This window comes from Amycolatopsis benzoatilytica AK 16/65, assembly GCF_000383915.1.
Taxonomy (GTDB): domain Bacteria; phylum Actinomycetota; class Actinomycetes; order Mycobacteriales; family Pseudonocardiaceae; genus Amycolatopsis; species Amycolatopsis benzoatilytica.
The window spans coordinates 6,432,098-7,338,797 of the sequence record NZ_KB912942.1; the positions used below are offsets into that span (position 1 = coordinate 6,432,098).

The 906,700-nt window shown below is 69.1% G+C and carries 831 protein-coding genes, 9 tRNA genes and 22 pseudogenes (2 of these 862 cut by a window edge); 382 read left to right on the forward strand and 480 right to left on the reverse strand.

Annotated elements, in window-relative coordinates; genetic code table 11:
* Together AMYBE_RS42535 and AMYBE_RS0129850 are read left to right on the forward strand one after the other, a co-directional pair.
* Nucleotides 1–547, forward strand: partial view of an MFS transporter gene (locus tag AMYBE_RS42535; protein ID WP_051124791.1) — the 3' portion only. 803 nt of this gene lie to the left of the window's left edge; only the last 547 of its 1,350 coding nucleotides appear in the window; the start codon falls outside the window, past its left edge; the stop codon is at nt 545–547.
* Nucleotides 547–1,743, forward strand: coding sequence for an alkyl sulfatase dimerization domain-containing protein (locus AMYBE_RS0129850; RefSeq protein ID WP_020663064.1), 1,197 nt, complete (start codon nt 547–549; stop codon nt 1,741–1,743). The genes AMYBE_RS42535 and AMYBE_RS0129850 overlap by 1 nt, the downstream gene beginning before the upstream one ends.
* Here AMYBE_RS0129850 and AMYBE_RS0129855 read toward each other — a convergent pair.
* The gene (locus AMYBE_RS0129855) at nt 1,732–2,685 is read right to left on the reverse strand and encodes a helix-turn-helix transcriptional regulator (RefSeq protein ID WP_020663065.1); all 954 of its coding nucleotides are present in this window, start codon (nt 2,683–2,685) and stop codon (nt 1,732–1,734) included. The genes AMYBE_RS0129850 and AMYBE_RS0129855 overlap by 12 nt on opposite strands.
* 45 nt (nt 2,686–2,730) lie before the next feature.
* On the opposite strand from AMYBE_RS0129855, the gene AMYBE_RS0129860 reads away from it, so the two are divergent.
* The gene (locus AMYBE_RS0129860; RefSeq protein ID WP_020663066.1) at nt 2,731–3,828 is read left to right on the forward strand and encodes an epoxide hydrolase family protein; all 1,098 of its coding nucleotides are present in this window, start codon (nt 2,731–2,733) and stop codon (nt 3,826–3,828) included.
* A gap of 284 nt (nt 3,829–4,112) precedes the next feature.
* Here AMYBE_RS0129860 and AMYBE_RS0129865 read toward each other — a convergent pair whose 3' ends face one another.
* The gene (locus AMYBE_RS0129865; RefSeq protein WP_020663067.1) at nt 4,113–4,628 is read right to left on the reverse strand and encodes a hypothetical protein; all 516 of its coding nucleotides are present in this window, start codon (nt 4,626–4,628) and stop codon (nt 4,113–4,115) included.
* 199 nt (nt 4,629–4,827) lie between these two features.
* Between AMYBE_RS0129865 and AMYBE_RS0129870 the strand changes: the two genes are divergently transcribed.
* A complete protein-coding gene (locus tag AMYBE_RS0129870; RefSeq protein WP_020663068.1) occupies nt 4,828–5,475 on the forward strand; it encodes a response regulator transcription factor in 648 nt (215 codons plus the stop codon).
* Here AMYBE_RS0129870 and AMYBE_RS42540 read toward each other — a convergent pair.
* Together AMYBE_RS42540 and AMYBE_RS45120 are read right to left on the reverse strand one after the other, a co-directional pair.
* A complete protein-coding gene (locus AMYBE_RS42540; protein WP_051124793.1) occupies nt 5,466–6,668 on the reverse strand; it encodes a sensor histidine kinase in 1,203 nt (400 codons plus the stop codon). The genes AMYBE_RS0129870 and AMYBE_RS42540 overlap by 10 nt on opposite strands.
* Nucleotides 6,669–7,292: 624 nt before the next feature.
* Nucleotides 7,293–7,715 (reverse strand): hypothetical protein, encoded by a 423-nt coding sequence (locus AMYBE_RS45120; RefSeq protein ID WP_154676326.1) that lies wholly within the window; start codon nt 7,713–7,715, stop codon nt 7,293–7,295.
* Here AMYBE_RS45120 and istA (AMYBE_RS0129885) point away from each other — a divergent pair.
* From istA (AMYBE_RS0129885) to AMYBE_RS0129895, 3 genes are all read left to right on the forward strand, one after another.
* Nucleotides 7,708–9,063 (forward strand): IS21 family transposase, encoded by a 1,356-nt coding sequence (istA, locus tag AMYBE_RS0129885; RefSeq protein ID WP_020661065.1) that lies wholly within the window; start codon nt 7,708–7,710, stop codon nt 9,061–9,063. The genes AMYBE_RS45120 and istA (AMYBE_RS0129885) overlap by 8 nt on opposite strands.
* Before the next feature lie 31 nt (nt 9,064–9,094).
* Nucleotides 9,095–9,883, forward strand: coding sequence for an IS21-like element helper ATPase IstB (gene istB / locus AMYBE_RS0129890; protein ID WP_020661064.1), 789 nt, complete (start codon nt 9,095–9,097; stop codon nt 9,881–9,883).
* On the forward strand, nt 9,873–10,250 hold the full coding sequence (locus tag AMYBE_RS0129895; protein WP_020661063.1) for a hypothetical protein: 378 nt from the start codon (nt 9,873–9,875) through the stop codon (nt 10,248–10,250). Before istB (AMYBE_RS0129890) ends, AMYBE_RS0129895 begins: the two co-directional genes overlap by 11 nt.
* A gap of 6 nt (nt 10,251–10,256) precedes the next feature.
* On the opposite strand, the gene AMYBE_RS0129900 is transcribed toward AMYBE_RS0129895, so the two are convergent.
* Nucleotides 10,257–11,138 carry an exonuclease domain-containing protein gene (locus AMYBE_RS0129900; protein ID WP_020663070.1) on the reverse strand — a complete coding sequence of 294 codons (882 nt, stop codon included), beginning with the start codon at nt 11,136–11,138 and terminating at the stop codon, nt 10,257–10,259.
* Nucleotides 11,139–11,301: 163 nt separating this feature from the next.
* Here AMYBE_RS0129900 and AMYBE_RS0129905 point away from each other — a divergent pair, with 163 nt between their 5' ends.
* From AMYBE_RS0129905 to AMYBE_RS0129915, 3 genes are all read left to right on the forward strand, one after another.
* Nucleotides 11,302–14,139 carry an NACHT domain-containing protein gene (locus tag AMYBE_RS0129905; RefSeq protein WP_020663071.1) on the forward strand — a complete coding sequence of 946 codons (2,838 nt, stop codon included), beginning with the start codon at nt 11,302–11,304 and terminating at the stop codon, nt 14,137–14,139.
* 99 nt (nt 14,140–14,238) lie between these two features.
* Nucleotides 14,239–14,361, forward strand: a complete 123-nt coding sequence (locus AMYBE_RS46730; protein WP_281172115.1) for a hypothetical protein — start codon at nt 14,239–14,241, stop codon at nt 14,359–14,361.
* 32 nt (nt 14,362–14,393) lie between these two features.
* A complete protein-coding gene (locus AMYBE_RS0129915) occupies nt 14,394–14,624 on the forward strand; it encodes a hypothetical protein (protein ID WP_154676327.1) in 231 nt (76 codons plus the stop codon).
* Nucleotides 14,625–14,712: 88 nt separating this feature from the next.
* Here AMYBE_RS0129915 and AMYBE_RS0129920 read toward each other — a convergent pair whose 3' ends face one another.
* The 7 genes and pseudogenes from AMYBE_RS0129920 to AMYBE_RS45510 all read right to left on the reverse strand — a co-directional run bounded on the left by AMYBE_RS0129920 (nt 14,713) and on the right by AMYBE_RS45510 (nt 23,503).
* Nucleotides 14,713–15,951 carry a Wadjet anti-phage system protein JetD domain-containing protein gene (locus AMYBE_RS0129920; protein ID WP_020663074.1) on the reverse strand — a complete coding sequence of 413 codons (1,239 nt, stop codon included), beginning with the start codon at nt 15,949–15,951 and terminating at the stop codon, nt 14,713–14,715.
* Nucleotides 15,948–16,403, reverse strand: coding sequence for an SbcC/MukB-like Walker B domain-containing protein (locus tag AMYBE_RS46915; protein ID WP_425386960.1), 456 nt, complete (start codon nt 16,401–16,403; stop codon nt 15,948–15,950). Before AMYBE_RS46915 ends, AMYBE_RS0129920 begins: the two co-directional genes overlap by 4 nt.
* A 2,664-nt stretch (nt 16,404–19,067) precedes the next feature.
* A pseudogene (locus AMYBE_RS46920) lies at nt 19,068–19,325 on the reverse strand (ATP-binding protein); the annotation flags it as partial.
* Nucleotides 19,292–19,957, reverse strand: a complete 666-nt coding sequence (locus AMYBE_RS0129930; RefSeq protein WP_020663076.1) for a DUF4194 domain-containing protein — start codon at nt 19,955–19,957, stop codon at nt 19,292–19,294. The gene AMYBE_RS0129930 and the pseudogene AMYBE_RS46920, both read right to left, overlap by 34 nt.
* Nucleotides 19,950–21,452 carry a DUF3375 domain-containing protein gene (locus AMYBE_RS0129935; protein ID WP_211226872.1) on the reverse strand — a complete coding sequence of 501 codons (1,503 nt, stop codon included), beginning with the start codon at nt 21,450–21,452 and terminating at the stop codon, nt 19,950–19,952. Before AMYBE_RS0129935 ends, AMYBE_RS0129930 begins: the two co-directional genes overlap by 8 nt.
* Nucleotides 21,453–21,664: 212 nt before the next feature.
* Nucleotides 21,665–23,143, reverse strand: coding sequence for a tyrosine-type recombinase/integrase (locus tag AMYBE_RS0129940; RefSeq protein ID WP_020663078.1), 1,479 nt, complete (start codon nt 23,141–23,143; stop codon nt 21,665–21,667).
* An 84-nt stretch (nt 23,144–23,227) separates the two neighbouring features.
* Entirely contained in the window at nt 23,228–23,503 is a 276-nt protein-coding gene (locus AMYBE_RS45510; protein ID WP_020663079.1) for a helix-turn-helix domain-containing protein, read from the reverse strand.
* A gap of 595 nt (nt 23,504–24,098) precedes the next feature.
* Here AMYBE_RS45510 and AMYBE_RS0129950 point away from each other — a divergent pair.
* Entirely contained in the window at nt 24,099–24,677 is a 579-nt protein-coding gene (locus tag AMYBE_RS0129950; protein ID WP_020663080.1) for a hypothetical protein, read from the forward strand.
* Between the two features lie 182 nt (nt 24,678–24,859).
* Here the strand turns inward: AMYBE_RS0129950 and AMYBE_RS43495 are convergent, their stop codons facing one another.
* The 3 genes and pseudogenes from AMYBE_RS43495 to AMYBE_RS46385 all read right to left on the reverse strand — a co-directional run.
* Complete coding sequence (locus tag AMYBE_RS43495; RefSeq protein ID WP_154676328.1) at nt 24,860–25,345, reverse strand: hypothetical protein; 486 nt, start codon at nt 25,343–25,345, stop codon at nt 24,860–24,862.
* Entirely contained in the window at nt 25,293–25,499 is a 207-nt protein-coding gene (locus AMYBE_RS46380) for a hypothetical protein (RefSeq protein WP_245573266.1), read from the reverse strand. The genes AMYBE_RS43495 and AMYBE_RS46380 overlap by 53 nt, the downstream gene beginning before the upstream one ends.
* Before the next feature lie 601 nt (nt 25,500–26,100).
* Nucleotides 26,101–26,235 (reverse strand): annotated as a pseudogene (locus AMYBE_RS46385) (hypothetical protein); the annotation flags it as partial.
* Between the two features lie 48 nt (nt 26,236–26,283).
* On the opposite strand from AMYBE_RS46385, the gene AMYBE_RS46390 reads away from it, so the two are divergent.
* The 3 genes from AMYBE_RS46390 (at nt 26,284) to AMYBE_RS0129975 (ending at nt 30,441) form a co-directional block, all read left to right on the forward strand.
* Nucleotides 26,284–27,525: a tyrosine-type recombinase/integrase gene (locus AMYBE_RS46390; RefSeq protein ID WP_020663084.1), complete on the forward strand. Its 1,242-nt coding sequence runs from the start codon at nt 26,284–26,286 to the stop codon at nt 27,523–27,525.
* A 3-nt stretch (nt 27,526–27,528) separates the two neighbouring features.
* Nucleotides 27,529–29,865 carry a tyrosine-type recombinase/integrase gene (locus AMYBE_RS42555; protein WP_020663666.1) on the forward strand — a complete coding sequence of 779 codons (2,337 nt, stop codon included), beginning with the start codon at nt 27,529–27,531 and terminating at the stop codon, nt 29,863–29,865.
* Nucleotides 29,866–29,964: 99 nt separating this feature from the next.
* On the forward strand, nt 29,965–30,441 hold the full coding sequence (locus AMYBE_RS0129975) for a hypothetical protein (RefSeq protein ID WP_020663086.1): 477 nt from the start codon (nt 29,965–29,967) through the stop codon (nt 30,439–30,441).
* A 45-nt stretch (nt 30,442–30,486) separates the two neighbouring features.
* Here AMYBE_RS0129975 and AMYBE_RS44280 read toward each other — a convergent pair.
* From AMYBE_RS44280 to AMYBE_RS0129990, 4 genes and pseudogenes are all read right to left on the reverse strand, one after another.
* A pseudogene (locus tag AMYBE_RS44280) lies at nt 30,487–30,861 on the reverse strand (DNA cytosine methyltransferase); the annotation flags it as partial.
* On the reverse strand, nt 30,854–31,006 hold the full coding sequence (locus tag AMYBE_RS45130) for a hypothetical protein (protein WP_154676329.1): 153 nt from the start codon (nt 31,004–31,006) through the stop codon (nt 30,854–30,856). The pseudogene AMYBE_RS44280 and the gene AMYBE_RS45130, both read right to left, overlap by 8 nt.
* Nucleotides 31,003–32,148, reverse strand: a complete 1,146-nt coding sequence (locus AMYBE_RS42565; RefSeq protein WP_020663087.1) for a TRM11 family SAM-dependent methyltransferase — start codon at nt 32,146–32,148, stop codon at nt 31,003–31,005. The genes AMYBE_RS45130 and AMYBE_RS42565 overlap by 4 nt, the downstream gene beginning before the upstream one ends.
* Nucleotides 32,149–32,207: 59 nt before the next feature.
* Nucleotides 32,208–33,263, reverse strand: a complete 1,056-nt coding sequence (locus AMYBE_RS0129990; RefSeq protein WP_245573267.1) for a hypothetical protein — start codon at nt 33,261–33,263, stop codon at nt 32,208–32,210.
* A gap of 521 nt (nt 33,264–33,784) precedes the next feature.
* Between AMYBE_RS0129990 and AMYBE_RS0130000 the strand changes: the two genes are divergently transcribed.
* The 8 genes from AMYBE_RS0130000 (at nt 33,785) to AMYBE_RS0130035 (ending at nt 45,772) form a co-directional block, all read left to right on the forward strand.
* Nucleotides 33,785–34,792 (forward strand): hypothetical protein, encoded by a 1,008-nt coding sequence (locus tag AMYBE_RS0130000; RefSeq protein ID WP_020663090.1) that lies wholly within the window; start codon nt 33,785–33,787, stop codon nt 34,790–34,792.
* Nucleotides 34,789–35,187, forward strand: a complete 399-nt coding sequence (locus AMYBE_RS0130005) for a hypothetical protein (RefSeq protein ID WP_020663091.1) — start codon at nt 34,789–34,791, stop codon at nt 35,185–35,187. Before AMYBE_RS0130000 ends, AMYBE_RS0130005 begins: the two co-directional genes overlap by 4 nt.
* Before the next feature lie 219 nt (nt 35,188–35,406).
* The gene (locus tag AMYBE_RS0130010) at nt 35,407–37,605 is read left to right on the forward strand and encodes a TrbL/VirB6 family protein (RefSeq protein WP_245573268.1); all 2,199 of its coding nucleotides are present in this window, start codon (nt 35,407–35,409) and stop codon (nt 37,603–37,605) included.
* A gap of 12 nt (nt 37,606–37,617) precedes the next feature.
* Nucleotides 37,618–38,850, forward strand: coding sequence for a PrgI family protein (locus tag AMYBE_RS0130015; protein ID WP_020663092.1), 1,233 nt, complete (start codon nt 37,618–37,620; stop codon nt 38,848–38,850).
* A 6-nt stretch (nt 38,851–38,856) separates the two neighbouring features.
* Complete coding sequence (locus AMYBE_RS0130020) at nt 38,857–40,848, forward strand: VirB4 family type IV secretion system protein (protein ID WP_020663093.1); 1,992 nt, start codon at nt 38,857–38,859, stop codon at nt 40,846–40,848.
* 65 nt (nt 40,849–40,913) lie between these two features.
* Nucleotides 40,914–43,484, forward strand: a complete 2,571-nt coding sequence (locus AMYBE_RS0130025) for a DUF8128 domain-containing protein (protein WP_020663094.1) — start codon at nt 40,914–40,916, stop codon at nt 43,482–43,484.
* Between the two features lie 132 nt (nt 43,485–43,616).
* Entirely contained in the window at nt 43,617–44,702 is a 1,086-nt protein-coding gene (locus AMYBE_RS0130030) for a replication-relaxation family protein (protein WP_020663095.1), read from the forward strand.
* 89 nt (nt 44,703–44,791) lie between these two features.
* Nucleotides 44,792–45,772, forward strand: coding sequence for a C40 family peptidase (locus AMYBE_RS0130035; protein ID WP_020663096.1), 981 nt, complete (start codon nt 44,792–44,794; stop codon nt 45,770–45,772).
* A gap of 296 nt (nt 45,773–46,068) precedes the next feature.
* On the opposite strand, the gene AMYBE_RS0130040 is transcribed toward AMYBE_RS0130035, so the two are convergent.
* Nucleotides 46,069–46,827, reverse strand: a complete 759-nt coding sequence (locus AMYBE_RS0130040; protein ID WP_245573269.1) for a tetratricopeptide repeat protein — start codon at nt 46,825–46,827, stop codon at nt 46,069–46,071.
* A gap of 111 nt (nt 46,828–46,938) precedes the next feature.
* On the reverse strand, nt 46,939–53,262 hold the full coding sequence (locus AMYBE_RS0130045) for a PA14 domain-containing protein (RefSeq protein WP_020663098.1): 6,324 nt from the start codon (nt 53,260–53,262) through the stop codon (nt 46,939–46,941).
* A gap of 320 nt (nt 53,263–53,582) precedes the next feature.
* Between AMYBE_RS0130045 and AMYBE_RS45890 the strand changes: the two genes are divergently transcribed.
* Nucleotides 53,583–54,512: a L,D-transpeptidase family protein gene (locus AMYBE_RS45890; protein WP_211226873.1), complete on the forward strand. Its 930-nt coding sequence runs from the start codon at nt 53,583–53,585 to the stop codon at nt 54,510–54,512.
* Nucleotides 54,513–55,415: 903 nt separating this feature from the next.
* Complete coding sequence (locus AMYBE_RS0130055) at nt 55,416–56,279, forward strand: hypothetical protein (RefSeq protein ID WP_245573270.1); 864 nt, start codon at nt 55,416–55,418, stop codon at nt 56,277–56,279.
* A gap of 697 nt (nt 56,280–56,976) precedes the next feature.
* Here the strand turns inward: AMYBE_RS0130055 and AMYBE_RS0130060 are convergent.
* The 15 genes from AMYBE_RS0130060 to AMYBE_RS0130135 all read right to left on the reverse strand — a co-directional run bounded on the left by AMYBE_RS0130060 (nt 56,977) and on the right by AMYBE_RS0130135 (nt 70,857).
* Nucleotides 56,977–57,669 carry a hypothetical protein gene (locus AMYBE_RS0130060; protein WP_020663102.1) on the reverse strand — a complete coding sequence of 231 codons (693 nt, stop codon included), beginning with the start codon at nt 57,667–57,669 and terminating at the stop codon, nt 56,977–56,979.
* Nucleotides 57,666–57,971: a hypothetical protein gene (locus AMYBE_RS0130065; RefSeq protein WP_020663103.1), complete on the reverse strand. Its 306-nt coding sequence runs from the start codon at nt 57,969–57,971 to the stop codon at nt 57,666–57,668. The genes AMYBE_RS0130060 and AMYBE_RS0130065 overlap by 4 nt, the downstream gene beginning before the upstream one ends.
* Nucleotides 57,972–58,506: 535 nt before the next feature.
* Nucleotides 58,507–58,848 carry a hypothetical protein gene (locus tag AMYBE_RS42570; RefSeq protein WP_020663104.1) on the reverse strand — a complete coding sequence of 114 codons (342 nt, stop codon included), beginning with the start codon at nt 58,846–58,848 and terminating at the stop codon, nt 58,507–58,509.
* Complete coding sequence (locus tag AMYBE_RS0130075) at nt 58,845–59,210, reverse strand: hypothetical protein (RefSeq protein WP_020663105.1); 366 nt, start codon at nt 59,208–59,210, stop codon at nt 58,845–58,847. Before AMYBE_RS0130075 ends, AMYBE_RS42570 begins: the two co-directional genes overlap by 4 nt.
* 37 nt (nt 59,211–59,247) lie before the next feature.
* Nucleotides 59,248–60,063: a hypothetical protein gene (locus AMYBE_RS0130080; RefSeq protein ID WP_020663106.1), complete on the reverse strand. Its 816-nt coding sequence runs from the start codon at nt 60,061–60,063 to the stop codon at nt 59,248–59,250.
* A complete protein-coding gene (locus AMYBE_RS0130085) occupies nt 60,060–60,548 on the reverse strand; it encodes a hypothetical protein (protein WP_020663107.1) in 489 nt (162 codons plus the stop codon). The genes AMYBE_RS0130080 and AMYBE_RS0130085 overlap by 4 nt, the downstream gene beginning before the upstream one ends.
* A gap of 47 nt (nt 60,549–60,595) precedes the next feature.
* Nucleotides 60,596–60,781, reverse strand: a complete 186-nt coding sequence (locus AMYBE_RS45135) for a hypothetical protein (protein WP_154676330.1) — start codon at nt 60,779–60,781, stop codon at nt 60,596–60,598.
* Between the two features lie 273 nt (nt 60,782–61,054).
* Entirely contained in the window at nt 61,055–62,806 is a 1,752-nt protein-coding gene (locus tag AMYBE_RS0130095) for a VWA domain-containing protein (RefSeq protein WP_020663109.1), read from the reverse strand.
* Between the two features lie 47 nt (nt 62,807–62,853).
* The gene (locus AMYBE_RS0130100; RefSeq protein WP_020663110.1) at nt 62,854–64,017 is read right to left on the reverse strand and encodes an AAA family ATPase; all 1,164 of its coding nucleotides are present in this window, start codon (nt 64,015–64,017) and stop codon (nt 62,854–62,856) included.
* 981 nt (nt 64,018–64,998) lie between these two features.
* On the reverse strand, nt 64,999–67,920 hold the full coding sequence (locus AMYBE_RS0130105) for a helix-turn-helix domain-containing protein (protein WP_020663111.1): 2,922 nt from the start codon (nt 67,918–67,920) through the stop codon (nt 64,999–65,001).
* Nucleotides 67,920–68,351, reverse strand: a complete 432-nt coding sequence (locus AMYBE_RS0130110; protein WP_020663112.1) for a hypothetical protein — start codon at nt 68,349–68,351, stop codon at nt 67,920–67,922. Before AMYBE_RS0130110 ends, AMYBE_RS0130105 begins: the two co-directional genes overlap by 1 nt.
* A 35-nt stretch (nt 68,352–68,386) precedes the next feature.
* A complete protein-coding gene (locus AMYBE_RS0130115) occupies nt 68,387–68,824 on the reverse strand; it encodes a pilus assembly protein TadG-related protein (protein ID WP_020663113.1) in 438 nt (145 codons plus the stop codon).
* Nucleotides 68,821–70,194 carry a TadE/TadG family type IV pilus assembly protein gene (locus AMYBE_RS46395; RefSeq protein WP_020663114.1) on the reverse strand — a complete coding sequence of 458 codons (1,374 nt, stop codon included), beginning with the start codon at nt 70,192–70,194 and terminating at the stop codon, nt 68,821–68,823. Before AMYBE_RS46395 ends, AMYBE_RS0130115 begins: the two co-directional genes overlap by 4 nt.
* Nucleotides 70,191–70,658 (reverse strand): TadE/TadG family type IV pilus assembly protein, encoded by a 468-nt coding sequence (locus AMYBE_RS0130130; RefSeq protein ID WP_020663115.1) that lies wholly within the window; start codon nt 70,656–70,658, stop codon nt 70,191–70,193. The genes AMYBE_RS46395 and AMYBE_RS0130130 overlap by 4 nt, the downstream gene beginning before the upstream one ends.
* Before the next feature lies 1 nt (nt 70,659).
* Nucleotides 70,660–70,857, reverse strand: coding sequence for a hypothetical protein (locus AMYBE_RS0130135; protein WP_020663116.1), 198 nt, complete (start codon nt 70,855–70,857; stop codon nt 70,660–70,662).
* A gap of 220 nt (nt 70,858–71,077) precedes the next feature.
* On the opposite strand from AMYBE_RS0130135, the gene AMYBE_RS0130140 reads away from it, so the two are divergent.
* The 3 genes from AMYBE_RS0130140 to AMYBE_RS42585 all read left to right on the forward strand — a co-directional run bounded on the left by AMYBE_RS0130140 (nt 71,078) and on the right by AMYBE_RS42585 (nt 74,191).
* Nucleotides 71,078–72,163, forward strand: coding sequence for a tyrosine-type recombinase/integrase (locus AMYBE_RS0130140; protein WP_020663117.1), 1,086 nt, complete (start codon nt 71,078–71,080; stop codon nt 72,161–72,163).
* A gap of 4 nt (nt 72,164–72,167) precedes the next feature.
* On the forward strand, nt 72,168–72,488 hold the full coding sequence (locus AMYBE_RS0130145; RefSeq protein ID WP_020663118.1) for a helix-turn-helix domain-containing protein: 321 nt from the start codon (nt 72,168–72,170) through the stop codon (nt 72,486–72,488).
* Between the two features lie 383 nt (nt 72,489–72,871).
* On the forward strand, nt 72,872–74,191 hold the full coding sequence (locus AMYBE_RS42585) for a site-specific integrase (protein ID WP_154676332.1): 1,320 nt from the start codon (nt 72,872–72,874) through the stop codon (nt 74,189–74,191).
* 71 nt (nt 74,192–74,262) lie between these two features.
* Here the strand turns inward: AMYBE_RS42585 and AMYBE_RS0130155 are convergent, their stop codons facing one another.
* From AMYBE_RS0130155 to AMYBE_RS0130165, 3 genes are read right to left on the reverse strand one after another with little or no spacing between them, the layout of a single operon-like run.
* Complete coding sequence (locus tag AMYBE_RS0130155; protein ID WP_020663120.1) at nt 74,263–75,156, reverse strand: type II secretion system F family protein; 894 nt, start codon at nt 75,154–75,156, stop codon at nt 74,263–74,265.
* Nucleotides 75,153–76,073, reverse strand: coding sequence for a type II secretion system F family protein (locus tag AMYBE_RS0130160; RefSeq protein ID WP_245573271.1), 921 nt, complete (start codon nt 76,071–76,073; stop codon nt 75,153–75,155). The genes AMYBE_RS0130155 and AMYBE_RS0130160 overlap by 4 nt, the downstream gene beginning before the upstream one ends.
* On the reverse strand, nt 76,070–77,452 hold the full coding sequence (locus AMYBE_RS0130165; protein WP_020663122.1) for a TadA family conjugal transfer-associated ATPase: 1,383 nt from the start codon (nt 77,450–77,452) through the stop codon (nt 76,070–76,072). Before AMYBE_RS0130165 ends, AMYBE_RS0130160 begins: the two co-directional genes overlap by 4 nt.
* Before the next feature lie 932 nt (nt 77,453–78,384).
* Between AMYBE_RS0130165 and AMYBE_RS0130170 the strand changes: the two genes are divergently transcribed.
* Nucleotides 78,385–79,122, forward strand: a complete 738-nt coding sequence (locus tag AMYBE_RS0130170) for an ANTAR domain-containing protein (protein WP_154676333.1) — start codon at nt 78,385–78,387, stop codon at nt 79,120–79,122.
* A 451-nt stretch (nt 79,123–79,573) separates the two neighbouring features.
* Here AMYBE_RS0130170 and AMYBE_RS0130175 read toward each other — a convergent pair whose 3' ends face one another.
* The 8 genes from AMYBE_RS0130175 to AMYBE_RS42605 all read right to left on the reverse strand — a co-directional run bounded on the left by AMYBE_RS0130175 (nt 79,574) and on the right by AMYBE_RS42605 (nt 84,835).
* Complete coding sequence (locus AMYBE_RS0130175) at nt 79,574–79,756, reverse strand: hypothetical protein (RefSeq protein ID WP_020663124.1); 183 nt, start codon at nt 79,754–79,756, stop codon at nt 79,574–79,576.
* Nucleotides 79,753–80,625, reverse strand: a complete 873-nt coding sequence (locus AMYBE_RS42590; protein ID WP_020663125.1) for a MinD/ParA family ATP-binding protein — start codon at nt 80,623–80,625, stop codon at nt 79,753–79,755. The genes AMYBE_RS0130175 and AMYBE_RS42590 overlap by 4 nt, the downstream gene beginning before the upstream one ends.
* Complete coding sequence (locus AMYBE_RS0130185; protein ID WP_020663126.1) at nt 80,625–81,314, reverse strand: SAF domain-containing protein; 690 nt, start codon at nt 81,312–81,314, stop codon at nt 80,625–80,627. Before AMYBE_RS0130185 ends, AMYBE_RS42590 begins: the two co-directional genes overlap by 1 nt.
* Nucleotides 81,315–81,372: 58 nt before the next feature.
* Complete coding sequence (locus AMYBE_RS45895; RefSeq protein WP_020663127.1) at nt 81,373–82,365, reverse strand: hypothetical protein; 993 nt, start codon at nt 82,363–82,365, stop codon at nt 81,373–81,375.
* The gene (locus tag AMYBE_RS0130195; RefSeq protein ID WP_020663128.1) at nt 82,359–82,916 is read right to left on the reverse strand and encodes a hypothetical protein; all 558 of its coding nucleotides are present in this window, start codon (nt 82,914–82,916) and stop codon (nt 82,359–82,361) included. The genes AMYBE_RS45895 and AMYBE_RS0130195 overlap by 7 nt, the downstream gene beginning before the upstream one ends.
* Nucleotides 82,913–83,770 (reverse strand): prepilin peptidase, encoded by an 858-nt coding sequence (locus AMYBE_RS43510; protein ID WP_020663129.1) that lies wholly within the window; start codon nt 83,768–83,770, stop codon nt 82,913–82,915. Before AMYBE_RS43510 ends, AMYBE_RS0130195 begins: the two co-directional genes overlap by 4 nt.
* Nucleotides 83,771–83,903: 133 nt before the next feature.
* Nucleotides 83,904–84,293, reverse strand: a complete 390-nt coding sequence (locus tag AMYBE_RS0130205) for a hypothetical protein (protein ID WP_020663130.1) — start codon at nt 84,291–84,293, stop codon at nt 83,904–83,906.
* 101 nt (nt 84,294–84,394) lie between these two features.
* On the reverse strand, nt 84,395–84,835 hold the full coding sequence (locus AMYBE_RS42605; protein WP_020663131.1) for a peptidase inhibitor family I36 protein: 441 nt from the start codon (nt 84,833–84,835) through the stop codon (nt 84,395–84,397).
* 475 nt (nt 84,836–85,310) lie between these two features.
* On the opposite strand from AMYBE_RS42605, the gene AMYBE_RS0130215 reads away from it, so the two are divergent.
* Nucleotides 85,311–85,709: a histone-like nucleoid-structuring protein Lsr2 gene (locus tag AMYBE_RS0130215; protein WP_020663132.1), complete on the forward strand. Its 399-nt coding sequence runs from the start codon at nt 85,311–85,313 to the stop codon at nt 85,707–85,709.
* A gap of 143 nt (nt 85,710–85,852) precedes the next feature.
* Here AMYBE_RS0130215 and AMYBE_RS0130220 read toward each other — a convergent pair whose 3' ends face one another.
* From AMYBE_RS0130220 to AMYBE_RS0130240, 5 genes are all read right to left on the reverse strand, one after another.
* Nucleotides 85,853–88,129, reverse strand: coding sequence for a helix-turn-helix domain-containing protein (locus tag AMYBE_RS0130220; protein WP_020663133.1), 2,277 nt, complete (start codon nt 88,127–88,129; stop codon nt 85,853–85,855).
* Nucleotides 88,130–88,296: 167 nt separating this feature from the next.
* Nucleotides 88,297–88,593, reverse strand: a complete 297-nt coding sequence (locus AMYBE_RS0130225; protein WP_020663134.1) for a hypothetical protein — start codon at nt 88,591–88,593, stop codon at nt 88,297–88,299.
* A gap of 107 nt (nt 88,594–88,700) precedes the next feature.
* Complete coding sequence (locus AMYBE_RS0130230) at nt 88,701–89,681, reverse strand: cupin domain-containing protein (RefSeq protein ID WP_020663135.1); 981 nt, start codon at nt 89,679–89,681, stop codon at nt 88,701–88,703.
* Nucleotides 89,682–90,139: 458 nt separating this feature from the next.
* Nucleotides 90,140–90,283: a helix-turn-helix transcriptional regulator gene (locus AMYBE_RS45515; protein ID WP_169515277.1), complete on the reverse strand. Its 144-nt coding sequence runs from the start codon at nt 90,281–90,283 to the stop codon at nt 90,140–90,142.
* A 255-nt stretch (nt 90,284–90,538) separates the two neighbouring features.
* A complete protein-coding gene (locus tag AMYBE_RS0130240; protein ID WP_020663137.1) occupies nt 90,539–91,981 on the reverse strand; it encodes an FAD-binding protein in 1,443 nt (480 codons plus the stop codon).
* Nucleotides 91,982–92,361: 380 nt separating this feature from the next.
* On the opposite strand from AMYBE_RS0130240, the gene AMYBE_RS0130245 reads away from it, so the two are divergent.
* Nucleotides 92,362–94,812: an AAA family ATPase gene (locus AMYBE_RS0130245; protein ID WP_020663138.1), complete on the forward strand. Its 2,451-nt coding sequence runs from the start codon at nt 92,362–92,364 to the stop codon at nt 94,810–94,812.
* 881 nt (nt 94,813–95,693) lie between these two features.
* Nucleotides 95,694–95,766: transfer RNA gene (locus AMYBE_RS0130250), tRNA-Lys, on the forward strand.
* Between the two features lie 402 nt (nt 95,767–96,168).
* On the opposite strand, the pseudogene AMYBE_RS46400 reads toward AMYBE_RS0130250, so the two are convergent.
* Both AMYBE_RS46400 and AMYBE_RS46405 read right to left on the reverse strand, forming a co-directional pair.
* Nucleotides 96,169–96,267, reverse strand: a pseudogene (locus AMYBE_RS46400) (hypothetical protein); the annotation flags it as partial.
* Nucleotides 96,268–96,511: 244 nt separating this feature from the next.
* On the reverse strand, nt 96,512–96,715 hold the full coding sequence (locus AMYBE_RS46405) for a hypothetical protein (protein WP_020663140.1): 204 nt from the start codon (nt 96,713–96,715) through the stop codon (nt 96,512–96,514).
* Between the two features lie 456 nt (nt 96,716–97,171).
* On the opposite strand from AMYBE_RS46405, the gene AMYBE_RS0130265 reads away from it, so the two are divergent.
* The 8 genes from AMYBE_RS0130265 (at nt 97,172) to AMYBE_RS45150 (ending at nt 102,240) form a co-directional block, all read left to right on the forward strand.
* The gene (locus AMYBE_RS0130265) at nt 97,172–97,654 is read left to right on the forward strand and encodes a hypothetical protein (protein WP_211226874.1); all 483 of its coding nucleotides are present in this window, start codon (nt 97,172–97,174) and stop codon (nt 97,652–97,654) included.
* A 62-nt stretch (nt 97,655–97,716) separates the two neighbouring features.
* On the forward strand, nt 97,717–98,283 hold the full coding sequence (locus AMYBE_RS0130270) for a DUF3558 domain-containing protein (RefSeq protein ID WP_084470465.1): 567 nt from the start codon (nt 97,717–97,719) through the stop codon (nt 98,281–98,283).
* Between the two features lies 1 nt (nt 98,284).
* Complete coding sequence (locus AMYBE_RS45145) at nt 98,285–99,568, forward strand: hypothetical protein (RefSeq protein ID WP_154676336.1); 1,284 nt, start codon at nt 98,285–98,287, stop codon at nt 99,566–99,568.
* Nucleotides 99,569–99,573: 5 nt separating this feature from the next.
* Nucleotides 99,574–100,314 (forward strand): ESX secretion-associated protein EspG, encoded by a 741-nt coding sequence (locus AMYBE_RS0130285; RefSeq protein WP_020663145.1) that lies wholly within the window; start codon nt 99,574–99,576, stop codon nt 100,312–100,314.
* Nucleotides 100,311–100,766 (forward strand): YbaB/EbfC family nucleoid-associated protein, encoded by a 456-nt coding sequence (locus AMYBE_RS0130290; RefSeq protein ID WP_027928173.1) that lies wholly within the window; start codon nt 100,311–100,313, stop codon nt 100,764–100,766. The genes AMYBE_RS0130285 and AMYBE_RS0130290 overlap by 4 nt, the downstream gene beginning before the upstream one ends.
* Nucleotides 100,767–100,772: 6 nt before the next feature.
* Complete coding sequence (locus AMYBE_RS0130295; RefSeq protein WP_020663147.1) at nt 100,773–101,099, forward strand: YbaB/EbfC family nucleoid-associated protein; 327 nt, start codon at nt 100,773–100,775, stop codon at nt 101,097–101,099.
* Complete coding sequence (locus tag AMYBE_RS0130300) at nt 101,096–101,464, forward strand: hypothetical protein (protein WP_020663148.1); 369 nt, start codon at nt 101,096–101,098, stop codon at nt 101,462–101,464. Before AMYBE_RS0130295 ends, AMYBE_RS0130300 begins: the two co-directional genes overlap by 4 nt.
* Before the next feature lie 158 nt (nt 101,465–101,622).
* Entirely contained in the window at nt 101,623–102,240 is a 618-nt protein-coding gene (locus tag AMYBE_RS45150; RefSeq protein WP_020663149.1) for a hypothetical protein, read from the forward strand.
* A 686-nt stretch (nt 102,241–102,926) separates the two neighbouring features.
* Here the strand turns inward: AMYBE_RS45150 and AMYBE_RS46410 are convergent.
* The 3 genes and pseudogenes from AMYBE_RS46410 to AMYBE_RS0130325 all read right to left on the reverse strand — a co-directional run bounded on the left by AMYBE_RS46410 (nt 102,927) and on the right by AMYBE_RS0130325 (nt 105,580).
* A pseudogene (locus AMYBE_RS46410) lies at nt 102,927–103,753 on the reverse strand (helix-turn-helix domain-containing protein).
* Nucleotides 103,754–104,217: 464 nt separating this feature from the next.
* Complete coding sequence (locus AMYBE_RS0130320) at nt 104,218–104,484, reverse strand: hypothetical protein (protein WP_020663152.1); 267 nt, start codon at nt 104,482–104,484, stop codon at nt 104,218–104,220.
* A 238-nt stretch (nt 104,485–104,722) separates the two neighbouring features.
* Complete coding sequence (locus tag AMYBE_RS0130325) at nt 104,723–105,580, reverse strand: SAM-dependent methyltransferase (RefSeq protein ID WP_245573272.1); 858 nt, start codon at nt 105,578–105,580, stop codon at nt 104,723–104,725.
* Between the two features lie 148 nt (nt 105,581–105,728).
* Between AMYBE_RS0130325 and AMYBE_RS42625 the strand changes: the two genes are divergently transcribed.
* Entirely contained in the window at nt 105,729–107,213 is a 1,485-nt protein-coding gene (locus AMYBE_RS42625; RefSeq protein WP_084470192.1) for a helix-turn-helix domain-containing protein, read from the forward strand.
* A 10-nt stretch (nt 107,214–107,223) separates the two neighbouring features.
* Here the strand turns inward: AMYBE_RS42625 and AMYBE_RS0130335 are convergent, their stop codons facing one another.
* The 9 genes and pseudogenes from AMYBE_RS0130335 to AMYBE_RS0130370 form a co-directional block, all read right to left on the reverse strand.
* Nucleotides 107,224–107,871 carry an HAD family hydrolase gene (locus AMYBE_RS0130335; protein WP_020663155.1) on the reverse strand — a complete coding sequence of 216 codons (648 nt, stop codon included), beginning with the start codon at nt 107,869–107,871 and terminating at the stop codon, nt 107,224–107,226.
* A 330-nt stretch (nt 107,872–108,201) separates the two neighbouring features.
* On the reverse strand, nt 108,202–109,002 hold the full coding sequence (gene istB / locus AMYBE_RS0130340; protein ID WP_020663156.1) for an IS21-like element helper ATPase IstB: 801 nt from the start codon (nt 109,000–109,002) through the stop codon (nt 108,202–108,204).
* Nucleotides 109,002–110,261, reverse strand: coding sequence for an IS21 family transposase (istA, locus tag AMYBE_RS0130345; RefSeq protein WP_027928176.1), 1,260 nt, complete (start codon nt 110,259–110,261; stop codon nt 109,002–109,004). Before istA (AMYBE_RS0130345) ends, istB (AMYBE_RS0130340) begins: the two co-directional genes overlap by 1 nt.
* Before the next feature lie 36 nt (nt 110,262–110,297).
* Nucleotides 110,298–110,480, reverse strand: a pseudogene (locus tag AMYBE_RS46925) (hypothetical protein); the annotation flags it as partial.
* A gap of 195 nt (nt 110,481–110,675) precedes the next feature.
* Complete coding sequence (locus AMYBE_RS0130350) at nt 110,676–111,143, reverse strand: hypothetical protein (protein WP_154676337.1); 468 nt, start codon at nt 111,141–111,143, stop codon at nt 110,676–110,678.
* Between the two features lie 341 nt (nt 111,144–111,484).
* Nucleotides 111,485–112,663 (reverse strand): chymotrypsin family serine protease, encoded by a 1,179-nt coding sequence (locus AMYBE_RS0130355; RefSeq protein WP_154676338.1) that lies wholly within the window; start codon nt 112,661–112,663, stop codon nt 111,485–111,487.
* Between the two features lie 615 nt (nt 112,664–113,278).
* On the reverse strand, nt 113,279–113,686 hold the full coding sequence (locus tag AMYBE_RS0130360) for an ankyrin repeat domain-containing protein (protein ID WP_020663160.1): 408 nt from the start codon (nt 113,684–113,686) through the stop codon (nt 113,279–113,281).
* A gap of 103 nt (nt 113,687–113,789) precedes the next feature.
* Nucleotides 113,790–114,059: a hypothetical protein gene (locus AMYBE_RS0130365; RefSeq protein ID WP_020663161.1), complete on the reverse strand. Its 270-nt coding sequence runs from the start codon at nt 114,057–114,059 to the stop codon at nt 113,790–113,792.
* A gap of 110 nt (nt 114,060–114,169) precedes the next feature.
* A complete protein-coding gene (locus AMYBE_RS0130370) occupies nt 114,170–114,541 on the reverse strand; it encodes a hypothetical protein (protein ID WP_020663162.1) in 372 nt (123 codons plus the stop codon).
* Nucleotides 114,542–114,884: 343 nt separating this feature from the next.
* On the opposite strand from AMYBE_RS0130370, the gene AMYBE_RS0130375 reads away from it, so the two are divergent.
* Nucleotides 114,885–115,769 (forward strand): CBS domain-containing anti-phage protein, encoded by an 885-nt coding sequence (locus AMYBE_RS0130375; RefSeq protein WP_154676339.1) that lies wholly within the window; start codon nt 114,885–114,887, stop codon nt 115,767–115,769.
* 395 nt (nt 115,770–116,164) lie between these two features.
* Here AMYBE_RS0130375 and AMYBE_RS0130380 read toward each other — a convergent pair whose 3' ends face one another.
* From AMYBE_RS0130380 to AMYBE_RS0130405, 6 genes are all read right to left on the reverse strand, one after another.
* On the reverse strand, nt 116,165–117,496 hold the full coding sequence (locus AMYBE_RS0130380) for a 5-methylcytosine restriction system specificity protein McrC (protein WP_020663163.1): 1,332 nt from the start codon (nt 117,494–117,496) through the stop codon (nt 116,165–116,167).
* On the reverse strand, nt 117,493–119,277 hold the full coding sequence (locus tag AMYBE_RS0130385; protein ID WP_020663164.1) for an AAA family ATPase: 1,785 nt from the start codon (nt 119,275–119,277) through the stop codon (nt 117,493–117,495). Before AMYBE_RS0130385 ends, AMYBE_RS0130380 begins: the two co-directional genes overlap by 4 nt.
* A gap of 244 nt (nt 119,278–119,521) precedes the next feature.
* Nucleotides 119,522–120,868 carry an AAA domain-containing protein gene (locus tag AMYBE_RS0130390; protein ID WP_020663165.1) on the reverse strand — a complete coding sequence of 449 codons (1,347 nt, stop codon included), beginning with the start codon at nt 120,866–120,868 and terminating at the stop codon, nt 119,522–119,524.
* Complete coding sequence (locus AMYBE_RS0130395) at nt 120,858–122,390, reverse strand: hypothetical protein (RefSeq protein WP_020663166.1); 1,533 nt, start codon at nt 122,388–122,390, stop codon at nt 120,858–120,860. The genes AMYBE_RS0130390 and AMYBE_RS0130395 overlap by 11 nt, the downstream gene beginning before the upstream one ends.
* A complete protein-coding gene (locus tag AMYBE_RS0130400; protein ID WP_020663167.1) occupies nt 122,387–123,538 on the reverse strand; it encodes a hypothetical protein in 1,152 nt (383 codons plus the stop codon). The genes AMYBE_RS0130395 and AMYBE_RS0130400 overlap by 4 nt, the downstream gene beginning before the upstream one ends.
* A gap of 49 nt (nt 123,539–123,587) precedes the next feature.
* Nucleotides 123,588–124,442 carry a hypothetical protein gene (locus AMYBE_RS0130405; RefSeq protein WP_027928178.1) on the reverse strand — a complete coding sequence of 285 codons (855 nt, stop codon included), beginning with the start codon at nt 124,440–124,442 and terminating at the stop codon, nt 123,588–123,590.
* Nucleotides 124,443–124,571: 129 nt separating this feature from the next.
* Between AMYBE_RS0130405 and AMYBE_RS0130410 the strand changes: the two genes are divergently transcribed.
* The 9 genes from AMYBE_RS0130410 (at nt 124,572) to brxL (ending at nt 142,564) form a co-directional block, all read left to right on the forward strand.
* Nucleotides 124,572–125,888, forward strand: coding sequence for a metallophosphoesterase family protein (locus tag AMYBE_RS0130410; protein WP_020663169.1), 1,317 nt, complete (start codon nt 124,572–124,574; stop codon nt 125,886–125,888).
* Complete coding sequence (locus AMYBE_RS0130415; protein ID WP_020663170.1) at nt 125,885–129,067, forward strand: AAA family ATPase; 3,183 nt, start codon at nt 125,885–125,887, stop codon at nt 129,065–129,067. Before AMYBE_RS0130410 ends, AMYBE_RS0130415 begins: the two co-directional genes overlap by 4 nt.
* Nucleotides 129,068–129,297: 230 nt before the next feature.
* Nucleotides 129,298–129,444, forward strand: coding sequence for a hypothetical protein (locus AMYBE_RS45155; protein ID WP_020663171.1), 147 nt, complete (start codon nt 129,298–129,300; stop codon nt 129,442–129,444).
* 259 nt (nt 129,445–129,703) lie between these two features.
* Entirely contained in the window at nt 129,704–130,333 is a 630-nt protein-coding gene (locus AMYBE_RS0130425; protein WP_020663172.1) for a DUF1819 family protein, read from the forward strand.
* Nucleotides 130,330–130,929 (forward strand): DUF1788 domain-containing protein, encoded by a 600-nt coding sequence (locus AMYBE_RS0130430; protein WP_020663173.1) that lies wholly within the window; start codon nt 130,330–130,332, stop codon nt 130,927–130,929. Before AMYBE_RS0130425 ends, AMYBE_RS0130430 begins: the two co-directional genes overlap by 4 nt.
* A gap of 5 nt (nt 130,930–130,934) precedes the next feature.
* On the forward strand, nt 130,935–134,429 hold the full coding sequence (gene brxC, locus AMYBE_RS0130435; protein WP_027928180.1) for a BREX system P-loop protein BrxC: 3,495 nt from the start codon (nt 130,935–130,937) through the stop codon (nt 134,427–134,429).
* Nucleotides 134,429–137,941 carry a BREX-1 system adenine-specific DNA-methyltransferase PglX gene (gene pglX, locus AMYBE_RS0130440; RefSeq protein ID WP_020663175.1) on the forward strand — a complete coding sequence of 1,171 codons (3,513 nt, stop codon included), beginning with the start codon at nt 134,429–134,431 and terminating at the stop codon, nt 137,939–137,941. The genes brxC and pglX overlap by 1 nt, the downstream gene beginning before the upstream one ends.
* Nucleotides 137,934–140,441 (forward strand): BREX-1 system phosphatase PglZ type A, encoded by a 2,508-nt coding sequence (pglZ, locus tag AMYBE_RS0130445; RefSeq protein ID WP_020663176.1) that lies wholly within the window; start codon nt 137,934–137,936, stop codon nt 140,439–140,441. Before pglX ends, pglZ begins: the two co-directional genes overlap by 8 nt.
* A 14-nt stretch (nt 140,442–140,455) precedes the next feature.
* On the forward strand, nt 140,456–142,564 hold the full coding sequence (gene brxL / locus AMYBE_RS0130450; RefSeq protein ID WP_020663177.1) for a BREX system Lon protease-like protein BrxL: 2,109 nt from the start codon (nt 140,456–140,458) through the stop codon (nt 142,562–142,564).
* A 250-nt stretch (nt 142,565–142,814) separates the two neighbouring features.
* Here the strand turns inward: brxL and AMYBE_RS0130455 are convergent, their stop codons facing one another.
* The 5 genes from AMYBE_RS0130455 to AMYBE_RS0130475 form a co-directional block, all read right to left on the reverse strand.
* Nucleotides 142,815–143,387 carry a hypothetical protein gene (locus AMYBE_RS0130455; protein ID WP_020663178.1) on the reverse strand — a complete coding sequence of 191 codons (573 nt, stop codon included), beginning with the start codon at nt 143,385–143,387 and terminating at the stop codon, nt 142,815–142,817.
* A 415-nt stretch (nt 143,388–143,802) separates the two neighbouring features.
* The gene (locus tag AMYBE_RS0130460) at nt 143,803–145,557 is read right to left on the reverse strand and encodes a recombinase family protein (RefSeq protein ID WP_020663179.1); all 1,755 of its coding nucleotides are present in this window, start codon (nt 145,555–145,557) and stop codon (nt 143,803–143,805) included.
* A gap of 185 nt (nt 145,558–145,742) precedes the next feature.
* Nucleotides 145,743–145,991 carry a hypothetical protein gene (locus AMYBE_RS0130465; protein WP_020663180.1) on the reverse strand — a complete coding sequence of 83 codons (249 nt, stop codon included), beginning with the start codon at nt 145,989–145,991 and terminating at the stop codon, nt 145,743–145,745.
* A 607-nt stretch (nt 145,992–146,598) separates the two neighbouring features.
* A complete protein-coding gene (locus AMYBE_RS0130470) occupies nt 146,599–147,726 on the reverse strand; it encodes a replication-relaxation family protein (protein ID WP_020663181.1) in 1,128 nt (375 codons plus the stop codon).
* A 578-nt stretch (nt 147,727–148,304) separates the two neighbouring features.
* Entirely contained in the window at nt 148,305–148,952 is a 648-nt protein-coding gene (locus AMYBE_RS0130475; RefSeq protein WP_154676341.1) for a hypothetical protein, read from the reverse strand.
* On the opposite strand from AMYBE_RS0130475, the gene istA (AMYBE_RS0130480) reads away from it, so the two are divergent.
* From istA (AMYBE_RS0130480) to AMYBE_RS0130490, 3 genes are all read left to right on the forward strand, one after another.
* Nucleotides 148,945–150,300, forward strand: a complete 1,356-nt coding sequence (istA, locus tag AMYBE_RS0130480) for an IS21 family transposase (RefSeq protein WP_020661065.1) — start codon at nt 148,945–148,947, stop codon at nt 150,298–150,300. The genes AMYBE_RS0130475 and istA (AMYBE_RS0130480) overlap by 8 nt on opposite strands.
* Nucleotides 150,301–150,331: 31 nt before the next feature.
* On the forward strand, nt 150,332–151,120 hold the full coding sequence (gene istB / locus AMYBE_RS0130485; protein WP_020661064.1) for an IS21-like element helper ATPase IstB: 789 nt from the start codon (nt 150,332–150,334) through the stop codon (nt 151,118–151,120).
* Nucleotides 151,110–151,487: a hypothetical protein gene (locus AMYBE_RS0130490; protein ID WP_020661063.1), complete on the forward strand. Its 378-nt coding sequence runs from the start codon at nt 151,110–151,112 to the stop codon at nt 151,485–151,487. The genes istB (AMYBE_RS0130485) and AMYBE_RS0130490 overlap by 11 nt, the downstream gene beginning before the upstream one ends.
* A gap of 288 nt (nt 151,488–151,775) precedes the next feature.
* Here AMYBE_RS0130490 and AMYBE_RS43520 read toward each other — a convergent pair.
* Nucleotides 151,776–151,967, reverse strand: a pseudogene (locus tag AMYBE_RS43520) (glutamate--tRNA ligase); the annotation flags it as partial.
* On the opposite strand from AMYBE_RS43520, the gene AMYBE_RS42630 reads away from it, so the two are divergent.
* From AMYBE_RS42630 to AMYBE_RS0130525, 5 genes are all read left to right on the forward strand, one after another.
* Entirely contained in the window at nt 151,945–152,571 is a 627-nt protein-coding gene (locus AMYBE_RS42630) for an ABC transporter permease (RefSeq protein ID WP_084470195.1), read from the forward strand. The pseudogene AMYBE_RS43520 and the gene AMYBE_RS42630 overlap by 23 nt on opposite strands.
* 35 nt (nt 152,572–152,606) lie before the next feature.
* Nucleotides 152,607–153,446 carry an ABC transporter permease gene (locus AMYBE_RS0130510; protein ID WP_211226875.1) on the forward strand — a complete coding sequence of 280 codons (840 nt, stop codon included), beginning with the start codon at nt 152,607–152,609 and terminating at the stop codon, nt 153,444–153,446.
* A complete protein-coding gene (locus AMYBE_RS0130515) occupies nt 153,443–154,924 on the forward strand; it encodes an ABC transporter ATP-binding protein (protein ID WP_020663187.1) in 1,482 nt (493 codons plus the stop codon). Before AMYBE_RS0130510 ends, AMYBE_RS0130515 begins: the two co-directional genes overlap by 4 nt.
* A complete protein-coding gene (locus AMYBE_RS42635; RefSeq protein ID WP_020663188.1) occupies nt 154,902–155,600 on the forward strand; it encodes a (2Fe-2S) ferredoxin domain-containing protein in 699 nt (232 codons plus the stop codon). The genes AMYBE_RS0130515 and AMYBE_RS42635 overlap by 23 nt, the downstream gene beginning before the upstream one ends.
* A gap of 113 nt (nt 155,601–155,713) precedes the next feature.
* A complete protein-coding gene (locus tag AMYBE_RS0130525; RefSeq protein WP_020663189.1) occupies nt 155,714–156,457 on the forward strand; it encodes a recombinase family protein in 744 nt (247 codons plus the stop codon).
* Here AMYBE_RS0130525 and AMYBE_RS0130530 read toward each other — a convergent pair.
* Nucleotides 156,433–157,023: a hypothetical protein gene (locus AMYBE_RS0130530; RefSeq protein WP_020663190.1), complete on the reverse strand. Its 591-nt coding sequence runs from the start codon at nt 157,021–157,023 to the stop codon at nt 156,433–156,435. The genes AMYBE_RS0130525 and AMYBE_RS0130530 overlap by 25 nt on opposite strands.
* 82 nt (nt 157,024–157,105) lie before the next feature.
* On the opposite strand from AMYBE_RS0130530, the gene AMYBE_RS46930 reads away from it, so the two are divergent.
* Nucleotides 157,106–157,438: a transposase family protein gene (locus tag AMYBE_RS46930; RefSeq protein WP_425386961.1), complete on the forward strand. Its 333-nt coding sequence runs from the start codon at nt 157,106–157,108 to the stop codon at nt 157,436–157,438.
* A gap of 347 nt (nt 157,439–157,785) precedes the next feature.
* Nucleotides 157,786–158,703 (forward strand): glycosyl hydrolase family 17 protein, encoded by a 918-nt coding sequence (locus AMYBE_RS0130540; protein WP_020663192.1) that lies wholly within the window; start codon nt 157,786–157,788, stop codon nt 158,701–158,703.
* A 243-nt stretch (nt 158,704–158,946) separates the two neighbouring features.
* Here AMYBE_RS0130540 and AMYBE_RS0130545 read toward each other — a convergent pair whose 3' ends face one another.
* The 11 genes and pseudogenes from AMYBE_RS0130545 to AMYBE_RS0130610 form a co-directional block, all read right to left on the reverse strand.
* Complete coding sequence (locus AMYBE_RS0130545) at nt 158,947–159,843, reverse strand: IS3 family transposase (protein ID WP_020663193.1); 897 nt, start codon at nt 159,841–159,843, stop codon at nt 158,947–158,949.
* Nucleotides 159,840–160,151: a transposase gene (locus tag AMYBE_RS0130550; RefSeq protein WP_020663194.1), complete on the reverse strand. Its 312-nt coding sequence runs from the start codon at nt 160,149–160,151 to the stop codon at nt 159,840–159,842. Before AMYBE_RS0130550 ends, AMYBE_RS0130545 begins: the two co-directional genes overlap by 4 nt.
* Entirely contained in the window at nt 160,046–160,894 is an 849-nt protein-coding gene (locus tag AMYBE_RS47010; RefSeq protein ID WP_084470201.1) for a transposase, read from the reverse strand. Before AMYBE_RS47010 ends, AMYBE_RS0130550 begins: the two co-directional genes overlap by 106 nt.
* A gap of 203 nt (nt 160,895–161,097) precedes the next feature.
* Nucleotides 161,098–162,057 (reverse strand): UbiA family prenyltransferase, encoded by a 960-nt coding sequence (locus AMYBE_RS0130555; RefSeq protein ID WP_154676343.1) that lies wholly within the window; start codon nt 162,055–162,057, stop codon nt 161,098–161,100.
* Between the two features lie 14 nt (nt 162,058–162,071).
* Entirely contained in the window at nt 162,072–162,863 is a 792-nt protein-coding gene (locus tag AMYBE_RS42640; RefSeq protein ID WP_020663196.1) for a polyprenyl synthetase family protein, read from the reverse strand.
* 107 nt (nt 162,864–162,970) lie between these two features.
* Nucleotides 162,971–163,999, reverse strand: coding sequence for a terpene synthase family protein (locus AMYBE_RS0130565; protein WP_020663197.1), 1,029 nt, complete (start codon nt 163,997–163,999; stop codon nt 162,971–162,973).
* Nucleotides 164,000–164,130: 131 nt separating this feature from the next.
* Nucleotides 164,131–164,715, reverse strand: coding sequence for a cytochrome P450 (locus AMYBE_RS42645; RefSeq protein ID WP_020663198.1), 585 nt, complete (start codon nt 164,713–164,715; stop codon nt 164,131–164,133).
* Between the two features lie 381 nt (nt 164,716–165,096).
* Nucleotides 165,097–166,214, reverse strand: a pseudogene (gene ispG / locus AMYBE_RS43705) (flavodoxin-dependent (E)-4-hydroxy-3-methylbut-2-enyl-diphosphate synthase).
* Nucleotides 166,214–168,013 (reverse strand): 1-deoxy-D-xylulose-5-phosphate synthase, encoded by a 1,800-nt coding sequence (locus tag AMYBE_RS0130600; protein ID WP_020663204.1) that lies wholly within the window; start codon nt 168,011–168,013, stop codon nt 166,214–166,216. The pseudogene ispG and the gene AMYBE_RS0130600 overlap by 1 nt, the downstream one beginning before the upstream one ends.
* Nucleotides 168,010–169,281 carry a 4-hydroxy-3-methylbut-2-enyl diphosphate reductase gene (ispH, locus tag AMYBE_RS0130605; protein WP_034287388.1) on the reverse strand — a complete coding sequence of 424 codons (1,272 nt, stop codon included), beginning with the start codon at nt 169,279–169,281 and terminating at the stop codon, nt 168,010–168,012. The genes AMYBE_RS0130600 and ispH overlap by 4 nt, the downstream gene beginning before the upstream one ends.
* A gap of 16 nt (nt 169,282–169,297) precedes the next feature.
* Nucleotides 169,298–170,320, reverse strand: coding sequence for a polyprenyl synthetase family protein (locus AMYBE_RS0130610; protein ID WP_027928181.1), 1,023 nt, complete (start codon nt 170,318–170,320; stop codon nt 169,298–169,300).
* A 724-nt stretch (nt 170,321–171,044) separates the two neighbouring features.
* Here AMYBE_RS0130610 and AMYBE_RS0130615 point away from each other — a divergent pair.
* The 3 genes and pseudogenes from AMYBE_RS0130615 to AMYBE_RS44310 all read left to right on the forward strand — a co-directional run.
* A complete protein-coding gene (locus tag AMYBE_RS0130615; protein WP_245573274.1) occupies nt 171,045–171,698 on the forward strand; it encodes a hypothetical protein in 654 nt (217 codons plus the stop codon).
* Nucleotide 171,699: 1 nt separating this feature from the next.
* Nucleotides 171,700–172,458 carry a nucleotidyl transferase AbiEii/AbiGii toxin family protein gene (locus AMYBE_RS0130620; protein WP_027928182.1) on the forward strand — a complete coding sequence of 253 codons (759 nt, stop codon included), beginning with the start codon at nt 171,700–171,702 and terminating at the stop codon, nt 172,456–172,458.
* 376 nt (nt 172,459–172,834) lie between these two features.
* A pseudogene (locus AMYBE_RS44310) lies at nt 172,835–173,033 on the forward strand (integrase core domain-containing protein); the annotation flags it as partial.
* A gap of 41 nt (nt 173,034–173,074) precedes the next feature.
* Here AMYBE_RS44310 and AMYBE_RS42650 read toward each other — a convergent pair.
* The 5 genes and pseudogenes from AMYBE_RS42650 to AMYBE_RS0130640 form a co-directional block, all read right to left on the reverse strand.
* Nucleotides 173,075–173,521, reverse strand: a pseudogene (locus AMYBE_RS42650) (IS3 family transposase); the annotation flags it as partial.
* Between the two features lie 136 nt (nt 173,522–173,657).
* Entirely contained in the window at nt 173,658–174,731 is a 1,074-nt protein-coding gene (locus AMYBE_RS42655) for a reverse transcriptase domain-containing protein (protein ID WP_245573275.1), read from the reverse strand.
* Nucleotides 174,716–175,102 carry a hypothetical protein gene (locus AMYBE_RS46425; RefSeq protein WP_245573276.1) on the reverse strand — a complete coding sequence of 129 codons (387 nt, stop codon included), beginning with the start codon at nt 175,100–175,102 and terminating at the stop codon, nt 174,716–174,718. The genes AMYBE_RS42655 and AMYBE_RS46425 overlap by 16 nt, the downstream gene beginning before the upstream one ends.
* 543 nt (nt 175,103–175,645) lie before the next feature.
* Nucleotides 175,646–176,062: an IS3 family transposase gene (locus AMYBE_RS44315; RefSeq protein ID WP_020663210.1), complete on the reverse strand. Its 417-nt coding sequence runs from the start codon at nt 176,060–176,062 to the stop codon at nt 175,646–175,648.
* A gap of 62 nt (nt 176,063–176,124) precedes the next feature.
* A complete protein-coding gene (locus AMYBE_RS0130640; protein WP_020663211.1) occupies nt 176,125–176,415 on the reverse strand; it encodes a transposase in 291 nt (96 codons plus the stop codon).
* A gap of 108 nt (nt 176,416–176,523) precedes the next feature.
* On the opposite strand from AMYBE_RS0130640, the pseudogene AMYBE_RS46430 reads away from it, so the two are divergent.
* Nucleotides 176,524–176,844: pseudogene (locus AMYBE_RS46430) on the forward strand (transposase); the annotation flags it as partial.
* On the opposite strand, the pseudogene AMYBE_RS46435 reads toward AMYBE_RS46430, so the two are convergent.
* Together AMYBE_RS46435 and AMYBE_RS0130650 are read right to left on the reverse strand one after the other, a co-directional pair.
* Nucleotides 176,838–177,023 (reverse strand): annotated as a pseudogene (locus tag AMYBE_RS46435) (transposase); the annotation flags it as partial. The pseudogenes AMYBE_RS46430 and AMYBE_RS46435 sit on opposite strands and share 7 nt — an antisense overlap.
* Nucleotides 177,024–177,275: 252 nt before the next feature.
* The gene (locus tag AMYBE_RS0130650; protein WP_154676345.1) at nt 177,276–178,424 is read right to left on the reverse strand and encodes a terpene synthase family protein; all 1,149 of its coding nucleotides are present in this window, start codon (nt 178,422–178,424) and stop codon (nt 177,276–177,278) included.
* Nucleotides 178,425–179,232: 808 nt separating this feature from the next.
* On the opposite strand from AMYBE_RS0130650, the gene AMYBE_RS46735 reads away from it, so the two are divergent.
* The 3 genes and pseudogenes from AMYBE_RS46735 to AMYBE_RS46945 form a co-directional block, all read left to right on the forward strand.
* A complete protein-coding gene (locus tag AMYBE_RS46735) occupies nt 179,233–179,676 on the forward strand; it encodes a ParA family protein (protein ID WP_281172117.1) in 444 nt (147 codons plus the stop codon).
* Nucleotides 179,604–180,125, forward strand: a complete 522-nt coding sequence (locus AMYBE_RS46740) for a ParA family protein (protein ID WP_281172118.1) — start codon at nt 179,604–179,606, stop codon at nt 180,123–180,125. The genes AMYBE_RS46735 and AMYBE_RS46740 overlap by 73 nt, the downstream gene beginning before the upstream one ends.
* A gap of 84 nt (nt 180,126–180,209) precedes the next feature.
* Nucleotides 180,210–180,296 (forward strand): annotated as a pseudogene (locus AMYBE_RS46945) (hypothetical protein); the annotation flags it as partial.
* A 234-nt stretch (nt 180,297–180,530) separates the two neighbouring features.
* Here AMYBE_RS46945 and AMYBE_RS46950 read toward each other — a convergent pair.
* Nucleotides 180,531–180,749, reverse strand: a pseudogene (locus AMYBE_RS46950) (transposase family protein); the annotation flags it as partial.
* Nucleotides 180,750–180,850: 101 nt separating this feature from the next.
* Between AMYBE_RS46950 and AMYBE_RS42675 the strand changes: the two are divergent.
* On the forward strand, nt 180,851–181,279 hold the full coding sequence (locus tag AMYBE_RS42675) for a site-specific integrase (RefSeq protein WP_020663214.1): 429 nt from the start codon (nt 180,851–180,853) through the stop codon (nt 181,277–181,279).
* Here the strand turns inward: AMYBE_RS42675 and AMYBE_RS42680 are convergent.
* Nucleotides 181,222–181,710, reverse strand: a complete 489-nt coding sequence (locus AMYBE_RS42680; protein WP_211226879.1) for a hypothetical protein — start codon at nt 181,708–181,710, stop codon at nt 181,222–181,224. The genes AMYBE_RS42675 and AMYBE_RS42680 overlap by 58 nt on opposite strands.
* Before the next feature lie 712 nt (nt 181,711–182,422).
* Here AMYBE_RS42680 and AMYBE_RS45180 point away from each other — a divergent pair.
* Complete coding sequence (locus AMYBE_RS45180) at nt 182,423–182,596, forward strand: hypothetical protein (RefSeq protein ID WP_154676348.1); 174 nt, start codon at nt 182,423–182,425, stop codon at nt 182,594–182,596.
* 532 nt (nt 182,597–183,128) lie between these two features.
* Here the strand turns inward: AMYBE_RS45180 and AMYBE_RS45185 are convergent.
* A protein-coding gene (locus tag AMYBE_RS45185) for an IS5 family transposase (protein WP_211227005.1) occupies nt 183,129–183,946 on the reverse strand; the annotation gives its coding sequence in 2 pieces (ribosomal slippage) (nt 183,129–183,604 and nt 183,604–183,946; 819 coding nt in all).
* 73 nt (nt 183,947–184,019) lie between these two features.
* On the opposite strand from AMYBE_RS45185, the gene AMYBE_RS0130700 reads away from it, so the two are divergent.
* Together AMYBE_RS0130700 and AMYBE_RS46955 are read left to right on the forward strand one after the other, a co-directional pair.
* On the forward strand, nt 184,020–189,227 hold the full coding sequence (locus tag AMYBE_RS0130700) for a type I polyketide synthase (protein ID WP_020663221.1): 5,208 nt from the start codon (nt 184,020–184,022) through the stop codon (nt 189,225–189,227).
* A gap of 147 nt (nt 189,228–189,374) precedes the next feature.
* A pseudogene (locus AMYBE_RS46955) lies at nt 189,375–189,557 on the forward strand (transposase family protein); the annotation flags it as partial.
* A 333-nt stretch (nt 189,558–189,890) separates the two neighbouring features.
* Here AMYBE_RS46955 and AMYBE_RS0130710 read toward each other — a convergent pair.
* From AMYBE_RS0130710 to AMYBE_RS0130765, 12 genes are all read right to left on the reverse strand, one after another.
* On the reverse strand, nt 189,891–190,541 hold the full coding sequence (locus AMYBE_RS0130710; protein ID WP_020663223.1) for an NUDIX hydrolase: 651 nt from the start codon (nt 190,539–190,541) through the stop codon (nt 189,891–189,893).
* Nucleotides 190,542–190,549: 8 nt separating this feature from the next.
* Nucleotides 190,550–191,326 carry a sugar phosphate nucleotidyltransferase gene (locus AMYBE_RS0130715; protein WP_020663224.1) on the reverse strand — a complete coding sequence of 259 codons (777 nt, stop codon included), beginning with the start codon at nt 191,324–191,326 and terminating at the stop codon, nt 190,550–190,552.
* Nucleotides 191,323–192,453 (reverse strand): phosphoenolpyruvate carboxykinase (ATP), encoded by a 1,131-nt coding sequence (locus tag AMYBE_RS0130720; protein WP_020663225.1) that lies wholly within the window; start codon nt 192,451–192,453, stop codon nt 191,323–191,325. Before AMYBE_RS0130720 ends, AMYBE_RS0130715 begins: the two co-directional genes overlap by 4 nt.
* Entirely contained in the window at nt 192,450–193,253 is an 804-nt protein-coding gene (locus AMYBE_RS0130725; RefSeq protein WP_020663226.1) for a hypothetical protein, read from the reverse strand. Before AMYBE_RS0130725 ends, AMYBE_RS0130720 begins: the two co-directional genes overlap by 4 nt.
* Entirely contained in the window at nt 193,250–193,780 is a 531-nt protein-coding gene (locus AMYBE_RS0130730; protein WP_245573277.1) for a hypothetical protein, read from the reverse strand. The genes AMYBE_RS0130725 and AMYBE_RS0130730 overlap by 4 nt, the downstream gene beginning before the upstream one ends.
* A 20-nt stretch (nt 193,781–193,800) precedes the next feature.
* Nucleotides 193,801–194,976, reverse strand: coding sequence for a radical SAM family protein (locus tag AMYBE_RS0130735; protein WP_020663228.1), 1,176 nt, complete (start codon nt 194,974–194,976; stop codon nt 193,801–193,803).
* A 68-nt stretch (nt 194,977–195,044) separates the two neighbouring features.
* Nucleotides 195,045–195,308, reverse strand: coding sequence for a helix-turn-helix transcriptional regulator (locus AMYBE_RS42690; RefSeq protein ID WP_020663229.1), 264 nt, complete (start codon nt 195,306–195,308; stop codon nt 195,045–195,047).
* 7 nt (nt 195,309–195,315) lie between these two features.
* Nucleotides 195,316–195,555, reverse strand: coding sequence for a hypothetical protein (locus tag AMYBE_RS0130745; RefSeq protein ID WP_020663230.1), 240 nt, complete (start codon nt 195,553–195,555; stop codon nt 195,316–195,318).
* A gap of 12 nt (nt 195,556–195,567) precedes the next feature.
* A complete protein-coding gene (locus tag AMYBE_RS0130750; RefSeq protein ID WP_245573278.1) occupies nt 195,568–195,984 on the reverse strand; it encodes a hypothetical protein in 417 nt (138 codons plus the stop codon).
* Between the two features lie 47 nt (nt 195,985–196,031).
* Complete coding sequence (locus AMYBE_RS0130755) at nt 196,032–196,388, reverse strand: hypothetical protein (RefSeq protein WP_020663232.1); 357 nt, start codon at nt 196,386–196,388, stop codon at nt 196,032–196,034.
* Nucleotides 196,385–196,522 carry a hypothetical protein gene (locus AMYBE_RS45190; protein WP_020663233.1) on the reverse strand — a complete coding sequence of 46 codons (138 nt, stop codon included), beginning with the start codon at nt 196,520–196,522 and terminating at the stop codon, nt 196,385–196,387. Before AMYBE_RS45190 ends, AMYBE_RS0130755 begins: the two co-directional genes overlap by 4 nt.
* On the reverse strand, nt 196,519–196,779 hold the full coding sequence (locus tag AMYBE_RS0130765) for a hypothetical protein (RefSeq protein WP_020663234.1): 261 nt from the start codon (nt 196,777–196,779) through the stop codon (nt 196,519–196,521). The genes AMYBE_RS45190 and AMYBE_RS0130765 overlap by 4 nt, the downstream gene beginning before the upstream one ends.
* A 298-nt stretch (nt 196,780–197,077) precedes the next feature.
* Here AMYBE_RS0130765 and AMYBE_RS0130770 point away from each other — a divergent pair, with 298 nt between their 5' ends.
* Nucleotides 197,078–197,944 (forward strand): helix-turn-helix domain-containing protein, encoded by an 867-nt coding sequence (locus tag AMYBE_RS0130770; RefSeq protein ID WP_020663235.1) that lies wholly within the window; start codon nt 197,078–197,080, stop codon nt 197,942–197,944.
* A gap of 1 nt (nt 197,945) precedes the next feature.
* Nucleotides 197,946–198,302, forward strand: a complete 357-nt coding sequence (locus AMYBE_RS42695; protein WP_020663236.1) for a DUF397 domain-containing protein — start codon at nt 197,946–197,948, stop codon at nt 198,300–198,302.
* A 32-nt stretch (nt 198,303–198,334) separates the two neighbouring features.
* On the opposite strand, the gene AMYBE_RS0130780 is transcribed toward AMYBE_RS42695, so the two are convergent.
* Entirely contained in the window at nt 198,335–199,540 is a 1,206-nt protein-coding gene (locus AMYBE_RS0130780) for an IS110 family RNA-guided transposase (RefSeq protein WP_020663237.1), read from the reverse strand.
* Nucleotides 199,541–200,049: 509 nt separating this feature from the next.
* On the opposite strand from AMYBE_RS0130780, the gene AMYBE_RS42700 reads away from it, so the two are divergent.
* Nucleotides 200,050–201,135 carry an IS110 family RNA-guided transposase gene (locus AMYBE_RS42700; RefSeq protein ID WP_020663238.1) on the forward strand — a complete coding sequence of 362 codons (1,086 nt, stop codon included), beginning with the start codon at nt 200,050–200,052 and terminating at the stop codon, nt 201,133–201,135.
* A gap of 30 nt (nt 201,136–201,165) precedes the next feature.
* Entirely contained in the window at nt 201,166–201,543 is a 378-nt protein-coding gene (locus AMYBE_RS0130790) for a hypothetical protein (protein ID WP_020663239.1), read from the forward strand.
* On the opposite strand, the gene AMYBE_RS0130795 is transcribed toward AMYBE_RS0130790, so the two are convergent.
* On the reverse strand, nt 201,519–202,271 hold the full coding sequence (locus tag AMYBE_RS0130795; RefSeq protein ID WP_020663240.1) for a DUF2637 domain-containing protein: 753 nt from the start codon (nt 202,269–202,271) through the stop codon (nt 201,519–201,521). The two genes, AMYBE_RS0130790 and AMYBE_RS0130795, sit on opposite strands and share 25 nt — an antisense overlap.
* A gap of 452 nt (nt 202,272–202,723) precedes the next feature.
* Complete coding sequence (locus tag AMYBE_RS0130805; protein ID WP_020663242.1) at nt 202,724–203,614, reverse strand: LysR substrate-binding domain-containing protein; 891 nt, start codon at nt 203,612–203,614, stop codon at nt 202,724–202,726.
* 117 nt (nt 203,615–203,731) lie between these two features.
* On the opposite strand from AMYBE_RS0130805, the gene AMYBE_RS0130810 reads away from it, so the two are divergent.
* Nucleotides 203,732–204,727 carry an amidohydrolase family protein gene (locus AMYBE_RS0130810; RefSeq protein ID WP_020663243.1) on the forward strand — a complete coding sequence of 332 codons (996 nt, stop codon included), beginning with the start codon at nt 203,732–203,734 and terminating at the stop codon, nt 204,725–204,727.
* A gap of 44 nt (nt 204,728–204,771) precedes the next feature.
* On the opposite strand, the gene AMYBE_RS0130815 is transcribed toward AMYBE_RS0130810, so the two are convergent.
* Nucleotides 204,772–205,356, reverse strand: a complete 585-nt coding sequence (locus AMYBE_RS0130815; protein WP_020663244.1) for a TetR/AcrR family transcriptional regulator — start codon at nt 205,354–205,356, stop codon at nt 204,772–204,774.
* A 100-nt stretch (nt 205,357–205,456) separates the two neighbouring features.
* Between AMYBE_RS0130815 and AMYBE_RS0130820 the strand changes: the two genes are divergently transcribed.
* The 3 genes from AMYBE_RS0130820 to AMYBE_RS0130830 all read left to right on the forward strand — a co-directional run bounded on the left by AMYBE_RS0130820 (nt 205,457) and on the right by AMYBE_RS0130830 (nt 209,917).
* A complete protein-coding gene (locus AMYBE_RS0130820) occupies nt 205,457–206,506 on the forward strand; it encodes an aldo/keto reductase (RefSeq protein WP_020663245.1) in 1,050 nt (349 codons plus the stop codon).
* Nucleotides 206,507–206,752: 246 nt separating this feature from the next.
* Complete coding sequence (gene ggt / locus AMYBE_RS0130825) at nt 206,753–208,552, forward strand: gamma-glutamyltransferase (RefSeq protein ID WP_020663246.1); 1,800 nt, start codon at nt 206,753–206,755, stop codon at nt 208,550–208,552.
* Nucleotides 208,553–208,777: 225 nt separating this feature from the next.
* Nucleotides 208,778–209,917, forward strand: coding sequence for an alkaline phosphatase family protein (locus tag AMYBE_RS0130830; protein WP_020663247.1), 1,140 nt, complete (start codon nt 208,778–208,780; stop codon nt 209,915–209,917).
* 60 nt (nt 209,918–209,977) lie between these two features.
* On the opposite strand, the gene AMYBE_RS0130835 is transcribed toward AMYBE_RS0130830, so the two are convergent.
* Together AMYBE_RS0130835 and AMYBE_RS0130840 are read right to left on the reverse strand one after the other, a co-directional pair.
* Complete coding sequence (locus AMYBE_RS0130835; RefSeq protein WP_020663248.1) at nt 209,978–210,844, reverse strand: class I SAM-dependent methyltransferase; 867 nt, start codon at nt 210,842–210,844, stop codon at nt 209,978–209,980.
* A 98-nt stretch (nt 210,845–210,942) separates the two neighbouring features.
* On the reverse strand, nt 210,943–211,527 hold the full coding sequence (locus AMYBE_RS0130840) for a helix-turn-helix transcriptional regulator (protein ID WP_020663249.1): 585 nt from the start codon (nt 211,525–211,527) through the stop codon (nt 210,943–210,945).
* Between the two features lie 215 nt (nt 211,528–211,742).
* Here AMYBE_RS0130840 and AMYBE_RS0130845 point away from each other — a divergent pair, with 215 nt between their 5' ends.
* Nucleotides 211,743–213,353 (forward strand): MFS transporter, encoded by a 1,611-nt coding sequence (locus tag AMYBE_RS0130845; protein WP_020663250.1) that lies wholly within the window; start codon nt 211,743–211,745, stop codon nt 213,351–213,353.
* Between the two features lie 93 nt (nt 213,354–213,446).
* Here the strand turns inward: AMYBE_RS0130845 and AMYBE_RS0130850 are convergent, their stop codons facing one another.
* The 6 genes from AMYBE_RS0130850 to AMYBE_RS0130875 form a co-directional block, all read right to left on the reverse strand.
* Complete coding sequence (locus AMYBE_RS0130850; protein ID WP_020663251.1) at nt 213,447–213,851, reverse strand: hypothetical protein; 405 nt, start codon at nt 213,849–213,851, stop codon at nt 213,447–213,449.
* A gap of 8 nt (nt 213,852–213,859) precedes the next feature.
* Nucleotides 213,860–216,994, reverse strand: a complete 3,135-nt coding sequence (locus AMYBE_RS46745) for a WXG100 family type VII secretion target (protein ID WP_027928188.1) — start codon at nt 216,992–216,994, stop codon at nt 213,860–213,862.
* Nucleotides 216,994–217,311 carry a hypothetical protein gene (locus AMYBE_RS0130860; protein WP_020663252.1) on the reverse strand — a complete coding sequence of 106 codons (318 nt, stop codon included), beginning with the start codon at nt 217,309–217,311 and terminating at the stop codon, nt 216,994–216,996. The genes AMYBE_RS46745 and AMYBE_RS0130860 overlap by 1 nt, the downstream gene beginning before the upstream one ends.
* 1 nt (nt 217,312) lies before the next feature.
* Nucleotides 217,313–217,570 carry an acyl carrier protein gene (locus tag AMYBE_RS0130865; protein WP_020663253.1) on the reverse strand — a complete coding sequence of 86 codons (258 nt, stop codon included), beginning with the start codon at nt 217,568–217,570 and terminating at the stop codon, nt 217,313–217,315.
* Nucleotides 217,563–219,164 (reverse strand): fatty acyl-AMP ligase, encoded by a 1,602-nt coding sequence (locus tag AMYBE_RS0130870; RefSeq protein ID WP_020663254.1) that lies wholly within the window; start codon nt 219,162–219,164, stop codon nt 217,563–217,565. Before AMYBE_RS0130870 ends, AMYBE_RS0130865 begins: the two co-directional genes overlap by 8 nt.
* Before the next feature lie 139 nt (nt 219,165–219,303).
* On the reverse strand, nt 219,304–219,672 hold the full coding sequence (locus AMYBE_RS0130875) for a YciI family protein (protein ID WP_020663255.1): 369 nt from the start codon (nt 219,670–219,672) through the stop codon (nt 219,304–219,306).
* Between the two features lie 231 nt (nt 219,673–219,903).
* Between AMYBE_RS0130875 and AMYBE_RS0130880 the strand changes: the two genes are divergently transcribed.
* The 3 genes from AMYBE_RS0130880 to AMYBE_RS0130890 all read left to right on the forward strand — a co-directional run bounded on the left by AMYBE_RS0130880 (nt 219,904) and on the right by AMYBE_RS0130890 (nt 222,693).
* Nucleotides 219,904–220,515: a M15 family metallopeptidase gene (locus AMYBE_RS0130880; RefSeq protein WP_020663256.1), complete on the forward strand. Its 612-nt coding sequence runs from the start codon at nt 219,904–219,906 to the stop codon at nt 220,513–220,515.
* Nucleotides 220,512–221,627 carry an alanine racemase gene (gene alr, locus AMYBE_RS0130885; RefSeq protein WP_020663257.1) on the forward strand — a complete coding sequence of 372 codons (1,116 nt, stop codon included), beginning with the start codon at nt 220,512–220,514 and terminating at the stop codon, nt 221,625–221,627. The genes AMYBE_RS0130880 and alr overlap by 4 nt, the downstream gene beginning before the upstream one ends.
* Before the next feature lie 115 nt (nt 221,628–221,742).
* Nucleotides 221,743–222,693 (forward strand): D-alanine--D-alanine ligase family protein, encoded by a 951-nt coding sequence (locus tag AMYBE_RS0130890; RefSeq protein ID WP_020663258.1) that lies wholly within the window; start codon nt 221,743–221,745, stop codon nt 222,691–222,693.
* Nucleotides 222,694–222,824: 131 nt separating this feature from the next.
* Here AMYBE_RS0130890 and AMYBE_RS0130895 read toward each other — a convergent pair whose 3' ends face one another.
* Together AMYBE_RS0130895 and AMYBE_RS0130900 are read right to left on the reverse strand one after the other, a co-directional pair.
* On the reverse strand, nt 222,825–223,568 hold the full coding sequence (locus tag AMYBE_RS0130895; protein ID WP_020663259.1) for an alpha/beta fold hydrolase: 744 nt from the start codon (nt 223,566–223,568) through the stop codon (nt 222,825–222,827).
* A gap of 381 nt (nt 223,569–223,949) precedes the next feature.
* Nucleotides 223,950–224,471 (reverse strand): hypothetical protein, encoded by a 522-nt coding sequence (locus AMYBE_RS0130900; RefSeq protein ID WP_020663260.1) that lies wholly within the window; start codon nt 224,469–224,471, stop codon nt 223,950–223,952.
* A 176-nt stretch (nt 224,472–224,647) separates the two neighbouring features.
* On the opposite strand from AMYBE_RS0130900, the gene AMYBE_RS0130905 reads away from it, so the two are divergent.
* A complete protein-coding gene (locus AMYBE_RS0130905; RefSeq protein ID WP_020663261.1) occupies nt 224,648–225,739 on the forward strand; it encodes a LysR family transcriptional regulator in 1,092 nt (363 codons plus the stop codon).
* A 224-nt stretch (nt 225,740–225,963) separates the two neighbouring features.
* Here AMYBE_RS0130905 and AMYBE_RS0130910 read toward each other — a convergent pair whose 3' ends face one another.
* The 3 genes from AMYBE_RS0130910 to AMYBE_RS0130920 form a co-directional block, all read right to left on the reverse strand.
* The gene (locus AMYBE_RS0130910) at nt 225,964–226,332 is read right to left on the reverse strand and encodes a DUF427 domain-containing protein (RefSeq protein WP_020663262.1); all 369 of its coding nucleotides are present in this window, start codon (nt 226,330–226,332) and stop codon (nt 225,964–225,966) included.
* Between the two features lie 164 nt (nt 226,333–226,496).
* Entirely contained in the window at nt 226,497–226,892 is a 396-nt protein-coding gene (locus tag AMYBE_RS0130915; RefSeq protein WP_020663263.1) for a hypothetical protein, read from the reverse strand.
* Nucleotides 226,876–227,241, reverse strand: coding sequence for a hypothetical protein (locus AMYBE_RS0130920; protein WP_020663264.1), 366 nt, complete (start codon nt 227,239–227,241; stop codon nt 226,876–226,878). The genes AMYBE_RS0130915 and AMYBE_RS0130920 overlap by 17 nt, the downstream gene beginning before the upstream one ends.
* A gap of 317 nt (nt 227,242–227,558) precedes the next feature.
* Here AMYBE_RS0130920 and AMYBE_RS42705 point away from each other — a divergent pair, with 317 nt between their 5' ends.
* The 5 genes from AMYBE_RS42705 to AMYBE_RS0130945 all read left to right on the forward strand — a co-directional run bounded on the left by AMYBE_RS42705 (nt 227,559) and on the right by AMYBE_RS0130945 (nt 234,188).
* Nucleotides 227,559–229,982, forward strand: coding sequence for a class III lanthionine synthetase LanKC N-terminal domain-containing protein (locus AMYBE_RS42705; RefSeq protein ID WP_020663265.1), 2,424 nt, complete (start codon nt 227,559–227,561; stop codon nt 229,980–229,982).
* Nucleotides 229,983–230,360: 378 nt separating this feature from the next.
* Entirely contained in the window at nt 230,361–232,787 is a 2,427-nt protein-coding gene (locus AMYBE_RS0130930; protein WP_020663266.1) for a sensor histidine kinase, read from the forward strand.
* A 42-nt stretch (nt 232,788–232,829) separates the two neighbouring features.
* Complete coding sequence (locus tag AMYBE_RS0130935) at nt 232,830–233,255, forward strand: roadblock/LC7 domain-containing protein (RefSeq protein ID WP_009071597.1); 426 nt, start codon at nt 232,830–232,832, stop codon at nt 233,253–233,255.
* On the forward strand, nt 233,252–233,617 hold the full coding sequence (locus AMYBE_RS0130940) for a DUF742 domain-containing protein (protein ID WP_020663267.1): 366 nt from the start codon (nt 233,252–233,254) through the stop codon (nt 233,615–233,617). The genes AMYBE_RS0130935 and AMYBE_RS0130940 overlap by 4 nt, the downstream gene beginning before the upstream one ends.
* Nucleotides 233,598–234,188, forward strand: a complete 591-nt coding sequence (locus AMYBE_RS0130945; protein ID WP_020663268.1) for a GTP-binding protein — start codon at nt 233,598–233,600, stop codon at nt 234,186–234,188. The genes AMYBE_RS0130940 and AMYBE_RS0130945 overlap by 20 nt, the downstream gene beginning before the upstream one ends.
* 102 nt (nt 234,189–234,290) lie before the next feature.
* Here AMYBE_RS0130945 and AMYBE_RS0130950 read toward each other — a convergent pair whose 3' ends face one another.
* Both AMYBE_RS0130950 and AMYBE_RS0130955 read right to left on the reverse strand, forming a co-directional pair.
* Nucleotides 234,291–235,664: a tryptophanase gene (locus AMYBE_RS0130950; RefSeq protein ID WP_020663269.1), complete on the reverse strand. Its 1,374-nt coding sequence runs from the start codon at nt 235,662–235,664 to the stop codon at nt 234,291–234,293.
* Between the two features lie 47 nt (nt 235,665–235,711).
* Nucleotides 235,712–236,809 carry a tryptophan dimethylallyltransferase family protein gene (locus AMYBE_RS0130955; RefSeq protein WP_245573279.1) on the reverse strand — a complete coding sequence of 366 codons (1,098 nt, stop codon included), beginning with the start codon at nt 236,807–236,809 and terminating at the stop codon, nt 235,712–235,714.
* A gap of 331 nt (nt 236,810–237,140) precedes the next feature.
* Here AMYBE_RS0130955 and AMYBE_RS0130960 point away from each other — a divergent pair, with 331 nt between their 5' ends.
* Both AMYBE_RS0130960 and AMYBE_RS0130965 read left to right on the forward strand, forming a co-directional pair.
* Nucleotides 237,141–237,680 (forward strand): DinB family protein, encoded by a 540-nt coding sequence (locus AMYBE_RS0130960; protein WP_020663271.1) that lies wholly within the window; start codon nt 237,141–237,143, stop codon nt 237,678–237,680.
* A 64-nt stretch (nt 237,681–237,744) separates the two neighbouring features.
* Nucleotides 237,745–239,097, forward strand: coding sequence for a lyase family protein (locus tag AMYBE_RS0130965; RefSeq protein ID WP_051125017.1), 1,353 nt, complete (start codon nt 237,745–237,747; stop codon nt 239,095–239,097).
* Between the two features lie 6 nt (nt 239,098–239,103).
* Here the strand turns inward: AMYBE_RS0130965 and AMYBE_RS0130970 are convergent, their stop codons facing one another.
* The 3 genes from AMYBE_RS0130970 to AMYBE_RS0130980 form a co-directional block, all read right to left on the reverse strand.
* Nucleotides 239,104–239,622 (reverse strand): DUF4383 domain-containing protein, encoded by a 519-nt coding sequence (locus AMYBE_RS0130970; RefSeq protein ID WP_020663273.1) that lies wholly within the window; start codon nt 239,620–239,622, stop codon nt 239,104–239,106.
* 187 nt (nt 239,623–239,809) lie between these two features.
* Nucleotides 239,810–241,027: an alpha/beta hydrolase gene (locus AMYBE_RS0130975; protein ID WP_020663274.1), complete on the reverse strand. Its 1,218-nt coding sequence runs from the start codon at nt 241,025–241,027 to the stop codon at nt 239,810–239,812.
* Between the two features lie 155 nt (nt 241,028–241,182).
* Nucleotides 241,183–242,133 (reverse strand): alpha/beta hydrolase, encoded by a 951-nt coding sequence (locus tag AMYBE_RS0130980; RefSeq protein WP_020663275.1) that lies wholly within the window; start codon nt 242,131–242,133, stop codon nt 241,183–241,185.
* A gap of 164 nt (nt 242,134–242,297) precedes the next feature.
* Between AMYBE_RS0130980 and AMYBE_RS0130985 the strand changes: the two genes are divergently transcribed.
* The 3 genes from AMYBE_RS0130985 to AMYBE_RS0130995 all read left to right on the forward strand — a co-directional run bounded on the left by AMYBE_RS0130985 (nt 242,298) and on the right by AMYBE_RS0130995 (nt 243,978).
* Nucleotides 242,298–242,771: a MarR family winged helix-turn-helix transcriptional regulator gene (locus tag AMYBE_RS0130985; protein WP_020663276.1), complete on the forward strand. Its 474-nt coding sequence runs from the start codon at nt 242,298–242,300 to the stop codon at nt 242,769–242,771.
* Between the two features lie 47 nt (nt 242,772–242,818).
* Nucleotides 242,819–243,661 carry an SAM-dependent methyltransferase gene (locus AMYBE_RS0130990; protein WP_020663277.1) on the forward strand — a complete coding sequence of 281 codons (843 nt, stop codon included), beginning with the start codon at nt 242,819–242,821 and terminating at the stop codon, nt 243,659–243,661.
* Between the two features lie 89 nt (nt 243,662–243,750).
* Nucleotides 243,751–243,978 (forward strand): hypothetical protein, encoded by a 228-nt coding sequence (locus tag AMYBE_RS0130995; RefSeq protein WP_020663278.1) that lies wholly within the window; start codon nt 243,751–243,753, stop codon nt 243,976–243,978.
* On the opposite strand, the gene AMYBE_RS0131000 is transcribed toward AMYBE_RS0130995, so the two are convergent.
* Entirely contained in the window at nt 243,942–244,871 is a 930-nt protein-coding gene (locus AMYBE_RS0131000; protein ID WP_020663279.1) for a patatin-like phospholipase family protein, read from the reverse strand. The genes AMYBE_RS0130995 and AMYBE_RS0131000 overlap by 37 nt on opposite strands.
* A 111-nt stretch (nt 244,872–244,982) precedes the next feature.
* On the opposite strand from AMYBE_RS0131000, the gene AMYBE_RS0131005 reads away from it, so the two are divergent.
* The 4 genes from AMYBE_RS0131005 to AMYBE_RS0131020 all read left to right on the forward strand — a co-directional run bounded on the left by AMYBE_RS0131005 (nt 244,983) and on the right by AMYBE_RS0131020 (nt 248,811).
* Complete coding sequence (locus AMYBE_RS0131005; RefSeq protein WP_020663280.1) at nt 244,983–245,531, forward strand: PadR family transcriptional regulator; 549 nt, start codon at nt 244,983–244,985, stop codon at nt 245,529–245,531.
* Nucleotides 245,528–247,534 (forward strand): NADPH-dependent 2,4-dienoyl-CoA reductase, encoded by a 2,007-nt coding sequence (locus tag AMYBE_RS0131010; protein ID WP_020663281.1) that lies wholly within the window; start codon nt 245,528–245,530, stop codon nt 247,532–247,534. Before AMYBE_RS0131005 ends, AMYBE_RS0131010 begins: the two co-directional genes overlap by 4 nt.
* 29 nt (nt 247,535–247,563) lie before the next feature.
* Nucleotides 247,564–248,532: a prephenate dehydrogenase gene (locus tag AMYBE_RS0131015; protein ID WP_084470211.1), complete on the forward strand. Its 969-nt coding sequence runs from the start codon at nt 247,564–247,566 to the stop codon at nt 248,530–248,532.
* Between the two features lie 66 nt (nt 248,533–248,598).
* Nucleotides 248,599–248,811: an antitoxin gene (locus AMYBE_RS0131020; protein ID WP_020663283.1), complete on the forward strand. Its 213-nt coding sequence runs from the start codon at nt 248,599–248,601 to the stop codon at nt 248,809–248,811.
* A 163-nt stretch (nt 248,812–248,974) separates the two neighbouring features.
* On the opposite strand, the gene AMYBE_RS0131025 is transcribed toward AMYBE_RS0131020, so the two are convergent.
* Nucleotides 248,975–250,939 (reverse strand): FUSC family protein, encoded by a 1,965-nt coding sequence (locus tag AMYBE_RS0131025; protein ID WP_020663284.1) that lies wholly within the window; start codon nt 250,937–250,939, stop codon nt 248,975–248,977.
* A gap of 74 nt (nt 250,940–251,013) precedes the next feature.
* On the opposite strand from AMYBE_RS0131025, the gene AMYBE_RS0131030 reads away from it, so the two are divergent.
* Both AMYBE_RS0131030 and AMYBE_RS0131035 read left to right on the forward strand, forming a co-directional pair.
* A complete protein-coding gene (locus tag AMYBE_RS0131030) occupies nt 251,014–251,460 on the forward strand; it encodes an SRPBCC family protein (RefSeq protein WP_020663285.1) in 447 nt (148 codons plus the stop codon).
* Between the two features lie 86 nt (nt 251,461–251,546).
* The gene (locus tag AMYBE_RS0131035) at nt 251,547–252,305 is read left to right on the forward strand and encodes a polysaccharide deacetylase family protein (protein WP_020663286.1); all 759 of its coding nucleotides are present in this window, start codon (nt 251,547–251,549) and stop codon (nt 252,303–252,305) included.
* Nucleotides 252,306–252,539: 234 nt separating this feature from the next.
* On the opposite strand, the gene AMYBE_RS0131040 is transcribed toward AMYBE_RS0131035, so the two are convergent.
* The 6 genes from AMYBE_RS0131040 to AMYBE_RS0131065 form a co-directional block, all read right to left on the reverse strand.
* Nucleotides 252,540–255,026, reverse strand: a complete 2,487-nt coding sequence (locus AMYBE_RS0131040; protein WP_245573430.1) for a CHAT domain-containing protein — start codon at nt 255,024–255,026, stop codon at nt 252,540–252,542.
* Nucleotides 255,027–255,181: 155 nt separating this feature from the next.
* Nucleotides 255,182–255,667, reverse strand: coding sequence for a hypothetical protein (locus AMYBE_RS0131045; protein ID WP_020663288.1), 486 nt, complete (start codon nt 255,665–255,667; stop codon nt 255,182–255,184).
* On the reverse strand, nt 255,664–256,269 hold the full coding sequence (locus tag AMYBE_RS0131050) for an RNA polymerase sigma factor (protein WP_020663289.1): 606 nt from the start codon (nt 256,267–256,269) through the stop codon (nt 255,664–255,666). Before AMYBE_RS0131050 ends, AMYBE_RS0131045 begins: the two co-directional genes overlap by 4 nt.
* Nucleotides 256,270–257,272: 1,003 nt before the next feature.
* The gene (locus AMYBE_RS45195; protein WP_020663290.1) at nt 257,273–257,416 is read right to left on the reverse strand and encodes a hypothetical protein; all 144 of its coding nucleotides are present in this window, start codon (nt 257,414–257,416) and stop codon (nt 257,273–257,275) included.
* A 101-nt stretch (nt 257,417–257,517) separates the two neighbouring features.
* Complete coding sequence (locus AMYBE_RS0131060) at nt 257,518–258,261, reverse strand: SGNH/GDSL hydrolase family protein (RefSeq protein ID WP_020663291.1); 744 nt, start codon at nt 258,259–258,261, stop codon at nt 257,518–257,520.
* 235 nt (nt 258,262–258,496) lie between these two features.
* Nucleotides 258,497–259,132, reverse strand: a complete 636-nt coding sequence (locus tag AMYBE_RS0131065) for an NAD(P)-dependent oxidoreductase (protein ID WP_020663292.1) — start codon at nt 259,130–259,132, stop codon at nt 258,497–258,499.
* Nucleotides 259,133–259,227: 95 nt separating this feature from the next.
* On the opposite strand from AMYBE_RS0131065, the gene AMYBE_RS0131070 reads away from it, so the two are divergent.
* Nucleotides 259,228–259,785 carry a TetR/AcrR family transcriptional regulator gene (locus AMYBE_RS0131070; RefSeq protein ID WP_020663293.1) on the forward strand — a complete coding sequence of 186 codons (558 nt, stop codon included), beginning with the start codon at nt 259,228–259,230 and terminating at the stop codon, nt 259,783–259,785.
* Here the strand turns inward: AMYBE_RS0131070 and AMYBE_RS0131075 are convergent.
* The gene (locus AMYBE_RS0131075; RefSeq protein WP_020663294.1) at nt 259,782–260,267 is read right to left on the reverse strand and encodes a GbsR/MarR family transcriptional regulator; all 486 of its coding nucleotides are present in this window, start codon (nt 260,265–260,267) and stop codon (nt 259,782–259,784) included. The genes AMYBE_RS0131070 and AMYBE_RS0131075 overlap by 4 nt on opposite strands.
* Nucleotides 260,268–260,361: 94 nt before the next feature.
* On the opposite strand from AMYBE_RS0131075, the gene AMYBE_RS0131080 reads away from it, so the two are divergent.
* Both AMYBE_RS0131080 and AMYBE_RS0131085 read left to right on the forward strand, forming a co-directional pair.
* Nucleotides 260,362–261,270 (forward strand): ABC transporter ATP-binding protein, encoded by a 909-nt coding sequence (locus tag AMYBE_RS0131080; RefSeq protein ID WP_020663295.1) that lies wholly within the window; start codon nt 260,362–260,364, stop codon nt 261,268–261,270.
* Nucleotides 261,267–262,862 carry an ABC transporter permease gene (locus AMYBE_RS0131085; RefSeq protein ID WP_020663296.1) on the forward strand — a complete coding sequence of 532 codons (1,596 nt, stop codon included), beginning with the start codon at nt 261,267–261,269 and terminating at the stop codon, nt 262,860–262,862. Before AMYBE_RS0131080 ends, AMYBE_RS0131085 begins: the two co-directional genes overlap by 4 nt.
* 2 nt (nt 262,863–262,864) lie before the next feature.
* On the opposite strand, the gene AMYBE_RS0131090 is transcribed toward AMYBE_RS0131085, so the two are convergent.
* The gene (locus AMYBE_RS0131090; protein WP_020663297.1) at nt 262,865–263,209 is read right to left on the reverse strand and encodes a hypothetical protein; all 345 of its coding nucleotides are present in this window, start codon (nt 263,207–263,209) and stop codon (nt 262,865–262,867) included.
* A gap of 119 nt (nt 263,210–263,328) precedes the next feature.
* Here AMYBE_RS0131090 and AMYBE_RS0131095 point away from each other — a divergent pair, with 119 nt between their 5' ends.
* Entirely contained in the window at nt 263,329–264,546 is a 1,218-nt protein-coding gene (locus AMYBE_RS0131095; protein WP_020663298.1) for an MFS transporter, read from the forward strand.
* Here AMYBE_RS0131095 and AMYBE_RS0131100 read toward each other — a convergent pair.
* Nucleotides 264,543–265,088, reverse strand: a complete 546-nt coding sequence (locus tag AMYBE_RS0131100; RefSeq protein ID WP_020663299.1) for a TetR/AcrR family transcriptional regulator — start codon at nt 265,086–265,088, stop codon at nt 264,543–264,545. The two genes, AMYBE_RS0131095 and AMYBE_RS0131100, sit on opposite strands and share 4 nt — an antisense overlap.
* A gap of 180 nt (nt 265,089–265,268) precedes the next feature.
* Here AMYBE_RS0131100 and AMYBE_RS0131105 point away from each other — a divergent pair, with 180 nt between their 5' ends.
* Nucleotides 265,269–266,036: a nuclear transport factor 2 family protein gene (locus AMYBE_RS0131105; RefSeq protein WP_020663300.1), complete on the forward strand. Its 768-nt coding sequence runs from the start codon at nt 265,269–265,271 to the stop codon at nt 266,034–266,036.
* An 88-nt stretch (nt 266,037–266,124) separates the two neighbouring features.
* On the opposite strand, the gene AMYBE_RS0131110 is transcribed toward AMYBE_RS0131105, so the two are convergent.
* The 3 genes from AMYBE_RS0131110 to AMYBE_RS0131120 all read right to left on the reverse strand — a co-directional run bounded on the left by AMYBE_RS0131110 (nt 266,125) and on the right by AMYBE_RS0131120 (nt 267,849).
* Nucleotides 266,125–266,910, reverse strand: a complete 786-nt coding sequence (locus AMYBE_RS0131110) for a metal-dependent hydrolase (RefSeq protein WP_020663301.1) — start codon at nt 266,908–266,910, stop codon at nt 266,125–266,127.
* Between the two features lie 62 nt (nt 266,911–266,972).
* Nucleotides 266,973–267,326, reverse strand: a complete 354-nt coding sequence (locus AMYBE_RS0131115) for an STAS domain-containing protein (protein ID WP_020663302.1) — start codon at nt 267,324–267,326, stop codon at nt 266,973–266,975.
* A 217-nt stretch (nt 267,327–267,543) separates the two neighbouring features.
* On the reverse strand, nt 267,544–267,849 hold the full coding sequence (locus AMYBE_RS0131120; protein ID WP_020663303.1) for a WhiB family transcriptional regulator: 306 nt from the start codon (nt 267,847–267,849) through the stop codon (nt 267,544–267,546).
* 149 nt (nt 267,850–267,998) lie between these two features.
* On the opposite strand from AMYBE_RS0131120, the gene AMYBE_RS0131125 reads away from it, so the two are divergent.
* The 5 genes from AMYBE_RS0131125 to AMYBE_RS0131145 all read left to right on the forward strand — a co-directional run bounded on the left by AMYBE_RS0131125 (nt 267,999) and on the right by AMYBE_RS0131145 (nt 271,458).
* Complete coding sequence (locus AMYBE_RS0131125) at nt 267,999–268,415, forward strand: ATP-binding protein (RefSeq protein WP_020663304.1); 417 nt, start codon at nt 267,999–268,001, stop codon at nt 268,413–268,415.
* The gene (locus AMYBE_RS0131130) at nt 268,412–269,188 is read left to right on the forward strand and encodes a SigB/SigF/SigG family RNA polymerase sigma factor (protein ID WP_020663305.1); all 777 of its coding nucleotides are present in this window, start codon (nt 268,412–268,414) and stop codon (nt 269,186–269,188) included. Before AMYBE_RS0131125 ends, AMYBE_RS0131130 begins: the two co-directional genes overlap by 4 nt.
* Before the next feature lie 64 nt (nt 269,189–269,252).
* On the forward strand, nt 269,253–269,669 hold the full coding sequence (locus tag AMYBE_RS0131135) for an ATP-binding protein (RefSeq protein WP_027928191.1): 417 nt from the start codon (nt 269,253–269,255) through the stop codon (nt 269,667–269,669).
* Between the two features lie 70 nt (nt 269,670–269,739).
* Entirely contained in the window at nt 269,740–270,390 is a 651-nt protein-coding gene (locus AMYBE_RS0131140; RefSeq protein WP_020663307.1) for a nitroreductase family protein, read from the forward strand.
* A 54-nt stretch (nt 270,391–270,444) separates the two neighbouring features.
* Nucleotides 270,445–271,458, forward strand: coding sequence for a helix-turn-helix transcriptional regulator (locus AMYBE_RS0131145; protein WP_020663308.1), 1,014 nt, complete (start codon nt 270,445–270,447; stop codon nt 271,456–271,458).
* Between the two features lie 21 nt (nt 271,459–271,479).
* Here the strand turns inward: AMYBE_RS0131145 and AMYBE_RS0131150 are convergent, their stop codons facing one another.
* From AMYBE_RS0131150 to AMYBE_RS0131160, 3 genes are all read right to left on the reverse strand, one after another.
* Nucleotides 271,480–275,196, reverse strand: coding sequence for a S8 family peptidase (locus AMYBE_RS0131150; RefSeq protein ID WP_027928193.1), 3,717 nt, complete (start codon nt 275,194–275,196; stop codon nt 271,480–271,482).
* An 83-nt stretch (nt 275,197–275,279) separates the two neighbouring features.
* Entirely contained in the window at nt 275,280–275,936 is a 657-nt protein-coding gene (locus AMYBE_RS0131155; RefSeq protein WP_020663310.1) for an alpha/beta fold hydrolase, read from the reverse strand.
* Between the two features lie 10 nt (nt 275,937–275,946).
* Nucleotides 275,947–276,603, reverse strand: a complete 657-nt coding sequence (locus AMYBE_RS0131160; protein ID WP_020663311.1) for an HNH endonuclease family protein — start codon at nt 276,601–276,603, stop codon at nt 275,947–275,949.
* Between the two features lie 234 nt (nt 276,604–276,837).
* Between AMYBE_RS0131160 and AMYBE_RS0131165 the strand changes: the two genes are divergently transcribed.
* The 3 genes from AMYBE_RS0131165 to AMYBE_RS0131175 all read left to right on the forward strand — a co-directional run bounded on the left by AMYBE_RS0131165 (nt 276,838) and on the right by AMYBE_RS0131175 (nt 279,295).
* On the forward strand, nt 276,838–277,875 hold the full coding sequence (locus AMYBE_RS0131165) for a tetratricopeptide repeat protein (RefSeq protein ID WP_020663312.1): 1,038 nt from the start codon (nt 276,838–276,840) through the stop codon (nt 277,873–277,875).
* Between the two features lie 133 nt (nt 277,876–278,008).
* A complete protein-coding gene (locus AMYBE_RS0131170) occupies nt 278,009–278,899 on the forward strand; it encodes a hypothetical protein (RefSeq protein WP_245573281.1) in 891 nt (296 codons plus the stop codon).
* Between the two features lie 30 nt (nt 278,900–278,929).
* The gene (locus AMYBE_RS0131175; protein ID WP_020663314.1) at nt 278,930–279,295 is read left to right on the forward strand and encodes a VOC family protein; all 366 of its coding nucleotides are present in this window, start codon (nt 278,930–278,932) and stop codon (nt 279,293–279,295) included.
* Nucleotides 279,296–279,346: 51 nt separating this feature from the next.
* On the opposite strand, the gene ppk2 is transcribed toward AMYBE_RS0131175, so the two are convergent.
* The 6 genes from ppk2 to AMYBE_RS0131205 form a co-directional block, all read right to left on the reverse strand.
* Nucleotides 279,347–280,237, reverse strand: coding sequence for a polyphosphate kinase 2 (gene ppk2, locus AMYBE_RS0131180; protein ID WP_020663315.1), 891 nt, complete (start codon nt 280,235–280,237; stop codon nt 279,347–279,349).
* A 253-nt stretch (nt 280,238–280,490) separates the two neighbouring features.
* Nucleotides 280,491–280,564 (reverse strand) — tRNA-Arg (locus AMYBE_RS0131185).
* A gap of 42 nt (nt 280,565–280,606) precedes the next feature.
* Nucleotides 280,607–280,696 (reverse strand) — tRNA-Ser (locus AMYBE_RS0131190).
* Nucleotides 280,697–280,762: 66 nt separating this feature from the next.
* Nucleotides 280,763–282,436, reverse strand: coding sequence for a phosphatidylglycerol lysyltransferase domain-containing protein (locus AMYBE_RS0131195; protein WP_211227014.1), 1,674 nt, complete (start codon nt 282,434–282,436; stop codon nt 280,763–280,765).
* Between the two features lie 73 nt (nt 282,437–282,509).
* On the reverse strand, nt 282,510–284,501 hold the full coding sequence (locus AMYBE_RS0131200) for an acetoacetate--CoA ligase (RefSeq protein WP_020663317.1): 1,992 nt from the start codon (nt 284,499–284,501) through the stop codon (nt 282,510–282,512).
* A 38-nt stretch (nt 284,502–284,539) separates the two neighbouring features.
* Nucleotides 284,540–285,172 (reverse strand): dienelactone hydrolase family protein, encoded by a 633-nt coding sequence (locus tag AMYBE_RS0131205; RefSeq protein WP_020663318.1) that lies wholly within the window; start codon nt 285,170–285,172, stop codon nt 284,540–284,542.
* 104 nt (nt 285,173–285,276) lie between these two features.
* Here AMYBE_RS0131205 and hisC point away from each other — a divergent pair, with 104 nt between their 5' ends.
* Nucleotides 285,277–286,335 carry a histidinol-phosphate transaminase gene (hisC, locus tag AMYBE_RS0131210; RefSeq protein ID WP_020663319.1) on the forward strand — a complete coding sequence of 353 codons (1,059 nt, stop codon included), beginning with the start codon at nt 285,277–285,279 and terminating at the stop codon, nt 286,333–286,335.
* 38 nt (nt 286,336–286,373) lie between these two features.
* Here hisC and AMYBE_RS0131215 read toward each other — a convergent pair whose 3' ends face one another.
* The gene (locus AMYBE_RS0131215; RefSeq protein ID WP_020663320.1) at nt 286,374–287,135 is read right to left on the reverse strand and encodes a sulfite exporter TauE/SafE family protein; all 762 of its coding nucleotides are present in this window, start codon (nt 287,133–287,135) and stop codon (nt 286,374–286,376) included.
* Nucleotides 287,136–287,441: 306 nt separating this feature from the next.
* Between AMYBE_RS0131215 and AMYBE_RS0131220 the strand changes: the two genes are divergently transcribed.
* The 4 genes from AMYBE_RS0131220 (at nt 287,442) to AMYBE_RS0131235 (ending at nt 290,525) form a co-directional block, all read left to right on the forward strand.
* The gene (locus AMYBE_RS0131220) at nt 287,442–287,843 is read left to right on the forward strand and encodes a hypothetical protein (protein WP_020663321.1); all 402 of its coding nucleotides are present in this window, start codon (nt 287,442–287,444) and stop codon (nt 287,841–287,843) included.
* Nucleotides 287,840–288,469, forward strand: a complete 630-nt coding sequence (locus tag AMYBE_RS0131225) for a DUF3558 domain-containing protein (protein WP_211226880.1) — start codon at nt 287,840–287,842, stop codon at nt 288,467–288,469. The genes AMYBE_RS0131220 and AMYBE_RS0131225 overlap by 4 nt, the downstream gene beginning before the upstream one ends.
* 319 nt (nt 288,470–288,788) lie before the next feature.
* A complete protein-coding gene (locus AMYBE_RS0131230) occupies nt 288,789–289,751 on the forward strand; it encodes a hypothetical protein (RefSeq protein ID WP_154676352.1) in 963 nt (320 codons plus the stop codon).
* A gap of 27 nt (nt 289,752–289,778) precedes the next feature.
* Nucleotides 289,779–290,525 (forward strand): ESX secretion-associated protein EspG, encoded by a 747-nt coding sequence (locus tag AMYBE_RS0131235; RefSeq protein WP_020663324.1) that lies wholly within the window; start codon nt 289,779–289,781, stop codon nt 290,523–290,525.
* 145 nt (nt 290,526–290,670) lie between these two features.
* Here the strand turns inward: AMYBE_RS0131235 and AMYBE_RS0131240 are convergent, their stop codons facing one another.
* Nucleotides 290,671–290,892, reverse strand: coding sequence for a hypothetical protein (locus tag AMYBE_RS0131240; protein ID WP_020663325.1), 222 nt, complete (start codon nt 290,890–290,892; stop codon nt 290,671–290,673).
* 103 nt (nt 290,893–290,995) lie between these two features.
* Between AMYBE_RS0131240 and AMYBE_RS0131245 the strand changes: the two genes are divergently transcribed.
* The 3 genes from AMYBE_RS0131245 (at nt 290,996) to AMYBE_RS0131255 (ending at nt 293,555) form a co-directional block, all read left to right on the forward strand.
* Nucleotides 290,996–291,757 carry a GntR family transcriptional regulator gene (locus AMYBE_RS0131245; RefSeq protein WP_020663326.1) on the forward strand — a complete coding sequence of 254 codons (762 nt, stop codon included), beginning with the start codon at nt 290,996–290,998 and terminating at the stop codon, nt 291,755–291,757.
* Between the two features lie 187 nt (nt 291,758–291,944).
* The gene (locus tag AMYBE_RS0131250; RefSeq protein WP_034287414.1) at nt 291,945–292,673 is read left to right on the forward strand and encodes a FadR/GntR family transcriptional regulator; all 729 of its coding nucleotides are present in this window, start codon (nt 291,945–291,947) and stop codon (nt 292,671–292,673) included.
* A gap of 69 nt (nt 292,674–292,742) precedes the next feature.
* Nucleotides 292,743–293,555 carry a class I SAM-dependent methyltransferase gene (locus AMYBE_RS0131255; protein WP_020663328.1) on the forward strand — a complete coding sequence of 271 codons (813 nt, stop codon included), beginning with the start codon at nt 292,743–292,745 and terminating at the stop codon, nt 293,553–293,555.
* Here AMYBE_RS0131255 and AMYBE_RS45900 read toward each other — a convergent pair.
* Together AMYBE_RS45900 and AMYBE_RS0131265 are read right to left on the reverse strand one after the other, a co-directional pair.
* Nucleotides 293,518–293,802 carry a hypothetical protein gene (locus AMYBE_RS45900; RefSeq protein ID WP_211226881.1) on the reverse strand — a complete coding sequence of 95 codons (285 nt, stop codon included), beginning with the start codon at nt 293,800–293,802 and terminating at the stop codon, nt 293,518–293,520. The two genes, AMYBE_RS0131255 and AMYBE_RS45900, sit on opposite strands and share 38 nt — an antisense overlap.
* Before the next feature lie 201 nt (nt 293,803–294,003).
* Nucleotides 294,004–294,492, reverse strand: a complete 489-nt coding sequence (locus AMYBE_RS0131265; RefSeq protein WP_020663330.1) for an FBP domain-containing protein — start codon at nt 294,490–294,492, stop codon at nt 294,004–294,006.
* 88 nt (nt 294,493–294,580) lie between these two features.
* Between AMYBE_RS0131265 and AMYBE_RS0131270 the strand changes: the two genes are divergently transcribed.
* Complete coding sequence (locus AMYBE_RS0131270) at nt 294,581–296,053, forward strand: adenylate/guanylate cyclase domain-containing protein (RefSeq protein ID WP_211227016.1); 1,473 nt, start codon at nt 294,581–294,583, stop codon at nt 296,051–296,053.
* A gap of 39 nt (nt 296,054–296,092) precedes the next feature.
* On the opposite strand, the gene AMYBE_RS0131275 is transcribed toward AMYBE_RS0131270, so the two are convergent.
* Entirely contained in the window at nt 296,093–297,109 is a 1,017-nt protein-coding gene (locus tag AMYBE_RS0131275) for a beta-ketoacyl-ACP synthase III (RefSeq protein ID WP_020663332.1), read from the reverse strand.
* Between the two features lie 244 nt (nt 297,110–297,353).
* On the opposite strand from AMYBE_RS0131275, the gene AMYBE_RS0131280 reads away from it, so the two are divergent.
* The 6 genes from AMYBE_RS0131280 to AMYBE_RS0131305 all read left to right on the forward strand — a co-directional run bounded on the left by AMYBE_RS0131280 (nt 297,354) and on the right by AMYBE_RS0131305 (nt 301,037).
* Nucleotides 297,354–297,824 carry an Lrp/AsnC family transcriptional regulator gene (locus AMYBE_RS0131280; protein ID WP_020663333.1) on the forward strand — a complete coding sequence of 157 codons (471 nt, stop codon included), beginning with the start codon at nt 297,354–297,356 and terminating at the stop codon, nt 297,822–297,824.
* A 175-nt stretch (nt 297,825–297,999) separates the two neighbouring features.
* A complete protein-coding gene (locus AMYBE_RS0131285) occupies nt 298,000–298,407 on the forward strand; it encodes an SsgA family sporulation/cell division regulator (protein WP_020663334.1) in 408 nt (135 codons plus the stop codon).
* Nucleotides 298,408–298,604: 197 nt separating this feature from the next.
* Nucleotides 298,605–299,240 (forward strand): DUF4232 domain-containing protein, encoded by a 636-nt coding sequence (locus AMYBE_RS0131290; protein WP_020663335.1) that lies wholly within the window; start codon nt 298,605–298,607, stop codon nt 299,238–299,240.
* Between the two features lie 215 nt (nt 299,241–299,455).
* Complete coding sequence (locus AMYBE_RS0131295) at nt 299,456–299,980, forward strand: O-acetyl-ADP-ribose deacetylase (RefSeq protein WP_020663336.1); 525 nt, start codon at nt 299,456–299,458, stop codon at nt 299,978–299,980.
* Between the two features lie 21 nt (nt 299,981–300,001).
* Entirely contained in the window at nt 300,002–300,676 is a 675-nt protein-coding gene (locus tag AMYBE_RS0131300) for a DUF1345 domain-containing protein (RefSeq protein WP_154676353.1), read from the forward strand.
* A 43-nt stretch (nt 300,677–300,719) separates the two neighbouring features.
* Nucleotides 300,720–301,037 (forward strand): antibiotic biosynthesis monooxygenase family protein, encoded by a 318-nt coding sequence (locus tag AMYBE_RS0131305; RefSeq protein WP_020663338.1) that lies wholly within the window; start codon nt 300,720–300,722, stop codon nt 301,035–301,037.
* Nucleotides 301,038–301,139: 102 nt separating this feature from the next.
* On the opposite strand, the gene AMYBE_RS0131310 is transcribed toward AMYBE_RS0131305, so the two are convergent.
* The 4 genes from AMYBE_RS0131310 to AMYBE_RS0131325 form a co-directional block, all read right to left on the reverse strand.
* A complete protein-coding gene (locus AMYBE_RS0131310; protein WP_020663339.1) occupies nt 301,140–301,853 on the reverse strand; it encodes a G1 family glutamic endopeptidase in 714 nt (237 codons plus the stop codon).
* Between the two features lie 207 nt (nt 301,854–302,060).
* Nucleotides 302,061–303,116 (reverse strand): ABC transporter substrate-binding protein, encoded by a 1,056-nt coding sequence (locus AMYBE_RS0131315; RefSeq protein WP_020663340.1) that lies wholly within the window; start codon nt 303,114–303,116, stop codon nt 302,061–302,063.
* A gap of 1 nt (nt 303,117) precedes the next feature.
* Nucleotides 303,118–303,993, reverse strand: coding sequence for an ABC transporter permease (locus tag AMYBE_RS0131320; RefSeq protein WP_020663341.1), 876 nt, complete (start codon nt 303,991–303,993; stop codon nt 303,118–303,120).
* Nucleotides 303,983–304,786, reverse strand: a complete 804-nt coding sequence (locus AMYBE_RS0131325; RefSeq protein WP_020663342.1) for an ABC transporter ATP-binding protein — start codon at nt 304,784–304,786, stop codon at nt 303,983–303,985. The genes AMYBE_RS0131320 and AMYBE_RS0131325 overlap by 11 nt, the downstream gene beginning before the upstream one ends.
* Before the next feature lie 157 nt (nt 304,787–304,943).
* Between AMYBE_RS0131325 and AMYBE_RS0131330 the strand changes: the two genes are divergently transcribed.
* Nucleotides 304,944–306,563 carry a sensor histidine kinase gene (locus tag AMYBE_RS0131330; protein WP_245573282.1) on the forward strand — a complete coding sequence of 540 codons (1,620 nt, stop codon included), beginning with the start codon at nt 304,944–304,946 and terminating at the stop codon, nt 306,561–306,563.
* The gene (locus tag AMYBE_RS0131335) at nt 306,560–307,216 is read left to right on the forward strand and encodes a response regulator (protein ID WP_020663344.1); all 657 of its coding nucleotides are present in this window, start codon (nt 306,560–306,562) and stop codon (nt 307,214–307,216) included. The genes AMYBE_RS0131330 and AMYBE_RS0131335 overlap by 4 nt, the downstream gene beginning before the upstream one ends.
* A 9-nt stretch (nt 307,217–307,225) precedes the next feature.
* Here AMYBE_RS0131335 and AMYBE_RS0131340 read toward each other — a convergent pair whose 3' ends face one another.
* Complete coding sequence (locus AMYBE_RS0131340) at nt 307,226–307,861, reverse strand: hypothetical protein (protein ID WP_020663345.1); 636 nt, start codon at nt 307,859–307,861, stop codon at nt 307,226–307,228.
* A 115-nt stretch (nt 307,862–307,976) separates the two neighbouring features.
* Complete coding sequence (locus AMYBE_RS0131345) at nt 307,977–308,807, reverse strand: SDR family NAD(P)-dependent oxidoreductase (RefSeq protein ID WP_020663346.1); 831 nt, start codon at nt 308,805–308,807, stop codon at nt 307,977–307,979.
* A 63-nt stretch (nt 308,808–308,870) separates the two neighbouring features.
* Here AMYBE_RS0131345 and AMYBE_RS0131350 point away from each other — a divergent pair, with 63 nt between their 5' ends.
* Nucleotides 308,871–309,623, forward strand: coding sequence for a trypsin-like serine peptidase (locus AMYBE_RS0131350; RefSeq protein ID WP_020663347.1), 753 nt, complete (start codon nt 308,871–308,873; stop codon nt 309,621–309,623).
* Nucleotides 309,624–309,635: 12 nt separating this feature from the next.
* Nucleotides 309,636–309,857 (forward strand): RNA-binding S4 domain-containing protein, encoded by a 222-nt coding sequence (locus tag AMYBE_RS0131355; RefSeq protein ID WP_020663348.1) that lies wholly within the window; start codon nt 309,636–309,638, stop codon nt 309,855–309,857.
* 158 nt (nt 309,858–310,015) lie between these two features.
* On the opposite strand, the gene AMYBE_RS0131360 is transcribed toward AMYBE_RS0131355, so the two are convergent.
* Nucleotides 310,016–310,960 carry an Ldh family oxidoreductase gene (locus AMYBE_RS0131360; RefSeq protein WP_245573283.1) on the reverse strand — a complete coding sequence of 315 codons (945 nt, stop codon included), beginning with the start codon at nt 310,958–310,960 and terminating at the stop codon, nt 310,016–310,018.
* A gap of 92 nt (nt 310,961–311,052) precedes the next feature.
* Between AMYBE_RS0131360 and AMYBE_RS0131365 the strand changes: the two genes are divergently transcribed.
* On the forward strand, nt 311,053–311,334 hold the full coding sequence (locus AMYBE_RS0131365; protein WP_020663350.1) for a DUF2277 domain-containing protein: 282 nt from the start codon (nt 311,053–311,055) through the stop codon (nt 311,332–311,334).
* 18 nt (nt 311,335–311,352) lie between these two features.
* On the opposite strand, the gene AMYBE_RS0131370 is transcribed toward AMYBE_RS0131365, so the two are convergent.
* The gene (locus AMYBE_RS0131370; RefSeq protein WP_020663351.1) at nt 311,353–311,574 is read right to left on the reverse strand and encodes a KTSC domain-containing protein; all 222 of its coding nucleotides are present in this window, start codon (nt 311,572–311,574) and stop codon (nt 311,353–311,355) included.
* Nucleotides 311,575–311,661: 87 nt separating this feature from the next.
* Nucleotides 311,662–313,428 (reverse strand): RICIN domain-containing protein, encoded by a 1,767-nt coding sequence (locus AMYBE_RS0131375; RefSeq protein WP_027928201.1) that lies wholly within the window; start codon nt 313,426–313,428, stop codon nt 311,662–311,664.
* A 324-nt stretch (nt 313,429–313,752) separates the two neighbouring features.
* Between AMYBE_RS0131375 and AMYBE_RS45200 the strand changes: the two genes are divergently transcribed.
* Nucleotides 313,753–313,839, forward strand: a tRNA-Ser gene (locus AMYBE_RS45200).
* Nucleotides 313,840–313,929: 90 nt separating this feature from the next.
* Here AMYBE_RS45200 and AMYBE_RS0131380 read toward each other — a convergent pair.
* Entirely contained in the window at nt 313,930–314,424 is a 495-nt protein-coding gene (locus AMYBE_RS0131380) for a MarR family winged helix-turn-helix transcriptional regulator (RefSeq protein WP_020663352.1), read from the reverse strand.
* Nucleotides 314,425–314,925: 501 nt separating this feature from the next.
* Here AMYBE_RS0131380 and ypfJ point away from each other — a divergent pair.
* Complete coding sequence (ypfJ, locus tag AMYBE_RS0131385) at nt 314,926–315,861, forward strand: KPN_02809 family neutral zinc metallopeptidase (RefSeq protein WP_020663353.1); 936 nt, start codon at nt 314,926–314,928, stop codon at nt 315,859–315,861.
* Nucleotides 315,862–315,880: 19 nt separating this feature from the next.
* On the forward strand, nt 315,881–316,858 hold the full coding sequence (locus AMYBE_RS0131390) for an NAD(P)H-quinone oxidoreductase (RefSeq protein WP_020663354.1): 978 nt from the start codon (nt 315,881–315,883) through the stop codon (nt 316,856–316,858).
* Nucleotides 316,859–316,919: 61 nt separating this feature from the next.
* Here the strand turns inward: AMYBE_RS0131390 and AMYBE_RS0131395 are convergent, their stop codons facing one another.
* Nucleotides 316,920–318,119 carry a cysteine desulfurase-like protein gene (locus tag AMYBE_RS0131395; RefSeq protein ID WP_020663355.1) on the reverse strand — a complete coding sequence of 400 codons (1,200 nt, stop codon included), beginning with the start codon at nt 318,117–318,119 and terminating at the stop codon, nt 316,920–316,922.
* A 105-nt stretch (nt 318,120–318,224) separates the two neighbouring features.
* On the opposite strand from AMYBE_RS0131395, the gene AMYBE_RS0131400 reads away from it, so the two are divergent.
* On the forward strand, nt 318,225–318,800 hold the full coding sequence (locus AMYBE_RS0131400) for a bacterial proteasome activator family protein (RefSeq protein ID WP_020663356.1): 576 nt from the start codon (nt 318,225–318,227) through the stop codon (nt 318,798–318,800).
* Here the strand turns inward: AMYBE_RS0131400 and AMYBE_RS0131405 are convergent.
* From AMYBE_RS0131405 to AMYBE_RS0131415, 3 genes are all read right to left on the reverse strand, one after another.
* Nucleotides 318,797–319,939, reverse strand: a complete 1,143-nt coding sequence (locus AMYBE_RS0131405) for an epoxide hydrolase family protein (RefSeq protein WP_020663357.1) — start codon at nt 319,937–319,939, stop codon at nt 318,797–318,799. The genes AMYBE_RS0131400 and AMYBE_RS0131405 overlap by 4 nt on opposite strands.
* Nucleotides 319,940–320,031: 92 nt before the next feature.
* A complete protein-coding gene (locus tag AMYBE_RS0131410) occupies nt 320,032–320,997 on the reverse strand; it encodes a hypothetical protein (RefSeq protein WP_020663358.1) in 966 nt (321 codons plus the stop codon).
* Nucleotides 320,994–321,731 carry a cytidylyltransferase domain-containing protein gene (locus tag AMYBE_RS0131415; RefSeq protein ID WP_020663359.1) on the reverse strand — a complete coding sequence of 246 codons (738 nt, stop codon included), beginning with the start codon at nt 321,729–321,731 and terminating at the stop codon, nt 320,994–320,996. The genes AMYBE_RS0131410 and AMYBE_RS0131415 overlap by 4 nt, the downstream gene beginning before the upstream one ends.
* 63 nt (nt 321,732–321,794) lie before the next feature.
* On the opposite strand from AMYBE_RS0131415, the gene pseB reads away from it, so the two are divergent.
* Nucleotides 321,795–322,778 (forward strand): UDP-N-acetylglucosamine 4,6-dehydratase (inverting), encoded by a 984-nt coding sequence (gene pseB / locus AMYBE_RS0131420; RefSeq protein ID WP_020663360.1) that lies wholly within the window; start codon nt 321,795–321,797, stop codon nt 322,776–322,778.
* Nucleotides 322,771–323,946, forward strand: coding sequence for a DegT/DnrJ/EryC1/StrS family aminotransferase (locus AMYBE_RS0131425; protein ID WP_020663361.1), 1,176 nt, complete (start codon nt 322,771–322,773; stop codon nt 323,944–323,946). The genes pseB and AMYBE_RS0131425 overlap by 8 nt, the downstream gene beginning before the upstream one ends.
* Nucleotides 323,947–324,132: 186 nt before the next feature.
* Here AMYBE_RS0131425 and pseI read toward each other — a convergent pair whose 3' ends face one another.
* The 4 genes from pseI to AMYBE_RS0131445 are packed head-to-tail and all read right to left on the reverse strand — an operon-like array spanning nt 324,133 to nt 326,783.
* Nucleotides 324,133–325,182 (reverse strand): pseudaminic acid synthase, encoded by a 1,050-nt coding sequence (pseI, locus tag AMYBE_RS0131430; protein ID WP_020663362.1) that lies wholly within the window; start codon nt 325,180–325,182, stop codon nt 324,133–324,135.
* Nucleotides 325,183–325,205: 23 nt separating this feature from the next.
* Nucleotides 325,206–325,673 (reverse strand): GNAT family N-acetyltransferase, encoded by a 468-nt coding sequence (locus AMYBE_RS0131435; protein WP_020663363.1) that lies wholly within the window; start codon nt 325,671–325,673, stop codon nt 325,206–325,208.
* The gene (locus AMYBE_RS0131440) at nt 325,670–326,113 is read right to left on the reverse strand and encodes a hypothetical protein (RefSeq protein WP_020663364.1); all 444 of its coding nucleotides are present in this window, start codon (nt 326,111–326,113) and stop codon (nt 325,670–325,672) included. Before AMYBE_RS0131440 ends, AMYBE_RS0131435 begins: the two co-directional genes overlap by 4 nt.
* Before the next feature lie 40 nt (nt 326,114–326,153).
* On the reverse strand, nt 326,154–326,783 hold the full coding sequence (locus tag AMYBE_RS0131445; RefSeq protein ID WP_020663365.1) for a hypothetical protein: 630 nt from the start codon (nt 326,781–326,783) through the stop codon (nt 326,154–326,156).
* Between the two features lie 178 nt (nt 326,784–326,961).
* Here AMYBE_RS0131445 and wzm point away from each other — a divergent pair, with 178 nt between their 5' ends.
* From wzm to glfT1, 3 genes are read left to right on the forward strand one after another with little or no spacing between them, the layout of a single operon-like run.
* Nucleotides 326,962–327,915: a galactan export ABC transporter permease subunit Wzm/RfbD gene (gene wzm, locus AMYBE_RS0131450; protein WP_027928205.1), complete on the forward strand. Its 954-nt coding sequence runs from the start codon at nt 326,962–326,964 to the stop codon at nt 327,913–327,915.
* Nucleotides 327,916–327,918: 3 nt separating this feature from the next.
* A complete protein-coding gene (gene wzt / locus AMYBE_RS0131455) occupies nt 327,919–328,734 on the forward strand; it encodes a galactan export ABC transporter ATP-binding subunit Wzt/RfbE (protein ID WP_020663367.1) in 816 nt (271 codons plus the stop codon).
* A complete protein-coding gene (gene glfT1, locus AMYBE_RS0131460; protein ID WP_020663368.1) occupies nt 328,734–329,642 on the forward strand; it encodes a galactofuranosyltransferase GlfT1 in 909 nt (302 codons plus the stop codon). The genes wzt and glfT1 overlap by 1 nt, the downstream gene beginning before the upstream one ends.
* 84 nt (nt 329,643–329,726) lie before the next feature.
* On the opposite strand, the gene AMYBE_RS0131465 is transcribed toward glfT1, so the two are convergent.
* From AMYBE_RS0131465 to AMYBE_RS0131475, 3 genes are read right to left on the reverse strand one after another with little or no spacing between them, the layout of a single operon-like run.
* A complete protein-coding gene (locus AMYBE_RS0131465) occupies nt 329,727–330,899 on the reverse strand; it encodes a hypothetical protein (protein ID WP_020663369.1) in 1,173 nt (390 codons plus the stop codon).
* Entirely contained in the window at nt 330,896–331,315 is a 420-nt protein-coding gene (locus AMYBE_RS0131470; RefSeq protein WP_020663370.1) for a hypothetical protein, read from the reverse strand. The genes AMYBE_RS0131465 and AMYBE_RS0131470 overlap by 4 nt, the downstream gene beginning before the upstream one ends.
* Nucleotides 331,316–331,347: 32 nt before the next feature.
* A complete protein-coding gene (locus AMYBE_RS0131475) occupies nt 331,348–332,118 on the reverse strand; it encodes an ESX secretion-associated protein EspG (protein WP_020663371.1) in 771 nt (256 codons plus the stop codon).
* 145 nt (nt 332,119–332,263) lie between these two features.
* Here AMYBE_RS0131475 and AMYBE_RS0131480 point away from each other — a divergent pair, with 145 nt between their 5' ends.
* Nucleotides 332,264–332,506 carry a hypothetical protein gene (locus AMYBE_RS0131480; RefSeq protein ID WP_027928206.1) on the forward strand — a complete coding sequence of 81 codons (243 nt, stop codon included), beginning with the start codon at nt 332,264–332,266 and terminating at the stop codon, nt 332,504–332,506.
* A gap of 194 nt (nt 332,507–332,700) precedes the next feature.
* Here the strand turns inward: AMYBE_RS0131480 and AMYBE_RS0131485 are convergent, their stop codons facing one another.
* Together AMYBE_RS0131485 and AMYBE_RS0131490 are read right to left on the reverse strand one after the other, a co-directional pair.
* Nucleotides 332,701–334,611 (reverse strand): glycosyltransferase, encoded by a 1,911-nt coding sequence (locus AMYBE_RS0131485; RefSeq protein ID WP_020663373.1) that lies wholly within the window; start codon nt 334,609–334,611, stop codon nt 332,701–332,703.
* 5 nt (nt 334,612–334,616) lie between these two features.
* Nucleotides 334,617–335,084 carry a GtrA family protein gene (locus tag AMYBE_RS0131490; protein ID WP_020663374.1) on the reverse strand — a complete coding sequence of 156 codons (468 nt, stop codon included), beginning with the start codon at nt 335,082–335,084 and terminating at the stop codon, nt 334,617–334,619.
* 144 nt (nt 335,085–335,228) lie between these two features.
* Here AMYBE_RS0131490 and dprE1 point away from each other — a divergent pair, with 144 nt between their 5' ends.
* From dprE1 to AMYBE_RS0131505, 3 genes are all read left to right on the forward strand, one after another.
* Complete coding sequence (gene dprE1, locus AMYBE_RS0131495) at nt 335,229–336,602, forward strand: decaprenylphosphoryl-beta-D-ribose oxidase (protein WP_020663375.1); 1,374 nt, start codon at nt 335,229–335,231, stop codon at nt 336,600–336,602.
* A complete protein-coding gene (gene dprE2, locus AMYBE_RS0131500; protein ID WP_020663376.1) occupies nt 336,599–337,354 on the forward strand; it encodes a decaprenylphospho-beta-D-erythro-pentofuranosid-2-ulose 2-reductase in 756 nt (251 codons plus the stop codon). The genes dprE1 and dprE2 overlap by 4 nt, the downstream gene beginning before the upstream one ends.
* Before the next feature lie 85 nt (nt 337,355–337,439).
* Nucleotides 337,440–338,084, forward strand: a complete 645-nt coding sequence (locus AMYBE_RS0131505; RefSeq protein ID WP_020663377.1) for a VC0807 family protein — start codon at nt 337,440–337,442, stop codon at nt 338,082–338,084.
* A 48-nt stretch (nt 338,085–338,132) separates the two neighbouring features.
* On the opposite strand, the gene AMYBE_RS46750 is transcribed toward AMYBE_RS0131505, so the two are convergent.
* Nucleotides 338,133–338,261: a helix-turn-helix domain-containing protein gene (locus AMYBE_RS46750; protein ID WP_020663378.1), complete on the reverse strand. Its 129-nt coding sequence runs from the start codon at nt 338,259–338,261 to the stop codon at nt 338,133–338,135.
* 211 nt (nt 338,262–338,472) lie between these two features.
* Here AMYBE_RS46750 and AMYBE_RS0131515 point away from each other — a divergent pair, with 211 nt between their 5' ends.
* The 4 genes from AMYBE_RS0131515 to AMYBE_RS0131530 are packed head-to-tail and all read left to right on the forward strand — an operon-like array spanning nt 338,473 to nt 341,495.
* Nucleotides 338,473–338,871, forward strand: coding sequence for a hypothetical protein (locus AMYBE_RS0131515; RefSeq protein WP_020663379.1), 399 nt, complete (start codon nt 338,473–338,475; stop codon nt 338,869–338,871).
* Nucleotides 338,868–339,482 (forward strand): DUF3558 domain-containing protein, encoded by a 615-nt coding sequence (locus AMYBE_RS0131520; protein ID WP_154676355.1) that lies wholly within the window; start codon nt 338,868–338,870, stop codon nt 339,480–339,482. The genes AMYBE_RS0131515 and AMYBE_RS0131520 overlap by 4 nt, the downstream gene beginning before the upstream one ends.
* Before the next feature lies 1 nt (nt 339,483).
* Entirely contained in the window at nt 339,484–340,779 is a 1,296-nt protein-coding gene (locus tag AMYBE_RS43530; RefSeq protein WP_020663381.1) for a WXG100 family type VII secretion target, read from the forward strand.
* Nucleotides 340,776–341,495: an ESX secretion-associated protein EspG gene (locus AMYBE_RS0131530; protein WP_020663382.1), complete on the forward strand. Its 720-nt coding sequence runs from the start codon at nt 340,776–340,778 to the stop codon at nt 341,493–341,495. The genes AMYBE_RS43530 and AMYBE_RS0131530 overlap by 4 nt, the downstream gene beginning before the upstream one ends.
* A gap of 89 nt (nt 341,496–341,584) precedes the next feature.
* Here AMYBE_RS0131530 and AMYBE_RS0131535 read toward each other — a convergent pair whose 3' ends face one another.
* The 5 genes from AMYBE_RS0131535 to glf all read right to left on the reverse strand — a co-directional run bounded on the left by AMYBE_RS0131535 (nt 341,585) and on the right by glf (nt 345,831).
* Nucleotides 341,585–341,842, reverse strand: coding sequence for a helix-turn-helix domain-containing protein (locus AMYBE_RS0131535; RefSeq protein WP_020663383.1), 258 nt, complete (start codon nt 341,840–341,842; stop codon nt 341,585–341,587).
* Between the two features lie 428 nt (nt 341,843–342,270).
* Complete coding sequence (locus AMYBE_RS42720; protein WP_020663384.1) at nt 342,271–342,909, reverse strand: hypothetical protein; 639 nt, start codon at nt 342,907–342,909, stop codon at nt 342,271–342,273.
* A 129-nt stretch (nt 342,910–343,038) separates the two neighbouring features.
* Nucleotides 343,039–344,100 (reverse strand): decaprenyl-phosphate phosphoribosyltransferase, encoded by a 1,062-nt coding sequence (locus tag AMYBE_RS0131545; protein ID WP_020663385.1) that lies wholly within the window; start codon nt 344,098–344,100, stop codon nt 343,039–343,041.
* Entirely contained in the window at nt 344,097–344,615 is a 519-nt protein-coding gene (locus AMYBE_RS0131550; RefSeq protein ID WP_020663386.1) for a phosphatase PAP2 family protein, read from the reverse strand. The genes AMYBE_RS0131545 and AMYBE_RS0131550 overlap by 4 nt, the downstream gene beginning before the upstream one ends.
* On the reverse strand, nt 344,608–345,831 hold the full coding sequence (glf, locus tag AMYBE_RS0131555) for a UDP-galactopyranose mutase (RefSeq protein WP_020663387.1): 1,224 nt from the start codon (nt 345,829–345,831) through the stop codon (nt 344,608–344,610). The genes AMYBE_RS0131550 and glf overlap by 8 nt, the downstream gene beginning before the upstream one ends.
* 88 nt (nt 345,832–345,919) lie before the next feature.
* Here glf and AMYBE_RS0131560 point away from each other — a divergent pair, with 88 nt between their 5' ends.
* Nucleotides 345,920–347,932 (forward strand): DUF6541 family protein, encoded by a 2,013-nt coding sequence (locus tag AMYBE_RS0131560; protein WP_020663388.1) that lies wholly within the window; start codon nt 345,920–345,922, stop codon nt 347,930–347,932.
* A 195-nt stretch (nt 347,933–348,127) separates the two neighbouring features.
* On the opposite strand, the gene AMYBE_RS0131565 is transcribed toward AMYBE_RS0131560, so the two are convergent.
* Nucleotides 348,128–349,015, reverse strand: coding sequence for an LLM class flavin-dependent oxidoreductase (locus AMYBE_RS0131565; RefSeq protein ID WP_027928207.1), 888 nt, complete (start codon nt 349,013–349,015; stop codon nt 348,128–348,130).
* A gap of 57 nt (nt 349,016–349,072) precedes the next feature.
* Between AMYBE_RS0131565 and AMYBE_RS0131570 the strand changes: the two genes are divergently transcribed.
* Nucleotides 349,073–349,897 (forward strand): HAD family hydrolase, encoded by an 825-nt coding sequence (locus AMYBE_RS0131570; RefSeq protein ID WP_245573285.1) that lies wholly within the window; start codon nt 349,073–349,075, stop codon nt 349,895–349,897.
* A 115-nt stretch (nt 349,898–350,012) separates the two neighbouring features.
* On the opposite strand, the gene AMYBE_RS0131575 is transcribed toward AMYBE_RS0131570, so the two are convergent.
* Both AMYBE_RS0131575 and AMYBE_RS0131580 read right to left on the reverse strand, forming a co-directional pair.
* Nucleotides 350,013–350,741: a lysophospholipid acyltransferase family protein gene (locus AMYBE_RS0131575; RefSeq protein WP_020663391.1), complete on the reverse strand. Its 729-nt coding sequence runs from the start codon at nt 350,739–350,741 to the stop codon at nt 350,013–350,015.
* 64 nt (nt 350,742–350,805) lie between these two features.
* Complete coding sequence (locus AMYBE_RS0131580) at nt 350,806–352,326, reverse strand: hypothetical protein (protein WP_020663392.1); 1,521 nt, start codon at nt 352,324–352,326, stop codon at nt 350,806–350,808.
* 197 nt (nt 352,327–352,523) lie between these two features.
* Between AMYBE_RS0131580 and AMYBE_RS0131585 the strand changes: the two genes are divergently transcribed.
* Nucleotides 352,524–354,443, forward strand: coding sequence for a DUF6541 family protein (locus AMYBE_RS0131585; protein WP_051124804.1), 1,920 nt, complete (start codon nt 352,524–352,526; stop codon nt 354,441–354,443).
* A 227-nt stretch (nt 354,444–354,670) separates the two neighbouring features.
* Here AMYBE_RS0131585 and AMYBE_RS0131590 read toward each other — a convergent pair whose 3' ends face one another.
* From AMYBE_RS0131590 to AMYBE_RS0131620, 7 genes are read right to left on the reverse strand one after another with little or no spacing between them, the layout of a single operon-like run.
* Complete coding sequence (locus AMYBE_RS0131590; RefSeq protein WP_020663394.1) at nt 354,671–355,678, reverse strand: lysylphosphatidylglycerol synthase transmembrane domain-containing protein; 1,008 nt, start codon at nt 355,676–355,678, stop codon at nt 354,671–354,673.
* A 15-nt stretch (nt 355,679–355,693) separates the two neighbouring features.
* Nucleotides 355,694–356,938, reverse strand: coding sequence for an acyl-CoA reductase (locus tag AMYBE_RS0131595; protein WP_020663395.1), 1,245 nt, complete (start codon nt 356,936–356,938; stop codon nt 355,694–355,696).
* A complete protein-coding gene (locus AMYBE_RS0131600; RefSeq protein WP_020663396.1) occupies nt 356,935–357,987 on the reverse strand; it encodes a LuxE/PaaK family acyltransferase in 1,053 nt (350 codons plus the stop codon). Before AMYBE_RS0131600 ends, AMYBE_RS0131595 begins: the two co-directional genes overlap by 4 nt.
* Complete coding sequence (locus AMYBE_RS0131605; RefSeq protein WP_020663397.1) at nt 357,984–359,393, reverse strand: AMP-binding protein; 1,410 nt, start codon at nt 359,391–359,393, stop codon at nt 357,984–357,986. Before AMYBE_RS0131605 ends, AMYBE_RS0131600 begins: the two co-directional genes overlap by 4 nt.
* 55 nt (nt 359,394–359,448) lie before the next feature.
* Entirely contained in the window at nt 359,449–360,180 is a 732-nt protein-coding gene (locus AMYBE_RS0131610; protein ID WP_020663398.1) for an SDR family NAD(P)-dependent oxidoreductase, read from the reverse strand.
* Nucleotides 360,173–360,445: an acyl carrier protein gene (locus AMYBE_RS0131615; RefSeq protein ID WP_020663399.1), complete on the reverse strand. Its 273-nt coding sequence runs from the start codon at nt 360,443–360,445 to the stop codon at nt 360,173–360,175. Before AMYBE_RS0131615 ends, AMYBE_RS0131610 begins: the two co-directional genes overlap by 8 nt.
* A gap of 13 nt (nt 360,446–360,458) precedes the next feature.
* Nucleotides 360,459–361,190: an acyl-ACP--UDP-N-acetylglucosamine O-acyltransferase family protein gene (locus AMYBE_RS0131620; protein WP_027928209.1), complete on the reverse strand. Its 732-nt coding sequence runs from the start codon at nt 361,188–361,190 to the stop codon at nt 360,459–360,461.
* A gap of 163 nt (nt 361,191–361,353) precedes the next feature.
* On the opposite strand from AMYBE_RS0131620, the gene AMYBE_RS0131625 reads away from it, so the two are divergent.
* Nucleotides 361,354–362,460, forward strand: coding sequence for a DegT/DnrJ/EryC1/StrS family aminotransferase (locus tag AMYBE_RS0131625; RefSeq protein WP_020663401.1), 1,107 nt, complete (start codon nt 361,354–361,356; stop codon nt 362,458–362,460).
* Entirely contained in the window at nt 362,457–363,410 is a 954-nt protein-coding gene (locus tag AMYBE_RS0131630; RefSeq protein ID WP_020663402.1) for a Gfo/Idh/MocA family protein, read from the forward strand. Before AMYBE_RS0131625 ends, AMYBE_RS0131630 begins: the two co-directional genes overlap by 4 nt.
* On the opposite strand, the gene AMYBE_RS0131635 is transcribed toward AMYBE_RS0131630, so the two are convergent.
* From AMYBE_RS0131635 to AMYBE_RS0131660, 6 genes are all read right to left on the reverse strand, one after another.
* Entirely contained in the window at nt 363,411–364,160 is a 750-nt protein-coding gene (locus AMYBE_RS0131635) for a hypothetical protein (RefSeq protein ID WP_020663403.1), read from the reverse strand.
* Between the two features lie 3 nt (nt 364,161–364,163).
* On the reverse strand, nt 364,164–364,652 hold the full coding sequence (locus AMYBE_RS0131640; protein WP_020663404.1) for a SigE family RNA polymerase sigma factor: 489 nt from the start codon (nt 364,650–364,652) through the stop codon (nt 364,164–364,166).
* A 398-nt stretch (nt 364,653–365,050) separates the two neighbouring features.
* Nucleotides 365,051–365,668, reverse strand: a complete 618-nt coding sequence (locus AMYBE_RS0131645) for an acyltransferase (RefSeq protein ID WP_020663405.1) — start codon at nt 365,666–365,668, stop codon at nt 365,051–365,053.
* Nucleotides 365,668–366,852: a glycosyltransferase family 4 protein gene (locus AMYBE_RS0131650; RefSeq protein WP_020663406.1), complete on the reverse strand. Its 1,185-nt coding sequence runs from the start codon at nt 366,850–366,852 to the stop codon at nt 365,668–365,670. The genes AMYBE_RS0131645 and AMYBE_RS0131650 overlap by 1 nt, the downstream gene beginning before the upstream one ends.
* A gap of 70 nt (nt 366,853–366,922) precedes the next feature.
* Nucleotides 366,923–367,852, reverse strand: a complete 930-nt coding sequence (locus AMYBE_RS0131655; RefSeq protein WP_020663407.1) for an NAD-dependent epimerase/dehydratase family protein — start codon at nt 367,850–367,852, stop codon at nt 366,923–366,925.
* Between the two features lie 24 nt (nt 367,853–367,876).
* Nucleotides 367,877–369,025 carry a DegT/DnrJ/EryC1/StrS family aminotransferase gene (locus AMYBE_RS0131660; protein WP_154676356.1) on the reverse strand — a complete coding sequence of 383 codons (1,149 nt, stop codon included), beginning with the start codon at nt 369,023–369,025 and terminating at the stop codon, nt 367,877–367,879.
* A gap of 115 nt (nt 369,026–369,140) precedes the next feature.
* Between AMYBE_RS0131660 and AMYBE_RS0131665 the strand changes: the two genes are divergently transcribed.
* Both AMYBE_RS0131665 and lhgO read left to right on the forward strand, forming a co-directional pair.
* Nucleotides 369,141–372,239 carry an AfsR/SARP family transcriptional regulator gene (locus AMYBE_RS0131665; RefSeq protein WP_020663409.1) on the forward strand — a complete coding sequence of 1,033 codons (3,099 nt, stop codon included), beginning with the start codon at nt 369,141–369,143 and terminating at the stop codon, nt 372,237–372,239.
* Between the two features lie 61 nt (nt 372,240–372,300).
* Nucleotides 372,301–373,485 carry an L-2-hydroxyglutarate oxidase gene (gene lhgO / locus AMYBE_RS0131670; RefSeq protein ID WP_027928210.1) on the forward strand — a complete coding sequence of 395 codons (1,185 nt, stop codon included), beginning with the start codon at nt 372,301–372,303 and terminating at the stop codon, nt 373,483–373,485.
* A gap of 203 nt (nt 373,486–373,688) precedes the next feature.
* Here the strand turns inward: lhgO and AMYBE_RS0131675 are convergent, their stop codons facing one another.
* Both AMYBE_RS0131675 and serS (AMYBE_RS0131680) read right to left on the reverse strand, forming a co-directional pair.
* Nucleotides 373,689–374,687, reverse strand: coding sequence for a DUF3558 family protein (locus AMYBE_RS0131675; protein WP_020663411.1), 999 nt, complete (start codon nt 374,685–374,687; stop codon nt 373,689–373,691).
* A gap of 175 nt (nt 374,688–374,862) precedes the next feature.
* Nucleotides 374,863–376,131 carry a serine--tRNA ligase gene (gene serS / locus AMYBE_RS0131680; protein ID WP_084470215.1) on the reverse strand — a complete coding sequence of 423 codons (1,269 nt, stop codon included), beginning with the start codon at nt 376,129–376,131 and terminating at the stop codon, nt 374,863–374,865.
* Between the two features lie 152 nt (nt 376,132–376,283).
* Between serS (AMYBE_RS0131680) and AMYBE_RS0131685 the strand changes: the two genes are divergently transcribed.
* Complete coding sequence (locus AMYBE_RS0131685) at nt 376,284–377,564, forward strand: aspartate aminotransferase family protein (protein ID WP_020663413.1); 1,281 nt, start codon at nt 376,284–376,286, stop codon at nt 377,562–377,564.
* Between the two features lie 137 nt (nt 377,565–377,701).
* Here AMYBE_RS0131685 and AMYBE_RS0131690 read toward each other — a convergent pair whose 3' ends face one another.
* Genes AMYBE_RS0131690 through AMYBE_RS0131705 form a run of 4 tightly spaced genes read right to left on the reverse strand, consistent with a single transcriptional unit; the run spans nt 377,702 to nt 380,949 of the window.
* The gene (locus tag AMYBE_RS0131690; protein ID WP_020663414.1) at nt 377,702–378,607 is read right to left on the reverse strand and encodes a haloalkane dehalogenase; all 906 of its coding nucleotides are present in this window, start codon (nt 378,605–378,607) and stop codon (nt 377,702–377,704) included.
* 45 nt (nt 378,608–378,652) lie between these two features.
* Nucleotides 378,653–379,105 (reverse strand): DUF350 domain-containing protein, encoded by a 453-nt coding sequence (locus tag AMYBE_RS0131695; RefSeq protein WP_020663415.1) that lies wholly within the window; start codon nt 379,103–379,105, stop codon nt 378,653–378,655.
* A 54-nt stretch (nt 379,106–379,159) separates the two neighbouring features.
* Nucleotides 379,160–380,326: a glutathionylspermidine synthase family protein gene (locus AMYBE_RS0131700; protein WP_020663416.1), complete on the reverse strand. Its 1,167-nt coding sequence runs from the start codon at nt 380,324–380,326 to the stop codon at nt 379,160–379,162.
* A gap of 2 nt (nt 380,327–380,328) precedes the next feature.
* On the reverse strand, nt 380,329–380,949 hold the full coding sequence (locus tag AMYBE_RS0131705) for a hypothetical protein (RefSeq protein ID WP_020663417.1): 621 nt from the start codon (nt 380,947–380,949) through the stop codon (nt 380,329–380,331).
* Nucleotides 380,950–381,047: 98 nt separating this feature from the next.
* On the opposite strand from AMYBE_RS0131705, the gene AMYBE_RS0131710 reads away from it, so the two are divergent.
* The 4 genes from AMYBE_RS0131710 to AMYBE_RS0131725 all read left to right on the forward strand — a co-directional run bounded on the left by AMYBE_RS0131710 (nt 381,048) and on the right by AMYBE_RS0131725 (nt 384,314).
* Complete coding sequence (locus AMYBE_RS0131710; RefSeq protein WP_027928212.1) at nt 381,048–382,034, forward strand: septum formation family protein; 987 nt, start codon at nt 381,048–381,050, stop codon at nt 382,032–382,034.
* A gap of 4 nt (nt 382,035–382,038) precedes the next feature.
* Nucleotides 382,039–382,389 carry a metallopeptidase family protein gene (locus tag AMYBE_RS0131715; RefSeq protein WP_020663419.1) on the forward strand — a complete coding sequence of 117 codons (351 nt, stop codon included), beginning with the start codon at nt 382,039–382,041 and terminating at the stop codon, nt 382,387–382,389.
* A gap of 161 nt (nt 382,390–382,550) precedes the next feature.
* Nucleotides 382,551–383,792 carry an MFS transporter gene (locus AMYBE_RS0131720; protein ID WP_020663420.1) on the forward strand — a complete coding sequence of 414 codons (1,242 nt, stop codon included), beginning with the start codon at nt 382,551–382,553 and terminating at the stop codon, nt 383,790–383,792.
* A 57-nt stretch (nt 383,793–383,849) separates the two neighbouring features.
* Nucleotides 383,850–384,314, forward strand: a complete 465-nt coding sequence (locus tag AMYBE_RS0131725) for a hypothetical protein (RefSeq protein ID WP_020663421.1) — start codon at nt 383,850–383,852, stop codon at nt 384,312–384,314.
* Nucleotides 384,315–384,336: 22 nt separating this feature from the next.
* Here the strand turns inward: AMYBE_RS0131725 and AMYBE_RS0131730 are convergent, their stop codons facing one another.
* From AMYBE_RS0131730 to pheA, 3 genes are all read right to left on the reverse strand, one after another.
* Entirely contained in the window at nt 384,337–385,002 is a 666-nt protein-coding gene (locus tag AMYBE_RS0131730; RefSeq protein WP_020663422.1) for a DUF4232 domain-containing protein, read from the reverse strand.
* A gap of 313 nt (nt 385,003–385,315) precedes the next feature.
* A complete protein-coding gene (locus tag AMYBE_RS0131735; protein WP_020663423.1) occupies nt 385,316–385,933 on the reverse strand; it encodes a histidine phosphatase family protein in 618 nt (205 codons plus the stop codon).
* A gap of 82 nt (nt 385,934–386,015) precedes the next feature.
* Nucleotides 386,016–386,921 (reverse strand): prephenate dehydratase, encoded by a 906-nt coding sequence (gene pheA, locus AMYBE_RS0131740; RefSeq protein ID WP_027928213.1) that lies wholly within the window; start codon nt 386,919–386,921, stop codon nt 386,016–386,018.
* 97 nt (nt 386,922–387,018) lie between these two features.
* On the opposite strand from pheA, the gene AMYBE_RS0131745 reads away from it, so the two are divergent.
* The 4 genes from AMYBE_RS0131745 to AMYBE_RS0131760 all read left to right on the forward strand — a co-directional run bounded on the left by AMYBE_RS0131745 (nt 387,019) and on the right by AMYBE_RS0131760 (nt 390,611).
* Nucleotides 387,019–387,642 (forward strand): macro domain-containing protein, encoded by a 624-nt coding sequence (locus AMYBE_RS0131745; protein ID WP_020663425.1) that lies wholly within the window; start codon nt 387,019–387,021, stop codon nt 387,640–387,642.
* Nucleotides 387,643–387,766: 124 nt separating this feature from the next.
* On the forward strand, nt 387,767–388,702 hold the full coding sequence (gene coaA, locus AMYBE_RS0131750; RefSeq protein WP_020663426.1) for a type I pantothenate kinase: 936 nt from the start codon (nt 387,767–387,769) through the stop codon (nt 388,700–388,702).
* Between the two features lie 161 nt (nt 388,703–388,863).
* Complete coding sequence (locus AMYBE_RS45525) at nt 388,864–389,013, forward strand: hypothetical protein (protein ID WP_020663427.1); 150 nt, start codon at nt 388,864–388,866, stop codon at nt 389,011–389,013.
* Nucleotides 389,014–389,057: 44 nt separating this feature from the next.
* The gene (locus AMYBE_RS0131760; RefSeq protein ID WP_027928214.1) at nt 389,058–390,611 is read left to right on the forward strand and encodes a hypothetical protein; all 1,554 of its coding nucleotides are present in this window, start codon (nt 389,058–389,060) and stop codon (nt 390,609–390,611) included.
* 153 nt (nt 390,612–390,764) lie between these two features.
* Here AMYBE_RS0131760 and AMYBE_RS0131765 read toward each other — a convergent pair whose 3' ends face one another.
* Complete coding sequence (locus AMYBE_RS0131765) at nt 390,765–391,694, reverse strand: hypothetical protein (RefSeq protein ID WP_020663429.1); 930 nt, start codon at nt 391,692–391,694, stop codon at nt 390,765–390,767.
* A gap of 84 nt (nt 391,695–391,778) precedes the next feature.
* On the opposite strand from AMYBE_RS0131765, the gene AMYBE_RS0131770 reads away from it, so the two are divergent.
* Together AMYBE_RS0131770 and AMYBE_RS0131775 are read left to right on the forward strand one after the other, a co-directional pair.
* Nucleotides 391,779–392,099, forward strand: a complete 321-nt coding sequence (locus AMYBE_RS0131770) for a nucleotide pyrophosphohydrolase (protein WP_020663430.1) — start codon at nt 391,779–391,781, stop codon at nt 392,097–392,099.
* Nucleotides 392,100–392,181: 82 nt separating this feature from the next.
* Nucleotides 392,182–392,808, forward strand: coding sequence for a response regulator (locus AMYBE_RS0131775; protein ID WP_020663431.1), 627 nt, complete (start codon nt 392,182–392,184; stop codon nt 392,806–392,808).
* Nucleotide 392,809: 1 nt separating this feature from the next.
* Here the strand turns inward: AMYBE_RS0131775 and AMYBE_RS0131780 are convergent, their stop codons facing one another.
* A complete protein-coding gene (locus tag AMYBE_RS0131780) occupies nt 392,810–393,766 on the reverse strand; it encodes a helix-turn-helix transcriptional regulator (RefSeq protein ID WP_020663432.1) in 957 nt (318 codons plus the stop codon).
* 60 nt (nt 393,767–393,826) lie between these two features.
* On the opposite strand from AMYBE_RS0131780, the gene AMYBE_RS0131785 reads away from it, so the two are divergent.
* On the forward strand, nt 393,827–394,966 hold the full coding sequence (locus AMYBE_RS0131785) for an epoxide hydrolase family protein (RefSeq protein WP_020663433.1): 1,140 nt from the start codon (nt 393,827–393,829) through the stop codon (nt 394,964–394,966).
* Between the two features lie 570 nt (nt 394,967–395,536).
* Here the strand turns inward: AMYBE_RS0131785 and AMYBE_RS42725 are convergent.
* The 5 genes from AMYBE_RS42725 to cutA form a co-directional block, all read right to left on the reverse strand.
* A complete protein-coding gene (locus AMYBE_RS42725; RefSeq protein ID WP_020663434.1) occupies nt 395,537–396,766 on the reverse strand; it encodes a GAF domain-containing sensor histidine kinase in 1,230 nt (409 codons plus the stop codon).
* A 70-nt stretch (nt 396,767–396,836) separates the two neighbouring features.
* Nucleotides 396,837–400,169 carry a thiol reductant ABC exporter subunit CydD gene (gene cydD, locus AMYBE_RS0131795; RefSeq protein WP_020663435.1) on the reverse strand — a complete coding sequence of 1,111 codons (3,333 nt, stop codon included), beginning with the start codon at nt 400,167–400,169 and terminating at the stop codon, nt 396,837–396,839.
* A 44-nt stretch (nt 400,170–400,213) separates the two neighbouring features.
* Nucleotides 400,214–401,221 (reverse strand): cytochrome d ubiquinol oxidase subunit II, encoded by a 1,008-nt coding sequence (gene cydB / locus AMYBE_RS0131800; RefSeq protein WP_020663436.1) that lies wholly within the window; start codon nt 401,219–401,221, stop codon nt 400,214–400,216.
* A gap of 327 nt (nt 401,222–401,548) precedes the next feature.
* Entirely contained in the window at nt 401,549–403,057 is a 1,509-nt protein-coding gene (locus AMYBE_RS0131805) for a cytochrome ubiquinol oxidase subunit I (protein WP_020663437.1), read from the reverse strand.
* 132 nt (nt 403,058–403,189) lie between these two features.
* The gene (cutA, locus tag AMYBE_RS0131810; RefSeq protein WP_027928215.1) at nt 403,190–403,510 is read right to left on the reverse strand and encodes a divalent-cation tolerance protein CutA; all 321 of its coding nucleotides are present in this window, start codon (nt 403,508–403,510) and stop codon (nt 403,190–403,192) included.
* A 172-nt stretch (nt 403,511–403,682) separates the two neighbouring features.
* On the opposite strand from cutA, the gene AMYBE_RS0131815 reads away from it, so the two are divergent.
* Both AMYBE_RS0131815 and AMYBE_RS0131820 read left to right on the forward strand, forming a co-directional pair.
* Complete coding sequence (locus AMYBE_RS0131815; RefSeq protein ID WP_020663439.1) at nt 403,683–404,282, forward strand: TMEM165/GDT1 family protein; 600 nt, start codon at nt 403,683–403,685, stop codon at nt 404,280–404,282.
* A 107-nt stretch (nt 404,283–404,389) separates the two neighbouring features.
* Nucleotides 404,390–405,049, forward strand: coding sequence for a DUF998 domain-containing protein (locus AMYBE_RS0131820; RefSeq protein ID WP_020663440.1), 660 nt, complete (start codon nt 404,390–404,392; stop codon nt 405,047–405,049).
* 71 nt (nt 405,050–405,120) lie between these two features.
* On the opposite strand, the gene AMYBE_RS0131825 is transcribed toward AMYBE_RS0131820, so the two are convergent.
* Both AMYBE_RS0131825 and AMYBE_RS0131830 read right to left on the reverse strand, forming a co-directional pair.
* Nucleotides 405,121–405,801 (reverse strand): IclR family transcriptional regulator, encoded by a 681-nt coding sequence (locus AMYBE_RS0131825; RefSeq protein WP_020663441.1) that lies wholly within the window; start codon nt 405,799–405,801, stop codon nt 405,121–405,123.
* On the reverse strand, nt 405,798–406,652 hold the full coding sequence (locus tag AMYBE_RS0131830; protein WP_281172144.1) for a hypothetical protein: 855 nt from the start codon (nt 406,650–406,652) through the stop codon (nt 405,798–405,800). Before AMYBE_RS0131830 ends, AMYBE_RS0131825 begins: the two co-directional genes overlap by 4 nt.
* 152 nt (nt 406,653–406,804) lie before the next feature.
* Here AMYBE_RS0131830 and AMYBE_RS0131835 point away from each other — a divergent pair, with 152 nt between their 5' ends.
* Nucleotides 406,805–407,602 carry a DUF2470 domain-containing protein gene (locus AMYBE_RS0131835; RefSeq protein WP_020663443.1) on the forward strand — a complete coding sequence of 266 codons (798 nt, stop codon included), beginning with the start codon at nt 406,805–406,807 and terminating at the stop codon, nt 407,600–407,602.
* Between the two features lie 37 nt (nt 407,603–407,639).
* Here the strand turns inward: AMYBE_RS0131835 and AMYBE_RS0131840 are convergent, their stop codons facing one another.
* Nucleotides 407,640–408,107, reverse strand: a complete 468-nt coding sequence (locus AMYBE_RS0131840; protein ID WP_020663444.1) for a PPOX class F420-dependent oxidoreductase — start codon at nt 408,105–408,107, stop codon at nt 407,640–407,642.
* Between the two features lie 23 nt (nt 408,108–408,130).
* Here AMYBE_RS0131840 and AMYBE_RS0131845 point away from each other — a divergent pair, with 23 nt between their 5' ends.
* From AMYBE_RS0131845 to AMYBE_RS0131855, 3 genes are all read left to right on the forward strand, one after another.
* On the forward strand, nt 408,131–408,940 hold the full coding sequence (locus AMYBE_RS0131845; RefSeq protein WP_020663445.1) for a CPBP family intramembrane glutamic endopeptidase: 810 nt from the start codon (nt 408,131–408,133) through the stop codon (nt 408,938–408,940).
* A 51-nt stretch (nt 408,941–408,991) separates the two neighbouring features.
* Entirely contained in the window at nt 408,992–410,176 is a 1,185-nt protein-coding gene (locus AMYBE_RS0131850) for an arginine deiminase (protein ID WP_020663446.1), read from the forward strand.
* Between the two features lie 152 nt (nt 410,177–410,328).
* On the forward strand, nt 410,329–410,880 hold the full coding sequence (locus tag AMYBE_RS0131855) for a ferritin (protein WP_020663447.1): 552 nt from the start codon (nt 410,329–410,331) through the stop codon (nt 410,878–410,880).
* 65 nt (nt 410,881–410,945) lie between these two features.
* Here the strand turns inward: AMYBE_RS0131855 and AMYBE_RS0131860 are convergent, their stop codons facing one another.
* From AMYBE_RS0131860 to AMYBE_RS0131880, 5 genes are all read right to left on the reverse strand, one after another.
* Complete coding sequence (locus AMYBE_RS0131860; protein ID WP_020663448.1) at nt 410,946–411,530, reverse strand: dihydrofolate reductase family protein; 585 nt, start codon at nt 411,528–411,530, stop codon at nt 410,946–410,948.
* Between the two features lie 120 nt (nt 411,531–411,650).
* Nucleotides 411,651–412,481, reverse strand: coding sequence for a hypothetical protein (locus AMYBE_RS0131865; RefSeq protein WP_020663449.1), 831 nt, complete (start codon nt 412,479–412,481; stop codon nt 411,651–411,653).
* Nucleotides 412,478–413,029, reverse strand: a complete 552-nt coding sequence (locus AMYBE_RS0131870; RefSeq protein ID WP_425386963.1) for a SigE family RNA polymerase sigma factor — start codon at nt 413,027–413,029, stop codon at nt 412,478–412,480. The genes AMYBE_RS0131865 and AMYBE_RS0131870 overlap by 4 nt, the downstream gene beginning before the upstream one ends.
* Nucleotides 413,030–413,154: 125 nt before the next feature.
* Nucleotides 413,155–413,508: a DUF952 domain-containing protein gene (locus AMYBE_RS0131875; RefSeq protein ID WP_020663451.1), complete on the reverse strand. Its 354-nt coding sequence runs from the start codon at nt 413,506–413,508 to the stop codon at nt 413,155–413,157.
* A 102-nt stretch (nt 413,509–413,610) separates the two neighbouring features.
* The gene (locus AMYBE_RS0131880; protein WP_020663452.1) at nt 413,611–414,486 is read right to left on the reverse strand and encodes a DUF5926 family protein; all 876 of its coding nucleotides are present in this window, start codon (nt 414,484–414,486) and stop codon (nt 413,611–413,613) included.
* Nucleotides 414,487–414,563: 77 nt separating this feature from the next.
* On the opposite strand from AMYBE_RS0131880, the gene AMYBE_RS0131885 reads away from it, so the two are divergent.
* On the forward strand, nt 414,564–415,718 hold the full coding sequence (locus AMYBE_RS0131885; protein WP_020663453.1) for a cytochrome P450: 1,155 nt from the start codon (nt 414,564–414,566) through the stop codon (nt 415,716–415,718).
* Between the two features lie 177 nt (nt 415,719–415,895).
* Here AMYBE_RS0131885 and mca read toward each other — a convergent pair whose 3' ends face one another.
* On the reverse strand, nt 415,896–416,711 hold the full coding sequence (gene mca, locus AMYBE_RS0131890; protein ID WP_020663454.1) for a mycothiol conjugate amidase Mca: 816 nt from the start codon (nt 416,709–416,711) through the stop codon (nt 415,896–415,898).
* A 195-nt stretch (nt 416,712–416,906) separates the two neighbouring features.
* Between mca and AMYBE_RS0131895 the strand changes: the two genes are divergently transcribed.
* Nucleotides 416,907–417,509 (forward strand): TetR/AcrR family transcriptional regulator, encoded by a 603-nt coding sequence (locus AMYBE_RS0131895; RefSeq protein WP_020663455.1) that lies wholly within the window; start codon nt 416,907–416,909, stop codon nt 417,507–417,509.
* 85 nt (nt 417,510–417,594) lie between these two features.
* Here the strand turns inward: AMYBE_RS0131895 and AMYBE_RS0131900 are convergent, their stop codons facing one another.
* The 10 genes from AMYBE_RS0131900 to AMYBE_RS0131945 form a co-directional block, all read right to left on the reverse strand.
* A complete protein-coding gene (locus tag AMYBE_RS0131900) occupies nt 417,595–418,476 on the reverse strand; it encodes a DUF4328 domain-containing protein (protein ID WP_034289498.1) in 882 nt (293 codons plus the stop codon).
* 576 nt (nt 418,477–419,052) lie between these two features.
* Nucleotides 419,053–419,397 (reverse strand): rhodanese-like domain-containing protein, encoded by a 345-nt coding sequence (locus tag AMYBE_RS0131905; protein WP_034287431.1) that lies wholly within the window; start codon nt 419,395–419,397, stop codon nt 419,053–419,055.
* A 52-nt stretch (nt 419,398–419,449) separates the two neighbouring features.
* The gene (locus tag AMYBE_RS0131910) at nt 419,450–421,240 is read right to left on the reverse strand and encodes a sodium/solute symporter (RefSeq protein ID WP_020663458.1); all 1,791 of its coding nucleotides are present in this window, start codon (nt 421,238–421,240) and stop codon (nt 419,450–419,452) included.
* A gap of 70 nt (nt 421,241–421,310) precedes the next feature.
* Nucleotides 421,311–421,823 (reverse strand): hypothetical protein, encoded by a 513-nt coding sequence (locus AMYBE_RS0131915; RefSeq protein WP_020663459.1) that lies wholly within the window; start codon nt 421,821–421,823, stop codon nt 421,311–421,313.
* 6 nt (nt 421,824–421,829) lie between these two features.
* The gene (locus AMYBE_RS0131920; RefSeq protein WP_034287434.1) at nt 421,830–422,663 is read right to left on the reverse strand and encodes a LytR/AlgR family response regulator transcription factor; all 834 of its coding nucleotides are present in this window, start codon (nt 422,661–422,663) and stop codon (nt 421,830–421,832) included.
* Nucleotides 422,664–422,780: 117 nt separating this feature from the next.
* A complete protein-coding gene (locus AMYBE_RS0131925) occupies nt 422,781–423,629 on the reverse strand; it encodes a S49 family peptidase (protein ID WP_020663461.1) in 849 nt (282 codons plus the stop codon).
* 18 nt (nt 423,630–423,647) lie between these two features.
* On the reverse strand, nt 423,648–424,958 hold the full coding sequence (locus tag AMYBE_RS0131930) for a sensor histidine kinase (protein ID WP_020663462.1): 1,311 nt from the start codon (nt 424,956–424,958) through the stop codon (nt 423,648–423,650).
* 322 nt (nt 424,959–425,280) lie between these two features.
* Nucleotides 425,281–426,141, reverse strand: coding sequence for an Fpg/Nei family DNA glycosylase (locus AMYBE_RS0131935; protein ID WP_020663463.1), 861 nt, complete (start codon nt 426,139–426,141; stop codon nt 425,281–425,283).
* Nucleotides 426,142–426,179: 38 nt separating this feature from the next.
* Nucleotides 426,180–426,620, reverse strand: a complete 441-nt coding sequence (locus tag AMYBE_RS0131940) for a hypothetical protein (RefSeq protein ID WP_020663464.1) — start codon at nt 426,618–426,620, stop codon at nt 426,180–426,182.
* A gap of 69 nt (nt 426,621–426,689) precedes the next feature.
* Complete coding sequence (locus AMYBE_RS0131945; protein ID WP_020663465.1) at nt 426,690–428,303, reverse strand: zf-HC2 domain-containing protein; 1,614 nt, start codon at nt 428,301–428,303, stop codon at nt 426,690–426,692.
* A 211-nt stretch (nt 428,304–428,514) separates the two neighbouring features.
* Between AMYBE_RS0131945 and AMYBE_RS0131950 the strand changes: the two genes are divergently transcribed.
* Nucleotides 428,515–428,587: transfer RNA gene (locus tag AMYBE_RS0131950), tRNA-Gly, on the forward strand.
* 222 nt (nt 428,588–428,809) lie between these two features.
* Here AMYBE_RS0131950 and AMYBE_RS0131955 read toward each other — a convergent pair.
* The 5 genes from AMYBE_RS0131955 to AMYBE_RS45530 all read right to left on the reverse strand — a co-directional run bounded on the left by AMYBE_RS0131955 (nt 428,810) and on the right by AMYBE_RS45530 (nt 432,238).
* A complete protein-coding gene (locus AMYBE_RS0131955) occupies nt 428,810–429,211 on the reverse strand; it encodes an Imm7 family immunity protein (protein WP_020663466.1) in 402 nt (133 codons plus the stop codon).
* 27 nt (nt 429,212–429,238) lie between these two features.
* Nucleotides 429,239–429,748 (reverse strand): DUF2716 domain-containing protein, encoded by a 510-nt coding sequence (locus AMYBE_RS0131960; RefSeq protein WP_020663467.1) that lies wholly within the window; start codon nt 429,746–429,748, stop codon nt 429,239–429,241.
* Between the two features lie 217 nt (nt 429,749–429,965).
* On the reverse strand, nt 429,966–430,586 hold the full coding sequence (locus AMYBE_RS0131965; protein ID WP_020663468.1) for a hypothetical protein: 621 nt from the start codon (nt 430,584–430,586) through the stop codon (nt 429,966–429,968).
* Between the two features lie 238 nt (nt 430,587–430,824).
* Complete coding sequence (locus AMYBE_RS0131970; protein ID WP_020663469.1) at nt 430,825–431,316, reverse strand: hypothetical protein; 492 nt, start codon at nt 431,314–431,316, stop codon at nt 430,825–430,827.
* Between the two features lie 469 nt (nt 431,317–431,785).
* The gene (locus AMYBE_RS45530) at nt 431,786–432,238 is read right to left on the reverse strand and encodes a hypothetical protein (protein WP_169515279.1); all 453 of its coding nucleotides are present in this window, start codon (nt 432,236–432,238) and stop codon (nt 431,786–431,788) included.
* Nucleotides 432,239–432,353: 115 nt separating this feature from the next.
* Between AMYBE_RS45530 and AMYBE_RS0131980 the strand changes: the two genes are divergently transcribed.
* The 4 genes from AMYBE_RS0131980 to AMYBE_RS0131995 all read left to right on the forward strand — a co-directional run bounded on the left by AMYBE_RS0131980 (nt 432,354) and on the right by AMYBE_RS0131995 (nt 439,988).
* Nucleotides 432,354–433,238, forward strand: a complete 885-nt coding sequence (locus tag AMYBE_RS0131980; RefSeq protein ID WP_020663471.1) for a hypothetical protein — start codon at nt 432,354–432,356, stop codon at nt 433,236–433,238.
* Nucleotides 433,239–433,369: 131 nt separating this feature from the next.
* Nucleotides 433,370–434,539, forward strand: a complete 1,170-nt coding sequence (locus AMYBE_RS0131985; protein WP_020663472.1) for a hypothetical protein — start codon at nt 433,370–433,372, stop codon at nt 434,537–434,539.
* A complete protein-coding gene (locus AMYBE_RS0131990) occupies nt 434,532–438,206 on the forward strand; it encodes an FkbM family methyltransferase (protein WP_020663473.1) in 3,675 nt (1,224 codons plus the stop codon). Before AMYBE_RS0131985 ends, AMYBE_RS0131990 begins: the two co-directional genes overlap by 8 nt.
* 129 nt (nt 438,207–438,335) lie before the next feature.
* Nucleotides 438,336–439,988 carry an acyltransferase family protein gene (locus tag AMYBE_RS0131995; protein ID WP_020663474.1) on the forward strand — a complete coding sequence of 551 codons (1,653 nt, stop codon included), beginning with the start codon at nt 438,336–438,338 and terminating at the stop codon, nt 439,986–439,988.
* An 80-nt stretch (nt 439,989–440,068) separates the two neighbouring features.
* Here the strand turns inward: AMYBE_RS0131995 and AMYBE_RS0132000 are convergent, their stop codons facing one another.
* From AMYBE_RS0132000 to AMYBE_RS0132010, 3 genes are read right to left on the reverse strand one after another with little or no spacing between them, the layout of a single operon-like run.
* Nucleotides 440,069–440,746, reverse strand: a complete 678-nt coding sequence (locus tag AMYBE_RS0132000; RefSeq protein ID WP_020663475.1) for a response regulator — start codon at nt 440,744–440,746, stop codon at nt 440,069–440,071.
* Entirely contained in the window at nt 440,743–441,864 is a 1,122-nt protein-coding gene (locus tag AMYBE_RS0132005; protein WP_020663476.1) for a sensor histidine kinase, read from the reverse strand. The genes AMYBE_RS0132000 and AMYBE_RS0132005 overlap by 4 nt, the downstream gene beginning before the upstream one ends.
* A gap of 59 nt (nt 441,865–441,923) precedes the next feature.
* A complete protein-coding gene (locus AMYBE_RS0132010; RefSeq protein ID WP_020663477.1) occupies nt 441,924–442,769 on the reverse strand; it encodes a helix-turn-helix transcriptional regulator in 846 nt (281 codons plus the stop codon).
* Nucleotides 442,770–442,872: 103 nt separating this feature from the next.
* On the opposite strand from AMYBE_RS0132010, the gene AMYBE_RS0132015 reads away from it, so the two are divergent.
* Genes AMYBE_RS0132015 through AMYBE_RS0132030 form a run of 4 tightly spaced genes read left to right on the forward strand, consistent with a single transcriptional unit; the run spans nt 442,873 to nt 446,184 of the window.
* Entirely contained in the window at nt 442,873–444,309 is a 1,437-nt protein-coding gene (locus AMYBE_RS0132015; RefSeq protein WP_020663478.1) for an MFS transporter, read from the forward strand.
* Between the two features lie 46 nt (nt 444,310–444,355).
* Entirely contained in the window at nt 444,356–444,880 is a 525-nt protein-coding gene (locus AMYBE_RS0132020) for an RNA polymerase sigma factor (protein WP_027928219.1), read from the forward strand.
* A complete protein-coding gene (locus tag AMYBE_RS0132025) occupies nt 444,873–445,766 on the forward strand; it encodes a VOC family protein (protein ID WP_020663480.1) in 894 nt (297 codons plus the stop codon). Before AMYBE_RS0132020 ends, AMYBE_RS0132025 begins: the two co-directional genes overlap by 8 nt.
* A gap of 34 nt (nt 445,767–445,800) precedes the next feature.
* A complete protein-coding gene (locus AMYBE_RS0132030) occupies nt 445,801–446,184 on the forward strand; it encodes a hypothetical protein (protein ID WP_020663481.1) in 384 nt (127 codons plus the stop codon).
* A gap of 116 nt (nt 446,185–446,300) precedes the next feature.
* Here the strand turns inward: AMYBE_RS0132030 and AMYBE_RS0132035 are convergent, their stop codons facing one another.
* Both AMYBE_RS0132035 and AMYBE_RS0132040 read right to left on the reverse strand, forming a co-directional pair.
* Nucleotides 446,301–446,711 (reverse strand): VOC family protein, encoded by a 411-nt coding sequence (locus tag AMYBE_RS0132035; RefSeq protein WP_020663482.1) that lies wholly within the window; start codon nt 446,709–446,711, stop codon nt 446,301–446,303.
* 248 nt (nt 446,712–446,959) lie between these two features.
* A complete protein-coding gene (locus AMYBE_RS0132040) occupies nt 446,960–448,267 on the reverse strand; it encodes a UDP-glucose dehydrogenase family protein (RefSeq protein ID WP_084470221.1) in 1,308 nt (435 codons plus the stop codon).
* A gap of 183 nt (nt 448,268–448,450) precedes the next feature.
* On the opposite strand from AMYBE_RS0132040, the gene AMYBE_RS0132045 reads away from it, so the two are divergent.
* The gene (locus AMYBE_RS0132045; RefSeq protein WP_020663484.1) at nt 448,451–449,209 is read left to right on the forward strand and encodes an SDR family NAD(P)-dependent oxidoreductase; all 759 of its coding nucleotides are present in this window, start codon (nt 448,451–448,453) and stop codon (nt 449,207–449,209) included.
* 48 nt (nt 449,210–449,257) lie between these two features.
* On the opposite strand, the gene AMYBE_RS0132050 is transcribed toward AMYBE_RS0132045, so the two are convergent.
* From AMYBE_RS0132050 to AMYBE_RS0132060, 3 genes are all read right to left on the reverse strand, one after another.
* The gene (locus AMYBE_RS0132050; protein WP_020663485.1) at nt 449,258–449,932 is read right to left on the reverse strand and encodes a class I SAM-dependent methyltransferase; all 675 of its coding nucleotides are present in this window, start codon (nt 449,930–449,932) and stop codon (nt 449,258–449,260) included.
* A 155-nt stretch (nt 449,933–450,087) separates the two neighbouring features.
* The gene (locus tag AMYBE_RS0132055) at nt 450,088–450,723 is read right to left on the reverse strand and encodes a PadR family transcriptional regulator (protein WP_020663486.1); all 636 of its coding nucleotides are present in this window, start codon (nt 450,721–450,723) and stop codon (nt 450,088–450,090) included.
* Between the two features lie 419 nt (nt 450,724–451,142).
* Nucleotides 451,143–452,789, reverse strand: a complete 1,647-nt coding sequence (locus AMYBE_RS0132060; protein ID WP_027928222.1) for a TM0106 family RecB-like putative nuclease — start codon at nt 452,787–452,789, stop codon at nt 451,143–451,145.
* Between the two features lie 106 nt (nt 452,790–452,895).
* Between AMYBE_RS0132060 and AMYBE_RS0132065 the strand changes: the two genes are divergently transcribed.
* Complete coding sequence (locus AMYBE_RS0132065) at nt 452,896–453,375, forward strand: DUF6474 family protein (protein ID WP_020663488.1); 480 nt, start codon at nt 452,896–452,898, stop codon at nt 453,373–453,375.
* A gap of 108 nt (nt 453,376–453,483) precedes the next feature.
* Here the strand turns inward: AMYBE_RS0132065 and AMYBE_RS0132070 are convergent, their stop codons facing one another.
* From AMYBE_RS0132070 to AMYBE_RS0132085, 4 genes are read right to left on the reverse strand one after another with little or no spacing between them, the layout of a single operon-like run.
* The gene (locus AMYBE_RS0132070) at nt 453,484–454,455 is read right to left on the reverse strand and encodes a glycine betaine ABC transporter substrate-binding protein (protein ID WP_020663489.1); all 972 of its coding nucleotides are present in this window, start codon (nt 454,453–454,455) and stop codon (nt 453,484–453,486) included.
* Nucleotides 454,455–455,234: an ABC transporter permease gene (locus AMYBE_RS0132075; protein ID WP_020663490.1), complete on the reverse strand. Its 780-nt coding sequence runs from the start codon at nt 455,232–455,234 to the stop codon at nt 454,455–454,457. The genes AMYBE_RS0132070 and AMYBE_RS0132075 overlap by 1 nt, the downstream gene beginning before the upstream one ends.
* Nucleotides 455,231–456,430 (reverse strand): ABC transporter ATP-binding protein, encoded by a 1,200-nt coding sequence (locus tag AMYBE_RS0132080; protein WP_020663491.1) that lies wholly within the window; start codon nt 456,428–456,430, stop codon nt 455,231–455,233. The genes AMYBE_RS0132075 and AMYBE_RS0132080 overlap by 4 nt, the downstream gene beginning before the upstream one ends.
* The gene (locus AMYBE_RS0132085; protein WP_020663492.1) at nt 456,417–457,064 is read right to left on the reverse strand and encodes an ABC transporter permease; all 648 of its coding nucleotides are present in this window, start codon (nt 457,062–457,064) and stop codon (nt 456,417–456,419) included. Before AMYBE_RS0132085 ends, AMYBE_RS0132080 begins: the two co-directional genes overlap by 14 nt.
* 279 nt (nt 457,065–457,343) lie before the next feature.
* Between AMYBE_RS0132085 and AMYBE_RS0132090 the strand changes: the two genes are divergently transcribed.
* The 4 genes from AMYBE_RS0132090 (at nt 457,344) to AMYBE_RS0132105 (ending at nt 460,298) form a co-directional block, all read left to right on the forward strand.
* Nucleotides 457,344–457,889, forward strand: coding sequence for a hypothetical protein (locus tag AMYBE_RS0132090; protein WP_154676365.1), 546 nt, complete (start codon nt 457,344–457,346; stop codon nt 457,887–457,889).
* 73 nt (nt 457,890–457,962) lie between these two features.
* Entirely contained in the window at nt 457,963–458,709 is a 747-nt protein-coding gene (locus tag AMYBE_RS0132095) for a YcnI family copper-binding membrane protein (protein WP_020663494.1), read from the forward strand.
* The gene (locus AMYBE_RS0132100) at nt 458,710–459,273 is read left to right on the forward strand and encodes a copper resistance CopC family protein (protein WP_020663495.1); all 564 of its coding nucleotides are present in this window, start codon (nt 458,710–458,712) and stop codon (nt 459,271–459,273) included. It begins immediately after the preceding gene.
* Entirely contained in the window at nt 459,270–460,298 is a 1,029-nt protein-coding gene (locus AMYBE_RS0132105; RefSeq protein ID WP_020663496.1) for a copper resistance D family protein, read from the forward strand. Before AMYBE_RS0132100 ends, AMYBE_RS0132105 begins: the two co-directional genes overlap by 4 nt.
* A gap of 268 nt (nt 460,299–460,566) precedes the next feature.
* Here AMYBE_RS0132105 and AMYBE_RS0132110 read toward each other — a convergent pair whose 3' ends face one another.
* Together AMYBE_RS0132110 and AMYBE_RS0132115 are read right to left on the reverse strand one after the other, a co-directional pair.
* On the reverse strand, nt 460,567–461,457 hold the full coding sequence (locus tag AMYBE_RS0132110; RefSeq protein ID WP_020663497.1) for a phosphotransferase enzyme family protein: 891 nt from the start codon (nt 461,455–461,457) through the stop codon (nt 460,567–460,569).
* Nucleotides 461,458–461,464: 7 nt separating this feature from the next.
* Nucleotides 461,465–462,865: a helix-turn-helix transcriptional regulator gene (locus AMYBE_RS0132115; protein ID WP_027928224.1), complete on the reverse strand. Its 1,401-nt coding sequence runs from the start codon at nt 462,863–462,865 to the stop codon at nt 461,465–461,467.
* Between the two features lie 322 nt (nt 462,866–463,187).
* On the opposite strand from AMYBE_RS0132115, the gene AMYBE_RS0132120 reads away from it, so the two are divergent.
* The 3 genes from AMYBE_RS0132120 (at nt 463,188) to AMYBE_RS0132130 (ending at nt 469,727) form a co-directional block, all read left to right on the forward strand.
* Nucleotides 463,188–463,544, forward strand: coding sequence for a hypothetical protein (locus AMYBE_RS0132120; protein WP_020663499.1), 357 nt, complete (start codon nt 463,188–463,190; stop codon nt 463,542–463,544).
* 14 nt (nt 463,545–463,558) lie between these two features.
* Complete coding sequence (locus AMYBE_RS0132125; RefSeq protein WP_027928225.1) at nt 463,559–463,978, forward strand: hypothetical protein; 420 nt, start codon at nt 463,559–463,561, stop codon at nt 463,976–463,978.
* Between the two features lie 550 nt (nt 463,979–464,528).
* Nucleotides 464,529–469,727: an RHS repeat-associated core domain-containing protein gene (locus AMYBE_RS0132130; RefSeq protein ID WP_020663501.1), complete on the forward strand. Its 5,199-nt coding sequence runs from the start codon at nt 464,529–464,531 to the stop codon at nt 469,725–469,727.
* A 16-nt stretch (nt 469,728–469,743) separates the two neighbouring features.
* On the opposite strand, the gene AMYBE_RS0132135 is transcribed toward AMYBE_RS0132130, so the two are convergent.
* Genes AMYBE_RS0132135 through AMYBE_RS0132150 form a run of 4 tightly spaced genes read right to left on the reverse strand, consistent with a single transcriptional unit; the run spans nt 469,744 to nt 473,237 of the window.
* The gene (locus AMYBE_RS0132135; RefSeq protein ID WP_020663502.1) at nt 469,744–470,160 is read right to left on the reverse strand and encodes a carboxymuconolactone decarboxylase family protein; all 417 of its coding nucleotides are present in this window, start codon (nt 470,158–470,160) and stop codon (nt 469,744–469,746) included.
* A complete protein-coding gene (locus AMYBE_RS0132140; protein WP_020663503.1) occupies nt 470,157–470,621 on the reverse strand; it encodes a MerR family transcriptional regulator in 465 nt (154 codons plus the stop codon). Before AMYBE_RS0132140 ends, AMYBE_RS0132135 begins: the two co-directional genes overlap by 4 nt.
* A 41-nt stretch (nt 470,622–470,662) precedes the next feature.
* On the reverse strand, nt 470,663–471,922 hold the full coding sequence (locus AMYBE_RS0132145) for an MFS transporter (protein ID WP_020663504.1): 1,260 nt from the start codon (nt 471,920–471,922) through the stop codon (nt 470,663–470,665).
* Nucleotides 471,912–473,237: a GH1 family beta-glucosidase gene (locus AMYBE_RS0132150; protein WP_027928226.1), complete on the reverse strand. Its 1,326-nt coding sequence runs from the start codon at nt 473,235–473,237 to the stop codon at nt 471,912–471,914. Before AMYBE_RS0132150 ends, AMYBE_RS0132145 begins: the two co-directional genes overlap by 11 nt.
* A 115-nt stretch (nt 473,238–473,352) precedes the next feature.
* Between AMYBE_RS0132150 and AMYBE_RS0132155 the strand changes: the two genes are divergently transcribed.
* A complete protein-coding gene (locus tag AMYBE_RS0132155) occupies nt 473,353–474,012 on the forward strand; it encodes a TetR family transcriptional regulator (protein WP_027928227.1) in 660 nt (219 codons plus the stop codon).
* A gap of 100 nt (nt 474,013–474,112) precedes the next feature.
* Here the strand turns inward: AMYBE_RS0132155 and AMYBE_RS0132160 are convergent, their stop codons facing one another.
* The gene (locus AMYBE_RS0132160) at nt 474,113–475,300 is read right to left on the reverse strand and encodes an amino acid deaminase/aldolase (protein WP_020663507.1); all 1,188 of its coding nucleotides are present in this window, start codon (nt 475,298–475,300) and stop codon (nt 474,113–474,115) included.
* Nucleotides 475,301–475,399: 99 nt separating this feature from the next.
* On the opposite strand from AMYBE_RS0132160, the gene AMYBE_RS0132165 reads away from it, so the two are divergent.
* Entirely contained in the window at nt 475,400–476,701 is a 1,302-nt protein-coding gene (locus AMYBE_RS0132165; protein WP_020663508.1) for a D-arabinono-1,4-lactone oxidase, read from the forward strand.
* Between the two features lie 4 nt (nt 476,702–476,705).
* Here AMYBE_RS0132165 and AMYBE_RS0132170 read toward each other — a convergent pair whose 3' ends face one another.
* The 3 genes from AMYBE_RS0132170 to AMYBE_RS0132180 are packed head-to-tail and all read right to left on the reverse strand — an operon-like array spanning nt 476,706 to nt 478,996.
* Nucleotides 476,706–477,650, reverse strand: coding sequence for a ribose-phosphate diphosphokinase (locus AMYBE_RS0132170; protein WP_020663509.1), 945 nt, complete (start codon nt 477,648–477,650; stop codon nt 476,706–476,708).
* Entirely contained in the window at nt 477,650–478,300 is a 651-nt protein-coding gene (locus AMYBE_RS0132175) for an NAD(P)H-binding protein (protein ID WP_020663510.1), read from the reverse strand. The genes AMYBE_RS0132170 and AMYBE_RS0132175 overlap by 1 nt, the downstream gene beginning before the upstream one ends.
* Before the next feature lie 42 nt (nt 478,301–478,342).
* Nucleotides 478,343–478,996 carry a hypothetical protein gene (locus AMYBE_RS0132180; protein ID WP_027928228.1) on the reverse strand — a complete coding sequence of 218 codons (654 nt, stop codon included), beginning with the start codon at nt 478,994–478,996 and terminating at the stop codon, nt 478,343–478,345.
* 422 nt (nt 478,997–479,418) lie between these two features.
* On the opposite strand from AMYBE_RS0132180, the gene AMYBE_RS0132185 reads away from it, so the two are divergent.
* Nucleotides 479,419–480,489, forward strand: coding sequence for an HpcH/HpaI aldolase/citrate lyase family protein (locus AMYBE_RS0132185; RefSeq protein ID WP_020663512.1), 1,071 nt, complete (start codon nt 479,419–479,421; stop codon nt 480,487–480,489).
* Complete coding sequence (locus AMYBE_RS0132190) at nt 480,486–481,346, forward strand: HpcH/HpaI aldolase/citrate lyase family protein (RefSeq protein ID WP_020663513.1); 861 nt, start codon at nt 480,486–480,488, stop codon at nt 481,344–481,346. Before AMYBE_RS0132185 ends, AMYBE_RS0132190 begins: the two co-directional genes overlap by 4 nt.
* A gap of 162 nt (nt 481,347–481,508) precedes the next feature.
* Here the strand turns inward: AMYBE_RS0132190 and AMYBE_RS0132195 are convergent, their stop codons facing one another.
* The 8 genes from AMYBE_RS0132195 to AMYBE_RS0132230 are packed head-to-tail and all read right to left on the reverse strand — an operon-like array spanning nt 481,509 to nt 489,841.
* On the reverse strand, nt 481,509–482,894 hold the full coding sequence (locus AMYBE_RS0132195; RefSeq protein WP_020663514.1) for an amidase: 1,386 nt from the start codon (nt 482,892–482,894) through the stop codon (nt 481,509–481,511).
* A 15-nt stretch (nt 482,895–482,909) separates the two neighbouring features.
* Nucleotides 482,910–483,668 (reverse strand): SDR family NAD(P)-dependent oxidoreductase, encoded by a 759-nt coding sequence (locus AMYBE_RS0132200; RefSeq protein WP_020663515.1) that lies wholly within the window; start codon nt 483,666–483,668, stop codon nt 482,910–482,912.
* Nucleotides 483,665–485,089 (reverse strand): aldehyde dehydrogenase family protein, encoded by a 1,425-nt coding sequence (locus AMYBE_RS0132205; RefSeq protein WP_020663516.1) that lies wholly within the window; start codon nt 485,087–485,089, stop codon nt 483,665–483,667. Before AMYBE_RS0132205 ends, AMYBE_RS0132200 begins: the two co-directional genes overlap by 4 nt.
* Entirely contained in the window at nt 485,082–485,849 is a 768-nt protein-coding gene (locus tag AMYBE_RS0132210; RefSeq protein ID WP_020663517.1) for an ABC transporter ATP-binding protein, read from the reverse strand. Before AMYBE_RS0132210 ends, AMYBE_RS0132205 begins: the two co-directional genes overlap by 8 nt.
* Nucleotides 485,846–486,598 (reverse strand): ABC transporter ATP-binding protein, encoded by a 753-nt coding sequence (locus AMYBE_RS0132215; RefSeq protein ID WP_020663518.1) that lies wholly within the window; start codon nt 486,596–486,598, stop codon nt 485,846–485,848. The genes AMYBE_RS0132210 and AMYBE_RS0132215 overlap by 4 nt, the downstream gene beginning before the upstream one ends.
* Nucleotides 486,595–487,410 (reverse strand): ABC transporter permease, encoded by an 816-nt coding sequence (locus tag AMYBE_RS0132220; RefSeq protein ID WP_020663519.1) that lies wholly within the window; start codon nt 487,408–487,410, stop codon nt 486,595–486,597. The genes AMYBE_RS0132215 and AMYBE_RS0132220 overlap by 4 nt, the downstream gene beginning before the upstream one ends.
* Entirely contained in the window at nt 487,410–488,354 is a 945-nt protein-coding gene (locus tag AMYBE_RS0132225) for an ABC transporter permease (protein WP_020663520.1), read from the reverse strand. Before AMYBE_RS0132225 ends, AMYBE_RS0132220 begins: the two co-directional genes overlap by 1 nt.
* Nucleotides 488,351–489,841 (reverse strand): ABC transporter substrate-binding protein, encoded by a 1,491-nt coding sequence (locus AMYBE_RS0132230; protein WP_020663521.1) that lies wholly within the window; start codon nt 489,839–489,841, stop codon nt 488,351–488,353. The genes AMYBE_RS0132225 and AMYBE_RS0132230 overlap by 4 nt, the downstream gene beginning before the upstream one ends.
* Nucleotides 489,842–489,916: 75 nt before the next feature.
* Between AMYBE_RS0132230 and AMYBE_RS0132235 the strand changes: the two genes are divergently transcribed.
* The gene (locus AMYBE_RS0132235) at nt 489,917–490,654 is read left to right on the forward strand and encodes a FadR/GntR family transcriptional regulator (RefSeq protein ID WP_020663522.1); all 738 of its coding nucleotides are present in this window, start codon (nt 489,917–489,919) and stop codon (nt 490,652–490,654) included.
* A gap of 76 nt (nt 490,655–490,730) precedes the next feature.
* Here the strand turns inward: AMYBE_RS0132235 and AMYBE_RS0132240 are convergent, their stop codons facing one another.
* Both AMYBE_RS0132240 and AMYBE_RS0132245 read right to left on the reverse strand, forming a co-directional pair.
* Nucleotides 490,731–491,330 (reverse strand): class F sortase, encoded by a 600-nt coding sequence (locus AMYBE_RS0132240; RefSeq protein ID WP_020663523.1) that lies wholly within the window; start codon nt 491,328–491,330, stop codon nt 490,731–490,733.
* Nucleotides 491,330–492,034, reverse strand: a complete 705-nt coding sequence (locus AMYBE_RS0132245) for a hypothetical protein (protein WP_027928230.1) — start codon at nt 492,032–492,034, stop codon at nt 491,330–491,332. The genes AMYBE_RS0132240 and AMYBE_RS0132245 overlap by 1 nt, the downstream gene beginning before the upstream one ends.
* A 90-nt stretch (nt 492,035–492,124) precedes the next feature.
* Here AMYBE_RS0132245 and AMYBE_RS45205 point away from each other — a divergent pair, with 90 nt between their 5' ends.
* Nucleotides 492,125–492,277, forward strand: coding sequence for a hypothetical protein (locus tag AMYBE_RS45205; protein WP_154676366.1), 153 nt, complete (start codon nt 492,125–492,127; stop codon nt 492,275–492,277).
* Here AMYBE_RS45205 and AMYBE_RS0132250 read toward each other — a convergent pair.
* The gene (locus AMYBE_RS0132250) at nt 492,270–493,301 is read right to left on the reverse strand and encodes a trans-sulfuration enzyme family protein (protein ID WP_027928231.1); all 1,032 of its coding nucleotides are present in this window, start codon (nt 493,299–493,301) and stop codon (nt 492,270–492,272) included. The genes AMYBE_RS45205 and AMYBE_RS0132250 overlap by 8 nt on opposite strands.
* Nucleotides 493,302–493,426: 125 nt before the next feature.
* The gene (locus AMYBE_RS0132255; protein ID WP_020663525.1) at nt 493,427–496,645 is read right to left on the reverse strand and encodes a penicillin acylase family protein; all 3,219 of its coding nucleotides are present in this window, start codon (nt 496,643–496,645) and stop codon (nt 493,427–493,429) included.
* 147 nt (nt 496,646–496,792) lie between these two features.
* Here AMYBE_RS0132255 and AMYBE_RS0132260 point away from each other — a divergent pair, with 147 nt between their 5' ends.
* The 4 genes from AMYBE_RS0132260 to AMYBE_RS42730 all read left to right on the forward strand — a co-directional run bounded on the left by AMYBE_RS0132260 (nt 496,793) and on the right by AMYBE_RS42730 (nt 499,156).
* Nucleotides 496,793–497,167 carry an FKBP-type peptidyl-prolyl cis-trans isomerase gene (locus AMYBE_RS0132260; protein WP_020663526.1) on the forward strand — a complete coding sequence of 125 codons (375 nt, stop codon included), beginning with the start codon at nt 496,793–496,795 and terminating at the stop codon, nt 497,165–497,167.
* Between the two features lie 118 nt (nt 497,168–497,285).
* Complete coding sequence (locus AMYBE_RS0132265; protein WP_020663527.1) at nt 497,286–498,041, forward strand: S1 family peptidase; 756 nt, start codon at nt 497,286–497,288, stop codon at nt 498,039–498,041.
* Nucleotides 498,042–498,165: 124 nt separating this feature from the next.
* Nucleotides 498,166–498,900 (forward strand): S1 family peptidase, encoded by a 735-nt coding sequence (locus tag AMYBE_RS0132270; RefSeq protein ID WP_020663528.1) that lies wholly within the window; start codon nt 498,166–498,168, stop codon nt 498,898–498,900.
* 37 nt (nt 498,901–498,937) lie between these two features.
* Nucleotides 498,938–499,156 carry a hypothetical protein gene (locus AMYBE_RS42730; RefSeq protein WP_020663529.1) on the forward strand — a complete coding sequence of 73 codons (219 nt, stop codon included), beginning with the start codon at nt 498,938–498,940 and terminating at the stop codon, nt 499,154–499,156.
* A 366-nt stretch (nt 499,157–499,522) separates the two neighbouring features.
* On the opposite strand, the gene AMYBE_RS0132280 is transcribed toward AMYBE_RS42730, so the two are convergent.
* A complete protein-coding gene (locus AMYBE_RS0132280; RefSeq protein ID WP_020663530.1) occupies nt 499,523–499,792 on the reverse strand; it encodes a hypothetical protein in 270 nt (89 codons plus the stop codon).
* Between the two features lie 335 nt (nt 499,793–500,127).
* Nucleotides 500,128–500,213, reverse strand: a tRNA-Leu gene (locus AMYBE_RS0132285).
* 130 nt (nt 500,214–500,343) lie between these two features.
* Between AMYBE_RS0132285 and AMYBE_RS0132290 the strand changes: the two genes are divergently transcribed.
* The 7 genes from AMYBE_RS0132290 (at nt 500,344) to pknB (ending at nt 509,601) form a co-directional block, all read left to right on the forward strand.
* The gene (locus AMYBE_RS0132290; protein WP_020663531.1) at nt 500,344–501,513 is read left to right on the forward strand and encodes an FHA domain-containing protein; all 1,170 of its coding nucleotides are present in this window, start codon (nt 500,344–500,346) and stop codon (nt 501,511–501,513) included.
* A 100-nt stretch (nt 501,514–501,613) separates the two neighbouring features.
* Nucleotides 501,614–502,075 carry an FHA domain-containing protein FhaB/FipA gene (locus AMYBE_RS0132295; protein ID WP_020663532.1) on the forward strand — a complete coding sequence of 154 codons (462 nt, stop codon included), beginning with the start codon at nt 501,614–501,616 and terminating at the stop codon, nt 502,073–502,075.
* On the forward strand, nt 502,072–503,442 hold the full coding sequence (locus tag AMYBE_RS0132300) for a PP2C family protein-serine/threonine phosphatase (RefSeq protein WP_020663533.1): 1,371 nt from the start codon (nt 502,072–502,074) through the stop codon (nt 503,440–503,442). Before AMYBE_RS0132295 ends, AMYBE_RS0132300 begins: the two co-directional genes overlap by 4 nt.
* Nucleotides 503,442–504,932 carry an FtsW/RodA/SpoVE family cell cycle protein gene (locus tag AMYBE_RS0132305; RefSeq protein ID WP_020663534.1) on the forward strand — a complete coding sequence of 497 codons (1,491 nt, stop codon included), beginning with the start codon at nt 503,442–503,444 and terminating at the stop codon, nt 504,930–504,932. The genes AMYBE_RS0132300 and AMYBE_RS0132305 overlap by 1 nt, the downstream gene beginning before the upstream one ends.
* A complete protein-coding gene (locus AMYBE_RS0132310; protein ID WP_020663535.1) occupies nt 504,929–506,392 on the forward strand; it encodes a peptidoglycan D,D-transpeptidase FtsI family protein in 1,464 nt (487 codons plus the stop codon). The genes AMYBE_RS0132305 and AMYBE_RS0132310 overlap by 4 nt, the downstream gene beginning before the upstream one ends.
* A gap of 3 nt (nt 506,393–506,395) precedes the next feature.
* Entirely contained in the window at nt 506,396–507,625 is a 1,230-nt protein-coding gene (locus AMYBE_RS0132315) for a serine/threonine-protein kinase (protein ID WP_020663536.1), read from the forward strand.
* Entirely contained in the window at nt 507,622–509,601 is a 1,980-nt protein-coding gene (gene pknB, locus AMYBE_RS0132320) for a Stk1 family PASTA domain-containing Ser/Thr kinase (protein WP_020663537.1), read from the forward strand. The genes AMYBE_RS0132315 and pknB overlap by 4 nt, the downstream gene beginning before the upstream one ends.
* Before the next feature lie 60 nt (nt 509,602–509,661).
* Here the strand turns inward: pknB and AMYBE_RS0132325 are convergent, their stop codons facing one another.
* The 4 genes from AMYBE_RS0132325 to AMYBE_RS0132340 form a co-directional block, all read right to left on the reverse strand.
* Nucleotides 509,662–509,988 (reverse strand): effector-associated constant component EACC1, encoded by a 327-nt coding sequence (locus AMYBE_RS0132325; protein WP_020663538.1) that lies wholly within the window; start codon nt 509,986–509,988, stop codon nt 509,662–509,664.
* A gap of 106 nt (nt 509,989–510,094) precedes the next feature.
* On the reverse strand, nt 510,095–510,739 hold the full coding sequence (locus AMYBE_RS0132330; RefSeq protein ID WP_020663539.1) for a hypothetical protein: 645 nt from the start codon (nt 510,737–510,739) through the stop codon (nt 510,095–510,097).
* Complete coding sequence (locus AMYBE_RS0132335; protein ID WP_027928233.1) at nt 510,733–511,530, reverse strand: ATP-binding cassette domain-containing protein; 798 nt, start codon at nt 511,528–511,530, stop codon at nt 510,733–510,735. The genes AMYBE_RS0132330 and AMYBE_RS0132335 overlap by 7 nt, the downstream gene beginning before the upstream one ends.
* 14 nt (nt 511,531–511,544) lie before the next feature.
* Nucleotides 511,545–512,189: an aminodeoxychorismate/anthranilate synthase component II gene (locus tag AMYBE_RS0132340; protein WP_020663541.1), complete on the reverse strand. Its 645-nt coding sequence runs from the start codon at nt 512,187–512,189 to the stop codon at nt 511,545–511,547.
* Nucleotides 512,190–512,299: 110 nt separating this feature from the next.
* Here AMYBE_RS0132340 and AMYBE_RS0132345 point away from each other — a divergent pair, with 110 nt between their 5' ends.
* Nucleotides 512,300–513,616 (forward strand): FAD-dependent oxidoreductase, encoded by a 1,317-nt coding sequence (locus AMYBE_RS0132345; protein WP_027928234.1) that lies wholly within the window; start codon nt 512,300–512,302, stop codon nt 513,614–513,616.
* Nucleotides 513,617–513,680: 64 nt separating this feature from the next.
* Here AMYBE_RS0132345 and AMYBE_RS0132350 read toward each other — a convergent pair whose 3' ends face one another.
* The gene (locus tag AMYBE_RS0132350; RefSeq protein ID WP_020663543.1) at nt 513,681–514,259 is read right to left on the reverse strand and encodes a TetR/AcrR family transcriptional regulator; all 579 of its coding nucleotides are present in this window, start codon (nt 514,257–514,259) and stop codon (nt 513,681–513,683) included.
* Between the two features lie 104 nt (nt 514,260–514,363).
* On the opposite strand from AMYBE_RS0132350, the gene AMYBE_RS0132355 reads away from it, so the two are divergent.
* The 3 genes from AMYBE_RS0132355 to AMYBE_RS0132370 all read left to right on the forward strand — a co-directional run bounded on the left by AMYBE_RS0132355 (nt 514,364) and on the right by AMYBE_RS0132370 (nt 515,865).
* On the forward strand, nt 514,364–515,065 hold the full coding sequence (locus AMYBE_RS0132355) for an SDR family NAD(P)-dependent oxidoreductase (protein WP_020663544.1): 702 nt from the start codon (nt 514,364–514,366) through the stop codon (nt 515,063–515,065).
* Nucleotides 515,066–515,083: 18 nt separating this feature from the next.
* On the forward strand, nt 515,084–515,284 hold the full coding sequence (locus AMYBE_RS45905; RefSeq protein ID WP_211226882.1) for a hypothetical protein: 201 nt from the start codon (nt 515,084–515,086) through the stop codon (nt 515,282–515,284).
* Between the two features lie 188 nt (nt 515,285–515,472).
* The gene (locus AMYBE_RS0132370) at nt 515,473–515,865 is read left to right on the forward strand and encodes an SCO5389 family protein (RefSeq protein WP_027928235.1); all 393 of its coding nucleotides are present in this window, start codon (nt 515,473–515,475) and stop codon (nt 515,863–515,865) included.
* A gap of 51 nt (nt 515,866–515,916) precedes the next feature.
* On the opposite strand, the gene AMYBE_RS45535 is transcribed toward AMYBE_RS0132370, so the two are convergent.
* Together AMYBE_RS45535 and AMYBE_RS0132380 are read right to left on the reverse strand one after the other, a co-directional pair.
* A complete protein-coding gene (locus AMYBE_RS45535) occupies nt 515,917–516,072 on the reverse strand; it encodes a hypothetical protein (protein ID WP_020663547.1) in 156 nt (51 codons plus the stop codon).
* Entirely contained in the window at nt 516,072–517,052 is a 981-nt protein-coding gene (locus AMYBE_RS0132380; protein WP_020663548.1) for a class E sortase, read from the reverse strand. Before AMYBE_RS0132380 ends, AMYBE_RS45535 begins: the two co-directional genes overlap by 1 nt.
* Before the next feature lie 729 nt (nt 517,053–517,781).
* Between AMYBE_RS0132380 and crgA the strand changes: the two genes are divergently transcribed.
* Both crgA and AMYBE_RS0132390 read left to right on the forward strand, forming a co-directional pair.
* Nucleotides 517,782–518,048, forward strand: a complete 267-nt coding sequence (gene crgA / locus AMYBE_RS0132385; protein ID WP_020663549.1) for a cell division protein CrgA — start codon at nt 517,782–517,784, stop codon at nt 518,046–518,048.
* Between the two features lie 148 nt (nt 518,049–518,196).
* The gene (locus AMYBE_RS0132390) at nt 518,197–518,577 is read left to right on the forward strand and encodes a PH domain-containing protein (protein ID WP_020663550.1); all 381 of its coding nucleotides are present in this window, start codon (nt 518,197–518,199) and stop codon (nt 518,575–518,577) included.
* On the opposite strand, the gene AMYBE_RS0132395 is transcribed toward AMYBE_RS0132390, so the two are convergent.
* Complete coding sequence (locus tag AMYBE_RS0132395) at nt 518,563–519,375, reverse strand: rhomboid family intramembrane serine protease (RefSeq protein ID WP_020663551.1); 813 nt, start codon at nt 519,373–519,375, stop codon at nt 518,563–518,565. The genes AMYBE_RS0132390 and AMYBE_RS0132395 overlap by 15 nt on opposite strands.
* Nucleotides 519,376–519,569: 194 nt before the next feature.
* Nucleotides 519,570–520,115, reverse strand: coding sequence for a peptidylprolyl isomerase (locus AMYBE_RS0132400; protein ID WP_020663552.1), 546 nt, complete (start codon nt 520,113–520,115; stop codon nt 519,570–519,572).
* A 185-nt stretch (nt 520,116–520,300) separates the two neighbouring features.
* On the opposite strand from AMYBE_RS0132400, the gene AMYBE_RS0132405 reads away from it, so the two are divergent.
* Nucleotides 520,301–520,906 (forward strand): hypothetical protein, encoded by a 606-nt coding sequence (locus AMYBE_RS0132405; protein ID WP_034289510.1) that lies wholly within the window; start codon nt 520,301–520,303, stop codon nt 520,904–520,906.
* Nucleotides 520,907–521,026: 120 nt separating this feature from the next.
* On the opposite strand, the gene AMYBE_RS0132410 is transcribed toward AMYBE_RS0132405, so the two are convergent.
* Both AMYBE_RS0132410 and AMYBE_RS0132415 read right to left on the reverse strand, forming a co-directional pair.
* Complete coding sequence (locus AMYBE_RS0132410; RefSeq protein ID WP_020663554.1) at nt 521,027–521,479, reverse strand: DUF6918 family protein; 453 nt, start codon at nt 521,477–521,479, stop codon at nt 521,027–521,029.
* 143 nt (nt 521,480–521,622) lie between these two features.
* Entirely contained in the window at nt 521,623–522,156 is a 534-nt protein-coding gene (locus AMYBE_RS0132415; protein WP_020663555.1) for a DUF2020 domain-containing protein, read from the reverse strand.
* Between the two features lie 94 nt (nt 522,157–522,250).
* Here AMYBE_RS0132415 and AMYBE_RS0132420 point away from each other — a divergent pair, with 94 nt between their 5' ends.
* Both AMYBE_RS0132420 and AMYBE_RS0132425 read left to right on the forward strand, forming a co-directional pair.
* Nucleotides 522,251–523,060, forward strand: a complete 810-nt coding sequence (locus AMYBE_RS0132420; protein ID WP_020663556.1) for a hypothetical protein — start codon at nt 522,251–522,253, stop codon at nt 523,058–523,060.
* Between the two features lies 1 nt (nt 523,061).
* Nucleotides 523,062–523,700: a pyridoxine/pyridoxamine 5'-phosphate oxidase gene (locus tag AMYBE_RS0132425; RefSeq protein ID WP_020663557.1), complete on the forward strand. Its 639-nt coding sequence runs from the start codon at nt 523,062–523,064 to the stop codon at nt 523,698–523,700.
* 92 nt (nt 523,701–523,792) lie between these two features.
* On the opposite strand, the gene AMYBE_RS0132430 is transcribed toward AMYBE_RS0132425, so the two are convergent.
* A complete protein-coding gene (locus tag AMYBE_RS0132430; protein WP_027928237.1) occupies nt 523,793–524,680 on the reverse strand; it encodes a hypothetical protein in 888 nt (295 codons plus the stop codon).
* 109 nt (nt 524,681–524,789) lie between these two features.
* On the opposite strand from AMYBE_RS0132430, the gene AMYBE_RS0132435 reads away from it, so the two are divergent.
* The 3 genes from AMYBE_RS0132435 to AMYBE_RS0132445 are packed head-to-tail and all read left to right on the forward strand — an operon-like array spanning nt 524,790 to nt 528,079.
* Complete coding sequence (locus AMYBE_RS0132435; protein WP_020663559.1) at nt 524,790–525,233, forward strand: helix-turn-helix transcriptional regulator; 444 nt, start codon at nt 524,790–524,792, stop codon at nt 525,231–525,233.
* Nucleotides 525,234–525,243: 10 nt separating this feature from the next.
* Complete coding sequence (locus tag AMYBE_RS0132440; RefSeq protein WP_027928238.1) at nt 525,244–525,654, forward strand: VOC family protein; 411 nt, start codon at nt 525,244–525,246, stop codon at nt 525,652–525,654.
* A gap of 37 nt (nt 525,655–525,691) precedes the next feature.
* Entirely contained in the window at nt 525,692–528,079 is a 2,388-nt protein-coding gene (locus AMYBE_RS0132445; RefSeq protein WP_020663561.1) for an ATP-binding cassette domain-containing protein, read from the forward strand.
* Here AMYBE_RS0132445 and AMYBE_RS0132450 read toward each other — a convergent pair.
* Nucleotides 528,076–529,485 (reverse strand): amidase, encoded by a 1,410-nt coding sequence (locus AMYBE_RS0132450; protein ID WP_020663562.1) that lies wholly within the window; start codon nt 529,483–529,485, stop codon nt 528,076–528,078. The two genes, AMYBE_RS0132445 and AMYBE_RS0132450, sit on opposite strands and share 4 nt — an antisense overlap.
* Nucleotides 529,486–530,074: 589 nt before the next feature.
* On the opposite strand from AMYBE_RS0132450, the pseudogene AMYBE_RS46455 reads away from it, so the two are divergent.
* Nucleotides 530,075–530,269 (forward strand): annotated as a pseudogene (locus AMYBE_RS46455) (AraC family transcriptional regulator); the annotation flags it as partial.
* A 293-nt stretch (nt 530,270–530,562) separates the two neighbouring features.
* Here the strand turns inward: AMYBE_RS46455 and AMYBE_RS0132460 are convergent.
* From AMYBE_RS0132460 to AMYBE_RS43535, 3 genes are all read right to left on the reverse strand, one after another.
* Entirely contained in the window at nt 530,563–531,678 is a 1,116-nt protein-coding gene (locus AMYBE_RS0132460) for a serine hydrolase domain-containing protein (RefSeq protein ID WP_020663565.1), read from the reverse strand.
* 94 nt (nt 531,679–531,772) lie between these two features.
* Nucleotides 531,773–535,036, reverse strand: a complete 3,264-nt coding sequence (locus AMYBE_RS0132465) for a S8 family serine peptidase (RefSeq protein WP_027928240.1) — start codon at nt 535,034–535,036, stop codon at nt 531,773–531,775.
* A gap of 89 nt (nt 535,037–535,125) precedes the next feature.
* Entirely contained in the window at nt 535,126–535,737 is a 612-nt protein-coding gene (locus tag AMYBE_RS43535) for a hypothetical protein (protein WP_020663567.1), read from the reverse strand.
* Nucleotides 535,738–535,958: 221 nt separating this feature from the next.
* Between AMYBE_RS43535 and AMYBE_RS42740 the strand changes: the two genes are divergently transcribed.
* Nucleotides 535,959–536,555, forward strand: coding sequence for an RNA polymerase sigma factor (locus AMYBE_RS42740; RefSeq protein WP_020663568.1), 597 nt, complete (start codon nt 535,959–535,961; stop codon nt 536,553–536,555).
* A gap of 149 nt (nt 536,556–536,704) precedes the next feature.
* Nucleotides 536,705–537,145: a helix-turn-helix domain-containing protein gene (locus tag AMYBE_RS0132480; RefSeq protein ID WP_020663569.1), complete on the forward strand. Its 441-nt coding sequence runs from the start codon at nt 536,705–536,707 to the stop codon at nt 537,143–537,145.
* A 24-nt stretch (nt 537,146–537,169) separates the two neighbouring features.
* On the opposite strand, the gene AMYBE_RS44360 is transcribed toward AMYBE_RS0132480, so the two are convergent.
* The 14 genes from AMYBE_RS44360 to AMYBE_RS0132550 all read right to left on the reverse strand — a co-directional run bounded on the left by AMYBE_RS44360 (nt 537,170) and on the right by AMYBE_RS0132550 (nt 556,012).
* Entirely contained in the window at nt 537,170–537,433 is a 264-nt protein-coding gene (locus tag AMYBE_RS44360) for a DUF1883 domain-containing protein (protein WP_084470229.1), read from the reverse strand.
* Nucleotides 537,434–537,805: 372 nt separating this feature from the next.
* Nucleotides 537,806–538,879 carry a hypothetical protein gene (locus AMYBE_RS0132490; RefSeq protein ID WP_020663571.1) on the reverse strand — a complete coding sequence of 358 codons (1,074 nt, stop codon included), beginning with the start codon at nt 538,877–538,879 and terminating at the stop codon, nt 537,806–537,808.
* Nucleotides 538,880–539,054: 175 nt separating this feature from the next.
* Nucleotides 539,055–539,435, reverse strand: coding sequence for a DUF6247 family protein (locus tag AMYBE_RS0132495; protein WP_020663572.1), 381 nt, complete (start codon nt 539,433–539,435; stop codon nt 539,055–539,057).
* A gap of 311 nt (nt 539,436–539,746) precedes the next feature.
* On the reverse strand, nt 539,747–541,009 hold the full coding sequence (locus AMYBE_RS42745) for a toprim domain-containing protein (RefSeq protein WP_154676368.1): 1,263 nt from the start codon (nt 541,007–541,009) through the stop codon (nt 539,747–539,749).
* The gene (locus AMYBE_RS0132505; RefSeq protein WP_211226883.1) at nt 541,006–543,816 is read right to left on the reverse strand and encodes a coiled-coil domain-containing protein; all 2,811 of its coding nucleotides are present in this window, start codon (nt 543,814–543,816) and stop codon (nt 541,006–541,008) included. Before AMYBE_RS0132505 ends, AMYBE_RS42745 begins: the two co-directional genes overlap by 4 nt.
* A 332-nt stretch (nt 543,817–544,148) precedes the next feature.
* Nucleotides 544,149–544,820: a hypothetical protein gene (locus tag AMYBE_RS0132510; RefSeq protein ID WP_020663575.1), complete on the reverse strand. Its 672-nt coding sequence runs from the start codon at nt 544,818–544,820 to the stop codon at nt 544,149–544,151.
* Nucleotides 544,817–545,362, reverse strand: coding sequence for a hypothetical protein (locus AMYBE_RS0132515; protein ID WP_020663576.1), 546 nt, complete (start codon nt 545,360–545,362; stop codon nt 544,817–544,819). The genes AMYBE_RS0132510 and AMYBE_RS0132515 overlap by 4 nt, the downstream gene beginning before the upstream one ends.
* Entirely contained in the window at nt 545,359–546,585 is a 1,227-nt protein-coding gene (locus AMYBE_RS0132520; protein ID WP_020663577.1) for a hypothetical protein, read from the reverse strand. Before AMYBE_RS0132520 ends, AMYBE_RS0132515 begins: the two co-directional genes overlap by 4 nt.
* A gap of 339 nt (nt 546,586–546,924) precedes the next feature.
* Nucleotides 546,925–549,927, reverse strand: coding sequence for an AAA family ATPase (locus AMYBE_RS0132525; protein ID WP_020663578.1), 3,003 nt, complete (start codon nt 549,925–549,927; stop codon nt 546,925–546,927).
* Nucleotides 549,924–551,186: an exonuclease SbcCD subunit D gene (locus AMYBE_RS0132530; protein WP_020663579.1), complete on the reverse strand. Its 1,263-nt coding sequence runs from the start codon at nt 551,184–551,186 to the stop codon at nt 549,924–549,926. The genes AMYBE_RS0132525 and AMYBE_RS0132530 overlap by 4 nt, the downstream gene beginning before the upstream one ends.
* 32 nt (nt 551,187–551,218) lie before the next feature.
* Complete coding sequence (locus AMYBE_RS0132535; RefSeq protein WP_020663580.1) at nt 551,219–552,559, reverse strand: AAA family ATPase; 1,341 nt, start codon at nt 552,557–552,559, stop codon at nt 551,219–551,221.
* A complete protein-coding gene (locus AMYBE_RS0132540; protein WP_211226884.1) occupies nt 552,550–553,941 on the reverse strand; it encodes a hypothetical protein in 1,392 nt (463 codons plus the stop codon). Before AMYBE_RS0132540 ends, AMYBE_RS0132535 begins: the two co-directional genes overlap by 10 nt.
* A gap of 104 nt (nt 553,942–554,045) precedes the next feature.
* Nucleotides 554,046–555,173 carry a PD-(D/E)XK nuclease family protein gene (locus tag AMYBE_RS0132545; protein WP_020663582.1) on the reverse strand — a complete coding sequence of 376 codons (1,128 nt, stop codon included), beginning with the start codon at nt 555,171–555,173 and terminating at the stop codon, nt 554,046–554,048.
* A 41-nt stretch (nt 555,174–555,214) separates the two neighbouring features.
* Entirely contained in the window at nt 555,215–556,012 is a 798-nt protein-coding gene (locus AMYBE_RS0132550; protein WP_020663583.1) for a hypothetical protein, read from the reverse strand.
* A gap of 155 nt (nt 556,013–556,167) precedes the next feature.
* Here AMYBE_RS0132550 and AMYBE_RS0132555 point away from each other — a divergent pair, with 155 nt between their 5' ends.
* Nucleotides 556,168–556,827 carry a hypothetical protein gene (locus AMYBE_RS0132555; protein WP_154676369.1) on the forward strand — a complete coding sequence of 220 codons (660 nt, stop codon included), beginning with the start codon at nt 556,168–556,170 and terminating at the stop codon, nt 556,825–556,827.
* Nucleotides 556,828–556,892: 65 nt separating this feature from the next.
* Here AMYBE_RS0132555 and AMYBE_RS0132560 read toward each other — a convergent pair whose 3' ends face one another.
* From AMYBE_RS0132560 to AMYBE_RS0132580, 5 genes are all read right to left on the reverse strand, one after another.
* Nucleotides 556,893–557,840, reverse strand: a complete 948-nt coding sequence (locus tag AMYBE_RS0132560) for a phosphotransferase (protein ID WP_034289529.1) — start codon at nt 557,838–557,840, stop codon at nt 556,893–556,895.
* A 76-nt stretch (nt 557,841–557,916) separates the two neighbouring features.
* On the reverse strand, nt 557,917–558,576 hold the full coding sequence (locus AMYBE_RS0132565; RefSeq protein ID WP_245573287.1) for a class I SAM-dependent methyltransferase: 660 nt from the start codon (nt 558,574–558,576) through the stop codon (nt 557,917–557,919).
* Nucleotides 558,577–558,714: 138 nt separating this feature from the next.
* Nucleotides 558,715–559,200 carry an NUDIX domain-containing protein gene (locus tag AMYBE_RS0132570; RefSeq protein ID WP_034287448.1) on the reverse strand — a complete coding sequence of 162 codons (486 nt, stop codon included), beginning with the start codon at nt 559,198–559,200 and terminating at the stop codon, nt 558,715–558,717.
* Nucleotides 559,201–559,284: 84 nt separating this feature from the next.
* Nucleotides 559,285–560,388: a PDDEXK family nuclease gene (locus tag AMYBE_RS0132575; protein WP_020663588.1), complete on the reverse strand. Its 1,104-nt coding sequence runs from the start codon at nt 560,386–560,388 to the stop codon at nt 559,285–559,287.
* A gap of 102 nt (nt 560,389–560,490) precedes the next feature.
* A complete protein-coding gene (locus AMYBE_RS0132580; RefSeq protein WP_020663589.1) occupies nt 560,491–565,308 on the reverse strand; it encodes a DEAD/DEAH box helicase in 4,818 nt (1,605 codons plus the stop codon).
* Between the two features lie 263 nt (nt 565,309–565,571).
* Between AMYBE_RS0132580 and AMYBE_RS43540 the strand changes: the two genes are divergently transcribed.
* Both AMYBE_RS43540 and AMYBE_RS45910 read left to right on the forward strand, forming a co-directional pair.
* Complete coding sequence (locus AMYBE_RS43540; RefSeq protein ID WP_020663590.1) at nt 565,572–567,782, forward strand: hypothetical protein; 2,211 nt, start codon at nt 565,572–565,574, stop codon at nt 567,780–567,782.
* 78 nt (nt 567,783–567,860) lie between these two features.
* Nucleotides 567,861–568,328: a GNAT family N-acetyltransferase gene (locus AMYBE_RS45910; protein ID WP_281172119.1), complete on the forward strand. Its 468-nt coding sequence runs from the start codon at nt 567,861–567,863 to the stop codon at nt 568,326–568,328.
* Nucleotides 568,329–568,336: 8 nt separating this feature from the next.
* Here AMYBE_RS45910 and AMYBE_RS0132595 read toward each other — a convergent pair whose 3' ends face one another.
* The 3 genes from AMYBE_RS0132595 to AMYBE_RS43545 all read right to left on the reverse strand — a co-directional run bounded on the left by AMYBE_RS0132595 (nt 568,337) and on the right by AMYBE_RS43545 (nt 571,359).
* Nucleotides 568,337–569,176 (reverse strand): DUF6042 family protein, encoded by an 840-nt coding sequence (locus tag AMYBE_RS0132595; protein WP_020663592.1) that lies wholly within the window; start codon nt 569,174–569,176, stop codon nt 568,337–568,339.
* Nucleotides 569,177–569,374: 198 nt separating this feature from the next.
* A complete protein-coding gene (locus AMYBE_RS0132600; RefSeq protein WP_020663593.1) occupies nt 569,375–570,295 on the reverse strand; it encodes a hypothetical protein in 921 nt (306 codons plus the stop codon).
* Nucleotides 570,292–571,359 carry a nuclease-related domain-containing protein gene (locus AMYBE_RS43545; RefSeq protein WP_020663594.1) on the reverse strand — a complete coding sequence of 356 codons (1,068 nt, stop codon included), beginning with the start codon at nt 571,357–571,359 and terminating at the stop codon, nt 570,292–570,294. Before AMYBE_RS43545 ends, AMYBE_RS0132600 begins: the two co-directional genes overlap by 4 nt.
* A 259-nt stretch (nt 571,360–571,618) precedes the next feature.
* Between AMYBE_RS43545 and AMYBE_RS42765 the strand changes: the two genes are divergently transcribed.
* The 16 genes from AMYBE_RS42765 to AMYBE_RS44385 all read left to right on the forward strand — a co-directional run bounded on the left by AMYBE_RS42765 (nt 571,619) and on the right by AMYBE_RS44385 (nt 592,268).
* On the forward strand, nt 571,619–572,869 hold the full coding sequence (locus AMYBE_RS42765; RefSeq protein WP_245573289.1) for a pPIWI_RE_Y domain-containing protein: 1,251 nt from the start codon (nt 571,619–571,621) through the stop codon (nt 572,867–572,869).
* 59 nt (nt 572,870–572,928) lie between these two features.
* Nucleotides 572,929–576,144, forward strand: coding sequence for a hypothetical protein (locus AMYBE_RS0132615; protein WP_020663596.1), 3,216 nt, complete (start codon nt 572,929–572,931; stop codon nt 576,142–576,144).
* Nucleotides 576,141–578,699 carry an RNaseH domain-containing protein gene (locus AMYBE_RS0132620; RefSeq protein WP_020663597.1) on the forward strand — a complete coding sequence of 853 codons (2,559 nt, stop codon included), beginning with the start codon at nt 576,141–576,143 and terminating at the stop codon, nt 578,697–578,699. The genes AMYBE_RS0132615 and AMYBE_RS0132620 overlap by 4 nt, the downstream gene beginning before the upstream one ends.
* Before the next feature lie 251 nt (nt 578,700–578,950).
* Nucleotides 578,951–579,835 (forward strand): hypothetical protein, encoded by an 885-nt coding sequence (locus AMYBE_RS0132625; protein WP_154676370.1) that lies wholly within the window; start codon nt 578,951–578,953, stop codon nt 579,833–579,835.
* Nucleotides 579,832–580,629 (forward strand): class I SAM-dependent methyltransferase, encoded by a 798-nt coding sequence (locus tag AMYBE_RS0132630; RefSeq protein WP_020663599.1) that lies wholly within the window; start codon nt 579,832–579,834, stop codon nt 580,627–580,629. Before AMYBE_RS0132625 ends, AMYBE_RS0132630 begins: the two co-directional genes overlap by 4 nt.
* On the forward strand, nt 580,626–582,329 hold the full coding sequence (locus tag AMYBE_RS44365) for a carbamoyltransferase family protein (protein WP_169515281.1): 1,704 nt from the start codon (nt 580,626–580,628) through the stop codon (nt 582,327–582,329). The genes AMYBE_RS0132630 and AMYBE_RS44365 overlap by 4 nt, the downstream gene beginning before the upstream one ends.
* Nucleotides 582,330–582,417: 88 nt before the next feature.
* Nucleotides 582,418–583,437, forward strand: coding sequence for an aldo/keto reductase (locus AMYBE_RS44370; protein ID WP_154676371.1), 1,020 nt, complete (start codon nt 582,418–582,420; stop codon nt 583,435–583,437).
* Nucleotides 583,427–584,530: a Gfo/Idh/MocA family protein gene (locus AMYBE_RS0132635; protein ID WP_084470239.1), complete on the forward strand. Its 1,104-nt coding sequence runs from the start codon at nt 583,427–583,429 to the stop codon at nt 584,528–584,530. The genes AMYBE_RS44370 and AMYBE_RS0132635 overlap by 11 nt, the downstream gene beginning before the upstream one ends.
* A gap of 43 nt (nt 584,531–584,573) precedes the next feature.
* On the forward strand, nt 584,574–586,823 hold the full coding sequence (locus tag AMYBE_RS43550) for an FAD-linked oxidase C-terminal domain-containing protein (RefSeq protein ID WP_020663601.1): 2,250 nt from the start codon (nt 584,574–584,576) through the stop codon (nt 586,821–586,823).
* Nucleotides 586,772–587,038 (forward strand): 4Fe-4S dicluster domain-containing protein, encoded by a 267-nt coding sequence (locus AMYBE_RS46960; RefSeq protein ID WP_154676372.1) that lies wholly within the window; start codon nt 586,772–586,774, stop codon nt 587,036–587,038. The genes AMYBE_RS43550 and AMYBE_RS46960 overlap by 52 nt, the downstream gene beginning before the upstream one ends.
* 39 nt (nt 587,039–587,077) lie before the next feature.
* Nucleotides 587,078–587,389: a transposase gene (locus AMYBE_RS0132645; RefSeq protein ID WP_020661426.1), complete on the forward strand. Its 312-nt coding sequence runs from the start codon at nt 587,078–587,080 to the stop codon at nt 587,387–587,389.
* Nucleotides 587,386–588,267: an IS3 family transposase gene (locus tag AMYBE_RS0132650; protein ID WP_020661425.1), complete on the forward strand. Its 882-nt coding sequence runs from the start codon at nt 587,386–587,388 to the stop codon at nt 588,265–588,267. Before AMYBE_RS0132645 ends, AMYBE_RS0132650 begins: the two co-directional genes overlap by 4 nt.
* Nucleotides 588,268–588,360: 93 nt before the next feature.
* Nucleotides 588,361–589,176 carry a hypothetical protein gene (locus tag AMYBE_RS0132655; RefSeq protein ID WP_020663602.1) on the forward strand — a complete coding sequence of 272 codons (816 nt, stop codon included), beginning with the start codon at nt 588,361–588,363 and terminating at the stop codon, nt 589,174–589,176.
* Nucleotides 589,173–590,366 carry a M20 family metallopeptidase gene (locus AMYBE_RS44375; RefSeq protein WP_084470245.1) on the forward strand — a complete coding sequence of 398 codons (1,194 nt, stop codon included), beginning with the start codon at nt 589,173–589,175 and terminating at the stop codon, nt 590,364–590,366. The genes AMYBE_RS0132655 and AMYBE_RS44375 overlap by 4 nt, the downstream gene beginning before the upstream one ends.
* Nucleotides 590,363–591,334 carry a glycosyltransferase family 2 protein gene (locus AMYBE_RS46965; RefSeq protein ID WP_084470247.1) on the forward strand — a complete coding sequence of 324 codons (972 nt, stop codon included), beginning with the start codon at nt 590,363–590,365 and terminating at the stop codon, nt 591,332–591,334. The genes AMYBE_RS44375 and AMYBE_RS46965 overlap by 4 nt, the downstream gene beginning before the upstream one ends.
* A gap of 13 nt (nt 591,335–591,347) precedes the next feature.
* Nucleotides 591,348–592,268, forward strand: a complete 921-nt coding sequence (locus AMYBE_RS44385) for a phytanoyl-CoA dioxygenase family protein (protein WP_169515285.1) — start codon at nt 591,348–591,350, stop codon at nt 592,266–592,268.
* 54 nt (nt 592,269–592,322) lie between these two features.
* On the opposite strand, the gene serS (AMYBE_RS0132680) is transcribed toward AMYBE_RS44385, so the two are convergent.
* The 10 genes from serS (AMYBE_RS0132680) to AMYBE_RS43555 form a co-directional block, all read right to left on the reverse strand.
* Nucleotides 592,323–593,585 carry a serine--tRNA ligase gene (gene serS, locus AMYBE_RS0132680; RefSeq protein ID WP_020663606.1) on the reverse strand — a complete coding sequence of 421 codons (1,263 nt, stop codon included), beginning with the start codon at nt 593,583–593,585 and terminating at the stop codon, nt 592,323–592,325.
* 207 nt (nt 593,586–593,792) lie between these two features.
* On the reverse strand, nt 593,793–594,830 hold the full coding sequence (locus AMYBE_RS42775) for a methyltransferase domain-containing protein (protein ID WP_020663607.1): 1,038 nt from the start codon (nt 594,828–594,830) through the stop codon (nt 593,793–593,795).
* A gap of 28 nt (nt 594,831–594,858) precedes the next feature.
* Nucleotides 594,859–595,281 (reverse strand): lasso peptide biosynthesis B2 protein, encoded by a 423-nt coding sequence (locus AMYBE_RS0132690; protein WP_027928245.1) that lies wholly within the window; start codon nt 595,279–595,281, stop codon nt 594,859–594,861.
* A gap of 5 nt (nt 595,282–595,286) precedes the next feature.
* Complete coding sequence (locus tag AMYBE_RS0132695; RefSeq protein ID WP_020663609.1) at nt 595,287–595,553, reverse strand: lasso peptide biosynthesis PqqD family chaperone; 267 nt, start codon at nt 595,551–595,553, stop codon at nt 595,287–595,289.
* Entirely contained in the window at nt 595,550–597,505 is a 1,956-nt protein-coding gene (locus AMYBE_RS42780) for an albusnodin/ikarugamycin family macrolactam cyclase (protein WP_084470251.1), read from the reverse strand. Before AMYBE_RS42780 ends, AMYBE_RS0132695 begins: the two co-directional genes overlap by 4 nt.
* An 8-nt stretch (nt 597,506–597,513) precedes the next feature.
* Complete coding sequence (locus AMYBE_RS45215) at nt 597,514–597,636, reverse strand: lasso RiPP family leader peptide-containing protein (protein WP_020663611.1); 123 nt, start codon at nt 597,634–597,636, stop codon at nt 597,514–597,516.
* Nucleotides 597,636–598,100 carry a hypothetical protein gene (locus AMYBE_RS0132710; protein ID WP_020663612.1) on the reverse strand — a complete coding sequence of 155 codons (465 nt, stop codon included), beginning with the start codon at nt 598,098–598,100 and terminating at the stop codon, nt 597,636–597,638. The genes AMYBE_RS45215 and AMYBE_RS0132710 overlap by 1 nt, the downstream gene beginning before the upstream one ends.
* Nucleotides 598,097–598,765 (reverse strand): bifunctional DNA primase/polymerase, encoded by a 669-nt coding sequence (locus AMYBE_RS42785; protein ID WP_020663613.1) that lies wholly within the window; start codon nt 598,763–598,765, stop codon nt 598,097–598,099. Before AMYBE_RS42785 ends, AMYBE_RS0132710 begins: the two co-directional genes overlap by 4 nt.
* Nucleotides 598,762–599,016 (reverse strand): hypothetical protein, encoded by a 255-nt coding sequence (locus AMYBE_RS0132720; RefSeq protein ID WP_020663614.1) that lies wholly within the window; start codon nt 599,014–599,016, stop codon nt 598,762–598,764. Before AMYBE_RS0132720 ends, AMYBE_RS42785 begins: the two co-directional genes overlap by 4 nt.
* A 164-nt stretch (nt 599,017–599,180) precedes the next feature.
* The gene (locus AMYBE_RS43555) at nt 599,181–599,690 is read right to left on the reverse strand and encodes a hypothetical protein (RefSeq protein WP_020663616.1); all 510 of its coding nucleotides are present in this window, start codon (nt 599,688–599,690) and stop codon (nt 599,181–599,183) included.
* 997 nt (nt 599,691–600,687) lie between these two features.
* On the opposite strand from AMYBE_RS43555, the gene AMYBE_RS0132740 reads away from it, so the two are divergent.
* From AMYBE_RS0132740 to AMYBE_RS45220, 3 genes are all read left to right on the forward strand, one after another.
* Nucleotides 600,688–601,602 (forward strand): Scr1 family TA system antitoxin-like transcriptional regulator, encoded by a 915-nt coding sequence (locus tag AMYBE_RS0132740; RefSeq protein ID WP_245573292.1) that lies wholly within the window; start codon nt 600,688–600,690, stop codon nt 601,600–601,602.
* The gene (locus AMYBE_RS0132745) at nt 601,599–602,012 is read left to right on the forward strand and encodes a DUF397 domain-containing protein (RefSeq protein ID WP_020663619.1); all 414 of its coding nucleotides are present in this window, start codon (nt 601,599–601,601) and stop codon (nt 602,010–602,012) included. Before AMYBE_RS0132740 ends, AMYBE_RS0132745 begins: the two co-directional genes overlap by 4 nt.
* Before the next feature lie 184 nt (nt 602,013–602,196).
* Entirely contained in the window at nt 602,197–602,772 is a 576-nt protein-coding gene (locus tag AMYBE_RS45220) for a hypothetical protein (protein WP_020663620.1), read from the forward strand.
* 26 nt (nt 602,773–602,798) lie between these two features.
* Here the strand turns inward: AMYBE_RS45220 and AMYBE_RS0132755 are convergent, their stop codons facing one another.
* Together AMYBE_RS0132755 and AMYBE_RS0132760 are read right to left on the reverse strand one after the other, a co-directional pair.
* The gene (locus tag AMYBE_RS0132755; RefSeq protein ID WP_154676373.1) at nt 602,799–603,212 is read right to left on the reverse strand and encodes a hypothetical protein; all 414 of its coding nucleotides are present in this window, start codon (nt 603,210–603,212) and stop codon (nt 602,799–602,801) included.
* A gap of 75 nt (nt 603,213–603,287) precedes the next feature.
* Entirely contained in the window at nt 603,288–603,926 is a 639-nt protein-coding gene (locus AMYBE_RS0132760; protein WP_020663622.1) for a prepilin peptidase, read from the reverse strand.
* A gap of 444 nt (nt 603,927–604,370) precedes the next feature.
* On the opposite strand from AMYBE_RS0132760, the gene AMYBE_RS0132765 reads away from it, so the two are divergent.
* The 13 genes from AMYBE_RS0132765 to AMYBE_RS0132825 all read left to right on the forward strand — a co-directional run bounded on the left by AMYBE_RS0132765 (nt 604,371) and on the right by AMYBE_RS0132825 (nt 616,560).
* On the forward strand, nt 604,371–604,787 hold the full coding sequence (locus AMYBE_RS0132765) for a hypothetical protein (protein WP_245573293.1): 417 nt from the start codon (nt 604,371–604,373) through the stop codon (nt 604,785–604,787).
* Nucleotides 604,781–605,839, forward strand: coding sequence for a hypothetical protein (locus AMYBE_RS0132770; RefSeq protein WP_020663624.1), 1,059 nt, complete (start codon nt 604,781–604,783; stop codon nt 605,837–605,839). The genes AMYBE_RS0132765 and AMYBE_RS0132770 overlap by 7 nt, the downstream gene beginning before the upstream one ends.
* 116 nt (nt 605,840–605,955) lie before the next feature.
* A complete protein-coding gene (locus AMYBE_RS0132775) occupies nt 605,956–606,666 on the forward strand; it encodes an SAF domain-containing protein (protein WP_020663625.1) in 711 nt (236 codons plus the stop codon).
* 38 nt (nt 606,667–606,704) lie between these two features.
* Nucleotides 606,705–607,568: a MinD/ParA family ATP-binding protein gene (locus tag AMYBE_RS0132780; RefSeq protein ID WP_245573295.1), complete on the forward strand. Its 864-nt coding sequence runs from the start codon at nt 606,705–606,707 to the stop codon at nt 607,566–607,568.
* Nucleotides 607,565–609,100 carry a TadA family conjugal transfer-associated ATPase gene (locus AMYBE_RS0132785; RefSeq protein WP_020663626.1) on the forward strand — a complete coding sequence of 512 codons (1,536 nt, stop codon included), beginning with the start codon at nt 607,565–607,567 and terminating at the stop codon, nt 609,098–609,100. The genes AMYBE_RS0132780 and AMYBE_RS0132785 overlap by 4 nt, the downstream gene beginning before the upstream one ends.
* On the forward strand, nt 609,097–610,035 hold the full coding sequence (locus AMYBE_RS0132790; RefSeq protein WP_245573434.1) for a type II secretion system F family protein: 939 nt from the start codon (nt 609,097–609,099) through the stop codon (nt 610,033–610,035). The genes AMYBE_RS0132785 and AMYBE_RS0132790 overlap by 4 nt, the downstream gene beginning before the upstream one ends.
* Nucleotides 610,036–610,040: 5 nt before the next feature.
* On the forward strand, nt 610,041–610,934 hold the full coding sequence (locus tag AMYBE_RS0132795) for a type II secretion system F family protein (RefSeq protein WP_020663628.1): 894 nt from the start codon (nt 610,041–610,043) through the stop codon (nt 610,932–610,934).
* Nucleotides 610,935–610,966: 32 nt separating this feature from the next.
* A complete protein-coding gene (locus tag AMYBE_RS0132800; RefSeq protein WP_027928249.1) occupies nt 610,967–611,161 on the forward strand; it encodes a hypothetical protein in 195 nt (64 codons plus the stop codon).
* 86 nt (nt 611,162–611,247) lie between these two features.
* On the forward strand, nt 611,248–611,664 hold the full coding sequence (locus tag AMYBE_RS0132805) for a TadE/TadG family type IV pilus assembly protein (protein ID WP_034289570.1): 417 nt from the start codon (nt 611,248–611,250) through the stop codon (nt 611,662–611,664).
* 120 nt (nt 611,665–611,784) lie between these two features.
* Entirely contained in the window at nt 611,785–612,228 is a 444-nt protein-coding gene (locus tag AMYBE_RS42800) for a TadE/TadG family type IV pilus assembly protein (RefSeq protein ID WP_020663631.1), read from the forward strand.
* Between the two features lie 86 nt (nt 612,229–612,314).
* Nucleotides 612,315–612,704: a pilus assembly protein TadG-related protein gene (locus AMYBE_RS0132815; protein WP_020663632.1), complete on the forward strand. Its 390-nt coding sequence runs from the start codon at nt 612,315–612,317 to the stop codon at nt 612,702–612,704.
* A gap of 53 nt (nt 612,705–612,757) precedes the next feature.
* Complete coding sequence (locus AMYBE_RS42805; protein WP_020663633.1) at nt 612,758–613,213, forward strand: hypothetical protein; 456 nt, start codon at nt 612,758–612,760, stop codon at nt 613,211–613,213.
* A gap of 182 nt (nt 613,214–613,395) precedes the next feature.
* Nucleotides 613,396–616,560, forward strand: coding sequence for a BTAD domain-containing putative transcriptional regulator (locus AMYBE_RS0132825; protein WP_020663634.1), 3,165 nt, complete (start codon nt 613,396–613,398; stop codon nt 616,558–616,560).
* A 70-nt stretch (nt 616,561–616,630) separates the two neighbouring features.
* Here AMYBE_RS0132825 and AMYBE_RS0132830 read toward each other — a convergent pair whose 3' ends face one another.
* From AMYBE_RS0132830 to AMYBE_RS0132845, 4 genes are all read right to left on the reverse strand, one after another.
* Entirely contained in the window at nt 616,631–617,107 is a 477-nt protein-coding gene (locus AMYBE_RS0132830; RefSeq protein WP_027928252.1) for a winged helix-turn-helix transcriptional regulator, read from the reverse strand.
* 288 nt (nt 617,108–617,395) lie between these two features.
* Nucleotides 617,396–618,844 carry a hypothetical protein gene (locus tag AMYBE_RS0132835; protein ID WP_027928253.1) on the reverse strand — a complete coding sequence of 483 codons (1,449 nt, stop codon included), beginning with the start codon at nt 618,842–618,844 and terminating at the stop codon, nt 617,396–617,398.
* A 53-nt stretch (nt 618,845–618,897) separates the two neighbouring features.
* Nucleotides 618,898–619,239, reverse strand: coding sequence for a helix-turn-helix domain-containing protein (locus AMYBE_RS0132840; protein WP_020663637.1), 342 nt, complete (start codon nt 619,237–619,239; stop codon nt 618,898–618,900).
* Nucleotides 619,236–620,369, reverse strand: a complete 1,134-nt coding sequence (locus tag AMYBE_RS0132845) for a tyrosine-type recombinase/integrase (RefSeq protein ID WP_020663638.1) — start codon at nt 620,367–620,369, stop codon at nt 619,236–619,238. Before AMYBE_RS0132845 ends, AMYBE_RS0132840 begins: the two co-directional genes overlap by 4 nt.
* An 816-nt stretch (nt 620,370–621,185) precedes the next feature.
* Between AMYBE_RS0132845 and AMYBE_RS0132850 the strand changes: the two genes are divergently transcribed.
* The 11 genes from AMYBE_RS0132850 to AMYBE_RS0132900 all read left to right on the forward strand — a co-directional run bounded on the left by AMYBE_RS0132850 (nt 621,186) and on the right by AMYBE_RS0132900 (nt 628,586).
* Nucleotides 621,186–621,422, forward strand: coding sequence for a hypothetical protein (locus AMYBE_RS0132850; RefSeq protein ID WP_020663639.1), 237 nt, complete (start codon nt 621,186–621,188; stop codon nt 621,420–621,422).
* Between the two features lie 54 nt (nt 621,423–621,476).
* Nucleotides 621,477–622,697, forward strand: a complete 1,221-nt coding sequence (locus tag AMYBE_RS0132855; RefSeq protein ID WP_020663640.1) for an AAA family ATPase — start codon at nt 621,477–621,479, stop codon at nt 622,695–622,697.
* Nucleotides 622,698–622,757: 60 nt separating this feature from the next.
* Nucleotides 622,758–624,590 carry a hypothetical protein gene (locus AMYBE_RS0132860; protein ID WP_020663641.1) on the forward strand — a complete coding sequence of 611 codons (1,833 nt, stop codon included), beginning with the start codon at nt 622,758–622,760 and terminating at the stop codon, nt 624,588–624,590.
* Nucleotides 624,591–624,666: 76 nt separating this feature from the next.
* Nucleotides 624,667–624,921, forward strand: a complete 255-nt coding sequence (locus AMYBE_RS0132865; protein ID WP_027928255.1) for a hypothetical protein — start codon at nt 624,667–624,669, stop codon at nt 624,919–624,921.
* Nucleotides 624,921–625,430: a hypothetical protein gene (locus AMYBE_RS0132870; protein WP_154676374.1), complete on the forward strand. Its 510-nt coding sequence runs from the start codon at nt 624,921–624,923 to the stop codon at nt 625,428–625,430. Before AMYBE_RS0132865 ends, AMYBE_RS0132870 begins: the two co-directional genes overlap by 1 nt.
* Nucleotides 625,431–625,468: 38 nt before the next feature.
* Nucleotides 625,469–626,326: a restriction system modified-DNA reader domain-containing protein gene (locus AMYBE_RS0132875; RefSeq protein ID WP_020663644.1), complete on the forward strand. Its 858-nt coding sequence runs from the start codon at nt 625,469–625,471 to the stop codon at nt 626,324–626,326.
* A gap of 18 nt (nt 626,327–626,344) precedes the next feature.
* The gene (locus tag AMYBE_RS42810) at nt 626,345–626,569 is read left to right on the forward strand and encodes a DUF4314 domain-containing protein (protein WP_020663645.1); all 225 of its coding nucleotides are present in this window, start codon (nt 626,345–626,347) and stop codon (nt 626,567–626,569) included.
* Nucleotides 626,566–626,904 (forward strand): hypothetical protein, encoded by a 339-nt coding sequence (locus AMYBE_RS0132885; RefSeq protein WP_020663646.1) that lies wholly within the window; start codon nt 626,566–626,568, stop codon nt 626,902–626,904. Before AMYBE_RS42810 ends, AMYBE_RS0132885 begins: the two co-directional genes overlap by 4 nt.
* Before the next feature lie 36 nt (nt 626,905–626,940).
* Entirely contained in the window at nt 626,941–627,252 is a 312-nt protein-coding gene (locus tag AMYBE_RS0132890; protein WP_020663647.1) for a hypothetical protein, read from the forward strand.
* Nucleotides 627,249–627,587 (forward strand): hypothetical protein, encoded by a 339-nt coding sequence (locus AMYBE_RS0132895; RefSeq protein ID WP_020663648.1) that lies wholly within the window; start codon nt 627,249–627,251, stop codon nt 627,585–627,587. Before AMYBE_RS0132890 ends, AMYBE_RS0132895 begins: the two co-directional genes overlap by 4 nt.
* Nucleotides 627,588–627,956: 369 nt before the next feature.
* Complete coding sequence (locus AMYBE_RS0132900) at nt 627,957–628,586, forward strand: hypothetical protein (protein ID WP_020663649.1); 630 nt, start codon at nt 627,957–627,959, stop codon at nt 628,584–628,586.
* 175 nt (nt 628,587–628,761) lie between these two features.
* Here AMYBE_RS0132900 and AMYBE_RS0132905 read toward each other — a convergent pair whose 3' ends face one another.
* Nucleotides 628,762–629,613 carry a MarR family transcriptional regulator gene (locus AMYBE_RS0132905; RefSeq protein WP_020663650.1) on the reverse strand — a complete coding sequence of 284 codons (852 nt, stop codon included), beginning with the start codon at nt 629,611–629,613 and terminating at the stop codon, nt 628,762–628,764.
* A 465-nt stretch (nt 629,614–630,078) separates the two neighbouring features.
* Here AMYBE_RS0132905 and AMYBE_RS43565 point away from each other — a divergent pair, with 465 nt between their 5' ends.
* The 3 genes from AMYBE_RS43565 (at nt 630,079) to AMYBE_RS0132920 (ending at nt 632,762) form a co-directional block, all read left to right on the forward strand.
* Entirely contained in the window at nt 630,079–631,203 is a 1,125-nt protein-coding gene (locus AMYBE_RS43565) for a hypothetical protein (RefSeq protein ID WP_154676375.1), read from the forward strand.
* A 131-nt stretch (nt 631,204–631,334) separates the two neighbouring features.
* Nucleotides 631,335–632,231, forward strand: coding sequence for a restriction system modified-DNA reader domain-containing protein (locus AMYBE_RS0132915; protein ID WP_245573296.1), 897 nt, complete (start codon nt 631,335–631,337; stop codon nt 632,229–632,231).
* Nucleotides 632,232–632,333: 102 nt separating this feature from the next.
* Nucleotides 632,334–632,762, forward strand: a complete 429-nt coding sequence (locus tag AMYBE_RS0132920) for a hypothetical protein (RefSeq protein WP_020663653.1) — start codon at nt 632,334–632,336, stop codon at nt 632,760–632,762.
* Here AMYBE_RS0132920 and AMYBE_RS0132925 read toward each other — a convergent pair.
* The 14 genes and pseudogenes from AMYBE_RS0132925 to AMYBE_RS0132985 form a co-directional block, all read right to left on the reverse strand.
* Nucleotides 632,731–633,696 carry a C40 family peptidase gene (locus AMYBE_RS0132925; RefSeq protein WP_027928257.1) on the reverse strand — a complete coding sequence of 322 codons (966 nt, stop codon included), beginning with the start codon at nt 633,694–633,696 and terminating at the stop codon, nt 632,731–632,733. The two genes, AMYBE_RS0132920 and AMYBE_RS0132925, sit on opposite strands and share 32 nt — an antisense overlap.
* Nucleotides 633,693–634,013 (reverse strand): hypothetical protein, encoded by a 321-nt coding sequence (locus tag AMYBE_RS0132930; RefSeq protein ID WP_020663655.1) that lies wholly within the window; start codon nt 634,011–634,013, stop codon nt 633,693–633,695. Before AMYBE_RS0132930 ends, AMYBE_RS0132925 begins: the two co-directional genes overlap by 4 nt.
* Before the next feature lie 7 nt (nt 634,014–634,020).
* Nucleotides 634,021–635,127 (reverse strand): replication-relaxation family protein, encoded by a 1,107-nt coding sequence (locus tag AMYBE_RS0132935; RefSeq protein WP_020663656.1) that lies wholly within the window; start codon nt 635,125–635,127, stop codon nt 634,021–634,023.
* A gap of 52 nt (nt 635,128–635,179) precedes the next feature.
* Nucleotides 635,180–637,804 carry a DUF8128 domain-containing protein gene (locus AMYBE_RS0132940; RefSeq protein ID WP_020663657.1) on the reverse strand — a complete coding sequence of 875 codons (2,625 nt, stop codon included), beginning with the start codon at nt 637,802–637,804 and terminating at the stop codon, nt 635,180–635,182.
* A gap of 59 nt (nt 637,805–637,863) precedes the next feature.
* A pseudogene (locus AMYBE_RS42820) lies at nt 637,864–639,042 on the reverse strand (VirB4 family type IV secretion system protein); the annotation flags it as partial.
* 75 nt (nt 639,043–639,117) lie between these two features.
* Nucleotides 639,118–639,495, reverse strand: a complete 378-nt coding sequence (locus AMYBE_RS0132950) for a hypothetical protein (RefSeq protein ID WP_020661063.1) — start codon at nt 639,493–639,495, stop codon at nt 639,118–639,120.
* Complete coding sequence (gene istB / locus AMYBE_RS0132955) at nt 639,485–640,273, reverse strand: IS21-like element helper ATPase IstB (RefSeq protein ID WP_020661064.1); 789 nt, start codon at nt 640,271–640,273, stop codon at nt 639,485–639,487. The genes AMYBE_RS0132950 and istB (AMYBE_RS0132955) overlap by 11 nt, the downstream gene beginning before the upstream one ends.
* Nucleotides 640,274–640,304: 31 nt before the next feature.
* The gene (istA, locus tag AMYBE_RS0132960; RefSeq protein ID WP_020661065.1) at nt 640,305–641,660 is read right to left on the reverse strand and encodes an IS21 family transposase; all 1,356 of its coding nucleotides are present in this window, start codon (nt 641,658–641,660) and stop codon (nt 640,305–640,307) included.
* 142 nt (nt 641,661–641,802) lie between these two features.
* Nucleotides 641,803–642,597 (reverse strand): annotated as a pseudogene (locus AMYBE_RS42825) (TraC family protein); the annotation flags it as partial.
* Nucleotides 642,597–643,841: a PrgI family protein gene (locus AMYBE_RS0132970; protein ID WP_020663660.1), complete on the reverse strand. Its 1,245-nt coding sequence runs from the start codon at nt 643,839–643,841 to the stop codon at nt 642,597–642,599. The pseudogene AMYBE_RS42825 and the gene AMYBE_RS0132970, both read right to left, overlap by 1 nt.
* A gap of 53 nt (nt 643,842–643,894) precedes the next feature.
* Nucleotides 643,895–644,119, reverse strand: coding sequence for a hypothetical protein (locus AMYBE_RS45225; protein ID WP_154676376.1), 225 nt, complete (start codon nt 644,117–644,119; stop codon nt 643,895–643,897).
* Nucleotides 644,116–646,368 carry a TrbL/VirB6 family protein gene (locus AMYBE_RS0132975; protein ID WP_020663661.1) on the reverse strand — a complete coding sequence of 751 codons (2,253 nt, stop codon included), beginning with the start codon at nt 646,366–646,368 and terminating at the stop codon, nt 644,116–644,118. Before AMYBE_RS0132975 ends, AMYBE_RS45225 begins: the two co-directional genes overlap by 4 nt.
* Before the next feature lie 63 nt (nt 646,369–646,431).
* Nucleotides 646,432–646,761, reverse strand: a complete 330-nt coding sequence (locus AMYBE_RS0132980; RefSeq protein WP_027928259.1) for a pilin — start codon at nt 646,759–646,761, stop codon at nt 646,432–646,434.
* A 203-nt stretch (nt 646,762–646,964) separates the two neighbouring features.
* A complete protein-coding gene (locus AMYBE_RS0132985; RefSeq protein ID WP_020663663.1) occupies nt 646,965–648,035 on the reverse strand; it encodes a hypothetical protein in 1,071 nt (356 codons plus the stop codon).
* A 551-nt stretch (nt 648,036–648,586) separates the two neighbouring features.
* Here AMYBE_RS0132985 and AMYBE_RS42830 point away from each other — a divergent pair.
* The 3 genes and pseudogenes from AMYBE_RS42830 to AMYBE_RS44395 all read left to right on the forward strand — a co-directional run.
* A complete protein-coding gene (locus AMYBE_RS42830; RefSeq protein ID WP_027928260.1) occupies nt 648,587–649,687 on the forward strand; it encodes a hypothetical protein in 1,101 nt (366 codons plus the stop codon).
* Nucleotides 649,684–650,880 carry a TRM11 family SAM-dependent methyltransferase gene (locus AMYBE_RS42835; RefSeq protein WP_020663665.1) on the forward strand — a complete coding sequence of 399 codons (1,197 nt, stop codon included), beginning with the start codon at nt 649,684–649,686 and terminating at the stop codon, nt 650,878–650,880. Before AMYBE_RS42830 ends, AMYBE_RS42835 begins: the two co-directional genes overlap by 4 nt.
* A pseudogene (locus AMYBE_RS44395) lies at nt 650,877–651,335 on the forward strand (DNA cytosine methyltransferase); the annotation flags it as partial. The gene AMYBE_RS42835 and the pseudogene AMYBE_RS44395, both read left to right, overlap by 4 nt.
* 45 nt (nt 651,336–651,380) lie before the next feature.
* On the opposite strand, the gene AMYBE_RS0133000 reads toward AMYBE_RS44395, so the two are convergent.
* The 3 genes from AMYBE_RS0133000 to AMYBE_RS46460 all read right to left on the reverse strand — a co-directional run bounded on the left by AMYBE_RS0133000 (nt 651,381) and on the right by AMYBE_RS46460 (nt 655,538).
* Nucleotides 651,381–651,857 (reverse strand): hypothetical protein, encoded by a 477-nt coding sequence (locus tag AMYBE_RS0133000; RefSeq protein WP_020663086.1) that lies wholly within the window; start codon nt 651,855–651,857, stop codon nt 651,381–651,383.
* Between the two features lie 99 nt (nt 651,858–651,956).
* Nucleotides 651,957–654,293 carry a tyrosine-type recombinase/integrase gene (locus tag AMYBE_RS42840; protein ID WP_020663666.1) on the reverse strand — a complete coding sequence of 779 codons (2,337 nt, stop codon included), beginning with the start codon at nt 654,291–654,293 and terminating at the stop codon, nt 651,957–651,959.
* Between the two features lie 3 nt (nt 654,294–654,296).
* Entirely contained in the window at nt 654,297–655,538 is a 1,242-nt protein-coding gene (locus tag AMYBE_RS46460) for a tyrosine-type recombinase/integrase (RefSeq protein ID WP_020663084.1), read from the reverse strand.
* Between the two features lie 87 nt (nt 655,539–655,625).
* Between AMYBE_RS46460 and AMYBE_RS46465 the strand changes: the two are divergent.
* The 3 genes and pseudogenes from AMYBE_RS46465 to AMYBE_RS46475 all read left to right on the forward strand — a co-directional run.
* Nucleotides 655,626–655,718: pseudogene (locus tag AMYBE_RS46465) on the forward strand (hypothetical protein); the annotation flags it as partial.
* A gap of 85 nt (nt 655,719–655,803) precedes the next feature.
* Nucleotides 655,804–656,250 (forward strand): hypothetical protein, encoded by a 447-nt coding sequence (locus tag AMYBE_RS46470; protein WP_020663668.1) that lies wholly within the window; start codon nt 655,804–655,806, stop codon nt 656,248–656,250.
* 146 nt (nt 656,251–656,396) lie between these two features.
* Nucleotides 656,397–656,630, forward strand: a complete 234-nt coding sequence (locus AMYBE_RS46475; RefSeq protein WP_245573446.1) for a hypothetical protein — start codon at nt 656,397–656,399, stop codon at nt 656,628–656,630.
* A 371-nt stretch (nt 656,631–657,001) separates the two neighbouring features.
* On the opposite strand, the gene AMYBE_RS42850 is transcribed toward AMYBE_RS46475, so the two are convergent.
* From AMYBE_RS42850 to AMYBE_RS46485, 4 genes are all read right to left on the reverse strand, one after another.
* Complete coding sequence (locus tag AMYBE_RS42850) at nt 657,002–658,618, reverse strand: site-specific integrase (protein WP_154676377.1); 1,617 nt, start codon at nt 658,616–658,618, stop codon at nt 657,002–657,004.
* Between the two features lie 173 nt (nt 658,619–658,791).
* On the reverse strand, nt 658,792–659,115 hold the full coding sequence (locus tag AMYBE_RS0133025) for a helix-turn-helix domain-containing protein (RefSeq protein WP_020663670.1): 324 nt from the start codon (nt 659,113–659,115) through the stop codon (nt 658,792–658,794).
* Nucleotides 659,112–659,303, reverse strand: coding sequence for a tyrosine-type recombinase/integrase (locus AMYBE_RS46480; protein ID WP_245573297.1), 192 nt, complete (start codon nt 659,301–659,303; stop codon nt 659,112–659,114). The genes AMYBE_RS0133025 and AMYBE_RS46480 overlap by 4 nt, the downstream gene beginning before the upstream one ends.
* A gap of 8 nt (nt 659,304–659,311) precedes the next feature.
* Complete coding sequence (locus AMYBE_RS46485) at nt 659,312–659,500, reverse strand: hypothetical protein (RefSeq protein WP_245573298.1); 189 nt, start codon at nt 659,498–659,500, stop codon at nt 659,312–659,314.
* A 101-nt stretch (nt 659,501–659,601) separates the two neighbouring features.
* On the opposite strand from AMYBE_RS46485, the gene AMYBE_RS0133035 reads away from it, so the two are divergent.
* The 5 genes and pseudogenes from AMYBE_RS0133035 to AMYBE_RS46490 all read left to right on the forward strand — a co-directional run.
* Nucleotides 659,602–660,150, forward strand: a complete 549-nt coding sequence (locus AMYBE_RS0133035; protein WP_027928262.1) for a VUT family protein — start codon at nt 659,602–659,604, stop codon at nt 660,148–660,150.
* Nucleotides 660,147–661,043, forward strand: coding sequence for a deazapurine DNA modification protein DpdA family protein (locus AMYBE_RS0133040; RefSeq protein ID WP_027928263.1), 897 nt, complete (start codon nt 660,147–660,149; stop codon nt 661,041–661,043). The genes AMYBE_RS0133035 and AMYBE_RS0133040 overlap by 4 nt, the downstream gene beginning before the upstream one ends.
* A gap of 25 nt (nt 661,044–661,068) precedes the next feature.
* Nucleotides 661,069–661,809 carry a recombinase family protein gene (locus AMYBE_RS0133045; protein ID WP_020663674.1) on the forward strand — a complete coding sequence of 247 codons (741 nt, stop codon included), beginning with the start codon at nt 661,069–661,071 and terminating at the stop codon, nt 661,807–661,809.
* A 593-nt stretch (nt 661,810–662,402) separates the two neighbouring features.
* On the forward strand, nt 662,403–662,663 hold the full coding sequence (locus AMYBE_RS45235; RefSeq protein ID WP_154676379.1) for a hypothetical protein: 261 nt from the start codon (nt 662,403–662,405) through the stop codon (nt 662,661–662,663).
* A pseudogene (locus tag AMYBE_RS46490) lies at nt 662,660–663,772 on the forward strand (recombinase family protein); the annotation flags it as partial. The gene AMYBE_RS45235 and the pseudogene AMYBE_RS46490, both read left to right, overlap by 4 nt.
* Here the strand turns inward: AMYBE_RS46490 and AMYBE_RS46495 are convergent.
* The 14 genes from AMYBE_RS46495 to dnaA all read right to left on the reverse strand — a co-directional run bounded on the left by AMYBE_RS46495 (nt 663,722) and on the right by dnaA (nt 682,927).
* A complete protein-coding gene (locus tag AMYBE_RS46495) occupies nt 663,722–664,246 on the reverse strand; it encodes a hypothetical protein (RefSeq protein WP_245573299.1) in 525 nt (174 codons plus the stop codon). The pseudogene AMYBE_RS46490 and the gene AMYBE_RS46495 overlap by 51 nt on opposite strands.
* 211 nt (nt 664,247–664,457) lie before the next feature.
* Nucleotides 664,458–664,530, reverse strand: a tRNA-Ala gene (locus AMYBE_RS0133065).
* A 29-nt stretch (nt 664,531–664,559) separates the two neighbouring features.
* Nucleotides 664,560–664,730: a DLW-39 family protein gene (locus AMYBE_RS45240; RefSeq protein WP_020663676.1), complete on the reverse strand. Its 171-nt coding sequence runs from the start codon at nt 664,728–664,730 to the stop codon at nt 664,560–664,562.
* Nucleotides 664,731–664,965: 235 nt separating this feature from the next.
* Nucleotides 664,966–665,523: a type VII secretion system-associated protein gene (locus tag AMYBE_RS0133075; RefSeq protein WP_169515289.1), complete on the reverse strand. Its 558-nt coding sequence runs from the start codon at nt 665,521–665,523 to the stop codon at nt 664,966–664,968.
* 35 nt (nt 665,524–665,558) lie between these two features.
* A complete protein-coding gene (locus AMYBE_RS42855; protein ID WP_020663678.1) occupies nt 665,559–670,364 on the reverse strand; it encodes an RHS repeat-associated core domain-containing protein in 4,806 nt (1,601 codons plus the stop codon).
* A gap of 297 nt (nt 670,365–670,661) precedes the next feature.
* Nucleotides 670,662–670,735, reverse strand: a tRNA-Ile gene (locus AMYBE_RS0133085).
* Between the two features lie 51 nt (nt 670,736–670,786).
* On the reverse strand, nt 670,787–671,437 hold the full coding sequence (locus tag AMYBE_RS0133090; protein ID WP_020663679.1) for a DUF3566 domain-containing protein: 651 nt from the start codon (nt 671,435–671,437) through the stop codon (nt 670,787–670,789).
* A gap of 35 nt (nt 671,438–671,472) precedes the next feature.
* A complete protein-coding gene (gyrA, locus tag AMYBE_RS0133095) occupies nt 671,473–674,100 on the reverse strand; it encodes a DNA gyrase subunit A (protein ID WP_020663680.1) in 2,628 nt (875 codons plus the stop codon).
* Nucleotides 674,101–674,148: 48 nt separating this feature from the next.
* A complete protein-coding gene (gyrB, locus tag AMYBE_RS0133100) occupies nt 674,149–676,116 on the reverse strand; it encodes a DNA topoisomerase (ATP-hydrolyzing) subunit B (protein WP_020663681.1) in 1,968 nt (655 codons plus the stop codon).
* A gap of 197 nt (nt 676,117–676,313) precedes the next feature.
* Nucleotides 676,314–676,949, reverse strand: a complete 636-nt coding sequence (locus AMYBE_RS0133105; RefSeq protein ID WP_027928267.1) for a DciA family protein — start codon at nt 676,947–676,949, stop codon at nt 676,314–676,316.
* A gap of 109 nt (nt 676,950–677,058) precedes the next feature.
* Nucleotides 677,059–678,213 carry a DNA replication/repair protein RecF gene (gene recF / locus AMYBE_RS0133110; protein ID WP_020663683.1) on the reverse strand — a complete coding sequence of 385 codons (1,155 nt, stop codon included), beginning with the start codon at nt 678,211–678,213 and terminating at the stop codon, nt 677,059–677,061.
* Nucleotides 678,214–678,232: 19 nt separating this feature from the next.
* Nucleotides 678,233–679,123 (reverse strand): phosphogluconate dehydrogenase (NAD(+)-dependent, decarboxylating), encoded by an 891-nt coding sequence (gene gnd / locus AMYBE_RS0133115; RefSeq protein ID WP_020663684.1) that lies wholly within the window; start codon nt 679,121–679,123, stop codon nt 678,233–678,235.
* Between the two features lie 45 nt (nt 679,124–679,168).
* Complete coding sequence (gene dnaN / locus AMYBE_RS0133120) at nt 679,169–680,302, reverse strand: DNA polymerase III subunit beta (protein ID WP_020663685.1); 1,134 nt, start codon at nt 680,300–680,302, stop codon at nt 679,169–679,171.
* A gap of 933 nt (nt 680,303–681,235) precedes the next feature.
* The gene (dnaA, locus tag AMYBE_RS0133125; RefSeq protein WP_020663686.1) at nt 681,236–682,927 is read right to left on the reverse strand and encodes a chromosomal replication initiator protein DnaA; all 1,692 of its coding nucleotides are present in this window, start codon (nt 682,925–682,927) and stop codon (nt 681,236–681,238) included.
* Between the two features lie 612 nt (nt 682,928–683,539).
* Between dnaA and rpmH the strand changes: the two genes are divergently transcribed.
* From rpmH to AMYBE_RS0133165, 8 genes are all read left to right on the forward strand, one after another.
* On the forward strand, nt 683,540–683,683 hold the full coding sequence (gene rpmH, locus AMYBE_RS0133130) for a 50S ribosomal protein L34 (RefSeq protein WP_020663687.1): 144 nt from the start codon (nt 683,540–683,542) through the stop codon (nt 683,681–683,683).
* 22 nt (nt 683,684–683,705) lie between these two features.
* The gene (gene rnpA, locus AMYBE_RS0133135; RefSeq protein ID WP_027928268.1) at nt 683,706–684,137 is read left to right on the forward strand and encodes a ribonuclease P protein component; all 432 of its coding nucleotides are present in this window, start codon (nt 683,706–683,708) and stop codon (nt 684,135–684,137) included.
* 5 nt (nt 684,138–684,142) lie between these two features.
* Nucleotides 684,143–684,469: a membrane protein insertion efficiency factor YidD gene (yidD, locus tag AMYBE_RS0133140; protein WP_020663689.1), complete on the forward strand. Its 327-nt coding sequence runs from the start codon at nt 684,143–684,145 to the stop codon at nt 684,467–684,469.
* A gap of 4 nt (nt 684,470–684,473) precedes the next feature.
* Nucleotides 684,474–685,628 (forward strand): membrane protein insertase YidC, encoded by a 1,155-nt coding sequence (gene yidC / locus AMYBE_RS0133145; protein ID WP_020663690.1) that lies wholly within the window; start codon nt 684,474–684,476, stop codon nt 685,626–685,628.
* A gap of 29 nt (nt 685,629–685,657) precedes the next feature.
* Complete coding sequence (locus tag AMYBE_RS0133150) at nt 685,658–686,197, forward strand: Jag family protein (protein WP_020663691.1); 540 nt, start codon at nt 685,658–685,660, stop codon at nt 686,195–686,197.
* A gap of 1,613 nt (nt 686,198–687,810) precedes the next feature.
* Nucleotides 687,811–688,491, forward strand: a complete 681-nt coding sequence (gene rsmG / locus AMYBE_RS0133155; protein ID WP_020663692.1) for a 16S rRNA (guanine(527)-N(7))-methyltransferase RsmG — start codon at nt 687,811–687,813, stop codon at nt 688,489–688,491.
* Nucleotides 688,492–688,577: 86 nt separating this feature from the next.
* On the forward strand, nt 688,578–689,504 hold the full coding sequence (locus AMYBE_RS0133160; RefSeq protein WP_020663693.1) for a ParA family protein: 927 nt from the start codon (nt 688,578–688,580) through the stop codon (nt 689,502–689,504).
* Nucleotides 689,501–690,508: a ParB/RepB/Spo0J family partition protein gene (locus tag AMYBE_RS0133165; RefSeq protein ID WP_020663694.1), complete on the forward strand. Its 1,008-nt coding sequence runs from the start codon at nt 689,501–689,503 to the stop codon at nt 690,506–690,508. The genes AMYBE_RS0133160 and AMYBE_RS0133165 overlap by 4 nt, the downstream gene beginning before the upstream one ends.
* Nucleotides 690,509–690,631: 123 nt before the next feature.
* Here AMYBE_RS0133165 and AMYBE_RS0133170 read toward each other — a convergent pair whose 3' ends face one another.
* Entirely contained in the window at nt 690,632–691,582 is a 951-nt protein-coding gene (locus AMYBE_RS0133170; RefSeq protein WP_020663695.1) for a D-alanine--D-alanine ligase family protein, read from the reverse strand.
* Nucleotides 691,583–691,612: 30 nt separating this feature from the next.
* The gene (locus AMYBE_RS0133175; RefSeq protein WP_020663696.1) at nt 691,613–692,932 is read right to left on the reverse strand and encodes an aminotransferase-like domain-containing protein; all 1,320 of its coding nucleotides are present in this window, start codon (nt 692,930–692,932) and stop codon (nt 691,613–691,615) included.
* A 184-nt stretch (nt 692,933–693,116) separates the two neighbouring features.
* Here AMYBE_RS0133175 and AMYBE_RS0133180 point away from each other — a divergent pair, with 184 nt between their 5' ends.
* Nucleotides 693,117–693,761 (forward strand): GNAT family N-acetyltransferase, encoded by a 645-nt coding sequence (locus tag AMYBE_RS0133180; protein WP_027928269.1) that lies wholly within the window; start codon nt 693,117–693,119, stop codon nt 693,759–693,761.
* A 1,134-nt stretch (nt 693,762–694,895) separates the two neighbouring features.
* Here the strand turns inward: AMYBE_RS0133180 and AMYBE_RS0133185 are convergent.
* The 9 genes from AMYBE_RS0133185 to AMYBE_RS0133225 all read right to left on the reverse strand — a co-directional run bounded on the left by AMYBE_RS0133185 (nt 694,896) and on the right by AMYBE_RS0133225 (nt 706,137).
* On the reverse strand, nt 694,896–696,044 hold the full coding sequence (locus AMYBE_RS0133185; protein WP_020663698.1) for an N-acetylmuramoyl-L-alanine amidase: 1,149 nt from the start codon (nt 696,042–696,044) through the stop codon (nt 694,896–694,898).
* Nucleotides 696,045–696,308: 264 nt separating this feature from the next.
* Entirely contained in the window at nt 696,309–696,632 is a 324-nt protein-coding gene (trxA, locus tag AMYBE_RS0133190) for a thioredoxin (RefSeq protein WP_020663699.1), read from the reverse strand.
* Nucleotides 696,633–696,660: 28 nt separating this feature from the next.
* Nucleotides 696,661–697,653 carry a thioredoxin-disulfide reductase gene (trxB, locus tag AMYBE_RS0133195; RefSeq protein ID WP_020663700.1) on the reverse strand — a complete coding sequence of 331 codons (993 nt, stop codon included), beginning with the start codon at nt 697,651–697,653 and terminating at the stop codon, nt 696,661–696,663.
* Between the two features lie 81 nt (nt 697,654–697,734).
* Nucleotides 697,735–698,550: a hypothetical protein gene (locus tag AMYBE_RS0133200; RefSeq protein WP_020663701.1), complete on the reverse strand. Its 816-nt coding sequence runs from the start codon at nt 698,548–698,550 to the stop codon at nt 697,735–697,737.
* Nucleotides 698,547–699,212: an RNA polymerase sigma factor SigM gene (gene sigM / locus AMYBE_RS0133205; RefSeq protein WP_020663702.1), complete on the reverse strand. Its 666-nt coding sequence runs from the start codon at nt 699,210–699,212 to the stop codon at nt 698,547–698,549. The genes AMYBE_RS0133200 and sigM overlap by 4 nt, the downstream gene beginning before the upstream one ends.
* A gap of 31 nt (nt 699,213–699,243) precedes the next feature.
* Nucleotides 699,244–700,839, reverse strand: a complete 1,596-nt coding sequence (locus AMYBE_RS0133210; RefSeq protein ID WP_027928270.1) for a protein kinase family protein — start codon at nt 700,837–700,839, stop codon at nt 699,244–699,246.
* Nucleotides 700,840–700,918: 79 nt separating this feature from the next.
* Nucleotides 700,919–702,700, reverse strand: coding sequence for a murein biosynthesis integral membrane protein MurJ (murJ, locus tag AMYBE_RS0133215; protein ID WP_020663704.1), 1,782 nt, complete (start codon nt 702,698–702,700; stop codon nt 700,919–700,921).
* Between the two features lie 759 nt (nt 702,701–703,459).
* On the reverse strand, nt 703,460–705,616 hold the full coding sequence (locus AMYBE_RS0133220) for a DUF6049 family protein (protein WP_020663705.1): 2,157 nt from the start codon (nt 705,614–705,616) through the stop codon (nt 703,460–703,462).
* A gap of 14 nt (nt 705,617–705,630) precedes the next feature.
* A complete protein-coding gene (locus tag AMYBE_RS0133225; protein ID WP_027928271.1) occupies nt 705,631–706,137 on the reverse strand; it encodes an NUDIX hydrolase in 507 nt (168 codons plus the stop codon).
* 101 nt (nt 706,138–706,238) lie between these two features.
* Between AMYBE_RS0133225 and AMYBE_RS0133230 the strand changes: the two genes are divergently transcribed.
* The 3 genes from AMYBE_RS0133230 (at nt 706,239) to AMYBE_RS0133240 (ending at nt 709,929) form a co-directional block, all read left to right on the forward strand.
* Nucleotides 706,239–707,684, forward strand: a complete 1,446-nt coding sequence (locus AMYBE_RS0133230; protein WP_020663707.1) for a CCA tRNA nucleotidyltransferase — start codon at nt 706,239–706,241, stop codon at nt 707,682–707,684.
* Nucleotides 707,685–707,794: 110 nt separating this feature from the next.
* A complete protein-coding gene (locus AMYBE_RS0133235; RefSeq protein WP_020663708.1) occupies nt 707,795–709,120 on the forward strand; it encodes a sensor histidine kinase in 1,326 nt (441 codons plus the stop codon).
* The gene (locus tag AMYBE_RS0133240; protein ID WP_020663709.1) at nt 709,105–709,929 is read left to right on the forward strand and encodes a small ribosomal subunit Rsm22 family protein; all 825 of its coding nucleotides are present in this window, start codon (nt 709,105–709,107) and stop codon (nt 709,927–709,929) included. The genes AMYBE_RS0133235 and AMYBE_RS0133240 overlap by 16 nt, the downstream gene beginning before the upstream one ends.
* Here the strand turns inward: AMYBE_RS0133240 and AMYBE_RS0133245 are convergent.
* The 5 genes from AMYBE_RS0133245 to AMYBE_RS0133265 all read right to left on the reverse strand — a co-directional run bounded on the left by AMYBE_RS0133245 (nt 709,926) and on the right by AMYBE_RS0133265 (nt 717,301).
* Nucleotides 709,926–711,848, reverse strand: a complete 1,923-nt coding sequence (locus AMYBE_RS0133245; protein WP_020663710.1) for a TNT domain-containing protein — start codon at nt 711,846–711,848, stop codon at nt 709,926–709,928. The genes AMYBE_RS0133240 and AMYBE_RS0133245 overlap by 4 nt on opposite strands.
* 124 nt (nt 711,849–711,972) lie before the next feature.
* The gene (locus AMYBE_RS0133250; RefSeq protein ID WP_020663711.1) at nt 711,973–714,201 is read right to left on the reverse strand and encodes an ADP-ribosylglycohydrolase family protein; all 2,229 of its coding nucleotides are present in this window, start codon (nt 714,199–714,201) and stop codon (nt 711,973–711,975) included.
* Nucleotides 714,202–715,590: a TNT domain-containing protein gene (locus AMYBE_RS0133255; protein ID WP_034289599.1), complete on the reverse strand. Its 1,389-nt coding sequence runs from the start codon at nt 715,588–715,590 to the stop codon at nt 714,202–714,204.
* 20 nt (nt 715,591–715,610) lie between these two features.
* Complete coding sequence (locus AMYBE_RS42860; RefSeq protein WP_020663713.1) at nt 715,611–715,895, reverse strand: hypothetical protein; 285 nt, start codon at nt 715,893–715,895, stop codon at nt 715,611–715,613.
* Between the two features lie 80 nt (nt 715,896–715,975).
* Nucleotides 715,976–717,301, reverse strand: a complete 1,326-nt coding sequence (locus tag AMYBE_RS0133265) for an MFS transporter (protein WP_020663714.1) — start codon at nt 717,299–717,301, stop codon at nt 715,976–715,978.
* Nucleotides 717,302–717,809: 508 nt separating this feature from the next.
* Here AMYBE_RS0133265 and AMYBE_RS0133270 point away from each other — a divergent pair.
* Entirely contained in the window at nt 717,810–718,391 is a 582-nt protein-coding gene (locus tag AMYBE_RS0133270) for a YqgE/AlgH family protein (RefSeq protein ID WP_020663715.1), read from the forward strand.
* 2 nt (nt 718,392–718,393) lie between these two features.
* Here AMYBE_RS0133270 and AMYBE_RS0133275 read toward each other — a convergent pair whose 3' ends face one another.
* Nucleotides 718,394–718,816 (reverse strand): SdpI family protein, encoded by a 423-nt coding sequence (locus AMYBE_RS0133275; RefSeq protein ID WP_020663716.1) that lies wholly within the window; start codon nt 718,814–718,816, stop codon nt 718,394–718,396.
* Nucleotides 718,817–718,881: 65 nt separating this feature from the next.
* Between AMYBE_RS0133275 and AMYBE_RS0133280 the strand changes: the two genes are divergently transcribed.
* The 3 genes from AMYBE_RS0133280 to AMYBE_RS0133290 all read left to right on the forward strand — a co-directional run bounded on the left by AMYBE_RS0133280 (nt 718,882) and on the right by AMYBE_RS0133290 (nt 723,780).
* Entirely contained in the window at nt 718,882–720,042 is a 1,161-nt protein-coding gene (locus AMYBE_RS0133280; RefSeq protein ID WP_020663717.1) for an esterase-like activity of phytase family protein, read from the forward strand.
* Between the two features lie 159 nt (nt 720,043–720,201).
* Nucleotides 720,202–723,096: a leucine--tRNA ligase gene (gene leuS / locus AMYBE_RS0133285; RefSeq protein ID WP_020663718.1), complete on the forward strand. Its 2,895-nt coding sequence runs from the start codon at nt 720,202–720,204 to the stop codon at nt 723,094–723,096.
* A 51-nt stretch (nt 723,097–723,147) separates the two neighbouring features.
* Entirely contained in the window at nt 723,148–723,780 is a 633-nt protein-coding gene (locus tag AMYBE_RS0133290) for a hypothetical protein (RefSeq protein ID WP_211226886.1), read from the forward strand.
* Here AMYBE_RS0133290 and AMYBE_RS0133295 read toward each other — a convergent pair.
* Both AMYBE_RS0133295 and AMYBE_RS0133300 read right to left on the reverse strand, forming a co-directional pair.
* Complete coding sequence (locus AMYBE_RS0133295; RefSeq protein WP_020663720.1) at nt 723,777–724,541, reverse strand: hypothetical protein; 765 nt, start codon at nt 724,539–724,541, stop codon at nt 723,777–723,779. The two genes, AMYBE_RS0133290 and AMYBE_RS0133295, sit on opposite strands and share 4 nt — an antisense overlap.
* Entirely contained in the window at nt 724,538–725,413 is an 876-nt protein-coding gene (locus tag AMYBE_RS0133300) for an ABC transporter ATP-binding protein (protein WP_020663721.1), read from the reverse strand. Before AMYBE_RS0133300 ends, AMYBE_RS0133295 begins: the two co-directional genes overlap by 4 nt.
* A 166-nt stretch (nt 725,414–725,579) precedes the next feature.
* On the opposite strand from AMYBE_RS0133300, the gene AMYBE_RS45925 reads away from it, so the two are divergent.
* Entirely contained in the window at nt 725,580–725,831 is a 252-nt protein-coding gene (locus tag AMYBE_RS45925) for a hypothetical protein (RefSeq protein WP_020663722.1), read from the forward strand.
* 14 nt (nt 725,832–725,845) lie between these two features.
* On the opposite strand, the gene AMYBE_RS0133310 is transcribed toward AMYBE_RS45925, so the two are convergent.
* A complete protein-coding gene (locus AMYBE_RS0133310; protein ID WP_020663723.1) occupies nt 725,846–726,583 on the reverse strand; it encodes a TetR/AcrR family transcriptional regulator in 738 nt (245 codons plus the stop codon).
* Between the two features lie 406 nt (nt 726,584–726,989).
* Between AMYBE_RS0133310 and AMYBE_RS0133315 the strand changes: the two genes are divergently transcribed.
* Together AMYBE_RS0133315 and ptsP are read left to right on the forward strand one after the other, a co-directional pair.
* Complete coding sequence (locus AMYBE_RS0133315) at nt 726,990–727,859, forward strand: ribokinase (protein ID WP_020663724.1); 870 nt, start codon at nt 726,990–726,992, stop codon at nt 727,857–727,859.
* Nucleotides 727,860–728,083: 224 nt separating this feature from the next.
* Nucleotides 728,084–729,754 (forward strand): phosphoenolpyruvate--protein phosphotransferase, encoded by a 1,671-nt coding sequence (gene ptsP, locus AMYBE_RS0133320; RefSeq protein WP_034287473.1) that lies wholly within the window; start codon nt 728,084–728,086, stop codon nt 729,752–729,754.
* A 78-nt stretch (nt 729,755–729,832) separates the two neighbouring features.
* Here the strand turns inward: ptsP and AMYBE_RS0133325 are convergent, their stop codons facing one another.
* Nucleotides 729,833–730,495, reverse strand: a complete 663-nt coding sequence (locus tag AMYBE_RS0133325) for a DUF1707 SHOCT-like domain-containing protein (protein WP_020663726.1) — start codon at nt 730,493–730,495, stop codon at nt 729,833–729,835.
* An 87-nt stretch (nt 730,496–730,582) separates the two neighbouring features.
* Here AMYBE_RS0133325 and AMYBE_RS0133330 point away from each other — a divergent pair, with 87 nt between their 5' ends.
* Nucleotides 730,583–731,617 carry a hypothetical protein gene (locus tag AMYBE_RS0133330; RefSeq protein ID WP_020663727.1) on the forward strand — a complete coding sequence of 345 codons (1,035 nt, stop codon included), beginning with the start codon at nt 730,583–730,585 and terminating at the stop codon, nt 731,615–731,617.
* Here the strand turns inward: AMYBE_RS0133330 and AMYBE_RS0133335 are convergent.
* The 3 genes from AMYBE_RS0133335 to AMYBE_RS0133345 are packed head-to-tail and all read right to left on the reverse strand — an operon-like array spanning nt 731,614 to nt 734,617.
* On the reverse strand, nt 731,614–732,270 hold the full coding sequence (locus AMYBE_RS0133335; protein ID WP_020663728.1) for a response regulator: 657 nt from the start codon (nt 732,268–732,270) through the stop codon (nt 731,614–731,616). The genes AMYBE_RS0133330 and AMYBE_RS0133335 overlap by 4 nt on opposite strands.
* A complete protein-coding gene (macS, locus tag AMYBE_RS0133340) occupies nt 732,267–733,400 on the reverse strand; it encodes a MacS family sensor histidine kinase (RefSeq protein ID WP_020663729.1) in 1,134 nt (377 codons plus the stop codon). The genes AMYBE_RS0133335 and macS overlap by 4 nt, the downstream gene beginning before the upstream one ends.
* Complete coding sequence (locus AMYBE_RS0133345) at nt 733,397–734,617, reverse strand: AI-2E family transporter (protein WP_051124814.1); 1,221 nt, start codon at nt 734,615–734,617, stop codon at nt 733,397–733,399. The genes macS and AMYBE_RS0133345 overlap by 4 nt, the downstream gene beginning before the upstream one ends.
* 306 nt (nt 734,618–734,923) lie before the next feature.
* Here AMYBE_RS0133345 and AMYBE_RS0133350 point away from each other — a divergent pair, with 306 nt between their 5' ends.
* Both AMYBE_RS0133350 and AMYBE_RS0133355 read left to right on the forward strand, forming a co-directional pair.
* Nucleotides 734,924–735,943 carry a hypothetical protein gene (locus AMYBE_RS0133350; RefSeq protein ID WP_027928273.1) on the forward strand — a complete coding sequence of 340 codons (1,020 nt, stop codon included), beginning with the start codon at nt 734,924–734,926 and terminating at the stop codon, nt 735,941–735,943.
* 195 nt (nt 735,944–736,138) lie between these two features.
* The gene (locus tag AMYBE_RS0133355) at nt 736,139–739,267 is read left to right on the forward strand and encodes a beta strand repeat-containing protein (protein ID WP_245573301.1); all 3,129 of its coding nucleotides are present in this window, start codon (nt 736,139–736,141) and stop codon (nt 739,265–739,267) included.
* Between the two features lie 87 nt (nt 739,268–739,354).
* Here AMYBE_RS0133355 and AMYBE_RS0133360 read toward each other — a convergent pair whose 3' ends face one another.
* The gene (locus tag AMYBE_RS0133360) at nt 739,355–740,134 is read right to left on the reverse strand and encodes a dioxygenase family protein (protein ID WP_020663731.1); all 780 of its coding nucleotides are present in this window, start codon (nt 740,132–740,134) and stop codon (nt 739,355–739,357) included.
* A gap of 102 nt (nt 740,135–740,236) precedes the next feature.
* Between AMYBE_RS0133360 and AMYBE_RS0133365 the strand changes: the two genes are divergently transcribed.
* Nucleotides 740,237–740,761, forward strand: coding sequence for a YciI family protein (locus AMYBE_RS0133365; RefSeq protein WP_027928275.1), 525 nt, complete (start codon nt 740,237–740,239; stop codon nt 740,759–740,761).
* Nucleotides 740,762–740,810: 49 nt separating this feature from the next.
* Here AMYBE_RS0133365 and AMYBE_RS0133370 read toward each other — a convergent pair whose 3' ends face one another.
* Entirely contained in the window at nt 740,811–741,443 is a 633-nt protein-coding gene (locus AMYBE_RS0133370; protein ID WP_020663733.1) for a TMEM175 family protein, read from the reverse strand.
* 13 nt (nt 741,444–741,456) lie between these two features.
* Complete coding sequence (locus AMYBE_RS0133375) at nt 741,457–741,969, reverse strand: DUF6790 family protein (RefSeq protein ID WP_020663734.1); 513 nt, start codon at nt 741,967–741,969, stop codon at nt 741,457–741,459.
* A gap of 111 nt (nt 741,970–742,080) precedes the next feature.
* Here AMYBE_RS0133375 and AMYBE_RS0133380 point away from each other — a divergent pair, with 111 nt between their 5' ends.
* A complete protein-coding gene (locus AMYBE_RS0133380) occupies nt 742,081–742,710 on the forward strand; it encodes a TetR/AcrR family transcriptional regulator (protein WP_245573303.1) in 630 nt (209 codons plus the stop codon).
* 26 nt (nt 742,711–742,736) lie between these two features.
* Complete coding sequence (locus AMYBE_RS0133385) at nt 742,737–744,110, forward strand: coenzyme F390 synthetase (RefSeq protein WP_020663736.1); 1,374 nt, start codon at nt 742,737–742,739, stop codon at nt 744,108–744,110.
* Between the two features lie 54 nt (nt 744,111–744,164).
* Here the strand turns inward: AMYBE_RS0133385 and dnaB are convergent, their stop codons facing one another.
* From dnaB to AMYBE_RS0133450, 13 genes are all read right to left on the reverse strand, one after another.
* Nucleotides 744,165–745,568: a replicative DNA helicase gene (gene dnaB, locus AMYBE_RS0133390; protein WP_020663737.1), complete on the reverse strand. Its 1,404-nt coding sequence runs from the start codon at nt 745,566–745,568 to the stop codon at nt 744,165–744,167.
* Between the two features lie 701 nt (nt 745,569–746,269).
* Complete coding sequence (locus AMYBE_RS0133395; RefSeq protein ID WP_020663738.1) at nt 746,270–747,070, reverse strand: ESX secretion-associated protein EspG; 801 nt, start codon at nt 747,068–747,070, stop codon at nt 746,270–746,272.
* Between the two features lie 11 nt (nt 747,071–747,081).
* Nucleotides 747,082–748,410: a hypothetical protein gene (locus tag AMYBE_RS0133400; RefSeq protein WP_020663739.1), complete on the reverse strand. Its 1,329-nt coding sequence runs from the start codon at nt 748,408–748,410 to the stop codon at nt 747,082–747,084.
* Nucleotides 748,411–748,454: 44 nt separating this feature from the next.
* Nucleotides 748,455–749,078, reverse strand: coding sequence for a DUF3558 domain-containing protein (locus AMYBE_RS43720; protein WP_027928277.1), 624 nt, complete (start codon nt 749,076–749,078; stop codon nt 748,455–748,457).
* A 7-nt stretch (nt 749,079–749,085) separates the two neighbouring features.
* Entirely contained in the window at nt 749,086–749,553 is a 468-nt protein-coding gene (locus tag AMYBE_RS0133410; RefSeq protein ID WP_245573305.1) for a hypothetical protein, read from the reverse strand.
* A 219-nt stretch (nt 749,554–749,772) separates the two neighbouring features.
* Nucleotides 749,773–750,393 (reverse strand): DUF3558 domain-containing protein, encoded by a 621-nt coding sequence (locus tag AMYBE_RS0133415; RefSeq protein WP_084470254.1) that lies wholly within the window; start codon nt 750,391–750,393, stop codon nt 749,773–749,775.
* Nucleotides 750,394–750,554: 161 nt separating this feature from the next.
* On the reverse strand, nt 750,555–751,019 hold the full coding sequence (gene rplI / locus AMYBE_RS0133420; RefSeq protein ID WP_020663744.1) for a 50S ribosomal protein L9: 465 nt from the start codon (nt 751,017–751,019) through the stop codon (nt 750,555–750,557).
* Nucleotides 751,020–751,033: 14 nt separating this feature from the next.
* Nucleotides 751,034–751,282 carry a 30S ribosomal protein S18 gene (rpsR, locus tag AMYBE_RS0133425; protein ID WP_009085242.1) on the reverse strand — a complete coding sequence of 83 codons (249 nt, stop codon included), beginning with the start codon at nt 751,280–751,282 and terminating at the stop codon, nt 751,034–751,036.
* Between the two features lie 34 nt (nt 751,283–751,316).
* Entirely contained in the window at nt 751,317–751,847 is a 531-nt protein-coding gene (locus tag AMYBE_RS0133430; RefSeq protein WP_020663745.1) for a single-stranded DNA-binding protein, read from the reverse strand.
* 29 nt (nt 751,848–751,876) lie between these two features.
* Nucleotides 751,877–752,200, reverse strand: a complete 324-nt coding sequence (gene rpsF, locus AMYBE_RS0133435; protein ID WP_154676380.1) for a 30S ribosomal protein S6 — start codon at nt 752,198–752,200, stop codon at nt 751,877–751,879.
* Between the two features lie 115 nt (nt 752,201–752,315).
* Complete coding sequence (locus AMYBE_RS0133440) at nt 752,316–753,224, reverse strand: hypothetical protein (protein WP_020663747.1); 909 nt, start codon at nt 753,222–753,224, stop codon at nt 752,316–752,318.
* A 79-nt stretch (nt 753,225–753,303) separates the two neighbouring features.
* Nucleotides 753,304–754,206 (reverse strand): hypothetical protein, encoded by a 903-nt coding sequence (locus AMYBE_RS0133445; RefSeq protein ID WP_020663748.1) that lies wholly within the window; start codon nt 754,204–754,206, stop codon nt 753,304–753,306.
* A 167-nt stretch (nt 754,207–754,373) separates the two neighbouring features.
* Nucleotides 754,374–755,204, reverse strand: a complete 831-nt coding sequence (locus AMYBE_RS0133450) for a hypothetical protein (RefSeq protein ID WP_020663749.1) — start codon at nt 755,202–755,204, stop codon at nt 754,374–754,376.
* A gap of 102 nt (nt 755,205–755,306) precedes the next feature.
* Here AMYBE_RS0133450 and AMYBE_RS0133455 point away from each other — a divergent pair, with 102 nt between their 5' ends.
* A complete protein-coding gene (locus AMYBE_RS0133455) occupies nt 755,307–756,080 on the forward strand; it encodes a deoxyribonuclease IV (RefSeq protein ID WP_020663750.1) in 774 nt (257 codons plus the stop codon).
* A gap of 63 nt (nt 756,081–756,143) precedes the next feature.
* Here the strand turns inward: AMYBE_RS0133455 and AMYBE_RS0133460 are convergent, their stop codons facing one another.
* Both AMYBE_RS0133460 and AMYBE_RS0133465 read right to left on the reverse strand, forming a co-directional pair.
* A complete protein-coding gene (locus AMYBE_RS0133460) occupies nt 756,144–757,709 on the reverse strand; it encodes a glycosyltransferase family 87 protein (RefSeq protein ID WP_020663751.1) in 1,566 nt (521 codons plus the stop codon).
* Nucleotides 757,710–757,746: 37 nt separating this feature from the next.
* Nucleotides 757,747–758,814 carry an ROK family transcriptional regulator gene (locus AMYBE_RS0133465; RefSeq protein WP_020663752.1) on the reverse strand — a complete coding sequence of 356 codons (1,068 nt, stop codon included), beginning with the start codon at nt 758,812–758,814 and terminating at the stop codon, nt 757,747–757,749.
* Between the two features lie 57 nt (nt 758,815–758,871).
* Here AMYBE_RS0133465 and AMYBE_RS0133470 point away from each other — a divergent pair, with 57 nt between their 5' ends.
* Nucleotides 758,872–759,939 carry a Gfo/Idh/MocA family oxidoreductase gene (locus AMYBE_RS0133470; protein WP_020663753.1) on the forward strand — a complete coding sequence of 356 codons (1,068 nt, stop codon included), beginning with the start codon at nt 758,872–758,874 and terminating at the stop codon, nt 759,937–759,939.
* Between the two features lie 132 nt (nt 759,940–760,071).
* Here AMYBE_RS0133470 and AMYBE_RS0133475 read toward each other — a convergent pair whose 3' ends face one another.
* The 3 genes from AMYBE_RS0133475 to AMYBE_RS0133485 all read right to left on the reverse strand — a co-directional run bounded on the left by AMYBE_RS0133475 (nt 760,072) and on the right by AMYBE_RS0133485 (nt 766,261).
* Entirely contained in the window at nt 760,072–762,399 is a 2,328-nt protein-coding gene (locus AMYBE_RS0133475) for a transglycosylase domain-containing protein (RefSeq protein ID WP_020663754.1), read from the reverse strand.
* Between the two features lie 405 nt (nt 762,400–762,804).
* Nucleotides 762,805–765,336, reverse strand: coding sequence for a transglycosylase domain-containing protein (locus AMYBE_RS42865; protein ID WP_020663755.1), 2,532 nt, complete (start codon nt 765,334–765,336; stop codon nt 762,805–762,807).
* Nucleotides 765,337–765,859: 523 nt separating this feature from the next.
* The gene (locus tag AMYBE_RS0133485; protein ID WP_027928279.1) at nt 765,860–766,261 is read right to left on the reverse strand and encodes a DUF5318 domain-containing protein; all 402 of its coding nucleotides are present in this window, start codon (nt 766,259–766,261) and stop codon (nt 765,860–765,862) included.
* A 246-nt stretch (nt 766,262–766,507) separates the two neighbouring features.
* Here AMYBE_RS0133485 and AMYBE_RS0133490 point away from each other — a divergent pair, with 246 nt between their 5' ends.
* Nucleotides 766,508–767,065: a PadR family transcriptional regulator gene (locus AMYBE_RS0133490; protein WP_020663757.1), complete on the forward strand. Its 558-nt coding sequence runs from the start codon at nt 766,508–766,510 to the stop codon at nt 767,063–767,065.
* 64 nt (nt 767,066–767,129) lie between these two features.
* Nucleotides 767,130–768,218: an inositol-3-phosphate synthase gene (locus AMYBE_RS0133495; RefSeq protein ID WP_020663758.1), complete on the forward strand. Its 1,089-nt coding sequence runs from the start codon at nt 767,130–767,132 to the stop codon at nt 768,216–768,218.
* Between the two features lie 59 nt (nt 768,219–768,277).
* On the opposite strand, the gene AMYBE_RS0133500 is transcribed toward AMYBE_RS0133495, so the two are convergent.
* Nucleotides 768,278–768,925 (reverse strand): HAD family hydrolase, encoded by a 648-nt coding sequence (locus AMYBE_RS0133500; RefSeq protein WP_020663759.1) that lies wholly within the window; start codon nt 768,923–768,925, stop codon nt 768,278–768,280.
* 84 nt (nt 768,926–769,009) lie between these two features.
* Between AMYBE_RS0133500 and AMYBE_RS0133505 the strand changes: the two genes are divergently transcribed.
* From AMYBE_RS0133505 to AMYBE_RS0133530, 6 genes are all read left to right on the forward strand, one after another.
* Nucleotides 769,010–769,483 carry a MarR family winged helix-turn-helix transcriptional regulator gene (locus AMYBE_RS0133505; RefSeq protein WP_020663760.1) on the forward strand — a complete coding sequence of 158 codons (474 nt, stop codon included), beginning with the start codon at nt 769,010–769,012 and terminating at the stop codon, nt 769,481–769,483.
* The gene (locus AMYBE_RS0133510; RefSeq protein WP_020663761.1) at nt 769,473–770,693 is read left to right on the forward strand and encodes an MFS transporter; all 1,221 of its coding nucleotides are present in this window, start codon (nt 769,473–769,475) and stop codon (nt 770,691–770,693) included. The genes AMYBE_RS0133505 and AMYBE_RS0133510 overlap by 11 nt, the downstream gene beginning before the upstream one ends.
* Before the next feature lie 161 nt (nt 770,694–770,854).
* Entirely contained in the window at nt 770,855–772,954 is a 2,100-nt protein-coding gene (locus AMYBE_RS0133515; protein ID WP_020663762.1) for a PhoX family protein, read from the forward strand.
* Between the two features lie 54 nt (nt 772,955–773,008).
* Nucleotides 773,009–774,379 (forward strand): DUF7850 domain-containing protein, encoded by a 1,371-nt coding sequence (locus AMYBE_RS0133520; RefSeq protein WP_020663763.1) that lies wholly within the window; start codon nt 773,009–773,011, stop codon nt 774,377–774,379.
* Between the two features lie 75 nt (nt 774,380–774,454).
* Complete coding sequence (locus tag AMYBE_RS42870; RefSeq protein WP_020663764.1) at nt 774,455–776,152, forward strand: arabinofuranosyltransferase AftB family protein; 1,698 nt, start codon at nt 774,455–774,457, stop codon at nt 776,150–776,152.
* 89 nt (nt 776,153–776,241) lie between these two features.
* On the forward strand, nt 776,242–776,919 hold the full coding sequence (locus AMYBE_RS0133530; protein ID WP_020663765.1) for an SDR family oxidoreductase: 678 nt from the start codon (nt 776,242–776,244) through the stop codon (nt 776,917–776,919).
* Between the two features lie 99 nt (nt 776,920–777,018).
* Here the strand turns inward: AMYBE_RS0133530 and AMYBE_RS0133535 are convergent, their stop codons facing one another.
* From AMYBE_RS0133535 to AMYBE_RS0133545, 3 genes are all read right to left on the reverse strand, one after another.
* On the reverse strand, nt 777,019–778,326 hold the full coding sequence (locus tag AMYBE_RS0133535) for an amidohydrolase family protein (RefSeq protein WP_020663766.1): 1,308 nt from the start codon (nt 778,324–778,326) through the stop codon (nt 777,019–777,021).
* Nucleotides 778,327–778,405: 79 nt separating this feature from the next.
* A complete protein-coding gene (locus tag AMYBE_RS0133540) occupies nt 778,406–779,059 on the reverse strand; it encodes a response regulator transcription factor (RefSeq protein ID WP_020663767.1) in 654 nt (217 codons plus the stop codon).
* Nucleotides 779,056–780,858 (reverse strand): sensor histidine kinase, encoded by a 1,803-nt coding sequence (locus AMYBE_RS0133545; protein ID WP_020663768.1) that lies wholly within the window; start codon nt 780,856–780,858, stop codon nt 779,056–779,058. The genes AMYBE_RS0133540 and AMYBE_RS0133545 overlap by 4 nt, the downstream gene beginning before the upstream one ends.
* Before the next feature lie 180 nt (nt 780,859–781,038).
* Here AMYBE_RS0133545 and AMYBE_RS0133550 point away from each other — a divergent pair, with 180 nt between their 5' ends.
* Together AMYBE_RS0133550 and AMYBE_RS0133555 are read left to right on the forward strand one after the other, a co-directional pair.
* Nucleotides 781,039–781,734 (forward strand): ABC transporter ATP-binding protein, encoded by a 696-nt coding sequence (locus tag AMYBE_RS0133550; RefSeq protein WP_020663769.1) that lies wholly within the window; start codon nt 781,039–781,041, stop codon nt 781,732–781,734.
* Nucleotides 781,731–783,992: an FtsX-like permease family protein gene (locus AMYBE_RS0133555; protein WP_020663770.1), complete on the forward strand. Its 2,262-nt coding sequence runs from the start codon at nt 781,731–781,733 to the stop codon at nt 783,990–783,992. The genes AMYBE_RS0133550 and AMYBE_RS0133555 overlap by 4 nt, the downstream gene beginning before the upstream one ends.
* Nucleotides 783,993–784,172: 180 nt before the next feature.
* On the opposite strand, the gene trmB is transcribed toward AMYBE_RS0133555, so the two are convergent.
* The 8 genes from trmB to AMYBE_RS0133595 all read right to left on the reverse strand — a co-directional run bounded on the left by trmB (nt 784,173) and on the right by AMYBE_RS0133595 (nt 791,229).
* A complete protein-coding gene (gene trmB, locus AMYBE_RS0133560; protein WP_020663771.1) occupies nt 784,173–784,880 on the reverse strand; it encodes a tRNA (guanosine(46)-N7)-methyltransferase TrmB in 708 nt (235 codons plus the stop codon).
* Between the two features lie 20 nt (nt 784,881–784,900).
* Nucleotides 784,901–785,395: a hypothetical protein gene (locus AMYBE_RS0133565; RefSeq protein WP_084470474.1), complete on the reverse strand. Its 495-nt coding sequence runs from the start codon at nt 785,393–785,395 to the stop codon at nt 784,901–784,903.
* Nucleotides 785,396–785,614: 219 nt separating this feature from the next.
* Nucleotides 785,615–786,358, reverse strand: a complete 744-nt coding sequence (locus AMYBE_RS0133570; RefSeq protein ID WP_020663773.1) for an ABC transporter permease — start codon at nt 786,356–786,358, stop codon at nt 785,615–785,617.
* Nucleotides 786,355–787,272: an ABC transporter ATP-binding protein gene (locus AMYBE_RS0133575; RefSeq protein WP_020663774.1), complete on the reverse strand. Its 918-nt coding sequence runs from the start codon at nt 787,270–787,272 to the stop codon at nt 786,355–786,357. Before AMYBE_RS0133575 ends, AMYBE_RS0133570 begins: the two co-directional genes overlap by 4 nt.
* A 162-nt stretch (nt 787,273–787,434) precedes the next feature.
* Nucleotides 787,435–788,184 (reverse strand): ABC transporter permease, encoded by a 750-nt coding sequence (locus tag AMYBE_RS0133580; RefSeq protein ID WP_020663775.1) that lies wholly within the window; start codon nt 788,182–788,184, stop codon nt 787,435–787,437.
* A 26-nt stretch (nt 788,185–788,210) separates the two neighbouring features.
* Entirely contained in the window at nt 788,211–789,146 is a 936-nt protein-coding gene (locus AMYBE_RS0133585) for an ABC transporter ATP-binding protein (RefSeq protein WP_020663776.1), read from the reverse strand.
* Nucleotides 789,147–789,358: 212 nt separating this feature from the next.
* Entirely contained in the window at nt 789,359–790,015 is a 657-nt protein-coding gene (locus AMYBE_RS0133590) for a response regulator (protein ID WP_020663777.1), read from the reverse strand.
* Complete coding sequence (locus AMYBE_RS0133595; protein WP_425386964.1) at nt 790,012–791,229, reverse strand: sensor histidine kinase; 1,218 nt, start codon at nt 791,227–791,229, stop codon at nt 790,012–790,014. Before AMYBE_RS0133595 ends, AMYBE_RS0133590 begins: the two co-directional genes overlap by 4 nt.
* Before the next feature lie 99 nt (nt 791,230–791,328).
* On the opposite strand from AMYBE_RS0133595, the gene AMYBE_RS0133600 reads away from it, so the two are divergent.
* The 12 genes from AMYBE_RS0133600 to AMYBE_RS0133655 all read left to right on the forward strand — a co-directional run bounded on the left by AMYBE_RS0133600 (nt 791,329) and on the right by AMYBE_RS0133655 (nt 803,895).
* A complete protein-coding gene (locus AMYBE_RS0133600) occupies nt 791,329–792,921 on the forward strand; it encodes a dynamin family protein (protein WP_020663779.1) in 1,593 nt (530 codons plus the stop codon).
* 31 nt (nt 792,922–792,952) lie between these two features.
* Nucleotides 792,953–793,546, forward strand: coding sequence for a hypothetical protein (locus AMYBE_RS0133605; protein WP_027928282.1), 594 nt, complete (start codon nt 792,953–792,955; stop codon nt 793,544–793,546).
* Between the two features lie 153 nt (nt 793,547–793,699).
* The gene (locus AMYBE_RS0133610) at nt 793,700–794,179 is read left to right on the forward strand and encodes a YqeB family protein (RefSeq protein ID WP_020663781.1); all 480 of its coding nucleotides are present in this window, start codon (nt 793,700–793,702) and stop codon (nt 794,177–794,179) included.
* 7 nt (nt 794,180–794,186) lie between these two features.
* Nucleotides 794,187–794,789, forward strand: coding sequence for a TetR/AcrR family transcriptional regulator (locus tag AMYBE_RS0133615; protein ID WP_020663782.1), 603 nt, complete (start codon nt 794,187–794,189; stop codon nt 794,787–794,789).
* A gap of 74 nt (nt 794,790–794,863) precedes the next feature.
* Nucleotides 794,864–795,334, forward strand: a complete 471-nt coding sequence (gene grpE, locus AMYBE_RS0133620) for a nucleotide exchange factor GrpE (protein WP_020663783.1) — start codon at nt 794,864–794,866, stop codon at nt 795,332–795,334.
* On the forward strand, nt 795,331–797,157 hold the full coding sequence (locus AMYBE_RS0133625; protein ID WP_020663784.1) for a dynamin family protein: 1,827 nt from the start codon (nt 795,331–795,333) through the stop codon (nt 797,155–797,157). The genes grpE (AMYBE_RS0133620) and AMYBE_RS0133625 overlap by 4 nt, the downstream gene beginning before the upstream one ends.
* Before the next feature lie 100 nt (nt 797,158–797,257).
* On the forward strand, nt 797,258–797,971 hold the full coding sequence (locus AMYBE_RS0133630) for a hypothetical protein (RefSeq protein WP_020663785.1): 714 nt from the start codon (nt 797,258–797,260) through the stop codon (nt 797,969–797,971).
* Between the two features lie 632 nt (nt 797,972–798,603).
* On the forward strand, nt 798,604–800,424 hold the full coding sequence (locus AMYBE_RS0133635; RefSeq protein ID WP_020663786.1) for a phosphoenolpyruvate carboxykinase (GTP): 1,821 nt from the start codon (nt 798,604–798,606) through the stop codon (nt 800,422–800,424).
* Nucleotides 800,425–800,515: 91 nt separating this feature from the next.
* Nucleotides 800,516–801,409: an LLM class F420-dependent oxidoreductase gene (locus tag AMYBE_RS0133640; protein WP_020663787.1), complete on the forward strand. Its 894-nt coding sequence runs from the start codon at nt 800,516–800,518 to the stop codon at nt 801,407–801,409.
* Nucleotides 801,406–802,011, forward strand: a complete 606-nt coding sequence (locus AMYBE_RS0133645) for an ATP-binding cassette domain-containing protein (protein WP_027928283.1) — start codon at nt 801,406–801,408, stop codon at nt 802,009–802,011. Before AMYBE_RS0133640 ends, AMYBE_RS0133645 begins: the two co-directional genes overlap by 4 nt.
* A complete protein-coding gene (locus tag AMYBE_RS0133650; protein ID WP_020663789.1) occupies nt 802,005–803,273 on the forward strand; it encodes a DUF6297 family protein in 1,269 nt (422 codons plus the stop codon). Before AMYBE_RS0133645 ends, AMYBE_RS0133650 begins: the two co-directional genes overlap by 7 nt.
* Nucleotides 803,274–803,319: 46 nt before the next feature.
* Entirely contained in the window at nt 803,320–803,895 is a 576-nt protein-coding gene (locus AMYBE_RS0133655; RefSeq protein ID WP_020663790.1) for an EndoU domain-containing protein, read from the forward strand.
* A gap of 56 nt (nt 803,896–803,951) precedes the next feature.
* Here AMYBE_RS0133655 and AMYBE_RS0133660 read toward each other — a convergent pair whose 3' ends face one another.
* Nucleotides 803,952–804,221, reverse strand: a complete 270-nt coding sequence (locus AMYBE_RS0133660; protein ID WP_020663791.1) for a helix-turn-helix domain-containing protein — start codon at nt 804,219–804,221, stop codon at nt 803,952–803,954.
* A 325-nt stretch (nt 804,222–804,546) separates the two neighbouring features.
* Here AMYBE_RS0133660 and AMYBE_RS0133665 point away from each other — a divergent pair, with 325 nt between their 5' ends.
* Both AMYBE_RS0133665 and mctP read left to right on the forward strand, forming a co-directional pair.
* Nucleotides 804,547–804,825, forward strand: a complete 279-nt coding sequence (locus AMYBE_RS0133665) for a DUF3311 domain-containing protein (RefSeq protein WP_020663792.1) — start codon at nt 804,547–804,549, stop codon at nt 804,823–804,825.
* Nucleotides 804,822–806,486 carry a monocarboxylate uptake permease MctP gene (gene mctP / locus AMYBE_RS0133670; protein WP_020663793.1) on the forward strand — a complete coding sequence of 555 codons (1,665 nt, stop codon included), beginning with the start codon at nt 804,822–804,824 and terminating at the stop codon, nt 806,484–806,486. Before AMYBE_RS0133665 ends, mctP begins: the two co-directional genes overlap by 4 nt.
* A 7-nt stretch (nt 806,487–806,493) precedes the next feature.
* Here the strand turns inward: mctP and AMYBE_RS0133675 are convergent, their stop codons facing one another.
* Nucleotides 806,494–807,144 carry a hypothetical protein gene (locus AMYBE_RS0133675; protein WP_020663794.1) on the reverse strand — a complete coding sequence of 217 codons (651 nt, stop codon included), beginning with the start codon at nt 807,142–807,144 and terminating at the stop codon, nt 806,494–806,496.
* Nucleotides 807,145–807,246: 102 nt separating this feature from the next.
* Between AMYBE_RS0133675 and AMYBE_RS0133680 the strand changes: the two genes are divergently transcribed.
* The gene (locus AMYBE_RS0133680; RefSeq protein ID WP_020663795.1) at nt 807,247–807,822 is read left to right on the forward strand and encodes a peroxidase-related enzyme; all 576 of its coding nucleotides are present in this window, start codon (nt 807,247–807,249) and stop codon (nt 807,820–807,822) included.
* Here the strand turns inward: AMYBE_RS0133680 and AMYBE_RS0133685 are convergent.
* The 9 genes from AMYBE_RS0133685 to AMYBE_RS0133725 all read right to left on the reverse strand — a co-directional run bounded on the left by AMYBE_RS0133685 (nt 807,810) and on the right by AMYBE_RS0133725 (nt 814,526).
* A complete protein-coding gene (locus AMYBE_RS0133685; protein WP_020663796.1) occupies nt 807,810–808,097 on the reverse strand; it encodes a hypothetical protein in 288 nt (95 codons plus the stop codon). The genes AMYBE_RS0133680 and AMYBE_RS0133685 overlap by 13 nt on opposite strands.
* On the reverse strand, nt 808,098–809,042 hold the full coding sequence (locus tag AMYBE_RS0133690; protein WP_020663797.1) for a bifunctional helix-turn-helix transcriptional regulator/GNAT family N-acetyltransferase: 945 nt from the start codon (nt 809,040–809,042) through the stop codon (nt 808,098–808,100).
* A gap of 456 nt (nt 809,043–809,498) precedes the next feature.
* Complete coding sequence (locus tag AMYBE_RS45540; RefSeq protein ID WP_020663798.1) at nt 809,499–809,648, reverse strand: hypothetical protein; 150 nt, start codon at nt 809,646–809,648, stop codon at nt 809,499–809,501.
* Between the two features lie 301 nt (nt 809,649–809,949).
* Nucleotides 809,950–811,017: a 2Fe-2S iron-sulfur cluster-binding protein gene (locus tag AMYBE_RS0133700; RefSeq protein WP_020663799.1), complete on the reverse strand. Its 1,068-nt coding sequence runs from the start codon at nt 811,015–811,017 to the stop codon at nt 809,950–809,952.
* Nucleotides 811,018–811,025: 8 nt separating this feature from the next.
* Nucleotides 811,026–811,349: a phenol hydroxylase subunit P4 gene (locus tag AMYBE_RS0133705; RefSeq protein ID WP_020663800.1), complete on the reverse strand. Its 324-nt coding sequence runs from the start codon at nt 811,347–811,349 to the stop codon at nt 811,026–811,028.
* A gap of 4 nt (nt 811,350–811,353) precedes the next feature.
* On the reverse strand, nt 811,354–812,904 hold the full coding sequence (locus AMYBE_RS0133710) for a ferritin family protein (RefSeq protein ID WP_020663801.1): 1,551 nt from the start codon (nt 812,902–812,904) through the stop codon (nt 811,354–811,356).
* Nucleotide 812,905: 1 nt separating this feature from the next.
* Complete coding sequence (locus AMYBE_RS0133715; RefSeq protein WP_020663802.1) at nt 812,906–813,184, reverse strand: MmoB/DmpM family protein; 279 nt, start codon at nt 813,182–813,184, stop codon at nt 812,906–812,908.
* Nucleotides 813,181–814,125, reverse strand: a complete 945-nt coding sequence (locus AMYBE_RS0133720) for a ferritin family protein (protein ID WP_020663803.1) — start codon at nt 814,123–814,125, stop codon at nt 813,181–813,183. Before AMYBE_RS0133720 ends, AMYBE_RS0133715 begins: the two co-directional genes overlap by 4 nt.
* An 11-nt stretch (nt 814,126–814,136) precedes the next feature.
* Nucleotides 814,137–814,526: a hypothetical protein gene (locus AMYBE_RS0133725; protein ID WP_020663804.1), complete on the reverse strand. Its 390-nt coding sequence runs from the start codon at nt 814,524–814,526 to the stop codon at nt 814,137–814,139.
* Between the two features lie 179 nt (nt 814,527–814,705).
* On the opposite strand from AMYBE_RS0133725, the gene AMYBE_RS0133730 reads away from it, so the two are divergent.
* Nucleotides 814,706–815,614, forward strand: coding sequence for an AraC family transcriptional regulator (locus tag AMYBE_RS0133730; RefSeq protein WP_020663805.1), 909 nt, complete (start codon nt 814,706–814,708; stop codon nt 815,612–815,614).
* 4 nt (nt 815,615–815,618) lie between these two features.
* On the opposite strand, the gene AMYBE_RS0133735 is transcribed toward AMYBE_RS0133730, so the two are convergent.
* Nucleotides 815,619–816,809, reverse strand: coding sequence for an ATP-binding protein (locus AMYBE_RS0133735; RefSeq protein WP_020663806.1), 1,191 nt, complete (start codon nt 816,807–816,809; stop codon nt 815,619–815,621).
* 139 nt (nt 816,810–816,948) lie between these two features.
* Nucleotides 816,949–817,707 carry a MerR family transcriptional regulator gene (locus tag AMYBE_RS0133740; RefSeq protein ID WP_020663807.1) on the reverse strand — a complete coding sequence of 253 codons (759 nt, stop codon included), beginning with the start codon at nt 817,705–817,707 and terminating at the stop codon, nt 816,949–816,951.
* Nucleotides 817,708–817,893: 186 nt separating this feature from the next.
* Between AMYBE_RS0133740 and AMYBE_RS0133745 the strand changes: the two genes are divergently transcribed.
* Nucleotides 817,894–818,400: a DoxX family protein gene (locus AMYBE_RS0133745; protein WP_020663808.1), complete on the forward strand. Its 507-nt coding sequence runs from the start codon at nt 817,894–817,896 to the stop codon at nt 818,398–818,400.
* Nucleotides 818,401–818,472: 72 nt separating this feature from the next.
* Here AMYBE_RS0133745 and AMYBE_RS0133750 read toward each other — a convergent pair whose 3' ends face one another.
* Nucleotides 818,473–819,762: an acetyl-CoA C-acetyltransferase gene (locus AMYBE_RS0133750; protein WP_027928284.1), complete on the reverse strand. Its 1,290-nt coding sequence runs from the start codon at nt 819,760–819,762 to the stop codon at nt 818,473–818,475.
* Nucleotides 819,763–819,856: 94 nt separating this feature from the next.
* Between AMYBE_RS0133750 and AMYBE_RS0133755 the strand changes: the two genes are divergently transcribed.
* Nucleotides 819,857–821,191 carry a 3-oxoacyl-ACP reductase gene (locus AMYBE_RS0133755; protein ID WP_020663810.1) on the forward strand — a complete coding sequence of 445 codons (1,335 nt, stop codon included), beginning with the start codon at nt 819,857–819,859 and terminating at the stop codon, nt 821,189–821,191.
* A gap of 1 nt (nt 821,192) precedes the next feature.
* Nucleotides 821,193–822,029 carry a MaoC/PaaZ C-terminal domain-containing protein gene (locus AMYBE_RS0133760; protein WP_020663811.1) on the forward strand — a complete coding sequence of 279 codons (837 nt, stop codon included), beginning with the start codon at nt 821,193–821,195 and terminating at the stop codon, nt 822,027–822,029.
* On the opposite strand, the gene AMYBE_RS0133765 is transcribed toward AMYBE_RS0133760, so the two are convergent.
* Nucleotides 822,018–822,677 (reverse strand): TetR/AcrR family transcriptional regulator, encoded by a 660-nt coding sequence (locus AMYBE_RS0133765; RefSeq protein ID WP_027928285.1) that lies wholly within the window; start codon nt 822,675–822,677, stop codon nt 822,018–822,020. The genes AMYBE_RS0133760 and AMYBE_RS0133765 overlap by 12 nt on opposite strands.
* A gap of 119 nt (nt 822,678–822,796) precedes the next feature.
* Between AMYBE_RS0133765 and AMYBE_RS0133770 the strand changes: the two genes are divergently transcribed.
* Nucleotides 822,797–823,441, forward strand: a complete 645-nt coding sequence (locus tag AMYBE_RS0133770) for an SCP2 sterol-binding domain-containing protein (RefSeq protein WP_020663813.1) — start codon at nt 822,797–822,799, stop codon at nt 823,439–823,441.
* Between the two features lie 3 nt (nt 823,442–823,444).
* Nucleotides 823,445–824,044 carry an SCP2 sterol-binding domain-containing protein gene (locus tag AMYBE_RS0133775; protein ID WP_020663814.1) on the forward strand — a complete coding sequence of 200 codons (600 nt, stop codon included), beginning with the start codon at nt 823,445–823,447 and terminating at the stop codon, nt 824,042–824,044.
* Here AMYBE_RS0133775 and AMYBE_RS45250 read toward each other — a convergent pair.
* Genes AMYBE_RS45250 through AMYBE_RS0133805 form a run of 5 tightly spaced genes read right to left on the reverse strand, consistent with a single transcriptional unit; the run spans nt 824,041 to nt 831,242 of the window.
* The gene (locus tag AMYBE_RS45250) at nt 824,041–824,835 is read right to left on the reverse strand and encodes a DUF6339 family protein (RefSeq protein WP_154676382.1); all 795 of its coding nucleotides are present in this window, start codon (nt 824,833–824,835) and stop codon (nt 824,041–824,043) included. The two genes, AMYBE_RS0133775 and AMYBE_RS45250, sit on opposite strands and share 4 nt — an antisense overlap.
* Nucleotides 824,835–825,731: a hypothetical protein gene (locus AMYBE_RS45930; RefSeq protein WP_211226887.1), complete on the reverse strand. Its 897-nt coding sequence runs from the start codon at nt 825,729–825,731 to the stop codon at nt 824,835–824,837. The genes AMYBE_RS45250 and AMYBE_RS45930 overlap by 1 nt, the downstream gene beginning before the upstream one ends.
* Nucleotides 825,728–827,674: a hypothetical protein gene (locus AMYBE_RS45255; protein ID WP_154676383.1), complete on the reverse strand. Its 1,947-nt coding sequence runs from the start codon at nt 827,672–827,674 to the stop codon at nt 825,728–825,730. The genes AMYBE_RS45930 and AMYBE_RS45255 overlap by 4 nt, the downstream gene beginning before the upstream one ends.
* Complete coding sequence (locus tag AMYBE_RS0133800; protein ID WP_027928286.1) at nt 827,671–828,672, reverse strand: PD-(D/E)XK motif protein; 1,002 nt, start codon at nt 828,670–828,672, stop codon at nt 827,671–827,673. Before AMYBE_RS0133800 ends, AMYBE_RS45255 begins: the two co-directional genes overlap by 4 nt.
* Entirely contained in the window at nt 828,672–831,242 is a 2,571-nt protein-coding gene (locus AMYBE_RS0133805) for a Z1 domain-containing protein (RefSeq protein ID WP_020663820.1), read from the reverse strand. The genes AMYBE_RS0133800 and AMYBE_RS0133805 overlap by 1 nt, the downstream gene beginning before the upstream one ends.
* A gap of 276 nt (nt 831,243–831,518) precedes the next feature.
* Between AMYBE_RS0133805 and AMYBE_RS0133810 the strand changes: the two genes are divergently transcribed.
* Nucleotides 831,519–832,604: a DNA cytosine methyltransferase gene (locus AMYBE_RS0133810; RefSeq protein WP_020663821.1), complete on the forward strand. Its 1,086-nt coding sequence runs from the start codon at nt 831,519–831,521 to the stop codon at nt 832,602–832,604.
* A gap of 21 nt (nt 832,605–832,625) precedes the next feature.
* Here the strand turns inward: AMYBE_RS0133810 and AMYBE_RS0133815 are convergent, their stop codons facing one another.
* The 11 genes from AMYBE_RS0133815 to pdhA all read right to left on the reverse strand — a co-directional run bounded on the left by AMYBE_RS0133815 (nt 832,626) and on the right by pdhA (nt 843,276).
* Entirely contained in the window at nt 832,626–833,753 is a 1,128-nt protein-coding gene (locus AMYBE_RS0133815) for a DNA cytosine methyltransferase (RefSeq protein WP_020663822.1), read from the reverse strand.
* A 9-nt stretch (nt 833,754–833,762) separates the two neighbouring features.
* Nucleotides 833,763–834,191, reverse strand: a complete 429-nt coding sequence (locus AMYBE_RS0133820) for a very short patch repair endonuclease (protein ID WP_027928287.1) — start codon at nt 834,189–834,191, stop codon at nt 833,763–833,765.
* A gap of 28 nt (nt 834,192–834,219) precedes the next feature.
* Nucleotides 834,220–834,684, reverse strand: a complete 465-nt coding sequence (locus tag AMYBE_RS0133825) for an FxsA family protein (RefSeq protein WP_020663824.1) — start codon at nt 834,682–834,684, stop codon at nt 834,220–834,222.
* A 54-nt stretch (nt 834,685–834,738) separates the two neighbouring features.
* Complete coding sequence (locus AMYBE_RS0133830; RefSeq protein WP_020663825.1) at nt 834,739–835,239, reverse strand: P-loop NTPase family protein; 501 nt, start codon at nt 835,237–835,239, stop codon at nt 834,739–834,741.
* A 16-nt stretch (nt 835,240–835,255) separates the two neighbouring features.
* Nucleotides 835,256–836,440, reverse strand: a complete 1,185-nt coding sequence (locus AMYBE_RS0133835) for a hypothetical protein (protein ID WP_020663826.1) — start codon at nt 836,438–836,440, stop codon at nt 835,256–835,258.
* Complete coding sequence (locus AMYBE_RS0133840; protein WP_034289646.1) at nt 836,437–837,021, reverse strand: ABC transporter ATP-binding protein; 585 nt, start codon at nt 837,019–837,021, stop codon at nt 836,437–836,439. The genes AMYBE_RS0133835 and AMYBE_RS0133840 overlap by 4 nt, the downstream gene beginning before the upstream one ends.
* Nucleotides 837,022–837,052: 31 nt before the next feature.
* Complete coding sequence (locus tag AMYBE_RS0133845) at nt 837,053–838,987, reverse strand: ABC transporter ATP-binding protein (protein WP_027928288.1); 1,935 nt, start codon at nt 838,985–838,987, stop codon at nt 837,053–837,055.
* A gap of 20 nt (nt 838,988–839,007) precedes the next feature.
* Nucleotides 839,008–839,580, reverse strand: coding sequence for a TetR/AcrR family transcriptional regulator (locus tag AMYBE_RS0133850; RefSeq protein WP_020663829.1), 573 nt, complete (start codon nt 839,578–839,580; stop codon nt 839,008–839,010).
* A 111-nt stretch (nt 839,581–839,691) separates the two neighbouring features.
* Nucleotides 839,692–841,062, reverse strand: a complete 1,371-nt coding sequence (locus tag AMYBE_RS0133855; RefSeq protein ID WP_020663830.1) for a dihydrolipoamide acetyltransferase family protein — start codon at nt 841,060–841,062, stop codon at nt 839,692–839,694.
* Between the two features lie 16 nt (nt 841,063–841,078).
* The gene (locus AMYBE_RS0133860; protein WP_020663831.1) at nt 841,079–842,071 is read right to left on the reverse strand and encodes an alpha-ketoacid dehydrogenase subunit beta; all 993 of its coding nucleotides are present in this window, start codon (nt 842,069–842,071) and stop codon (nt 841,079–841,081) included.
* The gene (pdhA, locus tag AMYBE_RS0133865) at nt 842,071–843,276 is read right to left on the reverse strand and encodes a pyruvate dehydrogenase (acetyl-transferring) E1 component subunit alpha (RefSeq protein ID WP_020663832.1); all 1,206 of its coding nucleotides are present in this window, start codon (nt 843,274–843,276) and stop codon (nt 842,071–842,073) included. Before pdhA ends, AMYBE_RS0133860 begins: the two co-directional genes overlap by 1 nt.
* 359 nt (nt 843,277–843,635) lie before the next feature.
* On the opposite strand from pdhA, the gene AMYBE_RS0133870 reads away from it, so the two are divergent.
* Entirely contained in the window at nt 843,636–845,057 is a 1,422-nt protein-coding gene (locus AMYBE_RS0133870) for a M20/M25/M40 family metallo-hydrolase (RefSeq protein WP_020663833.1), read from the forward strand.
* A 52-nt stretch (nt 845,058–845,109) separates the two neighbouring features.
* Here the strand turns inward: AMYBE_RS0133870 and AMYBE_RS0133875 are convergent, their stop codons facing one another.
* From AMYBE_RS0133875 to AMYBE_RS0133885, 3 genes are read right to left on the reverse strand one after another with little or no spacing between them, the layout of a single operon-like run.
* Nucleotides 845,110–845,952, reverse strand: coding sequence for a transglutaminase family protein (locus tag AMYBE_RS0133875; RefSeq protein ID WP_020663834.1), 843 nt, complete (start codon nt 845,950–845,952; stop codon nt 845,110–845,112).
* The gene (locus tag AMYBE_RS0133880; RefSeq protein ID WP_027928289.1) at nt 845,949–846,896 is read right to left on the reverse strand and encodes an alpha-E domain-containing protein; all 948 of its coding nucleotides are present in this window, start codon (nt 846,894–846,896) and stop codon (nt 845,949–845,951) included. Before AMYBE_RS0133880 ends, AMYBE_RS0133875 begins: the two co-directional genes overlap by 4 nt.
* A 16-nt stretch (nt 846,897–846,912) precedes the next feature.
* A complete protein-coding gene (locus AMYBE_RS0133885) occupies nt 846,913–848,574 on the reverse strand; it encodes a circularly permuted type 2 ATP-grasp protein (RefSeq protein WP_027928290.1) in 1,662 nt (553 codons plus the stop codon).
* Nucleotides 848,575–848,740: 166 nt separating this feature from the next.
* On the opposite strand from AMYBE_RS0133885, the gene AMYBE_RS0133890 reads away from it, so the two are divergent.
* The 3 genes from AMYBE_RS0133890 to AMYBE_RS0133900 are packed head-to-tail and all read left to right on the forward strand — an operon-like array spanning nt 848,741 to nt 851,399.
* Nucleotides 848,741–849,658 (forward strand): ABC transporter substrate-binding protein, encoded by a 918-nt coding sequence (locus tag AMYBE_RS0133890; protein ID WP_020663837.1) that lies wholly within the window; start codon nt 848,741–848,743, stop codon nt 849,656–849,658.
* A gap of 23 nt (nt 849,659–849,681) precedes the next feature.
* On the forward strand, nt 849,682–850,629 hold the full coding sequence (locus AMYBE_RS0133895) for an amino acid ABC transporter permease (RefSeq protein WP_020663838.1): 948 nt from the start codon (nt 849,682–849,684) through the stop codon (nt 850,627–850,629).
* On the forward strand, nt 850,626–851,399 hold the full coding sequence (locus AMYBE_RS0133900) for an amino acid ABC transporter ATP-binding protein (protein ID WP_020663839.1): 774 nt from the start codon (nt 850,626–850,628) through the stop codon (nt 851,397–851,399). The genes AMYBE_RS0133895 and AMYBE_RS0133900 overlap by 4 nt, the downstream gene beginning before the upstream one ends.
* A gap of 81 nt (nt 851,400–851,480) precedes the next feature.
* Here AMYBE_RS0133900 and AMYBE_RS0133905 read toward each other — a convergent pair whose 3' ends face one another.
* Genes AMYBE_RS0133905 through AMYBE_RS0133920 form a run of 4 tightly spaced genes read right to left on the reverse strand, consistent with a single transcriptional unit; the run spans nt 851,481 to nt 854,625 of the window.
* Nucleotides 851,481–852,227, reverse strand: coding sequence for an ESX secretion-associated protein EspG (locus AMYBE_RS0133905; RefSeq protein WP_020663840.1), 747 nt, complete (start codon nt 852,225–852,227; stop codon nt 851,481–851,483).
* A gap of 27 nt (nt 852,228–852,254) precedes the next feature.
* Nucleotides 852,255–853,490: a hypothetical protein gene (locus AMYBE_RS0133910; RefSeq protein WP_020663841.1), complete on the reverse strand. Its 1,236-nt coding sequence runs from the start codon at nt 853,488–853,490 to the stop codon at nt 852,255–852,257.
* A gap of 1 nt (nt 853,491) precedes the next feature.
* A complete protein-coding gene (locus tag AMYBE_RS0133915; RefSeq protein ID WP_027928293.1) occupies nt 853,492–854,112 on the reverse strand; it encodes a DUF3558 domain-containing protein in 621 nt (206 codons plus the stop codon).
* A complete protein-coding gene (locus AMYBE_RS0133920) occupies nt 854,113–854,625 on the reverse strand; it encodes a hypothetical protein (protein ID WP_020663843.1) in 513 nt (170 codons plus the stop codon). It lies immediately after the preceding gene.
* A 308-nt stretch (nt 854,626–854,933) separates the two neighbouring features.
* Between AMYBE_RS0133920 and AMYBE_RS0133925 the strand changes: the two genes are divergently transcribed.
* The gene (locus tag AMYBE_RS0133925) at nt 854,934–857,237 is read left to right on the forward strand and encodes a hypothetical protein (RefSeq protein ID WP_020663844.1); all 2,304 of its coding nucleotides are present in this window, start codon (nt 854,934–854,936) and stop codon (nt 857,235–857,237) included.
* A gap of 17 nt (nt 857,238–857,254) precedes the next feature.
* Nucleotides 857,255–857,710: an SRPBCC family protein gene (locus AMYBE_RS0133930; protein ID WP_020663845.1), complete on the forward strand. Its 456-nt coding sequence runs from the start codon at nt 857,255–857,257 to the stop codon at nt 857,708–857,710.
* A 3-nt stretch (nt 857,711–857,713) separates the two neighbouring features.
* Here the strand turns inward: AMYBE_RS0133930 and AMYBE_RS0133935 are convergent, their stop codons facing one another.
* Entirely contained in the window at nt 857,714–858,286 is a 573-nt protein-coding gene (locus tag AMYBE_RS0133935; protein ID WP_020663846.1) for a hypothetical protein, read from the reverse strand.
* 172 nt (nt 858,287–858,458) lie between these two features.
* Here AMYBE_RS0133935 and AMYBE_RS0133940 point away from each other — a divergent pair, with 172 nt between their 5' ends.
* From AMYBE_RS0133940 to AMYBE_RS0133950, 3 genes are read left to right on the forward strand one after another with little or no spacing between them, the layout of a single operon-like run.
* A complete protein-coding gene (locus tag AMYBE_RS0133940; RefSeq protein ID WP_027928294.1) occupies nt 858,459–860,285 on the forward strand; it encodes an NHL domain-containing thioredoxin family protein in 1,827 nt (608 codons plus the stop codon).
* Between the two features lies 1 nt (nt 860,286).
* A complete protein-coding gene (locus AMYBE_RS0133945) occupies nt 860,287–860,619 on the forward strand; it encodes a GroES family chaperonin (RefSeq protein ID WP_020663848.1) in 333 nt (110 codons plus the stop codon).
* A gap of 24 nt (nt 860,620–860,643) precedes the next feature.
* Entirely contained in the window at nt 860,644–862,485 is a 1,842-nt protein-coding gene (locus AMYBE_RS0133950) for a VanW family protein (RefSeq protein WP_020663849.1), read from the forward strand.
* Between the two features lie 93 nt (nt 862,486–862,578).
* Here the strand turns inward: AMYBE_RS0133950 and AMYBE_RS0133955 are convergent, their stop codons facing one another.
* Nucleotides 862,579–864,267 (reverse strand): bifunctional metallophosphatase/5'-nucleotidase, encoded by a 1,689-nt coding sequence (locus AMYBE_RS0133955; protein ID WP_020663850.1) that lies wholly within the window; start codon nt 864,265–864,267, stop codon nt 862,579–862,581.
* A 278-nt stretch (nt 864,268–864,545) separates the two neighbouring features.
* Between AMYBE_RS0133955 and AMYBE_RS0133960 the strand changes: the two genes are divergently transcribed.
* From AMYBE_RS0133960 to AMYBE_RS0133980, 5 genes are all read left to right on the forward strand, one after another.
* Nucleotides 864,546–865,187, forward strand: coding sequence for a VanZ family protein (locus AMYBE_RS0133960; RefSeq protein WP_020663851.1), 642 nt, complete (start codon nt 864,546–864,548; stop codon nt 865,185–865,187).
* A gap of 272 nt (nt 865,188–865,459) precedes the next feature.
* The gene (gene mug, locus AMYBE_RS0133965; RefSeq protein WP_020663852.1) at nt 865,460–866,038 is read left to right on the forward strand and encodes a G/U mismatch-specific DNA glycosylase; all 579 of its coding nucleotides are present in this window, start codon (nt 865,460–865,462) and stop codon (nt 866,036–866,038) included.
* 245 nt (nt 866,039–866,283) lie between these two features.
* Nucleotides 866,284–867,072, forward strand: a complete 789-nt coding sequence (locus AMYBE_RS0133970; protein ID WP_027928295.1) for a response regulator transcription factor — start codon at nt 866,284–866,286, stop codon at nt 867,070–867,072.
* A 159-nt stretch (nt 867,073–867,231) separates the two neighbouring features.
* On the forward strand, nt 867,232–869,076 hold the full coding sequence (locus AMYBE_RS0133975) for an acyl-CoA dehydrogenase (protein WP_020663854.1): 1,845 nt from the start codon (nt 867,232–867,234) through the stop codon (nt 869,074–869,076).
* A 163-nt stretch (nt 869,077–869,239) separates the two neighbouring features.
* Nucleotides 869,240–869,515: a GlsB/YeaQ/YmgE family stress response membrane protein gene (locus tag AMYBE_RS0133980; protein ID WP_020663855.1), complete on the forward strand. Its 276-nt coding sequence runs from the start codon at nt 869,240–869,242 to the stop codon at nt 869,513–869,515.
* Between the two features lies 1 nt (nt 869,516).
* On the opposite strand, the gene AMYBE_RS0133985 is transcribed toward AMYBE_RS0133980, so the two are convergent.
* Both AMYBE_RS0133985 and AMYBE_RS0133990 read right to left on the reverse strand, forming a co-directional pair.
* On the reverse strand, nt 869,517–870,047 hold the full coding sequence (locus tag AMYBE_RS0133985) for a GNAT family N-acetyltransferase (RefSeq protein ID WP_020663856.1): 531 nt from the start codon (nt 870,045–870,047) through the stop codon (nt 869,517–869,519).
* Nucleotides 870,048–870,057: 10 nt separating this feature from the next.
* Nucleotides 870,058–870,435: a nitroreductase family deazaflavin-dependent oxidoreductase gene (locus tag AMYBE_RS0133990; RefSeq protein ID WP_027928296.1), complete on the reverse strand. Its 378-nt coding sequence runs from the start codon at nt 870,433–870,435 to the stop codon at nt 870,058–870,060.
* A 117-nt stretch (nt 870,436–870,552) separates the two neighbouring features.
* Between AMYBE_RS0133990 and AMYBE_RS0133995 the strand changes: the two genes are divergently transcribed.
* From AMYBE_RS0133995 to AMYBE_RS0134005, 3 genes are all read left to right on the forward strand, one after another.
* Complete coding sequence (locus AMYBE_RS0133995) at nt 870,553–871,209, forward strand: hypothetical protein (protein ID WP_027928297.1); 657 nt, start codon at nt 870,553–870,555, stop codon at nt 871,207–871,209.
* A gap of 2 nt (nt 871,210–871,211) precedes the next feature.
* Nucleotides 871,212–871,859: a hypothetical protein gene (locus AMYBE_RS0134000; protein ID WP_027928298.1), complete on the forward strand. Its 648-nt coding sequence runs from the start codon at nt 871,212–871,214 to the stop codon at nt 871,857–871,859.
* Nucleotides 871,860–872,005: 146 nt separating this feature from the next.
* Complete coding sequence (locus AMYBE_RS0134005) at nt 872,006–873,409, forward strand: amino acid permease (protein WP_020663860.1); 1,404 nt, start codon at nt 872,006–872,008, stop codon at nt 873,407–873,409.
* 255 nt (nt 873,410–873,664) lie between these two features.
* Here the strand turns inward: AMYBE_RS0134005 and AMYBE_RS0134010 are convergent.
* Nucleotides 873,665–873,735: transfer RNA gene (locus AMYBE_RS0134010), tRNA-Gly, on the reverse strand.
* Between the two features lie 112 nt (nt 873,736–873,847).
* Here AMYBE_RS0134010 and AMYBE_RS0134015 point away from each other — a divergent pair.
* From AMYBE_RS0134015 to AMYBE_RS0134030, 4 genes are all read left to right on the forward strand, one after another.
* Entirely contained in the window at nt 873,848–875,122 is a 1,275-nt protein-coding gene (locus AMYBE_RS0134015) for an oxygenase MpaB family protein (RefSeq protein ID WP_020663861.1), read from the forward strand.
* On the forward strand, nt 875,109–875,690 hold the full coding sequence (gene dcd, locus AMYBE_RS0134020) for a dCTP deaminase (RefSeq protein WP_020663862.1): 582 nt from the start codon (nt 875,109–875,111) through the stop codon (nt 875,688–875,690). The genes AMYBE_RS0134015 and dcd overlap by 14 nt, the downstream gene beginning before the upstream one ends.
* Before the next feature lie 263 nt (nt 875,691–875,953).
* On the forward strand, nt 875,954–881,323 hold the full coding sequence (locus AMYBE_RS42875; protein WP_211226888.1) for a DUF7507 domain-containing protein: 5,370 nt from the start codon (nt 875,954–875,956) through the stop codon (nt 881,321–881,323).
* A 103-nt stretch (nt 881,324–881,426) separates the two neighbouring features.
* A complete protein-coding gene (locus AMYBE_RS0134030) occupies nt 881,427–882,128 on the forward strand; it encodes a CAP domain-containing protein (RefSeq protein ID WP_020663864.1) in 702 nt (233 codons plus the stop codon).
* Here AMYBE_RS0134030 and AMYBE_RS0134035 read toward each other — a convergent pair.
* Together AMYBE_RS0134035 and AMYBE_RS0134040 are read right to left on the reverse strand one after the other, a co-directional pair.
* Nucleotides 882,122–883,120: a cation diffusion facilitator family transporter gene (locus tag AMYBE_RS0134035; RefSeq protein WP_020663865.1), complete on the reverse strand. Its 999-nt coding sequence runs from the start codon at nt 883,118–883,120 to the stop codon at nt 882,122–882,124. The two genes, AMYBE_RS0134030 and AMYBE_RS0134035, sit on opposite strands and share 7 nt — an antisense overlap.
* Nucleotides 883,121–883,199: 79 nt before the next feature.
* Nucleotides 883,200–885,491 (reverse strand): (Fe-S)-binding protein, encoded by a 2,292-nt coding sequence (locus tag AMYBE_RS0134040; protein WP_020663866.1) that lies wholly within the window; start codon nt 885,489–885,491, stop codon nt 883,200–883,202.
* Between the two features lie 169 nt (nt 885,492–885,660).
* Here AMYBE_RS0134040 and AMYBE_RS0134045 point away from each other — a divergent pair, with 169 nt between their 5' ends.
* From AMYBE_RS0134045 to AMYBE_RS0134055, 3 genes are read left to right on the forward strand one after another with little or no spacing between them, the layout of a single operon-like run.
* Complete coding sequence (locus tag AMYBE_RS0134045) at nt 885,661–885,987, forward strand: DMT family transporter (RefSeq protein ID WP_020663867.1); 327 nt, start codon at nt 885,661–885,663, stop codon at nt 885,985–885,987.
* Nucleotides 885,984–886,544 (forward strand): TetR/AcrR family transcriptional regulator, encoded by a 561-nt coding sequence (locus AMYBE_RS0134050; RefSeq protein WP_020663868.1) that lies wholly within the window; start codon nt 885,984–885,986, stop codon nt 886,542–886,544. Before AMYBE_RS0134045 ends, AMYBE_RS0134050 begins: the two co-directional genes overlap by 4 nt.
* Before the next feature lie 45 nt (nt 886,545–886,589).
* Nucleotides 886,590–887,030 (forward strand): GNAT family N-acetyltransferase, encoded by a 441-nt coding sequence (locus AMYBE_RS0134055; protein WP_027928299.1) that lies wholly within the window; start codon nt 886,590–886,592, stop codon nt 887,028–887,030.
* A 99-nt stretch (nt 887,031–887,129) separates the two neighbouring features.
* Here AMYBE_RS0134055 and AMYBE_RS0134060 read toward each other — a convergent pair whose 3' ends face one another.
* Nucleotides 887,130–887,669 (reverse strand): YbhB/YbcL family Raf kinase inhibitor-like protein, encoded by a 540-nt coding sequence (locus tag AMYBE_RS0134060; RefSeq protein ID WP_020663870.1) that lies wholly within the window; start codon nt 887,667–887,669, stop codon nt 887,130–887,132.
* A gap of 163 nt (nt 887,670–887,832) precedes the next feature.
* Between AMYBE_RS0134060 and AMYBE_RS0134065 the strand changes: the two genes are divergently transcribed.
* The 7 genes from AMYBE_RS0134065 (at nt 887,833) to AMYBE_RS0134095 (ending at nt 893,601) form a co-directional block, all read left to right on the forward strand.
* Nucleotides 887,833–888,609 carry a DUF4097 family beta strand repeat-containing protein gene (locus AMYBE_RS0134065; protein WP_020663871.1) on the forward strand — a complete coding sequence of 259 codons (777 nt, stop codon included), beginning with the start codon at nt 887,833–887,835 and terminating at the stop codon, nt 888,607–888,609.
* Between the two features lie 35 nt (nt 888,610–888,644).
* Nucleotides 888,645–888,881 (forward strand): hypothetical protein, encoded by a 237-nt coding sequence (locus AMYBE_RS0134070; protein WP_020663872.1) that lies wholly within the window; start codon nt 888,645–888,647, stop codon nt 888,879–888,881.
* Nucleotides 888,882–888,888: 7 nt separating this feature from the next.
* Entirely contained in the window at nt 888,889–889,167 is a 279-nt protein-coding gene (locus AMYBE_RS0134075; RefSeq protein ID WP_020663873.1) for a hypothetical protein, read from the forward strand.
* A gap of 224 nt (nt 889,168–889,391) precedes the next feature.
* Nucleotides 889,392–891,251 carry a molecular chaperone DnaK gene (gene dnaK / locus AMYBE_RS0134080; protein WP_020663874.1) on the forward strand — a complete coding sequence of 620 codons (1,860 nt, stop codon included), beginning with the start codon at nt 889,392–889,394 and terminating at the stop codon, nt 891,249–891,251.
* Nucleotides 891,248–891,946, forward strand: a complete 699-nt coding sequence (gene grpE / locus AMYBE_RS0134085; protein ID WP_020663875.1) for a nucleotide exchange factor GrpE — start codon at nt 891,248–891,250, stop codon at nt 891,944–891,946. The genes dnaK and grpE (AMYBE_RS0134085) overlap by 4 nt, the downstream gene beginning before the upstream one ends.
* A 33-nt stretch (nt 891,947–891,979) precedes the next feature.
* Nucleotides 891,980–893,161: a molecular chaperone DnaJ gene (dnaJ, locus tag AMYBE_RS0134090; RefSeq protein WP_020663876.1), complete on the forward strand. Its 1,182-nt coding sequence runs from the start codon at nt 891,980–891,982 to the stop codon at nt 893,159–893,161.
* A 5-nt stretch (nt 893,162–893,166) separates the two neighbouring features.
* Nucleotides 893,167–893,601: a heat shock protein transcriptional repressor HspR gene (locus AMYBE_RS0134095; RefSeq protein ID WP_020663877.1), complete on the forward strand. Its 435-nt coding sequence runs from the start codon at nt 893,167–893,169 to the stop codon at nt 893,599–893,601.
* A 291-nt stretch (nt 893,602–893,892) separates the two neighbouring features.
* Here the strand turns inward: AMYBE_RS0134095 and AMYBE_RS0134100 are convergent, their stop codons facing one another.
* Both AMYBE_RS0134100 and AMYBE_RS0134105 read right to left on the reverse strand, forming a co-directional pair.
* Nucleotides 893,893–894,585 carry a dienelactone hydrolase family protein gene (locus tag AMYBE_RS0134100; protein WP_020663878.1) on the reverse strand — a complete coding sequence of 231 codons (693 nt, stop codon included), beginning with the start codon at nt 894,583–894,585 and terminating at the stop codon, nt 893,893–893,895.
* A 25-nt stretch (nt 894,586–894,610) separates the two neighbouring features.
* Entirely contained in the window at nt 894,611–895,789 is a 1,179-nt protein-coding gene (locus AMYBE_RS0134105) for a globin domain-containing protein (RefSeq protein WP_020663879.1), read from the reverse strand.
* Nucleotides 895,790–896,122: 333 nt separating this feature from the next.
* Between AMYBE_RS0134105 and AMYBE_RS0134110 the strand changes: the two genes are divergently transcribed.
* The 4 genes from AMYBE_RS0134110 to clpB all read left to right on the forward strand — a co-directional run bounded on the left by AMYBE_RS0134110 (nt 896,123) and on the right by clpB (nt 902,798).
* Nucleotides 896,123–896,611: a MarR family winged helix-turn-helix transcriptional regulator gene (locus AMYBE_RS0134110; protein WP_020663880.1), complete on the forward strand. Its 489-nt coding sequence runs from the start codon at nt 896,123–896,125 to the stop codon at nt 896,609–896,611.
* A gap of 38 nt (nt 896,612–896,649) precedes the next feature.
* A complete protein-coding gene (locus AMYBE_RS42880) occupies nt 896,650–898,776 on the forward strand; it encodes an MFS transporter (protein ID WP_020663881.1) in 2,127 nt (708 codons plus the stop codon).
* A 139-nt stretch (nt 898,777–898,915) separates the two neighbouring features.
* The gene (locus tag AMYBE_RS0134120) at nt 898,916–900,109 is read left to right on the forward strand and encodes an MFS transporter (RefSeq protein ID WP_020663882.1); all 1,194 of its coding nucleotides are present in this window, start codon (nt 898,916–898,918) and stop codon (nt 900,107–900,109) included.
* A gap of 94 nt (nt 900,110–900,203) precedes the next feature.
* Nucleotides 900,204–902,798, forward strand: a complete 2,595-nt coding sequence (gene clpB, locus AMYBE_RS0134125; RefSeq protein WP_020663883.1) for an ATP-dependent chaperone ClpB — start codon at nt 900,204–900,206, stop codon at nt 902,796–902,798.
* A 76-nt stretch (nt 902,799–902,874) separates the two neighbouring features.
* Here the strand turns inward: clpB and AMYBE_RS0134130 are convergent, their stop codons facing one another.
* Complete coding sequence (locus AMYBE_RS0134130; protein ID WP_020663884.1) at nt 902,875–904,044, reverse strand: glycoside hydrolase family 88/105 protein; 1,170 nt, start codon at nt 904,042–904,044, stop codon at nt 902,875–902,877.
* 256 nt (nt 904,045–904,300) lie between these two features.
* On the opposite strand from AMYBE_RS0134130, the pseudogene AMYBE_RS0134135 reads away from it, so the two are divergent.
* Nucleotides 904,301–904,948 (forward strand): annotated as a pseudogene (locus AMYBE_RS0134135) (hypothetical protein); the annotation flags it as partial.
* A gap of 503 nt (nt 904,949–905,451) precedes the next feature.
* Here AMYBE_RS0134135 and AMYBE_RS0134140 read toward each other — a convergent pair.
* Nucleotides 905,452–906,700, reverse strand: partial view of an arabinosyltransferase domain-containing protein gene (locus AMYBE_RS0134140; RefSeq protein ID WP_020663886.1) — the end only. It continues 1,949 nt past the right edge of the window; only the last 1,249 of its 3,198 coding nucleotides appear in the window; its start codon lies off the right edge, out of view; it ends in the stop codon at nt 905,452–905,454.

The following is a 906,700-nucleotide window of genomic DNA, read 5'->3' on the forward strand; positions in this document are numbered from 1 at the left end:
CGTCACTACCGGCACCCTGGTGGCGCTGCCGTGGATCGCTTCAGTGGTGTTCAACGTCTGCCAGGGCACGTTGACCGACCGGCTGATGCGGCGCGGGGTGTCGAGCCGGATGGCGCGCGGTGTGCTCGGCGGGATCGCTGTCGTGCTCTCCGGCATCGCGATGCTGGCGTTCCCGCACGTCGGCGCGGGGTGGCTGCAGATCGCGTTGCTCACCATCGCGTTCAGCCTCGGCGGCGTCGTGTTCGCCATCGGCATGACGGTGAACGCGGAGATCTCCCCGACCCGGCAGCGCGGCGCCGTGCTGTCCATCTCGGTCGGCCTGGTCACGACCGCCGGGCTGATCGCGCCGTACCTGACCGGGTTGCTCATCCAGTCCGCCAGCAGCCCCGCCGTCGGCTACACCCTCGCGTTCTCCATCGGCGGCGTGCTGTCCCTGGTCGGCGGCGTGGTGTCGATCGTCTTCGTCCGGCCGGAGCGGACCGCGCGACGGCTCGGGCTCCGGCCGGTCAACCCCACCGGCTCCACCGACGGAAAGGTCACGCACTGATGCCGGTACCCAGCAGCGACAACCCGCTCTACGGCGCCGGCGAGGTCACCCAGGTCGCCGCGGGCGTGTTCACGATCGGTTTGCAGGGCAACACTCTCGCCGTGGAGACCGGAGACGGGCTCGTCGTGGTCGACACCGGTCCGGCTCCGCATCTCGTCGCGCCGGCACTGGACCGGCTGCGGGAGCACACGTCCGAGCCGGTCCAGTGGATCGTCTACAGCCACGGACATCTCGGCTACAACTACGGCGTACCAGCGTTTTTCGACTACGCGGCGGCGCGCGGCGAACCACGCCCGACCGTGGTGGCGCACGAGAACGTGGTGCGCCGGTATCGCCGGTACCTCGAAACCGCCGGGCTGCAGAACCGCATCAACGCCCGGCAATTTCGACGTCCCGTGACGGAGTTTCCCGAATTTCCGCCGCTGACGTTCCCCCATCAGACCTACCGCGAAGCAATGACGCTCAACCGCACCGTGCGGCTGCTGTGGGCACCGTCGGAAACCGATGACGTGACCGCGGTCTGGCTGCCCGAGCAGCGCGTCCTCTACGGCAGCGCGGCGGTGATCAACGGAATCCCCAACATCGGCACCCCGATGCGGACCATGCGGGACACCGTGCGCTGGGCAGACACCCTCGACCGGCTCGCCGAGCTGCGGCCGTCGCTGCTCGTCCCGGAATTCGGGCCGGTCGTGCGCGACGATCCGGTCGGGCAGCTCACCGCGACCGCCGCCGCGCTCCGCTGGCTGCGGGCCGCCGTGGTGGATCGGCTCAACGACGGACGTTGCGCCGACGACATCGTGCACGACCTGGATTACCCGGCGGAGCTGTTCGACGTGCCGTGGATGCGCGAGAACTACGGGCATCGGGAGTACCTTGTCCGAGACATTGTCCGGTCGGAAACCGGTTGGTGGGACGGAAATCCGACCACGCTGCACCCGTGCAGGCCGGACGTGGCCGCGGCCGCGCGGGCGGGCGCGATCACCGACAAGCAAGGCGTGCTCGACCAGGTCGCCCGGCTGCGCGACGAAGGCCGGACGCAGGAAGCGCTGCACGCGGTGGATGTGCTCGCGCTCGCCCCTGGCGACGATCCGCTCGTCAAACAGGCCCGGGCGCTGAAGGCGGAGCTGTGTTCAGCGCGAGCGAAGGACGCCAGCAGCTACGTGTCCCGCAGTTTCTACCGAACGTCAGCGGACTGACCGCAGCGCCCGCGCACCGAGTTCCCGCAGGTGCGCGGCCAGCTGTGGCGGTTCGTGCACCTCGAACTCGCGGCCGAGGCCGGTCAGCCGGAAAGCCAGCCATTCCAGGGTGTCCGCCGGACTGGTGACGCGGCAGGTCTGTTCGTCCACGGGCGTGACCTCGCCGGCCGCACCCCACAGCCGGGACACCTCGGCGGCCGGAGCGTGCACGGTGACCACGGCGCGGTGAGTGGGGCGCGAGGTGTGCAGCTTGCTGGTCACGTACGCCGCCGGGTCTTCCGCGGGCAGTTCGCGCCGCTCGAACCGGGTGCCGATGAGCTGCAGGCGCTCGATCCGGTCCACGCGGAAGATCCGCCAGTCGGCCCGATCGGCGTCGAAGGCCAGCAGGTACCAGCGGCGGCCGGACGAGACGAGGTGGTGCGGTTCGGCCAAGCGGCGGGTCTCCTCGCCGCTGTTGGCCAGGTAGTGAAAGCGGAGCCGTTCGGTGTTGGCGATGGCGGTGGCCAGCGCGGTCAGTCGCGACGGGTCCACGCGCGGGCCGTCGCCGGACGGCAGCGGCACAGTCGCGGCGGCCAGCGCGCGTACCCGGCGGCGCAGGCGGCTCGGCAGGACGCGTTCGAGCTTGGTCAGCGCGCGGACGGACGCCTCGTCGATGCCGGTCACCGCGTGCCCGGACGCCAGGCGCAGGCCGACCGCGATGGCGACCGCCTCCTCGTCGTCCAGCAGCAACGGTGGCAGGGCGGTGCCGGCGACCAGCCGGTATCCCCCCTCCGCGCCCATCGCGGCTTCGACCGGATAGCCCAGTTCCCGCAGTCGCTCGATGTCCCGGCGAACCGTCCGGGGACCGACGCCGAGCCGTTCGGCCAGCTCGCTGCCCGGCCACTGGCGGGGCGTCTGGAGCAGCGAAAGCAGCTGCAACAACCGGGCGGACGGATCGCTCACGATCTAGGACCATATCTGACCTACATGGGTTCTACCGTCGTGCCTATGCCGATCAAGCCGTTCCGCATCGAGATCTCCGGTGCCGCGCTCGCCGACCTGCACGCTCGGCTGACACAGACCCGCTGGCCGCCGCGGCTGCCCGGCGAAGGATGGGAGCGCGGGGTTCCGGTGGACTGGCTGCGCGAGGTCGCCTCGTACTGGGCGACCGGCTACGACTGGCGCGCACAGGAGGCCCGGCTGAACGAGTTCCCGCAATTCCGCACCGACATCGACGGCGTTGACCTGCATTTCCTGCACTTGCCGTCAGCCGCGCCGGACGCGACACCGCTGTTGCTGACACATGGCTGGCCGAATTCGTTCGTGGAGTTCACCGGACTGATCGAGCACCTCGCGGACTTCCACGTGGTCGTGCCCTCGCTGCCAGGTTTCGGGTTCTCGTCCGCACCTGGCCTCGGCTGGAACGTCGCGCGGGTCGGCCGCGCGTGGGCGGAGCTGATGCGCAGGCTCGGCTACTCGAAGTACGTCGTGCAGGGCGGCGATCTCGGCGCTTACGTGGCCCCGGAAACGGCGCTGGCCGGCGACGCGCTGGGCGTCTACGTGACCGCCGGTCTGGGCATTCCGACCGAAGCCGACCTGCCCGACCTGGACGAAACCGAGCGGGCCGCGTTCGCCGCGATGATGTCGCAGGACTGGATGAACGGCGTCGACCACCACCAGCTGCTGCGCACCGCGCCGCAGACGTTCGCCTACGGCTGGAACAATTCGCCGGTCGGCGCGCTCGCGTGGATGGCGCAGAAATTCCACGAATTCAACGCCAGCGGCAAGCCGTGGGACAAAATGCTGGACGCGTTCCTGACCAACCTGAGCATCTACTGGTTCACCGGAACCTTCGGCACGTCGTCGTGGTCCTTTTACTCGAAGGACGGATTCGCTTGGCCGCGAGGGCAGAAGAAAGCGCCGACCGGCGTGTACAGCGGGACTCCCGGGATCCGCCGGCTGGCCGCGCGCGAATCCGAGATCGTGCACTGGCCGACCGACAATCCCGCCGGGCACCACTTCATCGCGATGGACCAACCAGAGGCGTACGCGGCAGACCTGAAGAGATTCACGGCAACGGTGCGGTCACTCGCCGACCATGGCTGAACCCGGGGATGGACGAGACCTCCACGCGGGCTTCCAGCCCTAGCCGATTCCGCCGTCCGCCGGACGGGAGATAGCTTTCGGAAAACGACATTCCGAGCGATTGAGCCCGGGGCGGGCATGACAACGAATACTCTGGCCGACGCAAGGCAACTGCGGAACCTGCACCAGGGAATCAAGCCAGCCGACCTCGCCCTTGCCTCGGCCGCATTCGCGTTCTCCCAGAGATCTGTTTGAGCACTGGCTCAGGTGCGTCCGGATCGATCGAGCCGGACGCACCTTTTCTCCTACGCCGTAGCCGATTCCCGCGGCAACAGCCGCGACCGGAACACCCAGACTCCCGCAGTGCGCACGACGACCATCGTCAACGCCATCGCCACGAAGAACGCCGCGACCCCGCCGTCGTCGATCCCAGTCCGATACAGGAACGTCCCGAAAGACTCCCGGACCGTCTGACTCTCCTGAACCGCGTACAGAAACGCCAATCGCCCAACGAGCACCGCCAGCCACAACCCGAGGTAGCCGACGCCAGCGGTGGTGTAGACCGCTTTCTTCCGCGCATCCCACTCGACCTTGGTCAGCTTCACCAGTCCCAGCCCCACCACGATGCCGACCACGATTCCCGCCGCTCCAGTGAGAACGTTGGGGCCGGTCAGCCTGAGGTCGGCGAGCGCGCCCCAGCCGATCAGCGCGGAAGTGAAGAACGGCATGATCAGGAGAACCCGATTCTCCTTCCGCCGCCCGATATGCGCCAGCAGCACCACCGCGAGCAGCACTCCGCTGAGAATCAACGCGTCCTTCATAACTGCCTCCCCGTGTTCGCGCAATGCCGCCCACAGCGCGTTCCCATCGTCGGAAAACCGAAGCTAGCCCCGGCGGGCAGGGCGAAACATCGCCGTGCGGGTGGAATCACGACCGGCGACGGGTGCACATTTCTCCACCCGCGGGTGGCCACCCGGCCGGTAGCTGGCAAGCCGCCCGTGAGTCCGGGATCATGCGGCCATGACAGAGAACCAACCGCTGCGACTCGTGATCGCGGACGATCAGTCCGCAGTGCGGGAAGGGCTCGCGCTGCTCGTGGATACCGTGCCCGGCATCGACGTGGTCGGGCAGGCCGGCGACGGCGACGCGGCGGTCGAACTCGCTGAGACGCTTTTGCCCGACGTGGTGCTGATGGACTTGAACATGCCCCGCTGCGACGGCGTCGAGGCGACCCGTCGGATCCGCGAAAGCCATCCGGAAATCCAGGTCGTCGTCCTCACCACGTACGCCGACGACGACTGGATCATGCGAGCGCTCCAGGCCGGTGCGCTCGGTTATCTCACCAAGTCGGCGAACAAGCACGAAATCGGCCGGGCGGTGCAAGCCGCGGCGGCAGGACAGGCCGTACTCGACACCGAAGTCCAGCGCCGGCTGCTCGCCGCCGCCAGTGCGCGCCCGGCGGGACGTCCGCGGACCGGCGTGCTGACCACCCGGGAGGCGAACGTGCTGCAGCTGATGGCCGCCGGGTTGAACAACCGGGAGATCGCCGAGCAGCTGTTCGTCAGCGAAGCGACCGTGAAGAGCCACATCAACCGGATCTTCGCCAAAACCGGCAGCCGGGACCGGGTGCAAGCGATCCAGTATGCGAACGATGCTGGCTACGCCTGACCAGCTGGGCCCGCCGAAACGGCCGCTCGCACCTCCCAGCACGGTCCGGACTCGTGGTCCGGGATCGCCCGGCTCTCCAGCGAGCCGTCCACCAGCTCGATCCGCTCCCGCATCCCGGTCAGCCCGTAGCCGCTAGCCGGCTTCCAGACCGGTTCGCCGGTCACGCCGGCGTCCGGGTCGAGCCGGTTGCGAACCACGACCGTCGCCCCCGCGGCACCGTAAGCCAGGTCGACCGTCACTGGCTGGCCGGGCGCGTGCTTGGCGGCGTTAGTCATCGCCTCTTTCGCGATCCGCACCAGCGCGACCGTTTCCGGTGGAGACAACACCCGGTACTCGCCGTGCTGCCGGAACTCGACCGGCGTCCGATGAGCGCGACCGAACGCTTCGGTGAGATCCGCCAGCGCTTCCGGCAGCGACCGAACCTCTTCCCGAAGCGCGGAAATCGCGTCCCGCGCGTCCGACAGCCCCTGCTCGGCCAACCGCTGCGCGCTGACCAGGTACTCAATCGCCCGGTCCGTTTCACCCTGCTCGGCCAGCAGCGTGTGCGTCACCTCGAGCTGCACGCGAAGCGCGCCGAGAGAATGCGCGAGAACGTCGTGCATTTCGCGCGCGATTCTAGTCCGCTCCTCGGCCGCCGCGACGTGCAACTGTTCCTGGTGAGTGGCCTCCGCCTGGCGCGTCCGCGCCAGGTACAGCCTTCGGTTGAGCCCGATGAGAACGGCGATCGCGACGCCGCCGAGGTTGCCGATCCACCGATCCGCCGGACGCGACCAGAACAGGTCCGACAGCCCGACCACCGCTACGACCAGGCAAACCACCGCAGCCAGCGACCGCGTCGCCGGCTGCGGCAGCGAAACATAGGTGCCAACCACGACCGCGGTAAGGACGATCGCTGATCCGTCGCTAGGCAGACCGGTGACGAACGCAGGTACCAGCGCAGCCGCGATCAACACCGGTGCCGCGGCACCCGGCCGCCGGTTCGCCGCGGCGAACCAGAACAGCCAGCAAACCGCCGTCGCGCCGTAGACGAACCACAACCAGTCATGCCCGCCCGACGGCCGCGCGGTGACGAGCGTGGCCGCGAGCACGATCGTGCTGATCCACGGCATCGCCATGTCGTCCGGCAACAACCGCCGGAAAAGATCCCGCCTCCCCGGCCGAGGCACCTCGCTCACAAGCGCGTCGTTCGGCACGCGGCCATCATGCCAAGTCGCCACCTGCCCCGAATGCGCCAGCGAAACGTCCCCATCATTTCAGCGACGACCGCTCCGCGGGCGGGGCAACGCTGGCTCCGGCTGGCCGAACGACCGCCGCTCCGGTCGTGACCGCCCCTACCGGGTCGCGCCGGACGGCCTTCGCTAAACTCGCCTCGGTGGGTCAACCTCAGGGTCGGCCCACGGGCCGCTAGCTCAGTTGGCAGAGCAGAGGACTTTTAATCCCTGGAATTGCCATGTCAATGAGTATCAACTAGTGCCGCCCAGGATTAACCCGTGCAGGTCAGGCGGCTTTTTTCGTCGGCGTCTATGCCGGGCAGTATCGCGGTGTATCGGGTGCTCCGCGAGCAACGGAGCCCAATCGGAGACCGGTGTCGGCCTGCGGCGGCCTACCATAGGTCACCTGGCCGATCGCCAGGGACTCCTCCATGCGGGCGCAGAGCAAGCTCGGTGTTGCGGGTCAGTAGCCAGGCGGGTTGGCGGATGCCGAGCGCCGCGACCTGAAATCGCGAGCAGAAGACGTCCGCGGAGGAGGCACAGTGGCCCGCTCTGCCTCCTCCGCGGAAACCGCATTGCTCACCGAATGCAGAGCCAAGGGGCCGGTCAGGCACGAGCAGCCGCGTACTCCGCCTCGATCCTGGCTTTGAGTTCAGCCGCGCGTTCCGGCGTGCAGCTCTGGCCGGGTGCGTCGATGTCGCACTGCAGCTTGATCAAGCGGGAGCGAATGGCACCGGCACTGCGACCGTGCTGCTCAGCAAGCAGGTCATGCACGACGCCCGGCACCGTGTTGGAGTCGGCGGCGAGCCATTGTTCGCGCAGTTTGGCTTCCTGGTCAGAAGTCCAGGAGGCGTGCGACCGAGCTGGTCCGCCGGGCCTGATGGTGCTCTCTGAATAGGGCCAGTCCTGCTCTCTGAAATTCCCCAGCTGGGGTGTCCTGTCGGCGCGTCGTTTGCGCTGGTCAGCGGCCTCGGGGTGACGGTTTCGGTGTTGATCACCGTGATCGTGACCGGAGGCGTGGATGCTCACTCTGGAGGAAGACGTGGAGGCGCAGGCGCTGCGTGCTCAAGGCTGGTCGGTCTCGGCGATCGCGCGACATCTCGGACGCGACCGCAAGACGATCCGCCGCTACCTGGCCGGCGAGGTGGTGCCGGGCAAGCGACGGCCAGCGGGGCCGGACCCGTTCGAGCCGTTCCTCGGCTACTGCCGCGCCCGGCTGGCCGACGACCCGCACTTGTGGGCGGCGACGCTGCTGGACGAGGTCACCGAGCTCGGCTACCAAGGCGGCTACTCGACGTTCACCCGGGCGCTGCGCCGCTATCAGCTGCGCCCGCACTGCGAGCCTTGCCAGGTGTCCCGCGGCCGGGACGTCGCGATCATCACCCACCCGCCGGGCGAGGAAACCCAGTGGGACTGGCTCGAGCTGCCGGACCCACCGGCGAGCTGGGGCGCCGGGAAGCAGGCACATCTGCTGGTCGGCGCGCTGGCGCACTCGAGCAAGTGGCGCGGCGTCCTGGCCGATGCCGAGGACTTCCCGCACCTGGTCGAGGCCCTCGACGCGGTGGTCCGGCGCCTGGGCGGGGTGACCCAGGTCTGGCGCTTCGACCGGATGGCCACGGTCTGCCACCCCGCCTCAGGCCGGATCACGCCCGCATTTTCCCAGGTCGCGAAGCATTACGGGGTCCGGTCGGTGACGTGTCCGCCGCGGCGCGGGAACCGCAAGGGTGTGGTCGAGAAGGCCAACCACTCGGCCGCGCAACGCTGGTGGCGCACCCTCGGCGATGACGTCACGATCGCCGAGGCGCAGGCCGGGCTGGATCGTCTCGCGGCCAAGCTCGATAGCCGCCGCCGGGTCCTCGACGGTGAGCGCACCACGGTCGCCGGCCTGGCCGCGGCCGAGCGGCTGCACGCCCTGCCGCTGGTCGCGTTCCCGGCCGAGTTCGACCTCGGCCGGATCGTCACGCCGCAGGCGCTGGTTTCCTTTCGCGGCAACTCCTATTCCGTCCCGCCCGGGCTGGGCGGCGCGCAGGTTCAGGTCCGTCACCGGCTCGGCGCGGACGTGCTGCGGATCGTCACCGAGGGCGGCGCGACGGTCGCGGTCCACCACCGCGCCCCGGACGGGGCCGGCCGGGTCGTCCGCGACGACGGGCACGTGATCGCGCTCGAACACGCCGCGATGGGCGCGTTCAGCACCGATCGGCCCTGCACCCACAAGACGCGCCGGCCGCCGTCGGCGGCGGCGTTGGCCGAAGCAGCACGACTGCGCGGCCTGCCCGCGACGGGGCCCGCGGCCCACGTCGTGATCGACCTGGCCACCTACGCCGCCACCGCGGCGAAGCTGGGCAGCGCACCCACCTATGAGTCCAAGGAGGACTGATCACTTGTCCGGAANCCGTTCAGGGCCACAGATGAGCGAGGCCCGCCGCTATCAGCAACTCCGCTCGCACTTCTCCTACCTCAAGCTCGACAACGCCGCCGAAGCCCTGCCCCGCATCCTCGACCAGGCCCGCGCGGAGAACCTGTCGATGACCGCGGCGCTGGAGAGGCTGCTGGAAATCGAGGTCAACGCCACCGAAGAACGCCGCCTCGCCGGCCGGTTGCGGTTCGCCTGCCTCCCGGATCCCTGGACTCTGGCGGACTTCGACTTCGCCGCCCAACCCGGCGTCGACGAGAAACTCATCCGCGACCTGGCGACGCTGCGGTTCCTCGACGACGCCTCCAACGTGTTGTTCGTCGGGCCGCCCGGAGTCGGAAAGACCATGCTCGCCACAGCACTCGCGCGCGGCACGGCCGAAGCCGGCAACCGGGTCTACTTCACCACCGCAGCCGACCTCGCCGCCCGCTGCCACAAGGCCGCGGTCGAAGGACGCTGGGCCACCTGCATGCGGTTCTTCGCCGGACCGAAACTGCTCGTGATCGACGAGCTCGGCTATCTCCCACTGCCCGGCGACGGGGCCTCAGCGTTGTTCCAGGTGATCAACCAGCGTTACCTCAAGTCGAGCACGATCCTGACGACAAACGTCGGGATCGCTGACTGGGCAACGGCTTTCGGAGACGCGACCGTCGCCGCAGCGATGCTGGACCGGCTGCTGCACCGCGCGACCGTCGTCGGTATCGACGGCCCCTCCTATCGACTCCGCTCACATCAGTCCACATCGGACAAGCTGCGCAAGGCGGTGAACGCACATGTCTCCTGACCCACACGACCCGAACTACAACGCGACCCGCAAGACCTGCCCGATCTGCTGGGAAGCGTTCGTCGCCACCGGCCGGCAAGCCAAGACCCGGCTCTACTGCTCGCGCCAGTGCAAACGCACCGCAGCCGCCCGACGGGAGGTCGAACGCACCACACCCGTCTCAGTCACCGCCAGGTCCTTCGGGACACCGCCTCCGGCGGCGCCCCCGCTGGCGCCTGCAGTGCCCCTGCCGCACATCGCGGCCCAGCGGGACTGCCCGCACTGCGGCGGCCCGGTCACCATCGTCGCGCTGCTCACCACACCCGAAGCCGCACGCCCGCAGATGCCCGTCGCGGCACCCGACGGAGTGATCCCGCTCCGCCGCTGACACCGGCTACGCTGCACTCCTCAGCTGGCCCATTTCGGAGAGCAGGACTGGCCCATCTCGGCGAGCGCCATCAGGCCGGGGAGGCAGTAGTCGCCGTGTGGGTATAGCCGTGGTTTCCGGCAGTAGTGGCCAGGCCGTTGCAGCGGCTCGGGCGTCTGAGATTTGCTGTTGCAGTCGGTCGATCCGCGCGGTATCGCTACGAGGCAAGCGGCCGAGGCGATATTGGAGGTCGTCGGCCCGTGCTCTTTGCTGTTCGCGGAACCATTTGGCCTGCTGATTGTGCAGCGCGCGCGGCGCAAGGCGACCGATTCGTTCCGGCTCGGCTTTGGCCAGCCGCCATGCGAGCCGCGCCGCGGCGACGGCGTCGTCGGCGCTGGTGTGGGCCTGATCGAGCCGGACTTTGTAGTGTTGGCAGAGATTTGCGAGGGTCCGTTTTTCCGCCCGCTTCGGATGCAGGTGGCGGTCGATGCAGATGGGGTCCACGACGGGACCTGACAGGTCGAGTCCTCGGCCGTGGTGGCGGCGCAGTTCAGCGTCGAGCATGGTCAGGTCGAAGGGCGCGTTGAAGGCGATGAGCGGAACGGCCGCGGTCCAGATCCGAGCCAGATCGCCGCTGACCTCCTCGACGACCTCCGCGGCGGGCCGGCCGTGGGTGCGCGCGTAGTCCGTCGTGACTCCGTGGAGGGCGGTGGCGTCGGCAGGGATGTCGATACCGGGGTCAGCGAGCCAGTTCCTGGTTTCAATCTGCGGTTTTCCGCCTGTTCGGCTGGGTGTGATCGTGACGATCGACGCGGTGACGAGGCGGTCGCGACGCGGATCGACGTCGGTGGATTCCAGGTCGAGCGCCAGTAGTTGGCCGTCTGCCCATAACTGTTCGGGGTTGGTCATGCGCGCATCGTAAGAACAGGGTCCGACAATTCTTAGTGATCGAACCGCCCAAGCCGCCCGTTTTCGGCTGGTGCTCAGATCGTTCCTCCTCCTGATGCCACTATCGTGTGTCGACGGCGGTTAGTGACCTCAGGCGTCGGGATCAGCGTTGAAGGGGACCAGCATGGCAGCGGACCTTGAGCAGCTCGGCCCGATCGGCTTCCAAGATCTCGCAGGCGCGCTCTGCGTCGCGTCCTTCGGTCCTGGCATCCAGGTAATGGGGTCAGGCCGCGATGGCGGGCGAGACCTATATCACCGGGGACCGCTCGTCTGGAAGGGTAATGACGGCCAACCCAACGAGGAGTGGGACGGATATACCGTCTTCCAGGTCAAGCACAAAAAGAGCCTGGAGGTTCGACCCGCAGACAACGCTCGCTGGCTGCAGGGGCAGATCCGCAGCGAACTGAAGGAATGGGCCGATTCGACTTCCGGCCGCGATCCAGTTCCGGACTACTTGGTGTTCATCACCAACGTCCCGCTCACCCCGACGCCCGGCTCAGGAGGGCACGACCAGACGCTCAAGGATATCGACAACTTCATCGCCAACTTGAACGATGACAGCCGTGACGTGGGCAGCGGCGACGACCGCCAGGCCAGGTACCGGCGGCTCTCACGCATTCGCGAATTCCGGATTTGGGACGCGAACCAGATCCAGACCCTGCTCGACGTCCACGTCGATGTCAGGCTTGCCTTCCCGGGTTTCTTCACCGCCGCCGACGCGTTCGCGCACATGTCCGAACTCACCGGATACGTACCGAAAAACCAGCTGGAGCCGGCGCTGCGGGCCCACGCACGGACCACTCTCATGGGTGAAAGCTCCGTCTACTTCGACGAGGCAGGCAGCGGCGACGTCACCGGAATGCCGTTGCATGAGGTCGTGATCGACCTGCCGATCACGTTGCCGGACGAACCTGCTTCGGGCAGCGTGATCCGGTACGTCCTCGATCGCGGCGAGCGCATGCTCAAGCCCTCGCTCACTACCTTCAAAGGCCCTCGCCACCTGGTCATCGCGGGTGCCCCGGGCAATGGGAAGACCACGATCTCCAAGTTCCTCGCACAGGCCTATCGCGCCGCCTCGCTGGCCAACGGTGACAACCTAAGCGTCGACCACCGGCAGGTCATTGCCGGGGCTGAAGCCGCGTTGGGAAGGTTCCAGCGGAACCTGCCTCGACATCCTCGGTGGGCTATGCGGATCGACTTGGCCCAGTACGCAGAGGATCACGGCTTCAGCGACGGCTCCACGCTGATCGGCTACATAGCCGAGAAGGTCTCCAGCCGGTCCGATTTGGGCAGCATTCGCGGATCCTCGGTGCTGTGGTGGCTGCAACGCTGGCCGTCATTCCTGATTCTGGACGGTCTGGACGAAGTCACTGAACCCAGGGTGCGCAAGTGGGTCATCGCGCGCGTCGTCGAGTTCGTGACCGGCGCGGATGGCGACGACTGCGACGTGTTCGTCGTCATGACCACACGGCCGATGGGCTACGTGGAGAACATCGCGCCGACGCAATTCGAACGACTAGACCTGGATTATCTGTCCGCCGACGAAGCAATCCGCTACGGCGAAATGGCAACTCGTGCCCGGCTGCGGGCGGACCTCGACCGCACCGAGCGGATCGTCCGACAGTTGGAGATCGCCGCTCACGACGACTCGTTCCAGTTGCTGCTGCGCACTCCGCTCCAAGTCCTGATCATGACCATCATCATCGGAAACGCCGGCCATCTCGCCCCGGACCGTTACAGCTTGTTCTGGGGCTACTACGACACTGTGCTCAGGCGAGAACGCGAAAAAACCACGAGCGTACGAGCGATACTGCAGAACTACAGCCAGCACATTCAGCGACTGCACGAACAAGTCGGCTTCGAACTGCAGGCACGCAGCGAAGCAGCCGATCGCTCCTTCGCCGCCCTCACCCGCCACGAACTACACAGCATCACCTGGCAAATCCTGCACGACGCAGGCTTCAAGCCGTCCGACGCGGACGCCGAGCTGCTGGACAAGATCCTCACCACCGCCACCCACCGATTAGTGCTGATCGTTCCGCGAGGCGACGAAGGCTACGGCTTCGATGTGCGGTCACTCCAAGAACTCATGGCAGCCCGCTACCTCACGACCGGCACCGACGATGCCGTACTCGCACGACTGCGCATCTCGGCAGCCAGCCCGCACTGGCGCAACACAGTCATCTTCGCAGCGGGCTATTGGTTTTCCGAACCGCAGGACCACAGACATCAGGCCATCGTCGAACTCGTCGAGACCGTCGATGACGATGCCGGCCAACGTCTCGGCAACATCGTGCCCGTCGGCCCGCGCCTTGCCCTGGACCTCATCGACGACGGGATGGCACGCGCCTGGCCGCGTCCGCGAGACCGGCTTGTCCGCCATGCCCTCCAGGTCCTGCACGAACCACGACCGCAGGACCTGACCGCGATCGCGCGATCTCTGATCCGCATCGCCGACACCGGCGACGGACAGCAACGAACGGTCGAGGACGGTTTGCGCGAGGCACAGACCATCTCGCTCACCGCTCGCGACACTACCCACGCACTGCAGGACCTCGTGCCCTCGGTCGTCAAGGAGATCGGAGCGCGCGCACGCATCAACGGGCTCGCCACCGTGCGTTCCCGCACTGGCGCGGCTCCGCTTGCTCCGCCTCTTGACGGCTGGGACGATTTCGAGGCCGAGATTGAGACCGCTCCGGTAGCTGATCCCTTACTCGCAAATATCCGGCTTGCTGCTGGCGCGGTGCTGGCCTTTAAGGCTGGCGCTACTCAGGGAGGAATCTACGCACCGTGGGTCATCGCGGTTTTGGCTTACCCTGACGGGGCAGCAATCTTCGAAACTGCATTGCAGCATGTCGTGCCGCACGAACCGGCCCTGGTCGCTGAGTTGCGCGACAACGTGCTGCCTGCTGTCCACCGCGCGGCTATCGGGGACCGACTCCGGCACCGCCGCTCGGACTGAGCCGACAGTTCCTTGTGAGGACTACCTTCCGGCACAAGGTCGTCGGGCTTGACCGATCGTTCCTTCGTGTTTGCGCCGTGGCTGGCTACGGTCGTTGCCGTGACCGAAACTGAAGCTGGCGCGCGCCATGAGCCCAGCGCGCTGGAACTGATCGCGGAGTTCGTCGAGCAGCTGCGGATGACCGCTCCCGCGGAGACGCCGTTCTCGCTTCTGGCGGCGTGACACGGTTCGGCACCCGCCGGGCGACGGGTCGCATGCTGCGCGACGACAACGAGGACGCCGTGCTCGCGTGCAACGCGACGCCTGCGTTGCAGGCCGTCGCCGTGCTGACACGGCGGCCACTGTCGATGCCGTACACCGACTTCGTGGTGGAGACCATCAGCGGCCAGGTCCCTGAGAACTACCGGCCAACCGACAACGGAACCAGTTCCGACGATTCAGACTTCGTGACGGACCCGTCAGCGGCGGGGCCAAGTCCGCCATGACATTCTCGCGCTCGAACTGAACACGCTGCTGCCTGAGGCCGGCGAGAGCGCCGCCGTGCCGGACAGCCAGCTCGCGTGCGAGCAACCTCTATCGTCCCGCGCTAGCCTCCAAGATCTGCAGCAGCCGGGTTGCGGCGTGTGTGAGGGGGATGGCTTCCTGCTCGATTCGCCGGAACGGAGTTGGACCTGCGGTTGCAACGGTGTTGTACGCGGTGTTCTCGGCTTCGGTCAGATGCGGCAGGATCTCCGGTGATGGCTTGATGGGGCGGCCCGCCTTGTCGTGGTTGACGCCGTGCTGGGCGTAATGGTGCAGGTCAGTGGCGTCCATGAGAATGGAGCTGACCGGTCTCGCCGGTGCGCCATCCGGTGCGGGCGCAGCGAGCGTCGCGCGGAACTGATCGAGGATCGCGTACCCGTCCGCATCTATGTCGCCCCAGTAGACGACATGGTCAGCGGCGCGGATCCAGGGCACGTTCGCAAGCAGAGCGGATGCGGCCTTGCCGCCGCCCTCGACCACGATCGTGTCCCTCATCGGGGGAAACCAGAGGCGAGAGTCGCGGTTTTCGACTACGAGGACGAGACGTGGCTGATAGGCGATGTCGTGCACGTCACCGGTGGTCCATGCGTCGTGACGACGGCGACCCAATGCAGCGTGGTCCGGGTCGACATAGGTCAGGTGCGCGACGGTCAGCCGGGGCCGGACTTCGTCTCGTACGTCGCGTCCTGCGACCTCGCGCAGCAGTACCCCGTGGGTATCCAGCCATTTGGTGTGCATCCCGGGCACTGGAAGTTGCCGCAGGGTCCACGCGCTGGCATCGGGGTGCTGGTGTAGCCACGTCACGGCACTGAGCAGCACATCTACGTCGGCGGTCCTTAGGCGGTAGACGGCCCGGAGCGTTCCTGGGGTGAGAATCGCGCTGGCAGCTCGCAGTGCAGACGCAAGTGCACGGGCGCGATCCACGTCCACGATTGGAGGTTCGGTGCCGGCAGGCATCCGGGCTGCGAGGGAGACGACGCCGTCCAGGTCAGCGACGAGTGTGGCGGGGAAATCGCCGGCGACTCGTTGGACGGTCACGGCTTTGCGGATGAGTTCCACGCCGTCGGGAAGCTGATTGGAAAACGTGCGCCATTGCATGTGCCACTGGTGCCATGCGGCGTGCCCGAGCTGCTCAACGGCCTTACCTGTCGACACGCCGGGGCGGAGCGGGACAGTGAATGTGACCTGGTCACCGATGCCGAGTTCCGCACACACGGCTTCGGCCCACTTCCGCTCGACCTTGCGGAGAGCGACCGCGACTGCGTCCTCCGGGTTGACAAGCGCGCTCATTCCCCCGGAACACCAACCAGCGGCTTCGCCCAGGACCGGCCCTGTGAGTTCTTGAGGATCAAGTACTCCGCGTCCACGTGGGGTTCGATCGCGCTGTGTTTGTCGTTGGGGGCACCGATGATGAGCTGGAAACCGAGGCCACGCCACGCACCGATGGCCCGGCCGGTGAAATGCGCGTCGGCCTTAATCAGTGCTTCGTCAAGGAACACAGGGGCATAGCGGGGGCGCGTCGCACCGGCGTCGCCCAGCTGATACCGCAGCGCTGCACCGACGATGAACGCGACCAGCTCCTGAGACTCACCGCCGGACTTCTCGCCGATGTGGTCGTACACGGCGACGTGTCCACCCTCAAGATCGCGCTTCTCAGCACTGATCCGAACGTGGTTGCGCACGTCGACGAGGTCCGCGAAATCGGGTGCGGTGCGTCGGATTCGGTCGATCACCTTGGCCATCCGGTGGTAGGCGCGTTCCCGGTCCTCATCCGTTGCCGCTTTGTCGATGAAGGCCCGCACCTCGCGCAGGTCTTTGCGGAAACGGGCACGCACGGTGGAGTGGCTCTCCTGAGGGTCGATGCGGAGCCGGTGGTTGTCGTCGGCGAACGGCAGTTCGGCGAGGATCCGGTTGACCGGATCAATCCGGTCGCGGATCTCGCGGACAGCCGCAGCGAGTTCGCTGTCCAGACCGGTCAGGTCGTTGCCAGACAGTTTGAGCAGGCTGTCCCGCCATTCGGTCTCCAGCTCGTGCAGGCCGCTGGTCTCCAGGTCTGCGAGCAGGCGGTCGAAGTCGCGGTAGGAGTCGTCGGGGTCGGTGCCGAGGTTCGGGTTCGGCCAGCGCTCGAGGAACGTAGAGAACGTGTCGATCAGCGCCTTCCTCGATCGGCCGATCGTGTCGGCCGCCGACTGCCGATCGGCGCGGAGCCGTTCGTCGGCCCGTTTCACTGCCGCGTCGAACGCCGGAAGGGCCTCGACCGAGATGGTGCCGTCCGGGTCGTCGCTCTCGAACAATGCCTCCAGGTACTCCTGGTGGTCCGGGCTGAGATCGCTGCCGGTCTCTGCGGCCGTGTCGAGGGCCAGTTGGGCGCGGTCCACCTCATCGGCAGTCGACTCCCAGGAATCGCCCAGTTTTTGAACGGTGTCCTTCTGCCGTCCGACGCGCTCGGTCAGTTCCCTGACTCGCTTCTGGAGGTCGTCCACCTGGAGCTGAAGCTGATCGATCTTCGGGTTGTCGAGGCGGACCTCCTCGACGACGCGGTTCCAGCGATCCCGCTCTGCCTTGACCGATTCGATGTCAACCTGGTCCCAGGACAATTCGATAAGAGTCTGATAGGTCATGCGCCTGTCTTCGAAGGAGTTGAGGTTCTCTTCCGCCCGCGACACCCAGGCGACCGCGCCGTTGAGGCGTGTCTGTGCAGAGTCGATTCGGTTTTGGAGATCGGCCAGCAGCCTGCCGTTGGTGAAACCGAGCAGGTTGGGCCTGCCGTGCCCTCCGTGTGCGCCTCGGCCGCCTTCCGAGGTCTGGCCGGTGATCGTGAGCGCCTTAGAGTGCTGGGCCAGCAGTGTGGGCGTCTCGACGCAGACGAAGTCGAACCGGCGGGCGAGTTCGCTCTTGAGCCAGGCGGTGAACGGCGATGGCCGGTAGTCGAGCCGGCCGGGGAGCGTCTTGCCATTCAGCCCGACCTCGTCGCGGAGGCCGGTACGGACCCCCTCGAACTGGACCCGTCGAGCTGTGGGGACAGCGTTGATCGCCTCGCGGAACGCGCCTAGCGTGCCGATGTCGATCAGCATCCGCGTGGCGAATCCGCCGAGTGCCAGGTTGAATGCCTCGCGCCACGGCTCGAACTCTGTCCGCACCTCGATCAACTCGCCGACGAACGGCAGATCGTCCGTGGTTAGCCCAGCGGCGTTGGCCAAGGCCGCACGGGCTGTGTGCAGCTCAGTCGGGATGTTGCCCTTGCGGGCCTTGACGGCCTTGTGTTCAGCGCGCCACGTGTCCAGCTCGCGTTCGGCTTCCTTCTTTTCCGCCATAGCTTCTGCGAACTGGTTCTGGGCGGTTTTCCTGGCGTCGGTGTCGGCGAGAAACCGGTGTGCCGTCGCGACCAGTGCGGCGAAGTCCTCCCCGGTCGACACGGCGGCGTCGATGGTGACGAGCATCCGGTCCAATCGTTCCCGTGCACGCTCGACGTCGCCCATGCGCGTCTCGACGCTGCGAATCTCTCGCAGTGCGGTCTCCAGGCGGTCTCCTCCGGAGGCGGCCAATGTGGCGGCCACGCCTTCGCGTTGCGATTCGGCGGCCTGAACCAGGGCAATGGTTTCCGACAATTCTTCCTTGGCTCGGCGACTCCGCTGGGACAGGTCTCTTTCGGCCGCGCGCAGCAGGTCGAGCCGGCGTTCGTGACGCCACAATGCTGCGGGGGACGAGGCGTCGGTGAACGATCCGACCTCGTCGATCAGGCGCAACCGGTCCACCGCGTCGTCGATGGTGTGCCGGTGTTCGCGCATCGGGGTCAGCGCTTTCACCTGTTGGCGAGCGACGATCATCCTGGCCCGGGTGCCAGACAGCTCGTCGAACTGCTGAACCACTGCGTCCGCGGTGGCGAGCGTGGACGGCTCTTCGAGGACCATTGTCTTGTAGAGGGCGTCGACGGTGGTGATTTGCTGGCCGGCCTGGATGCGGCCCAGCAGTGCGACCGCCTTGTGTCCGTCGCCGGCGGCGCCGATGCCGAGCGTGGTGTGCAGGCGGGCGGTGAAATCCCGGTCGGTGTCGAAGCACGTCAAGCCGGTTGTCGTGACCTCGGCACGAGCGAACTTCGCGCCTGCCGGGCCTTCCAGCGCGGGCAGGTGGTACCCGTGGTCGCAGGTGGCACGGACCGCGACGACGTCGTCAAGGCCACGGGCGGACGACGGCACATACCAGGCCCGGAGTGCGGTGAACTCGGCACCCGTGTGGTTGGCCCAGGTCATCGCGATAGCTGACCAGGTGTCCCGGCCGTCCCCGCGCAGCACCCGCAACTTGGTCTCGCCGTCCGCCCGCGACTCGTCGAGCTTGCCACGCGCATAGGACAGGATGTTGCGCTGATCCTTGCCCCGCGGCCTTCCGACCACGCCGCCGTTGGAGGCACCGTTGAAAGGTGTCGTGTGCGGCATGAGCAACGCAATGTAGGAGTCCATCAGCGTTGACTTGCCTGACCCGGAGCCTCCGCTGAGCAGGGTGGCGCCGGGGGCGAGCCGCAGATGATGGTATCCGTCGTAGCCTCCCCAGTTGACCAGTTGCAGATCCCGCGCTACCCACTGCTCGCCCCGCGACGCCGCCGGGATCAACCCGAACAGCGTGTCGATCATGCTCACGCGGTGGCCTCGTTCCGTTCGCGCAACCATTGCTCCAATTCGGCGAGCTTCGCGGTGCTCAGCACGACCTCCACCATCGGTGTGATTCGGTACCGACCTGCGGACTCCTCTGCAAGAAGACCTTCGGTGACCAGCCGCTCCACCGCCTTGCGGACTTCCTGCTGGCCGCGCGCCTGGTTGTGGTCATTCGGATCGAAGTAGGTCAGCACGGTCTGCTCCAGCTCCTCGACATCCACCCGAGCGGACGTCTCACCCGTGCCGCGTTCCCGCTGGAAGACGGTCCGCAAGTGCACCAGCACCAAGGTCTCGGCCCGACTGTAAGGGTCATCCTTGAGCAGGATCGGCACGTCCAGCTCCACCGAGCGCACCTGCTGCTTGTAGGCAACACCGCGGTCGTGGTCGACCACGAGCCGCACGAACAGATCGTGCAGGCGCGATTCGAGGATCTGTTGATTCTCCAGCAGCGTGCGCCACTGCGCCGGATTCTTCTCGGCCAACAGGAATTTGCGCCGTAACAGCTGAACCAAGACCCGCCGCACGTCCGCGTCCAGGGTGCCGGCGTCGCCGGCGAACAACTCGACGGGATCGTCCTCCATCGAGACCGGGTCTATGAACCCGGCCTCCGTGCCTGCCGACCAGCCGTCGTCGTCCGGATCACTCATCGTCGGTGTTCCTGTCCAGGATCGCCGGATTCACTGCCACCACACCGCCGAGCGCGAACCGCCGCCGGGTTTGGTCTGGTCGGACTGTGTCGACCATCGCTACCTCGGTCGTCTCGGTGATTCCGGCGTCGTGGGCGATCTCCAGCAAGCCGAGCAGGTCGACCGGCCGCTGGATGTCCTCGACCGCTGTGCGGAACGCCGCCGCGACATCGACGCTCTCCGCATCCCCCGCGTACGCTTCCAGGTGCGCGCGCAGCTCGGCGTACCGAGGGCCACCCCAGGCCCTGGTGTCCGCGGTCGGCACGTCCTCAGTGTCGTCCCACTCGCGCAGTGGAGTGGGTGGCTGTGGTGGCCGCAGGTCATTCATCCGTTGCCGCAGGTGTGCGACGTCGGCCACCGGCAAGCGACGGAGCGGTTCGACAGCCTCTCCGCGGCGTGACCGGGGAACCCACTTGTGGAAACGTGACATCACGTCTCTTAGCAGTTCGTCCACCTGGCGGTCGCGCATCGGGTCGTGGTTGCGGACCTGTGTGGTGATCACGTGAGAAGCCTGCCGCTGCGCGGTCAGCACTTCTTTGACGCCCTGTTCGATCCGGCGTGAGATGTCGGTGAGTTCTCGCCGCTGCTGCTCCGGCAGCTGATCGGCGAACCGGTGCCGCAGCACCGTCCGCAGACGGCTCCACAAATCATCGATCTGCGCTGGGTCGCCGATCAAGCGCAACGCGCCCGCGAACGCACGGCCTTCCGACGTCGCGTCCAGAATTCGTTGGCCGCGTGCCAGATACTCGCGGAGCACCTCACCCGTCGGCCGCACGTCGTGCCGCAATTCGGCGACGACGTCGCGCTGGATCCCTTTGATCGACTCCGCCACGCGGGCGAAGTCCGCCGGCAGCTCCCGCGCCAGGTGCAGCACGTTCTCTGCCGCCTCAAGCAGTTGCTCATCATCGACAGACTCGACGGTGCCGCCCTGTTCGAGACGGCTTAGCTCGTCCTCGCGCTGCTGGATCTCCTCGTGAAGACGAGCCATCCGGGCAGTCACGTCAGGGTCGGCGTCCTGGGCGAGCCGTTCGATCGCCTCCAGCAGGGTCCTGACCCGGGACTCCGACACCCTGGTCCGCACTCCGCCGACACGGCCGGCGACCTCCAGCGCACCGACGCCGAACGCGGACAGCCGATACACCTCGACGTCATCATCGGAAACCTGCCGCACCAGCCACCCTGCCTGCACCCACTGCCTGCACAAGTCCCGTGCGTTCCCCGAAGGCAGCGGTTGATTGTCCTCATCGCCGTAGCCCGCCGCTCGCAACTGGTCAAGCGCGTCGTTGATCTCCGCGTGCGCGTCTGCCACAGCCACCATCGGCCGCTCCGCGGTGAACACCATCGCGAGCACCGTCACCACGAAGGGCGCGTGCGTCTGATGGAGCAGGGCCAGCATCGGGTTCTGAAACGCCCGCAGCGCACCCTGGTAAGCGCCTTCTACCCCTCGTGTACCCATCACCACGTAGTGTAGGACGTTGTTACAGCATAGTCAGCTTCCGCGACTACAGCCATCCTCGTGCCCGCGTCGGGTCGCGTCCTCCTAGCCGAGCGTCTTCGCCTTTCAGGGGAGTGCGGGACAGTTCCAGAGAAACCGGGACGCGGCCATCCAATAGCTGGCTGCGTCCCGGTTTCTCGTTTCGGAGCCTGACCCACCGCGCCTGTGGTGGGTCAGGCGGCCGTGGGCCGGTTGCGCCGCCCATTGCGCGGGACGATGGACGCGGCGGCTTCGGCGGTCTCACGGGCCAGTTCGGGCAGAACGTGAGCGTACGTGTCGGCGGTGACCGCAATGGTGGAGTGGCCGAGCAGTTCCTGCACGACTTTCAGATCCGCCCCAGCGGCGAGCATGAGCGTCGCAGCCCCGTGTCGGAGGTCGTGCAGGCGCACGGGCGGGAGTTCGGCGGCGTCGGCGATGGTGTGGAAGGCGTCGGTCAGCTTGGCCGGGTGCAGGGGGCTGCCGTCGCGTTCGGTGCACACCAGATCGTGCTCGACCCACTCAGTCCCGGCCGCCGCACGCAGCTCGTTCTGGTGGTTCTTCTGCCGCTGCAAGACCTCGGTGGTGGCCTCGTCGAGAGCGATGACGCGGCCGGATGCTTCGCTCTTGGGCTCGCCGAACTCAGTCTTCCACCCGAGTTGCACGATCGCGGTGGAGATGGTGATCGATCGGCTGGCCAGCTCGACGTTCCACCACGGCAGGCCGCAGGCTTCACCGCGTCGCAGGCCCCGGTAAGCGATGAGGTGGAACAGGGCGTAGTACGGGTGGCCCTCTGCCTGGTCGAGGAAGCGGCCGATCTGTTCGGGTGTCCACACCATGACCCGCGACGGTTTCTGCCCGGTGCGCTGCCACCGCTCGACCCGGTCCGGTGTCCACAACAGCGCCTTCGGACGGCGCCCGGAGGGCAGCTCGACATACGACGCCGGGTTGAAGGTGATCTTCTGGGCGCGGATGGCGGCGTTCAGCGCGGCGCGCAGCGTGCCGCGATAGCGCTGCATGGTGGCAGCGCCCATGACCCGCAGGCCGTCCACAGTCTTGCGGACCTCAGGATCGTCGCTGTTGTTGGCGGCAGTGATCATGTCGTTGCGTTCGGCCATCGCGTCGAACATGCGGGAGATGTGGTCGACAGTCAGAATGTCGAGCCGGTAGTGGCCCAGGTGCGGGATCAGCCAGTTGGCGATGTGGAACCGGTAGGCGATCCGGGTCGCTTCTCGGATCTTCTTGCGGGTGGTGATCCAGCTGGTCAGCCATTCTCCGACGGTGGGCATGACTCCGAGGCTGGCGTTTCCCGCATCGAGCTGCCTGGCGACGACGTCCGGTGCGGGGAATGGTTCGCCGGTGCGCAGACGACTGTCGATGAGGTCGCCGATGGTGGCGCGGGCGGTGTCGCCGCGTCCTTCGCCGAGCGCGACGAGCTCGGCGATCTTTCCCAGCTGTTCTTGTGCATCGGTCTGCGAGGCGAAGCCGTGCCGCCTGCGGGTGCGGCGGGCTCCGTCGTGAGCTTTGGGCAGTTCGGCTTGAAAGGACCAGGTTCCGTGGTTCGAGCTCCACATGCCGTTGGCGCGCTTGAGTTTGGGGCATTGGGAGCCGAGTTGCTTCCTGGTTCCGGGCAGCGTGCAGGTGCAGCGCTTGTAGGTGCTGCCTTTGAAAGACATCGCGGATTTTTCCTTTCCCGCAATCCGTGGGTGCCGCATTCGGACAGGGGCTATGGACGCTCTGGTGCGCGCAGAGGGGAAGCGTCAGGCACGAGGCTCTTTGTCCAGCCCGAGCAGCTCGATCAGCGGGGCGACGGCGATGCGGTAGCTGCGGCCGACCCGGACCGCCGGCACCGGGAGGGTTCCGGCGCGGGCGAGTTTGTAGGCCGTGGTGCGGCCGATGCCGAGCATGCGAGCGGCGGTCATCAGGTCGGTGGTCACGCCGAGGTCCCCGAGCCGTTCGCGCGACCACGCCGGTGATGACGAGGCCGTCGTTGTCGAGTCCGATGCAGCGGGCCGGAGGCAGCCGAGTTCGTGCACGTCAATCTCCTTGAGCTGTAACTATGCCAGGGTCGGCGGCAGAGCCGGGCCCACGTGCGCGGACGTGACCGGCCGAGGACGGGAATCTGGTGCCATTGCGTACGAGATGCCGGAAAACGGTGCCTGGGCAGCGCTGTCGCGGCCCGGCACGACGCCCCAGCGGATGCGCTGGTGTCCTCACGGCCATCCACCGTGGCCGCGGGCCGCTGCGGCACGAGAACGGGGAGCGCCCGTCGGGATCGTCTTCCTCGCAACCGCGTCGGCCTTGGCCGGCGTCGAGGTCGACCTCGTCCAACGGCAGCAGGGAGCGATGGACGAAGAACTGGCCGCGCAACGGGTCTCCCCCGGCGTTGGCACAGGGGCTGCCGTTGCGTATCGCCTTGTCGAACTCGACCAGGCCCCTCCACGCCTGCGGATCGGTGCCGCGGATGGTCCTGAGCAGGGAATTGCCTGAGTACGGACATCCCGGGCACGAACTCTTCCCCGCCCCGCGACGGGTGCGTAGGCGGCGGCAGCCCGGCTGCCAACACGTAACGACCTTGATGTTGCGCTCGACCCAAGGAACAGAGCCGGACGAAGCAGTTGAGGAGAAGGTGTGAGTTCGCTAGAGGAGCATGCAGCCGTCCATTCGATCAGCCTGACCGAGATCGTCGGCAAAGCCGACTTTGCATCTGATCTCGTGCTAGCAGAATACCGCACGCTGCGCGACGAGATTCTGAAGAAAATGGACCACAGGACGTCCATGGTTGTTTGCTCCGTAACCGTAAGTTCCGCAGTGTTAGGCTTCGGAATCGAGCGTAAAAGCGCTCCGTTGCTGCTCGTTTCACCGCTGGTTTCACTGCTTCTCGGGATCCTGATCCTCTTTCATAACGTGCAGATAGGGGCAGCGTCGGAGCACCTGCGAACACGCGTCGAACAGCTGGTTTCCAAGCAGATCAAGGGGTTTGTGGGCTGGCATCAGACCATGGGAGACCCGAAGGTCCGGCTCATCCAGCGATTGCTTCCGTATCACTTGCCTTTGATCTTGATAGCAATCGCGCCCGCTGGCGTGGCGATTCCGCTGGCGCTGTCCAAGTTCGGGGCAGCCGTACAGACTGTTCCGGTGCTAACGGTCGTTGTCCTGCTTTTGGTGCTCTATGCGGTCCAGCTGGTGAGACATCGCGATTCGATCTAGTCGTTTCCGTTCCTTGATTCTCCGGGGCTGGGCAGGTGCGAGGAGCACCGCGCCGGCTCTGCGCCGCGGCCACGGTCATCGTGGGCGAAGCGTCCCTTCAGAGTCGGACAGTGGAAGGCGGGTGGAGCGTGGGCTCCGGGGCGGGGTCAGCCGGTGTGTCCTCGCCCCGTAGCGCCACAGGTTCAGCGACGCGAGCGGGTTGCACTCCGGCGATCACGCTCGGCGGTCGAAGCTCGTGAGGTGCCGGATGGACGCGCGGATCCGGCACGCGCTGCGGCCGTGCGGGGCGTGGTGTCCCGGGTCGCGCTGGCCGACGGGAGGCAAGGCGGACGGTGCAGGCAGGTCAGGTCGTCCAGCAGGAGGCGCAGTGCGTGCGCGGCTTGCTGGGGCATGACGGCGTTGCCGAGTGCGCGCAGCTGGGCGGTGCGGGGCAGGTCGAGGGCTGCTGCGGTGACCCAGCCCGGGGGCAGGCCCATGAGCCATTCGACGAACGGAGGTGCGAGCACGGGACGGCCGTGCCGTCCGGGTCGGGTCGGGCAGGGCGCGGGCCGGCCGGTGATGAGTTCCCAGCGGTGCACGGCGGCGGCGTATTCGCCCCAGTCCACGGGCGTGGGTTCAGCGCGTGCGGCGCGGCGGGCGCGCGGGGCGCGGGCGGTTGCCACGGTCACTCACTTCCTTCCGTGCCCGGTTCTTCGGTGCGGGCGCGGTGACGGCGACGGCGACCGAGGGCAGCATCAGGTCGCCCTTCGAGCCGCGCTGGGCGGGGCAGCCTTTCGTGCCGTCGGTCGCGCGCGGGGTCGGCAGCAGTCGTAGAGTGTCCAAGAGGGACAGGCCTCCTTGTCGTGACGCAGCGGAGATTCCGTTGGAAGAACCGTCGTGCGCGGTCGGTGTCGGCAGCAGGACCCCATGCGCCCGGGGAAAGACAGCTACGAATCCCCCCCCCCCCCCCGAAGTTTGTGTTGCCGCGCAACACTTTCCGCTTGCCGGCGGTGTCGGCAGCGTCGGCGCGGCGAGTGCCCGGGCGCGGTCGGGAAGGGACGGTCCGCCGTCGTGGGTGGCGTGGGTGCAGTTCTTCGCGTCCGACGCGGTCGGGGTCGGCAGCAGCCGCACCGAGTCGGTCAGGGTCACGCACCCCGCCGGGATCGGACGGCCCGGGTCGAGCACGGTCTGGATCGCCGCCGGCCGGGAGTCCGCCGCCGTCGGCGTCGGCAACAGCCGTGTCGGCCGGACGACCGAGTCGACCGCGTCGTTGAGGTTCACCTGGTGCCCGCCCGCTCGGCGCCGCGCCGGATCCGCCGGTCCGCGCGGCTCGCCGTCGCGGGCCTGCGGGGTCGGCATCATCCGCATCCCGTCCCGGCTGGGGGACGGCACACAGGAACACGCGTTCCCGTCGGTGGGCGGCCCCGACGTCGGCGGCTCGTACGCAACGCCAGACCGCGTCATACCCCGCTTCGGCCAGCCCTGCGAGTACACGGTCGAGGCCGCCGTTTCTCCATCGGAGGGCGGCGACGTTCTCCACGATGATCCTGTTGACTGCACTAGCGAGTCGATCATCCACAGTGAGCTGATCACGAGTGATCCCCGAACGGTGTAGGAGAGGTTGTTGGTGGAGAACCTGGGTCCGGGTGCCGGCCGTGACGTGGCCGGGATTCGGCTGCCCGTTGTGGGCAGTGTCGTGTCGACCGAGGGGGTGGGCTTGCCGTTCGCCGTGGTCGACGCGACGGGTAAGGAAGTCGAGCCGATCTCGGAGTTCATGCAGGAGATGTCGGCCGGCGATATGCCCGACTCGTCGTGCCGCTCCTACGCGTTTGACCTGCTGCGCTGGTGGCGTTTCCTGGCCGCGATCGAGGTCGAGTGGGACCGAGCGCAGCGCGTGGACGTGCGGGATCTGGTGCTGTGGCTGCGGCACGCCCGCAACCCGCAGCGCGTCCGCACTCGTCAGGGTGCTCCGGCTGCCGGGTCGGTCAACGCGCGCACCGGTAAGCCGTACCTGGCCGAGGGCTACGCGCCACGTACAATCAACCATCAACTGTCGGTGCTCAAACAGTTCTACGACTTCCACCTCGGGGCCGGACGCGGCCCCGTGGTCAACCCAGTTCCGGCGGCCACGCGCGGCGGTGCACGGCCAGGCGCGCATGGCAACCCGCTCCATGAATTCGTGACCCACCGGCGGGGCGCCTACCGGCAGAAAGTCCCCGAACAGGCACCCCGGGTCGTGGACGACGCGTTGTGGAACGAGTTGTTCGCGGCGATGACCAGCCACCGGGATCGAGCCATCCTGGCGACCTACATCTCCAGCGGGGCACGGGCCAGCGAACTGCTGGGCATGCGCTGCGACGACCTGGGCTTCGGCCGGCAGACCATCAGCGTGATCGGCAAAGGCACCCGCACCCGGCAGACCATCCCGGCCTCGCCGGACGCCTTCGTGTGGATCAGGCTGTACCTGGCCGAAGGCCACGTCGCACCAGTCGACGCCCCGCTGCCGGCGGACGCCCCGTTGTGGGTGACCCTGCGCGGGCCGCGCAAGCCGCTGAGCTACTGGGCGATGCGGGCGGTGCTCAACCGCGCCAACAGCCAGCTCGGCGCGAACATCACCCTGCACGACTTGAGACACACCTGCGCGGCCCGGATGATGGCCGACCCGCACATGGCCATCACCGACGTGCAAGCCGTGCTGCGGCACAAGAGCCTGGCCACCACCGGCATGTACGGCACCGTGCAACTGGACGAGCTGATCAACCGGACGCTGGAGCACCACGCCCGCCGCGCCGCCCCACCACCGCCCCGGCCGCATCCCGCATACAACACCGCGGATCTCGCCGTGCTGTTCGGCGAACAGGCCGGGTGAACCATGCCAGCCACCGGACACACGGTCACCGCTGTGCGCAAGACCCCAGCGGTGGCGCCACCGCCGACTCAGCCGGCCGCCGACCGAGCCAGGCTCGGAGCATGCGTCACCCAGTTGCGTGACGCCGAGTTCGAGGACTTGGTGTCCGCCAGCCTGCGCGTGCTGCCAGTCACCGACCGAGATCGGATCAACCGCCGCCGCGCAGCGCTGCGCGCGGTCACGACCTGGCTGCTGGCCTTTGACGGCACGACGTGGCAGCAGCGCTGGGTTGCCGGCGGGATCGACACGAGCGGGCGCGCGTGGAGCGACGAACCCAGCCGCACCCGTCGCGGCCTGCTGATCAAAGGCGCCGAGATGCTGATCTGCTGCGGCGTGCTGCACCCGGACTACCCCTGGCTGCTGAACACTGGGTTCAACTCGCTGTTCGGCACCTACCAGCGAGCCTGCGACCCGGCCGGGTTCGCCCGCGTCCGCGACGCCTTGCACGCCCAAGGAACCGGGGACCGCGTCGCCCACGACGCGCTGTATCACCTGGCCAGGATCAGGATCGCCACCGCCAAGCGGCTGGAGGACATCACCGCAGAGGATGTACTGGACTGCCAGTACGCCCTCCGTGCTCGGCGGAAGCCCTGCACGCCGGGCGAAGCGTTGTGGCGTGCCCTGCATGGGCTGGGGATCATCGCCGGTCCTGCTCGGCTCAAGGCTGCCATGCATCGCGGGCAACTGTCGGTCGAGGAGTTGGTTGACCGACATCGCTTGGCCTGCCGGCCGGTCCGTGACCTGATCGTGAATTACTTGCGCGAATGCGCCCCGGCGATGGACTACGGGTCGCTGTCCAACCTCACCCACTGGCTGGCCGAACTGTTCTGGGGCGACCTGGAACGCCACCATCCCGGCATAGACTCGCTCCGCCTTCCCCCAGACGTCGCCGCCGCGTGGAAACAGCGCATCGCCACCCAGCCCGACGGCCGCCCCCGCAGCGAGCGCTATGGCCTGCTCACCGCCGTGCGCGCGTTCTACACCGACATCAACCAGTGGGCCTACGAAGACCCCGCCCGCTGGGCGACCTGGGCCGCGCCGTGCCCGGTTACCAAAGCCGACCTGGCCGCACGACGCAAGCACAAGGCCCAGGTCACCGCGCGGATGCACGCCCGCACCCGCACTCTGGCCGAGGCGCTGCCGCACCTGGTCGCGACCGCGCGGTCCCGACGCGAGCACGCCCGCACCCTGCTGGCCGCCGCCCGCGCCGCCGAGCCCGGAACCGTGCTCACCGTCGACGGCACCGCCTACCGGCGTATGGCGAACAACACCGCCAAGAGCCTGCGCGTCCTCGTCCAGGCCCTGCCGACCGGCACGCAGTTCGACACGGTCAAGGAGGAGGCCGAGGCGTTCTGGGCGTGGGCCGCCATCGAGGTCCTGCGCCTGTCCGGCTGCCGGATCGAGGAAGTCATGGAACTGACTCACCTGTCGATCCGCCGCTACAGCCAACCCACCGGGGAGGTCGTGCCGCTGTTGCAGATCGCCCCGTCCAAAATGGATGCCGAACGAGTCTTCCCGATCTCCCCGGAACTGGCGCACGTCCTGGCCCAGATCATCGACCGCGTCCGCGGCGCCGACGGCACGATCCCGCGCTGCTCGCGTTTCGACACCCACGAACGTGTCTATGGCCCGCCGCTGCCGCACCTGTTCCAACGTCCCATCGGCTCCGGCCATCAGGTCTTCAGCCCGGAAACTGTGCGCAAGTGGCTGGAACGCACCCTGGCTCGCGCGCCGCTGCACGACACCGACGGCACCCCGCTGCGGTTCACCCCGCACGACTTCCGGCGCCTGTTCGCCACCGGCGCCGTCAACGCGGGTCTGCCTATCCACATCGCGGCCGCCCTGCTCGGCCACCGCAACCTGAACACCACTCAGGGGTATGCGGCCGTCTATCCCGACGAGGTGATCCGCACCTACCAGGTGTTCATCTTCAGCCGCCGCGCGGAACGTCCGACCGAGGAATACCGCCAACCCACCGAGGCGGAATGGGCCGAGTTCGAACGGCACTTCACCCTGCGCAAGGTCGCCTACGGCAACTGCGACCGCCCCTACGGCACGCCCTGCGTCCACGAACACGCCTGTGTCCGCTGTCCCATGCTGCGCACCGAGCCCAGCCGGCTGCCTCTGCTGCGCGAATTGGAGGACAACCTCGCTGAGCGCATCGCTGAGGCCCAGCAACGTACGTGGCTCGGCGAGGTCGAGGGACTGCGCCAAACGTTGACCGCTCTGCGCGAGAAGAAGGAGCACGCCGAACGCCTGACCGCCGCAGGCATCACGGACATCGCTCAGAAACTCGGATAGTGCACGACCAACGAGACGAACCTGCCTGCCGGCGCCATGCCAGTGGGCCGCCGCACCCCAACGTTGTGCCGTCTCTCGTGGCCAGACGAGAATGCGGGGGTGTATTGCCTGCAAGCGGTCATCGCTACCGAACCCGTGCTCCGTGCGTTGGCCGGTTCCGTCGAGGCGGCGCGCATCGTGCCCCTCGATCAGAACCTGTTCCTGTTGCCCATGACCGACCAACTCTTCGACGCGGTGACCGTCGTCGGGGCTCCCGAACTCCCGGGCTTCTGGAAGGCTCCCGCTGGCTTCGACAGCGCGCTGACCGCATGCTCGATGAACGGTCCCGTGGCGTATGTCGAGGCCGAGTTCTTCGGTGGAACAGGGACACAGTCCGCGCAGGTTTGGGACAGCGGGAAGGTGGTCCTTGGGCCGTTGCGTCTGGCTGAGGGGGAACCATCGTCGGCCGCCGGCAGTCCGATCTCCCAAGCGCTTCGGCAGCTCGGAGTAGTCAGAGGTGGTCACCTTGACGAGTTCGATGCAGTCGGGCTCGGTCGCCATCGCGACACGAGCAACTGGCTTCCAACCACGAGCTGATCGCGACACGCAGCCTCGAGACTTGACTTGGTGCAGAGAAACGAGGCGCGGTCGAAGTACGCGAACGGCGTCCAGGACGCTGCTCCACAGTCCACTGCGAGCGCCTTTCTCGATGCCCGCGCGCCGCCCGGCCGCGGAAATGTCCTGACAGGGGAAGCCTGCTGTGAGCACCTCGACCGGCTCGACGGCGGCGAAGTCGACCGCGCGCAGATCGCCGAGATTCGCCACGCCGGGCAGCCGTGCGGCGAGGATCGCGGCGGCATGCGGATCGACCTCGGCGCACCAGGCGATGCGGCCGCCGAGCACGGCCGCGACGCCGAGGTCGAGACCGCCCAGACCGGTGCACAGCGACCCGATGACCGGGCCGTCGGTCGCGACGAACCGCAACGGCTCGACGCCCTCGGCGCGGCGCTCAGGCATCGCGCGCCTCCCGCGCCGGGGTCCGGCGGGCCGCGTCCTTGCTGGGCGGCGGGCAGCGGTGGCGGGCGACGGCGCGTCGGGCCGCGGCGGGACGCCGGAACCGGGCGTCCCAGCCGCAGTCCCGGCAGTGCACGAGCGTGCTCACGCCTGCCACCGCCCGCCGCCCTCGACCCCAAGGAGCGAAGCGACGCGTTCTTCGCTCGGCGACGCCGGGACCGAGGCGCTGGCGGGCTCGATGGGCTTGGCCAGGACCACGACGTCCTCGTGCGAAATCAGATGCAGAGGCAAGCCCCGCTCGCGCTGTTTGCGGATGAAGTCGCGCTGGAAGAAGCTGCCGCGGGCGACCAGCTCGCGATCGGCGACCCGCGCCAGCAGCGCCACGCACCGCTCGACCGGCACCAGCCCCGCGGCCTGACCGCACGCGACGACCTGCGAGGGAAGGTCGACCAGTTCCGAGAGCTCGCGCCACGGCCGGACGGTGATCGCGACATGCCCGCCGGGGCGCAGCACGGCCGCGCAGCCGGTCAGGATGCGGGTGAACCCCGCCAGCAGCCGGTGGTGGCCGACGTTGGCCAGGTTGCCCCGGTCCAGCGCAGAGCCGTAGCGGTGGTGGTACTTGTGCACCTTCCCGTCCGGCGAGCCGGTGACGACCTGCCCGTGCGTGGACGGCCCGTACGGCGGCGAGGTGACCACCAGCGCGACCTGCCCCCGGTACTTCTCCGGCAGCAGGAACGGCAGCTGACGGGCGTCGCCGTGCACGACCTCGGCCTCGTGGTCGTGACCGCGGCGGCGGGCCAGGTCGAGGTTCGCGCGGGCGACGCTGACCCAGTGCGGCTCGTACTCCACGCCGACCGCCCGGCGCCCGGCGTCGATCGCCTCCACCAGCGTCGTGCCGGAACCGGCCATCGGGTCGAGCACCAGCTCCCCGGGTCGGGTGTACCGCCGGATGGCGTGCGCGGCCACGGCCGGGAGCATCTTCGCCGGATGCGCGGTCGACTCGGGCACGTAGCGGCCCTTGCGCTGCGCGGCCGGAGAGGTCTGCGCGGTCGCCCACACGGACAACGGCGGCCCGCCCGCGTCGTCGGTCCCCGTCACGGTGGCCGGGCCGGCCGGGTCGTTCCCGACCGGGGTGCCCGGCTGAGCAGGCCGGGCACCCCGGTCGGTGTCGAGGGCAACGACGAGCGCGCGCGGGATCGGCACGGTCGGATCGCCGCCGTCGCGGGAGGAGGAGCCGGTCACGGCGGTGGCGCCCGGCGCCGAGGTGTGCTGGTGGTGGTGGTGGGACATGAGCGTGATGCCTTTCGCAGACGGGGGAACGACCGACAAGGGCGCGGGCGGGCGCGGGGTCACCGGTCGCCTCCGGTGCCGGGCGAAGCGGTCGCCGGGCCGGTGTCGGTCGCTGGTGCGGCAGGGTCGGCGGGTTGTGCGAAGGCGAGGACGTCGCCGTGCGCGCGCAGGTGCGGCGCGGGCAGCCCGCGCACCGTCGCGCGGTGCCGGGTGCGGTCGTACTCGGCGGCTGCGGTCGCGCTCGGCGCGGCACGCAGGCGTCCGTTCTCGGCGGGGGTGTGCAGGGCGACGATGTGCTGCAGGTAGAGCAGATCCGCGTGCTGGCACGCGGCCACGATCGCGCCGGTCGGGTCGACCAGCCGCCCCCGCGTCCAGTCGCTGTGCGTATACACCGCGAAGATGCCGCCGTGGCGCAGCCGCTGTGCCGCCAGCAGCGCGAGCCGGTCCAATGACACCGTCTCGGCGGCATGGGCAGGCAACGACACGAGCACCAGATCCGCCCGCGCGCCGTTGTCGGATTCGAGCGGGTCAGGGCTGTCGAGAGCACCGGTGCGGGGCGGGAGCGACGGTGCTCCGGCGAGGTCCGCGGACTGGCCTGCGGAGTCGGTGACGAGGTCGGCCCAGAACGGCCGCGACGACGGGGCGGGTCCGTGCGCGCGCGGGTCGAGAGTGTGCGTCTCCGCGGTGCGGTCGAGGGTGCGCACCGCCTCCCGCGCCGCCGCCACCGCCGACGCGTCGCGCGTCGGCGTGGCGCCCTCGGTGTCGATGTCGACGTCGACGAGGACGACGTGGGCGCCGGGGGCGGTGAACGCCGCCGTGATGGTCTCCACGATCGGAGCCGGCCACGGCGCGTGGGCGTCGACCGGTCGGTCTCCGCACGTCCACACCGTCGCCGGAATCGGCGTGGTCGGCGCGGTCGTCGCACGCCGGTTCGCGGGTGCCGTGGCGCCTTCGGGACGGGTGGTCGCGCGGGGCGGTCGAGCGCCCGCGCCGGTGGCGCGGGTGCTGGCTCCGGGGTAGGGAGCGCGGTCGCCCCCGCGCCGGGTGCGCGGCGGGCGGGTCGAGTCCGGCAGGCGACCGGAGCGACCGTCCGGGGACTGCGAGCGCTGGGTCATGTGAGGCCCTCCAGGATGAGAACGACACCGGACCGCGTGGGCCCGGGCCTTGCGTGCTGTCATCCCCTAACTCCGAAAAACGGGGCCGTTCGGGACACGACGTGTCCGGTCAATTTGCATTCCCTCCCCACGTGCCGCCGGGCGAGGGATAACGACCGAGGCGAAGACTTCGCCGACGCGGAATACACATCGCGGCCGCCCCGGAAAACCCGCATCGGCCAGAATTTTCGAGACTTGTCACCGCAGGCGCCTCACGTCTGCCGACACGACGAGCATCCGAGGCGCTGCCCGGCGACGGCCGGCGTTCGAGCCGTCCAAGCAGCTGCTCGCGGGTGCCTCGACCGACGACGGAAGACCGCTTTCAGGCATGCGGCGAGGCGGCCATCCCGCACGCACGCCGGGACCATGAGGCGCTTTTGAGGCGCTCTCGTCGCGTCTGCGAGGCGCTTTTGAGCCGCTTTTGAGGCGGCACGCACGGTTTCCTGAGTGCTCACCGATCCCGATTCATCCGGGGAGTTCTCATGGATTTGCCGTTTCCTGATCCTGAAACGAAAGAACCGGTTTTCTTCGCTCGCGCCAAGCCGGCTTTCGTCGAGGACGCGAACGTCTTCGACATCGCATGGGCCAGCTTCGGGTGGCTGGTGACCGGGCCGGCGCCCCTCTCGGTCGACGGCCGGGACATCCCCGGTCTGCCGCGTGGGCGGCTTGCTCTGGACGAGGTGGGCACGGTGCTGTTGTCGCCGTCGTGCAGCCAGGACACCCGGGACGCGGCGTGGCGGCATCTGGTCGACCGGTCCCGCGCCGAGGGCGGGAAGTGGACGGTGGCCTGCACCGGCCTGGCGCTGCCGGTTTTGCTGCCCGCTGCGCGCACGCTCACTCGCGGCCTGAACGCCGCGGACCGCGACGACGTCCACGCCGCGATCCTGACCGGGTTCCTGCAGGGATTGCGCGACGTCGATCTGGATCGGCCGGCGGTGCTGGTGCGGCTGCGGTGGACCGCGTACCGCGCGGGCGAACAGGCCCTGCGCGAGACGTTGCAGCGCCCGGTCCCGCACGAGGATCTCGCGGCCCGCTCCGCGGCTGCGGCGCAGCCCGGCGGACATCCGGATCTCGTCCTGGCCGCCGCGGTCGAGGCGGGCGTCATCACCGCCAGCGAGGCGGAACTCATCTCCGCGACACGCGTCGGCGACGTCGTGCTGGCCGACGCCGCACACGCCCGCGGCCAGTCCTACGACACCGCGAAGCGCACCCGCAACCGGGCCGAGACGCGACTGGCCGCCTACCTGGCCGACGGTCCTGCCGACACCACCCCGGAGCACAGGCGCGCGCACCGCACCCGGCTACGCAAGATGACCAGGTCGCGCGCCGGGTCGCCGAAAAAACTGCGCGCTCCGGTGTCCCCGAACGGCCCGGAATCCGGAGTTAGTGAGCGCGGGGCCCGCCTGCCCGCAGACCGCCGTTCGCGCCCCCGCCGCACCCGCGCCGGTGCGGCCGCGCCCCACCGCCAGGAGGCCCCGACATGCGAGTGACACCGCTTCGCCGCCACCGCCACCGCCGCCCGCCCACGCCGCCGCAGCGAGGTGCGCGCTGCCGCTGTGCCGTCCTGCTCCTCGGGGGGCTGGTCGCCGCCGGCGCGCTGCTGACGTCGTCGGTCGCGCGGGCGGACACGGTCCAGGTCGTCGCGCTGGCCCAGACCGTCGACCAGGTCTTCGCCAACATTCGCAACTGGATCATGGGAATCCTGGCCGGCATCGCCCTCGTGCTGTTCAGCATCGCGGGCCTGCGCTACCTACTGGCCTCCGGCGACCCCGGGGAAATCGAGAAGGCGAAAGGAGCTTTCAAAGCCGGATGCATCGGCTTCGGGCTCGCCGCGCTCGCCCCGCTCGTGGTCGACATTCTCAAAGGCATCGTGGGCGGGGTGTGAGCCGTGACCGCACACCGCCGCCGCTCCCCCTCGGCCCGCCCGCGCGACCCCGCCCGACGCCACGCGACGACACCGATCGTGCGTCCTGCCCGGGCCGCCGATTCGGGCAGTGACCGTGCGGGCGCGAGAACCGGCCCCCGCCGCGGCCAGCGGTCCCTGGTCGCTGCTCCGACCCGTCCCGCACGGCGCCGTCGCGACCACGGCGGCCGGGCCCGGTGGATGCCCGCACGTGGCTGGGCCCGCTCCCTCGCGGTGCTGATTCCCTTGCTGGCGGCCCTCGCCGTAATCGCGCTCGCCGCATCGGCCGCACCCGGGTCCGCGACCGCGGCCACACCGCCGGTACCCGCGCAACCGCCGGTGCTCCCGCTGCCCACGGCGCCGCAGCCCGGCTGCGGCGCCGGTTCGGCCGACCCCGCGTGCAGGCTGCCCACCGGCGCCCCGGCGCCGACCCCATCGGGGCTGCCGAGCACCCCGCTGGTTCCGCCGCCGTCGCAGCCGACGGCGTCGTGCTTCCCGGGCGCCCTGATGCCCGAGTGCGGAGGACTCGGCCGCACCTCGTCGACGCCCGCGCCGTGCGAAGGGCCGAACTGCATTCCCCAGCCGACTCCTCTCGATCCGAACAAGCCGGGCCAGACCCCGGCCCCGGGCGCGAGCAACGGGGACAAGGCCGACAAGTGCGGCATCACCGACCCGATCGCCTGTGTCACCGAAGGCATCGACGCGTTCTTCCGCGGCGTGGTCACCGACGCGTTGAACCCGTTGCTGGAGTTGCTGGGCAAGACGCTGCTGACCACGCCCGAACCCGGTTCCCTGCCGAGCGTCGGGCAGTTGTGGACCGAGTCGTGGCAGATCCTGCTCGCGGTCTACGCGATCATCGTCCTGGTCGCCGGGCTGGTCGTCATGGGCTACGAGTCCCTCCAGACCCGCTACACCATCAAGGAGATCGCACCCCGGGTCGTCATCGGGTTCCTCGCCGGCACGCTGTCGCTGTTCATCGCGACGAAAGCCATCCAGCTCGCCAACGCCCTCGCCCAGGCGGTGTCGGGCTCCAACCTCGACCCGCAGGTCGCGGGCAAGGCATTGACCGACATGGTCCTGGCCGCGCTCGCCGGCAGCGACCTGTGGCTGGTCTTCATCGGCTTCGCCCTCGCCGCGTTGATCATCGTCCTGCTCATCACGTTCATCGTGCGGGTCATGGTGACGATCCTGCTGATCGCCGCCGCGCCGATCGCCCTGATGTGGCACGCCCTGCCCCACACCGAAGGCATCGCCCAGGCATGGTGGAAGGCCTTCGGCGGCGTCCTGGCCATCCAGATCGGCCAGTCGCTCGCGATGGTCGCGGCGCTGCGGATCTTCTTCGTCCCCGGCGGCTTCACCGTGTTCGGCCCGAACCTCAACGGGCTGATCAACCTGCTGGTGTCCCTCGCGCTGATGTGGGTGCTGATCAAGATCCCGTTCTGGTGCCTGCGTCCGGTGACCGGCGGAGGCCGCTCCATGCTCGGCTCGCTGGTGCGCGGCGCGATCGCCTACAAGACCATGGGAATGCTCGGCGGTGCAGGCTCTCGGTCCGGCAGCACGCGCGGCGGCGCCCTCGGCCGGGGCGGGTTCAATGCTCCGGCGGACCCGCCGTCCACGCGCACGGGCCAGTTCATGCTGCCGATGCGGGTCCGCCGCACCCGGCCCTGGCCAGGCCGCTCTCCGCGCCTCGGCGACCTGCCGGGCACCGGAGCGAACGCGGACCGCCGCCCCGGCCCCGGGCAGATGTCGCTGTTCACCGCCAGCGACGCCGGGGACGAACTGACGGTGTCGGCGAACCCGCGAGCCCTGCCGCCCGCGGACCTGCCCGGCGCGCTGCCCCGCGATCAACTCGGGTTCCCGATCACCACCCGCCGCGAACCGGACCGCGCAGGACGCCGGTCGCTGGCCGACGACCTCGCCGAGCGACCCACCGGCATGCCGCCGCCGGCGCAGCCCGGACTGCTCACCGACGACGGGCGGATCAACCGCAACGCGCGACCGCTCGCCCACCTGCCCCGCGCGCTGATCGCGCCCAACGCCGGCATGCTCCCCATCCACCTCCGTCCCGCACCACCGCGCACGCCGCGGCGAACCGTGGCCGACGACCTCGCCGACCCCGCACCCGGCCCGCCGCGCCAGACCGGCCCGGGGCTGATCACCCCGTCCGGGCGGATCAACCGCGCCGCCCGCGCCCCGCGCCGCCCGGCCCGAGACGCCTACACCGGCAACCGGCCGCTCGCCTCGGGCCAGTACCCGCTGCCGCTCGGCCTGCGACGCCAGCCCACACCCGCGCCGCCGGCCACGGAAGCGACCGCTTCGCCGCCGCCGAAGCGGCGCACCGGAACGCAACTGCCCCTGCCCTTGGACCTTCCCGGTCGCCGGGGCCCGAAAAAGAAGTGAGGACTGGTCGCCATGACGTCTCCCGTGCGCGTGCCCGCCGACGTCGATCGCCCGGACCGGGTGCTCGGCCCGCTGACCGCCCGGCAACTCGCGATCCTCGGCGCCGCCGGACTCGGGCTCTGCGGCCTGTACTCGGCGACCCGCGCGTTCCTGCCGCTGCCGGTGTTCCTGATCCTCGCCGTGCCGATCGGGATCACCGTCACCGTGCTCGCGCTCGGGCAGCGCGACGGGCTGCCCTTGGACAAGCTCGCCCTCGCCGCCGTGCGCCAGCACCTGTCGCCGCGGCACCGGGTCGCCGCGCCCGAAGGCGTGCGCGCCGCCCCGGCCTGGCTCACCGCCCAGCGACCCGAAATCCGCACCCGCAGCCGCGGGCGGCGACCAGCCGCTGCCGAGCCGGTGTCCCCGGCGCCGCTGGAACTCCCCGCCCAAGGCGTGGCCGACAGCGGCGCGCAGGCCGGGGTCGTCGACCTCGGCGCCGACGGGCTCGCGGTGATCGCGGCGTGCTCGACGGTCAATTTTTCCCTGCGCACGCCCGGGGAGCAGGAGGCGCTCGTCGCCTCGTTCGCGCGCTACCTGCACAGCCTGACCGCTCCCGTGCAGATCCTGGTCCGGGCCGAACGCCTCGACCTCGCACCGCAGATCGCCGAACTGCGGGCCCGCGCCGGCGGACTGCCCCACCCCGCGCTGGAAGCCGCGGCGCGGGACCACGCGGACTACCTCGCCGAACTCACCGCGCACGCCGACCTGCTGCGCCGCCAGGTGCTGCTCGTGCTGCGCGAGCCGCTGCGGACCGGGCCGGCGCCCGCCGCCGCGTCGAGCGTGCTGTCGCGGCGACGCCGCCGCAGCGACGACGAGCGATCGGCGGACGACGGGGTGCGGCAGGCGGCCGAACAGAGGCTGGTGCGCCGCCTCGGCGAGGCCGTCGAACTGCTGGCTCCCGCCGGGATCGTGGCCACGCCGCTCGATGCCGCCGCCGCGACCGCGGCGCTGGCTGCAGCGTGCAACCCCGACACCTTCCTGCCGCCCTCGGCCCAGCTGGCCGGAGCCGACGAGGTGGTCACCGCCACCACCACCTTCACCGACCTCTACGGCCCCGACGGCACCTCCCTCCCGGCCCGGCCGACCCCTCACGGATCCGCGACCGCACAACCCGCCCCGGCACGGCCCGGACGGTCGCAGGCACCGGGCCCGTGGCTGTCCGAAGACGAGGACTGGGACTACGACGACGAGATCGAAAGCAGGTAGCCATCCATGCCACGCACCAGAAACCACGCCACGGCGACCCGGTCCGGGTCGGCCGGGGCGTTCACCCCGGACGCGCTGTCGGTGTCGGCCCGGCATCTGGAGATCGGCAACGAGTTCGTCGCCTCCTTCGGGATCACCGGCTATCCGCAGGAGGTCCACCCCGGCTGGCTCGCGCCGCTGCTGACCTACCCAGCGCGGCTGGACGTCTCGGTCCACGTCCAGCCCGTCGACCCGGCCACGGCCGCCAGCGGCCTGCGCAGGCAACGCGCCAAACTCGAATCGTCCCGCCGCCACAATGCTCGGCATCACCGGCTCGACGACCCCGACCTCGACGCCGCCGCCGACGACGCCGCCGACCTCTCGCGGCGCATCGCCCGCGGCGACGGGAAACTCTTCAAGTTCGGCCTGTACCTGACCGTGCACGCCCCGGACGAGATAGCGCTCGCCGAGGAAGTCTCGGCGCTGCGGTCGCTGTGCGCGTCGCTGCTGCTGGACGCGAAACCCGCCACCTACCGGGCGCTGCAGGGCTGGGTGTCCACCCTCCCGCTGGGCCTCGACCCGCTGGGGCTGAAGAGGACATTCGACACCGCGGCGGTGTCGGCCGCGTACCCGTTCACCTCGCCGGACCTGCCGCCCACCGACCCGACCGCCTCGGCGCCGTCCGGCGTGCTCTACGGCTACAACGTCGGCAGCTCGGGACTGGTGCACTGGGACCGGTTCGCCTGCGACAACTACAACTCCGTCGTCCTCGGCCGCAGCGGCTCCGGCAAGTCCTACTTCGTCAAGCTCGAGACCCTGCGCAGCCTCTACCGCAGGCTCGGCGACGACCGCGACGGGGACCGCGGGCGGGCCGGCGACGCGGTGCAGGCGTTCGTCGTCGACCCCGAGGACGAGTACGCCCGCCTGGCCTCCCAGGTCGGCGGCACCTACGTCCACCTCGGCGCGGGCGGGGTCCGGCTGAACCCGTTCGACCTGCCCGTGCACACCGACCCGCGCGGGCGGCGCACCGCCCCCCAGGACGCGCTCAAACGGCGCAGCCTGTTCCTGCACACCGTCCTGGCCGTGCTCTTCGGCGCCGAGGCCACCGCCGCCGAGCGGGCCGTGCTCGACACCGCGATCACCGCCGCCTACCGCCGCGCGGGCATCACCGACGACGCCCGCACCTGGACGCGCCCGGCGCCGCTGCTGCGCGACCTGCGCGACGTGCTCGCCGCCTCCGGCGACAGCGGCGACGCGGCAGCGGCCGATCTCGCCGCGCGGTTGCATCCGTTCGTCGACGGGTCGTTCGCCGACCTCTTCGACGGGCCCACCAGCGCGACCCCGGACGGGCACCTCGTGGTGTTCTCCCTGCGCGACCTGCCCGACGAGCTGCGCGCCGTCGCCACCCTGCTCGTGCTCGACGCGGTCTGGCGCCGGGTCTCGAACCCAGCCTGCCGCCGGCCCCGGCTGGTCGTGGTCGACGAGGCGTGGCTGCTGATGCAGCAGCCCGAAGGCGCCCGATTCTTGTTCCGACTGGCCAAGGCCGCTCGCAAGCACTGGTGCGGGCTCACGGTCGCGACCCAGGACACCGCCGACGTGCTCGGCAGCGACCTCGGCAAGGCGATCGTGAGCAACGCGGCCACCCAGGTGCTGCTGCGCCAGGCGCCGCAGGCCATCGACGAGATCGCCGAGACCTTCGACCTCTCCGGCGGCGAGCGGCAGTTCCTGCTCTCGGCCGACCGGGGCCAGGGCCTTCTCAGCGCGGGCACGCACCGGGTCGCGTTCCAGTCGCTGGCCTCGCCCGCGGAGAACTTCCTCGTCACCACCGACCCCGCCGAACTCGCCCGGTTCGCCGACGAGGACCCCGACGCCGCCGACAGCGGCCTCGCCGGCGCCTACGTCGACCTCGGACCCGCCGACACCGCCGGCTCCTCCGACCCTGTCGCCCCGGGAGCCGACGCGGAGCTCGACGGCGACGGGTTCGGCGACGCGGAGCAGGTCGACCTCGGCCCCGTGTGAGCGGGCCCGGCTCCGCTCCCGGCTTCTCCTTGCCTCGCACCACGTTTCCCGGAAGGGGTTCAGCCATGGCCGTACGAGCCGCAGCGCCGCAGGTGATGCAGAACTTGGTCGGCGACTGCCTGCGCGACCCGGGCGGCGCCACCGCCGCCCTGCTCGCCGCCCTGCGCGAGTGGGCGCTGGCATGGGGGCCGATCGTCGTCCCTGTCCTGGCCGTGGCGGTGGCGGGTTCGATCGCTGCGCGCCGTTGGTGGCGCGCTCGTCGCCAGGCCGCGCTGCAGGTCGACGCCCGCCGGATCACCGTGCTCGCCCCGCCCTCCGTCGATCCCGCCGGCGGGGCCGCGGTCTGGTCCAACCTCGTCGGGCTGCTGCGCCCCGCCTGGCGGCGGCTGTGGGCGGGCCAGCCGCATCTGGCGATGGAGTACGTGTTCGGCGAGCACGGTGTCACCGTCCAGTTCTGGGTCCCCGGCGTCATCCCGCCCTCGCTGGTGGAACGGGCGGTCGAGGCCGCCTGGCCCGGCTCGCACACCCGCACCGGTGCCGCCGCGTCACCGTTCCGCGCGTTGGAGGCCGGGCGGCGGCGGATCACCGTCGGCGGGCAACTGCGCCTCGCCCGCTCCGAAGCCCTGCCCATCCGCACCAGCTTCGACGCCGACCCGATCCGCGGACTGCTCGGCGCGCCGGTCGGCCTCGGCCGTGACGAGCGCGCCTGCGTGCAGATCCTCGCCCGCCCGGTCACCGGCCGCCGCGTCGCCCGCGCCCGCCGCGCCGCCCGCCGGGTGCACCAGGGCTCCTCGGGTCGCCTCGGCGGCCGGATTCTCGACGCGGTCACGCCCGGCGCGAACGCCGCCCGCGACGGCCGGAGCGCGCACGGGCGGCGGATCAGCCAGGATCCGCAGCTCTCGCTCGAGTATTCCGCCCAGAACAAGGCCATCGTCGGCAAACAGCGCGGCTCCCAGTACGAGACCGTCGTGCGCTACGCCGTCGCCGCCGACCTGCCCGCCGACGCGGACGACGAACTGGCGCGCCGGGCCCGCGACACCGCGCGGGGCCGTGCGCACGCCCTGGCCGCCGCGTTCGCCGCCTACACCGAGCACAACCACTACACCCGCACCCGCCTGCGCCGCCCCGCCCGCGCCCTGACCGAGCGGCGCCTCGACCGCGGGGACCTGCTGTCGGTGCCGGAGCTGGCGGCGATCGCGCACCTGCCCACCGACCCCGAGATCCCCGGCGTCGAACGCGCGGGCGCCAAAGCGGTCGCCCCGCCGCCCGGGATCGCCGCACCGGGGACAGAAGTCAAACCGCTGGGCCGGTCCGACACCGGACACGCCCGGCCCGTCGGCCTGCGCGTCGCCGACGCCCGCCATCACCTGCACGTGCTCGGCGCCACCGGCTCGGGCAAATCGACCCTGCTGGGCAACATGATCCTCGACGACGCCGAGAACCGTCGCGGTGTCGTCCTGATCGACCCGAAAGGAGATCTGGTCACCGACGTCCTCAGCCGATTGCCGCGCTCGGCCGCGGACCGGGTCGTGCTCTTCGACGCCGACTCCCTGCACCGCCCGCCCGTCCTCAACCCTCTCGAAGGCGGGGAAACCGACCGCGACGTCGACAACCTCGTCTCCGTGTTCCGGCGGGTCTATTCGGCGTTCTGGGGCCCGCGCACCGACGACCTCATGCGCGCCGCCTGCCTGACACTGCGGGCTCAGGAAGGCGTGCCCACCCTGGCCGACCTGCCGAAACTCCTCGCCAGCGAGGCGTTCCGGTCGCGGATCACCGCCGGCCTGGCCGACCCGGTGCTGACCGGGTTCTGGGAGTGGTACGACGACCTCACCGACAGCTCCCGCTCCCAGGTGATCTCGCCGCTGATGAACAAGCTCCGGGCGTTTCTCCTGCGGCCCTTCGTGAAAGAAGCCATCGCCGGCGGACGATCCACTGTGGACATGTCCCAGGTGCTCGACGACGGCGGCATCTGCCTGGTCCGCATACCCAAAGGCTCCCTCGGGGAAGAGACCACCCGGCTGGTCGGCTCCCTCGTAGTGGCACGCACCTGGCAGGCCACCACCGCCCGCGCCCGCGTCCCGCAGCGCCTGCGGCCCGACGCCAGCCTCGTCGTCGACGAATGCCACAACTTCCTCAATCTCCCGTACCCGCTGGAAGACATGCTCGCCGAGGCGCGCGGCTTCCGGGTCTCGATGACCCTGGCCCACCAGCACCTCGGGCAGCTCTCCCGCGAACTCAAGGAAGGCATCTCCACCAACGCCCGCTCCAAGATCTTCTTCTCCGCCAGCCCCGAAGACGCCCGCGAACTCGCCCGCCACACCGCACCGCGGCTGTCCGATCACGACCTGTCCCACCTCGGCGCCTTCCACACCGCGGCCCGGCTGGTCGTGCACGGCGAGGAAACCGAGCCGTTCACCATGACCACCACTCCCCTGCCCGACCCCATTCCCGGCCGGGCACGGGAAATCCGGGCCGTGCTGCGCGCCCGGCGCCGCGCGCACGACACCGCGACCGGCGACGCGGCGACCCGCATCAGCCCGCCCACCGACGTCAGCTCAACCCGGTCGGCGGCGACCGGGCGGCGGGTTCCGCCGGCCCGCCCGCCCAAGACCGACCCGCGCCGCACCCGTCCCTAGCCGCCGCACGCACCCGGGATTCCGCCGCGCCGCAAGGAAACAGCCGCAGCCGCTCGTCCCTTCCGGGGCCGAGTCGGGCTTGCCCACAGCACTTGTCCACACCCTGTTGACAACCCTGCGAGGAGAACGCCCGTGATCACGACCACCACCCGCCAGGACGCGCTGCGCGGCCACCTGCCGGGCCGCCGCACCGTCCGCGCCGCCGGCTCGGTCGAACACCAGTCGATGCTCGCTTCCCGGCTCACCGCCCGCGACAAATGGCTCCTCGCCGTGCTGCACGAGCATCGGGTCCTGACCACCAGCCAGATCCAGGACGCCTGCTTCCCCTCCGGCCGCTCCGCCCGCCAGCGCCTGCGCGATCTCTACCTCTGGCGCACGGTGTCGCGGTTCCAGCCCTTCCGCCAACTCGGCTCCGCCCCCATGCACTACGTCCTCGGCCCCGCCGGAGCGGCCGTGCTCGCCGCCGAACACGGCCTGGAGGTCAAAGAACTCGGCTACCGCCACGACCGCGCCATGGGCATCGCCCACAACCAGCGCCTCGCGCACACCGTCGGCGTGAACGACTTCTTCACCTCGCTCATCGCCCGCACCCGCCGCGCTCGGCACCCGGAGGCGCTCGTGGCGTGGTGGTCGGAATCGCGCTGCGCCCGGCATTTCGGCGATCTCGTCATCCCGGACGGCTACGGCCGACTTCGAACCGGCACCGGCTCCGCCGCCCGCGAGGCGGAGTGGTTCCTCGAGTTCGACACCGGCACCGAGGCCCTGACCAAGGTCGGGCGCAAACTGGCCGGCTACGCCCGGCTGGCCGAGTCCACCGGCATCGCCACCCCCGTGCTCGTGTGGCTGCCCACCACCCGCCGCGAAGCCGGAGCCCGCACCGCGCTCGCCCGCGCGCACGCCGGCCTCGACGACCCCCGCGCCGTGCCGGTGGCCACCGCTGCGGCCGACCTGCTCGACCCGGCCGCAGCACACCCCAGTCCCGGCGAAGCGGTGTGGCTGCCGCTGACCGCGGCGCGCACCGACCGCGCCGGGCCGCGGTACAGCCTCGCCGACCTCTCCGACGCCTGGCCCGGCCTGGCGCCGCCGGCCGACCCCGCCGCCGAGGACGGCGAGAGCGAGACCGGTGACACCGCCGCGGCCTCGCCCTACCGGCTGCCGCCGCCGAGCCCGGTCCCGCCGCCGGCCACGCCGAACCGGGTCGCCCGCGGAGACCGCTGACCCACGGCCCCTTCCTCCTCGAAACCCCGCCGCACGGGCCGCCTGTCGCCGAAACCAGTGCGCACCCCGGAAAGGAGAACGATCCGACCATGGGCGGAAAAATCGCGGCCGGTGTCGCGGCAGCGGTCCTCGCTCTTCCGCTGCTCCTCGGCGCCGGAATCGCCGACATCGTCAGCACTCTCTTCGCCGGCAGCGGCCCGTCGCGTTCGCTGACCTGCACCCCGCACGGCGCGCCCGTCGGCACGGCACCCGGCATGACTGTCGAGCAGACCGGCAACGCGGCCGCCATCGTGGCCGTCGGCAAGCAGCTGGGCGTACCCGAGCCAGGCTGGGTGGTCGCGATCGCCGCCGCCATGCAGGAATCACGACTGCGCAACCTCCGTTACGGCGACCGCGACTCGCTCGGCCTCTTCCAGCAACGGCCCTCCATGGGCTGGGGCACCCCGCAACAGATCACCACGCCGACCTACGCGGCGACGAAATTCTTCGAACGCCTCACCGCCACGCCGAACTGGCAGAAGATGAGCGTCAACGACGCTGCGCAAGCCGTCCAGGGATCAGGGTTCCCGAACGCCTACGCCCAGCACGAGGACAAAGCGCGCGCGGTCGTCGCCGCCGTGTCCGGGGTCCGTTGCCAACCGGCCCCCGCGACGACCGGAACCGGTGACTGCAACAACATCCAGGCCCCCACGCCCGCCGCGACAGCCGCGATCAACTACGCGTGCGGGCAGCGAGGGCTGCCGTACGTGTGGGGCGGCGACGGCCCGCAGAACGGCGACTACGGATTCGACTGCTCAGGGTTGACCAAGGCCGCCTACGCAGCGGCCGGGATCGCACTGCCCCGCACAGCCGACGCCCAATACCGAGCCGGCAACCATGTTCCCGAAGCGCAGCCGCTCCTGCCAGGCGACCTCGTCTACTACGGTCCAGTCTCGCGCATTCGACACGTCAGCCTCTACATAGGAAACGGAAAAACTCTGAACGCCCCCACCTTTGGACAATCCGTGCGAATCGATAGCTACCGCTATTCGGGAGACGAATACGCAGGCGCTACTCGACCCGCGCCCTGATGGCTCGAAGGACCACCAATCGCCGACCTGCACGGCGTAAGCCGCAGAGTGGAGACCAGGGGCAGCCGGACATACCCTTCAAGGTCGGTGAACGCGCTGTTGCGGTTGGCGATCACCGATCCTTCCTCCGCCTTCGGCCGACAACTCGCGGACGATCGACGGATCTCGCCAACCCTGCAATCCCCGCCAGGGAGCTACGCGACCCGTCTCCATTCTGGGCTGTCCAGCTACGAGAAGGTGCCGTGTCGCGGACCGGAATCACCAAAACAGCCAGTTCCAGCCGGACCGACGGGCCTTCATTGTTGTGAATCGAGGTCGTCGAGCAATTCACGCGCGTCCAGGTCGCCCCATGATGCGGCGTGCTCCAGCACGTCACGTGCGTCGTCGGTTCTGTCGTGCTCGGCGAGGAAGAAGCCGAGTTCGTAGCCCCAACCCGGTTCGTCTTCTTCTTTCGCGAGCCGCAGTTCACGCTCCGCGCCGACGTCGTCGTCGCGTTCCTCCCAGAGGAAGTTCGCATAGTTGATATGCGCTTTCGGAGCTTTCAAGGCCACGGATTTCCGATACATCTCCTCAGCTTCGTCCAGTTTTTCCCGCTGTGCGCAGACGTCGGCGAGCGCGGTGTAGGTGGTGGGCTTTGCCTCGTCCAGGTACTGCCGCCCCAGCCGTTCGGCCGTATCGACGTCCTCGAGGTCGTGCAGGTGCAAGCGGACCAGGTTCCCGGGCGCGAGAGCGTCGCCCGCGTGGATCGCCCGGGTGAAGGCAGCTATCGCCTCGTCGTAGCGTTCCTGTCCTCGGAGGAAGGTTCCGTAGTCGTTGAGCGCGTCGCTGTCGCCCGCGGCAATCGCCTGCCGATAGGACGACTCCGCCAGCTCCGCGTTGCCGAGGTCGTCGGCGACATCACCGAGCAGTCCAGCGAGATGCGTCTGACCCGCGGCGACAGCCTGCACCAGGACGTCGGCGGCCGCTTGCTTGTCGCCGCTTTCCATCAGGGTCAAGGCCAGCAACCGCGGCGCGTCCGGTTCTGCGGCTGCGACGGCGCTGCGCAAGATCGGCAACGCTTCTTCGTGACGGTCGTCGTCGCGTAGCTGTGCGCCGTGTGCGCTCAGTGGCTGTTCGCCGTCGGTGAGACCCGAGTTCATCCGGACATACTCCTTGTTCGGCTGTTGCTAGAGAACGATGGCACAGGCCGGCAAGGCTGGGCCACAGGCGGGCGATGCGATCTTGCCGAGCCACCACAGTAGGCCGCCGCCCAGGCCGGCAGCCCCGGCCCAGCCCCACCACCCACCGCCGCCACCGTCCGGTTGCGGCGGCCTATATCCCTCAGGGACGCCCATGTCGACATAGGGGTTACGGCGCTCGTTCCGTTCCCGCCAGTTCATGCCCCCGATCGGGCTTGGAGCGGGTTGTGCCAGGTGCGCGAACGAGCTCTGCGCGCCGCCCTTCCCGTGTCGCTTGTTCGGGTTCCGGGGAATCTTCCGGTGGCCACCGTGACGGTCACCCTTGGCGTGTTTGTCACCGGTCCGCTTGCTCGCGCCTTTGTGGTGCCCCTTCCGGTTTTCCTGATTGCGCCCGTGATCCGCGCCCTTCCTCGGCCGGTTGCCGCCGAGGTCGGTCGCGTTGATGGGGTCGGCGTTCGTGTAGTCGTAGTCGTTGGCGCTGCCTCCTTCGACGGGGTCGACGGAGAGGAAGCGGCCGAGGAGTGGGCTGTAGGGGCGGGCGCCCATTTGGACAAGGGAGAGGGCGCCGGCGTGTTCATAGGGGCGTTGGTGTTGGCCGAGCCAGCCGTAGTTCATCTTGCCGGGCTGGTTGGCGGGAACAGCCTGGGAGTCGACGGTGCCGGTTGTCGTGATCGGCTGCCCGAACGGGTCGTACGTGTACAGGTTGCCTGTCTGTTTGCCGGTGCCGTCGGTGGACAGGCAGATGTCGCCGCGGATGGTGACGTGGTCATACTCGGGGGTGGCCACACCACCGGGATAGGTGAAGGTCAACAGCACCCCGCCGGGCAGGGACAGGCTGCGGGTCAGTAGGCGTTTGTTGACGTCATAGGTCACCTCGGCCGAGTCGCCGCCACCGGTGTAGCCGTAGAGCACCGTGCCCTGAGGGTCGCCCGCGGTGGCGTCGCGGCGCACGATCCGGTCGGTGACGTCGCGGGTGTAGCCGATGGTAGCGACCTGGGCGGGGTCGCTGCTGGTGGTCGAGGCGGTGAGGTGCCGGTCGGCGGAGTCGAACCCTAGGTTGGTGGTCGTCCCGCCCTGGACGTACTGAGTGGTGTTCCCGTGGCTGTCGTAGGTGATGCCGGTGATCGGGTTCGCGCCGGTGGTGGCGAGCAGCCGATCGGCGGCGTCGTAGCAGTAGCCCGTGGTTGTTGTAGTGGTCCCGGCCTGATCGAGCAGCCGCACCCGGTTGGTGTTCAGGCCCGCGTTGGCTTGAACACCGGCTGGGCAGGCGGGGTCGGCGGTGGAGGTGAAGTCATAGGTGAAGTGGTGTCCGGCGGAGTATGCCTCGGTGAGGCGCCCTGCGGCGTCGTAGACGTAGCTGGGGCCGCCCGGGTTGGGGTCGACTCCGTTGAGGGTTTCCTGGTAGACGGTTCCGGTTCGTGTCCGTGAGACGGTCGACGCGATCTGGTGTGCATCGCTGGTCTGCCAGTTCAACGAGGTCACGTTGCCGGCCTGGTCTTTGGCGATGGAGGCGAGAGACGAACCGTTGGCGTAGGCGACAGACGCCAACTCGCCGGCATTGTCGTAGCTGGCGGTCGCCAAGGTGGCCGTGCCGAGCTTCGTGGTGAGGACACGACCGGCGTCGTCGTAGGTGTACGTGGCCGTTTGCGCCACATCGGCGGCGTTGGGTGGAGTGACCACCGTCTGCGTGGCACGCCCTGCCTGGTCGTAGTTGGTGGCGGTCTTCGTGCCCTGCACATCGGTATAAGACACAACCCGACCAATCAGGTCGGTGGTGGTGGTGACGGTGCCGTTGTAGTCGGCGACCGAGGTGATCAGCGGGTCGCCGCCGACGGCGTAGCTATAGGTGACGGTGCGAGGCCCGACGGTCGGGTTGGCAGGATAGGTGATTTGGGTGGGCCGGTCGCGGCCGTCGTAGGTGGTGCAGATCCAGTCGCCGCTGGTGGCTTTGGCGGTGATCCGGCCCGAAGCGTCGTAGACCTGTTCGTCGGTGCGAGCGCCGCCGGTGGACGGGGTGGGCGAGGTGGTCAGTTTCGGCAGTCCGCCTTGGTTCACTGCGGGGCTGCCGGTGACGCACGGGTTGGCGCGGGTTTCAGCATCGCCGTAGTACACGTAGGTGTATTGCGACCCAGTGGGCATGGTCTTGCTGGTCCGGCGCAGATAGCCCGAGCCAGGCGTCTCGTATCCGGCTCGGCCAGTCAATCCGAGGCCGCCCGGATTCGCGGTTGCGCTGGTGGCCAGGCCGAAGGTGGGGTCGAGGCCGTTTTCGCCGTACTTCGTGGCGCTGGTCTTGTCCGGGACTCCGTTCGATTCCGACACGGTCGAGGAGGTGGCCAGGCCGTAGCGGGGGTGCAGGTCCGCGCCGGGGACGACTGTCCATGGCTGTGCCACGGGTGGGGACCAGGTGAAGTTGACGAGTCCGGTGGTGCCGCTGCGGTTGTAGTAGTCGACGCGGATGCGGTGCCAGGTTCCGGCGGTGGCGTTGGTGTAGGAGCCGGTGACGGACGTGTTTGCTTTGTCGGTCCAGCTGTCTATAACGAGGACGTCGTCGATCCAGAGCCGGACCCCGTCCACGACGTTGAATCCGAGTCCGTAGGCACCGGTGGCGGGGAATTGGATTTCGCCGGTGAACCGGGCGGAGAAGCCGCTGGTGTTGGCGACCGGCGGGTTGGCGCCCCAGCTGGCGGACAGCGTGCCGTCTTGGGTGCCGACTCCGGTGGCGTAAACCTTGGGTGCTCCGGCGAGCGCGGTGTTGTCGTAGTAGCTGGCCGAGAGTCCGTTCAGGCCTTCGTCGTAGTTGGTGTGGGTGTGCGGGACGGTGGCGGCGCAGGCGGTGGTCGGCTGCTGGCCGGTGAAGCACGACGCCGGCGCGGGTCCGTACTCGTCGGCGGGCCGGTCGGCGTAGTCGTAGACAGTGGTCGACACGCGGCCGGCGGGGTCGGTCGAGGACAACAGCTGGTCTTTGACGTTCCACGTCTTCGCGGTGGTTTTCCCGGTCGCGTCGGTGGCGGTCAGCTCGCGATTGGCGTCGTCATAGGTCGCCTTCGACGCAAACCCGGTTGCCGGTGCGAGGCCAGCGACGTCCACAAAGGATTGTTTGTTGGCCGGGTCGTAGCGGTAGGAGTGCGCGGGACCGGGTTGGGTGGTGTTGGTGGGGTCGGGCAGCGGCAGGGACACCTTGGTGGCTTTGGGTTTTCCGGTTGAGGTGTCCTGGGCGAGGGTGGTGAGGATGTCGTTGCGGCCGGCGCGGTTGGCGGGGTCAGCGGCGATCCAGTCGTTGACCAGCGGCGTTCGCATGGCGGTCAGCGGGCCGGTGGTGCTGGTGTAGCCGTAGTCGGCGGAGTCGCTGCCGGGGTTCTCGATGCGGGCGACGGTTTGGCCGGAGTACCAGAGGCGGGTTTCGGTGCCGTCCCAGTAGGCGATGCGGCACAGCATCTGCGACGGCGGGGTCGGGTCCGTGCCCGGCGGTGCGGTGGCCCCGCCGTAGCAGGCGGTGGTGCCGTCGGTGTTGTAGTAGAGGGTGTGCGCGCGGCCGGAGACGGGGTCTTTGATCTGGGTCAGCCGTGAGGGGCTGCCGCTGTAGCTGTTCTGCAGGGCGGCGGGTTTCTTCGAGTCCGCACTGGAGGAGATGGTCGCGAGCGTGCCGTCGGGGTTGAACACGAACAGCGATGCGCCTTCGGCGAGGGTGATTTTGCCGGTGGTGTCGAGGCCGAGGATGCCGTCTTCCCCGGCTGGCGGGGTGTATCCGCCGGTCGCCGCTTTGGTCCAGGTGTGCTTGGTGCCGGTCGCGTCGGTCAGCACGATCGTCTGGTCGAGGACCTGGGCTTTGGTGTAGGAGGCACCGGAGCCGTCGAGGTCGGCCGACATCGTCCAACCCCTGGACAGGGCGGGCGAGTCGGAGGTGTAGAGCCAGGAGCCCGGGATCACCTGCGGGGGCACGGCTTTCGTGCCGGCTTCGTTGGTCTGCGCCCACAGTTTCATCCGTGCCGGGCCCGAGGAGTGGTACAGCTCGGCTTTGATCGGGACGCGTTGCCCCGCGGTCAACGCGATCTCGGTGACCGGGCCGTTGGCGCTGGTCAGCGCGAAGTTGACGTCGGAGGTGTTGGGGTTGTTGTAGACGAGCTGGTTGTTCACCCAGATCTTCGCGCCGCCCGCGTGCACGCCGGCGAAGTCGTACGTGCCGGTCGCGGGTGCCTGGAAGTAGCCTTCCCAGCGGCCGACGAACCAGTCCTGCGCCAGCGCGGGCGCGAACACCGAGGCACTGCCCCAGTCGTTGTTGACCTGCGGCTCGTTGCGCACCAGCACCGGGTTCGCATCAGGGGTGCCGGAATGGGTCGGGTCGTTGAAGTAGGAGGCTCGCAGGCCGTAGGGGTCGGTCTGCTGGGAGTTGTAGGAGAACGTCACTCCGGCGGTGCCGCCCACGGTGGTGAAGGTCGGTCCGGCGTCCTCGACGTGGGTGTTGCCGTTGGCCAGGTTCACCGTCACGCCGCCGACGGTGTCGACCGGGGCCGGGCCTGCCTCGCCGATGCGCTGGTCGATCTTGAAGTGCCCGACCCACGACGGCGTCGTGGTGGTGACGCCGCCTTGGAGCGCGGTCAGCACCCGCCAGGTGTAGGAGGTGCCGTCCTGCAGCACCCCGGCCGGGACCGTCCACGTGGGACTGGTCAGGCAGCCGGAGTCGACCACGATGCCGGTCAGCCCGTCCGAGCCGGTCGCGACCTTGAAGCAGTACAAGGTGCCGTCGCCCGACGGGTTCGTCACCGGGGTCGCCTGCAGCGTCGGCGTCAGGTTCGACAGCACGCTCCCGTCCGACGGGGCGGCGATACTGGTCGCCGGCGGAGCGGTGCCGTAGTCGACGATCAGGTTGGTCTGCATGTTCTTGTAGGACCAGTCGTTGCCCTCCTGGCCGGTGATCATGAACCAGGAGGTGTTGTCCCGCGCCGACACCCGCCCGGCGATGAAGTCGGTCAACGCCTGCGACTGCATCGAGCCGGTGTCGCCGATCGGGGCCGAGGCCAGGAACTGGCCGACCGCGTTGAATCCGAGCGGCGACGTCGCCTGGTACAGCCCCGCTGGCCAGGACAGCATCGACCCGGTCTGGGCATTGCGGTTGAAGTCCAGCCGCGCCCCGACGACCGCCTTGCCGAACAGCGGCGTGAAGTCCCACCGGTCTGCGGTCCGCCAGTAGGTGTTCGGGTTGCCGGCCGGGCCGGCCAGGGAGTTGCCGATCTGGATGCCGCAGTTCACGCACGAGGTCCCGTCGGACTTGTAGGCGTTGGACTGGGCGTCGTTGTTGAACCCGTAGGTGTAGGTCGGGTCGACGGTCACCGGGAAGACCCGCGCCTTGTCGCCGAGCCACGTCGCGTCCACCGACACCGTCAGCAGCCAGGCTTTGCCATCCCGCTTGAGCGCGTAACTGCCGCCGGTCTGCGCCGGAGCCTTGTGTTTGGCGTCGTCGCCCGAGGAATCCCACGCCTGGATCGGCGGCAACGCCGCCACCACAGCACCGCGGGCACCCTTGACCAGGACACTGTCGCCCTCGACCACGGGCGTGAGCCCGCCCAGGTCCATCCGGAACACCCAGCTGCCCGTGCCCGCCGCCGTGGCGTCCTTGAGAATCAGGGATTCCTTGACACCGCCCGGTTCCACGACGTACTGCAGGTCGGTGCCCGGCAACGCGTCCGGATAAGTCGCGGTCGAATCCTTCACCGTGCGCTCCGCCGGCTGCGCCCCGGACAAGCCGAACGCGACCGGCTGCCCGCCCTGATCCAGCCGCAGCAATGCGGGATCGTCGGCGTGCTCGGCGAACTGCGGCGACAGCCCGTGCCTGCCCGTCTTGGCCGTCTTGGCCGTCTTCGACGCCGGGTCCACCGACAGGCGAGTGTCCACCGGCAGCCACCCGCCGCGCCCGTCGGCCACGCTGAGCGGGGCCTGCGACAACATCAGCGAATGACTGCCGTCGGCATTGGCATAGTCCACCGACCGCTCCGACCGCCCGACCTCCCGCGAGGACTTCGCGTCGAACTTCGCGCCCGCGTGCGTCTTCCCCGCGCCCTTGCCCATCAACGGACCGAAATCGCCGGCCGGCCGCGCCGGAGCTGCCGCCCGCTCCGCAGCGGCCGGCGTTTTCAGCATCGGCACATCCCGCGGATCGATCCGCTCCGGACGCGACGCCGCCGCACCACGTTGCGGAGCCGCAACGGCTTCTGCCGAGCCGGCAAGCAGCGACACGATCACCACCAGCGCGACTGTCCGGAGCGCCGACCACACGAACGAGCGCAGGCGCGCGCCACCGCGACGACCAGATCCCACCGCAAACTCCTCGGAGCCCCGTGACCGTGGCCGTCCCGCCCCAGTCGGTAAACCGGAATACTGCCCCAAGGCGAACAGAAACGAACTAAGCCGAATGATGTAACTTTCAGAACATCCGACCCGAAAGGCGAATAATTAACCTTCCGCTCATCTTTCCCGGGGCGAGCAAGCGACCTCGGGACATGCGCAGCGACTGCCGAACTTGGCGCGATACAGCAGGCTCGAGAACTCCTTGGCGCCTCCTTGACGGGGGTGACACGACGCGATTCGCGCCTGGTAACTTCCCTTCGCCCGATTACTCCGGCTGTTGAAAGTTTGGCATGAATCGACGCTTTGGGAAACTTTCTGCCACGGTCAAGATCGTGTGCTGTGCCGGAACCGTGGCAGCTGCCGCTTTCCTCGCCTCCGGCCTGCAGCCCACTCCCCACGCGGCCGCGGACGACACGACCGCCGCCGTCGGGACCTCTTCGCCGACGGCCACTGCCGCAATGCCGACCTCTGCGGCGATGACGGATGCTCCCCCGAGCACCACGGCGCCATCGAGCAGCACCGAGGCCGCGCTCACGACGACGGAACCCTCGCCTGCGAAATCCTCCCGCGCGTCAGGACCGTCGTCCCCGAAAACAGCCGAGGCCGCCGCGGCCCGGGCCGAGAACGTGTCGCGCCCCGCACCGCCGTGGTTCGCCGACCGCGTCGGGAGTGCGACCCGAGTGATCTCGGTGGGCGGCTCAGGCGGGTCGAACGCGGTCCTGTCGACCTGGCAGAAGTCCGGATCCGACTGGACCACCGTCGTCGACGGCATCGCCGCCAAGGTCGGCGGGCCCGGGATCTCCAGCAACTACAGCGAATCCACTTCCGCAACCCCAGCCGGCGTCTTCTCCATCACCAGCGCCTTCGGCCGCCAGCCCAACCCCGGATCGGGACTCTCCTACCGCCAAGTCGACACCTCGGACTGGTGGGTCAGCGACGTCAACAGCCCCGACTACAACACCCACCAACGCTGCGCCCCCGGCACCTGCCCGTTCGACGAACAGGCCTCGGAAAACCTCTACAACGCAGGCACCGTCTACAACTACGCCCTCGTCATCGGAGCCAATGCCCAACGCACCGCAGGCGGCGGCAGCGCATACTTCCTCCACGTCGCCAACGGCGCCGCAACCCAAGGCTGTGTCGCAATACCAGCGGGAACCCTGATGACGATCATGCGCTGGGTCCAGCCCGGCACGGTAATCGCGCTGTCCGCACACTAACGTGGAGAGCAACGAGAATGCTGCATCGCACAGCCTCGCCGCACGGCCCGACCGGTCGACTCCTCGCTTGAGACCTCGCCTTGTTGCACCGCCTCGGCATCCGGGCGAGGCGGCGTCCGCCGCGGACGGTGAACCCATCGAGCGCAAAGGATTCTCGGATCGACCGCCAGGGGTGTCGAAACACGACAGTCCCGTTCATCCAGCTTTGTCGCCCCGAGACAGTGGCCAGCGGGAGCCTCGCTTGGGTCAGTGCCGACCCGGCCGCTGTCGACGTGTTCGTTCACGCGCCCACGACGATGTGGATCGCGATCGCGCAGGACCAGCCCGGCGGGACGTGGAAGCAGGGTTCTCGCCCGCGCAGCACGGGAGTAGCAAGGACCACTGCTCCGCCGCCCAGCCGACCGTGCTCGTGCAACTAGGCCGAAGACGGAAAGGGAACGGGCGTTTCGCGTGCGGGCCGGCGCCCGCCCTCCCCCTCGGGTCGTCGACCCGCCCTCAGCCGCACCAGGCCGAACCCTTCCCGCGCTCGCATGGCCGCCTCGTCGTGTGGCTGTGACGCCCCCGCAGTCGCGGCCACCTGGTCGGTTGGCGGTTGCATTCGCGGTGCGTCCACGACCGCGTCGGGTGCCGTTTCGGGTTGGTCGCGGATGTCGCGGTCAGTCGTCATTGTCGATGCGCTCCTTCGGTTCCGGGTGTTGTCGGCCGGGTGACCGATGTGTATGGACGCTTCGCGAACGCGGCGTTGTCAACGGTCGCATGGGACACGAGAACGAAGTGGACCCGTGTGAAGCAGCGATTCCCAGGTTCGCGGCGTGTCCACATGAGACACATGTCTTATTGACGGATCGCTTGACACGGGCGCGGTGACGAAGCGTCCATAGTCGTGTAGCCCGAACCCACCGGATGCGCACCGGCGGGCCACGCCCCGGCCGGGGCATGACCATCTCATTCCGCATCAGACACATGGAGTTAGTCATGTCCCGCAAGCACCGCACCGACACCGCCACGTCCGCGACCGACGGCGACCGCCACCCGCACGCCGTGGCCGATGGCCTTGGCCAGCAGAACACACCGTCTACAGAGGACAAGGTACGGTCGGCGCTGACCGGCAATCCTGGCTCCACGACCGCCGAACTGGCGATGGCGGGCGGAGTCGGCCGTTCGACCGCGGCGAAGATCCTGGCCCGTTGGGGCCGCGACGGCACCGCGATCCGGACCGCAGGCGACGGTCCTAGCAACCCCGACACCTGGACGCTCGCACGGCCAGCCAGCGACGCCGTCGCCGCGCAGTCAGACACGACGGTGATGACCAGCATCGACGATGCGACCTGTCGCACCGACGCCGACGACACACCAGCCCTGTCGCGCAACGGCGACGACGACGGCGCCATGACTTCGACTGACACAGCATCGGCGGATTCGGAGGGTGACGAAACCGAGCACGAGCCGCCTGCGGGCGCCGCTCCGGCGGTCTCCGAATCCGCCGACAGGATCGCCAGGGACAAGGATCGGCTGCCCAAGGGCGGGCTGCGGGCCTTGGTGGAGGAGTACCTGACCGAGCACCCGGGCGAAAGCTTTGGCCCCGCCAAGATCGGCATGGAACTCGGCCGCTCCGGCGGAGCAGTCAACAACGCCTTGGAGAAGCTCGTCACCGACGGGTACGCGATCAAGACCTGCGAGGCACCGAAACGGTTCGCCATCAATCCGGACAAGACCTGCGTCCCGGAAACGACCGCCGCCTCCGCGGACCCGGCTTCGGAAGCCTGACCCGAATAGCCGTGCGCGGGTCCGCCGCCATCCACGTCCGGTGGCGCGGGCCCGCCCGGGTGTTCGTGCCGACACCGCTCCGGCACAACCGACGGGAACAGGACGACGACAGCCCACCCCGCCATTCACCACCTGGACCGTCTGAATCCGCCCCTCTGGCGTCGCGGCTGTCGGCTGCCTGTCGACGAGGTCGTGCAGCAGAGTGCGCGTTCGCGGCATCGGGAGCCGAGGATGGCGCCGGTTCGTCATCGGCCAAACATCGCCCACCCGGGACGGCGCGTCCGCAGGCCGAAATCGGCCGATGATGCGCGCGTGAAGGCGTTGTCCCGGACGGCGGCAGTGTCGGTGTCCCGGCGATGGCCGAGTCGGACCAAGTCGGGGTCGAGAATGCCGCGCTGTGCTCGAAAGTCTTGCGCTGGCGCGCACCAGCCGGGCTGGGTTGTCCACGGCGGCAGTCCGTTGCCGTCGCGGATGCCGTTCACGCCCCACGGGCGGCGCCGGTCGCCGATCGCGATTCCCTCGACCAGCGGATTTCCTGCCGTCTTGCTCCGCGGCCAAACGACGAATCGGGTGTGCGACAGAGTATGCCTCGGCGTTGGGCACCGAGGACACCGTGCAGCGCACGAATGATCCCGAGGCGGGTCGCCCAGGGGTTTTCTCCTCGCTGCGGGGCCACCCGGGTCAGACCGCCCGGGTTTCAGGACTCGACGGTGATCGTGCCCGGCCCCTTGTCCCGGGCGACCCGCGCTGGGGCGGAGGGGTCGGTGACCACGCACAGGATCAGGCCGAAGCGGCGCTCGTGGCCGCGGTTCCAGTTGTGGTGATCGGCCAGCCGCCGGATGTCGTCGAGCAAGCGCTGGCCGTCGACGTCCGGTACCCAGCGTTCGGCGGCCTCGCCCAGGCCGTGAAGGTTCAGCCGGATCTCCCGCGGCAGCGGACGCGCGACAGCGGAACACCGCACGGCCCGCCAGACCGGGTCGTGGTGGCCCCGCAGCAGGCCGGTGACCTCGGCGCTCAGCCAAACCGCGAGCTGTGGGAGCTCGAGGGCGGCGGTGTCGCCGTAGCGCTCCCCGAACACCGTGCCCGAGGCGTGCTCGCGCAGCGCCGCCTCCAGCACCGCGTCCGCGACCCGGCCCAGCACGCGTGCGGTGGTGGCCAGGATGCAGGCGGAGGTCGCGTCATACCAGTCGCGGGCGGGCAGCTCGGCCAGCCCGCTCCACCGGTGGCTGGCGGTGAGGCACTCGGTGACCGCGCGGGAGCGGGCCGCCGAGTGCAGGTCACGGACGACCCGGACGCGCAACGTGTCGGGGCCGTGATGGTGGATGCGTTCGAGCATATGGTGCTCGCCGTTCGTGGCGACCCGCTCGTTGACCAACCGGGGCGCGGTCACGCTGGACTCCTTCCCCGCTGGGCTCGCTGCCCGGGCTGCGGCGTTGCCGCAGCCGGGTTCGCCTCGCCCTCGGATGTCTCCGATGCCGCGTGGAAAGTCCATTCGTGCCCGTCGATCCGATAGTTTCCGTCCGGGTCGGGATCGATGCGCCAGGGCCTGTAGCCGTCGAGGGACCGCAGGTGCTGGTGAACGTGGACCAGGGTGCCGCCGTCGAAGTACACCAGCGGGTGCTCGTCGGGGAACGTGTCGTGGTTCGTCGTGCACCACACCGCCGGGGCCTCGGCGACGTCCGGCCGGAACACCGGGACCCACGGCGCTGTGGGGCGGGTCTCGATCCGGGCGGGAAACCCGCTCGCGGGCAGGTTGGCGGGTCGCAGGTGACCATGGTTTCGCCGGGGCGCGCGAGGGGGCGCTCGGCGTCGCGCAGTATGTCGGGCTGGCGGCAGCGCCGGGCGGGGGTGCGGGTCGGGCCGGACAGGAACCAGCGGCCCAGTTCGCCCAACGGGTAGCGGCCGTCCTCGTCCAGGGCGATCTCGTGGCGCTGGTGTTCGGCGTCCCCGGTGAAGGCCACCAGGAGGTCGTCCTCGAAGCGGGCCAGCGGGTACCAGTCCGGGTCGACGGGGTAGACCACGTTGAGCCACTCGCACATCGCCTCGGCGACTTCGCGTCGGAGCCGGGGCCGCACCCACAGCCCGTGGTGGCGGCGGGGTTCGACGACAGCGGGGAAGCTGACCCGGTGCGGCTCGCCGCGGGCGGCGGGCACGAGTTCGATCCAATGCTCGCCGGCGGCGAGACCGGTGCCTGCTGCGGGGTCCGACGAAGCGGTGGCGAGAGTGTTCATGATGCTTCTCCTTCGGCGGTCCCGATTCCATTGCCGGGGCGGGTCCAGCGGTGCGCGACGGGATCCCAGGTGGCCGTGGTCAGGAGGCGGGTGAGGTCGGGCAGGCCGGGGCCGAACATCCAGCCGAACTCCAGGCACGCGTCCTCCCCGGGCCAGCGTCCGGTCCAGGTGTCCTGGGGGCAGCGGCACGACGCGGCGTGGCCGAGGCGCTGCCTTCCGGTGGCCAGGCAGCGGGCCACGTCGCAGCCTTCGACGTGGGCTTCGCCGATCCCGACGCGGCAGTCGGGGCAGGCCGATTCCAGCGGTGTGGCGTCGGTGTCGGCGGGGCGGGCGGTCATGCCGACCTCCCGGTCGTGTCGTGGCGGTCTCTGAGGAACTCGGTCCATTCCCGGGTCTCGCAGCTGACGTAGGTGTTGTTCAGCCGCACGTCGTCTGCGAGGAGTCGGCGGTGTGCGAGCACCAGTCCGGCTCCGGCGGCGATGGTCTCGGCGAGGCGCAGGTGCAGGTGCATGCGTGCCCAGTCGAGACAGCGCCGGTACTCGGCCTGGTCGACGCCGCGGCTGCCGAGCGTCGGGCAGATCGCGCGAGCGCGGGCGAACAGGGCCTCGGCGGCGGCGCAGTGCTCGGCGGCGCTGCGCGGTTCCGCTGTCCCCGCCTGGTCTGGGGCGGGCGGCTCGGCGGGTTCGGTGTCCGGCGGCATGGTGTCCTCTCCTGTGGTTGCGGGCTGGGGTTCGGGGTCAGCGGGCGGTGAGCACCGCGCGGACGCGGCGGTCGGCAAGAACCGGGTGCGCGGCGTGGCGGTCGTCGGCGGCGATCTGCACGCGCACGCCGAAGCGGGGCGGACCTCCGGACGGGTCGGACCATCCGTAGAGGGCGGGCAGCATCGCGAGCGCCTGCGCGGCGGCCTCGGCGGCGGGATCGCCGTCGCGGTAGCCGAACACCTCGAACTCCAGCTCCACCGCCGACTCGTCGACGGCGACCGCGTAGCGCAGGTGCGGCGACAGCCAGGCCCGGACCTGGTCGAGGGCGTCGGGGGAGCCTGGTCCGGGCGGCCCGGTGAGGTCGGCCAGGATCCGCAGTCCGAGCTGGTGCAGGTCGTGGCGGTGCGTCGCGCCGAGCAGCGGGCCGTAGCGGCGGGCGGTGGTGTCGGCGGCGTCGATCCCGGTGTAGCCGCAGGTGTCGCGCCCGTGCGGGAACGTCAGCGGGTCCTCGTCCGGCCCGGGCGGGATGTACTCCCCCGCGCGCGTCGACCAGCGGTCGCCGCGCTGCGCGGTCCACACCGCGCCTGCGTCGAAGGCGTGGACGTAGTCGGTGCCGTGGCTGGTGGGCCAGGGCCACGGCCACTCGCGGCCCGCACAGGTGACCTCGCCGGCCTGGTCGATGTCGGTGGCGTGCAGGAAGAGGTCGACGAGGGCGGCGAACCCGCCCGCTGAGCGGGCGCGCTCGATCTCGCCGAGGCCGTCGCGAGCGCAGCCGCCGAGGTGGACCGACCCGAGCCATTCGGCGCCCGGGCCGCGCCCGAGGTAGAAGTCGTGCGTCGTCGAGAAGCTCATCGGACGTCACCGCCGACAGCGGGGGTGACGGTGGGCTTCTCGCGCATCAGCGGCATCGGCACCGACGGCGGGGCGGCCGGATCGCGCAGCCACGCGCGGATGTCGGGCGGGCCGAGCGGATCGTCGCCCTCGGGGAATCGCGGGTCGGCCGGATCGATACGGTGCCAGCGGACCCCGCCGCCCACGGTGACGAACACGGCCTGGGCTTCCGGATCGAAAGCGATGATCCAGCTGCTGCTGTGGCTGCTGTACCAGGGCCACGGCCAGCCCAGTTCCGGTCGGTACCCCTGGCCGAGGCGTTCGTCCTCCCACACGACGAGGGCATCGGCGACCGCCGCGCGGACGGTGTCCTCGTCGGTCGCGGTCAACGCCAGCCGCAGGGGCGGGACGGCGAGAAAGTTGTCGGGGCAGCACTCCCCGCGCAGGGAGCCGATCCACTCGGCGTGCTCGCCGCGCCCGAGGTAGAAGTCGGTGTAGCTCGACATGAGGTGGCACTCCTTTGCCGTGGTGGAACTCAGGGATCCCGGCTGGTTCACGCCGGGACGCAGGCGTAGGGATCGGGCGGCGGGCACAGCGGGCGTTCGGTCTGGTCAGCCGTGTTCTGATCGCGCTCGGCGGTGCGGCCGAGGATGCAGGCCAGCACGATCACCGGGGTCCACGGGCCCGGCACCACGGCGGCCAGCACGGCCCACAGAAGTCGCTCCTTCCTCGCGTGCAAGGGTTTCTCCCGACGGCGGGCCCGTCGACTCCCGTCGGCGACGGCCCGTCCGAGCAGACTCGCGGCGGTGTTCGCCAGGGGCGCTCCTTCGCATCCGCGTCGGCTGAGGTGGGCGGTTCGGTGGTGTCGTCGACCGTCGCGTGCGGGCAGCGCGGGTGAGGGAGGAGGAGAGGGCGGCGTGGTCGTCATGGTTCGGCGCTTCTTTCCGTTGCGTTCGTCGGCCTGGTGTCGCCCGGGGCGCGGGGGTGCCCGCGCCCCGGGCGGCGGAACGGTTCAGCGGGTGGCGCGCAGGGCTGCGGTGGCGGCCTGACCGATTGCGCGGGCGGTGGCGGCGGGGTCGGTCAAGGTGTGCACGGTGGCGCCGTTCATCGGCGTGGTTCCCGACGTGTCGGGTGACAGCCACAACACTGCGCAACCGCTGTCGCGCAACCGGTCGAGCAACTTCTGGCCTCGCTTCCGGTTCTCGGCTTCGAAGTCGCCGTCGGAGATGATCACCAGCAGCCGCGCGGCGGTCGGGCGGGACAGGTCGAGGGCGCCGTCGAGGGCGTTGATCGCGGTGTCGATGACGTGCCCGCCGATGCGGGTGCCGAATTCGGTCACCTTCGCGGGTGTCGTGCCCGGGCGGGTGACCGGGGTGACGATGCCCGCGCCGAAGAGCACGGTCGCGGTGGTGGCGGGCACGGCGGTGTGGCGGGCGGCGTGGGCGAGGATCCAGGCCGCCGACGCGGCGGGGGCGGTGAAGGCTCTCATGGAGTCGGTGACGTCGCAGACGATGCCGAGCCGCAGCGGCGGGGCGGGCACGGCGGAGCGGGTGGTGCGGGTGAACGGTTCGGCGGTGGGGATCGCGCCCGCCGCGCGTTGCGCGTCGGCGGTCATCGCGCCGCGCATCCGCAACCGTCCCGGCGGCACCGTGGAGCGGGTTTTGGCGGCCGTGCGGTCCCGGTGTCCGGCGGTGGTCAGCGCGCGGGCGAGGTGCCGCGCGGCGGTTTGTTCGGTCGTTCTCGGTGCACGGGCGCCCCGGACGTGGCGGGCGGCGGGGTCGTATCCGTTGCCAGCGCCGAAGACCGCGTTCGCGGCGGTCTGTGCCTGCTGGCGTGCCTGGTCGTCGGCGGCTCGTGCGGCCATGGCCTGCGTGGCGGGGTCGGTGGGAGCGGGCTCGGCGGCGACCGCACTGCCGATCGCGGCGACGGTGCGGGTGATCGCGTTCGCCAACGGCGAGGGTGTCCCGCTCCCGTTGACGGCGGCGGGAGCGGCGCTGGGGGCGGGAGGCGGCTCGTTCGGGTCTGCGCCGAGGGTTTCGCACCATCGGCGCCCGAGTTCGATCATGGCGTCGGCGTTGTCGTCGGCCGTGCGGTGCGCCGCGCGCCAGATCGTGCGGAGTTCGGCGAGGGTGTCGGTGCCGAGGACGTCGCGCACGACGCGCTCGACGCTCGCGACTTCGCGGCGGTTGAGGATGCCTCCGTCGACCCGCGCCAGCAGCAGCGCAGCGCTGCGGGCGGCGTCCCGGTGGGTCATTTTCGGTGCGGCGGCGGGGTCGTTCGCTTTGGTGTCGGCGAGGATGAGGTTGGTGACGCTGGCGCGCAGCCAGTACCGGTCGTCCGGGCGGCGGCGCACCTGCGCTGCTTCGGAGCGGCTTTCCTCCAGCAGGTCCGCCGCCTCGACGGCTCCCGGGGGCGCGTCGTCGGGAGCGCGCCACGCGGAATGGCAAGCATGGCCGCATTCGTGGGTCAGCAAGCCCCATGCGGTGCGGTAGCGGTTGCGGTCCCCTACCCGGTGCGGGGCGACGGTGGCGGGGTCGACTCCTTTGTCCATATAGGACCCGTCGATCTCGATGGTGGCGAAGTCGGGGAAGAAGCAAGCGGGGGCGCCGTGGCCCGCGCCGGGGGCGACGGTGACCACCAGGTCGTCGCGGGCGGCGATCGCGGGGGCCTCCTCGCCGAAGGCGGCGGACAGGGTCAGCCACCCGGGAGCGGCGGGGAACATCGCGGTCGGGGCGGCGGCGGGTGCTGCTACGTGGGTGCTCATGGCTGGCAGGTCCTTTCCGGACAGTCTCGGGGTGCGGTGGTCGCGGGCTAGAACTGCGGCCCGAGCGACAGCGGGGCGACGTTGGCGCCGAACACGTTGCGCACCGCGTCGGCGACCACGTCGCGGTCTTCGTCGGGTGCGATGCCGACCAGGTTTCCGGCGGCGGCGGCGGTGCCCAGGACCTCGGCGATCCGGTTGAACGCGATCAGTTCCCGCAGCTGCGGAGCCCAGCCGATCTCGCCTTTGTTCTGCCGTGCGGCCAAATTCCGCGCCACGCGCACCGCTTTCTTGTCTATCTTGAGCTGGGCGGCGAGGTCGTAGTCGGTGGACACGTGGATCTGCGCGGAGAACCGCGACGAGAGCGCGTCGGTCAGCACCGCGCCGTGCACTCCGGGGTTGTGCCCGGCCACGACGTAGAACCCGGGTGCGGCGTCGACGACCTCGTTTTTGTGTGTTTTGATCAGGATCTGGCGTCGCCCGTCCATCGCGGGGTACACCACCGCGAGCACGGTCGGCGGGATGAGCGTGGCGTCGTCGATTAACAGCGCCCGCCCCTCGCGCATCGCGGTCACGAGCGGCCCGTAGGCGAACTCGTAACGGCCGTCCGGGGTTTGGGTGTAGGAGCCGACGAAGTCGTCGGTCACGGTGTCGCTGTCGCCCTGGATCGTGACCAGGTCGTCGAACGCGGCCTCCACCACCGAGGTCTTCCCGGTTCCGGGCGGGCCGTACATGAGCGCGGACACGTTCGCCTCGCGCAACCGCCGCAGCGCGGTCACGTCCGACAGCCCGGACAGCTGGCGCGGGTGGTACAGCTGCCCGTTCGGGCGGCGCACGGGACCGGTCACCAGCGCGTGCGCGACGGGCGGCGCGGCGGATTTCTGCGGACCGGGGGTGGCGGCGGTTCCGCGCGGCGTGACGACAGCGGTCTTGGCGGCGTCCGCGGTCTTGTTGGTCGCGCGGTAGGCGACCGGGTTGACGCCGACCCTTTCGGCTTCCCCGCGCGCTTCCAACGTCGCCAGCGCGTTCCCGACCGCGCCCGACGACTTCCCGCCGAGTTTGGCCGCGATGGCGCCGGGGGTCAGCACGGCGGCGGGATCGTCGGCGAGGTGTTCGGCCACCATGCGGCGAAGTTCGCCGTTGCGCAGTCGGTTGGCCGCACCCGGGGAAGCGGGCGCGCTGTCGTCGGCCGGAATCCTGGCTGGCGTGGTCACGGTGTCGGGTCCTTTCGCGTGGTTCGGTCGGCGCGACACGCAGCAGCCGCCGTTCGGCAATGGCTGGTGTTCCAACATTCCGGGGCAATGATTCGCACCCGACACGGTTGGCTTGTCGCGGTTTCCGGTTTTCCCGGTGACACGACAAACGTAACTCGATCACGAACACCGCACAATAGTTTCCCCCGGGCCAATTCCAGGTAATTTCGTCGACATTTCGGCGCGATCGGCACGCATTTCCCGGAGGCGTTTATGCAGGTCGAGCCATTTTCGGCCCGTTCGGCATGGGCACGCCGGCCGCCGGTATGACCGCAGGCGAAAGCAGTTCTGTTCAAGAAACAAGCCGGAGGAAGAAGCGGACAAGGCGAGCGGACCGCAGTGACGAGCCCAGAGGGATCGACGACGGAGACGCCTGACACGCCGGCCCGGCCTGATGTGCTCGCCTGCTTGGCGTCAAGCGAGTCTGGGACACCGGTGGATCCCGTTGCACGGGGCGTGAGCTGCGGGAACGCTTGGCACTGGGGGATCCGACTTAGGCGGATACCGGACGACCAGACCGATAGCCCGGGTCGGCGGCACCGCGATCGGCGGTCGCCCTCCGCGACGCCCCGGCCGGCAAGCGCGGCTCCGGGCGGCTGCGCGAGGACGCGGCGCGCGGCGCACGCGGCGCGGGCGCTGCGCTGGACGTCGCGGCCGCACATCTGGCACCGGTCCGCATTCTTCGCGATGCGAGACGGTCGTGTGCAACACTCGGCGCGCGACAGGGCCGACTTCGTCACGGAATACAGGATCGCGTCCACGGGATTCTTTTTCTTCGCTTTCGGCGATTGTGTCACCGCGGTCGACGCTAGCATCGGCTCGAACGGGATCACGGCAGGGAATAGAGGTATTCCGCTGTTTCGCGCAATTGCCTCGGTCGCACGCGAATAGTCGTCTCGATTGCCGTTCCGGCGGGTCATCGAGAACCTTCGGCTCGCTCGTTCAGGGCGCCGCGGGCGGGGAGACGGCGTCGACCGGCATCCCGGTGTCGCGGGCGCACAGCCGCTGGGCGAGGTCGACGGTGTCCGAGGTGGGAGCGGCGTCGATTTCGGCCAGGCGGGTCTGCAGGAGGGTCAGGGTGCGGGAGATGGCGTCGTGCCGGCCGAGTGCGTGCTGCAGGCGCATGATGTCGCGGTAGAGCAATTCGTTGTGGGGATCGAACGCGCGTGCGGTCTCCAGCAGGTCCAGGGTGCAGTCCGGGTCGTCGGCGACTCGGACGCGGGCGAGCGCGGCGACGGCGTCGAGCGCGTCGCGGCGGGTCGTTTCCCGGGCGGCGGCGAGCCATTCGGCCTCCAGGCCCTCGGCCAGGGGGCGGCCGTGGCGGGTCACGATCGCCTCGTAGGCGTCGGTCCGCTGCTGGGGCGTGGTGGCGGTGCGGCGGGCGGCGACCGCGTCGGCGAAGCCCCAGTAGTCCACCTCCACCACCCTGGGGTCGAGCCGGTACTGGCCGTGCTCGGCGACCACGAGCTCGCCGACGGCGTGGCCGGTGGCGGTGTCGAGGGCGCGCCGGATCCGGGAGAGCACGGTGCGCAGGACGCTGGCGGGGTTGCGGGGCGGCGCGTCGGGCCAGAGGGCGTCGACGATCCCGTCCCGCGACACCCCGCCGGGGTGGACAGCGAGCAACACCAGCAGTTCGACCGGGCGGCTGCTGAATTCGCCGGACAGGTCGCGCAGGTCCTCGGGTCGTGCGGCCTCGGGCCGCCAGTGCAGGGCTGGAGCGCCGAACACCGTCAGCACCAGCGGCACCGGCGCCCTCGCGCCCGCAGCGGTCGGCGGCACCGGCGGGAGCGGTTCGCCGCCGGAGTCGCCGGGAGCCGGTTCCGGCATGGGCGGACCCGAGGTGATTTCCAGACGACCCGAGCCGTCTCCGGAATGCTCCGGCGGGGAAGGAGCAGCCTCCTCCGGTGACGCCGGCGTCGGGCGAGGCGAGCGGGCGCGGCTGTGCGGTTCGGCGTCGTCGCTCGCGCCGGCGGGGGCGTTGAGGGGTTGCGCGGCGCGCAGGAACCTCAGCAGGTCGCGGGTGGCGGTCTCGGGCAGGGTGAAGGCGCGGGTGCCGCGCAGGGGTTCGCCGGGGCCGGGGTCGGTCGCGGAGACGATCCCGCCCGCGGTGACGTAGGCGGTCGCCCCGGGACGCCATTGGCCCAGCAGCAGCGCGGCGAGGCCGCGGCCGGCGCCGTTGTCGATCAGCTGCTGCAGCCGTGCCTGCTGGCCCGGCTCGCGGGGCGGCGCCGCGATCAGGACGGCGGGCCGGGGCGGCGCCGAGGCGTCGAGAGCGGTCAGCGCGGAGTCCAGGTCGGCCACGACGGAGACCGAGTCCGGCAGGCCGGCGGCGGGCCGCGGCACGCCGAGCAGCCGGGCCAGATCGACAGCGGGCACGAACACCCTAGCCGTCGATCCGCCGTCGGGCGCGGCGGTGAGGAGGGTGAGCAGCAGGGCGCGGGCCGCGGCGTAGCCGCCGGGCCCGACCAGGCCGAGGCCCTGCGTGCGCGCCAGGTCGAACGCGACCTGCGCTCCCGCGGCCGGGTCGACGGACTCGCCGCCGGACCCGGCAGCGGCCGGGTCGAGCGCGACGTCCGCTTGTGCCGCCGGTCTGGTGCCGGTGCCGCGGGCAGTGGCGGCGACGATCGCCCGGCTCTCGGTCCCGGTGTCGACGCGCCTCGATCGCGATGCCACGCCAGCGCGGGGTTCGGGCCGGTCCTCGTGCGGCGCGGGCTCGTCGACTGCGGCCTCGAGTTCGTTGTCTTCGTCGCGGTGCCGGGCGCGCTGGTGGGCCAGGTGCAGCCGGTACACCACGGGCGCGACGGGCAGGTCGTCGTCGCGCCGGCCGCTGCCGGGCCGGTAGCGCGCGTGGCGTCGCCGTCGCGCGAGCACGAGCAGAGCGCTGACCGCCGCGGCCAGGCCCAGGCTGACGAACACCTCGCCGCTGCCCCACGTCGCCGCGCCCCCAGCGTGCTCGTCCTCGGCGTCGGCAGCGGGATGCGCGGTGGCCGGGGCGGGCTCTGTGCGGCCTGGCACGGGGCGCGGCGGCGCGGTCGTGCTCGCAGCCGGGTGTGCTGGTCCGCCGACGGGAGCGTCGCTCGCGGGCGTCGGGTCCGGTGGCGCCGACGACGGTGCAGGCAGGGCGGGCAGCGGGTCGGCGGCAGGGAGGCGGAGGGCGTCGCCGGGGTGGACGAGGTTCGGGTTGGTCAGCACACGTCCGCCTGGCTGGGCGCTGCCCCGGCTGAGCGCCCAGATCTCCGGCCAGCGGTCTCCGTCCCCCAGCCGGCGTTGCGCGATCCGCCACAGCGAGTCGTGCACTCCGCCTGCCGGTGGCCGGACCCGCACGGTTCCCGGCCCGGCCGCAGGCAGGGACCGCGGCAGCGGGGTGCCGGTGCGGTCGCCGGCGACCCGCGGGTTCGGGGCAGCGGCGGTCGCGGCGTGGCCGGCGGGCGGTGCGGACGCGGGCGGGGCGGCAGGCGCGGCGGTGGCGGTGCGGCCCATGACAGCGAGCAGCAGGGCGCCGACGAGAACGGCCGCGACGCGCCGCACCGGGCCTGTCTGCCGTCGCAGTTGCGGCCACCGGGCGCCTCGGGCGACCTCTGCTGCGCAGACCGCGACGTCGATGACGAACACGAGCCAGATCAGCCACGCCAGGCAGGCGAGTGCGTCGAGCAGGAAATGCGTCGACGTCGGCGCCGTCAACACCGACCCGATCTCGTGCGGGGTCGGCAGGTGGTCGGGCAGGGGCCACCCCGCGCCGCGGATCAGCGCCGCCGGAAGACCGGCCGCCAGCGCGGCCAGCACGACGGCCGCGAGCAGCCCGCGCCCCGCCCTTCCCAGCAGCCGCGCGAAGCGCGCGATCCCGACCCGACGAGACGCCGCCATCAGCTGCTCGCCGCGCCGACCGCTGCCCCGCTGGCGGCGGGCCCATCCGGTGCAGGCCGCGCGGGTGCTGCGGGGCGTGCGGCCTGCGTCGCAGCGGCGGCCTGACTGCCGGTGCCGGCAGGGTCGTTCTTCGTCGCGCTCGGGCGCTTGCGCTTGCCGCTGCGGGCGGGCTTGGCAGCCTGGTCTCGCCAGCGCGCGAGGGCGGCGGCCGGGACGTCGGTGACCTGGGCCAGCTCCGGCAGGTCGATGACGTCGCCTGCCGCGGCCAGGACCTCGCCGATCTCACGTTCGAGGTCGGCCAGCTGCCCGGCGAGTTCGGCCTGCCTGCGGGCCAGCGCGCCCACGCCGGCGGCCGCCTGGGCGCGGCGGGCGCTGCGTTGCGAGTCTCGTTCCTGAAGCCGGCGGGCGATCTCTTCTTCCGAGGCGACCATGCCGTGTCCTCCTGATCGTGATGGTCAAGCCGTGGTCAGGGTTCGAGTCCGGTGATGCCGCGTTGCGGATGCGCTGCGCCGTGCCCGCGCGTCGGGATGTCGCGGACGCCGATCAGCGACAGCAGCTGGGTGCGGTAGGTACGGGTGACCTCGACCGTGACGGTGTCGCCGCCGACGGCGACCGTGCCCGCCGCTGCGATGCCCTCGAGGTAGCGGCGGGCGAGCATGTCGGCGCGGGCGGCGTCCAGGCGGATCCGGCCGGTGGCCCGGTAGGCGGCGATGTCGACGGCTTGGGCGCCGGCGCGGGCCGCGGACTCGGCCTCGCCGTCGGCGCGGATGCGGGTGGCGAGCGCGAGGCCGCCGTCGAGGCTCAGCCCGGCCATGGCCAGCAGCCCGAGCATCACGGTCACGACGAACGCCGTCAGCTGGCCGCGGCCCGCACGCCACCAACACCCGAGCCCGCGGACGGTCACGGCGTGCCGCCGCCGGGCGAGGACCGGTGAAGGTCGACGATCTCGCTGGCGCTCGCGTGCATCGCGAGGCTCGCCGGCACGCCCAGCGGGCGGCCCGCACCGAAGTCGACCGTGCAGGAAATGCCGACCGTGACGGGCATCCCGGCGGTGAGGCCGGCGCTGGTCGTGGTCTGCAGGTTCCGGCATGCGACGCCGGCGCGGGCCAACGCCGCCTGTGCGGTGTCCTGCGCGGCGCGTGCGGCCGCGGGGCTCGAACGTTGCAGGCTCGCGGCGCGCGCTGCCTGGTGGGCAGCGTCGTCGAGCCGCAGGCGCGCATCGACGCCGCGGTGCACCACCACGGCGACGAACACCATCACCAGCACCAGCACCGGCGCCAGCAGGACCGCCTCCGCCGTCGCCGACCCCCGATCCGACCGTCGACCGTCCCCGCGGCGCTCCGCCGCGCTGCAATCGGCATCGTCCGGCGCGGCAGTCGCGGCTCGGTTCGCCGCGAGGTCCGGCCAGGCCGACCGCGGGAGTTCCCAGGCGAACGGTCCGGTGCCGGTGAGATCGCGTGCCGCGGTGATGTAGGCGAAGACCCCGCGCGACAGGTCCTCGGCGGCCGCGGCCATCCGGGTCACGTCGTCGAGTCGGGGCAGTTCGGCGAGCACGCGTTCGGTCCGGGCCGCCTGGTCACGACGGGCGAGCTTGTCCTCCCAGGCCCGGGTCAAGCAGGTGCAGCTGCGCAGCCGGGCCGCGACCTCCGCGGCACTGCGGTCGATGCGCTCGACCGCGACCCGGGCGAGGTCGGCGAGGTCGGCCCGGGATGAGTCGTGCGCGAGTTCGGCCGCCAGCGTGCGGGCATCGCGTGTCCTGTCGAGGCAGCACAGGACGTCCCAGACCGCGATGTGGGCCTGTTCCAGGACGGTCGGGTCCAGCCAGGCCGTTGCGCGGGAACGGTGCAGCTCGTTCACGCAGGCGAGGAGATCGGACACCGTCTTGCAGACGGCCGGCGAGAGGTCCCGGAAGTCGCGGAGCCGGTAGAAGAACTCGCCTCGGCGACGCTCGATCCGGCACTGCAGTGACGGGACGGGGTGGCGGTGCTCGGTGAGCAGGCCGGCGGCGTTTCTCCACGCGCTGATTCCGGTGACGGCCAGCGCGACGACGGCCCCAGCGCACGCGCCCGCGCCTGCCCAGCCGTGTCCTGCGCCGATGACGGCGGCAGCGGTGAAGGCCGCCCCGAGCAGCCCGGCCGCGACGCCGCCCGGGCGCACCGCGGCGCGGACGCGCTCCCGGGTCCAGCGGGCCGAGGACACGGCCGGGTTGAGCACCAAGGTGTCCGGGCCGTCGGCGAACGACGCGACGCGCACCGGCGAGGTGTGTCTGGTCATGGGGTTCCTTGGTCTGCGCCGGCCGGGAGCCCGCGGCCGGGGAGGACGGCTGCGGCGGTGTCCGGGACGAACCTCTCAACGGGGCCAACGCTTTCGGCGTGCACCGGCAATCGGAAGCCGGGCAGGACGGCGGCGGCTTCGCCGGCCACGGTCGCGGAGGCCGTCGCCGGTCCGCGGTCGACGACGAGGCGCGGCGAGTGCAGAGATGTTCCGGCGAGCTGGTCGAGCAGACGTCGGCCGGCGCGCTGACCGGCGGCGGCGGTGCCGTTCTGGGTTCGTGCCGCGGCCAGCGCTTGCGACGCTGCGGCTTGCGCGACATGGGTGGCGTGCGACCAGAGCGCGAACTGGATGATGGCGAGCAGGGCGAGCATCAGCAACGGCGCCGCGAGGACGAGTTCCACGGTCGCTTCGCCGCGGTCGCGCCCCGGCGGTTCGCGGACCTGCGCATGGCGGGAGGCGGGCACGTCAGCTCCCGCCGAGGTCGATGGAGCGCGCTTTGGCGGTCAACTTCGCCACGATGATCGCGACGATGGCGATCGCTGCGATGGCCAGCAGCGCGGTGACGATCACGGTCGTGGTGATCTCTCCGCGGTCCGGTTGCGCGCGCAGCGCGGCGGCTTCCGCGCGCAGCAGAACCCATGCGAGATGCAGGTCGTCGGTCACGCCGGCTCCCCTTCTGGTCGACTTTCGTTGTCACGGCCGTTGTTTCGCCGGGTGTCGGGATACCCGCGAGTTCGTTCGCGGGCGAGATCTTTGGTTTGGCCTGCTGTGCAGGTAGTGGTGGGTTCACTCGATCGCGTGGAGATGTTGACGTCCGGTCGCGAATCCTGAAGAGATGTCGGAGATTGTGCTGGTTGGTCGTCTCCGTTGAAGTGGGGTGCCTATGGCGCTGGCGGTGGCGCGTTCGCTCGGGTCCGCCCAGCGGCTTCGGACGCCACAGGAGTTTGAGGACTTCGAGCAGGAACTGGTCGACCAGTACGCGCTGGCGATGGTCGGCGCTGGACTGACCGACAGCTACGTCTCCCGTGAACGCGCGGTCGTGTTCGACTTCATCCACTTTCTTGGGCGTCCAGTATGGACAGCCGAGCCAGCCGACGCCGACCGATACCTCGTCTACCTCCGACGCGAGCGTGGCTCGGCGAAGTCCACTGTCCGGCACAAAGCGTTGTCGTTGGCCGGGTACTACGACTTTCTGATCTCCCGGTACCAGGGCGACATTCACGCGCTTACTGGTCACGTTCTTAGCCAGCCGATCGATGAGCACAATCGACCGGCCCGCACCGAACACGGCGCCGGTCGCGTGCCCCCTTCGGAATCCGAGGTCGACACCTTGTTCAGCGCCTGGGCCGCCAGCCTCAAGGAAGCACGCAAGTTCCTGCCAGCGGCACGTGACTACTTCGCCGCATCGCTGTGGCGTCGGGCAGGCCTGCGGATTCAGGAGACCGTGATGCTCGACATCCGCGACTGGCGTCCTGATCTGGGCGACTACGGAAAGCTGCATGTGCGGTTCGGCAAGGGCAGCTGCGGACGCGGCCCCAAGACCCGCCTGGTCCCCGCAATCAACTCCGTTGACGCCTTGATGTCGTGGTGGCTCATGGACATTCGTCATCAGTTCGGAGACGACTGGGCTGACCCGGACGCCCCGATGCTGCCCAGCGAACGACGTGACCGCGACACCGGGAGGTGCCTTCGAGCTGGAGACGACGCGTTGCGCTCGGGTCTGGCCGATGCGGTGTCTCGCTGGCTCCCCAGCTGGGAGGGCACGCTGACGCCGCACGGGCTCCGGCACTTCTGTGCGTCGTCGCTCTACGCGCACGGCGTGGATCTCAAGGCGATCCAGGACTTGCTCGGCCACGAATGGCTTTCGACCACGACTCGCTACATCCATGTCCAGGCCGAGCACATCGAGCAAGCTTGGGACGCCGCGAACAATCGGGTGGCAGCGCGTCTCGCTGACGAACAGGAGTGATCCGGTGCTGTGGAATCTGCGGCTCAAGGCCGCCGAGCGCGGGATCTGGAAGTCCACTGAACTCCGGCGGCGGCTGGCCGAGGCCGGCCTGGAGATCAGCGCGGGCAAGATGTCCGGCCTGTGGACCGGCTCGCCGACCACCATCCGGCTTGATGACCTCGACATCATCTGCGCGGTCCTGGACTGCCAGCCCTCGGACCTGTTGATCTGTGAACCCGAAAAAGTCGCAGCTCGACGGCCCGCTCGACGCGAGCGCGCGACTGCGGACGGTGTGGCTGTCGTTCGTCCTCGGCTCGGGCGCAACCGGACGACACCACCGGCATGACCAAGGTCAGACAGTGCACCCGCTGCGGCGTGAAGCCGCGCCCCTACTACGGGCGCGAGTGCTGCTACGACTGTGTTCCGCGAGTGTGGAAGCGTCCGCCGCACTGCAAGAGATGCGGCTCGACCGACGACTACTACGCCGGAAATCTGTGTCGCCACTGCCATCGGCAGGCACCGGTTGTCGAGTCGTGCAGGGACTGCCTGGCCTGGGGTGTCACGCGCACCTACGGCGGCCTCTGCCAGGGATGCCACAGCTGGCACAAACGGCTTCCGCAGCCGGCTGCGCCATGTCCGTCGTGTCTGCGGCTGGTCATTGTCAACGCTCGTGGCTACTGCCGCTTGTGCTGCCGTCAGGCCCACTTGGTCCGGCCCGCACACCAAAGCATGGACGTTCGCGAGGCCAACAGACTTGGTCAGCAGTTGTTCCTTGCCGACCTGTTCCGCGAGAAACGGCCCGATCCCGTTGTCGAGTCCTGCCATCCGCGCCGCTGGCCCGCGCACTACCCGGTTGCTCACCGCCAGCTGACGCTGTTCGACCTGCCCCGGCGGCATCCACGCACGCGACGGTGTCCCCTCGATCCGCCGTTGCCGGACCTGGAAGCCGCCCTGGAGTACGTGCTTCTCGATCATGCTGCCAGCTTCGGCTGGCGCGACGCCCTCGTCGTCAACGCCCGTGGCGTAATCCGAATTCTGCTTGCCCTGCAGGACACTCCGGGGGCAGCCATTCCCGTCAGCGACGTTGCCGCGGTCACGAAGGGGCGTGGGGTCGACAACCTCAAGTCGGTCCTGGAAGTCCTCGCTTCCGCCGGAATGCTCGACGACGACCGGCAATCCGCCTTGGATGGCTTCTTCGCTCAGCACGCGGCACGGCTGCCTGAACAGCTGGCCCAGGAGTTCGGCCAGTGGTTCGACGTCCGGCGACACGGCACCACAACACCGCCTCGCTACAAACCAACCGGCGAATCCACACTCCGCCGCTACGTTGCCAGCCTCGGGGCAACTTTGAAGACCTGGGCCGACGCCGGCTACAAATCCTTGCGCGAGATCGACCGGCAGGCCATTCTCGATGTCCTTCCTGACTCCGCCTCGGACCAGCGGCGAACTCTGTCGGCCCTGCGCGACCTGTTTCGGGTCCTCAAAGGCAAGCAGGTCATCTTCACCAACCCGGCAACAAGATTGCCCCGCATCGTGGTACGGGAAAGCCAACCCATGCCTATGGAGCTCACCAAAGTTCGTGAGGCGCTCAACTGCGGCAAACCAGTCCGCGAGGCCCTGGCCGCACTCGTCGCCTTTCACGCGCTGCGGTCGAGCGAACTGCGACGCCTCCTGCTGACCGACCTTCACGACCGTCGACTCCACATCGGGCAGCGCACGGTCCCGGTGGCGCCACACGTTCAGGAGAAGATCACCGCTTGGCTGAACGAACGCGCACGACGATGGCCCAACACAGTCAACCCACACCTGTTCATCAACGGGCACACCGGCGTCAGAACATGCGCTGTCACACCAAGCTGGATCAGCAACACCATCGGCGCGTCCGCTGACGCAATCCGCCAGGACCGCATCCTGAACGAAGCAACGGCGACCGACGGAGATGCCCGCCGCCTCAGCGACTTCTTCGGTATCACGACTCAAGGCTCCGAGCGCTACACCCGAACGGTCACCAGCCACGCCGCCAGTTCGACAACTCAAGGGTTCTCGTAGCATCATTTCAGCACCTCCGTCCTTCGGTTCCGGCCGATCAAGGCTTCAGAATTCTTGAACTGACGGGCTTTTCACAGTCCATTGAGGACTTGGGTGACGGCCGGATAGGCGATGAACGCGAGGAAGCCGAGGAACAGCAGAGTCACCGGCAGCGCCATGCGTTCGGTGGCGGCGTGTGCTTCGGCTTCCGCGTCCGAGATCTGGTGTGCGCGCAGCGCATCGGCTTTCGCGGCCAGCGATGCCCGGATGCGGGCGCCTTCGGTGCCGGCCAGGGAAATCGACGCGGCGAGCTCTTTCAGCTCGCCGACGTCGAGTTCCTCGCCGAGGCGGTGCAGCATCCGCCAGGGCGTGGTGCGTGCCGTCGGTGCCTCCCGCAGCGCGTGGCGGATGCGGTCGAACGACGGTCCGTGCCCGGCCGCGGCGGCGGCCACCAGCGCGCTCTCGACGCCGGCTCCGCCGGCGAGGGTGATGGAGACCAGGTCGAGGAAGGCCGACAACGCGGCGCGGAACTCCCGTCGCACCCGCGTCGCGCGGGCGCGGACGGCGAGATCGGGACCGACGAACCCTGCCGCGGCCAGTCCTGCGGTGCCGGCCGCCGGGATCGCGAGGTCCGGCGAGGCGCCCAGCACTGCGAGTCCAGCCTGCAGCGCCCACGGCGCCAGGAGGCCCGCCGTCGCCAGCAGCGCTTTCGCCGCCAGGTGAGCGTCGGGTTCCCGGCCGATCACACGCAGATCCCGCCGCACCGACGCCCCGGGAAGCCCTGTTCGTCGCAGCACGGACGCGAGGGCCCCGAAGCGCAGCGTGGCGGTCGGAGGATCCGCGACCGCGCTCGCCGACCGGGCGAAGCGTGCCGGTTCCGTGTTCCTGGCGGGCCAGGCCCGCCGAGGCGCTGCCTGCGCGGCCCAGGCCAGCACCAGGGCCAGCCCTGCACCGGCTCCGACGCCCAGAAGCAGCGAGACGGTCATGGCCGGGCACCTCCGCCGCGTGGTGCGCTGTCCGCGGCCGGAGTCGGCTCGAGGGTCAGCACCCGTGCAGTGCCGGTTCCGGCCGTGATCTTCGACAGCCACGCGAAACCCGCCGCGAACAGGCACCCGACGGCCGCGAGGATCGCTTGCCCCGCAGGGGTGTCGTAGGGCTCGAGGTAGCCGCGGTCGAAGGCGACCACTCCGGCGGCGAAGGCCAGTGTCGTCGCGGCGATCACTCGTGCCGAGGTGCGGGTGCGGGCGCGGCCGGCGTCGACGCGCAGCCGCATCGCGACGTGCTGGCGGGCCGCGGCCGCCAGCGAGCCGAGGAGGTCGGCAAGGCGGCGGGTCGGCTGCTGGGATGCCAGGACCAGCGCGGCAAGCACAAGGTCGGCGGTGGGGTCGGCGAGCTCGCCCGCCAGCCGGCGCAACGCGGCAGGCAGCCGCTGCCCGGAGTGCAGCCGCGCGGTCAGCGCCAGGACCTCCCGCCGGACCGGCGCGGGGGCCAGGGCCGCGGTCGCCGTGACCGCCTGCTCCAGGCCGGCCGCGGACGACAGGACGTCGCGCAGCATCTCCGTCCACGACGCGATCGCCTCCGCGCGGGCGATGCGACGCCCGGATACGCGGTCCGGGCCGATCAGCGCCGGCAGAAACCATGCCGCCGCCCCTGCCAGCACGCCGCCGGCAATCCACCCGGTCACCGCCGTGACGAGCACGGCCGCACCGCCCGCTGCGCCCGCGCGCAGCGCCAGCCCTCGACGGGGTCGACTGGCCGCGTCGCCAGCGCGCGTCGCCGCGGCGCGCACACGGAGCCGCAGACCAGTCGCGCGAGCGTGGACGGAGCAGGCCAGCAGCACGAGCCCGGTTCCGAGGCCCGCGCCGAATCCGCCGGCGACGGCAGCGCTGCCGGGCCCGGTCACCGCGGCCACCAGCCCGTCGGCTGGGCGAGCAGCTGCACGTCGAATCCCGCCGACACCAGCTCGTCGAGGGTGTCGGTGCGCAACGCGCCCGCGATCGGCACGGCTCGCCCGTCCGGGCCGGGCCGGTAGATTTCGTTGGAGATCACGAGACCGTGCTCGGCGCCGACGACTTCCCTGATCGACGCGACCGCCCGGGTGCTCCGGTCCGCCGTCCGGGCCAGATGCACGACGAAATGCACCGCTGATGCCACCAGCAAGGCCGTGGTCTCCAGCGGCAGCCGCTCCGGGCTCTGCGCCGCGTAGGACGCCAGCCGGGTGAAGGCGATCCCGGAGCTCGACGCGTGGATCGTCGCCATCGAGCCGTCGTTGCCCTGGCTCATGGCGTTGCACATCGGAATGACCTCGGGCCCGCGGATCTCGCCGACGATCACGCGGTCCGGGTTCATCCGCAGGCTCCACCGCACGAGCATCGCCTGGTCGACCGCGCCCTCGCCTTCCACGTTGGCTTCCCGCGCCTGCAACGCGACCACGTCGGCGTGCAGGCGGGGATCGCGGTCGAGCCCCAGCTCGAACGCGTCCTCGACGGTCACGATCCGCTCCCCCGCGCCCATCTCCGACGCCAGCGCACGCAACAGCGTGGTCTTGCCCGCGCCGGTGCCGCCGGTGATCAGCACGTTCTTCCGCGCCCGCACGACCGCGCGCAGGAACCGCTCCAGCCCGACGTCGATCGTGCCGCGCGTGCGCAGTTTCGCCAGCGACGCAACGAGATACCGGTGCCGCCGGATCGTGCACGCCGTCACCCCGCCCGCGGTCAGGCCGAGCACCGCGAACATCCGCGCGCCGTCAGGCAGCTGCAGATTCAACGCCGGCGACCCGCGATCGAAACGCCGCTCCTCCGAGGACGCGCGCGCTGCAAGCGACCGCACCAGCTCCGTCAGCTCCTCGTTCGACCCGGCCACCGCCGCCACCTGCTCGCGGCGGCCGGAGGCGTACTGCACGAAGACCCGGTCGAACCTGTTCACCACGATCGTCTCCACCTCCGGATCAGCCAGCAGCGCTTCCAGCCCGCCCAGCCCGAACACCTCGTCGAGGACCTGCTCGACCAGCCGCTTGCCGACCTCGCTGCCCGGAAGAACCCGGCCCGCCGCGAGCTCGTCCTCGTCGTGCTGCGCGAGCACGCCGGACAGCACGCCCCGAGCCGTGTCGCGTCGCGCCGACACCGGGACGAAGGCGACGTCGGCGACGTCGACCGCCCGCAACCGCCGCGGCAGCTCGGACTCCAACGCCTTCAGCAGACGGGCTTTCAGCCGGGACTCCGCCGAGTCGGCCGGCGCTGCGTCGTTCCCGCCTGCCGGCTCGCGACGGTGCAGATCGGTCATGAGTGTTGCCCTCCGGATTCGTTTGTTCCGGCCGCTCGCCGGCGCCGTTCGGACGGGATGTCCGCGACGACTGATTGCCTGCGGCGCAATCACATCGAGTGCGCACCGCTTCGCAGTTCCACAATGGACCGATACTGCACCGCTGGACCCGAAAGACTGGCGACAGTCCTGTGCTGGTTATGTGCCGATCCTGTGCGCTGCCAGTCCAAACGAGAACGACAGTCGGGTAAGGAAGCCGCGGGGGTTTGTCCCTCGATTGCGACCGTGTTTCTCCGCCGCAATCGACCGAACCCGGCGCAACGGGGAAATTTGTGCCAGGGGCCCAACCGCACCTGACCTCGGCTTGCCAGCTGGCGGACTCCACCCGTCATCAATTCCCGCTGCCGCCCACGACTGTCACGAAGGCGCAGATGCAAGCGGTGGCCGTGGCGATCGGATGTCGAGAAACACCGAGCAGCACGCCTTTCGCAGCGAGGTGCGGCTGTGCGGAGCTGGCGGCACAGCCGACCGCGTGACCGGCGAAATGTCCGGGAAACCGCCTCCGAGAGGAGCAGGTGCATCGGTTCGGCATGACTGCGCGCGCTGAACAATTCATGTCTTGGGCATTCCACGTTTTCGTCGGACGTCCTCACATCGGAAAGAACGGTTGAAGCCGCGCCGTGTACCACCCAAGGTCTTTGAAGGGCCGCCGTAGCCTCCTCCGCCGAGCGGGGCAACCGGGAGCGGCGACGGTGGCACCAGCTCACTTTGCGGCATCGCGACCTTGCCCGGCGAAAACTGGTCGAGGCGCACCTGACAGCATGGCCGGCCTGCCTCGACCGGCCGCCCTTGCTTGGGCGGCGATCCCGGCACCGATCAACACAACCGACCCTCCCGCCGGGACCTGACAGCTAGACTGGCGACCTCAGGATGTGCCAGGGCGGGTGGTGGCGATGACCTCCGACGAGCGGCAAGCACAGCTGGCCGAGGCAATTGAGGGATTAGCGGATGCCGAAGGTGTGCCGGTGGCGGTCCGGCACATCTGTGCGGTTTGTGTGGCCGAGCTCGACGCTTCGGGCGTCGCTTTGTACCTGAGCGGGCTGCATGCGCTGATCGAGCCGGTATACGCCACCCATCTGGCCAGCGAGGGCCTCGCCGAAGCGCAAGCGATGCTCGGCGACGGCCCGGCCTGGGCCTGCCGGGCCGAGGTCAAGGAGGTGTCCGCCCCCGATCTCGCGGACCCGGCGGAGCAGCGACGCTGGCCGCTGTTCGCCGGTGCCGCCGCCCGCGCCGGCCTGCGGTTCGCGCTCGACCTGCCCGTCGTGGCCGGCGGTGTCCCGGTGGCCGTGCTCTCCATTCACCGCCGATGGCCGGGCGGATTGCCGCTCGGCCACCATCAGGACGCGCGGCGGTTCGCCGCACTCATCCGGAGCCTGCTGCTCGAGCACGCCACCCCAGACGCTTCGGACACCGACCGGAACCCATTGGATCGGATCTTCTCCGGCCGCCTGCACACCCGATGGACCAAAGTCCACCAGGCCAGCGGGATTGCCGCTGCCCAACTGGGCACCGACATGACCGAGGCGCTGCTGCGTCTGCGCGCCACCGCCCTCGCCACGGGCCGCGCTCTCCCCGATGTCGCCGACGAAGTGTTGACCGGAGCGCGCAGCTACCAATCCGATCGCGGCTGATGCCCCCGGCGCGCCACGTCGACACCACCCGCTTGGGCTGTACGGGGACTGTCGGAGACCGCCAACCGCAGGGTGGAGCGCGAAATCGTTGACGGCGTTCCGCCGGGGGCGGCGAGGCCCGGGCGGAGGAGTTGGGTCGCGGGCCTGCCCGTCCGGACGTGGCAGCGGTTGTCGGTCGGCGCCCGACGCGCACGGGTCAGGTGCACGCCCTGGTTCCACAATGGACCGATGCGGTCGGGATGAGCCGGAAACCGCAGGCGACAGTTGTGTGCCGGTCCTGTGCCGGTCTGGTGCGCGGCCGGTCCAACCGACAGTGGCTGTCGGTTGAGGCGGCTCGGGGGCGTGGTGCCGGGATCGTCGCGCGCGGTGAAATGCGAAACGTCCGCCGCGCAGGCTCGTGCCTGCGCGGCGGACGGAGTTTGTCGCTATGCCGGTCGAGGCGTTGCGGTGGTCAGAATCCTCCGATCCGGGTGCCGTCGGGATGGACGTGCCCGGTCAAGGATTCGGAGTTGTCTGTCGGCGCGGCGACGTGGTGGTGTCCGGGCGCGGCGCTGGCAGTGCTTGCCATGGCGAGGGGCCCGCCGACGGCGAGAGCTGCGAACAGCAGGGCGCTGGCGATCTTGGTGATGTTCATGGTGTTCCCTTCCCTGGTTGGGGTTTTCCGGTGGCGGGGTTGCCGCCGGAAGGCGAAGGCGCGACCGGCGAAGCCCGGTGCGCGAGCGGCGCAAGCGCAATGCCGGCGCCCCCGGTCGACGTGCCGGCAGGCTCGTCGACCGAGCGGCTTGGCGGGGACGGCGGTGTCGCGGTCGGGGCAGCCGGGGTCAGCGCGCGAGCGATCGCAGTGACGGCCGTGCGGTAGGCGCGGCTGCGCGGGACGCGGGCACGCCAGGCCGCGGCCCGGTCGTGCGGAATCCGGCCCGCGGTACGGACCCGCAGCGCAGACTCGACGTCTCGCGTGGACATGCCAGGACTGGTCAGCAGCAGCGCTGGGCGGGGCGTCCAGGTCGCGAGGTCAGGCAGTCGCGGAGCCAGACGGGCGATGTCGGCGGGGCGGGCGCGGCTGATCACCACGAGCAGGTCGGCGCGGCGGGCGATGGCCTCGGCGGGCGAGGCGGGATCCATCCGGCCGCAGTCGGCCAGCACCAGGGACCGGTAGTGGCGTTCGCGCCGCAGGAGGTCGGCGGCGAAGGGCGCGAGGACGCCCAGTGCGATGCGGGCGTGCGCGGCCGAGATCGGGGCCGTGACGACGGAGGTCTCGGCCGGGCCGGGAACGGCGTGCGCCCACAGCCCGGCTCGTTCTCCCTCGTGGCGGGAGGCGGCGGCGAGGCTGGTCAGGCCCGGTGTGCCGGCGAGTCCCAGCCGTGTGTGGAGTTCGCCTCCGGCCGGGTCGCATTCCACGACCAGCCGGCGGGTGCCGGCGGGCAGCGGCCAGTGCGCGGCCAGGGCGAGCGTGGTGGTGGTGACGCCGGGCGAGCCGTGGACCGAGCAGAGCGCGATCAGCATCAGCGGCCTCCGGCGGCGGGCACTTGCACGAGGGCGAGCTGCCCGGGCGGGGTTTGGGCGACCAGCGGCGCGTCCTGGGCGTCGAGGTCGAGTGAGACCACGGTGGTCTGGTCGGTTCCTTCCTGCTGGACGTCGATCACGACGGCGGGCCACTGGGTTCCGGCGGGCGCGGCGACGGGGGCGCCGGGCGGCGGCGGAGTGACGACGACGGTCACCGTCGTTCCGGTCTCCAGCCGTGGCGGCACCTGGCCCGGTTTGAGCGCGACCGCCGCGACGGCGTGCCCGGGAACCGGGGTCGTCGGCCCGCCCAGGCTGTGGCCCGACAGCAGCGTCCCAGGGTCGAGGCCGGTCGCCGCCGGCCGGCCGACGACCCGGTCGAGATCCCGGGCCGCGACGGTGTCGACGTCACCGGGGACTGCGACCGACGCGGTGCGCAGATCGCCGGCGGCGAGCAGGTGCCCGATCGGCACCGGTCTGGCGATGACGAGGACGTCGGTGCGGCCGGTTTCGGCGGTGTTCCACCAGAGGGAGCCGGCGACGCAACCGACGACCAGGAGCGCGCCGGTCAGCAGGAAGGGCAAGCGGCGGCGCGGGCTCGGCGCCGCCGCGGGGTTGCCGGTGCGGTCGAGCCACGCCGGAGTGCCTGCGTCGGACGCGGGTTCGCGGGCAGGCGGTGCCGATCGGGCCATGCGGGTCCTCCGGGGTTGCGTCTCCATGCGGTGCGGGTGCGAGGCGAGGCGGGCGCGATCAGCGCGGGGCAGTGCCGAGCGCTTGGACTTCGGCGACGCGGAAGCTGGCGGCGGTCTCGGTGGTCAGGTCGGGCACAGTGCCCGAGGCCCCGGTTCCCGCCCAGGCGACGGTCCAGCGGACGGTCGCGACGACGGGGTAGGCGCCGTTCGGTGCGGCGGCCGAGGACCTGCGGTAGGTGTGTCCGCAGTCCGGGGACGCCACGTGCGGGTCGGCGGCGGTGAACGCGCGGCCGGGTCCGGTGCAGGTCTCGGTGGTTCCGTCGCCCATCGACCACGTCACCTCGGCCGGGGTTGCGGTGGCGGTGACGGAGACGTCGCCTGCCGTCGCGGTGGCGCTGCGCGGGATCCAGTCTTCGTGACGGATCCACAGCCAGGTCGGCACGGCGACGAGCTGGGCACCGGCGGGGTTGGACGCCACGCGCGGTCCGGCGAGGCGCAGTTGCGACCGGGCCTGCACGGCGAGCTGCTCGGGGCTGGGAGCCGGTGCGGCGTCGGGTTGCTGTCGGTCGGGGATGAAGACCGGCGGCCGGTAGAGGGCGTCGTGCCCGGGCCCGCCGGCGCATCGGTAGACGTACCACGCGCCTGCTGCGGCGGCGTCCGCAGCGCGCGCCGTGGCCGCCACCGTGACGGCGTGCGTTCGTTCCGCGGGTTCGGGGCGGCGGATGTGTCCTGCGGTCGTGACGCCGGGCGGAGGGCGGTAGTCGCTGCGTACGTACGAGCAGTGCGCGCGCCGGTCGTCGTCGAGGGCGATGTCGTCGCCCGGCTGCCCGTCGGGTGATCCGGTGTGCGGGCGGGCCGGAGTGCCGTGCAGCGGACGCTCGCGCCCGGATGGGGGGCTGGTTCTTGCCGTGCCTTGCTGGGCGTCGAGTTGGCAGTACGGGGACGGCGAGTTGGTGCAGTCCACGCTCCCCCATCCGCTTGCGGACGCGACGTCGGCTGCGGCGAGGGCGAACGCGGCGGCGAGGCCCGCGGCCGCGACCCGGGTCAGCATGTCCCCACGTCCCGGACGGCGAAGGCGGCGACTTTCCAGGTGCGGTCGCCGGTGTTCTTCACCAGCGCGGTGATGCGGCGGCGTCCGCCCCGGCCGTCGTTGGCGGGTTGTCCGGTGTCGCCGCGGTACTTCAGCCAGTTGCTGTCGTCGCCGCAGTCGAGGACGGTCACGCTCGACGGTGCGGCAGCGGGCTGGGCGTTGGTGGCCGTCGGGCGGGTGACCGGCGCGCCTTTGGTGACGAGTCCGTTGTAGTGGTCGGCGTAGAGGCCGCGGGAGATCGTCGAGAGGGCGTCGGCGGTGGCGTGGCGGGCGAGCGCCGGGGACTGCCAGTCCGACGTGGTCGCCGCGTCGGCCATGTCCTGCCACATCGCCCGGTAGGCGTCGAGGGCCAGGGCTTTCGCTTCCTCGGCAGGAGTCCCGGCGGCCTTGTCGGAGGTCGCGGCAGCAGGCGCGGGCGGGACCGGTGCGGGCCCGCTGCAGCCCGCGACTGCGGCGACCGCTGCGGCTGCGGCTGTGGTGCGGATGCGGCGGTTCGGCCTCGTGCGGCTCATGGTGTCCCCTCGTCGGTCTCGGGTGCTGGTGCGGAAAACGGCGGCAGCCGGGTCGGCGGTCCGGGTACGGCGGCGCGAGCGATCGCGGCTTGTCCGAGGAGGCGTCCGGCATGCTCGCGGACGCGGTCGCCGGGATCGATCACCGCCGCTGCGACGGCGTGCGGTTGCGCTGCGGCTGTCGCGTCGCGGGCCGGGTGTTCGGGGCCTCCGGCGAGCAGCAGGGCAAGGAATGCGCCGGAGCACAGGTAGGGGCCGAAGGGCACGACGGCGCGGCCGCGGTGCAGACGCCGGACGGGTGTCGCGATCAACGCGATGGCAGCCGCGACCGAGGCCGCAGCCACCGCCGTCAGCACGAGCGGCCATCCGGTCCAGCCCAGCAGCAGGCCGAGCGCCCCGGCGAGGGTGACGTCGCCGGCGCCGAGGCCGCCTCGGCTGAGGAGGGCGAGCACAAGAAACCCGCACGACACGACGGCCGAGGCGGCCGCTGCCCGCAGCAACGACGGCCAGTCGTGGCGCGCGATCGCGAGCAGGAGCCAGCCCGAGCCGACGAGGCCCGCCAACACGAGCGACCACCGGTGGGGAAGGCGGTGTTCCTGCCAGTCGAGGACCGCCAGCGGCACGGCCACGGCGACCGCACAGGCGTAGATCGCCAGTTCCGCCCTCGGGCCGTGGCGCACCGCCAGCGCGATCGTGATCGCGGCGGTGCCGGCGGCATTCACCTGCCACGCCAACGGTTTCGCGCTGGCGGAACCGACGTGCGGAAGCACCAGTGCGGCAGCGGCGCCGACGGCGGCGGACAGGACCGCGCACAAGGCCAGCAACCCGGCGGTCGCGGCAGGCAGAGATTCGGTCATCGGGAGATCTCCGACCGGGGTCGTGTTCGCAGGGTGTCGAAAGGTGGCGTGGGCGACGCGCGGGGCGCAGCGTCGCCCACGCCGCGGAAGGGGCTCGTGCCGATCGCTCATCGAGCCCGCAGACCGTGAGCGGTCAGCACAGGTGGATCCCGTCGTCCGGGTTCCGCCCCGCGAACATGTCGATCCGCATCCATCCGGTCTGTCCGCCCCAGAGGGTGCCGTGGACGAACAGCCAGCCGACTTGGCCGCCGCCTTCGACGGCTTCGCAGTCTGCGGTGAAACCGTTTCCCGCGTTGGCCGAGTCGATCACGTTGTTGACTCGGGTGGTCGGCGAGCTCCGCAGTCTCGCTCCGTCGATGCCGACCCACATCACCTTCGTCGCGGCGGGGCTGGCGAGTGCGGCGTGTGCTGCCGGCGCGACCCCGCCGGCAGCACTGTCCGGCGCGGCGCCGGCGGTTGCCGGTGCGACGGCGAGGACGCTGAGGGCGGCGAGTCCTGCAAGTGTGCTGGTGAGTGCACGCACGGTATCTCCTTGACGGGTTTCGTTTGCGGTGTAAGGGACTTCGGGGATTGCGGTCGAGATGGGACCGCGGAGGGGAAGGGGCGAGCGCGGGCCGAGGCCGGCTATGCGCGGCGCACCGAGGAGTTGTTGTTGTCGCTGCCCCAGGGCGAGAGGTTGTAATAGCTGCCCGACGGGTGGAAGCCGGCGCTGCCGGTGTAGTTGTAGCCGGTGTACATCGCGAAGGTCCACGGGCTGCGGTTCCACTGGGAGCTGACCTTCTTGTCCAGGCCCTGCAGGCCCAGATTCGGTGTTCCGGTGCGGAAGTAGGCCATGGTTCCGGTGCCGTCGTATCCGTCGTAGACGCAGAAGTACCCGGACGGACATCGGTACCAGCCGCCGTCGAGGCGCGTCACGACGCCGCTGTCGCGGCCGCCGGCGACGATCTCGTGGCGCACGGCCGCGCCGTCGTCCTGGCTGCCGGGTGCAGCAGCTGCGGGTAGGGCGCCGATCGCGGTCGCGCCTGCAGCCGCGAGCAATGCTGCGCCGATGAGCTTGAAACGCATGGATGATCCCTTTCGCAGAGGGCGATATCGGTGTCCGCGCGACCGACGAAGCGGTCGCGCGCGGGGTGTCGCACGGCACGGGCCGGATGGTTGCGGCGCGACGCGGAGGGGATCGCACGCCGGGCCGCAGCCATCCGGGTCCTGCCGGGAACGACTGCGGCGCAGTCGGTTCCCGACGCGATCGGCAGACACGGCGCACCAGCCTTGAACCGAGGCGAACGCCGCGGGGAGCTGCCGGATCGCATGAACACACACTCGCAAATCCGGGCGGCGCGGCGACAGGAGAAGACAAGCACAAAGACGCCCGGAACCGGTCCCGTTATTGTGCCGATCCCGTCAAGGTGAAAACCGCTGCCAGCTGTGTTCGACAGCGGACTCGTCGGTTCTTCAGCAGTATTCCGCGAACACGATGGACGCGACAATTCTCGGGTGTAAGCTGCGAGAAAATTCCGCGGAATAACGAGAAAGGCATCCAGTGGCCCAGAAGGTGAATATCGAGCTGGTCGACGACATCGACGGGACCGAGGCAGCGGAAACAGTCTCTTTCGCGCTGGACGGCGCCGCCTACGAAATCGACCTGTCCGCCGAAAACGCCGAGGCCCTTCGCGACGAAATGGCCGTCTATGTCGAGACCGCTCGTCGGGTGTCCGCGCGCCGAGCCGGCCGCTCGACGAGGGGCGGCGCCCGAGCCGTGTCGGCCGAGAGCCGGGCGCGGACTCAGGCCGTGCGCCGGTGGGCTCGGGACAACGGGTTCGAGGTGTCCGAACGCGGCAGGATTTCCAACCAGATCGCGGAAGCGTACGAGAACCGGGAGTCCGTCCAGGAAGCTCCCGGTACTGCTGCAGGGCGTCGCGGCAGGAAACGCGCCGGTTAGGGCTGGTTCGGCTACGACCAGGCTGCACAGGATGGGGCCGGTCCCGGGATCAGCGTCCCGGGACCGGCCCCGTCCTGTGTGCTCGAAACCTGCAGTGGCACCTGGTATTTCGGCGTTCGGCCGGCCCGCGCGGATGTCGGATGTCAGGATGCCGGGTGCAGGGCGTCGTCGCTGCCGGTCGACGCGGCGTCGATCGCGGCGACCCGGTTGTGCAGGTCGAATGCCCGGGGGTCGTGCAGGTCCTCGAAAATCCGCGCGGCGTCGCGGTAGGTGTCGCGTGCCCGCCGCGTCAGCCCCAGCGCTTCCAGCGTCCGCGCCTGGGCGGCCATGGTGTCGGCTTCGGCCCAGCGTTCCCGGCTCGCGCGGCGCAGGGCGAGCGCCTTGTCGAGGTGGGTCAGCGCCGGCCGGGTGGCGCCCTGGCCGAGCAGGACGAGCCCGACTCGATGATGGGCGAGGCTCAGCACAGGCCGGTGCCCGCTCGCCTGCGCCAGGGTCAGCGCGTCATAGGCGGTCGTCGCGGCACCGGCGAGATCTCCTTGGTCGTGCAGAAACCCTGCCAGGTCTGCGAGCAGGACGGCCCGGCCGAGCCCGTACCCGACCCGGGTGAACAGAGTGCCGGCGTGGTCGTAGAACTCCTGTGCTGCACCGTGATCGCCGCGTTGACGGTGTGCGTTGGCCAAGGCGAGCGCCGTCCAGGCCCGCAGGTGCGGTGCGTCGAGGTCCTCGTGCAGGTGCCAGGCGTTGGCCAGCAGTGTGGCGGCGTCATCGACATGCCCGATCTCGGCGCGGATCAGGCCGAGGTTCAGCAGGCCCAGAGCGGTGCCGTGCCGGCTGCCGACTCTGCGGGCTGCGGCGAGGCCGTCGCTGGCGGCGGCGAGCCACTCGCAGCGCTTTCGGGTCATGTGGTGATAGGGCAGCAGCATGGCGGGCAGCTGCCAGGAAAGGTCGCCTGCCGGGTCGGTGCGGGCCAGCCGCATGATGGCGGCGGCCTCGGCGTCCAGCCAGGCGAGGGCTGCGTCGCAGTCGGCGAAGACGAGCGGGGTGATGTCGGCGGTCGTGACGTCCGTCAGCGCCGCGCCGGTCCAGTGCGGGGCGAGTGCGTCGGTGGCGTGTTCGCCGGTTGCCGCGTACCAGCGGCGGAGCCGGTCGACGGCCTTGGCGATGTGGCCCGGCGGTTCGTCGAGGCTGGCGCGGCGGTGCGCGTAGGCGCGCAGCAGGTCGTTCATCTGCAGTCGCCCGGGTCCGGCGCGCTCGATCAGGTGCGCGCCGCGCAGGGCGTGCAGGGCCGATTCCGCCTGCGGTGCGGGTATTTCGGCGACGGCCGCGGCGGTGTCGACGGTGACGGTTGACAGCGGCACCGCGCCCAGGAGCCGGAACACGCGGGCGGCCTGCGGAGACAAAGACAGGTACGACAGGTCCACGACGTCGTAGATGCTCGCGCACGGGTCGGGCGAGGCGAAGATGGCCAGCCGACTGTCGACCGGCTGCAGGCTGTCGGCGAGTCCGTGCAGGCTCTGGCCGCGGTGCGCAACGTGCTCCGCGGCGATCAGGATCGCCATGGGCAGCCCTCCGGCGCGGCGGACGACGGTTTCGGCCGAGGCGAGGTCGACGTCGACGCGGGCGCGTCCGATCCTGCGGCGCAGCAGTTCCAGCGCGTCTGCCATGCCCAGCGGCGCAAGCTCAATGCCAAGGCCGCCGTGCTGGGCCAACAGCGTGCCCTGATGCTCTCGGCTGGTGACCATGGTGACGCTGCCGGGTCCCGGCAGCAGCGGCCTGACCTGGGCGTAGTCGACGGCGTTGTCGAGCACCACGATCGCCGGCCGCTCGGCCAGAAGCGAGCGGTAGTGCACGATCCGTTCGTCGATCGTCCCGTCCAGCACCCGGTCGGCCGCGCCGAGCGCGCGCAGGAATCCGTCGAGGACGCGTTCCGGCGGCGCCGGCGTCCCGGGCGCCAGGCCGCGCAGGTCCGCGAAGAGGCACCCGCCGGGGAACCGCGGCTGCGCACGGGCCGCCCAGTGCACGGCCAGTTCGGTCTTGCCGATCCAGAAGCTGCCTTCGATCACGACGGTCAGCGCCGTGCCGGCATCCCTTGCGGCGGCGACGGCGGTGTCGATCTCGGCGAGTTCGGGCGCACGGCCGAGGAAGTCCGGGTTGGTGGGGGGCAGCTGTACCGGGCGCACGACCGGCTCGGCACAGTCCGTCTGCGCGGCGGCGATCCGGACGAGTTCCCCGTCGGCGGCGAGCTCGTCGTCGATGGCCTGCACGACTTGCGGCAGTAACGTGCGGTGGCCATGCAGGATCTTCGACAGGTAGCTGGCGCTGTAGCCGATGCGGTCTGCGACGTCGCCGAGGCGAAGCCCTTGGGCAGTGCGCAGTCGCTCGAAGGCGAAGGCGAAGCTGTTGAGCGAACGGTCGGTCATGTGTTGCCTCCCCAGCAACAAAGGCTCCGGGTGTCGTGGCGACACGGAGCTCCGGGCGGCCCGTGAAATGTCGGCCGCGGTGGCTCGTTCGAGTGCGGGTGCGGCACCGGGCCTGGTCGAGGCGGTCGCTGGGCGGCCGCCTCGACCGGCCGGCCGGTGTGCGCCGGTCAGGAGAGTTTTTCGAAGTCCTGCCAGAACAACGGCTGAGACCACGCCGCCAAGGTTCCGTGACGATGGACCAGCACGTCGCCGGCGAACAGCACCCGGCGAGGACCGTCGGGACGGGTTTGCAGGGACAGCACCGGCTCCTCCGCCGACGTGCCCAGCACGTCGAGCCGGATGTCCGGCGGCAAGTCCCCGCGCGAGATCATGCCTTCGGCCCAGGACACCAGAGCCGCCGCACGGTCCCGGTCGTGCAGGACGCTCGCCCGGATCAGCTGCGGCCGCGTCTGGAAGATCTCCATCACCGGCTCCCGCCCGCCGCGCCGGGAGCCCCCTGCGCTGCCGCTCCCGGCGAACCCGAAAGGCTGGCTCTGGCGCGTCCGCTGGCGTGGATCGGCCTGCGGGCGGTTCATGCGGACAGGTCCGTCCACAGCAGACCCGTCGGAGGCGGCGGTTCTTCGTCGGCCCGTGCCTGGAATGCCTTGTACGCACGCCGGTCGAGATCGGGCATGTAGAACATGTCCCGGTCGAATCCCGCGTCGGTCGAGAACATCACGGCCGCCGAGGCGACCGACCCGAGGTTGGCGAGCGCGTAAGGGGTTCCCTCGCGGATCCACGCCGCGTGTCCCCGGCTCAAGGTCCGGACCGTGAAGCCGGTGCCCGGACTCGTGTACGCCAATCCGACCTTGCCGCCGAGCACCATGAGAATCCGTTGACTGGCCTCGTGACGGCGCACCGGCTGCACGCCGGTGCACGTCCGCTCCGCAATCTCGGCATCGGCACACGGCCCGAACACGGGGCTCAGCCGCACACGGCCTGCCGACAGGCCCTCGACCGGAGCCACGCCGTTGTGCACGACCGGCACGACACCGCCGAGCAGGTCACGGTCCCGGTTGACGGGGACCCGCACGGGCCGGCTGCCCGCGCAGGCCGCGAACTCCCGCCGTGTCGAGGCCGGCGCACGGTCGAGTTCGTGCTGCAGGCCCGGCATCGGGACCACGTCGTCGTTGAAACGGGTTCCCTGCCGGATCAGGCGTGCTTCGACCGCAAGCAGATTCCTCTCGGACTGATTGCTCGCACCGTGGGCGACGCCGGCCGGGATGTAGACCATGGAGCGGGAGTCGTGGGCGAGCGGACGCATCCTCGGGCCGTGGTGGGTGGTGCCGCGGCCCTCGACGATGTAGATGATGGCCGGTGTCCGTGCGTGCTGGTGGGCGCGTGAGCGGTGCCCGCTGCCCATCGTGACGGTGGCGAGGCCGATCTTCGCCTCGGGTGCCGATTCGCCGTCGATGAGCGCGGCAAGAGGCTGGCCTTGAAGGCCGCGAACGACCTCGCGGTCGAACATGCTCGCCACCACGACGGGGTCGAAAGTCGTTGCGTTTCCGTGCACAGTTCCGCCCTCTCGAAATCGTGATCGCCGGCGTCCGGCGATCCGCTTCGTCCCCTCCGGCCCGCGGCGCGGTCCGCGTTTGTCCCCTCGCGATCGCCGCGCCTCGCGCGGCCCTCCGGTGCGCGGTGCGCCTCGGCCCGCCGAGCACGGCGACGATCGCGAGCCCGCGAAGCCGGTGCTACAGCACCGTGCCGACGCGGATCGTGCCGAGCCGGTCGGACCGCTGACCGGACGCTTTGCAGTCGTGCCGGTCTCAGCGATCACCCGTTCGGCATACATCGACTGTGACCGAGCATGATCATCACGACAATGGGCAACCCCCGTCGACACCCGTCAACCCCCCTCGCGACCCTGCTCAGCTGCGCACGAGCAGGGTCAGCAGAACGCTGAGGGATTGCTGTTGAACCGCCCGCGTGCAACCGAGGTGAACGGCGGGGCGGTTCTGGTGGTGCGGTCGGTTACGCGTCAGCGAGTGCGTCGCGGCCGTGCTCGGTGAGCATGTAGACGTGCGGCCGGTTCGGGTCGGTCTTGGGCCATTCGTCGTCGATCCATCCGCGCTGCCACATCTTCTCCAGCAGCGGGTACAGGCGTGCGTTGTGCATGCCGCCGGCATCGCGCAGGTCCCCAGCAGAGAAGCGCGCGCGTGGCCCCCCGCTGAGAAACACGGCCGCCAGCCTGTCCATCTCCCGGGCTGTCCGCATGACCAAGCGCCCCTACCGACGCGAAGAAGGTCTCGGTGTCGATTCGCTGGCAGATCGCGAAAACGGAGCAGGCCAGCTCGAGGTGAACGGCAACCCGCTTGCGAGGACGACCGGCTCCGGGAGAAGCGTCCGGCCGCGGGATTTGCTCGACAGCGATCAGGCCGAAGGCACTCCGCAGGCGACGCGCGGGATCCCGAATCCCGGCGTCATGATGCCCGCGGGATCGAATGTCCGGATGGCCGCGACGACCTCCGGCCAGCTGTCGCCGTAGTGGGATTCCCAGCGGTGCCCGTGGGTGCCGATGGGGTAGACGGTTCCGCCCGCCGCTTCCATGGCGTCGAGCCAGGAGGCGTTGCGGCGGAGGGTGCGGGCGACGTAGTCCTCGCCTGCGCCGATCGGCGCGGCGCGCAGGATGTCGACCAGCAGCGTCTGGTCTCCCGGCGGAAGCGCGAGACCCGGCGTCCGGTGGTGGGGCAGCCGCAGCCGCGGCCGGGCGAATGCGGCCGTGTCGTGGGGAAAGACGAGGGTGAAGGACATGCCTTCGGGATGCCAGTCGTCCGAGGTCATCTCGTCCAGGCGATCGGCGACGAGTTCCTCGGCCGACGGTCCGCGGACGAAGGCATCCGACCAGATTTTGATCGTGTCTGCCCACCTGTGGTCCGCGATCCACCGGTCGATCACCGAGGTGAAGTGGGTGAGGTGGTCCAGCCACGGGACGCTGGGGCGCCCGGCAAGCGTTTGCCGCGGCGCAGGCCCGTCGACCGTGGCGACGATGCGGTCGACGCGCGCGGAGCGGTCCGCGCCGCCGGAGTGTTCGTAGGCGGCGAGGTAGAGGTCCAGCGTCATCGGTTCCCAGCCCTGCGGCGGCATGACCATCGCGAACACCTCGTCGAACTCGCCCGAGGCGGCGGCGGAGCGCAGTACGCCCAGACCGGTTCGCAGGTCGGTGAACCGCCGGACATCGCGCCACACCCAGGGGTGCGCCGGTTCCACGGCGAGCCGGGCTTTCGTGATCACGCCCACCTGCCCCAGCCCGGCCAACGCCGACTCGAACAGCTGCGCCCGTTCCTCGCTCGAGCACCAGACCAAGTCTCCCGCCCCGGTGGCGACCTGCAGCGCGAGTACCGAGTCGACCTGCGCGCCGGCCCGCGGAGCGTTGCTGATCCCGCCGACGCTCAGCGTCCCGCCGACGGTCAACCCCAAATAGCCCGGGTGCCCTCCGCTGAACCTGAGGCCCTGGGCGTGCAGGATCGCAACGAGCTCCGACCACAGGATGCCTGCCTCGACCTCGACCCACTGTCCGCCCGGGTCGCAGCGCAGGACCCGCTTCAGCCTGGTCATGTCGACCGCGACGCCGCCCTCGGCGAACCGCTGGCCGAATACCGTGTGCGCCGCACCCTGCGCCGCGACGGTAATCCCCTGCCCGGCGCACCGGGCGATCACCCGCTGGATGTCGCCGGCGCTGCCCGGACGCAACACCGCCGACGGACGACCCGTGCGCATCCCGCCCAGGTCCGCGCCCGCCGCGCCGAGGACACCGGCGTCGGTCACCAAGGCGCCGTCCAAGCCCGGAACGAACAGCGGGCACGGAGCTGACATCACGTCTCCAGTAATCGCGGCCGGCCGAAACCTCGTGTGCACTCTGCCCCGCCGCCTCGGCAGCGTGAAGGCGCAATCCCCCGCAGGTCCGAGCGCACCCCCGACAACACCCCCCTCACCGGCCGCCGCAGCGCCGCGACCCCCATCGCCACCCCCCTCGACTGCGGACCGTGCCGGCGCGTTCCGTGGCGGCGGACCGCACCCGTGCGGTATCGACATGCCGGGGAGGTCGCAACGGGTTCACCACATCCAGGCAATTCTTGTGACTAACTGTCACCAGCCGTGATCAATTGCCCTAGCATGGCCAGGCACGTCGCCGCCCGTGCTCGCGAGAAACGGACGGCTGCAGCAATTCCAGCGGAGGGGAGGCCGCCAGGACCATGGCACAGCGGAACAAACGGCACCAGCCGATCGCAGGGCTGACCAGCCTCGTCGGCCGCGAGGCGGCACTGGACGAGCTGCGACGCCTGCTCGACCGCGACGGAGTCCGGCTGGTCACCCTCCACGGCGACGGCGGCGTCGGGAAGACACGCCTCGCGTCCGAGCTGTGCCGGACCATCGCCGGCCCGGACGGCCCCTGCCCGGGCGCGGGTTACGACGCGGCCGTCTTCGTGACGCTGCGAGGGCTGGTGGACGCCGACGACACCGCGTCCGAGGAACGCCCCGACGACGACCAGCTGCGTCTCGAGCAGAGCATCTGCCAGGAAGTCGCCGCAGCGCTCGAATTGGACCTGCACCGGGCGTCGAACCAGTCGGTCGACGAGTTCCTCCAGGTCGTCGCCGACCACCTGAACGACGCCGGCCCGGGACGGTTCCTGCTCGTCCTCGACGACTGCGAGCTCCTCCGCAACGAGGTGGCCGAGATCGTCGAGTTCCTGCTCGAACAGGTGCACACCCTGCAGGTCGTGACGACCAGCCGCAAGTCGCTGCCCGTGCACGGCGAACACCTCGTGCAGGTCAGGCCGCTTCAGATCCCCGCGCAAGGCGCGACCCGCGCCGCCGCAGCCGACACCGACGCGGTGCGCCTGTTCTGCGACCGCGCGGCGGCCGCGGGCAGCCCGGTCGGCGACTGGTCGGACTGGCCCTCGGTCGTGCGGCTGGTCCGCATGTCCGACGGCGTCCCGCTGGTTCTCGAACTGCTCGCCGCCCGGCTGCGCGGCGGAATGCGCAGCCCGACCGCCGTGCTGCACGCGTTGCAGGACGACGGCACGCTCGCGCTGAGCTACACCGACGGGCGACGCGCCCTGCCCCGCCAGATACCGCCCCATCACGCCATGCTCGCCGCCACCGTGGGCGTGTCCTGGAACGACTGCAACCCGCCCCAACAGCAGCTGTGGCGGCGCCTGAGCATCTTCTCCGGCGGCTTCACCCTCGACGCCGCCTGCTCGGTGTGCGCCGAGGACCCCGACGACCCGAGGTCCCGCAACGAGGTCGCCGAAGTCCTCGAAGAACTGGCCCTCGGCTCGATCGTCACACCGGTCGACGACGGCCGCTACACCCTGCGCCACTCCTGGATCCGCGAATACGGCGAACGACGCCTCGCCGACAGCGACGACGAACCCGTTCTGCGCGAACGCCACTGCGCCTGGATCGCCAAACTCGTCCAGAACGCCGCTGAACACTGGTTCGGCCCAGGCGAACTCGGCTGCCTGGAACAGATCCACCAGCTGATGCCCAACATCGGAGAAGCGGTCCGGTGGTGCTGCGACACCGGCCAGATCCAGCGCGGCTACCACCTGCTCAACAGCGCAGCGTCCGTGCGCGCCCACTACTTCTACGCCAGCGAAAACCGCATCGCCGGCCTGTACAACCACATCCTCGTCGCCGACACCGCAGCCCCGACCCTCGACCGGATCATCGCCCTGTCGCAACTGGGGTTCACCTCTGTCGTGACCGGCGACAAGGACTCCGCGCTCGCGCACCTGCACAACATCGACGAGCTGACACCACTCGTCGCCGGTGCCGCCGACTCCCCCGAGGTCGCCCTGTTCCGCGGCACCTACGTCGTGCTCGCCGACCTCGACCCCGCAGGCCTGGACATGCTCACCCGCGCAGCCGACGAATTCCACAGGGCCGGCAAGGAAGGCGCCCGAGCCATGGCATTCCTGCTCCGGGCGCTCGGAGCAGGACTCCTTCCCGGACTGGACGACCTCGCCCAGGCATACGTCACGGAAGCCATCGAGCACGCCCAGGCCCATAAATCGCCATGGGCGCAGATGTGGACGCAATGGCTCCTCGCCCTGCCGGGCCTGCCCTCCCCGGCCGACATCCTCGCCGGCCTCCTGGAGCAAGTCCTCGGCGTCGGCGACGCCTGGCTGTCCGCCTGGTGCGTCTACCTGCAGGGCATCGTCAAAGCACGACTGGGCGACTACGTCACCGCCGCCACGCTGATCGCTGCCGCGTTCAGCGTGCAGCAACGCCACGGCGTCACCTTCAGCGGCCTCGTGCTCCTGAAAGAGCGCCAGGACGAAGCCATCGACAACATCAAGGCGAACATCGGAGCGACTGCATTCGACCGGCTCTACAAGGAGGGCCGCCGACTCTCGACGTCGGACATCTACAAGCTGGCCATGGGCCCCGACGGGTCGACCGAAGTCCTTACACCGCAACATCTCCGAATGATCAGCCTCGTCGCCGCCAACAAGACGAACCGAGAGATCGCAACCGAACTCAACACCACCGAGACCGCAGTGTCACAAGCGCTGACCCGAGCCCGCAAAAAGATCGGCCTCCCCGGACGAGGACGCAACGACCGCCCCGGCCTCGCCAAGTGGTTCACCGCCAACTACCCCGACGGCGTACCTGGACACACCCAACCCTATCGCGGATAAACGACGCGGGTCACTGAAGACCAGGCCACCGTTTACGCATCCTGCAGGGCAAGCACATATGGCCGGACCCGGTTGCACCCGGACGATCCGACATCCCGCCACCCCGGCGAATCGATGCGGACCGCCCTTGCCCGCTCGACACGCCGCACGATCGCATACGCGCGATGCTCAGGCTCAGGATTCGCAGGCCCATGCGCGCACCGACGATCCCACCAATCCCACAGGTGATACAGCGCAACAGTCATCAGCGGAACAAGACAGAAACTGCCCGCCACGATCATGGGCATCACGTCCAGTGAACGAAACATGCTCTCACTCCCCGAAAAAACCATACCTCGATAACGGCGCCAGAATTTCAGCCTCTGACACCCCTTTCAGCAAAAGCAATAATTCAACTGACAGAAATCAGATTAAATCCGCCCACGCGCCCCAACCAAGCCATTACAACGAGGCTCTTTCTGAGCATCCTGTTTTCCACCCGGAATGAGCCGCGCGCAACGCGACCGTCGTTGCTCAACGCGTGCCGACAGCGAGACGGCGCAACAGCCACACGTCCCCCCGCACGGCAGTCCGCGCCCAAGATCAGAGACACCCCGCTAGCGACCCAACACGGTGAACACCCGGCCGTCTTCACCAGAGGTGCCCTGATCGGCCCCTGGACGCCACTCTCCCCAATGACGCCCCAGCCCTGCCGAACACCACCAGGGTGCACCGATAGAAGCAACCACACCGACTGCCCTCGCGACCGGCCTCGTGGGCGACCCGACACGGCCGCGCCTGCCCCTGCAGGCCGCACGACCGCCGGCGACCGGCCCCTACCGGGTCGCGCCGGACGGCCTTCGCTAAACTCACAATCGTGGGTCAGCTTCTGGGTGACCCACGGGCCGCTAGCTCAGTTGGCAGAGCAGAGGACTTTTAATCCTTGGGTCCAGGGTTCGAGCCCCTGGCGGCCCACTACATATGCCCAGGTCAGAGGCGATTCTTCCCGGGCTTGTCACTCGGAGACGTTCGGAGACAACGGGCGAGTTCATGAGCAACGGAGCCCAATCGGAGACACGCTGAGCGTCTCCGAGCCCTGCCTTCCACCGTTCCGCCCTGGGTTGCCGGACATCGAACGCCCGGAGGCTTCGCCGTCGTGGCCGCACCGCGGAAGTAACCCGGAGGTTGCGGATGTGAGCGAAGCAGACCGGAGCCGACGAGGCGACACGCCGGGCACGACCTCAGCAAAGGCGGCCGGGGCCGCAGGTCGCCTATTGACCGGACCGGCCCCGCACCGCGTCGCCGACCCCGGGGACAACCGGTAACGCAACCGTGCGACCCCGACACTGGCCGGGATGCCCGATCCAGCGTCGCCCATCAGTATTTCCAGCTCAACCCGATGCCGCGGTACTGCTCGACCGGGATCGGCTCGGCGCCGTCGCGCATCCGGTCGGCGTAGAGCATTCCGTGCAAGTGGTCGACCTCGTGGGCGACGAGGCGGGCGGCCGCGCTCGAACACGGTGATCTTCGCCTGCCCGTCGATGCCGGCGTGCAGGCACGGTCGGCAGCTTGGGCACCCCATCCGTTTACGCTGCGCGTCCGTTTCGGGCGGTTACGTGCTCGGCGGGCGTCGCTGCATCAGGGTTGAACCACACCGGCAGAACCCGGATGCAACTGCCGAACGTGAACATCCGCAGCGCGTTTTCCGGCGCCTGCAAGCTCATCCGCTGCGTGCGTCCGACCGAGACGATTTCGGCGCGGTCGCCGAAGGCCGTGCCCCCGCGACGATCTGGCCGTCGACGCGTTCGCCGTACTCCTGGACTCCGGCGAACAGCCGGGGCGCTTCGCCGGCGACCATCGCGTCCAAGATCGCCGCGAACTCCGGTTTGCCACACAGCGGCGGCAGCTCAGCGGGATCGGGCACGAACGCATCCAGAGGACGCGCCTGTTTTCGCCGGTGGTCGAGCTGGTGGGGTTGCGGGGTGAGTCTGAGCGCTGTTGTCGTCGGGGTTGCCTCAATCCGTCGGGTTTCCCAGTCTTGGGGTGGCTGGCGGTTCGCCGTCGACGCGTCCGATGACCTGCGTAGGCGACCGGCCTGCAACGGTTTCCAGGACAGCTACCTCGCCGGGCGGGAAGACCAGCGCCACCCGGTCATCGTCGGTGAGCGACGATGCAGCAAGACTCGCCCGGGCGGGCACGGTCGGTGTCACCCGTCGGCGATCCCGGCCTGCACATACGCCCTCGCGCACGGCACCACCGGAAAACCGCTGGCCAGAGCCGCTCTAGCCCGCTAGCGCGACTTCTGTGATCTCCGCCCATGTCGGAACTCCGTGCGATACTCTGACGTCGAAGTGATGACGGGTTGTGAGGGGAGCATCACATGGTGACATCAGACGGGGACTCGCCGCCGGGTGAGGGTTCGCCGCTGTTCGGAGCTGCCGAGCAGGCGACAGCGGGGGAGCATCCGGCGAGTGGCTCAACAGGCGACACAGCGGCCCACGCCACGATGAAAGCGGCAGGAGCCGGCGGGTATCGGTTCGACCCCGACGCTCACGCTGCATTGATCACCAAATGGGAGAATCTGCTCCACGAGCTCGCTCAGGATCAAAGGGTGCAGCAGCAGGCATTCGCTGCCGTCGTGCCGCCATCGCCCGACACTCCGGCGTTACGCGGCGTCAGCAAGGTCCAGGACTCGCTGGCGAAGATGATCGATCACAATCAGCAAATGCAGCAGTATGCGGCCGCATATATCACACAGCTTCAAAAGGCGAACGGCACCTACGTTCAACACGATTCCGAAACCGCGGGCCTCTTCGGAAAGCTTGCCAACGACCAGGCCGATAGCGGCGGATTGTTTCAATAGGAAATACCGTGAAGCGAAACGATATTCTTCTTGCAATGGCTAGCGCGGCTTGCGTCGGGGTGATGCTCATCGGCGGATGCTCCGGCGCGACCCCGGGGACGGCAAGCCCTGCGCCCTCCGCCAACGGGCAGAGTCAGCAGTCACTGCCGCCCGCGACCTCTGCGGTCCAGGTTCCTCCAGTGCCTTCCCAGCTGAAGGTGGACAAGTTTCTCGCCGATCCGTGCAGCATGCTGACGGCCCAGCAGCTGTCGACGCTGAAACTCAGCAAACCGGAACGGGACTCGAATTCGACCGGAATCAGCTGTGCGTGGCAGTTCGGCGACGGATACACCAACCTGAGCGCATCGTTCCTCACCAGCGTTCCCAACGGCCTGACGAACGCCTACAGCCAGAAGGCCGCCGGCTACTACGCGAGCGGGTACTTCGAGCCCACCTCGATCAACGGCTTTCCGGCAGTACTCGCCGACTCACGCGATCGCCGGGACCAGGGTCACATCAGCATGCTCCTCGGCCTTTCCGACAAAACTGAAATGCTGATCCTGATCCAGGCGTCGCCAGGGACCAACGTCAAAGCCGGCGCGACCAACTTCGCGAAGGCTATCGTGTCGACGATCCAGGGGGCGCAGTAGCGTGGCGGGTCAGGTGATGTCGGGTCAGGATATTTACGACAACTTTGCCAACGCCGTCGGTCCGAGCGGATTGACGCAGTCGGCGGACCACATCAACGCGATTCAAAGCCGGTACCACGACCGTGCAGCGCAGATCAAGGAGCTCGCTGCCGAGATGGAAGAGGGCTGGAGCGGCGATGCTGCCGGGGCAGCGACGCGAGGCGCAGGTCCGCTCGAGGCCGAGCACACGTACGCGGCAGAAGCGATGTCCGCGGCTCAAGCTGGCCTGACCACTCAAGCGGAGGCATGGCACTCCACCAAGTCCAGGGTTCAGCCGGTTCCGCCTGTTGCGCCGGCTCCCGCGTCGATGCCGGCGCTTCTCGGCGACACGATCAACGCCGAGATCGAAAGCCAGACGCAGAAGAGCAACAGCGTTGCGACCGCAAACGTGGAAGCGATGAAACGCTGGTCCGTCGCATCGGACGAGACTGGTCGGTTCATGCCCACCAGTTACGGCCAGATCGACGCGAACGCGATGAACATCAGTGCCCCATCGGCGTCGGGGCCTGGAGCTCCGGGTCCCGTTGGGCCCGCTGGCGGCTCCGGCGGACCTGTTCCGGCAGAGCACCGGCCCGGCCTCAGCTCCTCTTCGCCCGAACTCCGTAATGCAGGCGGCTACACGCCGCCGACTGGGGCCGGGGCCGCAGGGCCGGCGCACAGGGGCTCGGTCCCCCCGGGCGCGACCTCGAGCGGCCAAGACCAGTCAACGGTGCCGAACAGCTATGTCACGCCAAGCGCGCAGCCGGAACTCGGCCATCAGGCCACGGCGGGAACGCCGGGAATGTACCGGCCGGGTCTGCTCGATCCCGGACCGCCCGGAAACGGCAGTTCGAGCGGCGATTCATGGCACTCAGGAGGGTTGGCCGTCGGCGGCGGCCCGGTCGGAGGAGCTAGCGGCGGTGGCTCGACTGGCTCCGGTTCAGGCTCAGTAGGCGGTCGGGCTGGCAGCGAGAACAGCCTGGGCGGCGGCCGTGGAAGCGGAACCGGTGTCGCGGAGGGAGCTGCGACCCGCAGCGGCGCGTCGAGCTCGGCGGCCGGGCGTCCGGGCAGCCCGGGCGTCGGCGGGATGGGCGCGGGTGCCGGCAAGAAGAGCGGAGGCGCGGACGAGGAGCACGAGCGGAAATTCGTCCTCTCCGACGACGAGGCTTTCCTCGCCACGGAGGACGGGCAACGGCTGATCGATCCGCAAACCGGGATGGCCGCGAGTCCGCCGGTGATCGGCGAGGCCCCCAAGAAGCGGGTGTAGCGCCGATGTGGTTTCCCGAGCCCGTCGGCTTCGCCGCCGCGGATCTCTCAGCCCTGGTGAGCGATGTGACCGGTGCCGATCTGCACGTCTCGTTGGCCCCGCAAGCCGAGTGGTACGACGCACAGGCGCAGGCTGACGCGGACAAACGGCTCGCCGAGCTGCGGAGTCGCTACGGCGGAGCTGCCCGCAACGTCGACGATCCGGAGCTGGCCGACCTGGCCACCTTGCTCAGCCGGCCGGCACGCGCATGCTACGGCTGGTTCAGCGACAACGATCGACAACTCGCGGCGTTGGCAGCCGAATCGCACTGGTTTGGGCTAATCGCGGTCCGCGACGGCGGCGACATCTTCGTGCGGACGTTCCGGCGGCAACGGTTGAGCGCAGTTTTGGCGGACGTTTTGCCGCACGACCATGCGCGCGCCAATGCCCAGCCGGTAACCGTCCTGCGCAGCGAGCTGCGCCAGGCCCGCGATACCGGCGACGCAGCCAACAGTGCAGTAAGGAAAGCAGAACGGATCATCTCCCACCCTCCTCTGATCAGTGCCGAGCTGTATACAGAGAACCGCGGCCGAAACGGTCGTCGCCGCTGCGAGTTCCCGTTGCGCGTCTACGACACCGATGCGGGTCGCTGGACTCTGAAGATCAGCAAACACTACGACGATCAGCGCTGGGACATCACGCCCGCGACCACGTCAAGCGTCGCCGACCTTCTCGACGCGTCGTTCCCTGACGACAGGACTCAATGATGACCGTGGACATATTCAAGATGCTCGGCATCAGCGACGGAAGCGAGGTCGCCGCCAGCCGGCGACGTCTCGTCGAACTCGATGCCGAGCTCGCCGAGCTGCGTTTCCGCGGTGTCTCCAGGGACAACTCCGTTACTGCCATCGTGGACGGTCGAGGCGCGATCGTCGAGATCGTCGTTCGCGACGCAGCGCTCCGCTCAGCGCACCCGGAACTCGTCGGCCCTGCAGTGGTCGAGGCCGTCAACCAGGCGCGGGCAGGGGCCGGGCAACGGGCGAACGCCGCGGTCCAGGAAGTTCTCCACCCCGGCTCGACTGCACCAGCAGCGACGGCACCCGTCAATGTTTCGCAACGGCCCAGTGTCGCGACGCAGGAGCCTGGCCCGGCCCGAACGTCACGCGGCCAGAGCGACGACGATGATTTCGGCGACTACGACTTTCTGGCATTGGAGTGACGACTGGTGTCGATCTACGACAAACTCTACAACCAGGTCAAGGAAATCGAAGCACGGCTGCACCGAACGGAAGCGGCGGCGGCCCAGGCGGCCAACACTCCCGTCGACCGCCGAATTCCGGGAGGCACCGGTGCCGTCACGGTTTCGGGAACGGGAACGCTCATCTCGGTGACGATCGACCCTCACAACCTGACCTCGACCAACGGCCGCGCGCTCGGCGCCCAGATCGCGCAGACGATCCGCGACGCAGAGAGCCAGGCACGCACGCAGCGACAACACATTTTGCAGAGCGCATCCGCTACAGGCGGATCAGCCCACAGGGGGAACGCATGAGCGGCAAAGCGTACGAAGTTGTTCCGCAATCGCTTCGAGCGACGCAGGACTCTTACCGCAAGGCAGCGGAAGGGCTCGCCTACCTCGCCGCAGCGCAAATCCCCATGTACGCAATTCCGCCCATGGGCCTCGGACTGTTGGGCCGCGAGTCAGGAATCGAAGCCGACTACAACGGAGCTATCCAGCAAATCGAAATGAAAGTCGCTGACAGCTGTCGGAGCATTACGTACGCCGCCGATAATCTTGACACTGCCGCGAAGGCCTACGAAGCGCAAGACGAAGAGTACTACAAGAAGTTCGGCTGGCTAGACCGGCAAGGGCAGGACGGCGGCGTATTCGAGCCGGATTCGAGCGGGGGACACTGATGACACGACCGCGGCACGGATCAATCTCCGACCCGACGGACCCAGGACTGCCTCCGTCTCTGAATCCTTTTCCGAACGACCCGCCCGAACCTCCGAAACCGCCGTCCGCTCGACCTCCTATCCCGTACCCTACCGAGGCCGACCAAAAAATCAGGGAAGTGGCGGAGAAGGTCGGGTTCCCGGACGCACTTCAAGTACTCGACAAGGTGAAGAATTACCTGTTCGGAGACGCAGATAAAGTTGAGACACTAGCTCAGGCTTGGGCGGAAAATATCGTCATAAGCGAAGCCCGGGGCACCATTTCTCAGGCCACGCACAGCCTTCAGGGCTACTGGTCCGGGCCCGCATTCGATCAGTTCTCGGCTTATAATTCTGACGTAATATCCGCGCTTGACGCCGACCAGGCCACCGTGGCCGGGCTGGGTAATGCACTTGCCAATTGCGTTACTATCGTGTACGACACATATGGCGCGGCCCTGAGATTCATCGGAGAAACAGCAGCCTCTCTCGCCGGCCTGATCTTGGATCTCGCAGCAATACCCGTGCCAGTAGTGGGAGAAGTTACCGTCGTCAACAGCATCGATGACGCCAAGAGCATCTTGACGGATTTTATTCGAAACGTCACAAACCTGCTCGCCGATGCGCTCCACCTGATTGGGCAATACAAGTCCGCATCGATCTCGTTCATCTCCATGGGGGCAAACTTCAAAGTTGTCAGCCTTCCGCCGGAGCAGATCGGCACGACAGGAAGCTGGCACGTGAAACCCTACAGCTAGAACCGTCGAGGTATTACTTGCAGGAGAACGGGCATTGGCTGCTATCCGAGTAGGCGGCAAGGTTCAAAACGCCCGTTCCCCTGCGAGACTTCTTCAAGAACTCAGCGGCTTGTCATCTGCAACGTTTTCACAATCAGAGCATTTTTCATGCGCGGAGATCTTCCCCTCCTCGTCTCGTCCGTAGAACGGGTACACAACCGCGCCGCAGCTTGCACCGAATCCCATCCCATTCCGCCGAATGGGCATGACGGCGCGGTGAGCTCGACGGTTGAAGCCCGATGCGGAACCGCCAATTTCAAGCATCCATCCCTGCCAGGGATATTTGATCGGATGGCGTGATCCTTAAGCCGCGTCCCCATCGAGAGCAGCAGGTTCGCTAGATCGCATTCAATCCATGACGAGGCTTTCCCAGTCGATTCCTTTACGTAGCGTTCGAGTTCTCCGCTCAAGCGATGGGCCGCAGTCACGATTTCGGATATGCATTGCTCATCGCTATCCATTTATCCTCCTTCTTAAAATTGTCATCGTTGGACCCGAATTTCTGCTTCCTCGGCGGAGCGCGCCGGCGCGGAGTCGCGACCGCCTGGTCGGCACTTACGACGACGACTGTCAGAGCACTGGAGCCGTGTACCTGCTGGCCATATCTGGACGGGCGCGGTCTTGCCGTGCAGAACGGTGGCCGGGAGTCAGATGAGCGGGTCGTGCTTGTCGGCGAAGGTCCGCAGGGCTCTGGTGGATTCCTTCGGGGACAGCGCAATCCGGGCGAGTTCGGACATCGTTCGCAGGTAGTGGTCGGCTTGGTCGTGGACGAACGGGCCGGCCGTGAGGTGGTTGATGTAGACGACCGATTTGGCTGGGGCGTCGGCGAGCGATTTGTGCAGCTGGTAGAAGGTCCACGGGCTGGCCAGGCCAGGGTTGGTGCTGATGCCGAACGGCGCGACCCGCACGGTGATCTTGTTTGAGAGTTCGTTGAGCTTGGCCAGATGGCGGAGCTGGTTGCCCATGGTCTCGGCCGATGCGGCGACTTTGGTGAGGACGTTTTCGCCGATGTAGGCGGCAATCGGTATGGAGTGCGGGCCGCTGTGATCTGGTCGCGGAACCGGCGCAGCCCGACCAGTTCGGCGGCCTTCGTGCGGTCGTGGCCAAGCCCCATGAGGACTTCGTGCGCGTACTCGGGTTGCTGCAGAAGATCGGGGACCTGCAGCGGCTCCCAGGTGGTCGCGCAGATGGCCGATGCTTCGACACCGATCAGGGTCGCGAGGTGGCGGGGCGTCGCCTGATCGCCGGTGAGGACGACGGTCGGCGTGACGGCGCGCGCGAGGTCCAGGATGCGGTGCTTGTCCTCGCCGGTGACGCCGAGCGCGCCGAGGATCGCGGCGACGTCCTCCAGACCGGGCGTCCGCTCGCCGCGTTCCCAGTTCGACACCAGCGCCGAGTTGGTGTCGATCGATCCGGCGCCCCAGCTCGCGGACGCCGAACCCCTGGGCCAACCGCGCGGCACGCAGGCACGCACCGAGGACGGTGGCTCGCGGCTGTTGCTGGAGATGCTGGTACTTGAACGGTTTCTTGTCCACTTCTCGTCTCATCGTCAGGCGATGCTGGAACCCTGCCGCCGTGTCGAGGAACCTCTCAGCGGCAGGGAGATCAGGCAGTGCAGTGCGAGCCGCCGCCTCGGCGCACCTCGGCCCCGGCAGCCAGCAGCACGCGCCGTACTGCAAGACGGCCGGGGCAGCGGCCAGACAAGCCAGGCCCGCCGACTCCGGGGACGACTCTGGCTCACATCGGGGGAGCAGGAGGACGTGGACCAGGTCCCGCACGCGCGCTGCAGAGCCCTGCCGTCGGCTGCGGTGTCCTTGCCGAGGGCGCGGTGAGGGGTTTTCTTCGCGCGGTGTCCGCCATGTCTGTGTGACCCTCGCTGTCATTGCAGCTCCCTGAGCGGCCGTTCCGGCTGTCCGTCTCCCGTGCCAGGGGGCGTGTTCATGACGCGTCCAGCCCGGTGCAGGGCGGGCACCACTCCGCATCGACGAATCCGGTCAGGTCGATCTCGCCGCGTTCGTGCCGCTCGGGGTACGTCTCGTCGACCGAGCACCACGGGATCAGCCACCGCACCGACGGGTCGGCCAGCTCCCGCTTCCAATAGCGGTGTGCCGTCTGCCGGTTCGCCGCCGTCGGGTCGCTATGCACCCGCAACGCCAGCTCCGAGGTGCGCAACCAATGACGCCGCACCCACGTCCGCATCACCACGTCTGTTCCCCCTCCACGCCGATCCGGCAGCTGACAGCTGTATCCCCGAGGCCAAATGTGAGCTCTGCGCTGGCGTGACACTCCGTCCGACGGCAGAAGACCGAATGCACGCCAACCCAGCCGTCGAGAAGCCCTCCTCCGGCACCGGACATCCGACTCGCGCGAGCACAGCGCAATCGCGTGGCCGGTCCCGGCCGTTGCCCGGCTGCGTTCGGCGCGAGACACTCAATGGACGACATCACCTTTTCCGGGCGACGCCGCCGGCCAGGATCCGCCGCGCCACCGTGGGAGGCGACAGGCCTGGGCCGTCCGGCCACCAGTCGTTGATCGTGACGACCTCGCCCGGCGTCCCCGGCCGAGGCGGAAGCAGCTCCGTCTCGTGGAACAACTCCGCGATCTCCTCGCGCGTCAGGGACGCGACGTCCTTCATCGGCCCCTTGTGGATCGCGTCGAGCAGCTTCTTGACGGCGTGGTCTTCAGGCGATTCGTCCGCTGCGTCGAGCACGAACGAGACCGCGAGAAACGAACCGGGCGCGAGCCGGTCCACGAACGCTCGCGTCACCTTCGCCGGCAATCCCCGATCGCCGCTGTGGTGGTGAAGTGCTGCGAAGAACAGCACCGCGATCGGCCGGCTCCAGTCGAGATGCCCCAGCACCGTCGGGTCGTCCAGGACGCTCGCCGGGTCGAAGAAGTCGGCTTCGACGATTTCGGTGTACTCGTTGTGGTCCAGCAGGGCCCGGCCGTGGCTTGCCACCACCGGGTCGTAGTCGACGTAGATGACCTTCGCCGCCGGGTTCGCCCGCTGCGCGATCTGGTGCACGTTCTCCGTCGTCGGCAGACCCGAGCCGCAGTCGAGGAACTGGGTGACACCCTCCTCCTGCGCGAGGAAACGACAGACCCGGCTCACGAACTGCCGGTTCTCCATCGCGGCCTGCGCGATCTCCGGCACCACCGCAGCCAGCTCCCGCGCAACCTGCCGGTCGACCGCATAATGATCCTTCCCGCCCAGCAAGCAGTCGTAGAGACGCGCCACACTCGACTTCGTCGGGTCGACCCCGGGCGGCGGGTCGTTGCGTGCGTCGAACACGACGCGCACCTCCTGCACCTTGATTCCGATACGCCGCGCCGAAAAGATCGGCGGTGTGCGGCCCCCTGCAGGGGCCGGCACGGCGACTCGCGGCAGCTACGGCACCACTGACTCAGCACGGGATCGAGCCCGGTGCCGAGAGGGCGTCGCGATCTTCATGCCCCCGGAGCGCGTTGCCTGCGATGTCTGCCACCAGCTGACTACATGCGGCTACGATGACGTAAGGGGTCAAATTTCCGGCCAGCGATTTGACCCCCGAGATTTGACCTCACGGTGGGACCACACTCGTCAGGAGCCCCAGGTGCCCAACGACAGGACGGCCCAGGAGGCATCTCTGGGTGCCCAGCTCGCGCGGGAAATCCGCGCGAGCAGAAGGCGGGCCGGGTTGAGCCAGCGCCAGCTGGCCGCTCGCATCGGCTACACCAGCCAGTACGTGTCCCTCGCGGAACGCATCGGCGGCAACCTTCCCTCAGCGGTCCTGGTGGCGACGTTGGACAGTGCCCTCGACGCCGACGGCCGGCTCGTCGCACTGCACGCGCGAGCACGCGCCGGCCAGAAAGACTTGCGTCAGAAGCCGGCGAACGGAATGGCAAAGCAGGCACGCCGGACCCAGCATCCGGCGACTGCATCGGCCGCCGAGCGCAACCGGGCGCACGACGCGACAGCCGTCGCCATCGACGGTCAGATCCCGGCCTTGCGTCGCGTGCTCGACACTCATGACCTCCCAGAAGACGGGCCGGTACGCCCCATCGCAGAGCTGCGTCCGGTCGTGGCCGCGGTTGTCGTGAAGCGACTTCGCTCGGACTACCGCGAACTGTCCGTCGAGGTGCCCCTGCTCCTGCCCGAGCTTCACCGGGCGTTCCTGGCGTGCGCACCACCGGAGAAACCGGAATTCGCGCGGATGCTGGTCCAGGTCTACCGCGCGGCCGACGCTGTCGCGGACAAGTACGGCTACTACGACCTCTCCGCGCGCATCATCGACCTGCTGGTACGGCGAGCAGCCGACACGGGAGACGAACTGGTCGAAGGCACCGGCTCCTACGTTCGCGGCGAAACGTTTTTCGCCTCCGAGGATCTCGACGCCGGCCGTCGGATGCTCGAACGCGCGGCCGACCGCATCCGCATCACGGACTCCGAAACCGCAGCAGCAACATACGGAACCCTGCACATGCGCGCGGCCGTCATGGCGGGCCGCGCCGGGAACTCCCTGCGCGCACGCGACCACATCGACGAAGCCCAGCGCGCTGCGCAGCTCGTCGACGAAGGAATCCACCTGGGCACCGCGTTCGGTACAGCGTCGGTGCGCATTCACCGCGTGTCGCTCGCCGTCGAACTCGGCGACGTCGGCTCCGCGCTTCGCCTGACCGCAGGCTGGCGCCCGCCGATCAGCCTGCCCGCCGAGCGACGCTCGCACCTCTACGTCGAACTCGGACGCGCACATCACCTCGCCGGCCAGCGCGACAAGACAGTCGCAGCGATGCACACCGCTCTGCGCATCGCGCCGGAACACGTTCGCGCGAACCCTCAAGTCGGCGAGATCGTGGACCACCTGCGCATGGACACTGCAGGCACGCCGAGCGTCGCGATGCAGGTCCTCGACCGCGCGGTGTTCTCGCCAACAGCCAGGGAACGAATCTCCTGACCAGACAGGACTACTGCCCCTCGGCAACCAGTCCGACGAGGTCGGTCAGGTTGTCGACGGCCCAGGCGGCGTTCTCGGCGACAACCGGGTCCTCCGCCCACAAGTAACCCCACGGCCCGCGCCGGATCAGCACCGGCCGCAGCCCCGACGCGCGCGCAGGGACGATGTCGTTGTCGCGATGGTCGCCGACGTAGAGAATCTCGCCCGGCAAGCCGGGCGCGAATTCGATCACCTTCGAGAAGAATTCCCGGTCCGGCTTGGCGACGTTCCATTCGCCCGACGTCGCGATGGCGTCCACCGGGAGGTCCAGGTCACGCAGCAGGCGAGCCGCTTTTGCGGTCTGATTCCCGGCGATACCCACCCAGACCCCGGCGCGCCGGAGAGCATCCAACGCCGGCCGGACATCGGGATACAGGTCCGACTCGTCGATCTGTTCGCCGACGCCGGCTTCCTCTCGCCGCCGTCGCTCGGCTTCCAGGTCGAACCCGGGACGAAACACCTGGAACGTCTCCGCGTTGTTCCGACCCGCCGCGGTGACCGCACCCAGAACCGCGGAAAAGGTGTGCCGGGGGACACCGATCCAATCGGCCCAGGCACCGAACTCACGCGAGTCGTCGAGCAAGGTCTCACCGACGTCGAACACCACCGAACGAATCACGCCGCTCCCGACCTCGCTTCACCGTCCGCAGGGAGAATAGTGGACCGGTCAAGGTCCCGTGGACGCCCTGCAATTCTTTCAGCGCAGGGGAAGGACGTCAGCGCGACGGACGAGGGCCGGGCGGCGCGTTCGCCGACGCCGGAGCCGGCTCGGCCCGCGGCCGGCTCGAGGTTCATGCCCCCCGGCTCACCGCTGTGTCGCGGAAGTTCTCGTTGGGTCAGGGGCCCGATGCGGTACAGCTCCTCAGATTCGTGCGTGTCAACGCCGCTCGAAAACTGACCCCCTGGTTCCGGATGAAACCTGACCCCCGCCCTGGTTAATGGATCTTGCTTAGTCGTTGGTCTTGGCTGCGGGGACGCGGCCCAGGTCGCGGTCTTTGAGTCGGTAGCTGTCTCCCTTCATCGAGATCACCTCGGCGTGGTGGACAAGACGGTCGATCATGGCCGCGGCGACAACATCGTCGCCGAAGACTTCGCCCCACCGGCCGAACGGCTTGTTTGAGGTGACGATCAACGAGGCCCGCTCGTAACGGGAGGAGACCAGCTGGAAGAACAGGTTGGCCGCCTCGGACTCGAACGGGATATAGCCGACCTCGTCCACGATCAACAACGGGATCCGGCCCAGCTTGACCAACTCGGCCTGCAACCGACCAGCATGATGCGCGTCAGCCAGACGAGCGACCCACTCGGCCGCGGTGGCGAACGCGACCCGATGCCCAGCTTGGCAAGCGCGAATGCCCAGCCCGATGGACAGGTGCGTCTTGCCGGTCCCGGGCGGGCCGAGGAATACGACATTCTCCCTGCCGGTCACGAAATCCAGCGTCCCGAGATGTGTGATCGTGTCCCGCTTCAGCGAGCGTTGATGGTCAAAATCGAACTCCTCCAACGATTTCCGGGACGGGAACCGGGCCGCGCGGATCCGTCCCTCACCGCCATGGGACTCACGAGCGGAGACCTCGCGCTGCAAACACGCGGCCAGGAACTCTTCATGCGACCACGATTCGGTCCGGGCTCGCTCGGCCAGACGCGCCACCGCCCCGGCCAGGGTCGGTGCCTTCAATGCCCGAGCCAGATACGCGATTTCGCTGGTCACATCCCGGCTGGTCCGGGCGCTGGTGGACTTGACCGCCATCACGCCACCTCCCCGTCCTCGGCAACGTCAACGGCGCTGGTTTCAGCGTCGAGGTTGAGCAGCCGGTCGTAATCGGCCAGGTCACGATGCTCGACCAAGGTCTCCGCCGGACGAGGGCTCGTCTGCTGACGTGCCTGCCGGGCGGCAGCGGCTGCCCGAGCATGCTCGGGATCAGTGATGCTCTGGTGATCGGCCCAGCAGCGCGCATGGCAGGCCACGACCTGCCCGCCGCAGCTCACCCGCACCAGGTCCAGGTCCGCGGCGACCTCGACGCGCCGGCCGACCGCGACCGGATGGACGGAGTAGTCGTTGGAGTCCAACCGCACGTAGTGATCCCGGGGCAGCCGGGTCGCCAGCCGCCATCCCGCGATCGGGGCGACGGGCGGCAGCTCCAGCATCCCGGCCCGGTCCGCCTCCCACCGATCCACCGGCCGACAGCCCAGCCGGCGATGCTGGCGCTGGTTGGCCCGCACCAGCCACTGCTCAAGCTGGAGGTTGAACTCCGCTGGCGAACCGAACCGGCGACCGGGCAGAAACGAGGTCTCCAGATAGCCGTTGGCCCGCTCGACCAGGCCCTTGGCTTCCGGATCACCGGGCCGACACTGGATCACGCTGATGCCCAGCGTTCCCCGGAAGGCGTTCATCGACTCGGTCAGCACCGGTTTGCCACCCCGCCACTGACCGACCGCAGATTCGTTGTCCCACACCAGCTTTCGCGGCACTCGCCCCAGGCCGGAGATCAATGCCCAGTGTCCTGCCAGCAGATCCGGAGCTTGCCGGGACGGGATCATCCGCGCGGTCATGACCCGCGAATAGCCGCAGACCACGACCAGCACCGGCGGGCGTCCCACCTGCCCGAACCCGAGCGGCACGTCGACCGGCGGGAACCACAGGTCACATTGGGCCAGCTCGCCGGGCTGATACTCGGTCCGGGACGCCGGGTCCGGCGGCTGGAACAGCGGCCGGAGTTGGTGGATGCGGTCGAACAGCACGGTCTTGCCGCGCGTCCACCCGATCCGCTCCATGATCACGGTCGAGGGCATGGTCGGGAATTCCGCGAGCAACGCCCGGACCTGCGGTTCGACCGCGTCCACGATCGATCCCTTCCTCGCCCGTTCATACCGTGGTGGTTCGTGCAGGCTCAGCGCCCGCCGGACCGTGTTCTTCGAGATCGCCAACCGGCGAGCGATGGTCTTGATGCCCATGCCCTCGGCTCGATGCAGTCGGCGGATCTCCGCCCAGTCCTCCACGCTCAGCACCTCCTGATGATCAGGAGGGGGTCAGATTTCCGCCGGTCAGACGGGGTCAGTTTTCACCCGGCGGCGACAGTGCGCGCCGACTTCGGACGGGAAGTCCGATGGAACGAGCAGCTGTGTGCGTGCGAGGGGCGCGTTCCAGCGCACGGCGAACGAGGCGAACAGGCGGATAGACGCCTGGTTACTTGGGGTGATCGTCGTTTCCAGGTAGCGCACGCCGTCACCGAGGAAGGCCCGCCCGCGGCCGTGGGTGACGGCTGTGCGTCACGCATCGCGCCAAAGCACCGGCTCGTGCAAGGTCCTTCGCGATGGCCTGTGCAGCAGTGGTCCTCAGCAGAGCAGGACGCCAGCGTTGAAGTCCTGGACGACGCACAGGAAACCGGCATCAACTTCGCTGCGGCGACCTAGTCCTGACGACTAGTAGCTGAAGGACAGGATGGCATGCGGAGAGCAGATGTCGGTGGTGAGGTCGATGTCCTCGCACACCTTGATATCTGCGCGCACCTGGGTGGCGGCGGCGTCGAGGCGCGCAGACAAGGAGTCGCCCACGGGCTTGAAACGGGAGGACCGGGCGCTCTGGACTGTCTTGCCGAGCACCCATCGCCACTTGCCGTCGACATCCTCCTTCCAGAAGGAGAACGCTGCCTCCACGTAAATCGGGTTTCCGTCGTTGCGCATGTCGACCCAGTTTGCGCCGACCGTCGCGTACACCCCGCCGTTGTTGGCGAAGTCGCCATATCCAGCACCTACCTTGTCGCCGCGGTCCACGACGTAAACCGTTCCCCAGTGCTGACCTGCCGCATTTGCTTCCGGCGCCAGCAATGATGCAGCGACCAACGCCGCCGTGGTGGCAGCCACCGTGCCGGACAGACTGATTCGAGACATCAGAAATCCCCTCCCCCGGAGTTTCCCCAACGACGTGAAGGTAACGGCCGCAGTCAGCCTCGTCAACTGATGTGAACCCGACCGACTGAACTCATTCACCACAGTTGATGCCGTGACGACGATGCAGCCGCAGGCCGCTTTCCCGCCCCTTCCGCGGCGAGCCGAGGCAGAGGACGCTGTCGGAGTGGCCAGTGCCAGGCCGCGGCGCCGGCGGTGCGCGCACTGTCGGCAGCCGCTTCCACCCGACGCGAATCCGCGCCGTGACGCCTGTGCGTCACGCATCGCGCCAAGGGCCCCGGCTCGCGAAAGGTCCTTCGCGAGGCTCCGTGCAGCAGCGGTCCTCAGTAGAGCAGGACGGATGCCCCCAGTGCTGCGCTGATGTCGAATACCGACGTGCAGTAGGTGGTCTGGCCGACGTCCGCGGCCGGGCCGACGATCTCGCCACGGGCCATCGCGGTGTAGGGCTGGTCCTTGCCCGAGGAAAAGCACGGACCGCCGGAGTCGCCGGGGGCTACGCCGCCCGAGGTCACCTTGATCGCGGTGAGACCCTTGGTGCATCCGTCGGGGTAGCAGTGGGTCACGTTGACCGCGGTGACGGTCCCGCGGGTCTCGCCTCCGTTCTTGCCGCTGAGGACGATCGGGCTGCCGATGTAGGCGTCGTTCTCGTCGATCGCGCCGACCACTGGCCAACTGACGTCGGTGAAGCGCCCGCCCACCCAGATGCGCGCCCCGAAGGTCGCCGACGACGGTGGTGTGATGAGCTCGGCGTCAGTCGGGCCGTTGCTGGCGAAGGCGCGATGGGTGACGGTGCCGATCGCCGCGGTCGCGTTGTAGACCGCGGTTCCGCGAGCCCAGCAGTGCCCCGCAGTGCTCTCCACGATCTGTCCCGTGGACCAGAGTTTGAAGGCGTAACCCGAGGTGCAGCCGTATTCGGTACCGGGCTGCGACGCCGCGTTGTTGATGGCCAAGCCGCCGTAGTACGGGCTGTTGTCGTCCTGCCTGTTCGCCACCGTGCGGGGCTGCAGCTTGCTCGCCGCAACCACTTCGACCGCGTCGCCGTACCTGGCCCCCAACGCGGCGGCCACCGTGGCGGTGCTGTCGGCCAGGACTGACACGACAGCTTTGTTGGCGGTCACGTTCACATAGGCGCTCTCCAGCTTGCCCGGTCCGACAAGATGCTCGACGAGCGCCGGGGCTTCGGCGACGACGCCGTCCAGCGCTCGCCGGGCGTGGCGGACGCGCTCGAACCGGATTCCCGCTTGCGGGGCCGCCTGGTCGGCGCCCACGACCTGGACGACCAACTGCCCGTCTTCGGTCCAACGAGCGCCGCCGTAGCGGCTTGAGCCGAAGGATCCGGCCAGCTCCTGGACTCGGGCCGCCATCTCCTGCACTCGGACATCGCCGTGGCCGCGCAACCACCGCATCGTGTCGGCACCGGCGGGCTCGGGAGCCGCTGCGGCCGTGGCGGCCGTCGGCAACAGGAGCAGGACCGCCAGCGCGGCGCACAACGTTGACTTCATGGATCCCCCTGGGTGCGTTCACCAAGCGACCGGCGTTGGTGGGCTCCCAGGACTGTAGGGGTCCTTGGCCGATGCCAGGCCCGGAACCTTCGCAGCCCACCCAGACGGAGCAGTAGCCGACAAACCGGACAAGACTGGCCGCGGCGCTGCAGGTCGAAACCTGCCATTGACATCCATGGCCCGTGATCTCGTTATGCGTTCGGTCGACAGCGGTGACTGGTGGCAGACTTGGCCGGCTGGAGTTGGTTTCGTCGCATGTCCATCGCGCTGCTGACCGAGGCAGGATGGATCGGACCCGCACCAGAATCGTCACGACGGTGCACCAGCTACAAGTCGTGGACTACGACATTCCCGAAACCAAGCATGACTTCATGCGTGGACGTCATCGTCACGCCGGACGAAGTCATCTACTGCAAGCCACACCACCGACCAACAGGCATCGTGTGGGAGCGCCTCACCAGCAACAGAATCCGAAGCCATCCCCGTGCCATCCGCACTTGCCAAAGGAAAAGCGTCGCGCCTCAGCTGAACCGTACGTCCCCGGCCGACTGGCACTGCTGGCAAGCCGGCCCTTCGCCGAGGCGACGGGCAAGTGCTCGGCGAGTCCGGGCGATGTCACGGGCCGAGCAGCTCCTTCAGGTCGTCGGGGAAGCCGAACTGGCCCTTCGCCCGGTCGCCCGGCATCCACCCGTGCATGTCCGCGCTGGTCCTGTCCGCGCCGCGGCCGAGCAGCAGCTTGATCATCGCGCCGTCGGGGCTCCGCCGCCACCGGTTGACCGCGAGATGCAGCGGCGTGATCTCGCGGTCCGCTCGCGCCTCGATGTCCGCGCCCGCGTCCAGCAACACCTCGGCAGCAGCCAACGCTCCGTTGTCGACGGCGAAGAACAGCGGCGTCCACCGCGCGCGCCGCTCCGCGAGATCGACGAGCACTCCCGCGTCCAGCCGTCGGCGAACCGCGTCGGCGTCGTTGTCCTTTGCCGCGTAATGCAGTTCGTCGCGCCCTTCGCGATCCAGCTCGCCCATGGCGTGGTCCTCCCTCGCATCCGACCGTACGTCATGATCACGACGGCAAGTCGGGCTGCAACGGTGCAGCTCGCTCCCGGGCGGTTGTCGTCCCCGGTCGCTCTCAGTCGTCGGCGAGGTCTTCGGACGGCCAGCAGGCGAGGAACGCGCCGAGTGCGTTGTCGGTCAGCTTTCCCTGTTCGGTCGGTTCGTGTCCCGGGCCGAAGTGTTCGGTGAACGCGTCGCCCAAGACGTCGATCACCGCCTCCTGCTGGTCGAGGGTAGGTTTCTCCCGCGTCTGCAATGCCTTCAGCAATTCAAGGTCGCGTCCGGCCAGCAGACTGGTCACGATCGGCCGGAACTCGTCGGGGACGCTGTCGATCACCGCGCTCATCCGTGCCTCCTGCCCGCTCGCCCACGCACCACTTCGGGCACCACCGCGCTTGCGCAAACCTGCGCGGCTGATCCACGCGTAGTCATTTCCGCGGTGCCACAGGACCGCGGTCATCGGGGAGTCCCGCCTTGCGGCGGAGGACGCCCTGGGCGCGCCCGAGCGCCGCGGCGTCGTCGATTTCGCCGGCCTGGGCCGCCGCGCACTGGGAAGCTAGCCGGGGACGGACTCCACTGCGGCCGGTCGGCCCCACGGCCGTTCCACACCACGGCCGGCGGCGCACCAGGATCGGCCAGTTCGACGATCGCGAGCTGCGTCTTGCCGCGGACGACGGCGATCTCGCCGGAGTGCTGTTTCAGAGATTCGGCGACGCGGTACTCCTGGCCGCTGGCGGGCCCGCTCGGGATCGCGGCGTGCCGTTTCGGGCCGTCGCGTTTGAAGAGCCGGACCAGGCCCCAGACCATGGCGAACGGCCAGGTCGGCATAGTTGTCGCAGCGCACCTCCGCGGAGCGAGCGTCTGGCCGGGACGGGAGGTGCCACTCGTTCCAGGCGATGAGGCCGTCGCCGAACTGGCACGCGGGTGCTCACAGGCAGCGGCGGGACCGCGCCCTCACCTTGATGTCCATACAGTAACGCCCTGGCGACCACCACGATGAGGTACACCGACGGCCAGGTTTGATGAACGGAACGGCACAGCATGGGTGACGATACACAGCTGACTGAATTCCTCGAGCGGGCAGCCAAGCAAGCGCATGGTTCACCTCCTTCGCTGACAGTCAGGGAACTCCTCGCGTACTGGGGTGCCAAGCGCCGAGGGATCTGGGTGGTTGATCGCGTACGACGGGACCTCGAAGAATACAAAACTGACCACTGACCCTGACTTCACCAGCGCGTGGATCGATTCGACGATCATTCTCCTTCGTCAGACAGCACTCATGCGTTCCCCCGACTCCGCGACCGAGATCGCCGAAGAGGCGGACCTCGCCTTGCCCGACGTGGAGATGCGGGTCGGCCAAGTTCGATCGGCGAACGTCGACGTCGTCAGCGTGTCCCGCGACGACAGCCTCGAGAAGGCCCGGACGCTCATGATGCGACACGACTTCTCTCAACTTGCTGTCATGTCCGGCAAGCGTGACCTGCTCGGTGCCGTGACATGGGAATCCATCGTCGACGCATTGCTCCGCAGTCCGGAGGCGACGGTGCGAGACGCGATGCGCTCCGCCGAAGTCGTGCCTGTCGAAGACAACCTCCTCGGCCGCGTGCAGCTGATCATGGATAAGGGGTTCGTCTTTGTGCGAGCCAAAGACCGGACCATCCAAGGAATCGTCACCACGACAGATCTGAGCCAACAGTTCGCCGATCTCGCCACCCCCTACTTCATCCTCGGAGAGATTGAGCAGCGCCTGCGCCGGAAGATCGACGATAAGTTCAGCAGCGAGGAGATCGCGTCTACCAAGGACCAGAACGACGCCGACCGCGAGATAAAGTCTGCAGCCGACTTGACACTAGGAGAATGTGCGCGTCTTCTCGAAGCACCCGCCAATTGGGAACGAATCGACTGGAGAATAACTCGTTCCATCTTCATCGAACTCCTGCACAAGATACGGCAAGTGCGTAACGAGGTCATGCATTTCAGCCCCGACCCCTTGGAACCCGCGCAACTCGCCGATCTGGAGGACCTCGTCCGCTGGCTCCGGAAGCTAGAGCCGTGACAGTGAGGGCACACGGGCTCGAGTCCCCTTTATTGCCGCCCCTCCTTGTTCGAGCCGTTCTTGCCAGACGGCGTCATCGCGACGCATCTCAACTCGGCGACGAGGTATTCGAGGACGACGACGCCGGCATCCGCGCGGCGACCCGCGAGCCTGGATGGACACAACCCTTTCCTGGGTTGCTGCTCGACCATAACGATCGCCGCCTCAACGTGACCACCGCCACGAATGCGGGGCATGCTGGCTGCCCTTCGGCAGACTTCGTGCGCCCCACCAGGCCTTGGCCACGTTGTGCGCCGGACGGCCCTTGCCTGCCGAGGCTCTTGCCACCACCGCGGATAAGCAGCCTCGAAATGAACACGGTGACTGCAATCTGAACCAGCTCGCTGGTGCGCCGGTCAACTGACGCCTCCGGGCGGATAACCGTTGCGATCAAATTCGAGCGTGTCCGCGTTCCTGGCCATAAGGAGTCCGGCTAGATCGGTTATGCAAGAGCTTTCGGCGATGGAAAGCTGCGTGAAGCACATGACTCGGTTTTGTGGTGCCAGCCATGGGTTGCGCTGTTGGATAGCCGGTGGCGGCTGGCGGTCCAGGGCGGGGTAGGCGAGAGCGCCGAATTCTGCGTTGTGTGCGGCGAGGTAGGCGTTGAGCTGGTAGAGGTCTTCCCGATCAACCCCGCGACGGTCGTTGAGGGGCTTGTATTTGGCGTCAATGATTGCCGTTGGCTCCTCTGGAGCGCCGATGAGGATGTCGGGGTAGAGACGGCCGAGCACCGCTGCGGGATGCCGAGCTGATCGCAGCAGCGGTGTCGGGACGTGGTGCTGGGTGCCGTGTGTGACGGGAAGCGTGGTTGCGCGGCGGGTGCAGTGGAGGAGGAACAGCTCCCACAGTTCGGCGACGTCGATGAGCAGGCCGTGTGTGCGTTCGTCGGTGGGTGACGCGTCCGGCGCGGTGTGCTGCACGATCTGCCAGGACAGGTCGGCCACGCGTTTGTAGGGCAACGTGATCGGGGTGTAGCGGACGCTGGCCAGGTCGCGGCGGCTCGGGAGGCGGGGGCGTCCGCCGACTGCCGTTCGCAGGCGCGGCACTATTTCGTCGACTCGGTCTCCCCGCCAGCCGGGCCGGTGGCGCAAGAGGGTGTCGAGTACCTGGTCGGCGGCGACGATGACCTGGCTGACGGGGTTCCCGAGCAGCTTCGCTCGCTCGACCGAGGCCACGAAGGGGCTGCGGGCTGCGCGGAGCGCGACCGTTCCGGGCAGGTCGAGGCGTCCGCGTACCGCGGCGCCGACATGACGTTGGTGGGTCCGGAAGCTGGGCATGCCGTGGCGGGCGGCTGCGGTGAGCGCGGTGCGCCACAGCGCCGCTGTCAGCTCGGCGATGAGAGTGGAGCTGCCGCGTGCCTCGGCGGCTCGGGGGATGGTGTGCAGGTTGAGGGCGGCGCTGGCCCAGGCGGCGATGGTGTCGATGCCGAGCCGTGGCCGGATCTCCAGGATCCGGCCGTCGCGGCGGAGTTCTCCGACGTAACGGCCGGCGCGCCAGCTGCCGTCGAGTTGTCGCTCGAGGATGGGCTGCGGGTCTGCCGACGCGCAGGAGGGGGCAAGGTTCAGGGTGAACTGGTCGGGCCGGGTTTCGGCGGCCAGCAGGGTGAGCCATTGGTCTTCGTCCGGGGTGAAGGCCCGGTCGCGCTCGACGGGGCCGGCCAGGTCGGCGAAGACGATGCGCTCGTTCATTGTCCGAGGAAGGCGCGGCGGAGGTGGTCCATCTGTTCGTCGCGGTCGTCGACGCCGGCGAGGTATTGCTCCAGCAGCGGTTTGAGCGAGCGGTTCCACAGATCGAGCAGCGGCGGCTGCGGCTGGTCGCGGGGCTGGCTCCACAAGTATCCGCCGTTGGCGGGGCGGTTCTTGCGCGTGCTCAGCCAAGTGCCGAGGAAGAAGACGATGTCCGCGAAATAGGTGTGTCCGACGTGGTAGGCCCGGCCCAGCGCCGCTGATTCGGAGATCGCGGTGTTGAGCTGCTCGGCGTGGTCGGCGAAACGCGAGATCTGTTCGGCCGCATAGTCGTATGTGGTGCCGCGGACAGCGTCCGCCCAGCGATCCTGGATGATCTCCAGCAGCGTTTCGCGCTCGAACGGGCACTCGCGCCACAAGAACCTGCGGCGCAACGCGAAGTCCAGCGTCTCCACCGACTGGTCGATCTCGTTCATCGTGCCGATCAGGTAGAGGTCCTTCGGCAGCTCGAGGGTCGCGGGCGGCTCGTCCGGGTTGATGCCGGGCAGCGTGACCGCGCGACCGCGCTGCCCGGCCTCGAGCAGGCTGAACGCCTCGCCGAACATCGCGCTCAGGTCGGTTCTGTTGATCTCGTCCAGCACCAGCACGACCGGCAACGCCGCGAGCCCCTCGGGCAGTCCCTGGCCGTGGTAGCGGTCGACGACGGCGGGCAGAAGCCCCGGGTGGTAGCGGGTGCGGTCGCCGTCGAGGCGCAGTCCGCGAATGAACTCCGGATAGCCGTACCCGGGATGCAGCTGCACCCAGAAGATGTTGGCCGCCACAGTGGTCTCGACCAGAGCGGTGCGCTCGACGAAGTTCTTGAAGCCCCAGCGGTTCAGCGCCGCGCGGCGGATGATCGTCTCCGCGAGCCCCCGGGCCTGGTACGTCTTGCTGGTGCCCGGCGGCCCGTACAGCACAATCTGCTTCTTCCACTCCAGGGCCTCCAGATCCCCCGTCCCCTCCCCCGAGTCCCCGGCGCTCTCCCACGCGACGCGCAACGGCGGGTGGTAGAAGTCGATCGCCCGCCCCGGTGCATTGCCCTCCGGCATCAGCGTCGTCAGCTTGCCCCGGATCGCAAGCAACCGCTCGTCGACGTCCAGACCGGGAGTCTCGGCCAAGTCGCCGAATGCCGCCGCGATCTCGCGCTTGTGCCGGCCCGAGGAGATGCGTTCGAAGGTCTGCGGATGCAGCAGGTGGAGCACGATGTGCCGCATCTCCCGCAGCGGCTTGTCCGTCTTGTCGGCGAAGTCGCGCAGCGCCCAGGCGTCCTTCAGGAGGACGGCGCGCTCGTCCGGGTCCAGCTGTTTGAGCCGCAGACAGAAGTCGATGAGATAGCCGACCTGAAGGTCCCGCCTCGTGTTGAAACCGACACCAGGATGGCCAATGCCTTGCCGCATCGCCCGCAACGGCACCGACTCCGGATCCAACGTCACCGTCGTGCCGGCCACCGTGCCGTTGAGGACATCAAGCTTGCCGCGGTACGTCACCGAGCCGACGAACAGGAAGTGCACCAGCAGAACTTCGGCGGCCAACAGCACCAACTCCGGACTACCGTGTTCGAGCTGGATCGCCCACTTCCCGGCAAAAGTGCCGCCACCCTCACCGCTGACGAGCGGATTGCCGTTGAACCGCCGGTCGAGATCGCGAAGAAGATCGACCGTCCAAACGCCGTCACGCGACGGATCCGTCAACGACCTGTCCTCGATCAGGCTGTGCTCGACCCACAGCCGAGCTGTTTCGTCCACCAGGTCTCGAGGTTGTTCGGAGAAACGTGCCACTGGGTCGACGTCCAATCCGTGATGGGCCGTTGCCGCCGGTCACTGTACGAGACTCGTCGCCGCGACGGCAGATGCTGCGCGACGAGCCGATCTTGCTGAGATTTGGTGCTGCCACGCCACAGCTGCAGGCGGCCGTCCCGAACGGCACCACGCGTCCATCAGTACGGATCTCATTCATCAAGATCCGATCGCGGCAGCCGATTGCTGGCGATCATGCCGCTACGCGGTGGCGTGCGAGCGTGGCCATCATGACTTGGTTGGCTTCCCAGCCGTCGGGGAATTTGGCGGGCACCGACAGGTGCACGGGGTCGCTCGACGGGTGGCTGTCCAGGAGATCGGTGATTCCTTCGCGGGCGACGACGATGCACGACTGCCGGTGACGGGACGCCAGCACGCACAGCCGTCCGGTCTCCAGATGGAAGGCAGTGGCATCTCGGCGCCCGGACAGCGGATGCACGACGATCACGACCTCGAACTCCCGGCCCTGCAGTCGGTTGGCCGTGTCGACCGCGACTCCCGTGGCGTTCGGCCGGCCGCTGCGCGCCAGCGCGATCCGGACGAGGTCGGCCTGGTCGCGGTGGGCGACGCCGATCGCGATGTCGCGCGGTTCCAGAACTCGCCCATCGGCGTGGCGTTCGCAGGTGCCCACCGCTCCGCGGTCGAGGAGGCGGACGGCGAGGTCGGCAGCGGTCTGGATCGTCTCGCTGTCGGTGCGGGGCACGTGACGCCGCGGCAATTCGTGCAGTGCCCAGCCGGTGGTGAAGGCCATCGTCAAGGTCTCGTCCAAGGCGGAGTTGCCGAGACTTCTCGTGCGGAACTCCAGAGAACGTGCGCCTTCTGCGGTGCCAGCGGTGAATCCGGTGAACGGGTAGAACGCCCGGGAGACGGTGGGAGCGGCGGTCGCCGGAAGGCGCCACGACACGGGCAGCCGGTGCACGGGAGTGTCCGGGTTGTGCTCCAGCATGACGGTGACGCCGTTTTGGGTCGGGTCGTGGGGAAGGCCGACCCATCGCTCGGTGCCGACGATGGTGAACGGGTCCAGCTGCCCCGGGTCGCCCACGAACAAGCCGCGGTCGAACCGCTCGACGATCTGCAGCAGCATGTCCGATCGCATCTGGTACGACTCGTCGAGGATCGCCCATCCGAACGCGGTGTCGCGGACGGTGGCCCATTTGGCGGAGGTTCCGACGATGATCCCGCAGTGGGCGAGGTCCGTGGCGCGGTTGGCGACGGTTGTGTTCGCGAGGGCATCGACGGCCGGCGGTGCGCTGTAGGAGGAGGCGCTCAGTCGGCCGATCGTGGTGTCCGGATGTGCAGCGGCGAGTCGTACGAGCAGGTCGTCGACTTGGTTGTTGGTCTGGGCGATGATGATCGGCCGCTCGCCGCCGTCGAGGAGGTCTCCGGCGGCGCGGACGACCAAGGTGCTCTTGCCCGCGCCGGGAGGCGAGTCGACGACCACCGCCCGGTGGTCGGTCCGTGCGAGGTCGGCCAGGATCGCGTTGACGGCCGTCTCGGCCGCCGATGCCGGGTCGGGCCCGGCGGTGCTGTCAGTTGTCATCGCCCCACTCCTCGGCAGCGGCTTCAGCGGCGGATGCGGGATCCGCGGATTCTGCGTCTTCCGCGTCGCCGGCGTGTGTCCACGGGATGCTGCTCGTGTCCGGGAAGACGGGTGTCGGGCGCCAGCCGGGGTCGGGCAGGTAGGCGACGCTGTCGCCCACGGCGGGCACGGTTCCCGGCTTCGGGACGCGGGCACGGCCCATGCCGCCGGTGACCTCCACCGTGACCAGGCTCGCCTCGCCGTCGCGGACGGTGGAGACGATCACGGCTTTGTGTCCGGGCGGCATCGAGGGGCTGATCAGCGTGAGGTCGTCGGCCAGCCGGACAGGGTCCGGGGTGCGGACTGTAACGCGCGGCCGCGGGACACGCCGGTTCGCTTGGGTAGTGACGACCCTGTCGGGCTCGGCTTCCACGACGACTCCGGCGAACGCCTCGCCGAGGCTGCGCAGGTCGGCCAGGACGTAGGGATCGTCGAAGGCCGTGTCCGCTTCGAAGTCGGCGAGCGCGCGCTCCAGCCGGTTCAGCCGCCGCGCAGCCCCGATCGCGCCGTCCCGTTTCGGCTGCGGCCGGGCCTCGGCGGAATCCTGGTAGTCGGAGTAGTCGGTGAACAGGCCGCAGTCGCGGTCGAAACGCGCTGCGGCGCGCGGCGCTTCGGGCACGCCGCGCAGCAGCGCAATCGCCGTCCACATCAGACGCCAGGTCGGCTTGAGCTGGTCGCCGACCAGGTCGCGCAGGTGGGTGCGGGCGTCGGCCAAGGCCTGCTCGTCACCGGCAGTGCGCGCAGCATCGAACTTCTTGATTGCCGGCGCGAGGTAGGTGTTGTCGAACTCCGGAGACGTCGCAGGCCCGGCAGGCGGGCACAGGACGGGATTCTCCGCATTGGCCATGGCTTGGTGGACGGACTGCCCGTGCGGGGGCTCGATCCAGGCCATCAGCGAAGCAAGGTTTTGGTCCTCCAGCGCGCTTTGGCCGGTGGCCCAGTGCTCGCTGAGCAGGCCCGTGACGGGCAGCAGCATCGAGGTGCCCGCCTGCTCGGCGGTGTCGACCAGGAAAGTCAGCCATTTCCCGAGTTCGGGGACGACGGCGGGCACCGGGTACGGGCCGGTCGCACTGCGGAACCGGCACATCCGGCCCAAGTCGCGCAGCGCCTTGATCCCGCCCGGGTTGGGGACCAGGATCTGCGGGGCGGCGCTGTACCGGGAACGCCGTTCCTCGCCCCGGGAGGGGATGTCGACACGGTCCTGGCGGCAGGAGTCGATGTAGTGCATCACGATCCGGCCGAGTTCTGCGGCGAACGCGAACCGCTGGTCCCGGTTGCGCGGCTGGCCGACGACCAGCAGGGTCGGCGATCTCCTGGCGTCGCCGACCAGCGCCGCCAGCGGGGCGCCCGCCTCGCCGGCCATGGTCAGCGGCACCATCACCAGCGGCCGGTCGGACAGGCGCCGGTGCCGGAAGCGGGTCAGCTCCCTGGCCTCCATCGCTTCCATCGCCTCCAGGTGCGCCAGCGCCGACACCCGGCTCATCGGGTCTCTCCTGCCGTGGGGGCGGAGGCGGTCAGTTCGGCCCGGAGCCGGGCGGCGTGGCGCAACGCCGCGGCCATCTCGATCTGGTCGTCGTTGGGCGTCAGCGTCCCGCGGGCGAGGCCGAGGGCCATGGTGGCGGTGTCGATGCCGCCGAGGTGCTCGCGCACCGCCGGCCCGAGCACGTCCAGCGATCGGTCGTCCCGGGCGCGCGAGCGGCAGTAGAACGCCATCTCGCAGTGGTTGAGGCAGTCCGGGAAGTAGGTTGCCGGCACCTGGTCGAGCGCGTCGGCCAGCTCCTGCGCCGGGCGCGGACGTCCGGCGGCATCGTCGGCGAGGTCGAACGTCAGGTCGTCGGGCAGGAGCTCGAGCAGGTCGCCGATGCGCTCGATCCGGTCCAGCTGCCGGGTCAGAGTGGCGACCTGCTTGCGCGCGTCGACGAAGGCCCCGGTCGGCCGGTTGGTGAAGTCCTTGGGCGCCACCAGCACGATCGTCTCGGATACCGCATCGGGTCCGATGCCGTCGTCGGCGAGCATGGCTCGCAGCGCGATGATGTAGGCGCACGCCTGGGTCGTGGCGGACCGCACCTGCGCCGGATCGGCTTGCCCGTCGATGATCGGGAAGCTCTTGATCTCCACGATGTGGAAACGGTCGCCGATGCGGAAGGCCACGAGATCGGGTTCGAGGAACACCGGCAGCCCGCCGACGACCAGCCGCAGCATCGGGTGGTCGTAGAGGGTGTCGCTCCCGCGGCCTCGCGCGGCGGCGGTCAGCAGTTGTGCGGTGCGCGTGTGGCGGGTTTCCGACCGGCCGTCGCCCCCGACGTCGTTGAGGTCCTGATAGCCGACTTCGGGCAGGGTGAGCCGAAGGGTCTCCCGGAGGACGCGCAGCAGTTCGGCGCAGCCGTTGGCTTTGACCATGGCCTCGAAGGCGTTGCCGCGGGCGATCGCGAAGGAAGACTGGCCGAACGGGGCGGGGTATCCGGCGTGAGCGGCGATCGCGGATTTGTCGGCGCCGCTCGCGTCCAGCACGGCCCGCAGCGCGCAACGGGGGTTGTTCTCCAGCGCCGCCAGCGTTCGCGCGTTGTGGTTGACGCGGGGTGTGGCGGGGCCGCGCAGCGCGTCCAGGCGCCGTTCAGGGGCTGCTTTCACGGTGTTGGGTTCCTTGTGGTGGTGCGACGGGATGTCGTGCGGCGTGGGTTCAAGCTTCGGCCTGCCGGCGTCGGACGTCCTGCAGCGACGCGCCGAACAGTTGCTGGTCGTCGGTGAGCTGCTTGCGGGCGCGGCGCGCGGATTCGGCTCGGGTAGCGCGGTCGCTGTCGGCGTGCACGTCCAGCTCGGCGCGGGCCGCGAGGATGACCTGGTTCGGGTCTGGCGTGCCGCTGCCCGCGGCCCGGTCCGTGCTCGTGGCGCCGGGGATGTTCACGGCGAAGCGCCACAGCAGTCGCATCGCCGCCGGGCCGGGCTCGGCCCCGGATGCTCCGGACGCGGCGATCACGGCCTCGGCGATGCGGATGGCCCTGGCGAGGAAGTCGACCCGAGGCGACAACGGGCCGATGATCCGCTGTTCCAAGACCCAGGTGCTGATCGTGACGAGCGCCCGGGCCGGGGACAGCAAGTCGTGGGTCAGGGCAGGACACAGGTAGTAGGGCCGGGCGCCCGGTGCGCTGCGGTAGGAGCGCTCCTCGTCCCGGCGCAGGCTCGACAGCTTGGACGCAGACAGCTCTCCCGGGAAGAACGCTTCGTGGACGCCGACGATGAGTTTGGGCGCGGCGGGGGTTTGAAGAAGCATCAATGCCCGATGGACGTGCTCGCGCGCCGGCAGCATCGCCCCCGGCGCGGCCCGCGGGTGCACCAGCGCATCCGCAGGCTCGACGGTCGTCGGCGCCGCGGGCGGGGCATCGGTGTCGACCAGGGCGTCCCAGGCCCGTTCGGCACGGCGGAGCTGCGCCCGCAATTCGCCGGCTCGCTCGGCGTCGCCGCCGACGGCTGCATCGCGGATCGCGCGCCGCAGCTCGGCGATGCTCTTCTCCAGCACGTCCAGCGGATCGCTCATGAACACACCCTACCAGAGTTCCAGAAGATTCCAGACTTTTCCTGAAAGATCGTGTACGGTGGTCGGCACCACCCCTCTCCGATGCGGCCTCGTTCGCCCCGACGCCGCCACTCCGCTGGGAGGCATCCCATGACGGGACGCGTGTTCCACACCTCAGACTGGCACCTCGGCCGGCAGATCGGCCGACACCGCCGCGACGCCGAGTTCGACGCGGTCCTGACCGAAATCGTCGAGATCGCCGCGGACTTCTCCCCCGACCTGATCGTGCACAGCGGCGACCTGTTCGACGGGCGCCCGACCCTGGACGACGTGCGCCGCGCAGCCGCCGCGCTGCGCCGCCTCGGGGAGATCGCTCCGGTGGTCGTCGTCGCCGGGAATCACGACACCGCCTACGTCCTGGGGTTCTTGGACTACTTCCTCACCGACATGGGACATCGGTCCGGCGACCAGGCCCGGGTGCGCTTCGCCACCGACGCCCGCCCCGATCGGCTCCTGGTCGACGAGTATCCCGCCGACGACGGCAATCTGACCCTGCGCATCGGCGCGCTCCCGTACCTGCACCCCAACCGCTTCGCCTACGACTTCGCCGACCCCGCCGCGGCGACCGCCAGCTACGCCGAGCGGATCCGCGCCGTCCAGGCCGACGTCTACCGCCGGCTCACCGCCGACCGCGGCCGACGCGACCTCCTGGTTTTCGCCGCACACCTGTTCGTCGAAGGCGCCACCCCCTCCTACTCCGAACGACCGGTCTCCATCGCCTCCGACTACGCCGCTGCTGCCGCCGACCTCCCAGGCGTCGACTACGGCGCCCTCGGCCACATCCACAAACCCCAGCCCGTCGACCGTGCAGGCTTCCCCGCGCGCTACGCAGGCAGCCCGCTGCAGCTCGACTTCGGCGAAACGCGCGACACCAAGAGCGTTGTGCTCGCCGAGATCGCACCGGGCGAACCACCGCGAATCGAGCTCGCACCGCTGACCTCCGGCCGCCAGCTGATCAACCTGACCGGGACGCTGGACGAGATCGCGCAGCGCGCCGACCGCGTCGGCGACGCATGGGTGAAAGCAGTGGTGACCGTCGACAGTCCCACACAGATGCTGTCGGAGACGCTGGCCGCGATGCTGCCGCAGGCGACCGTCGTCAGCATCGAGGAACGCCGCCCCGGAGCGGAGAAACTGGTCCTCGACCGCGAAACCTCCGCCACCGAACTGCCCACTGTCGAACAACTCCTGCACGAGTACCTAGCCGGACGGGGCGTCGCCGGGCCGGCGCTCGACCACGTCATGTCCACCCTCGCGGACGTGCAGGCCGAGCCAGATCCCGACGATCCTGCCCCCTGTTGCGAGGAGAAACTGTTGAGCGCCGCCATCGTCGGAGAAGGATTCGACAGCGTCGACCGCGCCGGCCTGCTCATCGACGCACGGGCCCACCAGGAGGAGGCGCGATGAAACCCGTCGAACTGTCCTTGACCGGCTTCCGCAGCTATCCGAACCCGGTGACTGTCGACTTCACCGGCAAGAGCCTCGCCGCTGTCCTCGGCGACACCGGAGCCGGCAAGAGCAGCCTGCTGGAGGCCATCAGCTTCGCGCTGTTCCGGAAAAGCTCGTGGGGAGGCAACGAAACCCGCCAGCTCATCGCCGACACCGCCGACGCCATGAGCGTCACGCTCACCTTCCAGCACGACGGATCCCGCTGGCGCGTGGACCGGACCATGCACGCCACCAACCCCAACGCCGGACGCCACCACCTGGTCAACCTCGACACCGGCCAGGAATACGACGGCGCCGGCCCCGTCGACGCCCGCATCAAAGCCGTGCTGCAGATGGGTTACGACACCTTCCTGCGTGTCGGGCTCCTGCCCCAGGGCAAATTCGACCAGCTCCTCACCGCGCCGCCGAGGGAAAGGACCACGCGGCTGCGGGAACTGTTCGGAGCCGACGCCCTCAACACCGTCCAACAGAGCGCCGCACGCCGTTGCCTCAGCCTCACCGACCTGCTCAAGGGCGCGGAGATCAAGCGCGCTGCCATGCCGGGCAATCCGGCACAGGCCGCCGCAGCAGCCGATGCCGCCGCTCAGACCGCCGAAGCCGACGCCCGTCGTCTGGACGACGCCCTCACTGGGATGACCGCGCTGCAGAAGCAGGCAACCGGCGCCGCCACCGCCGCGAACACCGTCGACCGCGCCGCCCGGGCCCTGGCCGACCAGGCCGTTCCCGACGCCGAGTCCGTCCTCGACGGGCTCGAGCCCGTCATCGCAGGCATAGCCGCACGCCGTGAATCCCTGGACCTCCGCGCCTACGAAGCCGCGAAACGGAACCGCGAGCTCACCGAAAAGATCGACGACCTCGATGCCCGAGGCGAAGGCCGGGACGCGCTCATCAAGGCAGCTGCGATCATGGAAAACCTCGCCGCTCGCGCGGAGGAACACCGGGCCGAGCGCGACCGGCTCGCCGCCGTCGACGAACAACTCGCACGCGACGCCGAATCCATTGCGACCACCGAGAGGCAGCTGGCAAAGCGCGCCGAGCAGGCCGAACCCCTCGCCGAGGCCGCCCGCACCGCCACCACGCTGAGCCGGCAGATACGCATCCAAGGCGACCGCGCACGCTCCCGCGTCTCCGCGGCGACTCTCGCCGCCCAGCAGGTCGCCATCGCGGCCCGAGCCGCCACCACTGCCCGAGGCAACGTCGAAGCCGCTCTAGCAGCCCTCACGGCAAGCAAAAACGAGAACACCGGTGCGGAAGAGGCCGTCACCGCCGCCGAACACCACCTCGAGGCGGTCCAGCTGCGCAACCAGGCGGCCAGCATCGCCAGCGACGTGCACCCCGGCGACGACTGCCCCGTCTGCCGGCGGCAGCTGCCCGCCGACTTCGAGCCCGAAGCCGCAAGCGAAGCCGCCCTCGACACCGCGAAAACCCAGCTCCGCAATGCAAAGGCCAAACAGAAGACGGCTGCGCGCAAGCTCGCGGACGCCGAATCAGCCCTCGCCGCCGACGAAACCGCGGTGTCTACCAGCGGCACAGAGCACGAGAAGAGTCAGCGGGCCGCGCAGCGCGCCACCGAGGAAGCCGCACAGATTCTTGCCGACTTTGCTTCCCTGGCCGCCGAAGCCGGGAACGCCTTCGACTCCGGCGTCGCGCGCGCGACCCTGACCGGGGCGACCGCAGCGCTCACCACGCACCCGGACACCAGCGCTCCCACTCCTGAATCCCTCACCGAGCCCGTCATCACCGCCCTCGCCGCAGCCGAAGAAGCCGCAGCCGACCGCGCCGAGCAGCTGCGCGAATCCGCCATCCGTCACACCGCCGCCATCGACGCCGACCGCGTTGCACTGAACAAACAGAAAACCGTCCACCACAACGCGGTCAATGACGCTCAGGCAGCCTCGACACGACAGAAGCGCGCCGCAAGCCGCATGGCCCGCGAGATGCGCGCACTGCCCGACCGGATCCAGACACTCCTGCCAGGTGACGCAGTCGACGTCACCGCAGCCGACGCCGACGCCGCACATAAGACGATCGCCGCTCTGCAGACCGCGGTCCAGCGCCTGCTCGACGAGAGGGACGAGACGAAGACTGACGCGGCCGCGGTTCTCGCCGAGCAGCGCGCCCTGGACACGGAGGCCCGGACCGCCGCGGACGAACCCCTCAATACGCTGCGCACACGCCTGAATGCCTGTGCGAACGCCGCCAACCAGGCCGTTACGCACCTCCCTGGCACCAGTCGGGACCGAGTGCCTGTCGCTGTGGCGGAGACCGACGTCACTGAGCTCCGGGTGTTCGCGAAGACGCTGGCGACCGCTGTTGCGGCTATGGGCAGCGAGCTGGCCGAAACCCACGCTGCACACCTGGCCCAGGCACACGACGCGGAAACACGACTCCGCGAGCTGGCCGCGGAGCTGGCCGACGTCGACGGCTTTGCTCCTGCCGACGACCTGACGGACCCGCAACTGCTGCACCCGCTCGTCGCAGCCCTGGCGACAGCCACCAAGGAGGCCGAGGTCCAGCGCGCCGCGCAGAACGCGGCGCAACACCACATCAAACCGGCCGCAGACCTGGACTTCGCTATTTCCGCCGGTCAAGCACGCCTGAACGCACTCAGCGTCCTGCGGACCGAACTCGTCGACGCCAAGTTCCTGCGCCACCTCACCGCGTTGAACACGCGAACGTTGCTGGGCATCGCAAGCAACAATCTTGGGCTGCTGACCGACCAAAGATTCGGCTTCAGCGACGGCTTCGAGATCGTCAGCCGCGGCTCCGGCGTCGCCCACACCCCCAACCGGCTCTCCGGCGGCGAGAAGTTCCTGGCTTCCCTCGCTCTCGCCCTGGCCTTGGCGGAACTGCACTCGCACAGCGGTCCTCGCCTCGGCTCACTGTTCCTCGACGAGGGCTTCGCCGCCCTCGACACGACGGCGCTGCAATCCGCCCTGGAAGTGCTCCGCACCCAAGCTGGAGGCGACCGCCTCGTCGTAGTGATCAGCCATCTCCATGCCGTCGCCGAGGCAGTCGACGACGTGCTGTGGGTCGAGCGCGGCCCCGCCGGCTCCTTGGCGCGCTGGATGACGCCGCCCGAACGAGACCGACTCGTCCAGGCCGACGTGGCGAGCGGCCTGCAGACCCTGGCGTAACGACGGCGACCGTTCATCCGAATGAGGTGTCTAGACGTGCGCAGCGAGCCTGGCTGGATCTTGGCGGGTGGAGGCAACAGGATTGTTGAACAACCCAGCGCCGGAGGCTCGAAGCGGGCGCAGTGGTCAGGGCAGGGCAGTAGCACGGCCCGCGTCCGGCATACTCGGCACTGGTTGCGGTCCGCGTCACGCGTACGCCGCATGCGAGGTCAGGCCATTGCACTGCTCGGGTGCGGCGCATCGAGGGCGAGATCAACTCGCGGCAGTCGGTCGTCTGCCCAGACGAGAAGTCCGAGATGCGGTTGTTGCTGCGCACCGGCCGTGGCCAGGTCAAGCAGGATCTCCCCGGTAAGCTGACGGCCCTAACGTGCCCGTGACTGCTAATCGGCTGGAGGTTTCCGTCGTGCCTGACCGCTGGCTGCCTGCCGATAACACACAACTCACTCCGGCATTACGAAAGACCAGGTTTACGCGTGGATCGAGGAGCAGAGCTAGCGAGGTCGATGAGTGGTTCGCGAACCAGGCGGCGTGGCTTCGTCGGATGAAGGAGCCTCTCACGGTGATCAGTGAACCGCCTGCCGAGGCGATCACCGGACGCCAACTTTCCGACTCTCCCAGCACCGAGACGCTCGCTCTATGAGCGCCCCGCTGTCGGCCGTCCGGCCGTATGAATTGTCGTTCACTGCTGGCGCCCTCTTGTCCCGCGAGAGTGCGCTGCTCGCGGCCGTATACCTCAAGCAACCGGACTGGCACCGGGTCCGCGAGCATGCGATGGGACACAACCTGCTCCAGGCGCGGACCGGCAGCACCGGAGTGCGGCTGGTTCGCGAGACCGTGAAGCGGCTCTCCACGCTCTCCGACCACGAAGTCAAGCTCCTGACCGAGGCGACAGCCTCGGAGCGCGGACACCTCATGTGGGCCGCTGCTTGCCGCCGCTACGAGCTCATCGGCGAGTTTGCCGAGGAGGTCTTGCGAGAGCGCTTCCTGCTCCTGGCCTCGACGCTGGAACACCAGGACTTCGACAGCTTCGTCCGGACCAAGGCGCTGTGGCATGACGAGCTGGCCGAGATCAAGAATTCGACGATGCAGAAGCTGAGGTCAAACGTGTTCAAGATGCTCCGGGAGGCCGAGCTGCTGTCGGATGCTGGGCTAATCAGGCCGGCTGTGCTGTCCAAGCAAGTCGTTTCCGCCCTCAACGACCACAGGCCGAGCGATTTGAGGTTCTTCCCGACACGGCAGACAGCAGTGCAGGGGGGTGCGCGGTGATCCCGAAGACTCTGCCGCAGCAGGAAGACCACCTGTTCGCGGTCCTCAGCGGCAAGCGGTTCCTGCAGATGGAGGGCCTGAGCAACGAAGTCCCGTTCTTCATCTACCCATACCCGCCGGAGGACGCGCTCGCTGTCGCGGCAGCTAAGAAGCGGATCAAGAACCGTCTGTCCAACGCCGGGATCCGGGTCTTCGAGGTCAACCTCTATGACCTGTCGGTTGATCTGCTCAAGGAGCGGGGCGACTGGGACGAAGTGCTCGAAGTTGAGCCATCCCTGGACAAGTCAGAGTTCACGGAGATGCTGCAATCGATGCTCAACCCTCAACTGTGCCTGGCCCCGGCTATCCGGGAGCGCCTCGCGCAGGTCGAGTTCGAGATCTTCTTCCTCACCGGGATCGGTGAGGTCTTCCCGTACATCCGCTCGCACAACATGCTGAACAATCTGCAGTCAGTGGTCAAGGACAAGCCGATGCTCATGTTCTTCCCCGGCCGCTACGACCAGTCGGCCACCTTGGGCTCATCGCTCGTGCTGTTCGGTCGGCTCAAGGACGACCAGTATTACCGAGCCAAGGATATCCGGGAACAGGAGGCGTGAGCTCGATGCAGCTCGACCAGATCTTCGCCAAGGACATTCAGCGTCCGATCGAAGGCGTCATCAAGGCAGATGACGTCGCGCACCTGGGGACAGAGGTCGACGAGTACGTCCTGACCAACGAGGCCGCGAAGGGCATGGAGATCCTGCTCGAGGAGTACACGAGCTACACCAACGCCAACGGCGTGTGGATCTCTGGCTTCTTCGGAGCTGGTAAGTCGCACATGCTCAAGATGCTTGCCCACCTGCTGGGTGACGTCGGAGGCCAGGACTACCCGCGCCAGAACGTCTCCGACAGCTTCCGCGCCAAGACCCCGGACGCCTTCCTACCCGGACTGCTCAACAAGGCGGACCGCATCCCTGCTAAGAGCCTGTTGTTCAACATCGACCAGAAGGCCACCCTCATTACCAAGGACCAGACCGACGCCTTACTCAAGGTGTTCGTCAAGGTCTTCGACGACTCGCGTGGCTACTTTGGCGACCAGGGCCACGTCGCTCGATTTGAACGCCAGATGGATGACGAAGGACAATTGGAGGCGTTCAAGGGCGCTTTCAAAAGCATCTCGGGTCGAGACTGGACCGAACGTCGACCAAGCTTCGGGCTTCCCACGGTTCGCAAGCAGGTCAATGAGGCATATGCAAAGGTAACTGGTATTGCCCTCTCAAGTGCTTCGGACATCCTTGCGACCTACCAGGCGACGTACTCAGTGTCGATCGAGGACTTCGCCGACGAGGTCAAGGCATGGCTGGACAAGCAGGGCGACCCGGCGTTCCGGCTGAACTTCTTCGTCGACGAGGTCGGCCAGTTCATCGGCTCGGACACCAAACTGATGCTCAACCTGCAGACCATCGCCGAGTCGCTCAACACCAAATGCTCTGGCCGGGCGTGGGTGTTCGTGACCTCGCAGGAGGACATGGAAAAGGTCATCGGCGACCGCACCCGCCAGCAGGGCAACGACTTCTCCAAGATCCAGGCCCGATTCAAGACTCGCCTCAAGCTCACCAGCGCCGACGTCGAGGAGGTCATCCGCAAGCGTCTGCTCGAAAAGAACGACGCCGGCGTGGCCGCGCTGAGCACGATCCACGCCGCCCAGCACGCCAACTTCAAGACGCTGTTCGACTTCGTCGACGGGGCCAAGACCTACCGCAACTACGCTGACGAGGCCCACTTCGTCGGGACCTACCCATTCGTCAGCTACCAGTTCCCGCTGTTCCAGGCCGCGATCGAGGGTATCTCCGACCACAACGTTTTCGAGGGGCGCAACAGTTCGGTGGGCGAGCGCTCGATGCTCGGCGTCGTCCAGCAGGTCGCCAAGGACATCGGCAATGTCGAGGTCGGCCAGCTCGCCACGTTCGACAGCATGTTCGCCGGTATCCGCGCCTCGCTGAAGTCTGCCGCCCAGCGTTCGATCGACGTCGCCGAGCGCAACCTCGACAACCCGCTGGCCATCCGTCTGCTCAAGGCACTGTTCCTGGTCAAGTACGTCGAGAGCTTCCAAGCGACCCCGCGTAACCTCACGGTGCTGGTCTACGACCGTTTCGGCCTCGACCTTCCCGCGCTCTCGGAGCAGGTCAAGGAAGCGCTGACCATGCTGGAGACGCAGACCTACATTCAACGCAACGGCAACACCTACGAGTATCTGACCAACGAAGAACAGGTCATCGCGGAAGAGATCAAGAACGTCGACATCGACGCCTCCGAGATCAGCGGGAGACTGTTCAAGATCCTCTCGGGCGACGTCATCAAGACGAACAAGATCCGCTACGCCAAGAACGGCCAGGACTTCCCGTTCGGCTTCAAGCTCGACGACCAGGTCCATGGCCCGCAGCGCGAACTGGCGGTCCACTTCATCTCGCCGGAGTACCCGTACTCACCCGACGAGATCCGCATGCACAGCGCGGGCAAGGACGAGCTGCGCGTCATCCTCGAACCGGACGCCCGGCTGCTGGCGGATCTGCGGCTGTTGATCAGGACCGAGAAGTACATCAAGCGCAAACAGAGCACCTCGATCTCGGCCATTGAGGGCCAGATCCTGCAGACCAAGGGTGCGCAGAACATCGACCGCGAGAAGGAACTCATCGAGCGGGCGAAGGTCTCTGTGGGCAAGTCCACGCTGGTCATCAACGCCGCCGACGTCACCTCAAACTCCCAAGACGCGCTCGTTCGGGTGACCGACGGCTTCCAAGACCTCATCAGCCGCACCTACACCCAGCTCAAGCTGCTTGGCGGTGCGACCTACAGCGAGCAGCAGGTCGCCTCGGCTGTCAAGTCCGACAGCGGGCTGTTCGATGCCGAAACCGCCAGCAGCCTGTACGAGCCGGCGGAGGAGGTGCTGTCGTTCGTTCTCCGCAAGGAGACACTCGGCGAGCAGGTCACGATGAAGACTATCGTCGACGGCTTCACGACCAAGCCCTACGGCTGGGACCTGGCCTCGATCGAGGTCCTGGTCGCCTACCTGATCGGCACATCCAAGGTCACGCTTACGGTCGACGGCAACCTCCTCAAGCGTTCCGAGGTCGCGACGGTACTGCGCAACACTCAGAAGCACGCCCACGCCGTGGTGTCTCCCCAAAGAACTTTCAACGAGCGCAAGGTCGCCGCTTTCCGCAAGTTCTGCACCGACTTCTTTGACGAGGGCAACACCCCCAAGGACCCGCTGGAACTCGCCCGCCACGGGGCCGACAGGCTGCAGGCCAAGCGCGACGAGCTCAACGCGACCGTCACAGGTTCGAAGTACCCGTTCGTGGCTCAGCTCTCGACTCCGATCGCGCTGCTTGACGAGGTGGTCGGCAAACCCGACGACTGGTACCTGACTGACTTCAACCTTGGCGACGACTTGCTCGACGCCAAGGAAAGCACGATCGACCAGATCCAGGCATTCCTCAGCGGTGGCCAGAAGACCATCTATGACCAGGCGGCCGACCTGCTGGCCACCCACAGCAGCAACCTCGGTTATCTGCCCTCTGGGAGTGACGCGACGGTGCGCGCCGCCCTGGACGACCCGGACGCCTTCCGCGGCAACAAAATGGCCCAGCTCAAGCAGGCCACCGACCAGTTGCGTGCTCAGATCGACGGAGTCGTCACCGGCAACCGCGCGGATGTCACCGAGGCGATCGAGGGACGCAAGGCTGAGATCGAAGGAAGTGCTTTCTACGCCAAAGCAACCGCGGACGCCCAGGATAGCGTGCTGCGTCAAGTCGAACAGACTATCTCCGTCGTCCGTACCCAGAACCAGGTCGCCCTCATCCGCCAGACCGGCACGAGTTTCGAGGAGACGGTCTACCCAGGTCTGGTCGACCAGTTGGCTGCCGCTCAGCAGGCAAACGGCAAAGGTGACGGTGATGCGCCACCGCCGCCAAAGCAGACCGTGTCGGTCAAGACCATCACGGCCACCGGCGTCTCGGGTGTGTTGGAAACAGAAGAGGACGTCGACCGCTACCTCGGCGCTCTGCGCACGGCACTCGTCCTGGCCCTGAACGATGGAAAGCGAATCTCTCTCTGATGGAAACCGCGCCGCTGAAGTCGTTCGCTACCTGGGCGCGTACGACGCTGATCCGTGAGGTGACTGCAAGGGTCGCCGTTGTACTTGCCCAAGCCTCGTCCGAGCGGGTGGAGCAGCCCAGGGCCGTCGAGGCCCTGGAGAAGGCCGTCAGCGCGTCCGGTGGGGGCGACAAGGGCAAGGCAGCGGTCACCGACCGGGTCGCCTACACGTGGTTCAACCGGATCATCGCCCTGCGGTTCATGGACGCCAACGGTTACACCGGCATCGGCGTTGTCTCACCACAGCCCGGCGTTGAGACCGGTCAACCCGAGATTCTGGCCGAAGCCAAGCGCGGCAACATCGAGGCTGCGGTGGTCGGCACCAAGACCCGCGACACGGTCACGGCTCTGCTAAACGGCACCCGCCGAAGCGACGACGCCCAGGGCGAGGCATACGCCCTGTTGCTCGCGGACTACTGCCGCTACTGGAACCGCGCAATGCCGTTCATGTTCGAGCGGGAGGGCGACTTCACCGAGTTGCTCATCCCGGCCAACCTGTTGGCCGACGGCTCAGTGGCGAGCCGCGCCGCTAAGGAGCTCACGAAGGACGTGTGCCAGGACGTCGAGGTCATCGGCTGGCTGTACCAGTTCTACATCTCGGAGCGCAAAGACGAGGTCTTCGCCGGCTTCAAGAAGAACAAGAAGGCTGGCGCCGACGAGATCCCCGCAGCCACACAGCTCTTCACACCGCACTGGATCGTCCGCTACCTCGTCGAAAACTCCCTTGGCCGTCTCTGGATGCTCAACCGCCCGTCTTCCGGGCTGGTCAACCAGATGGCCTACTACATCGCTCCGGTCGATGAGGAGACCGACTTCCTCAAGATCGCCAGCCCCGAGGAGCTCACGGTCGTCGATCCGGCCTGTGGCTCCGGACACATGCTGACGTACGCTTTCGACCTCCTGTACGCCATCTATGAGGAAGAGGGCTACGCCCCGGCGGAGATCCCCAGCCTAATCCTGACCACCAACCTCTACGGGGTCGAGATCGACCCCCGAGCTGGTGCACTTGCAGCTTTCGCCCTGACTATGAAGGCCCGCGCCAAGCAGCGTACGTTCTTCAACAAACAGATCGAGCCCAACGTCTGCGTCCTCGATCCGATCCGTTTCACGCCTGACGAGGTCGACCTCCTACTTACGCCCGACGGTGACCAGCAGGCAGAAACGGCCTTCTGGAACCAATTCGCGCAAGCCGACAACGTCGGCTCGCTTATCCGACCCAACGAACCGCTAATCGGGCACCTCCGTATGCACTTGGGCGAGCACGTGGGCGGCCGCGGTGAGCTGCTGGCTCAGGACGTGATTGAGCGTGCTTACCGAGTGATCCACCAAGCGGACGTTCTGCTTACCCGTTACACCGTAGCTGTTGCGAACCCGCCCTATTTGGGAGGCCGGAGCATGGGAGTGTCGCTGGCTGCATTCGCAAAGGACTGGTTTTTTGACTCAAAGAGCGACTTGTTCGCGATGTTCATTGAACGTAACGCTTCCCTGGTTGTTCCGGGCGGGTACGTCGGCATGATCACCATGCAGTCGTGGATGTTCTTGCGGTCATACGAAGTATTGCGAAGGAATATCCTCAAAAACCAGGCGATCCTGACTATGGCGCACCTCGGGTCGGGCGCATTCGACACAATCGCCGGCGAGGTTGTTTCGACCACTGCATTCGTCTTTGTCAACGCCCCCGACCCGCAACATCGTGGTTTGTACTTTAGGTTGATCGAGGAACGGGGCGAGGCCGCAAAGGGCAAGGCGTTGCTCGAACGAAGGGCTACAAGCGAGGCGTACGCGGCTTCGGCGGCGGACTTTGAGCGCGTCCCGGGTGAGCCGATCGCTTATTGGCTCTCGCCACAGATGCTCACCGCGTTCCAACTCGGGCACGCGCTCGAGGAGATTGGTGCTCCACGCCAGGGTATGGCGACGTCAGACAATGGTCGCTTCACCCGCCGATGGTTTGAAGTCCCATTCGATCGGCTTGGCATAGGCATGACGCGCGATGAAGCGAGGTCAAGCGGACGTCGGTGGTTTCCGTATAACAAAGGCGGTGAGTACAGGAAGTGGTACGGAAACCAGGACGTGGTTGTCGACTGGGAGCACGACGGACGCGAGGTGCTTGGATATGCAGCCTCAAAGTACGGAAGTCCGACACGCACGATTAAGAACATTAAGCACTACTTCGAACCGTCGATATCGTGGTCGAAAGTCGGCGCCGGAATCCCTACGTTCAGGTACTTCCCGCAAGGCTTCGTCTTTGACGTTGCGGGCACGTCGATATTCGCCCCAGAGGCGACGTTGTTGGAGTTGGCTGCATTCTGTAATTCGTCCGTCGCTCACGCAATGCTGCAGGCAACGTCACCGACGCTAAACTTCGAAGTTGGCACTTTGGCCCGGCTTCCGGTGACCAAGCTCCCCGATAGTGTTATAGACGCAGTCCGCAATCTAATCGAAATTCATCGCCTTGATTGGAACAGGTTCGAGACGTCGTGGGATTTCCAAACCTTGGACACGATCACTTTTGGCGCACAGCGTGTCTCGGAAGCATTTATGCGATTCTTCGAGGCGGCCAACATGGATGCAGTCCATGCACGTGATCTGGAGATCGACCTGAACGTTGAGGTCGCGAAAGCTTACGGGCTCGAGTCAGAGATCGATTCTGATGTTCCACTGATGCGTATCACCCTGATCGCAAATCCGGCGTTTCGGTACGGTCAGCGATCTCTTGAGGAGCATGTTGACCGCTTCAATGCAGACTGCGCTGAAGATCTGATCTCGTATGCAGTTGGCTGCATGTTTGGACGTTACAGCCTCGATGAGCCGGGTCTCATCCTGGCCGGTCAGGGGTCGACGGTTCAGGACTACCTGGCAAAGGTGTCAAATCCGACCTTCGCGCCGGACGAGGACAACGTCATTCCTGTCGTTGATGGCGACTGGTTCGAAGACGACATCGTTGCACGTTTCCGCGCCTTCCTCCGAGTGGCCTTCGGAGAGCAGCACTTCGAAGAGAACCTGCGATTCGTGACCAAGTCGCTCGGCGTCAAGGATATCCGCGACTATTTCGTGAAGTCCTTCTATAAGGACCACGTTCAGCGATACAAGAAGCGCCCGATCTACTGGCTGTTCTCCAGCCCCAAGGGCTCGTTCAATGCCCTGATCTACATGCATCGCTACACGCCGTCCACGGTCTCGACGGTACTCAACGAGTACCTGCGCGAGTTCCGCGCCAAGCTGACCGCCAGCCTGCCGCAACAGGAGCGCCTGGCCGCTGGTAGCGGTCCACCGCGTCAGCAGGCGGCTGCCCAGAAGGAGGCTGACCGGTTGCGCAAGGTGCTGCTGGAGCTTGAGGAGTACGAGCACGATGTGCTGTACCCACTGGCGTCCCGCCAGCTGACTATCGACCTGGACGATGGCGTGAAGGCGAATTACCCGAAGTTCGGTGCAGCCCTGAAGAAGATCCCCGGGCTAGGGGGCGGCGATGAGTGAGTCCGCCACGGTCCGACCGCACCTGCTGCGTTGGTTCGATCGCCACCGGGTCGTCTTCTGGCACGACGCGGAAGGCCGGTACGCCGCGGACATCGACAGCTTCGACCTGCCTGGCATCCAGACCATCCGCGTCGCCAACGACGAGTTCGCCATCAAGAACCGGTTGCTGCGCGACGAGCCGGAGGGCAAGTTCCTGGTCTACCGCTCGGGTCGAGCACCTGATGGCATCGGGAACTGGCTGCTCGATCTTGAGCTGGCCTATGGGGTGTTCACGGCTGACCGTACCGCGCTGGTCGCCCAGGATCTCGGCCTCACAGGCAAGGACATCGTCGAAGTCGTCCAGGCGTATGAGAAGTTCTTCAACGCCACGAAGCGCGTCCAGAGCCTCAAAGCACTCCTCAACCCCGAGGACGACGCAACCGATCTGCGCGCCAAGATGACCGCCGTAGTGCTGGGCCTTAAGGACTCGCACAGTCTGCTGGAGATCACGCGCACCCTCCTGACCGAGAACGCGAAGGGCCAGCACGCCAAGTACGACGCTCTCGTCGACTTCGGCCTAGACGACTTTTACTGGCAGGGTGTGGCCCGCATCTACGGCTACGAGTCGGCGTCGCCGAGCATCGATGACCTGGTGCTGTGGATCTTCGGCAGAGCCATCGAGGGTTTTAAGTCGGAGCGCCCGGGCGGTCTGCAGAACATCCAGCTCGACTTCGCCAGTCTGCGCAACGATCGACGCAGTCAGGCGGCAATGGCGACGCTCGCCAGGCGGGCGGCAGGCGACCTTGACTACACGTCACAGATCGAGGATGCAAGCTTCCGCGATCTGGTGGACAGAGTCCCGGACGACGTGTTCGAGGAGGCGGACCAGAAGATCATCAGTGACCTAGCGCGGGCGGTAGCCGAGCAGACCGTCACTCCGCGCGAGGTGGCCGAGGTAGTCCGCCAGCGACAGAGCAGCGTCTGGGCCGACGGTTACAAGCAGCTCTACACGGCCGTCGCCAGTGCATCGGAGCTGCTGGGCGAGCTGGCTTCGCTGAATCTCGGCATACAGTCGTTCGACGACGGGCTGGAGCGGTACCGGCGTGAGTTGTTCCGCATCGACCAGCTGTACCGCAAGTTCGTCTACGCTGCGCGCACGGCGGAGTACCCGAAGCCTCTGGAGGCGCTTCGCGAGCTGGTCGAGAAGCGTTACACCAACAAGTACGTCTATGAGCTGGGCAACGCCTGGCAGCAGCGGGTGGACCAGGTTGAGACGTGGCGTTCGATTGCCCTGAATTCGCAGACGGCATTCTACGCCCGCTACGTCGAGCCGCTGGTGCGCGACGGCGACAAGAAGGCCGTAGTTATCATCTCCGACGCGCTGCGCTACGAGGTGGCCCACGAGCTTCGCTCGCTCATCCGAAAGGAGGACCGCTTCGAAGCCGACTTGGAGGCCGTGCTCGGGGTGCTGCCCAGCTATACCCAGCTCGGCATGGCGGCGCTGCTTCCGCACTCCACTCTCAAACACTCGGCGGACGCCAAGACGGTGCTTGTGGACGACCAGCCGACGAACAACACCGCCTTCCGCAGCAAGATCCTGGAGGGCGTGGGCGGGTCGGCGATCCAGGCCGAGGACTTCAAGGCCCTGAACGCTGAGGAGCGGCGCGAGCTGTATAAGTCCAACCGGGTCTTGTACGTCTACCACAACCGAATCGACGCCACGGGGGATAAGCCAGGCACTGAACGGCAGGTCTTCGAAGCGGTCGATGACACCCTGCGTGACATCGTTGACCTGGTGAAGAAGCTGGCGAGCGCCAACGCCACCAACATCTTCATCACCGCCGACCATGGCTTCCTGTTCCAGGACGAGGCACTGCCCGACACATTCTTCCTGTCGGCCCAGCCGCAGGGCGACGGCATCAAGGTCGTCAACCGGCGCTTCGTGCTGGGCAACGGGCTCAAGCGCGATAACGCCTTCGCCACCTTCGAGGCCGCCCAGCTCGGGCTGGAGAGCGACCTGGAAATCCAGATCCCCAAGTCGCTCCACCGTCTGCGGCTGCCCGGTGGCGGTTCACGATTCGTGCATGGCGGGGCGACGTTGCAGGAGATCGTCGTGCCGGTGCTGGCGGTCAATAAGAAGCGCAAGGGCGACACCAGGCTGGTCAACGTCGAGGTCTGGCCCGAGTCCGACAAGATCACAACCGGACAGGTCGTCGTCCGGCTCTTCCAGACCGAGCCGGTCAGCGAGAAGGTCCAGGCCCGCACGCTCCGTGCAGGGCTCTATGTCGGTGAGACCCTCATCTCGAACGTCGCAGACCTGACGTTCGACCAGACGTCCTCCGACAAGCGCGATCGCTACCAGAGCGCTCATATGCTGCTCAGCCAAGACGCCAACGACTACAACAACCGGGCCGTCGAGTTCCGCCTGGAGGAGCGCATACCCAACACCAACCAGTGGCGGGTCTTCGCCAAGGCGGTCTACACGTTGAAGCGTTCGTTCGCGTCGGACTTCGACTTCTGAGGAGGGAAGCTGGGATGAGCGAGACGGAGAACGAGACACCGGAGCCGACTGTGCCACAGCAGAGTGATCTCGACTTCAAGATCAACCTGCTCTTCCCCGGGGTGGTCGTCCGCAAGGACCTGGTGAAGGCCGTCCAGGGCAACGCCATCGTGCCGTCATACGTCCTGGAGTACCTGCTCGGGCAGTACGCCGCCTCCGACGACGAAGCCACCATCCAGGCCGGCATCGACACCGTCCGCAAAATCCTGGCCGAGCACTACGTGCACCGCAGCGAATCCGAGTTGGTCAAGTCGACGATCAAGGAGCGTGGCCGGCACCGGATCATCGACAAGGTCACCGTCACCCTCAACGACAAGGCCGACGTCTACGAGGCCGAGTTCGCCAACCTCGGCATCAAAGGCGTGATCGTCGACTCGCCGGTCGTCAAAGCCCACCCCAAGCTGCTGGTCGGCGGCGTGTGGTGCATCTGCGACATCGAGTACTTCCATAGCGATGAGCACTGGGACGTTCCCTGGAACCTTGGCTCGATCAAGCCCATCCAGCTGTCCAAGTTCGACGTCGACCAGTACCTCGAAGCCCGCCGCGGATTCAACACCGAAGAGTGGATCGACTTGCTGATGCAGTCCATCGGCTTCAACCCCGAGGTCTTCAGCAGACGAGGGAAGTTCTTCCAGCTCGTGCGCCTCATCCCGTTCGTCGAGCGCAACTACAATCTCGTCGAGCTAGGCCCCAAGGGCACCGGAAAGTCCCACATCTTCTCGGAGTTCTCACCCCACGGGATGCTGATCTCCGGTGGCGAAGTCACCGTCCCCAAGCTCTTCGTCAACAACTCCAACGGACGCATCGGCCTGGTCGGCTACTGGGACGTCGTCGCCTTCGACGAGTTCGCCGGCAAGAAGAAGCGCACCGACAAGTCGCTCGTCGACATCATGAAGAACTACATGGCCAACAAGTCATTCTCGCGTGGTGTCGAGACGCTTGGCGCTGAGGCCTCGATGGTCTTCGTTGGGAACACCTCGCACACCGTGCCGTACATGCTCAAGAACTCCGACCTGTTCGACGAGCTGCCCGACGCCTACCACGACCCGGCCTACCTCGACCGCTTGCACCACTACATACCCGGTTGGGAAGTGGACATCATCCGTGGCGAGATGTTCTCTGACGGCTACGGGTTCGTCGTCGACTACATCGCCGAAGTCCTCAAGTCGATGCGCTCGCAGGACTACTCCGACCGCTACCAGCAGCACTACACGCTGTCGCCCGACATCTCGACGCGCGATCGCGACGGCATCCACAAGACGTTCTCCGGCTTGATGAAGATCCTCTATCCGGGCGGCGAGGCCGCCCGCAAGGAAATCGAGGAGATCCTTCGGTTCGCCATAGAGGGACGTAAGCGCGTCAAAGACCAGATCCTGCGCATCGACTCGACCATGGCCGAGGTGAAGTTCGGTTACTTCGACAAGGAAGGCACCTGGTACGCCGTCGGCACGCTCGAGGAGGACCAGTACCCCACGTACTACCACCGGGTCCGCACGGGCACTGAGCCAGATGAGGCACCGGCAAACGCAGATCCGCTGGTAGCCGGCGCGGCGTCCGCGGAACTGTTCCAGGGACATCGGGAGTACCAAGAAGGTCAGCGTGGCGTCTCGTATGACGAGTTGGTCGTCCCGTACTTGCAGGGCGCCTCGCAGATCACGATCGTCGACCCCTACGTGCGCATGTTTCACCAGGCCAGGAACCTGATGGAGCTCACCGAGGCGATCGCACGCGGCAAGGATCCTGCCGACGAGGTTGCGCTCAAGCTCATCACAGTCGAGAACCAGGACGGTCCGGAGAAGCTGCAGAAGCAGTACGAGTACCTCGTACAGATCAAGCAGAGCGCGGCCGTGCTCGGCATCGTCTTCGACGTCGAGTTCGCTGAGCCCCAGTCGATCCACGACCGCTCGATCAGCACCGACACCGGCTGGAGGATCCTGCTCGGGCGCGGCCTCGACATCTTCCAGCGCATGAGTGACAGCCCGTTCGACCTCGCCACGAGGTACCAGAAGTACCGCGGGCTCAAGGCCTTCGGCATCACGTATCTTCGAGAACCTTGCGGAACGGAACAGGGCAACGGCAGCTGATCAGTGTCCGGTCAAGCGGCTGAAGTTCGTCCGCCACTGGATGCGTGCGTCAGCAAATGGCTCGCAACGGCCGTCTGGGCTGCACTGCGGCCAGTTCGTGTACCGGCCGCGCCGGCTTGGTAGCTGGCGATTAGTTCCTGGACCTGGTCGGCGTCGAACTGGCGTGCCCGCCGTGGTTTGCGGCGCTCGATGGGCGGTGGAGTCGGCTCGGTGGGCCGGGCAGCTTCGGCAACAGTGTCTCCAGGGGCGTCTAATCGTCCTGGTCACGCGTGCGGCAACTTTCTTGCTCGAACGGTGGCAGCCAAACACGCATGCCCAACGTCCGGAAACGCCGCGAGTCGGACCGGATCGTCAGCCAGTTGGCGCGCGTGAACTCGATCTTGCGTTCCTGATCCGGGTGGCGCTTGCCGAGAGCTGCTGCGATTGGGGCGAGGTTCATCGGGAACGCGAGCACGCCGACGACGGTGAACGCCTCGACGAGTACGAGCACGTACCAGTCCACGTCGTCGATGCGGCGAACGCGGTGCTCGTTGACCCAGACCGCGCTGCCCGGCGCGTTGGCCAGGTACTTCACCTGCGCCTTCACGCCGTCCGGTAGTTCGACATCCCAAGCCTTCTGCACGCGGTTGACGGCAAGCTTGCCACCCATCAGCGCTGCAACCAGATGCTCGGCCACTTCGGCAAGTGGGTCACGATTCGAGGAGTGGCCAAGTACGGCCAACAGACGCTCGCGGGCTTGGCGGTACTCGTCCAGGGCGTTCACCAGGGTGCGAACCCGGACGGAATCGGCGGACGAGGGTGATCCGTTCTCGTCGCTGGTCACGGACAACCGCCTCCTTGGCGTCACTCTGAACTGTCGCTGGTCAGGCGTACGATGCTGCCACCCGGAGCGATGAGGGAGGACCTTCGTTTGGACAGTACGAGTGAACCGCTGACCACTGAGCAGCAGCTCGTGCTCCAGGCCATCTACGACTGGTTCCGGCAGCCCGGCAGGTGGCCGCCTTTCGTCACGGTCGACCGACCTATACGCCACACCCACGGCCTCGATACCCGGTCGGTGATCCAGTCATTGTCAGACTCGCTGATCGTCAAGCCGCGGCCTGCAACCTGGTACGCAGCCGATGATGACGCCCACCAACGTTCGGCACCGCGGCTTCGAACCCCCGCGCGAACGAGGCAAAAACCCCAGGTCAACCCGTGTCGCAGGCCCGCTTGAGCACAGCAGGAAGACCGGAGACCTAACGGAGCCCAGACTTGCTGTCAGCAACCGCGAACATGATCTTGAAATCGGCAAAACCGCAGCTAGACGCCCTGCGATTGAAACCTGTTTCAAGATCACCGCGATCGAACCCACTGGCTTTTAATCCTTGGGTCCAGGGTTCGAGCCCCTGGCGGCCCACCGATTTAGTCATTGTGCGAACCACTCCGTTCGGGGCCGTTTCCGCTGGTAGGGCGGTGGCGGTCCCGCCGTTGTTGCGGGGTTGGGGGATGCGGAAGACCGGGATGAGCCGGTCGGGGCCGGTGATGGTGACCTTGGCGACCAGGGCTTCGACGAGTGCCTTGATCTGGTTGTGGGTGCCGCTGGGGATGATCTCGGCGATGTGATCGGCCACCGCCACGAGGGTAGCGGGCTCCGGGGCGCTGGGTTCGTCGTCGAGCGCGAGGGTGAGTTCGTCGCGGCGAACACGGAGCTGCTTGGTCTTGGCGCGTAGTTCGGTGAGCCGGTCGGCGACGAGTTCTTCGTCCATGGTGCCGCGCTCGAACGCGGTCAGGTACCGGTCGATGGCCAGCCCGGTCTTGGTGATCTCGTTCTCGACCGTGGCGAGTTCGGCGTGTCGGTCGGCGTGCGCCGCCTGGTGCTGTTTCTGTTCGTGGGCGATGGCATCGGCGATGAGGTCGTGGCGGGTGCGGTAGAAACCGGCCAGCGCGTCCAGGACCGCCGCGTCCACGGCGTCGGCGTTGAGCCGCGACATGTCGCACTTGCTGGCGTCGTAGCGGGCAAGGTTCCAGCACGTGTAGTAGCGGTAGGTCTTGTTGCGGCCGGTGGCGCGGGTGCCGATCATGGCCTTGCCGCACTTCGGGCAGCGCAGGCGGCCGGTGAGCACGTAGTCGGAGCCGGACGCGGCGCGGTGGGCGTGGGACTCGCCACGGGCGTCGAGGATGGCTTGGGCCTGCTCCCACCGTGTGAGGTCGATGATGGGTGCGTGGGTGTCGGTCACGGTGGTCTCCCGGAACGTCAGTTCGCCGAGGTAGACGCGGTTGTTCAGGGCGCGGATGACTTGGTAGCCGGACCACTTGCCGCCGGAGCTGGTGCGGTGCCCGCGGTCGTTGAGGACTTTGGCGATGGCGCGGGACCCGAGCCGGTCCTTGGTGTACAGGTCGAAGATCAACCTGACGATCACCGCCTCGTGCTCGTCCACGACGAGGGTGTGGGTGGTCTTGTCGACCTGGTAGCCGAAGGGGCGTTTGCCGCCCTTCCACTTTCCCTTGGCGTGCTTGCGTTCCATCCCGGCGATGACCCGGTCGATGATGGTGTCGCGTTCGAACTGGGCGAACATGCCGAGCATCTGCACCAACATCCGACCCATCGGGGTCGAAGTGTCGAACGGCTCGGTGGCGCTGCGGAACACGACTCCGGCGGAGTCGAGTTCGTCGAGCAGCATCACCATGTCCCGCAGGTTGCGGGAGAACCGGTCGACCCGGTAGACGAGCAGCACGTCGATCAACCCGGCGCGGGCGGCGGCGAGCGCGCGTTGCAGCCCGTCGCGTTCGGTGGTGGCGCCGGAGGCGTCGTCGGGGAACCGCGCGACGAGCCGCCAGCCGGGCTGGGAGCCGATGTAGGCGTCCAGGCGGGTGTCCTGGGCTTCGATGGAGTAGGGCTGGTGCTCGTCGTCGGTGGAGCGCCGCACGTAGATCCCCACCCGCACATCGTCGCCGAGCGTGTTGGTCATCGCGGCCTTCTTGGTGCGCTGCGCGGTCGTCGATCGCGCCATTATTCCGACCCCCTTGGTCCGGTATCTCCGCGTCCCCTGTAGTAGCCGTTTCTCGGCTGCTACAGGGCGACTACGCGGCTACTAGATCACTACCAATTTCGACTTAAAACCGCAGCTCACAGGCGGTGCGCCGTGCTTCCATTATCGCTCATCAAGCACGGCAAGGGAAGCGGAACAGCACCGTTCTACGCGGCCTTTTCTTTGCCCTCCTTGGGGTTTTCCTGTTTAGCGCTCCACTCGGCGATGAGCGTGGCCAGGGTGGTGACGGCGAGGTCGTACTGTTGGGCGGTCATCGGTTCGGTGTCGATCCGCTCCACGCGCCAGGTGTCCTGTGTGGCTGATCGCGTGGAGCGGAACGGAAGCACGACGGCGTCGTCGCCGCCGTTGTCGTGTTCGTTGTCGTGTTCGGTGTGGTCGGGTGTGTGCTGGGGCATGGTGCACCTCGATTGCCCGCGAGCCCGTTCCGGGCGGAGGTCGCAGGCGGCTGTCAGCGGTCACTGGGCAACCGTCGATCAGCAGGACCCGCCGGCCCTCTGGTCACCAGCACCCCGGAAGCCTCCACACAGGAGAATTCGTGATGGGGGTGATGGCCGCGCCGCTACACGCGATTCAAGAACCGGCTCGGTCTGAACTGCTCCAACCATTGTGCCGCTTCGACTCCCCGACTGCCGTAGCACCCACCGGGGCCAGCGATCACCGGTCGACTGAACCCTCCCACTGTCCACCCGAGACATTCGCCGAGACTTACGCCGAGACCGCGAGACACGGTGCGAGACTTCGTGTCTCGCCGGTCTCGCCGTGGTCTCGGTGTCTCGTCTCGACCTGTCTCCGTGACTCGGCGCGGTCTCGCCAGGTACGGGACCACGATTGGACAGCTCGACGTACAACGGGTTCAGATTTCCCTGCTGCGCAAAGACGACGGGCCAAGGCCAGCGAACCGGTGCGGCCGTCGTCGCTGTCTTTCCTGCGGATCAGGTCATCGTCGGTCGCCTCCTCCGGGCAGGCGGAAGCGTGTGGGAACCCCTTGTGGGGACAGGGGATTCAGGCGGCCCAGCGTGTCCGCCGTGGCCGCTGCGGGTCCGGCCGCGCCGGGGCTACGGGCGCGCGGTCTACGTCGTCATCGTCTGCGTCGTCGTAGAGCGTCACGTCGTCGAGGTCGTCATCGTCGTCCGCATAGCCCGCTGGGTCGGCTGGTTCGGACTGAGCTGTGTGGATGCGGCGCGACATCTCGCGGTCGTTCGGGTCGAATGCCGCCTCGTTGAGCGGCTGGTCGGTGGTCGAGGCGCTGTGTTCGACGGAGGGGCCGCGTTGGGGCAGTTCGGCCAATCGGTACCGGCGCGGCACGCTGTCACCGCTCTGCGGCGTCCACAGGCCCCAGATCGGCGCTGCCGGGCCATCCGCGTGACCGTAGGCACCGTGAGGGTCGCGGGCCGCGGTGGCGATCACGAAACCAGGGGCGTGCCCGGCGAGGGCGCGGCGCAGCGCCGTGCGCAGGGCGATCTCCCGCCGGGTGGAGTGCACCGAGAACAGCAGGACGCCGAAGGCGTCGGTCGGGAAGGCGCCGTAGTCGTCGAGCTTGCCCGTGACCTTTGCCAGGGACTCGGTGCCGGTGTCGTGTTCGAGGAAGAACCGCACCGTCCGGCCGTGCTCTTCCCAGCAGCCGTAGCCGTCCGGACGTAGCCGGGTTTCCCGGCCGCCGCCCAGGTACTTCCAGAAGAACTCCGTGCAGCGGTGCTCGGACCACCACTGCGTCAGCCCGCTCACCTCACCCTCGCGGCCCGCCTCGCGTAGCCGGGCGGGGTTGCGGTGCGCGGCCAGGGCGCAGAAGAAGTCGTTCACGCCGAGCTGGTGATCCAGCTTCGGCCACAGCGCCAGCCGGTCCAGGCTCTCGGCGTACGCCTTCGGCGCGGGCGGGCGCTCCGCCCGCTGCGCCGCGATCAGCCGTGCGCCGAGGTAGCCCAGCGCGTAGCGCGTCTGGCTCGTCCCGCCGCGCAGGTAGGACTCGCGGAACGCGAACACCACGCCCAGCTCGCGCAGGTGCCGCAGCCGGTCCTGCGCGCGCCGCACCGACAGGAACTCGATGGCGGCGATCTGGTTGGTGGTCAGCACCTTGTGCTCGGCCAGCAGGGCCAGCAGGCGTCGGTCCCGGTCGACCAGGCGGAACCACAACGCCGCATCCGGTTCCCCGGCCCGCCGGCCGCCGCGCCCCGCGCGCCCCCGATGTGTGGATGGGTGAGGATCACTCCTCAGTCGGCCTTCCGCCTGTTCCCGTCGATACCACTGCTGACCAGCGGGTTTAGTGGCAGCGGCCTCGGCGTTTTGGTCGGCGGATTCAGAACGCCGAGGCTGCGCTGACCCAGACGCGGAACGAGACGCCAACCCATCCGCACCCATCACGCCACGGTCCCCAGCACGGTTAGTACCGTCCACCATGATCACCACCACCTTCCGGCCAGAGCAGCCGAGAGATCCCCGGCACCCCTGAACTCCGGATTTCGGCCCCAAAATCCTGGTCCGTTACCCAAACGTGACCGAAAATCGGAATATCGTGACTGTGGTGTGATGCTGCCGTGACCGGCCCGTTGTAATCGCTGGCGTGGTCGCCGTCGGCGAGTGGTGACCATGATCGGCTGTCCCTTCCAGTGTGCCGGAAACCCCTGCACTACTGAAGGCCGATTTTCGGGCCGATTTTGGACACCAACGTGGCCGAATGAGACCAGGCTGTTACCCGACCCGCCGCCGCAGTTTCATCGTTGATCGCGCTTCGTGAGCCGGTCCGCCCCGGGCCAGGCCGATTGCGTGACGAGGTCGCGAACGACTTGGGGAGGGCGAGTTGTGGTGTGAACCGCGTTGTCCAGTGCTTCCGTGAACGACTTCCAGGCGACTGGTGTGCTGTCCCCGAGGAGCGGGAGCGCCTTGTCGGCTGCCTCGTCGGGCAGGATGCCCACCAACGGTGACGCGGCGACACACCAGAGGTTTGCCGCGAGGCGCGGTGCGGACGCGGCGAGTGAGAAACGTCCCGACCACGCGCCGGCGAAGGAAGCGTCCAGGCGTATCCACCGTGGCGCGGATGCGGCGGCGCCGTCGTCACCGGCCGGTCCCCTGCTGCTGACGGTCCACGTGAGGGTGGCGGTTGTGTGCTTGGCCAGCCAGACGCCGCCACGTTCCTGGAGGAGGTGGACCAGGCGTCCGATCGTGTCGCCCACGGTGACCTTGCTCCAGCGCACGGCGGCCACGGTGAGGATGATGGTGCTCTCTGAATAGGGCCAGTCCTGCTCTCTGAAATTCCCCAGCTGGGGTGTCCTGTCGGCGCGTCGTTTGCGCTGGTCAGCGGCCTCGGGGTGACGGTTTCGGTGTTGATCACCGTGATCGTGACCGGAGGCGTGGATGCTCACTCTGGAGGAAGACGTGGAGGCGCAGGCGCTGCGTGCTCAAGGCTGGTCGGTCTCGGCGATCGCGCGACATCTCGGACGCGACCGCAAGACGATCCGCCGCTACCTGGCCGGCGAGGTGGTGCCGGGCAAGCGACGGCCAGCGGGGCCGGACCCGTTCGAGCCGTTCCTCGGCTACTGCCGCGCCCGGCTGGCCGACGACCCGCACTTGTGGGCGGCGACGCTGCTGGACGAGGTCACCGAGCTCGGCTACCAAGGCGGCTACTCGACGTTCACCCGGGCGCTGCGCCGCTATCAGCTGCGCCCGCACTGCGAGCCTTGCCAGGTGTCCCGCGGCCGGGACGTCGCGATCATCACCCACCCGCCGGGCGAGGAAACCCAGTGGGACTGGCTCGAGCTGCCGGACCCACCGGCGAGCTGGGGCGCCGGGAAGCAGGCACATCTGCTGGTCGGCGCGCTGGCGCACTCGAGCAAGTGGCGCGGCGTCCTGGCCGATGCCGAGGACTTCCCGCACCTGGTCGAGGCCCTCGACGCGGTGGTCCGGCGCCTGGGCGGGGTGACCCAGGTCTGGCGCTTCGACCGGATGGCCACGGTCTGCCACCCCGCCTCAGGCCGGATCACGCCCGCATTTTCCCAGGTCGCGAAGCATTACGGGGTCCGGTCGGTGACGTGTCCGCCGCGGCGCGGGAACCGCAAGGGTGTGGTCGAGAAGGCCAACCACTCGGCCGCGCAACGCTGGTGGCGCACCCTCGGCGATGACGTCACGATCGCCGAGGCGCAGGCCGGGCTGGATCGTCTCGCGGCCAAGCTCGATAGCCGCCGCCGGGTCCTCGACGGTGAGCGCACCACGGTCGCCGGCCTGGCCGCGGCCGAGCGGCTGCACGCCCTGCCGCTGGTCGCGTTCCCGGCCGAGTTCGACCTCGGCCGGATCGTCACGCCGCAGGCGCTGGTTTCCTTTCGCGGCAACTCCTATTCCGTCCCGCCCGGGCTGGGCGGCGCGCAGGTTCAGGTCCGTCACCGGCTCGGCGCGGACGTGCTGCGGATCGTCACCGAGGGCGGCGCGACGGTCGCGGTCCACCACCGCGCCCCGGACGGGGCCGGCCGGGTCGTCCGCGACGACGGGCACGTGATCGCGCTCGAACACGCCGCGATGGGCGCGTTCAGCACCGATCGGCCCTGCACCCACAAGACGCGCCGGCCGCCGTCGGCGGCGGCGTTGGCCGAAGCAGCACGACTGCGCGGCCTGCCCGCGACGGGGCCCGCGGCCCACGTCGTGATCGACCTGGCCACCTACGCCGCCACCGCGGCGAAGCTGGGCAGCGCACCCACCTATGAGTCCAAGGAGGACTGATCACTTGTCCGGAANCCGTTCAGGGCCACAGATGAGCGAGGCCCGCCGCTATCAGCAACTCCGCTCGCACTTCTCCTACCTCAAGCTCGACAACGCCGCCGAAGCCCTGCCCCGCATCCTCGACCAGGCCCGCGCGGAGAACCTGTCGATGACCGCGGCGCTGGAGAGGCTGCTGGAAATCGAGGTCAACGCCACCGAAGAACGCCGCCTCGCCGGCCGGTTGCGGTTCGCCTGCCTCCCGGATCCCTGGACTCTGGCGGACTTCGACTTCGCCGCCCAACCCGGCGTCGACGAGAAACTCATCCGCGACCTGGCGACGCTGCGGTTCCTCGACGACGCCTCCAACGTGTTGTTCGTCGGGCCGCCCGGAGTCGGAAAGACCATGCTCGCCACAGCACTCGCGCGCGGCACGGCCGAAGCCGGCAACCGGGTCTACTTCACCACCGCAGCCGACCTCGCCGCCCGCTGCCACAAGGCCGCGGTCGAAGGACGCTGGGCCACCTGCATGCGGTTCTTCGCCGGACCGAAACTGCTCGTGATCGACGAGCTCGGCTATCTCCCACTGCCCGGCGACGGGGCCTCAGCGTTGTTCCAGGTGATCAACCAGCGTTACCTCAAGTCGAGCACGATCCTGACGACAAACGTCGGGATCGCTGACTGGGCAACGGCTTTCGGAGACGCGACCGTCGCCGCAGCGATGCTGGACCGGCTGCTGCACCGCGCGACCGTCGTCGGTATCGACGGCCCCTCCTATCGACTCCGCTCACATCAGTCCACATCGGACAAGCTGCGCAAGGCGGTGAACGCACATGTCTCCTGACCCACACGACCCGAACTACAACGCGACCCGCAAGACCTGCCCGATCTGCTGGGAAGCGTTCGTCGCCACCGGCCGGCAAGCCAAGACCCGGCTCTACTGCTCGCGCCAGTGCAAACGCACCGCAGCCGCCCGACGGGAGGTCGAACGCACCACACCCGTCTCAGTCACCGCCAGGTCCTTCGGGACACCGCCTCCGGCGGCGCCCCCGCTGGCGCCTGCAGTGCCCCTGCCGCACATCGCGGCCCAGCGGGACTGCCCGCACTGCGGCGGCCCGGTCACCATCGTCGCGCTGCTCACCACACCCGAAGCCGCACGCCCGCAGATGCCCGTCGCGGCACCCGACGGAGTGATCCCGCTCCGCCGCTGACACCGGCTACGCTGCACTCCTCAGCTGGCCCATTTCGGAGAGCAGGACTGGCCCATCTCGGCGAGCGCCATCAAGGAAGGGGACCGTAGCGATTGCGGCGTGTCCAGACCGGTTGGGTGGCGTCTGGGCGGCGATCGGGATGATCCGGACGAGCGGCGCCGCACCGGCCCTCATTTCCTGGACCTCGGCGTCGTAGCTGCTCGTCCCGTCGGTCGGCGGCAGCCCAGGGTCGTCCGGTGGCGTGATACGCCCGGCTGTCCTCGGATCGCGGTCGTCCTCGGAGGTCATTCAGTTCTCGCCGGGCACGGCCAGCGCCCGCATGCGGCGCAGGACTTCCTCAGCGCCGAGTGCCTGAGCGATGGCGTGCAGATCCGGACTGCGGGTGGAACCGGTCAAAGCGACACGCACGAGCTGGGAAGCTTCACGGATCGAGCCGGTGTAGGCGTCGGGGTTCTTCTTGTATTCCTTCGCGCTGTCCGCGGGGATCGCGCTCCTGATCGGCACCACCGCGGCTGTCGCCGCCGGGCGGTGGCCCGACATCGTGGCCCGCGGGGTCACGCTGGCGATGCTGGCGGTGCCCAGCTTCGTGCTCGGCGTCGTCCCGCTCGACATGCTGGTGGTGCGCGCCGGGCTGGGCCGGGTGATTGCCGATGGCACGTGGGCCACGGTGTTCCTACCCGCCCTTACCCTCGCCCTTGCCACCGCCGCCACGTGGTCGCGGGTGCTGCGCACCGCGCTGCTCGAGGCCCAGTCGGCGCCCTACCTGCGGGTCAGCGCTGCGCGCGGCGCCGGGCGGTGGCACCGGCTGTGGGTGCACCAACTACCAGGTGCCGCCGCCCCGTTCCTCACGGTGGTCGGCCTCGGCACCGCCGCATTGATCGGTGGCGCCCCGATCGTCGAGAGCGTGTTCACCTGGCCCGGCATCGGCCGCTACACAGTGGAGGCAATCAATGCCCGCGACATGCCGGTCGTGGTCGGGTTCACCCTCGTCGCAGTCGTCACCTACGTGGTCACAAGCCTGGTCGTCGACCTGCTGTGCACCGTCATCGACCCGCAGTTGCGCGCGGTGAGGCCGCCGGGGTGAGCACCGTCGGGATCCTCACGCGGCCCGGACCGGGGGTGCCACTGCCAGCCGGGCGGGTGTGGCGGGAGCTGCTGCGCCGTCCCGCCGCGCGGGTCGGGCTGGCGCTGGCCGTCCTGCTCGCCGCCGCGGCGCTCGTGGGGCCGCTGCTCACTGCCGACCCGGACCTGCCCGACTACACCGACCAGCTCGCTGCCCCGAGCGCCGCGCACTGGCTGGGCACCGATCAGGCCGGCCGGGACCTGCTGGCCCGCACCCTCGCCGGCGCCCGCACCTCGCTAGGCGCCGCCCTGCTCGTCATGGCGATCGCCGGTGCGGTCGGTCTGCTCGTCGGGACGTTCGCCGGGGCGGTCGGCGGGCTCGTCGACACCGTGCTCACCCGCACGACCGACGTCCTGCTGGGGCTGCCGTCGCTGGTGCTGACCCTCGCGGTGGTCGGAATGCTGGGGCCCGGCTACTGGAACCTCGTATTCGCGATGGCCGCGACGAGCTGGGCCGGGATCGCCCGGCTCGCCCGCAGCACGGCCCGCGGCAGCGCGCAACGCCCCGACGCCATAGCCGCCCGGATGGCCGGGGTCGGGCCGGTCCGCTGCGTGCTCGGGCACGTCGTGCCCGGAGTGGCCAATCAGGTGCTCGTGGCGGTGACACTGGGTCTGGGCGAAGCGGTCCTCGCGCTCGGCGGGCTGTCGTTCCTCGGCCTCGGCGCCCAGCCGCCCACGGCCGAGTGGGGCACTATGCTCGCGACCGGTCGGGAGACCTTCGCCTACGCCCCGTGGCAGCTGCTCGGGCCCGGGCTGGGGCTCGTGCTGTCGGTCGCCGCGGCCACCCTCGTCAGCGACGCGCTGCGCGATGTCACCGACCCGGGGCGGCGCGTGTGACCGCCCCGCTGGTGATCGAGGACCTCACGGTCGTCTACCCCAACGGCCACCGTGCGCTCGAAGGCCTCGACCTGCGCGTCGGCGAGGGCAAGCGCTGCGCCGTCGTCGGCCGTTCGGGCAGCGGCAAGACCACCCTGGTGCGCGCCGTCCTCGGGCTGCTCCCACCCGGCACCCACACCACCGGCAGCGTCCGGGTCGGCGGACGCGAGGTGCTCGACGCCCCCGAACCGATGCTGCGGGAGCTACGAGGGCTCGTCGTCGGCTACGTGCCGCAGGACCCCTTTGCCGCCTGCGACCCGTTGCGCACGGTCGGCCACCACGTCCGCGAGGCCTGGGCCGCCCACCGGCGGCGGCCACCCGCCAGCGCCATCACCGACGCGTTGCGGGCCGTCGCCATCGACGATCCCGAGCGGCGCGCCCGCCACCACCCCCACCAGTGGTCAGGCGGCATGCTGCAGCGCGCCACCATCGTCGCCGGCACTGCGCACGCGCCCCTGCTCACCCTGGCCGACGAGCCGACGAGCGCGCTCGACGCCGAGCTGGCAGACGAGGTGCTCGACCTGATCTGCCGCCGCGGCAGCGCGCTGCTGCTGATCAGCCACGACCTCGCGCTGATCGCCCGACACGCGCACAAGGTGCTGATGCTCGATCAGGGCCGGACCGTGGGTCACGGGCCGACAGCGACTCTGCTTCGCGCCTCAACCACGGCCATGACCCCGCCGCCGGGCGCGGCCACGACACCACGGCCGCGCGCGGTGCCGCCCAGATCCGGGTCGATCGTTGCCGAAGTTCGGGGCATCACCCGCCGGTACGGGAACGGCGCGGCGAGTGTCACCGCCGTCGACAACGTGACGCTGCGCCTGCACGCCGGCGAGATCATCGGGGTGGTCGGCCGCTCCGGCTCGGGCAAATCGACGCTGGCCCACCTGCTCGCGGGGATGGAACGACCCGACTCCGGCACCGTGCACCTGGACGGCCGGGACGCCTGGACGGGGCGGCGCACCCTACGACCCGGGTTCGTCATGCCGATCTTCCAGGACCCTATGACGACCCTGGACCGGCGCTGGCCGCTGTGGCGCACACTCACCGAGCCCCTCCTCGCCCGCGGGGACCGGCTGCCCCGCGCCCACCGACGCGACCACGCGGCACAAGCCCTGGCCGGGGTCGGGCTTGCCGACATCGACATCGACCGGCTACCCGGAAGTCTGTCACTCGGCCAGGCCCAGCGGGTTGCGATCGCCCGAGCCCTGGCCGCCCAGCCCGCGCTGCTCATCGCCGACGAACCCACTGCAAGCCTCGACGTCACCGCCGCCACTGCGATCAGCGCCGTGCTGCGGCGGATTGCCGACGAAGGCACGGCCCTGCTCGTCGTGAGCCACGACGAGGCTCGCCTGTCCAGCTACGCCGACCGCATCGTCCGCATGACAGACGGTCGCCTTACCGACGGAGGAACCCATGCCCACGCCGCCGCCGGCTGATCGGGTGCTGCTGCTCGTGGCCCGTCCCACACCGTCCGGGATCGACGAGCAGTCGCTCAAGCGCCTGGCAGCCGCAGTGGCCGAGCGCACCGACCGACCGGTCCGCGTCGCGCACCTCGACCAAACCGAACCCACAATCCACGATGCACTCGACGACGCCGTCGCCGCCGAAGCGGCCGGTGTACTCGTCGTCCCGCTGACCATCCCTGACGACCGCTACCTCGCCACCTGGATCGCTCGAGCCGTAGCGAACTGGCGGGAAACCCGCGGCCACCAACTCGACATCCGGACAGCCGCCACACCCACCTCGCTGCCCGCGATCGCCGACGCGCTCGCCGGGCTCGCCGAGACCGAAGGGCGAGCGGTCACCGCCGCCCCAGGCGGGTTCCGCAGCCCCGCATGGTCAACACTCGAGATTCCCGACCGCCACCTCCTGGTCTGCGGCGGACCACGCTGCACCGTCTACGGCGCCGGAGCCACCCATCGCACTCTGACCGAGGCGACCCGAGGCTCCACGACGCAGGTCACCCCCATCGGCTGCATCGGGCCGTGCAACCTCGGGCCACTGGTCATCGACCACCCGAGCGGGCACTGGCACCAGCACGTCGCCACCCTCCGGGCAGCCGACCTCGCCAACGACGCGCAGCCCGACCCCGCCCGTCTCACAACTTCCTAACAGTTGGACGCAGGCGTCGGGAAACGATCGTTTCTGCGACATCTGCCGGAGAGCGTGCCCAGACTTCCGACACGCCGTAGTCCACTGTCGCAGAATCGTGTTCGAAACCCGGCGTGTCGCAGAAGTCCACCATCACCGTTTCTCGTACGGTCGCGCTCGTGAAGCACCCCAGGCCGGGGACGCCGGTCGTCCATGCCGCGCCACAACGAGACGATCTGCTACTGGCAGAACCGGCAGCCACATCCGGTCTGCTGATCGGGTACAGCCGTGTCTCCACGCGCGGGCAGCTGCTCGACCGTCAGGTTGACGCCCTTACTGCCGCAGGCTGCTCGCGGATCTTCACCGACACCATGTCCGGGGCGAAGGTCGAGCGCCCCGAACTCGCCGCGTGCCTTGACTATGTCCGGCCCGGCGACGTCGTCGTCGTGCTGCGGCTCGACCGGTTCGGCCGGTCGCTGTCCGACCTGATCGAGCTCATCGGGCTGCTGCGCCGACGCGGCGTCGGCTTCCACTCCCTGCACGAGGCGCTCGACACCACCACCCCGGGGGGACGGCTGGTCTTCCACGTGTTCGCCGCCCTGGCGGAGTTCATCCGCGAGATGATCGTCGAAGGCACCCACGAGGGCCTGGCCGCTGCGCGCACCCGAGGACAGCGCCTCGGGCGGCCACCGGCGCTGTCGGTCGAGCAGATCCGGCAGGCCCGCGCGCTGCTCGCCCGGCCCGACGAGTCCGTCGCGTCCATCGCGCGTCTGCTCGGCGTCTCCCGCTCGACCCTGTACCGCCACGTGCCTGAGCTCGCCGCAGCCGGCCGGCCAGCCCTGCTGGGCCCCTCTCACGGATCGGAGGACGACGCGTGAGCACGACCCGCGAGCTGATCAGCCGCACCACCCGCGGTCAGTTCCGAGCCTTGACGACCGACAGCACGGTTGGTCGCATCGCCGCGGCGTTCCAGGACGAAGGCTTCGCCCCGAACCCGGACTCCACCTGGGACGACGGCAGCGCCCGGCGGACGACGACCCAGCACTACCTCGAGGCCGTGAACTGGACTGATCCCGGGCAGGTCGGCCGAGTGCTCCGCGCCATGGGGCGGATCATGGACGAGTTCGACGAGCAGCACACCGAGTCCTTGCGAAAGTCGCTGCGCCGCGACGGCTGCCAGATCGACGACGGGATCATCACGCTTCCACCGACGCGCTTGCCCCGCGTCCCGCTCGACGGCCTCCGCGACCCGGCGGCGATCCTCGACAACCTCGACCGCATTCAGCGCGCCATCGACGACGACCCCGCCCAGGCGGTCGGGAGTGCGAAGGAGCTGATCGAGAGCACCGCCAAGACCGTCTTGCTCGAACGGGGTAGGGCCGTCGACGAGAAGGACGACCTCCCCGCGCTGGTCAGCAAGGCTCAACAGTCCCTGGACCTGCACCCCGCGGCGGCTACTCCGGGCCCCGACGGCGCTCCTGTTCGGCGGGATACGCCTGCAGATCGCCGCCACCCTCGACGGCGCTCTGGTCGCGGTCGGCCAGGTCCCGGTTCATGGTGCCCGACACGACGCGCACGCTTACGCCGCGTCGGGGTTGGCCGAGCGCCTCCGCGATCTCCCGTCCGTCGCCGACCTCGGCTACGTCGGGGTCGAGGGAATCGACACCGTCCCGTACAAGCGATTCCCCGGCATCGACCTCCGCCCGAACCAGATCGAGTTCAACACCTCCCTCAGTGCAATGCGGGCCGCGGTTGAACACGCCATCGCTCATCTAAGACCTGGCGGATGCTCAGCGAAGAAGGCGGCCGCTACCGCGCGCCGATCAGCAAATACGCGAGCGTGGTCAAAGCCATCGTAGGGCTATACTTCCTTGCCACTTATGAATAGGCCTCCCGATGGGTGACATGCTTCGACGCCCCATCGCGCGTCCTCCTCCTCGGCTACTGCCAAGTCTGGAGGTATCCGGCCCGCGGGGGTCACTTCAAAGTCGCGCCCAAAATTTCTCTGTTCAAGTCAGCTGTTTCCAAGGCGTCCATATCTCCCACAACTCGCGGAGCGATATAGTCGTGAGCCATCACAAGGATGGCCTCAGGCGACAGCGGAAATAGGATGATGGGTGTCGTTGCTACACCCGCCCGCTCCATCGATCCACCACATCGGGTGCAATCCGAGTCCACCCGTCAATCCTGGAAGTAATATCAACTCATGATCATCCGAATCAAGCGGTGCTTTCGCGTGGTGCTGGTCGCCTGCACCCTTGTCGCGATAGTGCCAGCCACCGACGTGCATGCGGCGCCCCAGGCATTGGTCATGCCGATGTTCGGCGGGGCAGCATGGAGCGCTCGACAGCAGGACGGCTCCTGCATAACCACCGAGGAGGCAACAGTGCGGCTCAACGCGCTGAAGCAGGTCGAACGCCTCGCGCAGACAGTCAGCACAACGTTCCCCACGAGCGGCTGCGACACGCTGAGGAACCTTGTGCCCGCCGCCGAGGCAACCGGACTCAAGGTCAATGTTGTCCTATTCGCGAGCGAGGACCAATTCCGTTGGGAGGTGAGCGCGCTGGAAAACTTGATCCGGGCTTTTGGGTCCGACTGGATCAACACCGTCTCGGTGGGCTACGAAACCCTCTACGGCAACCAGCTCCGCCCACATGTCCTCGCCGAGATGATCTATGAGGTCAAGGGCATGGTGCAAATCAAATACCGTGCTGATGTTCCGGTCGGCACGTCCGAACCCTGGACATCCTGGGTCGACGGGGCGAACGCTGGCGTGAGCGGGGTGTGCGACTTCGTCGGGCTGAACGTCTTCCCCCACAGGCAAGGCAAACCCATCGACCAAGGCCTCACGACACTGCAGCATGCGGTCTACGCAACCCGGGAGGCAACCAGCGGCAAGCCGCTCGTGGTCACCGAAACCGGCTGGCCCTCAGCCGGGCCCACTTTCGGAGAGGCCGTGGCCAGCCTGGAGAACCAGGAGAAGTACTTCAACGAGGCTGTCCCGTGGCTGCTTCAGGAGAAGATCCCCTACGTCTGGTTCTCCGGATGGGACGAGCCAGGGGACGAACAGGACTTCGGGGTCTTCCTTCCCGATGGCACGGCGAAGTTCCCGCTGACCCGGTAGCAGTGCCGACAGTTGCCCCTCGTGTTCGGTGATGCCGTCGATCACCGTGGCGAACAAGCCTCCGTCACAGGTGGGCCGATGGTTGCACGGCGCACCGACGATCCGCACGTCCCGGCCCCAGTGCGGCAGTGATCACGTAACACTGTTTCCGATGGCGACGTTTCCGCAGCTCACCTCGCCTGAATGGTCAAGATCATCGGCGAGCCGTCTCGGTGAGCTTCCCCCGGTTCGCCGGAGTCCGGGTTATCTGTGATCGTCGCACTGGGCGCGATGGTAGGTGTCTTCGTACTCGTCGGGTGAGAGCCCGCCAAGGCGGGCCTGGATCCGGCGGGGGTTGTACCAGCCGTCCAGGTAGCGGATCAGGGCGTGCTCGGCCTCGATGCGGGTGGCGAAGGTCGTACCCGGCCAGTACAACAGCTCGATCTTGATCGTCGACCACAGGTTTTCGGCCAGAGCGTTGTCGTAGCTGTCCCCAGTGGACCCGGTCGAGGGTGCGACCCCGGCGTCGACCAGCCGCTGGATGAACCGCAGCGCCGTGTATTGAGCTCCCTTGTCGCTGTGAAAGATCAACTGACCGGTGCGGAGGTTCCGGGAACGCAGGGCATGGTTGAGCGCGGTCAGCACCAGCGTCGTGGTGGCGCGGGGGTCGGTGGCCCAGCCGACGACCCGGTTGGAGAACGCGTCGCGCATCGACGCGAGCCAGAGCACGCCCTCGCCGGTGACGATGCCGGTCAGGTCGGCCACCCAGACGCGGTTCGGGGCGGGCGCGGTGAAGTCGCGTTCGAGCAGGTCCGGCGCGGGCCGGTGCGACGGGCCCTGGCGAGTGCAGCCGTGTTTCCAGCCGCGGCGCAGGTGCGCGCCCTGCAGGCCATGTTCACGCATGAGGCGTTCGACGCGTTTGCGTCCGACTCGTACGTCCTGGCGGCGCAGCTCGAGCCAGACCCTCGGGGAGCCGTAGGTGGCGGCGAACTCGTTCACGGCTCGGATCTTCACGATCTGCTCGAGCAGGGCGGCGTCGTCGAGCTGCCGCCGCGACGGAGCGCCCTGGCGGGTGCGCCAGTCGTAGTAGGTCGAGGTCGGCACGCCGAGGACCCGTAGTACGAGACCGGCGGGGAAGTCATGGGCGTCGATGAAGCTCATGACCACCTCCGGGTCGGGCCGATCTCGCTGGCGAAATAGGCGCTCGCCGCGCGCAGGACCTCGTTGACCCGCCGCAGCTCGGCGTTCTCGCGCGCCAACCGGCGGTTCTCGGCCAGCATGTCGGTGGTCGGCCGATCACGTCGTTGGCCGTCGTCGGCCTCGGCCTGGCGGACCCAGTTGCGCAGGGCCTCGGGGTGGACGTTCAGTTGCTCGCCCAGCGTGCGGAACGAGGGCCGCGGGTCAGACTCCCGATAGAGGCGGACGGCGCGTTCGCGCAGTTCATCGGGGTACTTCTTCGGTGCCGGCACCAGTGCCTTCCTTCCTGGTTCTCAAGATCGAACCAGTCTTCGAAGTGGTCTGCCCCGGGTTTCGTGGAGTCGGGTTGGTGGATTTTCATGCCACGACGGTTGTGTTCTCGAACTCTATCGGAGTCAACCATCCCAGTCGGCTGTGACGGCGTTGGCGGTTGTGCCAGATCTCGAGGAACTCGAAGATGGCGCATCAGCATCTCTACTGCCCCGTGACCGACCAGGATCCCACGCCCCAGCCTCAGCTCGGCGTGCACGCGGCGAGCACCGTAGCGACCCTGAGAGTTCTGGTGGATCTCGGTGATCAGGTCGGTCAGCCAGGCATGCCGGATCGATCGGGCCGACGGTGATCGGGATCGCCAGGCGTAGAACCCCGACTCCGACACCCCCAGCACCCGGCACGCGAGCTGGGCCGGCAAACCCTCCTCAGTCATCGCCGCGATCGCGGCGTACCGGGCTTTTGGGCGCACCGCCTCCTTCTTGAGCAGCTCAGTCGCTCGTCGATGCACCGCCAACTCGGCCTCCAACCCAGCGATCTTCTTCTTCGCGGCGGTCAGCTCGGCCTTCTCCGCGCTGGTCAACCCGGGCTCCAGGCCCCGGTCGATCCGGTCCTGTCGCCGCCAGGTGTAGATCGTCTGATCGCTGATCCGCAGATCGTCCGCCACATCGGCGACCTTGCGGCCAGCCTCGATCAGGTCCAGTACTTTCCGCCGGAACTCCGGCGGATACCCACGTCGTCCCATACCACCCTCACAAGATCAAGTGGCATAAGAACCCAACAATCAGGCTCTGTCAAACCCGGGACACACCAAAGACTCCGGCAAAGCGGGGGAACCTCACCTGAAGCGCACCCTGGTGGTGGGCGGCGTGACGCCGCAACCGGCTGCCCAGGCCCATCCAGCGGGCGATGCGCCGCTGCCAGCCCACGGCCTATCACCGGATCGGCCTACCACCACAGCAGCGGAGCCGCCGCAAGGCACATCGCCCAGGTAAGGGTGAATAACTGGTAGGTGAGCCGGTCGGCGCGGGTGTTGCGATAGGCCAAGGCTCGCGCGGCGCACCACCAGGCGAGGATCGTGATCACGCCGAGGGCCAGCAGTTCGCGCCACAGCGCTGCTCTGGCCGGGTGGACCAGTAGGACGTAGACGACAAGGGGAAGCAGGAGCGCCAACACAGCGAACCACCAGCGGATCGGCGTGGGCCCGAACACCAGCGGCGCGGTGCGCCGACCGACGGCAAGGTCGCCTTCAGCGTCACGCACATCTTCGTAGACGCCCGTGATCGGGAGGTAGATCGAGATCGTGACGATCCACGTCCATGCCGTGGAGTCCAGCGCGGCGACAACACTCCAGCCGGTCGCCAATTGGGTGAGCGAGCCGGAAATGTTGGCCGGAGTTTTCCACCACATGTAGTAGCGGGGGGAAGCCCACAGAAGCTGCGCGATGATGCTGAGTTGGAACAGCAGTACCCACGGCAGCGCGCCGAGCAGCCACCCGACCAGGGTGTACACGGGCATCGCGGCAACGAACCGCAGCATGAGCCCACGTTCATCGGTAAGCCCTGCTGGGATCGGGCGGTAGGGCTTGTTCCGGCGGTCCTCTTCCGCTCCGAGGGCCTGGTTCGAACTGTCGAAAACATAGCCGAACAACATGCTCAGGAGCGCCGCCTTTCCGACGCCAGCGGCCATGCCAAGGATACTGGCGTGGGTGTAGGCAGCAGCGGCAAGAGCGAACATCACCGTGGGTAGCAGGACCAGCAGCATATTGTGGGCGAGCATCCGACTGGTCAGCCGAAACTCCCGCACAATCAAGCTTCGATACCCTTGTGCCGGCGAACGAACCGCCCGCGTGTCCACGCGGGCGGCGGTGGTGCCGGCACGGGCGAAGAGACGCCTCAGCGCAGTCACAGCAATGCCCCCATTCACCGGCTGCGGTCGACAACGAGCGCGCCCAAGGCGCGCAGCGACGCCGTCCGGGCTGGATTCGGTACGGCCGCGCGCAGATGAGCCTCGGCTTGGTCGATGGCCTCACGGGCAGTCAGACGCGCTGCGGCACACGCGCCGGTCTCGTCGATCAGCACCGTGAGCTCAGCTAGCTCAGCCGGCTCAAGGTCCTTGATGTCTCGGTATGCCTCGGTGAGCCGGGCAGCGGCCGGGTGGGGCGAGGAGAGCGCAGCCAGCACCGGGTATGTCCGTTTACGTTGGCGAAGATCTCCACCGACCGGTTTGCCGGTCCGGCGCGGATCACCGAACAGGCCGAGCAGGTCGTCGCTGATCTGGAACGCCAACCCCAACGCCTGCCCGTACCGATCAAGGTGATCGGCGACCACAGGATCGGCACCGCACGCAGCCGCCCCCAATGCACAGGCTGCACCGAAGAGGGCACCGGTCTTCAGCCGCGCCATCTGCACATAGTCGGCCACTGACACGTCCTCACAGGTCTCGTACGCGACGTCGAGGGCCTCGCCCTCGACGAGATCCTGCACGGCCCGGCACAGCCGGGGCACCAGACGGGCATGCTGGCCTCGTCCAAGTACCTGAAACGCAAGCGCCATGAGCGCATCCCCGGTCAGCACCGCGGCCGGCTCCCCGTATGCGGCCCACACCGTGGGCCGGCCCCGCCGAGTGACGTCCCGGTCGATGACGTCGTCGTGGACCAGCGAGAAATTGTGAACCAACTCGACAGCTATCGCGGCGTGATCGGCATGGAACATGATCGCCGCAGGTGGGGCCCTCGGCGGCCGGTTGTTTCACGAGCGACCGCCTCTGACACATAGGGCGGGCCTTCGCAGGATAGTGCTGTGGTTTGTCCTGCCGTTGGTCATTCGGTGCGGGCTGGATGGTCGTTGCTGTGGTGCGCCCGGTTCCATTCGGTTGCGCGCAGTTGCTGGTCGTTGTACCGGGTGCTGGTCGAGGACCACGCGACGTGTCCGTAGGTGTAGTCCCGCAGGGCTTGGGTGTATCGCAGGACCTCGGTGGCGACCTCGTCTGGGTAGCCCAAGGCGGCGACGAGATCGGGGAGTTCACGCTCGATCTGCAGGAAGGTCGTCAACCGTGTGTTGATCATTTCCAGGACGCGGTCCAGGGCCTGTCCCGGGGGCATGCGCTGGTTGTGTGCGAGGACGATGGCCAGGTTGTGGTTTTCGCCCGATGTCGCTTCGCGCTCGTAGGAGTAGTAGTCGTTGAACCAGGCGTTGGCGTCCACGAAGCAGTTCCGCAGCTCTCTGAATGAACTGGTGGCGAACAAGGGTGCGGGAAGCGTGATGTGGTGCACCGCTTCAAGGACATCCGTGTTGATGTCCAGGCCGACGGCGCGGCGGCGAATGTCGATGTACTCGTGAGTCGTCACGATGTGTCCACGCGACCGGTTGTCGGACTGGGATGCCCACGCGGACAGGTACAGGGCCAGCGAGGCTCGGGCGCGCTGCTGCCACTCGGTGCTTTGTGCGGGGGCGGTGCGCCACCACAAGTGATGGAATGAGGCAGCAACAGGGCCGCCTTGTTCGGGCGGCAGGCGGGTGGAAGTGGCGTCCAGGATATGGCGGCGCAGGCGATGGGCGTCGTGCGGGCTGTTCATGGCGTCCGCCACGTCGTCGGCGACGGTGAGCCAGTAATGCCACTGTGTCAACAGGTTCAGCTCGTATGTGGGCATGTTCGGGTAGGCCCATCCGGTGAACCGGCCGAACCCGAAGGACAGCATCACTGTGGTGTCCGCTTGCCCAGTGAGCATCCCGGTCTTGCGGGCGTAGGATACGAAGGCATTCTCTGCCTCCTGCCACGCGGGGTTGATATCCGGGGTGCTGGTGCGCTGGTACTGCTTGGGCAGCATGCCCGTCTCGACGTTCGGCACAACGTCCTCCTTGAAAGAGTTCAGCCCTCCGGCCTTGCGCGCGGCAGCGGCGCGGACATCGCATTGAGTCCTACTGTCCATATTGGACCGCAAGCCGACGCCTCTGCCGAGGTGTTGGCTGCATCCGGAGTTCACGCGGTCTCAGTGCTGCTCCCAGTGCGGGGCGGACCTGGTGGTGGTTGGGGGTGTCTCGGGTTCCAGCGGTCGGGGTCGAAGGTTTCGGAGTTGGCGTAGAGATCGGGTCGGTGGTGGATGAGGTAGGGGCTGTAGGCGACGCTGGTACCGGCGGGTAGTGGGTATTTGCCCAGGTGTGTGTCTTCGGTGACCGTGCGGGTCACGAACCAGCCCGGGGAGTACAGTCGGAGAGCTTCGGTGATGATGCGTTCGGTCAGTGCCAGGCGGGGCAGGTCGGTGTGCGTGGCCGGGGCTCCACACAGGACGGTGTCGACCTCGGTGTGCAGCCTCTGCTGGATCCCGGGGCGCAGGGCCAGCAACTCCAGCGCCCACGCCAGGGCACTTGCGGTGGTCTCCGTCCCGGCCAGGAAGACGCCGATGATCGTGTCGCTGATTTCCGCGTCGGTCAGGCCGTGGTCGGTGCCGTCGGCGCGCCGCCCGGCGATGATCCGGTCGCAGGTGCGGCGCATGCGAGTGCGTGCGCGGAGGGAGGCGTGGTTGCCTGGAGTGGGGAGCCGATCCAGCGGCGGAATCAGCAACATGCGCTGGAAGACCCATCGCCTCGCCGGCCGCGCCGGCGCCGTGGCCGGCGTCCAGGATGCCCATCACCGAGGCGATCGCGGGGACGTGCAGGGGCGAGTCAGCGGGAAGGTCGTCGACGAACTGGTCGTCGAACCAGAACCCCCACACCAGGAACCGCGTGTAGGCGTCCAGCAGCGCCCTAGGCGCGCCGGGATCGGCGATGCGGGCCACGATGTGCCCCGCCCTCGTCTTGCTCAAGTGCTCGAGCATGGCCGCGGACACGCGCCCGGCGGCCCAGTCCATGGCGTCGCGCTCGATCTGATCGATGTCCGGGTGGCGACGCGGGGGGAACGGGACTGCCATGTCCGGCAGCGGGGCTGTGGGGGCCATGGTCGGGTTGCTCATGGTCGCTCCTGGCGGTCGCCGCCCTCGGCGAGTCGGAGGGCGTGGTCGATGAGGGTGTCAACGATCTTGTGCTCGGGGACGACGGCGACGACGCGGCCTTTGACGAAGATCTGGCCTTTGCCGTTACCGGCCGACACGCCGAGGTCGGCTTCGCGGGCCTCGCCGGGGCCGTTGACCACGCAGCCCATGACGGCGACGCGGAGGGGTGGGGGAAATCTGCGAAGGCGGCTTGGACTTGCCGGGTGAGTTCGTAGACGTCGACTTGGGCGCGACCGCAGCTGGGGCAGGAGACGATCTCGAGTCGGCGGGGGCGCAGGCCGAGTGATTCGAGGATCTGGGCGCCGGTCTTGACCTCTTCCACGGGGGGCGCGGAGAGGGAGACGCGGATGGTGTCGCCGATGCCCTCGCCCAGCAGGATGGCGAAGGCAACGGCGGACTTGATCGTGCCCTGCGGCGGAGGGCCGGCTTCGGTGACGCCCAGATGGAGCGGGTAGTCACAGCGGTCGGCGAGCTTCCGGTAGGCGTCGACCATGATGAGGGGGTCGTGGTGTTTGACGGAGATTTTGATGTCGGTGAAGCCGTGTTCTTCGAATAGTGAACATTCCCATAGTGCGGACTCGACGAGTGCGTCGGGGGTGGCTTTGCCGTATTTGTCGAGGAGGCGCTTGTCCAGGGAGCCGGCGTTGACGCCGATGCGGATGGGGACGCTCGCGGCCGCGGCTGCTGCGGCGATCTCGCGGACCTTGTCGTCGAATTTCTTGATGTTGCCGGGATTGACGCGGACGGCCGCGCAGCCGGCGTCGATGGCTTGGAAGACGTACTTGGGTTGGAAGTGGATGTCGGCGATGACCGGGATCGGTGATTTGCGGGCGATGGTGGGGAGGGCGTCGGCGTCGTCCTGGCTGGGGACGGCGACGCGGACGATCTGGCAGCCGGCCGCGGTGAGTTCGGCGATCTGTTGCAGGGTGGCGTCGACGTTCGCGGTCGGGGTGGTGGTCATGGACTGCACGCTGACCGGGGCGCCGCCGCCGACCGGCACGCCACCGACGTCGATCCGGCGGGAGTGGCGCCGGGCCCGTGGCACCGTGGGCTTGCCCAGCGCGACGACGGTCATCACACGGCTCCGTTCATCGTGACCAGGCCGGTGGGCGTGGTCGTCTCGAGGGCGCTCAGGATCGTGTCGGCGATCCCCTGGCCGGTCAGGCCGTGCGCGGCGAGCAGATCGGCGCGGCGGCCGGCATCGAGGAACGCCAGCGGCAGGCCCAGGGTGCGCACGCGGGTGGCGACGTCGGCGTCCGCACAGGCCGCGGCGAGAGCGGCACCCAGGCCGCCGGTGCGGCTGCCGTCTTCGACGGTGACCGCGAGGTCGTGGCGGGCGGCCAGGTGCACCAACGCCGGGTTGACCGGGAGCGCCCAGCGCGGGTCGGCCACGGTGACCCCGATCCCGTGCTCGTCCAGTCGGCGGGCGGCGTCCAGGCAGACCGGGGCGAGCGCGCCGTAGGAGACGATCAGCACGTCCAGCGACCTGCGCCGGCCGCGGTGCAGGACGTCGAGGCCATCCATCCGGGTGGGCGCTGCGATGTCAGGGCCGGCGCTGGCCTTGGGGTACCGCACGACGGTGGGGCCGGCGGTGACGGACACCGCCTCGCGCAGCAGTTCCCGCAGGGTGGCTGGGTCGCGGGGGGCGGCCAGGCGCAGACCAGGTACCGCGCCGAGGATGACCGGGTCCCACATCCCGTGGTGGCTGGGTCCATCGGGACCGGTGATGCCGGCGCGGTCCAGCACCAGGGTGACCGGCAGGCGGTGCAGGGCGAGGTCCATCAGGAGTTGGTCGAAGGCGCGGTTGAGGAAGGTGGCGTAGATGGCGACGATCGGGTGCAGGCCCGCCATGGCCAGCCCCGCGGCGGAGGCGACGGCGTGCTGTTCGGCGATGCCGACATCGAAGAAGCGGTGCGGGAACCTTTGCCCGAACGGGGCCAGCCCGGTGGGGCCGGGCATCGCGGCGGTGATCGCCACGATGTCGTCGCGTTCGGTCCCGATCGCGCAGATCTCCTCGGAGAAGACGTCGGTCCAGGTCCGCGGCGCGGGTGTGGCTGCGCCGGTGGCGGGGTCGAGCACGCCGACGGCGTGCATGAGTTCGGCGGTCTCGGCCTCGGCGGGGGCGTAGCCGTGGCCCTTGCGGGTGGCGCAGTGCACCACCACTGTCCGGCCCATCGAGCCCGCGCGACGCAGCGCCCGTTCGCAGGCGCCGACGTCGTGGCCGTCGACGGGCCCCAGGTAGGCCAGGCCCAGGTCGGTGAACACGTTGGTCCCGCGGCCGCTGTCGCGTAGTGCGGTGAGGTGGTGGGCGAGGCCGCCTGCCGTGGGGGCGTAGGAGCGGTCGTTGTCGTTGACGACGATGACGACGGGCCGGTTCGGTGCACCGCCGAGGTTGTTCAGCGCCTCCCAGGCCATGTCGCCGGTGAGCGCCCCGTCCCCGACCACGGCAACCACCCTGCGATCAGCCTGCCGGGTGAGGCGGTAGGCCTTGGCCAGGCCGTCGGCGTAGGCCAGCGCGGCGGAGGCGTGGGAGTTCTCGATGTGGTCGTGCGCCGATTCGGCCCGGCTCGGGTAGCCGGACAGGCCGCCGGCCTGCCGCAGCACGTCGAACCCCTTGCGCCGCCCGGTGAGGATCTTGTGGACGTACGTCTGGTGGCCGGTGTCGAACACGATCGTGTCCTGCGGAGAGTCGAACACCCGGTGCAGCGCGATGGTCAGCTCCACCATCCCGAGGTTCGGGCCCAGGTGGCCGCCGGCCGCGGATACCTTCTCCACCAGAAAGCGTCGGATCTCCTGCGCCAGCACCGGCAACTGGTGTGGGGCCAGCCGGCGCAGATCGGCCGGGTCGTGCACCTTCTCGAGCAGGGTGCTCATGGGTGGGCCACCTTGTCCGGGAGCGCGAAGCGGATGTTCTCCTCGGCGACGGTGCGTTCTTCCACCTGGATCGGGCCGAGCCCGGACAGCGCCGCGACGACCTGGTCGACCAGCAGCGGGGGTGCGGAAGCGCCGGCGGTGAGACCGACGGTGCCGACGTCGCTCAGCCAGGCCAGGTCGATGTCCGTGGCGTCATCGATGAGGTACGCCGGTACCCCCTGCCGGTGGGCGAGCTCCACCAGGCGGACCGAGTTCGAGGAATTCGGCGAGCCGACGACCAGCAGCAGGTCGGCATCGGCCAACACACCGGACACGGCCCGTTGTCGATTGGTGGTGGCGTAGCAGATGTCGTCCGAGGCGGGCCCGGCCAGCGCTGGGAACCGGGCCCGCAGCGCCTCCACCACCTCGGTGGTCGCGTCGACGGCGAGGGTGGTCTGGGTCAGGTAGGACACCTTTTCCGGGTCGGCCACCTGCAGCCGTTGGGCTTCCTCGGCGGTCTCGACCAGCATCATGGAGTCGGGGGCTTCGCCGAGGGTGCCCTCGACTTCCTCGTGTCCGGCGTGGCCGATGAACACCACGGTGTCGCCGCGCGCGGCGAACCGGCGCGCCTCGGCGTGCACCTTGGACACCAACGGGCACGTCGCGTCGATCACGTCCAGGCCCCGCCGGTCGGCCTCCGCGCGCACCGCTGGGGACACCCCGTGAGCCGAGAACACCACGGTGACCCCGTCGGGCACCTGGTCCAGCTCGTCGACGAACACCGCTCCGCGGCGTTCCAGCTCAGTCACGACGTGGGCGTTGTGCACGATCTGTTTGCGTACGTACACCGGACCGGCGTGCTGGTCCAGGGCCCGCTGCACGATCTCGATCGCGCGTTCCACCCCGGCGCAGAAGGAGCGGGGCGAGGCGAGCAGCACGGTGCGCGGCCGGCACGCGGCCAGTGCCGCGACCACCGCATCGCGCGCGGCGAGCTCGGGGGCTCCGCCGCGGACGGCCGAGGCGGCCAGGCCCAGCCGCCGCCCGTCGGCGCCGCGGATCGTGGCCACGAACGCGCTGCACCCCTCACCCGGCCCCGCCGCGCGGACGTCGAGCGGGGCGGCATGGGTCGTCATGCCCCGGCGGCGCAGGGCGCCGACCAGCAGCGGGGCCGCGGGACAGTCCCATCGCGTCTGGTCGGGCAGGCGGACCGTGGTGGCCACACTGGCCTCGCCTGCGAGCGCGGTGACCGGGGCGAAGGTCGCCACGGACGGTGGGCGTAGCGGCGTCATGGAGCGCGCTCCTCGGTCAGTGATCACGGCAGGTGATGAAGCGGGCCAGCGTGAGCAGGTCAGCCCGAGCGCGCGGTGCGCGGGCGACCCGCTCCAGAGACCGGGTCGCGACGCGCAGGTGGTGGTCGACCCGGTGCCGGGCCCAATCACGGGCACCGGCCGCATCGATCAGATCGGCCAGGTGAGGCAGATCGCTGTCCGCCAGCGTGTCGCTGGCATACCGGCGGGCGAGCTCGCGGCCCGCAGCGTTGCCCGATGTCAGCGCGGCGACCACCGGCAGGGACTTTTTGCGACTGGCCAAATCGGAATAGACGGGTTTTCCGGTCGTGGCCGGATTCCCCCAGATTCCCAGCAGATCGTCGACGAGCTGGAACGCCAGCCCCAATTGGCGACCGAAATCATCGAAGTGGGCGACCGCGGCCGGCTCGGCCCCAGCGCTCAGCCCGCCCAACGCGCAGGCGCAGCCCAGCAGCGCACCGGTCTTGCTGCCGGCCATCGCCGTGCATTCCTCTAAACCCACATCGACGCGGTTCTCGAACGCGACATCCGCGCTCTGCCCGTCGCACAACTCGATGGCACATCCGGCCAGGCGCTCCGCGGCCGCCGGGACGTCGGCGATCACCTTGCCGGCCAGGGCGAGCATGGCGTCGCCGGCCAGCATGGCGTTGGCCACGCCGAACACGCGCCAGGCCGTCGGGCGGTGCCGGCGAGTCTGATCCCCGTCCATGATGTCGTCGTGGAGCAGCGAGAAGTTGTGCACCAGCTCCACCGCCACCGCCGACGCGACCGCCGCGCCGGCATCGCCACCGGCAGCCTCGGCCGACAGCAACACCAGCGCCGCCCGGACCGACTTGCCGCCCTCGCCGCGAACAGCCGCACCGTCGGCGTCCCACCAACCCAGGTGATATCCAGCGATCCGCCGCATCGACACCGGCAAGCGCTGCACCGCCTCACGCAACGCCGGCTCCGCCACACCTCGGCTCCATGCCAACACTTCACCCGCAGACCGCGCCTCGGGTGCGACATCCAGCGTTCTCATATAACCGACCCCATTTCCATTCTGTCCAAAGCTAAGAGACAACAACGGCCACGGGGCAGCGCGGCACCCGCAAGAAATGTTCGTCGCCCCCAGGGCCCCGAACCGAATTGGCTGGGCACTACCTCCACGGGGAAAGATCTTGAAGAAGACATTAGCAAACACTGAATGGCCCCGAGAAGCCCCCGTAAGAGCCACGTGCTGCCGGCTACCCCACAAATCATTGCTCAATCAAACACACTGTCCGCGTTCACCCGGATCGACCCAGCAACCTGACCCTCGGATCCCTGATCCGGTCCAGTCGCTCGGGGCAACTCCTACACAGAGTCCCCGCTGCCAGCCCGGCATCACCCGATCAGGCGGGCTTCGGCATCAACCCCACGCTCGCCACCGAGCGGCGCCACCAACTACCCGCCCACCGCCGATCAGGTACCGCTGCTGGGCCATACGAGAACCACACACACCCGCCGTGACCCCGCCCCGAATCAGACTTCGTGCTGGCACGAGCCCCGGCCCTGCCTATGCCGGGCTGCCTCACACTGCGGACCGTGAGGTGTCCGGCCGACGGGGGGGTCACTGGAGATCGCTCGATTGACTACGCTGGGGTTGGGCTCGGTTCCGGCGGGCGGGCATGAGGTGCCCGTTCCCGTGGTACGGCTTGACTGAGGCGCCTTCGACCCCGGTCTTCCTCAAGACTGTCACTATCGTAGTGTTTAGAACTACGGAGGTGACAGTAGTGGCGGGTCATGTTGCCGCGCGGGTTCCGCCGGCCTTGCTCAACCGGGGGCGCGTGCTGCGCCCCATCGACGCCCAGCACGTCTACGCCAACCCCCGAGCCGACTTCGCTCGGCTGGAACGACGCGGGGCGCTGCACCGGCTCGCCCCGGGCCTGTTCGCTGCCGTCCCTGACGATGCCGTGGGCAGCGACTGGCTGCCGCCGCTAGAAGCCGCCGCGCTCGCGATCGCTGCTGCGGGGGGGCGGACCGAGGAGGTGGCGTTGATGGGGATCAGTGCCGCCCGCGTCCACGCGGCGATCCCGCGGGCTCTCAACGTCGCCGTGGTGGCTGTCGAGCGCCATCGCCGCACCTTGCATTTGACCGACCGCGAGGCCGAGGTCCTGTTCGTGCGGCGTGACGTGGGCCGGCTGGACGTGCAGCGGCATCGCACCGAGCTGGGCCAGGGGTGGGTGACCACCGTTGAGCAGACCGTGCTCGATCTCATTGCCCGACCCGATCTCGGCGGTGCACCGGACGCGGCCCGGGAGGCGATCGCTGCGCTGATCCCGCGGGCCGACGCCGAGCTGCTGCGGGAGTTGGCCACGGCGCAGCACCGGCGCCGGGCAGTCGACCAGGCCCTCGCACACCATCGCGGGGCGGCGTGAGGTGCTCGCCCCCGATGAATTGCGGGAGGTCGCCTCTCGGTTCGGGGTCGATGAGACCCAGGTCCGCCGGGATCACCTGATCTCCCACCTGCTCGCAGCGGTGAGCGCCACGGCGAGAGACTCTGTGATCTTCTTCGGAGGCACCGCGCTGGCGCGCAGCCTGGTGCCCGACGGTCGGCTGTCCGAGGACGTGGACCTGATTGCCGTCGGCCGCCGAACGGAGGTGGCCGAGCGGCTGGACCGGGCCATTCCGCGAGCCCTGCGGCGCGAGTACCCCGGCCTGACCTGGGCTCCCTCGCTTATCGGCGGCCGCGACACCGATCCCGCGATCCTGCACTCGCCTGACGGCCTGGCCGTCCGCGTTCAGCTCCTCAACGCCGTTGGCTACCCGCGATGGCCCACCGAAGAGCTCGATCTCGTACAGCGCTACTCCGACGCGTCAGCGGCCGTGCTCACGGTGCCGACCGCAGCGGGGTTCGTCGCCGCGAAGACCGCGGCGTGGCACGACCGGGCCGCAGCGCGCGATCTCTGGGACTTGTGGGCACTCGCGGAGCGCGGCCACCTGACCGAGGAGGCCGCCGACCTATACGCCAGGGTCGGGCCGACGAACCGCAGACCCGACCCCGCCGCCTTCAGCGAAGCCCCCTCCGAGGATCGGTGGCGGCGCGACCTCGGCGGCCAGGTGCGGTTGACCGTGACTGCGGCCGACGCGCTCGCCGTGGTGCGCAAGAGCTGGGCCCGGCTCACTGAGCCTGGCTGACCGAGCACTCAGGTCGACGACGGCGCCGGGGTTGTCGGTCAACCGGCCAGGACATCGATGGCCGCTCATCGATGTCCGGAGGGGTGCTCAACCGTCACCAGCGGGGGCGACGGCGCCGCGGCCGGGGCCGGGGTCGCCCGACCCTCGCGCCGTGCGACCTCCAGCGCGCTCCCAGAGCGTCTGGGAGTCCGGCCGGGGCCGCGGCCGGGGGAGGTATCGGCTGATCGTTCTCCTCACCCGCCGAGTTCTGGGTGGTAGCGGGGGAGGGGCGGCACCGATCTGGCGGGCACACCTCCTCCCACCGCTGGCGACGGGTCTCCTCGGTCGGGATCTGCTCGGCTGGCGTCGGGGGAATTGCGGGCTTCGTGAAGGAGCCCGGCATCAGCGCATCACGCCCTACACCCCGGCTCAACGGCAAAGTCCAACGCTACAACCGCATCCTCGCCGAGGAACTCCTCTACGCCCGCATCTGGACCTCCGAGCAGCAACGCACCGACGCCCTGAACGTCTGGAACATCCACTACAACTACCATCGACCCCACACCACCGCCGGAAACCGACCACCCGCCACACGCCTCCTGAGCTTCCCCGTTCGCCAGACACGGCGGGTGTGGGGTCAGGTCGCCGCGTCTGGTGGCCGGTTGACGGCCTCGAACGTGGCGGGGCTGTGCATCCCGATCTTGGAGTGGCTCCGTTTCGGGTTGTACCAGCACTCTATCCATTCGAATATCGCATTGGCAAGTTCGTCGCGTGTTCTCCAGGTTCTCGAGTCGAGAAGCTCAAGCTGAAGGGTTCCCCAGAACGATTCCATCATGGCATTGTCATAACAGTCGCCGACTGTACCCATGGACGCGAGCAGACCGGCATTACGGAGGCGTTGCCCGAACGCCCACGAGGTATATTGCGAGCCGTGGTCGGAATGTAGAATAGTGGTGTCGTTTTCCGGCTGGCGGCGCAGGATGGCCATACCGAGGGCGTCGGTGACCAGTTCGGTGCGCATATGGCCGGCGATCGACCAGCCGATGACGAGTCGGGAATAGGCGTCCATGACCGCGGCACAGTAGACGCGGCTTCCTCGGTGGGGTGTTCGGTGTAGGGGTCGGACCCCGGCGCCCTGTCAGCATTTCTGCTGATGGGTTTCCGGGGCCCGCCCTCCGAACCGGACGTGCGACTTCCACCGCATCCGGCTCTCCACGCGTTCATGCCACCGGCGACATGATCCTGGGCGGACTCGACCATGGTGTGAGGATCTTGACGCCCCGATAGCGGTAGCGAACGATCGCGACCGTTGTTGGCCGGAACATTTCGATCTTCCCGGCGCGAATCTGCCAACCGGGCAGGAAACGCCGGACCAGGGTGTGCATGTTCAACCCGACATGGCGTTTGCGGAGCCACGCGACTATCCGCCAGAAGGCGAAATGGTCGACATAGCCGAACGTCCGCGCGGACACGCCATGCCGGAAATAGGTGCACCAGCCTCGCAACACCGGGTTTAACCGGCGCAGCAAGTCTGCGAGTGTTCGATGTTTCTCCCGGCGGGTCAACGTCCGTACCTTGTCCACGATCGAGGCCAACGCCTTCTTCGACGGATAGGTGTAGACCGCCCGCTTGCCGGTTCGGCTCCGCCAGGCCCGGCGCTGGATGCGCCAGCCCAGGAAGTCGAACCCCTCGTCGATGTGGCAGACCCTGGTCTTCTCCACCGACAGGCGCAAGCCCATCGGTGCGAGCACCGCGGCAACCTCGCCCCACAACGCTTCGGCATGCTCGCGTCGGCCACCGATCATGACTACGAAGTCGTCCGCGTAGCGGACGAGTTTCATAACCGGACCGCCGCCGCGGCGGTGCTTGGCGCGTGTCCACTCCGGGCCGAGCGCCGCCCACTGTCGGGCGAAGTGCTCGTCCAGCACGGACAAGGCAATGTTGGCCAGCAGCGGTGACAGGATCCCGCCCTGCGGAGTACCGGTGGTCGTCTCGCGGTTGAGACCGTCCTCGGAGAGGATCCCGGCCCGCAGGAACGCCGCCACCCAACCCAGAACCCGCTTGTCGGAGACACGTCCACGCACCCGCGCCATGAGCGCGGTGTGGTCGATCTCGTCGAAACACGCCGCGATATCGGCCTCGAACACCCACTCGTAGTTCCGAGTCGGTGAGGCGAGGTAATGGATCTCGGCGATCGCGTCCTGGGCTCGGCGCCTCGGACGGAAACCATAGGAACATGGCTGGAAGTCCGCCTCGAAGATCGGCTCGAGCACCAACTTCACCACGGCCTGCACGACCCGGTCGGCGGTCGTCGGGATCCCGAGACGCCGGATCTTGCCGACGCCTTCGGAATCGTCTTCTTCCGCACCCGCTGGGGAACGAACTGCCCGGTCTTGAGTTGCGCTCGTAGCTGCGACAGCAGTTCCCCGGCGCCGAAGCCGACAGATCGCGGAGCGATCCCGTCGACCCCAGCGGTGCGTGCACCCTTGTTGTCCCGCGCCCGTTCCCACGCGACCACGAGGAAGAACGGGTCATAGACGAGATTGTGGAGATCATCGAAGCGTCGTTCAGGATCGGTCTTCGCCCAATGGTGCAGCTTTCTCTGCATCGCGAGTACCCGTAGTTCCGCCTCGTCGAGGTCGGGCCACGGATCGCCGATATTCACCAGCGCACTCCTCGTCCTGCTTCCGTGCTGCGAACACGCTGGACCCCTTCGCCATGTGACCGGCTTTCCCGATCTCGGACTACTACGGGTCCTCCGTCCCACCCCGGCAGCATCGGCTGACGACGAGCCTTCCCACCACACCACTGGCTGCGGTGCGGGTCGGGGACCGCCGGGATGGTTCCCACGTTCACTGCTGATCCGATCGACGGGGTCGGCGCCCAGCTATGCCCCTGCAACATCGCCACGGCTACGCCGCAGGCCTTCACCGTGGCCTCCCGACCGGCGACATCAACCGGTCCAGGAGTTCCCCGCCGACAGTGCGATCGTGCTCGCCGTCGTTCGGGTGCGCGTTGCTATCCAGCCCAGATCCGCCAGATTGGAGCTGGTGGCTCTCTTGAGAGGCGTTCAGTCGCTGGTTCCTCACGTGCGCCTTTCCGTCTCGCTTGCCGGGCCCGCACCATCTGGCAGTACTGGCCCGTCCCGGCGTTGTCGGGGCGGCTTACCACCCTCACCCCCGTCTCGGGGATCGGGCTGCCCCCAGCTTCACCGCGCCGCTGCGACGACACGGCGGTGAAGGTCTCCCACCTCCACTCGGTTCAGCAGCGCCTCGTGGCGCTCGATGTCGGTGATCCACAACCGGTCCGGGGCATCCGCAGTGAACCGGCGGTTGACCAGGTCGGTGCTGGGTTGCCCGGCCGGGTCGCGGACCGTGGTGTGGTGCCGCCGGCGCCGGTAGAGGCCCTGGATCCCGGCCTCGCGCATGAGCCGCTCGACCCGTTTGAGGTTGACCGGCATCCCCAGACCGAGGGTGAGTTCGGCGTGCACCCGTGGCGAGCCGTAGGTGCCGCGGGAATCAGCGTGGATCTGTTCGATGTGTTTCAGCAGAAGCGCATTCTCCTCGTCCCGGGCCGAGATCGGCCGGTCACGCCATTCGTAGTATCCGGAGCGGGATACGTTCAATACCCGGCAGGCCACCGCGACGTCGATACCGTCAGCGGCGAGTTCACAGACCAGCGGGAAAACTACTTTGGGAGGATGTTCTCCCGCGCGAAGTACGCCGCGGCGCGCTTCAGGATCTCATTTTCCATCTCGAGCTGCCGGTTCTTGCGTCGTAGCTCGGCGAGTTCCTTCTTCTCCGCACTGGTCAGCCGGGCCGCGGAACCGTTGTCGTCGGCGTCGGCCTGGGCCATCCAGTTACGCAGGCAGGACTCGCTGATGCCCAGGTCCTTGGCCAGCGCGGCGACCGGTTTGTCGCCCAGACGGGCCAGCTCGACAGCACGCTGACGGAACTCAGGCGGGTGTGGTGCAGGCATCGGAACATCCTCCCTGGTGACCGGCGGTCACCTCAGGTCAGGTGTCCGGACAACCGGGGGAAGCTCACCGGCGTGTCCGGAGACTCGATCTTGTGAGGAGATGGAGTCATGACACGTCGGTCCCAGCACTATCCGCGGGAGTTGCGTGAGCAGGCGGTGCGGATGGTCGCCGAGGTGAGCCCGAAGTACGACTCGCAGTGGGCGGCGATCGGTGCGGTCGCTCAGAAGCTGGGGGTGAGCACTGCGGAGACGGTGCGCAAGTGGGTTCGCCAGGCCGAGGTCGACGCCGGTGAGCGGCCCGGGACCACGTCGGAGGAGTCCGCGGAGCTCAAGCGGTTGAAGCGGGAGAACGCCGAGTTGTGCACTTCTCGTTCGAGCTCGGCGATCCGCTGGGCATCATCGCTGGTGCGGCCCGGCGCGGCGCCAGCGTCGATCTCAGCACGCTTGACCCACGTCCGCAACGCCTCCGGATGCACGTCCAGCTGGCCCGCAACCCGGCGGATCGCCGCCATCCGCTGCCCCTCGGCCGCGATCGCGTCCAACGCCATCCGTGTCGCCCGCCCGCACAGCTCATCGCTGTACTTCCTCGGTGCCGGCATGCTCTGCATTCTTCCTGTAATCAGAGCCTGCACAGAACCCGGGGCGCATCAGTCGACCGACGCCGAGAGCAAGCTCGTGGGGAACGTCGCGTGTGGCGTGATAGGCAATCACGTGGAACCTCACGGTGAAGATGATCTTTGGTCAGACCTGTTATACCTGGGACTCCACGACCATCACCGGCACACACGCGACGACGTGTCGCCTGGTCCTCACGCCAGAACTCAAACCAACGATGATCTTGCGGAGATCACCTCTCTGATTCAGAGTTTCACGTAGCGCCCGGACGCGGCGCAGAATTCAACGCCACCCTTCATCAGGGTACGCATGTTGTCGATGTGTTTGTACACCGGTCGGCGCCTCGCCAAGGGAACCTCGAACTGGTCGAGAAAGCGAGGTACGGATGCCTCTTCCGCGAGAAATCCGTCAGTCCAACGACGGATCATGACATGGACCTCACGCAAGGCCTGCATGCGCGTCAGCGAATGTCGCCGCTCCAGGACGAGAACCAGATTGTGCTGGTCGCCTGCTTCTTCTTCCTTGGGAAGGGACTGGACATCTTGAGTAATGTTGATGACTCGCACGGTGATCTCGCGCATTGCACGAACGGGAGGAATTTCGAGTAGTTCAGGAGGAACCTCGTAGTGCCCGACGCGCTCGGCTGCGTCCAATTCCAGGATGACCGCCCCGGTGAAGTCTCGGATCTGGTGGTAGGTGTCTACGTCGAGGCTCGCGCCAGCGTGCCGGTTGTGGCACTCGACAATGTAAGAGTTGAACCAGTTCACCCAATTTCTTCCGGTGCGAGACACAAACTCCGCGGACATTCCTCTCCGCCAGCGTCGCCAGATGTCCGAAAAAGCGACCACAAATCGGTTGTCTTGCGCAGGCATCTCCTCGTCAATTTCGCGCTCGGACAATTCCACAACGGCAGCCAGGGAGGAGAAGAACCGAGTGACCCGATCCGGGTCGTGCAAGAATTCTGGACGGTCGGTCAGGTCGTTCCAGACCGACCACCAGCACACCCAGTCGCTGATCAGGTCGAGATCGGCTCCTGCGGCATCAGGATAGTTGAGGCAAGCGAATAGTGACATGTCGTAGCGGTCGTGCCGTTGAAGTTCCGCCGCGGTGGTGCACAGCCCCATCTGTTGAACCCAGGAGCGGGAATGCGCGGAAACCCGGAGACGCTCGGAGTTGACCCGAGTTGAGAATGGTACGTCGAACGGCCAGATCCGAAGTGACTGCTGAGGAAATTCTCCTTCGGGAACCATGATTGAAGGCTCGCGATAGGACTGACCCGGAGATTTCAAGACATTTACTCCTTCCGTCTTTGTCTGAGCATTCTCCACCGAAGTTCCCTGGGTACGCGCCACAGCCTGCAGGCCGGCCGCCTGCAGGGCGTCACTGGCCAGCAACGCCTGCTCGGCACCGAAGGCTGTCCAGCAGCGAGGTGCCGGGCGACACGGTGTGTGCGTGACATAGCATCAGGACCTCCCATCATCAGCTGAACGCTCCGGGCATCACCGCAACCGCAGGATGCCGCTAGGCAGCCGGTACTCCCAGTAATCCACCATCCAGCCCACGACAAGAAGACAAATCAACAGCTCGCAGGGTGAAACCACCCATTTGGCAGCGGGGTTTTCGCGGATGGCTTTCTCCCTCGGCCACATTGGTGACTGAACGTGCCGCAGATGTCCGCGGCGACGTTCTCCCCGCTGCCGAACGGAGTAATGGACGGGGCAAACAACCACCGTGTTTCCCCGTGTAGCGTGGAGACCAGAGTGGTGTTAAAGGCGCGATTTGATGCCGTGACCAGCGGTTTCGGCGTGTCATGAGGACGAGCACGACACAACCAGTAACGATCTCGGTTACCGCACCCCGATCGTGTCGAAGATGGTTGCCGTGCGCGCCTTGCCATCGTCTTCTACCTGGCCCACCCCTGCCGAACCGGCTCAGCCGACCACAGCCACCAGCGGTGCTTCCCACCAGTTCACCCAGGTCCGGCGACCGGGTTCAAGCTCAAAGGCGACCGCAACCGAGCCACGACCGTGGCACGCACCGGCACCCCACGCAGCGCAGGCCGCGCCCTGCCCGGGTCGAGTACTGGCGCCGCTGGCTGATCAACCAGGCTGTGTTCACCGACGACTCGGAGCGGTAGGTCCCTTGGAAACCAGGTTTACAGCCCCCTCGCACGCAGCCACGTCCCTCCCGCACATCACGGCTGTGCTCAACCAGAAGGGCGGGGTCGGCAAGACCGGCCTGACCGTCGGAACCGGCGGCGCCCTCGCCGAGCGCGGCCGCAGAGTCCTTCTCGTCGACCTCGACCCGCAGGGCCACCTCACCGCAGAGGCGCTGCGGATGGAGGAGGCCGACCCCGACCAGCCCAATCTGGCATCCGCCCTGGTCGGGGAGCACACCGGGCCGATCGAGGAGCTAATTCACCAGCGGGAGCCGCATCCGAGCGGCGGTCAGCTCGACATCATCCCGACCTCTGTAGCGATGTTCCTCGTCGTCCGGCAGCTGTACCACGGCCGGGCCCCGAGTTCCGACTGGCGCGTCTCCTGGAGCGCCTCCCAGCCAACTCCTACGATCACGTGCTCATCGACTGCCCGCCGTCGCTGGACATCCTCACCGACAATGCGCTGGTCGCAGCCAACGGCCTCCTGATCCCGGTCCAGCCCAACAACACGTCGCTCCGCGCCCTCCGACTGCTCATCGAGCAGCTGGCGGTGGTCGAAGAGGAGCTCCAGCTCCCCCGCCGCGAGCTGTACGGCCTGGTCCCGGGCATCTACCGACGTCCGCTCTCCGGCATCGCCCGCTACAAGATGGAGCAGCTGGAGCAGTACGGAACACCAGAAGACCCGTCGATCGCTCCGCTCCCGATCCTCGCGCACCTGCCGCTCGCAGCCGTGGTCGAAGAAGCGTGGCTCAGCGGCGAGACTGTCGTCGACTACAAACCGGCCGCGCCGATCGCCGACGCCTACCGGCGCATCGCCGTACGGCTCGACCTCGCAGCCGGGCTCGCTTCGGCGGACGAGTGGGATCGGCTTCCCCCGCTGGAGTCGCTGGTCGCAGATGGGGCCGAGCGCTCCTCAGCCTCGGTGGGAGGCAACTGACCCATGGCGAAGAAGGACTTCGCGGCGATGGAGAGCCGCCGCCCGTCCGGCGACAGCGCCGCGCGAGCAGCTCTGCGGAGCCGCATGGCGCATCCGACCAGCCTGCGGCTCGACGAGGTGCAGCCGAACCCGTTGAACCCGCGGTATGACGACGACGATCAGGAGGTGCGGGAGCTCGCAGAAACCTTGGCCCGGGTCGGACAGCTCCAGCCCACGCTGGTCGTCGCTCGCGAGCAGTTTCTGCAGGTTCATGCCCGGGTACCCGACCTTGGCCGAGAACAGGTCGGGAACGTGGTTCCAGTCCCACGTCGGACACACCGTGCCGTCAACCGGCACCGTCCCGCGCCCGACCACCTCGCGCGGGTCGGGAACGACCGCGGCGAGGACCTCACCGATCACCGGTCGCAGCAGGTCCCAGCGACGGCTGACCGTGGACTGGCTGACCCCGAACACCGCACCGGCGAAGTCCTGCGTCACGTTCTTCCTCAGCAAGCACACCACCATGGCCACCGACCGGAACAGCCCCAGCGCGATGGGCCGGCCACGGGACACGAACTTGTCGCCACACGCCACGTGCATCCGCGCCACCAGATCGGTGAGTTGCCCATCGTCTAGCCCCGTCATAGCCTCATACCGCAACAGCTCTTGCCCGATTCACTTCGATGTCTGCCCGACAACGAAACAAGACGGTAAGAGCTGTTGCACTTCAAGCGCGACACGCGCTCATGGGCAGATCGATACCCAACCTGCAGGGCGGTGCCGTCGAGCAGGCGCTCGATCGACTCGTCGATTACGCCAACCGGCGCAGCCGCTGCCCGGTCACCGCCCTACGCGGCTGGCTCGCGGCCGCCGCGATCACCACCGGCCCGGTGTTCCGGAAGGTCAGCAAGGGCAACCGGGCCCTGGACCGGCCGCTCAACCCGGCCTCGGTCAACGACCTCGTCCAGGCCGCGGCCGCCCGCGCCGAGCTCGCCGGCGGGCCCTACTCCGCGCACTCCCTGCGCGCCGGCTTCGTCACCTACGCCCACCTGCGCGGCGCCACCGACCGGGCCATCGCCCACCAGACCCGGCACCGCTCGCTCGCCACCCTCGGCGCCTACGTGCGCGTCGAGACCGCCTGGGAGGACAACGCGGCCACCCAGCTCGGGCTCTGACGCTCGAAGTCGACAGCGGCCGCTCGGAAATCGGGATGGTCCTGCACGTCGACGCGGTGCCTGCAGTGGGCGATGACCCACGAGGACCACGGCGTCGCCTTGCGGCGCCGGAGGACACCCCAGAGCTGGTCATCACCCAGGCTGGAGCAGCCGTGGAAGTAGCGGATGACGTGCGGGCGGGTGTAGGTCGCGGGCAGCCGGGTCGGCTTCGACTCAAGCGCCCAGGCGGAGCCGTGGCAGGGACGGATCGACAACGGCCGGAACTGGTCGAACGCGAAGCACCGGTTCGGGAATCGGCTGGTCACCTCCTCGATCCGGTCGAGCTTGGCGTCCTTGTCCGGATCCGTGGACTCCTTCCAGGTCCGCGTCCGCTGGAACGACACCCGATGCTCACGCAGCAGCTGGCGCAGCCGCTCACGACGGACGCGCACCGGCCGGTCCGGGTTCTGGCCAGATACGCGGCGAGCTTGCGCACACTCCAGTGCGTGAACGGGCGCCCGAGCGCGCCCGGGCGGGTCGTGGCCGTCGCGACGATGAACTCGATGTCCCCATCGCTGATCAGGCGGGACACCCCTCCCGCCCGCTGAGGGTCCAGTGCGGCCAACACCCGGTACCCCGGTGCCGGCGATCGCCCGCCTGCCTCTCCGCGACCCAGGGCGATTCATTTATCCACTTTTGGCCCATGGCGGTACCTGATCCGGAGTAGGCGGCTAGTTGGTGGCGCCGCTTCGTGACGAGCGTGGGGTCGATGCCCGAGGTCCCCTGGCGGGTGGATGTTGTGCCGGCAGGGGTTCCGCTGGGTAGGGGTTGCCCGTGAGGCTGGGCCGATCGGGGCCCCGAGGGCCGGGCTGGCTGGCCAATTCGGGTGGATTAGAACAGTGTGTTTGGTGAAGCAATGAAAATGTGGACAGTAACCGTAAATGTCCCCCCGGCGGGCTATTGCAGGGGATCGTCCGGCGTTGCAGAATTCTTGCAGGATTTCTCGTGGCCGCCCGCCTTTCCTGTCCGACCCGGTCGCGGCCTGCAATCGAGTAACACCGGACAAAGCCGAGGTGGGTTGCCGGGTGATATCTGTTTGCTGTCGGGATGCAGTACCCGCGGCCCGTTTGGTGCGTGTCGGTTTGGACGGAATAGAGAGGATTGGTGCTCGACCGCGAGACCGCTGCCGGTGCGGCCCTCGTCGCCGCGCTGACGTGCCCGGGCCAGCGCGGGTCTGGAGGTGAGGATCCGGACGAGCTCGGGTACGTCCTCAGCGCGTTCGCCCGCCACCGGGCCGACGTCGACCATCACACCCACCAGCCCAGAGCCGCCGGCTGAGCCCCGTCAGCCCTGGGGGCCGGCGCCCCTCCGCTTCAGTAGGGACGATCAGTCAGCAGTCGGGAGCAGGTGCTGTTGGCGCCAATGTAGGTGGCCAGCTCGTCCGAGAGCAGGCTCGCTACGGTGAGGACGTCTGCGCACCGTGCTGCGAGGTTGGTGGCGAGCAAAGGCTCGTGGTGGGCGACTCGATTGCGTAGGTCGTGGAGCCGACCGACGGGGCCGTCCACGTCGTGGCGGCTAGTCCCGGCCCGGAAGGCCGTGTGCAGGTAGGGCACCCACAACGGCTCGGCCTGCCGGCGAGACGACAGATAGCGCCAGAAGCCGAAACTGAGTTCCGCGATGACCTTCCCTGGGGCCGGCAGCCGGGCACCGGCTCGCGCCGGCCCGCGCGACCGCGGCGTGGCCTTTGGATTCTTTCCGCCCTGCACGGAGTGGTTATTCCTTGAGCGGGTTGCGTGCCAGGTCAGGGATAACGTATCCAGGAATGCAAGACCCGTACCTTGTGTGGGCGGTCGAGGTGTTAGAGCATGTCTCATGTGGTGAGTTTTCGGAGTTTCTTCCAGCAGGTCACTGCGGCTCCGAGTTGGAGGAATGCGAGAAAGTGTCCGGCTTTGCGTTCGTAGCGCAGGGTCAGGCGCCGGTATCCGGTGAACCAGGCCATGGTCCGCTCGATCACCCAGCGGTGCTTGCCGAGTTTCTCGGCGGATTCGATGCCCTTGCGGGCGATCCGCACGCCGATGCCGTGCGCCGCTACCCAGCGTCGCAGTGCGGGTTGGTCGTAAGCCTTGTCCGCGTGCAGCTTGCCAGGTCGGCCCCGCCGGGGGCCGCGGCGGGATTTCACCGCAGGGATGGCCATGACCAGCGGTTTGAGCGCGTGCGAGTCGTGGGTGTTCGCGGCGGAGATCGCGACCGTGAGCGGCAGCCCACCCCGATCGGACAGGACGTGGATCTTCGAGCCCGGCTTGCCCCGGTCGACAGGGCTGGGACCCGTTAGCGATCCCCCTTTTTCGCGCGAACACAGGCACCGTCCACGATCGCGCGACTCCAGTCGAGCAAACCCCTGCTACCAAGTTCGTCAAGGAGAACATGGTGGAGCTCGCGCCACAGCCCCTGCTCGGTCCACTGTGTGAAGCGACGGTGCGCGGTCTGGAACGGCACCCCGAACGAGGGCGGCAGATCCCGCCACGCGCACCCGCTGGTCAGCACATACACGATCGCGGTGAACACCTGCCGCGGCTCCAATGGCGCGGTCCCGCCACCTTGGGGGCGCGCTACGAACGCGGGAATCAACGGCTCCACCAGGTCCCACAACTCGTCCGGCACAAGCCGCAACGACAAACGATCAACCACGACCAAGACCATCACACATCAGCCGCCGAACACCACGTAAGACACGCTCTTAGTTAGCTGATACGGAGGAGAAATGTTGGCCAACGCTGCGGTCGAAACCACCGGCGATGAACCGATCGCCATCGTCGGGATCAGCTTCCGATTCGCCCCGGACCTCGACACTCCCGAACGCTTCTGGAACTTTCTGAACCAAGAGCAGAGCGCGGTCCGCCAGGTACCCCCGCAGCGGTGGGAACCGTACGGCTCCCAAAGCCCCGAGGTGGGCGCGATCCTCCGTCGCACCACCCAGCTCGGCTGCTACCTCGACGACATCACCGGCTTCGACGCCAACTTCTTCGGCGTCACACCCCGCGAAGCCGAGTTCATCGACCCGCAACAGCGTCTGATGCTGGAACTGTCGTGGATGGCGCTCGAACACGCCGGGATCGCGCCGACCGGGCTGCGCGGCACCGACGCCGGTGTGTTCTTCGGCGTCAGCGCCTACGACTACGGAAAGCGCCTGCTAGACGACATCCCCGGGCTCCAGGCGTGGGCACTCAACGGCGCTGGCCTGTTCGGCATCGCCAACCGAGTCTCCTACACGCTCGACCTCCAAGGCCCCAGCCTCTCCATCGACACCGCCTGCGCCGGATCGCTCACCGCGATCCACACCGCGTGCCAAAACCTGTGGCGCAGGGAAACCCAACTCGCCCTGGCCGGTGGCGTGAACCTGATGGCTGGGCCCTCGTTCGCGGTGGCCCTCGACGCCGCCGGAGCCACCTCCCCACGCGGACAGAGCCGCGCGTTCGACGCGGACGCCGATGGCTACGGACGCGGCGAAGGCGCCGGGATCGTTGTCCTCAAACGCCTCAGCGACGCACAACACGACGGTGACCGCGTCCTCGCGCTGATCCGTGGTGGCGGCCTGTTCCAGGACGGCCGCACCAACGGGATGATGATGCCCAACGGCGACGCGCAAGAGAGCCTGCTGCGCCAGGTCTGCGAACGAACCGGAATCGACCCCCTTACCGTCGACTACGTCGAAGCCCACGGCACCGGAACCCCCACTGGCGACCCGCTCGAAGCCAACGCGATCGCCAACGTCTACGGCAAGAACCGTCCCGCCGGGCGACCGTGCCGAATCGGGTCAGTCAAGCCGAATATCGGCCACCTTGAAGCCGGTGCCGGTGTCGCCGGGCTGATCAAGACCGTGCTTGCGTTGCAGAACGAGCAGATCCCGCCGAGCCCGCACGACAAGCCCACTCCCGCTGTGGACTGGGCGAACTCCGGACTGGAGCTCGTTGCCGAACCCACCCCGTGGAAGCGCGGGAAACGCGTCCGCCGCGCTGGGGTGTCCTCGTACGGGATCGGCGGAACCATATCGCACGTCATCCTCGAAGAAGCCCCCACCGCCCCCAAGACCAAGACGAAGAGGAAGCACGACGAGGCGACCTTCGAGGTTCGTCAGCGCGTGTTCTCGTTCTCCGCAAGGTCCGAAGCCGGAGCGCGGGCGCTCGCGGGCAAGCTCGCCAACTGGCTCGAAACCCACCCCGAGACCCCCATCGACGCCGTCGGTGCGACGCTGGCGCGGCGACGCGCGCACCTGACCTGGCGCGGCGCAGCGGTCGCCAGTAGCCGGGACAAGCTGATCAGCGAGCTGCGCGCGGTCGCCGGCAGCGAACCCACCAGCAACACCGTCCTCTCCCGCGCCGACGCCGACACCAACCCGGTCTGGGTGTTCTCCGGCGCCGGTGCCCAATGGGCCGGGATGGGGCGTCAACTCCTGAAGACCGAGCCGGTCTTTGCGTACGTGATCGACATGCTGGAACCGATCATGCAGAGCGAAGCCGGGTTCTCCATCCGTCAGGCGATCGCCGACGGCGACTGGAGCAACATCGCGATCACCCACCCCACGACGTTTGCAATCCAAGTCGGGCTGGCCATGCTGTGGCGCACGCGCGGTGTCCAACCGGCCGCCGTGATCGGCCACTCGGTCGGCGAGTACGCCGCCTCCGTAGCCGCCGGAGCAGTCGACATCCGGGACTCAGCCAAGGCCGTGTGCCGCCGGTCCGTGCTGGTGCGCCGCACCGAGGGAACCGGCGCGATGGCCATGGTCCCACTCCCGTTCGACGAGGCCGAACGCCGCCTCCACGGTCGCGACGATGTCGTGGCGGCGATCTCCGCCAGCCCCACATCAACGGTGATCTCCGGTGGCCGCGACGCCGTCACCGCCGTTGCTGAGGAGTGGACCAACGAAGGTCTGATGGTGCGGCGCGTCGACACCGAGGTGCCGTTCCACAGCGACCATATGGACCAGCTACTCCCCGAGCTAACCGACCAGTTGCGCGACATCGCCTCCCGCGAACCGGTCGTGCCGTTCTACAGCACCTCACAGGACGACCCCCGAGGGAACGTGCCGTTGGATGGCACCTACTGGGTCGGCAACCTGCGCAACCCCGTGCACTTCCTCGAAGCCGTCCAGGCCGCGATCAACGACGGGCATACGAAATTCCTGGAGATCTCCACCCACCCGATCGTCGCGCACTCCATCCGGGAGACCTTGGAGGCCGCGAACGTCGACGCCACGGTGCACACGAGCCTGCGCCGCGACCGGGAGCAGCACCAGTTGTTGGTGAACCTAGCGGAGCTGCACTGCTCCGGCGGCAACCTCGACTGGACCCGCCTGTACCCGAACGACGCATTCGTTGAGCTGCCCACGATGGCCTGGCAGCGTCAGCAGTACTGGGTGGAGACCATCCGGACAGGCGGTGCGCGGGGCGGCGGACACGCCCCGGACAGTCACACCCTGATCGGTGGGCGGACCTGGGTCAGCGGCGCATCCCTGATCAGCATGTGGGAGACGCACCTCGACTACGACTCCCGCCCGTACCCGAACGAGCACCCGGTCCACGGCGTGGAAATCGTGCCCGCCGCTGTCCTGCTCAGCACGTTCATGACAGCAGGCGACAACGCCGCCCTCACCGACGTCGAACTCCGCATCCCGGTCGTCGTCGAAGTCCCCCGAACCCTCCAAGTCGTGCTCCAAGAAGGCACCCTCAGGTTGGCCTCCCGCACCGACGGCAGCGACGACGAAGCATGGCTCACCCACACCACCGCCGCCCTCGACCACACCGCCCAAGTCTCGACCCAGTACCTCGACGAGCCCGCGATCAAGCGGGTCGGCAGCGGCGAAGAGTGGACCTGGGAACGCTTCGACGAGTGGTTCCGCGCCCGGGGAGTCGACGGCTACGGATTCCCGTGGAAAGTCGAAAGCCTGCACCGCAACGACCGGGAACTCCTTGCCTCCATGCAGTGCGACGGCGGCAGCTGGGCCGAAGTGCTCGACGGGGCATTGACGATCACCCCGCTGCTGCTGCCCGACGACGAACTCACCCGGATGCCCTCCAACATCCGCCGTTTCGTCGTCGCCGGAAACCCGCTAAGCCGCCTGCTGGTGCACGCCTGGACCTCCGAGGAAGCCCCCGACACCGTCGACGTGCTCATCGCCAACGAGGACGGCCGGGTCGTCGCCGAAATCACTGGACTCCGTTTCGGCGTGCTCGACGGCGCACCCGGCACGATGGCCGGACCCCGCGACCTCGTCCACGAGATCACCTGGGAACCCTTCGCTATCGAGCAGGGCACCGACCTTCCGGAATGGGCCGTGGTTGTCGGCACCGACGAAGTAGCATCCGCGCTTGCGAAGCGCCTGGACGACCAAGGCATCCTGTGCCGCCAGGTCCCCAAAGCCGACGACATCCCCGAACCCGGCCCCGGCGAATACGGGCTGGTCGTGATCGCACCCGGCCCCGACACCGGCGCCGACCCCGTTGACCAAGCCGAACGCGCAACATGGTCGCTGATCCGCGCCACCCAGCGGATTCCGCGCACCGCAGGAGCGAACGTGCCGCGGCTGTGGTGCCTCACCCGAGGCGTCCGAGCAGGCCGCGACCGCACCGCGCTCGCGCACCGGTCACTGTGGGGTGCCGCGCGGATCATCTCCGGCGAACGCCCCGACCTGTGGGGTGGGCTGGTCGACGTCGACCCGGACGTGACCAACCCCGAGGAACGCGCACTCGCCCTCCTGCTGTCCACCCCCGCCCCGGGGGAGGACATCTACTCCGCGACCAGCGACAGCTACCACGTGGAACGCATGATCCCCGTGGAACGCGAACCTGAACGACCGGAGCTAGAGTGCCGACCGGACGGCACCTACCTGGTCACCGGTGGGCTCGGCGCCATCGGTCTCCAAGTCGCGAGGTGGCTCGTCGGACTCGGCGCGCGCCGCATCGTCCTCGCCGGACGAAACGGCCTACCGCCCCGCAACGAGTGGGACACGGTCACCGACCCCACCACCCGGGAACGGATCGACGCCGTCCGCGCGCTGGAACACCTCGGCGCGACCGTTCGCGTCGTCGCCCTCGACGTCGCCGACCCCAACCAGGTGGCCGAGGCGCTGACGCCGGAAGCGCTGGGGTTGCCGCCGATCCGAGGCGTGGTGCACGCAGCAGGCGTGGTCAACGACGCGCTCGCCGAACACATGGACACTGCCGGTCTGGCCCGCACCATGCGCCCGAAGGCACGTGGCGCGATGGTGCTCCACGAACAGTTCCCGCCCGGAACTCTGGACTTCTTCGTGCTGTTCTCCTCATCCGGTCAGTTCGCCCGCACCAGCGGCGTGGTCACCTACGCGGCAGCGAACTCGTTCCTCGACGCAGTCGCCGACTACCGGCGCGCCAACGGGGGCCGCGACGTGGTCAGCGTGGCGTGGATGGCGTGGCTGGGCACCGGCATGGCCAGCGACATCGCCAGCAGCATGGCCGAAGCCAACGCGAACGGCATCGACGGGTTCACCCCCGACGAGGCGTTCCAGGCATGGCAGTTCCTGTCTAGGATCGATCTGCCGTACTTCGTTGTGCTCCGCCCCGTGCCGGTCCCGGACAACGTTCCGCGTCCGGCGGTGCTGACCGAACTCACCACCGCCACCGGTGACGGACCGACTGAAAGCACGTCAATCCTGGAGGAATGGGCGGGGCTGTCCGAGGACGAACTCCTCGCCCACGTCCGTGACGACCTCGTCAACCAGGTCGCCGAAGAGCTCAAACAGCCAGCTGCCGATGTCGATGTCCGGCGACCGCTACCGGAAAGCGGCGTTGACTCGGTGATGGCGGTGTCGATGCGAGCGCGGTTGCAGCGACGGTACGGGCTTTCCCTGCCGCCGACGATCCTGTGGGACCATCCCACCATCCCAGCCCTGGCCGAGCACGTGACCGAGCTGCTGAAGACGTCCGCAGCAGCGTAGCCACGAGGTGGGGTGGTGCACCGATATGGGATCTGGCGCATCTTGCGTGATCGGAGGTCGGCGTGGCTCCCAGCTTCTGACCCTTCCGCGGAGCATGATCACCCGAATGTGATCTTGCGCGGCTTGCTGCCGCATCTCGGCTCGGTGGTGGTCGAGGAGCTGGCCGACCGCGGGGCCGGCGTTGTTCTGCAGGTTCGGCTGCGCGGCGAGGAAGCGACGTGTCCGGGGTGCGGGGACGTATCCCGGCGGGTGCACAGCCGGTACTGGCGGCGGCTATCGGACGCCCCGATCGGCGGCCGGCCGGTCGAGCTGCGGCTGCGGGTGCGGCGGTTCTTCTGCGACGGCCGGGCCTGCCCGGCGCCGACCTTCGCCGAGCGGCCGGACGGGCTCACGGTGCCGCGGGCGCGGCGGACGTCGTTGCTGCGGCGGATGCTGACGGTGCCGACCAGCCGGGACAACTGCTGCGGCTGCTGCGCGGCCTGGACGGCCCCGCTGGTGAGCGCGCTGCCGGTGCTCGGGGTCGACGACCGTGAACGGCCCCGCCTGAACGCGGATGTCGCCGCCGAGGCCGCGCTATTCAGGGATGGTCTGGCCGCGCAGCTGTGCGGCGTACGGGGCGGGTGCCCACGACGACAGCGATCCGCACAAGCCGGTCCCCGGCTGTCACCAGAACAGGTGCGTGCGTTCACCAGCGCAGAACCGGCGCGCGGCGACGAACAGGCGCAGGTAGAGCTGATCGAGTGTGAGGTAGTTGGGGATCAGGTCGGCAGTGGTCAGGGTGGCCTCGCTGTAGGCAAGGCCGGTGTCGGTTCGGGTGGCGTAGCGGGCGGGCACGGTGTCGGTGCCGCCCTCGGCGAGCGTGATCGCATCGTCCAGCGCGATGTCCACCAGGCCGGACACCTCGGCGTCAGCGAGCGGGATGTCTTCCAACGCCACGTCCAGCGGGATCAGGTGCCAGTGCTGGAACTCGCGTTCGATGTAGTCGGGGGCGAGGGTGACGGCGGTCTGCCGCAGGCCGATCGGGTGCAGGTCGCCGTAGGCGACGGGCAGCCCCAATTCCTCGTAGACCTCGCGCACGCCGTCGGGGATGGTCTCGCCGGCCTGGTAGTGGCCGCCGACGGTGATGTCGGCGTAGTCGGGCCGGTCGAAGCTGTACCGGCCCGGAGCCTTCTTCTGGAGGACCACGCGCTGGGTGGTGGGGTTGACGGCGAGCGCGGAGAAGGTGCGGTGCCACAAGCCCTTGGCGTGGGCGGTCTTCTTGTCCTCGGTGCCGACGGGTTCGTAGCGGTCGTTGAAGATGTCGATCAGCTTCACGGTTGTCCTCAGTGGTGAGCGGCGGGTTCGGTCTGGAGTTGCCAGTAAGTCTGGAGGGCTTCAAGGTATCGGCGTGGCTCACCGACGGTGACCCAGCGTCCCGTGATCCGATGGACGCGCACGTCAGCGATGCGGGCGAGTTCCCCGACGGCCACGCCGAGGTCGACTTCTCCGCGAGCGCGCTCGGTCGGGACGAGCAGGTCGAAGATCGACGGCCGCAGGATCAACCGGGAGACAACCGCGAGGGGCTCGGTGACGGTGGCCGGGTCGGGCCGTTGCCGGATGCCGATCACGCGGTCGGGGTCGCCGGGGTGGATGTCGACGACCCCGAACGAGGCGATGTCGGCATGGTCGACCCGTTGCGCGGCGATCACCGCGTCAGCCCCGTTGCTGGCCAGACCGCGCATCGCGGCGAGGTCGTGTCCGCCCAGCAGCACATCGTCACCGAATGCCACCCCGAACGACTCCTCGGCGGCGAGCCTGGCCCGGAGGGTGAGCAGCGGCGTGCCGTTGCCGTAGCCGTGCCCGAGGTCCTCGGCGACCGCCTCCACCGGCACGCCATCCTCGCGCAGCATGGCCAGGTAGGCAGGCACGACAAGGTCATCGGGTCGGGTCGCGACAACAACGGTGGCGGCTCCGGCTCCCACACACTCGGCGATCACGTGGTGGACGGCGGGCCGGTGCCCGACTGGCAGCATCTCTTTCGGGACGATCGCGCTGAACGGCCGGAACCGCGTCGCGTGCCCCGCTGCGGTGACAACCGCCGTCCAGCCCGCGCGCCTCATCGAACACCTCCCGCCGTCTCCTCCAGGGCGCGGGCAAGAGCACTCACGGGGTTGCGTACGCCGAAGCTCACCTCGACGCACGGCACGGACGCCGCGAGGTACTCGACAGCGGCACTGGCCTGGTTATCAAGCTGCTCCTCTGTTTTGCGGCGGGGAACCAGCCAGGGCCGAATCCAGAACTCATCGCACGGGGTGAAGCAGTTCGCCGCGATGATCCGGCGGGCCTCAGCCACCGGCAGGCGACGCGCGTGGGCTGGCTCGTCCGTGTCCGTCAGCCGGGGTACCACGACCAGCCGCAACGCCGACCGTGCGATCAGGCGGGCACCGAACGCCTCGGCGAACTGGCGGGCGGTGAAGGCGTGCTTGACCGCCGAACCGAAGTCCGCGGGCATCTTGTCCAGCCCGCCGCCGGCCCGGTGGGGAACGAGGCGCTCCAGTTCGGGAAACGCCTGGATCGTGCCTCGCCCGGTCGGGACCGGCAGCGGCACAGCGACGACGTGATCTTCCTGGTAGACGACGAGTCGATCGTTGGACAGCAGGCCAGCGCCGGGTAACCGCAGCAGCGCCGCCGTCACGGTGGTCTTGCCCGCACCACGGGGTCCGCAGACCATCACGGCCGCGCCGCCGACATCGACACCAGCCGCGTGAAAGATGACACCGCCCGCGTCCTCGTAGGTACGCAGCATTGCCTCCCGGACCAGCCGGATCGGGTAGCGATGCGGACGCGCGGTGCCGGTATGGACGAACAAGTCGATGTCATGGCCGTGCACGGTCACGGCGTACGCGCCCGGTTGGTGTTCCACGTCGTCCCTGGCGATGATGTAGCAGCGGCGGCCGGTCGACTGACGGGCCTCCTGCATCAGCAATCCGGGAACCGGCTCGATGGTGCCGGTGGTCGGGGAGCGCGCGATGGTATCGACGATCCGCCGGAAGGCCGTATCGTCGGTGTGAACGCGGATGGTGAACGCGGCCAGGCCGAGTTCTCCCGGTGGCACGGTGAGGAAGTCCGACAGGTACGCGCGCTGAGCAGGCAGCCATGCGGATGGCGCGGTGATCGCGAACTCCACATCCCCGGCGTGGCAGTTCCACGTGGACAGTCCTATCGCGGGATCGGCCGACGGGTTCATGTCAGGGCAAGCTCCTTCACAGTCTGGTCGACCTGCCGGACGCGGTCCGCCCGTTGTACCTCGGAGAGATCCCGAAACGCCCGCACGGAGGTCAGGGCGAAGAAGTCATGGACACCTGCGGGCTCGGCTTCCCCAGCAAGTGCACGCAAGGCCAGCCCGACTCGCGCCCGGAACCACGAGGCGGGAAACGACGCCTCGACGGGCTCGGCGAACTCCTGCGGTACCGGACGTGCGAGGTCGTCACGTTGGCCTACAGCCAGGCTGACATCGGAACGCAGCAGGGCACGAGCGGCGTAGCCGATCAGCGCGTCCAGGATCACCGTGGTGTCGAAACACAAGGCGGCGAACAACACGTCGAACAGGTTCGACGGCTCCGGGCGCAGGCTTGGGATGAGTGGCGGCAGCACGTCGACCAGCACGACTCCATCGTCAGCGAGGCAGAAGTTGGCCAGGTTGGTGTCCACGCGGGCATCCGTCGGGTCCAGGGCGCGCACCCAGCCGGCGATCTCGATCACCGCGTCGACAAAGCGCGACGGGTCGACGCTGGCATGGTCCAGCAACACCGGGCCGGTGACCCAGCGATGCCGCACCGCCAGCGGCCGGGCCGATTCCACCGACAGGCCGGGCGGCAGGTGCACCCCGGCCGCCCGCAGCGTGGACAGGTAGGCGTTCATCCCGGTCACGCCGACGTGTTGCGCCGCCGCCACGAAGTGGGCTCCCGCCGGGTGCCGCCCGTCCAGGACCTTGATCACGTCGTCGCCGTCGCGGCGATGCGCGGCGAAGTCGCCCTGGCCGGTCACCAGGTGGTGTCCCTGCTGCGGAGGAATGCTTCGGCGTCGACCGTCATCGCCCGGAACTCGGCAAGCAAATCCACCCCGAGATCGTCGGCCAGCGCGTCGGCGGCCGTGACCGCGCTGGCGCTGGCCGACGGAATCGACGGCGGCGTGCCCGTGGGCCGATGGCGGAAGCCGTCGTGCATCATGGCGGCTTCGGCGAGCTGGCCCACCGTGATCAGCAGGCGCAGGAATCGTTCGACCTCGCCGTCACGGCCCAACTGTCGGGGCGCAGGCAGCCCAGCGGGCTCCGCTTCGGCCAGCGTCGGCACGCTGAGAGCGGCCAAGAGCACATCGGCCAACTCATCCCCGGTGTCGGTGATCGGCCGCTGCGGATCGTCGAGGTCGGTCGTGTCGGCTCCCCACCGGCGAAGCAGGCACAGGGCGAGGTGTCCGAGTTGGACGGCCATCTCAGCGGCGGCCGTGGTCGCGGTCCACGGCTGCGGCGCGGTGCCCGCGAAACCAGCGCGAAGCCGGCGCACGTCGGCCAGCACACTGGCCAGATTCTCCGGTGTCATCCGGCATCACCGATGACCAGCGGCAAAGCACCTGCCGTTCCGCTGCTCCAATAGGGGTCGCTGTGCTGGCGGGCGACGCGGACCCGGATGCCAAGATCATGTGTCAGCGCGGCGGCGGTGTTGGTGGGCAGGACCGCATGGATCACGACTTCTCCACGGGGATGGTCGAGGGTGAACGGCGTGTCGGCGTGCCCACGTCGATCCAGCGCGGTGCGGACAGTCGCCTCGGTCGGGGCCGGTCGGCGGAGGATGTCGGCTTCGCAGCGGCGACGCTGGGCGGTCGGGCAGTGGTTGCGTGCCGTGCACACGGTGCCGCCGAACACCCCGAACCGGTCCGGCTGGCCGAGTACGTAGGCCAAGGCACAGGAGTTGGTGTGGAACAACGGATGGTCGGGGCGGCGCTGGTGGGTGGCATGGATGAAGTCCCAGAACGCTTGCGGGTAGACACCTTCGGCCGTGGTGACGCCCGGCGTGGTGGCCAGTTCCGGCCACAGCCCGGCTAATCGGGGCAACGCGGCGGGCTCCACCTTCAACCCGGCGGCCACGGTGCACCGCGCGTACGTCGCCGCCCAGTCGAAGACCGCTTCCATCGCGCTGACGGTCGCCGGCTCTGGGAACGCGGGACGCCAGTAGTGCACCACCGGGATGCCAGCATGGGCCAGCCGGGGAAAGTTGGCCTTCAGCTCCTCGTGCCGGATACCGCGTTCCACGTCGCGCCCCAGCCCGGAGTAGCTCAGGTACACGATCGTCCGCAGCCCGGCACGGCGAGCGGCGGTTACCGTGTCGAGCGTGTCATCGGGGATCGGGCACTTGGTGATCAGCACGATCGGGTTGGGAATCTTGCGTTCCACCAGCACGGCCAGCAGGTCGGCGAGGTGCGCACGGGAGCCGGGCAGTGCCATCACGTCGGTCCACGTGTACAGTGCAACCGGGCGATCCGGCGCGTAGTACGGCGACGCCGTGAGCAGGTCGACCGTTTCCGCTGGGCTGGCCAAGTGCTCGGGTCGGACGGCAGTCTGGCCCCGCTCGTTCAGGAAGCAGTACGAGCAGACCTTCGGGCATCCCTGGACGGGGTTCACCGCGATCCAGGTAGCGTGCTGGTCGACGATCGCGGTCCGCGTACGGCGCGAGTGATTGACCCGGCGTTCGCCTACGCCGAGGCGGGTATTCATGGTCTCCACGCTCCTTGACAGCCTGTCGTTCCATGTTTACCCAGGCGAGTGAATCTTGTACACAGAGTTTACGAGCTGAGACCGACAGTTCCGCTTTCGGCAGGCGCGGTCGGCAGCTCCGGGCCGGGATGCCGCAACAGCCCGTCCAGCTCTTCCAGAGTGACTCCGAGCTTGAGGGCGAGGTCGGGGCGTTGCCAGGGTTGGGGTTGCTGTTCGCCGCGTTCCCAGCGGCCGATCGTGGTGCGATCGACGCCCAGCGCCTCGGCCAGTGCCTCTTGGGTGAAGCCGACGACGACGCGCCGGTTGGCCAGCGGGCGCGGTGATCGGGCCACGATTCGTTCACTCCTTCCGGTGGCCGTGACGGGTCAGGTTCGTGGTCGGCATGGGGCCGACGATGCGTTCGCAGTCGGGGCACGGCCGGTAGGGCAGGGCGCTGCCCGCCCAGGGCGTCGCTGGCGCTCCGCAGACGGCCCACAGCACGATCACGTTGTCGAAGTCCGTGCGGCGTTGGGTGTCGGGTATGGCGTGGTAGAGCGGCCGGAACACGCCCGGCAGCCACAGCACACCCTCGGCCGACACGGCAGTGCCTGGTCAGGCAGCCTCATCGTCATCGTCGGGCGGTGTGGCCGCATCAGGGTTGAACCACACGAGCCGGGCGCGGATGTGGCTGCCGAAGTTGAAGAAGCGCAGCGCGTCCTCCGGCGCGCGGAGCCTGCCCTGCACGCCGCGCGCTGCGATCTCGGCGTGGCCATCGTCGAAGGCGATGCCCCACGCGGCGATCCGCGCGTCGACGCGCTGGCCGTACTCCTGCACGATGGCGAACAGACGGGGTGCCTCGTCAGCGACCATGCTTTCCAAGATCGCGGCAAATCCTGGTTCGTCGCACAGCGGCATCATCGCCGACGGGTCGGGGACGAACTGATCCAACAGGTGACGATGAATCCGCAGGTCACGCTCTGGTTCAGTGGCCTGTTGCTCGTCCGGGCGGGTCGGTGTGGCGGTGGTCATGCTGTGCCTCCAATGGGTGCCGGTCGTGGGCAGATTCAGGGCGGCCATCAGGCACCGCCCGGCTCGTCGGGCTCGCCGGCGGCGTAGGGGCGCGGCCGGTCGCCCGAGCGCGGGTCGGCGCTGGTAAGCAGCCAGTTCAGGGCGTTGATGGCGTGTCCGGAGTGGTGCTCAATCACCGGGCCGTGCTCGGTGGGGCGTTGGTAGTCGAAGATGGCTTCGGCGCGCACAGCGTGGGCGAGTCCGCTGGGGCGCAGCGCGAGGTATTCCACGTATCCGGCGCGGACTCGCCACAGGCGGGTGCCGATCAGCTCGCCGTCGTCGGCCACGTCGGGCAGGGGACGGAATCCGGCGGCGTGCAGGCGTCGGCCCAGCTCGCGGGCGGCGCGTGCGGATAGTGGGCTCACGGCTGCCGCTCCTGGCGAGCGTGGCGGGCGGCGATCCGGCCGTCAACCCGCGCGTGATACAGCGCGGCCACCAACCGGACGACGAACACCGTGACCGCGATGACCAGCACGACGACCTGCGCGGCGGAACTCATGCGGTGGCCCGCACGGTCGGGACGGAGTGCTCGTGCTCCCCGCGCATGGCGGCCTCGTCCAACGCGAACAGGGCGTCTCGCAGCGCGGCGCGCAGGCGACCGGCCTGCAACGGTTCCAGCACGGCAACCTCGCCGGGCGGGAAGACCAGCGCCACCCGGTCATCGTCGGTGGGCAGGACCAGGATCTCCCGGCGTCGGCCGGCGATATCCCGGCACGCTGCCACCCACTGGCTGGGCTTGCGTCGCGTTCGCCACATGACCGCTCTCCGCTCGCCGCACCGACCCACGGTGAGGGTCGGCTGGTGGTACCGGCGAAGCCGGACCAGGTCGGGGGTCCGGCCCGGCCCCGCCGGGGCTGGGGGCGTCGGACAGCCGTAGCGCGCTTACCTGCGCGTTGGCGTGCCGTTCGCCTCGTGTACCGTCCTTATGTCGGCACCACTGTAACATAGCTTGTATATATACATAGATCCATACATCCATCGGGTGGATCTGCTGTTATGTGACTCGATAGATGCGACACTGTGTGTGATCTGGCAGGCATACGGGAGGACATCAGTGGCCGACCACCGCGCAGACCCGTCCGCATTGCGCTTCCTGATCGGGCACGACCTGAAGGTCGCCCGCGAGCGCGCCAACCTGAAGCAGACCGAAGCGGCCAAGGTGCTCGGGTGCAGCCAGGCAAAGATCAACTACCTGGAGACTGGAAAGACACAGCAGAAACCCGACGAGGTCACCGCGCTACTCCGGGCGTACGGCGCGGACGTGGAGCACGTCGACCGCATGGCGTCGCTGGCCGCGCGCGCCGATCAGGGCACCTGGTGGGCACCATTCAGCGACGTGCTGCCCAACTGGTTCAAGATCTTCGTCGGGCTCGAAGGGCTCGCCGCCGCCGAGTTCTCCTACGAATCGCTGTTGCTGCCCGGCCAACTCCAGACACCCGACTACGCCGCCGGACTGCTGGTGGGCAACCTCCGCGTCCCGCCGATGGACGCCCCGCAAGTCGTGCGCGCCCGCATGGCGCGACAGCGGCTCACCGACGACACCAACCCGCTGCGGTTCCGCGCCGTCATCGAGCAGTACGTCCTTGACCGCGTCGTCGGCGGCCCGCAGGTCATGCGGGAACAACTGGAACACCTGCTCACCCTGATGCAGCGCGACAACGTCGAACTGCACGTCATGCCGGTCAGCGTCGCCGTCCACGACGGGCTCGACGGAGACTTCCTGCTGCTGGACTTCGACGAAGCCCAAAGCATCGGTTACATCGAGTACCCCACCGGAGCCATCTACGTCCAGGACCAAGATCAAGTCGGGGCGTATACTTTGTCTGCGGACCGGTTGTGCGCCGCCGCGCTCTCCCTGGCCGAATCCGCCGACGCCATCGCCGCGCGCATCGAGACCTTGACAACCAACCCGGAGGACTGAGATGACCCCCGCCGACCGCCTCGCGTGGCGGACCTCCACCCGCAGCAGCAACGGCGAAAACTGCGTCGAGGTCGCCCCAACCACAGACGGCGTGGTCATCCGGCACAGCAAGCACCCCGCCGCAGGCACGATCATCTTCCCCTACAACGCCTGGGCGACCTTCATCCGCGACGCCTCTGAAGGCACCCCCACCAGCGCAAACGGGATCGCCACCATTACCAAGATCGGCACCGACACCCTTGTCCGGTCGCTCACCACCGCTGTCGAGCTTCGCTTCGACGACGGTGAGTGGTCGGCCTTCCTCGGCGGAGCCGCCGACGGCGAGTTTGACTTCGCTCCGCAACTCGCCATCGCCTGATCACAATCCGGGGGGGTGTCCCTATGTGGTTGTCAAGCCGCAGCTGCCGTGGGAACTGGCCCCGGGTGACGGTAGTGGGCGCCGTTTCGGAGCATCGCGTAGAGCACGTCGCAGCGGCGGCGGGCCAGGCAGATCAGCGCGGCGTTGTGTTTCTTGCCCTCGGCCCGTTTGCGGTCGTAGTAGGCCCTGCTGACCGGGTCCGACAGGGCAGCGAACGCGGCGAGGAAGAACGCCCGTTTGAGCTGACGGTTCCCGGTCCGGGCCGGATGCTCGCCCTTGATGCTGGTGCCGGAACTGCGGGTGACCGGGGCGATGCCGGCGTAGGCCGCCAGATGCCCGGAGCTGGCGAAGTTGGAGGCGTCGCCGACCTCGAGCAGGATGCGGGCTGCGGTCCTGACGCCGATGCCGGGCATCGATGTCAGGACCCCGGCAAGAGGGTGCGCATCAAGTATCCCCTCGACCTGCTCGGCGACCTGCTTGCGTTGCTGGAGAACGGTTTTCAAGTTGTCCGCCAGTCTGGGCAGCACGGTGTCGGCGGCGGCGGTGCCCGGGACGGTGACGGTCTGCTCGCCCAGGGCGGTCATGATCGCCTCGACCAGCCGCTCGCCCATGCGCGGCGCGTGGACCTTCGCGATCGCGGTCAGTTTGCGGCGACCGGCCTGGGCGATCCCGGCCGGGCCGCCGCAGCGCGACAGGATCTCCCGCACCGCCGGGTGGCTGACCTTGGGGCCGATGGCGCGTTCGAGAGCCGGGTGGATGCCGGCGAGCAGGCCGCGGATGCGGTTGCTGAGGCGGGTGCCTTCGCCGGCCAGGTCGTCGTCGAACCCGACCAGCACCTCCAGCTCGGCCAAGGCCTCGTCCCCGACGTCGACCGGGCGCAGGGTGTGGGGCAGCGAGCGGGCAGCGTCGGCGATGATGAACGCGTCCCGGGCATCGGTCTTCGCCCGGCCGGGGTAGAGGTCGGCGATGCGGCGCATCGCCAGGCCAGGCAGATAGGCGACCTGATGCCCGGCTGCGCGGGCGACCGCGACCGGCAGCGCCCCGATCGTGGCGGGCTGGTCGACCACCACCAGCAGTGGCCCGTGGGCGGCGAGCTTGTCGAACAGCGCCTTCAGCTTGGCTTCGGTGTTGGGCAGCGGCCCGTCATGCAGCCGCTTGCCGTCCGGGTCGAGTCCGACTGCGTGGTGGGCTTCCTTGCCGACATCCAGGCCGAGAAACACCCCGAAGCTGCTGCTCATCCATCAAGCCTTCTCGTCCGCCGTAGGTGGTCACCGGTCGGGCATCGAGCGCCGGCACCCACGTTACGACGAGACCTACCAGTTGGTGGCCGTGTCCCTATCAGCGGTCCCTCGATGCCACCAGGCCCGGTGACACCACCCCCCGGATCATGGGTTCGACTGGGGGCGTTAGTCATGCCAGGCCTGGTGACCACAGCTCCTTGATCAGGAACTACGAAAAAGGTAACTGTGATTCTGGGGCAGCAGCTCGGCCTGGTCTGGTTGCTGTCAGGCTCGGCGCCGGCTGCTCCGGCATGACTCGAAAGGTAACTGGCGATCTTGATGATCTGCCGTGCCCCCGAGATGTCTGCTGGAGCGCCGGCGTCGGCCTGGCCCACCTGGTTGGCTTGATAGCAGCTCGTCCGCCGCACGCGGCGTGACTCGTCACAGTTCTGCCGCACGGGTGACCTCTACCCAGGCCGACGCCGAACACACGGCTTGTCCGCTTGGAGAAGAGGAACCACAACCGCATGACCATGCTCGCAGAACAGGTCGACGGCGTCATCGGGGTGGACACCCACCGCGACACCCTCGCCGCAGCCGTCGTCACCCCGATCGGCGCCGTGCTCGCCCACACCGACGTCACCGCCGATGCCCGCGGCTACCGGAAACTACTCGAGTTCGCCCGCCAGCACATTCCCGGCGCTAGGTGCTGGGCGTTGGAAGGCGCCGGCAGCTACGGCGCCGGCCTGGCCGCGTTCCTGGATACCGAAGGCGAACGTGTTGTCGAGGTCTGCCGGCCGAAACGACCGGCTCAGCGCGGCGGCTGCAAGACCGACGGTCTCGATGCCGTGCGCGCTGCACGCGAAGCACTGGCCAGCGAACAGCTGATCCATCCTCGCCGCCGCGGAGAACGCGAAGCCCTGCGCGTCCTGCTGACCACTCGTCACAGCGCCGTCCTGGCCGCCACCGCCGCGATCAACCACCTCAAGGCCCTGATCGTTTCCGCGCCCGAAGACCTGCGTGCCGAGTTGCGAGGCCAGTCCAGCTCGGCTCAGATCACCTACTGCGCCGAGCTGAACGATCAGCCCGGCAGCTCGCTCGAGCACCGCATGACGATCCGGGCGATGCGCTCAGCCGCCCGGCGCATCCTGGCACTGCGGGCGGAGGCGAAGGACTTGGAGATCGAACTGGCCACCCTGGCCCAGCAGATCGCTCCCGACCTGATCGACATGGCCGGCGTCGGCCCGATCAGCGCCGCCCAGATCCTCATCAGCTGGTCCCACCCCGGCCGATTCCGTTCCGAAGCCGCGTTCGCCGCCTTCGCAGGCGCCGCGCCGATCCCGGCCTCGTCCGGGATGACTCACCGGCATCGCCTCAACCGCGGTGGCGACCGCCAGCTCAACCGAGCCCTCCACACGATCACCCTGATCCGTATGCGCGTCGACCCCTCAACCAGGTCCTACATCGCCAAACGGGGCGCTGAGGGCAAGACATCACGCGACGCGCAGCGGTGCATCAAACGCGCCCTCGCCCGCACGATCTTCAAGCTGCTCGAGCGCACCACACCTGGCAACCCTGCCTACGACGCTCAAATCAACCTCGGCGCGGCTTGACATGACATAGCAGCCTCGGGGCGACGCGCGGTGGTTGTACGGCAGCGGCCGATCAGTGAGCTGCTGGACTTCGTGTTCAGCAACGCCCGCGTTCCGGGCGGCGGGCCACGGTGGATCGCCCTTCCGCCGTGGCCCTGGTTCTGTCACTACTGCGATAGCGGCGGGGGCGGAGACTTCGCCGCCGCCAAGCTCGACCGCACCCGCCTCGGACGCCGCCGGATCGTGTGCCAGCCCTACGAATGGCGGCACGACTACCAGGACATCGGTCTCGCTCAGGACGAGCAAGACCGGGTGCAGGCCGCCGTCCGCCATCACGTCAACGGCCCCGGCGCGGCGGCAACGTGGGACATCCGACGGCAGAAACTCCAGATCGTGCGGGCACCTCAGATCGACTGGCGCAAAGCCTGACCAACCGGCGACACGACCGGCCGCGCATCGCCGACCTTCGCCGGGCTGCTGTCGGCGATCCGCCCGGCGGTCCTCCATCGCCGCAGCACCCGACGGCCGTAGTTGTTGGTCCCGGCGATCTGGTCCAGCTCCGCGCCGGTCGGCGTGCGCCCCTTGGACCGTTCGGTGACGTAGTAGGCCCACATCCGCTGTTCGGCGGTCGGCTCGGCTGGCGGGCGGGACTGCTCCGGGACCACCGCGAGACGCACCACCCTCCCCGGCTCGTTGCCGGTCCCGGTGGTCTCGATGGTATCGGCGGTGGTCTCGCTCGCGGTCTCGGCACGATGGCGTTTGAGCGCTCGGTTGAGCAGCTCGACGGCCAGCAGCAGCGCCAGCGGCGGGCACGCCGCCACCGCCACGGCGAACACGCTCAGCTCCGGGGCCGCCGCCACGTTCGCGCACAGCGAAAGGCAGATCCCGAACACAAAGGACAACCAGGCGGCCCACCGGCCACCGGCGCGGCGGCCGTGGCCGGTGGTCTTCCACAGCTCGACCGTGGCCGTGGTCAGGATGCCGTCCACGATCAACGGCCAGATCGCCGCCGTCGTCTCGTCTGCGCCGAACCGCACGGCGAACTCGCGGCCGTGCCGGTAGGAGGCGTACGCCGCACCGAGCGCCACCAGCGCAGTACAGGCGCACTGCACCCACAGCAAGCGGTCCCGCCGAGCCGGAGATGTCGCGGCGCTCACCGCAACACACCTCCCGCTGCACGCCGCGCGTCAACCAGGCAGCAGCCGACGCGGGCGAACACCTGGGAGCCGGTCACCGACCGCCCCACTGGCACATGCGGGACCCGGACGCGGAGGTAGTCAGCTCCGCACGTCACGCAGGCCAACCCGTCGGCCTGGATCGGGGTCAACCCGGTGATGATCGTGTCGCCGCTCATCGGGAACCACCGGCCACCAGGCGACGGGTGCCCACCGGGCGGATCATGATCTCAGGGCCTTCGACCAACACTTCGCGGTTCGTATGCTGAAGCGTTAGGCCCACCCAGACCTTAGTGCCGTGATCAGTAGACACGCCGCCCTGAAGATCCGCTTCCGGAACGGCGCACAGCTCGGCTCCGATCGAGCTGGCGGGCCGATTCCCGACCCGGCCCGCTCCGTGGCCGAGTTCCGCGCGACAGCATGAGCCTGTCAGCTCAGCAGCTCTCCGCGTCGGTGTTCAGGAACGCGGCCACTACCGGGTCGGGTTCCTCGGCCCGGTGCAGCAAGTGAAACTCGACGGCGAGGTCTGGTTCGGCGAGCGGCCGGTATGCCACGTCCGGTACCGCGGCCCGGGCCACCCCGGCGGGGACGACCGCGATCCCTGCTCCGGCAGCGACCAGCGCGAGCACGCTCAACGTGCTGTCCGCCCGGTAACGAGCAGACATGGGCCACAGGTTCAGGCCCGTGTTCCGCATGAGATTCAGCGCCGGATCGTCGCGGCTTTCGCCGAGGGAGTATTCGATCAGTTCCTCCCCGGCGATCTGCTCGGCAGTGAGCGTTTCGCACTCGGCCAACGCGTGTCCGGCGGGCAGCGCGACCAGGAACGACGCGGAGCTGGCCGAGATCGAGGTCAGGCGGGGCTCGTCGGGCGGGGCTGGCAGCGCGCTGTAGCCGACGTCCAGCTCGCCGGCGAGAATCGCGGCCCGCTGCCGTTGCGGACCTGCCTCCCGCAGTTCGATGCGGGCCAGTGGCCGAGCCGCGCAGAACGCGCGGATCCGGCCGGTGAGCAGGCCGCCGAACACCGCGGCACCGGCCACCCCGATCCGCACGCTCCCGGTCTCCCCGCGCAGCGCCAACCGGGTCGCGGTCCGCGCCCGCTCGGCCTGGGCCAGCACCTGCCTTGCCTCGATCAGCAACGCCTGGCCGGCCGGAGTCAGGCTGGTCCGGCGGGCGCCGCGGTCGAAGAGCGGTCCGCCGAGTTCGGTTTCGAGGTCGCGGATCTGCATGCTGAGCGTGGGCTGGACGACATGCAGCCGACGCGCGGCCCGGCTGAAGGCGCCCTCTTCGGCGACCGCGATGAAGTACCTCAGGTGCCGTAGCTCCATCCCGGGCTCCCATCAGGAAAACTGATCAGAACATCAGAAACAAGTGTTTGAGCTTATTGCTTGCTGGAACCAGGATGGAGGCGCAGGTCAAAGATCGGCGACGGACAGGAAGTAGCGATGCGGATCGTCACGCTCGAAGAACATTGGACCGACCCGGCAGTCTCCGCCGCTGGCGCGCCGGGCATGGCCGAGCTCGTCCCCGGCCACGCGGCCGCGTTCGACGCCAGCGCCGGGATGCCCTACACCGAGCGGCTGCACCTCCTGCCGGACATCGGCGCCGCCCGGATCGCGGACATGGACCGCAATGGCATCACCACCCAGGTGCTGTCCTGCCAGAACATGTTCCTGCCCGGCCGGGTGGCGGCCGAGCTGACCAAGGCGGCCAACGACGCCGCGGCCGAGGCGGTCAAGGCCTACCCGGGCCGGTTCGCCGCATTCGCCGCCCTGCCCACCGCCGTGCCCGACGCGGCCGCCGACGAGCTGCGCCGATGCGTCCGCGAGCTGGGCTTCGTCGGCACGATGATCATGGGCCGCACCGACGGCGAGTTCCTGGACCAGCCCCGGTTCGACCCGATCCTGCGTGCGGCGAGCGAGCTGAACGTGCCGATCTACCTGCACCCGGCCCCGCCGCCGCGGGCGGTCAGCGACGCGAGCTACGCCGGTCAGCTCAGCCCCGTGGTGTCCGCGTCCTTCCGGCTTGCCGCCTGGGGCTGGCATCAGGAGACCGCGGTGCACTTCCTGCACCTGACCCTCGCCGGCGTGCTCGACCGCTACCCGGATCTGCGGTTCGTCCTCGGCCATTGGGGCGAGTTCATCCCGTTCTACCTCGACCGGCTGGACGAGGCCATGCCCCGGCGGTTGACCAAGCTCGACCGCACTTTCCGGGAGTACTTCCAGCGCAACGTGTTCATCACGCCCAGCGGCATGTTCAGCCAGGCTCAGCTGCGGTACTGCGTCGACACGGTAGGCGTGGACCGGATCCTGCACGCCGTGGACTTCCCCATGATCGGCAACGAAGGCGCCGCGGCGTTCCTCGCCGAGTCGGACTTGTCCGACGAAGACAAGGACAAGATCGCGCACGGCAACGCCGACAAGCTGCTCGGCCTCGGCTGAATCGGCTCACGACCCGACGGTGATCGATCGACAGCCGGTCTCGGTCAGATCGGCTGGGGCACTTCTTTCAGCCCGGAAAACACGGCGGCGATCAGGCGTCGCCCCTGAGCAATTCCCTCGTCATTGTTCGCGACTCGCCACAGGAAGCTCATCAACATGATGATGTCGGCAGGGTCGTGCCCAGCGGCAATGGTGCCCTCGGCGACGCAGGCGTCCACGAGTTTCGCCACTGCGGCCGTGGTCGGCGCCCAAGACGCGCTGATCACCTCTTGGGCGGCGGCGCTGTGCAACGCGTCACCGAGGCCGTGCTTGATGCGGATGTAGCCCGACAGCGTCTCGAACCACTCGACGAAGGCCGCCTTGGCGGATGCGTGGCGGGCCAGCACCTCGTCCGCGGTGGTGGTGAGGCGCTCGATGTCGTGCTGGTAGGCCGCCAGGATCAGGTCTTCGCGGGTGGGAAAATGCCGGTACAGCGTCCCGGCGCCGACGCCGGCGCGTTTCGCGACCTCGCTCAGCGGTACGAGCGGGTTGTCCGCGAACAGCTCGTGCGCGGCCTCGATGATCGCGACCCGGTTGCGCGCGGCGGCCTGGCGCTGCGTGCCGTAGGTGCTCGGGGTCCGGTCGGTCATGTCTCGATGATGCCCCATCTTTGACATGCGGACAATCCTCCGCTAGTTTCGAAGTCACTTGCGGAGAATCCTCCGCATCTTCCGCGGCAGGAGACCTCCCATGCGTTACGTGAAGCTCGGCACCACCGGCCTGGATGTCTCGCCCATCGCGATCGGGGCGATGACCTACGGCGCACCCGATCGCGGCCACCCCGTCTGGTCGCTCGGCGAGGAGGACGCGCGCCCGCTGATCAAGCACGCCCTCGACGCCGGCATCAACTTCTTCGACACCGCGAACATGTACTCCAACGGGTCCAGCGAAGAGATCCTCGGCCGCGCCCTGAAAGACTTCGCCGACCGCGACGACGTGGTGATCGCCACCAAGCTGCGCCACCCGATGCGCCCCGGCCCCAACGGAAAAGGGCTGTCCCGCAAGGCGATCATGACCGAGGTCGAGCACAGCCTGCGCCGGCTGGGCACCGACTACATCGACCTCTACCAGGTCCACCGCAACGACCACGCCACCCCGCTGGAGGAGACCCTCGAAGCACTCAGCGACCTCGTCAAGGCCGGCAAGGTGCGCTACCTGGGTGCCTCCTCGATGTTCACCTGGGAGTTCGCCAAGGCCCTGCACCTGCAGAAGCAGCACGGCTGGGCCCGGTTCGTGTCGATGCAGGACCACTACAACCTGCTCGCCCGCGAAGAAGAACGCGAAATGATCCCGCTTTGCCTGGACGAGGGCGTCGGCACGATCATCTGGAGCCCGCTGGCCCGCGGCCGCCTCGCCCGCGCCTGGGACGACGCGAAGTCCACCGCCCGCGCCGAAACCGACGGCGCCTATGCCGACGCGCTCTACTCGCCCGAGCAGGAAGCCTCGAACCACGCCATCATCGACGCGGTCGGGAAGGTCGCGGCTGCCCATGGCGTGAGCCGCGCGGCGGTCGCCCTGGCCTGGCTGCACCGTCAACCGGTGGTCACCGCACCGCTGGTCGGTGCCGGTTCGACCCGGCAGATCGACGACGCGCTCGCCTCGTTGGACGTCGAACTCAGCGACGACGACGTCCGTGCCCTCACCGCCCCCTACACGCCGCGGTACGACTGGCAGGGCGTCTCGGACGAGGCGACCATGGATGCCATCCGCGCCCGTGTTCCGGGAATGGCGCTGAAGTGAGGCCGATCGCCCGTTCCGGCGCGGCGGCCCGCATTGCGCGCCCTTCCCAGGAGAAACAGCACGGGCAGACCTAAACACGGCTGCGCCCGAAAAATCCGTTTCGATCCTTAATGGCACGATTTTGTCGACACAGATCCCTCGCGCGGACCATGCCGCCGCGGCGCATCCGGTGCTAAAACAGGACACCCCCGGTTTCACCGGAGCTTTACCCGGTGCCAAGACCCCCGGCGCCGAGAAAGGGTTGCGATGCCTGCGAAGCGGATCTTCACCTCCACGATGGCCACTGGGCTGGCCGCCGTCTGCGTGCTGGCGTCGGCACCCGCTGCTTCGGCCAGACCGGCCCCGCCCCGGGCTCCGGTCGCGGAGGGTTCCGGTGGCGCGGTCGTTTCGGACACCGTCGAGTCCACGCAGGCTGGCATCGACGTGCTGCGCCGGGGAGGGACCGCTGCCGATGCGGCAGTCGCGGTGGCCGCGACGCTCGGCGTGACCGACCCGTACGTCGCCGGTCTCGGCGGCGGCGGGTACTTCGTCTACTACGACGCGCGCACCAAGACCGTCTCGACCATCGACGGGCGCGAGGCGACGCCAGCCGGCGACTCGACGACGATGTTCATCGACCCGGCCACCGGCAAGCCGTACCCGTTCGAGACCGCGGTCGAGAGCGGGCGGTCCGTCGGCGTGCCGGGAAACCTCGCCACGTGGCAACGAGCGCTGCAACGGTGGGGCAAGTTCAGCCTCGCGGACAACCTCAAGCCCGCGGAGAAGGTCGCCCAGCACGGGTTCGTCGTGACACCCGAATTCGAGAGCCAGACGCAGGGCTTGGCCACCAAGCTGGGCCACTTCTCGCCCAGCGCCCAGCTGTTCCTGCCCGGCGGCGCCGCGCCCAAGGCCGGCTCCGTCCTGCGCAACCCGGACCTCGCCGCGACTTACCGGCAGATCGAGCGCGAAGGCATCGGTGCGTTCTACGGCGGTTCGATCGGCCGCGACCTCGTACAGACCGCGCAGAAGCCGCCGGTCGCGCCCGGGGCCGGCATCGCCGCGATGAGCGGTCCGATGGAGGTGTCCGACCTGCGCGCGTACCGGGCGCTCGACGGCAGCCCAACGCACATCGACTACCGCGGCTACGACGTCTACGGCATGGCCCCGTCCTCCAGCGGCGGCATCACGGTCGGCGAGTCGCTCAACATCCTCGGCAACTTCAACCTGTCCAAGATGGACCGGGTCCAGGCGCTGCACCACTATCTGGAAGCGACCCGGCTCGCCTTCGCCGACCGCAACCGGTACATCGGCGACGCGCGCTACGTGAATGTGCCACAGCAGCAACTGCTTTCGAAGAGTTTCGCGGCGACGCGCGCCTGCCAGATCAACCCCGCGAAAGCCGGGACGAGCCCGGTCGCGCCAGGTGACCCGTACGCCACCGGCGGCGGCTGCGCCACCGGGACCGCCGCTTCGTCGGACAGCAACGAGCAGCACACCAACCACTTCGTCGTCACCGACAAGTGGGGCAACGTCGTGTCCTACACCAACACGATCGAACAGCTCGGCGGCAGCGGGATCACCGTGCCGGGCCACGGTTTCCTGCTCAACAACGAGCTGACCGATTTCAACTTCGCGCCCACCCAGGGCACCGCGCCCGACCCGAACCTGCCCGCCCCGGGCAAGCGGCCGCGCTCGAGCATGTCGCCGACGATCGTGCTGCACGAAGGCAAACCGTTCCTCGCGATCGGTTCGCCGGGCGGTGCCACGATCATCACGACCGTCCTGCAGATCCTGGTCAACCGGCTCGATCTCGGCATGAGCCTGCCGGACGCGATCACCGCGCCGCGTGCCTCGCAGCGGAACGCGGCGATGACGGACGCGGAACCCGCTTTCCTCGCGCTGCCGACCACGAAGGGACTGGAAACCTTGGGGCAGAGCTTCAAGAACGCCGGGTCCATCGGCGTGGCCGCCGGCATCGAATTCCTGCCGCACGGCCAGCTCCTGGCCGCCGGGGAGCCGTCCCGGCGCGGCGGCACGTCCGCGGCGGTGATCGACCCGCGGCACTGACGTAACCGGGTAAACCGACGGCCTGCCGCTGCTCCTGGCGGCAGGCCGTCGTGCTGCCCGGCCGGGCCGGCGGACGCGAATCCGGCCAACGGCTCCTTCCGGGCAATCCGCGGTATCCCGGGCGGCGCAACGGAATCCGGTTGGTCTCATCGGGTCTTCCGGGTGGCCGGCCCGGCCCCGACGGGCGATCATGCACCGGAACCGGCCCGCTCCGAAGGGATCCCCATGGCCTCCACCGGCCCGATCGAGCACGTCGTCGTCCTGGTACAGGAAAACCACACCACCGACAACTACTTCCGGTCGATGGCCGCGTTCGGCGCGAATGTCGCGACCGGCTGGCCCACCACGCCCAATCCGCCGAAATCCGATCAGCCGCACGACCGCAAGGCGTACTACAGCTGGCTGACGAAGAAAAGCACCGGCGCGCACGTCCAGTTCGACACCGTCGCCGATCTGCCGTTCTACGCCTGGCTCGCCGCGAGCGGCGCCTTCATCGAGAACCACTGCGCGGGCTACGGCACCAACTCTACGCCGAACCACCTGCTCATCGTCGGCGGGCAGACGCCGACCCTGCGCAATCCGCCCCGCGGCCAGACCGACCCGGTGTGGGACCTGCCGTCCCTTCCCGGGCTCGCCGCCGACCACAACGTGAGCTGGAAGGCCTACACCGGCACCAGCGGCTACCCGGTCGAGTTCTACCAGCAGCTCAAGGGTTCGCCGAACATCGTGCGCTCGGCCCAGATCATCGCCGACGCCCAGGCCGGCACGCTGCCGGCGCTGTCGATGGTCTGGCACGACTCGCCCTATGACGAGCACCCGCCCGCGGACGTGAGCAAGGGCGAAGACGCGGTCTGGCAGGTGGTCGACGCGATCGTGAAAGCCGGCCGGTGGAACTCGACGGTCTTCCTGCTGACCTGGGACGACTGGGGCGGCTACGACGACCACGTCGCCACCCCGAACGTCGAAATCACCCCGGACGGCGTCCAGCTCGCCTACGGTCCGCGCGTGCCGCTGCTGATGTTCGGCGGACGGGTCCGGCCTGGCATCGACCACCGCTGGTCGTGGCATCCGAGCATTCCCAAGACCGTCATCGACCTGCTGGGCCTGCCCAAGCTCGGTGTGCCGCGCGTCGACGGCGACCACGGGCTGGCCGACCTCGTCGACGTCACCGCCGGCGCGAAACTGAACCCGCCGCCGCCCGCGCACGGCACCACGGTCACCCAGCCCGCGCCGCCGAAACCCACGCCGACGCCGACCCCGGTGCCCCCGCCGCCGGTAGCCAAACCCGCGCCGGTCGGCCCGGTTCTGCTGCGCGGTGGGGGCACCCTGCCGCCGCCGAACGACGTACCGCTGACCGTGCACTGAGGAAGGGACGCGGCTTCGAGAGCAGTCGCAGCGCGCGTTCTTCGAGTCGACGACTCGGCCTCAGGTGCGGCGAGCGGCCCAGACGGAACGCTGGGTGCGGACCGCGAGGTCGTCGCGGCGCAGGAGGCTGTGCGGGCTGTCGGTGTCGAGCAGCAGGTCGAGCGCGGCGAGGTCTTCCGCATCTAGCTCGGCCGCGACCGCGCCGCGAACGCGTTGCAGCGCACCGAGTGCGTACTGGCCGACCGCCGCATTGCCGGTCCCGTCGACGTCCACGTCGACGACGAGCTCGCCCTCGACGACGAACCCGGCGGCGGTGAGCATCGGTCCCCAGTCGGCACCGCGGTGGGGGAGGCTCTGGGAGTGCCGGCGGTCGCTCACGGCGTGGACACGGTCCTCCAGACCCGGCCGGCCGGCGGGCGCAGTCCTGGGCAGGAAGCGCGGCAAGCCCGCCATTTCGACGACGACGAAGAGGCCGTCGGGCGCGAGCAGGTCGTGGACGCTGCGCAGGGCGTGGTCGGGATCAGCCAGGTGGTGCATGGAGCCCGAGGCCCACACCAGGTCCGGAGTGCCGAGGTCGGGCCAGGGGGCGTCGTCGAGGTTCGCGAGCACCGTGCGGACGTGCGCGTCCACGCCGCGGGCGCAGGCGTTCTCGCTGAGCCGCCGCAGATGGCCGGGCGAGGTGTCCACAGCCGTGACGTGCGCATCGGGGAACTGGTTGAGCAGGGCGAAGGTGCCCGCGCCGGTACCGGCGGCGAGGTCCACGATCTGGCGCGGGCTACCGTTGAGGGGCAGCCACTTGACGATGTCGTTCGTGTGCTCTGCGAGGACCTCAGCGTCCAGCTCGAGGATCTCCGCCTGCGCGCTGTCCGCGTCGTGGTGCTGGTGGCTGTGACTGTGGTGGCCCCCGTGGGCGTGCGCGTGCGTCATGCTGCCACATTAGAAGCGTTATGCCTTTTCCGCGTATAACCTTGCGGTTTACGCAAGGAAATCGGCACGCGCGATGCCGCGAACGCAAAGCGACGCCGTTATGAGCGCGCGGTTTCGGAGTCGTCGTCGTTCTCGCGGTGTCCGCGCCGGGCGTCCCGGTCGTAGATGAACATGACTTCGCACGGACGGCCTGCCGCGCCGATCGCGTGCGGCATCATGGTCGGGAACTCGGCGGCACGGTTCGTGTCGACGCGGAAGCTGCTGTCCCCTAGCAACAAGGTGGCGGTGCCGGACAGCACGACGAGCCACTCGCGGCCAGGATGGGCGCGCATCCTGGCCGGGGTGCCCGGTGGCGGCTCCGTCAGGCGCCTGCGCATGACGGTCATCCCGGGGTCGCCCTTCATCGGCCAGCTCAGTCCGTTGACGCCGTGGTTCATCGGACTGATGACAACGTCGTCGACGGCGTTCTCGACCAGTTGGTCGAGGGTGGTGTCCAGGGCGCGGGCCAGCGCGACCAGCTGGTCCAGCGCCAGTCGGCGTTGACCGTTCTCGATGCGGCTCAGCGAGGACTGACCCAGGTGGACTCGCTTGGCCAACTCTTCAAGCGATAAACCCTGTGCGACCCGCAGCGCCCGGATCCTTTTGCGCACGAGGCCGTCGAGTGCGCCTTCTTCTTGCATCATAAGCAAGAGTGTATGCCACTACCGCAACTCTCGCTTAACCTGGCGTCAGCCGGGCCGGAACGGCCCGAGCCCGTCGTCGTGGCCGCCGTGGCCGGCAGCGACGCGGCACCCAACCGCGTCCCGGCCGGCTGACCTCTGCGGCACACCGCCGTCCGCTTCCGGCGTCCGGGCATCACCCGGACCCGTGATCCCCCCTGCTCTTTTGAGAGGAACCCATGACCTCCATCGAGTCCGCACCCGACGCCGCCCCCGGCGACGCTCCAGACGCACGCCAGCTGCGCGCCATTCTCATCTCCGTGTCCATCTCGCTGATGGCCGTCGTCGCCTCGGTGTCGGGCCTCAACGTCGCCCAGACCCACCTGGCTGTCGATTTCGGTGCCTCGCTGAGCACTGTTCTCTGGATCATCAACATCTACCCGCTGGCCCTGGCCGCGCTGCTGCTGCCGCTCGGCGCGATCGGCGACCGGCTGGGCCGCAAGCTCATGCTCACCGCGGGGCTCGTCCTGTTCGGCGTCGCGAACGTGGTGGCGGCACTGGCCCCGACCGCGAGCGTCATGATCGCCGCACGCTTGATCAGCGGCGTCGGCGCCGCGATGATCATGCCGATCACCCTCGCCGTGATCACCTCCACCTTCCCGGAGGACCAGCGCGGCAGGGCTATCGGTGTGTGGACCGGCGTCGCCGGCGGCGGCGGCATCCTGGGCATGTTCCTCTCCGCGCTCCTGGTCGATGTCGCGAGCTGGCGCTGGCTGTTCGCACTCCCGACCGTGCTGATCGTCGTGGCGCTGGCGACCACTGTGAAGTCGGTGCCCAACTCCCGTGAGCGGTCAGCTCACCCCTTCGACACCATCGGCGCGTTGCTCTCCAGCGTCGCGGTCGTCGGCCTCATCTTCGTGCTGCAGGAGGCGCCCGAGCGCGGCTGGGCCTCCCCCGCGACGTTGATCAGCCTTGGGGCCGGCATCGTCGCCGGCATCGGCTTCGTGGTCTGGGAGCTGCGCCGCCGAGACTCCTCCCTGCTGGACGTGCGCCTGTTTCGGGAACGCGGCTTGGCCGGCGGCTCGGTCACGCTGCTCGTGGTCTTCGGCGTCCAGGCGGGTATCGGCGTGGTGCTGTTCCCGTTCTTCCAGGCCGTGCTCGGGTGGTCGGGGCTGGTGTCGACGGCGGCCATGATGCCGATGGCCATCTCGATGATGCTGGCGTCGGGCCTCGCGGCGAAGCTTGCCGAGGCCATCGGCCCCCGCGCGACCATGGCCGCCGGCGTCGCCTTGGCCGGCGTGGGACTGGTGTGGATGGGACTGTTCGTATCGGTGGCGGGCGGTTATCTGTCGATCCTGCCGGGGCTGGTCGCCATGGGGCTGGGCATGGGCCTGTCGATGACGCCGTCCACCGAGGCCATCACCGGTTCTTTGCCGCGGGACAAGCAGGGTGTCGCCTCGGCGCTCAACGACATCACCCGCGAGCTCGGCACCGCCCTGGGCGTCGCCTCGCTGGGCGCGCTCGTGTCCGCCGGCTACCGCAACTCGATCGACGGCCAGCTGTCCGGTGTCCCGCAGGAGGCCGCGAACGTCGCCCGTGAGGGCATCGCCAACGCCGCCGCGGTCGCCGGCAGCGCGGGCTCGCACGCTGAGCAGATCGTCCTGGCCGCCCGACAGGCCTTTGTGGACGGATGGCAGCAAGCCATGTGGACCGGCGTCGCCGTCATGGTGGGGTTGCTCGGCTACGTCGCAGTGCGAGGCCCCAAGAACCAGGCCCGGTCGGCGGCCGGCGGCAGCCCCTCCGGCCCGGTCGAGGACGCGGAATCCAGCCGGTCGAAGATCCGTTCGTGAGCCGCGTGCAGCTGATGCGGCAGCACCTTCGGCAGCTCAGCAAGCATCTGTGAGGCGTTGGGCGGCAGGGGTTTTCCTGCCGCCCAACGAGCCTCAGTCGCGCCAGCGGTTGTTCAGGAAAGCGTCGTCGTCATCGTCGTCGTCCACCGGACGCGGGCGCCGCGAAGGACGCCGCGGTGCCTCGTCCCGCGGCGAACGCGGCCCAGGCGTCGCCGCGAACGGCGAAGCCGAGCCGGGTTCGTTGCCGAACTCGTCGGAGTCGAACGCGGAAGGCGGCTCCGCGCTCGGCCGGTCGGTGCTCCAGCCGGCCTTGGTCTTGCGCTTGCCCAACTCCCGCCGATGCTGGACGTACCGTTCGGCCGCCTGCACCTGCTTCGCCATGTACTCCTGCGACTGCGCCTTGATCTCCTCGCCGCGCTTTTCGTGCAGGACCCGGCGATCGGACTGCTCCCGGACCAGCGCGTCCAGTTCGGCCTTAATCGCGGCGGTCTCGCTCATGCGTCCTCCTACCAGGTCCGGATAGCGGGCGATTCGTCGTCGTCATCGTCCAGCGAGCCGGTGATCCGCCTGCCCGGCGGTTCGCCGATCGTGTCGAAGACAGCCCCTTCCACACGGTAGGCGGCCCGGCGTTCGGTGTCGCCTCCGCCGCCGCCACCGTGCCCGCCGCCGCCCATCGCGCCCATGCCGCCCGGCATCCCGGCGGAACCCTGCTGGCCAGTGGCACCAGACGGAGCGACGCCGTGGTCCGGCTGCGACGCGGGCTGCGCCGGCTGCGCGATCCCGGCTCCGCTGTGAGCGCCGCCTTCGACCGGGCTGCTGGGCGTCACCGGCATACCGGGGCTGCCGCTCGGCATGGCCGGGCCAGGCCCGCCCAGTGCGTGCGCACCGCCGGGCACGCCCGCGCCGCCGTGTCCGGCGGGCATGGCCGGGCCGTGGTCGACCGGCTGGACCGGACCGTGTCCGCCGGGCACGACCGGACCGTGGTTGCCGGGTATGGCCGGGCCGTGCTCACCGGGCAGCTGCGGACCCGGACCGCCCTCGATCGGGTGCGACGGCAAGCCGCCGCCATGCCGGGCTTCGGCCGGTCCGCCGTGCTGACCGCTGGGACCGTCGTGGCCGGTGCTGTCGCCCGCGTGGCGACCGTGCTCGCCGCTCGGACCCGTGCCCTCGCCCGGGTGCTGACCAGCGGGACCGCCGTGGTGACCGCCGCCCGGGCCGCCGCCCTGCGGACCGTCGCCGCCGTGCGCGAGGTGGTCGCCGGACTTCTGGTCTTCCTCGCCGAGCGTGTAGGTGGTCGGGTTGCCCTTGCCGTCGTCGACGGTGACGACCGTCGGGCCGCCCGGGCCGTCCGGGCGCTCTGCGGTGATCTTGACGTCGCCGTCGGTGAGGTGGATCTTGCCGTCCGGGCCTGGGTGGTGCACCGCGTCCGGACCGTCGTGCTGGCCGGGCTGGCCGGACTTGTCGTCGGACCAGTCGATCTTGAAGTCCTTGACGTGCCCAGGCCCCTCGCCGACCTTGATGTCCATCTTGCCGTCGTGGTCCGGCTCGGTCATCTCGAAGGTCTTGTCGCCCTGCTTGACCTTCAGGACATCCCGGTCCTCGTCCTTGCCGTCGTGGTCCGGCTTGCCGTCGTGGTTCTTGTCCTCGCCCGGTTTGCCGTCGTCCGGCTTCCCGTCGTGGTTCTTGTCGTTGCCGGGGCCGCCGTCATCGGGTTTGCCGTCGTGGTTCTTGTCCTCGCCGGGCCCGCCGTCGCCGCCGAGGCCGGAACCGCCGCCGCCCGGGTCGGTCTTGATCGGCGGACCGTCGACCGGACCGCCCTTGCCGGAACCGCCGTCGCCGGAACCGCCCGGGCCACCGCCCGCGTTGCCCGGTTCGCTGCCGCCCGGACCGCCGAGGCTGCTGCCGCCGGAACCGCCCAGGCCGTCCTTCTTGAGCGCGTCCATCGCAGCCTGAGCCTTCTGCTTGGCCTCTTCCTGGGCCTTCTGCCGAGCCTCGGCTTCCGCCTTCTGCCGCTGTTCTTCCTGCGCCGCGGCCGAATCCTGGCCGCCGGACCCGCCGCCGGAACCCGAACCACCGCCCGAGCCGGAGCCGCCGCCCGAGCCGGAGCCGCCGCCGGAGTCAGCGCCGCCGCCCCCGCCGAGCGAACCGCCGCCACCGGTACCTTCCGGCATGGTCAGGTCGGGCACCTTGCCGCCGCCGGAACCCGAACCGCCGCCGGAACCCGAACCGCCGCCAGAGCCCGGGCCACCGCCGGGAATCCCGCCCCCGGCGCCACCGGGGTGATCGCTGGACGGCTTGTCCGAGTCCGAGCCGCCGCCACCCGGGACCCCGGCGCCGGAACCGCCGCCCGGCCCACCGCCGGAGCCGCCCGGCCCCTGGTAGCCGCCCTGGCCGCCGCCGGAGCCGCCCGGGCCCTGGTAGCCGCCTTGACCACCGCCCTGGCCGCCGCCGGGTCCGCCCCCGACACCGCCGCCACCGCCACCGGCACCGGCCCCGCCCGCTCCGTCGGCGCCTTCGAACTCGTTCTTGACCTTGCCCATCTGCTTGTCGAGGGCGTCGTATGCCTTGTCGATGAGTTCCTTGGTGCTGGTGCAGTTCTTGTCGAAGCCGACCCAGTGGTTGTCCCACATGTCCGGATTGAACTGGTTCTGAATCCACTGCTTGGCGAGGTCCTTGCCGTGCGACTGGATCTCGTCGTCGTCGCAGCAGCCCTGGTCGTTGAGGCTGCTGACCAGGTTGGTGTTGAAGTTGAGGTCCATCCAGCCGGCGATCGCCGACAGGTCGTCGATGCTGCCGTGCTCGCCGTTGGCGACCGCGATGACCTTCTGCGCCATCGTGTAGTCGGCCTTGCCGACCAGCTCGGAGTACCCCTTGACGACCGCGTCGGCCTTGCCCTTGCAGAGGTCGTACACCGTCGTCGCGGTGTGCAGCGTCACCTCGCTGGTGGTGCTCAGCGTGTCGGCGAGCTTCGCGGCCTTCTTCTGGATCTTGTCGTTGTAGTTCTGCTGCGCCGCGTCGGCGGCCGCGCCGGTCCAGGTCTGAAACAGCGTGCCCAGTTCGGTGCCGGTGCTGTCCAATGTGCTCTTGATGGTGTCCGAGCCGCGCTTGAAGTGCGCGGAGTCCTCGATGAAGTCGTGGAAGTTGATGCCCCGCTGCTCGTCGAACCGGGAACGGACGTCCTTGTCGAGGTCGAGCGCGCGGGTGTTGCCGCGGCAGTCGTCCGGGATCTTGGCCAGCAGCGAGCCGAAGGTCTCGAACAGCTTCAGCGCGGGCGCGGCGGCGTCGAAGAGCTCGTCGGAGGTCGCCGTGCCGGTCGGGGTGGCGTCCGGGCCCTCGCCGGCGGCTGGCGGCTTGTGATCGTCGAGGGAACCCTTGCCCTCGTCGACGTTCTTCTTTTCCTGGTCCTCGTTGTACTTGTTCTGCGCGCTGGCCTTCTGCGTGCTGTCGAACACGTCGTCGACCGAATCGCCGCTGTAGAACGGGTCGGCGTAGCCGTTCGCGAACGCGTCCAGGTACTTTCCGGACTCCTCCGGGTCGCCCGGGTGCTCGTTCTCCCAGGCGGTGATCAGCTTCTTCTTGTCGTCGACCGGGGTGCCCGGGTCGTCGAGCAGCTTTTTGACGTCAGCCCACTGCTTTGCCATCAGAGCGTCCCGGCGTTGTCGATGTTGCCGACCTGGTTGTCTTCGTTGGCGCCGTACTTCGAGCCGGCGGAGCTGATGTTCGTGCCGAACGCCTCGAGCGTCTTGCTGTAGCCGGAGAGCGCTTCCCCGAGCGCTTTCGCGCCGGCGAGGTACTTGTCCGCGTGCGCCTCGTGCACCCGGCCGAATTTCTCCTTGGTCACCTGCGAGTTCTGCAGGTCCGGATTGTCGTCCAGCAGTTTCTCCGCCAGGTCACCGATGTTCTTCGACGCCTTCGACAAGGCATCGGTCGTCGCGGTGTACCCGCCCCCGCCGCTCATTTCAGCGCTTCTCCTCAGCTCGGCCAGTTGCCAGGGCCTCCGCGAGCACTTCCGCCACGGATTCCACGTCCGTGAACCGGTCGAGCTCGTCCAGCTCGATCGTCACGTCGTAGTAGATCTCCAGCGCCGCGAGCAGCTTGATCCGGCCCTTCGAGTCGATGCCGAGCTCCTCCAGCGAAGCCTCGGGCACGACGAGAGCCGGGTCGAGCCGGAAGGTGTCGCTGACGACCTTCGTGACCTCGGCGCAGTGATCACCCACGGAGGTCACCGTAACGTGCTTTGGCCGCCGAACGGGCGACCTTGCCGCTTGAAGTGCGCGGAAGTCCGCCAGAAGGGACCAGCCGTACTGCACGCAGGGTGAGGTCGTATTCGCGCGACACCGCGCGCAGCACGGCGCGAGTGACCTCCCGCACGTCGGCCTCGGCGTCGCGGACGCATTCCGCGACCACCACCGCGCCCTCGCCGTCCTCGTCCGCGACGCCGAACGCAGCGACCCGATCGCGCCGGACCGCGGGATGCGCCTCGCCCGCCGCCGCCTCGATGTCCTGCGGGTGGAAGTTGCGGCCGTCGATGACGATCAAGTCCTTGAGCCGCCCGGTGAGGTAGAGGTCGCCGCGATGGAATACGCCGAGGTCGCCGGTGCGCAGCCAGCCTTCGAGCCCGTCGAGGACCCCGCTGAACGTCGCCGCGTCGCCCCGGCCCCAGTAGCCGGACGCGACGTTCGGCCCGTGCACCCACACCTCGCCGACTTCGCCCTCGGGCTGCTCGTGTCCATCGTGGACGATCCGGACCAGCTGCCCGACCGGCCGGCCGACCGACATCGCCGGTTGCCCGTCCGGCGTCTCGACCGCCTGGCCCTGGGCAAGGATTTCCCGGTCGAACACCGCGCCGCGCGGCCCGTCCGGCCCGGCGCTCGCGACGTACACGGTGGCCTCGGCGAGCCCGTAGGACGGCCGGTGCGCCTCGCGCCGGAACCCGCGCGGGCCGAACACTTCGCAGAACCGCTCGACGGTCCGCGGCCGCACCGGCTCGGCGCCGTTGAGGGCGACGCGGACGTCGGAAAGGTCGAGATCGTCGTCGGCTCCCGCGTCGGCGGCGAGGTCGTAGGCGAAATTCGGCGCGGCGGTGAAGACCGCCGGATAGTCGGAGAGCTGCCGCAGCCACCGCCCCGGCCGGTGCACGAACTCGGCGGGCGACATGAAGACCGAACGGCCGCCCGCGTAGACCGGCAGGCACAGCAGCTGGATCAGGCCCATGTCGTGGAAGAACGGGATCCAGCCGGCACAGGTCGTGCCCTCGTCGCTGGCGTACGCCTGGCTGGCCTGCCAGCAGGACGCGACGATCGCCCGATGCGAGATCACCGCACCGGCCGGCTCGCGTGTCGAACCGGACGTGTACTGCAGGTAGGCCGGGCTTTCCGGGTCCACTGCGACCGGCTCGGCGCCCGGCCCGGAAAGCTCGTCCACCACCACGAGCGCGTCCGGCTCGCCGAACCCGCGCACCCGGCTCGCGGCCGCTGCCGAGGTCGCCCAGACCCGCGCGCCCGCGTCGGCGAGGACTCCGCTGAGCCGGTCGACCCGCTTTCCGGGCGGCATCAACGGAACCGCGACCAGCCCGGCGGTGAGCGCGCCGAAGAACGCGAGCGGATAAGCAAGTTCCTGCCCGGCGAGAATCGCGACCCGGTCGCCCGGTTCCGCGACCTCGCGCAGCGCCCCGGCGGCGACCCGGACCCGGCCGACGAAGTCGGCCCAGGTCAGCGTGTGCTCGACGGCACGGGAGTGATCTTGGTGAGTGAACAGCGGCCGGTCGTCGTCGGCGCGGGCGAAAAGCCGCTCCACGATCGAGACGCGCATGACCTCGTCGGGCACGCTCTGGTGGGACACCCGGCGCAACCTACTAGCTGCCGGGGCCCCGCGCCGAACCCCGGTCCCTCGATCAGGACGGGAACCGTCCGGGCTGGGCCCGCCGCACGCGAGCGCGGCGGGCCCCGGCTCACGCGAGCTGACCGTCCGAGAACACGACCTGTCGCACTTCCACCCCGAGCCCCTCGATGGCCGCGTCCGGGATCCGCGCGGCAAGCTCGATCGCCCGCTCCCGCGATGCGCATTCCAGCAGGTAGTAGCCGCCGAGGAACTCCTTGGCCTCGGTGAACGGCCCGTCCGTGGTGACCGTCCGCCCACCGCGCACGGCGACGACGACAGCCTCCGCCGGGGCGGCCAGCGCCTGCGCAGCGATCAGCTCACCGGACTTCTTGACCGACTCCATGAACGCCGTGACGCCGTCCCCAAGCGCCGCTGTCTCCTCCGCGGTCAACGCGTCCAAGACGGCCTGGTTGATGTGCAAGCTGACCAAGAACTTCATGACTGTGCTCCTTGCTTGTTCCGGTGCTTCTCGCCCAGTGGCCGGAGCCGGCTCGACGGACCGGACATCCCCCGGAAGAACTTTTTCCGCCGGTCGGACTTGTGCCCGCCGTCCGATCCCGCGGACCTCGGCCGATCGGCCGAGCCGGCCGTCGATTTATCGGCCATTCGGCCCCCGGCCTGGTACTTCCGGGCGAGCCAGCGAGGTGTCCGGCTTCCTACGCTTTGCCGCATGACGATCTTGCTGGCCGATCCTCGGGTACAGGCGATTCCGGTGTGCGACAACGGCGATCCGCTGGTCCCGCTGTCGTTCGCGCGCGAGGTCCGGGTCCGGACCGGGCTCGCCGTCCGGCTGCACGAAGCCCGCGACGCGCTTCCGGGCGGGGTCGACTTCCGGATTGTCGAAGGGCATCGCAGCGCGCACGATCAGCAGGCGATCATCGACCGCTACACCGACGAGCTTCGCGGCCATTACCCGGACGCCGACGAAACCGCACTGCACAAGCTGTCCAGCCGGTTCGTCGCCCCGTTGGCGGTCGCGCCGCATGTCGCGGGGGCGGCGGTCGATCTCACTCTCGTCGACGAGGACGGCGTCGACCTTTGGATGGGCACGCCGATCGACGCCACGCCCGAGCAAAGCAACGGCGGCTGCTGGTTCGACGCCGAGGTCGACCGCGTCGCGCGGCGCAACCGCACGACGCTCGCGAGTGCGTTGTTGTCCGCCGGGCTCGTGAACTACCCCACCGAGTGGTGGCACTGGTCCTATGGAGACCGGTATTGGGCGCTGAGCACCGCGGCCAAACACGCGCTCTACGGTCCGGCCGAGGCGGGAGTGCTCGCATGACCACCATCCTCACCAGGCACACCACCGAGCCGACGCTGGAAATCGACCTCTCCTCGATCGCGGCCAACACTCAGCGGCTCGCCCGCGCGGCGACCGGCTCCGTCATGGCCGTAGTCAAGGCGGACGGCTTCGGGCACGGCCTTGCCGACGTCGCGCGCACTGCACTCGCGAACGGCGCGACCTGGCTCGGTGCCACTTCGCTCGCGGAGGCCATCGCGATCCGCGAAGCTGAGCTGTCCGCGCCCGTCCTCAGCTGGCTGAACCCGGTCGACGCGGACGCGTGGACCGCTGCCCGCCATCGGATCGACCTGGCGGTGCCGAGTGTCCGGCACCTCGACGCGTTCGTCGAAGCCGCCGCCGGGCACCCGCTGCGCGTGCATCTCCACCTGGACACCGGAATGGCCCGCGACGGCGCGGCCCCGTGCGAATGGCTCGATCTCGTCACCGCCGCGCGTCGCGCCGAGCTTGCCGGGACCGCACAGGTCGTCGGCTTGATGGGGCACCTCGCCTGGTCGAACGAGCCGGGACATCCGGCGAACGCCGCCGGGCGCCAAGCGCTGCTGCACGGTGCCGAACTCGCCGCGCGCGCCGGGCTGCGGCCCAGCGTCCGGCACCTCGCTGCCACCGCCGCCACGCTCACCGATCCCAGCACCCACTTCGACCTGGTCCGAGTCGGCGCCGGCCTGGTCGGAATCGACCCGTCCGGCAGAACCCGGCTGCGGTCCGCGCTTCGGTTGACCGCGCCCGTGGTGCAGGTGCGCTCGGTGCCGGCCGGGGTCGGCGTCGGGTACGGGCACCGGCACGTCACCGACCGCGCGACGACGCTGGCGTTGCTGCCGGTCGGCTACGCGGACGGCCTGCCTCGCGCGGCGTCCAGCCGAGCGGAAGTCGTCGTGGCCGGACGACGACGGCGGGTCACCGGGATGACCTCGATGGACCAGGTCGTCGTCGACCTCGGCGACGATCTGGTCGAACCGGGCACCGAGGCGATCCTTTTCGGACCGGGCGACGACGGCGAGCCGACCGTCGCCGACTGGGCCAGGTGGGCGGGCACGATCCCGCACGAGATCGTCACCGGAATCGGCGCGCGGGTGCGGCGGAGCATCCGATAGCCAGCGGATCGCGACGCGGGGAACAGCCCACGCGAACCCGCTGCGGCTGCCCACCGCCATCAGCCGAAGCACCCCGGCCTCCCGCCATTTCGTTACGCCCCACCAAGGAGTCACCATGAGCACCCGAGTTGCCGTCATCGGCGGCGGCCAGAACTGCGAACACGACGTCTCCCTCGCCTCCGCGGCCGCGGTACGCGGTGCGCTCGATCCGGCCAAGTACGAACCCGTCCCCCTCACCATCCGCCACGACGGCATCTGGCTCGGCCCGGAGAGCCAGCCCCTCGCCGACACCAAAAGCGCGAGTCTCGCCGCCGCGCTGGAGATCCTCGGCACTTGTGCGCTCGCCATCCCGCTGGTCCACGGGCCGCGCGGCGAGGACGGCACGCTCGCTGCCCTGTGCGATCTCGCCGGTATCCCCTGTGTCGGGTCGCCGCTGCGGGCCGGGGCGCTCGCGATGGACAAGTGGGCCACCAAACTCGTCGCGGAAGCGGTCGGCGTCCTGACCGCGCCGGGTCAGCTCGTCACCGCGCCGGGGACGGTCGTTTTCGACGGACCGGTGGTAGTCAAGCCGGTCGCTGCCGGGTCGAGCTTCGGAGTACAGCTGGTCGATCGGGTCGTCGATCTCGAACCCGCGGTGCGGGCCGCTCTCGAACTGGACGATCGAGTGCTCGTCGAGCAGGTCGTGCGCGGCCGGGAGATCGACGTCGCCGTCCTCGACGGCCCGGACGGTCGCCAAGTCGCGCCACCGCTGGAAATACTGGTCAGCGAAGGGCTTTTCGACACCGAGACCAAGTACGACGGCAGCGCCTCGTTCGTCCTCCCGGCAGAGTTGACGCCCAGCGAAAGCAAGGAACTGACCGAAGCGGCGCTGCTCGTCTACGACGCGCTCGGCTGCCGCGGCGTGGCGCGCGTCGATTTCTTCCTCACCGCCGAAGGCCCGGTGCTCAACGAGGTCAACACGATGCCGGGGATGACCGCTGCTTCCCAGGTGCCCAAGATGTTCGCCGCCGCTGGACTGTCCTATTCGGACTTCCTGGACCGGCTGATCCACTCCGCAGTGCGATGAGTGGACGGGAGCCGGACTGGACGTGATGCGCGGCTTCACGGTGGAACTGCCGTGAAGGGCCCCTTCCCGGACTTAGATTCCCTCAAGGGGCCCCTCACGGACCGGGATCGCTGGGGTCCGGCCCCGAGCAGTCAGCAGGAGGCCCAGAACTCGGTCAGGATTCGTGCGCCCTGCACCGGGTCCTGCGTCATCCACCAATGCCCCAACCCCTCGAGCACCGTGACCCGCGCCCCGGCCCGGGCGGCCGTGCGCCGGCGTTGCTCGTCGGTGCCGACGTAGTGGTCCTCGGTCGCCAGCACGACCAGACCCGGCCGTTGTGCCGCGCGCTCCAGGTGCTGCCCGAACTCCGCGATCGCCGGCTGAGCCGCCGACCGGTACAGCGGCAGCACCGCTCGCGCCATCTCGTCGTTCACTCCCTCGGCGACCTTGGCCGCCACCGATTCGTGCATCCCGCCGCGCACCAGGCGTTCCGCCCGCGTCTCGATCGGGGCGCCGAACATCGCGGCGACCATTTCCTCGCCGACGCCCGGTGTCTGCCAACCCTGGGCCAGGTCGTGCCACACGTACTCCGGGTCGAACGCGCCCGCCGTGTCGCTGACCCAGCTGCGCACGAGCTCCGGCCGCGCCATCACCGCGTTGAGGACGTGCGCGCCGCCCCAGTCGTGTCCGACCAGGTCGACCGGCTCGGGGAACTTCTCCAGCTCGCCGATCAGCCAGTCGCGGTACTCGACGGCGGTCGCGCCGAACCCGGCGGGCAGCGGCGCGCCGAATCCAGGCGGCGACAGGCACACCGTGCTGGTGTCGCCCAGCTCGGCGATGAGCCGCTCCCACACCGCCGCGGTCTCCGGGTTGCCGTGCACGAAAACTGCAGTCATCGGACTCCTCCCTCGGGTTCACCGCCAGAGTACTGATCGCCGACCGCGTTGACCCGGATCTTCCGCGGTGCCAGTCCGTTTCGCGACGGTGGCCGCCAGCGGGGCCGGGTCAGACCGTGCTCGCCGGTCGCCGGCGGCGACGCCCATCTGTCGGCGGTCAGAACGATGTCCGGGAAAGGACCCCTCGAAACCCCTTCCCGGACATCGAACCGCTCGGCACGCCGGTGGCGAACCCCCATCCGTCACCAGCGTGTTGCGCAGCGCTCCCCTAGAGTGCCCTCTCCCCCGGCAGACTCTCCCCTGTGGACACTTCTCTTCCCCGAAACTCCTTCGCACGCAGCACTTCCCCCGAGTACTGCTCCCCCATCCAGTGCGTCCCGGTCAGGCGGCGAACGCCGGGGCCGGCGCCTGAGCCGTCTTGCGGGCCCGGACCGCGCGGTTCGCGCCCGGCAGCCACTGCACCACCAACGCGACCAGCAGGCAGATCGCCGCGACCGCGTCGAATGCTCGCAGCAGCGCCGGGTCCAGGTCGATCAAGTCGCGCAGGGCGAGGCCGATGCCGAACACCGCGAACACGGTCAGCACGATCCGCGCCCAGTTGCGCGCGGCCAGCACGAACGCCGCCGACGCCACCGCGACCACGCCGATGACCAGCCAGATCGCCGCGCGGCTGGTGAACGAGTCGAGCGCGATCTTGGTCAAGTCCTCCACGCTGAGCAGCCCGGCCACCTCGCGGCCTTCGCCTTTCAGGTAGTCCTCCGCCATCGGCCGGATCAGGTCTTCTCGCTGGATCAGCACCAGCGCGCCCCACAACACCCCGCTGAGCGCACCGGCCAGCCCGAGCGCCCCGGCGGCAGTCAAGGTGCGGGAACGGCCCGCACCGGTGGAACCGTACGAACTCACTTCTGTCGAACTCCTCGGATCAGCAATCGAATCAAGCGCCACGGAGTTTCTCGTCGACCACGTCCGCCGTCTACCCATTGGCCAATATTATCTGCAGATTTTTTGAACTGGTCGCGAGATCAGTTCGACCGGTACCGCTTGTCCGGCCGGTTTCCCCGGACGCTATTGTCCGAGAAGTGAACGCAGAAGGCGAGCCCAGCCCGACATCCGCGCCCAGTCCGCTCCGGCCGCCGTCGTTCAACGTCCTGGACCGGCTCGCGCGCAGCTCGCCCGCGCTGCTGTACACCACGTTCGACCAGCTGCGCACCCTGATCGCGGTCGCCGAAACCGGCACCGCGCTCGGTGCCGCCCGGACACTCGGCCGCGACCAGTCCAGCGTTCAGAAGCAACTCGACACCTTGAACCGCAATTTCAGCGAATTATGCGGAGAACCGTTGCTGCACCGGCAGGGACGCGGCCGGAATGTTTTGTTCACCGCCACCGGTCAAGCTTTGGCGGAACAAGCGCGGAATACTCTCAGCGAATGGCTCGACGCGATGCATGAATGCCGCCGCGAACTCGGCGGAACGCTCACCGTCGGCGCCACCCGGTACACCCTCGGCTATCTGGCCCAGGCCGGTGACCTGGTCGCCGGCGAGTTCCGCGATCGGGGCATCGAACTGAACGTGGTGCACGTGCGCACGAAGGACCTGCTCTCCCGGCTGCTGGCCAAGGACGTGGACCTGGTGTGCGGCAGCGTCGTCACTTCGCACGCGTTGGACGCCTGCGACATCCTCGAATGGCGACGCAGCGGGCTCAGCATTCTGACCAATGTGGACATGGAGGGACCGGGCAATCCGGTCAAGGCGAGCGAACTGCCGACCCTGCCGCTGGTCGTCCCGAGCGGCGGCGTGATCAACGACTTCGTGCACGGCTGGTTCGGCTCGGACTACCGCAACCGGCTCGACATCGTCGCCGAGATCGACTCCGCCCAGTACGGCTTCGAGCTCCTGCGCTCCGGACTGATTCACGGGTACATGCTGGTGACCGAAGGGATCGGGGAAGCCGCCGACGACAACCTGCTGCACGCGGCGTCCGGCTTGCGGACGCTCGCGCTGGTGGACGACCTGGAGCCGAAGCTGGAGCTGCTGGTGGGGGTTTTCGCACGGCGCGGGGAGCGCTCGTCGTATCCGGGCGGGCATCCGTTGAACCTGCTGTGGGAAGCGCTACAGCCGGAGGGCAAGGACTTCTGGCTGGATATGCGCCGCGCGGGCGGGGACGCGGGCTGAGCGGGGCTGCCGTTGGACAGCCAGGCTCGACCAGCGTCTTGACGCCGGTGCAGGCGCAGCGAACCAGGTCCGTGAAGGGCCCCTTACCGGACTTGGATTCCCTCAAAGAACCCTTCACGACCGTCCCGCCGTAAAGCGCACAGAATCACGCGACACCAGCCGGTTGCGCCGCGCGCGCCCTCGACCAGGACGCGCTGGCGAACCGGCCCCGCTCGGCCAACCGCTCACTCCGCGATCTCCTCCACCTCCACCCGGTCCGGGTAGAACGCCACGTGCCCGGCAATGGCCGCCACCGCTTCGTATGGCTTCTCATATCCCCACACCGCGTTCTCGCCGTTCGGCGCCGCCGTCAGCGTGTAGTACGAAGCCTCTCCCTTGTACGGGCAGTAAGTCTGGTGCTCCGTCCGCGAAAGCACCGCCGCGTCGACATCTTCCAGCGGGATGTACTGCACCGGCGGGTAGCTCGCCTCCCGGAGCACCTGCGCGCGCGTGGTCGAGGCGATCACCTGCCCGCCGGCCTTGACCACCACCCGCGCCGGGTTCTGCTCGACCGTGATCGGGTGATCCGGCCCGGGAATCAGCTGCTGGGGCATGGGTTGTCCTCCCAACCGAGGCGCACCCCGTCGATGCGCACCCTTCAACCCTAGGCCGGACCACCGACAAAATCAGGCTCCGGCAACCCGTGGGATCCAGCTGCGGTACCGGGTGCCGCCGGGGTATCCGGCGCTGGCCTGCCTAAGCGACGCCGGCCTGACGGCTAGCCGCGCGTGCGGCGCAGCCAGTACAGGCCGATCATCGGCAGCACCAGCGGGATGAAGAGATAACCCTGTCCGTACACCGACCACACGGTCGCGTCCGGGAACGCCTGCCGGTCGAAAACGCTCAGCGTGCCGACGGTCAATACCCCGGCCAGTTCGACCGTGCACGACGCCAGCGCGATCCGCCACCAGGTCCGGCCGCCGCGGGCGAGGGCGACCGTCGCCAGCAGGTAGACCAACGCGGCGAACGCCGAGAGCAGGTACGCGAGCGGCGCTTCGTGGAACTTCGTGCCGATCTGGACACCGGCTCGCGACGTCGCCGCCAGCGCGAAGATGGCGTACACCGCGACCAAGACCCGCCCGGGCCCAGTGGCCGTCTTACGCGCTTGCTCCACTCCACACCTCGTTCAGTCGCAGCACCATCACCGGAATGGCCAGGCAGGCGATGCCGAGCACCGCCGTACTCGACCGGCTTTGCTCGGCCAGCGCCCAGGCCGCGCCGACCGGCAGCACGACAAGGCAGCCGATCAGGTAGGCCAGGTAGGTCGCGACGCTGCCTGGATGGTGCCCGCTGGCCAGCAGCACGATCCCGATCACCAGCTGGACGACCAGCAGCACCTCGATCACCGCGAGCGCGATCAGCAACGGGGTGTCCGGGAGCTTCTTGCGCGCCGCTTGGACGAAACTCCACAGCGCGACCAGCACCGCGCACCCGGCGACCGCGACCGCGAACCCGAAGATCACCCGTTCCTCCTTCTGCCCGCCAGGCTCAAACTACCCGCAGCGCCGGCCGGCCCGGACGGGCGAGGGTCGGACGGCGTGGCCCGGGCCACGTCCACCCCGGCCAGCCGGTGGCATTCCGCCAATTACCGGGCCCCCGCCGAATTCCGCTCGACCGAGTGACAGTGAATCACCCTGCGTTCGATTCCGCCCGATTCCGGTGCACCCCGGGCCGGGCAGCCGAACCGCTGAATTGGCGGATTGGCGACCCGCCGGATCCGTGCGGGAATGGGAGCCGTCGCCGGAGAACCGGAGGCCGCGCCGCTGAAAGGTCCATTTTCATGAACGTCCGGCAGGAGGCTTTTTGCCTCGCCGATCCGTGGTTCTTCGATCGCCGAACGGAAAGCCCGGAGAACGACCTGGTCACCGCCCCGCCAGGGCCACTGTGGACAGTCGAGGACCGGGGGCCGTGGCGTTGTTTCCGGCCGCACTGCGCCGACCTGCCGGACCAGGGCTGGGCGCTCGAGGTTTCCGCCGCCGTGGGCAATGCCGGCCGGGTGCTGGACCAGGTCCGGCAGTACTGTCGGGAACACCGGCACGTGCATCGGCACTTGCGTTCCCGGTCGATTCTGCTGGACCACAATGCCGAATATCCGACCAGTTCCGGAACTGGCGCTCTCGCGACTATTTATCCGCCCGACAACAACACTCTGGAACACCTCCTCGATGATCTTTCCGAACTGCTCGAAGGCGAGGTCGGACCGGATATCGACGGCGCGCTCCGCTGCGGAGAATGCCCGATTCACGTCCGTTACGGCGGGTTCGCCGAACAGTGGACCGAGGACGCCAGCCTCCGGGTGCCCGCGATCCGGCGGCCGAGCGGCGCGCTCGAACCCGAAGCCCTCGGCCCGGACTTCTCCGTACCAGCCTGGGCCGAGATCCCCGGCTGCGTCGCCGAACACCTCGAAGCGACGGCGCCGGACCCGCCGCACCCGGTCGCCGAGATGCTGCACCGCGCCCACGGCACCGCCGTCTACCTGGCCGAGCGCGCCGGCGAGCGGGTGCTCATCGAGGAAGCCTGGCCCTACACCGGCCTGGACGGCGACGGCCTCGACGCCACCGCCCGGCTCGCCCGCAAGTACGACCTGCTCCGGCGGCTCGCCGGAATTCCCGGCGTGCCGACCGCCCACAGCTACACCTTCGATCGCCGCCACTACCTGGTCCGCGAGTGCCTTCCTGGCGTCCCGCTGGATGTCTGGCTCGCGCGGCACTACCCGCTCGCCGGCCTCGACTGTCCCAGCCGCGACCTGGCCGGCTACCGCGCCCGAGCGCTGTCCGTACTGAGCCAAGCGGACCGGATCGTCGCCGCGGCACGCGAACGCGGCGTCGCGCTCGACAACCCGCGGGACCTCCTGATAGCCCGGGACGGCACGGTCTCGCTGACTGGCTTCACCAGCGATGAGACCCCGTTGCGACTGCGGCTGTTCCTCCCGCTCGCTCCGGTTCACCGCCTCGTGCCGGAGAGAGTCCGGCGGGCCGCCGAATTCGCCGAACGCCGGTTTTCGCTGCCGGACGGCTACGCGGACAGCGTCGCGCCCCCCGCTGAACCGCCGCGCACCCAGTTCGACGAGACCCGCCCGGATTGGCCTCTGGTGCGCAAGCAGATCGCCGAGGCCGTCCTCAACTGCGCGACGCCGCACCGCACCGACCGGCTGTTCCCGGGCGACATCGACCAGTTCCGTATCGGCGGCACCGGCTTCGGCGTCGGCGCGGCCGGCGTCCTGCACTCGCTGCACGTCACCGGCGCCGGCCGCTATCCCGACCATGAGCAGTGGCTCCTCGACGCGGTCCGCCGGGACCCGCCCCGGCGCGCCGGTTTCTTCGACGGCAGCAGCGGGGTCGCTTACGTGCTGGAGGAATTCGGCTACCGCGACGAGGCGAGCGAACTCCTCGCCGCGTCGCGCGGGCTGGCCGACCAGACCGTCGGCCACGATCTGGCGAGCGGCCTGGCCGGCATCGGCTTGACCCGGCTGCACCTCGCCGGCGTCCGCCGCGACAACGAGTTCGGCCGGCAAGCCCTGGACACCGGCGTCCGCCTCGCCGAGTCACTGGACACCGCCGAGCCGCCGGACGGCACCGCGCGGGCCGGGCTGCTGCACGGGTGGGCCGGGCCCGCGCTGCTGTTTCTGCGCCTCTACGAGCGCACTGGCGAACCGGCCTGGCTGTCGTTCGCGGATCAGGCCCTCGAACGGGATCTGGAGGAGTGCGTCCCGGCGCCGGACGGCTCGCTGCCGGTCCGGGACGACGACCGAGGACTCCGGCGGGAGGCGGGCGTCGGCAGTGCCGGGATCCTGATCGTCGCCGAGCAGCTCGCGCGGCTGCGCCCCGACGCGAGGTCCGCGCGCTGCCTGACCGCATTGCGCGTCGCGTGCCGCAGCGAGTTCGTGCTCCATCCGGGCCTGCTCAACGGCCGTTGCGGACTCGCCGCCGCGCTGGCGTTCAGCAGCAGCCAGGACCGGTGCACCCGCGACGCGATCGACCGCCATCTCGCGCGGCTCTCCTGGCACGCCGTCCCGTTCCACGGCGGGCTCGCCTTCCCGGGCACCGGGCTGCTGCGGTTGTCCGCCGATGTCGCCACCGGGAGCGCGGGCGTTCTGTGCACGCTCGCCGCGCTTCAGGACGGGACCGAACTGCTTCCGTTCCTCGGCCCTACGCCGCGTCCGCGGGTACCGCGAGCGGTCCACGAACCATCCACAATGGACTGACCGACTACTTGTCGACAAGTCAATTCGACGACTGCCCACTGGCCGGGACGGCGAAGAGTGCCCGGACACTTTTTAAATCACTCGTTCAGCCCAGCCCGTTCGGCGGAATTCCGCGTCCGGGGCCCGTGCCTCGGCAAACGCCGTAGTAAGTCGCCGCTACCCTCGGTCACCCTCGTCAAGACGCCGTTCAGCTGCCCGCTCGGCCCCACCGCTGGCCGCTCTTTCGTGGTAAAAACCGAGGCTGTTCCGTTCCGTGGGCCTACGAAGGGTGTGTCCGAGATTTCCGTGACCAGGACCACCCGAACCCACTGGCGTGTCCGCTTCCCCGGCCGTGTCCCGCACTCTCGCCGAGGGTGACCCAGGAGTTCGTGAATCATCGTGGAGAACAAGGACGACCCCGGCAAGGCATACGACAAGTCGATCCGGAAGAGACTGACCCGGACCGTCCTGATCCCGAGCATCACCCTGCTCGTGTTGTGGGCGGTGCTGGCGACAGCCTTCTTCATCAACGGCTTGTACGTGCGGCTTGTCGCGGGCTCGGTGCGCGACGTGTCGATCCCCGCGCTCACCGCGCTGTCGTCGCTGCAGCAAGAACGCCAGCTGGCTCTGCAGTTCCTGGACAGCCCTAGCGCCGGACCGCAGCAGCTGCAGCAACAGCAGCAGGACACCGACGGCAAGCTCAAGGGCCTGCAGGACGCCTTCGCCGCCACCATTTCCAGTGCGCCCGACGAGATCGCCTCGAAGGTCACCGCGCTGAAGGGACAGCTCGACCAGCTACCGGTGGTGCGTTCGCAGGTCACCTTCCGCAGCGTCAACCGCGCGCAGGTCAACGGGTACTACAACGGTGTACTCGATTCCGCGGCGACGCTGTTCGACACCCAGGCGCGCATCGTCCCGGACGCGACCGCGGTACAGGGCGCGATCTCGGCGACCTCGCTGTTCCGGGCGGGCGACCTGATGTCGCGCGAAACCTCGCTGGTGTCCGCCGCGTTCGCCGGTGGCACCTTCGAGCCGGACGACTTCGTGCAGTTCTCCCAGTTCGTCGGCTACTACCGGACGCAGCTGGCGCAGCTCGCGCCGTTCCTCGAACCCGCGGTGCGCCAGCACTACCAGACGCTCGCCGCGAGCGACGCGTGGAAGCGGCTCTCCGCGGCCGAGGCCGCGATCGTCAAGCACGGCCCGTGGAGCAGCAGCGACCAGGAAAACGTGCCGATCACCGCGGCCGACTGGCACGCGCTGACCGCGCAGGTTTCCCAAGGTCTGAACCAGCTCACCATCGAACAGGCCGACCAGGTCTCCGCCGCCGCCATCACCGCGGGCAACGCGCAGCTGCGCAACGCGATCATCGGCAGCATCGTGGCGCTGCTCGCCTCGCTGGCCGCGATCATCGTCGCGGTGCGGGTGTCCCGCTCGCTGGTCGACCGGACCCTGATGACCCGGCTGGAGCGGCTGCGCAACGACTCGCTCGACCTGGCGCGCAACCGGCTGCCGAAGATCGTCGGCAGGCTCAAGAGCGGCGAGCCGGTGGACGTCGAGGCCGAACTGCCGAAGCTGGACCACGGCCGGGACGAGATCGGCCAGGTGGCCGAAGCGTTCAACACCGCGCAGCTGACCGCCGTCAACGCCGCGGCCAGCGAGGCGAAGGCGCGCAGCGGTGTGCACAACGTGTTCCTCGGCATCGCGCACCGCAACCAGGTGCTGGTACACCGTCAGCTGCAGATTCTGGACGAAATGGAAAGCCGCGAAGAGAACTCGACCCAGCTCGCCTCGCTGTTCCAGCTGGACCACCTCGCCGCCCGCGCTCGGCGGACCACGGAAAACCTGATCATCCTCGGCGGCAAGCAGCCCGGACGGCGCTGGCGCAAGCCGGTGTCGCTGATGGAGGTACTGCGCGCGGCCGTGTCCGAGACCGAGCAGTACTCGCGAGTGCAGGTCGAGCAGGTGCCAGACGTCGCGATCGTCGGCACCGCGGTCGCCGACACCATCCACCTGGTCGCCGAACTGGTGGACAACGCGACGTCGTTCTCCCCGCCCGGTTCGCAGGTCGAGGTGACCAGCCGGATGGTCGCCCGCGGCGTCGTGGTCGACGTGTCCGACCAGGGGCTGGGCATGAAGGAGGGCGTGCGCGACTGGGCCAACTCGATGATGGCCGACGCGCCCGAATTCGACGCGATGGCGCTGCGCGCGGACTCCAGCCTCGGCCTGTTCGTGGTCGCGCGGCTGGCGTCGCGGCTCGGCATCACGGTCACCTTCGACCCGTCCCGCTACGGCGGCACCCGGGCGACCGTGCTGATCCCGTCGAACCACTTGGCCGACCCGAACGCGTCCGACCCGGCCATGGAGGCCCCGGAGCTGGCCCAGGTGGGCGCCTCCGCATCGGAGAGCGCGCCGGTCGCGCGGCCGGTTCCGGAGGCGGCCGAGCCGGCGCCGCGGCCGTTCCCGGCCCGTCCGCTGCCCTCGCCGGTCCCGCGCGAACCGCAGCACCGCGCGGAACCGGACGCGCACTCGCCGGTTTCGGGCACGTTGGACGTCTCGGGTACTCCGCAGGCTCCGGCCACCGCGCAGGTCCCGCCGCACGTCCCGGCCGCGCCGCGCGCCGCCGAACCGGATCTGAGCGAGCTGCGCGGCGACGACCGGCCGCGGCTCCCGCGCCGGCAGCCGCAGCAGAACCTGGTCGCGCAGCTGCAGGACGACCCGGGCGCGGAGGAAGTGGACGTCACCAACGCGGGCGAAACCACGGCGCGGACGCTCATGGCGTTCGCCAAGGGGACCCGCCGGGCCCGCGGCGGGCAAAATGACGCATAACGACCGAACACCTCACCACACCGAAAGTCAGGGTCTGTCCGCATGAACGAGTACGGGAACTCCACCCCTGATCTCAACTGGCTGCTCGACGACGTCGTCAACCGCGTCGTCGGCGCACAGAACGCCATCGTGCTGTCGGCCGACGGGCTGCTGCTCGGCAAGTCTTCCGGGATGAGCAAGGACGACTCCGACCAGCTCTCGGCCATCGCGTCCAGCCTGCAGAGCCTCGCCAAGGGAGTGAGCAGGCAGTTCAACCGCGGCCCGGTGCTGCAGAACATGATCGAGATGGAACGCGGCTACCTCTTCGTGTCGGCCGCCGGGCAGGGCGCCTGCCTCGCCGTGCTCGCCGGCGCGGACATCGACGTCGAAATGATCGCGTACGAGATGAACCGGCTGGTCAAGCGAGTCGGCGACTATCTGGCGTCGGCCCCGCGCGAGGCCGCGAACCTGCTACGGGAGGCGACGTGAGCGACGACAGCTGGTACGACGAAGCCGCCGGGCCGCTGATCCGGCCCTACACGATTACCAGCGGGCGGACGCCGTCCGACCACCCGCTCGACCTCTCCACCCAGGTGATGACCCTGCAGCAGGGCTCGGACCCGATCGGGCTCGGCCCGGAGCACGTGGCGATCACGCAGCTGTGCCGTCGGCCGTTGTCGGTCGCCGAGATCGCGGTGTACGTGAAGCTGCCGCTCGGCGTCGTGCGCGTGCTGTGCGGGGACCTGATCGACCGCGGCCTGGTCATCACCCGCGCTCCGTCCCGTCAGCCGGCCCAGATGCCGGACCACGAAACTCTCCAGGCGGTTCTCGATGGCCTCATCAAGCTCTGAAGACGCCGCGGCCGACTCGGTCCCGACGCCGGTCAAGATCATCATCGCCGGCGGGTTCGGCGCCGGAAAGACCACCATGGTCGGCTCGGTCAGCGAAATCCCGCCGCTGTCCACCGAGGAGGTGCTGACCGAAGCGAGCACCGGCATCGACGACCTGTCCGGCGTGGAGCACAAGAAGACCACCACGGTCGCGCTCGACTTCGGCCGGATCACCATCTCGCCGCGGCACGTGCTGTACCTGTTCGGCACGCCCGGTCAGGAACGGTTCTGGTTCATGTGGGACGACCTGGCCCGCGGCGCGATCGGCACCGTGGTGCTGGTCGACACCCGCCGGCTGGAGACCAGCTTCGCGGCGGTCGATTTCTTCGAGCGGCGGAAGATCCCGTTCATCGTGGCGGTGAACTGCTTCGACAACGCGCCGCGCTACACCGCCGAAGAGATCCGCGAGGCGCTCGTGGTGCCTGATGGCGTGCCGATCGTGATGTGCGATGCGCGGCACCGGGATTCGAGCAAGATCGCGTTGATCAGGCTGGTGAAGCACGCGATGACCGTGGTGCCGCAACCGGCTTGAGATCACCCCAATGCCACATTGGGTGCGTCAGATGCACCCAATGTGGCATTCGGTGCGTCACATGCACCCAATGCCACATTGGGGCGTGGGCAGGCCGGGGTACTAGCGGACCGGTTCCATCCGAAGGTTGAAGTGCCGCAGGATCTTCGGCGCGTCGACGATCCGGTAGCCCGGCACCTGCTCCGGGTTCTTCGCGATGTCGCCGAGGATTTCGGCCACGTAGTCGTAGTGGCCCTGGGTGTACACCCGTCGCGGCAGCGCGATCCGGACCAGCTCGAACGGAGCCGGGGCGACCAGCCGGTTCTGCTCGTCCAGTGTGCCGAGGTAGAGCGAACCCAGCTCCACACAACGGATTCCGCCCTGCAGGTACATCTCGCAGGCCAGCGAGTGGCCGGGGAACTCGGCGGCGGACAGGTGCGGCAGCAGGCGTCCGGCGTTCAGGTAGAGCGCGTGGATGCCGGCCGGCTGGACGATGTCCACCCCGGCTTCGTTGGCCTGCTGCGCGAGCCGCGCCGCCTCGGCCGCGCGCGCCGCGAGGTAGTCCGGGTTCACGACTTCCCGCAGTCCTTGCGCGACCCGGTCGAGGTCGTGCGCGCCGAGCCCGCCGTAGGTGCGGAAGCCTTCGGTGGCGATCAGGTTGATCTCGCAGCGCTGGGCGAGTTCCGGGTCGGTGAGCCCGATGAACGCGCCCATCGGCGAGATGCCGTCCTTCTTCAGGCTCGCCACACAGCCGTCGACCAGGCCGAACGCCTCACGGGCGACCTCGCGCGGCGACTTGCCGCGATAGCCCTCTTCGCGCTGGATGACCAGCCACGCGTTCTCCGCGAACCGCGCCGCGTCAAGGAAAACCGGCACCCCGTGCGCTCGCGCGAGCTTCGCCGCCGCGGCCAGGTTGGCCATCGACACCGGCTGGCCGCCGCCGCCGTTGTTGGTGATGGTGAGCAGCACCTGGCCGACCCGGGATCCGTCCGGGCCGGTCAGCAGGGTTTCGAGAGCGGCGAGGTCGATGTTGCCTTTGAACGGCTCGTGGCTGTCCAGATCGCCGAATTCGGCGCAGGGCAGGTCGATCGCCTCGGCGCCGAGCAGCTCGACATTGGCACGCGTGGTGTCGAAGTGCGTGTTGCTCACCGAGATCTTGCCGCTCTCCAGGACGCTGGAGAACAGCACACGCTCGGCCGCGCGGCCCTGGTGCACCGGCAGCAGGTGCGGGTAGCCGGTCAGGTCGCTGAGTGCTTCGCGGAACCGGTAGAACGACTCGGACCCGGCGTAGGACCGGTCGGCGGCGGCCGCGGCGGCCTCTTGCCGGGTGGACACCGCGCCGGTGCCCGAGTCGGTGAGCAGGTCGATGCTGACCTTGTTCGCGGGCAAGTTGAAGGCGTTGTAGCCCGCCGCGGCGAGCGCCTCCTCGCGCTCGGCTCGGGTGGTGACCGGTATTTCGGCGACGACTTGGGCGCGGTACGGCGGGAAGGTCCGCATCTGGATGTTTTCCTCTGCTTTCTCACTACTGCCGGAGAACTGCCGCGTCAGGTCGACGGGCCGAGCACCGGACGCTTTCTGGGCGACTCGACGGCATACGCCTCGGATGACAGGTAGACGGTTATTCCCGAACCGAACTTACCCATTTTCAAGGACACGTGTGCGATCAATCCGACACCGTCGCGCAGTGGCCGTCCCGAAACCGCTGCCAGCGCTTTGTCCAGTTGTGTCGGGTCGAAGTCGTACTGCGCGAGAATGGCGTGCACGCGCGCCCGCGCGATTTCGTCATCCGGGACGTAGCTGCGAATGGGGAGGTACAGACTGTAGTTTCCCGGGGTGCCGCCCATGCCTTCGACGAAGGAATAACTCGAGACCAGCGGACGCCCTTCGAACGGTCCTTTTCCGCCGCCCAGGACAGCCAGGAATTCCCGGATCAGCATCGGGTCGGCTCCCGGCACCAGTTCCGCCGCGCGGACCGCGTCCTCGGCCTCCGCGGCGTCGTGCGAGATGTACACCTTGACCCGGGACAGCGGGTCGTCGTCGAGGTCGAGCGCGAAGAAGGTGAAGTTGTCCCGGTCGCCGCGGCGCAGCGCGTGCGCGAGCACCGGCTCGAACGCCTCGCCAAGGTTCAGCCGCCGGAACCCTTCGCTGACCAGCGAATCTGCCATGGTCGGCCCGCTGATCTGCGGGTTCAGGTAGACCTTGATCTTGGGTGCCCGGCCGTTGCGGAAAATCAGCGAGTACCAGAGGGTGAACGGGCCTTGCCGCTCCTCGTGCGGCAGGAAGAGGTCGGCGACCGCGTCGAGCCGGTCGGTGACCAGGCCGTATTCGCCGGCCACCCGGGAGAGGAACTCGCGCGGGTCGGGCGCACCGACCGTCTCGCCGAGGACCCTTACCACACATTCTCCATTGGCGTCGAACGCCACCGAGAATTCAATAGGCGTAGTGTCGTCCGCCACATTGCTCGCGAACCGCGGCGGCTCACCAATGCTCAATTCCCCGGACTCGCCCAGCAGCAAGCGGAGAAGGTCCAGGTGGCGGCGTTCTTCCGGATCGAATCCCACTGCCCGGCATAACCGGTCGAGCTGACCGCCGGCATGGGTGTACATCGACAAGTCGACCATCGGCACACTCGTTCCGACCATGACGCTGTGTTCACCATTTCATTAGTGCGTTCGGTCCAGTCCCGGTGCCGCCGGGCGGCGCAGAGGCCGTTAGCGGACCGCCGGAAAGATTAATCCCCGGAATGCCGCTCACGATACCTCTGTCGGAGCGACAGGTTGCCCGCGAATCCGTGTCTGAGTGTGCTGATCAACACCAGGATTCACCTGAATTCCGCATCGACAGGACCGGCCGGGCGAGCTAGCCGGGCCTGGCGGGTGGCCCACCCCACTCCACCGGGCGGACGTTGTCCCGTGCACCAGATGCCGAGCCGGACGGTCAGAAATTGACGGTGCCGGATGAGACGCTCGTCTCATGACGCGGACCCCGAAGCATCTGGCCAAGATCGCCGAGAGCGATCGCCCCGAGATCCCCCGGGTCGCCGACGAGCGCACCACGCTCGTCGCGTATCTGGAGTGGCACCGCGAGACACTGGCGCTGAAGTGCGCAAACCTGTCGCAGGCGGCAGTGTCCTCTCGCGCGGTGCCCCCGTCCACCATGTCCTTGCACGGCCTGGTGCGGCACCTGGCCGGCTGCGAGCGGTGGTGGTTCCGCATCCAGTTCGCCGGCGAGGAGGTGCCGCTGCTGCACTACTCGGACGACGACCCGGACCAGGACTTCGACCGGCTGGACGGCGATTTCGACGAGGCACTGCAGTCGTGGCGGGAGGAGTGCGCGCGCAGCCGGGAGATTCTGGCCGCGGCATCGTCGCTGGACGCGCGGGGAACGTCGAAGATGACCGGAGAGCCGTTCTCGCTGCGGTGGATGCTGGTGTCGATGATCGCGGAGTACGCGAGGCACAACGGCCACGCGGACCTCTTGCGGGAGGTGACGGACGGGGCCACCGGCCGGTGAGCCAGATCGCCGCTTGGTTCGCGGGCCCGGGCCGTAACTCCGCCCCCATGCGATGCTGGTCCGCATGCCCGCCGACCCAGACTCCGGCCTCCTGTCACCGGTCCGCGCCGGAACGCCGGCCGAAGCGGCGACCGGCGACCGGGCCTTCACCGCCGCCCTTCTCGCCGCCGAAGCCGCATTGGCCCGAGCCCAAGCCCGCCTCGGCACCATCCCGGCGGAAGCGGCCGCCCGCATCACCGCGGCCGCGCAGCAGCTCGCCGGGACCATCGACGTGGTCAGCCTCGCCCGAGACGCGCGCGCCACCGGTAACCCGGTGGTCAGCCTCGTTCGAACCCTCTCCGCCGAGGTACCCGACCTGGCCGACTACGTCCACCGCGGCTCTACCAGCCAGGACATCGTCGACACCGCGATGATGGTCATCGCCCGCGACACGGTCCAGCTCATCGTCGCCGATCTGACCACCACCGCGGCCGAACTCGCCACCCTGGCCAGGGCCCACCGCGACACCGTCATGCCCGGTCGCACCCTCACCGCGCACGCCGTGCCCACCACCTTCGGACTGAAAGCAGCCGTCTGGCGGCAAGGCGTCCTGGAGTCCGCCCGCCGCCTGCGCGCCCTCACGTTCCCGGTGTCCATGGGCGGTGCCGCCGGCACCCTCGCCGCCTACGTCCAGTACGGCGACGGCACCGATGACTACGTGGACCGCCTGGTCACTGCCTTCGCCGAGGAAACCGCACTGGCCGCCCCGCTCCTGCCCTGGCACGCCGACCGCACCCCGGTCGCCGAACTCGCCGCGGCGCTGGCCGCCGCGTCGACCGCGCTGGGCAAGATCGCGGTCGACGTCCAAGTCCTGGCCCGCACCGAAATCGCCGAGGCCACCGAAGCAACTGGTGGCGGCTCGTCCGCCATGCCGCACAAGCAAAACCCGGTGCGCTCGGCATTGATCCGCTCCGCCGCGCTGCAGGTGCCGGTGCTGGCCGCCGGAGTCACCCAGTGCGGATTGGCCGAAGACGAACGTTCCGCCGGGGTCTGGCAAGCAGAATGGCAACTGCTCCGCGAATGCCTCCGCCTGGCCGGCGGTGCCGCGTACACCGCGGCCGATCTGGCGCAGGGCCTCACCGTGCACGCGGAACACATGCGCGAGAACGTCGAGCTGACCAACGGGTTGATCGTGTCCGAACGCCTGTCCGCCGCGCTGGCCCCCATTCTCGGCAAGGCCCGCGCGAAAGACCTGCTCGGCGGCGCTTCCCGTCGCGCGATCGAAGAAAACCGTTCCCTGGCGGAGGTGCTGGCGGAGATCCCGGAGATCACCGACGCCGTCGACCCAGCCACCCTGGCCGACCTCCTCGAGCCGGCCCGCTACGTCGGCGCGGCGGGCCGGCTCGTGGACCGCGCGCTGGCGTCCCCGGAGGCGTAACCGCCGTCAGTGCGCCAGCCCGTGCCGACGACGGCGGCGGCGCGGCGTCTCCGTTTCCGGCTCCTCCGCATCCGCTTCCCCGACCGGCAAAACCCCGTGGCGCGCCGGAAGAACCGCGGTCAGCAGACCCACGACGGCGATGCCCAAGTGCAGCCAGTTGTCCGGGCCGGCGAGATTCAGCGGATTGCCAAGGCCGGACACCGGATTGACCGAGATCGTCCCGGCAAGCATCAGGCCCCACACGAACAACACTCCGTAGCCGAGGAACAGCAGCCAGCCGAACGTCCGCGCGCGCCCGGAGCCGAACGTCAGCGACAGCCCGACCACGCCGGTCACCACGTGGACGACGTTGTTCAGCGGATTGGCGGAAAACCGCCACAACGTGACGCCGTGCCCGGTGAAGTCTCCGAACCCGGACTTCACCAGCCCCACGATGCCGTAAGCGAGAAACAGGACTCCGAGCAAACCGGCCAGCAGCTGAGCGGGCTGCCATCCCTGGACCCGGACCTCATGTGCACGAACCATGACTCCGTCCTTCCCGTACCGAGACGCGGCAGGTAGACACCCGACCGGATACCCGCCGGAAACCCCGGTCGAAACACCACCACGCCCCGCGGCCCGCGCAGACCGAGAATCCTCGCTCAGTCGGTTGCTAGACGGCGAAGCCCAGCTCACCGAGGCGGTCGAACACCGGCCGGGAATCCGGTAGGGCTCACTGCTCCACCGCGGTCAGTCCGCCGCGCGCGCCCGCGCTCGGCAGCGGCCACGGCAGCACCCCGCCGGCGACGTCCACCGGGTGCCCGGCAGGCGACGGCCCGGGAATCCGCTGGCCGATCCAGGTCAGCACTTCCGGCAGCTGCGATTTGAACGTGTTCATGTTGTGCCCGGCGTCTGGAATGCGCCACGACGAGAACACGACCGGCGATTTGGCGGCCGCCCGCATCAGGTCGACCGCGGTGCTCTCGTTCTTTTCTTTTTCCCCGGAAATGGCCAAGATTTCCAGCGGAGCCGGGTGCCGGGCGAGGTTGAGCTGCACGTTGTTCGCGTCGTCGATGTCCTTGCGGCCCTTGAACAAGTTCTCCGTCTCGCCGTCGATCTGGGCGCGCTCGTAGCCGCTCACGCTCACCGCCTGCCCGTACCACTGCGGATGCCGGGTCACCAGATTCAGCGCGCAATAGCCGCCGGAGGACCAGCCGGCGATCGTCCACGCCCGGCGGTCCGGATTGAGGTGCAGCCGCTGGAGTCCCCATTCCCGCAGATCCGCGGAAAGATACGTGTCGTTCGGCGTTCCGTCGACCTCGTCGACGCATTCCGTGTCGTGCCCGATCTTCGGCGTTCCGGTCGGGTCCGGGATCAGCACGACCACCGGCGGCAGCAGGTGCTTGTCGATCGCCGCGTCCAGCTGCTCGGGAAGGTGGTAGCCGACCGGCGCGGTCGTCACCTCGGGGCCGGACGGGTAGTTCGGGATCCACTCGATGACCGGGAACCGCATCGTCCGGTAGCCGTGCTGGAAGTACTGGGGCGGCAGGTAAACCGTGACGTCCCGCTTGAGCCCGGTGCGCCGTCCGGTGACCGTCACGTGCGCGACGGTTCCCTTGCCGACCCGCGCGTGCGCCACCCCGAGATCGCTTGCCCGGCTGAGGTCCACGCCGTTGTCGCCGCCCTCGGCGTCGATGCCCTCGGCGGCGAACTCCCCGGTGCCGAGCAGCGCGCCGACCGTCGGGAAGAAACCGCCGATCATGTTGCCGGTCAGGCCGAGCGTGACGATCACGAGGCCGAGTGCGACGACCACATTGGCGGTTCGGCCAAGATTCTTACGTTTGCGCCATTTGTCCCAATACCACGGGACTGCAATGACCGCCAGCAGCGCGAGAACGCCGATCACCGCCAGCTCGATCGGGGAATCGAGCCGGAGAGCGCTCAAATGCACAGAAACCTCCAGGACAGGCTGCGTGCCCGGGAGGCGGGACCCGCTGTTCTCAATACGTTTGAGGGGCCCCTGTCGTTGTGATCAAGTGACACCAATCACACGAAAGAGGCCCCATTGACGCCGGTCCGGCAGCGAGTTTGCCCGTTAGTTCCCCATTAGTTGCCGAACGCCCGCCGAAGCACGCTGATCGCCTGGGTGATCGCCGCCTCCGCGGCGTGCGTTTCGCGAAGCGCGTTCACCATCACGAAGTCGTGGATGATTCCCTGGTACCGCACCGCCGTCACCGGCACGCCCGCCTGACGCAGCTTCGCCGCGTACGCCTCGCCTTCGTCGCGAAGGACGTCCGCCTCACCAGTGATCACGAGAGCCGGCGGCAACCCGGCAAGCTGGTCCACAGTGGCCCGAAGCGGCGAAGCGGTGATTTCGGCTCGCTGCGCCTCGTCGGTCGTGTACTGGTCCCAGAACCACTTCATTCCTTCGCGGCTGAGGAAGTAGCCGTCCGCGAACCGGGTGTAGGACTCGGTGTCGAAGGACGCGTCGGTGACCGGGTAGAACAGCACCTGCTGGAGGAACTTGACGTCACCGCGCTCCTTCGCCATCAGCGTCAGCGCCGCGGTCATGTTCCCGCCCACAGAGTCGCCCGCGATCGCGATGCGCGTCACGTCGAGGCCCTTCTCCGCACCGTTCTCGACGACCCACTTCGCGGCGGCGTAGTTCTCTTCGATGGCGACCGGGTAACGCGCCTCCGGCGAACGGCTGTACTCGGGGAAAACGACTGCCGCGCCCGCGCCGGCGGCGAGTTCGCGGACGAGCCGCTCGTGGGTGTGGAAATCGCCGAAGACCCAGCCGGCGCCGTGCACGTAGACGAGCACCGGCAGCGGTCCGTCGACTCCTGCCGGCTTCACGATCCGGATCTCCGGTCCACCCGGGACAGTCAGCGTCTCGATGTCCGCGGGAGCCATCTCGACCTCGCCGTCCTGCACCCCGTCCACTGCTTTGCGCCCTTCGGCCGGCGGCAGCTGGAAGAGGTATGGCGGCTCGGCAGTGGCCTCGGCGAACGCCTGCGCGGCCGGTTCGAGGGCGAGGTGCTGCGGATTGGCGGTCATGACTTCCTCCGGGGCTCGAAGATTCGGTACGCCGACGAAGTTAGCTCACCATCTAGTTGCGCGCAATCAAATTGTGTCCAATGAGATATAGAGCACTTGAGTTGCCCTTTCCGCTCAGTCGCGAGAAGATGGTCGGTCGAGCCGGAAAACCGAAGGAGGCCCCGATGACCAGCCAGCACCCGGAGGAGACTGGATCTCTGCTGCTCGACGACCAGCTGTGCTTCGGGCTGTACTCGGCCTCCCGCGCGGTCACCGCGCTCTACCGCGTCCTGCTCGAACCGCTCGACCTCACCTACCCGCAATACCTGGTCATGCTGTCTCTCTGGCAGCAGGACGAGCAGCAGGTCAAGGAACTCGGAGCGGCCCTGAACCTCGATTCCGGCACGCTGTCGCCGCTGCTCAAGCGGCTGGAGAAGGCCGGACTGATCACCCGCGAACGCCAGGCGGACGACGAGCGCTCGGTCCGGATCCGGCTCACCGGGGAAGGCACCGCGCTGCGCGCGCAGGCGGAGCGGATCCCGCCGCACGTCGGCGCCGCGATGGGCTTGAGCGAAGCCGAACTCGGCCGGATGCGCGCCGCGATGGATGAGCTCACCGCTTCCGTCAACAACTACCGGGAGTCTTACCGCCCAAGCTGATCCGCGCGCTGGCTAGCATGGGCCGCGAGGCGAGCGTGAGGACGGCGATGAGCACACGAGACGAAGCACTGCGCGCGGTGGAAGCCAGCCTGGACCGGCCCTCGGCGGCCCGCGTCTACGACTACTTCATCGGCGGCACCACGAACTACGCGATCGACCGCGTATTCGCCGAGAAGGTGCGCGAGCGGCTGCCGCTGCTCGGCGACTATTGCCGTACCAGCAGGCAATTCCTCGGCCGCGCGGTGCGCCAGAGCGTACGCGGGGGCATCCGCCAGTTCGTCGACATCGGCTCCGGCCTGCCCACCGCGGGCAACGTGCACGAGGTCGCCGACGCGGAACGACCGGAGCACGACACGCGCGTGCTGTACCTGGACAACGAGCCGGTCGCGCTGGCGCACTCGCAGGTGCTGCTCGCCGACACCGCGGACCGGGACCGGCACCAGGCGATCGCCGCGGATTTCCTGCAGCCGACCGAATTGTGGGACCGGGTCACCGATTCCGACGTGATCGACGTGCGCGAGCCGATGGCGCTGATCGTCAACGCGGTGCTGCACTTCATCAAGGACGAACAGGACCCGGACGGCGTCCTGGAGTTCTACCGCAAGCAGCTCGCGCCCGGCTCGCTGCTCATCCTTTCCCAGATGACCAACGAAAACCCGGTGGACGACAACGAACGCCAGGCGCTGGTCGACCTCATCAAGTACTACGAGTCGACCACGAACCCGGGCATCCTCCGCACCAAGGCGGAGTTCGAACCCTTCTTCGGCGGATGGCCGCTGCTGGAACCAGGTCTGGTGTACGCGCCGAGCTGGCACCCGGACGCGGAGACGGTGTTCGCGAAGGCACCGTCCGAGTCCCGGGTGATCGGCGGCGTAGCCCGCAAACCGTAAGCTCCGACCTGACCTCCACCCGCGGGTAGAGGCGCGGGCGGCCGGGGCAGACACCGTGGGACGCGTCAGCGTTCTGCGGAAGGGGAACCGTGCCGAGCACCATCGACAACATCGTGATCGGCCGCACCGCCGGACTGTGGTTGATCGCCTTCATCATCCACATTGGACTGGACTTCGCGATCGACGCCGCCAACCCGGCACCCGGCCTCGGCAGCACGTCCATCCTGCGGTACCTCGCCGTTTCCCTTGGCGCGCAACGGCTGATGACGCGCGCTCGCGGTCAGGAAGCCTTGCGCAGCACGTCCAGCGCCGCGTAGACCGCGTCCCGGCCCAACTCGACCGCCTGCCGCAACACCGCCGGATCCCTTTCCAGCACCGACACATCCGGCGCTCCGGCGGGCGGCCGCACGCACGTCAGCCGCGAGTCTTCCCGCAGCTGCCGCTCATCCGCCAGATCCCGGCTGTACTGGGTGCGCCACGCTTCGATCGCCCCCGGTGCCTGCCGTCTCAGAAACCGAGGCACCACCACGTCGTGCACGCGCGGCGGCGGAGCCGGCAGCTCGTCCGCCCGCCGGGTGCGCAGCACGAGCACGTCGGTCGCCCCGTGCGCCAGCGCGGTGCGAAACGGCAACGGCTCGGCAATCCCGGCGTCCACGAACCGCCGTCCGCCCATCGCGATCGGCGGACCGGCCAGCACCGGCATGCACGACGAAGCGGCGAGCGCGATCTTGATGCCGGCGACGTCCTCGATGAACGGAGCCAGATCGGTCGATTCGCCGGTGTCCGCGTCGGTGGCGAGCGGATGGAACCCCACCGGGCTGGCCAGGATCGCCGGAAAGTCCATCGGCTCCAGCAGCGAGTACACCTGGTGCACCAGGTACTCCAGATCGACTACCGCGCGTCCGCGCAACGCGTGCAGCGGATTGATGATCCGCCGCATCACCACCGGGTTCCACCAGGTCCGCACCCCGGTCCGGGACCGCCCGCAGAGCAGCCACGCACCGTTCAGCGCGCCCGCGGACGAGCCATAGACATCGTCGAACGCCAGCGCCGCGCCGAGTTCGTCCAGCGCGAGCGCCATCCCGCTCGAATAAGTGCCCCGGCTGCTGCCGCCCTCGACAGCGAGCGCGAGCCGGCGACCGTCGGTCCGCTGCCCCGGCACACTGCCTTCGGCGATCCGCGCGGCGAGCAATTCCAGAACCGGGTCCACCCCTCCATCTTGATCCGTTTCGCCGATCCGTCCACCCGTTTTGCCCCTCCTCCGGGTGACCTGCGTTGCACCCAGTTGCACTGCACCTAGTTGCATATGACACTGTGCGGCATGGCACTGGAGCACGCGATCCTCGTCTCGCTGTCGGAACGGTCCGGCACCGGCTACGAGCTGGCGCGGCGGTTCGAGAGGTCCATCGGGCTGTTCTGGAGCGCCTCCCACCAGCAGATTTACCGGGTTCTCAAGCGGATGGAGGAAGCCGGCCAGGTCGCGGTGGAGCAGGTCGCGCAGGACGGCAGGCCGGACAAGAAGATCTACACCGTCAGTGAGCCGGGCCGGGCCGAACTGCGGCGCTGGCTCGCCGAACCGGCTCCGCAGGCCGGTGCGCAAGAGCTGGCCGTGAAGCTGCGCGGCGCGTCGTTCGGCGATCCCGGCGCGGTCGCCGACGAGATCGCCCGGCACCGCGACGCGCACGCGGAGCAGCTGGACCTCTACCGCCAGATCGAAAAGCGCGATTTCCCCGCTCCGGACCGGCTCAGCGGCCGGGGGCTGCACCAATACCTGGTGCTGCGCGGCGGAATCCGCGTCGAAGAGGGCCAGGTCGAATGGCTCGAAGAAATCCTGACCGCGCTGCGGGCCGACGAGAAGGTGCAACGATGACCGAGTATCCGAACCTGCTGTCCCCGCTCGATCTCGGCTTCACGACGCTGCGCAACCGCGTCCTGATGGGCTCGATGCACACCGGGCTGGAGGACCGCACGTCCCGCTTCCCGCAGCTCGCCGAGTACTACGCCGAACGCGCCCGCGGCGGCGTCGGCCTGATCGTCACCGGCGGGTTCGCACCGAACCGCACCGGCTGGCTGCTGCCGCTCGCCTCGAAGCTGTCCACTCCGGCCGAGGCGCGCGACCATCAGGTCCTCACCAGCGCGGTGCACGCCGAAGGCGGCAAGATCGCGCTGCAGATCCTGCACGCCGGCCGCTACGCCTACCACCCGCTGAGCGTCTCCGCGTCCAGCCGCAAAGCGCCGATCAACCCGTTCCGCCCGCGTGCGCTCAGCGCGTACGGCGTGCACCGGACCATCCGCGCGTTCGCCGATTGCGCCGCGCTCGCCCGCGACGCCGGGTACGACGGCGTCGAGATCATGGGTTCCGAGGGTTATCTGATCAACCAGTTCCTCGCCGAGCGCACCAACCGCCGCACCGACGCCTGGGGCGGCACCGCGGAGAAGCGCCGCCGGTTCGCGGTCGAGATCGTCCGCCGTACCCGGGAAAAGGTCGGCCCGGACTTCATCATCATCTACCGGTTGTCCATGCTCGACCTGGTCGAAGGCGGACAGAGCTGGGAAGACGTCGTGACTCTGGCGCGGGAGGTCGAGGCGGCCGGCGCGACGATCATCAACACCGGCATCGGCTGGCACGAGGCCCGCGTCCCGACGATCGTGACCTCGGTGCCGCGCGCCGCGTTCACCTGGGTCACCCGGAAGCTCAAGCCGCACGTCTCGGTGCCGGTGGTGACCTCCAACCGGATCAACCTGCCGCACGTCGCCGAACAGGCGCTCGCCGACGGCGACGCGGACCTGGTCTCGATGGCCCGCCCGCTGCTGGCCGACCCGGAGTGGATCCGCAAGGCGGAAACCGGCCGAGCGGACGAGATCAACACCTGCATCGCCTGCAACCAAGCCTGCCTCGACCACGCGTTCAGCCGGAAACCGGTGTCCTGCATGGTGAATCCGCGGGCCGGGCACGAGACGACCCTGGTCCTGCTGCCCACCCGGCGGGCCAAGCGCGTCGCCGTCGTCGGTGCCGGACCGGCCGGGCTGGCCACCGCGACCGCGCTCGGCGAACGCGGCCACGACGTCGAACTGTTCGAGGCCGACGCCGAAATCGGCGGCCAGTTCGGGATCGCACAGCGGATTCCGGGCAAGGAGGAGTTCGCCGAGACCATCCGGTACTACACCCGCCGGCTCGAAGTCACCGGCGTGAAAGTGCGCCTCGGCACCCGGGTCACTGCTGCCGAGCTCACCGGGTTCGACGAGGTGGTGCTGGCCACCGGCGTCACCCCGCGGGTGCTCGACCTGCCCGGGATCGACCATCCGAAAGTACTGTCCTACGTGGACGTCGTGCGGCATGGCAAGCCGGTCGGCGACCGGGTCGCGGTGATCGGAGCCGGCGGGATCGGCGTGGATGTGAGCGAATTCCTCACGCACACCTCGTCGCCCGCGTTGGACCGCGCCGCCTGGATGACCGAATGGGGCGTCACTGACCCTGAGCTCGCGCCCGGCGGGCTGGCCGCGCCGAAGCCGGAACCTTCGCCGCGCCAGGTCTACCTGCTACAGCGCAAGAAGACCCCGATCGGTGCTGGGCTAGGCAAAACCTCCGGCTGGGTGCACCGCGCGGCGTTGCGCGCCAAGGGCGTGGAACGGATCAGCGGAGTCTCCTACGAACGCATCGACGACGCCGGGCTGCACGTGCGGATCGACGGCAAACCACGGCTGCTGGAGGTCGACACAGTGGTGGTCTGCGCCGGGCAGGAACCGGTGCGCGACCTCGCCGACGCGCTCGGCGACACCCCGGTCCACCTCGTCGGCGGGGCCGACGAGGCCCGCGAACTGGACGCCAAGCGAGCGATCGACCAGGGCACCCGACTGGCCGCGATGCTGTAGCGGGTTGCGCGCACTGGCAGGATGTCAGCGTGCGAGACGTATGCGTGATCGGGCTCGGGCTCATCGGCGGTTCCCTGCTGCGGGCAGTCACGGCGAGCGGCAGGACCGCGTGGGGCGCGACAGTGTCCGAAGTGGACGCCGATGCGGCCAGCCGCAGCGGCTACGACGTCACCACCGACGTCGAAGCGGCACTGCTGCGCGCGGCGTCGGCGGACGCGATCGTGGTGCTGGCGGTGCCGCTGCCCGCGGTGGAAAACCTGCTGCGGCTGATCGCCCAGCACGCGTCGCACTGCATCCTCACCGACGTGGTCAGCGTGAAGGGCCCGATGCTCGAAGCGGTGCGCCGTCGCGCGCCCTACACCCGGTACGTCGGCGGACATCCGATGGCGGGCACCGCCCATTCCGGCTGGCTGGCCGGTGACGCGAGGCTCTTCAACGGCGCGGCGTGGGTCCTCGGCGTCGAAGAGGACACCGATCTCACCGCGTGGGCCGAGGTCGCCCGGCTCGTGCTGGACATCGGCGCGCTCGCGGTGCCGCTGCCCGCGGACTCGCACGACGAGACCGTCGCGCGGATTTCGCACCTGCCGCACCTGCTCGCCGCGATTCTCGCGTCGGTCGGCGCACAAGGCGGCCCGCTAGCGATGTCGCTGGCCGCCGGCTCGTTCCGCGACGGCACCCGCGTGGCCAGCACGTCGCCGGACCTGGTGCGCGCCATGACCGAAGGCAACCGCGAAGCGCTGCTTCCGATCGTCGACGACGCGCTCGGCCGGCTCGGTGCCGCGCGCGGCTCGCTCGCGTCCACCGGCGGCCTCGCCGCGACGATCAACGCAGGTCACGACGGCGCACTCGCCCTCGAAGCGGCCCGGGACGCGGCCCGCTCCGGCGTCCGGATAGACCTCACCGCCGCCGACGCGCGCGACGGGCTGGTGGCGCTCGGCGAACGCGGCGGCCGGATCACCGGACTGGACGGTGACGTCGCTCTCGGCGAAGTGTCCTGACTTGCCGGGACCGCCGGGTGTGTGACGATTGAAGCCTCTCGTTTCCTAACCCCGGGGAGGCACCCAATGGGCATCAACTTCGACGAGCTCAAGAACAAGGCGACCGACGCGCTGCGCGACAACAGCGAGAAGATCGGCGAAGGACTGGAGAAGGCGGCCGACTTCGCGAAGTCCAAGGTCAGCGGCCACGACTCGGCGATCGACGGCGGCGTCGAGAAGGCCAAGGGCTTCCTGGGCAGCCTCGGCAAGTCCGAAGAAGAGGGCGGCGAACAGAAGTAACGCCTGCGTCGGATCCGGCCAGCCCGGCGGACAGCAGTAACCCTGCGCCTCCACGTCAGGCCCGGTTGCGCCCCAATGTGGCATTGGGTGCATCCTGCGCACCCAATGTGGCATTCGGTGCATCTCACGCACCCAAAGTGGCATTGGGGCGCTCCGGTCAGGCTCAGGTGCGCCGGTGATACGGCAGGAACCGGCGCACCAGCCGCAGCGGCGAGCGTTCCACCAGGTCCGGGCCGCGGACCGCGTCGAACGTCGAGCCGAGCTGGTCCACCACCCCGGCGAGCTGCGGGTTGTCCGGCATCGGCACCGAATCCGGGTCCCGCTGCTCCCGCACCGCCGCCGCCAATTCGGCCAGCGCGCCGGTGATCAGCTCGATGTCCGCGGGCGCCGGGGCGGGCGCGCCCGCCCCGATCGTCACACCGACCTCGGTCACCGCGTCCGTCACGCGCTCCAGCCCGGCGATCACCGGCCACCACGCCACCGCCTGCCGGCCCGCTGGCGACGGCTCGACAATCACCTGCTGAAACGCGGTACGCAGGTCCGCGAGCGCACGGTATGCCCCGCGGCGGGCCCGCGAGCGGGCGAGCCGCGCTTCGCCGGTCGAGGTGAGCAGCATCGCCGCCTTCACGTATTTGGCGACCGTGTCGAAACTGTCCGCGAGCCGGCCGCCGACCCTCGGCCGCCGCGATCCCGGCCAGAGCAGGTAGCCGACCACCAGCACGATCGCGCAGCCGATCACGGTGTCGATCAGCCGTGCCAGCACGACGTTCCAGCTGCCGGTGTTGGCGAGGTCCATCTGCAGGATGATCAGCGGCGTCACGAAGGTGCCGAGCATCCCGTAGTTGCGGACCTTTCCCACCGCGGCACCGCCGGCGAACACGGCGATCAGCATCACCAGCACCCAACCGTGCGCGCCGAACGCGAGCACCACCGCGCCGATCCCGACGCCGAGCACCGTGCCGACCCCGCGCAGTACGGCGCGGCCGAAGACCGACCCGAAGTCCGGCTTGAGCACCACGCCGACGGTGAGGGTGATCCAGTACGACCGTTCGAACGGCACCATCAGCGCGACCACTTCGGCCACCGCGACGCACACCGTGAGCCGTAGTGCGGCCAGCCAGGTCAGAGGGCCGGACGCGAGCGAACTCGCCCATTCGCGCACGCGGCGGTAAGGCGAGACCGGCTTGCGGCGTTCGCGGTCGTCGAGTTTCCCGATCCGCGCCAGACCGGCATAGAGCGCGGCAACCACCGCGTCGACGTCTTCGTCCTCGTCGAGTTTCGGTGCGGGCGGCAGCGGGTGCGCGGCCAGCACCGAGGCCGCGACCCGGGTCAGGTAGTCGATCACCTCGTCCGGGGCGCGCTGCCCGGCGTTGACCGTCGCGACCGACGCCTCGACCGCCGGGGTCGTCGCGGACAGCCGGTTCAGCAGCTTCCGGTACGCGGCGTCGCGTCCGGAGAGCCAGGAACGGGCGATCAGCAGCCGGTCGTATGCCGTGCTCATCGCGGTCGTGAGCTGGTGGCGGGCGACCCGCGACGTCGGTTCGTCCTCCGCCGACAGCATCGCGGCGAGTTCGATGTAGACCTGCGCGACCGCGGTCCGTTCCGGGCTGGTCGCGCGGACCGTCCAGGTGCCGAGCGCGACCAGCAGGCCCCAGCCCGCGCCCGCGCAGAAGTAGCCGAAAAGGAGTTCGGTGTGCACGCCGGTCGCGTGCTGCGCGGTCCCGAGCACGCAGAACACGAACATCTGCAGCCCAGCCACCGACGCGTTGCTGCCCGCCGCGCTGATCAGCGCGGAAACCGCGGCCACGACCACTACTGCCGGGATCGACCAGGCAGGCATCCCACCGGTCAGCAATCCGAGGAGATACCCGACCGCGGCGGCGAACGTCGCGCCGCCGAGCCGGCGCGCGCGATACCGGTACGCCCCGGCCGCCTCGGACAGCACGGTCGGCAGTGCTCCCGTGGAGATCAGCGCGCCGACCGCGATGTCGCCCGCGGCGTACGCGACGGCCAGTGGCGTAGCCAGCGCGATCACCGCGCGGGCGACCATGTTCCACGGAACGGGAACCGGTTTGGAACGCAGAAGTTGCACCAGCCAGTGCGGCGCGGCGAAGTCGGAGCGGCTCACCGCCCTATCTTGACTTACCGACGCCACCCGGGATCTATTGTCAACCTGTCAACAACGCGCACAAGGAGTCTCCGATGCCAGGTCGCAGGTACTCGTTCGAGGTCAACCGGGTGAGCACTGCCCCGCCGCCGGTGTTGTTCCGTCTGGAAAGCGACGGATCTCTCTGGGCGGACTGGGCAAAACCGCTCATCTGGCAGTCCCGGTGGGCACGCCGCGGCGACGACGGACGGGTCGGCGCTGTCCGGGAAGTCGGATTGTGGCCGGTTCTGCTCCGCGAACGGACCGTGGAATACGAATCGGACCGGCGGCACGTGTACACCTTCGACGGTTCCGGCCCGGTCCGCGACTATCGTGCGGAGGTGACCTTCACCCCGAACGCCGCCGGCGGAACCGACCTCCGCTGGACCGGATCGTTCGAGCCGCGCATTCCCGGAACGGGGGAGCTGGCGAAGTTCGCACTGCGGAGCGTGATCGGATTTTTAGCCAGTCGGCTGGCCAAAGCGGGCGGTACCGCGCACTGAGCGGGTGCGCTGGACCACAACGGCCAACTCAACCGGGAGTACAGACGTCATCCCCTCGGGTGACCCGAGGGAAAGGACAACGCGGCATGAGGAAGCAATGGCTCGCGGCGGCGATGGCCGGCTTGCTTGTGCTGTCGGCATGTTCGAGCACCGAGGCGAGTCAACCCCCGGAACAGGCGAACCAGGCACCGGGCGCTTCGAAGCCGACGACCCCGCCCGGCCCGTACCCGTTCGGCACCGTGCAGATGAAGGCCCCGCCGATCCAGGACGGCAAGGTCCCGGTCATCCGCAAGATCCAGACGGACAAGCCGTACGTCTTCATCACCATGGACGACGGCGCGGTGAAAGACCCGTCGGCGCTGAACCTGATCCAGCAGTCCGGCGGGCACCCGGTGCTGTTTCTGAACCAGCGATACGTCAAGGGCCACGAGGCGTACTTCAAGTCCATCCTGGACTCGACCGGCGCGGTGCTGGGCGATCACACGGTCAACCACCCGAACCTCAAGGGCAAGCCGCTGGACTTCCAGAAGAAGGAAATCTGCGACGACGCCGACGACTTCCAGAAGTCGCTGGGCGTTCGCCCGACGCTGTTCCGCCCGCCGTTCGGCAACTACGACCAGAACACCCTGAAGGCCGCCGCGATGTGCGGAATGCGCGCGTCGATCCTGTGGACGGCCTCGGTGAACGACGGGGTGGTCCAGTTCCAGGTCGGCGACAAGCTGCGGCCGGGGGACATCGTGCTGATGCACTTCCGGAAGACGTTCAAGGAGGACTACGAAGCCTTCGTGGCGCGGGCCAAGCAGGACGGCCTGACGCCGGTTCCGTTGGCGGACTTCGTGGCTTGAGGCTCGGATGAGCACCCCGGCGACGGAAGCCGGCTTCGACCTCACCTGCGCGCACCAAACCCACGCATAATCCGCCGCACGCGACGCAGCTATCCCGCAGCTCGGCTCGGCGGCTCGGCTCGACAACCCCGCGGCTCGACAACCCCGCGACTCGGCCCCTCGGCTCGGCCACCCCGCGACTCGGCTCGGCGACCCCTCGACTCGGCTACCCCTCGGGCTCAACGCCTGAGCGACTCACCCGCCGCCAAGGCAAACGAACGGCCGTCGCATCGGGTCGACCGCCACCGCTTCCGCCAGTGCCAACGCCGGCGAAGTGCCCACCGCCAGTCGCCGATGCAGGTCGGCCATCGTGTCCGCCGCCGCGCGGTCGCCTACTCGCGCGACCGCGCCGATCACCGTTCGCGAGCCGCTCGCCAGCAGCGTTCCGGCGAATCCCAGCGCTTCCTCGCCCGGCCGGATGTGGCTCATCGCCAGCTCGCACGCGGCCAGCACCACCCGTTCCGGCGGATTCGCGAGCCGGGTCGTCTCGTGGGCGAACAGCGGCCCGTCCACGAGTTCGATCCGGGAGAACAGCGCGTTCGCCGGCTCGTGCGCGCCGTGTGCGACCACGTGTGCCAGGCGGGTCCCGTCCAACGCCGTCAGGACCGTCGCGCTGGTAGCGGCGTCGCCGTCGATCAGCTTCGCGTCCGGGTACACCGAGCGCAGCTTGCTCACCTCGCCGACCGCCCCGGGCACGCCGGGGCCGCCGGCCAGCAGGACCGGGCCCTCCTCGGCGGGGCGTTTAGCGGTGATCCACGCGGTCGCCGACGGCGCGATCGTCACCGGATGCCCGCGCAGCGACGGCAACGCGCCCCATGGCATCGCGTACAACTGCCCGATCGGGACGATCACCAGTTCCCGGTCGTCGAGCGTCTTGACCAGAGACGCGGAAATCAGCGCGTCCAGCTTCTCCGCCCGTCGGCGCGCCGAACCGGACACCGTCTCGGCCATCAGCGGCGGCAGATGGTCCGGTGCGAGCGCGTCGAGGTCAGCGTGCAGCTGGGTCGCGGTCTCCACAATGTCGTCCAGCGGGCCCAGTTTCAGCAGCCGGAACGTGCCCCGATCGACCACCAGCGAGTACAGCTGGCTGTTGTGCGGCACCAAGCTGACCAGCACCCGGTCGTCGAGCGCGGCCACCACCTCGTCCGGCGTGGCGACCGGCCGCGGACGGCCCCATTTGCTGGTGTACCAGCCGAGCCGGCTCGCCTCCCCTTGCAGCACCGCGTAACGCTGTTCCAGCGCCTTCACCGAGTCGCCCTCCAGCCGGGCGCGCTGGATGCTGCGCTGGACGTTCCGCATCTCGTTGATGTGCTTGGCCAGCACCGGATCCTCGATCACCGGCAGCGGCTCGTACCGGTACGCCTGCGCCCGGGTGCGTTCCAGCCACGCGAACATGCGGCGGGCGCCCGTCGCGTTGCGCCGCGCGCGCCGCAGCACCAGGCGCATCGCCAGTTTGCCCAGCTCCTCGCCGTGCACCGCGGTGCCGCACAACAGATCCAGGCCGCCCATCCGGTCGCGGATCGTGCCGAGTTCGCGCAGCCCGGCGCGTGCCTGCGCGAGTGCCGAACGCGGCCGCTCCTCGGCCACCGCCAGTTCCGCGCGGCACAGCCGCAGCAGCATCCGGTGGTCGACCGGGGTCGTGGCGCTGGGGCTCGGCACCTTCTTGAGCGCGAGCGCCGCCTCGGCGATTTCCTTGCGGCGGATCAACAGCCGCACCGCCAACAGCCTGCCTACCGCGGCCTCGTCGCGCAGACCGAGCGCAGCCAGCCGTTCCGCGACCGCGACAAGTTCCGCAGGCAGCCGTGCCGTCGACCGTCCGGTGCGGTCCGACAGCACCTGCTGCGCTTCCGCTCGCAGCCTCGCCAGGCCGGCGATCTCGGCCCAGGTTCGGTTGCCCCGGCGAAGGAACCGGCGCCGCGCTGCCGACGCGCTCTTGCGCGCCAACGCGAAGTCGCCTTCCAGCAACGCCGCCGCGGCCCGGGCGACCTCCGCTTCGGCGACGTATTGGACGGCTCCGTTCGCGCGCAGTTCCGGCAGCGCTTCGTCCAGGTGCCGCGCCGCCTCGTCGGCCAGTCCGGCTGACAACAGCGCGCGGGCCTGATCGAGCCGGATCAGCGGGATCGAGCCCGGCGATTCGGTGACGAGGATCCGCGCGGCCTGCTCGTAGCTGGACAGCGCCAGCGGGACGTCGCCGATGAGCTGGGCGTTGTGCCCGAGGTTCTGCCGGATCTTGCCTTCGAGCCGGGTGTGGCCGTTCTCCTGCGCCAGCGCGAGCGCGCGTTCGAGGTCGGCCTGGGCGGCATCCGGCTTGTTCAGCGACATCCGGACGATCGCCTGGTTGCTCAGCATCAGGACGAGGGTCCGCCGGGCGTCGTCGAACTCGGCCTCGATCCCGGGCACCACGGCCTCGTACACGGCGAGCGATTCAGCGAACCGGCCGCCGCGCATCAGCACCACCGCGCGCTGGCCGGTGACGAGCAGCCCCAGCTCCCGGACCGCCTTGCTGTCCGGCAGCTGGTCGCGGAGCCGCTGCGCGGTCTCCAAGTGCGCGAGGCCGGCGTCGGTGCTGGTCACCTCGGCTTCGGCGGCGCCAAGGCTCACCAGGAGCCGAACCTGCAGTTCTCGATGCTCCGACGTCGGCTCTTCGGCGCGTTCCAGCCGGGCGAGCGCCGTGCGGAACATCCGCATCGCCTCGCCGGGCCGCTGGTCGGACGCGGCAGCCCGGCCCCGCGTATAGAGATCGGACGCCGACGCCAGCAAACGATCTTGGACGGGCGCGGACACGGAGTCTATGGGAGCACACCTCCGCCACTGTCCATAACGCCCGTCCGGGTTTCTCAGAGCACGACGGTCGGCGTGACGACGGTGCGGCGGTGCGCGCCCGCACCGAGGTGCACGAGGATCTGCGTGGTCCCGCACGGAACGCGCTCGAGCACGAAGCGGCCGCCCTCGTCGGTCTCGGTCGCGAACGTGCCCGCGTCGGCGACTCGGACCTCCACCTCGTACTCGCCAGCGGGCGCGAGCCAGCCGTCGATCCGGTGCACCTTCCCGATCTTGGTCAGGTTGATCATCACGGTGAGGTCGCTGACCGTGAACGTGATCGTCCCGGTCGCCGTGCTGCGCACGCCGGCCAGTTCGTCGAGCCGTTCCCAGCGCGCGACCTCGACGTCGAGGTTCTCGAGTTCGAGCGCGAACTGGACCCGCTGCACCAGATCGTCCGGCGGCGGGTCGAGCTCGTCGAGGAACCGGCCGATATCGGCCAAAATGGTTTCGTCGTCCGGAATCGCGTTGCCGTGTCCCGGCCGACCGACGTTGTCGCTCACCGGTCACCCCCTTCTCCTGCAAGCAGATCGCGCATCGAGTCGAGGCAGCGGCCCCGGGTGGGACCGACGCTGCCGCGCGGCATCTGCATGGCCTCGGCGACCGCTCGGTACTCCGCGCGTCCCGCGAGAACCGTCAGCCGCAACAGCTCCTGGCAGCGATCCGGCAACCGGAGGAAGGCGCGCCAGACCCGGCGGTCGCGATCGGCGCGAACGGCTTCCTCCTCAGGAGCCGGATGATCGCTCTCGAGCGTCGCAGCGACCTCGTCGCTGAGCGGCACCGGCTGCAAGCGCCGCCCGTAAGGACGCGTCGCCTCGCGGCGGGTGGTGGTGATCAGCCACGCGGCGAGCGCACGCGGGTCGCGCAGCTTCGCCAGTTGGCTGAACAGTGCGAGCCAGACCGTCTGGACCACGTCCTCGGCCAGTTGCCGGTCCAGACCGTTCGCGCGCGCGACATGCCACACGAGCGGGGTGAGCTCTTCCACGAGTTTCGCCATGGCGCGCCGATCACCGCCCCGAGCCGCCTCCATGCAGGCGGCGTGCAGATCGGCGCCGGTCAAGCCCTCCCAGGGCGGGTCTACCTCGGTGGTATGCACGTCGGTCACCGTAGCTGCCTCCCTCCGGAGCCGCGTTGACCTGGGCAGCAGAGCCCAGCGCCGTGTCGGCGCGGACCCGGTCGCGGCCGGCCCGTTCGCTGGCCGGTCCCCGGAACGATGGTGGATCGCTGTGGTCGTCACTGCTCTTCGGGTGGGGTCGTTGATGCGACTGATGCCCGCGGGCCCGAGGGGGCCCGTGGGTGGTGCCTGAGCTGGTGGATTCGGTCGGTTGCCTGACGGTCTCATGAGAGAGGAGCGGCCAAGCAGTACTCAGATACCTCGATCTCTGACTTTTTTGAAGAAATTTTTCGGCGCTCGGCGCGGGCCGCGTTTCCGCAGGCAGTGGCTAGCTGCCCCGGCCAGGACCCGGGGCACCCGGGGCGACTCTCGCCGAACGCGACCGGCCCCCAATACCCCTCGCATCCGACGGCCCGACCCTGCCCTGCCGCGGACCCGCGTCGCCACGGCCCGGTCCTGCCGGGGCTCGCCTCGCCTCGCCGCGGCCCGACCCTGCCTCGGTCCGCGCACCGTCCCGGCCGGACAGATCCCTCCCCAGGATCGGCCCGCCCGGGCCGGCCGCGCGCCCGGACTGGAGGGTTCGCGTGCCCGTCGGGCCGAGTGGATTCCCCTCCCTGAATCCACTCGGCTGACGGACCCGCGAACCGGTTCCCGGCCTTCCCGGAGCGGCGCCGCCGCACCGGTTCGTCACGCAACCGGCCGAGCCCGGTCAGCGCGGCGGTTCCCTCCCCGGAACCACCCCGCCGGCTTATTGCTTCGCCAGGTCGGGTTTCGCGGCGCGCCGGCTCGGCCGTGGACAGCGGCCGATCCGTTGCGCTGGCCGGAGAAGGCCGCGTACCGGCCGGCGCGAGCGGTGCGCCCGCACCGGCCGATACGTCCTCCCCCATCGGGACCCCGCTCCCCACCGGGGTCCCGCCGGACGGAATTCCTCCCCGAATCCGCCCGGCCGACGACGTCCGGCAGCCCCCTCGGCTCCCGGATGCCGTCCGTCTGGCTATTTCACGTTGCCGCGTTCGTCCAACGGCTCGTGGTTGCTGTTCGGGCTGATCGTCCCGCCTTCCGGACGCGGCACCGGGGGCTTGGCGACCGGCTGCGTCGTGGTGGTCGGCGTGCGTTCATCGTTCTGATCCGCAGGCATCTGAGCCCTCCCTGTGACCTCGGTTCGCCCCATAGGACGCACCCAGGATGCTTCCAGATACACGGAGCGCCGAAGTTTTCCGACTTTTTCGGATCGGACGATCAGGAAGGCCGCCGCAACTCCCCCGGATGCCATCCCGCTGTGACGGCGGGTAACTCTTTCGCGAGCGCGGCGGCCCACGCGCGGTAGCCGGTCGGACCGGGGTGGAATCGGTCGCTGGCGAACATGTCCGGCTTGAGCAGGCCGGACGCCAGCGGGACGTAGCGCACGCCAGGGAGCCGTACGAGCGAGCGCGCTGCCCGATCGAGTGCGGCCGACCAGGCGCCCAGCACATCCCGGAGCGGACGCGGCAACGACGGGAAGCTGCCGAGCGGCGGTACTCCGGCGAGCACGATCGGGACATCGCCGATCCGCCGGCGGACTTCGATGACGATCTTCAGCAGATCCCGCCGGTAGCGTGCGGCGGAGCGCAGCTCCAGGGTGTCGTTCACACCGAGGACGACGACCACCGCATCGGCTGGCTGGATGCGCGGGACCAGCTCGTCGAGCACCACTCGGGCCGAAGCTCCCGTGCTGCCCAGCGCTTGCCATCGCACCGCGCGTCCGGACGCGGCGATCGCGGACGCGAGTTGGCCGGTGAGCGCTTCGGCGTGGGTGGGCGCTCCGACACCGTCCACCGTCGACTCGCCGATGACGGCGAGCCGGAACGGAGGTCCGGTGCCGAGCGCGCCCGCGGTCGGCCCGGCGGCCCCGGGGAGCCGCGGAGTCGCCCGGCGCACTCGAACCGCCTGCACCGCGAGCACTGGCGTGAGCAGGAAGAGGAGGAACAGCCGAAGAACTGCCATGCCCGCGACAGTAGCGACAGGCACCGACAAACCGGGGCGGGCGACGGGAGTTGTCCACAGGGCGAGCAAGTTGTGGACAACTCTGGGGATACTTTGCCGCGAACTCGGGGAACGCGTGTTGAACTGCGCGGGAACGGGGATTCAGCGCGGTAGCGCGGTGGTTCGCAGAGCGATGACCAGGGAAGAGATCGGCGATTGCCGGCAGTTGTGCACAGCCACCCGCACCGCCCGTGTCTCACCCCTGCGCGATAGACACCGTCTTCCCCGCCAACTCGTCCTCGCCGATCGCGTCCAGCAAGAACCGGGCCACCTCCGCCCGTGAGATCTGGAAGCTGCCTCGCACATCTGCCCCTACCCGGCTGCGTACGCGGCCCCGGGCTGGGCCGTTCGTCAGCCTCGTCGGGCGGACGATCGTCCATCGCACGTCCGGTTCCGCGTGCAGCACCGCTTCCATCTCCCGCAGGTCGGCATACGCGTTGCGCAGCACCGCTCCCAGCAGCGGCTTCAGCACGAACCGCGCTGGCAGGCTGTCTCCGGGCGCGGGCAGACCAGAGGCGCTCACCACCACGAACCGCGTCGACGAACCGCGCAATGCCGACACCACGGCTCGCGCGCCGTCCGCGTTGACGGTCGTCGGATTGCGGTCGCCTGGGCCCAGCGCGAGCACCACGGCGTCTCGGCCGGTCACCGCATCGGTCAGGGCTGCCCCGGTCAGCGAAGGGCGCTCGGCGACGTCCAGCCGAGAGTGCGCGGGAACGGCCAGCCGCGAGGCGGCACGGACTACCGCGGTGACATGCCAGCCGCGGGCCAGAGCTTCCCGCACGGCGAGTCCGCCGGTTCGGCCGGTCGCACCCAGGACGGTGATCTTCATCGGGAAACCTCCACGGCCAACAGGGGTGAGTGTTTACTCACCAGGTAGGGTAAGTGAACACTCACCCCGCTGAGAAGTCCTCAGGGAGCAAGTACATGGGAAGTCGCGAGGAGATCGTCGCCGCCGCCGCGGCGGTGATGCGGGAGCAGGGGTACGCGCACGCCACGACCAAGGCGATCGCGCAGGCGTCCGGCTACTCGGAAGCCTTGCTGTACAAACACTTCAAAGACAAGACCGCACTGTTCCTCGCCGTGCTCAAGGAAGAGCTGCCAGACCTCGCCGCCACCGCGGCCAGGCTGGCCGAGGAACCCGGGAAGGCCGGCGTCCAGGACAATCTCGCTGAACTGGCGGCGACCGCACTGGCCTTCTACTGCGCGAGTTTTCCGATCTCCGTCTCGATCTTCTCCTCGCGCGACCTGCTGCGCACTCACCGGGAGAGCCTCGAAAACGGCCCCGGCACGGCGATCGGGCTCGTGGCCGGCTACTTCGCCGCCGAGGTCAGGCTGGGCAGGCTGCCGCGCGACACCGACGTGGACGCGACCGCCCGGCTGCTGCTCGGCGCGTGTTTCCAGGAAGCGTTCCTCGCGTCCTTCGAGGAGCGGCCGCCGGAACCAGACCTCGCTATCCGGCTCGCCGCGGCGATCGCCGGTTAGCTGCGCGCTTTACGCATCTCATGCCAGCGGTCGTACATCTTGTCGACCTCGACCAGCATGAACGCCAGGAAGTCCCGCATCTCCGCCAGCCGTTTCCCAGCCGGCGTGTCCTGGCCGAGCGCCTCGATGCCTTCCGAGGCCGCGTCGCGCCACATGATCAGGAAGCGGTCGCGCTTGAGGAAGGTCGCGTACCAGAGGTCGTCGTAGAGCCGGTAGTGGTCGCGGCGCTCACCAGGTTCGCGGACCTTCGTGACCAGGCCGACCTGGTCCAGATACCGCACCGCGCCGGAGATCGCGGCCGGGCTCACCGACAACTGCTCCGCCAGCTCGGCAGCGGTCAGCTGCCCGGAATCCGTCGTCATCAGTGCCGCGAAGACTCGGGCGGACATGCGCTGCATGCCGATCTGGGCCATCACGAGACCCAGGCTCTCGACGTATCGGCGGACGGCGTCCTCGTCACGTTCCGTCTCAGGCGTCGTCATCTGTCCATCCTCTCCCACCGCATCCGGGAGGATCACTCGGTCCAGACATTTTCTTAACTTCACAACTTCGTGAAATAAGTGTAGCTTTCAAGTCATGGGAAACGCCATCTCGATCTCCGGCCTGCACAAGGCATTCGGCCGGGTGCAGGCCCTCGACGGCCTCGATCTTCAGGTTCCCGCGGGGGAAGTACACGGATTCCTCGGCCCGAACGGCGCCGGGAAGTCCACCACCATCCGGGTGCTGCTCGGGCTGCTGCACGCCGACGCCGGCGAGGTCCGGCTGCTCGACGGCGACCCGTGGCGGGACGCGGCGAGCCTGCACCAGCGGCTCGCCTACGTCCCCGGCGACGTCAATCTCTGGCCCAATCTCTCCGGCGGCGAAGTCATCGACCTGCTCGGCCGGCTGCGCGGCGGCCTCGACCAGAAGCGCCGCAAGGAACTCGTCGAGCGGTTCGACCTCGACCCGCGCAAGAAAGGCCGCACCTACTCCAAGGGCAACCGGCAGAAGGTCGCCATCGTCGCCGCCCTCGCGTCCACTGTGGACCTGCTGCTGCTCGACGAGCCGACCTCCGGCCTCGACCCGCTGATGGAGGCCACCTTCCAGGAGGTCATCCAGGAGGAACGCGCGCAGGGCCGCACCGTGCTGCTGTCCAGCCACATCCTCGCCGAGGTGGAAGCCTTGTGCGACAAGGTGAGCATCATCCGAAGCGGCCGCACCGTCGAGACCGGCACGCTCGCGCAGCTGCGCCACCTCACCCGCACCTCCATCGCCGCCGAGCTGGCCGGACCGCCGAACGGGCTGGCCAAGCTCGCCGACGTGCACGACCTCAAGGTAGAGGGCAACCGCGTCCGTTTCGACGTGGAGACGCGCTCGCTCGACGACGCGCTGCGCCAGCTGACCCAGATCGGCGTGCGCAGCCTGGAGAGCCGTCCGCCCACGCTGGAAGAGCTGTTCCTGCGCCACTACGCGGACGAGCTGAAGCCCAGCGAGGCACAGAAATGACCGGCGCGCTGGTCGGCACCCGGCAGCTGATCCGGTTGGCGCTGCGCCGGGACCGGGTGATCCTGCCGATCTGGATCGTGCTGCTCAGCATCGTCCCGGCGGCCACGGTGAGCAGTTACGACCAGTTCTATCCGACCGCCGCGAGCCGCGCCGGGCTCGTCGCGTCCGCCGCCGCGAACCCGTCGTTCGCGCTGCTCTACGGCCCGGCGTTCAACCTCGGCACGGCCGGCGGGTTCATCGCCTGGCGCATGGGCGGCTTCCTGGCCCTGCTGACCGGGCTGATGGCGGTCTTCACGCTCACCCGGCACACGCGCGCCGAGGAGGACTCCGGGCGCGCGGAACTGCTGGCGTCCACGGTGGTCGGCCGGTACGCGCCGCTCACCGCAGCGATCGCTGTCACCGGCGGCGCGAGCGTCCTGATCGGCCTGCTGCAAGCGGTCACGCTTGGCTCGAAGGTTCCCGCCGGGGGCGCGGCGGCGCTCGGCGCGAGCATCGCGCTCGCTGGTCTGGTGTTCACCGGTGTCGCCGCCGTGGCCGTCCAGCTCGGCGAGTATTCGCGCACTGCCAACGGGATCGGCACCGCCGTGCTGGGGGTCGCGTTCTTGTTGCGCGGCGCGGGAGATTCGACCGCCGACGCGCACTGGCTGTCGTGGCTCTCCCCGCTCGGCTGGGCGCAGCAGATCCGGCCGTTCGCCGGGGAACGCTGGTGGGTGCTGGCATTGCCGGCCGCGACCACGCTCGTGCTGCTCGCCGTCGCCTTCACGCTGCTGCCGCGTCGGGACGTCGGGGTGGGCCTGATCCCGCCCCGACTCGGCCGGGCCGAAGCCGCACCGTCGTTGCAGTCGCCGATCTCGCTGGCCTGGCGCCTGCAACGGGGTCCGTTGTTCGGCTGGCTGGCCGGGCTGGCGATCGGCGGCGCGCTGTTCGGAACGATCGCGCAGGGCATCTCCGGCCTGGTCGGCGACACTCCGCAAGCCAAGGAGATCTTCGAACGGCTCGGCGGCGCGCACGGCATGGTCGACGCGTTCCTCGCGACGATGGTGAGCCTGTTCGCCATGCTGGCTTCGCTTTACGGCGTGCAGGCGACGCTCCGGATGCGCGCTGAGGAAACCGCGATCCGCCTCGAACCGCTGCTGGCCACGCGGGTCGGCCGGCTCCGCTGGGCCGGCAGCCACCTGGTGTTCGCCTTCCTCGGCAGCGCGCTGCTCGTGCTCGTCGGCGGCGTGCTTCTCGGCCTGACGAACGGGTTGCGCGGCGGCGATGTCGCGGACTCGGTGGGGAACACGTTCGAGGCGGTAGCAGTGCAGGTGCCCGCCGCCTGGGTGATCATCGCGGTGGCCACGTTGCTCTTCGGGGCACTGCCGAAGAGCGCGACCGCCGCGTGGGGTGTGGCCGCACTGGCGTTGCTGATCAGCATGTTCGGCCCGGTCGTCAACGCGCCGCAGCTGGTGCTGGACGTTTCGCCGTTCCAGCACCCGCCGAAGGTGCCCGGACAGGCGCTTACCGCGGTGCCGCTGGTGGCGTTGCTCGCGGTGTCCGCGGTGGTACTCGGGGCCGCGCTAGCCGGGTGGCGGCGGCGCGACGTCGGCTGACGTCAGCCGTCGGAGCCCGGGGAGGCGAAAACGCTCGTCGGGCTCAGCGAAGTCGGCGGAGGCGACGATGGGCTCGACGGAGTCGGCGTGACCGAGATCGTCGCCGTCGTGGTGCGCGGTGCCGGGGGCGGCGCGCGATGAGTGACGGTGACCGGCGGCAGAGGGAGGCCGGTCACCGTCACCGTCACTTGCTCCGCGGAAGGCGCGGGCGACGACGGCACGGAGGTCTGGCTGGTTGGCTGCGGAGTGCGACCGGCGACCAGGAGCGCGGCGACCAGCAGACCGCCAGCGACTCCGGCGAGCCCAGTCACGACGACGTAACCCCAGGTGGGAGCGGTGTCCGACATTCCGGCACCTCCTCGCCGCGCGTCAGTCGGCTACGAGGATCTCGTCGCGTTGATCATAGGCTCCGTTACACAGAGTGCAAGTTGAGTGGCACAGACTCAACTTAGGTAATACTGGTGATATGAAGGGGGTTCTCGGCGCGCCGGACTTCCGGCGGCTCTGGCTCGCCGACGCGCTCAGCCAGGTCGGCGACCGCATCGATTTCCTGGTGATTCCGCTGCTCGCGACCACCACGCTCGCCGCTTCCGTGATCGAGGTTTCGCTGCTGCGGACGCTGAGCACGCTGCCCTACCTGCTGATCGGGTTGCCGGCAGGCGCGTGGTGCGACCGGATGCGGAGCAGACCGGTGCTGGTCGCCGCCGACGTCGGCCGGGCGCTGCTGATCGGCTCGCTTCCGATCGCCGCCCTGTCCGGGTCGCTGACGCTGGGTCACCTGTACGCGGTCGTACTGCTGACCGGCGCGTTCAGCGTGTTTTTCAACGTCGCGCACCAGACCTGCCTGCCGCAGCTGGTCGAGCGCGACCAGCTGCCGGAAGCGAACGCGCGGCTGCAGACGAACCTGTCGGTCGCCGCGATCTCCGGCCCCGGACTCGGCGGCCTGATCGTGCAGTTCGCCGGGAGCGCCGGTGCGATCGCGGTCGACGCGCTGACCTACGTCTGGTCCGCGCTGTGGCTGCGTCGCATCCGCACCCCGGACGCGTTGCCCGAGCCGGCCGAACGCAACCTGCGCCGCGAGATCGGCGAAGGGCTGCGAATCCTGCTGCACAGCCCGATCCTGCGAGCGATCGCCGTCCACAGTGCGGTGTCGAGCCTGTTTCAGTCCATGTTCATGGCGGTGTCCATGGTGTTCGTCGTCCGCGACATGCACCTCGCGCCGTACGCGATCGGCCTGCTCGGCACCCTCTTCCTGACCGGCGCACTGCTGGCGAGCGCAGTCGCGCGCCCACTCGGCACCCGCTTCGGTGCCGCGCAGGCGCTTTATCTCGGTGCGGCCGTGTACAGCGTTTCGTTTCTGCTGGCTGCGTTTGCGACGCCGGGATGGGGCCTCGTCTGGTGGGTTCTCGGCAATGCCGGGTCCAGCTTCGGAATCATCGTGCTGAACGTGTACACGACGAGTTTCCGGCAGGCGATCACGCCGCGGCACCTGCTGGGACGCGTCTCTTCGGTCTCACAAACGCTTGTCTTCGGCGTCGCGCCGATCGGCAGCCTGGTCGGCGGGTTGATCGCCGAACTCACCACAACTCGGGTCACGCTGTACGTGTGCGGCATCGGAATCCTCGCCGCATCAGCGATTCTGCTCGCTTCGCCGCTTCGCGGGATGCGTGATCTGCCGAGCTAGACCTTGCGCAAACCGTCCAACAGCACGCGCACGAGGTGCCGACTGTCCGGCGTAAACCTCTCCACGGCGAGCGCGCCGACGATGAGCGCCCGCAGGTCCTCACCGTCGATGTCCTCACGTACCGCACCTGCAGCTTGCGCGCGCTCCAAAAGCGCCGTGAGGTTCACGCGGAACCTCTCAGCAGCCTCCGCCTTGTACGCCGAACCGCTGGCCTCGCCGAGCGCTTCGCAGATCGCGCGGTTGCGAGACGCCTGCTCGATGACGCGGGTGAAGAAGCCGAAGAACGCTTCCCCCGGGGCACCCGAGTCGATCAGTTCCTGCGCCTCGACGCCGAACTGTTCCAGCCGTTCCACGACGACCGCCTGGAACAACGCTTCCTTGCTGGGGAAATGGCGATAGACCGTGCCCGCACCGACGCCGGCCAGCCGCGCGATGTCGTCCAACGGCACGGCGAGCCCGTCCGCCGCGAACGCCGTCTCGGCAGCAGCCAGCACACGAGCGCGATTCCGGCGCGCGTCCGCGCGGAGCACCGGCTTGTCCACCGGCCGCCTCCTCTGATCCCAGTTCGGATGTGTCGACCGATTCTTCCCTGGAACGATCTGCGCCGCTTCGGACCGTGTCCCAGATCTCCAGTCCGTCATTGACAACCGGAGTAAGCACTCCGTATTGTCAAAACGGGTGCACCGTTCCGATTATCCGCCAGTCTTCCCGAAAGGGTTCCGATGACCCGCACTGTGTCCGAAGTGGCCAAGATCTTCGCCGAGGCGTTGAGTGCGCTCGACGCCTCGGCACTGGCCGGCGTCCTCGCCGAAGACGCCGTCTACTCCGTGCCGTTCACCGGCCACCGTTCAGTCGGCCGAGACGCCGTCCTGGCCACCCTCGACGCCGGCGGCAAGACGGCCGCCTCGATCGGTCTGACCAAGGTGGACGTGACGACCACCGAAACCGCCGACGGATTCACCCTCGAACTCGTCGCGGAAGGGCGGAATCCGCACACCGGCCACAGCTATCGCCTCCCTTCGTCCGCTGGGCTGCTGACCGTCCGGGACGGCGAGGTGACCGAATACCGCGACTACCCGAACACCGGTGCGGCGAGCGCGCTGATGGGAACCGCGGAGGTGTTCCAGCGGTTTCTCGACGCGTCGGTCGGCAACCGCTGGGACGACCTCGCGGACTGCTACGCCGAGGACGTGGTGATCGAGATCCCGTTCGCGCCGGCCGGGGTGCCGAAGGTGTCGGAAGGGCGGGAGCTCCTGCGCAAACGCTTTCACCAGGCCGGGGAGCGGCGGACGATCACCAAGGCGGACCGGGTCTCGGTGCACCGGACGAGCGATCCGGAAGTGCTGGTCGCAGAGTTCGACCTGCACGGCGTGCTCGACGGCAAGCAGTACGTGTCGTCCTACTGCCTGGTGATGACGGTGCGCGACGGCCAGATCGTGCGCTCCCGCGACTACTCCGGATCGCCGGTCTTCGACCCCAGCCCCGCCTGAAGTCCGTGAAGGGCCCCTTGCCGGAATCTGAGTCCCGCAAGGGGCCCTTCCCGGACCGGACCTGGGCAAAGGCAAAGCCGCGCGAGCCTCAGCGCGTCGCGGTTTGCGAAACCCCCGGCGTGAACAGGTGCTCCGCGGTCGCCATCGTCCAGTCCCACACGCCGGGCACCAGCAGCACGCCGACGAGGAAGAACAACGGGAACACCACCCGCGTCTCCACCTTCTTGCCGGTGTGCAGCCGCAACGGCTTGGGCGGGCGGATCTCGTACCAGGTCTCCCCCATGATCGGCAGCGGGAAGAGGTACGGACAGCCGGATTCGGTCAGCGAATCGCCGAGGCAATGCGTGAAACACCCGGCGGCGACGGCGACGCCGAGCCAGCCCGAGATGTCCGCCAGCTGCGCCGCCGGATCGGCCGGCGCGGTGAGCAGCCACCAGACCACGGCACCGCCGTAAACCAGCAGCAGCCAGTCGCCCAATGCGGAAATCGCGAGCAGCAAGCCGAACAGCAGGACGCCGAGCACGGCCCACTGGCCGCCGGCCGAGCAGCCGGCCGACGTGGCCGCGCCGAGGCCGACCGCGAACAGCAGCGTGTGCGAAAGGTGGCGGTGGGTGCCCTTCGACTTCTCGTCGCGCGGGCCCTTCGTCAGCGCGTACACCGCCGCGGACAGCCGCCGCAACAGCCAGGACAGTCCGCCGGTCAGCCAGCCGAACAGGCGGGTGGCGCTCGCGTGCGGATGGTCCAGGTCCGGCAGCAGTGCGAACCCGGCCGTGGTGGCGGCGAAAACCACCGCCTGGTGCACCGTGCCGACGCCGACCACTGGTGCCAAGGCGAGCCCCGCGCACCAGCCGGTCAGGGCGTGCGTGCGCCCCATCATGATGGTTGTCCCCCAGGTCGCGGGCCCATTTTCGCGGTCCGCGCGACCGTATCGGGAGATCAGGCCGGCGGTTCCTCCGACACGCTCAGGTGCTCGGCCACACCGGTGAGCTCGATCACCCGGCTGACCGCCGGACTGGGCACCACCTCGAGTTCGACCTTCCGCTCGCCCGCCTGCCGCTGGGCATGCAGGACGACGTTCAAGGCGGAGGAATCGAAGAAGGTCACGCCGGTCAGGTCGGCGACCACGCGCCGGGAGTTCTTGTCCGCGATCAGGTCGGCAAGAGCTTCCTGCAGCTGCGGGCTGGTGAGCAGATCGAGCTCACCCGTGACCACCACCCTCGGCTGGGCGGCCGCGGTGTCCAGCGTGATGCCGAATCCCGGCGGAGTGGCGTTCTGGTCGGCTGCGGGCATGCAGTTTCTCCTCGTCAGGCGCTGCACCTGCGCCGGTACGCGCCTGTGGTCTCAAGCGGCAACCGTGTCCCGGTCCCAAGCATCTGGAGACCCAACCCTAACCCAGCGGCTCGCGCTCGCCGCGTCGGCACTTGGCTACTCCTTGGCGCGGGCCTGGCACGCGGACGCCCGCTGCCCGCGCACCGCAGGTCGGCGCGCGGGCAGCGGGCGGGTCGGTTCAGGCGGACACGGTCTTGCGCTTCGCGCGCCGTTCGCGCATGAACAGCTCGCGGCGCTCGATCTCGCCGAGCCCTCCCCAGATCCCGTAGGGCTCTTGGACGGTCATCGCGTGCTCACGGCATTGCTTCAGCACCGGACAGGCGTGGCAGATCGCCTTCGCGCGCGACTCCCGGCGTTCGCGCGCGGAGCCACGCTCGTTGTCGGTATGGAAGAACAGGCTGCTGTCCGCGCCGCGGCACGAGCCGCGAAGCTGCCACTCCCACTCCTCTGCCACCACGTTGGGCAGCCGGCTCACATCAGCCATGTCGTCCCACCTCTCCCGGGATCAGCACTCGATCGCTACATGCCCGCCCCGCGCGACGGTCAAACCCGGGTTTGGTTTGCCCACCCCCCGGGCAGGTACCAGGACGGGCACGAAAGACTGGCGGCGCACGCCGGAGAGAGGAACAGCACGTGGAGGAGAACGCCCCGCTCGAGCGCGAGGACGCACAGCTCATCGAGGTGCGGACAGCGGCGATCCCGCACGTGGTGCCCACCCTGCGGACCATCGTGGCGGACATCGCGATGCGCCAGGACTTCGACCTGGACGCGGTCGAGGACCTGCGGATGGCGGTCGACGAAGCCTGCTCGATGCTGCTGCCCTCGGCCGCCGACGGCAAGCTGACCTGCGTGTTCTCCTGGATCGAGGGCCGGATCGAGGTGACCGTGTCGGTGGTCTCCGACCGCCCCGACCACGGCGACGAGACCGGGCTGTCCTGGCAGCTGCTCACCGCGCTCGCGACGTCGGCGCGGCGCACCGTGACCCCGGCCGACGGCCGGTACCTCTCCCGGGTGCAACTGGTCCGGGAGAGCGAGACGGCCAGCTCGTGACGAACCCCGCCGGCGGCGAAGAACCCACCGACGTGGCAGCTTTGTTCCAGGAGCTGACCGGGCTGCCCGAGCGTTCGGCGCGTCGCGAGGAGATCCGCGACCGGCTGGTCCGCGAGCACCTCGAACTGGCCCGCAACCTGGCCCGGAAGTTCCGCAACCGGGACGAGGCGATGGACGACCTGGTGCAGATCGCCACGGTCGGCCTGATCCACGCGGTGGACCGCTACGACCCGGCCCAGGGCACCGACTTCCTCGCCTTCGCGGTGCCGACGATCTCCGGCGAGCTGCGCCACCACTTTCGCGACAACAGCTGGTCGGTGCGGGTGCCGAGGCGGCTGAAGGAGCTCAACGCGACGATTTCGGCGGCGCGCGAGGAGCTGACCGTGCGGCTGTCGCGGGCCCCGAAGCCGAGTGAGATCGCCCGGCATCTCGACGTGCCGATCGAGGACGTTTACGAGGGCTTGCGCGCCGGCCAGGGCCGATACGGGGCGTCGCTGGACAATCTGCTGGAGAACTCCGCGCACACCCGGTTCGGCGCGCCGGACGCGAACCTCGGCCAGGCCGAGCTGCGCGAGGCGCTGCGGCCGATGCTGGACAGCCTGCCCGAGCGGGAACGCAAGATCGTCGCACTGCGGTTCGGGTCCGGGATGAGCCAGTCGGACATCGCGCGCCGCGTCGGGGTTTCGCAGATGCAGGTGTCCCGGCTGCTCGCCGCGACGCTGAAGAAACTCCGCACCGGACTGGCCGAGACGGACATCACCGAAGGCACCTGATTTGTCTTGGGCCCAGTTGGGTAAACACCACGTGCGAGCGAAGAGGCCGGGAGGTGCGGACGCCATGACGACGTCGAGGATGCCGACCAGGAGCACCGCGGCGGCTGCCGCGACTGTGCGCCTGGCGCTCCCGGCTGACGTCACCGCACCCGCCATCGCGCGAGCGCAGGTCCGCGCCGCGCTCGCCGAACTCGACGTCCCCGACCAGCTGCGCGACGACGTGCTGCTGGCGACGTCCGAACTGGTCACCAACGCGTTCGAGCACGGCGGCCGGCCAGGCAGGCTGGAGCTGCGGACGGACGGCTGCGAGCTGGTGATCCGGGTGTTCGACACGTCCTCGTCGATCCCGGAGCTGAAGGAGCCGATCGCGGCGGCGGCGCGCAGCCGCGGGCTGCAGCTGGTCCGCGCGCTGGCGCGACGCTGGGGCTACGACCCGGCCGAGGGCGGGAAGTGCGTCTGGGCGGCGTTCGCCCTGTCCTGACGGCGGAGCACGACCAGGCCGAGGTAGTCCGAAGGCCGGGATTGGTCCTGAAGGCGGGCATGATCGAGCTATGACCGCTGGTGAATTGACTCCCGAACAGCTGCTGACCACCACCCGCACCGTGCGCAAGCGACTGGACTTCGAGCGGCCGGTGCCGCTGGATCTGGTCGAGAAGGCGCTGACGATCGCATTGCAGGCGCCGAGCGCGTCGAACCGGCAGAACTGGCATTGGCTCGTCGTCACCGACGCTCAGCAGCGGGCCGGGCTGGCCGAGCTGTACCAGCGGGCCGCGCGGCAGTACTTCGGCGGGTCGAGGTCCGCCGGGGCGTTGTTCGCCGAAGATCCGGAGCGGGCCGCGGTGCAGCAGCGGGTCGCGTCCAGTGCCGAGTACCTCGCCGACCGGATGGCCGACGTGCCGGTGCTGGTCGTCCCGTGCATCGAGACCGCGAGCGCCGAACTGCCCGCCGGAAACCAGGCCGCTCTCTGGGCGTCCCTGCTGCCCGCGGTCTGGAGCTACCAGCTGGCGGCGCGTTCGCTCGGTCTCGGCACGGCCTGGACCACCCTGCATCTGGCGTACGAAAAAGAAGCCGCCGAGCTGCTCGGGCTTCCCGAGACGGTCCATCAGGGCGCGCTCGTCCCGACCGCGTTCTACACCGGCGACACCTTCAAACCGGCCGCGCGGCAACCGTTGTCCGAGGTGCTGCACTTCGACCGCTGGTGAGCCTTGTCCGGTTCTGTCGTATTCGCCCCGCCACGCAGTGGCTACGCTCGCCGGATGCTGGACGTGATCGGCGTGACCGGAGACGAGGAGCGGGTCTACCGGCTCCTCGTCGGGATGTTCGACGCCGGGCCGGCGCAGCTGGCCCAGCAGCTGGGGCTCGCTCCGGCGCAGGTGTCGGCCGCGCTGCGTTCGCTGCACGCCAAAGGCCTGGTCAGCCTGGTCGCCGGGGAGGAGCCGCGGTACGCGCCGTCGCCGCCGGACGTCGCCTTCGGTCCGTTGCTGATGCGCGGGCAGGAGTCGCTCGAATGGGCGCGAGCCGCCGTGAACCGGCTGGCCGAGGACTACCGCGGCGGCGCCCGGCGGCGCGACGCGACGCAGCTGGTCGAGGTCATCACCGGCAGCGCGGCGATCCGGCAGCAGATGGCGAACCTGCAGATCGGGGCGCGCCGCGAGCTGCTGGCGTTCTGCAAGGCCGGGCATATCGCACTGCCCGCCTCGGAAAACCACGACGAGTTCGACGCGCTCGCCCGCGGCGTGCGGTTCCGGGTGGTCTACGAGCGCGCGCTGCTGGAAGAGCCCGGGATGATCGAGAACGTCGCGCTCGGCATCCGGCACGGCGAGGCGGCGCGGTCGTCCGCCGTGGTGCCGGTGCGGATGGCGATCGCGGACGGGTCGATCGCGTTGTGCCCGCTGGTGCAGAACCTGGACGGCTCTGGCGAGCCGACCGCGGCGCTGATCCGGGAAAGCAGCCTGCTCTCCGCGTTGATCGCGTTGTTCGAAAGCTATTGGGAACGCGCCTGGCCGTTGCGCGCGGACGGCACTCCGCAGGACGCCGCCGAGCCGACCGCGGGCGGCACCCATCCGGACCGGGACGAGCGCCACCTGCTGTCGTTGCTGGTCGCCGGGGTCACCGACAAAGCGATCGCGACCCGGCTCGCGGTGAGCCAGCGGACCGTCCAGCGACGGATCAGCGACCTGATGTCCCGGATGAACGTGCACACCCGGATGCAGCTCGCCTGGGAGGTCAGCAGGCGCGGCTGGCTCGACGAGCCGGCGGCGGCCGGGTAGTCCGCCCGGCCGCCGCGGCTTTCAGGACAGCCCGTAGGCCCGGATGACGGTCTGCTGCACCGAGTTCCCGCCTTCGGAGGCGTGCACCCGCAGCGCGACGAACCCGTTGGTCTTCTCGAGCTTCGGCACGTCGACCTTGGCCCGGAACTTCCCGTTGCCGAGGCGGTCGGTCCGGCTGACCTTCGTCCAGGTGCGACCGTCGTCGAAGGACACCTCGACGGTCAGCGCCGGGTCCGGCGGCGCGGCCATCCCGTCCTGGTTGCGGACGGCGAACTCGATGTGGCCGGCCCGGCCTGCCCTGGCCCGCTGCGTCAGATCGGTTTGCACGCCGTAATCCACCTGCAGCAACGGAAGCAGCTCGGTCTTGGTGCCGGCCGGCCGTTGCGACGCGAAGGTCCAGGACGTCTCGGTGCGCGTGCTGAACTGCCACTCCGGAGCGGTCTTGGCGACGGACACGTCGAGCCGGTAGGTCGCCGGGTCGCCGCCCGCCGGGAAGGTGCCCCACGCCGCGCGGCTGTCCTGAACGAGCTGCCCGTCGCGGTACAGCTTCGCGCTCATCTGGTCCGCCGGCTCCTCCATTTCGGGGCCGGCGAACGCGTAGTGCCCCGTTTCCGCGTCGACGAACTCCGGAATGCGCAAGGCGAAAGTGTCCCCGGTGCGCGAGGACACCAGGCCCGCGCCGCGCGGGATCGCCGGCCGCACCACCGGGGAGTACCAGTTCTCCGTCGCGCGCTCGCCGGGACGGAACGTGCGCGGCACGTCGATCTGCCCGTCGTTCAACGGATTGAAGGTGTCCCAGACCAGCTTGTGGTAGACCCGGTGCTGCCAGATCGTGTCGTCCGCGGACACGATCTCCTCCCGGGCCGAGCCGGTCTTCGCGAACCGCTGGTACTGGTTCGTCGCGAACTTCTCCCACGGCCGCCAAGCGAACCGCTGCTCGGACAACCAGTCCTGGTCGCCGGTCTTGCGGTAGTTCGCGGTCACCGTCGCGCTGTTGCGGTCGGAGACCTGGTAGACGATCCGCTGCGGGATCTGGTCGTGCGTCACCTGCATGACGTCGTACAGATACGGGCTGACCGGGGTACCGCGCAGCACCATGCTGGTGAACCCGGACCGGGCCCGTTGCGCCAGCTGCATTCCCTGCTCGTTGGTGACCAGCATGGCCGGGATCGGCAGCCGGTCGCCGCGCGGCGACCAGTGCGCGTAGGTGTGGTCGCCGGCCCGGGTGATCATGATGACCATCGCCGCGCCCGCCTTGTTCGCGGCCGCGGCGACCTGCTCCGGCACGCCGCCGTCGTCGGACGGTGTCACCAGCGCGATCTGGCCGCGCGCCTTGCCCCACTGGTCCGGTTTGTTGCCGTCCACCGGGACGACGTCCAGCCACCGGGTCCCGGAAACCGCCGGGGACGTGCCGAAGGTGAACAGCTCCGGCTTGAGATCGATCCACGGCAGCACGGTCGCGGTCACCATCGGCGCGGTGAGCTGCCAGCGCGTGCCGAACTCGAACTTGCCGCTGTGCACCTTCTCCGTCGGCGTCACGTAGATGTGCCGGGTTCCGGGGAACTCCATGAGGTAGTTGGTGACACTGCGCTCGCCGAACTCGCGGTGGGTGTAGCTGCTGAGGATGTTCTCCAGCGTCGACGGCCGCGGCGTCGTGATTTCGACCGGGACCGAGCCGCGCGCGTCCATCACCAGGGAGAGATCCTTGGTCAGCGAGACCTCGGGCTTGATGATGATCTCGAGCTGTTCGTCCGGGGCCAGGCCGGTGTGGTAGACGGCGCGGGCGTAGTAGTCGCCTTCGGGGAGTTCGAAAGTCGTCTCCCGGTCGATGTCGCCGAAGATGTCGTAGCGGGAATCGGGACCGAAAAGATCGATCTCCATCCAGCCGGCCGCTTGGCCGGCCTTGCCCGCCCGGTTGACACCGGTGACCGTCATCTTGTGCTTCGGCGGTTCCTTCACCAGACCGACCGTCGTGTGCACGGCCCCGGCCAGCAGACTGCCGGTGTAGGTGCCCGCGGCGAGCGCGGCCGAGTCGACGGTGATCCCCACCGTGGCGGTGCCGCCCGCCGGGACGTCCACAGTGGACTTGTCGAGCCGCACCGCGGCACCCGCAGCGGTACCGGTCGCAGTGCGCAGGCCGAGCTGCGGAGTGAGGGTGACCGGGGCGGAAGTCGTGTTGGTGTAGGTGACTTCCTTGCGCACCGTACCGCTTTCGCCGGTAACCGGGCCGATGTTCAGCGTCCCGGTCGCGAAGACCCCCGGCTTCACCGCGGCGGCGGTGAGGTCGACGCGTCCGCCGCCCTGCTGGAAGGCGGTCAGCCCGTTGGTCGGCTTCGAGGTGCTGGCCAGGCCGTCCTTGAGCTGCTGTCCAGTCCACTGTGGATAGCGCTGCGCCAGGATCGCCGCTGCGCCCGCGACGTGCGGCGTCGCCATCGACGTGCCGGATGCCGCGGTGTAGTACTGGTCCATCACGGTGCCCATCGCCGTGCCGGCCGCGCGGGCGGCGACGATGCCCACTCCGGGCGCGGTGATGTCCGGCTTCACGGCGTCGTCGCCCAGCCGGGGGCCGGTGCTGGAGAACGGCGCGAGCTGGTCCTGGCGGTCCACCGCGCCGACGGTCAGCGCCGCGTCCGCGGTGCCCGGTGAGCCCACCGTGCCGGCCCCGTTCTCGCCGTCATTGCCCGCTGCGACGACGAACAACGCGCCGGTCCGCGCGGAAAGCTCGTTGAGCCCGACGCTGAGGTCGTCCGTGCCGTCGGTGGCACCGCCGCCGAGACTCATGCTGACCACCTTGGCACCAGAGGTCGCGGCCCACTCCATGCCTTGCAGGACCTGCGAAGCAGTGGCGGAACCGTCGTCGCCGAGCACCTTGCCGATGTACAGCTTCGCGCCCGGTGCCGCGCCCTTGCGCTTGCCTCCGTCGGCCGCACCGCTGCCGGTGATCGTCGAAGCGACGTGCGTGCCGTGGCCGACCCGGTCGACCAGGTCCGCGCTGGACGAGAAGTTGGCGGTCTTCTCGACCTTGCCCGCGAGATCGGGGTGCGTGGCGTCGAAACCGGTGTCCAGGACGGCGACCTTGACGCCGGTGCCGTCGTATCCGGCCGCCCACGCCTGCGGGGCGCCGATCTGCGGGACACTGCGATCGAGCGAGGCGTGCACCTTGCGGTCCAGCGAAATCCTTTCCACCGCGCCGGAAGCGGCGTGCGGACCGGTGAACGACTCCCAGAACTCTCCGGCACGCTTCTTGTCCTCGCGGACCGCGCGGCCGTGCACGCTCGGCAACTCGGCACCCTGCTCGGCCCCGGCCAGCCTCGGCGCGGCCGCGATCGACCTGCCCTTGGCGTAGTGCGTGATCAACGGGAGCTTCGCGCTCGTTTCGTCGGCGTAGCCCTGTGCGATCAGGTCGGTGACGTCGAACAGCGCCTTGTCGAGGCGCTTGCTGGCGACGAACCGCATCGCGTCGGAAGGAACGACGGTCAGTTTTCCGTCCACATCGGACTGACTGAACCGGATCCGCTCGCGGCCCTTGCCCGGCTGGACGGTCGCGATCTGCCGACCGCCCGGCACCGCCTCGACCTGGACGACGTCGCCGGTCATCAAGGTGACCTTGTGCCGCTCACCGGGATTCTGCGCTGGCACGCCGGCGGCGGGGTCAGCCGCCGCGGGGACCGCCTGGCCGAGCATCGCGACCAGTGCCCCCGTGCAGCCGAGTGCGAAAACTCGTGATCTCCACGTCATCGCATCAGGTTCGGGGCGAGCCGGGGGCCGCGTCACTACCTGGCGGCTGTCGCGGTTGCGACATGTCGCAACTGGGACAGCGGTTACTCTCCGGTTGCCGCAGCGGTATAGACCAGTAGCCGGTCGGCGAGTTCGTCAGGGCGGCTCAGCAACGCCAGGTGGGAGCCGGGCATCTCGTCGGCGACCAGGCCGAGCCGGTCCCGCGCGACCCGCCGTTGCAAGTCGGCGCCGAAGAACCGGTCGTCCTGGAAAAGCAGCACCTTCGTAGGCAGGTCCGGCAACCGCTCGCCCGGCCACGGCAGGCCGTAGTCCCGGCTCTTCGGCTCGCGCCCGCGGCGCATGTTCTCCTTCGCCAGCTCCGACGGGAGATCGTGCAGGAAGTGCTCTTCGGCCTTCATCTCGCCGGGAAATTCGAAGCCGACGTTCTCCCACCATTCGCCGGGTGCCTCGCCGGGTGCGGGGATCATCCCGGCGACGAAGACGAGCAGCCGCGCGCCGACTCGGTCGGCCACCAGCGGAGCGGTGAAGCCGCCATAGGAGTGCCCGACCACGACGACGTCGCGGGCGTCGCCGAGCGCGGTGACGACGGCGTCCGCGAAGTCGTCCTGGGTCGCTTGCGGGTCCTCGATCGGAAGGTCGGGAGCGACGACCCCATGCCCGCGCGCGCTCAGCCGGGCAGCGACCAGGTGCCAGTCCCAGCCGCTGCCCCCGCCTCCGTGGATCAGTGCGAACGTCGCCATGGGATCAGTTCTACCCGCAGCGCTTCACCATGTCCTGCAGCGCGGTCTTTTCCATGTCCGTCACGGACAAGCCGTAGAAGTGCTTCACGGTGATCCAATCCGTCGCATAGGTGCACCAGAACCCCACGGACGGCGGCTTCCACTCGTCGGGCGCCTTGTCGCTCTTCTGCCGGTTCACACTGGCGGTGACCGCGAACAGCTGCGGCCGGGTCAGGTCGTTGGCGAACTGCTCGCGCTTCTCCTGCGTCCAGTCGCGCGCGCCGCTCACCCACGCCTGGCCGAGCGGGACCATGTGGTCGATGTCGAGCTGCCCCGGCTTGGTCCAGGTCGCGCCGTCGTACACGCTGACCCAGGTGCCCGATGTCGGCTTGCAGTCGCTGCCGGCCTGGACGTTCTTGCCCGCGCGCTTGAGGACGACCTCGCGCGTGTCGCAGCTGTCGCCCTGGCTGTCCCAGTGCTTGAACTTGTCCCGCGAATAGCCAGTCATAGTGCCGCGCGCCGCGATCTTCAGCTCGGACAGCTGCTTGGTCGCGTCCGCCGCGGACGCCGGAGCGGCCTCGGACGTGTTGTCGCCGACTTCGCGCTGGGCGTACCAGAACCCGAAGACAGCGACGAGAAGCACGACCGCGAGCAGCACGGTCCGCTTGGTGGGGAACTTCCGGGCCATGACGCGCGGGATCCTTTCGACGGGGTGGAGCCGGAGTATGCCCCGCGGCGGACCGGTAATCGCGCAGACACTCTCGGCAGCGGACTGGCCGTGGCCCGGGACACGTACCGTCAGCTGTTGCCCGGCAACGAAAAAGCGCAGCTCAACGGGGGTGGAAAACGCTCGCGAAGCTGTCACGCCGACCGGCTCGCGAGCGATCTCCGATCAAAGGGGGCGGAAAGGAGCGGGTCGAGGATGCCCGGGCGGCTGCGGAACTGGAACACGCGCGTCGACGATTTCCTGCGCCGCAAGGCAGCGGAGGGCGGGAACGTGGTCGCGATGGCGCGGGTCGCGGCTGACCTGCGCGAACGCGGCCAGCTCGCGGAAGCCGAGGAGTGGTACCGCCGAGCCGCTTCGGGCGGGGACCGGATCGCGATGACCGGACTCGCCCGGCTGCTGTCCGACCGGGGCGAGCATGCCGAAGCCGAACGCTGGTACCACGAAGCCGCGCAGGCCGGCGAGCCGCACGGGATGCTCGGGTACGCCCGGACCTGCGAAAAGAACGGCCGGCCGGAGGACGCGGAGCACTGGTACGTCGCCGCCTGCCGCGCCGGCGCGACCGAGGCGTGCGGACCGCTCGGGCATTTCCTGGTGGAGACCGGCCGGTTCGCCGACGCGGAGAGCTGGTGCCGGCGAGCCGCGGAAGACGGTGATTCGAGGGCGATGCTGGACCTGGGGCGCGCCCTGCAGGAACGCGGCTTGATCGAGGACGCGGTGAGTTGGTGGCGAGCGGCAGCGGAAGCCGGAGAGCTTGCCGCGACCTGCCTGCTGGGCCGTCAGGCGGAACGGGCGCGCCGGGAGGGCGACGCCGAGCGATGGTTCCGGCGAGGCGCGAAAGGCGGCTACGTCGAGGCGAAGGTGCGGCTGGGCTTGTTGCTGCACCGGCGCGGCGAGGTGGAAGAGGCCGAGCACTGGTACCTGGCCGCGGCCGAAGCCGGCGACGCCGCGGCGATGACCAACCTGGGCGTCCTGGCGCGGAACCGGGGCGACGAAGGGGAGGCGGCCGCCTGGTACCGGAAGGCGGCTGAGCACGGCAGTGTCCCGGCGCTGACGAATCTGGGACATCTCGCGGAGGCGCGCGATGACCTCGCGCGGGCTGAACGGTGCTTCCGGACCGCCGCCGAGACTGGGGATGTGCAGGGGATGTTGAGCCTGGCCCGGATGCTGCGCGCGCGGGGGGCGCTGGCAGAGGCCGAGCAGTGGCAGGGACGGGCGGAGGACCGGCCCCGGTGACCGGGCAGGCAGGTGCCGGGCAGGCGGGTCCCTTGACCCGGAAGTCCACAATAGACACCCCGCGCCCATCTCAGGGTCCACTCCGGGGTCTTCCCGGATGTCTGTCCGCCGCCGCCGCATTAGCGTCGAGCGAGTGTTCAGACGTGTGCTCCTCGCCCTCCTCGCCGGCATCGCCGTGTTCCTGGTGCCGTGGACCGTCTACCTGGGCGTGACCCTGCCCCAGCGCTTCGACACGAGCCAGTGGCGGCTCGCCTGGGTCGGTTTCGACATCGTGCTCCTGTTCTGCTTCGCCGCGTCCGCCGTGCTCGGCCTCCGCCGCAGCCGCGCATCGGTGCCGATGCTGGCCGCGACCGCGGCGCTGATGTGCTGCGACGCGTGGTTCGACGTCGTCCTCGACTGGGGCGGTCCGGACCAGTGGGCCAGCGTCGGGACGGCGCTGCTCGCCGAGATCCCGATCGCGGTGCTCCTGCTGCTGCGCGCCCGCGCACTGCTCGCCGGCCGGGCCCGGCCGCGGAACCTGACCATGCGCGACATCGCCGTGCACTCCAACCCGAACTACCAGCGGCTGCTCCGTCTCCTGCCGGCCACCTCGGCCGAGCTGCGAGCGCAGATCCCGGCGATCGACGTCCCGGCCGCGCTGCTGACCCTCACCCACGCCGGCTACGTCCGCCGCGCTCGCGACGGACGCTGGCACCCCGTCCCGCACAGCACGAACGAAGCGAAGCCAGAGGACTTCCCGGAGCAGGACCGGGCGGCTCTGACCGAGTACCTGGACGCCAAATACGACCGCGAGGCCCGCCTGTTCGCCTGGGCCGCCGAACACCGCGACAGCTTCGACGGCTGGACCGGCGGCAGCCGCGCCGGAATGCACCTGACGCACAAGGATGTGAAGGAGTTCGAAGCGGAGTACCTGGAACTGGTGCACCGCTACGCCGCCCGCCGCGTCCGGCCGACCGCGAACACCCGTCCGATGCTGCTGCGGTTCTACGCGTTCCCGGAGCCGTCGCCGGCCGAACTGTCGTAAGTTGGCCCTTCCCAGGGAGAGGGGCAGACCATGATCCATCACGTACAGGTCGCTTGCCCGGCCGGCGCGGAAGACAACCTGCGCGCGTTCTACACCGGCGTGCTCGGCTGGCCTGAGCTGCCGAAACCGCCGCTGCTGGCGGCCCGCGGCGGCTGCTGGTTCCAGGTGCCCGGCCGGGGCGGGCCGGACGGCGAGCTGCACGTCGGAGTCGACGCCGACTTCCGGCCGGCGAAGAAGGCGCATCCGGCGTTCGTGGTCGACGTGGACGCGGTCGCCGCCGCGGTCGAAGCCGCCGGTGGTTCGGTCGACTGGGCGGACCCGGCGGAGATCCCCGGGCGGCGCCGGTTCCACGCCTTCGACCCGGTGGGCAACCGGCTGGAGTTCCTCGAGGGCTGAGATCGCCGGGAGCTGAGCCGGCCGGGAAACCGACTGTCTAATGTGGACTGCTTAGTCGCCGACCGCGTCTCGACCGCGCTTCACGATCAGCGGATCCGGTTCGCCGACAATGGTCTTGTCCTTGCCCTCGTAGTCGAACCGGGACAGGAAGTAGCGCATCGCGTTGATCCGCGCGCGTTTCTTGTCGTTGCTCTTGATCGTGGTCCACGGCGCGAGGTCGCTGTCGGTGCGGAGGAACATCGCCTCCTTGGCCGCGGTGTAGTCGTCCCATTTGCCGAGCGATTGCAGGTCCATCGGAGACAGCTTCCACTGCCGCACCGGGTCGACCTGGCGGATGATGAACCGGGTGCGCTGTTCGGCCTGGGTGACCGAGAACCAGAACTTCGTGACCGTGATCCCGCTCTCCACCAGCATTTCCTCGAACAACGGCACCTGGTGCATGAACTGCTCGTACTGCTCCGGCGAGCAGAACCCCATCACCCGCTCGACTCCGGCCCGGTTGTACCAGGAGCGGTCGAACAGCACCATCTCGCCCGCGGTCGGCAGATGCTGGACGTAGCGCTGGAAATACCACTGATGGGCTTCCCGGTCACTGGGCTTGCCCAGCGCGACGATCCGCGCGTGCCGCGGGTTGAGATGCTCCATGAACCGCTTGATGGTGCCGCCCTTGCCCGCGGCGTCGCGGCCCTCGAAGAGGAGGACGTGTCGGCCGCCGGTCTCGCTGATCGAGTTCTGCAGCTTCAGCAGTTCGACCTGCAGGAGGTATTTGGTCTCGTCGTACTCCTCGCGCGACATGCGCTCGTCGTACGGGTAGTTCTCCCGCCAGGTGTCGACCGCCTTGCCGAACGTGTCGATCAGCACCGGATCGTCGTCGTGATCCTCGCCGATCGAATGCCCGTCGATCTCGAGCCGGTCGATGTACTCCCGCACGTCCCGCAACATGCGGCCGACCTTAAGCAGGGCAGGTGAACACCGGGTGTCTCGGCCGGGGACGCTCCGCGGGTCCGGATGCCGGCTCTCCGGCTACCGGCCGACGGCGATGCCGATACCGGTAAGGCAGGCGATCGAGACGATGGTTTCGCTGCCGTGCAAGATCGGTGTCCACAGAGGATCTGGGAAGAGTACCCCCGGACGAACGGTAGGCCGGTTTCTCGTGCGAGAAACCGGCCTACCGTATACTGTCTCGACCAGACAGTGCGCCCGAAGGGATTCGAACCCCTGACCTTCTGATCCGTAGTCAGATGCTCTATCCAGCTGAGCTACGGGCGCGTGTTCAGTTGTTAATCTAGCACCTGCCGAAACAGGCACCAGCGGAGGCTCCGGGATTTGAACCCGGGAGGGGGGGTTACCCCCAACCGCATTAGCAGTGCGGCGCCATAGACCAGACTAGGCGAAGCCTCCTGGGTCCCAACGACCACTGCTCAGATAGGTTACACACCTCGCCAACCCCGCCGACAGGCACCCCCCTCAACGCTGCAGCACCCGGCGCAACCAGGGCGAACGACCGCCGAGGCCCTCGGCTTCGAAGGTGGCGATGCCGACCCTCGGCAGCGACCCGACGCCCGGGTACACGAGGTAGCGCGGTTCCCACCGGGGCTGGAACTTGGCGTTGAACCGGTAGAGGCTCTCGATCTGGATCCAGCGCGAGAAGAAATGCAGCACCTTCGCCGACAGCCGGGCGACCGGGCCGGCGCCGATCCGCTGGCCCTGTTCCATCAGGGCGCGGAAGGCGGCGAAGTTCAGGGACACCTGGTCGATGCCGTGCTCGCGCGAGTACAGCAGCAGCTCCGAGATCATCAGCTCGTTCACGCCGTTGTCGGCCGCCCGGTCACGGCGCATCACGTCCAGCGACAGACCCCGCTCGCCCCACGGCACGAACTGCAGGACGCCGCGCACCCGCCCGCCCTGTTCGGCGGTCACGATCACCGAGCTGCGGTCGCCCATGCGGCCCAGCGCCATCGAGAAACCGCGTTCGGTCTCGGTGCCTCGCCAGGTCGCGGCCAGGTGCGCCAGTTCGGACAGCTCGCCCGGGCGCAGGTCTTCGGCACGGCGGACCAGGACTTTGTAACCCGCCCGCTTCGTTCTCGACGCGGCTTGCCGCACACCGCGCATCACGCGGCCGTCCAGGGTGAAAGTCTCCGTGTCGACGATCGCCTCGTCACCGATCTCCAGCACTTCCAGACCGAACCGGGCCCAGACCGTCGCACCGAGCTCGGACGCGCCCATCGCGGCGGGCACCCACGCGTTGCGCCGGCAGATCTCCAGGTACTCCTCGATCGCGCCGGGCCATGCCTCGTGGTCGCCGAGCGGGTCGGCCGAGGTGAGTGCGACGCCGGCGATCACCCGGAACGTGACCGCGGCCTTGCCGGTCTTGGAGAAGACCGCGAACTTGTCGCGGCGCAGCGCGAAGTAGCCCAGCGAGTCCCGTTCGCCGTGCTGTTTGAGCAGCGCGTGCAGCCGGTCGAGTTCGTCGTCGGTCAGCTCCGGCGCGGGTTCGGCGGAGCGCAGCAGGAAGTAAGCGGACACCAGTACGCCGGTGATGCTGAAGAGCAGGCCGATCGTCGCCGACAGGTCCTCGAACCACATTTCGTGGAACTCCGCCGGGCCGCTCACCCCGCACAGCGCGAGCGCGGACTGGACGAGCCGGTCGCCGAAGCTGAGCGGTTCGAGCATCTTCGAGGTGCCGACGGACAGCAGGATCACGTTGAGCACGAACCCGGCGAGCAGCAGTTGCAGCAGCACCCGGACCGCTCGCCAACGGCCGACCGTCGGGTCCGGCCGGGCGATGAAGTAGCGGCGGGTACCGAGCAGCCCGGCCAGCAGTACGACGGACACCACGCCCGCACCGAACACATGCCGCAGGCCGATGTGCGACAGCGCGAGCAGCGTCGCGAACCCTACCGCCAGCTGCCAGGCGCGCCGCTTCCGTCTGCGCAGCCCGGCGGCGAGCATGATCAGCAACACACCGGTGACCAGCGCCACGGCCGCGGCGGCGGTGGTCGCCTCGCTCGGCAGCTCCAGCCACTCGGACAGGTGGCCGCGCATGTTGCGCCCGGCCGGCAGCAGTGTCGATAGCACGGTCAGCAGGCCGGCCAGCCTGGTCACCCAGGTGATCGCGACGACCGACGTGACGCCGGCCATCTGCCAGGTCTGCTGCGCGCGTGTCCCCGTCACCAAGCTTGCAACACGTACGGCCTCGCCATGCTTCCCCCTGTCACCTCACGGCGAGCTCCACAAACGGCTCGAGCGCGGCCGGATTGGCCAGCGCGTCTCTGCTCACCGCCCTCTCCGGGGCAATCCCGGCGAGGATCCGCTTCACTGGTACTTCGCACTTCTTACCGTTCAACGTACGGGGAATCTCGGAAACGACGATGAACCGATCGGGTACGTGTCGCGGCGACAGCGCGTCGCGAAGCTCTTTCCGCAGGTCAGGCTCGACCTCTTCGAGTTTCGCGCCGGGTGCGAGGACAAGGAAACACAACAGCTGTCCGTCCTCGTTCCCCGCCGCCGAGGTGTCGATGACCAGCGAGTCCGCGATCTGGTCGAAACCCTCGGCGACCCGGTAGAACTCGGCGGTGCCCATCCGGACACCGCCGCGGTTGAGCGTCGAGTCGCTGCGGCCGTAGACCACGGCCGAGCCGCGGCGGGTGATCCGGACCCAGTCGCCGTGCCGCCACACCCCGGGATAGCGGTCGAAATACGCCTCGCGCAGCCGCGTGCCGTCCGGGTCGTTCCAGAACGCGACCGGCATCGACGGCATCGGCTCGGTGATCACCAGCTCGCCGACCTCCTCGACCACCGGTTCGCCGTCGTCGTCGAACGCCGCCGCGGCCACGCCGAGCGCCCGGCAGGAGATCTCGCCGAGCCACACCGGCAGGTCCGGCGACGCGGCGACGATCGCCGCGCACAGATCGGTGCCGCCGGAGACCGAGCAGATCTGGACGTCGCGGCCGATCTCGTCGGCGATCCAGCGGAATCCCTCTGCCGACAACGGGGCACCGGTCGAGCCGACCACCCGCAGCGCGCTGAGGTCGTAGCGCTCGGCCGGTTTGACGCCTTTCTTGAGGCAGCTCTGGATGAACGGCGCGGACGTGCCGAAGTAGCTGACCCGATGCTGTTCGGCCAAGCGCCACAACACATTCAGGTCTGGATAGCCGGGGTTGCCGTCGTAGAGCACGATCGTCGCGCCGACCACGAGGCCGGACACCACGAAGTTCCACATCATCCAGCCGGTGGTGGTGAACCAGAAGAACCGGTCGCCCGGCCCGAGCCCGCTCTGCAGGCCCAGCGCCTTGAGGTGCTCGACGACGATGCCGCCGTGGCCCTGCACGATTCCCTTCGGCAGCCCGGTGGTTCCCGAGGAATACAGGATCCACAACGGATGTGCGAACTCCACTGGCTCGTAGACCAGCTCGGCGCCAGCGTGTTCGGCGAGCATCGCGTTCCAGTCGATGGCGCCTTCGAGTGTCGCGTCGCCCAGGTATCGCACCAAGACGGTGGCTTCCAGCGAGGGAAGTTGTTCGCGCAGCTGCTGAACAGTGCCGCGGATGTCGAATTCCCGTCCGCCATAGGCATATCCGTTCACCGCGACCAGCACCTTCGGCTCGATCTGGGTGAACCGGTCGGCGATCGCGCGCACGCCGAAGTCCGGCGAGCACGACGACCAGATCGCACCGAGACTGGCGGCGGCGAGGAACGCGATCAGTGTCTGCGGGCAGTTCGGCGCGAGCGCGACGACGCGATCGCCCTTGCCGACGCCGAAAGCGCGCAACCCGGCCCGCGCGGCGGCGACATGCGCACGAAGGTCGCCATAGGTGAGCTGCTCGGCGAACCCGTCCTCGCGATGGAAAATCACCGCGAGGTCGTCGTCTTCCTTCGGCGCACCGCCGCTGCCCGGGCTGAGCGAGTGTTCGGCGTAGTTGAGCGTGGCGCCGTCGAACCACCGCGCGGACGGCATCGAGCCGGACAGGATCTCGCGCGGCGGCTCGTGCCAGCGCACGCCGAAGAACTCGGCCAGCGCGGCCCAGAACTCCGGGACGTGCTCGACCGAGTAGCGCCACAGGTCGTCGTAGTCGGCCAGTTCGCGGTCGCCGGCCGAGCCGCCCCGATCGCGCAGCCACTGGCGGAAGGCTTCGATTTTCGTGTCCGCGACCTGATTCGGATCAGGTCGCCACAGCACCTCGGGAACAGCGGCGTTCTCGGTCACCCGCCGATGCTAACCCCGGCCCAGGCCGAAGCGCCTTTTCAGCGGAGGTGGGCGTCGAACCAGTCGAGGGTGCGCTGCCAAGCCTCTTCCGCCGCACCGGGATCGGCGTCGAAGCGGTGGTTCGCCCCCGCATAGCGCACGACATTCGTCGCGACCTTCGCCGAGGCCGCCGCCTCGCGCAACTGCTCCACCTCGGCCTCGCCTGCCTCGTCGCCGGCGTCGCCGTACATGCCAAGCCACGGGCTGGTCACCCGCCCCGCGATCTCAAGCAGTTTCGGCAGTTCCGTGACCGCCTGCCCGCCCACGCTGACCGCCGCGCCGAGCTTGCGGTGCGAGGCTACGACCAGCGCGGCCGTCCCGCCGAGGTCGAAGCCGACGACGCCGCGCAGGTCGGCGTCGACCCCGCGCTCGGTGAGCCAGTCGAAGGTGCGGTCGGCGGCTTCGAGCAGGTCGTGCTGGGTGAGTTCCTCGCCGGACTCGATGTGCGGCGTGACGGTGAGCCAGCCTTCCTCGGCGAGGCTCTTGACCAGCAGCAGGACGCCGTCCGTGACGCCATGCCCTTCGTGCAGGACCACCAGCCCGCCCCGGATCGCGCCAGCCGGCTCCGCGAAGGTGAGGCGGAGCGTGCTGCCGCCGGTACGCTGGTCATCCACGGTGGTTGTCGACGTCATCGCCTCATGCAATCACTTCCGGGTGAACATTGGGAACCTTCCGGGATTGGCCGGGGCGAGATACGGTGACCCCGTCGTCCCGTGAAAACCGAGGAGTACCGACGATGCCGTCCCTCGCCCCCCGTCCAGACCTTGATTCGTTGCCGAAGTACGTTCCCGGCCGAACGATCGAAGGTGCCATCAAGCTCGCGAGCAACGAGGTCCCGGGCGGCCCGCTGCCCAGCGTGCAGGCGGCGATCACGGCGGCGGTGACCGGCGTCAACCGGTACCCGGACAACGGTGCGCAAGCCCTGCGCGAGCGGTTGTCCCGCCGCCTCGACGTGCCGGTGGAACGGCTCGCGATCGGCTGCGGCTCGGTTTCGCTGTGCCAGCAGATGATCCAGGCGCTGTGCTCGGCCGGCGACGAGGTGCTGTTCGGCTGGCGGTCCTTCGAGGCGTACCCGATCGTCGTGCAGGTGGCGCTGGCCAAGGGCGTGAAGGTCCCGCTGACGCCGGAGCACGGCCTGGACCTCGACGCGATGCTGGCCGCGATCACCGACCGCACGCGGCTGGTGTTCGTCTGCAACCCGAACAACCCGACCGGCACGGTGCTGCACCGCGACGAGATCGAACGGTTCCTCGACGAGGTCCCGCCGCACGTGCTCGTGGTGCTGGACGAGGCGTACAAGGAATTCGTCACCGACCCCGAGGTCCCGGACGGGGTCGAGTTCACCCGCACCCGCGACAACGTGGCGGTGCTGCGGACGTTCTCGAAGGCGTACGGGCTCGCCGGTCTGCGCGTCGGGTACGCGGTGGCACCGGAGCCGATCGCGCAGGCGCTGCAGCAGGTTTACGTGGCGTTCTCGGTGAACAGCATCGCTCAGGTGGCCGCGATCGCGTCACTGGACGCGGAGGACGAGCTGCTCGCCCGGTGCCAGCAGATCATCTCCGAGCGCACCCGGGTGCGCGACGCGCTGCTGGAGATGGGCTACGAGATCCCGCCGACGCAGGCGAACTTCGTGTGGTTCCCGCTGGGCGAGCGGACCGTCGCGTTCGCCGAGCACATGATGGACCGGAAGCTGATCGTGAGGCCGTTCCCCGGCGAAGGCGCCCGGGTGACGATCGGGACGCCGGAGGAGAACGACCTGATGCTGGCCGCGGCGCGGGAGTTCCAGGCCGCCTGAGCCGAGTTCCCGGCTCGGGCCTCGCGGTCCGGGCCGGGTTACTTGAGCACGAGCTGCACGACCGCGGCCAGCCCGATCACGACGATCACGCCGCGCAGCACGGTGGGCGGCAGCTTGCGGCCGATCTTGGCCCCGAGCTGCCCGCCGACCGTCGACCCGAGCGCGAGCAGGCCGATCACCGGCCAGCTCACCGGCGCGACGAACGCGTAAATGGTGCCGGCGACGATGTTGATGACCGCCGAGAGCACGTTTTTCACGCCGTTGAGCCGCTGCAACGGTTCGGAGAGCAACATGCCCATGACCGCCATCATCATCACGCCCTGCGCGGCAGTGAAGTAGCCGCCGTAGACGCCGATGACGAACAACAGCCCGAAGAGCAACGGACCAGCGTGGTGCTCGCGCCCGTTCGCGGCGCGGCGCAGCTGCACCCACTTCGCCATCCGCGGCTGGATGATCACGAGGACGACGGCCAGCCCGACGAGCACCGGCACGACCTTCTCGAAGGCATCCTTGGGCAGGGTCAGCAGCAGCACAGTGCCGCCGATGGCCCCGAAGAACGAGGCGACCGCGAAGCGCGCGACCTGCGGCCAGTACCCGACGAGCTCCGCCCGATAGCCGTACGCGCCGCTGATCGTGCCCGGCGCGAGCCCGACCGCGTTGGACGTCGTCGCCGTCACCGGCGGGTATCCGAGCGCGACGAGCACCGGGAACGTCACCAGCGTCCCGGACCCGACGACGGCGTTGATCGTCCCGGCCCACACCCCGGCGACGAAAATGATGACGGCGTGCCACCACGTCATAAAGCGCTCACCCGCCGACCCTAGGCACCCGCTCGGACTTCTGGCGACGCGATGTGTCCGGTCAGACACCGGATGCGCGGATCGCGTTCGGGCGACCCGCGGCCTGGCGGGTCAACGGTAACTGGCAGTCACTTGCGGGATCCCTCGACGACAAGGCGGCGATAGCTTCGACGTCGGCACCCACCGCTATCAGGCGGAACCAGCAGCAGACTGAATCCGTCTTGACTAGAGTGATCAGCCGGGCACTCGGTGTGCCCTGACGTCGGGAAGAGCTCGGCGCGGACTACGCGGGGAGGCGTAACGGCGATGACGGACGGCCAGCCGAATCATATCCAGGACGGCAGGAGTTACGGGGGAACGCCGGTTGAGAACTTTCTCAATCCGCTCGCCGCTGCACCCAGGTACGTCTACGACAAGCAGACGTTGAAGGAGATCGCGGACGAGTTCGAGGCCCTCGCCGACTTGTTCCTCGAAGACCAGGTCTACGCAAAGATCATCGCGCGAACGCAGGCGCCCGGGCACGATTACGCGAGCAAGAACAACGCGGAGACGATCCGTAACTCCGGGACGGCGCTCTTAACGTCGTTGACCCAGCAGGAAAAGTACTGCCGGGAACAGGCAAAGAAGTACCGAAAAGCGCTCGGCACCTACAACGCCGCTGAGGACACGCATTCGCAGGACGTCAAGAACGCCGGGGGAAGTCTGTGAAACGCGTTCTGTCCGTGCTGGCATGCGCCGCCTTGGCCGGGCTTGCCGGATGTTCCGGAACGACCGGCGGGGCAGCAGGGCCGGCGAGGACGCCCGGCCAGTCCGCGCCGTCCGCGGCACCGACCAGCGCCGCAGCTGATCAGGTGCCGGGACCAGGTGTTCCGAAGGTCGAGAACCCGATCGACACGGACAAGTTCAAGAAGGCACCCTGCGACACGCTGACCCCTGCCCAAGCGGACAGCCTGGTCGGCAAAGGGGTGACCCCGAAAACGGACCTGAAAGCACCCGCGGGACCGGCGTGTGCTTGGCACAGCCAGGCCCACATCATCGTCGTGTTCCCGAACGTAGACAATCTCGGGCTGACGAGCGTCTATCGCGCTAAAGGCACCACGTACCCCCTTTTTATGCCGCTAGACCCGATCGATGGCTATCCGATCGTGGCTTACGGACAGGTTGACGAGCGCGCGTCGGAGGGTCGATGCGACGTGGAGTTCGGGACGAGCGATCGCGAAGGCGTTGTCGTTTCGATCAGCCAATCCCCCGAAAAAAAGGGCAGCCAAGACCCGTGCCAATCGGCGCGCAGCGTCGCGCAGATGGTGCTTGGGAACCTGAAGGGCGGTCAGTGACATGGAGGCGGAGCAATGTCTGAACGCCAGCGAGATCTACGACCAGGTCACGGGCGGCCCAGGCCCCGGGTCGCTGGGTGACGCCCACGGTGCTACCGGCAAATTGAGCGATCGGTTGAGGGATCGAGCTGGGCGAGTGTTGGCGCTGCGCCAGAAGGTGGCGGGAGGCTGGCAGGGTGCGGCCGGAGAAGGGGCAGCGAATTCCTGCGAGCCGTTGGCGAATGCAGCGGCCGACAACAGTGTGCATTTAATGTTTGCGACGGACTCGGTTACCGATCAGATGTCGGGATTCCAGACGGCGAAGAATAGCGTGAAACCGGTGTCGCCGCAGGAACCCACGGTAACGGACCAGGACGTCATCAACGTGATCACCGGGCAGGGGCCGACGTATTCGACGCGGCTGGCGCAGCGGGCCGTGGATTCGCAGCACAATATCCAGGTGTTCGGCGGCTACAGCTCGATGAGTTCGGCGAACAGTTCGCGGATCACGAACCAGTATTCGCAGCTGCAGGACACGGGTGCGGATGTCGCCCTGGCTGGCGCGAGCGGCCCGGGCCCGGGGCAGCCTGGGCCGGTCGGGGGCGACGGGAAGCCGCCCGCCCGCCGTGGCCCAGGTGGTGGCGAGAGCGGTCCGGTGCCCGGGTCGGGCGGGCTGGTGCCGGGCAGTCCTGGCCATTCGGGCAGTGGTGCGGGGCAGCCCGGCAGCGGGGCATCGGTACCGCCGCCCGGGCAGTACGTTCCGCCGGATTCGAGCGTACGGACGAGTTCGTACGCTCCGCCTCCGGCGCAGCCGCCAAGCGGCTACCAGTTCGGGCCGACCGGGCAGCTGGCGAACCCGCTGGGGCCAGGGCAGGGCGGCGGCTCGGCTACCGGGTTCGGCCCCCTGGGCTACCCGCCAGGCGGCGGCTATGGCGGCCCGGGTTCCGGGCAGGGCGGTTCCGGGTCGGGCGGCGGCTACCGCGGCGGCGCGGGTGCGGGCACAGGCAGTGAGCCGGGCGCTCGCGGCGGCGCTGGTGCTGGAGCCGGTGCCCGCAGCGGTGCGGGTGTGCCGAACGAGTCCGTGCCCGGGCGCGGCGGCAGCGGCGCTGGGGCTGCGGGCGCGGCCGGGAAGAACGGCGCGGCGATGGGCGGCGGCATGGGCGGCAAGGGCGGCAAAGGTGAGGAGGACAAGGAGAAGAAGGCCGCGTCCTACTTGCAGGAAGCCGACCCGGACGCCTTGTTCGGGGGCAGCGAGGTGAAGCCGACGCCGCCGGTGATCGGCGAGATTCCGCGGCGACAGTAGACAGCGGTTGAGGGGGAGGAAACAACGGTGGTGCTGTCGCGCACGACAGAGATCACGCTGAGCACGATTCTGGGCGCTTTCCGTGAGGTGAGGCTGGGCGAGCCGCATCCCGTGTTCGGAGGCGGGGCCGTGCACGTGCCGGAGTCGCTCGCGACGGAACTCGACGACGAGGCTCGCGGCGAGCTGACGCAGCTGGGCCTGTCGGACCGGCGCGGGCGCGTCACTGACGAGTTCGAGGACGCGCTGTACGCACTGGGCCAAGCTGATACGGAGTACTTCGCGAGGTACCACGGCGAGGAGCGGCACTACAGCGTCCTGGTGGCCACGCGTGGCCACAACACTGTGACCGCAGTGGTCGCCGGGGAAAAGGTGTGGGTGAAAGCAGAGGACAGCCGCCAGTCGCCGGCAGCCGTTCTCGTGGCCAATCTCCCTGCGTCGCGGCCGGCGCAGCTGACGACGATCTCGTTGTCTCAGCAGGAACTGCGCGGCGAGGACAGCGACGACCCGGGCGACCGCAGTCGCACTGCGCGCACGGTCGACGCACTGCTGAACCAGCCCGCGTCCGGGCGTGGCGAGGTCAACGTGGCCGTGCGCGAGCAAGGCTGGCATCGGCAGGAAGTCGGCGGCGTTCTCTTGTTCCGGGACCTCGCCGAGGGCCGGGCGCTGTTCGAGCTGTCCGGACCGGCGCAAAACCGGTACGTCACGGTCATGCCCGGCGAGGACCAGCTGTTCGTTCGGAAGGTGGCCGCGCTCCGTGCGAGCTGGGGTAGCTGACACCGCGCTGCTTCCTTTCCTCGTGGGACGAACCCGGTAATGGGCGGTGGCCTCTCTGATACTTCGAGAGGCGACGGCCTTGCGTCCTGCCCAGGGGACGCGCCCGGTTGCCGCGTCGGAGGCTCCGACGCGGCAACCGGGAGGCTCAGGCCGTGCATCGAATCGCCGGGTTGGCGCGTGCCAGGTCGAGCGCCGTGCAGACCAGGAATTCATCGAGTGCCGTGCTCTCGGCCAGGGCTTCGACGGATTCGCCATGCTCGAAACGCTGAAGGACGAACTCAGCGAACTCCACCACAGCCTGGTCCTTGATGGCCTTCCCGGTCTCGGGGTCCGCGACGGTTTCGATGCCGTCGTGGTCGATCCGCAAGCCCTCACGCGACCTTTCGAAACTGGTAATGACGTCTTATCCACAACAGTGGCACATTCGAAGGAACTGGTCAAGACAAGCTATCCAGTGAGAGGATGGCGGCATGGTCGATCGACGAAGCGGCGTCCCCGCATTCCGCCAGGTCGCAGCGGACCTGCGCGAGAAGATCGCTGCCGGGCGCTACGCGCCCGGCGACCAGTTGCCGAGCGAACGCGAGATGGTCGAGACCTACGGAGTCTCCCGGCCGACGGTTCGTGACGCCGTCGACATGCTGCGCGCCGAAGGTCTCGTCACCAGCGAGCACGGTCGTGGCGTGTTCGTCCGGCCGCCGGCGAGTATCCAGCGAATCGCGCGATCGCGATTGTCCCGTGCAGCCAGGGCAAAGAACCGCGGCGCGTTCCTCGCGGACGCCGCGGCCCGCGGATTCACGCCGTCCAGCTCGGTGAAGCTCCGATTCGAGGAAGCCGACGCCCGCACAGCGCAGCACCTCGCAATCGCCGAGGGCACCGAAGTAACGGTGCGGGACCGGGTGATGCGCGCCGACGGGCTGGTTGTTCAACTCGCAGTGTCGCGCTTTCCGCGCGAGCTGACGCGCGCCACCGCCATCGAGGACGTCGATACCGGCCCCGGCGGCGCGTATGCGCGCTTGGAAGAAGCCGGGCACCGGATCGGTTGGTTCGCCGAGCACGTCGGCGCGCGGATGCCCACCCCGGACGAGGCCTCACTGCTCCAGCTCGCCGAAGGCGTTCCCGTCATGACGATCACCCGCGTCGCTCATGGCGAGGACGGTACGCCGCTGGAGATGAACGACATGGTTCTCGCGGCCGACCGCTACGAGCTGTCCTACGAGTGGATGGCCGACTGAGCAACCCTCGCGACGAGTACGCGGCATTTCAAGTGGCTAGCACGGACCCCGACCTCATGACCAGCCGCTTCCTGACAGCGGTGCGGCGTATCGGTGCTGGCATGGAGACTCGGCGCCAGCGCATCCTCGACCGATCAGGCAACCCGCCACCGACATCTTTCCGCGGCTCGATCCGGTACCTGTCAGGATGGGCGGCGTGGCCCACGAATCCGATCAGGTCTGGAGCGCCACGGTCGACCATCTGCGCGGGATGATCGACTCAGGCGAGCTCGCGCCGGGCTCGCGCCTGCCCGCGGAGCGCGCGTTGTGCGAGCAGCTTGGCATCAGCCGCGGGTCGTTGCGGCAGGCGCTGCGGGTGCTGGATTCGATCGGGTACGTCCAGATCCGCGCCGGGTCGGGCACTTACGTGCGTGAGCAGCAGGCCGCGGACGGTCCGCTGAGCAGCTGGTTCTCCGAGCACGAGCAGCTGGTGGAAAAGCTGTTCGACCTGCGTGCGACGGTCGAGCCGACTCTCGCCGAGCGGCTCGCTCGGCATCGCACGCCGCGGACTGTGCAGCGGTTGGCGGACAACGTCGCGGAGATGGAAGCAGCCGCGGCGGCTGGGGACATGCTGCGCGTCATCGCGACCGACGCCGAGTTCCACCGGGTGATCGCCGGCAACGCGGGCAGCGACGACGTCGCCGACCTGCTGCGTTCGGTGCTCGCACTGGTCGGCGAGGAGCGCCGCGCCGCGCTGCGGCTGCCCGGTCAGATCCGCAAGGCTGTGGAAGAGCACCGCGCGATCCTGGACGCGATCAGCCGCTCGGACGCGGCGGCTGCCCGCGAGATCACGCTGAAGCACTTGCTGGACGCCAAAACCTACGCCCACGACTACGCCGCGCACGAACCCGCACCGCAGGACCACGCGCAAGGATGATGCCCGCCTCCGCCGATCGCGCTACGGTATTCATAAGTTTGTGAAAACTCTGTCGCGCAGGGGGTCCGGATGGAGAAAGTTCACTTCACCGAGGAAAAGGCCACCAATCTCGGCACGCTGTACGCCCGCGCGCTCGACGCGCGCCGTCCTGATCCGATCCTCGGCGACACCGCCGCCGACGAGGCGGTGCGCCGGATCGACTACGACTTCCGCAAGCTCGGCGTCAACGAGAACGCCGCCGTCTCGGTCGCGATCCGGGCCCGCGCCATCGACGAGAGGGCCGGCAAGTGGCTGGCCGAACGCCCGGACGCGGTCGTCGTGCATCTCGGCTGCGGCATGGACACCCGGGTGTTCCGGCTCGCCCCGCCGCCGACCGTGTCCTGGTTCGACGTCGACTATCCCGAGGTGGTCGACGTCCGCACGCGCCTCTACCCGCAGCGGCCCGGCTATACGATGATCGGCTCGTCGGTCACCGATTTCGACTGGCTGGACCAGGTTCCCGGCGACCGCGAGACACTGATCGTCGCCGAGGGGGTCACCATGTACCTCACCGCGCAGTCCGGCGGCGAGCTGATCCGGCGGCTGGTCGGCAAGTTCCCGTCCGGCCGGATCGTGTCCGACTTCTTCAGCACGCTCGGCATCAAGGCGCAGGCGCTGAACCCGGTCGTCCGCCGGGCCGGCGCGACCTTGCATTGGGGCATCGACGATCCGCACGAGCTGGAGCGCTACGGCCTGCGCGTGGTGTCCTGTTTGGACGCTACCGACTGGGCGAGCGGCGACGTGGCGGCGAAGATCCCGGCCGCGTCCCGGCTGGCCTTGCGCGCGAGCGCACTGCTTCCGGTGATCAGGAAGATGGGCCGGATCGCCGAATGGGACTTCTGAGCACCTGCCGCAGCACGGCGTCGGCGGCCTCGGCCACCGGCACTGTCGTAAGCACTTCGAAGGTCGCCGAGGAACGCAGCAGCGGCTCGACCTCGTCCAGGTACCGCAACGCCTCGGCCAGTTCGCCCGGATGTTTCCCGTACGCATGGGACGTTCGCGTCGTCAACCGCTCCACCAGCACCTCGCGCGGCGCGCTCAGCAGCACGATCGCGCTGAACCGCGGAGAGAACCGGGACTGGTTCAGCACCGTCCCGGAGACGAACAACGGCCCGGAAGTCGCCAGCAGCGCCGAAATCCGGTCCTCGCGCCACCGTCGCTAGCCCTCGACCTCGTGCACGTATCCGTCGTAATCGGTGTCCACCGTGCGGTACCCGCGCCGAGACAGCTCCGCGAGCAGGCTGCTTTTGCCTGCTCGCGGACATCCCGTTCACCAGCGCTCGCATCGCGGCTACCGGGTTTCCAGCACCCGGGCCACGAACCGATCGACCTTCTCGCCCATCCGCGCGACGCGCTCCCCGGTGGAGAGCGTCTCCTTCGGTTGCGGCACCGCCGGCCGCAGCTCACCACGCAGATACGCACTGCAAGCCAGGTCAGAGCACAGATACGTGCCTACCGTGTTCCCGTCGCGACCGGCCTTGCCGGCCAGCCGCGCGGTGAACAGCGTGATGTCCGCCAGCGGATGCGTCGTGGAACAGAACGCGCACATGTTGCTCCGCAGCCGCGACTTCGGCGGCGCGGCAGCACGCAGCGACAGGCCGATCAGCTCCTCGCCGTGCGGCACTACCAGGTAAGCCCGGCCGGGCGCCTTCGCGTCGCGCCAGCCGAGGAAGTCGCGCGTTTCCCACGGAACCTCGGCCGGAATCGTGACGGACTTGGCTTCCCCGCGGGAACAGTTGACGAAGGAGGCACGGATCTCCGCGGAGTCGAGCGGCTGCATACCGGCACGCTAGCCACCCGCCCCGGCGACAGCGACGGCTTTTCTCGCTCCCCGGCCCGCCACCCCATACGATCGGCGGGTGCGCAAGATGATCGCGGGGAGGTTCCGGCTGGTTTTGCGCACCAGTCTGGGCTTCGCCGCGCTCGGCATCGGCTCTAGTGTCGCCGGTGCCGGGGTCGTCGCGCTGCTGTTGCTCCTGCAGGGCTTGCCCGAGGACGTCGACAACCGCGGCTGGGTGCTCGGCGTCACCGCGGCAGGAGTGGTCGCGCTCGCATTGATCATCGGCACGCTGTGGACCGCGTACCTGCAGCGCCGCACCGTCGTATGGTTCACCATCGGCCGGCCGCCGACTGAGGCGGAAGCCAAGCGCGCGCTACGGCTGCCGTTCGACATGGCAGTGGTCAGCGGAACGCTCTGGCTGGTCGGTGCGCTCGCACAGGGCATTCTGGCCGGCGTGCTCGGGTCGCTCGGCGATGCGGCGGGCATCGCGCTCACCATCGGCCTCGGCGGCCTGACCACGGTCGGGCTCACCTATCTCGCGGCGGAATGGGTCGCCCGCCCGGTCATGACGATGGCGCTCGACGTGCTGCCGCCGCGCGGCGCGCTGCCGGTCACCGTGCTGACCCGGCTGGTGGTCACCTGGGTGCTGGCCAGCGGCGTGCCGTTGATCGGCGTGCTGCTGGTGACGACGCCGCCTGATCTCGGCCGGCACGGGAACCCCACCGCGAGCCTGATCGTGCTGTCCGTCGCCGGACTCACCACTGGCGCGATCGGCACCGCACTGCTCTCCCGCGCCGTCGCCGCTCCGTTGCACCGGCTTCGGGTCGCACTCGACGCGATCGCGCACGGCCGCAAGGACGTGCACGTCGACGTGGACGATTCCAGCGAGATCGGGATGCTTCAGACGTCCGTCAACGACCTCGCCGCCGGGCTGCGCGAGCAGGACCGGATGCGGGATCTGTTCGGCCGCCACGTCGGCACCGACGTCGCGCGGCACGCGCTGGAGTACGGCGCTTCGCTGTCCGGCGACGTCCGCGAGGTGACCGCGCTCTTCGTCGACGTCGTGGACTCGACGGCACTCGCGTCGCGCACCCCGCCGCAGGAGCTGGTCGAGAAGCTGAACCGGTTCTTCGCCAGCGTGGTTTCCGCGGTCGACGCGCGCGGCGGGCTGGTCAACAAGTTCCAGGGCGACGCGGCGCTGTGCATCTTCGGCGCGCCGACCCGGCTGTCCGACGGCCCGACGATGGCGCTCGCCGCGGCCCGCGCGATTCGGGATGCGGTGATGTCGGAAGGCGAGCTGGACCTGGGCATCGGAGTCGCGACCGGGCAGGTGTTCGCGGGCCAGCTCGGCGCGTCGAGCCGGCTGGAGTACACGGTGATCGGCGACGCGGTGAACGAGGCCGCGCGGCTCACCGAGCACGCGAAGGCCGTGCCGGCGCGGGTGCTCGCCAGCGAAACGACGGTGAAATACGCGCTCGGCGGCGAACGGGAACACTGGCGGCTGCACGGGGAACTGCACCTGCGCGGCCGGCACCGCGAGACCCGGACCTGGACGACCTAGCGTTTTCGGCCTTCGGACTCGCTGAGCATGCGCTCGCGTTCAGCCAGCCGCCGCCGGCACCGGCACGTCCGGCCAGGTCAGCACGGTGGAGCCCCAGGTCAGTCCGGCGCCGAACGCGGTCAGCAGGACCCGGTGCCCCGGCATCAGCGACCCGTCCGCGGCCGCGTCGGCCAGCGCCAGCGGGATCGACGCCGCGCTCGTGTTGCCTACCCGGTCGATGTTCGACACGACGGTGTCCGTCGGCATCCCGAGCTGCTTCGCGGTCGCCTGCAGAATCCGGATGTTCGCCTGGTGGCCGACGAACCGGTCCACGTCGCCGACCATCCAGCCGGCCTGCTCCAGCACCGCGCGCGAGGATTCGGCCATCCGCGCGCACGCCTGCCGGAACACCGCCGTGCCCTGCATCACGAGGAACCGGTCCTTCGGGTCCTCCGGTAACCGCTGGGTCGCGCCGCCCGCTTCGACCCACAGCAGTTTCGCCAACTCGCCCTCGCTGTGCAGGTCGAACGGACCCAGCGCGCCGCGCTCTTCCGGTTCGCCCGCGCGCAGCAGCAGCGCGCCCGCGCCGTCGCCGAAGATCGGCACCGTGGTGCGGTCGTCCGGGTCGATCAGGGAAGTGAAGACGTCCGCGCCGATCACCAGCACGCGCGAAGCGATCCCGCCGGAGATGAACCCGGCGGCGGTCGCCAGCGCGTAGATGAAGCCGCTGCACACCGCGTTCACGTCCAGCGCCAGCGCCGTGCCGAGACCCAGCCGCGCGGCGACCTGCGGGGCCGTCGCCGGGCAGAGCTGGCCTGGGGTCGAGGTCGCCAGGACCACCGCGTCCGCCGATTCGCCGCCGAGCGCCGCCCGGCCCGCCTCCTCGGCCAGATCCACCGTGGACTGCCCGGGCGCGACCCGGCGCCGCTCGCGGATGCCGGTGCGGGTACGGATCCACTCGTCGCTGGTGTCCAGCCGGGCGGCGATCTCGTGGTTGGTCACCACGGTTTCGGGCAGCGCACCGCCCAGCCCGGCGACGACAGCGGCGCGGTGCGGCGACCTGCCGGCAGCACTCATGGCGGAACCTCCCAGACCGGCGGGTGGCGGACGTGCCGGATTGCCTCCCTTGTATGGCCTACCCCTGGGTAGACCGGTCAGTTGTGTTCCACATCACTAAGAGACCTCTTCCACATTCGCCCTATAGGGGGTAGTGCGATCTTCGCTCCGGAGCCTCGTTCCCCTGGCCAGCCGCAGCAGTCGGCCGTTCCCCAGGTCCGGTAAACCCGGCGCGTTTTGTCGGTGCCTCCGGTTAGCCTGAAGCGTGCGCACTCCCGACCTCGACCAGCTTGACCTCGCCATCCTCGCCTGCCTGCAGGCCGACGCCCGCACCATCGCCGAGGTCATCGGGGCGAAGGTGGGCCTGTCCGCGGCGGCGGTGCAGCGACGGATCAAGCGGCTGCGCGAGGCCGGGGTGATCGAAAAAGAGGTCGCGGTGCTGTCCCCGGCGGCGCTCGGGCTGGACATGACGTTCGTCGTCATGGTCGAGATGGAGCGGGAGAGCCTGGCGGTGCTGGACGGCTTCCGCGCCCAGGTTCTGGCCGACGACTGCGTGCAGCAGTGCTATTACGTGACCGGCGCGGCCGACTTCGTGCTGATCGTCTCCTGCCCGGACATGGCCGCCTTCGAGGCGTTCGCCCGCCGGATGTTCTTCGACAACCCGAACGTCCGGCACTTCACCACCAGTGTCGCCATGGACCGGGTCAAAGTAGGCCTCACGCTGCCGCTTCGCTGAGCGAGCGGGGCCGCGCGGCAAGCGCAAGAGCTCTGTGTCCGGCGTTACGCGAATGCGGGACGATGCAACCGATCGCGTGAACGTCGAGGCAATGGCGTCACGGGTCCCCCGGTCGATCATCTCCCTGCCGACCAGTTCGCGAGGCGCGAACGACCGGAGGACTCCAGGAGCAGCCGTGCACACCACCGACGCCGTACACCAGACCCAGTTCGTACTGCTGAACGAGAGCACTACGCCGGTGCTGTCCCGCCTGTCCTACCTCGTCTCGGAGCCGTTCGCGGTCACCGTGTCGTTCCGGACCGAGCGGGGCCGGTGGATCGAGTGGACCTTCGCCCGCGAGTTGCTCGCGGCCGGAATGGACGAGCCGACCGGGATCGGCGACGTGCGGGTCCGGCCGGACCTGTCCGAGGACGAGGCCCTGCTGACGCTGGAGATCGAATCGCCGGACGGGTACGCCTCCTTCGAACTGGAGCGCGCCGACCTGCAGACGTTCCTGGAGTCGTCCTACGAGCTGGTGCCGCTCGGCGCCGAGAGCGAGCACTTCGACATCGACGGGCTGATCGAGGAGATCAGCAACGTGTGAGACCTGCCGATCCCGCGGCATGAGGAAAAGGGCGGCTCGAGTGCGCTGGAGGCACTCGATCCGCCCTTTTCGTCCGTTTCGCGGGATCGGCTGTGCGGAAACGACCGCATCGGCATGCATCGACTGGGATGATCTTGGGCATTAAACGGAAGCCCGCAGCTTCCGTGGCACGGTCCCCCAAGAGGAGAAGCTCCCCGATGTCCACCACCACGCGTACCCGCGCCGCCGCCGGCGCAGCGGCTCTCGCGAGCGTCTTCGCTCTCGCGGCCTGCGGCTCGGGTTCGAACTCCGCCACCTCCGACGCTTCGGCGCCCACCGCAGAATCCGCTCCTTCCGGAACCCCGGCACCCGGCGCTCCGGCTAGCGCCGCGAACGGACAGCCGTCCGGCCCGACGCCGCGGTGCACGACCGAGAACCTCAGCGTGACGCTCGGCAAGGCTAAGCCGGAGGGCAGCCAGGTGCAGCTCCCACTGGTGTTCAAGAACATCGGCGCGAAGCCGTGCGACCTGCACGGCACCCCGGGCGTCGACCTGCACGGCCCGGAGCACCCCACCTACGGACCGGTCGACTCGCTGCTGCGCCGGGAAACCGGCACCCCGCACAACATCCTGGCCCCCGGCCGTACCGGAACCGCGCTGATCACCGTGCTCCAGTCCAGCCCGAATCCGCCCGCGGAGTCGCCAGCTTGGACCGCGCAAAGCCTGGAGACCATCCCGCCGGGCCAGACCAAGGCGCTGAAGGCGACCTGGCCCTCAGACCTCGCGATCACTCGCCAGGACGGGGCGACCCACCCCGGCACCTGGGTCGACGGCATCAAGGCCGACCCTTCCTGACCTGGCAACGACGAAGGGCCTGCGCCGGGCAGGACGCAGGCCCTTCGCCAGCTCCTGATTGCGCGGCCAGGTCGGCCGCGCCCCGCTGTCCATTAAGGACTTTCCGGGTGCTCTGGCTCCCCGCGGTGTCGATACCTCGGCCGGTGACGGACCGCGGTGCGGCCTTCGCACGCGCGAGGAAACCGCCGCGCGTTCCGGCTCGTCGATGGCCCACAATGGCGGCCATGGCGGACATCGAACTGGTCCAAGGCGACCTCACCGAGCAGGAAGTGGACGCTATCGTCAACGCGGCCAACTCGTCCCTGCTGGGAGGGGGCGGCGTCGACGGTGCGATCCACCGCAAGGGCGGGCCGGAGATTCTCGCTGAGTGCCGGAAACTGCGAGCCGGCCACTACGGCCGCGGCCTGCCGACCGGGCAGGCCGTCGCGACCACCGCCGGACGGCTGCTGGCGCGCTGGGTCGTGCACACCGTCGGCCCAGTGTGGTCGGACACCGAGGACCGGTCGGATCTGCTGGCCGACTGCCACCGCAACTCGCTCGCCGTCGCGGCGGACCTCGGTGCGCGCAGCATCGCCTTCCCGGCCATCTCCACCGGCGTCTACCGCTGGCCGATGGCCGACGCCGCGCGCATCGCCGTGACGACCGTCCGGGCCAGCGAATCGTTCGACGTGGTGCGGTTCGTCCTCTTCGATCGCGCCGCGCACGACACCTTCGCGGCGGCGGTACGGGAAATCCGCTGATCCAGGCCCTACCGTGAGCGGGTGGCCGATCAAAGACTGCCTGCCTGGCGGCGGGCGACCAGGGGCGAGACCCGATGGCCGGCGGCGATCGTGGTCATCGGGACTCTCGCGCTGCAACTCGCGTTGCCGGACGAGATGGTGCTGCACCCCTGGTGGCTGCTGCCGTCGCTGACCGCGGCGCTGATCGGCGCGCTGCTGCTGCTGAACCCCGGCCGGCTCAGCGAGTTCAACATCATCGAGCGGATCGTCGCGCTGTGCGTGCTCGCGGTGGTCAGCGTGCTCAACGGAGCGTCCGCGGTGCAGCTGGTGATCGGGATCGCCGAGGGATCGCAGCGCGGGCACGCAGTGCAGGTGCTGATCAGCGGCGTCGTCATCTACTGGACGAACATCGTCGTCTTCTCGCTCTGGTACTGGGAATTCGACCGCGGCGGCCCGGCCAGGCGGGCGACCGGCCGCGCGGACTTCCCGGACCTGCAGTTCCCGCAGATGAGCGATCCGTCGATGGCGAAGGCCGAGTGGGAACCGAAGTACCTGGACTACCTGTACACCTCGTTCACCAACGCCACGGCGTTCAGCCCCACCGACGTGATGCCGCTGCGGATCTGGGCGAAGATGACCATGATGGTGCAAGCTGGCATCTCGCTGCTGCTCGCGCTGATGGTGTTCGCCTGGGCGGTGAACGGCCTCCAGGGCTGAAACACACTGGCCCCAGCCGCCCGCGCCGGGTATATCTCCAGCTATGGAGCTTCCCGAACCGCCTTACTACGCCGTGATCTTCACTTCCCGGCGCACCGAGGGCGACCGCGGCTACGCCGAACGGTCCACCGCCATGTCCAAGCTCGCCGCTCAACAGCCGGGCTACCTCGGCGAGACCTCGGTTCGCGAGGAGTCCGGGCTCGGCATCACCGTGTCGTACTGGAAGGACGAGAAGTCGATCGCCGGATGGCGCGCCAACCTCGAGCACGTCGAGGCTCGGCGGCAGGGCCGCGCGGAGTGGTACCTGGACTACGAGGTGCAGGTGTCGCGGGTGGAACGGGCTTACGACTTCCGCCGCTGAGGCCCGCCGCTCCCCCTCATGCCCGTCCGTGAAGGGAACATTGAGGGACTCTGAGTCCCTCAATGTTCCCTTCACGGCATCACATCCGCGCCGCCGGGAAGGTCACTGCCGGGTCATGGCGAAGCTCTGGCCGTCCGAGCCGATCGGGCCGGGAGTCCAGGTGGCGCTGCCGCCGTCGTCCGCGTTCAGGCCCTGCGGGCTGGTGTCGGCGAGGTTCTTGCCGTCGAACTTGACCCCGTCGAACTTCACGCCGCCGCTGATCGACGGGTAGGAGTCGGTCGGCGATTCGATGATCGCCTCGGCCGAGGAGTGCGGCGCGTTCAGCGACTGGGTGGTCGTCTTGGTCCAGCCCTGGGTGTCGTTCTTCAGGTCGAGCGTGTAGCTGGTCCCGCTGCGGGTGACGGTCGCGGTCAGGTGGTCACCGGCCTTCACCGGAGCTTCCGACGCCGAGTAGTACACCGGTGCGGCCGGGTACATCTCGTACCACGCCTGGTACTGCGGGCTGCCGCTGGAGCAGTCGGTCGCCACCCCGGTTTGCTCCACAGAGGACGATCCGTCGCCGTCGATGCCCACCCACGGAGCGAAAAGATCGTTGCTGCTCTTGCAGGTCGCCGAGGGCTCGGTCCAGCCGGCGGTCGCGGTCGTGAAGCTGCCGAAGCTGACGTAGCCGCCCCAGTTCCCGCCGGAATAGTGATTTCCGTGGAAGTGCGCGCCAAACGAGACCGGCCCGGCGCCCGCACCGGCGACGAGAGACGCGGCGGCAACCGCTCCGACCGCGAAAAGCCTTACCGGGCGCGAAAAAATACGCGAGTTCATGGGCATCCAATCTGGTCGCGGGACTCGGGGAGCCGACGCGTACCAGTGTTGAATTTGCTTGCCCGCTGCCGGTAGCTACTTTCGAAGGGTATTCACATCTGGCGAATTACTCACCGAATGTCCTGATTCTCCTTTGTGTGCACGGAAGTCCGTGCCCGGCCCGCGGGGACGGGACGGGCCGGACACGGACCTCGCGCGCGGAGCGGACTACTGCGCGGCGCGTGCGTGCGCCGCGTCCACGAACCGGGTGGTGTAGGTCTGGGACAGATCGATCTTGTCCTTCTTGGGCTTCACGTTGCTGGAGGAGGAGCCGAGCACCTTCAGCACGTTCCGCGCACCGGCCGGGTCCATCCGGCCGTCCTTGGTGAACATCGGCAGGCTGTCCTTGAGAGATTTCACGTACAGCGCCTTGTCCCCGCCCGCGAACGACTTCGGCATCACATCGGCGACCTGTTCCGCGGTGTGCGTGGACAACCACTGCAGCGAAGCCACGTACGCGTTCGCGAGTTTCTGCACGACATCCGGATAACGCTTCACGATCTCGCAGCTCATGTACAGCGAGCTCGCCGGGTACAGCCCGCCCAGCGCGGCCTTGGTGCCTTCCGGGGTGCGCATGTCGTAGAGCACCTTGGCCTGACCGGTGTTGGTCAGCTGCGCGATCGTCGGGTCGGTCGTCATGCCGGCGTCGATCGAACCCTGTTGCATCGCCGAGATGAACGTCTGCCCGGCCCCGACCTTCACCGGCGTGTAATCCTTGCTGCCGACCCCGCCGCGGCTGGCCAGCGCCTTGGTGAGGAAGTCGGTCGACGAGCCCAGCGACGTGACGCCCAGGTTCCGGCCCCGGAAGTCCGCGCCGGACTTGATCTGGTCCGCCTTCTTCGTGGCGACCATCTCCGCCTCGCCCGGCACGTTCGCGAACTGCACCACGCTGGTGATGCATTGTTCCTTGGCCTGCAGGTCGATCGTGTGGTCGTAGAACCCGATCACGCCCTGCACCTCACCGGCCAGCAGCGAGGTTTCCGCGTTCGCGCCGGAGGGCTGGTCGAACAGTTCGACGTCCAATCCCTGCTTCTGGTATTCGCCCAGCTGCTGGGCGAGCTGGCCGGGCAGATAGATCACTTTGGACAGTCCGCCGACCATGATCTTGACGTGCGGCCGCCCGCTGTCGCCGAGGTCGATCTGCCGGGAATCCCGGCAGGCGCTCACCCCGGCCACGGTGACCAGCGCGGCCGCCGCGACCGCGAGTGTCCTTTTCAGCCGCATGTCAGATCCCCTGGCTCGCCTGGGCGGAAACCTGCGGACGCCAGCGCAGCAGCTTGCGCTCGGCCGAGCCGATCACCCATTCCGCGAACAGCGCCACCACCATGATCACCAGCATGCCGGCGTAAACCCCGGCGGTGTCGAAGGTTCCCTGCGCGTTGGCGATCAGGAAACCCATGCCCGCCTTGGCTCCGGTGTACTCGCCGACCACCGCACCGATCAGCGCGAACCCGAACGCGACGTGCAGCGAGGAAAGGATCCACGACGTCGCGCTGGGCAGCACGATCGACTGCAGCACCTGCCAGCGCGTCGCGCCGAGAATGCGCGCGTTGTCGATCAGATTGCGGTCCACTTCCCGAGCACCGGTGAACGCGTTGAAGAACACCGCGAAGAACACCAGCACGAACACCGTCGCGACTTTTGAAGACAACCCGAGACCGAACCAGATCACGAACAGCGCGGCGAGGACGATCCGCGGCATCGCGTTGGCCGCCTTGATGAACGGTGCCAGGACTTCGGCGAGATACGCGCTGCGGCCGAGAACGACACCGCAGATGACACCGGCCACCGCACCGAGCACGAAGCCGATCACGGCTTCCTCGACGGTAACCAGGATCTGGTACCAGATGCTGCCGAAATCCGTCCCGGTGGAGAACCATTCCACCAGCCGGTCCCAGATCTTCGACGGCATCGAGTAGAAGAACGGGTCGATCCAGAACCGGCCGGCCAGTTCCCACAGGCCCAGCCAGGCCACGAGGATCGCCAGCCGCAGCAACCAGACGTTGCGTCGGTGCCGCCCGGCCGACTTCTTCGCGCGGGCGACGATGTCCTGTTCGGTTTCGAAGACCGGCGTCGGCGCGGTCCGAGTCTCAAGCGACACCGGTCGCTCCCTTCTGGCGGGCCTTGTCGACCTCGCCGCGCAGCGATTCCCAGATGTCGGAGTAGATCTTGCGGAATTCCTCGGTCAGCCGAAGGTCCTCGACCTTGCGCGGCCGCTCCAGCGGGACCTCGAAGACGTCCTTGACGGTCGCCGGGCTGGTGGTCAGCACGACGACCTTGTCCGCCAGCGCGATGGCCTCGTCGAGGTCGTGCGTCACGAAGATCACCGCGGCGCCGGAGCCGGACCACAGCCGCAGCAGCTCGTCCTGCATGAGGGCGCGGGTCTGCACGTCGAGCGCGGAGAACGGCTCGTCCATCAGCAGGATCTTGGGCTCGGTGACCAGCGTCTGGGCCAGTGCGACGCGCTTGCGCATGCCGCCGGAAAGCTGGTGCGGATAGTACTTCTCGAACCCGGCCAGGCCGACCCGGCCGATCCAGTCCGCCGCCTTCTTCCGAGCGTCCTCTTTGGACTCACCGCGGAACCGCGGGCCGGAGGCGACGTTGTCCAGCACCGAACGCCACGGCATCACCGCGTCGGTCTGGAACATGTAGCCGACGCCGTCCGGAATGGACTTCACGTCCTCGCCGTGCACGACGACCCGGCCCGCCGACGGCGGTTGCAGCCCGGAAACCAGGGAGAGCGTGGTGGATTTGCCACAGCCGGTCGGGCCGACCACGGAGACGAACTCCCCGGGTTCGACGGTCATGGTGAGCTCGCGGACAGCGGTGTGGACGGAACCGGATCCGCTGGGGAACCTTTTGGTGGCGCCGATCAGTTCGATGAGTGGGGCCATCGAGGTGACTCCTTCGTCACGGTGGGGACTCGCTCGAGGCAGGTTAAGTACCGGTGTGACCCGGGAGAAGCTTGTCGACGTTCTGCGTGCGCTCTGCGCGTTCTCCACGTTTTGCTCGTTTAGCGCACGGCGCTGAGCTGGGGGTATGTTCCCTGCCATGCCGAATTGGGCGCTCTTCCCGCGGATGCGGTTCACCCGTCAGGTGCTGCTGTTGCAGATCGGCGTGGTGGTCCTGCTCGTGGGCCTCGGCGTCGCACTGGTCAGCTGGCTGCTGCGCACGACGCTGGTCGAGCAGTACGGCCAGCGAGCGCTGGCGATCGCGAAATCGGTGGCGACCGAGCCGGCGGTGGTCAACGGCGCCGCCTCCCGGAAACCGAATCCGGACCTGCAGCAGCGAGTCGAGGCGGTGACCGGCACCGACGACGCGCTGCTGTTCGTGGTCATCACCGACGATCACGGCATCCGGCTGGCGCATCCGACCCGGTCGGAGGTCGGCAAGCCGGTGAGCAGCTCGTGGGAAGAAGTGATCGCGGGCAACGACGTGGTCAGCGAGTTCAACGCCGGCACGCTCGGCCCGTCGGTGCGCAGCAAAACCCCGATCCGGCTCGGCCCGCGCGTCGTCGGCGAGGTCAGCGTCGGCTACCGCATCGGCGAGCTCACCAGCGATTTCAACCGGATATTGGTCTTGACGATGATCTTCGCCGGCGGCGCGCTGCTGATCGGGGCCGGTGCGTCGGCGCTGCTCAACCGCCGCTTGCGCCGCGTAACGCACGGCCTTGAACCGCACGAGCTGACCGAGCTTCTGTACGAACACGAAGCCGTCCTGCACGGCATCGGCGAAGGAGTGCTGGCCGTCGACGCCGAACATCGGGTGACCGTCCGCAACGACGAGGCCGAACGCCTGTTGGACACTCCCCTGCCGGTCGGCACGCCGCTCGAAGAACTGGACCTGTCACCGCGCGTGCACAACGCCGTCGCCGAGGGACTGCCGGTGGACAATCTGCTGGCAGTAGCCGGAAATCGGGTACTGGTGGTCAACTCCCGCGCCGTGCACCGGGACGAGCGCGCCCTCGGCACCGTGCTGACTTTCCGCGACCGCACCGATCTCGACACCCTCACCCGGGAACTGGACGGCATCCGTTCGCTTTCCGACGGCCTGCGTGCCCAGCGCCACGAGTTCGCCAACCGCCTGCACACCCTGTCCGGCTTGCTGCAACTGGGCCACCACGCCGAGGCTGAGGAGTACCTGCAGACGCTCACCGAGACCACCGCTTCCCGGGCGCGACCGCTCGACGACCGGGTCGCCGACCCCTACCTGCGGGCCCTGCTGGTCGCGAAAACCGAGCAGGCACAGGAAAAAGGCATAGATCTGCGGGTCGCCGACGATTCCTGGGCACCCACCCCGGTGACCGATCCGATCGCCGCCGGAACAGTGATCGGCAACCTGGTCGACAACGCCCTGCACGCCGCCCTGCTCGGCCCGCGCCGGCCCTCCTGGGTGGAGATCGGACTGCTTGCCGACGGGTCCGCTTTGCATGTGTCCGTTGTAGACAGTGGGCCAGGTGTCGCGCCTGACCTGCGGGACAACCTCTTCGCTGAGGGAGTGTCCACAAAGCTCAGTCCCGGGCACGGTCTTGGCCTCGCCCTGGCACGGCAAGCCGCCCGTGCCCGAGACGGCGACGTGTGGCTCGCCGACCCCGGCGGCGATACCGTCGGCGCGCTGTTCGTGGCCAAACTTCCTGGCCTGCTGGACCGACCCGAGGAGACCGACGCATGATCCGCACCCTGATCGTGGACGACGACTTCCGCGTCGCCGGCGTGCACGCGGGTTTCGTGTCGGAGGTACCGGGTTTCACCGTCGCAGGTGTCGCGCACACCGCCGCCGAGGCTCGCGCGCGCGTGCGGGAACTGACCCCGGACTTGGTGCTGTTGGACGTCTACCTGCCGGACGAGCCCGGCCTGTCCGTCCTGCCCGACCTCAAAACGGACACCATCGTGCTGTCCGCCGCCACCGACCCCACGTCGATCTCTGCCGCGCTCCGCGCCGGCGCGCTGAACTACCTGATCAAACCGTTCACGACCCGGCAGCTGTCCGAACGGCTCACCTCCTACGCCCGCTACCGCGGGTTGATGACGACGGAACGACCGCTGTCGCAGGAAGACGTGGACCGCGCGTTTCGCTCGTTGCACGACCAGGACCGGGCAGCCACGCCGAAGGGTCAGTCAAGCGCGACCGCGCGGCTGGTGTCCGAGCGGCTGCGCGACTCGCCCGCTCCGCTGTCCGCGGCGGAAGTAGCGCGAGAACTCGGCATGGCACGCGCGACCGCGCAGCGCTACCTGACCGCGCTCGCGGAGTCCGGCGCGGTGGAAATGCGGCTCCGATACGGCGCTACCGGCCGCCCGGAGCACGAGTACGCCTGGATCGGCTGATCCGCGGGCTCAGTGCCCGGCCGCGATCCGCTCAGCCGCGTCCACCCAGGACTTCCAGTCCAGGTACTGGCCGATCCGGGGCTGCGCCGAACTCGTCGTCGGCGCTGGCGGGTCCACTCGCGGATCGGCTTCTTCCGCAGCCGGTGCAGCCGGTGCGCGCGGCGTAGCGGACCGGGTCGGAACGTGCCGGCGAGCAGGGGAATCGTGCGAGGGCACGGGAACGTAGACGGTGACCGGCGGTGCGGTCTGGGTGATCGGCGCGACCACCGTCGAGGGCACCGGGATCTGCTGTTCGGCGACCGGAACACGCTGGTCCGCCTGCGCGACCTCGTCCGAGGTGTGGTCGTGTGCCCCGGCGAGCAACCCGCCGGTCAACCAGCCGAACCCGACCAGCAGCACCGCGGCGCCGCCGCCGATCCACCGCTGGGCCCGCCGCCGCACCACCACCGCACGCGGCCCCTGCTCGGCCGGCGCGGTGCCGGCGACCACCGGGATCTGCTGCGTCGACTCGCAACTGGTCTCCGCGGCCACCGCGTCGTCGGCGCGACGCGGGACGCTCGCCGCGATGATCCCGGTGCGGTCGACCAGCTCCCCGGAGGCGCGGTCTGCGGGCGCGTGCGGACGGCGCTCGGCAAGGCGCAGCATCGAGGGCTACCTCCGGGGTGCGGACACACGGGTGGACGGGGTGCATTCTGCTGTAGTTCCGACGGGGTTGGTCTAAATGCAACTCCATCGGGTGAGCAAGCCCGCTCCGGCCGCGTTATCCGTTCCGCTTCGAGCGGTTGAGCCCCGGTCGCGCCAGCATCGCGAGCGGCCGCTGGTAGGCGGAACCGAAGACGCGCGGGATGGCGTCGATGACGTAGGCGTCCGGTCCGATGAGGATCCGCGCGCACTTCCGGCGCACTCCGCGCAGGATCGTCTGCGCCGCCTTTTTCGGTGTGGTGAGGGCGATCTTGTCGAACCCGGCGGCCAGGTCGTCCTGGTCGCCGCCGCCGCGTGCGTTGCGCGCGATGTTGGTCTTGATCCCGCCCGGGTGCACGCAGCTGACACCGACCGGATGCCCGGCCGCGAGCATTTCTTCGCGCAGCGACTCGGTGAATCCGCGAACGGCGAACTTCGCCGCGTTGTAGGCACTCTGCGTAGGCACTCCGACGAATCCGAACACGCTGGAGATATTCACGAGATGACCGTCGCCGGAGGCGATGAGATGAGGCAGGAACGCCTTCGTCCCGTTCACCACGCCGCCGAGGTTGATGCCGAGCAGCCAGTCGAAGTCCTCGAAGGTCATCTCCTCGACGGTCGCGCCGAGCGCCACCCCGGCGTTGTTGACGACGAGGTTCACCCGCCCGTGCTCTCCCGCGACGTCCTCGGCGTGGGCGAGCACCGCGGCCCGGTCGGCCACGTCGAGCGCATGGCCGCGCACGAGCGCACCGCGTTCGCGGGCCTGGCGAACGGTGCCGTCGAGCCCCTCGGAGTCGACATCGGAAAGTTCCAGCCGGGCGCCATGCAACGCCAGCTCCAGAGCGAGCGCGCGGCCGATGCCCGAGCCCGCTCCGGTGATCACCGCGACTTTGCCTGAGAAGTCCTTCATTTTCCCACCCTGTCCTCACCGGTTGTTCTGATACTAGTGACGGGAACCGGTACGGGAGGTGACATGCGGCGCACGGTGATCGGGCTGTTCGCACTGATGAGTGCAAGCGGTGCCGTCGTGGCGTGCACGGACAAAACGGATGATCCGGTGATCCCTGCGACCTCGACGGCGGCGAAGCCGCTCCACCCGGCGATCGGCGCGTTGTTCGTCGACGGCGCGCATTACTGCACCGCGAGCGTGGTCCACAGCCCCCGAGGCGACGAACTGGTCACCGCCGCCCACTGCATCCACGACGGCGAGGGCGGCGGATACCTGACCGGCGTGACGTTCGCCCCCGGCTTCCACGACGGCATCGCGCCGTACGGGTATTGGCAGGTCGGGGACGAGACGGTCGCGCAAGGCTGGATGGACACGTCCGATCCGAACCTCGATGTCGGCTTCGCGACGGCGCGCCAGGCCGGCTCGCCGGAACCGATCGAATCGGTGACCGGAGCGAACCAGCTGGGCGCGAACGGTCCCTTCGCGCGCCCGGTGACGGTGGCCGGCTACCCGGACGGCGTGGACGAGGTGGCCACCTGCCAGGTGCAGACACAGCAGCAGGACGAACACCAGATGCGCCTCGACTGCCCCGGTTTCGCGACCGGCACGAGCGGCAGCCCGCTGGTGGCGGACCCGGCACCGGACACGAAGCTGGGCACGGTGGTCGGCGTGGTCGGCGGATACGAGGCGGGCGGATACACCGATGACGTGTCGTACGCCAGCTACTTCGACGACCAGATCACCGCGCTCTATCAGAAGGCGACCGCCACCCCGTGACATGATTCGCCCATGAACGTGCGCGATGTCCCGATCACCGGCGAACCCATCCGGCTCGGCCAGTTTCTGAAGCTGGCCGATCTGGCGGACAACGGAGCGCACGCGAAGGATTTGATCGACGCGGAAGAGGTGACGGTCAACGGCGAGGTGGAGACTCGCCGGGGGCGTCAGCTGGCGAACGGCGACGTGGTCTCGGTCGGCGGCGACGAGGCTCGGGTTTCGCTGTCTGACTGACGCGGGTTCGGGGCGGGGGGCCGTTCGCTCCGGATGCCGCGAGCGAGAGCGCCGTTCCCACCACCACCCGCGGCGAGCGAGGGCCATTCGCGACCGGTCGCGGCGCGCGAACGGACCCCTCGCACCCTGCAGTAACCCCCGTGCCGAACCGTCCGTCCTCACCCCACCGTGCTCAACGGCGCCAACCCCAACCCCAGCGCCAGCGAGTCCAGCTGGCGCCGCACCCCGGCCTGCAACGGCACCCCCAACGCGCGGCACTGCTCGAGATACTGCGCTTCCCGCCAGCCCGGATACCGGATCGGCGTCCCGCCTTCCGCCCATCCGAGCATGCTGCCGAACACCGCACTCGCCGCCCGGTAAAAGCCGTCCGCGCTGCGCAGTGTCGTCGGGGCGATCGCGAGTACCAGCAGTCCGGTGTCGTGTTCGTGGTCCGCGACGCCGGACAGCACGCCGGCCAGTACGTCGACCATCAACGCGAACCCGGCGAACTGCGGATTCCGAGCCGTGTCGGCGAGGTCGACGTCCAGCACGAACTCCGGGTACGCCCCGGCCGGCGCGGCCATGCCCAGCGGGTGCACCGGCTGATCGCCGTACCCGCCGGCCGCCATCACGAGGCCGATCATCCCGTGCGGGAGCGCCCGCGCGGCATGGTGGCCGACGCGGCCGAACGGCCCGACTCCGCGCAACGACAGCAATCCGACGCCGAACCGTCCCGCTCGCTGCACGGCCCGGTCCATCGCCTCCCCGACCGCCCACAACCCGGACGCCCGCCGGTAGTCGACCAGGGCCGCGGCACCGCGGTCCGCGATCAGCAACGGCTCGGCGGACGGGCTGACCAGACCGTTTTCAATCGCGGGCAGGTGCACCCGGGTCAGTTCCGCGACGCCCGTATCCGGCGCGCCGGTGAGATCGCCGTGGCAGAGCGCCTCCGCGGCCGGGCGCGCTCGCTCCTCCGGAAAGCCTTGAGCCATCAGGACAACTGCGACGAGCGTGACCAGTTCGTCGGCGGGAACGCGCCGCCATGCCTGCTCGGGAATGGGAGTGTCGGCGGGAACGTCGGGGGCGGGGCGGGCGGAACGAAGCGCACGGGGTCTGAGGGCCACTTCATCAAGGTTGCCGGGCATTCTCCGGCCCCGTCAACGAGGTTGGCCCGAGAGTGTGATGTGGGTTGCCGAAGAGACGTACCCTGAATCGCATGTGCCGAAACATCACGACGCTCCGCGGCTTGCAGCCCGCTGCCACGACCGATGAGATCGAAGCCGCGGCACGCCAGTACGTGCGGAAAGTGACCGGGGTGCAGTCCCTTTCGGACGCGACGCGCGAGCCGTTCGAGGCCGCGGTCGCGGAGATCGCGCAGATCACGGCGCGGCTGCTGGAGGAACTTCCGCAGCGCCGTCAGCCGCCGGCGACCGTGCCGCCGTTGCGGCGGCCGGAGGTCCAGGCGCGGATCGCGCTGCGGGAAATGAAAAAAGCCTGACCCCGGCACGAAAACGGTTCAGTCCACCTCTTGCCCGGGAAACCGCGGCTTGATCTCGCGGTTGAGATACCGGCCCGGGCTCTGCGCGGCCATCAGTTCGCGGTGCACTCGCGCGGGCACGAGGTGGTAGCGGTACACCGAACCGTTCCGGAAACCGACTTCCAGCACCGATCGAGCGGCGTCGTAGCCGACGTCGCGAAGGACGGATGACTCCACGGGAACCCGGCGCACAGCGAGCATCAGGATACCGTGCGACCAGCCGTCCGGGTGATCATTGGCGACGGGAACCAGGCGACCCGCCAACGTCAGCGAGCCGCCCGGCGCCCCTCACGCCGGAATGAGCGCCCAGACCGTCTCGTGGCTGGTGCCGCCCAGGAACGGCCGCTGCTCCAGGATCGAGGCGGTGCCGTTGCTGACCTGCCGCACCGCGAGCCCGCTGTCCCGGTTGACCAGGCCATACATCATGTCCGCCGTCTTGACCAGCTTCCACAGCTGATTGGACGAAGAGCCGCAGCCGGTCTGTTCCAGCTGGACACCGGCCTTGGTGCTGCCTCCGACCGGACGCATGCACTTGCCGCTCTTGTCGTTGACGATCTTCCAGTACTGCCCGTCGGCGACCAGCTTCCACTTCTGGCTGGCATCATCCTGCCGGCCGGTGTTGTCGAGCAGCGCTCCGCTGGCGGTCGAACCGTTGACCACCGCCGCGCTGTTCCCGTTCGACGTGTTGGCCAGGTAGTACTTCTTGCCGTTCTTCGGGCCGGCGTCCGCGACCGGGTTGAGCTTCCACTGCTGGCTGGCCGCCCCGGTGTAGGGCTGCTGGACCAGCGGTGCCGGGTAGGAGCCGTTCTCGGTGAGCGCGTACCCGGTCAGGTAGTTGAAGATCGCCACGCGGCCGTTGCCGAGTGACTGGAACGCCCACCGCATCCCGTTCTGGCCGTTGCAGTTGTACTGCAGGACCTCGGTGCCGGGCGCCGTCCCGCTCTGCGCGCTGTCCACGCACAGCTGGCTGTTGGCGTTGACGAGCTGCAGACCGGTTTCGTAGTACAGCACCCATTTTTGGCTCAGCGAGTCGTTTTTGTTCTTGGTGCTGAGCTTGACCAGTCCGCCGGTCGAGGAACCGATGATATCGACGGCCCGGCCGCTGGCCCCGGTGATGACGTAGGTCTTCCCGCCCTGGGCGTGCCCGTCGTTGTTGTCCGGGGTGTCCTTCTTGATCAGGAAGGCGCTGTTGGCGACGTTCCAATGCGTGGCGAGCCAGCTGCCCGGCTTCGGGTTGGTGCTGTAGTAGTCGTCGTGACCGCAGTCCATCAACCGGTCTTTGTCTCGCTCCGGGCAGGCGCTGTAGTCCTGGGTGTCGCCGTAGCACATGATGTCCCATTCCTGGGAGCAGTGGCCGCCGCCCTGGAAATGCGGTGCGCCGGGCAGGACAGCGCCCAGCATGTGGCCCAGTTCGTGGGCCATCGCGTTGGCGCCCCAGCAGTTGGGGCCGATCTCGGTCCAGTGCCCGCCGTTGTTGAACCGGTTGGCGGGGCCGGGCTGGTCGTCGCTGTCGCCGACGGTGCCGCCGCAGGTCGCGCTGTTGTCGGAGAAGATCACGTAGTCGCGGTCTTTGTTGTTGCCGTCGGCCTTGGCCACCGCGTCGAAGATGTTCCCGTACCCGCCTTTGGGAAGCACCAGGTTGCCGATGTCGAGCTGGCAGCCCGCGCCGGCCGTCGTGACGTACCGGATGTGCCGGCTGCCGCCGGTGTCCGCCGCGCTGTCGTTGTAGGCGTCGTCGACCCCGGCCGCGTACGCCTGCAACGACGGAACGACCTTCGCGTACCGGTCGGGCTGGTCCGCCTCCCGGACGTAGAACACCTTGACGCGCTTGCCGGTCTGCCCGTCGCCTTCGCAGGTGATCGGGCTGGCGGCGATCTGCGCCCGCGCGGCGGCGGGCGGGAGCGGCGCTACCGGGGCCGAGCCGGGCGGCAGCGGCTCGGAGAAGAAGTTCTCCGCCGGCACGGCTCCGGCTCCGGTGGCGCTTCCGGCGAGCAGGCCGCACACCAGGCCCGCTGCCGTGAGCACCCCGGCCAGCCTGCGCTTTCTTTCGGACATGGATCTTCCTTCCGCGAGAGCGAGTTCGCGATGGACTCCGACGAAGCCACAAGTTAGAGATCAGATGAATACGGCACCAGGCAGAAAGACCGACAGAACCCGTTGCGTCCTGGTGATCGACACAGGATGGCCCGAATGGGCGTAGACCAGCTCACGGAACCTCGACGACAAGACTTCCCGACACGCCCGAACGCACCGCTGTCATCGGATGTGTGAATACGTCCGGCTCTTCACCGATCAGCCTCGTCGCGTGCTCGCGGCCGCTGGTTGGCGACGCCGGTTGAGCTGACGATTTCCGCCCTCGGATACCCTGGTCGCGCGCCGGGTAGCGTGTCCGAGCGGCCTAAGGAGTGCGTCTTGAAAACGCATGAGGGTTGATCCCCTCCGTGGGTTCGAATCCCACCGCTACCGCAGCCGGAACTGCCCCGCACCCTCTCGGGTACGGGGCAGTTCTTCGCTTCGACGCGGAAAGAGACGCGGAAAGATCGGTGCGCGCCGGCCCTACTGGCTCAGCGTTTCCCGCCGCCCCTCCACCTCGTCCAGATGCTCGAGCACCCGGGTGAACGCGTTCCCCATCGCGGACTGCTCGTCCGGTGTCAGCAGGTCGATCAAGTGCTCGCGCGCGCCCCGCACATGGGTCGGAGCGGCCTCGGCCAGCACCTCGTGCCCGGCGTCGGTCAACGCGGTCAGCACCCCGCGCTTGTCGTCCGGATCCGGCCTGCGCGCAACCAAGCCCGCCGACTCCAGTTTGCCGATCTGGTGCGACAGCCGGCTCTTCGTGGAGCCGAGCAGCGCGGCCAGTTCGGTCATCCGCAAGCACCGGCCCGGGGACGCGTCCAGGACCACCAGCACCTCGTAGTCCGACAGCGATACCCCGTGCGCTTCGGTCAGCTCGCGGTGCAGGCGCTGGCGCAGCCGCAGCGACGCGACGATGTACGCGCGCCAGGCGTGCTGCTCCGCCGGATCCAGCCAGCGCACGTCCTGGTCGTCGCTCATCTACGCAGCGTAGAAGGCGGGCCGCGAAGTGCGCGTTCGGGCCCGCGGTGAAAACTTCCCCCGATGGGGGGTTACGAAAAGGTTGAGACTCGCTCCGAAGAGGCGCATCCTCAATGGACAGCGGAGGGCAGGCCCGGATCCCGGAGCGCGCCGCGGGGGTGCGCCGGCCCGGTCTCCCGCCGGGAGAGGCCAGGTGGTGGCATGGCAGGTAGTACCCGCGGTTGACCGCCCGCTGTGTCCCCGCGACCGGCACGGACCGTTCCGGTTCGGTCGCGATTGCGAACAGCACTGGCACCCCGTGCGCTCGGCATCGACCACGCGCACACCCGGCGTCGTTGAGGCGTGCTTCTCTTCGCGGCCTCGGCACCGCGAAGGCATAGCCGGACGCCAGCCCGACCGGTGGTTGACCGCTGAAACGAAACCTCGGTAGTACCTGGGTGCGGCTCCTCGCGCAGGAGCCGCACCCAGCCATGTCGGCGGCGGTGCGGTTACGCTTCCGGCGTGCGATTCGACGACAACGCGGGACTGGACGCCTCCGAAGTCGAGGACATGCGTGGCAGCGGCGGCGGAGGGGGCGGCGGCCTTGGCCGCGGCATGGCGATCGGCGGCGGCGGGCTCGGCATCGTCGGCGTGATCATCTACTTCGTGATTTCCCAGCTCGGCGGCGGCGGGACGGGGGCGGCGCCGGCGGCGGGCGGGCTCTCGCTCGGCAACGTCGGATCCGGGCAGCAGGTGGACACCAGCGCGCTCGCGCAGAAGTGCCGCACCGGTGCCGACGCCAACCGCGACCACGACTGCGCGATCCTCGCCGTCGTCAACTCCATCCAGGACTACTGGACGCAGGAGTTCTCCCGCTCCGGCCAGACCTACCGGAAGGCGACCACCCGGTTCTTCACCGGCGGCGTGCGCACCGGGTGCGGCAGCGCCACTTCGGACACCGGCCCGTTCTACTGCCCGGCCGACTCGCACGTGTACATCGACCTGTCGTTCTTCAACGAGCTGAAGACCCGGTTCGGCGCGCAGGGCGGGCTGTTCACCGAGGCGTACGTGCTCGCCCACGAATACGGCCACCACGTGCAGAACCTCACCGGCACCTCGAAGAAGGGCACCGGCACCGGCGCGACGTCCGGCTCGGTCCGGCTCGAACTGCAGGCCGACTGCTACGCGGGTGTCTGGGCCAACCACGCCTCCACCACCCCGACCCAATCCGGGAAACCGCTGGTCCAGGACGTCACCAAGGACGACATCTCGCGGGCGCTGGACACCGCGTCCCGGATCGGCGACGACTACATCCAGACGAAACTGGGCAGCGGGCACGCCGACTCGTCGACGTTCACGCACGGCACCTCGGCACAGCGCGAGAAGTGGTTCACCACCGGGTACCAGACCGGCTCGCCCGCCCGCTGCAACACCTTCAGCACCAACAACCTCGGCTGACCCGGGATACAGTCGGCCCATGCACGCGATCACGATCCGCGAACCCGGTGCCCCTGACGTCCTCGAGTGGACCGAGACCCCGGATCCGGAGCCCGGTCCGGGCGAGGTTCTGCTCGACGTCGCGGCCAGCGCCGTGAACCGCGCCGACCTGCTGCAACGGCAAGGAAACTACCCACCGCCGCCCGGGGCCAGCGAGGTGCTCGGCCTGGAATGCTCCGGCACGGTCGCCGCGCTCGGCGAGGGTGTCGAGGGCTGGCAGGTCGGCGACGAGGTGTGCGCGCTGCTCGCCGGCGGCGGGTACGCGGAGCGCGTCGTCGTCCCGGCGGGTCAGCTGCTGCCGGTTCCGGCCGAGGTCGACCTGATCGCCGCGGCCGGACTGCCCGAGGTGGCCTGCACGGTGTGGGCGAACGTCGTGATGCACGCCGGGCTCGGAGAAGGCCAAGTACTGCTGGTGCACGGCGGCGCGGGCGGCATCGGCACGCACGCGATCCAGGTCGGCAAGGCGCTGGGCGCGACGGTCGCGGTCACCGCCGGCTCGGAAGAGCGGCTCGAACGCTGCCGTCAGCTCGGCGCGGACATCGCGATCAACTACAAGGAACAGGACTTCGTCGAGGTGCTGCGCGCCGAAACGAAGGGCGCCGACGTCATCCTCGACAACATGGGCGCGAAGTACCTTGGCCGCAACATCGACGCGCTGGCGATGGACGGCAGGCTGGTCATCATCGGAATGCAGGGCGGCGTCAACGGCGAGCTGAACATCGGCAAGCTGCTCGGCAAACGCGCCAGCGTGTTCGCCGCCGGGCTGCGTTTCCGTCCCCTCGACCAGAAAGCGGCGATTGTCGCGGATGTCCGGAAGCGGTTGTGGCCGCTGGTCGAGCGAGGCTCGGTGAAGCCGATCATCGGCGACATCGTGCCGATGGCCGAGGCCGCGTCCGCGCACCGGATGCTCGAAGACGGCGAGATCTTCGGAAAAGTACTGCTGACCGCCAAGTCCTGACCGAGTCCGTGAAGGGAACATCGAGGGACTCTGAGTCCCTCAATGTTCCCTTCACGGCAGGTCAGCGCAGTTCTTCGAGAACCCGCACCAGCTGGTTGATCTCGAACACGTTGGAGTAGTGCGCCAGCCCGATCCGCACCGCGCCGCCGACCTCGCCGACGCCCAGCGACGCGAACACGCCGCTGGTCCCGTCGTCGGCGAACGCGCACAAGCCTTGCGACGCCAGATATTCCGCGACCTCGGCCGATTTCGCGCCGGCCACCGCGAAGGCGAGCGCGGGGATCCGGCGCATCGCGTCGCCGATCACCATCACATGCCGCAGCGAACGCAGTTCGGTGGACAGCTGCGCGAGCAGCCCCGCGTGGTAGGACTTCGCGGACCCGAGCGACGTCACGAGCCGTTCGCGCCGGGACCCGGCCGCGGCGTCGTCCAGCCCGGCCAGGTAGTCGATGGACGCGACGAGCCCGGCCAGCAGCGGATAGGCGTGCGGCCCCAGTTCGAGCCGCGCGGGGCCGCGGGCGGCCGGGTCGAGCGAGACCGACGAGATGCGTTCCAGCAGCTCCGGATCGCGGAAGACCAGCGCGCCGACCGCCGGTCCGCCCCAGGCGGGAGCCGAGACGACCAGCACGTCGGCACCGAGTTCCTGCAGGTCGAGCGGCACGAACGGAGCCGCGTAGGTCGCGTCGACCACCACCAGCGCGCCGACCCGCTTCGCGAATTCGATCACCGTCGGCACGTCCGGCCGGGTCCCGACGGACCCGGACGCCAGCGTCACCGACACCGCCTTGGTCCGCGCGGACACCAGGTTCTCGTACTGCCAGGCGGGCAGCTCGCACGTTTCGATGTCGATCTCGCTCCAGCGGACGACCGCGCCGACCCGCTTCGCGGCACGCCGCCACGGCGCGATGTTGGCCTCTTCGTCCAGCCGGGAGACGACGACCTCGTCGCCGATAGTCCAGCGCTCGGCAAGCGCGTCGACCAGCCGGCGCAGCAGCACCGGGGCGCTCGGCCCGAGCACGACGGCAGCCGGGTCCGCCCCGACCAGATCAGCTACGGCCCGCCGGGCCGCGGTGACGATGCTCTCCGCCCGCTGGGAGGCCGGAAATGCTCCGCCGGGCCCGGACACCGGAGCCCGCATGGCTGTCGAAACGGCCGAAGCGACCTGTTCCGGCACGAGCATTCCGGCGGCGCCGTCGAAGTGAATCCAGCCGTCACCCAGCGCGGGGAACAGCCCACGGATACGAGCGACGTCGAACGCCATGGGGGACACCGTACGGACGTGCGGTTTCGCCGTTGCCGCGGGGTTGGGCAGAACTGCCCGAACGGCCGCTAGGCTCGGACCCAGGACCGCTAGCCAGTGACGGGGATGGAGCACATGAGCGAGCCGCACTTCCGGGGAATGGGCGCAACCGGGGACGGAACGGACGCGTCGCACGTGGTCGTCGTCGGACCGGACGGGGTTCCGGTCGGCAGCGCACAGATCGCCCCCGAGGGGGAAGAAGCCGAATCGGCGGTCGGCGACCTCGTCGAGGAACCGGCCAAGGTGATGCGCATCGGCACGATGATCAAGCAGCTGCTGGAGGAGGTCCGCGCCGCTCCGCTCGACGACGCCAGCCGCGACCGGGTGCGTGAGATCCACCAGACCTCGGTGAAGGAGCTGGAGCAGGCGCTCGCGCCGGAGCTGCGCGACGAGCTGGAACGGCTCGTGCACCCGTTCACCGAGGACCGCACGCCCTCGGACGCGGAGCTGCGGATCGCGCAGGCGCAGCTGGTCGGCTGGCTGGAAGGGCTGTTCCACGGCATCCAGACCGCGCTGTTCGCGCAGCAGATGGCCGCGCGGGTGCAGCTGGAGCAGATGCGCCGCGGCCTGCCCGCCGGCTCGTCCGGCCGGGGCGGCGAGACGCCGGGCCCGGGGATCTCCGGAACTGGGCAGTACCTCTAGAGCCCGGAGAAGAACGCTCGCAGGTCGCCGATCACCGCGTCGGGTTCCTCGAGCGCGGGGAAATGCCCGCCGCGCGGGAACTCCGTCCATCGGACGATCCGGTCGGTGCGCTCGGCGAGCTGCCGGATCGGCAGCCCGATGTCGTCCGGGAAAACGGCGACCGCGGTGGGCACGGCGGAGATCGACGGCTGCGCGCCCCACTGCACGTCCTGGTAGGCGTAAATCCGCGAGGACGACGCGGCGGTGCCGGTGAACCAGTAGATCGAGACGTTGGCGAGCAGGTCGTCGCGGTCGATCAGGTCGTGGTCGGCGTTGGAGAAGGAGCGGAACTTCTCCGCGATCCAGGCCAGCTGCCCGGCCGGGGAGTCGGTGAGGCCGAAGGCAAGCGTTTGCGGCTTGGTGGACTGGATCATCGCGTAGCCGATGCCGGTGCGCTGGAAGGCACGCGCTTTGTCCAGGGAACGCTGTCCCAGCTCCCGGTCGTCCAGGCCGTCGAGGTCCTCCTCGGTGCGGGCGACCGCGGACGGCAGCATGGTCACATGCGCGCCGACGACCCGCTCGGGGAACTGGACGCCGAGCTCGCGGGAGATGAGCGCGCCCCAGTCGCCGCCGTGCGTGCCGAACCGGTCGTAGCCGAGCCGGGTCATCAACTCGGCCCACGCTCGGGCTGTCCGCGCCGGTCCCCAGCCGCGGTCGCGGGTCGGCCCGGAGAACCCGAAGCCCGGGACCGAGGGAACGACGACGTGGAACGCGGTGGCCGGGTCGCCGCCGTAGGCACGCGGGTCGGCCAGTGGGCCGATGAGGTCGAGGAACTCGACGATTGAGCCAGGCCAGCCGTGCGTGAGCAGCAGCGGGAGGGCGGTCGGCTCCGGCGACCGCAGATGCAGGAAGTGGACGTTCGCGCCGTCGATCGTGGTGGTGAACTGCGGAAAGCCGTTGAGGCGGTCTTCCTGGGCGCGCCAGTCGAACTTGAGGCGCCAGTGGTGGGCCAGGTCTTGGACTTCGGCGACCGGGATGCCCAGGTCCCAGGCCGGATCGTCGAACGGGTCGGGCCAGCGGGTCGCGGCCAGCCGGCGGTGCAGGTCGTCCAGGTCGGATTGGCGGACGTGGACTCGGTACCGGGTGAGGTCTTGGGCCATGTCCGGAGGCTAAGCGGGATTGCGGACCAGGGCGGTCCTCGATGAACCGATTTCGCCGACCGGTCAACTCCCCCGGTCATCGGCGTCCTCGGTCACCAGTTCAACGAATCGAGCACCCGGTCCACCCCGTGCCCGTCCACCGCGGCCCGCCCTGCCGAAGAGAGCCGCGCCCGCAGCGAAGCGTCCGACAACAGCTGCCGCAGCGTCTCCGTCACCTCCGGCAGGCGGTCGGCCAGCGTTTCCGCTTTCCCCAGCCCGCGTGCCAAGCCCCGCTCCAGCGCCGCCCGGTAGCCCGTCGCCTGGTTGTCCACCAGCTGCACCGCGGCCGTCGGCACGCCCAGGCAGCACAGCTCCAGAAACGTCACTCCCGAGGCGCTGATCGCGACCTCCGTCGCCACGAGCAGATCGAGCAACCCCGCGTGCGGCGCGGCGATCCGGATCTCCTGACCCTCCACAGTGGACGGAAGCGAAGGCTCGCCGCGCACCAAGGCGTCGGCGGTGAAAGGCAATCCGGTATCCGCCAACGCTCGCAGCAGCAGCGAAACCGTCGAGGCCCATTCCGCGCCACCGCCCAGCACGACCGTGACATGCGGCGGCTCCGACGACTCGGCCCGCCGTGCCCGGGCGTTCAGCACGACGTCCCGCAGCGGCGTGTACTCCACCCCGCGCAGCAGCAGGCCCGAACCGTCGTCCGGTCGCGGCGCGGGCGCGAAGCCCGAATCCACCACGACATCAGCCGGGCGCCTGCCGAACGTATCGTCCTCAATGGACATCAGCCGGGCCCCGGCGGCGTTGACCTCGGCCCGGACGTCGCCGATGCCGTAGTGGTCCACCAAGACCGCGTCGAAGCCGGCCGCCAGCCCGGGCCAGGAGGTGACCGGCAACCGCGGCACGGACAGCTCGTCGAACCGGGCGGCCAGCCACTCCGCGTTGGTCGTCGATCCGGCGAACCGCACGTCCCAGCCGCGCGCGACCGCGCGTTCGGCGTAGGCGACCATCCGGGAGATGTGCCCGGCCCCGATGTCCGGCGACGAGTCGGCCCGCAGCAGCAGCTTCACTGGCCGACCTTCTTCTGCTCGACCTCCGCGTTCAGCGCCACCAGATCCGGCCGCGACCGCAGCAACGACACCACCGAACGCCACGAGCCCGCCGCGTCGCCGAGCTCGGCGACCACCGCGGAGATCAGCTCCCAGTCCTGCGCGGTGTCCAGCGTGACCCGCAGGTCCTCGGCCGCCGGGCTGACCACGACACCGGTGCAGGAGTACCGGTGCGGCTGCCGGTAGATCGCCGAGGTCACGTGCTCGCGGTCGGCTCCGGTCGCGGTCGCCGCCTGCTCCGCCAGCACCGGCGCCCGCACGAGTTCGGCGTCGAACCCGCGGGGCAGGGTCCGCACCAGCGTGGTGGAGACATAGTCCAGCGTCGGCTCGGCCCGCCAGATCGCGACCAGCCGCCCGATCAGCGCCGGATCGAGCAGCGGGCAGTCGGCGGTGAGACGGATCACGGCGTCCGCCGGGTACTCCGACAGCGCGAGCCCGAACCGGGCCACCACGTCGTCGAGCGGACCCCGCACCACGGCCGCGCCACAGCGGGCGGCTTCGGCGGCGACCGCGTCGTCGTCCTCGGCATCCGAGGTCGCGACCACCACCCGGTCAACGCCGGGAGCGGCAGCGGCGGCCCGGACGACCCAGCCCAGCACGCTCCGTCCGGCCAGCGGCCGCAGCACCTTCCCGGGCAGCCGGGTCGAGGAGGACCGGGCCTGTATCACGGCGTTGACGCCGGGGCCTGCACGCATGGGTGACATGATGGCCTGCGGCGCACCGCGCCGATCCACGAACCCCAACCGCGGAGGTCATCGATGTCCGAGCTGGATGGCTCCAGCATCCTGCTCACCGGCGGGACCGGCTCTTTCGGCAAGGCGTTCATCGCCTACGCGCTCGAGAAGCTGAACCCCAGCCGGCTCGTGGTGCTCTCCCGCGACGAGCTGAAGCAGTACGAAGCCCGGCAGCTGTTCAACGACGACCCGCGGCTGCGCTGGTTCATCGGCGACGTACGCGACCGCCGTCGTCTCGAACGCGCCATGCACGGTGTCGACTACGTGGTGCACGCCGCCGCGCTCAAGCAGGTCGACACCGGCGAATACAACCCGTTCGAATTCGTCCAGACCAATGTCACCGGCTCGCAGAACGTGATCGAGGCGGCAATCGACACCGGCGTGCAGAAGGTCGTCGCGCTGTCGACCGACAAGGCGTCCAGCCCGATCAATCTCTACGGCGCCACCAAGCTGTGCGCGGACCGGATGTTCATCAGCGGCAACCACTACGCGGCCGCGCACCCGACCCGGTTCTCCGTGGTGCGCTACGGCAACGTGATGGGTTCGCGCGGCAGCGTCATCCCGTTCTTCCGCAAGCTCGCCGAGCAGGGCGAGTCGCTGCCGATCACGCACAAGGACATGACCCGGTTCTGGATCACGCTGCCGCAGGCCGTCCAGTTCGTGGTCGACTCGTTCGACCAGATGTCCGGCGGCGAGCTGTACGTGCCGCGCATCCCGAGCATGCGGCTGGTCGACCTGGCCCAGGCCATCGCGCCCGGTTCGCCGATGCACGAGGTCGGCGTGCGCCCGGGCGAGAAGCTGCACGAAGAGATGATCGCGCCGGATGACGCGCGCCGGACCGTGCGGCTGTCCGACCGCTACGTCGTGCAGCCGCACCTCGCCGGCTGGGGCTACGAACCGCCCGCCGCCGGCGAAGAAGTGCCGGAGGGCTTCGCGTACCGCTCGGACACGAACGATCTCTGGCTGGAAGCCGACGAGCTGCGCGAGCTGGTCGAGCAGTATGCCTGAGTCCGATGCCGTCTCCGCGGGAAAGAGCACGTCGGCGGAGTTCCTGCCATACGGCCGCCAGTCGGTCAGCGAGGAAGACATCGAAGCGGTCGTCGCCGTCTTGCGCGGCGACTGGCTGACCACCGGACCCGCGGTCGCGCGGTTCGAAGCGGACCTGGCTGAACACACCGGCGGCACGCCGGCGGTGGCTGTCACGTCCGGTACCGCGGCGCTGCACGTTGCTTACGCCGCGGCCGGAATCGGTTCGGGCGACGAGGTGGTCGTGTCGCCGATGACCTTCGTGGCGACCGCCGCGACGGCCGCGCTGCACGGAGCGAAGGTGGTGTTCGCGGACGTCGAGCCGGACACCGGAAACCTGTCCGTCGACGCCGCCGCGGCCGCGATCACCAGCCGTACCAAGGTGATCGCCGCGGTGGACTACGCCGGACACCCGGCCGAGCTGGACGCACTCGGGAAGCTCGCGCACGACGCGAACGCCCTCCTGCTGGAAGACGCCGCCCACTCCGTCGGCGGCGCCTGGCAGGGCCGTCCGGTCGGGTCGATCGCCGACCTGACCACGTTCTCGTTCTTCCCCACCAAGAACCTGACCACCGCCGAGGGCGGCGCCGTCGTCACCGGATCCGCCGAGCTGCTGCAACGCGCGCAAGCGTTCCGCAACCACGGACTGGTCCGCGACAAGAGCCGCCAGCGCTACCCGGACGAGGGCGGCTGGCACCAGGAAGTGCACGAGTTCGGGCTGAACTACCGGCTGCCAGACGTCCTGTGCGCTCTCGGCAGCAGCCAGCTGACGCGGCTGGCTGAGTTCAAGGTGCGCCGGGCCGACATCCACGCGCGGTACAACGCCGCGCTCGCGGAGGTGGAGGGTGTCTTGACCCCGCCGCGCCGCGACGGCGCGGACCCGGTCTGGCACCTGTACCCGCTGCGAGTGCTGGAGGGCCGACGGCGAGCCCTGTTCGAGCACTTGCGCGCGCTGGGCATCGGCGTGCAGGTCAACTACATCCCGGCGTACTGGCATCCGGTGTTCGAGGATCTGGGCTATCGACGGGGGTTGTGCCCCGCCGCGGAAACGTATTACGAGCAGGAGCTTTCGCTGCCGTTGTTCCCGTCGCTCACCGACGCGGACGTGGATCGGGTGATCGACGGGGTGCGCGAGTTCTTCAGGAGCTGATCGCGTTTCCCCAGGTCCGTGAAAGGCCCCTTGAGGGAATCCAAGTCCGGCAAGGGGCCCTTCACGGACCACAACTCCGCTCCCGCCGCCCGCATGAGCCCGCTACGAGCCATCCCGGGCCTTCACCCTGGCCAGACCCAGCGAAACCGCACTCACAACGCCGCCTTAAGTTCCCGGCATTGAGACTCAGAGCAGATCCCACGTCAGCGCGGTCCCCTTGGCGGCATCCACCCGGAACGTCCGTCCCAGCACCGTCGTGATCTCCCCCGGCGCCAGACCGCCGGCCGGCCGGATCGACCGGACGTTCTGTGGCGTCACCACCTCGCCCGCGCGCACGTCCTCCACCACGTACAGCGACCGGCGCAGGCGCAGACCTTCCTTCTCGCTCTCGCGCGGTCCCAGCACCGGCGAACCGAGCGCCTCCCACGCGCGATGTGTCTCCGTGACCAGCGCGGCCAGCTCCGTCGGCTCCAGTGAGAATTCCGAATCCACCCCGCCGTCGCTGCGTGCCAGTGTGACGTGCTTCTCGATCGCGACCGCGCCCAGCGCGACGGCCGCGACCGGCGCGCCCAGGCCCGGCGTGTGGTCGGAAAGGCCCACCAACGTCCCGGTGAGGCCGGCCAGCAGCGGCAGGCCGCGGAGGTTGCTCTCGGTCGGCGACGCCGGGTAGCTGGCCGTGCAGCCGAGCACCACCAGCTGGTCGTTGCCCGCCGCCCGGGCGGTGCGCACTGCCGCGTCGATCTCCGCGACGTTCGCCATCCCGGTGGAGATCACCAGCGGCTTGCCGGTGCGCGCGCACAGCTCGATCAGCGGCAGGTCGACGATCTCCGACGAGGCGATCTTGTACGCGGGCGCGTCCAGCGATTCCAGCAGCTCCACCGCGGTCGGGTCGAACGGGCTGGAGAAGATCTCCAGTCCGCGCTCCCGAGCGCGAGCGAAGAGCGGCGCGTGCCATTCCCACGGGGTGTGCGCCTTTTCGTAAAGCTGGTACAGGTTCTCCCCGCCCCACAGCGAATGCCCGTCGCCGATCCGGAACGCCGGGCCGTCGACGTCGACGGTGATGGTGTCCGGCCGATACGTCTGCAGCTTCACCGCGTGTGCGCCGGCCTCGGCGATCGCGTCCACGATGGCCAGCGCGCGGTCGAGATCACCGTTGTGGTTGCCGGACATCTCCGCGATGACGAAGGGCGGCTGCTCCGGTCCGAGCAGGTGCTTGCCTATGCGGACTTCGGACATGGGTGGCGTCCTTCCGGTGTGGGTCAGTGCAGAGTCTTGCGCAGCCGCCGGAAGCCGTCCGCGGCGGGCGCGTCCTCCAGGTAACCAGCTCGCTCGAACAACGCCGCCGAGGCCGCGTTGTCCGGATGCACCGCGGCGAGCACCGCTGCCGCGTCCGTGCGGGCGGCCAGCGCCTGCTCTCCGGCGGCGAGCACTGGGCGGGAGAGCCCGCGGCCCCGGCTGCCCGGCGCGAGCGTGATGCTGACCTCCCATTCGCGGTCGCCCTCGTCGTCGAACCGCACCGTGCCGACCGGAGTCCCGGCCCGCATCGCTACCAGCAGTATCCGGTCCGGCGCCGTGAGCACCCGGCGCAACCAGCGCAGGTGACTGTCGAGGTCGATCACCCCGGCCGACCGCGACGCCTGCCTCGTCGCCGGATCGTTGCGCCAGGACAGCAGCAGCTCGGCGTCGTCCTCGGTCGCGTCGCGGACGGTGACCGCGGGTGCCGTCACGATGCCGGAGTGAACTTCGCGTTCTCGAGCCGGCTGAGCCGTTCCTCGTACCGGGCGACGCCGGCCATCCGGATCCGGATCTGCGCGTGCTGACGCTGGATCTCCTCGATCAGCGACCGCGCCTCGAGGTTGTCCCCGGCGTCCGAGCGCGGCGTCATCGCGATCGATTCGCGCAGCGTCTCCAGCTGCGCTTCCTGGGCCGCGACATGCGGGATCATCCGGTCCAGCTCGCCGCGGATCCAGCGCAGGTCGCCGGCCGCGGTCTCCAGCCGGCTCTCCGTCTCGTCGAGCCGGCGGCGGTGGTCGACGGTGCAGTGCTCGAGCTCGTCGATCCGGGTCTCGAAGTCCCGGATGACGTCCCGGGTCCGCTCCTCGACGCGGTGGTCGACGATCCGGGCGAGGCGGGCGCCGAAGAGGTTTCTGAGCTTGGCGACGGGCATAGCGGGTTTCCTTCGGGAAGTGCCGGAGCCGGCAGTGGCTTCAGCGGAGCAGGGTGGTGGTGCCGGTGCGGGTCCAGGACTCCAGCAGCCGGCCCTCGGCGGCGATCTGGTGCTCGGGGCCGACGATGCACGAATCGCCTGCCGCGTGCTCCCACGAGGTCTGGTCCGGGTTGTCGATGAACGAGAACCCGGTGAGCACCAGCTGCGCCTCGGGGAAAGACGTACGGGCGATCCAGGCCGCGAGGGTACCCGTGGTCGACCAGGTCGGCTCGGAGCGCGTGGGCAGCCCGAGCGCGTCCGACAGCGGCAGCACGACGTCGCGGTTCGACACCGGGACGAAGCCGAGGTCCTCGGGCCACCAGCCGGGCAGGTCCTCCGGCTCCCAGTGCAGGCGGCCCGGCTCGACCAGCAGGTACAGCCGGCGGCGGTAGTCGCGGAAGACATGCCGGGTGGCGCGCACCGCGCGGTTGAAGACCACCGCATGCACCTTGCGTCCGGTGACATCCGGACCATCCGGTTCGTCCACTACGAACCCGTTGACGCGAATGACCAGGTCACAGTCGTCGACTGCCTTGGCGCGCGCCGGGTCCGGAGCCAGCGGCTGGTTGCCGACCACGGCCACCGAACGCGGGTCCGGCCGGTCCGCATACGCCGAAAGCAGGTCGCCCATCAAGCTCGCCGCACCAAGAGCAGCACTCATAGAGGAGAAAACTACCAGGACACAAGGAACGACCATGCCCGTATCGCCCGAACACACGCACCGGCCGGGCCGTGATCAAGCCGAGGTCGCGCCGTGATCGAGCCGGGGCGGACCGAGCCCGCCGCGCCCCATCGGTACCCTCGTCCACGTGCATGCCACCAGCACGGTTCACGCAGCCGAACCCGATGTGTCGACCTCGGTTCCACCGACGTCGGACAGCAAGACGTTCAAGCGTGCGATCGAAGACATCAGGTCCGGTTTGGCCGCCCGTGAGCTCTGGACTCACCTCGGCTGGCAGGACATCAAGCAGCGCTACCGGCGCTCGGTCATCGGGCCGTTCTGGATCACCATCAGCCAGGGCGTCATCGCGCTCGGCCTGGGCCTGCTGTACTCGCAGCTGTTCCGCACGCCGATCGAGGTGTTCCTGCCCTACCTCTCCACCGGCTTCATCATCTGGGGATTCATCCAGGGCTGCCTCACCGAGGGCATGGAAACGTTCATCTCCAACGAGGGGATGATCAAGCAGCTGCCCGCGCCGCTGAGCGTCTATGTGCTGCGCACGATCTGGCGCCAGACGATCCAGCTCGCGCACAACATGATCGTCTACGTCGTGCTGCTGATCATTTTCTTCTCGGCGCTCGACAATCCGTATTCGCTCGGGTCGAAAGACGGTGCCTGCCTGCCCGACAAGTACTGCCATCCGGGCCTGAGCTGGAACATCTTCCTCGCCATCCCCGGGTTCGTGCTGCTCGCGCTGACCGCCGGCTGGGCGGCGCTGCTGCTGGGCATCATCTCGACCCGGTTCCGGGACATCCCGCAGCTGATCAACTCGCTGATCCAGCTGATGTTCTACGGCACCCCGATCGTCTGGCCGGTCGACCAGCTGCTGTCCGGCGGGGCCCGCGACGGCGCGTCCTGGGCGCTGCCGATCATCAAGCTGAACCCGCTTTACCACTACATGCAGGTGGTGCGAGGGCCGCTCATCGGACAGGCGGTGAGCTGGACCAGCTGGGCAGTGGTCGGCGGGCTCACCGTGGTCGGGTGGGGGCTCGCCCTCGTCGCCATGCGCAATTACCGGTCCCGCGTCTCGTATTGGGTGTGACAGATGGTCAGCATTGACGTCCACAACGCGTACGTGGACTTCCCGATTTTCGACGCGAAATCGCGTTCGATGAAAAAGCGCGTGCTCGGCAAGGTCGGCGGCAAGATCGGCACCGAGCAGAAGGTGCCGATCATCGAGGCGCTGCACGACGTGTCGATCAGCCTGCGCGAGGGCGACCGCGTCGGTCTCGTCGGGCACAACGGCGCGGGCAAGTCCACGCTGCTGCGGCTGCTCGCCGGCATCTACGAGCCGACCCGGGGCTCGTCCCGGATCGTCGGCAAGATCGCGCCGGTGTTCGACCTCGGCATCGGCATGGACCCGGAGATCTCCGGCGAGGAGAACATCATCATCCGCGGTCTTTTCCTCGGCATGAGCGCCAAGGAAATGGAGAAGCGGGTCGACGACATCGCGGAGTTCACCGAGCTCGGCGACTACCTGCAGATGCCGCTGCGCACCTACTCCACCGGTATGCGGGTCCGGCTCGCGCTGGGCGTGGTGACCTCGATCGACCCGGAGATCCTGATCCTGGACGAGGGCATCGGCGCGGTCGACGCGGCGTTCCTGAACAAGGCCCGCGACCGGCTCAAGGACCTGGTCAAACGGTCCGGCATCCTGGTGTTCGCCAGCCACTCCGACGAGTTCCTCTTCGAGCTGTGCGACTCCGCGATCTGGATGGACGAGGGGCGGCTCAAGCAGCAGGGATCGCTGCGCGAGGTGCTCACCGGCTACAAGGGCCGCGACCCGTTCGAGAACATGAGCCAGGAAGGTCTCGAGCGCCTCGGCATCGAGCCCGCGACCACGAAGAACGGCGGGGAATGATGACCAGCGAGACGCGGGAGCTGCCCGAAGGCGCCGTTGTCGGCGTGGTGGTCACGCGGCATCGTCGTGAGCTGCTCGCGGACTCGCTGAAAATCCTCGCCGCCCAGACGCGGCCGATCGACCACCTCGTGGTGGTGGACAACGGGCCGGACAAGCCGGCCCGCGAAGTGGTCGAGGGCTACCCGCTGCCGTACACGTACCTGCCGTCGCACCGCAATCTCGGCGGCGCGGGCGGGTTCGCGCTCGGCATGCTGCACGCGTTGTCGATGGGCGCGGAATGGGTGTGGCTCGCCGACGACGACGGACGGCCCGCCGACGAGCACGTGCTGGAAATCCTGCTGGAAGAGGCCGAGAAGCGCGGGCTCGCCGAGGTTTCCCCGGTGGTGGCGAACATCGACTCCCCGGCGAAGCTGGCGTTTCCGCTGCGCCGCGGACTCACCTGGAAGCGTTCGTCGGCGGAGCTGGGCACGGACTTCCTGCCCGGCATCGCGTCGCTGATGAACGGCGCGCTCTTCCGAGCGTCCACTTTGGACGTCACCGGCGTGCCGGACCTGCGGCTGTTCTTCCGCGGCGACGAGGTGGAACTGCACCGCCGCCTGGTCCGCTCCGGCCTGCCGTTCGGCACGTCGCTGCGCACGACCTACCTGCACCCGGACGGCTCGGACGAGTTCAAGCCGATGCTGGGCGGAAAGTTCCACGCGCAGGACCCGGAGAACGAGGTGAAGCGGTACTACACCTACCGCAACCGCGGATATCTGCTTTCCCAGCCTGGAATGCGCAAGATCGGTGCACTGGAAGTGCTGCGGTTCGGGCTGTACTTCGTGGGCGTGAAGCGCGATCCGAAGGCGTTCGCGCAGTGGCTGAAGCTGGTCCGGCAGGGGCGGGCGGAGAAGTTCTACCGGTACTGAACCGGCGTCCGAGCACCGGCTGACCACAGCAAAAGAGTCCGTTGTGGACAGTGCAGCATCCACAACGGACTCTTCGAAGAACCGCTACTCCCCGATCACCGGCGGCGCGGACCGGTGCCCGCCGCCGAAGTCTTCGTTTTCGTCGATCTCCATGACGAACGCCGGCTGGTCGTGCCCGTCGTCGTAGGGGCGGGCGCCGAAGCCCATCCCCGGACGTGCCGGCGCGCCGCCCATTCCGCCGGCCGCGACATCCGCCGCACCCGGGGTCATCGCGCCGTCGCCGGGACCGAAGCCCGCGTTGGCGCCGCCGCGGCCGACCTTGCTTTGGTGTTCCTCGTCGGCGCCGAAACCGCCGCCTCCGCCGCCCATCGGCATCCCGCCCATCGGCATCGCACCCATGCCGGCACCGCCCGCGTTGCCGCCGGCCGGACCGGAGTGGGCCGCGGCGGGCGCGTAGCCGGCCGCCGTCGTGGAAGCGTCGGGGACCGCCTGGTGCACAGCACCGGTGAACTGGGTCGGGCCGCTGACCGTGGGCGTGCTCTGCGAAACCGCCGAATGGTCAGCCGGAGCGCCTGCCGCTGCCGCGCCACCGCCACCCGCCGCGGCCGGAGCCGGGCTCGCCGGAGTGTCCGCGTGGCCGCCCGAGTGCTCGCCACCGGTCGGCATCGCGACGGCCGAGCCGCCGCTCACCGCGGCGCCGAACTTCGGCGGGTGCGCGAAGGTCGGCTGCTTCGAGCCCGACGAGTACAGCGACGCGTCGTACTGCTTCATCGTCTCCGCGGCCTGCTCGTGCGCCGAGCGGCTCTCCTGCTGCTTCTTCAGCGAGTCGTCGATCGCGTTGCTCATTTCGAGCGGCGTCGCGTGCGACCACTTGTCGAATTCCTCGGTCCAGTCGAACGGGACCGCTTCCGGCATCGAGTGTTTCGCCACCTGCGCCGCGGACGCCTGCTCTTCGACGTTCTGCGCGGCCAGCTTCGCGTTCTGCGCGTTCGCTTCCGCCCACTCGCTAAGGCTGGTGAAGTACGCCTGCGCACCAGCGGCCGCCTCGCCGCTCCACGCGTGCGCGGCCTTCTTCACGGCTTCGCCCAGCTGCGTCGAGAACTCCTCGAACGCCTTCTGCACCTCGGTGTAGGCGTGCGACACCGAGGAAACCTGCTCCACGTCGAGGTTCGTCTCGACGTAGGCCTTCAACTGCTGGTGCGGATGCCCGAGGTAGTCGGCGTCAGACGGCGCGAGCCCCGGCTGCGGCGTGCTCATTCGGTGCCCTTCACGGTCCGGTGAGTGTCGATGGCCTGGTTCTCGTTCTCCGTGTAGACCCCGCCCGCGCGCGCCAGCGCCTCGTCCGCCTCCTGCAGGATCCGGCCGAACTGGTCCAGCACATCGGCAGCCGAGCCGTGCGCGTCCGCGCCGCTCTTGCGGTCATGCTCGGCGACGGTCTGCCCGTACGGGTGGCTGCCCAGCTTCGGAGCGGACGCCAGCGCCTGCGTCTGCGGCTTGAGCCGCTCGAGACGGGTGACCATGTCGGTGAGCGCGGCTCGGAGATCGCCCAGCGCGTTCGTGTCGATGCTGAACCCGCCGGCTTTCGCGGCACCGGCCAGCTTGTGCGTTTCGGCCGCGGCTTCGGCGAGGCCCTTGGCGTTCAGCCCGCCGGCCGCCAGCGGATCAGTGCTCATGCGCCGGAGTGTACCGACGGGCGCGCCTTCGGTCAGGCGTTTGCCGAATACCCTTCAAGCTGGGTGAACAGCTGCTGGGCCAAACGGGCATTGTCAGCCGGCGCATAGGTGAGCCAGCGCTGGCCGTCGCTCGCGTCACGGGTGCTGAGCAGGTACCGGCCGAGCTCGGTGTCGAACCAGGCGAGCGAAGGCAGCGACTGTTCGTGGCCGCGTCCGTCGCCGATGTGCACGGTGAACTGCCCGACCGCCAGCCGCGGCTTCTCGAAGATCCGCTCCACTGCCCGCAGCTGCGGGTTGTGCGTTCGCGGGCCGCTGACCCCGGCGAACGGGTCGTAGGCGTCGCCGCGCACTGGCTTCTTCGCCGGACGCGCGACGGTGACCGACTGGCCGGGCGCGGCGGGCGTCAGCGGCAGCAGGTCGACGATCGCCGGGACGATGCCGGTCGGACGGACCTCTTCGAAGGTGAACATGCCGTCGCGGTGCACCACGAGCACCGCGTAGTTGGCGCCATTGGACGCGACCCGCGCGAACAGCTGCTCGTCGCCGAGCTTGGCCGCCGCGGAAACAGCGATGCTGGGCCGGGCGAAGGTGGCGAGCGCGATCTCCACGTCGTCGTCGACGCTCCCGCGGCGCAGCAATCCGCGCCCGTCGAGGTCGCGCATCACGGCGTCGCGCACCGCGGCGCGCTCGTCGCCGGTGATGCCGATGTGCGGCACCACGAACGGCACCGGTGCGCGGCCCAAGCCGAGCTCGGCCAGCAGGAGATCCACCGCTGCCGGCGACAGCGTGAACGAATACGGCACGTCCCACCCCTAAGTCCGGTCTCTGCCCGCGGAAACCGTAGTCCACCCGGCGGCGCGTCAGCCAATCGCGCTTCCGCTGTGCGCGAATCCGCTGGTGGCGAAAGCCTCTTGCTTCCGGCGAGCGACCGCTGCTGCCATGGAGATCATGACCGAACCGAAACCAGCACTGGTGCTGCACCTCGCGACCGGCGGCGAGCCGCTGATCTTCCCGCTCGCCGCCGAGAGCGCCCCGCCAGTCCAAGAAAAGCTCGCCGACCTGCTCAGACACGGCAGCGTGCACTCCGTGCAGACCCGGGACGGCAACGTCGTGTCGGTGAATTTCGCGCACGTCGCCGCGGCGTATGTCGAAGACCTGAGCCGGAAGGGCAAATTCGGGCTGTCCGTCTAGCCGACGGCGAGCAGGCCGAACCGGATTTTCGCCTCGGCCGGTGGTCCGTGAAGGACCCCTTGCCGGACTCAGATTCCCTCATGGGGCCCCTCACGGACACCGAGTCCTTCAAGGGGCCTGGCACGGAATTGCCCGGAAACGCGGGAAGGGCGCCCCGCCGAACGCGAGACGCCCTCCCTGACCAGCTCGAAAACTCAGAGCTCGTACAGCCGCTTCCAGTTCTCCCGCGAGGTGAGCTCCGGCATCGCGCGCTTGTACTGCTCCTGCACGGCCGCGCCTTCCTTGCGCAGCCGGTTGATCACCTTCGCACCGCGCTTGGCCAGGTCGAACATCTTGACCTTGTCGTAGGTGCGGACGCGCACGCCTTCCTGCGACGCGTCGGTGACCACGGCGGTGTCGAACAGCGCGATGTGCCACCAGTGCGCCTCGTCGATCGGCACCGCGCCGAGGCCGAACCGGCTGCGGCCGAGCACCCGGTCCAGGACGCGCTTGATCAGCACCAGCCGCTGCATGCTGGGCCGCGGCGCGCTGTTGATGATGCCGATGTCGTTGGACGCGATGCCCGGCACGTCGGTGGCCTTGTGCCGCTTGGTCTCCGGGTACGCGTCGCGGATCCGGCGGATCTCCTTCATCGCCTCGACGCCGCCGTCACGCAGGATCTCCGGGCCCTCGAGGAAGTCCTCGACGGCCTTGATCAGCGTGGCGGACAGGCCGTACTGCATGCCGAGCAGGTAGCGCACCAGCTGAGCCAGCAGCACCCGCGACAGCAGGTTCAGGTTGAACGGCGAGTGCAGCGCGGCGGTGATGATCGAGTTGCGCAGGTTGAAGTACCGGTGCCACTCGTCCCAGTCCTTCCAGTGGAAGTCCGCGTGCCACACGCCGGCCCCCGGCAGGGTCACCGTCGGGAAGCCGTACTCGCGGGCGCGGTAGGAGTACTCCGCGTCGTCCCACTGGAAGAAGAACGGCAGCGGGTAGCCGATGGCCTTGACCACCTCGGCCGGGATCAGGCAGGACCACCAGCCGTTGTAGCCGGCGTCGAGGCGGCGCTCCTGGCGGTTCGGGGCCCCGGTCTCCTCGTCGACGCCGAGCAGGTCGGCGGTGGAGAGCGAGTGCTGCACCGGCTGGCCCGGCTCCAGCGTGTTCAGCCGGGCGTACTCAGCGCCGACGTGCAGCTGGTTCGGGTGCAGCAGGTTCAGCATCTGGCCGCCGACGATGATCGGGTTGGCGGCGCGGTTGGAGAACGCGGTCATCCGCACGACGAGGTCCGGCTCGAGCAGCACGTCGTCGTCCATGAACAGCACGTTCGCGTGCTCGGCGGCGGACTGGCCGGCCACCTCGTACAGGCCGCGGGTGAAGCCGCCGGCACCGCCGAGATTGCCCTGCTTGATGTAGTGCAGCTTGTCGCCGAGGTCCTTCGCGACCTGCTCGAAGCCGTCGCGGGTCTCGACCCGGTCGGTGCCCTGGTCGGCAACGTAGATGGCGTGCAGGGTGTCCAGCGAGGACACGTCCGCGGCCAGCGCCTGGAGGTTCTTCAGGCAGTCGTCGGCGCGGTTCATCGTGCAGATGGTGACCGCGGTCGGGCGGATCTGCTCCGGTGCCTCGACGGTCCAGCGGACCTGCTCGGCGCGCAGCGTCTGGCCGCCTTCGGTCTCCAGGTCGAGCCACAGCGCGCCGCCGTCGTGGAACTTGTCCAGCTTGGCGCTCAGCACGACCTTCGTGCCCTTCGCGCCGGACACCTGCTTGGCGTCCGCCACGCGCGCGTCGCCGAGCAGGTCGGACGCGCCCATCGAGAGCAGGCCGTCGCCGGTCACGACCGCTTCGACCTGCACCTCGGTCGCGGTGGTCCAGCGCTGCCAGTAGCTGGCCGGGAAACGGCCGAAGTAGGTGTTTCCGGTCACCTTCGCCGACGGCTCCAGCGAGATGCTGCCGCGCTCGCGCAGCGCGTTGCCGTGCACGACCTCGGCGTACAGGTCCTTGCTGACGATCGGAGCCGGCCCGGAGTACAGCCCGCGCTGGGCGGTGAGCCTGCCCTCCGGGGCGTGGTCGGCGAACCGGGTCTCGCCTGCGGGGGCCGCCTCGGCGACCGGGGCTGCTTTACCGGGCATCGAACTCAGTTCTCCTTTACCGGTCGCACACGGAACACGACCCACTTGAGCATCACGAAATTGATCACGGTCGCCGTGGCCTGGGACACCACCCAGGCGAGGGTGGCCTGCCACCCCGACTCCGGCAGCACGCGCAGCATCACCTGATTGACGCCGACGGCGACGAAGAAGGTGACGGCGTACAGCAGAACGAAGCTGCCGACCTGGGCGTTCCCCTCGCGCTTCCCCGCGGCGAAGGTGAATCGCCGGTTGAGGAAGAACGCGGTGGTCGTGCCCACGATGAAGCTGATCGCACGGGCGAGGTCCACCCACGGGGCGGCGTCCATGCCGACCGCTCGCAGCAGCGAGTACGTGCCCAGGTCGAGCAGCGCGCAGAACCCGCCGATCACGCCGAACCGGACCAGCTGGCCCAGCAGCCCGGGACCCGCGGTCCCCGGCTGCGTTTGGTCACTCTGCGGTTCTGTAGCCACCACTTGGAATACCTTCTCGGCCTATTGCGTCAGTGTCCGTATTACCCACTTCGACGCTCGGACGCTTGTGCCTTGATGCGCAAAGTGTAGAAGCGGGCACTTCAGGGTCACGTTCCGGGCGGTGTTCGGCGTGGCTACCCTGGTCGAGTGACCCACGCACCCGAGACACAGCGCCGCACGCTCACCGGCTGGGGCCGCACCGCCGGGACCGTCGCCGACGTGCTGAGCACGCGCGATGTCGAGGCGATCGCCCGCGCCGTCGCTTCCGCAGGCCCGCGCGGGGTCATCGCACGCGGGCTCGGCCGGTCCTACGGGGACCCGGCGCAGAACGCGGGCGGACTGGTCGTCGACATGACCGTGCTCGACCGGATCCACTCGATCGACCCGGACTCCGGTCTGATCGACCTCGACGCCGGAGTGAGCCTCGACAAGCTGATGCGCGAGGCGCTGCCCTACGGCCTGTGGGTCCCGGTGCTGCCGGGCACCCGCCAGGTGACCATCGGCGGCGCGATCGCCAACGACATCCACGGCAAGAACCACCACTCGGCGGGCAGCTTCGGCAACCACGTGGTGTCGATGGATCTGCTGACCGCCGACGGATCCGTGCACACGCTCACCCCGGACGGCCCGGAATCGGAGCTGTTCTGGGCGACAGTCGCCGGAATCGGACTGACCGGCATCATCGTCCGCGCGACGATCCGGATGAAGAAGACCGAGACGGCGTACTTCTACGTGGACGCCGACCGCACGTCGAACCTCGACGAGACGCTCGGGCTCTTCACCGACGGCTCGGACCTGAACTACGACTACTCGATGTCGGTGCCGGACCTGATCTCGTCCGACAGCCGGCTCGGCCGCGCCACCTTCTCCCGCGGCTCGCTCGCCACCATCGACCAGCTGCCGCCGAAGCTGCGGAGCAACCCGCTGAAGTTCGACGCGCCGCAGTTGCTGACGCTGCCGGACGTGTTCCCCAACGGGCTCGGCAACAAGCTGACCTTCGGACTCATCAATGAGCTGTGGCAGAAGACGGTTCCCAAGAACGGCGCGCGCGGCAAGATCCAGAACCTCACGCAGTTCTATCACCCGCTGGACATGCTGAGCGAGTGGAACCGCGCGTACGGCAGCAAGGGCTTCCTGCAGTACCAGTTCTCGGTGCCGTTCGGCGCGGAGGACAAGCTCAAGGAGATCTGCCGGGTGATCTCGCGGTCCGGGCACTACTCGTTCCTGAACGTGTTCAAGCGGATGGGCGACGCGAACCCGGCCCCGATGTCGTGGCCGTCGCCGGGCTGGATGCTGTCGGTCGACTTCCCGATCAAGAACGGGCTGAGCCGGTTCTGCGCGCAGATGGACGAGATGGTCCTCGCTTCGAACGGCAGGCTCTACACCGCGAAGGACTCCCGGACCTCGGCGGAGACGTTCGCGAAGATGTACCCGCGGCTGGAGGAGTGGCGCAAGGTGCGCTCCTCCGTCGACCCCGAAGGCGTTTTCGCCTCTGACATGAGCCGGAGGCTCGCACTGTGATCGACGCGGTCGGTAACCCCCAGTCCCTGCTGCTGCTCGGCGGCACGTCCGACATCGCGCTGGCGATCGCGGAGAAGTACCTCGAGGAGAAGCCGCTGCGGGTCGTGCTCGCCGCCCGTCCGTCGGCGCGGCTGGAGGACGCCGCGCAGCAACTGAAAGACCTCGGTGCCGAGGTGTCCACGGTGGCGTTCGACGCCCTGGACACCGCGTCCCACCCGAAGGTGCTGGACCAGGCGTTCGCCGGCGGCGACATCGACGTGGCGGTGGTCGCGTTCGGTCTGCTCGGCGATGCCGAAGAGATGTGGCAGGACCACGCCAAGGCGGTCGAGCTGGCGACGGTGAACTACACGGCGGCGGTCTCGGTCGGCGTGGCGCTGTCGGAGAAGCTGAAGGCGCAGGGGCACGGCAAGGTCATCGCGCTGTCGTCGGTGGCGGGCGAGCGCGTCCGCCGGTCGAACTTCGTCTACGGCTCGACCAAGGCCGGCTTCGACGGCTTCTACCTCGGCCTCGGCGAGGCCCTGGCGCCGCACGGCGTGCAGGTGACCGTCGTCCGGTCCGGCCAGGTCACCACGAAGATGACCGCCGGGATGAAGGACGCGCCGCTGACCCGGACCGCCGAGCAGGTGGCCGAAGTCGCGGTGGACGCCTGCCGCAAGGGCAAGGAGCTGGTCTGGTCGCCGTCGGAGTTCCGGCTGGTGATGTCGATCCTGCGGCACGTGCCGCGCAAGATCTTCCGCAAGCTGCCGGTCTGATCCCCCGCGCATCCACCGGTCGGTGGATGCCGGCCTGACCGGCTCGACGATGCCCCCGGACGCCCGGCGCGCCGAAACTCGGGGCATGGCGAACGAGTTCCGCTCCGCACTGGCCACGCTGATCGTCGACTTGGCCACTCCGGTCGGCGGCTACTACCTGCTGCGGGCGTTCGACGCATCGCCGGTGTGGGCGCTGCTGCTGAGCGGCCTGCCGCCGGCCGTGCGCGTGCTGTACGGCCTGATCGCGCACCGCCGGGTGGACGGAATCGGCCTGCTGGTCGTCGCGTTCCTCGCGGTGGGCTTGGCCACCACGCTGCTCACCGGCGATGCCCGCCTGATGCTCGTCCGCGGCGCGTGGTTCAGCACTCTGGCCGGGGGCTGGCTGCTGGCGAGCATGGCCATCGGCAAGTACCCGATCACTTACCAAGCGGCCCGGACCCTGCTGCCCGGCCGCGGTTCGAGGCTGGACGCAGCCTGGGACGCGCACCCGTCGTTCCGGCGGGCGTGGCGGACGTTGACGGTGGCGTGGGGCGTCGGCAGTTTGGTCCACAGTGGACTCAGCGTGGCGATGGCCTACACCTTGCCGGTGGACGAGGTGCCCGGACTGGACGCCGGGTTGTCGGTCGGGTTTTTCCTGCTGCTGCAGGTGATCACCCAGGTGCTGCTGATCCGGGAGGGCACCCTGCGGCAGGTCGTCCGGCCAGCAGCGGCCGCCGCCGGTGGTCGGTGAAGGGCCCCATCTCCACCCGACGGTTCGGCGCGGGTGCACAGCGGACCGCTATTCGTCCCCGCGCGGCGGCCGCAGCTCGTCGGCCAGCTCCTCCTGATTGAGCCCCGCCCGGTTCCGGAACTCGCGCACCCGCTCGCCCACGACGCGCGCGGCGGCGGAGATCGGCGTCTTGACCATGGCCGCTTAAGCACACACGACTAGGGCATTTGATATCAATGCACAGATGTCTATATCATTTATATCTAGGCGATAAATGACTATGATGTTTATATCTAGACCATGCTTGGCCGCCCTCCCGCATTTCCCCGAATCGCATCCACCCCGGGTGATCGATCGGCTACCGTGCTCTCTGTAGGCAATTGCAGACACCGGGCCGAGGGGGCACAGGGTGTGGGAGGACACGTCGTTCACGGTCGCGATCTGGGGTGACCAGGTCAGCGCTCCGGAGGGCTTCGTGATGGAGCCGGACGAAGCGAAGATGCTGCTCAGCAAGCTGCAAGGGGTCCGCGGAAAGCTCGCGGCAATGCGCCGATCGGCGGCCTATCTGTGCGGCATGCAGGCTCCTTCGCAAGACCCGTCCACCGTCGCCGCGCATGTGGCAATGACCGGTGACGGCTCCAGCAATTTGGGTGCCTACTCATACGGCGGAGGTCATATCGACCTTCAGATTGCGTACCTGGACGAATTCATCCAGCGCATCGAGGGCGCGCTGGGCATGACAAAATCAGGTGATCAACAGCAAGCTGGCCACTTCAACAGCATCAAAAACCAGGAACCGAAGGCATGAAACTCCGCGTACCCCTCGTCATGCTCAGTTCTGCCCTGCTGCTCGCTGCCTGCTCCAGCACCACCGGCGGCATCCCGGCGCCCGCACCAAGCACCAGCTCGTCGCCCTCCGGGGACCTGCCTCCGTACGGCGGTGCCCCCAAGGTCGACAACCCGCTTCCGGACTCCGTGCTCTCCGGCAGTCCTTGCGAGGCGCTTACCCCGCAGCAGATCTCCAAGAACTTCGGCACGGACGTCACCGGCGAGCCATCGTCCAGCCCGCTCGGCACGAAGTGCACCTGGTCCGCACCCGACGGCGGCCCGGTGCTGGTGATCTTCTACACCACCAAGCAAAAGCAGGGCCTGAGCATCGTCTACAAGCAGGTCAAACCCCAGATGAAGCGCTTCGACGTGCTCCCGCCGATCCAAGGTTTCCCCGCCGTCGCCTATGACAAGTCGCCCGGGCCGATGTCGCCAGGGTGCCAGGTCGCGGTCGGGCTTTCCGACACTCTCGAGTTCGAAGCCGGGCTCGAACTCGGCGAAGCCAACCGCGGCAAAGCCGACGCCTGTGACCTCGGTGCCGATGCGGCGGCCGACGCGGTCACCACGATCAAGCAGAAAGCCGGGCGGTGACATGGGCGGGAACTGGTTCGAGGAGTTTCTCGCGCAGGCGCGGAGCCTGACCATGCCGATCGAGGAGATCGTCCAGCACGTCCACGCCAGCAAACCGGAAACCTGGCACGAGGGAAGCGCGGTCGCCAAGCAGCTCGCCGGCGATCAGGAGGCGGTCAGCCAGCAGGTGTCCGAGGTCCTCGGCGGCCTCGAATCGGTCTGGAAAGGGGCGGCCGCGGATCGGGTTTCGCAGCGGCTGCAGATGATCCGTTCCTCGATGTCGGACGCGCAGCAGGCGTTCCACGACAACGCGAGCACGCACGCCTCGACCGCGTCGATGCTGGAGAACCTGCGCAATCAGATGCCTCCGATCCCGCCCATCACCAGCGCTCCGACCAGCGGCCTCGGCCTGTTCAACGTCGACTACTTGAAGCAGGCCGTCGTGCGTTCCGCCGCCGAAGACGACGCGAACCGGGCGTACCAGCAATTCACCAATCAGACCCAGGACAACTCGAGCCAACTCAAGTTCGACTACGGCACGATCGGCAAGTACGACGGCAGCGCGGTCACCCTCAACCAGCCGTCCGGTCCCGGTCCGGGCCCGGACACCGGCCCGAGTCATCCGCCCGCCCACGGGCGTGGCCCGACGCCGGGAACCAACGAGCCGTGGCCGGGCACCAGCGGACACCTCCCGAGAGGCAGCGGGCCGAGCAGTTTTGGCCCCGGCACCAGCTCCGGGCCGGGCGGAACGAGCGCTCCCGGCCCGCAGTCCGGCACCGGTGCCCCGGCTGCCCCGAACGACCGCACCGGCACCTCCAGCTACCAGCCTCCGGCCGGGCTCGGGCCGTCCGGCCTCACTCCGCCCGCCTACCAGCCGGGCGGCTTCGGTCCCGGCGGGTCGGGGAACTCGGGCAACAGTCTCGGCTACACCCCGGGTGTCGGCTTCGCCGGCGGCTTCGGCCCGACTGGCGGCGGCAGCGAGTCCGGTTCGGCGCCACGCGGTACCGGCGGCGTTCCGGGCGCGGGGTCGCGCGGCAGCGGTGGCGCTCCGGGAGCGGGTTCCCGGGCCGGCGCGGGAGAATTCGGCCCGCGTGGCGGTGCCGAGGCAGGCCGGGGCGGTGCGGCCGCCGGTGCCTCCGGGCAGCGCGGCGCGCCAGGCGCGGGGATGGGCGCGGGCGGCGGGCGCGGCAAGAAGGAGGACGACGCCGAGCACGACCGCAAGTACGTACTCGACACCGACGACGTCTTCGCCGGCGAAGACGCCACGGTCGATCCGGCCACCGGTCTCCGGGCGACCCCGCCCACGCTCGGCGCATGACCGGCATCGATCAGACGGTCCTCCTGCCGACCCCGGCCCTGTCCGTCGCCTGGGACATGCTCGACCTCGGCAACGTCCACCCGATGCTCGGCGCACGGCGGCTCTGGGTCGCGGAAAGCGCGCAACGGCAACTGCACGCCGCCACCATCGAATACCTCACCGCGCTCGGCCTCGCGCGCGACGAGACGCCAACGCCGCAGTTCCGGGCGCTGCTGCAGGTCATCGCCTATGCCGAACGCGAGTTCTTCGCCCGCTCAGAGCCGAGCCACGGGCCGAGCCGTTCGGTGCTGATCGCGCAACGAGCCGAGGACGCGGTCCAGGTGATCGCCACGGACGACCGGGTCGAAATCCGGGCGACCGCCCCGACCCGGTTGGCCACCACGCTGTTCGACTTGCTGCCCCCGCTTCCCGGCGCCCCGGTGCGGGCCGTCTCGGTGCCCGGGGCCTCGGACGCGGCACCCGATCCGTTCGACGAGGACAACAACACCCACGAATACTTCAATTCCGTGCTGAGCCAGCCGCGGATCGCCGTGCACCAGCTGTATGTCGCCCGGCGGAGCAACGGAACGCACACCACCGGCGGCCCGATCTACGCGCTGGACCTGGAGTCCGGCCGCGTCCTGACCTACCAGAACACGAACGACCGCAAGGAGCTGATCCCGGGCGATCCACGGGCGATCGTGAAGGTGCTGAACGACGCGATCGGAGCACTCTGAGAGCAGCGCGGGCGGAAAACCCGGGCGGCAGTGCTTCCCCTTCCGGCAAAGGAATTCCCGGCCCCGGGAGGCGCGAATTCCACAGTGGACTAGACCCGTTGCTCCTCGACCGACGGCGGGTGCAGGCCATCCACCAGGCTCGCTGGATTCACGCCGAGACCGTCGGCGAATTTGAGCAGGTTGTGCAAGTTGATGTTGCGCAGGCCGCGTTCGACCTGGCTCACGAACGTCCAGTGCACGCCGGCCCGCTCGGCCAGCTGCTCCTGGCTCAGCCCGGCCTTCACCCGGAATTCGCGCACCCGCACGCCGACCATGCGCGTCGCAGCGGAGATCGGAGGCTTGGCCATGGTCGGTTAATCACACATGTCTACAACCGTGGGATCCAGAGAAGTCATGCCTAGAGAAACGGCATCCTAAGCATCAACGTCTAGGGATCAGGTCACGTGTAATCAATTGCCGACATCGATGTCCACTGTGGACTGTCTATAAGCGACTTCAGGGGTGGCCGAGAACCCTCCGGCCTGGCGGACATCGTCCGGGCGGCGATGGACGGGCTCGAAGCGAAGAAAGCCGTCGCGGTGAAGGCCGAACTCACCCGACACCGCGGTAGCTGCGCCCCGCGTCGCTCACGGCTGGCGGTGAGGCCGCCGGGCAGAGGAGCGACGGCCCGCTGAGGCTGCCCGGGGTGAAGACGCCACGGCCAGCTGCGAGCCGAGCGGCTGTGCCGAGGTGAATCGGCACAGCCGCTTTGGCGATCAAGCGTCGGGCGGCTCGGTCAGATTCCGGGTCCGGTGCCGTTGCCGTTGTTCGGCCCGATGTCGTTCGAGCCGTCGTTCGAACCGGTGCCGTTCCCGTTGTTCTGGCCGTTGGGAATGCGGTGGCGCTGTCCGGGGCCGCCATTGGTGAAGTGGTGGCCGTTGCCGCCGCGATGCTGGCTCGTGCCGGGGCGGTCGGGGTGGTCCGTGGCGGCCATGACGCCGCCCACGACACCGCCGCCGATCGCCAGGCCCAGGACTCCCACCGCGACCAGCTGGGTCGCCCGGTGGCCCACGAAGCGGCGGAACCCGCTCGACTTGGGCGGGGGCAGCGGCATCCCCCATTGACCGGCCTGGGCGTACTGGCCTGGTTGCCCGGCCGCCGGACCGGGCTGGCCAGGCGGAACCTGCTGCCCGGCCGCCGGGCCGGGCTGGCCCGCGGGCGGCACTGGCTGGCTCGGTCGCGTGGGCTGCTCGGACGCCGGGACCGACTGGAACGCGGCTTCGGGCTGCCCGCCCGAACCACCTGGAGCCGGTTCGCCGGAAGGGCCGCCGGTCTCGCCCAAATCCCCCACCCGGCTGAGGTGCTCAGTCGGCTGCTGCCCCTCGGCGCCCGGCCCGTCGGGGCCGGTCGGGGTGGGGGTGTCGTTCTCGCTCATCGTGGTCCTCCGGGCTGCGCGGGCGGGAGGCGGGCCGACCCCGGCTCCCACTCCCGAGGGTGACCGTCGATGCTGTGGAGAAGCTGAATCTCAGCTGTTTAAATCCGCGCCCCGTTCACAGGGAGCGCATCACAGGTAGAACGACAGGAACAAGGTCACGACCCAGGTCGCGCCGAGCACCTGCAGCACCCGGTCCTTCAGCGCGATCTCGTCCGGCGCCCCGGCGTTGCCGCCGTCGACGTCGACCGCGTAACGGAGCACCGCGATCACGAACGGGACCATCGACACGACCGCCCACACCGAGTTGTGCTCGGCCTGGCGGATCTCGAACGCCCACAGGCAGTAGGACATGATCAGGATCGCCGCCGAGGTCGCCCACACGAAGCGCAGGTAGCTCGCCGAGTACTTCTTCAGCGACGAGCGGATCTTCGCGCCGGTGCGCTCGAACAGCATGATTTCCGCGTAGCGCTTTCCGGCCACCATGAACAGCGAACCGAACGCGGTGACCAGCAGGAACCACTGCGACATCGCGATGCTGCCCGCCACGCCGCCGGCGATCGAGCGCATCAGGAAGCCCGAGCCGACGATCGCCAGGTCCACCACCGGCTGGTGCTTGAGGCCGAAGCAGTAGCCGAGCTGGACGGCTTCGTAGACCGCCAGCACGATCGCCAGCTTCCAGTCCGCCGCGAACGACAGGCCGAGACCGGCCAGGAAGAACACCACCGCGGCCGCGTAGGCGACCGGAACCGGCACGATGCCCGCCGCGATCGGCCGGTTGCGCTTGGTCGGGTGGGCCCGGTCGGCCTCGACGTCGACAGCGTCGTTGATGAGATAGACCGACGAGGCAGTGAGCGAGAACGCCGCGAACGCGATGAGCGCGTCCACGACCAGCTCGGTCCGGTTCGTCGCCTTCGAGAACGCGAAGAACGGCGCCGCGAAGACGAGGACGTTCTTCACCCACTGCTTCGGCCGCGCCGTCTTGAGCACGCCGAGCGCGAGGCCCAGCGGACTCGAACTGGCGGCCGGCGCGGCCGGAGCCGGGGCTTCGGCCGCGCCGGCCTTGTCGGCCGCCTCGGCCTTCTCGACCGCTTCGGTCTCCTCGGCGGTCGTTTCGGCAGCCGGTTCCGAGGCTGTCGAGGACTCGGCCGTACCGGACGCGTTTTCGGTTCGCTCGTCGGTCGTTTCGCTCATCGCTTCTTGGTCAGCTTCCGTCGGATCAGACCGCCGACGACGCCTCCCAGGGCGGCTCCGGCAAGAACGTCTGTCGGATAGTGAACGCCGAGCAGCAGCCTCGAGGCGAGCATCGGCGGTACCAGGGCGGGCACCAGGTTACGCCCGGTCAATCCGGAGTAGAGCACCGCCGCCGCTGTCGTCGACGTCGCGTGCGACGAGGGGAAGCTCAGCTTGCTCGGCGTTCCGACCAGGACCTCCACGCTGGGATGGTCTGGACGGGGCCGCCGCACGACCCGCTTCACCGCGATCGACGCGGCGTGCGCGCCCACCACTCCGGCCGACGCGACCAGCCATTCCTTGCGCCGGTCCCGGTCGAGCGCCGCGCCCAGCAAGCCCAGCGCGAACCAACCCGCGCTGTGCTCGCCGAACAGCGACATGCCCCGCGCGACCTGCACGGTGCCCGGCTTCTTCAGCACCTTCTGGGTGCGGGAGAGGACGGCGGCCTCGCCGCGCGGGGTGCCCTTCTCAAGCATCGATCGACCCGTCGAGGGGCGCGCCCTCGGTGAGGTGCGGAGCGATCTTGTTGTCGAACATCGAGAGCGCCGACCCGATCGCCATGTGCATGTCGAGGTACTTGTACGTGCCCAGCCGTCCGCCGAACAGCACGTTCTTCTCGCGCGCCTCGATCTTCGCCAGCTCGCGGTAGCTTTCCAGCTTCTCGCGGTTCTCCGCGGTGTTGATCGGGTAGTACGGCTCGTCGTCTTCCTTCGCGAACCGGGAGTACTCGCGGAAGATGACCGTCTTGTCCTTCGGGTAGTCCCGCTCCGGGTGGAAGTGGCGGAACTCGATGATCCGGGTGTAGTCCACGTCGGCGTCGTTGTAGTTCACGACCGAAGTGCCCTGGTAGTCACCGGTGTTGGCGACCTCGGACTCGAAGTCGACGGTGCGCCAGGTGAACCGGCCCGCCGAGTAGTCGAAGTAGCGGTCCAGCGGCCCGGTGTAGACGGTCGGGGTGCCGGCCGGGATCAGGTCGCGCACGTCGAAGTAGTCGACGTTCAGCCGGATCTCGATGTTCTCGTGCTCGGCCATCTTCTCGAGCCACGCGGTGTACCCGTTGACCGGGAGACCCTCGTAGGTGTCGTTGAAGTACCGGTTGTCGAAGGTGTACCGGACCGGCAGCCGGGTGATGATGTTCGCGCCGAGGTTCTTCGGGTCGTTTTCCCACTGCTTGGCGGTGTAGTCCCGGATGAACGCCTCGTAGAGGGGGCGGCCGATCAGGGAGATCGCCTTCTCCTCGAGGTTCTGCGCGTCCTCGGTCCGGAACTCGGCCGCCTGCTTGGCGATCAGTTCGCGCGCCTCGTCCGGCGTGTGCGACTTGCCGAAGAACTGGTTGATCATGCCGAGGTTCATCGGCAGCGGGTAGACCTGGCCGTCGTGCTTGCCGAAGACCCGGTGCTGGTACCCGGTGAACTCGGTGAAGCGGTTGACGTACTCCCACACCCGCTTGTTGGACGTGTGGAAGAGGTGCGCCCCGTAGCGGTGCACCTCGATGCCCGTTTCGGGCTCGACCTCGGAGTAGGCGTTGCCTCCGAGGTGGTGGCGGCGCTCGAGGACCAGGACCTTCTTGCCCAGCTCGGCCGCGGCCCGTTCGGCAATGGTCAGGCCGAAGAAACCGGACCCGACGACGACGAGGTCGTAACCGCGAAAGTCGTCTTCAGTACTCTTGGCGGAGTTCGTGTGCTCGCTCACGGGCGCTCAGGGTACGCAGTCCGGTGACCGCGGCCCGAACCGACCTCGGCATCCCGCCAGGTTTTACCCGCACTACACACGTGAGAACATGCCTGCACCCGACACCTTCTGGACCTATCTCGGCGCGGTCACCGCCTACTTGGCCGTGCTGGCTGTCCCGGGCGCCCTGATCGGACGTGCCGCGGGACTGCGCGGATGGGCCCTCGCGGGCCTCGCGCCGCTGCTCAGCTACGCCGTCACCGGCCTGGCCGGTCCCTGGCTCGCGATGGTCGGCCTGCGTTACAACGTCCTCACCGCGGCGGCCTGCACGCTGTTGCTGGCGGGCGTCGCGTACGGCGTGCGCCGGCTCTGCCTGGTACGCGGGTGGATCAGGCCGGGCGCGGAGGAACCGCCGGTGGTCTGGACGAACCGGGCGCACTGGGCGGTCGCCGCGTGCGTGGTGGTCGCGGTCGGGCTGTCGATCGCCGTGGTGCTTTCCGCACGGGGCGGCACGACAGCCGTCTTCCAGCGCTGGGACACCGTCTACCACGCGAACGGCATCCGCTACATCGCCGACACCGGCGACGGCTCGCTCACCGGCATGAGCACCATCAACTGGTATCCCAACGGCGCTTTCTACCCGAACGGGTACCACCTGGTCGGCGCGCTGGTGTACGAGATCTCCGGGACGAGCATCCCGGTCACGCTGAACGCCGTCACCATGCCGATCGCGGGCATCTTCGCGCTGTCGATGGTCGCGCTCGTCCGTCAGATGGGCGGCCGGGCGGTGCACGCCGGTTGCACGGCGCTCATCGCCGCAGCGGCCACTACGGGCGCGTACGAGTCGGTTTCGAGCGGCCTGCTCCCGTACGCGCTGGGCATCGTTCTCACTCCGCTGACAGTGGTCGCTCTGCAGCGCTTCCTGGTCCGCCCGGGCGTCGACACCGGGCTGGTGTTCGCGCTCAGCGCGGACGGCCTCCTCGTCGCGCACTCGAGCGCGCTGTTCGGCGGCATCCTCTTCGCCGCGCCGCTGGTGCTTCAGCGCTGGTACCGCTCGCTGCGCAAGCTGCCGGTCGACGGTGTCCCCGAAGGACGCGCCGGGCTGCGCGCGATCGGCCGCGACATCCTGTTCACCATCCCGGTGATGGTGTTCGCCGTTCTGCTGGCGGTGCCGCAGATCTTCGGCGCGATCCAGTTCACCTCCGGCGCGTACCCGTACAACGCGTGGGGCTCGCATCTGCCGGTCATGTCCGCGCTCAACATGCTCGCCACGTTCCAGCAGGTGCTGCACTCGCCGCAGCTGTGGCTGACCGCGCTGCTCGCGATCGGCGTGCTGAGCTTCCTGCGGCTGGGCCGGATGCGCTGGCTGATCGTGTCCGCGCTCGGCCTGTCCGGCCTGTTCGTGCTGGTCACGTCGTACGGCAACGTGCCGCTCGTGATCTCGCTGTCGCGGCCGTGGTGGAACGACCGGTTCCGGCTGATGGCGCTCGCCGCGATCCCGCTCTGCCTGCTCGCCGGGCACGGGATGGCCGAGGTGCAGCGCTGGATCGCCCGGCTGGTCCGGTCGATCGGCTGGGCGAAGGAACGTCCGCAGGTGGTGTCCCGGCTCGGCATCGTGACCGCCGCGGCGGTCGTCGCGGCGACCGCGGTGCTCACCGGCGGCTTCTACCGGACGGCGAACGCGACCGCGGTGTCGTTCCTGTACTACAACGGCCCGGAGGGCGAGGTCACGCCGCCGGTCAGCCCGGACGAGATCGCGGCCATGGAGTTCCTCGGCCGGATGGGCATCCCGCCGGACCAGAAGGTGCTGAACGACCGGCTGGACGGCACTGCCTGGATGTACGCGCTGACCGGGGTGCACCCGGTGGCCGGCCACTACGACGGCAGCGGAGCGATCTCGCCGGACGCGAAATACCTCGCCCTGTACTTCCGCAATTACGACCAGGACCCGCACGTGCGGGAGGCGGTGCGCCGGCTGAACGTGCACCACGTGCTGGTCGGCAGCGGCTCCATCGCGAGGGACGTACCGTTCTCGCCTGGGCTGACCGGTCTCGCCGGAATGGACTTCCTGAAGCTGGAGTACCGCAACCCCGGCGCTCAGATCTACACGATCATCAGGTGAGGCGGGTTTTCGGGACCGCGGCCGCCCCCGCCGCGGTCCCGAAGACCTCCCGTCCCCGGCGCCCTGGAAAAGGGCGCCCACTACCCCCGAGAAGGCGGCCTCCCCGCGAAGCCGCTCCCCCTCTTCTCGTCTGCCTTGACGCCGGACCGGCGGGCCGGGTTTCCCACCTCCGCGCAGGCCACCCGAATGGAGCAGCTACTCGGTTTTCAACCCGGGCAGTACTTCTTCGACGACCTTCTCCAGCACCGATTCGTGCCCCTCGTACGGTCCGCTCGACCGCGGCCAGTGCGCGATGACGTCGGTGAAGCCGAGCTCGCGAGCCCGTTCGGTGGCCTCGCGGAACGCCGCGACGCTGCTCAGCGAGAAAACCGGCGCGGCGTCCAGGCTCAGGTGCCGCTCGATGCCGGCCGGCTCGCGCCCGGCCGCTTCCAGCCGCTGCTCGAACGTACGGACCAGCTCGGCGATGCCGGTCCACCACTCGTCCAGGGTCTGCCCGCCGCGGCCGGTGGTGACCCAGCCCGCGCCGAACCGGGCAGCGAGTGTCATGGTGCGCGGCCCGTTGGCGGCGACCAGGAACGGCAGCCGCGGCCGCTGCACCGTGCCCGGCAGGTTCCGGGCGCCGCGAGCGGTGTAGTACTCGCCGTCGAAATCGAACTTGTCGGTCATCAGCAGCCCGTCGAGCGCCTCGACGAACTCGGTGAACCGGTCCGCGCGCTGCCGCGCGGTGAGCTCCGGCCCGGCCATCACCTGCGCGTCGTAGCGCGAGCTGTCGACGCCCGCGCCCACACCCAGGACGAACCGCCCGTCGGCCACGTCGTCCAGGGTGATCAGCTCCCGCGCGAACGGCACCGGATGCCGCGCGACCGGCGAGGCGACGAACGTGCCCAGCCGGATCCGGGAGGTGACCATGGCCGCCGCGGTCAAGGTGGGCACGGCGGAGAACCACGGGCCGTCGACCAGTGACCGCCAGCCCAGATGGTCATAGGTCCACGCGTGGTCGAAGCCGTATTCCTCGGCCGCCCGCCACTTCGGCTCGGCTGCCCACCAACGGTCCTCGGGAAGAATCACGATGCCTGCTCGCACGGGGCCGACGGTAGCGTCCGGCACCGACGTTCGCTCGCACGGGCAGCGACCGGGAGAATGGGACCCGTGGAGAAACCCCGGTTGGTCGCATCCGATGTCGACGGCACGCTGCTCGGCCCCAGCGAGGCGGTGACGTCGCGCACGATCGCTCTCGTCCGGCGAGTCGTCGAGGACGGCGTCCCGTTCGCCCTGTGCACCGGCCGCCCGCCGCGGTGGATCGCGCCGGTCGCCGGACCGCTCGGCCTCACCGGGTACGCGGTGTGCGCCAACGGCGCGGTCCTGCTGGACATCGGCGCCGACGAGGTGGTCGCTGTGCACGGCGAACTGGCCCCTGACCTGCTGCACGACCTGGCCTCGGCGTTGGACAAGGCGCTGCCCGGCTGTCGGCTGGCGGCGGAACGGGTCGGCGGCGGATCGGCCGACCACGACCTGCGCAACTTCGTGATCGAGCCGGAGTACCACAATCCCTGGGGCGACGAGGAGAGCCGGATCGCGCCGCGCGCGGAGGTGCTGGGCAGGTCCGCGATCAAGCTGCTGGTCAGCCACCGCGGAATGACGTCGGAGGAGATGGCCGAAGCGGTCGGCACGCTGGTCGGCGACGCGGTGGACGTGACGTACTCGTCCTCCGGCGGCTTGATCGAGCTGGCCGCGCACGGCGTGACCAAGGCGACCGGCCTGGCCGAACTCGCGGAGCGCTTCGACGTGCCGTCGGAGGCGGTGATCGCCTTCGGCGACATGCCCAACGACATCGAGATGCTGCAGTGGGCTGGGCACGGCGTCGCGATGGCCAATGGCCACGAATCCTTGCTGGCGGTCGCGGACGAGGTCACCGCGCCGGTCACCGAAGACGGCGTGGCGCAGGTACTGGAGCGCTGGTTCTAACCCGCGGACCGACTCCAGCCTCGTGCGCAGTCGGTCCGTGAAGGGCCCCTTCCGGGAATCCAAGTCCCGCAAGGGGCCCATCACGGACAGCGCGACCCGCTCCACGACGGGAGCGTCAGCGGCGGTCCAGTTCGGCGGCTTCTTCCGGAGTGGGCGCGGTTCCCCCGAGATGCGCGGGCAGCCACCACCGGTCGTCTTCGCCCGAGGGAGTCGCCGGATACTCCGACTGCGCCTTCTCCAGCAACGCCGCCATCCGCGCCCGCAGATCGGCAGTGAGGGCCTCGCAAGACTCCTCGGCCCCAGGACGCATCGCCTCGCCGATCACCACCGAAATCGGCACATGCCGCTTGGTGAGCTCCTTCGGCCGCCCCTTGGTCCACAGCCGCTGCGTCCCCCACAGCGCCATCGGCACCACCGGCACTCCCGCCTCGGCGGCCATCCGCACCGCCCCGGTTTTCAGCTCCTTCACGGTGAACGACCGGCTGATCGTCGCCTCCGGAAACACGCCCACCACTTCCCCGGCCCGCAACCGCTCGACCGCCTCGGCATACGACGCCTGACCGGCGGACCGGTCGACCGGAATGTGGTGCATGCCGCGCATCAGCGGACCGGAGATCCGGTGGTCGAAGACCTCTTTTTTGGCCATGAACCGCACCAGCCGCTTGGCTGGCAGCGCCCCGAGGCCACAGTAGATGAAGTCCAGGTAGCTGATGTGCGTGCACGCGATCACCGCGCCGCCGGTCGCGGGCACGTTCTCCGCGCCGGTGACCCGGAGACGGTTGTCGAGCAGCCGGAACATCAGCCGCGCGGCGGCTATGACGGGCGGGTACACGAGATCAGCCATGACTCCAGGTTACGGGACCGTAAGTTACTCGCCCGTCAACCGAGGCAGTCGGTTCCGCCACACTTCAGCGGCACGCGACGTAGCGGAAGCCGGGTGCCCGGTCGAGTCCTTCGACGAGCCGGCTCGCGTCTTCGGCACGCGGGTACACCGAGATCCAGTACGGCGTGCCGGTGCGCTGGAAGGTCGCGACGCGATACCAGGCGGACAAGTCGTCGGCGCAGTCCTGGTGCGACGCGTAGCCCGATCGATCGGGCAAGGCGAGGGTCGAGCGGTCCGCGTCCAGGCCGACGACGAGCACCTGCGCCCCAGCGCGGCTCGCGAGCAAACCGGGCGTCCCCGCGCTCACGACGGACCCGGGCGGCAGGTAGCGAGCCAGCCAGTCCCCGATCTCCGCCAGCTGCGCGCCCTGGTTGTGCCACGTTCGCACGCTCGCCAGCATCTGCGGGTCCGACACCGACACTGCCACCGCGACGCCGGTGAGCACCGCGGCGGCCGCCGGAACTGCCAGCGATGCGGTACGTGGCCGCGGCGCCGAAGCGAGGACGCCGTACGCCGCCACTGCGGAAACCGCGAGCAACGGCGGTACCGGCGCGAGCAGCCGCCACGACAAGCCGGTATCGGTCTCGAAGATCAGCACGAACGCGACCTGGCAGACGGCGAACGCGAACAACAGCCACAGCGCGGACCGTGCTTGCCCCGCCTGGCCGCGGATCGCGATCAGGAACCCGCCCGCTACTGCCGCGGGTAGCAAGAAAGCCAAGTGCGCCAAGGAAAAACTGCCGAGATATGACCAGTCCGGCCCCAGCGACGGCAGTTCGCCGGAGACGAAGTGGTGGTAGTAGGTGACCCGCCACGCAGTCCACGGCACCAGAAACACGAGCGCGCCCAACACAAATCCAGCAGGAGCCCACCACGTATGCCGTCCGCGCGAGGCCGCGTACGCAAGCCACAGCCCGGCGATGAGCAGGACGACCAGCCCTTCCGGACGCGTCATCACCGCGCCGGCCACCAGCACTCCCGCAACGACCGGACGGCGCGCCACCAAGGCGCACCCGACACAAAGGACCAACAGCGTGAACATCGGCAACTCGGTGCCGGAAGGACCGTACACGGCAAGGCCGTTGGCACCAGCGGTAAGCAGCGCGGCCGCGACGCCGAGCGCGCGCCGCGGCTGCACCCCCGCGGGAAGCGCGAGCACGACTATGCGATTAGTGAGGAAGTATGCCGCTGCAACGCACCCGAGCGCGGCAGCAGCGCTGAGCACGACCGCGGTAGCAGGCACGGCCGCGTCGAACGCCGCGCGCGGCAACGCGATCACCACGAGCCACAGAAAGTTCGCGTATCCCTCAGTGCGGTCGCCCGCGTTGAAAACCGGACCAGCGCCGTCCGCGATGTTCTGCGCGTACCGGAAACTGGCATACGCGTCTTCCGTCACCGTGGCGAACAGCAGCTGATGCAGCAACGCGAACCCGAGAACGAGCGCCAAAGCCGCGATCCGCCACCGCCGGTCGTGCGCGATCCGCTGCCACGCGGCAATGACCAGCGCGGCCAGCACCAGCCATCCCCCCACGACCGCGTAAATCACGCGTCCCCCTGCTTCCCGCGCCCCTCACCCGTCCGGCCGAGCCCCCGCCGGACCGTCTTCACCGGTTCCAGTCAAGCGCGCCGCTACGCTTCCCGGACATAAGCCGTTCGGGTGTATATGCGGCCAGCTAACCTGGGCAGCGATTCCGATCCGCCACCCGAGGGCAAGGCGGACACCCCCACCAGTTGAGGAAGACTGTGCCGAGCGAACCCTCCTTGCTGTCCGTAGTGGCGAGCATCGCTTGCTGCCTGCTCGTGCTCGGGATTCCCGGGCTGATCACCGGTGCGCTGGCCGGCCTGCGCGGCTGGCTGCTAGCCGGCGTGACGCCACTGCTGAGCTACGCCATCGGCGGCCTGGCCGGCCCGTGGATGCACGTCATCGGGCTTCCGTTCAATGTCTGGACCTATCTGCTGACCACGGCGATCTTCGCCGCTGTCGCGTTCGGAGTCCGGCAGCTGACCGTGCGCCGATGGCCGCCCGAGCCGGAGCAGCGGGTCTGGGAACCGCGGGCGAACTGGGCAGTCGGCGCCTGCCTGGTGCTCGCGGCCGCGATCGGTTTCTACGCCGCCGTACGCGGCATGGGCCACCTCGGCGCGATCGCGCAGGGTGGAGACGCTCCGTACGCGGCGAATGGCGTGCGCTACATCGCCGAGTCCGGCAATGGCAGCCTCTTCGGCACCGGCAGCGTGAACTGGTACGGCGACGCTTCGCCGCCGTTCTACCCGAACGCCTACCACCTGCTCGCGGCCGTGCAGTACCAGCTGAGCGGCGGTTCGATCCCGCTCACGCTCGACGTGAACACCGCGCTGCTGCCGGGTCTGCTCGCCCTTTCCCTGGTCACGGTGGTGCACGTGTTCCGCGGCCGCGCGGTGCTCGCCGGAGCGGTCGCGCTCGCGTCCGTCGCGCCGGTGATGAGCACCTACGAGTCGATGGACCGCGGTCCGCTGTACCCGTTCCTGCTGGGCTTGGCGCTTACCCCGCTCGCCGCCGTGGTGCTGCGCCGCTACCTCGACCGGGTCGCCCCGGACACCGGCCTCCTGCTGATCGCGGGGGCGGTCGGCCTGCTCTGCATCCATTCGTCCGCGTTGTTCGGCGCGATCCTCTTCGCCGCCCCGCTGCTGGTGCAGCGATGGGTCGGGCAATGGCGGCTGATCGGCCGGGATCTGCTGGCGCTGCTGCCGATCGCGGTGGTGTCGGTGCTCGTGGCGGGGCTGCAGCTGTTCGGCGCGATCGGGCTGGCGAACAGCTCGCTGCCGTACTGGGGCTGGCCGATCGAACGGCGCGCGACCGACGCGCTCGGCGTCCTGCTCGGCTTCCAGCACTTCGAGAAGTTCCCGCAGGTGTGGCTGTCGGTGGCGCTGCTGTTCGGTTTCATCTTCTTCCGCAAACTCGGCGCACTGCGCTGGATCGGACTCACCGCACTGGCCACCGGGTTGTTCTACATCGCGGTGGCCTCGTCGGACGCCAAGCTGGTGATGGCGCTGTCGCGGCCGTGGTGGGACGACCCGTACCGGTTCGTGTCGATGGCGATCGTGCCGCTGTCGTTCATCGCCGGCCATGGGGTCGCCGCACTGCACGACTGGCTGAAACAACGGCTCCCGTCCCGAGTGCCGCCCGCCGCGCTCGCCGCGCTGGTGTTCCTGGGCTTCCTCGGCGTTACGAAGGGCCTCTACGCGCGCACCAACGGGGATATCGTCTCCGCCGGCTACCGCGCCGCCAATCCGCGCACCCTGGTCATCACGCCGGACGAGGAAAAGGCGATGGTCGAACTGGGCAAGCTGGCCAAGCCCGGCGAGTGGGCGATGAACGACCGCTTCGACGGCACGGTTTGGACCTATGCGCTGAGCGGCGTCCGCACCGTCGCCGCACACGACGACCAGACGAGCCCGCCCACGGACGCGCTGACCCTGGCGCTGCATTTCCGGGACTACGACACCGATCCGCAGGTGCGCGCGGCGGTGAAACGGCTCAACGTGCACTGGGTGATCCTCGGCCGCCCGGCGGCACCGCCGAAGCCCGCGTACTCGGACAAGGGGATGATCGGGCTGGAAGGCAAGCCGTTCCTGCGCGAGGCTTACCGCAACCAGGACGCGGTGATCTACCAGCTGGTCGGCTGAGCGGCGTTTTCCGGACGGCGGCAGGGTTTCCCTGCCGCCGTTCCGCTTTTCCGACCGCTCAGCGTCCGTATTCCAGACGGACGGCACCGACCGGGCCAAGCAGTGCGAACCTTCAGGCAGCTCGCGAACGCAGGCAAAGCACCGCTGCCGCTAGCCGGTCGAAGCTCGCAAAAAAAGAGACCGGCCAAGCGCGGTGCGCTTGACCGGTCTCCCGGAAAACTCGACCGTCAGGCGGCGTCGGCGGGAACCGCCCGCCGCGCGGACAGCTTCGCGGCCAGCGCGGCGAAGCCGGCGGTCAGCAGGTCCGCGACGGTGAACATCACCCGGGACGCCACCGCGAACGCGGTCGCCTGGCCGACCGTCAGGCCGCTGGCCGTGAGCACCGCGACCTGGGCGACCTCGCGAACGCCGACCCCGCTGGGCAGGATGAACGCGAAGGTGCCGACCGTCATCGCGACGGCCATCGCGCCCACGCACAGGATCAGGCCGTTGAAGCCGGGTGCGCCGACCGAGTTCGCCAGCAGCCACAGGTGCACGCCCTGCAGCACCCAGGCGCCCATGGACGCGCCGAAGGTCTTGACCACCACGCCCCAGCCCAGCGGCTCGGCGAGCGGCGGGCGGCGCAGGATCTTCAGCACCAGCGAGGTGCCCCAGGTCAGCACGCGCGGGTGCAGCAGCGCGAGTCCGACCGGAATAAGCACGAACAGCCACATCGCGCGCGGGCTGTTGCTGAACACCGCCGGAGCCGCGAGCAGCGAGACGACCAGCGCGGACACCACGCCGACGCCGAGCTGGATCAGCGACCCGGTGAAGATCCGGGCTCGCGCCAGGCCCGCCTTGCGGCCCAGCTCCATCTGCAGCAGGTACGCCCACACCGAACCGGGCACGTACTTGCCGAGCGAGCCGACCAGGCAGATCTGTGCGCCGCGGGCGTAGCCGATCGGCTTGCCCAGGTGGTCGACCAGGACCTGCCAGCCCCAGGTCGACACCATGATGGACGCCACCAGCGCCAGCAGGCTGAGCACCGAGGACTGCCAGGCGACGTCGTCCAGCGTGCGCCAGAATTCGTCCCAATTGGACGCCAGGCTCTTCGCGGCGAACCCGATCACCAGCAGGATGGCGACCCAGCGCACGATGTCGAGCACCCGCGCCTTGGTGGACTTGCGGGCTTTCGGACTAGCCGGGGATTCCTCCGCGGACGGGGTCTCGTCCCCGGGTGTGCGTACGGTCGTCACTGCTTTCTCAGCTCCTCAGGCCTGAACCGTGACCAGTCGGCTGAACTCGAAGAGCAGATCGTAGCCGTCCCACACCCCGGCGAAGGTGAGGGCCGACCCGAACGGCACGACCCGGTCCACCCCGCGGCCGGCCAGCGCTGTCACGAAATCGGTCAATTCCTCGCGGGTGAAGCCGAACTGGCTCACCGTCTGGTCCTTGCGCTGCACGATCGGAACCAGTTCGGCCAGCGATTCGACCGAGGCGTTGGCGAACGTGCCCGCGCCCAGCCACTCGCGCGGCATCACGGTAGCGTCGGCCAGCTCGAGCGTGGCCAGCGCGTTGCCGTCGAAGCGGATCGACGACACCAGGCCGTCCACCGCCGCGCCGTACGCGGACACCCGCTTCTGCACGGCCATCGCCGGCTCGGTGACGTGCTGCTTCGCGACCAGCACCTCGGCGAGCAGCCGGCGGAACTCGTGCCCGGCCGCCTGCGCGCACTCGGCGTCGCCGACCCAGAACACCGCGCGCGGCGACGAGCAGGCGGCCTGGTCGAACCAGTACGAGTCGTTGTAGAAGCCCTCGGCAGCGGCCTTGCGCTGCTCCGGAGTGGCTTCTTGCCAGCCGCGCACCGACGCGATGGCGAACGACGAGCGGTCCGGGAAGGTGAGGTCGCGCGCGTGCGGGGCCAGCGGGTACTTCCGCAGCGCGGCCACTGACGCGTCGCCACCCCAGATCACCCGCAGGTCGGCGGCCAGCGACAACGCGCCGCTGACCTCGTCGCTGCGTTCGTAGGTGACCATCCGCTGGGTGGCCCGGATGGTGGCCGCGGTTTCCGGCGACACGTCGTCGAGCGCCGCGTTCAGTGCCTCCAGCACCGCCTCGGCCGCCCCGGCCGAACGCGACGAAACGCGCACCACGTTGCTGTTGCCCGCCAGCGCGGACAGCGCCCACGAGTAGACGAAGATCGTGTCCACGTTGGCGGGCGGAACGTGGAAGACCAGCCCGCGCGGGAACCGCAGCGAGTCGCCCGCGGTTTCCAACGTCGCAAGCGACTTGGCCAGTTCTCCCTTGCGCAGGAAGAAACCCAGCGAAGCCAGCTCCGGGAAGCGGCGCGCCAGCGCGGGCGCGAGCAGCTTGCGGGCGAACTTGGTGACGAACTCGACCACCCGCGGGTCGCCGACGGTCAGCCGTCCGCCGGGCGGCTCCTCGCGCACCTCGTCCAGCAGCGCGTCGGCCGAAACCGAGCCGCCGAGCGGAAAACGCTGTTCGAGAACACTCACGCGGCAGCTCCCGAGAACGTGTCCGAGCACCCGCGGGCCTCGGCCTTGGGCAACCGGCCGAGCACCGAGAAGTGCTTGCCCGGCCAGTCGCCGTCGTCGATTCCGTTGTACACGCCGAGGTCCTCGGTGAGCAGGACGTGCCCCGGATACGACTTCGGCAACGTGCTCACCACCTCGATCACGCCGGGCTTGCCGACCGGCTGTTCTTCCCAGGTCTCCGGGTCGCGGATCACCACGTCGGCGAAGTCCGGGCAGTACAGCGAGTTCCCCGACGGGCCCTCGAGAAACACGGTGCCGATCTGCTCGATCATCCCGTAGTAGTTGTGGATCTGGGTGAGCCCGGTGTCCTCTTTGAACCGGCGGCGGAACTCGGTGTTGTCGACCGCGCGGTCGATCAGCTTCTTCCAGCCGCCGGAGTGGATGAGGATCCCGTTGGACAGGTCCAGCTCGTTCTCGCGGGCCACCTCGTAGAGGTACTGCCACACCATGAACGTGAAACCGAAGATCAGGAAGGGCTTGTCGCCGTACTCGGCGAGGAACTTCTTGACCGCCTCGACGTCCGGCCGGTCGTTCTCGTCCAGCACGTAGGTGTGCTTGCGGCCGAAGTTGGCCATGCCGAGCACGCCCGCGCCGCGCGCGGAGAAGGACCGGCGGTTCTTGATGATGCCGATGGTGTCGACCATCAGCATCGGCAGCCGTTCGCCGCCGAGGACCTCCTGCAGGGTGGCGCCCAGCTGCTTGGTCTGCGCGCCGGCCGCCTCCTTGTCCAGGTAGATCCGCGACGCACCGGCCCCGGTGGTGCCCGAGGAGGTGAGGGTCTTGAACACCTCGGCGTCCGGGATGGACTTGAGATCGTGCGTCTTGAACATCCGCACCGGCAGCCACGGCAGGTCGGCGATCGCGCCGAACGAGGCGTCCGGCGCGATTCCGAGCGAGCTCAGGATCCGCTCGTACCCGGCGGAGTTCGCCCGGTGGTGCGCGGTCAGCTCGGTCAGCTCGGGAAGCAGGACCGCTTCCCGCTCCGCCTGCGAGCGCGTGAACACACTCATACCCGTCCTTCCAGAGACCGGTAGTCGATCTTGCCGCTGGCCAGCAGCGGCACGGTGTCGATCGGCCGGACGTCGAACCCGCTGCTGTGCAGGTGCAGCCGCTCCGAAAGCGCCCGCGCGGCGTCCTTGCAGATCGCCTTCGCGCCGTCGCCCTCGGGCAGTTCGGCGAACAGCACGACCTTGTCGCCCGCCGCGACAGCGGCCACCACGTCGATGCCCACCGCCGCGGTGCGCACCGCCTGCTCCAGGTCGTCCAGGCTGACCCGGTTGCCGAACACCTTGCCGATCCGCTTGAGCCGGCCGGTGATGTACAGGTAGCCCTCGTCGTCGAGGTACCCGAGGTCGCCAGTGGCCAGCAGCCCGCCGCGCTCGTCTCCCGCGGCCAGCCCTGCTTCGTCCTCGGCGTACCCCATCATCACGTTAGGTCCACGGTAGAGGACCTCGCCGACGATCTTCGGGTGCGTGGTCTCCTCGCCGTCGTCCCGGCGGATCGAGAACGCGCCGCCGGGCAGCGCCGGACCGGCCGAACCGAGCTTGTCGGCGAGCCGCTCGGCAGGCACCGTCGTCATCCGCGGCGACGCCTCGGTCTGGCCGTACATGACGTACATCCGGCCGCCGACCGCGAGCATCTTCTCGTTGAACTCGGCGACCAGTTCGTCCCGCAGCTTTCCGCCCGCTTGGGTGAGGGTGCGCAGGGTCGGGTATTTCGCCGGGTCGAACTTCAGCCGGCGCAGCATTTCGTAGTGATACGGGACGCCGGAGAGCGAAGTGACTCCGTGTTCCTTCACCGAATCCCAGAAACCGCGGCCAAGCACGCCAGACGATTCGATGACCACCGTCGCGCCGCGCACCAAATGCGAATTCAGCACAGAAAGGCCGTAGCTGTAGTGCAGCGGCAAGCAGGTCGGTGCGACCTCGTCCGCGTCGATCCGCAGCACCTGCGCGATCGCGTCCGCGTTGGCCAGCAGCCCCTGCCGAGACAGCCGGACCAGCTTCGGGTTACCGGTGGAACCACTGGTCGGCAGCAGAACGGCCAGGTCCGGGTGCGGAACCGTGCCGTCGGCCGATTCGCGCACCCAGTGCCCGTTCTCCGCCTGGTACCCGTCCGGCGCGTCCGCCTCGGGCGCGGCCAGCACCGCGGCCGGCCGGAACCGGGCGATCAGGCCCGCCAGCACGTCCGCGTCCAGCGCCGGGTCGATCAAGGCGACCGCCCGGCCCGCCTCGAACGCGCCGAGGTACCTCAGCACGCTGTCCAGCTCCAGCGACATCCGCGCGAACAGCACGCCGGGCGGCAGCTCCGCCAGCGCGGCCGCGGACCGCTCGATTTCCGCCGTGAGCTCCTCGCCCGCCAGCGTGCCGCCCCCGGCCACGTCGACCAGCCGGGACCCTGCGCCAACCAGATTCACCGAATCTCCTCGTCGTGCTCGTGCGGCGGCCGCCGGTTCGCACCGGCTCCGGCCGTCACAACACCAGGCCGCCGTCGATGCCCAGCACCTGGCCGGTCACGAAGGACGCCTCGTCGCTCGCCAGGAAGCGGATCGCCTTCGCGACCTCCTCGGCCTTGCCGAGCCGGCCCAGCGCGGTGTCTTCGATGCGCTCGGCGATGACCTTCTCGCCGAGGTGGGACGTCATGTCCGTCTCGATCACCCCGGGCGCGACCGCGTTGACCCGGATGTTGTGCCTGCCCAGCTCCTTGGCCGCGGACCGGGCGATGTTGCCGACAGCGGCCTTGGACGCGGCGTACGCGGTCTGCCCCGCGCTGCCCCGCTCGCCGACGATCGACGCCAGCAGGACGATCGCGCCGGACTTGCGCCGGCTCATCACCCGCGAAGCGGCCTGCACGGTGTTGATGGTGCCGCCGACGTTGGTCGAGAACATGCGGTCGACCAGGTCGTCGCTGATCATGCCGAGCAGCGCGTCCTCGAGGACGCCGGCGTTGGCGACCACGATGTCGAGCGCGCCGTGCTCCTTCGCGACCCCGCGGACCAGCGTCGAAACCGCCTTGGCGTCGGTCACGTCGAGCGCGAGCCCGGCGGCAGCGCCCGCCTCGGCGGCGATCTCCTTCGCCCGGCTCTCGTCCCGCCCGGTGAGCACGACGGTGGCGCCCGCCTCGACGAGCGCGCGAACAGTGGCCAGGCCGATCCCGCGCGTCCCGCCGGTGACGAGAGCGACGCGGCCGGTCAGATCAGTCATTCTTCGAAACGAGGTCGGCGACCATGTCGACGGCGACCTTGAAGCTCGACATGTCGATCACCTGGTCGGTGTCGAACTCGATGTCGAACTCGTCCTCGATCGCGGCGACCAGGGCCATGTGGCCGACCGAGTCCCACGCCTCGAGGTCGCGGTACTTGAGGTTCTCCACATCCACGTCCCCGTCGAGGTCCAGCGCCTCGACGAAGACCTCGCGCAGCTTGGGGGCGACTTCCGGCCTCGCGGCCTGAGCGTCAGACACAGTCATGGTTCCTTTGCACTTAGTGTTCTTCGCGCGGGCGTGCGTCCCACGCCCTGACCAAGGTAGAGAGTTCTTCAGGCAGGCCGTCGGCCGGGAGGTCGCCTTTGCCCTTCACCCACGGCCCGAGCGCCTCGACGGCCGCCTCGTCCAGGCCGCGGCGGGACAGCCCGACCACATTGACGCCGGTCACCCGTGCCGGGTTGCCGACCGTGATGGTGAACGCACCGACCTCCCGGCGGACCGCGGAGCCCATGCCGACCATCGCGCCGGGGCCGATGCTGCCGCCCTGGTGCACGACAGTGCCCATGCCGAGGTTCGCGAACGGCCAGACGTGCGTATGCCCGCCGAGCATGACATTGCAGGCGAGCGTGACCTGGTCGTCGACCAGCACGTCGTGCCCGATGTGGCTGCCGCGCAACACGTAGCAGTCGCTGCCGAGGGTGGTGGCCCGCCAGGTGCCCTGCTGGATGCTGGTGTACTCGCGGACGCGGTTCCGGCTGCCGATCACGACGCCGTGGCCGTCCTGGCCCGGGTCGCCGGTCGGCGCGCCCTCCCAGGCGACGGGATGCGGACCGCCGCGGTCCTCGCCCGGGGTGCCGATCGTCACGTGCGGGCCGATCCAGTTGCCGTCGCCGATCCGGGTCGGCCCGACGATGACCGCGTACGGTCCGATGACATTGCCTTCGCCCAGCTCCACGCCCTCGCCGAGGACTGCAGTGGGGTGGATCCGGTTGGGTGCCGCAGGTGACACAGTCGCTGATCCGTTTCGTCGCGTCCGGCCGGTGTGGCCTGGGGTCAAGGGCTTGCGGCGGCGCCCGGTAACGTGTGGCCCGCGTGCACGCAGGGGTCCGGGCGCAGAACCGGCGGCTCACTGTACCGGACGCACCGAAATCCCCAGCCGAGAGAGACTGCCGATGATCCCCATTACCGTGGTCGACGTCAAAGACGCGGAGGACCTGGTCGTCGAGGTGCTGCGATCCGGCGCCATCGCACAGGGACCGATGGTCAAGCGCTTCGAAGAGGCTTTCGCGCAGGTCGCGGGCACGAAGCACGCCATCGCCGTGAACAACGGGACGACCGCGCTCGTCGCGTCCCTGCAGGCGCTCGACCTGCAGCCCGGGGACGAGGTGGTGACCACGCCGTTCACCTTCGTCGCGACCCTGAACGCGATCCTGGAAGCAGGCGCGACCGTCCGGTTCGCCGACATCCGGCGCGACGACTTCGCGATCGACCCGGACGCGGTGGCCGCCGCGGTCACCGACCGGACCAAGGTCCTGATGCCGGTGCACCTGTACGGCCAGACCGCCGACATGGGCAAGCTCGCGCCGTTCGCGGCCGAGCGCGGCCTGCAGGTGATCGAGGACTCGGCGCAGGCGGTCGGCGCGTCGTTCGAGGGCAAGCCGGCCGGATCGTATGGCATCGGCTGCTTCTCGCTGTACGCGACGAAGAACGTGACCACCGCCGAGGGCGGTGTGATCACCACCGACGACGACGCGCTGGCCGACAAGCTGCGCGTGCTGCGCAACCAGGGCATGAAGGCCCGCTACCAGTACGAGATGGCCGGCCACAACTACCGGATGACCGACCTGCACGCCGCGGTCGGCATCCCGCAGCTGGCGAAGCTGGACCAGCTCACCGCGGCCCGCCAGGCCAACGCGAAGCGGCTGTCCGAGGGCCTGGCCGGCACGCCGGGCCTGGACATCCCGCAGGTGCTGCCCGGCCGCGAGCACGTCTGGCACCAGTACACCGTGCTGGTCGGCCCGCACGCGATGCTGTCGCGCGACGAGGTCGCCGCCGCCCTCACCGAAAGGGGCATCGGCAACGGGATCTACTACCCGAAGATCGTCTTCGACTACGAGTGCTACCGCGGCCATCCGCTGATCCCGGACGCGAAGGTCGAGGACTTCCCGGTGGCGGCCGACGTCGCCGCGCAGGCGCTTTCGCTGCCGGTGCACCCGCACCTGAGCGAAGCCGACGTGGACCAGATCGTCGCCGCGGTTCGCGAGGTGCTTGGCGCATGACTCACCGCATCGCACTCGTCGGCACCGGCAACATGGGATCGCTGCACGCCCGCGTGCTGTCCCAGAACGACCGGGTCAGCCTGACCCGCGTGATCGACCCGCGCGAAGAAGCGGGCCGCGCCGTCGCCGACCGCTTCGAAACGCAGTGGACGCCGGAGATCGGCTCGCTGTCCGATGTGGACGCGGTGGTGCTCGCCTCGGCCACCGAGGTGCACTACGAGCTGGCGCAGGAGATTCTCGGCCAAGGCAAGCCGCTGCTGGTCGAAAAGCCGGTGTGCAACAGCCTGGAGTTCTCCCAGGACATCGTCGCGCTGTCGGCGCAGAAGGACGTCCCGCTGATGTGCGGGCTCCTGGAGCGCTACAACCCGGCCGTGATGACCGCCCGGGCGCTGGTGAACGAACCGGTGCACCTGATGGCGCGCCGGCACGGACCGTACGCGCCGCGGATCAAGACCGGCGTCGCGTGGGACCTGCTGGTGCACGACGTCGACCTGGCGATCCAGTTCTTCGGCGGGGCCACTCCCGGCCGGGTCACCTCGAGCGCGGGCTACTTCCACCCGCAGTCGGTCGAGGGCGCCGAGGACACCATCGAGACCGTGCTGTCGTTCCCGAGCGGCCTGGCCACCGTATCGGCCTCGCGGCTGTCGCAGCGCAAGGTCCGTTCGCTGATGGTGTCCGAACTGGACCGGATGGTCGAGATCGACCTGCTGCGCCGCGACGTGACGATCTACCGGCACGTCTCGCACGATTCGGTCACCCCGGACGGCCTCGGCTACCGCCAGCAGACGGTGATCGAGATCCCCGAGCTGGTCAGCGCGCGCGAGCCGCTGGCGACCCAGCTGGACCGGTTCGTCGACCTGCTCGAGGGCAAGGTCGACGCGGACACCGAGCGGGCGCTGATCCTGCCCTCGCACGAGGTCGTGGCGCAGGTGCTGGCCGAGGCGGCCTGATTACCTGGTGAGGCGGGTGCCGTCCGCGGAGTAGGCGACCAACGGGGTCGCCCGGTCCGCGGATGGCACGTCCTTCTGGTTGAACCAGAACACCACGACGTCGGGGTCCTGGCTCCAGCGCGCGAGATTCGCGGCGACCGGTCGGCCGTCCACTGTGGTCACGATGCGCGCGGCCGGCCCGGCGAAGTAGCCGTAGACCGGCACCCAGGTGCCGGAGACGGTCATCCCGCCCGACGTGGCATGGAAACCGAAGGAGCGGTCGCTGCCTTCGGTTTCGTTGGCGAAGTACAGCGGGCGCAGGTCGCCGTCGCGTTCGCGGAGCCCGGCCACGACGCCGAACTGGACATCCGGCATGGTCTGCGGATCGTCGATTTCCGTCGCGTAGAAGACGAGCTGCGCGTCTCCGCTGTAGGTGCCGGTCGTGATCATCTTGCCGAGTGGCCGCGATTCGCTCGTGGTCGGCGCGGCGGTGGTCGACGGCACCGGGTCTGACGGGGCGGTGGACAACGCCGAGGGTGCCGCGGCCGCCTGCAACTGCCGCGGCGGCGAGGTGCCCGGGGTGCGCAGCCAGACCGCGCCGAAGACGACCGCGACCACGGCGAACACCGCGCTGGCCGACGTCAGGAACCGCCGTCGGCGCCGAATCCGCCCGCCCTCGGCGAAAATCCGGTCCAAGTCGGGCGCGGCGAAGGATTCCGCGGGCGATTCGTGCAACGCGGCACGGAGCCGGTCGAGTTCGTCGTCGCTCACTTCTCACCCCCCGACCAAAGCGCCGCCCTCGACGCGCAGTTTCGCGAGCGCACGCGAGTTGGTGCTCTTGACGGTGCCGACGGAAACGCCGAGTTCGACAGCCACTTGCTGCTCGGGCAGATCGAAGAAATGCCGCAGCACCACGACGGTGCGTTCGCGCGCGGTCAGCCGGGCCAGCGCGCCGGAAAGCCATTCCCGATCGGTGACGGCCTGCGAAATGTCCGGCATCCGCGCGGTTTCCGGCAGTTCTTCGGTGGCGTATTCGCGAATCGGCCGGCGCCAGCTGTCGATGACGTGGTTGGCGAGGACGCGGCGAGCGTAGGCGTAGGGATTCTTCCGCCGCACTCTGGCCCAGGCGGCATAGGTGCGGGTGAAGGCAGTCTGCGCGGCGTCCTCGGCCTGATGGCGGTCGCCGGTGAGGAGGAACGCGGCGTGTGTGAGCCGGGCGGAACAGGACCGCACGAAGTCGGCGAACTCGTCGTCTCCGCGCACCTGTCCACCCCTGCTTTCCCGGTCTTTGCCGACCAGGTTACGGGGATTGAGGTAGTGCGTCGATGAAGTCGGGCGCTCAGCGCTGGGCGCGGGGGTCGATCAGGGCGTCCAGGTTGAGCTTGATCGCGGCACCGGCCACTTCGAGCGAGACGTCGCCGGAGAATTCGCCGGAGACCTCGTAGTGGCAACGAGGATGTCTGGGACACGGATCGTCAGCAGGGTCTCGGTCACGATCATTTCGAACTCGCCGATGGCCGCCGACTCGGCGGCATCTGCCCAGTCGTCCAGGGCCAGGAGGCGGTGAGGCCGCTCAAGGGCACTCACGCACGTTCAGCGGCCGGGAACAGCGTCCCGTGTTACCCGGTGCGCCCGCCAGCCGCGCGCACCGGGTAATCGCTTCACTTCCCGCTGAAGTCCCCCGACGGAGAGCCCCATCCCGAGGAATCGTCCGACATCGCGCGGCGGCGGGCGTTCTCCTCGCGGACCCGCTTCACCTCCGACTGGATGTACTCCTCGTCGTAGCGCTGGAACACCCGCGCCGGGTTGCCCGCGACCAGCGAGCGTTCCGGCACGTCCTTGGCCACCACCGAGTTCGGCTGCACGGTCGCGAAGTCACCGATCGTCACACCCGGCATGATCACCACCAGGCCGCCGATGAAACAACCCTTGCCGATCTTCACCGGCTTGCGTTCGATCAGGTCGCTGCCGGAGTGGTTCTCCAGCGCCATGTTCGACAGCCAGCTCGAGTGCGTGAACACCAGCGTGTTCAGGCCGATGCTGGTGTGCTCGCCGATCTCCAGGCCGCCGCTGGCGTCGAGGGTCGCGCCCTCGCCGATCCAGCAGTGCTCGCCGATCGTGAGGTTGCCCGGGCTGACGATCTTGACTCGCTCGCGCACCCGGCACGACTCCGGCAGGCCGTAGAACTTGGCCCGCTCGGCGTCGTTGAGGTACTGCGACACCAGATCGTTCATGATCATCGGACGCAGCCGGTTGCTGCGCTCGTCGTCGAAGAACATCAGTTGTCCGCCACCAGTTTCGTGAGTACCCGCAGGTGTTCCTCGGCCACTACGTCCAGCCCGAAGTTGTCGCGGACCATCGCGCTTTCCCGTTCGGCGATTCGCGCGCGCTTCTCCGGATCGTCCAAAAGGGACAGCACGGTGGTCTTGACCGCTTCCGAGTCGTTCGGCTGCACCAGCAGGATGTTCTCGCCGTTGCGCAGCTCGATGCCCGGGTAGTTGTCCTCGGTGACCGACGCGATCGTCGCGGTGCCGGACAGCATCGCCTCCAGCGACGCGGTGCCGCAGCCGCCGTTGAGGTCGTGCGTGACGATGTCCGCGGCCGCGAAATACGCCGGCACGTCGGCCTTGGGCACCGCGCCGGTGACGATCAGCGCGTCCGCCACACCCAGTTCCTCGGCCCGGCGCTGGAACGCGTCGTGATACACCCGGCCGACGATCACCACGCGCAGCCCGGGGTGCTTCTCCAGGATCTCCGGCAGCGCCTCGATCAGCGGCAGCCGGTTGCGCAGCGGGATCACGTGGCCGAGCGACACGATCAGCGGCGCGTCCCCGATCTCCAGTTCCGCCCGCACGTCCTTGGTCACCGGCTTGGCGAAGTGCCCGGTGTCCACCGCGATCGGGAAGTACTCGGAGTTGTCGTCGCTCGTGCCGTAGCGCTGCACGCAGTAGTCCACGCCGAGCTTGTCGAGAATGACGTAGCGCGGGCGCAGGTACTTCAGCACCGGCTTGACCAGCATCGCGTCAAGCGCACGGAACACCCGCCCGTACATCTTGTTCTCGCTGATCAGCAGCGTGTGGATGGTCAGCAGCACGGGCAGCTTGCGCCGCCGCGCGTAGACGCCGACCATCCAGGACAGGTCGAAGAACTGCCCGTGCAGGTGCACCGCGTCCGGCTTGAACTCGTTCAGCAGCTTCCACAGCCGCCGCCAGTTGCCCGGCCGCATCGACGCGAACGTCATGTCGAAGTCGATCGACAGGCCGAGCTGCGGCATCTTCACCGCGGGCAGGCGCACGACGCGGTAGCCGTCGCGCTCCTCTTCCGCCGGCGCGTCACCATAGGCAGCGGTGATCGCCAGCACTTCGTTCCCAGCGGCCGCATACTCGGCGGCCAGCGAGGCCGACATGTGCGCGCTTCCGCCCACTCGCGGCGGGAAGAAGTTGTTCACCACCACGATTCGCATGGGCTTTCCTTCGGCCGGGCCCGCAGTGCTCATTCCGCTTCCCCCTGGGATAACGCGCCGACGGAAGTGCTCACGCGGAGTCCCGCACCAGCGCGCGCATGCCTTCTTCGACGGTGATCTGCGGCTCCCAGCCGAGCACCTCGCGGGCACGGGTGATGTCCGCGGCGCGGCGGGACACCAGCACGTCGCGCTTGTTGAACTCCGGCTCGACGTCGACGCCGACCGCTTCGATCAGGATCTTCGCCAGGGTGGCGATCGAGGTGTCGATGCCGGTGCCGATGTTGATCGGCAGGTTCGCCTGCTCCGACTCCAGCGCGGCGACGACGCCCTTGGCGAGGTCGGTGACGTGCACGAAGTCCATCGACTGGTCGCCGGCGCCGTCGATGACCGGGGCCTGACCGGCGCGCAGGCGCTGGATGAAGTGGTTGATCACCGAGGTGTAGTACGCCTCGATCTTCTGGCCGGGGCCGTACACGTTGAAGAACCGCAGGGCGTTCCAGGAGAGGCCCTTCTGGCGCTGGTAGAAGCCCAGCAGGTCCTCGCCCGCGCGCTTGGAGATGCAGTACGGGGTGAGCGGGTTGAGCTTGTCGTCCTCGTGCATCGGCAGCTTCTCCGGCTCGCCGTACACCGAGGCGCTGGACGCGAACACCAGGCGCTCGACGCCCTCGTCGGCGGCGGCCGCGAACACGTTGTGGTTGCCGACCATGTTGATGTCGATCGACTCGCCCGGGTCCGCGATCGACTTGTTGATCGACACGGTGGCGAAGTGGATCGCGTGCGTGCAGCCGCGCATCGCCTCGCGGACGCCGACGCCGTAGCGCACGTCCTTCTCGATCAGCTCGACCTTGCCGGTGGCGACGAGTTCGTTGACGCGGTCGCGGTCGCCGCGGGTCATGTTGTCGAAGATGCGGACCGAGTAGTCCTTCTCCAGCAGGATCGGGATCACGTGCGAGGCGATGAAGCCGCCGCCGCCGGTGAAGAAGACCTTCTTGTCGGACATGTTTTCTCCTCGGGAAGTTCTGCGTCAGGAAAGAGCGGACACGGCTTCGCGCACGGTGGTGACCACGCGCTCGACTTCGCTGTCGGTGAGCTCGGAATGCATCGGGATGGCCAGCTGGCGGCGGAACGCGTCGGCGGACACCGGCAGCGGCTGCTGCTCGCCGTACACCGGCTGCAGGTGCGAGGCGTAGGTGCCGAAGTTGCACTGCACGCCCTGCTCGCGGATCCGCAGCGCGAGCGCGTCGCGGCTGATCTCCGGGGCCACCGTCAGCAGGTACGCCTGCCACGGGTGCTCGCGGTCGGGCGCCTCGAACGGCACGGTCAGCGCCTCGACGTCGGCGAACGCCTCGTGGTAGCGCTTGGCCACCGAACGGCGGGTGGCCAGCAGGTCGGGCAGCCGGTCGAGCTGGACGCCCATGATCGCGGCCTGGATGTCCGACATCCGGAAGTTCCAGCCCAGTTCGTGGAAGCTCGGGATCGGCAGCGTGTCCGAGCCCTCGCGGCTGATCGCCGGCTCGATGCCGTAGGTGTGGATCTTGCGCGCGTGCGCGATCAGGTCCTCGCGGTCCGAGACCAGCGCGCCGCCCTCGCCCGCGGTGATGCCCTTGCGGCCGTGGAACGAGAACGCGGCCAGGTCGGCGAGGCTGCCGGCCGGGCGGTTGCGGTAGGTCGCGCCCGCGGAGCAGGCGGCGTCCTCGAACAGCCACAGGCCGTGCTTGTCGGCGATCGCGCGGTACTCGTCGAAGTCGCCCGGCTGGCCCGCGACGTCGACCGCCAGGATGCCGACCGTGCGCGGCGTGATGAGCGCTTCGATCGCGGCCGGGTCGGCGCTGAAGATGTCCGGGCGGATGTCGGCGAAGACCGGCTTCGCGCCGGCCTGCAGCACGGCGTGGCCGGTCGCCGGGAAGGTGTAGTCCCCGACGATCACCTCGTCGCCCGGCTGGACGCCGAGCACCTTCAAGCCGAGGAACAGGGCTGAGCCGCAGTTGCTGGTGGTCAGAGCGTGCGCGGTGCCGGTGAGCTGTGCGAACCGCTCCTCGAACCGGCGGCACGCCGGGCCCGCGCCGGCCAGCCAGCCGGATCGGAACACTTCTGCGACCGCTGCCAGCTCTTCTTCACCGACGGTCGGCCGCCCGAGCAGGACGGGTTCGCCCACAGTAGATCTCCTGTGCATCGGGGTGTCCCGCATTGCGCGGGGTCGCGCCAAAGTGTATAGAAGTCGCACTTCACCTCGGTTTTGGGGACGGACCCCGCCGGTCAGGGCCGGTTCGGGGCCTAGGCTCCGAGCCATGCGGATCGGGGTCTTGGGGGCCGTCGTCGCGTGGGACGGCGCGGGCGGGCAGATCGTGGTGGGCGGCCCGCGCGGGCGGGCCTTGCTGGCCCTGCTCGCGGCGGATGCCGGGCGGTTCGTCTCCGCTGAACGGCTGATCGACGGGCTGTACGGCGAGGAGCCCCCGGACGGGGCGGCGAACGCGCTCCAATCTCAGGTGTCGCGGCTGCGCGGCGCGCTGAAGCTGCCCGTCGAACTCACCTCCGCGGGGTACCGCCTGCGGATCGAACCGGACGAAGTGGACGCGCACCGGTTCGAGCGGCTGGCCGGCGAAGGCCGCCGGGAGCTGGCCGCGGGCGACCCGACGCGGGCCAGCGATCTGCTCGGCGAAGCGCTGGCGCTGTGGCGCGGGCCGGCGTTCGCCGACGTCCCCGCCGCGCAGCCGCAAGCGACCCGGCTGGCCAGGCTTCGGGACGAGGCGGCCGCCGACCGGGTCGACGCGGAGATCTCGCTCGGCCGGGCCGCGGACGTCCTCGACGAGCTGCGCACCGCCATCGCCGGCGACCCGCTGCTGGAGCGGTCGCGCGCGCAGCTCGTCCGGGCGCTGCACGCGTCCGGCCGGACCGCCGAGGCGCTGGCCGCCTTCGAAGACGCCCGTCGCACGCTCGCCGACGAGCTGGGCGCCGACCCTGGCCCTGAGCTGACCGAGGCGTACCTGGCCGCCCTGCGCGACGAGCCGTCGAACGCCGCGACGCCGCTGCCCGCGCAGCTCACCAGCTTCGTCGGCCGCGACGGCGAACTGCGGCAGGTCGCCGATTTCCTGCGGCACGCTCGGCTGGTCACGCTGCTCGGCCCCGGCGGGACCGGGAAGACCCGGCTGGCCGTCGAAGCGGCGGCGGACGCTGGTCCGTGCGTGTTCGTGGCGCTGGCTCCGCACGTCGCCGCCGGCCTCCCACAGGCCGTACTGACCGCGCTCGGCCTGCGCGAAGGAGCGTCCGCCCTGCGCGGACCCGGGCATCAGGATCCCGTCGACCGGCTGGTGTCGGCATTGCGCGACCAGGCGACGCTGCTGGTCCTCGACAACTGCGAGCACGTCGTGGCCGCCGCGGCGCAGCTGGTCGCGCAGTTGCTTCCGGCCTGCCCCGGGCTGCGCGTGCTGGCGACGAGCCGGGAACCGCTGGGCATCACCGGCGAACAGCTCGCGCCGATCCCCCGGTTGGCCGTGCCGCCGCCGGGCACCCCCGCCGCCGAGGCCGCCGCGTACCCGGCCGTCCGGCTGTTCCTCGACCGCGCACGGGCGAGCGACCCCGCGTTCCGGCTGACCGAGGACACCGCCGCTGATCTGGTCCGGATCTGCGCCGCGCTGGACGGTCTGCCGCTGGCGATCGAGCTGGCCGCCGCCCGGGTCCGCACGCTGCCGGTCGCCGACCTCGCGGCCCGGCTCGGCGACCGGTTCCAGCTGCTCGCGCGCGGCAGCCGGACCGCGGACGAGCGGCACCGGTCGCTCCGCGGCGTCGTGGAGTGGAGCTGGGATCTCCTGGACGAGGACGAACGCGGCCTCGCTCGCCGGCTGACGGTCTTCCCCGGCGGCGCGACGCTCGCCTACGCCGAGCAGGTGTGCGACGCACCGGTCGACCTGCTGCCCGAACTGGCCGACAAGTCACTCGTGGAGCCGGCCAACGGCCGCTACCGGATGCTGGAGACGATCCGCGCGTTCTGCGCGGAGAAGCTGGACGAAGCCGGTGAGACCGAACGTTTCCGCCGAGCGCACGCGGAGACGTTCCTGCGTCTCGCCGAAGAAGCGGATCCGAAGCTGCGTACCGCCGAACAGCTGGACTGGCTGCGGAAAATCGACGCCGAATACGACAACCTGATAGCCGCGCTCCGCTGGTCCGCCGCGGCCGAACCCACGCTTGCTCTGCGGCTCGCGGCCGCGCTGTCGATGTATTGGTGGCTGCGCGGACGACGCTACGAAGGCGCGGCGCTGTCGACGGAAATCCTGCGGCACTGCGTCGCGGAACCGCCGGAGGGCTACCGCGAGCAATTCCTCATGTGCCTGCTCACCGCGATGGCTGGCTCTCCGGAAGCGGCCGAGACAGCGGCCTATCGGTCCTACGTGGAGCAGTACCTGGTGGATGCTTCCTGGGTTCCGCAGCATCCGATGATGCTCATGCTGTCCGGCGTCGTGCTCGGCCCGCCCGAGGACGACGACGCGAGGCTCCGGCTGTCCGATCTCGCCCTGCACTCCGACCCGTGGTTCACCGCTCTCGTCCCGATGGGCGACGGCCTGCGCGCGATGCTCGCCGGCGAACTGGACGAGGCCGAGCACGGCCTGCGCGAGGGCGAAGCACGCTACCGGGCGCTCGGCGAGCGCTGGGGCCTGTCGATGGCACTCGACCACCTGTCGCAGCTGCTGGTGCTACGCGGCCAGCACGACGAAGCGCTCGACGCGATGACCGAGTCGCTCGCGCTCATGGAACGGCTCGGCGCGACCGACGACTACGCGGACCTCCTGTGCCGCCGAGGCGACAGCCGGGCGCTGCGCGGCGACCTCGACGGCGCACGCGCCGACTACGAGCAGACCGTGGAGCTGGCGCGCCGCACCGGCATGCCCGAAACCCGCGCCAGCGGTCACGTCGGCCTGTCCCACCTCGCGCGCCGCGCCGGCGACCTGGCCGGTGCCCGCGCCCTCGCCGAGCGGGCCGCTGCCGAATCCACCGCGAACTCCTTCTCGGCGACGATCGTGCGGGCCGCCGCGTCGGTCGCGCTCGGCTGGGTCGACCTCGCCGAGCACCGGACCGCCGACGCCGGGCGGAGGATGCGGGCCGCGGTCGAGACCACGCACCGCTGGCATGACCACGGCTCGCTGGCGAACGCGCTGGAGGGCGTCGCCGGGGTCTGTGCCCAGGAAGAACGGTTCGCCGACGCGGCCCGGCTGCTAGGTGCCGCGGCGGCGGTCCGCGGCACCGCCGTGCCCGGCCGGCCGGATGTCGTACAGGTCACCTTGGCCGCGGAAGAGGCGCTCGGGACGGCCGGGTTCGCCGCCGAGTACGCCGCCGGACAGCAGCTCGGACCCGCCGACCAGCTCGAACTCGCCGGATTGTCCCCGGACCGGTGACCGGATACCACGCCGTCGGGGGGTACGCAGCTCTCCGCGGGAGCGCGTAGCCTTCCCTGCCGTGCGGAACGTAGTGGTGATCGGCGGGGGAATCGTCGGACTTTCGGTCGCGTGGGAGCTGTCCCAGCGCGGCCAGGACGTGACGGTGCTCGAAAAGGAAGCAAACTGGGCGGCGCACCAGACCGGGCACAACTCGAATGTGGTGCACGCCGGCCTGTATTACAAGCCCGGTTCCTTCAAGGCCCGGATGTCGGTCGGCGGCAACCGGTCCATTGTGGATTTCGCGCGCCAGTACGGCGTACCGGTGCAGGTGTGCGGCAAGCTCGTGGTGGCCACCCGCGAGGAGGAGATCCCCGCGCTGGACACACTCGCCGAGCGAGCCGAGGCCAACGGCGTGCCCGCCAAGCGGATCAGTCCGGCCGAGGCCCGTGAATACGAGCCGGAGGTGTCCTGCGTCGCCGCGCTGCGCGTCGAGTCGACCGGGATCATCGACTTCCCGGCGGTGTGCGCGGCACTGGTGCGGCTGCTCGACGAGGCGGACGCGGACCTGCGGCTGAACACCCCCGCGCTGGGCATCCGCGCGGCCCGCGGCGGCGGGGTCGAGGTGGCCACCGGCACCGAGGTGCTGCGCGCGGACGCGCTGGTCAACTGCGCCGGCCTGCACGCCGACCGGGTGGCCGAACTGGCCGGTCTCAAGCCGAGCGCACGGATCGTGCCGTTCCGCGGCGAGTACTACGAGCTGAAGCCGGAGCGCCGGCGCCTGGTGCGCGGCCTGATCTACCCGGTGCCGGACCCGACGCTGCCGTTCCTCGGCGTGCACCTGACCCGGATGCTGGACGGCAGCGTGCACGCGGGCCCGAACGCGGTCCTCGCGCTGCGCCGCGAGGGCTACCGCTGGGCGGACGTGTCAGTCAAAGACCTGGCCGACGTCGCCCGCTTCCCGGGCGCGTGGCGGCTGGCGCGCAAGTACGCGTATCCGACCGGGCTGGAGGAGGTGCTGCGGTCGTTTTCCAAGAAGCGGTTCGCGCACAGCCTCGCCCAGCTGGTCCCCGCGGTCACCGAGGACGACATCGTGCGCCACGGTTCCGGGGTGCGCGCGCAGGCGCTGCGCCCGGACGGCTCGCTGGTGGACGACTTCCTGATCGAGTCCACAAAGGACCAGGTGCACGTGCTGAACGCGCCCAGCCCGGCGGCGACCAGCGCGCTGGAGATCGCGAAGTACATCGCCGACCAGGTGACCGACTGAGACTCGTCGCCGGTCGGGGAAGGCCCACCGAAAAACCCGGTTGATCACTATGCGACCGTTTAATCAGGTCCGTGAAGGGCCCCTTGAGGGAATCCAAGTCCGGTAAGGGGCCCTTCACGGACCACAACTCCCGGGCGGCGGCATAGCGCAGTTCCTGGCATTGGACCTAGCTTCCCTCCGGGGCCCTTCCCGGCCAGTCTGGATCAGGCAGGCAGATTCCCGGACACCAGCGGGATCCCGGCGCGGATCGCGTCGCACGCCTTGGCCGGATCGTCGAGGTTGCCGCTCACGATCCGGACCGACGAGGTGCCCGCCACGGTCACCGCGGCCGCGCAGATCGCGTCGAGCCCGCCGAGCTTCGGAAACAGCGACCACTTCCGGCCGCCGTTGTCGATCTGCTCGGTCGGCGCGACGTTCATCCCGGCCCACTGAGTGATCGGCACGCCCGGTCCGACCCACACCTCGAACGGCTTCTGCCCGGCGTCCCCGTCGGTGTCCTTCCACAGGCAGTAGCTCGCCGCCGCGATGACCGACGAATGATCCAGCTGGCCCTGCGGTTCCATCTTCAGCTGCTGCGCCTGCTCCGGCTTCAGCAACGTGCACGGGTTGACGGACGCGAGCGGACCGGACGGCGGAGCGTCCGAGGGCGTGGTGCTGGGCGGCGCGAGCGGCGGGGCCGGCTGCCCGCCCGGCAGTTTCGCGGCGACCTGCGGGGTGACCTGCTTCGCCGTCTGGCACGCTTTCGCGTCGTCGTCGTTGGCCACGCTGACGAAGGCGAACGACTTCTCGCTGAACGTCGTGTACAGGTCGCAGCTGCCGCCCATGAAACCGGCATAGCGCGTCCACTGGAGCCCACCCAGCGACACCGGGTCGGCCTTCTTCAACGCGCCCTGAAGGTACTCGTCGAGGCTCTGATCCACCGACCAGCCGACGATCAGCATGGTGCTGTGGTCGGGGTCCGTCCCGGTCCACCGGCACGTCGCGGGCGTCCGCCGTTCCTTGCTCGCCTTCTCCGGTTTTCCCTGCGCCTGGTATCCGAGCGCGGCGAGTTGCTGCGCGTCGAGCAGCGCGCACGCGTCGACGACCGGCGTCACCGGCCCCTGCCCGGGCACTGGCGACGCCGAGCCGCTCACCTGCGTCGTGCACCCGGCCAGCAGCAGCGCCGCCGCACCGAACGCGGCCGCCGTTCCTTTGAACCCCATCGACTGTCTCCTTCTCCGCAACCGCACCCTACTGACCAGTGCGGTTGCGCACTCGCGGAACGAGAAGGAACAACCCGGGAGCACCGGCCGGGCACGCCGGGGCACCAGAAGAAAGCACTCGACGGGCGGCGGCCGGGCGTGGTTGGTCCACTGTGGCCAGTGGACCAACCGCCGTTCAGCGCTTGACCGGCTCCAGCACCTCAAGCCCGCCCAGGAACGGCCGCAACGCCACCGGCACCCGGACCGAACCGTCCGGCTGCTGGTGGTTCTCCACGATCGCGACGATCCAGCGGGTGGTCGCGAGGGTGCCGTTCAGCGTGGCCGCGGTCTGCGGCTTGCCGTTGTCGTCGCGGTAGCGGACGGACAGCCGGCGGGCCTGGAACGTGGTGCAGTTGGACGTCGACGTCAGCTCGCGGTAGGTCTCCTGGGTCGGCACCCACGCCTCGCAGTCGAACTTGCGGTAGGCGGACGTGCCGAGGTCGCCGGTCGCGGTGTCGATGACCCGGTACGGGACCTCGATCGCGGCCAGCATCTCCTCTTCCCAGCCGAGCAGCCGCTCGTGCTCGGCTTCGGCGTCCTCCGGCTTGGCGAACACGAACATCTCGACCTTGTCGAACTGGTGCACCCGGATGATGCCGCGGGTGTCCTTGCCGTACGACCCGGCCTCGCGGCGGTAGCACGACGACCAGCCGGCGTAGCGGCGCGGACCGGAACCGAGGTCGAGGATCTCGTCCGAGTGGTAGCCCGCGAGCGGGACCTCGGACGTGCCGACCAGGTACAGGTCGTCGTCGCGCAGCTGGTACACCTCCGACGAGTGCGCGCCGAGGAATCCGGTGCCGGCCATGATTTCCGGGCGGACCAGCGACGGGGTGATCATCGGAGTGAAGCCGTTCGCCATCGCGCGGGCGACGGCCATGTTCAGCAGCGCCAGCTGCAGCTGCGCGCCGACGCCGGAGAGGAAGTAGAACCGCGACCCGGACACCTTCGCGCCGCGCTCCATGTCGACCGCGCCGAGGCCCTCCATCAGGTCGAGGTGGTCGCGCGGGGCGAAGTCGAACGACGGCACCTCGCCGACGGTCTTCAGCACCGCGAAGTCGTCCTCGCCGCCGACCGGTGCGTCCGGGTGCACCAGGTTCGGCACGATGCGGAACAGCTTCTCGAACTCGTCCGAGGCTTCGTTCTGCTCCTGCTCGGCGGCCTTGACCTGCTCGGACAGGTCCTTGGCGCGGGCGAGCAGCTCCGGGCGCTCCTCCTTGGACGCCTTCGGCACCTGCTTGGAGACGGACTTCTGCTCGGCCCTCAGCTTGTCGGCGGCGGCAATCGCAGAGCGGCGGCGCTGGTCGAACTCGAGCAGCTTGTCGACCACTCCCTCGTCCTCGCCACGGGCACGCTGCGACGCGCGCACGGCTTCCGGGTCTTCGCGCAGAGTCCTGGGGTCAATCACGGAGAGAAGGGTAGTCGCAGGCCAGCCACGACTTCGACGCGGTTTCCCGTACACACTGTGCGGTCGCCTCCGGACAACCCGACAGTCTGATCGTTGTCGCCCGTTTCCCGCGCTCCCCATACTCGCTAGAACCCGGAGCGGAGGGAATTCACATGACCGACGACCTGCTCGCGCGCCACCGCGCGGTGCTCCCGTCCTGGATGTCCCTGCTGTATGACGAGCCGATCGAAATCGTCCACGCGCACGACCGCCGGCTCACCGATGCGAACGGCCGCACCTACCTCGACTTCTTCGCCGGCGTGCTCACCAACTCCATGGGCTACGACATCCCCGAGATCAGCGACGCGGTGCGCAAGCAGCTCGACACTGGCGTGCTGCACACCTCGACGCTGTACCTGATCCGCTCCCAGGTGGAGCTGGCCGAGCGAATCGCCGAGCGCTCCGGCATCCCGGACGCGAAGGTTTTCTTCACCAACTCCGGCAGCGAGGCGAACGACACCGCGCTGATGCTCGCGACCCAGTACCGGCGCAGCAACCAGGTGCTGGCGATGCGGAACTCCTACCACGGCCGTTCCTTCGGCACGGTCGCGATCACCGGCAACCGCGGCTGGTCCGCCTCGTCGCTGAGTCCGGTCAAGGTGAACTACGTGCACGGCGGCTACCGCTACCGAAGCCCGTTCCGCGATCTGCCGGACGCCGCGTACATCGACGCCTGCGTCGCCGACCTGGTGGAACTGCTGGAAACCGCGACCGCGGGCGACGTCGCCTGCCTGATCGCCGAGCCGATCCAGGGCGTCGGGGGCTTCAGCTCCCCGCCGGACGGCCTGTTCAAGGCGATGAAGGAAGTACTGGACGAGCACGGCATCCTGTTCGTCTCCGACGAGGTCCAGACCGGCTGGGGCCGCACCGGCGAGCACTACTGGGGAATCCAGGCCCACGACGTGGTGCCGGACCTGATGACTTTCGCCAAGGGCCTCGGCAACGGTCTCGCCGTCGGCGGCGTCGTCGCCCGCGGCGACATCATGGACTGCTTCCGGGCCGAATCGTTCTCGACGTTCGGCGGCAACCCGGTCTCGATGCAGGGCGCGCTGGCCGTGGTCGACTACATCGACCAGCACGATGTGCCGGCCAACTGCAAAGCCCGCGGCGAGCAGCTGATGGCCGGACTGCGGGCGGCGCACAGCCCGTTCGTCGGCGAAGTGCGCGGGAAGGGCCTGATGATCGGCGTCGAGCTGGTCGAGCCCGGCACGACGACGCCGAGCGTCCGCGCCGCCAAGCAGATGCTGGAGGAAACGAAGCGGCGCGGACTGCTGATCGGCAAGGGCGGCCTGCACAAGAACGTGCTCCGGATCGGCCCGCCGATGACGCTCACCGAGGCCGAAGCCGCCGAGGGACTGGCGATCCTGGTCGACTCCCTGGCCGCCCTCGCCTGATCCCTGCTTGCACCCCAATGCCACATTGGGTGCATCACATGCACCCAATGTGGCATTCGGTGCGTGACATGCACCCAATGCCACATTGGGGTTTTCTCAGCCGCGGCTGACGGGGTGCACGGGCAAGCGGGCTGGGGTCAGCCCCGCGCGAACCGGGCGATGTGCTCGCCGAGCGCCTCGCCTGCGTCCTCCTGCAGGAAATGCCCTGCCCCGGCGATCGTCGGGTGGTCCAGACCGGCCGCGCCCTTCATGGCGCGCCGCAGGATCGGCGCCATCCCGCCGGTGATCGGGTCGCTGTCGGAGAAGGCGCACAGGAACGGCAGGTCCAGCTCGGTCAGCGTGGCCCACGCGGCCCGGTTCGCCGCCGATGCCGGATCGTCCGGCCGGATCGGCACCAGGCCCGGCATCGCCCGCGGCCCGGCCTTGTACATCTCGTTCGGGAACGGCGCGTCGTAAGCGTCCTTCACCTCGTCCGGCAGCGTCGTCCGGCAGCCTGCCTGCACGAACCGGCCGACGTCGAACACCTGCGCGCTCTCGACCGCCTCCCGGAACTTGTGCCACACCGGGGGCATGTCGACGTCGCCGGTCGGCAGCCCGGTGTTCGCCGCCACCACACCGCGAAACCGCGACGCGTGCTCCGCCACCAGCCGCAGCCCGATCAGGCCGCCCCAGTCCTGCCCGACCAGCGTGACGTCCCGCAGCTCCAGCACGTCGAAGGCGAACCGGCGCATCCATTCGACATGCCGGGCGTAGCTGTGGTCGGCGATGTCGCCCGGCTTGTCCGACCGGCCGAACCCGACCAGGTCCGGCGCGATCGCCCGCAGCCCGGCGTCCGCCAGCACCGGCAGCACCTGGCGGTAGAGGAACGACCAGCTCGGCTCGCCGTGCAACAGCAGCACCGGCGGTCCGTCAGCGGGCCCGGCCTCGACGTAGCCGACTCTGATCAGACCGCCGTGCGGGTCGGCGAGATCGGTGTAACGAGGCTCGAAGGCGAAGTCGGGCAGGTCCGCGAACCGGTCTTCCGGCGTCCTGAGCAAGCGCACGCTCCCACGTTAGTGGGAATCCGACCGCCTGGCAGTACGCGGAAGCTACGAGATCGAAACCGCAACCACCAGACCGAGCCCGAGGTGCGCGGCCGCGACGACCATGCTGGCCGGCGCGAACGTCTCGCTCTCGATGGTGGACCCGACGTCGATCCGGGTCACCCACTCCAGCAGCCGCACCGCGAACACCTGCACGATCACCCCGAGCAGGCCGTAGACCAGCGAGGAGATCAGCCCGCCGGCCAGATCGCTCGCCGAGTTGTAGATCGCCACGACCACGATGAACGCCATCGACAGCAGTCCGGACGCGGTCACGATCACCGCGTTCGGCAGCCCCCGGGTGACCAGCTTCGACAGCTGGCCCGGCGTGGCCAGATCGATCGCGTAGAAGCCGACCACCATCAGCACCAGCCCGACCACGCCGTACAGCAGGATCGCGCCGATACCGCGCAGCAGGTCGGAACCGAACGTCGCGGAAAGGGCAAGAGTCGTGGTCACGCGGTCTCCCTGGATGGCCGGATCACACCAGCGAATCGGACATCCAGGGTTGTATCACGACTCCGGAATGCGATGCGGGACGAACGCGGCGCCGTCGTCGGTGACGAGTCCGCTGGTCTCCCGGATGCCGAGCCCGGCGGCCTGGTCCCCGACGATCCACGCGCCCAGCGCCGGGCGGTAGCCGTCGAACTCTGGCAGCGGGTCGAACGCCTGGTAGACGTAGCCTTCCGCGCCGTAGACCCCGTCCGTCTGGGTCTCGTAGCCGGTGGCCACGATCTGCACGTTCGCGCCCTCGCGGCCGAGCTTCGGCTTGCGCACGTACTCGGTCAGCAGGCCTGGATCGTCGGCGAAGGCGGGCAGCAGGTTCGGGTGCCCTGGGTAGTTCTCCCAGAGGATGGCGAGCAGCGTCTTGTTCGACAGCAGCATCTTCCACAGCGGCTCGACCCACAGCGTGCGCGGCATGGTCTCCACCGCGAACTTGCCGAATTCCTCGTCGACCACCCATTCCCACGGGTAGAGCTTCACCACGGTGGACATCTGGCCCTCGGCCAGGTCGACGAACCGCTTGAGCACCGGGTCCCAGCCGATCTCCTCGATCGCCAGTCCCACCGTGTCCAGGCCGGCCTCGGCCGCGGTCTCCTGCAGGTACGCCGTGGTGACGTGGTCCTCGCCGCTCGGATCGGCGGCGGACCAGGTGAAGTGCACTTCGCTCGACGGCAGCTTGCCGCCGATCTCCTCCCAGCGCTCGACCAGCTTCTCGTGGATCGAGTTCCACTGGTCGTCTTCCGGGAAGACGTCGGTCTTCCAGTGCCACTGCAGCAGCGACGCCTCCAGCAGCGTGGTCGGCGTGTCCGCGTTGTACTCCAGCAGCTTGGCCGGCGACTTGCCGTCGTAGCGCAGGTCGAACCGGCCGTAGACGTGCGGGTCCTGACGCTTCCACGATTCGGCGATGTGCGGCCACACCCATTCCGGGATGCCGAACCGGTGGTACTGCTCAGTGGTGATGACGTTGTCCACCGCTTCCAGGCACATCGAGTGCAGCAGCTCGACGTCCGCCTCGAGCGAGAGCACCTCGTCCATGCTGAAGACGTAGTGCACCGACTCGTCCCAGTACGGCCGTGGCTTTCCGGTGCCGTCGCGGGCCGGCGTGCCGTAGACCAGGCCCTGCTCTTCGACGATCCGCTGCCAGTCGCGCCGCGGTTCGCGCCGGTCCCGATACACCTCTACGAGCCTCCGCTCTTGCCGGTCCCGCCGGTGCCCCCGGACGTGCCGCTCTTGCCGCTGATGCCGAAGCCGCCGCGCTGAACGCTGGTGCCCGACTTGGTCGAAACGTTGGTGTTGCCGGACGGGGCGGTGTAGCTGCCGCCGGACACGCGCTGGCCGATGCCGCCGGCGCCGCCGTAGTTGTAGCGGTATTGCGAGTAACCGCCGCCGGGCAGCGGGATGAACCAGAACCCGCCGCTGTAGTGCCCGCCGTGGCTGGTCGCGTAGCTTTCGTCGCAGTACTGGTCAGCCTGGACGACGCCGTTGCTGTCGGTGCAGACCGCGGTGACCTCGTTGGGCTTGGCGATCGTGTAATAGGTCGAGATCAGCCCGACCAGGCCGACCGTGACGCCGCCGCCGATCAGGACCTTGCGCTTGGTGGCGGCCTTGGCGTCGGCTTTCTGCCGCTCGACGGCCGCTTCCTGGTCGGCGCGTTCCTGGTCGGCGATGGCTTGCGCGCGGGCCCGCTGCTCGGCCACCGAGAGCGGCCGGGTCGGTGTGTTCGCGTCCTGGAACTGCATCGAACCCGGCTTTTTCGGCTCCACCGGCGGCTGCGGCCCGCCGTTGTCCTGTTCCGTCATGTGCGCTCCGTAATCCCCCACCACTGCGAAACCCCGCGTTCCACCCTAATCGACCCGCCACACGCGCGGTTCATGCGGCGCGGGCATCATAGGTATCGATGTCTTCAGACGCCGAGCGGTTCCCTTCGCGTATGCAGACCCTGACCACCCGCGTGGTGATGGCCGGGGTCTTCCTCGGCGCGGTCGTCGCGCTGGCCCTGAACGTCGCGTTCTCCTGGACCGACACCCTCGCCGGCAGCGGTGCGGGCGGCGGCGAAGGCAAGCTCAGCCAGGCCGCCCAGCAGGCGTTCCACTCCCCGCCCGGAACCTGTCTGACCTGGGACGCGAAGGACGCCTCGGACGCGCACCAGGTGCCGTGCGCGCAGCCGCACCTGTTCGAGGTCACCACGGTGGTCGACATCGGCGCGAAGTTCCCGGCGCAGGCTCCGTTCCCGAGCCTCGACCAGTGGCAGGACATCGCCCGGCAGCAGTGCAACAGCGACGTGCGGCCGTACCTGGGCCACTCGCTGGACCCGTACGGCAAGCTCACCACCAACCTGCTGCGGCCCACGTCCTCGCAGTGGTCCGGCGGCGACCGCCAGCTGCGCTGCGGCCTGCAGTTCGCCGGCCCGGGCGGCGGTCTGCAGCCGACCAGCGGCGCGGCCCGGGATCAGGACCAGTCGATGGTCTGGGCCCCGGGCACCTGCCTGGCGCTGGTCGGCAAGGGCGTCGGCGACCCGGTCGACTGCGGCAAGCCGCACTCCTACGAGATCATCGCGACGCTCGACCTCAAGTCGCACTTCAAGGACGGCTACCCGAAGCTGGACGACCAGAAGGAGTGGCTCGACACCGAGTGCAACAAGGCGGCGAAGGACTACACCGGCGGCGCCGACCTGACCGCGAAGAAGCTCACCCTCGGCTGGGACTCGCGCGAGCAGGAAAGCTGGGACGCCGGGTCCACCAAGGTCAACTGCAAGGTCGCGGCCATGCTGCAGGACGGCAGCGGCTTCCAGGCGGTCACTGGCAGCGTCAAGGGCCAGGCGGCGACCGGCTCGGATTCCGGTTCCGACGCGCCGCCGCCGAGCAGCAAGTCCGGGGGCAACTGAGGTCATGCCGGTCGAGATGACCCGCACCCGGTTCGAGGAGCTCGTCTCGGACGCGCTCGACCAGGTCCCGCCGGAGTTCGCCGCGGCGATGGACAACGTGGTCGTGCTGGTCGAGGAGTTCAACGAGGAGTCGCCGGACATCCTCGGGCTCTACCACGGCATCGCGCTCACCGAGCGGACCAGCCACTACAGCGGTGCGTTGCCGGACCGGATTTCGATCTACCGCGAACCGATCCTGGACATCTGCGACACCGAGGCCGACGTGGTCGAGGAAGTCCTCATCACGGTCATGCACGAACTGGGCCACCACTTCGGCATCGACGACGAGCGGCTGCACGAGCTCGGCTGGGGTTGATCCGCGGATTCCCGCGCGCCCGCCCACACCGGGCTGCCGTTCTCCTGTCGAGGCCGTGCGATCACCACGGAAACCACTGAAAGTCACGTAATCATCACCGAGCGCGCCGAAATTGCCTAGACTGGTCGCGGAGAAGTTCCATCCGATCACGTGAGGTGGTTGTGCGGCACCCGAAGACGGACAGCCGGCTCCGCTGGCTGCTCGCCTCGAGCGCCACGTCCAACCTCGCCGACGGCGTCGCCAAGGTCGCCTTCCCGCTGCTGGCCACCACACTCACCCGGGACCCGGTGGAGATCGCCGCGCTGTCCGCGGTGCAGTTCCTGCCCTGGCTGCTGTTCGCCATCCCGGCGGGCACGCTGGTGGACCGGATCGACCGGCGGAAGGCGATGCTGGCCGCGAACGCGGCGCGGGCCATCGTGGTCGCCGGGGTGGCCGCGCTGATCGCCTTCGGCTCGGTGCAGATGTGGGCGATCTACGTCGCGTCGCTGCTCGTCGGCGTCGCGGAGACGGTCGCGGAGAGCGCGGCCAACGTGCTGCCGCCTTCGCTGGTCGAGGCGGACCGGCTGGAGGGGGCCAACAGCAAGCTGCAGGCGTGCGAGATCGTCGGTCAGACCTTCCTCGGCGGCCCTCTCGGCAGCGCGACGTTCGCCCTGTTCGCGGTGTTCCCGTTCCTGCTCTCGTCGGCCGGTTTCGCGATCGGTGCGGCGGTGCTGCTCGGCATGGCGGGCAGCTACCGGCCGCGACCGGAGACGAAACCGCACTTGCGAGCCGACTTCGCCGATGGTTTCCGCTGGCTGCGCCGGCATTCGCTACTGCTTCGACTGCTCGCGATCGCTGGTCTGCTCAGCCTGATCAGCGAGCTGGCGCAGGCCCAGCTGGTGCTTTACGCGCTGGAAGACCTGCGGTTGTCAGACGCCGCCTTCGGCGCCTTCGCGTTTGTCGGCGGCATCGGCGGCCTGCTCGGCGCGGGCGGCACGCCACGGCTGGTGAAGGCGCTCGGCCGCCGTCCGGTGCTGGTCGGCGGGGTGCTGTTCTGCGCGCTCGGCTTCGGCGGCATGGGGCTGATCCGGCAGCCGGTGGTGTCCGCGGTGCTGTTCGGCGTGTTCGCCGCCGCGGTGGTGGCGGTGAACGTGGTGCTCGCGACCGCACGGCACACGCTGGTGCCGGGTGAGCTGCTCGGCCGGGTGCTCGGGGTCTGGCGGACCGTGGTCTGGGGCGCGATCCCGATCGGCGCGCTGCTCGGTGGATGGCTCACCGAGCTGCTGGGTGCAGCGGGCCGCACCTTCGCCGTGTCCGGCGGTCTGCTGCTGTTGGTGACCGGATACGCACTGTTCGCGCTGCGCGGCGGCGTACTCGATGACAAAACGGCGTCGACCGGGGAATCAGTCCGTTCGCAGCAGTGATCCGGCGCGGTTTTGGTGCTGGAATAGCACCTCACCCGGCTGCGGCGGAGGTACGCGATGACTGCGATCGAAACGCCCTCGCTGCCGGACGACGACCACGGTGCCGAGGCCGCCCCTGAGCCGTCGGCTCCCGCGTCCCGCCGCCGGATCGTCGCGGCCGTCGTCGCCGGGTTCGCGCTCGGCGCTTCGGTGGTCGGTCTGCTGTGGGGGCTGGCCGGTCAGCGACAGGGCGCCAACGTCGACGCGGCGGCGGCCTGCGCCGCGTTCTACCGGGCCGGCCGCATCCCGAACACCGTCGGCGGTGCCGACGCGGCCCAGTTCACCCGGATGTCCGACGACGCGGTGCACCGCGTCACCGGCGCCGCCGAACTGGGCAAAGCGGCCGCGACGTTCGACGGCGCGTATCAGCAGCTGGCCCAGAACCTCGACGCGGTGAACCGGATGGTGCTCAGCAGCCGGTTCGACGACGCCGCGGCGCAGGCCGACATCATGCAGGTGCAACAGCTCTGCGCGCGGGGCTGACCCGCGCGCGGAGCTGCCGGGCTCAGGCGCGGACGACGCTCTTCACACCGAGCTGCTTGCCGTTGCCCGGCAGCGTCTTGGCCGCGCAGCCGAGGCCGTCGAAGGGCACGAACTTCGACGCGGTGTCCTGCGGCAGGTACACCCGGAAGCCCTTGGCCGGAGTCGGCTGGCAAGCAGCCGCGTCGTAGTTGCGCACGTTCGCGACCTGCAGGTCGGCTTTCGCGGACTGGCCCGGGGCCAGCTTCACCGGACCGAGTTTGTCGCCGTCGCGGGTCGCTGGCTGGCCGATCTGCTGTCCGTTGTCGCCGCCGACGTACGAGACGCCGGGGAAGCCCTGGATGGTGCACGGCTGACTGCTGGTGTTCTTGATCAGCAGCGGAAGGTACGCCGAGCCCGCACCAGCGTCGCCCTTGCCGAGCGACAGCGTGACGTCGCCCGCCTTGCACAGCCCGTTGTCGGCGGGCGGCTTCTGCGCCGGAGCCGTGCTGCTGGCCGATCCGGACGGCGCGGACGAGCTGGACGCGGGGGCCGAGGACGCCGACATGGCCGGGCTGCTGGCCGGGCCGTCGGTCGGGGTGCCGCTGGCACCGGGAGAGCCCTGGCCGCAGGCGGAAAGCAGCAGCGCTCCGGACGCGCCCGCCGCGGACAGGAAGACCAGGGAAAACCACGGTTTCTTCGTGTTTGCCATCTCACTCGCCTCGCTGTGCTGGAAAACGCCCGTGCTGGTGGAACCTTTGCCCGGAGGACGTGCGAGGTCCGGACCGGGTTGCTTCGCATCTAGTGAGTTCCCCACCCGGCACCCGCTCACGCGAGTGTTCCCCGCACGAGTGATCAAGGCCGCTCGTGCGGGGGATTCGCTGGTCAGCGGCCTCTGGCCAGGACCGTCGCAGGCACCGTCGCGTCGACCGAATTCCCACGTCCGTGAAGGGCCCCTCGCGGGACTCAGATTCCCTCAAGGGGTCCTTCACGGATCGCATTTTCGCTCCTGCCCGGAGGCCAGGTCAGGAGACTTGGCTGCCCACCCAGGTCGTGCATCGCCAGCCCGCGCCCTCGGTCACCAGTTCCACGAACTCCGTGTTCGGGATCAGCTCCCGGTTCGCCAGTTCGGCCGGCACGTTCCCGCTCAGCCATTCGCCCGCCAGCCGGATCGCGCCGCCGTGGCTGACCAGCACCACCGTGCCGTCCGGCGAGGTTTCCTCGTGCTTCGCCCGCAGCTCCTCGGCCGCGCGCCGCATCCGGTCGTGCACCTCGTGGCCGGTCTCGCCGCCGGGGATCGCGACGGCCAGCTCGCCTTCGGTCCACGCCTTGACCACGCGCAGGTAGATCCCGATCGACTCCAGGTCGGTCTTCCCCTCGAGATCGCCGGCGTCGACCTCCTTGACGCCCTCGATCACCTCCACGGCGATACCGAACACCTCGGCCAGCGGGGCGGCGGTCTGCTGGGCGCGCACCGCTTGCGACGCGTACACCGCGACGATCGGCTCTTCCCTCAGCCGCTCCGCGAGTGCCACCGCCTGCTCTCGGCCGAGCTCGGTGAGCGGCGGCCCCGGCAACGCCGTGTCCAGCGCCCGGCGGACGTTGCCCTCGGTCTGTCCGTGCCGGACCAGCAGCAGCCTCATTCCGTCGCCTCCTTGACGAGTTTCACCCTGGTTCGCCTGGCGGCGACGGCAGGAACAACGATGATTCGCTGGCGAGCCGCGCTCATGCGCCCTCCCCCTTCAACACCGCGTCGACCCATGCCTGCGCGGCAAGGAAATCCTGGTTCGCGTTACCCGGCCCGATTGTCGCCGCGATCTCGTCCGCCCGCGGATGCGAGCCGAGGAACCGCAGGTGGCAGCGCCGGCGCAGGGCCTTCAGCGCGTCCACGATCCGCGGCTCGGCGAGGTGCCCCTCGAAGTCGATGAAGAACCGGTACTCGCCGAAGTTGCTGCGGGTCGGCCGCGCGTCGATGCGGGTCAGGTTGATGCCGCGGCCGGCCAGTTCGACCAGCAGCTCGGACAGCGTCCCGGTGCGGTTGTCGGCGGCCGCGACGATCGAGGTGCGGTCGGCGCCGGTCGGTTCGGGCAAGTGGCCGGGCCGGCGCACCATCAGAAACCGGGTCTGCGCGTCGCGCACGTCGGCGACGCCGGTGGCCAGCTCTTCCAGCGGGTAGTGCTCGATCGCGACCGGCGCGGACACCGCGGCGTCGAAATCGCCCTCGACCACGCCGACCGCCGCGGCCGCGGTGGACGACGCGGCGACCGGGGTGGCCTCCGGCAGGTTCGCCTCCAGCCAGGCACGGACCTGGGCCAGCGCGTGCGGGTGGCTCGCCACCGTACGGACCTCGCCGCCGCCCGGCCGGGTCAGCACGCTGAAGTGGATCGGCAGGATCGCCTCGGCCACCGCGACCAGCGGATCGCCGTCGCTGAGCGCGTCGAGAGTCGTCGGCACGACCCCTTCGACGGAGTTTTCGATCGGCACGCAGGCGGCGTCCGCGCCGCCGTCGCGGACGGCCTGCATCGCCAGCCGGACCGTTTCGTAGGGGGTCAGGTCCTCGCCCGGCGCGAGCGCGCGGGCGGCCTGTTCGGTGAACGTGCCCTGGGGGCCGAAGTACGCGATCCGCATCACGACCGTCAGGCTACTGACCGCGGACGTGGCGGTTTTCACTCGGACGCCCGCCACCACGGCGGTTACGCCAAGTGGCGTTTTTTGCCATGCTGGACCGGTGACCGCCGATTCGGGCACGCACGCCGGACACGGGCGGGCCGGTTCGCCGGTTTCGCCCCGGACACCGGAATTGGTGCTGTGCGCCGTCGATGCACCGCTCGCCGCCGCGTGGACGTCAGCCGCGGCGGGGTTCGGCGGTGCCGTCCGGGTGCACCGTGGCTCGGTTCTCGACATCGGCGCCCAGGCAGTGGTCAGTCCGGCCAATTCACACGGCTGGATGCGCGGCGGGGTCGACGCGCTCTACGCACGGGCGTTCCCCGGCGTCGAGCAGAGCGTGCGCAGCGCGGTGCTGGCTTCCTACGGCGGTGACCTGCCGATCGGCGAGGCGGTGATCGTGGCGACCGGCGAGGTCGAACCCGCTTGGCTGATCAGTGCGCCGACCATGCGCGAGCCAGGCGAACGGCTGCCCGAAGACACGGTGCACCCGTACCTCGCGGCTCGCGCGGTGTTCCGGCAGTGGCAGCGCGGCCAGCTCGATTCCGGCCCGGTCCGCGCGGCGGTGCGGACCATCGCGATGCCCGGGCTCGGCACCGGCGTCGGCGGCGTCGCCCCGGCCGCGTGCGCCCGGCAGGTGGCCGCGGCGTGGCGGGAAGTCTTCGGCCCGAACGGTGACTTTCAGTAACTCGCTTCCGGGCGCGTGCAACACATCACAGCGCGTTCACGCGCGGTAAGCCCTACCGTTAGTACGGCGTTACGCGAGTAGCGCTTGAACGGAGCCAGCGCAGGCGACGGCCGAGGAGTGTGCGATGCCCCCACGGGTCCGTGAACTCAGCCCTTACGTAGAGCTGCACCGGGAACAGTGGCGGGAGCTGCGCAGCTCCACCCCGCTGCCGTTGACCGCGGACGAACTCGTCCGGCTTCGCGGTCTCGGGGAACAGATCGACCTCGCCGAGGTCGCCGACGTTTACCTGCCGCTTTCGCGGCTGATCAATCTCCAGGTGAAGGGCCGCCAGCAGCTGTACGAGGCGACCACCACGTTCCTCGGCGAGAACTGCCGGCGCACCAAGGTGCCGTTCGTGATCGGCATCGCGGGCAGCGTCGCGGTCGGCAAATCGACCACCGCCCGGATCCTGCGCACCCTGCTCGCCCGCTGGCCCGACCACCCCCGGGTGGACCTGGTGACCACGGACGGGTTCCTCTACCCGCGCGCCGAGCTGACCCGGCGCGGCATCATGCACCGCAAGGGCTTCCCGGAGAGCTACGACCGGCGCGCCCTGCTGCGGTTCGTCACCGAGGTGAAGTCCGGGGCCGAGCGGGTGGCCGCACCGGTGTACTCGCACCTGGCCTACGACATCCTGCCGGACCAGGAGCAGGTCGTGGAGCGCCCGGACATCCTGATCATCGAGGGCCTGAACGTCCTGCAGCCCGGCGCGAGCCTGACCGTCTCGGACCTGTTCGACTTCTCCATCTACGTGGACGCGAACATCGACGACATCCAGCGCTGGTATGTCGAGCGGTTCCTGAAGCTGCGGCACACCGCGTTCGCCGATCCGGCCTCGCATTTCCACCACTTCGCCGGCCTGTCCGACGAGGAGGCCCGCGAGGAAGCGCACCACCTGTGGACCACCATCAACGAGCCGAACCTGATGGACAACATCAAGCCGACCCGGCCACGGGCGACGCTCGTGCTGCGCAAGGACGCCGACCACGCGATCAACCGGGTTCGGCTCCGCAAGCTCTGATTCACCCCCACGCGTCTCAGCAGCCCCGGCACTCTCTCGTGCCGGGGTTTCTGACCGATCGGCCAGGGTCTTCGTAACCGGTTGGCCGATACCCGTGCGGGGTCTGCCGAGCGACCCTGAACAGAGCAAACCGGGCGCACTGACCTGCGGAGGAGGCCACGATGCTCACTCTCGTCCTGACGTGGATCGGCGCGGTACTGGGCTTGACGTTGCTGGTGGCGATGGCCGCTGGGGCGTTCGTAGTCGACTTCGACGACGCGCTGCGCGAGCGCCGGGTGAAGGCTCGCGACACGGCCGAGCACCCGAGCTGAGGCCGTGCCGCCCGGCGGGAGAGGCGCCGGGCAAGATGTGCTGCATGAGTCCGGTGAGCCGCGCGCGCAAGAAGAGTTCCCTACCCACCGCCCCGAGTGTCAACGGCCTGTTCAAGGACGTGCTGCGGGACTTCTCCGCGGTCGCGGCCGAGCCCGGTCCGTTCGACGTCGACCTGCTCGGTTCCGAGGTCGTCGGGCAGTGGCGGGAAGTCGTCGTGGACGGCGAGCCGGACAGCGAACTCGGCCTGGAGCTGATCGCGTTCGCGCAGCGCAAGATCACCCCGGGCGCGGCGGCGCTGCTGGCCGCGCTGAAGGTGCTGGCCGAGACCGAGCAGGAGCGTTCGGCGGCCGCCGAGGCGCTCGCGGTGGTGCTGGGCCGGGGCATCCCGGAGCCGGAATGGGCCGCCGAGATCGGCAAGGTCGCCGTTGGCGAATGCTGGCGAACCGGCGACGTCTACGGCGACGAATCCTCGCTGCTGTGTGTGTTCTCGCGCGGCGACGTGTCGCTCGGCCTGCTCGCGCTGCTGGACTTCACCGAGGGCGGCCGGGTGCGCGACCTGGTCGTGATCGAGGAGCCGCACGAGGTGCTGGCCGAGATGCGCTCGCAGGTCGAGGAGGACGGCGAACTGGTCGTGCTGGACAAGATCGAGCCGGCCGACGCGCACCGTCTGCTGGTGTCCGGCCTCGCCGCCACCGACGCGCTGGAGGAGCCGGAGGTCGGCGAGGACTACCTGCGGTTCCACGCGGTCGCGCTGGCCTGGGCACGGTCGCTGCCGGAACCGGCGGCCGCCGAGCCGGTCGCGGAGTGGAGTGACGCGCAGCGCGCCGAAGCGGTCGAGCAGTTCCTCGCCGAGACCACGCTGCCGGACAGCGACGCCGCCCGGGAGATCGCCGGCCTGCTGGTGGCCCACGGCTGCCGCACCGAGCCGGCGCACCCGCTGCGCGTCGGCCCGGAGAAGCTGGCCCGGTTCCTGGAAGCGCTGCTGGACGGCGAATACGAGCTGGAGGACGAGGACACGGTCGGGCCGGTCGTGCTGGCCTGGTCCGGCTGGGCCGCGGCCCGCGCTGGGCTGTCCGAGGTCGCGACGGCCGCGTTGCTCGAAGAGGTCACCGAGTACCTCGGCGAGTACCTGTCCGAGGACGAGGACGACGACTTCAGCGAGTACCTCGACGGCACCGAATCGGCCGACGAAGCGCTGGAAGTGGTGGCGCGGCGGCAGTTCGCGGTGCCGGACACCTCCACCGTGATCGGCGACGAGGAACTCACCGACCTGGACCCGGGCGACCCGGAACAGCGCAGGCTGCTGGTGATCGGCGACCACCCGGAGTACCACGAATCGCTGGCCTCGGAAGAGTTCGACGGCGCCGACGGCCTCCGGCTCGCACTCGAAACGTCCATTGTGGACCAGCTGTGGGACGACGAGCCGGCCGAGGTGTGGACCGCCGCGCAGCGCCTGCTCGCGCAGGAACTCTCCCGCGCCGAGGTGCTGGCCCGGCTGGTGACCGTCCTGGAAGGACAGCTGACCGAATCCGAGGAAGACGACCAGCTCGACTACGACCCGGATGCCTACCGCGCCGCGCTGATCCAGGTCGGGTGATTCGGTCCGCTTACGGCGGACTGCCGTGAGGGGCCCCTTCCCGAACTCAGATTCCCTCAAGGGTCCCTTCACGGACCTGGGTCGCCGCGCCCAGACCGACATCACGAAACTCGTCGGCGACAAGGCCGAACAAAGACAACGATCCCGAGCAAGCTAGGTCTTCGGCAGCGCGATCCGGGCCGCCCGGATCTCCGCCAGCAACCGGGTTTTGCGGCGGTGGACGTTCACCAGCTCGGCGACGTAGCCGGTGAACTCCGCCGCCGTGCCCGCTTGTTTGTGCAGGGTGCGGAGCTTCTTGAGGCACTGCGCCGCTTCCTGGTAGGAGGCCGCGTCCTTGTGCGCGATCAGCTCCGCGATCCGGTCCCGATACTCCGAAATGGTCTCTTCCGGCTTTTCCCGCTCTTCTCCCTTGGGCGGTTCCGGCACCGGTTCCGGCTCCGGCTGCGGCTGCGGCTGCGGTTCCGGTTCCGGTTCCGGCTGCGGTTGCGGTTCCGGCTGCGGTTGCGTCTTCTGGCGATCCTGCCGCGGAGTGCGCGCCCGCGCCGCGTACGCGATCGCCTCGCTGTGCCGTCCCGCCGCCCGCAGCACCCGGACGATCCGGAGGCTCACGTCCACCCGAGGCGGCTTGGCGGCGAGAATGGCGACCAGCCCGTCCACATCCCCGCTGACCTCGGCCACCTCCTCCAGCAGCCGCTCCGCGATCTCCCGCCGCTCCCCCTCCGGCGCGTCCGCGAGCACCTTGTCCACAGTGGACTTGATCCTAGCGGTCCCGGCCTCCCCGAGCGCCGCCGCGAAGTCCGCCAGCCGGATCGACCGCCCCGCGAACGCCGCCGCGAGCAGCCACTCCGCGAGCTCCACCGGCTCCGGCGGCCGAGCCGCGCAGGCCCGCGCGTACAGCGCGATCGCCTCGTCGAGCCGCCCGCCCAGCTCCGGGTGCTCCTCGGACATGCGCACGATGTCGTCCACCGCCCGGCGAGCGAGCGGCGCGAGATCGGCGCTGCTGCCCGCGTCGAGCAGCCGCCGCACAGTATCGAGTACCGCGCCGATCTTCGCGGTGTATTCGACCAGGTCGGGGACGCTCACCCGGACAGTCTGCCGTATCGCTCGTAACCCGCGAGTAGGCCAACGGCGTAGTCTTTTCGGCCCAACCCGTGATAGGCAAAACCGATGACCCTCGACGCCCTGACCCAGCGCCTTCGCGACTTCGCCGCCGCCCGGGACTGGGAGCAGTTCCACACGCCGAAAAACCTGGCCATGGCCCTGTCCGGCGAAGTCGGCGAGCTGACCGCGCTGTTCCAGTGGCTGACCCCGGAGGAATCGGCGGACTGGCGAGCGGACGAGACCCGCGAGTTCAACGTGCGGGATGAAATCGCCGACGTGCTGGTGTACCTGGTCCGCCTGGCCGACGTCCTGGGCGTCGACCTGCTGGAAGCGGCGAACGCGAAGGTGGATCGGAACGAGAAGAGGTTCCCTCCGCTGGTGCGGTGAGCCCGGCGGGGCGGCTGCCCTTGTCCAGTGTCCTGGCGCACCACCGGCGGCCGTGCCGTCGCACACCCCGTAACCTGGACAGATGCCGATCCAGGTGCTGCTCGTAGACGATCACGAACTCGTCCGGCGGGGCCTGCGTGACCTGCTCAGCGACGAAACCGACCTCGAGGTCGTCGCCGAGGCCGGCAGCGTCGAAGAGGCCCTCGCGGTGGCCATGCACGTCGAACCGGACGTCGCCGTTGTCGACGTCCGCCTCGGCGACGGCGACGGCATCACCCTTTGCCGTGAGCTGCGTTCGAAGCCGAATCCGCCGGCCTGCCTGATGCTCACCGCGTTCGACGACGAAGAAGCGATGGTCGGCGCGATCATGGCGGGTGCTTCCGGCTATCTGCTCAAGCAGGTCCGCGGTCAGGACGTGGTCAACGCGGTCCGCGAGGTGGCGGCTGGGCATTCGCTGCTCGATCCGGTCAGCACCGCCCGAGTGCTCGACAAGCTGCGTCATCCGCCGACCGACGAGCTGTCCACGCTCACCGACCGCGAACGCGATGTGCTCGAACTGATCGGGCAGGGACTGTCGAACCGGGAGATCGCCGAACGGCTTTTTCTCGCCGAGAAGACGGTGAAGAACTACGTGACGTCGGTGCTCGCGAAGCTCGGGATGCAGCGTCGCACGCAAGCCGCGGCGTGGATTGCCCGGCGCGGCAAGTGAATCAGCTGCCAGCGACGGCGCGCGCGTAGCGTTCGGACAGCAGCCGCAGCCGCGGGATCAGCTCCGGCGGCGATTCGACGGTGAAGTCCATCATCAGCATTCCGATGTAGGCCGCGACCGTGTCCAGGCTGTCCGCGCCGGTGACCAGTACACAGTGCTGCTCGTCGATGGGTTCGACGACGCCGACGGTCGGGTTGATCCGCGCCAGCACCCGCTCCGCCGGGGCGTCGATGCGCAGCCGGGCGTGCACCAGCCAGCCGCTGGCGGCGATCGTGCGCATCGCGAACGCGGTGTAATCCCCGCCGGGCAAGGGATTCGGCTCGAATCGGCGGCGCGTCGGCATTCGCGGCGACATCAAATCGACGCGGTAGGTTCCCCAGCTGCCGTCCTGCGGATCCCGGGCGACCAGGTGCCAGCGGCGCTGCCAGCTGAGCAGCCGGTACGGCTCGACCAGCCGCAGCTCGTCCGCGTAGTCGAAGCGAAGCCATTCCAGGTGCCGGATCGCCCGCGCGATCTCCCTCAGCACCGCGGCGTCGACTTCCGGATCAGGCGCGTCGGTGCCGACGTTCTCCGGCCCGCGGTCAATGGTCGAGCTCAACGCGTCGAGCGTGGGTCGCAGGCGGGCCGGCAGCACCTGCTCCAGCTTCGCGAGCGCCCGCTTCCCTGCCTCGCCGACTCCGGAAATGCCTGCTGCGGCCTGCAATCCGACCGTGACCGCGACTGCTTCCTCGTCGTCCAGCAGCAACGGCGGCAGCTTCCCGCCCGCACCGAGCCGGTAGCCGCCGACGTTCCCGCGGGTCGCCTCGACCGGATAGCCCAGCTCGCGCAGCCGCTCGACGTCGTTGCGGATGGTCCGAGGCGAGACCTCCAGACGCTCGGACAGCTCCCGGCCACTCCGCCCGTTCGCGGTCTGAAGCAGCGCTAGCAACGCCAGCAACCGGGCAGTCGGATCGGCCATCCAAAACTCCTTCAGCTATTAGGAACTAATCCTACCTAATAGACTCCTAGTGTCCTTCTCATGACGAACGCAGCCGCCTCCCTCACCCTTCGCCCCTTCACCGTCGAGATCACCGATGCCGAGCTCGCGGACTTGCACGACCGCCTCGCCCGCACCCGGCTGCCGCAGCCTTCGCCGACCGACGACTGGGACGCCGGCACCCCGAACTCCTACCTGCGGACGGCGATCGAGGCGTGGCGCGCCTTCGACTGGCGGGCCGCCGAGGCGCGGATCAACTCGTTCCCGCACTTCACCACCGAGATCGACGGGCAGAACTTCCACTTCATCCACGTCCGCTCGGCCCACCCGAACGCCACCCCGCTGCTGCTCGCGCACACCTACCCCGGCTCGTCGGTCGATTACCTGGACCTGATCGACCAGCTCGTCGACCCGGTCGCGCATGGCGGCCGCGCCGAGGACGCCTTCGACGTGGTCGTTCCGGACGCTCCCGGCTACGGCTTCTCGCAGCCAGTCGCCGAAGCCGGCTGGACGCTCGCGCGGGTCGCCGCCGCCTACGACCGGCTGATGCGCGGGCTCGGCTACGAAAGCTACGGAATCCACGGCTCGGACAACGGCGCGATGGTCGCCCGCGAACTCGGCCTGCTGAATCCCGACGGTTTTCTCGGCCTGCACGTCCTGCAGCTGTTCTCGTTCCCGTCCGGCGACCCGGAAGAATTCTCGCGGCTCGAGCCGTCCGACTACGCGGGACTGGAGCACCTGAAATGGTTCCAGTCGGTCGGTGGCTACCAGACGATGAACGCGTCCCGCCCGCAGACGATTTCGGCGGGGCTGAGCGATTCCCCGATCGGCCTGCTGGCCTACAGCGAGCTGTTCGCCTCGTTCGGCAACGGGACTTCCCTGGTGCCGCTGGAAACGATCTTGCTCGAGGTAACGGTGAATTGGTTCGCCAATGCCGCTTCCGGGATGAGCCGCAGCTATCTGGAGAACGCCCGCGCACAGGCCGAACCGCAGGTGAGCGCCGCGCGGACCGGGGTGGCGGTGTTCAAGGACGACTTCCAGACCATCAAGACCTTCGCCGAACGCGACAACACCGGCATCGTGCACTGGAGCCGGTTCGAGGAGGGCGGCCACTTCGCCGCGATGGAGCGGCCCGAGCTGCTCGCCGGGGACCTGCGGACGTTCTTCGCTGCCCGCGACTGATTCTGTCCGATTTTCTGTCCGGACCCCGTCCGCGTTGCTGCGGACGGGGTCCTTTTCGGCTCGGCCGGAGCTGTGGGTAGCGGGCCAGAGCAGGCTGATTCACCTCATTGAGTGCCGAATGGATGTTCGATCTGTCGATATCATGGGTGGCGAACTTGGGGGGCAGCGACGTTGGCGATGCGGAAGGAGTGTGTCTTGATGACTCGCGAGGGCTGAATTCCTCGATACGGCAGCGATTTCCCGGTCGCTCATCGGTGATTTCAGGGAAATCCCTTGATGCGCGGTGTGTTCACAGCGGTGGGTTCACAACGCGCGGCCACGGTGCCGCAGTGGCGGCACCGTCATGACGGCTTGTGGTGGTTGTGGCGGCACGGCATCTGCATTGCAGGACAGCCTCCGAATTGCGCGCACTGCAGCCTGCGCATCATGGACATTCGACGAGGCAATCAACGAGGTCCGTCCGGCGATGCAGATGCCCGGCAAACGCCGAGGCGGTACCCGCGACATCCGCTGCTATGCCGACGGTTCGGCGACAGCCGCCGCCAGCACTGCCGCGGCAGTCGCGGGCGATCACTTCAAGGGCAGGTCAAACGCGACCAACGTCCCCAGACTCGGCGACGAATTCAGGAAGAACCGTCCGCCCGCGGCGTCCGCACGTTCGGCGAGATGCCGCAGCCCTCGGGTAGCGACGCCTTGCGGCACACCGGATCCGTTGTCGCGCACGCGCAACTTCACGCCCTCCGCGTCGCGGGTGAGCGTCACGCGGGTCTCGCTGGCCCCGGAATGCCGGACCACATTGGACAGTGCTTCCCGCAACGCCGCACGGATGTGGTCGGCACGTTCCGCCGGAATATCCGCGAACTCGCCGGACAGCTCCAACGTCGGCGGATAACCGAGCAGCTCCCCGGCGATCCGCACCTCCCCGCGCGCGGACTCGGCGAGATCCGTCGGCGTACCGGTATCGTGTCGCGGTTCCGGCGAACGCAACGCGCGCACCGTGCCGCGGATCTCCTCAATGGTCTGGTCCAGCTGGTCGATGGCGTCCGACAGCCGGGCCCCGTCCGCCTGCGCGAAGCGCTTCCGCATGTTGCGCCGAACGCGGTCCAGCTGCATCCCGGTGCCGTAAAGCCGTTGCACGATCACGTCATGCAGCTCGCGAGCGATCCGCTCGCGCTCCTGATACAGCGTCACCCGATGCCGGGCGTTCGCTCCCTCCGCGAGCGCCAGCACCACGCCGGCCTGCGCCGCGAACGCCGCGAGCATCTCGACCGTTCCCGCCGAGAATGGTTCCCTGCCTTGCCGCCGATAGACCGTCAACGCGCCGAGCACGCGTCCGCCGGACCCGAACGGCGCTGCCGCGAACGGCCCGTACCCGCGCAGTTCGTCCGGCACATACGGCGCAGTACGCGGATCGACGACAAAGTTGTCCGCCGCGATCGGCTCGCTGCCGCGCGCCACCCGGCCCGCCGCCGAGCCCGCCTCCAGCGTCAACCCGCGCAACTCGCCGACCGGCGCACCTTCGATCACCTTGGTCGCCGCGCCATCGGCAGCCTCGGTGCCCCGAAGCACCGCGGCGCCGTCCGGAACCTTCGCGAGCACCTCGCTGACCCCATATGCCGCCTCGACCACCACCTGGCCGTCGTCCGCGCTGACCATCGCCAGCCCGAGATCGGCGTCCGCCAGCTCGACGGCCCTGGCCACGACCGTTTCCAGCACTCCCTCCGGGTCATCTCCGGACAGCGCAGTGCTGGTGATCTCCGTGGCCGCGGAGAGGGCGCGCGCGGCGAGTGTCGGGTCCATAAGCAACTCCGACCTTAGCGCGGCTCCCCGCCCCAGACCCGAAATCGTGACCGTCACCAACAACCCTCCGTCACGCCGCGACCCGCGGCGAAGCCCGCCGCACTACGGACGCGTCCCGGACCTCGAACACGACGTCCGCTTCCACCTCTTCGTCCGCATTGTGCGTTACGTGCACCACCGTCCGACCAGCGAGTTCCGTGCGCAAGCTCTGCCGCAACGCCCGTGCGGTCGGCTCGTCCAGGTGTGCCGTCGGCTCGTCCAGCAACACCAGCTCCGCCGATCGCGCCCCCAGCAACGCCCGTGCCAGCGCGACCCGCTGCGCTTGCCCGCCGGACAACCCGGCCCCCGCGCTGTGCAGCACGGTCTTCAGGTCGAGCTCGGGCAACTGCGCCTGATCGAGCGCCCGCCGCAAGTCCTCGACCTCCGCCCGAGGATCCGCGAGCCGCAAGTTCTCCGCCACCGTCGTCGACACCAACATCGGCTCCTGCGGTGCCCACGCCACCCGCTCCGGCACGACCACCTCGCCGACCCGCGGCTGAAGGAACCCGAGCAACGCCGCGATCAACGTCGACTTCCCAGCCCCGCTCGGTCCCACAACCGCGACGTAGGCACCCGCCGGAACCGTCAGGTCGACGCCCTTCAGTACCGCGTCGCCGCCCGGCCAGCCGAGGTCGGCGTTGCGCAACCGAATCGCGACCGGCCGGTCCGGCTCGGCGTCGCCCGCCTGGCTGCGCGCAGCCAGCGATTCCTCGGTGCCGAACGCACCGCCCGTTGCGGGTTGACCGGGCAGGACCGCGCCAGCCTCAACAGCACTTGCCGAGCCAGCCAGTCCACCGGCCTTCGTCCCCTCGGCAGCCGCCACCACCGCACCAAGCCGCTCTCGCGCCGCCCGCAGCGTGTCCCAATGCACTGCCGCCGGCGGAAGCAGCGCCAGCACCTCCGCCAACGCCAACGGCACCAGCGCCAGCAGCGGTGCCATCACTCCTGGCAACTCCCCCCGCGCGACCGCTCCCGCGGCCAGCACGGTGCACAGCACTGTGGCCAGCCCAGTCGCCAGCGCGATCAACGCGTCCGCCGCGCCCGCGCCAACCGCCTGCCGCCGGGTGTCGGCGGCCAGCCGAGTGTCCGTACGGGCCAACGCCGCGCGCCGCGAAGCCGCCCTCCCGTAGGCAAGCAACTCCGCCGACGACGAGAAAAGCACCAAAACCCGCGCAGCGACATCACGTCGTCCGGCCGCCAGCGCCGACGTCGCCCGCCGCTCCAACCGCAGCGCCAGCATCGGCGCGACCAGTCCCACCAGCACGGTCGACGCGAGCACCAGACCTGCCGCCGGCAGCACCGCCGTCTGCACCGCGATCGCCCCAATCGCGACCAGCCCGACCACGATCGGCGGCGAAACCACCCGCGGCAACAGATCCCGCACGGTGTCGACGTCGGTCACCAACCGCCGCTGGCTCTCGCCTGCTTCGAGGCTCCGCGCCGGCCCCAGCCGCACCAGTGCCGCCCACAGCCGGACCCGAAGCCGACCGGCGATCCGGAACGCCGCATCGTGAGTCACGAGCCGTTCGACGTACCGCAGCCCGGCCCGGCCAAGTCCGAACGCACGCACCCCGACCACGGCGACCGTCAAGGTCAGAATCGGCGGCTGCAGCGACGCTTTCGCGATCAACCAGCCGGAAGTCGCAGTGAGCGCAATCCCTGCCAGCAGCGCCATCGACCCCAGCAGCGCGCCGGAAAACAGCCGTCGGTCGAGCAACACCCGCCACGAAAGCGTTCTCGCTGCCGCGCTGTCTGAAGTGGACTGTCGGACCGGAGCCGGCAGTTCGTCCTCGACAGTGACCGCGGCCGACCGTTCATGTGCGGCGATCACTGCCGCCGCACCGTTATCCACAGCTCTTTCGACAGCTTCGAGCACGCGCCGGGCGTTCACGTCGTCCAGGTGCGCGGTCGGCTCGTCGAGCAGCAGCAACCACGCGCCGGCGTGGACCCGCAGCAGGGCCCGCGCGACCGCGACGCGTTGCCGCTGTCCGACCGAAAGCTGATCGACCGGCCGGTCGGCGAGCCCGGTCAAGGCCAGTTCGCCGAGCACGACGTCGACTTCCGGTCCGGTCTCGATCAGTTCTTCTCGCACCGTGCCGCCGCTGAAGACCGGCGTCTGCGGGACCCACGCGATGCCGCCGCGCCACCGTTCCAGGTCGGCTTCGGCAAGCGGAACGTCCCCGGCCCGAACGGTCCCGTCGTAGGACGGGACAAACCCGAGCAGCGCCGCCAGCGTGGTGGACTTGCCGCCGCCGCTGGGCGCTCGCAGCCAAACCGTCTGGCCGCGCCGTACCGAGAAGCTCTCGCCGTCCGGGGCGAAACCACCCCGCCGGGCGACCTTGAGGCCGGACACCACCAACGATCCACCGGGCGCGATCCGCGTCCCTTCCGCCGGGACCGGCTCCGCGAGAATCGCCGTGACCCGCCGTACCGCTTCGACGCCGTCCTCGCTCGCATGGAAAGCAGCGCCGACCGCGCGGATCGGCTGGTAGCACTCCGGAGCGAGGATCAGCACCCCTAGGCCAATGCCCAGCGGAAGCGAACCGGACACGAGGCGGACGCCGATGACGACCGCGATCAGCGCGACCGACAGCGTCGCGACCAGTTCCAGCACAAACGCCGAGGAAAACGCGACTCGCAACGTCTTGAGCGTCGCGCGGCGATGCCGTTCGGACAGCTTCCGCACCGTTTCGCCCTGCGCCTCGGCCCGCCGGAACGCGGTGAGCACCGGCAACGCCCGCACGAGTTCGAGCAACAGGCCCGACATCCGGTGCACCGCGTCCGTCGCGCCGGAAACCCGGTCCGCGGTGAACTTTCCGACCAGGACGGCGAAAAGCGGCAAGAGCGGCACTGTCGCGGCGATGATCGCCGCCGACGGCCAGTCCGCCCACAGGATCGCCGCGCCGGCCGCGATCGGCACGACCGCGGCGGTGACGAGTGCCGGGAGGTACTCGCGGAAGTAGGCGTCGAGCGCGTCGAGGCCGCGGGTCACCAGGGTCGTCAACTCGCCGTATCCGCGCCGGGCCAGCCATTCCGGGCCGAGTCGCAGCGCGTGGTCGACGACGCGAGCGCGCAGATCGCGCTGTGCGGTGGCGGCGGCGCGCGCGGAGACCACTCGCACCGCCCAGCTGGTGCCGGCCCGGCCCACGACGAGCGCGCACAGGACAGTCAGCTGGACGGTGCTTCCCCCGAATCCCCGAGCGACAATGGACGCGAGCACGTCCGCCAGCAGAAAAGCTTGTCCGACAAGGAAAATCGCGTTGCCGAAGGACAGCGCCGCGACCAGGGTCAACGCTCGGCGCGCGGCCGGCCCGAGGGCCGAGAACGCGCCGAGCGGACCCTTTCCCGGCCGCACTGGGTCCATTGTGGACACCGTGGCGGAAAGGGGTGCGCGACCGGGAAGCTGCGTCATGGCGCGTGCACCGCGGGGATGTGCTGCACGCCGATGCGCTTGCGGAACACCCAGTAGGTCCAGCCTTGATAGATCAGCACCGCTGGCGCGCCGAACGCGCCGACCCAGGTCATCACCGTCAGCGTGTAGTGGCTGACCGCGGTGTTCGCGACGGTCAGCGAATGCGCCGGGTCGAGGGTCGAGGGCAGAACGTTCGGGTAGAGCGCGCCGAAGAAGGTCATCGCGGCCGCGGTGATCACGACCGCCAGCGCGGCGAACGCCTGCCCGTCGCGGTCGACGTAGAGCCGCAGCCACGCCAGCGCCGCGGCGAGAACGGTGATCACCAGCGTGACGAGCGTCCACACCTTGCCCTCGCGGACCTGGACGACGATCAGGAACGCGAGCAGCGGGAGCAGCCCGGCCGGCAAGATGCGCAGCGCCAGCATCCGGGCACGTTCCCGCAGCTCACCGCTGGTCTTGAGGGCGAGGAAGGCCGTGCCGTGCACGAGCGAGAACCCGACGATCGCGAGCGCGCCGAGCAGGGTGTCCCACCGAACCGACTCGAACGGGGACCCGACGCGGTTGCCGTGTGCGTCCAGCGGCAGGCCGAGCACGGTCGTCGCGAGCAGCAGCCCGACGCCGAGCGGCGGAATCCACGAACCGATCATGATCACCCGGTCCCAGGTGCGCCGCCAGCGTTCGGAGTCGACCTTGCCGCGGTACTCGAACGCGACGCCGCGCCCGATCAGCGCGATGAGGACGACCAGCAGCGGAAGGTAGGCCCCCGAGAACAGCGACGCGTACCAGCCGGGGAAGGCCGCGAAGGTCGCGCCGGCCGCGACGATCAGCCAGACCTCGTTGCCGTCCCAGACCGGCCCGATGGTGTTGACCAGGACGCGCCGTTCGGTGTTCGTCTTCCCGAGGATCGGCAGGAGCATGCCGACGCCGAAGTCGAACCCTTCGAGGAACAGGTACCCGAGCCAGAACAGAGCGACGATCGCGAACCACAGCGTTTCGAGTGTCATGCCCGTTCCCCTCGCCCGGCACCGGCCGGCACTGTCCGATCGACCACCGTGTTGTCCCCACCCTGGCCCTGAGTTATCCACAACCCGACGAGTTGTCCACAGATCAGCTGTGGGTAACCCGCGAGGGCGACACTCCGACTACGCTGGGTGCGGGGCGTCCCCCCGTGGCGGGTGGGGGCTGTCTGCGGGGCGGTCGGCGCTGTCGGTGGGGCGACTGGTCGCGGAGCGGCTGCTGCGCACGCGCCGCGAATCCAGGCCAGTGGAGCGGACCGCGCCAAGGCCCGGCCCTCCGGGTCTGTCGGCGGCACCCCGGCCCGCTCCACCGGGTCAGTAGGCGAACGAAAGCGCCTGGTCATCGGAATCATCACCTGAACTCGAGTCGGAAGAGCCGGCCGGAGGAGCGGGCGGCATGACCGCGTCCACCCCGCCCCGGATGTATTTGCGCATCAGGTACAGCTCCACCACGCCCAGCACCGCGTACAGCAGCGTCAGCGCGATCAGCGACGTCCACACCTCGCCGACGGTCAGCTTCGACACCGCTTGCGCGGTGAACATCCACATGCCCTCGACGCCCGTCGGGTTCGGCGCCACCACGAACGGCTGGCGGCCCATCTCGGTGAAGATCCAGCCCGCGCTGTTGCCGATGAACGGCGTCGCGATACCGGCCAGCGCCAGCAGCGGGAACCAGCGTCCGCGCGGAATCCGGCCGCGGCGGGTGAGCCAGAGGGCCAGCACGCCGATGCCGGCGCCGATCGCGCCGAAGCCGATCATGATCCGGAAGCCCCAGTACGTCACCGGCAGGCTCGGCACGTAGTCGATCGGTTTGCCGGCCAGCTCGCCCAGCGCCGGGTCGTTCGGGTAGGTCGTGCCGTACTTCGCCTGGTACTCCGAAACCAGGTTCTCCACGCCCTTGACCTCGGTCGAGAAGTCGTTGTGCGCCAAGAAAGACAGCAGCGCGGGAACGTTGAACGTCTTGACGTCCTCGCAGTTGGCGTTTGCCACGTCGCCGATCGCGATGATCGAGAAGCTCGCCGGTTTCTCGGTGTGGCACAGGGCTTCCGCCGACGCCATTTTCATCGGCTGCTGCTCGAACATCAGCTTGCCCTGCGCGTCGCCGGTGATCGCCAGCACCGCGAACGCCGCTATGCCGACCCAGCCGCCGAGGCGCAGCGACGAGCGCCAGACGTCGCGATGCTCGTCCGTCTTCTCCGCTCGTCGCCGCCACAGGTGCCAGGCGGCCACGCCGACGAGGAACGCCGCGGCTACCGAGAACGCGCCGGCCAGGGTGTGCGGGATCGCGGCGAGCGCGGTGTTGTTCGTGAGCACCGCGCCGATCGAGTTCATGGTCGGCTTGCCGTTCACGAACTCGACGCCCACCGGGTGCTGCATCCACGAGTTCGCCGCGAGAATGAAGTACGCCGAAGCCATCGTGGCCAGCGAAAACGCCCAGGCGCAGGCCAGGTGTACGCGTTTGGACAGCCGGTCCCAGCCGAAGATCCACAGCCCGAGGAAGGTCGACTCGACGAAGAACGCGACGAGCCCCTCCATGGCCAGCGGCGCGCCGAACACGTCGCCGACGAACCGGGAGTAGGCGCTCCAGCTCATCCCGAACTGGAACTCCTGCACGATTCCGGTGACCACGCCCATGGCGAAGTTGACGAGCAGCAGCTTGCCCCAGAACTTCGTCATCTTGAGATACCGCGGCCGGCCGGTGCGCACCCAGGCCGTCTGCATCGCCGCGACCAGCACGGATAGTCCGATGGTCAGCGGGACCATCAGGAAGTGGTAGACGGTGGTGATGCCGAACTGCCACCGCGCGAGCTCAAGGACATCCACCTGTCCGATCCTCCGTGCGCGAGCACGCGGCAGCCAGTTCAACACGTCCTGATCAACCCAGGACCAACGTCCCGCTGACCTGGTCGAACCTCGCGCTGGCCGGTCCGCGGGTCCGGACTTCCCCCGGTCGGGTCAGCGGGTCTCCGCCACGAGCCACGCCAGGTATCGCGCGCTGCCGCCGGTGATCGGCAGGACGACGACCTCCGGCAGGTCGTAGGGATGCCGCACCTTCAGAAACTCTTCCAGCGCACCGGCCCGGTCCGCGGGCGTCTTGCACTCGATCCGCCACTCAGTCGCCGTCTGCACCTCGTCCTCCCATCGGAACACGCTGGTGATCGGCCCCACCACCTGCGCGCACGCGGCCAGCCGGGCCTCGACGGCGCTCGCGGCGATGGTGCGGGAAGCAGCCTCGGAGTCGACGGTGGTGAGCACGACGACGTGGTCAGCAGACATGCCCGCACCGTACCGCAGCCGGAAAACAGAATTCGGCATGCCGAACATTATTCTCCGGCGGCCCCATTACCAGTATTCCGACAACCGCACCGGGCAATTCGCAAACCCCATCATCTTGCGGCTTTCTGAACGGTTCCTTTATCGTTGCAGTGAAAGGGGTGACCACCAGCTCATGTCTCCTGCGCTCATCGCCATGTTCACCGCGTTCGGCCTGGTCCTGGCCGTCGAACTGCCGGACAAGACACTGGTCGCCACCCTCGTTCTCACAACCCGTTTCCGCGCCTGGCCGGTATTCGCCGGGGTGTCCGTCGCGTTCGCCCTGCAATGCGTGATCGCGGTCGCTTTCGGCAGCCTGCTGACGCTCCTGCCGGACACCGTCGTTTCGGTACTGGTAGCCGCGATGTTCGGGGTCGGCGCCGCGCTGCTGCTGCGTGAGGGCTTCCGCCAGGGCGACGAGGCCGGCGAGGACGCGTCGCGCTCCGGTGCGGGCCCGGCGACCTTCCTGCGGTCCGCGCTCACCTCGTTCGGCGTGCTCTTCGCCGCGGAGTGGGGCGACGCCTCGCAGCTCGCCACGGCCGGGCTGGTGGCCCGCCTCGGCAACCCGTTCGCGGTCGGCGTCGGCGCGTTCGTCGCGCTGGTGTCGGTCGCCGGGCTCGCGGTGTTCATCGGCGCGAAGCTCCGCAGCCGGATCCGGCCGAAGCTGATCCAGCGGTCCGCGGGGTTCGTTTTCGCCGGGTTCGCCGTGTTCGCGGCGACCCAGCTGCTCTGGTAACCGCCGTTTCACAGGAACGCCAGGTAACCTTTTCGGAACCCCCGAACGAGGACGAGGTGAACCCCTGGTGACGCCTTGGCCTCCGCCAGGACCGTCGAGGAGTTCCCGTGCCGACCGAGTCTCGCGCCGCCGTGTCGCCAGTGCACGGCCGTCTCGCGCTCGCCGGCATCGGGTTGGCAGTGGTCATCGCGACCGATCTGCATCTGCGGCTTTCCGCGCAAATCAGCCCGGTTTGGCAGACGCTGTCGGAGTACGTCTACGGCCGCCTCGGCGGCCACTCCGCCGCGCGACTGTTCGCCGTCATGTGCCTGGCGCTCGCGCTGGGCTCGCTGGCCCTGCTGGCCGGCCTCGTCAAGGCCCGCCGCTCGCCTGCCGTCGTAGCGCTGCTCGGCGTCTGGTGTGCCGGCCTGACGATCTGCGCGACCGTCCCGGTCGACCCGGACGGCCAAGCCCGCTCGTTCGACGGCCAGCTCCATAACGCCGCCGCACTGACCGCGTTCCTGGCCCTGCCGACCGCAGCCTGGCTCCTGACCCGCCGCGGCGGCCGGTCCTGCCCCTGGGAACCGCGCCGCACCACGATCCGCCGCCTGGCCGTCGCGAGCTTCGCCAGCGTGGCCGTGGTCCTCGGTGGGTTCGTCTTCACCCTGATCACCGGGCCGGCGCACCAGGAAGTGACGCTGGGACTGTTCGAGCGGCTGCTGTTCACCGTGGACCTGGCACTGCTGCTCACCATGGTCCGCCCACTACTAGCCGCTTCGCGCCGCTAGCCACCCACCGCGGGATCGCGCCGACGCCTGGATTGAGCGGCGTGATCAGCCCCCCGGGCTGGGCGCGCCGCTCAATCCAGACGCCGGCCTGAAAACGATCCCGCCCGCGACGGCGGAGCCGGCGCCAACAACACCGCGAGTTTCCCGGCCGCTTCCACTGTCAACGGCCCGATCTGGGCCGAGTCCAGCGGCTCCAGCGAGATCACGCCGACGCTCGCCCGCAGCCCGGGTACCCCGCGCACCGGCGCGGCGATCCCGGACGCACCCGCTTCCAGCTCGCTCGTCGATGTCGCCCACCGTTTCGTGTCTCCCGGCCGCAACGCCATCGCGCGGCCGGCCGCACCGGAGGACAGGCCGCGTCTGCTGCCGACCCGGTACGCCACGTGATAGCTCGTCCAAGACGGCTCGACCACCGCTACCGCCTGCGCGTGATCGCCCTGCGCGACGGTCAGGTGCGCGGTCGCGCCTGCCTGCTCGGCCAGGTCCCGCAGCGCCGGCCGGGCTGCTTCGCGAAGCTGCGGCAGCACCTGTCCGGCCAGTCGCAGCACCCCGACGCCAAGTCGCACCTTCGTGCCGTCCCGCCACACCAGGCCGCGTTCGGTCAGCGGCACCAGCAGCCGGTACACCGCCGCCCGGCTCGCGCCGATGGTCGTCGCGAGCTCAGAGATGGTCGCCGCTTGTTCGCCCGCGTCGGCGACTGCCTGCAGCAGCGCCAGACCGCGGTCGAGGGTCAGCGACCCCTCCCTGCTCACAGCAGCTCGAGTTCACCCAGGTCGGCCACCGGCTCGGCGAAAGACGCCGCCGCGTAAGAGCCGAAGAGCTCCCGCACCGCCTTCGCCGCCGGCTCGGACAGCGCGCGGGCCTCGTCGGCGAGCGCATTGCTGTCGGTCGATTCCAAGGCCTCGCGCACGTCACCGCCGGAGAGGGAGCGCGCGGACGCGACCAGCAGGTTCAAGAAGCCGTGGTGCGTGAAGCCGGTCTCCGGGTCGACGTGCCGGACGGCGCGGTGCAGGCTGTTCGTCGCCTTGAACGACGCTCCTGGCGAGCCGCTGACCACGGACAGGAAGTCGGCGACCTCGTCCACGCTGGGGAAGTTCTCGCCCGCTTTGCCGCCGCAGCGGATCTTCGGCCAGCTGCCGTGCTCGATGACGTTGCGGACGCCGTCCAGCCAGCCGACGCCGCGTCGTGGCTCGACCACCCGGATCACGTCCTCCGGGACGAACTCCGAGACCCGTTCGAGCCACACTTCGTCGACGTCGGACGGGGCGGGCATCTCCACCATCCGCAGCGACAGCAGTTCGCTGCGCGATTCGACGATCGAGATCGCCTTCGGGACGCCGCCGAGACCGGTGTCGATGATCAGCGACAGCGGCAGCGGCTCCTTGGGCTTGATCTTGATCAGCTCGGTGATCAGCTCCGGCAGCCGCGAGGACTGGCACAGGAAAACGCCCAGCACCCCCGCGTGCTCGCCGCCGCGCGATTCGAAGTGCGCACGCAGCGCCTCCGGCATCGCGACGTCGGCGGGCGGGAAGAGAGCCGAGTCGTCGACGAGCCGCGCGAACAGGGGAGGAATTCCACGGGGGCCGGGGGGCGTGAGTTCCACAGCGCTTGACACAACCGACACGCTAGTAGCGTACGGCAGGAGGACAAAATAGTTCGTTCTGCGGACACTTTGACGAGCCCTGGTGATTCGCCCGTGCCCTCTTCCCTTCGGCTCACAATTCAGGTTAGGCTCACCTAAGTAGGAGGTGAGCCGTGACCGAGGCACCCGCATCCGTGCGCCGTCCGCCCGCACCGAACCCGGCCGAACGCGCCAAGACGATCGCGACGCGAGGAGGCCGGGCGACGATCATGCCGACCGTCGACCGCGCCGGCTGCGACGCCGAGCGCGTGGAACCCGTGCTGCACCACGTGCACCACAGCGGCAGCGTCAGCATCCTTTTGCCGGACGAGCACCCGATGGTGCACGCCTGCCGGCAAACTCAGCGCGGCGAGCTCGCCGTCATGGCCGAGCTCGCCGACCACGCCCCGGTCGCGCTGCGGGAACCAGTTCGCGGCCTCCTGTGGATAACCGGCTGGCTCCGCCCGCTGACCGCGGTTTCGGCCCGCGCTCGCGCGATCTCGATCGCCGAACAACGTCCGGACCACCGCCTCCTGGACGTCGGCCACGGCGTGACGCTGCTGCGGCTGACCCCGGCGTCCCTGGTGCTGGCCGATGCGGAAGGGACCCACTCGCTGCGCCCGCACGTGTTCAGCGCGGCCCCGCCGGACCCGTTCCACCACTACGAGGCCGAGTGGCTGCGCCATCTGGAAAGCGACCACCCGGACGTCGTGGACCAGCTGGCCCGGCACCTGCCGGACCAGCTGCGCACCGGCCGCATCCGGCCGCTGAGCCTGGACCGCTACGGCCTGCGCCTGCGCGTCGAATCGCCTACCGGCGACCACGACGTCCGCCTGGCCTTCTCGCAAGCGGTCGACAGCCCGCCGCAACTGGCGACGGAACTCCAGCGCCTGCTGGGCTGCCCCTTCCTGCGCGGCCAGCACCGTCCGTGAAGGGCAGCCAGCAAACCCGGGTCGGCGCGCAGAGCGCTCAGTCTTCCGCCAGCTCCGCGGGGAACCCGCCGGTCGCGATCGGCCCCCACCGCTCGATCGTGACCCGGATCAGGCTCTTCCCCTGCTTCCGCATCGCCTCCCGGTACTCGTCCCAGTCCGGGTGCTCCCCCGAGATGCTCCGGTAGTACTCCACCAGCGGCTCGACCGACTCCGGCAGATCGATCACCTCGGCCGTCCCGTCCACCTGCACCCACGGCCCGTTCCACTCGTCGGACAGGACGCACACGGACACCGCGGGCGAGCGCCGGAGGTTCACCGCCTTCGCCCGCTTCGGGTAGGTGGAGATGACGATCCGCCCCTCGGAGTCCACCCCGCAGGTGTTCGGCGACAGCTGCGGCCGCCCGTCCGCTCGGGTGGTCACCAGGATCGCCCGGTGCCGCGACCGCAGGAACTCGACCAGCTCGTCCCGCTCGACCTTCGTGTTAGTGGCGATAGTCCTAGGCATGACCCCGACGGTAGCGTGCGTCCATGCGCAGCACCGCCAGCTCTTGGCTCCGCCCGGCCCTCCCGGCCTCGCCCGCCGAGATCACCGACCCCGCCGAACGCCGCGCGGTCAAGATCGAGCTCTGGCTGGTCTTCGGCATCACCCTCGGCCTGTCCGGCGTCCGCAGCCTGCTGTCCCTTGTGGACTCCCTGCTGCGGCCGATCCCGTTGGCGCAGCAGCAGGCCCAGCTCAACGTCCCGCAGGCCGCGGCAAGCTTCCTGGATCTGCTCAAGCAGGTACTCAGCGCGGGCCAGCTGGTCGCCTGGGGCGGACTGGGCCTCTACCTGCTGTGGCGTGCCGGGGTGAAATTCCGCGACATCGGCCTGACCCGCCGCGTCAAGAGCGACGCGCTGCGCACGCTCGGGCTGGCCGCCCTGATCGGCATCCCCGGTCTCGCCCTGTACTTCCTCTCCTACCACCTCGGCTTCAGCCTGGCCGTCCAACCGTCCACTTTGGGCGATACGTGGTGGCGGCCGATCGCGCTCACGCTTTCCGCGTTCGGCAACGCTTTCGCCGAAGAAGTGCTCGTGATCGGCTATCTGCTCACCCGGCTGCGGCAACTGGGCGTGCGCGAGAACGCGTCGCTCTTCGGCGCGGCGGTGCTGCGCGGTTCCTACCACCTCTACCAGGGGTTCGGCGGCTTCGTCGGAAACCTCGTCATGGGCCTGGTGTTCGGCCGGTTCTGGCAGCGGACCAACCGGCTGTGGCCGCTCATCGCCGCGCACACTTTGTTCGATGTGGTGTCCTTCGTCGGCTATTCGTTGCTGAAAGGACGGCTTTCCTGGCTCCCGTGATGCCCGCTCATTAGGCTCCGGTTCGTGAGCGAGATGACGGCACCACCCAGGGTGGACAGCGAAGTCGGGCCTCTTCGGGCAGTTCTGCTGCACCGGCCGGGAAACGAGCTCAAAAGGCTCACTCCCCGCAACAACGACCAACTCCTCTTCGACTCGATCCCGTGGGTGGACCGGGCCCAGGAGGAGCACGACGCGTTCGCCGAAGTCCTGCGCGGACGCGGGGTCGAGGTGCTGCTGCTGGCCGACGTTCTCCGCACCGCATTGGAAGACCAGCGCGCGCACGCGGCCGGCGTCCACGCGGCGGTGGACAACCGCCGGCTCGGGAACGATCTCGCCGATTCGCTGCGGTCGCACCTGACGAGCGTCGACGCCGCTGAGCTCGCCGAAGTCCTGATGGCCGGCATGACGTTCGAAGAACTGCCGTCCGCCGAAGGCGTCTCGCTGGTGCGGATGATGCACGGCCCGCACGATTTCGCCGTGGACCCGTTGCCCAATCTGCTGTTCACCCGCGATTCGTCGGTGTGGATCGGCGACCGGGTCGCCATCTCGTCGTTGACCATGCCCGCGCGCCGGCGGGAAACCGCGCTGCTGGATCTGATTTACGCCTACCACCCTCGGTTCCGGCACGCCGCCCGCGCGTACGGCGCGCACTCCGCGCCGATCGAAGGCGGCGACGTGATGCTGCTGGCCCCCGGCGTGGTCGCGATCGGCGTCGGCGAACGCACCACCCCGGCGGGCGCGGAATCGCTGGCCCGCTCGGTATTCGCCGACGGACTCGCGCATACCGTCGTCGCGGTGCCGATCGAACAATCGCGCGCGACGATGCATCTCGACACGGTATGCACGATGGTCGATGTCGATGCGGTCGTGATGTATCCGCTCGCGCGCCATTCGCTGACCGCGTTCACGCTCAAACCGACCGGCGACGGAGGCGTGAAAGTGGCCGGTCCGGCGCCATTTCTCGAAGCGGCCGCGGAAGCGATGGAGATCGACCGGCTGCGCGTGATCGACACCGGCCTCGACCCGGTGACCGCGGAGCGCGAGCAGTGGGACGACGGCAACAACACGCTGGCCTTGGCCCCGGGCGTGGTCGTGGGGTACGAGCGGAACGTGGAGACCAACGAACGGCTCGCCGCCGCGGGAATCGAGGTGCTGGCGATCGCCGGCTCCGAACTGGGCTCCGGCCGCGGCGGCCCGCGCTGCATGTCCTGCCCGGTGCGCCGAGATCCGCGATGAGCCGAAGTTAGCCTTTCCTTAATAAGTTCGATATCATTAAGGGAAGGCTAACCGAAATAAGTGTTTCCTTGTTGAGGAATGGTAGCCCTCCTGGGGTGTAGATCACCAGGCCAAAGTGGAAAGCATTCGGCCGTTGACGTACGGTGAGGGACATGGCCGCTACGAAGAAAGAACCACGCTCCAAGTTCTACGAACTGCTGCAGGCGCAGATCCACAACGAGTTCAACGCCGCTCAGCAGTACATCGCGTTGGCGGTCTGGTTCGACAACGAGGACCTGCCGCAGCTGGCGAAGCACTTCTACCGGCAGTCGGTCGAGGAACGCAATCACGCGATGGCGCTCGTGCAGTACATGCTCGATCGCGACCACCACGTCGAGATCCCCGGCACCGGCGAGGTGCGCAACGAGTTCTCCGCGCCGATCGAGCTGATCGAGCTCGCGCTGGCGCAGGAGAAGGAGGTCGCCGCCGACATCTCCGCGCTGGCCAAGGCCGCGCGCGCCGAGGACGACTACATCAGCGAGCAGTTCACCCAGTGGTTCCTCAAGGAACAGGTGGAGGAGATCTCGCAGATGTCCACGCTGCTCACCGTCGCCCAGCGGGCCGGCGAGAACGTGTACGAAATCGAGAAGTTCCTGCACCGCGAAGCTGTCGGCGACAGCGGTGCGGACTCCGGCATGCCCCCGGTCGCGGGCGGCGCGCTGTAAGCGAAACTCGGCAGAAGCCCGGTTGTCCCCAGTGTGGACAACCGGGCTTCTGCCTGTGGACAACCTCATCGCCGTTCGTAGTGCGCGATCAGCACGCCCTTCGTGGTCGCGACGCTTCCGGCGAGCGAAAACTTGGTCAGCGGAGCCGGGCCCTGGAAAAGCCGGGCACCCCGGCCGAGCGTGAGCGGGTGGATCAGCAGCGTGAGCCGGTCGAGCAGGCCGGCCGCGTGCAGCGAACGCACCAGCGAAACGCTTCCGATAACGGAAAGATCGTTGCCTGGCGAGGCTTTCAGCTCCGCCACCGTTTCCGCCGCGGACCCGCGCAGCAGCACCGAGTTCTGCCAGCCGTCCGCGTCCGCCAGCGTTCTGGAGACGACGTACTTCTTGGCCGGATTCATGTGCGCGGTGAACGGATTCCCGTCCGTCCGGCCAGACCACGCGGCGCTGAAGTCCTGCCAGGTGCGCCGGCCGAACAGCATGTCCCCGGGACGGCTCATTCCTTTCGCCATTTCCCGCGCCATGACGTCGTCGGAGTAGCCGTTGCCCCAGCCGCCCAAGTCGAACCCGTCGCGAGTGTCCTCGTCGCGGCGGCCGAGACCCTGCACTACACCGTCCAGGGTGATGCTGAGGGTGACATTGATCGAACGCATCGGAGATGTCCTTCCGCTTTCGCGGACCGCTGACCGGCCCGGCACCCGCTACACGAGCGGCACCCGGCCGGATCGACATCTGCCGGCGAGATTCTTTCTCCGGCCGCCCGATCGGTGCGGTCAGCCGGCGCAGTCCTGCGCCTTCGCCCGGACCTCGACGCCCTGCACCGCTCCGTCCGAGTTCAGCGTGAAGTGGTACGCGCCCTGGTCTCCGGTCGGCGACACCAGCTCGGACGACGATTCCGAGGTGCCCGGATACGTCGAGGTCACCTGGTCCTTCAACGATCCGTCGCCGACGCCTTCCGGGGTGTGCGCGGCCCCGTCCGGCTTCACCGAGACCACGCCCTTGTCCGCCGATACGACGGCGGTAGCGGCCGGAACCCCAGCCCCGGCGACGTCGTAGTAAGTGCAGCTGCCCGACTCCTTCACCGGGGTGAGCTGCACGCCCTGGTCGGTGAGCTGCTTCTCGGTCATGCCGAGCTTCACCGCGCCGAGCCCGTCGGCGGTCACCAGCGTTCCGGCGACGACCTTCGACGTCGGCTGAGAAGTCGGAACCGGCGTCGAGTGGCGAGGCGGCCGCGCCGGCGGGACCGGCAGGTCGCTCTCCTCGGTGTCCGACGGCTCGACCGGCGCTTGTTCCGCCGACGACGCGGCGCTGGACGTCGGCTCCGGCACCGGCGAAGACGCCAGCGGCGTCGGCGCGCTGACCGCGCGGGAGGACAGGTCGGCCGTCGCGTGCTCACCGCGCAACTGGACCACCGCCAGACCGGCGGAAACCACCGCGAGCGCACACGCCGCCCCCGCCGCCGAAGTCAACGCCCGCTGGCGGCGGCGCCTCCGACGCGCTCCCGCCACGATGACGGCCGCTGCGTCGTCGGCTGGCTCGACGGTCAGCCGGTCGTCGGCGAACAGGGCACGCAGCCGCTGTTCCAGCTCGCCGGGCTCGTTCATCCCTCGCCTCCTTCCGCCTGCCGCAGTTTCGTCCGCAAGGACGCGATCGCCTTGCTCGCCTGGCTCTTCACTGTCCCCTGGCTGATGCCCAGCGCTTCGGCTATCTCCACTTCGGACAGTCCTTCGTAGTACCGCAGCACCATCACCGTGCGCTGCCGCGGCGGGAGGTCCCGCAGCGCCCGCCACAACGGCTCGTGCTCGAAGGGATCCTGCGGCGCGCACGGACTGGTGTCCGGCAGGTCCGCGACGAGGTTCTCCCGCCGGGTCCGCCGCCATCGGCTGACATGCGCGTTCGCCATCGAACGGCGCACGTACGCGAGCGGGTCGCCAGTCTTCTGCTGCACGTAGGACCAGCGGGCGCCCATCTTCTCGAGCACGGTCTGGACGAGGTCCGCGGCGTCGTGCGGATTCCCGGTGAGCACATGCCCGTAGCGCAGCAGTCCGGGCAGTGCCTCCTGGACGAAGTCCCCGAAATCGGCGACGGCAGCCACCCGGCGGCCGGTCCAGGCCGGATCGCTTTCCGCGATCAGGGGCGCGGCAGCCGTCACCGTTTCGCCCCCTCCCTGGATGACCACGTCGTGCGACGGTTCCTCGTCATCCCCATCACGCATGAGCGCCCCCGAAGGTTGTCCTGCCTCCGCCTCGGCCTTCACCGGCCGCGGACAACCAGGGGTCAGCGCACCGAAAGCGACTCGGGCAGCGCCAGCGTGCCGTCCGGGCCAGCGGGGAAATCGTGGACCGCGACCACCGCGTTTCGCGGGATCGTGCCGTAAACGTGCGGAAACCGGATCCCGCCCGGGTCTGGCGGCACCCCGTCCTCCCAGCGTACCGGCGCCTCGACGAGCAACGGGTCGATCTCGAGCAGCAACAGGTCGGTGCGGCCGCGATACAGCGCGTTGGCCGGCAGCGCGACGGTGCCCGGATCGGAACAGTGAATGAACCCGACGTCGTCGAGCGACGCCGCCCGGTACTGGCCGGCCTCGGACGCCGCGGACCACTCGTCGCGGGTGCAGATGTGGAGGATCACGCGGCGATCGTCCCACTGAACCGGGCCTGAATTGTGCACTTGTGGACAATTCAGGCCCGACTGGTGGACAACTCGGCTTGAGCTGCCCACCAGCGGGCTAAGTCAGCGAATGGTGAGCTGCCGCCCGATCAGACCGTCGCGGGCGCGCCGCTCGGCGGCGTTCAGCGGTTCGGCGTCGAGCGACTTGAGCGACTCGTCCAGCCGGGCGCCGAGCTGATCCTTGGGCTCGGCCCACTCGCGGGCATGCGCCTCGGGGTCGAGGTCCCAGACCGGGACCAGCAGGCCGTGCGCCCGGAAGGACCCGGCGTAGCGAGTCCCCTCGCCGAGGCTGAGCGTGCCCGCCGCGGACAGCCGCGCAAGCGCTTGCAGCAGCAGGTTCTCCGGTTCCGGCCGAACCCAGCGCAGGTGCGCCTTCTCGCCCGCGAGCACCCAGTAGGCACCAGTCCCGAGCCGTTCGGTCGGCATGATAGCCGCGTTCGCGCGCTCCAAGGACACCGCGACGTCACCGGTCGCGTCCGCGTCCTCGGGCAGCCACCAGGCGAAGTCGGTGTGCAACTCGACTTCCAGTTCCGCGCTCGGCACGAGCAGGTCCTGGAGCCGGTTGTGCTCGTCGGGGTCGGTCGGGGACGCGGTGTCCGGCACGGAGAGGACGTCGCCGGGTTCGGCGTCGAGCAGCCAGCGCAGCGAACGGCCGAGGTCGCGGCTGATGTCCGACGAACGCGTCTGAACCTGCAGACCGAGGAACCGCTGCCCGTCCGACCGGACGAACGCGGCGGCCGCCATCGGCAGCACGGTGCCGAGCGTGACGTCGCCGCCCTCGGCGAGCGTGAGCTTCGCGGTGGCAGACGGGACGAACTCGCGCAACGCGATCAGCTCCGGCTCGGCGGCCAGGCCCTCGAACGGCTGGCCGACGAAGACGTCGCGCACCTTCGGCTTGCGGTCCGGCGTGGGACCCTTCTTACGCGCGCCCTTACCCACTTCAGCCTCCTCGGAGCTCGACGGGAAAACGCTATCGAAGGGGCTGGCCGCGCGGACGCGCGGGTTAGAGTCGGCGCGTGTTCGACCCTCAGGATCCTGCTTTCCTCTCCGACCCGTATCCCGCCTTCGCCGCTCTGCGCGCCGAAGGCGAGGTGCACCAGCACGACGGTTTGGGCATCGCCATCGCCGTCTCGCACGCCGCATCGGCCGCCGTGCTGCGCAACCGGGCGTTGGGCCGGATCTGGACCGACGCCCAGCCGCTGGAGCGGTTCGCGTCGTTCAACCTGCTGCATCGCAACTCGCTGCTGGAGAACGAACCGCCCGCGCACTCGCGCCTTCGCCGGGTCATCGCCGGCGAATTCGGCCGCGGTCATGTGCAGCGGCTGCGTCCGATGGTCGCCGGACTCGCGGAGTCCATGGTGGACGCGCTGGCCGCCAAGATCGACGCGGACGGCAGCGCTGACCTGCTGGAACACTTGGCCCAGCCACTGCCGGTGGCCGTGATCGCGGAGCTGCTCGGCGTCCCGGCCGCGGACGGACCGCAACTGGTGACGTGGAGCAACGCGATCGTCAAGATGTACGAGTTCGGCCTCTCCGAGGACGGCCGGGACGCCGCCGAGCAGGCAGCCGCGGATTTCGTGGCCTACCTGCGGGAGGTGGTGGACGAAGCGCCGAGCGGCATCGTCCGGGACCTGATCGCGAGCGAACTGACGGCGGACGAGGTAGTCGCGACCGCGGTGCTGCTGCTGATGGCGGGCCACGAGGCGACCGTGAACGTGATCGGCAACGGGGTGACGGCCCTGCTGACCCACCACGACCAGTGGGAACGCCTGAAGTCCGAGCCGGAGTTGCTGGACTCCGCGGTAGAAGAACTGATCCGCTTCGACTCGCCGCTGCAGCTGTTCGAGCGAACGGCGACCGAAGACGTGGAGATCGCGGGCTTTCCGGTGCCGAAGGGCTCGAAGATCGGGGCGTTGCTCGGCGCGGCCGCGCGCGACCCGAAGGTCTTCGACTCGCCGGACAGGCTCGACATCGGTCGATCGCCGAACGCACACCTCGGGTTCGGGATGGGGATCCACTACTGCGTCGGAGCTCCGCTGGCGAGAGTGGAGATCGCGGCCGCGTTGACGGCGTTGACGAAGCGGCTGCCCGGCCTTCGGCTGGCGGCGGAGCCGGAACGGAGGCCGGAGTTCGTCATCCGGGGACTCCGGGCGCTGCCGGTGACTGTTTGAGCGCTGGCGGCCGGACTGGCCGCGCTGCTCCGCAAACGAGCACCCGACGGCCGTGAAGGGAACATTGAGGGAATCTGATTCCCTCAATGTTCCCTTCACGAACCGGAGCGGCGGGCGCTCGGTGCCCGGCAGGCGGAGCCACCGCCCACCGCACAGCAAGCCGGCTCAAGACGGCACTCACCGCAACCCCGCGAACAAGTCCTCCTCCATCTCCGCCGCCACCGCGACCGAACCGCTCACCCGGGCCAGGTGGTAGTCCTCCCAAGGCCAAGCCCTCCGCTCGATCTCCCGGGAATGCGCGAAAAACGGGTGCCCCGGATCCATCTGCGTGGCATGCGCCCGCAACGCCGCGTCCCGCACCTCGAAGTACTCCTCGCATCGAATCCGCGCGGAAACGCTCAGCACGTCGCTCGGCGGCAACTCCGCCAGCACCGGACCCATCATCGACTCCTCTCCAGCCGCCAGGGTCGCGTTGTGGATGGCTTCGAACCACGACCGGCTCAACGTCGCCAGGTAGTAGAGCTTCCGCGGCGTCCCGTCGTCGACCGCGTCGAACGCGGCAGTCGCGACTTCATGGGTACGGAGGTGGTCGGGATGTGGATAACCTCCGGTCTCGTCATAGGTCACCACGACCTGTGGACGGAACTCCCGCATCAATCGCACCAGGGGCTCCACTGCTTCCGGCAACGGGAGCCGCGCGAAACTCCCGTCCGGGGAAGGCTGTTCCAGACCGGAGTCGACATGTCCCAGAAACGTCTGCCGGACGCCCAGAATCCTTGCCGCGGCCGCCATTTCGCGACGACGGATGGCGGGCAGCTCCCGGCGGACTTCTTCGCGGTCCACACTCGGGTTGAGCACCTCGCCGCGTTCGCCGCCGGTGCAGGTGGCCACCAGGACGTCTACCCCTTCGGCCGCGTAGCGCGCGAGGGTCGCGGCGCCTTTGCTCGACTCATCGTCGGGGTGGGCGTGCACGGCCAAAAGTCGCAGCGTCATGCACGGGCTCCTTTCCGGAAGAAGACGGCGGCCAGGATCAGCACCCCGCCGCGGCGACACAGTCCGCCGCGGACGCCGGCGCGCGTGCGGTGGTCATCAGGCCGCCTGCCAGTTCATTAGGTCGAACCTGAGATTAGGTCGGACCCAGTGAATGGGTCAAGCACAAATTTAGGTTCGACCTAGTAAGATGGCTGGGTGAGCCTCAGAGAACAGAAGAAGCTGGAGACCCGGCAGGCGATCTCCTCGGTGGCGACCAGGCTGTTCATGCGGCGCGGGTTCGACCAGGTGACGATCGCCGAGGTCGCGGAGGCGGCGCGGGTCGCCAAGATGACCGTGACTAACCACTTCAGCCGGAAGGAAGACCTGGTCTTCGACATCCGGACGGAGTTCGCGGACTGGCCGGCGAACCTCGTCCGCGCTCAGCCCGAAACGCCCGCGCTCGTCGCCGTGCGGGACGGATTCTTCGCCGAACTGGACGAGAAGAGTGCACTGCTCGGGTTCGCGGACCTCTCGTTCGTGCACATGGTGCGCCAGAGCGAGCGGCTCTCGTCCGCGCTCATGGACATGCACACCGAGCGGGAGAACCAGCTCTGCGCCGCGCTGTATGACCGGCATCCCCACCAGGACATGCTGGTCCGCGCCTCGGCGGCGCATCTCACGTCGGTGCTGCGGCTGTTGCTGGACGACGTGTGGCACCTGACCGGCAAGGACGTCGGGCTGACGGAGCTGATGAAACGGGTCCGGGAATCGGCGCGGGTCGCGTTCAGTCAGCTGGAACCGGCGCTCGGGGATCTTTGATCCGGGAGCGGCGGCTTGACGTCCTGGTGTCGCGCCGGGGTCTTGGTGTCGTGGTGCCGTTTCGCACAGTCGCGAGACGCGGTGGTCAGCGGGCCGCCCCGACCGGACGAGCAGTACGCAGTTCCGGTGCCGGCGCGCCTTCGATCTTCAGCACCCGGAAGTCGCGCAACCCTTCCGGCGCGATCGGCGTCAGCAGACGCGAGAAACGCCGGATGACCAGTGCGGTGAGGATCGCGAGCGCCGCCGCCGCCAGGTCGGTGAGCGCGACGAGCACCACGCTGTCGGCCATCGCCTGCACGCCCGGCCGGATCCGCCAGATGATCGTCACAACGACCAGGACCCAGTTCGCCAGCCAGGCGCCCCACCAGCCGAGCACGAGCCGCGAGGGCTTCGGGCGCTCGTCGCGGGGACGACGCAGTACCGCGTGCTCCAGTTCGCCGACCACGGACAACGCCATCGGCAGGTTCGCCAACGGCACCAGCAGACCGACGAGCACCTGCCAGGTCGGCCGCGGCGGCGCCTCGCCAGCTTCGCCGGCCGCGGCTTGGCGGGCGACCAGCAGCCACCACATCGACAGTCCAGCCGGAAGCAGCGAAAAGATCGTGGTCAGCAGCCCGGCGAGCATGACGAACGCGTCGGAGAACTCGACGACCCGGCTGTTCAGGGCCGAGTCGCGGCTTTCGACGAGCAGCGCGTATCGCCAGCTCTCCGCTCCGGCGGCGGCCACGGCGAGGACGACGAACGTCCAGAGGATCGTCCAGAGGCTGCGCGCCAGGACGGGGATGCGGTCGATCGGCCGGACGACGCTGGACGCGGTGCCGGGCACGGCCGTCGGACGACGCCAGGTGAGGTCCGGGAACCCCCAGCGCGGCGGGACCGGGTAGGACGGCGGGCCGGAGTAGGGCTCAGCCGGGGCCGCGCGATGCCGACGTGCGGCGCTCGGCGGCGGCGAAGCGACCCAGCGCAGCCTGACGGGCCGTTTCGGGGGCGGAGCGGGCTGCGAGGGCCGCGGAGCCGGGCGCGCGGATGGGTAGACAGCACCCTGCGGCGCGGCGGTGAACGGGCGCGGGTACGCGGGGTACTGCGGGTAGGCCTGCGCCGGGTAGTGCGGATACGGCGACGGCGGGGGCTGGTACGGGTTGGCGTACGGATGAGGACCGGCTTGCGGGTGCTGGCCCGGTTGCGGGACCGCGCCGGGATGCGGCGGGCCCCAGGGACCTGGCTGCGCGGAGTGCGGCGGGGCCCAAGGACCTGGCTGCGCGGAGTGCGGCGGAAAGTGCTGCGCCGACGCATCCGGTGGGACGAACGCGTCGGCAGTGGCTGTCGGCGTCATTCCGTTCCGGCTGGAAGCGGGCCCGTTCGTCGGGCCAGCGCCGTAAGGGCCAGAAGGAGTGGCACCAGCCGCCCCCGCCACAGTGCCGCCCGAGCCGCCCGAGCCGCCCGGTCCACCGGCCCCCGGACCCGCCCCGGCCCCGGTGCCAGGCACCGGCGCGGAGTTCGAGGGTTCCGGCGCTCCGGGAACAGACTGGGCAGCAGGCATCCGTCAGAGAACCTCGGGGTCCGTGCCGTTTTCGCTCACCATGTGGCGGCCTTCGCTTGCCCACGCGCCCATGCCGCCCGCCACGTTGACGGCATCCCAGCCGCTGGCGTTCAGCCACATCGCGGCGCGCGCCGAGCGGCCGCCGGAGCGGCAGATGACGTAGACCGGGTCGTTTTCGGGGAACCCGGCGAGTTCGTTGACGCGCGCGGGCAGTTCGCCGAGCGGGATGTGCACCGCGGCGGGAGCGTGGCCGGCGGCCCACTCGTCGTGTTCGCGGACGTCGAGCAAAGCGACGTCCGCGGGAAGGTCGCGGACTTCGGCGGTCGGCAGTTCAGCAGGGCTCACCACAGTTCCATGCTCCCATGTCGTGACGTTGTGCGAGTGTGAGGAACGCTAACCGCTACGCCCTGCGGTGGCGTCCCCGGGCCGCGCGCGCCTTGTCCTCGGCCTGGCCGAACCGGGCGACGGCGCGGTCGCGCATCAGCCCGAGCGGGTCCGGCGCGTGCAGCCGCAGCATGATGTCGTTCACCAGTTCGGGGCGGCCGGACCGGGTCAGCCGGCTGACCACGTAGGTCATCAGGAACGCCGCCGGGACCGAGATCAGCGCGGGCTGCACGGTGTACCAGGGCATCGGGTCGCCGGTGTACCCGCAGACGATGTTGTAGGCCAGCGCGCCGAGCACCGTCCCGCCGCCGACGACCATTCCGGCCAGCGCGCCCGGCCAGCTGAGCTTGCGCCACCAGATGCCGAGCAGCAGCAGCGGGCTGAACGTCGACGCGGCCAGCGCGAACGTCATCCCGATCGACAGCGAGATGTCCTCGGTGCGCAGGATCAGCGTCAGCGCCATCGGGAACACCGCGACCAGCAGCGTCGCGATCCGGTAGTCCTTGACCCGGCCGGGCAGCAGGTCCGTCGACACCACGCCGGCCACGCTGGAAAGCAGGCCGGACGAGCTGGACAGGAACGCGGCGAACGCGCCCGCCGCCGTCACCGCGGCGAGCAGCTGGCCTGCCCAGCCGGGCAAGATCGCGGTCGGCAGCAGCAGAACCGCCGCGTCGGTGTTGCCGGTGACCAGCAGCTGCGGGACGTACATCCGCGACAGTGCGCCGAGCATCGTCGGGAACAGGTAGAACAGTCCAAGCAGCAGCAGCACATGCACGGTGGTGCGGCGCGCGGCCTTGCCGTCGGGGTTGGTGTAGAAGCGGACCAGCACGTGCGGCAGGCCCATGGTGCCGAGGAAAAGCGCGAAAATCAGCGAGTACGTCTGCAGCAGGTCGCTGATGTTGTTCGACGCCGGGTGCAGCCAGGCATCATTCGCCGCGGGCGCGTCGCTCACCACCGGCACCGGCGTGCCCGCCTCGAATTCGAGCGTGGTCCCCGCGGACACCTTGTGCGGCACGAGCGGCGACCAGCGCGCCAGGCCGCCCGCCGGACCGTTGTCGATGTGACCGTGCGCGTAGAAGAACGTCTCGGTGGTGACCTTCAGGGTCACGTCGGTTTCCACCGTCACCGTGGTCGTCTTCGGGAACACCGGCGGCGCGGGCGCACCGAGCGCACGCACGCCGCCCGGGCCGCCGCCGGAGAAGAAAACCATGCACAGCACGAACGTCGGCACCGCGATCGCGAACAGCTTGAGCCAGTACTGGAATGCCTGCACCACGGTGATCGCGCGCATTCCGCCGAGCGTCACGTTGGCGGTCACCAGGACGATGACGACGAGCGCGCCGACCCACGCCGGCACCGGGATGATCTGTGCGATCGTCAGACCGGCGCCCTGCAGCTGCGGGACCATGTAGAGGATCCCGATGAACACCGCGCCCGCGGTCGCGAACCGGCGCAGGCCGAGCGAGCCGAGCCGCATCTCCACGAAGTCCGGCAGCGTGTACGCGCCGGACCGGCGCAGCGGCGCGGCGACGAAGAGCATCAACGCGAGATAGCCGGCGGTGAAGCCGATCGGGTACCAGGTGGCGTCGGCACCCTCCTTGAGCACGATGCCCGCGACGCCGAGGAACGACGCCGCCGACAGGTACTCGCCGGAAATCGCCGCCGCGTTGCGGCTGGAGCGGACAGTGCGGCGGGCGACGAGGAAGTCGTGCGTGCTGGTCGCCCCGTGCGACGAGCGGAAGCCGAGGTAGAACGTCGCGAAGGCGACCAGCACGAGGCTGGTCAACGTCCACGGGGTCAGCTGCACGGCGTGAATCCTCGCACGGCCGCGCGATTTCGGGGTGCGCCGCCACCGGGGCGGCCCTCCCCCGCGCGGGTCAGTTCTCGATCATGTCCACGAAGTCGCGTTCATGCCGCTCGGACAGCCGGTTGTACCAGAGGCCGACGGCGAAGAGGAACGGGAACGGCGCCAGGCCGAGCACCAGCCACGGGATCGGGATGCCGATCACCGTGAACCGCGCGACCGAAGGCAGGAAGTAGAACACCGCGGGCAGCACGCCCAGCACGACCAGGACCAGCACCGCCAGCAGCACCGAGGTGCGCAGCTGCACCTTCACCAGGTCACGGACCAGCAGTTTTCCCCAGCTGGTCTGTTCCTCGAGCTCGATCCGCCCGCGCATCCGGCTCGCCGACTGCCGCGAATCGGCGAGCACCACGCGTTCCCGTTTCGGCCGGATGTGCGCCGGCTCGCTCGACCGCGGGGCGGATTCCGGCGCCGCTGGCACCGGTTCGACCACCGCGCGGTCCTCCGGCCGCACGCCCAGCGTCGGGTCCGGTTTGCGGACCCCGTTCGCGAGCCGGTGGTATGGATCTTCGGACGAGGTGGGCATCGACGGCTAGCCGCCTCGGCCGGAGCCGACGATGCGGTCCTTCAGCGCCCGGGTGTGCCGCCGGCTGACCGGCAGCACCTTTTCCTCGTTGCCGATCACGACCTGGTAGCCGCCCTGGCCCATCCGCATCTCGGTGATCAGCGGCAGCGCGACCAGGAACGACCGGTGGATCCGCACGAAACCGGCCTTCTCCCAGCGTTCTTCCAGCTGGGCGAGCGGGATCCGGACCAGGTGGCTGCCTTCGGTGGTGAACAGCCGCGCGTAGTCGCCTTGCGCTTCCACCCAGCGCACCGACGAGCGTGGAATCAGTTTCGTGGTGCCGGCCAGCTCGACCGGGATGACCTCGTCGTCGTTCTTCACCGGTTCGCTGCCGCCCTGACCGGGCGGCGGGCCGGCGGCCGAGGCGAGCTTTTCGCGGACCCGCGCGACCGACCGGTCGAGCCGGTCCTGCTGGAACGGCTTGAGCACGTAGTCGACCGCGCCGAGGTCGAAGGCGTTCACCGCTTCCTCGGCGTGGCCGGTGACGAACACCAGGACCGGCGACGGGTTCATCGCCGCGATCACCCGCGACATCTCCATCCCGGACAGTCCGGGCATGTCGATGTCGGCGAACACGGCGTCGACCGTCGGCAGGCCGCGCGCCCGCCGGCCCGCCAGCTCCGGGTCGTCGTGGGAGAACAGCCGCAGCGCGTCCGAGGCGTCCGAGGCCTGGAAAACCCGGTGCACGTGCGGGTTGTTCTGGAGTCCGTGGCTGAGTTCGTCCAGCCCGCGCAGCTCGTCGTCCACTGCCAGGACGATGAGCTTCCGGGTGTCGTCGTGAGCACTCACAGTGAGACGCATCCTGCCGATTGCGGGGTGCAATGTCCAGCCCTTGGCGGCGACATGGCCCGGCCGGAGTCATCCGGCGCACCGGAAGCCGGGCACCCAGTCACCGCTCGTGAGCGGGCGCGCCCGGGTTCAGAGGCCGAACCGCGACCAGGCGGCCTTCGCGGCGACTGCGTCGAGCACCGCGCTGGCTGCCGCCGGGGCACCCAGCCCGAGCCGCGCGAGCAGCGGTTTCTTTGGCTCCGCCACGGAAATCTCGGCGTCCGGGTAGCGCTTCTTGACGATCTCGCGCAGCGAACCCACGCCGTCGACCAGGCCGAGCTCGACCGCTTTCTGGCCGAGCCAGACGTCGCCGGTGAACAGCTCGTCGGAATCGGCGAGCCGGTCGCCGCGCCGCTGCGTGACCCAGTCGACGAACAGTTCGTGCAGCTGTCCGTGCATCTTCTTCAGCCATTCGACGTCCTCGGGCTTTTCCGGGCTGAACGGGTCGAGCCGCGACTTGTTCGCCCCGGCGGTGTGCAGCCTGCGCTCGACGCCGAACCGTTCGAGCAGCCCGGTGAACCCGAACCCGCCGCTGATCACGCCGATCGAGCCGACCATCGACGTGCGGTGCGCGTAGATCTCGTCCGCCGCGCAGGCCAGCCAGTATCCGCCGGACGCGGCGACGTCCTCGGCGAACGCCAGCACCGGTACGCCCTTCTCGTCGGCCAGCTGCCGGATCCGCTCGGCGACCAGGCCGGACTGGGTCGGCGCGCCGCCCGGCGAGTTGATCTGCAGCGCGACCGCCTTCAGCCGGTCGTGGCCGAACGCCCTGGTCAGCGCGGACTCGATGGCTCCGAGGTTGATCGCGCCCCTGGCCAGCGGCGACGGGGACGGCGTGATCACTCCGTGCAGCTTCACCACGGCGACCACGTCCTTGTGGCGGTCGCCGTGGTCGCCGAACACGGGCAGGCGGGCAGTCAGCTTGTCGGTCACGCTCATCTGCCCAGGCTAGCCAGTTCAGTACGCGGGCAGCATTCCCGAGCGCGAGCCGTGCACTCCGTCGTGTTCCGACTCCGGTGCCGGCGCGACCGGTTCCTGCTCCGGCCGCGGGACGTCCGCCGAGTAGTCCGGCATGTTCGGCCGGACGCCGAGCTTGAACTTCGGCACCCGCAGCGTGACCTTCATGCCGGCGCCCGGCGCGGTGTCCACGGTGAGCGCGTAGTCCTCACCGAACACCTGGCGCATCCGCTGGTTGATGTTGCCGAGCCCGACGTGCGCGCCGGTGCGGTGCGCGTTCTTCAGGTCGGTGAGCGCTCGCGGGTCCATGCCGATGCCGTCGTCCTCGACGCTGATCACCGCCTCGTGGCCGTAGTCCTGCGCGATGACCGTGACGCAGCCGCCGCTCGGCTTGCTGGCCAGGCCGTGCTTGACGGCGTTTTCCACCAGCGGCTGGATGATCAGGAACGGCACCACGACGCTGAGAACCTCGGGCGCGATCTTCATCCGCACCTCGAGCCGTCCGCCGAAACGGGCGTTCTCGATGGTGAGGTAGCAGTCGATGTTGCGCAGTTCCTCGGCGAGCGTGGTGTACATGCCGGAGGTGCGGAACGAGTACCGGGTGAAGTCGGCGAAGTCCTGCAGCAGCTCGCGCGCTTCCTCCGGATCGGTCCGGATGAGCGCGGAGATCGTGTTGAGCGCGTTGTACACGAAGTGCGGCGAGATCTGCGCGCGCAACGCCTTGATTTCGGCTTGCTGCAACTGGTTCCGCGACTCTTCGAGCCGCGCGAGTTCGAACTGGGTGCAGACGAACTGGCCGACCGCCTCGGCCATCTGCACCAGCTTGCCGCGGGTGCGCCCGACCACGATCAGCGTGGCCTCGGCCTCGCCCTCGACCAGGATCGGCACGATCGCCGCGGTCTTCATCTTGCAGGTGCCGCGGTGATTGCACGGCATCTTGTTGTGGTCGGCGACGGCCCGGCGGTGCTTGCGCAGCGCGGTGCCGACGTCCTCGACCAGGTCCAGGTAGTGGTCGGTGGCCTCACCCGCCCAGGACAACAAGGTGCCTTCACTGTCCGTGATCCCGACCGCGAGACAGTCGAGCACCTCGAGCAGCTCCGCCGTCATCCGGTTGGCGGCCTCCTCGTCGAGCCCCGCCCGCAGATTCGGCGTGGCCTTGGACATCCGGTGCACGGCCTGCAGCACGGCGTCCTGGATGACGCCTTTAGGCCGGCGCGCCCGAAACGCGAGGACCAGCACCACTACGACCAGGACGCCGACCAGGGCCCACGGGATGACCTGGGCGTAGGGGAAGTCGGACACGACGTCCATGCTCTGCGCTCGACCGACCGGGTGCAAGGTCTGCGCCCCACTTTCTGTCCACTAGCGACGACCGAGGGTGGGCAAACCCTACCGTCACTCCCGGTGAGTGTGAGGATCTTGCGCCGTTCGGGTGGCGGTGGTGGCTGTGGGTCGCCGGGGAGTGGAGTGAAGGGACCATTCACGGCTACCAGCGGTGAGAAGTGAAGGGACCGTTCATCGCTTGCTACTGCGGATGAGGGGTTCTTTCGACCGCGGCTGGGGCTGGGGCTGGCGACAGCGAGCCGGGCGGAGCTGACCGGCGGTAGCGGGCACGCGACAGCTGGCGGCCCGGCTACTTCAGCAACCGTGACATCCGGCGGTCCGCCAGCGGTTTCCCGCCGGTCTGGCAGGTCGGGCAGTACTGGAACGATTTGTCCGCGAACGAGATCTCCCGGATGGTGTCCCCGCAGACCGGGCACGGCAGACCGGTCCGCGCGTGCACCTTCAGCCCAGACCGCTTCTCCCCCTTCAGCCGGGCCGCTTTCTGCCCCACCGACCTCGTCACCGCGTCCGTCTCCACCTCGTGGATCGCTTCCGCCAGCGTCTCCAGCGCGCCCTCGTCCAGCTTCCCGACCGTCGCGTACGGCGAAAGCTTCGCGCGGTGCATGATCTCGTCCGAGTACGCGTTGCCGATGCCCGCGATGAGCGACTGGTCCGTCAACGCCCATTTCAGCCGCGTGCCCTTGCCGGCGAACAGCTCCCGCAGCCGCGAAGCGTCGACCGCCAGCGCGTCCGGGCCGAGCCGCGCGACGCTGGCCACCTCGGCCGGATCCGCGACGATCCACACCGCCAGGCCCTTCTTCGTGCCCGCTTCGGTGAGATCGAAGCCCGGACCGGACGCCGATTCCAGGTGCACTCGCAGTGAGATCGGGCCCTTGCCCGGTTTCAGCGGGGCCGGGGCCAGCCCGTCCGACCAGCGCAGCCAGCCTGCCCGCGCCAGGTGCACCACCAGGTGCAGATCGCCCAGGACGACGTCCAGGTGCTTGCCATGCCGGGTCGCGTCGGTGATTTCGCGGCCGTGCAGCTCGGTGTAGGGCGGCACCGCGGTCTTCAGCACGCTCAGCGACGCGACGTCGAGCCGGAAAACCGTGCGTCCGACCGCGTGTTCGCGCAGGTGATGGGCCAGTGCTTCGACCTCGGGCAGCTCAGGCATGGCACCAGTCTCGCGCGCTGGCGCGGTTCCGGCCAGGTCTATTCGACCGGGTGCAGCGGCCCGTCGAAGTCCGGCAGCGAATGCTTCTGGATCGTCTTCGAGATCCGCTTCACCTCGCCGGACACCGTGAACATGCCGCGGATCGTGCCGACCCACCGCTCCGACGGCCGGTCGCCCGCGACATCGCCCTGGGTCTCGGCGACGACCGTCCACGGACGGCGCAGAATCCACCGCAGCGGGAAGAACAACACCACTAGCAGCAATGCCAGCAGGACCCACGCGGGCACCTTCACCGCGTCCGGCGTCCACAGCACCAGCGCGGTCGCCAGCACCGCGATGACCACGATCATCGCGATCCCAGGCCCGTAACTGCCTGCGACATCGTGTTCGAAATCGTCCGCCGTGGCAGGCGCACGCCATTCCATCTGGGCACGGACCACCCAGTCACGGCCGTCCTCGCCGTGCACCAGCCGGTTCATCCTGTTGCCTCCCGGGCGACGTCGAGCTCGCTCAACGCTACCGTGACCGCACTGCCCAGCGCGAGGTGATCACCGAGAGTAGTTGTCAGGCTGCCGGGTTTTGGCTGTTGAGCGACCTGTGCCCGAAGAGGAATCGGCCGAATTGGTGACGCCGTCCCCGGACGGGGAACCGGCTCGCGAGCCGTCCGAAGAGTCCGAAGAGCCCACTGCCGAGTTCCGCGACCCGGCCGGAGTCGTGGTCACCGACGGCGGCAGATACGAATCCGGCGACGGGACGTAAGACGAGGACGGCGGCGCGTACGTCGACGTCGTCGGGTCCGTCGTACTGGTTCCACTGGTGCTGCTGTCGGTGGTGCTGCTGCTGGTGGTGGTGCTCAGCAGGCTCGGGCTCGTCGACCGCGTCGAGGTGTCGACATCCGCCCGCGACTCGGTGGTCGACGACCGGCTGGTCATCGGTGCGTTCGAGCGCCCGCCGGCGGTGCCCGGCAAGTCGTCCCGCGGCGAACCCGACGACGCGCCGGTGCTCGACTGCTCGTGCGGTGAGAACACCGGCCGCTGCACCGGCGGCACATTCGGCACCTCGGCCGCGCCGAGATGCTGACCCGCACCCGTTCCCGGCGTCCGCACCGGACGCGCGCTGCCGCGCAACTCCCCGGAAACCGACAACGGCCCCTGCCGCACCGGGGGCGGCTGGGGCGCGGGCGGCTGCAAAGCCAGCTCCGGCGCACCCCCGCCCAGCCCGAGATCCGCCGACGGATGCGAGCCGAACACCAACGGACCGGCGGCGATGCTGACCGCACCGGCCGCCGCCGTCGACGCCAGCGCCAGCCCGACCTTCACCTTCGAGCCGAGCAGCAAACTCTTCACCGTCGCAGCCATCCCGGCGGCCTTCGCCGTCCCGGCCAGCGCCGGAACCGCCAGCACCAGCACACCGGCGTGCGCCCGCAACGACGAACACACGTCCCGCAGCTCGTCCTGCGTCGCCCGGCACGACGGACATCCCAGCAAATGCGCCTTGATCCGCTCCGCCTCCGCGCCGGTGACGCTGCCCGCGGTGAACCCGCCCAGCTTCTCCACCACCGCCCGGCACGTCTCCGGACCCCGGTTCACGGACAAATGCGCCTGCAGATACGCCGCCCGCAGCCCCTGCCGAGCCCGCCGCGCCAACGCCGCCGTCGCATTCGCCGACAACCCGAAGTGCGGCGCCACCATCGCCGGCTGCTCGCCCTCGACCTCGGTCTGCCACAACACGGTCCGCCACCGCTCCGGCAAACTCGTGAATGCCGTCGTGATCAACGTGTGCTCAGCCGCCCGCGCCGGAGTATCCGCGCCCGCCCCGGCCCGGAAAGTCAGTTCGTCGTCGGTCACCGGCACATCACGGCGCGCACCGTGCCATTCCCACGACACCCGGCGCGCCACCGTCAGCAAATAAGCCCGGATGTAGTCGCGCGGACCCGCACCGCGGCGCAGCGCCTGCAGTACCCGGAAGAACGTCTCGGCGGTGATGTCTTCTGCTTCGGACCGGTCAGCCGCGAGGCTCTGCGCCAATCTGCGCACCGCCGCGGCGTGCAGCTCGAACAATTCCCCGAACGCGGCGTCCTCGCCATCGCGCAGCCGCTTCAAAAGTGCCTGCTCGTCGGATTCCGAGGCCGCTGGTGGCGGCGCCGTGCCCAGCTCGGTCATCCGGCAAGGCACCTCCTCCCCCGAAGGACTCACCACTGAAGTCGATGGAGGACACCATACGGAGCAGAGCGGCCCCCGTCACCCCTTGTGCGCCCGGCGTAACGCGGAAGCACCGGCTAACCGCAGGTCCGCGCCATAAACCGGGGCCCCCGAAAGTGTCATCGAACCGACGGTATAGAGTGTCTTCAACACCGAGCACCAAGCGGTTAACGCGGATGTAGCGCAGCTGGTAGCGCATCACCTTGCCAAGGTGAGGGTCGCGGGTTCGAATCCCGTCATCCGCTCAAGTCGAAGGGTCGTGTGTCCGCAGAAAGCGCGGACTCGCGACCCTTCGCCATTTCTCCCGGGGGGCCGAGCCCCCCGGACCCCCGCGGTGCCTTAACCGGCGGTTGGGGTTTGACGAGGCCATACGTGGCGGTCGGGTTTCGACCAGGCCGTACGTGGCGGTCGGGTTTTGCTGAGTCTTCCGGACCTGCCCAACGGCCCTGTCGGCAGCCGGTGCCTTTTTACAGTTCGTAGGTGTCCAGGACGGTGGGCGCGATGGGCGACAGGTGCGGGTCTTCGGTCGGGGTTACCTGACCACGGGCCATTTTGTAGACGCGGAAGGCGTTGTCGTGTTCCGGGTCTTGGTCGTCCCAGATGTGCAGCAGTCCATAGGAGCCGGGGGCCAGTTCGGCTACTCGTTCGAAGGTCGCCAGCAGCTGCGGGGCGATGGTGGTGCCGTGTTTGTCCAGGCCGCCCAGGTGGAGCATGGGCAGCCCGGCACTCCAGCGCAGATCCACCAGGTCCAGGGTGCCGGTGTCGCGCAGGGAGCGGTGGACGCGGTCTACCAGGCGGTCCAGAAGGGCCGCGTCCTCGTCACCGGTCGTGGTGGCGGCGATGGTGGCCCAGCCGTGGTATTCGAACACGAACGAGACGGTAGCAAGGAGATCCCGCTAGCGGCTCAGTGCGGAGGGCTTGCCGTTCTGACGCAGGGGGTTGGTGAGGATGCCGTCCGCGTGCCGTTCCACCGCGGGAAGCAGTTTGTCGCCGAAGACGCAGAGGGTGCGCTCCCAGGGATGGCCGAGGGTGCCGTAGCTGAAATCCGCAGCCAGGAAGAGGTGGTAGTCGCCTCGCGGGAAGACCGGAACGGGCCAGGCCGCGTCCGGCGACATGCGGTGCGGCCAGAACTTGTACGACTGGTGCTGCCAGTGCAGGACCCAGAGCCAGTCGTCTTCCGCTGTCGTTTCCTGCAGGGCGGCGAGGACGGAACGGGCCACGTCGTGTTCGTCCGCGGCGTAGGGGCCGAGACGGAATTCGGTCGACGCGCGGTCGTAGTCGCCGGTGGAAAGGTCCCACGCGACGGACGGGGTCGGCTCCTGGAAGCCGGGCCAGTCGTGGGCGAAGGTGCTCGGCCAGAACCGCAGCTTGTCGTGCACCCAGTACCAAGCGGGTTCGTCAGCCACTCGCGAGAGTGGTTCCCAGGCAGCAGCGTTCACTCGTGACCTCGAAATCGGGACCGGCTCGAAACTGACGAAAGCTTCGTGTCCAGGCGCAGGAATGTCCAGTCCGCTGCGGCCAGAGGACGAGGTGTCACTCGACTGGGTGGCTGCGGACGGACCAGCTGGGCTGCCGGTCCGGTCCGCAGTTACCCAGCGACGCCACGGATCATGCGCCGCGACGCTATGCGGCGCGCCACAGCGTCATGAAGGCGGAAGCCTCGCTGAACGCCCACGGCCGCAGCCGCTCACGGCTCCGCGCGGACAAGGTGAACTCCTTCGCCCGGCGCACGTCGACGACCAGCGCTTCCCCGCCCGGCAGCAGATCCGGCATCCCCTCGGCGAGCAGCCAGAGCGCGAGCTGCGCGGCGTCCCGGGTGAGCGGCTCCTCCTTGAAGTACAGCCAGGTCGCGAAACGGCGGCCGTTCGATGTGCGCAGGCCGAGCTGCGGGCTGATGCCGATTTCCAGTTCGCCGAGTTCGAACCGGGCCCGGCCGACCTCCAGCAGCTTCGGATCGCGCCGGCCGAGGTAGCGCAGCCAGCCCTCGGCGATCGCGGCGTAATGCGGACGGGTCCGCTCATCGGCGTCGTGGACGAGCGAGCGCATGGCGACCTCGTCCTGCCGCGCCGCCCGGCCGGACCGGACCGCGTTGGCCGCCCGCCGGTAGTAGTTGAAAGCCGCCCGCGAAGGGTCCTCGTACAGCCGGCGCTGACGGCGGACGAACGACGAGCGCGTCGGCCCCTTGCTCGCGCTGTACCCGACGAACGTGGGCAGCGTGACGTAAGCCGGCGTGGGAGTGGTCATTGAGCCGCCTTCCGGTGATGGTTTCCCCAGTACACGGCTAATTTTAGAACATATGTACGACAGTTTTCGGGTCCTAACGGGTGATGCGACGACCCTGGCGTCCGGGGGCTGGGCAAACGATCGGCGGCGCTCGGGACGCGGCTGGAGACGGGCAGGAAAGTGCCCTGCTGGACCATTCAGACCGGGCGGTGCCGGTCGGCGGGCCAATTGCGCGGCGACTTCTGCCCGGCCGTGCCGGTCAGCGGGCCACCGGCGGCCACGGCCCGGCCAGCATGGCGCGGGCCTGTTGCAGGACCTGCTCTTCGCAGTAGCTGATCGGAGTGACATCGGTCGGGATCCAGGTCGCGAGCATCGCCAGCCACTGCCGCAGCTCGACCAGCGCGGTCGGGCGGCCGAGCCGTCCGTCCAGGGCCTTGACCGTTTTCGCGGCTTCGGCCAGCGGGACGTCGCCGCGGACCATCTCGCCGAGGTGTTCGCCCAGCAGTTGCCACTGGGCGGCGGTCGCGTCCGCCGGGAGCTCGATGCCGAGTTCGGCCACGACCTGCACGAAAAGCTCCACGAGCAGCTGCTGGTCCCGGTGGTCGAGACCAGCGAGCCGGGCCAGCGAAGGCGCGTCGATCCCCTCGTCGAGCGCTCGCGCCGCGGCGGCCACGACCTCGGCAGCGGTGACGTCGAGACCGGCAAGCCGATCCACGGCCAGGGCGGCGAGCGCGCTGCGCGCGGAAGACATAGCTCGATCGTACGGACCGGACGGCATCCTGGTCCGGAACGAGCGGGCGGCGTTCCCGGCGCGGAGTGCTGATCAGGGCAGATCTCGGCTGATCTTCCGCACCTGAGCCCCAAGAGCGACGGTCGCGTGGAACACTATCGCCCGAAACGGTGACAGGGGGTTGCGGGATGAGCTGGCAGGAAGAGCTCCGGCGCCTGGACGCGGAACTCGCGGCGGGCCGCCTGAGCCATGCCGACCACCGCCGCCAGCGCGACGAACTGCTCGCCGAGGCGTCGGGCGGCGGGGCGGCTTCTCCGCTGGCGTCGCCGTTGCGCCAGGACGCGTCGGCGAGCGCGACGCCCATCTGGTCGGCTCCGGAACCACAGGCCGCGTCGACCGCCACGTCGACTGGGCAGGCTGTGCCTTCGGCGGCACCGACCGGTGCTACCCCGCTGAGCAGCTTCGCGGCACAGGGAACCACCGGGACCGACTACTCGTCCGCGGCCTTCGGCACCGCACCGGCTGCTCCGGCTTCCGGAACGGCAGGCGCGGATAGCTTCGCAGCAACTGACGCGAGCCCAGCCTCCTCCTCCGCAGCCGCGGGCAGCTTCAGCGCGCCGAACAGCGCCACCAGCCCAGCGGTGACCGATAGCGCTTCGAGCAGCACTACTGGACCGACCGTGACCGCTGCCACTGGTTTCGCAGGCCCAGCCGCCCCGGCCACGACCACCGCGCCGTCGGCCAGCCCGCCGAACCCCGCCGCCACCACCGCTGCCTCAGCCAGTCCTGCCGCCGATGCCCCGGCTGCGCCAGCGAGCCCGGCCAGCGGCTTCGCCGCCCCAGCTGTTCCTCCGGCCCCCTCGACCGCTCCGGCACCGCCGCAAACCGCGCAGTCCTCGCCGTACCAGCAGCACCAGCCGGCACCGGCACCGCAACCGGGCACTTGGGCCGGGGTTCCGCCCGTCCAATGGCAGACCCCTGGCCAGCAGACCCCTGGCCAGCCCGCACCCGCGCAGCCGAGCCAGCCCCCCGTCGGTTGGGCCAGCACAAATCCGGCCATGCCGCCGTCCGAGCCTCCCGCTGTCGAGGCGTTCCTTGCCTCCGCGGCGCCAGCGGCACCAGCCGCGACGTCCGACGCCGCGAAGCCCCCAGCCCAGCCTGCCTTCTCGCACACCCCGGGCAGCCCGTTCGTCACCGACCGGCCAACCACCGCGCCCAGCCCGGCCGACGACAGGCCCACCGCGGTCTTCGGCGCGATCACGAGCGACGGGCAGCCCGCGACGCGCCGGCTCTACGACGAGGGAGCCAAGCCGCGCGGTTCGAAGCCGACCTGGCTGTTCTTGTCGCTCGCCGTGCTGGTCGTGCTGGCGCTGGTCGTCGGTGTCATCTGGTTCATCGGCAACAAAGACGAGAACACCACCGCGGCGACGCCTCCGCCTGCCGCGTCGTCCGCGCCGAACACCCAGCCCGCTTCGCTCGAAGACAAGCTGCCGGCGCTGCCCGGCACGCCGAACCCGAACAACTCGACGCTGGCGCTGGACAAGGCCGTCCAGCTCAAGGCCGTCTCCGACGCCGACGCGAACCTGATGCGCGCGGCGGGCGCGGACCAGCTCGTCTACCACGCGTACGGCTCGGCCGACGGCGGCACGACGCTGCTCGCCGTGCCGACTCCGTCCAAGCAACAGGCCGGAGAACTGGTCAAGGGCCTGCGGCAGAACCTGGGCACCGGCGGGTTCGCGAGCAGCCCGTTCGGCCCCTCCGCCGCCGATCTGCTCTACACCGGCAGCAGCCCGGCCGGACGCGTGCTGGCCTTCTGGTACACCTCGGGTGCGGTGTCGATCGGCATCGGCGTCTCGGGCCCGGTGAACCAGGATCCGGCGGCGCTGAAGGCACGGATGGAACAGATCCGGGCGAAGGTCGCCGCCGCCCTGCCCGCTGGCTGAACAAACCCGGCGCGCAAGGCGACCCGGCAGGTCACACGGGGTCGTGGCCGTGCACAATGTCCACGTCGTCACACACCTGAGTTGCGGTGACGCATCGAGTGTCGCCATGCCGACAGATAAGGGGGGGCCTGGTGTCCTGGCAGGAGGAGCTGCGCCGGCTGGACGAGGAGCTCGCTTCCGGGCGGCTGTCCGCGGACGATTACCGCATTCGGCGTGATCAGGTGCTGTCCTCGGCCGTCGGCCAGCAGGATCAGCCCGCCCCGCAGCAGCCGGGCCCGAGCGCGGATTCGACCCAGGTGATCGCCCCGGTCAGCCCGCCCGGCGGAATGCCGCAGCAGCCGGCCCCGCAGCCGCCGCCCGCGGACGGCGGCGCCGAGCGCACCCAGGTCGTGCAGAGCTGGCAGACCCAGCAGCCGGGCGCCGACGCCGGCCCGGAGCGCACCCAGGTCGTGCAGCCGCAGCAGCACCAGCAGACGCACTACTCCCCGCCCGGCGGGTTCCAGCAACCCGCGTCGCCGGCAGGCGGCTTCCCGCAGCAGCAGCCGTGGAACGCCCCGGAGGGCGACCAGACCCCGCCGTGGGGCGGCGGCGACCTCCCGCCGCTCGGCCCGCCCGGCGGCGACTCCTTCCAGCAGGGCCCGGAGTTCTTCGCGGAGAAGCCGAAGAAGAGCAACGGCATGAAGATCGGCGCGATCGTCGCTGCGGTGATCGTGCTGGCCGGCATCGCGTTCGGCGCCTACCTGCTCTGGGGCCGCGACACCGGCAGCAGCGCCGGCCCGCAGCAGTCCACCGCGCAGCAGCCGCAGGGCTCGTCGTCCGCGCCGAAGCCGGCCGACCCGCTGGCGGTCGCGACCATGCCCGGCAAGGCGGAGAACCACGCCGACATCACGACGTTCGCCCAGGTCAACGGCCTGAACTACCTGAACTCGGACGAGCTGGCGGCCTACCAGACCGCGGGTGCGAGCAAGGCCAAGATCGTCGTGTACCGGCTGCAGAACGGCAACACCATCATCGTGCTGCTGACCCAGGCGAGCAGCCCGGTGGCGGCGAAGACCGGTGCCGACAAGCTGATGAAGATCCAGATCACCAACGGCGCCACCCGCAACGCCTCCGCCCCGAACGGCGTGTACGCGACTTCGATCGACCCGAAGAACGGCAACGCCGGCCAGGAGCGCGCCCACTACGCCCACGGCAACGTCATCGTCCGGGTCGAGGTGACCGGCCCGGCCGCGGCCTCGCTGAAGTCGGACGCCACCGCAGCTCTGAACCAGCAGCTCGCCGTTGCGCCCGCCGATGTCTGAGCCGGATATCGCCACCTGCACGATCGTCGCCCGCAACTACCTGCCCGCCGCGCGGGTGCTCGCCAGGTCCTACCTGGCCCAGCACCCGGGCGGGCGGTTCGTCATCGCGGTGATCGACGCGCCGCGCGACGAGAAGCACCGCGACGAATCCGGTGCGGAGATCGTCGGTCCGGCCGCGTTCGGCATCGACGAGGACGAGTACCTGCGGATGGCCACCGCCTACTCGGTGACCGAACTGGCCACCGCGGCCAAGCCGTACCTGCTGCGGGAGCTGCTCGCGGACTCCCCGACCGCGATGTACCTGGACCCGGACATCGAGCTGTTCGCGCCGATCCCCGAGGTCGCGGTGCTGGCCGCCGAGCACGGAATCGTGCTCACCCCGCACATGCTCAACCCGCTGCCGAAGGACGGCCTTGAGCCGAGCGACGCGGCGATCATGGGCAGCGGCATGTTCAACCTCGGCTTCATCGGCGTCGGGCAGGGCGCGAAGCCGTTCCTCGACTTCTGGGCAGGCCGGCTGCGCCAGGACGCGATCGTGGCGCCCGAGAAGCAGCTGTTCACCGACCAGCGGTGGGTCGACCAGGTGCCTGCGCTGTTCCGGCACACGGTGCTCACCGACCCCGGCTTCAACGTCGCGTACTGGAACCTGCACGAGCGCCCGGTCGGCCGCGCCGACGACGGCACGCTCACCGCGGGCGGCGAGAAACTGCGTTTCTTCCACTTCAGCGGCTACCGGCCGGAGAAGCCGTGGCTGTTGAGCCTGCACTGCGTGCGCAAGCCGCGGGTGCTGATGTCGCAGAGCGCCGAACTGCGAGCCACCTGCGACGCGTACGGCAAGAAGCTGCGCGAAGCGGGCTACGCCGAATCGCTCGACTCGATTCCCTACGGCTTCAAGGACTTCCGCGACGGCACGCCGGTGCCGAACCTGGCCCGGCGGGTCTTCCGCGACGGCTGGATCAAGGCCGAGCTCAAGAAGAAGCCGCTGCCGCCGCACGCCTACGGCGACGACGGCGGACGGGCGCTCTGGGAGTGGCTGGCCCGGCCCGAGGACCGCGCGCAGGCTTCGGCCGGGCTGAACCGGCTGACGCACGCGATCTGGGCGTCGCGCACCGACCTGCAGATCGCGTTCCCGCATCCGCACGGCGAGGACGCCGAGAGCTTCCGGCGGTGGTGCCTCACCTCCGGCGTGGCCGAGGTCGGGCTGCCCGAGTGGGCGCTGCCGGTCGAACCGGCCGCGATCGAGGCGCCGGCGGACGAGTTCGGCGTCAACCTGCTCGGCTACCTCACCGCCGAGCTGGGCATCGGCGAGATGGGCCGGATCGTCCTGGAGGCGATCGAGAAGGCGGACGTCCCGGTCGCGTCGGTGCTGGAGGAAGAGGCGGTCTGGAACCGCACCGGGCTGGACCGGCCGGACACGGTCAGCGAGCCGAAGTTCCCGGTCAGCGTCCTCGCGGTGAACGCCGACCAGACCCGCACGATCCTCACCAACCACCCCGAGGTGGGGGCCGGCCGGTACCGGATCGGGCTGTGGGCCTGGGAACTCGAGGACTTCCCGCGGGGCCAGCACGAAGCGTTCGGGATGCTGGACGAGGTCTGGACGGTCAGCGACTTCTGCCGCACCGCCTTCGCCGCGCACTCGACCATCCCGGTCAAGACCATCCCGGTGCCGGTGCGCGACCCGGGCGAGCCGGCGCGGCCTGCCCGCAAGACCGGCGACCCGGTGCGCTTCCTGTTCGCCTTCGACTTCTACAGCGTCGCCGACCGGAAAAACCCGTGGGGCGTCGTCGAGGCGTTCCAGCAGGCTTTCCCCGGTCGCGACGATGTCCGGCTGACCATCAAGACGATCAACGCGGTCGATCACCCGCAGCGGGCCGAGCAGCTGCGCGCCATGATCAGCGGCGACGACCGGATCGAGATGCTCGAGCACTACCTGAGCGTCGCCGAACTGCACGAGCTGTACGAGACCAGCACCGCGTACGTGTCGCTGCACCGCAGCGAGGGTTTCGGCCTCACCGTCGCCGAGGCGATGGCGCGTGCGATGCCGGTGATCTCCACGGACTACTCGAGCACCACGGAGTTCCTGGACGAGTCCACCGGCTGGCCGATCCCGTATCGGATGGTGCCGGTCGGCAAGGGGAACGAGCCGTACCACGCCGAGGCGGTGTGGGCGGATCCCGACGTGAACGCGGCCGCGGCCGCGATGCGCCAGATCGCCGACGACCCGGCCGAGGCCGAGGCTCGGGGCAAGCGCGCACGGGAGTACATCCTGCGCGAGCGGTCGATGGAGACCGCAGCCGAGTGGATGCGGAACCAGCTGGAGCAGGCGTACGAGACGTGGCAGGAGCGCCAGCGCGCCGCCGTCCCGCCGCCGGAACACCCGCTCAGCCCGCTGAATCAGGCCACCGAGGCACTGCGCTGGCGGCCGGAGGCGGGTGCCCCGTCCCGGCTGCCGCTCGCACCCGCGCTGCGCAAGGCCGTGCTGCGCGCGATCGACCATTACGACGTGCACCAGCGCACCGTGATGGGCGCCCTGCTCGCGGCCACCGAGGAAAGCAACCGGCGGCTGCTGGACCGGATCGAAAGCCTGGAGGACCGGCTCGACGAATCGCGCCGGTCCGCGGTGGCCACCCGTACCCTCGCCGAGCGGCTCGAAGAGCTGCGCGGCTCGGTCAACGAGATCCGCCGCAAGACCCCGGAAACCGGTCTGGCGCTGCGCAATCTCGAAGCGGACGTAGCGAAGCTGACCGAGGGCTACGCCGGCGTCGGCGCGGAGATCGAAACGGCCGGGGCGAAGGTGCACGAGATGTTCGCCGCCCGCGACGAGCGCCTCGACTCCGACGAGGAAGCCATCCAGCGGATCATCGTCGAAGCCGACGCGGCGCAGAAGGCGGCGCGGCTCCGGCACGCTCCGGTGCCGCGCGGGGCCGAGGTGGTTCCGTGCGACGTCGGCGCGCTGCTGATGCCGGTCGACGAGGTCATGCTGCCCTGGATCGAGTACAACCAGACCTGGGAGGACAGCGAGGCCAAGCTGATGGCGACGCTGGCCGACGGGGCGTTCCTCGACGTCGGCGCGCACGTCGGCTACCACACGTTGCGGCTGCTGCGGTCGGCGTCCGGGGTAAGCCGGGTGATCGCGGTCGAGGCCGACCCGGTCAACGCCGCCTACCTCCGCCGCAATGTCGAGGTCAATCTGTCCGCGGCGGGTGCCGAACTGGTCACCGTGGTCGAGTCGGCCGCGTGGAACGAGTCCGGCACCGTGCACCTGGCGCAGGCGACTCCCGGCAACAGCGGCGACAACCGGGTCACCCTCGACGGTTCCGGCGTGGAGGTCCCGGCGGTGCGGCTGGACTCCGTGCCGGCGGTGACCGAGCAACGGATCGGCCTGGTGAAGGTGGACCTGCAGGGCCGTGACCACCGGGCGCTGGCCGGTCTCTCCGAGGTGCTGCGCCGCGACCGGCCGCACGTCGTCTGCGAGTTCGACCCGGGCGCGATCACCGAACTGGGCGACAGCCCGGCCGCGGTGCTCGCCGAATACCGCGACCTCGGCTACACGGTGAAGATCGTCACCGACGCCGGGCCCGGCGACGAGATCCGCGACGACGCCGCCGTCATCGCCGCGGCGAAGGCGGACACGAAGGAATTCGTCACGCTCTGGCTGGCCCCCTGACCTGCTGCCCGGTGCCCCGACCAGTGGTCGGGGCACCGGGTGTGCGCTGGCCGACAACTCCGGGGAGCTGACCCGGGACCACCGCTCCAAGCGCTACTCTGTCGAAGTTGTCCGGGGCGATAGACGGGGGTGAGCGCGCTGGCCGAACAGCATTCCGCCGCGCCTGCCAAGGCCCCCGCGCCGGCGGCCGAAGCTCCGGCGCCGGCTAAGAAAACCCGCATCGTCTTCATCGACATCGGCCGCGGACTCGGCGCTCTGCTGGTGTTCTACAGCCACATCGTGCATCCGTGGATCTACGCGAAGAACGACAAAGCACCGTACGTCGACTTCATCGAGGCCCTCACCACCAACCCGATGCACATGTCGAAGCAGGGCATCGGGCAGATCGCCGTGCCGTTCTTCTTCCTGGTCAGCGGGTTCGTGGTGACCCCGATCGCGCTGCGCCAGGGGGCCGGCCGGTTCGCCCTCAACCGGTTCATCCGGGTGTACGCGCCGATGATGTTCGTCGTGCTGCTCACCGTGGTGCTGCTGCTGGTGAACCTGCACCCGCCGTCCACCGGACAGCCGCAGACGCTGAACCCGCTCACCGTGCTGACCAACACGACGCTGGCGAACTACCTGATCACCCCGCAGGTGGTGCTGGTGCCGGTGGCCTGGACGATGATCGTCGAGGTCCTGTTCTACCTGCTGCTGATGGCGATCCTGCCGCTGCTGAGGCGGTCGGTGTGGCTGGCGATCGCGGTCGAGCTCACCTTCATTTTCGTCGTGCTGATGAGCATGCACCAGCTGGGCGCGACCTGGTTCCTGTTCGCGGTGAACGTTTCCTACCTGCCGTCGATGCTGATCGGCCAGGTCATCTGGGCGACCACCGCGAAGAAGATTCCGCTGTGGACCGGCGCGCTCTTCGGGGCCTGCGCCTGGTCGCTGTACGTGCTGGCGGACATCATCGGCGTCGGGCGGGTCGACAACTCGTACAACCTGGCGCTGGCGTTCGCGGTCGTGTGCTTCTTCATGGGAATGTTCGCCGAGGACCGGCTGAAGCAGCGCAAGGTCTGGACCATGCTGTCCGAGCGCAGCTACTCGATCTACCTGCTGCACATGCTGGTCACGTTCGTGCTGCTGCAGCTGCTGCGCCCAGCGGTGCCGTTGCCGCTCGCGCTGCTGATCGTGATCCCGGCGGTGTTCGGGGTGGTCGAGGTGAGCTACCGGTACGTGGAGCGGCCGAGTCACGCGCTGGCGCGGCGGCTGTCTCGGAAGCCGTCCGGGAGCAAGCCCGCGAACCCTCCGGCCACGCCGCCCGCGTCGGCGAAGCCGGCGGAGCCAGCCGAGGCGGAGAAGACCCAGGTGGTGGCCCCGGTGCCGCCGGTGCGCGACGTCGAGGACACCATCGAGATCCCGGTGGTCCGGGTCGATTCGCGGCCGCCTCGTCGGCCTGCGCCGCGGCCGCAGCCGGTGCCGGGCGGCACTGGCACTGGCACTGGCGGCAACGGCCGGATGCCGCGCGGTGGCCAATTGCCGCCGCCTCCGCCGGGGGGCGGGGCGACGCGCAGCGAGCGGACCGCGATCACCCGAGCGGCGGGCGGTTCGCACCGCGCGCGGCCGCTGCCCGAGGCGGGGGCGGACCGGATCGCGGAACCGCCCGCGCGCCGGCCGATGCCGCCGCGGCGGCCGTCAGCTCCGCCGGAGCTGCGCAACCAGCCGGACCAGGAAAACCAGGGCCAGCGTGGCGACTACGACGATTTCCCACGCCACGGGAACTCCTTTCGCCCCACCCCTCGCTGAGTGGTGATGCTCTGCCTATAGGGCGTGCGAGGGTGGGACGACGTTCACCGACACGGCGTAAGTCACACCGCCGGATTAGCTCAGCCGTGCGAAGGCCGGCGCGGCGTGACCAGACCGGATTCGTAGGCGAGCACCACCAGCTGCGCCCGGTCACGGGCACCGATCTTGGTCATAATGCGGCTGACGTGCGTACGCGCGGTCGCCGCAGAAATCACCAGGTGCTCGGCGATTTCGTCGTTCGACAGCCCGCCCGCGACCAGCGCCAGCACCTCGCGTTCGCGTTCGGTCACCTCCCGCACCGCCGACGTGTCGATCCGGCGGTGTTCCGGGCGGCCGACGATCTCGGCGATCAGCCTGCGGGTGACGGTCGGCGCGAGCAGCGCCTCCCCGGCCGCGACGACGCGCAGCGCGTGCAGGAGTTCGACCGGTTCGGTGTCCTTGAGCAGGAAGCCACTGGCTCCCGCCCGGAGCGCTTCGTAGACGTACTCGTCGACGTCGAAGGTGGTCAGGACCAGCACTTTCACCCCGCCGAGATCGGGATGCGAGGTGATTCGGCGAGTGGCTTCGAGTCCGTCGGTGCCGGGCATCCGGATGTCCATCACGACGATGTCCGGCCGGTGCTCGACCGCCTGCGCGACCGCCTGCTCGCCGTCGCTGGCTTCGCCGGCCACCTCGAATCCCTCCTCGGTTTCGAGCAGTACCCGGAAACCGGCCCGGACCAGTGCCTGGTCATCGGCCAGTACCACGCGGATGGTCATTTCTCCCCCTCCACGGGCAGTTCCGCCCGCACTTCGAAACCCTGTCCGGTCAGGCTCGCTTCAACGGTGCCGCCGAGTGCCGTCGCCCGTTCCCGCATCCCGCGCAGGCCGTGGCCGGGCGTCGGCTGGACGGTGCCGCGGCCGTCGTCGCGGACGGTCAGGACCAGCCTGCCCGGCGTCCGCTCGAACCGGACCTCCACGCGCTGAGCGCCGTCGGCGTGCCGGACGACGTTGGTCAGCGACTCCTGCAGGATCCGGTACGCCGCGCCGCCCACCGGGGCGGGCAGCTCGCCTGGTTCGCCGTGCAGCTCCACCTCCAGCCCGGCGGTTCGCGCGTGGTCGAGCAGTTCGCCGATCTGAGCAAGGCTCGGCGCGGGGGCCCGGTTCTCGCCGGATCGAAGGACCGCGAGCGTCGCGCGCAAGTCGTTGAGCGCGGACGCACTGGCCGCCTTGATGTTCAGCAGCGCCTCTTTCGCCTGCTCCGGCCTGCGATCCGCGACGTGCGCGGCGACGCCGGCTTGGACGTTGATCATGGCGAGGCTGTGCGCGACGACGTCGTGCACCTCGCGGGCGATGCGCAGCCGCTCCTGCTCGGCCATCCGGTGCCGGTGCTCGGCGGCCTGCTCGCGCCGCGCCGCGACCGCCGCGAACTGGAACCGGAACGCGGTCGCGATGCCGATCACCGCGACCATCCAGACCACCGCGAACAGCGCCCAGGCGTCGATGGCAAACGTTTGCGCGACGACCACGTGGATCAGGTACGCACCGGCGAGCACGACTGACCCCGTGCTCCCGGCGACCACCGGCCCCTTCTGCTTCGTCAGGACGAACAGCGCGATGGTCGGAACGACGACGACCGGGCCGCCGGGTTCGGACGACAGGTAGTAGGCGTACGCGGACGCGGCGGTCAGCACGAACAACGGCAGCGGATAGCGGTGGACGAGCAGCAGGAGCAGCACGGTGGCGGCGAGCCAGGCCGCGCCGAGCGGGCTGAGCGGGTGCGCGAAGTGCTGCCACCGGCCGGACGCGCTGGAGCCGCCGAGCACGAAGGCGAGCACCACGATGGTGCGGAACACGCGTCCGAACCACGGGTTGTGGGCTCGCCACCAGTAGTGCATGGTGCGAAAACTACCGGGAATGACCGGTGGCCGCGTCCGTCGTGGAGCGCGAAATCCGGCTACGCGTTGCGCGGTACAGCCGCTTGAAGTTTCTCCGCTGTCTCCGGGTTCGCCGGGGTGTAGACCGACAGCCGGGTCTCCGAGCGACGACCGAGGTACAGGTAGGTGAAGTTGAACGTCAGCAGCCCGACTTCCGGGTGCAGATAACGCTTGGTCGGCGACAGCTCCGAGTTCACGTCGTGCCGGCGCCACAGCTCCTCGAAGCACGGCGATTCCGCCTGCAGCCGCTTGACCAGCGATTTCCACGCCGGTTCCGCCATGTGCTCGGCCATCGCGGCGCGGAACGCGGAGACCAGCCGGCTCACGTTCTGGTCCCAGTCGAGCATCCGCTTCTTCCACTCCGGATTGAGCAGGACCTGCACGAGCGTGTTGCGGTCCTCGAACGGGATCCGGTCGACGCCGCCCATCAGCCAGTCGTAGCCGGCGTTGTAGCCGAGCACGTCGTAGCGGGCGTTGCGGACCGCGGCCGGGAACGGCTCGAGCTGGACCAGCGTGTCTTGCAGCGATGGGGTGATCACCGCGCACGCCTTCTGCTCGGTCATCGGCTCCGGTGCGCCGGCCAGGGTGAACAGGTGCACATGCTCGTGCGGATCGAGCCGGAGCGTGCGGGAGATCGCGCTGAGCACCTGCTCGGATGCGTTGATGTCGCGGCCCTGTTCGAGCCACGTGTACCAGGTGACGCCCACCCCGGCGAGCTGCGCGACCTCCTCGCGGCGCAGCCCCGGCGTGCGCCGCCGTCCGCCGACCGGCAGGCCGACCTGCTCGGGCGTGATTCGCGCGCGCCGGTTGCGGAGGAACTCGCCGAGTTCGGTGCGCCGGAGGCGGTCTTCGAGGGCAGTGGTCACGAATACCAGGTAACCACTTCGCGCACCCTGTTACCAGGTACTCGGAGTACCAGGATAGAGCCACACCTGGTACCAGGGTTTTGCCCGGCGGAACGTAGTACTCATGACGACTACCACCACCGCCTCGGCACCGGCTACCGCCGTTGTCGGGGCACCGGCCCGGTTCACCGCCGCGGGCCTGATCACGGTGCTGCTGGGAGCGGCGCTGCCGATCATCGACTTCTTCATCGTCAACGTCGCCCTGCCCACCATCGACACCGACCTGCACGCGTCCGCCGCGACGCTCGAACTCGTCGTCGCCGGCTACGGCATCGCGTACGCGGTGCTCCTCGTACTTGGCGGACGGCTCGGCGACACGTTCGGACGGCGGCGGCTGTTCCTGCTCGGCCTTGCCCTGTTCACCCTCACCTCGCTGGCCTGCGGCGTCGCTCCGGACGCCGGGACGCTGGTCCTCGCCCGCGCGGCGCAGGGCGCGGCTTCGGCGATGCTGCTGCCGCAAGTGCTTTCGATCATCCAGGCCGGCACCTCCGGCGAACGCCGGTCCCGCGCGATCGGCCTGTACGGCGCGACCGGCGGCATCGCCACCGTGATCGGCCAGCTGCTCGGCGGCGTGCTGGTGTCCGCCGACCTGTGGGGCCTGAGCTGGCGGCCGATCTTCCTGGTCAACGTGCCGATCGGCCTCTTCGGCCTGCTGATCGCGCGCCGCACGGTGCCGGACAGCCGGGCGAGCAATCCGCTCGGCATCGACCGGTTGGGCACCGTGCTGCTCGCGGTCTCCCTGTTGTCCCTGCTGATCCCGATCATGGAGGGCCGGGCGCTCGGCTGGCCATGGTGGACGATCGCGCTGCTGGTCGTGTTCCCGTTCGCGACCTACGCGTTCGCCCGCGTCGAACGCCGCCTGGAATCGGCGGGCCGCACGCCGTTGCTGCCGCCGACCTTGCTCCGCACGCCGAGCATGCGGCACGGGCTGACCGTCGCGGTGCCGTTCTTCTGCTCCTTCGGCTCGTTCATGTTCGTCTACGCGGTCACGCTGCAAACCGGCCTGCACCTCAGCGCGCTCGAAGCCGGCCTCGCGCTGATGCCGATGGCGCTCGCGTACTTCCTCACCTCCTTGTCCAGCAGCCACTTGGTCGCGCGGTTCGGCCGCAAGGTGGTGCCGGTCGGCGCGTTGATCCTGACGCTCGGGCTGATCGTGCTCGCCGGATCCGCGCTGCGGTCCTGGCCGGACTTGTCGATCTGGCAGCTGGCCCCGGCGATGGTGCTGATCGGCATCGGCAACGGGCTCGCGATGAGCACGCTGTTCCGGGTGGTGCTGTCCCGGGTTCCCGCCGATCTCGCCGGTGCGGGCGGCGGCGTGCTCACCACGACCCAGCAGACGTCGCTGGCCTTGGGCGTCGCGGTGCTCGGCAGCCTGTTCGCAGGTCTGAGCGGGCCCGGGTCACTCGGCTACCGGGGGGCGTTCGTGCTGGTCATCGGTTTGCTGGCGGTGCTCGCGCTGGCGGTTGCCGGGCTGGCGCGGAAGCTGCCAGACCCGCGCTGAGGAATTCACCCGACGGAAAACCGCGCTCCCGGACGACGATGAGAATGTGACGGAACCTCGGGTGCAGCCAGACCCGGCCTTCGCGCTGCTGGGCCTCTACGAGAAGGCCCTGCCGGAGGTCTACGGGTACCTGCTCGCGAGGTGCGGCGACCGCGTGCTGGCCGAGGAACTGACTTCGGAGACGTTCCTCGGCGCGGTCGCCGCTTGCCGCAAGGAGCACGCGCCGCCGGTGAGCACGCCGTGGCTGATCGGGGTGGCCCGGCACAAGCTGGCTGACCACTGGCGGCGGATCGAACGGGAGCAGCGCGGACTACGGCTGGTGCACGACGCCGAAGACGACGTCGAGGATCCCTGGGACGAACAGCTCGACGCCCTGCGTGCGCGGCAGGTGCTCGGTTCGCTGGCGGTCCCGCATCAAGCGGTGCTCACCTTGCGGTACGTCGACGGCCTTCCGGTGCGCGAGGTCGCCGCGCACCTCGGCCGGACAGTCCACGCGACCGAGGCGTTGCTGACGCGGGCCAAGACCGCGTTCCGCCGCGGCTACCAGGGGAAGGAGGGAAGCGATGCCTGAACCGTTCGACGCGCTCGCGCTGCCCTCGACGCCGGTCGATCCCGAACCGGCCTTCGCCGACCAGCTGCGGGACGACCTCCGTCGCCTGATTCTGAACGGAGCGGACATGACTGCCACTGAAACCGCGCCTCAGCAGGCGAAACTGGGCTCGCTCACGCCGTACCTGGTGGTGCGCGACGCCCGCGCCGCGCTCGATTTCTACGTCGAGGTCTTCGCCGCCCAGCGCCGGGCGGAGCCGATCGTGATGGACGACGGCCGCATCGGGCACGCCGAACTGGCGATCGGCGACAGCGTGCTGATGCTGGCCGAGGAATTCCCTGAGCTGGGCAACGTCGTCGCCCCCGAAGGCGGTCCGCTGATCCGGGTCGAGGTCGCCGACCCGCACCGCGCGATGCGGCGCGGGGTCGAGCTGGGCGGCGAAGAGGTGCTCCCGGTCGAAGACCGCGGGCACGGGCTGGCCGGCACCCTGCGCGACCCGTTCGGACAGCGCTGGCTCGTCTCGCAGGCCGCGCCGCGAACGACGGAGGCCGAGGAGCGCACGTACCGGCACGGCGAGGCCGGGTACTTCACCTTCCAAGTGCCCGACGAGATCCGCGCCAAGACGTTCTACGGCGCGGTGCTCGGCTGGCAGTTCTCGCCCGGCAGCGTGCCGACCGGCTGGCGGATCGAGGGCGACGGCCTGCCCGGCGGGCTGTGGGGCGGACCGCAGCTGCAGGTCGGCTGGAAGCTGATGTTCGCCGTCGACGACCTCGAAGCAGCGCTCGGCCGGGTGCGCGCCCAAGGCGGCCGGGCTGGCGAGGTGGAGAACCAACCGTACGGCCGTACTGCGGATTGTGCCGATGACCAGGGCATCGAGTTCTGGCTGTGGGAACAACCACGAGCGTGACGGCAAACCGCGCGGGCGGGCGCACACTCGGGAGATGGGCGCGCACTGGACACCCCGGGACGATGCCGAGCTGACCGCCGGTTGGCAGCTCTGGCTCGCGCTGGACTCGTGTGCCCGGCCGAGTCCGGACTGGGACGGCACGCCGGCGGAAGCGGTACGCGGCATCGAACGCTGCTGTGCGGCCTGCGACGAGATCCTGGCCGGCTACGACGAACCGGATTCCGCGGTCGCCGGTCTGGTGCGCTCGATGTTCCTCGCCACCAGCTGGACGATGAAGCTCTGGCGCGACGACTCGGATCCACTCGACGCCGAACGCGCCGCGCTGCTGCACGCGGACCTGGCCGCCTTCACCGAGCACGCGGAAAGTGTGCGGACGCTGCTCGCGACCGGCGGCGGGTGGGCTTCGCTGCCGCGCTGACCCCGCCGGCCGGTGTCCGTGAAGGGCCCCTTGAGGGACTTGGATTCCCGGAAGGGGCCCCTCACGGACTTGGATTCCCGGAAGGGGCCCTTCACGGACCTTTGCCTACCGGGGAATTACCAGCTGGCTGGCCGCTTGCGCTCCGGCTCGTACGGCTGCGTGATGACCTCGATGCCGTTGCCGCCGGGATCGAGGAAGTACACGCCGCGGCCGCCGTGGTTGTGGTTGATCTCGCCAGGGCCCTGCCCGCCCGGGCCGGCGTGGTAAGCGATCCCGGTTTCCTTCAGCCGCGCGAAAAACGCGTCGAAATCGACCTCGGGGATGAGGAAACAGTAGTGCTGCAGCCTGCGATCCTCGTCCGGGATGGTGGCGAAGTCGAGCCGCACGCCGTTGCCGGTCTCGACCGGTACGAACGGCCCCCATTCGACGCCGATCTCAAATCCCAGCAGGTGCGCGAAGAATTCGGCGGATTCCCGGTTGTCCCGGGACGGGACGATCAGATGGTTCAGTTCAAGAGAAATGGACACGAAGCAATGCCTCCAGAAGGCATCCCAGCACCTCCATGCCTCACCCAGCCGGTGACCGGCACGCGATGCCGCTGTGGATCATATCGCAGCGCGGACGGGCCGCCCAGGAAAAAAGCGGCTGCGTCCGGCGCGGTTGACGAAGGCTCGCTGGACCACCGCCGGACTTTGTGCGGAGAACGGAACCGGCCCGCGGTCTCGCGGCCACGGGCCGATTCCGTTCTCCGGCTAGGTGGTGAGCGGGTCTCCGCTCACGAGACGGCGACCTTCCGCCGCGCCGCACGCGGGCGGCCGATGCCCTGCCAGGTCAGGCCGGCGTCCAGGATCATTCGCGGGTCCAGCAGGTTCCGGGTGTCCACGACGTCGTGGCCTTCCATCGCATCTGCCATCGCGACCCAGTCCAGGTTCCGGAATTCCGCCCATTCGGTAAGCACCACAACGACATCCGCGTCCTTGGCGACCTGATACGGGTCGTCCACGACGGTCATCCCGGCGATCGACCCGCAGACCGCCGGGTCGTAGGCGGTGATCTCCGCGCCGAGTGCGCCGAGCACCGAGGACACCGCGAGCGCCGGCGAATCGCGCAGGTCGTTCGTGCCCGCCTTGAATGCCAGCCCGAGCACGCCGATCCGGGCACCGGCCAGGGTTCCGCCGCAAGCGCCGGCGATTTTCGCCACCACGCGGTCACGCTGGGCGATGTTTTCGTCGATCGCCGAGGTGAGCATCCGGAAGTCGTAGTCCACCGATTCGGCGACCTTGACGAGCGCGCTGGTGTCCTTGGGCAGGCAGGAGCCGCCCCAGCCCGGTCCGGGCTTGAGGAAGGTGCGGCCGATCCGCCGGTCGTAGCCCATTCCTTCGGTGACCAGGTCGATGTCGGCGCCGAGCCGTTCGCACAGCTCGGCGATCGAGTTCACATAGGACAGTTTGAGTGCGAGGAAACAGTTCGCCGCGTACTTGACGAGTTCGGCGCTGGCCGCGTCGGAGAGCACCACCGGCGCGGCGAGATCGCCGTACAATTGCCCGACCCAGCCGGCCGCGGCGGCCGAATCCGAGCCGACGACGATCCGGTCGGGGTTCAGGAAGTCTTGCACCGCAGTGCCTTCGCGCAGGAATTCCGGGTTCGACACCACCGGCACGTCGGCGCGCCCGACCATCGCGCTAATCCGTTTCGCGGTGCCGACCGGCACTGTCGATTTGGTGATCAGCGCGCAGCCGGCCGGCAGCACGTCGCCGATTTCGGCGGTCACCGCCTCCACTGCCCGCAGATCCGCGGAACCGCCCGCGCCCATCGGCGTCGGCACGCAGAGGAACACGCCCTCCGCGTCGCGAACCGCGTCCCGCGCCCCGACGACGAACGACAACCGCCCGTTCGCCAGCCCGCGGGAGACCAGTTCGGCGAGTCCCGGTTCGAGGATGTCCACCCGGCCGGCGGACAGCCGGGCCACTTTTGCCACGTCCACGTCCACACAGGTGACCTGGTGCCCGAGGCTCGCGAGACAAGCCCCCGTGGTCAATCCGACGTATCCCGTCCCTACCACCACGATCCGAGCTGAGCTCATGACGCTGAAGGTGACAGCCGGAGTTGACCTCAGCGCTAACGGAAGCGGTCGTGGCCGAATACTCCTCGCGACGACAGCGGGTGCGCCGTCGGGTGAGGCACCACACCCCTGCCCGCATGCGAACGAGCGTTAACCTGGGCGGGCAGGTGCACCGCGGCACCCGGAGCAGGAGGAAGGCTGAAGATGCAGATCACCGACACCGCAGCGCTCGTCACGGGTGGCGCGTCCGGTCTCGGCGGCGCGACCGCCAAGGCACTGGCCGCGAAGGGCGCCCGGGTGTTCGCCCTCGACCTCGCGTCCTCGATCGAGAAGGCCGAGCAGATCGACGGCGTGACCTACGTCGAAGCCGACGTGACGGACCCGGACCAGGTCCAGACCGCCGTGGACACCGCGGCCGGCTCCGGCCTGCCGCTGCGAGTCGTGGTCAACTGCGCCGGCATCGGCCCGTCCGCGCGCATCCTGTCGAAGAAGGGCAGGCACGACCTGGCCCTGTACGCGAAGGTCGTCCAGATCAACCTGGTCGGCACCTTCAACGTCCTCACCATCGCCGCCGAAGCGATCGCGAAGACCGAACCGCTGGCTGACGACGCCCGCGGCGTGATCATCAACACCGCGTCCGTCGCCGCCTTCGACGGCCAGATCGGCCAGGTGGCCTACGCGTCGTCCAAGGGCGGCGTGGTCGGCCTGACCCTGCCCGCCGCGCGCGACCTGGCCTCGCACGGCATCCGGGTGCTGACCATCGCGCCGGGCATCGTGGACACTCCGATGCTCGCCACCGTAAGCGACGAATTCCGGGCTGGCCTGGCCGCCGGCGTGCCGTTCCCGAAGCGCCTTGCCCGGCCGGACGAGTACGCGCAGCTCGCCCTGTCGATGATCGACCACGACTACCTCAACGGCGAGGTCATCCGGATGGACGGCTCGCTGCGGATGGCCCCGCGCTGACTCACCGGAACCCGGGTGGCGGCCGGTGCGGCCGCCACCCGGTTCGGTTCACGCCTTGCGCATCCGGGCATCGAGCCCGATCCCGTCCGGGGAAATCTCGCAGGCGCCGAACGCGCTCTCCGCGACGGTCGCCGCGAACTGCTCCGGCGTGTACGCCCGTCGCCGCAGCCCGCGAAGCGTGCGGACGGTGGTGAACGCGGCTACCGGACCGAGGTTCATCCGCGCGACTTCCTCATCGAGCTGAGCGTCCGTGGTGTTCTTGTTGAGGTCCTGCACGAGGGCCGTGCCGCCTGGACGCAGCACCCGGTGCATCTCATTGAGCGCGTCCACTGGGTCCGCGAAGTTCTTGAAGGCAGCCTGGCAGACGAGGTAGTCGAAAGATTCGGGCGCGAACGGCATCGCCGCCACGTCTCCGCGCCGGAAATCGACCGATACACCCTGCTCCCGGGCGTACTCGCGGGCCAGCTGGACGAAGGTCCGGCTGACGTCCAGCCCGGTGACCGTGCACCGGCCAGTGCGGGCCAGCTCGACCGAGAAATACCCCGGCCCGGGTGCCACCTCCAGCACCGCGGCATCGGCCGGAAACTGCTCGACCAGCGCCTCCGCCGCCTCCCGGTACTGCGCGAGCTGCGGTCCGGTGCCCCGGCCGCGTGCGTAGGCCCGGGCGATCGGCCCTTCCATTTCCGGCATCAGCTTGGTCCGGTGCCGTTTGACGTCGCTCATCGGTTCTCCCTGTGGTCAGGTCGAACCGGTTCCCGGGGGATGCCCGTATCCTGTCGGTTGCAGCCAGCGGACCGGGTCCCCAAGATCCAGTTCGACGGTTCCCCGGTCCCGGCGGCGGTGTGCCAGCACTGCCGCCGGGGCCGGTTCTGTGATGGTTACCCGCCTTCGGGTTCCACGAAGGCGGAGATGCCCGGCACTTCCCCGGTCTCGGCGAAGTGCCGCCATTCCTCGAGCCCCGGCATCGCGCCGGAGCCCAGGTCTTCGCGCAGCGCACGGACCCAGTCCGCTTCCGCTCGCCACATCGCCAGCTCGTACTCGCTCTCGACCAGCATCAGCCGGGGCACCTCGCCACGCATTTCCGCCAGCGCCGCGACCCGCTCCTCGATCAGCCGCACCAGCGTGTCCAGCCGAGCGCCGAGCCGCTGGTGCACCCCGTCCGGCCCGAGCACGGCCATCACCGAGAGCCCCATGTGAAACCGGTTCGGCTCCGCGTCCGGAACCCCGAGCAGCTCAGCCACCCAGTCCCGCACCTCAGCCCGCCCGGAATCGGTGATCCGGTAAACCGTCCGCTCCGGCCGGCTCCCGTCCCGCACGTTCTCGACCGCCTCGATGAAGCCGTGCTTCTCGAGGTTCGCGACGACCGTGTAGAGCGAGCCCCACTTGATCTTGAAGTCGCCTTCTTTGCCTCTCGAGCGCATGACGGAGGCGGCTTCGTAGGGGTGCATGGGGCGCTCGTAGAGCGTGGTCAGCACAGCGAGGCCCAGCATGCTGGCGACCTTGCGGCGTTTCATCCGGACTCCTCGTTTGCGAGTACTCGCAGACGAGTATAGGCATGGGCGATCGGGCAGCGCAATGACGGAAAGCTGACGGAAACCGAAGAGCGAGGTGATGCCGGAGCAGGCCGAGGCGAAAGAGGAGGGCAGAGATGCGTGTTCCAGCGGAGAAGGGCGCGACTTCGGTGCGGTGCGGTCGAGTTCAAGGCGATGCGGCGCACCGCTGCCGACAGCTCCGCAGCACAGCGCAGCAATCCCGGCAGCCCCGCGACACAGCGCAGCAATCCCGGCAGCGCCGCAACCCCGCGCAACAATCCCGGCAGCCCCGCGACGCAGCGAGTACCCCCTCGACACCGTCACTCACGCGACGCATGGCGATCGGTTGCCCGACTTCGGGCGGGTGTCTGTGCGGCCGCGAGCGTCGCTCCGCCGCCAGCTCAAAGGTCCAGCATGTACGGGACCTCGTCCTGCGCCCCGGAACTCATCCACTCGCGCAGGGCCCGGGTGGCCAGCACGTCGTCCTCGTTGTAGCGCAGCAGCCTCTCCCGCTGCTCTGCGTCCGGCACCCCGCCGTCCATCCCCACCGCGTCCCGGTACCACCGCATCGACGCCTCGCCGCCGGCCTCCGGATCCCGCCACGAGAACCCGGCCACCGGCGCGATCACCTTCAGCCCCTTGCCCCGGGAGCACAGAAACTGCTCGGTCACGCTCCGGAACAGGTCGACCCACTCGTCAGAGTCCACAAAGGACGAAACCGCGGCGCGCTCCGGCACTCCGGGATGCGCCCCGAACCGCTCCACCGAACCGAACAGCCACCGGTTCTCCGCCAGCGCGTTGTAGCAGTAGGCGCGGAACGTCAGTCCGGCCGCCAGCGTCCGCGCCCGGACTTCCATGAACCAGGACCAAAACTCCGCGAACGACCGCGCCTCGTCCTCCGTCGGCAGCGGATCCCAGGTCGCGAACGCCCGGTACCCCGGCTCCACCCCGACGTCGGCGCCGGACAAGAGCGTTCCCCACAGATACGCCCCGGAGTCCCCGAAGCTCTCCATGTCGACATCGATCTCGACGTCGGCTCGCGGCACCTCCACCCGCGGGGTTCGCCGGACCACCGTCAGGTCGGCCAGCCACGCCCGGGCGAGCATGATCGAGTCCGAGAACGGTCCTCCGGTCCAGTTGGTCGCGGGCGGCTCAGCGGCCGGGTCCAGCGCGGCCAGCTTGTCCACAGTGGACACCCCGACGCGGCGCAGCTCGCCGGCGTCCTCGCCGCGGACCACCAGGCTCACATCGCGCGACTCGGTGAGCGCGACCTCGCACGTCGGCCAGAACGGGCACTGCCGGCACTCCAGCACGCGCGACGGCTCGGCCAGCGCTTCAGCGCCGGTCGCCGCCGCGGTCGCGACCGCGAGACGGTCCGCGAACCGCGCGTCGTACTCCTCCAAGGCGCTGCGCCCGCCCGGCCAGGTGCCCGCCGTGAGGTCGTGCCAGACCACCACGTCGGCGTCCAGGCCGATGACGCCGCCGACCGCGCGCCCGCCGACCGCCTTTCCCCGGGTCTGCAGCATCCGCAGCGTGTGCGCCAGCCGCATCTGGTCACGGGGCTGCGAACGGACCTTCCGGGCCTCGTCCGGCGCGCGGTGTGCCGGGTCGAGGTCGGTCATCGCCGTGGTGGGCGCACCCTGGCCGCGGTCGGTGATCCGGTGCCGGACGACCAGCACCGGCACGTACCCCTCGCCGACCCGGACCAGCAGATCGATCCCGCCGCGGCGATGGCCGGCCAGGTCAGCCGACAGCAGGGCGCCCCAGATGTAGCGCGCCCCGGCCTCGAACGCCTCCTCGGTGAGCCGCACCCGCTCCGCGGCCGGACCGGTCCGCGGCACCCGCGCCCAGGCCGCCTCGTCGCCGGATGCCTCGACCAGCTGCCGGAGGATCTCCTCGCGGTGCGCGGTCGCGTCGTCGATCCGCTGCTGCGCGGTCGGATCCGGCGGCGGCAACGGCACGTCGCGCATCGCCGGATCGTGTTCCAGGTGTACCCGGCGGCGGCAACGGCTCATTGCTCCCGCGTCGAGCAGCACCTCATCTCCCATAGCGATCACAATAGATCCTAGGTACGACATTCCCCGCGCGAGCCGACATGCCCGCCACGTCGGGGACCAGTAAGTTCTTCGGCAGAAGGCGTGGGAGGTAACGGCCATGGCGCGCAAGGCCAAGCAGGACAAGGCCAAGCAGGACGAGGGTGAAGCCCGGATCACCCCGAAGAAGGCGAAGAACGCGATCGCGGTGGCCAAGATAATCGGGCCCGCGGTGCTGCCGGTGGTCGCGCCGTACGCGATCCGCGCGGCCGGTGCCGCGCGGGAGGCATACGACCGCTACCAGGCACGCAAGCTCGGCGTCGCGGTCGACCAGCTCGGCGAGTACACCGGTCGCGGCGCGGCGCTGCACGCCCGGATCGCGGGGCTGGTGCAAGGGCTGGGCGAGCTGAAAAAGTCGGCCAAGGCGACCGACGCGGACCAGAAGTTCGCGGCCGAAACCCAGTCGACCCTGGAGCAGCTGTCGGCGACGGTGCGCGCCGCCGAGCGCATGCCGGCCGCCCGGCGCAAGGCCGCGCATCGCGCGGTGACCGGCGAGCTGGAGCGGCTGGAAGACCAGCTGCTGCACCGCCTGGGCATCTGACCCGTCACAGTCGGCGAAAGGGTTCCGCTCACGACCCGCCGGATGCCGTGAAGGGGCCCTTGAGGGACTTGAAGTCCCTCAAGGGCCCCTTCACGGCATCCGGGCCGACTACTTGATGAAGCCCTTCCGCAGCATCCAGTCGTGCGCGACGGTGCCGGCGTCCTTGCCGTCCACGTCAACCTGCTTGCACAGCTCGACCATCTGCTTGTTGTCGATCGCCGCGGCCACCTTCTCCAGCGGGCCGCGGATCTCCGGGTGCTCGTTCAGGAACGCCGTGCGCAGCGTCGCCGCCGCGTTGTACTGCGGGAACGCCTTCTTGTCGTCCTCCAGCACGCGCAGGTTCAGCCCGGAGATCCGGCCGTCGGTGGTGAACACCTCGCCGACCGGGCAGGTGCCGTTCGCCACCGCCGAATAGATGGTGCCGATGCCGAAGTTCTCGATCTTCGGGTTCTTGAACCCGTACGCCTTCACCGCCGCCGGGAACCCGTCCTGCCGGCTGGTGAACTCGGTTTCCAGGCAGAACCGGTTCTGGTCCGGATGCGCCGCCAGGAACTTCGCCAGGTCGGAGTTGCTTTTGAGGTTGTTCTTCTGCGCGTACGCCTCGGTGGTGGCGAACGCGTACTGGTCGTTGAGCGGCGAATAGTTCAGCCAGGTGACGCCGAACTTCTCCGCGTCCGCCTTCGCGGTGGCGTCGTACTGCGCCCGCTCCCCGCCCGGCACCGGCAGCTCGTTGCCCTGGTAGTTGATCCAGCCGGTGCCGGTGTATTCCCAGGTCACGTCGGTCTGCCCGTTGAGCAGCGCCTGCCGCGACGAGTTCGACCCCTTGATGTCGGTCAGGTCGATGACGTCCGCGCCGGCCGCGCTCAACGCCATTTCGGCCATGTAGCCCAGGATGATGTTCTCGGTGAAGTCCTTCGACCCGACCACCACGCGCAGCCCGTTCAGCGATGCGATCGGCCGGATCGAACCGGGCTCGATCTTGAACGGGATCGAGGTGTTCACGTCCAGCCCGCACGCCGAGAGCGACCCGGCGAGCAGCGCCGCGCCGAACAGCGCACCCGCCTTCTTCCACAGCTTCATCAGCGCAGTCCCTTCGGTCCGAAGTACTGCTCGGCGACCGCGCCCAGCCAGTCCACCAGCAGCGCCAGCGCGACGGCCAGCACCGAACCGGTGATCAGCACCTTGGTCAGGTTGAGCTTGTAGCCGGTGTCGATGAGCAGGCCGAATCCGCCCGCGTTGACGAACATGCCGAACGTCGCGGTGCCCACCGCCAGCACCAGCGAGGTGCGCAGGCCGGCCAGGATCAGCGGCACGGCGAGCGGGAACTCGACCCGCCACAGCACCTTCGACGCGGACATCCCGATCCCGCGGCCGGCGTCGATCAACGCCGGGTCCACCTGCTGGAGGCCGACCATCGTGTTGCGCAGCACCGGCAGCAGCGAGTAGAAGGCCAGCGGCAGCGACGCGACCCAGAGCCCGCCGGTCGCGCCGGTGAAGATGAACCACAGCACCAGCACGCCCAGCGCGGGCGCGGCCTGGCCGATGTTCGCGATCGCCAGGAAGACCGGCGCGAGCCAGCGCGCCCACGGCCGGGTCACCATCACCCCGAGCGGCACCGCGACCAGCACCACGATCGCGGTGACCACCACGGTCATCGCCACGTGGTCGCGCAGCGCGGTGAGCAGCGACGACGCGTTGAGGGTTTCTTTCTCGGTCGCGGTCAGCCCGCTGGCGAACACCCAGATGAGCGTGCCGGCGACGATCAGCGCCACCACGGCGGGCTGGGCGAACAACCGGACGCGTTCCGCTGTTCGCGAGCCCGATTCAGTGCTGAATCCGGTATCGACAGTGGCCGTCATGCCGACTCCACCCCGCTGGCTTCGACGTGGTCGTCCGCGTGGTCGTCGCGCAGCTGCTGGATGGTCGCGATGACCGTGTCCAGCTTGATGGTGCCCGCGTACTCGCCGCGCGCTCCGGTGACCGGCACCGAACCGCCTTCGGCGAGCATCGCTTCGAGTGCGTCCTGCAGCGTCGACTGGAGGCTCACGATGTCGCGCAGCGGCTTGCCGACCGCGCTGAGCGAAGTCGCGTTGGTCAGCTCGCGCACGTGCACCCAGCGGATCGGCCGCCGCCGCTGGTCGAGCACCAGCGCGAACGGCTTGCGCGACCTGCTGAGCTTCTCCCGCAGGTCAGCCGGCGATTCGTCGATCGTGGTGGTGAGCGCGTCCTGCTCCAGTTCGACGTCGCGGACCCGCAGCAGCGTCAGCTGCTTGAGCGAAGCGCCGGCGCCCACGAAACCGGCGACGGTGTCGTCGGCCGGGTTCGCCAGGATCGACTCCGGAGTGTCGTACTGCAGGATCTTCGACTGGTTGCCGAGCACCGCGATCCGGTCGCCGAGCTTGACCGCCTCGTCGAAGTCGTGCGTGACGAAGACGATGGTCTTCTTCAGCTCGGTCTGCAGCCGCAGCAGCTCGTCCTGCAGGTTGCCGCGGGTGATCGGGTCGACCGCGCCGAACGGCTCGTCCATCAGCAGCACCGGCGGGTCGGCGGCGAGCGCGCGGGCCACGCCGACCCGCTGCTGCTGCCCGCCGGACAGCTGGCGCGGGTAGCGGTCGCGGAAATCGACCGGGTCGAGCCCGACCAGGTCCATCATCTCTTCGACCCGCGCGGTGATCTTCTTCTTGTCCCAGCCGAGCAGCCCCGGCACCACGGCGATGTTCTGCGCCACGGTGAAGTGCGGGAACAGCCCGGCCTGCTGGATCGCGTAGCCGATCTGGCGGCGCAGGGTGTCCACGTCCAGCTTCAGCGCGTCCTGGCCGCCGATGGTGATCCGGCCGGACGTCGGCTCGATCAGCCGGTTGATCATCCGCATCGTGGTGGTCTTGCCGCAGCCGGACGGGCCGACGAAGACCACGATCTTGCCGGCCGGCACGACCATCGAGAAGTCGTCGACGGCCGGGACGCGGGTGCCGGAGTAGCGCTTGGTGACGTGGTCGAGCTCGATCTCGACGCCGGAGACGGTTTCTTCGGTCGCAGTGTGCTCAGCCACGGACACCCCTAGAAATGGTGAAACGCTTGATCAGGACATAGATGCCGTCGAGCACCAGCGCGAGGATGACCACGCCGACGGTGCCGGTGAGGGCCTGGTTGAGGGAGTTGGTGCTGCCCGCGTTGGTCAGGCCGGAGAAGACTTCCGCGCCGAGCCCGGGGCCCTTGGCGTAGGCCGCGATCACCGCGATGCCCATCAGCATCTGGGTGGCGACCCGCATTCCGGTGAGGATCGCCGGCCAGGCCAGCCTCAGCTCCACCCGGGTGAGCACGGACAGCCGGCTCATCCCGATGCCGCGAGCGGCGTCGGTGACCGCCGGGTCGACCGCGGCGAGCCCGACGATGGTGTCGCGGACGATCGGCAGCAGCCCGTACAGCACCAGCGCGATCACCGCGGTGGTCGATCCGAGGCCGGACAGCGGGATCAGCAGACCCAGCAGAGCGAACGACGGAACGGTCAGGATCGTGCTGGCCAGTGCGGTGGCGACAGCGGATCCGATGGGACTGCGGTAGACGGCGACACCGATCAGCACGCCGAGGATCGCGGCGAGGATGGTGCACTGCACCACCATGCTGGTGTGCAGCCACGCCTGGAGCAGCAGCCTTCCCCACCGGTCCGAGATGTACTCGAAGAGGTTCATCCGTATTCGTTCTCCCGCCAGCTTGGAGCCCCGGACGTCACTCGTTCGGAGTAGTCCATCAATCGGCAGGGTGACTACCCGGAACGACTGCGGTCGAAACCTCCGCTTCTCGGTTGTGATTACCCACCGTTTCGCATCGGCCGGTGCCCGGCAACCGACGCGAGCCGCCCGACCGGGCGGTCTTTATCGGATCGAGACGCGCTCACCTGTGCGTTTACCTCGGATATTCACCATCCGAGAGGCTTCGGTCACCCAGCGGAGTGCCGTTAAGCTGCCCCAATGAGCACTCCGGCCAGGCACCGCGGCGCACTTGCCGCAGTGCGCGGCGGGCTGCTCGCGCTGAGTTCGGCCTCACTCGCGGTGACCGCGCACGCGGCCGCCGACGGCGGACTGCCGGATCCGGCGCTCACCCTCCTGCTCACCGGCCTGCTCGGCTGGACGGCCACCGCGCTCGCCGGCCGGGCCCGTGGCCGGCTCGGCACCGTCGCCGTCCTCGGCGCCGGACAGCTGGTGATGCACCTGGTGCTGACCACTCTCGCCGGCCACCACCCGTCCGGCGCGGCCACCGCGCCGAACGGCTGGGCGATGACCGCGGCGCACGCTGTCGCGACCGTGCTCACCGCGCTCGTGCTGGCCCGCGCGGACGCGATGCTGCTCGCGGTGCTGCGCGTGCTCCGGATGATCCTCCCGCTGCTGGTCCCGGCGGTGCCGGTGCCGGTCGGCGCGCCGCTCGTCGCGCGCCGTCGACCGGACAGCGCGGTGCCGCTGACCCAGCTCGAGCTTCGCCGGGTACGCGGACGCCGCGGCCCGCCTGCCTGTTCCTGAACCCTCTGCACCCCTTTTCCTCTTTTCCGGCGGTCGATGTCTTCCGCCGGCTCACCCCTGTTCAGGAGCAGTTGTGTCCCACCATGTCTTCCGGCGCGCCGGAGTCCTCGCCGCCACCGCCGCCGCCACCGGCCTGCTCGGCGCCGGCATCGCGTCCGCGCACGTCTCCGCCAACGTCTACGGCGACCAGCCGGCCAAGGGCGGTTACGGCACGATCTTCTTCCGCGTCCCCAACGAGGACCCGAAGCTCGGCACCGTCAAGGTCGAGATCGACGTGAACCCGGAGTACGGCATCGGCAGCCTCCGCACCAAGCCGATCCCCGGCTGGACCGCCGAGGTCAGCAAGTCGAAGCTCGCGCAGCCGCTGACCACCTCGTCCGGCACGAAGATCACCGAAGCGGTCTCGAAGGTCGTCTGGACCGCGCAGCCGGGCACCAAGATCGGCACCAACGAGTTCCAGGAGTTCGAGATCAGCGGCGGCGCGCTGCCGTCGAACGTCGACCAGCTGCAGTTCCCGGCCGTCCAGACGTACGAGGGTGGCAAAGTGGTGAACTGGAACCAGCCCACTCCGCCCAGCGGCGAGGAGCCGGAGCACCCGGCCCCGACCGTGAAGCTGGCCGCCGCCGAGTCGTCCGAGCACGGCGGGCACGCGCAGACCACATCGGCGGAGCAAAGCACCGAAGCGGCCGCCGGGCAGGACGACACCGCCCGGTGGCTCGGCGGGGCCGGCCTCGTGGTCGGCGCGCTCGGACTCGGCATCGGCGCGGGCGCGGTGCTGCGTTCCCGCCGCCCGGCAGGCAAAACCGAAGGAAGCAAGTAAATGCGTAAAGCGCTCTTCGCGCTGGCGATCACCGGGGTGGCCCTGCTCGGCACGGCCACCCCGGCGCTGGCGCACAACGTGCTGATCAGCTCCGACCCGGGCAACGGCGCGTCCGTCGCGAAAGGCCCGGAGAAGGTCACCCTGACGTTCGACCAGTACGTGCAGAACGCCGACGTCAACCAGATCGCGGTGACCGGCCCGGACGGCAGCCAGTGGGCGGAAGGCCCGGTGACCGTCGAGAACAACGTGCTCAGCGCGCCGCTGCGGCCGCTCGGCCCGGCGGGCAAGTACACGATCGGCTACCGCGTCCTGTCCGCGGACGGGCACCCGGTGTCCGGCGAGATCCCGTTCACCCTGACGACCGCGGGCACCGGCACCCCGGCGAAGGGCGACGCGGCCAAGGCAGCCGGGGCACCGGCTTCCGCGCCCGCCGCGTCGGCTTCGTCGTCGACCGGCGTGCCGATCTGGGTGTGGATCGCCGGTGCGGTCGTGCTGCTGGCGATCGGCCTGACCGTCGCGTTGCGCACCGGTCGCGAACCCGGATCGGAGAAGTCGGACCAGTGACCAGAGCCGAGACCACCTCGTCGGTCCGCTGGGCCACGCTCGCCTGCGTGGTCGTCGCGGGATTGCTGGGCGCGCTGATCGGCATCGCGCTCACCGCGTCCTCGCCCATCCCGGGCGTGGTGGAACCCAGCGAGGTGGTCTCGGCGGCCATCCCGATCGTGCGCGTGCTGCTGGATCTGGCGGCGGTCGCGACGATCGGCTTGGCGCTGCTCTCCGTGCTGGTCGGCTATGACCGGCCGAAACTCACCGAACCGGTGCTGCGCCGGGCCCGCCCCGCCGCGGTCGCCGCCGCGCTGATCTGGGCCACCACCGCGGTGGTCGCGCTGATCCTGCAGACCGCCGAATACAAGCCGGGCAAGCCGATGCTGACCGCCGGCGACATCGGCTCGTACATCGCGAACGTCGGCGCGGGCAAGGCGCTGGTGATCGTCGCGGTGCTGGCACTGCTGCACGCCGCGCTCGGCTTCGCGGCGCTGCGCAAGGGCGAGAAGGTGCCCGCCGAAGTGCGGGTGGGCCTGGGACTGTTCGCGCTGCTGCCGCTGCCGGTCACCGGCCACGCCTCGAACTGGGCGTATCACGACTACACGATGATCTCGATGGAACTGCACGTGATGAGCGCGGTCGCCTGGTGCGGCGGCCTGGGCGCGATGATCGTGCTGCTCGCCGCGAACCGGACGCTGCTGGCGCACGCGCTGCCGCGGTTTTCGAAATTGGCGACGCTGTGCTTGGTGCTGTCCGCGGTGACCGGCCTGTTCAACGGCGTGGTGGAGATCTGGGCCAACCCGACGATCGGCTTCTGGGCCGGAGTGTTCACGACGCCGTACGGCCAACTGATGGTGCTGAAGGTGCTGTGCACCGGCACGATCGCCCTGCTGGCCGCCAACCTCCGCTGGCGGCTCATGCCGCGGATCGTGCGCCATCAGCGAACCGCGCTCGCTTCGTGGGCGACGCTGGAATTGACCGTTATGGGACTGGCTTTCGGATTCGCCGTAGTGCTCACTCGTGCGCCGGTTGCGGTGTCCTGACCAGGCAAGTGACGGCGGGTAGCTGCAAATTGCACAATGGGACTAGCATTGCGCCGATCGGGGCGACCTGCCCAGCCGAATTCGTGTCGCGTTTCGATACCTGGTGAGCCATCGGCGGGGAAGCGGCGAACGGTCGTCTGCAGTCTGCGAATGCACGTGCAGAACCGCGCTCCGCGGAGGGCGGTGAAGGGAACCTTGAGGGACTCAGAGTCAGTGAATGTTCCCTTCCCGGACTCGCAGCGCACCGCCTGCACCGGTTAGCAGGGGCTCAGCGGTAGCGGGTCCACGCCGTCCCGGTCCGGCCCGCCCGCAGGTCCGCCAGCCGACGGCGCAGCTCCGCCCGCACCGGCGGGTGACTGCGCAAAATCGGCAGCACGCTGGTCGTCAGCTTCAACTCCCGCACCGCTCTGAGCACCGCGAACCCCGGCCACCGGGTCACGTCGAACCCGTACGCGGCGGCGAATTCCGTATAGCGCGAGGGCGGGTCGCCGAATCGTTCGCGGCCGACGGCGAGTGGCGTCAGGTCCCACTCCGGCGGGCCGACGCACGACGAGTCGAAATCGCACAGCACTGGCCCGTCCGGGCCGGGCAGGACGTTGCCCGGGTGCGCGTCACCGTGCACGAAACCCCTGGCCAGCGGGAACTCCAAGGTGTCCAGCCGGTCCTGGATCTCGGCACAGCGGTCGATCAGGAACCGCTGGTCGTCCGAGGACAGATCCTCCGCGTCGGCCACCCGCGCCCGTACCGTGACGAGCGGCTCCCACTCCGCCAAACCGTCCGGCGGCGGCAGCTCGTGCACCCGGCGCAGCAGGCCGGCGAGATCAGCGGGCGTCGGCGGCGGGCCGGTCAGCGGCACCCGGTCCCACACCGTCACCAGGTATCCCTGCACTTCAAGCGGCTGGTCAAGGCCAGCCAGCAGACGAACGGCGGGTACCTCATTGCGGGCGAAATGCTCGGCGACCCGCACCACGGTGCCAACGCGATGGCGCAGCTTCGTCGATCCGACGATCCGCACGACGACGGGAGCGCTGCCCAGCGTGAAGACCGCGTTGTTCGTGAACCGCAGCAGCCGGGCACCGGCCGGGTCCAGGCCCAGCCGCGCGCAGGTGCCAGCCAGCACCCGGCGCAGCTTTGCCGGGGTGAACCGGCCCTCGGGCACCAGCAGGTCAGGCCGCGTAGAAGCTCTTGAGCCGGTCGGCGAGGTCGCGGGCGTCGGCGTTGTTGCGTCGCCGTTCCGCCTCCGCCAGCAGCGGCCGCATCCGGTCCTTGACCCGCGCGGACTTGATGCTCTCCGCGCAGTCGATAGCCTTGCCGCCGACCTTCACGCCGTGGTCGATATCGCCCTCGAGCAGGTGATTCGTGGCGAGCGCGCTCAGCATGAACGCCTTGCTGCGCGCCATGTCGTCGGTATACGTCTCGACCGCCCGGGTCAACGCCGGGATCGCGTACTTCGTGTGCTCGGCGTTCTTCATCGCCAGCACGGTGTGCACGGTGCCGGTCATCGCGTACACATCGGTCTCGTTGAAGAACTTGACCCACGATTCCGCCTGGGTCAGGTCAGCCCGGGCGAATTCGTCCTTGCACCGGCCGAGCAGCTTCACCGACTGCTCCTCGTTGCCCATCATCGCGTAGGCCCACGCCTCGTTGGCGCACAACACCGCCACCGCCAGCTCGGAGCCCGATTCCTGGGCGGCGATCTGCCCGAGCTGGAACAGCTTCAGCGCGTCGTTCGCGGCGTCCTGGTGCAGGTAGACGCGCCCCATCCGGTACAGCACGTTGGCCACCAAGTGATGGTCGTTGCCCTGTTTGGCCAGGTCCAGCGCCTGCGCGAAGTGGCCGCGGGCGGAGTCCATCAACCCGGTGTCGAACGAGGTCCAGCCGGCCAGGCTGTGCAGGTCGGCGATCGCGACGAACAGCCGCTGCTTCACCTGCTCGGCCGCGCTCGACTCGAGCATCTGCTGTCCCCAGGACAGCTGCGCGACCACCGCGTCGCGGCAGAAACCGCCGCCGTACTGGTAGTCCAGCGCGCGCAACGCTCTGGTCGCCGCCTCGACCTGCCGCACGTCAGTAGTCCCGATGCGCCCGGGGGCCGGGGTGCGCGCGGGCGCCTCCGACCACGTGCCGGATTCCGGCCCGAACACCGCCGCACCCATGGTGACCTGGGCGGCGTGCGCGAGGAACCTCCGTCGCTTCACGGACTCGTCCTCCTCAGCCTGCCGGCCGTCGGACGCGCCGACGACCCGTATCGCCGTGGTCTCGTCATAGGCGAGACCCATGTATCCCCGTGGGACACCCAGGCCGTCGGCGATTCTCGTGAGCACGTCGTAGGCCATGACCTGGCGACCCTTGAGGATCTCCGACACCTCGGACTGCGACTGGCCGGTCATCGCGGCGATCTGGCGCTGCGATACCCCGTGTTTGCGCAACAGCCGGTACACGGCGCTGACCTCGCGGGCGGCGAGCGCCTCCCGCATGTCGGGCTGTTCCCAGGCATCGGCCGGAACCGGACTGCCTGACCGGGAATCCGCGTTAGCGGCCCCGGAACCACTGCCAGCACTGGCGTCCATTGCGCCCCCTCACCGTCTCCTGGGCGTCTGATCAGCACCCTAAGCACACGCGAGAACCTTGTGAAACGTGCGAACGGCGGGGTTGATCGGCTGGGCCGAACTCCGCTGACCGCTTACCGTGGAACGCTGCCCGGTCACCGCTATGACGCGGTTTCGACCTTCTCTCGCACCCGGTTTCACTTCACTGTAGTTGTCAGATCTCCGTCACCGCCCGCACACCCGCAGCGATCACGGAGAGCGATGAACCCGACAACACAGATCTGCCGGTGAACGTGCAACCCGCAAGGTGCACCCGCCCGGGACGAGAAAGCGTGGAGGGCCAGTGGAGTTCGTGGAATCGCTCGGTGGAGGACAAGCCGGGACCGCGGTGCGGTCCGCCCGGCCGGCCGCACCAGGGCTCGCCACGGCGCGCCCGATGCCGTCCGTCGCTTCCGCCGTCGCCGCTTCGGCCGCCGCCGACCCGCGCACCGCGGGCGTACGGCACTACGAAGGCGGCCAGGTCGTGTGGCGAGTGCAGTGCGGCGACCTCATCAGCCGCGAACGCGCCGTGACCGTGTTCGTCGAGGACAACGAGGTCGTAGTGGTCTCCCCGCCCGGGGAAACCGCCCGTCTCACGTCCGGCCAGCTCGGCCAGCTCCGGGCCGCGCTCAACGAAGCCGCCACGATGGCGGAAAGGTGACGGTGAGTTTCTCCATGGATCAGGTACTCGGACAGGTACTCCGCAACGCCGTATGGGAGCGCCTCGACATGCTGTCCGACCTGGCGGAACGAGCCGACGCCCAGTCGCTGGTCTCGGTCGCCCGCTCCGAACTTCCCCGCCTCGCCGAGGGCTGGCGCGCGATGCTGCAGGCGCACGAGCCCGACGAACGCGGCGACTGCCCCACCTGCTCGACCCGCTGGCACCGGTGCAAGGCCCCGTGCTCGGTGTGGCAGGTCGCGCACGAACACCTGGTCGCCGGCGGGCTCGCCCCGCAGGCTCTTTCCGCGGCCGGCCATCGGCCGGCCCGGCGACGCGCCGCGGTGCCCGGCCAGAACCGGCGACCCGCGGCGGAAACGCCCGCCGAGTCCACCGGCCGGCACGCACTGGTGAAGGCGCGTCCGGTCAGCGCCTGATCCACCCCGGGACGCCCCGGCGTCCCCCGACTGGCGAGCGAGCGACCGCCCGGAGACCCCACCGGGCCCGGTCGCCGGCACCCTCGCCCGGCCGAGGGCTGACCCGTCCGTACCCCCGAGCGCGACGGCTCAGCCCTCGGCCACCCCTCGACGTAAACGCGATTAATCGAAAAATGTCCGGCAGAACACCTAGCGGACGCGGTAATCGGACGCTAGGTTGAAGATCACTCGGATCGGCTGTTGCGGCCGATCACGACCTCGAACTCCGCGGGCCGGTGCCGTTGCACTCCCCTCCCCCGACCGGCACCGGCCCGCGGTTCCACTTCCCAGACCCGCCGCCGACTCCGAGTTCCGGAGTTCCGCGGCGGGTTCTGCGCGCTTACCGCTGACCCGTGCTCGGCGCGGCCGCACGCGCGGGCATCGCCACGGTAATTCCGCGCAACACCACGGCGAACGCGAGGGAACTGTCGGTAGCCTGCTGCGGGGGTCTGTGCGTTCGATTTCGGCTGCGCGCCCAAGTGATGTGTGGTGAGCGTCGAGAAGGGCCGGTATGTCGAATCCATTGATCGCCGAAAAGCAGGACTCGACCTCCGCGATCTCCGGCATCTCGATCCTCGAGGCCGGAAAGGGCCTGAAGGACGGCATCGAGTCCGGCGACTGGGCGGCGACCGTGATGGGCGCGGTCGGGGTCGGCATGGAGGCGCTCGCCGCGGTGATGGACCCGTTCGGCGCGATCCTCGCCGCCGGTGTCGGCTGGCTGATCGAACACGTCGGCCCGCTCAAGGAAGCGCTGGACAAACTGGCCGGCGACCCGGACCAGGTGCACGCGTACTCCGAGACCTGGAAGAACGTTGCCAAAGAGGTCTCTTCCGTCTCCCAGGACCTGGCCGCACAGGTCAAAAAGGACATCGAGTCCTGGGAGGGCGGCAGCGCTGACGCTTACCGCAAGCAGGCCGAGGAAGTCGCGAAGACTCTCGACGGCGCCGCTCAGGCCTGCGAGGGCGCGGGCAGCGGGGTGAAGACCGCGGGCGAGGTCGTCGGCGCGGTGCGGATGCTCGTGCGCGACATCATCTCCCAGGTCGTGGCGCACCTGATCTCGTGGGCGCTGCAGGTGCTGTTCACCCTCGGCATCGGGATGGCCTGGGTGGTGCCGCAGGTGGTCAACCTGGTGGCCAAAACCGCCAAGCAGATCGCCGAACTGGTCAAGAACCTCACCAAGGCGCTCAAGGAACTCGGCAAGCTCCTCACCAAGACGAAGGGCCTGTTCGAGAACGTCGCCAAGTCGATGAAGAGCATCAAGGGCGGCGGCAAGGAGGCCACGCACCCGCCGAAGGAGATCAAGTCTCCCGGCGGCGACTCCACCAAGCCTTCCGGAGCGAAGGACACCCCGAACGAAAAAGGCGGTGGCAGCGGCGAGAAACCGCCGCCCGTCAAGGACGAGTCCACCAATACCTCTGGTGCGCACGACGGACCGCCGCCGGAAAACAAAGGCGGCGGGAACCACGAGCCGCCTCCGCGCGAACCCGCCAAGGACGAGGCGCAGGGCGACGGGGGCGGCGCGAACAAGAACGAACGCGGCGGTAACGAGCGGAGCGACCCGGCGAAGGACAAGACCGAGGCGTCCAACGCGAAGCAGGAGGGGGACGCCGATCCGCCCTGCCTGACCGACCCGGTCGTCATTTCCACCGGCGAGGTGCTCGTCGAGGACTACGACCTCGAACTGCCGGAGCTGCTGATGCGCCGGACGCATCGGTCGTCGTATCGCTCCGGGCGCTGGTTCGGCTCGAACTGGGCGTCCACGGTGGACCAACGGCTGGAGTTCGGCGAGGAGTACGTCCGGTACTACGGTCCGGAAGGCATCATCCTCTACTACCCGATGCCCGCCGGGGACGATCCGGTCCTGCCGACCGAAGGCGCGCGCTGGCCGCTGACCAGGCACGCCGACGGCAGCTGCACGATCGACCAGGTGCGCCCGGATCGGACGATGCGGTTTTCCGGCGAGGGCAAGGCTTTGCCGCTGCGCTCGATCGAGGACGCCGACGGCGCGCGGACCGAACTGTCCTACGACGATTCCGGCGCGCCCGCGCTGCTCACGCATTCCAGCGGGATCCAGGTCGGCTTCCGCACCGACGGGCACCGCGTCACCGAGCTGCGGATGATCGGCGACGGGCCGGCTCCGGACGTCGTCGTGCGCAACTACCGCTACGACTACCGCGGTCACCTCTCCGAGGTCATCAACTCCTCGGGCACGGCGATGCGCTACACCTACGACCCCGGCGGCAGGGTCACGAGCTGGGAAGACCGCAACGGGGTCGCCTACCGCTACCTCTACGACGCCGAAGGCCGCTGCGTGCGCACCGAGGGCGATCAGGGCTTCTACAGCGGCGCGTTCGAATTCCTCCCCGAGGCCCGCATCACCCGGTTCACCGATTCCCTCGGCCACGTCTCGGAATACGAGTACAACGCGGAGGGACGCCCGGTCCGGGAGACCGATCCGCTGGGCAACGTGACGCGCTCCGATTGGGACCGCTACGGCAATCTGCTCCGCCGGGTCGACCCGCTCGGCCGGGTCACCGAATACACCTACGACGAGGACGGCACGCCGCTCACCATCGCCCGTCCCGACGGCAGTCTCGCCGAACTTGAGCACGATGGCGTCGAACTGGCGTCGATCACGGTGCACGGCAACGGACGGACCTGGCAGCGCCGGTACGACCGGCCCGCCGTGCCTGAGCTGCCGGGCTTCCTGGGCGAAGCCGAGATCTCCGACGAGGAGCTGGACCAGTTCGGCCGTCCGCGCACCGCGCCCGAGGTCGGCGGCGGGCGCGTGCAGCTGGGCTGGACGGTCGACGGCAAACCCGCCTCGCGCGTCGGGGTGCACCGCGAGCGCGCGATGTGGCGGTACGACCGCGAGGGCAACGAGATCGAGCACGTCGACGAACTCGGCCGGGCGACCAAGCGCGAGTACGGGCCGTTCGACGTGGTCACCGCGGTCGTGGACCCCTCCGGCGCGCGCACCAGCTACACCTACGACACCGAGCTCCGGCTGACGTCGGTGACCGATCCGCTGAACCGCACCTGGACCTACACCTACGACCCGCTCGGCAGGCTGGCCGCGCAGACCGATTTCGACGGCCGGACCCGGACCTACGCCTACGACGCGGCCGGGCAGACCGTCGCCGTGACCGAGCCGGACGGTTCAGTCACCGAGAACGAGTACGACCTGCTGGGCAACCGGGTCGAGATCCGCAGCCCGCACCGGACCGTGCGCTACGCCTACGACCCGGTCGGCAATGTCGTGCGAGCGGAGTCCGCGGACTCGGTGGCGGAATTCGACCGCGACCTGTACGGCCGGGTCGTCCGCGAGGCGATCGACGGCGTCGAGGTGCACTTCGCCTACGACGAGGAGAGTCAGACCATCCGCCGCCGCACGCCGTCCGGCGCGGAGAGCGTGTGGACGTTCGACGAGGAAGACCGGCCGGTTTCGCTGGCCACCGCGGGACACACCGTGCGCTACCGGCTGGACGACGAGGGCCGCGTGCTCGCCCGCGACACCGACGGGATCAGCACCCTGCAGCAGGCGTTCGGCCCGCGCGGGCTGGTCACCGCGCAGCAGGTTTCCCGTGGAACATCCCCGGTGCAGCGGCGCGGTCTCGAGTACTACGCGGACGGCAGCCTCGCCGCGGTGCAGGACAGCCTTGCCGGGAACACCGTCTACACGCGGGACCCGGCCGGGCGCGTGGTCACGGTGTCCTCCGCGGCGGGCACGGAAGAGCTGCGCTACAACGCGGCCGGCGAACTGACCGCCTGGTCGGGCAGCACCGGTCTGTCCGCCGACTACGACGCCCTCGGCCGCCGGATCCGGCACCGCGAGGTGCATCCGGGCGGCGTGCGGGTGTGGGAGTACTCGTGGACCGGCGAACTGCTCACCGGCCTGCGCACGCCGGACGGCGCGCAGTGGCGCTACCGGTACGACCCGCTCGGCCGCCGGATCGCCAAGGAGCGGCTCCTGGCCGACGGTTCCGTCGCGGAATCGACCCGGTTCGGGTGGGACGGCTTCGTGCTCATCGAACAGGAGCACACCGATCCGTCGGGAGTGCGCCGGACGACCACCTGGGAACGCAGGCCGGGCAGCGACGAACCGGTCACCCAGTTCGAACGCGGCCCCGGCGGCGACCGGTTCGCGTCAGTGGTCACCGACGCCATCGGGACGCCGACCGAACTGATCGACGAGGACGGCGGACTCGCCTGGAGCGCCCGCCGTTCGCTGTGGGGCCGGGTCCAGCCCGGCGGGATCCCGCTGCAGTTCCCCGGTCAGTACGCGGACGCCGAATCCGGCCTGCACTACAACGTGTTCCGCTACTACGACCCGGCCGCCGCGCGCTACCTCAGCCAGGACCCGCTGGGACTGGAGGGCGGGCCGAACCCGAGCAACTACGTTCCCGACCCGTTCGCCGCCACCGACGTGCTCGGCCTCAAATGCGGCGGCAAGGGCAAGGACCCGGACAAGCCGGACGCGGACTCCACGGCCAAGCACAACTCCGACAACGGCGGCGGGAGCAGCAGTTCCCCCGCAGCCGACAAGGGCAAGGGCAAGGCCGGCAACAAGCGCAAGCGCGACGACAAAGACGACGGCGCCAGCGGCTCCGACGGCAAGTCGAACGCGAAGAAAAAGAAGGACGACGTCTGGGACCGGATGGCGTGGAACTCAGACGCCAAGAACGCGCGCAAGAACCAGACCGGCGACAAAAACGATCCGTTCTACAAGGCCGGAAGCGACGTCGCCCAGCGGCACATCATCTCGTTCCAGAAAATGCGGGACGGCCTGAAGAACTGGGTGCACGAACAGCCGGTCGAGAAGCAAAGCGCGCTGACCAAGAAATACGGCGAGGAAGAGCTGCCGAAGCTGCACAACCAGCCCAAGAACCTGCCGCTCGGCCCGCAGCACACCAACGCCGGGATCGGCGGCGTCTCGACCCGGATCGGCAACATCGAGGACGGGATCGCGGGCAAGCTCAAGGTCGGCAAGAACGACCAGATCACGTCCGAGCAACCGAAGTGGCCGAGCGACTCGCTGGACAAGAGCGGCGGTTACAAGCACAAGGACCACCCGGACCTCGACAAGAACTGGCGCCCGGTCGGCCAGCAGGCGGACCGCATCACCGATCCCAAGGAGATGAACCGGGCCACCCGCGACATCGGCGACAGCTCGGACTTCGACTGGCCCGGCGGCGACAAAGAAGGAATAGAATTCAAGGAGTGGCACAAGTCCTTCAACGAATTCACTGACCTCAAGGAAAACCCGAAGAACTACACGCAGGAAGACGTGGACGGCATCATCGACCGTTTCCACAATCTGCCCGCGCCGTCCGGGCGGCATCCCACGATCGACGAGTACAACAAGGCCCCGGACGGCAACCCCTATCGGTTCGACGACCAGGGCAACCCGGTCGACATCAACAAGGACTCGCACCCGGACTGGAAGCGTCCGGACAAGCCGCTCGACGGCAACGACATGCGCACCGAGTGGGGCAACCGGAACGCGCAGGACAAGGGGCCGACCCAGAAGGACTGGGACGACCTCGAAAACGGCAAGTACGACCCGAAGGAATGGAAAGACCCCGACCGGAAGAAGGAGCTGGACGAGGTCGGCGATCCCAGCAAACAGGACGTCGAGGACGCCGCCGCGGAGGCGAAAGCCAAGTCCGCAAAGATGGCGGAGGACGCGCGGAAGAACCGCGGCTGGTGACCTCGGGAAGCGGACGTCAGACGGTTTCCTCCGCGTCCCGGTCGGCGAACACCTCGCGCGCGGCGAAGGTGGCGTTCAGCGCTCGCGGGAATCCCGCGTAGACCGCCGAGTGCATGAGCGCTTCGGTGATTTCCTCGCGGCTGAGCCCGACGTTCAGCGCCGCGCCGATGTGCACCTTCAGCTGCGGTTCGCAGCCGCCGAGCGCGGTCAGCACGCCGAGGGTGACCAGCTGGCGGCTGCGCGAGTCGAGGCCGGGCCGGTCGTACATGTCGCCGAAGGCGAACGCGGCCACGTGGTGTCCGAGGGCGGGGTTGATGTCGGCGAGGGAATCGATGACGGCTTCGCCCTGGTGACTGTCGATGCGGGACAGCACCTCGAGCCCGTGCTCGCGGCGGGCGAGGTTTTCCGGGCTGTCGATGTCGTACTGGATCACGGGAGAGGGCCTTCCTGGTAAGTGGCGATCTTGTACTCGGTGGCGGCGAGGGAAAGCTGCAGCTGGGCGATCTGCGCACGCAAGGTGTCGCGGTGCTCCAGGAGCATTTCGCGCCGTTCGGGCACGGTGTCCGCGCCGGACTCGATCAGCTCGACGTAGCGGCGCAGGTCGCTGATCGGCATGCCCGAGACGCGCATCCGCGTCAGGAACACGAGACGGCGCACTGACGCCGCGTCGTAAACCCGGTGCCCGGCGCTGTCGCGGGCGACCTCGACCAGCCCGATCCGCTCGTAGTACCGCAGCGTGTGCGGGTTCAGCCCGAGATGTTCCGAGGTGGTGGCGATGTCCCACTCGTTCGCGTCGTCGTCCCGGGCCAGTTCCCGCAGTGCCTCGACCGACACCGTGCCCGGCGGGTCGACCGCCAGGCGCAGCGCCTCGGTCAGCGCGTCTTCCTTCTCCATGCCGAAGACGCTAAGCCTGTGAGCGCGCTCAAACGCAAGCGCTAACCCACCGACCGGATCCGCGTCACCAAAACCCCGGCCAGCAACGTCGCCACCGCCGACGCCGCGAACAGCCCCGGATATCCGCCGAGCACGTGCAAGATCAGCGTCGCCAGCAGCGGCGTGATGACCTGCGGCAGCGAGTTCGCGATGTTGACCACGCCGAGGTCCTTCGCCCGGTTCTGGGCGGCCGGCAGAACCTGGGTCAGCATCGCCAGCGCGACCGCCATGTAGGTGCCGAACCCGACGCCCAGCAGCGGCGACGCCACCAGCGCGACCGGCCAGGTCTGCCAGGCCACCAGCAGCAGCGCGGCCACCGCCATCACCGCCGACGAGGCGAGAATGTAGGGCTTGCGGTTGCCGGACTTGTCGGAGAAATGCCCGGCCAGCACCGCGCCCACCACCAGCGCCGCGCTGTAGAGGCCCATCATGATCAGCAGACCGGTGTCCGGATCGGCGTAGTGCACCGAATCCTTGAGGAAGAACAGCAGGTAGAGGGTGCCGAGCGCGTTGCCGAGGTTGATCATGAAGTGGCAGGCCCAGGCCCACCCGAAGTCCGGGTGCCGGCGCGGCGAAACCCACAGGTCGGCCAGCACCTCGCGGATCCGGCTGCTCGGCCGCAGCTCGACCGGCAGCCGGGCGTCCGGCGTGCGCAGCACGAACGCCGCCGCGCCGGCGAGCACGATCACCGCGCACGCCGCGTAGCCGAGCGGCAGGCCGGCCAGGCCGAGCAGCACCACGACCACGACCGCGCCGAGCACGGTGCCGAGCATCTGCGCGATGCCGATCAGGCCGCCGACCTGGGCCCGCTGGACAACCGGGACCCGGTCGGCCATCCCGGACATCAGCGTCGCGAGCATTCCGTTGAGCCCGGCCTGCACCAGGCACCAGCCGATCGTCATCACGACCGCGTTCGGGGCCTCGGCCAGCACCAGCAGCCCGGCCGCGGCCACCACGGCACCGGCGACCGTCCACGGATGGCGACGGCCGAATCGCGACGTCGTGCGGTCCGACAGCAAGCCGACCACCGGGTTCACCACCAGCGCGACGAACGCGCCGATCCCGGTCACGACGCCGAACACCGTCTCCTTGTTCGCCGCGTCGAGCAGCTCCGCCTGCTGCGGCAGCAAAACCTGCAGCGGCGCGTAGATCCCCAGCCACAGCGCGACGTTGGCGAGGAACAGCAGCGTCATCCAGCCGGCGCGCACGCGCAGCACCGGCTCGGCGAAGATCTCCGGAACCGCGGCGGTCTTATCCCTCATGGCGGGTCAGCTTCTGGTACCAGGCAAAGGAATCCTTCGGGGTGCGGAGCTGGGTTTCGTAGTCCACGTGCACGAGCCCGAACCGCGGCGCGTACCCCTTGGACCATTCGAAGTTGTCCAGCAGCGACCAGACGAAGTATCCGCGCACGTCGACGCCGGCGTCCATCGCTTCCCGCAGCGCGCCCAGGTGACTGGCCAGGAAATCGATCCGCTCGGTGTCGTGCACCTGCTTGTCCGGACCGACCTCGTCGGCGAAGCTGCAGCCGTTCTCGGTGATCTGGATCGGCGGCAGGTGCTCGCGGTAGCGCTCGTGGAAGGACACCAGCAGCTCGCGCAGCGCCTGCGGGACGATCGGCGAATCGTTGGTGGTCATCGGATAGCCCTCGATCGGGCGGAGTTCGAACGGCAGCGGGTTGCCCTCTCCGGGCGCGGTGACGCCCTGCGGTTCGTAGTAGTTGACGCCGTAGAAGTCGAGCGGCTGGGCGATGGTGCCCAGGTCGTCGGCGAAATTCTCCGGCAGGTGCGGGTGTACCTGCTCGGGATAGCTGCCGAGCAGCATCGGGTCGGCGAAAGTGCGGTTGAGCAGCGCGTCGAGCCAGTCCGCGGCCTCGCGATCGGCCGGCGTGTCGTGGTCCGGCCAGATCGGCGAGTGGTTGTTCGCGGTGCCGATGCCGGTGGCGCCGGCCGCGCGCAGCGCCTGGACGGCGAGACCGTGCGCGAGGTTCTGGTGGTGTGCCGTCGGGAGCGCGTCGAGCAGGAGGAACTGGCCGGGCGCGTACTCGCCGATGCCGTAGCCGTAGATCGACATGACCATCGGCTCGTTGAGCGGAATCCACAGTTTCGCCCGATCGGCGAAGTGTTCCCCCACGATCGTGGCGTAGTCGGCGAAACGCTGCGCGGTGTCGCGCGACAGCCAGCCGCCGGCGTCCTCGATCGCCTGTGGCGTGTCCCAGTGGTACAGCGTGATGGCTGGCGCGATGCCCGCCGCGCAGACCTCGTCGATCAGCCGGTCGTAGAAGGCGAGACCGGCCGCGTTGGGTTTGCCGGTGCCGTCCGGCTGGATCCGCGGCCAGGCGATCGACATCCGGTAGGCGCCGACGCCGAGTTCCGCCATCAGTGCGATGTCCTCGGAGTAGCGGTGGTAGTGGTCGGCCGCTACCTTGGCGTCCTCGCCCCGCGCGATCTTGCCCTCGGTCGCGGTGAACGTGTCCCAAATGGACGGTCCGCGGCCGCCTTCGGCCGCGGCGCCCTCGATCTGGAACGCCGAGGTCGAGACACCCCAGAGGAAGCCGGGCGGGAAGGTCGGATGATCCACGCTGAACACCCCAAACGGTCCGGCCACCCGTGCGGGTGAACGTGAAAAGTTCTCATATGTTAGGTCGTCGCTCGTCTCAAGGGAAGCCCTCCGGGGCGCTAAAGTCCCAGATCAGATGAGCGATTCACGAGAGAGTCCGAGGAACGACGTGGCCGAGACCCAGGCTGAACCCACCCCGCTGCGGCGAAAGCCGGTGCAGCAGCGCAGCGCCCGGCGCGTGGAGCAGATGCTGGACGCGAGCGCCGTGCTCATCGACGAGCTCGGCTACGACGCGGTCACCACCACGCTGATCGCCAAGCGGGCCGGCGTCGCGGTGGGGTCGCTGTATCAGTTCTTCCCGGACAAACGCGCGGTCGTGCAGGCGCTGACCCAGCGGAACTTGGAACGCTTCGTCGCCGCGGTGAACGAGCGGCTCACCGAACTGAGCCCGGAACACTGGTGGAACATCGTCGACTCGGTGCTGGACATCTACCTGCAGATGCACCGCGAGGTGCCGGGCTTTTCGAAGGTCCACTTCGGCGACGTCATCGACGTCCGCCTGCTCGCCGACGACCGCGACAACAACTCGGTCATCGCGGATTCCCTGGTCGAGATCCTGCGCGGGCACGTCGACCGCCCGGCCGAGGAACTGCGGTTCGCCATCGCGATCGCCAACGAGGCCGCGGACGCCCTGCTGAAGCTCGCCTTCCGCCGCGACCCGAACGGCGACGAGCGCATCGTGGCGGAGGCGAAGAACGTGGTGAAGGGGTACCTGGCCAGCAAGTTCGGCGACTGAGCAGTCGCCCTCGCGCACTCGCCCACGCCAAGTCCGTGAAGGGCCTGTTGAGGCAAGCGGATTCCCTCAACGGGACCTTCACGGATCACCCAAAGACCGCTCAGCCGAAGTTCTGCCCCTCGCCGCGGTAGGTCGGGACCGTCCGTTCCACCTCGCTGCCGCGGACGAGGTGGTAGGCCAGGAACCGTTCCGCCAGTTCGCCCGCCTTCGCGTGCCGCAGCCACACCCGGTCGCCCAGTCGCAGCGTCCGGGCCGCCGCGCCGGTCACCGGCGTCTGCACCTCACCGGCCCCTTCGAAACCCAGCAGCTGCAAGCCCTCCGGCAGGTACGGCGACGGTTCGCGGGAGCGGCCGGTGGGGCCGGACGCGACGTAGCCCCCGGAGAACAGCGTCGCGACATTCTTCGCCGGGCGGCGGACCACCGGCAACGCGAACAACGCCGCCGGACGGGGATGAAAGCGCGAATACCCGTCGAACAACGTCGGGGCGAGCAGGCCCGAGCCCGCGGCGATTTCGGTGACGACGTCTTCCGCCCTGGTCGTTTCGATGCTCCCGGTGCCGCCGCCGTTGACGAACTCCAGGTCCGCCACTTCCCGCACGGCGCGCACCGCCGCCCCGCGGCGGCGGGTCAGCTCCGCCGCGGATCGCCGCTGCATCCACCGGATCATCCGGTTCTGCAGGCCTTTCCCGGCCGCGTCGCCGAGACCTGCGATCTGCCCCTCGTACGCCATCATCCCGACCAGCGCGAAGCCCGGCCGGGCGACGATCTTGCGTGCCGTCTCGGCGGCTTGTCCCGGCTTGAACACCGGCGACCGCCTTGTCCCGACATGCACGCCCGGCAGCGGCCGCCACGACGCGTCCAGCTCCAGGCACACCCGGATCTCCGGATGCCCGTAGCCCAGCGCGGCGTCGACCAGGTCCAGGTGTTCAGCCGAATCGACCATGATGGTCACCGCCGCGCGTGCGCGATCGCTCGAAGCCAGCCGGCGCAGCGCCTGGTGGTCCGCGGTCGGGTACGCGACCACGATGTCGTCGGTGGTGCCCAGCTCGGCGTGCCAGACGGCCTCCGCGAGCGAGTAGCACATCAAGCCTTCGAAGCCGTCGCGTGCGAGCGCTCGCTCCAGCAGCGCGCGGCAGCGCACGGACTTGCTGACCACCCGGATCGGCTTGCCGGCCGCCCGGCGGAGCAGATCGCCGGCGTTGGCGTCGAAGGCGTCCAGGTCGACGATCGCGAGCGGCGGATCCAGGTCCTTCGTCGCGAGGTCGTACCCGTGCGCAGTGGTGGTCACCCACTTACGGTACGACAACAACGCTTGAAACGCGAATACTATTCACTTACGGTTCCGGCATCTATCGTGGGAATCTTCCAGCGACGAACAGGTGCCGCAATGACGTGGAGCAACTGGGCCGGAACGGCCAAGGTCACCCCGCAACGGGTGCACCGGCCGCGCAGTGCGGCCGAGATAGCCGAGGTCGTGCACGGGGTCAGCAAGGCGGACAACCGGGTCCGGGCCTGGGGCAGCGGACACTCGTTCACCGCGATCGCCGCCGCCGAATGCGACGCGCTCGACCTGACCGGATGGACCGGCATCGAGCGCGCCGATCTCGCAACCCGCCAGGTCACCGTCCGGTCCGGCACCACGCTGCACACCCTCAACGCCGCGCTCGACGCGCTCGGGCTGGCGATGACCAACCTCGGCGACATCGACGCACAGACCATCGCCGGGGCGATTTCCACCGGCACGCACGGAACCGGCGCGCGGTTCGGCGGGATCTCGACGCAGATCGTCGCGTTGGAACTGGTGCTGGCGGACGGGTCCATGGTCCGCTGCGCCGCCGACGAGCGGCCGGAGCTGTTCCACGCGGCCCGGGTCGGACTGGGCGCGCTGGGCGTCATCAGCACCGTCACCCTCCAATGTGAACCGTCCTATGTGCTCTCCGCGCAGGAGCGACCGGAGCCGCTGGAACAGGTACTGGAGGGCTTCGACGACAACGCGGCGAACAACGACCACTTCGAGTTCTACTGGTTCCCCTACGGCAGCAAGGCGTTGGTGAAGCGCAACAACCGGCTGCCGCTGGACGCCGAGCGGAAACCGTTGTCCCGGCTGCGCCAGTTCGTGGACTACGAGCTCACCGAGAACGTCGCGTTCGGCGGACTCTGCCGGCTCGGCCGCGCGGTGCCGAAACTGGTGCGGCCGCTGGGTTCGTTCGCGTCGCAGGTGTCCTCGCCGCGCGAGTACAGCGACCTTTCGCACCGGGTTTTCGTGACTCACCGCGGCGTGCGGTTCGTCGAGTCGGAGTACGCGGTGCCGCGCGAATCGGTGCTCGACGTGCTGGCCGAGCTGCGCGCGCTGGTGCCGACACTGCGGGATCCGGTGGCCTTCCCGGTCGAGGTGCGGGTCGCCGCGGCCGACGACATCTGGCTGTCCACCGCGAACGGCCGCGACTGCGCCTACATCGCGATCCACCAGTTCCTCGGCATGCCCTACCGCGAGTACTTCGCCGGATTCGAGGCGATCGCCGGCCAGGTCGGCGGGCGGCCGCACTGGGGCAAGATGCACGACCTGGACGCGTCCGTGCTGCGCACCCGGTACCCGCACTTCGACGATTTCCTGCGAGTGCGCAAGGAGTGCGACCCGGCCGGGACGTTCGCGAACACCTACCTCGACCGGGTACTGGGACCGGCCTAGCCGCTCACACGGGTTCGAACAGCGAGCTGACCGACTCCCCGTTGTGGATCCGCCGCACAGTCTCGGCCAGCGCCGGGGCGATGGACAGGACCCGCAGCTTCTCCGTGCGCTCCGCCAGCGGGATCGGCACCGTGTTCGTGCAGACGATCTCCAGCACGTCGTCCTGGCTGCCGATCCGGCTCAGCGCGCCGTCGGCGAACAGCCCGTGCGTGCAGGCCACCCGGATCGACCGCGGCCCGATCTCCCGCAGCCGGTCCAGCAGCTCCAGCACGGTGCTGCCGCGGGCGATCTCGTCGTCGAGCACGATCACGTCGCGACCGGCGATGTCGCCGATGATCGAGGTGATCTCCACCCGGTCGTCGGCGTAGCGCTGTTTGGCGCCGGCCGCGACCCGCGTGCCGAGCAGCCGGGCGAAGTGCGCCGCCTCCTTGGCGTTGCCGAGGTCCGGCGAGACGACGGTGGTCTGCGACAGGTCGTACTGCCGGAAGTGCCGGGCCAGCTCGTGCAGCGCGTGCAGGTGGTCGACCGGGATGCTGAAGAACCCGTGCACCTGCGGCGAGTGCAGGGTCATCGCGAGCACCCGGCTCGCTCCCGCGGTGACCATCAGATCGGCGACCAGCCGCGCGCCGATGGAGATCCGCGGCGCGTCCTTCTTGTCCGAACGCGCGTACGAGTAGTGCGGCATCACCACGGTCGTGCGCGCGGCGGAGGCGCCCCGGGCGGCGTCGAGCATCAACAGCAGCTCGACCAGGTTTTCCTGCACTGGCTTGACCAGCGGCTGGATCAGGAAGACGTCGCGTTCCCGGCAGTTGGCCTGCAGCTGCACCTGGAGACAGTCGTTGGCGAACCGGTCGACCTCGACCGGCAGCAGCGGGACGCCCAGGTTGGCGCAGATCTCCGCGGCCAGCTCCGGGTGCGCGCTGCCGCTGAAGACGGCGATATCGCGCATCAGAGGTTGGCCACGGCGTCGGCGACGGTGTCCTCGCCGGAGATCAGCTCGAACGTGCGCCGATGCGTCGCCGGAGCGTCGAGCAGCGCCAGCAGCACCGCGGCGACGTCCTCGCGCGGGATCTCGGCCCGGCCGGTCTTCTCGGCGAGCTTCACCCGTCCGGTGCCGGAATCGTTGGTGAGGCGGCCGGGACGCAGGATCGTCCAGTCCAGGTCGCGGGCCTTGAGGTCGTCTTCGGCGGCGCGCTTGGCCCGCAGGTAAGCGGAGAACACCGGGTCCAGACCAGGCGCGTCCGGGTTGTCCGCGTTCATCGAACCGACCTGAATGAACCGGCGTACGCCCGCCTGTTGCGCGGCCTCCGCGAACAACGCGGCCGCACCGCGGTCGACTGTGTCCTTGCGCTCGGCACCGCTGCCCGGCCCGGCGCCGGCGGCGAACACCGCGGCGTCCGCGCCTTCGAGCGCGGCAGCCACCGCGGATACTTCGGACTTCTCGAGGTCGAGGACGACCGTTTCGGCACCGGCCGCGAGGAGATCCGGCTCGTGCTCGGGGTTGCGCACGATGCCGACTGGGGCGTCGTGCCGCTGCGCGAGCAGCTTTTCCAGGTGCAGGGCGATCTGGCCGTGTCCGCCGGCGATGACGACTCGCATGTGCCCGACCCTAGCGGCTGGCCCGCGCGACCGCCGGGAGGTTCAGTCCGCCTCGGCCGGGACGACGTCCGAGCGCAGCAGCAGGTCGTAGGCCATCTCGTTGACCCAGCGCGAAACCGGGTCTTCCTGCGTCAGCACCCGGTCCTGGTGGGTGTCCAGGTCGAGGTCCGCGGTGGCGTACGGGTCGGCGGTGACCACCGCGAGACCGTAGGCGCGAGCCCGCGGCAGGCAGTTCGTCACGTAGTCGTCGGTCAGTACGGCGGGCGATGGGAGCACCATCGCGGCCTCGCCGTAGCGCGAAAACGGAACCGCGGAGGCCATCGCGGTCCGCCAGTGCCGGGCGACCGCGAGGACGCCGATGATCTCGGCGGCCGACGCGGGTGCGGTCGCGGCCAGCTCTGGCCAGGTCCAGGTGTCGACGAGGGCGCGATCGGCGACGGGACCGACGCCCATCGCGATGCGCTCCGCGTGCACGTCGGTCTTGAGCCGCGCGACGATGCTGACCTTTCGGCCGAGCAGAGTCGTCGCGGGCAGCACAACGCCGTTCCAGCCCAGCAGGGCGGCGGCCTTGCGCGCCAGCTCGTCGACGCTCGCGGGGAGCTCGATCGGCGGCAGCACCCGGCTCGCCGTCGTCCGGCTGCGCTTCGCACCGCCGGCGATCGTCGAGCGCTCAGTGTTCTGTGGGGTAGCCGCCACGAGTTCCGCCTCCTTCAAGCACCTGTTCCCGTGTGCCGAGGTGAAAACCGGCACATGAACTGAGTACCAGGGCAAAGGCGCGGGGTCGCCGGGTTGCCGGGGCGCGTGCGATCGGCGGCGCTCAGCGGTCGGTGACCGGTCGGTAGGCGGTCGTTCGACTTCAGCCCGACCGTGCCGCCAACCGAGTGAGCGGGGGGTGAGTGGCGCATACCGAGCGCGTCGGCAGGGTGTCGGCCGTCCCGGTCCAGGGCGAGGCAGCCGGCTCAGCCTCTTACTCCGATCGGCCTAATCCCGCCGGTTCCACAATGGACTTCCGCAGGTAGCGGCCCTCACCCGGATGGCGGGTGAGCTTCGCCGCAGCGAGCGGGCGGGCCGCCGGTTTAGGGTTGCCCATCGGTCAAGCACCCGCCCGGAGGACCACGATGCGCTCGCCGAAGGACTTCTTCGCCCCGCTCGCCGTCGGAGCGCCGCAGCCGCCGCGGCAGATTCCGGTGCGGCCGTCCCGCATGATCCACTTCTTCGATCCCGGCAACGAGAAGATGGCCGCGAAAGTGCCGGCCATCGCGAAGAAGACCGACGTGCTGCTCGGCAACCTGGAAGACGCGGTCCGCGCGGACCGCAAGGAGGCCGCGCGGGCCGGGCTGGTGTCGATCGCGAAGGCGACCGACTTCGGCCGTACCCAGCTGTGGACGCGGGTGAACAGCCTCGACTCGCCGTGGGTGCTGGACGACCTGATCACCCTGGTCACCGAGATCGGCGACAAGCTCGACGTGATCATGATCCCGAAGGTCGAGGGCGCGCAGGACATCCACTACGTCGACCGGTTGCTGGCGCAGCTGGAGGCGCGGGCCGGGCTGACGAAGCCGTTGCTGGTGCACGCCATCCTGGAAACCGCGAGCGGGGTGGCGAACGTCGAGGAGATCGCCGGCGCTTCGCCGCGCATGCAGGGCATTTCCCTCGGCCCGGCCGACCTGGCCGCGAGCCGCCGGATGAAGACGACGCGCGTCGGCGGCGGCCACCCGGGCTACCTGGTGCGCACCGACCCGGTCGGCGAAGACCTCAACGAGGGCCGCACGACGTATCAGCAGGACCTGTGGCACTACACGGTCGCGCGGATGGTCGACGCGTGCGCGATGAACGGGATCCTGCCGTACTACGGACCGTTCGGGGACATCCGCGACGTGGTGGCGTGCGAGGACCAGTTCCGCAACGCGTTCCTGCTCGGCTGTGTCGGCGCGTGGAGCCTGCACCCGGTCCAGATCGACATCGCGAAGAAGGTCTTCTCGCCCGCGCCGGAGGACGTCGCGTGGGCGCGGAAGGTGATCGCCGAGATGGGCGACGGCACCGGCGCGGTGATGATCGACGGGAAGATGCAGGACGACGCCTCGGTCAAGCAGTGCCGGGTGGTCGTGGAGCTGGCCGAGGAACTGGCCGCGACCGACCCCGAACTGGCTGCCGCCTACGACGCCGCGACTAAGGAGATCCAGTCATGACCGAGCTGCGGCCGCGGCGGTCGGTGCTGTACATGCCCGGCGCGAACGAACGCGCTTTGGAGAAGGCGAAGACTCTCCCCGCGGACGCGTTGATCCTGGACTTGGAAGACGCCGTCGCTCCGGACGCGAAGGAAGCCGCGCGGGAGCGGGTCTGCGCCGCCGTCGGCACTTATGGCGCGCGGGAAGTGACCATTCGAGTCAACGGCCTGGACACCGAATGGCACGACGCCGACCTGCGCGCGGCGGCTGCCGCCGGCCCGGCCGCGGTGGTGGTGCCGAAGGTGAACTCGGCGGCCGAGGTGCACAACATCGAGCGGGCACTGGAGCTCGGCGGAGCGCCGGACCACACGAAGATCTGGGCGATGGTGGAAACGCCGGTCGCGATGCTGCACGCGGAGGAGATCGCGGGAGCCTCGGATCGGTTGACCGTGCTCGTGATGGGCACGAACGACCTGGCGAAGGAACTGCACGCGGAATTCGTCCCCGGCCGCGGGCCGTTGCTGGGCGGGCTTTCGCTGTGCCTGCTCGCCGCCCGCGCGACCGGGAAGGTGATCCTGGACGGGGTCTACAACGATGTCAAGGACGCGGCCGGCTTCGAGGCGGAATGCTCGCAGGGGCGGCAGTACGGGTTTGACGGGAAGACGTTGATCCACCCTTCGCAGGTGGAGCCGTGCAACCGGATCTTCGCGCCGTCGGAGGAGGAGATCGACCGGTCCAAGCGGATCATCGCGGCGTTCGAGGAGGCTTCGGCCGCCGGACGCGGCGTGGTGACGGTGGATGGGCGGATGATCGAGAACCTGCATGTGGAGAACGCCCAGCGAGTGCTGGCGCTGGCGGCGGCGATCGGCGCGGAGTAACGCGGCTCATCGAGGTTCTCAGTAGCGGCTGCGGTGTCGACCCCGATCGACCGGGTACGTCCGGGAAGGGCTCGTTGAGGGAATCTGGGTCCTTCAAGGAGCCCTTCCCGGCTTTTTCGGGGAGTGGGGCCACGACGTGGAGTTCGTTCCGAGGCGACCCGCTCAGCCGACCGGCCAAGGACGCTGCTCCCCGCGCAGCTTCTCGAACGCCGCCGCCACCCGCAGCACCTCCAGGTCGGCGAATCGCCGCCCGGCGATCTGCAGGCCGATCGGCAAGCCCTCCGGGGTGTAGCCGCAGTTCAGGGACACCGCGGGCTGACCGGACATGTTGTACGGCACGGTGAAAGCGATGTGCTCGAACGGCCGCGCCGGGTCGTTCGTGGGAGACGGCCAGTCCGCTGGGGGCGGCAGGACAGGGCAGGTCGGCGACAGGACCACGTCGTAGGCTTCCGTCGCGCGCAGAGCTGCCACGCTGATCGCGTCGATGGCGGCGAAACCGCGGTAAGTGTCCACACCGGACACCTCGGCGCCGCCGGCGGCCCACTCCGCGATGTATGGCAGCACCTGCGCGCGCTGGTCCTCCGACAACGCGGCGAGGTCCGACCAGGCACGGACTCGCCAGAAGGTGTCCAGGCCGTCCAGGTGTTCGCGGGTCAGGAACGGGGCGACGGGTTCCACGGTCGCGCCAGCGCTGGAGAACAGCGCCGCGGCTGCGGTGACCGCGTCGGCGACGGCGGCGGTGACCGGGAGACCGACGCCGGGGTCCAGGTGCAGGCCGACGCGCAGACCGGCGACGGCACCGGTCAGGGAAGACCAGTCGATCGACGCGGGCGGCAGGCTCAGGTGGTCGCGCGCGTCGGGCTGGGCCAGGACGCTCATCAGCAGCGCGGTGTCGGCGACGGTCCTGGTCAGCGGCCCGGCGACCCGGCCGAGGAAGGGCGGGTCCACTGGCACGCGGCCGAAGCTGGGCTTCAGGCCGACCAGGCCGCACCAGCCGGCGGGCAGGCGGATCGAGCCGCCGATGTCGGTGCCTACGTGGAGAGGTCCGTACCCGGCGGCAGCCGCGGAGGCGGCACCAGCGCTCGAACCGCCGGGGGTGCGAGTGGGATCCCAGGGGTTGCGGGCGGCCGGGTGGAAGCTGGAGAGGCCGGAGGTGAGCATGCCGTAGTCGGGCATGGTCGTCTTCGCCAGCAGTACGGCACCGGACTCGCGTACGCGGGCTGCGGCGGGGGCGTCCGCTGTTGCGGGGGTAAGGGTGGTGGCGGCGGTGCCCAGTGGCGTAGGGACGCCTACCGAAGCGATGTTCTCCTTGAGCGTCAGGGGGACCCCGTCGATCGGTCCCGCTGGAGAAGCCGCGTGCCAGCGGGCTTCAGACTCCTTCGCGGCTTCGCGCGCTGAAGCAGCGTCGTACGCGTACAGAGCACGCAGTTCCGGCTCGCGGGCATCGATCCGTGCGAGGATCGCTTCGGTGACTTCGACCGGCGAGAACGTCTGCGAGCGGTATCCAGCCACCAGTTCGTTGGCGGTCAGGTCAGCGAGTTCGGTCATCGAGCAAGCCTCCGATCACGAAGCGGGCGGGTCGAAGCGGCCGTCTACCGCGGTCCAGCCGCCGTCGACGGCGAGCACGGAGCCAGTGACGAACGTCGACGCGTCCGACGCGAGGTACACGACGGCGCCAGCTAGCTCGTCGGCGCGGGCCCAGCGGCCTAGTGCGCCCTTCTGCGCGTACGCGTCGTACCAGTCGGGACGCGCTTTGATCTGTGCGGTCAGCGGTGTCTCGACAACGCCAGGCGCGATGGCGTTGACGCGTACGCCAGACGGTCCGAACTCGGCCGCCGCAGTGCGGAAGAGCTGCACTAGACCACCTTTGGTGGCGGCGTACGGGCCTTGCCCAGGCTCGACAGTGGTACCGCGGATCGAGGAGAAGCCAATGATGCTTCCGCGTCCGCGCGCGACCATCGGGGCACCGAAAGCGCGAAGCACTTCGAACGCGACGCCTAGGTTCAACTCGACGACACGGTCGAATTCTTCACGGGTGTAGTCCAGCAGACGCTTGCGCACGTTGGTGCCAGCGGTCAGGACGACCGCGTCCAGTTCGCCCAGCTCAACGGCGGCCCTGGCGACGGCACCGGGGTCGAGCAGGTCGATTTCGTACGCCTCGCCCGCGTCGGTTTCCTGTGCGGCGGCGAAATCCCGGTCAGCGCAGACGACCGAAGCTCCCTGTGCGGCCAGCGCGCGGGCAGCTTCCCGGCCGATCCCGCTGCCCGCGCCGAGAACCACCGCCCGCTGGCCGTCCATCCGGAAAAGATCGGCGTAATTCACGGGCGCAGCACCGCCATCCTGGTCACGGTCAGCTCTTCGACGGCGAACCGCGGCCCTTCGCGGCCGATCCCGGAGTCCTTGACCCCGCCGTAGGGCATCGTGTCGGACCGGAAACCCGGCACCTCGTTCACCACTACCCCGCCGACTTCCAGCTCGTCCAACGCCCGGAACGCGGTCTTCAACGAGCGGCTGTACACGCTCGCGTGCAGGCCGTACCGGGACGCGTTGACGGCGGCGAACGCTTCGTCCACATCGGACACTGTGCGCAGGCAGACGACCGGGCCGAAGATCTCCTCGTCCCAGCATTCGACGCCGTCCGGGACGTCGGCGAGCACGGTCGGCGCCAGTACGCCGTCGCGGACCGAGCCGCCGGCCAGCAGACGGGCACCGGCCGCGACCGCCTTGTCGACCCATTCGGCGACCCGGCCCGTGGAGCGCGGATCGATCAACGCGGACACCCGGGTTTCCGGGGAACGAGGATCGCCGACGATCACTTCGTCCAGCCGAGCCAGCACTTTCGCGGTGAACTCGTCAGCCGCCGAGGAGACGGTCAGCACCCGTTGCACGGAGATGCAGGCTTGCCCGGACGCGTAGAACCCGCCGCGCAGCACCGCGTCCGCGGCGGCGTCCAGGTCGGCGTCCTCGGCGACGACGAGAGCGGCGTTGGAACCCAGCTCCAGCAAGGTTTTCGTCGGCGCGGCGTCCCGGGCGATCCGGTGGCCGACCGCGGCCGAGCCGGTGAACGACACCGCACCGATCCGCCGGTCGGTGACCAGCGCGGAGCCGACCGCCGCGTCCCCGGTGACCAGTTGCACCATCGCGGGCAGGTCGGTCAGCGACCGGATCAGGTGCACCAGCCACAGCGTCGCCAACGGGGTCTGCGGAGCCGGTTTCACCACCACCGGGCAGCCGGCCGCGATGGACGGCGCGATCTTGTGCGAGGCCAGCAGAAGCGGGTAGTTGAACCCGGCGATGCCGACCACCACGCCGATCGGCTTGCGCTTCCAGAACCCGACCAGCCCGTCGCCGGAGGGCAGCAGGTCGAGCGGCACGGTTTCGCCGTGCAGGCGCGACACTTCCTCGGCCGCGGCTTCCCAGGTGACGATCGTCCGCGCGACCTCCACCTGGCAGTCGACCAAGGGTTTTCCGGTCTCCCGCACGAGCAGCTGCTCGAACTCCGCCCGCCGGGAACGCACCGCGGCGGCCACGTCGTTGAGCAGCGTCCGGCGGGTCCGCGAGGGCAATGCCGCGACCGCGCCAGCCACCGCCACGGCTTCGTCAACCGCGCGAACCGCGAGCGCCGGAGTACCGACAGGGGCGGAGCCGACCACACTGCCGTCGTAAGGAAACACCACCTCCGCGGAGTCGGCGGTGCACATCCAACCGGGCCCGACCGGCAGGCCGTCCGGGTAGTCAGGCATCCGTTCCTCCCTTCAACCGGGCCAGCTCGGCGCGCAGGTTCGGCGCGGCAGCCAGCAGTTCCCGGGTGTACTCGTGTTCCGGCGCCGCGTAAACCCGCTCGACATCGCCGAGTTCCACGATCTCGCCCTGGCGCATCACCGCGACGCGATCGCAGACGTGCCGCACCACGCCGAGGTCGTGCGAGACGAAGATCAACGTCAGCGAGAACTCCTCGACCAGCCGGGCCAGCAGGTCCAGGATCTGTGCTCGGACCGAAACGTCCAGCGCGCTCACCGGTTCGTCGGCGATCAGCACGCTCGGGTTCGGCGCGAGCGCGCGAGCGATGGAGATCCGCTGCCTCTGCCCGCCGGAGAACTGGTGCGGATACCGCAGCGCCGCGTCCGCGGGCAGGCCGACCGCGGCCAGCAGTTCCGCGACCCGCTCCGGCGACCGGCGCCCGAGCGGCTCGGAAACGATGTCCCGCACGCGCATCCGCGGGTCCAGCGAACCCATCGGATCCTGGAAGACGATCTGCAGTTCCTGGCGCAGGAAGCGCAGTTTCCGTTCCGGCAGCGAATCGATCCGCTTGCCGTCGAACGACACGGTGCCCGCGGTCGGCCGATCGAGCGCGGCGAGCAGCCGGACCAGCGTCGACTTGCCGGACCCGGATTCGCCGACGATCCCGAACCGCTGACCAGCCTCGACGGCGAAACTCACGCCGCGCAACGCGTGCACGTTCCGGCGCGCGTACCGCCGCTCCAGGTTCTCCACGGTGATCATCGCGCCCCCCTGGACTTTCCGCGACCCTCCAGATCGGAAGCGGCGAGCAACCGCTGAGTGTATGAGTGCCGCGGCGCGGTCAGCACGTCCCGCGTCGAACCGTGCTCCACAATGGATCCGTCGAGCATCACCAGCACCCGGTCGCACATCTGCGCCACCACCGCCAAATCGTGCGTGATGAACAGCAGCGAACTCTCCGCCGGCAACCGCTCGCGGATCAACCCGAGGATCTGCGCCTGCACGGTCACGTCCAGCGCGGTGGTCGGCTCGTCGCAGATCAGCAGCGCCGGATCGTTCGCCAGCGCGATCGCCAGCACTACCCGCTGGCGCTGACCGCCGGACAGCTGGTGCGGATACGCCCGCGCCACCCCCGCCAACCCCACCGACGCCAGCAATTCCTCGGCCGACCGGCCGCGACGGCCATGGATCCGGTACGGCTCGGTGACCTGCCGCCCGATCCGCATCGCCGGATTCAGCGCGGTCATCGGCTCCTGGAACACCATCGCCATCCCGTCGCCGCGCAACCGGGACAACTCCTTCTCCGGCGCGCCCAGCAACTCGCGGCCGTCCAGCCGCACCGAGCCGGTCGCGGTCAGACCTTCCGGCAACAGCCCCAGCACGGACAGCGCGGTGAGCGACTTCCCGGACCCGGACTCGCCGATCAGCCCGACCCGCTCGCCCGCGCCCAGTTCGAACGAGACATCCCGGACCAACTCCGCGACCTGCAGGTTTTCCACCGTCAGCGTCATGCGCGGGCCGCCAATCGGGGGTCCAGGCGGTCGCGCAGACCGTCGCCGAGCAGGTTGAACCCGAGCACCGCGACCGCGATCGCGACGCCAGGCACGAGCGCGAGTCGCGGATGCGCGGTGAGCAACTCCTGCGATTCCTGCAGCATCCGGCCCCACGACGGCGTCGGCGGCCGGGTGCCGAAGCCGAGGAACGACAGTGCCGCTTCGGCCAGCACCGCGATCGCGAACGACACCGACGCCTGCACGATCAGCAGACCGCCGATGTTCGGCAGCAGGTGCGACCAGGCGATCCGCATCCGCGACCGGCCGGCTGCCCGGGCAGCGAGCACGTATTCGCTGCTCATCACCTGCAGCGACCCGGACCGCGCGATCCGGGCGAACGACGGCACGGTCGCGATGCCGATGGCGATCATCGCGGTAAGCGTGTCCGCTCCGAACACCGCTCCGAACATGATCGCCAGCAGCAGCGCCGGAAACGCCAGCACCAGGTCGTTCGCCCGCATCACCAGCTCGCCGAGCCAGCGCGGAGCCATCGCGGCGAGCACGCCCAGCGGGGTGCCGACCACCGCCGCGATGCCGACCGCGGCCACCCCGACGTACAGCGTGGTCCGCGCGCCGACCAGGAGCTGGCTGAACACGTCCCGGCCGAATTTGTCGGTGCCGAACAGGTGCTCGGCCGAGAAGCCGAGCAGCCGATCCGGCGCGTTGACCTGCACCGGGTCGTATGGCGTCCACCCGAACGAGACCAGCGCGGCCAGCACCACCAGCGCGACGAGAGTCCCGCCCAGCAGGAGATTTCCGTTGCGGCGCATCAGGACCCCCGCAGTCTCGGGTCGAGTGCCGGATACAGCAGGTCGACCACGAAGTTCACCAGCAGCACGGCGGCCACCAGCACCAGCACGATCCCCTGCACGGTCAGCAGATCGCGTTGCGCCACCGCGTCCAGCAGCATCGAGCCGAGGCCGGGCAGCACGAACACCCGCTCCACCACGACCGCACCGATCAGCAGCGTCGTCAGCTGCAGCCCCAGCACCGTGACCACCGGGACGGACGCGTTGCGCAGCCCGTGCCGGACCAGCGCCTGCCCCGGCAGCAAGCCCTTCGACCGGGCAGTGCGCAGGTAGTCCTGGCCAAGCGTGTCGAGCACCGACGAGCGCACGTACCGGGTGAGGACCGCGCCCTGTACCAAACCGAGCGACAGCGCCGGCAGGATCAGTCCGCGCAGGAATTCCCCGGCGTCCTGGTCCGGCGGGGTCCACCCGCCGCTCGGCAGCCAGCGCAGCTGCACGGCGAAGATCTGCACCAGGATGATGCCCGCCAGGAAAGCCGGGATCGCCACACCTACCTGGGACAGGCCGGAAACCGCCACGCCGGCGGGCTTCCGGTGCCGCACCGCGGCGAACGCGCCGGCCGGCAACGCGATCGCCAGCGCGACCACCATCCCCGCACCGACCAGCCACAACGTGACGCCGAGCCGGTCGGTCAGCTGCGGGCTGATCGCCTCGCGCGTGACGTAGGACCGGCCGAAGTCGCCGTGCAGCACGCCGCCGATCCACGTCAGGTACTGCTCGACCAGCGGCCGGTCGATGCCGAACTCCGCGCGCGTCTTCGCCAGCAGCTCGGGCGTCGCGTTGACGCCCAGCGCCACCTGCGCCGGATCGCCCGGCAGCACCGCCATGAACAAGAACACCACGACAGACGCGACGAAAAGGCTCACCGCGAAGACAGCGACCCGTCGCAGCACCCGCGCGGTCATGCCGGCCTCACCGCGGTCAGGTCGAACGACTCGCTGACCTGGTTGCGCGCCAGGCCGGTCACCTTCTTCTTGGCGACCACGACGTTCGGGAACAGGAACAGCCAGTCGGCGGCCGCGTCGGTGTTCAGCTGCCGCGCGACCTGCCTCATATCGCTCACTTGTTCCGATGCCGTACCGCTGTCGGCCGCCGCGAGCAGCTGCTGCACGCGCTTGTTGTCGTAACCCCAGTAGTACTTGGGTTTCCCGAACGTGGTGATGTCGCGGGCCTCCACGTGCTGGATGATCGACAGGTCGTAGTCGTGCTGGGTGAAGACCTGTTTGAGCCACACCGCCGGGAAATCGAGCGGTTCGATCGTCGCGGTGACGCCGACGTCGGCCAGCTGCGACTGCACCACCTGCGCCGCCGACACGGCGTACGGCAGGTTCGGGATGCGCAGCCGCAGCTTGAGATCGCGGACACCGGCTTCGGCGAGCAGTTGCTTCGCCTTCGCCGGGTCGAACGGGTAGACCCTGGACAGATCCTCGTACCACGGGTCGGTGGGCGGGACCATGCTGCCGATGAGCGTGCCGCGACCGTTGAAAACCAGGTCCAGCAAGGCTTTCCGGTCGATCGCATAGGTGAGCGCACGGCGCACGCGCACGTCGTTCAGCGGTGCGCGCTGGTTGTTGAACGCCAGCGTGACCTCGCTGTTCGTGGTGCCCTGCAGCACCGTGAACCGGGTGTCGCCCTCGAACTGCGGGATCGAATCGGCCGAGGTGAGAGTGGAGATCACGTCGATTCCATTGGACAGCAAGGCGTTGTTGAGCGCGGTCGGATCGGCGAAGTACTTGAGCACCACCGTGCGATACGCCGGCTCGCGGCCCCAGTACCGCGGATTCTGCCGCAGCACAATGGAATCGCCGCGACGGCGGGAAGCCACCTCGTACGGCCCGGTGCCCACCGGACGGTTCGCCAGATCGGCGACCCCGGTGGGCGTGAACATCGCGCCGAGCCGGCTCGTGAGACTGAACAGCCAGCCGTTGCTGGGCTTCGACAGCACGACTCGCGCGTGATCCGGCGCGACCGCCTCGACGTGGTCCACCACGTCCATCGCCGACTTGATCGAGATCGTCCAGTCGGTCTTCACCCGCATCAGCGAAAACCGCACGTCGGAAGCGGTGAACGGGGCGCCGTTGCTGAACGTGACCCCCGGCTGGAGCTGAAAGTCGTAGGTCTTGCGGTCCGGGCTGATCGTCCAGGACTTCGCGAGCAGCGGCACGATCCGGCCCTGCGGATCGAGCTTCACCAGGCCCTCGTAGACGTTGTAAAGCAGCGCCTGCGGGATGGCGGCACCGTCGGCGTGGGTGAAGTCGAAGTTCGCCGGCTCCGCGGAGAAGCCGACGGAAAGGGTGTCCGGACCTGGGGAAACACTCGCGCTGGAGCCGGCCGAGCAGCCGGACACCACGAGCAGCAGCGAGAGCGCCGCGGCAGTGATCCGGACTTTCATTCTGCCTCCTGCTCAGTACACTGGTCTGACCAGTAACCTCCAGCAGACTCGCATCCGTCAGACGCCGAGGTCAAGATGAAGTTCGAACCGGTGGCTCCGGTCCGCGCCTACGAGCGGATCGTGGAGCAGATCGAGGAGGCCGTGGTCAGCGGCCGGCTCAAGCCCGGTGAACGGCTGCCCGGGGAGCGCGAGCTGATGATCCAGTTCGGAGTCGGCCGATCGACCGTGCGGGAGGCGCTGCGCGTGCTGCAGGCGGCCGAGCTGATCCGGTCCCGGCCGGGCGACCCGCGCGGGCCCGAGGTGCTCGCCGCGTCGCCGGGCGCGCTGCAGCGGTCGATGCACCGGCTGGCCCGGGCGGAACACGTCGGCCTGGCCGAGCTGTTGCAGTTCCGCATGGTGCTGGACGGCGCGTCGCATCTGCTGGCCGCGCAGCTGCGCACCGACGAGGATTTGACCGCGCTCGCCGCGGCGCTGGCCGGAATGGCGTCCGCCAACGGATATGAGGAATTCAGCCGCGCGGACGTCGCATTCCATGACGTAATAGCCCGCGTTTCCCGGAATCCGTTGCTCGTTGTGAGCGGCGAAGTGGTCCGCGGCGTCGTGCTGGAATTGATCGAGGACAAGCTCAGCCACGCCGACGACCGCGGCACGCTGATGCGCTCCTGGCTGCGCCACCACGAAGAGGTGCTGAACGCGATCCGCGCCGCCGACGGAGCATCGGCGGCGCGGCTGGCGCGGCAAGCGCTGTACGACAACTACGCGGAGTACGTGCCGGAAGAGCAGCGCGCGCTGCTCACCCCGCTGCTGACCTGAGTTGCGAGCGCCCCGATGTGGCATTGGGTGCATCGCATGCACCCAATGCCACATTGGGGTGGCGGGTGGGGGTGGGTCAGGACGCCAGGTTCGCGTACACCACGATGTTGTCCTGGTAGCTGTGCTCGGCGTGGTCGAACACGCCGCCGCAGGTGATGATGCGCAGCTGCGGCTTGTCCGTGTTGCCGAAGACGGCCTGGGTCGGGAAGGTGTCCTTGGGGACCTGGTCCTTGTGGTCCACCACGAACTTCAGCTTTTTGCCGTCGCTGCGTTCGACGTACACCTCGTCGCCCGGGTTCACGTCCTTGAGCCGGTAGAAGATCCCCGGCTGGTGGTTGCCGTCCACGTGCCCGAGCACGATCGCCGGACCAACCTCGCCCGGCACCGGCGAGAGCCGGTACCACGCGGCCTGCATCGGTTTCTTCACCGACGGCACCGAGATCTGACCGTCCTTGTTGGGCAGCACGGTGATCAGCGTCGACTTCGCGCCGATCTTCGGGATCTCGACCGAGGTCGGCCGCAGCCCGGTGAACGGCTTCGTCACCGGGACCGGCGCGCTGGCGGCCGCCGCCGCGGCCGGCGCCGGAGCGTCCGAACCGCACGCGCTCAACGACAGAAGCAGGACGCCCGCGAGCGCGGCACTCGCGAGACGACCCTGCCCGAACTTCCGGCTCATCAGGCGGCCATGCCCCCGAAGCCGGTCTCGATGCCGCGCTTCGGCGTGTACTTCACCTGCGAGTCGCCGTGCCCGCCCGTGGTGCCCGCGGAACCCGCGCCCGCACCGCCGGCCGGCGGGATGTGGCCGCCCTCAGTCGGCTTGTTGCCGCAGTCCCAGGTGGCGTAGACCGAGCCGGACTCGAAGGAGACGCCCTCGTGGCGCTTGACCAGCCAGGCCCAGTAACGGCCGTCGGTCTCGTCCTGGTGCGGGCCTTCGAGCAGGTCGAAGTCCTTGGAGTGCAGGTTGGTCGGCTCGCCGGCGGCGCACGCGATCAGCACGACGCCCATGTTGTCGTCGAGGTCGACGCCGTAGGCGGTGTTGTCCTCGTACGGCGGCTCCTCCGGAGTGGTGGTCTCGCTGGAGGTCGTGGTGGTCGGCTTGCCGGTGTCAGTGGGCTTGCCGGTCTCGGTCGGCTTGCCGGTCTCGGTCGGCTGCCCGGTCTCGGTGGGCTTGCCGGTCTCGCTCGGCTGAGTCGAGGTCGGCGCGGTCGACACCGGAGCCTCCGAACTGGCCGGGGCTTCCGAACTGGCCGGAGCTTCCACGCTGGTCGTGGCCGGGGAGGAAACCGGGGCTTCCTCCGCGCTCGCGGCCGGCACGACGGCAAGGCTGATCAGGGCACCCGCGAGCACCGCGCCCGCGAGTCTGCCCAGGGTCTTCTTCACGATGATTACCCCTCTGGAAAGGCGCGATGACCCCCATCGCGCCCGCTGATCCTGACGGAGGCAATGCCCGGAAGGGAAACCCTTTGTCCGGTGATTAACTACACCGGACAAAGCGGTAACGAACGACCGCGGATCCGCGATGATTTCGCCCGTTTGCCGGTTACCGGCGGTTTGTGCTCGTATCGTAACACCAGCGCACGAGCGGCAACCATTTTCAGTGAAGAGATTACCGAAATCAGCTGAGAGCAGTCAGCAAATCCCGCCACAGGTCCTCTGGATCTTCCAGTCCGACCGAAAACCGGATCAGCCCCGGCGGAACTCGTTCCTCACCAGGCAGCCACGCGCGCCGCTCCATCAGGCTTTCCACCCCGCCGAGGCTCGTCGCCGCACGGATCAGCCGCACCGACGCGCACACCTTGTCCGCCGCTTCGGCATCGGCGACTTCGAACGCCACCATCATTCCGAAGCCCGGGTAACGCACCTTGGTGACCGCCGGGTGTTCTGACAGCCGGGACACCAGCAGCGCGGCGGTCCGGGTCTGCTCGGCGAGCCGCACTGGAAGGGTGCGCAATCCCCGCAGCGCCAGGAAGGTTTCGAGGGCACCCGGCGTCGCACCGACCCGGGTCCGGGCCGCGCGGATCTCGTCGACAATGGTCTGGTCCTGCGCAACCACCACGCCGAGCAACAGGTCGCTGTGCCCGCCGATCAGCTTCGTGGCGCTGTGCACGACGATGTCCGCGCCGAGGCGCAGCGGTTGCTGGTGCAGCGAAGTCGCGAAGGTGTTGTCGACGACGACTCGACCGCGCGTACCGCGCGCGATGGTTTCGATGTCCATCACGTCGAGCGTCGGATTGGTCGGGGACTCAAGCCACAGAAGGTCCGCGTCGCAGTCGAGCCAGGCCTGCGTGTCCGTCGGCTCCAGCTCGACGACAGTGAGCCGGCCGAGCTCCTGCGCGTGCTTCAACACGCCGCGCGTGACGGCGTAACTGAACGTCGGCACCGCGACGGTCGACCCGACCGGCAACGCGTCGAGGACCGCGGACAGCGTGGCGACGCCAGACGCGAAGGCGACCGCCGTGCCTCCTTCGAGCGACCCGACGACTTCCTCGAACGCAGCCCAGGTTTCCGTGCCGTCAGACCGCGCGTACACCGCGTCGCCACCAGCCTCGAACGTGCTCGTAGCGACGATCGGGGTGGTCAGCGGCTGGCCGGGGCCGTGCGGCCGGCCGGCCGCGATCGCGCGGGTCCGTGGAGTCCAGTCGTCCATGCGGACACGGTAAGCGGTTCGGCGCCGGAACGGCAGGGCGACGTAGATCACCCGGCCGAAACGCCGTGAAGGGAACATTGAGGGACTCAGAGTCCGTCAATGTTCCCTTCACGGAACGACTGGCGTCAGTGCGCGTAGATCTCGAACTCGTACAGCGAGTACCCGTACTTAGTCCCGCGCTGCACACCCTGCATCCGCACGAACCGGGCGTCCGACGGCTGGAACGACACGTTGTCCGTCCCGCCGTTCCCGTCCGTCACCGAAACCGCGTCGCGCCAGTCGGTTCCGTCCGAGGACAGCTGGATCCGGTAGCCCTTCGCGTACGCCTTCTCCCACGACAGCACCACCCGCGCGACCTGCTGCACCGAACCGAGGTCGACGGTGATCGACTGGTTGTCGCTCCAGTCGCTCGCCCACCGCGTGCTCTGGTTGCCGTCGACCGCGTTCGAAGCCGGCGAGTTGTAGAACCCGGTCTCCACGCTGGAGGCGTTCACCGGCTTGCCCGCCGCGAGGTTCGAGACGTTGTCGCCGCGGTGCGCCGGGTATTCCACGACCTGCTGGAACGTCGGGCGGTTCTGCGTGCTGATCTTGCCGTGCGTGATGCCGCCCAGCGGACGCTGGATGACGGTGTCCGCGCACCACTGGTCGCCTGCCGAGCAGTCGCCGTCGCCGGGGTAGACAGTGGTGGCGGGCTGCGCGGCGGCCGCGGTCAGCGAGTCGACCAGCGTGGTGCGGCAGGCGGTCAGGTCGCCGTTGCCGCAGAACTTCGCACCCAGCGGACCGGCCACCGGCTGGCCCAGCACCGAGCGGATGTCCTTGCTGACGTAGCCCCACCAGCCGTGCTGATACGACGAACCCTGGTGCGGCTGGCCGACGTGCTTGCCCGGCGTCTCGTTCTGGAAACCGGACGGGCTTTCGTTGATCTGCAGCACGTTCGTCATCGCACCGAACGCGTCGTCGCCCATCGCCGGCTTGAACTCGCCGGTGACCAGCAGCGGCCACCACGCGTCCATGATCCGGATCGCGTCCGCGTCGTTGTAGGTTTTGCTGCCGGCGCTGGACTCGACGCGCTGGTGCCCGTGCTCCATCCAGGTCTTCAGCTTCGCTTCGGCGTCCGCGGCCGCTCCGGTGAGCGGAGCCTTGTCGAGCACCTGCAACAGCAGCGGCAGCACCTTCTCCGCCCGCAGGTCCGCGAGCGCGGCGTCTTCCATCGCCTGGGCCAGGTTCACCCGGGTCACCTTGGTGCCGCTGGAAAGCAGTTCCTTGACCCGCGCGTCGAGCAGATCGCCGCGGTGCACTGCGGACTTGTCCGCGCCGCCGGACGCGTACTGGTCGGCCTGGGCGTTGTTCCAGCTGATGTAGTAGTCCTGGTTCACCGACTGCGGATGCTGCGAAGCCGGCGTGTACTCGGCCTGGTTGCCCGCCGGGTTCCAGCCCTTCCAGTCGAATCCGCGGTCGCCCCAGACCGGCATCATCGGGTCCACAGTGGAGTTGCGGACCGGGTTCGCGCCGGAGTTGAAGTACGCGATGTCCTTCGAGTCGGCGTAGAACCAGTTGAACGTGAAGTTCACGTCGTGCGCGGCCCGCTGGAAGTCCGCGGCCGACTTGACGAAGTCCGGGTCGTTGAATTCCTGGAACCCGAGCAGCGAGTCCACCTCGTGGAAGTACGAGGAGCGCAGCGAGGAGTACGCCACCGGCTTGCCGCCGACGGTGGCCCGCGAGGTCACCGGGCCGTACTTGGTGCGGTAGCTGCGCAGTGTGTAGGACCCGGCGGCGGTGCCGTCGGCCACCGTCGGCGACCAGGAGTTCTTGCGCTCCACGGTGTCCATCGGGATGCAGTTGCCCTGGTACAGGTAGTAGTTCGAGTCCTTGGTGGCCGGCTTCCCGCTCGGGTCGCACAGCGGCAGCGCGTAGGTGTCGATGATGTCCTGCGCCGCGGTGGTCGCGCTCCACGAGTAGTCCTGGCCGCGGCCGAGCAGCACGTACATGCTGAGCCCGGCGAACGACGCGCCGCGCGCGCTGATGCCCGGCCCCTGGATTTCCTGCAGCAGCAACAGCTGCGGCGCGAAGTAGCCGGTCTGCGGGCCGAACACGGCGACCGGGTGGCCGCTGGCGGTCTTCGCGCCGGACACGACCAGCGCGTTGGACATGCCGTGCTTTTCAGTGAGCATGTTGCCCGGGAGCACGCCGTTGTCGAACATGCCGCGCGCGGCTTCCTGGCCCTTCGGCGCGGGAACGTCGACCTTCGCCGGCTTCGCGGTCGCCGCGGATCCGGTCGGGTCGAACACGAGCTGCTGGCCGGTCACCGAGCCGTTGTCCGGCATCGCGGCGCCCTGCGGGTTCGCCGGAGTGTTGCCGTACGGGAACTTCTGCCCGTCGTGCAGGGTCTTCACGGCTTCCGGGTCGTTCGCGGCGCGGAGGCTTTCCCACACCTTTTCGCCCTGTGCGACGCCGTACTTCTCCTGCAACGCCAGCTTCGCGACCGCGTTCTGCACCTCGCCGCCGCCGCCGGCGCCGAACTGCGCGCCGACCACCGAGGCGAGCACCACCAGGTCGGTGAGCTTGAACGGTTCGATGGTGCCCGCGTTGGTGACCGCGTCGACGTGGCCGGTCAGCACGTATTCGCCCGGGAAGTAGCGTCCGTTGTGCGAGTCGGTGATGTATTTGTTGATGCCGTCGAGGTAGGCCTGCGCGTCGGCGAGCCCCTGCTTGCCGCGCGGCCCGCTTGCCGCCACCGCGTCGATCTGCTGCTGAAGTTCGTCTTCGGTGTAGGGCGCGGAGGCGAAGAAGGACTGCTCCAGCTGGCGGTTGGCTTCCGCGCCGCCGGCGTAGGAGGTCAGCTGGCCGCGGCCGACCCGGCGCATGATGTCCATGAGCCACAACCGGTCCTGCGCCGCGGCGTAGCCCGCGCCGTACTCGGTGCCCGAACGCGTAGTGCCCTGGATGTGCGGGATCCCGGCGGCCTTGTCGCGCGTGATCGTCACGTCGTCGCGCGGCTTGACGACGCTCGCCACCTGGTCGGCGGGGACGCCGAAGGAAGAGTCGTTGAAGAACTTGCCGATCGTGTCGGTAGTCAGCGTCTTGTACCCGCCGGCCAGGTCGGCGTACTTGCCGAGCTGGTCGTCGGCATGCCCGGGCTGGGTGCCGAACGCCTTGTTGGCCAGGATCTCGGCGAGCGTGGCGCTGCCGTTCTCGCCCGGCGGGAGGATGTCGTTGCACTGACCGGCGCAATAGTCATTGCCGGGCAACGCGGCGGAGGCCGGTGCCGCGGTGCCGAACTGCACGAGACCGGCCGTGAGCACGGCTACCGCGCTCGCGGCCAGAAGTGGGATGCGTCGTCGCATGCGCCAGCTCCGTCCGAAAAGGATTGCCCAGGGTGACCGAGCGCACACTACCGACGGGTAAGACAGATGTGAAGACCTTTCGCGTTTCTCCCCTCGGAGGGAGTAGTCCATCCGGCGCAGCGCTCGGCCGATCGGTACGGTGACCCCATGAGCGTGGAAAAGCCCCAAGTCGAGCGTCCCGACGGCCCGCCGCCCGCCGACCTCGAGATCACGGACATCACCGTCGGCGACGGCCCCGAAGCCCAGTCGGGCAACGCCGTCAGCGTCCACTACGTCGGCGTCTCGCATTCCACCGGCGCGGAATTCGACGCGTCCTACAACCGCGGCGCACCGCTGGACTTCCAGCTCGGCGCCGGCCAGGTCATTCCCGGCTGGGACAAGGGCGTGACCGGAATGAAGGTCGGCGGCCGCCGCAAGCTGGTGATTCCGCCGCACCTGGCCTACGGCGAGCGTGGCGCGGGCGGCGTGATCAAGCCGAACGAGACCCTGGTGTTCGTCGTCGACCTGGTCGGCGTGCGCTGAGTCGGAGAACGCGGGCAGCCGGGAAAGCCCGATCGGGCAGCCCGGCTGGCTCGTCCTTTCGGGGGATTCCGGACACGGCTAGCTTGCAATGAGTAGTCGTTTTCCGGAGAGGAATTTCATGCGTTTGCGTGCTGTCCTGACCGCCGCCCTCCTCGCCGCCGGCTCCGCGCTGGCGCTGGCCGCCCCCGCGTCCGCGGTCGCGAACGGCAGTGACGTGGCACCCGGCGAATACCCGTTCACCGCCAAGCTGTCCATGCCGGTCATCCCGCGCGCGGACGGCACTACCTACGCGAGCGGCTGCACGGGTTCGCTGATCGCTCCGCAGTGGATCATCACCGCCGGCCACTGCTTCCACGACGTGAACCGCAAGCCGGTCTCCGGTCCGGTGCCGTACGCGACGTCGGTGCTGCTCGGCGCGACCGTCGACGAACCCGGCCAGGGCGAGCGGCGCACCGTCACCGAGGTGCGGCAGTCCGGCGTCAACGACGTCGCGATCGCCAAGCTCGACGCGCCGGTCACCGACATCGCCCCGCTGACCGTCTCCCGGACCGCGCCCGCGGCGGGCGAGCAGGTCACCCTCGCCGGATGGGGCAGCCTGACCGAGGTTTCGCCCAAGCCGTCGATGAAACTGCAGCAGGGCGCGATGCAGGTGGTCGGCTCGGACGCCACCACCGCGCAGGTGATCGGCGTCGCGCCGCAGAGCACGACCAGCGCGTGCAGCTACGACTCGGGCGCGCCGTACTTCGTCGGCTACGGCATCGGCGGCCGGCTCGTGTCGGTCGAATCGACCGGCCCGGACTGCCCGCACTCGACGCCGGAAACCACCGCCCGGGTGGACCTCCTCGCGGACTGGATCGCTTCGCACGTCCAGTGACCACAAGTCCCGCGATCGGACGATTTTCGTCGCCCGTCAAGGGAATTCCGCGGCGCGGCCGGGCTCGTTAGCGTGGAAGGCCGAGTTCATCGGCGTCCGCCGGTGACCCGGACGAAGGGTCAGAATGCGCCTCCGCGCCGCGGTTTCCGCAGCAGTTCTCCTGCCCATCCTCACCGCCGCCCCGGCCCTCGCGGTCGCCAACGGCTCCGACGTCCCGGCCGGTCAGTTCGGCTTCGCCGCGAAGCTGACCATGACCGGAATCCCGTTGCCCAGCGGAAGCGCGTACTCCAGCTATTGCTCGGCCGCGCTGATCGCGCCGCAGTGGATCATCACCACCGGCCACTGCTTTCACGACGCGAACAAGAACCGGGTGTCCGGCCCGGTGCCGTACCCGACGACGGTGTCGCTCGGGCTGGTCGACGAAACCAAGGAGAAAGGCGTTCAGCGCAAGGTCACCCAGGTCCTGCAGGCCGGTCCCAACGACGTCGCGCTGGCCCAGCTGGACAGCCCGGTCACCGAGGTGACGCCGCTCGCGATCAACAGCCTGGTCCCGGGCGCGGGTCAGCGCGTCACCCTGGCCGGGTGGGGCAGCCGCACCGCGGACAACCCGGTGCCGTCCAAGCAACTGCAGCAGGGAACCATGCAGGTCGCGACGGTCGGCGCTACCACGATCGGCATCCGCGGGGTCGCCCCGCAGGCTTCCACCAGCGCCTGCGCGTACGACACCGGCGCCCCGTATTTCGCCGAGGGCAAGCTGATCTCAGTCGAGAACAACGGCCCGGACTGCCCGCACACCGGCGCGGAAACGACGTCGCGAGTGGACATTCTCGCGGAGTGGATCGCGCAGCACACGAAGTGAGTACGGTGAATGGAGCCGTCTAGCCCAGGAGCGCCGGATGCCTGAGCCGATCTTGACCGCTGTCGCCACCGCGCGGGCCCTGGCCGAGCGGCTCGACGAGCCCGGGAAGCAGGATCCGAAGTTCGCGGCTGCCTTGCGGACGGAGTCCGAGGTCCACCAGGACGCTCGCGGCGGCGTGACGAACCACGTGGGCACGGTCGCCGACAGCGCGAAGGTGGTGCAGCTGCGGGACGTGCGAGGCAACATCAGCCTCTGAATACCGAAGGCACGGGGCGCGGCCAGGAAGCTCGCGCCCCGTGCCTTCTTCGCCATTTCCCCTGGCCCCGAAGCGCGATACTCGCGGCAGTCCACGACTTCACCGCGGCGAACCGATTGCTGGAAGTGCTGCCGCTTTTCGCCGAAGGCCCCCGGGAACCAGGTCGAGTTCACCTGTCGGGATTCGAGAGCGTTCGCCCGGGGAACAGCGGAGCACCCCGCGGCGCGGCGGATTGCGCTGATGTGGAGCCAGGCCGGGCCCCGCTTGTGGGCTGGCCGCAAGCACAGAACTCAGCCAATCATCCACTATGGATAGTCAGAGCCGCTCGATCGACCGCTTCAGGTCGACCGCCTCATTCGTGTCGGCCTAGACCAGTTCGGGCCCGAGGACGCGGTGCGGAAAAGGGTCGCCGCCCAGTTCGTCGAGAAGAGCGACGGTCGCCACCGGCGGTCCAAGCAGGCTCGGACGCACGCCGCCGCTCTGGTCGGCGAGCGGCCCACCGGACCGCACCGCCTGGGTCCGTACGACCAGCCGGTGCACAGTGTCCTTTCGAGCGGACCGCATCATGCCCGCCGCGGTGAACTCCGCGTCGGATCCGGCGCAGGTCAGGACGGGCTCGTCCCGATCTTCCGGCATCACGCCCAGCTCGTACCCCCCACAAGAGCCGTCCGGCCCGCACGTCCCGCGCCGACCTGATGGCCCACCCACGCCCGAGCGAAACGGGTCGAATCGGTCCAGGCACCGGTGCTGATGGACCAGGTTTCCCACCACATGCCGCGCCCGCTCCCCGGCGCGACACTCCGCCCGCCTTAAAACTGTGTCCTAACTCACCAGCCCCGGGATGCCGCCCCGGCAGAACCCCAACCGCCACCTCAGGCACCGCGGGGGTCCGGGGGCTCGGCCCCCGGGTGCAAGGACGACCGACAAACGGAAAAGGCCCCCAGTCGCGTAAGCGGCTGGGGGCCTGACCATGGTGGGCGAGGAGGGAGTTGAACCCTCACGTCCTTTCGGACACACGGACCTGAACCGTGCGCGTCTGCCATTCCGCCACTCGCCCGAGTGCTTCCTTGAGGCAGCCAGCAAAGCTTAGCAGGGGCTTCTGGCGGGTTTCACCGGGGGCATGCCTAACCCTTCCTCCCCCGGATAGGATCGAGCCCGGAAGCACACGTGTGAGGAGGTTTTCCCCGGTGGGTCGCGTTGAGCGCTTTGACAGGCGCCTCGAGAGCCTCGTGGGGAATACCTTCGCGCGCATGTTCGGCGGCAACGTCGTCACGCAGGAAGTGGCGGTTGCGCTCGAGAGGGAAGGCGAGGAGAACGTTCGTGAGCTGGCCGGCGGCCGGCAGCTCGCCCCGAATCACTACATCGTGTCATTGGGGGCAGCTGACCACGACCGGATGGCCGGTGATGAGCAGCGGGTCACCAAAGTCCTCGCAACGGCTGTGGCGGAACATCTCGCAGCGCAGGGCTGGGACACCTATGGTGACGTCGTCGTATCGCTCGAGCGCAACGAGGCGCTGCATACTGGACAGTTCAAGACCCGTTCGTCCGTCGATCCCGACGCCCGCGCCAGCGCGGGGGAAGGGCCGTCGCGGTCGGCACGACCCAGCAACGCAGGAGACCCACCAATGAGCCAGCCCCCCGGCTACGGCCAACACGACCAGGGTGACCCGTACGGCCAGCAGGGCCAGTACGGCTACGGACAGCAGGGTGGCCAGCAGCCCGGGTACGACCAGGGTTACGGCCAGCCCCAGCAGGGCGGGTACGACCAGGGCTACGGCCAGGCGCCGCAGCAGGGGTACGACCAGTACGGCCAGCCCCAGCAGGGCGGCGGTCAGCACCCGGGCTACGACCAGGGTTACGGCCAGCCGCAGCAGGGCGGGTACGACCAGGGCTATGGCCAGCCGCAGCAGGGCGGGTACGACCAGGGCTACGGCCAGCAGCCGGGCGGGTACGAGCAGGGTTACGGCCAGCCGCAGCAAGGCGGCTACGACCAGTACGGCCAGCCGCAGCAGGGCGGGTACGACCAGTACGGCCAGCCGCCGGCCGGCGCGCCGGCCGCCGGGCGTCAGCTGCAGGCCAGCCTTCAGCTGGACGACGGGTCCAACCGCACCTACTCGCTGAAGCAGGGCGCGAACGTGGTGGGCCGCGGCCAGGACGCCGACTTCCGGCTCCCGGACACCGGCGTCTCCCGCCGGCACCTGGAGATCACCTGGGACGGCCAGAGCGCGACGCTCGCCGACATCGGCTCGACCAACGGGTCGACCGTCAACGGCACCCCGGTGCAGACCTGGCAGCTGGCCGACGGCGACGTCATCCGCGTGGGCCACTCGTCCTTGGTCTTCCGTACCCAGGGCTGACCGCAGCCTGTCGACAGCGTTCCCGCAGAATTGGCGTGCGGGGGTACCGCGGTGCGCGTGCGCCGCGGCTTGCAGGCAGAGGCGGGAGCGGACACAACAAGTGCCAGAGCTGGTCGTTCAACTCACCAGAGTGGGCTTTCTCGTGCTGCTCTGGCTCTTTGTGTTCGCTGCATTGCGAGTGGTGCGTTCGGACCTCTACGCCGCCTCCGGCCTGCGGGTCCAGGTGCCCTCGTTTCGGCGCAACAAGGAGAAGAAGCCGCGGGGCAGCAAGTCCCCGCAGCAGCTGCTCGTCACACACGGGGCGCTCGCCGGAACCCGCATCGCGCTCGACGGGCGGCCGATCCTGATCGGCCGCGCGGACGACTCGACGCTGGTGCTCGACGACGACTACGCGTCGACCCGGCACGCCCGGATCGCGCTGCGCGGGGAGGACTGGTACGTGGAAGATCTGGGTTCGACGAACGGGACCTACCTCGACCGGGCTAAGGTCACTGCACCCCTCCGGGTCCCGCTCGGAGTCCCCATCCGGATCGGCAAGACGGTGATCGAGCTCCGCCCATGACTCTCGTCCTCCGCTACGCGGCCCGCAGCGACCGGGGCCTGGTGCGTTCCAACAACCAGGACTCCGTGTACGCCGGCCCGCGTCTTCTCGCGCTCGCCGACGGCATGGGCGGGCACGCCGCAGGTGAGGTGGCCAGCAAGGTCGTCATCGCCTCGCTCGCCCCGCTCGACGACGACGAACCGGGCGACGACCTGCTCGCCCAGCTCCGCGAAGCCGTCCAGAACGGCAACGCGGCGATCGCCGAACTGGTGTCTCAGGACCCGGATCTGGACGGCATGGGCACCACGCTCACCGCCGTCCTGTTCGCGGGCAGCCGGCTGGGCCTGGTGCACGTCGGCGACTCGCGCGCGTACCTGCTGCGCGGCGGCCAGTTCGCCCAGATCACCCGCGACGACAGCTTCGTCAACGAGCTGCTGGAGCAGGGCCGCATCACGCCGGAAGAGGCGGCGGTGCACCCGCAGCGTTCACTGCTGCTCAAGGCGCTTACCGGGCACGAGGTCGAACCGAGCCTCACCGTCCGCGAGGCCCGTCCCGGCGACCGGTACCTGATTTGCTCGGACGGCCTGTCCGGCATGGTCAGCGACGAGACGCTGGCCGAGGCCGTGCAGATCCCGGACCCGCAGGACTGCGCCGACCGGATGATCGAGCTCGCGCTCAAGGGCGGCGGCACCGACAACGTGACGGTGATCATCGCCGACGTGGTCGACGTCGACTTCGGCGACGACGCCCCGATCGTGGGCGGCGCGGCCGGCGACGGCAGCGACGAAATGCATCAAGGCGACTCTCCCGCGGCCCGGGCGCGCGCGCTGACCCAGCCGCCGCCGCAGCCGAGGCCGGAACCGCCGGTCCCGCAAGAGGACCCGAAGGCGAAGCGGCGGAAACGGTTCCGCTGGCTCGTCGGGGCGGTCGTGGTGCTGATCGTGCTGGGCGCCGCCGCGATCGCCACTCGCTACTTCGTGCTCAGCCAGTACTACGTCGGGGAAGGCCCGGATCAGGAGGTCGTGATCTACCGCGGCGTCCCGGGCAGCATTCTCGGCATCGACTTGCACACGCTCGAGCAGGGCTCCTGCCCGCCGGGCCAGCTGTGCACCGACAAGCTGCGCGTCTCCGCGTTGCAGGAGGACGCGCGCATCGCCGTGGAGAACGGCGTGAAGCGCGACAGCCTCGACGACGCACGCAAGTACATCGACGATTTCCTGCGTCTCAAGAAGAAGCTGACGGACTGCAAGCCCGGCACCGGCGGCGTGCTCCAGCCAGGCATTCCTGGCTCTGCCGTGCCGCCCAGCGGCGCGCCTTCGTCGGCGAACCAGTCTGCGGGGAGGGACTGCTCGACGGCGGGTACGCCGCCGACAGGGGGCGGTAACTGATGGGCCAGCCGGTGGCCGACCCGATGTCCGCCCAGTTCGCCACGAATCCGCCGCGCGACCTCCCGACCCGCCGGGGTACGGAGCTCGCGCTGCTGGCGTTCGCGGCCGGCATCGTCACACTGGCGCTGGTCATCGTCGAGGCCAACCAGGAGCAGGAGCTCACCCTCTCCATCCTGTGGCTCGGACTGGCTTACCTCGGCGTGCTCGCCACCACGCACCTCGCGGTGCGCAAGTGGGCCCCGTACGCGGACCCGGTGCTGCTGCCGTGCGTCGCGCTGCTCAACGGGATCGGCCTGGTGATGATCCACCGGCTGGATCTGGCGAAAGCCGAGTCGGCGGCGCAGAACGGCCGGGACTTCTCGCCGGAGATCACCAAGCAGCTGCTGTTCACCGCGGTTTCGCTGGTGCTGTTCGTGGTCGTGCTCGTCGTGATCAACGACCACCGCACGCTGACCCGCTACAGCTACATCTGCGGGTTCGTCGGGCTGGGCGCGCTCGCGCTGCCCGCGGTGCTGCCGGCCAGCCTGTCCGAGGCGGGCGGCGCGAAGGTCTGGCTGAAGCTGCCGGGCTTCTCGATCCAGCCCGGCGAGTTCGCGAAGCTGCTGCTGATGGTGTTCTTCGCGTCGTTCCTGGTGTCCAAACGCGACTTGTTCATGGTCACCGGCCGGAAGTTCCTCGGCGTGGAGCTGCCGCGCGCCCGCGACCTCGGGCCGATCCTGATCGCCGCCGGGGTCGCCATCGGCGTGCTGGTGTTCGAGAAGGACCTCGGCACCTCGCTGCTGTACTTCAGCATCATCCTGGTGATGCTCTACGTCGCGACCGAGCGCGCGATCTGGGTGGTCGTCGGGCTGACCTTCTTCGTCGGCGGCTGCATCATCGCCTACAACCTGTTCGGGCACGTGCAGCAGCGCGTGGAGAACTGGCTCGACCCGCTCGGCCCGCGTTACGACGCGCGCGGCGGCAGCTACCAGCTCGCGCAGGCGCTGTTCGGTCTCGGCACCGGCGGCGTCGGCGGCACCGGCCTCGGGGCCGGCCGGCCGGACATCCCGCCCGCCGCGAGCACTGACTTCATCACCGCCGCGATCGGCGAGGAACTCGGTTTCATCGGGCTGGCCGCGGTGCTGCTGCTGTACATGCTGCTGGCGATGCGCGGGATGCGCAGCGCGCTGGCGGTGCGCGACACGTTCGGCAAACTGCTCGGCGGCGGGCTCGCCTTCACCATCGTGATCCAGATTTTCGTGGTCGTCGGCGGCGTCACCGCGCTCATCCCGGAAACCGGGGTCACCGCGCCGTTCCTGTCCTACGGCGGTTCCTCGCTGCTGGCCAACTACATCCTGGTCGCCTTGATGCTGCGCATTTCCGACGCGGCGCGGCGGCCGTCCACCCGGCCGAAGCCACAGCCGCAACCGCAGGCCCCGCTCGCCGAGGCGCACACCGTGATGGTGCAGCGCCCGCCTGCCGAAGGCGATCCGAACGGGAGGACCGCGTGAACGCGCCGCTGCGCAAGGTCGGCATGGCGATGCTGGTGATGATCGTCCTGCTGCTGGCCAACGCCACCTACATCCAGGTGATCAAGGCCGACACCTACCGCACCGACTCGCGCAACCAGCGGGTCCTCTACGACGAGTACTCGCGTCAGCGCGGCCAGATCGTCGCGCCGGACGGCACCGTGCTGGCCGGCGTCAAGCCGTCGAACGACAAGTTCAAGTTCTTCCGGACCTACGCCAACGGCCCGATGTACGCCCCGGTCACAGGGTACTACTCGATCAACTACGGCGCGGGCGGCCTGGAGCGCACCGAGGACGACGTGCTCAACGGCTCGGACCCGCGGCTGTTCGTGCGCCGGCTCTCGGACATGGTCACCGGCCGCGACCCGCGCGGCGGGAACGTGAAGCTGACCATCGACCCGAAGGTGCAAGAGGCCGCCTACAACCTGATGACCCAGCACGGCTACACCGGCGCGGTGGTCGCGATGGAACCGAAGACCGGCCGGATACTGGCGATGGTGTCCACCCCGTCCTACGACCCGAACCAGCTGGCCACGCACGGCAGCGGCCAGAACAAGGCGTGGGACGGCTTCTCCAAGGATCCGAACAACCCGATGCTGAACCGGGCGATCTCGGAGAACTACCCGCCCGGCTCGACGTTCAAGATCGTCACCGCGACCGCGGCGCTGGAGGCCGGGATCGGCCCGGACACCCAGGTCAGCACCGCACCGAACGTGCAGCTGCCGGGCACCAACACGACGCTGGAGAACTACGCCGGCGAGACCTGCCCTGGCAACACGTTCAAGGACGCGCTGGCGCACTCCTGCAACGTCCCGTTCGCGACCTTCGCGGGCCAGCTCGGCGCGGACAAGATGAAGGCGGCGGCGGCGAACTTCGGCATCGGCCAGACCGATCTGACGGTGCCGATGAAGGTTGTCGGCTCGACGGTCGGCGCGCTCGATTCGCCCGGCGCGCTCTACCAGAGCGGCATCGGCCAGCGCGACGTCCGGCTGACCCCGCTGCAGGACTGCCTGCTCTCGGCCACCGTCGCGAACGGCGGCTACGCGATGAAGCCGCAGCTGATCGAGTCGATCCTGGCCCCGGACCTGTCGACGATCGAGAACGTCGACCCGGAGCAGCTGACCGGCAAGCCCGCGCTGTCGCCGGCGAACGACAAGATCCTCACCGACATGATGATCGCGTCGGAGAGCTTCACCAAGGGCGGCGGCAAGAACGACGCGCTGAAGATCGCGTCGAAGACCGGCACCGCGGAGCACGGCACCGACTCGAAGAACACCCCGCCGCACGCCTGGTACACCGCGTTCGCGCCGTCGGACAACCCGCAGATCGCGGTCGCGGTGATCGTCGAGAACGGCGGCAACCGCGGGCTCGCCGCGACCGGCGGCTCGGTGGCCGCCGAGATCGGCCGCGCCGCCATCGCCGCCCGGCTCGGGGGTGGATAGCCGATGCTGTCCTCGGGTCAGCTGCTGGCCGAACGCTACAAGCTGACGAACCGGATCGCCGTCGGCGGGATGGGCGAGGTCTGGCAGGCGAGCGACACCCGGCTCGACCGGGTCGTCGCCGTCAAGGTGCTGAAGGCGGAGCTGTCCGGCGACGCCGAATTCCTGCACCGGTTCCGCACCGAAGCGCGGATGACCGCGTCGCTGAACCACGCCGGCATCGCCGCGGTGCACGACTACGGCGAGACGGTCGACGAGGACCTCTCCATCGCCTACCTGGTGATGGAGTACGTCGAGGGCGACCCGCTGGCCGGCATCCTCGCCAAGCACGGCCGGCTCACCGCGGACTACACGCTCGACCTGCTGGAGCAGGCCGGCACCGCGCTGCAGGCCGCGCATGAGCAGGGTTTGGTGCACCGCGACGTGAAACCGGGCAACATCCTGGTCACCCCCGCGGGCAAGGTGAAGATCACCGACTTCGGCGTCGCCAAGGCGGTCGACGCGGCCCCGGTCACCCGCAACGGCATGGTGATGGGCACCGCCCACTACATCGCGCCGGAGCAGGCGCTCGGGCACGACGCGGAGCCGGCCAGCGACGTGTACTCGCTCGCGGTCTGCGGGTACGAATGCCTCGCCGGGCACCGGCCGTTCCTGTCCGAGAACGCGGTGACGGTCGCCATGATGCACATCCGCGACGTGCCGCCGCCGTTGCCGCCGGACGTCCCGCCGGGCGCGCGGGCGGTGATCGAGGCGACGCTGGTGAAGGACCCCCGGCAGCGCTACGCGAGCGGCGGCGAGTTCGCCGGCGCGGTCGCCGCGGTGCGGGCCGGCCGTCCGCTGCCCACCCCGCTCGGGCTGGTCAACGCCGCCTACGCGGCGGGCCAGCCGCCGATGCCACCGCCGCCGGCAGTGCCGCAGGCGGCCGCCGGAGCGCCGATCGGCCCCGGCTCGAACCCGGCGTTCCGGCCGCTCACCGGCCCGCCCGGCCCGGTCCCGCCGCGACGGCGAAGCCAGTGGGGCTGGTGGGTGCTGCTCGCCGTGATCGTCGTCGTGGTCCTGGTGGCCGCGGCCTTCCTGATCGCGCGAGTGGCGAACTCCGGCAACGGCGGACCGCCGAGAAGCGTGGACATAGAGAGCACTCCCACATCCGCCACCCCGGCCGATACGAGCGAGGCCCACGGCCTGCAAGGCATGATGACCACACCTTGGACGGAATGGAACGGCACACAGAGATGAGCACACCCAGACTGCTCTCCAATCGGTACGAGCTGGGCGACACGCTCGGCTACGGAGGTATGTCCGAGGTCCACCACGGGCACGACGTGCGTCTGGGCCGGGAAGTCGCGATCAAGGTCCTGCGCGCGGACCTCGCCCGAGATCCGCAGTTCCAGGAGCGGTTCCGGCGCGAAGCGCAGAACGCCGCCGCACTGAACCACCCCGCCATCGTCGCCGTCTACGACACCGGTGAGACCAACACCGACGTCGGACCGCTGCCGTACATCGTCATGGAGTACGTCGAAGGCCGGACGCTGCGCGACATCGTCAAGACCGAGGGTCCGCTGTCGCAGAAGCGCGCGATGGAGGTCATGGCCGACGTCTGCGCCGCGCTCGACTTCTCGCACCGGCACGGCATCGTGCACCGCGACGTGAAGCCGGCGAACGTGATGATCACGAAGAACGGCGCCGTCAAGGTGATGGACTTCGGCATCGCGCGGGCCATGCACGACGGCCAGTCGGCGATGACGCAGACCGCGGCCGTCATCGGCACCGCCCAGTACCTCTCGCCGGAGCAGGCGCGCGGCGAGTCGGTGGACGCCCGGTCGGACGTCTACGCGGCCGGCTGCGTGCTGTACGAACTCATCACCGGCGAGCCGCCGTTCACCGGCGACTCTCCGGTCGCGGTGGCGTACCAGCACGTGCGGGAGGACCCGAAGCCGCCGTCCTCGGTGAACCCGGCGGTGTCGGCGGAGCTGGACGCGGTGGTGCTGAAGGCGCTGGCCAAGGGCCCGGCGAACCGGTACCAGTCGGCCGCCGAGATGCGGTCGGACCTGGTCCGCACGCTGTCCGGGCAGCGGCCGTCCGCGCCGATGGTGATGTCCGAGGACGAGCGCACCCAGGTGATGAACGCCGACCGGCGCCAGCCCCAGCGCTACGAGGAGTACCCCGAGGACCCGGAGGAGGATCCGCGCGCCAAGCGGCGCCGCCGGATCATCTTCGGCGTGATCGCGGCGCTGCTCGTGGCCGGTGTCGTGCTGCTGATCATGTGGCTGCTCGGGTCGTTCCGGGACACCAACAAGCAAGCGCAGATCCCGGCGGTGGTCGGCTCGCCGGTGGCGGTGGCGAAGGACACCCTGCAGGCGGCGGGTTTCTCTTCGTTCGCGCCGAACCAGCCGATCGTGTGCGGTGCGCCGGCGGAGCAGAACCCCGGCGGCTTGACGTGTACTGAGGACCAGATCGGCAAGGTCGTCGCGATCAACCCGGCGGCCGGGCAGACGGTCTCGACCTCGACCACGATCACCCTGTCCGTCGGCAACAGCCCGGCGAAGGCCACCGTGCCGGATCTGAAGGGCAAGTCGCAGGACGAGGCGAAGCAGGCGCTGGATGCCGTCAAGCTCAAGCTCGGCACGGTGACGACGCAGCCGGTGGACAACCAGGCCGACGTCGGCAAGGTCGTGTCGCAGAGCCAGACCGCGAACTCGACGATTTCCGAGGGCAGCACGGTGGACGTCGTGATCGGCGGCAGCCTGTCGCAGAAGGAAGTGCCGAACGTGGTCGGCCAGGACTACACCTCGGCGAAGCAGAAGGTGGAATCGGCCGGGTTCGTCGTGAAGAGGAAGGACCAGTCCTCCGATCAGCCGAAGAACCAGGTGATCGACCAGCAGCCGAACGGCGGCAACCTGCCGCCGGGGAGCACCGTGACGCTGACCGTGTCGTCCGGCCCGGCGCAGATCCAGATGCCGGACCTCACCGGGATGACCGAGGAACAGGCGCTGCAGACCCTGCAGGGCCAGGGCTGGTCGGGCACTGTTCAGACGACGACCACGAACAACGGCAACGGCAAGCCGGGCACCGTCGTCAAGCAGAACCCGACAGCGGGCACGACCATCAGCACGACTCAGGCGATCACGCTGACGATGATGGCGGACAACGGCAGCGGCGGCTCGCCCACTTCGAGCAGCAACGGTGGGATCTTCCCGCCGGGACGCCCCTGATCCGCCCGTGAAAAGGGCCCGTCCGGTTTCGCACCGGGCGGGCCTTTTTCGTAGCGGGTTTCAGGCGCGGTCGAGGAAATCCCGGACGCTGGTGGCGACTTCGTCCACGTCCCGGCCGCCGCACTCGACGTCCAGCTCTTCCACCGCCCCGGACCGCTTCACGGTGAGCGATACCTGCCGTCCGGCGCGCTGGCCGCGCAGCCAGCCGAACAGCGACCGGCAGAAAGTGCCCGCCGACCGGCTGCTGACCATCACCACCAGGCCGCTGTCCGGACCGCCGAGCCGGACCCGGCCGGCCAGTTCGTCCTCGGCGCCCAGCCAGGTCGCCAGCTGCCGCAACTCGTCTTCGGAGCCGTCCACGGTGATCGCGGCGATCCCTGCCGTCACGAATGCTCCCCTCACCGGCCGAACGGACGGCGCGAGGGTAACCGACGCACTACCGGGGGTGGAAGCCCCTTTTCGGCATTTGCTGAATGCACTATGCACAATGCCTTCACGAGCGGCGGGCCGAGACCGCCCCGACCACCGTCGTACTCACCGCGAGCGCGACCACCGACGCGCCCGCTGCCAGCGCCAACGCGCCGCCGTACGGGCTGCCGTTGGTGAGCGCTTCCAGCAGCGGGTGCACCAGCGGGATCCACTTGGCCAGCAGTACCGCGCCCAGCACGAGAACCGCGGCGAGCACTGTCCAGCCGATTCGCGACACGAGCAGACGCGAGCACGGCAGGCCGATCGCGATGCCGACCAGCGCGCACGCCAGGTGCACCGCCAGCCCGGTGCCGATGACTTCGCCGTTCATCTGGCCGCGGTGCGTCGCGGCCCAGGCGACGGTCCCCAACGTGCACACCAACGTGCAGAAGAAGACGGCCAGCACCGCGCCGCCGATGGTGCGCCGGCGGTTTCCGGCGTGGTTGAGCGTGATCAGGCGCTGCACCGGGTCTTCGATGTCCAGCACGGCGATGGTGAACCAGCAGCCGAGCACGAGAACCCCTGCGCCGCTGACGCCATACAGCGGCAGCGACGCCGAAGTCGGGTCTGCGTAAAGGATCGCGCACATCGCGAGGTACGCGAGCGCGGCCGGCAGGTAGCGCTGCGAATGTCCGAGCAGCGCCAGGTAGTAGCGGCTGACGGCTAGCACGGCGCGACCTCCTGGACGGACCAGCCGCCGGACAAAGCACGCAGCAGCACCGCGTCGGCGTGCTTCGCGTCGACGGTCAGGATCACACTGCCCGCTTCGTCCGAGACCGAGTGCACGCCGGGCTCGGCGGACCAGTTGTCGCCGTCCGAGCCAACCGGCAGCAGCGTGATCCGCCTGCGTTCCGGATGCGTTTCCAACGGCGAAATCCGGCCCGATTCCAGGCGATAGACCTCGTCGGCGTGCTCGCGCACCACCGCCGGCCGGTGATCGGTGAACACGACGCTCGCGCCGCGGGCCCGGGTTTCCGCGACCAGTTCGGCGAGCACCGAGTGCGTGCCGACGTCCAGACCGGACCACGGTTCGTCCAGGATCAGCAACTCCGGACTGGGCAGAACCGCTTGCGCCAACCCGACTTTCTGCGCATTGCCCTTGGACAGCGTGCGCAGCTGCGCGTTCGGATCGCCGACCAGCGCCAGCCGCTTCAGCAGCGGATCGATGCCGGACAGATCAGCGAGACCGCCGATCCGCGCGAGGTGGCGCAGGTACGCCCGGGCGCTGAGCCGCTGCCCGCCGGGAAACCGGTCCGGCAAGTAGCCCGTCGCAGGCGTGCCGGTGATCTCGCCGTAGGAGGGCCGCGACACCCCGGCCAGGATCCGCAGCAGCGTCGACTTTCCCGAGCCGTTCGTGCCGAGAATGCCGATCACGGTGCCCGCGGGCACCGTGAAATCGATGTGTGCCAGTACTGGTTCGCCACTGCCGTATCGCTTGCCGACTCCGCCGAGCCGGATCAGCGGGGTCGGCGCGTTCACGCAATCGCGGCCTTCTGCAGCGCGAGGGTGGCCCGCTCCAGATCGTCGACGACGGACGGCGCGACCGGATGGCCGGCCGAGGCCAGCCAGTTCGCGAGCATCCGGTGGCCGCCCTCGGTGAGCACGGATTCGGGGTGGAACTGCACGCCTTCCAGCGGCAGTTCCCGATGCCGCATCCCCATCACGATGCCGCTCTCGGTGGTCCCGGTGACCTCGAAAACCAACGGGTCGATGGTGTCGGCCAGCACGGTGAGCGAGTGGTAGCGGGTGGCGGTGAACTCCTGCGGCAGTCCGGCGAGGATGCCGGCACCGGTGTGGTGCACCTGACTGGTCTTGCCGTGCAGCAGCTCGTCCGCACGGTCGACGGTCGCCCCGAAATGCACGCCGAGTGCCTGGTGGCCGAGGCAGACACCGAGCATCGGGGTGCGAGTTTCAGCACATTTGGCGATGACGTCGATGCTTTGGCCGGCCCGCTCCGGGGTGCCCGGACCAGGCGAAACGAGCACCGCGTCGAACTCCGGGACGCGGTCGAGGTCGACCACGTCGTTGCGCCACACCGTGCAGTCGGCGCCGAGCTGCGCCAGATACTGGACGAGGTTGTAGACGAAGCTGTCGTAGTTGTCGACGACCAGAACTCGCATGCCGCCAGCTTAGCGGCTCCCACCTGCTGGACCGTACGCCAGATCACAGTGAACGTTAGGTACCCCTAACTTACCGTGGACTGGTGAGCCGAACCCTTCGTGTCGCCGTGGTGGGCGCTGGTCCCGCCGGCATTTACGCCGCCGACCTGCTGGACAAGTCCGACGCGCCGGTCGAGATCGACCTGTTCGAGCGGATGCCCGCGCCGTTCGGGCTGATCCGCTACGGCGTCGCGCCCGACCACCCTCGGATCAAGGGGATCGTCACCGCCCTGCACAAGGTGCTGGACAAGCCGAACATCCGGCTGCTCGGCAACGTCGACTACGGCAGCGACCTGAAGCTGGACGAGCTGCGCGAGTTCTACGACGCGGTCATCTTCGCCACCGGAGCGATGGCCGACCGCGCGCTCGACCTTCCTGGCATCGACCTCGAAGGCAGCCATGGCGCCGCCGACTTCGTTTCCTGGTACGACGGCCACCCGGACGTACCGCGCACCTGGCCGCTGAACGCCACATCGGTCGCGGTGCTCGGCGTCGGCAACGTCGCGCTGGACGTGGCGCGGATGCTCGCGAAGACCCCGGACGAGTTGCTGCCGACCGACATCCCGGCGAACGTCTACGAGGGCCTCCAGGCCAGCCCGGTCACCGACGTGCACGTGTTCGGCCGGCGCGGCCCGGCGCAGGCCAAGTTCTCGCCTCTGGAACTGCGCGAACTGGACCACTCGCCGAACGTCGAGGTGATCGTCCACCCGGAGGACATGGAGTTCGACGAGGCGAGCGTCGCCGAACTGCGCTCGTCGAAGCAGACCGACATGGTCGTGAAGACATTGCAGGAGTGGGCAATCCGCGACGAGGGCACTCGGCCGCGCCGGCTGCACCTGCACTTCTTCCACGCGCCGATCGAGGTCCTCGGTGAGGACGGCCAGGTGGTCGGCCTGCGCACCGAGCGCACCGAGTACCGCGACGGGAGTGTCGTCGGCACCGGAGAATTCCACGACTGGGACGTGCAGGCGGTGTACCGCGCGGTCGGCTACCTGTCCTCGCATCTGCCGGAGATCCCGTTCGACCACACCGCGGGCGTCATCCCGAACCGCGGCGGCCGGGTGCTGGACCTGGACGAGAACCAGGTGCCCGGGGTGTACGTCACCGGCTGGATCAAGCGCGGCCCGGTCGGCCTGATCGGCCACACCAAGGGCGACGCCGCGGAGACCGTCGCGAACCTGCTCGCCGACGCGGACACCCTGGCCGCGCCGCGGCATTCGTCGCCGGAGGCGATCCTGGACTTCCTCGCCGAGCGCGGGATTCCGTTCACCACCTGGGAAGGCTGGGGCAAGCTCGACGCGCACGAGAAGACGCTCGGGGTCGCGGAAGGCCGTGAGCGGGTGAAGGTCGTGGAGCGAGAGGAGATGGTGCGGGTCTCGCGCGCCTAGGTTTTGTCCGTGAAGGGCCGTTACGGGATCTGATTCCCGCAACGGCCCTTCACGTTTTCCGGCCTCAGCCGCGCACCGCGGCGAGGCATTCGTCGTAGCGCTCGATGAGGTCGCCCTCGCCGCCGTCCTCGACCCATGCCATCGACGCTGCGTCCAAGCAGGCGAACGCGGTCGCGAGAACCGCGCGGGCGGCGAGTTCAGTCGCCCCCGGCATGCGCGCCTGCACGAGCGGCAGCAGGTCGTCCTGGAAGCGCAGGCGTTTCTCCAGCCAGCCGGCCCGCAGTGACGGGGTGGTGTGCAGCAGACGGAACCGCTCCACCGCCTGGTCCCTGCTGTCGTGCAGGGACTGGACGGCCGCCAGCCCAGCGCGCAATACGGCCCACGCGTCTGCCTCGGCGGGCTGTTCGCTGATCACGGTGGTCAGCACCTGGCGGAACTGCTCCTGGTTGCCGCCGAGCAGATCTTCTTTGGTGCCGAAGTAGCGGAAGAGGGTGCGCTGGGAGACGCCGGCCTCTCGGGCGATCTGAGCGATCGACGTCTCGTCGTAGCCCTGTTCGGTGAACAGCCGCAGGGCGGTGTCGAGGATTTCCCGCGAGGCGAGCTGCCGGGTCCGATCCCACAGCGTGCCGGGTTTGCCTTCCATGCGCTCATGCTACTGCCAAAGGGTCACTCGCATCCTACTTGGCAGTCGCTGCCAAACTGCCGTAAGCTGCCAGAAGGACCTTCGAACCGGCAAAGGAACGCATCATGCCCGCAGCTTTGATCACTGGCGGTACCAGCGGAATCGGCAAAGCGACCGCGGAACTGCTCCATTCCCGCGGCTACCGCGTGCTCGTCACCGGCGTCGACCACCTCGAAGACGCGCCGGACGGCGTCGCCGCGGTGAAGGCCGACGCGCGCTCCCTTCCGGACCTCGACCACGCGATCGACACGGCCCGCCGCCACTTCGGGTCACTCGACCTGCTTTTCCTCAACGCAGGCGTCTCCTGGCCTGGCCCTGCCGAGTCGACCGACGAAGCAGCTTTCGACGCGTTGTTCGACATCAACGTGAAAGGGAACTTCTTCACAGTCCAGAAGGCGTTGCCCCTGCTGAACAACGGTGCGGCAGTGGTGTTCACGGTCGGAGCCGCCGAAGGTCTCGGGGCAGCGATGACCGCGGCCAAGGGTGCGCTGTTGCCGATGATGCGCGCGCTCGCACTGGAACTCGCACCGCGCGGCATCCGGGTCAACGCGGTCAGCCCGGGCGCGGTGAACACTCCGGCCTACCGGAAACTGGGGATCTCCGCCGAGGTGGTCGAATCGTGGGCCGCGGACATCCCGCTCGGCCGGGTCGGCACCCCGGCCGACGTCGCCGAGACGGTGGCTTTCCTCGCGTCCGCCGCGGCCGGCTACGTCACCGGCGAGAACCTCAAGGTGTCCGGTGGCATGGGGGTGCATGCGAGCGTATAGCCGGCTGGGTTTCCGGCAGTGACGCGCGAGTCGGCAGCCGCGGCCGCTCCGAGCCGACGCGCACCCGCCAGCAAAGCCGTCGGCGGACTCGCGATGGCCGCCTTCCTGCCGATCATGGTCCTCGGCGGCGTCCACCTGCCCGACCCGTTGCTGCCCGCGGTGATCCAGAAAATCGGCGCATACCTCCCGCCAGGAACCCAGCCATTGCAGGACGCGTAGGTCGGCAATGGCGTGCAGCCGCCGCAGTTCGTCGCGTTGGCCGCCTTCGCGCTGGGCGGAACGGCCTTGGCGGTGCGGCTGTTCCGGTGGGAGTGATCCACCGAAGTGGTGATGAAACTCGTTTTCTCTTGTGGCCGGGTCCGGCGGCCCGGTAGCCCTGTGGGGAACCGCTGACCATGGAGGTTGTCTTGTCTTTGGACGTATCGCCCGCGCTGCTGGAAAAGGCCGAACGCGGGGAGGTCTCCGACGCTGAGTTCGTCGCCTGCGTACGGGAATCCCTGCCGTACGCGTGGGAGGTCATCACCGGTGTGATCGCCGAGGCGGACACCGCCCCGGACGGCTTCGCGGACAACGAGACGCCCCCGCCGGACGAAACCGCCCGCGGGCAGCTCCTGCGGGCACTGGCCTCGGACGCGATCCGCGGCGGGCTGGAGCGGCACTTCGGCGTGAAGCTGGCCTTCCAGAACTGCCACCGGGTGGCGGTGTTCCGGAAGTCCGAAGTGGACAGTACGCGGTACCAGGCGTTCGTTTCGCCGCGCGGGCAGCTGCTGAACCAGAGCCCGGAACTGCGGGACTGCTAGCACGCGAAAGGGCCGCCTGCCGGCACGCGCGGCAAGCGGCCCTTTCCGCTTTCAGTTGACGGACACGCTGTTGAACGGCAGCAGCGGGTCGAGCCAGGGGAACACCACGAACATCAGCAGCGCCACGACGCCGAGGAAGAGCACCAGCGCGATCAGGGACTTCACCGCGAACGGGCCGGGCAGATGCCGCCAGAGCCAGCCGTACATCAGGCAGCACCGCCGATCTTCTTCAGGAGGGTCGTGTAGTCCGGCACCTGCGTCTTCGGCACCTGACGGGTCAGCACGGAAGTGATGATCAGCCGCTCCTTCGCGGAGAACTGCGGGTGGCAGGTGGTGAGCGTGAGCAGCGACGCCTCCTGCGCCTTCGGCAGGATGCCGGCCGGCTTGTAGGGCACCGGGTTGACCGCGTCGCCCTGACTCGGGAGAACGACCTTGCGGCCGAACGTCGCGTCGTACGGGCCTCCGCCGGGGATGCTCGGGTTGCGCAGCGTCGACACGCCCTTGCATTCCGGCTGGGAGCCCTTGCCGCTGCTCCAGCCGTTGATCTCGTCGTCGTAGGGCAGCACCTGGTAGATGAAGAAATCGGTGTGCGTCTCGATGACGATCTGGTCGCAGGAGCTCAGGTTGTCCAGGTCGTTGAACGGCGCGCCCTTGCCGACCCGGTGCCCGGCGATGCCGAAGTTGCCGGGTTCGCCGGGCAGCGCGGTGCCCTTGTAGTGGCCGGGTCCGATCGCGAGCGCGTCCTCGTCGGTGCCTTCCTGGATCGTGAAGTTGAAGTCCGCGCCGAACGACGGGATGTGGATGCGCGCGAACGCCTTGCCGTCGATCAGCTCCGGGTGCAGAGTGCGGTCCTTCGCCCAGTCGCCGTCGAGCTGGTCGCTCGCGGTGTGCTGCTTCTCCGCGGAGAACAGGTCGGTGACCCACACCTCGTAGACCATGAACAACAGCACGACCACGCCGAGCGTGATGAAGATTTCGCCGGCGGTGCGGATCACGAGCCCGCCCTTGCCCAGCGGCGGCGGGGCCTTCTCTTTCTTGCCACCCTTGCTGCCCGTGCCACTGTCTTTGTCCGCGGTGGCGACCGGGGAGAAAATCTCGGTGGGCTGTTCGGCGAACTCGGGACCGGTCATCCGGCGCCGGGCCGCGTTCGGGCCGTCTTCCGCGGCCGCTCCCACCCGGCGGGGCATCTGCCGTCCTTCTTCGGGTGCGCGACGCGGGCCGCGACCCGGCTCGTCGCCGCGAGCGTCCCCGGGCTGCCGCGGCCGGCGGGGCGCGCCCTCTGCGCGGAACTCGCCAGACCGGCCGTCGACGGGCAGGTCGCCAGACCGGCGAGACCGGCCCTCCACAGGCACCTCGGCAGCCCGGCCGGAACGGCCAAATTCACCAGTCCGACCACCCGCTGCGCGGGGGTCCGCGGCCGGTCGTTCGGCCCGGTACTCGCCGGTCTGCCTCGGCGGACCGCCCGGATATCCGCCGTCTCCCGGCGGCCGGGAACCCGGCCGGTTCTCGCCGCCCGGTGCGGCCGGTTCGCCCCGGTCGATCGGCGTGCGCTGTTCGGGTGATCTCTGCCCGGGGTTGCCCGCGACCCTACGCCGGGGCGGGGGGTCGCCGGGCTGCCGGCGGGCAGGGGGCGGCTGGCGGCGCGGCGAGCGGTCAGCTCCGGTGCCGGGGCCGCGGTCGTCTTCGCCCGGCCAATCCTGCGGCGTCACGCTAGCTCCTCCCGCGCCTGGCCGGAGCCCGAATCGGCACTCCAGGTGGCGCTATTGTCACAGTCCGGAAACCCGACCGCTCCCGCCTGGTGCTGCGGAGCCGTCGTTTACGTTAACGTGTGCACGTGGCGCTGGTTGCGCACCCCGACAGCGGGACCTCGTCCAGGATGCCGCCACCAGGAATGCCCGAGAGCACGCGAGGAAACGATGCCGAAGTCCAAGGTCCGCAAGAAGACCGCGTACACCCCTCCCGCCGATCGCCGTACGCCGGTGAAGGTGCAGGCCGCGGGCCCGTCGAACCTGTTCTACAAGATCGTCATGTTCGGCCTCATGCTCCTGGGTCTGATCTGGCTGGTCGTGAACTACATCGCCGGAGACAAGGTTTCGTTCCTCAGCGATCTCGGCAACTGGAACTTCGCGATCGGCTTCGCCGCGATGATCGCCGGTCTGCTCATGACCATGCGGTGGCGCTGACCGCCACCGCGGGCGGAGTCCAGCCGGACCGCGTTGCTCCGACCGGCCGATTGACACCGAATCACATCGGTGTGACTCATCCCCAGTGTGGATAACTCCTGTGGATAACCACCCGACCTCCTGGGCCCCCCGGCTCAACCTTGTGGTAGTGGCCTGGGCGCTGACCTCGCTGTTGCTGGTCGGCACGGTCCTCGACGTCGTGTTCGGAGACGGCAAGGGCGCGGTGCTGACCGGCCTCGCCACGCTGGCCGCCGGCGCGTTCGCGGGACATTGGACGCTGGTGCGGCCCCGGCTCGCCGCTGACGAGACCGGGGTGCGGATCCGCACCCTCGGCGGCGCGCACCGGTTCTCGTGGACGGGCACGATCGTCCGGCTGCGGAGCACCCGCCGGCTCGGCCGGGAGGGCGTGACGCTCGAGGTGGAGCGGGGCGATCAGCTGTTCATCTTCGGCCAGACCGACCTCGGCGCGGACCCGCGCGACGTACTGGACGTGCTCACCGCGATGCGGGACCGCTCAGCCGGACTGTGAGAGCCCGCAGAGGTAGCTCGTCACGCCAGCTTGGTTAGTGCCGAAATCGCAGGTCAGCGCGGGGATCTGGGTCGTGCGCCAGAGGATCAGCCCGACCAGCGCGACGGTGATGAGCACCAGACCGGCTGCCTGCCACCGGGCGCGGTCGCGTTCCGGCGAATAGAGGATCGCGAACGTCACGACCGCGCCGGTCACCAGCCCGCCGACGTGCGCGAGGATCGAGATTCCCGGGATCGTGAACGTGATGTATGCGTTGATCCCCAGGTTGATGAGCAGCGAAGTCGGATTCAGCCGAAGCTTGAGCACGATCACCGCGTAGGCGCCGAGCAGGCCGAAGATCGCGCCGGACGCGCCGACCGAGGGCCGGTTCGGCAGTTCGAACAGCAGCAACGCGGTCGAGGCGCCCAGCATCGAGATGAAGTAGAGCGCGAGAAACCGGATCTTGCCGAAGACCTGCTCCAGCGCGCGCCCGATCATCCAGAGCGAGAACGCGTTCGCGGCGATATGGATCGGGCCGTAGTGCAGGAACCCCGAGGTGAAGATCCGCCACCACTCGCCGCCGCCGAGCGCCGGATAGGTCCACAGCTCGCCGAGCTGCTCGATGCGCGCGGTGTTGTTGTCGAACAGGCTCTTCGCCTGGATCGCGGTGATCAGGAAGATCGCCACGTTCACCGCGACCAGCGTCATGGTGACCGTGGCGGAGGTGGTCAGCCGCGCGCCCGCGATGGTGCGGGTGCCCATGCCGGCGTTCTGGTACTCCCGGTGCTGCTGTTGCTGCTCCTGCACACCGGTGTGCACGCAGTCCGTGCACTGGAAACCGACCGGTGCCTCGCGGAGGCAGTCCGGGCACGCGGGTCGTCCGCAACGGGAGCAGCTCAGGCCGGTCGCCCGGTTCGGATGCCACCAGCATCCGGGGAGCGACGGCGCGGAGGGGTTCGGCGGCTGGTTCACAATGACTCCAACCTACCGAAACCCGTCCGCATCGCCGTTCGTCAGTCTTCGACGGTGATGTTCTCGATCACCACGTCGGACAGCGGACGGTCCGCCGGTCCGGTCGCGGTGGTGGCGATCTTGTCGACGACCTCGCGAGAAGCCTGGTCGGCCACCTCGCCGAAGATCGTGTGGCGGAAGTTCAGGTGGCTCGTCGGCGCGACGGTGATGAAGAACTGCGAGCCGTTGGTGCCCGGCCCGGCGTTCGCCATGGCCAGCAGGTACGGCTTGGAGAACTGCAGCTCGGGGTGGAACTCGTCGCCGAACTTGTAGCCGGGACCGCCGCGGCCGGTGCCCGTCGGGTCACCGCCCTGGATCATGAAGCCGTCGATGACCCGGTGGAAGATCGAGCCGTCGTAGAACGGGCCGGAGTTGGTGCCCTTCGCGTTCGGCTGGGTGTACTCCTTGGAGCCGGTGGCCAGCCCCACGAAGTTCGCCACGGTCTTCGGCGCGTGGTCGGGCAGCAGGTTCACGTGGACGTCACCCTGGTTGGTGTGCAGGGTGGCCTTGCGGGCGCTTTCAGTCACCCGGTCATCGTGCCACCCCATCGCACAATTGGGCGGTTCAGGGGGCGTCCCCGGCCCGGCGCGCTGGACATCGGCCCAGTAAGAGGGCACTTTCCTGAGTCTTTCCTGAGTTCCGGCCCGCGAAGCGGAAGCGGTACGCGCGGAAAAAGGGCAGGATAGATGTCAAGCAACAGATCTGTTTCACAACGATTGATGAGGTGAAGACCATGACCCGGGCCGTGGAATCGGTCGGCGAGTCGGTCAAGTCCGGCTCGGCGGACCTGCGGAAGCTGGTCGTCGAGGCGGGCAAGGCGGGCGCGAAGGCCGCCGAGGCCGGCGCGGAGGAGCTGGGGAAGAAGAGCCGTCGCGCACGGCGCAAGCTGGCGAAGAAGACCGAACTGACCCGCAAGGAACTCAAGAAGAGCTCCGCCGCGGCGCGCAAGGAAGCGCTGGCGCGCCTCGCTGAGCTGAAGAAGCCGGGCCGCAAGGCCAAGAAGGCCGCGATCAAGGCGGCGTCGGCCGCGGGCGAGTCGAAGCGCCGCGGCAAGAAGGACTTCAAGGCGGCGAAGAAGGAGTTCCGCGCCGCGTTCGAAGAGGCGAAGACCGCCGCCAAGGGCGCTCGCAAGCGCCGCCGCTGGCCGTGGCTGCTCGGCCTGGGCGCGGTCGCGGTGGGCACCGCTGTCGCGCTGAAGTCGCGTCAGCAGGAGCCGCCGGTCGCCCCGGCGCCGCCGAAGGCCACCCCGCCGTCGCCCGCCAAGCCAGCGGCGCAGCAGGCCGAGCCGACGACGAACGGCAAGGCGCCGGCCGCGCCGGCCGCGGAAAAGAAGAACTGAACGCGAAAAGGGCCTCGGGAAGTGCGTCCCGAGGCCCTTTTCGGTAGTTCGCTGAGCGGCAAGCTCCGCCGAGCCGCGTCGTTGTGGCCTACCACAACGACGGGTGGAATCCCGGTCGGATCAGACCGCGGCGGCGTGCTTGTCGATCAGCTGGCCCAGTCGCGGCAGCGCCTCTTCGACGTTCTTCTTGCCGTTCGGGCGCAGCTTCGAGTAGACCTTCTTGATGCTGTCCCGGCTGCTGCGGTCCGCGCGGCTGTCGGTCACGCTGAGCAGCGCGTCCGAAGCCTCGTCCGAGCGGCTGGTGAGGTAGGCGCCGAAGTCGCCGCCGCCGTTGGCCTTGAAGTCGCCGTAGAACGGCTCCAGCGCGCCGGCGAAGTCGTCGAGCAGGCTGTCCACCGCGGACGGGATGATGCCCGGCTTGATCTTCTTGACGGCGGCGAAGCCGGTCTTCACGACCGCGCCCGAGACCCCGCCCTTGTCGGAGACCTCGGCGTCCACCAGCTCGCCGAGGTCAGTGACCACGGTGGGGCGACGGCTCGAGTCGAGCAGGATTTCCTTGAGGGTGTCAGCCACGAATCTGTCCTTGTCGTCGGATGAGGGGTATCCACGTTTGTGGTGCCGACAGGCACCCGCCCGCGCGAGATGTCTGGGGGGACCGCGCGTGCTGCTTAGAGTAATACAAGATCAACTTCACTCACCCGTGTGGAGCCCACTACTCAGAGCTTCAGGGCAGCGATAGCCTTCTTCGCGACTGTGCGTGCTTTTATGCTCTGTTTCTGATTACTCGTCACGATGACGGCGGCGTCGCCCTTCGCGACCGCGTAGACCACCCCGTCGCCGGCCGGCTGGTAGCCGCCCTTCCATCCGGCGGGGTCGTTCGCCGGGTTCGAGGTGTCCACCGGAGCCGCCTTGTTGACGAGCGCGGTCGCGACGTCGCTCTTGCCGACGTAGACCCGCACGGTCAGCTGCAGACTGCCGTCCGGCCGGTAGAAGAAGCAGGTCGGATCGGGCTCGTCGGCCGAGATGCTGACCTTGGTGACGTGCTGGCCGTTCGCGTCCTGCACCGTCTCGTTCGACAGGTACGGGCACTCTCCGGTGCGCGCGGGCTGCGGATCGGGCGGCAGCGCCGCGTCGTGCGTCGGCGCGGAACTGGCCGGCGCCGTCGAGGGCGGGCTCTGCGCGGCCGGGGTCGACGGACCGCAGCCGGCGAGCAGGACCAGGGCTGGGGCGAGAACGAGAAGTCGGCGCATGGCGCGCACAGTCAACCATGGCCGGTGAAGTCCGCGCGAAAAGACCGGCGCGTGCCACGATGGACCCGCCAGACGGAAACGGGGAGGCCAGCCGGTGCTCACAGCGGAGCTGTACCTGAAGGTGGTCGAGAAGCGGATCGCGTTCAACGGCGGCCGCGCCGATACGGTGCGCCTCGGCCCGCTCGCAGCGCTGACCGGGAACTTCCTCGAACCGATCATGAACGACAGCGATCCGGTCCGGGCCACCATGATGAGCCTGTCGGTAGTAGCCGCCGAGTACCCGGACATCGACGCGGGCACCCTCGGCAAGTTCACCGTACTGGCGGCGGAGCACGCCGAAGCGCTCGCGCGAAGCCAGGGCAAGGTCGCGATGATCGTGGTGATCGCCGGGCTGGTCGGCACCCGGGTGCGCCCGGACGCGGCCGCGGCGGCGAGCGCGAAGACCGCCGCCAAGTCACGCCGCGAGGTGCGGATGGTCGGCGTGGACCTGACCGCGGGCGTCACGCACGCCTGGGTCGGCCGGAAGTTCTGGGGCGCGGGCGGGCAGGACCGGGTGAACGCCAAGCTCCAGGCCTGTTTCCCGGCACCGTGGGAGGCGGCCGGGGAGCTGCGGCGGTTCGCGTCGCTGGGGTTGCCGGGCGAGTTCGGGGCGGGCGAGCGGCCTTACGGCGGACCGGCCGGGGCTCCCCCGGCTTCGCAGCCTTACCGCGCTCAGCCGCCTGGCCAGCCCTGCTCACCCGCCGCGCAGCCGCAGTTTCCGCCTGGCCCGGGCGGGTTCCCCGGCCAGCAGTTCCCGCCCGCGCCGCCGTTCGCGGCCCAGCCCGGTCCCCCGCCTGCCGCCGGACCGGCCGGGCCGCAGCCGCCGCACTATCCGCCGCCGGGCCGGCCGCCGTACGGTCAGTGACATGGTTTCGTTGCGCGGCTGGCAGTCGTTCCCCGAACAGCTCCCCGAATTCGACCCGGACCAGAGCCCGGCGACCCCGGAAGAGCTGTTCCTCGGCTGGCTCGCCGAAGCGGGCGAGCACGTCCTCGCCCCGCACGCCGTCACGCTGTCCACAGTGGATGAGACCGGTGCGCCGGACGCGCGGGTGGTGATCCTGAAGAACGTCGACGAGGACGGCTGGGCTGTCGCGACGAGTTCGGAAAGCCCGAAGGGACAGCAGCTGGCCGCGAACCCCCGCGCGGCGTTGACGTTCTTCTGGCCTGGCCGCGGACGGCAGGTTCGGGTGCGCGGCTCGGCCGTCCCGGCCCCGCCCGAGGTGTCCGCCGATGACTTCCAGGCTCGACCGCCGGCATCTCGGGCCGAGGCTTACGTCGGGCATCAGTCGGAGGTGCTGACCGATCCGGCGAAGCTCGTCGAAGCGGCCGCGGCAGCTGCGGATTGGGTAGCGGAAAACCCGGACGGGGCACCGGAAACGTGGACGCGCTACCTGCTCCAGCCGGAATCGGTGGAGTTCTGGCAGGCGTCGCACGACCGGCAGCACGTCCGGTTGCGCTACCGCCGCGAACCCGCGGGCTGGGTCCGCGAACGCCTCTGGCCCTAGCCGCACTGCCCCAATGTGGCATTGGGTGCGTCGCATGCAACCAGTGCCACATTGGGTGCGTCACATGCACCCAATGCCACATTGGGGTGCGTTCAGCCGAGCCGCGCGTTGGCGAACAGTTTGGAGATCGCGCTGACGGTGGCGTAACCGCGCCACTCCAGTGCCGCTGCCGGGGAATAGCTGGCGAAGTCGACCGTCCACCCGCCATCAGGCTGCTGGCCCTGCTCCAGCCGGTCCAGATCGGCCTCGACCGCCTCGTCGGTGAACAACCGCCGGGACGGACCGGGAACCGGGCTGAAGTCCAGCAGGCGCAGCACCTCCCGTTCCGACCCGCCGGCCACCGGAACGATCCCGTTGTCCGGCAAGAATTTGGCTGCCGCGGTCAGGAGTTCGTCAGCTTCCGGATACCGGCCGGCAGCGGCGTCGAGCAGCTTGATCACGAAGCACAGCTCGATCGCGTGCGGCATCTCGTCGATCGCCCGGATCGCCCGCAGACACGTCTCGGTCGCCCGAGCGAGCCACGGATGCGCCGCGACCGCCGGATCGTGTTCGGCGACCCGCAGCGCCGCCGCGACCGTGAACGCGGTGGCCTGCAACGAGAACACCGCCGGGTCCGCGCCGGTCCAGAACGGGGCGCACCCGGTCGGATCGGCGACCGGGAACGCGAACGGCAGCCCGCCGTCGGGGAACGCCACCGAATCCAGCCAATCGCACAGCTGCCTGGCGTGCGGAGTGGTCACCGGGGCGACGTCGGCGAACACTTCGAACGCGTGCAGCGCACCGCCCGGCTGGCTTTCCGGTGCCCGCAGGTCCGGTTCCATGCCCCAGCCGTAGCCGCCGTCCGGGTTCCGGTAGGCCGCGACCGCCGCGAGCACCTCGTCGGCTCGTCCGGTTCCCTCGGTCAATGCGAACCGCCGCCGGTCGAGCAGCCGGGCGTGCCCGGAGAGGAACGGGGCGACGGCCGCCAGATTCACAGTCACCCGGTCACCGTCGCACGCGGCGGCGGCGACGTCTTGAACGAATCGGCCACCCGCCCCGAACGGGGCGAAATACTGGGTCGCGGCGCGGCCGTCATGGCACGATTTCAGAGTGACCAGCAAACCGGACGACGCGCAGCGATTGGCCGATCTCGCCCGGTTGCGCCGGGTGCGCGACCGGATCGACCGCGAGTACGCCCGTCCTCTCGACGTCGAAGCTCTGGCGCGGAGCGTCAACGTGTCCGCCGGGCACCTGAGCCGGCAGTTCCGCGCCGCGTACGGAGAGTCGCCGTACGCGTACCTGATGACCCGGCGCATCGAACGCGCGATGGCGTTGCTGCGCCGCGGGGACCTGAGCGTCACCGACGTCTGTTTCGAGGTCGGCTTTTCGTCGCTGGGAACCTTCAGCACCCGGTTCACCGAGCTGGTCGGCAAGCCGCCGAGCGTCTACCGGCAGGAGGAGACCGGGGCCACCGAGGGGATGGCCCCCTGCGTCGCGAAGCAGGTCACCCGACCGATCAGGAATCGAGAAGCATCCCGCTCGACCCGAACCTAGTGTGATCGCCATGGAGATGACCATTCACGCGAGCTTCCTCCCGCACACCGATCCGGAAGCGACGCTGCACTTCTACCGCGACGTCCTCGGCTTCGAGGTACGCAACAACGTCAAGTACGGGGACCTGGCCTGGATCACCGTCGGCCCGCCTGGACAGCCGGACACCTCGGTGGTGCTGCAGCCGGTCGCGGCGTTCCCTGGTCTCACCGACGACGAACGCACGATGATCGCCGAAATGATGGCCAAGGGCACCTACGCCGCGCTGAACCTGGCCGCCAAGGACCTCGACGAGGTGTTCGACCGGCTGCAGGCCAGCGACGCCGAGGTGGTGCAGGAGCCGACAGACCAGCCCTACGGCCTCCGCGACTGCTCGTTTCGCGACCCGGCCGGGAATCTGATCCGCATCCAGCAGGCGAGCTGAACCGAGCCGGCCCCGGGAAAGGAAACAGGGAGAGACGATGACCAAGGCCAAGGGGACGACCGCACCGGTGCACGCCGCGGACAGCCATGACCTGATCCGCGTGCAGGGCGCCCGCGTGAACAACCTCAAGGACGTGAGCGTCGAACTCCCGAAGCGCCGGCTGACGGTGTTCACCGGGGTGTCCGGCTCGGGCAAGAGCTCGCTGGTGTTCAGCACGATCGCGGCCGAATCGCAGCGGCTCATCAACGAGACCTACAGCAGTTTCGTGCAGGGCTTCATGCCGACGCTGGCCCGGCCCGAGGTGGACGTGCTGGACGGGCTGACCACCGCGATCATCGTCGACCAGCAGCGGATGGGCGCGGACCCGCGCTCGACGGTCGGCACCGCCACCGACGCGAACGCGATGCTGCGCATCCTGTTCAGCCGGCTCGGCACGCCGCACATCGGCTCGTCACAGGCGTTTTCCTTCAACGTCGCCTCGATCAGCGGGGCCGGCGCGGTCACCGTGCAGCGAGCCGGGAAGCAGATCAAGGAGCGGCGCGAGTTCAGCGTCACCGGCGGTATGTGCCCCCGTTGCGAGGGCCGCGGTTCGATCAACGACATCGACCTCACCCAGCTCTACGACGACTCGAAGTCGCTCGCCGAGGGCGCGCTGACCATCCCCGGATATACCGCGGGCGGCTGGAACTACCGGCTGTACGCGGGATCCGGCCTGGTCGACCCGGACAAGCCGATTCGGAAGTACACCAAGCGGGAACTGCAGGACTTCCTGTACAAGGAACCGACCCGGATGAAGATCGAAGGCATCAACATGACCTTCGAGGGTCTGGTGCCGAGGATCCAGAAGTCGTATCTGTCCAAGGACGTCGAGGCGATGCAGCCGCACATCCGGGCGTTCGTGGACCGGGCGGTCACCTTCGCGGTGTGCCCGGAATGCGACGGCACCCGGCTGAGCGAGCTGGCCCGCTCGTCCCGGATCGACGGGACGAGCATCGCCGACGCGTGCGCGATGCAGATCAGCGATCTGGCCGAATGGGTCGGCAAGCTGTCCGAGCCGTCGGTCGCGCCGCTGCTGAAATCGCTGCACGAGACGCTGGAATCGTTCGTGGAGATCGGCCTCGGCTACCTGTCGCTGGACCGGCCGGCCGGCACGCTTTCCGGCGGCGAGGCGCAGCGAGTGAAGATGGTGCGCCATCTTGGTTCTTCGCTGACCGACGTCACGTATGTCTTCGACGAGCCGACCATCGGCCTGCACCCGCACGACATCCAGCGGATGAACGACCTGCTGCTCCGGCTGCGGGACAAGGGAAACACCGTGCTCGTGGTGGAGCACAAGCCGGAGACGATCGCGATCGCCGACCACGTCGTCGACCTCGGCCCGGGCGCGGGCACGAACGGCGGCACCGTGTGCTTCGAGGGAACGGTGGACGGTCTGCGCGCGAGCAAGACGTTGACCGGCAAGCATTTCGACGACCGCGCCGCGTTGAAGCCCGCGGTGCGGGAGCGCACCGGCGTGCTGGAGATTCGCGGCGCGAACACGCACAACCTGCAGGACGTGAACGTCGACCTCCCGCTCGGCGTGCTGTGCGTGATCACCGGGGTCGCCGGTTCCGGCAAGAGTTCGCTCATCCACGGGTCGATCCGCGAATCCGACGGCGCGGGCGGCACCGTGTCGGTGGACCAGACGCCGATCCGCGGCTCGCGGCGGAGCAACCCGGCGACCTACACCGGGCTGCTCGAACCGATCCGCAAGGCGTTCGCCAAGGCCAACAACGTCAAACCGGCCCTGTTCAGCGCCAACTCCGAGGGTGCCTGCCCGAACTGCAACGGCAACGGGGTGATCTACACCGACCTCGGGATGATGGCCGGAGTGGCCACCACCTGCGAGGTCTGCGAGGGCAAGCGGTTCGACGCCTCGGTGCTCGAATACCGCTTCGGCGGACGCGACATCAGCGAGGTGCTCGCCATGCCGGTCGCCGAAGCCACCGCGTTCTTCGCCGAGGGCGACGCGAAGACCCCCGCCGCACACCGGATCCTGGAACGGATGAACCAGGTCGGCCTCGGCTACCTGACCCTCGGCCAGCCGCTGACCACGCTGTCCGGCGGGGAGCGCCAGCGGTTGAAGCTGGCCACGCACATGGGCGGCAACGGCGACGTCTACATCCTCGACGAGCCGACCACCGGCCTGCACCTCGCCGACGTGGAACAGCTGCTCGGCCTGCTGGACCACCTGGTCGAATCGGGCAAGTCGGTGATCGTCATCGAGCACCACCAGGCGGTGATGGCGCATGCCGACTGGATCATCGACCTCGGCCCGGGCGCCGGGCACGACGGCGGCCAGGTGGTGTTCGAAGGGACGCCGGCCGAGCTGGTGAAGAAGAAGCGCACGCTGACCGGCAAGCACCTGGCCGCCTACGTCGGTTAGCTCAGCGGCGGGCGCCGGTCGGCCCAGCGGTACGCCTCCTCCAAGGTGCGGGAGACCTGCAGCAGCAGGTCTTCCCGCCACGGAGCGGCCACCAGCTGCACGCCGACCGGCAGCCCGGTCGCCTCGTCGTGGTGCACCGGGACCGAGATCGCCGGCTGGCCGGTCACGTTGAACAGCGACGTGAAGACGCCCATCGGGTACGCGGCCGCCACCGGGTTGCCGATCTCGCGCCAAGAGCCGACCTTCGGCGGGAGACAGGCCATCGTCGGGGTGACCAGCAGGTCGAAGCTGTCGAGGAACCCTTCGACGATGCGCCGGGACAGCACTTGGGTGTGGTGCACGCTCTGCGCGTACTCCCAGGAGCTGACCGACTGCGCGGCCGCGCGCTGGGCCCGGTTGTGCGGTTCGACGCGGTCCGGATCAACCAGCGGGACGCTGGCGCTGGCGACCGCCCAGACCTTCAGGAAGGTCGAGAGCAGTTCGTCCGACGAGGGCAGCGGAAGCGGCTTGCCGACGACGTGGTGACCGGCGGCTTCGAGCGTCCGCAAGGTCTGGTCGACCGCGGTCCGGCAGGCCGGGTCGACGGAGATGCCGTCGATCACCGGGTCGGTGAGGACACCGATCCGCAAGCCGGTCGGGGCGGCAGCGGCGAGCGCGGCGGCCAGCGAACGCGTCGGCGTCGGCGGCGACCACCAGGCACCGGGGTCGTGCTGCGCGAGGACATCCAGCGCGGCCGCGGTGTCCGCCAGCGTGCGGGTGACGACTCCGCTGGTGCCAAAGCCTTCGACCTCGACCACCGCGTTCGTGACCATCCCGCGCGTCGGCTTCAACCCGACCAGGCCGGTGCACGACGCCGGGACCCGGATCGAGCCGCCGCCGTCCGCCGCATGCGCGATCGGTGCCATACCGGCGGAAACCGCGACGCCCGCACCGCTGGACGAGCCGCCGGGACTGCGGTCCGGGTCCCACGGGTTGCGCGAGATGCCCTGCGCCTCGCTTTCGGTGAACGACACGGCGCCGAACTCCGACGTCGTGGTTTTGCCGAGCGGCAGGAAGCCGGCGTTCACGAACCGCCGTACGACCGGGTCGGACGCGGGTCGCGGCGAGCGGTCGGTGGCGAGCGAGCCGTAGGTCGTCGGCCAGCCGGCGACCTCACCGAGGTCCTTGATCGGCAGCGGAACCCCGTGAAACGGCGGCAAGTCCGCCGACGGGCAACGCAGCACCGCATCGGCGGCGGCCTCGGCGGACGCGCGGACCTCGTCGTCGGCGCGGAAGCAGAAGGCGTTGAACTTCGGGTCCAGTGCGTCGACCCGGTCGAGATAGCAGTCGAGGACTTCGATCGGGCTCACCTCCTTCGCGCGGATGGCGGCGGCGAGTTCGACGGCGGAGCTGAACGGATCGACCATGGCGGAATCCCCTTTCCCGGTGTGCCGTTCAGCCTGTCCGGGACCGGGGCCGCCGGTCTTGGAGAAATGTCGCGCCGGCGGATTTCCGTACTATGGCGGCATGCGTCCAGCCGAATGGGCTCGGGACGGGGCAGCGGTGTGGGGCATCGCGGTCCCGGCGCGGTCGAGCCGGCTGCCGGGGGTGCGGATGGCCGGGTTCGTCGGCGACACGGTGGACGAGATAGACCTGACCGTGGTCCCGTACCCGGCGGTCACGGTGTTCCTCAATCTGCGCGAAAAGCTGCACGTCAACGAGGTGACGCGGGGCAGCGTCGTCGCCGGGCTCGCGCCGCGGGGGATGCGGGTGCGCGGACTGGGCATCGAATGCATGCAGATCCGGCTCTCGCCGGAGGTCGCGCACGCGGTGCTGGGGACAGACCTGGGCGGCGAAGTCGCCTCCCTGGAGGATGTCTGGTCGACAGACCTGCCCAGCCGGCTGCGTGCCGTGAACTCTTGGCACGACCGGTTCGCGCTGGTAGAAGCCGTTCTGGGGCAGCGCTACGAGGCTGGCCGCACGGTCGATCCGGAAGTCGCCTTCGCCTGGCAGCGAATGTCCGCGCGACACGGCCAGGTCCGGATCGAACAGCTGGCCGACGAAACCGGCTGGAGCCGCAAGCGGCTGTGGGCGCGGTTCCGCGGCCAGCTCGGGCTCAGCCCGAAACGCGCCGCGCAGCTGGTCCGGTTCGATCACGCCGTGCACCAGCTGGTCGCCGGGCAGGCACCGGCGACGGTCGCGGCCGAAAGCGGCTATGTCGACCAAGCGCATCTGCACCACGAGGTGAAGGCGTTCGCCGGCCTCACCCCCCTCCGCGGCGGCGACCGCGCCCTGGCTGGCAGTGGACGAGGTGGCCTGGCCCCGTCCCGCGAATCGCGTCGGCGACGTCTGCACGCACGATGCGGCCTGGAGACCTACCGCGCGCCGGCGCTAGCGTCGCGGGCGGGTGAACCGGTCCGCGAGACGCTGCGGTTCGAACAGCTCAACCTGATCCTCACGGCGTTCGTCGCGTTCGGCTTTCTCGGCCCGAAACACCCGGCTCGTCAACGGCACAACGTGGAGTCCACAGTGGACAGCACCGCCGCCCGTGCCTGCCGCGCCCCCTCCGAGGTGCCCTCGGCCGTGCCCGGTACCGCGTTGACGGCCACGGTGACCGCCCGGCCGTCGTCGGTGACCCCGGTGCGCGTTTCATAGCCGGGGATGTCTCCGCCGTGCCCCCATGCCTTGCCACCGCACGACAATCGCGTGCTGACGAGCCCGAGTCCGTATTCCGCGCCCGGCCACATCCCGGCCGAACTGTCCACTGTTTTGCGCATCTCGGCCAGCTGCGCCGACGGCACCAGCTTGCCGCCCAGCACCGCGCGGAAGAACGTGTTCAGGTCCTTGCCGGTCGTGATGAGCTGACCGGCCGCCCATGCCCACGAAGGGTCCGCCTCGGTCACGTCGGTCACCACGCCGTTCACCCGGAAATATCCGTGCAGGTACCGGCCCCGGATGCGTTCGACGCCCACCCCAGGCCAATAGGTGTCGCGCAATCCGAGCTCGCGCAGGATCCGCTGGTCGATCTGCTCGGACACCGGGCGGCCGGTGACCTGCTGGATCAGCAGGCCCAGCAGCACGTAGTTCGTGTTGCTGTAGGCGAACTTCTCCCCCGGCGCGTGCAGCAGCGGATGCGCGTTGGCGATGTCGATGAGCTCGTGCGGCTCGAAGTACCGGTGGCGCAGGCTCTCGAACTGGTCGATGCCGAGGTAGTCGGCGTAGTCCGGCAGTCCGCTGGTGTGCTGCAGCAGCTGCCGCACGGTGATCCGGTCGTCCTTGACCACCCCCGGCAGGTACCTCGTGATCGGTCTGTCCAGCTCGACCTTCCCTTCCGCCACCAGCTGCATCACCACCACCGCCACGAACGCCTTCGTGTTCGATCCCGCGCGCACCCGGCCGTTGGCGGGCGCCGGCGCGTACCGGCCGAGTTCGCTCGTGCCCGCGGCGAACAACGCGGTCCCGCCGTCGGCCACCGTGACCGCCGCGAGAGCCGCCGGAAAGCCGTTCTCCCGGACCAATCCGTTGAGCTCGCGCTGTGGCGAGTGGTGTCCCATCGCGACGGCGGGTGTGCCGCCGATCATCAAGGCCACTGCCAGCAGGCCCGTCAGCGTCTTCCTCATGCTCTCCGTTTTCCTTTGTCAGAATTGCGAAACCGGGGAGCCAGGGCCGGCTCGGCACCGGCACTGGCTCCCCGTCATTCACTTGCCCGCCACGTCACTTGAGGCCGTATGCACGGATGACGGTCTGTTCCACGCTGTCGCCGTTCTTGTCGACAGCCTTAGCCCGCAAGGACACGTAGCCCGGCTTGCCCGGATGCGCGACGGTCCCGCTCGACCCGGTCACCTGGACCGCCTGCCACGTCGCGCCGTCGTCGAAGGACACCTCGACCGTCAGCCGGTCGAGCGGGGCCGCGTCGCCGTAGCGCTGGACGCTGACCGGCACGACCGTCGAACGGCCGGACGCGGCTCGATTGTCCCGGTCCAGGCCGTTGGGCGCGAACCGGATCGCCTGGGCTGGCAGCGCCTGGCTGCCGGGCTGGTTCCCCGATTTGAAGGTCCACGCCGCGGACACCTTGGTGGAGAACTCCAGCGCGGTCTGCGTCGCCATCGTCTCCAGGCGGTAGTTCCCGTTGCCTGCCGGCACGGCGAAGGTGCCTCGTCCCGGCGTCGCGGTGCTCGCCACCTTCTTTCCGTCCCGGTACAGCGTCGTGGCGCCCTCGGCGGGCAAGTCACTGAACCGGTTCGGCGAATCCGAGAACAGCGGCAGGCTCGCCTGGATTTCGTTCCCGGTGCGCCGCAGTACCGCCGGCCGCAGCCCGTTCGCCGGCAACGCCGGTCCGACGACCGCGGCGTTCCAGGTCTCCGGGTAGCTGCGGCCGGCCTTCCCGTCCAGCGGAGTGCCGGTGCTTTCGATGGCCCGCCGACCCGACTCCCGGTCCACGGCGGTGAACTGGGGGTACCAGTCGGTCTTGCGGTCGGCGTTGAAGTACTCGGTCCGGCTGTTCAGCGACGGTGCGACCGGCCACCCGGGGCCGACTCCGAATTCGTCGCCGTGCGGAACCGCGATCAATGATTTGACGGTCAGGTACCGCTGCGGCAGCGACCGGTAGTCGGCCCGGACCTGAACCAGGTCGGAATCGCGCACCCGCCGGGAGAATCCGTTGGGTATTTTGCCCCGCTGGAACCAGCTGAGGGTGTAGGTGACCGGGCTCTTGCCGGGATCGCCGTCAGCGGACGGCTGCGCCCAGCCACCGGCGAACTGCACAGTCAGCCGGTCATCAGGCAACGGCGGACCCACCTGCTGGACGAAAGCGAGGTGCAAGCCGGAGGTCTGCATGAGCAGGACGCTCTCGGGCCGGATGAGTGCCACCGCGCCGCTGACCGGAACGACGCCTTGGTGTGAGCTGTCGACGGCGACCGAGATCGGTTTCGCCTGGCGGGCATCGACCACGATCGTGGTGTCCCGGGTCAGGTCGAGCACCGGCTGATACACCAGGCTCTGGGCCTCGTCGCCGCCGATCGTGGTGTACACCACCGAGGACAGCTCGTGCTTTCCCTTCGGCAGGCGGATGGTGGTGGTGCCGCGGCCGTCGAACGGAATGTTCCTCACGCCGTCCACCGTTCCGGCGTAGTTCCGCGGGGCGTTGCCGTTGCGGTCCAGGTACTTCAGCGTCAGCGAGTAGCTTTCCGGTTCCTTCTCCACCGCGACCGGGGTGATGACCGAGACGCCGTTGCCCGCGGCGGTGATCCGTCCGGTGAACACGCCGTCCGGGCTCGCGACCGCGGTGTTGATCGTTACGTTGACCGTCACTGTGCCGCCGGCAGGCACCTCCGCCGTGCTTTTGTCCACAGTGAACATTCCAGCCGGTGCCGGAGTGCCGTCCGCCGACTTCGCGGCGATCGAAAGGTCCAGTTTGAGCGTCGTGCTGCCCGCGTTGTGATAGGTGACCGGGGTGACCGCCGGCTTGTCATCGTGGTGCGGCCACGGCGGCCGCCCGCCGGAAACACTGGCGGGGGTGGTGTAGACCGGCTGCGCGACGGCCGCACCGACATCGACCCGACCGGCGCCCTGGGTGAAGGCGTCCAACACGGAGTCCGGACGCGCCGAGCCCATCAGCGCTGCTTTCAGTTGCTCCCCAGTCCAATCCGGGTGTTGCTGCGCGAGCAACGCGGCCGCGCCCGCGACGTGCGGGCTGGCCATCGACGTACCGTTGAGCATGGTGTGCTGCGCGTCGACCACCGTGCCGAGGCTGGTGCCCGCCGCCCGCGCGGCGACGATGCCGACGCCTGGCGCGGTGAGGTCGGGCTTGATCGTGCCGCCTGCCGCCCGGGGACCGCGGCTCGAGAACTGCGCGATCTTGTCGGACTTGTCCACCGCGCCGACGGTGAGCGCGGAATCGGCGGTGCCAGGCGAGCCGAGCGAACCGGCTCCCGGACCGGAGTTGCCCGCCGCGATCACGAACAGCGTGTGGTATTTCGCCGACAGGTCGTTGACGGCCTGCTCCATCGGGTCGACACCAGGATCGTCCTCCCCGCCGAGGCTCATGTTCACCAGCCGCGCACCCTGCTCGGCCGCCCACTGCATTCCGGCGATAATCGCCGACTCCGTGCCCCCGCCGTGATCGTCGAGGACCTTTCCGATCAGCAGCGAAGCATCCGGAGCGACCCCCTTGTACTGGCCGTTGCCCGCGATGGTGCTCGCCACGTGGGTGCCGTGGCCTTGGTGATCGACCGCGTCCGGGGTGTCGGAGAAGTTCCGGGTTTCCGCGATCCGCCCGCGCAAGTCCGGATGGTGGGCATCGACGCCGGTATCCAGTACCGCTACCTTGACGCCTTTGCCGGTGAACCCGGCCTGCCACGCCTTCGGTGCGCCGATCTGCGGCACGCTGTCCTTGAGCGTCGCGGAAACCTTGCCATCCAGCCAAATCTTGTCCACGCCGGCAGCGAACGCGCTGGCTCCGACCAAGCGGTGCCAGAACTCGCCGACCCGCGCCTTCGGCTGCCGCACTGCCTTCGCCCGCACGCTGGACAGGTCGGCGGTCACCGTGGCACCGGTCGACATGCTCGCCACGCGACCGGATTCCGCGCCGCGAACGATCAGCGGCACATTGTCGCGGGCCGTGTCGCCGAATCCCTGTGCCAGCAGCGTAGTGACGTCGAAGAAGCGCCGGTCGAGCTTGCCGGAGTCGAGCAGCCGACGAGCGTCGCTCGGCACGACGTAGGTGTGCCCGCCGGCCTGCGTCACGACGAACGGCATCTTCGCCCGTCCGAGCCCGGGCCGGACCTGGGGAATCGTACGGTTGCCGAGCCGCCGCACGGCCACCTGGTCTCCGGTAATCAGGGTGAGCGACCCGACGTCGGTCACCCCGGCCCGATCGGCGGGGCGGCTGGCCGGAGCCGCCGTCGCGGGGACGGCGAACGTGCTGGCGGCGACCGCGACCGCGGCCGCCACCCCGGTCCATTTCGGTGTTCTCGTCATCTCGCTCCTCGGTTGTGCGGGCATCACGAGATCGCCGGACGGACGCCCGGCGAAAATCACTGATCAGCTGGTTGCGCGAACTCGCGCGGCTAGGGGTGTTTCACGGCGGTGAACCCGCTGCCGTCCGGCGGCGGCCCGGACGGTCGCGGTACGTCGGCCAGCCGGCACGGGGGCACCGGACCGACCGCGACGCCGACGGCGATCAAGGACGCGGAGGAAGCAGCATCAGTACTGAGGACCGTCGCGTTCTGCACGACCAGCGTCTCTCCCTTAGGCAGGCTGGCCGGCCGCAAGCGGAACAGAGTGGCCGTATCCGTCGCCTCGACCGCGATCGGCGGCTCAGCGGGCGCGGTGGTGTACCACGGGGCCTCGCAGTACTTGCCCGCCGGGACGTAGACGACCTTGGCCGGTACCCCGTGCGCACGCAGCTGCTGCTCCAAGCCCTCCGCGTCGTCCAGCCGGTGCACTGTCACGGTGACCATGCCGTCGGTCCCGGCCTCGACCGCGTAAGCGGGCTCGCCATGCACCATGGTCAGCCCGGCCGCCAGGGCCAGTCCTGCGGCGGCGGCCGCCAGTATCAGCTTCGTTCGCGCCGGTCGCCGGACATCGCGGAACACGACGGCCTTCTCCGGTTGTGCCGCCACCTCCTTCAGCTCGGCGAGAAGCCGCTGCTCGAAATCCGTCAACCGTCGGCTGTTCATGCGTTTCCTCCGAACTGAGCAGCGGCCGGCCCGAGGTCGTTCTCTCCCGTACTTGGCGAGCATCGGCCGGAGTGTTACCGGGCAAGTGCTTTCCTCGCCCAGTTCGGCACGCAAGCCGCGCCCGGAACCGTCCGGCGGTACAGCCGTGCCCGGACTGGCAGCCCGATTTCTGCGGGTTGTTCCGCATGGTCTTGCCGTACCGTCCGTGCTGCGCTGTCTCAATGAACCAGCGCTCGGCTCCCGGGCCGTTCGGATCGGATCCGGCGGCGTTCGAGGCGTTCTACCGTGCGCATCTGGACCTGGTCTACGGTTTCGTCGCACGCCGGGTGTCCGACCCCCACCTCGCCGCGGACCTGACCGCGGAGGTGTTCCTGGCGGCCATCGAGTCCGCGCACACCTATCAAGAGACCCGCGGCAGTCTGACCGGCTGGTTGTTTGGTGTAGCGCGCAATGTCGTCAACGCCGAACGACGGCGAGCGGCCCGCGCACTCGCGGTCGAGCACCGGATCTCTGGCCGCCGCCTGCTGGATGGCGCCGAGATCGTCCGGATGGAAGAACGGATCGAAGCCGCCGCCACAGCGAGGCGGGCGTACGCAGCAATGGATCAGCTGTCCGAGGCGGACCGTGCGGTGCTGGAACTGGCCGCATTGGACGGGCTTTCCGTGGCCGACGTCGCGGCAGTCCTGAACATCACCGCGGTGGCCGCGCGCGTGCGGCTGCACCGGGCTCGCCGCCGAATCCGGGATCTCCTCGCCCCGGCGGCCCCCGGCAACGGTTCGGCCGGAGATCTCGAACCGCTGCTGACGCAGAATCCTTGACGTTCTCAGAGCGGACGGTCGGCGAACGAGCCCGGAACCGGCCCGTTTCCGCAAGAAAGGGGCACGAGCGCGGAAACGGCCGGCTGATACGACGAAGGCCAGGTCTGGCGGCAATCCGCTGACCTGGCTTTTGTCATATTCGCTGCTGGGTGGACCTTGGGGGAACTTACTACAACACAAAACCCCAGGTAGAAGCCCTGGAGACCCTGCTCCGGAAGCTGCCCGACCCCACCGAACCGGCCCCACCGCCCGTCGAGCGCCCCAAACCACGGCGGGCACGCCGGCTCGACGCCGACCAGGTCCAGGAACTCATCGCCGGATACCAAGCCGGAGCGACGGTGTACGAACTCGGCGACCGGTTCGGTATCGAACGGCGGACGGTCAGCAACATCCTCCACCGGCACGACGTGCCGATGCGCCGTCGCGGCCTGTCCTCCGAGCAGGTCGACTACGCCATCCACCTCTACAACCTCGGCTGGTCGCTGGCACGAGTCGGCGAGCACCTGGGCGTCGACCACACCACCGTACTGACCAAACTGAGGGAACGCGGCATCCCGACCCGAGACAGCCACGGACGGCCACGGACGTGAGGCCCGGTTGTATCGGTGCGGCAGTCAGTCGAAGATCTGGGTGAACTCGACCGTGATCCGCCGGTCATTGCTGTCGACGACGAGGTACCAATGGTCGTCGTACGGCACCTCCACGACGACGGGGCTGACGTCGTAGAAGTCGCCGTGATACTCGTACTCGTCGCCGTCGAGATATGCCTGGTAGTGGTCGATGTCCATGAGACAGACCCTGGCGGTCGAGCCGCGCAGCGACACCTCGAAGCGCGCGCCGCCTGCAATAGATCCGAGATCCCAGTAGAGGTGGTCCACAGGCCATTAGTAGCGGATCACGCGATGGACAGGGAGCCGGCCGGCCCAGACTCGCCGGGACACGGATCGTTTCACAGGGTGGGGCCAGATCGGGCCGAACTCTCACAACCACACACCGCCTTCCGCTCGCTGTCAGCCGCGTCGGTCCCCGATCCGCAACCCGAACCACGGGTCCGACCCGCAATCGCCGCCACGCGCCGAACCAGCCACCCGAACGACCCCGTCGTACCCAATCGGCGAACCGTTCGGACGCCACCCGGACCGGGGCGGTCCAAGGAGTCCATACAGACGGCGCCGCAGGCGGCTTCGGCGTGTCCGCGCTCGTCGAGGTTTCGGCGAACACCCATCACCCAGCCGACCTTCCGAGTTTGGTCACTGGCGGGGCGCGGCGAGGATTCGCTGTTGGGTCAGGTGCGCGACGTCCGGATCTGTGTCGCCGGTCATCTGGCGCAGGATCATCGAGGGCGTCCACCGCGACCGGGCGACCGCTGCGCGCACCTTCAGGTCAGGATCGCGGGCAAGCTGTTTCCACACAAACTCCGGTGTCCACCATCCCGACGTGGCAGCAGCCGCGCGCACGATCGGGCTCGTGTCCTGCGTGACCCGCGTCCATCCCAGGATGTCCGCCTGGGACAGGCCACGGACCGCGGTCGCGCGTACCCGCGGCGAGGGATCGTCGAATGGATCGGCGGTGAGCGGTTCGAGCTGAGCCAGCGGCACGAGGTCGCCCTCGATCGCGCCCAGATGAGCGATGACGTGATCGTTCGTGATGTGGACGCCGTTGCGCAGGGCAGCCGTGCGCACGCCCGGATCCGCATCGGCCAGCAGCGCCTTGCGGACGGCGAGCCCTGCGCTGTCTGCGCTGAGGTTGCGCATCTCATGGTTGCGAGCCAGCCCCTTGCGTACGGCCCGGTGAGGATCGGCGACAAGCAGCACGGCGGAGAGCGTCCCTTCCGCCCAGGTGTGCTCCGGCGCGGTATTCACGTCGAACGCCTCGGCCGCGAGGGCACGATGCCGGTGGTTGCGGCTGGTACTGAATCCCCGCGTCACGGCTGTGGCCGTCGGGAGCGCGGCGTCCCTGCCGACGAGCCAGGGCCGATCACCGCGCAGGGCCGCCACAGCCTGACGCAGGGAGGCCGGGGTGAACACGTCCGCGAGCAACAGCCAGTGTTCGAGGGCACCGCGCTCGAGGATGTCGCGGGCGATGGATCGGCGCGCATAGCCTCGGGCGCGTTTGGCGATCTGCCCCTTGATCGTGTCCGGGACGCTCGGGTTGGCCAGCACCGCGCGGCGCAGGGGTGTGGGTTCGGTGGCCAGGTACTCGATCACCCGTTCTGGGCAGACGGCGAGGAGCTCCGGTGGCGCCTCGGGATCCGCCCACACGGCTGCGGCCGTGGCGGCGTCGCTGTCGGCAGCGTGCGCTGCCCACCGTGATGAGGTCGTCATGGATGGTCAACCTACCCGGCCAGCCACGGAATCTCCTGCGCGCCGGCCACGGGGTGTGGCTTCTCCGAGACGGTCCTGATGCCGACTCTGCATGACCACCGGAAGTGGTAAACGCGGTCCACGAGGGACCGGGCGGGTATGCGATCAGGGTAGGGCGCCGCGTCGAGTTCCGCGATCAGGTTTCGTCCCGGTGAGACTGCTCGGCGAGCCGGTTCCGGGTCAGCTCCCTGACGTCCTCGATCGACACGGCGTCGGGATTCTCGCCGGTGGCGAGTATGCGAGTCGCCTTGGCCAGCAGCCGGTAGTAGTTGCCAGGGTCTTTCAACTCGGCGTAGGCGAAGTGCCGCCACTTCGCCAGGAGCGCGTGGACCTCGGTGAGATCCTTGGAGTGCTTCGCGTCCTCCAGCACGATCTCCCACTCGCGGTCGAACTCGAACGCCACCAGCTGCGTCAGGCACGCACGGATGGCCTGGGGTTCCGGAGGTGGCGGAACCGGTTCGCTGTTCTGCTGGGCTTCGGGATGTTGCGGATCGTGTTCTGCGGCATCGGCGGTCATCCTCGGAACCTTAGCCATACAAGCAACGACGGAACGCTTGGCGAGCAGGTCATCAGCGCGCTGGCCGCAACCTCGGCCGGGTTCGCCGCACACCCGCGATCCTGGCTCAACGTGATCAGCGCGAGATCACCAGCCGAACGTTCCCCTTCTCGATGACCAGCCCGTTGGGCTCGCAGAGGCGGTCCGCCAGTTGGCGACCCGCCGGGCCGTGACCGATCGCTCCAAGTTCCCATCGACGTTCGGCGGCATCGTGGCCGAGTTGTTGGGACAGGGTGAGATGGCGGCTTTCACAGGCGCGGCGAACGCTGCACCTACAGGAGGGTTTGCAGGGCGGCGCGGGCCGGAGCTTCTTGTTCGACGGCGTATCCACGAGTCAGGCAGCCGGACGCGAAGTCGCCTACCGCGTCGCGGCGGTCGGCGGTCGCTGCGATGCGGTTGCGGGTCATGGTGCCGAAGGGGTCGCCTTGATCGTGTTCGGATGTGCCGATGTCGACGATCATGCGGTTTGTGTCGGGCGGGAGGTGGTCGTGGATTCGGGCGGCGATGCGGATCCCGCCGAGGTCGGCGTCGGGGCAGATCACGACCTGGTTCACACCGACGGCGACTTGGTTGATCAGGTCAAGAAGGGGGTCCGGTGGCTGGCCGTGACACCAGATGACGGCGGTGTCGGGGTGGCTGTCGCAGATGGCTTCGGCTGCCTGCCGGTTTTCGATGACGAGCAGCACGCTCGTGCCGGGGGCGGCATCGAGGGTGATCGGTCGGTGGGCGGGTAGCCGGATGTCGTGTGGGCCTGGCCATCCGGTCCAGTCCAAGGTGCGACCGTTGTGGTGGGCGCGGATTGGTCCGCCGACACCGATGTAGGGGTTGCGGTTGACGCCGAGGAGGACAAGCGCTTCTGGCTCGAATCCTGCGTCGGTGAGTAGTCGTGGCAGGTCCTCGCGGGCCTTGGTGTTCTTGGCGTGGCGCTGGACGAACGCGCGTGGCCCGTCGTAGGTGTGTTCGGCGAGAAGGTCTTCGGCGGCGCGGACAATCCACTCTAGGCGGGTGTCGGCGGTGGCGGGCGTGGTCAAGGCGTCGGCGACGCCGGGCCACTCCCCGATCAGCAGGTCGCGGAGGTCTACGGCACGGTCCTGCAGCGCTTGTTGAGCGGCTTGCCGGGCTTGCCTGCCGGTGGCGTGGTGGGCGGCGAGGTCGGGGTGCGGTATCCAACCGCGGGGCGGGTGGCGGATCGCGCCGTCGCAGTAGTCGTGGTCGAGTGCGACGCATCCTGCGCGGGCCAGGATGAGCGCGACCTCGTCGGCGCGATCGTGGAGCCTGTTCGTGATGGTGTTCCAGCGCCGGAGTGCGCTCGTGGCCCAGTTCCAGTCGGCGTCGTTGGCGAGCCCGTCTGGTCGCTGCGGTGGAGTGGCTGGGTGTGCGCGCAGGTGTACCCGTCGCACTTTGGGGCGCCCAGCGCGGTCGTGATCGAAGGTGCCGTCCGGACGTGATGGCTGGGCGTAGGCGCGGAGACCGTCGGGCACGCCGGGGTGCCCAGGCATCGGGAACTCTCCCGTTGGCTGGGGTGGTTCGGTCACGCTACGTCCTCGTCAGGGTCGTCGTCGGCGATGTCGTCGCTGGGTCGGTAGGAGGCGAGCCATTCACGGAGTAGCTCGACACGGGCGTGGTTGGTGTCGTCTCCGACGATGACGGGTGCCTCGTTGTAGGCCAGGCTGTCGGAGCGTCGACGCAGTTTGACGTAGAGCCCCGAGGCTTCGATGGCGTAGCGCTCCATGTCGTCCTGCAGGGCGCCGATGACGGTGATGTTGCGGTCTGTCCCGATTTGCTCGAAGAGCGCGACCGCTTCCCGCCGGTGCTGCTTGCCGAGGTTGCGGCCGAGTTCGTCGAGCACGAGCAGCAGGGGCTGGCTTCCTCCGCCGGCGAGTGCGGCGGCACAGACGAGCTTGACGGCCTTTTCGTCCATTTGGGCAGTGTTGCCCCGCAGGTTGTAGCTGGACATGCGTTTTCCCTCGTCACGCCGCCACTTGGGGGTCACGGTCCACCGCCACGGCCGGTCAGGCTCGGACGGCGGCTCGGGCTCCGGATAGTCCAAGCCGGCGCCGTAGCCGCCGTACTTCTGGTCGAGTCGGTCGAACTCGTCGCTGACTTTCTTCAGTTTCGCTTTGATTCCCTGCGAGAGCGATGCGCGGTGTGCCCGAGAGGTCTGTTCGGCCTCACTCAACCCCTGCCGGGCCGCCTCGAGATCGCTGGTGCGCTGCGTACGCTGGGCGACGATTTGCTGCTGCTGGTAGAGGTCGTGCTGCTCGGTCTGGGCCAGGTGGGTACGCAGCGCGCGAACGAGAGCGGGCACCAAGCCGACTCGGACCTCCAGACCGCCCCGGTGCCATCGTTGTTCGATGAGTAGTTCCCGGATCTCGGCGGGCATCTCATCATGCGGTGTGGCCTCGGGGAAACACCGGCGGATGACCTCGTTGACCTGGTAGCAGGCTTCCTCGTTCCAGGCTGCTGTGGTGCGGGCTTGCTGCTCGGCGTCGAGAGACAGCAGGAATCGCTGCGCGGATTGGGGCGAGTCTCCCCAGGCCGTCTCCCGGCCGGGCAGGTCCAGAGCGAGTCGCTCGTCGGTTAGTTTCGTCTTGTTGGTCTCCTTCTCGGTCAGCTCGTTGTCGAGGCGACGCTTGGTGCCGCGCAGGTTCGCGATTCGCTCCTCGCGCGCTCGGGCGGCACCGAGCGCGTCGGTGTAGGCACCGCGGGCGGCGTCCAGCAATGGCTTCAGTTCGTTGCGGCGGTCTTCGCGCTCCTGGTTGGCCGCCCGCAGCTCGGCCATCTGCTGCTCGATCTCGCCAACCTCCTCACCGGCGACTGCCGCCTCGGTGCGCGCGGTGGCTCGGGACAGCGTGAGCCTGGCCGCAGTGACCTGCTTCTCGGCGTCGGTGAGGAGGTCGGCCTTCTCGCGGTGCTCGGCGCGGGCGGCGGCGATGCGCGCGGCTCGTCCGGTGAGCGGTTCGCTGAACTCGCCCAGCACGATCACCCCTGCCGCCGCATCGACATCCGCTGCCGCATCGCCGGCGCGTTGGGCGAGCACGGTCAGGAACGTGGTGAGGTCGAACCTCGGATCGGCACTCGCGGGCACGCCGGCGCCAACTGCGGATGCCTGCGCAGGGGGCGGGTCGGCGATGACCAGCACCGTCCCCGACCGGCCCGCCAGCTTCTGCTGGGCCTGATCGGCGCGCCCGCGAGGCACGACGACAGCGCCGCGGTACGGCACAAGGCGGGGTTCCCACCGTTGTCGCTGGTCGGGATTGAGTTGGATGACGTCCAACAACGCGGCGGACGGTATGCCCTCTCCGCGCAGGATTTCCAGCTCGTGAGCGGCGACGTCTTCGCCGGACTCGGCTGCCTTGAGCCGATCGCGTGCCTGCTTCTCGGCTGCTTCGGCCGCGCCCTTGGCCGCGAGCGTCTGCTCCAAGGCTGTGCGGGTGGCGGTTTCCTCTTCCTGGGCCTGCGCGACGGTGCGTCCGTCGGCACCGCGCGCCTTGGCGGACAGTTCCCGATGTCTTGCGGCCAAGGTTTCCAGGGTCCGCGCCGTCACCTGGTGGTCGGTGTCCAACTGCTGATCTCGCCCGCTGAGCTCCTTCCACCGGGCTTCCGCCTTGCGAAACTGACGGTTGAATTCCTCGTCATCGGTCAGCCTGGACAGGTCGCCCTCCACCGTGTCCAGCTGGGACCGCAGCTCCTTGGCGCGGACACCGAGCGCGTCGAGTTCAACGCGGATCTCCTCAGCGCGGGTAACCCCGTCGACAAGACGTCGGGCACACCGGGCCTGCCAGCAGGCGTGAGCGCTGCCCAGCAAGTGGCGAGCTTCGCCGCGCTTGGCGATGCCGGCCTCGACCAGCGCCATCTCCTCTTCCCACCGGGCGAGGTCGGCTTCGGCGTCGCGCACGTTGGTGCGGTGCGTGTGCTCGGCCGACCGGAGGGCCTGTTCTTGTTCCAGTTCGCGATCCAGCCCGGTCAGGGTGGCGATGGCGTCGAAGATCCTTCGAGGGTCCAGGTCGTTGAGCGGTTGCGCGAGCAGGTTGGCCGCCGGGCTGGAACGCACGGAGGTCGACAGGAACGACACGCACCGGACATGGCCGCCGTAGAGGACGAAGGCGAGCCGGTTGGCGTGGAAGTCGGTGCGTCCGTTGCTGGTCGGCAGGGTGTCCCAGAGCGCGTCGACTCGCGCGGCGCGTTCGGATTCGGTTGTGCCGTAAGGGACGTAGAGCCCTTCCTGCCACCGCAGGTGCAGGTGTGATGCCTTGCGGTTGATCCGCAGCCACACGCTCAGGGCGCTGGCTGACAGTTCCTCGGCGGTGGTGGCGCGGGGATCGGCGAACACGCCGATCACATATCCCCAGTCGACGTTGGACCATCGGCCTTCCTGGGCGGCAAGTTCGGCGGTGAACAACAGCTCAGCGGCGCCGGCGGCGCCGCTGGCGAGTCGCCATTGCTCGTCGGCGTGCAGCAGGCTGATCGCGGCGATCAGGGAGGACTTCCCGGCTCCGTTCGAGTCCTTCGGGCCTTGCCCGGCGACGGTGACCAGGCCCTGGCTGATCATCGGAAGGGGGTGGGTGGACAGGCGGGAGATGTTGACCGCCTGGACGCCCACCAGAACGCGGTCGCCGACGATGTCGAACGGGCCGGAGTCGGTGCCCGTCGTGGACCAGTTGCGGGGTGTGCTCACGGTTCTCCTCGAGAATGGGCGCGGCGGGCTCGGATCGCCGCGGCCAGGGGGCTGTTGGGGGCGGCGGCCAAGATCAGTTCTTGCTGCAAGGCTCGGCGGGCCAGCGGCGTGAGTCGGTGCAGTTGGGGGCCGGGCAGGTATGCGGTGCCGCTGGTGGAGCCGCGACCACGGGTGGGCGCGAGCTGCACGAGTCCGGCGGCGCGCAGCCTCTGCAGGGCAGTTCGGACATCGCCTCTGCCGGGCTGCGCGTACCGAAACAGCTCCTCGGCTGGCGTGGGGTGGGCCGAGATCCAGGTGTCGCCGCTGAGTAGTCCCTGGCTGCGTGGGATCGCGACCGAGTGGATCAGTACCAGGACCAGCACGGCCCGGTCGATGACCGGCAGCGCATTCCAGCCGGCGGCGGTCAGTTCCGCGGCGATGTCGTCGCGGTAACCCGAGGTCCACGCGGTGCCGACCACCGGCACCAGGGTTCGTCCGACTCGGTGCAACAGCCGTTGCAGGGCTCGGCGCAGCGTCGCGTCGCGCAACGCCAGCATCTGCACCTCGGGCACTGGGGCTGCGCCGTATTCGACGGCCGCGAACGCGGCAAGGACTTCGTCGCGGTGCTGTTCGCTCAGCTCGGCAAGGATCGGTTCGAAGATCGGATGCGGCTCGTTCATGCTGGTCATCGCGGCCCGTCCGTCTCCTCCCGGACCGTGGCGGGCGGCAGCATCCGCCACAGTTCGCGCAGGGTGCTCAATTCCGCTGGTCCCCAGGCCGCGACTCGTGGCCCAAGACGCACGCTCTGACCGGGCTCGTCCCACAGCAGCCAGCCGGCGGCGGCCAGGCGCCGGAGCGCGGCGATCACCGCCCTGTTGGACGCGCTCTCGTCCCAGTTGGTGATCTCCCTGAATACCGATGCCACGTCGTCCTTGGACGCGGGGATTCCTGGCCACATCGGTCCAGTCGGGTCCGCCCAGCAGCACCGCAGACACGCGGCCAGCACGCGCGCGGTGTCGTTCGGTTGTTCGACGGCAACCGCAGGCACACCGAGTTCTTCCGACACGCTGGGGCGCGCACCGTCGGGTACGACCGGGAGCAGCCACACCGCCGCGACGTCCGGTTCGACCAAGCGAAGCATCCCGGCCGGGAAGGCGCTGCTTGGCTCCACACGCTGTGGACCGGCCGCGCGCACACGCGCCCACCACAGCGCGGTTTCCGCCTCGTTCACTCCTCGCCTCCCACCACGCCGTGCCCGCGGCGGAAGTGCCCGTGCGAGGTCCACGACGGGCTGGTCCCGACCTCGATGCGCAATCCGTCCTCCCACACGAGTTCGTAGTCGAGGTCCGGGTGGTGGTGGATCGCGGTGACTTCGGCCAGCGCCCGGCGGGCGGACATCCAGTCCCCAGCGTCATCGAGCACCTCCACCATGCTCACCGAGTCCGCGCCCGCAAGCAGCCGCTCCGCGATGGCCCGCAACTCCTCGATGTCATCGGCCACGCCGGTCTCCGGTTCCGGTGGCGGTTCGGAGTCATCCGAACGCGGAGGAGGCACCCGCGCCGTGTCGACCTGGCGGCCTGATTCCACTGCCTCAAGCAGCGCTTGGGGCGAGAACCACGGTGCGGGCGCGTCGAAGACGAACCGGTCCAGCACGGACGCCAGGACCGCGGGGCTGGAGTCGCGGGCGAATGTGCGCCACGTTTCCACCGGCAGCAACCCCAACGCACGGGTTGTGCCGGCTTGCGCGATCAGACGGGCCGCTGCGGCGTCGATCGCGTCCGCGTAGGCGGCGAGTGCGATCCGCAACGCCGCGCAGTCCCGATCGAGTTCGGGCCATCGGCCCAAGACCGTCGCGTGGACATCCTTGGCTTGCGTGATCAGCGATTCGTTGCCCCACAGCAATTGAGCGTTGTCGCCAAGGGTCTCAGCGGTACTGGCCGCGGCCAAGATCGCCAGTTCGTTTCCCAGCAGCCGGAACACTTTCGTCAGCCGGCGCACCGAAGCCAGGCCGTCGGCGGATGTGGCGTTGGCGCTCTTGACGTTCAACTGTTCGAGAGTCAGGAGCTGGTGCAGTTCCGACTGTCCGCCCTGTTCGGCCATCCGCCGCAAAAACAGCAACATCACATACGGAGCGAATGCCGCCCGGTGGTAGCGCTCATTCGGCCGGTCGACCACCCTGCTGATCGCCCCATACTCGCGCAGAACCTCGAACCGACGCCCCACCGTTTGGGCATCCCACCGTCGACATGCGGCCACCGCCTGTTCCAGGGGCAGCCCCTCGCTGCCGGCCTCAGCGAAAGCTTCCAAGATCGCTTCATCAACATCGAGAGTGGACGGATCCGCGATCATCGCGCCAGCCTCGCGGGCGAGCACCGCGAAGACCTGGCGGTAGACCCGCAGCACCGCCGCCTCGCCGGTGAGATCGTCCAGTGTCAGTTCTGGTGGCTCGGTCAACGCGGTTCCCCCGGATTCCGCACGGTCACGCTCGTCCTCTCGCCCGCGCCCAAAGCGATGCGCAGCTCCACGTTCGACATCTGGCCGTTGTCTCCCGAGCGACTGTAGGCAGGCACGCCGACAATCCAGAGGAGGGAACGAATGTTCGAGTGACAGTCTGTGATGGACTTGTAGGTCCATTCGATAGACATGGTTGGCCCACTGTTACTCCGAAGGTGGTTCTCAGCGGGCCGCAGGTTGACACCAGCGGGCCGCCCAATGTGGTCCACCGGCTCTCCCAGCCCAGCAACTCCGCCGAACGGTGGACTCTGTGCTGCGCACGTTGCGTCGGTACGCGAGCTACGTGAGCAGCCCAGCCGCCAGTTCGTCGGTGACCAGTTGGTCTCGCTCCGCCGGGCTCGCCCAGTGGGCCTCGCTGCCGCTCAGCGTCCGGGTGACCACGAGGACGTTGTCGAAGTTCTCGGCCACGGCCCGCATGTGGCTGATCACCGCGACCAGCCGACCGCCGGTGGCCTGGCGGGTGAGCGCTTCGAGCGCTTCGCCCAGGACGTTGGTGTCCAGCGAGCCGAATCCCTCGTCGAGGAACAACGCCTCAACGCGACCGCCGCCCCGAGAGGTGAGTTCCACCAACGCCAACGCCAGGGCCAGGCTTGCCAGGAAGGTCTCGCCGCCGGAGAGGGTCTTGACGTCGCGTGGTTGCCCGGTGTGGCCGTCGACGATGCGGAAATCTTCGGAGAAGGCGAACCGGTCTTCGGTCATGGACAGGAACAGTTCCGACGCGATGCACAGCAGCGCCCTTTGCCGGCGTTTGACGACAGCGGCCAGGAACTTGCCGTCAGCGAGAAGGCCGCTGAGCTCACGCAAGCTGTCGACCGTCGGCTGGGCAACCGAAATGCGACGATCCAGTTCGGCGCAGATCGGGAGCTCGGCTTGCGCCTTGTCTCGATCCCGTTCGGCTACCGTGGCCTTCGCTTTGGCTGCGATAAAGAGTTCCGTTAGCTCGTCGATCGTGGCGACTCCGGCGCGGGAGAGCGCTTCCGTGATGGCGGTTGCCGCGCCCGCAGCGAGGTCATCCTGCACCGACGCCGCGTTGCGAGACAGCCGGAGGATCTCATCAACGCGGCTGAGGGCTTCCTTGCCCCACTGCGCATCCGTGAGGATCGAGAACGGTTCCGGGCGCACGGGTATCGCGGGAGGTTCGGTGAGCCAGGGAATGGCCGCAGCGGTGTCCGCCACGGCTTGGATGGTCCTGCTCAACTGTTCTGCGGGTTGTTCGACCCGAGACTGGATGTCCTTGACCACACCGTTCTTGTTGTCGCGCAACCGTTTAGCCTGTGCCTGTGCGGACTTGAGCTGGGTGGTCACCTCTGCCAACTCGCCCTGACGACGCTGCGCCTGGTCCATGGCGCGTTGGATCGCGGCGGTGTTCAAGTCGCTGGAGATCCGGTATGCCGTCGGGAGCGTGTCGTGGGATTCGGCCATCTTGTCTTGCCGCCGTTTGAGGGCTGACCGCGACTTGGTGAGCGCCTTCTCCCGCTTGATCAGCGCGGCTTCGTCGCGCTGAATCTCGGTGATGTCACGGGTTGTGGTGTCCTGGGCGACTTTGGCGGCGTCCACTGCCGTCTGCTTGGCGTCGGCGGCCTGGCGAACTGTGAACTGCGCGTCGGTGAGCAGAGTTTCGTCGTCCTGGCCAAGATCGACCTTCCCGAGTTCCGCCTGCACCAGGTCGAGTGCAGTGTCGCGCTGGCTGATTGCTTCGCTGACCTTGCCGAGCGCGCCCTGGAGAGTGGCCTGGGCGGTGTTGTTGGACTCGACGGCGGCGGCGAGTTCGTCTGCCAGTGCGCGGGCGCGTTTGTTGGCGCGAGTTCGAAGTGCCTTCACCCGAGCGATGTCGGCGGTGGCAGGCGGGGCGAAGCCGTCGGGCAACGGGCGCACGCAGACTGGGCATGGATCGCCTGGCCCACTGTGCTCCGCCGCGTGGGCGGCGGAGTTCGTCCGGGACGCGGCCTCGACTTGGTCCTCGGCCGCGTCGGCTTCCGTGTCTGCTTGGGCGGAAGCGTTCGTCGCCTTCTCGACCGCTTCTTCGTGTTCTCGTAGTGCTTGCCGCGCTTTCTCAACCTCGGCGGTTGCGGTGTCGGCTGCTGTGGAGGCGTTCCGGGCGTCGGTGAGCAGCACGCGGTACCGGCCAAGCGTGTTCGCCGCGGCTGTGTGGGCCGCGGCCATCTCGTCGGCATGGGTGTGAGCTTGTTCGGCCTTGCGGACAATCTCGACGTGCGCATCCTTGCGCGCCTGGAGGTCTGCGCGTTCGGCCTGGATGGCCGCGTCCTCACCATCCAGCTGGCGCTGGTCTTCCTCGATAGCGGGAAGTTGGTCGAGCAGTGACTTCAACGTCGCCAGCGTGGACGCGACGGCAGCGACACCCGTTCCGTCAGCGTCCGCGCCTTCGAGAACCGCCCCAAGTTCTTCTTCGCGCGTCTCGGCGTCACTCAATTCTCCTTCTGTGGCGGAGAGTTGGTGTTTGAGTGTGGCATCGAGTTCGATCAGCTGTTGATACCGGTGTTCGGTGTCGGGCGGGATCCTTGTCGTCAACTGTTGCGCGGCTGATCGGCATTCCTGCCCACGGCGAGTCGCGTCGTCCTGGGTTTTCTGCGCTTCGGTGACCGCGGTCTTGACGGTTTCGAGCCTACCGGTCTCTTCCTCGGTCTCGGACAGTCGGTGGAGCGCGTCGCGGAGTGCCTCCTCGGGATCGGGCAGCAGACCAGCGCGGCGCACGACCAGCTTGGTCAACAGCGGGTTCAGCCGTTCATGCAGGGCTTTGGCCTGGTTCCGGACATCGGTGATGTGGTCAAGTCCGAGGGCGGTCTTGAGGATGGTGGTGCGGTTCGCCTCGGGTGTCTGGAGCAGTTCCTGGAATCGCCCTTGAGGCAGGACGACCGCTTTGAGGAACGCGGTGTAGTCCAGCCCGACAAGGCCACGGATCGCGCTGTCGACCGCGCGTGAGTTGTCAACCTCGGTGCCGTCGTCCATGCAGGTCAAGCGATGGGTCGACGGCGGATAGCCACTCGCGGAGGTGGTCCTGGTGACCCGCCAGTTCTTGCCCTTCGCCTGGAAGGTCAACTCCACGCGCAGGGTGCCGTCGCCTCCGTCGGCGATGAGCCCCTTGCCGCTGCGGGCATCCCAGGTGCACCCGCCGTACAGCGCGAAGCACAGGGCTTCCAGAAGTGAGGACTTGCCGGCGCCCGTGTCGCCCACGATCGCCATCAGGCTCACGTTCGTGAAGTCGATCTCTTGCTCGGCCCGGTAGGAGCGCAGTCCGCTGAACTTGAGGGTCAGGGGCCTCATCGAGCCACCTCCTCGGTGTGCGTGTCGTGGTCGCATTCCAGTGGGTCGGTCAGCAGGGACTCCTCGGCCAACGCGAGGGGGCGCTGTTCCTCGATGGAGGTCAGGATCTGGCCGAAGGTCGTCAGGATGCGGTCGGCTGCCACCGTCGTGCTGCCCTGTTCGGCGAGGTAGTCACGGAACAGTTGGCGCATGTCGGGCTCGACGTCACCGGCGACCGCTTCCGGGGTGAGGATCTCCAGCTTCTGGTCGGCGCAGACTGGGTTCACTTGAAGGAGGGCTGCGTCGGGCAACAAGTCCCGTACCTGCTCCGACAAGTTTGGCTCGTTCGTTGGCGTGTGGACTGTGACCAGACAGAGGTCTCGCCCGATCGACGGCGCGATAGCACGCAGGTCGTCCAGGGTGCCCTCGAGCCGGCGCAGTTGCCGGCCGCCGCTCAGGCCGACGACGTCGACATGGGCGGGTTGTCCGGGGCGCAGGTCGACCAGGACGATGCTCTTGCGTTCTCCGACCTCGCCGAAGTCGAGCTGGATGGGCGAGCCCGCGTAGCGTCCGGTGACCTGCGTGCCCGGCAGCTTCTGCGGCTTGTGGATGTGTCCGAAGGCGGCGTAGCTGACGGCGGGGAGATCCTCGGCGTTGGTCGCGTAGTAGTCCGAGGCGTGCACCGGGCGCTCGCTTCCGGCGAAGTTGGCTCCGCCGACGTGCAGGTGCGCGGCGAACATGGCGATGTCGCGGCGGTCGTCGAAGTCGCGCAGCAGCTCTGCGGTCAGCGCCCGCTCCATCCGTCCGATGCGTTCGGCGTAGGCGGCGCGCCAGTGGCTGGTGTCGTCGAAGGCGTCGATAGCCCGGTTGGAGTGCACGAACGGCAGAACCGCCAGGCGCAGCACGCTGCCGTCGGTTGCGGGGAATCGCAGGACACCTCCCTGATCGGGATCGCGGGGCTTGTCAATGAAGTGGATCCTGCTGTCGAGGCCAAGGAGCTGGGCGAAAAGCTGGAACAGCAGGGGCGAGTCATGGTTGCCGCAGACGACGACCACGGGCGCGACGGCCGCGAGTTCCTGCAAGACCGTCGTAGCCTTGCTCATGTCCGGAATGGACGGTCGGGCGTGGTCGAAGAGGTCCCCTGAGTGCACGATCAGGTCGGGCTTCTCGCTGCGGGCCACGGTGATGATCTCGGTGAGGACGGTGTCATGGTCCTCAGTGCGGGGTTCGTTGTAGGTGATCCGACCGAGATGCCAGTCGGAGACGTGGAGAACTCTCATCATTCCTCTCAGGTGGACTCGGTGCTGGGCCGTTACGCCGCCGGGACTCGATGCGCACGCAGATGCGCGAGCATCGCCTGGTTTGCTTCCCAGCCGTCCGGGAATTTCGCCGGAACGCCCAGGTGCATCGGTTCGGCAGGTGGGTGGGCGTCGAGCAGGTCCTGGATGCCGGCGCGGGCCACCACGATGCAGGCGTGTCGATGGCGGGAGGTCAGAACGCACAGGCGGCCCGATTCGAGGTGGAAGGCGGTCGCGTCCCGACGGCCGGACAGCGGGTGAAGCACGAGAACCAGGTCGTATTCGCTGCCCTGCAGGCGATTGGCCGTGTCGACCTTGATCGCCCCGCCGCCGCGCTCGTGGAGCGCACGGCGGATTGCCGCGGCCTGATCGCGGTGCGCGGCGCCGATCGCGATGCGGCTTGCCGTGACGGGGACTTCGTGCGGGTCGCGCTCGGATTGGGCCACGGCGCCGCGTTGAATCACCCGCAGGGCCAGGTCGGTGATCGCGTGAACGGCTTGGGTGTCGGTGCGCAATGTGTGCCGCGCCGGCAACTCATGCAACGCCCAGCCCGTGCGGGCGGCCATCTCCAAGGTGTCGTCGACCGGGCCGCCGAACCCTCGGGTCTGGAAGGTCAGCCGTCGCTGGGCGGCGGTGGTGGCCGCGCGGAAGCCGGTGAACGGGTAGAACGCCTCGGACACCGGTGGCGCTGCGGATGCGGACAGCCGCCAGGACAGGGGAAGCTGGTGGACCGGCAAGGCGGGGTTGTTTCGGAGCATCGCCGCGACCGCGCTCTGCATCGGATCCCACGTAAGGCCGGTCCAGCGGTCGACCTCAACAGTGGAGAACGGGTCCAACTGGCCAGGATCCCCGACGAACAACGCTCGCTCGAACCGAGTGGCGACGCGCAGCAGCATGTCCGACCGCATCTGGTACGCCTCGTCCACGATCGCCCATGGCCACGGGCCGTCCGTGACGTGGACCCACTTCGCCGCCGTGCCGATGGTGATCGGTGAGTCCTGAAGGTCGGATACTCGGTCGGCGACGATGACATTGGGGTGAGCCACTCGCCCCGTCGGGACATAGCCCTGGGCGGACAGCCTGCCGATGCGTACCGCGGGCGCCTCACGTGCCATCCGGTCGACCAGATCGTCGACCTGCTCGTTGGTCTGCGCGATGACCATGACCGGCTCGTCCCCGCGCGCGATCTGCGTGGCGGCCCGGACAACCAGAGTTGACTTACCAGCTCCCGGCGGGGAATCCACCACCACCCCGCGGTGGCCGCTGGCGGTGAAGTCGGACAGCGCCGCGCCGATGACCTGCTCTACCTCGTCTGCCGCGCGGCGGCCAGCGGGATCTGCTGCGGTCACGACCACTCCTCCTTCGCGTCATCACCGGTCGGGACCGGCGGGGCCGGGGGGCCGCCGTGCGTCCACGGGGTGTTCTCCCGCGCCGGAAAGGTGCCGCGCGGCTGGTAGTCGTCGGTCAAGATGCTGAAACAGACCTGTTCCCCCACCGCTGGCATGGTGCCTGCGGGTGCCGTTCTGCCACGGCCCATACCGCCCGCCAGCTCCAGCGTGATCTCCAGACCGTCGGCGGTCTCGGTCACGGAGACGATCTCGGCGTGTTGCCGTGGCCGTGCGCGATCGGTCACCGGGCCGTCGCCAGGGACAAGCCGCACCGGATCCTGCGTCGAGACGGTGATTAGGGGCCGGAGCACGGCGCTGCGCCCGGTGCCGACCCGCCGGTTCGGCACCGCTGACGTGACGGTGCCCACGAAGGCGTCGCCCGTGAGCCGGTACTCGGCCATGACCAGCGGGTCGTCGAAAGCCCGCTGCGCGTCGTACTCGGCCTGGTGCCGTTCGAGCTGGTTCAGCCGCATTGCCGCGGCGACCGCGCTGTCCCGCTTGGGCTGCGGGTAGCCGCCGGTCGCGACATGTGTGTGGAAGCGCTGGTAGGCGTCCTTGTCCAGATCCCACCGGGTTGCGACATGCTCTGCCGGTGCCAGCGCCCGAAGCTGGTCGATCGCCTGCCACATCAGCCGCCAGGTGGGCTCGAGTTGGCCGCGTAGGGCGGTTTCCAGCCGGGTGACGGCCCGCCGTCGCCGTTCGGGATCACCGGAGGCGCGGTCGTATTCGGCGATGCCGGGCTCCAGCACCTCCCGGTCGAACGTCGTGTCGGTGGCAGGGCCGGCAGGCGGGCACATCAGCGGGTCCTCTGCCGCGAGCGCGGATTGTGCTCCGTCTGATCCGGGCGGCGGCGCGATCCAGCCCAGCAAGGAGGCGAGGTTGCCGTCCTCGACCGCGCTTTGCCCGGTGGCCCAATGCTGGCCCAAGACGTCCGTGGCGGCCACCAACAACGAGGAACCGGGGTATTCAGCGCGCTCCGCGAGGAAGGTCAGCCACTTGCCCAGCGTGGGCACCGAAACGGGAACCGGGTAGGGGCCGGTGGTGGAGCGAAATCGCGTGGAGCGCCCGAACAGCCGAAGGAAGTCGATGCCCGCGCGGTTGGGCACCCAGACCTGTGGCGCGTCGGCGACGCGAGGCTTGGACCCGGCACCTGACCGGCTGCTGGCCACCATCGTGCTGGCAAAACTCCCGGTGTAGCCCAACACGGTCAACGCCAGTGAATGCGCGAACTCGAAACGCAGCTCGCGGTTGCGGGGTTGCGCAACGATCAGCAAGCGGGGCGTGTCGCGGTCCCGGCCGACCAGGGCGGCCAGTGGGGCGTTCGCCTCGCCCGCCATCGCCAGCGGCACACAGACCAGCGGCCGTTGGCTGACGTGGACGTGCCGGACGGTCGTGATCGGCTGGGCTCGGCCGAGCTCGACTGCGTGTGCCCGCGCCAGCGAGGTGAGTGTGCTCATGCCGCACCGCCGAGACACTCGCGGCGCAGGCGTTCAGCCATCCGCAGCACCTGGGCCGCCTCGTGCGCGTGCTCACCGGGGTCGAGCGCGCCGGTGGCCAACCCGAGCGCGCCGGCGATGGTGTCGATCCCGCCGAGGTCTTCCTGAACGGACCGCCCCAGAGAGGCGGTGTGCCCGCGGGCGCCGGTTCGACAGAAGGACGCCATCTCGCAGGTGGCCAGGCACTCGGGCGCGTAGCGGGCTTCGATCTGGCCCAACGCCTCGCACAGCTCGTCAACGGGGCGCGTCGCGACACCGGCCTCGTCACGCCGAAGGTCCAGGGTGAACCCAGGCGGCAGCGTCGAGGCGATGGCGCCGACATCGGTGAGGCGGGCGAGCTGGCGTCGCACCACGGTCAACTGCTTGCGCACATCGACCAACGCCGCGGTCGGCCGATTGGAGAAGTCCTCGGGACACACCAGGAACACCTCGTGCGACACCACGGCCGGGTCGAACCCCAACTGCTCCATGAGCTGGCGCAGCGCCAGAACGTACACGGCGGACTGGATCGCCGCCGAGGCGACCTTGCTGGAATCGGCCCGGCCGTCGATCACCGGAAAGGACTTGATCTCCACGACGTGGAAGCGATCACGCAGCCGAAACGCGACGAGGTCCGGCTCCAGGTACACGTCTCGACCACCGATGGTCATGCGCAGCAGCGGGTGATCGAACAGCGTGCCCGCGTCCTGGTCCGATCGGGCGGCGTGCGCCAACAGCTGGCGGGAACGGCGGTAGCGTGCTTCGAGTGTCTCGTGTCCGGCGACGCTGTTGAGATCGTCATAGGACACCTCGGGAAGCGGCAGCGCAAGGTGCTCGCGCAGCAGCCGCAGCAGCTCGGCGCAGCCGTTGGCCTTCACGTACGTCTCAAAGGCGTTGCCGCGGGCGATCGCGAAGCTGGACAGGCCGAACGCGGCAGGGTAGCCGATGTGCTCGGCCAGGGCCTGCTTGTCGATGGACGCGGCGTCCAGGATGCTCCGGCGGGCGCAGCCGGGATTGCTGGTCAACGCGGCGATCGTTCTGGCGTTGTGCTTTTTCGGCTCGGCCGCCCCGCGGATGACGTCCAAGCGGGGGTCGGTGTTGTTCAACTATCTCTTCCTTCGCGGGGGAAGCGCGGGCAGGAAGTCCGCTAGTTCTTCGTGGTGGCGCGTGGTACGACTTTCAAGGCCGAGCCGAACAGCTGATGGATCTCATCGAGCTGTGTCCGCGCTCGGGATGCCGCCGCCTCGCGGTGCGCTTGGTCGGCGTCGTGGTGTATCGCTAGTTCCGCTCGCGCCGCTTCAGCGACCGCAGCGGGTGTCATGGCGTCGAACGACTCGGCGGCACCGGGGATGTTGGTGGCGAATCGCCACAGCAGGCTCAACGCGGGCAAGGCCGGTTCGACCATCCTGGCGATCTGCTCCGACAGCCCGATGGCGGCCGTGAGGAAGTCGACGCGGGCGCTGAGGGGTCCGATGACCCGGCGAGGCAGGGGCCACGTCGACACCGCGAGCAGCCCGCGGGCCGCCACCAGCCGATCCGCGGTCAACGCGCTGCACAGGTAGTACGGGCGGGCATGCGGCGATGATCGGAATGAGCGCTCCTCGTCCCGCCGCAGGCTGGTCAGCTGCGCGCTGGCCATTTCACCGGCGAAGAACGCGCTGTGCACGGTGACGATCAACTTTGGCGCGGACGGCACACCAAGCAGGGTTAGCGCTTGATGGACCTGGTCCCGGATCGGTAGCAGTGCTCCCGATGTCCTGGCCTGTTCGGGCTCGTGTTCGGGCGCAGTCAAGGCCGCCAGGGCTTCATCCCACGCACGCTCCGCCCGGCGCAGTTCGGCCCGCAGCTCACGTGCTCGCGCCGGATCACCGGACATCGCCGCGCGCCGCACCTCAGTCCGCAGACCGTCGATGTGACGCTCGAGTTCCTCCAGGGGCTCCGCCATGAACGAGACTGTACCAGAGTTCCAGCATTCTCCAGCAACTACCAGTCTTGTCGGCGTTTCCGCAGCTCACTTTGCTTGGGTCGAGTGTTGGTGGGGTGGACGCCGGTCGGCGTGGCCGGGCCTCTGGGGATCGGACCGGCTGACATACTGCCGTGGTGAACGTCCCCGAGGTGCCGAAGTGGGCCATGCCGTGGCTGCCGCCGACCGGAACGGTCACCCTGGCGGCGCTGCGCGCGCTCGACCGGCCGCTGCTGGCCTGGCCGAGCGGCGAGTTCGACGCCGAGGAGTACTACGAGGGCTTCCCGGCCAGCGAGATCAGCGCCCTGGAACGCGACGTCCGCAAGCTCGGCACGCGCCCAACGTGGCGGATGGAGCGCGTGTGGTTCCCCGACGACGAAGCGTCGGCGGAGGAGACCGCCGCGTACGAGGCGGCGTGCCGGGACATCGCCGGCCGCTTGATCGTGCCAAGGTGCCTGGACGCCTACGTCATGCAGGCGTACGCGGCGGCCGGGCTCGGCGATGGTGAAGACCCCGACGAGGCAGACCTCGACGACGAGGACCTTGACGAGGCGCTGGAGTGGGCAGAGGCCGGTGTCTGCGTGCTGCAGCAGAGCCTTCCGTGGCCGTTCACGGACTGCTTGCCGTATAGCGAACTGGACAACCGCCCCGCGCACCGGATCCTCTACGCCTATGCCAACCTGCTGAGCCGTCGGCATCCCTGCAAGGCCGCCCCGTTCTTCCGCGCGATGGTCTACTACAACCCGCCCGACAACATGGGCGCCCGCTTCACCGCCCCCGGCGGTCGGCGAAGCTGACAACCAGCACGTCACACCCCGGATGAGGCCGTGGCCGCTGGCGTGATTGGCAAGAGGACGCGACTTCAGGCCGCCCAGCGTCGCTGAAGCCATCGCAGAGTGGCCTGGCCGGAGCGGGCCTGCTGTTGCCGCAGACCAGGGGCATGGGTAATCGGCGGCTGACGGCCCGCGAGCGCCCAGTAACCCGCGAGAGCGACCAGGAAGCCGTCGACCGCGTCCGGATCGGCCTCCTGGCCGAGCGGGTGTCCGGTGAACAGGTGCTCAGCGTCAATGTCGCCGAGTTCGGACTCCAGCATCAGACACACCAAGTCGACCCAGGCCGGGCCGGTGCAGGCCCGGCCCCAGTCGACGAAGCTGACCGATCCTGCGGGGCTGATGAGGCAATTGTCGGCACGCAGGTCGAAATGCAGCAGCGTCGTGCCGTCAACGTGGTCCTGCCAGGTGTCCTCCAGACGCGCCAGCCGGGCGAGGTGGTCGCGTTCCCAGTCGCCGAGGTCGTCCAGGGTCACGCCGTCGATCTCGCCACCGGTGGCCAACGACCGCCAGGTTCGGCACCTCCCCGCCATGCGGTCGGCCACGGTGCTGGCATCGAGGATCGGCGAGGGCGTCAACTGCTCGACACAGAAGGACAACGTGTTCAGGACAGCAGTCAGCTGCGCTGGATGCCAGGGCTCCTGGGCCGTGTGCCCCGGAGCGACATCGAAGCACAACATCAGCCAGCCGGCGCGCTCGGCGGCAAATCGCAGGCGCGGCGCCGGCGCACGTTCGGGAAGGCCCCCAGCGATGATCGCCTCACGGCGGTAGTCGGCCGCCCCTGGGCCATCAACGGGGGTGGCCTTGATGAAGGCTTCCGTCCCGTCCGCGCACACCACGATCCCGGCAAGGCCAGGGGTGAATCCGCCCGGCCGACCCCGGAAGTCCCGCACTCGGCTACCCAGTCGCCGATCGGCCTCCTGACGCAGCTCGGCCGGCACTTCGGGCCAAGAACGCCGCCGAGTGGCCGTGCCGCTCATCATCTGCTCCTCTGTCGTGGGATCGATCGGCCACTGTGCCGGGCCAGCAACCTCGCCGCCAACGAAACGCTTGCCCTCAGCGCAAGTCCAGGCGGACACAGTAGGAGCCCCCGTCTTGGTGGACACTGCGCAAAATCCACCGTGTGCCGGAGACGATCTCCGCGAGTTCGTCCAGCGCGTGGCAGCTGTAGTCGAACCAGTCCGTGGCGAGCGCTCCGTCGCGCACCCGCATCCGGATCAACCCAGCGGGACGACCCCGGCTGCGGTTCCACGCGTGATACGCCCGGTGCGTCGGGTTATCGGTGGCGTAGGGGTCGATTCCCGACCCGATCAACCGAGCCTGCGGCGTCACGATCTCCGCGAGCCGGTTCAAGATGCCCTTCGCTCGGTCGGGGTCGTCGAGCAGCCCGAGGTTGTTGCCGCCCAACAGGATCGTAGAGAACACCCCTACGGTCGCGGGAATGTCGCTGATCGAGCCCTGGATGGCGCGCACCCCGCGGTCGCGAGCGACCTCGATCGCGCCACCGGACGTGTCGAGTCCGACGACCTCGCACCCCGCCTGCTGAAGCGGGATGGCGTGCCGACCGGCTCCGCAGCCGATATCCAGCACTAGGCCCACGGCCTGTTTGCACCCCCACCGTTCTGCAGGCGACCAGTCCGCCGACTCGGCGAAGTAGCCGACGGCGTCCATGACCCCGATGTACCCATCGTCGCGTTCGGTCACCTGGTAGGCCACGCCACGGCGTCCGCCCGCTGCCCAGCAGCGGGCCAGGACTTGGCCGAATGCGTCCCCGATGGCCGGCGCGGGGTTGGACGAGGTCATATCCTCATGATCGCGCGAGGAGGAACGGCGCCGCATCTGAATTCCGGCAGGTCATCCGCTCCCGCCGCCGGACAGTCCATGACCGCGGCTGATCTCGGCGAGGAGCGCGTCCCGATTGGACAGGATGAAGTCGAGCAGCACTGCGGGTTTCAACGCCACTCGTGTCAAGCCTTCGCCGAGAAGGGACACGGGGTCAGGATCGAAACGGCCCCGGCCAGGGTCGTTGAACTCCGGACCATGACGTGCGGACACGTCCATAGTCAGCAGGCGGCAAACATATACGTACTGCACGGTCAACATCGCGTTGTTCACGGTGCTGAACAGGAATACGCGGGAGAAACGATCGGCCCGCGCGCCCAACTCTTCGGCGAGCTCACGGCGCAGCGCGTCTTCCAGGCTGGCATCATCGGGCTCCACCGTGCCACCGGGTGCCGTCCAGTACACCTCCCGATCGGGCCGTGCCCGCCTGAGCAGCACGACCCGCGCGTCGCTGTCGATCAAGATCGCCCGCACTGCACGCCGCACCATGACAGGCATCTCAACTCCTCAAGTGTCCTGAATGGATAGACAGGTCTCACGGGCATGATCGAAAATGACAATGGGTTCGCCGTGGCGACTCGTTCAGCCTCGGCGCCGAGGCTGAAAAAGCAGCCGGACGAGGCGACCGTCCAGGAATACCGCGATCGAGGACAACAGGTCGGCCTTGACGTCACGTGCGCGCAGCAGGGCCGCACCATCATCGCGAAGAAGCCAGTCCTCCAGCAGAGCCGGTAGCGCGAACCGGAGTTGGAAGGTGCGAGAGTCGTCGGCAGGCATGATCACCCAGTCGCCAGTGACCTCGCGCCGTGTGGCGAACTCGATGTTCACCCTGACGTCGGGTCCGTGACGGGCGACGTAGGCCGAAAGCGCTGCGGGATCGTCGGGGCTCAGGGCCAGCACGAACGGAGCTGTGGGGAAGCCCAATAGCAGATTCCCGCTGACTTGTTCGACAAGATTGGCCGCGATGCGGGCGAGTGGTTCGGCAGGTAGTTGTAGTGGCTCGCGCTGTGCCGCGTTCAGATGGGACGCTCGACGCGCTCGCCGAGCAGGCGTGCGGAGATCGAGGTCGGAGTCCGGGCCTTGAGGTTCGTCGGCAGTCCAGGTACCGAGCGCCAACCTCAGCGCGGTGCGGACCTGCCCGGTGGGAAACGGCGAGACGCGGACTTCTTGGGCCAGTTCGTACAGCTGGTGTGCAGTGTGGTTCGCCGCCTCCAGGAGCCCGGTGAACGCGGGACTCGACAGGTCGACCAGGGAAATCTGCTGGGCGAGGGCGTACTGCTGTGCTGGCCTGCTGAACCCGTTGGCGGAGAACAAGGTGTATCGGTAGTGGTAGCGCCGCACCGGTATCGCGCGGGCACCGGCCGACGCTGTCGCGTACTGTTCATTGACGTCGTGTACCACTCCGTGCGCGTTGCGGACGTCCCGGAGGTTTGCTTTGGCCTCGCGATATTTCGCCTCGACGAAGATCCGCAACGGGAGCGAGAACGGCACGGGCAGCGTGAGTTCACCAAGCACGTCGGCTTGGTGGTCCGCGCCGCGGCCACGCACCAGCAATCCGTGCGCACCGCGTGTCAACGCCTCGGGGTCCTGCAGTTCGGATACCAACAGGCGGTAGCCGTTGGCGTACAGGAGCCGCGCCAGCACCTCCTCCAGGACGTAGCCACGAAGTGACTCGAGACTGACCACTGCCGCACGTCCTCCCGCCGGTGGATGGATTCGTTGTCCCGACTCAACCGTCGACGCGCGAGGGGACCGTCGTTGTCGGACAAGACCTCATCGTTCGGCCAGTCACAGCTCATCCAATACCGGCAGAGCGTCGATGATCTTCACGGACTCCAAGCTGACCGTCACGATCCGCTTGAGCAGATCCAGGATGTAACGGGGATCGTCGGACCATTCGTTGGGGTCGTTGACGATGCCGCTGGCCTTGTCGGTCTTAACCTGATAGCGCTCCATAATCCACTCGATGGCCGAGCGCGCGCCGAGTGTGTAGCTGTACGCCTCCTCTGGGATGCCGGACAACACAATGTTGCTGTTGAACACGATTCGGCTGCGGTCCTTGGCTGCTCCTTTGCCCCTGCCAAAGGCCATCTGCTGCACGCGGTACAACGACTCCTCCGGCAGTCCGGGAGCAGCTGTAGTTGTCTCCTCAAGCTGGTATGGGGCGACGGCTTCGTACCCGACATGGAGGGTCACTAGTTCACGGCCAGCCTCGGTGAACTCCTTGAACTCCTTCACCTTGGGGATACGCGGCAACATCTTCTTCAGATCTGCGGCGAACTCGGTCCGATAGTTGGGCGAGTGCAGGAGCCCGTATACGTAGTAGAAGATGTCGTCCTTACTGATGCCCGATCCGTAGGTCTTCCGGTAGTCCGAGAGGATGTCATCAGTGATGTTGTCGACACGCGTGTACTCCTCGCCGTTCCCGTCGCTCAATAGGTCGAACTGGCCACCGTCTACCTCAACCTTCTCGTAGGTGTAGCGGGGAAAAAAGCGACCGGTGCCTGATCCCCAGAACGCGAGATCAGGTACCAAATCTGTAGCGAGGACCGAAAAGGGTTTGTCCGATCCCGTGCCTGTCACGTAGAATCCGACGTTCTCCAGTTCTGGGTTCGGGAACATCCTGGGCAGCTGGTAGGTCATATCGTTCAGCAGCGAATTGAAGTACACCCGTTGCTTCGTGAACGGTCGGTAGGCGGCCGTGAAGACCCGCTCACTGTCGAAGGTGTACTTCTGGCCCTTCGCGATGCGAGTCTTGTCAGCGCGGTTCCAGCTGATCTTCCTCGGATCGAGGTCGATGAACTGCTCCACGTCCGTCGCAGCCGATACCGCGATTCCCTCCCGTTGGCGGTGCTCCTGGAATCTATCCACCTGACCGTTGTAGAAGTCGATCATCCGCTGCATGTTGGCGTTGAGCTTCTGCTCGGAGAAGTTGTAGACCCACGCGTCGCGGGCTGAGTTCAGTCCGCTGGAGTGCATGGCGAACACAGCTTGTTCCCTGAGTGCCTTGTCCTTGTGCGCCAGCGGACGGAAGGTGGCGAAGCGCTCGTCGCGTTGGTTGATCCAGTCACCCTCGGGACTGGGAACGATCCGCTGCCACTTGACGGCGTCGAGATCCTGGCTGGCGATGGTATCGAGCTTCTGTTCGCGGGTGAGGTAGTCGCCGATGTCACGGTAGAACAACTCGCAACCGGTTCCGGTCGTTGCGGTCCGGGTGCCGCCTTTGACAAGGAGCAGGATGGCGACAGTGCTTCGGCTGCCCGAGCCGAAGACCTTGCCCCCTTCCTTCCGGGACTGCTCGCCTGCCGTGCGCTGGTTGCCCCGCAGGTTGTAGCAGTAGATCGCGTCGAACTCCTCGGCAAGCGACTTGCGCAGTCCATCGGTGCTGGTGCCGTCGATGTACCCGCCGTTGGAAACGAAGCACACTACGCCCGTCTTGATACGGTCAGAAGCCCAGCGGATGGCGCGAATGTATGAGTCGTAGAGCTTATTCTTATTGACCACGGCCGACTTAGCCACGTACGTGTCTGCGATTCGACGGTCCAGGGCGTAGTACTTCTGGTTCTGGTTATTGTCGTTGACGCTGTCCTGGCCGACTGAATAGGGCGGGTTGCCGATGACGACGCGGATATCTTGGGCCTTCTGTCGCTTCACCCTCTTGTTGTTCTCGGGGAACATCTCCGCGTCGAGCGACTGGGCGTCCTCGGCCAGCTGGAAGGTGTCCGTAAGCACGATGCCATCGAACGGTGTGTAGCCGTTCTGGTGGAGTTGGTGGAAGGCGGCTTCGATGTTGACTGCGGCAATGTAGTAAGCGAGGAGCAGGATCTCGTTGGCGTGCAACTCGCGGGTGTACTTCCGCAGCAGGTCTTCGGGCTTGATCAACCCTGACTGGAGAAGCCGGACGATGAACGTGCCGGTGCCGGTGAACGGGTCGATGATCTGCACGCCCGGCGCGGACAGCGAGGTACCGAGGTGGCGTTCCAGGGCCTGGTTGGTGGCGCGGAGGATGAAGTCCACGATCGGGATAGGCGTGTAGACGATCCCGAAGGCGTCGGCGGCCTTGGGCAACGCGGTCTTGAAGAACTTCTCGTACAGCTCGGTGATGACCTTCTGCCGGCCCTCGTGGTTGTCGATGCCTTCTGCGCGCACACGGACCGAGGCGTAGAACGACTCCAGGGTCTCGACCTCCTTGCCCAGGGCCTGGTCGCCGAGGATGTCGAGCATCTTCTGCATCGTCTGCGAGACGGGGTTCTTGGTGGAGAAGTCGTAGCCGGCGAACAGCGCGTCGAACACTGGTTTGGTGATCAGGTGCTGGGCGAGCATGTCGATGGCATCCGCCTTGCTGACGCCGGGGTTGATGTTGGAGCGCAGCTCGTTGAGGAACTTCTCGAACGCTGCCCGCTTGCCCGAGGCCGGGTCGTCCACGAGTGCGGTGATGCGGGCGACGTGCCGTTCGGCGATGGCCGCGACGTCCTTGGCCCAGTTCTCCCAGTAGGCGCGTTCGCCGACCTTGGTGACGATCTTGGCGTAGATCGCGTCGCGCCAGATCTCGACGGGGAGGTCCAGCGTGGCCTGCACACCGGCGGCGGCGCTGCCGGCATCGTTGGTTGAGCCGTCGCCGCCATCGCCGTCGAAGCCGACCGTGCCGATCATGATGTTGTTGGGCTTGCGCTTGTTCAGTTCGATCTTGTTGACGGTGGCGTTGAACCGGTCGTCGTGTGCCCGCAGCGCCTGGAGGACTTGCCAGACCACCTTATAGCGCTTGTTGTCCGACAACGCCTTGTCCGGTGCGACATCGGTGGGGACGCCGACGGGCAGGATGATGTAGCCGTAGTCCTTGCCCTCGGCTTTGCGCATGACCCGCCCAACGGACTGGACGACGTCGACGACGGAGTTGCGCGGGTTGAGGAACAGCACGGCGTCCAGATCAGGGACGTCGACACCTTCTGACAGGCAGCGTGCGTTGGACAGGATGCGGCAGCTGTTGGCCTCGGCGTCGGCCTTGAGCCAGTCGAGTTCGACGTTGCGCTGCAGCGCGTTGTAGCTGCCATCGACGTGCCGGACTTCGCAGCGCAGGGTGGCCTCGTCGGCGGCGTCATAAGCGCCGATCACCTCGGCGAAGCTGTCGGTGAGCTTCTTGGACTCCTTGATACTGCGGGAGAACGCAACCGCGCGGCGCATCGGCGGCGACCCGGGCGCGAAGCCCTCGCCATCGGGCGTGCGGCCGGAGCGCTTGGACAGGCCGTTCCAGCAACCCACGATCTTCACCGCGTCGTCGAGGTTGATCTCGTTGTTCTCGTCGGCCACCTGGGATTGCAACGACGTGGCGATGTACTTCTCGTCAACGGTGAGGATGAGGACCTTGTAGTCGGTGAGCAGGCCCTCGGCCACGGCCTTGCCGAACCCGAGGCGATGGAACTCCGGGCCATAGAGGGCCTCGTCGTCCATCGAGCACAGCTCGGCAGAGTTCTGCTGGGCGGAGGTCTTGGTGTTGTCATCGAACAGGCGCGGTGTCGCGGTCATGTAGAGCCGCTTCGTCGCCTTGATGACGGTGTTGTCGTGCACTTTGACGAACTGGGACTCGTCCTGACCGGCCAGGGTCACACCGGTCGTACGGTGCGCCTCGTCGCAGATCACCAGGTCGAAGTCAGGAAAGCCAGCCTGCTGCGCGGCCGAGACGGTGGTGATCGACTGGTAGGTGGAAAAGATCACGGTCAGCGGCGTGGCGCCATCCGTCCGAGCGACCTGCGCAACCAGCTTGGCGGTGTCGGTGGTCGCCGGGAACGCGAGGTCGTGGACGCCGATGTCCTCGGACTCGGACCGCTTGCCGACCTTGGTGTCCGAGCACACCGCGAAGGTCCGCATCGGCGTCTGCGTTTGCGCGGTCCACTCCCGCAGCGTCTGGGACAGCAGCGAGATCGACGGGACCAGGAACAGGACGTTGGTCGGCTGGCCGTCCCGCTCGGCCGCGAGGCGTTCGGCCACCTTCAGCGAGGTGAACGTCTTACCCGTCCCGCAGGCCATGATCAGCTTGCCCCGGTCGTGGGCCGCGAAGCCGTCGAACACGGCGTCGACGGCCTCCTGCTGGTGGGGCCGCAGCGTCTTCTTGTGTTCGAGCCGCAGCTCGATGTCGATGCCGGGCCGAGGCCAGGCGAGGTCCCATCGGATCGGGCTCTGCCCGATGTCAGCAAGCCCCACCCGTGAGACCGGGATGCGCTGATCGTCCAGGGCGTCCTCGGCGTGCTGGCCCCACTTGTCGGTGGTGGAGATGATGATCCGGCTGGTGAATGGCGCCTTGCCCGACGCGGTGAAGAAGGAGTCGATGTCGGACTTTTGCACGTAGTGATCTGGCTCGTAGAACTTGCACTGGATCGCGCAAAAGCCGCCGGTCTCGCGTTCCTCGGCGACGATGTCGATCCCGGTGTCCGGTTTGCCGGCGCGGCCCGGCCAGTCCGCCCACATCCACACCTCGGAGAACTTCTCCGCATACAACGGGTCCAGCTTCAGATACTGGACCATCAACCGCTCGAACTTGTCGCCCCGTTCTCGGTTGGACACCGGGAGGGCACGGAAGGCTTCCAGGATGTCGTGAACCGTGGTGGCCAACTGGCGATCTCCCCCTGCTCGTCGTCCGGCGCCACTCCAGCCCGGAGCGGGTTATGGAAAGACCAACTTTAGCGGGCAGCACCTTCTCGAGTGCGCAGCACACCACGTCCTCCGGGCTTGAGTATCCCGCCACCCGGCGCGAACGTCCGCCACTATGGCTGACCAGCGCCGGAGCGTCCTCCGGCCTTGGCGTTGCTCGTCGTGGGAGACTCCAGCGGTTGGTGGTCTCGCGCGAGGCCACGGATTCCGGGAGGCACGCTGAGGTGACGACCGTGGACGCCGACCCGTACGCCGCGTACACGGAGCAGGCCGAAGACTACGACGTCGGCTGGGCCGAGCTGGACGAGGTGCTGCCCCCGTTCACCGCCGGGCTGCTTGCCGCAGCGGGCCGGCTGTTGGCGACGCTGGCCTACCGGGACGCCCTCGACTACGGCGACCGGCCGTTCAAGCGGCGCTCGCCCAAGGCCCGGCACCGGGTGCTGGCCAAGCTGCCGACCGACTGCGATCGACAGGACCAGGCATTCCGGTTGCGGTTAGCCCGATCGCTGAACGATCTGGCTGGCGACATCGAGGCTGGCCGCGCGCCCCTGCCACGATGCACAGGCGAGCGCCACGCCCTCGAACTGATGATCGACTGCGCGCCCCAGCTGCTGGCCTGTTCCGACGCGGAGCTGCGCCAGCTCGGTATCCCCGTGCCCGACACGAGCGACGAGTACGACTACCACGCCCCGTACTGGGATCCGGTGTGGTCGGAGTTCATCGTCGATGGCGCCGAGGACAGCATCCCGGAGGCCCAGGCCACCGCGGAGGATCAGGACCAGCCTGAGCCTCCACCCGACGGCTGGACCGCACCTCGGTTCTGGTTCTCCCCGTACGGGATCACCACCGTCCGTGACCCCGGCCGCAGGCACCCCGATTGGGTGACGGCATCCCTCGACGGCAGCGAGGTCGTCGAGCCAGAGCCGCAGGAGTTCGCGCGGGCCGCGCGGCTGCTCGGCTTCACCGACCGCGCGGATCCCTGGCAGGCGTACACCGACGAGTACCGCGATGAGGGCAGGTGTCTGGCGGAGGTACTCACCCCGCTGGGCGCGGCGCTGCTGGAGGCCGCGGCCCGCGAGCTGGTGGCCCGCGGCTACGAGGAGGTCGTGGCCTACGGCGACCGGCCATTCGACCGGGATGCCGCCGAGGACGACTACTCGGAGGACGACTCGGACGACGGGTTCCTCGCGTTGCTGCCGCCGGTGTGCGATGGCCAGAACGCCGCGTGGCGGCTGGCGATGGTCCGCGCGGTGAACGACCTCGCCGAGGACCTGCGGGCCGGGCGCGCTCCGCTGCCCCGGTGCAACGCCGAGGAGATAGCACTGCACCTGATCCTGAGCTGGGCCGCCGCGCTGCTCGAGGACCTGGACGACCCGCAGGTCGCCGCCGAGCACGGTGTGCCGACGCGGGAGGCGTTCACGGTGCGGCACCGGCAGTTCGCGCAGATGCGGGAGACCTTCCTGCAAGACGACGACTTCATGATGTTCTACGACGCTGGCATGGCCGAGGTCGCGGGCGACCCCGATCACCTGGCCATGCGGTACCTGCACGTCGGGGACATTCGCCCGCCGTCCTGGTGGTGGACGTTCGGCAACCTGCGGCCCCGCGACGCCGCCCGCGGCTTCGACCCGCGGGTCCTCGAACGCCTGGCTTCCTCACCTGCCCTGCGGTTCACCGGCCCCGAGGGCGTGGGCGAGCCGGAGGGCAGCGACACGATCCCGGTGTTGTCGGCGGGGCTGGTCGAGGAGTTCGAGCTGTTCGTGGGCCTTGCACAGCGCCGCTTCTTCGACCGGCGCTGCGCCGTCGCGATGGCCCGCTCGCTGGCCCGCCTGTTGACCGCGTTCCTCGACGCCCCGGACCTGCACGTCCACCGGGTCTGGATGCTGGGACAGTGCGCCGTCGTCGGTGAGGAGATGCTGATCGTCGACGAGGACTTCAGTATCGACGGACACCGCCACACCTGGCGCCTGCACGCCGACCAGACCGACGGCCAGGCTCGGACGTGGACGTTGCGGCTGCTGGCCGACTGCTCTACGAAGATCCTCCTCCAATATGCCACCGCCGCCCCTGAACTCCTGCTGGACATGGACCACAAGGCGCCACCGCCCGTCGACCAGGCCCTTCCGCAGACACTTGCCGAACGCTCCCGCGCTATGGGCCAGTCCACGACGCTGGCCGGGTTCCTGCGGTACCGCCGACGCATCCTCGGCGTGGACGTCGGCGACGTCGCCGAGGCCGCGATCCTGCCCAGCGCGGTGGTCGCGGGTTGGGAGGCAGGCGGCCCGGCCGCCCCATCCCAGCTGATTCGCTGCGCACCCGTCCTGCAGCTACCCGAGGCCGTCCTGCTCACTGCGGCCGACGGTCGCCGGGATCCCGGATACTGGCCCTTGCCCGCCATCCGGGCCACCGCGCACGGCTCGGAGGGCGCGGAATAGTGGACATCCGGCCATGTCGAGAGGCGGACCTGGAACTGCTCGAAGCCCATATGCCCTCGCCCGGCCGGACCCGGCGACATGCGATGCGTTTCGACCGCCAGCAAGAGGGTCTCAGCACGCTCCTCGTTGCCTGGTCCGGCGAGATTCCCGTTGGAACAGCGCAGATCTTGTGGCAGGGGATGCGCGGCACCCGAGATCAACCGGTGCTTTCCCGACTGCCCCGAGCTGAACGGCCTCGGGGTGTGGCCGCCGGAACGCCGGTCCCACGGCATCGGAACGGCGATCCTCCGCGCGGCCGAGGCCCATGTCCAGCGCCGCGGGTATCGCCGGATCGGGCTGGGTGTCGACGACGCGAACCACCGGGCGGGAGCGCTCTACCTCCGGCTCGGCTACCAGGAGACCGGCTGCCACTATCTCGACCGCTACCACTACATCGACGAGCACGGAACGCGCCACGAAGTCGCAGACCCCGCCCGGTTTCTGATCAAACAGCTACCGGCAGCACCCACCCGAAGGGGCGGCTCCAGCCGAGTGAGCGCGAGCTGACGCCGAGGTCAGCCAGCCGCGGGCGCCGTGAGTTGGAAGGTCAGTCGGGTCGCCGTCACGTGGTCCCAGTCCACGGTGACCAGGACGCGGGCATGGTTGGCGAGGGCGTCCAGATCCGCTGGCTCGAAGGTATTGCCGGCCGCTCGCCGTTCGGTTCGGATGTCCCCGCTGTCGCGCAACGAGAGAAGGCCCGCGCGGATCTGGTCCGGCGAGTACCGGCATTCCCCGGATAGTCGGTCCATTGTGGTGAGCAGTGGTTCCTGGGCGTGCACGTTGAAATGGCTCAGCAGCGCGGAGACCGCCGGTCCCGCCGCAGCATCGCGCCGGAGCTTCTGGTCTTGGCGCACCCACTCCGCTGGCATCGGCAGCACGTCGGCGGGCGACGGAACCACGGGGGCCAGCCGCCATCGATGCCGGGCGTCCGAGGACACCTCGTGTGTCAGGACACCGAGGTCGACCAGCAACGTCGCCAGGTCCGCCACGGTCACGGGTACGGGGCGATCCGCGGTGGCGAGCACGCTGGTGAACAAGGCGCGACGCCGTTCGTCTAGCTCACGCTGCTCCCGCCGTTCCTCCTCGTCAGCGGGCTCCATGCCGACGAGTGGTTCGAGATCGGTTTCCCAGTCCAACGGGTCGCTGGGGCGCACCGGATCATCGGGTGAAGGGCGGCGCAGCACGGCGTCGAGGTCGCCGTCGAAGTCGTGCGCGGCGGCCAGCGCGACCGCCTCGATGATCTCCTCGCCGTTCCACGGCAGAACGCGAGACCAAGAGGTTTCGGACAGCTCCATGCTCAGCCGCATGTACTCATCCGTGAACAGCCCGCGCAGCTGGTCATGCTTCTGCGCCACTGGAGATCGTCCCCTTCCACGCTCCGCGCGATCGCGGTTCAGGCACGGACGCTAGTCACGGGGTGCTCGGGTTGTAGCCGACACGCGAGCCGCTCCACAGCCGTCACTCGAAGGAGTGACCCGGTGTCCATGGGGACTTCGCCGCAGGCAGGCGGTGTCGACCCGCTTGCTTGTCGAGATCCAGCCGTCTGGTCGCGGTCATGAACGTCGGAGGTGGCTGAGCAGTCGAATCAACAGCGGCCGGTGGTCGGCGAGGTCGAAGATCAGCAACGGCGTGGCCTCGGCCTCTGGCTGCCAGGCCACGGGCGCGGCCAGCCGGTTGTGGAACACGATCCACCACTTGGCCTCGGCGTGGGGCGTTGCCCAGCGGGGTTTGTGCCAGGACAGCCGGCCACTGAAGTGGAATGCGGCGGTGATCAGCCTTGCCTCGCGGCTGTCTGGCGGCAGCGTGGTCGGGTCGAGTTGGCAGCGTGCGGCCAGCTGGGTCGGGTTGAGGGTGAACAGGTCCCCGGCGCGGTGGATGCAGGTGATCACGTCGAAGGCTCGGCCACCGCTGCCCGGACGACACGGTAAGCAGAACTCGTCGCCCGTACCGGCGACGAGGTAGAAGTCGGCCGGGCGGGTGCTACACCAGGCCGGCGGCCGGCGGGCGGCCCGTACCGTGGGTGCGATCATGTCGAGCAACTCCTGGCGTGCCCGTTCGGCAGCGGGGTGTCCGCCTCCCCGTTGCTGGAACCGTTCGACCGCGTGCGGCAGCACGTTGACCTGGTTGAGCAGGTCCCATCCCGTCAATCGGAAGGGATCGGCCTGGCCAGTGTCGCCGTCGCGGCGGTGAGGGCGGGGAAAGGCGATGCAGTTCGTCGCGATCCACTGGGCGTGGCCGTCTCGATCGGCGGCCAACGGCAGCACGAGCATGTCCTCGACCACCACGAAGTATCCCGACGGGCTCCGGCGGCCCGCGACCGGCGCCGGCAGCCGATCCGTGACCTCGCCGTTTTCCGAGACCACAGCGTGCAGCCATGCTCGGGCCTGCTCGCGGCCAGCGAGCCCGAACGCTTCCGCGCAGGCGTCGGCGCACCGGTTGGTCACCACGATCGGCCAATCGCTGATGCCGGTCACCGGCCCGCCTTTCGTCCATGGCCGCCAGCGGGAGCGGGGCCGTTGGTCATACTCCACAGCAGGGCGACAGCACGGGTGTCGATCACGTCGGGCTGGCCGGCCAGCCACGCGCACGTCTGGGTGAGAAACCCATCCGCGGTGAGGACCTGCATCGTTGGCCAGGGGCTGGCCGAGACGCTGACCGCTCCCAGGCGGTTCGGGTGGATGAGCACCACCCCGCACACGTCGCACTGCGGCAGCAGCCTCTGGTAGGCCGCGACCGCATCAGCAAGCCGGACCTGCGAGCCGAGGAACGGCCGCCCCGCCCGCAGCAGAGCGCCGTTCGAGTCGAAGGTGTAGTCGCCAGGCTCCCAGCGTTTGCTGTCGACGAGCGCCAGCCGCCCGCCGCACAGCACCGCGTGATCCACATCGGCCGTGGCCGAGCCCGGCCACACCAGGCTGTGGAAAATCCTGGCACTGGGGATCCGGGTCACGTAGTTCTCCAGTAGCTCGCCGGTCAGCTCCTCGCCGAGCAACCCGGACTCGACCGCCGCCCGCCGCCAGCCCCGCGCCCTGGCCAGCCCGGTGCCGGGGTTGCCGAACACGCGATGATCACGCATGCCCACTGGTGTCGCCCGGTCGGCCTTGCCCGCGACCGCGTAGAGGCGCGCGAACAGCGGCACGCCCGCGTGGAAGACGGCCAGCAGCGCGAAGACCAGTGCCGTCCACCCTGGCGAGCTGGTCGCGTGCTGGCCCGCGTAGACGGCCACCACGACGAAGACCGCCGCGCCCAGCAGGTACATCGCCAGCAGCCAGGTCGGGATCCGTACCCGCGCCACACCCAGCACGACGGCGACGGTCGGCCACAGCAGCCACGGCACCAAGTCGGCGGACGGATGGCGCTGCACGGCCACCAGCACGACCACGAAGCCCACCCATAGGGTGCTCGCGGCCAGGAACAACTCCCGCACGTGGGGAATCCGGGCACTGCGCCACCGGCAGGCCGCGGCCGGGTCCACGTGCTTCCACCACGGCAACCGCTCCGGTTCGACGGGCCAAGAGGACGGAACGTACGTCGACCCCATGCCAGAACCCCGCGATCAGCCGAAACGGCGTTCGTGGTGGCGCGTGACAGAACGTCCCGTCACCGTCGACATGCCGCCGCCGCGCATGACCGCTCCACCCGTTCATCTCGACAAGGCCGACTTCCTTCGTACTGTGTCTGATGGCCGCGATCAAGGCACTGATTAGGACCACGGCGCCGCAATTGCTACGGGTGCGCGAGCTGCTGTTGGTCGCCCACCCATCGACAGGCGAGATTCCCACTCGACCCCGCTCTTTCGAGTGGTGGATCTTCTGGAATTGTCGTGGGCGTGTGCTAAGACACACCGCCATCAGGCCAGGGTGCTTCCACACCGCGACTCAACACTCGATCCCGAGGACGAGAACATGCAGGATGCGCGCGGACGACGCGGGGCGGTGACGACAGCGGCGCTGCGGTCGGCGGTTGCCTGGTCACGCCGCCAGGAGGAGCAGCGTGCGTGGCGTGAGGTCGCCCGGATGACCGGTGTGATCATGCACGCCTTCGGCCCTGGCGCTGGACCGTCGACGCCTGCGGAGCTGGTGGCACTGCTGCACCGGCCCCTGGGTGAGCTGTTGCCAGCGGCTGGTGAGGCGTCCGCGCTGGATACGGTCGTGTTGCTGGATGCCGACGGCACGCTCAGCGATGAGGCGATGGAGATCGCGTGCGACTACACCCAGGCCCTGTTCGACACCGACGCCGACCCGGCGACTGAGTGGCTTCCCCGGTGGGCGTGGCAGCGCGCTGAGCAGGTCGAACGGCAAACGTTCCGTAGCCTGATCCAGGCAGGCAACCAGGCCGTCTACACCAGCTCGCGACGGTTCATCGTGGAGCGCCCAGCCGGCGACCTGCGCTGGCTGGCCGACGAACGGACGACTGCGACGCCCTACGCTGGAGCGCGGCAGGTCGCCGACTACATCGACATCCCTCGAGACCGGCAGTTTCGATTTGGCGCCGGCGAGGACGAGGTCCGCTGGTGGCCGTGTCCGGTGTGCCGGTGGCCGATGCGAGTCCGTCCCCCCATCGTCAAGTGCAGCTACGGTCCCCACGAGGCACGATTCCGCCTGGTCGATCGCGACGGCAGCCCACCTGAGTTGGTCAAGACCTCAACCACTCGGCTCAGGACGCCGCAACCTCAGACGGTTGCCGGGGCGCGGTGTGTGGACCCGGCGGTGTGGCGATTCGTCACGGTGCCGGGGATTCCCGAAATCGCGCTGGAACGGCTGCGACAGCGGTTCCCTGGTCTCGTGGTCCAGTTGTGGCCGATCAAGGACACCTTCGACGCCGTGATCAGCGCGCCGGACGGCCGGACCTGGACGGTGGACGTGAAAGACCACACCGACGCCCGCGGAATCGTCGATGACCCGCCCGCAGCGCAGCACGTCGTGGTGCCGTCCTATCGCAAGGGCCAGGTCAACCAGTTGAAGCGGCTCCTGCCGGAAAAGTCGGTGTGGACCGTGGACAGCTTCGTCCGGCACGTCAGCGACCACATGCGGGGAAGTGCGGCCCAATGAGCCCGCGACGGAGTCAGCGCGGCCGGCGCGGTCAGCGTGACGCCGAGCCCGATTACAGCGTGGCCGTGCCCGTGGTGCGCGGGGCTCTGGCGCTGGCGGCGCAGTTCTTTCCGCGTACGACCGACGACGGCCGGGCTTATGTGCGGAACACCGATGCGCTGTTCTTCCTGTCCGGGCAGGTGGACAAGTGGTCACGGTGGCCGACCCTTCGGGCGGAGGACAAGGCGCTCATCGCCAGCTTGTTGCGGTGGCGGCCGGTGGAGATGGCCAACCGCACCGCGTTCACCAACCTCGTCGAAGAGTTGATTCCCGACCACATCGCGGACTTCCGCGTACTCGACGACAAGGCCGTGCTGGTCGAGATCACGGGTTCGGCGCGGCTGGTGGTCGGCGAGTGCGCCCAGCAGCTGGCGCTTGAGCGCCAGGTGCGGCCCCGCCGGCCTCAGACCATCGCCAACGAGGGCGAGTACGTCACCTGGATCCGCGGACGCGCACCCGATTCGGGCATCGTCGAGGCGAGCTACCTGCTGTCGATGTCTCCGAAGGTCGAGCCGGAGGCACCGATCGAACTCGGTCCACCCGCCGAAGCCGACGAGGTCGACATCCCGGTGAACGATCTGTTCGGCCTCGCGACGGACCTGGACACGGCTTTCGGGCAGACGCACCGCATGGAGTCGATGACGCGGATCTTCACCAAGATCCAGGCCGATCCCGACAACCAGGTCAACGGCGAGTGGGTGCTGCGCGCCGGGCCGACGCGGCTGTTCAACGCCCCAACCGGGGTCGGCAAGAACGTCCTCGCCGAACTCGTGGCGTGCTGGTGCGCCCAACGTGGCCTGGTCACCACGCTGCTGGTGCCCAAAAACGCGGTCGTCGTGCAGGCCGCCCACTCGATCGAGACGAGCCTGCGCGCGCTGGGCATCGACGGCGAGGTCACGCCGCTGATGTCGCCCACCTCGATCGCGAAGGAGGCCGAGGCCGCCGCGACCGGGGTGCGGGACGGCGCACTGGGTGATTGGGCCTACGGGCGGATGCACTACGGCTGCGCCCTGCCCGCAGCCGCCCTCACCGAACGCGCGATCGATTCCTGGGACCCCGGCGCCGAACCGTGCACCGGCTTGCGCAAGATCCGCGACGACGGCACCGCCAGCAGCGGGCACTACCAGTGCCCGTGGAAACCGTTCTGCGGGAAGTTCCGCCTGGCCCGCCAGGCGTGCCGGGCGGTCGTGGTGGTGACCAGCCACGTCAACTTCGTCGCCGGGCGGCTGCACGTACCGGTGACGATCAACGGGCGGATCGAGGAGAACCCGGCCACCGAGGAAGTCCTGCTGCACCGCAGCCACGTGATCCTCATCGATGAGATCGACGCCTTCCAAGCCAGCCTGATCGGCAACAGCGCCCACGGCTTGCAACTGGCCAAACGCCGCGGCACCCCGCTGTCTCCGCTGCGGCAGCTCGACGGCGAGTTCAACGACGGTGCGCTCGGGCGGATCGGCACCCGCATCGAAGGTCGCGTCCACGCCGCACTCACTCAGGCACGCTTCCTGGCGGAGAACTACAACCGGCATCTGGCCGCCAACCACTTCCAGCGCTCCCGCAACGGGGTCTCGGCGGGGCATCCGATGTTCGGGCGCTGGCTGCTGCCGCGCCGCTGGGATGCGTGGCTGGCCGCCACCCTGTTCAACTTGCCCGAGGACACCCCACCCGGCCGCGTCCATTACGACACGCTCGAGGCGATGTTCCCGCTGTCCGACAGCGAGGCCGTGCTGCCGGAATGGCTCGAGCCGGTCGCGGACATGCTCGCGCGCATGACCAGCCCCTCCAGCGGCGATGACCTGTTCGACGATGGCTGGAAGATGATCTACAACCTGCTGGCCCGCAACCCCTACGACGACAGCAGGCTCGATGATGACGACGACCGCGCCCAGGCCACCGACCGGCTCATCCGTCGCGCCCATCTGGAGCCGCTGCGGAAGCTGCTGTTCACCTTCGTCTACACCGCCCCCCAGCTGCACGCCTCCGGCGTTAAGGCGGCCGGTGAGATCGCCAGCGCGTTGGGCCAGTTCGCCACCTGGCGCGCGGTGCCCTACGGGCCGATGGGCCGCGTGCTGTTCGCCTTCACCGAACTCCACGACGACGACCGACCTCTGGACACCTCGCTGCGGGTGAGCGGCTTCGGCGGCGACCCGCACGCCTACGTGGCGACGCTCGGGGAACTCACCGCGCTGGCGCACACCGGCCGGCCCCGGATCGTGGTCGGGCTGTCCGCCACCGGCTACTTCCCCGGTGCCCCACACCACCACGTGCACGCCAAGCCAACCTGGTGGGTCCCCGATGACGTCACCGGCGGCATCGCCGTCCACGCGGCCCCCGTCTCCGACGCCGAGAAAGAATTCCTGCGCGTCTCCGGGACCTACGGCGCCCAGCGCAGCAACGTGTTGCTCCAGCTGGGCAAGCTGCTGTGGACCAAACGCCTCGAACCCGCCCTCGCCGCGCTCAGCGGCGACGCGACCACCGCGCACCGAGCACGCCTGCTGCTGGCCACCACCTCCTACCAGGGCGCCCACGACCTGGCCCGCGGCATCTCCGCCGCCGGGGTACCGGCCGAACAGATCGTGCTCGCCGTCCGCCCAAGCGAGGCACGCGACGGGATTCGCGCCACCGCGCAGTGGATCGAATTGCCCGCCGACCGCCTGGAGGAGTTCGGGCGCACCGTCGGCACAGCGCAGGGATCCGTCCTGATCGCGCCGCTGGCCCGCGCCGAGCGCGGACTCAACATCGTCGACGACGCGGGCCGTTCCCTGATCGGATCCGTGTGGCTGGTCGTGCGCCCCATCCCGCTCCTCGACGAGCCCCCGGAGCTGCTGGCCCACGTACACGGCCGCGCCCACGCCGAGGCCACACCCACAGCCGACCCGGCCGGGGTACTCGACCTGATGCGGGGCGCCGCCGCCAAGCACTTCGACGAGTTGTTCTCCAGCCTGCCCTACTTCAGCGCCCTGCCCGGAGAAACCCAGCTCGCGATCGCGCGGGAAACCCTCAACGGGCTCATCCAGCTGGCCGGCCGTGCCCGCCGCGGCGGGGATATCGGCGAAATCCACCTGGTTGACTACGCCTTCCACGACAGCTCCGGGAAATCCGACCTGCCCAGCCTTATCCGACGTATCCGCACCGAGTGGGACCGCGACGGCCACCTGGACTTGATGCGCTCCCTGTACGGGCAGACGCTTGAGGCGATCTTCGACTTCGCCGACCGACGACAGGACGAGGAATGACCGGCAACCGTGATGGAGACCTCGATACCGGCCTGCACACCCTGTGCTACCGCATCGACCCCGACACCCTCGGCGACCTTGTGCTCTACCCCCTGACCGCGGAATTCCTCACCGCCTGGGACGGGTTCGCCCAACTGATCAAGGCACGCGGCAACCGCGACGAAATCACCCCCAGTTACAGCGCGCTGGCCTCCGCGCTCACCGCAGCCACGAACCTCCCCGTCCGGCTCTTCCCGAAAAGCCAGCTCTCCAAGGACGACAAGGCCAGAGGGATGGTCGCGCTGCTTGTCACCACCGGCGCCATCGACCCGTGGATCATGACCACCGCGCTGCGCAAGTTCGAGCAACTGTCCACCGACGACACCGACGCCAACACCCTGGCACCGCTCCTACACGGCATCACCCCGCAGACCCGCCCCGTCCGCGAGTTCATCGACACCGACCCCGCGACCGGGGTCGTGCGCGCGCCAGGCTGGATCTTCGACGCGGCACGATGGAACCTCGCCGCGCGCATCGCCGCCGCCCCCCTCACCATCGACGGCGCCCTCCCGATCACGCTGCGGCTGGACACCGACGGCCACCTCGTCGCCTTCGACCACCCGTTGACCCGCGCGTCGAAGAACACCGTCGGACACGCCACCATCCACGTGTCAACCAAGATCATCACCGTGCCGGGTGCCACCGGCCTGTACCTGCGGCTGGATGGGCATGTCTCCCGCCACCCGTATAACTGGAAGTTCGTCAAGAACGCCTGGCTCGACCGGGGCGATCCCGCGCTCCCGATCGTCAAGCTTCCCGTTCTCTCGCCCTACCCGGCCAAGGGGCGCGAGGATCCGATGTTCAAGGGCTACACTGCCGAGGTCGTCGAGTCCTGCGGTATGCATGCGATCACGCTGCCCGCCGAACTCGGCGCGACAGCCGGCCCGGTGCGTCCGATCGGCAAGCCGCGCAAGCACTCCATCGGCAAGGGACCGGGCGTCCGGTTCCTCTACCAGCTGGGCAAGCACGCCACTCGCCAACTCCACACGCAGCCCTTGCGCTACGGCAAAACCGCCATCACCGTCAGCCCTCACATCACCGGGCCGATCCCCGCCGACCAGCTCGACGACGCGATCGCCGCCACCGACGTCGAACAGCTGCGCGTCGTCTGCCTGCACGCGACCCCGGCCGTTCGCCGTCGCATGGTCGACGCTCTCAACGCATACTCCGCCAACGGGCCACACCCGCTCGCCGGCATCGCCGACGACCAACCCGTACACCTCACCACTCGCTTGAGCGTGGTCTTCCACCACGCCGAAACCCTCCTCGCGCACGGACCCCACCCGCGCTCGCTCCAGGGCATCCCGTGGATCGACGCACCCGAGGACACCGGCGTCGCTGTCCTCGCCGAAACCTACTGGGACCCCGAAGACCCGCCCAAGGACGACGCCAAACACCCCATGCGGCGCCTACTCGCAGGACACGGCGTCATCGCGCAATTCGTCAACTCGAACTGGACGCTGCCCAAGCCTCGCAAACGCACCATCAAGGGCGAAGTCCGGATGACCGTGCCGAAGGACGAGCCCGCGATCGCCGCAGTCCGCGACCTGCTTCGCCATGCCGGCGTCATCGACAACCGGCTGGCCGTCGCCACCACCGACACTCGCCTCAAGGGCCGCCTTGATCGGGACGCCACGCTCATCGGCATCCACATCCGCCAGCACACACCCCGGAAGAAGGGCGGGTTCAAGCCTCCCGCCCGGCTGGTGATCAGGCTCGTCGCCTTGCACGCCACCTCGGACCCGGACCGGCTGTGGCGCACCGAGACCTACAGCGACCAGCACGCGCGGTGGGTGCCCTACCGCGTCGGCAACGGCAGCTACCACGCGAGCGACATCGGCACCACCAAGCTCAGCCGCGAGTACAAGCACCTGCAAGACATCCGCGACCACGTCGATGAAGCCCTGACCGCCGGCAAGTTCGACCGGGACAAGCCGATTGTGATCTTCGTCGACGCCCAGGGATGCAAAGGCATCTGGCCCGGCCTCAACGACACCACCTTCGGCACTGGCGCGCTGCCCGGCGCCACGCTGGACCACCCCGACATCGCCGTCGTGCGCTGCGCCAACGGTGAGCGCGTCGCCCAACCCACTCACCGCGGCCACGGCAGCACCGTCACCGATCCCCACAAGCCGAACCTGCCGCGCGCTACCCTCTACGAGCACGACGAAGGCTGCACACGCAGCTGGCTGCTCGCCCAGACCTCCCGCACCTACCGGTCCGGCCAAATCTCCGCCCGCGCCGGAGCCGCCTACACCCGCTGGACCCTGCCCGCCGCCAGACTCGCCCTGACCGGCAAGGACTGGCACGGCATCACCGCCATCGAGATCGCCCCAGCCAGCACCGGAACCTGGCCAGCCGAACAGTTGGCGGCCCTCACCGCGCGCCTATGCCAGCAAGCAGCGTCCTGGGACGACCGCACCCAAAGCCCCACACCGCTGCACCTCGCCGAACGCCCCGACCTCGACCATCCTCAGCGAGCCGAACAACCCGAAGAGGCCGACACGCCGGAGTAACAGACGCTGCGCCTGTCGTCGACGCTGTCAAGGGGCACGAACACAGCATCGCTTACCCCTGATCACCACCGGCTTCGATCCGGTCCCTTTGCAGGCAGCTTGAGTCAGGTCTCGAACACCGCCATCTTCCATCAGCCCGGTGGTAGAACCGACGCCCGGACGTCGCTAAGTTGGAGATCACGGTGACTCGATAGGGGAGACTGGTGACTCAGAGTACTCAAGTTGACTGGCCGCGACTCATTGACGGGGTCTTGCTGGCGAAGCTGGTCGACTACGCATCGCGCAATCGTGGCGATGTTGACACGGCGTTTCTTACAGGGAGCTACACGCGGGGCAGTTGGAACCCGGTACGCCCGAACGTCAACGTCTACTTCATCACGGTTCCGGGGCGAGCGGCCACCGTGCGCGTGGCCCTCGGACGGGTACTCGCCGATACGCGTCGCGAACTTCGAGCCGAGGGTGTCGACCTCGCAATTGACTGCCACCCCTACACCATCAGTCAGCGGGACCCCGAGTGGATCGAGAGGCCGCTGTTGACGCTCACGACCAAGGTGTTCGCTGGCGAAAATGAGAGCGAGCGCTTCCACGTGTCGCCGACCATCGGCCTCGGTTGGTTCGCCACGCACAAGGTGCTGGTCGGGCGTGCCGACGTGTTATCGATGTTCGGCCGACCACCGACCCGAGACCAATCGTGGCTGTACGGTGCCCATCAGGCCCTGTCGCACTACCGCAACATTCTTGATCACCTGCCTTGGGCTCTCGACAGCGAGGAAGCCCCGGCGAGGCTGCGCGAGGAATCGTGCCGATACGCCGAGGAAGCCCTCCGAGACGGCGTGCATATCGGGCTGACCGATGACGAGCTTGCTGCCGGACGGAACATCGAAATCCTGCACGACTGGGCGCAGGTAGGCCGAGCTTTCTACCGGGACCGTTACGGCGACGAAGGTGTCGTCGCATGCGATATTGTTGATCAGCTGAAAGCGCGGGTGGCTGACGCTCATTGTGATCCTGAAGACGCCGAGCAAGCCTGCCTGGACGCACTGCGAGTGTGGAATGTCGTGTGGGAGGGGTATCGCGCGCTAGCAATTCGTATGGGCGCCGGACCCGAACTCCTGCGGGTGACGGCGTGGCTATGAACGAAGTCGTCAACGATGACGTCGTCACCGCGTGGGACACCGTCTCGGGCGCGTATCAGGAACGCTACCAAATCCCGACGAATACTATCCATCTCGGACCGATGGTTCCCGGCCCGGCTGAACTCGGGCTCGACCTTGCTGTCGCAGGCCGGAAGGTGCTTGACTTCGGCTGCGGCGGAGGTCAGAACGCCGTCGCCTGCGCCTTGGCAGGTGCCACGTCTGTTGTGGGGGCTGATCCTAGCGAGGGCCAACTCGATCTTGCACGTGCTCTCGCTGACGAAGCCGGCACCGCAGTCGAGTTCCACAACCTCCGAGACGGCGGGCTCGACGGTCTCCCCGATGACTTCGATGTCGTGCTTTCGGTTTACGCAATGCAGTTTGTGGCCGACCTTCCGAAGGCATTTCGCGACTTGGCGTCGCACATGAATAGCGGCGGCACCTTGGTACTCAGCGTCGACCACCCGATGCGACTATCCGGCGAATGGACTGGAGACGAGTTCGTCGTTGACAACTACTTCACCCGCGGCTGGCAAGCCTGGCCATATGATTTCCCTGAAGCAGAGCTGCAAGTCACAATGCGTCGCTTCCGACGCACCACCGAGGAATGGATCAATACCCTCCTCGGTGCGTCCTTCGTGCTGCGCGGCCTATACGAGCCACTTCCCCCGGCTGTTCCCGACTCATTCGGGCGCAAGTCGAAATACGGCGTGGACGATCCACGCAACGTTTTCAACCAAGCCAGACTCGAAAAAGTGCCCGGTTCCTTGATTCTCGTCGCGGAGCGGGCTTCATGAGCGAAGCAATACTTGGCGTGCACTTCTCAGCTGGCCCCGACGGCAAGTACACGGCCGATGGGAACGTAGCCGTCGTCGTGGACGGAAGTCCGGTGTTCGCAGTCGGCCAGGAGCGTGTCACACGGCGGAAGTATGACGGTGGGTTTATTGAGTCAGCTCGCTACGCCCTCGACGCCGTTGGCATCTCAATCTCCGAGGTCAAGGCTGTCGCGATCTCGACATTCGGTCGGCCCGACATGATCGGCGACCCCGAGCAGGCCGAGGTCGAACGCCAGGTAAGGGATGCGCTTGGTTCTGGCCCGACCTATCAGGTAATTCCCTCGCACCACGTAGCACACGCCATGTCCGCCGCGGCGCAGTGTCCGTATGAACGAGCTCTGATTGCGGTCATAGACAACGAGGGTTCGGTGCTAGGACCGAGGGTATTCGGCGACCTGTGGCGGCACAGCCTGGAACGAACCTCTTATTATCTGCTCAACGGCGAGAAACTCACTCTCGTGGCTCGCGACCACAGCGGGCCTGGTGAAGTCGGTTACGGCAAGGCATACAGCAAGGTCACGCGGTATGTCGGTTTCCGCAGCTACCAAGAGTCTGGAAAGACGATGGCGTTGGCTGCCTTTGGTGACCCCAGCCGATTCGGTGCACTTCGCCTGTTCGAGCATGGCAGCGATGGACAATCACGCACCTCGCTGCGTAACAGTGCCGACGGACTCCAGGACCTTGCTCAGTTCTTCTATGATGCGGGCTATCCCCTCCCACCGGCACGTCGTCCCGGAGAACGACTCGACCCCGCGCACATCGATCTGGCCGCGTGGTGTCAGGCAGAGTTAGAAGAGTCCGTGGGAAGACGGATTCAGGCGCTCACTCAGGAGCACCGCGTAGGCGCTGTCTGCGGCGCAGGTGGGGTGTTTCTCAATTCCGTTATGAATCGGAAACTTCAAGACCGCCTCAACACTGGCGATGTGTTCGTCCCACCTTCACCCGGCGACCAAGGGCTTGCGCTCGGCGCGGCAGCGTGGTGGCTGTGGCAATCGAGCGGCACACTCCCGCGTTGGACTCCACAATGCTACCTGGGCGGGCAGTTCGACGATGATGCGATAGAGGCCGAACTCGCCCGACACCCTGATCTGAACTGGGAGAAGCCTGCTGATCATGTAGCGGAGGCCGTTCGCGACGTGGCCGCAGGCCGCATTGTGGGCTGGTTTCAGGGGCGCTCCGAGTACGGTCCGCGCGCGCTCGGCAACCGGAGCATTCTCGCGAACCCGGCCGATCCGTGGGCGCGAGAAGTACTCAACAATCTCGTCAAGCATCGTGAATGGTTCCGACCGTACGCCCCTGTCGCCGTAGAAGACAGCGCGGGCGAAACGTTCGACCTTTGGTCGCCAGTGCCATTCATGATGCACACCGCGCCAACTCGCCCCGAGGCAGTATCCGCGCTCCCTGGTGGCGTTCACGTCGACAAGTCCGCACGCCTCCAGACAGTAAGTGCCGACCAGAACACAATTTTCCATCGCCTTGTTGCCAAATTCTCTGATGTGGCGGGTTCTCCGGCAATCTTGAACACCAGCCTCAATGTGGACGGAATGCCCATCGTCGAATCGCCCGCAGACGGTATCGAATGCTTCCGGCGTTCTCCTGGGATGGACGCCCTCTTCCTCGGTTCGATTAAGGTGACTCGACCGGGGGCGAGACTGCCGTGATTCCTCGCCAAGAGCGTTCTTCGCCTGGACCAGGGCCGTCTGCGTCTGACCGGAAGGCTATCCCGACATTCAACAGGGCGTGTTGCCGATGCGACTGATCCGCTTCGGCAACAGCGGGCTGGTCGTCAGCGAGGTCGGCCTGGGCACCCGGACGTTCGGAGAATCCATAGACCAGACGGCTTGCAAGCAGGTGTTGGACCGCTACGAGGACGTCGGCGGGAACCTCATTGACACGGCCGTGACATACGCGGATGGACGCAGCGAAGAGATCTTGGGACAACTGCTGACCGGAAGCCGACGTGACCGGTTTGTCCTTTCGACGAAGTTCGGAGTACGCCGCAGTAATGAAGACCCGAACTCAGCGGGTGCGTCACGCCGGAACCTACGCCGGTCCCTCGACGAGAGCCTACGGCGTCTGCGGACCGATTACGTCGACATTCTGTGGCTACATGCCTGGTATCCAGGTCTTCCCGCCGACGAGTTCTTGCGCAGTGCGCGCGACGAGGTTGCCCGAGGTCGAGTGCTTAACATTGGTGTGAGCAACGCTCCCGCCTGGTGGATCTCTCGTCTGCATACCCGCGCAGAGGAGAGAGGATGGGAACCGCTGGCAGGGATACAGGTCGAGTACTCACTCGGCCGCCGCGAGGCCGAGCGCGAACTCCTTCCAATGGCGACCGGGCTGAATCTCGGCGTTTTGGCGTGGTCGCCGCTCGGCCGAGGTTGCCTGATGCGGGAGCCTGAGTACGGGTCCGCAACGGCATTATCAGCGGCCGAGGACACCGCCTGGCAGCGCCTTCGAAAGACGGTGGTGGACGTTGCGGCGAGCGCCGGAACGTCACCAGCCGCAGTCGCGACGGGTTGGGTTATCAACAAGGGCGCGATCCCCCTGATTGGTGCGCGCACAGCGGCACACATCGACGGGATTGCTGTCGCAACGACAAGCCGGCTAGCGGATGAGCACCAGCAAGAGCTCGATCGAGCCGCATACAGCGAACCGCCGTCGCTTGACCGATTCCTCCGCGAGGCCCGCGGCCGGATTGATCCTTGTGCTGCTAGTTCCGCGAGCCGCACAGATGTAGAGGAGAACGGTAGAACTAATGACGAATAATCATGGCGGAGGCGGAAAGCCGCCTGTCCGCGTCGGCGTCATTGGGCTTGGATGGTTTGGGCGCGTGCACGTCGATGCATGGGCATCGGTGCGCGGCGCGGACCTCGTTGGAGTCTGCGATCGGGACCCGAGCGCCTTCGCGCCCGACAGCGCGGCAGCGCAAGCAGAATTCCACGCGGACGCTGGCGCTGACGGCACGCCGAGCATTCCGGCGGACGTGCAGCGCCACGGGTCTGTAGACGACTTGCTAGCAAGCGGCATCGATCTTCTGGACGTCGTGGTCACCGAGGACGAGCATGCGAATTGCGCGCGTGCAGCGCTTGAGTCGGGCGTTGACGTTGTTGTAGAGAAGCCTCTAGCACTGACGCTCAACGAAGCGGCCGAGCTCGTGGCGCTCGCCGAGCGACAGGGCAGGAGGATCTATGTCGGCCAGGTGCTGCGCTTCGATCCTCGGCATATCGCGCTCGCAGAGGCTGTGCACGGCAAGACCCTGCGTCACCTCTCGCTGAGCAGGCATTTCCAAACCTCGGCACACGATGTCTACGGTCGGGCGCACCCCGTGCTCAACGCGGCGGTTCACGACATCGATTTGGCCATCTGGCTGGCTGGCCGTGCGCCGGACCGCGTGAGCGCCTTCGCCTCCCATTTCCTTGATCGCCCAAATCCAGATTGCTTGGACTTGGTACTCGAATGGAACGACGGCCTGCGGGCGGTCGTTCAGAACTCGTGGCACCTCGCCCCGACCTGCCCGTACGGGTTCGTCTTCGACTGCACGGTTCACGCTGTCGAGGGTACGTACATGGTCCGCAACGAGCCTGTGGTCCAGGAATGGTCCGCAACTACGGTCACTGCACCCGAACTGTTCTTCTGGCCCCGCTATGCCGGAGCGAGGCGCGGCGCCCTCGTCGCCGAGCTGCAATATGTCGCGGATTGCGTTACTCGGGGCGTACCTTCCGACCGAGTGCCGCTCCGCGATGCTTTGCAGGTCATGAGCACGTGTCAAGCCGCTATGGATGCGTTGAAGACTGGGCGGCCCCAGTCTCCGATACCCCTCGAACAGCTCATGCCAAATCGCGGGGCGATACATGCCTGAAGAGGGTGGCCGCGTCTCGGACTACCATTCGCGATGCCAGGACATGCGCGACGATGCGATCGAGATCGTCGGCAAGGAGCATGTGCGCGCCGACAACACGACCAACGTCTTGCACTCCTACGACGCATCCCTCGAATACGGACAGCCTGATCTGGTTGTCGCACCTCACAACACCGACGAGTTGCGAGCAGTCATCGCTGCTGCGCACCGTCACCAAGTACCGTTCGTCATCCGCGGCGCCGGGACCGGGTACAGCGGTGGCGCCCTGCCCGCCCGCGGAGGCATCGTGATCCTCACCGCCGGCCTCGACCGAATCCTGGAAACCGACTTCGACGGTGGCTTTATCCGGTGCGAGCCCGGCGTCGTGCTCGCAACTGTGCACCGGCTCGCCGCAGACGCAGGCTGGCTGTATCTCCCGGACCCTTCTTCCCATGAAGTGTGCACCATCGGTGGAAACGTGGCGGAAAATGCGGGTGGTCCGCATGCCCTTGGTGGTGGACCAACTTCGAACTATGTCAGCGCCATCGACTTGGTCCGACCGGACGGAAGCATCCTCACCCTGGATGAACAGCAGCCCTGGGACGGCGACCTCGATCTACGGTCTGTCGTGGTGGGCTCCGAAGGCACTCTGGGAGCCGTCTCCTCGGTAACCTTGCGGCTCGTACGTCAACCGGAAACCGCACAGGTGGTGCTGGGCACCTTTATGCACCAGGAGGACGCACTCGGTGCTGTGACCGATGTCTTCGACATCGGGCTCCTACCATCAGCAATGGACATGCTGACGGGTGCCTTCATACCTTCCCAACCCGACTTCACCGACCCGTCGCTTCTGTTCGTCGGTCTTCAGGGCCGTCAGGAAGAGGTAGCGGCCCAGGCACGTCAGTTGGAGCGATGCGTCAGTACGCACCGGGGAACCTATGAGCTACTTGACGTTCCGCAGTTCCTGCAACGCCGCGCCGAACTGGTACGGACGAAGGTACGGCGGATGGTCGCGGCCAGTGGGTGCCCGCGGTACTACCTCTTCGATGCTGTGGCCCCGCGAAGCAGCCTGGCTCCTCTGATGTCGTGCATCCGGCAGGCAGCTGAGGACTTCGGGCTTCCGGTGCTCAACACGTTTCACGCTGGAGACGGCAATGTGCATCCGACTCCGTTCTACGATCCTGCACGTCCAGGTCATCAGGATCAGCTACGCGCCTTCTCGAGCCAGATTCTGACGGAGTGCAGCAAGATGGGCGGCGCGCTCTCCGGCGAGCACGGGGTTGGGCTGGAGAAGCAAACCCTCATGCCCCAGTTTTTCGCACCAGCAGTACTGACCATCATGCGAAGGGTCAAGGATGCGTTCGATCCCGAAGATCTGAGCAACCCTGGAAAGATCTTCCCTGACACGTCCACACCGCAAGAGGAATCGTCGTCTCGAAACGCGCGGTATGTCCCGCTGTCTCCACCCCCCGTCCCGCCTCGGCTGAACCGAGTAGATGCGCTGATCGACATCGACGACCCCCGGACCACTTTCGCCGACGTCAACAGCGTTCTCGCCGACAGCCCGTACGAATTGCCCTACGAGCCGCTTGGCGGCGTACCCAGCCAGCCAATCCTCGACGCGATAGACGCGGGTGTGCCCTGCTTGAGAGAGGCTGGCCCTGCCCGCGCGAGGGACCTCATCCTTGGTGCCGATCTTCAGCGTGATGACGACGAAATGACGGTCGTTGTCGGTGGCACCGTCGCCAAGGACGTTGCGGGATACGAACTCCGGAAACTCGTCTACGGCGGTCGAGGACGTTTGGGAACGCTTAGCGGCGCCCGCCTACGCCTCGTCCCTCGGACAAGCGATTCGAAGCTAGTCCAAACGGAGCCGCTACCGATCGACGACACGATCACCCTGTGCCGCCAAGTGCATTCCGCCGATCTCCCGTTCTGCTATCTCGGTGTACTCCTCGGGACGGACGGCACAACCACGCTGACCGGCAGGCTCGAGATTCGCGGAGGAGCGTTGAATCGTCATGTCGCCCGATTGCAAGCTATCGCCCCCGACCTGCATTTCACGGTAACGAGTGGTGACCGATGGAACGACCCCGCCATGCTCGCACTCGCGGCCGACGACCTGCCCTTGACGGGACTCGCCGGACTACCTTGGAGCCACAACGCCCTTCTGAAGGATTTGGCAGCAGAACGAGTAGCGGCGTTCGCGTCGGTAGGGCATCGGCGGACATGGTGGCGTGGCACGCCGCCTAACCGAGCGCGATGCTCGCCTCTCACCGAAGCCTTGGTCGCTGCGTTCGGAGTCTCGTCGTGACCTGGGAGGACACAGTCGAGAGTGAGCTGCGGAAATGCACCGATTGTGGCCTCTGCCTCAGCTCCTGCCCGACCTTTGCGGTCACCCGAGCGGAAGGCGATTCTCCGCGGGGGCGCGTGCACCTGCTTGATCTTGCCTTGGGCGGAGCCCAGCCCGATGAGACCTGGGCTAACCACCTGGCTGGGTGGGGATGCCCCGTTTTGACGGACACCTGAGATGAGGGGGCATGTGCCCCCGGAAGGATGTCCCTCATCATGGACACCATGGGCAAGAAGAAGCCTCGACCTCGTCGTTCGTTCACGCGGGAGTTCAAGGCCGAGATCGTCGAACTGTGCCAGCGCGGCGACCGTTCGGTCGGTCAGGTCGCGAAGGACTTCGACCTGACCGAGACCGCCGTCCGGCAGTGGGTGACCCAGGCCGAGCTGGACGCGGGAACCCGCACCGACGGGCTGACCAGCGACGAACGGGACGAGCTGGCCCGGTTGCGGCGGGAGAACCGCCGTTTGTCCGAGGACGTGGAGATCCTCAAACGAGCGACAGCTTTCTTCGCGAAGGAGATCCGGTGAACGTCTACCCGTTCATCGAGGCGGAGAACGCTGCCGAGGGCGGCAACGTCAAACGCGCGTGCACCCTGTTGAAGATCTCCCGAGCCGCCTACTACGCCCACCGCGCCGCCGGACCGTCCGCCCGTGCACGGCAGGACACGGAACTGACCGAGGAGATCGCCGCGATCCACGACGAGTCGAACGGCACCTACGGAACACCGCGAGTGCAAGCCGAACTGCGCAACCGCGGGCACCGGCACTCCCGCAAGCGCGTCGCCCGGCTCCTGCGCGCCGCCGGCCGCGCCGGACGAACGCCGAAACGGTGGCGCACCACCACCGTCTCCGACCCGGCCGCGAGCACCCCGGCAGATCTGATCAAACGGGACTTCTCTTGCAGCACAAGCGATATCAACACTCGCTGGTGCGGCGACATCACTTATATCCACACCTGGGAGGGCTGGCTGTATCTGGCCACGGTGATCGACCTCGGCTCCCGCCGAGTCGTCGGCTGGGCCACCGCCGATCACCTGCGCACCGGCCTCATCGCCGACGCGCTCAACAACGCCGTCGCCCAGCGTCGACCGGAACCCGGGGTGATCTTCCACTCCGATCGCGGATGCCAATACACGTCTGCCCAGTTCAGCGCTCTCGCCGACGAGCACGGCGTGCGTTTGTCGGTGGGGCGCAAGGGACAGTGCTGGGACAACGCCGTCGCCGAATCGTTTTTCGCCACCATCAAAGCAGAACTGATCGACCGGCGCAGCTGGCCTACCCGCGCCAGCGCGCACAAAGCGATCTTCAACTACATCGAAGGCTGGTACAACACCCGCCGACTGCACTCCAGCCTCGGCTACCTCAGCCCCAACACCTACGAAACAACCACGCGTCAAGTAGCCTGACCACACCTCAACGACCCTGTCCGTCAAAACGGGTCAACCCCAGGGTGCATCGAGTGCGGCGCGTGCCATGTGCCCTGCCCTACAGGAGTACAGGTGGCCGTCGCTCGGCAGGCGCACCGGTCCGTCAGTGAGCGGCTGAATCCGCTCGCCTTCGAGCGTCGGGTTGCCGATCTGGCCGATGTGATCGAGCGCGACGCCGGCGCGAGAATCACCATCGATGCCGTCCGGGACCTCCTGACGGCGACGCCCGACACCACATCGCGAGGCTCGAGCTCGCCGGGCGTTCTTCTCCTCTACGGGCCGATGCTCCGACGGGCCGCATCCACCGTTGTCGACCAGCTGGAAACCCGAATCTCCACAGTGGGGAAGGAGCTGATCCAGGACCCTGCTCTTGCGACGGCGCTGGAGCGTGCCAGCGGCCTCCTTCGCGACGTTGGTCTGTTCCGAGAGCATGATCAGGCCGTCGCCGAGGTCGCGGACCTTATCAACGCTCGGGGGCGCTGCCAGCTCACGGTCGTCGTGTTTGACTGGCTCTTCCTACGGCTGCGCGAAGTGCCTCTCCCTGCCAATATTCGGGTCGTCCCCGCATACGAGGTATTCGCGCCGTCAGCCGCAGCACTGGCCCGTTCTGTGGTTTGGGACCACCCTGCCGACGCCGACGACAGCCCGGTCGCTGACGCGCTGCGGCGTTGCGAGGCACTACCGGCCTTACATGGCCCTGCAGGGGCGCCGGTGTTGCTGTCCGCGCCAGCGCTGCGCGTTCTTGCCGACTTGAACGCCGCCAAGAGAGCGTGGCTGGCCGGGCGCAGTCTGGTCACTATGGACGCGCGTGCGCTGGTGCGGTTTCCCGGTGCACGGCATCTCACCGAGTTCCTTGGCCCGTCGTCCGAAATCCAGGGGGAGAAATGACCGCGAGCGAATCTGTTTCTGTTGGGACCGGGCCGATCGATGTTGTGGACTTATGCCGCAACCTGATAGCGGCACCCAGCGAGAATCCACCCGGCAATGAAATGCAGGTATCACGCATTGCCGCCGACGTCCTGTGCGAAGCAGGGTTCGACGTGCAGTGGCATGAGGCCGAACCTGGTCGTCCGAACCTAGTAGCGCGCCTCAAACGAGGAAGCGGTCCGCGCTTGATATTTCAGGCGCACAGTGACACGAAGCCGGCAACTCCGCGCGGCGCAACCAACTTGTGGAGCGTTGACCCGTTCCGCGCCGAGGAGCGCGACGGGCTCTTGTACGGACTCGGGGCATGCGACACGAAAGGGGGCCTTGCGGCGCAACTAGCAGCAGCCCGCGCCCTTACGAAGGACTCCACATGGTCGGGCGAACTGGTCGTGCAAGCGGTTGCCGACGAGGAGGACGGAAGCCGGTTGGGTGCTGAGCACCTGCTTGGGCTGGGGTTGCTCGACGCTGACGGAGCTATCGTGGCCGAACCGACCGGATGCGCAGCCTCGTTGGCACAGCTCGGCAACGCATGGGCCGAGATCACGATCGTCGGCCGCGCCGCGCACGCGGGGCATCCCGAGCGTGGAACCGATGCCTTCCGGGTCGCTCAGACCTATGTCTCGCACGTCGAGCAACTCCTCGCGCACCTCAAGACGGACGCAGAGTTTCCGGGGCATCCGCGTCTCAACGTCGGTCATCTCGCGATGGCGGGTCATCCCGGCACCGTCCCTGGTGAATGTCTGCTTCGATGCGACATTCGCGTCCTTCCTGGTGTGGAACGCGACGACGTGTTCGCCATCTACGAGAACGCCGCGGACAAGGTGCGGCGTTCCAGTGAGGTGTCGATTCTCGTCGAGCGTTACCAAGGCGGCGGTTGCCAGTCCCACTACATCGATCCTCATCATCGCCTAGCGGAAGCGGTCGCTCAGGCACAGCGAGCTACAGGACAATCCATTCGCACACTTCCATTCACCGGAGGCACTGACGCAAGGTATTTTGCGATGGCCGGGACTCCAGCACTTGTGTACGGGCCGGGCAGCCTGGAACAGGCGCATGCCCCAGACGAGTACGTTTCGATCGCCGAGTTGCGGATTGCCGAACGACAGCTCACCCTAACCGCCCTTAAGTTCTTAGGTGGCCAGGCCGCGTGAACACACTCAACAGCGTAAGTGTCCTGGTTCCCGCACGGAACGAAGAAGGTACCTTACCCACCACGCTCCCCACCGTCCTCCGGGCCGCGTCTAGACTTCCTTGCCCGACTGAAGTCGTGGTTATCGCACCGAGTTCGTCACCCGTCCACACGGCCCCACCCGTGAGCGACCCGATGCTCCGCTGGGTTCCAACCGTCGAGCCAGGGAAGTTTCGTGCCCTGCAAACCGGTGCCGCGGCAGCGGGCGGTCACGTACTCGTCCTCATCGACGCGGACGTCGTGGTGGAACCCAACGCTTTCGCGCACTTGCTCCGACCTATGATCTCAAGCTATGCGGACATTGTTGCTGGAAGGATCGACGTTCTTCGGCAGGCTCGCACACCGATGCAGCGCCTATTAGAGAGGTGGTCGTCGGTCTCGATGACCGCATGGGACCTCTTTCGCAAGGCGCAACCGGAATTTCTTTGGGCTTTGCCAGGCGCGATCTACGCCATGAGGCGGCAGTTCCTTCCAGACAGCCTGCTCGTACCGCTTGTGGACGATGCATCTGTAGGGCTGCAAGCCATAGAGAAAGGTGCAGCCTTCGCCTACGCACCGGACGCGTTGGTGCGAACACCCGCACCATCCACCTACGCACACTGGATGCGGCAGAAGTTCCGCAGCCGCCGTGGCTGGGCGGGACTCGCGCAGTTGCGTCAGGCTGAAGTGGCGGCGCTTGAGAGGACGTTTCGTCGCTACCTCGCGATTGCCTCTACAAGTGAACCTACTTCCTGGCTAATGCACGCGCAGGATCGCCTACAGCGACTCACCGCTCGGGCCTCGATTGCTCTGAGCCCCTCCGCGTCCGGTTCGTGGAAACCAACAAGAGCCGACGTTGAGTGGCCCCTACTGCGCCCGCCTCGAGGTCAGAGGAACGACCAGATATCGGATCGTCTCGACATAGAGGAGGCTTGCGATGACGCGGTCTGAGACGGAAGGCGATATGACCACTATCGACAGGACAGATACTCCACAATTGACAAACCAAGACGGCTTCCGGTTCATTAGCGACCACCTCGCCGATATCGACACTTCGATCCGCGCTAACGACCTAGAGCGCAATGTCTACGATTTGGAGACAGCCGGCTACACGATCATCGAAAAAGCTCTCACCGCCACCGAAATTGAGAATCTAGCCGATGGCCTACTCACATTGGCTAGCGAGGACGACGGGCATCCGGTGGACGCCGGAGATGGTGAGACGCATGAAGATCGGACGCAGGAGGTAATGCTCTTGCTCGCACGTGGCGGTCGACCCTTCGAAAAGCTTGTTCTTCACCCTGTGGCACTGCCGCTGATCACCTACCTCCTCGGCGCAAGCTGCACGATCAGCAGTGTGACTGGGTACATTAAGGGACGCGGCGACACGGCACTCGGCGTCCACTCGGATACCGCATACGTGCCCGACCCGCTCCCACCGTACGCGCAGCTCGCGAACGTGAACTATTGTCTAACCGACTACACGGAGGCGGATGGCTGTCTGACGATCGTGCCTGGCAGCCATCGTTATTGCCATCGGCCCCGCGGAGGTGACGGCGCACGCGAAGCGATACCTATCGAGGCACCAGCCGGCGCGGCGATCGTCTTTCACGGCAACACCTGGCACGGCGCGAAGCCTCGCCGAAACGCGGGACTGCGCCTGACGCTCTCCACCTTGTACTGCCGCATGTACATGCGGCCTCAGGAGCACTACGAGGCGATCCTCGGCAGCGACGTACTCGACCGCAATCCTCCGAGATTCGGAGAGCTAGTAGGGAAGAACGTGCCGACCGGTTGGCAATCGACGACCGAGGCACGACGGATAGTAGGTCTCCGTAAGGAAAATGCGGGCAAGTATTACCGAACCCGCGGCGTTCACGCATAGCCGACGCTGGCCGCCCGGCCCGGTCTGAAGCCGATCAAGCCGGGCGGCTTCGAATCAGAGCAACTCGCGATTGCCGAGGTAGGGACGCAACACCTCAGGGACGCGAACCTCGTGATCCTTCGTCTGGTAGTTCTCAATTACAGCAGCGAGCAGACGCGGAGTCGCTACGGCAGTGTTGTTCAGCGTGTGCACGAAACGGACCTTGCCCTCAGCGTCGCGGTACCGCAGGTTCGCCCGACGAGCTTGCCAATCATGCAGTGTTGAACAGCTGTGCGTCTCGCGCAGCATATCCAGCGATGGGAACCAGGTGTTGATGTCGTTCATGCGGAACTTGCCAAGTCCCATATCACCGGTTGCGCACTCTACAACCTCGTAGTGCAGCCCCAAGTCCTGAAGGATCCGTTCGGCAGACGCCAGCAACTCCGCGTGCCACCGGGCCGATTCAGCCGCGTCGGCTTCACAGAGTACGAACTGCTCGACCTTCTCGAACTGATGTACCCGCAAAAGGCCACGAACATCTCGGCTGGCGCTGCCAATCTCACGTCGAAAGCACGGTGATATACCGGCGTACAGGATCGGGAGACGGTTTTTGTCTAGGATCTCGCCCGAGTGCAGTCCCACCAAGGCCACTTCGGCAGTGCCGGCAAGAAACGCGTTGTCCGCCGGGAGTTCGTACGTTTCCTCCCTGCCTTTCGGAAACATCCCACTTCCGACCAGCGGCGCTTCCTTGACAAGCGCCGGAACGGAAATTGGAGTGAATCCCTTGGTTGTAAGCAGATCCAGCGCGTAGGAGTGCAACGCGCGCTCCAACAGGACCAAGTCGCCGGTCAGGGCGTATGCGCGCTCACCAGCCACCTTGCGCGCCCTGGCGAATTCCGCCCAGCCACGCTTCTCGGCCAGCTCAACATGATCCAGTGGCGGGAAATCGAATTCCGGCCTCTGCCCCCAAGTCTTGATGGTCACGTTCGCGGACTCATCGGGACCGACGGGGGCCTCGTCCCACGGAATGTTGGGCGTGATCAACAAAAGGTCGGTGAGGCGTGCGTTGCTTTCGTCGAGTGCGTCACGGAGCTGCTTCAGCTGCGCGTCCAGCTCATTGCTTTCCGCGCGCAGCTCCTCACGCTGAGTAGCATCGGCCTTCGCGAACCCCTTCGACAGCGTTCGCTTTCGGGCCTGGCCTTGGTCGAGTTCATGTTGCAGCTTGCGGGTCGTCTCATCGAGGGCGAGCAACTCGTCGACATCCAGGCCGACGCCCTTAACGCGGACGGCTTCCTTCACCGCATCGGGGTTGTCCCGGATGAAGCGCTTGTCAAGCATGGTATGCGTCAGTCCTCGAATCGATCCTGGTCATGGCTACACGCTGCCGCCAGGACGCTACCAGCCGCAGCAGATACCCCACGGGCCGACCTGGCGTTCCAACTGTAGGTCGTCGTCAACGCGTTACGCAGGTGGTTTACTGCCGATCTTGCTGGCGAAGCCGGGGTGGACCGCGTCGGCTAGCAAGCTCCACGCCCGTGGAACGGGTCAGTCCACGCCTGCGCTGACGGTCCAGCCATCGTGGAACGCGGTGAGGTTGGCCCCGAAGTCGGCAAGCCCAGGACGTCCGGTATCGCGCCACCTGGTGGTCCACGTGAGGAGTACGTCGATGGCGTCAGGATCGCCAGCGGTGATCATGGTGGTGGCGGTCCTGGTGTCGGTGAGGGCGGCTCCGGTGGGGTGGGCGTGGCCGATGCGCCAGGTGGGGTCGCCGAGCGCAGCGGTGGTGAGTCCGTCGGGTTGGGTGGTGAGCAGCCAGGCGCGGAAGTCGGCGGCGGGCTCGCCCGGTTCCAGGGGGCCGCTGATCTCGCGCCGTTTGGTGGCCAGGTTGTCGAGTAGGTGCTGTCCCTGGAGGTATTGCTCGGGGCTGCGTAGCCATGGGCTGGATAGCCAGGAGGCTCGGCCGGTGTCGTCTCGGCAGGCGACGTCGATGCCGTAGGGCGGGATGAGCCATTGGTCGAGTTCTTGGCCGTGCATCTCGACGAACCCCGCGGGGAAGAGTTGGTCGATGTACGGGGTGGTGTCGTCGGTGAGCCTGATGCGGGTGCCGATTCCGCTTTTGCTGATCGGTGCCAACGCGATCGGTGCGACGATCACGCCGTTGAAGGCGAGCTGGGTGATCCAGGCGGCGGGCAGGTGTGGGGCGGTGGCCCAGGCGATGATGCGGTCGAACGGGCCGTGTTCGGGGGCTCCTTGGACGCCGTCGGCACGCAGGACGGTGGTGTTGGGGTAGCCGTGGGCCGGTAGGAGCGTGCGGGCGCGGTCGACGAGTTCGGTGACGACGTCGACGCTGACGATGTGGCCCTCGGCGCCGGCGAGGTGGGCGAGCAGGGCGGTGGAGTAACCGGTACCGGTGCCGATTTCCAGCACGGTCATGCCGGGTTGGAGGTCGAGGCGGTTGATCAGGTCGGCGATGATCTGTTGTGACGAGCTTTGCGCGACGAGGGTGCCGTCGGTGCGGCGGACGAAGGCGTCTTCGTCGATGGCGGCCAGCGCGGCGGTGAGGGCGGGCGAGTAACTGGGCATAGTGATCCTTTGTGGGCGGAATGCGGGGTTATATGCGGACGAGGACGTGGTAGGGGCGGTCACGGTGCTCGGGCTCGCCGACCGGGTGCCCGTCGAGCTCGACCCAGGCGTGTGAGGCGTAGGGCATGAGGCGTGCGCCGATGCACCACTGGACCGAACGGCGGTGGAGCCCGGCGAGGATGACGGTGGCCAGGGAGCGTTCCAGGCAGGCCACGCGGCCCGCGCGGTGGCGGGCGGCGGCGCGGATGGCGCTGGTCATGCTGGTCGCCTCGGCGAGGGTCGCGGGTCGGCGGCATCGTCGGGTGGTCCAGCGGGCGAGGGCGAGGACGCGGCCGAAGCGGAGCCGGAGAAGGCTGCTGGCCAGGATGAGGCACAGCGGCGCGAGCAGCCGGTCGCTTCGGCTCGCTGGCGATGTGCGGCCGGTGGCGTCGAGTGCCATGGGGGTGCTCATGGCGGTCAGCCGGTGGTGTCGAGCAGTCCGCGGTCGCGAAGCTGGGCGACCAGGGTGGTGACGTCGGCGCGGACGCGGTCGGGTGGGGCGTCGAAGCGGGCGGTCAGGTCGCGGGTGATCTGCTCAACGCTGTGGCCGTCGGACAGGGCTTTCCAGATGGCGCTGCCGGTGGGGTTGATGCCGTACAACCGGCCTCGCTCGGTGTCCAGGAGCACTGTTCCGTCGGTGGTGCTGACGTGGTGCACGTTCGGTGCGGGTGCGAGGGCGTTCACTGTTGTTCCTCCTGTGGGGTGTGAGGTTCCCACCATCCGGTGGGGTCGAGGGTGTCCAGGGTGCGTAGCCAGGTTTCGGTGGCGATGACCGCGCCGAGCCCGCCGAGCGGGGCGGTCGCGCCGGCCAAACCGAGTCGCAGGGCCTCGCGGGGGCCGTCGGGGTTGAGGATGTCCAGGTCGGCGAGCCGTGGATGGGCCAGCAGCGCCCGGAGTGTGTCGGCGTTGGCGCGCAGGCCGTGGTACTCGCAGGCGGTGTAGTCGCCCTTGGTGCGCCGGTCCAGTAGACCGGCTGGCATAAGGTCGCCGACGGCGGCGGCCAGCAGCGGTTTCGCTTGGTCGACGGTGGTGCGCTCGACGGCGGTGACGGTCAGGCAGGCGTTGATGACCTGGTTGTCCAGGAAAGGCGCCTGCACGGGGGTGCCCAGGGCTCGAGTGATCTGGCTGAAGCCGCGGGTGGCCGCGCCGTGCCAGCGGATCGCGCGCTGCGCGACCGCGTCCGCGCAGTCGGGACGAATGCCGTTCGGGAGCTGGGCCGCTGCGGCATAGAGTCGGCCGGCCAGTCCTCGCCGGGTGCGCAGGGTTCCCCATGAGGCTGCTGGGGACAACGCGGCCCAGGCAAGGTGTTCGGCCAGTGTCCGCCGGGCTGGGGTGGTCAGGTGGGGGTTGGTGAGCTGGTCGGCGAGGTGCCGGAGCGTGTCGGGCCAGGACGTGCGGGCTAGTTTGTGCGCGGCGCGGCGAACCTGGCGGGCTGGATGGTGCCGCAGGCGTGCCCATCCGCTGGTTTCGTGGCGCAGTGATCGCCGATGTCGGGCGCGGGCGAGGTCGCCCAGGTAGGTCAGGCCCGGCGCGGTGAGGACGACATCGCCGCCGTCGCCGGTCAGGTGGCACTGGCTGTGGTGAGCGAGTGCCGGGGTGAGGCGGTGCCGGGTCCTGGCGATGATCACCGTGTCGAGGCTGGGTTCGTCGGTGACCGGCGTGGAGTCCATCGCGGTGAACGGGAGCGTGGTGTCGTCGCCGGCCATGACGACGTGGTGCAGCCGGGGCTCGGTGACCGCGATGCTGCGGGCGAAGTGGACGTCCTCGTCGTTGATCGCGTACGGGTCGGCGTAGGTGACGGCGACCGGCACGCCGCCGGCCTGGGCGGCGAGCACGGCGAGGGTGGAGGAGTCCAGGCCCCCGGACAGGTCCGTGCTCAGGTTGCTCGCGCCGTGTACCCGGCGGTCGACGGCGGTCCGCAGGGCGTCACGAAGGAGGGAGCGTGCTTCCTCGGTGTTGGCCGGTTGCACCGTGCTCGTGAGTCGGCGCGTTTGGGCGGGGCGCTGTGGGTGCAGTGCCAGCGCGTGGGCGGGGCCGGTGCGTTCGACGCCGCGAAACACGCTGGCCGGTCCGAACGGATCGGGAAGATCGGGGAGGAACAGGCCCGCCGCGACGGCTGCGGGGTTGACGCCTTCGCCGAGGTTTCGGTGGTGGAGGGCGGCCAGCGGGAGCGCGTTGGAGGCGAACAGGGTGCCCTCGCCGAAGCGGATGTGGAAGACCGGGTGCAGGCCGGCGCGGTCGGTGAGCACGTGCACGGTGTGACCGTCGTCGGCCACCACGGCGTAGGAGCCCGGTAGTTCTTGCAGAACGTCGAGCCGGGACTCGGACACCGCGGCCCGCAGGACGTGGTGGAGTTCGTCATCGGTTGCCAGGCAGGTGCCCAGGAACGTCGCCCGCACAGGGTATTCGGTGACGGTCCGCACCTCGTGTGCTCCCCAGTCGCCGACTGTCCACAATGGTCTTGAGGATGCCCATACGGGCGTGCGCCCGGTGGGTAGCGTCGGTGGTTGCGGTGTTGGTCCAACCCAACCGAGGAAACATCGGGGTGCTGCGGTGCCAGTGCCAGTCATCGGGAACCCTTGCGTGCCAAGGAGCGGAGGCGGCCCGAACACGCATGGTTCGGGCCGCCTCGGCATCGGGCCGGTCAGTAGTAGCGGGCGGTGTTCATGTCAGCCGTGTCGTCGGCGGCGTTGCCGAGGGTGAACTCGGTGACCTCGCCGAGGTCGGTCAGCTCCGGCGGCTCGTAGGGCTGGGTGTCCACATCCATCACCTCCTCTCCGTGTCGGTGGGTGGCGCGGTGGTCGGGGGTTCCTGGGACGGCCACACCGGCTCGCGTGCCGGTGCCGCCACGCCCGGCGGCGGCTTGCGGTGACGGGGTGCCCGCGACGTCCTGACGGGAGGAGGCGGGCGGATCTGGACGCGGCCAGGCTCGGTGAGGATCTCGTCAACGACCTTCACGACGGTTTCGGCGCGGCTCCAGAGGGCTTCTGGCTCGGCGAACGGGTTGGCCGGGTCGAAGACGTTGGGGACTTGGGTGGCGATAGCGCACTCCGGTCCGCGGATCATCACCGATTCGACGCAGCCGTCGCGGAATCGCGTGGCGAGCAGTCCGTCGACATAGCCGAGGAGGTTGGGAAGGGGGACCACCGCGAAACCAATGGCCCGCAGCCGGGCGATGCGGTCGATCGCGGCACGCTCGTCATCGGCGGCCTGGCTGGCGTCGTCGTTCATCGCGTCCCACCACCTGATCCGCCGTCCTGCCCGAACGGCAGCCGCGCCAGGCCCGCAGCCCCGGCATGAGGCGATCGGCGGTACGCGGGCGTGACCGCTTCGGCGAGGACGTGCTGGACTGCTCGCGCGCTGGGCACTGACCAGCCCACTGCGCGAGGATGCATGCGCCATCGGTAGGGCAGGTGGCCGTGTGTCGTGGGAGGCAGCGCGATCCATGTCCCCCTGCGCCGGACGCCGATACCGGGCTGCTGGGCGAGATCGAGTCGTATTGGTTCGCCGGGGCTGGTCAGCAGTAGCCAGGTGCCGAACGGGGTGACAACGGTCGGTGGCAGGCAGTCAGCGGCACGCAGCGGCTGCGTGAGACCCGCTCCCAGCGCGGCGGGGATTTCAAGCGCGTCGACGACGGGGCCGCAGGCTAGCAGGATCGCGTAGGGACGCCGCGTCCACACCTCGCACGCGAGGTCGGTGTCCGCGATGCCGGCGTCGCTCCACGGGTGGGCGATGGGTTCTAGACCGTCAGCGTGCGGGTGGCCATGCCAATGGCGGGACCCGTGGACTTGATAGGTACCCGGCTGGATGTGCCATCCGTGCTCGACGTAGTCCATGGCGGCGTCGCGGATCTCACCGAGCAGCCTGCCCGGTTCGGGGTGAAACCGCCCGATCACGACATCGTCCTGTGTGGAGTGTCTGTCGTGGCTACGATCTCTCCGTCGATCACGTCGGTGGACTGGCCGGTGTCGAGGGCGCGGTGCGCTCGCTGGAGGAACTCCTCGCCGATCGCGATCAGCTCTGCGCCGAGCCCGTGGAGGTCGTGGTCATCCAGCGTGTTGTTGATCAGGGGCAGCGCGCTGGCGGCCAGGGCCTGGTTGATGCGTGCCACGCGCGCCAAGAACTCTCGATCGTCCCGCGCCACCATCAGTAGCCGCCTGCCGCGAGCTGATCAGCGGTCGCGGTCCGACCCGAGCCGAGGTGCGCACGCGTCGTCGAGGGGATCGCGCGCACCTCGGCGTGGGTGGCGTCGTGCACGGCGCTCACGAGAACCTCCGGGACGTGGCTCGGATTCAGGGCGGCGGACGGCGGTCAGCCGTTGTCGGCGGAGGCCAGGTGGTCGACCACGCGCCGGGTCGCGCCGATGACGACCGACCACGGCGGCAAGTCCCGGTGTGGCTGGGGTGGTGAGATCCACTGCGACGATTCGCCGTCCCCGATGTGTTTGGGGACGATCACGTGCGCGCCCCGAGGCGTGAGGTGGACCTTTCGGGCGTGCAGTTCGGCGGGAAGGTCGGGCCGAGACCTGGCTGCGGGGGCGGTGAGGAACGTCCACCACGTGCCACCGCCGGGGTCGGCGATCACCGGGCCGGCGAGCATGGAGATCTGCAGTTCGGCCAGCACGCTGGCACCAAGCGTGGCGGGCATGGTCACGGCGTCCAGCGCCTGCCCGACAGCCACCGCCAGCCTGCGCGGCGTCACGTCGATCGTGACCGGCCAGCCGAGGAGTTCCTCGTACTGGGTGCGGGCGGCGGCCAGGTCACGCAGCCACTGGGGTGCGGCGGGTGTGCTGGTCTGGGGGCGTGGCATCGCGATGGTCATGGCTGACCTCCAAGGGAGATGCCGCTGGTGCAGCGGCGCGGGAAGCGATCTCGGCCACCGAGGGCCGTGCGGGCGGATCGAGCTGAAGGTGCTGGCGGACAGCCGGCGTGCCGGCTTGGTGCGGCACCACCGGTTGGTTGGCTCGTGCGCTGGGACGGGCGGCGACATCGCCGTGTTCGCCGCCGCCGAGCCGGTCGAAGCTGAGTAGCGCGTCTCGCACGGCTGCGCGCAGGCGCCCGGCTTCCAGGGGAGTTAGCAGCCATGGCCCCGGCGAGGATGGAGTCAGGGCGACCCCGTTCGTTGTGAGTTGGACGCGCAGGCGTGCTCGTCGGCCGCGCCCGTCACGGCAGCGGACCGTCCATAGGTCGGCGTCACGCTGCCATCCCAACCGGGCCAGGAGTCGGATTACCGATGTCGTGCGCTGGTGCCTGCCCATCGTGGGGTCACCGCTCGCCGTGGGCCGGGGCCGACCCGTACGACCCCGCGCTCGGGGTCGCGGTGCCTGGCCGCCTGCGGGAACGGCGGCCTGGTCGTACGGGTCGGCGGGAAGGTGCGCCCAGCGTGGCCATCCGTGCGTCGGCGCCGCGCACGTCCCCGGTGTTCGGGTGTTGGCCGCTGTGGCGCACTGGGCTGGGGTTGGTGGAAGACCCGGTGAGCAGGGTCGGGTCGGGGCACCGTTCCTGCTCACCGGGCAGCGGGGGGTGATCAGAGTGCGGCCGGTGTTCCTGGAGGGACGCGGCGCGGGCTCGCTGGATACGCCGGTGCTCGGACCACCAGCTCAGGCCGCAGATCGGGCCGATTGCCAGTCCCAGGCCCGCCAGCATCGTCAGCCCGGCCAAACCTGCACTAGCCACGTCGGATGAAGTCACCGCTAGCACCTCCTACCGGGCCAACCAACTGGAACGCATCGAGTAGCTATAACTCATGCTTCACATGGGCTATGATTTGGTTACAGTAACCAACATCGCATCAGTGTCAAGGGTTGCGAACAGGTCCGGTGTACGATTACCTGTGCGCACGCGGATCGCTTCAGCCGGAAGGAACGGGCATGCCACCCTCATCTCCCACAGTCGCGAGCTGGGAACTTGCGCTCCGGCTGCGCCAGCGCCGTGACCAGCTGGGCATGGAGGTGCAGACGATCACCGCGACGCTTGGGTTCTCGCGCAACTACTGGTCAGCGGTCGAGAACGAACGCAAGATCCTCTCCGAGGAGAAGCTCAAGAGCGTGCTGAACGCCTTCGAGTTCGACGAGGAGGAGCAGCGCGAACTTCTGGAACTGCGCGAGGCCGCCAAACTGCGCGGCTGGTGGGCGCGCTACTCCGCCCTGTTCATTGAGGACACGCTGCGCCTGTACGGACTGGAACACGGCGCCCAGGCCATCCGAACGTACGAGAGCCTGCTGATCCCCGGTCTCTTGCAGACCGAGGCGTACGCCCGAGCGTTGATGACTTCCGAGATCACCACCATCCGCCAGGTCGAGGTCGACCAGCGCGTCGAGGTGAGGATGCGGCGGCAGGAGAGGATCACCGGCGAGGACCCCTTGCACCTGACCGCCATCGTCAGCCAGGCCGCACTCATGCAGGAGACCGGCGGGCCGCAGGTCCTACGTGACCAGCTGATCCACCTCACAGAGGTCATCGAAGAACATCCCGATGTGGTCGACCTCCGGGTCATCCCGTTCACCGCGACCGGGTGCGGCGCGTTCGGCGCGTCGACCTTCCACCTGATCGACTTCGCCAGCACCCGCCTGCCTACCTTGGCGTGGCAGGAGACCGTCACCGCCGCTGGCATCATCGACGACGAGGGGCAGGTACGGGACCTGAGCTTGACCTACGCCGAAGCCCTCGGGCGTACCCTGAGCCCACAGGAGTCATTGGACCTGATCAAGCGGCGCATCAGGGAGATAACATGATCGAGGTGAGCTACCCGATGCCCCCCAACGCTCCGAACCACAACGGCTGGTTCAAGTCATCCTTCTCGTCCAACGCGAACAACTGCGTCGAAGTACGATTCGACGGCGACCGCGTAGGGGTCCGGGACAGCAAGTACCGGCGCAATCCCGCCAACCACCCCGGACGGGAACCGATCATCACCGTCACGGCCGCCCAGTGGATGGTCTGGCTGGACGAACTGACCGGGCGCGCCGATGTGGGCACCAACGGCGTGCTGAGCGTCGAGACGACGCCGGACGGCGGCGCGATCCTGCGCGGAGCCGACACGGCTGTAACGCTGTGTTACACCAGTGGCGAGTGGCAGACCTACCTCGCGGGCGTACGTGAGGGCGAGTTCGACCATCCCACCCTCGCCGCGCTCGCCAGCTGAGCGCCGCGCCCCAGCACGACGCTCCCTGGAACCTCGCTAGCCCCAAGAACCCCTGGTGGTGGAGGTGACGTCGACTCCCCCTCCGGCGTCACCCGCCACCAGGCCCGCTGCCCAAGGGCAGGCCCACAAGAACCGCATCGACCCCAGCCGCACGCAGGTAAGGCGAAAGGAACGGCCTGACATCGTGTCGACCCCTGACCCGTCCCGGAACCACGCGCGCAAACCTGGTTACGAGTTCACCGACATGCTGGACCTGCCAGGCTGGGACGAGCAGAGCATCTGGGGCTACGACGAAGGCATCGGGAGTTTCTTCGCTCAGCTGTGGCGTAATGGCAGCCGCTCCGACGAACCGGAAGTCTGGCTGTCTGGCATGCGGCGTCCGTACCCGTGGCCAGGCTGCGTCGCGTTGGACATCCTCGAGGCCACCAGGCAGGATCCGGCTACCGTGACGCGGGCGCTCGGGATCGCGGACCCCGCCGTCCGGCTGCGCCCCGCCCATGAGATCGCGGCCGAGGTGGACCAACTCGCCAGCCACGCGGGCGACCCCTACATCGACGGCAAGCGCCACGCCCTGCTATGGGTTCGCGGCCAAGCCGACGTGTGCCCCGGCTCCCGCTGGCAATGGAGCCATGGCGCGCCCACCGCCGAGCAAGTCGTCGCGGAACATCACCTGGTCACCGGGCGCGTCTACCGTCCAGAGGAGAACCGGACGATCTGCTCCGGCGCCGACGAGGCGCTTTGGTGGGCACTCGGCCGGTGAATCCCTGAGCCGCCCGACGTTCGCCGTCAGAACGCGATCACGTACGTCCGCTCCTGGGTCAGTTCGCGCCACCGCGCGACCTCGACGCGCGCCCGTGCCAGCACGGGGAAATCGTCATGCAGCGCACGAATGATCACGTCGTCCAACGCATGCCAGTCCGCCTGGTCACCGCACGCCGCGCAGGTGTTCGGGTTGAAACTCGCACCGCGCGCACCGAGCGGGCGTGGTCGCAACTGGGCGGCCAGGTCGCCGCGGCCTTCGCGTTCCAGGATGTCGCGGGCGACGTCCACCGCCATCGGCTTGTCGCAGGTGACCAGTTCACCGACTGCGGGCCGATACCACGGCCGTAACCCGAAGACCCAGGTCATCGGGCGTTGGCACTGTGAGCATGGATAGTCGTAGCCCCATACTTCGAGGAAGAGCGTCCTGCCGGTCGTCACACTGCCCCCTCCAAGTTGCCACCGCCGAAGCGAACGTATCGGCCACCCCCGACTTGCCGTTGAACACCTCCGCCGTCAACGAACGGAAGCCAGCACGGCGACAAAGGCCCCCAGCACCAGGAACGGCCCCATCGGCAGCGGCGAGCCCCGCGCTTGCCGCCGTGCCAGCCGGAGGATCAACCACGCGAGGGCCGCGGCGAACCATCCAAGGAACGTGGCCGTGATGAGGGCCGACCAGCTCAGCCAGCCGAGGGCCAACCCGAGCAGTCCGCCCAATTTCACGTCGCCGGCCCCCAATCCTCCCCTGGAAGCCAGCGCGAGGACGAGGTAGAAGGCCGCGAGGATCGCCAGGCCGGCCAGCCCGCGCAGTAGGTCTGGTCCTCGGGAATGCAGGATCGCTGAGGTCGCCAGCAGCGCGCCGACGAGAGCGGCGCCGGAGTAGACGAGGACGCTGGGCAGTCGTTGCTCGATGAGGTCGATCAGGCCGAGTGTGACGCCGAGGGCGGCGAGGACGCTGTATGGCAGCAGGTCGAACTGGTGACCGAAGCGCCAGGCGAGCCCGCCGAACGCGAGCGCGGTCAGCAGCGTGGCCATGGGGTGCGTGACGCGCGGTGCGGATGGGACCGTCGTCAGCAGTCGCCGGTAGCAGAGCGCAAGCGCCGCGCCCGTGAGGACTCCTACGCCCGTCCACGCGGTGATGAACGCGGCGGACATCAGTCAGCGCCGCCATCAGTAACAGGAAGTAGCCGAATCGCCACTCGTCACCCCCGGAAAGCTGCTGGTCACCTTCCCAGTGTTACCTGACGCGACCCCGGACAGTGATTGTCACTAGGCCGAAAGGGTGAAATTTGTAGAAATTACCCTTCCGACTTCAAAGTCAGTGACCAGCACACTTTGCAGTCAGTGGGGGTCAGTGGTGTAGACGTGGTGAGTGTCACTTGATGTTAGTCCAAGTCCTCTGTCGTCTGGGGGTGGGTTGTGGTCGCCGGCAATGTCGTGATCCTGGGGGGACGCCGGGCGGCGGCGCTCGCGGTCGGAGCTGCGGTGCTGGCGCTGGCCGCTTGTGGTTCCGGCACGGCGAGCGACCCGTCACGTGGCACGACACAACCAACCGGACAGGCGTCGACTTCAGCTTCCCCGACCACCACGTTGTCCGTTGTGGACAGAGCGAAGCAAGATGCGCTCGCGGCTTATCGGGGCATGTGGCAGGACTTCGTCGCGGCGGGGACCACATCGGACTGGCAGTCACCGAAGCTGGGCCAGTACGCGACCGGGATCGCGCTGACGAACATGTCGCGATCGTTGTACGCCGACCACTACAACGGCCTGGTCACCAAGGGAGAACCCACTTTCCAGCCCACGGTGACTTCTGCGGACCCGCCTGACAATCCCAACAAGATCGTGATCACGGACTGCTCCGACGGTTCCCATTGGCTGAAGTACAAGGCGGACACCGGGCAGCTCGCCAATGACACGCCCGGCGGCCGGCACCTCGTCAACGCGATCGTGCAGAAGCAGTCGGATGGATCCTGGAAGGTCTCGGAGTACGGCGTCCACGAGGCGGGAACATGCTGAGACTACGAAGCATCGCGATCGTGACCGGGCTCGTGGTTGTCGGCGGAATCTGCGGCGTGGCACCGGCTTTCGCCGATGACGGCTACGGCAGCACCATGTGCAATCAGATGCCTGCCCCGGTCTGCGATCTTGGCGCGGGCAAAGGCGGCGACAGCGGCAAGCCGGGCGGCAACTCGGGCAACGGCGACAACAAGCCTGGGCATCCGGGCTCGGGTAATTCCGGCAACGGCAACACTGATCCGAACCCCGGTGACACGATCATCGGCAACTCGAATCTGGCGAACTGCTCTTACGTCAAGAGCGACTATCAGCCTCCCTCCGGTGGTGTGGTCACCGCCGCCTACACCCGTCCGCTGGACTCCGGTGTCGCGACAGCGCAGCCTGCGGTGTTCTCCCGCCCTGTCAACGTGGCGCGCACGGCGGTGCTCGCGTTGCCGGCGGATGGCCCGGCTCCGGGACAGCCGGGAGCTTGGTACGTGTGGAAGTGCACGGGTCCGGGGGCCGTCGACGCCTTGTACCGGCCGCCGGTGTGGATTCCCGATGGGCAGCAGCCCGGTGCGGCGCAGTTGCCCTCGCCGGCCGAGCTGGCGGCGATGGCGCGTAAGCAGTTGCGGCTGCCCACGCCGACGATCGCGGCGAACCCGGCCGGTGACCAGTTGGTGAATCTGCCGACGTGGATGTGGCTGTCCAGCGGCTGGGGGCCGGTCTCGGCGACCGCCTCGGTGCCCGGCGTGTCGGTGACCGCGGTGGCGACGCCGACGTCGGTGTCGTGGTCGATGGGTGATGGCAGCACGGTGACGTGCACCGGGGCGGGCGCCCCGTTCCGGCCGGGCACGGACCCGAAGGCGTCCTCGCCGGACTGCGGCCACACCTACCACGCCTCCTCGGCGAGCCAGGCGGGACAAGCGTTTCCGGTCACCGCGACGGTGCACTGGACGGTCACCTGGGCGGGCGCGGGCCAGGGCGGAACCTTCCCGGACATGACCACGACCGGCAACGCGGCCTTCCGGGTCGCGGAGTCCCAAGCCCTCAACAACAACGGCGGCGGCTGACCCTCACAGGGGCAGCACCTCCTGTCATAACAACACAAACAACAGCTCGTCCTTCCGCTCGCTGAACAACCTCGGCGACGCGGCGCACTACCCCCATGCCCGGAGGAGGTACCGGCGTGACCACCAACATCACGCAGCCGGACACCGACCGACGCACGGCGCCGGCCAGTGGTTCTTGGGTCGCGGACGGCAAGAAGCCCGCCTCGCGGCTGCGCGGAACGAAACGGCGCCGCAGCGTCCCGCACCTGCTGCTGGGCGCCCTGCTCGTGCTGGCCTGTGCCGCCGCGTTCCTGGTGGTGTCGCTGAACTCCGGGAACCGGGAACCCGTCTTGGCGTTGGCCCGGCCGGTGGCGGTCGGGCAGGTGCTGACCGCGCAGGATCTCAAGCAGGTCAACGTCGCCGTCGACCCCGGCGTGTCTGTTGTGGACTCCAGCCAGGCGGCCAGTGTGGTGGGGAAGACGATGTCGGAGAGCCTGCCCGCTGGTGCGCTGCTGACCCTGGACGCGGTGAGCGGTGCCGGTGTTCCCGCGGCGGGGCAGGCGATCGCGGCGTTGTCGTTGAAGGCGGGCCAGTTCCCGGTGGAGGTGTCGCCGGGCAGCCACGTGTCGGTGGTGTTCGTGCCCGGCCAGTCGGGCGCCGCGCTGGCCAGCCCGCCGACGCCGGATTCCACGACGGTGTGGCCGGCGGTGGTCACCAGCGTGACCAGTCCGGCGAATCAGCAGGTCACGGTGGTGTCGGTGCAGCTGTCCCAGGCCGCCGCCCGCCAGGTCGCCGCCGTGCCCGCGGGCCAGTTGTCGATCGTGATGCTTGCGGGAAGTGGTCAGTGATGTTGGTGGCGGTGCTGTCGGTGAAAGGGTCGCCTGGGGTGACCACGTTCTCGGTCGCGCTGGCCGCGCGCTGGCCCTCGCCCTCGCGCGCGCTGCTGGTGGAGGCCGACCCCTCCGGCGGGGACGTCGGGACGCGGTTCTCGCTGGAGTCGACGCCGGGACTGGTGAGCCTGGCGGTCGCCGCGCGGCGCAGCGATGACCCGGCGCTGTTGTGGCAGCACACGCAAACCCTGCCAGGTGGCCTGCCGGTGGTGGCCGCGCCACCGGACGCCGACCGCGCGCGGGCGGTGCTGTCCGCGCTGGCGGACCCGACCACCGGGGCGGGCGTGCTGCGGGCCGCCGCGAACTTGCCGGACACGGTGGTGATCGTGGACTGCGGCCGGATCGACGCCGGGTCTCCGGCGATGCCGATCGTGCGCTCGGCCGACGCGATGGTCTTGCTGACCCGTGCGCACGCCGACGACCTCGCGCACCTGGCCCGCCGGCTGCCGGCGATCGGCCGGTGGACCGCGCATCCGGCGATGTTGCTGGTCGGCGACGGGTATGCCCCGGCCGAGGTCGCCCGTGAACTCGGTGTCCTGCCGCTGGGCCGGGTTCCGGATGATCCGCACGGGGCGGCCGTGCTGTGCGGGCGGCCCCGCTCGCTGCGATGGGGCCGCAGCGGGCCGGCGCATTCGGCGTTGGGGCAGGTCGCGCACAAGGTCGCGAAGGTGCTGCTCGCCGAGCAGGAACCACCCGCCGCGCTGCCGCGGCAAGGGCCGGTGGAGAGCCAGCCGGTGCCGGTCCTGCGCCCGGTGCCCGGCGTGCCCGCCAACCCGGTCTCGGCCACGGGGCTGCGGCTCGCACCGGCGCCCCCACAGCCGAACCAGGAGAACACCTCACGCGGAGGGCACGCGTCATGAACCACCCGACCAACGGCCATCCATCCAACGGCTATCCGCCGCCGGTGCCCCTGCGCCCCCACCAGCAGCACGGGCAGCCACCCGGCGGCGGCTGGCCACCGCCCGGCGCGTCCGGTCACCCCAGCTGGGCAGCACCGGCCGGGCAGCCGCACCACCCCAGCGCCGCGCAGTCACCGCCGGGCGGTCCGGAAGCGACACAGAACACCGAGGCTGTCGGGCGGCTGCGCCAGCACCTACGCGACACCCTCGGCGCCGAGCTGCCGCAGCGGGTGGACGCCCAGCAGCGCCGCACCGGCGCCCCGGTCACCAGGGAGGCCCGCCGCGAGCTGGCGCGGGCGATCCTGGACGACGCGGTGGCCGTGCACTCCGAGAACGAGCTGATGGCCGACCGCTCGCTGGTCGGCCGCGATGTCGAGCAGCGGGTGATCACCGAGGTCATCAACGAACTGTTCGGCATGGCCGGCCTGCAGCCGCTGCTGGACGACCCGACGGTGGAGACGATCAACGCCAACCGCTTCGACCGGGTGTTCGTGCAGTACAACGACGGCCGCCGCGCGCGGGTCGCCCCGATCGCGGGCTCGAACGAGGAGCTGACGGACCTGGTGCGCCTGTTGGCGGCTCGCGCGTCCAGTCAGGAACGGCGCTTCGACTACGGCTCCCCGGCGGTCAACCTCCAACTTCCCGGCGGGGAGCGGTTGTTCGCGGCGATGGGCGTCACGGCGGGCGGGGTGACCTCGCTGTCGATCCGCCGGCACGGCTACCTCACCGTGACCCTCCCGGAGCTGCGCGCCCGCGGCACGATCGATCCCGGTCTGGAGCAGTTCCTGCGCGCGATGGTCAAGGCCCGCAAGAACATCGTGATCGACGGTGGCACCGGCGCGGGCAAAACCACCCTGCTGCGCGCACTCGCGTCCGAAATGGACCCGATGGAACGCATCGTCACCATCGAGGACGCCTTCGAACTCGGCCTGGACCGCGACCCGGACATCCACGCCGACGTGACCGCCTTCCAGGCCCGCGAGCCGAACGTCGAAGGCGAGGGCGCGATCTCCCAGGCCGAACTCGTCCGCTGGGGCCTGCGCATGAGCCCGGACCGCGTGATCGTCGGCGAGATCCGCGGCCCGGAGGTCATCCCGATGTGCAACGCCATGTCCCAGGGCAACGACGGCTCCATGGCCACCCTCCACGCGAGCAGCTCCCGGATCGCCTTCACCCGGCTGGCCTCCTACGCCGCCCAAGGCCCCGAACGCCTTCCCTTGGAGGCCACCAACCTGCTGGTCGCCTCGGCGGTGCATTTCGTGGTGCACCTCGCGCGCGGCCTGGACCGCACGACCCGCGTGGTGTCCTCGATCCGCGAGGTCGTCGGCGCCGACGGCCCCCAGGTCATCTCGAACGAGGTCTACCGGCCTGGCGCGGACCGGCGCGCCCGTCCGGTGGCCGGGGCGCTGCGCACCGACACCCTCGACGACCTCGTCGACGCCGGGCTCGACCCCGGTGTGCTGGAGGAGCCCGACGGCTGGTGGCCGCGATGATCGCAGGCGGGAACATCACGATCAGCGCCACCACCGGCCTCTCGGCCCTGCTCGGCGTCGGTGTGGGTGTCGGCCTGCTGCTGGTGATCATCGGCTGGCGCGGCGTGGACCGGAACCGGCGGTCCGGACCGTTCGGCCGCGCCCGGTCTCGCCGCATCCCCTCCGCACCGAAGGATCAGCGCCAGGCGCTGCGGACCGGTCTCGCCGTCGCGGTGGGTGTGCTGGCCGGGGTGGCGACCGGTTGGGTGGTTGGCGCGGTGCTGGCCGGGCTGGCGGTCTGGGCGTTGCCCCGCGTGCTGGGCCGCGATCCCGAGCACGCGCGCCGGGTCGCCCGGATCGAGGCCATCGCGACCTGGACGGAAATGCTCAGGGACACGCTCTCGGCCGCCGCCGGATTGGAGCAGGCCATCCTCGCGACCGCGCCGCTGGCGCCGCCGGCCATCCGCGGCGAGATCACCGAGCTGGCTGGCCGCATCGAGAATGGCGACCGGCTGGCGCCCTCCCTGCGTCACCTGGCCGACCAACTCGCCGACCCGACCGGCGACCTGGTGATCGCCGCGCTGGTGCTGGCCGCCGAGCAGCAGGCCCGTCAACTCGGCGACCTGCTCGGCTCGCTGGCGCACGCCGCCCGCGAGCAAGCCTCGATGCGGATGCGGGTTGAGGCCGGGCGCGCCCGGACCCGAACCAGCGTGCGGGTGATCGTGGGCACCACGCTGTGCTTCGCCGTGGCCGTGGTGCTGCTCAACCGGCCGTACCTGGCCGCCTACGACTCCGCGGGCGGACAGGTCGTCCTGCTGGGTATCGGAGTCCTGTTCGGACTCGGGTTCGCGTGGCTGGTGCGCATCGCCACCGTCACCGAACCAGACCGCTTCCTCTCGCTGACCGCGGACACCACGGCGAACCAGACTCCGATGGTCGCCGAAAGGCAGGTGTGACACCCATGATCACCGCGCTCGTTCTGGGAGCGGGGCTCGGCATCGGCCTCTGGGCGCTGGCCGTATGGCTGTTCCCGCCCCGCCCCGCCCTCGGCGCCGTCCTGGCCCGCAGCACGACACCACCGGCGCCGCCGCCGATCCTGGCCACCGAGGACACCGGCTGGGCCGCCCGGCTCGGCCGCCCGTTCATCGCGCCGCTGCGCGCGCTCGGCCTGCCCGGCGAACGATTGGCCCGCGATCTGGCCGTCATCGGCCGCCCGGTCGCGACCCACCTGGCGGAGAAGGCGACGCTGGCGATCGCCGGGCTGCTCGCACCCGTGGTGCTGCAACTGCTGCTTGCCCTGGCCGGGTTGTCGCTGGGCGTCGAGGTCCCGATCATCGCCGGGCTCGTGCTGGCCGCCGCCGGATTTCTCCTGCCCGACCTGCAAGCGCGCTCCGACGCGGCGAGGCTGCGCACCGGGTTCCGCCACGCCCTCTCGGCGTACCTGGACCTGGTGTGGATCACCCTGGCCGGGGGCGCCGGGGTGGACAGCGCGCTGAACGACTCGGTCGCCATCGGCCGAGGCTGGGCGTTCGAGCAGATCCGCCGCGCCCTGGACACCGCGCGCCTGACCCGCACCACCCCGTGGGCCACACTGCGCCAACTCGGCGAGGAACTCGACGTCACCGAGCTGTCCGAACTGGCCGCCTCAGTCAGCCTGGCCGGCACCGAAGGCGCCAAGGTCCGCACCTCGCTGGCGGCCAAGGCCGGCGCGTTGCGCACGCACCAGATCACCGACGCCGAAGGCGCCGCGCAGGCCGCCACCGAACGCATGTCGCTGCCGGTGATGGCGCTGTTCCTGGGCTTCTTGGCGTTCATCGCCTACCCCGCACTCACGCAAGTCTTGAACGGCTTGTGAGCGCGGGGATCGTGGAAAGGGAGGAGAACGCGATGCACCTGTACGTGGTGGCATTGTGGACGGCGCTCAAGGCGCGGTGGGAGGTGCTGCGGCGCGAACCCGAAGCCGGGTACTCAACGGAAACGGTCCTGGTGACGGCGCTGCTGGTGGTGGCCGCGTTGGCGATCATCGCGATCATCATCGCGAAGGTCACCGCCAAAGCCAACGGCATCAACCTGGGCATGTAATCGTGGTGCGCGGCAAGCACAATCCCCGGCCGCTGCGGGGCGGTGTCGCTGCCAGCGGCGGTCGATGGCGGTCCGCGCACGCGCGGGTGGGTTGGCGAGATCCTATCCGACGGCGGCTGTCCGGTGACCGTGGCGCGGTCAGCGCCGAACTGGTGATCGCGACACCGCTGCTCCTGTTGATGCTGCTGGCGATCGTGCAGTTCGCGCTGTGGAGCCACGCCACCCACATCGCCCAAGCCGCCGCCTCCCAAGGGCTCGCCGCTGCGCGAGCCCAGGGCGGCACCGCGGCCGCGGGCGCTGCTGGCGCGCAGCAGATGCTCGACCAGCTCGCGCGCGGCCCGTTGACCGGCGCCAGCGTCAACGCCGACCGCACCGCGACGTCGGCGTCCATCCGGATCTCCGGGACCGCCAGCTCGGTGATCCCGTTCCTGAGCCTGCCGGTGCACGCCGAGGCGGTCGGCCCGGTCGAACGGTTCGTGCCCGATCTGGCCAGCGGCGGGTGACCGGCCATGACGACCGCGCCGACGACCCCGAACCCGCGCCCTGCCCGGACGGCCGCCACACGCCCGTCCGGTGGCACAGGACGGCCGCTGCGGACCGAACGCCGCCACCGGGGGTGGCAGGTGGCGTGGTGGCGCGCCGATCGGGGCTCCGTGGCGGCGGAAGTCACCCTGGTGACCCCGTTCCTGATCATGCTGCTGGTGTTCGTGGCCGTGGTCATCCACCGCGGCGTGGACGCGCGGCTGCGCATCGACGACGCCGCACACGAGGCCGCCCGCGCGGCGAGCATCGAACGCACCCCCGCCACCGCGACGACAGCGGCGCAGTCCACCGCCGCCAGCGCGCTGTCGGCGGCCGGGGTGACCTGCGCGTCCTTGTCGGTGGACACCGCAGTCGGCGGGATGCGTCCGGGCGGGACGGTGAGCGTGACCCTCACCTGCGCCGTGGACTTCGGTGACGCGCTGATCCTCGGCGTGCCGGGCCAGAAACGCTTGTCCGCCACCGCGATCGAGCCGGTCGACACCTGGCGCTCGGTCACGGTGAACGCCGCCGGGGGCGGTTCGTGAACCGCCCAGGACGTCACGCTCGGCCGAGCTGGTGGGCTCGGCCGAAGCGACGGTGGCGGCGATGGTGGCGGGCTGACGAGGGGCGGGTGACCGCGTTCGTCGTGGTGCTCACCATCGGGATCCTCGCCCTGGCCGGGCTGACCTTGGACGGCGGCCTGGCGCTGTCGGCCAAGGTCAAGGCCAACGGCCAGGCGCAGGCCGCCGCCCGCGCCGGCGCCCAGGCCATCGACCTGTCCGCCTACCGCAGCACCGGCACCCTGCAACTCGTGCCCACCCAGGCGGTCGCCGACGCGCAGGGCTACCTCGCCACTGTGGGCGCCTCGGGGAGCGTGACCGTCTCCGGGGACACCGTGACCGTCACCATCACCGCCACCCAGGGCACGCAACTGCTGGGCCTGGTCGGGATCTCCAGCCTGACCGTGCACGGCACCGGCAGCGCCCATCCGCAGCGGGGTGTGGTGACCATCGAGCCATGACCGCGCCCGTCCGCCCGCATCTGGTGCGGCACGTCAGAGGAAAGGAAACCCGTATGGCTACGACCGAAGAGATCCAGCGTCGTGTCGAGCAGGCCGACACCGCCCGCAGCGCCCAGCGATCCGCCGCGGCAGCGCAGGTCGGCGAACTCGCGGCGCGCCGGGCCGCCATCGCCGAGCAACTGGCCGACATCGAGCGCGAACTCGGCGATGTCCTCGCTGCCGCCCAGGACGTCATCGACATCGACGAACTCGCCCGGTTCACCGACGTGCCGGCCCCGGATCTCACCCGGTGGCTCACGGCCCGGACCACGACCCGCACCAAACGCAAGCGGCCCACCGGCGGAGGTTCTGCCGCGAAGAGCGACCCGAGCCGACGTCCCGCCGCGGCGAGGACACCGGCGACCGGCCAGACCTCCACGCGGTCCGAGCCCGCCGTAGCGCGCACGGACGCCGCGGACGCCGCGGACGCCGCGGATGCGCCCGCGCGTGTCGCGGCGGAGGTGGCATGACCTCCCTGCACCCGTGGCCAGAGCCCCGGCCCGAGCGGCACCCGATGCCCCGCGCGGCGGTGACCATCGGGCCGTAAACCCTGTACTGCCAAGGAATCGAGCACGTTGTGAGCGCACCATCGCACCCTTCTCGCCGGAATCCTGCACGGCCACCGAGCGCGGGTCGCCGCGCCTGGCGGGTCGTGGCCGGCACGCTGCGGTTCGTCGGCCGGGCCCTGCGTGGACTGATCGCCGCCACGGTGCTGCTCGCGCTCGTGGCGGGCTTGCCGTGGGCGTTGTGGCATTTCATCGGCTGGCCCCTGCCTCATCACGTCCCGACCTGGGCCGATGTCCAAGGTGTGCTGCTCGGGCCGATGACCACCATGTTCCTGCTGGACTTCCTGGCCTGCGCCTGCTGGATCACCTGGGCCGCGTTCACCCTCGACGTGGCCCGCTGCACGGTGGACATTGCCCGCAGCGGTTTCGACGCGGCCCGGTTGCCGGACTTCTCGGCCGCCGGTCCGATGCACGCCCTGGCGGGCGTCCTGGTCGGCGCGGTCCTGCTGTCCGTGCTGGGCAACCGACCCGCCCCGGCCCCGGCCACGTCGCCCGCCACCGCGCTCGGCACCGGGGCGCACGTGGTGGCGACCGCCCCGGCCTGGCAGCACCCCACGCCCGCCGGCGAGGTGACCGTGCGCACCGCCGTCTTCGCCACCCAGACCACCGGCCGCCACGCCACCGCCGTGGGCGCGCCCGCACATCCGGAGTCCGTGGTTGTCGCCGCACCGCAGGACGGCGTGCACGACTCGCTGTCGCGGATCGCGGCGCGCACCCTCGGCGACGCCGCCCGCTGGCCGGAGATCTTCGACCTCAACAAGGGCAAACCCCAGCCCTACGGCCACACCTTCACCAATCCCAACCTGATTTACCCCGGCGAGGAACTCACGCTGCCCGCTGACGCGACCGGGCCGACGGTGCCGCCAGACAATCCTCCGTCACAGCCGACGTCTCCCGCGCCGACCACCACAGCGCCCCCGGCCACCACCACGCCACCAACCAGCCTCCCACCCGCCACCGCAACGCCACAGGCGCCGTCTACCCAGCAGGTGCCACCGGCCGCGACCGGCACGAACACGGCCCCCTCGGCGACACGGGAGCCAGGTTTCAGCTGGGGACCGGACCTGTTCGTCGGGCTCGGCCTGGCCGCCGCGGTCAGCGCCGCGCTGCTGATCGCGCGCCGCCGCCACAACTACCGGTACCGGCCCGGCAGCGGCGACCGCGACGAGCTGCCGGTGGCGCCGGTGGTCTACCAGCTGCGCCTGGCGCACCTGCGCGCCGAGCGGGACGACACGGAGTTCGACCTCGACAACGACTTCACCGGCGACTACCCCGACGACACGGACGTCGGCGAGGGCGGACGTCCGCGGCGCGTGCCACCGCCGCCACCGGTGGTGGTCGGCGCGCCCCAGACCGGTCCCGGCCGGCCACCCGCCCTCGCTCCAGGGCTGGGTGTCCGGGACGGCCGCGAGGTCGCCATCGACCTCGCGAGCGCCCGCGGCCTCGGCCTCCTCGGAGCCGGCGCCGCCGCGGCGGCGCGCGCGCTGCTGATCGCCGCGCTCACCACCGCCACCGGCCACAAGGCGACATCACCGCTGGCCGGGGCAACCGTCGTTGTCCCGGCCGATGACCTGGCCGGGGTGCTCGGCCGCGGAGCCGCCCGCGCGCAGCTGCCCGACGCCCTACGCGTCGTCGCCGACCTGGACGACGCGCTGGACGCGCTGGAGGCCGAGATCCTGGTCCGCGCGGCGGCCAGCCGGCAGCAGGGCGCCGAGCCGGAATCGTGGCCGCCGCTGGTGCTGGTGGCGCGGCCCCCGCGCCAGCACCAGCGGCTGCAAGCGATCCTGGACAACGGCGCCCCGTTCGGCGTCCTGGGCATCCTGCTGGGCCAGTGGCAACCCGGCGTCACCTGCTACGTCCGCGAGGACGGCACGATCTCGGCCACCGGCCCCGGTCTGGGCGAGGCCCTGCGCGGAACCCGGATGTTCCGCCTCGGCGACGACGACACCGCCGAACTGCTGACCCTGCTGCACGACGCCGACCCCGACGCGCCAGATGGGGACCACGAGGCGGCGCCATCGGTGTCGTCGGTGCCGCGTCCTCGCATCGTGCCGGACCAGCCCGCCGACACCGGCGAGGTCGACCTGGAGATCACGGCCGCCCTCGCGCCACCGGCCCGGCCGGATACCGAGCTGGAGATCCTCGGCCCGGCCCGCGCATCAGCACCCAGTGTCCGGCCGCGCCCACCGGCCGCCCCACGTGAGCAGCCTGACCCACCGCGCGTCGCCGACCACGACACCAGCGCCGACGAGAGCGCCGATGAGGCCCACGCTGATGTCCACGACGAGGTCCACGAGGTCGGCGGCCAACCCGCCGCGGCCGGCGAGCACACCCCGCCCCCGACCACCGCCACCGCGGTGGACGGCGCACCGGACACGACATCCGCCCTGATCACCATCACCGTGCTGGGCGGCCTGCGGGTGCTGTGGAACCCCGAACCCGGCGCCGGTCACTCCGCCGCCGACACCCCCGCCGAGGGCCGGGGACGGGAGATCACCGGGGCGTTGCAGCCGAGGACCCAGGAACTGCTGGTGCTGCTGGCGCTGCATCCGGACGGCGCCACCCGCGAGACGCTCGTGGCGGCGTTGTGGGGCCAGGACCCACCGGCCCGGCCGACCAACGCCCTGCACACCGCGCTGTCGCGGATGCGCCACACGCTGGCCACCGCGACCGACGGCGCGGTGAGCGACATCGTCTCGGTCGACAATGGCCGCTACCGGCTCGACCCGGCGACCGTCCGGGTCGACTACTGGCGCTTCGCGCGGGCGGTCGCCGCCCGCCGCGCCGCCTCCACCGATCACGCGCGCGTGGATGCCTACCGGGAGGTGGTCGACAGCTACGGCGGCGCGCTGGCCGAGGGCATGACCTGCGAGTGGATCGAGCCCGCGCGCGAGGCGATCCGCCGCGACGCCATCGACGCCGTCGCCGCCCTGGCGCGCGCCCTGGTCGAGCACGATCCACAGCAGACGCTGGATCTGCTGGAGGTCGCCCGCGCGTTCGACCCGCACAACGAGCTGCTCTACCGCGACATCATGCGCCTGCAGGAACGGCTCGGGCGCCTGGATGCGATCCCGCGGACGCTGACGTTGCTCACAACCCGGCTGGCCGAGGTCAACGCCGCGCCCACCCCGCAGGCGCGGGGGCTGGCCACCCGGCTGGGGCAGCGCCACGACAACGTCGACCCGGCCGACCCCGCCGACCCCGTCACGTCAGCCACCCAGCCCGGCCGTGGTCGCAGCGCGGCCGGCTGACGCGGTGACACCGCCGGAGCGCGGGCCTGGCGAGCGCGCCATAGGTCGGGTTGCCCCCGGCCGGTCACGGCTACTCGTCTTCGTCTTCGTGGTCGGCGATGTCGAGGTCGTCCAGCTCGTCAATTCCGGTGAGCGAATCTGGCTCGTCGCCATTCCGGCGACTGTACGCCGCCTGGGCTTGCGCGATAAGTTCCGGATGGTCATCGACCCATCCGACCAACGTCTCGGCGAGTGTCAAGAACGTCAAGACTTCCGGGTTCAACGAGTAAGTAACCGTGACCGGAAACGTCTCTGTGTGCCGTGTGCGCGTCAAAAGACCTTCTTCGGTCATCTTTTTCAATGTGCGCGCCAGGTAGCTATCATGTAGGACGGCACGTTTGTCCGACCATTCTTCACCGATGGAATACGAGCTGATCGTGGAAAGAATTTCTTTTCGCTGCATGGGGCCGTCCGAGAGTGTGACCAGGATGGCCGGTACCCACTTGTCTCCGAAAAGATACTTCAGGTCGTACAAACCCCGAAGGAATCCCTTGTCCCCCTCTTTCATTGCGCCTCCCATGTGCGCTGAGGCGGCCCCCTTGCCGCGCCTGCTGTCGTGTCCTTCGGCAGCGCGCCCCCTGCGGCTGCCGTCTGGGCGGTCGTGCCTGCTCAGCGCGACCGCAAAGCCGATCCTGACCTCCTCGCGCCGTCGTGATGGAGATCTCCACGTTACGCCGAACGGCGGAAGCGGCCCACCGTATTCCTACTCAACCCGAACCACGACGAGATGTCACGGCGAGTAGTCAATAGGGAGATCATCTGCACGTACAGTCGCTTTACTGGTGAACTCATGTTTTCAACTGTCATGGATTCTGGTGTCGTGATGCCCGTTTTGGGCCGGTCGACGGCTGGCGTAGCGGCTCCATGTGAGGCCTTCCTCGGCCGCTATTCGCGCGGTGGTGCCGGGGTGGATTCCGAGCATGGAGGCGACCACTGGGCTGGGTGTGGTGTGCAGCAGTTCCCGCAAGCCGGTGGTTCGGCCCAGCTGGATCGGTATCCCGAGTGTGGAGAAGCGGTTGTTGAGTGTCTTGGAGTTGATGGGCTGATCGGGACGTTTTCCGGGGAAGAGCCAGTCGGTGTTGGCGTTGGGGCCCCGGTAGGTGTTGCGGTGCTCAAGGAGTTGACGGGTCATGTCGTCCAGTGGTGGCGGCAGCGGAGCGGGTGGGTCGCCGAGCCGGATGAAGACGTCGGGGCCGATGATCGAGATGTCGGTGCGTCGCAGGCGGGTGATCCTGCTGAGCGGCTGGGCGTAGAGCAGCGCCAGCAGCGCGATGAGGCGTTCACGCAGTGGCCAGTCGTCGCTGGTGACCAGTGTGTTGATCAGTTCGTGCTGCTGTCGGCGGGGCTGGATGGTGGCGGCGGGCAGTGGCGCCCTGGTGAGGCGACGGCGGGGCATGAGTGTGGCTTGGCCGGCCCAGCGCAGGAACGCGGTGGCGGGCTTTCGGGTCTGGGGGTTGGTCGCGAGCCACGTGTCCAGCGTGGGTTGCGGGCAGGTGGCGAGGGTGTGGCCGCTGATGTCGAGCCAGTTCAGCAGCGCGGCGGCTTGGCGGACGCGTTCGCGGGAGCCGCGGATGGTCGCTGGGCTCAACGGTGCCTGCTCGGCCTTGCGGCGCAGGCGCCGCAGTTCGTTCCAGGTGGCGAAGCGCTGCAGAAGAGCCCGGTGTTCGGCGTCGGCGACGGCGTCGAGCTGGGTGTCGAGCCAGCGTTGGAAGAGCATGAGCTGTTTGTCGATCGGCGGGAGGATGCCGCAGGCGATCAGCAGCTCACGAAGGTAGGTGGCTTTGCGCCAGGCCGGATGGGCGGCCAGGGCGTCGTGGCTGATCGGCGTGGCACCGGTAGCCAGTGCGGTGAGCAGGTCGGTGGTGCCGGGTTTGTCCAGCCAGGTCAGCCCGCTGTGTGGCGTGTCGGTCAGGCGCAGCTTGTCCAGCAGCGGCAGCAGTTCCGCGCGGGGCTGGCCGGTGCCGTCGTCGAGCACCGTGGTGAGGCGGTCGGTGAGGGTGCAGCGTTCGCAGAGCTTGTCACTGACCAGGAGTCCCTCGTGATGGCAGCGGCGGCAGAAGAACGAGCGGGCGATGCCCGCGCAGTCGCGGCAGATCGCGTGGCCGGTGTCGTCGCGGCCGGGCAGCAGCCGGTGGTTCCCGCAGTGCGGGCAGCAGCCTCGGTCGCGGGTGGCGCGTTTGATGCAGGGGCGACAGACCGGCCCCTCCCAACGGACAGCGGGCTGGGAGTAGCGGTCGCAGCGCACGCACTTGCTGTCGGCGAGAGGCGTCTCGCCGCACTGCGCTCGGGTTCGCGGAGTCACTGTGGACGGATGCGAGCGCGCGTGGGCCGTAGCGCTCCCGCAGCTGGCGGTGTGGCGGCGCCGGCCGTGCCGGTGGCGGTGCGGCGGGTGAGGTTGGCGGCCTCGGTGCGGATCAGCTCGGCTGGGCTGCACTCGAAGATGTCGCACAAGGCGGCCAGCACCGTCAGCGACAGCCGTTCCGGAGTGCCGGTGACCAGGCGATGGACCTGCGAGACCGACAACTCGACTCCGCGATCGCGCAGCAGCGGGACGAGTTCGGTGGTGGAGAACATGCCGTGATCGGCCATCAGGTCCCGCAGCCGCCAGTCGTAGCTGACCCGCCGCTTCATCGCGTTCATCGCGTGCTCCCGCCGTCGGTGGTCGATTTCAGTGCCGAGGCAAGGGTGTCATCCAGGCTGCGCCGCAGGGTGCGGGTGCGGAAGTCCGAGGAGACGCAGGTGTAGATGGAGGTGGTGGACGAGTGTTCGTGACCGACCTGCTGCTGGACGAAGAACGGGTCCCAGCCGGCCTCGATCAGGTGGGTGACATAGGAGCGGCGCAGCGAGTGGAAGTCCAGGCCGGGCTCCAGGCCCAGCGCGTCGCGGTAGGTGGCGAAGCGGGCGTTGAGCGCCGCGCCGCTGATGCGCTTGGACTGCTCCGAGGGCCACAACGCGGGACTGGACGCGTGGGCCATGCGCGGCCGGATCTCGGTGATCCACTCCTCCAGCACCTCCACCGACCAGTCCCACACGGTCAGCACGCTGCGCCGTTTGGGCGGGCTGCCGGGTTTGGCCTTGCCAAACCGCACGTGCAGCACGCCGTACTCGCCGAACTCCCGGGCGTGCGGGTTGGTCGCGAGGTCGGCGGTGTCCAGCATCCGCGTCTCGGTGCGGCGCAGGCCGAAGGCGTAGGCGACCTTGAACATGGTGGCGTCGCGGAACGCCGCCAGCCATCCTTTGCGGCCGGCGTCGCGCACGCGCAGCACCGCGTCGTCGGCGTAGTCGAAGAACGCTTGGATCTCATCCAGGGTGAACGCCCGTTTCGCCGGCTCGGACTCGTTGTCCTGCAGGTGCACCGCGGTGTTCCACTCGTGGCACACCTGCACCGGGTGTGTGTCGAAGCGCCGCTCGCATTCGCCGGCCCATCCGTAGGCGGGGTCGGTCAGGTAGTGACAGAACAGCCGCAGGGCCTGCTGGTAGGTCCGCAAGCTCGAGCGGCTCACTCCTTTGATGCTGCGCAAGTCGGCGCACCATTCGTCGACCATCGCGGCGCTCCACTGCCAGGGGAAGGCGTTGACGTGCTCGACGAAGCCACGCACTCGCTTGTCCCGGTTCGCGATAGTCGAGGAAGCGAGGTTCCGTGCGGCCTGTTGGCGCCCCCAGCCCGTCAGCATCGCCTCGAAAACCTGTTCCTCCGGCCGCAGGAACACCACGCCGTCGACCAGCTGCAGCGCTGTCGCGCCCGCCGTCGGCCGCTCTGCCTCGGTCACCAGTCACCGTCCACCGCTCGCATCAGATGCGACATCTTCGCATCGAATGCGATCCACCGCGCAAATCAGCAGCTAGAAGGCGACACAGGTAGCCAACCGGACCCTCGGTCCAGTCGAGCCGTCACGAGCGCCACCGGCCTGTCAGACACCTCTTACCACACAGGTAGAAGCCATCTTCCGGCAACAGCACCGTCAGCTGGTTCCAAGCTGACTCGGGATCGCATCAGATGCGATCCTTGCTAATTCCGTTGGGGGTTCATACGGGGGATCATGTTGGGGTTCATACGGGGGATCAGGTTAGAGCGCCACCCCCTGCGCCTGGTGAAGCCGCTGCTCACCGGGGCTGTAGGGGGATCCGCTGGTATCCCAGACTCGCTTGTCCACAAGCCGGTAGACACATCGGGGCGGGCTGCGTGGTCAACCCCATCATCGTTCGACCGTGGTCACCCTGTTCTTCTGTCTCGCCGTCACCTTCTCTCACCTTCCTCATTTGTTTATTTCATTCCTTGTTCTTCACTGACACTATTCCCCTGTGGTCGGCGCAGCTATTTCCCGTCCGCGGTGGCCGGCGCGTGGCCGGGTCGCCGGCCTGCGGAAACCGGCGCGAGGGTGGCGGGAATTGTGACCGTACGGACGGCTTTCTATTCGCCGGAAATGGCGACGGCGCGCCCGCGCGAAAAGAGTCTTGAAAATGGGCGGCTATTTCTATTGCGCGGGTCGCGGCGCAGAGTCATAATTGAATTGTCGCCGGGGGAACCGGAAACCACACCGAATACCACGCCCGGCGCGAGCTATGTCCCGCGAAAGGAGCCCACCGTGACCGCGACGAATACCGCCGACCGTGTGCGGGAATTGCAGGACGAGGCCACCGAGATCGGTCGCGACCACGGCTGGACCCATGCCGCCTTCGTCGACGCCTACGGCGGCGACCCGCACGCCGAGCCGGACGTGCCGCCGCGATTCGCCACCGTCGCCGCCTTCTACACCACCGCCTACGCCGACGGCGTGACCGCCTACACCGACGACGTCGACGACGACATCGCCGAGGACTAGCCACCCGACCCACCGCCGCCCGCCCGCGCACTTGATCGAAAGGAACCGCCCGCGATGACCACGCCGACCCCGCCCCCGGCACCCACCACCACCGCGCCCGCCGCCCCGACCTCGGGCGGGTCGGTGCCCCGGCTGCGCAACGGTGAGCTGCGCGCGATGGTCGCGCGGGTGCTCGCCGACGCCGGGAAGGACCTGACACCCCGCACCATCGCGCACACGCTGAACCGGTCCTCCGGCGCGGTCGGCAACGCGTGCAAGGCGCTGGCCGACCGGGGCGAGGCCGAGGTCGCCGCGACCACGCCGCTGGCCTACCGGGCGACCGCGACCACCGCCAACGCCGCCGCACCGACCGCCACCCCCGCACCGTCCGGCACGCCCCGCCCCCGCCGCCCGAGGAAGACCCCCGCCGCGCCCGACCCGTCCGCCACCACGCCCACCACCGCGCCCGCACCGTCCGGGGCGAGTGGTTCAGCGGCACCGGTTACCGGTCCGGTGATGCGCCCGAACGGCATGGCGTACCACCCCCGGCAACTGTCCGGGATGCCGGACGTGACCGCGCTGCGCAAGCTGCGCGAGGCGGGGGTCGCCGCCCTGATGTACGGGCCACCCGGAACCGGCAAGACGTCGGTGGTCGAGGCCGCCTTCCCCGACCTGGTCACGGTGCAGGGCGACGGGGACACCACGGTCGCCGACCTGGTGGGCGAGTACACCCAGACCCCGGAGGGGCGGTTCCTGTTCGTGCACGGTCCGCTGGTCCGCGCGATGCGCGAGGGGCGGACGCTGTTCATCGACGACGCGACGCTGATCCCGCCGACCGTCCTCGCCGTGGTCTACCCCGCGATGGACGGCCGCCGCCAGATCATCATCAAGGCCACGGGCGAGGTCGTCGACGCCGCGCCCGGTTTCTACACGGTGGCCGGACACAACCCCGGCGTGCACGGCGCGGTGCTCACCGATGCCCTGTCGTCGCGGTTTTCCGCGCAGATCCACGTGTCCACCGACTACGACCTCGCCGCGCAACTCAACATTGACCGCCGCGCGGTGAAGGTCGCCCGCAACCTGTCCACCCGGCAGGCCAACGGCGAGGTCGGGTGGGCACCCCAGCTGCGGGAACTGTTGGCGTTCCAGAAGATCGCCGACGTGTTGGGCGCGACCGCTGCCGCCGGGAACCTGGTGGGCACCGCCCCGGAAGACGACCGCGCCACCGTCGCCGCCGTGGTGCGCGACGTGTTCGGCGGCACCGTCGCCCCGCTGTCCCTCGGTTCCCGCATCTAGCCGGAATACCCACACGCCAACGGAAACCGCCCCACCGACCCTGGAAGGACACCCGACGCCATGAGCACCCACCTGACCGCCGACCCCACCGCCACCGGTGCCGCCGTGTTCCCCGCCCGCCCCGAATGGCTCACCCTGTCCGCCGCGCTGGCCGACGAGGTCGGTGTCATCGCGGACCGGGAGGACCTGCTGGTGTCCATCGCGCCCGGTGCGGGCGGGGGTGCCCCGGCGTGTTTCTACCCCGCCCGCGCGCTGATCGAGGTCGACGGCAACCACCTCGGTGTCGACCCCGCCACCGTCACCCCCGCCAACATCAGCGACCGCACCCGCTACGCCCCCACCTGGGGCGCGTTGACCCACGAATGCGGGCACGCCAAACACACCACCTGGGAACCCCCGCGCGACGCCCCGCCCGGTGTGGTCGCCGCCGCCATGCTGCTGGAAGAGCCCCGGATGGAAGCCGCGCAGGTGCGTCGCCGCCCGGATGACCGGCACTGGTTGCGGGCGTGCGCGCGGGACATCGTCGCCGCCGACCTGCACCTGTTCGCCGACCCCGCGACCGCCCCGAAAATGACCGCACCGGACGCCGCGCACACCGCCGCCCTGCTGCTGGGGCGGGTCGACGGCGGCATCCTCACCCGCGCCGAGGTCGCCCCGGTCGCCCGTGTCATCGAAGACGTGCTCGGCACGCAGACACTGGGCAAGCTGCGCGCGGTGTGGCGGAAGGCGTTGCGCACCGCCGACCACGACGGCGACACGATGCTCGAGCTCGGGCGGCAGTGGTGCGAGATCGTGGGCACCGACCCGAACACCCCCGACCCCGGCGCGGCGGGCACCCCCGACCCGAACGCCACCCCCGACCCGTCCGGCAGCGGCAACGCATCCGGCACCCCCAACGGTTCCGGTGCCCCGTCGCCGTCCGGCGGGACGTCGGGCGGCACCCCGTCACCGTCACCGTTGGCGGGCGCGATCGAAGCCGTGCTCGACAACGTGGCCGCGAAAGTGGCGCGTGAGAAGGCACCCGAGGACCCCGCCGCGCAGGCCGCCGCCGCGCAGGCACGGGAGAACGCCAAGCGGAAGATCGCCGAACAGGCCGCGCGGTCGGTGTTCGGGGTCACGCCCGGCTCGCGTGACGGGCGTACCGCCTGCACGGGCACCCGACCGCCCACCGCCGACGAGCGCACCGCCGCGCGGGTGCTGGCGCGCGCCATGGACACCGCCGGGGTCCGGGACCGGGTGGCGGTCAAGACCACCTCGATCGTCCCGCCCGGACGCTTGCGGATGCGCGGCGCGCTGGTCGCCGACGCGCAACGCGCCGCAGGCGCGACCCCCACCGCCGAACCGTTCACCCGCACCACCCGCACCCGTGTGCCCACCCCGCCGCTACGGCTTGCGATCGCGTGCGACGTGTCCGGCACGATGCGCTGGGCGTCCGAGCACGTCGCCTCGGCGGCATGGATTCTGGCCAACGCCGCCCGCCACACCACGGTCCCCGCGCAGACCGCGACCGTGATCTTCGGCAACCGGGTGCGCCCGCTCACCCTGCCCGGCACCGCCCCCGCCGCCGTCACCGAGTTCGCCTCCAACGACAACTGGGAAGACATCCCCACCGCGATCGACGCCCTCGACGGTGCCCTCGGGTTGTCCACCCCCGGCGCGGCGCGGCTGCTGGTGATCGTGTCCGACGGCCGCTACCGCCCCACCCCCCGCGCGGACGGACAGCGCAAGCTCAACCGGTTGCGCGCCAACGGATGCGCGGTGCTGTGGCTGACCACCCGCGACACCGACACCCCGCTGGACGGGGCGACCGTGCACCGGTTGACCGACCCCACCACCGCCGCCCGCGCCATCGGACGCGCCGCCACCACCGCCCTGCGCGCCGCCACCCACTGAACCCCGCCCCGGTCGGGGCGGTCCCACCGCCCCGACCCGACCGACCCGCCAACCACACAACCACGAGGTGATCACCATGAACGACAACCACATCGCGACCGTGGGCGAGCTGATCGCCGCCCTGTCCGACTACGACCCCGCCACGCCCGTCCGGATCGCCACCGAATCCGCCGAGTACATGGACCACACCATCGGGCACGTCGTGCGCACCCCCGGCGACCCGGACAGCGACTGCGTCCTGCCCAACGACGCGCCCGTGGTCCGCATCGGCACGGGCAGCTCGTACTGCTGCCTTCCCGACCGTGCCGCCGACGCCCTCGGGTGGTCGTGATGACCACCACCGCGCCGGAACTCGCCGCCGGACTGGCCGAGCGTGCCGTGCACGCCGCACGGGTCCATCGCGCCGCCGACCCGCACGGGTTCGGCCGCCGCCACGACACCCCCGACGAGTGGAACCGGTGGGTGCGCCGCGCCCGTGTCGCCCGCACGATCGCCGCCGCCCTGCAGGTCCCCGTCGAGCAGGTGCTCGTCACCGACGACCCGCACCGCACCTACCGCACCCGCAGCGGACCGGTTCCCGGTGACCTGATCACCGTCACCGACCCGCCGACCGGGCGCGCGTGGCGGTTCATTCCCGACTTCACCACCCCCGGCGACGGGTGGCTCCTGCTCGACCGCTGCCCCGACTGCGAGGCCGAGGTCCCTGTCACCCGCATCGCCACCCTGGCCGACCTCGGCGAGCACCTCGACCCCGACGGCGACATCACGGTCGCCGACGAGGCCCGCGATGAGGCGCTGCACCAGCCGGGCTGCGCCTTCGCCTTACCCACGGTCAACTAAACCGAGCCGATCACCCGCCACGCCCGAAGGAGGACACCGTGAACCGCGACCTCGTCACCCGTACTCGACCGAGCGACGACCTCGGCCGCGCTCTGCCGCCGGAGGCGGTGCTGCTCGCCCCGGCACCGCCGCAGGCCGTGCCGATACGCCCGCCCGCCGGGGTGTGGGGGCTGGTCGTGGTGGCGGTACGGACGACGCCCGCCGCCGGAGCCCCGGTGCGGTTCGTCGGCGACCCACCCGCCCCCGACCCCGCCCACACCGACACCGCAGCCCTGCTGGCGGGCGTGTGGCTACCCGCGCCGCCGCCCGCCGACCTGCACGACGGGGACGTCGTGGTGCGCCTGCACCCACCCGGCAACGGTGACCCCGACGGCGACCCTGCCGTGGCCGACGTCGAGATCCTCGCCGCCACCCACGGCGAGTGGACCACGGTCCGCAGGTGGCGGTCGGTGGGCGCGCGGTGGCCGCATCAGGTCGCTATGTCGGTGCTGGTGCACATGCGCTTCCTCGCCGACGCCGCCCTCAACGACGCGCACTGGGCGACGCTGACCGGGCCGATCGCCGCCGCCATGCCCGCCTGGTTCTCACGCGAACTCGGACTCGCCGGCGAGTCCGCGGGCTCGGCGCCTCGCCGCGCGCCCGATGCCCTCGCCGCGCTGATCGAGGCCGGGCTCATCGAGGTGGGCGAGCAGCTGGTGTGGGGCGGGCACACCGCCACCGTCCGCGCCGGAGGCGTCCTGCACGACGGCGGAGGCCACGAATTCGCCGTCGCCACGGTCACCTCACTGGCCACGCACCTCGCGGGCTACACCGCCAACGGCTGGCACCTGTGGCACCGCGCCCGCGACCACCGCCCGCTGTCCGCGCTGCGCACCGAACTCGGCACACCCCAGTAAAACGGAAGGAAGCACCCCATGTATGACCGCGACGAGCGCGTCGAACTCATCCAGACCACCGACCCGCACACCCGCCTCACCCCCGGCATCCGAGGCACCGTGCGCGGCTACAGCGACCGCCCGACCCCGACGCTGCACGTCGCGTGGGACGACGGCTCCACCCTCGCGATGCTGCTCACCGAAGGCGACATCGTCACCCGCGTCGAGGAGCCTGACCCAACCGAACGGCGGCCGGGACAGTGACCACCACGGCCGACTTCTACGACGGGCACGCACACCACGCCGTTTGGCTCGGCTCACTTCAGGGCGACGCCGACCCCGACACCGTGCGCACCGTCGCGTGTGGACGGTTGCTGCTGGACGCCACCGACCCGCTCACCTACGCCGACGCCGTCACCGACCTGCTCGACGTGTGGGCCGAGGAAGGCCACGGGCACGGCTACCACCCGCGCGGCGGCTGGCCATGGTTGTGGCCCGACAGCCGCACAACGGACTGGGTGTTCACGTTCGCGCACGGTCGAGTGCAGATCACGACCGGCCGCGCGTGGCTGACCGACCCACGCCACCTCGCCCTGTAAGACGACGACCAACCGCGCACCGCAAGGAGTTCACGCATGTCAGACACCGTTTCCGCGACACCGGGTACCGAAAGGCCCGCCTCGGCCGCCGCGCACTGCGCCACCGCCCAGGAAGAGTTCGCCCGCGCGCGACAGCTCTACCAGAGCGAGCCGGACGAGTATCGGCGGCGCATGGAGTGGGCCTCGATGCATCTCCGGTTCGCCGAGGTCATCACCCAAGCAAGCGCACTGGTCACCGAGTACGCGCTCGCCGAGATCAACCCGGCCTGGAAGTCGCTGCGGATGTTCGCGGGAAGTGAAGCCAAGGCGTGGAACGAGTTCATCGGCACGCGCGGCGGTGCCCGATGACCGAAGGCGAGAACAACGCGCAGCGCGACGAGGTCCGTCTCCTGGACTTCCAGGACAGGTGCCCGGACTGCGATGTCGCGGTCGGCGAGGCCCACGTCTTCGACGAGTACGACGACGGGTGCGACGTCGCGCGGTGCCTGGTGACCGGGTTGCAGCGGCTGGGCTGCGAGGCCGACCACGACTGCGGCCGGGACGTGTGGACGGGGTGGTGGCCGGGCCAGGTGGATTGCGAGCGGCTCGGATGGATGCTCGGCCCCGGCCTTCCCGACCTCAACCGCCTCTACACCGAGGCGACCTGGGACGCCCAACGATGCGCCTGGGTGACAACCACCTGACACGCGCCGCACAAGGCCAGCGCGCCTACCAGTGGCCGACCTGTCGAGTTGACCCGCCACCTCGCGCAACCGCTGGAGGTATCGAGCATGAGCGGTGACCACGCCGACTTCCACGTCGGCACCGGAACGGAACGCCCGCTTGGCTTGGGCTCATGGGCCGAGTTCCGCCACCCGAGATCGCCCTGCCCGTGGGGCCAGCGCCCCGCGGAAGCCGACCCCGTCCTCGGCCCGCTGGCCCGACCTTCGCCGCCACCGCGAGGCGCGATGCTCGGCGCTGCTGCGGCCCGCCGGAGGCCCATCACAAGCGCACCGCACTCACCCGCCGCGTCCGTGGCCGCCGCGCTGGCCACCAGAACGAAAGGCTTGATCATGGGTTTCACCGGACTTCTCATCCTCGCCCGCGCCGAGGCGCCGCTGACCGGCCTGGACCCGCTGGCCGGACTCGACGCCGAACTCGCCGGCCGCCGCGATGACCACTGGCAGCTCGCGGCGGTCGCCGGACACGCCCAGGACACACCGGCGTGGGCCGCCGCGCTGGTGGACGCCACCACCGCCCCCGTGCTGATCGCCGTCGTGGAGGACAGCGACACAGCGCTGCTGCTGGCCGACAGCCCCAGCGGTCACCGGTGGATCACCGTGCTCAACGCCCCGGCCGACAGTGCGGGCCGGGCAGCGGTCGCCGACTCCAGGGCGATGACCGCGATCGCCGAGACGGCCGTCGCATGGGCCGCCGAGGCCGGACAGACCGTCGCCACCGAGCCCGTGCTGGAGGCGTTGTGCGCGGCCGACCGCGACAACCGCGCCGCCGACAAAGCGTTCAGCCACGCACTCGACGCACGCGATTTCGCGGCGACCGACGAGGTCATCCGCAATCAGATCTCCTTCATCGAGGTCTACGTCCTGCGGGTGCTGGCCGTGCTCGGGCTGGCCCTGCCCGCTGCGGAGGCGGGCTCCTGGTGGGCGCACCTGGCCAGTCAGGTGGAGACGCATTCCCCATAGCCCCCGCTCACGATCCACGCCCCGCCTGTGGCACCGTGATCGCCTGTGCCGTCCCGTCACGAGCCTGTTCCGGCCATGACACACACGGCGGGATGGGGATCGAGCGAAGGCGAATGTGGTTGTGTCCCAACGGGTTCACCGTTGGGACACAACCACATTCGTGACGGGTGCCCGGTTAGTTCGTCGGTGCGGGGGCAGTGGCCGCTTCCGCCGGGGCGAGCGCGAAACGCCTCGGCTTGTCCTGGGTCTTCACGGCGGTGCCGTCGGCGACCAGCTTGTCCAGCGCGTTGCTGACCGCGCCCGACGATTTCCCGCCCAGGGCGTTGGCGATCGCGGTGGGACCGCACTGATCGCCGGGGTGGTCGCGCAGGTAGTCCTCGACCATCCCGCGCAACGCGCCGGGTGCCAGCCGCGCGGCCTTGTCGTCCCCGCCGCCTTCCGTCGCCGGGTCGGCGGTGGTCGCCGCGCCGCCGTCGGGGGGCGTGGTCGCCTCAGCGACGGGTTCGGCCTGCGCCGGGTCGCTCGCCTCGGTGTCGGCGGTGTCCTGGGCGTCATCGGCAGCGGCGTCCGTCGGCTCGGGGCTCGCTGGTTCGGTCGGTGCACCGTCGGCGGCCGGGGCCGTGTCGGTGTCGTCCGGGGCGGCCGGGCTGTCCGGGGCTGCCTGCGCGGTATCCGCCGAGTCGGCGTCACCCCGGTCGGCGACCGGGGTGTCGTCAAGGTTGGTGATCGCCCACAGGTCGGCGGCGCGCCTCCCGCCGTCGGCGATCCCGGCGGTGCGGGTGACGCTGCCGTCGCCCGCCCACTTGACGAGGATCTTCTGGGCGGTCGATTTCCCGATCTTCGCGGCGGCGGACAGGTCGGCGGCGGTGCTGTTCGGGTTGGCGTGCAACGCCGCCCACAGCTTGTCTTCGGTGTCGGTGCGGGCCTTCGCGGTGGTCGGGTCGGGCACCGACCGCAGGGTCCGGGCGGAACCGGTCGTGGTGGCCGTGGTGGTGCGGGTTTTGCGGGTGCGGGTCTTGCTGGACATGACGTCCCTCGATTCATTGGTTCGTGATCGGTGGTGGTCATGCCCCGGCCGGAGCGGGTGTGGCCCCCGGTGCGCTGCCGGTGTTTTCGGGTCACACACATATGGACGCTTCCTTCGGCGTGAAAAGCAAGCAGGTTCGGCAAACAAGACGCTTGTCTCGTGTAGACAGTGCCGTGGTTCTGGGAATCGTTGCGCCACACGGGTCCACTTCACGCCCGTCGCGTACGGGGGCGTTGACAACTCCGCCGCCACGAAGCGTCCATACACGTCGACCAACCCGAAAACCTGAAGGGGCGTAACCGATGTGACACCGGGCGGTGTCGGCTGGGCCGGGCGTTTGTGACCGCTGTCCGCGCCGTAGGCGACCGCACGGCAACGACGTGACCGGAATACCCGGCTCGGCGCGCAGCCCGTGTCACGTCCCATCGGAGAGCTTCGTCATTGACCGCAAAGGAAACACAAGCCATGTCCATTGTGGTAACCGCGCGCGATGTCCCTGAAGTCAGGGCGCGCATGGCGTCGTGGGCACGCGATCCGGGTACCGACGGCGCGGCGAACTGGTTCACGTTCTGGCTCGGCCCGCACCCCGAACAGGCCACCGAGTCGCGGGTGTTCGACCTCGCCGACGACGTGTCCGCGATCATCAGCGGCACGCTGGCCGCGCAGCTTCCGGCCGCCGAGTTGTTCTACGTGTCCGATGACATGACCGAGCTGGCCGGACACGCCGCGACCACGTTGACCGACTACCGCCTGCACCCCGAGGACTTGCCCGCGCAGGTCGGGGTCATGTTCTACGCGCACCCACCCGTGGCCGGGACCGCCACCGACGACCACAACGGGATAACGGCCGTGTCGTGGGGACCGGGCCGAGGCGGGCTGTGGGTGCACACCTGGGCAACCACAACCCCGGCGTGGACAGACGGGGCGGCCCGGATCGGCCGGGTGCTGGCGTCCCTGCCCCACGACCAGGTCCTCGCCCGCGCGATCCGAGGCTCCCAGCAACCTCCGCTGGACCCCGAATCCGACCCGCCGACGACCGACCAAGCCGCCGACTCCTTCGCCGCCGGGCTGCTGCCGAACCTGCGGCGCGCGCCCATCCCACCCTCCTTTCTCCCGGCGCACGGCTACAACTGGCGCGGCTTGACGCCGATGGAGTTCACCGACATGCAGGGCTGGCCCGGCTACGTGCCCAGCAACGGCGAGGGCATGGACGCCGACGCGAAGATCGCGCTGGAGCGCACCATCCTCGCCACATGGCTGCTGATGGGCCAGACGCTGGTCCATTCCGAGCAGCTGTCCGCGCCCCGCGCGGCGCGCCGCCGCATCGCGCGCGAGGACCCGCACCTGGACGCAAGCGTCCGCTACATCGACCTGCGGCGCGCCCGCACCGAACCCTCCGACCACGCCACCGACGACGACCGTGCGAGCACACGGGAATACCGTCATCGCTGGATAGTTCGCGGGCACTGGCGCAATCAATGGTATCCCTCGCGAAACGATCACCGTCCTATTTGGATTGATCCGCATCTGGCAGGCCCGGAGGACAAACCGTTGCTGGGCGGTGAGCGGGTGAACGTGCTGCGCCGTTGAACAGCCGATCCGATTTTCCTTCCTGCGCGCCACCTCGGGTCCTGGTGACCCGCCACGCGCATGCGCGTGGCGGACTCCCGTGTGACGACGCGTCCGTACACCTCGCCCACCCAGTCATCAACCCTCGAAAAATGAAGGGACGTATCGACATGCCACCCGAACACGACACCCCCGCAACCCCCGACGCCGTCCCCGATACGGCCGTAGCCGCGCGGGAATCCGGGCACCCGACGAACGACACCGACCCGGCCACGGCGGCGGCACACGTCGACGGCGAGGGGGTGCTGCGCGACTGGGAAGGGTTGCCGCCGGAGGCGAGGATCCTCGTCCCGGCCTTCGCCACGCCGATGCGACTGCCGGAGCGGGCGTGGGCGATGCTCGTGCTGGCCGTGGACATTGTCGGCGACACCGACCCAGACCACGCGGGTGAGGTCGAACTGTTCGCCGGGAGTTGGGTGCCCGAGCAGCCCCCGGCGGATGGCCTCTACGACGGCGACCTGGTCGTGCGCCTGACCCACCCGGCCGACCCGGCGTCTGCGCTCCCGCGCGAGGACGCCGCCGATGTCGAGATGCTGCTGGCCTACCAGGGCCGGTGGCAGCGAGTCGGCCAGTGGCGCGGGGTCGATGACCAGTGGCCTCGGGTCGTCGCAGCGACGGCCGCTGCGGTCATGGGTCTGCACAGCGATGCCACCGAGGCGCTGGCTCGCCGCGACGCCACGCCGCCGCCGATGAAACCGATGTTGCGGTGGGCTCGCGGCGGGATCGGCGAACTGCTCGACGCCGGGTTGGTCACGGCGGGCGACGAGCTGGTCTGGAACCGCCGCAACCTCGGTGTCCGGCACACCGCCCGCGTCCGGGCTGATGGCACGCTCGTCCTCGCCGATGGCCGGGTGTACGCCAACCCCTCCGGTGCCACCACCGCCTTGGGCGGCAACCACCAGAACGGCTGGAGCGCGTTTCAACGGACCTCCGACGGGCGCACCCTGGGCGACCTGCGGACCGAGCTACGGGCACGGCACGGACGGTAAGCCGCACACCCCAACGCACCTTGTTCGCGCCGGACCCTGCCGCGCTCACGACGATCTCGCCGCGCGGCGGGGTCCGGCCGCCGCCACGGAAGAGGCTTGATCATGACCCGTTTCGAGTCCACAGTGGATTGTCTTATCCTGTGGGGCGCGTGCGCCGGGATCGGTCCGGGATTCACCCTTGAGGCGGTCGCCGTGCGGCTGGCCGCCGACATCGCCGAGTTGCGCGACAACGGCGGCATCCCCGCCCACGTGTGCACCGTGCTGCCGCAGCAGCGGGTGCTGGAGATCCGGGTCGAGGGGTTGTCGGTCGAGGCCGACCCGGACCGGACCGCCATCCGGGAGGTAACCCAGGCGCTCTTCGAACTCGCCAGCTACCACAACATTGTCGCGCTCGACGCCACCACCCCGCCCCTGTTCACCCAACGCATCCTGCTCGTGGACGACGGCGGCCGAGTGTTCTCCGCCATGATCGGCGCGGGCGTCGGCGACGTGGAACCCGTTACGCCGCAACAGAACCGGACGGACGGGTAGCGCCCGCATAATCGTCCCCCTTATATCTGTAGGGCTCGACCTTCACGGTCTGTCCCACGTCCGGCGCGTCCACCATCGAACCTCCACCAATGTAGAGACCTACGTGGTGGATGTGCGCGGCGGTGCCGTAGAACACGAGATCACCGGGCAGCAGCGGCTGCCCGTCCGGGACACGCGGCCCCGCCCGGAACTGGGCGTCGGCGGTGCGGGGTAAGGTGACTCCGGCCGCGCCGTAGGCGGCCACGGTCAGCCCGGAACAGTCGAACCCGCCATCGGCCGGGCCATTGCCACCCCACAGGTACGGCAATCCCCTTTGCCCACAAGCATAATTTATCGCGGCTACGGCGAGGGCGTTGGTAGCCTGGATGGCGTTGCAGTCGCTGGTGCCGACCGAGGCGGCGGCGTCGGCGTACTTTTTGGCCTGGTCGAGCACCTGCTGCACGTACCAGTCGGCGTGGTTGTAGGCGAAGATCGCCGCGTGCAGGTCGCCGCGGCTGACCCCGTTGTCGCACAAGTAGAAACTCGCGGCGTAGATGGCGTCATGCGGGTCATATCGTGAGGGCGGGCTGGCGCCGCCGGGCGGAAGTTGGTGGCGGGCAAGTACTCCCTCGAAACTGGGCTGCTCGAACTGCATCGGCCCACCGGCCCCGGCGTAGTTCTCCCCGCTCGTCACACCGGGGGCCTGCAGCCGACCGTGGTTGCTCTCGATCTTGCCGATAGCGGCCAGGATCGTCCAGTCCAGCCCTGGGCACACCCCAGCCGCCGCGCGGTAGAGGGCGAGGTAGTCGGCGGGAATGTCGGCCAGCGCGGTCGCTGAGGGCTGGCTGCTGCCGCTGCCGAAGATGGCCGAGATCGCGCCGGACACGCCGGAGGCGATCAGCAGCGGGATGAGCAGGATCGCGCCGATCACGGCGACACCGACTTTGGTCATCATCGCCGGTGCCCCCGGCGGTACCGGGCCAGTTTCCGGACGCAGTGGGCGGTCGTGCCCAGTCCGCGCACCGCGCCCCACCCGGTGGCGGCCACGAGAATCCACCACCACCCGGCCCAGCCCCAGCGGAGGATGCCGAGGACGAGCCACACCGTGACCGACGCCAGCACCGCGGTCGCGAACGCCGCCTCCGGCAGCACCGCCCGCGCCGGGCGCAAGCCCCGAGGCGTGGCCACCCAGCTCGGCATCGCCTCGACCTCGATCTGCCGCAACTCGGCGGCCAGCCGCGGGTAGAAGGTCGCGAAGTCGTGGATATCCATCCCAGGATCACCTCCTGCTGCCGGTGTCTGGCCCGCGCGAGATCCTCGGCGGCTGAGTGGGTGGCATGGGCGCCGGCGCCGGGGCCATCACCAGCGGCGAGTCCGGGGCGAGCCCCGGCTCGCCGCCCGTGTCGGTGGCCGGTGGCGGGACGTGGGGCCAGGCGTCGGGCAGCCGGTGCAGCTCCCGCCGGGCACCGCTCCCGCCACCCGTGGCGCCGGTGGTGCCTGTGGTGTCGAGGGGCAGCCACACCTGGTCGGCCGGGCTGGGGTGTGCGGCCTCGGGGTTGAGCAACTCGGCCGCGGCGGTGGCGACCGGCACCGAGCGCGGGTCGTCGAGCTCGCGCCACGCCTTGTGCAGCAGCCGGCGGGCGGTGGCCTCCCGCCGCGAGGTCGGCAGCCACACCAGCACCGGGGTGGTGATGCCGGTGGCCTCCGCGAGCGCGGCGTAGCCGGCCAGCTTCCCGGCGAGCTTGGCCAGCACCTCGGTGCCGAAGTCGTACTCGAGGAAGAACTCGATCTCGGCGCCGCGGGCGGCCCAGCGGCCGTAGGCGTCGGGTTTGATCAGGTCGCCGAAGTGGCGGGCGCAGCGGGTTTCCGACCACCACGCGCCTAGCACCGTGTGCTCGCCCGGCGCGCTGTTGGTGGCCGTGGCGCGGGCGGTGGCGACGAGGGTGGCGAACCACTCGTTCACGCCGACGGTGTGCGCCAGGCGCAGGGAGTGCGCGACCCCGAACGCGCGGTCGTGCCGGTAACCGAGTTCCTTGACGTCCAGGCCGTCCTCGGCGGCCAGCACCGCCGCCCCGGCGGGGGCGAGGACATAGTGCATCGGCGCGGTGCCGGCGGTGATGAACGGCTGAAACCGGTCCACCACGCCCCACTGGAACAGCTCCCGCAGCCGCATCCGGCCGGACCGAAACGACGGGAAGGCCAAGGCGGTGATCTGGTGGGCGGTGAGCACGCGGTGCTCGTGCAGCATCCGGATGATCCACCGGTCCCGCGGGGTCAGCCGCCACGCCAGCACCGCCTGGTGATCGGCGGTGTTCGCGGCGCGCGGGGTCGGGCGGGTGGCCTTGTGGCCCCGCAGCGCGCGTTGCCTGGTCGGGTTGGTAATCACGGCACAAACCTCCAGAAAATGTTGTGTGGCAAGGACTTCCGCTGGGTGTCGGTCAGCCGTGGCGGCGCGGGTCGGCACTGCGCTGCCGGACACGAGACGACGGCCGCGACTGCGGCTGCCCCGTGGGCGCGGCGGGCCGCTGCGGCGGCCGGAACTGCGACCCGGACGCGGGCGCGGTGGCGCCGGTGGCGCAGCTGCGGGCGGCGCGGCGGGCGATCCCGCGGATCTCGCGGGCGCGGCCGGGGATCGCGCGCGGGAGCGGCTGGGTGCGCATGGTGAACGGCTGCGCCTCCTCCCCGTTCAGCACAAGGCGCACGGCGGCGTGGTAGACGCCGAGATGCGCGAGGTCGTGGTCGGACAGCCGCGGGCTGGTGTGCCGGGACAGCTCGCGGGAGTCCTCCGGGGAGGCGTTGAAGAAGATCTTGCTGCGGGCGTTGGTCGACATGCCCTCCCGCAACTCACGCGGCAACTGGCCCAGGTGCTGGTGGGCCAGGGTCATCGCGACCCGGAACCCCCGCGCCTCGGCCAGCATGTCCTCGATGGGGTAGGGCAAATTGAGGAAGTTGTGACACTCATCGATCACCAGCGACGCGTCGTTGCGTTGCCGTTGCGGGGTTCGGGCGCGGCCGGTGGTGGCCTGCCATGTGCGCGCCACCACCAGCGAACCGACCAGGCGGGTGGTCTCCTCACCCAGACTTCCCTTGGGAATGCGCACCAGGCAGATACCGCCGTCGAGCACACTGGACATGTCCACAGTGGAATGCCCGCCCGCGATGGCGTCCCGCACGAACGGCCGCAACAGGAACGCGCGCAGCTTGTTCATCAACGGCGAGATGACCTGGCTGCGGGACGAGTCGGTGAGTTCCTCGTACCAGGACCAAAACCCGCGCAGCACCGGGTCGGTGACCCCGGCCGTCACCCGCGACCGGAAGGCGGGATCGGCCAGCAGCTTGGGCAGGTCCGCCAGTGTCGCGACCCCCTCCTGGGTGCGCAGGGTCAGGCACGCGGCGCGCATCACGTCGTCGGTCCGCGGCCCCCAGAACGCCGAGTACACCCGCCGGAACACCGAGACGAGGTTGTCGACGGTCAGGTCGGTTTCCCCGCCGTCCAAGGGGTTCAGGCACGGCGGACGACTCTTCGAGTCGGCGTCGAACAGCACGACGCGGTCGCCGGCCGATTTCGGCAGCCGGGACAGGACGTCGGTGACGAGGTCGCCCTTGGGGTCGATCAGCACGATCCCGCGCCCGGCCTCGGCGTCGGCCAGGATCATGTTGCCCAGCAACGTGGACTTGCCGGAGCCGGTGGCGCCGATGACGTGCAGGTGGTGCCGCGCGTCCGGGACGCGCAGCGCGACGGGGCGTTCGTGGCCGGTGTCGGTGACCCCGATCGGCTTCGCCGCCGGGCCGGGGGTGGCGATGCCCGGTGGCGGGGCGATCGCGCGGGCACCGGCGCGCTGGACACCGGGGATCGCCTCGTCGACAGGCAGGTGCGCCAGGGCCGCCAGCTCGCCCACTGAGAGCAGGTCGCCGGCGCCGAGGCGCCGGTCGGCCAGCACCGGGCCGGGGTGGCGGACGCGGCGGCGGGTGTAGTGGTTGTGCTCGGTGTAGGAGGCGAAGCTGGCGGCGAGGGCGTGTGCCCGGCCGCGGGCGACGTCCCGCGCCGTGCGCACCTCGGCCTCCGTCGCGCGCTCCGGGAGGAGGGTGGCGACGGCGTAGCGGATGACCGTCTCGTATTGGGAGCCGCGCTGCTTGCCCACGATGGCGCGGTTCTGCGCCGCGTACTCCAGCGAGGTCTGCGGATCGCTGTGCAACGCACCGGACTTCGTGGTGTGCCGGGCCGGTCCGGTCTTCACGCCGGGGGTGACCAGATCCAGCAGGCGACCGACCAGCCGGGTGGAGCCGCCGGTGTGCACCCGCCGCGCGGACCGGCGCGCGCGAGCGACGCGGCGGCCGGTGACCGGGCGGGCCAGGATCTGCACGCAGGCGTACTCGTCCCGCCCCAGCCCGACCGGGGCGCCAATGAGGGCGCGGATCGGGTCGGCGTCGAAGTCGGTGCGGATCGGCAGCGCCTCGGAGCGGGCGAGGCGGAGTTCACCGCCGATGACCAGCCGCCGCTGCCCGTCTCCGGGCGCGGGTAGGGGTGGGTCGGCGGGGCCGACGTGGGTGTGCGCGCCGGGCCAGGCCGCCTCGATCGCGCGTTCGACCAGGCCGGGTGGGATCACACCGGGCACCCACAGCCGGATGCCGACCCCGGTCTCGGAGAACACGTACTCGCACGCCACGTGCGGTTGCCCGGTGAAGGCCCGCCGCCAGGCCGGGCGCAACAGCCCGACGAGGTTGGACCACAACGCCTGCCCGCCCGCGGGATCGACCTGGGGTGGGGCGAGCACGGTGACTTGGCGGGCGTCGGCGACCAACCTGGCGTGGCAGCGGCGCACCCACCGGCGCCGGCCGAGCACGAACCCGGCGAGGCCGACCGCGAGCACCGGGGCGACGATCGGTCCCCACGTGATCGCCCAGTCCCGCAGATGCGCCAGGAGCGTGAGCAGTGCGCCGCCGGGGTCGCGCAGGTAGTCGCCGAGCCACCCCCCGGTCAGCCCGGTGCGGGCGAGTCCGGTGGTGGCCGGCGGGGTGGGCAGCTCGGGGTGAATGAGGGCAGCAGGTATCCAGGCACGCATTGCGGGTCCTTCCCCAAAAGGCTGCGAAGAATGGTCAGACGGAAACGGGATGGCGGCTGTTAGGCGGCATCGAGTTCGATGTCGTCGTCGGGGCCGGCCGAACCGAATTCATCGGTCTCGGCCGTGTACGCCTGCTGGTCGGCGGTGTCGTCAGCCCAGCCCAGATCGACATAGGACTGTTCGGTGTCGCCGGTGTCCGCGTTGTCCTCGTATCCGGCGAGTTCGGCCGGATTGCTGGTGACGAGGTAATGCTCGGTCGGTGAGGCAATACTCTGGAACGCGACCCGCTGGGTTCCCGCCGACAGCAATCCCTGGCCCCGGTCCGCCGAGAGCAGGAATTGACGTTCCCCGGCCGACAGATCGAAGGTCCGGGTGATCTCGTCGATGGCCTGGGACGCCTGCCGCAGCAGGATCTGGGTCGCGGCGTTGGCCACCACGGCTTTGCCGAGGTCGTTGCCGAGCACGTCGGCGGTGTCCTGCGTGGCGACGGTCAGGCCCGCCCAGTGCTTGCGGGAGGCTTTGGCCATGCGGAACAGGAACTCCGCGCCCGATTTCTCTTTCATTAGCAGCCATGCCTCGTCCACGACCACCAGGCGGGGGCGGCGGATCGCGGGGTTGGACACCCGCCGCCACACGGCATCCAGGGTGAGCAGGGTGCCGATGCCTTTCAGCTCGTCGGGCAGGTCCCGCAGGCTGAACACCACCAAGTGGCCTTCGGGATTGGTGGTGGTCGCCCCGTCGAACAGTTGCTTGAACGCGCCCTCCACATAGGGATGCAGCCGCGCGGCGAGTTCGGCGGCGGCCCGGTCGCCGGTCTGGCCGGCGGTGGCGAGCTGGTCGCGCAAGGTCCGCAGCGTGGGTGAGGGGCGGGTCCAGGTGCGGGCGTCGGCGGTGATCCCGACCTGCTGGTAGGTGGCGGCGATGCCCCGGTCCAGCGCGGCCCGCTCGGCGGCCTCCAGCTCCCCGCCGACCAGCACGGCGATGACGGTGTGCAGGAACAGGCTGCGCCGGATCAGGGCGTCGCGCGGCGCGGTGCGGCGCCCATCAGGCCGGGTGTGGATCGGCAGATCGAACGGGTTGAGCCGGACGCCTGCGGCGCCGAGGTGGACGTAGGTGCCGCCGACCGCGCTCGCGAGACGGGCGTACTCGTCCTCCGGGTCGACGACCGCGATCTCGATCCCGCGATACAGCGACCGCAGCAGTTCCAGCTTCACCAGATAGGACTTGCCCGCGCCGGAGCTGATGGCGCTCGCCGAGATGGGCCAGTCCTGCTCTCCGAAATGGGCCAGCTGAGGAGTGCAGCGTAGCCGGTGTCAGCGGCGGAGCGGGATCACTCCGTCGGGTGCCGCGACGGGCATCTGCGGGCGTGCGGCTTCGGGTGTGGTGAGCAGCGCGACGATGGTGACCGGGCCGCCGCAGTGCGGGCAGTCCCGCTGGGCCGCGATGTGCGGCAGGGGCACTGCAGGCGCCAGCGGGGGCGCCGCCGGAGGCGGTGTCCCGAAGGACCTGGCGGTGACTGAGACGGGTGTGGTGCGTTCGACCTCCCGTCGGGCGGCTGCGGTGCGTTTGCACTGGCGCGAGCAGTAGAGCCGGGTCTTGGCTTGCCGGCCGGTGGCGACGAACGCTTCCCAGCAGATCGGGCAGGTCTTGCGGGTCGCGTTGTAGTTCGGGTCGTGTGGGTCAGGAGACATGTGCGTTCACCGCCTTGCGCAGCTTGTCCGATGTGGACTGATGTGAGCGGAGTCGATAGGAGGGGCCGTCGATACCGACGACGGTCGCGCGGTGCAGCAGCCGGTCCAGCATCGCTGCGGCGACGGTCGCGTCTCCGAAAGCCGTTGCCCAGTCAGCGATCCCGACGTTTGTCGTCAGGATCGTGCTCGACTTGAGGTAACGCTGGTTGATCACCTGGAACAACGCTGAGGCCCCGTCGCCGGGCAGTGGGAGATAGCCGAGCTCGTCGATCACGAGCAGTTTCGGTCCGGCGAAGAACCGCATGCAGGTGGCCCAGCGTCCTTCGACCGCGGCCTTGTGGCAGCGGGCGGCGAGGTCGGCTGCGGTGGTGAAGTAGACCCGGTTGCCGGCTTCGGCCGTGCCGCGCGCGAGTGCTGTGGCGAGCATGGTCTTTCCGACTCCGGGCGGCCCGACGAACAACACGTTGGAGGCGTCGTCGAGGAACCGCAGCGTCGCCAGGTCGCGGATGAGTTTCTCGTCGACGCCGGGTTGGGCGGCGAAGTCGAAGTCCGCCAGAGTCCAGGGATCCGGGAGGCAGGCGAACCGCAACCGGCCGGCGAGGCGGCGTTCTTCGGTGGCGTTGACCTCGATTTCCAGCAGCCTCTCCAGCGCCGCGGTCATCGACAGGTTCTCCGCGCGGGCCTGGTCGAGGATGCGGGGCAGGGCTTCGGCGGCGTTGTCGAGCTTGAGGTAGGAGAAGTGCGAGCGGAGTTGCTGATAGCGGCGGGCCTCGCTCATCTGTGGCCCTGAACGGNTTCCGGACAAGTGATCAGTCCTCCTTGGACTCATAGGTGGGTGCGCTGCCCAGCTTCGCCGCGGTGGCGGCGTAGGTGGCCAGGTCGATCACGACGTGGGCCGCGGGCCCCGTCGCGGGCAGGCCGCGCAGTCGTGCTGCTTCGGCCAACGCCGCCGCCGACGGCGGCCGGCGCGTCTTGTGGGTGCAGGGCCGATCGGTGCTGAACGCGCCCATCGCGGCGTGTTCGAGCGCGATCACGTGCCCGTCGTCGCGGACGACCCGGCCGGCCCCGTCCGGGGCGCGGTGGTGGACCGCGACCGTCGCGCCGCCCTCGGTGACGATCCGCAGCACGTCCGCGCCGAGCCGGTGACGGACCTGAACCTGCGCGCCGCCCAGCCCGGGCGGGACGGAATAGGAGTTGCCGCGAAAGGAAACCAGCGCCTGCGGCGTGACGATCCGGCCGAGGTCGAACTCGGCCGGGAACGCGACCAGCGGCAGGGCGTGCAGCCGCTCGGCCGCGGCCAGGCCGGCGACCGTGGTGCGCTCACCGTCGAGGACCCGGCGGCGGCTATCGAGCTTGGCCGCGAGACGATCCAGCCCGGCCTGCGCCTCGGCGATCGTGACGTCATCGCCGAGGGTGCGCCACCAGCGTTGCGCGGCCGAGTGGTTGGCCTTCTCGACCACACCCTTGCGGTTCCCGCGCCGCGGCGGACACGTCACCGACCGGACCCCGTAATGCTTCGCGACCTGGGAAAATGCGGGCGTGATCCGGCCTGAGGCGGGGTGGCAGACCGTGGCCATCCGGTCGAAGCGCCAGACCTGGGTCACCCCGCCCAGGCGCCGGACCACCGCGTCGAGGGCCTCGACCAGGTGCGGGAAGTCCTCGGCATCGGCCAGGACGCCGCGCCACTTGCTCGAGTGCGCCAGCGCGCCGACCAGCAGATGTGCCTGCTTCCCGGCGCCCCAGCTCGCCGGTGGGTCCGGCAGCTCGAGCCAGTCCCACTGGGTTTCCTCGCCCGGCGGGTGGGTGATGATCGCGACGTCCCGGCCGCGGGACACCTGGCAAGGCTCGCAGTGCGGGCGCAGCTGATAGCGGCGCAGCGCCCGGGTGAACGTCGAGTAGCCGCCTTGGTAGCCGAGCTCGGTGACCTCGTCCAGCAGCGTCGCCGCCCACAAGTGCGGGTCGTCGGCCAGCCGGGCGCGGCAGTAGCCGAGGAACGGCTCGAACGGGTCCGGCCCCGCTGGCCGTCGCTTGCCCGGCACCACCTCGCCGGCCAGGTAGCGGCGGATCGTCTTGCGGTCGCGTCCGAGATGTCGCGCGATCGCCGAGACCGACCAGCCTTGAGCACGCAGCGCCTGCGCCTCCACGTCTTCCTCCAGAGTGAGCATCCACGCCTCCGGTCACGATCACGGTGATCAACACCGAAACCGTCACCCCGAGGCCGCTGACCAGCGCAAACGACGCGCCGACAGGACACCCCAGCTGGGGAATTTCAGAGAGCAGGACTGGCCCTATTCAGAGAGCACCATCAGAGCGGCCGAGGATGACGGAGTTGTGGTTGTGCATCCCCTCGCCGAACCGATCCCAGTGCACCAACCCCTGGCTACCGACGTTGTAGCCGTAGAGCACCCCCGACGGTGCGGCCACGCTGGTGGGGTCGGCCGCGGGCAGGTCGGGGCTGGTGAACGGGAACGCCGCCGCGAGCGCGCTGGTGTCGAAGGTGCGGCGCATCCCGATCAGATCCAGGCCCATCGGCAGGGTCGAGACCCAGCCCTGCAGCGACCGGTAGGTGGTGTGCTTGGCGTCCAGCAGCAGGCTCGCGGAGAGGGAGCGCAGCGCGGCCACCTCGTCGGCCAGCGCCCGCTCGGTCGGGGCATGGATGGTGAGGTACAGCCCGACGCGGAACAGCTTCCCCTCGCCCCGCGCCACGCGGGAGGACAGGTCGTAGGCGTCTTCGGTGGCGGCTTCGACCTGCGGGTCATACAGGCGGCCGTGCTCGGCAGTGTGCCGCCGACCGGACTCGAGTTTGGCGAGCTGCTTCTTCAACCGGGCGGCGGCGGTGGCCGGGTCGATCGGCTCGACATGCAGCGCGACATCCAACCTGCCGGGGTAGGTCAGCAACGGCGCGAGCCAGCCGGGATGCACCTCACGCGGAAAGCCCGTGACGGCGAAGCTGGACACCCACTCGTTGCCGACCTCCAGGTGCCGGGCACCGACCGACAGCGCATCGGGGGTGAACGCGGCGGCACGGTGACCAGCCCGGCGCGCGGCGGGCCGGGTCGTGGGACGGCGCTGGCCGCGCCGGGCTCGTGCTCGGGTGGTCATCACAACCGCCCCCTCTCCTCGAAGTCGCCCTCGTAGTGGTCGTCGTCCTCGTCGTCCCAGTCGTCGACCTCGCCGTCGTCCGGGTCGTGCTGGTCCTGGCCGAACCCGGCACGGCCGTCGGGCGGCCAGAACGTGCGGTCGTCGGTGAGGTCGTCATCCAGGTCGCCGCCAGCGGTGGTGATGACGTCGTCGGCCCCGGCCAGGGCCGCCGACGGCGGCAGGAGGGTGTCGGGGTTGCACGCCGAGGCGAGCACGGCGGTGGCCTGCCCGGCGTCCAGTGGGGTGATGACGATCCCGGCCGGGGCGAGCAGCTCGATCGCCTCGCCGAGGCGGCGCACAAGCCGCGATTCGGCCGCCCGCCGCGCCCCGGCGCTCGCTTGAGTGGTCTCGTTGCGGGCGCGGCGTGTGCCGCGGGCGAGTGAGGACAGCACCGCGAGCGGGCCGGGTCCGCCGAGCCCGTCGGCCGGCGCGGCGGTCGCGCTCATCGGTTCGCGCAGCATCAGCAGCACCTGGCGGCGCAGCAGGTCGGTCTGCTCGGCGAGCTGCACGAGGTAGTCGGCGTGCTCGAGGGCGGCGGCCTCCAACGCCGGGTGGGGCAGCCCGCCCGCGCGTGCCCGCAACTCGCTGATTTGGCCGGACAGGTCCAGCCGTTCGGTGCGCACCAGCACCTGCACGGGCGCGGTCAGGCTGTGCAGGTACCGGCCGAAGCTCGCGACCAGCGCCTCCTGCTCGGCCGGTGTCCGCAGCGCGAAGTTCACCGTGGAGGCGACCGCGACCACCGCCAGGCCATCGCTGCCCAGGTCGACGACCCCGGTGTCGGTGACCGCCTCGGCGGGCAGCCGCAACGCCGACGGCGAGATCTGCTCGGACACCGGCACCTTGCCCTTGGCGCTCTTGGCCGGCCGGCCTTTGCCGGTGCCCGCCATCCGGCTCGCGCTGGTGGCGTTGGCCTGGGTGGTCAGCCATTCCGGCGCGGGCCGGACGCCCTCGGGGGCGGCGACCCGGTGGCGCGGTCCCATGCGTTGCCGGATCGCGGCGACCAGCAGCCGGTCCAGGCTGATCCCGTCGCGCTGGCCGAGCGCGAGGATCGCCGCGCTCGCGCCGACCGGGATCGCCAGCGCGAGGAACACCGGGATCGGCAGGACCGCGCGGGTGGCGGACCAGGTGGCGTAGAGGACCAGGCCGGTCACCGCGAGGATCCCCAATTGGCGGGCGGTCAACGGGCCGAGGACGCGATCGGCCATGTCGACGTCGGCGGGAATACGCACGGCAGACGACCCGGCCGTGTCTTGGTGGCTCACCGGTGCTCACCTCGCCCCTGGCCTTGCCGTGGTGCTGGAGGCCGGGACGCGGGCGCGGACTGGGTGCGCGCGTCGCGCGGCCGAGAGTCGGCGCGGCGGCGCCGGTTACGGCGCGGCCACGGGATGTGGCCCTCGCGGCGCAGTTCCGCGGTGACCTCGCGTTGGAGTGCGGTGATGTCGGCGTAGGTCAGCCCGTCCGGGCTGTAGTGGGGCGTGCTCACGGCTGTCCTCCTCCGGATACGGGTGGCGGCGGGGTGGGGCGTGGGGGTTTCGGCAGGTCCAGCGGGAGCCGGAGCTGGCTGCCGGGACGCGGGGCCGGCCGGGACGGCGCGGCCGAGGGCGGCGCAGATGACGGCGGTGCAGATGACGGCGGCGATGCGGGCGTGGCGGGGACTCGCTTGATGCCGTCGAAGGGCAGCGGGTACTGCCCGGAACGGGTCGCCCGGTTGCCCTTGTACGGGTCGAACGGCAACTCCAACTGCGTGCCACGTGGCCGTGACGGCGGTGGCGTCACCGGCGGCGAGCTGGCCGGGCGCGGCGTGCGCGTCACGCCCAACGGCAGCGGGTACTGCCCCGAGCGGGTCGCCCGGTTGCCCTTGTACGGGTCGAACGGCAACTCCAACTGCCCTCCGCCACGAGGGCGTCCACGCGGCCGACCGCCCTGGCCGGGTGGCGGCGGAGTGGGCGTGACCCGCTGGACGTCCAGCGGCAGCCGGTACTGGCCGTCGCGTCCGAGGACCGGTTTGTTCTCCGGCCAGTCATCCCCGAGCGGCAGCGCCAGCTGGCGGCCCCGCCCGGCGCGCGGCTTGCCCGCGCTGGGTGCGGGCTTGGGTGTGGCCGCCGGACGGCTGCGGCGCACCCCGGCAAGCGGCAACAGGTACTGGCCGTCTCCGGTGCTGCGGGTGCGGGCGTAGGGGTCGGCCGGTCCACGACCACCACCGCCGTTCCCGCCACCACCGCCGCCGGACGGGCGCGGCCTGCGGCCACCACCGCCGCCTCGGCCACAGAGCAGGCCGAAGGTCTTGTAGGCGATGAAGCCACGCACGATCGACCCGAGCAGCGAGCGGCCACCGCCGCCGCGCAGCGACCCCAGGAACCAGAACGGGATCTTGAACAGGATGTACATCAGCGCGAGCGCGACGAGCAGGTTGACCAGCCCGGAGAGGGTGGGGCCGAACAGGGTGAACCCGCCGGGCGCGAGGAAGACCTTCATCGCGGTGATCAGCGTCAGCGACTGGCCGACCTGGATGGCCAGGCAGCCACCGAACGCCTTCCACCACCAGCGGGCGATGCCCTCGGTCTGCGGGAGCGCGTGGCACATCAGCGCGATCGGCGCCCCCGCGATCAGGATGATCGTCAGTGCGACGCGCACGATGTAGGTGACGAGCAGGACGATCAGCATCCCGGCCAGGAAGATGCCGATGAAGATGATGAAGATCCCGCCGTTGAGCGAACTCAACACGAGGTTCTTCAGGGTGTCGCCGGCCGAGCTGGCGTCCAGCCCGCCGCCCATGACCGCTTGCGCGAGTCCGTTGGCGATCTCGATGGCCTTGGTCGCCACCCACAATGACAGGGCTCCGGCGAGGAACCCGACCACGATCCGGGGCGCGATCTCTTTGATCGAGTGCCGGGTCTGGACGGTCTCGTAGCCCATGACCAGGATCCCGGCGATGAGGATCAGCAGGGCGTAGCTGGCGAGCAGGATCTGCCAGGAGTTGTTCCACAACTCGCCGATGCGCGGCAGCGAGTCCGGGGTCGGCGTGGTCAACAGCGTCTTCGAGAGCAGGTCCAGCAGCGGGTTGAGCGCGGCGGTGACGATGCCGCGGAAGAAGCCGTTGATCGCGTTGGTGATGCAGCCGCCGATGTTGGTGATGCCGCAGTCGGCGTCGCCGTTGCCGCTGTCGCCGGACTGGCCCGTGCCGGGATTGGACGGTGCGGGTGCCGAGGTGGTGGGTTGCGGGATGCAGCCCTCCCCCGTGCATGGGGGAGGGGCGGTGGCGGTGGGCGCGGTGGTGGGGTGGAGGCATTCGTATTGCAGCGAGCCGGGGAAGCAGGTCACCGGTGTGCTCGGCCCGGTCGGCAGCGGCAGCGGTACACCGGTCAGCGGCGGTGTGGTGGTCGGCGCGGGCAGGTGGCAGACCGGCAGCGGCGAGTCCGGCGTGCACGTGTCCACCGGTGGCAGCGGCAGCGGCGGGGTCGGTGCGGGCTGCGCGGCGACCGGACCGCCGGGCGTGGCGGCGGCGTTCACGGCGAGGGTGCCGCCGAGCAGGACGACCAGGCTCACCGCCAGCATCGCCAGCGCGCGGCCTCGCGTCATCCGCGGCAGCCACCCCGTCCACCGGCGGGGCCTGCGGTGCCGGCCGTCGGCGCGGCGGGTGGTGCTCGCGGCCGGGGGCGCGAGCAGTTCCCGGTCGGCGCCGACGGCCTCCGCACGGGCCTGGACGGGCGCATCAGTGTGCAGACTGGCCACGGTCGGAGCGGCCGATGTCGCACGGCGGGTGGGCCTGGTCGGTCCTGGTCGGCGGGCCATGGCTCAGGCCCCCACGATGCCCTGGAGCACGGTGACGACCAGCGGCGCGAGCGCGGCCAGGCCGTAGCCGATCCCGGCGGCCTTGAACGCGGTCTTGGCCTTCTCGATCTCGCCGGGGTCACCGCCGCCCATCACGTAGCGCACCCCGCCGATGGACAGGAAGACGGTCGCGAGGCCCGCCAGAATGCCCATCACCCAGTTGCGGATGTTGGTCAGCACCTGATCGATCGACCCGGCCAGCGCGAGCACCTGCGTGGTCTCCGCGTGCGCCACCGGCATCGACGCGGCGGCGGAGACCACCAGCGCGACGACAGCCAGCTCGCCGATCACCAGGAGCCGCCGCCGGACGGTGCTGCGACGCCCCGCCGACCGGACGGAGGTCGGAGGTGTGGTGGGTGCGTCGGCGCTCGGCCGGGACACACAGGACCGGATCCGATGGGCTGGCCGAGCCGCCGTGAGGTGCGTGGCGGCAGGACGGCGGCGAGGCCGACGGTCGCCGCCGCGGTGGTGCGGTGGGCGGCGAGTGAGGGAACGGGTCAGGCGCATCGCGGCACTCCCGGAGTCGTGCCCGAGGGCCGCCGGGTGGTGCCGGCGGGCCGGGTGGGCGAGGTGGTGTGCGCGGGAGCGGCTGCTTTTCTCCCGCAGCCCTGGACTCCGGATTTCGGGGTCTTTTTCAACACGCGACCCCGAACTTTTTTCGACGACTTTCCCTCGACGACCGTTACCGTGCGTGACGTGTCGGGCTGGCTTGTGGCAGGGCGCGCGGCCCGTCGGGCGGCGGCGCGGGCGGCGGCGACGATGGTCGCCGCGTGGACCGCGCGGACCTCCACATCGCGTTCGCGGCGCTCGCCGGAGTCGTCGTGCGGGGCCTGCTCGGCGAGCCAGGCGGCCAGCTTGTGCTCGGCACGCCGGCGGACTTGTTCGATGGCCTTGTAACTCACGCCGCGGTCCGCGGCGGCCTGGGTGAGCGTGTACTCCGGCTCCAGCCGGGTGGCGCCGATCAGCTCGGCCTGCTCGCCGGTGATGACGCCCTCGGCCACCGCGCGGGCGAGCACGAAATCCTCGTGCCCCCACGGCAGGCTCGGCTCGCTGGAGTGGAAGTCCTCATCCGTCGGTATCGGGCGGTCCAGCGCGTCGCGGATGAAGACGTGACCGGCGCGCAGCGCGGCGCAGCGCAGCCGCCACAGCACCCACGGCCGGGCGAGGTCCATATGCGCCAGCTCGGACAGGAAGCCGGTCAGCACGGCGGCGTGAATGTCGTGATGGTCGTCGGCGTACTTGCGGCACAGCTTGGCGACGATGGGGATCAGCGCGTGCAACGCCAGCCCGACGCAGGCCACCGTCCAGGCGCCGCCCTCATCGCGGGACCGGGTGACCAGGTGCACCCAGGCTGAGTCCACGGTCGCCAGCGCCAGCTGTGGATCGCGCAGCAGGGTAGAAAGCTCATCCAGCGCAATCCGCCGCCGAGGCAGACCGGGGAAGAAGCGGCCATCGATCCAGAGCGGTTCCGGTCCGGTGACCAGCCACCGAAACGCCGTCCGCGCGGAGTCCAGCGGCAGCGATTCACGCTCGAAAGGCGCGTTAGGGAATACACGATTCGCCGGCATAGTCGGCTCCTTTGCGTGGCCGGAGAAACAACGACCAGGCAAGGAAGCCAAATCAAGTCCACCAAAACGCCACCAAACCGCCACCGGAGTGCCACCAAACCGCCACCGATGATCTTGAGTGATCGTTTCCAGCCGCCACAAAGATCATCTTCAACCCGCCAGGCCGCCCGCAGCGGCTCACATCAAGATCATTCACATGATCGTCGGTAATAGCCTCTGAGCTGCTGTAACGATGTTTTGGTGGCGGTTTGGTGGCGTTTTGGTGGCGGGGCACGTGATCCCAACGGCCGACTCGGCACCCGTCGGAGGCCGAGACGGGAGAAACCCGTCGAAGTTTTTCTCTCTTTCTTCGGCGGCGGGCGCCCTGGGGTTCTTCACGCGCGGGCGCGAGCGTCTTTTCCACTCCACCGCACCGTGGGCCGGGGCGAAAAAATATCTGAAGAAAGTTGGGTATGGGCTGTTGAAAAAAGGGCCGGATTTCGGAGTCCAGGAGTGTTCCAGGGCGCCCCGTCCACACGCGGCGCAACACCCGAGGCTCTGCGAGGAACCCCATGCCCCAGTCCGACCACCCGGCGCGCCGGTCCGCACCGCATGCCCCGTTGCGACGCGACGACTCCACCCGCCCGGCGAGCACCCGCTCCAGTACCCGCCGGGGCGTCGAGCGCCGCCCCTATCCGACCGCGTCGACCACCACCAGGGTCAGCCCCGCCAAGCCCGGCTCACCGCGCGCCCGCGCACGGTCACGCGGGTCAAGTTCGACGCCGACCCCGGCGACGGTGTGGACGGCCGGCGCGGCGCCGGTCGACCTCGACGCGACCTGGCCGGCACCGATCGTTGCCAAGATTGTCGGCGCGTTCAGCGAGCCCGGCGGGCGGGTCGCGCTGCTGCCCTGGCCGACCGCGCGGCCGACCCCGAGCAACCGTCCGCAGCTCACGCCGGTCTTCTCCGACGGGGTGCTCGCCCACGCCCCCGGAGCCGAACCGGACAACGCGGTGGCCGACGCGCTCGCCGCCGTCGAGGGCCTGCACCGGACCGCCCGCGTGGTGCGCGTCCCGGTCGACCCGGCTGCCACCGGTCCGGGGTCGCGACCGTTCTGGGCCGACCTTGTCGGCACCCCCGACGGCACACCCGCAACTGTCTCCGAGCTGTCGCGTCCCGACCTGGGCGGCGGGGTGCTCGACGGCGCCGACGCCGCGCCGCCGGACACCGACTTGATCATTACGAGCCTGCGTCCCGAGCACGGCGGCGACCACACCAGCGACCTGGTGGCACTGGCCGCGGCCCGGCTGCTGCGGGTCGGCGGGATCCTCGCCGTGCTCACGCACTGTGACTGGCCGGCGGGCGAGCTGATCGACCCGACCGGCGCGGTCGTGGCCGCCGCGCAGAACGCCGACCTGCTCTACCTCCAGCACATCGTCGCCCTGCACGCGCCGGTGCGCGAGGGCCGGTTCGCCGTCGAATCCCTCACCGCACTCGACACCACAACGGCCGAGGAACAGGTGCGCGCCGCGCATCGCGCGGCCGTGCGCGGGCTGCCCGCGCCGCATCGGCGCATCCACTCCGACGTCCTGGTCTTCGCCCAGCCGCACGAGTACGAGCCCCTGCCCGTGAGCCCGGCCGAGCAGGCGTTCGACACCGGAGTCATCCGATGACTGGCGCGCGGATTCCCCACCCCGACCACACCGGAACCCACCGCCAGAAAGGCACGCCCGTGGCCGACGACCGCGCCCCGCACGCCCTGCCCGACACCCCTGCCCACACCGTGTCCGCTCCTGCGGCGAACGCGGTCGACGGGCCGACCCAGCGCATCCCGCGCACCGTCATCGACACCCTCGACACCGCCACCGACAGCACGGCCGTGGGTGTCACCGACGACGCGGTGCGGGAGCTGGCGGTGTCGGTGTGGACGACCGCGCAGACCGCCCCGGCCGCGCAGCGCAAGAACCGGTACGTGGCCGAGTCGACCGCGCATCCCGCGAAGATGCTGCCGGCGGTCGCCGCCCACGCGATCGCCCACTACACCGACCCCGGCGACTTGGTGCTTGACCCGATGTGCGGGATCGGCACCACGTTGGTCGAAGCCGTGCACGCCGGGCGGCGCGCGGCGGGGATCGAGTACGAGCCGCACTGGGTCGACGTCGCCCGCGCCAACCTCACGCTCGCCCACACCGCCGGCGTGGAACACGACGGGCGGGTGTTCCACGGCGACGCCCGCCAGATCGCCGCGCTCTTGCCGCCGGAGTATCTCGGGCAGGCCGCGCTCGTGGTCACCTCTCCGCCGTACGGGCCGTCCACGCACGGGCAGGTCTCGGTCGCGCCGGGCGCCGGGGTGCAGAAGTACCACCACCTCTACGGCAACACCCTCGACCGCGGGAACCTCGCCAACATCGGGCACCACCGGCTGCTGTCCGGGTTCACCCGCATCCTCGCCGGACTGGTGCCCTACCTGAAACCGGGCGGGCACATCGCCATCACCATCCGCCCCTGGCGCGAGCACGCCGAACTGATCGACCTGCCCTCCCAGATCCTCGCCTGCGGACTGCACGCCGGCCTCATCCCGGTCGAGCGGTGCGTCGCGCTGCTGGCCCGCGCCGCCGAGCACGACCTCGTGCCCAGGGGGTCGTTTTTCCAGCGCGACTTCATCCGCAAACAGCGCGAAGCCGGACTGCCCCTGCACCTCATCAGCCATGAGGACGTCCTGGTGTTCCGCGCGCCGCTGCGCCGGACCGCGAGTTCAGGAATCGCGACGTTCCGCCAGAATTCCCGACGCCACGTCAGCGGCCGGACACGACACGCCGGGAACCCGAGGGGTGGCTCGGGCGCGTCGGAGAGCCGGGCGGCATGAGCACCCGACCACGCCGCACCACACCGCGATCCGGGCGCGGCTCCGCCCCCGCCCTCGCCGCCGTCCCCGCGACGGCGGCGGGGGCGGTGCGGGCGGCCACCCCGGACACGTTGACGGTCGCCGGGAGTCCGGGGCCGGTCATCGGCTCGGTGTGCACCGGCTACGGCGGGCTGGACCTCGGGGTGCTCGCCGCGCTCGGCGGGGGCCGCCTCGCCTGGTGCGCCGACCCGGATCCGCACATCGCCCAGGTCCTCGCCGCACGCATGCCCGGCGTGCCGAACCTCGGCGATGTCCGCGCCATCGACTGGACGCAGGTGGAGCCGGTCGAGGTGCTCACCGCCGGGTTCCCCTGTCAGGACATCTCCGCCGCCGGGCGGCGCGTGGGCATCGAGAAAGGCCAGCGCAGTGGCTTGTGGACCGACATCGTGGGTGGCCTTCGGATACTTCGACCAGCGTTGCTTTCTCTGCACCAAGTCAAGTCTCGAGGCTGCGTGTCGCGATCAGCTCGTGGTTGGAAGCCAGTTGCTCGTGTCGCGATGGCGACCGAGCCCGACTGCATCGAACTCGTCAAGGTGACCACCTCTGACTACTCCGAGCTGCCGAAGCGCTTGGGAGATCGGACTGCCGGCGGCCGACGATGGTTCCCCCTCAGCCAGACGCAACGGCCCAAGGACCACCTTCCCGCTGTCCCAAACCTGCGCGGACTGTGTCCCTGTTCCACCGAAGAACTCGGCCTCGACATACGCCACGGGACCGTTCATCGAGCATGCGGTCAGCGCGCTGTCGAAGCCAGCGGGAGCCTTCCAGAAGCCCGGGAGTTCGGGAGCCCCGACGACGGTCACCGCGTCGAAGAGTTGGTCGGTCATGGGCAACAGGAACAGGTTCTGATCGAGGGGCACGATGCGCGCCGCCTCGACGGAACCGGCCAACGCACGGAGCACGGGTTCGGTAGCGATGACCGCTTGCAGGCAATACACCCCCGCATTCTCGTCTGGCCACGAGAGACGGCACAACGTTGGGGTGCGGCGGCCCACTGGCATGGCGCCGGCAGGCAGGTTCGTCTCGTTGGTCGTGCACTATCCGAGTTTCTGAGCGATGTCCGTGATGCCTGCGGCGGTCAGGCGTTCGGCGTGCTCCTTCTTCTCGCGCAGAGCGGTCAACGTTTGGCGCAGTCCCTCGACCTCGCCGAGCCACGTACGTTGCTGGGCCTCAGCGATGCGCTCAGCGAGGTTGTCCTCCAATTCGCGCAGCAGAGGCAGCCGGCTGGGCTCGGTGCGCAGCATGGGACAGCGGACACAGGCGTGTTCGTGGACGCAGGGCGTGCCGTAGGGGCGGTCGCAGTTGCCGTAGGCGACCTTGCGCAGGGTGAAGTGCCGTTCGAACTCGGCCCATTCCGCCTCGGTGGGTTGGCGGTATTCCTCGGTCGGACGTTCCGCGCGGCGGCTGAAGATGAACACCTGGTAGGTGCGGATCACCTCGTCGGGATAGACGGCCGCATACCCCTGAGTGGTGTTCAGGTTGCGGTGGCCGAGCAGGGCGGCCGCGATGTGGATAGGCAGACCCGCGTTGACGGCGCCGGTGGCGAACAGGCGCCGGAAGTCGTGCGGGGTGAACCGCAGCGGGGTGCCGTCGGTGTCGTGCAGCGGCGCGCGAGCCAGGGTGCGTTCCAGCCACTTGCGCACAGTTTCCGGGCTGAAGACCTGATGGCCGGAGCCGATGGGACGTTGGAACAGGTGCGGCAGCGGCGGGCCATAGACACGTTCGTGGGTGTCGAAACGCGAGCAGCGCGGGATCGTGCCGTCGGCGCCGCGGACGCGGTCGATGATCTGGGCCAGGACGTGCGCCAGTTCCGGGGAGATCGGGAAGACTCGTTCGGCATCCATTTTGGACGGGGCGATCTGCAACAGCGGCACGACCTCCCCGGTGGGTTGGCTGTAGCGGCGGATCGACAGGTGAGTCAGTTCCATGACTTCCTCGATCCGGCAGCCGGACAGGCGCAGGACCTCGATGGCGGCCCACGCCCAGAACGCCTCGGCCTCCTCCTTGACCGTGTCGAACTGCGTGCCGGTCGGCAGGGCCTGGACGAGGACGCGCAGGCTCTTGGCGGTGTTGTTCGCCATACGCCGGTAGGCGGTGCCGTCGACGGTGAGCACGGTTCCGGGCTCGGCGGCGCGGGCGGCGGCCAGCAGGGTGCGGGCGTGCTCGCGTCGGGACCGCGCGGTCGCGACCAGGTGCGGCAGCGCCTCGGCCAGAGTGCGGGTGCGGGCGTGCATCCGCGCGGTGACCTGGGCCTTGTGCTTGCGTCGTGCGGCCAGGTCGGCTTTGGTAACCGGGCACGGCGCGGCCCAGGTCGCCCAGCGGGCGGGGTCTTCGTAGGCCCACTGGTTGATGTCGGTGTAGAACGCGCGCACGGCGGTGAGCAGGCCATAGCGCTCGCTGCGGGGGCGGCCGTCGGGCTGGGTGGCGATGCGCTGTTTCCACGCGGCGGCGACGTCTGGGGGAAGGCGGAGCGAGTCTATGCCGGGATGGTGGCGTTCCAGGTCGCCCCAGAACAGTTCGGCCAGCCAGTGGGTGAGGTTGGACAGCGACCCGTAGTCCATCGCCGGGGCGCATTCGCGCAAGTAATTCACGATCAGGTCACGGACCGGCCGGCAGGCCAAGCGATGTCGGTCAACCAACTCCTCGACCGACAGTTGCCCGCGATGCATGGCAGCCTTGAGCCGAGCAGGACCGGCGATGATCCCCAGCCCATGCAGGGCACGCCACAACGCTTCGCCCGGCGTGCAGGGCTTCCGCCGAGCACGGAGGGCGTACTGGCAGTCCAGTACATCCTCTGCGGTGATGTCCTCCAGCCGCTTGGCGGTGGCGATCCTGATCCTGGCCAGGTGATACAGCGCGTCGTGGGCGACGCGGTCCCCGGTTCCTTGGGCGTGCAAGGCGTCGCGGACGCGGGCGAACCCGGCCGGGTCGCAGGCTCGCTGGTAGGTGCCGAACAGCGAGTTGAACCCAGTGTTCAGCAGCCAGGGGTAGTCCGGGTGCAGCACGCCGCAGCAGATCAGCATCTCGGCGCCTTTGATCAGCAGGCCGCGACGGGTGCGGCTGGGTTCGTCGCTCCACGCGCGCCCGCTCGTGTCGATCCCGCCGGCAACCCAGCGCTGCTGCCACGTCGTGCCGTCAAAGGCCAGCAGCCAGGTCGTGACCGCGCGCAGCGCTGCGCGGCGGCGGTTGATCCGATCTCGGTCGGTGACTGGCAGCACGCGCAGGCTGGCGGACACCAAGTCCTCGAACTCGGCGTCACGCAACTGGGTGACGCATGCTCCGAGCCTGGCTCGGTCGGCGGCCGGCTGAGTCGGCGGTGGCGCCACCGCTGGGGTCTTGCGCACAGCGGTGACCGTGTGTCCGGTGGCTGGCATGGTTCACCCGGCCTGTTCGCCGAACAGCACGGCGAGATCCGCGGTGTTGTATGCGGGATGCGGCCGGGGCGGTGGTGGGGCGGCGCGGCGGGCGTGGTGCTCCAGCGTCCGGTTGATCAGCTCGTCCAGTTGCACGGTGCCGTACATGCCGGTGGTGGCCAGGCTCTTGTGCCGCAGCACGGCTTGCACGTCGGTGATGGCCATGTGCGGGTCGGCCATCATCCGGGCCGCGCAGGTGTGTCTCAAGTCGTGCAGGGTGATGTTCGCGCCGAGCTGGCTGTTGGCGCGGTTGAGCACCGCCCGCATCGCCCAGTAGCTCAGCGGCTTGCGCGGCCCGCGCAGGGTCACCCACAACGGGGCGTCCGCCGGCAGCGGGGCGTCGACTGGTGCGACGTGGCCTTCGGCCAGGTACAGCCTGATCCACACGAAGGCGTCCGGCGAGGCCGGGATGGTCTGCCGGGTGCGGGTGCCTTTGCCGATCACGCTGATGGTCTGCCGGCCGAAGCCCAGGTCGTCGCAGCGCATGCCCAGCAGTTCGCTGGCCCGTGCCCCGCTGGAGATGTAGGTCGCCAGGATGGCTCGATCCCGGTGGCTGGTCATCGCCGCGAACAACTCGTTCCACAACGCGTCGTCCACGACCCGGGGTGCCTGTTCGGGGACTTTCTGCCGGTAGGCGCCCCGCCGGTGGGTCACGAATTCATGGAGCGGGTTGCCATGCGCGCCTGGCCGTGCACCGCCGCGCGTGGCCGCCGGAACTGGGTTGACCACGGGGCCGCGTCCGGCCCCGAGGTGGAAGTCGTAGAACTGTTTGAGCACCGACAGTTGATGGTTGATTGTACGTGGCGCGTAGCCCTCGGCCAGGTACGGCTTACCGGTGCGCGCGTTGACCGACCCGGCAGCCGGAGCACCCTGACGAGTGCGGACGCGCTGCGGGTTGCGGGCGTGCCGCAGCCACAGCACCAGATCCCGCACGTCCACGCGCTGCGCTCGGTCCCACTCGACCTCGATCGCGGCCAGGAAACGCCACCAGCGCAGCAGGTCAAACGCGTAGGAGCGGCACGACGAGTCGGGCATATCGCCGGCCGACATCTCCTGCATGAACTCCGAGATCGGCTCGACTTCCTTACCCGTCGCGTCGACCACGGCGAACGGCAAGCCCACCCCCTCGGTCGACACGACACTGCCCACAACGGGCAGCCGAATCCCGGCCACGTCACGGCCGGCACCCGGACCCAGGTTCTCCACCAACAACCTCTCCTACACCGTTCGGGGATCACTCGTGATCAGCTCACTGTGGATGATCGACTCGCTAGTGCAGTCAACAGGATCGTTGTGGAGAACGTCGCCGCGCTTCGGTGGCGCAACGGAGGTCTCCACCGTGTACTCGGCGACCTGGCCGAAGCAGGGTATGACGCGCTCTGGCGTAGCGTCCGCGCCGCCGACATCGGCGCGGCACACCGACGCGAGCGGGTGTTCCTGCTCGCCTGGCCCCGCCCCGTTGCCACCCCGGATGCTGCCGACCCCGCAAGCGCGCGACGGCGACAACCGGGGTCCGGCGGACCCGGTGCGGCGTCGTGCTGGTGGGCACCAGGTGAACCTGCACGACGCGGTGGACGCGGTGATGAAACTCCTTCCCACGCCGACGGCTTCGGACGCGAAAAACTGCACCCACAGGACCCAGACCGGTGGGCCGTCGCTGCCCGACCAGGCGCGGCTGCTGCCGACACCGCGAGCGTCGGACACCGGCACGGCGGGCCGCCGGGCGGGCGCGGGTTTCCGGCCGCCGCTGTCGCAGCAGGTCCTGCCGCTGGCCGACCCCGAGGCGTTCCTGCCGACGCCGCGGGCGACCGACGGGACGAAGGGCTGCCCGGCGCAGCGGGGCTCGAAGGGCGACCTGATGCTGCCCTCGGCGGTCATGCGGTTGCTCACCCCGGAGGCCGGCGGCGGCATCTCGTAGCCGTCGCCGACCCGGCCGATCCACAACCCGCCGCGGCGCGCCCCGAGGTGGACTGGGGCGACTACACGCCGGCCGTGCGGCGGTGGGAAAAGGTCCTCGGACGACGCGCACCGTTTCCCACCCAGCCCGGCACACACGGCCGACCCGTGTTGGCCCCCGCCTTCGTGGAGTGGCTCCAAGGGCTCGAGCCGGGCTGGGTGACGGGCCTGCCGTTGCCGCGCACCGCGCAGCTGCGCGCGCTGGGCAACGGCGTCGTCCCACAACAGGCCGCCCACGCCATCGGGCTGCTGCTGGCCGACCTCGCCGTGCTTCTCGGCGCCGCCGACACCGGCGCCTGCGACGAGCGCCTCGAACGCGGGCGGGAGGTGAACGCGGCATGACCCCTCCAGCGTCCACTCCTGACTCTGGCCCGGCGTTGCGGTGTCTGTCGCTCGGCGCCGGCATCCAGAGCAGCACCGTGCTGCTGCTCGCGTGCGAGGGCGTAATCCCGCGTTTCGATGTCGCCCTGTTCGCCGATACCGGATGGGAACCACGGGCGGTGTACGAGAACCTCGCGCGGCTGCGCGAGCACGCCGCCAGGTTCGGCATTCCGGTCCGCACCGTGTCCGCGGGCAACATCCGCGATGACGCGCTCGACCCGGCCCACCGGTTCGTGTCGATGCCTTTGCGGCCCCCACAAGTTCAGGATTTCCGAAGGGGCGTTCGGCGTGAACTCAAGGGCGTCATCCGCGTGCGTGGGCAGTATGCACCCTCATGTTCGGCGTTGCGGGGGCTGCGGGTCGTCGCGTCGGCCGTGGATGGCCTCGACGTAGCGCTGGGCCGTGTCGGGGTGCAGGGCGAACATCGCGGCCAGATGGAGAGGATCACGGACGCCGATCGCGGTGGCCTCGTCCAGGATTCGGTCCTGCCGCAGTGCGTCGAGGTTGGTCGCTTGGCCGCGCACGGCGTTGCCGATCCAGGCGCGGCTGACGGGCCGGTCGGTGTGAGCGCTCTGCTGCGTGATGAGCAGGTGGGGGTTGGACGTGTAGGGCCAGCGCTGGTTGCGGTAGGCGAGGTAGCGCTGGATCGCCTGTGCGGTCAGCTTGTCGAGCGGGCGCGTGTGCGATCCGACGCGCAGACGGCCGTCGGCGACATCGACGTCGTCCAGCGTGAGCGCCTGGATGTCGACGGCGCCCAGCGCGTGGTGGCCGGCGAGCACGATGATCAGCCAGGCTGCGGGGTTGTGCTCGGTGGCGGCGAGCCTGGCGAGGGCGGTGTCGGGCAGCCGGGTCGGGATCGCCAGGCGGGATCTGCTTATTGCGGTGCGGGGCAGTCGGCTGGCCGGGTTGTTGAAGATCCTTTTGTTGGCCTTGAGGTATTTGAACAGCGACCGCAGTGCCGTCACTCGGCTGTGGCCGTCGCCGTCGCTGGGGGCGGGTGCCTGCAGGGCGGTGATGACGTGGTCGCGGGTGATCTCGCGCAGCGACGTGTGCTGGCTCGACCATTCCCGCAGGACCGGCAGGGTGTGCTGGAGGTAGTTCTTCCAGGTGTACTCGGTTTTCGGGTGGTTGCGGCTGTCCCCGTCTCGCAAGACACCGGCCCAGGCCAGGACATCGGATCGGATGCTGTCGGGCAAGTCGGCGACGCGCCGCCGCAGCCACTCCTGCGACCGGTCCTGGCGGTCGTCGACGAGCATGCCGAGTTCGCCGAGAACTTCCAGCGTCCGGGCGACGTTGCGGTGGTTGCCGGACAACCAGGTGATGCTGCTGGCCTGGTAGGCCGGGGTTCCGGCCTCGTGGGTGGCCACGACCGCTTCCAGAGTGTTGGCGACCGAGTCGCGGACGTGATGGGTCCAGCCCTTGACCTCGGCGAGCCGGTCGGCGGCGACTGTGAGGGCGCTCAGCCAGGCGGCGCGGGACTCGTCGCCCTCCAGGATCGTCAACGGGATCGTGTCGGGCGGCAGGGCGAACAACTCCTGCTGAACCGACCATGCCCGCAGATTCCGCTCGGCGGGCCGCCGCGCTCGTTCGACGGCAGGCCGATCACTCCGCCTGGTCGTGGCGGCGCGCAGCCAGAGTTTGCGCTGCGTCTCGGCGAAAAACAGCTGCTGGCCAGCGCACCGGACACCCTTCAGCTGCGAGGGTCCGTATCGGTTGGGACCGGCCAGGATCCGGGCTTGGTGGCGACAGAGCCGGCAGTAGCCCTCGGCCACCGGGACATCGCGGTCGCAGCCCTGGCAGTGACCGACCGGGTAGGTGCGGGCGAAGGTCCGGCACGCCTTGCAGGTCGGCGCGTCCAGCGCGCCCCACGCAAGGCAGACGCGGCAGGAACGCGCCTGGGACCGGGGCGGAGTCAGAGCCGGGTGGCATCGCCGGCACCAACCGGACATCCAGTGCTCGCCGCCGCAGCCCCGGCAGGGCGGGGCCGGTCGTCCGCCGCCGTAGGCGCACTGCCAGCAGCGGCCGTGGCTGGGTGTCCTCGGCGGGCGGGCGCCGCACCCGCCGCAAACAAGTTCGCCGCGCACCGCAGCCATGAACCGCGCCCCGGGATCCTTGCGGTTGGTCATGGCGGCGCTGTGCGCCCGGAGCGGCGCAGCGGCTGTACCGCCGGACGCTCGCCGGCCACCGCCGCGGTCGGGGTGTCCTCGGCGGCCGGTGGGGCCGCGACCTTGCCGGGCTCGCGGAGCAGCAGTTCCTCCGGCCCGCAGCCCAGCACCGCGCAGATGACGTCCAGGTCGTCAAGGCGGATCGAGGTCGGCTGCCCGGACCACAGGTTCGACATCTTCCCGACGCTGATCTCCAGGCCGTGGTCGGCCAGCAGGCGGCGCATGTCGCTGGCCTTCCAGATCTCCCGCCGGGCCGCGGCCATCCGCAGATCCCACTTCACGACCCCACCCCGCTCAGCCTCGCTGCCGACCTGTCGGCCGCCCTCGACCAGGAGTCCTCGACATGCGTGCCGTGCACATGGATGTAGCCCATCGTGGTCGCGATCCACTCGTGGCCCAGAAGCTCTTGTATAGCAACGATGTCCACCCCGTTCCGGTACAGCGACGACGCGCAGTGATGCCGCAGCACGTGCGGGCTCAGCCGCCCAACCCAGGACGGCAGATGCTGTTGGACCGCCGGCGGTCGAGTTCGATTGCGCCATCCGGGACGGCTATCCGCACGCCACCCGGCAGGGCCAGGAATTGCGCGGGCAGTACTTCCTGCACCGGTCTTGTCAGCCGCTCGACGAAGTCGACCTTGACCCGCCCGCTCCCGGAAAGCGCCACCTGCGGCTGGTCTCCACCAAAGCGGTGGAGGACGACGATCCCGACGGCTGCTCGCCGTGGTCGTGCCGGTCCGGCGACCCAGTCCCCGCGGAGCGTGCGGCATGACTGGGCTGCCACGGTCGCCCGTGACGGCAGGGCACGGGCTCCTCTGGTCGGGTCTGGCGGTGTCGGTCGCCTACGTCGGCTCAGTGGTGATGGCGAACTGGGCCTCCACCCACTGGGCGGCGCTGCTCGTCGGCTCGCTGATCGTGCCCGCCGGCACGCTGTGGGCCGGGGTGACGCTGACGCTGCGAGACCTGCTGCACGAAGCCCTGGGCACGTCGGGCGTGATCGCCGCGATCGTGCTTGGTGCGTGGCTGTCCTGGTCGCTGGCCTCACCGCAGATCGCTGTCGCGAGTGTCGTCGCGTTCTCCGTGTCCGAGTGCGTCGACTCGGTCATCTATGGCCGAATTCGGGTCCGGTCGCGGCTGGGCGCGGTCGTCGGCTCGAACGTCGCCGGGCTGGTGTGCGACAGCGTGCTGTTTGTGCCGCTGGCGTTCGGGTCCTTCGCCGCAGTGCCCGGTCAGATCCTCGGCAAGACGGTCGCGACCGTGCTCACCGTCGCGGCATTGCTGCTGGCGAAGACCGCTCGGCGGGCGGTGTCGCGATGAGGTTCTTCCTTGGCACCCATCAGCCGTCCTGGCTCGCCCGCGATCTCGGTGTCCCGCTGTTAGTCTCCCACCGCAGGCTGGCTGACCGGCGCAGCCTGCCGCGCGCGACCGGGCCGTGGGCGTGCGACTCAGGCGGCTTCACGGAGTTGTCGATGCACGGCCGGTGGCGCATCGACGAACGTGGCTATGTCGCGGCGCTTCGCCGCTACGTCACCGAGATCAGCAATCTCGTGTGGGCCGCGCCAATGGACCACATGACGGAGAGCCATGTCTTGGCACGCACCGGTGCGACGGTGCGCGTCCACCAGCATCGCACCGTCGCCAACTATCTGCGGCTGCGCGATCTCGCGCCCGAGCTGCCGATCATCCCCGTGCTGCAAGGCCAGTCCATTGCGGACTACAACCGGTGCGCGGATCTCTACGAACGACATGGCGTCGATCTCGCCGCGCTGCCGTTGGTCGGGGTGGGCAGTGTGTGTCGTCGTCAGCACACCGCGGAAGTCGAGCAGATCATGCGGTCGCTGTCGGCTCGTGGGTACCGCTTGCACGCTTTCGGGGCGAAGGTGCTCGGGCTGGGGCGCTATGCCGACGCGATCTCCAGCAGCGACTCGGCATCGTGGAGTTTCCGGGGCAGGTTTGTGCCCGGCTGCACGCCCAGCCACCGCAGCGAATCCAACTGCCTGCGCTTCGCGCTGGCTTGGCATTCCCGGCTTCTGACCTCCTTGCGCGCCGATGAAGCCGCCCACCGGCCCGACCGCGGGCCGACTTCCGCGCGCGGCAAGGGACTACGAGCACGCGGCCAGAGGACCAGACACACCCGGCCTGGCTCGCCGCGCCCGCGCCAGGCCGGAGGCCAGACGGCCGCTCGCGCGCAGAACTCGCGCGCCTCATAGCCCTTCACGGAACTGGAGAACCGCCATGCCTTCGAACACCACCACGCAGGACGAGTCCGGCGACCGCGTTCCGCGTTGGGCTGCGACCGCCGGCCGCCAGACCTTCGGGCAACGCCTCACAGCGATGGGTGCCCGGCTGTTCGGTTCGGTGACAGATTCGGACACAGGTGAGGCCACGCCGTCGTGGCACGTCCGGCAGCACGTCTTGCGCGACTACCACGCCACGAATCTCGCAGCGGCCCGCAGCGTGTCTGAGGAATTGGTGCGTGCCGGTTTCAACACCGGAGACGTGCCCTACGGCTATCGCGCCCGCCGGGTCCGGGTCACTCCGACGGGCCGACGACCGCGCTGGCGCACCCGGTTGCTGATCGAACCGGTCGAAGCATCCACGGTGCGGATGATCTTCGTGTGGAGGGGCGAGGATCACTTGTCCACCACGGAGATCCGTCGCCGACTCGCCGCGTCCCGCTACCCCGCGCCGTTGGACCCCGAGACGGGCGAGCCCGGCGTATGGACGGCGGCGATTGTGCGGGCGATCCTGCGCAACCCGAAGTACCTCGGCCGCCAGGTCTGGGGACGCACCCACCGCGGTAAGCCGACTCCACGAGCTGACTGGGTCTGGTCGGAGGTGTGGGTGCATCCGCCTCTGGTGACCGCTGAGGAGTTCACTGCCGCCGACCGGCGCTGGTGGGGTGTCCCGGCCTCGGTCAGGACCGACACCTTCTCCGGGAATGCGCTGCCGTCCGACCAACGGCGGGCCGCGTGATGGCCACGAACCACTACCCGGACGGGCTGACGATCGAAGCTATTACCGCATTGCAGCGGGAAGTCAACGATGAACTCCGGCGGGAGGGCTATCCCGTTCAGCCAGAACAGCCAGCCTTCGTGGCGGTACGCCCAACCTCGGCCCGCAGGTTCCAGGCTGACCACTCGTCACCACGAACCAACGGCTCGCCAACGCGGTCGCTGCCGCCCGGAGATGGCCCCGCCCGGAGTTTCCGCGGTCAGGCGGACAACGAGGGCGCTCTGCCGTCCAGTTCCGCAGCGGGGTGAACTATGGCTCCGCAGAGAAAGAAAAGGCAGAGGAACCGCCGCGTCGCCAATAGCCAAGGCGTTGCGATCCGAGGAATTCGCCACGATCCACCCGATATTCGCAAGCTTGCAAAAGTCATCGTCAGTCTCGCAACAGCAGCAGCACAAGACGAAGATTCGTCTGAAATCAGCCACCCAGAAGCGGCGTAAAGAATCGCGGCATATCGAGGTAATATTCTGAATTGAACAAAAGGAGATGCCGACTTTCAGAGCGGCAGGCCATTTGTGGCGATCTCCCATTCCGGACTAGACGAGAAGAGTGTGGGAATGACCGGCGCGAACGCAGAACCTTCCGACAACTCGTGTAAGGGTGTTTTCCCCGCAGCGCTACCGGCGGCCTCGACCGCAGTGGAGCCGCCGCTTCGGGTCGTCACCTATCGGCGCGTGGCATCAGAGGCCCCGGCCACGGCCGCCTCCCTGGAGGCGCAGCGCGCGGCGTGCCAACGCTTTGTCGAACAGCTCGGCCTGCACCTCGTTGACGTGTTCATCGAGCCCGAGCACGTGGCGACCGAGACGAGTGCGCGATGACCAGCGCGTACGACGATCTCGTCGACGAACTGCTGGGGGATGACGAGCTGCTGGCGGAGGGCGCTCTTCCGGTTGTCCTATCGACAGTCGCTGAGGCAGTGGAGCCGGGAAGTCGAGCAGTGATCTATCTGCGGGTGTCATCGGCTGGCCAGGTCAAGAACGACTACGACCCGGAAGGCATCTCGATACCCGCCCAGCGCGTCAAGTGCCAGCGCAAGGCCGAGCAACTTGGCTTGACGATCATTGGCGAATACGTCGAGCCGGGTCGCACGGCGACCGAGATGTCGAAGCGAGTCGAGTTCCAGCGGATGCTCACGCGAGTACGCAACGCTGGTGACGTCGACTACATCATCGTTTATAAGCTGTCCCGGATGGCGCGCAACCGGCTCGACGACGCCATCGTCATGGCTGATCTCCGCAAACGCGGCGTCACCCTCGTCTCGGCCACCGAGTCGATCGACGACTCACCCGTCGGTCAGCTCATGCACGGCATCCTGGCCACCTTCAACGAGTACCAGTCGCGGGAGTCCGGCGCGGACATCGCGTACAAGATGAAGCAGAAAGCCAAGAATGGCGGAACGATCGGCCGCGCGCCGCTGGGCTACCTCAACGTTCGCGACCGGTTCGACGGCCGCGAGATTCGCACCATCGGCGTCGACCCCGAGCGTGCGCCCTTTGTCCAGCTTGCCTTCGAGCTCTACGTCACCGGCGACTACTCGTTGGAAGACCTGTCCGACGAGCTCTACGATCGCGGCCTGCGCACCCGGCCCACCGGTCGCCATCCCGCCAAGCAGGTGTCGATCAACAAGCTCTCCATGATGCTGCGGGACCGCTACTACCTCGGGTATGTGGAGGTCGACGGCGAGGAGGTCCAAGGCCGGCACGAGCCGCTCATCGACGATGACCTCTTCGATCGCGTCCAGGATCTCCTCGAATCCCGCTCGACGGCAGGAGAACGCCGCCGCGAGCACCCCCACTACCTCAAGGGCTCGCTGTTCTGCGGACGCTGCAAGCGAGCTGGCATCACCCAGCGGCTGATCGTCCAGCACACCGTCAACTCACGAGGCAGCGAATACACCTACTTCTTCTGCCGCAACAAGCAGAACGGCAGCTGCGAAGGCCCGCACATCAACGTCGCCCTCATTGAAGACGCGGTGGAAAACCACTACGCGACGATCCGCTTCAGCGCGCAGTTCGTCGCCACCGTCCGCGCCGAGGTCGCCCGCGCCATCGACGAGCAGGAAGCCTCCGAGCGACTGCTCCACAAGCAACTCACCACCGAGTTGAAGGCGCTGGACACCCGCGAAGAGAACCTCATCGAGCTGGCGGCGGACTCCACCATCGGGCAGGAGAAGATCAAAACCAAGCTTCGCGAGATCGCGCGCCAGCGACGACGCCTGACCGAACGCCTCACCACCACGACCGAGAACCTCTCCGACAGTGCTCGGCTCATCGAAGCCGCGCTCACCTTGCTGGAGAACCCCCAAGAGCTCTACCGCCGCTGCGACGAACAGCAACGCCGCATGCTCAACCAAGCGATCTTCCACAGCATCTACGTCGATGACGACCAGATCGCCGACCACAGCCTCCGGGAGCCCTTCGCACACCTGCACGCCGTCCAGAGCGACTGGCAGACCACCGACGTGACTCTGCCGGAACCACGAACCGACACCCGGCCCCGAAATGCCAAAAGGGCCGCCTCCCGAAAGGGAGGCGGCCCCGTGGCTACCAACGGTGTCCAGGTCCTACTACGTGGCGTTGTTTCGGTGCCGTGTTCTAGTAAGACCCCTAGGGTGGACCTGAGGGGAATCGAACCCCTGACCCCCGCCTTGCAAAGGCGGTGCTCTACCAATTGAGCTACAGGCCCGGTGCGGACCGAGGTCCGCGAGGTCTGGATCAGTTGCGGGACGCGTCCGCGGCCTTGGCCGGCGCGCTGCCGTTCGCCGACGGGGCGGCAGGCGTGGTGGCTTCACGCCACAGGTCAGCCTCGGCCTTGGCCGCCTTGTTGCGCTTGACGACGAACAGGACGCCGCCCGCGACGACCGCGAGTGCCAACAGCTTCTTCACCTGAAGCCCCCTTCTGAGTGCTTGTGCTACCCCACGATGCTACCGGACCCACCCGGCGGCGGGTCGAGCCGGTTCCGGCTTTCGTTCCACGTGGAACACCGGGGAATATCCGGAGTGGCCGGTCCGTTGTTACCGTCGGCCGCGAGCGGCCAAGCGAAGTTCAGCCCTGCCGGTCCTTCTCTTCCCGGCAGGGCTGACCTGTCGCCGCATCGCTCCCGGCTGCAGCCGGGAGTGCTCAGCTGGCCAGCGTCGCCCCCGGCACCCGCACGGTGAACCTGGTGCCCGGGTTGAGAAGCAGATCCCGCCCCGCCAGCTCAGCGGCGAGCTCACGCACCGGCACCGCACGGAACGTCTGCCCGGCCAGCAGTTCCGGCAAGTGTCCTTCGGACGTGTAGACCGGCACCACTTCGCCGTCCTCCTGCGCCAGCCCGACCACCGGCCGGTCTGGTTCGCTCACCACGTAGACGGTGGCTTCGACCAGCGCCGCGTGCACCCCGTCGTTGTCGCCCTGGCCGACGATCACGGCCTGCAGCGCGGCCTCCAGAGCGTTGACCGGCTGGGGAATGCCCAGTCCCAGCGGGCTCGGCTGGTAGTCCGGATTGGGGATGAACTCGCCGGCGATCTCGCCGTTCTCGTCGACTCGGTAGGCGCCGGCGATCGCGATGCCCGGCACGTCCGCGGCACCCTCCAGCGCCGGGTCCACCACGTAGAGCCAGCCGTTCGGCGTCTGCCGCGCGCGTTCGCGCAGCTCCGCGGGCAACTCGTCCGCGGGCCTCGGGTCCGGGGTGTCCACAACGCTCTCCGATCGGTCGGCGGGCGCGCGCAGGTTCACGTGCGCGGCTGGAAATTCGGGTTGTCGATGAAGGTCGGCTTAGGCCATTTGCCAATGTCGTGCGGGTAGGCGATGTTCGGGTGCCCGCCTGGCTGACCGGGCACCACGTTGTAGTGCCCGTCGACCTTCCACGCGCCGGAAATCTGCGAACCCGGGATGTGGTCGATCGCCGCCCACTCGTTCTGGTTGTCGAACCGCGGCACCCGGTCCGGATGCGACGGCAGGTGCACCATCGAGCCGGGCGGGTTGTCGATTTGGTACACGTACCCGTCGTGGTGGGAGAAGTTCGTGGTGGTGCCGGGCTTCCCGAACCATCCGCCGCCGGTGGTCTCGACATGCGGCAGGGTGCCGATCTTGATCGGCACGAACTGCATGCCGCTCTCGTAGTCGCCGGTGGTGGACACGTATCCGCTGCCAGATTCCCAGGACTGGTGCTGGTGAGTCGGGATGTGATAGTTCGGCCCGTGGGTGGGCATGGTGTTCCGGATCGCGTCGGACGAGAGGCCCTCGTTGAAGATCTTGCTCGGCGGCTGGCCGGAACCGTGGAACACCCAGTTCTGGTGCTGCGCCGGATTGTGCGAGAAGTCCGGCGCGGCCTGGTGCGGCCGCGAATCGACCTTCTCCTGCGTCGTCTGGGGCCGGTCCGCCGGTTCCGGCGACGGCGAACGCGACGGGTTCGACGTGCTGCTCGTGCCGCCGACGTGGCCAGGTTCGTCGGCGCTGCCCGGCCGGGTCGAGGTCGGCGCACCGCCCGGGCCGTCCGAGCAGGCCAGGCCCAGCGGGTCGGCCGACCGCGACGGGTTCGGCACGTACGCCGCCGGGTTGGGCGCGGGCGCGAGACCGAGCGGGTCCTGGCTCACGTAACGGCCGGATGCCGGGTCGTAGTAACGGTAAACGTTGTAGTGCAGGCCGGTTTCCGCGTCGAAGTACTGCCCGGGGAAGCGCAACGGGGTGCCGGTCGCGCCAGCGCTGCCTGGCAGCTCGCTGCCCCACACCGTGCTCCGCCCGGACCAGCCCAGCCCGCCCGCCGCGTCGAGCAGCTCGACCGGTTTGCCTACCGGGTCGGTCACGATGGTGTGGAAAAGCCGGACACCGCCGGTGTTTTCGTACTGCGCCACCGGAACGTCGGAGTCCGGGTCGTAGTCCCAGGTGCGCACCCGGGTCGTCCCGTCCGCACGACGGTGGAACTCCTCGACGAGTTTTCCGCCGTCCCAGACGAAATCGACCTGTTCGGCGATGTCGCCACCGGGAGCGAGCCGCTGTTTGGCGACTCGCCTGCCGATCGGGTCGTAGCGGTACCGCCACCGGGTGCCGTCCGGGGCAGTCACGCCGGTGAGCCGGTCTTGACCGTCCCAGCCATAGCTCCACACCAGGTCGCCGACCCGCCGCTGCACCATTCGGCCCTGGGTGTCGTAGTGGCAGGAAAGCGCGCCCGCCGAAGCCAGCGTGTTGCCGTGGTAGGCCCGCGGGCCGCTTTCCGGAGCGGAACTGGTCGTCCCGCTGAAGACGATGTTTCCCGCCGCGTCGTAACGGAAACCCTCTCGCCGGTCGGACGCGATCGCCTCGATGACGCGCCCGGCCGCGTCGAGCCGGAACTCCGCGATGCCGGACCGCCGGTCGGCGGTGCGGACGAGGTAGCCGTCGGCCCGGTAGTCGTAGCGCCTGCCCACGCTCGGGCCTTCTTGGCCGATGAGCCGCTGCTCGGCGTCGAATCCCTGGGCGAGCACGACCGTCCCGTCCACCGACCGGCCGGTTTCGTTGCCCGCCGCGTCGCGCTCGAAGGAGACGACGTGCCCGCCGCCGGTCAGGACGGCCGGAGCGCCGTTGTCCCCGAACGACCACGAACTGTCCACTCCGGACGGAGTGCGCCGCCGCACCCAGCTGCCGTCCGGCGCGTAGGCGAACGTGGTGGTGCGGCCGTTGCTCGTCTGCGCGACCACCCGGCCCTGCTCGTCCCGCTCGTATTCGATGACCGCGTCGCCGTTTTCCGCGCGGCGGAGCCGGCCGACCGGATCGTAGGAGTAGCTGGTGCGGCCGTAGGGCGTCCGCCGCTCCACGACGTTGCCCAACGTGTCGTAGCTGAGTTCGGTCAGCTCGCCGAGCCCGTTGTACGACCGCACGAGCTGTCCCGCCGCGTCGTACTCGAAGGCCAGCGCACGACCGTCGAAATCGCGTTCCGCGGTGACCCGGCCCGCATGGTCGTACCCGTAATTCCAGGTCAGGCCAACGGGATTGGTCACTGTCCGCAGCCGAAGCTCGGCGTCGTACTCGAAGCCGGTGCGACCGCCGGTCTCGTCGGTCTCCGCGACGATCACGCCGAACGGGCCGTACTCGCGCCGGGTGATCGCACCGGTTTCGCGCACGTGCGAAAGATCATTGCCCTCGCCGTCGTAGGACCACTGTTCGCGGCCGCCGCCGGAACCGGTCCGCGCGGTACGCAGCCCCTCCACTGTCCATTCGAGACGGACCGGTCCGCCCGGAGTTTCGACCAGCGCGGGCCGGCCGAACATGTCCGGCACGTAGCCCTTCTCCGTCCGCGCGGCCTCCTGGACCGCGTCCGGCCGCACTGCCGCGCTGCCGGCGGTCTCGGGCCGAAACTCATCCGCTACGCCGAGCCGCGCCGAATACGGGTCCACCGGCTGGTCGTAGGAGCGGGTCCAGGTGCGTTCCCCGTCGCGCACCGCGATCGCGGCGACCTTCCCACGGTGAAGCTCGACCTGGACGACACTGCCGTCCGGCCGGACCACCCGGCGCAGCACGCCTTCGTCGTCGTACTCGAACGACGTGCTGCGGCCGAGCTGATCGGTGCGCAGCAGCAGCCGGTCGTAGCGGTCCCAAGCGGACTCGATCGCGTGGCCGTCCGGATCGATTTCCCGGACCACTTGCCCGGCCTCGTTGAGGTGGTATTCGGTGCGCTGGCCGAGCGCGTCCGTGTAGCCGGTGACGCGTCGTTCGCGGTCGTACTCGAACTCCGCGTCGCGGAATCCCCGGTCTCCCACCGTCTTCACGCATCGCCCGGCCGCGTCGTAGACGTAGCGGTACCAAGTGCCGTTCCGGTCCTGCCAGCCGGTGACGCGCCCGTCCCGGTCGTAGTCGAACAGCATCGGCTTGCCGGAGGAATTCACCACCCGGGTCAGCCGTCCGTCCGCGTCGTAGCCGTACTGGGCCACCAGCACGCTGCCGCCGGTCTCCGGGTTCACCACCGACATTTCGGTGATCCGGTCGCGGTGCACGGTGAACGCGACGTCATGCCCGTCCGAGTGCCGAATCCGCGCCGGCCGCCCGGACCGGTCGTAGTCGAGGTCGTATCGCTGCCCGCCCCCGGCGACCGAGACGAGCGCCAGCACGCCGGGACGATCGCCGGGTACCGGCGCGAAGCGCAGGCTGCTGCCGTCCACCGGCATTTCGAGCACGTAGCTGCCGTCGAGCCGCCGGGTCAGCGGCAGCCGCGGCCCTTCCGCCGGCAGCCCGGTGCCGCCCGGCCGCGGCAGCGGATAGACGAGCACCATGCCGTCCGGCGCGAAGTAGCAGACGTCGGTGTCGTCGATCTCCAGCCGCTGGTCCACAGTGGACGCCCAGGATCGGCCGAACCACCGGCCGGCCCGGTAGGAAGAGACGTGCGTCCGCTCGATCCGCAGTTCCAGGTCCAGCGGCAGCACCAGGTCGAGCTCGTCGAGGACCATTTCCCCGCTCGCGACGTCGATCGGGTCGGTGACGCAGGTGCGGGTGTCCTTGCCGGCCGCCGCGCCCCGCGGGTCGACCGGCTTGTTCGACGGCGGGCCTTCGGTCGTGCCGCTCTTGCTGGTTCCGCCACCGCTCTCCCCGTGCGGGCCCGGCTGCGGATCCGGCTCCGGCTTGCCCGGCTGCGGCTCTTTCTTCACCGGCGGCGGAGCAGGCTCGTGGTGCGTGCCGCTACCGTCCGCGCTCGACGCGTGCGTCCCGTCCTCGTCTGGCTTGGGTTCCTTGGCACCGCCCTTAGGCGCTGGCTCTTTCGGGCCGCTCTTCGGCGAGTGGATGTCTTTCGGTGCTCCGGAAGGCGTGACCTTGCCGCCCTTGAGGCTCTTCAACGCCTTCCCGGCGTCCTCGAACAACGTCCCGGCTTTTTTCAGCAGCGGGATCAGCGCTTTGAGCGCCTTGACCAGTTTCGTCGTCAGCTCGGTGATCTTCGCGGCCGTCTTCGCCACCGCCGCGACGACCTGCGGCACCACCCAGGTGAGCCCGATCCCGAGCGTGAACAGCACCTGCAGCGCCCAGCTGATCAAATGTCCGACCAGTTGCGCGATGATGTCGCGCACCAACGTGCGGACCGCGCCCACCACGACGCCCGCGGTCTTCACGCCCGACGACGCGCCCTCCGACCCCTTCTGCGCCGACTGGATCACTGCCGCGGTGTCTTCGGCCTTCTTGCGATAAGTGTCCGCCGCATCGCCGGTCCAGGACTGCAGGTCGTTCTTCACCGCGTCGGCGAGCCCCTGCGCGACCTCGCCGAGTTCCTTGGCGACGTTCCCCCACGTTTCCGCCTGCGCCGCGATCTGGTCCGCGTTCCCGGTCAGCGTGTTGAGCGCTTCTTTCAGCGGCCCGACGTGCTCCATCAGCCACGCCACTCCGGCCGCGAGGATCGCGCCGAACGGGTCCATCGCCGCGGACAACGCGTCCAGCGCCGTCCCGACCGCCCCCATCGCGACCCCGGCCCAGTCCCCGGACTCGATCGCGGTCTTCAGCCCGTCCGCCGACTCCAGAAGCGAAATACCGGAAAACGACTTGGTGGAGTCCTGTGTCGGCGCGATGAGCGGGTTCGTCACTTGATCAACCTAGCAACGCGACATCCCGAAACCCGCACTCCGGCAACCTGAACGGCCCGGCCGCACTATCCCGAAGAGCCCAACAGGCAACCCCAATCAGACCAAACGGAACTCACCCCAAAAACCGCCGCGACCACCCCAAGCACGGACCCAAACCATCACTGGCCGAAGCGAAGCCGGAACGGAAAACCCGACGGGAAGGAAGCCACCGGCGGGTTCCGAGGGTTACCCCCAGAAACACGAACGGAGCGAGCCGGCCAGTGCTTTCCACTGGCACAACTCGCTCCGAGTTTCGGGTGGGCCCACCAGGACTTGAACCTGGGACCTCTTCGTTATCAGCGAAGCGCTCTAACCGCCTGAGCTATGGGCCCGTCGAACGAGAAGAACTCTACCTGACCCCTCGTCCGCCCTTGCACGCGGGGTTACTCTCGCTCGGAGAGCGTGACTTCCAGCCCGCCGGCGAGGTCCGCCGAAACGTTGTAGATGAACGCGCTCACCGTGGCCAGCGCCGACACCAGCACGATGTTCACCGCGCCCAGGATCGCCGCGATGCCGAACACGCGCCCGGCGCTGATCAGCGGTTCTGCGGACGCGTTCGCGCCCTCGCCGCCGACCAGGGACGAGTAGGTGCCGTTCAGCTTGTCCCACACGCCCATGCCGTCGAGCACCGTGTAGAGCACGCCGACCGCGACCAGCCACACGAAGAACATCGCGACGCCCAGCACCAGCGCCAGCTTCAGCACCGACCACGGGTCGAATCGCTTGATCTGCAGGCTGGCCCGGCGCGGGCCGCGACCAGGGCGGCGCAGCGCGCTCGGCGTCGGCCGGGTGCGGGCGGCAGGCGGCACCTCGGCCGAGGCGGACGGCGGTGCCTCGGCTCCGAAGAGCCGGGGCGCCGCCGTGCCGGTCACCGGGTAGTCGTTCTCCGCCGGGTGCACCGGCGAAGCCGCCGCCGGGGGGACATCCTCGGTCGCGATCCGTGCCGTGGCCTCGGATTCGCTGCCGCCGTCCTTGGCGGTGCGCTGCCAGGGCGGGTTGGCCGATGTGTCGTCGGCCTTCTCGGATGGTGCCACGTTGAGTCAGTCCTTACCCGTGCGTAGGGCGCCGCTCACTGCTCCGGCGCCGTGCCGTCTTCTGCCGTGGGTTCTTCTGCCGAAGCCTCGTCCGAAGCCGAAACCTCTTCCGAAACATCGGCAGGTTCCGCACCCGGCTCGACCGCCGGACCCGTTTCGCTGCCGTCGGTCTCGGCGGAGTCCTCGCCACCATTGGCGACGTCCGAACCCTCGTCCGCGTTGCGTGCGACCGCGAGAAGGGTGGTTCCCTCACCCAGATTCATCAGCCGCACCCCCTTGGTCTGCCTGCCTGCCTTGCGCACGTCCCGCGCCGGCGTGCGGATGACCCCGCCGCTGGACGTGATGGCGAACAGTTCGTCGTCCTCGTCGACGATGAGTGCCCCCACCAGCCTGCCACGTTTGCTGTCGTGCTGAATGGTGAGCACGCCCTTGCCGCCGCGGCCCTGTACCGGATAGTCCTCGATCGGCGTCCGCTTCGCATACGCGGCGTCCGTGGCGACCAGCAGGAACTTGTCCGGTTTGACCACGCTGATGCCGAGCAGTTCGTCGCCGTCGTTGAACCGCATGCCCAGCACGCCCGACGTCGGCCGGCCCATCGGGCGCAGCGCCTCGTCGGTGGCATGGAAGCGGATCGACTGGCCGCCCGCCGACACCAGCAGCAGGTCGTCCTCGGCCGCGGCGAGCACCGCGCCCATCAGTTCGTCGCCGTCGCGCAGGTTGATCGCGATGAGCCCGCCTGCCCGGTTGGAGTCGAAGTCGGTGAGCTTCGTCTTCTTCACCAGGCCGCGCTGCGTGGCGAGCACCAGATACGGCGCGACCTCGTAGTTCGGGATCTCGATGACCTGGGCGATCCGCTCGTCCGGCTGGAACGCGAGCAGGTTCGCCACGTGCTGGCCGCGTGCGTTGCGGTTGGCCTCGGGCAGGTCATATGCCTTCGCCCGGTACACCCGGCCCTTGTTCGTGAAGAACAGGATCCAGTCGTGCGTCGAGCAGACGAAGAAGTGCTGGACGATGTCGTCCTGCTTCAGCGTCGCGCCCTGCACGCCCTTGCCGCCGCGCTTCTGCGAGCGGTACAGATCCGTTTTGGTCCGCTTGGCGTACCCCGTGCGGGTGATCGTGACGACGACGTCTTCCTGCGCGATCAGGTCCTCGACGGATACCTCGCCGTCGAACGGGATGATCTTCGTGCGCCGGTCGTCGCCGTACTTGTCGACGATCTCCATGAGCTCGTCGCGGATGATCGCCCGCTGCCGCTCCGGCTTCGCGAGGATGTCCTTGAGGTCGGCGATCTCGAGCTCGATCTCGGCCAGCGTGTCGATGATCCGCTGCCGCTCCAGCGCGGCCAGCCGGCGCAGCTGCATGTCCAGGATCGCGGTGGCCTGGATCTCGTCGACGTCGAGCAGCTCCATCAGGGCCGGGCGGGCCTCGTCGGCCGAGGGCGACCGCCGGATCAGGGCGATCACCTCGTCCAGCATGTCCAGCGCCTTGACGAGACCACGCAGGATGTGGGCCCGTTCCTCGGCCTTGCGCAGCCGGAACCGGGTCCGCCGCACGATCACGTCGACCTGGTGCTTCACGTAGTGCCGGATGATCTGGTCGATCCGCAGCGTGCGCGGCACGCCGTCGACCAGCGCCAGCATGTTGACGCCGAAGTTCTGCTGCAGCTGGGTGTGCTTGAACAGGTTGTTCAGCACCACCTTCGCCACCGCGTCGCGCTTGATGGTCACGACGATCCGCATGCCGGAACGGCTGTTGGACTCGTCGGCGATGTCCGAAATGCCGGTGATCTTGCCGTCTCGCACCAGGTGCGCGATGTTCTCCACCAGGTTGTCCGGGTTGACCTGGTACGGCAGCTCGGACACGACCAGGATGGTGCGGCCCTTGGCGTCCTCTTCGACCTCGACCACCGCGCGCATCCGGATCGAGCCGCGACCGGTGCGGTAGGCGTCCTCGATGCCGGAGGTACCGAGGATCATCGCCTTGGTCGGGAAGTCCGGGCCCTTGATCCGCACCAGCAGCGCGGCGAGCAGCTCGTCGTCGGTCGCTTCGGGGTTCTCGAGCGCCCAGACGACGCCGTCGGACACCTCGCGCAGGTTGTGCGGCGGGATGTTCGTCGCCATCCCGACCGCGATCCCGGAACCACCGTTGACCAGCAGGTTCGGGAACCGCGACGGCAGCACGTCCGGCTCTTGGGTGCGGCCGTCGTAGTTGTCGGAGAAGTCGACGGTCTCTTCTTCGATGTCCGCCAGCATCTGCATGGCCAGCGGCGCGAGCCGGGACTCGGTGTACCGCATGGCGGCGGCCGGGTCGTTGCCCGCCGAGCCGAAGTTGCCCTGGCCGTCGATCAGCGGGTAGCGCAGCGACCACGGCTGGGCGAGCCGGACCAGCGCGTCGTAGATCGCCGAGTCGCCGTGCGGGTGGTAGTTGCCCATGACGTCGCCGACGACGCGAGAGCACTTGTTGTACCCGCGGTCCGGGCGGAACCCGGAGTCGTACATCGAGTACAGGATCCGGCGGGCCACCGGCTTGAGGCCGTCGCGCACGTCCGGCAGCGCCCGCGACACGATGACGCTCATCGCGTAGTCGATGTAGGAGCGCTGCATCTCGTGCTGGATGTCGACCGGTTCGATCCGGTCGTGTTCCGGCGGCAAGGTTTCCGTCATGAGGTCCTTCTCGGTGAGCAGTCCTGGGAAGTCGGGTTCGGGGGACGCCTACACGTCCAGGAAGCGCACGTCCTTGGCGTTGCGCGTGATGAACGAGCGGCGCGCCTCGACGTCCTCGCCCATCAGCACGGAGAACAGTTCGTCGGCCTGCGCCGCGTCGTCGAGCGTGACCTGCCCGAGCAGCCGGTTCGCCGGGTCCATCGTGGTTTCCCACAGCTCCTCGGCGTTCATCTCGCCGAGACCCTTGTACCGCTGGATCGCGTCGTCCTTCGGGAGACGGCGGCCGGCCTCGACGCCGGCCTGGATCACCGCGTCGCGTTCCTTGTCGGAGTAGGCGTACTCGGGTTCCTGGCGCGGCCACTTGATCTTGTACAGCGGCGGCCGGGAAAGGAACACGTGGCCGTGCTCGATCAGCGGCGTCATGAAGCGGAACAGCAGGGTGAGCAGCAGCGTGGTGATGTGCTGGCCGTCGACGTCGGCGTCGGCCATCAGCACGATCTTGTGATACCGCAGCTTCGAGAGGTCGAAGTCGTCGTGGATGCCGGTGCCCAGCGCGGTGATCAGCGACTGGACCTCGGTGTTCTTCAGCACCCGGTCGATCCGCGCCTTCTCGACGTTGATGATCTTGCCGCGGATCGGCAGGATCGCCTGGTACATCGAGTCGCGGCCTTCCTTGGCCGAACCGCCCGCCGAGTCACCCTCCACGATGTAGAGCTCGCACTCGCCCGGGTCGTTGGACCGGCAGTCCTTGAGCTTGCCGGGCAGGCCGCCGATCTCCAGCGCGCCCTTGCGCCGCACCAGGTCGCGCGCCTTGCGGGCGGCGAGCCGGGCCTGCGCCGACGAGATCGACTTGGTGATGATCGTCTTGGCTTCGCTCGGGTTGCGCTCGAACCAGTCGGCCAGCCATTCGTTCGACTGCTGCTGCACGAACGTCTTGGCCTCGCTGTTGCCCAGCTTGGTCTTCGTCTGGCCCTCGAACTGCGGCTCGGACAGCTTGATCGACACGATCGCGGCGAGACCCTCGCGCACGTCGTCGCCGGTCAGGTTGGCGTCCTTCTCCTTGAGCAGCTTCTTCTCGCGCGCGTACGCGTTGACCACGCGGGTGAGCGCGGCGCGGAAGCCCTCTTCGTGCGTGCCGCCCTCGTGCGTGTTGATCGTGTTGGCGAACGTGTACACCGACGGCGTGAACCCGGTGTTCCACTGCATGGCGACCTCGACCTCGAGGCCGGGGCCCTTCGCGTCGAAGGAGATCACGCTCGCGTGGATCGGGTCCTTGCTGCCGTTGATGTGCTTGACGAAGTCCTCGAGCCCGCCCGGGTAGCAGTAGACGACTTCCTTGATCCGGGCCGGTTTGCCCGCGGCGTCCTCTTCGGTCTCCGCGTCGGTGACGCGTTCGTCGCGCAGGGAAAGGGTCAGTCCCTTGTTCAGGAACGCCATCTCCTGCAGCCGGCGCGAGATCGTCTCGAAGTTGTAGGTGGTGGTCTCGAAGATGTCGCCGTCGGCCCAGAACGTGATGGTGGTGCCGGTGTCCTCGGCCGGGCCGAGGTCCTCGAGCGGACCGGGCACCTGGTCGAGGTACTCCTGGCGCCAGCTGCGGCCGCGCACCTTGATCTCCGCGATGAGCTTGGTGGACAGCGCGTTCACCACGGAGACGCCGACGCCGTGCAGGCCGCCGGACACCGCGTAGGAGTCGCTGTCGAACTTGCCGCCCGCGTGCAGGATGGTGAGCACGACCTCGAGGGTCGGCTTCTTTTCCTTCGGGTGCATGTCGACCGGGATGCCGCGGCCGTCGTCGACGACGCGCACCCCGCCGTCGGCGAGCAGGGTAACCTCGACCTTGGTGGCGTAGCCGGCCATCGCCTCGTCCACGGAGTTGTCCACCACCTCCTGGACCAGGTGGTGCAGGCCGCGCTCACCGGTGGAACCGATGTACATGCCGGGGCGCTTGCGAACCGCTTCGAGGCCTTCGAGCACGGTGATGGACGACGCGTTGTACTCGCTCTTGTTCTCGGTCACCGGCGTTGTTTCTCCTCGTCTCGCCCGAGCGGACGTCCGCTACTACAACAGTGTACTTGCCCGCGCGCGCTCACATGCGGCAAGGACACCCCTCAGTCCGTCACAGAGGCACGAAATCACCCTCAGGCGAGTTTTCTCGTATCCGAACGGGCCTGACCCGGTTCTCGGGGAACTCACCCGCCGCCGCGCAACCCCCGTCAGCCGTACGTGTCACGCGGGCCGCGACCCGGTACGTGCCGGGGGCCTTTGCGCCAGCTCGGCGCGGTCGGGCCCTGGATCCGCATTCGCTTGACGACCCCGTGCCCGACCCCCGCGGCGATCTTCGCGAGCAGCTTGCCCTGCAGCAACCGGAGCTGGGTGGCCCACGCGGTCGAGCTCGCCCGCACGGTCAGCTCACCGTCTTTCAGCGCCACCGGCTGAGCGTGTTCGGCGACGTCCTCGCCCACGAGCCGGGCCCATTGCCCGAACACGCGCGCATTGGTCATGGTGTCCTGCCAGCCGCTGTCGCTGACCAATCGCGAAACCAGCCGGCCGAGCGGCTGCGGATCGCGAGCGTCCGCCCCGGGGCCGGACCAGCGGCGACGCGCCCGGTTCTGCCCGCCGCCTCCGGTGATCCGGCCGCGACGAAGGTTCGGCGGAGCCCCGCGTTCGCGAGCTTTGGCCTTGGCCGCTTCGAGCGCGGCGTGCGCGAGGTCGCGGCCGCTCGGTGTATCCCCAGAGGCCTTCCCGTTCGGCCCAGTGGAAGAGTCACGTTCCGTGTCGGCACGCGCGGGATTCCGTGCGCTTTCGTCCGATGTCGGGGTGTCAATACGGCCATCGGGACGATTCGTCACGCGCGGCGATGACGCAGGTCCGGGGTTATCCACACTGTCCACAGGTTTGTCCCCAGATCGGTGGGCGGCTGGCGTGACCCCGGTCACCCGGCGTGGCCGTTTGGGCTGTTCAGACACGGTTCACCTGCCCGTCGGCCACCGTGAACCTGGCCCCGGCCAGCTCCGCGGGCACGTCTTCGGCCACCGCCGCGGTGATCAGCACCTGCTCGGCGCCCGCGGAGACCTCGGCCAGTCGCGCCCGCCGCTTGCGGTCGAGTTCGGCGAACACATCGTCCAGCAGCAAGACCGGTTCGCCCGCTTCGGCACGCAGCAACTCGTAACTCCCGAGCCGCAACGCGAGCGCGAACGACCAGGACTCGCCGTGGCTCGCGTAGCCCTTCGCCGGCACCTCGCCGAGGATCAGCTCCAGCTCGTCCCGATGCGGGCCGACCAGACTGATGCCACGCTCCAGTTCCTGCCGGCGCGTGTCCGCCAACGCCTTCAGCAACAACTCGCGCAACACTTCCGGATCCGCGCGCTCGCCGTCCGGCGTCCCGAAAGACGGAGGAAGCGCTTCGCCAAGCGAAGACTTGTACGCGACCTTCGCCGGACGCGAGTCCGGCGCGACCCCCATATAAGCGTCAGCCGCGTACGGCGCGAGGTCCGCGATCAGGTTCAGCCGTGCGGCCAGCAGTTGCGCGCCAGCCACCGAGAGATGGTCGTCCCACACGTCAAGCGTCGACAGCGCGTACGGATCTTCGCGACCGGTGCGGCGCTTGCCTGCGGTCTTAAGGAGCGCATTGCGCTGCTTCAGCACCTTCTCGTAGTCCGCGCGCACGCCGGCGTACCGCGGCGCGCGGAGCACCAACAGCTCGTCCATGAACCGACGGCGTTCGCTCGGATCGCCGCGCACCAGTGACAGGTCCTCTGGAGAGAACAGCACGGTACGCAAGATGCCGAGCACGTCGCGCGGCTTTCCGACCGCGCCGCGGTTCACCCGTGCCCGGTTGGCCCGGCCCGGCGTGATCTCGAGCTCGACGGTCATCTCGCGGTCGGCGTTGACGACCGCGACCCGGACGAGCGCGCGCTCACAGCCATGGCGCACCAGCGGCGCGTCCGTGGCGACCCGATGCGAACCGAGGGTCGCCACGTAGCCGATCGCTTCGAGCAGGTTCGTCTTCCCCCGGCCGTTCTGGCCGACCAGCACCACCGGCCCCGGTTCGAGGGCCAGATCGGCTTGCGGCCAGGACCGGAAGTCGGTGACCTGGAGGTGTCTGAGATACACGGGCAGGGACCGCGGGAGGCTAGCTCCCGGCCTTCTTCACCGCGTGGCCGCCGAACTGGTTGCGCAGCGCGGCGACCGCCCGCATCGCGGCCGAGTCCTTCTGCCGGGAGGAGAACCGGGCGAACAACGCGGCCGACAGCACCGGTGCCGGCACCGCGTGGTTGACGGCTTCCTCCAACGTCCAGCGGCCTTCGCCGGAGTCCTCGACGTAGCCCTCGAGGTCGTCCAGTTCCGGGTCCTCGTCCAGCGCGCGCACCAGCAGGTCGAGCAGCCAGGAGCGAACCACCGTCCCGCGCTGCCAGCCCTTGATCACGGCCGGCACGTCGTTGACGATCTCCGAGGCTTCGAGCAGTTCGAAGCCCTCCGCGTAGGCCTGCATGATGCCGTACTCGATGCCGTTGTGGATCATCTTCGCGTAGTGCCCGGCACCGACCGAGCCGGCGTGCGAGAAGCCTTCCTCCCGCGGGCCTTCCGGACGCAGCGCGTCGAAGATCGGCATCGCCCGCTCGACGTCGGACGCCGCGCCGCCGACCATCAGGCCGTAGCCGTTGTCCTTGCCCCACACGCCGCCGGAGACGCCGCAGTCGAGGTAGCCGACGCCGTGCGCCGCGAGCAGGTCGGCGTTCAGCTTGTCGTCGGTGAACTTCGAGTTCCCGCCGTCGATCACCAGGTCGCCCTCGGACAGCAGGTGCCCGAGCTCGGCCACGGTCTGCCGGGTCGGTTCCCCGGCCGGGACCATGATCCACACGATCCGCGGCCCGCTGAGCTTGCTGACCAGGTCTTCGAGCGAGGTCGAGTCGCTGACGTCCGGGTTGCGGTCGTAGCCGACCACGTCGTGCCCGGCGGCGCGCAGCCGCTCGCGCATGTTGAAGCCCATCTTGCCCAGGCCGACAAGACCCAGCTGAACCATGAGTTCCCCTTAGGTTGGAACGGATTTCCGCGGTGCGGGCCCGGGTCAGCCGGGCAACCGGACCGGCATGAGCAGGTAGAGATATCCGGGGACGACGTTGCCCTCGGCATCGGCGGGCTTGATCAGCGCCGGCCGGTTCGGCGTGGTGAAGGTCAGCTCCGCACGGTCGCTGTGCAGTGCACCGAGCCCGTCCACAAGATAGCCCGGGTTGAACGCGATGGTGACCGGTTCGCCCTCGTAGTCGACCTGAAGTTCTTCTTCGGCGCTGCCCTCGTCGTCGCCGCCCGCCGACAGCCGCAGCGTGCCGTCGCCGAACTCGAGCCGGACCTGGGTGCCGCGTTCGGCGACCAGCGACACGCGCTTGATCGACTCGGTGAGCGCACTGACCTCGATGACCGCCCGCGAGGTGTGGGTGGCCGGGAGCAGCTGCCGGTACGGCGGGAACTCGGCGTCGAGCAACCGGGTGGTCGTGTAGCGCCCGGCACCGGACAGGCCGAGCAGGCCGTCGCCGGAAGCCAGCGCCAGCTGCACCGTGGTGCCCGCGCCGCCGAGCGTCTTGGCGGCCTCGGCGAGCGTGCGCGCCGGGACGAGCACCGCGGCGTCGGACATGCCCTCGGCCGGCTTCCAGGTGAACTCGCGCATGGCGAGCCGGAACCGGTCGGTGGAGACGAGGGTGAGCGTGTCGCCGGAGATCTCCAGCCGCATGCCGGTGAGCATCGGCAGCGTGTCGTCCTTGCCGGCCGCGGTGGCGACCTGGGTGACCGCCTGGCCGAAGACGTCGCCGGTGAGCTCGCCCGCGCGGGCGGGCTGGGACGGCAGCTGCGGGTAGTCCTCGACCGGCATGGTCGGGAGGCTGAACCGGGCGCTGCCGCAGGTGATGGTGGCGCGGGAGCCGTCGACCGAGATCTCGACCGGCTGGGCGGGCAGCGCCTTGGTGATGTCGGCGAGGAGACGGCCGGAGACGAGCAGCCGTCCGCCGTCGGCGATCGTCGCGGGAACGCCGACCGTGGCCGAGACCTCGTAATCGAAGCCGGACACCGTGAGCGCGTCGGACTCGCCGCTGGAACCCGCGTCGAGGAGGACGCCGCCCAGTACCGGCACCGGAGGCCGGGAGGGGAGGCTTCTGGCCACCCACGCGACGGCGTCGGCGAGCCCGTCGCGCTCGACGCGGATCTTCATGCGCGCTTCCTTTCGACAGCCGAGCCCCTCGGCTCGTGAAGGTCGCCGGGACCTGGTCGTGAGTGGCTCGTGGGCCGGGTCCCCGCCGGTCCGGTCCGCCCCGCGCAGGAACGGACCAGGTGCAGACATCCACGTTAGGCCGTCGCCGGTGATCCCGTCACCTCGGCCTCCCCTTGATTTTGTCGACAAGACGACTCGACTCACCGGCTTGTCCCCAACTTCGTCCTCCGCCTGTTTTTGTTTTGTTCCCTTCTCTAAAAGAGAAAAGAGCAGTAGCAGTAATAGGGGCTGTGGATTGTGTGGACAGAGCTCGTTGCCGCTGGTCGTCCGGGGTGCCGGGCTGTGGGCAGCCCTGGTGGCGGATCCGTGGATGGTTCGGGCGATCCGTGGACAAGTCGGCCCCATCCGCGAGCTATCCCCAGTTGCCCCCAGTTGTCCCCAGGGTTGTCCCCAGCTTTCCCCCGAGTTGTACCCAGGCCCTGGGGGCAGTTGCGGCGGCCGTTCTACCCCGGTCGGGTGACGACCCACAGCTGTGGACTACTTGTGGACTACCTGGGGAAACCGCGTGGACAACGCTGGGGACAACGTGTGGATTCAGTGTGCACGGGTTGTGGATCAAGATCGCGTCACCGCAGCTCCGAGTGCCGTAAGCGCTGTGGGCAAAGTACCCACACCCTGGGGAAAACCCCTTGTGTATCAATAAGTTTGAGAGTTTTTCTGTACACAGGCTGTGGATGCTTATGTGGGTTTTCGCGTGCGTACACGCCTTCGTTCGGGTGTCGCTGCGTACGCGCACGTACGCAGCGAAGAGCGGAATCCCGGTGTCAGGCAAGCAAAAAGGGCGCCACGGTGATCCCGTGGCGCCCTTCAGCGCGTCTACAAGAGAGTGTCCACCGCACAGCGTCTAAGAGAGACTGTCTGCCTGGGACGGAACTACTGGCGTGCGCGCTGCTTGATCCGCGAAGTCAGTTCCTGCACCTGGTCGTAGATGCGCCGGCGCTCGGCCATCTCCTTGCGGATCTTCTTGTCCGCGTGCATGACGGTCGTGTGGTCGCGGCCGCCGAATGTCTGGCCGATCTTCGGCAGCGACATCTCGGTGAGCTCGCGACAGAGGTACATGGCGATCTGCCGGGCGGTGGCGAGCGCCTTCGTCTTGCCCGGCCCGCACAGGTCGTCGAGCGACACGTCGAAGAACTCGGCGGTGACGCCCATGATCGTCGGCGCGGTGATCTCCGGCGTGTGCGAATCCGGGATCAGGTCGCGCAACACGATCTCGGCGAGTCCGACTTCCACCGGCTGCTGGTTGAGCGAGGCGAACGCGGTGACGCGGATCAGCGCGCCCTCCAGTTCGCGAATGTTCGCCTCGACCCGCGACGCGATGAACTCCAGCACATCGCCGGGCACCGCGAGCCGGTCCTGCGCCGCCTTCTTTCGGAGGATCGCGATCCGGGTCTCCAGCTCAGGCGGCTGGATGTCGGTGATCAGGCCCCATTCGAACCGCGTCCGCAGCCGGTCCTCCAGGGTTTCCAGCCGCTTGGGCGGCCGGTCGGAGCTGACCACGATCTGCTTGTTCTGGTTGTGCAGCGTGTTGAAGGTGTGGAAGAACTCCTCCTGGGTGCCTTCCTTGCCCTCCAGGAACTGGATGTCGTCCACGAGCAGGATGTCGACGTCGCGGTAGCGGCGCTGAAAGGCGACCTTGCGGTCGTCGCGCAGCGAGTTGATGAAGTCGTTCGTGAACTCTTCGGTCGAGACGTAGCGCACGCGCATGCCGGGGAACAGCCGTTGCGCGTAGTGCCCGACCGCGTGCAGCAGGTGCGTCTTGCCCAGCCCGGACTCGCCCCAGATGAACAGCGGGTTGTACGCGCGGGCGGGTGCCTCGGCCACCGCGACCGCGGCGGCGTGCGCGAACCGGTTGGACGCGCCGATGACGAAGGTGTCGAAGTTGTACTTCTCGTTCAGCTTCGTCTTGGACGTCTGCGGCTGGGCCGGCGCGGTGTAGGGCTGGCCGGCGATCGGCTGTCCGGCGAACCGGGGCCAGATCTCGTTGGCGGTGGCGAGCGCTTCGCCCTCTTCGTCGACTTCCTCGTCCGGGTCGTCGACGTCGTCGAGCAGCGACTGCGGCTTCGGCGGCTCGGTCCGGCCCAGCGGGAGGCTCGCCGCCTCCGGCTGCGGACGACCGGCCTGCGGGCGGCGCGGCGGTGGCTTTGGCTTGGGGTGCTCAGGACGTGCGTGCTCGGCGCGGCCGTTCTCCGGGCGCGGGCTCTCCGGTCGCGCCGCGGCGGGCCGGGGAGCCTCGTTTTCCACCCGAGCGGGCGACAGCGGCGGGGGCGGCGGCGCGTACTGCGGTGCCGGGGAGACCGGCTCGGTGCTGTCGACCTTGACCGCGAGCGAGACCGGGCGGCCGAGCCGGCGGGACAGCGCGTCGGTGATCGAGGTGCGCAGGGCGCGCTCGATGGCTTCCTTCGCGAAGTCGCTCGGCGCGGCCAGCAGCGCGGTTCCGTCGAGGAGCCCGATCGGCCGGGTCACCCGCATCCAGGCCCGTTGCTGGGGGGAGAGGGTGCCGTCGGACAGCTCCCGCACCACCTGCTCCCAGATGACCGCGAGATTGTGCTGGTGCTCCGACACCGGTCTGACTCCCCTCCCCTCGTCGGCGCGGACGCGCCCGGCCCCACCCCAAGGCCCGTCCTGAACGCATGCCTCGAGCGCGCGGTCCGGACTCACCCGCGCGACGGCACAGCGATATCCACAAAGTTGTCCACAGCTGTGCACTAATGTACGGCCGTCCGCAGCCACGCCACCTGCGGGCTCGGCCTATCCCCGGGCGCCTCCACACCCCTCGGCGCCGGGAACCGGTTGCGAACTGGCGTCCGCCTTGCCCGATCGGCCGAGAGAGGCACGCTAACAAGCCCTGGTCGATGCCACAAGGCGTGGTCTGGCGCAAGCATTTCACGGTGTACGGCGTGTTGCCATTCGGTGCCCGGGCGTGCCGGATCGCGAATCCGTCCGTCGGTCGCGGTGCGTGGCGGAGGGGCGCCTGCGGGCCTCCCGACCGTGGTGCGTACCCTCGTAAGGTCTCCCGTATGCGACGGGTGCGTTTCGCGTGCCTACGTATGTCGTCGCTCGCCGTGACGAGACCACTCGGTGGTAGGAGACAGCACGAACTTCCGTGCGACCCGCACGACACGCCGGGCGCCGGGGAATTTGCCGTCGCCCGACGGCCGAGACACAGGAGAAGCAGTGAGCAAGGGCAAGCGCACCTTCCAGCCGAACAACCGTCGTCGCGCGAAGACTCACGGTTTCCGCCTGCGCATGCGGACCCGTGCGGGTCGCGCCATCCTGGCGGGGCGCCGTCGCAAGGGCCGCGCCGAACTGTCCGCCTGACCCGGCACCGCCGAACCGCGTCGTGCTGCCCGCTGGCGCACGTCTGCGGCGGAGTGAGGACTTCCGGGTCGTCCTCCGCCGGGGGTCTCGGGCCGGCAGGCGCCGTCTCGTCGTCCACGCGTTGACCACGGACCCGTCCGTGGCCGCCTCCACTGCGGCCAGGGCGGGTTTTGTGGTGAGCAAGGCAGTCGGCAACTCGGTGGTCCGCCACCGGGTGACCAGGCGGCTGCGGCACCTCGTTTCCGCTCGGCTCGGAACACTGCCCGAGGGCAGCTCGTTGGTCGTACGGGCGCTGCCGCCGGCCGCGTCCGCGTCGAGCGCTGAGCTCGGTGCCGACCTCGACGCCGCGCTGCGCAGGCTCGGCCTCGCGCCGTCCGGGCGCCCGGCCGGGGAAAGCGCCGCCCGGCAGCCGCGTCAGCGCGACGCGGACCAAGACCACGGATCAGCGGTGTAACCGGCATGGACGCCAACCCCGAGCACAGCACTACCGAAGTCCCCGAGGAAGGGAAGCCGCCCCGGCCCGGACCGGTCGCGTGGGTGCTGCTCCTTCCGGTGCGGTTCTACCGCAAGGCGATCTCGCCGTTTCTCCCTCCGGCTTGCCGGTTCTACCCGAGCTGCAGCGCGTACGCAGTCGAAGCCCTGACCCGCCACGGCGCGGCACGGGGCTCCTATCTCGCGCTGCGCCGGCTGCTTCGTTGCGGCCCGTGGACCCCGCCCGGCCGCGACCCGGTGCCCGAGAAGTTCTCGTGGCGACACCGCACGCCTGAAACACCGATCGAGGAGTAGCTCAGTGCTCGATTTCATCTACTACCCCGTGTCCTTCATCTTGTGGTGTTGGCACAAGGTCTTCGGGTTCGTCTTCGGGGAAGCGACCGCGATTTCGTGGATCCTCGGCATCATCTTCCTGACGTTCACCGTCCGCGGCATCATGTTCAAGCCGTTCGTGAACCAGGTCCGGTCGATGAAGAAGATGCAAGACTTCGCGCCGGAAATGAAGAAGATCCAGAAGAAGTACGCGAACGACCGGCAGCGCCAGGCGCAGGAGATGCAGAAGCTCCAGCGCGAGCACGGCGTCAACCCGCTCGGCAGCTGCCTTCCGATGGTTCTTCAGATCCCGGTCTTCATCGGCCTGAACCACGTGCTCCGGGCGTTCACCATGCCGCCCGCCGGCGGCGGCCCGAAGACCGAGAACTACTTCTTCAACGCGCAGGACGTGCACTCCTACGTCAGCGCGAAGCTTTTCGGCGTCAACATGGGCGAGGCGGTCAACAACGGCGTCGGAGCCGTCGCCGGCCATGTCGCGAACGGCGGCTGGCACTGGGAGGTCCTCCCGGTCGCGTTGCCGCTGATGATCGTCGCCTCGATCGCCACGCACCTGACCGCCCGGCACTCGGTGTCGCGGCAGAACGCGTCCGCCGCGGGCACCCCGCAGACCGCGATCATGAACAAGCTCACCATGTACATCTTCCCGCTCGGTGTGCTCGTGTTCGGTGCGTTCTTCCCGCTCGGCCTGCTCTTCTACTGGCTGGCGAACAACGGCTGGACCCTCATGCAGCAGCGCCTGGTGTACACGAAGATCGACAAGGAAGAGGCGGCCCGCAAGGCGGAGGCCGCCGAGAAGCGCGCGTCGCTCGGCCCGAAGCCGGGCCAGAAGCCGGCCGCGCCGAAGGTCGGCCAGAAGCCGGTGCAGCAGAAGAAGAACCAGCAGGGTCAGCAGAGCCAGCAGGGCAAGGTGACCAAGGCGGGTTCGGCGCACGGTTTCGCGCAGACCACGTCGGCGGACGACAAGTCCGCCGATGTCTCCTCGTCGGCGGAGAAGGCGACCGCTGAGCCGGTCGCTCCCGCTTCCGCGGACCAGGCCCAGAACGGATCGAAGGAGAACGGCACCGGGGTGCCGGGGCTCCTCAAGGACTCGAACAGGAAGTCGGGCCGGAAGCGTCGCTGACGCCGATCCGGTTCGGAGAGGAGACGAACATGTCGGAGACGGTCGACACGATCGACGCCGATCAGGAAGAGAAGACCGCACCGGCCGAGCCGAAGGCAGGCGGTGAAGACGCCCTCGTGCAGGAGGGCGACATCGCCGGCGACTACCTCGAGCGCCTGCTGGACCTTCTCGACTACGACGGCGACATCGACCTGGACGTAGAAGCTGGCCGTGCCATCGTCAGCATTGACGGCGGCGACGACCTGGAGAAGCTGGTCGGCCCCCGCGGCACGGTGCTGGAAGCGCTGCAGGAGCTGACCCGGCTGGCGGTCCAGCAGGAAACGGGCTCTCGCAGCCGTCTGATGCTGGACATCGCGGGCTGGCGCGCGGACCGCCGCGAGGAGCTGCGCGAACTCGGCCGCTCCACCGCGGAGTCGGTGCTGGCGAGCGGCGAGCGGGTGCGGCTGCAGCCGATGAGCCCGTTCGAACGCAAGGTCGTGCACGACGCGGTCGCGACGGTCAAGGGCGTCACGAGCGAGAGCGAGGGCGAAGACCCGAAGCGCCGCGTGGTGATTTTCCCCGAGGACTGATCCCCTCGGTCGAGTACTGAGCAGAAGCGGCCCACCGGTTTGAGACCGGTGGGCCGCTTTCTTTTTGTGTCGTGACTCCCGCTTCCGGACCCGGGACCGCGGCTGCGCAACCCTGCCCGCTAGACGACCTCGGCCGGTCATCGAACTCGTCCGCGGTGGGTCGCCGAAGAGCGGACTTCCGGCTGCCGCGTACCACCATCTCGACGCGTCGTCCGCTTCGAGGCCAGCTCACGCGCGCTCGATCAGCCGTGCACGGGCGGACCAACTCGCACCCGCTCTCGCCGGGCCTGAAGAGGTACCGGCAGAGTGACCTGGCGGCGGTGCGGACCTTCCGGTGGACTGGTCTCCTTCGAGGTTTGACGTTCGTCGCCAACGCGTCGGCTGGGACGCGACGCTCCGGCGCCAGCTCTTGTCTCGCTCGAGCAGGACTTGCTTGCCAGTCCTCCTTCTTGCGGCGTTCGTCTTGCCGCGCCCTTCGCGGAGCCGCCCGTACTCGACGAGCCTCGTCTGCGGTATCCGAAGCCGTTCTGGGCGACTCTGGCTTCGGCGTCGAGCCCCTCGCTACTCACCCCTCGCCAGACCGAGCTCTCCCCGAGTCGGCCGGTCAAGGGAGAGACAGACTCGACTGCGCCGCTCCGGGTCTCTTGGGCCTGACTCGATACGGCTTGTTCGTTGCTGTCGGTCCCGCGCTCGCCCTTCGCTTGGGGCGGACCGCCCACCTTCGGCTTTGTGACTGCCTCGCCGGGAGCAGGTCGCCTCTAACTCTGCCCTGCTCCCCATGCCGTCGCATCGCACGTCGCTACGGTGCCGCCCTGGTCCATTTCGTTGCCGCTTCGTCGCGCTCGCCGCGCACCGCCAAGCTTGCGCCCATCCACGGTCCCCCGCCTCGAACTGCTATTCCGGCACCGTCCGCCTCGCCGCCCAACCCGGTGCGCCGTGGTCGTCACGTGCCGGCACTCGCTCATGCCTGCGTCGCCCGGTAGCCGGTCCTCGGAGTGCTTCTCACTCCCTCGAGCCATCTGGCCGCGCAGACCGGGACAGCTCGTACTAGCCCCGGCCTACTTGTTGTGGTGGTCCGCCGCGCGACTAGTGGGCGCGCCTGAGTCTGGCCGCGAGTACGCCGTCCCGCTCGCTAGTCCGCTGCTCGCCTCGCCGTCCCTGGCCGCACCTTGCCGTTCCCTGCGACCTTGGGGCTGCCGCTCCCCGACCATCGCTATCCGTCGGTCGCCACCGCTCCGGTCGCCACGGCCCGTCCGCTGCGACACCCCTCGGGTGCCGCATCCGCCGCTCGCGGGACTCGTCCATCTCAGTCACAGCTCGGCTCGCTCGCGCCCGGCCCGTCTCCGGACTGCTGCCCGCCGCTTCTCCCGCCTCGGCACCAGCGCCCAACCCTGGCCGGAGCGAATTACAAGCGTGGCGTTTCACGTGAAACCGTTCCGGTCTCGGCCGCGCCTTCCCGTATCCCTGTTTCACGTGGAACAACCTGTGGATCGATCGACGGGTCGAGTGGAGTTGTCCACAGTTGCGGTCTGTCGGCTCGATTTGCTCAACGCATCAGGGACAATCAAGCGAGCGCGTTTCACGTGAAACGCGCGGAGCGAGGAGTGGAAGCAGTGAGCTTGGACGGCGCCACCGGGACGGTCCGGACCGCAGCGGTGGAGGTGTTCGGGGAGCACGTCGAGCAGGCCGCCGGGTATGTGGAGCTCCTAGCGACTCACGGGGTCGAGCGAGGGCTGATCGGGCCGCGCGAGGTGGATCGACTGTGGGAGCGGCATGTGTTGAACTCCGCGGTCATCGGGGAGCAGGTGCCCTCCGGGGCTCGCGTGGTTGACGTCGGCTCGGGTGCGGGGCTTCCGGGTGTACCGCTGGCGATCGCGCGACCGGACCTCGATATTGTTCTCTTGGAACCCATGGCTCGCCGGGTTGACTGGTTGGCCGAGGTCGCCGAGAAGCTGGAACTCCCGATCACCATCGTCCGTGGACGCGCCGAGGAGCGGTCCGTACGCGAGCAGCTCAGTGGCGCAGACGTCGTCACCGCCCGCGCGGTCGCTCCCCTTGCACGGCTCGCGGGCTGGTGCCTCCCCCTGGTCCGTCCCGAAGGTCGGCTGGTCGCTCTCAAAGGTGCCAGCGCTTCCGAAGAGATCTCCCGAGACCGCGACGCCGTGCGCAAGGCCGGCGGTGCCGACCCGGAGATCGTCGAATGCGGGAAGGCGGTTCTCGAGGTGCCGAGCACGGTGGTCCTGATCCGCCGCCTACCGTCGAAGCCGACCCGGCCACGCGGCAGGCGGAGCTAGCGAACGACAACAGCCGCGTCGTTCCACGTGAAACTTCGCGGTGTGCACGTCCCCGAAACGTCGACCAGGAGGAGGTGTCGAGACCGGTGAATCCCCCGCCGTCCGACTCCGCGGAGGCCAGCCAGGAGATGGGCTGGACGCCGATCGCTGAAGAAGCCGTCCGCGCCGCGAGCGTGCTGCATCCCAAAGAAGGAGAGCTCCCCCGTCCGGCACATCGTCGGGTGCTCACCGTCGCGAACCAGAAGGGCGGGGTCGGCAAGACGACGAGCACCGTCAACCTGGCCGCAGCGCTCGCGGTGCACGGGCTCAAGACGTTGGTGATCGACCTCGATCCGCAGGGCAACGCGAGTACCGCGCTCGACATCGACCACCGCTCAGGGACGCCTTCGATCTACGAAGTGCTCATCGGCGAGGTCTCGATCGCCGAGGCGGCTGCGAACAGCGAGCAGTCCCCGAATCTCTTCTGCGTGCCCGCGACGATCGACCTCGCCGGTGCCGAGATCGAGCTCGTGTCGATGGCGAACCGGGAGACGCGGCTCAAAGAAGCGCTGTCGTCCGAGGCGCTTGACGAGATGGGCGTCGACTACGTCTTCATCGACTGCCCACCGTCGCTGGGCCTGCTGACCGTCAACGCGATGGTGGCGGCGCAGGAAGTGCTCATCCCGATCCAGTGCGAGTACTACGCGCTTGAAGGACTCGGGCAGCTGCTGAGCAACATCGAGCTCGTGCAGCAGCACCTCAACCGTGAACTCCTCGTCTCGACGATCCTGCTCACCATGTACGACGGCCGCACCAAGCTGGCCGATCAGGTGACCAATGAGGTCCGGAATCACTTCGGCGACACGGTGCTGAAGACCGTCATCCCGCGCAGCGTGAAGGTGTCCGAGGCACCTGGCTACGGCCAGACCGTCCTCGCTTACGACCCCGGTTCCCGCGGTGCCATGAGCTACCTCGACGCGGCGAAGGAGATCGCTGAGCGGGGCGCGAACCAGGAGAGGAGCAGCACCACATGACCGAGCGCAGAGGAGGTCTCGGCCGCGGGCTCGCGGCCCTGATCCCGACCGGGCCGACGACGCCTCCCCCGGCGGCCGAACCCAGCACGCCTGCCGAAAAGGCGGCGCGCGAGGACAAGGGGTGGTTCGCGGCGAACGGTGCGGCGACCCCGGTCGGCGGCGAAGTCGCTGGCGCGGTGTACCGCGAGATCCCGGTCAGCTCGGTCACGCCGAACCCGAAACAGCCTCGGCAGGTCTTCGACGAGGAAGCGCTCGCCGAACTCGAACACTCCATTCGCGAGTTCGGGCTCATGCAGCCGATCGTCGTGCGCGAGCTCGGCGAGGGCGAATACGAGCTCGTCATGGGCGAGCGCCGGCTGCGCGCTTCGCAGCAGGCGGAGCTCGAAGCGATTCCCGCGATCGTGCGGCAGACCGCCGACGAGTCGATGCTGCGAGACGCGCTCCTGGAGAACATTCACCGCGTCCAGCTGAACCCACTCGAAGAAGCGGCCGCCTATCAGCAGCTGCTGGACGAGTTCGCGGTGACACACGAGGAGCTCGCCGGCCGCATCGGCCGCAGCCGTCCGGTCATCACCAATACGATCCGGCTGCTCAAACTGCCGCTCCCCGTGCAGCGGCGAGTGGCTGCCGGGGTGCTGTCCGCCGGGCATGCGCGGGCTTTGCTGTCCCTGGACGACGCAGAAAGCCAAGAAGAACTGGCTGCCCGGATCGTCGCGGAGGGCATGTCGGTGCGCGCCACCGAGGAAGCCGTCACGCTGAAGAAGAGCGAAAAGCCAGCGAAGCCGAAGGCCGCTCCCCGCAAGCCGATCCAGGCACCTGGATTGCAGGAACTCGCGAACCGGCTGTCCGATCGCTTCGACACTCGGGTGAAGGTCGACCTCGGACGGCGCAAGGGACGCATCGTTCTCGAGTTCGGGTCGGTCGACGACCTGGAGCGGATCGTCGGAATCATCGACGCGAATTCTGACGGAAAATCGGCGAATCAGGGCGACGAAACCGACTAGGGATCACCCAGGGTCGTTTCGTCACGGTGATGATTGCCTACCGGGGCCAGATCGGTCACCCGGAGTGGTCGCCGGAATCACCGGCGCGGGGAAGGGCGGCGGACCGCCGCCCACCCCGTCAACTTAGTTCGCGCGGGCGATGGCGCGCGCGACGAGATCCGCGAACACCGACCCGAGCGTGGTGCCGGCGGCTTCGATAGCCATCGGCACCGTCGAGGTTTCGGTGAGACCCGGCGACAGGTTCACTTCGAGGAAGTGGACTGTCCCGTCCGGCGTGATGACCGCGTCGGTGCGCGAGATGTCACGCAACCCGAGCCACTTGTGCGCGGCGACCGCCAGCTCGCCGACAGCCTTCGCGGATTCGTCGGAAATCCGGGCTGGCGTGAAGAAGTCAGTCAGGCCAGCGGTATAGCGCGCCGTGTAGTCGTAAACTCCGCTCTCCGGCACGATTTCAACTGCCGGCAGCGCCTCTGCCCCGTTCTCCCCCTCGACGACTGTGACGGCGACCTCGATGCCGTCGACGAACCGTTCGGCGAGCACCGTGTCGCCGTATGCGAAGCAGCCGACCATCGCCGCAGGCAGCTCGGACGCCTCTCGGACCACCTGGGTGCCGAGGGCGGACCCGCCCTGATCCGGCTTGAGGATCAGCGGTAGGCCGAGCCGCTCGACCATCGCGTCCAGCACCGCCTGCGCACCCAGCTCACGGAAAGTGCTGTGCGGCAACACCACCCAGTCCGGCGTGGAGAACCCCGCCTGCTGGACGAACGCCTTCGCGGTCGGCTTGTCCCACGCCCGCCGGCAGCCCTGCGAGCTGGTGCCGACGAACGGCACGTCGAGCATCTCCAGCACGGTCTGCACCGAACCGTTCTCGCCCTCGCCGCCGTGCAGGGCGACGACCACCGCGTCCGGGCGCTGAGTACGCAGCCGTTCCAGGAGCCCGGAGTCGGTGTCCCACTCCTCCACCGCCAGCCCTTCGGCGCGCAGCGCCGCGGACAGCCGCCGGCCAGAGCGCAGGGAAACGTCGCGTTCGTGGGAAAGCCCGCCGGCGAGCACGGCAACGGTACGGTCGACCACCGTGGGAACTCCTTAGTGTTGCTGGGCCGGTCAGACCGTGTCCGGAGACGGGGTCTCAGGCCCCGGGATGGTGCGTGCTTTCACGCTACCGAAAGTGCGGCTGAGGTCCATTTCAGACTCCAGCACCGCGGCGAGCCTGCGCACGCCTTCGCGGATGCGTTCCGGTGTCGGATAGCAGTACGACAACCGCATCTGGCGGGAGCCGAAACCGTCGGCATAGAAGCCGGTGCCGGACGCGTACGCCACCCGCGCGGTGACTGCACGTGGCAACATCGCTTTGGTGTCAACGCCTTCGGGCACGGTGACCCACACGTAGAACCCGCCGTCGGGGCTGGTCCAGGAACAGCCGGGCGGCAAATACTGTTGCAGCGCCGACAACATCGCGTCGCGGCGTTCGCGGTAGTTCTCCCTGAACTTCTTGACCTGACCCTTCCAGTCGTGCGTCGCGAGGTAGCGCGAGACGATCATCTGGTTGAAGGTCGGCGGGCACAGCGTCGCGGATTCCGCTGCCAGCACCAGCTTTTCCCGCACCGCGTGCGGTGCGAGCACCCAGCCCACGCGCAGCCCGGAGGCGAACGTCTTCGAGAACGAACCGAGGTACACGACGTTGTCCGGGTCGATCGAGCGCAGCGCCGGGTAGATCTGGCCATCGAAACCCAGCAGGCCGTACGGGTTGTCCTCGACGATCAGGACGCCGTGCTCGCGGCAGATCTCGACGATCTCCGGACGCCGGTCGACCGACAACGTGACGCCGGCCGGGTTGTGGAAATTCGGGATGGTGTAAAGGAATTTAACTCGCTGTCCGGCTTTCTCGGCCTGCCGCAGGGCTTCCCGCAGTCCCTCCGGCACCAGGCCGTGCTCGTCCATCGCGACGTGCACGACTTTGGCCTGGTAGGCGGAAAACGAGCCGAGCGCGCCGACGTACGACGGTCCTTCGGCGATCACGACGTCGCCGGGGTCGCAGAACAGCCGGGTCACCATGTCGAGGCCCATCTGGGACCCGACGGTGACCACGACGTCGTCGGGGTGCGCCTTGATTCCTTCGAGCGCCATGATCTCGCAGATCTGGTCGCGCAGCGCCGGAACGCCGTGTGCGGACCCGTACTGCAGCGCGACGAGCCCCTCTTCGGAGATGATTTCGCCGACCTGAGCGGACAGCGTGTCGAGCGGCAGCGCGGCGAGGTTCGGCATGCCGCCGGCGAGCGAGACTACCTCCGGCCGGCTTGCCACTGCGAAAAGCGCGCGGATCTCGGATGCGGTCATCCCGGCGGTACGTGCCGCGTACCGGTCGAGGTGCGGGTCGAGATTGTTGCGGCCGGGCTGCGGCTTGACGGGGCGGTTCTCAGTCATCGGACACCTGAGGGCTCGGTGGGTACCAGCTGGTAGATCCAACGAGTGTAACCGCGGCCTCTTCCTGCTCCCCGCTCTTCCGACGCTTGTCACATCGGCCTATCCTCAGGGAGGTTCTTCCGGTGCCGCCTGCGCTCTTCCCGGGCGTCGAGGCCGGAGTTGCGGTGTTCAGGGGAGGTTTCCGGTGTCACGTCGCGTGGTGGGCGTCACCTTGGATAACCTCGAACATCTGCCGAAAAGCTGTCGCCAGTGCGTCTACTGGGAGCTCGCGCCGCACTTGAAGGCGCAGGCCGAGGAGTACGGCTCCACCGAGGTCGAGAAGGAAGCCTGGGTGTCCAGCGTCCTGCTCGAGTGGGGTTCGTGCGGTCGCATCGTCTACAGCGACACCCTGCCGGTCGGTTTCGTGCTGTACGCGCCGCCGAACGCCGTGCCGCGCTCGCTCGCTTTCCCTACGTCGCCGCCCAGCGCGGACGCCGTCCTGCTCACCGCCGCCCAGGTCCTGCCCGAATTCCGCGGCGGCGGCCTCGGCCGGATGCTCGTCCAGGCCGCGGCGAAGGATCTGACGAAACGTGGTGTCCGCGCCATCGAGGCCTTCGGCGATGCCAAGCCTGACGAAGAGGACCCACTGGGCCAGCACACCTGCGTGTTGCCCGCCCCGTTCCTGCAAAGCGTGGGCTTCAAGACGGTGCGCCCGCACCCGAAGTACCCGCGACTGCGCCTCGAACTGCGCTCGGCGATCACCTGGAAGGAAGACGTCGAAGCGGCGCTCGAACGTCTGCTGGGCCAAGTCACGATCACGACCGCCGAACCAAGCCTCGGCCGCGCCTGAGCCCTCCTGCGCGTCACTCTGAATGATCTTGCCGGCAGTCACTCTGAACAAGCTCGCGCTGCCCACCTCGAACCCGCCTTTTTCGTTACTTTCCGTGTTCACTGCTAGGCCGCGCCCGCCAGGTCGCCACGCGCAAACCTTCGCTTCGCACCCGCGCCGCGCGCTCGGTTGACCGACATCAACCGAGGTCAGCCCCGGTGCCGCCGGTCCCGCCTGTCTTGTTCGGCTGCCCCTGCCCGCGCCCCTCGTTTCGCCCCCATACCACCCGCCGAGCGCATGATGGACACCCGCTCCCAGCACCTGTGCACAACTGTGGAAGAACCCCCGAGTTATCCACAGATTGCAGATAGGGGCAGTGGAAAACCTGTGGATGACTAGACTGGGACAGGGGACGCCCCCCGGTGGAGGGTGGGGGCTGCCACCAGGTGTGGTGGGTGGCGGCACGTACGGGCGCCAGGTCTTGTGGCGCCGTGAAAGTGGTGCCGGGGCTCCGGTTGTGTGGTCGCGGATGACCGGCCGGCGGGGGTCGGCCGTGGGGTTGGGGACAGGGGTGAGCGGTGAGTGGGCAGTGCGAGCGACGGGACACCGGTAATTACGGTGGGTAGTAAGGCGGCGAGGTGCGGATGATCGTTTTGCGGGTGCGGCGGGTCTGCTGACGCAGGGGTCTGGTGGCGGGATCAGCCGACGGGGACGGGTCGGGGGTGGGGTGCCTGGCGGTGGGAAGGCGACAGGTCGGCGTGTTCCGGCGTTGCGGGACTGGGGAGAACAAGCCGGGCTGGTTAAGCCGAGAGTGCAGGAGCGGGCGAGTGCGGGGCTCAGCGGCGCGGTGACAGCCGGAAGGTGCGGGGACGCAATCGGCGGGCATGAGCCCGAGGCGGTTCGATTCAGGGGCGACTCAGCGCCCGTTCGAGGCGGTTCCAGGGGTAAGTCGCGAGAGCCGAGACAGGACGGGAGGCCGGTGAGCAGACCTCAGCCGCTCCGCGACCGCGGGAACCGACCGCATGCCTCAACGGGGGCGACAGACCATCGCCGGAGTACGAGCCACGCCGGAGTACGAGCCACGGCGGAACGTCGAGCCACGATGGTCCGTCGAGCCACGATGGTCCGTCGAGAACCGCGCCCGGAAATCCCGGATTACTCAGCCTTCGCCAGCTCGTGTGCCAGGACGTCCGCGAAAGTGAACGTGCCCGTCGGCTGGTCGCCCTCGCCCAGCAGGTACAGGCGCTTGACGGCGATCAGGATTCCTTCGGCTACCACGTCCCGGAACGCCGGGTCGCCCAAGCGGCGGGCGTCGTCCGGGTTGGTCAGGTAGCCGATCTCCACCCGGACTGCCGGGCAGCGGGTGCGGGTGAAGATCTCCCAGGTCTTGTAGTGCGTGCGGCAGTCCAGCAGGCCGGTACGGGCCGCGACCTCGCGCTGGATGAAGCCGGCCAGCAGCTCGCCTACGGTCGACGTGGTGCCGTTGCCGGTGCCGAAGTGGAAGCTCGCCACCCCTTGGGCGCGCTGGGACGGGTTGCCGTCGGTGTGCAGCGACAGGAACAGGTCCGCACCGGCGTCGTTGGCGAACCGGGCGCGTTCGAAATCGGTCGGGCTGTGGTTCGGGCCCCGGCTGATCAGCGCTTCCATGCCGGTGGCCTGCATCCGGCCTTCCAGCCGGCGTGCCAGATCCCAGGCGATGTCGGCCTCGCGCAGACCGCCGGCGACCACGCCGAGGTCCTCGCCGCCGTGGCCCGGGTCGATGACGATGCGCTTGCCGCGCAGGCGCGGGCCGGCCTGGCGGACCTGCTCCTGTTCGCGCAGGAACACCGGACGGCCGCCGCGGGCGCGTGGCGACGACAGGCGGTGCAGCTCACGGATGGTGGCCGGACCGCAGATGCCGTCCGACGTCAGGCGCATGTCGCGCTGGAACGTGCGCAGCGCGCGCTCGGTCTGCGGGCCGAAATAGCCGTCCGGGCGACCGGCGTCGAAACCGAGCTCGGTGAGCCGCTCCTGAAGAGTGAAAACGTCGTCGCCGTGCACCGGCGACGACAACAAGTACTGGAGCGGGCGGCTCCCGAGGTGATAGCTGGCGCCCTTGAGCGCCTGGTACGTCGCCGGGCCGACCACCCCGTCGGTGATAAGCCCTCGCCGCTGCTGGAACGCGCGCACGGCCTGCTCCACCGCGTCATCGAACGTGTTGTACCGCTCGGTCCCCGCTACCGGCGGGAGCAGATCCATCCCGGCAAGGATCGACCTGATTTCGGCGACGTCGGGACCGGCGTCACCGCGGCGGAGTACCCGCATGCACTCCTCGCTCTTCCTCAGGCACCGAAACCGGCTCGATGCGAAACAGAAACCTGGGTGGGGGTATGCCCAGGCACCTATTGTGCCCTGTGAACTCTCGGTAAGGACGCAGGCCCGGCCGGTACGCCTCTTGACGGGTAGCCCCCGCGGGGGAGACACGCCGTGCGCACCTGCGCGAGCGTTGCCGCAGGGCAATCCCCCGAACGTGCAAGAAACCCGGGCGCGCGGTGCGTCGCCGCTGGCCCGGGTTCCTCGAGAGAAAACTCAGAGCACGTCGGACAGATCGGACAGCAGCGCCGCCTTCGGCTTCGCGCCCACGATCTGCTTCACCGGCTTGCCGCCCTGGAACAGGATCAGCGTCGGAATCGACATCACCTGGTAGTCACGCGCCGTGTTCGGGTTCTCGTCGATGTCGAGCTTCGCGATGGTGATCTTGTCGCCGTTCTCCTTCGCGATCTCCTCGAGCACCGGCGCGACCATCTTGCACGGCCCGCACCAGGTCGCCCAGAAGTCGACCAGCACCGGCTTCTCGCTGGTCAGCACGTCGTCCACGAACGACTTGTCGGTCACCTTCACGGTGTCGGCCATCTTCTGCTCCTTCAGATCAGAGGGAAAGTCAGTGCTCGCCGGCGCCGTAGCCGCCGCCGACCATCTCGGGCGCCTCGTGCGCCTCCGCGGAACCGTGCTCCGCCAACCATCGTTCCGCGTCGATCGCCGCACTGCAGCCGGAGCCGGCCGCGGTGATCGCCTGCCGGTAGGTGCGGTCCACCAAGTCGCCGGCCGCGAACACGCCCGGCACGTTCGTGTAGGACGACCGGCCCTGGGTCAGCACGTAGCCGTCCTCGTCCACGTCCACCTGTCCGCGCACCAGCTCGCTGCGCGGATCGTGGCCGATCGCGACGAAGAACCCGGTGACGTCCAGCGTCTTTTCCTCGCCGGACTGCGTGTCGCGCACCTTCAGGCCGGACACCGTCCCGTCGCCCTCGACGCCGGTGATCTGCGAGTTCAGCTGCCACTTGATCTTGTCGTTCGCGCGAGCGCGCTCAAGCATGATCTTCGACGCCCGGAACTCGTCACGGCGGTGCACGATCGTCACCGACTTGGCGAACTTCGTCAGGAAGGTCGCCTCCTCCATGGCCGAGTCGCCGCCGCCGGCCACCGCGATGTCGTGGTCGCGGAAGAAGAACCCGTCACAGGTCGCGCATGCGGACACGCCCCGGCCCAGCAGCTCCTGCTCGCCCGGCACCTTCAGGTACCGCGCGGCCGCGCCCATGGCCAGGATGACGGCCCGCGCGGCGTACCGCTGGCCGTTCGCGACGACGTACTTGACGTCGCCGGCCAGCTCGACCGACTCGACGTCCTCGGAGCGCAGCTCGGCACCGAACCGCTCGGCCTGCTTGCGCATCTCCTCCATCAAGTCCGGACCCTGGATTCCCTCGCGGAAGCCCGGGAAGTTCTCGACCTCGGTGGTGGTCATCAGCGCGCCGCCGAACTGGGTGCCCTCGAACACCAGCGGTTCCAGCTGTGCGCGCGCCGCGTAGACCGCCGCGGTGTAACCGGCAGGACCGGACCCGACGATGATCAGGTTCCTGATTTCCTCGGCAGCCACCCGTCAACCCTCCGCTCGTAGTGACCTGTGCTCCAGGCTCAACACGATCGTAGGTGGCGGTGTTCCCGGCAGTGACAGCCGCTACTTCTTGCCGACCACCTTGTCAAAGAGTTTGTCCGCGTTCCCTGGCCCGCAGTCCGAGCCGAAGCCGACCAGGCGGAACTGAGCGAGCTGGCCGGTGGTGTAAATCGCCACCACGCCCTGCTTGCCCTCGACGGTCACCGGCTTCACGGCTTCCGGCCGCACCTCCGGGTCCATCCCGGCCGCCGCGACACACGCCTTGAACCGCTGCTCATCCTGCAGCGGACCGTAGTTGCGCACTCCGAGACCGCCGCCGAGCAGTGCCTCCGCGCCACTGCCGTCGGTGCCGACCGACGGGCCGGCCGCTGACGTCGCGGGCCCCGGCGGGGCGGGCGCGGCGGCGTTCGGCGTGCCGCTGTTCGTGGAGGTGTTCGGGACCGTCAACGTGATCGCCACCGCGGCCGCCGCAGCCGCGGTCAGGACCCCGGCGCCCCACCCGATTTGCCGGTTCCGCTTCCGCCGCGCCGCCGACAGGTCCACGACCGGCGCGAGCGGCTGCTGAGCCGGTTCCGGTGCCGTGCCGGCCGGAAACGTCGCTTCCTGCCGGGCTGCCGATTCCGCGGCGAGCGCGGCGTCGATCCGGGCCGCGTACTCGGCTGGCATCGGCGGAGCCGGCTCCGCGGCGAGCGCGGACAGGTCCGCGGTGGTCGCCTCGAGCGCTTCGATGATCGCGCGGGCTTCCGGATCCGCGTTCACCCGCGGCCACAGCTGTGCGGCCTCGTGCTCGTCGAGAACTCCGGCATGGAGGTCGGCGAGCAGGTCGACAGACCAGGGCGGCCCGATGATCCCGCCCGCCCCCCGGCTCTCGTCCGTCATCGTCCCTCCCCGTTCCCCGGCGTGCGCTGGGCCCGCCCGGCACTCCGGGACCCCTCCGAAGTGGCGTGTGTGCGTTTGCTTTCGTTAGTTGGGACGCCCGCGTGCGCGTCCGGGTTCCGCAGATGCCCGAGAACCTTCGCGAGTTTCCCCCGCCCACGTGCGCAGCGGCTTTTCACGGTGCCTTCGGCGATGCCGAGCATCTTCGCCGTCTCGGCCACCGAGTAGCCCTCGACATCGACGAGCAGGATCGGCGCGCGCTGGTCCTCCGGCAGCTCGTCGAGCGCCTTCCGGACCAGCAGGCTGGTCTCCTTCTCGGCCATCGAATCGCCGGGCGCGGCGGGTTCGTTGAACTCGCCGGTCTCCGGCAGCGGCACGGTCGGCCGTGCTTGCCTGCGCCGGATCCGGTCCAGGCAAGCGTTGACCACAATCCGGTGCAACCATGTGGTGACCTGCGATTCGGCGCGGAACTTGCCCGCCGCGCGGAACGCGGAGAGGAACGCCTCCTGCAAGGCGTCCGCCGCCTCTTCCGGATCTCGCAGCGTGCGCAAAGCGACCGCCCACATGCGGTCTCGATGCCTCCGGACCAGTTCGTTGAACGCGTGTGGGTCGCCCGCGGCGTGTGCCGCGATCAGATCCGCATCGGTGGGAGCTGCAGCCGTCACCCGGCAGAGCCTACTGAGTCGCGCTCGCAGTTCACGCCGCAGGCAGGAAGCTCAGCTCGCCGATCTGGCTCAGGAAGCCGTTGCCGCCGTTGTCGCCCAGCTGGGTGATCCAGACGATGAAGTACTGGCTCTGCGTCGGCTGCTGCAGCGTGATGGTGGTGTCCGGGCCGTTCAGGTCCCCGGAGCCGACCACCTTGGTGTCGTCCAGCTTCGGGTTCTTGCTGTCCGCGGCCCGGATCTCCACCTTCGTGCCCGGGCTGTCCGCGCTGATCTTCACCTGCGTGATGTTCGCCGGGTTGTCGAACGAGACCACGATCCCGACGCCGGGCTTCAGCGTCGGCAGCTGCTGCTGGTACTGGTCGGTCTTCCAGACCGTGCCCGGGTCGCCGTCGATCGTGTTCTTCGCCCGGCCCGGGTTGTCGCCGGATCCCTCCGGGTTGTAGACCGCGGCCGACGCCGGGGCCACCGGGTCGCCGACCTTCACCGCTCCGGACGGCTGCTGGTTCACCGGCGGCGGCTGGCTGCTCTGCTTCGGCGGGGCCGGGGCCGAACTGCTCGCGACGTTGATGGTCGGGCCGGTCGCTTTGCCGTCGCCCTGGAACAGGTTGATCAGCATCAGCCCGCCCCACGCCAGGATCACCACGGTGGCGACCACCAGCACAGTCACGCCGAACGCCAGCTTCCGCCGCCGTGCGACGTCCTTCACCGGCTTCTTCGTGGTCCAGATCGTCCCGTCGGACTCCGCCGGGGACTCGGTGCCGACCGCTTTGATCAGCTGGGTGCGTTCTTCTTCCTCGGCCACCTGACCGAGCACGCGCAGGATCGCCGAACTGGTGCGGATGCCGCCGCTGCCGCCGTCCTCGATCGTGCGCACGGCCAGCGAGGACAGTTCCGGCGGCACCGCGGGCACCAGCGACCGCGGCGGCACCACATGCCCCTGCGGGGTGAGCGGTGCGGCGGGGATCGCCGGCGGTCCGCCGGGCAGCGCCCAGCGGCCGGTGAGCAGCAGGTACAGCACCGCGCCGAGCGCCTTGACGTCGTCGCGCAGGGTCGCTTCCGGCAGCGGGCCGGGGAAGGCGAGCTTGAGCGCGCCGCCCGGGGTCAGCCGCAGCCGCTGCGGATGGTCGAGACCGAGGACCAGGCCGTTCTGATGGGCGTGGTCGACCGCTTCGGCGAGCGCCTGCACCATCCGCGCGGCCGCGCCTGGGGCCACCGGCCGCTGTGCGACCAGGTCCACCAGGTCGCTGCCCTTGGTCCACTCCGCCACTACGACGCCGAGCAGCCCTTCGCTGGAGGTGATGCCGCTGCCGAGGCTGAGCACGTCGAGCACGCGGGCCACCCCGCCGTGCCCGAACTTCGACGCGTGCGCGGCTCGCTCCAGCGTGCGCCGGGCCAGCCGGGCCGCCTCCGGATCCGCTGGATCGCCGACTAGCAGGGTCAGCGCGACGTCCCGCTTGAGCTGCCCGTCCCTGGCCCGCCAGAGGTGCGCGGCGGCTCGTTCGTCCACCCCGAACTGGGCAAGCAGGCGATACCGGCCGTCCCCTACGACGCGTCCGGGCGCAAGCGATCCGCCCCGGGCTCGTATGCCCGCGGCGTCCCCCGCCTGCTCGCTTCGTCTCGTGTCCACGCTCTCTCCCGCTTCGCTCCCGGCACCGAGGGTACCCGGATCATCGGCCGAAGAAGCGTCGTGAGTCGTGAATCAATCGTTACCCGCGCTTGATCAATCGAGTGAATCGCGATGTTACGGGCCGCAGTTCCTCCACCTTCAAGGCCATGAGCACCCCGAACGAGACCGCGATCCCGACGAATCCCTGCAGGAAGAGCTTCACCCAAGCCTGCCCGATCAACCCCAGAGAGGAGGGGACAATCAGCCCCACGAGCCAGGCGGCGCCGACGCCGAGGACGCTCGCCACGACGGTGAAGAGGATCACGCCGATCACCCGCTTGCTGCGCAGATTGCCCAGCGTCACCCATAGCCACACCTGGCCGAGCATCGCGCCGACCACATAGGTCAGCGCGTTGACCATCATCACGCCGAGCACGACGTTGCCCGGGCTCAGCAGCATCGGGCACAGGAACAGCAGCGGGATCTTGACCACGGTCATCACGATCATGATCAGCGTCGGCGTGCGGGCGTCCTTCATCGCGTAGAACACGCGCATCTGAAGCATCACCAGCGCGTACGGCAGCAGCGCGAACGCCGAAATTGCCAGCGCCTGTCCGAGCCGCTCGGCGTTGCTCTGGTCGCCCTTGCCCAGCGCGAACAGCGCGACGCCCATCGAGGTGCCGACGATCGTCATCACCGCGGAGATCGGCACCAGCGTCACGGTGGAGATCCGTGACGCGTAGGACAGGTCGGCGACCAGCTTCTTCGTGTCGCCGTCCGCGGCGGCGCGGCTCAGCCGCGGCATGATCGCGGTCAGCAGCGAGACGCCGAGCACGCCGTAGGGCAGCTGAAACAGCAGCCAGGCGTAGTTATAGGCGGTGACACTGCCTTGCGCGCCCTTGGTGAGCACGCGGGTGGTGATGGTGAGGCCGACCTGGCTTACTCCGACGTAGCCGACGACCCACAGCGCCAGGCCGCCGAACTCCTTCATCCGGCTGTCCAGGCCCCACCGCCAGCGCGGCCGGAAACCGGAACGCAGCAGCGGCGGGATCAGCATGAGCGACTGCGCGGCGATGCCGCCGGTCACGCCGAGGCCGAGGATGAGCAGCTTCGGGTCGGTGAGCGATGGGCTCTTCTCGTCGATCGAACCGGGCAGCACCCAGATCACCAGGATGACGAAAATGACCACCAGGTTGTTGACCACCGGCGCCCACGCGGTCGGCCCGAACACGTGCTTGGCGTTCAGCATCGCCGAGACCAGCGCGAACAGGCCGTAGAAGAAGATCTCCGGCAGCAGCAGGTAGGCGAACGCGGTGGTCAGGCCGGTGCTCGCGTTGCCGTTCGGGTCGATGTACAGCGCGGTGAACGCGGGGGCCGCGATCACCGCGATCACGGTGCCGACGAGCAGCACGGTGATACCGGTGGTCAGCAGCCGTTGCGCGTACGCCTCGCCCTTGTCCGGGTCGTCTTGCGAACGCACCAGCAGCGGCACCACCACGCTGGTGAGCACGCCGCCGAGCAGGAGCTCGAAGATGATGTTCGGCATCGTGTTCGCGACGTTGAACGAGTCGGTCACCACCGACGAGCCGACCGCCGCGACCAGCAGCACCTTCCACAGGAACCCGGTGATCCGGCTGATCAGCGACGCGATCGCCATCCGGCCGCTCGCTTTGGCGACCGAAGGCCCTTCGTCCTTCGGCTGCTCGGGCGCGCTCGGCTCAGCCGGACGCGCGAGCGGCGCGTCCTTGATCCGCGGCATGACCTGGGTGGCCAGCGCGTCGTACGGGCGCAGCACGTCCGGGTCGGCGGTCGGCCACCGGGAAGCGGCCATCGGCACGCCGGCGGTACGCGGGATGAACCGGGTGGCGTCCGGGTCCCGCATCGCCTCTTCCTGCCACGGCCGGACCGGTGTGCCCGGACGGGGCCCGCGGCCGCGGTGCACCGGCGGCTGCGGCCCGGTGGTGCTGGCCGGCGGCGGTGGCTTCGGCTGCGGAAGCTGAGCGCGGGTGGCTGGCTGGCTGTCCCTCGGCGGGACCGGCGGCGCGCCGTGCGGACCCGACGGCTGCCGTCCCGAGGGCGGCGGCGGGGTGGCCGGGCCGCCGGGCGGGGGTTCGCGGCGCATCGGCCGGACCGGCGGCATGGCGGCGCGGGTCGGGGCCGGGCGCTGTCCGCTCGGCTGCGGTGGTTGCGGCGGCTGTTGGACGCGCCACGGCGCCTGGTCCCGGGGATCGGGGCGAGCCTCCCGGCGCGGACGTTCGCGATCCGCCGGCGGGCGCTGCCGGTCTACCGGCGGACGTTCGCGATCGGCTGGCGGACGGTCCTCGGGCAGCGGCATCCGGCGGGTGCCGTTCGGCGGCTGCCTGCGCTCTCCTTTCGGCGGCGGCTGCCTGCGCTCGGCGGGCGGCGGAGCGACAGGCGGCTGGCGGCGCGGTTCACGGGCCGCCCGCCGGGGCTGGTCAGCGCGGTCTTCCCGGCGCGGCGGGACGCCGTCCCGCCGGGGACGCCCCGCACGCTCGGGTGGTTGACCCGGCTCTCTGTCCAACGCGTGCCCAATCCTCGCCTGTCCCCTGGTCCCTGCCATTGTGGCAGCGTCGACCCAGGGTAATCGGGAACGGGCGCGCGCGGCTGGCCCGCCGGGATGTCAGGCCGCGCCGGCCCGGCTGTCCTTGATCCGCCGGTAGATCCGCCGCGACGCCAGCAGCAGCAGTGCACAACCAGCGACGACGGTGACGATGATGGTGATCGGGCCGTATTCGGTGGAGGTCAGCTCGAACCGCGCGGGCGCGCCGAGTTCGACACCGTCCGGGGTGGCCAAGGACACATCGACGGACAGGTGCCCGGCGCGCAGCGCCTCGATCTGCAGGTACTGGTTCGTCCCACCGCTTGCCGGGAAAAACTTGTTCTGCGCGGTTTCCGGCCGAATGCCCATATTGTTCCGCAGGGTGATCTGCCCGGTTACGCCGACCGGCAGGTTGTTGTGCACGTACACCGGCAGCGGCGACGAGCCGGACGCGAGCGCGATCGTCTGCTTCGGCTGCTCCACCGTCACCTGATTGCGGATCGCGGCGAGTTCGGCGGCCGCGTTCGCCCCGGCCGCCGACGGCGAAACGGTGCCGAACGCCGACGAGCTGCCCCGGACGAGCGCGTCCCGCACCGGAGCGACGACCTGCTGCGGGTCGACCCGGCGGCGGGGGTCCACCTGCATCGAGGCCAGCAGTCCGGCAGCGTCCAGGTCGAGTTCGGACAGCTTGCCGGCGACCGCGGTGCCGTCGGTGGGGGCGCCGGCGGCAAGCGACGCGGCGCCGGACGGGGCGCTCCCCAGCAGGTCGTCGAGGGTCGAGCCGGTGGTCAGGCCGGCCGCGGTCAGTTTGCCGAGCCCGGCGAGGAAGTTGCTCAGCTCGTCGGAGCTGGCGTCCCAGCGCCGCGGCGGCGCGATGAGCAGCGGAGTTCCGTCCGCCGCCTCAGTGCGGCCCAGGCCGGCCTCGAAGGCGATGGCGGCGAGGCCGTTCTGCGTCGAGACCGCACGCTGCGAGGCGCCGCTGTAGGTGGTGGGTGCCTGCGCGGTGGGCACGTAGCCGGTCAGGCCACTCGTGACCAGGCCGTTGGTCGGCTCCGCGCGTAGACCGCCGGGAAGTGTCACGGCGTTGGTCACGGTCTCTCCGTCGCCGCCCGCGCGCAGCTTCGTGCCGTCGGTGAGCACGGTCTGGTAGCCGCCGGACGAGATCGCCGACAGCGTCTGCTCATCAGGATTCCCGCTGGGCCACAGCACGCCGCTGCGCGGCTCGACGCCGAGTACGTCCTTGATCGTCGCGCTGCCGTTCAGCGCGGTGGTCAGCAGGCCGGAGTCCGCCTTGCCGTTGGCGCCGCGGACCTTGACCAGGGTGCCGAGATCGGCGTCGGCGAACGGCAGCGCGAGCACACACCGGCCGTTGACCAGCGCTTTCAGCGAGGACAGCCAATTGGCCGCCGCGTCCGCGCCAGTGCCTGCTCCGCCACCGCTCACCTGGTAGCCGTTGTGCATCGCGGCGACGGTGCGCAGCAGGTCCGGGTCGATCGCGAAGCACAGCGATCCGCCGACCTTCGGATTCGATTCCTGCGCCGCACGCGCCGACGAGACCAGCGCGTACAGCCGGCCGCCGGGGCTGATCTCGTCGGCGAGCGAATCGTCGGTGAGCGTCATCGGCGCGCCGAACGGCGCGGACTGCACGTGCGGCTGGCTGTCGGTGATCGGCCACAGCATGCTCAGCTTCGCGTGCCGCGGCGTCGCCTGGTTCGTCCGGCCGGGCGTGGACAGCACCGGCATCAGCAGGCTCACCGCGGCGAGCCGGGCCGGGCCGCCGAACTCCGGCGTGCCGTTGACGTTGACCAGCAGCGGGTACACGCCGGGGCGCGGCAGCGCGGCGCCGTGCGGTCCAGCCAGCGGCACGGTGATGGTCAGCGGAGCGCTCTGACCCGGTTCGAGGGAGGGAGCGAGCGAGGTGAAATCGGTGAGCGGGGTGTCCTGCACCGGGGTGCCGGACAGCACCGACTCCATCGCGCGCGGGCTGGAGAGGCGCTCCCCGACCTGAAGGCGGGCCAGCGGCTTCATGATCCGCCGGGCACCGGTGTTGGTCACCGTGCCGGTCACCGTGATCGCCTGGTCCGAGCTGGTGATCACGCGCGGGTTCAGCTGATTCAGGTCGAGCCGCAGCCGGGCCGGTTCCGACGACGGTTCGTCCTGCGCGCTGGCTGGCGCGCCGAACAGCGCGCTGACGGCCAGTACCAGCAAAGACAGCAAGAAGGCGGCGGGCCGCTTCACTCCGGTGCTCCCTCTCAGCCGCGCTCTTCGGGCGCGAAAAGTTCTGCTGCCCCGCGGACCAGCTTGCGCTCGTCCGCGTAGGCGAGGGTGGTCTCCAGCTCGGCCAGCGGAACCCAGGCGACCTCGGTGACCTCGACGTCCTCGTCGGAGAGTTCGCCACCGGTGGCTTCGAGCAGGAAATGGTGCACGGTCTTGTGCACCCGGCGCTGCTGCGCGACGAACCAGTAGTCGATGGTGCCCAGCGGATGCAGGACGCGCGCGGAGATGCCGGTTTCCTCCTTCACCTCGCGCACCGCGGTCTGCTCCACCGTCTCACCGTCTTCGATGTGGCCCTTCGGCAACGACCACAGCAGTCTGCCGTGCCGGTCGAGACGGCCGATCAGCACCGCACGTTCCCGGTCCGGGTCGAGCACGAGGCCGCCCGCCGACGTCTCGTCTACCGTGGTCAGCCGCCTGCCGCGGTGGCGTCGCCGCCGCCGGCGCGGCTTCGGCGCACCGGCGCGGCCGGCAGATCCAGACATGCTGCGATGCTAGAGCAAACGGCCGCCCGGGTACTCTGGCTCTCCGTGTCCGTGTCCGGCGGCGTCCGCAGGGCGGGCGTCATTTTCGTGGTGGGATCCGAGTGAACGACCTGGTCGCCAAGCAGAACGCGGTGACGGAACTGATGCGAGTGTCCCCGCTGGCTGATGAGCTGGCGCAACGGTTCGCGCGCGCGGGCCACAGTTTGTACCTGGTCGGGGGCAGCGTGCGCGACGCGTTGCTCGGCAGGCTGTCCAGCGATCTCGACTTCACCACCGACGCGCGGCCCGACCGCGTGCTCAAGATCGTCAGCGAGTGGGGCGACGCGGTCTGGGACGTCGGCATCGCGTTCGGCACGGTCGGCGTCACCAAGAACGGCACGACCCTCGAGATCACCACGTTCCGTGCGGACAGCTACGACCGCGTCGGACGCAACCCCGAGGTGACCTTCGGCGACACCATCGAGGGCGACCTGCTGCGCCGCGACTTCACCGTCAACGCGATGGCCATCGACCTGGTCGGGAAGACGTTCATCGACCCGTACGACGGGATGGACGCGCTCCGGCTGAAGGTGCTCGACACCCCGGCGCTGCCGCAGGAGTCGTTCGCCGACGACCCGCTGCGGATGATGCGGGCCGCCCGGTTCTCCGCGCAGCTCGGCTTCACCGCCGCGCCGCGGGTGGTCGAGGCGATGACGTCGATGGCGGCGGAGATCGACCGGATCACCGCCGAGCGGGTCCAGACCGAGCTGTCGAAGCTGCTGCTCGCGCCCGACCCGCGGCCCGGCCTGGAGCTGCTGGTCGACACCGGGCTGGCCGAGCGGGTGCTGCCCGAGCTGCCCGGGATGCGGCTGGCGATCGACGAGCACCATCAGCACAAGGACGTCTACGAGCACTCGCTGACCGTGCTCGCCCAGGCGATCGACCTGGAGCGGCGGCACGAGCCGGCGAGCGGGCCGGACCTGGTGCTGCGGCTGGCCGCGCTGCTGCACGACATCGGCAAGCCGGCCACTCGCGAGTTCCAGCCCGGCGGCGGCGTGAGCTTCCACCACCACGAGGTGGTCGGCGCCCGGATGGTACGCAAACGTTTGCGGGCGTTGAAGTACTCGAAGGAGATCGTCGAGCAGGTCGCCCAGCTGGTGTTCCTGCACCTGCGGTTCCACGGTTACGGCGGCGGCGAGTGGACCGATTCCGCGGTGCGCCGCTACGTCACCGACGCCGGCGACCTGCTGACCCGGCTGCACAAGCTGGTCCGCGCCGACTCGACCACGCGCAACAAGCGCAAGGCGGCCGCGCTGCAGTCGACCTACGACAACCTCGAGGCCCGGATCGAGCGGATCAAGGAGCAGGAAGACCTCGACCGGGTCCGGCCGGACCTGGACGGCAACGAGATCATGCGGCTGCTCGGCCTGAAGCCGGGGCCGGAGGTCGGGCGCGCCTGGAAGTTCCTCAAGGAGCTGCGGCTGGACCGGGGTCCGCTGGAGCACGACGAGGCGGTGTCCGAGCTGAAGAAGTGGGCGAGCTCCGAGGGGCTCGGCTCGAACGGCTGACCCGGCGGTGAACTCCGGGTCGCGGCTTCGCCACGATCCCCGATCGGCCTCTGGATCATCGTCGCGGCAGCCGAGATACTCCCTCTCTGCATGCTGAACAGGGGGCCTCGATGACCGGGGAGCACGACGAGGGCAGGCGCGGGGCCAGCTTTCTCGTCACTTTGCTGCGGCGCGGCACGCCCGCGCTGGCCGCGGCGACGACCGGGCTGACCGACGAGATCGGCGACCCTACGCCGGTGCGCGCGCTGCAGCGGATCTCGCACATGGCCGGTCCCGTCGACGTGCGCCAGCCCGACGGCCTGATCCTGCGGTCGGCCCGGTACGTGGTGCTGGTGCCGCTGGCCTACCGGTTGATCGCGGTGCCCGGGCAATTCGCCGCCTACGCCGTCAAGCACGGGTCGGCCGGTTTGCTGCCGGTCGGGCTGGTCGCCGCCTGCTCGCTGGCGCTGAGTTTGTTCGGTGTCTTCTGGATGCTGCGCAAGGCGCCGTTCCGGAGCGAAATGGCCGCCCGGCTGCTGCTCGCCGATTTGGCCGCCACTGTCGTGTTCCAGCTGTTCCTCGGCGCGGCCACGGCACCGGCGGTCTTCCACGACGCGCTCGGCGTCGCGGACAAGCACCTGCTCGGCAGCATCGCCCTGCTGACGCTGGCGGTCGGCATCCCCGCCGCGCTCGGCATGGCGCTGCTCGCCTTGCCGGTGCGGCTGGTGGCGGACCTGTTCAACAACGGCCAGGCCGATTTCGGGCAAGCCGCTTCGCTGTATCCGACGATGTTCGGCGTCCTGTTCACCGCGGTCGGCGCGCTCATCCTGCTCGGTCTCGGCCTCCGGCTGGCACTGGCGTACGGCATCCGGAACGGGCGGCTCGCCGAACGGGCGCGGCAGCACCGGATGCTGCACGACACGGTGCTGCAGACGCTGGAGGCGATCGCGCTCGGCGGACCGGGCGATCCGGATCAACGCCTGGTCGAGGTACAGCGGCTGGCTCGCGCGCAGGCGATGGAGCTGCGGCAGACGATCGAGACCGCGGCGGCGCAGCGGGCCGAAGAGGGTTCGCGGCCGCTCGGCGAGAAGCTGGCCGCGCTAGCCGCGGAAATGGCCCGCGACGGCCTGCGCGCCCAGCTGGTGATCGCCGAGCTGGACGACGACACGCTGTCCGAAGTCCGTCAGATCGCTATCCGCGACGCGGTCCGCGAAGCGCTGCGCAACACGATGAAGCACGCGGAAACGGACAAGGTGGTGGTACGTGTGGAGGAACGCAACGGCGGGATCGCGGTGATCACCCGTGACCACGGCACCGGGTTCAGCCCGCAGGACCGCCCGGCCGGGTTCGGGATCAGCGAGTCGATCACCGCGCGGCTGGCCGAGGTCGGCGGCACTTCCCTGGTCGAGTCGAGCCCGGGCAGCGGCACCCGGGTGACGTTGTGGGTGCCGTTCTGACCGGGGTGGCCGGCGCGCTGGCGGCCTACCGCGCCGGCGACGTCGGGCGGGCGCGGGCGCTGGCGGCGGAGTCCGGCACCCGGCTGGGGGCCGAGCTGGCGACGTACTGGACGGACGGCACGAGCGGTCCGGTGTACGACCAGCCGGCCGCGTTCACGGCGTTCATCCGCGGCGGCGGCAACGTTGAGTTGTACCGGCGGTTGAGCGAAGGACTCGCTGCGCGGTACGACTCGTGGCGGCCCGAAGCGGTGCTGGATGTGGGATGCGGCGACGGGCTGGCGATCGAACCGGCGCTCGCCGCGGCGACGTTTCAGCCCTCGCGGATCGACTTGGTCGAGCCGTCCGCCGCGCTGCTTTCCGCGGTCGAGGTCGCGGGTGCGCGCCGGTTTCCGCTGACCGCGCAGGACTTTCTGGGCAGCGATGGTTCCACGTGGAACCTGGTGCAGTCGACGTTCGCGATGCAGTCGATCGAACCGGCCGCCCGCGCGGAAGTGCTGAGCGAGCTGCGGTCGCGCACGGATCGGGTGGTGCTGGCCGAATTCGACGTGCCGGAGCACGCGGACCTGGCCTCGCTCGCGCAGCGCTACGAACGCGGCGTCGCCGAGTACGGCGCGCAGGCTTCCCTGGTGGCGCAAGGGTTTCTGCTGCCAGTGCTGCTCGGTGTCGCGGCCGGCGAGGCGCGGACGAACTGGGAACACCCGGCCGCGGAGTGGGCCCGGCAGCTCGAGGCCGCCGGGTTCTCCTCGGTGACGGTGGACCGGCTGGCGGACTACTGGTGGTCGCCCGCCGTGCTGATCACCGCGTCCTAACCGGGTTTCTCGTCCGACTCGAGCCGAGACAGCGTGCCCTGCTCCAGGTGCTGCGCGATCGGCCGCGGCAGCAGGTACGCGGTGGCCCCGCCAGGCTGCTGGCCCCACGGCCCAGTGATCCCGGTGAGCACCCGGATCGCGCGCTGCACGCGATAGGAGTGCCGGTCGCGTTCGCGGATCGGGGCCAGCGAAGTTTCGAGGAACCGCACGGTGTTCTCGTGCACCAGGTTCCCGATCTCCGGGCCGAACCGGACCACGGTGGTGCCGGCCGGCAGCACGACGATCCGCTTGCCGCGGTAGAACGACAACGGCGGTTCGCCGCGCAGCGGCAGAATCGGCCAGTCCGCGGGCTGATCGGATTCCTCCAGCGGTACCGGCGGCAGCATCAGCAGCGTGCCGAGAAGGAACCGGGCCGCCTCGGCGAGGTTGGCGAACGCCACCGGTTCCGCCGACGGCGGACGCGAGACCTCCCAGCCGTTTTCCGCGCGGCGCAACGTCCACACGCCTTCGGCGGGCATCTCGTCGGCACCGATCTTGTACGCCGACGACGGCACGCCGTGCTCGGTGAGCCGCTGCTGCAACAACGCCAGCGTCTCGGCCCCGCGCAGCCCCCGGGCCGATTCGCCGCCGGTGCGGATCGCACGGGCCAGCGCGCTGGTGTCCGGGATATCGGACTCGGTGCGCCCAGGCCGCGGCTTGCCGACGAGGTCCGCTTCGGCGCTCGCCCGGACCAGCTCGCGCACCACCGGCGGCCGGAACCCGGCGGCGCGGATGTGCTCGACCAGCTCCGGCTCCGGCGGCACCCCGTACTTGCGCAGGTAGTGCGGTACCGCGGCGGGCCAGATCCAGGTGCCGTCGGTGTGGAAGGCGTGCGGCACGTCCGGCGGTGCCCCGGGCGCGGCGAAGATGTCCGGCTGCGGCGTCGGCCGGTGCAGGACGACTGGTGCGCGGAACAGGTAGTCGAGCACCCCGCGGACCTGGTCCTGAGGCACCTTCGGCCGGTTCACCACCGGACGCTCGCCCTCGTTGTGCGAGTCGGCGGGGCGGGCCTGGCGGAACTCGACTGTCAGCGGCACCCCGGCCCGCGCGGCGAGCCAGTCCGGCAGCCCCTCCGCCGGACGCGGGAACCGGGTCAGGTCGACCTGGTAGGACTCGGTGGCCGGCTCGCCGCCGTCGTTGGGCGGCAGCCGCCAGTCCGGTTCCTGGTTGGCGTCGAAGTCGAAATCGAACTGGGCTTCCGAGGTCAGCGTGAAGGTGCCTTGGAACCAGGTACCGGTGTCCGGCTGGTACATCGCGGCGCGCAGGCGGGCGAACAGCGAGGTCAGGTGCGGCGTGCCGGGCAGAGCCACCGAAACCGGGCCGTTCTCGTCACCGACCGCGCGGACCTCCAGCTCGGCGTAGTCGCCGACCTGGCGGAACTGCGCGGCCACCCGGGACCAGTCGCCGGACACCTGGCGCAGCTGGCGGCCGATCCCGCGCAGCAGCTTGGCCTCGTCGCCGCCCTCGGTTTCGGCTTGCGGCTTGCCGTAGTCGTGCCGGGTCAGCCACAGGCCGGTGAGCTGCTTGCCCGGGACAGTCACCGAGAAATCGGTCAGCCCGAGCTGCGCGGCGCGCACCGGATCGTGCCGGGTCCAGCGCAGTGTCAGGTTCGGCTGGTCGCTCGGCGCGACCTCGAACAGTTCGTTCTCGTATTCGACGTAAGTGCGCAGATCGAACGTCGCGGGCACCTCGTTGGCGAGGACGACGCGGGCGGGTTTGCCCTCGTGTTCGCGGTCGAAATCGGCGGGCGCTTCCTCGTCGCCGACGACGGTCAGCAGCAGCGTGCCGTCGGTGGTGGAGCGCTGCGCCGCGAAGGTGCGGTCGTCGAGTGTCGCGTACAGGCCGTCTGGGCGTTCTCCCGATTCAACCCGGTAACGCACGTCTGGTTCCTCCCCGAAATCCCCCGTGTAGCCGCAACGAACTTAGCCGACCGTCGCACGGCGAAACCATCGGTTGCCCGCGACGGCGGCTGCTGCGCCCATAAATACCCGCTTGAGTGACCGATCAGTGTCGTGGGTAGCGCTGCACCCAGGCGTCACCGAGCGCGTTGCGCGCCGAATGCCGGTCGAAGTGCCAGAGCGCGTCGGTCGCCACCTGTTCGATCAAATGGTGCAGTTCCAGCTGCTCGACCCACTTGCGCGGCAGGCCGGGCACGCCCACCCGGGCACCGAGCAAGGCACCGGTCAGCGCGCCGGTGAGTGCGCTGCGGCCAGAGTGGTTGACCGCGCGCAACATCGCCTGTTCCGGGTAGTTCTCGAACCCGGACAGCGCCGCGAACGAACGGCCGAGCGCCGAAAGCGTGCTGTGCCCGTCGCCGACCAGCTCCGGCATCCGCAGGTCCGGCAGGCCGTGCTCGCCGAAGAACGGCACCGCCTCGGCGACCAGGTCGCGGACCGGGCCCCACTCCGGACCGTCGTGCTCGGCGAGCACCTCGCGAGACAGGTTCCACACCGGGTAGCTGAACGAGTCCTTGGTGAGCGCCTTCTCGAACACCCAAGCCAGATAGGTCGCCGCGGCCACGTCGTCCGGCCGGTGCGTGACCCCAGCCAGATCGCGCACGACCTGGCTGATCCCGCCGCTGAACCCGGTGCCCGGACCGGCCGAAGTGAGCACCGCGGGCAGCGCGCCGATCAGCGCGGCCGGGCCGGACAGCGGCGCGGCCTGTGGATCCCCGGTGACCAGCGCGTGGTACGCGTTGAGCTCGGCGTCGTCGATGGCGCGCCGGGCGTGCAGTTCTGGCACCTTCACCAGGAAGCCGTCGGCATTCTCGATCGCCGCGCCCTGCGTGTGGAGCCAGCGGCCGAGCGCGCCGCGCACCACGCTGGGGAACTGCTTCTCGACGTCGCGCGATTCCGGCTGCTCGCGGTGCGGGCTGCGGATGACGGCTTCGGTGAGGAAAAGCAGCCGCTGGGTCAGCGAACCGATCCGGCCCGGCTGGTCGAAGGCGAGCGGCAGTTCGCGGACGCCGTCCGGGCCATAGGTCGAGACGATCTCGTCCAGCCGCATCCGGTCGACCGCGGAGCCGAGCGCCTCGCCCAGCGCGAAGCCGACCCACGCGCCGACGACGCGCTGCCAGCCGTAGCGGAAGTTCTCCAGGTTCATCTCGGGGTACTTCCCGAAGGTGTCCAACCGGGGAACGATCCGGCCGTGGTTGTCCCAGGACGGGACGAGACCGTTGACACGCAAGTCGTTCGGCCGCGCTCGGCTCGGCTCCGGCTGCTCCAGCCGGCGCAGCCAGGATCGGCCGAGCACGGTCCGGCGGCATTCGTCGGCGGTCAACTCGAAGCCGTGCCGCCGGGCGCGCTCGGCGGCGGCCTTCGGCGGGTCGACCGGCTTGTCCAGGCCGATCCGCGCGGCGGTGTCGACGGCGAGCTTCTCCAGCGCCTCTTCGATTTCCGGGCAGCGGCCGTTCTCGTCGATCCGCGGCTCGTGCCGGGGGAACCGTTTCGCGATCGCGGTCAGCTCGGCCCCCGCGACGTCTTCGAAGGTCGCCGGCCCGCCGTTGATCACCAGGTTCGGCGGATGCTCGAACTCGGCGAGGGTCGCCAAATCGACGCGCCACCAGGCGTGCTCGCGGGGCGGCAGGTGCCGGGTGGAGCTGAAGACGCGCAGCTCGTTGCGCTCTTCGGAGAAGTAGAACCGGTCGGTCGCGCCGGTCTTGAGGTCGAAGGGCACGAAGACCTCGCAGCGCAGCAACCCGATCAGCAGCTGTTCGCGAGTCAGCCAGCCGACGCTCGCGAACGCCAGCAGGGTCTCCAACGGGTTTTCCGGCTTCGGGTAGCCGCGGCGGATCGGACCGGCCTTGTACTCGGGGTTCTCCCGTTCGTCGCCGGTCTGGTGGCCCTGGTCGTCCACCTTCACCCAGCCCGCGACGGCGGGCAGCGGCACGCCCAGTTCCCCGAGCCCGGCCTTCGCGTACTCCGGGTCGACGACCTCGCGCCAGCTCTCCTGTCCCGGGTAGGCCACCGGGGTGCTGAGCCCGCCCGGTTGCGGGTGGGCTTGGCGCAGTTCGCCGTCCGGTTCGCGCACCACCACCGACGGGGCCGGGAACAGTTCCTTGTCCGGGCGGCCGTCGTCGAGGAACGCGACCGTGTTGTAGGGGATCGACCAGCCCTCGGGGACGCGCAGCACGCGTTCGCGGTCGACCCGGAGGCCGCCGGGACCGGAGACCTCGGGGCCGTGCACGGCGCGCAGCCATTTCCCGACCTTGTCTACCGCTTCCGCCGCTTCCACCTACTCGATCCTCTCCAGGCTTCCGTCGGACTCGTGGTCCGCGATCGGCTTGGGCAGCACGTACGCCACCGCGCCACCCGGCAGGCTCGCCCAGGGCACGGTCACCCCGGCGATCGCGTGCAGTGCTCTTCGGAGGCGAAAAGTGCTGGTCACGCGCTCGCGCTCAAGGGGAAGCGACGTCGTCGGGAACCGTACCGCCGGGTGGTGGACCAGGTTGCCTGGCTCCTCGCCGAACCGCAGGACGACGGTACCTTCCGCCAGCCTGGTCAGTCTCTTGTTACGCAGCAGCGTGAGGGGAGGGTCACCCGGGACCGGCTGGATCGGCCAGTCGGCGACCTCGCGGGCGGTTTCGAGCGCGGTCTCCCGGCCGCCGGTCGCCCGGGCCGGGTGCAGCAGCAATGCGCCGAGCAGGTGCTGCGCGGCGGCTTCGAGGTGCTGGAACGGGTGCTCGCGGCCGTCCGGGGCGGCCACCGTCCAGCCGGCTTTGGACTGGTAGATGCTCCATTTCCCGGCTTCGCGGCCACCGAGGCAGTAGGTGTCCGGCCAGACGCCGAACGAGTCGAGCCGCTGGCCGAGGTGCGTCAGCAGAGCGGGGTCGGACAGGACCGGGTCGGGGTTCGTTTCCCGTTCGGCGGCCAGGTCGGCCGCAGTCCGGCAGAGGTCGTCCGGACCGGGCAGCGGGCGGGGTTGCCCGGCGAGGTCGGCCTCCGCGGTGCGGCGCACCAGGGGCTCGACATACGGCGGGTGGAAGCCCAAGGCGCGGATGTGCGCGACCAGTTCGGGTTCGGGTGCGATGGCGTGCCTGCGGAGCTGTTCGGTCACCTCGACCGGCCAGATCCAGCTGCCGTCGGTGCGGTGCCGGCCGCCGACCTCGACCTCGCGTTCGAGGTATTGCAGCACGAGCGGCAGTTCGTCGTCCGGGATCGGTTCGCGGGCCTCGCCGTCGGCGGCCGGCCAGGCACGCTGGAACACGACGCCGAGCGGGAGCCCGACGTGCACGCGCCACCAGTCCGGCAGGTGCTCGTCGTCGCGCGGGAAAGTGTCGAGCTCGGTGCGGTAGGCGGATTCGCCGGGCGGCGTCGTCCACGGGGGTTCGCCGTCGGTGAAGTAGTCGAATTCGAAGGAGCCGTCCGGGGACAGCACGTAGCGGGCCTGCAGCCAGGTGCCGCGGCCCTGCAGATACATCTCGGCGCGCAGCGAGGTGAGCCGCTGGACGATTTCCGGTCCAGCCGACGTGTTCCGCGCCTGGACCTCGAAATGGTCGCCGAGCTGGGCGAATCCGACGCCGGCCGGCGCGTCCGGATCGGCCCGGCCGTCCCGGATCAGCCTGCCGATCCCGACGAGTGCGGCGTGCTGGCCGGGCTCGGCGCTTGGTTCCACGTGAATCATCGCGTCCGCAGTGGACGACATCAGGACCCGCGACGACGGTTCAGCGGAACGGTCCCGCGCGGCCGGACCCGACGCGGGGTCGGTCGCGGGGCGGGCATCTGCTGCAGCGTCGGGGCGGGCTCTTCGGCGAGCCGTCGCACCAGGTCCTGGACGGTCAGGGCGAGTTGTCCGGGCGTGGTCCGCTCGAAGGCGTCCGGGGCGATTTCGAGACGGTCGAGTGTCCCGGCCGGTCCGCCGGTGGCCCGGACGAGCCCGTCCGGCGAGGTCAGGACAGGACAGGCACGGTCGTCGCCGATGGTGCTCACGGTGGCCCCCCGTGTCGGTTGCGTGAGCCGAGGTTAACTCGACCGGGTCACGCGTCACCCTAATGCCAGACGGTGAGTTACTACCCACGTTTACCGGCAACGGTTTGCGGCAGCGAATCGCCGCGCCGTCGCCACGCCAGCAGATACCCGGCACCGCCCACCAGATACAGCCCGGTGGCCGCGGCGAGCACTGCTGGCGAATGCCCGTTTTCCGGCACGAAGATCGCCGCGACCGAGACCGCCGCGACCTGGGTGATGTTGAACAGGGTGTCGTACAGGGCGAACACCCGGCCGCGCGCCTCGTCCGCGACGTCGAGCTGGACGGAGGAGTCGACGCACAGTTTCAGGACCTGCCCGGTTCCCATGATCAGAAAGGACGCGACGAGCGCGAGCGGCAGCAGCATCGGCACTCCGAGCGCGCCTTGCGCGACCGCGGAAAGGCCTAACGCGGCCAGCACCGTGCGATCGCGGCCGAATCGCCGGATCAGCCGGGCGGCGAAGAACCCCGCCACGAGAATCCCGGCTCCGGCGGCCCCGACCAACTGCCCCAGTCCGGGCAACCCGGCGCGGAACACGCCGTCGTCGGCGAAGTAGTTGCGCATCAGCAATACGCTGACCAGCAACGAAATGCCATACGCCGCCCGATGCGCGAACAACGCGACGAACCCGGCCGAGACGCTGGGCGCTCGCCACGCGTGTTTGGCGCCGTCCGCCAGCCCGCGCGCCACCGCGACCAGCGGGTTGGCCGGCTCGTCGACAACAGTCGGCCCGAGCACTCCCTTCGCGAACCGCTGCGCGAAGAACGCTGACAACACCGCCCCCGCTATCGCGAACGCGGTGGTCTCCGCGGATCCCACGTCGCCGGACCCGAACACCGCCCGCAACCCGATCGCGCACCCGCCGCCGACGACCGCGATCGCGGGTCCCAACGTGGCCGCCACCGCGTTCCCTGAGACGACTGCTTCGCCCGGCACCACGTGCGGCAGCGCGGCGGACAACCCGGACCCGATGAACCGGCTGATTCCTTCCGCGACCAGTGCGAGCGAAAACAGTTCCAGTCCGCCCACGCCGGCCGCGACCGCGACGACCGACGCCACGATCGCCACCACTCGCGCGAGATTGGCGAGCATCAGCACGCGGCGGCGGTCCCACCGGTCAAGCAACGCTCCAGCGAACGGTCCGACCAGTGAATACGGCAGCAGCAAAGCCGCGAACCCGCCCGCGATCGCCAACGGATCGGTAGCCCGCTCCGGATTGAACAACACCGCTCCGGCGAGCCCGGCGCGGTAAACGCCGTCTCCCCACTGCGCGGCGAACCGCGTGAGCAGCAGCCGCCGGAACGAGGGATCCCGAGCCAACTGCCGAACCAGCCGGACTGCCTCGCCCCGCTCCGCCACCACCTGCACGCCCTCAACTCTACCGACGAACCAAGGCGGACAAACCCGGCAAACAAACCGGAAACCCCTATGAGTCGACGCTCTCGGAGAGGCTGGGCACCAGACGTGAGCAGAACAGCCCCGCCACCGATCGGTCTTGTCTGATCAGCCTCATCCGGTCGGCACCCGAACGGAACCAGCGAAACTCAGCCCGACCCAGACCCAGCCAAAGGGGGCTCCGCCCCCGCCCACCCCGAAACCGCAACATCAAGCACCGCGGGGTCGACACGCCGCCCCAGGGCGTAGGGGAAGGTGCCGCCAGGCACCGAACACACAACACCCACCCCCGGGGCGGGCCGGCGCAAAAGGTCGCCTCTCGGCGCTTGGCGCAGTGTGGCTCCGGCCGTACCGGTATTCCACAAAGGCGGTTCTTCAGTGAGCCCGGGGGACACGGATGCGCCGGCCCACTGTTCTCAACGGGGCGGGTGGTGCTGGTGTTCCCGTGCCGGGAGGATTTCCGGTCGCGGGTGATGGAATCATGGGTGGCGTGCCAGCGGACGCCGAGGTTGAACCGGGAACGCTCCTGGTCGCCGCACCCACGATGTTCGACCCGAACTTCAAGCGGACCGTGGTGTTCGTGATCGATCACCGGGCGGAGGGGACGCTCGGCGTCGTCTTGAACCGGCCCAGCGATGTGCCCGTCAACGACGTGCTGCCTGGCTGGGGCGCGCATGTCGCGGAGCCGCAGTCCGTCTTCGTCGGCGGGCCGGTCGACAAGAAGACCGCGTTGTGTCTCGCCGCGTTGCGGACCGGTGAGACCGCGGCGAGCGTGCCGGGCGTGGTCGCGGTGCGGGGGCCGGTGGCGTTGGTCGATCTGGACAGCGATCCCGAGGCGCTGGTCCCGAAGGTACGGGGCGTGCGCGTGTTCGCCGGTTACGCCGGCTGGGATTCCGGGCAGCTGGCGGGCGAGATCGAACGCGAGGACTGGGTGATCGTCCCCGCGTTGCCCAGTGACATTCTCGCTCCGCCGAGCCGGGACCTGTGGGGGCAGGTGTTGCGGCGGCAAGGCGTGCCGCTCGCGCTGCTAGCGACCCATCCGGGTGATCTTCAGCGGAACTGAGGTCAGCTCGCGTCGCTGGACTTCTGCAGCACGCCGCAGCCGCCCGAGCCGCACGCGCAGCCGCTGCAGCCGGCTGGCACCCGGGCGGGGGCGGGCACCGTCAGCGCGGCGCGGGTGCCCATCCGGGCACCGGCGAACACCATCGCCACCAGCGCGACCAGTCCGACGATCGCGGCGGCCACCAGGCCGGCGGTCGTCGGCATCGCGAGCCCGGCGGCACCGGCGATGATCGCGGCGGCCCCGCCGGCCAGCGTCGGGATGCCGGCCACGCGGTTGGCGAGCTGGAACGCCTCTTCGCTGCGCAGCGAGGCTTCGGTCCGGACTCCGGCCCCGCCTGCCCGGGTCAACCGTCCTCGGACGCCGAGGAATCCACCCCGGCCGACGACGACACCAAGGACGATCGGGACGAGCGCGATAGCGAACACCCCTTGAGGATAAGCGTGACCTCCCGGCCAGGCCCCGGATACCCTCGTCCGCTGTGCTATCGGCCATGTCTTCTTCCCTTCGGCACCGGCTGCTCGCCGCCGCCGGGATCGTTTCCTTGTCCTTGCTGGTCCCCGGGGCCGCGCATGCCGCCGAGCGACCGGTCCGGTTGCTCGGCGAGCGGATCGTTCCGCACAACCTGCAGTTCCAGGGCGCGACCGTCGGCGGGTTGTCGTCGGTCGACTTCGACCAGCGCACCGGCGAGTACGTCTTCATCAGCGACGACCGTTCCGCGATCAACCCGGCGCGCTTCTACACCGCGAAGTTCCCGGTCGCCGCCGGCGGAGTGGGGCCGGTCTCTTTCACCGGCACGCATCCGCTGCTGCGTCCGTCCGGCACGCCGTACCCGCCGCTGGCGAAGAACGATCCGTCCGCACCGCAGAACGAGCAGACGATCGATCCCGAAGAACTCCGCGTCGACCCGTGGACCGGGCATTACGTCTGGTCGCAGGAAGGCGACCGGCTCGCCGACGGGCACCTGATCCAGCCGTCGATCCGGGAGGCGGAACGCGACGGCGGCTACGTCCGGGACCTGCCGCTGCCCGCCGACGAGAAGATGACGCCGGACGCGGGACCGCGGCGCAATTACGTGCTCGAAGGGCTCGCTTACACCGGTTACGGAACCTTGCTGGCCAGCGAGGTCGAAGCGCCGCTGCTGCAGGACGGCCCGCCGCCCACGCCGACTTCGGGCGCATTGTCGCGAATCACCCTCCAAGCGCGGTCCGGCCCGGTCCTGGCGCAGTACGCGTACCCGCAGGAGAAGCTGTTCGCCTCCCCGGTTCCAGCCGGCGGGTTCGCGGACACCGGCGTTTCCTCGATGCTCGCGGTGGACCAGGCGAATCCGGCCAAGTTCCTGATGATGGAGCGGTCCTTCGTCACCGGCGTGGGCAACAAGGTGCGGATCTTCGAGATCGACACCACCGGTGCGACGAACGTGGCGCACACCCCGTCGCTGGCTGACGCGAAGCACGTCAAGCCGGTGAAAAAACGGCTGCTGGTGGACGTTTCCGATCTCCCGGTGTCCACTGTGGACAATATTGAGGGGATGACCTGGGGTCCGGCGCTGCCGTCCGGCGAGCGCAGTCTCGTGCTCGTGAGCGACAACAACTTCTCCGCCTCCCAGGTGACCCAGCTGGTCGCTTTGGCGGTCCCGTCGGAACGGCTTTGACCAGCGCGTTACGATGAACGTATGAACATGGCTCGGCTGCTCCTTGGCCTGCCGCGCTGACCTGGTCGCAAGGACCGGCTCGGCGCGGCGACCCCTCATGCCTTCGGGCTTGGGGGGTCGAGTTGTTTCTGGAGTGGCTCGACACGGAGGAAGACGGCGATGACAGGGTCCACCGAGGCCACCGGCACCGCGGCCGCGGCGAAGAACGTCGCGGACGCCGAGCACACCCCGCCGTTCCGCTACACCGCGGAGCTGGCCGGGCAGATCGAGCAGCGCTGGCAGGACCACTGGTCCGACCACGGCACCTACCACGCGCCGAACCCGGTCGGCCCGCTCGCGGAGCAGGGCGAGGCGGTCCCCTCGGACAAGCTGTTCGTCCAGGACATGTTCCCGTATCCGTCCGGCTCCGGCCTGCACGTCGGGCACCCGCTGGGCTACATCGGCACCGATGTCTATGCGCGGTATCACCGGATGATCGGCCGGAACGTGCTGCACACCCTGGGCTACGACGCGTTCGGCCTGCCCGCCGAGCAGTACGCGGTGCAGACCGGCACGCACCCGAGGATCACCACCGAGCAGAACATCGCGACCATGCGCCGGCAGCTGAAGCGGCTGGGGCTGGGCCACGACGAGCGCCGGTCGATCGAAACCATCGACCCGGACTACTACCGCTGGACCCAGTGGATCTTCCTGCAGATCTTCAACTCCTACTACGACGAGGACGCCCGCAAGGCGCGCCCGATCGAGGAGCTGGAGAAGGCCTACGCCGCGGGCGAGCGCGCGACGCCGGACGGCCGCCCGTGGGCCGAGCTGAGCCATGTCGAGCAGCGCAAGGTGATCGACGAGCACCGGCTGGTCTACATCTCCGAGGCACCGGTGAACTGGGCCCCCGGCCTGGGCACCGTCGTCGCGAACGAGGAAGTCACCTCGGACGGCCGCAGCGACCGCGGCAACTTCCCGGTGTTCCGCAAGAGCCTGCGCCAGTGGATGATGCGGATCACCGCGTACGCCGACCGGCTGGTGGACGACCTGGACCTGCTGGACTGGCCGGAGAAGGTCAAGTCCATGCAGCGCAACTGGGTCGGCCGCTCCCAGGGCGCGCGGGTTTCGTTCGCCGCCGGAGACGAGAAGATCGAGGTCTTCACCACGCGTCCGGACACTCTGTTCGGGGCCACCTACATGGTGATCGCGCCGGAGCACCCGCTGGTCGGGAAGCTGACCGCGGCGCAGTGGCCGGGCGAGCACCCGCAGAGCTGGACCGGCGGCGCGAAGACACCCGCCGAGGCCATCGCCGCGTATCGGGCCGCCGCCTCCCGCAAGTCCGATCTGGACCGGCAGGAGAACAAGGAGAAGACCGGCGTCTTCACCGGCACCTACGCGGTGAACCCGGTGAACGGCAAGGAAATCCCGGTCTTCGTCGGCGACTACGTGCTGATGGGCTACGGCACCGGCGCGATCATGGCGGTGCCCGCCCAGGACCAGCGCGACTACGACTTCGCGAAGAAGTTCGAGCTGGAGATCGTCCGCACGGTCGACCCGGGCGAGGGCTTCGAGGGCGAGGCGTTCACCGGCGACGGGCCGGCGATCAACTCCGCCAACGACACCGTCGACCTGAACGGCATGGGCGTCGCGGACGCCAAGAAGACGATCATCGCCTGGCTGGAGGACCGCGGCGCGGGCGAGGGCACCGTGCAGTACAAGCTGCGCGACTGGCTGTTCGCCCGCCAGCGCTACTGGGGTGAGCCGTTCCCGATCGTCTACGACGAGAACAACCTGCCGATCGCGCTGCCCGAGGACCAGCTGCCGGTCGTGCTGCCGGAGATCGACGACTACTCGCCGAAGACGTTCGACCCGGACGACGCCGACTCCGAGCCGTCGCCGCCGCTGTCGCGTGCGACCGACTGGGTCGAGGTCACCCTGGACCTGGGCGAAGGGCCGAAGAAGTACCGCCGCGACACCAACGTGATGCCGCAGTGGGCCGGTTCCTGCTGGTACCAGCTGCGCTATGTCGACCCGGCGAGCCAGGACGTGTTCTGCGCGCCGGAGAACGAGGCGTACTGGCTGGGCCCGCGCCCGGCCGAGCACGGCGCGGACGACCCGGGCGGCGTCGACCTGTACGTCGGCGGCGTCGAGCACGCTGTGCTGCACCTGCTGTACTCCCGGTTCTGGCACAAGGTGCTGTACGACCTGGGTCACGTGTCCTCGAAGGAGCCCTACCGCCGCCTGTTCAACCAGGGCTACATCGAGGCGTTCGCCTACACCGACCAGCGCGGCGTGTACGTGCCTGCCGAGGACGTCGTCGAGCGGGACGGCAAGTTCTTCTTCGGCGACGAAGAGGTCAAGCAGGAATACGGCAAGATGGGCAAGAGCCTGAAGAACGCCGTGACCCCGGACGAGATGTCGGACACCTACGGCGCGGACACCTTCCGGGTGTATGAGATGTCGATGGGTCCGCTGGACATGTCGCGGCCGTGGGCGACCAAGGACGTCGTCGGCGCGCACCGGTTCCTGCAGCGGATCTGGCGGCTGCTGGTCGACGAGCAGACCGGCGAGCTGCGAGTGTCCTCGGACGACCCGACCGAAGAGGACCGCAAGCTGCTGCACCGCACCATCGCCGGGGTCCGCGAGGACTACGCGGAGATGCGGTTCAACACCGCCGGCGCGAAGCTGATCGAGCTGAACAACCACCTGACCAAGGTGTATGGCTCGGCCGCGGCGACCCCGCGCGAGGTGGCCGAACCGCTGGTGCTGCTGCTGGCCCCGCTGGCCCCGCACGTCGCCGAGGAGCTGTGGCACCGGATGGGCCACGCCGATTCGCTGGTGCACGGCCCGTTCCCGGTGGTCGACGAGAAGTACCTGGTGGAGGACTCGGTCGAGTACCCGATCCAGGTCAACGGCAAGGTCCGCTCGCGGATCACGGTGCCCGCCGACGCGAAGAACGACGCGGTGCAGGCGGCCGCGCTGGCCGACGAGAAGATCGCCGCGCTGGTGGACGGCAAGACGCCGCGGAAGGTGATCGTGGTGCCGGGCCGGCTGGTCAACATCGTGCTGTGAATACGCGCGTTCCGGCCCGGGACCAGCTCCCGGGCCGGTACTGTGCTGTCCGTGCGTAATCGATCGATCACCGCGGTGCTGGTCGCGGCCGCGGCCGTGGTGTCCGGTTGTGCCGTCGCGCCCGGACCGGTGCCGGCGAAACCCGCGCCGCAGCTGCCCGCCGATTCGATCTCCTACGACGAGCTGCCGGTCATCACTTCCCGGCCACCGCTGTTCCCGAACGACTGCTCGCAGTTCGAGAAGGACCCGCAGCTGCTCGGCCAGTTGAGCGGCAGCAAGCCCTTCTTCAGCCCGTATACGAAGACCTGCGAGATGAAACGCGCGGACGGCGCGACGATCAGCGTCGGCGCGATGGTGCCGAACGAGCGGGTCAAAGAGGTGTGGCCGGGGTTCTGGAAGGTCTACAGCTACTCGGTGTACCACTTCCGCCGGTTTCTGCTGATGGACCGCTATTACGCGATTTCCCAGCTGTCCCAGCACGGGTGCGAGATCGCCGTGAACACCGGCTCGGAACAAGTCGTCACCCTGACCATTTCCACCAGCGGCCCGAACCTGTCACTGCCCGGTGACAGCGTCGAGCAGGATCGGCAGATGGCTGCTCAGTTCTGCCCGGATGCGGAGAAGGCTATGACCGCGTACCTCACGACGGTCGATCCGGGGGGCGGTTCGCTGGCCGCGCGCTAGGCAGCTTCGCGGGTGCCCGCCCGCCAGATCGCCAGACTGGTCAGCGTGATCCACAGCACCAGCGACGTGCTCAGTGCGACGACGCCGTGCTTGGCGATGCCGGTCAGCTGCCGGGCGGGTTCGACCGGATCCGCCCAGCCCGCGTAGTCGATGCCGGACTGCAGGAACAGGAACAGCAGCGCCAGCAGCACGTAGGCGGTGATCGCGCCGGCGGTGTTCGGGATCAACCAGGCGACGGTGACCGCGAACAGGGTCATGCAGGCCGAGCCGATCAGGATCGCGGTGATCACCATGCCGGGCCGCACGGTGAACAGGACTTGCACGTCGAGCTTGGTGAGCCGGGAGCGGAGGTACGAGAAGGTCAGCAGCACTTCCAGGGCGGCGCTGAGCAGCCAAACGCCGATGGCGACGGTGGCTTGCGCGAGCACGTAGCGCAGCCGCGACGGCTGGGCCAGCAGGGTCGGCTGTGCGCTGCGGTAGTGCCATTCCGCCGCGATCAGTTTCACGACCACGACGTTCATCAGCATCCCGCCGAGCCGGATCAGCAGGAACACCGGCAGCAGTTGGTCGGCCAGCGTGAAGTCGCGGGCGTTGCCCTGCAGGAACAGCAGCCCGACGAGAACCAGCAGGATCGGCGTGGCGATCATCAGGATCTTGTCCGCCGCTGTGGCGGTGGTCTTGCGCAGTTCGACGCGCACCAGGGTGCCGAACGATGCGCGCTGCTGCGCTTTGACCTGCCAGGCGTGCTGGGTGGGGATCATCGGCCGCCTCCGGTGAGCCGGAAGAAGAGTTCTTCCAGGTTCTGCTGTTCTTCGCGCAGTTCGAGCACCTGGACCCGGGCCGCGAATGCGAGGTCGGACACCTGCCGCAGCGGGGCGGCGACGGTCAGCCCGTCCGGGCCGGACCAGCGCAGTTCAAGCCTGGCCTGCTCCAGCGCGTGCGTCAGGCGGGGCAGGTCCACGGTGCGGATGAGCGTGCGCGGCGGGCCGGCGAAACTGTCGAGCGGGCCGTCCGCGACCACCCGGCCCTGACCGATCATCACCACGCGGTCTGCCGTCTGGTCCACTTCGGACAGTACGTGGCTGGACAGCAGCACGGTGCCGCCGCGCTGGGCGTAGCTGCGCAGCAGCTGTCGAGTGGAGCGGATGCCGTCCGGGTCGAGGCCGTTGATCGGCTCGTCCAGGATCAGCATCGGCGGGTCGCACAGCAGGGCTTGCGCGATGCCGAGCCGCTGCCGCATGCCGAGGCTGTACTTGCCGATCCGGCGGTTCGCCGCGTCGGAGAGGCCGACCTGGGCGAGCACCTGGTCGACGCGCGCCGAGGGCAGCCGCATCAGTTTCGCAGCGCTGAGCAGGTGGTGACGTCCGGTGCGGCCGGGGTGCACCGCCGCCGCGTCGAGCAGCACGCCGGCGACGTGCGCCGGGTTCGGCCAGTCTCCGAAGCGGCGTCCGGCGATGGTCGCCGCACCGGAGGTCGGGGTGGTCAGGCCGCAGATCATCCGCAGAGTGGTGGATTTGCCAGCGCCGTTCGGGCCGAGGAACGCGGTCACCGTGCCGGGCTGCAGGCTGAACGACACGGTGTCGACAACCCGGCGCTGGTTGTAGACCTTCACCAGCTCTTGGACGTGCAGCAACCCATCCCCCTCTCCCTTTTCGCTGCCAGAAGTCTGTCACACGGAGTGGTCGCGCGGGTGCGGAACCGGAGCGCTGTCGCCGAAAAAATGCCAGCTTTGCCGACCTGGTGACCGGCGGCAGCCGCGGAATCGGTGCGACGAGTGCGATTCGGCTCGCCGTGACTGGGTGGTGCTCGCTGACGTGGCGGGCACCGGGCAGGCAGCGGCCGTAGTGGACCGGATCGAGGCGTGCGGGCACCGCGCGCTCGCCGTGCAGGCCGACAGCGGCGACCTGGCCTGCCGCGCTGGAACCGGAGGTGCCCAAAGTGGCGGCCGCGCGCCTGGGCGAACGCGGGAGAGCAGTGACGTACTGGCCGACCCGGCCAGCGCGTACGTGACCGGCTCGACCATTTCGGTGGACGGCGGGCACGCCGCCTAGCCGGCTCAGCCGGTCTAGTCGGTGTAGAGGCCGACGTCCCGGGCGAGGTCGGTGAGCATGGCCTCGAACAGCACGTCCGGTTTGGACACCGGGATCGGGTAGTTCCCGAACACCTCGAGGGTGACGTGGCCGTAGAGCCGCGCCCAGAAGGTGATCATCAGGTAGGTGAGTCCGAGGTCCAGCTTCTCCGGCGGGATTTCCCGGCCGGACTCCGCGAGCACCGTGAGCAGGTCCTGCTGGAACGCGGTGAGGTCGTCGCGGAGTTCGGCCGGGACCACGTCGTTCGGCGGCATCACCAGGTCGTGCTGGGCGAGCACGTGGCCGGCGGCAGCGAGGAAGATCCGGCCGAACGGCTCGTCGAGCCGGTGCAGCGCGCTGCTGGTCGCGGTGCCGGTGCCGCCGGTCGGCGACGCGAACACCAGCGTGAACTCCTTGGTGTGGGTCAGTGCCCAGCGCCGGAAGCCCTTGCAGATCTCGAACAGCTGCAGCAGGCCCTCGTCTTGCAGGCCGGCGATCTCTCCGGCGAGTTCCGCGGCGAGATCGGTGCAGACGTCGAGCCGGAGGTTCGCGAGCAGGTCGTCGCGGGATTCGTAGTAGCGGTAGAGAGCTGGCGCGGTGATGCCGAGTTCCCGGGCGATGGCCCGCAGGGTGACCGCTTCCGGGCCTTGGCCGACCAGCAGTTTCCGCGCGGTGCGGCGGATGTCCTGTTCGGTAGCCGCTCGGGCGCGGCCCCTGCGCGTGGGGCTGCTCATCCGGACATTCTAGGTGGTCCGGACAGTCGTTTTCGCTTTCGGCGCGGCGGACCGGGGCACGGATTGCCAACGAGCGGGCAGACCGGGACCGGCGCGGCGGCTCTGGGAGCGAGAGCCGGGGCGCCGCCGGCGCCGATCACTCGGGGGGCTACGTGATCGGCGCCGGCGACCCGATGCCCTCTCCGGCGCGCTTCCGGTCGGGGCAACGTCATCGGCTTGAGGCCAGTGACGCTCCAGAAGAGCGAGGCCCGTCCCGTCAGTGACGCTTGGGGGATACGGACCCCCCGAACGAGTGACAGGCAGTCGCTGCTCCGCCTGATTGTCGCACTCCGCGCCGGGAAAGTTACAAACACTTTCACTTTTGGCCGTCGAGGAGGGAAAGGAAGGGTCATGGCAGAGTGGCGGCATGAGTGCTGCGGTGCTGGTGGTCGGGTCCGCGAATGCCGATCTGGTGGTGCCGGTGGACCGCCGTCCAGGCAGCGGCGAGACGGTGCTGGGTGGCGACACCTCGCTGTCCCCGGGCGGCAAGGGGGCCAATACCGCGGTCGCCGCGGGGAAACTCGGTGCGGACGTCGCGTTGCTGGGCGCGGTCGGCGACGACAGCTATGGACAGTTGCTGCGTAATTCGCTGTCTGACGCGGGTGTTGATACGCAATTTGTGCGGACAGTCGAGCGGCCCACCGGAATCGCCTACATCACCGTGACTCCGGACGGGGAGAACTCCATCCTGGTCTCCCCTGGCGCGAATTCCGCGCTGGAGCCGGCCGATGTCACCGACGAGGTGCTCGCCGACGCGCGGGTGCTGGTCGCGTCGCTCGAAGTGCCGCTGCCGACGGTCGAGCGCGCGGTGCGGCGGGCCCGGGAGCGCGGTGTCACGGTGCTGCTCAACCTGTCCCCCGCCGCCGAAGTGTCGTCGGAAACGCTGGCCGCGCTGGACGTTCTGCTGGTCAACCAGCACGAGGCCGAGTACCTGCTCGGGACGCCTGGCGCGGATCCGCGCAAGCTGCTGGATTTCGGTCCGCGTGCGGCGGTGGTGACGTTCGGGGCCAAGGGCGCCCTGGTGATTGAAAGCGACAAGTCGACGAACGTCGCGTCGCCGCGGGTGGAAGCAATCGACACCACCGGTGCCGGCGACGCGTTCGCCGGAGCGCTGGCGGCGGCCCTCGCGGACGGCGTCGGACTGGTCGAGGCGGCGGAGCGCGCGGTGCGGGTCGCCGCCGTGACGGTGACCCGCCGTGGCGCGCAGCCGTCCTACCCGACGATGGCCGAACTCTGATCTGTGGCGAGGGTCACGGACTGATTTCCGGCCGGTCGCGCCCGGCTCGCGGACCCGGCGGAGCTGCCCGGTTTCCGGCAGACTCTTGCGGGCCAGCGACCGCTTGAGGCGGCCGGCTGCCTGATGGCACGAGGAGGTGCGTCCGGTCGTGGAACGCAGGCGAATTCGGGACAGGTGGACGGCGGCGCGGGAGATCGCTGCCCGAGTGAGCTATGGTCTAGACCATGTCTGAGAGTGCTGCCGCTCCGGCCGGGCCCGTTGTCGGTTCTTCGCTGACCGGGGTCGCGGTCAGCCCCGGACGCGCGAGCGGCCCGGTGGTGCGCGTCGCCGAACCGCTCGGGGAACCCGCGAGCACGCCCGCGCCGGCCGATCCGGCGGCGGAGGCGGCGCGGATCGAGCCCGCCGCACAGGCGGTCGCCGCGCGGCTGGAGGCACAGGCCGAGGCCGCGACCGGGGAGGCCGCGACGATCCTCGTCACCACCGCCGCGATGGCCGCCGACCCGGCGCTCGCCGCTCAGGCTCAACAGCTGGTGACGGCGCGGAACCTACCCGCGGCCCGCGCCGTCTACCAGGCCGCCGAGGTCTTCGCGGAAGCTCTCGCGGCCGCCGGCGGGTACATGGCCGAGCGGGTCCGCGACATCCGGGACGTGCGCGATCGGCTGGTCGCCGAACTGCTCGGCGTCTCGCCGCCCGGGGTCCCGGAGCTGGCCTCGCCGAGCGTCCTTGTCGCGCGTGACCTCGCGCCCGCCGATACCGCGGGCCTCGACCCGGCGAAGGTGCTCGCGCTGGTCACCGAAGAAGGCGGGCCGACGAGCCACACTGCGATCCTCGCGCGGGCGCTGGGAATCCCGGCGGTCGTCGCGGTGCGCGGGCTGCTGGCCACGGACGCCGAGGCGTTGTCGGTCGACGGCGACACCGGCGTGGTCGAGGTTGCCGACCCAGCGGCTCCGATCGTGACCGCCGCCGCGTCCGGCCCGGCCGAGTGGAACGGCGTCGGCGAACTGTCCGACGGGCACCGGGTAAAGGTGTACGGCAACGTCGGCTCCCCGGTGGACGCGCAAGCCGCCGCGGACGCGGGCGCGGAGGGCGTCGGCCTGTTCCGCACCGAGTTCTGTTACCTCGACGCGCCGGCTGAGCCGTCCGTCGACGAGCAGCGGAAGGCTTACGCCGCGGTGCTTTCGCCGTTCCGCGGCAAGCCGGTCATCGTGCGCACCCTGGACGCGGGTGCGGACAAGCCGCTCGCTTTCCTGTCCCCGGAAGCCGAGCCCAACCCGGCGCTCGGCGTACGCGGGCTGCGGATCGCGTTCGACCGGCCGGAGGTGCTGGAGCGTCAGCTGGAAGCGATCGCCGGTGCGGCCGCGGATTCCGGCGCGGAGGTTTCGGTGATGGCACCGATGGTGGCCACCGTCGAGGAAGCCGCCTGGTTCGCCGAGCGGGTGCGCGCGGCCGGGATCGCCCGGGCCGGCGTGATGATCGAGATTCCCGCCGCCGCCTTGCTGGCCAGGGAAATTCTGTCCGTGGTCGACTTCGTCTCGGTCGGCACCAACGATCTGGCGCAGTACACGTTCGCCGCGGACCGGCAGCTCGGCGCGGTGGCGAAGCTGAACGACCCGTGGCAGCCCGGTCTGCTGCGGCTGCTGAAGGTGATCGGCGAAGCCGCCGAGGCGGCCGGCAAACCGGCCGGCGTCTGCGGCGAGGCAGCGGCCGACCCGCGGCTCGCGCTGGTGCTGGCCGGGCTCGGCCTGACCAGCTTGTCGATGAACGCGCCGGCGGTGCGGTCGGTCGGCGCCAGTTTGGCCTCGGTCTCGCGGGAACAGGCCCGTGCGATCGCGGCGGCGGCACTGGCGACGACGGACCCGGCGGCGGCGCGCAAAGCGGTCGCGGACGCGCTCTGAATCGCTGAGGTAGTTCCCCGGCGGGCGCGCCGGACCCGGGTGAGAGATGGGGTGACCGGGTCCGGCGCCGGATGCTGGTCAGCCGAAAATGCCCCGCCGAGGGTGGCGGATGACCAGCGAGCCCCCGTGGACGCGGCCGGTCAGGACGTAGCGCGGGGTGCCCGCGCGGCCGTTGCTGCCCGTCTTGTCGTCCAGTGAGCCGAACTTGATCTCGGTGATCGAGTTGTAGTCCACCGCGGCCTGCGGCGGGATGATCAGCTCGACCGATCCCCACTTCGAGTCGAGCTCGATCTGCACCACCGGGGTGGCAACGCGGGCCTCGGTGAAGTCGAGCTTCGTGCTGCCGTACTTGTTGCGCACCACCATCGCCGCCGGCACCTGCCACGGGCCGCTGCGCTGCAGCGACGAATACTTGGCGTTCAGTTCGAGCCGCTGTCCTCCCGGGTACTGCTGCGGGTAGCCCTGGTCGTAGGACGGGGCCGCGTACTGCGGTGCCGCGCCCGGGTGGAACAGCCCCGGCAGGTCGGCGAGCACGGTGTTGAGCTCGCCCCGGGTGCGGGCGGCGAGCGCCTGATCGGTGCGCTCGGTGAACTCGTCTAGGGTGAGCATCCCGTGCCCGATCGCTTTCTGCAGGACGCCGACCACGTGTTCGCGTTCGTCGTCGGATACCCGGATGTCGCGGTCGGTCAACGGCTTGGTCTCGGTCGCGGGGTGCGCGCCGGACATCTCTTCCTCGCCCATGCCCTCGATGGTAGAACTCGATTTCCGCAGGCAGATCGGGGAAAAACCCTGAACGGACCCGTAATCCGCGCACTGGCCACGCTCGGCGTGGCCAGCGTTCTGCTGGCCGGATGCACGAGCCCGCCGCCTGCTCCGCTCGCGCCGACGGCGCCGCCGAGGCCGAGCCCGACCACTCCGCCGCCGTCCGGGCTCGCCGGCGGAGTCGCCACCGGCGGCATCGGCGTCGAACTGCTGCTCGCGACCTCTCCGCCGACCGTGTTCGACGCCGATACCGGCGCGAGCGCGCCGATGCCCGGGGTCCCCGGCGGCGACCGGCGGGTGTCGGTGCTGCGGGTCGGCCACACCCCGGTCGTCCTGACCGCTCCGCCGTGTCACGACACCACCTGCGACCCCGCCGACGCGTACGTCTACCAGCGCGGTTCCGCGCCGCAGCCGCTCGGCAAAGCGCTGAGCGCGGCCCCCGGCGCGGACGGTGCCAGCGTCTGGTTGATCCGGCCGGACGGACCGGATCTGTGCCGGCTGGAACACGTCGCGCTGTCCGGCAAGTCATTCGGCCCTCCGACGGTCGCCTCCTGCCGGACTGTGGTCCGGGTCGAGACGTCGCACGGGCTGCTGATCACCATCGGGGCCAGCGCGGACACCGTCGACGTGCTGATCGACCCGGCTACCGGGCGGACCGTCCAGCAGGCACCGCGCATCCTGGCGTCGGCCGGCGACCGGCTGGTGCTCGGCGGGCTCACCGACGTGACCGTGCTGGACCTCCGCACCGGTGCCCGCAAAGTGGTCTCGCTGCCAGTCCCCACGCCGCGTCCCGCAGTGTGGCCGAGCCGGGACGGCAGCGTCGCCGCGTTCGACTTCGGCACCCCGTCGTGGCAGGGCAGCCTGACCCAGACTCGCGACCTGTGGCTGCTGAACCTCACCGATTACACGTGGCAGCAAGCCCCGTCGATGCCGTACACGACGGAAAACCTCAAGCACTCCGGCCTGGACTGGACCGAAGCCGGCGACCTGGTGGTCGCGGACGGCGTCGTCGGCGCCTGGCATCCGGGCGAACCGGCGTGGCGGCTCGGCAAGGCGAGATTGTCCGCCGCGCAGCAAGCCGCCGGCGTGGCGACGTCCTAGTCCTCGTCCAGTCCGTGCTCGATCGCGTAGCGGGCCAGCTCGACCCGGTTGTGCAGCTGCAGTTTCCGCAGGGTCGACTGCACGTGGTTCTCCACCGTCCGATGTGACAGCACCAGCCGTTCGGCGATCTGCCGCGCGGTCAGTCCCTTCGCGACCAGCCGGAGCACGTCGGTCTCGCGGTCGGTGAGCCGCGGCGGTTCGGGCGCGCCCTCCGGCGCGTCGGCCATCCGCCGGTACTCGCCGAGCACCAGCCCGGCCAGCCCGGCGGTGAACACCGGGTCGCCGTCCGCGGTCCGGCGCACCGCGTCCACCAGCTCCGCCGAGGACGCCGATTTCACCAGGTAGCCGGAGGCGCCCGCTTTCACCGCTTCCAGTACGTCGCTGTGCTCGCCGCTGGCCGAAAGCACCAGCACGCGGGTGTCCGGCGAGGCCGCGGTGATCTCGCGGGTGGCGTCGACACCGGAGGTGGTGCCGAGGTTCAGGTCCATCAGCACGACGTCCGGCCGCACCGCGCGGGCGATCCGGATCGCGGCCGGGGCGTCCGGCGCGGTCGCGGTCACCTCGAACCCGTTCTCGGCGAGGTCGCGGGCCACTCCGTCGCGCCACATCGGGTGGTCGTCGACCACCATCACCGAGATCGTCCGTTCCGTCATCGTCCGTCCCTCATCGTGGCTGGCACTCGCACTTCCCACTCGGTGCCCCGGCCCGGGCCGCTGTCCAGCACCGCGGTCCCGCCGAGGTCGGCCACCCGGCCGCGAATCGACTTCACTACTCCCAGACGGCCCTCGGCCACCGCTCGTTCCAGCCGGCCGCGCTCTATTCCGGGCCCGTCGTCGCGGATGCTGACCACCACCTCGCCGCCGAGGTCCTCCAGCAGCACCCAGGCGTGCGCGTCCGGACCGGCATGTTTCTCCACATTGGACAGTGCTTCGCGGGTGATCGCGACGAGTTCCTCGGTGACGTGCGCGGGCAGGTTCACGGTGCCGGCCGGGGTCGACACCTGCACCGAGGTCGTGGCCAGCAGCTGCAGCGCGGACCGGAGGTCTTCGAGGTCGCCGGACCGTTTCGGCTCGCTGCTCACCAGTGCGCGCAGTGCGACCTCCTGCTCTCCGGCAAGCCGTGCCAGCTCGGCCGCTTCGCCGCCGGCCTCGAGACCACGCTTGCGCACGCGCGCGAGCACTTGCAGCACGCTGTCGTGAATCGACCGCGCGAGCCGCTCCCGCTCCGCTGTCGCTGCTTCCGCGCGAAGGGCGCGCGCGAGCTTCTCAGCGGAACTTCGGGCGAGCGTCGCCGCCATGCCGACGAGGAGACCGCTCGCGCACAACAGCACGCCATCTCGGACCACATCGAGATTGACAGCCTCTCGCGCGACTCCCGTGCCAACTGCCACGATCAGTCCGGCCGTGACGCCGCCGCGCGCACCGAAGCGTGTCGCGGCAGCGAGCGGGCCCACGGCTGCCCACACTGTCGTGATCAACGGTGCAGCCGCGTTGTACTGCGCGTCGGAGAGAATCCACGGCGACGTGAGCATCAGTGCAGTAGTCAGCACGACGTCGAACACCACGAGCCAGCGACGCCGCCCGTTCTCGCGCAGGTATGCGAGGCTCGACAGGACTGTCCACGCGCCCATCACCCCGGCCACGAGCCAGGCCAGCCACGGTCGCTGGAAGTCCGCCCGGTGCGCGATCACCACCGCCAGGGCGAACAGCCAGGTGACGACCCGCAGCACTACGGTGCCGCGCCAGAGCGGCGTCGCCGGGTCTCGAGTGGTCGGGGCGCTCACGTCTGGACTTCGCTGTCTTCCTGCTCGACTTCGTCCGCGGCGTTCTGCTTCGGACGCCAGAGCCGCCTCTTCGGTTTGTCGACCTTCGCATGCAACGTGTCGACAGTGGACGGGTCCACGTCTCCTTCGTGCAGCAGCGATCGGACCCCGGAGTTGACCACCGCCAGCAACGGAACCGCCAGCAGCGCGCCGGCGATCCCGGCGGCGACCAGGCCGGTGGCGATCGCGAGCACCACCGCGAGCGGGTGCAGCTTCACCGCGCGGCCCAGCAGCAGCGGCTGCAGCGCGTGGCTTTCCAGCTGCATCACGCCGATCACCACGGCCAGCACGATCACCGCGCCGACGATCCCCTTGGCCACCAGAGCAACCAGCACCGCGACGCCGCCGGTGATCAGCGCGCCGATGATCGGGATGAACGCGCCGAGGAACACCAGCGTCGCCAGCGGCACGACCAGCGGAACGCCGACCGCCCACAGCCCGATGCCGATGCCGACCGCGTCGACCACGGCCACCGCGGCGGTCGCCCGGATGTAGCTGACCAGCGACGCGAACCCGCGCCGCCCGGCCACGTCCACTCGCGAGCGCACTCGCCGGGGCACGCCGCACACCAGGAACGACCAGATGCTCTCGCCGCCGGCCAGGAAGAAGATCGTGACGAACAGGGTGAGCACGAAGCCGGTGAGGATCTCGCCGACGGTGCCCGCGGTGGTCAGCGCGGTGGTGGTGATCGACGCCTGGTTGTTCTGCAGGAAGCCGATCGCCTGGTTGATGAAGTCCTGGATCTGCTCCTGGCGCAGGTGCAGCGGACCGTTGATCAGCCAGTCCTTGATCTGGTTGAGGCTGGTGGTCAGTTGCTGCTGCAGCTCCGGCAGGCCGCTGGAGAACTGGGTGATCACGAAGGTGAGCAGCCCGCCGAGCACCGCGAGTCCGGCCACCAGCACGATCGCCGTGGCGATTCCGCGCGGACAGTGGATCTGTACCAGACGCGACACCGCGGGGGCCAGCAGCGCGGACAGCAGCAGCGCGATCGACACCGGCACCACGACCGCGGCCAGGTAGCCCATCAGCCACACCACCGCGTACAGCGCGGCGATGACGACGATGAACCGCCACGAAAGCGCGGCGGACACCCGCAGGCCGCGCGGGACGAGTTCGGTGACGTCGGGGGTCGGTGCGGGGTCTGTTCCGGCTGGGGACGGTCGTTCTGGCGCGCTCACGTGATCACCGTATCGGCCCGGCGCGGAAAAACCGGGCGGATCGCCCAGCGGCCGCCGCGAAACCCGGCTTCCGCCCGGCGACCGGAACCGACTCCGGAGTAACCGGCCCTCTGCACCGGGGATGACCGAGCGTGAGATCCGGCCACACGGTGTGTTGTTCACACGATGGTGGCATCAAGTCGTGTCAATGATGCGCGGCGGGCCGAACATTTGGTTCTCTCGTTTTTGCACCACCGCGGAACCGCGTCGTAATCGCCGCTGTTCCGGCAAAGCTGAAATATATTTTCCCCCGAGGAGAAATCACCTGTGACGAACGACGCTGTGCACGAGAGGCGAGGCGCGACGCGCTTCGGCCGTCTCGCGTCGCGTGCGTTGTTCGTCGTGGGCGGCGCGCTCGCGGCCACCGCGGCCGCGTGGGCGGTTTCCTCGTCGGCCGCCTCCGCGGAGACGGCCGGCACGAGCGTCACCCCGGTCACCGACGCGACCGTCGCCGGCCTCGGCGACGTCACCGACGGCGTGTCCCGGTTCGCGGGCGGCGTCGCCGGCACCGCGCAGCGGTTGGCCTCGTGCGAGCAGGAGGCCACCACGTGGTCCGAGTCGGGCGCGGCGCGTCCCGGCTGCTCGCTGGAGCAGTTCGGCCACCGCGAGGACCTGGCGGAAGGCCAGGAAGCGGCAGGCGCGGTCGGCACCGCGGTGCGTGACCTCGGCCAGGACGCGGTGCTCAAGCCGGTGCAGCGCACCGTCGGCTCGCTCGAGCACATCGCGCGCAAGCCGGAGGACGCCCGTCAGGTGATCGCCGACGCGACCACTCCGCCGCCGGCCGCGCAGGACTTCAGCCGGAAACTCTGGGACCTGCTCGACTCGCACGCTCCCGGTCGCCTGGTCGACCTGCCGAAACTGCCGGACGCACCGGCCGAGGCGGAGCTTCCCGCGCCGACCGTTCCCGAACAGCCCGCCGAGGCGGACAACCTCGGCGCGGCCGCGATGACCACGTCCGACGCGCTGCAGTCGGTTTTCCCGGCGATGGACGCAGCCTCGTCGGCTGGCTCGCAGTACGGCACCGGCACGGTCTCGCGGCATCACGGTGCCCGCGATCTGCCGGGTGCCCCGTACTCCCCGGCGCAGCTTCCGGCCGCGCCTGCTTCCATCCCGACTCCGCCCGCCGGTGGCTCCACCGCGCCCGGCGGACACCTCGACGGCCTCAACTTCGGTGTGCCCGCGTGGGTCACCGACGCCGTCGACAACGCCGTGGCGGGTTCCACCCGCACCGGCCTCGCGCACACGCCGCGCACCCCGGGCGAGCAGCCCGGTGTCACTCCTGACTGATCCACGTAACCCGCGGGGTCGTTGACGAACCCGGACACGTACGCGTGTTCCTTCCGTTCGTCGCCGACATTCATCCCGCGGGTTTTTCGCGCGATGCGCAATTTCCGCGCTCGCATTCCCCGGTGTCTGTCCTGACGAAAACAGGCGCACCGCCACGAACCCGCAAGGGACCCCGATATGAAGGAGAACAATCCCATGCAGACCTGGGCAAAGCGCGGACTCCAGACCGCGTTGGTCACGGGTGGCTTGCTGATGCTGGGCACCGGCATCGCCTCGGCCGACGAGAACGTCAACCCGGACACCCCTGCATCCCCGCTCGACCTGAATGTCACCGTTCCGATCGACGAGGCCAACAACGCGATCGGCACGCCTCTCGGGCAGGTCGACCTCCCGGCGCACCACAACGAGATCAGCACCAAGCCGGTCACCTCGGCGCTGAAGAGCGCTCTCGCCTCGGCGAAGACCCCCGGTTCCGCCGGCGACCTGACCGGCGCGCTGCCGAAGAAGGACGCTCCCCGCCAGGTCACGCCGACCAGCGACGCGTTCAAGGGCAACAAGGTCAACGGCGACGTCGTCGTCCCGATCCAGATCGTGGACAACGCGGTGGGCGTCATCGGCGACGCGCACGTGCAGGGCGGCGACCACGACCAGACCTACAGCCACAACCAGGACGTCGCGACGTCCGGCAAGTACTCCGGCATCGCCGGCAACGTGGTGGCGCTCGACTACGCGCTCCCGGTGCAGATCGCCGGCAACGGCGTCGGCCTCGCCGGCGGCAGCGGTGCGGTCAAGGGCGGCTCGGCGCACCAGAGTGCCACTGAGACCGGCAACATCGACACCACCGGCAAGGGCTCCGGCCTCTCCGGCAACGTCGTCGCGGGCCAGTTCGCCACCCCGGTTCAGGTCACCGGCAACGCCGCGTCCTGGATCCTGGGCAACGCCTACAGCGGCGGGTACAACGCGGACACCGCCGCCACCTCCGGCGGCTCGATCAAGTCCAACGGCAAGGGCGCCGCGGGCAGCGGCAACGTGGTCGGCGCGCCGATCGCGCTGCCGGTCAAGTTCAACGGCAACGCCGGCGGCGTGTGGGGCTCGGACGCGGACTCCACCTCCAACTCCTCGGCCGACGCCAAGGCGGGCGACACCCGTCCGGGCAGCCTGAAGATCCCGACCTACATGGAGACCGACGGCGACGGTTCGTTCCTGTCCGGCAACGCCGCCGCCGCGCAGGCGAGCCCGGTCGCGAACGTCGCGTCCGTCGCCGGTTCGTGGATCGGCAACGCCACCACCGGGCACGCGCTCGACCGCCAGGCGTCCTCCTCCACTCACGAGACCACCGCCACCTCCGGCGGCTTCGTGAAGACCAGCGGCGAGAACGCGGCCGGCGCGGCCAACGTGATCGACCCGGCCGTGGCGCTTCCGGTCGAGGCGTGCGGCGTCGGCGGCACCTACATCGGCAACGCGCACGCCGACTGCACCAACACCACCACCGCGACCTCCGGTGACGGCAGCTACACCCGCGGCAACGGCTCGGTGCTGACCGGCAACATCATCAACAGCCAGGTCGCGGGCGCGCCCGAGGTGCACGGCATCGGCGGCAGCCACATCGGCAACGCGTCCGGCACCTCGAACGAGACCAAGACCGTGACCGCCGGCAACTACGACGGCAGCCAGGGCAACGACTCGTCCGGTTCGGGCAACATCGTGCAGGTCCCGGTGGCGGCCCCGGCCGAGGTGTTCGGCGTCGGCGGCTCGTTCATCGGCCAGGGCTCGGCGGACTCGACCGAGACCAAGGTCGTCAAGGCCGGCGGCGGCGGCAACACCGCTGACGACAACGGCTTCCTGAGCTCGAACCTCGCCACCGCGCCGCTGTCCACCCCGGTGCAGCTGTTCGGCATCGGCGGCGCGTTCGTCGGCCAGGGCCACGGCAAGGCCAGCAACGACACCACCTCCACCGCGGGCCAGGACGTGCACGCGACCGGCGACAAGGGCGCTGGCGCGGGCAACCTCGTCGAGGCTCCGGTCTCGCTGCCGGTCCAGGGCCACGGCGTCGGCGGCGCGGTCGCCGGCATCGGCACCGGCATGTCGGACAACCTGACCGACTCGAAGGCGGGCGGCAACGCCACCGCGACCGGCAAGGACGGCGCGCTCGCCGGCAACATCGTGAAGGCGCCGATCGCCGGTGCGGGCTCGATCTTCGGCGACGGGCTCGCCGGAGCCGCGCTCGGCCACGGCACGGGCACGAACGACGTCACCTCGGCCTCGGGCGGCACCGCCACCACCAACGGTGACGGCGGCGCGGTCGCCGGCGACATCGTCGGCGCGGACGCCGAGCCGGTGGCGCAGGTCTTCGGCGACGCGGTTTCCGCGGCGGGCGTTTCGTCGGGCGACGGCATGAACAACACCGTCGTCACCGACGCTGGCGAGGACGCCACCTCGGGCATGGAAGGCTCGCTTTCGGGCGACATCCTGGACCTCCCGGTCCCGGCTGTGGCGCAGGTCTTCGGCGACGCGGTCGCCGCGGGCGGCGTGGCGCACGCGGTCGGCGAGAACCAGACCAACGTGACCGACGGCAACGACGCGACGCACACCGACGGTTCGGGCGACGCCCTCTCCGGCTTCGACTACTACCACCCGTTCGGCGCGCTGGTGCAGGTCTACGACGTGCCGCTGGAGGTGCTCGGCGTCGCCACCGCCAAGGCGCCGAACGCGACCGAGGTCGACCCGGAGCCGGCCATCGACGTCCCGATCGGCGGCGAGATGGGTGCCGACCAGATGCCGGCGCTGCCGAACTTCTCGGCGCTGTCCGGCCTGCCGGGCGCGGGCTCGGCCACCCCGGCCCTGCCGGCGCTGCCGGGTCTGCCCACCGCCGGTTCGGCCACCCCGGCCCTGCCCGGCCTGCCGGGTCTGCCCACCGCCACCACGCTGCCCGCCCCGGCCCTGCCGGGTGCCCAGCGTGCGGACGTGCCGCAGATCAGCGGCCTGAACGCGCTCGGCCAGCTGAACCAGCTGAAGGGTGCCACCGCGCTGCCGTCGGTGACCGGTCTGCAGAACGGCGTGCACCTGCCGTCGGCTCCGGCCCTGCCGGCGCTGCCGGGCGTCCCGAGCCTGCCGGGCGCTGAGCGTGCCGACGTCCCGGGTGTCCCGGCGGTGTCCGCGCTTCCGGTGAAGACCCAGCTGCCGACCCTGCAGCAGCTGCCGGCCGTCACCGCTCTGCCCGCCGTCCCGGGCGTGCCGGCGACGATGCCGACCACCGGCAGCGTGCCGTCCCTGGGCGGGTTCCAGAGCCTGGTCGCGAAGGCGCTGAGCTTCTTCAAGAAGTGAACCGCTTCTCCTGAAGCGGGCCGGGCATAATCCGGCGAACGGGCCCGGAAGCTACGTGCTTCCGGGCCCGTTTTTTGTGCGCGGGACTCAGGAGAATTCGAGTGAGCGCTTCGCCAGCCCGTTCCAGAACCCGTCGATCACGGTGCGGCCGTCGCCTTCTGCCGAGCTGGCGCCAAGCGACACGAACAACGGCGCGAAGTGCTCGACCCGCGGGTGCGCCATCGCGGCGGCGGGGGCCTTGTGCTGGAAGTCGAGCAACGCGTCGAGATCGCCGGCGCGAAGCACTTCGTCGCCCCAGTGGTCGAACTCGACAGACCACTGCGGTGGCGTGCCGTCGGTGCCGTCGACTTCACGCAGCGCGCGGAGGTTGTGCGTGAAGAAGCCGCTGCCGATGATCAGCACACCCTCGTCGCGCAGCGGCGCGAGCTTGCGGCCGAGGTCGTACAGCGCCTGCGGGTCCAGCGACGGCATGGAGATCTGCAGTACTGGGATGTCGGCCTCTGGGTACATCTCCACCAGCGGCACGTACGCGCCGTGGTCGAGGCCGCGTTCCGGCGCGTCGTGCACCGGCGTCGCGGTGGAGTGCAGCAGCTTGCGCACTCGCGCGGCCAGCTCAGGAGCACCGGGCGCGGCGTATTTGACCTGGTAGTAGCGCTCGGGGAAGCCCCAGAAGTCGTAGACCAGCGGGACCGTCGTGGTGGCCCCGAGCGTCAGCGGGGCCTCTTCCCAGTGCGCCGACACGACCAGGATCGCACGGGGTTTCGCCAGGTCGGCCGACCATCGGGCGAGCTGCCCTGTCCACGTGGCGTCGTCCGCGAGCGGCGGTGCACCGTGACTGAGGTACAGGACCGGGGTGCGGGGCGCCATTACTGCCTCCAAGTGTTTGAAAGTTCAACTACTATGGTACGCCCGGTTGCCGTTCTTGGCGAATCGGCGCTGCTGGCAGGCCCGTTCCGGCAGACTTCGGGCATGGAGTTCTTCTGCTACCACCGCAGCCGTCCCGGGTCCGACGAACTGCGCGGCGAACTGCGGGAGGCGCATTGGTCCTATATGGACGGTTTCGCGGACGAGCTGATCGCGCGCGGCCCGACCGCTCTCGGCAGCGTGCACATAGTCGACGTGCCCGACGCGGCGGCGGCGCGCGAATTCGCGTTCGCCGAGCCGTGCTATCAGGCCGGCGTCTTCCGGGACGTGCTGGTTCGCCGGTGGCACAACTCGCTGGGCCGCACGATGTGGCAATTCCCCGGAGATCCGGAAGCGGACGAGCTGTTTGTGGTGCTGGGCTTGGGATCCGGCCCGGCCGTCGACCTGGAACCGCGCTCTTCGGAGTCGCTGTTCGCGTACGGCCCGCTGTGGTCCGACGACGGCACCGCCTGGCTGGGCACCGCCGCGCTAGTACAGGCCTCGAACGAAGAAGCGGCCCGCGGGTTGCTGACCGCGGACCGCTACGACGCGATCGAGGTGGATTTCTGGGCGCCGGGCGGCCGACGCTGAGTGCGGGCCGGCTGGTCGAGTCGGCGGTTCTCCGCCGAGATGACCTTAATCAGCTGGCCCTGGCCTGCAAGCGCAGAGCGATCCGCAGCACGATCGGCACCGCCAGCCAGCACGCGAACGCGCCGGTGCTCGAAGTCAGAAACGACACCGGTATCGACACCGCGAACACCGCGGCGAGGCACAAGCTGCGGAGCTGACTCTGCGCGAAGACGCGAGGCAGGACCTCGGCGCGGGAAAGGTGCTGACCGCGGATCTCCCGGATGATCAGCGCGAACAGCGACGACGCCAGCACTTGCACGATCGCGTACAGGCTGAACCGGGGAGCGAACGCGCCCTCGGCGGTCAGCACCCGGGTCGCGAACGGCATCAGGACCTGCATGAACAACCAGGTCAGCGCGAGGCTGGTGAGCCGGCTGTTCAGCGATCCGACGTAACGGAAAATCTCATGGTGAGCCCGCCAATGCGCGGCGATCACCGTGAAGCTGAGCGCGAACGCCAGGTATTCCTTGCCGTGCGCCAACGCCGACTCGAACATCGCGCCGCTGGTTTCGCCGGACGGGACGGGAAGGTCCAGCGCCAGCAGGGTGAGCGCGATCGCGATCACCGCGTCCGCGAAGACGATCAGCCGGTCAGCCGCGATCGCGCGGGCTTCGGTGTCGGTTTGGCTGGTGTGCGTCGCCACGACTCCTCCGGCCTCAGACCGCGACGGCGGGCGGCGCGGCCAGTTTTCCGGACCGCACGGCCAGGATGATCATGACGGCCGGGATCAGGAGGTCGTTGACCAGCACGCCACCGGTGTTGCCCGGAGCGTGGTCGCCGTTCGCGAACCACTGGTAGACGTGCCCGGCCAGGGCACCCCAGAGGAACATCCCGCCGCCGAGACCGATCGTGATCCGCTCGCGCGCCGAGGCAGAGGCGGCCCGAAAGCCCATGATCGCCAGCCCGAGGTTGGCGAAGGCGATCTCGAACAGGAACGGCGTCCGGGGAAAGCCGATCGCGGTGGCCAAGACGTCAGGGAAGGCGAGGAACGCGACCGTCATCCACAGACTGCCGATGCCGAACGCGCCGATCGCCCACCAGCGCTGCCAGATCTCCAACGCCTCCTGCCGCGAAGCGACGCGGCGGGTCCGCAGGTAGGCGCCGATCGCGGGTGCCGCGATCCAGACGAGCGGGAAGGCGGACTGAAGGAGGTACGAGGCAGTGGTCATGACTCCATTGTTACCTGGTTAATATTAACTAGTCAACATTCATTTCGGCACCGCGGGACCTCATCGTTTTATCCATTGAGTGGAAGTTTCTAGGCGATGTATGTTGATGTCGTGGAGGAGTCACGGCGTGCTCGGAAGAAGCGGCTGACCAGGCAGCGGATCGTCTCGGCGGCGATCCGGCTGTTCGACCAGCAGGGGTACGAGGAGACCACGGTGGCGCAGGTCGCCGAGGCGGCGGATGTCGATACCAAGACGTTCTTCAACTACTTCCGCACCAAGGCCGAGGTGCTGTTCACCGAGCTCGACCTGGAGCTGGACGTACTGCTCGCGGCGATCGCAGCCCGCCGGCCCGAGGAAAGCCCAGGTGAGGTGTTGCGCAGGGCGGTTCAGGAGTACGCCGCCCACCGTCGGCCCAAGGTCCCCCGCAGGGAGTCCGCGGAGCTGTCGGCAGCGGTCCGGCTCGCCCTGACGACGCCAGCGCTGCAGGCGAAGGCGGCGTATCTCCTGCTGGAGGCGCAGCAGCGGATCGCGGCCGAGCTGCGGAAGGCGTTCCCGGGCGAGCTGGATCCGGTTACCGCGGCGGCGATGACCGGATCCGTGCTCGGTGCCATCCAGCAGGCCAGTCTGACAAGCGCGCAACTTGGCTGGTCGCAGGACCAGATGTGGGAGGCCGCCGCGCACGCCCTCGACGTCGCCACGCACGGCCTGCTCTCAGCGCAACAATCTGTCGACGGACGGTAACGAGACCGGGGAAGGACCTGAGCAGCATGACGGAAAGTCGCCGACAGCTCGCCCGCGACGCGCGGCAGGCAGTGCGGGAAGGGCCCGAGGGGGTCGCCCGGAGGCAACGCGCCCGCCTCGCCGACCTGGTGGCCTACGCACGCGCGAACTCGCCGTACTACCGCGAGCTGTACCGGGGGCTGCCGGAAAAGGTCGACGACCCGGCACTGCTCCCGGTCACCGACAAGGGGAAGCTGATGGCCCGGTTCGACGACTGGGCCACCGACCGCGAGGTGACCCGCGAGAAGGTGGAGGCCTTCGTGGCGGATCCCGGTCTCGTGGGCCACCGTTTCCTGGACAGGTACCTGGCGGCCACTACCTCCGGCACCAGCGGAGTGCGCGGCCTCTTCCTGCTGGACGAGCGCGCCTTGGGCATGGAGACCGCGCTCGGGTCGCGCGCCGCCAGTCTGCTGGGCGCCGGCGACGCCATCCGCATGCTCGCCCGCGGCGGCCGGACGGCCATCGTCACCGCTCCCGGCGGTCACTTCTACACCGTGGCGGCAACAGCTCTGTTCCAGCTGGACCACCCGTGGCTTGGCCGGATGATGCGGGTCTTCTCCGTCCGCCAGCCGCTGCCGGAGCTGGTCGACGAGCTCAACCAGTTCAACCCCGCCGTCCTCAGCGGTTTCCTCGGCATGCTCACCGCACTGGCCGCGGAGCAGGAGGCGGGCCGCCTGCGCATCCGTCCCGCAATGGTCGTCCCGGGCGGCGAGACGTTGACCGAGGACCTCAAAGGGCGACTCGGTGCCGCGTTCGGCGCCAAGGTCCGCGCCGCGTACGCCGCCACCGAGTGCGGCTTCCTCGCCATCGGCTGCGCACACGGCTGGTACCACGTCAACAGCGACTGGGCCGTCTTGGAGCCCGTCGACGCCGACCACCAGCCGACTCCGCCAGGCGAGTTGTCGCACACGGTCCTGCTCAGCAACCTCGCCAACCGGGTACAGCCGATCCTGCGCTACGACCTGGGCGACAGCGTCCTGCTGCGTCCCGACCCGTGCAGGTGCGGCAGCGTGCTCCCCGCCGTCCAGGTGCAGGGCCGCACCGCCGACCTGCTCACGTTTCCCGCCGCCCACGGCGGGCCCGTCACCATGTCCCCCATGGTCTTCGGCACGTCGCTGGACCGCCTGGCCGGCATCGGGCAGTTCCAGCTTGTCCAGACCGCGCCTAGCACCCTGCGCCTGCGGCTGCGGCTCCTAGACGGAGCCGACGCCGACCAGGTGTGGCATACCGTGCGCGGTGAGGTCAACCACCTGCTCGCCGAGCACAAAGCCGCCGACGTCACGCTCGAACGCGCCGACGAACCGCCTCAGCAGGAACCTGGCGGCAAGTTCCGCCGCGTCATCCCGCTGACCAAGCCGTGACGGCTACCCGCAATCCTCGAAAAGAACTGACATGTGCGGCCCTGCGGACGCGGATCAGTCGTGCGCGAGGTCCGCGAACCGGCTGTAGTGCAGCTGGTGGGCCACGACGATCGTGCTCGTCGGACCGGCGCGGTGCTTCGCCAGGATCAGGTCCGCCTCGCCGGCGCGCGGGTCGTCGCGTTCCCAGGCGTCCGGGCGGTTGATCAGGATGACGATGTCCGCGTCCTGCTCCAGGGAGCCGGATTCACGCAGGTCGGACAGCATCGGTTTCTTGTCGGTGCGCTGTTCCGGACCACGGTTCAGCTGGGAGATCGCGATCACCGGCACCTCGATCTCCTTCGCCAGCAGCTTGAGCTGACGGGAGAACTCGGAAACTTCCTGCTGCCGCGATTCGACGCGCTTGCCGGATGTCATCAGCTGCAGGTAGTCGACCACCACGAGCTTGAGGTCGTGCCGCTGCTTCAGCCGCCGCGCTTTGGCCCGGATCTCCATCATCGTCATGTTCGGCGAGTCGTCGACGAACAGCGGCGCTTCGGACACCTCGCTCATCCGCCGGGCCAGCCGGGTCCAGTCGTCGTCGGACATCTTGCCGCCGCGCATGTCGGCGAGGCGGATTTTCGCCTCGGCCGAGAGCATGCGCATCACGATCTCGGTGCGGCTCATTTCCAGCGAGAAGATGACGCTGGTCAGGCCGTGCTTGATGGACGCCGAGCGGACGAAGTCCAGTCCCAATGTCGACTTGCCGACACCGGGGCGGGCCGCGACGATGATCATCTGGCCGGGGTGCAGGCCGTTCGTCAGCTCGTCGAAGTCGGCGAAGCCGGTCGGGATGCCCTGGGACTGGCCGCCGCGCGAAGCGATCGCGTCGATCTCGTCCATGGTCGGCTGGAGGAGGTCTTCCAGCGCGACGTAGTCCTCGCTGGTGCGCCGCTCGGTAACGTCGTAGATCGCCGCCTGCGCGCGGTCCACGACCTCGTCGATGTTCGCGCCGTCGGCCGCGGCCGCGCCGTAGCCGTACTGCACGATGCGCGTGCCGGCCTCTACGAGGCGGCGCAGCACCGCCTTCTCGGACACGATCTCCGCGTAGTAGCCCGCGTTCGCCGCGGTCGGCACGGTAGCGATGAGGGTGTGCAGGTACGGCGCGCCGCCGACGCGGCCCAGTTCGCCGCGACGTTCCAGTTCGGCCGAGACGGTGATCGGGTCAGCCGGTTCGCCGCGGCCGTAGAGGTCGAGAATGCAGTCGTAGACCGCCTGGTGCGCGGGCCGGTAGAAGTCGCCCGGACCGAGCGCCTCGATGACGTCGGCGATCGCGTCCTTCGACAGCAGCATGCCGCCCAGTACCGATTGCTCGGCCGCGAGGTCCTGCGGCGGCTGGCGGTCGAACCCGCCGGGTCCGGGGTCGCTGGGACCCGGATCGGACTCCGCGTACATCGAACCGCGGTCGTCGGTCACCGCCACTGTCCCGGACACCTCCCTCGCCTGGCCGCCGCTGCGGCCGGCCCTGTTCTCGCGTGCGCCTTCCCCGGGCCGAACCGCGTCCGTCTCCCCCGGGGCGTGCGAACACCTGTTCGATTATGCCGGAGTCGGCCCGGCTTTCCCAGTCGTCTTCTCCGGTCCTTCTCGATGATGGACCGGCGGTTCCCTCATACCGTGGCTGCCACGCCGAGACCACGGTGAGTACTGGGCGCGAGGGCACGCTAGATCGCCCAGAAGGACGAGCGCAAACGCGGGTGTTGACCGTCTTGTGGACAACCTGTGGATGACTGGCGGCAATGAATCACAGGTGCCCGCCAACCTGTGGACAAAGTGGGGACAGTCTCGACCGGTCTGGATAAATCCGCTGGTCAAACCCTGTGTACAGACTGTGGAGAACTTGGCCAAAACTCGTCCGGCGTGTCGCGTCAGGCTCGCTCTTCGGCGTGTCGCGCCGGGGTGAGTGCGGTCGCCTGTGGATGGTTGCTACGCACGGTAGATCACTGACTCGATGGGCTGAACGGGAAAATGGTCCCGCCGTTGGCCCAGTCGAACGCTGCGTACAGTGACCAATCCGGAAAAGTGCAGGTTAACCCGGTGCAAACGCGAAACCGGGTGGGGTTCACCGGCCAGTCACCTCTCGGTGCCGTGCCGGGAACCCCACCCGGAGTAACGCTCAGCCTTGCTCAGCCCAGTGCACTCTGCGCGACGCGAAGCCGTTCCTGGATCGCTTGCCGCGATCCCGGGGAGTACACGACCAGCGACTCCCGTCCTGGCCGCTCCTCCATCAGCCACCGGCCTTCGGCGATGTCGATGAAGTTGATCGGCTTGGGAATCCGGCGGCGCTGCCCGCTGCGCGTGCGAGCCGCCACGTAGAGCGCACCCGCGCCGGTCCGTGGTTCCTTCATGATCCGCTGGATCTCCTTGAGCGGGGAGAGCTGCTGGGTGCGGCTCGGCGCGCTCTGCATGATTCCGCCCCGTGGGGCTTCGTCGGAGTCCACGGAACGGCCGGTCTCGTACTCGGTGCGGCTGACGATCAGCTGCTCGCCGACCGGTGCCTTGGCACGCGGAACGATGTCGAGGAACGTGTCGAGCAGCAGCTCAGGCCGCTGCCGGGTGACCGCCAGGGTCGGCGAACCGCCGACCCGGACCAGCCCGAACCCGCCCCCGTTGCCACTGCCCACCAGCGCGCCGAACTTCGACGGGCTGCCGTCCTCGAACTGGCCGTCGAACCAGCCGTAGAACTCGAGGTGCGGGTGCGAGATGGAGTCGATCAGCGCGAGCAGGTCGCGGTCCATTCCCCGCGGCCCCATCAGCCCGGCCTTGGTCAACGTGGCGTTGACCTCCTGGTCGAGCTTGCGTTCGGCGTCCGGGTCGTAGAACGCCGCAGTTTCGCCGATGACCTTGTGCGGTTCGCCGCCCCTGCGCCGGATGAGGTTGCACAGGGTGTAGGCGGAGAGGGTCACCGTGCCGTCGAGAATTGCCACTGGTGCGAGCCTCATTCACCGATGACCGGGGGAACGGTCATCTCGTCGGAGCCGAAGATGCCGTCGCCGTCCTCTTCCAGCAGGTATTTGGTCTGGTGCTCGCCGTCTTCCTCGCCCTTGCCGCCCTTGGCACCGGCGCCCATGCCGCCCATACCGGCCGAGCCGGGCTTGCCCGCCGCACCCGCGCCGGCCCCGGCACCCGCGCCGCGCATGCCGCCTGCTCCGGCGCCGGCTTCGCCGGCCATCGCGCCGGAACCACTGCCGCCCGGGCCGAAGCCGCCCATGCCGAATGCGCCGCCGCCAGCACCCGCGCCGCCGCCACCGGCCGGGCCGAAGCCGCCGCCACCGCCGCCAGCCGGACCGAAGCTGCTCGGGCTGAACTTCGAAGGGTCAGTGGTCGGCGGGGTCCAGCCGGACGTCGTCGTGCCGTCGCCAGGAGGCGTGAACCCGCCGGGCGGACCGGGGTGCGTCGGAGGTGGCGTGAACCCACCGGGCGGGCGGGGGTTCGTCGGCGGCGGCGTGAATCCGCCGGGCGGGGTGGTCGGCGGCGGCGTGTACTTCGGCGGCTTGAAGGTGCCGCCGGTGCCTCCCGGCCCACCGGTGAAGCCGCCAGTACCGCCCGGGCCGAACGGGCCAGTGCCACCGGGACCGTTGGGGCCGTTCGGGTCGGAGATCTGGTTGCCCTGCCAGACGTTGTACTGCGGCATGCCGCTGGCGTTCTGGCCACTGGCCCCGTAGTACGCCTGGTACGCCTGGACGTTGACCTGGCTGTTCTTGTTGTACTGGTCGATCTCGTCGTCTTTGTCGCTGAACGGGTTGACGTGGTCCCAGCCGCTCATCGAGGGAGCGTCTTTGTCGATCTTCTGGACCTTGCCCTGCGTGTCGTGGAAGACGTCGATCTGGTTGCCCAGATAGTCCTTGCTCTTGACCAGGTTCTTGGCAGAGTCCTCGTGCCAGATCTTCAAGGCGTTGGCACCGCCGGTGGCCGACTCCGCGCTGCTGCCCTGCCATGCCTGGGACATGGTCTTGTTGAGCGCGTCGATCTGGCTGGCCCGAGCGTCGTGCCGATCCTGAAGTTGGCCGGCTGTCGTCATGCCGGTGTGCATCGAATCGGTGCGCCCGTTGCTGATCTTGTCGTAGATGTCGTAGGCGGTAATCGACTCTCCGCCGACGTTGGCCTGAAGGTGCTGCGCCTCCGGGCCGCCGCTGAAGAGGCTCAGACCAGCTCCGACCAGTCCGCCGACTGCCGCACCGACCGGCCCGCCGACCACTGCGCCGACGGCGGCGCCGCCCGCGGCGTACTTCAGAGTATTGCCAGCGGTGTGATCATCATTCCCCATGATGAGATGCTTCCTTCCGGCCTGAATGCTGCTTTCGCGGTGAGTTAAGACGCTGTCTTGAGGTGCTTGACCATTGCGGTCGCGATCTGCTTCGCGGCATCGCACGGCGTGGCGCGGTTCCTGCCGGTGCCGATGCCGACATCGGTGGCCACAGCCAGCTGGTCGGTCACTCCGACGTAGAGATTGCAGCTGCCGTCCTTGCGATCATCGAGCTGATTCGCAAATACGGCCGGGTAGCCCTCGACGGTCAACGGCTCGAAGTAGGCTTGCCTGGCCTTCAACGCATAGATATCGCTGAGGCCGTTCTTGTTCAGCGTCACCGGGATAATCCCGACGGTGTTTTCTGCGAATTGCGTCGAAACCCACTGACAGCCGGTGAGACCGCCGCTGTTCATAGGTTTCCCGGGTGTGGCAAGACCAAGCGTGGAGGCGTCGCCGTCGCCGAGCGCAGTGCAGGGATTGCCGACCAGCGCCTGAGTCGAAAGAGGGGCGGATACCTTCAGACTCGGGTCGGTGTTCCCGCTACCGGTCGCGGTGCTCGCGTTCGCGGGCGAACTTGCCGGAACGGACGGCTGGGCGGCACCGGAGTTGCCGCCGCCGCTGCAGGCGCTGAGCAGGCCAACCGCGGCGAAGGCACCAACGGCGATCTGAACGGTGCGTCGAGTCATGTGAGGCTCAAAATCCAGTCTGTTTGAGGGTTTGCTGGTGCTTCTGCTCTTCGACGGAGATTTTGTTCTTTGCCGCTCGAAGCGCGGTCAGATAGTTGGTGGCGTAGTCGACCATTTTTTTATTCTCTTCCAGCAAGGACCGTCCTGATGGGCCCGCGCCGTCGTGGACGAACCGGTTGCTGGCGACTTCGTCGCTCGGCGGCCGCACATTGGCGACCTGCTCCGCCATCTGCTTGTCCGCCAGCAGGTCGGTCACCAGGTCTTCCCACTGCTTGATGACGGAGTCGACCTGGTCCGCGTCGAACTTGTAGCCGCCGGCCTTGCCGTAGCCGTCCACCATGATCGGTGCGACCGGAGGAATGTCCGGACCCGACGCTGCTGGCTGTGACGACGGACCGGACGCAGTCTGATTGGACGACATCGCGCATGACCCCCTAGGTCCCGACTTCTCGCGCTCATGCTGCGAGATCAGCACCTTGGATGTTAACGCACTGCCGTTGGTTCCCGCGCGATGTTCGGCGAGCTGCCGACGGGCTCCCAAAAGTGCCGTGCTCCTGCGGATATGGGCGGTTCGGCCGGGCGAGAAGGGGCGACTGGGGCGCGATGCCGGAGATGTGCGGACAGCTCTCGATGTCGGTTGGGTATTCATCGCTGACGGTGCCCCGGCTGCTGAATCGGTACAGTACGGAAACGCCTATGACCCGGTCTTGAGGTGGTTGACCATGGCTGATGCGACCAGCTTGGCGGCATCGCACGGCGTGTTCCGGTACTTGCCTGTGCCGATGATGGCGGAGACGCCTACTGCCAGCCGGTCAGTGACTCCGACGTAAAGGTTGCAGGTGCCGTGTCCGCGGTCATCGCTCTTGCTCGCGTATGCGGCTGGGTAACCGTCAAGGCTGAACGGCTCGAAGTAGGCTTGCTGGTCCTTCTGTGCGTAAATGTCGCTGAGGCCGTGCTTGTTCAGGGTCACCGGGATAATCCCGACAGAGTTCTGAACGAATTGCGACGAAAGCCATTGGCAGCCGCTGAGGCTGCTCTGCTGCATACGCTTCCCCGGCATGGCAAGACCGATCGCGGTGGAGTCGCTGTCGCCGATCGCGGTGCAGGGGTCGCCGACCAGCGCTTGCGTGCGCAGTGGAGTGGCCACCTTCAGGCTGGGGTCGACGGTTGAGCCCGTCGTTGCGGGCGGTTCGGCGGTGCCCGATTTGCCACCGCAGGCAGTGAGCAGCACAAGAGACGTGGCGAGGGCCCCGGCGGCCCGAATGGGGTGGCGTGACATGCGCTGCTCGAACTCCAGTCTGATCGGCTGGGCCAATCTAACGCATTGTCATCACGCGAGCACGCGAAACGGTGGAATCCGAGCAGAGACCAAACCGGCACTTCCGGGTGTGGCGGAACCGAGAAGCAGGTCCCCAAAAAACGAATCCGCCCCCAGGATCGAAATCCTGGGGGCGGCTCGTAAAGACGACGCGAGCGTCAGTTAGCGGCCGTGGCCTTGACCTCGAGCCGGACGTCCACCTTCACGTTCGGGTGCAGGCGGGCGCTGACCGAGTGCTTGCCGACCGTCTTGATGTGGTCGCGCAGGTCCAGGACGCGCTTGTCGAGCAGCGGGCCGCCCTGGGCCTTGATCGCCTCGACGATCTCGGCGGCGGTGATGGAGCCGAACAGCTTCTTCGAGCCGGCCGCGGCCTTCCCGCTGAGCTGGATCGCGCCGAGGCCCTCGAGGGTCGCCTTGATTTCCTTGGCGTGGTCGAGGTCGCGGATGCGACGCGACTCCTGCGCGCGCTGAATGGTGCGCACGTTCTTCTCGGCGCCCTTGCTGGCGACGATGGCGTAGCCCCGCGGCAGCAGGTAGTTGCGCGCGTAGCCGTCCTTGACCTCGACGATGTCGCCGGGGCCGCCCAGGTTCGCCACGTCGGTGGTGAGAATGATCTTCGCCATGACTATGACTCCCCTCAGCGCGCGGTGGACGTGTAGGGCAGCAGCGCCATTTCGCGCGAGTTCTTCACCGCGATAGCGATGTCACGCTGGTGCTGGCTGCAGTTGCCGGTGACGCGACGGGCACGGATCTTGCCGCGGTCGGAGATGTACTTCCGCAGCAGGTTGGTGTCCTTGTAGTCGATGGTCTCCGGGCGGCCCTTCTTCTCGGCCTTGCAGAAAACGCAGACCTTCTTCTTGGGCTTGCGAATGGGTGGCTTGGCCACAGTTGTACTCCTGGAATTCTAGAAAAAGATGAGATCAGAACGGGGGTTCGTCGGAGAAGCCTCCGCCGCCACCGCCCGCGGGCGGGGCCGAGCCCCACGGGTCGTCGGCCGGTGCGCCGCCGCCGCGGTTGCCACCGCCGCCGCCACCACCGCCGTTGAAGCCGCCGCCTCCGCCGCCGAAGTCACCGCCGCCGCCACCGCGGCTGACCTTGTTGACCTTCGCCGTCGCGTAACGCAGCGAGGGACCGATCTCGTCGACCTCGAGTTCGACGACGGTCCGCTTCTCGCCTTCCTTGGTCTCGAACGACCGCTGCTTCAGCCGGCCCTGCACCACCACGCGGGCGCCCCGCGTGAGCGACTCGGCGACGTTTTCCGCCGCCTGCCGCCAGATGTTGCAGCGCAGGAACAGGGCCTCGCCGTCCTTCCACTCGCCGCTCTGACGGTCGAGCGTGCGCGGAGTGGACGCGACAGTGAAGTTCGCGACCGCCGCACCCGACGGGGTGAAGCGCAGCTCCGGGTCGGACGTCAGGTTCCCGACCACGGTGATGACGGTGTCTCCAGCCACGGATGGCGTCCCTTCGGATCGGGCTCGGATCAGGCCTTGGCGGGCGCGGGCTTGGCCGCGGCCTTGACCTCGCGACGCATGACCTTGGTGCGCAGGACGGTTTCCTGCAGCGACAGCTGCCGGTCCAGTTCCTTCACCGCGTCCGACGTCGAGTTCAGGTCGAGCAGCGCGTAGATGCCCTCGGCGTGCTTCTTGATCTCGTACGACAGGCGACGACGGCCCCAGACATCGACCTTCTCGACGCTTCCGCCCGAAGTGCGGATCACGTTGAGGAAGTTGTCCAGCGTGGGGGCGACCGTACGCTCGTCGAGCGTGGGGTCCAGGATGACCATTACCTCGTAATGGCGTGACATAACCACTCACCTCCTATGGGCTCGCGGCCACGGCGTGTTCCGTGACAGGAGGGTTTGTCCAGGTAAGAGTACCCGGCGGGTCCGACAGTCCGGTGCGGTGGGGTCCGGCGGCGGGTCAGGAGACGCGGCGCAGCACCCAGGTACGGACCAGCCCGGCGGTGACGCCCGCCAGCACGATCACCGCGAGCAGCATGGGCAGCTGGACGTCCGAGTGGCCGCCTTGGCTCGCCAGCGACTCGGCGTTGCCCGCGTTGCGGATGTCCGGACCCTGCTGGCCCTGCGGGTCCTGGCCTGCCGACTGCTGCTGCGGCAGCGCGCCGGAGCCGGGCAGCGTGCCGTAACGCGCGCCAGGGGCGATCGCGGTGCCGGGGGTCGCGGCAGGGATGCCGCTGTAGTCGCGCGGCGGTGCGATGCCGGTGGAGCCTGGCCGGTAGTTGCCGAGCGGGTTGCCGTTGGCCTGGCCGGACGGCTGGCCGGCCGAGGAGCCGTTGGCGGCGGTGCCGCCATTCGACTGGGCAGCCGACGTCGGCGCTTGGTAGTTGTTCGCGACGGTGGTCAGCCCACACGCCGCCGCGACGCCGTCGTGGATCCCGGCCAGGACTTTGGCCTTGGTGTCTGGAAACAGGCCGGTGCCCGGCGCGTCCTTCAGCGCGTTGGCGACCGCGGTGCCGACCGCGTCGCCGGTGACGACGCCGCCCGCGGCGTTCGGGATCTGGCCGACCTGGAGGTTGCCCGCGTTCGCGATCGAGTTGGCCAGCGAGTCCGGCCACACGGTGAGCAGCCGCCAGAAGTCCACTTGCTGCTTGGCCGCCTGCCGGACAATTTCCTTGACCGAGGCGCCGGGCACGGCGACCGTGTCGCCCATGCCGCCGGTGACCGAACCCTGGCAGCCGTTCGCGAGCGTGGTCGCGGCCGATGCTGGGCTCGCGCCCAGGAACGTGCCGCCGGTCAGGAGAGCAGCGAAAGCGGTGACGGTGAGTGCTCGACGGGTTCGCTTCCAGGTGGGGATTTTCCGCACGAGCACTTTCCTCCGGGGTCCACGGGCATGGGTCGTCGCATCAAGAACAACGAGGGGACGCCGAGAAAGATACTGGTGAGTTGGACTAACCCACAGCGGCCATTCGGCGGAGCACCCAGGTGCGAACCAGCCCGGCACTGACTCCGGAGAGTGCCAAAACTGCCACCAGTACGGGCCAGTCCAACCCGTTCGGGTTGTTTCCGCCGATGCCCGGCAACGCTTCGGCCTGACCGGCGTTCTGCACCGTCCGGTCGCCGCCCTGGTTGTCCGGGTTGGCGACGCCGTACTGCGGCGCGTAACCCGGGATCTGGCTTCCGTACCGCAGCGCGGGCGACGGGCTGAACAGCCCGGCCATCGCCATCGGGATGCCGTTGTAGTCGCGCATCGGCGCGTAACCGGTGCTGTAGCCGTACGACAGGTTGCCGAGGTTCGGCACGAAGTCCGCGAACGGCGCTCCCCCGCCGCTGGCGCCGCCGTAGTCGCCCAGCACCGGGCTGGTGGAGCCCGGCATCTGCTGGCCGGGCGCGTTCGAGCCGCCCTGCTGCTGGCCGCCGCTGCCGTTCGAGGGCGGCTGCTGCGGGTTCGGGCCGGGGTTTTGCTGGCCGGGCTGGCCGCCGCTGAACGCCTGACCGGCCGCGCCGACCCCCTGCTGGACCGCGTTCGTGCCGCCCGCGACCGCGCCGTTGACCGCGCTCGCGGCGGGCGCGCCGATCACCGGCACCGGAGAAACGACAGTGTTGACGACGTTCACCGTGACCGTGCAGACCGTGCCCAGTACCGCGTTGATGGTGCCGGTCAGGACGCCCGAAGACTGCCCGACGGTGCCGAGGTTCAGCGGGATCCCGAGCAGCGGAGTGGTCGCGGTGACCTGGTCGCCGGGGCTCGCGCTGATAGTCGAACCGCAGGTCGTGGTCTTGGTGGCCGCGGCGGCGGTGCCGGGGGCGGCGAGCGCGGCCGAACCGGCCAGGACGAAAGCGGCGGCGCCCACTGCGGTGACCCTCCGCGCCCGATGCTGCTGCATGGCCGTCGACCCCTTCGCCGCGTCCGCTGAACCTGTCTGCTGAGGACAACGACGTTAGCGAAGACGAGTAACGCCCGCTTCCTTCCCGAGGTCGAGCATTCGGGTGGAAGCGAGCGTCACTCAGGGTGAGAGCGTCAGGCGGGTGCGCGGCGCAGCCAGGCGCGGACGAGCGCGGCGGCCACGATGGCGAGCGCCAGTACGGCGAGCAGCAGCGGGAGCCTGGCCGGCGCAACGGCGGCGGGCAGCGCCTCGGCGGTGCCCGCCTTCTTCGCGTCGACCGTCGGCACCTGGTCCTGCGGCAGCTTGCCGGGCACCACCTGGGTGACGATCGGGGCCTGCACGAAGCTGGCCGGCAGCATCGCGGCGCCGGTGAAGATGCCGGATACCAAGGAGCCGAGGCCGTCCAGCCCGTTGCCCGAGGTCACCGGTTCGAGGGTGCTGCCGCCGCCGGGCTGGCCGGGGCCAGGCGGGGTGGGCGGCTTGGGGCCCGGAGACGGCGGGCCGGGCCGCGGTCCGGGACCGGGCGGCAGCGGGACGACCTTCTGCACTCCGCCGACCACTTGCTGCACGGTATTGCCGACGCCGTTCGCGGCGTTCTGCGCTGTCGGGCAGAGCGTGTTCGCGGCGAGGCTGCCGACCGCCGGGGTCTCGCCGACGCCCAGCCCCCGGACGACGTCGCCGACCGGCAGCGCGAACAGCGGGCCATTGCCGTCCGCCTGCTGCGATTGCGAGTCGAGGCCGACGGTGAGCCGGTTCGGCGCGTTCAGCGGAGCGCCCGCGTCGAGAGTGAGGGGCTTGCCGCTCTGGCCGTTCTGCAGCGTGGACTGGCAGTCGCCGTTCAACGTCGGATTCGGCGCGGGGTTCGGGTCGGCCGATGCCGTGCCCGGGAACGCCAGAGCCGTGGACAGCAAAGGAGCCGCGAGTGCGGCTCCGAGCGCGGTCAACCGTCCGACGTGTTTCCGCATGCGTCCTCCCCCGACTGGAATCACGGAACGCGCTCACGGTACTCCACGAGCGTCACGAACTCGGGCGGAAGGGGCCGATTCACTCGGGAGTAGCGTCGGGTCATGCAGATTGGCGCCCATGTCCGCGACGACGATCCGCTGGCCGCCGTCGCCGAGCGAGAAGCCGACGTCGTCCAGTTCTTTCTCTCCGACCCGCAGGGGTGGAAGGCACCGAAACCGCATCCGCACGGCGAGGCGATCAAGGCCGCGCCGGTCGAGGTGTTCATCCACGCGCCGTACCTGATCAACGTCGCGTCCAAGAACAACCGGATCCGGATCCCGTCCCGCAAGAACGTCACCCAGCACGCCGACGGCGCCGCCGCGATCGGAGCCCACGGCCTGATCGTGCACGGCGGGCACGTCGGTGCCGGGGACGACGTCGAGGAAGGGCTGCTCAACTGGCGCAAGCTTTTCGAGCGCGAAGCGGAGAAGGGCGGCTTCGCGGTGCCGATCCTGATCGAGAACACCGCGGGCGGGGACAACGCGATGACCCGCGAGCTCGACGTGATCGCCCGGTTGTGGGACAAGGTCGGCGAGTTCGGCGCGGGATTCTGCCTCGACACCTGCCACGCCTACGCGGCTGGTTGGGACCTCGCGACCGCGGTGGAGAAGGTCAAGGCCATCACCGGCCGGATCGACCTGGTGCACTGCAACAACTCCCGCGACGAGTTCGGCTCCAACCGTGACCGGCACGCGTCAGTGGTCGACGGCGACGGCACGATCGAGCCGGAGTTGCTGGCCGAGGTCGTGCGGCAAGCCGGCGCGCCGGTAGTGGTCGAGACGCCGGGCGACGGTCAGGCCGCAGACATCGCCTACCTGCGCAAACAGCTCGCCTGACAGTCGGGCAGGGCTCCTGGCCGGACTCCGATTCCGACCAGGGGCCCTGCCCGGACCACAGGATCAGGGGGCGGGCTGGTGCGCTGGCGCGGCCGGGCGGGAGCGGAAGGTCAAGCGGTCCCGGGCGCGTTCGAGCACTCCACCGGCCGGATCGTCGTCGCCGGAGAGCCGGACCAGATCGGTGCGCGGACGGTAGATCTCGCGGATCACCAGCACGCACAGCCCGGCGACGGCCAGGTCGCGGACCACCACGGTGCCGAGGAACCAGCCCTCCGGCAGTCCTTTGTGGTCGACGCCGAGGTAGTAGAACATCCGCGGCACCCAGACCGCCGCGTCGAGGACCATCCAGGTCAGCAGCAGCCGCCAGCGCGGGATCGCGAGCACGGCCAGCGGCACCAGCCACAGCGAGTACTGCGGGCTCCACACCTTGTTGGTGAGCAGGAACGCCGCGACGATCAGGAACGCGAGCTGGCCGAAGCGCGGCCGCCGCGGCGCGCTGAGCGCGACGTAGGCGATCCCCGCGCAGCAGGCCAGGAACAGCACCGCGACCACGATGTTCAGCACGGTCGGCGGCTGTCCTTTTTGGAGTACGCCGTCGAAGCCGGCCCAGCCGGTGGCGTAGGAAATCGCGTTGTAGAGCGAATCCGGATCCATCGGGCGCAGGGTGTTGAGCCGGAAGAACTCCGCCCAGCCGCGCGGCGCGACGACGAGGAAGGGAACGTTCACCACCAGCCAGGCCAGCACCGCGAATCCGGCGGTCCGGCTCCATTCGCGCAGTTTTCCGGCGCGCAGGCAGAGCAGGAACAGCACGCCCAGCAGGAGCAGCGGATAGAGCTTGGTCGCGATGCCGAGCCCGAACAGCACCCCGGCGACCTCTGGGCGTTTTCGCGACCAGGCGAGGATCCCGGCCGCGGTGGCCGCGGTGGCGAGCGCGTCGAAGTTCGTAAAGGTGTGGACCAGCACCAGCGGGGAGATCGCGACCAGCACCGCGTCCCACGGCCGGCGTTTCGTCGTCCGCCCGGTGGCCCACACGGTGACCAGCCAGGCGAGCGCGAGCCAGAACGCGGAAATGTTGAAGTAGATCGCCACCGGCAGCGCGCCGGGGAGCCAGCCGGCGTTCGCGATCGAGGTCCAGCCCGCCGCGAGTTTCGCGTTGATCCACTGGAACAAGCCGCTGACCACCGGGTACTCCATGTACCGGGTCTGGTTCTCGGCGGTCTGCGTGTCCTCCCGCCACGACGTGACATAGGGGAAGGTGTGCGAATCGTTGAGCTTCTCCGAGCTGTAGAGCGGCACGATGTCGGAGTAGCACATGGCGACGAACGGGCGACCGGATCGCCAGTCGAGCTGGAGCGCGCCGCTGGAATCGCTGTATTGCTGGATGCACGACGCCTTGCCGAACCAGCACACGACCAGTGCGAGCATCGCCATCGCCAGCCCGACCCGCTGCGGCGACCAGAACCACTGTCTGCCGACAGCCGCGTGCGCTCCGATCGGCCCGCCGATGGGTCTCGTCGCCGCGGCCACCAACGGGTCCTGGCGGCTGGGGGCGATCCGCTCGGCCGGGGTCAGCGTGCGAGGCGCCGAATCCGGTTCGTCGGCGGTTGCGTGGTCGGAAGCGCGGGACACGTCGCGAGATGCTAGCGGTCCGCGGGTGGGGTGCCGGTCATTTCGGGTCCTCGTAAAACCCGGCAAGCACCTCGAACGCCGCGCCGAGGGCGACCGCTTCCTCGTCCAGATCGCTCAGTTCCACGTCAATTCGCTGCCAATACGGCACCGGCAGCAGCTCGCGCAGCTGGGCCGCCACCGTTTCGCGGTAGATCTCCGGCGCGGCGCGGACGGCGCGGCCGAACAGGACGATCCGTTCCAGGTCGAGCACCTGGACCAGGTCGGCGAGGCCGATGCCGAGCAGCCGGGCGGCGTCGGCCGGGGTGCCGGCGGCGCGATGCATCACCTCGACGCAGCCGCGTCGTCCGCACGCGCAGCGCGGGCCGGCGTAGGCGATCGTGGTGTGCCCGAACTCGCCGGCGTTGGTGCGCGGACCTCGGTAGACGCGTCCGTCGATGAGCAGGCCGACCCCGATTCCGGTGCCGACCAGCACCACTGCGGTGGCGGTCGAGGTCTCCTCCGGCCAGGCGTGCGCGAAGGCGGCGGAGTTGGTGTTCTTGTCCAGCGTCACCGGCAGCCCGGTGCGTTCGGCGAGCAGGTCGCGCAACGGGACGTCGTGCCAGCCGGGCATGTTCGTGGCGTCGCGGACCCGGCCGGCGCGGTGGTCGAGCGGGCCGACCGCGCCGACGCCGAGGCCGAGCACCCGGGCCGGATCGACGTCGGCGAGCAGTGTGCGGACGCCGTCGGCGAGGGCGGTCACGGCGGCTTCGGGAGTGAACCCGGTGGGCAGTGCGCCTTCCGTGATGGCCTCGACCTCGCCGGTCAGGCCGGTGCGCAGGACGAGGTAGCCGTCGCGGTCGAGCTGGGCGCCGAGCGCACAGCGGGCTTCCGGGCGCAGCCGCAGCATTGTGCGTGGTTTGCCGACGCCCACCGCGGCCTGGCGCTGCACGTCCAGCAGGCCCTCGGGCAGCAGGTCAGAGACAATTTTCGACACGGCTTGCTGGGTGAGCTCGGACCGTTGCGCGAGCTCGACCCGGCTCAGCCCGCCGGCCCGCAGGATGTGCCCGAGCAGCAGCGCCCGGTTGTGCCGGCGCAGCCCGCGCAGGTTTACGCCGGTTTCCGCCATCGGCTGATCATGCCGAACGGGTGGCCAATTACGCAACAGTGTTGTTTAATAGCGCGCATGGCTGATGAAGCGCGGGTCGGAATCCTGGGCTACGGGATCGGCGGCCGCATCTTCCACGCGCCGCTGGTCGCCGCGACGCCGGGGCTCGTTCCGGCGGTGCTGGTCACCGCGAATCCGGAGCGGGCGGCGCAGGCGCACGCCGACTATCCGGACGCTGAGGTGCTCCCGGACGCAGACGCACTGTTCGACCGCGCGGGCGAACTCGACCTGGTCGTGGTGAGCACGCCGAACCGCACCCACGCGCCGCTCGCACTCCGGGCGATCGAGGCCGGTCTGCCGGTCGTCGTCGACAAGCCGTTCGCACCGACCGCGGCCGAAGCGCAGCAGGTGCTCGACGCGGCGAAGGCCAACGGGGTCGGCCTCACCGTCTTCCAGAACCGGCGCTGGGACTCGGATTTCCGCACGGTCGTGAAGGTTCTCGAATCCGGCCGGCTCGGCGACGTGTTCCGCTTCGAATCCCGCTACGACCGCTGGGTGCCGAAGGTCAAGGACAACTGGCGCGAGTTCGGCGACCCGGCCGAGGCCGGCGGTCTGCTCTACGACCTCGGCGCGCACATCGTCGACCAGGCGTTGCAGCTGTTCGGCCCGGTCGCCTCGGTCTACGCGGAGGTGGACCGTCGTCGCCCCGGGGTACAGGTGGACGACGACGTGTTCGTCGCGCTGCACCACGTGAACGGGGTCCGGTCGCACCTGTGGTCGTCGGCGCTCGCCGGCACTCGCAACCCGCGCTTCCGCGTGCTCGGCAGTGCCGCAGCGTTCACCAAGTACGGCCTCGACGTGCAGGAACCGCAGATCAAGGACGGTCTCCGGCCCGGCGACGCCGGCTGGGGCGTGGAGCCGGAAGCGAACGCCGGCCGGCTCGGCGTCGACGACGGCACCGACCGCACCGAGCTGGTGCCGACCGAAACCGGATGCTACGAAGCGTTTTACACCCAGGTCCGGGACGCCTTGCGCGGCGATGCGGAGTTCCCGGTGGACCCGGCGAGCGCGGTCGCGACGCTGGAAGTCATCGAGGCCGCGCACCGCGCGGGCGCGGAAGGACGCGTGATCGAACTCGGCGGCTGAGCCCGCCTTCGGCGAAAAGGGCCGTGTCCGCGGCGGAATCCCCCAGCGTCGCGGCCACGGCCTTTTTCGTGGCCGAAGACAGCGAAAGGGGCGGAAGACCGAGTGGTCTTCCGCCCCTTTCCGGCTGTTCGGCTACTGCTGCGGTGGTGCGGTCCCCGTCGACGGGCCGCCGCTGATCGGCCCACCGTCGTGGCCTGGCGGGTTGCCGTGGCTCGGCCAGCCGTTGCCGCCGGTCGGCCAGCTCGGGCCGCCGCTGATCGGGCCGCCGTGGCCGTTCCCGTTCCCGTTTCCGTTGTCGTTGCCATTGCCGTTGCCCGGGTTCGGGTCGGTGCCGTCGGCGGGCGGCTGGTTCACGTCCGTGTTCGACGGCGGCGGGGGCGGCGCCTGGATGCCGATCAGGTCGACCTGGTCGAACTTCTCGGCCGGCTTGCCCTTCAAATAGCCGTCGAGGAACTTCTGCCACAACGGACCGGCGATCGTCGACCCGTAGATCGGCGAGGTGCCCTTGCCGTGCAGCGCCTGGTCGCCGTCCGCGCCGACCCACGCCGCGACCGAGACCGACGGCGTGTACCCGACCATCCAGGTCTGCGCGTTCGCGTTCGACGCCCAGCTCGGTTCGCCCGCGCGCGGGGTGTGCTGCTGGGTACCGGTCTTGCCGGCGCATTCGTGGCCGGACGGGCACTTCAGGTGCGAGAAGTCGATCACCGGTTCGAGTGCGGTGGTGACGTTGCCGGCGATCTGCTTGCTCAGGTTCGTGTCGCTCGCGAACACCGATTTGCCGGTGGGCGCCGGCGCCTCGTAGGCGACCTCGTTCTGCGAGTTGGTCACCTTCAGCACGAAGTGCCGGTCCCGCTGGACGCCGTTCGCGGCGAACGTCGCGTACGCGCTGGCCATGTCCGCCGGGGTGATCCGGGTGTTCCCGCCGCCGAGCGCGATGTTCGCGTCGGCTGTGGAGATCTCCGACTTGCCGCCGTCCTGCGTGGTCTTGATACCCGCTTCCTTGGCCGCCTCGCCGACTGGGCCGGGATGGGTCTGGTTCAGCACCATGTCGTAGAACACGGTGTTCGCCGAGACCTTCATCGCTTCGGCGACCGTGCACTGCGGACCGCAGCTGGAACCTGGGCCGGCGTTGCGCACCACCCGGCCGTCGAAGGTCCGGTTGTTGCTGCCGTCGAAGACCTCGTTGATCCCCTTGCCCATCTTGAGGAACGCGGTGAGGTCGAACGCCTTCATCGACGAACCCGGGTTCTGCGGCGTGTTCGCCCAGTCACGGGCGGCCTGCTTCTTCCCGTCCACGTCGATGGTGGCCGGTCCGCCGTAGTAGGCGAGCACCCCGCCGGTCTTCGGGTCGACCGCCACCAGCGAATCGAGCAGCCGATCGTCTGACTGGCCCTTCAGCGCGTCGGTGGCCGCCTGGGTCGCCAGCTCCTGCGCGCTCTTGTCGATCGTGGTCTGGACGGTGTAGCCGCCGGAGTAGTACTTGTCTTCGCCGATGCCGTGCTGCGCCAGCTCGGCCATGACCTGGCCGGAGATGAACTTGTACGGCGCGTTCGCGTCGTTCTTGGACTCCGCCAGCGGGATCACGTCCGGGAACTTCGCGTCTTTGCGCTGCTGGGCGGTGATGTAGTTGTTCTGCAGCATCCGGTCCAGCGCGGTGTTCCACCGGCTCTGGGCGACCTTCGGGTTCTCCGAACGGCCCGGCTGCTGGATCAGCCCGGCCAGCAGCGCGGCCTCCGAGTAGCTCAGCTGCCCGACGTCCTTGTGGAAGAACGCCTGCGAAGCCGCGCCGATGCCGTACGCGCCACGTCCGAAGTAGATGATGTTCAGGTACGCGGTGATGATGTCTTTTTTCTCGTACGTCTGATTCATCTTGAACGACTTGGCCAGCTCGGTCCACTTGCGGGTGAGCGTGGGCGCGTCGTTGTCGGTGGCCTTCTTGATGTACTGCTGCGAGATCGTCGATCCGCCGCCGGTGCCGCCGGTGAGGTTGTTGAAGACCGCGCGCAGCAAGCCGGTGACGTCGAATCCGGAGTTGGTCTCGAACGTCGAGTCCTCGGTGGCGATCACCGCGTGCTTCACCACGTCCGGGATCTGCTGCGCGGTGAGGATCTGCCGGTTGCCGCCGGAGGGCACGTCCTTGCCCATCGGGCTGCCGTCGGCGTACAGGTAGGTGACCGCCTGGGTCTGGGCCTGCGCGACGCTCTGCGGCGACGGCACGTCGACCATGAAGTAGGTGATCACGAACGCGATCGCCGGGATCACGATGAAGACGCCGACGAACGCGTACGAGCAGCGCCGGACGATTTTCCAGCGCCGCTTCTTGCGCTGCGCCGGCGTGCGGCCCTTCTTGTCGAGGTCCGCGTCCGCCGGGTAGCCGTCGTCCGGGTCGCCGTAGCCGTCGCCGCGGTAGTCGCGGAAATCGGCGTCGCGGTAGTCGTCCTCGACCATCCGGTGCGTCATCAGCTGCGGCTCGCGCTGCGGAGGAGGCGGTTGGACCGGCCGTCGGCCAGGCGGCGGCGGGCGGTACCCCGGCGGCGGCGAGCCGCCCGGCGGAGTCGCGGGCCGCTGCGGGCCGCGTGCCCACGGCGGAGGCGCGGGCTGGGAACGAGGTGGTTGCCGCGGATCGGGATCGCGGTCGGGCCAGTCGTTCACGGTGCGGATCCTCTTCTCGAAGACGGGCGCGCTGCGGATGCAGAACCCCTCTGATGACCAGGACGCTTCGCCCGGGTCAAGGTTCACTCTGCTGGCGATCCCCTTTCCGGGGGATGACGGCCGTCGCGAACCTACCGCACGCGGCGGTGAACGGAACCCGGCAAAAGGGGCCCCCGGCAGTACAGCCGAGGGCCCCTTCGTCTTCCGCGCAGGTCAGCCGGTGCGTCTTGGCGGTTCGCCGTTCACCACGGGACTGCCTCCGGTGCTGCCCGAGCCAGAGCCGGTGCCGTTGCCGAAGATGCCGCTCGGCCGGGTCGGGGTGGTGGTGTCCGACGGCGGGTGGTGCGACGAGCTCGACGGCGGCGCAGACGAGGACGGCGGCTCCGACGAGGTCGGCGGCGGGGCGTCGCTGGAGCTGGTCCGCGGCGGCGCGGTGCGGGTCGGCGTGACGATGTCGGCCGCGTCCTTGCCGATCGGGGGCACCTGGTCGAACTTCTCGGACGGCTTGTCCTTCAGGTAGCTGTCCATGAAGTCCTGCCAGGTCGGACCGGCGATCGTCTTACCGAAGATCGGCCTGTCGTTCTTGTCGTGCAGCGGCCGGTTGCCGTCGCCGCCGACCCAGACCGCGACCGACACCGAGGGCGTGTAGCCGACCATCCAGGTCTGCGCGTTGCGGTCCTTGTACGAGCTCGGGTCGCTGTCTTTCGGGTCGTACTGCTGGGTACCGGTCTTGCCCGCGCAATCGTGGCCGTCCGGGCACTTCAGCTTCGATTCGGCGATGACCGGGACGAGCGCCTCGGTCACGTTCCCGGCGATCTGCTTGCTCTTGTCCGCATTGTCGTCGAAGGCCGGTTTGCCCTTGTCCGTGGATTCGTCGAAGATCACTTCGTCCTGGGCGTTCGTCAGCCGGGCGACGAAGTGCTGGGTGCGCCGGACCCCGCCGGAGGCGAACGACGAATACCCGGCCGCCATGTCCTCGGGGGTGACCGAGGTGGCACCACCGCCGAGCGCGATGTTGGCGTCGCTGGTGCCGAGCTTCGCCTTGCCCTGCGGGGCGGGGACGACGCCCGCCTCCTTCGCGGCTTCGGCGACCCGGGCCGGCTTCGTCCAGTTCAACACCATGTCGTAGAACACGGTGTTCGCCGAGACCTCCATGGCCTTCTTCACCGTGCACTGCGGTCCGCAGCTGGCGCTCTCGCCCGCGTTGCGGACGATACGGCCGCCGAGCTCGCGGTTGTTGGTGCCGTCGAAGGTCTCGCCGAGGCCCTTGCCCATCTTCAGCCAGGCGGTGAGGTCGTATGCCTTCATCGACGAACCCGGGTTCTGCGCGGTGTTCGCCCAGTCCACCCCGAGGGTGTCCTTGCCGTTGTCGCCCTTGATCGTGTTCGGCCCGCCGTAATAAGCGAGCACGCCGCCGGTTCTCGGGTCGACGGCGACCAGCGCTCCCAGGATGCTGGGGTCGGTCTGGCCCTCCATGTTGCTTTGGACGGCCTGGATCGCCTGCTTCTGCGCGTTCGGATCGATCGTGGTGTAGATCTTCGCGCCGGTGGAGTAGAGCTTGTCCTCGTCGTAGCCCTTGCTCTTCAGCTCGTCCATGATGCGCTGCTGGATGAAGTAGTCCAGGGTGCCGGCGTCCTGCTTCTTCTGCTGCCCGCGCGGGATCAGCGTCGGGAACTGCGCGGCCTTGCGGTCGGCGGGCGAGAGCCAGTGGTTGGCCACCATCTGGTCCAGCACGTAGTTCCACCGCTTGTGCACGTACTCGGTGTCGCGGTCACGGCTCGGGCCCTGGATCATGCCGGCGAGCAGCGCCGCCTCGGACGCGTTGAGCTGTGAGACGTCCTTGCCGAAGTACGCCTTCGACGCGGCGGCGACGCCGTTCGCGCCGCGGCCGAAGAAGACGATGTTCAGGTAGCCGGTGATGATGTCCGATTTGGACGTCTCGTTGTTCAGCTTGAACGACTTCGCCAGTTCGGTCCACTTGCGGCTGAGCGTGGCCTGGTCGTTCTTGGTGGCCTGCTTGATGTACTGCTGCGAAATGGTCGAACCGCCGCCGGTGCCGCCGGTCGCCTGGTTGTAGACCGACCGCAGGATCGCCATCACGTTGAAGCCCGAGTTGGTCTCGAAGGTGGCGTCCTCCGCCGAGTACACCGCGTGCTTGATCACCTCGGGCACCTGGTTGGGCTGCAGCAGCTGCCGGTCGCCGCCCTGCGGCACCGAGCGGCCCATCAGCGATTTGTCCGCGTAGTAGAAGGTGATCGGCTGGGTCTGCTGCGCGAGCACGTCCTGCGGCGACGGGACGCTGACCGTGAAGTAGGTGATCACGAACGCGATCGCGGGCACCACGAAGAACAGGCCGAACATCGCGTACAGCACGCGCCGGATGATCTTCCAGCGGCGCTTCTTGCGCTGCTTCGGCGTGAGGGCCTTCTTGCCGTTCTTGCCGTCTTCCTCGCCTTCGGGATCGTCCTCGAAGTCGGCGTCGTCCGAGTACTGCGCGAGGCTGGTTTCGTCGTCGTACGGGTCGTAGCGGTCGTCGTCGTACCGGTCGTCGTACGGTGCGTAGCCGTTGTGCGCGGCGTGCGTGATCAGCTCCGGCTCGCGGTCCGGATCCGGCTCGGCGTAGGCGGGCGGCGGCGGAGGCGGGACGCGCCGGCCCTGCGGCGGCCGTCCGTTGGGCGGCGGCTGCCGGAAGCCCTGCGTGCTGTTTCCGTTGGGAGCGCCTTCGCGACGGCGCTCCCCCGGCATGCCGTTGGGAGCGCCGTTGGGACCGGGACGTCCGCCGGGCGGCGGCTGCCGGCGCGGCGGCGGGGCCTGGCCGTCGAGGATCTGCGACGTGCGGGTGGGGTTGCCGCGGTTCTGCTGGCCGGGTCCCTGCGGGGACCGGCCTTGCGGACCGCGGTTCTGCGGCGGGCGGCGCGGCTCGTCCGCACCGGGCCACTGCGGGCCGGGCTCGTCGCCGCTGGGCCACGCCGGACCGGAGTCGGCGGGCGGGCGACGAGGTGGCCGCGGACCGCCGGCGGGGGGACGGCGGGGCGGGGCAGGGCGCCGGGGGGCGTCTTCGGCGGGCCAGGCGGGACCGGAGTCCTCCTGGGGCCGGCGGGCACGGCGAGGTGCATCTGGCTCCTGGCTGGGCCAGGAGCGGTCGCGGTCGTCGTTCACGAATGGGCCTCCGAGAGCTGCACTGCCGGCACTGTTCGCACTGCCGGTGCCGTCGTCCGGGAAGGACAGCGGCGAGCCGCCCTGCGTTCTGCAGCGGTTGTCGTACTCGTCACTGGCCCGCTGTCCTCCGAGGCCGGGCCGGGCGGGGTTCGCCGGTGCCGAGCACGTAGGACAGGACCAGGTGGTTCCAATGGCACGTCCGGCACACCTCTACGTCATAGACGGTGAACTCGCTGAAAACTCCGGCCATCTGGGCCAGTTGCTCCGGCGTGCGTGCCGATCCCGAGACGTGCTTGAGCTCATCGCCGTACACCCAGGAGACCAGGTGCAACGGCGTCCGGCGGCACATCGGACAGGCCCGGTCTTCGGTCCTGCCGTGGAACTGGGCCGCGCGGAGCAGGTACGGGCTCGCGTCGCAGACCTCATGGTCCCCGACGCGTCCGGAGCGGACGCCGGCCAGCAACGCACGGCGTTGCAAGGCGTAGTCCACTACCTGCCGCTGGTTTCGCACGAGGACAGAGTACGGGTTCTCGCCGCGCGGGCGGTGCCCCCTGCTGAGCGGCGCCCAGGGCAATCGCTCGGACACGCCGAAGGTTCGATAACGCTCTGGTCAATTCTGGCGAGCCGGACATCGGCCAGCGGGTTACTTACGCCACTTCGATGTATCGGCGCGATATACTCGGCCACTAGGTTGATCGGGCCGGTGCAGTGAGGTCAACGCCACCGGTCGTGGTGTGTTCCCGGAATGGGGTGCGGTGTGCTCGAACTCGCGATCCTCGGATTGCTGCACGAGGCCCCCATGCACGGTTACGTGCTGCGCAAACGTTTGCACGAGACGCTCGGGATGTTCCGGACGTTCTCGTACGGCTCGCTGTACCCGACCTTGCGCCGGCTGCTGCGGGCCGGATATCTCGTCGAGGAGCTGGACGAGGCGGACGACCGGGCCTGGTCCCGGCGCGGCCGTCGCGTCTACCAGCTCACCGCCGAGGGCAAGGAACGCTTCGCCGAACTGCTCGGCGACGCGGGCCCGGAGACCTGGGACGACGAGGGGTTCGGCGTCCACCTGGCGTTCTTCTCGCGGACACCGGCCGACGTCAGGATGCGAATCCTGGAAGGCCGTCGTCGCCGGGTGGAGGAACGGCGCGAGGGTTTGCGGGACGCGCTCGCCAGGGCCGAGGAGAAGATCGACCGCTACACCCGCGAGCTGCACCGGCTGGGGCTGGAATCCAGCGAGCGGGAGGTGCGCTGGCTCAACGAGCTGATCGCGCACGAACAAGCCGAGCAGCGCGGCCCGGAGCAGCCGGGCGGCAGCTGAGCGGCGGCCGCAACGGCGCGGCAGACCAGCTGAAGCAAGAGAACTGATTGAAGGAGAAACCGGCATGGGCGAGAACCGCCGCGTTCGGGTGGCCATCGTGGGCGTCGGCAACTGCGCCTCGTCGCTGGTCCAGGGTGTCCAGTACTACCGGGACGCGGATCCCGCCGCGCGGGTGCCCGGTTTGATGCACGTCCAGTTCGGCGAGTACCACGTCCGCGACATCGAGTTCGTCGCCGCGTTCGACGTGGACGCCAAGAAGGTCGGCCACGACCTCTCGGACGCGATCTTCGCCAGCGAGAACAACACGATCAAGATCGCCGACGTGCCGCCGCTCGGCGTCCCCGTGCAGCGCGGGCACACCTACGACGGGCTCGGCCGGTTCTACCGCGAGACCATCTCCGAATCCGACGACGCCCCGGTCGACGTCGTCGCCGCGCTGCGCGACGCCAAGGTCGACGTGCTCGTCTCCTATCTTCCGGTCGGCTCCGAAGAGGCCGACAAGTTCTACGCGCAGGCCGCGATCGATGCGGGAGTCGCGTTCGTCAACGCGCTGCCGGTGTTCATCGCGTCGGACCCGGCGTGGGCGAAGAAGTTCGAAGACGCCGGCGTCCCGATCGTCGGCGACGACATCAAGTCCCAGGTCGGCGCCACCATCACGCACCGCGTGCTGGCGAAGCTGTTCGAGGATCGCGGCGTGCAGCTCGACCGGACGATGCAGCTCAACGTGGGCGGGAACATGGACTTCCTGAACATGAAGGAGCTGGAGCGGCTCGAGTCGAAGAAGATCTCGAAGACCCAGTCGGTCACCTCGCAGGTCGACCGCGAGCTCGGCAAGGGCAACGTTCACATCGGACCGTCGGACTACGTGCAGTGGCTGGACGACCGCAAGTGGGCCTACGTCCGGCTCGAGGGTCGCGCGTTCGGCGACGTGCCGCTGAACCTGGAGTACAAGCTCGAGGTGTGGGACTCGCCCAACTCGGCGGGCATCATCATCGACGCGGTGCGCGCCGCGAAGATCGCGCTGGACCGCGGCATCGGCGGGCCGATCCTGTCCGCGTCCTCGTACTTCATGAAGTCGCCGCCGGAGCAGTACGACGACTCGACCGCCCGCGACGCGGTCGACGCGTTCATCCGCGGCGAGGTCGAGCGCTGACCCAGGCTTGAAGTCCGTGAAGGGGCCCTGGAGGGAATCTGATTCCCTCCAGGGCCCCTTCACTGCGTTGGGCCGGGCAAAGCGGCGGGCAGGGCGGCGAGGCTAGGCAGCACGGTGGTCTCGCGCAGCACGACCGGGTCCGGCGGGAAGTGCGGGTTCGGCACCGCGTAGACCGTCATGTCCGCGGCGAGCGCGGCGCGCAGGCCGTTGGTCGAGTCCTCGACCGCGGCGCAGCGGCTGGCCTCGACGCCGAGGAGCATCGCCGCGCGCAGGTAGACGTCGGGCGCGGGCTTTCCGGCGGCCACTTCCTCGCTCGACACCGCGACCGGGACCAGCGAGGTCAGGTCGCAAGCGGTCAGGAACGAGTGGATCAGCACCGGCGGCGACGAGCTGGCGATCGCGACCGGCCAGCGCCGGGAAATCTCGCGGACGACCTGGTCCGCGCCGTCGATCACCGGCGGCTGGCCGGCGTAGCGGGCGGCCATTTCGTCGATCACCGTGCGCGCGATTTCGTCCGGCGTGAGCTGTGCGCCGAGGGTTTCCACCAGGTAGGCCGCCCATTCCGGGGTACTCATCCCCTGCTGGGCGCGGGTCGCTTCGGGTCGCCAGGTGCCGCCGTGCTCGGCGACGACCGCGCGGCGCACCTCGTCCCACGTCCGCTCGGAGTCCACCAGTACGCCGTCGAGGTCGAAGATCACCGCGTCCACGTCCTCAGCCTAGACATTTCGGATCCGGCAGGCTTGTGAGCCAAATTACTTCGAGTGCCTAACTAAATTTGTTAGCATAGCTAAGTGATTTCGGTGGAGAGCGATCTGGCGAGCCGGCTCCGGCCGGTGGTCTTCCGGCTGTACTACGTGGTGCGCCGGGAGTCCTCGCAGTTGCTCACCCTCACCCAAGGCTCGGTGCTGTCCGAGCTGGTCGGCCGCGGACCCAGCCGGATGAGCCGGCTCGCCCGGCTGGAAAAGGTGCGGCTGCCGTCGATGACCGACGTCGTCGGCAGGCTCGAACGCCTGGGCCTGGTCACCCGGCGGCCCGATCCGGCGGACGGCCGCGCGGTGCTGGTCGAAGCGACAGCCGAGGGCGAGCGGTTCTACGCGGACCTGGTCGCCGACCGGGAAGCCGGCCTGCGCGAGCGGCTGGCCCGTCTCGACGGGGGCGAGCGCGCCGCGATCGACGCCGCGCTTCCCGCGCTCGCCAAGTTGATCACCGACTTTCACCAAGATCCGGAAATCCCGAAGGAGGAACTGATCCGCGATGAGCGCTGAGCACCACTCGAGCTTGCTGGACGCGGTCAAAGGCCAGCCCAAACAGGTGTGGATCACCGCGTTCGCCGCGGTCATCGCGTTCATGGGCATCGGACTGGTCGACCCGATCCTGTTGTCCATCGCCAAGGGATTGAACGCCTCGCCGTCCCAGGTCACGTTGCTGTTCACGTCGTACCTGGGCGTGCAGGTGATCGCGATGCTGTTCACCGGCGCGATGTCCGCCCGATTCGGCGCGAAGCGGACCGTGCTGGTCGGGCTGACGCTGATCGTCGCCGCGACCGCGCTGTGCGCCGCGGCCGGTTCGATCGAACAAATCGTCGGCTTGCGTGCGGTGTGGGGACTCGGCAACGCCTTCTTCATCGCCACCGCGCTGTCGGTGATCGTCGGCGCGGCGACCGGCGGCCAATCCGGCGCGATCCTGCTGTACGAGGCGGCGCTCGGGGTCGGGCTCGCGGTGGGCCCGCTGCTCGGCGCGCTGCTGGGCACCATCTCGTGGCGCGGCCCGTTCCTCGGCACCGCGGTGCTGATGGTCGCCGCCCTGCTGCTCTGCTCGATCTTCCTGACCAGTGACTCGCGGCAAAAACGCGATCCGGTCAAGCTCCTCGACCCGATCCGCGCGCTGAAGCACCCGGGCCTGCTGCGCACGTCGCTCGCTTCGGCGCTGTACACCGCCGCGTTCTTCGCGGTGCTGGCCTGGTCCCCGTTCGTGCTCGGCTGGAACGCCATCGCGGTCGGCCTGATCTTCTGCGGCTGGGGCCTCTGCGTCGCGATCGCCGGCGTGGTGTTCGCGCCGAAGCTGGCCGCGCGCTTCGGCGAACGGCACGCGGCGGCGCTCGCGGTGGTCGGCTACACGGTGCTGATGCTGGTGATGGCCATCCCGAGCAAGCCGGTCGTGGTCGTCGGGATCGTCGTGTCCGGCCTGGTGTCCGGGCTGCTGAACACGCTCTTCACCGGCACCGCGATGTCGATCTCCGACGCGCCGCGGCCGGTCGCGAGCGCCGGGTACAACTTCTGCCGCTGGTTCGGCGGCGCGATCGCGGCCACGCTGGTCGGGCACGTCGCCGAGTGGATGGGCTGGGAACAGGGCCCGTTCTTGATCGCCGCGGTGCTGTGCCTGATCGCCGCCGTGCTCCTTTCGCAGCGGGAGAAGAAGGCCGATCCGCGCGAGGTGCCGCGCGAAGCCGCGCTCGTCGGCGACGAAGAGTTCTGATTCACTCCCCGCGACCGCCCCTGGACTGTCCGTTCAGGGGCGGTTGTGCTGTTTATCCCTCCTGGGGCAAATACACCTGCTGTTCATCTTTATGTCCGGTTAAGGGGGCTTTCGCCGCATACGGTCGCTCCGTTCCCACCTAGAAGCGACCTGGAGGCCCCGTGTCCCTGGAGCCCGGACGACTGCTGCCGCTGTTCGCCAACCACAACCCTGGCCGGTCCGCGATCACCTGCGAATACCGGTGCGGCAACGCGTGCGCGCACGAGGCCCCGAACCCGACCGGCAACGAGTACTTCGGCGACGTCGCCAAGAGCGTCTCGCGGCGCGGCGTGTTCAAGGCGGGTGCGGTGATGGCCGCGGCGGCCGGCGGGTTCGCCGCGCTGTCCGGCACCGCCGCCGCCGCTCCGGTCCCGAGTGCTCCGGCTGTCCCGGCCACGCCGGCTCCGCTGGCGAAGGGCCGTCCGGTACCCGGCACCGACTTCACGCCGGTGCCGCCGAACAAGCTCGACGTGGTCAGCATCCCGGACGGCTACGCCCAGCACGTGGTGATCCGCTGGGGTGACCCGGTGGTGCCCGGCGCGCCGAAGTTCGATTTCCGCCAGCAGACCGCGGCCGCGCAGGCCAAGCAGTTCGGCTACAACAACGATTTCGTCGGCCTGATCCCGCAGGATCCGCTCGGCCTGCGCAATCTGCTGGTGGTCAATCACGAGTACACCACCGAGGTGCACCTCTTCCCGGCCGATCAGTACGACCCGGCCAACCCCACCGAAGAGCAGGTGAAGATCGCCTGGGCGGCGCACGGGCTTTCGGTGCTGCAGACGCTGCGCGACCCGATCGGCGGCGCGCTGCGCACCGTCTCGAGCCCGCTGAACCGGCGGATCACCCTCGACACGGTCTTCGAGGTGCGTGGTCCGGCGGCCGGGTCGAAGTACCTCAAGACGTCGGCTGATCCGTCCGGCAAGCGCGTGCGCGGCACGCAGAACAACTGTTCCGGCGGCGTCACTCCGTGGGGCACCGTGCTGTCCGGCGAGGAGAACTTCCACCAGTACTTCGCCAACGCGGACAAGGTGACCGACCCGGCGGAAGCCGCGCGGCTCAAGCGGTACGCGGTCGGCACCGGCGAAAGCATCCGAAAGTGGGAGCGGTTCGACAAGCGCTGGGACGTCTCGCGCGAGCCGAACGAGCCCAACCGGTTCGGCTGGGTCGTCGAGATCGATCCGAACGACCCGCGTTCCACCCCGGTCAAGCACACCGCGCTCGGCCGGTTCAAGCACGAGGCGGCGAACGTCAAGATCACCGCGGACGGCCGGGTCGCGGTCTACTCGGGCGACGACGAGCGGTTCGAGTACATCTACAAGTTCGTCTCGAAGGGCAAGTACAAGAAGGGGAACTCCGCGCTCGCCCGCCGGCACAACTCGGCGCTGCTGGACGAGGGCACCCTCTACGTCGCGAGGTTCACCGGCGACAGCCCGGGCGAGATCGACGGCTCCGGAAAGCTGCCCGCCGACGGCGAGTTCGACGGCGCTGGCGAGTGGATTCCCCTTGCCAGCGGGGATAAGTCCTTTGTGGACGGATTCACCGCGGAGGAGGTGTACGTGTTCACCCGCCAGGCCGCCGACCGGGCCGGGGCGACCAAAATGGACCGGCCGGAGGACATCGAGCCGAATCCGGTCAACGGCCGGATCTATGCCGCGCTCACCAACAACTCCGACCGCGGCGCGGCCGGCAAAGCCGGTCCGGACGAGGCGAACCCGCGCACTCGCAACAAGAACGGGCACCTCCTGGAGTGGGACGAGGAACGCGGCGACGCGGCCTCGACCCGGTTCGCCTGGCGGCTGCTGCTCGTCTGCGGCGACCCGGCGACCGCCGACACCTACTTCGGCGGGTTCCCCAAGGACCAGGTCAGCCCGATCTCCTGCCCGGACAACGTGGCCTTCGACCCGCACGGCAACCTGTGGATCTCCACCGACGGCAACACCCTCGGCGCGAACGACGGCCTGTTCTCGGTGCCGGTCTCCGGGCCGGAGCGCGGGCACGTCAAGCAGTTCCTGTCGGTACCGGTCGGCGCGGAGACCTGTGGCCCGGTGGTGACCGAGAACCTAGTGCTGGTCGCGGTGCAGCACCCGGGCGAGGACGCGGCCAGTTCGGCGAACCCGACGTCGCACTGGCCCGACGGCGGCGCGTCGCAGCCGCGGCCGGCGATCGTGTCGGTCTGGAAGAAGGGCGCGTTCGGCCTGCCTGGCCGGATCGGCCACCGGTAACACTTTGGGGTGTTTCTTACCGCCGACGCTCAGGAGTGGGTCTAGCTTCACCGCGTGAGGCGGGTAAGGAAAGTCGCGATCGGACGTGCGGCGGGCGCGGCGACTGGCACTGCGGTGCTGGTCGGCGCGCTCGTCGTCGTTCTTCCCGGATCGGCTCCGGCGGCGGGAGTCCCGGACTGCGGAGGCATTGCCGCCAACCCGAGCGTCGAGGCGGCCGGCACGCCGGGCGGTCCGCCGCAGGGCTACCTGTTCACGCCCGCCGCGCCAGTGCCGCGCAGCACGCCGGCGGACCGGGTGCCGAAGCTGTCCACCAGCACCGCGCACGCGGTCGACGGCCAGCTCAGCGCCCAGATCCAGACGCCGGAGGGCCGGGTCAGCTCGGCCAGCCAGGACCTGAAGGCAGTGCCTGGCGGGCAATACACCCTGTCGGTGTGGGCAGCCACGGCGCAGTCGCCGCTCGGTTCGCGCGCGAGCGCCACCACCGGTCTGCGCTTCGCCAACCGGGATGGCCGGGCCCTGCTGGAGAAGCCGCTGGACGTGACCCATGATGTCGCCTCGGACGGCAAGCTGGCTCGGCAGGACCTGCCGCCGGTCACCGCGCCGGACGACACCTCGGCAGTCTCGTTTTTCGCCAGTGCCAACCACAACTGGGTCATCTGGGACTGCGTTCGAGTCGATCTCGCCGCGTACACGGCGAAAATGGAAGTGCAGGACGCGGCCGGGAAATGGGGTCCTTCGGCGACTCTGCCGGCGGGCGAGGCCGCGCACTTCCGGATCGCGCTCGCCAACACGGGCACGCAGCCGCTCACCGCGATCACCGTGAAAGACCCGTGGTGCCAGGGCTTGCCGGGCGCGTTCGACCTGGCCGCGGGCGCGACCCGGGAGCTGACCTGCGAGCACCCCAACCTCACCGAAGACGACAACGGCCACGTCAACACCGCGAAGATCGCCGCCACCGGTCCCGGCGGCCCGCTCGCCGAGCAGAAGGCGACCGCGACGGTCACCGTCACGCCGCAGCCGGCGGTCGGGAAGATCGGCGACCGCGCGTGGAAGGACTTGAACCGCAACGGACTGCAGGACGACGACGAACCCGGCTATCCGGACCTGCCGGTCACACTCAAGGACGGGGCAGGCGGCACGGTCGGTACCGCTCGGACGAACGCGGACGGCATGTACCTGTTCGACCAGCGGAAAGACGGCACCTACCAGGTGTGCTTCGACGTGTCCTCGCTGCCCGACGGCCTGACCGTCACCCCACGCGACGCCGGCGAACCGGGGCTGGACTCGGCCGTCGACCCGGCGACCGGCTGCACCTCGCCGTTCACCCTGGGCGGGAAAAGCCGGGAACGGATGGACCTGGACATCGGGCTGGCGCCGCCCGCTCCGCCGTCCTCCGCTCCGCCGTCCTCGGCCCCGAGCCGGTAACCGCCGCGCGTCCGGCTGCGCCGGATGCGAGACTGGGCCGGACATCTCAAGTCTCCCAGGAGGTCCCGGCCCATCATGTCCGCCGCGGAGTCAGTCGGCGACGACCCGCCTCGGTGGCACCGCCGCCCGATGACCTGGACCTGGGCGGCCACCGCGGCCGTGCTCGCGCTGTACGCGGTGCTCGGCTGGCAACGCCGGTGGATGAGCGACGACGGGTTGCTGGTGCTCCGTACGGTCCGGCAGATCCTGGCCGGTCATGGGCCGGTTTTCAGTGTCGGCGAACGGGTCGAGGCAAGTACTAGTCCACTGTGGACGTGGCTGCTGGCCGCGCTCGGCACGATTCCCGGCCCGCCGCTGGAATGGGTCGCCGTGCTGACCGGTTTGGCATGCGCGGTCGGCGGGCTTTTCTTCGGTCTGGACGGCGCGCGCCGGCTCTACGCCGGTCCGGTTGTCCCCGCCGGGGCGCTGGTGGTCTGCGCGCTGCCGCCGTTCCGGGACTTCGCCACGTCAGGTCTGGAAACCGGACTGTGCCTGCTGTGGCTCGGTCTTGGCTGGTGGCTGCTGGTGCGGGGCACCGCGCCGATCGCCACGGCGATCATGCTCGGCCTCGGTCCATTGGTTCGTCCGGATCTGGCGCTGTTCAGCGTTGTCGGATTCGGCGCCTTGGTGTTGCTGCGGCGGCCGGGCTGGCGGGCCGCGGCTGGCTGGCTGGCCGCGGGTGTCGCGTTGCCGGTGGCGTATCAGGTGTTCCGGATGGGCTACTACGGCTTGCTCACGCCGAATACCGCGTTGGCGAAGGAGGCGGCCACCGCGGACTGGCCGCGCGGGTACGCCTACCTGCTGGACCTGATCAATCCGTATCTGCTGTGGATTCCGTTGCTGCTCTTGGCAATTGTCGCGGTACTGGAGCGGCGCGCGCGAATTCTGCCGCTCGTGCCGGTGGTGTCGGCGGCGTTGCTGGCGCTGTACGTGGTCCGGGTCGGCGGGGACTTCATGCACGCGCGGATGTTGCTGCCGGCGTTGTTCGCGGTGCTGCTTCCGGTGCTGGCGGTGCCGGTGACCCGGCGGACGGTCGCTCTGGTCGCCGGGACGGCGGCGTGGGCGGTGCTGGCCGGCGGGTGGCTGCGAGTGCCGTACGCGGGCACGCATCTCGCGGTGGGGGTGACCGACGAGCGGGCGTACTGGTCGTGGGCGACCGGGCACGAGCACCCGATTCTGGCCACCGACTACCTGGGGCAGGACGTCATCCGCAACGCGGTCGCGGCGATCGAGGCACCGGGGCCGCCGGTCGTGCTCGTGAACGGTTATGGCGCGGCGAAGCAGTGGTTCCGGTTCCCGACGGATCGGCCGTACGTGACCGTGGCTGCCGACAGCATGGGCGCGATCAGCAACATCGTGTCGCTCGACGTGCGGATTCACGACGGCTACGGGTTGGCGAGCGACCTGGCCGCGCACTCGTCGGCGATTCCCGGGGGACGGCCAGGCCACGCGAAGTGGCTGGTCGGGTCATGGGAGGTGGCCGAGGCCGGACGCGGCGATTACGCGGTGGACGGGCAGATCCGGCTGTTCTCGCCCGCGGAGATCGACGCGGCTCGGCGGGCGTTGCAGTGCCCGGACGTGCGGGAAGTGCTCGCCTCCACGCGAGAGCCGTTGAGTTGGAGTCGATTTATCGACAATCTAACCGGCGCGGTGGGCCGGACGGGGATCCGGTATCCGCGCGATCCCTGGCTGGCGGCGCGGTGCGGCGGCCAGTCGGCTCCGGGGCAGCGGTAGCGGCCGCTGACCGGCGGTCCCGGGCAGAGGTAGCGGCCGCGACTGGCCCCTGACTGACGGCGCTGGCGGGGACGCCTACCGTGGCCGGTATGACCGACCTTCCGCTCGCCTTGGTCACCGGTGCCTCGCGGGGCATCGGCGCCGCCATCGCGCATCAGCTTTCCCCGACTCACCGGCTGCTCCTCGGCGGACGGGACGCGGACGCCCTCGCGAAGGTGGCCGCGGAACTGCCCGGCGCCGAGCCGTGGCTGGTCGACCTGACCGACGCCGCGTCGCTTGAGTCGGCGGCGAGCCAGATCGATGAGCTGGACGTTCTCGTGCACTCCGCCGGAACAGCACAGCTGGGTACGGTCGCGGAGGCACCGTCGTCCGCGTGGCGGACGAATCTCGAGGTGAACGTCATCGCGGTGGCGGAGCTGACGCGGCTGCTGCTGCCCGCCCTGCGCTCGGCGCGGGGCCACGTGGTGGTGATCAACTCCGGCGGCGGGTACCGGGCCCGTGCCGGGTGGGGTCCGTACGCGGCGAGCAAGTTCGCGGCTCGGGCGTTCGCGGATTCGCTGCGGGAGGAGGAACCGGATCTGCGCGTGACGTCCATCTTCCCGGGGCGGACGGACACGGACATGCAGCGGGCAGTGCGCGAGCACGAGGGCGGAACGTACGACGCCGCTGCGTATCTCCGGCCGGATTCGGTCGCTACCGCGGTGGTTACCGCGGTGACGGCCACGCCGGAGGCGCACTTCACGGAGATCCAGGTCCGGCCTCGGTAATCGCCGGGCAAGCGGGTCGGGGAAGGGAACATCGAGGGAAGCGGATTCCCGTGAAGTTCCCTTCCCGGACGTCCGAACCTGCCCAGCGAACCGCCCGGCTCAGGCCCGCAGCCGGGCCGAGGTCTCCGCCACCGTCGCCTGGATCTCGCGCCGGTCCACCCGCGTCGGCTCCGCCTCGGCGACGACCTGCTCCCCGGCCACCCACACGTCCCGCACCCGGCGGGACCCGGCCGCCCACACCAGGTTCGCCAGCAGTTGCTCGTCCGGCACGTCCAGGCCCGCGGCGAAGGCGGGATCGTCCAGATCCACGTGGACCAGGTCCGCCCAGCGGCCCGGCTCCAGCGCGCCCAGGTCCTCCCGGCCCAGCGCCTCCGCGCCGCCCCGGGTGGCCATCAGGAACACGTCCTTCGCGGTCACCACCGTCGAATCGTCGTTCGCCAGGCGGGCCAGCATCGCCGCGAGCTGCAGCTCCTCCCACAGATCGATGTCGTCGTTCGACGCCGGGCCGTCGGTGCCCAACCCGACCTTCACACCGGCTTCGCGCAGGTCCTTGATCCGGGCGATACCGGACGCCAGCTTCGCGTTCGAACCGGGGCAGTGCGCCATGCCGACGCCGCGCGCGGCGAACAGGATGATGTCCTCGTCCGACAAATGAATCGAGTGCGCGGCCAGCGTTCGCCCGTTGAACATGCCTACCGAATCCAGCAGCATCGGCACCGAACCGTGTGCCTTTCGCTGCTCCAGGTCCTCCGCCGCGGCTTCGGCGACGTGAATCTGCACCAGCGCACCTCGTGCGGCCGCGGATTCCGCGGTGGCGCGGAGACCTTCCGGATTCAGCATGTACGCGGAATGCGGGCCGTAGCCCAGTTCGATGCGTTCGCCGGGGCCGAACCGCAACCCGTCGGCGTCGATCCAGCGGTCGATCCCGGCCAGGGATTCGCGCCAGTCCAGCCCGGGCAGTTCGATCACCGGCGGCGCGACCAGCACTCGGCCGCCGGTCGTGAGGACCGCGTCCACCAGCTGTTCGCCTTCGAAATACATTTCCGCGCTCGTGGTCACCCCGTGCCGGAGCATTTCCACCGAGCCGAGCATCATGCCGGTGCGGATGTCGGCCGGCTTGAGCTTCGCTTCGGTCGGCCAGATGATCTCGCGCAGCCAGCGCAGCAGCGGCAAGTCTCCGCCCATCCCGCGCAGCAGCGTCATCGGGCTGTGGGCGTGGGTGTTCACCAAGCCGGGCAACAGGATTCCGGTCAGCCGGGTGACTTCGCCGGCGAACTCCGGCGCGCTCGCAGCCGGTCCAGTGTAGGAAATCCGGCCGTTGTCGTCGACGTCCACGACGGCGTCGCGGAGCACCGCGCAGGACGGGTCGGCGGGAAGGACTACGGGGGCGTGGAAGCGACGCGACATGCCAAGATAGTACGGGCGTCCCAATCGTGCCCGGCGGGCGGCAACGCGGGCCGCCCCCGGTTGCCGTCCGAAACGGGATTCAGTCGACGATTCCGCTGCGCCACGCCCAAGCGGCGATCTCGCCGCGATTGCGGGCGCCGATCTTCCCCTGCACCGACGCGAGGTGCGTCTTCACCGTCGACAGGGACAAGAACAGCTCCGCCCCGATCTCGGTGTTCGTCAAGCCCTGCGCGGCCGCCTTCACCACGTCCATCTCGCGCGCGGTCAGCGGTTCCGACGGTGCCGGCGCCTCGCGTTTCGTCGCGTTCCCGCTGTTGAAGTGCTTCAGCAGGCGCACGGTGATCTGCGGCGACACCAGTGCGTCGCCGCGGTCGGCCGCGCGGACCGCTTCGATCAGCAAGGCCGGTCCGGCGTCCTTGAGCAGGAATCCGCTCGCGCCGTTCTGCAGCGCGGTGTGCACGTACTCGTCGAGGTCGAAAGTGGTCACCACGACCACCTTCAGCGGATCCGCCGCCCCGGGGCCGGCCAGCTGCCGGGTCACCTCGAGGCCGTCCAGGCCGGGCATGCGGATGTCGAGCAGGCACACGTCCGGACGCAGTTCGCGCGCCTTGGCCACCGCGGAGACCCCGTCCGGCACGTCCGCGACCACTTCGATGTCGTCCTGCGCGTCCAGGATCATGCGAAAGCCCATCCGCACCATTTCCTGGTCGTCCGCGATCAGTACCCGGATCACCTGTCAGTCTCCCCGTTCGCCTCGAGCGGCAGCCATGCCTCGACCCGCCAGCCGCCGCCCGGCTCGCGGCCTGCCGAAAGCCTGCCGTGCAGCAGCGCGACGCGTTCGCGCATGCCGACCAGACCGTATCCGCCCGACCCGCCGGCCGGCCGATGCGTCTGCTCGCGGCCGTTGTCGGTCACCCGAAGGTGCAGTTCGCGGTCGTCCGCCTCGGCGATCACCACCGCCTCGGTGGCGTCCGCGGCGTGCTTGCCGACGTTGGTCAGCGACTCCTGGATCAGCCGCAGCGCGGACCGGCCGACCTCGTGCGGCAGGTTCGGCGGCAGGTTCAGGTCCAGCTTCGTCGGCACGCCGTGGTTGCCTGCCTCGACCAGCCGCCGCAGGTCCGCGGCCAGGTCGGTGGTCGCCTGCTCGTTGAACTCGCCCGCGCCGGCCTGCGCGTCGCCGCGCATACTGCGCACCAGACGGCGCATCGCGGCCAGCGCCTCCACTCCGGCGTCCTCGATCCGCTCCATCGACTCCAGCGCCAGCGTCGGGTTCTTCTCGCCCATCATCCGCGCGGCCTGCGCCTGCACGACGATTCCGGTCACGTGGTGCGCGACCACGTCGTGCAGCTCCCGGGCCAGCGCCATCCGCTCGGCGGTCTGCGCGTCGGTGACCGCCGACTTCACCACCTGCGCCCGCTCGGAATCGCGCGACCGCAGGTACAGGCCGATCGCGATGGCGATGCCGAGCAGCAGCGAGGCGAGCACGGCGAGCATCGCCAGCGTCGACGCGTTGGCGATCAGCCGTCCGCTGCGGTACAGGCCGAAGTTCAGCGTGGCGGTGACCGCGACCACCCCGGACAGCACCGCGATCCGCGGCCAGGCGCGGGCGATCGGCATCGCTCGCACGATGTTCACCACGACGCCGAAACCGGCCACCACCTGGGTCGCCGGGACGCCGCCGAGGAACTGGTAGTTGTGCCCGAGGTAGAGGAACGGCGTCGCGAACGCCGACAACAGCATGATCCCGGCGACCACGAGGATCGCGTCCTTCGGCCGGCGCGGGGACGCCGCGGCCACCACCGCCGAGGCCGCGGACAGCAGCAGGGCCACAAAACTGCGGTACCCGGCCGAGTAGGTGTAGCTGAATTCGACCAGCAGGGTGAACGCGAGCAGCGCGATCAACGGCCACTGGCCGCGCACCAGGTCGTTGATCCGGCGCATGGTCTGCAGCCGTTCCTCGTTCTGCGGCTTGCGTTCCTGCCGTGGCCGCCCGACCACGCCGGCCACGACCGCGCCGCCGAGCAGCAGCACGCCGAACAGCAGCGACTGCACGACGCCGGTGCCGGACAGGTTGCGGTAGACGTCGCGGCCGAACACCGCGGTGAGCGCGGCCACCACGAGCGCGCTGATCACCGAGAAGGCGACGCCCGGCCGTGCGCGGCGGGCGAGCAGGTAGACCATTTCGACGCCGGCGACCACCTCGGTGACCGACAGGTTCGCCAGCACGCTGGAGTACGCCGAGATGTCGTAGTAGCGGATGAAGAACGTGAACATCATCAGTGCCAGCGCGCCGATCATGCCCGCCACCGCGGCGCGCTGGCGAGCCCAGAACGCACACGCGGCCATCGCGAAAATGGCCGGGAAGATGCCGAAGTCGGTGTAGCGCGGGTACTGCGTCCCGAGGATTCGCTGGGTCACGAAGACCAGGTCGAACGCCAGTGCGGCGAACAGGACGAGCACGGACATGTCGAGCCGGCGGGCGAGTTCGATCGCCCGCTCGGACCAGGTCTTCGACGGCGGGGGTTGCGGCACACCGTGACGGTAGATGATCCGCGGCCGCGCGCACCTTGGCCAGGTGGTTCGTCGGCATCGGCCGATCGGCCGATGGGTGCGCCGCCAGTACCGGCCGTCTGCCCGAAGTGCGGCCCGCACCGTTTCCGAGAAGCTGCGTTCCGTCGCAGTCGAAACCGGATACAGGGAGAGAGCTGGCGGATGACGAATCCACAGTGGAGCGCCGGAGCGGTGTTGTCGGGGCGCGGGCTGGTGAAACGCTACGGGGGGCAGCACGCACTGGCCGGAATCGACATCGACGTCCAGCCGGGCGACGCGATCGCGATCGTCGGTCCGTCCGGTTCCGGCAAGACGTCGCTGCTGCACGTGCTGGCCGGCATCCTGAAGGCCGACAGCGGCGAGATCCACTTGCAGGGACAGCGAATCGACCAGCTCAGCGAGAAGCGGCGCAGCGAACTGCGGCGCACCGAATTCGGCTTCGTGTTCCAGTCCGGGATGCTGGTGTCCGAGCTGACCGCCGAGGAGAACGTCGCGTTGCCGACGCTGCTCGCCGGCGGCAGCCGCGGCGAGGCGATCGAGGCCGGTCGCGAATGGCTCGCCAAACTCGGCTTGGCGGGCAAGGAAACCCGTCGTCCGGGCGAGCTGTCCGGCGGAGAGGCGCAGCGTGTCGCGATCGCTCGCGCGCTGACGCACCGGCCGAAGGTGATCTTCGCCGACGAGCCGACCGGCGCGCTCGACACCCGTACCGGCCGGGAAACGATGGACGCGCTGCTCACCGCGGGCCGGGAGACCGGGGCCGCGGTGCTCGTGGTGACCCACGACCGTGAACTCGCCGAATCGATGCCGCGCACGGTGGCGATCCGCGACGGCCTGATCGCCACGAGGCTCGCGGCATGAACCCGTTCCAGTTCGCCATGCGGGTGCTGCGCGGCGACCGGCGGACCCGCACCTCGGCGATCCTCACCGCGTTCGGCGTCGCGGTCGCGACCGGGCTGGTGCTGCTGCTCGCGACACTGCCCTACGCCACCCAGGCCCGCGAACAGCGCTCGCTGTGGCAGCGGAGCGGGCACTACAACAGCGGCGAGCAGAACTCGATGCTGATCAACACCACGAAGGACTACTTCGACGGTGCGCTGATCACCCGGGTCGATATCGCGGTGAACGGTCCGGCCGGCGCGCTGCGGTTGCCGGCGGGCATCCCGCAGCTGCCCGGTCCCGGCGAGGCGGTCGTTTCGCCCGCGCTGGGCAAGCTGCTCGCCAGCACGCCCGCGGAGAAGCTTGGGAACCGGTTCGGCAAGCCGGTCGCCTCGTTCGGGGACGACGCGCTGCGCTTCCCGGAACAGCTGGTGGTGCTCGTCGGGCACTCCGCGCAGGAGATGCGCCCGTCCGGCGATGCCTACTCGGGCATCCACGGCATCCCGGTGTCCTCCTTCCCGACTGGCGAGGGGCGCCCGGACAAGCTGCTGACCGTGCTGTCCTGGGTCGGCATCATCGTGCTGCTGGTGCCCAGCCTGGTGCTGGTCGCGTCGTCGGCACGGCTCACTGCCGCCCGCCGGGAACAGCGGCTCGCCGCGATCCGGCTGGCTGGTGCGACGCCGGGTCAGGTGACCGCGATGGTGGCCTCCGAAACCGGGGTGTCGGCGGTCGCCGGTGCGCTGCTCGGCCTGCTGGTGAGTCCCTTGCTGCGCGCGCTGGCCTCGTTCGTGCCGTGGGACGGCGGGACCTGGATGGCGTCCGACTTCAGCCTGCCGGTCCCGTTGACCGTGCTTTCGGTGCTCGCGGTTCCGTTGCTGGTGGTGCTGGCCGGGGTGCTCGGCCTGCGCCGCGTGGTGAGCACGCCGCTCTTCGCGACCGGCGGGCACACCGTGAAGCCGTTGCACTGGTGGCGGCTGCTGGCGCTGCCAGCTGCCGGACTGTTCTTCCTGTACAGCGTTTTCGGTGCCCGCGGCAGTGGCGGCAACCTCGCGCTTCTCGGGCTGGCGTTGGTGGTCGGCTCGGCGATGGTGGTCGGGCCGTGGGTGACCTCCGCGGTCGGCGGCACGTTTGTGCGGATGTGGCGGCGGCCGTCGTCGCTGCTGGCCGGACGGCGGCTGCGCAACGACCCGCAGGGCGCCTACCGGGCGACCGCGGGGATCGTGCTCGCGGTGTTCACCGGGTCGATGGCGCTGACGCTGCTGCCGTCGTTCGACGCACTCGCCGGCGGTGGCCGGGCTTACGTGGACTCGGCGCTGTACCTGGACGTTTCGGCGAAAGAAGCGCCCGCGGCCGCTCAGCAGACCAACGCCGCGCTGGCCAAGGCCGGCGTCACGGAGCGGGTGGTGCCGGTGGCAAGCGTCTACCTCGGCCAAGGCAGCCAGGGCTCCGGCGCCATGTCCCGCGGCTATGTCATGACCTGCGCGGACGCCGCGAAGCTGACCCGGATCGGCATCACTGAGCGGGACTGCAAGCCGGGTGTCTCGCTCTACTCGCCCTACCAGCTCGACGCGACCAGGCTGAACGTCGAGAACTTCGGTTCGAGCGACGGCAAGACCGTCCCGCTCGGGAACGTCACGACCGGCACGTACCACCCGGACCGGGACAACCACAGCGAGTACGTGCTCGACCCGTCCGCGCTGCCCGCCGGGGTGACGCCGACCTACGTCACCCTGGTGGTGCCGACCGTCGAAGCCGACCGCGAGATCGTGCGGACCGCGCTGGCCCCGCACGCGATCGGCAGTGAGATCGGCAGCCGCGACCAGTATCTCTACGGCCAGCAGGTGCAGTTGAACGACCTGCGCCGGGTCACCGTGATCGGCCTGATCGCGGCGGGCATTCTGGCCGGCTGCAGCGCGGCGGTGGCGACCGCGGGTTCGGTGATGGACCGGCGGCGCACGTTCGGCGCGCTGATGGCGGCCGGTACGCCGGTGCGGGTGCTGTCCCGCGCACTCCGGATGGAGGCCGCGCTGCCCGCACTGGTGGTGACGATCGGCGCCGGGGTGATGGGCGTGCTGGTCGGGCTCGGGTTGTTCATGGCGACCGTCAAGGCCGGCGCGGTGGTGTTCAGCCCGTGGATCGCCGCGCCGATCGTGCTCGGCATCGGCGTCGCGCTGCTCGGCGCGTCGGTCTGCACACCCGCGCTGAAGCGGGTGCAGGCGGAACCGCTCGCCGACGAATAGCTGGCCGCCGCCTCTTCGTGGGGTAGGGGCGGCACCGGGGGTGAAAGGACGCAGGGCCGTTGCCGGGGATGGGAACCCGGCAACGGCCCTGCGGCGTTTTCGGTCAGTGAAGGGCCGCTTGAGGGACTTAGATTCCCGGAAGGGGCCCTTCACGGACTTCTGGCATGAGACAGCGTTGGGTCAGCGCTTCTCGAAGATCAAGTCGTGCGACACCCGGCCCTCGAGGTCCGCGCGCTGTTCGAACTTGGTCACCGGCCGCCACTGCGGGCGTGGTGCCCAGCCGCCAGGCTCGTCGGCGTACCGGTTGCGCAGCGCGGGCTCGGCCGAGCACACCTCGAGCATCTGCTCGGCGTAGTGCTCCCAGTCGGTCGCCAGGTGGAAGGTCCCGCCGGGCGCGAGCCGCGAAGCGACCAGCGCGACGAACTCCGGCTGGACGATCCGGCGCTTGTGGTGGCGCTTCTTCGGCCACGGATCCGGGAAGAACAGCCGCACGCCGGACAGCGCACCGGGCGCGACGTGGTCGGTCAGCAGCACCACGGCGTCGCCGTGCATCATCCGGAGGTTGGTCACGCCCAGCTTCTCCGCGCGCAGCATCAATTGGCCGAGGCCGGGGTCGTACACCTCGGCGGCCACGTAGTTCAGCTCCGGGGCGGCGGCGGCCAGCTGCGAGGTGGTCTCGCCCATGCCGGACCCGATCTCCAGCATCACCGGCGCTTCCCGGCCGAACCACTGCGCGAAGTCGACCGGCCCGGCGGGCAGGTCGGCTACCGTACGGCCCAGCCGCGGCCAGTGTTCTTCCCAGGCACGCTGCTGTCCGACGGTCATCCGGCCGCCGCGTTTGACGTAACTGACCACGCTGCGCAGCCGGGGCTGGTCGTCGTTTTCCACCCGAACAAGATACGGCCGGGTCAGCGCACCGCTTCCAGCTCCCCGAGCCGAGCGCGCAGGCCGGCCAGGCCGGCCACCGCGACCGGGTCCGGTGCGGGCCCGGAGTGCGCGGGCAGCACGTCGATCCAGCCGTCGTGCCGGTCGGTGTTCAGCACCGTGGTCGGGATGGAATGGCCGGACTTCCCGCGTTCGGACGGCATGAACTCCCAGTAACCGGATTCGCCGTCGGCCGCCCAGGGCACGAACTCCCAGCCCATCCGCTTGCCGAGCAGCTGCGCCACCCGGTCCTCGATCCGGAAGCCGAGCTCGCGGGAGTCCAGCTTGCCGCTCGCGAACGCGCGCAGCCACCAGGGCGCCGGTGGCGGATCTTCGTCGCCGCCCGCGCGCCGGTACAGCGCGAGCACGGCGTCCTCGGGCGCACGGTGCACCCACGCCTGGCGCAGTTCGGCCGGCCGCATCGCGGGCCGGGCGAACCGCGGCAGTTCGATCGCCTGGGACCATTCGAGGTCCAGCATCGGCTCGAGCCGGGGAGTCGGTACCGCGACGTCGCGGGAAAGGATGAATCGATCAGCGTCCACCGTCAAGGTTCACCTCCGGAGAGCTGAGACGGGGCTCCGGCTTTGAATATCCTGGGAGTTTAACCAGTATGTCCGCTCCGTGTGAGAGAAGCCACACCTGCTTAACGTGGTCTTAATCCGTTTGCCCGCGGTACAAGCGCGACTGCACGTGCAGATTCAAGCGTCGCGCCGATTCGCGGTGACGACACCGGCCGCGAACAACGCCGCGCTGATCGCGGCGAAATAGCCGAGATAACCCCATGGCCCGAAAGGCGGCGACAGTTTCAAGGTGGCTCTGGTGAAATCTCCACCAGCGAACTGGGAAGCCGCGTAGAACGGCATCCACTGATAGACGTCGGGGCCGATCTTCGGGATCAGGATGATCAGGCCCTCCACCAGCTGCGTCCACACCAGCACGATCGACAGCGCCAGCGCGGAACTGCGCAGCAGCAGCCCGACGCCGACGCCGAGCAGTCCGGTCAGCCCGAAGGTCGCGACCTGCCCGAACACGATCCGCCAGTCCGCGCCGCTGTGCAGGCCGAGGTCGGTGTCCGGGCGCACCAGGTGGCCCATCCCCCACGAGCCGAGGCCGGCGGCCAGGCCGAGCACCGCACAGGTCGCCGACACCACCGCGCCCTTGGCGAGCAGCACCGGCACGCGCGTGGGCACCGCCTGGAAGGTCAGCCGCAGCGTGCCCCAGCTGAAGTCGGCGGTCGCGGCGAGCACCGCCAGCACCATCGCGACGGTGCGGCCGGTGCTGGTGGCGAGCTGCGTGTTGCTCACGTCCGCGGTGATCTCGGCCCCGGAAAGGCCGAGGAACAGCGCGGTGAACGCGATCGGCGCGGCCACCGCGATCAGCGCGCACCACCAGGGCGCGCGGGTGCTGAAAAGCTTGATTCGTTCCGCCCGCAGCAGGTTCACCGCGTACCTCCGCTGACGAATTCGTTTGCCTGGCCGGTCAATTCGAGATATGCGTGCTCCAGCGAACCGGCCACCGGGCTCAGCTCGTGCAGTGTGACGCCGGCCGCGAAGGCCAGTTCGCCGACCGCCGCACTGTCCATTTCGGACACAACGAACACCGGGGCGGCTTCGGAATCCTCGGTGAAAACCGCGCCTCGTTCGGTGAGTGCTTTTCGCAGCGCCTCGGCGTGCGGGGTGCGCACCCGGACTCCGCGAGATCCGGCGCGGGCTACGAAATCCGTCATGGTGCCCTGGTAAATCAGCTCTCCGCGCCCGATCACCACCAGATCCTGTGCGGTTTGCTCCATTTCCGGCAGCAGATGGCTCGACACGAACACCGTGCGGCCCTCCGCGGCGAGCCCGTGCAGCAGCTGCCGCACCCAGTGCACGCCTTCCGGGTCGAGGCCGTTCACCGGCTCGTCGAACAGCAACACGCGCGGGTCGCCCAGCAAGGCCGTCGCGATGCCGAGCCGCTGCAGCATGCCGAGAGAGAAGGTGCCCGCCCGCTTGCCCGCCACCGAAGCGAGCCCGACAAGTTCGAGCACCTCGTCCGTGCGCTTGTCCGGCAGCCCGTTGGTCGCGGCGAGGAAGCGCAGGTGCTGCCGCGCGGTGCGGCCGGGGTGGCGCCAGGTCGCGTCGAGCAGGGCACCGACGGTGCGCAGCGGATCGGTCAGCTGCCGGTACGGCTTGCCCTCGATGTGCGCGGTGCCCGCGGTAGGAGCGTCGAGGCCGAGCATCAGCCGCATGGTGGTGGATTTGCCCGCCCCGTTGGGGCCGAGGAACCCGGTGACGCGTCCCGCCTGGGCGGTGAACGTCAGGTCCCGCACCGCGACCGTGTCGCCGTACGCCTTCGTGAGTCCGGTTGCTTCGAGCACGCCTCACCCCTTCTCGTGCAGCCGAACTCTACCGGTACACAAGATCCGGGCCGCCCCCCGAACGGCGACCCGGATCTTGTTCCCCTTTTCCCTTTTTCCCCTTGTTCGGCTCGGCCGGCCCCCGCCTGACTCGTTCCGAACGCCCGTGGTGGGTCTTTGGTGTCAGGCGTCGCGCTTCTTCGCGACGCCGATCGCGATGGCCAGCATCACCACGGCCACCCCGGCGAAGTAGGCCAGCGAGCCGCCCTGAGACAGCACCGAGTCCGACGCTCCCGGCCCGGGGCCCGAGCCGCCCGCGTTGCCGAGGAACTTCTCCGCGACGTTGAACGGCATCCACTCGTGGATCTTCGGGCCGATGCTCGGGATGAGCTGGACCAGGTTTTCCACCGCCAGCACGTAGATCAGCAGCAGCGAGAGCGCGCCGGCGCTGTGCCGGATCAGCGTGCCGACCGCGACCGCGATGACCGCGGCGAAAGCGAACACCAGCCCGACGCCGGCGACGTTGATCCAGTCCGCGGAGGTGGTCAGCGCCAGCGAGTCCGACGGGCGGATCGCGTAGCCGAGGCCCCAGGCGCCGAAGGCGGCGATCTCGCCGATCACCAGCGACAGGAGTGCGACGACGACGGCCTTGGCGACCAGCACCGAGCCGCGGTGCGGCACCGCCTGGAAGGTGGTGCGGATAGTGCCGAAGCGGTACTCGGTGGTGACCGACAGCGCGGCCAGCACCATGATCACCGCGATGCCGAACTGGTGTCCGGCCTGGGTGTTGGCGACGCTGAGGGTTTCCCCGCTCGGCGCGGAGGCGGCCATCAGCGCGGCGAAGCCCGCGGTGAGTGCGATGGCGATGACGGCACACCACCACGGCGACCGGGTGGTGAAGAGCTTGATGCGTTCGACCGCGAGCAAAGTCATGGGTTTCTCTTCCTCGGCAAGGGTGGTCAGCGGGCGGTCGCGGTCTGCTGAACCGCCGCGTCGAGTCCGGTGTGGTATTCGACGGAATCGCCGGTGATCTGCATGAATGCCTGTTCGAGCGAACCGGTCTGCGGGCTCAGCTCGTGCAGCACCAGGCCGGCCGTCGCGGCGATCTCGCCGATCTTGTCGCTGTCCATTCCGGACACGATGAGCGCGTCGCCGGCGTCCACGACCTGCGCGCTGGCCGAGACCAGCTGGGCGCGCAGCGCGGGCAGCTGCGGCGAGCGCACCTTCACGGTGTTCTCCGCCGCCCGGGCCACGAATTCCTCGGTCGTGGACTGCGCGATGAGCTGGCCCTTGCCGATCACCACCAGGTCGGTCGCGGTGAGCGCCATCTCGGAAAGCAGGTGGCTGGACACGAACACGGTCCGGCCCTCGGCCGCCAGCCGCTGCATGAACTTCCGGATCCAGAGGATGCCCTCCGGGTCGAGGCCGTTCACCGGCTCGTCGAACAGCAGCACCTCCGGGTCGCCGAGCAGTGCCGCGGCGATCCCCAGCCGCTGCGACATGCCGAGCGAGAACCCGCCTGCCCGCTTGCCCGCCACGCTGGTGAGGCCGACGGTGTCGAGCACCTCGTCCACCCGCGTCGCCGGGATCCGGTTGGACCGGGCCATCCACTGCAGGTGCGCGCGGGCCGAGCGGTTGGGGTGCACCCATTTCGCGTCGAGCAGCGCGCCGACCGTGCGCAGCGGTTCCTTCAGATCGTGGTAGAGCTTCCCGCCGATCCGGACCTGCCCCGAAGTCGGGTTGTCCAGCCCGAGGATCATCCGCATTGTGGTGGACTTCCCGGCGCCGTTGGGGCCGAGGAATCCGGTCACTTTCCCGGCGGCCACGCTGAACGACAGGTTGTTCACCGCAAGCGTGCTCCCGTAACGCTTGGTGAGACCTGTTGCCTCGATCATCCCCTGCTCCCTCTACGGCGGTGCGGTCGGAATTCATCCTGACGCAGTGGCGCGCTTCCCGCGTCATCCTGTGGATCGAACTCGTCCCCCGACCTGAGTAGTACTCTGGCCGCCCCGGAGACGGAGCGCGATGGGGGATGCCCCTGACCCGACCCTGAGTTTTCCCGCCGCCGGGCACCGCCCGCGAGGGTCGAAGGTCCACACAGGACCGGTCAGCCGAGCCCCGGCCGGGCGAGCCCGGTCTCGTAGGCGAGGACGACCGCCTGCACGCGGTCGCGCAGGTCCAGCTTCGACAGAATCCGGCCGACGTGCGTTTTCACGGTCGCCTCGGAAAGAAACAGCGTCTCGGCGATTTCGAGGTTCGACTTGCCTTTCGCGATCAGCACGAGCACTTCGCGTTCGCGGTCGGTGAGCACGTCGAGTTCGCTCGGGTCGCGCATTTCCGAACCGCCCGCTCCGACGAACCGGTCGAGCAGCCGGCGGGTGACCGACGGCGACATCACCGCGTCGCCCTCGGCGACCGAGCGCAGCGCGGACACCAGGTAGTCCGGCTGGGTGTCCTTGAGCAGGAAGCCGGACGCGCCGCCCTGCAGCGCGGCGTAGACGTACTCGTCCAAGTCGAAGGTGGTCATCACGAGCACCCGCGCGGTGCCCGCGGAGACGATCTGCTTGGTCGCCTCCACGCCGTCGAGCACCGGCATCCGCACATCCATCAGGACGACGTCCGGGCGCAGCTCGGCGGCCAGCCGCACGGCCTGGGCGCCGTCGCCCGCTTCGCCGACCACGTCGATGTCGGTTTGCGCGCCCAGCACCATCCGGAACCCGACGCGCATCAGTTCCTGGTCGTCGACGACCACAACTCGGATCACGAACCCAACCTAACCGGCAGCACCGCGCGCACCTGCCAGCCACCGCCGGCGGCCGGGCCCACCTCCAGCGTCCCGCCGTACACGTTCGCCCTTTCCCGCATTCCGATCACTCCGTTCCCGCCGGCCACCGACAGCCGCGGGGCCGGCGCCCGGCCCGGCGCCGGGGCGGCGCTGACCGGTCCGGTCGCACCGACCTGTTCCAGTCGCCGCGCCCGCCCCGCGCCGTCGTCGCGCACGACGATTTCCACTTGGTCGCCGGTCAGCTGCACGCGCACCGCGGCGTGCGCTCCCGCGCCCGCGTGCTTGAGCGTGTTGGTGAGCGATTCCTGGACGATCCGGTAGATCCCGAGCGACAGGCCGGCCGGCAGGGCGCTCAGCTCTCCGTCCAGCCGCAGGTCCACCGGCACCCCGGCACCGCGGATCCGCTCGGCCAGGTCGCCGAGGGCGGTCGCGTCCGGCTGCGGCACCCGGGGTTCGCCGTCGCCGCTGTCGTTGCGCAGCACGTCCAGCAGCCTGCGCAGCTCGCCGAGCGCGCCGCGGCCGGTTTCCGAGATCGTGCGCAGCGCGCGGCCGGCCAGGTCCGGCTTGGCTTGCAGGGCCAGCGCGGCGCCGTCCGCCTGGACCACCATCACGCTCACCGAGTGCGCCACCACGTCGTGCAGCTCGCGCGCGATCCGGCCGCGCTCCTCGGCCACCGCGATGCGCGCGGCCTGGTCGCGTTCGGTCTCCAGCAGGTGCAGCCGGGCTTCCAGTTCGCGCTGGTAGGCGCGGCGGGCGTACATGAACTCGCCGAGGATCCAGCAGAAGGCGATGGCGAAGATGCTGAAGGAGAGCTGGACGCCCCAGTCCGGCTGCGATCGCGGCAGGGCGGCGGCCACCGCGGCGATGACCAGCGCGGCGGCGTAGATCAGCCCGTGCTTGCGGCCCACGTAGACCAGGACCGAGTAGAGGCTGACGGCCAGCGCGATGGCGCCGGCCGCGCCGAGGTCGAGCGCACTGTGCGCGTACGAGACCACGTACACGAGGTACGCGGCGATCAGCGGGCGTTTGCGGCGGAACACGAGCGGGGCGACCACCGCGATGTCGAGCGGGACAGCGATGTACCAGGCCGGCGGCTCCGCGCCGGATTCGCTGATGCTGCTGTAGAGCAGCAGGTCCAAGAGCAGGAGCAGGCCAGCAAGAAGCGAGTCCCCAGCCATCGGGTGGGCACGCATCCACAGGCTGAGCCGTCGCACGAGTCCACCCTAAGTCGCGCTGGCAGGGCGCGCGTCGGTCGTGGGTAGCACCTTCGGTGCGACCGGAGGATGACCGGCATGGGACGATTCGGTTCGGGAGAGGACGAGCCGGAAGGGGGCCGGGCGGTGACGGCAGCGGCGGAGCGCGGACGACTCGCCGGTCCACTGTCCGCGTCGGTGGCGGAGCTGTGCCACCGGCTGAGGTCTCAGGTGTCCCCGCGGACGGCCGCCGGGTTCGCCGAGGTGTTGCGCCGGCTGGGCGCTCCGCTGCAGGTGGCGGTCGCCGGGCGGATCAAATCGGGGAAGTCGACGCTGGTCAACGCGTTGATCGGACGCCGGGTCGCGCCCACCGACGTCGGCGAGTGCACCCGGCTGGTCACCCGGTTCCAGTACGGCACCGTCGACCGGGTCGAGGTGGTGTTCCTCGACGGCCGCAAGCAGGTGCTGCCGTTCGCCGCGGACGGGTCGATCCCGGCCGAGCTCGGCGTCGACATCGCCGAGGTCTCGCACCTGGAGGCGTACCTCACCAACGCGGTGCTGCAGGACATGACGGTGATCGACACCCCCGGTCTCGGCTCGCTCGACGCGGCGTCGGTGTCGCGCACCGAGGAGCTGCTGGGCGCGGCCGAGCAGGACGAGGGTTCCGACGACCTCGACGACACCTCGCGCAACGCGGTCGCCGGCGCCGAAGCGGTGTTGTACGTGGTGACGCAGGGCGTGCGCGCGGACGACCAGCAGGCGCTGGCCGCGTTCACCGCCGCCACCGCGAGCCGCGAAGCCGGGCCGGTCAACGCGATCGCGGTGCTGAACAAGGCGGACACCGTGGTCGCGGAGTCGGTCGAAGGCTCCGGCGGCGACGTGTGGAAGGCCGCGCAGATGCTCGCCGAGAAACAGGCCGCGACGCTGAAGCCGCGGGTCGCCGACGTGCTGCCGGTGATCGGCCTGATCGCCGAGTCCGCCGAGTCGGGCGGTTTCACCGCGGCCGACGCCGAGGCGCTCGGCCAGCTCGCCGCCCTGGACGACGACGTCCTGGAAACGATGCTCATCGCCGCTGACCTCTTCACCAGCTGGGAATGCGACATTCCGAGCGGGATCCGGCTGCGGCTGCTGGAGAAGCTCGACCTGTTCGGCATCCGGTGCGCGGTCGAGGCGATCCGCGCGGAGCCGGGGATCACCGCCGGGGCGCTGCGCCGGAAGCTGCTCGACATTTCCGGGCTCGACGCGGTGCGGCACCGGCTGTCGGTCGTGTTCGCCGCCCGCGCGGACGGGATCAAGGCGGCCGCCGCGCTGGCTTCGGTGACCGCACTGGCGCACGCTTCCGCCGATCCGGGCGAACGGCAGCGGGTGCACGACGCGATCGAGGTGCTGCTTGCCCGCCCGGAGGCGCACCAGCTGCGGCTGCTGGAAGCACTGACGCTGGTCGCGTCCGGTGCCGTCGAAATGCCCGAGGACCTGTCCGAAGAGGTGCTTCGGGTCGGCAGCAACGCCGACCTCGGCGCCCAGCTCGGCCTGCCCGGCGCGGCCCGGCCGGAGCTGGCGGCGCACGCGCTGGAACGCGCCGGCTGGTGGCGGTCCTTTGCGTCATTCGGGGCAACCCCGGCGCAGAGCCGGGTCGCACATGTCGTGCACCGGGCCTATTTCCTGATCTGGCAACAAATCCGCGCACAGTAGGAACCTCCGCCCAGCGCGTAGGGTGGATTTCGTGCGGCTGGAGGACACCACTTCGTGGCGGGTGTACTGGGGGAGCGAACACGACATCGACGTGGCGCTGTACCTCCGGGACGTTCTCGCGCTCTCCGTCGCGGACGGGCAGCTGCTGCCGCCGGTGGAGCCGGCCGTGCCGGTGCGCGTCCCGCCCGCGATCGACCGCGCGGCCGTGCAAGCGCAGTGGGCGCCGTGGTGGAACGGCCTGCTGAGCTTCCTTCGTGACGGCGGCTCGGCGCGCACCCGCCGAGAAAGCCCGGCCCCCGGCGACGGTTCGGCGATCGACCTCGCTGCCCAGCACTTCGCCCCGGCCGCCGCGCACCACTTCGCCGCGGCGCGCCGCCCGGTGTCGTCCGGCTTCCACCGCCGCCAGATCCTGGCCGGCGAACGGCTCGGCAGGCTGGTTCGCGAGACCGAGGTGGAGCTGGGCCGGCGCGCGCGCCCGTTCCGGCTGTCCGTGCTGGAGATTCCGGTGGCCGGCCGGGTGTGGCTGCGGACCGCGGAGCACCAGCTGCTGGTGTCGTCCCAGCTGGCCGCGGATGTCCCGGCGCTCGACCGCGCGATGCGTTCGCTGATCCGCGAACTCGCCTGACCCTCTCCCCCCCCCTGCCGTTCCCCCAATGCCACATTGGGTGCATCTGACGCACCCAATGTGGCATTCGTTGCGTTACATGCACCCAATGCCACATTGGGGTGGTTTGGGCCGGGTGTTGATAAACCGAGTGCTCGGTCTAATAATGATCCCATGGAGACAGTGGTCGACGAACCGGCGTGGCTGCGCCGCGGATCCTGGCTGGCCTGCCCGGCCGGCGGAGCGTTGCTGGGCTGGGGGGTGCAGGCATTGGCCGACTGGATCGCGTCGCTGCCCTGGTTCCCGGTCCAGGGCCCGTTCCGGCTGCTGCACTCGGTACCGCAGCCGTGGCGGCTGATCGGCGCGGTCGCGCTCGGCGTGCTGCTCGGGCTGGCGTTCGCCTGGATGTGGGCGTGGGACCGGCTGATCGTCACCGTCTCCGCTACCCGCGTGACGTTGGAACGACGCGAGCGTCGCCGTCGTATCGACACTCGGCTCACCGCGGTGTTCGTGGACGGCGGCAAGCTGGTCCTGCTCGGCGAGGACGACCGCGAAGTGGCCCGTGAGAAGACCGACCTGCCTCGGCGGCAGCTGGCCGAGGCGTTCACCGCGCACGGCCGCCCGTGGCTGGACGAGCCGCCGCCTGAGCGATGATGGTCTCGTGGTGAGGACCGTCGACCCGGAAAAGCACGCTGCGAAACGGCGCGCGATCCTCGACGCGGCCGCTGGCTGTTTCGCCCGCGACGGCTTCGAAAAGACGTCCACCGCGGACATCTGCCGCGCGGCCGGGATCAGCTCCGGCAGCCTTTTCCACTACTTCCCCACCAAGCGCGCGGTGTTCGTCGCCATCTTCGAGACGGACAACGCCGACAACGAGGAAATCCTCGCCGCGGCGGCGGAACTGGCCGATCCGTGGGAAGGCGTGCTGGCCGTCGTCGAGCGGATGACGTCGGCGCTGACCCTGCCCGGCGTCGTCCGGCTGATTCTCGAAGCGGGCGCGCAGGCCGCGCGCGATCCGGAGTTCGCCGAGCTGATTCGCCGCAGCGACGACCGGATGCGCGCCGGTCTCGCCGGACTGGTCGACCACGGCGCGCGGACCGGCCGCTTTTCCCCTGTACTGTCCCCGGCCGACACCGGGAACTGGATCGTCGCGCTGGTCGACGCCCTGCTGTCGCGGGCGAGCCTCGACCCTGGCCTCGACGCCGAGCACGAGCGTGCGGTCTTGCGGATACTGCTGGAAAAGATCCTCTGCCCGGGAGCGTGATCGGCCCCCGCCGCGCGTCGCATTGCCGCAGACTGGTGGAATTCCACCCAGACACGACCAGGGGAGGGTCCTTCATGGCGTGGTTCGGCCACGACGAAGCCGGTGTCGACGACGCGGCGGACGCGCCGACCGGCGAGATCACCGCGGAGCGCCTGGCGAAGATCATCGCCGAGGCGGACGGAACCGCGGCCGCCGCGGATGCGTCGGAACCCGATGTGGACCTCGTAGCTGCTCCGGGTGACCTCGAACGCGCGCTGTCCGATCGGCAGGCGCTGATCCAGCTTTGCCTGTACGCGCTGGACCGCGCCCGCAGCAGCGGCGTCGTGGAACGGCTCGAGCACGGCCTCGCCGGCATCGGCGTCACCGCGTTGCGTGCCGAAGGCCAGCGGTTCGACCCGGCCCGGCACGAAGCCGGCGGTGCGGTGCCCACCGACGATCCCGAGCTAGACGGCGTGGTCGCGGAGACCGAGGTGGTCGGGTTCGCCGACCGCGAGCGGTTGCTGCGCGCGCCGATCGTCACTGTCTACGCGAAGCGGGCGCAGTGACGGCTTTGAGTCTTCCGGCCCAGGTACAGGCCGCTCGCGAGCAGCTGCTCGGCGTCGTGCGCGAGGCCGATCCGCAGGCCGCGAAATGGGTCGAGGACCAGCGCAAGGCCCGTCCGGAGAAACCGTCCGTGGTGGTCGTCGGCGAGACCAACCGCGGCAAGAGTTCGCTGGTCAACGCGCTGCTGGCGACCCCGGGGCTGTCGCCGGTCGACGCCGACGTGGCCACCGCGACCTACCTCGTCTTCGAGCATGCGACCCAGTGGGGTGCGCAAGCTTGTTACCCCGGTCAGCTCGCGCCGGTGCCGTTCGACCTGCCGCAGCTGGTCGACTGGGTGTCCGCCTCGCACGAACTGCCCGCCGGGCAGCTGCCGCCGCGCTACGTCGAGGTGTCCGGCCCGGTCCCGCTGCTGGAGCGGCTGACCTTGGTGGACACGCCGGGCGTCGGCGGGCTCGACTCGCTGCACGGCGAACTGGCCAAGGAAGCCGCCGCGGGCGCGACCGCGCTGCTGTTCGTGGTCGACGCGTCCGCCCCGTTCACGTCGACGGAGCTGCAGTTCCTGCGCGAGGTCGCGGACCGGGTCGAGACGGTGGTCTTCGTCCTGGCCAAGACCGACGCGTTCCGCGGCTGGCGCGAGATCATGGAAGCCGACCGGCAGCTGCTGGCCGAGCATGCGCCGCGGTTCGCCGACGCGGTATTCCACCCGGTTTCCGCGCGGGTCTTCGAGACCGCCGCGAAGGCACCGAACGAGCAGGTCGCCGCGATGCTGCGGGAGAGGTCCGGCATCGCACAGGTGCAGGTCGCGCTGCAGGAACTGCTGGTCGGCCGGTCGATGATGCTCAAGGAAGCCAATACGCTCCGCTCGCTGTCGAGCGCGCTGGCCGAGATCAAGGCGAAGCTGCAGGCGGAAAGCCGCGCGCTGTCGGCGGGCGAGGCGGAGGCGGAGCAACTGCGCAACCGCCGCGACGAGCTGCAGGCCGAGCGCCGCACGTCCACCCGCGGCTGGCAGCTGAAGCTGCGCGGCGAAATCCAGCGCACCCGGGTCGAGGTCGGGCACGAGAGCAGCCGCGAAATGCGGGACGCGCAGTCGCAGTTCCGCCAGCGCATCGACGCGGCCAAACGCGACCAGCTCGCCGCGCTGCCGCAGGAAGTGGACATCGCGCTGCAGACCGCGTCGCAGCGGGTGTCCATGCAGCTGTCGCAGCGGCTCAACCAGGTCACCAACACCGCGTTGTCGGAGCTGTTCTCCGCCGCCGAGCTGGACGTGCTGCGCAGCCAGTTCCTGCGCGCCGGCGGCCCGCCGGTGGTGCTGCGCCCGCCGGAGAAGAAGCCGCCGACCGCCGAGGACAAGCTGCTCGTGTTCATGGGCATTTCCGGCGGCGTCGGCGCGGGCAAGATCGCCGCGCTGCCGCTGGCGGGCGTCGCGATCCTGAACCCGGTAGTGCTGCCCGCGACGATCGTGATCGGCCTCGGCGCGGGCTGGTGGATGGCACGCACCCGCAAGCACGCCGCGGACAAGCAGCACCTGAAGCAATGGCTCGTGGAGGCCATCGCGGACGCCCGCTCGACGCTCGACCAGCTGGTCGCCGAACAGCTCATCGAGGCGGAGCAGCAGCTGTCGCTCGCCCTCGACGACGCGCTCGGCCGCCGCATCGAGGCCATCGAGGCGGAGATGAAAGAGGTCGACCAGACGATCAAGATGAGCGCGCAGGAGCGGGCGAAGAAGATCGCGGTCGTCTCGAAACGCCTCAAGGACGTGACCGAGGGACACGGGCGGGCGGAGAGCCTGCTGTCCCGGATTCGCACGGTCCGCGATCGAACCTGACCGACCGCGTGGTCAGCTTGTGAACGGGAACCGAACCGGCCTAACGTGAGTCATACCGAGCGAGACACTGCAGACCCGGCGTAATAAGGGGGACCAACCCATGTGGGTCGACGAGAGCGGCGGCACCGACACCAGCGGCACGGAGATGACTGTCCACGTCGACGGCCAGACATACGAGGCCGAGGTCAACTACGACGCCAACCAGGACGGCCACAACGACACCGCGATCGTCGAGCACGACGACGGCACGGCGCAGGCCTTCATCGACACCAACCACGACGGCGTCGCCGACCACTACGCAGTGCTCGACTCGACCGGCCACGTGGTCGACGAGGCGGTCTACGACGACAAGACCGGCGCCTGGGTCGAGTCCGGCCACGGATCGGACGGTTCCGACGGCACCGACACCCACTCGCAGGACACCTCGACCAGCGGCCACATCCACGCGGACCTGCCCGAAGGCGAGGTGGACGCCGGCCCGGCGACCATCGACACCGACCACGACGGCCACAACGACACCGCGGTGGTCGAGACGAAGTCGGGCGGCACGATCGCGTTCACCGACACCAACGGCGACGGCGAGGCCGACGTCGCGGTGCAGGTCGACGCGGACGGCACCACTACGACCTATGAGCACACCGGCCACGGGCAGTGGACCGAAACCTCCGGTGCCGCGAACCACGCGATCGACTCGTCCGCGGCGGCCGCCGCGGACCCGGGCAGCGACTCCGCCTGGGGAGGCGAGGGCTCGCAGCTGCTCAGCGGCGTGGCGAAGATCGACACCGGCACCGGGCAGTGGATCAGCCCGAACTGATCCGGCGGTCACTGACTTCCCTCGAGCGGGTCCGGCTTCGCGCCGGGCCCGTTCGGCGTTTCCGGACCGGTGGTCGACGGATCCGCGGTCGCGACATCAATTCCGCGCTGTGGGTTTTCGGACTGCCGGCGGCGGATCGAACTCGGCCGGGCGCGTCGAATCTCTCAGGTATCGCCGAAAGGTAATCGAGATCACCAAGGTGATCGACATCAGCGGTAACTGACGTCACACGAACGGGCGGCGCGGCCGACTTTTCCGCTCGGGATATTCCATCACCGGATCCCCGCTCCGCCCTCCCCCGCGGACCGCTCGGCCAACCCGCTCTCCCGGCCCACAGCTGATCTTGGCCGACCCCGGCATCCGGCACGAATACGGCAGCGTCCGCGCGAAAGGATTTCCGGTGCTGGTCCGTTCCGGCGAAACTGAATCGATTCCCTTATCGTTCTTGTGAGAGAACCGACAGGTCAGCTCTCGGTTACCTGCCGTCCATCCGGCTACAGTCGGGGAATCCCAAAACCCGCACACCGGTCTTCCGCCGGTGTGCGAAGCCATTCGGTCGCCGGCAACGAGGCCCGCACCTGAACGTCGTTGTTCGGTGTGGGCTCTTTTGTCGTCGGAAGTCAGGAGCAGAGATGACCGCAGTCGCCATCCCCGGGCTGGACAAAGCGCCGACGACGCACAGTGGCGTGCTGTCCTGGGTCCGGGAGGTCGCCGAGCTGACCACCCCGGACCGGGTGGTGTGGATCGACGGGTCCGACGAGGAAGCCGCCCGGATCAACCAGGAGCTGGTCGACGCCGGCACCTTCGTGAAGCTGGACGCGAAGCCGAACTCCTACTGGGCCACGTCCGATCCCGGCGACGTCGCGCGGGTCGAGGACCGCACCTTCATCTGCTCGAACGAGGAGAAGGACGCGGGCCCGACCAACAACTGGATGGCCCCGGCCGAGATGAAGGCCACCATGACGGAGCTGTACCGCGGCTGCATGGCCGGGCGCACGATGTACGTCATCCCGTTCTGCATGGGCCCGCTCGGTGACGAGAACCCCAAGCTGGGCATCGAAATCACCGACTTCGCCTACGTCGTCGCCTCGATGCGCGTGATGACCCGCGCCGGCCAGGCCGCGCTGGACAAGTTCGTCAAGCCGGACGGCACCGAGGCCGAGTTCGTGCCCGCGCTGCACTCGGTCGGCAAGCCGCTGGCCCCGGGCGAAAAGGACGTCGCCTGGCCGTGCAACGAGACCAAGTACATCTCGCACTTCCCGGAGGAACGGCTCATCTGGAGCTACGGCTCGGGTTACGGCGGCAACTCGCTGCTGGGCAAGAAGTGCTACTCGCTGCGCATCGGCTCGGTCATCGCCCGCGACGAGGGCTGGCTTGCCGAGCACATGCTGATCCTCAAGCTGATCTCGCCCGAGGAGAAGGTGCACTACATCGCGGCCGCGTTCCCGAGCGCCTGCGGCAAGACCAACCTCGCGATGCTGCAGCCGACGATTCCGGGCTGGCGCGCGGAAACCCTCGGCGACGACATCGCCTGGATGCGGTTCGGCGAGGACGGCCGGCTCTACGCGGTGAACCCGGAGTTCGGTTTCTTCGGCGTCGCGCCCGGCACCGACAACCACACGAACCCGAACGCCATGCGCACCATCGAAAAGGGCAACACGGTCTTCACGAACGTCGCGCTCACCGATGACGGCGACATCTGGTGGGAGGGCATGGAGAACACGCCCGCGCACGCCATCTCCTGGAAGCACCAGGACTGGACGCCGGACTCCGAGGAGAAGGCCGCCCACCCGAACTCGCGTTACTGCGTGCCGATGTCGCAGTGCCCGATCCTCGCGCCGGAGTGGGACGACCCGAAGGGCGTGCCGATCTCGGCGATCCTGTTCGGCGGCCGCCGCAAGACCACCGTCCCGCTGGTGAACGAGGCCCGCGACTGGCAGCACGGCGTGTTCATGGGCGCCACCATGTCGTCGGAGACCACCGCGGCCGCGGTCGGCGCGGTCGGCAACGTGCGCCGCGACCCGATGGCGATGCTGCCGTTCCTCGGCTACCACGCCGGCGACTACTTCAAGCACTGGCTGGACCTCGGCAAGAACGCCGACGCGACCAAACTGCCGAAGATCTTCTACGTCAACTGGTTCCGCCGCGGCGACGACGGCCGTTTCCTGTGGCCGGGCTTCAGCGAGAACTCGCGCGTGATCAAGTGGGTGCTCGACCGGGTCGAGGGCCGCGGCAACGCGACCGAGACGCCGATCGGTCTGGTGCCCCGCGCCGAGGATCTCTACCTGGACGGCCTGTCCGAGCCGGTCGAGGACATCGAGGCCGCGCTGCGGGTCAACAACGACGAGTGGCGCGCCGAGCTGCCGCTCATCGAAGAATGGTTCCAGAAGATCGGCGAGGTGCCGTCCTCGCTGCGGGATGAGCTCGACGCGCTGACCCAGCGCCTCGGCTGACCCAACGGTCCGAAGGGGACGCCTCCACCGGGCGGTGGGCGTCCCCTTCGGCATGCGCGGGGCCGTCGCGGCGGGCGGCTAGGCTGGCGGCATGGTGTCTCGCGGGGAAAAGCCGTTCCGGTTCGGCGTGAACATGATCTCGGCGGGGACGCGCGCGGAATGGGCGGCGAAATGCCGCCGGGTCGAGGAACTGGGTTATGACGTGCTGAGCGTCGCCGACCATCTCGGCATGCCGTCGCCGTTTCCCTCGCTGGTGCTGGCCGGTGCGGTCACCGAACGGGTGCGGCTCAACACTTTTGTGCTGAATGCGTCCTTCTACAATCCGGCGCTGCTGGCTCGTGATGTCGCGGCCACCGACCAGTTCGTGGACGGAAGGCTGGAGCTCGGCCTTGGCGCCGGGTATGCGCAGGCGGAATTCGAAGCGGCCGGAATGCCGTTCCCCAGCGCGGGTGCGCGCGTCGACCAGCTGGAACTGACCGTCAAGGAACTCTCGCGGTTGTACGCGGATCCGGAGTACGTGCCGAGCCCGGCACAGCCCGGCGGCCCGCCGCTGATGATCGGCGGCCGCGGCGACCGGCTGTTGTCGCTCGCCGCCGAACACGCGGATGTGATCGCGTTCAGCGGGACCGCGAAGGTGCGCAACGGTTCTCCGCTTCGGCTGGCGACCGCGGACGGCGTCGAGGAGCGCACTCGTTTTGTCGCTGAGCGCGTCGGCGACCGCGATGTCGAATTCAATCTTCTCGTGCAGATTGCCCGGATCACTGACGATCGCGAAGCAGCCTTGCGTGAGATCCGCGAAAAGCTGGGCGGGGAACTGACTCTCGACGAACTGGCCGAGGTGCCGACGGTGCTGGTCGGCACGGTGGACGAGATCGCGGACCAGGTGCGCGCGCACCGCGCACGGTTCGGCATCAGCTACTTCACTGTCCTGGAACCGAATCTCGAAGTACTGGCACCCGTCGTGGACGCGTTGTGTCGCCGATAATCGACGCCCGCGGGCTCGGAGTGAAGGCCGGCGACCTGTGGCTGCTGGACGGTCTCGACTTCTCCGTCGACCCGGGCGAATGCGCGGTGCTCGTCGGGCCGAACGGGGTCGGCAAGTCCACCCTGCTGCGCTGCCTGTACGGCATGCAGGAACCGCAGCGGGGCCGGGTGCTGGTCGACGGCGCCAAGCCGGACGAGCGCAGCCTTTCCTTTCGCCGCAAGGTGTCGGTGCTCTTCGACGATTCGGACTTCTTCGCTGAGCTGACCCCGATGCAGCACCTGGAACTGCTTGCCGGGTCCTACGGTGAAGACCTGGGCGATTTCGCCGAACTGCTCGCCGACGCCGGACTGGCCGAGCGCGCTCGGGTCACCGCCGGGCATTTCTCCGCTGGGCAGCGACGCCGATTGCTGCTGCTGGGCGTCACCGCTCGGCCGCATCGCGTGCTGCTGCTGGACGAGCCGGAACGAGCGCTCGACACCGAGGGCAAGGAATGGTTGGTCAAACTGATCGGCCGGTCCACCGCGGCGGGCGCGGCGGTCGTGGTCGCGACGCATCACCGGCCGTTGCTGGACGCGGCGGACAGCGTGCTCGAACTGTGGTGACCCGGTTGCGCGTGCCGGGCCGCAAACGGTTCGGCGGGATCTTCAGCGGCGACAGCGCGACGTTCGTGCTGCTGTTCGGCGGCGGGTTTCTGTTCTCCGCGTTCTTCCGCACCGACTCCTGGCACAAAGTCCTCTTTGGACCGTCTGCTGTGGACTATTCGGCGGTGCTCGGACTGGTCGCGTTGTGCTGCGCGGTGGGCTGGCGGAGCCTGCTGCGCCGAGGGTTTGTCTGGGCCGAACCAGCCGAGCTGACCTGGATGGACTTCGCGAAGGTGGACCGGAAACGAGTCGTTTCGGCTCGGCTGGCCGGTGCGCTCACCGGATTCGTCGTGGTGATCGGCTATCTCGCCGCGCTGATGCTGGCGGTCGGCGGCAGTACCGGGCAGTGGTGGCTGGCGTCGGCGTCGTTGCTCGCTGGTGCCGCCATTCTCGCGTTCACGACCGCCCGCCGGACGGCTTTCCCGTTCGAAGCCGTCGGACCGATACTCACTGCCGCGGCAGGGGTAGCCGTCGCGGCCGCGCGGCTCGATGCGGTGGCGGTGCAGTACGTCGGGGCCGCGCTCGCGTTGGGCGGCCTGCTGCTGGCGTTCGGCGGCGAAGCGGTCAGCCGCGCCGGCCGGGCGGTGCTGTTCGAGGGCTGGAACGCGCGCGTGCTGCGTTCGATGGCGGTCGCTTTCCTTGACCCGATGATGATGTTGCCGGAGTCCGCCGCGGCGGGTTCGTGGTCGCTGCGCCGGCCCACCGCGTTCCGGCTGGCCTGGGTCGGCGTGATCGGCCGGGTCCGGTACGCGAGCGCGTTGTTGTTGGTGGCTTTCGCGGTAGCCGTCGGACATGTTGCCGTACCGACGTTGCCTGGGCCGGTGCTGCTGGGCATCGGAGCGTATCTCGCGCTTACTCCGTTCGGCGCTGGTCTCGGCGTGCTGTGGCGGAATCCGGGCCGGCGCCGGTGGCTGGGCTCGTCGTCGCAGGAACTGGTGCTCGCGCACGGTTTGCTGCTGGCCGGAGTCGCGGTTGGCTGGTCGGTGCTGCTCTGGGTGGCGCTTTTGGCTTTGGGTACCGCGTTTTCCGCGCTCTCGTGGGTGACTGTTGCCCTGGCGGTGCTCGCGGTGTTGCGGACCGTCACGCGGCAGCCGGTGGACTACAGCAGCGCGGGTTTCGTGGACACCCCGGCCGGCCCGATGCCGGCAAACCTTGTGCGGCAACTGTTCCGCGGCCCCGATGTGCTGGCGCTCGGCATCGCGGTGCTGATCTGGGTCGGCTGAACGGCCGAACTCGGGTTAGGCTCCGTGCCGGCGAAAGGAGCCGAAGGTGGGCGGTGGACACGCTTCCGGCATCGGGCGCAGGGCGACCTGCGAGTTCCCTCCGGAATGGAGCGACGCGCAGATCATCGCCGTGGTCGAAGACGTCGCGAACGATCCTGGCGAACCTCGGCGGCAGCAGTACAACGGACGCTGGCGCTGCGTCGGCGAGCGCTACGGCGTGAAAGTGGTCGTGCTCGTGGACGGCGACGGGAACGTGCACACCAGCTACCCGCTGCCGAGCCCGGGGGTAGTCCGCAACCCGGACACCGCGCGGGACCCGGCCAACCCGACGGTCGCCGATCGCACCGGCAACCGGATCAGCTACTTCGCCGAGAGTGTCCTTCGGCTGCTCGCCGACCGGCTGGCCCCGGAAGACCTGGACTACTACCGCGATCTGCAGTGGGCTGGCGAATGGGAGGAGCTGGCGGACACGATGGCCGCGCACTTCGGGGTGACCGGCATCCAGCTCAGCCCGGACGAGTACGCCGATTTCGAGAAGCTGCTGCGCTCGTTCGACCTGCCCGCCCGCAACTGCGCCTACCTCAACGACCGGGAACGGGTGCTGGCCGACCTGCGCGGCTGACCGGCGTATCGAGCGGGCCGCGCGGTTGCCGGTGTCCTGCGATCAGCCGGGAAACCTCAGCTGGCCTGCGAAAACGCCGACGCGTCCGGATCGCACGCGCCGCGCAGCCGATCCAGCGGCATCCCCACCGCGTCGGCGATCGCCGCGACGGTGAAGAACGCCGGCGTCGGGATCCGGCCGGTCTCGATTTTGCGCAAGGTTTCGACCGAAATGCCCGCTTCGGCAGCCACGTCGACCATGCTGCGGCCGGCCCGGGCGGCGCGCAGCACCACTCCGAGCCGCTCGCCGCGGGAGCGTTCTTCGTCGGTGAGGGGCACGCGCACCATGCCGCCCAGTCTAGCCACAGAGTTGTCCACTGCCTGTGGATAACTCTGTGCACAAGCTGTCGAAACCGTGGACAACTGGCCTTCGGCACAACCTCTTGGGGCGTTCGCGACGGCTAAACCCCGCCGATTGGGGTATCCGACCGCCGTCCGGGCCGTCCTGGATCGGGCTGTCCCCACCGGTTGTCCACACCCTGGAGCGCCGTGGGCGAACGCTGCAGCGACGCGGTCGACCCTGTCCGAATCGATATCGAACTCGTATGACGGCGGTACTGCGGAGGTTTAGGGTCAGGCGGTCGCGTGTAACGCAAGTGTTAGGTGAGGTCCCATGTCCACTGCCAAACCAGGCGGGCGGGTACGCGGGTTCCAGTTCAGCGCGTGGAACCTGCTGTTGCTGATCCCGCTGCTGATCCTGGTCACGCCGCTGTTCAACTTCGACGGGCCCCGCCTGTTCGGCCTGCCGTTCTTCTACTGGTTCCAGCTGGCGTTCGTCTTCGCCGGAGTGCTGTGCACCGGGATCGTCTACGCGGCGACCAAGAACAAGCCGCGCAACGACGGCGGGGACAAGCTGGACGTCGACGACTTGGACGAGGGTGATGCCCGATGAGCAATATCCAGTGGGTAGAGCTGATCGTCTTCGTCTTGCTGTTCGCCGTGGTGACCGTGCTCGGCTTCGTCGCCTCGCGGTGGAAGGCCGGCGGCAGCCTGGAGCACCTCGACGAATGGGGCCTCGGCGGCCGCAAGTTCGGCTCGTGGATCACCTGGTTCCTGCTCGGCGGTGACCTCTACACCGCCTACACCTTCGTCGCCGTGCCCGCGCTCGTGTTCAGTGCCGGCGCGCTCGGCCTGTACGCGCTGCCGTACACGATCGTCGTCTACCCGATCGTGCTGCTGCCCGCGCTGCGCATGTGGTCGGTCAGCCGTTCGCGCGGCTATGTGACCCCGGCCGACTTCGTCCGCGGCCGGTTCGGTTCGCCGACGCTGGCGTTGCTGGTCGCGATCACCGGCATCGTCGCGACCATGCCGTACATCGCGTTGCAGCTGGTCGGTCTGGAAGCGGTGCTGCGCACCATGGGCATCAACGGTTCCGGCATCGTCGGGCACCTGCCGCTGCTGGTCGCGTTCCTGATCCTGGCCCTCTACACGTACCAGTCCGGCCTGCGCGCGCCGGCGCTGATCGCGTTCGTCAAGGACATCCTGATCTACCTCGTGATCATCGTGGCCGTGCTGTACCTGCCCGCGAAGCTCGGCGGCTGGGACCACATTTTCAACACCGCCAAGGCAACCCTCGCCAAGCCGAACCCGGTCACCGGCAAGCCGGCCGGTTCGATCCTGCTGACGTCGAGCAACCAGCTGCAGTACGCGACGCTGGCGCTGGGTTCGGCGCTCGCGCTGTTCCTGTACCCGCACTCGCTCACCAGCGTGCTCGCCTCGCGCGGCCGCAACGTGATCAAGCGGAACATGGTGGCGCTGCCTGCTTACTCGTTCGTGCTCGGTCTGCTGGCGCTGCTCGGCTACGTCGCGATCTCGGCCGGGGTGAAGCCGCTGAAGAACGCGGCGACCGGCAAGGCGGACGGCAACACGATCGTCCCGCTGCTGTTCGACTCGCAGTTCGCGCACTGGTTCGCCGGCATCGCGTTCGCCGCGATCGGTATCGGCGCGCTGGTGCCCGCCGCGATCATGTCGATCGCCGCGGCGAACCTGTGGACGCGCAACATCTACAAGGAGTACCTCCGCAAGGACGCGACGCCGAGGCAGGAGGCCAAGCAGGCGAAGCTGGCCTCGCTGGTGGTCAAGCTCGGCGCGGTGCTGGTGATCATCCTGATCGACCCGCAGTTCTCCATCGACCTGCAGCTCATCGGCGGCGTGCTGATCCTGCAGACGCTGCCCGCGGTCGCGATCGCGCTGTACACCCGCTGGTTCCACAAGGCGGGCCTCATCGCGGGTTGGGTCGTCGGCATGGCCTGGGGTCTGATCATGCTGTACGGCATTCCCAACCCGGTCAGCGGTAAGAAGCACTTCGGCGGGTCGGCGCTGCCCCTGGGCAACCTGTCGATCTTCGGCTGGCACCCGTTCGGCGGCACCAGCCTCGCGGTGGTGCAGATCTACCCCGGGTTCGTGGCGCTGATCGCGAACATCGTGGTCGCCGCGGTGGTTTCGGTGATCGCCCGTGCGCTGAAGTGGAGCCCGGGCCAGGACGAAACCGAGCCCGAGGACTACCACGCCGACGAGCACGACGAGGGCCTGCGCCCGATCGGCGCGCACTGAGTCCTTTTCAGACAGAGGCCCCTTCGTCGCGTCGCGGCGAGGGGGCCTCTGTCGTCCGGGCGATCATCGCTTTCGCGACGAGGTACAGGACGACGGCGTTCAGCAGGTGCCACAGGAAATGCGTGCCCACCGGGAAATCTCCGCAGACCACGCCGTCGATGCTGCGAAACGCCAACGACAGTGCGAACAACGCGGCGGCCATGGCGAAGTGCAGGCAGTACCGGTCCCGGTTGACGCCGAGCGCGACGGCGAACCCGGCCAGTCCGGCCAGCGCGGGCAGATAGAGGCCGCCGCCGAATCTGGAGATCATTGCCGTGAGCGCAAGGAATGCGGGCGCGCCGAGCCAGGCCCACTTCGCCGGTACGCGGAAGAAGATCCGCGGAAAGGCGACCGCGTAGAAGAGCGCGAAAACCAGGATCGCGGCGGAGTCGGCGACCGCGCCCCAGCGCGTCGCGACCAGGTGAAACACTGTGCTGGCCGCGAAAACCAGCCCGATCAGGGCGGCGAGAACCCGGCCGACGCGCTGGCCGTCGGCGCGCCACCAAACCATCCCGGCGGCGACGAGGAAAGCGAGATTGGCGAGGTCGTTGAGCGGCTCGGCCCAGAGCCCGGGCGCGGTGCGCTCGCAGTAACCGTCCACGTACGCGGTCCAGTTCACGCGGTAAGTGAACCTCTTTCAGGTGAACCGCCGGTGGCCGGGTCGGCTGTCGGGCATCCAGACCCCTGCCGTCTGCCGATCGGACGGGTTAGCGTGGGCGGCATGAGCGACTCGGTGAGCCGGTTCCCGGTAACGGAACTCGAAGATTTGCCTGACGATCTGCGTGCGCGGGTCGGAGCCATCGCGGAGAAGTCCGGCTTCACGCCGAACATTTTCCGGGCGCTCGGCCATCGTCCGGCCGAGCTGCGGGCGTTCCTCGACTATCACGATGCGTTGATGGAACGTCCCGCCGGGCTCACCAAGGCGGAGCGGGAGCTGGTCGTGGTCGCGACGTCCGGCGCGAACCACTGCACCTATTGCGTTGTCGCACACGGGGCGATCCTGCGGATCCGCGCGAAGGACCCGGAGCTGTCCGATCGGGTCGCGACGAACCCGTGGCAGGTGGAGCTGGACGAACGCGGCCGCGCGATCGTGGACCTCGCGCTCGCGTTGTCGCAGGATTCCGCGCTGTTCGGCGAGGGTGACCTGACGATGGCCCGCGAGGCCGGGCTTACCGAGGACGAGATCTGGGACGTCGGCGCGATCACCGCTCTGTTCGCCATGTCGAACCGGCTCGCGCATCTCACCGATCTGCGGCCGAACCCGGAGTTCTACCTGATGGGCCGTCAGAAGCGGTAGAACGGGCCGGGCAGGTCCCGGCTCAGTTCGAACCGGCCGCGCAGCCAGTCGCGCAGCCGGTGCGCCGGTTTCGTCCACCGCCGCGGCGCGGGCCCGAAGCAACGGGGGTCCGCGCGCGGGGTGAACGCCGCGCCGGTCAGGATCACCGCGTCGTGGCCGAGCGGGCAGTGCGCGAACACGGAAATCACTCCGCGCGTGAGGTTTTCCACCCAGTCGACCTCGTCGACGCCCAGCAGCGTGCGGCGGTCGCAGACGGCGCAGTACAAGACGAACATCTATAACTCCAGCCGCCAGGATTCGCTGGTCAGGTGCGGGCCGAACGCGTCGGTCTCTTCTTGCGAGACGAGCTCGAATCCGGCGCTGGCGTAGATCCCGCGCGCCGCGGTGAGATGCGAATGCGTCCACAGCTCCATCGAGCGGTATCCCTGCGCGCGGGCGAACTCGATGCACTCGCGCACCAGCCGCTTGCCGACCCCGCGCCCGCGCGCGGCCGGCTCCAGCAGCAACAGCCGAAGCTTCGCGACGCCCTCTTCACTGCTCGGCATGCAGAAAATGCTGCCGACCCGCTCGCCGTCGAGTTCGGCGATCCAGCCGGCTTGCCGCGGGTCGCCGAGTCGTTCCGCGAAACCGGCGATCACTCGCGCGACGAGTGCCTCGAACTGTTCGTTGAGGCCGTACTCGCCGGCGTACAGCTCGCCGTGCCGGTGCACCACCCAGCCAAGATCTCCTGCGCGTGGCGCGCGCACGATGACCTGCCGCTCGTGGTCGGTGTCCCGGACCAGCGCGGTGATGGTCTCCATCGCGCCGAGCAGCCGTACCTGGTCGACGTCCGCGAATTTGCCGAGCAGGCTGCCGATCTGGTGCGTGGACCGGTGATCGAGATGAGCGAAGGCGGCGTGCCCGTCGGCGGTGAGCGTGACCAGCTGCCGGCGTGCGTCGTCCTGGCAGCGTTCCCGGGCGACCAGGCCGCGGCTCTCCAGCCGGCTGAGCAGCCGGCTCGCGTAGCCGCCGTCGAGGCCGAGTCGTTTGCGCAGGTCGCCGACTTGGAGTCGGTCTTGCTGGGCGAGTTCGAAGAGGACGCGGGCCTCGCTGAGCGAGTACTCGGCGTCGGCCGGGCCCTCGTCCAGGATGCCGATGACGCCGGTGTAGAGCCGGTTGAAGGCGCGGACGGTGGCTACGCGGTCGGTGAGGACGCGGTCAGTGAGTACGGAATCCGGCATGGGGACCACCTCGGGAGATCGTTGACTAAGTCAAGGATCTCTCCGGCGGGTGGCGAGGGCAAGCGAATTCCCTCCGTCGGGGGGCGAGGGGATTCGAAGCGCGAAGGCGGGTCCGACCGGCCTGCGATGATCTGGTGGCGGGGCTGGGCCAAGCTGGTGGTTACCCGGCTGTCGTCCGGCGCGATGGCGCCGACCCGGAATCGGGCTAAGTTTCCGAACCTGGGCCAGGCATCATCCGGCATCTGACCGACGTTGCAAACCTGGCCCGGAATCGGGCTCCGACGTTCCGAACCTGATCCGGACATATGGAAACCCCGTGATGCTGCCAGGTCGGGGGTCCGCCAGCATCACGGGGTCGTAGTGGGTATCGACGCGGGTCTCCGCGGCGTTACACCTGGAACCCATTGTGGTCTAGCTCACTCTTATGGGCGACGCACGAACGGGTATCTGCGCAGGTCAGCGCATGAACGGCTGACGAGCCTGGGCGAGCGCGATGAGCTCCTGGCGCACCGTGGACGTGGCCGCGGTGTCGATCGCCCGGTTCAGCGCCCGGCGGGTGCGAGCCTCGGCGCGGCGAGCACGGAGCTTGGCGGTGATGTTGCTCATGTCTTCTGCATCCCCTTCAAAGGTCTTCGGTGGCGGCTGTGCCTCTAGTATGCCCCTTTTTTCACAAGGATGCCAACGATTATACGGTGATGTGGGGCACTTGCCGAAGAATCATCGGCAGAATCCGGAGATTTGCCGGACAGATCAAGTGTCTGCGGTCACAAGGTGCTAACGGGCTACTGCTATCTACCGCTGTCTAGCAACCAAGCTAGACAGCGGTAGGCGGGCACATAGAGGAGTAGCGACAAGGGCGGTGCCCCGCTGAACCAGCAGGGGCACCGCCTGGGCTGCCGGGCGGACTTCAACGGCGGATCAGCGGGCTCCGCACGACGTTGGCGCCGCTGGCACGGTCGGCCGCGTCGAAGAAGTCCTCCCGGTAGATGTACCGAGGGAACAGCCGGGCCTTCATCAGCGCCTTCATCGTGTCCTCGACCATCGCGGGGCTGCCGCAGACGTAGGCGACGTTCCCCGACGCGCGCGGGAAGTCCTCCGCCAGCAACGCGGGCACTCGGCCGCGCCTTCCGCCGCACTCTTCCCGCGAGACCGCCGGCCGGTAGTCGAACCAGTCGCGGGTGGCGGCCAGCTCCTCGAACCAGGCACGGTCGTAGAGACCCGCCGCCGTCGACGTGCCGTGGTAGAGGACGACCGGGCGTTCCCAGCCCCGCTCTTCCTCGAGGTCGACGATGGTCCGCACGATCGCCGCCAGCGGGGCCAGGCCGGTGCCGGTGCCGAGGAGAAGCAGCGGTTCCTCGCGGGCCGGGTTGAAGCAGAACCGGCCGTACGGCCCGGCCAAGGCGATCCGGTCGCCTACGGTCAGGCCGGCGAAGATCCAGCCGTCGGTGGCGGCGCCGCCGTCGGTCCGTTTGACCTGGAGTTCGATCCGGTCGGCTTGCGACGGCGGGCTGGCGATCGAGTACGGCCGGGTGCCGCCGCCGGGCAAGGTCAGCTGGACGTACTGGCCGGCGTTGAACGCCATCGGCGTGTCCAGCGCGATGACCAGCCGGCGGACGCCGGGCGCGATGTCGTCGAGTACCTCCAGCGTGCCGGCGAAGTCGCGGACCGGATGGATCTCGATCCCGTCTTCGACGTCGACCTCGCCTTCGATGACCAGATCGCTGCGCGGCGTGGCGACGCAGATCAGCGCCGCGCCCTCGTCCCGCTCGCTTTCCAGGAGCGCGTACGGCGAGGCGTCGCCCAGATCGGCCTCGCCGTCCAGAATCTCCGCCTTGCAGGTGCCGCAGGTGCCGTGCGTGCAGGCGTGCGGGAGCCAGATTCCCTCGCGCAGGCAAGCGTCGAGGATGGTCTGGTCCGCTCGGCAGCTGATCTCGCTGCCGAGCGGCTCGACCGTGACGGTGTAGCTCTCGGTCATCGGAGGCCTCACTCGGTCCGGAACGTCAGCAGTGCCTTGTGTCCGATCCCGAGGTCGGTGAGCGACGCGTCCGGATGGCCGGGCAGCGGTTCGTCGAACAGCTGCCAGCCGGTCACCGTCGCCGGGTCGAACTCGGGATCGGTCGCTGCCCACGGGTGTACGACGCCGGACAGGAACTCGGTGAACGGCATGGCTTTCGGCACCCGGAAGCACGCAGCCGAGCAGAACAGCGGATTACCCGCCCAGTGGACGTAGACGAGCTGGTCCTCGCCGAAAATCTCGGCGCGGTCCGCGGAAGGGAAGTCGTAGTCGTAGAGAGCTTTCACAGCCACGGGTTCACGCTCCGGTCTCGTCGGCGGGGTGGTCGGAATGCCACTTGAGCCAGTGCTGGTGATCTGGCGACCCCTGGTACTCGCCGTTGTCGCCTTCCTGGATTCCGTACCACTCAAGGACTTCCGGCACGCTCGGGCCGCCGCAGTTGCCCTGGTAGATCTGGTGCACCGGCAGCCACGCCTGGACGAACTTCTCCGGCTCCCGCTCGAAAATCCACTGGCAGCCGTCGCTGCAGGTGTGGAACGTCTCGTCCCGGAAAGTCGAGCGGCGGAACGAAATCTTGGTCGGGTCGCCGGGTTCGGTGAACGCCATCGGGATCTGGCAGACCTGGCACAGCTGCGGCAGTCCCTGGAAGAAGATCCGGCCGCCGCCGGCCTCCGCCCGGGCGTGCTTCTCCCAGGTCGGACGGTAGTACTGGTCGAAGGTTTCCGGATATTGCGCGGAAAGCCAGTCCAGATGCTTCTGGTCCGGGGTCTGGGTGGTGAAGGACGCGGCGAAGGAGAAGTTGTGCAGGATCTTGTAGACCTCGTGCGAAAGCTTGCCCTTTTCCGCGATCGCGTCCTGCACGTGCCGGGGCGGCTTGATGCCGTAGAACTCCAGGTCGGGGAACAGCCCGCCGAGCATCTGCTCCTCGAAGTAGAGCTCGAACGCCTCCCGCCAGCTCATCACCGGCTTGGGCAGCATGTAGTCCATCATTCCGGCGACCAGCGCGGACATCCGGTACGCGCGCCAGAACCACTTGTCGATCCAGTCCTGGATGATCGGCACGTTGCCCTCGTCCTGCTCCAGCAGGAACTTGATGGCCTCCAGGCCGAGCGTCATGTGCCTGCTCTCGTCGGACTGCGCGGAGAAGCCGAACGACATCGTCGGCATGTCCCCGTTGAAGCTCGCGCCGCTCATGAACGGCACGAAGAGCAGATTGGTGAGCAGGTATTCGAAGCTGAACGAGATCGAGATCAGGAATTCGAACGGGCCGGCCGTCATCGCGTCGTCGAACAGTGACTTGGGCACCGAGAGGTACCAGACCCGGTCGTGCATCTTCGACCAGGAGTGGAAGCCGCCGTAGTACTTGTTGTAGTTGCTGATCGTGTGGATCTGCGTCTGGCAGTGCCGCAGTTCGTCCACGCTCTGGCACAGCGCCGCGAAGCGCGGAGCGGGGCCTTCGAGATAGCGCGCCAGGTACGCGAAGTGGCGGTGCGCGGCGTATTCGAGCGGGGTCACGCCCTGGATGAACAGCTTGATCGAATTCAGGTACGAGGCATCCGAAAGCCCCAGGTGGCCCTGGCTTTGCGCGAAGGAGTCGAGGACCGCGTACAGCCGCTTGTCCTTTTCCGCCTGGTACTTGTAGTAGGCGTCGACGGTGAGCCGGAAGGGATCCTCCCAGCCGTCCCAGTCGTGGATCTTGATGCCCTCGTAGCTGGTGTAGGGGTAGAGGTCGGCCTTGTCTACGTAGGACGGCTCCCAGTCCAAGTCACGGGTAAGCAGCGAGTAGCGCTCCTTGAGCGGCAGTTTGCGCGGCTTCTTGGCGACGGGCTTGTCCTGCTGAACGGACATTTCAGTGCTCCCACTTCACGAGGATTTGGTCGTCGTCCCACTCGGAGAAATTGCCCGCGTAGGACACGATGGCCAGCTGGAACTCGCCGGTCTCCCATTCGCGGCCGAGCTTCTCCTCGACGGTTTCCCGGTTGATCACGATCTGACCGGGTGCGGAGAGCTTCACCAGGCCGGGCAGGTGGCGCAGGGTCAGCTCCGGGTTGTCCTGCTTGATCGCGTCGATCAGGGCCCGGTTCTCTTCCGATTCCTGCAGGTCGATGCCGACCGACCGGGCGCTCATGCCTCGGCTCCTTCGAGCTCGCGCACGATCGCTGCGATCGGGGCGACGGCCTCCGCGGCGCGCGCACCCCAGGTCCGCTCGACGCGATCGAGGACCGCCTGGTTGTTCGCGGCGTGTTCCGGGTCGCCGGTCCACGCGGCGCGCAACGCGTCGAGCCATTTGCGCTGGTCGGCGTACCAGGTGGTGAAGTGCTGTGCGACCAGGCTGTAGGACCCGGCACCGCCGAGCAGCGCGGCCTCGTCCAGACCGGCGTAGAGAAGCGGGTAGACGAGTTTGTCCACCGCATCGACCGCGAGCAGCGCTTCTGCCCAGTCGCCGAGCACCATCACCTCTTCGACCAGCCGGCGCAGAGGCTGCAGGTGGGCGGCTTCGAGCCACGCGTTCTTGGCGGTACGCAGGATGTCGGCGGTGCCGCTGCCCTGGGCGAGACCGAGCCGGGAAAGCATTTGGGCGTTGCCGATCCGGTCGAACGCGGCGTAAGTGCAGCACTGCTCGATCGAGGTGCCGTAGGCGAAGCGCGCCCCGGCGACGCTGATGAGCTGAGCGCCCGACTCGAAGTGGCGCAGCGGCACGACGACCTCGGCGACGAGATAGTGCCACTGCCGCGGCAGCCTGCTCAACAGATCGCGTTTTTCGAGGTAGCCGATGGTTTTGCCGAACTCCTCGTGCGCGTTCGCCCGGTTTGTCACGTACGGCGTGTAGTAGTACTGCCGGGGGTCCAGGAAGTGGTACGGATCGGTCAGCCGCAGGGCGGTGTAGCGCGGGTCGTAGAGCTCGCGGTCCTGAGCCCAGGTCGGCCGGTAATGGAAGTTCTCGCGGGGCTCGACGTCGAGCGTTCCCTCCAGGTAGCGGCTGGCCGGCTGGTCGCCGAACCGGTCCGCGACGTTCTGATAGGTCTGCCGCTGAGGTTCGATGACCTGGTAGCGCAGTTCGTACTGCATGGGATGGCCTTTCAGGATTGTGCGATGAGGCTGAGCAGCAGCGCCTGGACCTCGTCCTCACTGGTCAGGCGTCGACGGGTGCCGCTGGGCGTGCCGCCGATGACGAGTTCGGCGGTGGCGGTGCGGCCGGAGACGACGGTCTGCACCCGGGCGGTGCGGTCGGCGCGGCCCAGGGTGAAGGCGAGCGCGCCGGGGCCGGTCTCGTCGACCAGCGTCAGCGGCTCGCGGTGCGGGCCGAGGACCGCGTTCGCCTCGCTGACGAGCTGCTCGGCGAGAGAGCGGACCACCACCTGGGTGTCGGTGGCGGCCGCCACCTTTTCCGGATAGGCCGGCTCGGTCGCCGGTTCCGGCGTCGCCTCGCCGTCCAGGAGTTCTTGAACCGAGAGCATGAAGGGAGTCATCGCCGCCGCAGCCTCCTCAAGCCGGTGAAGCGTCTGTGGTGCGCGCCACCGTATGCAGGGCTCTCACCTGCGGCGATCCGATTCGCGAAGGCCCTGTCCAGATTGCGCACCGGCCCGGATCGAGCGGCCTCGGGGTTGCTTTCCGGTGTTACCGTGAGTGCGCCACACAAGGAGGTGCGGTGGCTACGGCAGATCTCGATGCACTGTCCGGCTCGGTGGCCGCGGCGTACTTCCCGCACCGGCTGCGTATTCGCGCGCTGCCGGAACGGAAGCCGGTCCTGCGGTCAGTCGACCTCGGCCCGGTCCGGATCGCCCGCATCGGCTGGGGCGTCGACTCGGAGGTGGAATCGGACCATCCGAGCGCCTGGGCGATCAACGTGCCGCTGGGCGGAGTGCTCGAAGCCCGAGTGCGGGGCCGGGAGGTGCGTTCGCTGCCCGGGCAGGCGACGGTCTGCCCGCCGGACACCACCACTACGATGTCTCGCTGGTCGGCCGACTGCACGATCATCGGAATGCGCGTCGACCGGGAGTACCTCCGGCAGGAGCTGCCACTGCTCGCCGAACGGTCCACGCGCCAGATGCCCGGGCAGCTCGACCTCCGCTCCGGGCCTGGTCAAGCCTGGTTCCAGCTGGTCTCCTCGGTCGGCTCGCTTCTGGTCGCCAACGAGCGGCTGGCCGGCGATCCGCACGTCGCACGGCATCTCGGGGCCAGCCTGACCGCGGCGCTCGCGGCCGCGTGCTTCCCGACGGAAGAGGACGCCGGGCCGTTGCGGCCGCGGATCGTCACCCGCGTGGTCGAGGCGATGGAGGCCGACCCGATGCGCGAGTGGACCGCCGCGCAGCTCGCCGAGGCGGCGGGCGTCGGCATCCGGCGGCTGCAGCAGGGATTCCGCGAATACACCGGCACCACTCCCCTCCAGGCGCTGCAAGACATCCGGCTGGAACGCGTCCACCGGGACCTCGTGCACTCCGCCGTGCCGACAGTCGCCGAGGCGGCCTATCGGTGGGGATTCCGACACCTCGGCCGGTTCGCGGCTGCCTACAAGGAAAAGTACGGCGTCACGCCGTCGGACACGCTGCGCCGCTGACCGGTCAGTCGCGGCCGAGCAGATAGTGCCCGAAGTGCGGCACGGTGAAGGCGATCTGGCCGCGCTCGGCGGAGTAGACCAAGCCCTTCTTCATCAAGCTGTCCCGCGCCGGCGACAGCGACGAAGGCTTGCGCCCCAGGTAGACCGCCACGTCCGCGGTGCCGGCGGGCTCGTCCCGGCCCTGTGTCAGCTCGGCCATCGCGAGCAGGTACTCGCGTTCGGCGGGCGTCGCGCGTTCGTAGCGGGAGCCGAAGAAGCCGACCGCCAGCTCGGATTCCGCCTCGGGGGCGGCGACCTGCACGTCCTTGACGGTGATCGGGTCGGCGGGGGCGGCGTCCCAGGCGGCCTTGCCGTAGGCCTGGATGAAGTACGGATAACCGCCGGACGCGTCGAAGAGGGCGTCCAGTGCTTCCGGTTCGATGCCGGCGTCCTCGCGTTCGATCGGCGCCATCACCGCGTAGTCGGCGTCTTCGCGGCTGAGCCGGTCGATGCGCGAGTAGCGGAAGAGCCGTTCGGAGTAGGACTTCGAAGCGGACAGCACCGCGGGCACGTGCGGCAGTCCGGCACCGACCACCACCAGCGGCGCGCCCGATTGGGACAGCTCGTGGCAGGCCGCGCAGAGCGCGGAAACGTCGTCGGGCTGCAGGTCTTGGATCTCGTCGATCAGCAGCGCCACGCCGGTGCCGACATCCGCCGCCAGATCGGCGACGTCGGTGAACAGCTCGACCAGGTCGATTTCGATATCGCCGGAGTCCGCCCGGCCTTGCGCGGCCGGCACGTCGATGCCGGGCTGCCAGCGGTCGCGCAGTTTCGCGTCCGGCTTGTTCGCCTTGAGCGCGAAGGCCTTGAGCACGCCGAGGACTTCTTCGACCCGGTCCGGCGCACGGTGGCGGACGGCGAGGTCGCGGATCGCCCGGTGCAGTGCGGCCGACAGCGGACGGCGCAAGTCCGCGTCCGGGCGCGCTTCGATCTTGCCCGCACCCCAGCGATGCCGGATCGCCATCGACCGCAACTCCCCCAGCAGCACCGTCTTGCCGACACCACGCAGGCCGGTCAGCACGAGACTGCGTTCCGGCCGGCCGCGGGAGACCCGTTCGAGCACGACCTCGAACGCCTTCAGCTCCCGTTCCCGGCCGGCCAGCTCGGGCGGCCGCTGCCCGGCACCGGGCGCGAAGGGATTGCGGATGGGGTCCACTCTGTCACCGTATCGAGGTATCTAGCGCAGGACCGATATTCGCGCATATACAGCTAGTACGTGTCGCGGGTCGTGCTGAAGGATGGCCGGGTCTGCAGCCCCGTCCATCCCTACCCCCAGCGCTCACTCAGACGGTGGTCTAGTCCGTCAGGTTCCGCTCCGCGTAAATTTTCATCGCGTCGCGGATGTACTCGGCGGTGCCGGGGCCGTGCTTCTCGTCGTACTTGCCGTATCGCGGATCGTCGACGTACAGCTGGCCGATCCCGGCGAAGTAGCACTTCGACACCTTCCCCGCCGCCGGTTCCAGCCAGGCGTGCAGCCGGGCGGTCACGGCCTGGGTCTCCTCCGAACCAGCGTCGTGGCCAGCCGCGCGAGCCGCTCCGTACGCGGCCGAGATGTCGAGCTGTTCCTGCTGGATGGCCTCTTTTTCGGCCTCGGTCAGCGATCGGTACCACTGGTCTGCCTTGCGGTAGGCGTCCGCGCCCCAGCGCTGGGTGACCTCCTCCTGGTACTGGGTGTGGTCGAACCCGTCGAACATTTCCTCTGCCATCAGTTGTTCACCTCCCTTCAGTTTCCGCAGCGTGGTCCGCACGGACGCGATCTGCCGCCCGATCCGCTGCTGCTCCTGCTCCAGCAGCGAAAGGTGCGTTTCGAGCGCGGCGGTGCCGTCGCGCTCGCCGTCGAGCACTTCGGCGATCGCCGGCAGGCCGAGGCCGAGTTCGCGCAGCAGCAGGATCCGCTGCAACCGGACGAGCGACTGCCCGTCGTAGTAGCGGTAGCCGTTGCCGCCGATCCGGGTCGGCGGCAGGAGTCCCACGGCGTCGTAATGCCGCAGCGTCCGGCTCGTCGTTCCCGCGATCCGGGCGATGTCCTGGATCGACCATTCCGTCCTGACCACGTCTTTGACGGTAGAGGTTGACGCAGCGTCAAGGTCAAGCCGAAAGCCCGCTAGAGATGTATACGGCTATCTAGCATCAGAACAATATTGGGCTAGGTATCGCTAGCTCGGTTTGGCGGCGAGCGTTCCGGGCGATTCCGGTTGTAGGTTCGAGGTCCAGGATTCCCAGACCAGAGAGGCGAGACCGTGATACTGCGCCGGGTGGCCCGTCCACTGCTCGCGTCGATCTTCGTGTCCGGCGGCATCGGGGCGCTGCGCGACACCCAGGGCCACGCAAAAGCCGTCGAACCGTTCTTGACCAGCACCTTCGACAAAGTCGAGGGCATGGTCCCGGACCAGATCCCGCGCGATCCGGCCACCCTGGTGCGGATCGACGCGGCGGTCAAGATCGGGGCCGGCCTCGCGCTGGCGAGCGGCAAGATGCCGCGGCTGGCGGCGCTCGCGCTGCTCGGTTCGCTGGTGCCCACCACGCTGGCCGCGCACCGGTTCTGGGAGGCAAAGGACCCGGGCGAGAAGCAGAACCAGCAGGTCCAGTTCTTCAAGAACGCGTCGCTGGCCGGCGGGCTGCTCTTGGCCGCGGGAGACACCGAGGGCAAGCCGTCGCTCGGCTGGCGGGCCCGGCGCGCGGCGAAGAAGGCCGGCAAGCGCGCTGAGAAGCTGAGCCGCCGCGCCGAAAAGTCGCTGACCGACTGAATCCCGGTTCAACCGTCCGTGAAGGGCCCCTTGCGGGAATCCAAGTCCCGCAAGGGGCCCTTCACGGACTGGTTACTTCTCCAGGATCGCGGTGACGCCCTGGCCGCCCGCCGCGCAGATGGAGATCAGGCCGCGGCCGGACCCCTTCTCGTGCAGCAGCTTCGCCAGCGTCGCGACGATCCGGCCGCCGGTCGCGGCGAACGGGTGCCCGGCGGCCAGCGAGGAGCCGTTGACGTTGAGCTTCGTCCGGTCGATCGAGCCGAGCGGCGCGTCCAGACCGAGCTTCTCCTTGGCGAACGCCGGGTCCTCCCACGCCTTGAGCGTGGCGAGCACCTGCGACGCGAACGCCTCGTGGATCTCGTAGAAATCGAAGTCCTGCAAGGTCAGTCCGGCGCGGTCGAGCATCCGCGGCACCGCGTACGCCGGGGCCATCAGCAGACCCTCGCTGCCGTGCACGTAGTCGACCGCCGCGGTCTGGCTGAACGTCAGGTACGCGAGCACCGGCAGGTTGTGCGCCTTCGCCCACTGCTCGGTCGCCAGCAGGACGGCGGACGCGCCGTCGGTGAGCGGCGTCGAGTTGCCCGCCGTCATGGTGCCGTCCGGGCCGCCGTAGACCGGCTTGAGCTTGGCCAGTTTCTCGACCGAGGAGTCCGGGCGGAGGTTCTGGTCGCGCGTGAGCTTGAGGAACGGCGTCACCAGGTCGTCGAAGAACCCGCGCTCGTAGGCGGCGGCGAGGTTGCGGTGGCTGGTCGCGGCGAGTTCGTCCTGCGCCTCGCGAGCGATCTCCCAGACCTTCGCGGTGAGCGCGGCGTGCTCGCCCATCGACAGGCCGGTGCGCGGTTCGGCGTTGCGCGGGATCTCCGGCACGATGTGGCCGGGCCGGATCTTCGAGACCAGCTTGAGCCGGTCGGCCAGCGTCTTCGCGGCGTTGAGCTGCACGAGGATCTGGCGCAGGTTCGCGTTGACGGCCAGCGGCGCGTCGCTGGTGGTGTCCACGCCGCCGGCGATCGCCGAGTCGATCTCGCCGAGCGCGATCTTGTTGGCCACGTTGATGACCGCCTGCAGGCCGGTGCCGCAGGCCATCTGCACGTCGGACGCCGGGGTGGCGGGCGAAAGCTTGCTGCCGAGCACGCTCTCCCGGGCGAGGTTGAAGTCCTTGGAGTGCTTGAGCACCGCGCCCGCGGCGACCTCGCCGATCACCTCGCCCTGCAGCGAGAACCGGCTGGCCAGCCCGTCCAGCGCGGCGGTGAACATGTCCTGATTCGAGGCGCGCGAGTACGGGCCGTTCGACCGCGCGAACGGGATCCGGTTCCCGCCGACGATCGCGACCTTGCGCACCGACGGGGTTTTCCTGGTCGCCATGCCGTCCACCTCTCTGAGTCGTACCGCTCACACTGTAACCTACTAGCGAGTAGGTTAGACTGGGACGTGACGCAGACTGCACGGGAGGCACGTGATGGCGGACAGGTACCAGCAGTTCACGAAAACCCCGTTGGGGAAGTTCGTAGTGCCGAAGCTCGGCCTGCCCAATCCCGCGACGCTGCGCCGGTACCGTCCCGGCCAGCCCGCACTCGAGGGTCCCGCACTTCTCGGCGCCGCGCCTGGCGGACGGCTGGAGAAGACCGTCCGCGCGCAGCTCACCGACGCCGGCATCGAGGTGCTCAGCGCGGCCGCTGATCGGCAGGCGGCGCTGGTCTTCGACGCCACCGGCATCAAGGACCCGGGGCAGCTTCGCGAGGTGTACCGGTTCTTCCACCCGGTGATCCGCAAGATCGGGCCGTCCGGGCGGGTGCTCGTGCTCGGCACGCCGCCGGAGCTGGCCGAGGGACGCGAGCGGATCGCCCAGCGCGCGCTGGAGGGCTTCGTCCGTTCGGTCGGCAAGGAGCTCAAGCGGGGCGCGACGGCGCAGCTGGTTTACGTGGCCGAAGGCGCGGAGGAAGCCGCCGAGTCGACGCTGCGATTCCTGCTGTCCGCGAAGTCGGCGTTCGTCGACGGACAGGTGATCCGCGTCGGCACGCACGCGAAGTCCGCGCCCGCGCCGGCGAACTGGGACAAGCCGCTGGACGGCAAGGTCGCGCTGGTCACCGGTGCGTCGCGGGGCATCGGCGAGGCGATCGCGGAGACGTTGGCCCGCGATGGGGCGCACGTCGTGGCGCTGGACATCCCCGCGCAGGGCAGCGATCTGTCCGCGGTGGCGAACCGGATCGGTGGTTCGGCGTTGCAGCTGGACATCACCGCGGCCGACGCGCCGGCCAAGCTCGCCGAGTACCTCACCGAGCGGCACGGCGGCGTGGACGTGGTCGTGCACAACGCGGGCATCACCCGGGACAAGACGCTCGGCAACATGGCCGAGGGCGGCTGGGACTCGGTGATCGCAGTGAACCTCGCTTCGCAGCTCGCGGTGAACGACAAACTGCTCGGCGACAAGATCCTGCGCGAGAACGGGCGGATCATCGGGGTCTCCTCGATCGCCGGCATCGCGGGCAACGTGGGCCAGACGAACTACGCGACGTCGAAGGCGGGCGTAATCGGGATGGTCAATGTCGGTGCGCCGCAGCTCGCGGAGTACGGCGGCACGATCAACGCGGTCGCCCCCGGGTTCATCGAGACCAAGATGACCGCCGCGGTGCCGCTGTTCATCCGCGAGGCCGGACGGCGGCTGTCCAGCCTCGGCCAGGGCGGCCTGCCGGTAGACGTCGCGGAAACCATTGCCTGGTACGCGAACCCGGCGTCGGCTGCGGTCAACGGGAACCTGGTCCGCGTGTGCGGCCAGGCGCTGCTGGGAGCGTGACATGGCCGTTCGCGAACTGACGAGCGCGCCGAGCTTGGCGACGCTCTACCCGAAGGCTCTGCTTCGCCGGGGCGGCGGTTCGACGCTGCCCGCGACGGAACTGGTGCGCCCGGAGGTCGTGGTCGACCCGGAGCACGTCGCGGCCTACAACGAGGTCTGCGGATTCCGGTTTTCGGACGAGCTGCCGGTGACGTATCCGCACATGCTGGTGTTCGGGCTGCAGATGGCGTTGATGACCGAGCCGGACTTTCCGTTCCCGCTGCTCGGCTTGGTGCACGTGGAAAACCGGATCACTCAGCACCGTCCGCTGCGCCTCGGCGAGACGTTCCGGGTGAGCGTCCGCGCGGAAAACCTGCGCCCGCACGAAAAGGGCCGCCAGTTCGACATGGTGAGCGAGGCACGGGCCGGCACCGAGGTGGTGTGGACCGAGGTGTCGACTTATCTGCACCGGTCGGGTTCCGGCTCGGCCCCGGCGGCGCGCACCCAACTGACGCCGCCGACGCCGACCGCGCTGTGGGCCATCCCGGGCGACATCGGCCGCCGGTACGCGGAGGTGTCCGGCGACCGCAACCCGATCCACCTGCACCCGCTGACCGCGCGGATGTTCGGCTTCCCGAAGGCGATCGCGCACGGCATGTGGACGAAGGCGCACGCACTGGCGTCGCTGGAGGGCCGCCTGCCGGACGCGTACACGGTGACGGTGCGGTTCAAGCAGCCGGTGCTGCTGCCCGCCCGCGCCGCCTTCACGGCCTGGCAGACCGCGGATGGCTGGGCGTTCGAGCTGTGGCACGCACGGAAGCCGAAACCGCATCTGGACGGGGTGGTCTCAGCCCTCTGAGGGCTTCCAGACCTGCCCCTCCACGAGGTCGTTGAACCCGAGCCAGACCAGGTTCATCAGCCAGGACGCGAGCACTCCGTCGGAGATCTCCGGGTGGTCAAGTGCCCAGTCGGCCAGCGATTCCGCCGCGCCGACCAGCGCCGCGGCCAGCCCGGGGCCGGAGAACTCGGTCTGCTCGCCGAGTCCCTTGCGGGTGCCCGCGGCCACCACGAGCGCGGCGACCAGTTCGATCGCCCGCGTGCGCATCGCGGTGATCTCCTCGGCAAACGTGCCGCCGACGGTCAGCGCTTGGCGGTGCAGCACGGTCCAGGACTCGCGGTATTCGGCGACGAACCGGTAGAACGAGCGCAGGCCGTGCCAGAGCTGCATGTCCGGCGGCAGGTCGGCGTGCACGCCGGCCTGGATCGCTTCCAGCAGCCGGGTCGCCTCGCGCTGGATGCACTTGCCGAAAAGGTCTTCCTTCGAGCCGAGGTAGGTGTAGATCATCGGCTTGGAAACGCCCGCGACCTCGGAGATCTCGTCCATCGACGCCGAGTGGTAGCCGTGCTGGGAGAACACCCGCACCGCGGCGTCCAGGATCTGGCGTTCACGCACCGCCCTCGGGAGCCGGCGGGCTCGCTCGGGTGGGCGCTGTTCTTCGTCGGGCACGTGCGGATTCCTCCCTCTCACTGGCCTGGACGGTACCTGGCACCAGGGGGGAGGCGTTGCTTGCCGGGCTACCTACTCGCCGGTAGCCTTAGGTCGGAAAGTTCCGGAAGGGGTAACTGATGGCGGACAACCCGGAGGCGACCAGCGCTGACCTGGCCAGCCTGCGCGGAGCCGCGCTGCTGGACGCGCTGGATCGCACCGAAGCAGTCGACGCGAGCGCGCTCGACGTGAACGCGGTCGCCGACGCCATCGACCCGCGCGAGCTGGGCCGCGCCGACATGAACCGGCTGCTGGCGGCTCTGCTGCGGCTGTCCGAGGAGGTGCCGGCGTTCTCGCTGGCGAAGGTCGACCCGGCGAAGTTCGCCACGCTCGTCGCACGCGCGTCGCGGGCGCAGCTAGAGGCGGTCGTCGCCGAGCGGCCGTTGCGTGAGCGGGTGCTGGACGAGATCTTCGAGCGCATGGGCGCGCATATCCGTGCGCGTTCGCTGCACGCGGTAGTCCACTGGCGACTGTCCGGCGGCATCGGCGACGGCGGTTACGACCGCTACGAGACGGTCCTTGCCGAAGGGACCTGCACGGTGTCCCGCGAAATGCGCGAGAAACCCCGGGTGACGATTACGCTTTCCCCTGTGGACTTCTTCCGCATCATCACCCACCAGGCGACGCCCGCGGTGCTGTTCGTGACCGGAAAACTCAAGGTCAAGGGCGACCTCGCGTTCGCGGCCGGCCTGGTTGGCCACTTCGACCTGCCCCGCCCGGCCTGAGTCATGGTGCGCAGACGCTCGCGAGCCGCGCACCCGCCCGGCGAGCACGCGGTCAACGGGTTCGCCCGGACGCTCGTGGTGGGCAAGCTGACCCCGGAGCAGTTCGTGCGGGTCCTGGAGACGCTGCACATGCTGGGCGAGGCGGGGGCCGGCATCGAAATCCCGTCGCTGACCACGCAGTCGCTGGTCGACGTGGTCGCGGCCGCGTCGCGTGAGCAGCTGAAAGGCATCGCCGACCACGCCGAGCTGCGCGCGGTGTTCCTGGACGAGATCTTCCGGCGAATGTCGGAACACTTCCGGCCGGAACGGGCCCGGCACGTGGACGTCGTGGTCTCCTGGCGCTTCCCCACCGGCACCGACGAGGAGTTCGACCGCTACCAGACGGTGATCGAGGACGGGCTGTGCGTGTCGAGCACCGACCTGGCCCGGACGCCGGACACCACCATCACGGTGGCGGTAGAGGATTTCATCCGGATGGCGACCGGCAACGCCGCGGTGGCGGCGATGTTCGTGACCGGGAAGGTGAAGGTCAAGGGGGAGTACGCACCGGCGGTCCGGTTGTCGGGGTACTTCGACATTCCCAAGCCCAGCGGGTCGGCTTAGCTGACCGCAGTTCGACCGCGCGTGTGTCGAGGCAGTCTCTCGGCCCGAAAAGCGTGCACCGAGTCGTGAGCTGCTCGTCGGATCTCTGCCTCAAGCTGTTCGTTCTCAAGCGTCTCGAAGGACATGAATGCACCGAGTCGCAGCAAGCGTTTGAGGAAGTCCTTCAAAAGGTCCGTCTCGTTCAATCCGCTGGTGTCGATCTCGTTCCACACGTAGAGGATGGCGCGGACAAGCTGAGGACTGCCGCCAAGCGTGCGTCGCCGAGCGTAGATTTGGTCGAAAGCTCCTTCTCCCAGGATATGTAGTGCTGCGTACGGAGTGGCGCTCGCCGGATCGTGGACCAGATGCGCACGCCACCAGAGACGGCCAAAAACGTGGCGCGTCAGGTCCTTGGCGAGAAACCGCTCGTCGGTCCGGCTCTCGAACCGCCAGAACGAAATGTCGGGCATTAGTATGAGAGCGAGGAACACCCAGATGTCCCTGGCTGCTGCCTCAGCCGGAGCCAGACCGGTAGTCCGATGGAGCAGTTCGCCGACTGCACGGTCGAATTCGGTTCGAGCGCTCGTCGTCGTTTTATCAGGGAAGCCTGCCACTCGTGCAACATCTACCACGGCCTGGCGCAGTCGTTTCAGATCCGTCTCCGGTACGCGATCCCCACCGGTAGCCGCGTAAACAGCGGCGTCGTGTCGAAAACTCACGTGCTGCATGAGGTCTTCGATCGACAAGGTCTTGTACTCTCCGTAGAGGTTATGCGCCTCGCGGGGTAGTAAACGTGGGTAGAGAACACTCATCAGTTCTCCTCCAGAATACGAACGGCGTGCTGCAACTCGGTGGCGAATGTGGCTGGAGACTGCTGCTGGGTACGGCGCAGGTGAGCCACGCTCTGTTCGGCAAACAGTCGCGCAATCAGACTCTGCAGGGTGCTGCCCATGCTGTCCTCGCCGTAGTCGGCGGCTAAATCGAAGTCAGGCTCATGCAACGCGTATTCGACCAAAGTGCGGGCGACGTCCGCGTGGACTGTCGACAACACCACGCGGTCGACTGGTTTCGGCTTGGCGGCGTTGCGCAGCGCATCCACTACAACTTTTTTCCGCTCGTTCACCAGTAGCAGCAGCGCTCCCATGGTGGCTGTCTCTAGGCCGCCGCCGACCTGGAGGTGCCAGCCAGCGTCTTCGGGATACTGGGTCTTCGAGAAGTCGACCACCGCTATTGGGAAGAGGGGCGCGTCGCCCTGGAGCCGAGTGCTGTAGTGATCTGCCCACAGTACCGACCCGGCCCGACGAGCGGAGGCCAACGCCCCGGAGTCGCAGTACTCCGCGAGGACCAACGAGGTCTCCAGTTCTAGCACGCCGCCAAGCTGGTCCCCGGACAACAGTGCGTCGAGCTTGACTTCGACAGTGCCCGTCTCGGGCAGCGGAATCCGAGATCCTGCTGCTTTAAGTCCCGAGCCAGTGGCGGTCCACACCATCGCGAGGGTGAGTTTGGCGGACGGAGGCAGACCAGTAGCTCGGCGTACGAGGTCCACGTCGACTCTGATCTGTCGCCGCACTGGTAGATCCATTCGATAGTCCCAGTCGCTCAGAGCGGTTGGCAATTCGACGGGTACGTCGTCGATCAGCCACTGCCAAGGTCCGGCCACTACCGAGTCCGCAGCGGCGAGACGGTATGGCGGTGCCTGCCTGCTCACGAGGTAACCTCCGCGCGTTCAGTAACCACCGTGATCTCGGTCATCGTGTCCGGTGCGGGCCGAACAAGGACTCGCCATGTTTTGCCGTCACCATCGAGTGACAGCGCCGGAGCTCGGTGCAGTGTCCCGTCCGGTCCCTCCCAGCCGAAGAACTCCGGTTCGTCTGCCCCACGCGGAGGATCGGTTTCGCGACCGCTGGTGCCCGCTAGCGTCACCCCGAGCTCCGCGACGCATCGGTGTACGCCGGGAGTGGAGATCCGGAAAGCCTGGATGAGGACCAGGTGTCCGGCGCGTATCTCGTAGTAGGGAGCATCGACGTACTCGACGCGCGCTCGCCGGCTGCTTGATGGGCTCGGGCGCAAGGCGATCGGATGGGTGTCGTTGCTCTTGTCGCGCAGGACTGGCTCGGCGGTCGAGCCACTGGTCGTTGTCGAGCCATAGAGGTCGCCGGTGTGCTGCGATGCGACCGGCTCCTGAGTCGGCGATACGGGCCTGAACGCCGTTCGGTAGTCCGATGCACCGCCGCTTCCCCAGGAGCCTGCTACCAGGTCGGAGAACGCGCGGCTGGCGGCGCCTAACGCGATCTCTGAAGAGCTAGCGCGGACGCGACCGTCGAGCTCGACTAGCTCTTCCACTGATTCCCGGATCCTGGTGAAGGTGGTCTTGACGAAGGTCTTGTCCCAACCGTCGAGGGACTGCCAGTGCCACGCGTCGTGCGTCGGAGGTTCCGACGCAGCGAATGTGCTGTCGAGTGCCGTGTCCGAACGGAAGACTCCCGCGTAGGAGACGTACTCGGCCGCAGGCTTTGGCCCCTCGTAATATGTCACGACCAGTTCGGCTGTGCGCATCAGGCAAACGTGGTGCACGGTAGTTCCGATACCTGACGCCGTACCTGCGGCTGTTTCATCGAAGGGCGGCAGGAACCGTTTCACGAGCCCCAGTTGCCCGAGCTTGGCTCTCGGTTTGCGGCACTCGATCGAACGCGCGTCCTGTGAGCGCATTGCTTCGTAGGCGGCGACGAACATGTCCAGCGGGCTGGTCTCGCGCGGGTCCGGGACTGCGATGGTGATTCCGTCGCACTGTACCGAAAATCTCATGGGAGGATTTCGATTGGGCTCTGCGAGCATTTTCGGCCAGAGGTTCCACGCGATCGTGTCGGCCAGGTAATCGCCCGCTTCCTCATTCGTGCGGTCACCCAGATCGGGATCGATGACTACGATGGTCGTACCGGTCTCATCGGGGCCGAACTGGCGTAGGCCCAGCTGTTCTGCCGCTTCATCGGCCTCGACATTGACGAGCGGTTCGACTACACCGTCCGGAGAGGGAGCTCCCCACCAGTGGCGACCAGTGAATCGGTGCCCGCACAGCCCTTCGCCTTCCGCGTAGCTTTTCCAGAGAGCGCATCCTATTAAACGGGTTTCGTATCCGGTCTCGACTCGGCACCGCGTGTGCACGAGCACGGTTCCTGGCCGGCTCAGGAGGTAGAAAACCCCTTTGCCGAAACCGTAGGTGCCGCCGCCGAGTTCAGTGTCGCGTGGTTCGCCAATATTTCGGACAAAGGAAACGAAGTCATGGTTCTCCACGACCGCGTTATCTGCTCGGGTGGGTCCGCCCAGCCCAGTCGTGCCGCGGTCCGACACAGTCAAGATACGAATGGATGGTCCCGTGAGCGACTTTCGCAGTGGCAGGTTCTCGGGCGCAGGCAATCGGCGGGCGAGTAGTTCCCGCCAGGCATGCGCGTGTGCCGCGCCCACGACTCGTAGGTCTAGGCGGTAGTCGACAGTGGCCCCGTCCGCACGGGCGTCCCAGCTGTTTTGTGCCGATTCTCGTACCAGTACAGTCAGCAGATCAAGCTCGGGACGGCCGAGTTGATTGCGGATGCCTTCCGCCGCGCTCGCCCCTTCTGGCGGAAATCGTTGGGAGTGCCAAGAAGCATCGGTCACGCGTTCTCCTCGGTGATGCGATGAACCCGACCGCGGATTCCGTCCAGGTCGACGACCGCGGGACGTTGGCCAGAGAGGTCCAAGGTGTATTCGAGGTCAGCGACGTCGGGGGGCACCACATGCGGGTCGATCCGGGGAAATTCTTCGTGCACTTCGTACCACCGCTGCTCCCGGATTTCGAAGCGTATGTCGTGGTACCGGCCGGCGTCTGCGGGCAGGTAGCCCGCCTCGGCGAGTTTGAACAGAAGACCAGTGTCGTCATCGCTGGCCTGTCGGGTCTTCCCGACGAGTTCAGCGAGGGTCATGCCTCGCTCCGGGACGCGCTCCAGCCGGATCCACACCAGGTCGAGACTCCCGTGAGCAGGCGGTTGGAGTTGGTTGATCCCGTGTATTCGGACAGTCCGGTTCCGGTCAGCTGTCGAGGTCTTCACCTCGATGCTGTGTGACCCGACCGCGAAATCGTGTCGGCTGCCCGACGGGCCTGTCCAGAAGTCGACCGCGGTGCTCTGTTCGGCCAGCAACTCGTTGAGCACGATCAGCTCGCCGAACAGCCCGGCGAGCTGACCGACGCCCAACGGTGCGGGTGCATGCCGGAATAGGTCGCGCCAGCGGTTCAGTACAGTGTAGAACGCTTTGAGCGGACGCTCGGGTGCGATCTCAACTGCGGCGAGCACATCCGAGACCAGGCCGGTGAAAACCTCGTCCAGGTCCCTCCGAAGACAGCCGAGATCTGCGTAACGCTCGTAGGTATCACCGTTCTCGAGCGGGCGCTCACGGACGGCGAGCGCTGTGCCGCCACGGTCTATTCGGACGTGTTGATTGGCGGTCAATGGCACGAGGACGTGCCGATTGCCCATGTGATCTACTGCCGCAAGAACTGCACCGGACGGGGTCGTTACCGGAAGTTCGGAGGTCCGAACGTGATCAGGTCCTGACGTCCCTTCTTCCTCGAGGCGCGTCCAATGGTCGTCGACGACCTTCCGGAGCGACTCGGTCATCAGGCGTCCACCGCGTCGAGAGCGCTCAGATCTTCCTCCTCGATACGAACCTTGGCCAGATCGGTCGCGACGTACTCCCACTCCACGGTCGAATCGTCAGCCGACGGGGCGGGGAAGACGAGGCCGACGCCGATCACGTCCTCTGCTGCGTTCAGAGCCCGCCGGTTGTCCTTGCGGTGGGCGGAGGGTTCTGAGTTCTTGTCGATCGCATATAGTGCGAGCAGCGCGGTGGTCGGGCTTTGTTCGTGGCGGAGCGCTTTGATTTTGTCCTCAGTCAGCTCGCCTTTGACCCCGGACGTATCAAGATCGATTGCCGCATCTCTGCGACTCATCAGTGTTTTTATGTCGACAACAGCGGGGTCAGCTCCGTTAAGGGCGGAGCGGGTGACCATGCGGACTGTGTATTCGTTCGCGAAGGTGAAGGTATTTGGTGCTTCTTCGCCCGCGGAACCGCCGATAAGTGCGACATTCCAGTCCCGGAGCGCGCCAGACATGGAGATGCGCTTCGCGATGTAATCAGTCAGCAGACGCGAGTTGCACTCCTGCGACTTCTTGTGGAAGCAGTAGTTGCTCAAGAACTCGACGATCAAGTCGTGCGGAACGCCCCGGATCAGTTTGTCTTGCGAGCGGACATTCTGGTCTTCACGGCCTTCGGTCGATGATTTCTCGACCAATGTGCGTGCCGCCGCCTGGTTGGCTCGCAGCCAATCACGGTCGGTGCTGAAGTACCGAGTTTGAACTCGCTGGCCACCGTACGCCGACGCGGATGGCACCGCGTTCGTCATCTTGGCCGCTGCGGTGACACGAAGCGAGGGATGGGTGCGCAGGCGTACGGCGAATGTCATCGGAGTCTTGTCTTCGACCAGATACACGTCAATGTCTCGGCGCATCTCGCTCTCGACGGTCGCGATGTGGCGGAACCAGTCGCGCAGCTCGTCAGTCATCCAGATTCTCGGCAAATCGGCATAGCCGTTCCGAAAGCCGAACCACCGGCCCATCTGGAGCAGAGTGTCGTATGCGGACACGGCACGCACGAAGAAACTGACGGCGAGACCTTCGAGCGTAAGCCCGCGAGACAACGTGTTGCCGCCTACCGCAATCGCGACGACTGGGCCATTCTCGTAGTCCAGGCGATCTTTGCTTCCCGAGTTATCCATGATGATTCGGCAGTCGCGCAGGACATCGGGCAGCGCCTGCTCCAGCTCCTCGAATGCGACCTTCTGCTCGCTGAACTGCTCTGCGGGTACCCTCGCGGCTTCATGATCCCAAATCTGTCGCAGCTCCTCGCGCAACTCTGGGTCTCCGGAGCGGAGCAGCGTTTCGCTGTCATCCCGAAGTTCGCTCAGCGGGAATTTGAAGCTGTTGTGCACAGCGGTGTTGACGCTGGTGTGTATCAGCATTGTCGAGTGCGGATTCCCGGTCTTGCGCACTCGACGTGCTGCGGTCGACAGCCAGAAGTACAAGATCGCGCCGCGGAGGCTGTCGGAAATTACCGGATGAAACCCGTCTGTGTCCGCTCGTGAGCTCGGGCGTACGAGGTCTACTTCATGCCTTGGGACCTCTCGAATCATGTCATATCCCGCAGGCACGTCCTCGGGATCCTCGCCGTCCATGACTTCGCGTCCGAAGAGTACTTCGGTACCGAAGTGGCCCTGAGGCTTGGGCAGGTTAACGATGAAGTGCTCCGGGTAGAGATCCTTGGCGGCAGGGTCGATGAGCAGGTTGGCGAAGGGCGTCGCGGTGTACCCGATGTATCCAGACTTTGGCAGGCGGTTGAGGATCTCGCAGATCAGCGGGTTGATTTTGTCGGTAGCGACCGTTGCCTGATCGGCTTCATCGTCGATGATAAGAGCTGGGCAGTCGGACAGATATTCGGCGGCTGTCTCTAGCCACGCTGAGAACTTCTCTAGCACACGCGGGTTCTTTTTGATCACGCACAGGACATGCTGTTTGTTGTTCCTGGCCAGGTACGCGGCTGCGTTGGCAGGTGGTGTGAAGTCCTTGTCTGGATCGGTTAGCTGGAGCCAACGTGACCGATTGGGGTTTACGAGCTGCTGCACAAGGCGTAGTTGTGTCTGCCGGCGCAAGCCGTTGTGGATACCAGCGAGAACGATGAAGAGTTTGTATCCGCGGTCGGCCGCCTTCGCCGTAACCGCCGTGAAATTCGTGGTCTTCCCAGACTGTACGTAGCCGACAACGAGTCCCTTGGTCGAGAACTGCCGCTCCTGCGGATGGCTCAAGAGGGAAACGACCTTGGTGGATGCGTCGTCGAGATCGGCGAGGCTCTCGCTCGACCATCCGGACTTCCGCAGCATCTCCTCGAGCGCGGGCCAGTACTTGTCCCGTGGACGAGGACCGGTGTACCAGGTGAACCGATTGCCGAGGACGACGCTGCGCGGCTCCTCCCGCTCCCTGATCCTGATCGTCTCGTGTTCGTGCCGGTCCGCGATCCTCAGCAGCAAATCCTCGGTCGCGCCGAACAGCTCCATCTTCTTCAGCGCGCTTTCAGGAGTGCCGGAGTCCACCAGGTCGAGGAACGCCGAGTACTGCTGGTCGAACTCGTTGGTCACCGGTCCTCCATCTGCATGTCCAGTCTGGGGTGCCCTCGCCGTCTTGCCCAGAGTAGGGGCACGTCGGCTGCCTCGTCAGTGCATCGCGCGAAGGCCCCTTGGCCAAGAGGGGAAAACCTGCCGCGGCCGCTCTCCACGATCACTCACGTCGCGTGGACGGCCGCCTCCGTTACCCCACTTGGTCACGAATTCATCACGGAGGGCGATAGGTCGAACTGGCGTGTCGAATGGGTGTTCGCGTCCGTCCCAGGGTCGCTCCTTATAGAATCGCATCCCATGACCGACGGACAGCCGCCATCGCCGCTGCGTGCGCAGATCGAGATGGTGGATCTCTTCGCCGGTCCAGGCGGCCTTGATGTCGCCGCGCACTGGCTGGGCGTGTCCGTCGCGGGCATCGAGTGGGACCCGGACGCCTGTGCTACCCGCGCCGCAGCCAATCTGCACACCGACGAAGGCGACGTTCGGCTTGCCAAACCAGCCGACTACCCGATGGCCCGCATTCTGAGCGGAGGTCCGCCATGCCAGACGTACACCGTCGCAGGCAACGGTGCTGGTCGACGCGCGCTCGACCAAGTGCTGTCGTTCGTCGATGCGATGGCCAGGGACGAGGATGTCACTGACGACCTGGCACTGCTCGACGATGTGCGCACCGGCCTAGTCCTCCAGCCTTTGCGGTGGGCTATCGAAGCGGGCCAGCCGTACGACGCGATCGTGTTGGAGCAGGTGCCCGCAGTGCTCCCGGTGTGGCAGGCGTTCGCGCGGGTGCTTGAAAGCCGTGGTTACGGAGTTGACTGCGGTATCCTGCATACCGAAGATTACGGGGTTCCGCAGACCAGACGCCGCGCGATTCTCATCGCGCGGCACGGTGAACCGGCGAAACTGCCGAGGCCTACCCATCGCCGATACCGCAAAGGGCAGGACCGCGCCGATGGCGATCAGCGGCTTCTGCCATGGAAGAGCATGGGTGAGGCGCTGGGTTGGTCAGATCGGTTCACCGTCGTGTCCAACTATGGCACTGGGGGAAACCCGAAAGACCGCGGGAGACGGCAGTCGGACCAGCCCGCGTTCACTGTGACCGGCAAAGTTTCCCGTAATCGGCTGGTCGGCAGGCCGCGCAACAAGCCGGACCGGTTCACCGACGAGGAAGCCGGCAAGCTGCAGACATTCCCTCCGGACTATCCGTGGGCGGGTCGGGACGTTGCCCAGCAAATCGGGAACGCGATCCCGCCACGGCTCGCTACGCATGTTCTTGCCGCGGCGCTCGGCAAGCAGGCAGATGTGGCGATGCTGGACTGGTGTGTGGAAGAGAGCTGGCAAGCCACACGTGCCGGTGTTGACGGGTTGATGAAAGACGCCGATTAACCTTCGACTAGCCGGTTTGGACTAGCCAGTGGCTTCCAGCCTCGCCTTTCCAAGCATCTCCCCGCGAGCCAACGGCATCAGGTAGTTCTCCGAAAGCCACCGCACCACCGGCACGCACACCGCGTCCCCGAACCCGAACAGCGCCTGGTTGTTCCGGAGCCCGTCCAGCGCGTACTCCCCCGCTCCCATCAGGCGGGCGTACTCGCGTGGCGTCATCCAGCGCACCCGGACCGCGCCGCGGCCGGCCTGCACCACGGCCTGTTTGGACGATCCGCCGCGCGCGGTGCGGAGGCAGCCGGAGATGTCGTCCGGGCGGACTTCCCACACCGGTTTTCCGTTGCGGGTCCGGCGGTAGGCGGTGCGGTGCACCAGTTTCTTTCCGGACTTGAGCTGCGTCAGCCGCTCCAACTGTAGTGGGGACAGGGAGCCGATGAACGCTGCGGTGCGCAGGTCGTTCCACCAGCGTTCGTCGGTGGCGGACAGGCGTTCCACCAGGTCCGATAGGCCGGTGGCCAACGGCGGCGGAGGGGCGGGCAGTGCGGCCCGGTGGGTCCGCAGGGACGGGTCCGGGCGCAGCCAGTCCGGGCGCAGTGGCGAGGGGGTGGGCGAGTCCGGGGGCGGGTTCTGGGCGCCGACTATGAACAGCCGGGGCCGGGACTGGGGCACGAAGCGGCGGGCGTCGAGGGTGAGGACGTCGGCGGAGTAGCCGAGGCGGTTGAGTTCCACGATCGCTGCGCGCAGATCGTTGCCGCCGTGGCTGGTGGCGAGGCCGACGACGTTTTCCAGGGCGACCACCGGCGGCCGTGCGGAGCCCAGTTCGGCCAGGATGCGGGTGAATTCCCAGAAGGTCGACGAGTGCGAGCCGGCCAGACCGCGGCGCCACCCGGCCAGCGACAGGTCAGTGCACGGGAACGAGGCCCAGGCCAGGCTGAGGTCGGCGGGCAGATCGGTGCCGCGCACCTTGCCGACATCGCCCAGTACGTACTGGTGAGCGCCCTGGTCGCGGAAGTGCGCCTGGTACATCGCCTGCTTCGCCGGTTCGATGTCGTTGGACCACGCGACGTCGAACCCGGCCGGTTCCAGGCCGAGGCGCACGAGACCGATTCCGGCGAAGAACTCCGCGGCGGTGGGCTGACCCGGTACAGGCATGGGGTCACATTAATGGGGGCGGCGTTGCCGGACGGTTTCGATCACCCGCGAGGCGGCGATATCCGCTGGTTCGTGTTCCCAGATGCGCACCGCGAGCCAGCCCGCCTCCAGCAGTACCGCGTCGGTGTTCGCGTCGCGGAGGCGGTTGGTTTCGATCTTGGTGCGCCAATAATCCGCGTTGTTCTTCGGCCAGGTGCCGTGTTCCGGGCAGCCGTGCCAGAAGCAGCCGTCCACGAAAACGGCGACGCGGGCCGGCCCGAACACCAGGTCGGCCTCGCGGCGGACGCCCTTGACCGGACGACGGTGCACCCGATAGCGGAACCCGGCGGCGTGCAGGACCTTGCGCAGCGCCATTTCGATCCCGGTGTCCCGGGACTTCTGCTTGCTCATGCGGGCACTCACCGCGGATGTCGTTTCCAGACGCTCCACGGCAGTCATTGTGGCCCGCGGCTTACCCCTCGACGATTCAGCCTTCGACGACGTGGCCTTCGATCACCCGGTGCTGCGCCGGCCGCGGTTCCTCCGTGACCACCTCGCTGTCCACCACCATCACCGGGCCGCGCCGCTGATTCGCGTACCGGATGGCGCGCTTTTCGGCGCGGCGCAGCCAGATCCGCCGGGCCACCGCGCGGGTCGGCGGGAGCAGGAACAGCAGCCCGAACACGTCGCTGACGAAACCGGGCAGCATGATCAGTACGCCGCCGAGCCCGACGAGCATGCCGTCCGTCAGCTCTTTCTCCGGGTTGCGGCCGGATTGCGCCGCGCCCATGAACGCGCGCATCGCCTTCCCGCCCTCCCGCCGGGCAAGCCACGAGCCCACGACCGCGCCCGCTACCAGCAGACCGATCGTGCCGAGCACGCCGACGAGCGAGCCGACCGCCCACACGGCGGCGACCTCAGCGATGACGTAGAGCAGGAACACGACAGCCATGTCTAGAGAACGCGCGACGGTGCGTTTTTGCTCCCGGAGGAGAATAACTGCAGGTCACAGGTCCTTCAGGAAGGCGTCGACCTCACGCGAGGTCCGCAGCAGCACGTGTCGCGCGGTGGGGGCGTCGGCGCTGATCCGCGCCAGCGTCCGCGCGCGGCGGTCACGGCGGTAGTTCCAGATCCACTGGACGAACTCGGCATCGACTTTCGACACGCATCCCGCCGCCTGGGTCTCCTGGCCCCACTCGCGCGCCAGGCGGCGCACCGCGCGGTACAGGCAGACGTAGCGGGACGGGTCCAGGAAGACGACGGTGTCGGCGAACGGCAGGCGCAGGTCGAAGGTCTTGCTGTAGTTGCCGTCGATCACCCAGTTGTCCGCGCTGGCCGCCTTGGCGACCGCGGTTCGGAAGTCCTCGTCCGAGTTCGGCACCCAGCCGGGACGCCAGTACAGCCGGTCCAGATGGGTGACCGGCAGGTCGAGCGCCGCGCCGATCGCGCGGGCCAGGGTCGATTTTCCGGCTCCGGAGCAGCCGGTGACCAGGATGCGTCTCCCCATTCGCCCCAGCCTAGGGCTAGACCGGCAGAAGACTCGCCGCGATTAAGCCGGTGAGCAGCAGGTCCGGTCCGCGGACCAGCTGCCGCACCAGGCCGGCCGGGATCAGGACGCCTTCGTACAGCACCAGGCCCATCGAGCTGAAGTCCAGCGGGCCCCGGGTCACCGAGCGCACCGCGGCCAGCGCGGCGACCAGCGCCGCCACGACCGCGCCGATCGTCGCCGGGATGCCGAGCAGCAGCACGATCCCGGTCCAGGCCAGCGCGAGTACGCACAGGAACGCGCAGGTCACGGAGTGCAGGTGCAGATCGGACGCGTCCAGCCAGCGGCGCAGCCCGGGCACGCGATGCAGCTGCGCGATCGGGGCGGTGAACGGCAGCAGGCCAAGGTAGCCGCCGATGCCGATCAGCCAGACCGAGGTGAGGGCCGGGAAGGTCGCATGGGTGGCGACCACGGCTAGGGCCAGGAAGACCGGCAGGCCGAGTGCGGCGCGCCGGGCGAGGACTCCGGTGAGGACGTATCGGGTGACGACGAACCGGCTGGCGAGCGCGTTCCGCCAGGGCACCGGGCGGCCAGCCGGGAGCAACGCCCAGACGTCCAGGAAAGCCGCAGAAGTCCGGCGCACCATCCGTTCGGCGTGGTGCCGGATCAGAGTGGGCCGCGTAACCATGTGCGGCAACGAAGCGGACCAGGCCAGTGGCACAGCGGCGAGAGCGGCGGCTACCAGGTATGTCCACAGTGGAACGATCAGCGGCAGTGCGAGAGTCAGCGGCAGCAGGGATTCGCCGGGGAACGGGCGGCGGCGGCCCAGCGCCAGGGCCAATGCGGCGATGACCACGACAAGCGCGATCGGGCCGGCGAATGAGCTGGGGAAGCCGATGAGCATCCCGGAAACAGCGAAGAAATACCCGGCGGTCGCGAATCGGGCGGCCCAGTCCAGCACCAGCCGTTGGGTGAGCGCGGCGGGCCGCTGGCCGTTGAAGTCGTTCCAGGTCAGCGTGGCTGGGTGGGCCCACAGGTAGCCGCGGCGCAGCGTCGCGCGCCAAGCCAGGGCGAGGCCGGTGCACAGTACGAGCAGGCTGCCGGAAGCGCCGACCGGGGCACTGCCGATCAGCTGGCCGCGCACCAGTTCGGTGTTGTAGAACGGCGATCCCAGCAGCCCGACCGCGATGACCAGGGCCAGGACCAGGTCCGGCCGCTTCACAGGTCCACCAGGTAGTCCGCGACCTCGTCCGCCAGCGGCGGGTGATGACTCGCGACGATCACCGCCGCACCGCGGCCGACGCTCGTCTTGACCAGGGTGGACAGCCACTCCCGGCCCTCCGCGTCGAGCGCGCGTTCCGGCTCGTCCAGCAGCAGCACCTCGTGCGGACGGGCGACCGCGGCATGCAGCAGCAGCCGACGGCGCTGGCCGGCGGACAGCTGCGCCGCGGGCACCTCGGGTGCGGGGATCGGGCCGTCGGCCAGTTCGCCGCCGAAGGAACTGCGCAGCAGGTCCAGATGCTGGCGCGGGGTGAGTTCGTCGAACAGCGCGGAATCGTCGAGCAGCACCGAGACCCGGCGACGGAAAGCGGCGGACCGCTCGTCGGGCGGTCCGCCGCAGATCGTCACGGAACCGGATGTGGGCACTTGGGTCCCGTACAGGCAGCGCAGCAGGGTCGATTTGCCCGCCCCGTTCGCGCCGCGGACGACCAGGCATTCGCCCGCGTCCACGGCCAGGTCGAGCCCGCTGAACAACTCGGTATCCCCGGCGATGATCCCCAGGTCTTGGGTGGTGACAAGCACGAAACCCCCTCGGCTGATCACCCCAAGATAATCACTTCAAGTACGCCTCCGCTTGCAGCGTGAACAGCTCCGCGTAGCCGGCGTCGGCCGCCATCAGTTCCTCGTGCGTGCCGTATTCCGCGACTTTTCCGTGGTCGAGCAGCAGAATGCGCTCGGCCTGGCGGACCGTGGAGAACCGGTGCGAGATGTAGAGCGTGGTGCGGCCCTGCGACAGCGCCTGCAGCCGGTCGAACAGGTCGTGCTCGGCCTGCGCGTCCAGCGCTGAGGTCGGCTCGTCCAGGATCATGATCGGCGCTTCCCGCTGGAAAGCCCTGGCCAGCGCGATCTTCTGCCATTCGCCGCCGGACAACGAAACGCCCTGGTCGAACCAGCGGCCGAGTGGGCTGTCGTAGCCGGTCGGCAGCCGCATGATGCGCTCGTCGGCACCGGCGCGGCGAGCGGAGTCCTCGATGTGCGCGCGATCGGTGAGCCGGTTCAGGTCGCCGAGGCCGATGTTTTCCGCGGCGGTGCCCTGGTAGGTCACGTAATCCTGGAACATCGCGCTGATTTTGGTGCGCAGCGCGACCGGGTCGTATTCCCGGATGTCCACGTCGTCCAGCAGGATCCGGCCCGCGGTCGGGTCGTACAACCGGCACAGCAGTTTGAACAGCGTCGACTTGCCCGCGCCGTTGCGGCCCACCACGGCGACGGTTTCGCCGGGCTTGATCTCGAAACTGACGCCGTGCAGCGCGGGTTCTTCCGCGCCGGGGTAGGTGAAGCTGACCGATTCGAACCGGATGTGTCCATCCACAGTGGACGGAAGGGGCCGCGGCCGCTCCGGTGCGGTGATCTCCGGTTCAGTGGCCAGGAATTTGTACAGCGTGTCCAGGTAGAGATTGTTCTCGTACATCCCGGAGAACGAGTTGAACAGCCCGCTGACCGAGGCTTGCACCGAGGTCGCGGCCGCGGTGTAGAGCGCCAGATCGCCGAGCGTGAGCTTCCCGCCCACTGCCTGCAGCGCGATGTACAGCGCGATCGCCGAGCCGACGAGCGTGCTCAGCAGTCCCCAGGACGTTGAGTTGACGTTCCGCTTCACGGTCAGCTTCCGCTGCCGTTCGTAGGACACCAGGCCGAGCTTCTGGAACCGGTCCACGAAGTACGGGCCGAGCCCGAACAGCTTGGTCTCCTTGGCGTAGGTGTCGGTGGTGACCAGCGAGGACAGGTAATCCATCCGCCGTTTGATCGGCGACATCATCAGGGTCAGCCAGAACGCCCGCGAGCCGTAGCGCGACTGCGAGATGAACGCCGGGATCGGGGCGATCAGGGCGACCAGCGCGAGCAGCGGGCTGATCGACACGAGCAGGGCGACCATGCTGGTGAAGGTGATCAAGGTGCGGATCAGGCCGAGCGCCGAGGTCATCATCGTCAGCGGCCGGGTCGGTGCTTCCTGCGCGGCCTGGCGCAGCATGTCGTAGGACGCCGAACCTTCGAAGTACGCCAGGTGCAGTTCGCTCGAATGCCGCATCACTTGGTGCCGGATGGTGAGCGTCATCCGTTCCTGCAGCAGGGATTGCGCGATCGTGGTGATCGCGCTGCTGATCGCGGTCCCGGCCAGCACGCCGAACTGGAACAGCGTGATGCGCACGATGTCGCCGGTTGTCCCGCGGTGCTGGATCGCCGCGACTACCGAGTCGAGCAGCAGTTTCGCGACGTACGCGGTGACTGTCGGCAGCAGCCCGGACGCCAGCGTGACGACGGCGAGCAGGATGGTCAGCGTCGGGCTGGCTTGCCAGGTCAGCTTCGCGACCTTGGGCAGGCCGCGGACCGTGCCGCCGACCGACGTGCGCATGCGTGTCAGCCGCGCCCGCAGCCCTTTCGGCTGCTCCGGTGGTTCCGGCTCCGGAATGTCGACCGGACCGGTGAGACCGCTGTCCGGCACCGTTTGCGGGATCCGCCGACGGCCGCGACGGCCGAGGGCTATTTCGATCCCGCCCCCACCGCCGGGGATCACGCGTGCACCGAACCGTGCAGGAAGACGTCGATCATCTCGGCGGTCGCCGGGCCGCCGGGCAGCTGGCGCGAGTGCGAGAACAGCAGCGAGAGGAACAGCGACGCGGCCTTGTCCACCGGCAGCCGCAGCCGCTCGGCGTCCGGGACGAACAGTTCGCGCACCGCGCGCTGCATCGCCTCCAGCGACTCGCGCCGGCTGTCCCCGGTGACCGACTTGCGGTTGCGGGCCTCCTCCGGGCTCAGCCGTCCCTTGCCGGCCCTGGCCGCGCCCATCACCGCGCCCATCCGCTGCATGTGCGCGTTCAGCGCTTCGACCGCCTCGGCCAGCCGCTTCTCCAGCGGCAGGTCGGCCGGGATCTCGCCGATCATCTCCAGTGCTTCCGCCGGGTCGAGCGCGGCTTCCACGCACGCGTCGAACAGCTCGTCCTTGTCCTGAAAGACCCGGAAGATGGTGCCTTCGCCGATGCCGGCCGCGCGGGCGATCTGCGCCGTGGTGACCCCGCGGCCGTGTTCGACCACCAACGGCAGCACCGCGCGGACGATCATCCGCCGCCGGTCGTCAGGCGCCATGCCAGGCGCTCTTTTTCTGGTTTCCATGCCGCCGACAGTACGGAGTGAGTGCTCACTCCGTCAACGGGATAAAACACGGGCCGTGCCCTGGCCTGGACACGGCCCGCGTTTTCAGTACGTGATGGCGACCGCCGGGTCGGCGAGCAGTGCGCCGACGTCGGCGAGGAACTCCGAGCCCTGCTGACCGTCGACCACCCGGTGGTCGAAGCTCAGCGACAGCTGCATCACCTTGCGCACCTTGATCTCGCCGTCGACCACCCACGGCGTGTCGCGGATGGCGCCGACAGCCAGGATCGCCGACTCGCCCGGGTTGATGATCGGCGTGCCGGTGTCGACGCCGAACACGCCGACGTTGGTGATCGTGAAGGTACCGCCCGACATCGCCGCCGGCGTCGTCTTGCCCTCGCGCGCGACGTCGGTCAGTTCGGTCAGCGCGACCGCGAGCTCCTTGAGCGACAACGAATCCGCGTCCCGGATCTTCGGCACGACGAGACCGCGCGGGGTCGCCGCCGCGATGCCGAGGTGCACGTAGTCCTTGTAGACGATCTCCTGGGCGGCTTCATCCCACACCGCGTTCACGTCCGGCGTGCGCTTCGCGGCCAGGCACACGGCTTTGGCCGCGAACGCCAGCGGAGTGAGCTTGACACCGCTGAACTCGCGCGACTTCTTGAGCCTTTCGCGCAGCTCCATCATCGGCGTGACGTCGATGGTGAGGAACTCGGTGACGTGCGGAGCGTTGTACGCGCTTTGCACCATCGCGGCCGCGGTCGCCTTGCGGACGCCCTTGATCGGCACCCGCCGCTCGCGGGTCGACGGGTCGTAGCCCGCGTCCACAGTGGACACCGCGACCGGAACGGCGGTGCCGTTGGCCGCCCGCTGGACGTCGTCACGGGTGATCACGCCGCCGTCCGCGGTGCCGGTGAGCGCGTGCAGGTCGACGCCGAGGTCCTTGGCGAGCTTGCGGACCGGCGGCTTGGCCAGCGGAACGTACCCGCCACGGGGCTTTTCCGCCGCCGGTGCTGCTTGGGCCACGGATTGCCCCAATGCCACATTGGGTGCATCTGACGCACCCAATGCCACATTGGGGTGCTTGCGGGCCCGGCGCGTCGTCACCGTCGCCTTGGAGCCGTAGCCGACCAGCGGCTTCATCTCTTCCTCGGCCGGTGCCGGAGCGGCAGCGGCCACCGGAGCGGCTGCGGCCACCGGAGCGGGCGTGGCCGGAGCCGCGGACCCGCCCGGATCCACGTCCACGGTGAGGATCGGCGTGCCGACCTCGACTGTCTGTCCCGGCTCCACGTGCAGCTCGGTCACCACGCCGGCCCACGGAATCGGCAGCTCGACCGCGGCCTTCGCGGTCTCGATCTCGACCACGATCTGGTTGACGGTGACCACGTCGCCCGGCTGGACCCGCCAGGCGAGGATGTCGGCCTCGGTGAGCCCCTCCGCCGTGTCCGACAAGGGGAATTGTTTGTACTCGGGCATTTCTGAAGGAACCCCCTTACCAGGCGAGAGAGCGGTCGACGGCGTGCAGGACCCGGTCGAGGTCGGGGAGGTAATGCTCCTCGAGCTTCGCCGGCGGGTACGGCGTGTCGAATCCGGTCACGCGCAGAACGGGGGACTCCAGGGAGTAGAAGCACTCCTGCTGCACCCGGGCGGCGATCTCCGAGGTGAGCGACGATTCCGACGGCGCCTCGCTGACCGCGATCAGCCGTCCGGTCTTGCGCACCGACTCGAACACCGGCGGGAGGTCGAGCGGCGAGAGCGTGCGCAGGTCGATGACCTCGAGCGACTTGCCCTCCGCCGCGGCGGCCGCGGCCGCTTCGAGCGCCACCTTCACCGACGGGCCGTATGCGACCACAGTGGCGTCCGTGCCCTCGCGCACGACCTGCGAGGAGAACACCTTCGCCGGCGCGGTCTCGGTGTCGACCTCCATCTTCAGCGCGCCCGAGTGGTACAGCTTCTTGGGCTCGAAGAACAGGATCGGGTCGTCCGAGCGGATCGCCTCCTGGATGCCCCAGTAGGCGTCGACCGCGTTCGACACCGAGACGACCTTGAGCCCGGCGATGTGCGCGAACAGCGATTCCGGCGATTCCGAGTGGTGCTCCACCGCGCCGATCCCGCCGCCGAACGGCACCCGGATCACGACCGGCATCTTGATCTTGCCCTGCGTGCGGTAGTGCAGTTTCGCCAGCTGCGAAGAGATCTGGTCGAAGCCGGGGAAGATGAAGCCTTCGAACTGGATCTCGCACACCGGCCGGAATCCGCGGACGGCGAGGCCGACCGCGGTGCCGATGATGCCGGACTCGGCCAGCGGCGTGTCCAGCACGCGCTGCTCGCCGAAGTCCTTCTGCAGTCCGTCGGTGATCCGGAAGACGCCGCCGAGCTTGCCGACGTCCTCCCCCATGATCAGGACCTTCGGGTCCGCTTCCATCGCGCGCCGGAGACCGAGGTTCAGCGCCTTGCCGATCGTGAGCTTCTGCAGTTCGGTCATCAGTGCTCACCTGCCGCGGCGAAACCGTCGAGATAGGACAGATACTCCTCGCGCTCTGCTTCCAGCACCGGCGAAGGTTCGGCGTACACCTGGGAGAACACCCGGTCCGGCGGCGGCTCCGGCATGTTGAACGTGTACTCGCGCAGCTCCGCGGCGAACTGGTCGGCCTCGGCCTGCACGCTGTCGAAGAACGCCTGGTCGGCGTGGCCGCCGCGGGCCAGGTACGCCCGGACGCGCTCGATCGGGTCCTTGAGCTTCCACTCCTCCAGCTCGTCCGACAGCCGGTAGCGGGAGGGGTCGTCGGTGGTGGTGTGCGCGTCCATCCGGTAGGTGAACGCTTCGATCAGCACCGGACCGTTGCCGTGCCGGCATTCCTCCAGTGCCCACCGGGTGACCGCGAGGCAGGCGAGGACGTCGTTGCCGTCCACTCGGATGCCGGGGAAGCCGTAGCCGCGGGCGCGCTGGTACAGCGGCAGCCGGGACTGGCGTTCGGTCGGCTCGGAGATCGCCCACTGGTTGTTCTGGCAGAAGAAGACCAGCGGCGCGTCGTACACCGCGGCCCAGACGAACCCTTCGTGCACGTCGCCCTGCGAAGTCGCGCCGTCACCGAAGTAGCAGATGGTGGCTTCGCCACCCTCGTCTCCGACCTTGCCCTCGAACTTCTGGCCCATCGCGTACCCGGCGGCGTTGAGCACCTGGTTGCCGATGACGATCGTGTACGGGTGGAAGCGGTGCGCTTCGTAGTCCCAGCCGCTGTGGTCGGTGCAGCGGAAGATTCCGATCAGCTCGCGCATGTCGACGCCGCGGGTGTAGGCGACGCCGTGCTCGCGATAGCTCGGGAACGCCATGTCCTTCGGCTTCAGCGCACGGCCGGAGCCGACCTGCGCGGCTTCCTGGCCGAGCAGCGGAACCCAGATGCCCAGCTGGCCCTGGCGCTGCATCGCGTTGGCCTCGCGGTCCGCGCGGCGCACCAGCACCATGTCGCGGTAAAGGTTCCGGAGCGCTTCGTCGTCGACGTCCGCGACGTAGGGGTCAAACCGCTCGGACGAGACTCGCTGGCCCTCGGGGGTGAGCAGCTGAGTCAGGTCAGCGCCACCTTCGCTGGTTGCCCGCAGCCCGGCGATCACCTGTTCGGGCGAGGGCTGCGCGGCTACCGCGGCGGGCCCGTCTCCAGGTTCCGGGTGCGTCCATTGTTCGGACGGCATGAGCTGTTCTCCTCGGTGTCGGTGCCACTGGCGGCCGCTTGTGGCGGCCACAGCGACTGCACCGGCGGGGACCGGATCCTCGGGTCTGAGGTCCCTGGTCGCCGTCGGCGTTGACGGTTCGTGCGCACATCCTGGCACGGGAACCGCCCGGATGAGGAGGCGCGGATGCTGATTTGTTGCTGAGAAAACCGGGCTGAACAGGGAAAACGTTCGGACGCCCGAGTATGGGAGAGGCGATGGTCGGGCGGCCATCCCGCGCCCGACCTGCCCGCTCGGGCCGCCCGGCCCGGCCGCCGCGGACGACGGCGGCCCCTGCTCGGTCGCCCTCGTGACCTCCGTCACCGTGGCAAGATGGCGGTGTGGAACAGAAATCCGTACGCGAATCCGTGGTCTCGACGTGGATCAACGACGTCACGCCGAGCCTGTCCGGTCTGGTCGCGATCCCCGCGCTGTCGCCGGCTTTCGACGCGGACTGGGCGAACAGCGGCCATCTCGCGGCTGCCGTCCAGCACGTCAAGACGTATCTCGAAGGGCGCGACCTGCCGGGCGCGCGGATCGAGGTCGTCGAGCTGGAAGGCCGCTCGCCGCTGCTGTACGTCGAGGTGCCGGCCACCCCGGGCGCGACCCAGCAAGGCACTGTCTTGATGTACGGCCACCTCGACAAGCAGCCCCCGGTGGGCGGCTGGTCCGACGGCCTGGACCCGTGGACGCCGGTCGTCCGCGACGGCCGCCTGTACGGCCGCGGCTCGGTCGACGACGGCTACTCCGGGTACGCGGCCAGCGCCGCACTGGAAGCGGTCCAGGCCGCCGGCGGCGAGCACGCGCGCATCGCACTGCTGCTGGAGACCGGCGAGGAATCGGGCAGTCCGGACCTGCCCGCGTATGTCGAGCACCTGAGCGAACGGCTCGGCGAGGTCAGCCTCGTCGTCTGCCTGGACGCGGGCGGTATGGACTACGAGCGGCTGTGGCTGACCACCAGCCTGCGCGGCATGGTGCACCTGACCGTGACGGTGCAGCTGCTGGCCACTCCGCAGCACTCCGGCCTGGCCAGCGGCGTGGTGGCGAGTTCGTTCCGCGTGCTGCGCCAACTGCTGGAACGAATCGAGAACGCGGAAACCGGCGAGATCAAGCTGGCCGAGCTGAACGTCTCGGTGCCGGCCAGCCGGCAGGCCGAGATCGAGGCCGTCGCGGAGGTGGCCCCGGAAGCGCTGCACGCGGCGTTCCCGCTGGTCAGCGGCGGCAAGACGGTGTCCGAGGACGCGCTGGAGCTGCTGCTGAACAACTACTGGCGGCCCACTCTGTCGATCATCGGCGGCGAAGGGCTGCCGCTGCCCGCCGAGGCGGGCAACGTTCTCCGCAAGAGCACCACCCTCACGCTCAGCTTCCGTCTCCCGCCGACCGCCGTCGCCTCCGACGCACTGGCCGCGGTCAAACGCGCGCTGACCACGGACGTTCCCTACGGCGCCCAGGTCACCATCGCCGACGACCAGCAGGCGGAAAACGGCTGGAACGCGCCGGAAGAAGCGCCGTGGCTGACCGCCGCGCTGCGCCGGGTCGACGACGAGGTCTTCGGCCGTCCGCACCGTGCCGCGGGCATGGGCGGGTCGATCCCGTTCATGGGTCTGCTCGGCGAGAAGTACCCGCAGGCGCAGTTCCTGGTGACCGGTGCGTGCGGGGCGGACTCGAACATTCACGTGCCGGACGAGTGGCTGAACCTGGACTACGCGCAGCAGGTGACCGAAGCGGTCGCGCATCTGCTGGACGCGCACGCCCGAAGCTAGTTTCGCCGGATCGCGCCGCTCGGCGGCGGGCACTGCCCGCCGCCGAGCCGCTTCATGCCAACCGGGTCAGCTGTACCGAAACGTCCAAAGTGGACTGGCTGGCCCCGGTGAAGATCCCCTTCAACGGGGCAACGTCCGCGTAGTCCCGCCCGGTCGCCACCCACACGTGCCGCGGTCCGACCGGAATCGCGTTCGTCGGGTCGTGCGCCCACCAGCCGCCGGTCCACACGTCGACCCAGGCGTGGCTTTCGCCCTCGACCTTCTCGCCGAGCTTCGCCTCCGGCTTCGTGTGCAGGTACCCCGAGCAGTACCGCGCCGGGACCCCGATCGCGCGCAGCATCACCAGTGTGACGTGCGCGAAGTCCTGGCAGACGCCCTCGCGGGCCCGCCACGAATCGGTCGCCGTGCTGTGCACACCGGTGGTGCCGGGCTGGTACTTGAGCTGCTCGTTGACCCAGCCGCAGATCGCCAGCACCGCGTCCGCCGGGTCCAGGCCTTTGCGCAGCGCACGGGCGTGTCTGGCCAGTTCCTGATCGTTCGGCGTGTAATCGGTCGGCGTCAGGTACTCGGTGCGCTGATCGCGGACCGGCTCGCTCTGCAGGTCCTTCCAGGTCGCCGTGCGCACCGGTTCCGCTTCGTCGGCCGTCTCCACCACCGATGTCGCGAGCACCGTGAACTCGGTGTGCGGCGCGTGCAGGTCGAACGAGGTGACCTCGGTGCCCCAGTAATCGGTGTAGCGGTAGGCACGCGTGGCCGGCGAGGTCTCGATGCGCGTGGCCAACGTCGTCTGCCGCCGGTCCGAGCGCGGGGTCAGCCGGGCCTCGTTGTACGACTGGGTGGCCGGCGTCGCGTACCGGTAGCCGGTTCGGTGCGTCACCCGCAATTGCCAGGTCACAGTGACACCTCCGCGCCGCTCCAGGCCACCCACGGCGACGTGTGGAAGTACTGCATCGACACCGCTTCCCCGATTTCCTTGATCGCCGTCTGCAGTCCGCGCAGCCGGCGCGGCAGATCGTCCAGCAGGGCGGCCGGGTGCAGGAACTCCAGCTCGCTGCGGGCGCGGCCGAGCAGCCGGACCGCCTCGGACTTCTCGTTGCCGCGCGCGTTGATGCCCGGATCCAGCTGGCGCAGGCATTCCTCGGCCTGGCGCAGCGCGTGGAACACCGAACGCGGGAAGAGTGTGTCCCGTAGCAGGAACTGCACCACGCGCGCGGCGTCGAGCGCGCCGCGGTTCGTGCGCAGGTAGGTGTCCTGCGCGCCGGCCGAGCGCAGCACGGTCATCCAGCCCGGCGACGAGGCGCGGTCCGAAACTCGCGAAAGCAGCAGCCGCACCACCATGTCCGCCCGCTCGACGGACCGGCCGAGCACCAGGAACAGCCAGCCGTCGTCGCGGCTCATCGTGGAATCGGCGAGGCCGGCGAACATCGCCGCGCGTTCCTCCACAAAGGACAGAAAAGAGTGCGGACCGGCGCGGCGGGCGTAGCGTTGCCGGTCCGGCACCGCGTTCCAGGTCGCGTTGAGGCATTCCCACAGCTCGGTCGAGACGACCTCGCGCGCCCCGCGAGTGTTCTCCCGGGCGGAGTTGATCGAGCCGACGATCGACGAAGGATTGTCCTTCGCATACGCGACGAGCTCGGTCAGCTTCCACACGTCGAGCGCGTCGCCCGCGTCGAACGGGATGCCGAGCACGGCGAGCAGCTGCCGGCTGACGTGGTCCGGGTCGACGCTCGCGTCCTCGAGCAGTTGGTGCACGGAAACGTTCAGGATGCGGGAGGTGTCGTCGGCGCGTTCGACGTAGCGGCCGATCCAGTACAGCGACTCCGCGTTGCGGGCCAGCATCATGGTCTACCCTCCCTCAGCTTTGCTGTTGCTGTTGCTGCTGCTGCGACGTGGACAGCTCCGGGCCTTGCTCCGCGGCGACACCGTCCACCACCGACATCTCGCCGAGCGCGGGCCGGTCCAATTCCTGTTCCGACGTCGAGGACCGGGAAGCCAGCACCCAGGTGTCCTTCGAACCGCCGCCTTGGGACGAGTTCACCACCAGGCTGCCCTCGGGCAGCGCGACCCGGGTGAGACCGCCGGGCAGCACGAAGATCTCCTTGCCGTCGTTCACCGCGAACGGCCGCAGGTCCACGTGCCGGGGCGCGAGCCGGTCGTCCACCTTGGACGGAACGGTGGACAGCTGCACCACGGGCTGCGCGATCCAGCCGCGCCGGTTCGCGCGCACCTTGCGGCGCAGCGCGTCCAGCTCCTTCTTGGACGCGTCCGGGCCGAACACGATGCCGTACCCGCCGGATCCTTCGACCGGCTTGATCACCAGTTCGTCCGCGTGCGCCAGCACATAGTCGAACTCGTCGGACAGCCAGCACCGGTAAGTGTCCACATTGGGCAGAATGGGTTTCTCGTTCAGGTAGTAGCGCACCATCTCCGGCACGTAGGTGTAGACGAGCTTGTCGTCGCCGACGCCGTTGCCGACCGCGTTCGCCACCACCACGTTGCCCGAGCGGGCGGCGTTGAGGATGCCCGCGACGCCGAGCACCGAGTCCGGCCGGTGGTGCACCGGGTCGAGGAACTCGTCGTCGATCCGCCGGTAGATCACGTCGACCTGGCGCTCGCCCTCGGTGGTGCGCAGGTAGACCACGTTGTCGCGGCAGAACATGTCGCGGCCTTCGACCAATTCGACGCCCATCAGCCGGGCGAGGAGGGAATGCTCGAAGTAGGCCGAGTTGTAGACGCCGGGCGTGAGCACCACGACCATTGGGTCGGCTACGTTAGGCGCCGCCGCTGCTCGCAGAGCGCGAAGAAGGTGTGACGCGTAGTCACCGACTGGGCGGACCCGGTGCCGCGCGAACAGGTCCGGGAACACCCGCGCCATCGTCCGCCGGTTCTCCATCACATACGACACGCCGGATGGGTTGCGAAGATTGTCCTCGAGGACGCGAAACGTGCCCTCTTCGTCCCGCACCAGGTCCACTCCGGACACATGGATCCGCACCCCGTTGGGCGGTTTGATGCCGTACGCCTCGCGGTGGAAGTGCTCGCACGAGGTGATCAGCCGCCGGGGCAGCACGCCGTCGCGCAGGATCTGCCGGTCGCCGTAGACGTCGGCGAGGAACGCCTCCAGCGCCCGCACCCGCTGCGTCACCCCGCGTTCCAGCCGGGTCCATTCGGTCGCCGGGATGACTCTCGGCACGAGGTCCAGCGGAAACGGCCGCTCCTGTCCGGACAACGAGAAGGTGATGCCCTGGTCCACCATCGCCCGATCGAGCGCCTGCGACCGGTTGGTGAGGTCGCTGGCGTCGAGAGCGGCGATCGAGCCGTACAGCGCGCGGTACGGCCCGCGCACAGTGCCGTCGGGCGCGAACATCTCGTCGTAGGCGCCAGCGTGCGGCCGCTCCGGCGCGAGATAGCCGTCGAACTGCGCGCCGGGCCGCGCCGCGCGGCGGCCCTTCACTGTTCGCGCACGTCGTCCCGCTGGCGGCAGCCGGGGAGCGGAGTTGCTGTTCATGGAGGACATCCTGACTTACCGCGACGAACCCGCGCGAGACGCGTCAACCGCCTAGCCCTGTGCGAAACTTCCCCGTAACGCATCAGTGCTGGGCTTACCCGCGTGAGGGTGGCAATATGCGTGCTCTCGACCCTTGAGAACTACGAGGAGTGACGAAGTGGCCAGAGGACAGCAGATGAAGGCACTCGCCCTTCTCCCCGCTTTCGCGCTCGTCGGCATGACGGTCGCCTGCGGTGCGGGTGGCAATGGTGCAGGCAGCAGCGGGAACGCGCCTTCCAGTCAGGGCGCCGGTGCGGGCACTGCGCCCGCTGCCCAGAAGGACGCCGCGCTGGCCGGGCTCGTGCCCGCCGACATCAAGGCGGACGGCAAGATCGTGATCGGGCAGGACCAGACCTACCCGCCGAACGAATTTGTCGACAATGGCAAGGCGACCGGCTTCGACGTGGACCTCGGCACCGCGATCGGGCAGGTGCTCGGCCTGCAGGCGGAGTTCCAGAACTCGTCATTCGACGGGATCATTCCGGGTATTTCGGCGAAGAAGTACGAAATGGGCATGTCGTCGTTCTCGGTTACCGCCGAGCGGATGCAGACCGTCGACATGATTTCGTACTACCGCGCGGGCACCTCGCTCGCCGTGCTCAAGGGGAACCCGGACAAGCTTTCCGCGGATGACCTGTGCGGCAAGAACGTCGCCGTGCAGAAGGGCACCACGCAGGTCGACGATCTCGACAAGAAGAACGGTGCCTGCACGAAGGCCGGCAAGCCGGCCATCAACATCACGCAGTTCCAGGCGCAGACCGACGTGAACCTGGCGCTGACCGCCAAGCGCGTGCAGGCCGAACTGGCCGACTCGCCAGTGATCGACTACGCGGTGAAGCAGACCGGTGGCCAGCTGGAGACGGTCGGCGCGCCCTACGACACCGCGCCGTACGGGATCGTGGTCGCGAAGGGCAGCGAGCAGTTCGACAAGGCGCTGCAGGGTGCCGTCCAGAAGCTGATCGACAGCGGGGTGTACAAGCAGATTCTCGACAAGTGGGGCTTGTCGGGTTCCGGCGCCGTCACCAAGTCGGAGATCAACCCGCCCGCTTCCTGACGAAACTGAGGACGTAGTAACTCGTGTCCAGTCTCCCCGGCCCCGCCGAAACCCGGCTGGAGGTCGACACCACCCCGATCAAGGCGGTTCCGGTCCGGCATTACGGACGCTGGATCGCCGCCGTGATCGTCCTGTTCATTGCCTTCATCGTGATCCGCAGTGTGGTCACGAATTCCGCGTTGCAGTGGCCGGTCGTCGGCCAGTACCTGTTCGACGACCGGGTGCTCAACGGGGTCCGCAACACCTTGATCCTCACCGTGATCTCGATGCTCATCGGGATCGTCGGCGGCATCCTGCTCGCGGTGATGCGGTTGTCGCCGAATGTGCTGATGTCCGGCGCGGCATCTATTTATATCTGGTTGTTCCGCGGCACCCCGGTGATCACCCAGCTGATCATCTGGAACTTCCTCGCGCTGGCGTATTCGCAGATCGGCCTCGGCATCCCGTTCGGGCCGACCTTCATCAGCTGGAGCACCAACACGCTGATCACGCAGTTCGTCGCTTCGTTCCTCGGGCTCGGGCTCAACGAGGCGGCGTACATGGCGGAAATCGTGCGCGGCGGTATCCAGTCCATTGACAGCGGTCAGCTCGAGGCAGCGTCCGCACTCGGCATGAGCCGGGGCAAGACGTTGCGTCGAATCATCCTGCCGCAGGCGATGCGGGTGATCATTCCGCCTACTGGCAACGAGACCATCTCGATGCTGAAAACGACGTCGCTGGTGGTCGCCATCGGCTACACCGAGCTGATGGTGGCAGTGCAGGCGATCTACGCACAGAACTACAAAACCGTTCCGCTGCTGATCACGGCGGCGGCGTGGTATCTGTTCATGACGTCGGTACTGACGGTGGTGCAGTACTACATCGAGAAGCATTTCGCGCGCGGCACGTCGAGGACGACCGCGCAGAAGAAAAAGTGGGGTTCCCTGTTGCTTGGTACCCGTTCTGGCCACGGCGGGGGTGTGGTGGGGTGACCCCGGTCGTTTCCGCGCAGAAGGTGTGCAAGAGCTTCGGCTCGCTCGACGTGCTGAAGGGCATCGACCTGGAGGTGCACGAGCGGGAGGTGCTCTGCCTGATCGGCCCGTCCGGTTCCGGCAAGTCCACGCTGCTGCGTTGCATCAACCACCTGGAGAAAATCGACGCCGGCCGGCTGTATGTCGACGGCGTGCTGGTCGGCTACCGGGAACGCGGCGGTCGCCTGCACGAGCTGCGGGACAAGGAAATCGCGGCGCAGCGCAAGGACATCGGCATGGTGTTCCAGCGGTTCAACCTGTTCCCGCACATGACGGCGCTGGAAAACGTCATGGAGGCCCCGATCCAGGTCCGGGGCGAGCCGAAGGCGCAAGTCCGGCAGCGTGCCCAGGAGCTGCTGGACCGAGTCGGCCTTGCCGACAAGGCGGGTGCCTACCCGGGCCAGCTTTCCGGCGGGCAGCAGCAACGCGTCGCGATCGCGCGGGCATTGGCCATGCAACCGAAGCTGATGCTGTTCGACGAGCCGACGTCCGCCCTGGACCCGGAACTCGTCGGCGACGTCCTCGGTGTGATGCGGCAGCTCGCCAAGGACGGCATGACGATGGTCGTGGTGACGCATGAGATGCAGTTCGCTCGCGAGGTCGCCGACAAGGTCCTGTTCATGGACGGCGGCGTGGTCGTCGAGGCCGGACCGCCGGAGCAGGTGATCGGGGATCCGAAGCAGGAACGGACCAAGGCGTTCCTGGCGCGGGTGCTGAACCCGAACGCTTGAACAGAGCCGAAGAAGGGCCGCCCGGACATTTCCGGGCGGCCCTTTCGCTGTCTCAGGCGGCGACGGGCGGCGGACGTGTCCTCAGCGGCTCGACCGCAGATCGTTCTCCAGCTGCTGCAGCTTCTTCAGCAGATCCTGCGGACCGGCACCGGAGAGACTGATCCACCCGGACTTGTCGATCCCGAACAGAATCCGGCCCTCCTCCAGGTCCGCCCAGCCCGGTGGATTCTCGTTGCGCAGCCGTTTTCCGCGACTGTCCCGGACCGCGACATACAGTCTTCCGAAATAGGTGTGCGGTTTGTCCAGCCACTGGATGACCTGCTTGGCGTCTCGGATGCTCGGCCCGGTGTGCCCGACCGCCTGGCCGGTCTTGACCAGGTTCAGGTCCGCGTCCGAGCAGTTGAGCGAGAGGAGCCGAGCAGCCGGCGCTTCCGGTAGCAGCGCGACGAACTCGCGCGCCAAGGTATCCGCGGAACACGGCGCGATGTACAGCTTTTGGTTCACCGCGACAACAGTCGCCGCTTCCCGGCCGCTGGCCGACGCCCGGACGGTGCGTTCTCCGCTCTCCGATTTGACCCACGAGTAGTACTCGATGCCGGGCCGCTGCAGCAGATGCATCGTCTCGACTAACTCGTCGTCAAGCCGGCCGCGCTGCATCAGTCCGCGCTCGTGCAGCTCGCGGTCGGTGTCGGCGGCGAGTTGCCGTCGCTCGTCCGGCGAGTACCAGAGCGCACCGCGGACCAGTGTCGGGTGAATGTCGCCGAGATTCAGCCGGTCCAGCAGTACTTCGAAAGTCTGCAAGCTCAGCTCAACGGGCTTGCGCAGCACCGATCTTCCCTCCCCCTCGCGCTTGCGCTACGCCCCGATGACCGGTGGCGTCGGCCGATTTCCGTCGTAACCGCCGAAAATCGAGTCCGGATCCTCCTCGGTGAGCAGGATCTTGCGCTGGTGTTCCTCGTCCTCGGGGCCTTTGCCGCCCTTGCCGCCGCCGCCCATGCCGCCCATGCCGGCCTGACCTTTCGCGCCGGCCGCGCCCGCACCGGCACCCATGCCCGGCCGCGCCGCACCCGCACTTTCGCCAAGCGCGCCGGCCCCGGTCCCGGCCCCGACGCCGCGCGGACCGCCAGGCCCGCTGCCCGCACCGCCTGCTCCTCCGCCGGAAGCCGACCCCGAACCGCCCGGCCCGAAGCTGCTCCCGCCACCGCCACTGCCGCCGCCGATAGGTCCGAACCCGCCGGCGAAGCCGCCCATCGGCCCGAAGCCGCCGCCGGCGTTGCTGGTGCCCGGATTGCCGACCGGCGGCTGCCAGGCCGGAGGCGTCGTGACCGGAGGCGTGGGGTTGGCCCAAGCCGCGGCGGTGCTGTCGTTCTGAGGGACCGTCACTGGCGGAGCAGCGCTATGGCTGGGCGGCGGAGGTGCCTGCATGCCAGCCGCCCCGGGAGGAGCGGAGTAGCTGCTGGGGCCGCTGCTGTAGTTGTGCGAACCGCCGCCCCCGCCGGAGTGATGGCTGACGCCGGAGCCGATTCGGCCGCCCACCTGCCCAGTGTCAGCTGGCGGCACTGGGTCGGGGGTAATGCCGGTCGCCGAGACGTTGGGGTCGTGCGCGGCCGGGTAGTCCATCGGCATGGTCTCGGTCCGCGGAGTCGTGCTCTGCGTGTATCGGTCGTAGGCTTCTACGTTTTTCTTGGTCTTGTCGTCAAATTCGGCTGCGGCGATCTCGTCATCGCTTGCGCCAATCGAAAAATAGTCCGAAAACTTCTGGTCATCTGGCCTGGCTTCAGCGACCGGTACGACCGCGTTCTTCACGGAGTTAAATGCAGAAGATTGTGCCATGATGGACTGCTGCATTGATTCCATCTTTTCTGCAGCAATTCGAGAAGTGGTGATCAGTGGGCTGAGGCCGGCTTTTCCGGTGTCGGCGGCCTGGCCTTTCCAGAAGGTGTCTAGTGCCTTTTGGCTGTCGGTGAGCTTGTCGGCTACCTGGTTGTGGATATCTTTGATTCGCCCGCACCCGTCGCCAGCGGCGTCGATCGCGGTCGTGTCACCTGGATCATGCAGCTGATTGTAGATTTCGAAGCCGCGTAATGGCATGTCAGCTGGCCTTCAATCGATTGATCGCTGCGGCGGCCAGTTTGTCCGCCATTGCGCATGGGTCGGCCATTGCCGGGTTCCCGTCTCGCAGCTGGGTGTGCACGGTGTAGGTGAGTTCGTCGCGCACGCCGACAGCCAGGATGCACGAGCCCGGACCTTCATCGCCTTTGCTGTAGACAACCGAGGGGTACCCGATGACCGGCGCATGCGGCTTGAACGTGCTCAGCGCGCCCCGTTGATTCTGGAGGTAGATGCCGTTGAGGCCCTCCTTGTTGCTGACATAGAATCCTGCATTAACGTTTCCGGTGCTTCCGTTGAACGTCCACTTGCAGCCTTTGTCGTTGTCTTTGAGTGAAATAGTCGAGCTGTTTTTCACTGCGCCACCCGCGCTTTCGACAACACTGTTCGGGAAAATCGCGCAAGGGTCAGATTCGAACGGGGTCGTGTTCGTCAACGGTGCCGGCACTCTGGGTGCCAGCATGGCGGGAGATTCTGATGAGCCGGCTGGTGCTGGCGAGCTGGCCGCTGCGGGCTGCCCCGGCGCGGTTCCTCCTCCGCAGGCCGTCAGCGTCATCACGCTCGCGCCGAGCAGGGCGAGGCGGGGCAGGCTACGGATTTGCATTCAGTCAACCTTCGGGGTCGCGCGAAGTGCGTCAATCGCGGCATGATCTTGGTTTACATATGCAGTTCGGATTTGCTTGAGCGTGCTGACGTAGGAGGCCAGGTAATCGACCGTGCCGCGAAGGAACTGGTTGTAGGCGATAGTGGCGCGGCCCGCTGCTTTCATGTAGTCCGCGCTGATGGTGTCTGACCCTGGCGGACCGGCCTGAGCAAAATCGCCGGCGATGGTTCGGGCGTCCGCGTATTCGCCGTCCAGGCTGTCCTCGAGCTGCCCGATCACTTTGTCCATCGCGGCCGGATCGAACTTCCAGCCGCCGTTCGACGATGCGGCGGCGAAGTCTGCTTTTGCTTGGTCGGTGCCTAGGGCCTTGTAGTCCGGCGGCGGAGGTGGCGGCGCAGCCGCGTTCGCGCCGGGGATGATCCCCGACCCTGGCGGCGGAGCTTGCGCGCCAGGTGTGATCAGCTCGTTCTGGAAGCGCTGCAGTCCGCTGTTCGGTCCGGTTCCGTCTGGCATGTCGTGCCTCCCCGCACGGGCCGCTTGCTCTCGGGTGCGGCCTACCCTCTGTTCTTGGTCGGTTCCGGGAAGTGACTCTATCAGGGCGTAACCGGGCAAAGGGCGTTGTTCGAGGAAGATCAACCAGCTCAGCGTCGCGTGTCGGTAAATCCCCAAGTCGTTGCGTGGAGGTGGGCCGTTCAGTGTCTGTCCGTGTTCGCTCGGTAGTCGACCGTGCGGCCGTCGTTGCGCTACTCCGTTAGGCCCCTTGCCCATCCGCCGTTGATCCGATTCCCTGAGGGCCGACGAACGTGGGGAGAACCGGGCTCGTGCCGACCGATACGACCTTGCCGCCGCTTGATCCGTTTGCCGGGGTGCCGGACAAGCGGTACGAGGTGAAGGCCGCTGACCTGCTCAAACCTGGCCAGGGTGGGATTCTCCGGTGGCGCAGACAGGCCACCAACGCGCCGATAGTGCTGGTCGAGGACGCCTACATCACCGGCACCTTCGACCTGCGGGCCGCGGATCTCAACTTTCTCTTCCAGTTCGAACGCTGCCGGTTCGAGCATCCGCCGGACGTGCGGGAGGCGACTGTTCTCGGGCTGGTCTTCCGGAAGTGCTGGCTGCCGGGTCTGCGGGCGCGGAATCTGCGCAGCCGCAACGATGTGCGGCTGATCCGCAGCGCGGTCGAGGTCGCGCCGGACGGGTTTGAGATCGACACGACCACGGTGCAGCGTGGGGACGACCGGGAACGGGGGATGCCGAACGCCGCGGTCAATCTCACCGACGCGGTTATCGACGGGTCGGTCGTATTGACGCGGACGACGATCAGCCATCCGCACGGGAAAGCCATTCAGGGCGACCGGTTGGTGATCACCGGGGCGTTGCTGGCGTATCGGATGGTCGCGAACGGCGAGGTGCGGCTGCCGGGTATGCGGACTGGCGGCAACGTGAACTTCTCCGGGGCCACGTTCAACAATCCGGACGGGTTCGCGTTGAACGGCAACGGGTTGCACATCGGCGGCAGTCTGCTGTGCGAGGTGGACAACTACGGTCCGGCCAATCAGCGGAAGCGGTTCTCCGCCAAAGGTGTGCTCTACCTTCCGAGCGCCACTGTGGACAGTGACATCGTGCTGCGCGAGGCGCAGCTGTCGGTCAACCAGAACGGGCCGATCGTGGTGGACGCGTGGAAGTCCGGCGATCCGTACCTGGATCCGCGGCCGGCGCTGGTCGCGGACCGGCTCAAGGTGGACGGGAATGTCGAGCTGTCCGACGGGCTGCACGCGTTCGGCACGCTGCGGATGGTCAACGCGCGGATCGGCGGGTCGCTGCGGCTGGCCGGGGCCGAGATCACGATGGCGCGCGGGCAGGCGCCGCCGTACTACGACCGGGCGTTGCATCTGGACGGGTCGACGATCGGCGGGGACATCGAGGCGACCAGCCTGCGGGTCCCGATCGGGCAGCTGCGTCTCTCCGACATCACGGTCGGCGGGAATTTCCTCGCCTGGAATTCGATGTTCCAGCATCCGGGCCGGGACGCGTTTTCCGCGCGCCGGGCGAAGATCTCCGGGAATTTCCAGCTCACCGACGCCACCGTGCAGGGCACGCTTCGGTTGCAGGGCGCGGAGATCGGCGGCAGTGTCAACATGTTCGGCACGCTGCTGACCGATCCGGGGCAGCGGACGTCCAGCAGTTTCTCGCTCGACGTGCGTACCGCGCGGATCGGGCGCGACCTCGTGCTGACCGAGCACAAGGACCGGCCGTTTCTGGCCGAGGGCGGCGTGAACCTCGACGGGGCGCAGATCGCGCGGCGCCTCGACCTGACCGGAGCGAAGATCGGATCGCTTGCCTCGCACGGGATCGCGCTCGACGCCAGCGACGTCACGGCGGACGAGTTCGTTCTCGCTCCCACCGAGCCGCCGGCCGGATCGGTGCGGCTGCGGCGCGCGCATTGCGGTGCGCTCTCCGACAACGAGGAGATCTGGGCGGCCAGTGACGGCCTCGAACTGGAAGATTTCCGTTACGACGCGCTGAAAAAAGGCATCGCGCTCGATGACGACCGCGCGCTGGACCGGCGGATCGAGCTGCTCAGCAAGGCGATGCGCGGCTACCGGCCCGGGCCGTATGACCAGCTCGCCGCCACCCTGCGCGCGGCCGGAAACGAGGAGCACGCCTCGACCGTCGCGTTGCGCAAGCAGCAGTTCCGGTACGAGGCGCTGGCCAAAGGCTTCAAGATCTTCGGCCCGGGCGTCCGCGTGTGGAGCTGGCTGCAGCGGTCGATGGTCGGCTACGGCTACCGCCCGGTGCGGGCACTCGGCTGGCTGTTCACCCTGCTGGTGCTGGGCAGCCTGTGGTTCGGCCTCGGCAAGGACGACTGCGTCAACGACCATTCCGGCCGGTTGATGGCCAACGGCCCGCGCTGCGTCGTCAACCAGCAGGACACCGGCCTGCAGTGGAACCCGGTGATCTACACCGCCGATCTGCTGGTGCCGATCGTCGACTTCGGCAACAAGTCGCGCTGGTACATGCACGGGGCCGACAACTGGATGTCGGCCGGCTTCACGGCGTCCGGCTGGATCCTGGCCTCGACCGTCGCGGCCGGCGTAAGCCGGATGCTGCGCCGGGAGACCTGATCGCATACTCTGGGTATGTGAATCCTGATGCGAGCGGTGACATCGAGGTCAAAGCTACTCCGGAACAGGTATACGCGCTGGTCAGCGACCCGGGCGCGCTCGCGGGCGTGACCACCGAGTACTGCGGGCACCGCTGGCTCGGCGGCGCTACTGGCCCGGCGGTCGGCGCGCGCTTCCGCGGCACGAACCGGCGCGGGATCCGGCGCTGGTCGACCACCGTCACGGTCACCGCGGCGGACGAGGGCCGGCGGTTCGCCTTCGACGTCGCGCTCGGGCCGATCCCGGTCTCTCGCTGGGAGTACCTGATCGAACCGGCCGGCGACGGCTGCCGGATCACCGAGAGCATGTGGGACACCCGGCCGGGCTGGTTCGCCCCGCTCACCGTGGTGGCGACCGGGGTGAAGGACCGTTCGGTCACCAACCGGGTCAACATCGAGCAGACCCTGGCCCGGGTGAAGCACCAGCTCGAATAGCGCTCACTCCACGAAACGGGACCAGAACTCGATCTCGCGGACGCCGCCCGCCGGTTCCTCGCCAAGCGGCTCGCCGCCGAACTCGTGGCGCAGGTAGCTGCGCAGGTCCCAGCCGTAATAGACGATGTCCGTCTGGTACACGGACAACACCGGATACCCGGACCCGGCGCCGGCGGGCAGATACCGGTGCCCGCACACCGGCACCAACTGCGGCACCGTCGCCAGGTGGCGGCGGGCGACCGCGAGCGCGTTGCACATCGAGCGCGGCTGTTCGCCCCATTCGGGCAGCCACAGGTGGTTGTGCTCGACGTCGTAGAGCACGCCGTCGACCGGCCAGTCGAGGCGTTTGCGCAGCTGGTCCGGGTCGCCGCGGCGCCAGTCCGGCCAGCGGTCGCCGACCGGCACGCCCGCGGTGAGGAATACCCGGTGGTCGTCGGAAAAGGTGAAGCCGAACTGGTTCTCGACGTCGCTCAGTTCGGCGGGCGTGAGGCCGGGCCGCACGGGCTCGCCGAGATTCTGCTGCAGGATGCGGGCCTCCTCCGCGGTGAAGGCGTCGGCCGGCTGAACTCGTGACATGCCTGAAGCGTACGGAGCCCGAGCCCGCGCCCGCGCGTCCTTTTTCGGAGGAATCCGCTCCCTCGGCGGGGTGAGGTTCTTCTCTCCGACCGCGATTGACGGAACACAGCGTCACCAAATGTAGTTCACTCGTTCCGTGACTTCCCCACCGCAGCCGCCGCGGCAGGCTCGCGTGCGCGCGCCCGAACTGACCGGCGACGTCTGGCTCAACACCGGCGGCCGCCCGCTCAAACTCGCCGAGCTGCGCGGCCGCGTGGTGCTGCTGGACTTCTGGACCAGCGGCTGCATCAACTGCCTGCACGTCCTGGACGAACTGCGCCCGCTGGAGCAGGAATTCGCGGACGTGCTGGTCACCGTGGGCGTGCACTCGCCGAAGTTCCTGCACGAGGGCGAACGCGCGTCGATCGAAGCCGCGGTGCGCCGGTATGAGGTGCACCATCCGGTCGTCAACGACCCGAAGATGCAGCTGTGGTCGCAGTACGCGGTCCGCGCCTGGCCGACGCTGGTCGTGGTCGACCCCGAGGGCTACGTCGTGCACGTCGCGGCTGGCGAGGGCCACGGCGAAGCGCTACGCCGGGTGATCGCCGACCTGGTCGTCAAGCACGAGGCGAAGGGCACGCTGCGCCGTGGCGGCAGCCCGTACGTACCGGTCGAGGAACAGCGTTCGGAGCTGCGGTTTCCCAGCAAGGCCGTGGTCACCGCGGGCGGGCGGATTCTGGTCGCGGACACCGGGCACCACTCGATCGTCGAGTTCGCGTCCGACGGCGAGACGGTCATCCGCCGGTTCGGCCGCGGGGTGCGGGGCACTCAGGACGGGCCGTTCGACCTGGCCGAGTTCGCCGAACCGTCCGGGATCGCCTTGCTGCCCAACGAGGTCGCCGAACGGGCCGGCTATCACGCGATCGTCGCGGACACTGCCGGGCACCGGCTGCGCGGCTTGGACCTGAACACCGGCGAGGTGAGAACCGTTGCCGGCACCGGAAACCAGTGGCGCGACGGCGTCGACACCGGAAAAGCGCTGGACATCGACCTGACTAGCCCGTGGGACGTGATCTGGTGGGGACCGGCCGGCGGCGTGGTCGTCGCGATGGCGGGCAACCACACGCTGAGCGTCTTCGACCCGGTGTCCGGCGACGTCCGCCGGTTCGCGGGCACCACCGTCGAGGGCCTGCGCGACGGCGACGTGCACGAGGCGTTCTTCGCGCAGCCGTCCGGGTTCGCCGCGGACGGCCAGAAGCTCTGGTTCGTCGACGCGGAGACCTCGGCGCTGCGCTGGATCGAGCCGTCCGGCGAGTCGTTCGCGGTGCACACCGCGGTCGGCGCGGACTTGTTCACCTTCGGTCATGCCGACGGACCGGCCGAGCAAGCGTTGTTGCAGCATCCGCTTGGCCTAGCGGTGCTGCCTGACGGCCGGATCGCGATCGCGGACACCTACAACGGCGCGATTCGCCGCTACGACTCGTTCACCCGCGACGTTACGACGCTCGCCACTGGCTTCGCCGAGCCGCAAGGACTGGTGCGCCATGACGGCGAGCTGTACGTCGTCGAGTCGGCTGGCAACCGGCTGACGCCGCTGGGCGGTGACGGGCGGGCCACCGCGGTCGCCGGCACCCGCCAGGCCGTGCAGCGGCCGCCGACCGTGCTGGCCACCGGCGACGTCGAGTTCTCCGTCATCTTCGCTCCGCCGCCGGGCGAGAAGCTGGACGAGCGGTACGGCCCGTCGACGCGGCTGGAGATCACGTCGTCCCCGCCGGAACTGCTGGCCGACGGCGCGGGGGTCGGTACCGATCTGACCCGCCGGATCCGGTTCGCCGAGGGCGCGACCGAGGGCGTGCTGCAGGTGGTGGCGCAGGCCGCCAGCTGCGACGAGGGCGGTGAGCACCCGGTGTGCCGGATCACCCGGCAGGACTGGGGCGTGCCGGTGCGCTTCGAGAGCGAAGGGGGGCGGGTGCTGAGCCTGATGATGGCGGGCGAACCCAAGGCCGCCGCGGGTAAGTAGCATGGTTGGCGTGCCGGACACGCCCAAGCTCGAGATTCAGATGCTCCACGACCGCGTGCTCGTGCGCTTGTCACCGGAGGAAGGCGAGCGTCGCAGCAGTGGCGGAATTGTGATCCCCGCGACCGCGCAAGTCGCGCGCAGGCTGTCCTGGGGTGATGTACTGGGTGTCGGCAACAGCGTGCGGAACGTCAAGCCGGGCGACCGGGTCCTCTTCAATCCGGAGGACCAGCTCGAGGTTGAGATCCAGGGCGAGGGCCACTTGGTGATGCGCGAACGCGACATCCACGCGGTGGCCACGGAGCGGACCGAACACGGCACGGGGCTCTACCTGTAGCTCCCGTACCCGGGGAGGCAGGCGTTGCGCGAGGAAGACCGCTCGTCAGCGTTTTTCGCCGACGACCTGCTGAGCGACGACCTGCTGGGCGACCCGGGCCTGGCCGGCGAATCCGACCTGGCCACCGAGATCTTCTCGGTGGCGGACGCGCCCCCGCCGCCGGACACCGCCTTCCGCCGTTTCCGCAAACGCGTCGGCAAGAGCTTCATGATCGTCGGCTGCCTGCTCGGACTGTTCGTCCTGCTGTACGCGATCGACCTGATGACCAGCGCCGGCGACGTGCCGCGCGGCGTGCAGGTGGCCGGGATCGACGTGGGCGGCCTGAGCTACGCCGACGCCGAGGCCAAGCTGCACTCCGAACTCCAGCCCCGGCTCACCCAGCCGGTGCAGGTGCACGCGGGCGATGTCACCGCGCCTCTGGTGCCCGCCGATTCCGGGCTCGGCCTCGACTGGCCGGGCACGCTGGCCCAGGCCGGGCACCAGCCGTGGAGCCCGATCACCCGGTTCTTGTCGTTTTTCACCACCCGCGACGTCGGCATCGTGAGCCGCAACGATCAGCTGCAGGTCGCCGACGCGGTGCGCGGACTCGCCGCCCAGAAGCTCAACCATCCGCTGGTCGAAGGCAGCATCAACTTCATGCCGAACGGCCCGGACCTGGTCACCGCGTCCCCGGTCGAGCCGCGCCAGGGCCAGCAGCTGGCCGATGTCCCGGCGGCCGTGCAGGCGGTGGTGACGGACTGGCTTTCGCCGCGCGGGGTAACCCTCAAGATGGCGGTGACGCCGCCGCGGACGACCTCGGCGGGTGTGCATTCCTTGCTGGACAGCGTGGTCAAGCCGGCGGTGTCGGCACCGGTGGTGTTGCACGGCGAAGGCCGCGACAGCGTCCTGCAGCCGTCCGCGATCGCGTCGTCGTTCCAGTTCGAACCGGGACCGGGCGGCAGCCTCGACCTGCGGATCGACCAGGAGAAGTTGCGTTCCGTCGTGCAGCCGGAGCTGGCGACGACCGAGACCGACGGCAAGGACGCGCAGATCACCTTCGCCTCCGGCGCGCCGACCGTCACTCCGTCCGAGGACGGCCGGAAGATCAACTGGGCCACCACGTTTCAGGCGCTGACCGGCACGCTGGCGAAGCCGACCGGGCGTGACATGCCGGTCGCTTACGACGTGAAACACCCGGCGCTCACCACCGACGGCGCGAACGCGCTGGGAATCAAGGAAGTCGTCGGCGAATACACCACTGGCGGCTTGACCGGCGACGCGGCGGGGAACGTGGCGTCGCTGGCCAGCCGGATCAACGGTGTGCTGGTGAAACCAGGAGAATCGTTCAGCCTCAACGCTTATCGGGGCGGCGGCTACGCGTCCGCGCCGGTGGACGAGGACGGCACCGGCCCGTCCGTGGCAGGCGGTGGCTTGTCCCAGCTTTCGTCCACTTTGTACAACGCGGCTTACCTGGCCGGTTTGGCCGATGGCGGCCACGCCGGGCACGACCACTTCGTCAACCGCTATCCGGCCGGTCGCGACGCGGCCGCGGTGGACAGCTCCGGCAACGCGATCGACCTCAAGATCACCGCCAGCGACCCGACCGGTTTCGCGATCCAGGCCAGCTCGAGCGGCGGTTCGGTGACGGTGAAGATCTGGGGTACCAAGCACTATCGCGTCGAGGGCCGTACCGGCGCGCCTTCGAACGAGGTGCCGCCGACGGTCCAGGTCGGCCCAGGCCAGGGCGGCACGTGCGTGGCTTCGCCAGGCGAGTCCGGGTTCACCGTCACCGATACCCGGGTGTTCTACGACCTGGCCAGCGGGGCCGAGGTCCGCGAGGAGAGCCGCACCACGACGTATTCGCCGCAGCCGATGGTCATTTGCTGAGCCGAGGCAGGGGCAGGCGCCGGAAAGCCGGGAAGGGCCCCTTGCGGGACTTAGCTTACCGCAAGGTGCCCTTCCCGGACCTGCTCGCCGAAGTTACGCGGCCGCGGTGATCCGGTCCGCGGGCGGCGGCGCGAGCTTCGGGTGCGCCCCGAGGTAGGCGAGGAACGCGTCCAGGTCCACCGGGCCGCCGGCCAGGTCGGTGCCCTTGGTGAACTCGGTGAAGCCGTCCCCGCCGGCGGCGAGGAAGTTGTTCACCGACACCCGGTACTTGCCGGCCGGGTCGACCGGGGTCCCGTTGACGGTGATGTTCGAAACCTTCGAGCCGACCGCGGCCGAGGCCGAGTAGGTGTAGTGCAGCGACGACGAGATCTGCAGGATCTTCGTGCCGCCGGACTGGCCCCACTGCTGTTCCAGCACGCTTTTCAGGTTCGCGCCGGTCAGCGTGATCGTCTGCATGATGTTGGAGAACGGCTGCACGGTGAACGCCTCGCCGTAGGTGACCACGCCGTCGCCCTCGCCCGCCGGCGAGGACTTGTAGGTGAGGTCGGCGCGGATGCCGCCGGGGTTCGTCATCGCGATCACCGCGTTGTTCGACTTCGTCGCTTCCAGCTGGCCGTCCGCGAGCACGTCGCCGAGCGGCGATTCGCCGGACGGGCCGCCGGCCGCGGGAAGGTCCGCGGTGATGGTGCCGACCTGCTTGTTCGCGATCGGCGCGGCCTTGGTCCGGGCCTCGTCCACCAGCTTCTGCACGCCCGCGTCCGGCGTGACGTCGCGCGTGACGATCTCGTTGTGCGCCTTGGTCTGCGACCGGATCACGTCGCGCGTGCGCCGGTCGATCTTCAGGTCGACGACCGAGAGCAGCCGGCCGAACGAGGCGCCCTGGATCACCGGGCGCGGCTGGCCGGCCGGATCGTTGATCACACAGTTGTACTGCTGGTGGCTGTGCGCGGTGAAGATCGCGTCGACCTCCGGCGTGACGTTCTTCGCGATCGTCGCGGCCTCGCCGTTCGGCTGCACCTTGCAGTCGTTGGGCCCGGCGCCGGGCTGGTCCTCGTCGCCCTGGTGCAGCAGCACGACCTGGGCCTTGACGCCGAGCTTGTCCAGGATGTTCGCGGTCCGGTTGATCGCCTCGACCTCGTCGCCGAACTTCAGGCCCTTGATCGCCGCCGGGGTGACCACCGACGGCAGGTCCTTCAGCGTCGCGCCGATGATGCCGACCGGCACGCCGCCCGAAACCTGAATGCTGAACGGCAGCAGCGCGGGCAGCCCGTTGTCGAAGTACACATTGGACCCGAGCAGCGGGAAGCGCGCGCCGTCGTAGGTCTTGCGGAACTGGCAGCCGTCGGTCTTGTTGCAGCCGCCGAACTGCATCCGCATCAGTTCCTGGTAGCCCTCGTCGAACTCGTGGTTGCCGACGACCGACGCCTTCACGCCGATGGTGTTGAGGAAGTCCATCGTCGGCTCGTCGTGGAACAGCGCCGAGATGATCGGCGACGCGCCGATGTTGTCGCCCGAGGACAACACCATCGAGTTGCGCACCTGGGATTCGAGCTGGTGCACGTGCGTCGCGAGGTACGCCGCGCCGCCGGCGTCCACCTTGCTCCCGTCCGGCAGCGTGATCTTGCCGCTCGAACCGGCCGGTGGATCGAGGTTCCCGTGCAGGTCGTTGAGCGCGATGATCCGGACATCAGTCGTTTGCGCGGCCTCCGCGGGCACGCTCGTGACGGCGGCAGCGGCCAAGGCGGCCGCGGCGGTCGCCGCGAGCCGGGTAAAAAGCTTCATGTTCCCTCCGGTGTTCGCGTCCGATTCCCCTGTACGGACGCCCGGCGGAGCAGTCTGCCCAAAATGGACGGTCCTGGCCAGGGCAGAAAGCGGGGTAGCGGTAAAAGTTTCGGTAACTTTGGACCGCTTTGCGTTGCTTTGCGAAGGCCGGTGCGGCCGGGGTGAGCTCGGCTGGCCGATCGGACGGCAGGCCCTCGGCCATTCGGCCGACCCCTGCCCCGACGCCTCCGGCTCTTCGACCGAAGTGCTCGACCGGCAAGATCAATAGCGTTCTCGGTATGACGAACGCACAGGTCACCGCCCTGCAGTACGGGTTCATCGGGTTCCTCGCCGTGTGGGCGACGATCCTGATTCCGCAGCTGGTGCTCCAGTTCGCGCGGCACGGCCGGCCGCAGCTGCGCAGCCTGGTCACCACGGCGGCGGTCGTGCTCTACGGCTGCATGACCCTGGCGGTCGTCTTCCTTCCGCTGCCCGGCCCGAACAGCCGCCGGCTGGAGCAGACCGTGCAGCTGGTGCCGTTCCAGTGGGTCACCGACATCCACACCGAGCTGGCGAAGCACGGCCTGTCCGCCGCGCACTGGTTCACCACTCAGACCTTCCAGCAGGCAGCGATGAACGTGCTGCTGTTCGTCCCGCTGGGCTTCTTCGCCCGGGTGCTGTGGCGGCGTGGCGTGGTCGGTGCGGTGGCGATCGGCGCCGCGGCCTCACTCGCCATCGAGATCACCCAGCTCACCGCGAACTTCGGGACCGCGCCGTTCGTCTACCGAATCTTCGATGTCGACGACCTCATGACCAACACCTTCGGTGCCGGTCTCGGCTGGCTGGCCGGTGCGCTGCTGCTCGCCATCCGGCCGATCTCTTCAACGCTCCGCTTGGAGCCGGCCCGGAGCGAGCGGGTCGACCTCGCCCAGACGCGCTAACCGAGCCCGGCGGGCGATCGCCGCCTGCTTCGCGGCGCGACGATCTTCGAGGATCACGATCAGTGAAGCGACGGCGATGATCAGGGCTACCAGCCCGAGCACGAGCCAGAGTTGCATGTGCTCTCCTCGTCGACGCCGTTGTGCGAGAGATCACAAAGGGTACCGAGGCCGATGGTCGGGGCGCTACCCCGCGAGCGGAGATCGTGCGGACAACGCGGCGGTCGGGGTCTGACCACAGCTGTCGCGGCATCGGTGTCCACCAGACTGGGCACATGCTCGAGAAACCGACCAAAGCCCAGCAGGCCGCCGCCTACGGCAAGACCATCCCGGACGTCCTCGCCCCGGGTCTCGACGTGGTCTTCTGCGGCATCAACCCGGGCCTCTACTCCGGTGCCGTCGGCTTCCACTTTGCGCGTCCGGGCAACCGCTTCTGGCCCGCGCTCCAGGCCAGCGGCTTCACTCCGCGGCTCCTCCGCCCCGAAGAGCAGCGCCAACTCCTCGACCTCGGCTTGGGCATCACCAACGTGGTAGCCCGGACCACCGCCCGCGCCGACGAGCTCACTGACGACGAACTCCGCGAAGGCGGCGAGATCCTCGCCCGGAAGGTCGAGAAGTACCGGCCGCGCTGGCTCGCTGTGGTGGGCATCACGGCCTATCGGGTCGCGTTCGGCGAGCGGCACGCCGAAGTCGGACCACAGAATCGGACAATAGGGACCACGAAGGTCTGGTTGCTGCCCAATCCGAGCGGCTTGAACGCCCATTGGAGTCCGCAAACCCTCGCCGAGGAGTTCGCTCGGTTGCGGGTACGGGCAGTGACCGCAGATTCACCTGAGCGGTTAAACCCTCAGTAGAGATAACCCGCTGGATGGCCGCCTCGCTGGGCTGAAACCCCGCAGCTCGAGGCCAAAATTCTACTCAGAGTTTGCTGAGACCGGCCGTTACGGCCATGAGGGGGAAACCGCGTCACAAGCTGCTCTCGGCGGAGTCGAACCAGGGACAAGGTGTCGCTCCCGGCCGGTTCCGGCAGGGGGGACCGGTCGGTACGCCGAGGGGGTGTGCCGGTCACCGGGAGCGACCACGAGGACGGAGGACCGAGATGCGTGGCATCGAGTCCCACCGAACGCCCATGACGGCCGGGCAGCCGGCCGGCGGACGCAGCCTGGGAGTCGCCGTGGTCGACCCCATTCCGATTTTTCGCGAGGGGATCGCTTCGATGGTGCACCGCACTCTCGGGTTGCACTGGTCCGGACAGGCGGCCAGCCATCACGCCGCCATGCAGCTGTGCGAGCAGGTACGCCCGGACGTCGTCATCCTGGACTCCGCGCTCGACCCGAACTGCCACCTCGCCAAACTGCTCAACGCGGGCGACCCGGCGCTGGTTCTGGTCACCCTCGTGCGCGACACCAACCGCACCCAGCAGTACCTCGCGGCCGCGATCGGGGCCGGGGCGCACGCGATCGTGCCGCGCGCGGTCGATTCCCGGCGGCTGGCCGAGGCGGTCCGGCGGGCGCACCACGACCGCCGCTACATCGACCCGGCGTTGTCCGCGCTCACTGCCCGGCCTAAACGCGAGCCGTCGCCAAGAGCCGCGCCGACCGGCACGAACATCGTTCCGGCGAAGGGCGGCATGCCGCTCTCCCGGCGCGAATACCAGGTTCTCCAGCTCGTCGCCGAAGGGCTCGAAAACTCGGCGATCGCGAAGCTGCTCTTCCTGTCCGTAGAGACCGTCCGGACGCACGTGAAAAGCATTCTGCGCAAACTTTCCGCCCGCGACCGGACACACGCGGTGACCATCGCGTTCCGCAGCGGCATCCTGGTCCCCCAGCTTGACGACAGTGCCGGCTCCCCGGCCGTGCAGGAGGCCGTGGCGCGCAGCACCCGGTGATCTCGTCACGCTGGTCGGCACCGTCATTTCGAGCGAATCGGCACTACTGGAAGGGCGGTTTCGCTTGCTCTGGTTACTCGTAGGTAATATCCTGATGTTACCGGCGAGTAAGGGAGCCAGTGCCCGGCCGGAAAGCCGAACACGACACGGAGTGACGACATGGGCCACTACAAAAGCAACGTCCGAGACCTGGAGTTCAACCTCTTCGAGGTACTCGGCGTGCAGGACCGGCTCGGCAAGGGTGTCCTCGCCGAATCGGACGAGGAAACCGCCCGCGGCGTCTTGTCGGAGCTGAACAAGCTCGCCGTCGGCCCGCTCGCCGAGTCTTACGCCGACGCGGACCGCAACCCGCCGGTCTATGACCCCAAGACCTTCAGCGTGACGATCCCCGAGTCGTTCAAGAAGAGCTACCAGGCGCTGGTCGACGGCGAATGGTGGCGGCTGGGTCTCACCAACGAGCTGGGCGGCTTCGGCCTGCCCCCGACGGTGCAGTGGGCCGCCGCCGAGCTGATCCTCGGCGCGAACGCCCCGCTGTTCATGTATATGGCGGGCCCGAACTTCGCCATGATCGTGGACAAGAACGGCACCGAAGAGCAGAAGCACTGGGCGCAGCTGATGATCGACCGCGGCTGGGGCGCCACCATGGTGCTCACCGAGCCGGACGCCGGTTCGGACGTCGGCGCCGGTCGTACCAAGGCCGTCCAGCAGGAGGACGGCTCCTGGCACATCGACGGCGTGAAGCGGTTCATCACCTCGGCCGAGAACGACATGGTCGAGAACATCATGCACCTGGTGCTGGCGCGTCCCGAGGGTCCCGGCATCGAGACCAAGCCGGGCACCAAGGGCCTGTCGCTGTTCCTGGTCCCGAAGTTCCACTTCGACTCGAAGACCGGCGAGCTCGGCGAGCGCAACGGCGCTTTCGTCACCAACGTCGAGCACAAGATGGGCATCAAGGCGTCCACCACGTGCGAGCTGACCTTCGGCCAGCACGGCACTCCGGCCAAGGGCTGGCTGCTCGGCGAGGTGCACGACGGCATCGCGCAGATGTTCCAGGTCATCGAGTACGCCCGGATGATGGTCGGCACCAAGGCGATCGCCACGCTGTCCACCGGCTACCTCAACGCGCTCGAGTACGCCAAGGAGCGCGTGCAGGGCGCCGACCTGCCGAACATGCTGAACAAGGCCGCGCCGCGGGTCACCATCACGAACCACCCGGACGTGCGCCGGTCGCTGATGTTGCAGAAGGCGTATGCCGAGGGCCTGCGCGCGATCTACCTGTACACCGCGTCCTTCCAGGACCAGCTGTGGACCGGCGAGGGCGACGAAGCGTCCCTGAAGCTGGCGCACGGCGTCAACGACCTGCTGCTGCCTATCGTCAAGGGCGTCGGCTCCGAGCGCGCCACCGAGCAGCTCGTGCAGTCGCTGCAGACCCTCGGCGGGTCCGGCTTCCTGCAGGACTACCCGATCGAGCAGTACATCCGCGACGCGAAGATCGACTCCCTGTACGAGGGCACCACGGCCATCCAGTCGCTGGACTTCTTCTTCCGGAAGATCGTCCGGGACAAGGGCCAGTCGCTCGCGTTCGTCGCCGGCGAGATCACCAAGTTCATCGAGTCTGAAGCGGGCAACGGCCGGCTGAAGAACGAGCGTGCGCTGCTCAAGCAGGCTCTCGAGGACACCCAGGCGATGCTGGGTTCGCTGATCGGCTTCCTGACCTCGTCGCAGGAGGACCCGCAGAACATCAACAAGGTCGGTCAGCACACCGTGCGGTTGCTGATGTCGGTCGGCGACCTGCTGGTCGGCTGGAAGCTGCTGCAGGCCGCCGAGGTCGCGCTGGCGAAGCTCGACAACGGCGCGTCGGCCAAGGACAAGCCGTTCTACGAGGGCAAGCTGGCGGTGGCGTCGTTCTTCGCGAAGAGCGTGCTGCCGGAGCTGACCTCGCGCCGCGCCATCGTGGAGGCTGCCGACAACGCGCTGATGGACGTGGACGAAGCCGCGTTCTGAGCGCACTGACGAACAATGCCCCGGTCCGGGTTCGGGCCGGGGCATTTTTCGCGTCTGCGGTCGCGGTGGCGGGCCATTGGGGGTATGCCGGTTCCGAGGGGGTTTGACACGGCACGTGCCGGGATATCCCGGTCCGAGCCCCTTCCCAGCAGAGGAGTTCGAGATGGCGGTTTCCGGCATCATCAGCGCGGTCGTGATCGGGTTGATTCTCGGTGTGCTCGGCAAGCTGGTCGCGCCCGGCAAGCAGTCCATTCCGTGGTGGCTGACCATCCTGGTGGGGATCATCGCGGCGTTCCTGGGCACCGCGATCGCGCGCGGCCTTGGCTACGCCGACACCAAGGGCATCGACTGGCTGGAGATCATCACCCAGGTCGTGCTGGCCGCGATCGGCGTGACGCTGGCCGCCAGCCTGTACGGCAAGCGGCAGGTCAAGGGATAGCTCAGTCGTTCAGTTCGGGTTCGAGCAGGCTCATCAGGTACATGTCGTGGTACTTGCCGTCGGGGCCGCGGTGGCATTCTCGATGCCGCCCGTCCTCGACGAACCCGACCTTGCGGTACACGTGCCGGGCCCGCTCGTTCTCGGCGACCACCCACAGCGCGATCAGGTGCAGGCGCATCATGTTGAACCCGTAACGGCACATGAGTTTCAGCGCCTCGGTGCCGTATCCGCCGTTCCAGTGGTCGGTCTCGCCGATGTAGATGTCGAGTTCGGCGCGGCCGGTCTCCGGGCTGGCATCGCGCAGGTCGACGATGCCGATCAGCTTGCCCGCTTCAAGGGATTCGATGCCGAGAACGACGGCCTCGTAGGAATTCGCCGGACGTTCTTCGCCCTTCTTGCGGAGCTGGGCGAGCGAGCGCGGATAGCCGCCGGTCATGAACTCGCCGACCGCCGGGTCGTGGATCCACTTGTAGATCGACTCGGCGTCGGACGGCTCGATCGCGCGCAGCCGCACCAGCTTCCCGGTGAGCATCCGTTCTCCCTCATTCTCGTTTCAGCATCAGGAAATCCGTGACGCCAACGAGCCCCAGGAACTGCCGAACCCCCGGCGGCATCGGTCGGCGGGCCTCATCATGCACGAGTTCTGGATCACGCACGCGGTATTTACGGCCGCGCGTGATGACCTCCGCGCCGCCGGCCGCGAGGACGTTGCGCACCCAGTCGGTGTCCGGGCCGTAGGTGAGGGCGACGACGAAGCCGTCGTCGGTGCGGAAGATGTTGAGCGGCGTACGGAATTCCCGTCCGGACTTGCGTCCGCGGTGGAGGAGGATTCCGAAGCCGGGCAGCTTGTCGGCGAAGGGTTTCGTGACCCGGTTGGTGACCACGCGGTTGAACCGGGCGACGTTCTTGGGCAGCACCATGCCGTCGAGCATAATCCAACGTTCGTGGAATTTCCTGCCGGAAGGACGCGCTGTCCGGTCGGCCCGGCCGGTCTGGTGGGATGGGCGCGCACACGCGGACACGAGGCGGGAGCGGGCATGTCCGAGGATTGGCCGATGGAGCAGGAAGCGCACACGGCGGTGCTCGTCGCACGGAGCCTGCTGGACGATCCAGGGAAGCTGGACCACGTCCTGGCCGACGACGAGGACGGCTGGCTCGTCGGCGACGACGCCGAGCACGACCTCGACGAAGAACACTACGCGTCGATGTGCCTGCACGACGTCGTCGACCTGCTGCCGCAGGTGACCGCGCTGGCCGGGCTGCCCGCTGGGATGGGCGCGATCTGGGACGCCGAGCGCACGACTTGGGTGCTGCTCTCGCCGGACGAGCCGGACGGCGACGCCGACGCCCGCGAGTACCGGGAGGCCCGGCTCGCCGAGTGGGTGCACCCCGGCTCGCCGATGGCGGAAGCGAACGTCAGCGTCGGGCTGACTGAGATTTCCGCCGCGGCCGACGCGCCGGCCCGGGCCGTGCGCTACCTCAGCCGCGAGGACGACGGGACGTGGTTGTTCGTCGGCTTCGAGGTGCCGGATCCGGATGAGCAGTCCGATGTCGAGGTCGACACCCTGGAGCTGGGCCACGTCGCCGCGCTGTATCCGGAGGTGGTCGAGCTGCTGGACGCCGAACCGGGCGAGGTGTTCTACCGCGAGGCGCCGGACGCCGAGTGGATTCAGATGATCGAAGACGGGAAGTGAACATGTCCGAGGAATGGCCGCTGCGACAGGACCCGCAGTCCCCGGTGATCATCGCGCACGAGCTGGTGCAGCACCCGGACCGGCTGGCGTTCGTCGTGCTCGACGATGACGACGATTGGTTCATCAGCGACGGTGCCGAGTTCGAAGAGGACATGGCCGTCAACCGCGAGCTGTTCGGCGCGATGGACCTGCGGGAGGCGCTCGCCCTGCTGCCGCAGCTGGCCGTGCTCGGCGACGTGCCGGCCGGAATGGCCGCCGACTGGGACCCGGACCGGTCCACCTGGCTGCTCAGCTCGGTGTCCGATTCGGACGACGAGGACGAGGACCGCGAGCACCGGGACGCCCGCGTCGCGGCCTGGACACACCCCGGTTCCCCGGTCGAAGAGGTGCAGCTGAGCACCGGACTGACCGAAATCGCGGCGTCGGACGGCTCGGCGCGGGCGGTGCGTCAGGTCGTGCGCGAGCAGGACGGCACCTGGCTGTTCGTCGGCTTCGAGGTCCCGGAGGCGGAGGACTTCGAGGTGGAGGGCCTGGAACTGGAGCACGTCGTGCGGCTGTACCCGGACGTCGCGGAGGCGCTGCTCGCCGCACCCGGGCAGGTGTTCGACCGGGCGGAGCCGGGAGCACCCTGGGAGCTGGTCGAGGGCTGACGCCGCTTGGTCCATTGTGGACCGTCTGAGATGACAGACGCTTTCCCGGTGTCGCCGGTTGGGCGGCCGTGGCCGGTTCGGTTCTACTGTGCCGACCCGCCGCGCGCAGATGCGCTGCGGGGCCGCCGAAATCGGGAGGTGCGTCGATGACGACGAAGTCCGGGGAAACCGGGCCGGAGGGGCTGAGCCGTCGGTTGAACGGCAGGCATATCCGGTTCATCGCCTTGGGTTCGGCGATCGGCACCGGGTTGTTCTACGGCTCGTCGGACACCATCGCCAAAGCCGGTCCGTCGGTGCTGATCGCCTATCTCATCGGCGGCGCGGCGATCTTCTTCGTGCTGCGCGCGCTCGGCGAGATGGCGGTGAACGACCCCGCGCCGGGTTCGTTCGGTGAGTACGCGCGTAAGCATCTCGGCCCGCTGGCGGGGTTTCTGACCGGTTGGACCTACGCCTTCGAAATGGTGATCGTCTGCGTCGCGGACGTCACCGCGCTCGCGGTCTACATGGGATTCTGGTTCCCGGACGTGCCGCGCTGGATCTGGGTGGTCTTGACCATTCTGGTGATCGCCGCGGCGAACCTGGTGAGCGTAAGGGTGTACGGGGAACTGGAGTTCTGGTTCACGCTGGTCAAGGTGGTCGCCATCGTCGCGATGATCCTGGGCGGCGCGGCGATTCTGGCCTTCGGTGCCGGCACCGCGTCGGCCGGCGGCGGCGTCAGCAACCTGTGGTCGCAAGGCGGCTGGTTCCCGAACGGCTTCGCCGGTTTCCTCGGCTCGTTCGCCCTGGTGATGTTCGCCTTTGGCGGCACGGAAATTCTGGGCCTGACCGCGGCCGAGTCGGAAGACCCGCGCACCGCGATGCCCAAGGCGGTCAACACGGTTCCGGTGCGGGTACTGCTGTTTTACGTGGCGACGCTGGCGATCATCATGATGCTGAACCCGTGGAACACGATCAGCACCACCGGCAGCCCGTTCGTGCAGATCTTCGCCGGCCTCGGCCTGCATTCCGCCGCGACGGTGCTGAACATCGTCGTGGTGACGGCAGCGCTGTCGGCGATCAACAGCGACATTTTCGGCGCCGGCCGGATGATTTACGGTCTGGCCAAGCGCGGCCAGGCCCCCGCGGCAATGGCGCGGGTGACGCGCAACGGCATCCCGTGGATGACAGTTCTGGTGGTCGCGGCCGCGCTGAGCCTGGCGGTCGTGCTGAACTATTTGCTGCCGGACAGCGCCTTCCTGCTGATCGCGTCGGTCGGCACCTTCGCGACGGTGTGGGTGTGGTTCATGATCCTGCTGACCCACTACCAAGCCCGACGCCACCTGCCCGCCGCGGACCTGGAGTCGCGCGCGTTCCCGGTACCGTTCTGGCCGGTCGGCCAGATCCTGACCATGGTGTTCATGGTGTTCATCTTCGTGGTGATGGCATTCGCCGACGACACCCGGCTGGCACTCGCGGTCGGTGTCGGCTGGCTGGCAATGCTGTGCGGGCTGTACTGGTTTCACCGCAGGGCAGCGGAACCGTCCGCGAAGGTCATGGCGGATGCGGCATAGCCGGGCCGTGGTGCGGCGGGAACGGGCAGGCAGCACGGGCTGAGCTGAGGCTGGTCCGGGGGTAATGCGGTTGTGCTCGCTACCGGGACAACGGTCGTGGCTGCAACAACGCCGGGACTACTCCCGGCTAGCGACTCCGGCCATCCGCGCGACGGCGTTGCGGGCGGTGAGGTTGTCCAGGCTGAGCCGATCCGCCGACATAGTGAAGCCCCATGTCCACAGTAGACACTGTGTGACCTGGGGCTTCGCTCTGAGAGCGGATGACGGGAATCGAACCCGCGTATTCAGCTTGGGAAGCTGATGTTCTACCATTGAACTACATCCGCAGTGCTCCGCCAGCATACACATTCGCGCCTCCCCGGTGTCCAGCGGGGCACTGGTTGACGTCCGCGGCCGATGTGACAACACTCATTGTCAGCTACGGCGCGGAGGTGTGCGATGGACGAGCCCGAGTTGTTCCGCCAAGGCGGATTCCGGCTGGCCGCGCGGGCGCGGACGGCCAAGGCCGATGCAGCCCAGGTTGCCCGGCTGCGCGAGTTCGCTCAGCAGGAAGACGCCCTTGCCGACGCGGTAGTCGAGTGGCTCCACCAGCAGGACAACCGGCACGGCAAGAGCCAGGACAATGGCCGACCCGGCGCCAAGCGACCCAGCAGCGACCCCAACGACCTCGTCGACAGAGTCCTCGCCGGCCGGACAACTCCTGATCTCCCGCCTGCCCTCCGAGCCTTCCGGGACCAGACCGAAGCCACCCCGTACTGGGTCGACCCGGTCCGTCTGGACCGTGGCGCGCGGGCGATCACCCGGGCCGGGCTGCTCGGTCTCTTCCCGCTCGGCGACATGTCGCTGATGGGCGGCTATCTCGCCTCGCGTGCGACGAAGTCCCTGGTCGGCACTGGTGAGATCGAGCACCGTGCTCCGCGCCGGCTGGTCGAGACCGCTGCCTGGTGGATCGACGTCACCACGCCGGGCGCGCTCGTCCGGCACGGCACTGGCTACCAGGCCGCGCTGCGGATCCGGCTGGTGCACGCGCAGGTCCGGCGCGCGATGAACCGTCGGCCGGACTGGGATTACGAGCGGTGGGACCGGCCCGTCAACCAGGTGCAGACCGCGGGCACGTTGCTGCTCTTCTCCCTGGTTTACGTCTTCGGCACGCAACTGCTCGGCCTCCGCTATTCCGCCCGCGAGAAGGCCGACATCCTCCACCTCTGGCGCTACGTCGGCTGGCTGATGGGCGTCGCGGACGAGCTGCTTCCCGCCGACGAGGACGACGCGTGGCGGCTGCTTTGGCTGCTCGCCGTCACCGAGTTCGTTCCGGACGACGATTCGAAGCGGCTGGCGCGCGCCCTGGTCGACACGCACGCGGCGATCGGCGAGGGGCGCGGTCCGCTCGGCAAGGTGCTGGCCCAGGTCAATGTCGGGGTGCACTCGGCGATCAGCCGGCTGGTGCTCGGACGGTCCAACGCCGACTTCCTCGAGTTGCCGGACAACCCGGTGGCGCAGGCCGCGGTGCTGGCCGCGGCCGGGGTGAACTACGCCGCGGAGACGGTCCGGCTGCTGGTGCCCGGGGCCACCGCGCTGCAGGAAGCGGTGGGTGCGTTCGGTCGCCGGCGGTACCTCGCGCGGATGAACGCGGTGTTCGGCCGCGCCCCGCGCGGGAGGGGTTCTGGGGCCGCGGCGAGCGGCCCGATAGGCTCTATCCGTGCTGCTCAGTGACCGTGACCTCCGCAAAGAGCTCGAAGCCGGCCGGCTCGGCATCGACCCCTTCGATCCCGGCATGGTCCAGCCGTCCAGCATCGACGTGCGGCTCGACCGCTACTTCCGGGTGTTCGACAACAGCAAGTACACCCACATCGACCCGCAGCTGCAGCAGGACGAGCTGACCTCGCTGGTCGAAAAAGAGGGCGACGAACCGTTCGTGCTGCACCCCGGCGAGTTCGTGCTCGGGTCCACGTTCGAGCAGGTCAAGCTTGCCGACGACCTGGCCGGACGGCTCGAGGGGAAGTCCTCGCTCGGCAGGCTCGGACTGCTCACGCACTCCACCGCGGGCTTCATCGACCCAGGTTTCTCCGGGCACATCACGCTCGAGCTGTCGAACGTCGCGAACCTGCCGATCACGCTGTGGCCCGGGATGAAGATCGGCCAGCTGTGCATCTTCCGGCTGTCCAGCTCGGCGGAGTTCCCGTACGGCTCGACCGAGGCCGGCTCCCGCTACCAGGGGCAGCGCGGGCCGACGCCGAGCCGGGCATACCAGAACTTTCACCGCGTCGACACCTGGCGCTAGCTGACGACGCCGGCCGGTCGATGAGCCGCTGCTGAACTCGAAGGGCGACTTGGCCGGTGGCCCGCGAGCAACTCCAAACGGTGATCGGTTTTCTCGAACGGGCGGCAGCGATCACCCACGAGTCAACCGGGCGCATCACTCATCGCTCAGCGGAGTGAGGTAATCCCACTGCCGGGTAGGAAATCGCCGCGGCGTCACCGGATGGTGGAAAACTCGCGGGCATGGTTTCGGCCGGGAAACGTCTGCTCTTAGTCCTCGGCCTGATGGCCACTTTGCTGACGCCTGCCGCACATGCAGAGTCGTTCACGCAGAACGCGCGGCAGGTGGCGTACGGCGATTTCCTATACGCCAGCACGGCCGTGGACAAGTGCGCGGATTCCGACTGCCGCACGAGTGCGGCAGTCACCGTTCCGTCGGGCTCGACGGTGGCCTACGCTCGCCTGGCGTGGGGAGGGGCAGCGACGCCCAAGTGCGCTTCGACCGCGCGGCCAGTGCGGTTTTCGGTCGACGGAGGCGCTGCGACAACGGTTTCACCGGGCTCGGCCGACGGTGGCAACGGATTCTACTCGGCTGGCGCGGATGTCACGTCGTCGTTCGCCGGAGTCGCGACCGGACGTCCGGTGCAGCTGTCGGCGGCGCGCGTCACGGCTGGTCCGGGCTGTTCCGGCGGCTGGTCGGTCGCGGTGATCTACACCTATCCGCAGCGGAATCCGGAGTATGCCCCGGAAAAGCGCGCGATCTACCTCTACGACGGCCCGGGTTCCGACGCGGTGATCAGCGGTTTTCGGGCAGCGTCGCCGGCTGTACGGATGGGCGTGACCCGGTTCAGTGCGGGCGAGCCGGTGCTGCTGAACGGGCAGCCGGTTTCGCCTTCGTCGCCGGGCGAGACGGATTCCTTCAGCGCTCGAACGTTCTCCAGCCAGGCGGTTCCCGCGGGTGCCACCAGTGCGCGAGTTTCGCTGCCGGGGGCGCGAAACCTGGCTTTTTCGGTTCCAGTGCAGGACTTGCAGGTGTCGATGACCGCTGAGCCGCGCCGGGTGCACGCTGGTGACCAGGTCTCCTTCACGGTCAGCGTGACGAATCCAGCCGCGGTCGCACTATCTGATGTGGACATTGTGGACGAGCAGAACCCACAGTGCAGCAAGAAGATCGGTACCTTGGCGGCGGGAGCGACTAGTCGTTACCAATGCGGCTTCGCGGCTCCTGACCACGGCTTCGCCTCGACGGTGCAGGTCACTGGTGTGGGGTCCGGCGGCGACCAGCTCTCGGCGTCGGCGAGCAGCCGGGTGGACGTCCTCCGGCCCGCTGTCACCTTGAAGCAGCAGGTCGACAAACCGGCTTACCGGGTGGGCGATCAGGTGACGTTCGCTCTCAAGACCACCAACAGCGGCGACGTTCCGCTGCACGACGTAGCCATCGCCGACCCAGGGGTCCCCTCGTGCGCCCGAGTACTGGGAACGCTCGCACCAGGGCAGACCGTCGTGAGCACCTGTACTGCGACGGCACCATTGCCGAACGGGGCCAGCGCGACCGTGCGCGGCAGCGATCCGCTCGGCAAGGTCGTCGACGCGACCGCCGACGTGCCGGTGCCGGTGATCGCGCCCGCGTTGTCCGTCTCGAAGACCCCGGTGCCGCCGGTGGTGCACGGCGGCGACAAAGTCACCTGGAACGTGATGGTGCGTAACACCGGCGACAGTCCGGTGGATCAGCTCACCGTCGCCGACGACGGCACGCCAGCGTGCTCCCGGCCCATCGGCCGGCTCGCACCCGATGCCGAGCAGACCTACTCCTGCACTGCGAATCCGGACTCCACCACGACAAATACCGTCACCGTGGCTGGGACAGACCTGTCCGGACGGCCGGTCACCGCCAAGTCTTCGGCAACCGTCACGGTGATTCACCCGGCATTGGCGGTCACCGCGGTTTCCTCACCGAGGCAGGTGCGCGAAGGAGACCGAGTCACCTTCACGGTCACCGTGCGCAACGCTGGAGATGTGCCACTAGACGCGGTAGCCGTGGCTGACGACCGTGTTCCGGGCTGTGTGCGCACGTTCGGCACGATGGTGCCCGGCGATGTTCAGACGTACAAGTGCGAGCAACTCGCCCCGGCCGAGGACGCGACAAATACCGTTGTCGCGACTGGAAAAGACCAGCTGGGAACCGTCCAGCGGGCAACCGCGGACGCCCGGATCGACGTGCTTCACCCGGCCCTCGCCCTCACCGCGGCCGCCGCGCCCGCGCAGGTTCGCGAGGGCGACCAAGTGACCTTCACGATCACGGTACGCAACAGCGGCGACGCCGAACTTCACGACGTCGCCCTGGCCGACGATCGGCTCCCGGATTGCGCACGCCAGCTGGGAACGCTTGGTGCGCAAGGCAACCAGACTGTCACCTGCAAGACGACGGCCGGGGCGCAGGGCTTCACGAACGACCTGACCGCGACCGGAACCGACTCAACCAGACGACCGGTTTCCGCGACCGCCAGTGCGTCTTTCACCGTGCAGCACCCGGCGGTAAGCCTGTCCGCGACAGCCCAAAATGGACCATTCCGGGAGGGTGACTCCGTCCCGATGCGCATCGTCGTGACGAACACCGGTGACGTTCCGCTCGCGGGTTTGGCTGTCACGACGCTGGCTCGTGCCGAAGGCTGCGCGCAGCACCAAGACGGCCTCGCGCCGAGAGCGACCTGGACGTTCGACTGCACCACCACTGCCCCCGGCTCCGACGTGACGGAAGCCGTCCAGGTCACCGCGAAACCGCCGGTCGGTGCACCAGTGACTTCGGCTGCCGAAGCGGCGATCGATGTCATTCATCCGCTCGTCACGCTCACGCACAGCGTCGCCCCGGCTGTCGTGCGGCCCGGCGAACCCGCGACCTTCACGCTGACCGTCGCCAATGCCGGCGACACTGAACTCCACGACGTCGAAATCGCCGACCCAAATGTTCCGGAGTGCGGCAAGCGGCTGGGAACCCTTGCCCCGCACGTGAACCAGACCTACACCTGTGTGCACGCCGCCGCCGACGACGTGACGAGCGCCGCGACGGTGACCGGCACCGATCCTTCCGGCCGTCCGGTCACCGCGGCGGCCGAAGCGAAGGTCGACGTCATCCATCCGGCAATCGCGATCAGCCAGACCGCTGCTCCGGCGCAGGTGCGCGAGGGAGACCAAGTCACCTTCACCATCACGGTGCGCAACAGCGGAGACGTATCGCTGGCCAAGCTGTCCATTGTGGATGATCGGACGCCGGCTTGTGCGCGAGAGTTCCCCGCGCTGGCGGCCGGTGCCGAGCAGAAGTACAGCTGCACCATCAAAGCTGGTCAGGACGGCTACTCGAACACCGCGAAGGCCACCGCCGCCGACCCGCTCGGCGGCACGGTCGCGGCCGCCGCGGATGCCACGTTCAGCGTGGTGCACCCCGGGTTGGCGCTGACCAAGACCGTCCACGGTGGTCCCTTCCGCGCCGGTGACCCGGTCACCTTTACTCTGACTGTCGCCAACACCGGGGACGCCCCGCTCGCCGCGGTCGCGGTCGCCGATCAGGGCCCGTGCGCCCGGGCACTCGATACGATCGCCCCCGGTGCGAAGAAGTCTTACGACTGCACGATTCCCGCCCCCACCGACGACGCTGTCAGCACCGCGCACGCGACCGGGACTCCTCCTGCCGGTCCGCCGCTCACCGCCGCCGCGGACGCGAAGATCGACGTCATCCATCCCGCGCTGACCATCCGGACCACCGCGACCCCGTCCGTCGTCCGGGCCGGCGACCAGCTGACCGTCACGGTCGCGGTGACCAACACCGGAGATGTCCCACTGACCGGCGTGACCAGCAATGATCCCGGCTGTGTCAAGAAGTTCGAGCAGCTCGCGCCGGGCGCCGCGCAGACCTACCAGTGCCTGGTGAAGGCCAAGCCGGACGATTTCACGGTCACCGCCGGCCTCACCGGCACTGATCCGACCGGCCGCCCGGTCACCGCTTCCGCGGCGGCGAAGGTCGACGTCATCCACCCCGACATCGCGATCATGAAGGACGCCCAGCCCTATCAGGTCCGGCAAGGCGACCGGGTCACCTTCTCGCTGCTGGTTCGCAACGTCGGCGACGTGCCGCTGACCGGTGTGTCCGTTGTGGACGATCGAACCAAGTCGTGCTCGCACACCGTCGCGGTCTTGGCACCGGAGGCCGAAGACCTCTACAAGTGCACGATCACCGCCGGCTCGACCGGGTTCACGAACACCGCGAAGGTGACTGGCACCGATCCGACGCAGCGGACCGTCGACGGAGCCGCGCAGGCGTCTTTCGAGGTGAAGAAGCCCGCGATGGCGGTGGCCAAGCGCGCGACCGGCGGACCGTTCCGCGCTGGCGGCACGGTGCCGTTCGAGGTCGTCCTGACCAACACCGGCGACCAGCCGCTGCACGACGTCCGGGTCGCCGACCAGCGCGCGGACGAATGTGCGCGGACGTTCGCTGACCTGCCGGTCGGCGGAATCCAGCGCTATCCGTGCATGGCCCCGGCCGATGCCGGATCCTCCGCCGCGACGGCGACCGCGGCCGCCCCCTGGGGCCCGCCGGTCACCGCGACCGGCCCGGCGGACTACACCGTGCTGCATCCGGCCGTGGAGCTGCGTCGCGACCATCTGCGGCAACCGATCCGCCCGGGCGACCCGGTCACCTACATCAGCACCGTTCGCAACAGCGGCGATGCGCCGCTGCACGAGGTGGCCGTCCGGGATCCAGACCCGGCGTGCTCGTTCACCCTCCGGTCGTTGGCACCGGGTGAGCAGACGTCGCGCGCCTGCACCCTTGTCGCTCGCGCGGACGCGACCACGACGACCACCGTGACCGCGCTCGACCAGACCGGTCGTCCAGTCGAGAAGGCCGCCATGACGACCACCGACGTCACTGGTCCCGGGCTCACCGTCACCGCGAGCGGGCCGCCGCAGCCGGTGCTGGCCGGTCGGCCCACGCCGGTGCAGGTGACGGTCACCAATACCGGCGACGTGCCGCTGACCGACGTGCGGGCGGTGGGGCCTGGTTGTTCAAGCGCCCCGGCGGACCTGCTGCCGGGCGCCTCGGTACCGGACTTGACCTGCGCGGTCACCGCGCCGGGCACGGTCACTGCCACCGGCCGGACGGTCAGCTCCGCTCCGGCCGCGAGCACCGCGGTCGCGGGCGGCAACAGCCCCGCCGGAGCGACCATGGTCCGGGCGGAAACCACAGTCTGGCCCAACACCGCGCAGCCGGGCGTGTCGTTGGTCGAGCGCGGCGACGACACCGTCGCCCCGGGCGGCCCGCTCACTTTCGTTGTCACTGCCGCGAACACCGGGACCGCCCCGCTGAGTGTGGCTGGTCATCGTCTCCTGCCGGGCGATCAATGGCAGTGGACCCGGACTGCCACCGCGCCCGCCGGCGGGCAGGCAGTGGACACCGTCATGGTCCGCGTCGAGCCCGCGGTCACTGGTGCGTCGGCGTTCACGGTCTGTGCTGGGGCGAGCGTCCCGGTCGGCGTCCTGGCGGCCGCGGAACCCAGGCCGCTGCCGGCCACCGATCTGGACCTCTTGGCCGCGGCGCTGGCCGCACTGGCACTCGTCGGCTCGGGCGCACTGCTGGTCAGGGTCACTCGCCGCAGCAGCTAGTGGCGCACATGGCACTGCGCCATTCGGAGGTAACGATCGTAACCAGTTCGTGATAGTTTTCGCGGCTGTGTCCTCCATTAGTGTGCGCAGGCGAGCCGTCAGTGTGACTCTCAGTGTTCTCATCGGCGGTCTGTCGGCGGCGGGCGGGACCTTTTTCCTCCATCCAGGTCAGCACCCGGGCAACGCCACACAGGTCGACTCGCTCAGCCTGGCCACGCAGGATCCGCTCGGCCGGATGCCGAGCGACTCCACCGCCGCGTCGTCGGCGAGCGCTGCTTCCGCCGCGCCCGGCAGCAGCGCCAAACCCACGCCGACGACGTCGGAAGCGACAAAGCCGCCGGAGCCGCCGGAGTCGCCGAGTTCGACACCCGCGCCGACCAGCGAGTCCAAACCGGCCCCGGCGGCCACCAGCAGCAGCCCGCCGCCGAAGAGCGCTCCGTCGCTGGCCGGGCAGGTCGTCGACCTGGTCAACGGCGAGCGCGACAAGGCAGGCTGCGGGCCGGTCGCCGAGGAACCGCATCTCGACCGGGCAGCGCAGGGGCACAGCGACGACATGTCCGAGCGCGACTACTTCTCCCACGACACCCCGGAAGGCGACAGCTTCGCGGACCGCATCACGGCGGCCGGCTACCCGCGGCCGGGCGCGGAGAACATCGCGAAGGGCGCGACGACCCCGGACCAGGTGATGCGGATGTGGATGAACTCCAGCGGCCACCGCGCGAACATCCTCAACTGCTCGTTGAAGAAACTCGGCGTCGGCGTCGCGACCGACGGCTGGTACTGGACCCAGGACTTCGGCTACTGAGACCGAGGCCGCTGAGCCGGTGGAGCGCCGTACCGGGCCAGCACCGCCGCGCGCAGTTTCGGATCCGTCCGTGGCACTGGCTCGATGAACACCTCACTGACATCCGGGAACAGCTCGGACAGTTCCTCCGCCAGCCGCACGCAAGCGTGTTCGACGTCCGCCGCGCCGAGTGCGTCGTCGAAGTCGACCCGAGTGCACACCAGGACGTTGTCCGTTCCCATCAACATCGTCTGCAGGTCCACCAGCGCCTCGATCTCCGGGGCGGCGGAGAGGTGGTCCCGCACCCCGCGCACCAGCTGCGGATCCGCCTGCCGTCCGACCAGCAGCCCGCGATTCGTGCTGCCCAGCAGGTATGCGACGCCGGCCAGCAGCACACCGATCAGGATGGACGCGATGCCGTCCCACACGTCCGAACCGGTGATCTGGTGCAGCCCGATCCCGGCGAACGCGAGCAGCAGCCCGACCAGTGCCGCGGAGTCTTCGAACAGCACCGTCTTGGGCGCCGGGTCGTCGATCAGCCGCAGGTAGCCGAAGAACGACCGCTGCTCGGCCGCGGCGTCCCGCTTGACCTGCCGGACCGCCTGCGTCCACGACACCGATTCGAGCACGAACGCCAGCGCCAGCACGAGGTACCCGACGATCGGCTTCGTCTGCTCGCCGCCGGTGCCGAACACGGTCGCGAAACCCTCGTACAGAGCGAAAACCGCGCCCGAAGCGAAGATCGACACCGCAGCCAGCAACGACCAGAAGTACCGCTCCTTGCCGTACCCGAACGGATGGCGGCGATCGGCGGGCCGTTCGGACCTCTTCAGCGCGGTCAGCAGCAGCACTTCGGTGATCGTGTCGGCGACCGAATGCGCGGCCTCGGACAGCATTGCGCCCGATCCGGTGACGATGCCCGCGACGAGCTTCATCACCGCGATCGCCAGGTTCACCCCGCCGGCCAGCAGGACGGTCAGGGTGCTTTCGCCGCCCTCGGATGGGTCGCTCACCCAGGGAAGGGTAGCGACCGCAGACGAAAACGGCCCTCCCGGCGCGATGCGCGGGAGGGCCGTTTCGTTGAGCAACTGCTCAGTCGTCGCCTTCGGGCAACGGCGTGCCGGTCGGCTTCTCGTCGGTCGGGACGTCCGGCGTAGCGGACAGCTCCGCGTCCGATTCCCCGAGGGCCGGCGCACCGGCGGCGACCAGCGTCGGCTCCGGCTTGCGCTTCACCGCGGTCAGCAGCAGCTGGGCGACGTCCACGACCTCGACCTTCTCGCTGGCCAGGCCGTCGCTCTGGCGTGCGGTGACGCCGTCGGTGAGCATCACGCGGCAGAACGGGCAGCCGGTGGCGATCTTCGACGGAGCGGTGCCGAGCGCCTCGTCAACGCGCTCGACGTTGATCCGCTTGCCGATCTTCTCTTCCATCCACATCCGCGCGCCGCCCGCGCCACAGCACATCGACCGGTCGCCGTGCCGCGGCATCTCGCGCAGCTTCGCGCCGGAAGCGCCGACGAGCTCACGGGGCGCGTCGTAGACCTTGTTGTGCCGGCCCAGGTAGCACGGGTCGTGGTAGGTGACGTCTTCGGCGACCGGAGCCAGCGGCGTCAGGTGCTTCTCCCGCACCAAGCGGTTCAGCAGCTGCGTGTGGTGCACGACGTCGAACTGGCCGCCCAGCTCGGGGTACTCGTTGGCGAGGGTGTTGAAGCAGTGCGCACAGGTGACGACCACCTTGCGCGCCTTGCGTTCCCGGCCCTCGAACACCGAGTTCAGCACCTCGACGTTCTGCTGCGCCAGCATCTGGAACAGGAACTCGTTGCCCGCGCGGCGAGCCGGGTCACCGGTGCAGGACTCCTCCGAGCCGAGCACCGTGTACTTCACGCCCGCGATGTGCAGCAGTTCCGCGACCGCGCGGGTGGTCTTCTTCGCGCGGTCCTCGAACGCGCCGGCGCAGCCGACCCAGAAGAGGTACTCGGCGTCGCCGAGGTCGCCGTCGAAGACCGGCACCTCGAAGTCGAGGTCCTCCGTCCACTGCAGACGGTCCTTGGCGTTCTGGCCCCACGGGTTGCCCTTGTTCTCCAGGTTCTTGAACATGCCGTTCAGTTCCGTGGGGAACGACGACTCGATCATCACCTGGTAGCGGCGCATGTCGACGATGTGGTCGACGTGCTCGATGTCCACCGGGCACTGCTCGACGCAGGCACCGCAGGACGTGCAGGACCACAGCACGTCGGGGTCGATCACGCCGCCGTCGTCGCCGACGAGCGCCTTCTGCGACTCCGCGATCGCGAGCACGTCGATGCCCGCGTACATGTTGTCGCCGGACAAACCGATCTCGTCGCCGGCCATGTCGCGCTTGCCGCCGGCGAGCAGGTACGGCGCCTTCGCGTACGCGTGGTCGCGCAGCTGCGTGATGAGCAGCTTCGGCGACAGCGGCTTGCCGGTGTTCCAGGCCGGGCACTGCGACTGGCAACGGCCGCACTCGGTGCAGGTGGAGAAGTCCAGCCAGCCCTTCCAGCTGAAGTCCTCGATCTTGCCGACGCCGAAGGTGTCCTCGTCCGGGTCCGCCTCTTCGAGGTCGAGGACCTTGCCCTTGCTCATCATCGGCTTGACCGCGCCGAGCGCCACGCCGCCGTCGGCCTCGCGCTTGAAATAGATGTTGAAGAACGCGCTGAACCGGTGCCAGGCGACACCCATCGTCATGGTGCGGGCCACCACGATCAGCCAGACCGTGGCGCTCATCAGCTTGACGAACGCGAACACCGACACCAGCGCCGCGCTGGAGGGCAGCAGCTCGCTGAGCGGGTTCGACACGAACGCGGCCCAGGTCGGCGTCTCGTGCACGCCCATCGCGGCCTTGGCCGCGCGCACGCCGATGATGCCGATGCCCTCGACGATCACCACGGCCTCGACGAAGTAGGCCCACTTGAAGTTCGAGCCGGCGAACCGCGACAGCCGGTCGGCCCGGCGCGGGTGGTTCACCTGGCGGATGATCGCCAGCGCGACGCCGCCGACCACGGTGCCGACGCCGAGCAGCTCCATGAGCAGGCTCCACGGCGCCCAGTCCTCGAGGATCGGCCAGCCCCAGGTCGGGACGAACACCTCGCCGTAGGCCTCGAACAGCGCGAGCGACCCGATCAGGAAGCCCCACATGACCATCCAGTGCCACGGGGCTACCTGGCGGAACTTCGCCATCCGGGTGTGCGCCGCGAACTCCTTGATCAGCGTGCGCAGCCGTGCCATGAACGGACCGTTGCGGGTCGCGTCGGCCTGGCCGAGCTTGATCACCCGCACGAAGCGGGCGACGGTCGCGAAGAACATTCCCCAGGCGACGATGCCCAGGAGGACGGAGATCCCCCCGAGCGTCAGCTGTACAGCGCCCATCGTCGGGTGCCTTTCGTCCGGTGTGGTGGTGCCGTCGCGCGAGCGCGCCGGTGCCGAGCAGGGTAACGCTTCTTACTGATGGGTAACCGGTCCGCCGGTCCCAAGTCCCACCGATGTGGTGCACGCCTCGCTGGCTAGTGGGACGATCGTTCAGGTAGTTTCTGCAAGTATGGGTGCTTACTTGTACCTCGCTTTGGCCATCGCCGCAGAAGTGACCGCCACTGTTTCGCTCAAGCTTTCCGAGGGGTTCTCCCGGCTGACCCCGTCGATCTTCGTGGTCGCCGGGTACCTGCTGGCGTTCTTCGCGCTGTCGCGGGTGCTGAAGCTCGGACTGCCGATCGGGGTCGCCTACGCGATCTGGGCGGCGGCCGGCGTGGCGCTGGTCGCACTGGTCGGCGTGCTGTTCCTGCGCGAACCGGTCAACCTGGCAATGATCTCCGGGCTGGTACTGGTGGTCGGCGGGGTGGTGCTCATCGAGATCGGGAGCCAATCATGAAGATGCAGGTCGACGGGCGGAAGGCGCGCGGGGAGAAGCGGCGCGCGGAGATCATCGAGGCAGCCCTTCGGGTGATCGAACGCGACGGCGTCGCGGGGGTCACGCACCGGACGGTCGCGGCCGAAGCCGGGGTGCCGACGACCTCGACGACGTATCACTTCTCCTCGCTGGACGACCTGCTCGTGGCGACGCTCATCTCGTGCGCGCGCGACATGGCGACCGAGGTCTACTGGATGATCGACCGCGCCCGCTCGCGCGGCAGCCGGGGCGCGGAGGAGGTCGCCGGCCTGCTGGCGGAGGCGCTCGGCCCGCGGCGCGGCCGGACGATGGCCGAGTACGAGTTGTACCTGCTGGCCGCCCGCAAACCGGAGCTGCGGCCCGCGGCCCGGCGCTGGCTGGACGTGCTGACCTCGATGGTCCGGCACGACGACGAGGTAGCGTTCCGGGTGTTCCTGGCCGGGATCGACGGACTGCTGATCCAGGGGCTGATCGACGACGAGCCGCCGTCCGCGGAGGAACTGCGCCCGGTGGTGGACTACTTGCTCAAGCCCCGGTAGCAAATCGGTGGCTGCCCGCCGAGGTGGTCGGCTAGCTTGCCGCATATGCGGGTTGTGGGCGAATACGAAATGGACGACAGCCGGTCGCGGGTGGATCTCGACGTGGTGTGGGGGTTCCTGTCCACCGAGGCGTACTGGGGCCGGTGGCGGACGCGGGACCAGGTGGAGACGGCGATCGCCGGATCGTGGCGGGTCGTCGGCGCGTACGCGCGCGAAGACGGACGGCAGGTCGGCTTCGCCCGGGCGTTCTCGGACGGGGTGACCTCGGCGTATCTCGGGGACGTGTTCGTGGTGGAGTCCGCGCGCGGCAGCGGGCTGGGCAAGGAGCTGGTCCGCGAGATGATCGACAACGGGCCGGGCGCCGGGCTCCGGTGGATGCTGCACACCGCGGACGCGCACGGGCTGTACCGGCAGTTCGGCTTCGAGGAACCCACCAACGGACGATTCCTGGAGCGGGCCGGGGTCAACCGGGAGTCTCTCCGGTAAGTCCACTGTGGATGGATAGGGCGGCGGCCACGTCGGGTGGTGGCTCCGGAAAGACCACGCCTTCCGCAACCACCACCGCCGCCTCTTCCGCCGGAGAACTCAGCCCTTGTTCTCGTAAACCGGAACCAGCGTGGCCCTCCCGAGCGTGTGCCCGAACAGGTTGAACCCGAGGAACGCCGGCGTCGCGTCCTCCGGTACCTCCAGCGTCTCCACGTCCAGTGCGTGCACCACCACGAAGTACCGGTGCGGCCCGTGTCCCGGAGGCGGTGCCGCGCCGAGGAACTGCTTCACCCCGCCGTCGCCCTTCAGCGTGACCGCGCCCTCCGGCAGCCCCGATCCCTCGGCGTCACCCGCTCCGGATGCCAGCGACGTTACCGACGCCGGGATGTTGAACACCGCCCAGTGCCAGAAGCCGCTGGCGGTCGGGGCGTCCGGGTCGTACATCGTCACCGCGAAGCTGCGGGTGCCTTCCGGGAAGCCTTCCCAGGACAGCTGCGGCGAGCGGTCTTCGCCGCCGGCGCCGAAGATGCCGGACAGGTGCGGTTGCGCGAGGGTTTCGCCGTCTGCGATGTCCGTGCTCCGCAGCGTGAACGCGGGCACCGACGGCAGGTAGTCGTACGGATTGGGCGGCTGGGGCATCGTTCCTCCTGATCGACGAGGGCCTTCGGCGGCCAGGTTAGGACCCTGAGCTGGGTACGGCTGTCTAGGGGATGTTTCCGGGGGTTTACCGGATGTCTCCGGGGGTTGGCCTCTCCTAACCTCGTCGAAGGACAAGCCGAGAGTGGTACTGAGGGGAACTGACATGGCGCGCCCGATTTTGGCACTGGCCGGCATCGCGGTCATCGGCGTTGGGCTGGCGATCGGCTTCGGCGACTGGGGGTTCGGATCGACTGTGTCGCGGGACGCGACGCTGGCTCAGCCGATCCGGTCGGTCAAGCTGGAGGCCGGCTCCGGCGACGTCCGGATCCGCACCAGTCCGGGGGCGGCCCGGGTGCACCAGACGCTGCGCTACCACTTCTCCGGCGAGCCCAACGACGCTTATCGCGTCGACGGCGATCAGCTGGTGGTCGTCGACTGCGGCAGCAACTGCTCCGCGGATCTGGACCTGATCGTGCCCGCCGGCATTCCGGTGACCGGCGCGTCCGACTCCGGATCGCTGGACTTCGCGGGGGTCGGCAGCGTCGACGTGACCGCCGATTCCGGCAGCGCGACCGTTCAGGACGTGTCCGGGCTGGTCAAGCTCCAGCTGAACAGCGGCCGGGCCGAGCTGCACAACGTCGGCGAGGTCCAGGTGCACAACGAGTCCGGCCGGATCACCGCGGACGGGGTGCGCGGGCCGGTCGACGTCAGCGCCAGCAGCGGGCGGATCGCGCTCACGCTCGTCCAGCCCAACAACGTCAAGGCGAGGGCCGACTCCGGCCGGGTCGAGCTGACCGTGCCGCCGAGCGGGTCCTATCAGGTCACCGGTACCAGCGACAGCGGGCACCGCACCATCGACATCCCGCAGAACTCCGGTCCGGACGCGAAAACGCTCGACGTGAACACCGACAGCGGTGGCGTCACCGTCAAGGCCGCCTGAACCGCCGCTGCTTTTCCAGGGGAGAGAACACAGTGATGCGCGAGATGATGCGCAAGATCGAAACTCGGGTGCTGGCCGCGGTGCTCGCGGGCGCGGTGGGGGCGTTCGCGGTCACCTTGGCCTTCGGCCACCCGGCTGAACAGCAGCCGGCGGTGACGCCGGTGGCGGTGGTCGAGGTTCCGGTGCAGCAGGGCGTGCTCAGGGGGGTCGCGGAGACGGTTGTGCTGCGCGAGTCGGTCGAGGACCGTACGGCCCAGGCGCGCCGCGCGTGAAAGGCCGTTGCTGATCAATCCGGGCGGGCCGGGCGGCACGACGCTGCGGGAACGCTTCGACCTCGTCGGCTTCGATCCGCGCGGGGTGTGGCTCAGCGGCCCGCACATCGTCGGCGACCCGGCGAAGCGGTACGACCCGAAGGTCAGCTCCTTCCCGACGACGCGCGCGCAGTACGACGCCTACGTCGGACACAACCGCGGGTGCTGCTCACTCGCGTCGACGACGGCCACACCGGGCTGCTCAACTCCGAATGTGCCCGGCAGTCGGAGGCGAAGTGTCTGGTGACCGGCGTCACTCCAGATCAGGGCGCACTCTGCGGGTGAACCCGGGAACAAGTACGGCGGGTTGCCCGTTATCCTGATATCAAGGTTGAGCGCAGTCGGCTCAAGTCTGTCGGACCAGGCCGGGCGAGCGACCTCGAGAACCTGCTAAGCACCCGCTCAAGAGTGGGCCGTAAGCGCAGGTCGCAAACATAACAGCAGCACTGTTCAGACACGAGAGGAAGCACCATGGCGCGAGCGGTCGGCATCGACCTCGGCACGACCAACTCGGTCGTCGCCGTCCTTGAGGGCGGCGAGCCGACGGTCATCGCCAACTCGGAAGGCTCCCGTACCACCCCGTCCATCGTGGCCTTCGCCAAGAACGGCGAAGTGCTCACCGGTCAGCCGGCCAAGAACCAGGCCGTCACGAACGTCGACCGCACCATCCGGTCCGTGAAGCGGCACATCGGCACCGACTGGAAGACCGAGATCGACGGCAAGGGCTACACGCCGCAGGAGATCAGCGCGCGTGTGCTGATGAAGCTCAAGCGCGACGCCGAGGCGTACCTGGGCGAGGAGATCACCGACGCGGTGATCACCGTTCCGGCGTACTTCGAGGACGCGCAGCGCCAGGCCACCAAGGAAGCCGGCCAGATCGCCGGCCTCAACGTGCTCCGGATCGTGAACGAGCCGACCGCGGCCGCGCTGGCCTACGGCCTGGACAAGGGCGAGAAGGAACAGACCATCCTGGTCTTCGACCTCGGCGGCGGCACGTTCGACGTGTCCCTGCTGGAGATCGGCGAGGGCGTCGTCGAGGTCCGCGCGACCTCCGGTGACAACCATCTCGGCGGCGACGACTGGGACGAGCGCATCGTCACCTGGCTGGTCGACAAGTTCAAGGCCGCCAACGGCATTGACCTGACCAAGGACAAGATGGCGCTGCAGCGCATCCGCGAGGCGGCGGAGAAGGCGAAGATCGAGCTGTCCAGCTCCAACTCCGCCAGCATCAACCTGCCCTACATCACGGTGGACGCGGACAAGAACCCGCTGTTCCTCGACGAGACGCTGTCCCGCGCCGAGTTCCAGAAGATCACCTCGGACCTGCTCGAGCGCACCCGCCAGCCGTTCAACAACGTCATCCGGGACGCGGGCATCGCGGTCGGCGACATCGACCACGTGGTCCTGGTCGGCGGTTCCACCCGGATGCCCGCGGTGTCCGAGCTGGTCAAGGAGCTGACCGGCGGCCGCGAGCCGAACAAGGGCGTGAACCCGGACGAGGTCGTCGCCGTGGGCGCCGCGCTGCAGGCCGGCGTGCTCAAGGGCGAGGTGAAGGACGTCCTGCTGCTCGACGTGACCCCGCTGTCGCTGGGCATCGAGACCAAGGGCGGCGTGTTCACCAAGCTGATCGAGCGCAACACCACGATCCCGACCAAGCGTTCCGAGATCTTCTCGACGGCCGACGACAACCAGCCGTCCGTGCAGATCCAGGTGTTCCAGGGCGAGCGCGAGATCGCCGCGCACAACAAGAAGCTCGGCATGTTCGAGCTCACCGGCCTTCCGCCCGCCCCGCGTGGCGTGCCGCAGATCGAGGTCACCTTCGACATCGACGCCAACGGCATCGTGCACGTGACCGCGAAGGACCTGGGCACGAACAAGGAACAGTCGATGACCATCACCGGCGGCTCCGCGCTGCCGAAGGACGACATCGACCGCATGGTCAAGGACGCCGAAGCGCACGCCGAAGAGGACAAGAAGCGTCGCGAAGAGGCCGAGACCCGCAACCAGGCCGAGACGCTGGTCTACCAGACCGAGAAGTTCGTCAAGGACAACGAGGACAAGCTGCCCGAGGACCTCAAGGGCAAGGTCAAGTCCGCGATCGACGAGGCGAACGAGTCCCTGAAGGGCACCGACTCGGCCAAGATCCGCGAGTCCATCGAGAAGCTGAACGCGGCTTCGCAGGAGCTGGGCAGCGCGCTGTACGCGAACGCCGGCGCGGCCGGTGCCGAAGGCGCCCCGGGTGCTGACGGTGCGGCGGGCGCGGACGGTGCCAAGGCGAAGGCGGACGACGTGGTCGACGCCGAGATCGTGGAAGAGGACGAGAAGAAGTGACCCCGCGCCACTCCGAGACCGAGGGCTCCGGCCCCGAGGAACCGGTGGTCGTGCGGGATCGGCGACGGGTGGACCCGCAGACCGGCGAGGTCCGCCCGACCGCCGGGGACAACGCAGCCGAGGCAGCCGAGGCGCAGGCCAGCGCCCCGGCGGCCCCGGCCGAAGACGCCGTGGCACCGGTCTCCGACGTCGAGAAGCAACTGTCCGAGCGCACCGCGGACCTGCAGCGGTTGCAGGCGGAATACGCCAACTACCGCAAGCGGGTCGATCGTGACCGCGAGGCCGTGGTGCAGGGCGCGAAGGCGTCCGTGGTCGGCGACCTGCTTCCGTTGCTCGACGATCTCGAGCGCGCGGAGCAGCACGGCGACCTGACCGGCGCGTTCAAGGCAGTGGCCGACAAGCTGGTCAGCAGCCTGCAGCGAGCCGGCCTGGAGTCGTTCGGCGCCGAGGGCGAGGAGTTCGACCCGGGCGTCCACGAGGCCGTGCAGCACGCCACCTCGCCGGACGTGAAGGGCCCGACCGTCACCCTGGTGATGCGCCGCGGCTACCGGTTCGGCGAGCGGGTGCTGCGGGCGGCGCTGGTCGGCGTGACCGACCACGAGCCGGCCGCGGCTCCCGCCGACCAGCCGGTGGACGGTTCGGTCGGCGGCGAACTGCCGCTCGACGGTTCGGTCGATGAGCCCGGACAGCAGTAACAATCCGTTTGCAGCGAAAGGAGGAGACACCCGATGAGTGCTCGGGAGTGGATCGGCAAGGACTTCTACAAAGAGCTGGGTGTCTCCTCCGACGCGACCGCGGACGAGATCAAGAAGGCATACCGCAAGCTGGCCAAGGAGAACCACCCGGACGCCAACGCGGGCAACACCGCGGCCGAGAACAAGTTCAAGGCGGTGTCCGAGGCGTACGGCGTGCTCTCTGACCCGAGCAAGCGCAAGGAGTACGACGAGGCGCGCTCGCTCTTCGGCGCCGGTGCCGGCGGCGGTTTCGGCGGCTTCCCCGGCGGAGGCGGCGCCGGCGGTTTCGACATGAGCGACCTGTTCAACCAGGCCGGTCAGGGCCAGCAAGGCGGGTTCGGCGGCCTCGGCGACATCCTGGGCGGCATCTTCGGTCGCGGCGGCCGCGGCGGCGGCGGGGCCGGGGCGAACCGGCCGCAGCGCGGCGCGGACGTCGAGACCGATGTGCGGATCGACTTCATCGAATCGGTGAAGGGCGCGACGCTGCCGTTGCGGCTGTCGAGCCCGGCCACCTGCGGAACTTGCGGCGGCAACGGCGCGAAGCCGGGCACCTCGCCGCGCACCTGCCCGACCTGCAGCGGATCCGGGCTGGTCAGCCGCAGCCAGGGCGCGTTCGCGTTCTCCGAGCCGTGCCAGGACTGCCGCGGTCGCGGGAAGATCATCGACGAACCGTGCCCGGAATGCGGCGGCGAGGGCGTCAGCACCCGCACCCGCACGCTCACCGTGCGGATCCCGCCAGGCGTCAAGGACGACCAGCGGATCCGGTTGGCCGGCCAGGGCGAACCCGGTCGCGGCGGCGCGCAGGCGGGCGACCTGTACGTGCGCGTGCACGTGGCTCCGGACAAGCTGTTCGGCCGCAAGGAACTCGACCTGACGCTTACCGTGCCGGTGGACTTCACCGAGCTCGCGCTGGGCACCACGCTCACTGTGCCGACGCTCGAGGGCAAGGTGTCGCTGAAGGTGCCCGCGGGTACCGCTAGCGGCCGAGTGTTGCGCGTGCGCGGAAAGGGCATTCAGAAGCGGGATGGCGCTCAGGGCGACCTGCTCGTCACCCTCGAAGCCGCGGTCCCGTCGAAGCTGGACGACCAGGCACGGGCCGCCCTGGAGACCTACGCCGGGGCGATGAAGGGCCACGACCCGCGGCCGCAGATCACCGAGATGCTCGAAGGCAGGTGAGGGTGATGTTCGGCGGCACTCCGGGTCTCCCGCACGGTGCGGACGAGGACACCCCGGTCTTCGTGATCTCGGTAGCGGCCCAGCTTTCCGGGCTGCACGCGCAGACGCTGCGCTCCTACGACCGGCACGGCCTGGTTTCCCCCGGCCGCACCGCCGGCGGCGGACGGCGCTATTCGCTGCGCGATATCGCCCTGCTGCGCGAGGTCCAGCGGCTCTCCCAGGAGGATGGCGTCAACCTCTCCGGGATCAAGCGGATCATCGAACTGGAGAACCAGGTCGACGCCCTGCGGTCCCGGGTGCACGAACTGACCGAGGAACTCGCCGCGGCCTACGCGGCGGCCGAACAAGCCGCCGCGGCGGTGCACGCGTCCTATCGCAAGGATCTGGTGCCGTTGCGGCAGCAGACCTCGCTGGTGGTGTGGCGGCCCAAGCGCCGCTGACCATCCCCCGGCTGGTTCTCTGCCGCACAGAACCGAAATGAGTGCCCTCCGGCAATCGCCGGAGGGCACCGTTCGTTGTTCAGCCTCGCACGCCTACGGAACCTAAGGCGGCGCTCTGGATGCGGTTTCGCTGCGTCTGCCCAGTTGAAGGCCTCGCAGAGTCGCGATGGCTCACGCGGTGCGATGTGGGCGGCGGGAGCGGGAGTAGCGGTCCGTGAAGGACCCCTTGAGGGAATCTGAGTCCCTCAAGGGGCCCCTCACGGACTTCCTGGCAGTGTTGTCCGGTACTGGTCACCTCAGGTGCTGTTCGAAGAAGGCGGTGACGCGGTGCCAGGCGTCCGAATCGGACGATTGGTGGTAGCCCATGCCGACGATCCGCGCGAAAGCGGCCAGCGGAGCCGGTTGGTAGTGGTTCGCGAAGCCGTGCCCGGCATCCGGATATTCCTTGACGTCGTGCGGAATTCCGCGCTCGGTGAGTGCGGTGTCCAGTTTGGCGGCCGCGCCTCGCAACCCGAGGTCCTTGCCGCCGAAGCTGCCGACGATCGGGCACGCACCGTCCAAAGCGGACAGATCCTTCGGCAGCGGCCCGTAATACGGTGCGGAAGCGTCGAAGTCCCGCGAAGCGGCCGCCAGTGCGAACCCGCCGCCCATGCAGAATCCGACGACGCCGACCTTCCCGGTCGCGTCCTCTCGTCCGGCGACGAGGCTCCTGGCCGCCTCGATGTCCGCGAACGCCCGGCCCTCGCGGGCAGCCAGCTCCTGGAAGGTCCGCTTCACACAGCGGATCATCCCGCCGCGCGAGTACAGATCAGGGCTGAGCGCGAGATACCCGGCTGCCGCGTACCGGCCGGTGATCGCGCGCGTGTCCTGGTTCAGCCCGAAGATGTCGTGGATCAGCACCACCGAAGGGAACGGGCCCGCGCCGTCCGGCACCGCCAGATAGCCGTCGATTTCGCCGTCTGCCACCGGAATCCGGATGTCCATGGCCTGACGATAGCGGCGAACCGGGTCAGTCCGCGGTGAACGGGTCGTACTGGATCTGGTCCAGCGCGCTGCCCGCGACGAGCATCCGGGACACCGTCGCCCGGATCATCGCCGGCGAACCGGACACCAGGATGTCGTGGTCCGGCCACGCCCCGTACCGGGTGACCGCCTCGGCGAGCGTGCCGTGCTCGCACCCGGGCAGGTGCTCGCCGCGTTCGACGACCGGCGTGACGGCGAGCCACGGGTTGGTGGCGGCGAGACCGCGCAGTTCTTCCAGGTCGTAGAGGTCTTCGCGGCTCGGGCCGCCGTAGAACACCCGGGTCTTCGGGTTCTCGCCCCACAGCGCGAGGTGGTCGAGGATCGACCGCAGCGGCGCGATCCCGGTGCCGCCGGCGATCATCAGCACGCCGCGCGAACGCTCCCGGTCCACCGCCATCCGGCCGAGCGGCGGGCCGAGCCGCCACACGTCGCCGGCCTGGGTGTGGCTCACGATCGCGCGCGACACCCAGCCGCCGTCGACCGCGCGGACGTGGAACTCCATGCCGCCGTCCTCGCGCGGCGCGTTCGCCGGCGAGAGATACCGCCACAGCCGGGGCCGCTGCGGCACCTCGACGCTCATGTACTGCCCGGGCGCGTACGGCACCGGCCGGTCCGGGATCACCCGCACCAGCGCGAGGTCCCAGGTGAGCCGCCGGTGCTCGACCACGGTGGCCGACCAGGACGCCGGGTTCTCGTCCGCCGCGGCCGCTTCCTGCATCGCGCGCGCGACGATGGTGAACGCCTCCGCCCAGGCGCGCTCGACCTCCGGGGTCCAGTCCGGGCCGAGGTGGTTCTTCAGCGCTGCCAGCAGGGCGGTGCCGACCGCCTCGTAGTGCTTGGGCGCGACGCCGAACTTGCGGTGGTCGCGGCCGAGCTGGCGCAGGAACGGCACCAGGTCGTCCGGCCGGTCCACCATCTGCACCACACGGGCCAGCGCGCGCAGCACCCGTCCGCCCTGGACTTCCATGTTGATCGGGAAGAAATCGCGGGTGGCGGGCGCGAGGGTGAACAGCATCCCGTAGAAGAACTGCGAGATCTCCGGCGCGTAGGGCTCCGATTTGGCCCAGCTGTCGCGGATGAGACGCACCATGGCGACGACCGCGGCGGGGGCCTGCCTCGGGGTGGCGGACGTGCGCGGGAGCGGGCTGATCGAATCGGCTGTCATCGGGCTGTCGTTCGCTGGTCGGGACCGGAGGCCGGGGGGTCGGGGGGAGAACGTCACGAGCCGGCGGATGCCGGGCTCTGCGGTCCACGCCGGTTCGCGGGGGAATTCGCCACTCGTGCTCCTTGTTGTCCACGACGTGCTGCCGCGTCGGCATTCGCGGGTGTCTGGTCCGCAGAGTAGCCGCACTGAGGCGAATTGCCCGCAACGTTGCTCCGGTCGGGTTACCGGCCGGTCGGACGTGGGGCAGCTCACCAGATAGATAGTTGTGCTACGCAACCTTCGCTCGGTAAACTTGTACTGTACAAGCAAGTGGGCGCCTGCCCTGGAGGAACGATGAGCGTTGGCGACGATGTGCGACTCGAGCTGCTGCGCGAGCTGAAGACGTCCGCCCAGCTCCAGCACCTGTGGATCATGCAGGCGTGGCAGAACGAGCCCGGGCTGCACCCGGCGTCGGCGATGCTGCTGTCCGACCTCGCCAAACACGGCGAGGCCCGGCCGTCCGAGGTCGCCAAGCGGCGCCTCGTCGATCTGTCGGTGATCAGCAGGCAGGTCGCTCAGCTGCAGGCGGCCGGCCTGATCCAGCGCCGGCCCGCCCCCGAGGACGGGCGCGCGTCGCTGATCAGCGTGTCCGAGGCCGGGCTCGCCCGGCTCGAGCAGTGGCGCAAGCAGTACCTCGAATTCTTCGAGACCGCACTGGGCGGCTGGGACGAAGAGCGGATCGGTCAGCTCACCGCCCAGCTCGCCGAATTGAACGAAGGTCTGCGCGCGACGCTCGGACCGTCCGGGTGCTGCGCTGGCGACGCCCCGCACGTGGGAAAGTGAAGTAGCGACAAGTGGAATCCACCGCACCCGGCCAGCCGATGGCGCACCGGGAAATCCTCAAGGCATTTACCGGACTGCTGCTGGCGTTGCTGGTGGCACTGCTGTCGTCGACCATCGTGTCCAACGCGCTGCCGACGATCCTGGCCGATCTGAAGGGCTCGCAAAGCGAGTACACCTGGGTCGTCACCGCGACCCTGCTGACCTCGACGGCCACCACCTCGATCTGGGGCAAACTCTCCGATTTGTTCAGCAAGAAACTGCTGTACCAAATCGCCATCGTCGTTTTCACCGTCGGTTCGGCGCTGGGCGGCATCGCGCAGTCGATGCCGGAACTCATCGCGTTCCGCGCGCTGCAAGGCATCGGGCTCGGCGGGCTGCAGGCGCTGATCCAGGTCGTGATCGCGGCGATGATCCCGCCGCGCGACCGGGGCCGCTACTCCGGCTACACCGGCGCGGTGTTCGCCGTCGCGACCGTGTCCGGCCCGTTGATCGGCGGACTGATCGTGGACTCGCCGCTGGGCTGGCGCTGGTGTTTCTGGGTGTGCGTGCCGCTGGCGGTGATCGCGTTCGTCGTGCTCGGCCGGACGCTGAAGCTGCCAGTGCTCAAGCGCAAGGTACGGATCGACTGGCTGGGCGCGACCCTGCTGGTCGGCGGCGTCGCGCTGCTGCTGATCTGGGTTTCGCTGGCCGGCGGCAGCTTCGCCTGGGCGTCCTGGTCGACGGTCGGCTACGTCGGCGGCGCGATAGTCGCGCTGGCGCTTGCGGTATTCGTCGAATCGCGGGTGGCGGAGCCGGTGATTCCGCTTCGGCTGTTCCGCAATCGCACGTTCACGCTGTCCGTGCTCGCCTCGCTGGCGGTCGGCACCGCGATGTTCGGCGGTTCGGTGTTCCTCGGGCAGTACTACCAGATCTCGCGCGGTTTCTCGCCGACGCACGCGGGCCTGATGACGTTGCCGATGGTGCTCGGCCTCGCGATCGCGTCCACCGGTGCCGGGCAGGTCATCTCGCGCACCGGGCGCACCAAGCCGTTCATGGTGGCCGGCGGGATTTCCTTGCTGGCCGGACTGTTCCTGCTCGCGACGGTGGACCACACAACGAACCTGACGCTGATGGGCGGCTACCTCGCGCTGGTCGGCCTCGGGCTGGGTTTCCTGATGCAGAACCTGGTGCTGGTGGTTCAGAACACCGTCGCGATGAAGGACATGGGCTCGTCGTCCTCGGTGGTCACGTTCTTCCGGTCGCTCGGCGGCGCGGCGGGCGTGTCCGCGCTGGGCGCGGTGCTGGCCGCTCGGGTCGCCACGAATATCACGAACTCGTTGACACAGATGGGAATCCACTCCGGCGGCGCGGTGTCCGGGGGCGGCGGCACGTTCGCGATCTCCTCGCTCCCGGCGGCGTTGCAGCCGGTGGTGCGCGCGGCGTTCGGCGATGCGACCGGCACGGTGTTCTTCGTCGCGGCCTGCATCGCAGTGGTCACCTTCATCGCGGTGCTGTTCATCAAGGAGGTGCCGTTGCGCCGCACGCTCGACGCGGACAGCGCGCCGGCGAAGGCTGCTGCGAAGGAGATCGCGGAACTGGAAGCGGCTGTCGAGGCGGAGCCGGTCGAGATGGCCACGGTGCTGCGCGGACGAGTTCTCGACGCGGCTGGCCGTCCCGTGTCCGGTGTGGTGCTCACGCTGACCGACATGACCGGCCGTCAGGTCGACGTCGGCCGTACCGGACGGACTGGCGAATACGAACTGGTCGCGCGCACCGCGGGCGAGCACGTGCTTCTCGCGACGGCAGGTTCCACACGGCCCGCGGTGTCGACGGTGCGCCTTAACGGCAACGCTCGGTGGCACGACTTGCTGTTGGACGCACAAGGTTCCATCTCGGGTCGCGTCCGCGTCGCGGGTCGCCACGCAGCCGTCTCCGGTGCCGTACTGACCCTCACTGACCGCATGGGTTCTGTCACCGCAACGCACATCGCAGGCGGCGACGGCGCGTACCGGTTCACCGGGATCGAGCCGGGCGCGTACACGCTCACGGTGTCGGCGTACGGATTCACGCCGCACGCGGAGCCGATGACGGTCGGCGACGGCGCGGCTGCGCAGCATGACATCGAGCTGAGCGAAGCGGTCGAGCGTGAGTTCGCGCGGCACCAAGGAACACTCAGCGTGGATTAACGACCTTCGTGCGTGCCTGTCGCGGCCTGGACGGCGACAGGCACGCACGGCGCTTTCTACTAGGAGTATGTCCCGGCCTCGGGCGATCCGTCCGGCTGGACCTGCCTCGTTCCCCTGCCCCGGCGGTAGCGTTCGATCCGTGACGCGGAGCAGGGTCGCGCTGCTGGGGGCGCTGGGGATCGACCACTTCGGTTCCGGTCTTTTCCTCCCCCTCGCGCTGCTCTACGTGACGAGCGTGATCGGCATTCCGCTCGCCGCGGCGGGCACCGCGGTGACCGTCGGCACGATGGCCGGACTGCTCGTGCCGCCGTTCGCCGGCCGGCTGGTCGACCGGCTCGGCCCGCGCGCCGGAGTGCTCGCCGCGCAACTGCTGCAAGCCGCGGGTACCTCCGCATACTTGCTCGCCCACGGCATCGGCGGCATCGTCGTGGCCGCGGTGCTGCTCGGTGCCGGCCAGCAATTGTTCTACAGCTGCCTGTTCGCGCTCATCTCGGAAGTCGCCGGCGACGTGCCGAAGGACCGGCCGTTCGCCGAGGTGGGCATGGCGCGCGCGGGCGGGTTCGGGCTCGGCGGGCTGGTGTCGTCGGCGTTGCTGACCTGGTTCGGCTCCGGCGGTTACCGGATCGCGCTGGTCGTCGACATCGCGACCTTCCTGGTTTCGGCGACCATCGTCGTCGCGTTGGTCCGCCCGGCGAAACGGCCCGCGCGCCCGGCCCGGGCCAGCACTGGCAGCGGAGTGCTGCGCAATCGCCCGTACCTCGCGTTGATTCTGTTCAGCGGCATGTTCGGGCTGTCGCTCGACTTCTTCCTCATCGGCACCCCGGTCTTCGTGCTGGACCGGTTGCGCGCGCCGCTCTGGCTGCCCGGCGCGATCCTGTTCCTGCTGACCGTGCTGACCAGCGTCGGCGGCACGCTCGCGCTCCGGCTCACCCGGCGGTTCACCCGGATCGGTGCGATGCGCGTCGGGTCGGCCCTGTTCGCCGCATGGTGCGTGGCCAACCTCGGTGTGCTGCTGGTGCCGCGCAGCTGGCAGGTGCCGTACCTGCTGACCTCGACCCTCGTGTTCGCCGCCGGCGACCTGGTGTTCGGCCCCCGTTCCGGCGCGCTGGCCGAGGCCGCCGCACCGGCCGAGGCGAAGGGCCGTTACCTGGCCGCGTTCCAGTACGCGTTCACGGTGGCGCAGGTGCTCGCACCGGCCGTGGTGTCGCTGTTCTCGGTGTCAGCGTGGCTACCCTGGGTTCTGGTGGGTGGTTGCGCTTGCCTCGCCGTGCTCGGGCTCGGCAGGCTGGGACCGAGGCTTCCCGCGGCGGCGGTGACACCAATTCAGAGTTGAGCGGAACAGACTCAACTTTGCTGACGTTATACCTGTCGACGGGCCTTGGTCCGGCCTGTCGCCAAGACTTTCCACTACACGCATGAGGTGAGGGATGGACGCTTTCAACCCGACCACGAAGACCCAGCAGGCGATCTCGTCCGCGGCGCAGGCGGCCACCGTGGCCGGCAACCCGCACGTTTCGGCCGCCCACTTGCTGGGCGCCCTGCTGGCGCAGGGCGACGGGACCACCGCGCCGCTGCTGACCGCGGTCGGGGCGGACCCGGAAACCGTGCACAAGGAGCTGGAGCCGATCATTCAGGCGCTGCCGTCGGCGACCGGCGCGACCGTGTCGACGCCGCAGTTCGACACGCCCGCGGTCAAGTCGCTCACGCAGGCGCAGAAGCTGGCCACCGAACTCGGCGACGAGTACGTGTCGACCGAGCACCTGCTCGTCGGCCTCGCCACCGAGGGCGCGCAGGTCGCGGACCTGCTCAAGAGGCACGGGGCCACGCCGGACACGCTGCGCGAGGCGTTCGCCAAGGTGCGTGGTTCGGCGCGGATCACCAGCGCCGACCCGGAGAGCACCTTCAAGGCGCTGGAGAAATACGGCGTCGACCTCACCGGGCGCGCCCGGGCCGGCGAACTCGACCCGGTCATCGGCCGGGACGCCGAGATCCGCCGCGTCGTGCAGGTGCTTTCGCGGCGCACCAAGAACAACCCGGTGCTGATCGGCGAACCGGGCGTCGGCAAGACGGCGATCGTTGAGGGGCTGGCCCAGCGGATCGTCGCAGGCGACGTGCCGGAATCGTTGCGCGGCAAGCGCGTCGTGGCGCTCGACCTCGGCTCCATGGTGGCCGGCGCGAAGTTCCGCGGCGAGTTCGAAGAGCGGTTGAAGGCCGTGCTCAAGGAGATCACCGACTCCGCCGGCGAGGTCATCACGTTCATCGACGAGCTGCACACCATCGTCGGCGCCGGTGCGACCGGCGAGGGCGCGATGGACGCGGGCAACATGATCAAGCCGATGCTCGCCCGCGGCGAGCTGCGCATGGTCGGCGCGACCACGCTCGACGAGTACCGCCAGCACATCGAGAAGGACCCGGCGCTGGAGCGCCGTTTCCAGCAGGTGCTGGTCGGCGAGCCGTCGCCGGAGGACACCATCGCGATCCTGCGCGGTCTGAAGGAACGCTACGAGGTGCACCACGGCGTCCGCATCACCGATGCCGCGCTGGTGGCCGCCGCGACGCTCTCGGACCGCTACATCACCGCGCGGTTCCTGCCCGACAAGGCGATCGACCTGGTGGACGAGGCCGCGTCGAAGATCCGGATGGAGATCGACTCCCGTCCGGTGGAGATCGACGAGGTCGAGCGGGCCGTGCGGCGTATGGAGATCGAGGAGATGGCACTGTCCAAGGAGGACGATGCTGCCTCTCTTGAGCGGCTCACCGCGCTGCGTGCCGAACTGGCCGAGAAGCGCGAGGAACTCACCGCGTTGACCGCGCGGTGGCAGAACGAGAAGGGGTCGATCGAGACCGTCCGCGAGCTGAAGGAACAGCTGGAGCAGCTGCGCGGCGAATCGGAGCGCGCGGAACGTGACGGCGACCTCGGCAAGGCCGCGGAGCTGCGCTACGGCCGGATCCCGGCGCTGGAGAAGCAGTTCGAGGCCGCGATGGCCGCGAACGAGGCCAGCAAGCAGAACGTGATGCTGAAGGAAGAGGTCGGCGCGGACGACATCGCCGATGTGGTCAGCGCGTGGACTGGCATTCCGGCTGGACGGCTGCTGGAAGGCGAGACGGGCAAGCTGCTCCGGATGGAGGGGGAGCTGAGCCGCCGCGTCGTCGGGCAGGGCCAGGCAGTGCAGGTCGTCGCGGATGCCGTGCGGCGGGCGCGGGCCGGCGTGGCCGACCCGGACCGGCCGACCGGATCGTTCCTGTTCCTCGGCCCGACCGGCGTCGGCAAGACCGAGCTGGCGAAGGCGCTGGCGGAGTTCCTGTTCGACGACGAGCGCGCGATGCAGCGCATCGACATGAGCGAGTACTCCGAGAAGCACTCGGTGGCTCGCCTGGTCGGCGCCCCTCCGGGCTACGTCGGCTACGACCAGGGCGGCCAGCTGACCGAGGCCGTGCGGCGCCGCCCGTACACGGTGGTGCTGCTGGACGAGGTCGAAAAGGCGCATCCGGACGTGTTCGACGTGCTGCTGCAGGTGCTCGACGACGGCCGGCTGACCGACGGCCAGGGCCGGACGGTGGACTTCCGCAACACGATCCTGATCCTGACCTCGAACCTCGGTTCGCAGGCGATCGCCGACCCGTCGCTGGACGAACGTCAGCGCCGGGACGCCGTGATGGAGGTCGTGCAGCGGCAGTTCAAGCCGGAGTTCCTGAACCGGCTGGACGACATCGTGGTGTTCCACGCGCTCGGCACCGAGCAGCTGACGTCCATTGTGGACATCCAGGTGGCGAAGCTGGCCAAGCGGCTGGCCCAGCGCCGGTTGCACCTGGACGTCACTGACGGCGCCCGGGAATGGCTGGCGCTGAACGGCTTCGACCCGATCTATGGCGCTCGCCCGCTGCGCAGGCTGGTGCAGTCGGCGATCGGGGACCAGCTGGCGAAGGAGCTGCTGTCCGGTGATGTCCGAGACGGAGACACTGTCCGGGTGGACATCCCGGCACTGGAGGCTGGCGACAGCCTCACCGTGACTCGCGTCTGACCGTGGCCCGGTCCGTGAAGGGCCCCTTGCGGGACTTGGATTCCCGCAAGGGGCCCTTCACGGCGTTTGGCCGGGTTCAGACGGGTCGTCGCGTGAACTGCTCGTTCATGATCAAGAACGCCCCGAGCCCGTGGAAGTCGTTCGTCAGCCGCTTCCGGCCGAAGTAGAACGCCAGATCCCCGACGTTCGTCCCCTCGCAAATGTCGGTCAGGTTGGTCAGCCCGTCCGCGCCGACCGACACCTTCTGCAGCACCCCGGCATACCCCCGCCGCGCGACCGGCGCGTACGAAGAGGGCAGGTACCCGCGCTCGATCCCCCGGGCGAGCGTGAACGCGTACATCGAAGAGGCCGACGTCTCGAGCCAGTTCCCGGCGTCCGCGCCGTGGTCCACGACCTGGTACCAGCGGCCGGTCTTCGGGTCCTGATACCGCCGGTATCCCTCGGCCAGGAACTGCACGATCCCGATCAGGTCGCCGCGGCGCGGGTGGTCGGCGGGCAGCACTTCGAGGATGTCGATCGCCGCCATGCCGAACCAGCCCACCGCACGGGCCCAGTGGAAGCTGGAGTGCTTGCCCGGTCCGGTCGCCCACGGCTGGCTGCCGGTCGCGTCGTAGGCGTGGTAGATCAGGCCCTTCGCCGGCTCTTTCAGGTGTCCGAAGTAGACGTCGAGGTTCTTCGCCGATTCCTCGAAGCAGTACGTCGGGTCGTTGAAGACTTTGCCGTACAGCGCGAGGAAGGGCTGCGCCATGTACACCCCGTCGCCCCAGAGCTGCTCCTTGCGGCTGACTGCGTGCCACATGCCACCGTCGCTGGTGCGCGGGTAGCTATCGAACCGGCGGCGCAGCTGGTCGGCTGCTTTGCGGTACTTAGCGTTGCCGGTTTCGTTGTACAGCAGAGGAAGCATCTGACCAGCGCGCATCGAGTCCAGGCTGGAGAAGCTGTTGGAGATGCCGTCGTCGGTGATGAACCGGTCGTACCAGGCGACGACGTAGTCCAGGTACTTGTGTTCCTTGGTCCGCCGGTAGAAGAGGTACTGGCCGTAGAGGTACAAGCCGATCGGGTAGCTCCAGCCGCCGAGAGCGGCCGGAGTGAACCGCTTCATCGTCGAGTCGACGACGGCTCGGGACCAATCGGGCGGGTCCGCCGAGGCGGTGCCGGGGAGGGCGAGCGCCCCGAGTGCGCCCAGCGCCGCCGCGCTACCGGCCAGTACCGATCTCCTCGACACGCCTGAGGGCTGCTCGGACATGCGGAATCCTTCCTGCTGTCGGCGGCGGCGGACGGGTTCGCCACGACGTCTACCGGTCCGCGGCCAGGCCAGGCAAGAGCGGTAGCCGGGCTTTCGCCGGAATAGCCGTAGCGGCGCTTCGGTCACCGGGAACCGGGTGATTAGCCGATTTGTCGACCGGTTCGACCGGTCTTTCGACGGTTTCCGGCAAACCGGGGCGCGCCGACACGGTGCGGTCGGCAGGGGTGCGGGCCCGGTCAGCGATACCCTGAGCGACGTGGGTATCTCGGCGTGGATCTGGTTCGTCATCGCCGCCGTCGCGCTGGTGGCGGGACTCGGGCTGCTCTTCGCGGACCGGGCCAAGGAAGGCTCGCGCAACCGTGAGCGGCAGCGCTGGGCCCAGTTGCGCGGATGGCAGTTCGTAGAGGAGGACGAACGTCTCCCCCGGCAGTGGTCGGGCGGGGCGATCGGCTACTTCGGCGCGGACGCGGCGGTGAACGTCGTCGCGGGCTCCACCTTCACCTCCGACGGCCGCCGTCCGGTGTTCATCTTCGACATCGAGTCGCAAGGCCAGATCCCGGCGGTGGTGGTGGCCGTTCGCTGTAACAAGACGCACCGGGTGCCGGTCGAGATGTGGCTGTCCAGCGTGCCCTTCCAGCGCGAGAACATGCCGGAGATGCTCGGCCCGATCGGCCAGCGCTACGCCTTCGCCGACGACGCCGAGGGGGCCCGCCAGGTCATCACCCAGGATCTGGTCGACGCGGCCGACCAGCTCGGCGGCGACGTCGGCGTGGCCTGGCTGGAGAACGAGTGGGTGCTGGCGAGCGTCGTGCCGGGGGCCGGCCCGTCCCGGCTGGAGCGGCTGCTGCGCGACCTCGGCGAGATCGCCGACATCGTCGACCCGTTCGACGAGGACTACGACTCGAACCGCTCCTGGACCCCGTCGGTCGGCACTCCGGCGGCACCGCCTCCCACGGACACCCGTGCCACGCGTCCGGTCGAGGCGGCCGCGCCGTCCCCGGCGGACACCCGTGCCACGCGTCCGGTCGAGACGACCGCGCCGTCCCCGGCCGACACCCATCCCACGCGTCCGGTCGAGACAACCGCGCCGTCGCCGGCCGACACCCGTGCGACGGAGCGGCAGCCTTCGCCGCCGGCACCGCGGACTCCGCCCTCCGCCCCGGGCAGCCCGGTCACGCCTGGCCGCCCCGCCGACCAGGCTGGCGACGACGCCTGACCCGCCCGTCTGAACTCCCGAAACCCGCCCGGCCGCACCTCAGCGGCCGGGCGGTTTCGCGTCGCGCGGCCGTGCGCCGCCCCGGTGACGTCCGTGAAGGGAACATTCAGGGACTCAGAGTCCCTCAATGTTCCCTTCACGACTCCCGACGGACAGCGGACAGCGGCTTAACCCGACACGCGCCGCCTCGCTCACTCCCCGGTCGGATTGGCCGGCTTGGCCAGCGGCCCCGGCGACCACAACCCCGAATGCGTGACCACCCGCTGATGCATCGCCGCCGACGCCGGCAGCGCGTCCGGCACGTCGGGTGTGACCGCGTACAACGTTCCCCAGTCCCGGTCGACGTCGCCTTCCAGATAGGTCGGCAGCGCCTCCATCTTGGTCGCCACGTCCATCCACACGAACGGCCCGCCGCCCGCCGGGGCGGACCAGAAGCGGCCGACCTGGCGCAGGTCGTCGCCCGCGCTGATCCGGTACTTCGGCACCTCGGCGATGCCGTTGTGGATCGACGACGGCCGCAGGCACGGGTGCTGTGCCGCGGCGGACCACTCCAGGAACGCCGGGTCCGTGCCGACCACCTCGGTCATCCGCGCGATCTTCGGCGCCCGCGGCGCGCTGAACGCGACCCAGCCGTCGCTGCCGAGCCCGCGGCCCTTCGCCACGATCCGCACCCGGTCCGCGCCCTCGGGCACGGAGACCCGCGCGTCGCGCCAGTCGGTGGTGCTCTTCTTCTGCTGCTGGCCCAGCGGCGCACGGTCGAGCACCTGGAAGCCGGCGGGGGTGTCCTTGCCGAACTCCGCGGTCAGCGAGTTCGGATCGTCGGCCTTGCCCGCGATCGCGACCACCACCGGCACCGAGCCGTCGCGCGCGCGGTCCGGGATCGAGTACCACTGGGTGCGCAGGTCGCCCGCGCCGTCGCCGGACGAGTGGTAGCTGCCCCAGATCGGGGCCTGGTTCTTGCCGAACTCGTACGGCGGCTTCCACTTGCCGTCGAGGTCGGAGGGGAGGCCGCCGTTGGTCACGAACCCGTGTTGCGTGCTGGCGAGCCAGTCGCTCGGGCTGACCCGGCGGCCGGAGTCGGCGGGCGGCTGCCAGCCCGGGGCGGCGTTCAGCGGCTGCTGCGCGGCTTCCAGCATGCCGGCCTTCGGGTCGCGCTCGACCTTGATGTAGTCGGAAAGCCCGCAGCTCTTCCCGGCCAGCTGGCGCACGTTGTCCGCGCCCATGTTGTAGGTGTCCCAGCGCTTCTGGATACCCTTCGCGATGCTGCCGATCTCGAACAGCACCAGGATCGCGCACACCGTCGACAGCGGAGCCAGCCCGAGCCGCAGCGCCCGGCCGCGGTTTTCCAGGTCGGACTTCGACACCGGAGCGGGCGGCACGAACGGCTCGTGCTCGTTGTGCCGCATGTGCTCGATCCCGGCGATCACCAACGCGATCGCC

What these genes read in the sequence shown, in the direction of transcription:
- AMYBE_RS0129850 (WP_020663064.1), top strand. Translation starts at nt 547, where the DNA reads ATGCCGGTACCCAGCAGCGACAACCCGCTCTACGGCGCCGGCGAGGTC.
- AMYBE_RS0129860 (WP_020663066.1), top strand. Translation starts at nt 2,731, where the DNA reads ATGCCGATCAAGCCGTTCCGCATCGAGATCTCCGGTGCCGCGCTCGCC.
- AMYBE_RS0129865 (WP_020663067.1), bottom strand. Translation starts at nt 4,628, where the DNA reads ATGAAGGACGCGTTGATTCTCAGCGGAGTGCTGCTCGCGGTGGTGCTG.
- AMYBE_RS0129870 (WP_020663068.1), top strand. Translation starts at nt 4,828, where the DNA reads ATGACAGAGAACCAACCGCTGCGACTCGTGATCGCGGACGATCAGTCC.
- istA (WP_020661065.1), top strand. Translation starts at nt 7,708, where the DNA reads ATGCTCACTCTGGAGGAAGACGTGGAGGCGCAGGCGCTGCGTGCTCAA.
- istB (WP_020661064.1), top strand. Translation starts at nt 9,095, where the DNA reads ATGAGCGAGGCCCGCCGCTATCAGCAACTCCGCTCGCACTTCTCCTAC.
- AMYBE_RS0129895 (WP_020661063.1), top strand. Translation starts at nt 9,873, where the DNA reads ATGTCTCCTGACCCACACGACCCGAACTACAACGCGACCCGCAAGACC.
- AMYBE_RS0129900 (WP_020663070.1), bottom strand. Translation starts at nt 11,138, where the DNA reads ATGACCAACCCCGAACAGTTATGGGCAGACGGCCAACTACTGGCGCTC.
- AMYBE_RS0129905 (WP_020663071.1), top strand. Translation starts at nt 11,302, where the DNA reads ATGGCAGCGGACCTTGAGCAGCTCGGCCCGATCGGCTTCCAAGATCTC.
- AMYBE_RS0129915 (WP_154676327.1), top strand. Translation starts at nt 14,394, where the DNA reads ATGCTGCGCGACGACAACGAGGACGCCGTGCTCGCGTGCAACGCGACG.
- AMYBE_RS0129920 (WP_020663074.1), bottom strand. Translation starts at nt 15,951, where the DNA reads ATGAGCGCGCTTGTCAACCCGGAGGACGCAGTCGCGGTCGCTCTCCGC.
- AMYBE_RS46915 (WP_425386960.1), bottom strand. Translation starts at nt 16,403, where the DNA reads ATGGCCAAGGTGATCGACCGAATCCGACGCACCGCACCCGATTTCGCG.
- AMYBE_RS0129930 (WP_020663076.1), bottom strand. Translation starts at nt 19,957, where the DNA reads ATGAGTGATCCGGACGACGACGGCTGGTCGGCAGGCACGGAGGCCGGG.
- AMYBE_RS0129935 (WP_211226872.1), bottom strand. Translation starts at nt 21,452, where the DNA reads ATGGGTACACGAGGGGTAGAAGGCGCTTACCAGGGTGCGCTGCGGGCG.
- AMYBE_RS0129940 (WP_020663078.1), bottom strand. Translation starts at nt 23,143, where the DNA reads ATGTCTTTCAAAGGCAGCACCTACAAGCGCTGCACCTGCACGCTGCCC.
- AMYBE_RS42555 (WP_020663666.1), top strand. Translation starts at nt 27,529, where the DNA reads ATGCCAGCCACCGGACACACGGTCACCGCTGTGCGCAAGACCCCAGCG.
- AMYBE_RS42565 (WP_020663087.1), bottom strand. Translation starts at nt 32,148, where the DNA reads ATGTCCCACCACCACCACCAGCACACCTCGGCGCCGGGCGCCACCGCC.
- AMYBE_RS0129990 (WP_245573267.1), bottom strand. Translation starts at nt 33,263, where the DNA reads ATGACCCAGCGCTCGCAGTCCCCGGACGGTCGCTCCGGTCGCCTGCCG.
- AMYBE_RS0130000 (WP_020663090.1), top strand. Translation starts at nt 33,785, where the DNA reads ATGGATTTGCCGTTTCCTGATCCTGAAACGAAAGAACCGGTTTTCTTC.
- AMYBE_RS0130010 (WP_245573268.1), top strand. Translation starts at nt 35,407, where the DNA reads ATGCCCGCACGTGGCTGGGCCCGCTCCCTCGCGGTGCTGATTCCCTTG.
- AMYBE_RS0130015 (WP_020663092.1), top strand. Translation starts at nt 37,618, where the DNA reads ATGACGTCTCCCGTGCGCGTGCCCGCCGACGTCGATCGCCCGGACCGG.
- AMYBE_RS0130020 (WP_020663093.1), top strand. Translation starts at nt 38,857, where the DNA reads ATGCCACGCACCAGAAACCACGCCACGGCGACCCGGTCCGGGTCGGCC.
- AMYBE_RS0130025 (WP_020663094.1), top strand. Translation starts at nt 40,914, where the DNA reads ATGGCCGTACGAGCCGCAGCGCCGCAGGTGATGCAGAACTTGGTCGGC.
- AMYBE_RS0130035 (WP_020663096.1), top strand. Translation starts at nt 44,792, where the DNA reads ATGGGCGGAAAAATCGCGGCCGGTGTCGCGGCAGCGGTCCTCGCTCTT.
- AMYBE_RS45890 (WP_211226873.1), top strand. Translation starts at nt 53,583, where the DNA reads ATGAATCGACGCTTTGGGAAACTTTCTGCCACGGTCAAGATCGTGTGC.
- AMYBE_RS0130055 (WP_245573270.1), top strand. Translation starts at nt 55,416, where the DNA reads ATGCGCACCGGCGGGCCACGCCCCGGCCGGGGCATGACCATCTCATTC.
- AMYBE_RS42570 (WP_020663104.1), bottom strand. Translation starts at nt 58,848, where the DNA reads ATGACCGCCCGCCCCGCCGACACCGACGCCACACCGCTGGAATCGGCC.
- AMYBE_RS0130075 (WP_020663105.1), bottom strand. Translation starts at nt 59,210, where the DNA reads ATGCCGCCGGACACCGAACCCGCCGAGCCGCCCGCCCCAGACCAGGCG.
- AMYBE_RS0130080 (WP_020663106.1), bottom strand. Translation starts at nt 60,063, where the DNA reads ATGAGCTTCTCGACGACGCACGACTTCTACCTCGGGCGCGGCCCGGGC.
- AMYBE_RS0130085 (WP_020663107.1), bottom strand. Translation starts at nt 60,548, where the DNA reads ATGTCGAGCTACACCGACTTCTACCTCGGGCGCGGCGAGCACGCCGAG.
- AMYBE_RS0130095 (WP_020663109.1), bottom strand. Translation starts at nt 62,806, where the DNA reads ATGAGCACCCACGTAGCAGCACCCGCCGCCGCCCCGACCGCGATGTTC.
- AMYBE_RS0130105 (WP_020663111.1), bottom strand. Translation starts at nt 67,920, where the DNA reads ATGGCGGCGTCTCGTCGGGTCGGGATCGCGCGCTTCGCGCGGCTGCTG.
- AMYBE_RS0130110 (WP_020663112.1), bottom strand. Translation starts at nt 68,351, where the DNA reads ATGGTCGCCTCGGAAGAAGAGATCGCCCGCCGGCTTCAGGAACGAGAC.
- AMYBE_RS46395 (WP_020663114.1), bottom strand. Translation starts at nt 70,194, where the DNA reads ATGACCAGACACACCTCGCCGGTGCGCGTCGCGTCGTTCGCCGACGGC.
- AMYBE_RS0130140 (WP_020663117.1), top strand. Translation starts at nt 71,078, where the DNA reads ATGGCGCTGGCGGTGGCGCGTTCGCTCGGGTCCGCCCAGCGGCTTCGG.
- AMYBE_RS42585 (WP_154676332.1), top strand. Translation starts at nt 72,872, where the DNA reads ATGGACGTTCGCGAGGCCAACAGACTTGGTCAGCAGTTGTTCCTTGCC.
- AMYBE_RS0130155 (WP_020663120.1), bottom strand. Translation starts at nt 75,156, where the DNA reads ATGACCGTCTCGCTGCTTCTGGGCGTCGGAGCCGGTGCAGGGCTGGCC.
- AMYBE_RS0130165 (WP_020663122.1), bottom strand. Translation starts at nt 77,452, where the DNA reads ATGACCGATCTGCACCGTCGCGAGCCGGCAGGCGGGAACGACGCAGCG.
- AMYBE_RS0130170 (WP_154676333.1), top strand. Translation starts at nt 78,385, where the DNA reads ATGACCTCCGACGAGCGGCAAGCACAGCTGGCCGAGGCAATTGAGGGA.
- AMYBE_RS0130175 (WP_020663124.1), bottom strand. Translation starts at nt 79,756, where the DNA reads ATGAACATCACCAAGATCGCCAGCGCCCTGCTGTTCGCAGCTCTCGCC.
- AMYBE_RS42590 (WP_020663125.1), bottom strand. Translation starts at nt 80,625, where the DNA reads ATGCTGATCGCGCTCTGCTCGGTCCACGGCTCGCCCGGCGTCACCACC.
- AMYBE_RS0130185 (WP_020663126.1), bottom strand. Translation starts at nt 81,314, where the DNA reads ATGGCCCGATCGGCACCGCCTGCCCGCGAACCCGCGTCCGACGCAGGC.
- AMYBE_RS45895 (WP_020663127.1), bottom strand. Translation starts at nt 82,365, where the DNA reads ATGCTGACCCGGGTCGCGGCCGCGGGCCTCGCCGCCGCGTTCGCCCTC.
- AMYBE_RS0130195 (WP_020663128.1), bottom strand. Translation starts at nt 82,916, where the DNA reads ATGAGCCGCACGAGGCCGAACCGCCGCATCCGCACCACAGCCGCAGCC.
- AMYBE_RS43510 (WP_020663129.1), bottom strand. Translation starts at nt 83,770, where the DNA reads ATGACCGAATCTCTGCCTGCCGCGACCGCCGGGTTGCTGGCCTTGTGC.
- AMYBE_RS42605 (WP_020663131.1), bottom strand. Translation starts at nt 84,835, where the DNA reads ATGCGTTTCAAGCTCATCGGCGCAGCATTGCTCGCGGCTGCAGGCGCG.
- AMYBE_RS0130220 (WP_020663133.1), bottom strand. Translation starts at nt 88,129, where the DNA reads ATGACCGACCGTTCGCTCAACAGCTTCGCCTTCGCCTTCGAGCGACTG.
- AMYBE_RS0130225 (WP_020663134.1), bottom strand. Translation starts at nt 88,593, where the DNA reads ATGGAGATCTTCCAGACGCGGCCGCAGCTGATCCGGGCGAGCGTCCTG.
- AMYBE_RS45515 (WP_169515277.1), bottom strand. Translation starts at nt 90,283, where the DNA reads ATGCACAACGCACGCCTGTACCCGCTGCTGGAGAAGATGTGGCAGCGC.
- AMYBE_RS0130240 (WP_020663137.1), bottom strand. Translation starts at nt 91,981, where the DNA reads ATGTCAGCTCCGTGCCCGCTGTTCGTTCCGGGCTTGGACGGCGCCTTG.
- AMYBE_RS0130245 (WP_020663138.1), top strand. Translation starts at nt 92,362, where the DNA reads ATGGCACAGCGGAACAAACGGCACCAGCCGATCGCAGGGCTGACCAGC.
- AMYBE_RS0130265 (WP_211226874.1), top strand. Translation starts at nt 97,172, where the DNA reads ATGGTGACATCAGACGGGGACTCGCCGCCGGGTGAGGGTTCGCCGCTG.
- AMYBE_RS0130270 (WP_084470465.1), top strand. Translation starts at nt 97,717, where the DNA reads ATGCTCATCGGCGGATGCTCCGGCGCGACCCCGGGGACGGCAAGCCCT.
- AMYBE_RS0130285 (WP_020663145.1), top strand. Translation starts at nt 99,574, where the DNA reads ATGTGGTTTCCCGAGCCCGTCGGCTTCGCCGCCGCGGATCTCTCAGCC.
- AMYBE_RS0130290 (WP_027928173.1), top strand. Translation starts at nt 100,311, where the DNA reads ATGATGACCGTGGACATATTCAAGATGCTCGGCATCAGCGACGGAAGC.
- AMYBE_RS0130300 (WP_020663148.1), top strand. Translation starts at nt 101,096, where the DNA reads ATGAGCGGCAAAGCGTACGAAGTTGTTCCGCAATCGCTTCGAGCGACG.
- AMYBE_RS42625 (WP_084470192.1), top strand. Translation starts at nt 105,729, where the DNA reads ATGCCCCCGGAGCGCGTTGCCTGCGATGTCTGCCACCAGCTGACTACA.
- istB (WP_020663156.1), bottom strand. Translation starts at nt 109,002, where the DNA reads ATGGCGGTCAAGTCCACCAGCGCCCGGACCAGCCGGGATGTGACCAGC.
- AMYBE_RS0130350 (WP_154676337.1), bottom strand. Translation starts at nt 111,143, where the DNA reads ATGTCTCGAATCAGTCTGTCCGGCACGGTGGCTGCCACCACGGCGGCG.
- AMYBE_RS0130355 (WP_154676338.1), bottom strand. Translation starts at nt 112,663, where the DNA reads ATGAAGTCAACGTTGTGCGCCGCGCTGGCGGTCCTGCTCCTGTTGCCG.
- AMYBE_RS0130360 (WP_020663160.1), bottom strand. Translation starts at nt 113,686, where the DNA reads ATGGGCGAGCTGGATCGCGAAGGGCGCGACGAACTGCATTACGCGGCA.
- AMYBE_RS0130365 (WP_020663161.1), bottom strand. Translation starts at nt 114,059, where the DNA reads ATGAGCGCGGTGATCGACAGCGTCCCCGACGAGTTCCGGCCGATCGTG.
- AMYBE_RS0130370 (WP_020663162.1), bottom strand. Translation starts at nt 114,541, where the DNA reads ATGCCGACCTGGCCGTTCGCCATGGTCTGGGGCCTGGTCCGGCTCTTC.
- AMYBE_RS0130380 (WP_020663163.1), bottom strand. Translation starts at nt 117,496, where the DNA reads ATGAACGAGCGCATCGTCTTCGCCGACCTGGCCGGCCCCGTCGAGCGC.
- AMYBE_RS0130390 (WP_020663165.1), bottom strand. Translation starts at nt 120,868, where the DNA reads ATGACAACTGACAGCACCGCCGGGCCCGACCCGGCATCGGCGGCCGAG.
- AMYBE_RS0130395 (WP_020663166.1), bottom strand. Translation starts at nt 122,390, where the DNA reads ATGAGCCGGGTGTCGGCGCTGGCGCACCTGGAGGCGATGGAAGCGATG.
- AMYBE_RS0130405 (WP_027928178.1), bottom strand. Translation starts at nt 124,442, where the DNA reads ATGAGCGATCCGCTGGACGTGCTGGAGAAGAGCATCGCCGAGCTGCGG.
- AMYBE_RS0130410 (WP_020663169.1), top strand. Translation starts at nt 124,572, where the DNA reads ATGACGGGACGCGTGTTCCACACCTCAGACTGGCACCTCGGCCGGCAG.
- AMYBE_RS0130415 (WP_020663170.1), top strand. Translation starts at nt 125,885, where the DNA reads ATGAAACCCGTCGAACTGTCCTTGACCGGCTTCCGCAGCTATCCGAAC.
- AMYBE_RS0130425 (WP_020663172.1), top strand. Translation starts at nt 129,704, where the DNA reads ATGAGCGCCCCGCTGTCGGCCGTCCGGCCGTATGAATTGTCGTTCACT.
- brxC (WP_027928180.1), top strand. Translation starts at nt 130,935, where the DNA reads ATGCAGCTCGACCAGATCTTCGCCAAGGACATTCAGCGTCCGATCGAA.
- pglX (WP_020663175.1), top strand. Translation starts at nt 134,429, where the DNA reads ATGGAAACCGCGCCGCTGAAGTCGTTCGCTACCTGGGCGCGTACGACG.
- pglZ (WP_020663176.1), top strand. Translation starts at nt 137,934, where the DNA reads ATGAGTGAGTCCGCCACGGTCCGACCGCACCTGCTGCGTTGGTTCGAT.
- brxL (WP_020663177.1), top strand. Translation starts at nt 140,456, where the DNA reads ATGAGCGAGACGGAGAACGAGACACCGGAGCCGACTGTGCCACAGCAG.
- AMYBE_RS0130460 (WP_020663179.1), bottom strand. Translation starts at nt 145,557, where the DNA reads ATGGCGCGATCGACGACCGCGCAGCGCACCAAGAAGGCCGCGATGACC.
- AMYBE_RS0130465 (WP_020663180.1), bottom strand. Translation starts at nt 145,991, where the DNA reads ATGCCCCAGCACACACCCGACCACACCGAACACGACAACGAACACGAC.
- istA (WP_020661065.1), top strand. Translation starts at nt 148,945, where the DNA reads ATGCTCACTCTGGAGGAAGACGTGGAGGCGCAGGCGCTGCGTGCTCAA.
- istB (WP_020661064.1), top strand. Translation starts at nt 150,332, where the DNA reads ATGAGCGAGGCCCGCCGCTATCAGCAACTCCGCTCGCACTTCTCCTAC.
- AMYBE_RS0130490 (WP_020661063.1), top strand. Translation starts at nt 151,110, where the DNA reads ATGTCTCCTGACCCACACGACCCGAACTACAACGCGACCCGCAAGACC.
- AMYBE_RS42635 (WP_020663188.1), top strand. Translation starts at nt 154,902, where the DNA reads ATGCCCACGCCGCCGCCGGCTGATCGGGTGCTGCTGCTCGTGGCCCGT.
- AMYBE_RS0130540 (WP_020663192.1), top strand. Translation starts at nt 157,786, where the DNA reads ATGATCATCCGAATCAAGCGGTGCTTTCGCGTGGTGCTGGTCGCCTGC.
- AMYBE_RS0130545 (WP_020663193.1), bottom strand. Translation starts at nt 159,843, where the DNA reads ATGAGCTTCATCGACGCCCATGACTTCCCCGCCGGTCTCGTACTACGG.
- AMYBE_RS47010 (WP_084470201.1), bottom strand. Translation starts at nt 160,894, where the DNA reads ATGGGACGACGTGGGTATCCGCCGGAGTTCCGGCGGAAAGTACTGGAC.
- AMYBE_RS42640 (WP_020663196.1), bottom strand. Translation starts at nt 162,863, where the DNA reads ATGTTCCATGCCGATCACGCCGCGATAGCTGTCGAGTTGGTTCACAAT.
- AMYBE_RS42645 (WP_020663198.1), bottom strand. Translation starts at nt 164,715, where the DNA reads ATGTTGCTGATTCCGCCGCTGGATCGGCTCCCCACTCCAGGCAACCAC.
- AMYBE_RS0130600 (WP_020663204.1), bottom strand. Translation starts at nt 168,013, where the DNA reads ATGAGCACCCTGCTCGAGAAGGTGCACGACCCGGCCGATCTGCGCCGG.
- ispH (WP_034287388.1), bottom strand. Translation starts at nt 169,281, where the DNA reads ATGACGCCGCTACGCCCACCGTCCGTGGCGACCTTCGCCCCGGTCACC.
- AMYBE_RS0130610 (WP_027928181.1), bottom strand. Translation starts at nt 170,320, where the DNA reads ATGAGAACGCTGGATGTCGCACCCGAGGCGCGGTCTGCGGGTGAAGTG.
- AMYBE_RS0130640 (WP_020663211.1), bottom strand. Translation starts at nt 176,415, where the DNA reads ATGCCTGCACCACACCCGCCTGAGTTCCGTCAGCGTGCTGTCGAGCTG.
- AMYBE_RS42675 (WP_020663214.1), top strand. Translation starts at nt 180,851, where the DNA reads ATGGGCAGATCGATACCCAACCTGCAGGGCGGTGCCGTCGAGCAGGCG.
- AMYBE_RS0130700 (WP_020663221.1), top strand. Translation starts at nt 184,020, where the DNA reads ATGTTGGCCAACGCTGCGGTCGAAACCACCGGCGATGAACCGATCGCC.
- AMYBE_RS0130715 (WP_020663224.1), bottom strand. Translation starts at nt 191,326, where the DNA reads ATGAGGCGCGCGGGCTGGACGGCGGTTGTCACCGCAGCGGGGCACGCG.
- AMYBE_RS0130720 (WP_020663225.1), bottom strand. Translation starts at nt 192,453, where the DNA reads ATGAACCCGTCGGCCGATCCCGCGATAGGACTGTCCACGTGGAACTGC.
- AMYBE_RS0130735 (WP_020663228.1), bottom strand. Translation starts at nt 194,976, where the DNA reads ATGAATACCCGCCTCGGCGTAGGCGAACGCCGGGTCAATCACTCGCGC.
- AMYBE_RS0130750 (WP_245573278.1), bottom strand. Translation starts at nt 195,984, where the DNA reads ATGACCACCGCCACACCGACCCGCCCGGACGAGCAACAGGCCACTGAA.
- AMYBE_RS45190 (WP_020663233.1), bottom strand. Translation starts at nt 196,522, where the DNA reads ATGAGTTCCGCCGCGCAGGTCGTCGTGCTGGTCATCGCGGTCACGGTG.
- AMYBE_RS0130765 (WP_020663234.1), bottom strand. Translation starts at nt 196,779, where the DNA reads ATGTGGCGAACGCGACGCAAGCCCAGCCAGTGGGTGGCAGCGTGCCGG.
- AMYBE_RS42695 (WP_020663236.1), top strand. Translation starts at nt 197,946, where the DNA reads ATGACCCCCGCCGACCGCCTCGCGTGGCGGACCTCCACCCGCAGCAGC.
- AMYBE_RS0130780 (WP_020663237.1), bottom strand. Translation starts at nt 199,540, where the DNA reads ATGAGCAGCAGCTTCGGGGTGTTTCTCGGCCTGGATGTCGGCAAGGAA.
- AMYBE_RS42700 (WP_020663238.1), top strand. Translation starts at nt 200,050, where the DNA reads ATGACCATGCTCGCAGAACAGGTCGACGGCGTCATCGGGGTGGACACC.
- AMYBE_RS0130805 (WP_020663242.1), bottom strand. Translation starts at nt 203,614, where the DNA reads ATGGAGCTACGGCACCTGAGGTACTTCATCGCGGTCGCCGAAGAGGGC.
- AMYBE_RS0130810 (WP_020663243.1), top strand. Translation starts at nt 203,732, where the DNA reads ATGCGGATCGTCACGCTCGAAGAACATTGGACCGACCCGGCAGTCTCC.
- AMYBE_RS0130815 (WP_020663244.1), bottom strand. Translation starts at nt 205,356, where the DNA reads ATGACCGACCGGACCCCGAGCACCTACGGCACGCAGCGCCAGGCCGCC.
- AMYBE_RS0130820 (WP_020663245.1), top strand. Translation starts at nt 205,457, where the DNA reads ATGCGTTACGTGAAGCTCGGCACCACCGGCCTGGATGTCTCGCCCATC.
- ggt (WP_020663246.1), top strand. Translation starts at nt 206,753, where the DNA reads ATGCCTGCGAAGCGGATCTTCACCTCCACGATGGCCACTGGGCTGGCC.
- AMYBE_RS0130830 (WP_020663247.1), top strand. Translation starts at nt 208,778, where the DNA reads ATGGCCTCCACCGGCCCGATCGAGCACGTCGTCGTCCTGGTACAGGAA.
- AMYBE_RS0130835 (WP_020663248.1), bottom strand. Translation starts at nt 210,844, where the DNA reads ATGACGCACGCGCACGCCCACGGGGGCCACCACAGTCACAGCCACCAG.
- AMYBE_RS0130840 (WP_020663249.1), bottom strand. Translation starts at nt 211,527, where the DNA reads ATGATGCAAGAAGAAGGCGCACTCGACGGCCTCGTGCGCAAAAGGATC.
- AMYBE_RS0130845 (WP_020663250.1), top strand. Translation starts at nt 211,743, where the DNA reads ATGACCTCCATCGAGTCCGCACCCGACGCCGCCCCCGGCGACGCTCCA.
- AMYBE_RS0130850 (WP_020663251.1), bottom strand. Translation starts at nt 213,851, where the DNA reads ATGAGCGAGACCGCCGCGATTAAGGCCGAACTGGACGCGCTGGTCCGG.
- AMYBE_RS46745 (WP_027928188.1), bottom strand. Translation starts at nt 216,994, where the DNA reads ATGGCAAAGCAGTGGGCTGACGTCAAAAAGCTGCTCGACGACCCGGGC.
- AMYBE_RS0130860 (WP_020663252.1), bottom strand. Translation starts at nt 217,311, where the DNA reads ATGAGCGGCGGGGGCGGGTACACCGCGACGACCGATGCCTTGTCGAAG.
- AMYBE_RS0130870 (WP_020663254.1), bottom strand. Translation starts at nt 219,164, where the DNA reads ATGCGCGTCTCGATCGTGGAGCGGCTTTTCGCCCGCGCCGACGACGAC.
- AMYBE_RS0130875 (WP_020663255.1), bottom strand. Translation starts at nt 219,672, where the DNA reads ATGAAGTTCTTGGTCAGCTTGCACATCAACCAGGCCGTCTTGGACGCG.
- AMYBE_RS0130880 (WP_020663256.1), top strand. Translation starts at nt 219,904, where the DNA reads ATGACGATCTTGCTGGCCGATCCTCGGGTACAGGCGATTCCGGTGTGC.
- alr (WP_020663257.1), top strand. Translation starts at nt 220,512, where the DNA reads ATGACCACCATCCTCACCAGGCACACCACCGAGCCGACGCTGGAAATC.
- AMYBE_RS0130890 (WP_020663258.1), top strand. Translation starts at nt 221,743, where the DNA reads ATGAGCACCCGAGTTGCCGTCATCGGCGGCGGCCAGAACTGCGAACAC.
- AMYBE_RS0130895 (WP_020663259.1), bottom strand. Translation starts at nt 223,568, where the DNA reads ATGACTGCAGTTTTCGTGCACGGCAACCCGGAGACCGCGGCGGTGTGG.
- AMYBE_RS0130910 (WP_020663262.1), bottom strand. Translation starts at nt 226,332, where the DNA reads ATGCCCCAGCAGCTGATTCCCGGGCCGGATCACCCGATCACGGTCGAG.
- AMYBE_RS42705 (WP_020663265.1), top strand. Translation starts at nt 227,559, where the DNA reads ATGAACGTCCGGCAGGAGGCTTTTTGCCTCGCCGATCCGTGGTTCTTC.
- AMYBE_RS0130935 (WP_009071597.1), top strand. Translation starts at nt 232,830, where the DNA reads ATGAACGAGTACGGGAACTCCACCCCTGATCTCAACTGGCTGCTCGAC.
- AMYBE_RS0130945 (WP_020663268.1), top strand. Translation starts at nt 233,598, where the DNA reads ATGGCCTCATCAAGCTCTGAAGACGCCGCGGCCGACTCGGTCCCGACG.
- AMYBE_RS0130950 (WP_020663269.1), bottom strand. Translation starts at nt 235,664, where the DNA reads ATGCGGACCTTCCCGCCGTACCGCGCCCAAGTCGTCGCCGAAATACCG.
- AMYBE_RS0130955 (WP_245573279.1), bottom strand. Translation starts at nt 236,809, where the DNA reads ATGGTCGGAACGAGTGTGCCGATGGTCGACTTGTCGATGTACACCCAT.
- AMYBE_RS0130960 (WP_020663271.1), top strand. Translation starts at nt 237,141, where the DNA reads ATGACGCGGACCCCGAAGCATCTGGCCAAGATCGCCGAGAGCGATCGC.
- AMYBE_RS0130965 (WP_051125017.1), top strand. Translation starts at nt 237,745, where the DNA reads ATGCCCGCCGACCCAGACTCCGGCCTCCTGTCACCGGTCCGCGCCGGA.
- AMYBE_RS0130970 (WP_020663273.1), bottom strand. Translation starts at nt 239,622, where the DNA reads ATGGTTCGTGCACATGAGGTCCGGGTCCAGGGATGGCAGCCCGCTCAG.
- AMYBE_RS0130980 (WP_020663275.1), bottom strand. Translation starts at nt 242,133, where the DNA reads ATGACCGCCAATCCGCAGCACCTCGCCCTCGAACCGGCCGCGCAGGCG.
- AMYBE_RS0130985 (WP_020663276.1), top strand. Translation starts at nt 242,298, where the DNA reads ATGACCAGCCAGCACCCGGAGGAGACTGGATCTCTGCTGCTCGACGAC.
- AMYBE_RS0130990 (WP_020663277.1), top strand. Translation starts at nt 242,819, where the DNA reads ATGAGCACACGAGACGAAGCACTGCGCGCGGTGGAAGCCAGCCTGGAC.
- AMYBE_RS0131005 (WP_020663280.1), top strand. Translation starts at nt 244,983, where the DNA reads ATGGCACTGGAGCACGCGATCCTCGTCTCGCTGTCGGAACGGTCCGGC.
- AMYBE_RS0131010 (WP_020663281.1), top strand. Translation starts at nt 245,528, where the DNA reads ATGACCGAGTATCCGAACCTGCTGTCCCCGCTCGATCTCGGCTTCACG.
- AMYBE_RS0131020 (WP_020663283.1), top strand. Translation starts at nt 248,599, where the DNA reads ATGGGCATCAACTTCGACGAGCTCAAGAACAAGGCGACCGACGCGCTG.
- AMYBE_RS0131030 (WP_020663285.1), top strand. Translation starts at nt 251,014, where the DNA reads ATGCCAGGTCGCAGGTACTCGTTCGAGGTCAACCGGGTGAGCACTGCC.
- AMYBE_RS0131035 (WP_020663286.1), top strand. Translation starts at nt 251,547, where the DNA reads ATGAGGAAGCAATGGCTCGCGGCGGCGATGGCCGGCTTGCTTGTGCTG.
- AMYBE_RS0131040 (WP_245573430.1), bottom strand. Translation starts at nt 255,026, where the DNA reads ATGTTCCGCACGGCGCTCGCCCGGCTGGAACGCGCCGAAGAGCCGACG.
- AMYBE_RS45195 (WP_020663290.1), bottom strand. Translation starts at nt 257,416, where the DNA reads ATGCCTGCGGATCAGAACGATGAACGCACGCCGACCACCACGACGCAG.
- AMYBE_RS0131060 (WP_020663291.1), bottom strand. Translation starts at nt 258,261, where the DNA reads ATGGCAGTTCTTCGGCTGTTCCTCCTCTTCCTGCTCACGCCAGTGCTC.
- AMYBE_RS0131065 (WP_020663292.1), bottom strand. Translation starts at nt 259,132, where the DNA reads ATGAAGATCACCGTCCTGGGTGCGACCGGCCGAACCGGCGGACTCGCC.
- AMYBE_RS0131070 (WP_020663293.1), top strand. Translation starts at nt 259,228, where the DNA reads ATGGGAAGTCGCGAGGAGATCGTCGCCGCCGCCGCGGCGGTGATGCGG.
- AMYBE_RS0131075 (WP_020663294.1), bottom strand. Translation starts at nt 260,267, where the DNA reads ATGACGACGCCTGAGACGGAACGTGACGAGGACGCCGTCCGCCGATAC.
- AMYBE_RS0131080 (WP_020663295.1), top strand. Translation starts at nt 260,362, where the DNA reads ATGGGAAACGCCATCTCGATCTCCGGCCTGCACAAGGCATTCGGCCGG.
- AMYBE_RS0131085 (WP_020663296.1), top strand. Translation starts at nt 261,267, where the DNA reads ATGACCGGCGCGCTGGTCGGCACCCGGCAGCTGATCCGGTTGGCGCTG.
- AMYBE_RS0131090 (WP_020663297.1), bottom strand. Translation starts at nt 263,209, where the DNA reads ATGTCGGACACCGCTCCCACCTGGGGTTACGTCGTCGTGACTGGGCTC.
- AMYBE_RS0131095 (WP_020663298.1), top strand. Translation starts at nt 263,329, where the DNA reads ATGAAGGGGGTTCTCGGCGCGCCGGACTTCCGGCGGCTCTGGCTCGCC.
- AMYBE_RS0131105 (WP_020663300.1), top strand. Translation starts at nt 265,269, where the DNA reads ATGACCCGCACTGTGTCCGAAGTGGCCAAGATCTTCGCCGAGGCGTTG.
- AMYBE_RS0131110 (WP_020663301.1), bottom strand. Translation starts at nt 266,910, where the DNA reads ATGGGGCGCACGCACGCCCTGACCGGCTGGTGCGCGGGGCTCGCCTTG.
- AMYBE_RS0131115 (WP_020663302.1), bottom strand. Translation starts at nt 267,326, where the DNA reads ATGCCCGCAGCCGACCAGAACGCCACTCCGCCGGGATTCGGCATCACG.
- AMYBE_RS0131120 (WP_020663303.1), bottom strand. Translation starts at nt 267,849, where the DNA reads ATGGCTGATGTGAGCCGGCTGCCCAACGTGGTGGCAGAGGAGTGGGAG.
- AMYBE_RS0131135 (WP_027928191.1), top strand. Translation starts at nt 269,253, where the DNA reads ATGACGACGTCGAGGATGCCGACCAGGAGCACCGCGGCGGCTGCCGCG.
- AMYBE_RS0131140 (WP_020663307.1), top strand. Translation starts at nt 269,740, where the DNA reads ATGACCGCTGGTGAATTGACTCCCGAACAGCTGCTGACCACCACCCGC.
- AMYBE_RS0131145 (WP_020663308.1), top strand. Translation starts at nt 270,445, where the DNA reads ATGCTGGACGTGATCGGCGTGACCGGAGACGAGGAGCGGGTCTACCGG.
- AMYBE_RS0131150 (WP_027928193.1), bottom strand. Translation starts at nt 275,196, where the DNA reads ATGACGTGGAGATCACGAGTTTTCGCACTCGGCTGCACGGGGGCACTG.
- AMYBE_RS0131155 (WP_020663310.1), bottom strand. Translation starts at nt 275,936, where the DNA reads ATGGCGACGTTCGCACTGATCCACGGAGGCGGGGGCAGCGGCTGGGAC.
- AMYBE_RS0131160 (WP_020663311.1), bottom strand. Translation starts at nt 276,603, where the DNA reads ATGGCCCGGAAGTTCCCCACCAAGCGGACCGTGCTGCTCGCGGTCGTG.
- AMYBE_RS0131165 (WP_020663312.1), top strand. Translation starts at nt 276,838, where the DNA reads ATGCCCGGGCGGCTGCGGAACTGGAACACGCGCGTCGACGATTTCCTG.
- AMYBE_RS0131175 (WP_020663314.1), top strand. Translation starts at nt 278,930, where the DNA reads ATGATCCATCACGTACAGGTCGCTTGCCCGGCCGGCGCGGAAGACAAC.
- ppk2 (WP_020663315.1), bottom strand. Translation starts at nt 280,237, where the DNA reads ATGTTGCGGGACGTGCGGGAGTACATCGACCGGCTCGAGATCGACGGG.
- AMYBE_RS0131195 (WP_211227014.1), bottom strand. Translation starts at nt 282,436, where the DNA reads ATGGCCGGCGTCACGTCGGTCGTCGCGATCACCTGGGTGACCAGGCTG.
- AMYBE_RS0131205 (WP_020663318.1), bottom strand. Translation starts at nt 285,172, where the DNA reads ATGACGTCGACAACCACCGTGGATGACCAGCGTACCGGCGGCAGCACG.
- hisC (WP_020663319.1), top strand. Translation starts at nt 285,277, where the DNA reads ATGCCGTCCCTCGCCCCCCGTCCAGACCTTGATTCGTTGCCGAAGTAC.
- AMYBE_RS0131215 (WP_020663320.1), bottom strand. Translation starts at nt 287,135, where the DNA reads ATGACGTGGTGGCACGCCGTCATCATTTTCGTCGCCGGGGTGTGGGCC.
- AMYBE_RS0131220 (WP_020663321.1), top strand. Translation starts at nt 287,442, where the DNA reads ATGACGGACGGCCAGCCGAATCATATCCAGGACGGCAGGAGTTACGGG.
- AMYBE_RS0131245 (WP_020663326.1), top strand. Translation starts at nt 290,996, where the DNA reads ATGGTCGATCGACGAAGCGGCGTCCCCGCATTCCGCCAGGTCGCAGCG.
- AMYBE_RS0131250 (WP_034287414.1), top strand. Translation starts at nt 291,945, where the DNA reads ATGGGCGGCGTGGCCCACGAATCCGATCAGGTCTGGAGCGCCACGGTC.
- AMYBE_RS0131255 (WP_020663328.1), top strand. Translation starts at nt 292,743, where the DNA reads ATGGAGAAAGTTCACTTCACCGAGGAAAAGGCCACCAATCTCGGCACG.
- AMYBE_RS0131265 (WP_020663330.1), bottom strand. Translation starts at nt 294,492, where the DNA reads ATGCAGCCGCTCGACTCCGCGGAGATCCGTGCCTCCTTCGTCAACTGT.
- AMYBE_RS0131270 (WP_211227016.1), top strand. Translation starts at nt 294,581, where the DNA reads ATGATCGCGGGGAGGTTCCGGCTGGTTTTGCGCACCAGTCTGGGCTTC.
- AMYBE_RS0131275 (WP_020663332.1), bottom strand. Translation starts at nt 297,109, where the DNA reads ATGAGTGCTGCCGGCAGGTCGCCGCACCGCGCCGCTGTCGTCGCCGGG.
- AMYBE_RS0131290 (WP_020663335.1), top strand. Translation starts at nt 298,605, where the DNA reads ATGTCCACCACCACGCGTACCCGCGCCGCCGCCGGCGCAGCGGCTCTC.
- AMYBE_RS0131295 (WP_020663336.1), top strand. Translation starts at nt 299,456, where the DNA reads ATGGCGGCCATGGCGGACATCGAACTGGTCCAAGGCGACCTCACCGAG.
- AMYBE_RS0131305 (WP_020663338.1), top strand. Translation starts at nt 300,720, where the DNA reads ATGGAGCTTCCCGAACCGCCTTACTACGCCGTGATCTTCACTTCCCGG.
- AMYBE_RS0131310 (WP_020663339.1), bottom strand. Translation starts at nt 301,853, where the DNA reads ATGAACTCGCGTATTTTTTCGCGCCCGGTAAGGCTTTTCGCGGTCGGA.
- AMYBE_RS0131315 (WP_020663340.1), bottom strand. Translation starts at nt 303,116, where the DNA reads ATGCGGCTGAAAAGGACACTCGCGGTCGCGGCGGCCGCGCTGGTCACC.
- AMYBE_RS0131325 (WP_020663342.1), bottom strand. Translation starts at nt 304,786, where the DNA reads ATGGCCCCACTCATCGAACTGATCGGCGCCACCAAAAGGTTCCCCAGC.
- AMYBE_RS0131330 (WP_245573282.1), top strand. Translation starts at nt 304,944, where the DNA reads ATGCCGAATTGGGCGCTCTTCCCGCGGATGCGGTTCACCCGTCAGGTG.
- AMYBE_RS0131335 (WP_020663344.1), top strand. Translation starts at nt 306,560, where the DNA reads ATGATCCGCACCCTGATCGTGGACGACGACTTCCGCGTCGCCGGCGTG.
- AMYBE_RS0131340 (WP_020663345.1), bottom strand. Translation starts at nt 307,861, where the DNA reads ATGCTGCGCCTTGCCGAGCGCCGTCCGCACGCGCCCGCAGACCGCGCC.
- AMYBE_RS0131345 (WP_020663346.1), bottom strand. Translation starts at nt 308,807, where the DNA reads ATGAAGGACTTCTCAGGCAAAGTCGCGGTGATCACCGGAGCGGGCTCG.
- AMYBE_RS0131350 (WP_020663347.1), top strand. Translation starts at nt 308,871, where the DNA reads ATGCGGCGCACGGTGATCGGGCTGTTCGCACTGATGAGTGCAAGCGGT.
- AMYBE_RS0131355 (WP_020663348.1), top strand. Translation starts at nt 309,636, where the DNA reads ATGAACGTGCGCGATGTCCCGATCACCGGCGAACCCATCCGGCTCGGC.
- AMYBE_RS0131365 (WP_020663350.1), top strand. Translation starts at nt 311,053, where the DNA reads ATGTGCCGAAACATCACGACGCTCCGCGGCTTGCAGCCCGCTGCCACG.
- AMYBE_RS0131370 (WP_020663351.1), bottom strand. Translation starts at nt 311,574, where the DNA reads ATGCTCGCTGTGCGCCGGGTTCCCGTGGAGTCATCCGTCCTTCGCGAC.
- AMYBE_RS0131375 (WP_027928201.1), bottom strand. Translation starts at nt 313,428, where the DNA reads ATGTCCGAAAGAAAGCGCAGGCTGGCCGGGGTGCTCACGGCAGCGGGC.
- AMYBE_RS0131380 (WP_020663352.1), bottom strand. Translation starts at nt 314,424, where the DNA reads ATGAGCGACGACCAGGACGTGCGCTGGCTGGATCCGGCGGAGCAGCAC.
- AMYBE_RS0131390 (WP_020663354.1), top strand. Translation starts at nt 315,881, where the DNA reads ATGCACGCGATCACGATCCGCGAACCCGGTGCCCCTGACGTCCTCGAG.
- AMYBE_RS0131395 (WP_020663355.1), bottom strand. Translation starts at nt 318,119, where the DNA reads ATGGCGTTCGACGTCGCTCGTATCCGTGGGCTGTTCCCCGCGCTGGGT.
- AMYBE_RS0131400 (WP_020663356.1), top strand. Translation starts at nt 318,225, where the DNA reads ATGGAGCACATGAGCGAGCCGCACTTCCGGGGAATGGGCGCAACCGGG.
- AMYBE_RS0131405 (WP_020663357.1), bottom strand. Translation starts at nt 319,939, where the DNA reads ATGGCCCAAGACCTCACCCGGTACCGAGTCCACGTCCGCCAATCCGAC.
- AMYBE_RS0131415 (WP_020663359.1), bottom strand. Translation starts at nt 321,731, where the DNA reads ATGCGTGCAGGCCCCGGCGTCAACGCCGTGATACAGGCCCGGTCCTCC.
- pseB (WP_020663360.1), top strand. Translation starts at nt 321,795, where the DNA reads ATGTCCGAGCTGGATGGCTCCAGCATCCTGCTCACCGGCGGGACCGGC.
- AMYBE_RS0131425 (WP_020663361.1), top strand. Translation starts at nt 322,771, where the DNA reads ATGCCTGAGTCCGATGCCGTCTCCGCGGGAAAGAGCACGTCGGCGGAG.
- pseI (WP_020663362.1), bottom strand. Translation starts at nt 325,182, where the DNA reads ATGTCCGAAGTCCGCATAGGCAAGCACCTGCTCGGACCGGAGCAGCCG.
- AMYBE_RS0131440 (WP_020663364.1), bottom strand. Translation starts at nt 326,113, where the DNA reads ATGCCCGTCGCCAAGCTCAGAAACCTCTTCGGCGCCCGCCTCGCCCGG.
- AMYBE_RS0131445 (WP_020663365.1), bottom strand. Translation starts at nt 326,783, where the DNA reads ATGGGCGACCTGCTTTCGGCGTATGCGGACCGGCCGGACCCGCGTTCG.
- wzt (WP_020663367.1), top strand. Translation starts at nt 327,919, where the DNA reads ATGGTCAGCATTGACGTCCACAACGCGTACGTGGACTTCCCGATTTTC.
- glfT1 (WP_020663368.1), top strand. Translation starts at nt 328,734, where the DNA reads ATGACCAGCGAGACGCGGGAGCTGCCCGAAGGCGCCGTTGTCGGCGTG.
- AMYBE_RS0131465 (WP_020663369.1), bottom strand. Translation starts at nt 330,899, where the DNA reads ATGAGCACGCCGCAGCCGGGGCTCGCGCCGTCTGACGCCGACTACCTC.
- AMYBE_RS0131470 (WP_020663370.1), bottom strand. Translation starts at nt 331,315, where the DNA reads ATGAGCACTGATCCGCTGGCGGCCGGCGGGCTGAACGCCAAGGGCCTC.
- AMYBE_RS0131480 (WP_027928206.1), top strand. Translation starts at nt 332,264, where the DNA reads ATGACCGAACCGAAACCAGCACTGGTGCTGCACCTCGCGACCGGCGGC.
- AMYBE_RS0131485 (WP_020663373.1), bottom strand. Translation starts at nt 334,611, where the DNA reads ATGCCCGGTAAAGCAGCCCCGGTCGCCGAGGCGGCCCCCGCAGGCGAG.
- AMYBE_RS0131505 (WP_020663377.1), top strand. Translation starts at nt 337,440, where the DNA reads ATGGCGAACGAGTTCCGCTCCGCACTGGCCACGCTGATCGTCGACTTG.
- AMYBE_RS46750 (WP_020663378.1), bottom strand. Translation starts at nt 338,261, where the DNA reads ATGGTCAAGACGCCGATCTCCGCCGCCGCGCGCGTCGTGGGCGAGCGG.
- AMYBE_RS0131520 (WP_154676355.1), top strand. Translation starts at nt 338,868, where the DNA reads ATGAAACTCCGCGTACCCCTCGTCATGCTCAGTTCTGCCCTGCTGCTC.
- AMYBE_RS43530 (WP_020663381.1), top strand. Translation starts at nt 339,484, where the DNA reads ATGGGCGGGAACTGGTTCGAGGAGTTTCTCGCGCAGGCGCGGAGCCTG.
- AMYBE_RS0131530 (WP_020663382.1), top strand. Translation starts at nt 340,776, where the DNA reads ATGACCGGCATCGATCAGACGGTCCTCCTGCCGACCCCGGCCCTGTCC.
- AMYBE_RS0131535 (WP_020663383.1), bottom strand. Translation starts at nt 341,842, where the DNA reads ATGGCCAAGCCTCCGATCTCCGCTGCGACGCGCATGGTCGGCGTGCGG.
- AMYBE_RS42720 (WP_020663384.1), bottom strand. Translation starts at nt 342,909, where the DNA reads ATGAGCGAGAACGACACCCCCACCCCGACCGGCCCCGACGGGCCGGGC.
- AMYBE_RS0131545 (WP_020663385.1), bottom strand. Translation starts at nt 344,100, where the DNA reads ATGAGCGAAACGACCGACGAGCGAACCGAAAACGCGTCCGGTACGGCC.
- AMYBE_RS0131550 (WP_020663386.1), bottom strand. Translation starts at nt 344,615, where the DNA reads ATGCTTGAGAAGGGCACCCCGCGCGGCGAGGCCGCCGTCCTCTCCCGC.
- AMYBE_RS0131560 (WP_020663388.1), top strand. Translation starts at nt 345,920, where the DNA reads ATGCCTGCACCCGACACCTTCTGGACCTATCTCGGCGCGGTCACCGCC.
- AMYBE_RS0131570 (WP_245573285.1), top strand. Translation starts at nt 349,073, where the DNA reads ATGGGACCCGTGGAGAAACCCCGGTTGGTCGCATCCGATGTCGACGGC.
- AMYBE_RS0131575 (WP_020663391.1), bottom strand. Translation starts at nt 350,741, where the DNA reads ATGGCTGATCTCGTGTACCCGCCCGTCATAGCCGCCGCGCGGCTGATG.
- AMYBE_RS0131600 (WP_020663396.1), bottom strand. Translation starts at nt 357,987, where the DNA reads ATGAGTGTGTTCACGCGCTCGCAGGCGGAGCGGGAAGCGGTCCTGCTT.
- AMYBE_RS0131610 (WP_020663398.1), bottom strand. Translation starts at nt 360,180, where the DNA reads ATGACTGATCTGACCGGCCGCGTCGCTCTCGTCACCGGCGGGACGCGC.
- AMYBE_RS0131615 (WP_020663399.1), bottom strand. Translation starts at nt 360,445, where the DNA reads ATGACTGTGTCTGACGCTCAGGCCGCGAGGCCGGAAGTCGCCCCCAAG.
- AMYBE_RS0131625 (WP_020663401.1), top strand. Translation starts at nt 361,354, where the DNA reads ATGATCCCCATTACCGTGGTCGACGTCAAAGACGCGGAGGACCTGGTC.
- AMYBE_RS0131630 (WP_020663402.1), top strand. Translation starts at nt 362,457, where the DNA reads ATGACTCACCGCATCGCACTCGTCGGCACCGGCAACATGGGATCGCTG.
- AMYBE_RS0131645 (WP_020663405.1), bottom strand. Translation starts at nt 365,668, where the DNA reads ATGTTCTTCGACGACGAGCGCAGCAACCGGCTGCGTCCGATGATCATG.
- AMYBE_RS0131650 (WP_020663406.1), bottom strand. Translation starts at nt 366,852, where the DNA reads ATGCGAATCGTGGTGGTGAACAACTTCTTCCCGCCGCGAGTGGGCGGA.
- AMYBE_RS0131655 (WP_020663407.1), bottom strand. Translation starts at nt 367,852, where the DNA reads ATGTCCGACAAGAAGGTCTTCTTCACCGGCGGCGGCGGCTTCATCGCC.
- AMYBE_RS0131660 (WP_154676356.1), bottom strand. Translation starts at nt 369,025, where the DNA reads ATGCACAGGAGATCTACTGTGGGCGAACCCGTCCTGCTCGGGCGGCCG.
- AMYBE_RS0131665 (WP_020663409.1), top strand. Translation starts at nt 369,141, where the DNA reads ATGCGGATCGGGGTCTTGGGGGCCGTCGTCGCGTGGGACGGCGCGGGC.
- AMYBE_RS0131675 (WP_020663411.1), bottom strand. Translation starts at nt 374,687, where the DNA reads ATGGGGTTCAAAGGAACGGCGGCCGCGTTCGGTGCGGCGGCGCTGCTG.
- AMYBE_RS0131685 (WP_020663413.1), top strand. Translation starts at nt 376,284, where the DNA reads ATGACCGACGACCTGCTCGCGCGCCACCGCGCGGTGCTCCCGTCCTGG.
- AMYBE_RS0131705 (WP_020663417.1), bottom strand. Translation starts at nt 380,949, where the DNA reads ATGACGGAACAGGACAACGGCGGGCCGCAGCCGCCGGTGGAGCCGAAA.
- AMYBE_RS0131710 (WP_027928212.1), top strand. Translation starts at nt 381,048, where the DNA reads ATGTCTTCAGACGCCGAGCGGTTCCCTTCGCGTATGCAGACCCTGACC.
- AMYBE_RS0131715 (WP_020663419.1), top strand. Translation starts at nt 382,039, where the DNA reads ATGCCGGTCGAGATGACCCGCACCCGGTTCGAGGAGCTCGTCTCGGAC.
- AMYBE_RS0131725 (WP_020663421.1), top strand. Translation starts at nt 383,850, where the DNA reads ATGACTGCGATCGAAACGCCCTCGCTGCCGGACGACGACCACGGTGCC.
- AMYBE_RS0131730 (WP_020663422.1), bottom strand. Translation starts at nt 385,002, where the DNA reads ATGGCAAACACGAAGAAACCGTGGTTTTCCCTGGTCTTCCTGTCCGCG.
- AMYBE_RS0131735 (WP_020663423.1), bottom strand. Translation starts at nt 385,933, where the DNA reads ATGAGGCTGCTGCTGGTCCGGCACGGACAGACCGAGGGCAACGTCCGC.
- coaA (WP_020663426.1), top strand. Translation starts at nt 387,767, where the DNA reads ATGCCCCCACGGGTCCGTGAACTCAGCCCTTACGTAGAGCTGCACCGG.
- AMYBE_RS45525 (WP_020663427.1), top strand. Translation starts at nt 388,864, where the DNA reads ATGCTCACTCTCGTCCTGACGTGGATCGGCGCGGTACTGGGCTTGACG.
- AMYBE_RS0131760 (WP_027928214.1), top strand. Translation starts at nt 389,058, where the DNA reads ATGAGTCCGGTGAGCCGCGCGCGCAAGAAGAGTTCCCTACCCACCGCC.
- AMYBE_RS0131770 (WP_020663430.1), top strand. Translation starts at nt 391,779, where the DNA reads ATGACCCTCGACGCCCTGACCCAGCGCCTTCGCGACTTCGCCGCCGCC.
- AMYBE_RS0131775 (WP_020663431.1), top strand. Translation starts at nt 392,182, where the DNA reads ATGCCGATCCAGGTGCTGCTCGTAGACGATCACGAACTCGTCCGGCGG.
- AMYBE_RS0131780 (WP_020663432.1), bottom strand. Translation starts at nt 393,766, where the DNA reads ATGGCCGATCCGACTGCCCGGTTGCTGGCGTTGCTAGCGCTGCTTCAG.
- AMYBE_RS0131785 (WP_020663433.1), top strand. Translation starts at nt 393,827, where the DNA reads ATGACGAACGCAGCCGCCTCCCTCACCCTTCGCCCCTTCACCGTCGAG.
- AMYBE_RS42725 (WP_020663434.1), bottom strand. Translation starts at nt 396,766, where the DNA reads ATGGACCCGACACTCGCCGCGCGCGCCCTCTCCGCGGCCACGGAGATC.
- cydD (WP_020663435.1), bottom strand. Translation starts at nt 400,169, where the DNA reads ATGGACCCAGTGCGGCCGGGAAAGGGTCCGCTCGGCGCGTTCTCGGCC.
- cydB (WP_020663436.1), bottom strand. Translation starts at nt 401,221, where the DNA reads ATGACACTCGAAACGCTGTGGTTCGCGATCGTCGCTCTGTTCTGGCTC.
- cutA (WP_027928215.1), bottom strand. Translation starts at nt 403,510, where the DNA reads ATGTCTGCTGACCACGTCGTCGTGCTCACCACCGTCGACTCCGAGGCT.
- AMYBE_RS0131815 (WP_020663439.1), top strand. Translation starts at nt 403,683, where the DNA reads ATGTCTCCTGCGCTCATCGCCATGTTCACCGCGTTCGGCCTGGTCCTG.
- AMYBE_RS0131840 (WP_020663444.1), bottom strand. Translation starts at nt 408,107, where the DNA reads ATGCCTAGGACTATCGCCACTAACACGAAGGTCGAGCGGGACGAGCTG.
- AMYBE_RS0131845 (WP_020663445.1), top strand. Translation starts at nt 408,131, where the DNA reads ATGCGCAGCACCGCCAGCTCTTGGCTCCGCCCGGCCCTCCCGGCCTCG.
- AMYBE_RS0131855 (WP_020663447.1), top strand. Translation starts at nt 410,329, where the DNA reads ATGGCCGCTACGAAGAAAGAACCACGCTCCAAGTTCTACGAACTGCTG.
- AMYBE_RS0131860 (WP_020663448.1), bottom strand. Translation starts at nt 411,530, where the DNA reads ATGCGTTCGATCAATGTCACCCTCAGCATCACCCTGGACGGTGTAGTG.
- AMYBE_RS0131865 (WP_020663449.1), bottom strand. Translation starts at nt 412,481, where the DNA reads ATGAACGAGCCCGGCGAGCTGGAACAGCGGCTGCGTGCCCTGTTCGCC.
- mca (WP_020663454.1), bottom strand. Translation starts at nt 416,711, where the DNA reads ATGACGCTGCGACTTTTGGCCGTGCACGCCCACCCCGACGATGAGTCG.
- AMYBE_RS0131915 (WP_020663459.1), bottom strand. Translation starts at nt 421,823, where the DNA reads ATGCCCACCTCGTCCGAAGATCCATACCACCGGCTCGCGAACGGGGTC.
- AMYBE_RS0131920 (WP_034287434.1), bottom strand. Translation starts at nt 422,663, where the DNA reads ATGCGTCTCACTGTGAGTGCTCACGACGACACCCGGAAGCTCATCGTC.
- AMYBE_RS0131925 (WP_020663461.1), bottom strand. Translation starts at nt 423,629, where the DNA reads ATGAGCGTGACCGACAAGCTGACTGCCCGCCTGCCCGTGTTCGGCGAC.
- AMYBE_RS0131930 (WP_020663462.1), bottom strand. Translation starts at nt 424,958, where the DNA reads ATGGACGTCGTGTCCGACTTCCCCTACGCCCAGGTCATCCCGTGGGCC.
- AMYBE_RS0131935 (WP_020663463.1), bottom strand. Translation starts at nt 426,141, where the DNA reads ATGCCTGAGCTGCCCGAGGTCGAAGCACTGGCCCATCACCTGCGCGAA.
- AMYBE_RS0131940 (WP_020663464.1), bottom strand. Translation starts at nt 426,620, where the DNA reads ATGAACCGGCTGGTGCACGGCGAGGACGGCCGTGACTGGGTGGTCCGT.
- AMYBE_RS0131945 (WP_020663465.1), bottom strand. Translation starts at nt 428,303, where the DNA reads ATGACCGAGCTGGGCACGGCGCCGCCACCAGCGGCCTCGGAATCCGAC.
- AMYBE_RS0131965 (WP_020663468.1), bottom strand. Translation starts at nt 430,586, where the DNA reads ATGACCACTCCCACGCCGGCTTACGTCACGCTGCCCACGTTCGTCGGG.
- AMYBE_RS0131970 (WP_020663469.1), bottom strand. Translation starts at nt 431,316, where the DNA reads ATGTCTTCCGCGCGCAGCGCGCTCGCCGCCCTGGCCGTGGATCGGCTT.
- AMYBE_RS0131980 (WP_020663471.1), top strand. Translation starts at nt 432,354, where the DNA reads ATGCCGCCGTCCGAGCCTCCCGCTGTCGAGGCGTTCCTTGCCTCCGCG.
- AMYBE_RS0131990 (WP_020663473.1), top strand. Translation starts at nt 434,532, where the DNA reads ATGTCTGAGCCGGATATCGCCACCTGCACGATCGTCGCCCGCAACTAC.
- AMYBE_RS0132000 (WP_020663475.1), bottom strand. Translation starts at nt 440,746, where the DNA reads ATGACCATCCGCGTGGTACTGGCCGATGACCAGGCACTGGTCCGGGCC.
- AMYBE_RS0132005 (WP_020663476.1), bottom strand. Translation starts at nt 441,864, where the DNA reads ATGCACTACTGGTGGCGAGCCCACAACCCGTGGTTCGGACGCGTGTTC.
- AMYBE_RS0132015 (WP_020663478.1), top strand. Translation starts at nt 442,873, where the DNA reads ATGACGACTACCACCACCGCCTCGGCACCGGCTACCGCCGTTGTCGGG.
- AMYBE_RS0132025 (WP_020663480.1), top strand. Translation starts at nt 444,873, where the DNA reads ATGCCTGAACCGTTCGACGCGCTCGCGCTGCCCTCGACGCCGGTCGAT.
- AMYBE_RS0132030 (WP_020663481.1), top strand. Translation starts at nt 445,801, where the DNA reads ATGGGCGCGCACTGGACACCCCGGGACGATGCCGAGCTGACCGCCGGT.
- AMYBE_RS0132040 (WP_084470221.1), bottom strand. Translation starts at nt 448,267, where the DNA reads ATGAGCTCAGCTCGGATCGTGGTGGTAGGGACGGGATACGTCGGATTG.
- AMYBE_RS0132045 (WP_020663484.1), top strand. Translation starts at nt 448,451, where the DNA reads ATGCAGATCACCGACACCGCAGCGCTCGTCACGGGTGGCGCGTCCGGT.
- AMYBE_RS0132050 (WP_020663485.1), bottom strand. Translation starts at nt 449,932, where the DNA reads ATGAGCGACGTCAAACGGCACCGGACCAAGCTGATGCCGGAAATGGAA.
- AMYBE_RS0132055 (WP_020663486.1), bottom strand. Translation starts at nt 450,723, where the DNA reads ATGAAACGCCGCAAGGTCGCCAGCATGCTGGGCCTCGCTGTGCTGACC.
- AMYBE_RS0132060 (WP_027928222.1), bottom strand. Translation starts at nt 452,789, where the DNA reads ATGGGAGATGAGGTGCTGCTCGACGCGGGAGCAATGAGCCGTTGCCGC.
- AMYBE_RS0132065 (WP_020663488.1), top strand. Translation starts at nt 452,896, where the DNA reads ATGGCGCGCAAGGCCAAGCAGGACAAGGCCAAGCAGGACGAGGGTGAA.
- AMYBE_RS0132070 (WP_020663489.1), bottom strand. Translation starts at nt 454,455, where the DNA reads ATGAAGCTGTGGAAGAAGGCGGGTGCGCTGTTCGGCGCGGCGCTGCTC.
- AMYBE_RS0132075 (WP_020663490.1), bottom strand. Translation starts at nt 455,234, where the DNA reads ATGACGGCCACTGTCGATACCGGATTCAGCACTGAATCGGGCTCGCGA.
- AMYBE_RS0132085 (WP_020663492.1), bottom strand. Translation starts at nt 457,064, where the DNA reads ATGAACCTCTTCGAGTACATCTCGGACCGGTGGGGAAGGCTGCTGCTC.
- AMYBE_RS0132090 (WP_154676365.1), top strand. Translation starts at nt 457,344, where the DNA reads ATGAGCACTCCGGCCAGGCACCGCGGCGCACTTGCCGCAGTGCGCGGC.
- AMYBE_RS0132100 (WP_020663495.1), top strand. Translation starts at nt 458,710, where the DNA reads ATGCGTAAAGCGCTCTTCGCGCTGGCGATCACCGGGGTGGCCCTGCTC.
- AMYBE_RS0132115 (WP_027928224.1), bottom strand. Translation starts at nt 462,865, where the DNA reads ATGGACGCCAGTGCTGGCAGTGGTTCCGGGGCCGCTAACGCGGATTCC.
- AMYBE_RS0132125 (WP_027928225.1), top strand. Translation starts at nt 463,559, where the DNA reads ATGGATCAGGTACTCGGACAGGTACTCCGCAACGCCGTATGGGAGCGC.
- AMYBE_RS0132130 (WP_020663501.1), top strand. Translation starts at nt 464,529, where the DNA reads ATGTCGAATCCATTGATCGCCGAAAAGCAGGACTCGACCTCCGCGATC.
- AMYBE_RS0132140 (WP_020663503.1), bottom strand. Translation starts at nt 470,621, where the DNA reads ATGGAGAAGGAAGACGCGCTGACCGAGGCGCTGCGCCTGGCGGTCGAC.
- AMYBE_RS0132145 (WP_020663504.1), bottom strand. Translation starts at nt 471,922, where the DNA reads ATGAGGGATAAGACCGCCGCGGTTCCGGAGATCTTCGCCGAGCCGGTG.
- AMYBE_RS0132155 (WP_027928227.1), top strand. Translation starts at nt 473,353, where the DNA reads ATGAGCGATTCACGAGAGAGTCCGAGGAACGACGTGGCCGAGACCCAG.
- AMYBE_RS0132165 (WP_020663508.1), top strand. Translation starts at nt 475,400, where the DNA reads ATGACGTGGAGCAACTGGGCCGGAACGGCCAAGGTCACCCCGCAACGG.
- AMYBE_RS0132170 (WP_020663509.1), bottom strand. Translation starts at nt 477,650, where the DNA reads ATGCGCGATATCGCCGTCTTCAGCGGCAGCGCGCACCCGGAGCTGGCC.
- AMYBE_RS0132175 (WP_020663510.1), bottom strand. Translation starts at nt 478,300, where the DNA reads ATGCGAGTCGTCATCGCCGGCGGACACGGCCAGATCGCCCTGCACCTG.
- AMYBE_RS0132185 (WP_020663512.1), top strand. Translation starts at nt 479,419, where the DNA reads ATGCGCTCGCCGAAGGACTTCTTCGCCCCGCTCGCCGTCGGAGCGCCG.
- AMYBE_RS0132190 (WP_020663513.1), top strand. Translation starts at nt 480,486, where the DNA reads ATGACCGAGCTGCGGCCGCGGCGGTCGGTGCTGTACATGCCCGGCGCG.
- AMYBE_RS0132195 (WP_020663514.1), bottom strand. Translation starts at nt 482,894, where the DNA reads ATGACCGAACTCGCTGACCTGACCGCCAACGAACTGGTGGCTGGATAC.
- AMYBE_RS0132205 (WP_020663516.1), bottom strand. Translation starts at nt 485,089, where the DNA reads ATGCCTGACTACCCGGACGGCCTGCCGGTCGGGCCCGGTTGGATGTGC.
- AMYBE_RS0132210 (WP_020663517.1), bottom strand. Translation starts at nt 485,849, where the DNA reads ATGATCACCGTGGAGAACCTGGAGCGGCGGTACGCGCGCCGGAACGTG.
- AMYBE_RS0132215 (WP_020663518.1), bottom strand. Translation starts at nt 486,598, where the DNA reads ATGACGCTGACGGTGGAAAACCTGCAGGTCGCGGAGTTGGTCCGGGAT.
- AMYBE_RS0132220 (WP_020663519.1), bottom strand. Translation starts at nt 487,410, where the DNA reads ATGCGCCGCAACGGAAATCTCCTGCTGGGCGGGACTCTCGTCGCGCTG.
- AMYBE_RS0132225 (WP_020663520.1), bottom strand. Translation starts at nt 488,354, where the DNA reads ATGACCGCGCGGGTGCTGCGACGGGTCGCTGTCTTCGCGGTGAGCCTT.
- AMYBE_RS0132230 (WP_020663521.1), bottom strand. Translation starts at nt 489,841, where the DNA reads ATGAAAGTCCGGATCACTGCCGCGGCGCTCTCGCTGCTGCTCGTGGTG.
- AMYBE_RS0132235 (WP_020663522.1), top strand. Translation starts at nt 489,917, where the DNA reads ATGAAGTTCGAACCGGTGGCTCCGGTCCGCGCCTACGAGCGGATCGTG.
- AMYBE_RS0132240 (WP_020663523.1), bottom strand. Translation starts at nt 491,330, where the DNA reads ATGAGCCGGAAGTTCGGGCAGGGTCGTCTCGCGAGTGCCGCGCTCGCG.
- AMYBE_RS0132250 (WP_027928231.1), bottom strand. Translation starts at nt 493,301, where the DNA reads ATGGACGACTGGACTCCACGGACCCGCGCGATCGCGGCCGGCCGGCCG.
- AMYBE_RS0132255 (WP_020663525.1), bottom strand. Translation starts at nt 496,645, where the DNA reads ATGCGACGACGCATCCCACTTCTGGCCGCGAGCGCGGTAGCCGTGCTC.
- AMYBE_RS0132260 (WP_020663526.1), top strand. Translation starts at nt 496,793, where the DNA reads ATGAGCGTGGAAAAGCCCCAAGTCGAGCGTCCCGACGGCCCGCCGCCC.
- AMYBE_RS0132265 (WP_020663527.1), top strand. Translation starts at nt 497,286, where the DNA reads ATGCGTTTGCGTGCTGTCCTGACCGCCGCCCTCCTCGCCGCCGGCTCC.
- AMYBE_RS0132270 (WP_020663528.1), top strand. Translation starts at nt 498,166, where the DNA reads ATGCGCCTCCGCGCCGCGGTTTCCGCAGCAGTTCTCCTGCCCATCCTC.
- AMYBE_RS42730 (WP_020663529.1), top strand. Translation starts at nt 498,938, where the DNA reads ATGCCTGAGCCGATCTTGACCGCTGTCGCCACCGCGCGGGCCCTGGCC.
- AMYBE_RS0132280 (WP_020663530.1), bottom strand. Translation starts at nt 499,792, where the DNA reads ATGCCGGAAGATCGGGACGAGCCCGTCCTGACCTGCGCCGGATCCGAC.
- AMYBE_RS0132300 (WP_020663533.1), top strand. Translation starts at nt 502,072, where the DNA reads ATGACTCTCGTCCTCCGCTACGCGGCCCGCAGCGACCGGGGCCTGGTG.
- AMYBE_RS0132305 (WP_020663534.1), top strand. Translation starts at nt 503,442, where the DNA reads ATGGGCCAGCCGGTGGCCGACCCGATGTCCGCCCAGTTCGCCACGAAT.
- AMYBE_RS0132315 (WP_020663536.1), top strand. Translation starts at nt 506,396, where the DNA reads ATGCTGTCCTCGGGTCAGCTGCTGGCCGAACGCTACAAGCTGACGAAC.
- pknB (WP_020663537.1), top strand. Translation starts at nt 507,622, where the DNA reads ATGAGCACACCCAGACTGCTCTCCAATCGGTACGAGCTGGGCGACACG.
- AMYBE_RS0132340 (WP_020663541.1), bottom strand. Translation starts at nt 512,189, where the DNA reads ATGCGAGTTCTGGTCGTCGACAACTACGACAGCTTCGTCTACAACCTC.
- AMYBE_RS0132350 (WP_020663543.1), bottom strand. Translation starts at nt 514,259, where the DNA reads ATGGAAGGCAAACCCGGCACGCTGTGGGATCGGACCCGGCAGCTCGCC.
- AMYBE_RS0132355 (WP_020663544.1), top strand. Translation starts at nt 514,364, where the DNA reads ATGCCCGCAGCTTTGATCACTGGCGGTACCAGCGGAATCGGCAAAGCG.
- AMYBE_RS45535 (WP_020663547.1), bottom strand. Translation starts at nt 516,072, where the DNA reads ATGTACGGCTGGCTCTGGCGGCATCTGCCCGGCCCGTTCGCGGTGAAG.
- AMYBE_RS0132380 (WP_020663548.1), bottom strand. Translation starts at nt 517,052, where the DNA reads ATGCCCCGCCGGGTGGGAGCGGCCGCGGAAGACGGCCCGAACGCGGCC.
- crgA (WP_020663549.1), top strand. Translation starts at nt 517,782, where the DNA reads ATGCCGAAGTCCAAGGTCCGCAAGAAGACCGCGTACACCCCTCCCGCC.
- AMYBE_RS0132400 (WP_020663552.1), bottom strand. Translation starts at nt 520,115, where the DNA reads ATGGGGTGGCACGATGACCGGGTGACTGAAAGCGCCCGCAAGGCCACC.
- AMYBE_RS0132405 (WP_034289510.1), top strand. Translation starts at nt 520,301, where the DNA reads ATGACCCGGGCCGTGGAATCGGTCGGCGAGTCGGTCAAGTCCGGCTCG.
- AMYBE_RS0132415 (WP_020663555.1), bottom strand. Translation starts at nt 522,156, where the DNA reads ATGCGCCGACTTCTCGTTCTCGCCCCAGCCCTGGTCCTGCTCGCCGGC.
- AMYBE_RS0132425 (WP_020663557.1), top strand. Translation starts at nt 523,062, where the DNA reads ATGGTTTCGTTGCGCGGCTGGCAGTCGTTCCCCGAACAGCTCCCCGAA.
- AMYBE_RS0132440 (WP_027928238.1), top strand. Translation starts at nt 525,244, where the DNA reads ATGGAGATGACCATTCACGCGAGCTTCCTCCCGCACACCGATCCGGAA.
- AMYBE_RS0132445 (WP_020663561.1), top strand. Translation starts at nt 525,692, where the DNA reads ATGACCAAGGCCAAGGGGACGACCGCACCGGTGCACGCCGCGGACAGC.
- AMYBE_RS0132450 (WP_020663562.1), bottom strand. Translation starts at nt 529,485, where the DNA reads ATGGTCGATCCGTTCAGCTCCGCCGTCGAACTCGCCGCCGCCATCCGC.
- AMYBE_RS0132460 (WP_020663565.1), bottom strand. Translation starts at nt 531,678, where the DNA reads ATGAGGAAGACGCTGACGGGCCTGCTGGCAGTGGCCTTGATGATCGGC.
- AMYBE_RS0132465 (WP_027928240.1), bottom strand. Translation starts at nt 535,036, where the DNA reads ATGACGAGAACACCGAAATGGACCGGGGTGGCGGCCGCGGTCGCGGTC.
- AMYBE_RS43535 (WP_020663567.1), bottom strand. Translation starts at nt 535,737, where the DNA reads ATGAACAGCCGACGGTTGACGGATTTCGAGCAGCGGCTTCTCGCCGAG.
- AMYBE_RS42740 (WP_020663568.1), top strand. Translation starts at nt 535,959, where the DNA reads ATGAACCAGCGCTCGGCTCCCGGGCCGTTCGGATCGGATCCGGCGGCG.
- AMYBE_RS0132490 (WP_020663571.1), bottom strand. Translation starts at nt 538,879, where the DNA reads ATGACGACCTCATCACGGTGGGCAGCGCACGCTGCCGACAGCGACGCC.
- AMYBE_RS0132495 (WP_020663572.1), bottom strand. Translation starts at nt 539,435, where the DNA reads ATGACCGCCGATGCCGCAGAACACGATCCGCAACATCCCGAAGCCCAG.
- AMYBE_RS0132510 (WP_020663575.1), bottom strand. Translation starts at nt 544,820, where the DNA reads ATGACCAGCATGAACGAGCCGCATCCGATCTTCGAACCGATCCTTGCC.
- AMYBE_RS0132525 (WP_020663578.1), bottom strand. Translation starts at nt 549,927, where the DNA reads ATGAGGCCCCTGACCCTCAAGTTCAGCGGACTGCGCTCCTACCGGGCC.
- AMYBE_RS0132530 (WP_020663579.1), bottom strand. Translation starts at nt 551,186, where the DNA reads ATGAGAGTTCTCCACGTCTCCGACTGGCATCTCGGTCGGATCACCTAC.
- AMYBE_RS0132550 (WP_020663583.1), bottom strand. Translation starts at nt 556,012, where the DNA reads ATGGCGGAGCCCCTGGAGGAACTCGAGCGTCACATCGACGGTCTGCGG.
- AMYBE_RS0132560 (WP_034289529.1), bottom strand. Translation starts at nt 557,840, where the DNA reads ATGAGCGGCACGGCCACTCGGCGGCGTTCTTGGCCCGAAGTGCCGGCC.
- AMYBE_RS0132570 (WP_034287448.1), bottom strand. Translation starts at nt 559,200, where the DNA reads ATGCCTGTCATGGTGCGGCGTGCAGTGCGGGCGATCTTGATCGACAGC.
- AMYBE_RS45910 (WP_281172119.1), top strand. Translation starts at nt 567,861, where the DNA reads ATGCGATGCGTTTCGACCGCCAGCAAGAGGGTCTCAGCACGCTCCTCG.
- AMYBE_RS43545 (WP_020663594.1), bottom strand. Translation starts at nt 571,359, where the DNA reads ATGGGGTCGACGTACGTTCCGTCCTCTTGGCCCGTCGAACCGGAGCGG.
- AMYBE_RS0132620 (WP_020663597.1), top strand. Translation starts at nt 576,141, where the DNA reads ATGACCGGCAACCGTGATGGAGACCTCGATACCGGCCTGCACACCCTG.
- AMYBE_RS0132630 (WP_020663599.1), top strand. Translation starts at nt 579,832, where the DNA reads ATGAACGAAGTCGTCAACGATGACGTCGTCACCGCGTGGGACACCGTC.
- AMYBE_RS44365 (WP_169515281.1), top strand. Translation starts at nt 580,626, where the DNA reads ATGAGCGAAGCAATACTTGGCGTGCACTTCTCAGCTGGCCCCGACGGC.
- AMYBE_RS44370 (WP_154676371.1), top strand. Translation starts at nt 582,418, where the DNA reads ATGCGACTGATCCGCTTCGGCAACAGCGGGCTGGTCGTCAGCGAGGTC.
- AMYBE_RS0132635 (WP_084470239.1), top strand. Translation starts at nt 583,427, where the DNA reads ATGACGAATAATCATGGCGGAGGCGGAAAGCCGCCTGTCCGCGTCGGC.
- AMYBE_RS43550 (WP_020663601.1), top strand. Translation starts at nt 584,574, where the DNA reads ATGCGCGACGATGCGATCGAGATCGTCGGCAAGGAGCATGTGCGCGCC.
- AMYBE_RS46960 (WP_154676372.1), top strand. Translation starts at nt 586,772, where the DNA reads ATGCTCGCCTCTCACCGAAGCCTTGGTCGCTGCGTTCGGAGTCTCGTC.
- AMYBE_RS0132645 (WP_020661426.1), top strand. Translation starts at nt 587,078, where the DNA reads ATGGACACCATGGGCAAGAAGAAGCCTCGACCTCGTCGTTCGTTCACG.
- AMYBE_RS44375 (WP_084470245.1), top strand. Translation starts at nt 589,173, where the DNA reads ATGACCGCGAGCGAATCTGTTTCTGTTGGGACCGGGCCGATCGATGTT.
- AMYBE_RS44385 (WP_169515285.1), top strand. Translation starts at nt 591,348, where the DNA reads ATGACCACTATCGACAGGACAGATACTCCACAATTGACAAACCAAGAC.
- serS (WP_020663606.1), bottom strand. Translation starts at nt 593,585, where the DNA reads ATGCTTGACAAGCGCTTCATCCGGGACAACCCCGATGCGGTGAAGGAA.
- AMYBE_RS42775 (WP_020663607.1), bottom strand. Translation starts at nt 594,830, where the DNA reads ATGCCCAGTTACTCGCCCGCCCTCACCGCCGCGCTGGCCGCCATCGAC.
- AMYBE_RS0132690 (WP_027928245.1), bottom strand. Translation starts at nt 595,281, where the DNA reads ATGAGCACCCCCATGGCACTCGACGCCACCGGCCGCACATCGCCAGCG.
- AMYBE_RS42780 (WP_084470251.1), bottom strand. Translation starts at nt 597,505, where the DNA reads ATGCCGAGGCGGCCCGAACCATGCGTGTTCGGGCCGCCTCCGCTCCTT.
- AMYBE_RS45215 (WP_020663611.1), bottom strand. Translation starts at nt 597,636, where the DNA reads ATGGATGTGGACACCCAGCCCTACGAGCCGCCGGAGCTGACCGACCTC.
- AMYBE_RS0132710 (WP_020663612.1), bottom strand. Translation starts at nt 598,100, where the DNA reads ATGAACGACGACGCCAGCCAGGCCGCCGATGACGAGCGTGCCGCGATC.
- AMYBE_RS0132720 (WP_020663614.1), bottom strand. Translation starts at nt 599,016, where the DNA reads ATGGTGGCGCGGGACGATCGAGAGTTCTTGGCGCGCGTGGCACGCATC.
- AMYBE_RS43555 (WP_020663616.1), bottom strand. Translation starts at nt 599,690, where the DNA reads ATGACCATCGCGATGCCACGCCCCCAGACCAGCACACCCGCCGCACCC.
- AMYBE_RS0132745 (WP_020663619.1), top strand. Translation starts at nt 601,599, where the DNA reads ATGATCGAGGTGAGCTACCCGATGCCCCCCAACGCTCCGAACCACAAC.
- AMYBE_RS0132760 (WP_020663622.1), bottom strand. Translation starts at nt 603,926, where the DNA reads ATGTCCGCCGCGTTCATCACCGCGTGGACGGGCGTAGGAGTCCTCACG.
- AMYBE_RS0132770 (WP_020663624.1), top strand. Translation starts at nt 604,781, where the DNA reads ATGCTGAGACTACGAAGCATCGCGATCGTGACCGGGCTCGTGGTTGTC.
- AMYBE_RS0132785 (WP_020663626.1), top strand. Translation starts at nt 607,565, where the DNA reads ATGAACCACCCGACCAACGGCCATCCATCCAACGGCTATCCGCCGCCG.
- AMYBE_RS0132790 (WP_245573434.1), top strand. Translation starts at nt 609,097, where the DNA reads ATGATCGCAGGCGGGAACATCACGATCAGCGCCACCACCGGCCTCTCG.
- AMYBE_RS0132795 (WP_020663628.1), top strand. Translation starts at nt 610,041, where the DNA reads ATGATCACCGCGCTCGTTCTGGGAGCGGGGCTCGGCATCGGCCTCTGG.
- AMYBE_RS0132800 (WP_027928249.1), top strand. Translation starts at nt 610,967, where the DNA reads ATGCACCTGTACGTGGTGGCATTGTGGACGGCGCTCAAGGCGCGGTGG.
- AMYBE_RS42805 (WP_020663633.1), top strand. Translation starts at nt 612,758, where the DNA reads ATGGCTACGACCGAAGAGATCCAGCGTCGTGTCGAGCAGGCCGACACC.
- AMYBE_RS0132830 (WP_027928252.1), bottom strand. Translation starts at nt 617,107, where the DNA reads ATGAAAGAGGGGGACAAGGGATTCCTTCGGGGTTTGTACGACCTGAAG.
- AMYBE_RS0132840 (WP_020663637.1), bottom strand. Translation starts at nt 619,239, where the DNA reads ATGAACGCGATGAAGCGGCGGGTCAGCTACGACTGGCGGCTGCGGGAC.
- AMYBE_RS0132855 (WP_020663640.1), top strand. Translation starts at nt 621,477, where the DNA reads ATGACCACGCCGACCCCGCCCCCGGCACCCACCACCACCGCGCCCGCC.
- AMYBE_RS0132860 (WP_020663641.1), top strand. Translation starts at nt 622,758, where the DNA reads ATGAGCACCCACCTGACCGCCGACCCCACCGCCACCGGTGCCGCCGTG.
- AMYBE_RS0132865 (WP_027928255.1), top strand. Translation starts at nt 624,667, where the DNA reads ATGAACGACAACCACATCGCGACCGTGGGCGAGCTGATCGCCGCCCTG.
- AMYBE_RS0132870 (WP_154676374.1), top strand. Translation starts at nt 624,921, where the DNA reads ATGACCACCACCGCGCCGGAACTCGCCGCCGGACTGGCCGAGCGTGCC.
- AMYBE_RS42810 (WP_020663645.1), top strand. Translation starts at nt 626,345, where the DNA reads ATGTATGACCGCGACGAGCGCGTCGAACTCATCCAGACCACCGACCCG.
- AMYBE_RS0132890 (WP_020663647.1), top strand. Translation starts at nt 626,941, where the DNA reads ATGTCAGACACCGTTTCCGCGACACCGGGTACCGAAAGGCCCGCCTCG.
- AMYBE_RS0132895 (WP_020663648.1), top strand. Translation starts at nt 627,249, where the DNA reads ATGACCGAAGGCGAGAACAACGCGCAGCGCGACGAGGTCCGTCTCCTG.
- AMYBE_RS0132900 (WP_020663649.1), top strand. Translation starts at nt 627,957, where the DNA reads ATGGGTTTCACCGGACTTCTCATCCTCGCCCGCGCCGAGGCGCCGCTG.
- AMYBE_RS0132905 (WP_020663650.1), bottom strand. Translation starts at nt 629,613, where the DNA reads ATGTCCAGCAAGACCCGCACCCGCAAAACCCGCACCACCACGGCCACC.
- AMYBE_RS43565 (WP_154676375.1), top strand. Translation starts at nt 630,079, where the DNA reads ATGTCCATTGTGGTAACCGCGCGCGATGTCCCTGAAGTCAGGGCGCGC.
- AMYBE_RS0132915 (WP_245573296.1), top strand. Translation starts at nt 631,335, where the DNA reads ATGAAGGGACGTATCGACATGCCACCCGAACACGACACCCCCGCAACC.
- AMYBE_RS0132920 (WP_020663653.1), top strand. Translation starts at nt 632,334, where the DNA reads ATGACCCGTTTCGAGTCCACAGTGGATTGTCTTATCCTGTGGGGCGCG.
- AMYBE_RS0132925 (WP_027928257.1), bottom strand. Translation starts at nt 633,696, where the DNA reads ATGATGACCAAAGTCGGTGTCGCCGTGATCGGCGCGATCCTGCTCATC.
- AMYBE_RS0132930 (WP_020663655.1), bottom strand. Translation starts at nt 634,013, where the DNA reads ATGGATATCCACGACTTCGCGACCTTCTACCCGCGGCTGGCCGCCGAG.
- AMYBE_RS0132940 (WP_020663657.1), bottom strand. Translation starts at nt 637,804, where the DNA reads ATGCGTGCCTGGATACCTGCTGCCCTCATTCACCCCGAGCTGCCCACC.
- AMYBE_RS0132950 (WP_020661063.1), bottom strand. Translation starts at nt 639,495, where the DNA reads ATGTCTCCTGACCCACACGACCCGAACTACAACGCGACCCGCAAGACC.
- istB (WP_020661064.1), bottom strand. Translation starts at nt 640,273, where the DNA reads ATGAGCGAGGCCCGCCGCTATCAGCAACTCCGCTCGCACTTCTCCTAC.
- istA (WP_020661065.1), bottom strand. Translation starts at nt 641,660, where the DNA reads ATGCTCACTCTGGAGGAAGACGTGGAGGCGCAGGCGCTGCGTGCTCAA.
- AMYBE_RS0132970 (WP_020663660.1), bottom strand. Translation starts at nt 643,841, where the DNA reads ATGGCCGATCGCGTCCTCGGCCCGTTGACCGCCCGCCAATTGGGGATC.
- AMYBE_RS0132985 (WP_020663663.1), bottom strand. Translation starts at nt 648,035, where the DNA reads ATGCCGGCGAATCGTGTATTCCCTAACGCGCCTTTCGAGCGTGAATCG.
- AMYBE_RS42830 (WP_027928260.1), top strand. Translation starts at nt 648,587, where the DNA reads ATGCCCCAGTCCGACCACCCGGCGCGCCGGTCCGCACCGCATGCCCCG.
- AMYBE_RS42835 (WP_020663665.1), top strand. Translation starts at nt 649,684, where the DNA reads ATGACTGGCGCGCGGATTCCCCACCCCGACCACACCGGAACCCACCGC.
- AMYBE_RS42840 (WP_020663666.1), bottom strand. Translation starts at nt 654,293, where the DNA reads ATGCCAGCCACCGGACACACGGTCACCGCTGTGCGCAAGACCCCAGCG.
- AMYBE_RS46470 (WP_020663668.1), top strand. Translation starts at nt 655,804, where the DNA reads ATGCTGCCGACCCCGCAAGCGCGCGACGGCGACAACCGGGGTCCGGCG.
- AMYBE_RS42850 (WP_154676377.1), bottom strand. Translation starts at nt 658,618, where the DNA reads ATGTCCGGTTGGTGCCGGCGATGCCACCCGGCTCTGACTCCGCCCCGG.
- AMYBE_RS0133035 (WP_027928262.1), top strand. Translation starts at nt 659,602, where the DNA reads ATGACTGGGCTGCCACGGTCGCCCGTGACGGCAGGGCACGGGCTCCTC.
- AMYBE_RS0133040 (WP_027928263.1), top strand. Translation starts at nt 660,147, where the DNA reads ATGAGGTTCTTCCTTGGCACCCATCAGCCGTCCTGGCTCGCCCGCGAT.
- AMYBE_RS0133045 (WP_020663674.1), top strand. Translation starts at nt 661,069, where the DNA reads ATGCCTTCGAACACCACCACGCAGGACGAGTCCGGCGACCGCGTTCCG.
- AMYBE_RS45235 (WP_154676379.1), top strand. Translation starts at nt 662,403, where the DNA reads ATGACCGGCGCGAACGCAGAACCTTCCGACAACTCGTGTAAGGGTGTT.
- gyrA (WP_020663680.1), bottom strand. Translation starts at nt 674,100, where the DNA reads ATGACGGAAACCTTGCCGCCGGAACACGACCGGATCGAACCGGTCGAC.
- gnd (WP_020663684.1), bottom strand. Translation starts at nt 679,123, where the DNA reads ATGGTTCAGCTGGGTCTTGTCGGCCTGGGCAAGATGGGCTTCAACATG.
- dnaN (WP_020663685.1), bottom strand. Translation starts at nt 680,302, where the DNA reads ATGAAGATCCGCGTCGAGCGCGACGGGCTCGCCGACGCCGTCGCGTGG.
- yidD (WP_020663689.1), top strand. Translation starts at nt 684,143, where the DNA reads ATGGACGCCAACCCCGAGCACAGCACTACCGAAGTCCCCGAGGAAGGG.
- AMYBE_RS0133150 (WP_020663691.1), top strand. Translation starts at nt 685,658, where the DNA reads ATGTCGGAGACGGTCGACACGATCGACGCCGATCAGGAAGAGAAGACC.
- AMYBE_RS0133165 (WP_020663694.1), top strand. Translation starts at nt 689,501, where the DNA reads ATGACCGAGCGCAGAGGAGGTCTCGGCCGCGGGCTCGCGGCCCTGATC.
- AMYBE_RS0133175 (WP_020663696.1), bottom strand. Translation starts at nt 692,932, where the DNA reads ATGACTGAGAACCGCCCCGTCAAGCCGCAGCCCGGCCGCAACAATCTC.
- AMYBE_RS0133185 (WP_020663698.1), bottom strand. Translation starts at nt 696,044, where the DNA reads ATGCGGGTACTCCGCCGCGGTGACGCCGGTCCCGACGTCGCCGAAATC.
- trxA (WP_020663699.1), bottom strand. Translation starts at nt 696,632, where the DNA reads ATGGCCGACACCGTGAAGGTGACCGACAAGTCGTTCGTGGACGACGTG.
- AMYBE_RS0133200 (WP_020663701.1), bottom strand. Translation starts at nt 698,550, where the DNA reads ATGACGGACGAGAGCCGGGGGGCGGGCGGGATCATCGGGCCGCCCTGG.
- murJ (WP_020663704.1), bottom strand. Translation starts at nt 702,700, where the DNA reads ATGCGGGACCCGGACGCCACCCGGTTCATCCCGCGTACCGCCGGCGTG.
- AMYBE_RS0133225 (WP_027928271.1), bottom strand. Translation starts at nt 706,137, where the DNA reads ATGTCTGGATCTGCCGGCCGCGCCGGTGCGCCGAAGCCGCGCCGGCGG.
- AMYBE_RS0133235 (WP_020663708.1), top strand. Translation starts at nt 707,795, where the DNA reads ATGACCGGGGAGCACGACGAGGGCAGGCGCGGGGCCAGCTTTCTCGTC.
- AMYBE_RS0133255 (WP_034289599.1), bottom strand. Translation starts at nt 715,590, where the DNA reads ATGATTCACGTGGAACCAAGCGCCGAGCCCGGCCAGCACGCCGCACTC.
- AMYBE_RS0133270 (WP_020663715.1), top strand. Translation starts at nt 717,810, where the DNA reads ATGGGTGGCGTGCCAGCGGACGCCGAGGTTGAACCGGGAACGCTCCTG.
- AMYBE_RS0133280 (WP_020663717.1), top strand. Translation starts at nt 718,882, where the DNA reads ATGTCTTCTTCCCTTCGGCACCGGCTGCTCGCCGCCGCCGGGATCGTT.
- leuS (WP_020663718.1), top strand. Translation starts at nt 720,202, where the DNA reads ATGACAGGGTCCACCGAGGCCACCGGCACCGCGGCCGCGGCGAAGAAC.
- AMYBE_RS0133295 (WP_020663720.1), bottom strand. Translation starts at nt 724,541, where the DNA reads ATGATCCCCACCCAGCACGCCTGGCAGGTCAAAGCGCAGCAGCGCGCA.
- AMYBE_RS0133310 (WP_020663723.1), bottom strand. Translation starts at nt 726,583, where the DNA reads ATGAGCAGCCCCACGCGCAGGGGCCGCGCCCGAGCGGCTACCGAACAG.
- AMYBE_RS0133315 (WP_020663724.1), top strand. Translation starts at nt 726,990, where the DNA reads ATGAGTGCTGCGGTGCTGGTGGTCGGGTCCGCGAATGCCGATCTGGTG.
- ptsP (WP_034287473.1), top strand. Translation starts at nt 728,084, where the DNA reads ATGTCTGAGAGTGCTGCCGCTCCGGCCGGGCCCGTTGTCGGTTCTTCG.
- AMYBE_RS0133325 (WP_020663726.1), bottom strand. Translation starts at nt 730,495, where the DNA reads ATGGGCGAGGAAGAGATGTCCGGCGCGCACCCCGCGACCGAGACCAAG.
- AMYBE_RS0133335 (WP_020663728.1), bottom strand. Translation starts at nt 732,270, where the DNA reads ATGACGGAACGGACGATCTCGGTGATGGTGGTCGACGACCACCCGATG.
- AMYBE_RS0133355 (WP_245573301.1), top strand. Translation starts at nt 736,139, where the DNA reads ATGCAGACCTGGGCAAAGCGCGGACTCCAGACCGCGTTGGTCACGGGT.
- AMYBE_RS0133360 (WP_020663731.1), bottom strand. Translation starts at nt 740,134, where the DNA reads ATGGCGCCCCGCACCCCGGTCCTGTACCTCAGTCACGGTGCACCGCCG.
- AMYBE_RS0133365 (WP_027928275.1), top strand. Translation starts at nt 740,237, where the DNA reads ATGGAGTTCTTCTGCTACCACCGCAGCCGTCCCGGGTCCGACGAACTG.
- AMYBE_RS0133375 (WP_020663734.1), bottom strand. Translation starts at nt 741,969, where the DNA reads ATGACCACTGCCTCGTACCTCCTTCAGTCCGCCTTCCCGCTCGTCTGG.
- AMYBE_RS0133385 (WP_020663736.1), top strand. Translation starts at nt 742,737, where the DNA reads ATGACGGAAAGTCGCCGACAGCTCGCCCGCGACGCGCGGCAGGCAGTG.
- AMYBE_RS0133400 (WP_020663739.1), bottom strand. Translation starts at nt 748,410, where the DNA reads ATGGGGAATGATGATCACACCGCTGGCAATACTCTGAAGTACGCCGCG.
- AMYBE_RS43720 (WP_027928277.1), bottom strand. Translation starts at nt 749,078, where the DNA reads ATGACTCGACGCACCGTTCAGATCGCCGTTGGTGCCTTCGCCGCGGTT.
- rplI (WP_020663744.1), bottom strand. Translation starts at nt 751,019, where the DNA reads ATGGCGAAGATCATTCTCACCACCGACGTGGCGAACCTGGGCGGCCCC.
- rpsF (WP_154676380.1), bottom strand. Translation starts at nt 752,200, where the DNA reads ATGTCACGCCATTACGAGGTAATGGTCATCCTGGACCCCACGCTCGAC.
- AMYBE_RS0133450 (WP_020663749.1), bottom strand. Translation starts at nt 755,204, where the DNA reads ATGCGGAAACACGTCGGACGGTTGACCGCGCTCGGAGCCGCACTCGCG.
- AMYBE_RS0133455 (WP_020663750.1), top strand. Translation starts at nt 755,307, where the DNA reads ATGCAGATTGGCGCCCATGTCCGCGACGACGATCCGCTGGCCGCCGTC.
- AMYBE_RS0133465 (WP_020663752.1), bottom strand. Translation starts at nt 758,814, where the DNA reads ATGGCGGAAACCGGCGTAAACCTGCGCGGGCTGCGCCGGCACAACCGG.
- AMYBE_RS0133470 (WP_020663753.1), top strand. Translation starts at nt 758,872, where the DNA reads ATGGCTGATGAAGCGCGGGTCGGAATCCTGGGCTACGGGATCGGCGGC.
- AMYBE_RS0133475 (WP_020663754.1), bottom strand. Translation starts at nt 762,399, where the DNA reads ATGACGCACCGGATGGTCGAGGACGACTACCGCGACGCCGATTTCCGC.
- AMYBE_RS42865 (WP_020663755.1), bottom strand. Translation starts at nt 765,336, where the DNA reads ATGCCGGGGGAGCGCCGTCGCGAAGGCGCTCCCAACGGAAACAGCACG.
- AMYBE_RS0133495 (WP_020663758.1), top strand. Translation starts at nt 767,130, where the DNA reads ATGGGCGAGAACCGCCGCGTTCGGGTGGCCATCGTGGGCGTCGGCAAC.
- AMYBE_RS0133510 (WP_020663761.1), top strand. Translation starts at nt 769,473, where the DNA reads ATGAGCGCTGAGCACCACTCGAGCTTGCTGGACGCGGTCAAAGGCCAG.
- AMYBE_RS42870 (WP_020663764.1), top strand. Translation starts at nt 774,455, where the DNA reads ATGTCCGCCGCGGAGTCAGTCGGCGACGACCCGCCTCGGTGGCACCGC.
- AMYBE_RS0133530 (WP_020663765.1), top strand. Translation starts at nt 776,242, where the DNA reads ATGACCGACCTTCCGCTCGCCTTGGTCACCGGTGCCTCGCGGGGCATC.
- AMYBE_RS0133535 (WP_020663766.1), bottom strand. Translation starts at nt 778,326, where the DNA reads ATGTCGCGTCGCTTCCACGCCCCCGTAGTCCTTCCCGCCGACCCGTCC.
- AMYBE_RS0133550 (WP_020663769.1), top strand. Translation starts at nt 781,039, where the DNA reads ATGACGAATCCACAGTGGAGCGCCGGAGCGGTGTTGTCGGGGCGCGGG.
- AMYBE_RS0133555 (WP_020663770.1), top strand. Translation starts at nt 781,731, where the DNA reads ATGAACCCGTTCCAGTTCGCCATGCGGGTGCTGCGCGGCGACCGGCGG.
- AMYBE_RS0133565 (WP_084470474.1), bottom strand. Translation starts at nt 785,395, where the DNA reads ATGCTGGACCTCGAATGGTCCCAGGCGATCGAACTGCCGCGGTTCGCC.
- AMYBE_RS0133580 (WP_020663775.1), bottom strand. Translation starts at nt 788,184, where the DNA reads ATGACTTTGCTCGCGGTCGAACGCATCAAGCTCTTCACCACCCGGTCG.
- AMYBE_RS0133585 (WP_020663776.1), bottom strand. Translation starts at nt 789,146, where the DNA reads ATGATCGAGGCAACAGGTCTCACCAAGCGTTACGGGAGCACGCTTGCG.
- AMYBE_RS0133595 (WP_425386964.1), bottom strand. Translation starts at nt 791,229, where the DNA reads ATGCGTGCCCACCCGATGGCTGGGGACTCGCTTCTTGCTGGCCTGCTC.
- AMYBE_RS0133600 (WP_020663779.1), top strand. Translation starts at nt 791,329, where the DNA reads ATGGGACGATTCGGTTCGGGAGAGGACGAGCCGGAAGGGGGCCGGGCG.
- AMYBE_RS0133610 (WP_020663781.1), top strand. Translation starts at nt 793,700, where the DNA reads ATGGAGACAGTGGTCGACGAACCGGCGTGGCTGCGCCGCGGATCCTGG.
- grpE (WP_020663783.1), top strand. Translation starts at nt 794,864, where the DNA reads ATGGCGTGGTTCGGCCACGACGAAGCCGGTGTCGACGACGCGGCGGAC.
- AMYBE_RS0133630 (WP_020663785.1), top strand. Translation starts at nt 797,258, where the DNA reads ATGTGGGTCGACGAGAGCGGCGGCACCGACACCAGCGGCACGGAGATG.
- AMYBE_RS0133635 (WP_020663786.1), top strand. Translation starts at nt 798,604, where the DNA reads ATGACCGCAGTCGCCATCCCCGGGCTGGACAAAGCGCCGACGACGCAC.
- AMYBE_RS0133640 (WP_020663787.1), top strand. Translation starts at nt 800,516, where the DNA reads ATGGTGTCTCGCGGGGAAAAGCCGTTCCGGTTCGGCGTGAACATGATC.
- AMYBE_RS0133660 (WP_020663791.1), bottom strand. Translation starts at nt 804,221, where the DNA reads ATGGTGCGCGTGCCCCTCACCGACGAAGAACGCTCCCGCGGCGAGCGG.
- AMYBE_RS0133665 (WP_020663792.1), top strand. Translation starts at nt 804,547, where the DNA reads ATGTCCACTGCCAAACCAGGCGGGCGGGTACGCGGGTTCCAGTTCAGC.
- mctP (WP_020663793.1), top strand. Translation starts at nt 804,822, where the DNA reads ATGAGCAATATCCAGTGGGTAGAGCTGATCGTCTTCGTCTTGCTGTTC.
- AMYBE_RS0133680 (WP_020663795.1), top strand. Translation starts at nt 807,247, where the DNA reads ATGAGCGACTCGGTGAGCCGGTTCCCGGTAACGGAACTCGAAGATTTG.
- AMYBE_RS0133685 (WP_020663796.1), bottom strand. Translation starts at nt 808,097, where the DNA reads ATGTTCGTCTTGTACTGCGCCGTCTGCGACCGCCGCACGCTGCTGGGC.
- AMYBE_RS0133690 (WP_020663797.1), bottom strand. Translation starts at nt 809,042, where the DNA reads ATGCCGGATTCCGTACTCACTGACCGCGTCCTCACCGACCGCGTAGCC.
- AMYBE_RS45540 (WP_020663798.1), bottom strand. Translation starts at nt 809,648, where the DNA reads ATGAGCAACATCACCGCCAAGCTCCGTGCTCGCCGCGCCGAGGCTCGC.
- AMYBE_RS0133700 (WP_020663799.1), bottom strand. Translation starts at nt 811,017, where the DNA reads ATGACCGAGAGCTACACCGTCACGGTCGAGCCGCTCGGCAGCGAGATC.
- AMYBE_RS0133710 (WP_020663801.1), bottom strand. Translation starts at nt 812,904, where the DNA reads ATGTCCGTTCAGCAGGACAAGCCCGTCGCCAAGAAGCCGCGCAAACTG.
- AMYBE_RS0133715 (WP_020663802.1), bottom strand. Translation starts at nt 813,184, where the DNA reads ATGAGCGCCCGGTCGGTCGGCATCGACCTGCAGGAATCGGAAGAGAAC.
- AMYBE_RS0133720 (WP_020663803.1), bottom strand. Translation starts at nt 814,125, where the DNA reads ATGCAGTACGAACTGCGCTACCAGGTCATCGAACCTCAGCGGCAGACC.
- AMYBE_RS0133725 (WP_020663804.1), bottom strand. Translation starts at nt 814,526, where the DNA reads ATGACTCCCTTCATGCTCTCGGTTCAAGAACTCCTGGACGGCGAGGCG.
- AMYBE_RS0133750 (WP_027928284.1), bottom strand. Translation starts at nt 819,762, where the DNA reads ATGGCGACCAGGAAAACCCCGTCGGTGCGCAAGGTCGCGATCGTCGGC.
- AMYBE_RS0133755 (WP_020663810.1), top strand. Translation starts at nt 819,857, where the DNA reads ATGGCGGACAGGTACCAGCAGTTCACGAAAACCCCGTTGGGGAAGTTC.
- AMYBE_RS0133760 (WP_020663811.1), top strand. Translation starts at nt 821,193, where the DNA reads ATGGCCGTTCGCGAACTGACGAGCGCGCCGAGCTTGGCGACGCTCTAC.
- AMYBE_RS0133770 (WP_020663813.1), top strand. Translation starts at nt 822,797, where the DNA reads ATGGCGGACAACCCGGAGGCGACCAGCGCTGACCTGGCCAGCCTGCGC.
- AMYBE_RS0133775 (WP_020663814.1), top strand. Translation starts at nt 823,445, where the DNA reads ATGGTGCGCAGACGCTCGCGAGCCGCGCACCCGCCCGGCGAGCACGCG.
- AMYBE_RS45250 (WP_154676382.1), bottom strand. Translation starts at nt 824,835, where the DNA reads ATGAGTGTTCTCTACCCACGTTTACTACCCCGCGAGGCGCATAACCTC.
- AMYBE_RS0133800 (WP_027928286.1), bottom strand. Translation starts at nt 828,672, where the DNA reads ATGACCGAGTCGCTCCGGAAGGTCGTCGACGACCATTGGACGCGCCTC.
- AMYBE_RS0133810 (WP_020663821.1), top strand. Translation starts at nt 831,519, where the DNA reads ATGACCGACGGACAGCCGCCATCGCCGCTGCGTGCGCAGATCGAGATG.
- AMYBE_RS0133815 (WP_020663822.1), bottom strand. Translation starts at nt 833,753, where the DNA reads ATGCCTGTACCGGGTCAGCCCACCGCCGCGGAGTTCTTCGCCGGAATC.
- AMYBE_RS0133820 (WP_027928287.1), bottom strand. Translation starts at nt 834,191, where the DNA reads ATGACTGCCGTGGAGCGTCTGGAAACGACATCCGCGGTGAGTGCCCGC.
- AMYBE_RS0133825 (WP_020663824.1), bottom strand. Translation starts at nt 834,684, where the DNA reads ATGGCTGTCGTGTTCCTGCTCTACGTCATCGCTGAGGTCGCCGCCGTG.
- AMYBE_RS0133830 (WP_020663825.1), bottom strand. Translation starts at nt 835,239, where the DNA reads ATGGGGAGACGCATCCTGGTCACCGGCTGCTCCGGAGCCGGAAAATCG.
- AMYBE_RS0133850 (WP_020663829.1), bottom strand. Translation starts at nt 839,580, where the DNA reads ATGGCGCCTGACGACCGGCGGCGGATGATCGTCCGCGCGGTGCTGCCG.
- AMYBE_RS0133855 (WP_020663830.1), bottom strand. Translation starts at nt 841,062, where the DNA reads ATGCCCGAGTACAAACAATTCCCCTTGTCGGACACGGCGGAGGGGCTC.
- AMYBE_RS0133860 (WP_020663831.1), bottom strand. Translation starts at nt 842,071, where the DNA reads ATGACCGAACTGCAGAAGCTCACGATCGGCAAGGCGCTGAACCTCGGT.
- pdhA (WP_020663832.1), bottom strand. Translation starts at nt 843,276, where the DNA reads ATGCCGTCCGAACAATGGACGCACCCGGAACCTGGAGACGGGCCCGCC.
- AMYBE_RS0133880 (WP_027928289.1), bottom strand. Translation starts at nt 846,896, where the DNA reads ATGCTGGCCCGCAACGCGGAGTCGCTGTACTGGATCGGCCGCTACGTC.
- AMYBE_RS0133885 (WP_027928290.1), bottom strand. Translation starts at nt 848,574, where the DNA reads ATGTCCTCCATGAACAGCAACTCCGCTCCCCGGCTGCCGCCAGCGGGA.
- AMYBE_RS0133890 (WP_020663837.1), top strand. Translation starts at nt 848,741, where the DNA reads ATGAAGGCACTCGCCCTTCTCCCCGCTTTCGCGCTCGTCGGCATGACG.
- AMYBE_RS0133910 (WP_020663841.1), bottom strand. Translation starts at nt 853,490, where the DNA reads ATGCCATTACGCGGCTTCGAAATCTACAATCAGCTGCATGATCCAGGT.
- AMYBE_RS0133915 (WP_027928293.1), bottom strand. Translation starts at nt 854,112, where the DNA reads ATGCAAATCCGTAGCCTGCCCCGCCTCGCCCTGCTCGGCGCGAGCGTG.
- AMYBE_RS0133920 (WP_020663843.1), bottom strand. Translation starts at nt 854,625, where the DNA reads ATGCCAGACGGAACCGGACCGAACAGCGGACTGCAGCGCTTCCAGAAC.
- AMYBE_RS0133935 (WP_020663846.1), bottom strand. Translation starts at nt 858,286, where the DNA reads ATGTCACGAGTTCAGCCGGCCGACGCCTTCACCGCGGAGGAGGCCCGC.
- AMYBE_RS0133945 (WP_020663848.1), top strand. Translation starts at nt 860,287, where the DNA reads ATGGTTGGCGTGCCGGACACGCCCAAGCTCGAGATTCAGATGCTCCAC.
- AMYBE_RS0133955 (WP_020663850.1), bottom strand. Translation starts at nt 864,267, where the DNA reads ATGAAGCTTTTTACCCGGCTCGCGGCGACCGCCGCGGCCGCCTTGGCC.
- AMYBE_RS0133960 (WP_020663851.1), top strand. Translation starts at nt 864,546, where the DNA reads ATGACGAACGCACAGGTCACCGCCCTGCAGTACGGGTTCATCGGGTTC.
- mug (WP_020663852.1), top strand. Translation starts at nt 865,460, where the DNA reads ATGCTCGAGAAACCGACCAAAGCCCAGCAGGCCGCCGCCTACGGCAAG.
- AMYBE_RS0133970 (WP_027928295.1), top strand. Translation starts at nt 866,284, where the DNA reads ATGCGTGGCATCGAGTCCCACCGAACGCCCATGACGGCCGGGCAGCCG.
- AMYBE_RS0133975 (WP_020663854.1), top strand. Translation starts at nt 867,232, where the DNA reads ATGGGCCACTACAAAAGCAACGTCCGAGACCTGGAGTTCAACCTCTTC.
- AMYBE_RS0133980 (WP_020663855.1), top strand. Translation starts at nt 869,240, where the DNA reads ATGGCGGTTTCCGGCATCATCAGCGCGGTCGTGATCGGGTTGATTCTC.
- AMYBE_RS0133985 (WP_020663856.1), bottom strand. Translation starts at nt 870,047, where the DNA reads ATGCTCACCGGGAAGCTGGTGCGGCTGCGCGCGATCGAGCCGTCCGAC.
- AMYBE_RS0133990 (WP_027928296.1), bottom strand. Translation starts at nt 870,435, where the DNA reads ATGGTGCTGCCCAAGAACGTCGCCCGGTTCAACCGCGTGGTCACCAAC.
- AMYBE_RS0133995 (WP_027928297.1), top strand. Translation starts at nt 870,553, where the DNA reads ATGTCCGAGGATTGGCCGATGGAGCAGGAAGCGCACACGGCGGTGCTC.
- AMYBE_RS0134000 (WP_027928298.1), top strand. Translation starts at nt 871,212, where the DNA reads ATGTCCGAGGAATGGCCGCTGCGACAGGACCCGCAGTCCCCGGTGATC.
- AMYBE_RS0134005 (WP_020663860.1), top strand. Translation starts at nt 872,006, where the DNA reads ATGACGACGAAGTCCGGGGAAACCGGGCCGGAGGGGCTGAGCCGTCGG.
- AMYBE_RS0134015 (WP_020663861.1), top strand. Translation starts at nt 873,848, where the DNA reads ATGGACGAGCCCGAGTTGTTCCGCCAAGGCGGATTCCGGCTGGCCGCG.
- AMYBE_RS42875 (WP_211226888.1), top strand. Translation starts at nt 875,954, where the DNA reads ATGGCCACTTTGCTGACGCCTGCCGCACATGCAGAGTCGTTCACGCAG.
- AMYBE_RS0134040 (WP_020663866.1), bottom strand. Translation starts at nt 885,491, where the DNA reads ATGGGCGCTGTACAGCTGACGCTCGGGGGGATCTCCGTCCTCCTGGGC.
- AMYBE_RS0134045 (WP_020663867.1), top strand. Translation starts at nt 885,661, where the DNA reads ATGGGTGCTTACTTGTACCTCGCTTTGGCCATCGCCGCAGAAGTGACC.
- AMYBE_RS0134050 (WP_020663868.1), top strand. Translation starts at nt 885,984, where the DNA reads ATGAAGATGCAGGTCGACGGGCGGAAGGCGCGCGGGGAGAAGCGGCGC.
- AMYBE_RS0134055 (WP_027928299.1), top strand. Translation starts at nt 886,590, where the DNA reads ATGCGGGTTGTGGGCGAATACGAAATGGACGACAGCCGGTCGCGGGTG.
- AMYBE_RS0134060 (WP_020663870.1), bottom strand. Translation starts at nt 887,669, where the DNA reads ATGCCCCAGCCGCCCAATCCGTACGACTACCTGCCGTCGGTGCCCGCG.
- AMYBE_RS0134065 (WP_020663871.1), top strand. Translation starts at nt 887,833, where the DNA reads ATGGCGCGCCCGATTTTGGCACTGGCCGGCATCGCGGTCATCGGCGTT.
- AMYBE_RS0134070 (WP_020663872.1), top strand. Translation starts at nt 888,645, where the DNA reads ATGCGCGAGATGATGCGCAAGATCGAAACTCGGGTGCTGGCCGCGGTG.
- dnaK (WP_020663874.1), top strand. Translation starts at nt 889,392, where the DNA reads ATGGCGCGAGCGGTCGGCATCGACCTCGGCACGACCAACTCGGTCGTC.
- dnaJ (WP_020663876.1), top strand. Translation starts at nt 891,980, where the DNA reads ATGAGTGCTCGGGAGTGGATCGGCAAGGACTTCTACAAAGAGCTGGGT.
- AMYBE_RS0134095 (WP_020663877.1), top strand. Translation starts at nt 893,167, where the DNA reads ATGTTCGGCGGCACTCCGGGTCTCCCGCACGGTGCGGACGAGGACACC.
- AMYBE_RS0134100 (WP_020663878.1), bottom strand. Translation starts at nt 894,585, where the DNA reads ATGGACATCCGGATTCCGGTGGCAGACGGCGAAATCGACGGCTATCTG.
- AMYBE_RS0134105 (WP_020663879.1), bottom strand. Translation starts at nt 895,789, where the DNA reads ATGACAGCCGATTCGATCAGCCCGCTCCCGCGCACGTCCGCCACCCCG.
- AMYBE_RS0134110 (WP_020663880.1), top strand. Translation starts at nt 896,123, where the DNA reads ATGAGCGTTGGCGACGATGTGCGACTCGAGCTGCTGCGCGAGCTGAAG.
- AMYBE_RS42880 (WP_020663881.1), top strand. Translation starts at nt 896,650, where the DNA reads ATGGCGCACCGGGAAATCCTCAAGGCATTTACCGGACTGCTGCTGGCG.
- clpB (WP_020663883.1), top strand. Translation starts at nt 900,204, where the DNA reads ATGGACGCTTTCAACCCGACCACGAAGACCCAGCAGGCGATCTCGTCC.
- AMYBE_RS0134130 (WP_020663884.1), bottom strand. Translation starts at nt 904,044, where the DNA reads ATGTCCGAGCAGCCCTCAGGCGTGTCGAGGAGATCGGTACTGGCCGGT.